The organism is Amycolatopsis oliviviridis, from assembly GCF_014654365.1.
Classification (GTDB): domain Bacteria; phylum Actinomycetota; class Actinomycetes; order Mycobacteriales; family Pseudonocardiaceae; genus Amycolatopsis; species Amycolatopsis oliviviridis.
Window position 1 is genome coordinate 112,589 of record NZ_BNAY01000003.1, and the last position, 884,391, is coordinate 996,979.

The window sequence follows — 884,391 nt, forward strand, 5'->3', positions numbered from 1 at the left end:
GGATTGCGAAGGCTGTGGCCAGGACGGTCCTCAACTGCTTCTTCATGGTGGCTCCTCGGGGAAACAGGCGGAATTCCCACCCGGCGCCGAGCATCCGCGCGCCCCGTCGCCGAAACAACGGGGGTATCACTAGGTACCGCTACCTATTCGCGGTACGTGACCGCTTCATCCCTTTCCGCCGGTCAACAGGCGCACCCGGACCGGCTCGACGAACGGGGCGTGCGGTGCCACGGCCACGCCGAGCCGTTCCTCGAATCCCGCGCGCTCGTCCGGGTTCGGCAGCAGATCCTCCGGCATCGCGGAGTACACCGCGCCGACGAGGTATTCCAAGGTGATCTCGTCCTCGTACTCGACGACCTTCTCGCCGGTGGTGAACCCGGCCGCCGCCAGGCTCGCGCGGTAGCGGTCCTGTTCCTCCTGCTCGGCACCGCAGGTGCGCACGAGCGGCTTCCCCAGCCAACCGGCCAGATACTCGCGCAGCGCGTTCGACCACGGGCTGTCGTGCAGCCACATCGGGGCGCCGTTGGTGATCACCGCGACGCCACCGCCCGGCCTCAGCAGCGGGCGCAGGGCGGGGAACAGGGTCTCGTGGTCCATCCAGTGCAGTGCCTGGCCGATGGTCACCACGCCGAGTTTCTCCTTGCCCAGCACTGCTTCCAGCGCGGGAACGTCACTGTCCGCGCCGACGAGCCAGGCGACGTTCGCGACCCCGGCGGCGGCCTTCCTGGCTTCCGCCAGCATGTCGGGTTCCGGGTCCATGCCGATGGCCGCCCGTGTCCTGGCGGCGAGCGGCAGGGTCAGCTGACCGGTGCCGCAGCCGAGGTCCAGGGCCGTGTCTTCGGCGGTGAGCCCGAATTCGGCGGCCAGCGTATCGACGACATCCGCCGGATAGCCGCGGCGATAGCGCTGATAGAACCCGGCGACCTCGCCGCTGAACTTCAGGATCGTCATCCCGCGATCATGACCGGCGAGCCGGTCCCCCGCCGCGGCTTTCGCCGTCGGCGGAAAAGCGTCGCGGAGACCCCGCTCACCGGGGTGTGAGGGTGAGCGGGGCCTCCGCGACGGAACGCACGCCCGACAGCGCTACCGGAAGAGCGCGCGCGTGAAGCGGGTCCGGCGGCGGGGAGCCTCCGCCGCCGGACCCGTTGGGCCACACCGTCCCAAACCGGTGTGGAACCCGGCCGCCCCGCGTCAGGTAGGGGCGGCCGGAGCTTCTAGTGCGTGGTCAGGTACCGCGCGTACGCGCCGGTGGTGAGGAAGCTCGGCAGCTTCTCGCCCAGCGCGGTCTCGGCGAAGATCTCGTAGGCGTCGCCGAGCCGGGTGTCCTCGCCCAGTTCGGCCCGCACCGACGCCAGCTCTTCGTCCAAATAGGACACGGCGAGTTCGCGGGTGAGCGCGGTGCCGTCTTCGAGCTTCGTGCCGTTGCGGATCCACTGCCACACCTGGCAGCGCGCGATCTCGGCGGTGGCGGCGTCCTCCATCAGGTTGTGGATCGCCGCCGCGCCGGTGCCGCGCAGCCAAGCGTCGATGTAGCGCAGCGCGACGTTGATGTTGGCGCGGACACCGGCTTCGGTGACCTCGCCGCCCGCGCTGGCGACGTCGAGCAGATCCTCGGCCGTCACGACGACGTCTTCACGCAGCTTGCCGAGCTGGTTCGGCCAGCCGCCGAGCACACCGTCGAACACCTCGCGGCAGACCGGGACGAGGCCGGGGTGCGCGACCCACGAGCCGTCGAAGCCGTCGTTCGCCTCGCGTTCCTTGTCCTGGCGCACCTTCTCCAGCGCGGTCGCGTTGATCTCCGGGTCTTTGCTCGGGATGAACGCGGCCATGCCGCCGATGGCGTGCGCCCCGCGCTTGTGGCAGGTGCGCACCAGCAGTTCGGTGTAGGCCCGCATGAACGGGACGGTCATCGTCACCTGCGCGCGGTCCGGGAGCACGAAGTCCGCGCCGTGCGAGGAGAAGTTCTTGATGACGCTGAAGATGTAGTCCCAGCGGCCGGCGTTCAGCCCGGCGATGTGCTCGCGCAGTTCGTAGAGGATCTCCTCCATCTCGAACGCGGCGGTGATCGTCTCGATCAGCACGGTCGCCCGGACGGTGCCGCGCGGGATGCCGAGTTCCCGTTGCGCCAGCAGGAAGACGTCGTTCCACAGCCGCGCTTCGAGGTGGTTCTCCAGCTTCGGCAGGTAGAAGTACGGTCCGCTGCCGCGGGCCAGCAGCTGGCGCGCGTTGTGGAAGAAGTAGAGGCCGAAGTCGACCAGGCTCGCCGAGACCGGGCGGCCGTCGATGCGGATGTGCTTCTCCACCAGGTGCCAGCCGCGGGGGCGGGCGACGATCGTCGCGGGCTCGTCGCCGATCGTGTAGCGCTTGCCCGCCTCGGTGGTGAAATCGATGTTGCGGCGGATCGCGTCGAACAGGTTGAGCTGGCCGTCGATGACGTTGTGCCAGGTCGGCGAGGTCGCGTCCTCGAAGTCGGCGAGCCAGACCTTGGCGCCGGAGTTGAGCGCGTTGACCGTCATCTTGCGGTCGGTCGGGCCGGTGATCTCGACGCGGCGGTCTTCGAGACCGGGCGCCGCCGGGGCGACAGACCAGCTGCTGTCGTCGCGCACGGAGCGCGTCTCGGGCAGGAAGCCCAGCGGCTTCTCACCGGACTGCAGCTCTTCGCGGCGCAGACGGCGGGCGTCGAGCAGCTCGCGGCGGCGGCCGGCGAACGCGTTGTCGAGTTTGGCCACGAAGTCCAGTGCGGCCGGGGTGAGGATCTCGTCGAACCGGTCACCGGCGGGTCCGCAGACGTCGATCCGGTAGTTCAGCTTCTCAACCATGGTGTGCCTCCGCTGGGCTTCGCGAAAGAAAGTCGGGGATGGAAGGGAGGTGGCGGTCCTCCGGGGTCGAAAGACCGCCACCTGTCACCTACTTGCGGTGGATCAGAACTGCTCGGCCTCGGTGGAACCCGCGAGCGCGGTGGTCGAGCTCTCCGGGTTCAGCGCGGTCGCGACGTTGTCGAACCAGCCGGTGCCGACCTCGCGCTGGTGCTTCGTGGCGGTGTAGCCGCGGTCCTCCGAAGCGAACTCGCGCTCCTGCAGGTCGACGTAGGCGGTCATGCCTTCGCGGGCGTAACCGTGCGCCAGGTCGAACATCGAGTAGTTCAGGGCGTGGAAGCCGGCCAGGGTGATGAACTGGAACTTGTAGCCCATGTGGCCGAGCTCGCGCTGGAACTTCGCGATCGTCGCGTCGTCCAGGTGCTTCTTCCAGTTGAACGACGGCGAGCAGTTGTAGGCCAGCATCTGGTCCGGGTACTTCGCCTTGATCGCCTCGGCGAACTGGCGGGCGACCTCGAGGTCCGGCTTGGAGGTCTCCATCCACAGCAGGTCGGCGTACTCGGCGTAGGCCAGGCCGCGGTCGATGCAGGGGTCGATGCCGTTGGTGACGTTGTAGAAGCCCTCGGCGGTGCGCTCGCCGGTGACGTACTTGCGGTCACGCTCGTCGACGTCGCTGGTGATCAGCGTGGCGGCCTGCGCGTCGGTGCGGGCGACGATCAGCGACGGCACGTTCAGCACGTCCGCGGCGAGGCGGGCGGCGTTCAGCGTGCGCTCGTGCTGCTTGGTCGGGATCAGCACCTTGCCGCCGAGGTGACCACACTTCTTCTCGGAAGCGAGCTGGTCCTCCCAGTGCACACCCGCGGCGCCGGCGGCGATCATGCCCTTCATCAGCTCGAAGGCGTTGAGCGGGCCACCGAAGCCGGCCTCGGCGTCGGCGACGATCGGGGCGTACCAGTCGATGTCGGTGTTGCCCTCGGCCCAGTTGATCTGGTCGGCGCGGCCCAGCGCGTTGTTGATGCGGCGGACGACGGCGGGCACCGAGTTGGCCGGGTAGAGGCTCTGGTCAGGGTAGGTCTGGCCGGAGAGGTTGGCGTCGGCGGCGACCTGCCAGCCGGACAGGTAGATGGCCTTGAGGCCGGCGCGGACCTGCTGCACGGCCTGGTTACCGGTCAGGGCGCCCAGCGAGTGGACGTAGTCCTCGTTGTGCAGGAGGTCCCACAGCTTCTCCGCACCGCGGCGGGCGAGCGTGTGCTCTTCGACCACACTGCCGCGCAGCTTGACCACGTCAGCCGCGGAGTACGAACGCTTCACGCCCGCCCAGCGGGGGTCGGTCTCCCACTGCTTGGCCAGTTCGGCGGCCGCCTGCTCCAGCTGCTGCGCGTGCTGAGTCATCGGATTCTCCCGGGTGTTGCGAAGTTTGCGAGTGATCGCCTTTCCTGATTCGACCCTGACACGGCAGGGGAAATCCGATCCAGGGCTCCAATTTGCCAATTTCTGCGAAGCTTCCGTAGCATCTTGCAAAGGTTGCGAATCTTGCGTTCGCAAGCGGAGCGAAAATCCACGGGCTTGACCGTTCACTGAATCGTTCAGGCCCGGAAACCTTGCGGACAGAGAGGCCTCAGTGGACAAAACCTTCGCCGGAGCGAAGCTGCGGCATCTGCGCGAAAGCCGGTCGATGAGCCAGGCGGATCTCGCTCGTGTGCTGGAGATCTCACCCAGTTACCTCAATCAGATCGAGCACAACTCGCGTCCGCTGACCGTCCCGGTGCTCCTTCGCATCACGCAGGCGTTCGGAGTGGACACCGAGTTCTTCGCGAACAACGACACCGCCCGGCTCGTCGCCGACGTGAAGGAGGCTCTGCTCGACGAGGTGCTCGGCGTCGACGTCACCAACAGCGAGCTCAACGACCTCGCCACCAACCTGCCGACGATCGCCCAGGCCCTGGTCAAACTGCATCGCAGCTACCGCAACGCCGTCGAGAACACGGCCGCGCTGACCATGGAGAACGGCCTCGGCCTGCACGGCAGCGCCGCCACCGCCCTGCCGCACGAAGAGGTCCGCGACTTCTTCTACGAGCGAGAGAACTACGTCGCCGAGCTGGACGAACGCGCCGAACGGATGGCGCAGGACATCCCGCTGCAGCGCGGCCAGGTGCTCGCGTCGCTGAAGGAGACGCTGATCCAGCGCTACGGCGTCGACGTCACCAGCGAAGGCATCGACGAGGCCAACGGCCAGCAGCACCGGTACGAACCGGGGCCGCGGGTGCTGCGGCTGGCGCCGAGCCTGCGTGTCGGGCAGCAGGCGTTCCGGATGGCCTCGCAGATCGCCCTGCTCGAATACGACGACCTGATCACCGAACTCGCCGACTCCTGGGCGTTCTCCGGGCCCGCCGCGCGGTCACTGGCCCGCGTCGGGCTCGCGAACTACTTCGCGGGCGCGCTGATCCTCCCCTACGGACCGTTCCTGGCCTGCGCGGAACGCTTCCGCTACGACATCGAGCGGCTGTGCGACCACTTCGGCGTCGGCTTCGAGACCGTCTGCCACCGGCTCTCGACCTTGCAGCGGCCGAAGAACCGCGGCGTGCCGTTCTCGTTCGTGCGCGTCGACCGGGCCGGGAACATGTCGAAACGCCAGTCCGCGGCCGGTTTCCACTTCTCCCGCGTCGGCGGCGCGTGTCCACTGTGGAACATCTACGAGGCGTTCACCCAGCCGGGCAAGATCCTCACCCAGATCGCGACCCTGCCCGACGGCAAGAGCTACTTCTGGATCGCGCGGACGGTGTCGCGCAACATCGGCGGCTACGGCAGCCCCGGCAAGACGTTCACCGTCGGCCTCGGCTGCGAGCTGCGGCACGCGAAACGGCTGATCTATTCGACCGGGCTCGACCTCGACGACCGCGCCGCCGCCACCCCGATCGGCATGGGCTGCAAAGTCTGCGAACGGCCGGCCTGTTCGCAGCGCGCGTTCCCCACGATCGGCAAACAGCTGACGGTCGACGAGAACACGAGCACCTTCGTCCCGTACCCGGCGGTACCCAAGGCGCCTTGAGCCGTCTTGATCTCCCTGGCAGGGTTGCCGACGACGGCCGCGGCGTGACCGCGGCCACCACACTGGGGAGAACTGCATGATCTTGGTGACCGGGGCAGGCGGGAACGTCGGCTCGGAACTGACCGCGATCCTGACCCGCGACGGACATTCCGTGAGAGCGCTGGTCCGCACGCCGCGGCCACTGCCCGACGGCGTCGAAGGGGTGATGGGCGACCTCAACGAACCGACGAGCCTGAAGACCGCGTTGGAAGGTGTCCGGGCGGTCTTCCTGCTCGGCGGCTACGACGACATGTCCGGCGCGCTCGCGGTGATGCGCGGCGCGGGCGTCGAGCAGGTGACGCTGCTGTCGTCGCGTTCGGTCGTGGGCGGGCGGCCCGACAACGCCGTCGCCGGGATGCACATGGCGGCCGAGGCGGCGGTGCGCGCGTCGAAGCTGGCTTGGACCTTCCTGCGGCCGAGCGGGTTCATGTCCAACACGCTGCAGTGGATACCGCAGCTCCAGGCCGGGGACGTCGTGCGCGAGCCGTTCGCGAACGTGCCGGTGGCGACGATCGATCCGTACGACATCGCCGCCGTCGCCGCGGAATCCCTGACCACGCCGGGACACGAGGGCCGGGCGTACGCCATCACCGGTCCGGGTTCATTGCGGCCAGCCGACCGGCTGCGCGTGCTGAGCGAACTGCTGGGGCGGAAGCTGCGGCTGGAACCGCTGCCGGACGCCGAGGCCCGGGTGACGATGAGCGCGGAGATGCCGGAGAAGTACGTCGACGCGTTCTTCCGCTTCTTCGCCGAGGGCGAGTTCGACGACTCCGTGGTCACGGGTGCCGTCCAGGACCTCACCGGACGGGAACCACGCCCGTTCGCGATCTGGGCACGAACCCACCTCGCCGCTTTCCGCTGATCGCGTTTCGTCCTCTGGATGCGGTCGTTGCACGCGCAAGTACCGCATTCAGAGGACGAAACGCGGGCGGCGGGTCACACCAGGAAGTGGAACAGCGGGCTGCCCGGTTCCACCCGCTCCACCTGCAACGGGCTCACCTCCAGCCGGTGCAGCAGTCCTTCGAGGTCACCCGGCCGCGCGAGTTCGACGCCGATCAGCGCCGGACCGGTCTCGCGGCTGTTGCGCTTCACGTACTCGAACCGCGTGATGTCGTCGTCCGGCCCGAGGACCTCGTCGAGGAACCGCCGCAGCGCGCCGGGCTCCTGCGGGAACCCCACCAGGAAGTAGTGCTTCAGTCCTTCGTGGATCAGCGACCGTTCGAGCACTTCGCCGTAGCGGCTGACGTCGTTGTTGCCGCCGGAGACGACGCACACCACGATCTGCCCGGGGTCGATCTTCACCGTCGTGCCCAGCGCGGCGGTCGCGAGCGCGCCGGCGGGTTCGGCGATCACGCCGTCGGACTGGTACATCGAGAGCATTTCCGTGCAGATCGCGCCCTCGGCGACGTCGGTGAGCTCGACACCGCCGTCGCGGACCAGCGGGTACGTCACCGATCCGGCCAGCGCGACCGCCGCACCGTCCACGAACGTGTCGACGGCTTCGAGCCGCACCGGCTCACCGGCCGCCAGCGCGGCGGCCATGCAGGTCGCGCCCGCCGGTTCGACCCCGACGATCCGCATCTCCGGCGCCCGTTCCGCGGCCCACGCGGCGATCCCCGCGAGCAGGCCGCCACCGCCGACCGGCACCACCATGACGTCCGGGACGAACCCGAGCTGCGCGACGACCTCCATCGCGACCGTGCCCTGCCCGGCGACCGTCTCTGGCGCGTCGAACGCGGGGACCAGTGTCGCGCCGGTGCGCTCCGCGTCCTGCTTCGCCGCGGTGAAGGCGTCCTCATAGGTCTCGCCGACGACGATGACCTCGATGTGCGAGCCGCCCAGCGTCGCGATCCGCTCGCGTTTCTGCCGGGGAGTCGTGCCGGGGACGTAGACGCGGCCGTCCGCGCCGAGACGGCGGCACGCGTACGCGACGCCCTGCGCGTGGTTGCCCGCGCTCGCGCAGACGACACCGCGCTCCCGGTGCTCCGCGTCGAGCTGGACGATGAAGTTGTAGGCACCGCGGATCTTGTACGAGCGCACGGTCTGGAGGTCTTCGCGTTTGAGCCAGACCCGGGCGTCGACCCGCGCCGAGAGCCGCTCGTTCGGTTCGAGCGGCGTGCGGGTCACCACCCCGGCCAATCGCTTGGCGGCCTCTTCGACCGTTCGGGCGCTCACCGTTTCGATCCCTTGCACGAATGCTGAATGTACTGACCGCCCCGGCCCACTGCGGAGAGTGGTCCAGTGGGTGGGCAACGGGGTTGTCGGTGGTCTGTGGTCCACTGGTCGCCATGGTGAGCAAGGTCGACGGAGTCCGGAGTCTCGATGCGTTGCGCGAGCTGGTCCACAGCGGCGCGGAGCCCGAGTACCAGCTCTTCTACGGCCACACGCCGCTCAAGAGCGGCCGGGTCAACGCGGCCTGCCTGAGCCAGTGGTGGATCGCGCCGTTCGTCGCGGGCGGCGAGCGGTACCCGACGGCCGAGCACTACATGATGGCGGGCAAGGCGGAACTGTTCGGCGATCACGAGGCCGCGGCGGCCATCCGTCAGGCGCCGGACCCGAAGACCGCGAAGATCCTCGGCCGCGAGGTCTCCGGTTTCGACGCCGAGACGTGGGAACGGCACCGTTTCGACGTCGTCGTCGACGGCAACCTGGAGAAGTTCCGCCAGCACGCCGAGGAGCGTGAGTTCCTGCTGAGCACGGGTGACAAGGTGATCGTCGAGGCGTCGAGGATGGACCTGGTCTGGGGCAGCGGCGTCGCCCGCGAGGACAAGAACGCCACGCGCCCCGACTACTGGCGCGGGCAGAACCTCCTGGGCTTCGCGCTCATGGAGGTCCGTGAGCAGCTGCGCGGCTAGCCGGCCGGTCAGCGCGAGGGCGTGACTCGCGTGATCAGACACCGCACTCGCGTGCTTGAAGACGTGACTCACGTGTTTGAAGGCGGATCTCGCGAGTTCCGTCTTCAAACACGCGAGTCACGAGTCCACGCCCAGGGTTTTCTGGAGCGCCTTGTTCGCCTTGCGCGCCATGTCCGCGACGGCCTCACGGCGGGCGGCGTCGGCGGCGTAGTCGTCCTGCCTGTTCCGGACGACGCGCGCCGGCGAACCGACGGCGATCGAGTAGTCCGGGATGTCGCCCCGCACCACGGCGTGCGCGCCGAGGACACAGCCGCGGCCGACCCGGGTGCCCTTGAGCACGGAGACCTTGGTGCCGATCCAGGTGTCCGGCCCGATCCGCACCGGCGACTTCACGATCCCCTGGTCCTTGATCGGGACGGTGATGTCGGTGGTGACGTGGTCGAAGTCGCAGATGTACACCCAGTCCGCGACGAGCGTGGCCGCGCCGAGTTCGATGTCGAGGTAGCCGTTGAGCACGTTCTGGCGGCCGAACACCGCCTTGTCGCCGATGCGCAGGGAACCCTCGTGGCAGCGGATGGCGTTGCCGTCGCCGATGTGCACCCAGCGGCCGATCTCCAGCCGTCCGTAGCCGGGACGGCAGTGGATCTCGACGTCCTTGCCGAGGAACACCATCCCCCGCAGGATGATGTGCGGGTTCGCGACCCGGAACTTCAGCAGCCGCCAGTACCGGACCAGGTACCAGGGCGTGTACGCGCGGTTCCGCAGCACCCAGCGCAGCGAATCCTTGGTCAGGAATTTCGCCTGACGCGGATCACGACGGGCCTGGCCCCAGGCGCGGAGCCGCGTCAGCGCGGGCGCACCCCACATGGACGTCATACCGGTGACCGTAACCTGTGATCAGGCCGCCGACCGCAAAGGGGAGCACGCGCATGGGCACCAAGCTGATCATCGACACCGACCCGGGGGTCGACGACGCCTTCGCGCTGGCTTTGGCCACGCGATCCGAGGACGTCGACCTGCTCGGTGTGACCACGGTGTTCGGCAACGTCCCGCTGAGCCACACCACCGCCAACGCGCGCCGCCTGCTGCAGCTCTTCGGCCGCGAAGACGTCCCGGTCGCCGCGGGCGCCTCGCGGCCGCTGGTCTACGACAACGCCAAGCCCGCCGGGTTCGTCCACGGCGAGGACGGCCTGTCCGGCCACGCCGGCACGCTGCCGGAGGCGAAGCGCCCGCTCGACGAACGCGGCGCCGTCCGCCTGCTGGTGGACCTGCTGGAGGCCGCCGACGAGCCCGTGACCATCGCCCCGATCGGCCCGCTCACGAACATCGCGCTGCTGCTGGCGGCGCATCCGGAGATCCGCGAGAAGATCGGCCGGATCGTCATCATGGGCGGCGGGGTGACCAAGGGGAACTCCACCACGGCCGCCGAGTTCAACATCTGGAGCGACCCTGAGGCCGCGCGCCGGGTGCTGGTCGACGGGGACATCCCGACCGTGCTGGTCCCGCTCGACATCACGCACCAGTGCTCGGTCGACACGGATTGGCTCGGCAAACTCGCCGCGTCCGGCCCGCTCGGCGCGGCGCTCGAAGCGCTGACCCCGACCTACGTCCGGCACTACACGCCGATCCTCGGCATCCCCGGGATGGTCATGCACGACGCGGTCGCGGTGGCCGAAGCGATCCGGCCGGGCATCCTCCACACCGAGTCGTACCCCGTGGACGTCGAGTGCGGCTTCGGCCCCGCGCGCGGCGCGACGCTCGTAGACCGGCGAAGGCTGCGAAGCACCGATCCGCAGGCCGTGCCGGGCCGCACCGTCGACGTCGCGCTGACCACCGACGTCGACGCCTTCCGCGAGTTCGTCCTCGGCCGGATCACCGGGGGCCGGTGATGGAGCAGGAGACCTCCCGCCGCCGCAGACTCCCGGTGATCATCGCCGCCGTGGTCGTCGCGGGCGCCGCCTTGATCGCCGCCATCACCTTCGCGCCGAAGGACGAGCCGAAGACGGAGGCCGCCGCCGTCCAGTCGTCGGCGCCGCCCTCGCCGCCGCCTTCGACCGCCCCCGCCGAGATACCGAAGGAACAGCCGAAGGTCCCGCAGCAGATGGGGCAGGAGTTCGACGCCTGGGTGTCGAAGACCAGCGGCTGGCTCGACATCCCGCTGCGCGCGATGACCGGCTACGCGAAGACCACCGTGACGCTGAGCAAGGAGACGCCGGGCTGCCGGCTGTCCTGGGTGACGCTGGCGGCGCTCGGGAAGATCGCCTCGGACCACGGCCGCGCCACCGGTTCGAGCGTGAACGCCGACGGCGTGCTGACCGTGCCGCTCGGCGCGGTCGAGGTCCGCGACTTCTACAACAAGGTCGTCTCGTCCGCGAACGCCAGCGGCCCGCTGCAGCTGACCCCCGCGGTGTGGAACCAGTTCCAGGCTTCGGCGAGCGGGGCGAAACCGAACCCGCAGAACATCGACGACGCCACGCTCACCGCCGGACGCGCCCTGTGCGCGGGCGGGCGCGACCTCGGCCAGGGCCAGACGTGGTGGAACGCGGTCAGCACCCTGCAGCCCGCGCCGCTGCTGATGCACCGCACCCTCGCGACGGTGAACGTCTACGGCACCGTCGGCCAGAGCCCCCAGGCGCCGAACGCGGCGGCGCTGAGCGCGGTCAACTTCGCCATCGACAAGATCGGCCTGCCCTACGTCTGGGGCGGCAACGGCACCGGCGGCGGCGACCCGGGTTTCGACTGCTCCGGCCTGACGACGGCCGCGTACGCGAGCGCCGGCGTCAAGCTCATGCGCACCGCCCACACGCAGTACCACAGCGTGAACAAGGTGACCGATCCCCAGCTGGGCGACCTGATCTTCTACGGCGAGCCGAACACGAAGATCCACCACGTCGGGCTGTACATCGGGAACCAGCAGATGATCGACGCCCCGCAGACCGGGCAGGCGGTGCAGGTGCACACCTACCGGAAGCAGGGCGACGACTATGCCGGGGCGGGCCGCCCGACGGCCTGAAGTCGTGGCCCGCGGCCCGCCGCCGCGCCGGCCCTGCCAACCGCGATCCTGGTGCTCATCGAGGCAGAAGCGGTGTGACGGCGTCCGCCGCAGCCTCACCAGAGCGCACCGCGCCCTCGATGTAGCCGTACCAGCGCGTCGAGGTTTCCGTTCCCGCCCAATGGATCCGGCCGCAGGGTGCACGCAGGGCCGAGCCTGACCCGGTCCAGGCACCCGGCGGGAACACCGCCGAGTAAGCGCCTCGTGTGAACGGTTCCTCGTTCCAGTTCCGCTCGGCGAAGCCCAGGGGCGCACCGGCTCGTGAACCGAAGAGGCGGGTCAGCGCGTCGAGCAGGATCCTTCGGCGGACGGCTGGGGAACGCGTCCCGAGTTCCCTGGCCGCCGCGCCGGTGACGAACCCGATCAGGACACCCCTGCCGCCGGATCGCGGGCTGCTGTCGACGGTCATCGCGATCGGGCCGCGCAGGCTCAACGCGGCACCGCTGAGATCCGCCTGCCGCCAGAACGGCTCCGTGTACGTGGCGACGCATTTGAGCACGCTGCCCATCGGAAGCCGCTGCACCAGGTTATCGCGCGCGGGCGGAAGCGGTGGGTGGAAACCGATCCGGGCAGCGAGCGGCGGTGCCACCGCGACCACCGCGTACCCGGCCCGCCAGGCGGTTCCGTCCTCGGCGGTCACCGTGACACCGGAATCGTCCTGCTCGATCCGCCGGACCGGCTCGCCGAGCCGCAGGACCGGGCCCAGCCGCTCGGCGAGCTTCCCGGCGAGGCCGTGGGCGCCGCCGTCCAACCGGTCTTGTTGCGCGCCGCCTTCGACGTCGGTCAACGCCGACAGGCTGCCCGCGGCCCTGATGTAGAACAGCGCGTGCAAGAGCGACAGTTCACTCGGTTCGCAGGCCCAGATGGCCTGGCAGGCGAGTGTGAGGAACCGGCGCCCGCCCCGGGTCTTCGCGGTGCGATCGATCCAGGTCCGCAAGGTCTGCCCGTCGAACGCGTCCGGGCCGCGCCAGGGCGTCTCGGTGTCGACGGAGCGGGCGAGCCTGTCGAGACGGGACTGGGCTCGCCCGACGTCGAGCAGCGTCAACGGGCCGAGTTTCGGCACCATGCCACGAAACCCGCGCAAACGCCCGGTCTCGGTTTCGAGAAGGTTCGCCCCCGCCGTGTACGTCTGGAAGACGGCCACGCCGAGTTCCTCGGCCAGCGCGTACACCCGGTCCTGACCTGGTCCTATGAACTGGCCGCCGAGATCGACGGCCTCGCCGCCGACTTCGGCACCGACGGTGCGGCCGCCTGCTTGAGGGCAGGCTTCGAGCAGAAGAACCCGTACTCCGCGACCGCGGAGACGATGCGCGCAAACGAGACCTGCCATACCGGCGCCGACCACGACGACATCGATCTCGGAACTGTGGTGGGACACGAACCCTCCTGGTAGGTGAGTCGTGTTCGCGGCCAGCACGAACACGACAGCGCACCCACCTACCACCACGGCGCTGACTTGGATTGTCTTCAATTGTCGGCGCAGATCATTTCCATTCGGCGCCACGGTGTCAACCGGTCAGGCGGTGCAGGTGCACACCTACCGGACGCCGGGCGACGATTACGCCGGAGCCAGCCGCCCGACGGCCGGATCCGCCTAGAGTGACCGCGTGTATTCACCGATCCCGGTCCTGAACGAACTGAAGGATCTCTACGACTCGACCCGCGACTACCTCGCCGACGGCTTCGAGCTGTACGGCTACGACGACAAGGAACGCTTTCCCCAGGAACTGGACGATCCGGAGTTCCTGTCCCGGTTGATCCCCATCGCCCAGGCGAACGGAAGCGGCTCGACGTACGCGATCTGGCGGTCCTCCGACGAGCCGGACCTCGCCCTGCTGCCTGTCGTGGTCTTCGGCGACGAAGGCGGCGAGCACGTCATCGCCCGCGACTTCCGGGATTTCCTGCGCCTGCTGGGCCACGACACCGAAATCACCGTCGACCACGACTCGGCCTACTACTTCCGGGACGAAGACGACGATCACAGCGGCTCGCACGAGATGTTCGTCGCGTGGCTCCGGGAACGCGGCCTGGCACCGGCAGAGGACCCGGACGCCGTGATCGCCGCCGCCCAGGAGATCCACGGGGAGCGGTTCCGGGCGTGGCTCACCCCGTTCTACGAAAAACTCGGCTGGGCCTGACTCAGTCCCGCCGCTCGAAGATGTTGAGCAGCTGCTGGGGGATCTCGTCGCCGAAGATGCTTTCGAGCAGGAAGTCCTCCTCGAGGGGCGTCTCACAGCGGATGAACATCGCCAGCTCGTACTCGGCGAGCGCGGCCTCGACGTCGCCGGGACGCGCGGCGAGGGCCTTGCCGAGCTCGGCGCCGTCGAGCATGGCCAGGTTGGCGCCTTCCCCGTTCGCCAGCGCAAGATGGGCGGCGTCGCCGAGCAGGGTGACGCCCGGGACGCGTTCCCACCGCAGTCCGGACGGCAGCGCGTAGGCGGGACGGTGGATCGGCGCGATGTCGCTTTCGGTGATCAGCGCGGTGAGTTCCGGCGACCAGCCGTCGAACTCCGCCGCGATCCGCGCCTTGGCCGCTTCCGCGTCCGTGAAGTCGATGGCGTCGAACCACGCCAGCGGCTTCGCGAGTTCCACGTAGGCGTGCAGGGTGTCGCCGCTTTCCCGGTGGGCGTTGATGCTCAGGCCGGGTTCGATCCCGTTCCCGAACATCGACCCGCCGCCGACCGTCTTCGCCACGTCCGCGTGCCGGGTGTCCGAGTCGAACAGATAGGTCTCGACGATCGACGTCCCGCTGTATTCGGGCCTGGCGTCCGTGAGCAGCGGCCGAATCCGCGACCACGCGCCGTCCGCGCCGACCAGCAGCTCGGCGACGACGGTAGTGCCGTTCTCGAAAGTCACCTCGTGGCGGCCGTCGTCGAGTGTCCGGGCACCGACGACCTTGTGTCCCCAGCGGACGGTGCCTTCGGGGAGCGAGTCGAGCAGCATCCGCCGCAGGTCACCGCGCTGCGCCTCGGGACGGCCGCCGGTGCCGTCGTCCTCTCGCTCGAACAGGACGGTCCCGTCGATGTTCAGGACCCGCAGCGCCTGGCGGCCTTCCAGGACGATGCCGCGGAACTCGTCCATCAGTCCCGCCGACTCCAGGGCGAGCTGGCCGTTGTAGTCGTGGATGTCGAGCATCCCGCCCTGCAGCCGCGCGGTCGGGGACGCTTCCGCCTCGTAGACCGCGGACGGGATGCCGTGGACGTGCAGGACGCGGGCCAGGGTGAGGCCGCCGAGCCCGGCGCCGATGATCGTGACAGGGGTGTTCATGGTGACTCCTCGGATCGCGACTGGAATGACATTCCAGAGACTGTCGCGGTCCGCTGGCAGGCCACGCACACGGCGCTGGCACCGGCCTGGCACGTCCTGTCAGCCGAAGAACTCGACGGCGTCGTATTCGGCCCAGCCTGGGTCGCCGGTCCTGGCGAACGCGACCCACGCGCCGTGCGTCCTGGCCGCGAGCCCTTCCGGGACGGGATCGGGGCCGAGGAGACCGGTTTCGCCGTGCAGCCACGGCTCGTCGGCGACGTCGAAGACGAACGGCAGCTCGACGGTGTGAGCGGCGCCGAGCCGTCCGCTCAACGCTGTCGAGCGGTAGCCGAACGAGTAGACGTACGTGCGGCCTTCCGAGACCCGCGCGTGCGCCCGCGCCATCCGCGCCGTCCCGGCCCCGAACAGCGTTTCCCCGAGTTCGGCGGGATTCGCCGTGCCATAAAGGTTTCCTTCCTCGGTAGTGGTGCCGATGAGCAGGTCGACGTCGCCGCCGAGGAGCCCGTCGGCGGGCTGGACCGGCAGCACCAGGCTGAACGGGCTCAGCCCCGCCAGCGGATCCGGCGCGGTCTCGGTCCGCAGGTCGAGACCGGCCAGCGCGGGCAGGACCTCCAGGAACCGCTCGTCCGGGAGCTCCCCGAACGCTTCCGCGGTGGGCTCGACGTTCAGCGCCGAAGCCACCGCCGCGGTGACCCGGCCCGCCTGCTCCGGCGTGAACGCGCCGATCCCGCTGCCGCTCTGGACGATCGCCCGCCGGAACAGCCCCTTGGCTTCCGGCGCCGCCAGCAACGCTCCGGTGAGCGTGGCGCCCGCGGACTGCCCGAAGACGGTGACGTTGCCCGGGTCTCCGCCGAACGCCGCGATCGTGTCCCGCACCCAGCCGAGCGCGGCGATCACGTCGAGCAGGCCCCGGTTGGCCGGAGCGCCCGCCAGGTCGAGGAAACCGGGGACGCCGAGGCGATAGTTCACCGTCACCAGGACGACGCCGTCGCGTGCGAACGCCCTCCCGTCGTAGAGCGCGGCGCGGTTCGAGCCGGTGACGAAACCGCCGCCGTGCACGAAGACCATGACCGGACGCTTGCCGTCGTCCGCCGCGGGCGTGGAGACGTCGACGGTCAGGTACTCCTCGCCGCGCACCCAGCCCGGCCCGAAATACGGCGTCAAGTCGAGCGCGCCGAAGTCGCGCACCGGCTGGGGCGCCGTCGGTGACGGCCGGGTCGCGTCGCGGACGCCGGACCAGCCGGGGTGCGGAACCGGCGGCCGGAAGCGGCCGGGACCGAGCGGAGCGGCCGCGTACGGGATGGCGCGGTAGAGCTCGCCGAAGGAATCGCGGCGGCCGCGGACCGAGCCAGCCGGGGTTTCTGCTCGCGGGTACACGAAAACGGTCCTTTCAGGAGAGGTGGGAGAAGCCGGCCCATCGCGCGATCGCGAACTTCGACCCGCGGCGTTCGACCCGCACGGCGCCCTGGGCACCGAAGTGCGCGGGGAAGAGGAGCGCGTCGCCGTCGGCGGCCTGGCCGAGCAGTTTGTGCCGGGTGGCCCGGGAACCGGCCGGGTCTTCGCAATAGGGCGAATTGGTGTCCGGCTCGACGATCTGCAGCGCGGTGTGCACTAGGTCCCCCACGAACAACGCCCGCTCCCCGCCCGATTCCAGGGTGAGCACGGAAGAGCCGGGAGTGTGGCCGGGGGCGAGGTCGAGCCGCAGGTTCCGGTCGATCCGGTACGTGCCGTCCCACAGGTGGGTCAGCCCCGCCTCGTGGACCGGCGCGACACTGTCCTCGAAGACGTTCTGGTTTCCGCGCCCCAGCACGGAATCGTGCGCTTCGGCGGGGTTCCAGAATTCGAAGTCGGGCCGCGCCATCAGGTACGTGGCGTTCGGGAAGGTCGGCACCCAGGCGCGGCCGTCGAGCCGGGTGTTCCAGCCGACGTGGTCGATGTGCAGATGGGTGTTCACGACGACGTCGACGTCCTCGGGCCGCACGCCGGCGGCCGCGAGGTTGTCCAGGTAGGCGGTGTCGAGCCGGTTCCAGACCGCCGCGTAAGGCCGTTCCTTGTGGTTGCCGACGCCGGTGTCGACGAGGATCGTGCGCCCTTCGCTGCGGATCAGCCAGGACTGGAGCGCGGCGCGGCATTCGTTGGTCTCGGGGTTCCAGAAGTCGGGCGCGAGCCAGCCTCGATGTTCGTCCCACGAGCCGTCCGGGCTGTCCGGCAGGAATTCGGCCGGGGTCATGCCGAGTGAGCCGTAGAACTCCTTGACGCGGGTGACCGTGACCTCTCCGATGGTGATCTCGTCCATGCCGTCGAGCCTGGTCACCGGGCCGGGCGCGAACCACGCCCGCCTTGTCCTCCCACTGGGAGGGTGTGGCTGCGGCGGGGCGGGCCACGGATACTCGGGATCATGGACGGACCTGGCCCGCTCGGCGACTTCCTGCAGGCGCGAAGGGCTCGGCTGCGCCCGGAAGACGTCGGCCTGCGCGACTTCGGGGCGCGCCGCCGGGTGGCGGGGCTGCGGCGCGAGGAACTGGCCCAGCTCGCGGGTGTCAGCGTCTCGTATTACGCGCGGCTGGAGCAGGGCATGTCACGCGGCGCCTCGGCCGAGGTGCTCGACGCCATCGCCCGCGCCCTGCGGCTCGACGGCCACGAACGCGAACACCTCGACCGCCTCGCCGGCGCCGCCCGCCGCACGCCACGGGCGCGCCGTCCGCGGCCCGAGAAGCTCCACGACGAGACCCGGGACCTCCTCCGGACCGTCGACGCGCCCGCGCTGGTGCTCGGCCGCCGCTCCGACGTCCTGGCGTGGAACCCCCTCGGCCACGCCCTGCTGGGCGGGCACCTGGATTTCCACGCCCCGGACGACCCGGCGCGGCGGCCGAACATGAGCCGGATGCTGTTCCTGGACCCGCACAACCGGGAGCTGTACGTCGAGTGGAAGCGGAAGATCCGCGCGGCGGTCGGGAATCTGCGGATCTCCGTCGGCAGGCATCCCGACGACCCGCTGCTCGCGGAACTGATCGGCGAGCTGACGATGAAGAGTCCCGAGTTCGTCTCGCTCTGGGGCGATCACCGCGTGCAGCCCTGCGACGCGGCGGCCTACGAGCTGCGTCATCCGGTCGTCGGCACGGTGACGGTGACCCAGCAGACCCTGTCGATCGCCCGCTCGCCGGACCAGCTGCTGATCGTGTGCACGACCCCCGCGGACTCTTCCGACGCGCGGGCCCTGGCGCTGCTCCGGCAGGTGAGCTCAGGCCTTGTCGTGCAAGGTGATCGCGTAGCCGTCCGGGTCGGCGAAGGTGAACGTGCGGCCGAACGGCCCGTCGAACGGCTCCGTGAGGATGGTGACGCCCGCGTCGACGAGCCGGTCGTGCAGCGCCTGGGTGTCGTCGGCGTGCAGCCACAGCGCCACTCCTGACCCCGGCCGCGGGGTGATGGCGTCGAGATCCGTCCCCGGCACGGGTTCCCGCACCGCGAACGGGATCGTCTTGGTGCCGAACACCACCGCGTGGGGTGGTGCGACGGGCAGCCTGGTCAGTCCGAGGTGGGTCTCGTAGAACGCGGCGGCTCGGTCGAGGTCGCGCACCTGCAGCGAGAAGAAATCGGGTCCGGTCACGGTCATGTCGTCCTCCATGTCAGTGTGTTGACATCGCAAAGGTATGTCATGATGCTGACATGAGTCAAGGCGAGACGGTCGGCCCGCTGGAGCAGTCGGTGGGGTACCTGCTGAAACGAGCGGCGACGGCGCTGCGCACGGCCATGGACACCGCGTTGCGCCCCCTCGACCTCACGGTGCCGCAGTACTCCTGCCTCGAAGTGCTGTCACAGCGGCCGGGCCTGTCCAACGCGGAACTGGCCAGGGCCGTGTTCGTCACCCGGCAGTCGATGAACCTCGTGCTGCGCGGCTTGCAGGACCGCGGCCTGGTCACCCGCCCGGCGACGGCGCCGCAGGGCCGCGCGCTGCCCAGCACCCTCACCCCCGCCGGACGCGCCCAGCTCCGCGCCGCCAGCGGTCTCGTGCGCGAGGTCGAGAAGCGGATGCTCGAACCGTTTTCCGCGCCCGGCCGGGATCGGCTGCTGCACGACCTCGCCGCCTGCGTCGGCGCGCTGTCCCCGCAAGAGTGACTCAGGACCGCGTGCTCACCATCGTCTCCGGCTTGAACGCGAACACGTCGTCGCCCTGGACGAGCACGTGCCATTCGCCGCAGACCTTGTCCGTCCGGCTCTCCTGCCCCTCCGGCCACCACTGGGCGGCGAGCGTGGCCGCCTGCGTCGCGGCCGCTCCCGGCGCGCATTCGGCGGGCAGCGTGCCGCCGGTGAACCGCAGGATCCGCTCCGAACCCGTCGTCCGGATGACCTCCGTGACCGACCTCGCCCGGTCCGGGACCCAGTCCGGCAGCCGGGCGTCCTTGTCGCGCTTGCCCTCCGCGCCGGTCGTGTAGCCGACCGTCTTGACGTGTCCGTTCGCCTTTTCCGTCAGGCCTTCCTTGAGTCCGCATCCGGACAGCGCGACAGTGGCGGTCGCGGCGGCGAGGACGGCGGCGGTGATCTTCGTGTTCATACGATCGAGTCAACCTCGCCGGAGCCCTCGCGGGATCGGACTTTCGGCCCGGCCGGGGCGGCCATCCGGCCGATCTTCACGGCGAACTACCATTCCGACGATGACCGCCTACCACGATCTTGACGTGTTCGAGGAAGCCGCTTCGCTGCCGGAGCGCCAGCAGAAGATCCTGCTGACCATCCGCGAATGGGTGGTGGAGCACGGGTACTCGCCGAGCACGCGCGAGATCGGCGAAGCGGTCGGGCTGCGCTCGACGTCCTCGGTGTCGAAGCATCTGGCGGCCTTGGAGGAGAAGGGTTTCCTCCGCCGCAGCAGCTCCATTTCCCGCCCCATCGACGTCCGCGCCTTCCTGCACGGCACCGCGTCGCGGGAATCCACAGAGGACTCCGTACCGGTTCCCGTCGTCGGTGACATCGCCGCGGGAACGCCGATCTCGGCCGTCGAGCACGTCGACGACGTGATGACCCTGCCGCGCGAACTCACCGGGCGGGGCAACGTCTTCGGGCTGCGGGTACGCGGCGACTCGATGATCGACGCGGCGATCTGCGACGGCGACATCGTCGTGGTGAAGCAGCAGCAGGAGGCGCATTCCGGGCAGATCGTCGCCGCGATGATCGACGAAGAGGCCACCGTGAAGGTGTACCGCCGCCGCGACGGTCACGTGTACCTCGAACCGCGCAACCCCGCCTACGACGTCATCGACGGTGATCGCGCGGCCGTGCTGGGCGTCGTGGTTTCGGTGCTGCGCAGCGTCTGAGACGGTTCTGTCGGTGGTCCGGAGTAGCTTCCGGCCCATGTACGAAATCGACTTCGTGGAGTTCCCGTCCGGTTCGGCGGCGGATTCGAGCCGGTTCTTCGAAAAGGCCTTCGGGTGGACGGCGACGGCGTACGGCCCGACGTACACCGACGTCCAGAGCGGCGGCGCGGTCTCGTTCGGCTTCCAGCAGGACACCGCGCAGCAGACGAGCGCGCCGCTGGTGACGATCCGCACCGACGACCTCGAGCGGGCGAGGGGTTCCGTCGAGGCCGCGGGCGGGGTCGTCACGGTCGAACCGTTCTCGTTCCCGGGCGGGCGCCGGTTCCACTTCCGCGAGCCCGGCGGCGCCGAACTCGCGGTGTGGTCCCCGGACTCCTGACCTCAGGCGGCGAACCCGAGCACCAGCGAAGCGGCGACGGGCGCCATGTACATCAGCGGGAACGCGACGTGCGACGCCCAGTGCGCGCGGAGCACGGTGATCACGGCGCCGGCGAAGTAGAGCACCAGGCCGATCCCGGCGGCGACCCCGAGCGCGGGCACCCACAGGCCGGCGATCAGGCCGAGCGCGCCCGCCGCCTTGGCGACGCCGAGCGGGGTCCACCAGGTGCGCGGAACGCCGTAGTCGGCGAGCGGCTGCACGACCCACTTGGCACGGAAGAAGATCGAGGCGGCCGAGAAGGCGGCCATGAACGCGCCGAAGACGGTGACGATGACGTAAGCGGTGTTCATTTCGGTTTCTCCTTGCGGTCTCGGTGATTCGCCGGGTTGACCCCGGCCACCGGACCGATGTGACAGCTCGGCGCGTGAAGCGGCTCACACTCCCGGACGGCGCAGTTTTGGAGCAACTGCTCTGTTATTCTCGCCTGATGGCCCGCCCCCGCGTGCACGACTTGGACCGGCTGCTCGACGTGGCCGAGCGTCTCGTCGTCGAGCGCGGCGCCCGAGGCGTCACCGTCCGGTCGCTCGCGGCCGCCGCGGGGGTCCCCAATGGCACGATCTACCACGCTTTCGGCTCACTCGGCGCCTTGCTGGCCCGCGTCTGGCTCCGCGCGGCGAGCGGATTCCTCGACCTCCAGACCGAACTGGCCGAGCAGGCGGCGGACCCCGTCGCGGCGGTCGCGGCCGCGGCGGACGCGCCTGCCGCGTTCGCCGACGGCAGGCCGGACGCCGCCCGCCTGCTCATCACCGTCAAGAAGGAGCATCTGCTCGGCCCGCAGGTCCCCGACGACCTCGCGGGCGACCTCCTGGCGCTCGACAAACGCCTGGTCGCGCTGCTGGTCAAGCTCGCCGAACGGCTCTGGGACCGGCGGGACGCGCGAGCGGTCGAGGTGCTGACGACCTGCGTGGTCGATCTGCCGACCGCCCTGTTCCGCCGCGCGTTCACCGCGGGCGAGCCGATCCCCGAAGACGCCCGCGTCCGCCTGGCCGCCGCGGTTCACGCCATACTCCTGCTCCCACCCCCACGAAAGGACTGACCATGCCGACCCTTCGTCACGACGCCCCGGTGTTCCTCCTGGACCTCGGCGACGACGAAAACCGTTTCTCGCCGTCCTGGCTGGAAACCGTCCACAGCCAGCTGGACACCGTCGTCGCCTATCCGGATCCGGCGGTCCTGGTCACGGTCGGATCCGGGAAGTTCTACTCCAACGGCCTCGACCTCGAATGGCTCACCAGCAACCCCGCGCAGGCCGCGCAGTACGTCGCCGACGTCCACGAACTGCTGGCCCGCGTGCTCACCCTCGGCGTGCACACGGTCGCCGCGATCAACGGGCACGCGTTCGGCGCCGGGGCCATGCTGGCGATGGCGCACGACTTCCGGGTGATGCGCGCCGACCGCGGGTTCTTCTGCTTCCCCGAGGCCGACATCAACATCCCGTTCACGCCGGGGATGGCCGGGCTCATCCAGGGCAAGCTCACCCCCGCCGCAGCGATCGCGTCGATGACCACGGGGCGGCGCTTCGGCGGCACGGACGCGCGGGATCTGGGGCTCGTGGACGCCGTCGCCGAGAAATCCGCGCTGCTGGAGTACGCGGCCGACCTCGTCCGCCCGCTGGCGGGCAAGGACCGTGGCACGCTGGCCGCGATCAAGACGACAATGTTCACCCCGGCCCTCACCGCGCTTCGCGCCAAGTAAGGGCACAATCATCGACTGTGAGCGAAGATATCCTGCGCGCCGAGGACCCGGACGTCGCCGAAGCCCGTAACGGGGACGACGCGGCGTTCAACCGCCTGGTAGAGCCGCTGCGCCGCGAGTTGCACGCCCACTGCTACCGCATGCTCGGCTCGACCCACGACGCCGACGACGCCCTCCAGGACGCGCTCCTGCGGGCCTGGCGGGGGCTGGACCGGTTCGAGGGCCGGAGCTCGATGCGGACCTGGCTCTACACCGTCGCCACCCGCACCTGCCTCGACACCGCCGCCGCGCGCGGCAAGCGCGCCCTGCCGATGGACCTCGGCCCGTCGAGCGAGCGGGCGGTGCTCGAACACGCCCCGGTGACCGAGGTCGCGTGGCTCGGCCCGTACCCCGACGGGCGCCTCGGCCGGGGCCCGGCGGGTCCGGACACCCGGTACGAGCAGCGCGAGGCCGTCGAGCTGGCGTTCGTCGCCGCGCTGCAGCACCTGCCGGGCAACCAGCGGGCCGCGCTGCTGCTCTTCGACGTCCTCGGCTTCTCCGCCGCCGAGATCGCGTCCATAATGGACACTTCGGTCGCGGCGGTGAACAGCGCGCTGCAACGCGCGCGGGCGATCGTGGCCGAGAAGGTCCCGTCGCCCAGCCAGCAGCAGACACTGCGGAAGCTCGAAGACGCCCGGGTCCGCGAGATCGCCGCGGATTTCGCCTCCGCGCTGGACCGGGGCGACGCCGAAGCGCTCGTGGCGCTGCTGACCGAGGACGTCACCTGGTCCATGCCGCCGCTCGCGCACTGGTACCGGGGCATCGAGGCCGTCTCCGACTTCGCCGTCGAGGTCCCGATCAGCCGGTGCCCGAGCTGGCGCAACGAGGTCATCACCGCCAACGGCCAGCCGACCGTCGCCTGCTACGTCGGCGAGTCGGCGGACGCCGTCCACCACGCCTGGTCGATCAACGTGCTGTCGCTGCGGGACGACCGCATCCACGAGATCACCTCGTTCCTCGACCCGGCGCTGTTCGCGGAGTTCGGTCTTCCCCCGACCAAGCCCTGATCACCCCTCAGCATGACAACGGCGGCCGAACCGGCCCCGGCCTGCCACGATGGCCGCCATGCCAAAGATCACGCCGGTGTTCAAGGTCGTCGCTCCCGTGCTGGCCGTGGTCATCGCCGCCGGGCTCGGCCTGTGGCTGTACGCCGCGGACCGGACCGCGGGCGACACCGGGCACTGGGCCGGCTCGCACGCCCCGGACCGGATCGAGGTCAACGCGTCGGTCCTCAAGGTGGACGCCGCCGCACGGGAGGCCGTGCTGCGCGTGCTGGTCGTCCCGCTCGGGCGATTCGGGGAGGACGACGGCGTCGCGCCGACCGCCGAACTGCGGCTGCTGACCTCCTCCAGTCTTCGCGACGACCGCGTCTTCCCCGCGCACCAGCGGATCTCCAGTCTCGACATCCCGATCGCACTGACCGGCGGGACCGTCACGGACTACCCGTTCGACGGCTACGAGGCACGGATCGAGTTCGCGGCCGTCCACGGCGGGGAACCCGCCCCCGTACTGTTCACACTGGACAAAGTGGACAGTCTGTTCTCCTTCTCCGTCAAGGACTATCGCGCGGCGGAGGACCAGGGCGGCCTCGACGTCCGGTTCAGCCGCTCCACCAGCGTGCTGGTCTTCGCCCTGTTCATGATGATCACCATGTGGGGCCTGGCCATCGCGGTCTTCTTCGGCGCGCGGCATCTGATCGCGCGAAGGAAGGGCCTGGTGTGGCCGTCGTTCGGGTTCATGGCCGCGACACTGTTCGCGCTCGCCGGATTCCGCAATCTGGCCCCGGGTTCGCCACCGATCGGCTCACTGCTGGACTACACGGCCTTCCTGTGGGCCGAGGTCGTCATCGCGCTGTGCGTCGTGGTCGCGGTGGTCGCCGGCGCGATCACCGAACAGCGCGAACCGGACGCCTGATGAGCATGATGGAGGCATGCGCAAGCGGATGGTGATCGGGACGGCGGTGGCGGTCACCATCGTCTGTGTGGTCTTCGCCGGGGCGTTCGCTTTTCAGCGCAAGCTGATCTACCTCCCCGAGAGCGGTCCACTGCCCGGCGCCGCCGACGTCCTGCCCGGCGGCAGGGAGGTCACGCTCGCCACCTCGGACGGGCTGCGCCTCGCGAGCTGGTATTTCCCGGTCGCCTCCGCGAAGGCGGCCGTACTGGTCGCGCCGGGCAACGCCGGGAACAGGTCGTACCGGGCGCCGCTGGCCCGCGCGCTGACCGCACGCGGGCTCTCGGTGCTGCTCCTGGACTATCGCGGGTACGGGGGCAATCCCGGCGAGCCCTCCGAGGACGGGCTCGCCCTCGACGTCCGCGCAGCCCAGGAATTCCTGGTGCGTGAGGCCGGGGCGCCGCTGGTGTATTTCGGCGAGAGCCTCGGCTCGGCGGTCGTCACCGAACTGGCCACCGAACGTCCGCCGTCCGCGCTGGTGCTGCGCTCGCCGTTCGTCGACCTCGCGTCGGTCGGGCAACGGCACTACCCGTTCCTGCCGGTCCGGTGGCTGCTGCGGGACGAGTTCCCGACGCGGGACCACGTCGCGCGGGTGAAAGCACCGGTCACCGTCGTGTACGGCTCCGCGGACTCGATCGTCCCGGCCGAGCAGAGCCGGGACGTGGCGCTGGCGGCAGGCGCCGAGACGGTCGAAGTCCGCGGTGCCGATCACAACGACCCGGCGTTCTCCGACGGGCCGGAGCTGATCGACGCGATCGCGAACGGCTCAGGCGCTCCGGCGCAGTGACAGGGTGTGGCCGGGGTTGAGCTTGCGGCCGAGACGGCCGGCCTTCGGCCAGCGGACCTCGGTCGCCCAGCCCGCCTTCTCGAACAGCCAGATCAGCCGCGCGGAGATGTCGAGCTGGCCGCGGCGGACGCCGTGCCGGGCGCCGGTCGGGTCGGCATGGTGGGAGTTGTGCCACGACTCGCCCATCGAGGCGATGGCGAGCGGCCAGAAGTTCGCGGACTTGTCGCGGGCGGCGAACGGGCGGTCGCCGATCAGGTGACACAGCGAGTTCACCGACCAGGTGACGTGGTGCAGCAGCGCGACACGGACGAGGCTCGCCCAGAAGAACGCGGTGACCGCGCCCCACCACGACAGGGTGATCACGCCGCCGAGGACGGCGGGCGCGAGCAGGGTCACCACGGTGAGCAGCGGAAACAGCCTGTCGACCCGCGCGATGTCGCGATCGGCGAGCAGGTCCGGGGCGAACCTTCGCGCGTTGGTCTTCTCACGTTCGAACAGCCAGCCCATGTGGGCGTGCCAGAAGCCGCGGGCTAGAGCGGCCGGACTGGTGCCGAACCGCCACGGGGAGTGCGGGTCACCTTCGCGGTCGGCGAAGGCGTGATGGCGCCGGTGGTCGGCCACCCAGCCGATGACCGGGCCCTGCATGGCCATGCTGCCCGCGACCGCGAGGCCGATCCTGAGGCTGCGGTTGGCCTTGAAGGCGCCGTGGGTGAAGTAGCGGTGGAAACCGACGGTCACGCCGAGGCCGGTCAGGAAGTAGAACCCGGCGGCCAGGCCGAGGTCCACCCAGCCGAGTCCCCAGCCCCACGCGAAGGGGACGGAGGCGGCCAGCGCCAGCAGGGGAACCACCGCGAACAGCTTGACGAGGAGGTTCTCGGTGCGGGACTGCTCCCCGGACATCAAGGGCTGCGGTGCACGCCGCTCTTCACTGTCCGGGGGTCTCAAAATCGAGGTCATGTCGCCGTTTCTGGTCGAGGGCAGGGGCTTGTGTCAGCTACGGAAGCCTGATTCACGACGCGGCGCACGAAAAGGCATGCCCGCGACGAATTCTGCGCGAGCGTGCTTGGACAACACGACACCCAAAACGTTGGACCATTCGTTCAACGAACGGCGTCGGCCGAAGGTTCCCGTGCTGGCAAGGCCGCGCCCCGGGGCCGAAGCCCCAGGGCGTCCACCTCGATCAGCCGGGTGCCGTCACGTTGAGCGCCGTGACGACGGTTCGTTCTTCGTAGGCGAAATGTGCTTCCAGCTTGCCCGCGAGCTCGTCGAAGTCGTCGCGCAACCGGACCGGGTCGCTCTCGCCGTGAACGTAGCCCTCGACGAGTTCACGGATTCGCTTCTGCAGGGACGCGACGACGACATGGTCCTCACCCAACTTCGTCAACCTCGGCGCGAGCGCGGGAAACCGTTGCGCCAGCATCGGAAACGCGCCCATGTCCTCGCCGGTGTGATGTTTGGTCAGCGCCTCGCAGAACGAAACACAGTGCGCACGCAGGGATTTCTCCATGGTGAGCGAATCCGCGCGGCCGGCCACCAGGTCGTCGACCCCGGCGCGCAACGTCTTGAGTTCCTCCCGCAGCCACTCGTGGACCTCCACCAGGAAGTCCCCCATCCCCCGCACCCGATCGTCGATCCGATGCAGGATCACGACGGGCAGCTCGCGTATCGTTTTCGCCTGGTACTCGGCGAATCCCGGGTCCTCGGCGATGACCTTCGCGAACAGCGCGTCACGCTCCGCCGCGGGCGGAACGGCCGCGATCGCCTCGTAGCTTTCAGTCCCCGTCTCGATCGTGACCCGATGATCGTGCCGGATGTTGTGGTACCACCCAGGATGCCGCGACGCCCCCATGTTCGACGCCACGACGACGGTCTTGCCGTCGATTTCGAGGTGCCCCAAGGGATTCGTACGCCGTTCACCACTCTTGGCGCCGGTGGTGGTGAGCAGGATCAGCTTCCACCCCTCGAACATGCCACCGAGTTTTCCCTTGTTCTGCCTGAATTCACTGATCACTTGGTCGTTGAAGCCGGTCAAATGCGGTCCTTTCCCATCGTCTTGCCGACAGGAGGACGCGGAACGATCACCGAAAAGAGCGCACAAAGTCTTGGCACGCCCGGGGTCGAGCGCACCGCATGGAGGCGTCATCCCACGACGAGGGATGAGTGAATGCGAGAGACGGTGTGTGCCGATCTCTGGTGGCCGAGTAGCCGCTACCTCCATGCGTAGGCCCATACGGGGCTCGGGGACGACGTCAGCACACGGTCGGCCTGTCGCGCATCCGGCTTCCAGACTGCACGCTTTTAAAGGACTTCGTCGCCTTAAAGGACACTTCGCGCGTGCGATATAGTCTGAATATGCTATAGCACAGGTGTTCGACCACGAGTACCGTTGTTTACGTGGCCAGCAGCGACAGACCCCAGACGACGCGCACCGAGTGGTGGCGCGTCGACACGGCTGTGTTGCATGCCCGCAAACAGGAACTGGAAGTCCTCAAGCGTCAGCTGGATGCCGAGCAGAACGCGATCCTCGCGGAGATCAATACGCGCGGGGTTCGGGGATGCAGCGGGCATTCGACGTTGGCGGCGATGATCTACGAAGACTTCCACGTGACTGACAAAGAAGCCAAAGACCGTGCGGATCGGGTCCTGGCTTTGTATCCCGGCCCGTCTGTCGGTGGCGATCCTGTTCCGCCTTTGGCGCCTCTGAGTGCTGTGGCTTCGGCGGAGGGGGCGATCGGTGGGTCGCAGATCGACGCGATCATCCGCACCCTCGCCCGGATCCCGTCGTGGGTACCGGAAGAGGAGGTGCGGGGCGGGGAGAAGATCCTCGTCGACCTCGCTCGTCACGCCGGACCACGTGCTATCGCCCGAGCCGGGCGACGGCTCCTGGACAAGCTCGACCCCGACGGGCAAGAACCCCGCAACGAGGACCCGAAGGATGTCCGGCCGGAGTTGCGGTTCGTCAAGCACCGCGACGGAACGCTCGGCCTCAAAGCCACCCTGGACCTGGAAACCTACGCACGACTGAAATCCGACCTCGACCCGATGGCCAAACCGCACAAAGCCATCGACGGAGTCCGCGACCCTCGCACCCAGGACGAACGCTACGGGGACGCCTTCACCGACTACGTACGGCTCAAGACCACCAGCCGGAACTTGCCCGGCCAAGCCGGAGAGGCAACGCACATCCTGGTGACCATGTCCTACGACGATCTCATCCGGGATATCGGTGAGGCACACCTGGACCTGGTGGGGCCGATTAGCGCCACCGATGCCCGGATCCTGGCCTGCGATGCCCGCGTGCGGCCCGGTGTTCTCGGTACCGCAGGCGAACCCCTCGACATCGGCCGCTCAAAACGAACAGTGTCGTTAGCTCAGAAATACGCGCTGACCATCCGCGACGGAGGCTGCGCCTTCCCCGGCTGCGACATGCCGGTGCCACGCTGTACCGCCCACCACATCGTTTTCTGGCGACACCACGGAGAAACGAAAATCGACAACCTCGTACTCCTCTGCACCAAACACCACCGGCTGATCCACCACAGCGAATGGAAAGTCCGGATCGCCCAAGACGGACTCCCCGAATTCACCGCACCCACCTACCTCGACCCCACCGGACAACCCCGCCGCAACACCATGAACCTACGGACATAGGCCGACCCACGCGAAGCCTCTGGCGGCGGAATTCCTAGCCCAGCAAAAACTCTCCGACCGTCTGATCACCACTCGTCTCTCCCGTCGGGACGAATCCAAGCCCCAGGTAGAAACCCTCGGGGCCGTCTTCGCCCGGATGCCAGGTGGTGGTCATGCGGTTACCACCCCTGCGGCGGATCTCGGCGGTCTCCGTCGAAGATGAGCCGGGGCCACGCGACGCCGGGGTACACGTATGCCTCGGCCAGGGACTTCACGACCGGCGCCACCAGATGGTCCTGATCAGGATGAACCTTCAGCTCGATCGCGGCGTCGAAGTTGGCGGCGGTCACCTCGGCCAGCCGGAACATCCTTGTCATGCCGCAACCGTAAGCAGCGCATCAAGCGGTTTCCCGAAGAACCGCCCGGATCACGTGCCGCGCATTGCCCGCCATCGCCGGGTTGGTGTTCCGGTAGTACGGCAACGCGATCAACGCCTGCGAAAGCGTCCGCGCACGGCCTCGGCCCCAGGTCGCCTCATCCGCGGCTAACGCCTCTCGGAAGACCTCCCTCGCGTCCGCGGGCAACAGGTTCCACGCCGGGAACAGGTCACAGGCCGGATCACCCGCCCCCATACAGCCGAAGTCGATCACCGAGGAGAGCCGATCACCAACCACCAGCAGATTGCCCGGCATCAGGTCGGCGCGCAGCCACACCGGCCGGTCCTGCCGGTCCGGGATTCGCGACGCCTTTTCCCAGACCGCGAGGACGGCGTCACAATCGACGGCCTCCTCCGGGATAGCGCGCAAACGTTCGATCGCCGACCGGGTCGCCGCATCGAGTTCCGCGAGCGGCCCGCCGCGGTATGCCCTCGGCGCGTCTGTGAGCGGGATGCTCCGCATCGCCAGCACGAACTCGGCCAGGTCTTCGGCCAACAGCACGGGATGCCCCAGCGCGTCCGGTCGCGGAGGTTCGCCCGGCAGCCAGCGATACACCGACCACGGCCATGAATAGCTTTCGGAAGGCCGTCCCGCCCCAAGCAACGCGGGGACGGCTGTAGGCAACCGGGAAGCGATGCGGGCAGGGAAACTGTGCCGCGATCAGCTTGCGTACGAGATTCTCGTCGATGGCTTCCCTCACCACAGACATCCAACCACCGCCACCCCGGACCGGGGCATCATCGGAGCCATGCCGATCCTCACCGGCCCCGAGCCGCTCACCCTGGACACCACCATCCGCCTGGCCAACCCGGGTGAGGAAGACACGGTGCTCGACCTCCTCGCCGAGGCCGCCGCCTGGCTGGCCGGGCGCGGAATCCACCAGTGGCCGCCACGCTTCCCTCGGGAATCGGTGAGCCACCAGATCGAACGGGGCGAGGCACTGCTGATCACCCGGCTCGACAGGTCGATCGCGACCGGAGTGGTCACGGAAGCGGAGCCGGATCTCTGGGGCGAAACCACGGAACCGGCCTATTACGTGGGCCGTCTCGCGGTCGCGAGGGAAGCGGCCGGGGCCGGGCTCGGAATCCGGATCGTCGACTGGATCGGGGAGAGGGCCGCGGCGCGGGGAAAAACATTCGTCCGGGTAGCGGCCACGCGCGACAATCCCGCCTTGCGCGCGATCTACGAACGCGCGGGATTCGAGCACGTGGCGGACCCGCCCGAGGCGAGGTGGCCCACCAGCCTCTACCAACGGCGAATCGGCAGGTGATCAAGTCAGGCCGAGAACCTCCGGCCGCACCGCGTACTTCCGCCAGTACTGCCCGGGATCCGCGACCAGCCGCCGACGGTCGAGATCCAGCAACCCGGACAGGCTTTCGACTTCGGCCACCACGGCACCGTCCGGTGCCACGAACTCCTGGACCACCCGCGACACCTTGCCCGGCTCCCAGACGAACCGGGTCAGGACGTCGATCCGCGCGCGGGCCCGGAGCTCCTGGCGGAACCGGATGGTCGTTTCGAGGTTGACCGGGCCGAGGTTCCCCGCTTTGAGCGCCAGCGGGTCCACCCCGGCCGCCCACACGCATTCCCAGCGCGCGTGGTCGGCGTACGCGAGGTAGGCGGGGCCGCGGACATGGCCGTTGATGTCGAGATCGTCGGTGCGGATGTCGATGGTGACGCGGAAAGGTTCGAGCACGTCCCGATCTTCGCCTCGACGGCGTGTCTCAGTCTGGAACGTTTCGGCCAGTCCACGATCGCACCAGCGCGCCGGGCGAGGCGTCCGACAGCCGGCGGCATTCGCGCCCGAGATGCGACTGGTCCGCGTAGCCCACTTCGGCGGCGACGTCGGCAAGTGACGAATGGTCCCGAGCGACGGCCTCGACCCGGTCGAGGAACCGGCGGAACCTCAAGACCCGCTGCAGTTCCTTGGGGCCGCCGCCGATTTCGTGCCTTACGTGACGTCGGAGCCCGCGCTCGCTGACGCCCAGCTCCGCCGCCACCCGATCGGTGCGGGCACCGGGCGAACGCAACGCGCGAGCGGCCGCGATCGAGAGGCCGTCCAGCTCGACGTCCCGGAGCCTCTCGGCGACCAGCTCCTCCAGCACCGACCGTGCCTCGTCCGGTTTCCCGCACTCGGCCAGCCTGGATTCGGCACGTCCGGCGCTGCCTGCCCACAGATCGCGCAGCGGAGTGGCCTCCGCCGTCAGGTCGGTCATCGGCAGCCCCAGCACCGCACCACCGACGCCGCACCGCAGGCGCAGCCCGACGGTCCACTCCGCCGACGGCAGGTCATGCCGCAGCACGCCGCGCACCGTGGTGACCGCGGCGAGCGCTCGCCCGTCCCAGACGAGATCCACGCAACCGTCCGGGAACACCCGCAGCGGACGGCTGCACCCCACCCAGCCCGTCCAAGCGCTCTCGACCACGCCGGCCACCTTCGCGACCGGCCTGGCTTCGCGGTACACCGAACGGCCCGAACGGCGACGCAGCGGAACACCCACGCCCGGCAGTATGCCCCCGCCCACCGACAAGAACGGCAAGCACGACAAGATGCGCGTCCCTTGATCTTCCTGAAGACTTGCCGTCGTGCTGCGGCCGGTACTCGACCCGTCCCCCGCCGGCTGGATCTCCTCCAGGCTCGGCGGGGCGTTCGGCGCGGCCTGCCGCACGGTCCCGCGTGGTTACGCCGCCTACGCCCGGCTCTGCCACCCCGCCGAACGCGACCGCGGCGGCTGGGCGAGCTGGCGCGAAACCGCAGCCGAAACGGGGCGGCGCGCCCACGGCGCCATGCAGTGGCACGCGCTCGTCGGCTCCCCGGATCCGGTGAACCTCACCGGCTCGCTCTGGAGAGGTTCCCCGCCGGGACGCGGCACTCTGCCGTCGCACACCCTCACCGCGCTGCTGGCCGTCCTCGGCGACCACACGACCGCTTCGGACGCCTGGTTCTGCCTATGGGAGGGCTACGGCTGGGCCGACGAGACCACGTTGTCCCGCGAGCACCTCGACGCGCCGCGCCTGCGCCATCCGGGACGCGACTACCTGGTGTTCACCGGACCGCTGGCCTCGGCGACGGAACTCGGCTGGCGGCCCCGGCCGAGCTGGTTCGAGGCGCAGTCCCCCAACCTGTTCTGGCCGGACGACCGCGCGTGGTGCGTGGCCACCGAGGTCGACTCCGATTCGACGCTCGTCGCGGGCGAGGAAGCCTTGATCGACGCGCTTCTCCAGGCGCCCGGCCTCGACGCCTGGCGGATCGAACCCGACACCTCGCTCGCCGCCGACGGGGACCGGATCAATCACCTCGCGTGACCGCAATCCAGAAGAACCAGCCTCATCTGCAATGAAGGGGCCTTTCATAGCAAAATTTGCTATGAAAGGCCCCTTCATTGCACGCCGCGTAGGGCGGCAGTCAGCGCTCTTCGATCGCGTCCACCTTCGACGGGTAGAACGCCACGTGGTCCTTGATCTCGGCGACCGCGTCGTGCGGCGCCTCGTAGGTCCAGACGGCGTTCTCGGCGACGCCGTCGCCGGTACGGATGCTGTAGTACGACGCGTCGCCCTTGAACGGGCAGTACGTCGAATGTTCGGTCCTCTCCAGCACGTCGAAGTCGACGTCGGCGCGCGGGATGTACTGCGCCGGCGGGTAGTTCGCCTCTTGCAGCGTGAGCGCGTTCGCGCTGTCCGCCACGACCTTCCCACCGACCGTGACGACCACTCGCGCCTTGTTCGGCGCCACCGTGATCGGGTGGCTCGCGCTGGGCTTCAACACCTTCTTGTCAGGCATGGATCAGCTCCCTCGGGGGTTTCTCCGCTACCAGGCACAGCGACACCGCCCGCGCGGATATTCCGTCAGGGCAGGTAGTACATCGGGTTCGGCAGCTTCACCGGGAACTCCGCGTAACCGCCTTCGAGGTCGCTGAACTGGTCGCCGAAGTTGGCCAGGATGGTCGCGCCGGTCGAGGCGATGTGCTTCCGCGTGCCCGACTTGTACTGGACGGTGGTGCAGGTCAGCCCGCACGGCAGGTAGTCCGGCGCGGTGGTCTTCGGCTTGAAGAACGCGCCCGCCGGCGCCGGGTAGCCCTCGTTCGCGAGGTTCTTGAGCGACTGCGGGCCCTGGAACTCGTTGCGGCCGGTCAGGAAGTAGACCTCGACGCCGCGCTGCGCCGCCCAGTTCGCCAGTTCCAGCACCGGCTTGTTCGCCACGAACGTGCCCTTGTCGATCGCTTCCTGCTGCTTCACCGGGTCGAAGCCGAAGTCGTTGTCGGCCTCCCAGCCGTAGGTGACCTCGGCGGTGTCGTCGACGTCGAATACGACGGCGGGCTTCTTCACCCCGCGGTCCAGCCGCCGGGCGAGGTAGCGCTTGGCGTCCTCGACCTGGCGCTTGGTGTCCGAAACGAACCGGCTGCCGTCCGAGTACCGGTGCTTGCCGTCACTGCCGATGACGTCGCCGTAGTAGGCCTTGACGTCGAGTTTGACCTGGCCGATGTTCGCGGGCTCGTGCCCGCGCCGCCAAGTGGCGTCGTCGGTGTTCGCGATGGCGGTGGCACCGCCCGCGAGGACGGCTCCGGCGGCCGCGGCGGCGGCCAGTTTCAGCAGACCGGTGAACCGGCTCATGGACTTGCTCCTCACGTCAGCTGTGCGCGGCAAAGGAACGCTACTCCAGAACGGCCGATTCTGGTCAGTACCAAAGTAGCTTCTTCACCACCGCGGGGTTTCAGCTTGCGCCGCAAGGCATCCGGGTCTATGTCGAGACCCCGGACGAGGATCTCCAGCCGACCGATATCGTGTTTTTTCAGCAGTACACGAAGATTCTTCTCGCTGTACGGTCCGTGCTCGAACACCCGGAACGCCCGGATTCCCGGTGGCGGAACGTCCCCGGTCAGGTACGCGATGCGTTCGTCGAGCTGCCACAGGCCGTGCCGCGCCGCGTAGTGCCGCACCAGTCCGGCCCGGACGACGGCGCCGTCGGGATCGACGATCCATTCTCCCGGCTCACGCAGGGGAATCCCGTCGGGATCGGCGTCGGTGACCGTCCACTGTGCACCGTCCGAACGCAACACCGTCGCGCGCCGGGACACCGTCGAACCGGCACCGCGCCACAGGCACGCCTCACGGACCTGACCGTCCAAAGAGACCAGTTCGACCTCGTCCGCCCAGGGCGCGATGGAGAAATCCAGACCCGGCGCGCATTTGACCGAAAGCTCGCGGCCGGCGTACGCCTCGACCAGGCCGTCCAGCGGCGGCAGGAAATCGGCGGGCTTCCACGACCGGCGCCCGGCGGAGTCACGGCGGGCCGGATCGGCGACGACGACCGAGGACCGGCTGACCGGCCGCAGCGCGTCGGCCCGCACCAGAACGGGCGACACCCCGGCGTCGGAGGCGTTGTGCCGCGCCATCGCCAGCCGGACCTCGTCCAGGTCCGAGCCCACCGCCCTGGCGGCGACGCGGGCGATCTCGACGAGGTCCGCGCCCACGGAGCACGTCACGTCGTGCACGTCGCGGCCCGCCAGCCGCGACGCCCGGTGCCGGGCGACGAGCGTGGCGCTGGCCTGCTGAAGGGCGTCGCCGGTGTACAGCCACGAGCCCGCCGAGTCCAGTTTGGACGACGACTTCCGCCGCAGCACCACCGTTTCCAGCACCGCGGCCGCGTGGCCGGGGGCGATCCGGCGGACGGTGGCGACGTCGGCGATGCGGGTCTTGTCCGTCAGCGGCAGGGAGGAGCATTCGGCGAGCGCCGCGCTTCCCGCACCGGAGCGCAGGAAGGCGACGTCGTCGAGGGTGAACCGATACGGCACGGACTACGGCCGCTTGGTACCGGTGATCATCACGTTGTAGAACAGCTCGCGCGGCAGCACCTTCGCGAGCAGCTTCTTGTCCAAAGCGGACAGCCGCAGCCACAGGCGGTAGGCGAACAAACGCCAGCGCAGGGTCAGCTTCTCCTGCGGCACGGCGGCTTCGAAGGTCCGGATCGGCCAGCCCGCGAGCGCGGCGGCGAACTCCTCGGTGACCGCGCGGACGTCCTGCGCGCCCGCGCCGCGGGCCATCGACTCGAGGTCGGACGGGTCGAACGTGTGGATGTCGACCACGGCTTCCAGCGCGGCCGCGCGGGAGGACTCGTCGAGTTCCTCCTGCGGGCGGCGCCAGCCGTTCAGCACCGGGAGCTTGGTCAGGTTGGTGGTGAGGTACCACGTGATCTGGCCGAGCTTGCGCGCGTAGAAGTCGCCGACCTTCGTCGGCTCGCCCGCGAAGACGAACCGGCCGCCCGGCTTCAGCACCCGCAGCACCTCGGCGAACGCCGCGCGGACGTCCGGGATGTGGTGCAGCACCGCGTGCCCGACGACGAGGTCGAAGCTGTTGTCTTCGTAGGGGATCCGCTCCGCGTCGGCGACCCGGCCGTCGACGTCGAGGCCGAGGTTCTCGGCGTTGCGCAGCGCGACCTGGACCATGCCGGGCGAGAGGTCGGTGACCGACCCCTTCTTGATCACCCCGCCCTGCATCAGGTTCAGCAGGAAGAATCCGGTGCCGCTGCCCAGTTCCATCGCGGTCGGGTACGGCTGGCCGTCCTCACCGGCGACGGCGTTGAACACGTCCGTCGCGTAGGAGATGCAGCGCTCGTCGTAGGAGATGGACCACTTCTCGTCGTAGGTCCCGGCTTCCCAGTCGTGGTAGAGCACGTTGGCGAGCTTGGGGTCGTCGAAGGCGGCCTTGACCTCTTCGGCGGTGGCGTGCGGGTTCGGCGCCGGGTCGTTCACCTGGGTCATCGTGCTTACTTCCCCTCGAAGGTGGCCTTGCCCGGGCCGTTCTCGATGAACGACTTCATGCCGTTGCGCTGGTCTTCGGTCGCCCAGAGCGCGGCGAAGAGGTGGGATTCGAGCTTGAGGCCGCTCGCGAGGTCGGTGTCGAGACCGCCGTCGATGGCGGCCTTCGCGGCGCGCAAGGCCACGGCCGGGCCGTTCGCGAACTGCGAGGCCCACTTGTGCGCGGCGGCGTAGACGTCGTCCGGCGCCACGACCTCGTCGAGGATGCCCAGCGCCAGCGCCTCTTCGGCCTTCACGAAGCGGCCGGTGAACACGAGGTCCTTGGTCTTGCTCGGGCCGATGAGCCGCGCGAGGCGCTGCGTGCCGCCGGCGCCGGGGATGACGCCGAGCTGGATCTCCGGCTGGCCGACCTTGACGTTGTCGCCGGCGATCCGGCGGTCCGCGGTCAGCGCGAGTTCGAGGCCGCCGCCCAGCGCGTAGCCGGTGATGGCCGCGACGACCGGCTTCGGGATGTTCGCGATGGTGGCCAGCGACGCGGTCAGCGCCGCGCCGAACTTCGCGATCTCGGGGTAGGTGCGCTCGGCCATCTCCTTGATGTCCGCGCCACCCGCGAAGGTCTTCTCGCCGCCGTAGAGGATCACCGCGCGCACGTCGTCGCGCTCGGAGGCCTCACGGGCCGCCTCGGCCAGCTCGGCCTGCACCTGGTTGTTCAGCGCGTTGACCGGCGGGCGGTCCAGCCTGATCGTGCCGACCCCGCCTTCGACCTCAAGGCTTACGAACTCTCCCACGCCAGTCCTCCTCAACGGGCCGTCCACAACGACAGATTGCAGGCTACCGGTCAGTACGACCCGTCAACGCCGTCGGGCGAAGAAGCGATCACCGGACCGTTCGAGCAGGAGGTCCTGGTCGAACGTCTTGGACAGGTTGTCGCTGGTCACGACGTCGTCCACGAGACCGGACGCGACCGCGCGGCCGTCGCGCAGCAGCAGCGCGTGGGTGAATCCCGGCGGGATTTCTTCCACGTGATGGGTGACGAGCACCATCGCCGGGGCCTCCGGATCGAGGGCCAGCTCGGACAGGCGCGCGACGAGATCCTCGCGGCCGCCGAGGTCGAGTCCGGCGGCGGGCTCGTCGAGCAGCAGCATCTCCGGGTCGGTCATCAGCGAACGCGCGATCAGGGTCCGCTTGCGCTCGCCCTCCGACAGCGTGCCGAAAGTGCGCTCGGCCAGGTGCGGGATGCCCAGCGCGGCCAGCAGTTCGCGGGCGCGGTCGGTGTCGAGACTGTCGTATTCCTCACGCCAGCGGCCGACGACGGCGTACCCGGCGCTCACCACGACGTCGAGGACGCGCTCCTCGGCGGGCACCCGCTGGGCGATCGCGGCCGAGGTGAACCCGATCCGCGGGCGCAGCTCGAAGATGTTGACCTTGCCGATCCGGTCGCCGAGCAGGTCGACCGTTCCCGAGGTCGGGTGGAGTTCGGCCGCGGCCAGCCGGAGCAGGGTGGTCTTGCCCGCGCCGTTCGGGCCGAGCACCACCCAGCGCTCGTCCAGTTCCACGGTCCAGTCGAGGTCGGCGAGGAGGTCGTTGCCTGTTCGGCGGACCCCGACACCGGTCATCCTCACCACGAGGTCGTCAAGTTCGCTGGGCTGGATCGGCTCGCTCACGCGCCCATTGTGTCCGCACAGGCGCGCGCGTGTGCACCGGGCCGCCGCTCGGGCGAAAGCGGCTGGTCCAGGGAGTGAGACGGAGCTCTCCGGAATAACCCCCGGAGCCCCGCCTGTGGCAACATCGGAGACGTGATCAGGTCCGTGGCCGCCGCCTTCCCCGTCATCGGGGGCTCTTTCTGGCGCCGTCGCACCATCGACCTGCTCCTCGTCGCCTCGTCCGGGTGTACCACCGCGCGACACGGCTGAATCCCGCCTGTTTCCCGGCACCCCTGAGTGCCGGGGTCTCCCGTGTCGCGCCGCGTTCGGCCCTGTCTTCCGAGCCCGCGAACCTTCACGAGGAGCCTCACCGTGACCACGTCCGTCTCGTCCCGTCAGGACTTCGAGATCCACCCGCAGCTGGTCGACCCGCTGCTGCCCGAACTGCTGCACCCCGAGCGCCTGCTCTGGACGCCGCGGGAGCTGGCCGACCTGACCTCCACCGTCACCACCGAACTGACCGCGGGCCTGCGCGGCCTGCTGCGCTTCGACGAGGACCGCCGATGGTGGGCGCGGCTCGCGCTGACCGACGGCGTCGAACTGTGGCTGCTGTCCTGGCTGCCCGGCCAGCAGACCAAACCGCACGACCACGGCGGCGCGTCCGGCTCGTTCACCGTGCTGCAGGGCGAACTCGGCGAGGAGTACCGCTACCCGGGCGGCCCGATCCGGCGCCGCACGCACGTCGCGGGCGAAGGCATCGGCTTCGGCGCGGGGCGCGCGCACCAGGTGACCGGCATCGGCACCGAGCCCGCCGCCAGCGTCCACGCCTACTCGCCGCCGCTGGTCGCGACCCGGGAGTACGGCACGCTCGCCGAAGTTCCCGCCGAGATCCCCTCGCTGGCCCCGATACTGGGCGCATGAGCGCGATCGAAGAACTGCTGGCCGCCGCCCGGTCCGGACTGAACCGGGCGGAGCCCGAGCAGGCACAGCGGCTGCAGCGTGACGGTGCCCTGATCGTGGACATCCGCCCGCACGTCAACCGGGTCGAAGAGGGCGAGATCCCGGGCTCGGTGGTCGTCGAGCGGATCCACCTCGAATGGCGGCTCGCGCCGGACAGCGAATGGCGGCTGCCCGAGGTGAAACCGGACTCGACGGTGATCGTCGTGTGCAACGAGGGGTACTCGTCGAGCCTGGCCGCCGCCGATCTTCAGCGGCTCGGCCTGCCCGGCGCGACCGATCTCGAAGGCGGGTTCCGTGCCTGGCGTTCGGCGGGTCTCCCGGTCCGCGAGGGCGGCACGCCCGCCGTCCCGTGACGCCCTAGCGGCGGATCGCCAGCCGCGCGATCGAATCCGGGGAGAGCGGGAGCGCCGCGTGGATCCCGGAGCCCCGCGTCGGCCTGGGGTTGACCAGCACACCCGTCGCCACGTCACGCCTGGCGGCCGCGAGCACGACCTCGCGGCCGGTCCGGGGACGGATCCGCGCCCAGCCGGCGCCGGTGAGCGCGCGGTACTCCGCCAGGAGGCGCTCGTCGGTGAAGACGCAGAGCCAGTCGCCGTGCGCGCCGAGGCGGGCCGGGACCGGCGCGCCCGCCTCGTCGGCCGGACCCCACACCGTGCCGTCGAGGAACATCCGCATGACCGAAGGGACGGGGTCGCGCAGGGCGCCGTCGGTCTGGTCCCGTTCCGGCCGGACGTTGCCGGAGATCCACCGCGAAGCGACCCTGAAGTCCTCGCCGGTGAGGTCTTCCTGGAAACCGTCCAAGCTGTTCTTGACGGTCCCCAGGAAGTCATAGAAGCGGCGGGTGCAGGTCCGCTCGGAAACCGCCACCCGGCCGCGTTTGACCATCGTCCTGATCCGGCCGACCATGCCCGCCCCGCCGTTCACCGGATCCACGCCGAGGTTGTAGGCGGTCCAGACGATTTCCGGCATGAGCGGATCGGCGAACCGCTCGAGAACGCGGTTCAGCCGCAAAAGGACGATCTCGCGCACCCGGCCAGGCTCGGCGTCCTCGGCGACTCCCCAGATGGCCCGCAATTCCGGGCCGAGCGCCCGGCGCAGCCCGTCCTGCTGGATCCCGGCGCGGGCGTGGATGTGGTGCAACCGGTCCTTGGCCCTGCGCGATGTTCTCGTCTCTTTCGCCGAAGCCACCATTCCTCCGCGATTCAGGATCGGCCCGGCAAAGTGTATTTCACCTGCCTGTTCCGCATTGTTCGGCGGAAATCGAGAATCGACGGTTTCTTTTGTTCGGTACCGGCTTGACGAAGGCCTACGCGTGGACGACTCGGGCGAGTTCCGCCGAAGTGGCCAGCAGACGGTGTTTCGGCAGCACTCGAACGGTGTAACCGATCGAGCCGGGACGCGGCAGTTTCAGCCGCGCGGCGAACGCGCCGATCCCGTCGCCGGACATCGGGACGGTGAGCGGCTCGCTCAGCTCGTCCCCGTCGCCCACCTTCCCGACGACGGCCTGAACGTCCACTTCGGACGGATCGAGACCGGCGAGGTCGATCCGGGCCCGGATGGTCACCTCGGTCCCGGTGACCATCGGCGCGGCGTCCTCGACGAGCAGTTCGGTGTCGAAGATCCGCACCCGCGGCCAGGAGACGTCGAGTTTGGTCCGGTAGTCGGCCAGGGACAGCGCGCCGCGATACCCGTCACCGGTCGCCTCCGCGACCATCCGGGAAGCGGGCAGGTACCCCGATTCGACGTACTCGCGCACCATCCGCGAAGCCTGCACCCGCGGCCCGAGGCTCTCCAGCGTGTGCCACACCATCGACAGCCAGCCTCCGGGGACACCGCCGGCGTCGCGGTCGTAGAACAGCGGCGCGATCTGGTGACCCAGCAGGTCGTAGAGCGCCGCGGCCTCCAGCTCATCACGGCGCAACGGGTCGGTGACGCCGTCCGCGGTCGGGATCGCCCAGCCGTTGCTGCCGTCGTAGCACTCGTCCCACCAGCCGTCACGGATGGACAGGTTGAGACCGCCGTTGAGCGCGGACTTCATCCCCGAGGTCCCGCACGCCTCCAGCTGCCGCACCGGCGTGTTCAACCAGACGTCGCAACCGCGGTAGAGGTAGCGCGCCATGGACATGTCGTAGTCCGGCAGGAAGACGATGCGGCGCCGTACCTCGGGATCGTCGACGAACCGGACGATCTGCTGGATCAGCTGCTTGCCGCCCTCGTCGGCCGGATGCGACTTGCCCGCGACGACCAGCTGGATCGGGCGCCGCTCGTCCAGCAGCAGCGCGCGCAGGCGCTCCGGGTCGCGCAGCATCAGCGTCAGCCGTTTGTACGTCGGCACGCGGCGCGCGAACCCGACGGTCAGCACGTCCGGGTCGAAGACCGTGTCGGTCCACCCGAGTTCGAGCGCGGACGCGCCGCGCTGCATCCACGCGGCCCGCACCCGGCGCCGCACCTCGGCGACCAGCTTCTCGCGCAGTTCACGCCGCAGCGCCCACAGCTGCTCGTCGGTGACGCCGTCGCGCAGCGGCTTCCCCTGCGCGCCGTCGAGACCCAGCTCCTCGTGGTTGCGCCCGAGCAGCGCGCTCAGTTCGCGCGCCACCCAGGTCGGGCCGTGGACGCCGTTGGTGACCGAGGAGACGGGCACCTCGTCGAAGTCGAATCCGGGCCACAGCCGGGAGAACATCCTCCGCGACACGCGGCCGTGCAGCGCGGAGACGCCGTTCGCGCGCTGGGCGAGCCGCAAGCCCATATGCGCCATGTTGAACAGGCCGGGGTTGTCCTCCGCGCCGAGCGCGAGCACGCGGCGCGGGTCGACGTCCGGGACCAGCCTGCCGTCGGTGAAGTACCGCTGGACGAGGTCGACGGGGAACCGGTCGATACCGGCGCTGACCGGCGTGTGCGTGGTGAACACGGTGCCGGCGCGGACGGCGGGCAGCGCCTCGTCGAACGCCAGCCCGTCTGCCTGGATGATCTCGCGGGCGCGTTCCAGCCCGAGGAAACCGGCGTGGCCTTCGTTGGTGTGGAACACCTTCGGCTGCGGATGCCCGGTCAGCTCGCAGTAGCGCCGCACCGCGCGGAAGCCGCCGATCCCGGCCAGGATCTCCTGCCGGATGCGGTGGTCCGCGTCGCCGCCGTAGAGCCGGTCGGTGACCGCGCGCAGGTCTTCGTCATTGGCTTCGGTGTCGGTGTCGAGCAGCAGCAGCGGGATCCGGCCGACGCGGGCCTTCCAGATCTGCGCGTGCAACGTCCGTCCGGCGGGCATGGCGACGTCGACCACCACCGGCTCGCCGCCGTCGGTCAGCAGCTCCAGCGGGAAGGCGTTGGGGTCGATCACCGGGTAGTGCTCGACCTGCCAGCCGTCGAGCGACAGCGCCTGCCGGAAGTACCCGGCGCGGTAGAGCAGCCCGACGCCGATCATCGGCACGCCGAGGTCCGACGCGGCCTTGAGATGGTCCCCGGCGAGCACGCCGAGGCCGCCGGAGTAGTTCGGCAGCGCCTCGGTGACACCGAACTCCATCGAGAAGTACGCGACGGCCGGGGGGAGATCGGCGTCGTCCTGCTTCTGGTACCAGCGCGGCTCGGCGAGATACCGGTCCAGATCGGCGACCGCCTCGCGCGCGTGGGCGAGGAAGGCGTCGTCGACGGCCAGCTCGTCGAGCCGGGCCGGGGGCAGGGCGGTGAGCATCCGCAGCGGATCGCGGACGCGGTTGAACAGCTCCGCGTCCATCGACGCGAACAGGTCGCGGGTGGGCGGATGCCAGGTCCAGCGCAGATTCGTGGCGAGCTCACCGAGGCCGGAGAGCGACTCCGGCAGGCTCGCGCGGACGGTGAACCGGCGGACTGCTCTCATGAGGAGCGACCATATCGCCACGGTCCCAGCCCCGCTCAAGACCCACTTCGGGGATTACCTGCACGCGAGCCATAAGCGCTGGGTAGGGTCCCTGCTTGCCGGTGTACCCGCGGCCCGGTCGGGGCCCTGACGACAAGCGAGTGAAGATGATCCAAGGGGGATTGCGGGGCTTTCGGCGCCCGGCTCTGATCGCGATCGTGGCGGTGGTGGCCCTCGGGCTCAGCGCTTGCAACGACAAGGGCGGCTCGACCACGGGCCAGCAAGGCAGTCAGCCGGGAGCCGGTGACATCGCCGGTCTGCCGGTCACGCACTTCGAAAGCGGGCTGAAGCCGGACGCGCCCAAGCCGGACCTGAAGGTCCGCAACGAGGACGGCTCCGAAGACGACCAGCTCGCCATCGCCGCGATCGCCGACGCGCAGACCTACTGGACCGAGGTCATGCCGCGCGACTTCGGCCAGCAGTACGAGCCGCTGAAGTCGCTGCTGTCCTACAGCGCGCGGTCCGACGACGAAGACACCGAGTGCGGCAGCGTCAAGGGCCTGGTCAACGCCTTCTACTGCCCGCCGGACGACTCGGTGGCGTGGGACCGCGGCGTGCTGCTGCCGATGCTGCGCGAGCGGTTCGGGAAAATGGCCAGCGCCGTCGTGCTCGCTCACGAACTCGGGCACGCCGTGCAGTACCGGCTCGGCGAGAAGGCCAACATCAAGAAGAACACCCCGTCGATCGTCAAGGAACAGCAGGCCGACTGCTTCGCCGGCGGCTACTTCCGCTGGGTCGCCGAGGAGAAGAGCAAGTTCTACAAGCTCTCCACCTCCGAGGGCCTGAACCAGGTCATGGCGTCGCTGTTCCTGATCCGTGACCAGGCGGGCACCAGCGCGACGAAGCAGGGCGCGCACGGCACCGCGTTCGACCGCACGTACGCGTTCCAGGTCGGGTTCGAGAAGGGCCCGAAGGAATGCGCCGCGATGAACGAGGAGAACATCAAGGCGCGCATCACCGAGCGCCCGTTCGACAAGGGTGACAAGGGCAAGGGCGACTCGAAGCTCGACGCCGAGATCATCGGGATCCTCAAGAAGAGCCTCGACGAGGCCTTCAAGGGCGCCGGTGTCCCGGGTCCGGAGATCACCGAGGACGGCAACGGCAGCTGCTCCGGCGGCCCCAGCACCCCGCCCGCGTCGTACTGCCCGTCGAACAACACCGTCAGCATCGACATGGCCAAACTCCGCGAACTCGCCCAGCCGGTCGACCAAGAGGCCGAGTGGAAGAGCGGGCAGAGCGAGGGCAAGGGCGACTTCGCCGCGTTCTCGGAAATCGCGTCCCGCTACGCCATGGGCATCCAGAAGGGCGTCGGCGCGTCGATCGACAACGCGAACGCCGGACTGCGCACCGCCTGCCTGGTCGGCGCGTGGGCGAAGGCCAGCACGGTGCCCGGTGCGACGCTGCGGCTGTCCGCCGGTGACCTCGACGAGGCCATCTCGGACCTGCTGAGCCCGGAGAGCCTGGTCTCGGCCGACGTCAACGGCAAGCGCGTGGACAACGGTTTCGAGCGGATCGAGGCACTGCGGAAGGGCTACCTGGAGAGCTCTTCGGTGTGCTCGACCCAGTACGGCTGATCGGTCCGGTCACGACTCCCTGAAGTGCTATGAAAGGCCCCTTCATCGCAAATTTTGCGATGAAGGGGCCTTTCATCTCATCTGGGGTACGGAACTCGGCCAAGCCCGCGACCCCGCACACCCCTGCACTCGCACATTGCCCCGCGCCCCGCGCCCCGCACCCCGCGCCCCCGAACCCGAACCCGAACCGAGTGTCATGAAAGGGGCGTTCAGGACACTTTTCGTCCTGAACGCCCCTTTCATGACACTTGGCGGCCCAGGCGCGAGGGGGTCGTGAGTCGTAAGGCGCGTTAGAGCGGACCGGTATCTACCTACCCACGCCTGACCTGCGCGAGGGTGGCGGTTCAGCGGCCGCCGGGCTCGACGGTGCAGGAATTGGGACATTGAGTGTCCCGATTCCTGCACCGTCGCGTGGATCGCCCGGCCTCGGACCTTGATCAACGGAGGATCGGGGACACTCAACGTCCCCGATCCTCCGTTGATCAAGGTCGTACCGGTCACGACCGGCCGCAGACGAGATGACAGGGGAGGATTCCGGACGCTCAACGGCCGGAATCCTCCCCCGTCGACCACACCGGCATCCAGCCCAAGCTCCACCCGACACCGAGACAAAGCAGAGCCCCGCCGATGACGGATCTGGGCACGTTCATGCCCCCGAATCCCTCACCAACGACACTTACCACTCACGACCCCCTCGCACCCACCAAGTCGCCGCCCCAAGTACGTGAAGGCCCCCTTCACTGCGCTAGACGCAATGAAGGGGGCCTTCACGTACCAAAGGAACCTCAGTAAAGCGCGCTCGCCAGGTCCCGCCGCGCCTTCATCACGCGCTCGTCCGCGGAATCGAACAGCTCGAACAGCGCCACCAGGTGCTCCCGCACCTTGTTGCGGTCGTCGCCCGCGGTCCGGCGCACGGCGGCGATGAGCCGCGCGAAGCCCGCCTCGGGCTGCTGCCCGGCGACTTCGAGGTCGGCGGCGGCGAGCTGGGCGTCGAGGTCGGCCGGGTCGGCGTCGGCCTTCGCGATCGCGTCCGGGCCCGCGGCCTCGGCGCGGGCGGTGAACTTGACCTGCGCGAGCGCGGTCTTGGCCTCCTCGTTCGCCGGCTCGACGTCGAGGATGCGCTCGTAGGCCGCCTGCGCCGCGGCGAAGTCACCGCGTTCGAAGGCCTCCTCGGCCTCGGTGAACCGCGGGTCTTCCGGTACCTCGACGCCGCCGCCGTTCTGCTCGGCGGCCTTGATCCCGGGCAGCCGGTCGCGCAGCGCGTCGAGCAGCGAACCGAGCCACTTGCGGATCTCGGGTTCGGGCAGCGCGCCGGAGAACGCGTCGACCGGCTGGCCGCCGCCGATGGCGATGACCGTCGGGATCGACTGCGCGCCGAAGAGCTGCGCGATGCGCGGGTTGGCGTCGACGTCCACCTTCGCGAGCACCCAGGCGCCACCGGACTCGGCGGCGAGGCGCTCCAGCACCGGGCTGAGCTGCTTGCACGGGCCGCACCATTCGGCCCACAGGTCGACGACCACCAGCTGCTGCAGGGAGCGCTCGACGACCTCGGTCTGGAAAGTCGCTTCGGTGACGTCGATCACGGCGCCGGCCGACGCGGGGGCACCCGGCGCGGCGCCCTCGGCTGCGGGGGCCCGGGGAGGGGCCGGAGGCTGTTTCTGGGGCGCTTCGGCACGCGCCTTGAGCGCGGAAAGGTCGACCGCGCCGGAAAGCGCGGCGGACAGGGCCGCCGTCTTCGATGCTGATCCGCGTGGGTGTGTCACGCGCTCCATCCTGGCACGCATCCCCGACCGTTTCACCGCATGCCCCCGCCTGCCCGCTTGGCAGGACGGTCCCCGTCCGGCAGGCTCGCCACGAGGGGGTGATCGACATTCCGACACGCAGGACCGCGACGGTGGCCGTGGCGATCGGCATCGCCGTCGTCTGGGTGAGCGTCATCACGGTGCTCATCGCCCACCAGCCCGACCCCGGCGTCGCCAGCCCGGGGCAACTCCGGGAGGGCCTCGCCGCCGCGCTCAACGAACACGACGTCGAAGCCCTCTCCGAGCTCATCGATTACCCGCCCGCCTCGGCGGACGACTTCGCGAAGTCCTATATCGACGCACTGTCGGGCCGCGGCGCCCACGACGTCACGGTGAAGTTCGCACCGGACGATCTGGCGCCGACTTCGGCGACCGTCAGCGGGAAACTGGCCGACGGCAGCTCGTTCGGTTACCCGGTGGCCATCGCGGTCAAGGACAAGCTGTGGCTGGTGTCCTTCACCCCGCCGCTCCCCTAGTCCGCCAGGTGCTTCTCGACGCGCTCGACCTTCGCGGTCAGCTGGCCCTCGTATCCCGGCCGGATGTCGGCCTTGAGCACCAGCCCGACCCGTGACGATCCCTCGCCCGCGGCCTCGACGGCGCGTTTGACGACGTCCATCACCTGATCCCACGAACCCTCCACATTCGTGAACATCGCGTTGGTCGAATTCGGCAGCCCGGACTCGCGGACGACTTTCACCGCGCGGGCGACCGCTTCGCTGACACCGCCGTCTTCCTCGGCGGCGGACGGGCTGACACTGAAGGCCACGATCATCTTCTGCTCCTCGTTCGGACACTTTTCCCACGCATAACACCCGGTCGCGCGGCATGGCACGGGTACCCGCTGGTAACTTCGAGCGCCATGAGCCGTCCGTTGCCGTTCGACCCGATCGCCCGCGCGGCGCAGCTGTGGGAGGCCCGCATCGGGCCGTCCGAAACCATGGCCGCGGTGACCGGGATCATGCGCGTGCAGCAGATCATCCAGTCCGCCGTGGACGGCGCGCTCAAACCGCACGGGCTGACCTTCGCCCGGTACGAGGCGCTGGTGCTGCTGACCTTCGCCCGCGCGTCCCACCTGCCGATGCGCGTGATGGGCGAGCGATTGCAGCTGCACCCGACGAGCGTCACCAACATCGTCGACAGGCTCGAAAAAGACGGTCTGGTCAAGCGTCTCCCGCATCCGACGGACCGCCGGACCACACTGGTCGAGATCACCGACGAAGGCCGCGCACGCCGCGAAGAGGCCACCAAAGCGGTCACCGAGATCGACTTCGGGCTGACCGGGCTCACCGGCAAGCAGACCGAGCAGCTGACCGACCTGCTCACCAAGGTCCGCAAGGCCACCGGCGACTTCACCGAATAACCCCGAAGCGCGTGAAGGCCCCCTTCCCTCGGCTGAGTCGAGGGAAGGGGGCCTTCACGCGCTTTGACGGAAGATCAGGAAGCGGCGGCGGCGGTTTCCGGGGTCCGGGTGAACAGGCCGACACCGCCGTGCGACAGCCGCTGCGGGCCGTCCAGCTTGCCGTTGCGCAGCGCCCAGGACTCGAACAGCCAGGTGAACAGCGGCGGAATGCTGGAGAGCAGCGCGAGGATCAGGGTCTTCGGGCGCCAGCCGAGCGGCTTCGCCACGGACAGGGAGACCAGCACGTAGAGGACGAACACGACGCCGTGCACCATGCCGAGGACGGGAACGCCGCCCTCGCCGAGCTTGACGGCGTACTTGAGGAACATCCCGACCAGCAGCCCGGCCCACGAAAGGGCTTCGGCTACCGCGGCCACGCGGAATACTAGAGCGGCCTTGCTGGACACTTTCTCCTCCTCATGCGTCTCACCACTGTGTGTGTCTACACATAACTACGTCCGACGAGCACTGTCCAAGGCGGACTCGCCAGGGACGTCAACAGCGCTGTCGGACGTGGTAAGACCAGTGTGAGGCGTGACGGCCCTCACCGGAACACCGGGGGTCGTGATGCTGCTCACGACCCCCGGTACGAACCGGTCTAAACCACTCGGATCACCCGGCGCACGGCGATTTCGGCGCGCCTTCCGGGCCGGTCGCCCACGTGGCCTTCGTCTCATCGCCGGTGAGCTTGAAGTCCAAAGTGGTCCCTCGCGTCAACTGCTCAAGGCCCACGTACGCCCGCTGCGAACCGGATCCCAGTCCTTGGACGTACTGCAGCTTCGACGCGTCGGCGCCGTCGGCCTTGATGGTGATGTCACGACCGTTCTCCAGGTGTACCACCGACTTCTCGAAGCGCGGCGCGTTGAGCAGGAACTGCCCGGTGCCCGGCACCGCCGGATACAGCCCCAGCGCGCTGAAGACATACCACGCGGACATGGTCCCCAGGTCGTCGTTACCGGTGACGCCGTTGGGCGCGTTGGTGAACAACGTGTGCGCCGCGCGGACGACCGCCGAGGTCTTCCACGGCTGCCCGGTCAGCGTGTACATCCAGGGCGAGTGCAGATCCGGCTCGTTGTTCGGGTTGTAGCGGAACTGGTTGTAGTAGTTGTACGGGCCGACGACCCATTCCTCGCGCACGGTCTTCGCCGGATCCTTGAGCAGATCGGCGTAGGCGAAGAAATCGTCGAGCCGCTTGCCCACGTTCTCCTTGCCGCCCATGCGCTCGACCAGACCGGGCACGTCCTGCTGGGTCAGCCATTGGTACTGCCACGACGTTCCCTCGTGGAAGCCGTCCGGGCTCTGCGGGGTGTACGGCTTGTCCGCCGGGCTGAACCACTGACCGTCTTCGAGCTTGGGCCGGTAGAACCCGGTGAAGCCGCGGTCGGTCACCGACGAGTCCCACAGCGTGCGATAGCTGCGTCCCTTCTCCGCCAATGCCTTCGCGTCATCCTTCTTGCCGAGCCCGGCGGCCATGACCGACAGCGAGCAGTCCGCGAGCGCGTATTCCAAGGTGGCCGAAGCACCGTGGTTCGGGTCGGTGTCCTGCCCCTTCTTCGGGAAGTCCTTGTCGTACTGGACGAATCCGTCCTTCTGGTAGCTCGCGTTCCCCGACCGGCCCTGGAACGGCGACGACGCGGGCGGGATCTCCCGCGAGTTCTGCAGAAGTGCCTGGTACGCCTTGAGCTCCTGACCGGACAGTGCACCGAAGCGCCACAGGTCGACCAGGAACGGGGTGACCGGATCGCCGGTCATCGTGTTCGTCTCCTGGTTCGCGTACGCCCAGCGCGGCAGCCAGCCACCCTGGTCGTGGATGGCGAGCACGGACTTCGCGACGTCCTTCGCCCGCGACGGCCGCAGGAGCGCGAGCAGCTGGTTCTGCGTGCGATAGGTGTCCCACAACGAGAAGAACTCGTAGTACGTCCAGCCCAGCGCGCGGTGGATCTTGTCGTCGAACCCGCGATAGCGGCCGTCGGCGTCGTTGCCGGTCAGCGGCTGCAGCAGCGCGTGATAGAGCGAGGTGTAGAACACCGTGCGGTCGTCCTTCGCCCCGCCCTTGATGTCCACTGAGGACAGTTCCTTGCGCCAGGCGCGCTGGGCGCCGTCGCGGACCGCGTCGAACGAACGGCTCTTCTCCGAAGCCAGGTTGAGCTTGGCACCGAAAGCGTCCACGTGGGAGATCGCCGTCGTCGCGGTGACCTGGCCGCCGCCGAAGGTCAGCCAAGCTCCGCGCAGGCCCTCACCGCCGGCGGACTCCTTCGAGCCCGGCGTGCCGCCCGTCGGCGACCAGGTACCGAAAGACTTGAACGGCTTGTCGAACGTCGTGGTGAACCAGGTCTTGTACGGCTTCCCGCCGCAGAACGCCTGCGATTCCACCATTCCTTCGATCGTCCGGTCCCCGACGACGCGGATCTGGCTCGCCGTCACGGGTTCCTTGTCGTTGGCCTGCCCGACGTTGACGAAGACATTCGCGTCACCCGTTTTCGAGAAGGTGTACCGCTCGACGCCGGTCCGCGTGGTCGCGGTGGTCTCCGCGTCGACGCCGCCGTAGCCGGTGAGCCGCACCTTGTAGTAGCCGGGCTTCCCGACCTCGCCCTCGTGCGTGTACGGCGAGGCGTACTTCTTGTGGTCGAAGGTGTCGGGTTTCGTGGTGTCGAACGCCGCGCCGGGCCCGACCGCGCCGGTGGTGGGCAGGGACGACACGAGACCGCCCTGCTCCCAGCAGCCCGCGCCGGACAGGAAGAAATGCCCGAAGCCGCGGATCGCGGTGTCGTCGTAGCGATAACCGGCGTAATGCGAGGAGATCGGGCTGACCTGCGTCATCCCGAACGGGGCGGAGGCACCGGGGAAGGTGTTGCCGTCGTCCTTGGTGCCGATGAAGGTGTTGACCGCGTCCACGGGGTCGCCACCGGGTGCCGCCGCCGCGACGGGCGTGAAAAGCCCGGCGGGGACGACGAGCGCGGTGAGCAACCCGGCGACGCGGGTCGAAGTGCGTGCAGGCATGGGAAAGGCCGCCTCCTGACAACGTTGTCGCTGCCCGTCCACCTTCGACAAGGACGGACCACCTGGTCAAGAGGTCTGTCAAACCCTGTCCGATTCCGGACAGGGACCACGCGGAAGGCGTAGCGGAGGCATCCCGCAGTAACGGTTCGACCTCGGAAGGCGTCTTCTGGACCAACCGGGCATTGACATCGACGCGTCGCTCGCGTTCAATTCCCGCCACTATGACAACGTTGTCTTCCAGCGGACCGGACAACGGCCACCGCACCACCAGCCGACGGGCCACGATGAGCGACGTGGCCCGGCTCGCGGGCGTGAGCATCAAGACCGTCTCGCGGGTAGTGAACGACGAGCCCGCCGTCCATCCGGACACCGCGGAGCGCGTGATGGCGGCGATCGAGCAGCTCGGGTTCCGGCGCAACCTCGGCGCGCGGAACCTGCGGCGCGGCTCGACGACCGGGACGATCGGCCTGATCGTCGAAGACGTCGGGAACCCCTTCTACTCCGAGCTCAACCGAGCCGTCGAACGGATCGCGACGTCGTTCGGCCGCCAGGTGCTGACCGGCTCGTCGGAGGAGAACTCCGACCGCGAACGCGAACTGGTGCTGGAGTTCTGCTCCCGCCGGGTCGACGGGATCCTCGTCGTCCCGGCCGGGATGCAGCACGGCTACCTGGTCCCAGAGATGCGCGCGGGCACGCCGGTGGTGTTCCTTGACCGGCCGGCCGGCGACATCGTGGCCGACACGGTGCTGGTCGACAACATCGGCGGCACCGTCGAAGCGGTCGCCCAGCTGGTGAAACACGGGCACCGCCGGATCGCGTTCCTCGCCGACAGCCCGGACATCTTCACCGCGGGCGAACGCCTGCGAGGGTTCCGGGAAGGCTGTGTCCGCAACGGGATCCCGTACGACGAGAGCCTCGTCATGATGCGGACCCCGACGGCCGAGAGCGTCGGCGACGCCGTGCGGCGGCTGCTCACCGGGCCGAACCCGGCCACCGCCGTGATCGCGGGCAACAACCGGGTCGCCGTGCACCTGCTGCGCGCGCTGGCGCACGCCGACCGGCGTCCCGCGATGATCAGCTTCGACGACTTCGAACTGGCGGACCTGCTGGATCCGCCGGTCTCCGTGATCGCGCACGACGTGAGCGCACTGGGCCGGGCGGCCGCGGAACTGCTGTTCGCCCGCGTCCAGGGAGATCAATCCGCACCGAGAAAGGTAGTTCTGCCCGTGCATCTCGTAGCCCGCGGTTCCGGGGAGGTCGCCCCTTCATGAGCGGTCACCTCGAACCGATCCGCCTGCCGGCGAATCAGCCGCCGCAGTTCTACCGGGGCGGCGACGCCATCGCCGCGTTGCGGGGCGCTTCCTCGGATTCCCGGTACGGCCCGGAGGACTGGGTCGGCTCGGCCACCACGATGTTCGGCCAGGAGACCAACGGCCTGACCAAGCTCCCCAGCGGAGTCTGGCTGCGCGACGCCGTCCGCGAGAACCCTTCGGCGTGGCTCGGCGCCAAGCACGTCGAGGCGCTCGGCGATTCGACCGGCCTGCTGGTGAAGCTGCTCGACGCGGGCCAGCGCCTGCCGGTGCACTTCCACCCGTCGGACTCGTTCGCGCGGCGGCATTTCGACTCGCACTTCGGCAAGACCGAGGCGTGGATCGTGGTCGGCACCTACGGCGACGACCCGCGCGTCTACCCGGGCTTCCGGGAGACCGTCGACAAAGCGACCGTCAACGAGTGGGCCCGCAGCCAGGACGCGCCCGCCATGCTCGGCGCGCTGAACAGCGTCGCGGTCACCCCCGGCGACACGGTCTACATCCCCGCCGGGCTGCCGCACGCGATCGGCGAAGGCGTGTTCGTCGTCGAGCTCCAGCAGCCGACCGACTTCTCGCTGACCCTGGAATGGCGCGACTTCCTGGCGAACCCGGAGAAGGCGCACCTCGGGATCGGCTTCGAAACCGCCATCGAGACGCTGGACACCTCGGGCTGGGACGAAGAACGCCTCGGCTCGATCGTCAAGCGCACCGCGGCCGACGACGCGTCCACTGTGGACTTGCTTGCCGACGGCAGTGACGCGTTCTTCCGTGCCGATCAGCTCCGTCCCGCTGCTTCCGGTACGACGACAACGTTGTCACTCGACCCGTCGTTCGCGGTGCTGGTCGTCATGGACGGTTCGGGAACGCTCCGGACCGAACACGGCGGCGAGTACGCGCTGCGCAAGGGCGAGACCTACGTGGTCCCGCACGACGCCGGTCAGGCGAGCGTGGAAGGCGACGTCACCGTCATCCGCTGCCGTCCGCCTGCCCCCGAGAAGAGGGAGCGATCGTGAGCGAACTCCTGCTCGACGCCCGGAACCTGGTCAAACGCTACGGCTCGGTGGAAGCCCTGCGCGGCGCCTCCTTCCAGGCCCGCGCCGGTGAGGTCACCGCGCTGATCGGCGACAACGGCGCCGGGAAGTCCACTTTGGTCAAATGCCTGTCCGGCGCGGAGCAGCCGACATCGGGCGAGATCCTGCTCGACGGTTCCGCGGTGGTGCTGGACTCCCCCACCACGGCCCGGCGGATGGGGATCGAGACGGTGTACCAGGACCTCGCGGTCGCGCCGGAACTCGACCCGGCCGCGAACCTGTTCCTCGGCAGGGAGATCCACCGCAAGGGGATCCTCGGCAAGCTGGGGATGCTGGACAAGAAAGAGATGCGCCGCCAGGCCGTGGACGAGTTCCAGCGGCTCGGCGTGACCCTGCAGAGCACCGACGTGCCGATCGGCTCGCTTTCGGGCGGGCAGCGCCAGAGTGTCGCCGTCGCCCGGTCGGTCGTCTGGGCGTCGAAGGTCGTGTTCATGGACGAGCCGACGGCCGCGCTCGGCGTCGTGCAGCGCGAACGCGTGCTCGACGTGATCAAGAAGGTGCGGGACAAGGGCATCGCGGTCGTGCTGATCAGCCACAACATGCCCGAGGTGCTGTCGGTGGCCGATCGCATCGAGGTGCTGCGGCTCGGCAAGCGCGTCGCCCGGTTCACCGGCGCGGAAACGAAACTGGAAGACCTGGTCGCCGCGATGACGGGCGCCCTCGTACAAGAGGAGGCGGCGTGACCGTGTCCACTCCGGCCAAGAAGGATCCCGGGATCCAGACCTCCGTGGACGGTGGCATCGGCAAGCGGTCGATCGGCCAGCGGCTGATCGGGGCCAACACGTTCTGGATCGCGCTGGTGCTGCTGGCGCTGATCATCGTGTTCACCGCGATCGCGCCCGCCGAGTTCGCGACGCTGTTCACCTTCCAGACGCTGCTCATCGAGACGTCGGTGCTGCTGGTGCTCTCGGTCGGCATGACGTTCGTGATCATCACTTCGGGCATCGATCTGTCGGTCGGCTCCGTGCTGATCTTCGCGGGCATGGTGGCAGGCAAGACGATGGAGGCGATGAGCCCGGGCGGCGACGCGACCAAGGCCGGGTGGGACGTGATCCTCGTCGGCCTGCTCGCCGCCGTCGTCGCGGGCACGATCTGGGGCCTGATCAACGGTTTCCTGATCGCGGTGGCGAACATCCCGCCGCTGATCGTCACGCTCGGCACGATGGGTGCCGCGCTCGGCGCCGCGTACCTGCTGAACAACGGGTCCGACGTGCGCAGCGTGCCGACCGAGCTCAACAAGACGCTCGGCTACGGGACGTCGTTCGGCGGGGTGCCGAACCTGGTGCTGGTGGCCGTGGTGATCACGCTGATCGGCGCCTGGCTGTTGCACACCACCAAATTCGGCCGCTACACCTACGCCGTCGGCTCCAACGCCGAGGGCGCGCGCCGGGCGGGCATCGGCGTGACCGCGCACCTGCTGAAGGTGTACACGCTCACCGGTTTCCTCGCCGGTGTCGCCGGTTTCCTCTCGCTGGCGTACTACGCGTCGACGACGATTTCGGCGCACACCACCGACAACCTCAACGCCATCGCCGCCACGGTGATGGGCGGCACGAGCCTCTTCGGCGGTGTCGGTTCGGTGCTGGGCACGGTGATCGGCGTGTTCATCCCGGCCGTGCTGAAGAAGGGCTTCAACATCACGCAGGTCCAGGACTTCTGGCAGATGATCGCGGTCGGCGCGGTGCTGATCGCCGCGGTCTGGTTCGACCAGCGGCGCCGTCGTCGCCGCAACTCTCGTTAGTTCTCCCTACGCACAAAGAGGTGCCATCCCCATGAAGAAGACCCTGCTCGTCACCGGCGCCGCCCTTTCCGCGGCACTCCTGCTGACCGCCTGCGGTGGCGGCACCGTCGGCCAGTCGTCCTCGGGCGACTCCGGCGCGAAGACCAACAACAAGAAGCTGTCGCTGATCCCGGGCGTGCAGGCCGAGCCGTTCTACATCTCGATGCAGTGCGGTGCCGAGGCCGAGGCCAAGAAGTCCGGCTACGAGATCACCACGCAGGCGCCGCAGAAGTTCGACGCGGCCATGCAGACCCAGCTGGTCAACGCGCTGGGCTCGAACCCGCCCGCCGCGCTGCTCATCGCGCCGACCGACGCGCAGGCGATGCTCGCGCCGATCCAGCAGGTCAAGACCCGCGGCGCGAAGATCATCGAGGTCGACACCGCGCTGAAGGACACCAGCGTCGCGGAGTCGTCGATCTCCTCGGACAACGCCGAGGGCGGCAAGCTCGCCGCGAAGACGATGTCGGAACTGGCCGCGGGCAAGACCGGCTCGGTGCTGGTGCTCGACACCATCGCGGGCACCTCGACCACGAACACCCGCGCGAAGGGTTTCGAGGACGAGCTGAAGAACTACCCGAACCTGAAGTCGGCAGGCGTGCAGTTCACCCAGAACGAGCCCGACCAGGCCGCGTCCAAGGTGACCGCCGCGCTGGCGTCCACCCCGGACCTGATCGGCATCTTCGCGACCAACCTCAACACCGGTGAGGGCGCCGCGACCGGCCTGCGGAACGCGGGCAAGATCGGCGCGGTCAACCTGATCGGCTTCGACGCCTCGCCGTCGGAGATCGAGGGCCTGAAGAAGGGCGAGTACCAGGGCCTCATCGCGCAGGACCCGGCCGCCATCGGGCAGCAGGGCGTGCAGCAGGCCATCGCGGCGCTGGAGGGCAAGCCGGTGACACGCAACCTGACCGCTTCGCTGCACTCGATCACCAAGGCGAACATGGACGCGAACGCGCAGTACTTCTACAAGCAGAGCTGCTGACCCGCTTTCGGTAGCGCGCCAAGTGTCATGAAAGGGCCGTTCAGGACGTTTTTCGTCCTGAACGGCCCTTTCATGACATCCGGGACGCGCTCACTCGGCGAACTCGACCACTCCAGCGGGCGCGAAGCGCGTGAGAGCCGCGTACAGCCGAGCGCCCCCGCCAAGGTGTCCCAACGCGTACGCATACTCGCCGTCCTCGAGCAACACTTCGGGCCCCGAGCCGGTCCAGTCGAGCCGGTAGTGCCACCAGTGCATCCACCGCCCCACCCGCCGCTTCTCCCGGTACACCCGCAGCCGGGTCACCTCGGTCCACCGGACCTCGAACACGCCCGGCACCGAGAACCCCACAGCGGAAATCACCAACGAGCTCGCCGACTTCCGGAGAGCGAGCAGGATCAGCGCCGCGAAAGCCACGCTGAGCAGGCTGAACACCACCCCGGACACCGAGCCGGAAAACAACGCCAGCACGACGGCCACCAGGCCGCCGACGCCGAACCCCACGAAACCGGCCATCGCGAGCCGTCGCATCACGACGTCCAAGCGCAGTACTACCGCATCACCGGGGAGCATGCCCGGAGCGTAACCGCCGGAACCACGCACCGAGGTTAGGATTCGATCCTCGACGTCGCGGAGGAGGCCGGATGACCACCCGTCTGCCCTGGCGTCCCGCCGCGAGCGCTGATCCGGTGCCGGTGCTCGCCGCCGCCCAGCGCGTCTCCGACGATCTCATGGACGGTCTCGCCGGACCCCGCGCCCGCCACGCCACGCACGGCCTCCGACGGCTGTTCGGGGTCCCCGGTCTCGGGCTCACCGACCTGTCCGGCTCGCTCCTCTGGTCCGGTCGCCCGGCGGCCGACGACGTCGTCGTCTCCGCGCTCGACGAGGTCCTCCATTCCGAGACGCCGGTGTCCGAGCGGGGGTTGCTGGCGCTGCCGCTGCACGTCCACGACGAACTGGCCGGCGTGCTCCTGATCACCGAAGCGACGAACACCCTCGCGAGGCAGGCCGCCGAACTCGTCGTCCACGCGCTCGAACGCGGTCGGCTGGAAGCGTCCGCCGAACAGGCCGCGGAGGCGGAACTGCGCGCGCTGCGAGCCGAGATCTCGCCGCACTTCGTCTACAACGCGCTCACCGTGATCTCGTCGCTGGTGCGCTCCGACCCGGATCGTGCCCGCGACCTGATGCTCGACTTCGCCGAGTACACCCGCTACAGCCTCGCCCGGCACGGCGAGTACACGATGGTCGCCGAGGAGTTCCGCGCCATCGAGACGTATCTGGCGTTGCAGCGCGCGGTGCTCGGCGAACGGCTCCGGGTGCAGGTGCGCGTCGCGCCGGAGGTGCTGGCCGTCGCGGTGCCGTACCTCGTGCTGGAACCGTTGGTGGAGAACGCCATCCGGCACGGGATCGAACCGCGCGCCGAGGCGGGGTTGATCCAGGTGCAGGGAATGGCGGAAGGGAACGACTGCGTGATCAGCGTCGAGGACGACGGTCTCGGCATGGACCCCGCCCGCGCGGCGGCGATCCTGGCCGGGCGCGGCGACGACGGCGGGGTCGGACTGGCCAATGTGGACAGACGACTGCGCAGCGTCTACGGACCGTGGTACGGCCTGACGGTCGAGACCGAGACCGGCGCGGGCACCAGGGTCGTGGTGCGCGTGCCCCGATTCCAGCCGGGGGTGCTGCCGTGACGAACGGGCTCCGGGTGCTGGCGGTCGACGACGTCCCGCCCGCCCTCGACGAGCTGTGCAGCCTGCTGCGCGAGGCCCCGGAAGTCGCCGAGGTGGTCGCGGCCGGTGACGCGCTCAGCGCGCTCAAGCTGTTGCAGGGCAGTCATTTCGACGCCGTCTTCCTCGACATCTCCATGCCCGGTCTCGACGGGCTCGAACTCGCGTCGCTGCTGGCGCGGCTCAGCGAACCGCCGGTGATCGTGTTCGTCACCGCGCACGACGGCCACGCCGTCGCAGCGTACGGCATCGGAGCAGTCGACTACCTGCTCAAACCGGTCCGCGCGGAACGGCTGTCCGCCGCACTGTCCAAAGTGGTCCGGATGGCGGGCAACCAGGGCGACGAGCCGAAACCCGCGCCGGACGCGATGTCCGCGCTGCCGGTCGAATCGGGCGGGCGCACCCGGTACGTCCGGCGTGACGACGTCCAGTTCGTCGAGGCGCACGGCGACTACGTCCGGCTGCACACGAAATCCGGCGTCCACGTCACGCGGATGCCGATCTCCCGGCTCGAAGAGTATTGGGAGGGAACGGGATTCACCCGGGTGCACCGGGGTTTCCTGCTCGCCGTGGACGCGGTGCTCGAACTGCGCAGCGACACCACCGGCGGGCTGCTCGCGCATACCGAGGCGGGCGACGTCCCGGTGAGCCGCCGTCACGCGCGCGACCTGCGGGACAGGCTGCTCGCCGCCGCGCAACGCGGTGAGCTGGGCCGGGGAAGCCGCCCGTGAGCCGCGTCAAACGGGTCGCCGTCACCAGCCCGCAGACCCGGCTCGCGCATTCGCGGCGCCGGGCGCGCGGACGCTGGCGGGTCCCCCGGCTGGCGGCGGGCGACGCCGAACGCGCGGACCTGCTGTACCGCGCCCAGCGCCGTCGCGGGCTCCCCGCGCTGGCCGGGATGTTCGGGCTGGTGTTCGGGCTCCCGCTGGTGTTCGGGCTGTTCCCCGGGCTGGATTCGGTGCGGCTGCTGGGGATCCCGCTGTCCTGGCTGATGATCGCGATCCTCCCGTACCCGGCCATGGCGCTGCTCTCGTGGTGGCAGCTGCGCCGGGCGGAAAAGATAGAGGACGAGTAATGGTGGCGGCGCTCTCGGTGGCCCCCGTCGTGCTGGTCACCCTGCTGATCGGCTTGCGCGGCGTCGCCGCCATGCGCACGACGTCGGACTTCCTCGTCGCCTCGCGCCGGATCTCGCCGCTGGTCAACTCGGCCGCGGTCTCCGGCGAATACCTGTCCGCGGCGTCGTTCCTCGGCGTCGCGGGACTGGTGGTGAAGGACGGCATCGGCGCGCTCTGGTATCCGGTCGGGTTCACCGCCGGGTACATCGCGATGCTGGTGCTCGTCGCGGCGCCGATGCGGCGTTCCGGCGCGCTGACCGTCCCGGACTTCGCCGAGGCCCGGCTCGCCTCCCCCGCGCTGCGCCGTCTCGCCGCGTTGGTCGTCCTCGTGATCGGAACCCTTTACCTGGTACCGCAATTCCGGACCGCGGGGCTCGTGCTGACCGCCGTCGGCGGGACGCCGTACTGGGTCGGCGTCGTCATCGCGGGCACCGCCGTCAGCGCGACACTGGCGCTCGGCGGGATGCGCGCGGCGACCTACGTCCAGGCGTTCCAGTTCGTGCTGAAACTCCTGCTGTTCATCGTCCCCGCGATCTGGCTGGTCTCCCAGGTCTCCCCGGAGGAACGCTCGGCTTCGGTGCACCCGGTGGAGTTCACCCACTTCGCGCGCGACACCAGCCTGTCCTTCGAGATCGAAGTGACGCTGACCCTGCGCGAGCCGACCACTTTGCTCACGCCGGAAAAGCGTGTCGTGCCACCGGGGGAACTGGTGGCCAGGAGCGGCGAGACGCTCGAATTCGCGGCGGGCACACCGGTTCCCGCCGTCCGGGGCGGCGCCCCGCTGGGCGGGCCGGACTGGCAGCGGCCGCTGCTCGACCTCGGCGACCACGGCTACCCGCTGCTCGGCACCTGGGCGATCCTGATCGCGACCATGCTCGGCACCATGGGCCTGCCGCACGTCCTGATGCGCTTCCACACCAGCCCGGACGGCCGCGCCGCCCGCCGGACCGCGGCGATCACCGTCGCCCTGCTCGGCGTTTTCTACCTGTTCCCAGGGGTTTACGGCGTCTTCGGCCGCGTGCTGGTGCCGGAGCTGTACGTCTCCGGCGCGACGGACACGGTCGTCGTCGCGCTGCCGGCTCAGGTCGACGACGGCTGGGCGGGGTCGCTGTTCACCGGATTGCTGACGGCGGGCGCGTTCGCCGCGTTCCTGGCGACGTCGCTCGGTCTGCTGCTGGTGATCTCCGGCGCGATCGCGCACGACCTGGCGCCCGGCGGGCTGCGGAGACTGCGATGGTCGGTGCTCGGGGCCGCGGCGGTGATGGTCCTGCTCGCGCTGCCGTCGGCCAGATTGGACGCGGGCGTCCTCGTCACCTGGGGCTTCACCGTGGCCGCGTCGACGTTCTGCCCGTTGCTGGTGCTCGGCATCTGGTGGAACCGGCTCACCGCGGCCGGCGCGATCAGCGGTGTCCTCACCGGACTCGTCGCGTCCTCGGGCTCGATCCTCGTGGCCCTGTTCGCCCCGAGCCTGAGCGGTCTTCCCGCGATCCTGATCTCACAACCCGCGCCGTGGTCGGTTCCACTGGCATTCGGCGTAATGATCGTGGTTTCCTGGCGGGGCAGGCCGCCCGCCTGGTCGACGGCCGCCATGCTGCGGCTGCATTTGGACGATCGCACGGCCGAGACCCCTTCGTCGTGGTCCGAGTACCGTTCGTCGACCGTTCGTCGTCTCGGCAGGCGTTTGAACCGCTGAAGGTTCCGGTCCTCATGCCCTCTCCCTAACGTGTCGCGGAACACATTCGCGGCGCGAGGAGAGCACGATGAGTACCGAAACGGACACTCAGGGTCCGCCCGACGTGGACTGGGACAAGGCCCACGACAGCCCTGAGTTCAAGGAACTGCGTTCGCGACTGCGCCGGTTCGTCTTCCCCGTCTCGGCGCTGTTCCTCGTCTGGTACCTGCTCTACGTGCTGCTCGCCGACTACGCGCACGGCTTCATGAGCACGAAGCTGGTCGGCAACATCACCGTCGGCCTGGTCTTCGGTCTGCTGCAGTTCGTTTCGACGTTCGTGATCACCGGCCTCTACGTCCGCTACGCGAACAAGAAACTCGACCCCATCGCGGAGAAGATCCGCACGGACATCGAGAGTGAGACCAAATGACACTCGCCGCCGGAGTCGAGGGAAGCAACCCCGTACTCAACATCACCATCTTCGGCCTCTTCGTGGTGGTGACGCTGTTCGTCGTGTTCCGCGCCAGCCGCAACACGAAGACGGCGTCGGACTACTACGCCGCGGGCCGCGCGTTCACCGGTCCGCAGAACGGCGTCGCCATCGCCGGTGACTACCTGTCCGCCGCGTCGTTCCTCGGGATCGCGGGCGCGATCGCCGTCTACGGCTACGACGGTTTCCTCTACTCCATCGGTTTCCTAGTGGCGTGGCTGGTCGCGCTGCTGCTGGTCGCGGAACTGCTGCGCAACACCGGCAAGTTCACCATGGGCGACGTCCTGGCCTTCCGGATGAAGCAGCGCCCGGTGCGGGCCGCGGCGGCGACGTCCACCCTGGCCGTCTCGTTCTTCTACCTGCTGGCGCAGATGGCGGGTGCCGGTGGCCTCGTCGCGCTGCTGCTCGGGATCGAGAGCAAGGCCGGGCAGGCCGCGATCATCGTGATCGTCGGCATCATCATGATCGCCTACGTGCTCATCGGCGGGATGAAGGGCACCACCTGGGTCCAGATCATCAAGGCGGCGCTGCTCATCGTCGGCGCGCTGGCGATGACGCTCTGGGTGCTCGGCATGTACGGCTTCAACCTTTCCGCGCTGCTGCAGGGCGCCGTGGACAAGGCGGGCAAGGCCGGTGAGGCGCTGCTCGGACCGGGCAACCAGTACGGCAAGACCGGCACGACCAAACTGGACTTCCTCTCGCTCGGCATCGCGCTGGTGCTCGGCACCGCGGGCCTGCCGCACGTCCTGATGCGCTTCTACACCGTGCCGACGGCGAAGGAAGCCCGTCGTTCCGTGGTGTGGGCGATCGGCCTGATCGGCGTCTTCTACCTGTTCACGCTGGTGCTCGGCTACGGTGCCGGCGCGCTGGTCGGCGCGGACAAGATCAAGGCGGCGCCCGGTGGCGTGAACTCGGCGGCCCCGCTGCTGGCGCTGGAACTCGGCGGGCCGATCCTGCTCGGCCTGATCGCGGCGATCGCGTTCGCGACGATCCTCGCGGTGGTCGCGGGCCTGACCATCACGGCGTCGGCCTCGTTCGCGCACGACGTCTACGCCAGCGTGATCAAGAAGGGCAAGGCGACACCGGCTTCGGAGGTGAAGGTCGCCCGGATCACCGCGCTGGTGATCGGCGCGGTCGCGATCCTCGGCGGCATCCTCGCCAACGGGCAGAACATCGCGTTCCTGGTGGCACTCGCGTTCGCGGTGGCGGCGTCGGCGAACCTGCCGACCATTCTGTACTCGCTGTTCTGGAAGCGATTCAACACCCAGGGCGCGCTGTGGAGCATCTACGGCGGACTCGCGGTCTGCGTCATCCTGATCATCTTCTCGCCGGCGGTCTCGGGTAAGCCCGTCGACGCGAAGACCGGGAAGAGCGCCTCGATGATCCAGGGCGTCGACTTCCACTGGTTCCCGCTCGACAACCCCGGCATCGTCTCGATCCCGGTCGCCTTCTTCCTCGGGTGGCTCGGAACGGTGCTGTCGAAGGAGCACAACCAGAAGAAGTACGCCGAGATGGAGGTCCGGTCCCTCACCGGCGCGGGCGCCGAAAAGGCGGTCGCCCACTAGTCGCCGGGGCGGTGCGGCCGGTATCCGACGCCCCCGGCCGCACCGCCCCGGTTCCCATTCCCTTAGTACGGCAGCTTCCCCGCTGCCACCCCGGCCAGTTTCGCCTCGATGTCCGCGCGAACGGACTTCCACAGCCCGGTGCCCAGCGAGATCCGCGCTACCCCCAGTGTGGTGAGCGCGGAAAGATCGGGGCCACCAGGAATCGGTGCGGCGTTGACCGCCCGCGGCCCGACCGCTTTCACGAACTCGCCGAGCACGTCCGGCGACTTCACCAGGATCGGGTAGACGCAGTCCGCCCCGGCCTCGAAGTACGCCTCGGCCCGCGCGACCCCCTCCTCCAGAACGGCCTGTTCGTCGGACGCGCCGAAGAAGACGTCGACGCGGGCGTTGATCACCAGCGCGTCCCCCGCCGCCTTGCGCAGTTCCGCGATCAGGTCCGCCTGCGCTTCCAGCGGACGGAGTCCACCGTTCGTGTGATCGGTGTCCTCGTAGTTGCAGCCGACGGCCCCTGCCTCGGCCAGCCTCGTCGCGAATTCCCCCGCTTCGAGCCCGTACCCGCCTTCCGCGTCGACGGTCACCGGGACCGAGACCGCCCGCGCGATCCTCGCCGCCGCCGCGAACATCTCGTCGACGGGTGCTTCTTCCCCGTCGTCGTAGCCGAGGACCTTGGCGACGGCGAAGGAACTCGTCGCCACGACCGGGAAACCGGCGGCTTCCACGAGACGCGCGCTGTCGGCGTCCCACGCGTTCGGCAGGAGGAGCGGCTCGCCGGCGACGTGCAGCTCCCGCAGCCGCGCGGCGGTCATTCGGCGCGCTCGGGCAGCGGCGCGTGGCTGGTCACGCACATCCGGTTCCAGCTGTTGATCGCGATGATCTCCCACGCGACCGCGCGGTACTGCGTCTCGTCGAAGACCCGCGTCGCCTCTTCGTAGACGTCGTCCGGGACGTCGTGGAGCGTGGCGACGTTGGTCATCGCCTCGGTCAGCGCCAGCGCGGCGCGCTCCTGCTCGGTGAAGAGCTCGGTCTCGCGCCAGCCCTGCAGCACGTACAGCCGCCGCGGCGACTCGCCCTGCTGCACCGCTTCGTGGGAGTGCATGTCGAGGCAGAACGCGCAGTGGTTGATCTGCGACGCGCGCATCTTCACCAGTTCGAGGATCTTCTGGTCGACCCCCGCGTTGGCGGCCGCCTTCTCGACTTCGGCCTGCAGTTTCGACATGGCCTGGTAGATCTCGGGCACTCGCTTGCCCAGGTGGATTCGCTCGGTCATACCTGCGAATCTAGCGGCGACTGGCCCACGAGTATGGTCCAGTCACATGGCGGAATCATGGTCCAGTTCGGGAATGGACGTCCACCTGGACTGGCGGCCCGAAAGCGGCCGGACCGGGCTGGCCGCGGCGATCCGCGCGGCCATCCGGGAAGGACGCTGGCAGGCGGGCGCCGCGGTGCCCTCGACCAGGGCGCTGGCGCAGGACCTCGGGGTGGCCAGGGGCACGGTCACCCGCGTCTACGCCGATCTCGCGGCCGAGGGGTACTTGCGGACCGCGCAGGGCGCCCCGACCAGGGTCGCGACGGCGGGCGCGCTGCCGGCGTCACCACCGCGGCCCGTCCCCCGCGACCCGGCACCGCGCTGGGACCTGCGTCCCGGCAGGCCGGACCTGTCCGCGTTCCCCCGGTCGGCCTGGCTCTCGGCGACCCGCCGGGCCCTGCACCGGGCGCCGAACTCGGCGTTCGACTACCCGTCGGACTCCGGTTCGGCGGAGCTGCGGGAGACGCTCGCCGCGTATCTGGCCAGGAGCCGCGGCGTGGTCGCGGATCCCGAACGCATCCTGGTGTGCTCCGGGTTCTCGCACGCGATCGCGATCCTGGCGCGGGTCCTGCGCGCACGCGGCGCGGAGGAGATCGCCTTCGAGAACCCGTCACTGCACATCTACCGGAACATCGCCGCCGCCAACGGTGCGCGGGTGGTCGGCGTCCCGGTCGACGACCACGGGATCGAAGTGTCCGCTTTGGACAGTCCGGCGGTGGTGGTCACCCCGGCGCACCAGTACCCGCTGGGCGTCACGCTCGCCCCTCGGCGGCGAGCGGAACTCACCCGATGGGCGGAGGAGACCGGCGCCGTCGTCATCGAGGACGACTACGACGGCGAGTTCCGGTTCGACCACCAGCAGGTCGGCGCGCTGCAGGCGCTGGCCCCCGAACGGGTCGTGTACGTGGGGACGACGAGCAAGACGCTCGCACCGGCGCTGCGCCTGGGCTGGATGGTGCTGCCGCGGTTCCTGGTCGAACCGGTGCGCGCCGAGATGGTCGCGAGCGGCGCGCGGCCCGCGTTGCTGGACCAGCTGGCGATGGCCGAGCTGATCGAATCGGGTGCCTACGACCAGCACATCCGCCGCTGCCGGGCCGAGTACCGCTCACGGCGCGACCGGCTGCTCGCGGCGTTGCCGGATTCCTTGCTGCCGCAGGGGATCTCGGCAGGCCTGCACCTGGTCCTGCAGTTCCCCGGTGAGCTGCCCCGGGAAATGGAGGTGCTGGCCGCCTGCCGCCGTCGCGCGATCGGGCTCGAAGGGCTCAGCGGCTACTGGATCGGAGAACCCCAGCGCGAAGGGCTCATCATCGGGTACGGCGCCGCCGCGAAGCACGCTTTCGGCGGCGCCACCGAGGCCTTGCGCGAGGCCATCTTCGAGGTCACCTGACGCGTTTCGTCCTCTGAATGCGGTACTTGCGTGTTCAAGGACAGCATCCAGAGGACGAAACGCGTGGGGGTGGTCAGCAGAACCAGGGGCGCGCCCGGAGGATGTCGGTCTTCAGGACGGGGGCGCCATCGACCGGGGCGGGGTTCTCCGGGGTCGGCTTGATCCCGCCGGCGGCGACGTCGTCGAGGGTTTCGAGGCCTTCATGGCCGACGGTGCCGAAGATCGTGTAGTTCGGGCGCAGCGCGGAGTCGCCGTACACGACGAAGAACTGGCTACCGTTGGTCGCCGGGCCCGCGTTGGCCATCGCGAGGACGCCGCGCGCGTACACCTTGCGCTCGCCGGTCGGGTCGGTCGGCGCGGGCGGCAGGCCGACGGGCAGTTCGTCCTTGTACTTGTAGCCGGGGCCGCCCTCGCCGGTGCCGCTCGGGTCACCGCACTGCAGCACCTTCAGCGTCGGGTACGACGTCAGCCGGTGGCACGTCGTGCGGTCGTAGAACCGGTGCGTCGCCAGGTGCAGGAAGCTCTGCACCGTGCAGGGCGCCTTCGCCCGATCGAGGGTCAGGTCGATCTTGCCCTGGTTCGTCTTGAGCTGCACCGGCACCTTGCCCCGGTTCGGCGTGCGACGGGGGTCCGGCGGCAGCGGGACCGGGCGCACGGCCGGGTCGTCCGGTGTCTCCGTGTACTGACAGGGGCCCTTCGTGACCTTCGGCGGCGTACCCTCCGCGGCCGCCGTTCCGGTACCGGCGGCGAGCATCAGCCCGGCCCCCAGCACTGCGACGAAGACTTTCGCGATCCTCTGCACGGTTCCTGCCTCCCAGCCGTGGACGAAGAGGAGAGCATAGGGTGAATCCCCGCCGCTCATACAGGTCCGGAAGTAGGTGCGCGGTTAGGGTCGGATCCGTGGAGATCGCCGAACGACACCAATGGCAGCTGAACGCGCTGACCTTCCTCTACGCGTACACGCAGTACGTCCTGGTGCACGAGAGGGTCATGGCGGGGCTGCCGCCGGAGAAACCGGCGGAACTCGACAAACCGCGCATGCTCCGGCTGGCCAAGGTCGTCGACGACATGATCCTCGACTTCCGCAAGGAGGACGGGCTGAGCGACCTCGAACGGCGCCGCGTCATCCGGCTCGCCAGGGAGATCAAGTCGCACGTCCGGGAGACGTGGCCACCACGCGAGCCGTCGCTGACCGAGTGGGTCGCCTCCGCCGCCGCGCACTTCTACTGCGAGGAGCACATCAACAACGGCTACGTCCGCATGGGCCGCGTCTTCGACCCCGACATGGCCGACAGGTTCCTGGAGCGCGTCGAGTTCTGCCGGGGGCAGACGGTCACGATCACGAACTACGCCCACAAGGTGGCCGACGGCGAGCAGCTCACCTACGGCGAGACCAACCAGCTCGAAGTCTGGAAAGAGGACGCGATCAGCCATTTGGACAACCTCGACAGCGACTTCGGCGACATCAAGATGTACGTCGAATTCTGATGCGCGTGCACGGACGGCCAGACTTGCCTGTCCCAAAGCACCCGGGAAACCGCCGGGAAATTGACACCGGCCGCACTTGATCGAGATGCTCGACAGCGCACGAAGCACGCTCCTTTTCCCCTCGCTAAAGGAGAATTCCGTGATCTCGTTCAAGAAGAAGGCCCGGCGCGTCCTGGCCGCGGCGGCCGCCGCTGCCGCCGCGTTCAGCCTGCTCGTCCCGACCGGCACCTCGTTCGCGATCGACCACATCCCTTGCCGTGACGGCGAGAACTTCCTGAAGATCTGGTCGCACCTCGGCGGGAGCAGCAGTGTCGACTGCTACGCCAACAAGGGAAGGATCAGTTTCGGGGGCTGGTGGATCGACCGGATCTACACCGGCAACAACGACCTGATCTATTACGACAGCAATGGGTCGGACGTCAGAATCAACCGGTGGACCGATATCAGTTTCCCGAATCGTCCGCCGAAGGTTCGCGTCATCGAAATCCTCTGAAGACCTCGTGAGTGGTAAGTGTCGTTAGAACGACACTTACCACTCACGAGTCCCGAAGGTCTCTGATCAATTCTTCGGCCGCCGCGAAGGGGTCGAGCTTCCGCGCCACCACGCGTTCGGCCAGTTCGGCGAGCCGGTCGCCGGAGCGCAGGTCGACGATCTCCGCGCGCAACCGCTGCACGGCGATCGCCTCGACCTCGTCCCGGGCCCGTGCCGCGCGGCGACGGGGCAGTTCGTCACGCTGGACCAGCCAGTCGTGGTGTTCGCCGAGCGCGCGGACGACGTCGCCGACGCCTTCGCCGCGCGAGGCCACCGTTCGCACGATCGGCTGACGCCAGCTCGGACCGCGGATCTCCCGGCGCACCAAGGAGATCATCTGCTTGAGGTCGTGGACGGTCGCGTCCGCGCCCTCGCGGTCGGCCTTGTTGACGACGAACACGTCCGCGATCTCCAGCACGCCCGCCTTGGCCGCCTGGATCCCGTCGCCCATCCCGGGCGCGAGCAGGACCACCGTGGTGTCGGCTAGTTTCACGACGTCCACTTCGGACTGTCCGACCCCGACGGTCTCGATCAGCACGACGTCGAAGCCCGCCGCGTCGAGCACGCGGACCGCCTGCGGCGTCGCCCACGAAAGCCCGCCGAGATGGCCGCGGGTGGCCATCGAACGGATGAACACGCCGGGGTCGGTGGCGTGTTCGGTCATCCGGATCCGGTCGCCGAGCAGCGCGCCGCCGGAGAAGGGCGACGACGGGTCGATCGCCAGCACCCCGACCCGCAACCCCTGCGCCCGCAAGGCGGTGAGCAGCGCGGACGTCGATGTCGACTTGCCGACACCGGGTGGGCCGGTCAGCCCGACGACCCGCGCGTTGCCGGTGTGCGGCGTCAGTTTCGCCGCCACCTCGGGCAACTGCGGATGAGCGTCCTCGACCAGCGACAGCAACCGGGCGATCGCGCGGGGGACGCCGTCCCGCGCGCGACCGACCAGTTCGTCGATGTCCAGCTGTACCGGCAAGGGCTTTACGGAACGCGGAGCAGCAGCGCGTCGCCCTGGCCGCCGCCACCGCAAAGGGCGGCCGCGCCGAGGCCGCCGCCGCGACGGCGGAGTTCGTGGATCAGGTGCACGGCGAGCCTCGCGCCGGACGCGCCGATCGGGTGGCCGAGGGCGATGGCGCCACCGTCGACGTTGACCTTCTCCGGGTCGAGCCCGAGCTTGTCGGCCGAAACCAGGCCGACGGCGGCGAACGCCTCGTTGATCTCGACGAGGTCGAGCGCGTCGGCGGTCAGCTTCTCCTTGGCCAGCGCGGCCAGGATCGCGTTCGACGGCTGCTCGTGCAGGCTGGCGTCCGGACCGGAGACCACGCCGTGCGCGCCGATCTCGGCGAGCGGAGTCAGGCCCAGTTCCTCGGCCTTGGCCTTACTCGCGACGATGACCGCGGCCGCGCCGTCGGAGATCTGCGAGGCCGAACCGGCGGTGATGGTGCCGTCGGAGGCGAAGGCCGGGCGCAGCTTCGCGAGGCCTTCGGCTGTCGTGTCGGCGCGGACGCCCTCGTCCTTCGAGAAGACGACCGGGTCGCCCTTGCGCTGCGGGATCGACACCGGCGCGATCTCGGCGTCGAAACGGCCGGCCTCGATGGCGGCGGCGGCACGCTGGTGCGAACGCGCGGAGAACTCGTCCTGCTGCTCACGGGTGAGCCCGTAGCGGCTGTTGTACTTCTCCGTCGAAGCGCCCATCGCTACCTGGTCGAAAGCGCAGAACAGGCCGTCGTAGGCCATGTGGTCGACGAGCGTGGTGTCGCCGTACTTGAAGCCCGCGCGGGACTTCGGCAGCAGGTGCGGCGACTGGGTCATCGACTCCTGGCCGCCCGCGACGATCAGGTCGAACTCGCCCGCGCGGATGAGCTGGTCGGCGAGCGCGATGGCGTCGAGACCGGAGAGGCAGACCTTGTTGATGGTCAGCGCCGGGACGGTCATCGGGATGCCGGCGGCGACCGCGGCCTGGCGCGCCGGGATCTGGCCCGCGCCGGCGGTGAGCACCTGGCCCATGATCGTGTACTGGACCGCGTCCGGGGAGACACCGGCCTGCTCCAGCGCCGCCTTGATGGCGAAGCCGCCGAGCTGCGCGCCCGAGAAGTCCTTCAGGGAACCGAGCAGTCGCCCGATCGGTGTACGGGCGGCACCCAGGATCACGGAACCGGACACGGCGTCCTCCAAGCATCGGCGCAAGGGCAAAGGGGGTCTTCGCGACCATACCCGGGTCGCGGGCGTCTTGATGGAGCCAGTGTGAGGCGGCGCACGCCGGTCCACCCGCCCGCGCGCCTATCCTGCTCTGCATGAACCAGGCGCTGAAACCGTTCGTGACCGCCATCGACCACGTCGGCATCGCGGTACCCGACCTCGACGCGGCGATCGCCTTCCACGCCGAGCATTTCGGCCTGGAGGTCGCGCACGAGGAGGTCAACGAGGAGCAGGGCGTCCGCGAGGCGATGCTGCGTGCGCCGGGCACCGCCGGGACCGAGACCGCGATCCAGCTCCTCGCGCCGCTGCGCGACGATTCCGCGATCGGCAAGTTCCTCGCCAAGAGCGGCCCCGGGTTGCAGCAGCTGGCATATCGAGTGTCCGATGTGGACGCCGCCGCCGCGGCGCTGCGCGCGCAGGGACTCCGGCTGCTCTACGACGAGGCGAAGCGCGGCACGTCCAACAGCCGGGTGAACTTCGTCCACCCCAAGGACGCCGGTGGCGTACTGGTGGAACTGGTCGAGCCCGCGAAGAACGGTCACTGACCGCGCGTCAACGCTTCGGCGATGAAGAGGACCTCGCGATCGATCTCGGCGGGGTCCCCGTCTTCGTTGTGCCGCGCCGTCGCGTGACGGTGGCTGACGGCCCGCGCGAGCAATCCCGACGCCGAATCGACGTCGGCGACCGCGAGTTCGCCACCGGTCGCGGCGACGATCACCGCCTTCACCTGGCGGACGAGTTGCTGGAACCGTTCGGCCAGCGCGTCACGGACCGCGCGGTGCGTGTCGGCCTCGCGCCACAACAGGTGTGACAGCGCCAAAGAGCGGTTGAACCGCCTGTCGAGTTCCAGCACCAGGCCGCGCAGGCTGCCCGCGAGGTCGCCGGGGACCACCACGACGGCCGGTTCGATGCGCGCGTCCGGCAGTTCGGCGACCAACGCGGCCAGCAGATCCGACTTGCGCCGGAAGTAGTAGTGCACCAGGCCCTTCGGCACGCCCGCCCGTTCGGCGATCCGTGACGTGGGCGTGGCGTCGAAACCGGATTCGGCGAACAGCGCCTCCGCGGCTCGCAGGATGCGCTGTTTCGCCGAATCCTCTTTCACACCGTCTCCTTGTGCGTCAGTGCTGTCCCGCCGTCTTGTGCGTCGCCTGGGCGATCGGCATCGCGGCCGCCCCGGCCACCACGGTCAGGACGCCACCCACCCAAGCGGTCCAGGACGCGCCCATGAAAGCGGCGAATCCCATCACCCAGGGCGAAATGAACAGCAGCGCGCCCAGGACGATCTGGATGCCTTCGCCGTAGACCATGCCAGGCATCGCGAGCGACGCGAGGCCGTCGAGGGCGATCAGCGCGCCCAGGACGATCAGCGACCACATGGCGGTGGTGTCCGTGGTCATCCAGAGGGGTGAAAGAGCGACGACCACACCGATGACCACCTCCGCCCAGTCATGGGGACGGGTCCAAGGGCGCGTCGTGGGTTCGTTCATGCGTGCTCACCTCCGAAATTCGGCTGAACCTGCAGGTCGGAGAGATCTCCATCGCCCATGCTCCGCTTGGTTGGCCGGCCGGTCAAGACCGGTCGATAACACTTCGGGATGTGTACGTGCTCCACGTCTCGTACAGTTGTGGTCTTGGTTACCGGTGAGTAATTTGAGGCGCCAACACGCCACCCCCATTCGCGGAGGTTCCGATGTCGCAGCTCGGCGAGATCCAGCAGGCCATTCTGAACGATGACCTCGGCGCCGTGGCGTCGCTCGACGTGCCGGAGTCCTACCGCGGGATCACCGTGCACAAGGACGAGGCCGACATGTTCCAGGGCCTCGAAAGCCGGGACAAGGACCCGCGCAAGTCGCTGCACGTGGACGAGGTCCCGACGCCGGAACTCGGCCCGGGCGAGGCGCTGGTCGCGGTCATGGCGAGCGCGATCAACTACAACACCGTCTGGACCTCGATCTTCGAACCGGTCTCGACCTTCAAGTTCCTGGAGCGCTACGGGCGGCTCTCGCCGCTGGCGAAGCGCCACGACCTGCCGTACCACGTCGTCGGCTCGGACCTGTCCGGCGTCGTGCTGCGCACCGGTGTCGGCGTGCACAACTGGAAGGCGGGCGACGAGGTCGTCGCGCACTGCCTCAACGTCGAACTCGAGGGCCCGGACGGGCACAACGACACGATGCTCGACACCGAGCAGCGGATCTGGGGCTTCGAGACGAACTTCGGCGGCCTCGCCGAGATCGCGCTGGTCAAGGCGAACCAGCTGATGCCGAAGCCGGATCACCTCACCTGGGAAGAGGCCGCGTCGCCCGGCCTGGTGAACTCCACGGCCTACCGCCAGCTCGTCTCGCGCAACGGCGCGGACATGAAGCAGGGCGACGTCGTGCTGATCTGGGGCGCCTCCGGCGGTCTCGGTTCCTACGCGACGCAGTACGCGCTCAACGGCGGCGCGATCCCCGTGTGCGTGGTCTCCAGCCCCGAAAAGGCGGAGATCTGCCGGAAACTGGGCGCGGAGCTGATCATCGACCGCAACGCCGAGGGCTACCGGTTCTGGAAGGACGACGACAACCAGGACCCGAAGGAATGGCAGCGGTTCGGCAAGAAGATCCGCGAGCTGACCGGCGGCGAGGACCCGGACATCGTCTTCGAGCACCCGGGCCGCGAGACCTTCGGCGCTTCGGTCTACGCCGCGCGCAAGGGCGGGACGATCGTCACCTGCGCGTCGACGTCCGGATTCATGCACCAGTACGACAACCGCTATCTGTGGATGAACCTGAAGCGGATCATCGGCAGCCACTTCGCGAACTACCGCGAATCGTGGGAAGCGAACCGGCTGATCTCGAAAGGTCTGATCCACCCGACGCTGTCGAAGACCTACGGACTCGAAGACACCGGCCAGGCCGCGCTGGACGTGCACCGCAACGCCCACCAGGGAAAGGTCGGCGTGCTCGCCCTCGCGCCGGAAGAAGGTCTGGGCGTCCGGAACCACGAGCTGCGCGAGAAGCACATCGACGGGATCAACGCTTTCCGGAACGTTTAACGCGCCGGAACGCACTTTCGCCGCGCGTTGCGTGGGTGCTCACCCTTCCGTGACCCCAGCTCGACTACGGTAGAAGGATGAGCCTTGGCGAGGAACGGGAGCTAGTGCCGCTGGGAGCCGGCTTCGACGTGGCGAAGCGCGGTTACAGCCGTGCGCAGGTCGACGAACATCTCGAACGGCTGGACGCCGATCTGAAGATGCTCACCGCCGATCGCGATGCCGCCATCGGACAGGCGGGCGACCTGGCACGGCAGCTGGAGATCGCGCGCGGCGAGATCGCGGACCTGCGCGGGCAGGTCGACAGGCTCGCCCAGCCGCCGACGAGCGTCGAGGGCCTGTCCGAGCGGCTGCAGCGCATGCTGCGGCTCGCGCAGGACGAGGCCGCCGACACCAAGGCGCGCGCGGAAGCCGAGGCCGGGCACATCCGCGCCAAGGCCGAGACCGACGCGAGCGCCATGCGGGCCCGCTACGAGCAGCTGCTCAACGAGCTCGACCTCCGCCGCAAGGAGATGGAGGCCGAGCACCGCGGGGTGCTGGAGAAGGCCCGCGCCGAGGCGAAGGACATCACCGACAAGGCGAAGGCCGAGCGCGACAAGCTCGACGCCGAGTCGCAGCAGCGCCGCACGCAGGTCGAAGAGGACTTCGAGATCGCGATGGCGTCGCGACGCACCGAAGCCATGCACGCGCTGGCCGAGCAGGAGGCCTCCAGCAAGGCCGAGGCCGCCCGCCGCGTCCGCGAGGCCACCGAGGACGCCGCCGCCATCCGCGCGAAGGTGCTCGAAGAGGAGACGGCGGCCAAGGCCGACATCGAGCGCCGTCAGCGGGAGTCGGTCGCCGACGCCAACAAGCGCAAGCAGGACTCGATCACCGAGGCCAACGCCCGGCTCGCCGAGGCGGCCGACGAGGCACGCCGCCGCGTCCGGCAGGCCACCGAGGAGTCCAACCGGCGGATCACCCAGGCCACCGAACGGGTGGAAGCGCTGCGCAAGGTGCGCTCGAGCCTGGCCGAGCAGGTCCGCACCGCGCGGACCGCGCTCGCCGAGGCGACGCACGTGCTCGGCGACGAACCGCACGTCCCGGCGGATTTGAAGGCGAAGCCGTCGCCCGACTCGGAAGCCACCGTGCAGCTCCGGACGGCCGATGTGCCGAAGGCCACATCCGGCGCGAAGCCTTCACCGCGACCTGCGGCAGCGCAGAAACCGACTGGCGAGTAACCTTTTCACCCGACCGAGCTCACGACGGCCTGCGGGGCCGTCCGCGAGCGGTTATCGTCGCTGCTCGCGCGCAGGTGCGGGCTGTCAGATCGGTGGAGGTTGCGGATGGCTGCATATCGGACCGTGGTCGTGGGCACGGACGGATCGGATTCCTCGTTCGCCGCGGTCGACCGGGCGGCGGGCGTCGCCGGGGACTCCGGAGCGACCCTGGTCATCGTGTGCGCCTACTACCCCGCCAACAAGGGCGACGTGGAGAAGGCGCAGGACGTCCTCGGTGACGAGGCGTACCAGGTGGTGGGCTCGGCCCCGGCCGAGGACACCCTCCTGTCCGCCCGCGACAGGGCGGGGAAGGCCGGCGCCAAGAACATCGAAACCGCCGCGGTCGTCGGCGACCCGGTCGACTCGCTGCGCAAGGTCGTCGCCGAGCGTTCCGCGGACCTGCTGGTGGTCGGCAACCGCGGGCTGAACACGCTCGCGGGCCGCATCCTGGGCTCCGTGCCGTCCGAGGTCGCGCGGAAGTCCGGTGTGGACGTGCTCATCGTCCACACCACCTGATATGCCCGAACCCGGCGAGATCTCGCCCGACGCGCTGCAGCAGCGCCTCGAACGGATCCTGCTCGGCGGGAAGCGCAAGTACACCCGGCTCGAAGTCGCCGAGAAGGCAGGCGTTCCCGAGGAACGCTCTCGGCGGCTTTGGCGTGCGCTGGGCTTCGCGACCGTCGAGGACGACGAGGTCGTCTTCACCGACGCCGACGTGGACGCGATCCGCACGGCGGACCAGCTGATGAGCTCGGGAATGATCGATCCGAGCATCGAGCTGGCGGTGACGCGCGCGCTGGGCCAGCATCTTTCGCGGCTCGCGGAATGGCAGGTCCACATGCTGTGGACGATGATCACCGAGAACAAGGAGATCGGCAGCAGCGAACGCCAGATCGGCAGGCTCGTCGAGAGGCTGCTGCCCGAACTGCAGAAGGTGCAGGACTTCGTCTGGCGCCGCCACCTCGCCGCCTACGCCGGCCGGGCGATGGCCCTGCCGGACGAAGACCTCGAAGCGAGGACCGAGGTCGTCGGGTTCGTCGACATGGTCGGCTACACCCGGCTGACCAGGCAGGTCGGCGAAGACGAGCTGACCGACATCCTGGACCGGTTCGAATCCGTCGCCACCGAAGTGGTCGCCGATCACCGCGGGCGGATCGTGAAGATGATCGGCGACGAGGTCCTGTTCGTCGCCGATTCCGCCGTCGACGGCGCCGAGATCGCCCTGGCGCTGTCCGAACGCTCCGACGCCGACGAGACCCTGCCCTCCGTGCGCGCCGGTCTGGCGTCGGGCCGGATCCTCAGCCGGTTCGGCGACGTCTACGGCTCGGTCGTGAACCTCGCCGCCCGCCTCACCTCGACCGCCCGGCCGGGCACCATCCTGGTGGACAAGGAGCTCGCCACCGAACTCCTGGCGTTCCCGCAGTACGAGGTGCGCACGCGGCGGCCGGTTTCGGTGCGGGGGTACAACCGGCTGCGGCCCTCTTCGCTGCGCCGGGCGAAAGAACGGCCTGCGGGCATGTTCGCGTCCTCGCAGCAGCTCGCCGCGGAGATGCTGGGGCTGGCCGAGACCGCTCCCGCCCCGGAACCTGTTCCGGACGAGGTCGAGGACGCCACCGCGGACTCCTTGCCGCCCCGGCCCAAGCGGCGCCGACGCCGCTGACAGCCCTGCCGGGGAGAGCAAGGGACCTTTGCTATCGCCTCCGCGAGGCCGAGGTCAGGCGGGCAGGACGGCGTACTGCCGGACGTAGAGGTCGGTGTAGGTGACCGGGCCGCGAGGGCCGGGGACCTTGTCCAGGTTGATGCCGGTCTCGGGGACGGCGAGGAGCTTGAAGCCGTCGAGCAGCCGGGTGGGCGCGTTCCAGAAGACACCGGTGCCGGTATACGCGTCGAAGAACGCGTCGGCGGCTTCGCTGCTTTCGGTGGCGATGCCGGCGGCCAGGCCCGAGGTGCGCTCGTTGGCGATCTCGGCCGCTTCGGGCAGGCTCGCGACCTTCGCGACGGTGACGGTTGCTTCGCGGTCGGAGTCGAGCGCCCATTCGTAGCCGATGGCGTGCTCGTGCGGCGCGAGCGACGGCGTCACGCCGCGTTCGGTGAGCGCGCCGGAGATGCCGGGCCAGACGCGGTCGTGGGCGTCCTCGTGGATCAGCAGCAGGTTCAGCCGGTTGCAGACGCCGAGCCTGTCGAGGCTGTTGAAGACCAGGTCACGCACCTTGTCGGTGTCGGCCGCTTCGTCGACATACAGGACACCGCCGCCGTCGGCGTGGGCCAGCGTGCGGACGCCGTGGACGGCCGCCTCGGTGGCCAGCGCGCGGGTGCTGTCACCGCTGCCGCGCAGGATGACCAGCGGCACGAGGTCGGGGAACCGGACCAGCGCGGAAGCCGCCTCGCGCTCGGCGCGCGGCACCAGCTGGACGACGTCCGGGTCGATGCCCGCTTCGGCGAGTGCGGGGGCGATCACGGTCTCGCGCAGGCGCTGGGCCGAGCCGAGCGCGGCGGAACCCGTGCGGAGGACGCCGCCGTTGCGCGACTTCACCAGCTGCGAGGCGACGTCGACCGTGACGTTCGGGCGCGCCTCGTAGTTCGCGCCGATCACGCCGACCGGACGACGGCGTTCCACCAGCCGCAGCCCGCCGTCCAAAGTGGACACGTCGACGGACCGCTCCTGATGCGGCGCGCCTGCCAGGAGACGGAGCTGCTCGGCCATGCCGGTCAGGCGCTCGGGAGTGATGGTGAGCCTGTCGAGCAGGCCCGCGCTCATGCCGTCCTCGCGCGCCTTGGCGATGTCGGCCTGGTTCGCTTCGAGCACGACGTCGGCGTGCTCGACCAGCTTGTCCGCCATGGCGTTCAGCGCGGCGTCGATCGCCTCCGCGGAGGCGGCGGCCAGTGACGGCGCGGCCCGTTTCGCCGATCGAGCGCATTCCTCGACGGCCTTGGCGACCTCGTCCATCTCCGACTCCTTCCGCGCGGAACGAGCCATCAGTCTGCCGTACCGCCCCGGTCAGGCGACGGTCGGCTCCAGCAGCCACAACCCGCCCGCGAAGAGGCAGCTCACCGTCAGCACGACCATCACCAGCACCCACAGCACCGCGGGCACCCCGGTGAGCCTGCCGAGCTGGTCGGCGTCGGAATCCCTCGCCCCGCCCCGGCGCCGCTTGATCTGCAGCTCGACCACCGGCCGGACGCCGCCGAACAACAGGAACCAGGTCAGCAGGTAGACGAAGATCGCCTGGAACCACGACGGCGCCACCAGCGCGACCAGCCCGAGCACCACCGAGCTGGTTACCACGGCGAACACGCCGTAGGTGTTGCGCACCATCACCAGCACGCCCAGCAGCATCAGCGCCATCACGATCAGCACGACGGTGATCAGGTCCGACGAGAGCAGTCCGGCGAACACCAGTCCGAGCACCGCGGCCGCCGGGTACCCGGCCAGCGCGGTGAACGCCATCCCCGGCCCTTCCGGCTTGCCGCGGGAGACGGTGACCCCGGAAGTGTCCGAGTGCAGCTTGATGCCCTGCAGCCGGCGGCCGACCAGCACCGCCGCGAGCGCGTGGCCCGCCTCGTGGACGAGCGTGATCAGGTTGCGGGCGATCCGCCAGGGCCTGCCCGAGAGCACCACGAGCAGTGCGAGACCACCGGTGACCAGGGTGATCGTGCCGGGCGGGGTGGACTGGGCGATGTCGGAAACCGTTTCGGCGGGAGACGAGCTCACCTCACCAGCTCACCACAAGCCGGATATGTCCTGTGTCAGGCGGTCATCGAACCTCCGCTCCCGCACGTGCGAGACTCCGGTCGTTCCGCAGGGTGAAGGCCACCCAGCTGCGGAACGGCCGCCACACCGCGGACAGTTCCTCCAGTTCCTCGGGCGGCGCCTCCGGCAGGTCGTACGCGACGCGCATGGCCTCCTGCACCCGAGGCTCGTCTGTGGGGAAGACGTCCGGATGCCCGGCACCCCGGATCAGGATCAGCTGTGCCGAGAACGGGCCGATCCCCGGCAAGCGCTGCAGCCAGCGCAACGCGTCCGGGACCGCCATCGCGCGCAGATAGGCGGCGTCGAGCAGACCGTCCTTGGCGGCGTTGGCCACCGCGCGCAGCCGCTCGGCCTTCACCTCCAGCAGTCCCCGCCCGGCTTCCGTCCCGGCCAGGACGTCCGGCGCCGGGAACGACATGAGGACCTTCCCGCCGACGTCCACCGGCCTGCCGAACTCCTCGGCGAGCCGTCGTTTCACCGCGGCGGCCTGCGACATCCGCGTCTGGTGACTGAGGATCGCCCAGCAGGCCGCTTCGTACGGCGAGTGGAACAGGACGGGCCGCAGCCCGGGGAACGTCTGCTGCAGGCGGCGGACCACCGGATCCGCGGTGCCGATCTTGGCGAAGCCGACACCGTCGACGTCCACCGAGAGGATCCGCCGCACCTGGGCGCCGACCTCGACGGCGAGCCCTTCCTCGGCGAAGACCTCCACTTCGATCGAACCGGGCGATCTCTGTCTGACGGCCGCGCCGACATGCTCCCAGCCCGCTTCGGCGGGGAACGCGAAGCGCAGGGTGCCGGGTTCGGCGGCGGCGTCGCCGCGGCACGCGGGCGGGAAGTCGGTCAGGAACCGGATGGACTTGTCGAGATCGAACGGACCGCGCACCGGGATGCGAAGCGTGGTCGAGGCGGTGTGCTGCAGGATCGAGCCGGTCATTTCCGGGCTCCTTCGGCTGGGGAACGGCGACTCCCAGGACGTTAGAGACGACCACCGACAGTTTCGGGTCGCGGCGGCGGGAATGTCGCGAACGGACCGGTCATGGCAGATTCTCGGGTGACACCGTGAAGGGAGCAGCCATGCCGGACCATCGCGAACGTCTTTCGAGCCTCCTTCGGCCGGGCACCACGACCTCCGGGCCGGACAAGGGTTTCCTCGATCTGCTGGGCGAAATCCCGCAGGCCGGGCCGCCGACCGGGCTCGCCCAGCGGCTGATGCGCACTTCGGCCGTGCCGATGATCTACGAGCGGTACTGGCGCCCGACGCTGGGCAGGGTCGCGAAAGGACTGACCGGCCCGAGCATGGCGGACGAGATCCGGATCGCGATCGAAGCGCTCGGCCTCGGCCCCGGCCGGGTCGCGCTGGACGTCGCCTGCGGCACCGGCCGGTTCACCCGCGCGTTCGGTGAGGCGGTCGGCCCGGACGGGCTGTCCATCGGGCTCGACGGTTCGGTCACCATGCTGGAGAAGGCACTTTCCGAGCCCAATCCCGCCACCGTGACCTACCTGCGCGCGGACGCCGTCGACCTCCCGCTCGACGATTCCACTGTGGACGCCGTCTGCTGCTTCGCCGCGCTGCACATGTTCGCCGACCCGGACGCGGCGCTGGACTCCTTCGCCCGCGTGCTGAAACCCGGTGGTTCGCTGGTGCTGCTGACCAGCGCCCGGCACAGCGACCAGCCGATGCGGCTGGCGGACACCTTCCTCGGCAGGCTGAGCGGGCAGCGGATGTTCGACCGCGGCGAGATCGCGCTGAAGCTGTTCCGGCGCGGCTTCGAGCACGTCGGCGAGCGGTACTCCGGCGTCACGCAGATCGTCACCGGCGAGCTACCGGTTAACATCCGGAAATGATCCGCTCTGAGCACGCTTCGCCGACTCCCCCCGACGACAGCTACCTCCGTTCGCTGGTCGACGCGACCGCGGACGCCGTCGCCGCGGCCGAACCCCTCGGCTCGCCACACGAGGGCGCGGACCCGGCCACCAGGGACGCGGTCGGCGCCGGGATCCGCGCGCTGACGGCGGATCTGGTGGGGCTGAGCCAAGACCTGCACGCCCATCCCGAAGAAGGTTTCGCCGAGCACCGCTCGGTCCGCGCGCTCGGGGACCTGCTCCGGAAGCACGGCCACGAGGTGACGATCGGCGCGGGCGGGCTGGACACCGCCTTGGTCGCGAGCACGCCCGGGAGCGGCCCGCACATCGCGGTCCTCTCCGAGTACGACGCCCTTCCCGGGCTCGGCCACGGCTGCGGCCACAACGTCATCTGCACCGCGGGCGCGGGCGGTTTCCTCGGCGCGGCGGCGGTCGCCGAACGGCTGGGCGGCCGGGTCTCGCTGATCGGCACGCCGGCGGAGGAAGGCGGTGGCGGCAAGGAGACCCTGGCCCGCGCGGGCGTGTTCGACGACGTCGACGCCGTGGTCATGCTGCACCCGTTCAGCCACGACATCGCCATGCACCCGTTCCTCGGCAGGCGGCAGCTGGAGATGGTGTTCCACGGTGTCGGCGCGCACGCTTCGGCCCAGCCGTTCATGGGACGCAACGCGCTCGACGCCGCCGTCGCCGCATACCAGGGTGTCGCGGCGCTCCGGCAGCATCTGCCCTCCAGCGACCGCGTCCACGGCGTCTTCACCGACGGCGGCGCGCGGCCGAACGTCGTTCCCGAACGCGCGGCGCTGCTGTTCTACCTCCGGTCCGCGCAGCCGGACACGTTGCGAGACCTCGCAGAGCGGGTTTCGGCGATCGCGCGCGGCGCGGCGGAGATGACCGGCTGCGGCGTCGAATTGCTGTGGGACGCCCAGCCCGCGTACCTGCCGATCCGGTTCAACACCACGCTCGCCGGACGCTGGTCGGTGCATCAGGTCGACGCGGGCCGCAAACCGCTGCCGCCGGGCATCGTTCCCGAATTCCTCACCGGTTCGACGGATCTCGGCAACCTTTCCTACCGGATGCCCGCGATCCACCCGATGATCGCCATCGCCGGACCGACGACCGCCTTGCACACCAAGGAGTTCGCGGCCGCGGCCGGTTCCCCGGACGGTGATCGCGCGGTCGTCGACGGCGCGCTGGGGCTGGCGCTGACCGCCGTCGATTACCTGGCCGACGCGAAACTCCGCGCCGCCGTGCACGAGGAATTCGAGGCCTCGGGCGGGGCGCTGGACGTACCCGCGTTCTTCGACTGAGGAAACGCTGAGATTTCTCAGCTGATTCTTCTCAGCAAAGCCAAGGGGTTTTCCACAGGCCGTTCACAACTACGGGCGCGAATCTTGTTCCATGACCGAGAACGAGAGTCGGCCCGGCCCCGCCTCCACCGGTGGGCACCAGCCGCCGCATCAGCAGCAGTACCCCGGTTACACCCCTTGGCAGGCCGCGCCGAATCCGCTCTTCACGCCGCAGCAGGCCCAGGCGCAGACGCCCGTCCCGCCGCCTCGTAAGAAGGGCGGCCGGGTCGCCGTCCTCGTCAGCGCGACGGCGCTCGCCGCCGCCCTCGTCGGCGGGGTCGGCGGCGCGGCGCTCGTCGGCTTCGGCCCCGCGTCGGCGGCGTCGGGCACGGGTTCGTCCACGGTCGCCACCGGGCAGCCGGTCGGGAACACCACTTCGGGTGACGTCAGCGGGGTCGCCGCGAAGGTGACGCCGAGCGTCGTCCAGGTGAACGTGACGACCGCGCAGGGCGAGGCCGTCGGCTCCGGCGTCATCCTGACCGCGGACGGGCGCATCCTCACCAACGCCCACGTGGTCGCCGACGCCCAAGGCGACGTCACCGTCACCCTTTCGGACGGCAAGCAGTACAAGGCGAGCGTGGTCGGCGCCGACACGAAGGCCGACATCGCCGTGATCCAGGCGAAGGGCGCGAGCGGGCTGACCCCGGCTTCGCTCGGCGATTCCAGCAAGCTCGCCGTCGGCCAGCAGGTCGTCGCGATCGGCTCGCCCGGCGGCCTCCAGAACACCGTGACCACCGGCATCGTGAGCGCGCTGAACCGCAAGCTCGACGAGCTCAGCAGCGGCCAGGAGCGGCGTTCGCCGTACAGCAGGACCACGAACGAAGCCGGGCCGAGCTACACCGCGATCCAGACCGACGCCCCGATCAACCAGGGCAACTCGGGCGGGGCGCTGGTGGACGCGCAGGGGAACCTCATCGGCATCAACTCGGCGCTGTACAACCCGACCTCGACCGGCAGCATCGGCATCGGTTTCGCGATCCCCATCAACGACGCGAAGAAGATCGTCGATCAGATCGTCGGCTGACCCGGCCGTCTGGACCGCTGTCAGGGGGCGGCCCAGCAGGCGATGTCCGTGAAGGCCTCCTTGCCTACCTTCAGGGTAGGGAAGGAGGCCTTCACGGATTTTCAGAGTTCGTAGGTGAGGGTGAAGGTGTGGTTGCCCTCGTCGTCCTGGACGATCTCCGCCGTTCCGGTGATGCCGGCCAGTTCGCCGTGACCGGAGCCCGGCAAGACGATCAGGTGATGGCCGTTCTCCCCCGCCGAGTGATGGAGGACGAAGCCGCCCTTACGCCCGTCGACGGACACGGCCAGCCGTTCGAAGGCGACGTACGCAGACGACGTCTCGTTCACCGCGGCGAGCATCTCGACGGCGCTGGTCCCCTCGACGGCTCCGGTGAACGTCTTGGTCAGCAGCACACGCGAGAACTCGGTGCCTTCGGGCTTCTCGGTGGACTGCGGATCCCAGCCGTCCACAGTGAACGACGCTGTCGCGGTGTTGGTCATGGCGCCGAGTCTGCCGGTCATACCTGACAGATCGCGTCAGGTATTCCTCACCGCCTCCGGTTCCCGAACAGGCCGCGCGTGATCTCCCGTCCGAGCGCGCTCGCCGCCGACCGGAGGAACGACTTCACCGCCGGGTTGCTCATCGCCTGTTCGACCATCCCCGGCGCTTCCTTCTCCGGTTTTGGAGCCGGGGGCGCTTCCGGCGGCGGAGCCTCACCGGCGGGCGGCGCCGCCACCTTCGCGGCGAGCTTCTCGTAGGCCGACTCGCGGTCGATCGTCTCGGCGTACTTCGCGTGCAGATCCGAAGACGCCGTCGCCGCGGAGATGGCCTCGGCGCCGATGGACCCCATCTTCGAACGCGGCGCGCGCAGGCGGGTCCACGCGACCGGCGTCGGGGCGCCCCGCTCGGAAAGCACGGTGACGATCGCTTCGCCGATACCGAGCGACGTCAGCGCCGAGTCCAGTTCGTAGTGCTTCGTCTTCGGGTACGTCTTCACCGTCTTCGTCAGCGCCGCCTGGTCCTCGGGCGTGAACGCGCGCAACGCGTGCTGCACCCGCGCGCCCAGCTGGGACAGGACGTTGTTCGGGATGTCCGTCGGGAGCTGCGTACAGAAGAACACGCCGACGCCCTTCGACCGGATCAGCTTCACGGTCTGCTCGATACGCTCCAGGAACGCCTTCGACGCGCCGTTGAACAGCAGATGCGCCTCGTCGAAGAAGAACACCAGCTTCGGCTTGTCGAGGTCGCCCTCCTCGGGCAGTTCCTCGAACAACTCGGCCAGCAGCCACATGAGGAACGTCGAGAACAGCGCGGGCTTCGACTGGAGGTCATCCAGCTCCAGCAGGGTCACCATCGCCTTGCCGTCGACCTCGCGCATCAGGTCGTGGACGTCCAGCTCGGGCTCGCCGAAGAAGTCCTCGCCGCCCTGGGCCTCCAGATTGGACAGCGACCGGAGGATCACCCCGGCCGTCGCGGCCGAGACGCCGCCGATGCCCTTGAGGTCCTCCTTGCCCTCGTCGCTGGTCAGATGCGTGATGACCGAACGGAGGTCCTTGGTGTCCAGCAACGCCAGGCCGCGCTGATCGGCCCAGTGGAAGATCAGGCCGAGCGTCGACTCCTGGGTTTCGTTGAGCCCCAGCACCTTCGACAGCAGGATCGGCCCGAAACTCGTGATCGTCGCCCGGATCGGCGCCCCCTTGCCGCCCGTGCCCAGCGACAGGAACTGCACGGGGAACGCGGCGGGCGCCCAGGCGTCACCCAGCTCTTCCGCGCGTTTGGCGATCTTGTCGTTGCTCTCGCCCTGCGCGGCCAGGCCCGACAGGTCGCCCTTCACGTCGGCCAGCACCACCGGCACTCCCGCGGCCGACAGCTGTTCGGCGATCAGCTGCAAGGTCTTCGTCTTGCCGGTACCGGTCGCACCCGCGACCAGCCCGTGCCGGTTCAGCGTCGCCAGTGGCAGCCGGACCGCCGCCCCGGCGTCGGCCTTGCCGTCGATCACGACGGCGCCGAGCTCCACCGCGGCCCCCTCGCTCACGTAACCCTGCGCGATCTCCTGGGCTGGACCCTGTTCGGCCACTGTCGCTCCCTGGTCTGTGATATGGCTCACCTGAGGATGCACACGCTGCCAGCAACGCGCCGAACCCGCACGTCGCGCGTCGTGAATCCCCGGGTCGGGTTAGGGTTTCGGGGTGAACGACCGCCTAGTCTGGATCGACTGCGAGATGACGGGGCTCGACCTCGGCAAGGACGCGTTGATCGAAATAGCCGCGCTGGTGACCGACGCCGAACTCAACGTCCTCGGCGAAGGCGTCGACATCGTCATCCACGCCGACGACGAAACCCTCGACGGCATGCCGGAGGTCGTCCGCGAGATGCACGCCCGCTCCGGCCTCACCGAAGAGGTCCGGCGCTCCACGGTCACCATGGAAGAAGCCGAGCAGCGCGTCCTCGAGTACATCCGCGCGCACGTGCCCGAGGCCAACGTCGCCCCGCTCGCCGGCAACTCCATCGCCACCGACCGCGGCTTCATCACCCGCGACATGCCAGCCCTCGACGAGCACCTGCACTACCGCATGGTCGACGTCTCGTCGGTCAAGGAACTCGTCCGGCGCTGGTACCCGCGGATCTACTACGCCAAGCCCGAGAAGGGCCTCGCGCACCGCGCCCTCGCCGACATCAAGGAATCCATCGGCGAGCTCGACTACTACCGCCGCGTCGCCTTCGTCCCCCAGCCCGGCCCGACCACCGAACAGGCCAAGGCCGCGGCCGCTGAAGTGCAGGAACGCCACGAACGGTAACCCGTTGCGAGCCCCCGAAACGGGCACGCTAATATAGTGCGGCCGAGGTGATGGGAAGCTTCCCGAGCCCGGCGATGGTGGGCGTAGCTCAGCTGGTAGAGCACCTGGTTGTGGTCCAGGAGGTCGCGGGTTCGAAACCCGTCGCTCACCCCATCACCCCAGTTTGGTCGGGCCCTGGCGGGCCCTCCACCAGACTGGGGTTTCGCCATTCTTTGGGGGCCGAGCCCCCAAGCCCCCGCCGGAGGGCTGCGCCCCCGGACCCCCATCCGTTCGGTGCCGTGGGTGACCACGCTCGATGTCGTGAGCGTTGAGCCCGCGGACTCGAAAGCGCCCTGTCCCGGAAATGACTGAGGGGTCCCATTGGGACGGCGGTCGTCCTAAGGGGACCCCTCATGACATCGGGTCAGTTCCGGTCGCCGCCGGTCTTCCAGTCGTCCCAGGACATCTGCCACACCGACCAGCCGTCGGTCGGCTCCAGCACCTGCGGGCCGGAGTTCGTGACCGTGATGATGTCGCCCTTCTTGGACGTGTCCATCAGCCACTTCGCGTTCTCGGTCGACAGGTTGATGCAGCCGTGGCTCACGTTCCGCTTGCCCTGCGAACCGACCGACCACGGCGCCGAGTGGTAGAAGATGCCGCTGTTCGACATCCGCACCGCGTACTTCACGAACGTCCGGTAACCGGCCTTGCTGTCCGTCGGGACGCCGTAGGTGCTCGAGTCCATCGTGTACCCGGTGTGCTCGCTCATCACCGTGTAGGTCCCGGCCGGGGTGCTGCTCGACGGCTTGCCCATCGAGATCGGCATCTGCTTGACCTCTTGGTCGTTCACCACGACCTTCATCTGGTGCGTGCCGCCGTCCGCCGTCGCGACCAGCTTGTCGCCGACGACCACCTTGGCCGGCTTGTCCTCGCGGCCGAAGGTGTTGTTGCCGAGGTTCTTGCCGTAGATCGCCGCGTTGACCGAGATCTTCGTGCCCGGCTTGAAGTACTCCTTGGGCCGCCACATCACGGTCTTCTCGCCGAACCAGTGGAACGCGCCCTCGGCCTGCGGCTCGGTGACGATCTTCAGCGCCTTCTCCGTCGCCGCCTTGTCCGGCACGTTGCCGGTGAAGGTGAAGATCAACGGCAGCCCCACCCCGACCGTCTCCCCTTCGACCAGGTTGATCGAGACACCGATCTGCTTGCCTGCCTTGGCCGTGGAGAACGTCGAGGTCGCGGTGACCGGCTTGCCGTCCGTCCCGGTCGCGGCCGCGGTGACGGTGTAGGTCTTGCCGTAGCCGAGCGGTTCCGCCGACTCCCAGCCCGAACCGTCCTCCTTCGGCTTGCCCGCGACGACCTTGCCGTCGGCGCCGGTCAGCTTGACCTCGCCCACCTTGCCGTCGGCGACGGCGACCGTGACCGGCTCGCCGGGCGCCACGTCCGCCGCACCCTGCGCGGGAGTCAGCGTCATCGCGGCGGGCTTCGGCGCGGGAGCGGGCGCACCGCTCTGCTGCGAGCCACCGGGCGCGCCACCCGGAGACGGTGTTTCACCCGACGGTGTACTGGTGCACGCGGCCAGTGTGAACCCGGCCACCAAAGCCACCAACGCCACCCGCGACCGCCCTGTCGCTCCCCAGACCCTCATGCACGCCGCCCGTTTCGCGTGGTACCAACCCCAACGTCTGGCTATAGTCTGCCTGACCGGGTGCAACGCCTGCGGCCGGATGGCCGAATCCGTCCCGGCCCGTCGTTAGGGGACCCCCCTGAAACGGGCCCCAGCAACCCTGTGTTAATGTTTTCCACGTCGCCAAGGGGAACACCAAAGCGGCGGAACAAGCAGGCGCCATTAGCTCAATTGGCAGAGCAGCTGGCTCTTAACCAGCGGGTTCGGGGTTCGAGTCCCTGATGGCGCACAGTAAGAAATCAAAGCCCACCAACGATTTTCCTGTATTTTCAGGGGTGTCGTCGGTGGGCTTTGTTGATGTGTGAGCCCGAGGTGGGGCCACCGTGAGCCCCGTCAAATGTTCCTCCACGATGAATGAGGCGCGGACCTCGTCCGCCGCCCTGGCCTCGTTGTTGTCGACCACGAGTGGCGCGCGACCTGCAGATCTTCTGACCGCGTTCGTAGCCGGCTCGCCGAACCAGGCTCGCGGTCGCTTCTGCGCTGGCGTGGGCGAGGGACGGGAGCACGCTGGTGTAGGTGTCCGCCGTCAGGACGATGCTGGCGTGGCCCAGCAGCGCTTGCACCGTCTTCAGATCGTTCCCCGCGGCCAGCGACAGCGTCGCCGCACCATGACGGAGGTCGTGGAAACGTACCGGCGGCAGCCCAGACTTGGTGATGAGCCGACGGAACGAATGCGATACGTAACTCGGGCTCTAATGCTGCCCATTCTCATGCGCGAAGACCCAACCGTCCGGAGCACCTCCGCCCGCCTGGAGTTGAGAGGCACGCAGCCGAGTCAACAGAGCTACCGTGCTTCGATCCAACGACACCGTGCGGCCACTGGCCGCGGTCTTCGGCAGGCACACTACCGCTTGCCCGTCCCGCTCTTGAATCTGATGAGTCACCGTCAAAGTCGCCTCGTCGAGATCGAGATCGCACCAGCGCAGGCCAAGGGCCTCGCCACGCCGTAGCCCGGTCAAGGCCGCGACATGGAACAAGGGATGCAGCGGATGCTGCCCGGTGAACTGGAGAAACGCCGCGGTCTGTTCAGCCGTCCAGACCGCCAGCGGTGGACGTTCCCCGGTCGCCCGCCATACCGCCACCCTCGCGTCCGTCCACACCACCGGACGCGGTCGCCGCGGCGAGGGCAGTTCCACCCAGCGCGCCGGATTGCTCGTGATCAGCCCTCGCCGGATGGCACCGTTCAACGCGGCACGCAGCACCTCCCGCATCCGCTGCAGTGTCGCCGCCGACAACGGCCGCGCCCGCGTCGCATTCGCGCGCAGCAGCCCGGTGAACATCGCCTGCACCCGCCCGATCGTCAGCTCTGCCAGCACCACGTTGCCGAGGCGAGGCTTCAAGTAGTCCCGGACGTGCTGGGTGTAGATCGCCCGAGTCGCCGGACGGATCGTATGACGAGTCGCCAGCCAGATATCCAGCCACTGCCCCACCGTCACCAAACTCAGATCAGGATCAACATCCTCACCCCGCCAATACCGCCGAGCTTGTGTGGCTGCCGCCCGTGAGGTGAATCCGCCGCGCCGCAACCGGCACCTCTCGCCATCCCGACGTCCGGGCAACTCCACCGTGAAATACCAGCTACCGTGCCCCCGCACCGGCAGCCGCGGACACCGAGGACCAAACCGACGTCCTGTCTCCTGATCGACACACCCACACCGCTTCCACACACCACGTTCGTTCATCACGACTCCCTGACGCTGACCGATTCGTCAGACCAGAGTGCGCTCTTCTTGAGCTGGTGGCGAAAGCCGAGTAGTAACGTCTTATGGCCGCACCCCAAAAGGATTCAGACCTCGCGCAGCAACTACGTGCCCAGCTCGAGTGGGTCGAACTTCACCTGCACAACCAGGCAAACCTCGTGGGCGGCGACGAAACCGACCCCGGAACAAGTGATTGGTGGGCCAGCGCAACCGTACGAGTCCTCCCGGACGAGGACGAGGCTGACGGCATCAACCCGTGGCACGAAATCGAAGGCACTGCGCTCTCGACAAAACCATCCGACGACAGCCTCGAAATCAAGATCTTCGAAGCCAACGGTCTGACTGTCGACCTCCAGCGGGTCGAAGGCGTACATGACGCGCTCGATGCCCGCAGCGAAGACTACGCCAAATTCATCCCACTCTTCGGTGGCCGCGATCAATTCGGCTTCGTCACGCTCCGGGATGATCTCGAAGACGAGGTCGAGTCGCTCGGCAGCCACGTCGTCATCATCGACCGAGTACGGCTCGCGCCGGCTTGGCGCGGCCTCGGTGGCGTCGGACGGCTACTCACTGGTCGCCTGCTCCGCTGGATCTGTGCCGACCCACGACTCGTGGCCGTACTACCGTTCCCCATCGACCTCGACCGCGACCTGCTCAAAGACGACGCGGCCTTCGAACCAGCGCTCGAAAAAATACGCCACACCTGGGCATCACTCGGATTTCGACCCGCCACCGAGCAACTGTGGATCATGGATCCCGCCATCGGAACACACCACAACGCCGTCGCTCAGCTCGAGAAAACTCTGGGGATCTAGCGATCACGGTTGCGCCCGCCCATGGTCGTCGCCCCAGCCACCGGATAGCCCAGCCAGCAAAGGCGTTCGGGACGCGGGTGCCGCAAACGCGGGAGCTCATCGCGCAGCCGCGCTGCGAACCAGCGAACCTCCAACTTTAGTATATCGTGCGCCAAAATACCCTCGGAAAGGTCTAGACAACCCAAGGCTACAGACGTAGCGTCCGCCGCCATCCCTGCAGCTCTACGTCTGGAGTACAGATATGCGCCGCTCCCTGCTGAGCCTTGTCGCGGCCGCGGCGGTGGGTTCGTCCATCGTCGTCGCCACCGGTCCTCCGGCCGCACAGGCCGTTCCGGAAAGCCCGCCACTCGCCGATTTCGCCGATGTCATCGACCGCACCGGCACGCCGGCCGATGCGGACAACGGGTTCGCGAGCAAGTTGAGCCCGTTCGCGGACCAAGGCTCGTATCACGGTTATGGGTTGCCTGCTTCCGGGGATTCGGCCTCGTACGGCGGGTTCACCGGCCCGTGGTACATGGCCCAGGAGTTCCCGTGGTTCCTGAGCAAGGCCTTCTCCCGGATCCGGTTGACCGACGCGTCGTCCGGCAAGGAACTGGCCCTGCCCGCACCCGAAGCCCACTCCTACCCCGGACGGCTGACCCAGCGCTACGCCGTCGACGGCGTGACGGTGAACCTCACGCTCCGGTTCGCCGCGCAACACACCGCGCTCGTCGTCGCGGACATCTCCTCGTCCACGCCACGGGATCTCAAGGTCTCGTGGGCCGGTGAGATTTTGCGGCCCGGCGCCGAACCCGCACGCTCGTCCCCGAGCGTCGCGGGGACGTCCAGTGGCGTGGAGGTCCGGTTCGCTCCGGCGAAGGGCGAGTCGTTCTACGCCGACGGGACCGAGCGTTTCACGGTCCGTCACGCGGAACCGGTCAGCACCAAGGTCGATGGGGACGGCTATGTCACCACCAGGACCGACGCGCTCGGTGTCTCGTCCAAGCCGTCGCGTCTGACCTGGGCGGAGTCCTTCACCTTCACCGACAAGGAACGGACTGGTGAAGAGAAGGCGCTCTCGGACGCGCTGGCCTCTCCCGACACCGTGGCCTCCCAGGTGGATGGACGCTGGCAGGGGTATGTCGAACGCGCGGTCCGCGGCGTCGCGCCGGAACGGCGGAGGCTCGCGGTCAAGGCGGTGGAGACCTTGATCGGCAACTGGCGGGGGCCGGGCGGACGCAACAGCCACGGCGGCATCGTCCCGTCGATGAGTCACCGCTTCTACGCGGGCGGCTACTGGCCTTGGGATTCGTTCAAGGAGGCCGTTGGCGCCGCGAAGTTCTCGCCCGAGCTGGCGAAGTCCGTGGTGCGGGCCCAGTTCGAGCATCAGATCAAGGCGGGCAACGAGGCGGGCATGTTGCCCGACGTCGTCGGCTTCCGTGATCCGGCCACCGGTACCGGCCATTCGAACCTGCGCAACACCAAGCCGCCGCTGGCGGGCTGGGCGGTGTGGGAGATCTTCGAGACCGACGGGGACAAGAACTTCCTGAAGGAGCTGTACGGCAAGCTGGTCGCCGAGCGCGACTGGTGGCTGCGCAACCGGGATCACGATCGCAACGGCGTTCTGGAATACGGCGCCACCAGCGATCCGGGCAACGATTCGGAGGATGCCGCCCGGTTGGCCGCCGCGTGGGAAAGCGGAATGGACGCCGAGCCTCGCTTCGACTTCGGCAAGGGCTTGAAGGCCCTGCGCAACACGAACGCGGACGGCACGTTCATCGGGTACACGCTGAATCAGGAATCTGTCGATCTGAACGCCTTCATGGCCCGCAACGACCGCTCCCTCGCCCGGATCGCGACCGCGCTGGGCAAGACCGGCGAGGCGAAGACGTACACGGATCACGCCGGGTTGCTGGACGAGAAGATCCGCACCACCATGTGGGACCCGGCTTCGGGCTACTTCTACGACACCCGGATCGGAACGGGGAAGCCTTACACCGAGGTCGGCAAGGGCATCGAAGGCATGGTGCCGCTGTTCTCCGGCTCGGCCACCCCGGCGCAGGCCGACACGGTCCGCCGGACGCTGCTCGACCCGGAACAGTTCAACACCCACGTCCCGTTCCCGCCGATCCCCAAGAACCACCCCGAGTACCAGCCCGGCCACTACACACACGGCAGCGCCTGGCCCGACCAGGTCGCGTTCGGTGTCGAGGGGTTCGAGGCCTACGGGTTCGGCGGGGACGCGGAGGCGTTGCGCGCCAAGCTTTTCGCGAATTCGTACGGTCTTCTCGACGGTGACGAACCGATCTGGGAGAAGTACAACTCGGCCACCGGCACGGGTGTCAACACCGGCAACTTCAGCTGGTCCGCCGCGGGCATCCTCACGATGCTGCACGGCAAGGCCGGACCGCTCAAGTCCGGCTACGGCAAGTGTGCGGACGTGACGAACGGGAACTCCGCCGACGGCACCGCCCTGCAGCACTACGGCTGCAACGGCACGGCTGCGCAGACCTGGAGCATTCCCGGTGACGGAACGGTTCGCGCGCTCGGCAAGTGCATGGACATCCGGGGCGGCGCGACCGCGGCCGGCACCGTCGTCCAGCTCTACACCTGCAACGGCACCACCGCCCAGCAGTGGACCCACGGCGGTGATGGCACGCTGAAGAACGCGAAATCGGGGCGCTGCCTCGATGTCGAGAACGGCGGCACCGCCGACGGCACGCGCCTGCTGCTCTGGGACTGCGACGGCGGCGTCAACCAGCGCTGGACGACAGCGCGCTGATCGGACAAGAGAATGGACCCTCCGCCGCGGCGGAGGGTCCATTCCTTCATTCCGTGGTCACTGGCGGACCCAGAACTCGATGGACGACGGCGGGACCGTCAGGGTCAGGGACGGGCCGGTCTTGAGCCCGAGCCTGAGGTCGTGGGTGGCCGGGCCGAACCGGTGTCCCTCGAAGGACGACGCGGTCTGGGTGTCGACGGTGTAGGTGAAAGCGCTCGTAGAACGGTTGGTGATGGCGAACACCGGCTTGCCCTGCGGGGTCTTCCAGGCCATGATCCGCTGGTCGCCCAGCTTCGCCGACTCGTCGACGCTGTAGCGGACCGAGTTCCATGGCATGTACTTGACGAACCCGGCGACCGCGTTCCAGTTGCGCGGGTTGAAGTCCCAGTGCCCGGGCTTGATATGCGGGTAGCGGCTGAAATCGGTGTCGGACGGCGGCCGCCAGAAACCGAGCGCGTAGGTCTCCGCCTCGGAGTTCGTCGTGGGCTTGAGTGCGTGCAGCCAGAACCAGGTCGGCGAATTCTGGAAGGTCATCCAGTTCATGATCGACTGGGCGGTGTTGATGCAGCGCCAATCGGTCATGGTGCCGTTGAGGTACTCGAACTCGTTGTTGAACACGGGCCTGCCCAGTGCGCCCGAAGTGAAGTCCTTGGTGAGCTGGTCGTTGGAATCGGATCCGATCCGATGATAGGTCCACGCGTCCACATAGGACATCGCCGCCGAGTCGCCCTTGAGTGCGACTCCGTACTTTGCCGCCCCAGCCGTCGAGGCTGTCGGCGTGGATGAGCACGTCCGGGTACTTGGCACGGATCTTCGGCGCGACGGCGGCGAAGGTCTTGCGGTACTCCTCGGCCGTATAGACGCAGCATGAGTAAGGCGTATCGCCGAAGACCGGTTCGTTCTGCAGGCCCCACATCGACACCGGGACACCTTGCGATGTCAGGTAGTCCAGGTCACCGACCATCGCGTCGCCGAGAGCGTCCAGATCGGCGGGGGCGAAGGATTTGAGCGCGCCCTTGACGAACGAATTGTTCGATTTCCAGCCGGGCGCGGGCGACCAGTACTCGGCGGAGATGCCCTCGATTCCGGCCTGCTCGATCATGTCGGCCAGCAGCGCGGTCTGCCCCGGCCACCGTCCTTTGAGGTGTTTGCCGGTGGGATCGGTGCCGCGGTAGTACAGGCCAAGCGCCAGCCGGCAGTAGCGGAAGCCACGGTCGTCGCGGATCTTGAGCATCTGCTGGTAAAACCGGGTGCGTTCGGACTCGACCAGGTCGTACGGGACGCTGCTGTGGCTCTCGGGCAGCCCGTTGTTCCCGGAGCCGATCGAGTCGGACTGGATTTCGAAGCCCAGCCCGAGGATGGTCTGTTTCGCGGGCTGGTCGAAGCGGATGGTGTAGCTGCCGGATGTCGCGGCTTCGGCCCAGCGGGGCAGAAACAATGCGGTGCCGGCGACTCCGGCGGCGGCCGCGCCGCGCAACAGTGAGCGGCGGTCGAAAGCGTTCATGTCAGAACCTCGCGATCGTGTAGTGGTCGACGACTGCGTCGTCCAGTTCGGCGCCGAGGCCGGGGCCCTGGGGGACGGACAGGGCCCCGGCCCGGAACTCGGGCGGGTTGCGGAGAATGCGTTCGCGGATCGGGTTGGGCAGGCGGTTGTACTCGTAGGTGCGCAGATTCGGCACCGCCGCGCAGAGCTGGAGCGCGGCGGCCAGGCTGACTCCCGAGCCGACGCCGTGCGGGGCGATGTCGACGTGAAAGGCCGAGGCGAGAGCCGCGATCCGCGTCGCCTCGGTGATCCCGCCGCAGCGGGCCACGTTGGGCATGAACACGTCGATCGCCCCGGCCACCAGCGAGTCGCGCAGATCGAAGCGGGTGAAGTGGGTCTCCCCGTTGACGATCGTGAGGCCGGTGCGCCGCCGGAGTTCGGCCAGGTTGGCGACGTCGTCGACCTGCAAGGGCTCTTCGAACCAGGCGATGTCCAGGTCACGCAGCACGGCACCGACCCTGGTGGCCTCGTCCAGGTCGTAGGCGCAGTTGACGTCGGTGAGGATCTCGACGCTCTCCCCCACTTCCGCCCGCACGGCGCTCAGATGCGCCCTGTCGGTCCGGGCACCGCGCCCGATCTTCACCTTCAGCGCCCGGAAACCGGCGTCGACATACTGCCGGGCGTGCTCGGCCGAGTCGTCCGGGTCGGCATGCAGCGCGACCGGGCTGGCGTAGCAGTCGACGCGTTCGCGCACCGGCCCGCCGAGCAGCCGGTGCACCGGCTCGCCTGCGAGCTTCCCCCGCAGGTCCCACAGCGCGAGGTCGATGCCGGCGATGGCTTCGAGGTAGAAGCCGCGGTTGTGGCCGCCCGCGGCCTGGCCCTGGAACAGCCGTTCCCAGACCGCGGTCCCGGCCAGGGCGTCCTGGCCGAGCAGCAGCGGAGTGAGCACCGAGGACACGACGGTGGCCGTGACCTCGGGCGCGGGCAGTCCATAGCATTCGCCGATTCCGACCGTGCCATCCTCGGCGTGGACTTTCACCAGCGTCGCGTACTGGCCCCGGCGGGGCAGGACATGGTGGCTGGCGGCGGGGAATCTCAGCCAGGACGGAACGTCGTCCGGCGAGTCGTAGAGGTCGTCGAAGCTGGCTGACAACGCCAGCGCTTCGATTTTGGCGATACGCAAAGTCATCCCGGTGCTCCCAAGGATTTCGAGAAAGGGTCAGGCGTCGCGCAGGTCGCGGTTCGCGGTCTCGCGTCCGGCGAAGACGGCGATCAGGGTCAGCACGCATCCGGCGACGACGTAGAGGGCGACGATGTCGATTGAGCCGGTCGCCGCGAGCAGGGCGGTGGCGACGAACGGGGCGGTGCCGCCGAAGATCGCCCCGCCGAATTCGCGTCCAACGCTCACCCCGGAATAGCGGACGTTGGCGTTGAACTGCTCGGCCACCAGCGCGGCCTGCGGCCCGAACACCATGTCCTTGCAGACCGGGATGGCCAGCACCATCGCGAGGAACACCAGCGGAGTGCTCTTCGTCTCCAGCAGCGCGAAGAACGGGAACACATAGGCGACGGTCAGCACCAGCCCGATCGTCACGGTGACACGGCGCCCGATCCGGTCGGAAAGCCAGCCCCAGAACGGGATCGCGACGATCTCCAGCGCGGAGGCCAGGGCGATCGCCCACAGCATCGTGGACTTGGGCAAGCCGAGTGTCTTGGTCGCGTAGGACAGCGCGAACGCCTGGATCAGGTAGCCCCAGACGAATCCGGAGATGGTGATCCCCATCGTCCGCACCACCGCGCCCGGCTGACGGCGCAACGTGACCAGCAGCGGGAACCGGGCGACCTCGCCGCGTTCGGTCAGGTCGGCGAACACCGGCGTTTCCTTGATACCGGTGCGCACCCACAGCCCGAACAGCACGAGCCCAACGCTGAGCAGGAACGGAATCCGCCATCCCCACGTCGTGAACTGCTCCTCGGGCAGCAGCGACACCAGCCCGAACACCGCACTGGCCAGGACGAACCCGGCGCCGGTCCCCATCGCCGGGATGGCACCGTAGAGGCCGCGCTTTCCCGGCGGGGCGTTCTCCACCGTCAGCAGGGTCGCTCCGGCGAACTCGCCGCCGACGGCGATCCCCTGCCCGACCCGCAGGACGATCAGCAGGATCGGCGCCCAGATCCCGGCGACGGCGTGCGTCGGCAGGACACCGATGAGCGTGGTGCACACCCCCATCGCCAGCATCGTCACCAGCAGCACCTGCTTACGGCCGATCCGGTCGCCGAGGTGTCCGAACAGGACACCGCCGATCGGCCGGGCGGCGAACCCGACCGCGAACGTGGCGAACGAGGCCAGTGTGCCGCCGACGGAGCCCGAGCCGAAGAACAGCGGCCCGAAGATCAGGGCCGAAGCCAGGCCGTAGAGGTTGAAGTCGTACCACTCCATGACCGTGCCGACGGTGCCTGCCACCATCGTCCTCCGGTCCACTGTGGACTCCTCAACCGTTTTCGGGCCGCTTTCGGCCACCACGGGCTCAATCATGGCGTCACCACCTCATCGGGGTCTTGGATGGTATGAAAGTAGACGATATACGAAATGAACTCAAGGGTCGGCGCCAAGATCTTTCGCGAACCCGGTTCAGCACTGTTCTTGCAGCTCAGAACCCATCTGATAGGCAATCGCGGCCGGAGCGGACACCAGGCTGGGGCGGGACAGGACCGCGCCCGCGAGCGGATCCGGTTCATCCATCCGATACCGCGCGGTCGTCACATAGAGGGCGCCTTGACCCAACGCGACACTCGTCGGCTGCGCGGTCGGCACGCGGATCCGGCGGACCAGCCTGCCGTCGGGCGCGTAGCGGTGGACCTCCCCCGCTCCCCAGACGGCGACCCAGAGATGGTCGTCGTCGTCCACGCAGAGGCCGTCCGGTTTCCCCTCGCCCCTATGCCATCGCGCGAACACTTCGGAGGCGTCGAGCGAGCCGGACACCGGGTCGACCTCGAACCGGCGGATCGTCCCGCGCGCGCTGTCGGCCAGGTACATCCGGGTTCCGCAGGCGGTGAACGCCGGGCCGTTGGGCACGCCGAGGCCGGTGAGCACCTGGTGCGCCGAGCCGTTGGGGTCGACCCGGTAGAGCGCACCGGCACCCACCCTGCCGTCGAGGGCCATACTGCCGGCCCAGAACCGGCCATAGGGATCGCAGACCGCGTCGTTCATCCGGATCTCGCCCGCTTGTCCGGCGCTGGCCAGCCAGGCCACCTCGCCGTCCCGGATCAGCGCGATCCCGGAGCCCGCGGCCGCTATCCAGCCGCCGCCCGCCACCGGCGCCACCGCGCCGAGCGAGGTCCCCAGGCTGAGCAGCCGCCGTGTTCGCGATCCCGCGGTGTAGAGGTTTCCGTTCCGCAGGTCCACGAACAGCAGACGGCCCTGATGCCAGCGAGCCCCCTCGGCGAGGTGAAAGCGTTCCTCGGTGACGATCTCCCAGCCGTCCACGTCAGCGCACCGCCGTTCCCGGCGCCAGGCCGAGGAGGCCGAGCTCGTTCCGCGTGGGGAGGCCCTCCCAATCACCCGAGGACGCGACGGCGAACGCGCCCAGCGTCGCCGCCCGCTCCAGCCGCCACTCCACCGGGTCGCCGTCGAGCAAGCCCGAGAGATATCCGGCGACGAACGCGTCCCCGGCACCGACGGCATCGACGGAGCGCACCGGGACGGCGTCCGCGCGGACGGATCCGTCCACTGTGAACACCTCCGCGCCGCGACTGCCCCGCTTGACCACGACCTCCCGGACTCCTTGGCCCAGTATCGCCTTCACTTGGTCGCTTTCGGACACTCCAGGCGCGACGATCGGCAGTTCTTCTTCCGAAGCCACCAGGATCGTCACCCGGGGCACGAGCGGGCGGAGCACGTCGGCGGCCTGCTCGGCACTCCACAACTTGGCCCGGTGATTGACATCGAGGCACACCACCGGCGCCCGGCACGCCAGTTCGACCGCGGACCGCGGCTCCGGCCCGAGGGCCGCGGTTATACCGGTGAGGTGGACGATCCGGGCGCCCTCCGCGAGCGCCGCCTCCACGTGGCCGGGAGTCAGCCTGGACCCGGCCGACCCGTCACGGTGGTAGGTGACCCGGACGACGTCCGCGACCCGAGGCTCGAAAACGACCAGGCCGGTCGGCGCCGTTCCGACACGCCACAAGTGGTTCAGGTCGACGCCTTCGGCGCGGAGCGTGCGCTCGACGAGCGCGCCGAAACCGTCTTCACCGACGAGACCCGCCCAGCGGACCGTGTGGCCGAGCCTGGCGAGTCCGATGGCGACATTGCTCTCCGCTCCGGCGATCGAAGACCGGAGCACACCCCCGAGATTCAGTGGGCCGGTCGCACGCAACGAGGCCATCGTCTCGCCGAAGGTCAGGACATCGATCATCACGCCGCCTCCGCAGCGGCGAGGAACTCGGCCGCCCGTGCCTCGAGTCCCTCCGCTCCGCCGTCCGTCAGTGGTCCGCCGACCCCGACGGCCAGCGCGCCTGCCGCCAAGTACTCGCGCATGGCGGCGACGTCGACTCCGCCGACCGGGATGAACGGCACGTCCGGGAAGGGGCCGCGCAGGGCTCGCAACTGGGCGGGACCACTCGCCGGGAACACCTTGACCGCGGTGACCCCGGCGGCACGCGCGGCGATCACCTCCGTCGGAGTCTGGGCGCCGGCGAGGACAGGAACGCCCAGGCGATAACACTCGTCCAGGGCTCGCGACAGACCAGGCGTCACCACGAACTCCGCCCCCGCGCCGACCGCTCGCCGGACGTCCTCGACCGAACAGACTGTCCCGGCTCCCAACCTGCCGTCACCGAGTACGCGCCGCGCCTTCTCCAGCACGGCGGGCGCGTCAGTGCCGGTCAGCGACACTTCGATGAGCCTGACCCCGGCCTGGTCGAGAGCGCGCACCGTCGCCAACGCGCGCTCCGGGTCACTGTCGCGGACGATGGCCAGCAGCCGCCGGGTCCGCAGTTCGGAGAGGAGTTCGTCGCCACGCAAGATGCCTCCAGTTGCCGCCATTTAGTAGATCGTATACTTTTTGGGAGTGTACATACCCGACTCGAAGGTGACGAGCTCATGACCAGAACCGCGCTGATCACCGGAGCCGCGGGCGGGATCGGCAGGGCCGTCGCGACCCGGTTCGCCGCCGACGGATACCACGTCGTCGGTGTCGACCTCGCCGACCCGGATCTGCCCGGGGTCACCGGTCACCGCGCCGATGTCACCGACGGCGCGCAGGTGGAGGCAGCGGTCCAGGCCACTGTCGATCGTTTCGGCAGACTCGATGCCCTCGTGACCTGCGCCGGTGTCACCGAAGGCCGACCGCTCGACGAGACGACGGACGAGCAATGGCACGACGTCCTGACCGCGAACCTGACCTCGGTGTTCCTCTGCGTTCGCGCCGCGCTACCCGCGTTGATGGCAGGCGGCGGCGCGGTCGTGACACTCGGATCGGTGCTGCATCGCACCGCGGCACCGGGCCTGCCCGCCTACGCCGCGGCGAAAGGGGCAATCGCGGCACTGACCCGCCAGCTCGCCGTCGACTACGGACGACACGGGATCACGTTCGTCACCGTCTCACCCGGCTGGATCCGTACCCCCGCGACCGAATCCCGGCTCAGCGGGGACACCGACCTCGAACGGCTTCGGGAGAGCAACCCGCTACGCACCCTGGGCACGCCGGAGGAAGTCGCCGCCGCGGTCGCCTACGCGGCATCGCCCGAAGCCGCCCTGCTGACCGGCACCGAACTGGTCCTCGACGGCGGGGCCTCGGTCACCAGCCCCGCCAGCCTGCTCCGCGACGGACACCGTGAACGGCTCGGCCTTCCGCCGAGGTGACCGGTCAACTCTCCGAGATCTCTTGACCCGCCTGGGACATGATGTGCGCTTCCGCAGCCGCCGCGGCCGCCGCGGAGTCCCCGCCCCGCAACGCCGCGATGATCGCGTCGTGCTCCGCCACGACCGACTCCCAGTTCTGCTCGTCGACCGGCGCCACCACCCGGTACCGGCGCACGGTCAGCAACAGCTGCTCGGTCAGATCGGCGAGTATCCGGTACCCGCTCGACTCGGCGAGCCTGCGGTGGAACTCCGAATTCAGCTCGGCCAGCCGGTCGACCCGGCCGGCACGCAGGTCGTCACGCATCTGCCGCTGCGTCGCCTCGAGATCGACCAGCAGACCGTCACTCACCTTGTCCGCCGCCAGCCTCGCGACCAGCCCCTCGATCGCTCCGCGAGCGAGGAAGACACCACGCATCTCGGTCTGATCCACCCTCGCGACGACGACACCGGAGTGCACCCGGGAATCCAGGAAACCATCGGACTCGAGCCGCTTCACCGCCTCCCGAATCGGGATCTTGCTGACCCCGAGCGTGCGGGACAGCTCGTCCATGTTGATCCGGTCACCGGGCTTCAAGACACCGTTGACGATGCCCTCCCGCAGGTTGTCGTAGACGAGATCGGCCTTACTCTTCACCGCGGGCAGCCGCATCGCCCAGTCCTTCTGCGCCATGACCACATCGTATGCGATATCCGGTCTTACCGGGGCGGGGCAGCTATCCCCAGGCAACGTGTCTCTCCAAGGCGGCCGGATCAGGCGACAGAACCCGACATCCGCGAGCCCGAGACGCGCCCGAGAGTTCCGAAACAGTCCGACACCAGGCGACATACCCCGACACAGCGGATGCCTCGCGACCAGACGAAAAGGTCTTGTCCGGCATCACTCGACACCATCCGACACGTCCAGGTGCCGACTCTTAACCAGCGGGTTCGGGGTTCGAGTCCCTGATGGCGCACAGTAGTAAATCAAAGCCCACCAGCAAGATTTCTTCGCAAGAGGATCTTGTCGGTGGGCTTTGATCATGCGCGGGGTCGAATGAGGCCCCACCCGCCACCCCTTTATTTCTTGGCCTTCTTGCCTCAGCTCCGCCTTTCCGTCGCCTGGTCTCTTTCTTGTCTGCCTGGCTTCGCAGTGAGGTCGCAGTTTTACGGGCCGCTTCCAGTACCAGCTCCGCCGCGTTGACGTGCCGGCTTCGTTCGGCAGGCCACCCGTGCGTCACCCGGCGGCCCAGTCGGCGCGGGTGTGCCGCAGATGGGTGTGCATCAGGTTCTCCAAGGCGTCCCAGTCCCTCGCTGCGATCGCAGCAAGGATCTCCCGATGTTCGCCGGCAGCTCCGGTGAGCCTGCCGCTTTCCGCCAGCTTCTCCAGGCCGTACAGCCGGGTCTGGTCGCGCAGGTTGGCGATACTCTCCAGCAACCGGCGGTTGCCCGCGAGCGAGAGAAGGGCCAGGTGGAACCGCCTGTCCGCTTCAAGGAAGCTGGCGACATCGCCCGCGCGAGCGGCGCGCTCGATCTCTCCGGCCAGGTCGCCGAGGCGCTCAAGGTCCGCCGGCCCCGCTTTCGCGGCCGCGGACAACGTGCCCGGCACCTCCAGGAGCTGACGCATCTCGTAGATCTCGTCGAGGTCTTGCTCCTCCATCGCCACCACCCGGTAGCCCCGGTTCCGCACAGGTTCCATCAGCCCCTGGTTCACCAACGTCAACAACGCTTCTCGCACCGGACTGCTGGACACGCCCAGCCGCGTCGCCAGCGCAGCCGCGGAGTAGATGTCACCCGGCCGGAGTTCACCGGACACCATCGCCTGCCGAACCACCTCGAGAACCTGGTCCCGCAGGCTCGTGTACTGCAGGCGAACGGCTCCGTTCTCCGTCAAGACCCACCCCCTTCATGCCACAGAGCTTGACTTCTCCACCCTCCGGGCGCATCTTACTCGTTACCGGCGAACGGTAACCGGTAGCCGGTTACTAAGGAGTAACTTATGACGGAGGCGTCTGAAGCTCGGGGTTACTGCACGTTGTGCCGCTCGCGGTGCGGAGCGGTCTACACGGTCGACAACGGCTTGCTCGTCAGCGCCCGGCCGGATCCCACGCACCCCACCGGGGCCGCCCTTTGCCCCAAAGGCAGGGCTGCTCCCGAACTCGTGCACTCCACCGAACGCTTGCGCGGTCCTTTACGGCGCACCACACCCAAATCCGATCCCGACCCGCGCTGGCGAGAGATCGGTTGGGAGGAAGCCATGACCGAGGTGGCCGAAAGACTGGGCACGATCCGGGCACGCGTTGGAGCGGAGGCGGTCGCCTTCTCCGTCACCTCCCCCAGCGGGACACCGATGTCGGACTCGATCGACTGGGTGGAACGGTTCATCCGGCGCTTCGGCAGCCCGAACACGCTGTATTCGACTGAGATCTGCAACTGGCACAAAGACTTCGCGCACGCCTTCACGTTCGGCAGTGCCCTGCCGGTCCCGGACTACGCGAACACCGATCTCGCTGTCCTGTGGGGTCACAACCCGGCGAAGTCCTGGTTGGCTCAATCCGCGGCGCTGGCCGAAGCACGCGCCCGCGGGGCGAAACTCGTCGTGATCGATCCTCGACGGTCCACGAGCGCGCTCCAAGCCGACCATTGGCTGCGAGTCCGCCCCGGGACCGACGGCGCCCTCGCTCTCGGAGTCGCCGAGCAGTTGCTCTCCACGCGAGGTCACGACGAGGCGTTCGTACGGGCGTGGACCAACGGACCGCTGCTGGTCCGGATCGACACCGGCAGGTTCCTCCAGGCGAAGGACATCGATCCCGGGCTATCCGGCCATGTGGTTTGGGACGAACCGGCGGGACGACCCGAACCGTTCGACACCACGCAGGCCGCCTCCCGACCGGAACGTTTCGCTCTGACGGGACGTCGACGAGTGGCCACCCGGACGGGGCCCGTGGACTGCGTGCCGGCGTTCGACCACTACGCCCAGGCGTGCAGTGCCTGGCCGCTGGACCGGACCGCGGCCGTGACCACGGTCGCCCCGGCCGCTATCGAGGCCTTCGCCACGGAACTGGCCACTGCTCAATCGGTTTCCTACGCCGCGTGGTCCGGCGTCGGCCAGCACACGAACGCCACCCAAACCGAGCGGGCGATCGCCACGCTCTACGCGCTCACCGGCAGCTTCGATGTCCCGGGCGGCAACGTGATCCTGCCCAAGCTTCCCGTCAACCCGGTGACCTCACCCGATCAGCTCGGCGAGCCGCAACGAGCCAAGGCTCTGGGACTGGACCGTTTCCCGCTGGGCCCGCCGGCACAAGGCTGGATCAACGCACGCGACTTCTGTCACGCGGTCCTCGAAGGCGAGCCCTACCCGGTACGCGCACTGGTGTCGTTCGGCGGAAACCTCCTGCTGTCGCAACCTGATCCACGGCGGACCGCGGAAGCGTTGCGCAGCCTGGACTTCGGTGTTCACCTCGACCTTTTCGAGAACCCCACCTCGCGGTTCGCGGACCTTCTTCTTCCCGTACAGACGCCTTGGGAACACGAGGCGATCAAGGTGGGTTTCGAGATCACCCGCGCCGCCCAGGAACGAGTCCAGCTGCGACCACGAATGACCGCTCCTGTCGGCGAAGCGCGTTCGGACACAGAAGTCGTCTTCGACCTGGCGGTACGGCTCGGATTCGAGGACGACTTCTTCGGCGGCCACGTCGAGGACGGCTGGGACCACCAGCTCAGCCCGCTCGGCGTCACCGTCGAAGAACTCCGTCGCCGGCCCGACGGAATCGATCTGCCGCTGAAAACCCGCCACCGCAAGTACGCCGAGGAGTCGGGGGATGGGTCCGTGGCAGGGTTCGCCACGCCCACGCGCCGGGTCGAGCTGTACTCCGAGCGGCTCGCCGAGTACGGGCAGTCACCCGTTCCGGACGCGCACCCACCGGCATCCGATTCCCGGTATCCGCTCGTGCTCACCTGCGCCAAGAACGGCTACTTCTGCCATAGCCAGCACCACGGGATTTCTTCGCTACGGAAGCGTTTTCCCGAACCGGCCGTCGAGCTGAGCGCCGAACTCGCCCACGACCGCGGGATCGTGGACGGGCAATGGGTCAACATCACGACCTCGCGAGCCACCATCCGGATGCGGGCGCGGGTCGACCCGGCGCTGCACCGCGACGTCGTCGTCGCCGAATACGGCTGGTGGCAGCCCGCGCCCGATCTGGCATTGCCGGGCTCGGACCCACTCGACGACGGCGGCACCAACTACAACCTGCTGATCGGTGACGAGGCACGCGACCCGATCAGTGGCTCCGTGGGCTTGCGCTCGACTTTCTGCGACATCCAAGCGGACGAGCCGGCGCCCTGGACGGCCCAGCGTGAATTCGTGGTCGAGAACACCGTCTTCGAAACGGACGAGATCATGTCCGTCGAACTGCGTCCCGCCGATGACGATCCGCTGCCGGCGTTCCGCGCCGGACAGCACGTAACGGTGGCCTGGCGCGATGATCCCGGACTTACCCGGAGCTATTCCCTCATCGGGGCCGCTACGGAAGCACACACCACATACGCGCTCGCGGTACGGCTGGTCGACGGCGGCAGCTTCTCCCCGACTGTCCACGAGCGGCTGCGTCCCGGCGAAAGGGTGCTGGTAACGCCACCATCCGGTGGCTTCGCCATCCCAGTCACCCATACGCGACCGATCGTGCTCCTGGCCGCCGGAATCGGCATCACTCCGTTCCTGGGCTACCTCGAAACCCTCGCCGAGCTGCCTGCGACCGCGCCCGAGGTCGTCCTGCACTACGGCAACCGGAACGGTGCGAGCCACGCGTTCCGCGAACGGCTCGCCGCACTTGCCGCGATACTCCCCTCCGTTCACATCGTCGACCACTACAGCCGCCCTGCCCCGGGAGACCGCTATGACGCACGTGGGCGGATTTCGGCAGGAAGTGTCGATGCCGCACTGATCCGCAAGCGTGCGCGCTTCTACCTGTGCGGACCCGAAACCATGCTCGACGAGGTGATCACCGGGCTCGTCTCGCGAGGAGTCCCGCGGTTCGACGTCTTCAGCGAGAAGTTCCACGCGCGGCCCGCGCCGATCCGGATTCCCGATGACGCCACCGCGATCGTGAGGTTCGCGCGTACCGGACGTGAGGTCACCTGGGCCAAGTCCGACGGCACGCTGCTGCAGCTGGCCGAGAAGAGCGGGATCTCGATGCCGAGCGGCTGTCGCGTCGGCCAGTGCGAGAGCTGTTCGGTCCCCGTGCTCGACGGGACGGTCTCACATCTCGCCACGCCCTCCGAGGACCTCCCCGACGACCACTGCCTCACCTGTCAATCCGTGCCGACATCAGACCTTGTGCTCGACGCGTGAACGAGAAAGGACCGCCGTGTACGCCGTCTCCGCCGAGGAAACCGCCGCCGCATTGCCCTTCGGCGCGCTGATTCCCGCCCTTCGCGAAGGTCTTGCTCGCGGGGCCGTCACTCCCCCACGCCATCACCACCAGATCGACGAGACGGCAGGCTCCACGTTGCTGCTGATGCCTTCCTGGCGCCCAGGTGGCCTGCTCGGAGTCAAGCTGGTGAACGTCTTCCCCGAAAACAGTGCGAGTGGCCGCCCCGCGCTGTCCTCGGCCTACGTTCTCGCCAGTGCGGACACCGGGGAACACCTCGGGATCATCGACGGGAACGAACTGACCCGTCGGCGCACGGTCGCCACCGCGGCACTCGCCTCCTCTTACCTCGCTCGTCCGGACAGCCGCGTCCACCTCGTGGTCGGCGCCGGCCATATCGGATCGCTCGCCGCCGAGGCCCACGCGGCCGTACTCGACATCCGCACCGTCCTCGTGCACGACCAGCGTCGCGAAGCCGCCGCGGCCTTGGTCGCCAGGCTCCGAGAGTCCAGTGTGGACGCCCACGTCGCCGACGACCTCGACACGGCGATCCCCCGGGCCGACGTGATCTCGTGCGCCACACTCGCCACCAGCCCGATCATCCGAGGTGAGCTGCTGACCCCTGGCACGCATCTCGACCTCGTCGGCAGCTTCCGCCGGGACATGCGCGAAGCCGACGACACCTGCCTGACCCGCGGATCGCTGTACGTCGACAGCGAGATCGCACTCGACGAGTCCGGCGACCTCACCCAGCCCCTCGTCGACGGCATCATCACCCGCGATGCCGTAGTGGCCACCCTCCCGCAGCTCTGCCGCAGGGAAGCACTCGGCCGCAGGGATGACCACCAGATCACCGTGTTCAAGGCAGTGGGAACAGCGCTGGCCGACTTGGCGGCCGCGGCCCTCGTCCATCGCAGCCGTGTCCAGCCGGCCGGTCGACCCCCTGGGAGCTCCGCATGACATCGTCCGATTCAGCATTCATCACCGAGCCGCCCCGCGGCCGTCTGGCACGCATCGCCACCCGCAGTGCGGCCTGGTCTGAAAAATGGTTCCCCAACACACTCGTCTTCGCGCTACTCACCGTCGCGGTCGTCGCTGTCGCCGCGATGGGGATCGGTTCGTCACCCGCCAAGGTCGCGACCGTGTTCGGGGACGGGTTCTGGGATCTGATCCCCTTCACCATGCAGATGGCCATGGTCGCCATCGGCGGTTACGTCGTCGCCACCGCCGGGCCGGTCCGCAAAGCCATCACCCGGCTGGCCCGCATCCCCGGCAACCCGCGCGCGGCCATCGCCATGGTCGCCGCGGTCAGCCTGCTGTCGGCGCTCCTGAACTGGGGGTTCAGCCTCATCTTCAGCGCGCTTCTGGTGCGGCGGCTCGCGGAACGGCACGAGCTGCGCATGGACTATCGGGCCGCGTCCGCCGCCGCGTATCTCGGCCTCGGCGGAAGCTGGGCGCTCGGTCTCAGCTCCTCCGCCGCGCAACTCCAGGCCAACCCCGCCAGTATCCCCCAATCGCTGCTCCCGGTCACCGGCGTCATCCCCTTCCGAGAGACCATCTTCACCTGGCAGTCCCTCTTACTCGCCGCGGTCGTGGTGATCGTGTGCGTGATCGTCGCGTTCCTGACGGCTCCTCGCGCGTCGGCCGCGCGCACCGCGGCGGATCTGGGCATCGACCCGCGTGATCCCGTCGAGGACGACACTCCGCGGTCACGCCCCGGCGAATGGCTCGAGTACAGCCCGCTGCTGACGATCGTCGTCGTCGCCCTGGTCGGAGGCTGGGCCGTTCAGGAGTTCGCCGACAACGACCCCATCGTCGCGATCTCCGGCCTCAACACCTACAACCTGCTCTTCCTCACGCTCGGGCTGCTGCTGCATTGGCGCCCGCGCCGATTCCTCTCGGCGGTCACCAAAGCGGTCCCCGCCACCGGCGGTGTCCTCATCCAGTTCCCGTTCTACGCCGGGATCGCCGCGATCATGACCAAGGCGACCGACAGTGCCGGCACGTCGATCTCCCATCACCTCGCCGCGATCTTCACCTCCGCGGGCAACGACACCACGTTCCCGCTGTTGATCGGGGTCTACTCGGTGGTGCTCGGCTTCGTGATCCCCTCGGGCGGCGGTAAATGGATCATCGAGGCGCCGTATGTGATGCAGGCCGCGAACGACGCGCACGTGAACCTCGGCTGGACGGTCCAGGTCTACAACGCCAGCGAGGCCCTGCCCAATCTGATCAATCCCTTCTGGATGTTGCCCTTGCTCGGGGTTCTTTCCCTCAAGGCACGCGACATCGTCGGTTACACGTTCGTCTATCTCGTCGTGTTGTTCCCGATCGTGCTCGGGTTGCTGACGTTGCTGTCGGCGACCTTGCCCTACCACCCGCCCATCCTGCCCTGACGCGGAGGCACAGTCATGACCCTAGACAGCTGGACCGACGACTCCAGGCGTGTCCAGGTCAACCGCGGCTTCCGGGTCGGCTTCAACTCGACCCTGGGGCCTTACAAAGGCGGACTGCGCTTCCACCGCGACGTCACCCTCGGCACGATCAAGTTCTGGCCTTCGAACAAATATTCAAAAACGCCCTCACCGGCCTCGGCATCGGTGCGGGTAAAGGCGGATCCGATTTCGACCCGACCGGCCGCAGCGATACCGAGATCATGAGCTTCTGCCAGGCATTCATGACCGAACTCCACCGGCACATCGGTCCCGCCACCGACGTACCCGCCGGCGACATCGGCGTCGGCTCACGCGAGATCGGCTACTTGTTCGGTCAGTACAAGCGGCTGACCAATCGCTACGACTCCGGCACGCTGACGGGCAAGGACCCCTTGCTCGGTGGGATCCCCGCGCGCCCGGAAGCAACCGGGTACGGCACCGTGTACTTCCTTCAGGCGATGCTGGCGGCCAGAGGAGAGTCCCTCGACGGCTACACGGCCGTCGTGTCCGGATCCGGGAACGTCGCCTTTCACGCGATCGCCGAACTCTGCGAACTCGGTGCGGTACCCGTCGTGTGCTCGGACTCGGGTGGCTATGTCCACGACCCGGCCGGGATCGACCTCGAGGTGCTCCGAGACCTCAATGTCACCCGCCGCGAACGGTTGTCCGCCTACCCGGAACACGTTCCGTCCGCGCGTTTCTTCCCCGGCGAGTCCCCTTGGGACGTGCCTTGCGACGTCGCTCTTCCCTGCGCCACCCAGAACGAACTCGGCGAACAGGACGCGCTCAGACTGGTCAAGAACGACGTGCGAGCGGTCGCCGAGGGCGCCAACATGCCCTGCACTCCTGCCGCCGTGCAGATCTTCCGCGAAGCGGGCGTCGCGGTGGCGCCGGGCAAGGCAGCCAACGCGGGCGGAGTGGCCACCTCCGCCCTGGAGATGAGGCAGAACGCGGCACGCGACCGCTGGACCTTCGACCAGACGGACCGGACTCTCCGGAAGGTCATGGAAGACATCCACACCGAATGCCTCAGCACCGACGACGAACACGGGCTGCCTGGCGACTACGTCGTCGGCGCCAACATCGCCGGATTCCGCACCGTCGTCGCCGCGATGGAGGCGAACGGTTACATCTGAAACCGTCAGTAGGATTTATCAACGGCCATGGATCATAGAACCATTCAAGGAGTTCCCCGCATGTCCGACACCACCATGTCCGAGGCCGCCACCGTGGTCAGGCGGTTCTACGACACACTGAGCACCGGCGACCTGACCGTCGTCGACGAAGTGCTCGCCTCCGGCTGGGAGGCCGTGCCCGCGCTGAGCGCCGACGGCCCCGAGGGCTGGAAGGCCACCGTCGCCTACCTGCGCGCGGCGCTCAGCGACCTCGAACTCGTCATCGAGGACGTCGTCGTGGACGGTGACCGGGTCGCCGTGAGCAGCACGTGCCGCGGGGTCCACACCGGCGAACTGCTGGGCGTGGCCGGGACCGGGCGCCAGGTCGAATTCTCGGCCATCGATGTCCACCGGCTGGAGCACGGCCGGATCGTGTGGAGCAGGCATCTGGAGGACCACTTCGGTCTCGCTCACCAAATCGGGCTCACCTTCACCCCGACGTCCTGAGCACGGCACTGGCCGGGGAGACCGCGCTGATTCCCTCTGTCGCAAGAGGAATGCTCAAGCTAGGGCTTCACCCATGATCAACCAGGGTCCTACCCCGCCTCTCAGACGTTATCGAGGGGTAAGGCAGAGGTGGGTTTTCACGGTGGAGATGCCGATGAACAGGCACCCGGCGATCTCGGTGTTGTTGAGTCCTCACGCGGCAAGAACGAGGATGTCTCGTTCTCGGCTGGTGAGCCGGGTGAGACGGTGGTCTTGGGAAGGTGCGGGATGGGCGGCAAGGTAATGTCGCATCATCCGGTCGACCACGGTCGGTGCGAGCACACGGTCCCCGCGTAGCACGGCTCGCAGCGCAACGAGCATCTCTTCGCCGGTCGCGTCCTTGAGCAGGAACCCGCTCGCACCCGCCCTTGTCGCGGCGAGGACGTATTTCGTCCACCGCTTCCGTATCGCCGTAACGCTTGCTCAGGTTCACTGCTTCGATCATGAAGCCACCGTGCTGCCAGGCGAAGGCGAAAACATCGGTTCGCGGGCCGGACCTGGTCGTACCCCAGGACGACGGCGTGACGCTGTACTTCGTCGACGCGCAGCGGCGATTGCAGCCTGATGAGCGCAGGAGCGGCAGACTGGGTTCGATCGCCGACGCGCTCGCGCTCCTGTTCAGCGGAGCCGCTCCCGGCCAGGGCCTGCATACCGAAATCGCGCTGTCCGCGCTCCCCCGGGTCACGGTGACGACCGAACTAGGACTCATCCAGCTCAACCTTCCCCTGGCGCGCAGAGAGGTGTCGCCGTTGGGGATCGATCAGATCGTCTGCACCGCGCTCGGCGTCCATGTGCAGGGGGCGGTGCGCGCACGGCGAAAGTGCGGCTCGGATTCACCATCGGGACACCGAAGCGGACACGTCGCGGACATGCCCCTTGATCAAGTGAACGGACCGAGCGGGCACGAGATCGCCACCGACAAAAGCCGCAATCGTCAGGTCGACCGCGGGTGCTCCCGAAGGGCGCGACCCAAACCAGGACGCCAAGCCGGAGAGCAAGGGCGAGACATTGCCGAACCCGAAGAGGAACGTCAGCCCCAACCACCCTGCCACCGTCGTGCTCACCGACACTGTCGGATCGCGTCGCTCCTGTACCAGCATCGTCCGCACAACCTGACGAGGTAGCATTTCAAGGTTGGCGACCAAGCGACAGAACCCGGCATCCCGCGAGCCCGAGACGCGCCCGAGACGCGCCCGAGAGGTCAGAAACAGTCCGATACCTGGCGACACTCCTCGACAGGCGGACACCTCGCGACCAGACGAAAAGGTCTTGTCCAACATCACTCAACACCATCCGACACGCCCAGGTGCCGACTCTTAACCACAGGGTTCGGGGTTCGAGTCCCTGATGGCGCACAGTTCCGATACGAAGCCCACCAACGGTTTTATCCCGAGTTTTTCGGGTGCCGTCGGTGGGCTTTGATCGTTCGTGCAGCCCGAGGGCAGTCGGTGTCACCTCGATCCAGTTACCGACCGCCACCAGCCGTACCCGCGATGACCCGCTGCGCTGCTGGGCCGTGTTCCCCTAAAGCCGAACGACCGCCGCGTTGCCCTCTCCTCTTCCTGCGAGTTACTCCGTTTGAAGTACCCCGTTACCGATGCTCGACCCACCAGCTGATCGCGGTGATGATCAGTCCGCCGCAACCGCTGACGAGCCCCTTCAGCAACGCGAGCGCGATCTCCGCACCTGCCCGCCGCCACGGGCGCTGCGACTGTTCAACCTTCTTTTCAACCATGACCGTTCCTCCTTGGCGTGTGTCGATGCAGGTCAGGCTGCCATCCGAGCTGATGTTGCATCGATTGCAACGTGTTGCGAAATCTGGTGCAACAGCTCGCCAAAGCACAACTGCTGAGGTTTACTTGACAAGTGCCGCATACCTCCGGTCACCTCGGCCCGCTTAAGCCAGACCTTCCCGCCGAGCGAACTGCGCTCGCGGTTGCGCTGCGCGCGCAGTTCGCGATGCTGCTTCCAATGTCCGTGCGTGAATACGCAAAGAAGCAGGCGCTCCAGGCGAGCACGGTTACTCGCTACTTCAACGGTTCGGTACTACCGTCCGAAGACTTCATCAACGACCTCGTCGACGAAGTTCAGCTACGACTCCGTGCGCCACAACTTGGGCAATCCCAAGAGCTGTTGAGCCTGTTGTACGCCGCTCAAGATGCTCAGAGCGGAACATGGGGACACGCGAAGCGCTTACAGAAGCAGGCGGCGGCTCTACGAGATCGCCTCGAGTCCCTCGAGCTGAGCCGCCAGGAGCTACTCGAAGAAAACCGCAAGCTCAGAAACGGTCAGTACTCGGCGAGTGAGTCCATACGTCAGCAGCTGCGGGTAGCGCAGAATCGGATCGCCGAACTCGAACTCGAACGCACTGTCCTCCTTGCGCGTCTTAACGGCTCGGCCACTGCCCACCAACCTGAAACACAGGCGACCTACGGAGGGTATTGGCGCTTCTACCGAGACTCCCTGCAGGCCCAAGGCTGGTCCGCTCAGGCGATCGCCACTGCCGATTCGGTCGCCACTTCGGTCCTCATGCGATTAGCAACACCTTCCACAATCACACCTGATCACCGCAGTGGCCTGGTGATCGGCCAACCGGGGAGCGGCCGAACGACCGCCGCTGTCGGCCTCATCGCGAAGGCTATCGACGCGGGATACCGCTTGGTAATCGTACTAGGCGGCAACCAGAACGCACTCCGTCGCCAGGTACAGGAACGCCTCGATGAGGCGCTCCCCTCATTGCCAGGCGAGCCCGCAATCATTCGTCTAACCGGCGCAGACCTCGACTACAGCAGGCTGGGCCCGCGTTTGCGCGCACTGGAGTTCGAGAAACAGCGGCCGGACCAGCCACTGAACTCACCGGAGAACCTGAATGGCACCGCGGTACGACTCCTCGTGGTCAAGAAAAATGCCGCGGTACTGCGGAAACTAAACGTCGACCTGAAGGCCGCTGCCTCGTTTGCCGAGGTCCCAACCCTCGTGGTCGACCTGGACACTGATATAGCGCAACCAGGCTCTGCCGTTGGCCGACACGTTCAAAATTTGCTTCACATCCTTCCAAACGCTCAGCATGTTGCCTACTCGTATAGTCCATTTGTCAACCATCTAGCCAGCGACGGGCTCGATTTCATCGTCGAGATGCCCAGACCCGCTGAATACATTGGCCCGAGCACCTTCCGTGACGCTGAACAAGATGTATCGGGCCCAGCCACATCGGGAGAGAGCGCCTTCGTCCGCCGCGTCGACCCGCGGGAGCGTGGACTCGTGGCCTCGATGGACGCGTTCGTGCTGACAGGTGCTATGAAGATTCACCGCGCCTCGCAAGTCGGTGAGGTATTCGCCAGACATATCCTATTCGTGCACGGACCCGCCCGGCTCGACGAGCAAGATGCCCTGCGCTCCCAAGTTGCCGCCCTATGGAAAAGCGCCAACTACGCGAGCACCGAAAGTATCGCCCGGTTACGCGAACTCTACGAAACAGACGTCTTGCCGGTGTCGCAAGTTCGCAGCACTGATGTACAGCTGCCGTCATCCTTCGACGAGCTGGTCCCAGCCATCAAGACAGCCCTGACTCGCATCGGCGAAGACCCGATCGCCCACAAACTGGGTACCGGCGCGGACCACCTTTGGAAAATCTTCGTTTCCAATGCCCGTTCAGCAAGTGAATCCGCCAGCGAAGGACTGACAATCCTGCACCTTCACCACTGCTCTGGAATAGCCACCATGCTCAAGCTATCGGACATCTGGTTTGGCTTCCGGCCACACTATACAGATCTAGTTCGCCTTTACATTCCTATGCCAAGCCGGCCTGACCACGATCTCTATGCCGATCTTTCCAACCTTTGGCAAGCATCAGAAGAATTTCGCACCGAAATAGGCGCCCTGACCAATTCCATCTCTCTCAAGACAAAAGAATCAGCCACACAAGGGGACAACGACACAATATTCCCCGACGACAAAATCCGCGAATAACAATCGAAGAGCAGGCAACATGAAGATCTACCGCAGGAGTTTCCCGCCTGCTCCGTAGCCGGAAAGTGACGGCGGCCCAACATGGTGGACGGAATCACGGAGCCGCGCCGCCATATCTGTCGTCCTCGCGTTACCGGTGGCCTCGCCGGGGCGGTCCTGGACGTTCCGGCTTCAAAGTCGAGTCGGGGTTGTAATCGCGGATACGGTCGGGATACGCCGTGATGACGCTGTTGTCGTCCTTGACGACGATCTTCAGGTGATCCAGGTCCTTCTGTTCGCGGACCCAGTCACCGCCGTCCTTCTTGTAGACCACGTCGCCGAACCACTGCTCGGTGTTCTTGTCCCAGGTGTCCCGCTTGACCGAGCCGTCGGGATGCCGATCGGGGACGCGTTCGTCGATGTAGCCGATCTTCTTGTTCATCGGAATGGTGTAGGCGGTGACCCCGCCGGACTGATGCTCGACGATGGTGCCCTTGTCGTTCCGCTTGGCCCATCCCTGGTCGATGATCTTCGAGATCTTCTTGTCGTCCCAGGGATTCCCGCCCTTCGTCCCGAAGACGCCGTGGTCGGCCTTGGTACCGGGATAGTTGTCCGCGTGGAGCTTGACGTGCTCGAAGCGGTTGCGCTCGCCGCGTTTGCCGTTCTGGGCCATCTGGTCGTACCGCAGACCGCCCACGGAGTTCTTGGCCTTGTCCTTGCCGCCCTTGCCGCCCTTGTCCGGGCGCAGGCCTCCGGTGCGGCAAGGCCCGACGAGTCCGAACGGGTCGCTCCAGAGCAGCGGGTTGGGCACGTAGGCGTGGGTGTTCAGGCCCCCGGTCAGCCCCAGCGGGTCGGCGCTGAGGTACCGGGCGGTCCGCGGGTCGTAGTACCGGTGGCGGTTGTAGTGCAGACCGGTCTCGGCGTCGAGGTACTGCCCGGGGAAACGCAGGGGCGTCGAGGGGCCGGACGTCGTCGCGCGCGGCGCTCCCCACAGGGTTTCGTCGCGGTACCAGGCGATCCGCCCGGCCTCGTCGACGAGTTCGGACGGCGTCCCGATGAAGTCCGTGACGATCGAGCAGAAGCGTTCGTCGACGCACCGGCCGTCGGCGTAGACGCGGTCGGTCTGCGCGACCGGGGTGTCCTGGCGGCAATCCCACTCCCAGGTCGTGCCCCGCGTCTCGCCGGCGGCCGTGGTCTCGACCTGCTCCGCGAGTACCTCGCCGTCCCAGGCGAAGCGGGTCTCGGCGACGACCACGTCACCGTCCATCCGCTGCTTCGCCACCCGGCGTCCCAGCGCGTCGTAGCGGTACTGCCAGCGCTGCCCGTCCGGCGTCGTGACACCGACGAGCCGGTCCTCCCCGTTCCAGGAGTAGGTCCAGCCCGCCCTGCTCACCAACCGGCCCTGCACGTCGTACCGCTCGGCCACCGGCGCCTGGATGGCCACCGAGTCGGACCGGTCGTAGGCGTAGTGCTCAGCTCCGCCCGGCCGCTGCACGTCCACGACCCGGCCGCCCCGGTCGAACGTGAACTCCTGACGGCCGAGGAGCTGGTCCTGGACCCCGGAGTACACGTCGTCCGGGCGCCAGTCGTAGACGCGCCGCTGCGCCACCGCGCCCGACGTGGTGGTCACGCTCTGGGCGCGCAGCCGGTGCCGCGGGTCCCATTCCTGGGTCAGTTCGGCGGCGCCGAGGCCACGCCAGACCTCCCGGCCCGCCGCGTCGTGCCGGAAGGCGATCGAGTGCCGTCCGGTCACCAGCGTGGCCGGAGCGTCGCAACCGTCGTAATCCCAGCGGCTTTCCGCGCCCGAGGGGGTACGGCGGAAGATCCGGCGGTCGGCGAGGTCGTAGCCGGAGATGACCGTCCGGCCGTCGCAGGTCTCGGCGACGACGCGGCCGAGCTCGTCGTAGGCGATGGTGACCTCGGCGTCCCGGTTGACCGCGCTGACAAGACGGCCGGCGCCGTCGTAGGCGTAACGGCAGACGTCGTCGGCCGTCCGCTTCTCGATGACCTCGCCGCGCAGGTCGTAGACGTACGTGGTGACCTCGCCCGCCGCGTTGGTGCGGGTGATGAGCTGGCCAGCCGCATCGTAGGCGTAGGTGAGGACACGGCCGTCGAAATCCTGTTCGCGAACCGTGCGTCCCTCCGCGTCGTACTCGAAGCGCCAGGTGCGGCCGTCGCCGTTGGTGGCGGCGATCATCCGCAGCTCGGTGTCGTGCTCGACGCGCAGCCGGGAGCCGTCCGGGGCGATCCTGGTGACCGGCTGGTCGAAGGCACCGAAATCGGTACGCGCGACCTCGCCGCGTTCGTCGTGCTCCTCCCGGACGTTGCCCTCCGCGTCGTAGACCCGGCGCTGCGTGGTTCCGTCGGGCGCGACGCGTCGCCAGCCGGCGCCCTCGACCGTCCACTCGTAGCGCGTCGTGCCGCCGATCGGATCGACCTCCTCGGTGACCCGGCCCAGCGCGTCGAAGGTCCGCCGCCAGGTCACGCCGCGCGGATCGGTGACCTCGATCGCCCGGCCGAACCGGTCGGACGCGACCGTCGTGCGGTTGCCGACCTCGTCGACGAGCTCGCGCAGGTTCCCGTCTTCGCCGTAGGTGTAGCGCGTGGTCGAGCCGAGCGGGCCCACACTCGCCGCGAGGCGGCCCGCCTCGTCGTACTCCCGCCGCCAGACCGCCCCGTCCGGCTCCACGAGCGACACGACCCGGCGGTCTTCGTACTCGAACAGGCGCTGCGCACCGTCCGGGAAGGTGTACGCGACCAGGTCGCCGCGCTCGTCGTACTCCCACCGGGTCGTGCGGCCGAGCTCGTCGGTGTGCGCGGTCACGCGGTCGTGGCGGTCCCAGGTGAAGTGGTTGGCGCCGCCGAGCGGGCCGACCTCCTTGACGAGCTGGAAGTCCGCGTTCAGGTGGTATTCGGTGGTGTTGCCCAAGGAATCGGTCGCGGTGTTCACCCGCGCCTCGCGGTCGTAGGTGAAGGTGTAGGCGAGGTGCCCGTCGGCACCCGCGCCCCTGACGCACCGGCTGAGCTCGTCGTAGGTGAATTCGTAGGACCGGCCGTTGCGGTCGGTCCACCGGACGACCCGGCCGAGCCCGTCGTAGTCGTAGCGCAGCGCCTGGCCGGAGGAGTTGGCCACCTCGGTGAGCCGCCTGTCGCGGTCGTAGCGGTAGCGGACCAGCTCCGTGCGGTCGGTCTCCTCGTCCCCGAGCAGGGTGAACGCGGTGACCAGGCCCTCGGTCGTCTCGACCTCGACCCGGGTGCCGCCGGAGTGCCGGATCTCCCGCAGCACGCCCTGGAGGTCGTGGACGAAGTGGATCCGCTGGCCGTCGTTGTCGAAGATCGCGGTCAGCGGCAGTCCCCCGACCCCGTCCGGGGTGAAATACAGCATCCGCTGGAGGTCCGGCTGCTCGATGACGTATCCGCCTTCGGGCGATCGCTTCAGCGGCCAGTACGGCCCCTCGACCGGCAGAACGGCGCCCTCGGCGACCGGGTAGGTCAGCAGCGTGCCGTCCTCGGCCGCGAAACCGACCTCGCCGTCCTCGACCTCCAGCCGCTGGTCCACAGTGGACGCCCACGTCGGGCCGAGCCCGATGCCCGCGCGGTAGGTCGAGAAGTGGCTGCGCCGCAAGGACAACGGAAGTGCGGCGTCGATCTCGACGTCGGTTTCGAGGATCATCATCCGGCCGGTCGTCATGTCGATCGGATCGCCGCTGCCGGGACGGCAGTAGGGCGGGCTGGAGTTCTCTTTGGGATTGGTGTTGTTGTCCTTGATGGAACGCGAACCGCCGCCGTCCGGAACCTTGGTGTTGTTCTTGGCACCGGAAGTCGTCGTGCCCTGGTCCCCCACGGACCCCGCCGGCGGGTCGTTCTTGGTCTCCCCCGGCGGTTTCGTGGAACTATCGCCGTTCTTCGTCGTCGAGTGATCACCCGACGGTTTGGTGGAATCGCCGCCCTTCGGGTTGTCCCCCGACGGAGTCGTGGAATCCCCGCCCTTGTCCCCAGCGGGTTTCTTCGACTTGACGTCGAGGTCCTTGGGCTTGCCCGCCGATTTGACCTTGCCGCCCTTGAGGCCCTTCAACGCCTTGCCCGCGTCGCCGAACAGCGCCCCGGCCTTCTTCAGCAGCGGGACCAGCGCTTTGAGGGCTTTGACCAGTTTGGTGGTGAGCTGGGCGATCTTCGACGCGGTCTTGGCCACGGCGGCGACGACCTGCGGCACCACCCAGGTCATCCCGATCCCGAGCGTGAAAACCACCTGCAACGCCCACGAGATGAGATGCCCGACCAGCTCGGCGATGATGTCGCGGACCAGTGTGCGGACCGCGGCCACCACCTCGCCCGCGGTCTTCACCCCGCTGGCCGCGCCCTCGCACCCCTTCTGCGCGCTGGCGATCAGCGCCGCGGTGTCCTCGGACTGGCCGCGGTAGGCGTCCGCCGCGTCACCCTTCCAGCTCTGCAGATCCTTTTTGACCAGATCCACCAGCTCCGCCGAGACACTCTCCAGTTCCTTGGCGACGTTCGTCCAGGTCTGCGCCTGCGCCGAGATCTCGTCCGCGTTCCCCGTCAGCGCGTTCAGCGCCTCCTTCAACGGGCCGACGTGCTCGATCAGCCAGCCGACCCCGGCCGCGAAGACCGCGCCGATCGGGTCCATCGCCATCGTCAGGGCATCCAGCGCGGTCCCCACCGCGCCCATCGCGACCCCGGCCCAGTCCTTGCTCTCGATCGCCGACTTCAGCCCCGTCGCGCTCTCCAGCAACGGAACGCCGGACACCGCCGTCGTCGAATCCTTCACCGGCGCGACCAGCGGATTGCTCACCCTGCCCCCTTTGAAACGACGATCCGGGGCCGATGACCCTCCGAGCCGGGACCTTAATCGTTCGTGGCGGTCGATCGACGCGAACGAACCGGACCTTGCCCGTTCATTCACTCCGGATTGATCGACAGTGCAGTGGCAGAGATAGCTCGTCGCGATTTTCCTGTAGTTTCAAGGATGTCTTCGGCGGGCTCACGGCGACCGGTGAAAGGACGGCTCATGAAAGTCCTGGTGACAGGCGGAACCGGCTTCATCGGACACCACATCGTGCGGGAACTCCTGGCACGCGGGCACGAGGTCGCGGTGCTGGTCCGCACGCCGCCTGCGAACCTCCCCGACGCTGTGACAGTCCACCTCGGCGACCTCGCCGATCTGTCCGAGGAACGACTCGAAACCGTTGTCACCGGCCACAAGGGCATCATCGTCGCATCGGCCGCCGCCGTCGCCGCACCGCGCGGCGCCGACGTCACCGCGTTCTTCCATGACGCCAACGTCGCCCCGGTCGCCAGGTTGCTCGCCGCCGGCCGCCGGGCGCGGTGCGACCGCGCTGTCATCCTCGGCAGTTTCTACGCGACCCTGCAGCGTGAACAACCGGCACTCCGCCTGGCCGAGCTCAGCCCGTACATCGCCAGCAGGATCGAGCAAGCCGAGCGCGCACGCGCCGCGGTCGACGCGAAGACCTCCGTGGCCGTTCTCGAACTCCCCTACGTCGCGGGTAAGACTCCTGGCAGGCAATCACCTCTCGAGCCCATGCTGCACAGCATGTCCGTCGGTAGCGCGGACATCCTCGCCTACCCGGGCACCACCGCAGTCGTCACCGTCACCCAGGTCGCGCGAGCAGCCGTCGCGGCGCTGGACCGCCGCGCCGACGGGAACTATCCGGTCGCCACCACGAACCTCCCTTGGGCCGACCTCTTCACTCGCCTCGCGACCGCGGCTGGCCGCCCTCCGAAACGCATCTGGAAGCTTCCCTCGAGCGTCATCGAACTTCTGCTCCGCAGGGAAGGAATCCGCCACCGCCGCCAGGGATTCACCCTCGGTTTCCACCCGGCACAATGGAGTGCCCTGCACGCCAACGCCATGGTCCTCGACCCGGACATCTCGCGCACCGCACTCGGCGTCGAGCCCGACGACCTCGACAGAGCCCTCCGAGACACCGTTCCGGCATCCTGAGCCGCCCGGGGCACCGATCGCGGCGGATCGGCGCCCCGGCGATCCGCTTCTACGCTTCGGGGTTGTACTGCCAGCCACTCCGGTAGCAGGTGTCCCAGCCCGCGTCGTCGACGCAGACCACGACGCGGACCCGGCTGAGCTTCGTGCCCGAGTTGTACTTCAGGTTGTTCCAGTGGTTCGTGGTGCCGCATCCGTTCTCGTTCCAGCGATACGGCGTCGGGTCGATGGTCCCCATGCCCAGGTCGGCCTCGAAGAACACGTAGACCGGGTTGCCGTCGCATTTCGTGTCCCGCACGGCCATGTTGATGTTCTTCATCCCGCTGAGCGTCCAGGTCCAGTTGGCCGAGCCGTAGACCTCGCTCCCGGATCCGGTGCCCGCGCCCGTCGACGCCGAGGCGGTGCCGGTGAACGCCAGCGTCGCCGCCGACACCACCACGGTCGCCGTGACCGCCCGCCGCAGGTTCCTGCTCAGAAGACCCTTCATGTTCCCCTCCGATGTGATAAATGAATGACGACTCCTGGGGGAGGCGTCATGCTTCGTATCCACTTCACCGACCGTGACCTGGCCCGTGTCCGCGTCGCAGCGGCACCGGATCCGCTGTGGGAGACGGTGCTGGCGATGCAGAAACTCGCGCTCGACGGCATTCCCGCCTTCGCGCGCTGGCGGCGCCGGGTGCGGGAAGACCTGCGAGAGCGTGACGCCCGGGCGGCGGTGCGGTTCCTGCAGGCGATCGCGCCTCCGGCCCGGTACTTCCCTGATTTCCTCACCCCCGCCGAATCCGCGGACGGGCTGAAGGCGGGGCTGACCGCGCTCCGCGGGACGCCGTCGGATCGGCTCGGGCGCGAAGTCGGGCTGATGGCACAGCACCGCCGTCTGCCCGGATGGACCCACCGGCTGGCGGCGGGTGCGGGCGCGGCGCTCGATCAGGTCGCCGAGGCCCTCGAGACCGCCCACGACACCCTGATCGCTCCACAATGGACAATCGTGCGGACCCAGGTCGACACCGACCGCGCCTTGCGTTCACGCCTAGCCGGCGAGAACGGAACACTCGGCCTGCTCGACTCGCTCCGGCCCGCCTTCCGTTGGGAGGCGCCGGTCCTGACCGCGCGCTACCCCGTCGACCGCGACCTCCACCTTCGCGGTCGCGGCATCCGGCTCGTCCCCTCCTACTTCTGCTGGGACACCCCGGTCGCCCTCGCCGACGACGACCTTCCCCCGGTCCTCGTCTTCCCGGTGTCCCACGAGCACGAACCCGCGCCGCTGCCGAAACACCTGGCGACCTTGCTCGGCCGGACCCGCGCCGCCGTCCTGTACTCGGTGGCGGGCTTCCCCACCAGCGGCGAACTCGCCGACCGGCTCGGGATTTCGGCGGCCGCGGTTTCGCGGCACACCACGGTGCTCCGCGACGCCGGACTCATCACGAGCCGACGCCACGGAGCCGTGGTGCTGCACAACCTCACGCCGGTGGGCGCGGCGCTGCTGGGCTGAACCTTCAGCGCACGATCCGCCACAACGAACAGCTGTCGTCTCCCGCGTCGTCCTCACAGACCCGGAATGACGTCACATCCGGGATCTTGGCGTGGCCGCAGCCGATCTTCGAACCATTGCTGTCGCCGATGGTCAGCTTCGTCCCGCCCTTCTGCTTGTACTCTGCGTAGACGCCGTTGCCGTCCTGCTCCTCGTCGCAGACCCAGGCGGAATCGCTTTGGGAGTCGTACTGCGCGTAGTCGAGTTCCTGCCAGATGGTGTAGCTGGTCGCCGCCTCCGCGGTCGAATTCCCCAGCACCAGCGCCGAGATCATCGCGCCACCGACGAGCATCGCTTTCCGGATCATCGTTCCCCCTCCCCTTGGCCCTTTGCGGGCACGGGAACAGCCTGCCGTCCCTCCCCGCCGACCGGCGAGACTTTTGCGCCAGAGCGGAAAAGTGCAGGCAGAGGGCTCAGCCGGGAGTCCTGGCGAGGACGAGGGACACGAAACCCCAGGTGTCCCGGTAAACACGAAGCCATTCGGTCCGGCGGAGATTCGCCGTCGCGAGTGCTTCGGCACTGTCCGGATCGCCGGGACGACCGAGCGCCCAAGAGGCCAGCGACCCCCAGCAGGACCACTCGTAGGCATCCAGTTCCTGGCGCGTGCTGACGTGTCCGTGGACCGGGGTCCATCCGTCGGCGACCACGCGATCCACCGTGGTGGCCAGGTCGGTGCCCTCCCCCAGCATGTCGACGGCTTCCGGCGACGGGGTCCGGTCCCAGAATCCGTCTCCGATCAGGACGCGGCCCCCGGGTGCCAGATGACGGCGGGCCGCGGCCAGAGTGGGGAGCAGGCCGCCGAAAGCGTGCGTGGCCCCGACGCTGATCACCAGGTCGAACCGGGCCGTCGAGGCGAAACTCGCGGCGTCCTGGTGGTGCAGGATCAGACGGTCCGTGACGCCACGATCATGCGCGGCCTGACGGGCTTGGCTCAAGGCATCGTCGGAGACATCCACGCCCTCGGCCAGCAGGCCCGGGCGTGCGGCCAGGGCGCGCACCAGCCATTCCCCGCTGCCACAGCCGAGGTCGATGGCACGTTCGTCGCCGCGGGGAAGTCCCGCGTTCAGCAGGCGATCGACCGAGGCGTCGTCGAGCGGTGACTTGATCGGGTGATCAGTGTGGGCGATCCGGGAGATCTGTTCGCGGTTCAAGTGCGAGGCCTTTCGAGAGGATGGGCGTGCTTGCCGAAATCGGGTTCGACGGCTCGACACTTGTGCGCATGTGCCGCACACCTCCTTCTCTTGTCCGGACCTGGCCGCCCGCACCCTAGTCAGCCGGGAAGCACGTCCACAACGCGTTTTTGGCTGAACCGCAGCATGTTCCCGGACGGATCGAGGAACGCGCAGTCGCGGACGCCCTGGGGCCGGTCGATGGGTTCTTGCATCACTTCGGCGCCGGTGGCCTCGATGTGTTCGAAGGTCGCGTCGCAGTTGTCGGTCGCGAAGGTGAGACTGCCCAGCAGCCGGTCTCCCTCCACGTCCGGCCTCGCGAGGACGATCCGCAGCTCCGGCTGGGACGGCGGGCTGACACTCACCACCTGACCGGCGGCACGGACCTCGAAACCGAGCACGTCACGATAGAAGCCGACCGTCTCGTCCAGGTCGTGAACGGCGAGGGCGCAGCACGAAAGCCTGAGATCCACGCGTCACTCTCCCCCGAGATAGACCATGTCGAGGTCACGGAGCAGGTCCGGATCCGCCAGCAGCTCGATGCCGGTGATCTTCCCGTCGGTGACGGCGAACGAGAAGACGACCTGCGGCCGGCCGCGGCGTGCCCAGACGGCGGCCGGGACACCGTCGACGAGGGCGAGCCGGGCGGCCTCGGCTCGCCCGGAGAAGACGGCCGCCACCGCGTCGGCGCCGCGGGCCTCGGCGGTCGCGCCCATCCGCACGGCCGCCGGGTCGGCGACGAGTACGGCGTTCGCGTCGAGCAGCGAGAGCAGGGCGGCGAAATCCCCGTCACGGGAGGCGGCCAGGAACGCCTCGACGACCTCGCGCTTCCGGGATCTCGCGGCGTCCGACGCGGCGGCCGCGCCCTGGACCCGGCGCCGGGCCCGGCTGGCGAGTTGCCGGGCCGCCGCCGGGGAGCGGTCGATGATCTCGCCGATCTCCCCGAACGACACGGCGAAGATGTCGTGCAGGACGAACGCGAGCCGCTCGGCGGGGCTCAGGGTGTCCAGCACCACCATCAGCGCCACCCCGACCGAGTCGGCCAGCAGCGCGTCGTCCTCGGGACCCGGATGCGGCGCGACAGGCTCGGGCGGCAGCGCCCCGGCGGGCTCCTCGCGCCGGACCTGACGTGCTTCGAGCATGTTCAGGCAGACCCTGGCGACGACGGTGGTCAGCCAGCCGCCCGGGTTCTCCACCTGACCGGTGTCCGCGCGGCTGACCCGCAGCCACGCCTCCTGCACCGCGTCCTCGGCGTCGCCGGTGGAGCGGAGCATCCGGTAGGCCACCGCTCGCAAGCGCTCGTGGTGCTCGGCGAACCGCTCGGTCACCCAGTCCTGTTCGACCATCTGTCACATTCCTCCGTCCGGGCCTGTCATTCCGATTGACCGGCGACGCCACGCCGATGTGACAGCACGAAGGAGACAGGGAATGAAAGCGCACGTCAGCTCGATCCTCCTCGCCGTCGAGGACATGGACCGGGCCAAGCAGTTCTACACCGACGGGCTGGGCTGGAAGATCAAGAACAACTACGGCGTCTCCGTGTTCTTCGAGTCGGACGGAGCGTCGCCCGTCGGCTTCTACCGGCGCGAGGGGCTGGCCGACCAGGTGGGCACGAGCCCGGAAGGCAGCGGTTTCAGCGGGCTGGTGCTCACCTACGTCGTCCGCAGTGAAGCGCGTGTCGACGAGATCATGACCGAAGCCGAGAAGGCGGGCGCCACCGTCCTCAAGCCCGCAGGCGCTCTGCCCTGGGGCGGGTACGGCGGCACCTTCGCCGACCCGGACGGCTACATCTGGAGCCTCGGCTACAGCTCCCAGGGAACAGACCAGCCCTACGCGGAATAGCCGGTCCGGCCCGCCGAGCCCGGCTCAACCGGACTCGGCGGGCCAGGTCCAGGCCATCCCCCGGATGCCGGGTGTCACCGCGCTCGCGAACGCGACCGCCGGGGAGAGCGCCGAGAGCGGCACGTCGGTGACGTCCCGCTCCGGGCCGGAGACGTGGTCCATCCGATAGGAGTGACAGCTCGACGGCATCGCCTCCGGAGCGAAGTGGATCTCCAGGAGGTACTCCGGCGTCGAGTGGCGGAATCGGCGATCGTAGCGATCGTCGGGAACACCGTCGGTGTACTCGAATTCGTACTCGAAGATCGCGGTCTCCCCGGGCGCGAGCATCCGGTTCGACACCAGTTCGCTGACGATGAGCGCCTGCTCGGGAATCACCTCGGTGCGGCCGGGCACGCAGTAGCGCGTCGCCACCAGCCTCGGCGGGCTTCCCGGCGCGCACCCGCGCAGGACCACGACCCTGGTCTGGACCGGCTCGTCGGTGGCACGGACGATCTCGCGCACCCGCTGCCGGGTCAGCGCCCGGTCCGCGCCGACGTGCAGGGACTCGTGCAGGCTCAACAGCACGACGGAAGGTTCGTCCGCCGACTCGAACGAGTGCAGCACGGAAAGCACCGGCTCTCGCGGATCCCAGAGCCGGTCCCAGCCGACGACGCGACGTATCGAGGGACGGTCGCTTTCCGGCCGGTGGAGCAGATCCCGCAACGATGCGGGGGGAAGACCGAGCAGGTCCTCCAGCAGGGCGACGGCTCGCAGCGACTCGGGGCGTTCGGGCCGGGTCCGCCCGGTCCGCCAATAGCTCAGCGTCGTCGTGCTGATCGACACGCCCGCTCTGGCGAGCCGCTCCTTCAGCCTGCCCAGTCCCAGCCCGCTGTGATCGATGGCCCGCGACAAAGCCTTGCTGAAGGGACCGGTGGCGAGCACGCGCACCAGTTCCTCGTCGGCGCGGGCACCCGGGGTGACGGCGAACAGCGACATCGGCTTCTCGACCTCCGCGGTGATCTTGGTCCTCTTTTCAAGAGAAGCGCAATCCGCAGAAAGTACTGTCCTGTTCCGTTGACAGGGATTTCTCTATCCGGCCCACATAATCCCCGGGCGCGAACCTTTCGAAGATGACCGTATTCCGGACAATTCGGAGAAACCATTCCACCGGAACGATTCCCGGCAGGACGACTCCCGATCCTGAAACGTGAACGTTCCGGGCTTTCGGCCGCGACGGCTTGCCGTCCAACGGAAACACTGAGGCGATCCGGCGTTCCGCGTGCCGGCCCCAGGGCGGAACGATCCGCGACTTTCGTCTCCCTACCTAGGACGGTATTCCGTCTCTCGCCTGGTCGGACATCTTTGATCGGCCGGCATCGAGCACCTCTGCCGGATTCCCCATCCCCTCACTCATCCACGACCACCAGGCGGCTTTGCCGCCCGATTGTGAGCAGACATGCGAAAACTGGCTTCAGTCGCTCTCGGGATCCTGGCGGCGGCACTCGCGGTGTCCACGCCCGGAATCGCGAACGCTCAGACGGACTCGGGTGTCCAGCCCTCGATCATCGGAGGGGGCACCGCCACCGAGACCTACAGCTTCATGGTCTCGCTCAGCAACGGCTGCGGCGGCAGCCTCGTCGCGCCCCAGTGGATCGTGACGGCCACCCACTGCGGCAGCGCGTCGCAGGGCCGGATCGGCTCGACGAACAAGAACTCCGGCGGCGAGGTCGGCAGGATCGACCGCCGGGTCAACAAACCCGGCACGGACCTGACCCTCATGCACCTGTCCGCGCCCGTCCGCGCCACCCCGGTCGCGATGGCCACGAGCAACCCGGCGCCGAACACCACCGCACGGCTCCTCGGCTGGGGCTGCACCAGCTGGCCGAGCTGCAGCACACCGACCACGCTGCGCCAGATCGATCTCCGGGTGCTGCCCAGCAGCTCCTGTTATGCCGGCGGTGGCGGCTCCGGTGACGTCTGCATCTCCGGCGACCGCACGCATTCGGCCTGCCACGGCGACTCCGGCGGACCGGCGGTCGTCGGCACCACCGGACGCTGGACCCTGGTCGGGGAGACGCACGGCCCCGGCGACAACGGCGGTGAATGCGCCACCAGCACCCTCTACACCGGCATCGCCCAGCACCTGAGCTGGATCAAGCAGCAGACCGGCGTCTGAGCACCGGAACACGGAGAACCGGCACGCCTCGGCCACCGAGGCGTGCCGGTTCTTTTTCGTCCATTTTGGACAATTTCGCGTGACGCAATCCTCCGAAAGAACTGTTCTTTCCCGTTGATCCGTTCGGATCTTCTCGCGGATATCCCGGGACACCTTTCCTGAATACGTTCGAAGTGTCCCTCTCCCCTGCGTTTTCCCGAGGAGTCCCCATGCGTGAAACCACTGGCAGCGTCGCCCGTGCGGTCGCCCTTCTCGCCGGTACCTGTGCCGCGTTCGCCACCCTCGCCGCGGCACCCGCGTCCGCGAGCGCCCCGACCGCTCCCGTCTCGCCCGATGCCTCGCCGGCGATCATCGGTGGCAGCACCGCCCAGAACCCCGGCTACATCGCCCGCTTCAACGGCCACGCCAACGGATACACCTTCTTCTGCACCAGCACGCTGATCAGCTCGCGCTGGGTCCTCACCGCGAAGCACTGCCTGTACGACAACAACGGGCAGCGCCTGAAGGACATCGACCTCTACATCGGGTCCAACAGCGCTTCCGGTGGCGTGCACGCGAAGGCTTCGGCGACCTACCTGTACTCCGGCGGCGACCTCGCGCTGATCAAGCTGAACGCCGACGGCGGGAGCACCTTCGCCCGCCTCGCGAGCAGCAGCTCCGACGCTCAGGAAGGCGACTCCGCCCGCGTGTACGGCTGGGGCGCGACCCAGGCCGACCACGAAGGCGACCACCAGTCGAAGGTGCTCAAGCAGGCGACGGTCCGCATCTCCGACACGAACGCCCAGGACAACTACGGCGGCCCGGCGATCGACGCCGACACCCCGAACGGCGCGGTCGCGGGCGGGGACTCCGGCGGCCCGATGATCGACGACGGCGTCCAGGTCGGCGTGTGCTCGACCAGCGACCGGTCCAGCACCACCAGCTACGGCAGCGTCGCCGCGGGCCGTGACTGGATCCGCCAGACCAGCGGGGTCTGACCGGCGCGAAGCGGGCCGCCTGCCGATCCACGCCGGCAGGCGGCCCGCTTCGTCGTTCGGCCTAGCGGCGGCTGAGGACGCGCTTCGCCAGCCAACCGGCGTAGACGGCCAGCCCGGCGACACCGGCCTTCCGCGTGGGACGGGCCGCGATCGCCAGTCCGATGGCGAGTTCGGTGGCGCCGTTGCGGTAGGTCCAGTTGCGGACGTCGTCGGCGAAGGCCATCTTCGTCACGGGTTCAAAAGCGGCGGGGGCGGCGAAGTGGGCGAGACCGGTCGCGGCGATGCCGAGGCCGAGGACCTTGCCGGTGCGTGCGGACATGGGTTGCCTTCCTTGTTCAGTCGAGGACGCCTGCGCGTCGCCAGAGCCGTCGGCTCGGGCCGCCGATGAGGCCGATTTCGGTGAAGTACTCGACGGCTTTGGTCGCCCATGACGCCTTGGTGCGGCGCCAGTGCGGGTTCGCGTCGGCGACTTGGCGGGCTTCGCGGGGGTCGAGTCCGACTGAGGTGTACGCCTTGGGGTGCAACAGTTCCGACGTCGCGACGTACGCCATCCCGGCGATCGCCCAGCGGATCAGCTCGCGACCGACCCGCCCATGACGGGCCCAGGCACGCCCCAGTTCGTCCTTGGCGAAGCTGATGTGGCGGGCCTCTTCGATGACGTGGATGCGGGAGATCATCCGGATCATCGGCTGCAGGCTGTCGTCGCGCATCATCTCGCGCTGCATGCCGTCGGCCAGTTCCTCGACGTAGATCGCCCCGGCGAACAGCAGCGCGGGACCGCAGACGGCGCCGAACACCTTGCCCGCCCGGTGCGCCGAGCGGCTCGGGCGCCGGACGACGCCGCCGCTCTTCTCGATCGAGCGGGCGAACATGGTGCTGTGACGGCATTCGTCGGCGATCTCGGTGAGCGCGTATTGGGCGTTGTGCGTCGTCGGGTCGCTGTTGTACACGTGGCGCACGAGGCCCTGCATCAGGATCAGCTCGAACCAGATGCCCGACGCGGCAGCGGCCGCGGCCTCCTGACGGCTCAGCTCACCGCGCTGGTCTTCGTCGAGGCGGTCCCATAACTCGGTGCCGTACAAGGAACATCGCTCCGGCGCCTTGCCGTAGGCGCCGTCGATCAGCGGTGCCTGCCAGTCGACGTCGACGTCCGGGTCGTAGGAAAGCCGCGCGGAGGAGCGTTGCAAGCGCTCGGCGACGCGTTCGCTTTCGGTGTTCGCGGTCATGACGACCTCCTAGGATCGGAGCTTCCCAGCGCGCGCAGGGTGAAGGTGACCAGATGCGGGATCGTGTCCGGGCCGCCGTCCCCGGCCAGCGGGCCGACCAGCGTTTCCGCGCCGGCGCCGACCAGCGCGGCTGCGGTGGCTTCCGCGTCCTGCGGAGGCAGCAATCCCCTCGCGACGCCGTCGGCGATGGCCTTGGCGATGACTTCGCGGAACGCGCGGCGGAACACCAGCCGTTCGGCCTCGACCACGGCGTCGACCGGCTCGGCCAGCAGCGCGTACGCCAGCCTCGGCGCCTTCAAGGCCCGCCCGGCGAAGGTCTCGATCACCGCGACGACGCGCTCACGGACGTCGCCCTGCGCCGCGGCCGCCTCGACACTGGCGACCTCGCGGGAGACGACCTCGCGGAAGACTTCGACGACCAGGTCGGCCTTGGACGGGAACTGCCGGTACACGCTGCCGGTGCCGACGCCCGCCCGCGCCGCGACCGCGGCCATGGAGCAGCCCGCGTAGCCGGTCTCGGCCAGCAGCGCGACGGCCGCGGCCAGGATCTCGCCTCGCTGCGAGTCCAGCCTGGCCTGCGTCTTCTCGGTACGTCGGTACGGCACGCAAGGAGTGAAGCACGGATTCCGCACTTCAGCAATGGGTCGTGTTCAGTCCTCTGGGTGCGGTCGTTGCACGCGCAACGACCGCACCCAGAGGACGAAATGCGGGAGGGATCAGTTACGGGTGAGGGTGAAAGTGCTCGTCTTGTTCCGGATGTCCTCGGAGTTGTCGCTCAGGGTGAGCCCGGTGAACGTCGCCGAGCCGACGGCGGGGCCCTGACCCGGTTCCGGCAGTTCGTTGGCCCAGATCCCGATCCCGGACTTCGCGTCGAACTCGTCACCGCTGCGGTGCGCGCCGGTGATCGACACGTTCGTCAGCGCCGTGTCCTCGACCGGATGCTCCGGACTGTTGCCGGTGTACTTGGTCTGGAACATGATGCCGCTGTACGTCGGGCTCTGGATGTCCACATCGGACACCCGGATACCCCTGAACTCCTTGGACGCGGAGAACATCCAGAGCGCGGGGAACGTCTGCTGCCCCCAGAAATGACCGCCGGCGCGGACCAGCGAGACGTTCTGGACGGTCGTCGGCTGCGGGCCGAACCCGAGGAACGGGTAGCCGAAGTCGAGCGAGCTGATCGTGATCCCCGAGTACGTCAGCGTGTCCGCGATGTACAGGTTCCGGAAGGTGTTGCCGTACCCGCCGTAGATCGCCAGCCCGGCCGCACGCCACGGGAGCAGCACGGTCAGGTTCTCGAACACGTTGTCGTACTGGTTGCCCTGATTCAGATCCGTGGCGGCGAACAGCGCGAAACTGTCGTCACCGGTCGAGCGGGCCTCGTTGTTCGTGACGCGGTTCCCCGTGCTGCCGTTCGTGAAGTTGACGCCGTCGGCGAACATGTCGCGGATCCGCGAGTTCTTCACCGTGGTGTTGTCCACATTGGTCGCCCAGAGCAGGCACATCTGGTGCTCCACCCAGATGTTGTCGATGGTCATGTTCGAGACGTTCGTGAAGTTGAAGACCTTCCCCGGCCCGTCGTTGCGGGAGGTGTAGTTCCCGAACACGGCGAACCCGCCGAACGTCGAACCGCTCGCGCTCGCCTGCGCGTCGAAACCGATGTCGGTGTTCTCCTGCCCGGCGGGCGCGGTGAACTTCGTGAACCACGGCCCGGCGCCGACCACGGTGATCGGCTTGCCGTACACGGTGACCTTGTTCGTCATCGGGTACTGCCCCGGCGGCAGGAAGACGCCGGTGAGGTTCGGGTCCTGGCGGACCTTGTCCAGCGCGGCCTGCACGTCCTGCTGCGTGAACCCGGCCGGGACGGCGTAGCGCGCCGGGTCGGGGTTCGCGGTCGCGGTGGCGAGCTCGAAGTTCACGAAGTCGATCGCGTAGTTCAGGCCGTTGCCCGCGTCCTTCTGCAGCTTGATCTTGTGCCCGGCGGGCACGGTGGTGCCGAGCAGCATGCTGGCCTCGTCGTAGACGTGCCGCGCCGGACCGGCTCCCGGCGAGTTCTGCGGAGAGGCCTCGGGGCCATAAAGCCACGCATGGCGCGAAGTCAGGTCGATGGCCTTGAGGAACGTGCCATCGACGTAGACGTTCAGCGTCGAGTTCTGCCCGCCACCGCCCGCGGCGTCCGGCATCGAGAACCGGGTCACCAGGGTGTTCGTCGCCGCACGAGTGGTGAATTCGACGGAGGAGCCGGTCGAGTTCAGCGTGACGGCCTCGCGGCCCGACGCCTCGCCCGCGAGATCGCCGATCTTCCGGTTCGGGCCGATCACGGACGCGCCGCCGGCGACCACGCCGTCCTCGGCCTCGTACATGTCGTAGGGCATGTTCGCGCCTCGTCCGACGAACAGCGCCTGCGTGCTCGTGTTGTTGGCCTGCTTGGCAGGCAGTTCGTTGGCGTCGTTCGCGACGACCGTCTTCACCGTGTACCGGCCGTTCCCGGCGGTCCAGGTGCCGACGTTCACCGGCGTCGCGGTGGCCCCGGCGGCGATCGCGCCGGTGTACGCGCCGCTGAGCGTCTTGACGACGGCACCGTTCTGATCGGTGATCGTCACCGTGACGCCGTGGGCCCCGCCCGCCGAAGCGACCGTGCCCTGGTTGCGCACCGTCGCGGTGAAGGTCACCGTGTCGCCCGCCGTCGGGTTGTTCGGCGACCACGCGGTGGCCCCGACCAGGTCAGAACTCTGCACCGGGCTGACGACGAGCGCCGTCGAACCGGTGTAGGAGTTGTTGCCCTCGTCCTGCTCGATGACGGCGTTGGCCTCGTCGACCTTCGCGGTGATCTGGTGACTGCCCGCCTCCCGGGCGCCGATGTTCGCCGACACCGTCGCCGAAGCTCCGGCCGCGAGGGCGCCGACCTGGGCGGTGCCTGCCTTCACCGTGCCCAGGTAGAGGTTCACGTTCGTCGCGCCCGAGGCCGCGGTCCCGGCGTTGCGGACGGTCGCCGACACGGTGATCGCGTCGGTCTCCACCGGGTTCTGCGGCGACCAGGACACGCCCGAGACCGTCAGGTCGGGGTTCGGCGCGGGGACGCCGAAGACCTGGAACTCGGCGGCCTGACCGCCGGGGGCACCGGAGTTGGCGGTGATCCGCAGGCGGACGTCGGCGGCGCGGCCGGTGACCGGGATCGTCACGGTGTTGCCGCTCGACGGGGCGAAGGTGTACGTCTGCGCGGGCGCCAGCGCGGTGAACGCCGTCGCGCCCTGATCACGCCCTTCGACCGCGATCGTCTGCGTCCGCTGGCCCCAGGCGGGATCCGGGTTGAGCTTGACCACGACGCGGTCCAGTTCGGCGTTCGACCCGAGTGCCACGGTCAGCAGGTTCGGGTACGCCGCGCCCTCCCAATACGTGGTCACGGAATCGTCGTTCGCGTTGGCCGCGACGTAGGTGTGCTGGACCGAAGACGCCGTGATCTGCTTGCCCAGCGCGAGATTCGTCCCGGCCTGGGTACCGGCCCGGGTCACGGTGCCGCTGCTGGGCGACTGGTTGCCCGCCGCGTCGCGCGCCCGCACGGAATAGGCGACCGTCGCGCTTTCCGGCTGATCGTCGGTGTAGGTCAGGACGTCCCCGGCGACATGGGCGCGAAGCTGCCCGTTGGCGTAGACGTCGTAGCCCGTGACGCCGGTGTTGTCGGTCGACGCCGACCAGCTGAGCCGGATCTTCCCGCTCGACGGCTCGGTGTAGGCGAGGTTCCCCGGCGCGGACGGCGGTTGAGTGTCCCCGCCCGCCGGGCCGTGGACCTCGAACTCCGAGAGCTGCGCGGCGGGCCAGCCGGTGTTGGCGGTGATGTTCAGCCGCACGAAACGGGTGTTCCCGGTGACGTCGAGGGTGACAGTGTTGCCGGTCGCCGGGTCGAAGCGGTGGGCGGCCGACGACGCCAGGTCGCTGAAACTCGTGCCGTTCGCGCTGCCCTGCACCGAGAAGGTCTGGGTGCGGGCCTCCCAGCCGGACGGCAGTTTGAGCACGAGCCTGGCGATGTCCGTGGCCGCGCCGAGATCGGCCTGGACCCACTGCGGGAACTGGTTGTTCGTGCTTTCCCAGTAGGTGGCCTGGTTGCCGTCTCCGACGTTGGCGACGGCGTAGCCGGCCAGCTGACTACTGGCGGTGTACGTCGCGTCGGCGGCTTCGACGGCGGCGGCGGTCACGGAGGCGGCTGGGGCCGGGGTCCCGCTCGCCGCGATGGCGGGCGGGGCCAGAAGGAGGGACAGGGCGGCGTACGTCATCGCGCGCGACAGAAGGCGCTTCGTTCTCATGACATTCCTCTGCTCCGGTGCGGGGACTGAGCGGAATCTTCCTGACTCTTGTCATGTTCTTGCGCTGAAATGTCCAAGAATTACAGCCCATGGCCCGCGTCAAGTCAACGCCCGGCCTTAAATCGCGTGACCGGCCGGAAACACGCTGCTAACGTCCGGCTGTCCAGGTGCTTCCCGAGAGAAGGAGAACGGCGTGCGCCGAGCTGTCGAGTTCCCCAGTCGTACGGACCTTTCGACAGCCCTGGAGCCGTTCATCCATGACGTACCTGAACCTCGGGATCCTCGCCCATGTCGACGCCGGTAAGACGAGCCTGACGGAGCGCCTGCTCCATCACACCGGTGCCATCGGCACCCTCGGCCGCGTCGACGCCGGGGACACCCGCACCGACACGATGGAGCTGGAACGCCGTCGCGGCATCACCATCCGCTCGGCCGTCGTGTCCTTCCGCGTCGGCGACCTGCGCGTCAACCTGATCGACACCCCGGGCCACCCGGACTTCATCGCCGAGGTCGAACGCGCGCTGCGGGTGCTCGACGGTGTCGTCCTCGTCGTTTCCGCCGTCGAGGGGGTGCAGGCGCAGACCAGGGTGCTCATGCGCGCGCTCGCGCGGCTGCGGATCCCCGTGCTGATCTTCGTCAACAAGGTCGACCGGGCGGGCGCGCGCGACGACGGCCTCCTCGCCGACCTCGCCGAACGCCTCGGCGTCGCGTGCGTGCCGATGTCCGAAGTCGACGGTCTCGGCACGGCGGAGGCGAAGGTCCGGCCGCGCGCGGTATCGCCGTCGTCCAGGCTCGCCGAACAGCTGGCCGAGCACAGCGACGCCTTCCTCGCCGCGTACCTCGAAGACACGGTGACGCCCGAGGACTACCGGGCCGAGGTCGTCCGCCAGACCCGGCTCGGCGTCGTCTCCCCCGTCTTCTTCGGGTCCGCGCGCAGCGGCGAAGGGATCGGCGAGCTGACCTCCGGCATCCGCGAATTCCTTGCGGGAGCGGGGAAACCCGCTCCGGACGGTCGATTACGCGCCTCGGTGTTCAAGGTCGAACGCGGCCGCGCGCACGAGAAGATCGCCTACGTCCGCGTGTTCTCCGGCGAGATCGGCGCACGGGACCACGTCGAGTTCCACCGTCCCGGCCCGGGCGGGACGGTCACGGCGGAAGCGAAAGTGAGCGCGGTCCACGTCTTCGAAGTCGGCGACGAAACCGTCGAGGGCCGCGCGCGGGCCGGGCAGATCGCCAAGGTCACCGGGCTCAAGGAGATCCGGATCGGTGACCGCGTCGGCGTCCCCGACACCGGAGGCGCCTCCACGCAGTTCCCGCCGCCCGCCTTGGAAACCGTGGTCAGTCCCGCGCGGCCCGCGGAGACGCCGTCGGTGTTCGCCGCCCTGCAGGAGCTGGCGGAACAGGATCCGCTGATCACCGTCCGGCAGGACGACGAGACCCGGCGGATCTCGGTGCGGCTCTACGGCGAGGTGCAGAAGGAGATCATCGCGGAGACCCTGGCCGGACAGCACGGCCTCGACGTCGGATTCAGCCTCACCCGGCCCGTTTGCGTCGAACGGCCGACCGGCACGGGCGCTTCGGTGTGGCTCATCACGGAGAATCGGAATCCGCACTTCGCGACGCTCGGCCTGCGCGTCGGCCCCGGCGAACCGGGCTCCGGACTGGCTTTCGGCCTCGACGTCGAACTCGGGTCGCTCCCGCTCGCCTTCCACAAGGCCATCGAGGAGACCGTGGACGCGACACTGCGGCGGGGCCCGTCCGGCCGGGAGGTGATCGACTGCGTGGTGACCGTCACCCACACCGGCTACTTCAGCCCGGTCAGCGCGGCGGGCGACTTCCGCAAGGTCACCCCGCTCGTCCTGGAGGAAGCGCTCCGGGAGGCCGGGACCGAGGTGCTCGAACCGGTCAGCCGCGTGGAGGTGGAACTGCCCGCCGACGCGGTGACCGCGACGCTGTCCAAGCTGGTCGAACGCGGTGGGACCGTCACCGGCTCGGTGGCGCGCGGCGACCGGTCCGAGCTGACGGGCACCCTTCCCGCGGGCGAGGTCGCGCGGTTCGAGCAGCAGCTGCCCGGGCTCACCCGCGGCGAAGGGGCGATGACCGCCGAACCGGCGGGATTCCAGCCGGTTAGTCCGAATCGGTGAATGCCCCGCCAGCCAGAACGAGTACGTTTTGGTGAGGCCGTCCCGACCGGGACGGCCGCGGGAAAGGGACACGATGGATCAGTTTCGCGACACCGCGTCGGCGTTGCGTGAGCTCACCGAGTCGATGCGGCTCGACGAGCCTCGCGACGAGTTGCTGGAACGGGTGGCGAAGAAGGTCGTCGGGCTGCTTCCCGGCGCGGACGCGGCCACGGTCACGCTGTACTCCGACGACGAGCCGAGCACCGTCGCCGCCACCGACGAGTCCCTGTTCCCCCTGGACAAGGCGCAGTACAGCGCGGACGAAGGCCCCTGTCTGAAGGCCGCTGAGAGCGGGACGATCGTCCGGACCCGGCTGGACATCGACGCGGCCGACCGCTGGCCGGAGTTCGCGACCGCCGCCGAACAGCTCGGTGTGCGGACCGCGCTGGCCTGTCCGCTGTTCGTCCCCGACGACTCCCAGCTCAAGCGGCGTTCCAGCGAGCCGCTGTCGGGCGCGCTCAACGTCTGGAGCTACCAGGAGAACGCCTTCGACCCGGTCGAGGCGGCCCTGGTCGCGATGTTCACCTCGGCGATCTCGGCGATAATCCTCACCGCTTCCCGCTGGGCCGCCGCCGAACGACAGGCGGAGACCCTGGTCGCCGCGTTGGAGACCAGGGACGCCATCGCCACCGCGAAGGGAATCGTGATGGCACGTCTGGAACTGAACGCCGAAGACGCCTTCCGGTGGCTCACCGAGGCTTCGCAGCACACGAACCGCAAGATCCGCGAGATCTCGGTGCTGATCGCCGAGGACCCCGGGACCGTTTTCGGGCGCTAGCCCAGGGAGATCCGGCGGCCCTCGCGCGAGGATTCGAGGCCGGCTTCCGCGAGCCGGATGCCCCGCACCCCCGCCATGAAGTCGTAGGGGTGCGGCGCGTCCTCCGCGACGTGGCGGACGAACTGCTCCCACTGGGCGCGGAAACCGTTGCCGAAGTCCTCGTTGTCGGGCACTTCCTGCCACTGCGCGCGATACGACCGCGTCTCGGCCAGATCCGGGTTCCACACCGGCTTCGGGGTGGCCTCCCTCGGCTGGAGGACGCATTTGTGCAGGCCCGCGACCGCGCTGCCCTTGGTGCCGTCGACCTGGAACTCCACGAGTTCGTCGCGGTGGACCCGCACGCACCAGGACGAGTTGAGCTGGGCGATGACGCCGCCTTCGAGCTCGAAGATCGCGTACGCGGAGTCGTCGGCCGTGGCGGTGTACCGCTCACCCTTCTCGTCGACGCGCTCCGGGATGTGCGTGACGGCCTTCGCGGTCACCGCGTTGACCGCGCCGAAAAGGTTCTCCAGCACGTAGTTCCAGTGGCAGAACATGTCGACGACGATGCCGCCGCCGTCCTCGGCGCGATAGTTCCAGCTGGGACGCTGCGCGGCCTGCCAGTCACCTTCGAAGACCCAGTAGCCGAACTCTCCGCGCACGGAGAGGATCTCGCCGAAGAAGCCGCTGTCGATCAGCCGCTTCAGCTTGAGCAGGCCGGGCAGGTACAGCTTGTCGTGGACGACGCCGTTCTTGACCCCGGCCGCCTCCGCGTGCCGCGCCAGCGCGAGCGCGCCTTCGACCGATTCCGCGACCGGCTTCTCGGTGTAGATGTGCTTGCCCGCGTCGATGGCGCGGATGATCGACTTCTCCCGGACGGCGGTCAGCTGCGCGTCGAAGTAGAGCGGGAGGTCGTCGTCGCCGAGGGCGGCGTCGAGGTCGGTGGTCCAGCGGGTCAGCCCGTGCCGGGTGGCGATCTCTTCGAGCTTGTCCGCGTTGCGCCCCACCAGGACCGGCTCCAGCTGGACCCGCGACCCGTCGGCCAGCTCGACCCCGCCCGCCTCCCTGATCGCCAGGACCGAGCGCACCAGGTGCTGCCGATAGCCCATCCGCCCGGTGACGCCGTTCATCACGACGCCGAGTTTCCGCGTGGTCATCCGTTCTCCTTTGAAAGCGCTTTCCTGCCCTCATCCTGAAAGCGCTTTCTCGTACTGTCAAGACCGGTGCGAGGAATGTCCCTCCGGCTCAGGACGCGGGGTCGTAGGCGCGGACGGCGTCGAGGTACTCGGTGATGGCGTCCCGGTTGCGGAGCAGGCATTCGGCGCGCCTGGTCATCCGGTCGCGTTCGGCCTCCAGGGTTTCGAGCATCTCCCTGGTCGCGTCCGGGAAGTAGATCTGCCGGGGTTTGTCCAGGCACGGCAGGATCTGCTTGATGATGCGGGTCGGCAGCCCGGCGTCGAGCAGGCCGCGGACCTGGATGACCCTGTCGACCGACGGCTCGTCGTAGTCTCGGTAGCCATTGGCCTGCCGCTGCGAGATGATGAGCCCCTGCTCCTCGTAGTACCGCAGCAGCCGGCGCGACGTCCCCGTCCGCTCCGACAGCTCCCCGATCCGCATGTGCGCCACCTCACCCCGGTCGACTTGACCTTCACATGTATGTGATGGTTCGAGCATACGGACCATGACTCCGAAACTCCCCCTCGGCGCACTGCTCGCGCTGACCACGGCGGCGTTCGTCACCGTCCTCACCGAAGCCCTGCCCGCAGGCGTGCTGCCCGCGATGAGCTCAGGACTCGGCGTCGGCGAAGCGGCGACAGGCCAGCTGGTGACGGTGTACGCGATCGGCACCGCCCTCACCGCGATCCCGCTGTCCGCCGCGACGGCGGGCTGGCGGCGCAAACGCTTGCTCCTGGCCGGAGTGGCCGGTTTCGCCGTCGCCAACACGGTCACCGCGCTGTCCACGAACTACCCGTTGACCCTCGGCGCGCGGTTCGTCGCCGGGATCGCGGCGGGCGTGGTCTGGGCGCTGCTGACCGGGTACGCCCGGCGGCTGGCGCCGGAACCGGTGCGGGGCAAGGCGATCGCCGTCGTGATGACCGGGATCCCGCTCGCGCTCTCGCTCGGCATCCCCGCGGGCACGTTCCTGGGCGGCGTCTTCGGCTGGCAGGTGACGTTCGCGATCATGTCGCTGCTCGCGCTCGGCCTGCTCGGCTGGATCGCGCTGGCCGTCCCCGATTTCCCGGGACAGGACAAGGGCGGCAGGCTTCCGGTGCGGCGGAGCCTCGCCGTGCCCGGTGTGGCCGCCGTCCTGTTCGTGACGCTGACCTTCGTGCTGGCGCACAACATCCTCTACACCTACATCGCCACCTTCCTCGGACACGTGTCGATGGGCGGCTCGGTCGAGGAGATCCTGCTGGTGTTCGGTGTGGCGTCGATGGTCAGCATCTGGTTCGTCGGCGTGCTCATCGACCGGCGGCTGCGCGCGCTGACCGTCGCGGGCACCCTTCTCGTGGCCCTCGGGGCGACGATCTTGGCTCTGCTGGGGGAAAATCCGGTGCTGGTCTATGTCGCGGTGACACTGTGGGGTCTCGGCTGGGGCGGCGTCCCGACGCTGCTGCAGACAGCCGCCGCGCAGGCGGGCGACAAGGGCGGTGCGGCCGATATCGCGCAGGCCATGCTGGTCACCCTGTGGAACGCGGCGATGGCGGGCGGCGGGATCGCCGGTGGCGTCCTCCTCGACGGCTTCGGTGCCGGGTCCTTCCCCTGGGGTGTCCTGGTGCTGCTGGTGCCGACACTGGCCGTGGTGCTGGTGGCGCGGCGGCACGGCTTCACAGTGGCAGCTCGGGATGACTCCGGATCGCTTCGAGAACCAGGTCGACAGCGGCGCGAGGCGCGGACCCGCGCCTGATCGCGGCGGTGATGGAGCGGTTGACCGGCGTCGCGAGCTCGCGGGTGGCGACGCGGTAGCGCTTGTCGACGGCGAGGCCGGGCAGGAGCGCGATCGCGAGCCCGGCCTCGACGTGCTGCAAGGTCATCATGTAGTTGCTGAACCTGGCGACCACACGCGGCTCGAAACCCGCTTCGCGGCAGAGCCGGGTGGCGAGGTTCGCCATGTACGACTGGGGGATGTCGAACACCCAGGGCTCGCTCGCGTAGGCGGCGAGATCGGCGGGGCCCCGGCCGGCGGCCGGATGGCCGGGCGGGACGACGAGCACGATCGGGTCGGTCGCGAGCGGCACGAGGTCGATGTCCGGCCCCAGCGGCTGTTCGACGAAGTCCGTGGTGGTGACGATGACGTCGGCGTCGCCGACACGGAGCGCGGGCATGCTGACGTGCGGTTCGAGTTCCAGCAGTTCGATGTCCAGCTGCGGATGCGAGCGGGCCAGCCGGGTCACCGCGGGGACGGCGATCGTGTGGATCGCGCTCTGGAAGGCGCCGAGGCGGACGAGGCCGGCCGGTGCCTCGCCGAGACCGCGCAACTCGGCCTCGACGGTGTCCATGTGGTCGAGGATCGCCCGCGCGCGGCGGGCCAGCATCAGCCCGGCGGGGGTCAGCCGGACACGGCGGCCGGTGCGTTCCAGCAGCTGCGTGCGTGTTTCGGCCTCGAGGACCGCGAGCTGCTGGGAAACGCTGGAGGCGCTCAGATTGGCCGCCTTCGCCACCGCGCGGACGGTGCCGAGCGTGTCCAGCCGGCTCAGCAGGCTGAGCCTCCACGGGTTGAGCATGACGTCCATTGTTGTACGGATCAGCCGAACAGCACAGCCGGAATCGTGAGATGGACGTGTCGCTCGGATCCGCTTTACCGTCGAGGCATGGCTGCTCCGACCACCGACCTGTCCACCGCCGACCGTTTCTGGGCCGACGCCGACCGGCACCTCGTGCGCTACGCCGGGGCCGGCGACTTCACCCGCGAGATCATCGACCACGCCGCCGGGAGCTACCTGTTCACCGAGTCCGGGCGGCGGATCCTCGACTTCACGTCCGGGCAGATGAGCGCGATCCTCGGGCATTCGCATCCCGAGATCGTCGAGACCGTCCGGCGGCAGATCGGCTCGCTCGACCATCTGTTCAGCGGGATGCTGAGCCGTCCCGTCGTCGACCTCGCGCGGCGGCTGGCCGAGACTTTGCCGTCACCGCTGGAAAAGGCGTTGCTGCTGACCACCGGCGCCGAGTCGAACGAGGCCGCCATCCGGATGGCGAAACTGGTGACGGGGAAGCACGAGATCGTGTCGTTCGCCCGGTCTTGGCACGGGATGACGCAAGCCGCGGCGAACGCGACCTACAGCGCGGGCCGCAAGGGCTACGGTCCGGCCTCGCCGGGCAACTTCGCCATCCCGGCGCCGAATTCCTACCGGCCGGACTTCCTGACCGCGGACGGGGGACTGGACTGGCGGCGTCAGCTGGACTTCGGGTTCGAGATGATCGACGCCCAGTCCGTCGGCAGTCTCGCGGCGTGCGTCGTCGAACCGATCCTCAGCTCCGGCGGGATCATCGAGCCGCCGGTGGGCTATTTCGCCGCCCTGCGTGAGAAATGCCGCGAACGCGGGATGCTGCTGATCCTCGACGAGGCGCAGACCGGCTTGTGCCGCACGGGAAACTGGTACGCCTTCGAACGCGACGGCGTCGTCCCCGACATCCTGACGCTGTCCAAGACGCTCGGCGCGGGACTCCCGCTGGCGGCGGTGATCACGAGCGCCGAGATCGAGCAGGAGGCGCACGATCGCGGCTACCTGTTCTTCACCACGCACGTCGCGGACCCGCTGGTGGCTGCCGTCGGGAACACGGTGCTCGACGTCCTCACCCGCGACCGCCTCGACGAACGCGCGACCGAACTGGGCGCGTTCCTCCGCCGCGGGCTCGACAACATCGCCGGCCGTCATGACGTCGTCGGCGACATCCGCGGACGCGGTCTGCTGGTCGGCGTGGAACTCGTCGCCGACCGTGCCACGAAGCGGAGCTCCGACGAACTGGGCGCGCTGGTCACGCGGCGCTGTCTCGAACTGGGGCTGCACATGAACATCGTGCAGTTGCCGGGGATGGGCGGGGTCTTCCGGATCGCTCCCCCGCTGACGGCCACCGAGGACGAGCTGGCGGAAGGACTGGCTGTGCTGGACCAGGCGATCGGGGACGCTGGCAGGTGAGGGACTCGTGAGTGGTAAGTGTCGTTAGAACGGCACTTACCACTCACGACCCACCCGACCGACCACCGACTTGCCACTCACGACCCCGAACTCCCGAAGCAACCGAGCCACCTCGCCCGGCCGCTCCAAGAACGGCGAGTGACCGACGCCTTCCACGACCTCCACCCGCGCCCCCACCGCCGAATACCGGGCGAAAGTCTTGTCACAGTCGTAAAACCGGTCCCGCCGCCCGAGGATCACCAAGCACGGCAACCCCAGCTCCGCCACCTGCGCGTCCAGAGGACGAAACGCGAGTCGCCGCGCGCGGTCCACGAGCACCACCCGGGCCATCGACGGCGCGGTGACGGCGTGATCGGCCAAGTCCTGCAAGGGATCGCCGAACCAGCTCACCCGGCGGAACCGGGAGGCGAACCGGATCCACCGCTGGCGGGCCAGCAGCCGCACGAGCGCGCTGGCCATCGGCAGCAGAACCGTGCTACCGGGCGGAAAGGACGCGTAGCTGTAGTCCGGGGCCTGCCCGATCAGCACCAAAGCCTTGACACGCGGCGAAATCTCGGCCAGCGCGAGGGCGACGTCGGCACCGAAGGAATGACCGGCGACCAGAACGTCTTCGACGCCCAGTGCTTCGAGGACACCCGCCACCATGCGCGCCTGCGACACCGGGTCGAGACCGGAAGAACCGCCGGTGCACCCGTGTCCCAGCAGATCCACCCGGATCACGCGGTGCGCCGCGGCCAGGCCGAGGGTGAGCCGGTCGAACCAGTGCACCGATCCGCAATACCCGTGCAGCAACAGGATCGGCGGTCCGGCGCCGTCCTGGCGGACATGGACGGGCACACCGTTCACGTCGAGGATGTCGCCGATGGGAGCACGCTGCACGCCCCCAACGTAACTCAGACCCGCGCGGTCTCCTTGCTGCGGGACAACGACAGTGCCGCGATCCCGGCGGGGAAGAACATGAGCACGCCGTAGATCCCGGCGGGCACGGCCATCGTCTTGTCGCCGAGGACGGAGATCGCGACGGCGATCGCGAGAGTGGCGTTGTGGACGCCGATCTCCATGGCGGACGCGATCGACTGCCCTCGGTCCACCCGGAACAACCGCGGCACGTAGTACCCGATCGCGAGGCTGAGCACGGAAAGCGCCAGCGCCACCGGTCCGAGCGTCCCGATGTTGTCCACCAGGGTCCGGAACTCCTGCGCGATCGCGGCCGCGATCACCAGCACGAGCACCACGGCGGAGCCGATCTTGACCGGTTTGCGCATCCGCTCGGCCCAGCCGGTGAACCGGCTCCGCACCGCCATCCCGAGCACGACCGGGATCAGCACGATCGCGAACACCTGCACGAACTTCGCGGGCTGGAGCCCGACCGAGGCGCCGCCGTCGAGGAATTCGGCCATCGACAGGCCGACCACCAGCGGCAGGGTGAAGACCGCCAGCACGGAGTTGATCGCCGTGAGCGTGACGTTGAGGGCGATGTCGCCGCCGGCGAGGTGACTGAACAGGTTCGCCGACGTCCCGCCGGGCGACGCGACGAGCAGCATCATCCCGACCGCGAGCACTCCGCCGAGGCCGAACACCAGGATGAGGCCGACGCAGATCACGGGCAGCACGATCATCTGGCACACCAACGCGATGACGGCCGCCTTCGGGTACTTCAGCACCCGCGTGAAGTCGCCGACGGTCAGGGTCAGTCCCAGCCCGAACATGACGAGCGCCAGTGCGACGGGCAAGAGGATCGAAAACATCGCCGAACCCATCGCGGGGCCTCCGTCCGATATGCCCTTTTCAGATCGGCAATCGTGTCAAGCGGCGGGGACCCGGTCAAGGCACGAAACCCAGCCGTGATCCCGCTTGACTTTTCCGAGAGCAGTGCTCACTATGGTTACAGGCTCTAACGGACACAACAAGCACTCAGGGAGATCGTGATGAACACGCTGACCGAGGTCGTACTGCCGGGCAAGGTCGAGCCGGAAGGCCTGGAGCTGCGGGAACGCCCGCTCCCCGCACCCGGCCCCGGCCAGGTGGTGGTCGCGATGGAGGCGACCGGGGTCTCGTTCGCCGAGCAGCAGATGCGCCGCGGCAAGTACTACGACCAGCCGCCCTTCCCCTTCGTCCCCGGCTACGACCTGGTCGGAACGGTCCTGACCACCGGCGACGGGGTCGACCGCGGGCTCGCCGGCCGCCGGATCGCCGCGCTGACGAAGGTCGGGAGCTGGGCCAGCCACGTCGTCCTCGACGCCGCCGACGTCGTGCCCGTCCCGGACGGCCTCGGCGCCGAAGAGGCCGAGACCGCGGTGGTCAACGGCATCACCGCCTGGCAGATGCTGCACCGCAAGGCCCGGGTGCGCGCCGGGCAGACGATCCTGGTCCACGGCGCGAACGGCGGGGTCGGCTCGCTGCTGGTCCAGCTCGCCGCGCAGGCGGGTGTCCGGGTGATCGGCACCGCGTCGAAGCGGCACCACGAAGCGCTGCGGCGCCTGGGAGTCACGCCGATCGACTACCGCACCGAGGACATCTCCGCCCGCGTCCGCGAGCTCGCCCCCGAAGGTGTCGACGCCGTCTTCGACCACGTCGGCGGTGCCAGCGTGCTCGCGTCGTGGAAGCTGCTCGCCCGCGGCGGCACCCTCGTCTCCTACGGCAGCGCCGCGACCCGCGACGACGAAGGCTCCAAGCAACTGCCCGTGCTCAAGATCCTCGCCCGCGTCATGGTGTGGAACAGCCTCCCGAACGGCCGCAACGCGTACTTCTTCAACGTCTGGGCGGGACGGTCCTTCGCCAAGAACCGGTTCCGTGCCCGGCTGCGCGAAGACCTCACCCAGGTCTTCGCCGCCCTGAAGGACGGCACGATCACCGCACAGGTCGCGGCGCGGCTGCCGTTGAGCCAGGTCGCGGAGGCCCTGCGGCTGGCCGAATCCGGGACGGTCGCGGGCAAGGTGGTGCTCACGCCGTAAGGGTTCGGTAACCGCGCGAATCCGGCGATCCGGACGGTTCGCGCGGTTGAATGACCTCCATGAAACGCAAGCGGGTGCTCGCCGTCGTGGCGGCCGGACTGGTGATGGCGGTGGCCGCGGGCCTCTACTGGTTCCAGCCGTGGAAGCTCTGGGTGAACGAAACGGTCCAAGAGGCACTTCCCCTGCCTCAAACCTCGGCTCAAAGCACCGAAAGTGCCGTGCCCGCCCCGAAAAAGCCCACGGTCGTGGCGACCGGGGAATTGATCAGCCACGAACACGAGACCAGCGGCGGCGTCCGGATCCTCCGCGCGGAAGACGGATCACTGGTGCTGCGCCTGGAGAATCTCGACACGAGCAACGGCCCGGACCTGCGGGTCCTGCTCACCGCCGCGCCGGTGCTCCCCGGCAAGGACGGCTGGTTCGTGTTCGACGACGGCGCGCACGTGAGCGCCGGGAAGCTCAAGGGCAACAAGGGAAGCCAGAACTACACCCTGCCCGCGGGCACCGATCTGGCCCGCTATTCGAGTGTCAGCATCTGGTGCGACCGGTTCGACGTCTCGTTCGGCGCGGCTCCGTTGACCAAAACCCCTTAGGCCAGCCGGTTCACGGCGTATTCCATCTCCGCGCGGACGGCGCGCAGGTCGATTCCGCCGGGATCGATGATCGTGGCCACGGCGATCCCCCGCAGCTGCCCGACCAGCGCCGCCGCGTACGCGTCGGGGTCGCGGACACCGGAGATGGAACCGTCGGCGATCCCGGCGGCGACGGTCTGCGCGATGGCGAACCGGTACCGGCGATCGGCCTCGGTCATCGCCGCCCGCACCGCCGGATCACCGACGGTCGCGTCCGTCCAGAGCACCACGAACGCCCGGTTCAGCGGCGGCATGTCGGTGAGCAGCTCGAAGAAGATGTCCAGCAACGCGCGCAACATGTCCATCGGGCCGGGCGTCAGCCCGCCGGTGCGGGTGGCGACGGCGGCGCTGAAGGCGTCGGCGAACTTCTCCGCGGCGAACTCGACGAGCCGCTGCACCAGCGTCTCCTTCGACCCGAACAGCTGGTAGACGACGCCGCTCGGATAGCCCGTCCTGGCACAGATCATGCCGATCTTGAGCCGGGCGAAGCCTGTCTCGCCGACCAGACGGGCGGCGGTGTCGAGAATCCGTGTCCTGGCGATCTCCTGGTCACGTTGGACCTGGCGCTCCTCCGCAGACGAGTCCACGACGAGATCCTCCCATGACTTCCGGTTCGTCACCTGTTGACGCGGCGTTACGATCCGGACATGAGGATCGCCTTCTCCGCCGACGACCGGAACGCCACCACGGACGCCGTCCAGGCCTTCCTGGCCGAGGCCGGGCACGAGGTGATCCACCCGGCGACGTCGGAACTCTGGCCGGAACTCGGCGCGGCGGTGGGCAAGGCGGTCGCCGACGGCGACGCCGACTTCGGCGTGGTCATGTGCTGGACCGGGACGGGCACGGCCATCGCGGCCAACAAGGTTCCCGGCGTGCGCGCGGCGCTGGCCTGGGACACCTGGATCGCCGCGGGCGCGCGCAAGTGGAACGACGCGAACGTGCTGGCACTGAGCCTGAAGCGGCTCGCTCCCGACGTCGCCGTCGAAATCACCGAGGTGTTCCTTTCCGGTATCGCGCCGGACGCCGACGAATCGGCGAATATCGCACGGCTCGGCGAAATGGACGAATTCCGTCGCTGAACGGCACCGAACCTGTGAACGGTTAACGCTGTCGAACGTATTAGGCCGTTCGCAGGAAAATCACCACTCTACGTAGTGATGCTTCCCATATTGGTCCAGACCACGTACCGTCTCCCGCAACAAAGCGTTCCGCATGGAGGTGGTCGATGAAGACGCATCCCCGCCTGCCCGGTTTCGGCCACGGCAACGCGATGTCGCCGATTTCCCTTTGACGAAATCTTCTCCAAGATCATTTCCCTGCACCGTGTTGTAAGGAGTGAAATGTCAAGAAAGAGATGGCATCTGGTCGGCCTGTTCACGGCCGTCGCGGCGCTGGCGGTCGGTCTGGTGACCGTGCCCGCGAACGCGGCGGGCGGGGTCGGAGCCACCCTGACCAAGGGTTCGGACTGGGGGTCCGGCTGGGAGGGCAAGTACACGATCACGAACAACTCGGGATCGGCCTTGACCTCCTGGACGCTCGAGTTCGACCTCGCGTCGGGCCACTCGATCGCCTCGCTGTGGGACGGCAGCTACACCGTCTCCGGCCAGCACGTGACCGTCAAGAACACCTGGAACGGCAACGTTTCCAACGGCGCGTCCGTCAGTTTCGGCTTCAACGTCAAGTACTCCGGCGCCTACACCGCGCCCGCGAACTGCAAGATCAACGGCGGCTCCTGCGACCCGGGTGGCGGCACCCCGACGACGAGCAACCCGCCCACGACCACGACGTCCAACCCCACGACGTCGAACCCGCCCACGACGACCACCACGAGCAATCCGCCGACCACGACGACTTCGAACCCGAACCCGGGCGCGAAGAAGAACCTCGGCTACTTCGTGCAGTGGGGCGTCTACGGCCGTAACTACCACGTGAAGAACATTCACACTTCTGGTTCCGCGGCGAAGCTGACGCACATCAACTACGCCTTCGGCAACGTCACAGGCGGTTCTTGCACCGCCAACGACGACACCTACGCCGACTACGACAAGTTCTACGACGCCGGGTCCAGTGTGGACGGTGTCGCGGACACGTGGGACGCGGGCGCGCTGCGCGGTAACTTCAACCAGCTGCGCAAGCTGAAGAAGATGTACCCGGGCCTGAAGGTGCTGTGGTCGTTCGGTGGCTGGACCTGGTCCGGCGGCTTCGGCCAGGCGTCGAAGAACCCGGCCGCGTTCGCGGAATCCTGCTACAAGCTGATCAAGGACCCGCGGTGGGCCGACGTCTTCGACGGCATCGACATCGACTGGGAGTACCCGAACGCCTGCGGTCTCACCTGTGACACCAGCGGCCCCGCCGCCATCAAGAACGTGGCACAGGCGCTGCGCACGAAGTTCGGCTCCTCGTTCCTGGTCACCGCCGCGATCACCGCGGACGCCAGCAGCGGCGGCAAGCTCGACCTCGCCGACTACGGCCCCGCGTCGGCGTACTTCGACTGGTACAACGTCATGACGTACGACTTCTTCGGCGCCTGGGCGGCGCAGGGCCCGACGGCCCCGCACTCGCCGCTGACCGCGTACCCGGGCATCCCGCAGCAGGGCTTCAACTCCGACGACGCCATCCAGAAGCTCAAGGCCAAGGGTGTTCCGGCGAGCAAACTGTTGCTGGGTATCGGTTTCTACGGCCGAGGCTGGACCGGCGTCACGCAGGACGCCCCGGGCGGCACCGCGACCGGTGCGGCACCGGGCACGTACGAAGCGGGCATCGAGGACTACAAGGTCCTGAAGAACAGCTGCCCGTCGACGGGCACTATCGCGGGCACCGCGTACGCGAAGTGCGGCAACAACTGGTGGAGCTACGACACTCCCGCGACCATCAACTCGAAGATGGGCTGGACCAAGAACCAGGGTCTCGGCGGCGCGTTCTTCTGGGAGCTCAGTGGTGACACCGGGAACGGTGAACTGGTCACGGCCATGCGCAATGGCCTGAACTGAGAGGTCTGAGAAGTGGCAAAGCGGACTTGGATCCAGGCCGTCGGCCTGGCCGCCGCTGCCGCAACGGCCGGCGCGGTCCTCGTGATCGCGCCGGCCTCCGCGGCCGGCGGCGTCGGCGCCGCCTTCAGCAAGGGCTCCGATTGGGGCTCCGGCTGGGAGGGCAAGTACACGATCAGCAACAACTCGGGATCGAGCCTTCCCACGTGGACGGTCGAATTCGACCTTCCCGCGGGACATTCGATCGCTTCGTTGTGGGACGGCAGCTATTCCGTCTCCGGTCAGCACGTGACGGTGAAGAACACGTGGAACGGCAACCTGTCCAACGGCGGGAACACCAGTTTCGGCTTCAACGTCAAGTACTCCGGGAGCTACGTCGCCCCGGCGAACTGCAAGATCAACGGTGGTTCCTGTGATCCGGGTGGCGGCACCCCGACCACGACGCCGACCACCCCCTCCACGCCGACCACCACCACGACGACGTCGAACCCGCCGACGACCACCACGAGCAACCCGCCGCAGCCCGGCGGTCGTGGCGCGCCGTATCTGTACATGGGCTGGGGCAGCCCGCCGAACCCGCAGACGGTCATGAACGCGACCGGGATCAAGTGGTTCACCTTGGCGTTCGTGCTGGCCTCGAACGGCTGCAACCCCGCGTGGGACGGCAGTCGTCCGCTGCAGGGCGGCGTCGACGCGAACGCGATCGCGCAGATCAAGGCCGCGGGCGGGCAGATCGTGCCGTCCTTCGGCGGGTGGAGCGGCAACAAGCTCGGCCCGAACTGCTCGACGCCGGAACTGCTCGCCGGCGCCTACCAGAAGGTGATCGACGCCTATGGTCTCAAGGCGATCGACATCGACATCGAGAACACCGACGAGTTCGAGAACGCGACAGTGCAGGACCGTGTCCTGAACGCGCTGAAGATCGTGAAGGCGAACAACCCCGGTATCCAGACCATCCTCACCTTCGGCACGACGACCAGTGGCCCGAACTCCTGGGGCAACCGGCTCATCGACCAGTCGAAGGCGCTGAACGCCGGCATCGACGTCTACACGATCATGCCGTTCGACTTCGGTGGCGGCGCGGACATGTACGGCAACACCATCAAGGCCGCGAACGGCTTGCGGGACAAGCTGAAGTCGACCTTCGGGTGGGACGACGCCACGGCGTACACCCACCTGGGCATCAGCGGCATGAACGGTCTCTCGGACCAGCGGGAACTGACGAGCCTGGACACCTGGACCAAGATCACCAACTGGTCCAAGACGAACAAGATCGCCAGGCTCGCTTTCTGGTCGGCCAACCGCGACCGGGGCTGCCCCAACGGTGGGGTCGCCGAGAACTGCAGTGGTATCGCACAGAACGACTGGGACTTCACGCGGATCACCGCGGGCTTCTGACGTCCCTCTCCCCGACAAGTACTCCCCGAAACCGCGGGCCCGCACCGAAGCTGCACGGTGCGGGCCCGCCCCTTTGCGCGTTCAGTCCTCTGGATGCGGTACTTGCGTACGCATCTACCGCATCCAGAGGACGAAACGCGTACCGGGCACGGCGGTACATGAAGGACCCCTTCCTTGCGCCTAGGTACAGGAAGGGGTCCTTCACGTACTGGGACACGCCTCCGGTGACGCGTTTCGTCCTCTGAATGCGGTGAACGCACGGGCGGCGATCGCCATTCGGCACCTTCTCGCATAGCCGACCGCACCCGCACCGGGATGGGGGTTGCGAAAGCCACTTTCGCAACCCCCATCCCGGCCCGAGCGCGTGAAGGCCCCCTTCCCTCGGCTGAGCCGAGGGAAGGGGGCCTTCACGCGCGATCGAAGCGCAGGATCAGGGCAGGGCGTTCAGGAAGGGTTCGTGGGCGTTCTGGAATTCCCAGCCGTAGTACCGGTCCCAGTTGATCGACCACGTCATCAGCCCGCGCAGCGCCGGCGAAGCACCGCCACGCAGGGAATACGACCCGCAGCCCGAGTTCTTCACCAGGCAGTTCAGCGCCGAGTGCACCGCCGCCGGGGCGGTGTGCCCGTTGCCCGCGCTCACCGCGGCGGGCAGGCCGAACGCGATCTGGTCCTCACGCAGCCCCGGGAACCGGAACCCGGTCGAGGACACCGTGAAGCCCGCCTTGATCATGTCGGTCATCGCGATGTGGAAGTCCGCGCCGCCCATGAAGTGGTACTGGTTGTCCAGGCCCATCACCGGTCCGGAGTTGTAGTCCTGGACGTGCAGCACGGTGAGCGCGTCCCGCATCGCGTGGATCACCGGCAGGTAGGAACCCGTCCGGTTGTCGGCGCCGCCAAGGCCGCCGTAGTACTGGTATCCGGTCTGCACGAAGAACGTCTCCGGTGCCATCGTGAGCACGAATCCCGCGCCGTACTTGGCTTTCAGCGTCTTCAGGGCCGAAATGAGATTGACGATCACCGGCGTGGTCGGATTGCGGAAGTCGTTGTCGCCGGAGTTGAGGTACAGCGAGTGTCCCTCGAAGTCGATGTCGAGCCCGTTCAGCCCGTACCGGTCGATGATCGCGGAGACCGAACTGACGAAAGCGTCGCGCGCCGCGGTCGTGGTCAGCTGGACCTGGCCGTTCTGGCCGCCGATGGAGATCAGGACCTTCTTGCCTTGCGCCTGCTTCGCGCGGATCGCGGCGATGAAGTCCGCGTCGCTTTCCACCGTCGGGCATTCCGCCACCGGGCACCGCGTGAACCGGATGTCGCCCGAGGTCACCGAAGTCGGCTCACCGAAGGCCAGGTTGACGATGTCCCAGGCGGCCGGGACGTCGGCCATCCGCGTGTACCCGGAGCCGTTGGCGAAGCTCGCGTGCAGGTAGCCGATCAGCGCGTGCTTCGGCAGTCCGGTGTCGACGCAGCCGGTAGTCGTGGCGCCCGCCTCCGCGCTCTTCGGCGATTCGCCCGCGCTGTTGTACGCGGCCACCGAATAGTTGTGCGAGGTGCAGGCCGTCAGCCCCGAGATCGTCGCCGAAGTCCCGGTCACCGTCGCGACCACGTTCCCGCCCTCGTACACGCGGTATCCGGTCACCGTGCCCGCCGAGGCTCCCCACGACAGCGCGATCGACGAGTTCGTCACCGTGCCCACGGCCGGATTCCCCGGCGACGGCGGTGCTCCCGGGGTCCCGCCGCCGGGCCCGTCGAGGCTGATGTCGTCCGCGTAGAAGGTGCCCGAGCCGTACCAGCCGTGGACGTACACCTCCGCCGTCGTCTGCGTGGCCGACGTCGTGAACGACAGCGAGAGCTGCGTGTACGAGGTAGCCGCGGTCCAGGTCGAAGGTCCGCCGGTGACCCCGAGGTACACGGGATTCCCGTTCACCCAGGCGGAAACCGCGTAGGTCGTGCTGGGCTTGACGGACACCGTCTGTGCGCACTTCCCGATCGTCGAGCCGGGCGTGACTGAAACGGCGTAACCGCCTGAGTACGCCGGTGTGGTGACGGCCGTCCCCGCCGCGCAGGACCAGCCGGACGTCGAACCCGCCTCGAAGCCGGGATTGAGAAGCAGGTTGGCCGCGCTCGCGGTGCCGCCCCCCGTTATCAGCCCGGCGAAGGTGAGCACCACAACGGCCAGAAAGGCCAAGGATCTGGAACGCCTCATCGCGATTCCTCCGGATCAAGGGCGGCCTGCCGCCGCGCTGGGCTAATTGTCTAGACCAATCTGGCGAAAGTCCATACCTCAGGGGCGCCAGGGCCGAAAGACCCGACCACTCCGGGCTCCTATACCGGTGTGACTCGCGAACGCGCTCCGTAACGTCGAAAGGGCCAAAAGAGGGCTGGGGGCTTTCGGGAGGTGGGGACAGTGGGAACGCACAGGGACACACCGAGAACGGCACAGCCGGCGTGACCGCCGTGGCAGAAGCCGTGCGCCCGACTACGTACAGCGCCGATGCGCACTCGGCGGGAAAGAGTGCCTCGCGCGTGCCCCGTCCGGGAGAACCGGACGGCGAATTGATCCGCGCGGCGATCCAGGGTGACCGGCGGGCCGTCGGGGGCCTGCTGACCCTGCTCCGGCCCATCGTGATCCGGTACTGCGCGGGCAGGCTGGGCGGGACGACGCGCGGCATCTCCAACGCCGAGGACTGCGCGCAGGAGGTCCTCATGGCCGTCCTGGTGGCCTTGCCGCGCTACAGCTACCAGGACGACAGCTTCCTGCCGTACGTCTTCGGGATCGCGTCGCACAAGGTCGCCGACATCCGCCGGAACCTCGCCCGCGACCCGTCCGCGCCGGTGCCCGATCCGGAGCCCGAGCAGGACGGGCCGTGGAACCCGACGTTCGAAGAGGTCGAGAGGGCCGATCGCAGCCGGCGGCTGTCCCGGCTGTTCGAGGTCCTTTCGGTGAAACAGCGCGACGTGCTGGTGCTCCGCGTGATCCACGGGTTCAGTGCCGAGGAGACCGCGAACGCGCTGGGCATGGCGAGCGCGGGCGCGGTCCGCGTCACCCAGCACCGCGCGCTCAACGAACTACGCCGGGTACTGCGCGAGGATCCCGGCTACGCGGGCGGGTTCACGTTCTTCTAGGAAGAGGGCTTGCGGCGTTGCGTGGCGTAGACGGCGGCGGCGGTGCGGCGTTCGAACCCGAGCTTGTGCAGCAGGGACGACACGTAGTTCTTGACCGTCTTCTCCGCCAGGTACAGCTTTTCCGCGATCTGGCGGTTGGTCAGCCCGTCGGCGATGTGGTCGAGCACCCGCCGCTCCTGCGGGCTCAGCTGTTCGTACCGCGGGTCCGGGAGGTCGCTCTCGCCGCGCAGCCGGTTCATCACCGACGCCGTCAGCGTGCTGTCCAGCAGCGATCCCCCGGCGGCGACCGTGCGGACGGCCTTGACCAGCGCACCACCGGAGACCTGCTTGAGCATGTACCCGGCCGCACCCGCCATGATCGCGCCGAACAGCGCGTCGTCGTCGGAGTAGGACGTCAGCATCAGGCAGGCGGGCGGCGGGTCGATGGACGCCCGGATCTCCCGGCAGACGCTGACCCCCTCACCGTCCGGCAGCCGGACGTCGAGCACCGCGACCTGGGGTTTGACCGCGGGGATCCGCACGAAGGCCTCGGCGGCCGTGGACGCCTCGCCGACCACGGTGAGATCGTCCTCGGCCTCGAAGACCGTCTTCAGCCCGGTGCGGACGAGTTCGTGATCGTCCAGCAGGAACACCGAAATCGTCATCCCACACTCCCCTGTCGGGCCGGCAACTCCACCGACCAGTCGAGCCTCGTCCCGCCTTCCGGCCTCGCTTCGACGCCGAACGACCCGTTCCAGCGGGCCGCGCGTTCGGCGAGGTTCGCGACCCCGCTGCGATGGCCGGGTTCGGCGGGCATGCCGACCCCGTCGTCCACCACCGAAAGTTTCAGCCACCGCCCGTCGCGGTCGACCGAGACGTCGACCGACACCGTCGTCGCCTCCGCGTGCCTGACCACATTGGACAGTGCTTCACGCAGGGTCGCGATGAGATCGGACCGCACCGTGTCCGGCACCGTCGAGTCGAGCGGCCCGTCGAACCCGACCCGGGGTTCCGAGGCGCAGCCCGCGTCCAGCGCGACGCGCAGCAGCTCCGACCGGAGGCTGCCCTGCGCCTCCGCCGGTTCCTGCAGCGAGAAGATGCTGTTGCGGATCTCGCGGATGGTGCGGTCGATCTCGTGCGCGAAGCCGGTCACGCGGTCGGCGACGGCGGGTTCGCTCGCCAGCCTGCTGAGCCCCTCCAGGCCGAGCCCGATCGCGAACAGCCGCTGGATCACCAGATCGTGCAGATCGCGGGCGATCCGGTCGCGGTCCTCGAAGACGGCGAGCCGCTGCCTGTCCTGTTGCGCGCGGGCGAATTCGACCGCGAGCGCGGCGTGCGCGGCGAAGGTCTCGGCGAGCTGGACGTCGTAGGCGGAGAACGGCGTCTTGTCGCGGAACTTCGCCACCAGCAGGACGCCGAGTTTCTCCTCGCCGACGAGCAAGGGGACGGCGATCGTGGAGTCCAGGTCCTTGATCGCCGCGGGCATCGCGGAGGCGTTGTCGCCCTGGTATTCGAGCACCTTCTCGCCGTAGTCCCGGACCACGACGGGTTTCCCGGTGGTGAACGCCATCCCGGTCGCGGTGCCCTCGGTGGGCACGGCGACCCCGGCGAGCCTGTCGGCGTCCGGCCCCGGCGGCTCGACGATCTCGAAGACCAGCCGCCCGTCACCGCTGGGCAGGGCCACCGCCCCCGCGGTGCCGCCGGCGACGACGCGGGCGCGTTCGGCGATGAGGTGCAGGGTCGCGGTCAGATCCTGGTCGGTCAGGAGCGCGCCGGTGACGTGGTAGGACGCTTCGAGCCAGCGCTCGCGCCGCTGCACCTGGTCGAACAGGGCCGCGTTCTCGATCACCACACCGGCCGCGGCGGTGAGCGCGATGAGCAGATCGTCCTCGGCTTCGGTGAACTCCTCGCCGCCCGGTTTCCGGGCGAGGTACAGCATCCCGAAGATGCGGCCGCGCAGGCGGATCGGCATGACCCGGGACTCGTCCTCCGACGGCGGCCGTTGCCAGGCGTCGCCGAAGCGGATGAACTCGTCCGAATCGAGCACGCTCAGCGCACCGAACGGGGCGCCGGTCAGCTCGCAGGCGGATTCCACCATCCGCCGCAGCACGTCGGAGAGGCTGAGATCGTGGGCGATCCCGGCCACCGCGTCCAGAATTCTGGGCGCCTTGGCGTCACTCGCCGCACTCACCCGCCGCACCGCCGTCACCGTCCCGGGTCACCGCTCCGGGCAGTGGGGTCAGGAGTGACAAACGCGCCCGGATCGCTCATCTGGTGCGTCGATCACGGACAGTGCTTCGTTACTGCACACGCCGAGGATCCTTCGTCCGGTTACCGACTCGATGGGGATCCGGAGGTACCGGGAGTCCGCCCGGCCGGTCCAGCAGCCCAGAGGCAGGGTTTCGAGCTCGGCGGTCACCAGCGGATCACGCACCTCGGAGGCCCTGCCGACGACGGTGACGAACCAACCACTCTTCAGGTCCTTGGCGAACTCGTCGACCGCGAACGCCACCACACTGTCGAGTATCCCGGCGAACAACGCGCTCTGTGAGGGCGTCCGCACCACGATCGCGCCATGGTGGAGCGCGAACCGGGCGGGCTGGATCGCCGGCAGGGCACGGGAGGTGAACACCACCCGGCCGAGCCCGGCGCCCGCGAGCAGTGCCAGGCACTGCTCACGGTCGAGCATCTCGAGACCCAAGGAGTCGGACATTCGGCATCCCCGCGTTCTCGTAGTCCACTGCGTCGAGATCCACGGTCCCTCGGCCTACCGACTCACCGGTAGGGCCAATGGACCCGCCTCGTGCGGGGGATCCCGGGCTACCCCTTGGGCGAGAGCAGGACCACGGGAATCTCCCGCTCGGTCTTGGTCTGGTACTGCGCGTAGTTCTTGTAATCCGCGGTGATCTTCGGCCAGAGGCGGGCACGCAGATCGGCGTCGGCGACGCTCGCGACCATCGGCTTCGCGGTCTCGCCCTTCAGGGTGACCTCGACCTCGGGGTTGTCGCGGAGGTTGAGCAACCACGCCGGGTGCTGGTCGTCCCCGCCCCGGGAGGCGACGATGACGTACGCGTCGCCCTCGCGCAGCGGCGAGGTCAGCAGCACGGTGCGCGGCTGGCCGGATTTGCGGCCGATGGTGGTCAGTTCCAGGACGGTCATCCCGGCGACCTGCCAGCCGGCGCGGCCGCCGCTGACCTTCTGGATGACGCGGTGGACGGCGTTCATGGTCTTCAAGGCGAAATCACTGGGCATGCGGAGAAGGCTACTCCGCTTTCATCGAGACTTCGATTCCGTCCAGGAGAACGGCCAGCGAGAGCTCGAAGGCCTCCCTCGCCTCCTGCTCCAGGTAGGACACCGTCTCGTCCTCCATCCGGAACGCGTGCTCGCCCTCCATCCAGGTCAGCGTCGGGAAACGTTCGGCGAAGTCCGGCGAGACCTCCTGTAGACGCGCCGACCGCGCGAGCCACCACTCGTCGTCGGACTGCCCCGTCGCCTTCTCCGCCTGCCGTGCCTCCGAAGCCGTCCTCGCGGGCTCGCGCACGCACGAGTACAGCGCGCTGACCAGCCGTCGCAGCATCACCGGGCCCAATCCGGTCCGGCGCAGGATCTTCACCAGCGCCTCCAGTACGACGTACTCGTTCGGCCCCAGCACCGGCCGCGCCTGCGAGATCTGCAGGACCCAGGGGTGCCGCAGATAGAAGTCCCAGAGATCCTCGGCCCAGCGCGTGGCGTCGGCTCGCCAGCCGTCCCCGTCATGGGAGACGCACAGCTCGGCGAGCGCCTTGTCGTACATGAGATCGAGCAGCTCGCTCTTGCTCGGGACATAGGTGTAGAGCGCCATGGCCGTGCGGCCGAGGGTGTCCCCGACGGCGCGCATCGACAGGCCCGCCATGCCCTCGGCGTCCGCGATGGCGATGGCGGTGTCGACGATCAGCTCCACCGAGAGCCCCTGCTTGGGACCAGGGCGTTCGACGTCCGGCGACTCCGTCCGCCACAGCAGCGCCATCGACCGCCGAGGGTCCCCTTGAGCCGCGTAGACGACCACTTGCCAACTCCTTACAGCATAAAGTAACCTCTGCTACCCTCACTTTACAGGCTAAAGAGTTCCAACCAGGGGAGAGCCATGCCTTCGGCCGCCGACAGCCACGACATGATCCAGGTGCGCGGAGCCAGAGAGAACAACCTCGCCGACGTCTCGGTCGACATCCCCAAGCGCCGCCTCACCGTCTTCACCGGTGTCTCGGGCTCGGGGAAGTCGTCCTTGGTGTTCGGCACCATCGCCGCCGAGTCGCAGCGGCTGATCAACGAGACCTACACCGCGTTCATCCAGTCCTTCATGGCCCCGGTCGGACGGCCGGACGTGGACACGCTGCGGAACCTGAGCGCCGCGATCGTCGTCGACCAGGAGCGGATGGGGGCCAACTCCCGCTCCACGGTCGGCACCGCGACCGACGCGCACACGATGTTGCGGATCGTCTTCAGCAGGCTGGGACAACCGCACGTCGGGACGTCGGGAGCGTTCAGCTTCAACCTTCCCGAGGGGATGTGCCCCGAATGCGAGGGGCTGGGGAAGGTCTCGACCATCGACATGGACCAGCTCGTCGACAAGGAGCTGTCACTGGACGAAGGGGCGATCACCGTCCCGAACTTCGCGCCGGGGAGCTGGTACTGGAAGGGGCTGGCGGAGTCCGGCTTCGTCGATCCCGCGGTCAAGCTGAAGGACTACACCCCACAGCAGTGGGAAGACTTCATGCACAAGCCCGCCACCAAGATCAAGCTCGCCGGGATCAACACGAACTACGAGGGCCTGCTGGTCAAGGTCCAGCGGCTGTTCCTGTCGAAGGACAAGGAAGCCACACAGCCGCACATCCGGGCCTTCGTGGACCGGGCGATCACCTTCCGGAAGTGCCCGGCGTGCGACGGCGCCCGGCTCAACGAGGCGGCACTGTCGTCGAAGATCGACGGACTGAACATCGCCGACTGCTCGTCGATGCAGATCAGCGACCTGGCCGACGTCGTCCGCAAACTCGACGACCCGTCGGTCGGCCCGCTGATCCAGACCTTGCGCGGCACGCTCGACTCGCTCGTGGAGATCGGCCTCGGCTACCTGAGCCTCGACCGCGAGTCCGGGACGCTTTCGGGTGGTGAGGCGCAGCGCGTGAAGATGGTGCGGCACCTGGGTTCCAGCCTCACCGACGTCACCTACGTCTTCGACGAGCCGACCGTCGGGCTGCACCCGCACGACATCCAGCGCATGAACGGCCTGCTGCTCCTGTTGAAGGACAAGGGGAACACGGTGCTCGTCGTCGAGCACAAACCGGAGACCATCGAGATCGCCGACCACGTCGTCGACCTCGGACCGGGCGCCGGGCCGCACGGCGGGCAGATCTGTTTCACCGGCGATGTCGACGGCCTGCGCGCGTCCGGCACGCTGACCGGACGGCACCTCGACCACCGGGCGCGGCTGCGCGCCGACGTCCGCGTACCGACCGGGCGGATCGAGATCCGGAACGCGACCCGGCACAACCTGCGCGGTGTCGACGTCGACATCCCGCTGGGCGTGCTGACCGTGGTCACCGGGGTCGCCGGTTCGGGCAAGAGCTCGCTCATCCACGGCTCACTGTCCACAAGGGACGACGTCGTGGTGCTCGACCAGTCGGCCATCCGCGGCTCGCGGCGGAGCAACCCGGCGACCTACACCGGCCTGCTCGACCCGATCCGCACCGCCTTCGCCAAGGCCAACGGCGTCAAGGCGGCCCTGTTCAGCGCGAACTCCGAGGGCGCGTGCCCGAAGTGCAAGGGCATCGGGCTGATCTACACCGACCTCGCGATGATGGCCGGGGTGGCGACGGTCTGCGAGGAGTGCGACGGCAAGCGGTTCACCGTCGAGGTCCTGACCTATCGGTTGCGGGGCAAGAACATCAGCGAGGTCCTCGCGATGCCTGTCGCGGAGGCGCGGGAGTTCTTCCCCTCGGGCCAGGCACGGACGATCCTGGACCGGCTCTCCGACGTCGGCCTCGGCTATCTCGGGCTCGGACAGCCGCTCACGACGCTGTCCGGCGGGGAACGGCAGCGGATCAAACTGGCCATCCGGATGGCGGAGAAGTCGGCGACCTACGTCCTCGACGAACCGACCACCGGGCTGCACCTCGCCGACGTCGACCAGCTGCTGGGGCTGCTGGACCGGCTGGTCGACGACGGCAACACGGTGGTGGTCATCGAGCATCACCAGGCGGTGATGGCGCACGCGGACTGGATCGTCGACCTGGGACCGGGCGCCGGTTCGGACGGGGGCCAGGTGGTCTTCACCGGGAGTCCGGCCGACCTGGTCGCCTCCGGTGACACGCTCACTGCACAGCACCTTCGCGCTTACGTGGGCCGCTAGCGCTTCCCTCCCTCCCCCCGCGAGTGTCATGAAAGGGCCGTTCAGGACAAAAGATGTCCTGAACGGCCCTTTCATGACATCCGGGAGCGGGTACGGAGCGCTTCTCGACCAGCACCGATCCCGACCAGCCCCAGCACCACCAGAGCCAGCCCCGAGGTCACCATCTCGACCGGCGACGCCGCCAGCGGCGAAACCCCGGTCACCGACTCGACCCCCACCACCGCGGTCAGCACGGCGTAAGCCCCGATCGCCACCCACACCAGCCGCACGCGCCGCCGTTCCGTCCAGTCCGCGAGCCGCAGCAGCCAGGCGAGGCCCGGCACGATGAGGATCGCGTGCATCGCCACCGCGTGCAGCGGCTTCAGCGCGCCGGCCGTGGTGTACGCGGCCTGCGGGTTCCCGCCCCGCGCCTCGACGACGCCGCTCGCGATCATCGCCGCGCCCGCGCCCAGCGCCACCAGCAGCGCCACGAAACCGAACCGCACCGCCAGCCGCATGCTCGCCGTCGTCTCCCCCTCACCGCGCATCGCCGCCGCGGTGAACGAGACCGCCGTCAGGATGAGGACGCCACCGCCCGCCGCGAGCGTCGTCGACACCACGTTGTCGAAACCGGTCTCGAAGTTGAAGTGTGACGGCACCCCGCGCCAGGCCTGCATGCTCACCAGCACCGTCTCGACGACACTCGCCCCGGTGAAAACGCCGAGCAGCACGGTGCGCACCCGCGGCCGCACCGCGACGTACGACGTCGCCCAAGCGACGGTCGCCAGCGTCAGCCCGAACGAAAGGCCGAAGGTGACCGCCTTCCGCATCGACAGCGGCCCGGTCCACGAACCGCCCGACACGAGCAGCACGACCAAGTGCACGAGACCGCTGAGGAACAGGATCGCCCCGGTCACGTAGGCGACGCGTTCGATCGTCCGAATCATGCCGACGAGTGTCTTCCGGGACGCCGGGAAAAGCGTCGGCCGTGAAGCGACACCTCGCGTACGCCCGCCTACGTAGCTGAGAGCCCCTCAGCGAAGACCGCGGTAGAGACCGACGGTCTGTTAGTCTGCCGTCATCATGCCTCGCATCCTTGTCCGCGTCGCCGCCTTGATCGCCGTTCTCGCCCTCCTGTTCGGAGTGCCGTGGTGGACGATCGTCGGCGCCCCCGAACTCCCGGCCGCGCTCGAAGTCCTCGGCACGATCGTGTTCGCCGCCGCGGTGGTCGCCGTGCCCGCGTGCATGGTCCTCGGCCACGGCCCGTGGCAGCGTGACGTCGCGGCGAAGATCGGCGACCTCTCCCTCGGGCTGATCTGGCTGCTGTTCTCGTTGTCGGTACTCGGGAACGTGCTGCGGCTCGTGCTCTCGGTGTCCGGAGTGGACAGTGCGGCGGGGATCGTGTCCGGCGTCGTCCTGGTGTCCTTCGCGGCGCTGGCGGCGTACGGGATGGCCGAAGCCCGGCGCGTGCCGCGGCTCAAGGAACTCGACGTCGTGATCCCCCGCCTCGGCGCCGGACTCGACGGTCTCCGCTTCGCGATCATCACCGACACCCACTTCGGCCCGCTGAACCGGACCAAGTGGTCGGAGAAGGTCGTCGAGGTGGTGAACGAACTCGGCGCCGACGTCGTGGCCCACGCGGGCGACCTCGCCGACGGCTCCGTCGCCAAACGCGCGCAGCAGGTCGCGCCGCTGGGCAAGGTCCGCGCGAAGCTCGGCAAGTTCTACATCACCGGCAACCACGAGTATTTCGGCGAGGCGCAGGCCTGGCTCGATCACATGCGCGACCTCGGCTGGGAGCCGTTGCACAACCGGCATCTGCCGGTCTCGCAGGGCGGGGACACCCTCGTCTTCGCCGGGATCGACGACCCGACCGGCGCCGCCTCCGGCCTGCCCGGTCACGGCCCCGACCTGCCCGCCGCGCTCGACGGCGTCGCCGCGAGCACCCCGGTCGTCCTGCTCGCCCACCAGCCGAAGCAGGTCAAGCAGGCCGCCGAGGCCGGCATCGACCTCCAGATCTCCGGGCACACCCACGGCGGCCAGATCTGGCCGTTCCACCTCTTGGTCCGGCTCGACCAGCCCGTTCTGGCCGGGCTTTCGCGCCACGGCGAGCGCACGCAGCTCTACACGAGCCGCGGCACCGGCTTCTGGGGACCGCCGCTGCGCGTCTTCGCGCCGAGCGAGATCACCCTCCTGACCTTGCGAAACGGCAAGTAGTCGACTGATCGCGACGCCTCCGGGTGTCGCGACATGCCTAACCGACAATTTTTTTTGTCTTGACAACTGGAGCGTTCGGAGCGAAGGTAGTGCCCAACGAACCCCGCTCCGGAAGGCCGAGACAATGACCATCGCCGCTACTCGAACCACCACCTCCGCCGTCCCGGCTCGCGCCCTGCTCGCCGCCGGCGCGGTCTCGGGCCCGCTGTACTTCCTGATCTCGCTCACTCAGGCCGCCGTCCGCGACGGTTTCGACCCCGCGAAGCACCCGGCGAGCATGCTGAGCAACGGCGACGCCGGCTGGATCCAGGTGACGAACTTCCTGGTCACCGGCGTTCTGATGATCGCGGGCGCGATCGGCTTGAGCCGGACGCTCGAGCCGGGCAGAGGCAGCACGTGGGGACCGCGGCTGCTGGGCGTCTTCGGCGTCAGCCTGCTCTTCGCCGCGGTCTTCAAGGCCGACCCGGGCAACGGTTTCCCTGTCGATACCAGCCCCGTCGGCACCGGCCCGGCCACCGTCAGCACCGCCGGGATCCTGCACATGGCCGCCGGCTCGGTCGGTTTCCTCTCGCTGATCATCGCGACCTTCGTGTTCGCGAGCCGCTTCTCGCGTGAGGGTCACCGCGGCTGGGCCGTCTGCTCCCGCGCCACCGGCATCGCGTTCTTCGCTTCCTTCGCCGGGATCAGCTCCGGCAACGCGAACGCCGTCGTGATGCTCGCCTTCTGGGCCACCGTGATGCTGGCCTGGGGCTGGGTCACCGCCGTCGTCCTCCGCACAGCCCGCGAATCCCGCTAGACAACCCTAGGAGAATTCCCGCCATGAGCACCGTGACCTCGCAAGACGGCACCTCCATCGCCTACACCCGCACCGGCTCCGGCCCCGCCGTCATCCTGGTCGACGGCGCGATGTGCCACCGCGAGTTCGGCCCGGCCAAGCCGCTGGCCGCCGAACTGGCTCCGCACTTCACCGTCTACACCTACGACCGCCGCGGCCGCGGCGAAAGCGGCGACACCGAGCCGTTCTCCGTCGCCCGCGAAGTCGAGGACATCGCGGCGCTGATCAAGGAAGCCGGTGGGACCGCCCACGTCTACGGGATCTCGTCCGGTGCCGCACTCGCCCTCGAAGCCGCGAAAGCCGGGCTGCCGATCACGAAACTGGCGGTCTACGAATTCCCGCTGGTCGTCGACGACACCCGTCCGCCGGTCCCGGCCGACTACACCGAGCGGCTGGAGAACGCCATCGCCACCGGCAAACCCGGCGCCGCGATCAAGATCTTCATGCGCGACGGCGTCCGCGTCCCGGCGCCGGTCGTGCTCATGATGCAGCTCATGCCCGCCTGGCCGAAGCTGAAGAAGGTCGCGCCGACCCTCCGCTACGACGCCGCGCTGTTCGACGGCCTGCAAGACGGCACCCCGTTGCCCGAGGGCTACTGGGCGAGCGTCTCCGTGCCGACCCTGGTCATGGACGGCGGCAAGAGCCCCGCCTGGATCCGCAACGGGGTCGCCGCGCTGGCGGGGGCGGTCCCCGGCGCCGAGCACCGGACGATCGAGGGCCAGACGCATATGCTCAAGCCGAAGGCGGTGGCCCCGGTACTGATCGAATACTTCAACGGCTGACGGAGCGGTCACGATGATCGAACTGGTCGAAGGCGACATCACCGAACAGCGGGTCGACGTCGTGGTCAACGCCGCGAACTCGTCCCTGCTCGGCGGCGGCGGGGTGGACGGCGCGATCCACCGCCGCGGCGGACCGGAGATCCTCACCGAATGCCGGGCGCTGCGCGCGGGGCACTACGGCAAGGGACTGAAGACCGGAGAGGCGGTCGCCACCACGGCGGGCCGCCTCCCGGCGCGCTGGGTGGTGCACACCGTCGGGCCGGTGTGGTCCGATTCCGAAGACCGGTCCGCGCTGCTGGCCGCGTGCCACCGCAACTCGCTGCACGTGGCCGCCGACCTCGGCGCGCATACGGTGGCGTTCCCCGCGATCTCGACCGGGATCTACCGGTGGCCGATCGATTCCGCGGCGGAGATCGCCCTCGAAACCGTGCTGAGCACGCTTTCGACCGGATCGTGTTCGGTGGAGCTGGTGCGGTTCGTGCTGTTCGGGACCGAGGCCTACGACGTCTTCCGGGAACAGGCGGACGCCCTGGGGCTGAGTGGGTCGTGAGTGGCGATTCGGGTTATTGAGGGGTAAGGCAAAGGTGTCTTGTCGGGTGCCAAAGTCCATGAAGGCCCCCTTCACGGACCAGTGTTCGTCGGCGATCAGCGGCGTGGAGGGGACTTTCGCCTCATCGCGCGCGCGAAAAGTCCCCTTCACCTCGGGTCCTTGCGTCGGAATGGGGCACGCCGTCCGAGGGTGTTGTATGCGCGAGTGACAGCGACCCAAGTACATGAAGGCCCCCTTCCTTGCGCCTATCGCAAGGAAGGGGGCCTTCATGTACTTCAAACGAGCGAGGGCGCCGGTACCACCTCGACCCGCTACACACCCGCAGGCGAACTCCCTCGCTGCACCAGCTCCCGGGCCGCCCCGCTCCCGTCGGCGGGCACCGCCCAGATCCCCGACTCCAGCCCGTAGGCCACGGTCCGGTCGTCGAGCCAGGCGGCCTGGTCGTCCACGCTCCGCGTCTCGGCCAGCAAGGTCTCCCGACCCGACGCCAGATCGAGGACCGCCAGCCGCCAAGGCGCCGCGAGATCGGCGGAAACCCGCTTCTTGAAGGCGATCCGCTTCCCGTCCGGCGAGAGCGACGGGCATTCGACGTTCTCGCGGATCATCCTCGCGACGAGCTTCTCGTAATCCGCCTCGACGAGGTAGGTCTTCCCCTTCGTCCCCACGGTGGCGTAGAACTTCTTGCCGTCGGCGGCGAAGGTGATTCCCCAGTAGTTCACGTCGGACGAGTAGTACGGCTTGCCGTCGAGCAGGAGCGTCATCTCCTCGATGCTCTTCGTCAGTTTCCCGGTCGTCAGGTTGAAGATGCCGGCCCTGGTCGAAAACCCCGTCTCCGCGTAGGAATCCCCGTTGACGAACAGCGTCCAGTAGGCGAGTTTGCCGTCCGGCGAGACGCGGCCGCGGCTGGGTGTGCCGGGCAGTTCGATCCGGCGGATCTCGGTGAGGTCCTTGTCCAGCACGATGACGTCGGTCATCGGCGGCAGCACCCCCGGCTGCGCGGCCAGGCACAGCGCGGTCCCCGCCGAAGCGGCGAACCGGTCGCAGCTCAGCCCCGCCACTTTCCGGGTCTCGCCGGGCCGGTCGGCCGGGACGGTGGCCAGATGCCCGAAGTCGGGGCCTTCCGCGGTGTTGCGGAACAGCAGCTGTCCCTTCGCCTGCACCGAAACCGGCTGCCCGGTCACGACGGCGACGGAGTTGACCTCCGGCCCGCGGTCCCGCGAGTAGAGGCCGTAGCCGATGGCCGCCGCGATCAGGACGACGACCGCCGCCACCACGCCCAGGATCCGCGCCCTCATGCGTAAGTCCGCAAAGGACGGAGGACGGCGGCCGCGGCGACCACGACGGCCAGCGCGCCCGCGGCGACCAGGACGGCCGCGTGCAGATCCCAGGTGGTCCAAGCGAGTCCGAAAAGGACGGACGCGAGCATCCGCGTCGTCGCCTGCCCGGTCTGCACCAGCGCCAGGCCGCTCGCCCGCTGGTGCTCGGGCAGCAGCGGCCCGGCGGCGGCCATCAGGACACCGTCGGTGGCGGCGTAGAAGACACCGTGCAGCACCAGCGCCAGCACCGCGAGGATGCCGCCGTCCACCGGGCCGAGCAGCGCCAGCAGCGCGACGACCAGCGCGACGTGCCCGCCGAGGAACACCTTCCAGCGGCCGATCCGGTCCGAAAGCCTGCCGAACGGCACGGCGAGCAGCAGGTACACGCCCGCGGTTCCCAGCGGCAGCAAGGGAAAGAAGACCGCGCCGAGTTCCCAGCGGCGCTGAAGCACGAGGTAGAGGAACGAGTCGCTGAGGGTGACCAGGCCCAGCAGCGCCGCCCAGACGCAGATCCGGCGGAACGGTGCCTGGCGGATCAGGCCGGCGGTCTCCCGCAAGGAGACCTTCGGCCGGTCGGCCCTCGGCGCCGGCTGATGGTCCTTGACCAGCACCAGCAGGATGATCACGCCGATGGCGGCGACGCAGAAGCTCGTGAAGAAGACCGAGTCGTAGCTGCCCAGGCTGAGCCACAGCACCGCCATCGCGACCAGCGGGCCCAGGAAGGCGCCGAAGGTGTCCATCGCGCGATGGACGCCGAACGCGCGGCCGAGGTGCTCGGGCTCGCTGCTCAAGGTGATCAGCGCGTCCCGCGGCGCGGTCCGGACGCCCTTGCCGGTGCGGTCGGCCGCCAGGACGGCGCCGATCGCCACGGTGGACGAACCCGCCAGCATCAGGCCGATCTTGCCCAGCGCCGAGAGCCCGTAACCGAAGCAGGCGACGGCTTTGAGCCGCTGCCACCGGTCCGCGAGATGCCCGCCGAGGAGCCGGACGACGGCGGTGACACCGGAGTAGAGGCCGTCGAGCACGCCGAACTGCAGCGGGCTGAGGCCGAGACCGAGGACGAGGTAGAGCGGGAGGACGGCGGTCACCATCTCCGACGAGATGTCGGTGACGAGGCTGACCAGGCCGAGCGCGACGACGTTCCCGGTGACGGCGCGTTTCACGCCGCTCTTCGGGACATCCGCCGCGGCGTCCGCTCCCCTGGTGGTTGCGATGTACACGGGAGACCTCCTGCGCCGTGAGGAGGTGCCGGGTCGCGGTGCACACGGCCGCGACCCGGCACCTGATCGCGAGGATCAGTGGCAGGTGTAGGTGGGAGAGGAGTCGATCGTCTTGCCGTCGAGACCGATCAGCTGGGTCGAGAAGGCGTTGTCCGACATGTTCAGCTTGAGCACGCCGTAGGTCGAGATCGCCTTCGCCGTCGCCGGGTGCTCGGTCTTGACCGGGTACAGGCTCGCTCCGCCGCCACCGCCGATGATCTGCACGGGGCCCGCCGGATCCTTGTCGCCGTCGGCGTTCTGCGGGTAGAACCGCTCGTAGTGGTGGTCGTGTCCGTTGAGCACCAGGTCGACCTTGTTCTGGACCATGGTCTCCCAGAGCGTGGCCATCTTGTCGTTGTCGCCGTGGTCACCCGAGGTGTAGCGCGGGTGGTGGTAGTACGCGGCGACGCAGGGTTTGGTGTTGTTCTTCAGATCCTGCTTGATCCAGTTCAGCTGCTCGTCGCTGACCGCGTTCGCGGCGAGACCGGGCGAGAACTCCGTGCTGTCGATGGCGACGAAGTGCCAGTTGCCCATTTCCCAGCTGTAGTAGGTCTTCCCGTTCGGCGTCGCGATCTTGCCGAAGTACTTCTTGTAGGCGCCCAGCGGGGTGTGGTCGTAGGTCTCGTGGTTGCCGGGGACCGGGTGCATGATGTTCTTGTACTTGCCCCAGGTCTTGTCGAAGTAGCTCGTGAAGTCCTCGATGTGGGCGTCGTCGTACTGGTTGTCGCCCATGGTGATCACCGCGGCCGGGTTCATCTGCCCGACCAGGTTGGCGGTCTTCGGGTGAATGCACGACGACGAGGACGCGGTGCACTGTTCCGCGATGTCACCGGAGGCCGCGAGGACGAACGACGAACCGCCGCCCGCCTGCGTGGTCACCTGGATAGCGCCGCTGGCGGCCGAGGTGTTGCCCGCGGCGTCCTTCGCCCGGACGCTGTAGGTGTACGCGGTCGCCGCGGTCAGCCCGGTGTCGGTGAAGGAAGCGCTTTCCGTGGTGCCGACGGCCTGACCGTTCCGCAGCACCTCGTATCCGGTGACGCCGACGTTGTCCGTCGACGCGGTCCACGTCAGGTCCACCGTGGACGCGGTGACCGAACCGGCCTTGAGGTTCGTGGGCGCGGTGGGCGCCTGCGTGTCGCCGGAGGAGTCCGACGTCCCGTAAACCTGCATCTCCCAAAGGGAGTAGCCGTAACTGGTGGCACGCTTGGTCCCGACGAGCCGCAGGTAACGGCCCTTGCCGGACAGGCCGGTGAGGTCGTCGGTCCCGCCGTTGCCGTTGGTGACGGACTTGATCGAGGTCCACGCCGAGCCGTCGTTGGAGACTTCCAGTTTGTACGCGGTGGCGTACGCGGCCTCCCAGTTCAGCTTGACCCGGTTGATGGCGGACGGGCCGCCCAAATCGACGCGGATGAACTGCGGGTCCACGCCTTCGGCACTCGCCCAGCGGGTGGTGGTCTTCCCGTCGACGGCGAGCGCGCCGGCGTAGGAGGACGACTCCACCGAGGAGACGATGACGGGTTTACCTTGGGACAGAAGGACATCAGCGGCTTGCGCGTTGCCGCTGAGCAGCGTCGGCAACAGGATCGCGGCCGCGCCTAGTGGCAGTAGTCGGGTTCGGGCCTTCACATCGATCTCCCCGGGAATCCGTGGCGGCGGGTTGAGAGGGACGGGTGCGCGGCGTTCACTTTGAGTACACTTGTTCGTTTGGTAACTTTCCTAACGAATGCGTACCGTAATCCGTACCACTCAGTGAGTCAAGACGTAGACTCGTCCCATGACCGGCGCCTTGATCTTCGACTTCGACGGAACGCTGGTCGACACGGAGGCGGCCGTCCTCGTGGCCTGGCAAGAGACTTTCCGCGAACGCGGCGGCGAACTCCCCCTCGACGTCTGGCACACCGTGATCGGCACGCAGAACACCGCGATCGCGATGTTCGAGCTGCTGGAGAAGGACGACGAGAACCTCGACAGGATCGCGGTCCGCACCGGCGTCCGCGCCCGGGTCACCGAGCTGCTGGAATCCGAGGGACCGCGCCCCGGCGTCCAGGAGTACCTCGACGACGCGAGGGAGCAGGGCCTGCGGCTGGCCATCGCGTCCAGTTCGACCGGCGACTGGGTCACCACGCATCTGAACCGGCTGGGCCTCGCGGACGCGTTCGAGGCCGTCCTGACCGGCGACCTCCACCAGGCGAAGCCGAGCCCGGACCTCTACCTGGCCGCGCTCGCCGCGCTGGACCTCCCCGCGGCCGAGGCGATCGCGTTCGAGGACTCACCGCACGGCGTCACCGCGGCGAAGGCCGCCGGGCTGAAATGTGTCGCGGTGCCGAACCCGATCACCGCGGTGCTGAACTTCGACCACGCCGACCTCGTCCTGGGTTCGCTGGCCGACAAACCGCTGGGCGAATTACTCGGTCCGTGAAGGCCCAGAACACCCCGCAGAAGTACATGAAGGCCCCCTTCCTTGCGCTAGGCGCAAGGAAGGAGGCCTTCATGTACCGCAGGCAAGCAAGCGCCGCGACCGAGCCTGTCGGGCCGGTCGTGAGTGGTAAGTCGCGTTAGAGCGAACGGGTATTCGCCTACCTACTCGTGCCCTGCGCGGGGGTAGCGGATGAGCATGTGCGGGGATCGACGCGAGGGTTTGCCCGACCTCGGACCTTGATCGACGGAAGATCCGGGACACTCAACGTCCCCAATCCTCCGTTGATCAAGGTCGCGCCGGCAGGCGAGTAGACACGAGTGCCGTTAGACCGGCCTCACCACTCACGACCACTGGACCGAAGCATCACCGGCGCGAATTACTCAGCCGTTGAGCAGCTCACCCAGTCGGACCAAGAACGGGCGCTGCCCTTTGAGTAGCTTCTCCTCCGCTTCGGCGAGCCCGAACCAAGCGGCCCTGTCGACCTCGGGGAACTCCTGCGTCCGCCCCGATCGCGGCGGCCACTCCATCTCGAAGGTGCCCGGGACGACCTGAGCCGGATCGAGGTCCCCCTCCACCGCCCAGACCGTCACGACCTTGCCGCCGGACTGCTTCACCTCGCCGAGCGGGAGGTACTCGCCCTCCGGCGCCGGCAACCCGAGCTCCTCCTGGAACTCTCGCCGCGCCGCGGCCTCCGGCGTCTCGTCCGGCTCGTACTCGCCCTTGGGCACCGACCAGCCGCCCGCGTCCTTCTTCGCCCAGAACGGCCCGCCCATATGCCCGAGCAGCACCTCGGTCACCTCGCCCGACCTGCGGAAGAGCAGGATCCCGGCACTCGTCTTACCCGCCATGGCGTCCAGTCTGACGCTGCTCCGAACGGGTGATGTGACCGGCCCGCGAAAAAAGTTTCCGCTCGTATGTCGATTGCCGTCGAGCCCGTCCGACGCATGGGCAGAAGCAACCAGACAGAACTTCCCGGAAGGACCGGAACCATGACGCAGACCATCACCCCCGCCAAGACCACCGCCACCGAGACCACCACCCCGCGCGCCGCCAAGGCCCAGGGCGCGATCCAGTCGGCCGTCCGGATCGTCGTCTCGTTCCTCTTCCTCTGCCACGGCTTGCAGGGATTCGGATTCTTCGGCGGTGTCGACGGCGCGGGCGGTGCCGTCGAACTCGGCTCCTGGCCCGGCTGGTACGGCAGCGTGATCGAGGTCGTCGGCGCCGCACTGGTCCTGGTGGGCCTGTTCACCCGCCCCGTCGCGGTGCTCCTCTCCGGCGTCATGGCCTACGCCTACTTCACCGTCCACGCGCCGGAAGGCCTGCTGCCGCTGCAGAACATGGGCGAGCTGTCGACCCTCTACTGCTGGATCTTCCTGCTGATCGCCGCGATCGGCCCGGGCACCTTCGCGCTCGACACGCTGCGCCGCCGCCGCTGATCGAAATCACGAGGCCCCCTTTCCTGGAATGATTCCAGGAAAGGGGGCCTTTATTGCGTACCTGTCGATTCGCTGTCAATAAATTCGGCCATACCATGGAATTACCCCCCGAAAGAAAGTTCCCTACAGATGGGGGTATCCGGCATCCTCTAGCACATCAATGGTTTAGACCACCTTGAGCCGGAAGGATGCGTCATGACCCAGACAGCCACCGCCACGACCACCGAGGTCGGCCCGACTTCACCGAAGTGGCAGGGACTGGCCCTCTCCGCGGTCCGTGTAGTGGTCTCGTTCCTGTTCCTCTGTCACGGTCTGCAGAAGATGGGCCTCTTCGACAAGGCCGCCGTCCCCGTCGGCACCTGGCCGAGCTGGTACGCCGGGGTGATCGAAGTGGTCGGATCGCTGCTGCTCCTGGCGGGCCTGTTCACCCGCCCGGTCGCGGTCCTGCTTTCGGGCACGATGGCGTACGCGTACTTCGTCGTCCACCAGCCCGACGCGCTGCTGCCGTTGCAGAACAAGGGTGAGACAGCCGCTCTGTACTCCTGGATCTTCCTGCTGTTCGCGGTGGTCGGTCCGGGCACCTACGCGCTCGACACAGTGCTCCGCCGCCGCCGTCGCGGAGCCTGAGCCCTCAGCCCCACCGATGCTATGAAGGACGCTTTCATGGCAAATTTTGCGATGAAAGCGTCCTTCATAGCGTTCCAGTGAGAGAAGATCAGCGGCCCTGGGGCAGCCCCGCCGCCAGATCGGACAGCGCCAGCACGTGCTCCATCAGCACGGTCAGCACCTGCTTCGTCGACTCGCGTTCCCGCGCGTCGCACAGCAGCAGCGGGACGTCCATGCCGACGTCGAGCGCCTGGCGGACCTCCTCGGTGCCGTAGCGGTACGCGTTGTCGAAGCAGTTCACGGCGACGACAAACGGAAGCCCGCGGCGCTCGAAGAAGTCGACGGCCGCGAAGCAGCTGTCGAGCCGCCGGGTGTCGGCCAGCACGACGGCGCCGAGCGCGCCTTCGGCCAGTTCGTCCCACATGAACCAGAACCGGTCCTGTCCCGGGGTACCGAACAGGTACAGGATCAGCTCGGGGTTGATGGTGATGCGGCCGAAGTCGAGGGCGACCGTGGTGGTCGTCTTCTTTTCGACACCGGTGAGGTCGTCGACGCCCTCGGACGCCGCGGTGATGACCTCCTCGGTGCGCAGCGGGGGAACCTCGCTGACCGAACCGACCATCGTGGTCTTACCGACCCCGAACCCGCCGGCGATGAGGACCTTGACCGCGTTCGCGGTCAAGGATCGCCGGGGCTCAGAGTTTCCGGATGCCATCAAGAACCGCCTGGAGTACGTGTTTATTGGGAGTGTCGGTGACCGGCGTCGCGGTGCGGAACAGCACGAGGTTCTGTTCGATCAGATCGCTCAACAGCACCTTCACCACCGGCAGCGGCAGATCGATGCGCGCGGCGACCTCCGCGACGGAGGTCGGTCTCTGGCACAGGTTGAGGATCCGCCCGTACTCCGGCTCGAAGCCGGCGACCTCGTGCGCGGAGCGCATGGCGACCACCAGCGTGATCAGGTCGAGGCCGAGCGTGTCCGAACGGGTGCGCCCGCCCGTGACGGCGTACGACCGGACCAGCGGCCCGGCCTCCTCCTCGAACCACGACTCGTGCCGCCCGCTCATGGCGAAAGCGGAGTCGCGGCGCGGGGCGCCGAAGTGAGTACCGCACCGACCCGCTTGACCATCAGGTTCATCTCGTAGGCCACCATGCCCATGTCCGCGTCCTCCTTGGCCAGCAGCGCGAGGCACGCACCGCGGCCCGCCGCGGTGACGAACAGGAAGGCGTGGTCCATCTCGACCATGGTCTGCCGGACGTTGCCGCCGCCGAAGTGCCGTCCCGTGCCCCGCGCGAGGCTCTGGAACGCCGACGCGACCGCGGACAGGTGTTCCCCGTCCTGCTCCGACAGGTTCCCGGACCGTCCGATGAGCAGGCCGTCGGACGACAGGACTACCGCCCTGTCGGCACCGCTGACACGCTTGACCAGGTCATCCAGCAACCAGTCGAGTTCACTGACTCCCGCGTTGGCCATCTAGTCACGATCTCCGTACATGTCGTGGTCGGTGTACTCGTCGGTGGGTTCGGTGTCCCGGCCGCGGCGCGTCCCCTGCTGGAACGCGGCGAGGCGGTTCCTGGCCAGCTCGGGGGTGTCCTCGCGGACCTCCTCGCGCTGGGCGGCAGGCCGGTCCTCCATCAGCTGGGGGACCAGGTTCGCCTGACGACGGCGCTGCGGCAGCGGTGGCCTGCCCGGCGCCTCGGGGCCGGGCCGCCGGGTCTGCGGCGGACGGCCGTCCTGCGGTCGGGTGTCGGCGGGCGGCCACGCGGGCGGCTGCACCGGCTGCGGCCGGGCCTCGGCACGCGCGGGCTCCGGGCGGATCGGCTCGGGCCGCGGCGTCTCGGGCCGGGGCACCCGGGGCTGACGCGCGGGCAGCGGCGGCAGGGCGCCGACGGGCTGGTCCTGCCGATCCTGGGGCTGGAGCTGCGGTTGCGGCTGGGGAGCCACCGGCATCGGCACGGGCAGTTCGGGCCGCTCCGCGGGGAACTCGGTGCGGTGGCGGGCACGACGGCCCGGGAGCAGCGGCGCGGCGTCCGGCACCTCGGTGCTCTCGGGGTCCACCTCGTCCTCCGGCTCATCAGACGGGACCGGCGCGAGCAGGTCGGTGCGGACGAGCACGATGGCCCTGGTGCCGCCGTACGCGGATTCGCGCAGGTGCACGGAGATCCCGTGACGCGCGGCGAGGCGCGCGACCACGAACAGGCCCAGCCGTGGCTCGGCTGACAAGGCCATGATGCCGAAATCCGGCGGATCGGCCAACATCGCGTTCAGCTCGGCGGCCTGCTCCGGCTCGATGCCGAGGCCCTGGTCCTCGACCTCGATCACGACGCCCTTGCCGACCACGTTGCCCCGCAGCTCGACGCGCGACTGCGGCGGCGAGAAGGAGGTCGCGTTGTCGATCAGCTCGGCGAGCAGGTGCACGAGGTCGCCGACGACCGGGCCCTGCACCGCGACCGCGGGCATCTTCGCCGTCTTCACCCTGGCGAAGTCCTCGGTCTCGGCCGAGGCACCGCGGGTCAGCTCGGCCAGCGTGACCGGCTTGCGCCACTGACGGCCGGGCTGGCCGCCACCGAGGATGATCAGGTTCTCCGCGTTGCGGCGGGCGCGGGTGGAGAGGTGGTCCAGCTGGAAGAGCGTGTCCAGCTGCTCCGGGTCCTCCTGCTTGCGCTCCGCCTGGTCGAGCACCTTGAGCTGGCGGTGCACGATGACCTGGCTGCGGTGCGCGATGTTGAGGAACACCGTCTTGGTGCCCTCACGGGTCCTCGCCTCTTCGACGGCGGCCGCGATGGCGGTCTGCTGCGCCTTGTTGAAGGCCTCGGCGACCTGGCCGATCTCGTCGTCGCCGTGGTCGAGGAAGTGACCCTTGTCGTCGAGGTCGACCGGTTCGCCCGCCCGCACCCGGTCCACCAGTTCGGGCAGCCGGATCTCGGCGACGTCGAGGGTGTCCTCGCGCAGCCGGGCCAGCCTGCCGATGAGCCGGTTGGACAGTCGCAGGGCGACGATGAACACGCCGATCGCCACCAGCAGCGCGATGGCCGCCGCGATGGCTGAGGTGATCAGCGTCCGGTCGGCCTCGTCGACCGCCTGCGTCGTGGCCGTACCGCTCTGCTCGACGAAGCCGCGCATCATGGCGTCACTGACACCGCGCGCGGCCTGCAGCCACGTCTGCTCGGGGATGGGGAGCGTGGCCTTGCTGTTCTGCAGGAAGGTGTTCTCGACCGTGTTGACGGCCTTCCACGGATCGCTGGCGACGAGCTGGTCGAACTTCGCCTTGACGTCCGGGATCATCCGCGAGACCGACGACTCCAGCTGAGAGCGGTAGGAACCGACCTCGGTGATGTAGGCGCGGTAGGTCTCGTCGGTGAAGCCGCCGCCCGCGACGGCCGCGGCGGCGAGCGAGTTCGCGCGCTGCATCTGGTCGATCGCGGTGAACAGCGGCACCGCGGTGATGCGCTGGTAGGCGTTCTCGGCGTTCGGCGCGTCCTGCGCGAGACCGGTGAGGCCTTCGACGAACTGGTCGAGGATCTGGTTGTAGAAGGCGAAGGCGTCCAGCAGCGGCAGCTGGCCCGAGTCGGCCGACTGCCGGATCTGCGGCGACTTCTGGAGGAGCCCGTTGAGCGTGGCGATGTTGCGCTGCACGCTGTCCGGCGAGTCGCCGACGAACTTCTGCAAGTGCGCGGCGACGCCCTGGGCGGCCGCGTCGGTCTTGGCGCGCTGCTCGACGAGCGTGGCGTGCTGCGAACGGTCGCCGGCGAGCTCGCGCAGCGTCAAGCGCCGCTCTTCCTGCACCTGGACGAAGAAGGGGAGGGAAGGGGCTTCCGAGTCACGGATCCGTTGCGCGTAGTCGCGGCCGTTGACCGCGTCGGAGATCAGGTAGCCGCCGATCGCGAGACCGACGAGCATCAGCGCGATACTCGGAATGAGCGCGATCGTGAGAACGCGCGAACGAATCGATGAGCCGCGGCCTCGTCGAAGGGAAATCTGCTTCACCGTGGTCCGTTTTCCTTCCGGCAGTTATTGGTGTCGGGTCGCCGGGGATGTCAATACCCGCGGGATCCGATAGCCGGATCAACACAGCGTGGTCCGCTCCGCCCGCGAAGACGCTAGGAGACCCAAACGGGTGAGTCAAGTCCGGACGCGAAGGGTAGTCGCGTATGGCCGTGACCAGGTGACGAGAGGCCGACGGACCTCGAAAGTCCACCACGTGGACCTGGGGACCCCGACAAGTGACTCGCCAGTAGATCACCTGGCGGTTTACCGCAGGCAGCGGCTTGATCGACCTTCGTCGGACTCGATCAAGTAACACCTCGGAGCGTTCATGGCACGGCCGGAAAGCCGGTGAAAACTACTCGCCGTGACCTCGCTCACGCTTTCGGACCAGGGCTCCACATACCGTTCGGTTTGCGAACGACATCACCACGGAGCAACGCCGCCGTTACCCCGTTCGAGCCACGAAATCGAGAATTCCCGAAGCTTTTCGCCGCCGTTTCGGTGAAATGATCTTCCTCGACCCGGCCGAGTTCGTCCTCGAGGAGCGCGTCGACCCTCCCGGACGCGTCCCGGAGCATCCGGACGCCTGCCCAGCACAACGTCGCCACGCCACAGATCAGGACCACGACGAGTGCCGTCTCGACCGGATATCGCGTGCCGAATTCATTCAGCAGGAAACCGGAGACGACACCGCACACGGCGACGGCGGTATAGGTGAACGACACGATCCCCTCCTTCTCCAGGCGCCGCTGCCCGCGCCTCGCCGCTGAGACGGGCGACGCGGGTTTCCCTTACGCCACAGGGGAAGGATCTACGTCACACTCGCGGCGAGAGCGAAGGTCGAGATTAACAGCGAATTCGCGAAGGATCACCGGATCTCCCCCGCTGGGGCGAGGTGATCACCTATTTGCCACCGATTCGCGAATGCGCTTCACCATTTTCGCCACCCCGAGTATCACTTCCGGAGGTCTCGAAGCGTCGTGACGGCGCGGAGCACCTCGCCGTAGGTCGTGTAGAGCGGCGCCAGGCCGAACCGCAGCACGTTCGGCGGGCGGAAGTCCCCGATCACCCCGCGGTCGATCAAGGCCGCCATCGTCTTGGCCGCGTCGTCGTCGACGACCGAGATCTGGTGCCCGCGATCGGCGCCACGCGGGGTCGCGATCTTCGCGCCGTCGAGGAGTTCGTCCGCGCACCGGAAGAAGAAGCCGCCGAGCGCGAGCCCCTTCTCCCGCAGCGTCCCGCGATCCACGCCGTCCCAGACGTCGAGGGACGCGTCCAGCGCGAGCAGCGACAGGATGTCGGGAGTGCCCGCCCGGCCCCGCGCGATCCCGGCGTGCGCCTCGTACGCGCCCCGCATCGCGAACGGATCGCGGTCACCCGCCCAGCCAGCCAGCGGCTGCTCGAACCGGTCCAGCCATTTCGTTGCCACGTAAAGGAAGGCAGGCGCCCCAGGGCCGCCGTTGAGGAACTTGTAGGTGCAGCCGACGGCGAGGTCCACGCCCGTCGCGTCCAGTTCGACCGGGAGCGCGCCGACGCTGTGGCAGAGGTCCCAGAGCGCCAGCGCCCCGGCGCGGTGCAGCGCCGCGGTCAGCGTGGCCATGTCGTGAGCGCGCCCGGTGATGTAGTCGACGTGGTTGATCAGCGCGACGGCCGTCCGTTCGCTCACCTCGTCCGGCAGGTCCTCGGCGACGACCCGGCGCACCGTGCGCCCGGTCAGGCGGGCGACCTCGTCGGCGATGTAGCCGTCGGTCGGGAACGTGTCCGCGTCGACGAGGATCTCGTCGCGGCCCGGGTTGAGCCGGGTCGCGGCGACCAGCGCCTTGAACAGGTTCACGCTGGTCGAATCCGCCACGACGACCTGCCCCGGCGCGGCGCCCACCAGCGGCGCGATCCGCTCGCCGACCCGCACCGGCGCCTCCCACCAGCCTTCCGACCAGGACCGGATGAGCCGTCCGCCCCATTCCTCGCGGACGACAGCGGCGACCCGCCCGGCCACGTGCTTCGGCGGCGCGCCCAGCGAGTTGCCGTCGAAATAGGCGACGTCCGCGTCGAGGTCGAATTCGTTTCGCTTGTGCGCCAACGGATCGGCCGCGTCCAGTGCCGCGGCCTCGGCTACGAGGTCAATCACGACCGCCATCGTCGGCGAGAGTGTTCCAGAAGTCCAGTTCGTACGCCTGGAACAGCCGCGCGTGGGTCCGGGCGTCCTTTTCGGACACCAGCTCGGCGTCGAGTGCGGCCTGCACGGCCTTGACGGCCAGCTCTTCGAGCTCCGGTGACGGCGCGCCGAAGAAGTCGAAGAAGGCGCACGCCTCGTCGTCGAAGCCGTACCGCTCCCGCATCGCGGCGGCGATCGCGGCGCAGTACCGGCCGAAGGCGGCGAAGTTGGCGACGATCGCCACGATGACGTCCGCCGGTTCGCCGTTGAGCGCGAGCCAGGCGACGAACGCCGGATACGCCTGGCAGCCAGCGCGCGGCTCGAAGCCGGGCGACTCCTCGGCGAGGCCCGGCAGCTTGCCGAGCGCCAGCCCCTCGCCCGAGGCCAGGGTCGCGAAGAACTCCCGCGCGTTCCGCTCCTGAGCGCGCGACGCGAGGTGGAGGAAGCTGCGCCAGTCGCTGCGGACGATCCGGTACTCCTCCGCGGCGATCGCGGCGAAGACCTCCCGTGGCGCTTCACCCGCCTCGACCAAGGGGACGAGCCGGTTGTCGTCGTCGTGGGGTGCGAGTTCCGCCTGCACCGCGTCGATCAACTCACGTGCCGAACCGGTCATCGCCGAGGTTCCTCCTTGTTCGGTGCTGACGCGCTGAAAACGGAAAAGGTGGACATTTCGCGTGGCCCAACCGTGGCCGCGATTCTCTATCCACCACTGACGAGAGCCCTTACAGTGTGCCTGATCAGGCAGCATCGAGGAGGCCAGCGTTGACCACCCAGCCGACCGTCGCCGAGCAGATCGAAGGCCAGACCATCCCCGCCCTGCTTCACCGCAACGCCCAGGAGTTCGGTGACCTGCCGGCGGTCACGTCACTCGACATCGAGGGCAAGCCGACCCTGAACTGGCGCGAATTCCACGCCGCCATCGCGGAGGTTTCGCGCGGGCTCGCCGGACTCGGGGTCGGCACCCGCGACCGGGTGCTGATCATGGCGCCGAGCAGTCCCGAACACCTGATCGCCGACCTCGCCGCCGCGCATCTCGGCGCGATCCCCTGCACCGCGTACGCGACGCTCAGCCCGGAGCAGATCGGGTTCGTCGCCCGGCACAGCGCCGCCGGCGTCGTCGTGCTCGCCGGTGCCGAGGAACTCGGCCGCTGGTCGCAGGTCCTCGACGCACTGCCCGCGCTGCGGCACGTCGTCCTGCTCGACGCGTCCGTGCTGCCGGCGGACGACAAGCGGTTCCTGTCGTTCGCCGATCTTCGCGCGGCGGGCGCGGAGGCGCACGCGGCCGACCCGGCTGCGTTCGAGACGGCGTGGTCCGCGATCCGCCCGGACGACCCGCTGTCGATGATCTACACCTCCGGCACCACCGGCGACCCCAAGGGTGTCGTGCTGTCGCACCGCAACGCGATCCACGAGGCCAACGCGGTCATGCGGCTGCACGACTCGCCGATGCACGCCACGAACATCGCGTACCTGCCGCTCGCGCACATCGCCGAACGCGAACTGTCGATCTACATGCCGATCGTGTGGGCCGGGCACGTGCACACCGTCGGCGATCCGGCCGCCGTCGTCGGCGCGCTGGGGCAGGTGCACCCGCTGAGCTTCTTCGGCGTCCCGCGGGTGTGGGAAAAGATGGTCGCGGGCCTGAAGAACCTGCTCGGTTCGCTGCCGGAGGAGAAGCGGGACGGCCTGATCGCCGCGAACGAACTCCTGCAGCAGGGCTACAAACTGCGCAGTGACGGCAAGGAGGTCCCGCCGGAGCTCGCGGAGAAGATCGCACAGACCGACGCCGCCGTGCTCGCGCCCATCCGGGCGATGCTGGGCCTGGACAAGATCGAGGTCGCTTCCAGCGGTGCCGCCGCGCTGCCGGTGGAGATCCTGTACTTCATCGCCGGGCTCGGCGTCGAGATCCAGGAGGTCTGGGGGCTGTCCGAGACCACCGGCGCGGTCACCTCGAACACGCCGTCGGCGTTCAAGGCGGGCTCGGTCGGCCGCCCGCTGGAAGGCATCGAGGTCAAGGTGGCCGAGGACGGCGAACTCCTCGTCCGCGGCGCGATCGTGTTCCTCGGCTACCTGCAGGAGGACGGCACGATCAAACCGGACGTCGACGCCGACGGCTGGCTCGCCACCGGCGACATCGGGACGATCGACGAACGCGGCTTCGTCACGATCACCGACCGCAAGAAGGAACTGATCATCACTTCGAGCGGCAAGAACATCGCGCCGACGAAGATCGAAGGGCTGCTCAAGGAGCACCCGCTGATCGGGCAGGCCGTCGCGATCGGCGAGAAACGGCCGTACGTCACCGCGCTGATCGTGGTCGACGACGAGATCGCGCCGGGCTGGGCGGCCGCGAACGGCATCGAGCTCACCGAGGGCGAATCGCTCGCGGAGAACGCGCGGGTGCTCGCGGAGATCGAGAAGGCCGTCGAGGCGGCGAACGCGCGGCTGGCGCGGATCGAGCAGATCAAGCGGTACCACGTGATCCCGAAGGCGTGGACGCCGGAAAGCGGCGAGGTGACCCCGACGCTGAAGCTGAAGCGGCGGATCATCAACGACCGGTACGCACCGACGATCGCGGATCTCTACGCCGCTTCCTCCGACGCCTCTACCGCTCAGGAGCCCGCTCCCGCCGCCGGTTCCTGACCCCCGCGAGCTGCTGGGAACGGTCCTTTCCTTGCGAAATTTTGCAAGGAAAGGACCGTTCCTGGCGCGCGACAGGTCGGAAAGACACGACCTGTGCGTCCGTCGCGAAATGGGTCGCCGTCAGAGCCGTGCCGCTGCTAACTTGCGCCCGTGGATCTCTTCTCCCGCTCCTGGGCGGCGCTCCTCGCCGCCGTCGCCGAAACCCCCGACGAAGACTTCGCCAAACCGTCCGGCTGCGCCGGCTGGCTGGTGCAGGATCTGGTGTGCCACCTGGTGATCGACGCCCAGGACGTCCTGATCACCCTCGCGACCCCCGCCGAAACCGAACCCACGCGTGACGCGGTCAGCTATTGGGAGGTCACCGGCACGCCGCCCACCGGCGAGGACGACCTCGACGCGCTGATCGTGCGGCTCGCGGCCGCGTATCAGGAACCGCGGCTGCTCAAGTTCCACCTCGACGACATCGGTTCCGCCGCGGGCCGGGCGGCAGTCCTCGCCGACCCGGGGGCGCGGGTCGCCACCCGCGATATCGTCCTGTCCGCGGGTGACTACCTGTCCGCGTACGTCCTGGAATGGACGCTGCACCACCTCGACCTCGTCGCGCATCTGCCGCGGGTCGACGGGCCCGCCGCCGACAGTCTCGCCAGGACGCGGCAGATCCTGGAGGAGCGGACCGGGGAGAAGTTCCCCGAGTCGTTCTCCGACACCGACGCGCTCCTGGTCGGCACCGGACGCCGCGAAGCGACCGACGCGGAGAAGGCCGCCCTCGGCGACCTTGCCGCGAAGCTGCCCTTCGTCGTCGGCTGACGGACGAGACCTGCGTGATCAGAGACGTGACTCGCGTGCTCAGACACGGGACTCGCGTGCTTGAAGGCGGAACACTCGAGTTCCGCCTCCAAACACGCGAGTCACGTCTTCAAACACGCGAGTCACGTCTCTGATCACGCAGGTCAGGCGGTCCGGGTCGACTCCGTCCATTTGCGCAGCCGGGGCGGGACACGCTTTTCGAGGCCGTAGTTCTCCAGATGCGCGCTGAAGACCTCGTCGAAGGCGCGCTGCACGGTCTCGGTGTCCCACACCGGCCGTTCGAGGATGGGCTGTTTCAGGAACGGCTGCCCCATGACGTGCAGTTGCGGCCCGTTGCAGCGGATCATCTGCCCGGTGATCCCGTCGGCCCCGGGGCCGAGCAGGAAGAGCACGACCGGCGCGATCCGCGACGGCGTCCGGTCCGGCGGGCAGGACCGCAGCGATCGTTCGGACTTCCACACCATCCGGGTGTGCGCGAGCGGGCAGACCGCGTTCACCCGGATCCCGCTCTCCTCCAGGTCCAGCGCCCAGGAGTAGGTGAGCGAAGCGACGGCTCCCTTGCTGGCGGCGTACACGCCGAGCTTGCGCTGGCCGAGCGACGCCCCGGACGAGATGTTGACGATCGAGCCCGGCCTCCCCCGCGCCACCATGGCCTTGATCGCGGCGAGCCCGGTGTACATGACGCCCAGCACGTTCACCTCGACCAATTCGCGGGCCCGGTCGACGTCGTCCTCCCACGGCAGCGCCTCGTAGTTCAGGCCCGCGTTGTTGACCAGCCCGTCGATCGCGCCGAACTCGTCGAGACAGAGGTCGACGATCTCCTGCGCCTGTTTCGGATCCGCGACGCTGTGCCCGCTGGCGACCGCCCGGCCACCGAACCGGCGGATGTTGTCCGCCGTCCGCTCGGCCAGTACCCCGTCGACGTCGTTGACCACGACGGATCCGCCCGCCCTCGCCACGTGTACCGCGAACGCCTCACCGAGGCCCCGACCCGCCCCGGTCACGACGACGGCCTTGTCGTCGAGCAAACCGTTCATCGCCTTCACCCCTTTGGCCCAGCCGGCCTTCCACCTCCAGGCCGGTCTCTACTCAGTGTTGGCCCATTCGGCCCAGCCGGAACTCAGGCGGCGGCGAACGGCGCCCCGGCTGCGCCGAGTGAGGCAGGGCCGATCGGTGCGCGGATACCGGCGGGCGAGTCAGCCCGCCGTCACTCGCCGGTCAGACGGCGTAGCTTGATCGGCCTAACAGGCGAAGGATTCACCGGTCTTCTGTTCGTCTCCCTGTAGTCAGAGGCATACTGAACGTTGTTCGGCGGGACGGTTACTGCGACTCCCTCGTCGGCCTCGGACCAGGACAGGCAAGAATGCGAGGGAGCTAAGTTCACCCGATCGGGGGGAGGTGGTCACGGAGTGAAGACGAACGCGGCGCCGCGGATGACCGCCGCCCTGGCGAACCGCGAGTTCCGTGCGCTCTGGCTCGCCGAGGTGCAGTCCCTCATCGGGGATCAGCTCACCATCGTCGCGCTGGCGATCCTCGTCTACGACCGCACCGGCTCGGCACTGCTGTCGGCGGTGGTCTACTCCCTGACCTTCCTGCCCGCGCTCGCCGGCGGCCTCGGCCTGTCCCAGCTGGCCGACCGCTACCCGCGACGCACCGTCCTCGTCTACTCGTCGCTGATCCAAGGCGTCCTGATCGCGGTCATGGCGATCCCCGGCACCCCGCTCCCCCTGTTGTGCGGGCTGGTGGTGCTGGCGCGGCTCGCGAACGCCCCCGGCAACGCGGCGCAGAACGCGCTGACCCGCGAGGTCTTCACCGACGACGACCTCTATCTCAAGAGCCAGGACATCCGGGGCATCTCGACCAACACCGCCATGCTGCTGGGCCTGGCGGGCGGCGGACTGCTGGTTTCGCAGGTCGGCGTGAGCTGGGCGCTGGCCCTGGACGCCACGACGTTCCTGTTGAGCGCGGTCTTGGTCCGCCTCTCGGTCTCCCGGCGGGCGGCGGCGTCCGACGGGAACGGCAGCTGGTTCGGCGCGGTGAAGCAGGTTTTCGGCAACCGTCATCTGCGGGTGCTGGTCTGGTTCTCGTGGCTGGTCGGCCTGGCCGTCATCCCCGAAGGGCTCGCCGCGCCGCTCGCCGCCGAGATGGGCGTGGGGAAACAGGCCGTCGGCTGGCTGCTGGCCGCCGACCCGCTGGGCTTCGTCGTCGGGGCCTTCCTGCTGTCCCGCTTCGTCTCGGCGGAACAACGAAGGAAGCTGCTCGGCGTGCTGGCGGCACTGCCGATGGTCGCGCTGATCGCCTTCGCGCTCAAACCGGGGCTGATCCCGGCGTTGCTCCTGCTGGCCGCGGCGGGTGCCGCCGGGGCGTACCTGATCACGGTGAGCGCCACGTTCATCACCTGGGTCCCGAACGAGCTCCGGGGCGGTGCCGGTGGGGTGTATCGCACAGGGTTGCGGGTGGCTCAGGGAGTAGGGGCGGGACTCGGCGGGCTCGCCGCCGATCGGCTCGGGGCGGCGACCTCGGCCATCGCGCTGGCAGGCGTGGTGGGCCTGCTGCTGGCCGTGCTGGTCGCGCTCAGCTGGGGGCACATCAACGGATCCAGTCCGGAACCGTTGCTGTCATGAGGAATCCACACTGGACGACCCTTGAGGCGGCACTGCCGCCCGGTGGGTTCGTACTCGGAAATCCTGTCGGAACACTGCTTCAGCGCTCCAACCTTCGGCACCTGGCTCTACGGCACTCGGTTGAAAAGAAACGACTCTCGATCAGAAGTCACGGCTCGACATGGTCTGACACCTCCCGGGAACCTCGCTGCGAACTAATACCTTGTCCGGGCTCAGAAGTCACGACTGGACACTATCCGTCACCCCTTCCGCACCGCGTCTCGAAAAACATTCAGCTGTCAAGATCAGAAATCACGGGACACGATTGCCACCTCCGGTCGGTGTTCGCGGGCACCCTCGCCGGTGTCGAACAACTGATGCGATGGGATGATACCGGCCGTGGAATACGAACGGTGTATCAGTCGGTACCGGTGAGATTACTCAACCGTGCCCTCCGCGCGGAAAAGAGGTAGCAATTGCCAGCCGAGACCGGCGACGGCCGCCAGCACGGCGACGGCACCGGCGACCTTGACGAGCGAGCGGCGGCGGCCGCCGCGGAGAGCGGCGCACCGGTGACCGAGCGCGGGCAGGCAAGCCCGGAAGGTGACCAGGACGAACCGCCGCAACGCCATCCGTACGATCCCAGGGCCTGGGCACTGTGGCAACGGCCGAAGCGATTCATCGCGTTCCTTTTCGCGATGGAGGCCATCGGGATCGCGATCATGGTCTTCGCGACGATGAATTCCACGAATCCGGGGAAAACGGACTGGGTTCGTTTCGCGATTCTCGCCGTCGGCGCGACGGCGCATATTCAGCTCACCCAGCGGCAAGAAGAAAGGCGACGGGATCGCAGCCGTACCGTCCTCATCGACCTCACTGCGGTATGGACATTTCCCGCCGCGGTGATCCTGCCGCTTTCACTGACGCTTTCCATCATCGCGCTCGTCCGGATCCAGCATTGGTTCATCGCCCGGCGTCCCGCGCACAACTTCGTGTTCTCGTCGGTCACTCATGGCGTTTCGGTGACCTTGGCGTCGCTCACCTTCACCGCGTTCGGACCGCATGAATGGGGACGGATTTCCGGTTGGGGCACCATCGGCGAATTCGGCGTCCTGATCATCACCGGGATGGTCTTCGAAGCGGTGCAGATCGCCTACATCGGCGGCATCCTCGCGATCGGCTCGCCGAAGCGGCCTTCGGTGTCGACCGTGCTGGGCAACGCGGCGGACAACCTGCTGGAAGCCATCACGATCGGCCTCGGCGCGGTCACCGCGGTGCTGCTGTTGATCATGCCACCGATGGTGATCGTGATGGCCGTGGTGACGGTGGTGTTCAATCGGCTCGCCGAGATCGACCAACTGCAAAACGACGCGCGGACGGACCCGAAAACCGGTGTTCTGAACATGCGCGGATGGTCGGAGTCGGCCGATCGGGCGCTCGGAAGGACCGCCCGATCGGACGACAACCTGGCACTTCTGATGATTGATCTCGACCACTTCAAGTGGATTAACGACACTTATGGACATCCCGCGGGCGACGACGTGCTCCGCGATGTGGCACAGAAATTGGACGAGGTCACCCGGCCCGCCGACGTCATCGGCCGGTTCGGCGGCGAGGAATTCCTCGTGCTTCTCCCGGATATCGACGAAACGGCGGCGAAACTCGCCGCCGAGCGAGTGCGCAGCGCTATCGCAGAACTGCATATAGTGACTACCGACAAACGCGGCAGCCGGGTCACCATCTCGGGCCGGACCACCTCGATCGGGGCGGCACTGTTCCCTCGTCACGGTGAATCCCTGGAAGAACTCTTGCACGCTTCCGACGCCGCCGTTTACGTCGCCAAGGAGAACGGCCGGAACCAGGTGCGGTTCGCCCAGGACGTGGAACGCCCCGCTCCGCCGGCCCTCGGCACCGAGGGCTGAAGGGGCCCATCACCTCGTCCCACGCGGCGAAGGGCCCCTCGGCCACGTCACATGCGGGGAAAGCGTCCTTCAGCCCCTGGTCACCCACCTGGGCGAAACCCGGGGGTTATCCGGATGTCGGCCCCGATCGGCGGATGGCACCCTGAACGGCATGCCAGCGACAGCCGAAGCCGACGGCCAGCCTGCCCGGATCCGGCGGCCCTGGTCGACTTCGGGCTGGTTGTTGCTGGTCACGGTGCTGGTGTTCGGCTTCGGCCTGATCGCGTCCCGGCCCGCCTCACCGCCGGACCAGGGGCCACCGACGGGTGACATCCTCGCCGCGCAGAAGGCGGTCGACGCGCTGGTGCGGCCGGGCCCGGTCGAGAACGTCATCGCCGAACTGCCCGCCGATTTCACCGCGGTCAGCGGGATCACCCCGGGGGTGATGACCGCGCGGGACGGCACCGTACGCGCGGTCCACACCGACGGTGGCTGCTCGGCGCCCTGGGGCGACGACAACACCAAATGGGACTACGCGATCCCCTGCAAGGCCCACGACCTGGGCTACGACATCCTCCGCTACGCCGAACGCAAGGGGCACCCGCTCGGCCAGGAGGCCAGGGCTTCGCTCGACGACCGGCTCTCGGCCGACATGCACCACGCCTGCGTCATCAACCCGATGGACTCGCGCGGCACCTGCGACGTCGTCGCCTCCCTCTACACCGCCGGTCTCGTGCTCAACTCCTGGCACCAGCGCTGGGGGCCGCCGGTCGGCGACCCGCTCGGCCCGATGATCGTCGGGGTGCTGGTGATCGGCGCGCTGCTGGTGTTCCGCCTCCGCGGCTGGGTCCGCACCCGCCGGACCGCCGTCACGCTCCCCCGCGAACCGCGGCCGGTGGCCCCGGTCGGCCGGTGGGCGCTGCTCGGGGTCTCCGGTGTCGTGCTGATGCTGCTCGGCGAATCCGCCGTGGCGCTCGCGCACTGGGCGGGTGCCCCGGAGCGGTCGCTGTGGCCGTTCACCTGGCTCGCGCAGCTCTGTCCGCTGATCTTCTTCGCGGTGGGCCGGATCAACGAGGCGGGCTGGCGCTCGATCCGCGCGAGGAACGGCCGCTATCCGCAGTACCTCGCCGACCGCGCGAGCCCGCTCCTGCGCCCGGCGCTGATCTTCGCCGTCGTCGCGCTGGTCGTCCCGCTCGCGCTGGAGGTGCTGGGGATCCCGGCCGGGACGAACGCCACCGTCATGCGGATCGCGCTGCACCCGCTCTGGCTGCTCGGCGTCTTCCTGCTGACCGTCGTCCTCGCGCCGGCGCTGCTGGCGCTGTACCGCCGGACGCGGACCGCCTCCGTCGCCGGGCTGCTCGTCTTGACCCTGGCGAGCGAGGTCGTGGCGCAGTCGTCCGGTTCGGCCGTCCCGCGCTACGCGGAGACGTTGTTCCTCGCCCTGTTCGTCCAGCAACTGGCGTTCGCGCACGCCGACGGCGTCCGGCCGCCGCGTGGCGTGCTCGTGGCGACGGCGTTGACCGGCGCCGCCGGGCTGGGCCTCGCGGTCGCCGTCCGCGGCGAAGGGCCGATGCTGCTCGGCGGCCCCGGCGCACCGGCCGCGTTGTCGGGCCCGCCGTGGGGCGTGCTCCTGCTCGGCCTGGTCCAGCTCGCGCTCCTCGGCCTGCTCGCCCGGCCGCTGGCACGGCTCGGCGCACGCCCCGCCGTCGCCGCCACCGCCCGGCTCGTCCTGCGTGCCCCGATGAGCCTCTACCTCGGCTTCCTGTCCGCGATGCTGCTGCTCGTGGCGGTCGTCTACCTCCCGGGCCGGCTCGTGGACGGGCTCAGCTGGCTGGCCCGGCCGCGCGTCCTGCTCGCGCTCGCCCTGCTGGCCGTGCCCGCCGTCCTGGTCTTCTGGTGGTTCGAGCGGCACTGGCACACTCAACCGCGTGGACCTCAGCAGCGCGCGGTCGACGAGCCGGGCCTGCGCGCCGCGGTGTTCTGCCGCGCGGCGGCGACGGTCGGGATGGCGTACGCGATGCTCGGCGTGTTCGGCTTCGCGCTGACCCGCTTCGGGGGCGCGTCGGCCGACGCCGACCTTCTCGGAATCCGGTTCGGGCCGGTCCAGAGCCTGGTCAACCTGCTGCTCGGGGTGTACCTGCTGCACACCGTCCGGAACGGCACCAGCCGGATGACCGGGACCTGGCTGGTCTGTGCGGTCGCGTGCGCGCCGCCGCTGATGAGCGCGCTCGACGGCAAGCAGGTGAGCGCCGCCTCCATCGCGCTGCCGGTCGCCACGATCGTCGTCGCGATGCTCGCGGCGGCCGCCACCCTGGTCCCAGCCCGCGCCGCCCGGCGGGTCCTGCCCTGATCCACCCGGCGCTGACCAGGCGATCTCCGTACGATTGACGGCAAACCGGTGGTGCGTGCCACATCTTCGGGGGGATGTGTAATCCTGCGACAACCCGCAACAGGCACCATGCGTCCCTTGAGAAGACCGTAGACCGGTGACGACCAGAAGGAGCAGACCGCGTGGAGTACCCGCCTCGGAATGGGCATGGGGATCGACGTCCCGCCCGGCCTAGGCAGGACGCGCCCGGACGCGTTCCTTCCCGACCGGCCCCGCCTCGGGGGGCTCGCCCGGCACCGGCAGGCCAGGCCGCCGGTCCGCCGCCCCGGCGCCCGGCCCCGCGACGCAAGTCGTTCCGCGGCCCCAAGATCGCCCTCGGCCTCGTCTCGCTGCTGGTGATGGGTCTGACCGGGTACGCGTGGGCCGCGATGGACGGCCTGACCTTCGCGAACGTCGGCATCGGCGCCGACGAGGGCGAGAAGCCCGCGGACGGCGCCCGCGACATCCTGCTCGTCGGCCTCGACAGCCGCACGGACGCCCAGGGCAACCCGCTGTCCAAGGAGGTCCTCGCCCAACTGCGCGCCGGGCAGGCCGACGGCGAGCTGAACACCGACTCGCTGATCTTCGTGCACATCCCGAACGACGGCTCGAAGGCCGTCGCGATCTCGCTGCCGCGAGACTCCTACGTCGACATTCCCGGCGGCTTCGGCAAGCACAAGATCAACTCCGCCTACGCCCGCGCGATGCTCGACGAGCGCAAGAAGCTGCAGGAGAACGGCGTCTCCGACCCGAAGGAACTCGACCAGAAGGCCAACGAGGCCGGGGCGAAGACGCTGATCAAGACGGTCGAGCAGCTGACCGGCTCGACCATCGACAACTACGCCGCCATCAACCTGCTGGGCTTCAGCGAGATCACCCAGGCCATCGGCGGTGTCGACGTCTGCCTCAACGACGACGTCAACGACCAGTTCTCCGGCGCGAAGTTCACCAAGGGCCCGCACACCATCTCCGGGGTGGAGGCGCTCGGCTTCGTCCGGCAGCGCCACGGGCTGCCGCGCGGCGACCTCGACCGCGTCGTCCGGCAGCAGGTGTTCATGGCCGGGATGGCGCGGAAGGTGCTCTCGGCGGGCACGCTCGCGAACCCGGGCAGGCTCAACGACCTGATCGCGGCCATCAAGAAGTCGGTCGTGCTCAACCAGAACTGGGACATCTTCGGCTTCGCGCAGCAGATGAAGGGCCTCACCGGCGGTCAGCTCGAGTTCCGGACGATCCCGATCGTCAACATCGAGTACAAGACCCCGAACGACGGCGTCGCCATCCAGGTCGACCCGAAGCAGGTCAAGGACTTCGTCCAGGGGCTCGCGGGCCCGCAGCCCGGTGAGCAGCCGCCGCCGTCCGCCGAGTCGCCCAACAAGGCGACCACGGTCGACGTCCGCAACTCCACCAACCGGGACGGCCTGGCCTCGACGGTGCTGAAGCAGCTCGTCGACAAGGGCTTCACCGCGGGCGACACGGCCACCGCGACAGCGCGCAAGAAGACGGTGGTCTGGGTCGCCAAGGGCGAGAAGGCGGCGGGCCAGGCGGTCGCGGACGCGCTCGGCGGCAATCCGACCGTCCAAGAGGACAAGAGCGTCGAAGCCGGGCACGTGATGGTCTTCCTCGGCTCGGACTTCAAGGCGCCGGGCGGCGCGGAGGGCACCGGTTCGTCGCAGAACGCCGCCGGTTCCCAGGCCGCCCCTCCCTCGCCCGAGCAGTCCGACGAGAAGCCGATCACCGCCGAAGGCGTGCCCTGCGTCAACTGACGCGCTCTCCGAACCGGTTTTCTTCACCCGTTCGGCCCAACAGGACAAAATCGGTATGAAAAGCACCCCCGAAACCGCGTAAGAGCGGGCGACCTGCCGACTTTCATACACGTGAGTGCGCTCGTCCCGCTTTTTGTCACAGGGACGAGCCGGTGGAGAAGGTTGGCAAGGCAGGGGATGGGGAGTGCTGATCGACGCTGAGAGCTATCAGCGGATACTCGGGGACGAGCTCCGCAAGCTCCGCCGTAAACGTGGCTGGACACGCAAGGAACTGAACCAGCATCTGCAGAGCGAGATCTCGCTCCAGACGCTGGCCACCTACGAGCTGGGCACCCGGCACTGTTCCGTGGTGCGGCTGGTGGAACTGTGCCTCGCGATGGACGAGCTGCCACAGGACCTGCTGGCCAAGGTGCATCGCCGGGTGTTCGTGGATGAACCGGGCCGTGTCCGGATCGACCTGCGCCTGGTGATCAAGGACGACCAGCAAGAACTGCTCCCACTGCGACGGTGGGCGGACGACCGGCTCAAGCGGTCGGGTGACAACGGCTCCGCCGAGGTCCATCTCGACTTCGCGGCGCTGGAACGGATGGCCGAACTCTGCGGCATCCCCACCGTCGATCTCATCGGAAGGCTTCGCCGGCTCAACCCCTCATGAGCGCGGCATTCCCCGGTCCGTGAAGGCCATGCCCCCCATCTTGGCTTTCACGGACCCTCCCCACTTCGCGTGAAGGCCCCCTTCCCTCGGCCATGGTTTGAATGACCAGCAGAGGGAAGGGGGCCTTCACGCGCGTTCGTGGTCCTCAGCCGAGGAGTTCGTAGTCCTCGCGGCGCACCTTGCGGGTGTCGAGCCAGTACCGCCAGGTGAAGCCCGGCCAGATCGTCCGGTTGACGCCCTTCGCGTCGAGGTACCAGCTCTTGCAGCCGCCCTGGGTCCAGATGCCCTTGGCGAGTTTGCGCTGGATGTCGCCGTTGAAGCGCTCCTGCGCCTCCGGCCGCGGGTCGAGCGCCTTGCCCCGCGCGAGCCGCAGCGCCTGCGCGACGTAGGAGATCTGCGCCTCGATCATGAACACCACGGAGTTGTGTCCCAGCCCGGTGTTCGGGCCGAGCAGGAAGAACAGGTTCGGGAACCCGGACACGGTGATGCCCTGATACGTCCGCATGCCCTCGGCCGCCCACTCCTTGCCGAGGTTGCGCCCGTCGCGGCCGATGATCTCCAGGTCGTCGAAGGCGTCGGTGACGTGGAAGCCGGTGCCGTAGATGATCGCGTCGACCTCGTGCTCGACGCCGGCGCCGTCGACGACGCTGTGCTCGCGGACCTCTTTCACGCCGTCGGTGACGACGTCGACGTTGTCCCGCGCGAGGGCCGGGTAGTAGTCGTTGGAGACCAGCACCCGCTTGCAGCCCATGGTGTAGTCCGGCGTCAGCTTCCGGCGCAGCTCGGGATCCTTGACGCTCTTGAAGATGTTGCGCTTCGCGATGCGCTGGCCGATCTTCATCATCCACGGCTGCCCGTTGAAGCCGATCGCCCGGGCTTCCAGGCCCCAGTAGAGGACGTCGCGGAAGGCTCGCTGAAGCAGCGGGACCGAGCCGAACGCCTTCCGTAGTGCTTCCGGCATCTCGCGGTCCGGTTTCGGCATGATCCACGGCGGGGTCCGCTGGAAGAGCGTCAGCTCGGCGACGTCCTTCGCGATCCGGGGCACGAACTGGATCGCGCTCGCGCCGGTGCCGACCACGGCGACCCGCTTGCCGGCCAGGTCGTAGTCGTGTTCCCACTGCGCGGAGTGGAACGCGCGCCCCTTGAAGCGCTCGATGCCGGGCAGCTTCGGGATCTGCGGCAGGTGCAGCGCGCCGACCCCGGCGACCAGCGCGGGCGCGACGAACTCCTCGCCCGACTTCGACGCGACGTGCCAGCGGTTCTCGTCGGCGTCCCAGCGGGCGCCGGTCATCTCCTGGCCGAAGCGGATGAAGCGGTGGAGGTCGTACTTCGCGGCGACGTCGCGCATGTAGCGCCAGATCTCCGGCTGCGGCGAGTACGCCCGGGACCAGCCGGGGTTCTGCTCGAACGAGAACGAGTACATATGCGAGGGGATGTCGCAGGCGCAGCCGGGGTAGGTGTTGTCCCGCCACGTGCCGCCCACGTCGTCGGCCTTCTCCAGGATGACGAAGTCCTCGCGGCCCTCTTTCCGCAGCTGGATGGCCATGCCCAGCCCGGAGAAGCCGGTTCCGACGATGACGACCCCGGTCTCGGTGCGGTTGCCCATGCCCGACCTCTCGCTCGTATTACCTGTTACCGGGAGTTCACCTTACTTGAAGTAGGTTACCTTCGGTAGAGTGTCGTGGTGACGACGGCGAAGCGCAAACGCATGCCCCGGGCAGACCGGATGCGACAAATGATCGAAATCGCCGAGGAAGTCTTCTCCGAACGCGGCTACAGCGCGGCGTCGATGGACGACATCGCGGAGCGGGTCGGGGTCTCCAAGCCGATGCTCTACGAGTACTTCAACTCGAAAGAAGGACTGCTGCTGGCCTGCATCCAGCAGTCGCGGACGGCGCTGCGCGAGGTCACCGAACGGGCGACCGTCGGCGCGACGTCCGCCGAGGACGCGCTGCGGCGCGGCCTGCTCGCCTTCTTCGTCTTCATCCGGGAACGACGGCAGGCCTGGTCGCTGCTCCGCCACGAGATGGTGCTGATCGGGACCGGCGCCGCCGACGAGATCGAGCAGACCCGGCGCCAGCAGACCGACCTGATCGCCGCGCTGATGAGCGGCTACTTCGACTCGGGCGACGACCTGCGCGCCGAGGCGTCCGCGGAATTCGTCGTCGGCGCGTGCGAACGGCTCGCGATCTGGTGCGAGCGACACGAGGACGTCAGCCCCGAACTGGCGACCGAATACGCGATGGACGTCCTCTGGTCGGGCCTGTCCGCGAGGGCCCGCTGAAACGACTGTGAAGATGCGCGTGCATTAGGCCATTCGGTCGTCACTCAGAGCACATTGCCGCCAGTGTCTTGTGACACAGAGTTGTCCTACTGTATCGATGACACTGTAGAAACTCTGATGGACAGTCACGGCCTCGGTCAGGAGGGGGCGCCACCACCCGAAAGTGGCGTCATGACGAGTGCGTGGCGAAGTCCACAGAGTGACGCATGCTCGCGAGGAGAGGGGTGAGGCGGATGACCGAACCGATCACCGCGTCGTACGTCCAGGAGGACGACGACTGGAAGGTCACGGTCAGCGGCTCCGGCAAGGAACTGACCGGTCGCGCGCCGGGCATCATCGCCGCGCGGGACCGGGCCGACCAGCTGGTCGAGAAACTGTCCCCGCCGGAACGGTCGACGGTGGTGCACCTGCTCAACGGCAGTGCGCTCGACTTCACCGCGGCCTACATGACGGCGAGGCTGACGCTCCCGGAGATCGAACCGCTCGAGGTTCCTCCCCCGGCGAACGGCAAGGCCAAGGAGAAGACCGGCGGCAAGCCCCCGGTGCCCCAGGGCAAGGAACTCCCCAAGGTCGTCGACGAGGCGAAGACCGAGCAGAAGCCCGAGCCTGCCAAGACACCCGCCAAGGCGGCCCAGACCTCCTGAGACCTACTTCAGGAGTTTGCGGATCAGCAGCACGCCGATCAGCACCGCCCCGCCGATGAGCGGGTACTTCACCTTGGGCTCGTCCAGCTTCGCGCGCAGACCGGTCTTCGCGGAATCCACCAGCTTCGCGGGGTTCGCCTTCGTGCCCAGCTGGTCGAGCGTGGCGACCAGCGCGCTCCTGGCCTGCTCGATCTCACGCTCGATGGTCTCGGGATCGCGAGCCACGTGTCCTCCTCGCCGCGACGGACTTGCTGGAAGCCCACGTTAGAGGACGCCGCCCTCTTCAGTGGCACCGGCCACGCCGAGAAGGGCCGATCGTGTCGCACGCTACGATTTCGGGGCAGCACTGGGGGCCCGTAGCCCAATTGGCAGAGGCACACGGTTTAGGTCCGTGCCAGTGAGAGTTCGAGTCTCTCCGGGCCCACCCAGCACGTCCGGCTTCGGAAGCGCCTTAAACGGTCAACCGCATGAGGTCCTTCCCCACGGTCACCTTCCCGCGATACCCGCCCCTGCGTGCGCCGAGCCGGGCCCGCCGCTCCCACGCCGCGTGCGGCTGGAAATCGCCGATGTGGCTGAGCACGAGGGAACCGGCACCCGACTGACGGGCCACCGTGCCCAGGTCCAGGACGTCGGTATGGGTCTCCCGGATGTGCTCCACGAACTCCTCCGAAGCTCCGTGCTCGTGCCACCATTGCGGGTCGTTGGCCTCGTGCACGAGCAGGTCCGCGCCGGCGGCCAGCGTGGGGATGTTCGGCGTCAGGGTGGTGTCCCCGGAGAAGACCACGGAGCCGCGCTCGGTCTCGAACCGGTACGCCAGGCTGGGGAAGACGGCGCCGTGCGACACCAGGATCGCCGTCACCTCGATGTTTTCGTCGCGCATCACGGGGAAGGGCTTCATGGCGGGCGCCGTGTCGCCGATCGGTGACACGCCCACGTCCGGCAGCTCGATCTCGTGCACCCGAAGCGTGGTGGCCGGGTCGAAGCCGATCCCTTCGGCGATGAACGTGTTGCTGGAGTAGGCGAAAGCCTCGTTGGAGAGCCTCGTCAGATCGGCGAGGCCGGGAGTCGGGCGGTGGGGCGCGACCCACTTCGCGCCGGGACGGTCGGGAAGCGCCCCTGCGCTGGGCGGGCCGTACACGTCGATGGTCGGTACACGGCCGGTCGTGGACATGATCAGAGGTGCCATGAACGACGCGAAGGTGAAGTAGTCGGCGATGTGATCGGCGTGGAGGTGGGTGATGAAGATGCCCTTCAAGCGCGCCGGGTCCAGCCCCGAACGCACGTACTGCGACACCGCGCCGAGCCCGCAGTCGATCAGGTAGACGTCACCGCGAACGACGAGCGCGCTCGAAATGCCGAATCGTCCACGCGAGGGCGTCGGGCCCGCGCCGGTCCCGAGCATGACCAGCTCGGTCCCGCCGGCCGGCGTGGTGCGCGGTTCCGCCGCTCCGGCCACGGCCGGGGACAAGGCTCCGACCGTGGCCATACCCGCCGCGAGGGCGCTCGACCGCAGAATCGTCCGCCTGGTCAGCGGACCTGGTACCTGGGGCTTCGGTTCGCGATTCATGACACGACGATCGCGCGGACGCACCCTGCCTCGCGTCGGCGAGAACCACCTAACTCCGGCGATCAGCGCCGCCATGCCTTGACGAGCTCGTCCGGGCCGAAAGTGGCCGCCAGCGGCAGTCCTTCCTCGACACCGCTGCGGGAGACGGCGACCAGCGGAGTGCTGTGGTCACGTCCTGGGATCGACATGGATCCGGCGATGAGGCTTTCCAGCTCGCGCTTCCCGAAAAGGTCGTTTTCCAGCCACTTGATCGAGCCGGTGAACGCGATGCGAGTCGCGGCGGGCCGTTCACGGTCGACGCCGACCAGGTCGATCTCCGGGTTGTTCTGCCTGTTCCACCAGCCACCGACGAATTCCGCTTCGGGCAGGCGGTCGTCGGGCAGCAGCCGGGAGAGACCGGTCCGGATGACTGGTTCGACGGCGCGGCCCCGCCACGATGTCCACGATCGTTCGATCCGTGCGGCGACCAGATCGCCTCGACCGCGTTCGACTTCGGCGATCCCCCGCTGCAGGAAGGCCAACCAGAACCGAAGGTACGAGTCTTCGATCCGGTAGCGCTTGTTCTTGGTATCGGGACGGATGGCAAGCGGATTGTCGACGGCGACGATGCGTTTGGCCGTCAAGCTGTTCAAGATGGGTGCGAGGGTGCCCGACGGGATCGGGTCCCCGGCTCCGATCCGGTTGGCGATCGTGCTGAACGTCCGTTCGCCGGTACCGATCGCCTCAAGAGCCGAGCGGCTGTGCGATGGCTCGGGGACTTCACCGAGCAACGAAAGCTCCCCGGCCATCAGCAAGGGAGAGAGCGGGTCCGCGAGCTGATCGCGCAAGAAGGCCTTCCGGTCGATGCCCGGCTTCCAGCGTTGGACGATCTCAGGAAAGCCTCCGGTGATCAGGAACGCGTCGATCGCCTCCGCCGATTCGAGCGAGGTCATCTCCTGCACGTCGCCGGGATCGAGAGGGCGGACAAGCATGCGGGCGGCACGACCATGAAAGGGGCGACCGTACTCCTGCAGGGACTCCATCATCGAAAGATCACTGCCGACGAGCAGCAGAAGCACAGGCTTGGCGGACAGGTACCGATCCCAAACGGTCTGAAGGGCACCCTCGAACTCGCTGTCCCGCTCAACGAGCCAAGGCACCTCATCCAGGACGACGATGCTCGGTTCATGTTCGGGAACAGCGACCGCCAGGGCGCGCAAGGTCTGGTTCCAGTCAGCGCCGGCCGCTCCGGCGACGAGATCAGCACCGGGGAGCGCGGACTGGGCCAGCGCCGCGATGAAGTCGCCGCGCTCGGCAGCCGGATTCCGGCCACGGGAGGCCTGAAAGACCACGTACGGCACATCTGAGCGGTCGCAGAACTCCTGAACCAAGCGGGACTTCCCCACACGACGGCGACCCGTGACGATCACGGCTTGCCCAGGGGTCGTCGCGACCGCTTCGCGAACCACTCGCAACCGCCTGCTCAGCAGCGCCAGATCGTTCGAACGCCCTTGAAATCTCACAAACTCTGACCTTACCTAAGTATGATTGAATCTTACTTAGATTGAATCATACTTTACCCGGCCCGGCGAGGCGATCCGCCCCATGCGAGCCGACGGTCCTCACTTCGGCAAGCCCAAGTAGTCGATGGTACTCTGGTACCCGAGGGTCAATCGGCCTCATTCGAGGAGGGGTCAGAAAATGGCTGCCGCCACCGCGCCCATCAAGGTGGATGCCGCGACCGATGAACTCGTGTCCCACGCGGCTCACTTCTTGTCGCGCTCGAAAAAGGACATCGTCGATGCCGCCGTCCGCGAGTACATCGACGCACACCGCGACGAGATCAACGCTGGGATCAAAGCCGCCCTCGGACAGCTCAACGGCACCGACGCGGCCGCGGTCTCCCTGCTCACCGGATTCAGCGGTGAGGAACTCGATGAACTCGGCGGAGTACCGAAGTAGCTCGGCTCGCATCGGTTGTTCCGGCCGACAGCCCGTTCTCTAGCATTTGATCATGACTCAGGTCACAGTCGGCGTCCGTCCGACCAAGAGATGCCTTGCCGATCTCGGACTTCCTTTGCCGGACCTCGGCCACCCGCTCGACGAGATCGACAATCCGATCGTCGTCACCGCTCAGGCTGTCCCGGCACTTCGCGACGCCGGTGGGGCTCAGCGGATCTTGTCACTGCACGACCGCGTGTGGTTCAAGGTCAAAACCAGCGATCGCCGAGCAGTCGTGACCCGGCTGCTCGGCGATGACCTGCCGGACGGACTTCCGCACGAAGTCGGCGCCTGGTGGATCGGCGCGGCCGGACATCGTCAAGCCGAAAGTCCGCAACGTGACTTCTACGAATCGATCAGGCGCGAGTGCACCGAAGGCAAGACCGTTTCGACCACTCGCCTCCTCCCCATCGTCTGGGATTGGAAGCGCCTCAGTGGCGAGCAAGCAGTGGCCTGGCGACGTGAGATGAAGCGACTTGTCATCCACCTCATCGCCTTGTCCCTCACCATCGGCGAACTCGCCGTGGCCGAATTCCAGCACCACCGCATCAAGGCTCTTGTCCGCATCGATGACGGCCACGAGGCATACCTGGCGATCATCGCCGAAGGAATCCCGGATCCGGAGATCTTCGCCCTGCTCCTCGACTGCGTTCCCGGCGTCACGAAGGACGATTGGCAACCCGAGCCGTCCGAACTGGCGGCGATGGAACCGGCCCCCGGTGAGATCGTCTGGTCGACTCTCTTCCCGTCGGAAATCGCGAGCACGATTCTCGAACTCGACGCGGATCAGCGGACGCGGTCGTAGACCAGCGCCATCTCTCCCAGTTCCCCGACCTCCTGATAAGCCAGCGTCCACTTCGAAGCCGGCAGGCCGTCGACGAACAGCCGCTGCCCGCCGCCGGTGATCTCGGGGCAGATCATCAGGTACAGCCGGTCGACGAGGTCGTCCGCCAGCAGGGCCTTGATGACGCTCGCGCTGCTGTTGACCAGGATGTCGCCCTCACCGTTCGCCTTCAGGTCGGCGATGACGTCGGCGGCCGGGGCGTCGACGATGCGGGCGCGGTCCCAGGGCGCTTCGGTCAGGGTCGTGGAGAAGACGACCTTTTCGGCGTCCACCAGCCATTTCGCGTAGGCGCGGTCGCGTGGGTCGGCGTTCTCGTCGGCGGCGATCGTCGGCCAGAAGCCCAGGAATCCTTCGGCGTTCAGTCTGCCGAGCACCGCGGTGGTCGCGGTTTCGTGAATGCGGCCGAGGTGAGCGCGGGCGACGTCGGTGGTGGCGTACGAAACGATCGCGCCCATGTCGCCGGGGCCGCCCGGGCCGCTGTAGTGGCCGTCGAGGCTGAGGCCGATGTTCGCGGTGACGCGGCGGCCGGTCGGGTTCGTCATGTCGTTCAGTCCTTTTCCTGAGTGAGCCGGGTTGCGAGGTTGTCGAGCACCTGGCCCCAGCCGGTTTCGATCCCGGCGATGAAAGGCACGGCCTCGACGGTGGTTTCGGTGATGCGCAGGTCGAGCCGGAGCCGGGTCCCGCCCGGCGCCTCGGTGAAGTCCAGGGCGTAGTGCCCGGTGAAAAAGGTGTCCCCCTTGGCGTCCAGCACCGAGAGGTCGAATTCGAGGTGTTCGAATTCGGACGCGGCGCGGACCTCGCCCGCAGAGCGATATCGCCCTTCCGCGTCGCGGTAGTCGAGCACCGCCCGGCCACCGGGCCAGGGCTCGATGACGCAGTCGGTGACGGTCATCGAGGGCGGCGCCCACCACGACGCCAGCAGTTCGGGCTCGATCCAGTGCCGCCAGACATCGTTGCGCGGGGCGGTGAGCAGCCGGTCGAACGAGAACGCCCGCCCGTCCGCCCACCGGTCACGGTCCGCGGCCGCCGCGCTCTCGCTGATCGCTGCCTGATAGCGCGTGAGGACATCGCGCTCGCCCTCGTTCGCCTCGATGGTCGCGATCAGCGCCCGCAGCCGGTCTTCGAAGTCCTTCAGCCGGGCGGCCTCGACCGCGTAGACGCGACGCTGCCCGAGCGGGAAGACCGTCACGAGACCGGCGCGCGCGAGGGTCTGGAGGTGCTTGGTGGTCTGCGGCTGCCGCAGACCGGTCAGCTCGGCGAGCTCACCGACGGACCGGGGCCGCTCGGCGAGAAGCTCGACGATGCGCCACCTCGCTCCGTCTCCCAGGGCTGCTGCGATCTGCTCCATGCCGAGAAGTATTCATGCAGCAGAATATTCTTGTCAAGGAATATCTTGGCGGTGGAACTCCAGCAGGCTGCGCTCCCCGGTCAGCGTGGTGAGGGAGTCGAAGACCAGACCGTGCGCGGCGGCGAGTTCGCGGAGCTCGTCGAGGCGCCGCTCGCGGCCGCCGTAGAGCACGAGCATGACCAGGTCCCACTCGGTTTGCGCCCCGAGCCCGCCGACGGCCTCGATGACCAGGACGCGCCCTCCCGGACGGACCGCCTCGGCACACCTGGCCAGGATCCGATGGGCGTGCTCGTCGTCCCAGTCGTGGAGGATGTCCGACAGTAGGTACGCGTCCGCGCCCGCCGGGAGCGGATCGAAGAAGCTGCCCGCGGTGACCTCGATCCGGTCTTCGAGCCCCCGCTCACGCAACTCCTTCTCGGCGGCGGCAGCGGTGGGCGCGAGATCGACGAGATTCCCGCGCACCGAGGGATTGGCCGCCAGGATCGCGGCGAGCAGACTGCCGTGACCCCCGCCGACGTCGACGATCGTGTCGAACCGGGACCAGTCGAAACCGGCGACGAGACCCGGCACCTGGGTCAGGAACCGCTGCGTCATCTGCCGGTCGAAGCTCTCCCGCAGCCGGGGCTGCTCGGCCAGATCGGTCCAGAAATCCTTGCCGTAGCGGCGGATGTAGCCCGCCTGGCCGGTGGCGACGCTGTGCGCGAGTTCGATGAACGCTAGTTCGCCCCGCCCGCCGGCGGCGTTCATGTCGAGGAGCCCGGCGAGTCCGTTTCCGGCGTCGGCGCGGAGTTTCGCTCCGTATTCGGTGGTGCGGTAGCCGTCCGGCGTCCGTTCGAGGACGCCGAGGGTGGTCAGGTGCCCCAGCAGCAGATCGAGCGCGAGCGGGGATTGGCCGAGTTCCGCCGCCAGTTCGGCGGCGGCCGCGCCTTCACCGGTCAACCGGTCCGGCAGTCCGAGGGTGACCGCGACCCGCAGCGCCATCGGCGTCGCGAGCCCGGCCAGCCGGAGGAATTCTTGCCTGTCCTTGTCATGAGTGGTCACGACTGTCGACTTTGGCAGTGCGGTCAAGCGAAAATCAGGCGGCGATTTCCCGGACCGCGGCGATCAGGCGATCGATTTCCTCCTCGGTGTTGTAGCCGTGCGGCGAGATCCGGAGCCCGCCGGATCTCGCCGAGCACGCGATCCCCCGCGCCTTGAGCCGTTCCGTCGGCAATGGAGCCGGTATCCCGTCGACGTGCACGGACACGATTCCCGAGCGATACCCGGCGTCGCGGTCCGAAAGCACTGTCGCACCGATTCCGGCGACGTTCGGCATGCCGCCTTCCAGCCTTCGGGCCGTCACGTCGGGAACGTAGGCCGGGTTGTCCCAGCCCTCCCGGTGTACGACCGAGTTCCAGCCCGGCTCCAGCGGCCGCAGCAGGTCCAAACAGGACTCCCGCACGTAGAACCGTGTCCACTTACGGCGTCAGCGTCCGTCCGGTCAGGCCCGCGGTCTCCACCGCCTCGACGTAGCTCCGCGCGACGACCGACGCCGGAGTGCCACCGTCCGGTTCGCCGAGCGCGGCGAGCGTTTCGCTCACCCAGCCGGGGCTGACGACGTTGACGCGGAGACCGCGGGGCAGTTCGCGGGCCGCGGTGGCGACGAACGCTTCGAGGCCTGCGTTGGTCAGGACGCCGAACGCGCTGCCGCGCAAGGTCTCCGGGATCCGCCCCGCGGTCAGCGTGACCGAACCGCCGTCCGGCAGACGCGGGATCGCGTGCCGCAGCAGGAACACCTGGCCGAGCAGTTTCCCTTGCAGCCCTTGGACGAACTCTTCGTCGGTGCCGCCGTCGACCGGAACCAGCGAGCCGCTTCCCGCGCAGCACACGACATGGTCCATCCCCGGTTCGGCGTCGAAGACCGCGTCCAGCGTGGCGGGCCGCTCGACGTCCACCCTGAGCTCGCCGGAACGGGACGCGGGGAACACGGTGTGCCCGCGTGCGGTGAGTGCTTCGGAGACCGCGGCACCGATCGTCCCGGTGGCGCCGACAACAAGGATCTTCATACCCGCACCGTAATGCCGTCGCGGCGCCGTAGTCGCAGAACAGCCAAAGCACCCAGGCCGGCGGTGACGACGGCGCAGACGTAACCCACCGTCGAGAAGGCGACGCCGAAGGCCTCCCGCGCGGCTCCGCGCACCGCCTGTCCGGTGTCCGGCGGCAGCCCCGCGGCGACCCGTTCGGCCACGGTGTGACTTTCCCGGGCGGCGTCACCGATTCCCGGTGGCAGCAGACCGTCCAGCCGCAGCCGGTAGACGGCGGTGACGAGGGTGCCCATGACCGCGATTCCCAGCGCCACGGCGAGTTCGCCGCACGTCTCCGAGAGCGCGGCCGCGGCTCCCGCATGCTCCTCCGGCGCCGCTCCCACCACGAGGTCCGTGGTGAGCACGGTCGCCGGGCTCAGCCCGAACGCGGCGAGCGCGCCACCCACGATGACCGTCCACAGTGGATCGTCCGAACCGGACTGCGCCAGCACGAGATAGCCCGCCAGCGAGACGAACGCACCGGTGGCGATCACGGTGGCGGCCCCCCAGCGGGCCGCGAGGGCGGGCGCGGCGAGGGAACCGCCGATCGCGGACAACGCCATCGGCGCCGTGAGCAGGCCCGCCCGCAACGGAGACAGCCCGACGGCCATCTGCAGGAACTGCGGCACCAAGAAGTTCACCGCCGTGATGGTGAAGATCCCGATCGTCAGCAGGGTCAGCGCGGCGCGGAAGACGCGGGACGCGAACAGGCCGGGCGCCACGAGCGGATTCGGGATCGCCCGCTGGCGCCGGACGAACACGGTGCCGGCGACGGCTCCGAGAACCAGCACCGAGACGGCGATGACGTCCAGGCCGCCGGCGACGAGTTCCTTGAGCGCGTAGACCAGCGCGATCATGGTGGTCACCGAGAGGACGACGCTGGCTGGATCGACCTTGTCCGGCGCCGCCACCCGGCTTTCGGGCAGGAGCGCGCGGCCGAGCAGCACGACCAGCGCCATCACCGGCACGGCGAACAGGAAGACAGACCCCCACCAGAACACCTGCAGCAGCGCCCCGCCGACCAGCGGCCCGAGCGCGACACCCACGGAGAACGTCGTCATCCAGACGGCGATGGCGGTGGTGCGCTGCCGGTCGTCGCGGAACATGGTGCGGATGAGCGCGAGTGTCGAAGGCATCAGCGTCGCCCCCGCCAGGCCGAGGACGGCTCGCGCGGCGATGAACGTCTCCGGGGAGGTCGCGAACGCCGCCAGTGCCGAGGCTGCGGCGAACGCCACGGAGCCGATCAGGAGCAGCCGCCGCCTGCCGATGCGGTCGCCGACCGCGCCCATCGTCACCAGGAAACCCGCGATCATGAAGCCGTAGACGTCCATCGCCCACAGCCATTGCGTGGGCCCCGGCGCCAGGTCCGCCCCGATGTGCGGCGCGGCGAGGAAGAGCACGCTGACGTCCATGGCCAGCACGAACAAGGGCAGTGCGAGCAGCGCGAGACCGAGCCATTCCCGGCGTCCGGCTTTCGGTTCCATCGTGCCCCCCATTCAGATACGATACGTACCGACTCGAAACCAACGGTACCCGGAAAGGGGCGAATCGGGCAATGAGGCAGGGCGGCCGTCCCCGGGACACGCACATCGACGAAGCGGTGCTGGACGCCGTCTCCGCGATCCTGGAGGAGACCGGATACCGCACGCTGGCCGTCGAACAGGTGGCGAAACGCGCGGAAGTGAGCAAGGCGGCGGTCTACCGGCGCTGGCCGAACCGGCAATCGCTCGTCCTCGCCGAGCTCCGGCGGCGGCTGGGCCGGGTCGTCACGCCGGACACCGGCTGCACCCTGTGCGACCTCACCGAGGCCCTGAACCTGTTCGCGCGGACCTTCACCTGCATGGGGCCGGAGTTCTTCAGCCCGCTGCTCGCGGACTGCTCGGCCGACCCGGACCTGCGGACCACGTTCATGGAGACCCTGTTCGACCCGCCGCGCGAGGCGGTCCGCGCCACGCTCTCACTGGCACTCGAACGCGGTGACCTGCGCGAGGACACCGATCTGACGCTGACCGTCGACACCTTGGCCTCCCTCGTCCACTACCGGCTGCTGTTCGGGCACGCGCCGGTCACCGAGGACGAGCTCGAGCGGGCCGTCACGAGCCTGCTCTCGGGACTGGCACGAGACTTCCCCGCGCTGCGGGCGAAAGCGGGGGTCACCCACGGGATGGCGTGATGCCGGGGATGGATTTCAGCTCGCCGAGGAGCATCGAGCTGACGGCGACGGGATAGTCGTCGAGCGCGTACACCGTCCCGGCGAGCTCGACCCGGACCGGGATCTCCCCCTTGTGCGCCAGCAAAGTCCGCTTCAGTTCGAGGACCACGTCCTCGGTCAGCCTCCCGGCGACGGCGTGCAGCGTCAGCGGCGGTTCCTCGTCCCCCGCCGTGGAAAGGTCGAGCGGGACCAGGCCGCCGCCGAACACGGACATCTTGTCCTCCCGCCAGTTCACCCGGCCACTGACGCGGACGGCGTTGTCCTCGGCCAGATCCGCCACGAACAACGCGTACGCCTTGGGAAAGAACAGCACTTCGAGCGCGGCGTCCAGATCCTCGATCGTGCAGATCGCCCACGGCTCGCCCTTCTTGTTCACCCGCCGCTCCAAGGACGTGATGAGCCCGGCGACGACCAGTTCCCCTTCCCGCGGCGGATTGTCGAGGATCGCTGCGATCGGACGGGGCGCGTGCCTGCGCAGGACGCGTTCCGCGCCGTCGAGCGGATGCGCGGAGACGTACAACCCGAGCATTTCCCTCTCGTAGGTGAGCAGTTCCTTGCGCGGCCACTCCTCGACGCCGAACCTGAGGTGAGCGAGCGGCGAGGTGTCGTCCTGGCTCTCCTCGTCCGCGCCGAAGAGATCGAACTGGCCCATCGCCTGCTTGCGCTTCAACGGCACCACGGCGTCCACCGCGTCCTCGTGCACCCGCAGGATCGAGAGCCGCGTATGCCCGAGCGAGTCGAACGCGCCCGCCTTGGCCAGGGACTCGACGACACGTTTGTTGCAGGCCACCAGTTCCGCCTTGTCGAGGAAGTCGGTGAACGACGCGTACTTTCCCTTCTCCCGCCGCGTCGCGATGATCGAGTCGACGACGTTCGCGCCGACGTTGCGCACCGCGCCGAGGCCGAAGCGGATCGCGTCCCCCACCGCCGAGAACCGGAGCCCCGACTCGTTGACGTCCGGCGGCAGCACCTTGATCCCCAGCCTGCGGCATTCCGAGAGGTAGACCGCCGACTTGTCCTTGTTGTCCCCCACCGAGGTCAGCAGGCCCGCCATGTACTCGGCCGGGTAGTTCGCTTTCAGGTACGCGGTCCAATAACCGACCAGACCGTAACCCGCGGCGTGGGATTTGTTGAACGCGTAACCGGCGAACGGCAGGATCGCGTCCCAGAGGGCCTGCACGGCCTCGCGGGAGAACCCGTTGGCGACCATGCCGTCCCGGAAGCCCTCGAACTCTTTCTCCAGCACCTCTTTCTTCTTCTTGCCCATCGCCTTGCGCAGCACGTCGGCGCGGCCCATGGAATAGCCGGCGACGTCGCGCGCGATCCGCATGATCTGTTCCTGGTAGACGATCAGGCCGTGCGTCTCGGCCAGGATCTCGCGCAGCGGCCCGGCCAGTTCCGGATGGATCGACTCGACCGGCTGCCTGCGGTTCTTGCGGTCCGCGTAGTTGTTGTGCGTGTTCATCGCGATCGGACCCGGCCGGTACAGCGCGTTCACCGCGATGATGTCGCCGAAACCGGTGGGCCCCATGCGGCGCAGCAGATCCCGCATCGCGCCGCCGTCGAGCTGGAAGACGCCGAGACTGTCGCCGCGGGCGAGCAGTGCGTAGGTCGCCGGATCGTCGACGCCGAGGGTGTCGAGATCGATGTCCTCGCCGCGGTTGTCCTTGATGTTGTCCAGCGCGTCCCCTATGACGGTGAGGTTGCGCAGGCCGAGGAAGTCCATCTTCAGCAGGCCGATGGCCTCGCACGACGGGTAGTCCCAGCCGGTGATGACCGCGCCGTCGTCCCGCCGCCACAACGGGATCGCGTCGAGCAGTGGTTCGCTCGACATGATGACGGCGCAGGCGTGGACGCCGGCGTTGCGGATCAGCCCTTCGAGCCCCCGGGCGGTCTCGAAGATCCTGGCCGCCTCGCCGTCGCCTTCCAGCAGCGCGCGGACCTCCGCGGCTTCGGCGTACCGCTCGTGGTCCGGCTCGACGATCCCGGCGAGCGGGATGTCCTTCGCCGCGACAGGCGGCGGGAGCGTCTTCGAGATCCGGTCCGCGATCGCGTAGCCGGTCTGTCCATAATGGACACGTGCGGAGTCCTTGATGGCCGCCTTGGTCTTGATGGTGCCGAAGGTGATCACCTGCGCGACGTGCTCGGCGCCGTACTTTTCGGTGGCGTAGCGGATCATCTCGCCGCGGCGCCGGTCGTCGAAGTCCATGTCGATGTCCGGCATGGAGACCCGTTCGGGGTTGAGGAACCGTTCGAAGAGCAGGCCGAGGTCGATCGGGTCCAGATTGGTGATGCCGAGCGCGTACGCGACGAGCGAGCCCGCCGCCGAACCGCGGCCGGGCCCGACCCGGATGCCGACCTGACGGGCGTGGTTCATCAGGTCGGCGGTGATCAGGAAGTACGCCGGGAAGCCCTTCTCCGCGATCACGCCGATCTCGAAGTCAGCGCGGGCGACGTAGGCGTCGGGGACGCCGTCAGGCAGCCTTCTCCGGAGCCCTGCCGCGACCTCCTCGCGCAGCCAGGACTCCTCGTCGTGTCCTTCCGGGACCTCGAAGACCGGCATGCGGTCGACGTGCCGGTAGACGTCGTCGTAGGGCTCGATCCGTTCGGCGACGAGCAGCGTGGAGTCCGCCGCGCCCGGGACTTCGGCGTCCCAGTACCGGCGCATCTCCTCCGCGGACTTGAGGTAGTAGCCGTCGCCGTCGAACTTGAACCGGCTCGGATCGTCGAGGGTCTTGCCGGACTGGACGCACAGCAGCGCCGAATGTGCGGGCGCCTGATCCTGGGTGACGTAATGCGAGTCGTTGGTGGCCAAGGGTTTCAGTGCGAGACGGCGGCCGATGTCCAGCAGCCCGTCCCGCACGGAACGCTCGATGGGGAGACCGTGGTCCATCACTTCCAGGAAGAAGCCGTCCGCGCCGAAGATGTCGCGGTAGTCCGAGGCCGCCTGGATCGCCTCGTCCGGCTGGCCGAGCCGGAGCCTGGTCTGCACCTCGCCGGACGGGCAACCGGTGGTGGCGATGACGCCTTCGTGGTGCCGGGCGAGGAGCTCCCGGTCCATCCGGGGCTTGCGGTAGTAGCCCTCCAGGCTGGCCAGAGAGGACAGCTTGAACAGGTTCCGCAGCCCGGTCGCGTTCTCCGCCAGCATGGTCATATGCGTGTACGCACCGCCGCCGGAAACGTCGCCGCCGTCACCGCGCCGCCCCCAGAACACCGGCTTCTTGTGGAAACGCGACTCGGGCGCGAGGTAGGCCTCGATGCCGATCACCGGTTTGAGCCCGGCCTGGACGGACTGCCGGTAGAACTCGTCGGCGCCGTACATGTTCCCGTGGTCGGTCATGCCCACCGCGGGCATGCCGAGCCGCTGGGCCTCGGCGAACAGCGGCGCGATCTTGGCCGCGCCGTCGAGCATCGAGTACTCGGTATGAACGTGCAGGTGCACGAAGGAGTCCACCGTTCCACTCCCGACAGTTGTACGATTCCGGTCCGACGCGGCGATTGGACCCAAGGCGCACCGGTGCTGTCCAACAAGCGACACGCGAGCGTCCACAACCGGAAGTTGTAGGGAGGGAACACGGTGGAGCTCGACCTGGGCGCAGTACGCGCGTTCGTCGCGGTGGCCGAGGACCGGTATTTCAGCGAGGCGGCGATCCGGCTGGAGGTGAGCCAGCAGGCGATCTCCAAACGGGTCGCCAAGCTCGAAGCCGATCTCGGCGTGCGGCTGCTGTCGCGGACGCGTGGCGGGGCCGAGCCGACCGAGGACGGCGAGGAGTTCCTCGTCCACGCTCGCGCGCTGATCAGCCTCGCGGACCAGGCCGTCGAACGACTTCAGGGCAGGCGGCGCCCGCTGCGCGTCGACGTCCTCGGCACCCGGCTGGCGACCATGGAGGTGATCCGGGCGTTCCACGCCGACCACGACGACGAACTGGAACTCGTCACGCCCGGCTTGGGCGCGCCGCGCCGGTCGATGCCGCCGGACTCGGTCGACGCCGCCTTCGCGCGCGTCAACACCGTGACGGACCCGGGGATCGGCCGTGTCCCCGCCTATCTGGAGCCGGCGAACCTGCTGGTCGGACGGCGGCATCCGCTCGCGCGGCGGCGGCGGATCGCGATGGCGGAGCTCGCCGGTCTGACGGCCTGGATGCCCTACAACGCGCGGGCCAGCGAATGGGCGGAGTTCTGGGCGGAACTGTGCCCGGCGTTCGGCATCCTCGTCGACACCGACGGCCCGAACTTCGGGCTCGAACACCACATCGAGGTCCTCGGCCGGTCGAAGGACCGCATCGGTTTCGTCGGCGCGAAGATGCACGTGCCCTGGCATCCGGACGTCGTCCAGATCCCGCTCACCGACCCGACGCCGGTGTACCCGTTCTCGCTGCTGTGGAGGCACGACAACCGGCACCCGACGCTGCCGCTGCTCATCGAGCACGTGCGGTCCTCCTACCGGCCCTTCGATCCGGAACGGCAGTGGCTCCCGGTGGCGGACCGGGAGGCCATGAGCACCTGACTGCAGGATGCGCGGAAGGCCGCCGGTGCGGAAAAGTGAGGCCATGGGGTTGATCGGCGCCAGGGTGACCCGGCAGGAGGACGTCCGGCTGCTCACCGGCCGGGCGCGGTACATCGACGACGTCCGGCTGCCGGGGATGCTCGAAGCCGCCGTCCTGCGCAGTCCTCATCCCCACGCGCGGATCGTGCGCGTCGACACCAGTGCCGCGGAGGCTCATCCCGGGGTGTTCTCCGTGGTCACCGGGGAAGACGTGCGGGCCGCCACGAAGGCGCCGCAACCGGTGATCTGGTCGAACCTGCCGGACATGCGGGTCTCCGAGACCCACGCGCTGGCCGTCGGCAAGGTGCGGTATCCCGGCCAGGGCGTCGCGGCCGTCGCGGCGATCGACCGGGCGACCGCCGAAGACGCGCTGGAACTGATCGAGGTCGAGTACGAGGAACTCCCGGCCGCGAGCACTCTCGAACACGCGCTGGCGGACGACGCGCCCAAGCTCTACGAGGACTGGCCGAGCAACGTCGCCGGCACCGGGACCATCCCGATGGGTGACGTGGCCGCCGCGTTCGCCGAGGCCGACGTCGTGCTCACCGAGTCGTTCCGCTTCGCGCGCCAGATGGGCACGCCGATCGAAACACGCGGTGTGGTGGCGACCTGGGACCCGTTCACCGACCGGCTCGACGTCTGGCTGGCGACGCAGGCGCCCACTCTCGCGCGGGAACTGTTCGGCGAGGTCTTCGGGCTCTCGATGGACCGCGTCCGCGTACGCACTCCCGACGTCGGCGGCGGCTTCGGGAACAAGTTCGACTTCTATGGCGAGGAGGTCGTCGCGGCGATCCTCTCGCGACGCACGGGGAAACCGGTCAAGCTCATCGAAGACCGGGCGGAGAGCTTCGTCGCCACCGCGCACTCGCGCGAGCAGAAGATCGACGTCGAGCTCGCGGCCAAGGACGACGGCACGATCACCGGCCTGCGCGCCACGGTGTACGGCGTCCTCGGTGGTGTGCTCGGGTCCGCCGGCGCCAGTCCGTGCTGGACGACGACAGCGTTGCTGACCGGGCCGTACGCGATCCCGAACGTGGAACTGACCCTCGTGGCCGTGATGACGAACCGGTCGCCCTACGGGTCTTTCCGCGGTTACGGGCTGCCGAAGGCGAACTTCGTGCACGAACACCTGGTGGAACAGCTGGCGAAACGGCTCGGCATGGACGCGCACGAGGTGCGGCGCAAGAACTTCATCCCACCGGAGGCCTTTCCCTACCAGAGCCCGGTGTTCGTCTACGACAGCGGCCGCTACGAGGACTGCCTGGAGCTCTGCCTGAAGGCCGTGGAGGACGCGGGCTGGGCGGAGCGCCGCGGAAACGGTGCCGGCATCGGGTACGCGTTCCACAACGAACTGACCGGGTTCGGGCCGAGCCGGATCGTCAACCTCGCCGGTTTGGGGCATTCCGGCTTCGACGAAGAGGTCGTGCGGGTCGACTCGACCGGGCACGTGACCGTCCACACCGGACTGTCCGCGATCGGCCAGGGGATCCACACGACACTGGCGCAGGTGGCCGCGCACACCCTCGGCGTCCCGCTCGACCACGTCACCGTCGTTTCCGGGGACACCGACAGCTGCCCGTACACCGGCTACGGCACGGCGGCGAGCCGCGGGGCGGCCGTCGGCGGCGCGGCCGTGCTGAACGCCTCGACCAGGCTGCGGGCGAAGATCCTGCGGGTGGCAGGCCACATCCTGGAGGTCTCGCCCGATGATCTGTCCCTTGAGGACGGTGTCGTGTCGGTGAAGGGCGTACCGGGCAAGGAGGTCACGCTGGCCGCGATCGGCGACGCGGCGTACCGGCGGCTGAACGGCGTCTGGCCGGAAGACGAGACGCCGACGCTGGAGGAGCGCGAGGTCTACGACCCGGTCAACGTCGCGACGTCGTTCGGCTGCACCGCCGTCCTCGCCGAAGTCGACCGGGAGACCGGCGTCGTCACGCTGCTGGACTACCTGATCGCACACGACTGCGGCACCGTCATCAACCCGACGATCGTGGACGGCCAGCTGCACGGCGGCGCGGCGCAGGCGATCGGCGGCGCGCTGTACGAGGAGCTGGTCTACGGCGCCGACGGGCGGATGGAGACCACTTCGTTCACCGGGTACCTGCTGCCGACCGCGACCGAGGTCCCGCCGTTCTCCGTGTCGCATATGGCCACCCCCGCCGAGCACGTTCCCGGCGGGTTCAAGGGGATGGGCGAAGCGGGCGTGATCGGCGGTGGCGCGGCGATCGCGCACGCGGTCGAGGACGCGCTGCGCGAATACGGCGTCGACATCACTTCGCTGCCGATCACGCCGCCACGGCTGCTGGCCGCGATGAAGCGGGGAGCGCGCCGGTGAAGGCCGCGCCGTTCGAGTACTTCCGGGCCACGTCGCTCGACGACGCCATCGAAGCGCTGGCGGGCACGCCGGACGCGCGGGTGCTGGCGGGCGGCCAGAGCCTGGTGCCGTTGCTGAACCTGCGTCAGGCCCGCCCCTCGCTGGTGGTGGACATCAACCGGGTCGGCGGGCTTTCCTTCCTGCGTGAGGAGAACGGACGGCTGGAGATCGGCGCGCTCACCCGGCACCGCGCCGTCGAGACGTCCGGCGTCGTCCGGTCCGCGGTCCCGCTGCTCGCCGAGGCTCTCGGTTTCGTGGGGCACGTGGCCATCCGGAACCGCGGCACGATCGGCGGCAGCCTCGCGCACGCGGACCCGGCCGCGGAGCTGCCCGCGGTGATGGTGGCGCTCGACGCCGAGTTCGCGCTGCACGGACCGGAGGGCGAACGGGTCGTCGCCGCGCGCGACTTCTTTCTCGGCCCGTATCGCACCGCACTGGGCCCTGGCGAACTCCTGACCCGGATCTCGGTGCCGCGGCACCAGGGCGGCTGGGCGGTCGAGGAACTGAGCCGCCGCAGCCGCGATCTCGCGCTGGTCGCCGTCTTCACCACCGTGACGATGTCCGGCGGCGCCTGCGAAACCGCGCGGATCGCCGTCGCGGGCGCGGGGCCCACGCCGATCCGGGCCACCGCCGCCGAAGAGTCCCTCGCCGGCGGCCCGCTGACGGACGACGCGATCGCTCTCGCCGCGGACCTCGTCGCGGCGGCGACCGATCCTCCCGGCGACCTCCACGCCCCCGCCGATTACCGGCGTGAGATGGCGGCCGTCCTGACCCGGCGGGCGATCGCGCGAGCCAAGGAGGGCGCATGATCACGGTCACGCTGACGGTGAACGGCCGGACCTACCGCGCCGCCTGCGAACCGCGGCGGACGCTGGCCGACTTCCTGCGCCACGACCTGGGATTCACCGGGGTGCACGTCGGCTGCGAACACGGCGTCTGCGGCTCGTGCACGATCACCCTCGACGGCGCGAGCGCGCGTTCGTGCTGCCTGCTGGCCGTCCAGGTGGACGGGTCGGAGATCGTCACCGTCGAGGGGCTGGCCGGGAACGGGGAACTGCATCCGCTGCAGGAGTCGTTCCGGAAGCACCACGGGCTGCAGTGCGGTTTCTGCACACCCGGGATGCTGGCGACGGCGAGGGAACTGCTGAGGGAGAACCCGGATCCGACGGACGCCGAGATCCGGCAGGGGATCTCGGGGAACCTGTGCCGGTGCACGGGTTACCAGTTCATCGTGGACGCCATCCGGGACGCGGCCGGAGATCCGTGAAGGCCTCCTTCCCTACTCTGAAGGTAGGGAAGGAGGCCTTCACGGATCTCCGGGCTCAGCCGACGATGTCGATCTCGAACTCCACGTTCGAGCTGTACTCGTAGTCGGCCCACACCGCACCCGGCAGCGCGTACCGCCGGTGCGACACGGTCTTCGGGTTGAATCCGGGTGTCTGCAAGGGATTCCCGCCGACGCCGACCTTGTCGCTGCCCCAGGCGTAGATGTTGCCCTGCCACACGGGCGCGTCGGTGATCCCGTCCCCGTCGATCCGGGGCCGGACGATGATCGCGGCCGACTCGCTGCCGGAGAGCAGCAGCCGCACCGACGTGGTCGAAGCACTCGCCGCAATGGTCCTGCGTTCCATGAGTTCTGTCGTCGCCTTCCGTTTCGGGGCGGCACCGCCGCCGGTCAAGTGGGCGTTCGTGTAGGACTCGTTGAGGTCGACACTGCTCGCACGGATCCCGGAGACGTGCCCGGAGTCCGAGAATTGGTGGATGTCGTAACGGCCGGCGGCCGGATCGGGTTTGGCTCCGTAGCGCGCGATCCAGATGACCAGGTCCTGCACGCCGAACTGGTCCGGGCGCAGCATCTTGGCGTGCGCGTTGTTCATGTAGATCCCGGGGCGGAACCCTTGTGCCGCCACGCGGTTGCAGAACCTGATCGAGAAGTCGCGCTTACGCCCGTCGGGGATGCTCGGTCCCGAACCGGGCGGGTTGTCCTCGAGGTCGAGCATCGGGACACATCCGGTCGCCCCGAGCCGCCGGACCTCCCCGATCAGCACGTCGGCCTGCGCCTCCGGCGAAGGAGTCGGCTGCGCGAAGTGATAGCCCCCCACCGGAATGCCCACCGATCTCGCGCCGGCCACCAGCGCGTCGCCGGTGTTGCGGCCGCCGTTCGGCAGGCCTCCACCGTCGGTGAGCTTGACGAAGACGAACGTCACCCCATGATCCTTGACGGCTTGCCAATTGGTAACGGTTTGAAAGCGACTGTAGATATCTATTCCCAGCGCCATCTCTACAGCCTGACGGGTGAACCTGTTGGACAAAAGGGCCTAGTGGGCGATTACAGGTACGTCCGATTCGCCCTTTCGGGCGGCCCCTCCCTGGCTGACCGCACTCACCCGTGCCCGTACTGTGAGTGTCATGGCGTCTCGAAGCCCCTTTCGCTGGATGACCCGGTGGGCGGACTGGTTCGAAGAGCGCGGCGTCTACGTCCCTGGCGAGGAGAGCCGAGCGGTCGACCCGATGCGCGATTTCGGCTGGTTGATCGTCGCCTGGGTGTCCGGTCTGGCGATCTTCATCCTGTTCTTCGCCTTCGCCGTCTGACCTTCACCGGTGTGTCACCGGGGTGACCACTGTCACTAGCCGTGCCCTTCCGATCACGGATCGGCCACGGCTGTACACCAGGTGCGCCTCAACCCGGCCGTGCCGCTCCTCTCGGCTGCGGAAGACCGTCACTCTGGACTCTTCGGCACTAATGACTACCTCGAACGGCCCACCCGCACCGCCGACTGGAGTAACCGCACATGGCGCCCCCGCGCACCCCGAAGGTCTTGATCGCCGCCTGCTCACTCATGCTGGCGGCCGCGTGTGGGGTGCAGGCACCGGAAAAGGGGGCCGCCGCGCTCGGCGCGGACGCCCCGGCGCAGGGGCTGGCCGCGACACACGCGGAAGGCGACCTCGCGTTCGGCGCCCCGCACCGGTTCCCGACCGGGGTGACGATCGCCGTGTCCGCGCCGAAGTCGTTCCGCCCCAGCGCCTCGGCGTACCCGCAGAGCCCGCGCGCGGTGGCCTTCGGCATCGAGGTGACGAACGCGGGCGACGGCACGTACCGGCTCTCCGGCCTTTCCGTGACCGGCGAGGTCGACGGCGAAACCGCGTCGGTCAAACAGGTCGTCGACCCGACGCAGGGCTACAACGGCATCGCGGACGCCGACAAGGACGTGGTGCCCGGCCGGTCGGTCCACCTGACCCTGGCGTTCGCCGTCCCGGACAAGCCGGTGAAGCTGCGCCTGCAGGTGCGGCCGAGCCCCGCGGAGCCCGTCGCCGCGAAGTACTGCGGAAAGGTCTGACGCCGCCGATTCGCTACCGTGTGCGTCATGACCGAGCAGCGACTCTCCCCCGGCGACAAAGCGCCCGACTTCACCCTCCCCGACAGTGAGGGCAACGACGTCAAGCTCAGCGACTTCCGCGGCAAGTCGGTCGTCGTGTACTTCTACCCGAACGCCGGCACGCCGGGCTGCACGAAGCAGGCCTGCGACTTCCGGGACAGCCTCGCGCAGCTCAACGACGCCGGCTACCAGGTCCTCGGCATCTCGCCGGACAAGCCCGCGAAGCTCGCGAAGTTCGTGGAGGCGGAAGGGCTGACCTTCCCGCTGCTCTCGGACACGGAGAAGACCGTCCTCAAGGCATACAGCGCCTTCGGCGAGAAGAAGAACTACGGCAAGGTCTACGAAGGCGTCATCCGCTCGACGTTCGTCGTCGACGCCGAGGGCAAGATCGCGGTGGCGCAGTACAACGTGCGCGCCACGGGGCACGTCGCGAAGCTTTTGCGGGACCTCTCCCTGGCGTAAGGCCTCGTGAGTGGCGATTCGGGTCAGAACCCAGTGGGTCTCAGGTACTTACTGGATTTGGCCGCTCGATCACAGGTCCGTTCCGTGAAGGACCCCTTCCCTCGGCTCAGCCGAGGAAACTCGCCCTTCACACCAGCCGAAGTACATGAAGGTCCCCTTCCTTGCGATAGGCGCAAGGAAGGGGACCTTCATGTACCTCAGGCGAGCGAGGGCGCCGGGACCGAGTCGGCTGGATGGGTCAACCGGCCAGCTTCCGCAGCTCTCCCACCAAGGCCCGCAACGCCTTCCCCCGATGCGAAGCACCGTCCTTTTCGGACGGGTCCAGCTCGGCCGAAGTCCGCGTCCCGCCTTCCGGCACGAAGATCGGGTCGTACCCGAAGCCGTTGGCACCACGGCGTTCCCGGATCAGCGAGCCTCGCCATTCCCCGCGCACCACGGTTTCGTCGCCGCCGGGGACGACCAGCGCGGCCGCGCACACGAAGGCCGCGCCCATGCGCTCGTCGGGCGTGTCGGACAGTTGCGCCAGCACGAGGTCCAGGTTCGCTTCGTCGTCGCCGTGCTTGCCCGACCAGCGGGCGGAGAGCACGCCCGGCATGCCGTTGAGCGCGTCCACGGCGATGCCGGAGTCGTCGGCGATGGCCGGGAGGCCGGTCGCGGCGGCCGCGTCCTGCGCCTTCGCGAGCGCGTTGCCCTCGAAGTCCGGGGCGACTTCGGGTGCTTCGGGGAACTCGGGGACGTCGGCGAGGCCGATGACCTCGACGCCCTCGATCCCTTCGGCCACCAGGATGCGCCGAAGCTCGCCGAGCTTCTTCGCGTTACGGGTGGCCAGGAGCAGCTTGGTCACTTCGCACCCTTCTTCTTGTCCGGGCGCGGCTCGGGGAGTTCGCCGGGATACGGCAGCGCGAGCGCCTCGGTCTGGAGCCGGGTCAGCTCCTCGCAGCCCGCCTGCGCCATGTCCAGCATGGTGTCCAAAGTGGACCGCGCGAACGTGGCGCCTTCACCGGTGCCCTGCACCTCGATCAGCGTGCCCGCGTCGGTGGCGACGACGTTCATGTCTACCTCCGCGCGCGAGTCCTCTTCGTACGGCAGATCGAGGCGCACCCGGCCGTCGACGACGCCCACGCTCACCGCGGCCACCGAAGACGAAAGCGGCTGCGGGTCGGCGAGGCGGCCCGCGGCGCCGAGCCAGGTGACGGCGTCGGCGAGCGCGACGTAGCCACCGGTCACCGCGGCCGTACGGGTACCGCCGTCGGCCTGGATGACGTCGCAGTCGATGACGATCGTGTTCTCCCCCAGCGCCGCCAGGTCGATGCAGGCGCGCAGGGACCGGCCGATCAGCCGGGAGATCTCGTGCGTGCGGCCGCCGACGCGGCCCTTGATGGATTCGCGGTCGCCGCGGGTGTTGGTCGCCGACGGCAGCATCGCGTACTCGGCGGTGACCCAGCCGAGGCCGGAACCGGCCCGCCAGCGGGGGACACCTTCGGTGACGCTCGCCGCGCACAGCACCCTGGTGTCGCCGAATTCGATCAGCACCGAGCCCGCGGGCCACCGCTGGAAACCCCGGGTGATCTTGATGTCGCGAAGCTGGTCGTCGTTCCTGCCGTCTTTTCTCGCCACGGCCGTCACTCTAGAACCCCGCGTCAGAGGTCGTAGACGGCGCCCTGTTCGACCAGCTCGGCCGCGGGGTACGCGACGGCGGCCTCGGCGAGGACTGCGGCGCGGTCGGTCCAGGGCGCGACGTGGGTGAGCAGCAACCGCCCCACCCCGGCCTTGCGCCCCAGTTCCCCCGCTTCCTTGCCGGACAGGTGGACTCCGGCGGGCCGGTCGGGCGAGTCGGTCCAGGACGCTTCGGACAGCAGAACGTCGACGCCGCCGGCGAGATCGGTGAGGGTGTCGCAGACGCCCGTGTCCCCGGTGTAGGCGAGGGTTTTGCCGCCGTGCTCGAACCGCAGGCCGAACGCCGGGGTCGGGTGGTCGACCGGGACCGCGGTGACCTCGAACGGCCCGATCTCCATGGGCTCGCTCCGCAGGGCGTCGAAGGCGAAGACGTCTGAGAGATCTGTGGCCGCCCGCTCCTCCTCGTTCGCCGCGTAGGCGTACGCGAGCCGCTCGTGCACGTCCGAGGGCCCGTACACCGGTAGCCGGGCAGGCCTCGCCGGGTACGGCAGCGCGGGGTGGTAGCGCCGCAGCACGGTGAGCGCGCTGACGTCGGCGCAATGATCGGGGTGGAGGTGCGAAAGGATCAGCGCGTCCAGGTCGAACGGATCTCGCAGCGCTTGCAGCCTCGCGAGCGTCCCGTTGCCGAGTTCGAGCGCCAGGACGAACCCGTCCGCCTCGAGCAGATAGCCGGACGCGGCGGCGTTGGGCCCGGGGATGCTGCCTGAGCAGCCGAGGATCGTGAGACGCACTGTGACACCTTAAGCACGGAATCGGCGATTTCACGCACTGGTGGGAGCGAGCACACCCGGTGCGAAGCCCATGAACCGCTGAGCCAGCCTGGTGAACGGCTCGGCGGATCCGGTGGCGACGAACTCGTGCCGAGGCGGGGTGTCACGCTCGGCGAGGAGGTCGTCCTCGGTGAGGACTCGCACGAGGTCACGCGCGGTCTCTTCGGCGCTGGACACCAGCGTGACGTCCTGGCCCATGACGATCTGCAGCACCCCGGACAGCAACGGGTAGTGCGTGCAGCCCATGACCAGCGTGTCGACCTGCGCGTCCAGCAAGGGTTCGAGATAGCCCTGCGCGAGCCCGAGCACCTGGCGCCCGGTGGTGATCCCGCGTTCGACGAAGTCCACGAACCGCGGGCACGCGACGCTGGTGATCCGGACGTCCGGCGCGGCGTTGAAGGCGTCGTCGTAGGCGCGGGACCGGACGGTGCCCTCGGTGCCGATCACGCCGATCCGGCCGGAGCGCGTGGCCGAGACGGCCCGGCGCGCGGCCGGGAGGACGACCTCGACCACGGGGACGTCATAACGCTCCCGCGCGTCGCGAAGACAGGCGGCGGAGGCGGTGTTGCAGGCGATGACCAGCGCCTTCACCCCGCCTTCGACGATGTCGTCCAAGGCCGCGAGCGCGTACTGGCGCGCCGTCGCGATGGGAAGCGGACCGTACGGGTTGCGGGCGGTGTCGCCGACGTAGCGCAGCTGCTCACCGGGCAACTGCTCCAGGATCGCCCTGGCGACGGTGAGCCCGCCCACTCCGGAATCGAAGACGCCGATCGGGGCGTCGGCGCTCGGCTTGGTCACCCGGCGAGGCTACCGGGACCGGTCGCTTTCCTGGCCTGGGACCTGTCCATCCGTGCCACCACCCAGGCCGCGAAGACCCCGGACAGCGCCCCGAACAGGTGACCTTGCCAGGAGACGCCGGGGTCACCCGGAAGCAGTCCCCAGAGCATCCCGCTCCAGATCCCGAGCAGCACCACGGCGACCAGGATCTGCCCGACCGCACGGTTGAAGATGCCCCTGACCAGCAGGAAGGCGAGCCAGCCGAAGGCGACGCCGGACGCGCCGACGGTCACCGTGCCGCTCGGCGCGATCAGCCAGACACCGACGCCGGAGAGCACCCAGATGATCGCGGTGACCAGCACCCACCGGCCGATGCCGGCGGCCATCGCGAGGAAGGCGAACACCAGGACCGGGACGGTGTTGGAGAACAGATGCCCCCAGCCCGCGTGCAGCAACGGCGCCCAGAGCACGCCGTCGAGCCCGGAGAAGTCGCGGGCGAGGATGCCGCCCTGGTCGAGGTCGGCGGGCAGGACGACGTCGACCAGCTCGACCAGGTAGAGCAGCACGGTGAAGGCCAGCGCCACGATCGCGGCGGCCTTCGGGTTCGGCGGCAGGACGCGTTTGGCCGGATCCGCACCGGGCGACTCGCTCGCCGGGACCGGCTGGGGAGGCAAAGTGGTCACCTCCCCAGGCTACGACGCGGGACGGCGGGATCGCCTCGGTGAGAACCCTGATTTGTCGGTGGGTCCCGCTACGGTCGCTCGCATGGGGATCCCTACTTCCGAGCGGGTCGACGTGCCCGCCTACCTCGCGCGGCTCGGCGTCGAGCACGAGCCGCCGAGCCTCGACGCGCTCTTCCGGCTGCACGCGGCGCACGTGGAACGGGTGCCGTACGAAGATTTCGAAGTCCAGCTGGGCCGGGTGACGTCGCTGGATCCGGCGGTGTCCTTCGGCCGGATCGCCGCCGGTCGCGGCGGCTACTGCTATCACCTCAACGGCGCGTTCTCGGCGCTGCTGCGCGCTCTCGGCTACCAGGTCACCCGGCATCCGAGCGGGGCGCAGCTCGCCGGCGAGCAGGCTGGGATCCACCTCAACCACCTCGCCCTGACGGTGACCGGGCTGCCCGAGACCCCCGAGGTCGGCTGGCTGGTGGACGTGGGGCTCGGGGACGGCATCCACGAGCCGCTCCCCCTGCGTGAAGGCGAATACAAACAGGGGCCGCTGGTGTTCCGCATGCGCGCCTCCGAGGTCACACCCGGTGGCTGGCGGTTCGACCACGATCCGCAGGGCAGTTTCGTCGGGATGGACTTCGCGCCGGAGACGGCCGTGATGCCGGACTTCGCCGAGAAGCACGTCGAGCTGTCCACCTCCGAGGACTCCGGGTTCGTCCGCACGCTGGTGCTGCAGCGGCGGGACGCCGAGGGCGTGGACTCGCTGCGCGCGCTGACCTTGAGCGGCCTGCCGGGCGGCAAGACCGTGCTGGAGTCACCCGGGGACTGGTGGACGGCGATCGAGGACGTCTTCGGCGTGCCTCGCGGTGGCTTCACCGGTGACGAACAGGACAGGCTGTGGCGGCAGGCCGTCGGCCAGCACGAACGTCATACGGCGGGAGGGAGCGAGGACTTGCCCAGCGCGTAGTCCACGGCCGCTTCGGCGTGCAGCCTGGTGGTGGGGAAGGTCGGCACTTGACTGTCCCCGGGACCGACGAGCAGTTCGATCTCGGTGCAGCCGTAGATCACGCCCTCGGCGCCCGCCTCGACGAGCCTCGCGATGACCTCGCGGTACCGCTCGCGGGACTCCTCGGTGACGACGCCGTGGACGAGTTCGTCGTAGATGATCCGGTGCACCGTTTCGCGGTCTCGTTCGTCCGGGACGAGCACGTCGAGCCCGTGCGCGGCGAGGCGGTCGCGGTAGAACGGCTGGGCCATGGTGAAGCCGGTGCCCAGGAGCCCGGCGCGACTGAGGCCGGCGGCCTTGATCGCGACGGCCGTGGTGTCGGCGAGGTGCAGGAGCGGAATGCCGAGGCCTTCGGTGAGCTGGTCGGCGATCTTGTGCATCGTGTTGGTGCACAGGACGACGAAGTCCGCTCCGGCCGCTTCGAGGTCGCGCGCGGCGCGGTTCAGCTCACGCCCGGCGTCGTCCCAGCGGCCTTCGGCCTGCATCGCCTCTATTTCGGCGAAGTCCACGGAGTAGAGCACGGTGCGCGCGGAGTGGAACCCGCCGCGCAGCTCACGGACGCGCTCGTTGACCAGCCGGTAGTACTCGGCCGACGATTCCCAGCTCATCCCGCCCAGCAACCCGATGACCTTCATGCCGCCATCGTGCCAGCGCGGCAAGCGCAATGAAGGGGCCTTTCATAGCAAATTTTGCTATGAAAGGCCCCTTCATTGCGCTTCGGGAGTCAGGCCCAGAGCTGCCCGTCGAGCCGCTCGGCCGCTTCGTCGAGCGAACCGGAGTAAGCGCCCGTCGACAGGTACTTCCACCCCGCGTCAGCGACCACGAAAGCCACATCGGCGGGCTTCCCCGCGGCGGCGGCCTTCTCGGCGACGGCCAGCGCGGCGTGCAGCACCGCACCGGTCGAGATGCCCGCGAAGATGCCTTCGTGCTCCAGCAGTTCGCGAGTCCGGCGAAGCGCGTCGTACGCGCCGACGGAGTACCGGCCGTTGAGCACGCTCGCGTCGTAGAGCTCCGGGACGAAGCCCTCGTCGAGGTTCCGCAGGCCGTAGACCAGTTCGCCGTAGCGCGGTTCGGCCGCGATGATCTGCACGTCCGGCTTCGCCTCGTGCAGGTACCGCCCGACGCCGACCAGGGTGCCGGTGGTGCCGAGGCCGCCGACGAAATGCGTGAGTGTCGGCAGGTCCTTGAGCAGTTCGGGGCCGGTGCCGCGGTAATGCGCGTCGGCGTTGGCCGGGTTGCCGTACTGGTAGAGCATGACCCAGTCCGGGTTGGCCTCGGCCAGTTCCTTCGCCCGGCGCACGGCCTCGTTGGACCCGCCCGCGGCCGGGGAGAAGACGATCCGTGCGCCGTACGCCTGCAGGAGCTGCTTGCGTTCGGTGGAGGTGTTCTCCGGCATCACGCACACCAGGCCGTAGCCCTTGAGCTTCGCGGCCATGGCGAGCGCGATCCCGGTGTTCCCCGACGTCGGCTCCAGGATCGTGGAGCCGCGCCGGAGGGTGCCTTCACGCTCGGCGGCCTCGATCATCGCCAGTGCGGGGCGATCCTTGATCGAACCGGTCGGGTTGCGGTCCTCCAGCTTCGCCCACAACCGCACGTCGTGGGTGGGCGAAAGCCGAGGAAGGCCGACCAGCGGGGTACCGCCGAGCGCGTCGAGCAGGGACTCGAAGCGAGCCATCGATCAGCCACCGGCCACAGCGGGCAGGATGGTCAGGGTGTCGCCGTCCTTGACCTCGGCTTCGAGACCACCGGAGAAGCGGACGTCCTCGTCGTTGACGTAGACGTTGACGAAGCGGTGCAGCTTCTCTTCCTTGACCAGGCGGGCCTTGAGGCCGCCGTGGCGGGACTCGATGTCGTCGATCACCTCGAGCACGGTCTTGCCGGTCGCCTCGACGGACTTCTCGCCGCCGGTGTGCGTACGCAGGATGGTCGGGATGGACACGGTCACGGCCATGGTTTTCTACCTCCGGTGGGTTCTCTCTACGCAGACGTTCGGGCCGGTCCGGGTTATTCCGGACAGGGGTTCAGCCGATGATCTCGACGGGCTCCTCGGTGATCTCCCCGTCCACGATCCGGTAAGACCGGAACTGGTGCGAATCGGGGTCCTTGGTGGAGACGAGCACGTAGTGCGCGTCGGGTTCCGAGGCGTACGAGACATCGGTGCGGGACGGATAGGCGTCGGTCGCGGTGTGCGAGTGGTAGATGACCACCGGGACCTCGTCGTTGGCGTCCATCTCGCGATAGAGCTTGAGCAGATCGCCCGAGTCGAATTCGTAGAACGTGGGCGAGCGCGCCGCGTTCAGCATCGGGATGTACCGCTCGGGGCTGTCCGACCCCTCGGGACCGGCGATCACCCCGCACGCCTCATCGGGATGGTCACGACGGGCATGGGCGACGATCTCGTCGACGAGTTCACGGCGGATCCGGAGCACATCGCACATCTTAGGTGCTGGACGCGGCCGGTCCACACTCTGAGATTGCCGCCACTCGATCCCGCGTTTCGTCCTCCGGATGCGGTCCTTGCGCGTGCAACTACCGCATCCAGAGGACGAAACGCGAAGTCAGTGGTCAGGTGAGGGCTTCGGGCCAGACGTCGCGATACGCGCGCATGTCCCCGGCCGAAGTGGCCGAAAGCACGCCGTGCACCATCGCCCGGCCGAACACCCGCGCGGCCGCGGAGCACAGCGTGTCCAGCACCATCGCGCGCCGCGCCGCCGCGACGGGACCCGCGCCGCCGGGCAATTCCCGGTCGCCGGTCGCCAGCGCGAACACCGTGTCGCCGTCGAACATCGTGTGCGCCGGGCGGACCGCCCTGGCGAGACCGTCCTGCGCGGCCACCGCGAGCCGTCGCGCCTCCGCCTTGGACAGCGCCGCGTCGACCGCGACCACGCCGATGGTCGTGTTGAGCCCCGCCGCCTTCGCCTCGACCTCGCCGGGCCGATCGGGCCAGCGGACGCCGAACTCGCCGTCGACCTCGTGATCCGCCGCGAAAGCGCGGCCCGTCGACAGGTCAACGGCCTCGCCGGCGGCGTTCACGGCGGCGACGACGCCGACGGTGAACTCCCCGACTCGTTCCGAAGCGGTCCCGATCCCACCTTTGAGCGATCCCGCCTTCGCGCCTGCGCCCGCACCGACGGTTCCCAGCGGCACTGGACCTCCGACAGCCGCTTCGCAAGCCGCGTAACCGAAAGAAGCGTCCGGACGGTTGCCCCAGTCACCGCGCGGCAGGTCGAACAGCACCGCCGCGGGCACGATCGGCACCACCTCGTGCGGTTGTGTGCCGACCGGGATCCCCAGGTTCCGCTCGGCGAGCCAGCGCATGACGCCGTCCGCCGCGGCCAGGCCGTACGCGCTCCCACCGGACAGGCAGATCGCGTTCACGTGCTGGACCAGGTTCTCCGGCTCCAGCAGGTTGGTCTCCCGCGTGCCGGGCGCGCCGCCGCGCTGGTCGACGGCGCCGACCGCGCCGCCGGGGACCAGCACGACCGTCGTCCCGGTCGCCCAGCCGTCGCCGACCCGCTCGTGATGCCCGACCAGTACGCCGGGAACGTCGGTGATCACGAAGTCAGCGACTGGATGAGGGTCTCCTGCACCCACGTCAGCCAGTGGTAGACGCCGAGATGCGGCGCGCGGGGATCGTCCTCGGGCAGTTCGTCGGGCATGTCCTCGGTGACGTCGAGCGCGGTGCCCAGCGCCAGCCGGACGTCGTTGAGCGCGCCCAGCCACGCGTCAGCCTGCTCGAAGGTCAGGCGCACGTTCCCGCCGTCCCGCGGCAGGGTGTCCAGCACGATCTTGGCGACGCCGACCTTCTTGTCCAGCAGCTCGGGCTCGTGGAGCGACCGCATCGCGGCGGCCGAGTCGATGTCCTCGCGGGTCGGGTTGTCCGGGTCCAGCTTGTGGAAGTCCGGCAGCAGCCGTGAGAGCACCGGGTCGTCCGGCGACTCCGTCGGCCCGGTGCGGATCCCGGTCAGCTCCGCCAGCTCGTCCTGCGGCGCCTCCTCGGCGCGCGCGGTGAGCATGTCCTCCAGCTGGCTGACCAGACCGCGCAGGACCGCGGCCTCCTGCTGTTCGAACCCGGCGACGATGGTCTCGCCCTTGCGGCGCCATCCGTTCATGAAGGCTGCTCCATCGTGGCCCAGAGCCCGGCCGCGTGCAGTTTCGCGACGTCGGTCTCCACCTTCTCCTTCGAACCGGAGGACACGATCGCCTTGCCCTTCTGGTGCACGTCGAGCATCAGCTTCGTCGCGTGGTCCCGGCTGTAACCGAACAGCTTCTGGAACACGTACGTCACGTACGACATGAGGTTCACCGGATCGTTCCAGACGACCGTCCGCCAGGGCTTGTCCTCAGAGACGACCTCTACTCCCTGTGGATCAACCTGCGTCTGCTCGGATGCGACAGGCGTGGACATGCACTCCATGGTGTCACGGGCCCAACCCGGTACGGGTTGGCAGGTCCGGCCATGTGGGTGAATAGGCTGGCGGCATGGGTTTCCCCGAGGCGGCCTCTGGCGCCAGCACCGCGCTGCTCACCGACCACTACGAGCTGACCATGCTGGCCAGCGCCCTGTCCGACGGGACCGCGGACCGGCCGTGCGTCTTCGAGGTCTTCGCACGTCGCCTGCCCGACGGCCGCCGCTACGGTGTCGTCGCGGGCACCGGGCGGGTCCTCGACGCGATCGCCGACTTCCGGTTCACCGACGCCGAGCTGAGCCAGCTGGAGGCGACGGCCGTCGTCGACGACGCCACCCTTTCGTGGCTCGCGGACTACTCCTTCTCAGGGAACATCGACGGTTATGCCGAGGGCGAGCTCTACTTCCCCGGCTCCCCGATCATGACCGTCACGGGTTCCTTCGGCGAGGCCGTCGTGCTGGAGACGCTGATCCTCTCGATCCTCAACCACGACAGCGCGATCGCCTCCGCGGCGGCGCGGATGTCGGGCGCCGCGCACGGCAGGCCGATCATCGAGATGGGCGGCCGCCGCACGCACGAGTACGCCGCCGTCGCCGCCGCGCGCGCCGCGTACCTCGCCGGATTCGCGACGACCTCCAACCTCGAAGCGGGCCGCCGCTACGGCATCCCGACGCGGGGCACCGTCGCGCACGCCTTCATGTTGCTGCACGACAGCGAAGAGGAGGCGTTCCGCGCGCAGGTCGACAAGATGGGCGCCGACACCACCCTCCTGGTGGACACCTACGACATCACCAAGGGCATCGAAACGGCCGTGCGGGTGGCCGGGACCGAACTCGGCGCGATCCGCATCGACTCCGGCGACGTGGGCCCGCTGGCGCGCAAGGCCCGCGAGCAGCTGGACTCCCTCGGCGCCAAGGACACCCGGATCGTGGTGTCCGGCGACCTCGACGAACACGCCATCGCGGCGCTGCGGGCGGAACCGGTCGACGCGTACGGCGTCGGGACCTCGGTCGTCACCGGCTCCGGCGCGCCGACCGCCGGGATGGTCTACAAGCTCGTCGAGGTCGACGGCAAGCCGGTCGCCAAGCGCAGCGCGCACAAGGAATCCCGCGGCGGACGGAAATCGGCGCTGCGGCGGCACCGCGACACCGGCACCGCCGTCGAAGAGGTGATCTGGACCGACGGCTCGGCGGTACCGGAACAGGGACCGAACGACCACGAATTGCAGATTCCGCTGGTCCGGGACGGCCGGACGGTGGATGATTTGCCCACGCTGGACGACGCGCGCCAGCGGCTCCGGCGGGCGCTGGTGAGCCTGCCGTGGGAAGGCCTCAAGCTCTCGCACGGGGAGCCCGCCATCCCGACCGTATTCGTCTAAAGAGAACTCAGGAGCAACACATGGGGACCGCCTTGATCGTGGTCGATGTGCAGAACGACTTCTGCGAAGGCGGGTCGCTCGGCCTGCCCGGTGGCGCAGCCGCCGCCGAAGCGATCTCCAAGCAGGCCGCGGAAGGCGGCTACGCGCACGTCGTCGCCACCCGCGACTACCACATCGACCCGGGCGACCACTTCAGTGAGACGCCGGACTTCAAGGACAGCTGGCCGCGGCACTGCGTCGCGGGCACCTCCGGCGCGTCGTTCCACCCCGCGCTCGACGTGGTCCCGATCAGCGAGGTCTTCTCCAAGGGCGAGTACTCCGCCGCGTACTCCGGTTTCGAGGGCAACGCGCGCGACGGCAAGACGCTCGACGCCTGGCTGAAGGAGCGCGAAGTCACCGAGGTCGACGTCGTCGGCATCGCGGCCGACTTCTGCGTCCGCGCGACGGCGCTCGACGCCGCGAAGGCGGGCTTCAAGGTCCGGGTGCTGCTGGACCTCACCGTCGGCGGTTCGCAGCCGACGGTCGACGCCGCGCTGAAGGACTTCGACGAGGCAGGCGTCACCTACACCGGAAAGGCGCCGGTCCCGGCCGCATGATCCAGCACGACCTTCAGGACACTTTGATCGAAAACCGGCTCGTCGCGATCCTGCGGGCCGCGGACGCGAGCCGGTTCGCCGACGCCGCCACGGTGCTGCACGCGGCGGGGGTGCGGGTGCTCGAAGCGGCGTTGACCACGCCGGGCGCCACGGACGCCATCTCGGTCATCCGCAAGAAGCTCGGCGACGACGCGCACGTCGGCGCCGGGAGCGTGCGCGAGGTGTCCGATGTGGACATCGCGGCGGACGCGGGCGCGACGTTCCTGGTCACGCCGACGGTGAACCCGCTGGTGCTGGAACGCGCGCACGAACGCGGGCTGCCGGTGATCTGCGGAGCGCTGACCCCCACCGAGATCGACCAGGCCTGGCGCCTCGGCGCGGCGGCGGTGAAGGTGTTCCCGATCGCCGCCGTCGGCGGGATCGCCTACCTGCGGGCGATCCGGGCGCCGTTGCCGGACATCCCGCTCGTGCCGACCGGCGGCGTCCACCTGGCCGACGTCGCGAAGTACCTGGAAGCGGGTTCGATCGCCGTCGCGGCCGCCACGCCGCTGCTCGGTGACGCGCTCACCTCCGCCGGGTCGCTGACGGACCTCGCGACCCGGGCGGGCGAGTTCGTCGCCGCTGCCGCGAAGTACGTCTCGCGCACCTGACGCGTTTAGTCCTCTGGATGCGGTACTTGCGTGTGCAAGGACCGCATCCAGAGGACGAAATGCGAGGGATCAGGGCTTCTTCTTGCCGTAGGGATCGCAGCGCGCGGTCCCGAGGTAGATGTCGCCCTTCGCCGGTCCGTCGCCCTGCGGGAACAGCTTGATGTGCAGCATGTGCGTCACGAGGCTCCCGTCGGGCGGCGCCGGCGTGACGGTCTCGTTGACCGTGAGCGACGCCAGCGCCGTCCCGCCCTTGCCACCGGCGATGGTCAGCCGGTAGTTCTGCGGGATGTTCTCCGGCAGCGTGAAGCCGGTGACGTCGCCGAACTCGATGTAGCCGAGGCTGCCGTCCTTGGTGGTACTGCATTTCGCCATGAACGTGCGGACCTTGATCACCGGGCCGCCGAACCGCTTGAGCAGCGTGGTCTCGAAGCGCCGCCCGGCCGCCTCGCCGATGGCCGCCGCACCGTTCCGGCCGCAGCGCGACTCTCCGCCGCCGAACCGGGCGAAGTCGCCGGTGGACCCGCCCCGGGTCGTCGCGGTCAAGGGCCCGTCGACGTCACACGGCGCGAGCTCGCCGGTGACCACGTGCTCGTCGCCGATCTCCACGTCGAGCGAACCCACCGACGCGGACGCCGTCGCGGGCGCCGGATCGGCCGACGCGACCGCCGGACCGCCCGTCACCAGCGCCCCGGTCAGCATCGTCACCGACAACAGCCTCGAAACGGGTTTCTTCATGTCCGGCAGCCTCCACCAAGTGCCAGACCCGCGCAGGTCCACGCCACCCGGACGAGTGGACGGGCGATGACCGTGAGGTGCCCGACATTCGGTCCAAGGCCCGTCTTCTGCCGTTAACCTCGGTTCACATTCGTGTACTCATAGGAGGTCTGAGTGTCTTCGCTGTCCGTGGCCGGCACCCGTCCGGTTCTCGCCGACCTCGTTCCCGGCGCACTGGTCCGTGACGCCGTCCTGGTCGCTGGTGGCGCCGCCCTGACCGGCGCGGCGGCCCAGATCCTGATCCCGGTGCCCGGCTCGCCGGTGCCGATGACCGGCCAGACGTTCGCCGCCCTGTTCGTCGGCGCGGCGCTGGGCTGGAAGCGCGGCGCGCTGTCGATGGCGCTGTACCTCGCCGTCGGCGCGGCGGGCTTCGGCTGGTTCCAGAACGGTTCGTCGGGCCTGTTCGGCGCCAGCGCCGGCTACATCGTCGGTTTCGTCTTCGCCGGCGCCCTGGTGGGCGCGCTCGCCGGCCGCGGCGGAGACCGCACGCCGCTGCGCACGGCGGGGACCATGGTGCTGGGCAACCTCGCCATCTACTCGATCGGCGTGCCGTGGCTGATGGCGTCGACCGGCTTCGGCCTGTCGACCGCGCTCGAAAAGGGTGTCGTGCCGTTCCTGATCGGGGACGCGCTGAAGATCGCCGTCGCGGCCGCGCTGCTTCCGGCGACCTGGGCGCTCGTCTCGCGCTTCCGTAAGGAGTCGTGACCGGCCCTTTCACCGCTCCACGCGCTGCAATGAAGGGGCCTTTCATAGCAAAATTTGCTATGAAAGGCCCCTTCATTGCACGGGGCGGACGATCTTGACGGTGCCCCCGGCTATCGTCTTGTCCCGTGCCCTCCCGTGCTGATTTCCCCGGTGTCCTCGAACTCCTGACCCACGCGGTCGAGTCCGTGGGCGGTGCCGAGCGCGAGGGCCAGGTCCAGATGGCGGACGCCGTCGGCCGCGCCATCCGCACCGGCGAGCACCTGGCCGTCCAGGCGGGCACCGGCACCGGGAAGTCGTTGGCCTATCTCGTTCCCGCGATCCGGCACGCGGTCGAGAAGGAGGCCACGGTCGTGGTCTCCACGGCCACCATCGCGCTGCAGCGCCAGCTGGTCGACAGGGATCTCCCCCGGCTGGCGAAGGCGCTCAAGAAGCCCCTCGGCCGCGAACCCACCTTCGCGATCCTCAAGGGGCGCCGTAACTATCTCTGCCTCCACCGGCTCGATTCCGGCGCCCCGGACGAGCCGGAGGATCAGCAGCTGTTCGACCCGTTCGCCGTCTCCCGGCTGGGCAAGGAGGTCACACGGCTGCGGGAATGGTCGTCCGACACCGAGACCGGAGACCGTGACGAGCTGGTCCCCGGCGTCTCGGACCAGGCCTGGCGCCAGGTATCCGTCACCGCCAAGGAATGCCTGGGCGCCTCACGCTGCCCCATCGGCACCGACTGCTTCGCGGAACGGTCCCGCGCCGAGGCGGGCAAGGCCGACGTCGTGATCACCAACCACGCGCTGCTGGCGATCGACGCGCTGCAGGGGTACCAGGTGCTCCCGGACCACGACCTGGTGATCATCGACGAGGCGCACGACCTCGTCGACCGCGTGACCTCGGTGGCGACGGGCGAGCTGACCAGCGGCATGGTCTCCGCCGCCGCGCGGCGCTGCGGGAAACTGGTCGACGACGAGGTCGCGGATCAGCTGCTCGAAGCGAGCGACGGGCTGGCCCTGATCCTCGACGACTTACCGTCGGGCCGCATGGACTCGCTGCCGCAGGCCCTCACCGGCGCCATCCCCGCCGTCCGCGACGCCGCGCACCGCTGCCTCACCTCGCTCGGCAAGGACCGGAAGGAGGACGTCGACGAGGCCACCGCCCGCAAACTGGCGCGGTCGCTGCTCGAAGAGGTCCACGACACCGCGGTCCGGCTGCTCGAAGCCTTCGACGACGACAAGGCGCATCAGCGCGACGTCGTCTGGCTGACCGGGGACCGCTTCTCCACGAACCCGCGTCCGCCCGCGCTGAAGGTCGCTCCGCTGGGGGTGGCAGGCCTGCTGCGGGAGCGTGTCTTCAACCAGCACACGACCGTCCTCACCTCGGCGACGCTGACCCTGGGCGGCACGTTCGACACCATGGCCCGGCAGTGGGGTCTCCCGCCCGGCGGGGCCAGGGTCGAAAAGGCACCGGGCGCGGCGACCGACAAGGCCGCCCCGGCCGACACCGACGACGCCGACGGCCCGAAGTGGACCGGACTCGACGTCGGCTCCCCGTTCGACCACAAACGCAACGGCATCCTCTACCTGGCCAAGCATCTGCCGCCGCCGGGCCGGGACGGGCTGCAGCCCTCGACGATGGACGAGCTGGCCGAGCTGATCGAGGCCGCGGGCGGGCGCACGCTCGGCCTGTTCTCCTCGATGCGCGCGGCGAAACAGGCCACCGAGGAGATGCGGGAGCGGCTCGACCTGCCGATCCTCTGCCAGGGCGACGACGCCACCGGCCTGCTGGTGCAGAAGTTCTCCGAGGACGCGCGCACCTGCCTGTTCGGCACACTGTCGCTGTGGCAGGGCGTCGACGTGCCCGGTCCGTCGCTCCAGCTCGTCGTGGTCGACAGGATCCCGTTCCCGCGCCCGGACGACCCGGTGTCGTCGGCGCGGCAGCGAGCCGTGGAGGCCAGGGGCGGCAACGGTTTCCTCACCGTCGCGGCCACGCACGCCGCGCTGCTGCTCGCCCAGGGCACCGGGCGGCTGCACCGCTCGGTCACCGATCGCGGCGTCGTGGCGATCCTGGACTCGCGGCTGGCCAACGCCCGCTACGGCGGATTCCTGCGGGCCTCGCTGCCGCCGTTCTGGCCGACCATGGACCCGAAAGTCGCCCGCGACGCGCTGCGCCGCCTCGACGCCGCCGCCCCGGCCTGAGTGGCCTGGAACACGGCCGAGTACCGTTAACGGAACGCCGAAGACAGGGAGAACCGGTTGTCCCACGAGTCGCCCAACGCACAATCCCGGACGGTCAGCGTCGATGACACCGGAGTGCGGCGCCAGCTCGCGGACGGAAGCGAGGAAGCCGTCAAGTGGTCCGAGCTGTCCGCGGTGGTGGTCAGAGTGATCCCTGAAGGCCCGTGGAAGGAAGACGTCTTCTTCATGCTCGCCGGCGCCGACGGGAAGGGCACCGCGATCCCCAGCGGCGACCCGGCCGCCGACGCGCTGATCGAGCGGCTGCAGACGCTGCCCGGCTTCGACAACGAGAAGTTCATCGAGGCCATGACCACCGACGCCGACGAGGCGTACGTGGTCTGGAGCGCCGAAGGCCACGCCGCCAAGCACTAGCCAAGTGCAATGAAGGGGCCTTTCATAGCAAAATTTGCTATGAAAGGCCCCTTCATTGCACGCGAGGGCGCTTACTCGGTCGGGAAGCTTTCCGTCACCGGGATGCCCTTCTTCAACGTCCGGCTCACCGTGCACAGCCGCTCGATGGCCCGGTCCACCGCCGTCGCCAGCGCCTCCCGATCCGGAGCGGACAGCGAGGACACGTCGACGTCGAAAGCCACATGGACGGCGTCGAGCTCCGAAGCGCCTTCGCGCCTGTCCGCGGTCACGCCGACCCGGAACTTCGAGTCCTCCCCGATCCGGCGCGTGATGAGGTTCTCGGCGGTGACGGCCGAGCAGCCCGCCGCCGCGATCTGAAGCAGTTCGGCGGGCGAGAACGCGCCCTCGGCGCCCTTGCGGCCGATCACGACCTCGGCACCGCGTTCGTTGCGGCCGATGAACCGGTGCTCACCGTCGCGCTGGACTTCCAAAGACACGCTCTACTCCTTCAGTGTCTGTCGACGAACCCGCATCCTTCAGAGGGGCGGCAGCCTGGGGGCGATCTCGCCGGCGAGCCGTTCCGCGGCCGGGCACATCTCCTCCGGCCGCTTGACCTTGTCCGAAACGTAGATCTCCACCGTCTCGATCATGGCACGACCGTCGCCGGTGAACGTCCGGTGCGGGATCTCCGCCTGACAAGCCTTCCACTCGGCCGAGACTTCGACGAAGGCTTCCCGCGATCCGAGAGCGACACGCCTGCCATCGTCCTGGAACGGTGCCCACTCCCGTTCGAACCGGATCGTCACCTCGGTCTCGCGATGGTTCCAGTAGCACTCCCAGTTGCCGAAGACCGGATCCGGCTTGGCCGGGCCACCGACGATCGCCTGCGGCAGGTCCCCGCCCAGCACGCAGGCGTCGAGGCTCCCGAGCGTCCCGGCGGCGAAGGGCGCGGGACGGCGCTTGAGCGGCTCCCGGTTCAGCACCTCGGCCGCGTGCGCGGCGACCGGGTCGACGTAATCGCACAGGTGGGCGTGCCAGTTCTGGAGGTGCCGCGAGCGCACCTCGATCTGGTTGCCGTCCGGCAGCTCGATACCCCGCTGGCACTTCTCCTCGGTGTCGCTCGGCCACTCGCGCACACGCAGCTGTCCGGGCGCGGGCTTCTCCAGCATCGGCGACCCGGGAATCGTCAGTTCGAGCCGGACGTCGACGACATCGCCCTCGTCAGGGCTCAGCCGCACGAGGACACCGCAACCGTTGTAGTTGCCCATGGCGGAATTCAGCTGCGGAGTCCCGTACTGCTTCAGCACGGACGGGTCGACCAGCGCGCAGGGATCAGCCGTTCGCGGATCGCCGACCGAGTCCATCGGGGTCGTGGCGGCCGCGATCGACGCCGGTTCCCTCGTGACGTAGACCAGCCCGGCGGCCAGCACCAGCGCGGCCGCGACGGCTCCGATCGCGACGGCACGCCGGGGCATCCGGAACCGTCGCGGCCGGACGGGAGCGGCGACGTCCGCGAACTCGGCCAGCAGTTCGGCGGCGCGGACGGCGTCCGGCCGCCCGGCGGGCCTGCGCCGCAGCAGCTCGGTCAGCACCGACGCCAGCGGCCCCGCCCGGCGGATCGGCTCCAGGGTGTACGAGGTCGCGCGCCGCAGCTGGACGAAGGGTCCGACGCTCGGGTCTCCCCACACCGAGGTGCCCTCGACGGCGGTGAACAGCGTCGCGCCGAGCGAGAACACGTCCGCGGCGGCGCCCGCCTGCTGCCCTTCGGCCATCTCGGGCGCGACGTAGCCGGGGGTCCCGACGTCGAGGCCGCCACCGGTCCGGGTGACCTCGGCCCACTGCGCGATCCCGAGGTCGGTGAGTTTGGCGGTGCCGTCCTCGGCCACCAGGACGTTGCCCGGTTTGAGGTCGCGATGGACCATGCCCTTCTCGTGCATCGCGGCGAGCGCCGCGGCGAGCTGGACGCCGATCTTCGCCACCTTGCCGGGCGAAAGCGGGCCGTCGGTGTCGATGATGTCGGCGAGGCTGCGCGAGGGCAGGTACTCCATGACGAGCCAGCGATCGTCACCGTCGATCACGGCGTCGAAAACGGTGACCACGTTCGGGTGATGCAGGCCCGCGCCGATCCGCGCCTCACGCCGGATCTGGCCGCTGTCCCCGGCCTGCGAGCGCTTGAGGGCGACGACCCGGCCCAGGTCCTGGTCGGTGGCACGCCAGACGACACCCATGCCCCCGGCGCCGATCCGCTCCTCCAAGCGGTAGCGCCCTGCGATCAGACGGTCACCCATGCGGGGAGTATATGAGGCTAAGCCCTTTGGGCTAGGACCGTGACTGTTCCGGGAACGACTTCGGTGAAGCCGGCGTCCCGGACCGCGACGACACCGTCACGGCGCCACGAGCCTTCGGGATCCTCGACCGGGCACAGCGCCTTCCAGGTCGCGACCGGCGGCGTCCGCACCGAGCACCGGAACCCGGTCTCGGCCCAGGCCGCCCGTTCGGCCTCGTCCAGCAGCGAGGCCAGGATCATCGTCGCGTGGCCGACCTGGGCCGCCCCCTTGCCGACGGTCATCGCGACTTCGGGGTTCAGCAGCAACCGAGGGAGTCCGCCGGGCGCAGGCCCCGGCTCGTCGGCGGGGAGTTCGCTACCGGAGATCTGGAGCCGCGAGACCTCTTTCGGGGAATCGGCGACGCGGCCGGGGACGAGCGCCCGCGCCTGGGCGCCGTCAACCTCGATCGTGATGCCCGGCAGCTCCTGGACCGCCTGCCAGTGCGCGCCGCGCGCCCGCCGGGCGACCTTGCGGATCCGGCCGTCGACCCACGCCTTGAGCGGTTCGTGCCATTCGCCCTCGGGCTCGGCGCGTTCGTCGAGACAGACGGCGATCGCGGCGGCCGCGGCGGCCTCCAGCAAAGCGGTCCGGGACGGCGGTTCGGCGCGTTCCATCCGCAGGATCACCGGCATGGCGCGGACCTCGGCGGGATCCTCGTCGGAGGTGTCCACCGTGTCCTCGGCGGGCAACCCCAGCCAGTACGCGTAGCGCGCGGCCAGCGGCTCCAGGACGCTCATGGCCGGGAAAGCTCGAGACCGTCGGCCGCGTCGGCCGCCTCGATCTCGCCCCTGGTGACCCCGAGCAGGAACAGCACGGCGTCGAGGTACGGGTGCGAAAGCGCGGTGTCGGCGACCTCGCGCAACGCGGGCTTCGCGTTGAAGGCGACACCCATCCCGGCGACCGACAGCATGTCGATGTCGTTCGCCCCGTCACCGACGGCGACGCACTGCTGCAGCGAGATCTCGTACTCTTCGGCGAAGCGGCGAAGCGCCTTCGCCTTGCCCGCGCGGTCGACGATCTCCCCGACCACCCGGCCGGTGAGCTTGCCGTCGACGACTTCGAGCTCGTTCGCGGCGGCGAAGTCGAGGCCGAGGTCGTCCACGAGGGACTGGATGATCTTGGTGAACCCGCCCGAAACGACCCCGCAGCGGAACCCCATCCGCTTCAGCGTGCGGATGGTCGTGCGCGCGCCCGGGGTGAGCTCGATCGACGCGGCGACCTCGTCTAGCACCGTTTCCGGGAGCCCTTCGAGCAGCGCGACCCGGCGTTCCAGCGACTCGCCGAAGTTCAGCTCGCCACGCATCGCGGCCTCGGTGATCTCGCGGACCTGCGGTTCGACGCCGGCGTGCGCGCCGAGCATCTCGATGACCTCGCCCTGGATCAGCGTGGAATCGACGTCGAAGACGACCAGGCGCTTGGCGCGGCGGGCCAGCCCGGCCCGCTCGACGGAGATGTCGATCCCGGCCTCGACGGCGGCGTCCGCCAGCGCGGTGCGCAGCGCGGCGTCGGCCTCCGGGGTGTCCTGGGCGAGCGAGGCGTACAGCTCCAGCCCGGTCACCGGGTAGTCGGCGACACTGCGGATCGAGTCGATGTTGACGTCCAGCGCGGCGAGGCGGCGTGCGACGTCGGAGAACGCCCGCGCGGTCACCGGGCGGCCGAGCATCAGCAGGACATGCGTCGAGTCCTTCTGGCCGATGGCGAACGGGTCGGCGCCGATGGCCGAGCCGATCTTCACCTCGACCTCCATGCCGACCGAGGCCATCGCCTGCTCGACGTATTCCTGCAGGCCCTCGGGGTCGCGGTACACCCCGGCGAGCACGCCGAGCACCAGCTGGCCGCGGATGACCACCTGCTCGACGTCGAGGACGTCGACGTCGTGGCGTGACAGCACGGCGAACAGGACCGAGGACACCCCCGGCTTGTCGGGACCGGTGGTGGTGATGAGAACTGGTGTCTGCGTCACGGGCCTCAGTCTTCCCTAGCCGGACACGAAAAAGGCGCGTGCCTTGCCTCGGTGTGAGGCAGGGCACGCGCCATTTCCGCTTATCGGGTCACTGCTCGCTGGCGTTGTCCTTGGAGTGATCACCCGGCATGGCCGCCTCGGTGAGCACCTGGGACGGCGCACGGTGGGTGTTGACCTTCTGCTTCCCGAAGAAGCCGATCTCACCCTCCTTGTGGATGCGCTCGACCATATGCGGATAGTGCAGCTCGAACGCGGGGCGCTCGGACCGGATCCGGGGCAGCTCGGTGAAGTTGTGCCGCGGCGGCGGGCAGGACGTCGCCCATTCGAGCGAGTTGCCGTAGCCCCACGGGTCGTCCACCGTGACGATCTCGCCGTACCGGTAGCTCTTGAAGACGTTCCAGATGAACGGCAGCGTCGAGGCACCGAGGATGTACGCGCCGATCGTGGAGATCGTGTTCAGCGTGGTGAACCCGTCGGACTGCAGGTAGTCCGCGTACCGGCGCGGCATGCCTTCGGCACCCAGCCAGTGCTGCACGAGGAACGTGGCGTGGAAGCCGATGAACGTGGTCCAGAAGTGCCACTTGCCGAGCTTCTCGTCCATCATGCGACCGGTGATCTTCGGGAACCAGAAGTAGATCCCGGCGAACGTGGCGAACACGATCGTGCCGTAGAGCACGTAATGGAAGTGCGCGACGACGAAGTAGCTGTCGGACACGTGGAAGTCGATCGCCGGCGCGGCCAGCATGATGCCGGTCAGCCCGCCGAAGAGGAACGTGACGATGAAGCCCATCGAGAAGATCATCGGCGTCTCGAAGGACAGCTGGCCCTTCCACATCGTGCCGATCCAGTTGAAGAACTTCACGCCGGTCGGGACCGCGATCAGGAAGGTCATGAAGGAGAAGAACGGCAGCAGCACGGCGCCGGTCGCGTACATGTGGTGCGCCCACACGGCCACCGACAGCGCGGCGATCGCCAGCGTCGCCCAGACCAGGCCCTTGTACCCGAAGATCGGCTTGCGGCTGAAGACCGGGAAGATCTCCGACACGATCCCGAAGAACGGTAGGGCGACGATATAGACCTCTGGATGGCCGAAGAACCAGAACAGGTGTTGCCAGAGGATCACGCCGCCGTTCGCGGGGTCGAACACATGCGCCCCGAGATGCCGGTCCGCCAGCAGGCCCATCAGCGCCGCGGTCAGGATCGGGAACGCCAGCAGGATCAGGATGCTGGTGACCAGGATGTTCCAGGTGAAGATCGGCATCCGGTACATCGTCATGCCCGGGGCGCGCAGGCAGACCACCGTGGTGATCATGTTGACGCCACCGAGGATGGTGCCGAGACCCGACACGACCAGACCGGAGATCCACAGGTCGGCGCCGACGCCGGGCGAGTGGATGGCGTCCGACAGCGGGGTGTAGGCGAACCAGCCGAAGTCGGCGGCGCCACCCGGGGTCAGGAAGCCGGACATCACGATCAGGCCGCCGAAGAGATACAGCCAGTACGAGAACGCGTTCAGCCGCGGGAAGGCCACGTCGGGCGAACCGATCTGCAGCGGCAGCACGAAGTTCGCGAATCCGAAGAGGATCGGCGTCGCGTACAGCAGCAGCATGATCGTGCCGTGCATCGTGAACAGCTGGTTGTACTGCTCCTGCGAAAGGAACTGCTGCCCGGGACGCGCCAGCTCGGAGCGGATCAGCATCGCCATCGCGCCGCCCACCATGAAGAAGGCGAACGACGTGACCAGGTACATGATGCCGATTTGCTTGTGGTCCGTCGTGCGGAACAACCGCAGCAGGTACGAACCCTTAACCGACTCGCGCGCGGGATACGGGCGCGTGGCGATCGGCTTGGGGGCTACGGCCGTCACTCCTGCCTCCAACACTCAAACCTTGTGGTGGTCAATGTTCTGCCGTCGGCCGGGTTCGGGACCCATTTCGGCGGCTAGTGGGGATCGTAGCCCTCACTACCGACCGTCGCGCGCACCGGCTGGCAAGATCGCGTCGTGACCGACCACTACACACGCGAGGGAGTGGCCGCGGCCATCGCTGTCGGTGACCGGTTCGGGCTTCCGACCGGGGCTCCCGAGGTCCTGCATTTCAAGTCGAACGTGCTGGTGAGGCTGGGTCCGGTGGTGGCGCGGGTGCCGGGCACGACGCGCTTCGCCCGTCCGTCCCCAGAGGACTGGCTCACGCGCGACGTCGAGCTGTCGAGGTACCTCACGGAAAGTGATGTGCTCGTCGTCTCACCCACCACGGATCCCCCGGCCGGACCGCATTTCGCCGACGGCCTGCCGGTCACTCTCTGGCACTACACGCCGCACGAGCCGGGCCACACCCTGTCTCCGCGCGAGGTGGCGGTTTCGCTCGCCCGGGTGCACGCCGCGCTCGCGGACTACCCCGGTGAGCTGCCCGAACTCGGACCGGTCCGTGAACTCCGGACCCTGCTCGACCGGAGCGGCTCGCTCCTGGGCGACGCCGCGCCCCGGCTGTACGAAGAACTCGAACGGGTCGCGGCCGCCCTGCCGGCGGAGGACGCCAGGCCGCTGCACGGTGACGCCCATCGGGGGAACGTCGTCGCGACGGCGGCCGGGCCGTGCTGGCTGGACTTCGAGGACACCTGGCGCGGACCGCTCGGCTGGGACCTCGGCGTGCTGTACGCGGAGGCCGGGCGCGAGACCTTGGACGCGTACCCGGCGGACGTCGCGCCCTCGTCGCTGGAGCCGTTCATCGCGGTGCGGCGGTTGTTCGAGCTCCCTTGGCGGTTCGTGATCGCGCAGCGGTTCCCGGAGCGGCTCGGGGAAGCCGAAGCGGCCCTGGAGCGCTACTTCTCCTCTCGCAATTAGTCCTCTGAATGCGGTGGTTGGCGATACGAACTACCGCATTCAGAGGACTAAATGCGGAGGTCAGGCGGCCGCCATCAGGAGTTTCGCCGCCACATCGACGCCGTCCGTCCGCACCTCGCCACCGACCTGACGCGCCCGCTCGGCGACGTCGGGCCGGAGCACCTCCTCCAACGCGAGCGTCAGCGCTTCGGCGGACGGTTCCCCCGTGATCGACGTCCCCACCCCGAGGTCGCGGACGCGCCGCGCGAAGTACGGCTGGTCGAACATCTGCGGAACGAGCACCTGCGGCACCCCGGCCCGGGTCGCCGCCGTGGTCGTCCCGGCGCCGCCGTGGTGCACGACCGCCGCGACGCGCGGGAAGAGCGCCTGCTGGTTGACGTCCCCGATGGCGAGACAGTCGGGCTCGTCGTCGATCAGCGCCAGATCGGTCCAGCCGCGGAACACGACCGCCCGCCGTCCGTGCGCCCTCGCCGCCTCGATCATCGCCTTCGCGATCTCCTCCGGCGCGCGGATGCTCCCGAATCCGAAGTAGACCGGCGGCTCCCCGTCGCCGAGGAACGCCTCCAGTTCCGGGGACAGCGGACTCCGGTCCGGCAGGATCCAGGCCCCGGTCTGGTGCACGTCGAGCGCCGACGGTCCCCGCCACGGCGCCAGCACCGGATCGGCGGCCAGCCACGGGGCCTCGGTGAAGATGTGCCCGCGGACGTCGTCGACCGGCGGCAGGCCGAGCAGTTTCCGCTGCGCGCCGAGCACGCCGGCCCACTGCTCGTTCCACCGTTCCGCGTCGTCGGCCCACAAAGCCGGGATGGTGGCGCCGGGATCCTTCGGCGCCCATCCCGCGAAAACGGGCGGACGATGGTGCAGAGAAGGCAGCGTTATCGGACAATAGGCGGTGAAGAAATAGGGAATGCCTTTTCGCTCGGCCACCGAATGGGCGGCGATGTTCAACGCCATTCCCGCGACTACGGCGTCGCAGCCTTCGGCCACTTCCGGCATGGTCGCGAACTGGCCGACGACCATGGCCTCGGCCATCTCGCGCCGCCCCTCGGGGGTGGCCATCGCCTTGGTCATCGCGGAGTCCGGCTTCGCGGTCGACCGGAGTTCCGGCCCCAGCGGGGCGAAGGGAATCCCGAGACCTTCGGCCCAGTCCCGGAAATCCGGCGGCGCGCAGAGCCGGACCTCCTGGCCGAGTTCCCGCAATCGCACCGCCAGCGCCACCAGCGGCTGTACCTCACCCCTGGTCCCGATCGTGGACAGGAGTACACGCATGGGAATCCCCCTTCGGCGAATACGTGAAGGCACGAATTGTGGACCGGGAATGGGGGCTTGCCGCAAGTCCCCCTGTCCGCTATACCTTTGAAGGGGCAGGAAAGCGTTTCTTACGCGGGGTACCACCCCAAGATCGCCTCGACGACTCCGGCCGGATCCTCCAGCGGCGTCAGATGTCCCGCCTCCGGCAGCACGACCAGTGTCGCGTCCGGCAGTGTTTCCACCAGCGTGTTCGCCGCTTCCAACGGGGTCAGGGCGTCCTCTTCGCCGACCACGACCAGCGCCGGAACGTCCGCCGCGCGCAGCGTTTCGAGCGAATCGGGCCGGGTCGCCATCGCACGCGCCGCCCACGCGATCCCCGCCGGCGGCTGCGTCGTGATCAGTTCTCGAAGCCGCTCCGCGACTTCGGGTGCGGCCTTTCCGGCGAGCAGCCCGGGCGTGACTGCTTCGGGCATCCATCCGGCGCCTTCCGCCTCGACCCTGGCCGCGACGTCGTGCCGGGCCCGCACGGCCTCAGGGGTGTCGGCCGTCGCCTTCGTGTCGATGAACACGAGCCCGCCCACGCGTTCCGGGGCGAGCCGCAGCACCGCCATCGTCAGGTAGCCGCCCATCGAGCAACCACCGAGGACGACCTTCTCCAGTCCGAGCCGGTCGAGCAGCGCCACGACATCGCGGGCGGCGTCGTCCAGGTCCGGCTCCCGGTCGGTTTCCGGCAGCGGGCTGCGGCCGAGGCCGCGCTGGTCGGGGGTGATCAGCCGCAGGCGTTCGCCGAGGGGCGCCCGCACCCCGTCCCACATCCGGGCGTCGACGGGAAAGGCGTGCAGCAATACCAGCGGGAGATCCTTCATGGCGATAATTCTGTCGCACCCCCGCGCTACCGTCAGATCCGTGCTGACAGAGATCAAGACGGAGAGGTTGCTGCTGCGGCGGCTGCGCGAGGCGGACCGCGAGAACATCGTCGCGCTGCAGGCCGATCCGGAGACGAACAAGTTCAACCCGGTGCCGCACACCGTCGAGGGCGCGAACGAGCTCTACGACGCCTGGCTGAAGCAGTGGGCCGAGCACGGATTCGGCTATCTCACGGTGTCCGCTTTGGACGATCCCGAGGTGATCCTCGGCTTCGGTGGCGTCCGGTATCACGAATGGAACGGCGAGCGCGTGCTGAACCTCGCGTACCGCTTCTGGCCGTCCACCTGGGGCAAAGGCTACGCGACGGAGATGGCGGCCGCCGTCGTCGACTGGGCCGAGCGGGAGATCCCCGATGTCCCGGTGATCGCCAACATCATGGTGTCCAACGAACCGTCGGTCCGGGTCGCCGAACGGCTCGGTTTCAAGGTCCACACGGAGGAGGAATACGAGGGAGAGCCTTCACTGCACCTGCGACGCTGAACCTTCGGCGTTCACCAGCGGCCCGGGCGGCGCCGGGACCGCGCTTCCCAGCACGGTTTGTGCCAATGGCGGCGGTCGGCGACCCCGCCGGTGTCGTCGGCGGGCCAGACGACCAGATGCGGGGTCCCCGGCCGGATCTCGTGGTCACAGCCGGGACAGCGGTAGTCCTTGGTGGCCTGCGCGCCGGGCACCGTCCGGACCAGCCATTCCCCATCGGTGGCCGATTCGGAGCGCGCCCAGCCGGTGGACGCGCCGAGGTCGGGTCGCCCACCGCGGTCGGGCCGATTACGTCGTGGCACCCCGAAACCGTAACCGGCGACCTGGTTCAGCCGTCGAAGTAGGCGCCCGGCGTCACACCGACCGCCCGGCGGAAGGCGACGACGAACGCGCTCGGCGAGGAGTAGCCGATCCGGCGCGAGACCGCGGTCAGCGGCAGGCCCTCGGCCAGCAGCGGCAGCGACGCGCGCAACCGGGCCTGCACCCGCCACGCGCCGAACGTCGTCCGGCATTCGGCGAGGAACAGCCGCGCGAGCGTGCGTTCACTCGCGCCCGCGTCGTGCGTGAAATCCGCGAGCCCGCGGCGGTCCGCCGGATCGGCGATCACCGCCCGCGCGACGGTCAGCGCCCGTTCGTCGGACGGCATCGGCACGGTGATCGGCACGACGTCCACGGGTTCGAGCAGGTCGAAGGCGACGGCTTCGGCCCGGCGGCGCGCGTCGTCGGTCAGGTCGGCCGAGCCGAGGTGCTCCAGCAGTTCCCGCAGCAGCGGCCGGACGGCGACGAGCGTCGGCGCGGGCCAGCGCACCGGGCAACGGTCCTGGGCGGCGTAGATCCCCCGCAGCACGGTCTGCGCGGTGGCGCCGGTCCGGTGGACGACACCGGCGGGGATCCACAGCGCCCGCGTCGGCGGCAGCACCCAGTGCCGTTCGCCGACGTTGACGCTCAGGATCCCGCGTGCCGCCCAGGCGAGCTGGTGGCCGTCGTGCTCGTGCCACGGGAGCCAGGTACCCGCGGGGAGGTCCATCTCGCCGAGCACCATCGCCGTCGACATCGGCGGAAGGAGTCCGATATGCGACATCACTTGGCAGCCTATCGCCTACCGGTCACCGTTAGCGTCGGATCCATGCCGATGAACCTGGTGCACCGCAAACTCTGCAGTTCCGCGCTGTGGGCGAAGGCCGTCGCCGCCGAGATGCCGGGCAACATCGCCGGTCACGACCTCGGCGACTCCGTACTGGAGATCGGGCCCGGCTTCGGCGCGACCACCCGGGCGCTCGTCGGGCTCGTCCCGCGGCTCACCGCCATCGAGATCGACGAGGCTTCGGCCGTCCTCCTGAAGCGTGAATTCGACGGCCGGGTGCGGATCGTCCAAGGCGACGGGGCCGCGATGCCCTTCGAGGACGGCGAGTTCTCGTCGGTCGTCTGCTTCACGATGCTGCACCACGTGCCGACGGTGGCACTCCAGGATTCGATCTTCGCCGAGGCGTTCCGCGTGCTCCGTCCCGGCGGTGTCCTGCGCGCGATCGACAGCCTGGAGAGCCTGCCGTTCCGGCTCCTCCACATCGGCGACACGATGAACACGCTCGACCCGGTTTCGGTCTGGCCCCGGCTCACCGACGCCGGCTTCACCGACATCAAGGTCGATCACGTCCCGAAGCGCTCCGTGAGCTTCTCGGCCCGGAAACCCGCCTGACGCGTTTCGTCCTCTGAATGCGGTAGTTGCACGCGCAAGGACCGCATTCAGAGGACGAAACGCGGGGTCAGCCGCGCGCGAGGACCAACGGGACGAGCTGTTCGGCCGGGGTCAGCGAGCCGTGCTGACCGACCAGGGAGGACTCGACGGCTTCGGCCAGTTCCCGCACCAGCCCGAAACGGCCCTTCGCCGCCACGACGATGTCGCCGATACGCGGGCGGACACGGTCGGCGACCGGCCCGAACCAGCCCGCCTCGACGGCCTCGTCACGCGGCAGGATCCACGCCCGGTCCCCGATCACGTCACGCCAAGCGGCCAGGACGTCGGCCTCCGCGCCCGGTTCGCTGTAGACGTGCCGCGCCCGGACCTCGCCACCGACGGCCCGGACGCCGCCGAGCAGCGCGGGGGTGTCGTCGATGTCGAGCGCGCCCTCGACGGTCACCATCCCGTGGTCGGCCACGACCGCGAGGAGCGCGCCGGACGGCAGGCCGTCCACGATGGACTCGACCAGCCTGTCGACCTGCCGCAGCTGCATCCGCCACGGCGACGAACCCGGCCCGTAGACATGACCCAGCATGTCGAGTTCGCTGTGATAGCCCCAGCAGAACGCCGGCCTCGTTTCGAGACAGTGCAGGACGCAGGCCGCCAGGTCGCCGAGCGCGTGGACGCCGACGTAGCGGGCGCCGGACTGCGTCGCGCGGGTCAGCGCGGTGTCGGCGAACTTCGCCGAAGACACGACGCTGGTCGCGATCCCCGCGGCCGTCGCGCGCTCGAACGTCGTCGGCAGCGGCTGCACCTCGCGCGGCGGCAACGCGCCGCGCAGATCCCCGCCGTCCACGTGGCTGCTCCACCGCAACGCGTTCAGGACGCCGGCGCCCGGTACCTCGAAGCTGTAGCCGACCAGGCCGTGCTCTCCCGACGCCAGTCCGGTGCCGATCGCGCCGAGACCGGCGGCCGTCGTCGCCGGGAACCCGACCCGCAGCGGCGACTTCGCCAGTTGCGTGAGCACGGGCGCGTCGGCGGCGTGCTCGGCCAGCAGTTCCCAGCCGAGACCGTCGATGAGCAGGACGCAAGCGCTGGAAGCCTCGACCAGGCTCAGCGTGTTGGCGAACTCCGCGGCACCGAGGGCGGAAAGCACGGACGGGACGACTTGGCCGAGGTGCGGCACATGCGCCGCGACAGGCAGTTCCACCCGGTCAGCTTGCCATCCCGAGCACGAAAAGGAGATGGGATAATGCCGGACATGCCGACTTACGCCTACCGCTGCCGCGAATGCGCCGGGACCTTCGAACTGCTGCGGCCGATGAGCGAATCCGGTGCGCCCGCGCCATGCCCGGAGGGCCACCAGGACACCGTCAAGCTGCTGACGACCGTCGCGCTGACCGGGTCGGCGTCCGGCCCCGCGCCCGTTCCCGCTGGTGGCGGCGGTGGCTGCTGTGGAGGCGGCTGCTGCAGCTGACCCACCCGTTCGGGTGGAGCAACGTGTAATAGCCCGTTCGGCGGGTACCCCCTTGCCACCAGTCTGGAAGCTCCAGTGGTGGGAAGGGAGAACGTCCAGTGGCCACATCAGCACTGGCGGCCGTCGATTTCGGTCAAGGCGTGTCCAGCGCCTGGAGTTCGGTCGCCACCTTCGTCCCGAAACTGCTCGCGTTCCTGGTCATCCTGTTCATCGGCTGGCTGATCGCCAAGGCGATCTCCAAGGCCGTGAGCGTGGTGCTGGAGAAGGTCGGGTTCAACCGGCTCCTCGAACGCGGGGGCTTCAAGCAGATGCTCGCGCGGAGCCAGTTCGACGCGTCGAGCATCATCAGCAAGATCGTCTACTACGCGATCCTCCTGATCGCCCTGCAGTTCGCGTTCGGCGTGTTCGGCCCGAACCCGGTGAGCTCGCTGCTCAACGACATCGTCGCCTGGCTGCCGCGCGCCATCGTCGCGATCGTCATCGTGGTGATCGCCGGCGCGATCGCCAAGGCGGTCAAGGACCTGGTGGGCAACGCCCTCGGCGGCGTCTCCTACGGCAAGGTGCTCGCCACCATCGCCTCGGTGTTCATCTGGGGCCTCGGCGCGATCGCCGCGCTGAACCAGATCGGGGTGGCCACCGCGGTCACGCTGCCGGTGCTGATCACCGTGCTCGCCACGATCGGCGGAATCGCCGTCGTCGGTGTGGGCGGTGGCCTGATCAAGCCGATGCAGCAGCGCTGGGAGACCTGGCTCGGCCGGGCCGAGGCGGAGATCCCCGCCGCGAAGGCGCAGGCCGAGGCCTACCAGCGCGGTCGTGAGGACGCCAGCCGCTCGGGTGACGTGCCGACCGAGCGGACGACCGCCCAGCCGGTGCCGGCCGGGCATCACGCCGCCGATCCGAACGCCATGGGTCAGCAGCCGGCGCAGCACCAGCAGTTCCCGTCCAGCCAGGGTCAGGTGCCGCAGCACCAAGATCCCGGCCAGCGGCCCCCCGGTGGGTCAATGCCCCCTCCGCCGGAGTACCGCTGACCTTCCACGGGAGCGGGTGGGGCGTCCGGCCGCCCTACCCGTTCCCGGTCGGCCGGGTCCGCTGCTCGTCCATCGTGACGGCCAGCGAGCACACGCCGACCAGGCGCGCGGTCAGCCAATCGCTGGTGGTCCAGGCGGAGAGATCGGCCGGGGCGCGGAACGTCCAGCCCTTGGCCTTCGCCTCGTCGAGCAGCCCGCGCGTGTAGCCGGCGAGCAGTACGACCCCGGCGACCGCCGCCGAACCTTCGACCCCGGCCGCGAGGATGTCCCGCACCGCCGCCGAGTGCTGATCGAAGACGGCCGAAAGCCCGGGAAGAGCCGCCGCGGCGGCCAGCCCGGCCACACCGATCTGCTGGTGCAGCCGGGAAAGCGTGCTACGAGCCGAAGATTCCACCCAGGACGAGACCAGATCTTTCACCCGACCAGGTTAGCCAGGTCAGGCGATTTGTCGACATCCCGGTGACCATGATCGCAGTGGACTCAGCAGGCCTTGAGCGCCTGATCCAGGTCGTGCCACAGATCCTCGACGTCCTCCAGCCCCACCGACATGCGGATGAGCCGGTCGGTGACGCCCGCGCCGCGCCGGTCGTCCTCGGCGACGATCCGGTGGCTGATCGACGCGGGATGCTGGATGAGCGAGTCCACGCTGCCGAGGCTGACGGCCGGGGTGATCAACCGGACCGCGCCGATGAGCGCGTGCGGATCGCCGTCGACCTCGAACGCGATCAGCGGACCGCCGATGCCCGGGTAGTGCACGGCGCTCACGTTCGCGTGGCCGCGCAGCCGCTCGACGAGTTCGGCGGCCGTCGCGGACGCGGCGTTGACCCGCAGCGGAAGCGTCGAAAGGCCGCGAAGCAGCATGTACCCGGCCAGCGGGTGCAGCACGCCGCCGGTGGCGAAGCGGATCTGCCGCAGCATCCCGGCGTCTTCGGCACCGCACGCCACCACACCGCCCATGACGTCGCCATGGCCGCCGAGGAACTTGGTCGCGCTGTGCAGCACGAACCGGGCTCCGTGGCGCCCGGGCCGCTGGAGCACGGGAGTGGCGAAGGTGTTGTCGACCAGCATCGGAACTTCGCCTGCGGCGCTCACGATCTCGGCGATGTCGACCTCGCGCAGGGTCGGGTTCGCGGGCGTTTCGAGCAGCACCAGCCCGGTGTCGGGACGCAGCGCCGAAGCGACGTCTTCCGGATCCGCCCAGGTCACCTCGGTGCCGAGCAGGCCTGACGTGAGCATGTGGTCGGTGCAGCCGTAGACCGGCCGGACGGCGACGACGTGCCGCTTGCCCTGCGCGACGGCGGCGAGCAGTGACGCCGACACCGCGGCCATGCCGGTGGCGAACGCGACGGCGTCGTCGAACCCTTCGAGTTCGGCCAGCGCCTTCTCGAACCGCTCGACGGTCGGATTGCTCAGCCGCCCGTAGACCGGGAGCCCGGACAGCGCGCCCGTGGCGGCGAACTCGTCGATGCGGCCCGCCTCGTCGACGCTGTCCCGCGACGGGTAGGTCGTGGACAGGTCGAGCGGAGCGGCGTGGACGCCGAGGTCCGTGAGATCGTCACGGCCGGCGTGGACGGCTCGGGTGCGCAGCGTTGCGGTCATACTCCAGATGGTGCGTTTTTCTCCGGATACGACGCAATATCCTCGGATATCATTCGCCAATGCCGGATTCTGTCGAACTGAGCACGGTCGACCTGCGGATTCTGCGGCTCCTGCAGAACGACGCACGGATCTCGAACAAGGATCTGGCGGCCGAGGTCGGCATCGCGCCCTCGACCTGCCTCGACCGGGTCAACCGGTTGCGCGAGCTCGGGGTGATCACCGGCCAGCGCGCCGAGGTGGACGCCGCCAAACTCGGCCGCCCGCTCGAAGCGCTCCTGTTCGTCCAGGTCCGCCCGCACCGCCGGGCGCTGGTCGACTCGTTCGTCGGGCATCTGCTCGCCCTGCCCGAGGTCCGCGCCGTCTACCACCTGACCGGCCCGGACGACTTCCTCGCGCACGTCGCCACCGCTTCGGCGACCGAGCTGCAACGGCTGGTCCTCGACGAACTGACCGCGCGCGACGAGGTCGCCCGGGTGCACACGAACCTGGTCTTCCAGCACTGGAGCGGGGGACCTTTGCTCCCGCCCGCCTGATCAGTCGATGCGGACCTTGACCGGATGCGTGACGTCGGCGGGGCAGGTGAAGATGTTCAGCACCCCGCGGCGGGCGAACGACCAGCACGCCGGTTCGTCATCGACGACCTCGCAGCCGCAGCCGACCTCGTGTTCCTCGGTGGCCAGCGCGATCGTCTGCCGCAGTTCCTCGCCGCACTCCCGGCAGCCCAGATCGGCGCGATCGGACCCGGACCAGGCCGTCCAGCCGCCGATCTTCGAGTACTGGTCCAGCTCCGGCCAGCCCTCCGGGTCATCGCTCGCGCCCTCGGGGATGCCGAGCGCGGCGCGGGTCTCCGCCGGGAAGTCGCAGAGCCGGGGCAGTTCGTCGATCGAGCACGGCTCGAAGACGCACTGCTCCGGCAGGTAGTCGGCTTCGGCGTCCTCGGGCGGGGGCGGCGGGTCCGCGATGTCCCCCACCTCGCCGGAATCGCGCCACACCAGCCGGACCGCGGGCCCCCGGTGGTACGGGCTGTCGTGGTCCAGCGGGCAGAACAGGATCTGCAGGACGTCGGTGCCCTCCGGGAAGGGCAACTCCGGGAAGTCATCGCGGAAGAACTGGGCCGCGCTGATCATCACCGGCACCGGGCCGTCGAGCGCGTGCCCGCTCCGCCACGCGTCGTCGGACGCGTCCGGGTCGGGCGGCCAGGTCACCGGGCACTCGGGCCACGGCTCGTCCGACGGCCAGAGCAGCGGACCGCCGAAATGGCTCTCGTCGGGACGCGGCTCCCCCGGCGCGGGGTGCAGCCGGATGGCCGTCCGGACCAGGTCGTTCAGGCCGGGGATGGGAACCCCGTCGTATGTCAGCTGACGCACCCAGGGGAGCTTAGAGGTCCGGCAGCGGATCTTCAGGTTTTGCCCCGTCTCGCATGATCTCGGCGTCGGCGGCGTGGACGACCGCGATGTACTCGTCGTCGATCTCGTAGTCGATGCCGTTGAACTTGAACCACGGGACGGTCGACGTGTCGACCGGTCCGATCCGCTGGTTCCGCAGGCCCGTCGAGACGACTTTCTTCGGTGTCTTCCGGCTCAGGTATCCGGTCGTCAGGACCGTGATCGTCTTGCGGGTCACCGCGAAGAACACGCCGGGGTTGGTACTGCCGAAGACGTCGGCCGGGAACACGTAGTGGATCTCGTCGTCCGGATCGAGGAACCCCGCGATCCGCTTCCTTACCCCCGAGGACACCGGCATGTGTCCAAGCTACCGACCTCTGGCGCAAGTAGTCGGCTACTTGCGCCAGAGACACCTACCGGGCCGAGTAGTCCTTGAAGCCCTTCCCCGTCTTCCGGCCCAGCCGCCCGGCGGTCACCAGGTGCTCCAGCAGCGGCGCGGGCGCGAAGCCCTCTTCGCGGAACTCGTTGTACAGGGTCCGCTGGATCGCCAGCGAAACGTCCAGCCCGACGACGTCGAGCAGTTCGAACGGCCCCATCGGCAGCCCGCAGCCCACCTTCATCGCGGTGTCGATGTCGTCGGCCTCCGCGTAGTGCGCTTCGAGCATCTTCACCGCGTCGTTCAGGTACGGGAACAGCAGCGCGTTGACGATGAACCCGGCCCGGTCGCCACAGTGCACGGGATGCTTGCCCACCGCCGCGCAGACGGCGTCGACGGTCGCGATCACGTCGGGCGCGGTGGCGATGGTCGAGACGATCTCGACGAGTTTCATCACCGGCGCCGGGTTGAAGAAGTGCACGCCGACCACGTCCGAAGGCCGCGAGGTGGCGGCCGCGCATTCGATCACCGGCAGCGAGGACGTCGTCGTCGCCAGGACCGCGCCGGGCTTCACGACGTCGTCGAGCGCGGCGAAGACGGCCTGTTTGACGGCCAGGTCCTCGGCCACCGCCTCGACGACGAGGTCGACGTCGGCCAGTTCGTCGAACTCCACCGCCGGCGAGATCCGGCCGAGCGCGGCGGCCGCGTCCTCTTCGGACAGTTTGCCCTTGACCACGGCCTTGTCCAGCGACTTCTTCACCCGCGCGACCGACGCCGCGGCCTTCTCCGCGCTCCGCGCCCGCAGGATGACCTCGTAACCGCGTTTCGCGAACACCTCGACGATGCCGGTCGCCATGGTCCCGGTCCCGACGACGCCGACCTTGCGCACCTCCCGCGGTGTCACGGAGTCCACTGTGGACTTCGTGATCGCGTCGGTCACCGTCGGCGAATCGGGTTCGTCGTAGGCGTAGAAACCCTGTCCCGTCTTCCGGCCGAGCAGCCCGGCGGTGATCATCTGCTTCAGCAGCGGCGCCGGAGCGTGGAGCCTGTTGCGCGACTGGTGGTACATCGTGTCGAGGATCTCGTACGCGGTGTCCAGCCCGATGAGGTCCAGCAAAGCCAAGGGCCCCATGGGATATCCGCAGCCGAACCGCATCGCCGCGTCGAGGTCCTCGCGGGTGGCGTAGCGCTGTTCGTACATCCGCACGGCGTGGTTGAGGTACCCGAAGAGCAGCGCGTTCGCGATGAACCCGGCGCGGTCGCCGATCACCACCGGTGTCTTGCCGAGACGTTCGGCGAACGCGACGACGTCGGTGACCACGCCGGGTTCGGTGACCACGGTGCGGACGATCTCGACCAGTTTGAGGATCGGCGCCGGGTTGAAGAAGTGCATCCCGACGACCTTGCCCGGCCGCGCGGTGTGCACGCCGATCTCGGTGATCGACAGCGACGAGGTGTTGGACACGAAGATCGTGTCCGGCCCGGTGATCTTGTCCAGCTGGGCGAAAACGTCGGATTTCGCTTCGAGGTTCTCCGGGATCGCCTCGATCACCAGGTCCACATCGGACAGTTCGCTCAGCGACGTGGTGTAGCGGATCCGGCCCAGCAGGTCACTCCGGCCGCCGGCGTCGAGCTTGCCGCCGGACACCGCCCGTTCGGTCGAATGCTCCAGATGACCCCGGCCCCGGTGCACGCCGTCGTCGTCGATCTCGACCGCGACGACGGATACGCCGCTCCTCGCGAGCACCTCGGCGATCCCGGCGCCCATGGTGCCGAGACCGATGACTCCCACACTCGAGATTTCCCGCGCCACAACCGGCCTCCGGAGGTTACTCGCTGGTAGTTTCTCCGATCGTGCCACGCCGGGGCGCGGAAAGCAGCCGCTGTCACCCACCGAATCGAGTAAGTGTCACTCCCCGAAGTTCTGGTCGACGAGGTCCTTGACCTTGGTGAGCGCTTCTTCGGCCTGCGCGCCCTTGGCCCGGACCTCGATCCGGTCGCCCTGCCGGGCGCCGAGCGCCATCAGCGCGAGCACGCTGTTGGCGTCCGCGGTCTCCTCGCCCAGCCGCACGGTGACCTCCGCGTCCAGCCCGGCGATGCTCCGGACCAGGACGGCGGCGGGCCGCGCGTGCAGTCCGACGTCGTTGCGCAGCGTGAGTTCGACACTGCTTTCGCCGTCCCGCACCCCGTCGTCCAGCGTCAGGTCCGGCGGAGCGCCCGCCGAAGCGGCGGCTTCGGAGACGGCCTTGCGGTCCGCCCCGCCCTGTGCCGCGACGGCGGCGGCGATCGCGCCCTCGACGAGCGGCGCGTCCACGACGAAGGCGGCCGACGGGTCGGCGAGCGATTCGACGGCCAGTTCCGCGGTCATCTGCGCGCTGCCGAGGTCGTACAGCAGGACGACGCCCGCGCCCGAATCGGCGCGCTGGGTCGCGGCGACGACCTCGTCGTAGTCCGTTCCGATCCCGCCGTCGGCGAGACCGCCCGCCGCCACGATGGTGACGTCCGGCGCCATCTGGGCGGCGAGTTCCGCGAGCCCTTCGGCGAGTTTGGCGCTGTGGGAGACGAGCACGATTCCGACGCTCACCGGGCGGCCTCCGCGAACGCGCGCAGCAGCAGCGCCGTCGAGCGGGCACCGGGATCCATATGTCCCTTGGCCCGCTCGCCGAGGTACGACGCGCGGCCCTTGCGCGGCACGAGGTCCACAGTGGACTCCGCACCCTTGTCGGCGGCGTCCGCGGCCGCGGCCAGGATCGCCGCGACGTCCGACCCCGCGGCCTCTTCGGCGGCCGAGACGGCGGGGATGAGCGCGTCGACCATGGTCGCGTCTCCCCCGACGGCCTTGCCGCGCGCCTGCACTCCCTCCAGAGCCGCGCGCAAGGCCTCGATCAGCAGCGCACCGTCCACTTCGGCCGCGTCGCCCAGTTTGACCGACGCGCGCAGGAAAGCCGTGCCGTACAACGGGCCCGCCGCGCCACCGACCTTCGAGATCAACGTCGTGGCGGCGAGTTTCGCGACCGCGGCCGGGGTTCCGGGGGTCGCGGTGTCCAAAGCGGACACGATGGCGGTGAACCCGCGGTCCAGGTTCTCGCCGTGGTCGGCGTCGCCGATCGCGCGGTCGAGGTCGACCAGCTCGGCGCGATGCTCGGCGATCACCGCGGCGGCCGCCCGCAAGGCGGCGGCGAGCGTCTCGGCGGTGCAGGCCATCAGACTCCCCACCTCAGGGCCGGGGTGTTCACCGGCGCGTCCCACAACTCGGTCAGCTCGTCGTCCAGTTTCAGCAAAGTCAGGCTCATCCCCTGCATTTCGAGGCTGGTGATGTACGGCCCCACCAGGCGCCGTTCGACCACGATCCCACGCTCGGCCAGCAGCCGCTCGGCGATCCCGTGGGCGAGGTACAGCTCCACCAGCGGGGTGCCGCCCATCGAGTTCGTGAACAGCAGGACCTTGTCGCCCTCGCCGAACGGCAGGTCCGTGACGATCGCTTCGACCATGCGGGCGACGAGCTCGTCGGCCGGGACCACGGCCGTCCGTTCGATGCCGGGTTCGCCGTGGATGCCGATGCCGAACTCGATCTCGTCGTCGGCGAGGTCGAAACTCGGCTCGCCCGCGTGCGGCACGGTCGGCGCGGTGAGCGCGACACCGATCGAGCGGACCTGGCCGATCACCTTGCGCGCCAAGGTCTCCACCGCGTCGAGCGCGTCGCCGCGTTCGGCGGCGGCACCGGTGAGCTTCTCCAGCAGCACCGTGCCGCCGACGCCGCGGCGGCCGGCGGTGTACGTGGAGTCCTTGACCGCGACGTCGTCGTCGATGACCACGCTGCGGACGTCGAGGCCCTCGGCGGCGGCGAGTTCCGCGGCGGTCTCGAAGTTGAGCACGTCGCCGGTGTAGTTCTTGACGATCAGCAGCGCGCCCGCGTCCCCGGTGGTGGCCTTGACCGCCGCTTCGACGGCGTCCGGCGTCGGCGAGGTGAACACCGCCCCCGGGACGGCGGCCGCCAGCATGCCCCGCCCGACGAAGCCGCCGTGCAGCGGTTCGTGCCCGGATCCGCCGCCGGAGATCACCGCGACCTTGCCCGCCACGGGCGCGTCCACGCGCACCACGATCGCCGGGTCGTCCTCCACGCGCAGGACGTCCGCGTGTGCCGCGGCGAGTCCGCGCAAGGACTCCGCGACCACCGTTTTCGGGTCGTTGATGATCTTCTTCAAGGTGGCCTCCGGCCGTCGGCGGGTGGGGTGTCCCCTTCCTACCTCTCCCGGCCGGATGCCGCCAGCGTCAGGCCTTCGGCAGCTTGGAGATCACCGATTTGGCGATCTTCCCCGCCTTCTCACAGGACGCGGCTTCGTCCTTCTTCTCGTCGTAGTTCGAGTAGACCAAGCTGACGATCTCGACCGTGTCGTCCACCCACGGCCGGTGCTGCCACTCCATCTTGCACTCGGCGGAGCTGCCGACACCCGCCTTCTGGTAGACGGTGACGCCCCCGACGTCGACCTTCTTGGTCCCGTCGCGCTCCTGCGGCGGCAGGCCGTAGCGGAAACCGATCGTGATCCGCGGGTTGGAACTCGGGGTCCAGTCGCAGGAGTGGAAGGTGGTCAGCGAGGTCGCGCCGTGCGGCACGACCTCGGAGAGGACGGCCGGGTCCGCGACGGTGCACGGGTCGACGGCGGTCAGCGTGCCCGCGGCGGCGGGGTACTTCGGCGGCGACGAGTGCAGGGTCTTCACGGCCTTCGCCGCCACCGCGCGGCCGGTCGCGCACGGGTCACCGCCGTCGTAGGTGACGGAGAAGTTCATCCCGCGCTCGGGCTTGCGCAGCGTCATGACGCCGACGTCGCAGGTCTTGCCGTCCTTGCCCTTCCGCTCGACCTGCGGCAGGCCGTCGACCACCGAAATGACCGCGCCGCCGCTGTCGTTCAGATAGGTCGACGCGCCGATGTCGACGCCGACCGTGAGCTGCTTGCCACCGGCGTCGGTGACCTTCGCCCGGCAGGTGCCGAACGAGGTGAGCGACGGCCGCGGGTCCTCGGGCGTGCCGAAAGCGCTCAGCGCCTCCTTGCCCACCAGCGGGCACGGGTCGATCGTGCGCATCACCGCGGGGGTGACCGCCGGGTCGTTGATGTCCCCGCTCGGCACCTCACCACCGGAACCGGCTTCGGCGGCGACGGTGGTGCGGGCGAAGTTGGACTTGCCGAGGTTCTGACCGCAGGCCGACACCGCGCCGAGCGCGGCGACCAGGGCCAGCGCGGACGCGATCCGGCGACGTCGAGCGTTGAGCAGCACGAAGTGCACGGTAGCCGGACCGCCCCGGCGCTGTCCGGACAACCCGGCTATTCGCCGTCTCCGCCGGTCTCGGACGTGGGCGGCACGACGATCGGCCGCAGCTTCGCCCACAGCACGAAGAGCGCCGCGAACACCAGCATGCCGATGCCCGCCCACAGGTTGATGTTGACGTCGGCGGCCTTCTTCAGCTCCTCCTCGGTGGTGAAGCCGATGCCCATGATCGTGAGCACCAGCCCGTAGCCGCCGATGAGCAGCGCGATGATCAGCCGGATGTCGAAGACGCCGGCCTTCTTGGGAGCTTGGGACGCAGCCATCTCCGGCCTCCTAGAAGATGATGTTGAGCGCGATGGTCAGGATCAGCACGATGCCCGCGAGCAGGCCCGGCTTGCGGTACCAGCCCGCGTCGTCGCCGGTCTCGTCGTGCTTCAGCGACTCCTTCGGGGTGAGGGAGTAGACGAGGCCGACGAGCTGCGCCTCCGGCTTCGGCGCGGTGGCGAGCGAGACCGCGACGCTGACCGCGATGTCGACGACGAACGCCGTACCGGCGGCCACGAAGCTGATGCCCTGCCCGGTGAGGCCGAGGACCCCGGCCTGCGAAAGCAGCCAAACGGTGATCGCGGACGCGGTACCGGCGACAAGGCCGACCCAGCCCGCCGTCGGCGTCATCCGCTTCCAGAACATGCCGAGGATGAAGGTGGCGAACAGCGGCGCGTTGAAGAAGGAGAACAGGTCCTGCAGGTAGGTCAGGATGTTCCCGGAGTTCGACGCGATGAACGCGGTACCGATCGCCAGCACGGTGCCCGCCGCGGTGACCACGCGGCCGAGGCGGAGGTAGTAGCCGTCCGACTCGTTCTTCTTCACGTACGACTGCCAGATGTCGTACGTGAACACGGTGTTGAACGAACTCAGGTTCGCCGCCATCCCGGCCATGAACGACGCGAGGAGACCGGCGATCGCGACGCCGAGCATGCCGTTGGGCAGCAGGTCGCGCATCAACAGCAGGATCGCGTTGTTCGCGGTGACGCCGCTGGGCGCGTCGCCGCCGTCGAGCAGGATCTGCTTGTCCTGGACGTACTCGGACACGGTGACCGCGGCGATCATGCCGGGGATGATCACGATGAACGGGATCAGCATCTTCGGGAAGGCACCGATGATCGGCGTCCGCCGCGCGGCCGACATGCTCTTCGACGCCATCGCACGCTGGACCTCGACGAAGTTCGTCGTCCAGTAACCGAACGAGAGCACGAAACCGAGACCGAAGACGAGGCCGAGGATCGAGAGGAAGCTGTTGCCGAATCCGGTGAGGTTGTCACCCGGCCAAGAGGACAGCTGCGCCTCGCCGCCGGGGTCGGCGCTGAGCTTGTCGACCAGGCCCTGCCAGCCGCCGACCTTGACCAGGCCGACGATGGTCAGCGGCAGCAGCGCCGCGACGATCACGAAGAACTGCAGGACCTCGTTGTAGATCGCGGCGGACAGGCCGCCGAGCGCGGTGTAGGAGAGCACGACCGCGGCCGCGACGATGATCGACACCCACAGCGGCCAGCCGAGCAGCAGGTTCACCACGCTGGCGAGCAGGAACAGGTTCGCGCCGGCGATCAGGATCTGCGCGCTGGCGAAGCTGATGCCGTTGACCAGGTGCGCGGGTTTGCCGAACCGGCGGAGCATGAACTCCGGGACACTGCGGACCTTCGAGCCGTAGTAGAACGGCATCATCACGATGCCGAGGAACAGCATCGCCGGGATCGCGCCGATCCAGAAGTAGTGGACGGTCGGCAGGCCGTAGAGCACGCCGTTGGCCGACATGCCCATGATCTCGACCGCGCCGAGGTTCGCCGAGATGAACGCGAGACCGGTGACCCAGGCGGGCAGCGAGCGGCCGGAGAGGAAGAAGTCGAGACTGCTCGAGACCGACCTCCGCGCCATGTACCCGATGCCGAGGACCAGCGCGAAATAGAAGGCGAGCAGGACGTAGTCGATCGGGCTTGCGTCGAGCCGCAGGTTCGCATCGGCCAGTACGTGCAACCGACCCACCTCCATAGTGAAAATGTCCACGAGAAACGCCGGTATCGCGTCAATCGCGGACCATACTGCATGGATTCAGGAACGGCAGTGCGGGTGGGTGACGACTGCCCCGAAGTGTCTGTTTCCGGGTGGTTCTTGACAATTCCTGTCCGGTTACCCGCCGAAAAGGGCCGCTCCGTCTCCGGAGCGGCCCTTTCCCGTGACCGGCGGGGGTTTACCGGTCCGTGGGCAGGCCTACTTCGCCGTCCTCCTTGATCAACCGGTCGAGGACGTCGTCCGGCATGAACGTGCGGTGCGGGTAGCCCGGCCCCCACGAGTTGAGGAACGGCACGGCGCCGAGCTCGTCGGCGCGCGGGTTGCCGAGGACTTCGTGCACCTCCTCGACCGTCTTCGCCCAGCGATAGGCCTGCAGACCGTTCTTCACGTCAGGCGTGTAGGCGGCCCGCTTGACGTGGTCGTCGTCGGCGTAGCCCTCCGCCCACGGGACGTGGCCCAGTTCGAGCAGCACCTCGGCCGCCGCGCGGACGGACGTGCCGTTGTTGTCACCGGGATTGGTCTCGTCCCATTCGTCGCGCAGTTTCGACTGGTCCCACAGCCACCGCGCGGCGTAGAGGTCGCCGTTGAACAACGTCATGCAACGCGACCAGCCGAAGCCGACGCAAGCGCCTTCCCGGCCCTGGTCGTAGAAGGCGTACTGCTTGTCGCCGTCGGTCGATTCACCGGGTTCGAGACAGACGCAGTGCCCGCCGCGGATCCGGGTGAGCGTTTTCGCGCCGCCCTTCGCGACGAAGAACTCGCCGGACTTCTCGTCCTTTTCCGGTACGTCGAATTCCTTGTACCAGTTGACGCCGATGACGACCGGGGACCGGGTGGGCCGGTCCTCGGTGGCCAGCGCGGTCAGCGGATAGCGCTCGACGTGGCGCCAGTCGTCCGGGACGAACCGGCCGAGACGGCCGTCCGCGGGGTCACTGCCGATCGGGCGATAACGCATGGGATCCTCCTATCCCTCGTCCCACCGGAATACCGCCGGCGAGTTCATTGCGGCACGATCTTTTCCAGGAACCGCCGCGCTGCCTCCCGCCCGTTTTCGAAGAGGCGCTTCTTCTCTTCGTCACCGAGCCCGAAGTCGACGGCGGAAACCCCGGTCGTGTCGACGTACACCGTCCTCCGGTTCACACCTTCCTCGTGCAACCGGTAACGATTCCAGTCCGACAGCAGGGTTTCGAGCGAACCGATGGCGATCCGCAACGCGCTCTTCACCGGCTTGTCCCTGCCGCCCACCGGTTCGCCGGAAAGCTTCACTCCCCAGGTCGGCCAGCGCGGCTTCTTCTTGTCGGTCCGGTCGAAGACGGTGATCGGGAAGTTCGACAGCAGACCGCCGTCGACCCAGGTGACCGTGCCCTCGGGGCGGACGTCGAACTGCACCGGCCGGAAATAGAACGGGATCGACATCGACGCGCGGACCGCGTCGACGATCTTCTCGGCCCCGGGTTCACGACCGTATTGGGAATAATCCCAAGGCAGCCGCACGAGTACGCGCCGGGTCAGGTCGCTGACGTGGACGACCAGGGAATACCGTTGGTACGGAGCCAAAGTCCCGTCGGGGTCGTCGAGGGCGAGATCGGCGAAAGTGCGCACGCCGACTTCGTCCAGCAACGGCGTGAGCCATTCGGCGAGATAGTCGCCGGTGTGCATTCCGTCGTGCAGGAGCAGGTCGACGCCGTCGCCGACCGGGCCGGTGATCCGATCGAGCAGGGACCGGTCCTGGAACCGGCGGCAGTCCATGTCGTGCATCACCGCTTCCAGGCCGCTGAGGTCTTTCCCGGCCTTCTGATAAGCGGCGACCAATGTCGCGACGATGGCGCCCGCGCTCGTCCCGGCGATCCGGGGGAACGAATAACCGGCGTCGTGCAACTCCAGCACCGCTCCCAGCAACCCGATGCCTTTGACGCCGCCGCCTTCCAGCACGAGATCCACGCGCTTCGAAGAATCAGCCATGGCACATCACCCCTGGACCGCGAACCGCCGCAGGTCGGCGATACCCCTCGCGGAAATCGAGTGTGGCACAACGTGAGACCGAACAATCCGGCGTTCACCCGAATGGCCCGGAAACAGCTGGTTCTTTTGCAGGACGAGCCGAGTTCGTTAATTTCCCGCCGCCCTTTGGGGCATTCTGTGGTGCGAGAAAGAATGCAGATACAAAACCGAGGACTCGATTCGATATCGGCTGTTCACCGGCCCCGGACCCGACGCGTTTAGTCCTCTGGATGCGGTGGTTGCGCGCGCAACCACCGCATCCAGAGGACTAAACGCGAAGCTTTGCTCAGAACAGCCGGAACTCGTCCGACTCGATGCCGCGCAGCGCGTCGTAGTCCAGCGTGAGGCAGCGGATGCCCCGGTCCTCGGCCAGCACACGTGCCTGCGGCTTGATGATCTGCGCGGCGAAGACGCCCTGCACGGGCGCCAGCAGCGGGTCGCGGTTGAGCAGTTCGAGGTACCGCGTCAGCTGCTCGACGCCGTCGATCTCGCCGCGTCGCTTGATCTCGACGGCGACGCTGGCCCCGTCGGCGTCACGGGCCATGATGTCGACCGGCCCGATCGCGGTCGGGAACTCCCGCCGCACCAGGGTGTAGCCGTCACCGAGGGTCTTGATGTGCTCGGCGAGCAGTTCCTGCAGGTGCGCTTCGACGCCGTCCTTCTGCAGTCCCGGTTCCGCGCCGAGTTCCTGGGCGTGGTCGTGGAAGATCTCGTCGATCGTGATGACGAGCTTCTCGCCCTGCTTGTTCTCGACGATCCACAGCTTGCCGTCCTCGATCAGCCAGCACGGCGGGCTCATCCAGTTCAGCGGCTTGTAGGCGCGGTCGTCCGAGTGCACGGACACCGAGCCGTCGGCCTTCACGAGCAACAGCCGGGTGGCCATCGGCAGATGGGCGGTCAGACGGCCGGCGTAGTCGACCTGGCAGCGAGCGATCACTAGGCGCACCCCGCGAGGGTAGGACAAGCGCGGCGATACTGTGCGCATGGACCCCGTTCAGCGTGTCAGCTCCCGCGAGGTGTACCGGAACAACTGGATGACCGTCCGCGAGGACGGCGTCCGGCGGCTCGACGGTTCCGAAGGGATCTACGCGGTCGTCGACAAACCCACTTGCGCGATCGTCATCCCCTTCGACGGCGCCCGGTTTCACCTGGTCGAGCAGTTCCGCTACCCGCTCGGACTGCGGCGCTGGGAGTTCCCCATGGGCACCGCGCCCGACCTGGCCGACGTCCCGCCGCCCGAACTCGCCGCCCGCGAACTGCGCGAGGAGACCGGGCTGATCGCGGGCTCGATGACCGATCTCGGCACGACCGACGTCGCCCCCGGCATAGCGAGCCAGCGCGGGCGCGTGTTCCTGGCCACCGATCTCACGCAAGGTGACACCCAGCGGGAGGTCGAGGAGCAGGACATGCGGACGGCGTGGTTCGAACGCGACGAGTTCGAGAAGATGATCGCCTCGGGTGACATCACCGACGCGCAGACGCTGGCCGCCTACACGCTGCTGCTCATGCGCGAACGCCGCTGACTCCCCACCCGCGCGTGCAATGAAGGGGCCTTTCATAGCAAATTTTGCGATGAAAGCGTCCTTCATTGCACGCCCAGGGCCGCTCAGTCGGGCCAGACGGGCGTGCGCTTCTCCAGGAAGGCCGCCATCCCCTCACGCGCCCCGGGGAGCTGCGACGCCGAAGCCATCACTTCCAGCGCCAGCGCGTAGGCGTCGGCCTCCGGCCGGTCCAGCTGCGCGTAGAGGGTCTGCTTCCCCATCGCCTTGCTCGCCCGGCTGCCCCGCGTCGCGCGCGCCAGCAGCGAGGCGACGGCCTCGTCCAGCGAATCGTCCGGGACGACGCGGTTCACCAGGCCCCAGTCCAGCGCGGTCGCGGCGTCGACGACGTCGCCGGTGAGCGCCAGTTCCATCAGCCGTTTCCGCCCGATCGAGCGGGCCACCGGCACCGCGGGCGTGTGGCAGAACCAGCCGCCCTTGCCGCCGGGCAGGGCGAATCCGGCGGACTCCGCGGCGACGGCGAGATCGCACGAGGCCACCAGCTGACAGCCCGCCGCGGTCGCGAGCCCGTGCACCCGCGCGACGACGACCTGCGGCACCGACTGCATCGTGCCCATCAGGTCCGTGCACAGCCGCAGCAGCTCGCGCACGGCCATCAGGTCGCGCGCGGCGACGTCACCGAAGTCGTGTCCCGCCGAGAACACCGGTCCGGCGCCCGCGAGGACGATCCCGGTGGCGTCGGTGTCCCCGGCCTCGCGGAACGCCGCGAGCAGCTCGGCGAGGTGGTCCGCCGACAGCGAGTTCCGCCGCGCGGCGCGGTTCATGGTGACGGTGACGGTGTCGCCGTCCCGCTTCACGAGGATGTGCTCGTACTCGGCCATGCTTCGACGGTAACCGACCGGAACGTCCGGCGATACGAATCGGGCCCGACGCCGACCTCCGCCCGGAGCCTTCGCCGCAGGTTGGCGGCGGTGCCGAGCCCGGAGCGCTGCGCGACCCGCTCGACCGGGAGCTCGGTCGTCTCCAGCAGCCGCCGCGCGAGCCGCACCCGCTGCGCGCGCAGCCAGCGTCCCGGCGTCACCCCGGTGGCCGCCGCGAACTCGCGATGGAAGGTCCGCTCGCTCAGCCCCGCGTGACCGACCAGGTCCTCGACGCCGATGTCTTCGGCGATCCGCTCCAGCGCCCAGTCCATTGTGGACGAAACACTCGGCCTCGACGGCTTGGGCGGCAACGGGTTGTCGACGTACTGCCGCTGTCCGCCTTCCCGTGCGGGCGGCATCACGAGCCGGCGGGCGAGCGCTGCCGCGACCTCGGCGCCGTGATCGCGCCGCACCAGGTGCAGGCAGAGGTCCAGCCCGCCGACCACACCGGCGGACGTCAGCACGTCACCCTCGTCGGTGAACAGGACGTCGCGCTGGACGACGGCGGCGCGGGCGGCGGTTTCGAGGTCGTCCAGCAGCCGCCAGTGCGTGGTGACGGAGCGGCCGTCGAGCAGCCCGGCCGCGGCGAGGGTGAAGGCCCCGGAACACAGCGACGCCACGGTGATCCCGGCCCGGTGCGCCTCGCGCAAAGCGGCGACGGCGGCCGCGGGCACCTCGGCGTGTGGATCGACCCGGCCGGGCACGAGGACGAGGTCGCAGCCGTCCAGTCCGCTCAGCCCATGGGTCGCCGTGACCTGGCCGAACGGGTGGATGGCGACCGTGCCGCGGCCGGGCGCGCAGAGCCGGACCTCGAAGGGACCGATTCCACTGTCGGTCCGGTCCACACCCCAGACCTCGCCGATCACGCCCAGGTCGAAGGACCGGCTGCCCGGCAGGAGGAGCACACCGACGGTTCGCATGGCAGAAAAGTACCGCATCGCGCGTCTTCTGCCACTCCCTGGACGCCTCCATCGGGAACGAGACTCGAGGCCATGACCACAGAAACCAAGGCCCTGCTCGTGATCGACGTCCAGCGCGGCTTCGACAAGCCCGTCTGGGGCCCGCGCGACAACCCCGGCGCGGAAGCCAACATCAAGGCGCTCGTCGACGCCTGGCAGGAACGCGGCCTGCCGATCGTGCTGGTGCACCACGACTCCGTGAAGCCCGGATCGTCGCTGCGGCCCGGGCAGGAGGGCAACCACTTCAAGCCCGAACTCGACGGAGTGCGCGCGGATCTGGTGTTCGGCAAGAAGGTCAACTCGGCCTTCCACGGCGACATCGATCTCGACGGCTGGCTCAAGACCCGCGGCATCACGTCGTTCGTGCTCGCCGGGATCCAGACGAACTTCTGCTGCGAGACCACCGCGCGCGTCGGCGGGAACCTCGGCTACGACGTGACTTTCGCGCTCGACGCCACGTTCACCTTCGACCTCGCCGGACCGGACGGGAGCGTCCTCACCGCCGCCGAACTGTCCAGGGCGACCGCGACGAACCTGCACGGCGGCGGGTTCGCCACGGTCACCTCGACGAAGGAGATCCTCGGCAGCCTTTGAGACCTCGCGGCCGGATGGGGCCGCAGTGATTTCGCGTGCCTGATCGGACGGCACGTGTGATCAGAGACGGAACTCGCGTGTCCAGAGGCGGAACTCACGTGATCAGACGCCGCACGCCGAGTTACGCCTTCAAGCACGCGAGTTACGCCTTCAAGCACGCGAGTCACGTCTCCAGTGGGCCGCTGTCTCAGGCTCACCTCACGCCCGATCGATCACCGCTTTGAGGAACCGCCGCGTCCGGTCGTGCTCCGGATCGTTGAACAGCTTGTCCGGCGCGGCGTCCTCCAGCACCTGACCCTCGTCGAACATCATCACCCGATCCGACACGTCCCGCGCGAACTGCATTTCGTGTGTGACACAGAGGATCGTGATGTCCGTGGACGCCGCGATCTCGCGCAGCACGCGCAGGACGTCGGCGACGAGTTCCGGGTCGAGCGCCGAGGTCACCTCGTCCAGCAGCAGCACGTCCGGCCGCATCGCGAGCGCGCGGGCGATCGCGACGCGTTGCTGCTGGCCGCCGGAGAGCCGGGTGGGATGCGCGTCCTTCTTGTCCGCGAGCCCCACCATTTCCAGCAGTTCGACGGCCCGCGCCTCGGCCTCGTCCCGGGGAACGCCGAGTGCGTGGATCGGTGCCTCGGTGATGTTGCGCAGCACGTTCATGTTGGGGAACAGGTTGAACTGCTGGAACACCATGCCGATCCGCTTGCGCATGTCCCGCAGGTACTTCTCGTCCGCGGGCACCAGCTTCTCACCGCGTTTCCTGTGGCTCAGGTAGTCGCCGCAGACCTCGATGGTGCCGCCGTCGACCTTCTCCAGGGTCATCAGCAGCCGCAGGATCGTCGTCTTCCCGGACCCGCTCGGCCCGATCAGCGAGACGAATTCCCCCGGCGCGACGGTGAAATCGAGGTCCCGCAGCACGACATGGTCGCCGAAGGACTTGACCACCTGCGAGAACCGGATCATCGGGGAATCAACTGTGGGCGGCACGGCGCTCCAACCTTCTCACCAGAATCGAAGCCGGCAGGCTCACCAACAGGAACAGCACCCCGGCCAGGGTGTAGGGCTCGGTGACGCGGAACGTTTCGGCACCGACCTCCTTCGCCCTCGCCAGCACGTCGACGACGCCGATCGCCAGCAGCAGCGGGGTTTCCTTGAACATCGAGATCGTGTAGTTGCCGAGCGCGGGCAGCACCCGCGGGACCGCTTGCGGCAGCACCACCGCGGTCCACACCCGCGACCTCGGCAGGTTCAGCGCGGTCGCGGCCTCCCACTGTCCTTTCGGGACGGCTTCGATCCCGGCCCGGTAGACCTCGGCCGAATAGGTCGCGTAATGCACGCCGAGCGCGATGACGCCGGTGACGAACGGGGACAGGGTCAGCCCGCCCACCGGCTGGATCACGTAGTAGAGGACGAACACCTGGATCAGCAACGGCGTGCTGCGGACGAACTCGATGAACAGTACGACCACCTGGGACAGCACGGGAATCCCCGTCCGGCGGATCAGCGCGAACACCAGGCCGAGCACATAGGCGACCACCGAGCCGAGCAGGGTGATCTCGATGGTGACGAGAAGCCCTTCCAGCAGCAGGGGAACCGAATTCGCGGCCGCTTCCCAGCTCCAGTCCATCAGACACCTCCCGCGGCGGCGGTCATCTTGGCCGGGGCCCGGCCGAGACGTCGTGCCGCGAACCGTTCCAGCAGCCGCATCCCGCCGGTGATCAGCAGGGCGAGCAGGAGATAGAGCACGAGTTCGGTGCCGTAGATCCAGCCGATCTCGGCACTGAACACCGGCCGCAGCAGTTCACCTTGGCGTGCCATCTCCGGGACGGCGATGAACGACAGCAGGGCGGTGCTCTTCAGCAACTGGATGAAGAGATTGTTGAACGGTGGCAGCATTTCCGCGAACGCCTGCGGCAGGATCACCCGCCGCATCCGCTGGGCGGGGGTCAGATTGAGGGCGATGGCGCCCTCGAACTGCGCCCGTGGCACGGAATTCACCGCGCCGCGGACGATCTCCGCGCCGTAGGCCCCGTGATTGAGGCCCAGCACCAGGATCCCGGCGAACATCGGCACCAGCTGAAGACCGACCAGCACCGGAAGCGCGAAGTAGAGCCAGAACAACTGGACGACTTCCGAGGTGCCGCGGAAGATTTCGACGTAGACGCGGGAGATCCCGCGCACCACGCGGGACGGCGATCTCAGCGCGAGCCCGGCGACCAGGGAGAGCACCACGGTGAGCGCGATCCCGCCGAGCGCGGCGGCGACGGTCGCGGTCAGTCCACTGAGGACGGTCGTGATGATGTGCGATACCGACGACGACATGAGGTCTGCCCCGTCACACCGCGCAGAGTTTCTCGGTGGTGACGTCGGACTTCGGCAGGTTGTCCGCCGAGAACCCGAACGGGGTCACGATCTTGGTCCATTCGCCGCTGTCGTGCAGTTTCTTGAGTTCGGCGTCGAACGCCTCGCGCAGCGGGTTGTCGTCCTTGCGGAAGACGAACGCGCCGGCGGAGACGACCGGCTTCCCGTCCTTGATCGGGTCGAAGCCCGGGGTCACTTCCGCCGCGGCGCCCGGGCTCTTCGCCAGGACGTCCTTCAGGGAGATGTCGGTCAGCGCGGCACAGTAGACCCGGCCGTCGGTGACCGCGCGGAGCATGTTGTCCTGCGAATCGAGGGTGACGATCTGATCCTCGGCGACGCCGGAGTCGGTGGCGTAGCCCTTTTCCACCGCCGCCGAGAGCACGGCGACCTTGACCTTCTTGGCGGCGATGTCCTCGAACTTCAGTACCTGCTGCGGATTTCCCTTGGGTACCAGCAAAGCCGTCAGGGCCGAGTAGTCGGGGATCGAGAAGGCCGCCGCGTCGCACCGCTCCTTCTTGATGTTCATGCCCGCCGCGACGATGTCGTACTTCCTGGCGTTGAGCGCGGGGATCAGCTGGTCGAAGGAAACCGCTTCGGCTTCCACGTTGTCGATCCCCATGGCCTTGAAGACCGCGCGGGCGACTTCGGGCGCTTCACCGGTCACCTTGCCGCTTTGGTCCGTGAATCCGTACGGTGCCTCGTTCGCGATACCGATCTTGATCTTCTTCGTGTCCTTGGCCGCCTGGAGCGCGTCCCCGGAGGACGTCGACGTGCACGCAGACAACAGCACCGGACCGCCGATCGTCACCGCCCCCAGAACCGCGGACCGCCGGAAGAACTCCCGCCTCGACCACTCGCCGTGCGCCATAGCCGCACCTCTTTTCGATTAATCGGTTTAATCGAAACGTAGGTGGGTACCTTTGCGCAGGCAGTGTGAGCGGGTCACGAACCAACTGCCGTTACGGTACCGAGATTTACGGTGACTTTACGTGCTCAGACCGTGGCGCTCCCGCACCAATCCGACAATTCCGTCCATGATGTCGGTGAGTTCGTAGTCCTTCGGTGTGAACACCTTCGCGATTCCCCGCTCCAGCAGGAGCTTCTCGTCGTCGGGCGGGATGATGCCGCCGACGATGACCGGGATGTCGCCCGCGCCGGCGGCCCGCAGCCCGTCCACGACCTGCGGCACGACTTCGAGGTGCGAACCCGAAAGCACCGAAAGCCCGACCACGTGCACGCCCTCCTGGACGGCGGCCGCGACGATCTGCTCCGGGGTGAGCCGGATGCCTTGGTACACCACCTCGAAACCGACGTCGCGGGCTCGCACGGCCACCTGCTCGGCGCCGTTGGAATGCCCGTCGAGACCGGGTTTGCCGACCAGGATCCGCAGCCGCTCGCCGATCTCGGTGCTCGTCGCCTTGACCCTGTCGCGGACGCGACGGATCTCCTCGTTGCCCTCGCCCGCGGCCGCCGAGGCGGAAACCCCGGTGGGAGCACGGTATTCGCCGAACACCTCGCGCAGCGCGCCCGACCATTCACCCGTGGTGACCCCGGCGCGGGCGCAGTCGATCGTGGCCTCGAACAGGTTTTCCGGCGTCTTCGCGATGGCCTTCAGCTTCTCCAGCGAAGACTCGGCGGCCGCGTTGTCGCGGTGCGCCCGCCATTCCTCGATCGCGGTGACGGCCTCCTTCTCGACGGCCGGGTCGATCGTCTCGATCGCCTTGGCGCCTTCGGCTTGCAGCGGCGAAGGTTCGGTGGTCTCGAACTTGTTGACCCCGACCAGGATCCGCTCGCCGTTCTCCATCCCGCGCCGGAGCTCCGCGAGCGAGGCGACGAGCTGCGACTTCATGTAGCCGCTCTCGACGGCCGTGACGGCGCCGCCGAGATCCTGCACCCGCGCGATCTCCTCGCGCGCGCCCGCCATGATCTCGTCGACCTTGGCCTGGATGACGTGCGAACCGTCGAAGATGTCCTCGTACTCCAGCAGGTCGGTCTCGAACGCCAGCACCTGCTGCATCCGCAGCGCCCACTGCTGATCCCACGGCCGGGGCAGGCCGAGCGCCTCGTTCCACGCGGGCAGCTGGATCGCGCGCGCCCTGGCGCCGCGGGAAAGCGAGACCGCGAGCATCTCCAGCACGATCCGCTGGACGTTGTTCTCCGGCTGTGCCTCGGTCAGGCCCAGCGAGTTGACCTGGACGCCGTAGCGCAGCCGCCGCGCCTTGGGATCCGTTACGCCGTAACGATCCCGGGTGATCTCGTCCCAGAGCGCGGTGAACGCGCGCATCTTCGACATCTCTTCGACGAACCGCACCCCGGCGTTGACGAAGAAGGAGATCCGCGCGACCACCTTGGCCATGTCGGCCTGCTCGACCTGCCCGGAATCCCGGACGGCGTCGAGGACGGCGATGGCGGTGCACAGCGCGTACGCGACTTCCTGTGTCGGCGTCGCACCGGCCTCCTGCAGGTGGTAGCTGCAGATGTTGATCGGGTTCCACTTCGGCACGTGGTGCACGGTCCACGCGATCATGTCGGTGATCAGGCGCAGACTCGGACCCGGCGGGAAGATGTAGGTGCCCCGGGAGAGGTATTCCTTGATGATGTCGTTCTGGGTGGTGCCGGTGAGCTTGGCGAGCACCTCGTCGACGTCCCGCCCCTCGGCCTCGGCCTGCTCGCGCGCCACGGAGACGTAGAGCGCCAGCAGCCACATGGCGGGCGCGTTGATCGTCATCGACGTGTTGGCCTCGGCGAGCGGGATGCCGTCGAAGAGCCGGCGCATGTCGCCGATGTGCGAGACCGGGACGCCGACCTTGCCGACCTCGCCCTTGGAGAGCTGGTGGTCCGGGTCGTAGCCGGTCTGCGTGGGCAGGTCGAAGGCGACGGAGAGCCCGGTCTGGCCCTTGGCGAGGTTGCGCCGGTACAGCTCGTTGGACGCGGCCGCGGACGAGTGGCCCGCATAGGTCCGCATCACCCAGGGGCGGTCCCGTTCACGGTCCGTGGGATAGGGCACGGCATACCTCCGGCGCTGGACGACCGCCTGAGTGTACCGGCCGGTAACATCGGTCGACCAGTTGAATCGAACACAGTCGGGTCATTCTCCGACGGCCTGGACCTCCGGGGGCTGCTGGCGCTGTCGTGCCTCGTCGACGGCTTTCGCGAGCTTTTCCCGCACCTTCGCCACCTCGCTGACACCCACGAGGACGACCGGCGGCTTGCGCTCCTTCCCGGTACCCGCGCCGAAGTTCGCCGACGCCCACGCCAGCACGCCGAGCCTGCCGAACGTGATAGTCCCGGTCTTGCCGGGCCCCGGGGTGACGACGGGATCCGCGAGACCGGCCAGCTCCGCGGACTCCTCCTTGCGGCGGATCAGCGAACTGGTCGCGATGACCCGGCCGTCCGTCACGGCGTAGGTGGTCGAGGCCAGCCTGAGATAGCGGATCAGCGGCCTGCCGACGAGGTGGAACACACCCGCGACGGTGAGCACGGCCCACGCGGCCTTGTGGAACGCCGTGTCGTGGTTGGCGGCGAAGAACAGCGTGACCCCGCCGAGCAGGAGCAGGCCGACGGGGACGTTGAAGTAGTCGCCGGGATTGAAGAGGGGCCTGCGCACCGGCTGCCCGGCCCAGATGACCCGTTCGCCTGGAAGGAGGTCGATCTGCCCCTCATGCATGGCACCGCACACTACCCGTCCGCGAGGCGGGCGGCAGTGTCCGATCGTCGGTGTTCTGCCGGGCGGAGCCGACCTATCCCGTGTCCCGCTGCGCGGAGGCGGCCAGGTCGCGAACCACCGTCGGATGCTCGATGTTGAGCAGCTCCGGGTACTTCAGCTCCACGTTCCCGATACCGAAGGACCGGTCCAGCCCGCTAAGCTCGTTCGCCGCGGCGATGTCCCCTCGTCCCAGGTTGAAGCCCACCGTTCCGGTGCCGTCCGGGTTCTCGCGGACGTACGGCGGGCCGAGATCCTTCAGGTAGTGGGCCGCCGACTGCCTTCCCCTGGTCCACACCACCACCCGCCGGTCCGTGATCCCGTACGTGACCGTCCGCAGCGCGAGGTAGTGGACGACCGGCCGCGAGAAGAAGGCTCCGGAGACCAGCACCAGGACGAGCCAGATGAAGGGCGAAAACCCGTTGCGCACGCCGAAGAAGACGGCGAGCCCGAAGAACAGGACCGCGGGCACCAAGATCACGTCCATCTTGGTCAGCAACGGAATCCGCTGGGGCTTCCCGGACCACAACAGGCGCTCGCCGGGCAGTAGATCGGCATTGAGCTGGTCCACGGCGCTACCTCCCCGGATGCTGCGCGGAGGCGATCAGGTCACGGACCCGGCGCGCCTCCTCGATGCCGACCAGCCGAGGTAGCGCCGACTCGGCGTCGCGGTTTCTCGTGCCGCCCAGGAAACCGGCGGCGAAACCACCGCCAAAGGTGATCGTGCCGGTTCCGTCCGCACGCTCCGCCAGTTGCGGCGGCCCCTGGCCGCTCCAGAGCAGCACGATCACCGTCGGGATCGCGTAGGCGACCATCGACATCGGCGCCCGATTCGCCGGGTAGAAGAAGAAGCCGAGGAACAGCAGCCCCGGCACGAGGACCAGGTCGCTCTTCTCGACGATCGGCACGTTCCGCGGCGTGCCCTCCCACAACAGGCTTTCCCCGGGCAGCAACCCCGTATCCCCCAGATACATGAGCGGACGATAAGCCCGCTTCCTCCCGCTGACCAGGGCTTCGCCGGAATCGTGACCGGCGACTGTGACCGAAATCCGCGAGACTCGCCCGCGCCCGGCGTCTAGCGTGAGTGACCGTGACGTGGAGTTCGTACAGCAGTTATCTGCTCATCGTCGTCCTGATCGTCCTCGCGCCGGGGCCGGACACGATGGTGATGCTCAAGAACTCGCTTTCGGGCGGCACCCGCGGCGGATTCCTGACCACGGCCGGGATCTTCGTGGCCAACTCGGTCCAGGGCACCGCCGCCGCGCTCGGCCTCGGTGTCGTCATCGCGCGGTCGCAGCCCGTGTTCGTGACACTCAAATGGGTCGGTGCCGCCTACCTGGTCTTCCTCGGGTTCCAGGCGTTGCGCGGCGCGTGGCGGGGCGACTACACCGGCGTCGCGGCGGTGAAGCAGCAACGGACGAGCGGGTTCCGCCGCTTCCGCGAAGGCTTCCTCTCCAACATAACCAACCCGAAGGTCCTCGTGCTGTACCTGTCGGTGCTGCCGCAGTTCCTCGACCCCGCGACGACCTCCGCGTGGGACGCGCTGCTGCTCGCCTACACCGTCGCGGTGCTGGGCGCGGTCTGGCTGCTGACGCTGCTGTTCTTCGTGCACCGCGTGCGGACCTGGCTGGAACGACGCAAGGTCCGCCGCGCGCTCGACGGTGTCACCGGAACCGCTTTGGTCGGCTTCGGCGCGGCCCTGGTGCTGGAAAGCTAGGCGCGCTCGGGCTCGCCCGAGACACGCTCGATCCGAGCGCCGAGGCGGTTCAGGTTCTCCACGAAATGCGGGTAGCCGCGGTCGATGTGGAAGACGTCCCAGACCTCGGTGACGCCGTCCGCGCACAGCCCGGCCAGCACCAGCCCGGCGCCGGCGCGGATGTCCGCGGCCCACACCGGGGCGCTCGACAGCTTCTCCACACCGCGGACGACGGCGTGGTGCCCGTCGGTCCGCGCGTCGCCGGAGAGCCGCATCATCTCTTCGATGAACCGGAACCGGGCCTCGTAGATGTTCTCCGTGATCATCGACGTGCCTTCGGACACCGCCGACAGCGCCACCGCGAAGGGCTGCAGGTCGGTCGCGAAGCCGGGGTACGGCAGGGTCACCCAGTCGACAGCCTTCGGGCGCTCGTTCTGGACGATGCGGAAACCCTTGTCGTCGAACGTCTCGACCTCGGCGCCCGCCAGGCGGAGCTTGTCGAGGACGAGGTCGAGGTAGTGCGGGTTGACGCCGCGGACGGTCAGGTCGCCCCGGGTCATCGCGGCGGCGAACGCCCAGGTCGCGCCGACGATCCGGTCGCCGATCACGCGGTGCTCGGTCGGGTGCAGCTTCTCGACGCCCTCGACGGTCAGGGTCGAGGTGCCCGCGCCTTCGACCTTGGCGCCCATCTCGGTCAGCATCGTGCAGATGTCGACGATCTCGGGCTCGCGCGCGGCGTTGTCGATGACCGTGGTGCCCTCGGCGAGCACGGCGGCCATCAGGATGTTCTCGGTGGCGCCGACGCTCGGGAAGTCCAGCCAGATCTGCGCACCGCGCAGGCCGTCGGCCTTCGCCACGACGCAGCCGTGCTCGATGGTGCTGGTGGCGCCCAGCTTGCGCAGGCCGTTCTGGTGCATGTCCAGCGGCCGCGAGCCGATGGCGTCGCCGCCCGGCAGCGCCACGACGGCCTGCTTGAGCCGTCCGACCAGCGGGCCCAGCACGCAGACCGACGCGCGCAGCTTGCCCATCGCGGCCGAATCGGCGCGGTGGGACAGTTCGGCCGGAGTGGTGATCTTGGCGGTGTCGCCGTCGATGACGACGTCGCAGCCGACGCTGCGCAGGACGTCGCCCATCAGCGGGACGTCCAGGATCTGGGGGCAGTTCGTGATGGTCGTCGTGCCCTCGGCCAGCAGTGCCGCGGCCATCAGTTTCAGGACGCTGTTCTTGGCCCCGACCACGTCGACCTCGCCGACCAGCCGTGCTCCGCCGTGCACGTCGAAGTGCTCGCTCATGGGCGCCAATCATGCCCTCTCGCCCGGATTTGCCTCACGCCGGGCCGGTAGAGTCGGCTTCATGGTCGTTCGCATCAACCGCGTGTACACGAAGGTCGGCGACAACGGCACCACGGCGCTCGGCGACGGCTCCCGCGTGCCGAAGACATCGCCGCGGCTGGCCGCGTACGCCGACGTCGACGAAGCCAACTCCGTCATCGGGCTCGCGCTCGCCATGGGCGGTCTGTCCGAGGAAATCGCGCAGGTGCTGCGCGGGGTGCAGAACGATCTTTTCGACGTCGGCGCGGATCTGTGCGCGCCGATCGTGGAGAACCCGCCGTACGAGCCGCTGCGGATCACCGAGCGGTACATCGAGCGGCTGGAAGGCTGGTGCGACGAGTTCAACGAGCGCGTGCCGAAGCTGACGTCGTTCATCCTGCCGGGCGGCACCCCGGGGGCGGCGTTCCTGCATCAGGCCCGCACGGTCGCGCGGCGGGCGGAGCGGTCCGGCTGGGCGCTGTTCGAAGCCGAGCAGGCAACGACCAACCAGCTGGCGATCAAGTACCTGAACCGGCTTTCGGACCTGCTGTTCATCCTGTCGCGGCTGGCGAACCCGGACGGCGACATCCTGTGGCAGCCCGGCGGCGCGAGCTGAAGGGGACTTTCCCCGCGTAAGACGCAGCGAAGGACGCTTTCCTCGCATCGGATGCGGGGAAAGCGTCCTTCAGCTCGCGTTCAGCCCTGTTCCTGTGCCGCCCAATAGCGCTCGAGGTCGACGTCGGGCGTGCCGTCCTTGCCCGGGTCGATCGCCTTCATCGTGATCGTGTCCTCCAGGGACACGGACTCGGGAAGGTGGCTCCAGCGGTTCGTGTCCTCGCTCTGAGTCATGGAGCGAGAATAGACGCGGATCACGTCCGAAGCCGGGTAGAAATGCCGGTTCGTGATGATCCCATGTTTTCCCGGACCGCATTCAGAGGACGAAACGCGTCAGAGGCCCCAGGAAGCCCGCAGAGACGCCAGGGCGTCGTGGAACCCCGGGAAGGTCTTCTTCACGCAACCCGGGTCGTCCAGCGTGATCCCGGGCGTGCGCAGCCCCGTGACACTGAACGCCATCGCGATCCGGTGGTCCCGACGGCACTTCACGAGAGCCCCCACCGGCGAAGCGGGCTGGATCTCGATCCAGTCCCGCCCGGTCTCGACCGGGACGCCCATCGCGCGCAGGTTCTCTTCGCACGCGGCCAGCCGGTCGCATTCCTTGATCCGCGTGTTGTAGACGTCCTCGATCCGCACCGGCCCGTCCGCGAACGGCGCGATCGCCGCGAGCGTCGGCACGGTGTCGGAGATGTCGCGCATGTTCACGGTGACGCCGCGCAGCCCGCCCGTCCCGGTCACGGTCACGGCGTCCGGGCCCACCTCGACGTCCGCGCCCATCTGCCGCAGGACCTCGACGAAGGCCAGATCCCCTTGCAGCGCACCCTCGCCCAGGCCCGGCACGGTCACCGACCGCCCGGTCAGAGCGGCCGCCGCGAAGAAGTAGCTCGACGTCGAAGCGTCGGGCTCGATCTCGTAGCGGCAAGCCCGGTACGGCGTGGGCGGCACGACGAACGTGTCGCCGTCCCGGACGACCTCGACGCCGAAACGCCGCATCATCGCGATGGTGATCTCGACGTAGGGCACCGAAACGAGGTCGGTGACGGTGATCCGCAGTCCCTCCGCGGTCAGCGGCCCGACCAGCAGCAACGCGGTCAGGAACTGCGAGGACAGCCCCGCGTCCAGGGTCAGTTCCCCGCCCTTGATCCCGGCGGCCCGCACCACCAGCGGATGGTGTCCTCGCGAGCCTTCGAAGGTCAGGTCGACGCCCAGTTCGAGCAGCGCGTCGGTGAGCGGCCCCAGCGGCCGGGCACGCATCTGTTCGGACGCGTCGAAGCGGAAGGTCCCGTGGCCGGCGGCGGCCAGGGCGGGCAGGAAGCGCGCGGTGGTGGCACCGTCGCGGCAGAAGACGTCGGCACTGTCGACGGCGGGGCCTTCGGGCCTGCCGGAGATGGTCCACTCCGGCTCGGAACGGGAAACCTGATAGCCGAGCTTGAGGAGGCCTTCGGCGAAGCCCTCGGAGTCGTCCGAACGCAGCGGCCTGCCCAGCACGGTCGTGCCGTGGGCGGCGGCCGCGAGGAACAGGCCTCGGGCGGTGATCGACTTCGAACCGGGGATGTCGACGATGGTCACGGCGCGAGCATACGGCGTGCGGCCGGAACCGATTCAGGAAGCGCGCGGGAGACGACGTCCCGGAGGCGCGGATTCGAGCCAGGAAAGAAAACCGGTGAGGGCGCCGGGGCCCATCGCGATCTCGATCGCCTCCTGCGTGGCGGACTCACACCGCAGGACGATCGAACCTTCGGGGACGGCGTACGCCTCCGTGCCGGAGGGATCGCGCCGGTCCGCGATCTCCATGCTCGCCCGCTGGAAGACCCGGTCCGGGCCGGTCCGCAGGCTCCACACCCGGAACCAGACGAACTCGTCGCCCTCGTAGCGGCCCAGCCCCAGATGCCAGCTGGACCGCGCCTCGTCCGGACGCCACCGCAGCGCGACGCTCACGCCACCACCGCGGCGCATCCGGACCCACCGCAACGAATACCAGGCCACGACCACGGCCAGAATGATCAGGGCCCCGAGAACACCCACGGCGATTTCCACGGCCCGGCCCCTGCCCGTCGCCCGGTCAGACCGACTGACCGGCCGCGCGAAGCTGGGCGGTCGCCCTAGCCCGCTCTTGCTCGTCTTCGCCGCCGAGCGCCTTCTTGGCCGCCTCGACGTCGATCTCGTCCGAGAGCTCGGCGCTCTCGGCGAGGATGCTCACGCCGGTCGCGGTGACCGACAGGAAACCGCCGTGCACCGCGGCGCAGACGGTCTCGCCGTCCGTGGTCGTCACCTTCACGACGCCACCCTCGACGAGCTGGCCCAGAACCGGCTCGTGACCGGCCATGATGCCGATCTCGCCCTCGGTGGTCTGAGCCACCACGAACGTGGCGGTACCCGACCAGAGACGGCGCTCGACGGCTACCAGCTCGACAGAAATCTCAGCCACGTAGCTTCCCTTCACCTCAGGTGCTGCCACCGAGTGTAATAGTCCATGGGACGACTAAGCGAACGGCGGGACCAGCGTCCACAGTAGACACTGATCCCGCCGCTCATCGGAACATCACTTCTTGGTGATTTCCTTGTACTTCTTCTCGAGGTCTTCGAGGCCACCGATACCCAGGAACGCCTGCTCCGGGTAGTGGTCGAAGTCGCCCTTGGTGATGCGGTCGAAGGACTCGATGGTCTCCGACAGCGGCACGGTCGAGCCCGGGATCTGCGTGAACGCCTCGGCGACCAGCATGTTCTGCGACAGGAACCGCTCGATGCGGCGCGCGCGCTGAACGGTCAGCTTGTCCTCTTCCGACAGCTCGTCCATACCGAGGATCGCGATGATGTCCTGCAGCTCCTTGTACTTCTGCAGGATCCGGATGACCTCGGAGGCCACCCGGTAGTGGTCCTCACCGACGATGGCCGGGTCGAGAATGGTCGACGTCGACGCCAGCGGGTCCACTGCCGGGAAGATGCCCTTCTGGAACACGCCACGCGAAAGCTCCGTGGTGGCGTCCAGGTGGGCGAACGTCGTGGCCGGGGCCGGGTCGGTGTAGTCGTCCGCGGGGACGTAGATCGCCTGCATCGAGGTGATCGAACGACCACGGGTCGAGGTGATCCGCTCCTGGAGCTGACCCATCTCGTCGGCCAGCGTCGGCTGGTAACCCACGGCCGAAGGCATGCGGCCCAGCAGGGTCGACACCTCGGAACCGGCCTGGGTGAACCGGAAGATGTTGTCGATGAAGAGCAGCACGTCCTGGTTCTGCACATCGCGGAAGTACTCCGCCATGGTCAGCGCGGACAGCGCGACCCGCATACGGGTGCCCGGCGGCTCGTCCATCTGACCGAAGACGAGGGCGGTGTCGTTGATGACGCCGTCCTCCGACATCTCCAGGAAGAGGTCGTTGCCCTCACGGGTGCGCTCGCCGACACCGGCGAACACCGAGGTACCACCGAAGTTCCGGGCGACACGGGTGATCATCTCCTTGATGAGCACCGTCTTGCCGACGCCGGCACCGCCGAACAGGCCGATCTTGCCACCCTCGACGTACGGGGTCAGCAGGTCGACGACCTTGAGGCCGGTCTCCAGCATCTTCGTCTTGCCTTCGAGCTGGTCGAAGGAAGGCGGGTTGCGGTGGATGCCCCAGCGCTCGAGGTCCTCGCCGTAGCCGGGCTCGTCGAGGCACTCGCCGAGCGCGTTGTAGACGTGGCCCTTGACCTTGTCGCCGACCGGCACCGTGATGGGGCCGCCGGTGTCGGTGACCTCGGCGCCACGCACCAGGCCGTCCTGCGGCTGGAGCGAGATGGTGCGGACGAGGTTGTCACCGAGGTGGCTGGCGACCTCGAGGGTCACCGTCTTGCGCAGCTGCTCGAACTCGATTTCGACCTTGAGCGCGTTGAACTGGTCGGGGACGGAACCGCGCGGGAATTCGACGTCGACGACCGGGCCGGTCACCGAGACGATGCGCCCCTTGGCACGGGCTTCAGTACTGGTCATCAGTCATCACTTCCTGCTGCGGTGAGAGCGTTCGCCCCACCGACGATTTCGGAGATCTCCTGGGTGATCTGCGCCTGGCGGGCCTGGTTCGCCTCCCGCGTCAGCGTGTTCACCAGTTCGTTCGCGTTGTCCGACGCCGCCTTCATCGCGGTACGGCGGGCCGCGAGTTCGGACGCCGCCGACTCCAGCATCGCCGCGAAGAGCCGCGTGTTGATGTACTTCGGAAGCAACGCGGCGAGCAGCTTCTCGGCGCTGGGCTCGAACTCGTAGCTCGGGAGCAGACCGGCGGGCTTCTCCTCCTCGCCCTCGGAGTACTCGACCTCGAGCGGCGCGACGCGCTTGGCGACCGGCCGCTGGGTGAGCATCGAGACGAACTCGGTGTAGACGACGTGGATCTCGTCGACACCCAGGATGCCGTCGGCGTTGCCCGCCTCGTCGTCGGCGCCGTTCAGGAACGACTCGACGATGAGCTCACCGGCCTCCGCGGCGTTGACGTAACCGGGCTGGTCGGAGAACCCCGTCCAGCTGTCGGCCACGTCGCGGCCACGGAACCGGTAGTAGCTCAGGCCCTTGTTGCCGGTCACGTACAGCACCGGCTCCTTGCCCTGCTCACGCAGCAGCGTGAGGAGCTCCTCGGTCGCCTTCAGCACGTTGGAGTTGTACCCACCGCACTGGCCCTTGTCGCTGGTGATCACGAGGACCGCCGCGCGCTTCGGGTTCGGGCGCTCGACCAGCAACGGGTGGTCGAGGTTGGCCGAGGCGCCTGCCAGGGCCGAGAGCACGTTCGTGATCTCGTCCGAGTAGGGCCGGGACGCCGCGACCTTCGCCCGCGCCTTGGTGATGCGCGCGGTGGCGATGAGCTCCATCGCCTTGGTGATCTTGCCGATGGACTTGGTCGCCTTGATACGCGACCGGAGTTCTCGGAGTTGTGCGGCCATGGACTACCAGCTCACTTCTTCGGCGCGGGCTTGTTGACCTTGACGGTCTCCTGCCCGACCTTCTCGGCGTCCATCGCGTCGGAGACCTCGACCAGGCTCTTGCCCTCGGAGGTGGTGAACTCCTTCTTGAACTCGTTCACCGCGTCGACCAGCCCGGAAGCGGTCTCCTTGGAGAACTTGCCCGACTCGCGGATGTCCTTGAGGAGCTCCCCGTGCTTGCGGCGCGCGGAGTCGACGAACTCGTCACGGAAGCGGCGCACGTCCTCGGTCGGGACCGTGTCGAAGTGGCCGTTGGTACCGAGGTACACGGTGACGACCTGCTCCTCGACCGGGATCGGCGAGTACTGCGGCTGCTTGAGCACCTCGTACAGGCGGGCACCACGCTCGAGCTGCGCCTTCGACGCGTCGTCGAGGTCCGAGGCGAAGGCCGCGAAGGCCTCCAGCTCGCGGTACTGCGACAGGTCGATACGGAGCGAACCCGAAACGTCCTTCATCGCCTTGACCTGCGCGGCACCACCCACGCGGGAAACCGAGATACCCACGTCGATGGCCGGGCGCTGACCGGCGTTGAACAGGTCCGACTGGAAGAAGCACTGACCGTCGGTGATCGAGATGACGTTGGTCGGGATGTAGGCCGACACGTCGTTCGCCTTGGTCTCGATGATCGGGAGACCGGTCAGCGAGCCCGCGCCCAGCTCGTCCGAGAGCTTCGCGCAACGCTCGAGGAGACGGGAGTGCAAGTAGAAGACGTCGCCGGGGAAGGCTTCACGGCCCGGCGGGCGGCGCAGCAGCAGCGAGATCGCGCGGTAGGCGTCGGCCTGCTTGGTCAGGTCGTCGAACACGATGAGGACGTGCTTGCCCTCGTACATCCAGTGCTGGCCGATGGCCGAGCCGGTGTACGGCGCGATCCACTTGAAGCCGGCGGAGTCCGACGCGGGGGCCGCGACGATGGTGGTGTACTCCATCGCGCCGGCGTCCTCGAGGGACTTCTTCACCGCGGCGATCGTGGAGCCCTTCTGGCCGACCGCGACGTAGATGCAGCGAACCTGCTTCTTCGGGTCGCCGGAGTCCCAGTTCGCCTTCTGGTTGATGATCGTGTCCACCGCGACCGCGGTCTTGCCGGTCTTGCGGTCACCGATGATCAGCTGACGCTGGCCACGGCCGATCGGGGTCATCGCGTCGATCGCGGTGATACCGGTCTGCAGCGGCTCGGCCACCGGCTGGCGCTCGACCACCGAAGCGGCCTTGACCTCCAGCGGGCGGCGCTCGGTGGTCTCGATCTCGCCGAGGCCGTCGATCGGGGCGCCCAGCGGGTTCACGACGCGGCCGAGGTAGCCCTCGCCGACCGGAACCGACAGGACCTGTCCGGTCCGCTTGACCTGCTGGCCCTCTTCGACGCTCTCGAAGTCACCGAGGATCGCGGCACCGATGGAGCGCGCGTCCAGGTTCAGCGCCACCCCGAGGACCCCGCCGGGGAACTCGAGCAGCTCGTTGGCCATCGCCGAGGGAAGACCCTCGACGTGGGCGATACCGTCACCGGCGTCGACGACGACGCCGACCTCTTCCCGGCTCACGTCCGGGGCGTAACTCGAGACGTAGTTCTCGATCGCGCTACGGATCTCATCCGAGGAGATCGTCAGCTCCGCCATTTCGTTCCCGCTCTCGCTTCGTTCGTGCCAGTGTGCAAAGTCGTTGTTGTGGGGTCAGCCGGCCAAGCGGCGACGCAGGGCGTCGATGCGCCCCGCGGTGCTGCCGTCGATGACCTCGTCCCCGACGCGGACGACGAGTCCGCCGCCGAGCCGAGGGTCGATCTCGACGTGCAGCGCGAGCTGCCGCCCGTAGAGGGCGTTGAGCTTCTCGCCCAGCCGGGCCTGCTGTTCCTCGGAAAGCTCGCTCGCGCTGGTCACCTGGGCGACCGAGCGGTCACGGCGTTCCGCGGCCAGCTTGACCAGCTGCTCGAGGGCGTTGCCGACCCCGCGGCCCTTGGCGCGCAGGACGACCTGCTCCACCAGGGTCTCGGTGACCACGTCCACCTTGTCGGCGAACAGGTTGCGGACGAGGGTCCGCTTCGCGTCCGCGGGAGCGGACAGGTCGGACAGAGCCCGTTCGAGCTCCGGCTCTCCCGCCACGATGCGGCTGACCCGGAACAGCTGGTCCTCGACCGCGTCGATGTTCCCGGACTTCTCCGCACTGGTGAGCAGCGCCGAGCGGCCGAGGGCTTCGAGCCCGTCGGTCAGTTCGCGCGGGCTCGACCAGCGGCTGCCCGCCACGGTGTCGAGCACCTGCAGGGCCGGTTCGGAAACCTTGCCCGCGAGGATCCCGCGGACGAGGCCGATCCGGGCTTCGGACGAAGCCGAACCGTCGGCGACGGCCCGGCGAAGGCCGATCTCCCGGTCCAGCAGGGCGACGACCGAAAGCAACTCGTCGCCGACCGTCGCCGGGTCCGTACCCGCGGCGGCCAGAACCTCGCCGAGACGATTCTCGGCGAGGTCGAGCGCTTCACGGCTCGCAGCATGCAGCGTCATTCTGGTCTACTTCCCCGCTCCGTTGGAGGCACCCGCGGTCTCCAGCTCGGCAAGGAACCGGTCCACGGTGCCGTGACGGCGCGCGTCGTCCTCGAGCGACTCGCCGACGATGCGGCTGGCCAGCTCGATGGAGTTACGGCCGAGTTCGGCGCGCAGCTCGGCGATGATCTGCGCCTTCTGGGCCTGCAGCTGAGCCTGGCCCTGGGCGACGATGCGCTGGGACTCGGACTCCGCTTCGGCCCGCAGCTCCGCCTTGATCTGCTCGGCTTCGAGCCGGGCGTCGTCGCGGATCTTCGCGGCCTCGGAACGGGCTTCCGCCAGCTGAGCCTTGTACTGCGCAAGGTTCTCTTCGGCTTCGGCCTGCGCCTTCTCGGCCCGCTCGATGCCACCCTCGATCAGCTTGGTCCGCTCTTCGTAGGTCGCCTCGAAACGCGGGACGACGTACTTCTTCAGGACGAACAGCAGCAGAAGGAAGGCGACGAACCCGAGGATGAGCTCGGGGATGTGCGGCAGGATCGGGTTGGGCTGCTCTTCGGCGGCCAACACCAATTCGGTCATCAGCACAACGTCTCCTTAAAGCGAGTTGAGTTGGGAAAACTCAGCCGACGGAGGCGAGGAAGTAGATGACGATACCGATCAGCGCGAGCACCTCGGTCAGAACGAAGGTCGAGAAGGCGATGCTCTGCAGCTTGCCCTGGGCCTCCGGCTGACGGGCGGTGCCGTTGATGACCGCGGCGAAGATCAGACCCACACCGATACCGGGGCCGATGGCGCCGAGACCGTAACCGATGGCGGCGAGACCCGGGTTGATGCCGGCGGCGGATTCGGCAGCCTGCGCAAGAACGATGTTGCTCACGTGCGTTTCCCTTCAAACTCGGTCCGCGCGACTCACGCGGATCGGGGGCTTTTGGTGTTTCTCAGTGCTCCGACGCCAGTGCGGCGCCGATGTAGCCTGCGGACAGCAGTGCGAAAATGTATGCCTGCAGGACCTGGATGAATGCCTCCAGGAACGTCATCGCGATGGCGAACAGGAATGCCACCGGCGACGCGGCCTTGACGATGCCTTCACCGTCGGTCAGCAGGAAGCTCCCGCCGAGCGTGAAGACCATGATGATGAGGTGACCGGCGAACATCGCCGCGAACACCCGGATCGCCAGCGTGGCAGGCGCGATGAAGAACTTCTGCGCGAACTCGATGGTGGAGTACAGCGGCAGAACGAATCCGGGAATGCCCGCCGGCGCCAGTTCCTTCTTCAGGTAACCCTTGAAACCGTGGCGCTTGAACCCGACGTAGTGGTACACCGGGTAAACGACAAGGAACGCGAGGGCGATCGGGAAGCCGATTCGCGCCATCGTCGGGAACTGGAAGAACGGGATGATCCCGAAGATGTTGTTCACCAGCACGAAGCTGAACAGGCCGAGCACGAGCGGGATGAACGGCTTGAAGTCGGCCGAACCGATCTGCTCACGCGCGATGTTGTTGCGGCCGAAGTTGTAAATCGACTCGGCGATGAACTGCCCCTTGCCGGGGACGACCTTCAGCCGGCGCGACGACACCATGAAGTAGGTGACGAGGATGATCAGGGAGATGACCACCAGCAGCATCGGCTTGGTGAAGCTCAACCAATAGCCGGAACCGAACAACGGCGGCAGGTTGAAGTCTTTGACGCCAGGCGGCGAGAACTCCGCACCCTCGGCTAGTACCAGCGCGCCCACTGGGCTCCTTCCGGTTCTCCCGGCCGGCGTTCACTCCGCCGGGGGAATCGTCACGATCTGGACTTAACGTACCCGACACGTATCGGGCCGTCGGAGGCGGCCACCCCACGATGTGCTGAACACGGTTTCACGTTCCGCACACGAGGATTCTCGATGCAGTGCTCCCGGGAGACAGACGCCTACCAGCGGGTAATGAGGGACGATTCAACGCCGCCGCCACACTGCTGTTCGGGGTTCGTCATCAGGAGCCGACAGCCGAGGCCGCCGCCCATACGCGGACCATATCAGCAGGATCCGACGGGCCGTACAGGCGTACTACATTGCCACCGATCGGCCGAGGACCTAGGTCCCGTCCCAGGTCAGGACCTCGGTCCCGGGATCAGCGGGAGGCGGGGATGATCGTCGGGATCTTGGTCTTGCGGAAGGCCGCGAACTCCACCGCGGCGGCCACGAGAATCGCGACGATCATGGTGACGCCCAAGGCCATCGGGTGGATCCAGGTCACCCCGCGAAGCAAGGTCAGCGCCGCGAAAAGGACGACGACCTTGAGCACGTAACCACCGAGAGCGATCACCATCACGAACATCGGGTCCATCCCCGCGCTGAAGCGCATGAGGCCCAGCGTCGCGAGCGCGGACACGAGGGCGAGCACGCCGCCGATGACCGAGCCGAACAGCCCCGGCTGTCCTTTGAGGATGGTGAAGACCACGATGCAGATCAGCACCGCCGGCGGAACCAGCTTCAGGGAAGCCTTCATCATCGCGTTGGCCGCCTGCAGAACCACCTTGGCGTGGGGGTTCTCCTCCGCCTCGACGGTCTTTTCGGTCTCGCTCACAGAAAGCTCCCTGGTCGTCTCAGCCCGCCAGTGTAGGCGCGTGCGGATCGTGTCCTCTAAGCGGTCCGGTTCCGCGACCGCAGCCGCGGGATGATCGACACGAGGGTCGCCAGCAGGAAGCCGAATCCGACAATCCAGAAAACCGCGGCATCGTCGAACAACGTCACCGACACGGCGCCGAACGCGAGCAGGCCCGCCCACAAGTAGATGAGCAGCACCGCGCGGCGCTGGGAATGCCCGATCTCCAGCAGGCGGTGGTGCAGGTGCATCTTGTCCGCGGCGAACGGGCTCTCGCCGCGACGGGTGCGGCGGATGACCGCCATGATCAGGTCGAGCAGAGGCACGAACAGCACCGCGGCGACCACGACGAGCGGCGAGAGCAGCGCGAGCGCGTCCTTGCCGCTGAACTGCGGGTACGGCACGCGGCCCGACGCGGACGTCGTCGCGCCCGCCAGCATGAGACCGATCATCATCGAGCCGGAGTCGCCCATGAAGATCTTCGCGGGCTGGAAGTTGTACGGCAGGAAGCCCAGACAGGCCCCGGCGAGCGTGGCGGCGATGAGGGCGGGCGGGTACGCGCCGACGTCGCCGCCCGAAGAGTCGAGCAGGCCGAGCGAGAACGAGCACGTCGCCGCGGCGGCGATGAACCCGAGACCGCCGGCGAGCCCGTCGAGGCCGTCGACGAAGTTCATCGCGTTGACCATGACGACCACCAGCACGACGGTCAGCAGCGCGCCCTGGTTCTTGTCCAGCACCAGCACCTGGCCGAAGGACTCGCCACCGCCGCCCCACGGCACCCAGAACGACACCCACTGCACACCGAAGATCACCAGGATCCCGGCGCACATGACCTGACCGGCCAGTTTCGTCCACGCGTCGAGCTCGAACCGGTCGTCGAGCGCGCCGATCAGGGAGATCACGCCCGCGGCGAGCAGGACCCCCAGCGAGTCGAAGGAGAAGTCGAAGCCGCGGCTCAGCGCGGGCAGCTGGTGCGCGAGCCCCATCGCGGCGGCGACGCCGAGGAAGATGCCGATGCCCCCCATCCGCGGGATCGGCGTGACGTGGACGTCACGCGCCCGCGGGTTGGCGATCGCGCCGATCCGGATGGCCACGCGGCGCACCACGCCGGTGAGCAGGAAGGTAACGGCCGCCGCGGTGAGGGCGACGAGGATGTACTCCCGGATCGGGAGGCCTTGCGTGGGAGGCATGGTGCGTTACGCCGCCGAGGTCCAAGTCACTCGAACACGCTACCGCGCTAGGGGGATACGGCGGCGCACGGTCCTAGGCGAGTGACTCCGCGGGCACTCCCAGTACTTCCGCGACGGCGGCACGGCTGACCGCGCCCTCTCGCAGGACGACCGGGTCGTCGCCGGTGAGGTCGACCATCGTGGACGGAACGGGCTCGCCGGACGAGCCACCGTCGAGATACACCGCGACGCTGTCGCCGAGCTGGTCGACCGCTTCCTGCGCGGTGGTGGCGGGCGGGCGCCCGGACACGTTCGCGCTGGAGACCGCCATCGGGCCGACGTCGCGCAGCAGCTCCAGCGCGACCGGGTGCAGCGGCATGCGCAGCATCACCGTTCCGCGTGACTGGCCCAGGTCCCACTGCAGGCTCGGGGCGTGCGGCAGGATGATCGAGAGGTCGCCGGGCCAGAAGGCCTCGATGAGCGCGCGGGCCTGCGGCGGCGTGCCGAGCACCAGTCCGTCCACAGTGGACCAGGAGCCGACCAGGACGCCGACCGGCATGTCCGGGCCGCGGTTCTTGGCCCGCAGGAGGGACTGGACGGCGCCGCCGTCGAAGGCGTCCGCGCCGATGCCGTAGACCGTGTCGGTCGGGAGGACCACCAGGCGGCTGGAGCGCACCGCGCTCGCCGCCGCGGCGAGCCCGTCGGCCCGGGATTCACGCTTGCTGCAGTCGTACACCGCGCTCATGGCAGGTGAGCGTAGTCCTGGAGCCGAAGGGGCCCTTCCCCGCCTGCGGTGCACCGATGGGGCCGTTCACCGCGGCTCGGCCACCCGGCCCGTGCAATGAAGGGGCCTTTCATAGCAAAATTTGCTATGAAAGGCCCCTTCATTGCAGCTTTCTTGCCTCTGCGCCCAGGCCGCGACCGCAGGCCGGCTCACGCCATGAACGGTCCTTTCCTTGCAAATTTGGCAAGGAAAGGACCGTTCATGGCAACCGCGTCCCCTAGAAGGCGAAAGCGGTGCAGTACGACGTAGCCGTCTTGCCCGGATCGGCGATCGACGTCGCGGTCAGCTTGATCTGCGCGACGTGGTCACCGCCCGCCGCCCGCTTGGCGTGCGCCGTCGCCGAAGACCGTCCGCCGAACGGGACGGTGGACAGCTCGTTCGGCAGCCGGACCTCCCAGCCCTTCGCGGTGGTGGACGCGCTCAGGCGGTAGGTGTCGGTGTTGTACGGCGCCGCCGCGCCCTTGGCGTCGCCGGTGTTGAGCACCGGGAACGAGCAGGTCGCGAGCCCGTTCTTGCCGAACGCGGGCACCGACGGCCACAGCGAGACACCGCGGGCCTGCGAGCCCGCGCCGTCGAGCGAAGCCACCGTGACGACGTAGGACAGCACGCCCTTGCGGTCACGCTCGATGTCCGAGACCAGGAACTTCAGCCGGTTGGCCTCGTCGGTGTACTCGTACTTGCTCGCCGAACCGGTGCCCACCTTGAACGCGGCGTCGTTGAGCTGGCGGTAGTCGCCGATCGGGATCGGGACCGGGGTGCCGTCCTGCTTCTTGTAGTCGGTCATGCCGATGTCGGCCGGGTTCGCGTCGACGATCCATTCGAACGGCGCGTTGTCCTGGTTCTTCGTCTTCGCGATGATGACGCCGGAATCGGGGGCGAAGGAATCGCTGCCCATCCGGTCGACGACCTCGACGGTGTAATTGTCGTAGCCGCCGCCGTCGCAGAACGGGTCCTTGGACCGGTCGCATTTCGGCGAAAGGTCCCCGCCGGGGAGCGCGATGTTGATCCCGCTGTAGGCGCCCTGTCCGGGAAGGACCGAACGTGCGGTGATCCGCGCGGAGACCGGTCCGTTCTTGGCGAGGGAGTTCCGGTCGAGTTTCAGCACGTCTTCGGTGTCGATGATGTCGAGCTTCATCTTGGTGCGCAGCATGTGGTGCGAACCCATCGAACCGCCCTGCGTCGCCGGGATCTGCCAGCGCGTGTGGGGTCCGCCGGGACCGTTGAAACTGCCGCGCGACATCATTTCCCACGGCCCGGTGTAGGTACGGGACGGCGGAGTGCCGAACGGGTTGTTGTAGTTGTCCCCGATGCCGAGGATATGGCTCAGTTCGTGCGCGTAAACCGCCTGCCCCGAGCTTTCCGCCTGGGTCGAGGAACCGGTGACCGCGTTCGGCCAGATGCTCGCCGCGGATTTCCACGACGTCCACGGGACATAGCGGGTGGACGCCGCGTTCGGCATTCCCGCGACACCCGGCCCGAATTCGTCGGGCACGTTCTCCTTCTCGCCGAACTTCATCACGCCGAATTCCTGCCAGGTCGCACTCTCATCCTGGCCTGCGGACAGATAGAAGATGAAGTCGAACTGCTTGGAGACGTCGCCGACGTCGGCCCGCCAGGCCGCGCCCGCGTCGGCGCGCAGGTCACGCTTGCAGTTCGCCCCCGGCGGACAGGCGTCGGGCTGGAACTCCATGCCGTACTCGAAGGCCTTGCCGGGCAGGCGGTACGGCCCGAACGCGGTGAGCTCGACGCCCATCCGGCCGCCGGAGTCCTCCATCCAGTACTCGTTGATCGTGTGGCCGTTGTTGAGCGCCTGCGGCTTGTTGAGGAAGTCCTGGTAGAACTTCGCGACGTCCGCGCGGGGAATGTTGCTGGCGGACGGACCGGGGTTGCCGAACACCGTCGAACGCGGGGGCTGCGTGACGGCGAATTCCTGGTCCGGGTAGTCCGCGAGCACCACGGCGCCCCTGAACGTCCGCTTGGTCGGCTTCAGCTTGGGGTCGGCCCAGTTGGTGCCGGGCGGCTTGCGGTAGTCGTCCCACGTCATGTGGTCCTGGTTCTCCCAGGTCGACCCGTCGATCGGGGCGGGCCAGCCCTTGACGGGAGCCGCGGCGGACGCGGGCTGGGCGACCAGACCCGGCAGCAGCGCGACGGCGGCGAGGACGGCGAGTGTTCTGAGTGGGGCTCGTCGGAGAGACGATCGCATCGGGGTACACCTCCCAGTCGGACCGCCGATGAGGCGGCCGTGATCGACGTTAGGAGGCGGGCTTTGCCCTGGGCACCGCCGGAAGTCGTGAGTCTCGCTAACCATCCGCCGAACGCCTCGCGTTTCGTCCTCTGAATGCGGCAGTTCACACCACGAACTACCGCATTCAGAGGACGAAACGCGGGGTTCAGGAGACGCGCAAGGCGGTGACGAACCGCGGGCGGCCCGCCAGGTCGAGGTGGCCTTGCACGTCGGTCAGCACCCGCCGCGCCCGCACCAGCGCCGGGACGGCGGACCCGTGCGTGTCGTCGTGCTCGATCGCCATCCCGCCGGTGGGCCGTAGCAGCCGCGCGGCGGCGGCGATCGCGTGCCGGATCACCGCGAGCCCGCTCTCCTCCGCGAACACCGCCCGCGGCGGGTCGTGCTCGGCGACCTCCGTCGGCACCGGGGTGCCCTCCGGGACGTAGGGCGGGTTGCACAGGACCAGGTCGACGAGCCCGTCGAGCTCGGCGAACATCGTGCTGTCCGCGACGTCGCCCGAGTACAGCCGGATGGGCGTGTCCCCCGCGTCGGCGTGGACGTCGGCGTTGTGCCGGGCCCAGGCGAGCGCCTGCGCGTCGATGTCGACGGCGTAGACGACGGCGTCCGGCCGCGCGTGCTGGACGGCCAGCGCCAGCGCGGCGGAGCCGGTGCACAGGTCGACCACGACCGGGTACTCGCGTCCGTGCAGCAGCTTGAGGCCCCATTCCAGGAGCAGCTCGGTCTCCGGACGCGGGACGAACACCCCGGCGCCGACGTTGACCGTGATGTCGCCGAGCGCGGCCCAGCCGGTGAGGTACTGCAGCGGGATCCGTTTGGCCCGCTGGTTCACGAGCTGGCCGATCGCGTCGATGACCGGCGGGTCCACCAGCGGCACCATCGGCAGGCGGCCACGATCGACGCCGAGGACATGGGAGGCGATCAGTTCCGCGTCCGAGCGCGGTGACGCCACACCGGCCTCGGTGAGGATGCGGGTCGCTTCCATGATGGCGAGGCGCAACGGCTGCCGGTTCACTGGTGTTCCTTCACAGAGTCAAGCCTGACACACGAGGCACGCGTGCCGGGGTCGATACACGCGGGCTCAGGGTATCGATTGCTTTCAGCGCACCCGCCACGAGAGCGACGACATCGTCAGCGCCGCCTCGGCCACTCGCCGCGCCAGGTCGGTCTTGAGGCTCTTCGTCGCCGAAGCGATCCACTCGTCGACGTTCCGCACGCCGACGTCGCGATACTCGACGGCTTGAAGCAGCATCTCGAGCTTGTCCGCGTCACGCGCGTACAGCGCCTCCGGGCTCTCCGCGGCTTCGTACTCGTCGACGGCGTCGCGTACCGAGTCCCTCGCGGCGCCGGGGAGCGCCGACGTCTGCGCGGCGGTGATCGCCCGGGGGTCCGGCTTCTCGACGAACCCCTTGATCGTGTGCGGGAGGTCGCCGGTCCGCGTCTCCTGCGTGTCGTGCCAGAGCGCGAGGTACGCCGCCCGCGCCGGGTCGGCCCCGCCCTCGGCCGCCAGCAGGCCGGCCAGCTGCGCGACCCGCGTGGTGTGCTCGGCGACCGATTCGGGGTCCCGGACCCCGGCCTGCCACCACCCGGCCCGCCGGATCCGCTTGAGCACACCCAGTTCGAACCCGAATCCGGCCAGGGCTTCCACGGCTCTCCTACGCGTCGACGACGGATGTCCGGTCAGTGTCCCGCGCCACCGGCGGGTGTGCCGACGCGGTCCGGAACTTCCCCTCCGCAAGTGTTAGAGAGGGTACGAACTGATCACCCTGCGGAATCTCTTAAGGTGGCGCGGGTGAAGATCCGGGAGATCCGACTGGCTTTGGGCGTGTTTTTCGCCGCGCTCGGGGTGCTACTCGTCCGTTTCCTGGTTCCCCGCCCGATCGGCATGGCCGACAACGGCGACGGCTGGCGCATCCTCTGCCAGCTCGGCGCCCGCGAACTCGACAGGCCTTCGCAGTATTTCGTCCGCTTCTCCTACGGCCCCGCGCCCGCCTGCAACAGCGAGTACATCTCCAGCCAGAGCTGGATCGACGAGATCGCCAGCGGGATCGGGCGGCTGCTCGGCTCGTCCGCGATCCTGAACCTGCTGGTCCTGGGCGTGCTGGGCTGCCTGCTGGTCTCGGCCGGGATCGCGGCGATCGTCGTGGGTCTGCGCCTTTCGGTTCGCGACAGCGTCATCGCCACGGTCGCGTTGCTGCTGGTCGCGGCCGACTCGGCCTTCTTCGGGTACTTCGCCTCGGTGCTGAGCGAGGGTGCCGCCTTCGTCGGGATGCTCCTGCTCGCCGGCGGGCTCCTGCTGATGCACCGCACCGGGCCCTGGCGCTACACCGGAGCCGCCGTCACCGTCCTCGGCGCCATGATCGGGATCAACGCGAAGTCGCAGACGCTGCTGCTGATCCCGCTGTTCGCGCTCGCGCTGCTGTTCGTCCGGCCCGCGGGCAGCCGCGGCCTGGCGCGCTGGGCGCTGCCGCTGGCCGTGCTCGCCGTCGTCGGCACGGGTACCGCGCTGGTGCAGGGGGCGGGCGACTCGGCCAACGCGGAGTACCGCGAGGCCAACATGTACCACGTCGTGTTCAACGGGATCGTGGACGGCGAGCACGACACCACCGGCGACCTCGCCGCGCTGGGTCTCCCGCCGGAGTTCGCGAAGTACGTCGGCACCGGCTGGTGGAGCCCGAACGCGGCCTGGCACGACCCCGCGTACGGGCAGTACCGCGACAAGATCAGCCGGCGCAACGTCGCCCAGTACTACCTGGACCACCCGGTGCGCGTGATCGAGATGCTGCACCGGTCCGCGCAGGAGACGCTGACCGCGCGGGTGCCGAACCTCGGCAGCTTCGGCGAGCACGCCGGGCAGCCGCCGCTCGCGAAGGAGTACCGCGTCCCGGTCCTGTCCGGGATCACCGGCTGGATCGCCCCGCTGGGGCTGTTCGCCCTGCTGCCGATCTGGCTGCTCATCGGCTGGGCGGGGCTGCGGGCCTTCCGGAACCGCACCGGACGCCGCGACGTCGGCATCGTGGTGCTCATGTTCCTGCTCTTCGCGATGGGCCAGATCCTGGTCTCCGGTCTCGCGGAAGGCATCGAGAACGTCAAGCACCAGCAGCTGACGATCTACCCGACCCTGCTGGCCGCCGCGTTCGCCGCGCTCTCGTTCCTGCCGAAGCGCAAGGAAGAGCCTTCGGCGGCCGAAGAACCCGAGCCGGAAACCGCGTCCGTCTCCGGCTGACCCTCACCGTGGCGGCGCCCAGAATCCGGCGAAACCGCCGCAGGCGACCCTCGCGCCCGTGAGCTTCCCCTTGATCCGCTCCTCGATACCGCTCATGGCGATCGTCGGCGCGTCCGGCGCGACGGCTTCGGGTACCGGTGCGCCCGCCGCCAGAGAAGCGGCTCGGACCGTCTGGAAGAGCACGAGATAATTCCCTTCCGCGGCAAGGCGTTCCGCCGCCTCGACCATCCTTTCCGGACTGTCGCCGGTGAGTTCCAGCGGGATCGGCCAGTCCAGCGGGAACGGATCGCGGACCCCGAAGACCGGCGCGACGAACGGATTGTCCGGCAGGACCGCCACCCTCGACGCCGGGTAGCGATCCAGGCAGCCGCGGATCTGGGAGACGTAGCGATACACGTTTGGGGTCGTGCGTACACCGCGCAACGACGGCGCGACGCTCCCGAGGTCCTTCGTCAGTTCGCCCTGGGGTCTGTCCGCGTACGGGGCCTTGTCGTGCGCGGACATCAGCATCAGCCCGGCGAGCACGAACGCGATGGCGCCGAGGACACCGCCCGCCAGCCGGGGCGGACGCGGCGGGGCGACGGCTTCCAGCACGCCCAGCGCGAAGATCCCGGTGAGCAGCCCGGGAAGCGGGTAACCCCAGGACAAGGAGGCCATCCAGCCCAGCGCGGCGATCGCCAGGTACCGCCACGGCAACCGTCTCCGGACCACGGCGTCGAGCAGCGCGGCGGCGAGGAAGAGCCACAGCAAGGTGATCGGCCAGCTGCCCGCGTGCTCGAACCCGCCGTCGGCCACGACGAACACCACCACGGCCACGACGCACAGCCCGGTCACCGTCCGGAGCCATCGGCCCGGCTCGCCGAGTCGTTCGCGGGCGGCCCACGTCACCGCGAGCACGAGAACCCCGAGCAGTACCGGGAAGACGTACGTCCTCGGGTCCGCGCGGCCCGCGAAGTCCGCTGTCCAGAACCGGGAAAGACCTTCACCCCAGGTCTGGGCGCCGCCGGTGAGCTGCGCGATCGCCGACTCCAGTCCGCCGGCGACGGTGACCATGCCGAAGTAGAGCAACGGTGCCGCGCCGAGGACGAGGAGATCACCCGGCAGGCGCGACCCTTTCTTCGGTGGCGCGGCGGGGTGGAACAGCAGGATCAGCACCCCGATCGGGGCCGCGAACAGGAAGCTCTGCTTGACGATGACCGCGAACCCGAGGCAGAACAGGCCGAGCCATCGCCGCCACCGCGCATCGGAACGCAGCCCGCTGTCGAGCAGCCACCAGCCGAGCGCGACCAGGAAGACACCGTCGACGGTGTGCCACGCCATCAGCGGATACATGTTCAGGCTGATCAGCGTGGCGGCGAAGACCAGCCCGAGGCGCAGCGGCCCCCAGTCCAGCGGCGAGGTCCCGGTCAGGAACGCGGCGAGGGCGAACGTGGCGACGGTCAGCTGCACCATCGTCACGAAACTCGAGCCGATCATCAGCGGCGCGGGGACGAGATGGTCGACCAGGTGCAGATAAGCCGAACCGAACGGCCTCGGCCCGAGGAAGTCGACCTGCGGTATCTCGCCGTGCAGGACCCGCCAGACCTGCGCGAGCACGAAACCCTGATCGGTCGGATTGAACCCGAACCGGCCGATCCTCGCGACGACGGCGACGCTCAGCACGACGATCCCGGCGGTGAGCACGGCGGCTCGCCGACCACGTTTCCGGGTCGCCGGAATCGATCTTTCGCCGATGTCCAAGTCGTCTGCGCAGGCCACGAATTCGTGTTCTCCCGAGACGGAATCCCTTACTGCCCAGGGACCGTAGCGGAAACGAGAAATCGACGACAGGCCCGATCAGACGCTCGTTCGGGCCGCCCGTAGGATTGCCGCACCCGCACTCGCCGAAGGGCCTGCCGAATAGTCATGGATCTCCGGGAAACGGAAGTCGTCACGCGGATATCCGCGAATATCGAAACCGATGATTTCGCCGCGGCCGCCGCGCTGAGCGAACGCTTCATCGGTGACTTCGAGGCCACCGAGCTGGAGATCTGCCGGGCGGATCCCGAAGGCGGCTGGAAGGGCTACCTGGTCTCCGTCGGCTATCGCACGCCTCCGGCGGACGGCGAAGAGCTCACCGAAACACTGCACCGAGCCGCGATGCCCGCGCTTTTCCACTTCGGCCTGAATACGGAATTCTTCGAAATCCACGGCACGCCGGACACCGGGCAATACGGAAGTTACGAGGCGTATGACACCCCGGCGGACGGATTCACGCTCTACTCGCTGATGGCCACTGTCGGCGGCACCGACCCCCGCGAGCCCGCGTACGTCACCAGGCACGATTTCACCCCGCGCGCGGATACCGACGTCATTTCCCGCGTGCATCTTTACGTCCCCACCGGCGATCTGCGTCTGGCCGTGGAGCTGTGCGGCCGTCCCGCGACCGACCTTTCGGCGTCGCTGGTCCGGATCAGCACGGACGCGGGGCCTTGCGAAGCGGTCCTGCTGTCGGCGTTTCCGGCGCTTGCCGGAGAAAGCGGTGAAGCGGCGCTCAGCCGGGTCACGAACGAGATCACCGAGAGGCTTTCCCAGGTGAGCATGTCCGTGCGGGCCATCCACACCGGCCTGGAGGATGATCCGTTCGCCACCGAACCCGACTAGCGGGCCGGCGGCGGACGTCTGTCAGCCGGCGTGGGCGGCGAGCCGTTCTTCGCGATCCGCGGTGATGAGCGCGTTCAGCACGCCGTCGAGGTCGCCGTCGAGGACCTGGTCCAGGTTGTACGCCTTGTAGTTCACCCGGTGGTCGGCGATGCGGTTCTCGGCGAAGTTGTAGGTGCGGACCCGCTCGGAGCGGTCGACGGTCCGGACCTGCGAACGACGCGCGTCCGACGCCTTCGCGGCGGCCTCTTCCTCGGCGATCGCCTGGAGGCGGGCCTGCAGCACCTGCAGGGCGCGGGCGCGGTTCTGGATCTGCGACTTCTCGTTCTGGCACGAGACGACCACGCCGGTCGGGAGGTGCGTGATCCGCACGGCCGAGTCGGTCGTGTTCACGCTCTGGCCGCCGGGGCCGGACGAGCGGTAGACGTCGATCCGCAGGTCGTTCGGGTCGATCTCGACCTCGACGTCCTCGGGTTCGGGGTAGATCAGCACACCGGACGCGGAGGTGTGGATGCGGCCCTGCGATTCGGTGGCGGGCACGCGCTGCACGCGGTGCACCCCGCCCTCGAACTTCAGCCGCGCCCAGACGCCGTCGACGTCGGCCGACCGGCTCTTGATCGACACGGTGACGTCCTTGAAGCCGCCGAGGTCCGAGTCGACGGAGTCGAGCACCTCGGCCTTCCAGCCGTGACGCTCGGCGTAGCGCAAGTACATGCGCAGCAGGTCGCCGGCGAACAGCGCCGACTCCTCGCCACCTTCACCCGATTTGATCTCCATGACCACGTCGGAGCCGTCGTACGGGTCGCGCGGCAGGAGCAGTTCGGTGAGCTTGGCTTCGAGCACGGGGATCTTGGCGGAGATCTCCTCGGCCTCGGCCGCGAAGGCCGCGTCTTCCGCCGCCAGTTCCTTCGCCGTTTCGAGGTCTTCGCGGGCGGTGTCGAGCTCACGAACGGTCTTCACGACCGGGCTCAGCTCCGCGTAACGACGGCCGAGCTTACGTGCGCGCGCCTGGTCGGCGTGCACGGACGGGTCGGCCAGCTGCTCTTCCAGCTGGGCGTGCTCTTCGAGCAGACCCTTGAGCGAACTCGAATCCACCACTCCACCTCTCGACGGCCCGGGCAAAACATGGCTGCAACACCAAAACGGCGCCTACCCGGACATGCGGGTAGGCGCCGTCGATCAAGCTACTTGGCGTCTTCGGCCTTCTTGCGCTTGCCGTAGCGAGCCTCGAAGCGCGCGACGCGGCCGCCGGTGTCCATGAGCTTCTGCTTGCCGGTGTAGAACGGGTGGCAGTTCGAGCAGATCTCGACGTGGAGGTTGCCGGAGGTCTTGGTGCTGCGCGTGGTGAATTCGTTGCCACAGTCACAGTTCACGTGCGTGACGACGTACTCGGGGTGAATACCGCTTTTCATGGTGTCCTCTCTCGTTGGCCCCGGGTCCCCGTACGGGGTGAACCGGTGCCGGACTTCAGCGGATGATTTTGCCAGATGTGCTGGCAGTGGCGTCAACGCACCCCTCCCCCGGCATATTCCACCACGTTGAGTTATCAACTATCGACGCCCGGTTGTACGAAATTTGTACTTGATCACGAGACCGTCCTCGCTGTTGGTAATTCCTCAACAGGAGGTACTGATCATGCGCACCATCCTCGCCAAGGTGGCGAAGCCGGCGTCCGTCGCCGCGCTGGCCATCGCGGCCCTCGCCATGGCTCCGGTCGCCGGGGCCGCCCCGGCCGCCCCCGAAGCGGGCGCCACCATCACCGCCGCCGACATCAACCCGGCCGCGGGAACGTTCACCACCGTGCCCGAAGGCGACCTCTCGATCCAGGGCGCCGGTGACGGCACGCCCGCCGGCGCCGTCCAGTGGTTCAAGAACCACGCCGGCTCCACCGCGTACCAGGGCCTCTGCGAAAAGGCCGTCGAAAACGCGTACGGGACCACCGGCGTCTGGGCCTCGGCCAACGCGCACTGGAACGGCGCGAGCCCGAAGCACACGACCGGGACGCCGCCGAAGGGCTCCTTCGTGTACTGGAACATCAGCCAGTGGGGCCACGTCGGCATCGCCGACGGCTCCGGCGGGATCTACGCCTCCAGCATCGGCGGCAAGATCGGCCACGCTTCGAGCGTGAACTACTTCAACAACTACCGCGGCTGGACCCCCGCGGCCGTTCCGCACCGCTGAGCACTCGGGTCTCTCAGTTGGCGCGCTGAAGCGCGTGAAGGCCCCCTTCCCTCGGTTGAGCCGAGGGAAGGGGGCCTTCACGCGCTTCAGGGAGTGGGGGGTGAGCTCCGGCTTCGGATGTTGTGAAAGCCACTTTCGCAACGTTGAACGTTGTGAAAGTGGCTTTCACAACGCGCCGCCCCACCAGACCGCGCCGAGCCGAGGGGGTCGTGAGTGGTAAGTGTCGTTCTAACCCCACTTACCACTCACGAGGGCCAGCCAGCGTTTCGTCGCGCGTGGCGAGGTCAGCCGCACCACCGGCACCGCCGGATCAGCGATCCAGCCGCGGATCGTGCGCCGTTTGCGGGCGAAGGACCGGAAGTGCCAGACGATGATCGAGTCGCGGGAGAGCATCCCCCGCAGCGTTTCGACGTTGCCGTTGCAGATTCGGCGACGCGTGACGCAGCGCACCACGGTCCGGCGCACCAGCCTGCTCAACGAGACCCAGCGCGGATAGTCGAGCGCCACGATCAGTTCGGCGCGGGGCAGCGCGATGTCGCGCCATTTCGCGAACATTCCGTCGATGATCCAGCTGTCCTCGGCGACCAGGAGCGCGACCCGGCGCCGCTGTTCGTCGTCGGGAACGGGGACCCAGCCCTGCTGCCAGGCGAGGTCGTCGTCGACCGAGTGGTACGGCAGCCCAGTCCGCTCGGCCAGTCCCCTGGCCAGCGTCGACTTGCCCGAACCGGTGACGCCGTACACGACGATCCGCCCCGGTACCGCACCCACTTGGCCTCCCCGCATCAGACGCAGCGAAGGGGCCCTTCACCGCATCGGATGCGGTGAAGGGCCCCTTCGGTTCAGCTACGAAACTCAGTCGTCGTCGTTCGAGCCGAGGGCCGTCTTCGAGACCTGCATGAGGAACTCGATGTTGGTCTTCGTCTTGCGCAGACGCGAGATGAGCAGGTCGATGGCCTGCTGCGAGTCCAGCGCGTGCAGCACCCGGTGCAGCTTGTGGGTGACCGCGAGCTCGTCCGGCGAAAGCAGCAGGTCTTCCTTGCGGGTACCGGACGGGTTGATGTCCACCGCGGGGAACACGCGCCGCTCGGCGATCTTCCGGTCGAGCTTGAGGTCCGCGTTCGCGGTCCCCTTGAACTCTTCGAAGATGACCGTGTCACCGGTGGACCCGGTCTCGACCATCGTCGTGGCGAAGATCGTCAGCGAACCGCCGTTCTCGATGTTGCGCGCCGCGCCGAGGAAACGCTTCGGCGGGAACAGCGCCGTCGAGTCGACACCACCGGAGAGGATCCGGCCGGACGCCGGGGCCGCCAGGTTGTAGGCACGGCCCAGACGGGTGATCGAGTCGAGCAGCACGACGACGTCGTGGCCCATCTCGACCAGGCGCTTCGCCCGCTCGATGGCCAGCTCCGCGACCGAGGTGTGGTCGGACGGCGGGCGGTCGAAGGTCGAGGCGATGACCTCACCCTTCACCGACCGCTGCATGTCGGTGACCTCTTCCGGACGCTCGTCCACGAGCACGACCATCAGGTGGCACTCGGGGTTGTTCGTCGAGATCGCGTTCGCGATGTCCTGCATGATCGTCGTCTTACCGGCCTTCGGCGGCGACACGATCAGCGCGCGCTGTCCCTTGCCGACCGGCATCACCAGGTCGATGACGCGGGTGGTGAGCTTGTGCGGCTCGGTCTCGAGGCGCAGCCGCTCGTTCGGGTACAGCGGGGTCAGCTTGGTGAACTCGGGACGGCGCTTGGACTCGTCCGGCTCCAGGCCGTTGATCGAGTCGACGCGCACCAGCGGGTTGAACTTCTGCCGCTGCTGCTCGCCGTCACGCGGCTGGCGCACGACACCGGTGATGGCGTCACCGCGGCGCAGGCCGTACTTGCGGACCAGCGAAAGCGAGACGTACACGTCGTTCGGCCCGGCGAGGTAGCCCGAGGTACGCACGAACGCGTAGTTGTCGAGCACGTCCAGGATGCCCGCGACGGGCAGCAGGACGTCGTCCTCGCGGATCTCGGTGTCGGGCGAACCGCCCTGCTCGCGGCCGCCGCCGGAGCCCCGGCGGCGACGGTCGCGGAAGCGACGGCCGCGACGGCCGCCTTCCTCGTCGTCGTCACCCTGCTGGCCCTGGCCCTGACGCTGGCTGTTGTCCTGGCCGCCGCCCTGCTGGTTGCGCTGGCGGTTGTCCTGGCCGCGGTTGTCGCGGTTGCCGTCACGACCGCCGTCGCGGTTGCCCTGACGGTTGCCGCCCTGCTCGCCGCGGTCACCCCGGTCGCCGCGCTCGCCACGGTCACGCTGCTGGCCGCCCTGCTCGGGCGAACCCGCGGCACGGTTGGAGCCGCGGCGACGACGGCTGCGGCCGCCCTCTTCCTGCTGAGACTGGCCGTCCTGCGGCCCGTTCTCCTGCTGCGCGGGCCGCTCGGCGGCGGGCGCGGAGCCGTTCTCCGAAGACTTTTCAGCCTTTTCAGCCCTATCGGCCTTCTCGGCGCGAGGGGCCTCGGCCGGGGCGGTCTCCGCCTTCGGCGCTTCGGCCTTCGGAGCCTCCTGCTTCGGGGCCTCCGTCTTGGGCGCTTCGGCCTTCGGGGCCTTGCGCGGTGCATCGATCCCCTCGAGCGGAAGCGTTTCGCTCGCCGCCGCGGGGGACTTGCGCTTGGTCTTGCCCTGGCGCTCGCGGATCGCCGCGATCAGGTCGCCCTTGCGCATCCCCGTGGTCTCGCCGATGCCGAGGTCCCCAGCGATCGAGCGCAGTTCGGCGACGGTCTTGCCGGTCAAGCCGCCGACCGTGCGCTTGGGAGCGACGGCGCCGTTCGACTCGGCGGCGCCACCTTCGACGTCGCTCAAAAGATCGGTGTTGCTCACAAATGTCCTTCCTGACCGATCCACGCCTCCAGGTGGATCAGCGGACCGCCGCTCGCGTCCGATTGCGAAACGGCGTAATTGGCCCCCGATACGGGCGAGCAACTCCTCGGCCGTGTTGAACACAGCTAGAAGGCCTCCAGCACAGGGATTTGCGTCCTCCAAATGGAGGAAGCGGAATTCGGCACCGCCGGAACCGGGAACCCGCCTGCGTCCATCCGCTACTCCCCGCTTGCCAGGCGGTGTGCGGAACTGGCGGATCAACGAAGGATGCGGGCCAAGGATGACACTGGTCACCTGGACCGGCACCGGGTGCGGAAACGCACGGTGATCGAACGCCCCCGAGGGTAGACCGCGCCACGGCCGGGTGCAACAACCACCCCCCGCGTGGCGGGACGGTGCTCCGGCATGTGACCGAGGCTTTACTGAGCCGCAACCTGCACGCCGCCCGGATCGATCGGCAGCTCGGTGACGTCGAAAGACGTAACGTCGACACCCGCCGGGAGTATTCCCCCGGTGGTCAGCGCGAGCACGGTCGGACCGGCTCCGGAGATGGCCGCCGCCACCCCTTCGGCCCGCAGCGCGCGCACCAGTTCGCTGCTCGCGGGGTACGCGGACGCCCGGTAGTGCTGATGGAGCCGATCTTCGGTCGCGGAGAGCAACAGGTCGGGGCGCGCGGTGAGCGCGTGCACCGCGAGCGCCGCGCGGCCCGCCGTGAACGCCGCGTCGGCGTGCGGGACCTGCGCGGGGAGCAGTCCTCGCGTCGCGTCGGTCGAGGAGCGCAGCGCCGGGACGGCGACCACGGGCCGGATGTCGTGATGCGGCTGGAGCCGTTCGGCGCGGAACCGCTCGCCCTCGTTCCAGGCGACCACGAAACCGCCCAGCAGGCTCGCCGCCGCGTTGTCGGCGTGTCCTTCGAACCCGGCGGCCAGCTGCAGCGCGTCGTCGTCCAGGGCCTTCTCCGCCAGCGCGTACGCCGCCGCGACGCCGGTCACGACCGCGGCCGCGGACGAGCCGAGGCCGCGGGCGTGCGGGATGGCGTTGAAGCAGCGCAGGTGGACGCCGGGCGGCCGGAGGCCGAGATGCTCGCAACCACGCCGGAAGGCCCGGATCACCAGGTGCGATTCGTCGGTCGGGACGTCGTCCACGTCACCGGCGCCGGCGTCGGTGACCTCGATCTTGAGCCCGGCGTCGGTGATCAGGAGTTCGACTCGGTCGTAGAGCGCGAGCGCCAGGCCCAGCGTGTCGAACCCCGGGCCGAGGTTCGCCGAGGACGCCGGGACCTTGATCTTGAGCAGCGTCATCGCAGGTCCAGCGCGGCGGCGACGGCGGTCGGGTCGACGGCGAGCGGTTCGACCTCGACGTTGCCCTCCAGCGCCGTGGCCGGGTCCTTCAGGCCGTGTCCGGTGACGGTGCACACGACGGTCGAGCCCTTCGGCAGGCGCCCGTCGGCGGCCGTGGCGAGCAGGCCCGCGACGCTGGTCGCCGAAGCGGGCTCGACGAACACGCCTTCCTTGCGGGCGAGCAGCCGGTACGCCTCGAGGATCTTCTCGTCGGTGATCGCTTCGAACAGCCCGGCGGACGCGTTCTTCGCCTTCATCGCGCCGTCCCAGGACGCGGGGCTGCCGATGCGGATCGCGGTCGCGATCGTGTCCGGATCGGTCACCGGCTCGCCGTGCACCAGCGGCGCGGCACCGGCCGCCTGGAAACCGAACATCCGCGGGGTGTTCTTCACCACACCGTCGCCCGCGTACTCGGAATACCCCGCCCAGTAGGCGGTGATGTTGCCCGCGTTGCCGACCGGCAGGCAGTGGATGTCCGGCGCCTGGCCGAGCACGTCGCAGATCTCGAACGCGGCCGACTTCTGACCGGCGATGCGCACCGGGTTGACCGAGTTGACCAGGGTCACCGGGTAGTCGATCGCGGTCTTCTGCGCCAGTTCGAGGCAGTCGTCGAAGTTGCCGTCCACCTGCAGGATCCGCGCGCCGTGCAGGACGGCCTGGGCGAGTTTGCCCATCGCGATCTTGCCCTGCGGGACGAGGACCGCGCAGGTGAGCCCGGCACGGGCCGCGTACGCCGCGGCCGACGCGGAGGTGTTGCCGGTGGAGGCGCAGATGACCGCCTTGAGCCCGCTGGCGAGCGCGTGCGTGATGGCCACGGTCATCCCGCGGTCCTTGAACGACCCGGTCGGGTTCGCGCCTTCGACCTTGAGGTGGACCTCGCAACCGGTCAGTTCCGAGAGGTGCGGAGCGGGCAGCAGCGGGGTGTTGCCCTCCCCGAGGGTGATCACCTTCGCGCCGGCCGGGACCGGGATCCGGTCGGGGTAGGCCCGGATGATTCCAGGCCACGGTTGGGAAATCACTGGTCTTCGCCTTCCACACGCATCACACTCACGACCTGGTTCACCACATCGAGCTTGGCAATGTCGTCCACAGTGGACCGCAATGCCGCGTCCGGCGCCAGGTGGGTGACCACGACCAGGCTGGCCGTGTCGTTGGCGTCGCGCTGCCGCACCGCGGCGATGCTGACTCCGTGCCCGGCGAACGCCTGGGCCACCTGGGCGAGCACGCCCGCTCGATCGGCCACGTCGAGACTGACGTGGTACCGCGTCGGCGTCTGGCCCATCGGCCTGACCGGGAGCGCGGCGTGCGCGGATTCGCGCGGGCCACGGCCGCCGACGACCCGGTTTCGAGCCACCGCGACGAGGTCGCCGAGCACGGCACTCGCGGTCGGCGCGCCACCGGCGCCCTGACCGTAGAACATCAGCTCACCGGCGGCGTCGGCCTCGACGTAGACGGCGTTGTACGCGCCGCCGACCCCGGCGAGCTGGTGACCGCGCGGGATCATCACCGGATGCACGCGCGCCGAAACGGATTCGGTGCCGTCGTCGGAGGTGACGCGCTCGCAGATGGCGAGCAGTTTCACCGTGCGGCCCAGCACGTTCGCCGCGGCGAGGTCCGACGCGGTCACGTCGGCGATGCCTTCGCGGTGTACCTCGGACGCGGTCACGCGGGTGTGGAACGCGAGCGAGGCGAGGATCGCGGCCTTGGACGCGGCGTCGTAGCCGTCGACGTCGGCCGTCGGGTCCGCCTCGGCGTAACCGAGCCTGCTGGCCTCTTCCAGCGTTTCCGCGTAACCGGCGCCGGTGGAGTCCATCGCGGACAGGATGTAGTTGGTGGTGCCGTTGACGATGCCCATCACGCGGGTGATGCGGTCGCCCGCCAGCGATTCGCGCAGCGGGCGCAGCAACGGGATCGCCCCGGCCACGGCCGCCTCGAAGTACAGGTCGACGCCTGCCGCGTCGGCCGCCTCGAACAGCTCCGCGGAGTGCTCGGCCATCAGCGCTTTGTTCGCCGTGACAACGGATTTCCCGGCCTTGAGCGCGTCGAGCAGCCACTCGCGCACCGGCTCGATGCCACCGACCAGTTCGACGACGACGTCGACGTCCGGGGAGGTGACGAGCTTCGTCACGTCGGAGGTCACCAGTTCCGGCGGCAGCTCGGGGTGCTTGTCGGGGCGCCGCACCGCGATGCCCGCCAGCTCCACCCTCGCGCCCGCCCTGGCGGCGAGCTCCCCGGCCTGCTCGGTGAGCAGCCGGACCACCTCGCCGCCGACCGTCCCGCAGCCCAGGAGGGCGACCCTGATCACGCGTCCGTCCACAGTAGACACTTGCTAGACCTCCAGGCGCAGCATGTCGTCCGTCGTCTCCCGCCGCAGCAGCACGCGGGAGCTGCCGTTGCGCACGGCCACCACCGCGGGCCGCGGCTGCCGGTTGTACCCGCTGGCCATCGAGTAGCAGTACGCCCCGGTGGCCGCCACGGCGAGCAGGTCGCCGGGAGCCAGGGTGTCGGGCAGCCAGCAGTCACGGACGACGATGTCGCCGGACTCACAGTGTTTTCCCACGACCCGGGACAACGCGGCGGCGACCTGGCCGTCGCCGTCGTCGTCGGACGTCCGGGAGACGAGACGGCAGTCGTACACCGCGTCGTAGAGCGCAGTGCGGATGTTGTCGCTCATCCCGCCGTCGACGCTGACGTAGCGCCGGGCGGCCTTGTCGCCGAGCGAAACGTCCTTGATCGTGCCGACCTCGTACAGCGTGATCGTGCCGGGACCGGCGATGGCGCGGCCCGGCTCACCGGCGATCTTCGGCACCGGGAGACCCGCGTACTCGCATTCCTTGCGGACGATCTCGCGGATCTGCGTGATCATCTGCGCGGGCGGCGGCGGGTTGTCCTTGTCGGTGTAGGCGATACCGAAACCGCCGCCGAGGTCGACGATGGCCAGCTGGTCGAGCAGCTCGGCGCCGTGCTCCTTGGCGAGTTCGGCCAGCAGGCCGACCACGCGGCGGGCGGCGACCTCGAAGCCGTCGGCGTCGAAGATCTGCGAACCGATGTGGCTGTGCAGCCCGATCAGCTTGAGCGAAGGCGCGTTGAGCACGCGGCGCACGGCCTCGGCCGCGTCACCGGAAGCCAGCGAGAAACCGAACTTCTGGTCCTCGTGCGCGGTCGCGATGAACTCGTGGGTGTGCGCCTCGACGCCGACGGTGACCCGGATCAGCACGTTCTGCACGATGTCGTGCCGGGCGGCCACATCGGCCAGCCGCGCGATCTCGAAGTAGGAGTCGACCACGACCGTGCCGACGCCGGCCTCGACCGCGGCTTCCAGTTCGGACAGCGATTTGTTGTTGCCGTGGAAGGTGATCCGCTCGGCCGGGAAGTCCGCGCGCTGCGCGACGGCGAGTTCGCCGCCGCTGCAGACGTCCAGGCTCAGCCCCTGCTCGGCCACCCAGCGGGCGATCTCGATGGACAGGAACGCCTTGGACGCGTAGTGCACGAGCGCCGGGTCGTCGAACGCCTCGGCGTAGTCGGCGCACCGGGACTTGAAGTCGGCCTCGTCGACGACGAACAGCGGCGTGCCGTACTTCTCGGCGAGTTCGCGGACGTCGACGCCCGCGATGCGCACGACGCCGTCACCGCCGCGGAAAGTGTTGCGGGGCCAGACTTTCGGGTACAGCCTGTCGAGTTCTTCGGGACTCGACGGCGGGAAACCGGAGGCGTCGGCGTGGGGGTAGACGTCGGCGTGGCGGGGGCCCGCGGGGTGAGCCATTCTTCGTTACATCCGTTCCGGAGCAGAGACACCGAGCACGTTGAGGCCGTTCGCCAGCACCTGGCGGGCGGCCTGGCAGAGCGCGAGCCGGGCGAACGTGAGGGGGGTGGCCTCTTCGTCGCCCTGGGGAAGAACACGGCCGACCGTGTAGAACTTGTGGTACGCGCCGGCGAGTTCTTCGAGGTACCGGGCGACGCGGTGCGGTTCGCGCAGCTGTGCGGCCCGGCGGAGGACGGTCGGGAATTCGCCGATCGTCCTGATCAGATCGCCCTCGGCGGGCAGCGTAAGCAGGCCGAAGTCGACGGCGCCATCGATTTTCAGGCCGAGGTCGGCGGCGTTGCGCTGCAGCGAGGCCAGCCGCGCGTGGGCGTACTGGACGTAGTAGACCGGGTTGTCGTTGGAGTGCTTGCGAAGCAGGTCGAGGTCGATGTCCAAAGTAGAATCGACGGAGTAGCGGATCAGCTCGTAGCGGGCCGCGTCGACGCCGACGGTGCCGACCAGGTCCTCCATGGTGATCACGGTGCCGGCGCGCTTGCTCATCCGGACCGGCTTGCCGTCGGAGACCAGGTTGACCATCTGGCCGATCAGCACCTCGACCACGGCCGGGTCGTCGCCGAACGCGGCCGCGGCGGCCTTGAGCCGGGCGATGTAGCCGTGGTGGTCCGCGCCGAGCATGTAGATGCAGAGGTCGAAGCCGCGCTTGCGCTTGTCCTGGAAGTAGGCGAGGTCGCCGGCGATGTAGGCCGGGTTGCCGTCCTTCTTGATGACGACGCGGTCCTTGTCGTCCCCGTGCTCCTTGGACTTGAGCCACCAGGCCCCGTCCTCGAAGTACAGGTTCCCGGAGTCCTTCAGCCGCTGGACCGACGACGCGACCGCGCCGGAGGAGTGCAGCGAGTTCTCGTGGAAGTAGACGTCGAAGTCGGTGCCGAAGTCGTGCAGGCTCTGCTTGATCTCGGTGAACATCAGCTCGATGCCGACCCGGCGGAACGTCTCGGCCCGCTCGTCCTCGGGCAGCGAAAGCGCGCTCGGCTCCTGGCGGATGACCTCGGCGGCGATGTCGTTGATGTAGCCGCCCGCGTAGCCGTCCTCGGGGGCGGGCTCGCCCTTGGCGGCGGCGATCAGGGACCGGACGAAGCGGTCGATCTGCGCGCCGTGGTCGTTGAAGTAGTACTCCCGGGTGACCTGGCCGCCCTGCGCGGACAGCACGCGGCCCAGCGCGTCGCCGACCGCGGCCCAGCGGGTGCCGCCGAGGTGGATCGGACCGGTCGGGTTCGCCGAGACGAATTCGAGGTTGATCTTGACGCCGGCCAGGGCGTCGCCGAGGCCGTACTCCGCGCCGCCGTCGAGCACCTGCTGGACGATCTGGCCCTGCGCGTCGGCGGCGAGCCGCAGGTTGAGGAAGCCCGGCCCGGCGACCTCGGCCGAGTCGATGCCGTCGGTGGCGGAGAGGGCCTCGGCCAGCGCGTCGGCGAAGTCGCGGGGCTTCATGCCCGCCTTCTTGGCCACCTGCAGCGCCAGGTTGGTCGCGTAATCGCCGTGCTCGGGGTTGCGGGGACGTTCGATCGTCACCTTCTCCGGCAGCACGGAATCGTCGAGGCCGCGCGCGGTGAGAACCTGCACGGCTGAGTTACGGACCAGGTCGGCGAGAGCTGCGGGAGTCACTCGCGGAATTCTAGGTGTCAGCAGGTCGGCGCCTCGCAGCGACCGCCGGAAGGTGTGAGCCAAGCCGGTGATCTTCTGGCTGTTCACGGTGATCAGACGCGCGGTCTCTACACTGGCCCGCGCAGGGACCACCCCCTTTGGAGAACGCAGGAGCCATGGCTAACGGGACAACCAGAAAAAAGGGCGCGTCGTCGAAGAACGCCATGAAGGCCGCCCGTAGTTCCGTCGTGTCCAAGAAGGGCACGCCCTGGGGCACGATCATCGCGGTCGTCGCGATCGTCGCCCTGGCTGCCTCGGTGGTCACCTATTACATGGTCGCTTCGGCGCCGAAGCGCGAGCAGAAGACCCGTGAAGAGGCCGCGGCCGCCTTCGCGCCTTCGCAGCAGGACCCGGATCCCTCCAAGCGGATCAACGGCGTGACCACGGCCACCTACGAGGGATCCGTGCACGTCACGGCCGCCGAGCGCGTCGCCTACGACAAGACCCCGCCCTTCGGCGGCCCGCACGACCAGGCCTGGGCCGCGTGCAACGGCGTCGTCTACGAGAAGGCCGTCCGCAACGAGAACATGGTTCACGGTCTCGAGCACGGCGCGGTCTGGATCGCCTACAACCCGGCGCAGATCTCCGGTGACGCGCTGGAGCTGCTGCGGGTCCGCGTCGAGGGCAAGCCGTACACGGTGATGTCGCCGTACCCGAACCTCGACAAGCCGATCTCGCTGCAGTCCTGGGGCCACCAGCTGAAGCTGGACAGCGCCTCCGACGAGCGGATCGACCAGTTCATCGCGGCGCTGCGCACCAACCCGTTCGGCGCGTACCCCGAGCGTGACGCCACCTGCGACGCGCAGATCGAGCCGGGCGACTTCGACCCGACCCCGCCGGGGCCGGACGCGAAGCCGATGGACTACAAGGGCACCGCGGGCACCCAGCAGGACCAGCCGGGCGCCGGCCAGAGCGGCATGCCGTCCGCGCCCGCCACCCAGCCCTCGGCGCCCGCGAGCAAGTAGTGAGCCAGATGGACCCCGATCTCCAGTACGTCGACGAACCCGGCGACGAGGTGCCGCGCTCGGCCAAGAGCCGGTGGCTGGTGATCGGGGCCGCCCTGGTCGTCATGCTGATCCTGGGCTTCGGCCTCGGCGCCCTGACGACCAGGCTGATCGACTCCGAGCCGGAGCAGACGACCCCGGGTGCGGGTTCGGTCGAGGTCGGCTTCGCGCAGGACATGTCGGTGCACCACCTCCAGGCCGTCACCATGGCGGGCTGGGCGCGGGACCACACGACCGATCCGGCGATCAAGACCCTCGCGTTCGACATCGAGCGCACGCAGACCGGCCAGGTCGGCCGGATGAAGGGCTGGCTGGGCCTGTGGGGCCAGCCCGAGCAGACGACCGGCGCCTACATGACCTGGATGACCGAGCCTTCAGGCCACGGCGGACACGGTGGCGCCGACATGAAGCCGTCGAACGGCGCCCCGATGCCGGGGATGGCGACGTCGGCCGAGCTGGCCAAGCTGCGTTCGCTGACCGGCAAGGAGATGGACGTCTTCTTCCTGCAGCTGATGCTGCGGCACCACATGGGCGGGACCGAGATGGCCCAGTACGGCAACGACCACACGTCCATCGCGGACGTGAAGTCGCTGACGCAGAGCATGCTCGTGTCGCAGGGCGCGGAGATGACGCTGATGAAGAACCTCCTGCAGGAGCGCGGCGCCTCACCGCTCCCCGCCTGACGCCACCCTGGCACTTCCGGATGTCATGAAAGGGCCGTTCAAGACGTTTTTCGTCTTGAACGGCCCTTTCATGACATCCGGCGGGGAGCGGCTACCAGGAGAGTTCCCGGCACCGTTGCGCGCATTGGGGCACTTCTATCTGCAGGGTCGCGTGCTCGATCGAGTAGCGGCTCGCCAGGAGGTTCTGCGCCTCCGTCAGTACCTCCGCCTGCTCCACGGTCGGCGCGATGGTGAGGTGCGCCGAGGCGACCTCCATCCCCGACGTCAGCGTCCAGACGTGCAGGTCGTGGACGTCTTCGACGCCCTTCAGCCCACCCAGTTCGGCCTGGATCCCGGCGACGTCGACGCCCTTCGGCGCGTGCTGGAACAGGATCCGCAGCGCGCGCCGGGCGAGCGCGTACGTGCGGGGCAGGACGAACAGGCCGATCGCGACACCGATGATCGGGTCGGCGTAGCGCCAGCCGGTCAGCAGCGTGATCGCACCGCTCAGCAGCACGCCTACGGAGCCGATCAGGTCGGCGAGGACTTCGAGGTACGCGCCCCGGACGTTGATGCTCTCCTCCGCGCCCTTGCGCAGGATCAGGAAGGAGACGATGTTCGCGACGAGGCCCGCGGCGGCGGCCAGCAGGACCGGCAGGCCGGGCACGGCTGGCGGGTCGCTGATCCGGCCGATGGCCTCGACCAGCACGTAGCCCGCGACGCCGAACAGCAGGATGGCGTTGCCCAGCGCCGCGAGCACCTCGGCCCGGTAGAAGCCGAACGTGCGGGTGAGCGTCGGACCGCTGCGCCGGGCCAGGAGGATGGCCGCCAGTGCCATGCCGACACCCAGGACGTCGGTGAACATGTGCGCGGCGTCGGAGATCAGCGCGAGCGAGCCCGTGGCGAACCCGACGATGAACTCCATCACCATGAAGCCCGCACCGATGACCAGGGCGATCGTCAGGCTCTTGAGGTAGCGGCCTGACGCGCTCGACGGCGAGGTCGTCCCATGCCCGTGCCCGTGACCCATTGCTCCGCCTCTCGTGAAGTCGACAGGCCGAATATATTGTCACATGCGCATATGTGCAATACAGGTGAGCCTAAGTTCACCATGTCTTAAGCCACACACGGAATCCATCCCCCAGGAGGGCCTTCCCGAAACCTGAAACCACCACGCACCGCTACCGGAGCGACCGGAAGAACCCCCGCAGCTGACCGACGAAGGTCTCCGGCTGCTCGAACGCGGCGAAGTGGCCACCCTCGTCCAGCACCTCGTACCAGCGAAGATCGGTGTAGCGCAGCTCCGCCCAGCGCCGCGAAGGGCGGATGATCTCGCGCGGGAAGATCGAGATACCCGAAGGAACTTCAATCGCGGAGACGTCCCGCTCCTTGTTCTCCCAGTAGATCCGAGCCGACGAAGCCGCCGTCCCGGTGAACCAGTAGACGGAGATCGCGTCGAGCATCCGCCGCCACGAGAGCGCGGTCTCCGGCGAGCCGTCGTTGTCGGTCCACTCCCAGAACTTCTCGGCGATCCACGCCGCCTGCGCCGCGGGCGAGTCGGTGAGGCCGTAGCCGACCGTCTGCGGCCGCGTGGCCTGCTGCTGCGAATACGCGGACCCGACCTCGCGGAACCGCGCGAGGTCTTCGATCGCCGCCCGCTCGTCCGCGGTCGGCTCACCCAGCTCGGCCGCGTCGTACGGGACACCCGCCATGTTCACGTGGACGGCGATCACCCGCTCCCGCGCGACCTTGGCGAGCATGTTCGTCACCCCCGCGCCCCAGTCGCCGCCCTGCGCGACGTAGCGCTCGTACCCGAGCCGCCCCATCAGCTCGTCCCACGCCCGGGCGATGCGCTCGACGTTCCACCCCGTCGACGACGGCTTGTCGCTCCAGCCGAAGCCCGGCAGCGACGGCGCCACGACGTGGAACGCGTCCGCCGGGTCGCCGCCGTGCGCCGCGGGATCGGTCAGCGGGCCGAGCACGTCGAGGAACTCGACAACCGAACCCGGCCAGCCGTGCGTGAGCACGAGCGGCGTCGCGTCCGGCTCGGGCGAGCGGACGTGCAGGAAGTGGATCCCGAGACCGTCCACAGTGGTCTTGAACCCCGGGAAAGCGTTGACCCGGCCGGCCAGGCCGAAGTCGTAATCCTCCGCCCAGTAGCGGCACAGCTCGCGCGCGAACTCCAGCGGGACACCCTGCTCCCAGCCGTCCACGGTCGCCGGCTCCGGCCAGCGCGTGGCACGCAGCCGGGCCCGCAGATCTGCGATGTCGGCTTCGGGAATCCGGACTTCGAACGGTTCGATCACGACGTCCTCCAGTTCGTTGGTCCCACCAACGCTAGCAGGGTTCGTTGGTCGCGCCAACGGTTCGGTACGCTGCCCCGATGAGCACCGCCCCCGCCCGACTCCGCGCCAAGGCCAGCTGGCTGGTCAACCAGGCCGCCACCGTGGCCCACCGGCTCGCCATGGACGAGTTCGCCCGCAGCGGCGCCCGCCGGTACCACTACGGGATCCTCGCCGCGATCGACGAGAACGGCCCGTCGAGCCAGGCCACCTTGAGCCGCTGCACCGGCATCGACCGCAGCGACGTCGTCGCCGTCATCAACGAACTCGCCGACGCGGGCTACGTCGAACGCGCCCCCGATCCCGCGGACGGGCGGCGCAACCTGATCACCCTCACCGACACGGGCACGCGACGTTTGGGACACCTGGAAGACCTGGTCAGCGAGACCCAGGGCGTCTTCCTCGCCCCGCTCGACCCCGCCGAACGGGAACAGCTGACCCGGCTCCTGGCCCGCGTCGTCGAGCACCACCAGGGTTAACGACCACCTCGCGCGAGGAGGCCGCGCGGGGTGCGCTAAGCTTCACGAGTCGCTCAGGCGGCAACGCCCTCGTAGCTCAGGGGATAGAGCACTGCCCTCCGGAGGCAGGTGTCGCAGGTTCGAATCCTGCCGAGGGCACACTTCCGATCAGATGAACTCCGTTCGCCAGACGGCAATCTGGAATTCCGACAGTGCGATAGCACTTTGTCGACCAGTCACAGCCGGTATCAATGCCAGCAGAATTGTCCGCACATTCGGAAATTCTTCGCACACCCATGTTGCTCCATGCGAGTGACACATGATTGCCATCTGTCACATCCAGCGAAGATCCTTGCTAGCTTCCGGGCAACCGACTTGAGGGGTCTGGGCGATGACAGGGGATCTCGGGCGACGGGCGGCCTTCGGGATGGCGGCGACCGCCGGCGGCGCGTTGCTGGCCGGTGGAACCGCGGGCGCGACGGAGTCCACTGCCGACTCCGCGATGAACGACAAGCACCAGGTGAGCCCGTCGTTCACCGTGGTGGACAAGCGAGGACGGCAGCGGTTCCTGCTCGACAGCCGCAAGCCGCCGCTGATCGTCGACGGCCAGACCTACCCGCCCGAGCGGCGCTCCGGGCCGGAGAACGGCTCTTATCTGATCTTCAACGACGAGACCGGAGACGAAAAGGGCGGCCTGCTCGTCCACCCCACCGGCGGCCACATCGCCTTCGACTATCCGCACGCGGTGGACGGGATCAACCTCAGCCTGTCCGCGAAGGACGGTGTGGGCGGCGCGGGCCTGACCATCAACGGCATTCCGGATCCCGACGCCGGACCCGGCGTCCGCGCCACGCCGCGCGCGCTCTTCGGCTGCCACACCGCCTTTGGCGCGCAACTGGCGTTGTGCGATTCCCAAGGGCGTCCGCGAATCGTGCTCCAGGTCGACGAGAACGACCGGCCGACCATCAAGATCCTGGACGGGGACGGCAAGACCGTCAACGAACTCGCCTAGGCGTCTCTCCGATCTTCGTGAATGCCCGGACGGGACGCCGGGATTGCCGCTACATTCCCCAGGTCCGATCGAACTGGGGGTTCGAATGAGGAGATTCCTCACCATCGGCCTGACCGCGCTGCTCACCTTGGGCACCGCGGCGGCCGTCAGTACACCGGCGCGAGCCGTTTCGCAGCTCGACTTCGGGGCCTGCCCGGCGGATGTCGCCCAGGCGTACCCGGCGCTGAAATGCGCGACGGTCAACGTCCCGCTCGACTATTCGCGGCCGTTCGGCGCGCGGATGGACGTGCTCGTCTCGAAACACACCAGCACCGACCCGGCGAAACGACGCGGCGTGCTGTTCGTCAATCCCGGCGGTCCGGCGGGTTCCGCGGTGATGCAGGCGGGAAAGCTGTCCCTTCCGGACGCGACCGGGTACACCCGGCTGCCCAAGGAAGTGCTGGAGGCCTACGACATCGTCGGCCTCGATTCCCGCGGCACCGGCCACAGCCAGCCGCTCAGCTGCGTCGGCGAGGACTACTGGCGCCAGCTGCAGCCCGACCCGGACCGGCCTGAGGAACGGGACAAGAGCTGGGATCGCTGGAAGGCTTTCGCCCGATCCTGCGCGGAAAAGAACGGCGACAAGCTGCAGCACACCGGCAGCCGCAACGTGATCCAGGACATGGACCGCGTCCGCACGCTGCTCGGCGAGGAGAAGATCAGCTACCTGGGCTATTCCTACGGCACCTATCTCGGCAGCGCGTATGCCGAGCGATATCCGGACCGGGTCGACCGGATGGTCCTCGACAGCTCGATGAACCCGGTGGAACCGCAGATGTGGTACGGGAACTCGACCGGTCAGGTCACCGCGGGAGTCGCTCGCGAAAAGGCCTACTTGAGCTGGATCGCCCAGTACGACAACGTTTTCCACCTCGGCAAGACCTACGAGGAGGTGAACGCGGCCTGGCAGAAACTGCTCGGTGACTTCCGGAAGGCGCCGCGCGGGCCGTCGAAGAACGTCGGCGCGGTGGAACTGTTGGACGTCTACATCGCCAACCTCTCCCACGAGCTCTACTGGGAGCCCCTCGCGAAGGCGATGGCCGACTACGTGCTGCGCGGCGACGATCGCGCCGTGCTGGACTGGGCGACCCCATCGGGTGGCGCGGCGGGCGAGAGCTTCATCGCGGGGATGATCTCGATCGCCTGTGTCGACTCCGACGCTCCGACGGACCGCACGAAGATCGAACGCGACTTCGGCGAGCTGGCCAAGACCAGCGATTTCGCCTGGTACAACGTGTCGATCCCGTCGGCCTGCGCCAACTGGCCGGTACACGACCAGCGGATCGTGCCGTCGGGGAAGAACCTGCCGCCGATCCTGATGTTCGGTGTCGAAGGAGACTCCGCGACGCCGTACGCGAACACGATCGCGATGCACCGGCAGTTGCCCACTTCGGTGCTGGTGACCGAACGCGGGGCGGGGACCCACTGCGTGTTCGGCAGCCACCCGTCGATGGTCAACCGGGAGGCGCAGCGGATCGGCAAGGAATACCTCGTCGACGGCCTGCTCCCGAACGGTGACCTCGACATCGCGCCGCATCCCCTGCCGGTACCGAAGGCGGGAACCGCGACGGCCGCGCGTCCGGCCGTCGTTTCACAGCACTCGTGACATCCGCTGGCCCGTCCCGGTTTTCGCCGGGGCGGGTCAGCTATGCGATTCCCTTGATCGGCTGATCCCAGTGCGAGAGCACGAGTTTCGCCAGCGTTTCGACGACCTCGGGGCGGCGGCGCGCGACCTCCCTCAGCGGCAGTGACCACGAGTCGTTCTTCCAGGCGCCTGCCAGTTGCTCGCAGGCCAGCTTGTCGTGCACGGGACCGTCGCCCAGCGCCGAGGCGAGACGCAGGTGCTCAGCGGGTTGTTTTCCCCCGTCGCTCCACGACTCCGAGATTTCGGCGGCGACATGAGTCGCGAGCAGGTCTTGCCCGCCTCGGGTCAGAACGGACACCAGTCGGGTCAAATACGCCGCGCGGGACTCGATTCCCCTGATTTTCAACGACCTGATCGTCGTCACCAGAGTCGACAGGTGCCCGGTGACGGATCCTTGCACGCTCTTGGGCAACTCGCAGAGGGCGCGGACGACGGCGAGGTACGCGTCCGGCTGCCGAAAGCCGGACAGGGAATGACACTGGTCGGCCGCGGCCCGCAGTCGTCGCTCCGCGTCGTCCGCCCGGCCGGCGACGGCGTAGGCGACCATTCCGTCGAGAACCGTGTCAAGTTTTTGGGCGGCCAGGTCCGCCGATCCGCTGTCGTCCATCGAAGCCAGGACTCGGTTCAAAGCCTCTTGCTCCCCCAGCACGGCCAGTTCCCTGGCCATCCTCGCCTGTGCGCCGAGCCTCGCACCGGCGGGAAGAGAAACGATCAGGGTTTCCCCTTCCTCGATTCGCCCGCTCTTGACCAGCATGACGACCAGATCGCGCACGGAAACGAAGGACGACACCGCGGACAGCTCTTTTCCCGCGGCGAGCCAGGCATCCGTGAAAGTGCGCTTCTCCGCGAAATGATAGCCCGGACGGCCGGCGAAGGACTCGGCCAGCGACTGGGCCTTGTCCCATGCTTTCGACACCGTGAAAGCGGCCATGCAGTAGTAGTACGAGGAATAGCGATCGTTTCTTTCCTCTATCCTGGCGATGGCCGTTTCGGTCAGCTTGACAGCTGTGTCGTGGTCGCCGAATTCAGCCGCCGCCAGCGCGAGCTGTCCCATCGCGGTGGCTCCGAGCCGGGGAGCGAGTTCGTCGAGATGCTTTCGGGCCAGTGCGATCGTCCGCCGGGTCAGGCTTTTCTCGCTCTCGGCCGTCACCAGCGCCATCGCCAGGTCACCGAGAGCGTAAGCCCGTTCTTGCAGGTTGTCCTTTGTGCGATGGATCTGTTCCGCCTGAGCCGTCCAGACCCGGGCCTGCCGCACCGCCTGTTCCGAGGGGGCACCGGTGGCCACGTCGAACGGTTCCGCCGTGACCAGGATCCTGGCCCCTTCGAGCAGACTTCCCGCCCGGATGCTGACGGTCGCATTAAGAAGATCGTGTTCTCGGTGATAGCTCGTCGCGACCACTTCGGCTTCGGTGATCAATTGCCTGATCCGAGGTTCGTCCGGAACCGGATCCAGACATCGGAAGACCGCGGCCAGCGCCTTGACGGTCGCATACGGATCCCGGAAAGAACGCGCCACTCGCAGAGCGTCTTCCCAGCGGCCGACGGCGGTCAGGCGCATGGCCAGCCGGACGAACACCCACTCTCGCGGCCCCGGGGCATTCGCCGAACGGATGTCACGGAGGGCCGATTCGTAGTCGTCCATGGCGATACGCGCCAAGCACAAGTCGGTGACCGTGTCGGCGTCTTTCTCCGGTCGCGGCCCGGTCGCAAGGAAGTCTTCGGCCCTGCCGAGCATCGGTTCGGCTTGTTCGCGGTCGGTCGGCATCAAACCGGCGGCGGCAGCGGCCAGCAGCCTGGCCTTGAGCTCGTTCGTATCTGCTCGGGCGACCAAGGCTTCGATACGACCTACGTCACCGAGTCTCACGAGGAGCTTCACCACCGCGACCGCGTGGTCCGGCTGCAGACCCTCCGTCACGGAATCCAGCAGTCGCAGGGCCTCCTCGGTCCGGCGCGTCTCGGCATGGCCCCGGGCCAGCGCGATCGTGCCCCACGGCCAAGCCGTCCGGTCGGCGAGCTCCCGCGCTTCGGCGTCGCGGTGAGCGACGGTCATGGCGGTGACGATGGCCATCTTCGCCACCCGGTGGGAGTTACCCCACGGCTCCTCCGGCACCTGTGACAGCCAGGCCACGGCAGTGTCGATGTCACCGGTCTCGGCCACTCTCGCTATCAGCCTGTCCCAGGCCCACGTAGTGTTTTCGGCGACCTCCGCGAGGCTTTTGGCCCTCCCCGGCTGACCCAAGAGCACCAGGATCGTCGGCAGGCCGGTCAGTGGCCTCTTGACATGGGTCTCGAGTTCGTCGCGGAAGAACGCGAGGGTACCGATGGCGGCCAGGTCCGAAGGCTCATCAGCGACGTACAGCGCCAGTGCGGTCTTGATCTCTCGCAGCGCGTGGACGTCGTCGCCGGTCTGTGCCAGCAGCCACTGATGTCGTGTGGGGTCGGTCGTCAACGACAGCGATCGTGCCCGGTCCTTCCGGTCGACGAGCATCGCGAGATACCCCCGCAGCAGAAACCGGGAAGGCGCGTCCGGCCAGCCCTGCTCCCGGTGGCGATCGATCCAGCGGTGAATCCGGTCTCGGTGCCGGTCGAGCTCTTGCGTCGAGTGGATGGCCAAGGCCGTCGTGCGGAGGTCGTCGTGGCCGAGCACGTACATGTCGTCGCGACGAACGAAGCTGCGACCGGTCCGGGTGCCGAGGCGATATTCGACGTCTTGAGCCGTCGAGCCGATCAGTCCGGCCAGTTCGTCCGCGGTCAGGCCACTGCCCGCCACGGTCAGCAGGCCCAGGAGATCCCGGTCGCGGGGCTCGCCTTTCAGGAGTCTCCGCAGTTCCTGTTCCATCTCCCGCCGCACGTCCCGAGCCGCTCGCGACGGGGACAGCCGCCGGACGATCGTGTCGTCGCGCAGCGGATGACTCGACGGGACATCGAGCGGTGCCAAGGGATTCGGGCGTCCGGTCACGATCACCCGCGTACCCGAGGGCGGCCGCGACGGCAGTAGCGCGGCGATGCTTCGCGCGTCCGGGTCGGTGGTCACCCCACTGTCTTCGTCGAGGCCGTCGACGAGGAGCACCAGCCGCTTGCCCACTGCTTCGCACCTGCTCGCGGCGTCGGCGAGCAGCTTCAGCAGGTAGGACTCCCGGGTGTTCTCCGTGAGGTCCCGCCGGTCGGCCCCGAGCAGTGCTTCGAGTTGCTCCACTACGTTCTCGACGAATCCCGCCCGGTCGTTGTGCCCCTGCAGCCGCGCGGTGACGAAGAAGGAGACGATCCGTACGTCTTCCGGGGGATGCAGGACGAACCACGACATCAACGCCGACTTGCCCGTCCAGGCCTCTCCCCGCCACCACCGGTAGGGGACGTCCACTTCCTCCGCGGTGCAGAACTCGGTGAGCGCCGCGAGTTCCTCCTCCCGCTCGGAGAGTTCCGCGGGTGCGATCTGCGTGACCTGGTGCCAGTAGCCGCTGTCTTCCGGCGGCCCGGGACCCGGGGGTGCGGTCCCGCCCGCTTTCACCGCTTCGGCGATTCCGGCGACGAAACGCTTGATCTGCCCGTAAACCAGGTCGTTCCGCTCGACCGGTTTGCAGATCTCGATGTGGTTCGCGTCCACCGGGATGGGTGTCTGGCCCGGGATGCCGGGATCGGCCGAGCCCGCGTCGACCACGTGCACACCGCGGGTCGACCGCGTCTCGTAGAAGATCTTGTGCCCGATTCGCACCTGGGGATCCGTGGCCCAGTTCCGGTACCGGGTGTTGAGCTGGCGCAGATGCGCGCTGTTGCGTTCCAGGGCGCCGACCGCCACTGTTCTCCGGAACACGACGCCCAAAGCCTTGACGATCGCCTTCGTGGCGACGTCGGAACCGGTGTGCGGGGTGGCCAGGAACACCACGCCGCGGGTGGCGGTGGCGAATTCGGCGTAGCCCGAGCGGCTTTCGGCCGCGTGCAGCAGCATCTCCTTGACCACCAGGCCGCCCATACTGTGCGTGACGAAACACAGCGGACGCTGCCCGATCCCGTCGTTCTCCAGCCGCGCGAGCAGGTTGATCGCCCGGTCCTGGATCGGCATCGCGTGCCCCAGCCAGCCACTCGACGCCGCGTCGTACCCCAGCGACCAGACGGCCAGCCCGCCGACCTCCTCCGCCAGCCACTCCGGCCAGAACGAATCGCTCGTCCCGGCAGACCAGCTCTCGCGGGCATCGCCGTCCAGACCGTGCACGAAGACGACGTCGACCACCGGGTCCTCGCCGACGCACACCTCGACGAGATCGGTCACGCCGCACCCCCGGACTTTTCCATCCCAGAACGAACCGCCCGACCCGGCGGTGCTGGGTAGTCGCTCCGGGCTTCGGGCTTGTTACGCACTCGATCACCGTCGATGAACGCACCGTCATCCGGGATCTCGACGACGTTCCCTCGTTGACACCACTCCCGTTTCGCTATAGGTTCTAACCATAGCGATATCCACTAACAAGACCGGAGGAAAATCTCATGTTCGGCATTCGCGCCGCCTTGCTCACCGTCCCGCTGGCCCTGACGGGCGTCCTCGGCGCCACGGCACCCGCCCAGGCCGCCACTCCCGCGCACGGCACGAAGCCGGCTTCGCTGACCTGCCAAGGCAAAGGCATCGACCGGACGGCCAAGGTGCACTACCGCACCGAGACCTTCATCAAGGCGCCGCTGCGCACCATCTGGAACCTTCAGACCGACGTCGAGGCCTGGCCGACCTGGCAGAACCCCGTCATCCCGGTCGAAATGAAGCGTCTGGACCCCGGCCCGCTGCGCAAGCATTCGCGGTTCCAGTGGACGATCCCCGTCCCGCCCGGCATGCCCTACCCGCCCGGTGACGTGACCATCGTGTCCACCGTCCGGCAGCTCCAGCCGGGCAAGTGCCTCCGCTGGACCGGTCCCCTCGACGGCCCCGGCGGCATGCACATCGACGGCGTCCACGTCTGGAACTTCGTCAAGGTTCCCGGCGGCGTCGTCGTCCGCACCGAGGAGAGCCACACCGGACCGCAGGTCGACAAGGACGTGCCGGGCTCCACCGAAATGCTCGGCCAGGGCCTCGAAATCTGGTTGAAGGACCTCAAGAAGGCCGCCGAAAACCGGTAGGGGCCCGCCCTGGCCGCTCCCTATGCTCCCGGACATGGAGATCATCGGGCCGGACGACGCCCTTCCCGGACGGCGGATCCGGCGGGCCGCGGTGGCGGGTCCCGCCGGATCCGGGAAGTCGACGCTGGCGCGAACCCTGTGCGAGCGCATGGGACTGCCGTTCGTCGAGTTCGAGTCCTTTTTCCACGGTCCGGGTTGGACGGTGCGGGAGACCTGGCAGGCCGACGTCCTGGAGTTCCTCGACGGCGAAGAGTGGGCCATCGAGTGGCAGGGCGAAGAAGTCCGGGAGCGGATGACCGCACGACTGGACGTGCTGGTCTGGCTCGATCACCCGCGGGTCATGACCATGACCCGCGCCGTCGTCCGGACGCTGAAACGCCGCGTCGGGCGTGGCTCGAAGATCGCCGGCGGCAACGTCGAGGGACCGCTGCACACGTTCTTCACCGATCGCGACCACATCATCAGGCTCGCCTGGCGCTATCACCCGATGATCCGGGCCCGCGTCCACAAGGTCATCGAGGAGAACCGTTACCCGGACCTCGTCATCGTCCGCCTGCGCGGGCAGCGTCAGGTCGACCGCTGGCTCGACGGGGCCCTCGCCCGGAATCTCCGCTAGCGAAGCTCCCGGACACGCCAAACCACGCCGAGCGCGGGGTCTCCGGTGGAACTCGGCTCGATCCTGTCCACTGTGAACCCTTCGCGCTCGTAGAACGCCCCGGCTCGTTCGTTGGCCGCGAAATGCTCGATGTACACCCGCTCGGCGCCCTCGGGCAACTGTCCTATGAGGGCGTCGAGCAGCCGGACACCCAGCCCGCCACCACGATGGCGGGGATGCACGTAGAGCTTGTAGATCACGTGATCGTCGCCGTGGAGACCACGCTGCCCGACGCCGGCCAGGTGCCCGCCGTCGTCGGCGACCACCACCGCGCCGCGGGCCACGGCACCGCCGATGTTCGTCTCGTGCCACCACATCCGGACCTGCTTGGCGGCGGCTTCCTCGCCGATCAGCGGCGCGTAATGCGCTCGGACGTGCTCCTCTCCGAAGCGGCAGATGGCCATGACTTCGTCCCGTTCGGCGTTCCGAACCACCGGTCCGGTTCCCATCACGCCGCCTTTCCTTCGCACGTCGTCCTGATCTGACACGCGCACGGACCTTTCGGGCAAACCCCGGTCATCGAGGGTTGTCCGGGTACCCGCGCGGTGGTACCGATACGAGCGAACCAGCTCCCGGCCGATCGCGAAAGGTCCGCAGGGCTTCACTGCGGACCGGAAACGACTGGTCTACCCTCCCGAGGAGAAGGCTGGGGTGTTTCCCGCGGCGTCTTCGGAGGCCGGTACCGACCTCTCGCGAACCCCATCATTCGTGCCCGATCCGAACCGAGCCAAGGCGACGCATGCAACCCAATTTCGATGCAGGTGAGGACTTCGCCCTTCTTCTGGAGCGAGAAGCCAAGAAACTCGAAGAGAAGGCCAAGGCCCTGTCCGAGGCGTTCACCGCCTCGGCGTCCACGGTGCAGTCCCCCGACGGCACGGTGAAGGTGACGGTCGAGGCCAACGGCTCGCTGAGCGCCATCGAGTTCGGCAACCGGGCGACTTCGATGAGCCCGGCCAAGCTCTCCTCGATCGTCATGCAGACCGTGCGTCAGGCGCAGCGCCAGACCGTCGAGAAGGTCACGGAGTCCTACACCGAGATCAACGGCGAGGACGAGGCAGCCCAGCTGGTCCGGACCTTCCTGCCGAAGGTCGAGGAAGAGGAAGGCGCCCAGGACGGTTCCGAACAGGACAAGTGGGCTCCGGAGGCGCACAACGAGGACCCGCGTCAGCAGGCCGGGTACCGGCCGCCGCCACCCCCGGGCTACCGGCAACCGCCACCCCCGGCGGGTTACCGGCCCCCGCAGCAGCCGGGCTACCCGCCGCAACAGCCGGGCCGTCCCGCACAGCAGCCGCCTCCCGCGTCTCCCCGGCCCCGGCGACCGGCCAATCCCGACGACGATGAAATGAGCCCCTGGTGAGCGGATTCGAAGTCAAGACCGAGGACATGACGGCGTTCGCCACGCATCTCGACAAGCTCGAGGACGCGCTGAAGAAGAGCGCCGACATGGTGGGCAGCTGTGTGGCGGACCCCGGAATCTTCGGCATCTTCGGCGGCCAGATCTACGGCGCCGGCGCGAGCATGCATTGCGGAAAAGCCCGGGACCACCTAAACAAGTACTCGGACAACGTGAAGGAGTTCTCCGACAGGGTGCGCGAAGCCGCGAAGAAGTACGACGCCAACGAAGCGGAAACCGAGAAGCTGATCACCGCGGCGGGCGACGGCATCGAGGAGGTGAAGGTCAAGTGAGCGACGAGTACCACCGTAACGATTTCGGGAACGGCAGCGGCACCAAGGCCGAGGACTTCAAGGACGAGAAGAACAACTTCCTCGCGGGCAGCGGCGACACCGCGGGCGCGGGCTTCTTCGACTCCGCCTTCGCGCTGAAGAAGGCCGTCGACTCCGGCGACCAGCTCAGCATCGGCCTGGCCTCCGCGGGTATGGCCATCGAGATCCTCGGCATGGTCGTCGACCCGATCGGGTCACTGCTCACCGCCGGGATCGGCTGGCTGATCGAGCACATCGTCATCTTCCGCTGGCCGCTGGACTTCCTGCTGGGTGACCCGAAGGGCATCGAGGCTGCCAAAGAGGCGATCTACAACGAGGGCAAGGAAGTCAAGCAGTGGGCGGAGGACCACAAGACCGCCACTGACAAGCTGGCGGAGAAGTGGAAAGGCGAGTCCGCCGACAACTTCATCTCCGACATGCAGGGCGTCAGCGCCCAGATCGACGCGCTGTCGGACTACCTCAACCTCGCCGGTAAGCAGATGGGGATCGCCGGTGCCATCATCGGCGCCGTCCGCGGCATCGTCCGCGACATCATCGCCATGACCCTGGCGGGCATCCTCAAGGCCGCGATCGTGGCGGTGGCGCTCGCGCCCGTCACGTTCGGCGGTTCGATCATCGCGGCGATCACCTCCATCATGACCACGGTCGGTGTGGCGATCGCCAAGATCGCCAAGCAGATCGCCGACTGCGCCAAGCGGCTCGGCGAGATGATCAAGATCCTGGTCAAGACGCGCGGCGCGGCCGACGACGTCGTCAAGCTGACGCTCGGTGGCGGCAAGATCAAGCTGCCCAAGCCCCCGCCCAAGGGGGGTCACCCGATGCCCCCCGGCAAGAAGCCGATCGAAGGCCCGCCCGGCAAACCGCCCGCCGACAGCACGCCGGACGGCAAGCCCCCGAAGCCGGACGGCAAGCCCGAGAAGCTCAGCGACATGCCGCTCAGGGTCGTGCGCGAGAAGCTGACGCAGTCGCTGGAGAAGCTGCCCAAGAAAGAGCAAGACGAGATCCTGAAGAAGTTCGACTACTGGAACTCCTTCCCGATCGGCGACCTGCACAAGAAGTTCCCCAAGGTCGCGGACGCGCTCGAGAAGACGGTCAAGGTCCTCAGCGACCCGACCTACGGCGCGTCGGGCATGGCCGGGAAGACCATCGTCGAACTGACGAAGGGCATCCCGCCCGCCGCGAACGAAAAGCCGCCGGAGGGCGACGAGTGACCGGGTAGGACTTCAAGCCCGGTGCGGGTGTCCACACAGGACATCCGCACCGGGCTTTTTATTGAGGGGCAAGGCCAAGGTGTTGTGTTTTGTCGCTCGCGCATACATCGACCCCCGGGTGTTGTGAAAGCCACTTTCGCAACCTTGAAGGTTGCGAAAGTGGCTTTCACAACACTCTCGGATGGAGTGCCCCTTGCCGACCGCAAGGACCCGAGGTGAAGGGGACATTTCGCGCGCGATGAGGCGAAAGTCCCCTCCACGCCGCTGATCGCCGACGAACACCGGTCCGTGAAGGCCTCCTTGAGGGCCCCAGAGTCCCTCAAGGAGGCCTTCACGGACTTTGGGCTTGACCCGTTTTGGCGGACATCTCGGATCAGGGGCGCGGGTAGCGTCGCTGGGAAGGATGTTCATGATGGTGTCCATGGGCAAGAAGAAGCCTCAGCGGGCTCGGCGGGTGTTCACACCGGAGTTCAAGGCCGAGATCGTGGGGATATGCCAGCGTGGTGAGCGGTCGATACCGCAGGTGGTGCACGATTTCGAGTTGACCGATTCCGCGGTACGGAAGTGGATCAAGCAGGCCGAGATCGACGCGGGGGCCCGGGCCGACGGCCCGACCAGCGGCGAGCTGGACGAGCTGGCGGCGTTGAAGGCCGAGAACCGCCGGCTTCGTGAAGACGTCGAGATCCTGAAACGAGCCACGGCTTTCTTCGCGAACGAGACCCGGTGAACGTGTATCCGTTCATCGAGGCGGAGAACGCCCGCGCCACCGGCAACGTGAAGCGTTCCTGTGAGCTACTTCAGGTCTCCCGAGCCGCCTATTACGCCCACCGCGCCACCGCCGGGTCCCGCCGCGACCGCGACGACACCACCCTCATCCGGAAGATCACCGAGATCCACGCCCGCTCCGCCGGCACCTACGGCGCCCCGCGGATCCACGCGGAACTGGCCGCGGGCGGGGACCGGCACGGACGGAAACGGATCGCCCGGCTGATGCGCGCCCAAGGCCTGCGCGGCCGGATGGCCCGACGCTGGCGCACCACCACGATCCCCGATCCCGGGGCCGGTCCCGCGCAGGACCTCATCCACCGCGACTTCACCCCAGGCGCCACCGTCAACCAGCGCTGGTGCGGCGACATCACCTACATCCACACCTGGGAAGGCTGGCTCTATCTGGCGACGGTGATCGACATCTCCTCCCGCCGCGTCGTCGGCTGGGCGACCGCGGACAACCTGCGCACCGACCTGATCGACCAGGCACTACGCGCCGCGGTCACTCAACGCCGACCCGGCCCCGGAGTGATCTTCCACTCCGACCAAGGATGCCAATACACCTCCAGCCAGTACACACGCCTCGCGCGCGAGCTCAACGTTCGCCTGTCGGTGGGACGCAAAGGCGAATGCTGGGACAACGCCGTCGCCGAATCATTCTTCGCCACCATCAAAACCGAACTGCTCGACCGGCAAGCCTGGCCCACCAAAACCTTGGCACGCAAGGCAATCTTCACCTATATCGAAGGCTGGTACAACACCCACCGACGACACTCCAGCCTCGACTACCACAGCCCAGCAAGCTGGGAAACCCTCCACAACCACACACAAGTAGCCTAACCACAACCCTCAACAACCCTGTCCGCCAAAACGGGGCAACCCCACTTGACACCCGACAAGACACCTTTGCCTTACCCCTCAATAGTGTCTTCTCGCTCAGCGCGCCCGGCGGCGGGCGTACCGCAGCATCCAGACCCCCGCCAGCAAGGCAGCGAAAGCCAGCGCCAGCAGATCACCGGTGTGCGAACCGGTGGAGGCCAGCGGTCCCGGGCCCGGCGGCCGGACGGGATCCGGCGGATCCACCGGTGGCGTCGGATCGACAGGCGGCGTCGGCGGCTCGCCCGGGGTGACCGGCGTTTCGGTCGAGCAGCCGGGTTCAGCCGCGGTGACGCAGTTGGCGCCGGGCGTGGTGGAAGTGACCGCGTTGCGCAGCTTGCCTTCCCCGGAACCGGCGGTGACCGAGTAAGTCACGACGACCTTCTGGCCGACGGCGAGCTTGCCGTGCCAGCGAAGCGTTTTCCCGGTCAGTGCGACCGATCCGCTCGTCGCTTTCGCGTCACCGTTGTACGTCGCTCCACTGAGGACACCGCTCAGGTCGTCGGTCACGACGGCGTCGTCGTAGACGCCGGTGCCGGTATTGGTGAGGGAAAGCGTGTAGACGACCTTGCCGCCCGGGGCGACGCTGCCCGACGGCGACGCCGACTTGGCGATGACCATCGAAAGCACCGGGGTGCGGGTGGAACAGGCGGGATCCGCCTGCCCCGACGGCGGACAGTTGGTCCCCTCGTCACCTGAGACGGCGTTGTCCAGGAAGTGGTCCCCGCGCGTGGGTTTCGCGACAGTGGCCGAGTAGGTGACGGTCACCGTGGCCCCTGGAGCGACAGTGCCGGTCCAGGTCAGTTTCGGTGCCTTGTAAGCGACGCTGCCCGCGGTGGCCTTCGCGTCCTCGTTGTAGGTCGCGTCGTCGAGGACCTTGGTCAGATCGTCCGTGAACGAAGCACCCGGATACGGCGCCTGACCGGTGTTGCGCACGACCACCGTGTACGTGACCTTGCCGCCCGGCGCGGCCACCGCCGGGTCGGCCGACTTCGTGATGCGCAACGCCGGTGTCGGCAGTTCGTTGCGGCAGTCGGGGTCTTCGGAGCCCTCTTCGCAGTTGGATCCGGACCCGGTGACCACGTTGACGAGGCGCTTGTCCCCCTTGTTGGTCACGACGACCGAATAGGTGATGGTGGCCTTGTCACCGGGAGCGAGCGAGCCGGTCCAGGTCAGGGCCGGTTTCACGACGGTGACGGTCACCGTGCCGGTGTCCGTCTTCGCGTCGCCGTTGTAGGTGGCGTCGTCCAGCACGCCGGAGAGGTCGTCGGTGAACGACGCGGTGGGATCCGTTGCCGCGCCGACGTTTTCGACGGTGACGGTGTAGGTGACCGTGTCGCCGGTCTTGACCTCCTCGGGGGTGGCCGTCTTGCGGATCTTCAACGACGGCACGGGAGTGACCGTCCCGCAGTCCGGATCGGCCGAATCCGGTGGGCAGTTGCCGTCCGGGGTCCCGACGACGGCGTTGGTGAGTTTCTTGTCGCCGCCGGGCGGGCTGTTCACGGTGACGGAATAGGTGATGGTCACCGTGGCACCGGCCGCGACGTCGCCGGTCCAGGTCACCACCGGGGCCTCGTAGCCGGTGGTGCCGCCGGTCGCCGTGGCGTCGTCGTTGTAGGTCGCGTCGTCGAGGACACCGGTCAGGTCGTCGCGGACCCGCGCTCCCGGATAGGCCGCGGTCCCGGTGTTCTCGACGCGCACCGTGTAGGTGAGCCGCTCGCCCGGCCGGGGCGCGGACGGCTCGGCGGTCTTGACGATCTTCAGGGAGGCGATCGGGGTGACGGCGGAGCAGTCCGGATCCGTCGAGCCGGGCGGGCACGTCGAGTCGTCGGTGCCGGTCACGGCGTTGCGCAGCGTCCGGTCCCCGGCGGGCGGCTTGTTCACGGTCACCGAATAGGTGATGGTCACCGTGGCACCCGCCGGCAGGTCCGCCGTCCAGGTCAGGTTCGGCTCCGCGTACGCGACGGTGCCCGCCGTGGCCCGCGCGTCCCGGTTGTAGGTCGCGTCGTCCAGTGCGCCGCTCAGATCGTCGGTGAACCGCGCGTCGCGGTAGACGCCGGTCCCCGGATTGCTCGCGGTCACCGTGTAAGTGACGATCTGGCCCGGCTTCGCGCTCGCCGGTGCCGCGGTCTTGGCCAGCACCAGCGCCCCGAGCGGGGTTTCGGTCGCGCAGTCGGGATCACCGCTGTTCTCCGGGCAGGTCGAGCCGTCCGGTCCGACGACGACGTTGGTCAGCCGCCGGTCCCCGGCGGGCGGTTTGCCGACGGTGACCGAGTAGGTGACCGTCGCCGTGCTCCCCGCGGCGACGTCACCGGACCAGGTGAGTTTCCGGCCCGGCTCGTCGAAGGTGGTGGCGCCCGCGGTGGCGGAGGCGTCGCCGTTCCACGTGGCGTCGTCGAGGACGCCGGTCAGGTCGTCGCTGAACGAGGCGCCCGGGTAGGCCGCAGAGCCGACGTTGCGCACCTTCACGGTGTAGGTGACCTTGTCGCCGGGCATGGCCGAGGCCGGGCTCGCGGTCTTCTTGATCTCCAGGGCGCCGATCGGGGTCACCGTGCCGCAGGCCGGGTCCGTGCTGCCCGGCGGGCAGGTCGAACCGTCCGGACCGGTGACCGCGTTGCGCAGCACCTTGTCCCCGGCCGGCGGCGTGCCGACCTTCACCGAATAGGTGATCGTGACGGTCTTCCCGGCCGGGATGTCCCCGGTCCAGGTCAACGTCGTGGTCGCGCTGTCGTAGCCGGGTTGTGCCGGGGTGGGCGTCCCGTCGGCCTTGGCGACGGCGTCACCGTTGTAGGTGGCGTCGTCGACGACCCCGGACAGGTCGTCGGTGAGCTTCACCCCTGCCGCGGCCGATCCGTCGAGGGTGCGCGCGGTCAGCGTGTAGGTCACGACGTCGCCGGGTTTGGCCGAGTCCGGGGCGGCCGACTTCGTGATCACGACCGCGTTGATCGGCTCGTCGGTGCCGCAATCCGGGTCCGTGGCGCCATCGGGGCAGGTGGAGCCGTCCGGTCCGACGACGGCGTTGGTCAGCCGCTTGTTCCCGCCCGGCGGGTCGGCGACGGTCACCGAATAGGTGATCGTGACCGTGCTGCCCTTCCCGACGGTACCGGCCCAGCGCAGGGTCTTTTCGGTCGCGGAGTAGGTCACGAGGCCGGTGGTCGCGGTGGCGTCGCTGTTGTACGCCGCGTCGTCGACCACATCGGACAGATCGTCGACGGCGGTGGCGTCCGCCCAGTCGGCCGTACCGTCGTTGGTGAGCTTGATCGTGTACGTGACCTTCTGGCCCGGCATGGGCTTCGCCGGCGCGCTGGTCTTGACGATCTTCAACGTCGCCACGGCGACCTGCGCGGTGCACTCCGGGTCATTTCCGCCCTCGGCGCAGTTGCTGTCCGGGACGGTCACGACGTTGTCGAGCTTCTTGTCGCCGCCCGGTGGCGAACCGATCGTCACCGAATAGGTGATCGTCACGGTCGCGCCGGGATCGAGGTCGCCGGTCCAGGTCAGCCGCTTCCCCGCAGCGTCGTAGCGGGGTTTCGCCAGCTCGGTGCCGCCGGACAGGGCTTTCGCGTCGTCGTTGTAGGCGGCGTCGTCCACCACTCCGGTCAGATCGTCGGTGACGACCGTCCCGGGCGCCGTCGCCGTTCCCTCGTTGGCGACCGTGACGGTATAGGTGACCTTGTCGCCCGGTTTCGCGTCGGTCTTGTCCGCCTTCTTGGCGACCACGAGCCGTTTCGTCAGATCCGGGGCGATCGAGCAGCTGGCGAGGTCGGTGATGGGCCAGGTCCCGCCGGATTCGGAGGTGATCCGGCCGACCTGGTTGGTGTGCGCGTTGCCGCCGGGCACCTGCCGGGAAACACCGGTGCGTGGGTCGACCTTGTACAGCGCGCCACCGTAGTAACCGAGGTAGATCGACCCGTTCAGGAAGGCCATGCCGTAGTTGTTGAAGCCGTTGGACGATCCGGGACCGGTGACCTTGACCGCTTGGGTGGTCTCGCCGGTGTCCGGATCGAAGCGGTAGATGTAGCTCTGGCCGCCGTAGACGATCCCGTAGTACACCCCGCCGGAGGAATCGACGAACAGGTCGGGGACGAGCGATCCCCCGGTGAAGACGGGGTCGTTCGCCGGAACGGGCTTCAGCGTGGACCCGCGGGAGAAGGTCTTCGTCGCGCCACTGGCGAGATTCATCGCGAACAACACCGGCGCCCCGCCGTTCTGCGCGCCGTAGAGCATCCCGGTCGCGGGATCGGCGCCGAGTCCGCCCCAGTTGACCCCGGCGGGGAGCTTGCGGGACTCGCCTCCGGCGATCTCGTCGGTGACGGTGTTCGTGCCCGACACGTGCTTGTAGAGCGTGAGATTCCCGGTGGTGTAGCTGGAGTAGAACGCGGCGACCCGGCCGGTGTCCGGATCCTTGCCCAGCGCCAGGTTCGTCGACCAGTAGTCCGGTGGGCCCGCGCCCGCGCGCTTGCTGATCACCGTGTTCTGGATCTCCGCGTCCCCCGCGGCGCCGGCACGGAACTGCATGCCGGAGCGGAAATTGCTGTAGTACAGGTGGTCGCAGTCGAACGTCGACGGATCGTTCTCGCCCTGCACCGGCCACGTCGCCGCTTGCGCCGTCCCCGTCGTGACCAGGGTTCCGAAAAGGACAGCGAGCACTGTGCCGAAGGAAAAGACCCTTCGTGACAACGGTTTCAGTGCACGACGCCGGCGCTGAGCGACGACCACGACGAGCCTCCCGGTGACGAGCGAACTCAGCCCGACGCTACAAGCCGCTCCGGGAGCCTCAACTCGAAAGCCGGGTCGCCACCTGAACGTGTTCGATCATGGGTGAGTCGAAACCGGTTCCGCTCCGGCCGCCACTGTGCTTTCGTTCGGGCATGACTGAACGGGTGAACATCTCCTCCGGCGGGGACTTCGAGCAGATCTTCGGTTACAGCCGGGCGGTGCGCGTCGGCGACCACATCCACGTTTCCGGGACGACGGCTCGCGAACCGTTCCGTTCGGGAGACGCGTACGAACAGGCGTCGGCCGTGCTTTCGATCATCGAGACCGCGCTGCGGGAGGCCGGTTCCAGCCTGGCCGCGGTGGTGCGCACGGTCACCTACGTCACCGACATCAAGGACGCCGAACTGGTGGCGCGGGCGCATCGCGAAGCCTTCGGCGACGTCCTGCCCGCGGCCACCATGGTCGAGGTCACGGCGTTGCTCGACCCGAAGATGAAGGTCGAGATCGAGGCCTACGCCATCGAGAAGTAACCAGTACATGAAGGCCCCCTTCCTGTACCTAGGCGCAAGGAAGGGGGCCTTCATGTACCTCAGGCGCGCGAGGGCGTCGGGACCGAGGGCTCACCTCCGCCGTCCTTCTCTGGCTGTCCGCGAAGGTCGGGTTTCTCCGGCTGAGCCGAGGAAAGGGGGCCTTCCCGCGCTCTCTCTGCGACCTCTGGTGCGCCTGTGGCGAACGTGGCGATCACCGAGTCCGTGAAGGCACAGAACCCGTCCGGCCGGGTTGGTCGTGAGTGGTAAGTGACGTTAGAACGACATTTACCACTCACGACCACCTCGACCCACTCCGTCTTACTTCCCGAAAGAGCCGACCAGCGCTTCGGGAGACTCCCGCGTCGCGTAAAGCTTCCAGAAGGCATCGGCGAAGACGTCCGGGTGGATCACCTCGGGCTCGAAGTCCAGCGGGCTCGATGTGAGCACCCGATGCGGGACGCTGCCCTCGATCAGCGCACCGACGTTGACGGCCCCGGCATAGATGCCCTTCTCGGCGAGTACGGCGTTCAGGTTGTGGAAGTAGTTCCGCAGCGCGGCCTGCGCCATGCCCGCGTTGCCGAGGAACGGCGCCGGGTGCAGGCCGGATTGGCCCGCGGTGAACAGGATCGCGCCGTCGCCGCGCTCGGTCATGCCCGGCAGCACGGCCCGGACCAGCGCCACCGCGGACACCAGGAACCGGTCCAGGATCAGCCGCAGGTTCTCCGGATCGACGTCGAGCACCGGCACGATCCCCTCGCCCATGCTCCCGCCGCCGGGGTTGAAGGCGACCGCGTCGATCCGGCCGATGGCGGTGACGGCGGCCTCGATTCGCGCCGGTTCGTAGACGTCGGCGACGAATCCGCTCGCTTCGATGCCGTCGCCGTCCAGTTCCGCGACGAGCGCGTCGAGATTCTCGGTGGTGCGCGCGACGAGGGCGATACGGAAGCCCTCGCGGCCGAAACGGCGGGCGAGCGACAGCCCCAGCACCGGTCCGGCGCCGAAGATCGCGAGCGTTTTGGTCATGGTTCCTCCCAGCGCAGATAAGTTGAGGATACCCTCAACTTCTTCGAAGGTACACACAACTTGAGGCCACCTTCAACTTGACTACGATGCGGGCATGACCAAACCCCTGCGGAAGGACGCCCAGCGCAACCGCGACCTGCTGATCGAAGCCGCCAGGGGGCTCTACGCGGTGCGCGGCCTCGACGTCGCGCTCGAAGAGATCGCCAAGACCGCCGGCGTCAGCATCGGCACGCTGTACAACCACTTCCCCCAGCGCGCGGATCTGGTGAACGCGGTGTTCGCCGACCGGGCCGAGACCGTCGCGAAGCTGGCCGAACACGCCCTGTCCCTCGACGACGCCTGGGCCGGGCTGACGTCGTTCATCGAACGGGTCTGCGAACTGCAGGCCGCCGATCGCGGCTACAACGAGCTGGCCTCGACGCGGCCGCCGCAGGCCGAGGACCTCGAACGCGGGTACGAACTCATGACCCGGGTCGTCGAACGCGCCAAGGAGAGCGGGGCGCTGCGCGAGGACTTCACCCTTGCGGACATGGCCTTCGTGACCTGGGGAATCGCACGCACCGTCGAGGCTACATCGGCCGTCCGGCCGGAGGTCTGGCGCCGCCATCTCGCCCTGCTGTTCGACGGGATGCGCGCGCCCGCCGCGAACCCGTTGCCGGAACCGCCGCTGCTGCCCGGCGAGCTGGCCGGGATCATGGGCGACTGCGACTGAAACCGGCAGGCAACCCAAGACCCCTCCGGGGCGTGTTCACCCCGGAGGGAAGGTCCTATGAAGACGAAAATTCTGTTCGCCGCCCTGCTGGGGGCTCTGTTCGCGACGACGGCTTGTTCGGGTGAGGCTGCTCCCCCTGCGACACCGGCGACGGTCACGGTCACCCCGTCGCCGACCCCGCTCCCGGGGCCGGACGCCAAGACGGTGGCCTGGCTGGACGGGATGTGCGGCGCGATCCACGGTTACGTGAAGGCCAGCAACGACCACGCGAGCAAGCAGGGTTCCGGCGTCGAGGTGACGAGGCCCTGGCTGAGCCAAGACCTCGGTGTCCGCGCCGAGCTGGCGGGCAAGGTCGTCGACGAGCTGAGCGCGCTGCCCGCGTCGCCGGTCCCTGGCGGAGACGCGGCAAGGAAGTCCCTTGTGGACAGTTACACGGCGGCGAGGGACGCGGCGGCGGAAGGGAAGCGGAAGCTGGACGCCTCCAAGAGCCAGGCCGCGCTGGACGCCGGTCTCAAGGCACTGGACGCGGCGCAGAAGCCGCTCACGGAGACCACCGATCCCTTCGCGTCGATCAAAATGGACACACCGGAACTGCTGGCCGCCGCGTCCGCCGCCAAGAAATGCGCTCCGGGCTCTTGAGTTTTCCAAGTACATGAAGGCCCCCTTCCTTGCGCCTATCGCAAGGAAGGGGGCCATCATGTACTTCAGCCGGGCGGGGTGAACCGAGCACGGCCGAAGCGATGTCCGTCGCCTCACCCATCCTCGGCAGGCCGTGAACGTTCAACGGCCCCCAAGCCTTCTTGAACTGCGCCCACTGGTCGTCCGGAACACCCGGCGGGCGCACCAGCTGGGTGTCGATCGTCCCCGGGTCGATCGCCAGCACCCGGATCCCCTTCGCGCCATAGTCCAGCGCCGCCGCGCGCACCAGCCCTTGAACGGCGCGTTTGCTCGACGTGTAGGCGGCGTGCCCCGGCCTGGTCTGCTCGGCCTGCGCGGACGCGGTGCAGACGATCACCCCGCCGCCCGCCTTCAGCAGGTGCGGTATCTCGTGCTTGATCGAGAGGAACACCCCGCGCGCGTTGGTGCGCTGCACGTTCTCCCATTCGTCGAGGGAGATCTCGTGCAACGGCTTGCCGAGGTGGATCCCCGCGTTGTTGAACGCGATGTCGAGCCTGCCGTACCGGACGGCGACACCGTCCACAAAGGCCTGGAACTGCTCGGGGACCCGGACGTCCGCGCGAAGGTAGGTCGCTCCCCCGCCCGCCCGGCGGATCTCCCGTTCGACCTCGCGGCCGAGGTCTTCCCGCCTGCCGCAGAAACCGACCTTGGCACCGGCCGCGGCGAAGGCGATGGCCGTCGCCCGGCCGATCCCCGACGTCGCCCCCGTGACGATCACGACCTTGCCCGCGAACCGCCCTTGCCCCCGCCGCGGCTCCTGCGCCGTGGCCGTGTTCGCCGCCAGCATCGCGACACCGGCCGCCGCCGCGCCCCCGAGCACCGCGCGTCTGCCCACTGCTTCGCCCACAGATCCCTCCAGGTGGATAGCTTCACCTTCCAAAATAGAAAGTAGAGCTATCCATCTGAGGGAATTCTCAAGAACCGATCACCGGCGCGATCCCGCCCGCCGCGGCGAGCGCGCGATGCAACGCGAGTTCCGCCGTCGGTCCCTCCGCCAGCACGATCCCGGTGCAGGACCGCTGATCCGCGAGGTGCCGGATCTCGTCACCGGGACTCGCCGTCGGATACCACTCCGGCGCGCCGGGCAGACCGGCCAGCCGGTCGAGCCCGGACCAGCCCTTGAGCACGCCTTCCGTGACCGGATAGGCCAGCACGAACCCGATCCCCGGTCCCCCGCCGATCTCCTGGGTGAGCAGAGCGGGCTCCTCGCCCAGCGCCAGGGAGATCATCGCGGAATACACGTTGGTGCCCAGCGACCGGCACAGCGCTTCGCCGAGCATCGCCCCGCCGATCCGGATGTTGATCTCGACGACTTCCGCTCCCTCGGCGGTGAGTACGAATTCGGTGTGGGCGAAGCCCTGTTCGTGCCCGGCGGCCTTGAGCACCTGGCCGATCCACTCGTCCAGCCCGGCGAGCTCGGCCTCCGGGAAGGCCACCGGGAACGCGGCGGCCTCCTCCCGCCGCACCGGTTCGGGTGACAACTGCCGGGAGAGGATCCCGAGCAGCCGGGTCCTTCCTTGCCAGGTGACGGTTTCCGCGCTGTAGAGCGGGCCCGCGAAGTACGGTTCGGCGATCAGATGCCCCTTGAGCGGCGTGTCCTTCGCTTCTTCCCTGGCCCGATCGAGTTCGGCCGCGTCGCGGACGAGCCAGACGCCGCGCGACGACGTTCCCGAGGAATCCTTGACCACCAAAGGGAAACCGAGTTGTTCGGCGGCCGAGGCCGGCACCGGCCCGCCGCGGGTGAGTCCGTGTTCGTACAGCAGCTCACGCACCGCGCCCTTGTCCCGCAGCACGCGGACGGCCGCCGCGTCCGGACCGGGCAGGCCGAGCCGGGCGGTGAGTTCGGCGCCCGGCAGTGCCCAGGTGTCGGTCGAGTTGATGATCCCCGCGAGACCCGGGATGGCGCGCAACGCGGCTTCGCAGGCCGCGATGTCGGTGGTGTCGATGTCGACGACCTCGACCCTGTCCGGCCCCAGGACGCCGAGTTCGTAGCGGTAGATGTCGCGGTTTCCGGTGAACAGCACCAGTTTCCGCCCGGCTTCCGCGGCGGCGTCGGCCAGCCTGCCGAGACCGAAGGTGAGTGCTTCCAACAGGACGACGGTCACGAGACGCGCTCCTTCCGGTACAACGGCTGCGTGGGTACCCCGAACCGGCGGCGCCGCCAGTCCATCGCCGCCCACGGCAGGGCGAGGTCGTCCAGCGAGGTGATCTCACGCGGCGCGAGTCCCGCCGGGTCGACGGCCTCGCGATGCCGGGCGAAGACCCTTGCCGTGTACCGATGTCCGGTGTCGGCACCGATCACGACGTGCGTCCGCTCCGGATTCCGCGCGGCTTCCCAGCCCGCGACGAGGTACGCGGCCCCGGTGGAGAGCCCGGCGAAGACGGCGTGGTCGCGCATGAGCCCGATGGTCGCGGCCATGGCGTGCACGAAGTCCAGCCAATGGATCCGGTCGTACAGTTCGTGATCGACGTTGCCGAACGGGATGGCGGACCCGATCCCCGCGATGATCGCGTCCGGATCGGTGAACCGCTCGCTGCCGAAGGTGACGCTCCCGAACGGCTGGACCCCGGTCAGCCGGACGTCCGGATCGCGTTCGCGCAGCGACCGCGCGATCCCGCCGGTCGACGCGCCGGTGCCCACGCTGCCGACGACGGTCAGCGGCCCGGACGGCAGCGCGCGGGCGACGAGCTCGGCGACCTCGCCGTACCCCAGGTAGTGCACGGGATCGTGGTACTGGCGCATCCAATGCATGTCCGGATGCCGGTCCAGGAGTTCGCGCACCCGCGCGACCCGGCGCCGCTGGTCGAGGCGGAGGTCCTCGGACGGCGGCATCTGGTCGACCGTCGCGCCCAGGATCTCCAGCTGCGAACGCATGGTGAGATCGACGGTGGTGGACGCGACGATGTGGCAGCGCAGCCCGTGGCGATGACAGGCCATCGCCAGCGCGAGCGCGTAGATCCCGCTGGAGCTGTCGATCAGCGTCTGTCCTTTTCGGACTGTACCGTTCGCGAGCAGCGAGCGGACGGCACCGAGCGCCGCGTAGACCTTCAAGGTCTCGAAGCGGAGCAGCACGATGTTCGGTTCCAGCCGGATCAACGCCGGTGTCTTGATCGCGTCGGTGACGTGGTCGTGGACCGGTACGGACATGGTGGTCACCGGCCGATCGAGCGCAGGTACGCCGCCAGTGATTCGGCGCCCGCCGCGTTGCGCGGGCCGCTCACGAGGTCCCCGTAGGAGACGACGTGGAACCGGTTGTCGCGCACGGCGGGCGTGTTCTTCAGCTGTGACGCGGATTTGATGAACGCGATCTTGTCCTTCGCGGGCTGGTCGGCGTAATCCACCACGACGATCACCTCGGGTTCGGCCTTCACCACCGCTTCCCAGCCGACGCTGCCCCAGCCGTCCTGGAGGTCCCGAAAGACGTTCGTCCCGCCCGCGGCGTCGATGATGTCGTTGGGAGCGGCGTGTTTCCCCGACGTGAAGGGCTGATCGGTGCCGGAGTCGTAGACGAACACCTTGGCGGGCGGCGTCTTCGGCGCTCCCGCGCGGACCTTGTCGAAGCGCCCCTTGAGTTCCGCGACGAGTTCGTCGGCCCGCTGGCGGACGCCGAAGATGTCACCGAGGTTGCGCAGGTCGGTGTAGAGCGCTTCCAGCGGTGTCACCTCCGACTTCGCGGTGGGATACTCCCAGCAGGTCTCGGTGTGCAGGTAGCTCGAAATGCCGACCTGCTCCAGCAGTTTCGGCGTGATCCCGCGTTCTTCGCTGAACCCGGAGTTCCAGCCCGCGATCACCCAGTCCGCCTTGGCGTTGACCAGGATCTCGCGGGTGACCCGGGAAGTGCCGAGCCGTTCGACCTTGGCGTAGTCGTCCTTCCACGGCGAACCGGCGATCGACGGATCGCCGAGCGAGTTCATCACGTAGCCGCGCATCCGGCCGGCGAGCCCGAGCGAGAACATCTTCTCGGCACCGGAAACGTCGTAGGCCACCGGACGCTGCGGCGCCGGGAAGGTGACCTGCGCGCCGCAGTTGGTCACCGTGGCCCGCGCCGGCGCGGCGGGTCCGGCCTCGACCTGGGCACCGCAGGCGCTCAGGAGCAGTGCCGCGGCGAAGAGCGCGGTCACCCTGGACGGCTTCATCGTGAGATCCCCTCGGTTTCGTCGGCGGGAAGGTCGTAAAGCAGCTGGAGCGCACCGGTCACGGGATGGGTGACCGGGGTGACGTCGACGCCGAACACGGCGCGGACCGTTTCCGGTGTGAGCACTTCGGCCGGGGTGCCGCAGGCGGCGAGCGAGCCGCCGCGCAGCAACGCGATCCGGTGGCAGACGGCGGCGGCGAGGTTGAGGTCGTGCAGGGCGACGAGCACGGTGAGCCCGCAGTCGCGCAGGAATTTCAGCAGTTCGACCTGATGCCGGACGTCGAGGTGGTTGGTCGGCTCGTCGAGGACCAGCACCTCGGGTTCCTGGACCAGCGCCCTCGCCACCAGGACCCGCTGCCGTTCGCCGCCCGAAAGCGTCAGCACGCTGCGCTGGGCGAGGTGGGTGATGTCCATGCGCCGCAACGCTTCCCGGCACAGCGCGCGTTCGCGGGCCGAAAGCCGGAGGTTGCCGCGCTGATGCGGGGACCGGCCGAGCGCGACGACCTCCTCGACGGTGAAGTCCAGATCCGCCCGGCTGTCCTGGGTGAGCGCGGCGATCCGGCGGGCGGTGTCGCGCAGGCCCTGCTCGGCGAGATCGGTGCCGTCGAGCAGCACCGCGCCGCCGGATGGCGTCAAGGCCCGGTAGACGCAGCGCAGCGCGGTCGACTTGCCGCTGCCGTTCGGGCCGAGGAGCCCGACGACTTCGCCCGCGCCGACGTCCAGCCGCAGTTCGCGGATCAGCGTCGATCCGGCCACCTCGACGGAAAGGTCGTTCAGGGACAGCATCAGCGACCTCCGAACGCGTAGCCGCGGCGCCGCATCACCACGAGGAACACCGGGACGCCGATGAGCGCGGTGATCACCCCGAGCGGCAGTTCCTCGGGCGCGACGAGGGTGCGGGCGAGCAGATCGACCCACACCAGGAAGACCGCGCCCACCAGCGGCGCGAGCGCCAGCACGCGGCGATGTCCCGAGCCGGCGACCATCCGCACCACATGCGGCAGGACCAGCCCGACGAACCCGATCGAACCGCTGACCGCCACCAGCAGACCGGTGACGACGGCGGTGAGCAGGAAGAGCCAGCGGCGCAACGCGGCCGCGTCGGTGCCGAGGCTCATCGCGGTCTCGTCGCCCATCGACAGGACGTCGAGCGCGGTGCCGTAGCGCAGCAGGACCGCGATCGCGACGGCCACGCCGAACGCGGCCAGCGGCAAGGACGCCCAGGTCGCCGCGCCGAGACTGCCGAGCAGCCAGAAGAGCACGGTCTGCGCGGCCTGACCGTTCGGCGAGAGGTAGACGAGCACGCTCATCACCGCCTGGAAGGCGTAGGTGAGCGCGACCCCGGTGAGCACGAGACGCAACGGCGTCAGGCCGAATCTGCTGCGGGCGGCCAGATAGACCAGCGCGGTCGCGCCCAGCGCGCCGAGGAAGGCGGCTGTCGACAGCGCCAGCACGCCGAGTCCGGCGAACAGGCCGAACACCACGACGGCGGCGGCACCGACCGAGGCGCCCGAGGAGATCCCGAGTACGAACGGATCGGCGAGCGCGTTGCGCACCAGGGCCTGCACGGCGACCCCGACCACCGCGAGCCCCGCGCCGACGACGGCCGCCAGCAGCACCCGCGGCGTGCGGACCTGCCAGACGATCGAGTACCCGGTGACCTCGTCGCCGGTGATCGTGCCGCCGGTGATCGCCTTTCCCAGGTAGCGCAGGACATCCGGAAGGGCGACGGTGGACGGGCCGAGCGCGACGCCCGCGATCAGCGAGATCGCGAGCGCCACCGACAGCAGGAGCACCGGGCCCGTGAGCCGGAGCGGCCGGGCCGTCTCGTCGTCCGGTTCCGCGAACAGGCGGAGCGGTTCAGCCGGCACGTTCACCGCGCACGATCAGGCGGCGTGCGTGATTGTCGTAAGGCGAGCCGTCGAAATCGCCGAAGCACTCGACGCCGGTGAAGCCCACCGACTCGAACAGCGCCTTCAGCTCCGCGGCGCTGTACAAGAAGGACAGGATCGACGCTCGCTTCGCGACACCGTCGCGGACCAGGGTCCAATCGGTCTTGAGCCGGGTCCAGTCGTCGAGGATGGTGTCGCGCATGAACACCGTCCCGCCGTCGACGTCGACCGCCTTCGGGCGGCCGACCCAGCCGGCCAGCACCTCCTTGCCGAGGACGTCGATCAGCAGCCTGCCACCGGGCGCGAGGCTGGCGTAGGCGTTTCGCAGCACGGCGAGGTTGTCGCCGGGCTCGGTGAAGTAACCGAACGACGTGTACATGTTGATGATCAGGTCGTACGCGCCGGGCTCGACGTATTCGAGCATGTCGGCCTGGACCAGCTTCACCGCGACACCCGCGTTCTCGCAGGCCTCGCGCGCGCGTTCGAGCATGGCCGGGCTGAGGTCGACGCCGGTGACGTCGGCGCCCCGCTTCGCCAACGGCACGACGTGGATCGCCGGACCACAAGCCAGATCCAGCACCTTCGCGCCGTCGGCGATCTCCAGCAGCGGTGACGTGGCCGTCAGGCGTTCGGCCTCTTCGGCCCGGCTGGGCGGGAACATCACGTCCGCGAAGCCGACCCACAGGTCGTCGTCCTCGTACCAGTGCATCTCACTCCGCTCGCCGGGCGACACGATTCAGCCCCACAAGTCGTCGGAGGGTCGTCCTCGGTTCCCGGCGTTCCCGGCTTTCTCGTGGAGTGATCACACGGGCACGGGGCCGGCGGTGCTACGGAGGCGGGATCAGGTCGATGAAGAAGGCTTGATCGGGAGCGCTGGAGCAGCGTTCCCGGACGACCTCGGTGCCCACGGCGGTGTCCAGATCACGCAGGCCGAGGCATTCGCTCGTACCGAGGGGACGGATGACGTAACGGCCCGTCTCCACCAGGTCCGCCGGACCGACGGTGAACAGCTGGTCCAAACCATCGTCGTCACAGTCGTCGCGGGGTTCGACCAGGTCGTGTCCCATTCCTTCGTTCACGACCGTGAGACAGCCGATCCCGGTCTCCGGATGGTGCCACTGGATCTGCACGGCGTTCTCCTCCCCGACGGGATCGATGAACACGCGTGGCGAGCCGGCTCCACCGCAGGGCTGCTGCGCGACGATGGTGCCGGAGTAGAGCTCGGTCCGGTCCTTCCCCTCGGCGAGGCAGAGCTCGGGAGTGCGGGCGGGACGGATCTGCGCCCAGCTGCCCACCTCTCGCAAGTCCAGCCCCGGCACCACGGCCCCGGCGGTCTTGTTCTTCGTCGAGGCACCGAAGGAACGGGTCAGATATCCCAGGACGCTGGCGAACATGACACTCACGACCGCGACGACGATGACCGGCACCCGCCAACGCCGCCGTCGCCGCGATTCCGGCTCCGGTCCGGGTTCCGGCGAGACGATCTTCACCGTCAGGTCGTCGACGAGCCGCGGTGGCGTCCCCATCGCGATCCGGGTCCGGGCCTCCACCCATCTCCGTACTTGTTCGTCATCGAGTCCGCACGCGTGTGTGAACGTCTCGACGAACGATTCCCTCGGCAATGTGGTGCGGCCGAGAGTGGTCGCGACCGTACTCGCCGGAAGTGTTCCCCCGAGTTCATTCGCCCGGGCCGCCAACTGACGATAAGTCAATCCGGACCACGTTCTCAATACGCGCAGTGCCGCTGTGAACTCAGCCGGTGAAACCATTGAGTCCGGTGGTAGAACCGCCGTCGGCGGCTCCCCGTCGTCGCCCCCCTGATCCACAATCATCGCTCTAGACTGGCTGAGGCGATCCGAGCCGCGATACCGCCGTTCAGCGGCGCCGAAATCTTCCGTTCGGGCTACTCGAACGATTTCGAACAAGGCCGAACTGGCCGAAGGTTGCCCAGGCGCTGGTCAGGAAGTCAGGCTGACCCCAGTCGGCCCGACACCGACCACGTCAGGAGCGGCCCGGAAAATGCCGGGCTCCGAAAAATGAGCAAACGAGAAGAATCCGCGAGTACATCGTCAAGGGCGACGGTGAACCCGGCGGAAACACCTGGTTCAGCCCGGAAGACATCCACTGAAATCTCCGTTTCGAAGACCGGATGACGCTTGCCGTCACCCATACCGGGCGGTCATTACGACGATTTTGGAGAGAATCCTTCGCTTGTCGCGAATACATGTGCGGGCAAGGAAAATCGCTGCGCTTTTCGCAGTGGACCGGCAGTTTGCGGACCGGCGGCGCCGGGTCGATCGTATCGACCCGATCACCGTGAGTCGACAGGTCGAGCGTGGCCGTCTTCATTCACCATGCCCGTCGCCGGAACGACCAGGTCCCGTTCGAACTCGGTCGACCACCAATGGCGAACATCGGATTATCTGGAGCGTTGCTGATGGACAGCGGGCAAAACGAGGTGACCGAAAGGCAGGTCGTCGTCGTCGGAGCGGGTAATGCCGGTCTCTGCGCGGGTATAGCCGCACTACAGGCGGGTGCGGACTCCGTCACCGTACTGGAAGCCGCACCGAAGGAAATGCGTGGCGGAAACAGTTCCTTGACCAGGACAATGCGTTTCTCCTGGCAGGGAAGCCCATTCATCGCCGCACTGCTACGGGATGAGGACAAAGACCGGGTCGGCGAAATTCTGGCAGGCCGGACGGGATACTCGGACGAGCAGTACCTCGACGACTGGCTCCGGGTGTCCGGCGACCAGGTGGACGCCGCCCTCATCGAATCGATCGTCCGCCGTTCGACGGACACGATCAGCTGGATGCGCGACTTCGGGCAGCGCTGGGCGCCGAGGCCGACGCCGCTGCCCGGCGACGTGCCGATCGTCCTCGACGGCGGCGGCCAGAGCCTGCAGGACCGGAACTTCGACCGGTTCGAACGGCTCGGCGGAACGGTCCGCTACGACAGCCCGGTCACCGGCTTCGAGCGGACCGCCGACGGCCGCTACCTGCTCCACGGATCCGGGCCCGCGTTCCCGGTGCTCGCCGGCGCGCTGGTGCTGGCGTCGGCCGGTTTCGAGGCGGACACCGGGTTGCGGGCGCGTCATCTCGGCGAGGAATGGCGGGACGTGAAGCTGCGCGGCGTCCCGTTCAACGAAGGTGCTCCGCTGACGGCGGCCGTCGGAATCGGTGCCGACACCGCGGGCAACTGGGAGAAGTGCCACACCACGCCGCAGGGCGTCGGCCTGCCCGACCACATGCTGCCGGGGCAGATGCACAAGTCCCACGGCCTCGCCCGGTACGCCTTCCCGCTGGGCGTCGTGGTCAACCGGGACGGACGCCGCTTCTTCGACGAATCCGGCGGCTACAGCAACCTCACCTACGTCTCGCTGGGGCAGAAGATTCAGGAGCAGCCGGGCAGGATCGCGTTCCAGATCTTCGACGACAAGGTCGTCTCGGCGGGCGCGCTCCCGAACGGCTACCTCGGCGACCCGGCGTCGGTGACCGTCTCCTCGATCGAGGAAGGCGCCCGGCGGCTCGGGATCGACGCCGCGAACCTGGCCGCCGAAATCCAGCGGCTGCACGACGGCCAGGCGGAGAAGCGTCTCGGCACGCCCCCGTTCCTGTTCGTCCCGGTGGTCTGCGGTCTGACCTTCACCTACGGCGGGCTGTCCGTGACCCCCGGCGCCGAGGTGCGCGGCGGCGGGGAACCGATCAGCGGCCTCTACGCGGCAGGCGTGATCGTCGGCGGCCTTTACGACCAGGGATATCCGGGCGGCACCGGGTTGATGGCGGGTGCCGTGCTGGGCAGGGCGGCCGGCACCTCCGCCGCGGCCCACGCCCTCCGGTCGCGAGAAGGGAAGGCCCGTGCCGTCACCGTCGCCGACTGAGAAGACGATCGTGATCGTCGGACTCGGCAAGATCGGGTCGCTGTACGCCGAGTGCTACGGGCAGGCGGGTCACCGGATCGGCACCGTGGACATCGGGAACGGCGCCGACTGGGACCGGGTGGCCCGGGTGCCGGATCCCTCGGGAATCGACGCCTGGGTGGTCGCCACCCCGACGGCCACCCATCTCTCCGTGGTCGACGAGATCCTGCGGCATCAGCCCGATGCGCGGATCCTGCTGGAGAAGCCGGCCTGCTACCCGGACGAGCTCGACGGCCTCGACCGGACGGTCCGGCGCAATCCCCGTGCCCGGATCCTCGTCAACGACGTGTATTCCCACAGCGAGGCCGTTCGGCGTTTCGCCACTTCGGTGCGGCAGCTCGGCGAATTCGACCCGATCAGGAAGATCACCGTCGAATTCACCAAGAACCGCGAGCTCGACATCGCGAACGGCAGATTCGTCGACACCCGGTACGGCGAGGCAGGCTACGAGGGCTTCCACATGCTGAGCATTCTGCGATCGGTCCTCCCGGCCGATCAGTACCGGACGTATCTCCGGACGATCCCGTCGTCGGTGACGGCGGAGATGCGCGTGCGAACCTCGGTGGCGGGTTTGCCGGACATCGAGCTCTACACGTCGTCGACCGGCGCCATCGCCTATCCCGGGCTGGCCGGATTCGCCTTCCCCGAAGCCGTTTCGAGGAACTACCTCACCCCCGCGGTGATCCCCTACGGCTCCGAGTTCCGGTATCGCTTCGCGGACGTGGAACTCCGGTCCGGGCAGCACGTCACCTTGGTCTTCGAACCGTTCTACGGCGCGGAACCCGATCACAAGAACATCCACGCCGTCCACGTCCGGGGCACGGCGCCCGCGCGCCATTTCCTCGTCGCCGTCAACCATTTCAAGGAGGCGCTTCTGACGCAGCTGAACCTGTTGCAGCACCTCGGTGAGGGCACGTCGCTGGTACGCCCGGCCGAGCACCGGTTCCTCGCCGCGCTGGGTTCGGCGATGTTCACCGGAACCTTCCCGCAGACAACGGAAAACGAGAAGTTCGCACGAATTGGGAGCGAGACATGACGCGAAGCCTGGAAGATCTTTCGACGCTGTTGCGACCGGCCAAGGACATGCTGCCCGAGGTCTCGGACCGCGAAACGGCGGTGGCCGAGGTCACGAGCCAGATCAAGAACGACGACGACGCCCGTGCCTTGTTCACGAAGGTGTGCCGATTCGAAGCGCCGTTCACGGCGAGCTGGGTCCACGGTCCCGGCGACGATTCCCCTTACCTGTCACTGGAACTGGCCGCCGCGTCCCTGGACGACGACCGGTACCGCGCCCTGCTCGCCGAGGTCGTGCTGTCGACGTCGACGTCGATCCCTTACGACTACCGGGCCTTGGCCGCCGAAAGGCTCGTCCGGATCGGGGCAGGCGAGTTCACCGGCGCACTCCAGGAAGTCGTCGACTCGTACACACCGCTGCCCAAGCGCAGTCTCCAGGCGAAGATCGCCGTCCCCACCGACGGCATCGACCACCTCTTCGACATCCCGGAGACGGTGACCGGCAGGCTCAATCTCCTGATCGCGGCCAGCCGGGCGAAAACGCTGGAGAGCAGGCACATGCTCGCCGTGCGGGTTCTCGCGAACGGCGTCGTGCCCGCGGAACCGGTGGGCGACGCGGAGCGGCTGATCCTCGAAGACGTCAAGACGACCATGGTGGCGCCGTCGGACTACCTGGTGCCGTGGGACCAGGAATTCCCCGGCGAGAACGGCACGAACCTCACGCTCGCGGAACTGGTGCGCATCACGCTGATGTGCGGGGAATACGGGCTGCCGGACACCACCGTCCGGCCGGTCCTGGTCGACTTCTACCGCTCCGTGCTGCGGACCGGTGGCCGTTCGATCATCGGCCTCGCGGCCGGGGTGTTCCATGTGGAGCACGGCACGCTCGCCACGCCCTCCTACTACTACCAGGGCCGTGACGCGATCCTCGGCAAGGGCTGCGTGATCGACTGCGTCGGCGGGGCGGTCCTGCAGGAGGGTTCGTTCCTCGGCGGTGGCTACATGCCGATCCTGATCCACACGCACAAGCACATCCGCAAGGGCGGTCAGGCCGCCGCCTCGGAGCGGAAGCAGATCCTGCCGTGCATTTTCGCGGCGGAGGCGGGCGCCCGGTACCCGATGGACGCGATCGGCCTGTTCGAAACGGTGGACTACCTCGGCAAGGAGACCCCGTACCAGGGGATCCGGGCGATCCCGCACGCCAAGTGACATACGGCTGAACACGAAATCCACATCTCGCGATGCCATCGGGCAGGGCGGCTCCGTCCTGCCCGATGGCCTCGAAAATCGGAGGGTAAGGGAAATGGGTGCATCGTTGGGGGCCAAGGTCGCCGTGATCGGCGCGGGCTATGTCGGGCTGACCACGGCCGCGTGCCTCTCGTCCTTGGGACACAAGGTCGTCTGCGCGGACGTCGACCAGGAGAAGGTCGACGCGCTACGGCGTGGCGAGGCGACCATCCGGGAACCGGGGATCTGCGAACTGGTGGTGGACGGGCTGGCGTCCCGGCGGCTGGAGTTCGTCCTCGGCGCGAGCGCGGCGGCGGCGGGCGCGGACATCGTGATCCTTTGTGTACCGACGCCGATGGGCGCGACCGGCGCGGCCGATCTGAGGGCGCTGGAGTCCGTCGTGACCGAGCTTCGGGAGCTGCTGCCGCCCGGCTGCGTCGTGGTGAACAAGTCGACGGTCCCCGTCGGCACGGCGGCTCGCGTCGCGGGCCTGATCGATCGCGCCGACGTCGCGGTCGTGTCCAACCCGGAGTTCCTGCGCGAGGGGTTCGCGGTGCACGATTTCCTGAACCCCGACCGGATCGTGGTCGGCTCGTCCGATCGCGACCCGGCCCCCGCGCGGCGGGTCGCCGAGCTGTACGGGAAACTCGACACCGCCGTCCTGGTGACCGATTCCGCGAGCGCGGAGATGATCAAGTACGCGTCCAACTGCTATCTGGCGACGCGTCTGTCCTTTGTGAACACCGTCGCCGAACTGTGCGAGTACCTCGACGCGAGCATCGACGATGTCACGGCGGGAATGGGCTACGACGGGCGGATCGGTGACGCGTTCCTGCGGCCGGGACCGGGCTGGGGTGGCTCCTGCCTGCCGAAGGACACTTTCGCACTGCTGCGCACGGCGGAATCGGCGGGAAGTGATTTCGCCCTGCTGCGGGCAGCTATCGAGACCAACGTCAAGCAGCAGGAACTGGTGGTTGGAAAGGTGCGCAAGGCCGTCGGCGGAGATCTGGCCGGTGCCCGGATCGGCTTGCTGGGCTTGACGTTCAAGGCCGGGACGGACGATCTGCGGGACTCCCCGGCGCTGGCGGTCGCACGACGGCTGGCCGCCGAAGGCGCGGAGCTGTCCGGCTACGACCCCAGCGTCCACGCACCGGTCGCGGGTGTGACCGACGACGTCCGGATCACCGGAACCGCCTATCACGCGGCGAACGGCGCGGCGGCGATCGTGCTGCTGACCGAATGGCCGGAGTTCCGCGACCTCGACTGGGCACGGATCGCCGACCGGCTCGGCGGCTCGTCCGTCATCGACACCCGCAACCTCCTCGACCCGCCGACCGTGACCAGGACCGGCCTCGCGTACCAGGGCATCGGCCGTCCGGACAGTGCCGGGACTCCGCTGTCGCGCACCGCGGACATGGTCGGGCAGGTCGGTTGACCCAGGGTGGACGACGGGTGGCCCTGCTTGAGCCCCGCTCGTCGTCCGCTCCCCGCCGGCGTCGGGAACAGGAGGACGGATGACGGCACGAACCAGGTCCTGGTCCGCGCTTTTCGCACTGTGCCTGGGTTTCTTCATGGTCATGCTGGACGTCAGCATCGTGAACATCGCGGTGCCGTCGATGGTGCGCGAACTCGGCACCGACCTGACCACGGTGATCTGGGTGACCAGCGTGTACCTGCTCGCCTACGCCGTCCCGATCCTGCCCGCCGGCAGGCTGGGTGACCGGCTCGGGCCGAAACGCGTCTTCGTCGCCGGGCTCCTGGTGTTCACCGCTGCCTCGCTGTGGTGCGGGCTTTCCGGCAGTGTGGAGACGCTGATCGTCGCCCGCGCGGTGCAGGGTTTCGGCGCCGCGTTGCTGACCCCGCAGACCACGGCCTTCATCACGCATCTGTTCCCGCCGGACGAACGCGGCCCGGCGATGGGCGCCTGGGGCAGTGTCGCGGGCCTCGCCATGATCACCGGCCCGGTGCTGGGCGGCGTGCTGGTCGACCGGCTCGGCTGGGAGTGGATCTTCTTCGCGAACGTCCCCGTCGGGCTGCTCGCGTTGACGCTCACCGTGTTCCTCGTCCCGGACTGGCGGCCGGGCAACTCGCACCGCTTCGACATCCCGGGAATCCTGCTCTTCGGCGCGGGTCTCGTGTGCGTCGTCTTCGGTATCCAAAATGGACAGACCTACGACTGGGGAACGGTCGTCGCGGGAATCGGGGTCTTCCCCATCATCGGGACGGGGTTGCTGCTCCTGGGGATCTTCGTCCTGTGGCAGCGGGCCAACCGCCGCGAGCCGCTGCTGCCGTTGCGGATCTTCCGCCATCGCGACTTCTCCCTCGGCGCCGCGTCCGCGGTGATGGTCGGGTTCGCGATGACCAGCATGCTCCTGCTGCTCGTCATCTACGTCCAGTCGGTGCTCGGCCTGTCCCCGGCCGACGCCGGTCTGCTCATCGCGCCACTCGCCGTGGTGTCCGGCTCCGTCGCGCCGTTCGCCGGCCGGTTGTCGGACCGGGTCAATCCCAAGTACCTGCTGATGTTCGGGCTGCTCTCACTGGGCTGCGGCCTCGGCGTCGTCTCGCTGGTGATCATCCCGGCGAGCTCGCCGCAGGCCCTCATCCCCGGGCTGCTGCTCTGCGGTCTCGGTGTCGGGTTCACCTTCTCCCCGATGAGCAACGTGACCCTCAACGCGGTCGAGCGTTCGCTGGTCGGCAGCGCCTCGGGCATCTTCAACACCGCGCGTCAGGTCGGCGGGGTGCTCGGGAGCGCGGCTGTCGGTGTCCTGGTTCAGACACGGACCGGCGAGGCGGCGGCGCTCACCGACGCGGTCAAGACCACCTTCCTGCTTCCTGTCGGCGTGTTGTTCCTCGGCCTGCTGTGCTCGGCGGGCATGCGGGCCGGGCAACGGCGGCCGATCGGGCGGCACAGATCGCCCGATCGGATGACCGTGACCCGGTGATCACCGGTCGTGGCCTGGTTACCGTCGAAGGATGACTCTCGTACCGACGGTCGACCTGAGCACCTGGGAAAACGGCGATCGCGCGAAGCTCGCGCACACCGTCGACGAGGCATTGCGGCGTGTCGGGTTCCTCCAGGTCGTCGGGCATGGAATCCCGCGGGCGACGATCGACGACATGTGCGAAGCGACCGCCGCGTTCTTCGCGCTCCCTGTCGGGGAGAAGCTCCGATCCGCGCCCGCCGACCGCGCCTCGGATCGCGGCTACGCGGCCGAAGGCACCGAAGGTCTGGCGTACAGCCTCGGCGAGACGACACCGCCCGACCTGTCGGAGTCCTTCGTCATCGGCGCGGAGCACATCGACGGCGAGGATCCGTACGGTTTCTTCGTCCCCAACATCTGGCCCGGCTCGCCGGAGCGGCTGCGGTCCGCCCTCACCGAGTACGAGGCCGAGGCACACCGCGTCGCGCGGGTGCTGCTGGAGATCTTCGAGCAGGCGCTCGGCCTCCCCGGCGGCCACCTCGGCGCGTACACCCGGCATCCGACGCGCACCCTGCGGGTCAATCACTTCGAGCGCCGCGCCGGAGCGCCCGAACCGCTGCCGGGCCAGATGCGGCTCGGCGCGCACACCGACTACGGCATCGTCACCGTCCTCTACGCCGATCCCGTCCCCGGCCTGCAGATCCACGGCCCCGACGGCGCCTGGCACGACGTCGTCCCCGACGAAGGCGCGCTCGTGGTGAACCTCGGCGACCTCACCGCGCAGTGGACCAACGACCGCTGGCGCTCCACGCTGCACCGGGTCGTGCCGCCGTCCGGGCCGGGGCCGTCGCGGCGGCGGAGCGTGGCGTTCTTCTTCGACGGCGACCACGACGCCCGGTTCGAATGCCTCCCGACCTGCCGATCTCCCGAAAATCCGCCGAAGTATCCGCCGGTCCTCGGAGGTGAGCACCTCTACGCGAAGATCACCGGCGGGCGCACCCTCGAACCGTCCGACGCGATGAACACCGCCGCCGATCGAAACTGAGGGAGAATCCCCGGAGAACGATGTCCGGTCCTGTCCGGCGGCTCCGACGTCTCCGGCAGAAGGCACCGGAGCGGTGCCCGCCGAGAGGAGACGACCGTGAAGTACATGATCATGATGATGGGGTCGCAGCAGGATCTCGAAACCATGGGCGGCAAGTGGAGCGCCGAAGACATCACGGCCCTGCACGAGTTCATGGGCAAATGGAACAACGACCTGGTCGAGACCGGCGAGTTCGTCGACGCGCAGGGGCTCTCCCAGCCGGCGCACGCACGCCGCATCTCGCTGCGCGACGGCGCTCCGGTGGTGACGGACGGCCCGTACGCCGAGACGCAGGAGGTCCTGGTCGGCTACACGATCGTCGACTGCGCGAGCTACGACCGCGCGACCGAGATCGCGGCCAAGCTGGCGGACACCCCGTTCCCGGAAGGCTTCGACCTCCAGCGCGACTGGTACGTCGACATCCGGCCGTGCGCCGACAGCTTCGAAGAACTGGAGCTCTAGGTGCCGGACAGCGGCGCCGAGGATCTGCTGCGTGAGCTGTCACCGCAGGTCCTCGGCGCCGTCGTCCGCCGGTACGGTCACTTCGACCTGGCGGAGGACGCGACGCAGGAGGCGCTTCTCGCGGCCTCGGCGCAATGGCCCGTCGAGGGGCGGCCGGACAATCCACGCGCGTGGCTGATCACGGTCGCTTCGCGGCGGCTGACCGATCTGCTCCGTGCCGAACAGGCGCGGCGGCGTCGCGAGGACGCCGTCGTCCAGCGGACGCTGCCGGAGGAACACCTCGCGCCCGCGGCGGACCGGCGGGCGGCCGATTCGGACGACACGCTCATCCTGCTCTTCCTGTGCTGCCACCCGTCCCTGTCGCCCGCGTCGCAGATCGCGCTGACGCTGCGGGCGGTCGGCGGTCTCACCACGGCGGAGATCGCCCGCGCGTTCCTGGTCCCCGAGTCGACGATGACGCGGCGGATCAGCCGCGCGAAGACCGGTATCAAGAGCAGCGGCGTCCCGTTCGGCATGCCGCCGGAAGCCGACCGTGCCGCGCGGCTCGACGCCGTGCTCCACGTGCTGTACCTGATCTTCAACGAGGGGTACGCCAGCACGTCCGGTCCCGATCTGGTGCGGACCGAACTCGCCGCCGAAGCCATCCGGCTGACCAGGATCGTCCATCGGCTGCTGCCGGACGACAGCGAGGTCACCGGGCTGCTCGCGCTGATGCTGCTCACCGACGCGCGCCGTCCGGCGAGGACGGGACCGGACGGCGCGCCGATCCCGATGTCCGAACAGGACCGGGATCGCTGGAACGGCGAGTACATCGCCGAGGGCATCGCGCTGCTGTCCGGCGCGCTGCCGCACGGGCCGACCGGGCAGTTCCAGATCCAGGCGGCGATCGCCGCGCTGCACGACGAGGCGCCGGGCGCCGAAGAGACCGATTGGCCGCAGATCGAGGCGCTGTACGAACTACTGCTGCGTCTCTCGGACAATCCCGTGGTGGCGCTGAACCACGCTGTCGCCGTCGGGATGGCGCGTGGACCGCGAGAAGGCCTGGCGGCCTTGGAAAAGCTCGGCGACCGGCTCCCCGGCGACCACCGGTTCCACGCCGCCCGCGCGCATCTACTCGAAATGGCCGGGGAAACCGCCGGCGCCGTCGAGTCCTATGTGGAGGCCGCGCGACGCGCGACAAGCCTTCCGCACCAACGCTACCTGCACTCGCGCGCCGCTCGCTTACGGTGACGCAATTCGGCACCTGCTTGCGGAGGTTCGTCGCAAGCAGGTGCCGAGTCGCGTTGTGCTAGCAGCTGAGCAACAAGCCGGTGATCGCCGTGCAGGTCGACGTCGACGTGTTGTTGGCCGCGTTCGGGTCCGCGACGGAACTCTGCGTGATCTTCGCGGTCGTCTTGACCGGCCCGATGGTCAGCAGCCCGGCGGCCACCGAGAACTTGGCCGTGACACTGGCTCCGGACGCGAGCGACGGGAAGTCGCAGTTGACGATCTTCGTGCCGCTCGGGTGCGAGCACGCGGAGGAGCCGGTGAAGCCCAGGCCGTTGCCGAGGGTCGACGCCACCCGGATCCCGGAAGCCGTGGCGGGACCGGCGTTGGTGACCTTGACCGTGTAGTCGATCGACGACGTCAGGATCCCGCGCGGGGACGCGGTCAGCGTGACACCGAGGTCGGCGGTGCTCGGCGTGCCGGTGACGGTGAGCACGGGACCGTCGAGGATCTCGAAGCTGTAGTTGTCACCGACGAACTGGTGCTGCAGGGTGACGCTGCCCAGCGGGGCGTCGTCCTTGACCCGGAAGGTGAACACCACGGTCTTGCTCTGACCGGGCGTCACGGAGCCGACGCCGCCGCGGATGCTGCCGCCGAGCATGTCGCAGGCGAACGCGCCCGGGCAGGACACCAGGTCGACGATCCCCGGCAGCGAGGATTCCTTGCCGTAGAGCGTCGCCTTGCCACCTTCGATGGTGGACGTCGCGTCGGCGTTGTAGACGGTCTGCGAGACGGTGAACGTCTGTCCACGTTGGACAGTGGTCGGAGATACCTCCACCGCGCTGGTCGGCGGGGCGGCGACGGCGGAAGGCGGCGTGACGAGCATGATCGCGGCCACGGCGGCCACGAGGGACAGCAGCGAGGCTCTTCGAAGCTTCATCCTGTTCTCACTATTCCGGTCGGGGGCGTTTCGCCGATCGGTTCGGACAACGATCAGTCGCCCCGGAACGGACATTCGTTACCAGTGTCTCCCGCCAGGTGGCCCGACGGTCTCACCCGCTCGGAGTAGTCACTTTCGCATTCCGGGAGCACAGCGCGGGTCTTCGGTCAGCAGTTCGATCATCGCTCGTTCCCAAGCTGTGACTAAAGCGGCCGGTCAAGGCGCCGTCGCCCCTTCACCGCGGAGCGCCGGGAGCAGATTCGCTTCCTCGTAGGCGAAATGCGCTTCCAGCCCGCCGGCGATCCGCTCGAACTCCCCGCGCAACGCGGCGCTTTCGACCGCCCCCTCGCCCCGCAGCAACGCGTCGAGGTCGAGCAGCGCGAAGCGGATCAAGATCCCCGAAGAACTCCAGTCGCTGTCGCTGGCACCGCGTCACTTGTCGCTGCTGTCGTACCTGCTCTTCGACGGGCCGATGACGGTGAACGAACTGGCCGAACGGCTCGAGGTCGCCCCGACCACGGTGAGCCTGATGGTCGGCGAGCTGAGCAAGAAGGACGTGCTCGACCGGCGCGAGGACGAGGCGGACCGGCGACGGCGGATCGTCGCCATCGCCGAACGGATGCGGCCCGCGATCGACGGCTGGCTCGCCCAGGGCGCCCGCGCCTGGCAGAAGGCGCTCTCGCCGCTGACCCCGGCCGAGCGCCGCCTGTTCATCGACACGTTGCGGGCTTACGAGGACGGACTCACCGGCTAGGTGATCCGGACGGTGACCTGGTTGTCCGCGTAGGTGTAGGCCACGTATTCGAATTCGACGCCGGTGCGTTCGACGTATTCCAGCCACGCCTTGTGTTCGTGCTGCTGCCAGCCCGGGTAATTGAAGAACTCGTCGAAGTGCACGATGCTGCCCGGCCGCAGGCGCGGGCCCGCCAGCTCCAGCACGGTTTTCGCCGAGCTGTACAGATCGCCGTCCACGTGCAGGAAATCGACGACGCCTTCGTGCTTCTCGAGAAAGCCGGGAAGGGTGTCGGCGAAGAGGCCGACGACGAGTTCGGCACCGGGGACGTCCGGCAGGTCGTCCCGCGCGAACGAACCGGCGGGCATCCCGTTGAGCCAGTTCTCCGGCAGGCCCTGGAACCAGTCGAACCCGTAGGTCTCGACGCCCCCGCGTGCCTTGGCGATCACGCGCAGTGTGTTCCCGCTGGCGACGCCGAATTCGAGCGCCATCCCGCCCGACGGGGCAAGGGAAAGCGCGTACGCGAGTGTCTCTTGTGGACGCGCGAAGTGCTTTGTCCCGGTCAGATGCTCACGGGCGAAACGATTGCTGTCCCGCGCCGCGTCCTGATCACCGGCGTAGATCATGTCGCGACGGCTGCGGATTTCGAACTCGATGACGCGATCGAAACAGCGATCCCCTTGCCGGACGATCTCCGCGCGCAGTTCCGCGGCGACGCGTTCCAGTTCCTCCGTATAAGGATCATGAAATCGCCGCGCGAGCCGGTGCAGGCGCCGGCCGACGGTGCCGCGGGCCGATCGGCCCAAGGTTTTCAGGGCTGATCGGGTACCAGGTGACGCATTCCGGGACGATACACCAGCACCGTTCGGGTGAACGGCTCCAGAACACCGGGACCGGTTTCGTTGCGGTAACCGAGGGGTCCGCTCCTAGCATCGCGTTCATCGCCGGTGATCGATCACCGGCACGGGAAACAAGGAGCACGATGAGCAGGATCGTCATCTTCGGGGCGGGCGGACGCGGAGGGCGACGCGCCGTCGCCGAAGCCGTGAGCCGCGGCCATCAGGTCACCGCCGCCGTCCGGGATCCCCTGCGGCACAAGGATCTCGCCGGGGACCGCGTCACCTTGACCACCGCGGACGTCACGGTCGCGGACGACGTCGCGAAGGCCGCCGACGGGCACGACGCCGCGATCAGTTCCCTCTACCGCGCGGATCTCCCGGCACGGGAGTTCTACCCGGCCGCCGCGCACGCGCTGATCGGCGGCCTCGGCCGGGCCGGTGTCCCGAGACTGGTCGTCGTCGGCGTCGGATCGGCGCTGGAGATCTCGCCGGGCGTCGCGTTCCACGACCAGCCCGGGTGGCCGCCGGAGCACCGGGAATTCTCGCTCGGGCACACGGCGGAACTGGAGGTCTTCCGTGCGTCCGGCGACGGCCTCGACTGGGTGATCGTCGCGCCGCCGCCCGTGATGCTCGACGAACACGCCGCCCGCACGGGCGAATACCGCAGCGGGGACCACCGGGTGCTGCCGCGCGCGGAGGACGCGGGACCGTTCTCCTACGCGGATCTCGCTGTCGCACTGGTCGACGAGATCGAACGGCCGAGGCATGCGAAGGAAATGTTCGCCATCGATCACTGATGGGAGACAACCTTCCAGCCGGGTTGTCCGTAAAGGGTTCACGTAACCGCGACAACTGGAAGGGTCCCAGATGCGAGGCGTAGCAAGACGATCCGCGCTGACCGTGTCCGGTCTGGTCCTCGGCCTGTCCGGCCTGCTCACGAGCACGGCCGCGGCGAGCGAGGGCTGGCAGCTGGAACAACCGCTGGACAGCACGGCGAACCGGATCTATTTCGGCGTCACCGCCACCGGCGCGAACGACGCCTGGACCGTCGGCAGCGCCTGGACCGGCAGCGCCGAAGTCCCGGTCGCGGTCCACTGGGACGGCACGAAATGGGCCGACACCATCACCGCCCCGGTCACCGGCACCCGGCTCTCCGACGTCTCCGCCTCGGCGCCGGACAACGTCTGGGTCGCCGGTGACCGGACCACCGAAGCGGGCACACGGCGACCGGCGCGCCTGCCCCGAGCGGCCGGCCCGCGCGCGGCCGCGTCGACGTCCACCGTGATCCAGCGGTGGGACGGCAAGGCGTGGACCGACGTCGAACACCCGAAACCGCCGGCGGGAATGGACGGTTTCCCCGTCGACATCGCCGCGTTCTCACCGAGTTCGGTCTGGCTGGTCTCCTCCGACTTCGATCCGAAGACGGGCACCTCGGCTTACCACCTCGAACACTGGACCGGGAAGGCCTGGGAGCCGGTCGAGATCCCGCAGGTCGGCGCCCGCCCGCTCCAGCCGACCCGGGTCAGCGGCACCGGGGACGACGACCTGTGGGTCTCCGCGGCCGCCACGACGGACGGCAAGGAGACCCCGTTCCTGCTGCATTGGGACGGCAAGAGCTGGCGGCAGGTCGAGGTCCCCGTGCCGTCGGAGTACCGCACCGGCTGGCTGGTCAACCACGTCGTCCCCGACGGCCGCGGCTCTGTCTACGTCGTCGGCCGGGTGAACGAATGGAACCCGACCGGCATCCCGGCGTTCGTCACGCGCTGGGACGGGCAGAAGTGGGCTCCGCTGGCGGCGAGCCCGTTCGACGAGATCAACGCGGCCGCGCTCGACGGCTCCGGGAAGCTGTGGACCGCGGGCTGGGTACCCGGTGACGCCCACATCCTGATGGCCGTGTGGAACGGGACGGAATGGCGGAAGGACGCGCTTCCGCCGGAGGTGGCCAAGACGGCCGAAGGCAGTTCGATCCTCGGGTTCACCGGCGTTCCCGGGACCCCGGGCGTGCTGGCCGCCGGGCTCGGCAGCTCGGGCGGGCTGCAGAGCACCTGGGGCGTGATCGCCTCACTGGGCCTGCGCTGACGCTGCTGTTCTCGCGTGAAGGCCCCCTTCCCTCGGCTGAGCCGAGGGAAGGGGGCCTTCACGCGCTGATCCCGGATGAGCCTCAGCGCTCCGGGGTGTCCCCGCCGTTCTGCTCGGCCAGGAACCGCTCGAACTGGCTGCCCAGCTCTTCGGCGGTCGGCATGTGCTCGACCGACTCCGCGAGCAGGCTTTCCTTGCTCGACGCCTCCATGAAGGTGTCGTACTGCTGCTCCAGCGCGCGCACCACGTCGGCGACCTTCTCCGAGCCGGCGACCTGGCGGGCGATCTCGGCTTCCGCCTCCTGCGAGGCCTCCCGCAGATCGCTGTCCGGCAGGTTCAGCCCGGTCGCCCCGGCGACGGCCTCGAGCAGGTGCAGCGCGGCGCTCGGGTACGTCGAGTCCGCCAGGTAGTGCGGCACGTGCGCGGCGAAGCCGGACGCGTCGTGTCCCCATTCGCCGAAGCGGAACTCCAGCAGCGCCGCGGCACTGCCCGGTACCTGCATCCGGTTGGGCAGCGGACGGTGGTCGCCGACCAGTTCGTCCCGGGTCGCGTGCGCGGTCACCCCGAGCGGGCGGGTGTGCGGCGCGCCCATCGGGATGCCGTGGAAACCGGTGGTGAGCCGGACGCCCCAGCGTTCGACCAGGCTCCGCACGGCCGTGCAGAACCACTCCCAGCCGTGGTCCGGTTCCGGCCCGGTGAGCAGCAGGAACGGCACGCCGTCGGCGTCGTGCAGCAGGTGGACGACCAGTTCGGGGGCGTCGTAGTCCTCCCAGCGGTCGATGGAGTAGGTCATCGTCGGGCGGCGCGAGCGGTAGTCGAAGAAGCGATCGATGTCGAAGCGCGCGATCACGCGGTGCTCGGAGGAGCTCAGGAGGTGTTCGGCGACGAGCTTGCCCGCCGACCCCGCGTCCATGAACCCGTCGAAGTAGTGCAGGAGCACGGCCCCGCCGAGGTCAGGGACGTCCGAGTCCACCTCGTACAGGTCTTCCGGGTCCAGCGCCACCAGATCCTCCAGGTTTCGTGCTTACAACCGTCTACGGGTGGCAACGCCCCGATAGGGGGTATCCATTCCGCCGACCGTGGCAGGAATCCTATCGGCCCGTGACAGGTGTCGTGGGCGGTCCGCGCCGAGGTGGTGCAGGCTGAAGGAGTGACTGAAGAGACAGCGACGGCGGAACGGCTCACCCTGCGCCCGCCCGCCAACCGGGTCAGCCGCCGGGCCATGGGCTACTGGGCGGTGTGGGCCGCTGTCGGCTGGGTGATCCTCGTCGGTGCGCAGGCCGTGTTCGTGTTCACCAGCGACGACGCGCCGACGTGGCTCGTGGTGACCTTGACCATCTCGTGCGTGCTGGCGCCGCTGCATCTGCTGGTCATGCCGCAGTGGCGGTACCGGATCCACCGCTGGGAGGTCACCGGCGAGGCCGTGTACACCCAGGAAGGCTGGCTCAAACAGGACTGGCGGATCGCACCGATCTCGCGGATCCAGACCGTCGACATCGAACGCGACCCGGTCGAGCAGCTGTTCCGGCTGGCGAAACTCACCGTGACGACGGCGTCGGCCGCGGGCCCGGTCAAGATCTCCGGTCTCGACCACGCCGACGCGCTGGCGCTGGCCGCGGAACTCACGAAGACCACGCAGGCCACCCCGGGTGACGCGACATGAGCACCGAAGCGCTCCCGGACGCCGCCGTCGATCACTGGCACCGCCTCGACCGCCGGATGCTGCTGATCCGGCCGGTGCTCGACGTCGTCAAATCGCTGCCGGTGCTGATCGGGACGGTGCTCCTCGGCCGCGGCAACGGCTGGGAGTGGATCGGGCTGGGCGTCACCGCGCTGACCGTGTTCGTCGGCGTCTCGCACGTGCTCACCTCGCGGTACCGCATCGCCGACGGGCAGGTGGAATGGTCCACGGGCCTGTTGCTGCGCAAGCATCGCGCGATCCCGCTGGACCGGATCCGCACGGTCGACGTCACCTCGGAGCCGAAGCACCGCCTGTTCTCCCTCAGCGCCGTGCGCATCGGCACCGGACGGCATTCACTCGGCCAGGGCGCGGGCGACGACCAGCTCGTGCTCGACGCCGTCAGCGAGACCGAGGCACACCGGTTGCGCACGGTTCTCCTGCACCGCAAGGAAGTCTCGACCGGCTCGGACGCCGAGGCCGCGCCGCCACCGGAGCAGGTGGTGGCGGAGGTCGACCGGAAGTGGGTGCGGTACGCGCCGTTCACGCTGTCCGGGCTCGCCGTGGTGGGCGCGGTGTTCGCCGCGGTCTGGCATTTCGCGCACCAGCTGAACATCGACCCGGAGAACGTCGGGCCGCTGCGGGACCTCATGGACGATCTGGCGAACACGGCGGTGTGGCTGATCGTGGTCGTCGCGGCGGTCGCCCTGCTGGTGGTCGTCTCGCTGCTTTCCGTCGGCGGTTACCTGCTCTCGTTCTGGAACTTCAAGCTCACCCGCGAAACCGAGGGCACGCTGCACATCCGGCGCGGGCTGGTCACCACGCGTTCGGTGTCCATCGAAGAAGACCGGCTTCGCGGCGTCGAGGTGAAGGAAACGCTGCCGCTGCGGATCGCGGGCGGGGCGCGGCTCACCGCGATCGCGGGCGGGCTGCGCGAGGGCAAGGGCGGGGACAAGGGCGGCGGGCTCCTGCTGCCGCCCGCGCCCGTCGGCCGGGTCCACGAGGTCGCGGCCGAGGTGCTGCGGGAGAACTTCGACCCGGCGACCGTGCCGCTGAACCGGCATCCGCGGCGGGCGCTGACCCGGCGGCTCACCCGGGCCGTCGGCGGCGTCCTGTTCCTGGCGGCGGTGCTGTTCGGCCTGTCCTGGATCGACTTCCTGCCGTCGTGGATGTGGCAGGTCGCGCTCGGCCTGGTGCCGTTCGCCGCGCTCGTGGGCTGGGACCGCTACCGCAATCTCGGTCACGCGATCGTCGGGCGCTACCTGGTCAGCCGGTCCGGTTCGCTGGCGCGCGAGACCGTGGCGATCCGGCGCGAAGGGATCACCGGGATGGTCGTCAGCCGCTCGTTCTTCCAGCGCCGCGCCGGCCTGATCACGGTGACCGCCCCGATCGCGGCGGGCACGGGCGGCTATCGGGTGGTCGACGTCGGCGAATCGGCCGGGCTGGCGATGGCGGAACAGGCCGCGCCCGGTCTGCTCACGCCGTTCCTGCGGCGGGAGACTCAGCGGTAGCCGGTGACGTCCGCCGGTTTGCCGGGATCCTGGACCTCGACGAGATAGCGCCAGCTGTCGGGACGGCTACCGTCGAGGTCGGTGAATCCGTATTCCTTCGCCAATTCACCACTGGAAACCGATTTCCCGTTCCAGCGCGCGACTTCCGGGTCACCGGCCAGCGCCGCGACCGCCCTCCCGACGAACGCCGGGCTTTCAGAAATGGCGAAGTGGGGCTGCACCTTCGTCGCTTCGCGCCAATTCTCTTCGGTGACCTGATAAGCGTCGAGCATCGCCTCGGAACGCAACCAGCCCGGGGTGACCGCGACCGCGGTACCGCCGTGCGACGCCAATTCGTGGGCGAGCGCGAACGCCATCCTGTTCACCGCGGTCTTGGCAAGGTCGTAGAAGAAGGAAACGCGGTAGTTCTCCGAGTTGTAGCCGGTGGTCCCGTCGTTGACCTCGACGACCAGCGCGCCCGGCTTCCTGATCATGAGCGGGAGCGCGAAATGGCTGGTGATGGCGTGGGTGTCGACGGCGAGCCGCAGCGTCCGCAGCCCGGTGTCCAAAGTGGATTCCCAGACGGTCTTGTTCCATTCGATGGGCGCGCCGTAGATATCGTTGACCAGCACGTCCAGCGCACCCTGTTCGGCGTCGATCCGTTCCACCAGTTCGCGGACCTCGTCGGCCACCAAATGGTCGACGGCGATCGCGATCCCGTGCCCGCCCGCCCGGTCGACGAGCGCCGCGGTCTCCTCGATCGTCTCCGGGCGATTCATTTCCGATCTGCGGGAACCGGTGCTGCGGCCGGTCACGTAAACGGTCGCGCCGGCGGCACCCAGCTGGACCGCTATTCCCCGTCCTGCCCCGCGGGTCGCCCCGGCGACCAACGCGATCTTGCCCGCCAATGGCTTTTCCATCGCCCGAACCTAGCAAGAAGTCAGCTTGTTCGTGGACCAAAGTCCCTGGCCCGCTATTCACACAATGTGCTACGTTCTTGACTCTTTGTGATTGCCCCGGCGAGAGGTCGAGATGACACCTGCCGCACGATCCCTGGACACCGCTCCCCCGAAACGCACCCCCGGCGCCAGCAGCTCACGCAAAGTACTTCAGCTGCTGCTCTCCTTTTCCGAGCGCCGCTGGGACGCGAGTGTCGCCGAACTCGCAGCGAGGATCGGCACCCCCGTGGCGACGACGTATCGCTATGTCGCGCTACTGAAGGAACTTCAACTCTTAGAGGAGGGAAAGACAGGGCGCTATCACGTGACAAGCCAGGTGATGCCGCTCGCCAGGGCCGCGCAACTGGCGAACGACCTCGCCCGGCTGGCACGCCCGGCGATGGAGGAGGCGGCACGCGACCTCGGTGAGACGGTGTTGCTGTTCCAGCATTTCGGCGATTCCGCGGTCTGCGCGGACCGGGTCGAATGCGAACGCGCGATGCGGTTCACCTTCCAGCCGGGCCATTCCGTCCCGCTCGGCGCCGGCGCGTCGGGCAAGATGCTGCTCGCGATGCTGCCGGAGGGCGAACGCGAAAGACGGCTTTCGTCGATCGTCCAGCGTCGCGGACCGAGCGTGCGGGAAGAGGTCAAACGCGCCGGGACCAACCGGTATTCGGTCAGCTGGGGCGAACTGGACGAGGGCGTCTGGTCGTGTTCGGTGCCGATCCCGAGCACCGGGCACCGGCCCGCGGTGCTGACCCTGGCCGCCCCGGCGACCCGGATCAGCGACGACGCGAAACGGGCCGCCATCGTCACGCTCCAGTCGTACGCGAGCAGGATCCACCGGGCCGTCTCGTCGTTTTCCCTCTGACGTGAAGGAAATTCGCGCGCGCCTGGTCCCCGCGACGCGATAGAACTCGTCCCGTGATCCGACTCGCCGTACCCGAAGACCTGCCCGTGCTCCAGGACATCGAGCGCGCGGCGGGCGAACCGTTCCGCGCGCTCGGCATGGCCGCGATCGCCGACGACGACCCGCCGTCGATCGAGGAACTCGCACACTTCCGGGACGCGGGCCGGGCCTGGGTGTACGACACCGGCGACGGCCCGGTGGCGTACCTGCTCGCCGAGGTCGTCGACGGCCACGGCCACATCGAGCAGGTGTCCGTCCATCCGGATCACGCGCGGCGCGGTCTCGGACGGCGGCTGATCGAGCACGCCGCGGACTGGGCCGCGCGCGAAGGACTCGCGGGGCTGACGCTGACGACGTACGCCGAGGTGCCGTGGAACGCGCCGTACTACGCCCGGCTCGGCTTCACGACTCTCGACGAGGAGAGTCTCACCGAGGGTCTGCGAGCCGTCCGGGCCCACGAGGTCGCCCGCGGACTGGACGCCTGGCCGCGGGTGACCATGCGGCGCTAGGCCTTGTCCTGCAAGGCTGAGGCGATTTCGCGGGCGACGCGGTGGCCGGATTCGGCGGCACCGTCGAGATAACCCGCCCAGCGCGTGGCGGTTTCGGTGCCCGCCCAGTGCATCGGCCCGATCGGCGCGCGCAGAGCGGGACCGAAACGGGTGAGCGTGCCGGGTGTGGTGAAGGCGCCGTAGCAACCGCGGCTGAACTCCTCCTCCGCCCAGTCGCGTTCCAGGTACGCGATCGGATTCCGGGCCCGCGGCCCGAAGTAGCCGGCGAGGTCGTCGAGCACCCGGGCGCGGCGGTCCGCGGGGTCCAGCCGCGCGCCGACGTCGGCGTGCCGTCCTTCGAGGAAGCCGACGAGCACCGCGGGCGACCCGCCGTGCGGGGTGTTGTCGAACACCGTGCCCAAGGGCCGCCGGTCGCTGTTGGCCTGGCCGCTCAACCCTTCCGCGCGCCAGAAGGGCTCGTCGTAGACGACGTTGACCTTGATCACCCGCCCCATCGGCATGCGCTGGACGAGCTGGTCGCGATCGCCGGGCAGGCCCGGGGTGAACCTCAGGCGCGCCGCGAGCGTCGGCGGCACCGCGATCACGGCGCGCCGCGCGCGGACGACCGTGGCACCGGCCCGGACCCGGACACCCGAGGTCTCCCATTCGATGTCCGTCACCGGGGCGCCGAGAACGACGCTGTCGCCGAGTTCTTCGGCGAGCGCGAGCGCGATGCGCTGCGTTCCGCCGACGACCCGGTCCTGCTGCGCGCCGCCCGCGGTCTCGATCATCATGTCCAGGCCGCCCGCCGCGTTGATGTACCAGGCCGCCCAGAGCGCGGACAGATCCTCGGGTTCGGCGGAGAACACCGCCTCGGAGATCACCCGGAGGAACGACCGGCCCGCCGTGGTGCGAGCGGTCCGCCGCAGCCAGGTCGCGAAGGTCTGGCCGTCCAGTTCCGCCGCCCGTTTGGCCAGCCATGGCTCGGCCGTCGGCACCCCTCGCGCGAGGCGGTCCAGCCGCAGCTGGGTCTGGCCGATGTCGGCCAGTGCCACGGGACCCAGGCGCGGGATCCGGCCGGTGTACTCGCTGCGGCGCCCGGCGAACTCGGCGATGCGCCTGCCCGTGTCGTAGGTGGGGTAGGTGCTCAGCCCCAGTTCCTTGATCAGCGCGAGCGCCTCGTGCTGACCCGGCCCCACCCACTGGCCGCCCACCTCGATCGGGCCGCCGCCGGGGAGTTCGCCGTTGAGCAGCCTGCCGCCCACCCGGTCACGGGCCTCCAGTACCAGCACCTCGGCCCCGGTCCGGGCGAGGTCACGCGCGGCGACCAGGCCCGCGATCCCCGCTCCGACGACCACCACGTCCACCGACCGCTCCATCGCCGCCCACCTTCATACAGTCAGTATCTGACATACAGAGTGTATGTGATAGTCATGTCGAATGGAATCGGTGCGCGTGAAGTACGCGGAGCACACCCGCCAGGCCTTGTTCGACACCGGCCTGCGCCTGTTCGCCGAGCGCGAGTACGCGAGCCTGTCCGCGGAGGAGCTCGTCCGCACGGCGGGGCTGACCCGCGGCGCGCTCTACCACCACTTCGACGGCAAACGCGGCCTCTTCGAGGCGGTCGTGGACGAGCTGGAACAGCAAGCGGCGAGCCGCATCAAGACGGCGATCGCCTCGTCCGAAGACCCCTTCGAGCGCACCGAACGCGGCGTCACGGAGTTCCTCGCCGTCTGCGCCGAACCCCGGTACCGCCACGTCGTGCTCCTGCAGGGGCCGATCGCGCTCGGCTGGCGCCGCTGGCGGGAACTCGACCAGCTGCACCTCGGCGGCCTGGTCGACGACACGGTCAAGGCGATGCTCGACACCTCGCGGATCCGGCCGCATCCGGCCAGGCTGCTCGCCGCCGCCTTCTACGGGGCGCTGACCGAACTGGCGCTGGTGATCGCCGAGACCGACGACCCCGACGAGGCGCGGACACAGGCCGCCGGCCTGGTCCAAGACCTGATCGCCGGCTTGTCCCTTTCGTGAGGCGCCGGCTCGCCTAGGTACGTGAAGGCCCCCTTCATGTACCTACGCGCAAGCAAGGGGGCCTTCATGCACCTCGGGATGACCCGCGCGGGGGGTCGGATTGGCCGCCGTAGTCGAACGTGTGTTCTACTGTCCGCGCCGGCCCCGGAGGGGGAAGCTCCGCGGGCCGGCACCGGACTTCAGGGAGGCACGGATGGCGGTCAAGATCACCCATCTCACCAACGGCCAGCAGGTGCGCTTCGCCAACGCGGACGGCGCCCGGCGCTACGCCGAGATCATGGGCGGCGGGGTCGACAAATGGCGGTTCACCGTGGTCAGCGGGCCTGAGCGCCCGGAATTGTCGGTGGGGGTCGTTAACGTGCCGGTATGGCGTATGACTTCCAGGTGACCGTCGACTCCTCTCATCCGCACGACCTCGCCGACTGGTGGGCCGAGATGCTCGGCTGGCAGGTCGAGGGGAGCAACGAGGAGTTCATCCGCGAGATGGTCGCGAAGGGGTACGCCCAGGAAGAGGCGACGACCACGCACAAGGGTGTCCTGGTGTGGAAGGACGGCGCGGCGATCGTCCACCCCGAGACCAAACAGCGGTTCCTCTTCCAGCTGGTGCCCGAGGGGAAGACGGTGAAGAACCGCCTGCACCTCGACATCCGGATGGGGGCGGACAAGATCGAGGCCGAACTCGAACGGCTGACCGCCCGCGGTGCGACGTTCCTGCACCGCGGCAAGCAGGGGCCCGCCGAGTGGATCACGATCGCGGACCCGGAGGGCAACGAACTCTGCCTCTCCTAGGGCGGGCCCACGAGGCCCCGCCACTGGGGGTGTCATGAAGGGACCTGGTCCCGTCGGCTGTTCCCTTCATGACCGAGCGCGCGGCCCTCGTGCGCGTCAGGCCCCGCGATTCGGTACCGAGTCGCGGGGTGTGACCTGAAGGGGCCTTTCGTGGCGGATTTCGCCAGGAAAGGCCCCTTCATCGCGTCGAACGAGATCGCCGCTCAATCACGCGAGTTCCGCCTTCAATCACGCAAGTTCCGCGTCTGATCACGCGAGTCACGCCTTCTCGCAAGACCGACGTCTCACCGCGAGTTGTTCTTCCGCCAAGCCACATAGTCCGCGACGGCCGCCGCGACGTCGAAAGCCGGTGCGAAGCCGGTGTCCTCGGCGAGCCGGGAGACGTCGAGGTGCGGCCCGGTCTGTCCGCCCGGCCGGAGGTCGAGCCGGAGTCCCGGGGTGATCGCTTCCAGCGCGCCCACGAGTTCCCGCTGGCGGAGCGGCCGTCCGCGGGACACGTTGTAGGTGTTGTGCCGCAAGGTTTCCGTGGTCATGAGCAAAGCGATCGCGCGGCCCGCGTCGGGCGCGTAGCAGCTGTCACCGCCGTCGTCGGCGAGCAGCGGCGACGGCCGCTCACCGCGGAGGACGGCGCTGATGTACGGCGGGATGGGGTTGAACGACGATTCCGGGTCCATCAGCGGACCCCAGACACTCCCGATCCGCAGCACGACCGGCCGGACCCCGCTGCCCGCGAGAGCGTGCGCGGTCAGCGCCTCCACCGCCTTCTTGAAGGCGATGATCAGATGCGGCAGATCCACGGAAGGCAGGGCGAGTTCTTCGTGCCAAGGGGAAACCGTCTGTCCGATGTAGACACCGAGGCTGCTGGCGACGGCGAACCTCCCGACACCCCAGGTGCGGGCGGCGTCCAGCGCGTTGAGCAGGGCGGTCGTGTCCGTGCGGAAGAAGCCGACCGGATCCTCGCCGGGGATGGTCCCGGCGAGGTGGACGATGTCCCCGATTTCGTGCCGGTCCGCGAGCGCCAGAAAGGCGTCCCGGTCGGTGACGTCGAGGGATTCGACGGTCACCCGGCCGTCGAGGAACGACGGGACCTCGGTGCGGCGATGGGCCGTGACCACGACGTCGTGGCCGAGGTCGGTGAGCGCGCGGGCGGTATGGGCACCGATCATGCCCAGCCCGCCGGTGACGAGGATCATCGGCCGACCCCGTAGTGGAGATGGGTCACGCCAGGCGCCGGGATCGCTTGCAACAGACGGAGTTCCACATGTTCCGGGAGTTCGTTGAAGAACCTCCTGCCCTTGCCGAGCAGGATCGGCACCTGATGGAGGATCACCTCGTCGACCAGCCCCGCGGCCAGCGCGGAGGTGACCAGACCGCCGCCCATCAGGCCGACGTCCTTGGTGCCGGCGATCTCGCGCGCCGTGGCGATGGCGTCCTCGACGCCGGTGGTGATCACCGTCTGCCCGCCACCGGATTCGGGCACGGGACAGTGCGTGACGAGGACCATCGGCGCCGTCGGATGCGGGCTCCCGCCACCGAACCGGCCGGAATGCTCGTAGGTGGTGCGCCCGACGACGATCGCGCCGATCCGGCTCGCGATGGTGTCGAAGAACCGCGCGCTCGGTTCGCTCAGCTTGAAGCCGTCGAACACCTCACTCGGGGTGTCGCCGTCGAAATACCAGTCGAACAGCGTCGGCGCGTCGCCGAGCCCGCTTCCGAACTCCTCGGCGCCCTCGAGCGGTTTTCCGCTGATGAAGCCGTCCACTGAGACGGCGAGGCCGGTGAAGACCTTGCTCATGTCATTCCTCCAGGATTCGTTTCGGCCGGCCGACGTGGGCGGCGATACCCCCAGCACCGCCGTCCACCTCGCGCACCGGCGGCCAGCCCTGTTCCTTCGCGTACTTCGCGACGCGGGCGGCCAGTTCGGCTCCCGGTCCTTCCCCCGCGACCAGCACCGGCCCCGGATCGGCCCCCAGGCTCCGGGCGTGCGCCGCCGCCCACTCCAGCAGCGCCCGCCACGCCGGGAACGCGGGCAATCCGGCGGCGATCACCACCGCCCCGCGGCCCGCGACCCGTTCGGCGCCTGCCCCGTCCGGGGCGAACCACAACACCAACGGGGCAGCGGCAGACTCCCCGGGAGGCCAGTGCACCCGCGCGACCCCGCCCCGCATCCGCAGCTCGGCGACGCGCTGACCTGCTGTTTCGGCCATGAACAACCCTGTCACGGGCGAGGCCGGAAAGGGAAAGACCGATCCCGCATGACGTTCTTGCGCGGAACGCATCACCACGGCCGGTGCGGGCGGGGATACTCGACGCCATGTCCGAACGTCCCGCCGGGCCGCGGCTGCTGGGCATGCCCTCGGCCGCCGACGCGATCGAGCTCAAACACCTGCGGGCGTTCGCCGCGGTCGCCGACGAACTCAACTTCAGCCGGGCCGCGAACCGGCTGTTCGTCTCCCAGCCCGCCCTCAGCCGCCAGATCAAGGCGCTGGAGCAGCTGATCGGCTGTCAGCTGCTGCGCCGCTCGACCCACCGCGTCGAACTGACCCTCGCCGGTGAGGCGCTGCTGGGCGCCACTCTCCCGTTGCTGTCCGACATGGACGACGCGATCGCCCTCACCCGATCGGTCGGTGGCGAGGTGAACGCCCGGGTCACGCAGCTGTGGAACTCGGTCGCCGAGGACGGCGGAGACGGTCTCGCGGCGATGCGTGAAGCCTTCGAAGCGCTCAACGCCCAGCTCCCCGTCCCGGAAGGCACCGTGGTGCGGCCGGTCCAGACCGACGGCGTGTCCTCACTGGTGGTCGCCCCCGGACCGGGGCACCGGCCGAGCGTGCTGCACCTGCACGGCGGCGGGTACATCGCGGGCTCGGCCTTCGGTTACCGCCCGCTGGCCGGCGCGCTGGCGGCGGCGACCGGCACCGCCGTGCTGGTGCCGGACTACCGGCTCGCCCCGGAGCATCCCTTCCCCGCCGCGCTGGAGGACGCGCTCCGCGCCTACCGCTGGCTGCTCGGCCAGGGCACGGATCCGGAGCGGCTGACCGTCAGCGGCGACTCGGCGGGCGGCGGGCTGGCCGTTTCCCTGCTGCTCAAGCTGAAGGAGGAGGGCCTGCCCCAGCCGGGCAAAGCCGTCCTGCTGTGCCCGGCGGTGGACGTGGTGGATCCGCCGGACGGCGGCACCCCGGTCGCGCGGTGGTTCTCGCTCTACGTCCGTGATCACCCGCCGACGGATCCCCTGCTGAACGTCTTCGCGGGTGACCTGTCCGGGTTGCCGCCGCTGCTCGTCCAGTCAGGTACCGAGGACGTGACGCTGCCCGAGACGCGCCGCTTCGTCGATCAGGCCCGTGCGCAGGGGCTCGACGTGCGCTTCGACCTGTATCCGGTCAGCACGCACGTCTTCCACCTGTTCTGGTCGTTCCTGCCCGAGGCCGCGGACGCCCTCGAACAGGTCGCCGGTTTCCTCGGCGCGGACGAAGGCGGTTCCGCGGCCGAAGCCGGCTAGGCCGCGTCCTAGACGAGCTTGTCCAGGGCGCGCGGCAAGGCCGTCGCGAGCTGGTCGAGTTCGGCCTCCCCGGCGATCAACGGCGGCGAGACCGCGATCCCCTTGGCCAGGTTCCGCACCAGGACACCTTCGTCGCGCGCCAGGCGCTGGAGCCGGTTCGCCGCGCCGGGGTTCGCCGCGACGACGTCGGCCTTCAGTTCGACCGCGGCGAGGAAGCCCAATCCGGCCCGAACCTCGGCGACCAGCGGATGCGAAACGAGACCGGAAAGCGCGTCCGCCAGCGGCTTCTCCAGTTCCCGCCCGCGCGGGATGAGCCCGTCCCGTTCGTAGATGTCCAGTGTCGCGTTGCCCGCCGCGCAGGCGACGGGATGCCCCGCGTAGGTCGCGCCGTGCCGCAGCACCGGCGCGCCCGGCTCGCCGGTGAAGAACGGCTCGGCCACCCTCGGCGCGACGATCAGCGCGCCCAGCGGGATCGTCCCGCCGGTGATGCCCTTCGCGGTCGTGATCATGTCCGGTTTCACGGCCCACCGGTCGATCCCGAACCAGGTGCCCAGCCGCCCGAACGCGGCGATCACGCAGTCCGCGACGAACAGCACGTCGTGCTTGCGGCAGATCTCGGCGACCGTCTCGATGTACCCGTCCGGCGGCAGCAGGACGCCGCCCGCGCCGATCACCGGTTCGCAGAAGAAGGCCGCGACCCGCTCGGCCCCGACCCGCAGGATCTCCGCTTCGAGCGCTTCGGCGCTGTCGTACGGGACGTGCGAGATGTCGCCCGGCAGCGGTCCGAAACCGGCGGCGTTGGCCGCGATGCCGCCGACGGCCGTGCCGAATCCGTGCGTGCCGTGGTAGCCCTGCACCCGCCCGATGACGTGCACCTTCTCCGGGCGTCCGGTGTGCGCGAAGTACGAGCGGGCGATCTTGACCGCGGTGTCGATGACGTCACCGCCGCCCGAACCGAAGAACACCTTCGAGCCCGGTTCCGGTGTCAGCTCGGAGACCCGCTCGGCGAGCTTCAGCGCGGGTTCGTTGGCGTTGTAGCCGAACAGGTTGTACGAGTCGAGCGTCCGCAGCTGGTCCGCGACGGCCCGGGCGATCTCCTCGCGCCCGTGCCCGAAGTTCGCGTACCAGAGCGACGCGGTCGCGTCGAAGTACCGCTTCCCCTCGTCGTCCCAGACGTAGCAACCCTCGCCGCGGGTGATGACGAGCCGGTCACCGTCGACCGCTCCCATGTCCGCGAAGGGGTGCCACAGCGGATTGCGCGCGGACGCCGACGAAACCATGTTCTTCCTCCTCGTGCTCGTGCCCCCATCCTCACCCGGATACGGCCGCGACGCGAACACTCCATCGTGCACAGTTCGCGGCGCAGACCTGTCCGGTCTGTCGGCGCTACCGCCGGTGAATTTCCCACGTCATCCCAACGGCCCTTGACCGGCGCCGGTCGATCCTGTTGTTTGATGATCGGGTTTGTTCAAAGTTGAGCATTCTGGGAGGAACTTATGCGTCGTCTCGCTGGCGCGCTCATCGTCGCTTGCGCGTTCACCGCTCTCTGCACCGTCCCGGCGACAGCCGCCGAAAGCCCGCCCCCACCGGTCGCGACACCGCCGATGGGCTGGAACAGCTGGAACAAGTTCGGCTGCGACATCACCGAAGAGCTGATCCGGGAATCGGCCGACGCCATGGTTTCGTCCGGGATGAAGGCCGCCGGCTACCAGTACGTCAACATCGACGACTGCTGGGCCGAGAAGAACCGCACCCCCGACGGCAAATACGAGCCGCACCGGACACGCTTCCCCAGCGGGATCAAGGCGCTGGCCGACTACGTGCACGGCAAGGGCCTGAAACTCGGCATCTACACCAGCGCCGGCACGGAGACCTGCGCGCGGACCATGCCCGGTTCGCTCGACCACGAAGACGTCGACGCGCGGACCTTCGCCGACTGGGGTGTCGACTACCTCAAGTACGACAACTGCAACAACCAGGGCCGCCCCGCGCTGGAGCGGTACACGAAAATGGGTGAGGCGCTGAAGAAGACCGGCCGCCCGATCGTCTACGCCCTGTGCGAATGGGGCGAGAACAAACCCTGGGAATGGGGCAAGGACGCGAGTGCGCAGCTGTGGCGCACCACCGGCGACATCAGCGACACCTGGTCGAGCATGACGAACCTCCTCGACCAGCAGGTCGGCCTGGAGGGTTACGCCGGACCGGGCGGCTGGAACGACCCGGACATGCTCGAAGTCGGCAACGGCGGCATGACCGACACGGAATACCGCTCGCATTTCGCGCTCTGGTCACTGCTCAACGCCCCCTTGCTGGCGGGCAACGACCTGCGCTCGATGTCCGAGGCGACCAAGAAGATCCTGCTGAACAAGGATCTTCTCGCGGTCGACCAGGACTGGGGCGGCAAGCAGGGCCACAAGGTCCGCGACGACGGCGACACCGAGGTCTGGGCCAAGCCGATGTCCGACGGCTCGAACGTCGTCGTGCTGTTCAACCGCGGCGCCGCGCCGGCGACCGTGTCCGCCACCGCCAAGGACATCGGCGCCCCGGCCTCCTCCGGCTACCGGGTCCGGGATCTGTGGACCGGCGGCGAGACCGAGTCCGCCGGAACCCTGCGGGCCGGACTGCCGAGCCACGGCTCGGCGACGTTCCGCGTCTGGCCGTCCGACCGGCCGCAAGCCGCACCGCATACGACACTTTCCTTGCGGTCCCCCGAGTACATCGCCGCGGACAAGCCGTTCACCACGACGCTGCGGGTGTACAACGACGGGCGGACACCGGTGCGGTCGGGCATGGCGAAACTGACGGTCGGCGCGGGCTGGAAGCCGGACGGCGGTACCGAAGTGCGGATTCCCGCTGTCGCGCCAGGGAAGTCGTGGGAGCGGAGCTGGACAGTGCGCCCGTCGTCCCCCACCGGTGACCGTGTCGAGGTCTCCGGGCGGATCGACTACCGGACGTCATGGGGTGCGCGCTCGTTGACCACGAACGGAAGCGCTCCCCTCGTGAAACCGCCTGCCGCCGGGACGAGCGCGCTGTCGAAAGCGGCGTTCATGGCGGCGGACAACGGCTACGGTCCGGTGGAACGCGGGACCAGCAATGGGGAGTCGAGCGCCGGTGACGGCCACAAGATGAGCGTCGGCGGCGTGACCTACGACGACGGGCTGGGCGTCCACGCGCCGTCGAAGGTCCGGATCTACCTCGGCGGCGGATGCGCGTCGTTCACGTCGTCCGTCGGCGTCGACGACGAGAAGGCCGGGGGCAGCGTGGCTTTCGAGGTCGTCGGGGACGGGAAGCGGCTGGCGAACACCGGCGTGCTCAAGCGCGGCCAGGCGGCGCAGAAGCTTTCCGTTCCGCTGAACGGGGTTCAGGTGCTGGATCTGGTCGTCACCGATGGTGGTGACGGGGTCGATTCCGACCACGCGGACTGGGCGGGCGCCGTTCTGAGCTGCTAGGGCTCGTGAGTGGCGATTCCGGTTCGGATGTTGTGAAAGCCACCTTCGCAACCTTCAACGTTGCGAAAGTGGCTTTCACAACGTGCCGCCCCACCAGATCGCACCGGGCCGAGGGGGTCGTGAGTGGTAAGTGTCGTTCTAACCCCACTTTCCACTCACGACCACCCCGACCCAGTGCGCTCTAACGGGAAGGCGGTGTCGCGAAAGTGGCTTTCGCGACATCCGGAGCCCGTCACGCGAGCGGGCGCCGTTTTCACCTGCTGCCCCCTTCGCGCGCGCTATGAACGGTCCTTTCCTTGCAAAATTTGCAAGGAAAGGACCGTTCATAGCGTTTCCGCCACCACTCACGAACCTCGTCGCTCGTAAGCCGCCAGCAGCTGCTTCTCCGCATCCCGCAGGTACTTCTCCAGCGCCGTCTCCGCGGGCCCGAACCGCCCCCGCTCCAGATCGCGCAGGATCCGCTCGTGCCGCACCAGGAAAGGCTCGAAGAACGCGCGTGTGTTCTCCGCCAGCACGAAGAACAGCCGCGTCTCCGCCAGCACCTGGCGCATCGTCGTGCTGACCCGCTCGCTGTCCGCCAGGTCGCCGACCGCCTGGTGGAAGGCGATGCTCGCGGTCCCGACGGCTTGCCAGTCGCCTTCGTCGGCGGCCGCACGGCCTTGCCGCACGGCGGCCGCGAGAGCGGAAAGATCCACAGTGGACAGTTCGGACGCGCGCCGTAGCGCGCCGCATTCGGTGACCCGCCGCATCACGTACAGATCCGAGATGTCCTGCGCGGTCAGCTCCCGCACGAACACCCCGCGGTTGAGTTCGTGCACCGCGAGCCGCTCGTGCGCCAGCAGCTGGAAGGACTCGCGCAGGGTATTGCGCGAGACACCCAGCGCGGCGCTGATCGACGGTTCGGAAAGCCTCGACCCCGGCGGGAAGACGCCTTCCGTGATGCGCTGTCGCAGGATCTCCGCGACCCGTTCCGCGGTCCCGCTCCGTTCGAGCAGGGGTCTGTCGCGGGCCAGTGTCTCCTCGGCGGCAGGAGTGGGCATGGCGTTACCTGACACCGAGTTCGAAGTCGAGACTGTACCGGTTGCCCGGCATCGCGCCGGCCGCCTTGGCGCCGTCGATCGGGAGCGCGACGCCGTTGATGAACCGCGATTCCTCGCTGGCCAGGAAAACGACGGCCTTCGCGACCTCCCAGGCTTCCCCGACCCGTCCGGCGGGCGTGCTCGCGGTCAAGTGGTGTTGTTTGGCCTCGAATTCCTCGGGTGACGCGAGGGTGCCGCGCAGCATGTCGGTGTCGATGGCGCCCGGGTTGACCGTGTTCGCGCGGATCCCCTGGTGCGCGTGCGCGACGGCGATCGACTTCGTCAGGCCGACCAGCGCGTGCTTGGTGGCGTTGTACACCGGGTCGCCGGGACGGCCCATCACTCCGCCGTTGGACGACGTCGTGATGATGCTGCCCGCCTTGTTCGCGATCATGTGCGGCAGCACCGCGCGCGTGCCGAGGAAGGCCGCGCGCACGTTCAGCGCGAAGATGTTGTCGAATTCCGCCAGCGTGGTGTCGGCCAGCGGCTTGCCGAGGTGGATGCCGACGTTGTTGAACAGCACGTCGATCCGGCCGGTTTCGGCGAGCACGCCGCGCACGAACTCGTCGACCTGGCCTTCGTCGGTGGCGTCCACAAGGGAGTGCGCGGCGCCTTCGACGGGTTCCGCGAGTTCACGGATGTCGCTGGAGAACACGGCCGCGCCTTCGGCGACGAACTCCTTCACGGTGGCGAACCCGATGCCCCTCGCACCGCCGAAGACCACCGCGACCTTGCCTGCCAGCCGACCCATGCTCATCTCTTCCCTCTCGACTCGATCGCCGTGTAGTCCTCCGGAAGCCGCACCAGTGTCCCGGGTTCTCCGTGATAGGTGACTTCGACGCCGTACAGTTCGCGCGCCGCCTCCACCGAGACGTAACCATCGACGACGTCGGCGAGCACGGCCTCCGGCGTCCGGTCGAACGGGTCGCCGTATCCGCCGCCACCGGGCAGGATCACGTCGACGACGTCGTCCGGCCGCAGATTCACCCGGCTCTTCGACGGCAGGCTCGCGCCATCGGAGAGCCCGAACCGGCCGACCGCGCCATCATGCCCCGAGTCCACACCGGACGCAGGACGGAGCACGCGATCCACGTTCCCGTTGACACTCCACGAAATCTCGCCACACGCCGCCATCGACGTCCGCTGGCCAAGGCCGCCGCGCCACCGTCCGGCGCCACCCGAGTCCGTGCGCAGCACGCGTTCACGCTGGACCAGTGGCGCCATCGTCTCGATGACCTCCGTCGGCGTGGACCGCAGCCCGCTCGGGAATCCCGTGGTGTTGAGTCCATCCTTTGTGGACCGTGCGCCGATTCCACCGGTCTGGAAGACGTTGAGCATGAACTCGCGGCCCTCGGCGTCGGTACCGCGCCAGATCGTCATCCACAACGCGTCCGCGCTGTGCGCCAAAGCGTTGCCGGGCAAGGCTTCGTGCAGCGCGGTGAGCAGGAGTGAGGGCAGGAAGTGCCCGATGAGGTGCCGTGACGCGACCGGTGCGGGTGGCGTGCAGTTGAGCACCGATCCCTCCGGCGCGGTGACGTGCACCGGCCGGAACGATCCCGCGTTGTGCGGCACCTCCGGCGAGATGGCCGCCTTGACCGCGAACGAGGCGTACGCCCTGGTGTAATTCAGGACGACGTTGATCCCACGACGGCTCTGCGGCGACGAGCCGGCGAAGTCGAGGTGGATCTCCTCGCCGTCGATGGTCACGGTGACCTTGAGGACGACCTCTTCGTCGTCGAACCCGTCGGTCACCAGTTCGCTGGTGTACGTGCCGTCCGGCAGTTTCGCCAGCGCGTCCCGCAGCGCGCGCTCGGACCGGTTCATGATCTCCGCGGCGACGTCGTCGAGGGTGTCAAGCTGGAATTCCTCCAACAGCCGCACCAGGCTGGCGGCACCGACCTCGTTCCCGGTGACCTGGGCGTACAGATCGCCGATGGTCTCTTCCGGGGTGCGGACGTTCGCGCGGATCAGCAGTTCGAGATCCGCGTTGACCTCACCCTCGCGGAGGAACTTCATGATCGGCAGGCGCAGGCCCTCCTCGAAGACCTCGGTCGCTTCCGCCGAGACCAGCCTTCCGCCGATGTCCGGGGCGTGGCAACAGGAAGCGAACCACGCGACCAGCCGTCCCCGCAGGAACACCGGTGTGGCCACGGTGATGTCGTTGATCTGCCCGGCCGTCTGCCATGGATCGTTGGTGAGCAGGACGTCGCCGGGTTCCAGGGCCCCGGGCGGATACGCGGCGGCGAAGTGGTGCATCCCGGTCGCCATCGCGTTGATGTGGCCGGGGGTCCCGCCGACGGACTGGCCGATCATCTCGCCGCGCGAGTCGAACACCGCGCAGGCCAGATCGAGCGATTCCCGCACCACGGAGGAGAAAGCCGTGTTGACGAGCGCGTTCTGCTGTTCGGCCAGGATCGAGTGCAGCCGGTTTCCCAGTACTCCCACCAGGATCGGGTCCACGCTCACACCGTCACCACCAGACTGGCGTCTTCGCCGACCACGCAGTGCGCACCCGGGGGAACGACCACAGTGGACTCCCGTTCCTCCACGATGGCCGGGCCCTCGACGCGATCACCCGGCTTGAGCCGGTACCGGTCGAACACGGCCGTGTCGACAAAACCACCTTCGGCGGGAAAGTACGCCGGGCGTGTCCCCTTGCGCGCGTCGCCGTCCGCCTCGGCGCCCGCGAGTTTCAGCGTGACCTCCGGTGCGGGACCGCTGGACACGACTCGCCAGTTGAGCACCTCGATCCCGACGTCCGGCCCGGTCCGCCGGTACAGCGTCCGATAGGTCTCGGTGAACGCGTCGATCAGCGACTCCGGCCACTTCCCCGTCTCGACCGGTACCCGGATTTCGTAGCCCTGACCCGAATAGCGCATCTCGGCGATCCTGCGATGCGTCACCCGCGAACCGTCCACACCGGACTTATCCAGCAGTTCCCCGCCCTCGGCCTCCATCTCGGCGAACAGCGCGTCGACCTGGCCCCACGAAAGATCGAGGACCGCGGAACGCGCCGAACGCACGAAATCGAAGGCCAGTGGCGCGGTGAGGAATCCCGCCGCGCTCAGCACCCCGGCCGCCGGAGGGGCGACCACTTCAGGGGCGCCGAGAGCGCGCGCCACGCCGACACCGTGCACCGGTCCGGCGCCGCCGAAGGTGAACATCGGCAGCTTCGCCGGTTCCTTGCCGCGTTCGACGGCGTGGACGCGGGCGGCGTTGGCCATGTCCTCGTTGACGCTGGTGTGGATGCCCCAAGCCGCCTCTTCGACGCTGACGCCGAGCGGAGCGGCGATCTTCGAACGGATCGCCTCGCGTGCGCCCTCGGCGTCCAAAGTCATTCCACCGCCGAGGAAATACCCCGGATCCAGATAGCCGAGCACGAGGTCGGCGTCGGTCACGGTGGGTTCGGTGCCGCCTCGTCCGTAGCAGACCGGGCCGGGCTCGGACCCCGCCGAATCGGGGCCGACGGTGAGCAGGCCGAGCGCGTCGATGCGGGCGATCGAGCCGCCGCCGACACCGATCTCGATCATGTCGGTGACCGGGACCTTGACCGGCAGCCCGGATCCCGGCAGCAGCCGGTACTTCCGGTCCACCTCGAATTCGTGCGTCACCAGCGGCGCGCCGTCGGAGATCATGCACAGTTTCGCCGTCGTGCCACCCATGTCGAAGGCCAGCAGATCGTCGACGCCCGCCGCGGAACCGATCGCGGACGCGGCCAACGCGCCGCCCGCCGGACCGGATTCGAGGATGCGGATCGGGTAGCGCGCGGCCGTGTCGACGGTCGCGATGCCGCCGTTGGACAGCATGATGTGCGGCGACGGCCGGACCCCGGCCTCGTGCAGGCGCCGTTCCAGATCGCGCAGATAGCGTTCGGTGAGGTCCTGGACGTAGACGTTGGCGACCGTGGTGGAAGCGCGTTCGAACTCGCGGATCTCGGGGACGACCTCGCTGGACAGCGCGATCCGCAGCCTCGGCGCGACGTCTTGAAGCACCTCGGCGGCCCGTCGTTCGTGCGCGGAATTGGTGAAGGCGTGCAGGAAACAGATCGCCACGGCGTCGATCCCGCGGGCGTCGAGCTCGCGGCCAAGCCGCGCGACGTATTCTTCGTCCAGTCCCGTGTGGACGGTCCCGTCGGCGAGGATCCGCTCGGGGACGTCGAAGCGCAGGTGGCGCGGGACCAGCGGCGTCGGCAGTTCGATGAGCAGGTCGTACAGCTCGTACCGATGTTCACGCCGCATCTCCAGCACGTCACGGAAACCGGCGGTCGCCAGCAGCGCGGTGCGCGCTCCCTTGCGTTCGATGAGCGCGTTCGTGACCAGTGTCGTGCCGTGCACGAACTGCTCGACGTCGCCCGCGTCCAGCCCCGCTTCGGCGAGCGTCCTTTTCAAGCCTTCTTCGACGGCGCGGGCGGGTTCGTCGTGTGTCGTCAGCACTTTGCCGACGGCGACGACCCCGGTCTCGTCGAGCACGCAGAGATCGGTGAACGTGCCGCCGATGTCCACGCCGACGCGGAGCGCGGTCACGAAGAACCCTTGCGGTACCAGCGCGGCGAGGTGTTCAGCGGCGGCGCCATCTTCGCGCGGACGACCAGGATGTTCGGCTCGTCGGACTCGACGAACTCGCCGAGCAGCCGCCGGAACGCGCGCCCGAAGCCGGAGACGCGATCCGCGTGCACGCCGAAAGACCTGGCCAGGCCGACGAAATCGGGGCTGTCCCAGTCGACGCCCCGGCGTGGCAGCCCGGCCCGGTCCTGGTCGTAGCGCAGCATCCCGTAACCGCCGTCGTCGACGACGATCGTCGTGACCGGCAGCTGTTCCTGCGCCAGCGTGTGGAGATCACCGCAGCCGAACAGGAAACCACCGTCACCGGTGACACAGATCGCGCGGCCGGCGCCCGCGGCGGCCGCGCCGAGCGCGGCCGGGAACCCGTAGCCGAGCGTTCCCCAGCCCATCGGATAGGCGAGCTTGCGCGGGGCGCGGACCCGGTGGAACCCGCCGATCCAGTACCCGGCCACGCACATGTCCGCGACCACGACGGCGTCGGGCGGCAACACTTCGTCCAAAGTGGACAGAAGATCGGCGGCCTGCGGCTCCTCTTCCCTGATCCGCCGCCGGACCCGGGCGGAGACCTTGGCGAGCCTGCCGACGAGGGCCGCTATCCCGGCCCGTTCCTCGACTTTCAGCGCCTCGGTGAGCACTTTGGCGTCCCCGACCAGCGTGATGTCCGGCTGGTAGTTCTTGGCCGCGTCGTCCGGGTCGACGTTGATCGCGATGAGCTTCTTCGGCTGCGGCATCAGCCAGTTCTGCGTCATCAGGCCGTCGAAGTCGGTGCCGATGGCGAGGACGACGTCGGCCTCGTCCCACAGCGCGCCGACCTCGGGCGCGTGCACCGGGTTCGGGGCGAGACAGGGGTGGTCGACCGACAGGAGCCCGCGCGCGCCGAAGGTGGTGAGCACCGGGGCGGCCAGCCGTTCGGCGAGTTTCCCGATCGCCTCGCCCGCCTCGGCGCGCAGCGCTCCGCCTCCCGCCCAGATCAGCGGCTTGTCGGCGGCCGCCAGCAGCGCCTCGGCCTCGGTGAGATCCGGGATCTCGGACGGCCGGGCGTGCGACCTCGGCGGACGGCGGGCGGGCGTCCGCTCCGACAGGAAGTCGGTGGGGATGCCGAGGTAGACGGGGCCGCTCTGCGGCTGGAGCGCGAGCCGGGCGGCGCGGTGGAGGGTGGCGGCGACCTGGTCTGCGCTCGGGACGGTGAACCCGGCCTTGGTGACCGGCGCGAACATCGCCTGCTGGTCCGACGTCTCGTGCAGTACGCCGCGGACCACGCCGGGCCGCCGCAGCGTGGACGGGATGTCGGTCGCGATGATCAGCACGGGCGCGGCCGAAGCCATGGCCTCGCCGACGGCGGCGAGCGTGTTCGCCGCGCCGGGTCCCGTGGTCACGAGCGCGACGCCGAGCTTCCCCGTCGCGCGGGCGTACCCGTCGGCCGCGTATCCGGCCGTCTGCTCGTGCCGGACCCCGACGAGCCGGATGTCCGTATCGGCCAGCGCCTCCCATAACGGCAGGTTGTGCACCCCGGGGAGACCGAAGACGACTTCGGTCCCCAGAGCGGTCAGCGCGTCGGCCAGATGCTGGGCTCCGGTGGGTGAAGGCACCTCGCCGATAGTGCCAGATCGTTCAACGATCCAGCAACGTCAGTAGAGCCCCGATGCGTACCGGCCCGGCTCGTAGTACGCCTCAAGGTCGGCCATGCTCTCCTCCGGGCGCTCGAAGGTCTTCGCGATCGCCGCGCGCGACGGTATCGCGTCGGGCCTCCAGCTCTCGGGCGACCAGAGCTTCGACCGCATGAACGCCTTCTGGCAGTGGTGGAAGATCTCGTCGATGTCGACCACCAGCGCGAGCTCCGGCCTGCTGCCCTTCACGATCATGTCGTCGAAGAACGGTGCCTCCCGCACGAGCCGCGCGCGGCCGTTGATCCGCAGCGTGTCGCCGCGGCCCGGGATCAGGTAGATCAGCCCGACGTGCGGATTCGACAGGACGTTGTGGAAGCCGTCGGCGCGCCGGTTGCCGGGACGCTCCGGGATCGCGATCCGCGTGTCGTCCAGCACCAGCGTGAACCCGGCCGGATCGCCCTTCGGCGAGACGTCGCAGGTGCCGTCCGCCGCCGACGTCGCGATCAGCACGAACGGCGACTCCGCGAGCCACCGCCGGTCCAGCTCGTGCAGCTTCGGCCGCGCCTTGTTCGCCGTGCGCTCCAGCGGTGGCGGCAGGATCTCGCGCAGCTCGGCGACGGTGGTGACCTCGACGAAATCGTCAGACAATGTTGTGCTCCCTCGTCACGGCCCGGTCGCCGTCGAAGCGGCGGACGTCGAGCCCGGTGATGTCGATGGCCGGGACCCGCCCCAGGTAGAGGTCCCGTACGAGCTCCCCCACGGCCGGCCCCATCTGGAACCCGTGTCCCGAGAATCCGGTCGCGTAGAAGAACCTCGACAGATGGACGCTCTCCCCCACGATCTGATTGCGATCCGGCGTGACCTCGTATAGCCCGGCCCACCCGCCGCGGATCCCCGCGTCGAGCACGGCGGGCACCCGCCGCGCGGCGATCTCGGCGAGCTTCGGCAGCCAGTCGCCCGGCTGGTACCGGGTGTCGAAGCCCGGGTCGCCGTCACCGTCGCAGAAGGACATCGCCAGGCCGAGACCCTCGCGGTGGAAGTAGAACGCCGACGGCATCTCGATGGTCAGCGGCACCGACGCGGGCAGGTCCGCGACCGGGCCGGTGAACACGACCTGCCGCCGGAACGGCCGCACCGGGAGGTCGACACCGGCGAGCTCGCCGATCCGCCCCGACCACGCGCCCGCCGCGCAGACCACGGCGTTCGTCCGCACGAAACCGTCGCTGGTCCGCACGCCCGTGATCTCGTCGCCGTCACGTTCGATGCCGACGACCTCGACGCCGGTCTTCAGCACCGCGCCGTGCCCGCGGGCGGCCCGCGCGTAGCCCTGGACCGCCGAATCCGGGGTGGCCTTGGCGTCGTCCGGCGACCACAGCGCCGCGACCACGCCTTCGCTGTCGACCAGTGGGGAGAACCGCCGCGCTTCGGCGGGCTCGACGAGCCGGCTGCGGACGCCGTAGGAGTTCTGCAACGCGGCGCAGCGTTCGAATTCGGGCAGATCCGCGGGGTCGGTGACCAGATACAGGTAGCCGTCGCGGCGGAAGTCGATCTCGGTCCCGTACGTCTGTGAGAAGGAGGCGTACTCGGCCAGCCCGCGCAGCCCGATCTCGATGTTGACGTTCGTGGTGAACGACGACCGGATCCCGCCCGCCGCCTTCGCCGTCGAGCCCCCGCCCAGGCTGTCGCGTTCGAGCAGCAGCACCGAGACGCCTGCCGCGGCGAGCCGGTACGCGCAGCTGACCCCGATGATGCCGCCGCCGATCACGACGACGTCGGTGCGTTCAGGAAGTGGCTCCATCCGTGTTCCCGATCCGTTCGTCCTCGGGCGGCGGTCCCGGCGGCGTGCCGTCGCCGAACGGGCGCCCGCCCAGCTGCTCCCGGTGATGCGGCGTCGTCCAGCCGGACAGGTCCGGTCCCAAGGGGACGATCCGCGTCGGGTTCACCTGCGCGTGCACCTCGTGGTAATGCCGCTTGATGTGGTCGAAGTCGACGGTGTCGCCGAACCCCGGAGTTTGGAAGAGGTCACGGGCGTAGGCCCACAGCACCGGCTGCTCGGTCAGTTTGTTCCGGTTGCACTTGAAGTGTCCGTGGTAGACGGAATCGAAGCGGACAAGCGTGGTGAACAACCGGATGTCCGCTTCGGTGATCGTGTCGCCGACGAGGTAGCGCTGCCTTTCGAGCCGGTCGGAAAGCGCGTCCAGCATGGCGAAAAGCCGGTGGAACGCGTCGTCGTACGCTCCCTGTTTGGTCGCGAACCCGGCCTGGTAGACGGCGGCGTTCACGTCGGCGAAGACACCGGCGTTGACGTCGTCGATCTCGCCGCGCAGCCGCTCGGGGTAGAGGTCGGGCGCGCCGGACCGGTGGAGGCTGGTCCATTCGGTGGAAAAATCGAGCGTGATCCGCGGATAGTCGTTGCTCACCAGCCATCCGCTCGGAATGTCCACAATGGCCGGAACGCTGATCCCGCCCATGTAGTGCGGATCGGCCGCGTGATAGGCCTCGGCCAGGTATTTGATGCCCAGTACCGGGTCCCGGTCACCGGGATCGAGGGTGAAGCGCCAGCTCTTGTCGTCCTGGATCGGGTCGGCCACGGCCACGCTCAGCGCGGACTCGAGCCCGAGCAGCCGCCGGACGATCAGCCCCCGGCTCGCCCAGGGACAGGCCCGGCTGACCACCAGCCGGTACCTCCCCGCCTCCACCGGCCAGCCGTCACGGCCGTCGGCGGTGATACGCGCGTCGAAATGGTTGGCGGACCGACGGAACTCTCCGGTCCGCGGATCGGTCGGGATCGTCATGTGAGCCACCCTAAAGCGTGAGAAGGTGGTTTCGGTGTGCGTAGACTCTGGCACCCGGCGTGCTCGCACGCCGCCGCGCGGAAGGTGGTCCCGACGATGCCGTTCATGCCCGTGACCGATTCGATGTTCCTTCTCGTGGAAACGCGCGAACATCCGATGCACGTCGGCGGTCTGCAGTTGTTCAAGAAGCCCGAGGACGCCGGGCCGGACTACCTGCGGGACCTTCGCCGGAAACTGCTCGATTCCGACAACATGCGCGACGTGTTCCGCCGTCGTCCCGCCCGGCCGGTCAACACCGCGGGCCACGTCGCCTGGGCGACGGACAACGACCTCGAACTCGATTACCACTTCCGCCATTCGGCGCTGCCCCAGCCGGGCCGGATCCGCGAGCTGCTGGAACTGACCGGGCGCTGGCACAGCACCCTGCTCGACAGGCACCGCCCGCTGTGGGAGATCCACCTGGTGGAGGGTCTGCAGGACGGCCGGTTCGCGATCTACAGCAAGATCCACCACGCCCTGATGGACGGCGTCTCGGCGCTGCGTCATCTGCAGGGCACGCTGTCGGACGACCCTGCCGACCTCGACTGCCCGCCGCCGTGGGGCCGGCGGCCCAGGCCGGACGGCGGCCGCAACGGCAAGGCGTCGCCCTCGGTCCTCAGCACCTTCGGCAAGACGGTCAACCAGCTGGCAGGCATCGCGCCCGCCGCGATGAAGGTGGCGCGGGAGGCGTTCCAGGAACACACGCTCACGCTGCCGGCGCAAGCGCCGAAGACGATGCTGAACGTGCCGATCGGCGGGGCCCGCCGGTTCGCCGCGCAGTCCTGGTCGCTGGACCGGGTGCGCAAGGTGGCGACCGCCGCCGGGGTGTCGCGCAACGACGTCGTCCTCGCGATGTGCTCGGGCGCGCTGCGGGACTACCTGATCGAACAGAACTCGCTCCCCGACACGCCGCTGACCGCGATGGTCCCGGTTTCCCTGCGGCGCAAGGACAGCGGGGACGCGGCGGGCAACAACATCGGCGCGCTGCTGTGCAACCTCGCCACCCACCTGACCGACCCGGCCGCCCGGCTCGCGACGATCAACGCGTCCATGCGGAACGGCAAGAAGCTGTTCTCGGAACTGACCCCGCTGCAGACGCTGCTGCTGTCCGGGATCAACGTCGCCCAGCTCGGCGTGTCCCCGATCCCGGGCTTCGTGAACAACACGAAACCGCCGTTCAACCTGGTGATCTCCAATGTGCCGGGGCCGCGCAAGCAGATGTACTGGAACGGCGCGTCGCTCGACGGCATCTACCCGGCGTCCGTGCTGCTCGACGGGCAGGCGCTGAACATCACGCTGACCAGCAACGGGGACAACCTGGACTTCGGCGTCACCGGCTGCCGCCGGAGCGTCCCGCACCTGCAGCGCATCCTGACCCACCTGGACACCGCGCTCGCCGAGCTGGAACACGCGGTATCGATTGGGCGCGGCTGACCCCGCATTTCGTCCTCTGGATGCGGTCCTTGCGTGTGCAAGTACCGCATCCAGAGGACGAATTGCCTGGGGTCAGCTGCCGTCGGAGACGTAGATGGCGCCCGGGGTGATCGTGTACAGCTGCCCGTCCGGACCGGCGGTCGCGTCACGCGTGCGGCCGAGGTTGGTCCAGAGCTTGCCGCCGTTGCCGTTCAGGTCGAGCTTGAACGTGCCGCCCTTGAGCGAAGCCATGTACAGCGAGCCCTTGTACGCCGCCAGCCCGCTCGGCGTCGCCGAAGACGTCGGCCACGCCTTGACCGGGTTGGTCATCCCCGCCGTGGTGCACGGGCCCTCGCAGGTCGGCCAGCCGTAGTTCTTGCCCGGTTCGATCTTGTTCAGCTCGTCGAGCTTGTTCGCACCGATGTCGGACACGTACAGCTGCCCGTTCGCCCAGGTCAGGCCCTGGACGTTGCGGTGGCCGTAGGAGTAGACGCGGCTGTTGAACGGGTTGCCCGGCGCGGGCGCGCCGTCGGTGGTGACGCGCAGGACCTTGCCGCCGAGGGAGTTCTTGTTCTGCGCGTTGGCGCCGTTCTGGCCGTCGCCGGTACCCGCGTAGAGGTAGCCGTCGGGGCCGAACCTGATCCGCCCGCCGTGGTGGAAGTTCGCGCCACGCGGGATACCGGTGACGATCGGCGTCGGCGTCTGGCCCAGCTTCAGCTTGGCGATCCGGTTGTCGGAGCTGGTCGTGTAGTAGATGAAGACCGTCTGGTCAGTGGCGTATTTCGGCGAGACCGCGATGCCGAGCAGCCCCGCCTCCGGGGTGACGCTGACCCCGGGAATGGTCTGGACCGTGGTGACCTTGCCCGCCTTGTCGATCTTGCTGATCGTCTTGGCGTCTTTCTGCGTGAAGAGACCGGTGCCGTCGGGCAGGAAATCGATCGACCAGGCCTGGTTGAGGCCGCTCGCGATCTGTTTGATCGCCTGGACCGACGGCACTTCGCTCGCCGCGGCCGGACCGGCCACGATCGACGCGGCCGTCGCGGCGGCGAACGCGGTGGTGAGAGTACGACGTAAGGACATAAGACGCCTCCTTCAGCTACACCCCTGGAGCTCGGATGGCGGCGGACGACGGGCGGTCGGGGTGCACCCGTCGCGTTGGATACAAACACACCGCGAGTGGAAACGGACACCACTGGACGGGCTAAGGAAAGCGTTTACCTTCCCGCGCCGTATGCGCCGAGCGTGACGATCGGGGCAGCTCGATCGGCCGTAGGTAGGAAACCTTACAAATGGCCGGCGAAACTTGGACCTTACGTCTGGTCAGAATCGTCGGCCCGCTTCTAGGGTGGCGGGGCTCGGCCCGGTTCTTTCCCATGTGGACGTTCCGGGGATTGGCGTCAGCGATCCGAGGAGTAGGAAATGATCGAAACCATCGAGGTATGGACCACGCCGGACTTCGTCGAGTACGAAACTCCCATGGAGGTCACCGCATACGCGGCGCGTATGGAGGACTGATTTCCCACTCGGTGGTGGGGGCCGTCCCCCACCACCGTGCCGCCGTCCCGATCAGTGAGCCGTTGGAGGCAGCACCGTGTCTCTTTCCCTTTCCGCCGCGCCGATGTCGCCGCCGGAATTCGTCGCGGCCTTGCGTGGTCTTTCTCACCGCTATTGGGGTACTCATCCCTTCCATCGGCGGATGCACGGCGGCGAGCTGTCCGAGTACGAACTGAAGGTCTGGGCCGCGAACCGCTGGTACTACCAGTGTGTCCTCCCGCAGAAGGACGCCGCGATCATCAGCAACTGCCCGGTGCCCGAAATACGCCGGGAATGGCTCGACCGGATCGTCTATCACGACGGGACGGAAGCCGGGGACGGCGGAATCGAGCGCTGGCTCCGTTTGTGCACCGCGGTCGGGCTAGACCGCGAAGAGGTTCTCGATCAGCGGCACGTCGCCCCCGGTGTCCGGTTCGCCGTCGACGCCTATGTGAATTTCGCCCGCACGAAACCCTGGCTCGAAGCGGTCGCTTCGGGACTGACCGAAATGTTCGCCGGTCATCTCATGCAACGGCGGGTCGCCGACATGCTGGCGAACTACTCGTGGATCGCACCGGAAGACCTCTCCTATTTCACGAATCGCATCGACAAGGTCTCCGGCGAAGGCAAGGGGACACTCGACATCGTCGTGCGGCACGCCGTCACCCGCGAACACCAGGAGAAGGCGATCGCCGCGCTGTCGTTCAAGACCGACGTGCTCTGGTCCATGCTCGACGCCATCGAGCGCGCCGCGGCCAAGGAGTAGCGATGACCACCCTCGAGATGGGCTCGGTGCCGCGGCTGCGGCGCGGAGTCCGGCTGAGCTATGACCAGACCAGGGAAACGCACGTCCTCCTGTTCCCCGAAGGCGTGCTCGTCCCGAATCCGACCGCCGCGGCCGTGCTCTCGCTCTGCGACGGTGTCGAAGACGTCGCGGCGATCGCTTCGGCCTTGCGCGAGCGCTACGCCGGTGTCCGCGAGGAAGAAATCCTGGATGTCCTGTCCCGGCTGGGAGATCGGCGGATCGTCGAATGGACCTGAACACCTCCACCGCGGCCCCGCCGCTGGGCATGCTGGCCGAGCTGACCCACCGCTGCCCGCTGCACTGCCCGTACTGTTCGAATCCGGTCGAGATGGTCGCCCGGGACGGCGAACTGTCCACAGAGGAATGGCTGTCCGTGCTCAGCCAGGCACGGGAACTCGGCGTGCTCCAGGTGCACATGTCCGGCGGCGAGCCGCTCGCCCGGCCGGATCTGCCGATACTGGCCGAGCACGCCACGAAACTGGGCTGCTATGTCAACCTGGTGACGTCCGGGCTCGGGCTGACCGAGTCCAGATTGGACGATCTCGTCGACCGAGGCATCGCGCACATCCAGCTGTCCGTCCAGGGCGCGACCGCCGAACGCGCGGACCGGCTCGCCGGCGCCCGGGCCCACGACCGGAAGCTGGTCGTCGCCGGCCTGATCAAGAAGGCCGGGCTGCCGCTTTCGGTGAATGTCGTACTGCACCGGCAGAACCACGATCAGCTCGCCGGGATCATCGACCTGGCCGAGGAAATGGGCGCGGACCGGCTCGAACTGGCCAACACGCAGTACTACGGCTGGGCGCTGCGGAACCGCGACGCCCTGATGCCGACCCGGCGGCAGCTCGACGAGGCCGAGCCGATCGTGCGCGCGGCCACCGAACGGCTGCGCGGCCGCGTGGAGATCATCTATGTCGTCGCCGACTACTACGAGCAGTACCCGAAGCCGTGCATGTACGGCTGGGGCGCGCGGCAGCTGACCGTGGCACCCGACGGGAACGTGCTGCCGTGTCCCGCGTCGACCGCGATCAAGACGCTGGAATTCGACAACGTCCGGGACAAGCCGCTGGCGCGGATCTGGTACGAATCCGGTTCCTTCAACGCCTTCCGCGGCGAGGACTGGATGCCGGACACCTGTGGCACCTGCGATCGGCGGTCGATCGACTTCGGCGGCTGCCGGTGTCAGGCGTTCCAGCTCACCGGTGACGCCTCGGCGACGGACCCGGTGTGCTCGCGTTCACCGGATCGCGGCGTCGTCGATCTCATCCTCGCCACACCCCCGAAAACGGACGAGCTCGTGATGCGGGGGCCGCGATGAGGGTGATCCTGCTCGGCACCGCCGCGGGTGGCGGTTTCCCGCAGTGGAACTGCGCCTGCGCGCTGTGTGTCTCGGACGCGCCGCCGCGGACGCAGGACTGCGTCGCGGTGAGCGCGGACGGCCAGGGCTGGTACCTGCTCAACGCGTCGCCGGACATCCGCGCGCAGATCCTCGCCACGCCGCCGCTGCGGGCCGGACCGGGGCCGAGGGAGATCCCGTTGCGCGGGGTGCTGCTCACCGACGCGGAGCTCGATCATTCACTCGGCCTGTTGCTGCTGCGGGAAGCCGGTGGGCTGCCGGTGTGGGCTCCGGACGCCGTTCTGGGCGCGCTGTCCGCGCAGTTCCCCGCGCGGTCGATCATCGACGGATACGGAGGCTGGGAGTGGCTGCCGTCGTCGGAGATCGCCATCGACGGTCTCCGGGTGAGCACTCTTCCCGTGAGCGGCAAGCGGCCGAAGTACGCGCGTTCGTCCACTGAGGACGGACCTTGGGTGATCGCGTACCGGATCGAAGACATCGAGACCGGCGGTGTCCTCGTGTACGCGCCTTGCCTGAAGAGCTGGCCGGACGGGTTCGGCGACTTCACTCGCGACGCCGGTCTGGTGTTGCTGGACGGGACCTTCTACGCACCGGACGAGATGTCCGGCGCCACCGCGGCCAAGGTCGGCGACGGTGCCCAGCTGGCGATGGGACATTTGCCGATCACCGGCAGTCTCGCGAAGCTCCGGCCCGGCCCGCGTTGGGCGTACACGCATCTGAACAACACGAACCCGGTGGTCGATCCGGCCTCGCCGGAGCACGCCGCCGTACTGGCCGGCGGCGCCTCGCTTCCCTTGGACGGTACCGAATTCAAGCTCTAGGCGATGCCTTCGGGACTCGCGCCCGCGACGGGGACGGCGTCGGCGGTGAGCCGGTCGATCTCCGCGAGCTCGTCCGAGGACAGGTCGATGTCGGCCGCGGCGAGACTGGCTTCGATGTTGGCCGCCTTGCGCGCGCCCACGATCGCGACGTGCACACCGGGCCGGGCGAGCGTCCAGGCGATCGCGAGCTGGCTGACCGAGATCCCCTTGCCCGCGGCGAATTCCTTGAGCTTGTCGACGACGGCGAGGTTGCGCCGGAAGGTCTCCCCGGTGAACGCCGACGACTGCGAACGCCAGTCGGTCTTCTCGAAGGTCGTCTCCGGCGTGAGGGATCCGGTCAGCAGGCCGCTGCCCAGCGGGCTGTACACGAGCACGCCGATGTCGTTCTCCCGCGCGTACGGCAGCGGGTCGATTTCGATGTCGCGACGGAACAGGTGATATGGCGGCTGGAGGGTTTCCACCGGACGGGCCTTGTCGAAGGCTGTCAGCGCCGCGGTGTCGTAGTTCGAAACACCGATGTGCCGGATCTTCCCGGCGTCGACGAACTCCTGCAGGATGCCCGCGGTCTCTTCGGCGGGAGTGCCGGGATCGGGCCAGTGGATCTGGTAGAGGTCGATGTGGTCGACGTCGAGGAAGCGGAGGCTGTCCTCGACCCCCTGCGTGAGCCACTCGCGCCGGGAGTCACGCGGCCGTTCGGAGCGCGGCCTGGTGCCGCCTTTCGTGGCTATGACGAGGTTGTCGCGGTCGCGCTTGAGTTCCTCGCGCAACGCCTTCCCGAGCAGTGCTTCGGATTTCCCGAAACCGTAGGCCTGGGCGGTGTCGAAGAAGGTGACCCCGAGTTCGCGGGCATGGTGGATCGCGGCGATCGCCGCGTCCTCGTCGAACGAACCCCAGCCCCCGCCGAGCTGCCAGGTGCCGAAGGCGATCCTCGACACCTCGAGACCGCTCCTGCCCAATGTCGTCGTACGCATACCTCACAGCAGAGCACAGACATCGGACCAATGCACCGGATCTCCCGGCCAACGAAACCCCCAAATAACTGTTTGACGGTCGATGTCCCGGCAGCCGATACTCGCCCTCATGCCCGAGTCCCCCGGCCTCGACGGCTTGCGCGTCCTCGCCCATCCCGTCCGCCTGCGCATTCTGTCGCTTTTGACCGGTGCCGCGATGAGTGCGGCCGAGGCCGCGCGCGAACTCGGTGAGACACAAGCGAATGTCAGTTATCACCTGCGGCGGCTGCACGAGGCCGGGCTGCTCGACGTCGTCGAGGAGGTCCGGATCCGGGGCGGGCTGGCGAAGCGCTACCGGCACGATCCTGAGTCGGGGTCCCGGTTCACGTCGGCGAATCCGCGGGAAGAACAGCTTCTCATCGCTTCGATGGCCGAAGAACTCAAGCGCCGCAACGCGTTGCGCGTTCCCGGCGAGAACGGGTCGAGGACGGACGCGGAGGTGTGGGTCGATCGAGAGACCTGGGAGAAGGCGCTCCGGCAAGCTCGCGAGCTGGGCGAGCTTCTGCACACGGCGGCGAGACCGCCCCGCACCCGGGGCACGATCCCGATCAGCGCGACGGTCTCGATGTTCGAGCTGAGGCGGCCGTGACGTCGCTGCGCGAGCCCTTGCGCCACCACAACTTCCGGTGGCTGATCGGCGGCCGCACGTTCGGGGAGTTCGGCAACGCCGTCGCCCCGCTCGCGCTGGCGTTCGCGGTGATCGACCTGACCGGTTCGGCCGTCGACATCGGCATCGTCGTGGGCGCGCGTTCGGTGGCGAGCGTGGTCCTGCTGCTGTTCGGCGGGGTGCTGGCGGACAGGCTGCCGCGGTCGGTGATCCTGCAGGGCACCGAGGTCGCCGCCACGCTCACCCAGGCGGTCATCGCGGCGAGCGTCCTCTGTGGATTCGCCTCGATCCCGTTGCTGGTCGGTCTGAGCCTGGTCAACGGCGCGGTGGCCGCGATCTCCGCGCCCGCCTCGGCCTCGCTGACCCCGTTGACCGTGCCCGCAGCGCTGCTGGCGCAGGCCAACGCGCTGGCCAGGCTGCTCTCGAACTCCGGCCGGATCGCCGGCGCCGGGCTCGGCGGCCTCCTGGTCACCGCGGTCGGCCCCGGCTGGGCGCTGGCCGGGAACGCACTGCTGTTCCTCGGCTCGGCGCTGTCCTACCGGCGTATCCGCCTCAATCGCCGGGAACGGGTCCCCGGCAGCCGCCCGCTGGCGGAACTCGCCGAAGGCTGGCGCGAGTTCCGGTCACGGACCTGGGTGTGGGTCGTGGTCGTCCAGTTCATGGTGGTGAACGCTGTCATCGCCGGCGGGATCGGGGTGCTCGGTCCTCTCGTCGCCGACAACAGTTTCGGGCGCACCGGCTGGGGATTCGCTCTCGCCGCGCAGACGATCGGCTCACTGGTCGGCGGGATCCTCGTGGCCCGCCGTCAGCCGCGGCGCGCGTTGTTCGTCGGGGTCGCGGTGATCCTCTTCGAAGCGCCGCCCTTGATCCTTCTCGGCCAGGCGCCGTTGCTGCCGCTGCTGCTGGCCGCGATGTTCGTCTCCGGCCTGGCGATCGAGCAGTTCGTGGTGGCGTGGGACGTCTCGCTGCAGGAGAACGTGCCCGAGGACAAACTCGCGCGCGTCTACTCCTACGACATGCTCGGTTCCTTCATCGCCCTGCCGCTCGGCCAGATGGCGGCCGGTCCGGCGGCGCAGCACTTCGGGGTCAGCACGACCCTGCTCGCGTGTGCCGCGCTGGTCGTGGCCGCCACCTGTCTCGCGCTGTGCAGCGGACAGGTGCGCGGCCTCGTCCGGAAGACCCACGCCGTCCAGCCCTGACCCCACGCTCCGGGAAGCGATAGCAAAGGTCCCTTGCTGTCTTTCCGCTGGTCACGGCCAGGGACGGACCTCTTCGAGGAGTTTCGCGACCGCGAGCACCAGGTCGTCGGAGTGCCGGGGGCCGACGATCTGGAGACCGACCGGGAGCCCGCCGGAGGTGCGGCCAGCCGGGACGCTGATGGCGGGCTGCTGGGTCATGTTGAACGGATAGGTGAACGGCGTCCAGTCCGGCCAGCCGCTCAGCCCGCTGCCCGGCGGCACCTCGTGCCCGGCTTCGAAGGCGGCGATCGGGAGGGTCGGCGTGATCAGCACGTCGTAGCGCGTGTGGAACTCGCCCATCAGGATGCCCAGTGCGGCCCGCTCGGCGTTGGCGCCGAGGTAGTCGCTGGCCGAGAAGGTCTTGCCGAACTCCCACACCTTCCGCAGTCCGGGATCGACCTTGGTCTCCGAACCGGCGGGGAACGTGTCCAGCCACTTCGCCGCCCCCGTCGACCACAGGATGTCGAAGGCGGGTTTGGGGTCGGTGAAACCGGGATCGGTCTCTTCGATGTGCAGGCCCGCGTCGCCCAGCGCCTGGACCGCCGACCGGACGATGGCCGCGATCTCCGGGTCGACGTCGACATAGCCGAGCGTCGGCGAATAGGCGGCGTTCAGCCCGCGCACGTCGCGGCGGACGGCTTCGCGGAAGGTCGAGACGGGCGGGGCGAGTGCCGCCGGGTCGCGGTAGTCGGGCATCGCGAGGACGTCGAGGAGCAATGCCGTGTCGTCGACCGAACGCGCCATCGGGCCGGCGTGCGAGAGCGGCCCGAACGGGCTCGCCGGGAACAGCGGGATCCGGCCGTGCGTCGGTTTGAGGCCGACGATTCCACAGAACGAAGCGGGAATCCGGATCGAGCCGCCGCCGTCGGTGCCGACGGAGAGCTCGCCCATCCCCGCCGCGACGGCCGCGGCGCTCCCGCCGCTGGACCCGCCCGCCGTCGTCGACAGGTCGTGCGGGTTGCGGGTGATCCCGGTCAGCGTGTTGTCGGTGACGCCCTTCCACGCGAGTTCCGGCGTCGTGGTCTTTCCCAGCAGCACCAAGCCGTTCTCACGCAGTCGCGCGGTGACCGGGCTGTCGACGTCCCACGGCTGGTCAGGGTCGATGCAGCGCGAGCCGCGCAGCGTCGGCCAGCCCTGCGTCAGGAACATGTCCTTGATCGAGGCCGGGACACCGTCGAGCCAGCCGATCGGATTGCCGTCCCGCCAGCGGACTTCGGACGCCTTCGCCTGTTCGATCGCGCCGTCGGCGTCGACGAGGCAGTAGGCGTTGGTCTCGCCGTCGCGTTCTTCGATGACCCGCAACGCGTTCTGAGTGGCCTCGACCGGCGACAGCTCTCCGGTGGCATACGCGGCGACGAGCTCGCTCGCGGTCAACTTGGTGTCGTTCATCCGGCCCCTAACCTTGGCGAAGCGTCTCCGACGGCACGTATCCGAGCTGCTTGTCCACGACGTTGCGCAGTGGCTCCCCCGCGCGCCAGCGACGGAAGTTGTCCGCGAACACCTCTACCAGAGTATTACGCCAGCCGATGAAGTCGCCCGACATATGCGGCGAGATCAGCACGTTCTCCATAGTCCACAAAGGACTCTCCGGTGGAAGCGGCTCGGTGTCGAAGACGTCGAGGGCGGCGCCGCCGAGGTGTCCGTCCCACAGCGCGTCGACCAGGTCCGGGGTGACGACCAGTTCGCCGCGGCCGACGTTGACGAACCGCGCGCCGGGTTTCATCGCGGCGAAGGCGCCGGCGTCGAACATGCCCTTCGTCTGCTCGGTCAGCGGCGCGACCGCGACGACGTAGTCCGCCTCGGGAAGACGGTGAGCCAGGTCCGACGAGGAATACACCTCTCCGAAGTCGGGGTCGCCGTCACGGGGACGGCGTCCGACGCCCGCCACCGACATCCCGGCCGCCCGCAGCGTCCGCGCGATCGACCGGCCGATCGGCCCGGTGCCGACCACGAGGACCCGGCGGCCGGAGATCCGTTCACTCTCCCGGTGCTTCCAGTGCTTCTGCCGCTGCAGTTCCCACGAACGGACGAAATCCTTGGCGAACGCGAGGACGACCCCGAGGACGTACTCGGCTATCGCCCCGTCGAACACACCACGCGAGTTCGTGAGCACGACGTCGCTCTCCTGCAGTTCCGGGAAGAGCACGGGGTCGACGCCCGCGCTGGCGATGTGCAGCCAGCGCAGCCGGTCGGCCGCGTGCCAGGCACCCGGGACGGCGGTCGAAAGGAAGTCGTAGACGAAGAACGCGTCGGCTCCGGATAACGCGTCGGCCAAACCGGCCGCGTCGGTGTAACGAACCACCGCTTCGGCTTCGATAGCGCGCATGTCCGGTGGCCGTGCGTCTCCGCAGAGCACCGCCAGCACAGGGGTCTCCGAGGCGATCACGTTGACACCGTAAAAGTGGCTCGTATGATTGTCAACAATCCGAGGAACGACCCCCGGAGCACCGGACCTGTGACAGCAGAAGCTTTCCGGAGGCTGAGACTTGGATTTCGACTTACTGGAGTTCGAAGGCCCGTTGGCGCAGCGCGGTATCGGCGTGATCGCTCCCTTCGACCTTGCCCTGGAACGCGAGCTGTGGCGCTGGGTGCCCATGGAGGTCTCCCTCCATCTGGCGCGGACGCCGTACGAGCCCGTCCCCGTCAGCATGGAGATGGCCCAGCTCGTCAGCGACAGCAGGCATCTCGCCGCCGCCACGAGAGACGTGCTCCACGTGGAGCCCGAAGTCGTCGCGTATCTCTGCACCTCCGGCAGTTTCGTCAACGGTGTGGACTACGAACGCTCCCTGACCAAGGCGATCTGCGACGCGGGCGCGCCGGACGCCGTCACCACCTCCGGCGCCCTGGCCGAGGTCCTGCACCAGCTCGACCTCCACCGGGTCTCGGTGCTCACGCCCTACGACGGCGACCTGACCGGGAAGCTGCACGACTTCCTGGGCGAACTCGGCGTGCGCACCGTCTCGAGCGATCACCTCGGCCTGGGCGGCGGCATCTGGAAGGTCAGCTACCGGACCATCGCCGAACGCATCCTCGCCGCCGACCACGCCGACGCCGACGCCATCTTCGTCAGTTGCACCAACCTCCCCACCTACGATCTGATCGAGCCGCTCGAAAGCGCGGTCGGCAAGCCCGTCCTCACCGCGAACCAGCTCACGATGTGGGCCTGCCTCCGGCGGATGAACCTGCCGATCGTCGGGCCCGGCAAGTGGCTCCGGGAGGTCGACTGACCTCTTCGCCTACGATTGTCGACAATCTGTCCTCCGGAGGTCCCGTGCCCGTCACCCCGTTCAGCCCGCCCGAACCGCCGTCCGAGACGACCACGATCGGGTTCATCTACCCCGATCACGCGGCCGAAGACGACTACCCGCTCGCGGAGCAGCTCCTCGGCGGCGACATGGCCGGGATCAAGCTGCCGGTCGAGCACATCTACGGGACCGATCTGCACGCCGTGCCCGAGCTTCTGGACCTCGGCAGCGAAAGCCGTCTCGCCGACGGTGCCGCGCTACTGGCCAAACACGAACCGGACGCGGTGGTCTGGGCGTGCACCAGCGGCAGCTTCGTCTACGGCTGGGAAGGCGCCCGCGACCAGGCCGACCGGCTGGCCGCCGTCGCCGGCGTCCCGGCGTCGAGCACCTCCTTCGCCTTCGTCCACGCCGCTCACGCGCTCCGTGTCCGGCGGGTCGCGGTCGCCGCCAGCTATCCGGACGACGTCGCCCGGCTGTTCGTCGAGTTCCTCGGCGCGGGCGGGATCGAGGTGGTCTCGATGGGCAGCGCGGACATCGACACCGCCGCCGAGGTCGGCGAACTCAGCCCGGAGGCCGTCGTCGAGCTCGCGGCGAGCGGCGACCACCCGGCCGCCGACGCGTTGCTCGTCCCCGACACCGCCATGCGGACGCTCGGCGAGATCAACACCCTCGAGACCAGGCTCGGCAAACCGGTGCTGACCGCCAACCAGGTCACTGTCTGGGAGGGCCTGCGGCTCACCGGGAAGGCCCCGCTCGTCCGCACCCTGGGCGCGCTGTTCGGGCAGAGGGGCAACTGAACCATGTCCTTGCCGGATATCGAGCCGGTCAGCCGGGAATCGACCGCCGGGATCATCGCGCGCCAGCTGCGGGACGCGATCATGACCGGCGCCCTTCCTCCCGGCACCCAGCTCGGTGAAACGGACCTGGCCTCCCGGTTCCAGGTTTCGCGGGGACCGCTGCGCGAGGCGATGCAGCATCTCGTTTCCGAAGGGCTCCTGCGCAGTGAGCGCCACCGCGGGCTGTTCGTGATCGACCTCGAACCCGGCGACGTCTACGACATCTACTCGGCGCGCTCGGCCATCGAACGCGCCGCGATGCTGCGGGCCCTGCGCGGCGACCGGGAACGGGTCGCCACCGAACTCGAACAGGCCGTGGCCGCCATGGCCGCCGCCGCGGACGACGACGATCCGACCGCGCTCTCCTGGGCCGATCTCCGTTTCCACGAGGCGCTGATCGCCGCTTCCGGCAGCAAACGGCTCGTGCGCATGGCCCGGACCCTGCTGATCGAGACCCGGATGTGCCTCACCGCGCTGCAGGGGACCTACCAGCGGGTCGAAGAACGGGTCACCGAGCACACCAGGATCATCGAGGCCCTGCGGGTGGGCGACGAAGAGACCGCGCTGTCGCTGCTGGAAGCCCATATGGAGGACGCCGTGCAGCGGCTGGCCCCGGGAACCAGCCTGCGAGAGGGCGAAGCTCCCGCGGTGCCTTAGGGATTCAGCCACGGCCCCGAGCCCCCAGCACCGGCTGGCCGCCCGTACCGCCGCGGAATTCCCTGTCCCACGGCCAATTTCCGTGCTCGTCCTCGTAAACCAGTTGCAGGGCACGGAATTCGTCGCCGTACATGAGGACGGCGGTGACCAGGTGCGCCGACGGCGCGCTGAGCGGAACCACCTCGAACGCGGGCCAGCCCACCGCGGCGGGCAGCACCTCACCCGGCTCCGGCGGCCCCGACCGGACCACGTCCTGGGCGAAATAGTTCAGCAGCTGACAGGATCTTCGCTCTCTCAGTCCGGTGACGACGAGCTCCGGCAGCCCGGCGTCGGTGAGCCCGACCGTGTACGCCAAGGCGGGTTGGCCGATTCCGCGCTCGACCGTCTGCACCATCCAGCCGTACTTCCGGATCAGCGGACGGACCTCCTCGGCGAGGTAGTCGTCGCGGGTCTTCCCGGGGTTGTCGCAATGCCAGCACATCGGCACTCCTCCAGTCGTCGAATCCGATGATCGACACTGTGCACCGGGGCACCGACAAAAACTCACGCCCCGGGCCGACGCGCGTGCGACAGAGACCCTTCACCCGGCGATTTCGCGCCGAGGTAAGTACATGAAGGCCCCCTTCTTTGCTTCTAGCGCAAGGAAGGGGGCCTTCATGTACCACTGCCATCCGAAATCATGAATGGGCCGTTCATGATTTCGCCGGACTTGACAAGCCACTATGCCGATGGTTCAAGATAGAGCTGCGACCACCGCGGACCCGAGTTCGGCGGTGGTGGACTTCCCGCCGAGGTCCGGGGTCCGCACGGTCCCCTCCTCGAGAACCTTTTCCACCGCAGCGTGAACATTCTGTGCCGCAACGGTTTCACCGAGATGGTCGAGCATCATCGCACCCGCCAGGATCTGCGCCACCGGATTCGCGATGCCCTGTCCGGCGATGTCGGGAGCGCTGCCGTGCACCGCCTCGAACATCGAAGGGAACTCGCCGGCCGGGTTGATATTGCCCGAAGGCGCCATTCCGAGCCCACCCGTCACGGCCGCCGCCAGGTCGCTCAGGATGTCGCCGAAGAGATTGGAAGCGACCACGACATCGAGCCGGTCCGGCGCCTGGACCATGCGCGCGGCGAGCGCGTCGACATGGCATTGTTCGGCGTGCACGTCCGGATATTCCGACGAGATCTCGGCGAAGATCTCGTCCCAGAACGGCATCGAGTGAATGAGCCCGTTGGATTTGGTCGCCGAGCAGACCCGCCCCGTCCGCGTCTTCGCCAACTCGAAGGCGTAGCGGATGATCCGCTCTACCCCGACCCGCGTGAACACCGATTCCTGTAAGACGAACTCGTTCCCCTGGCCACGATTGTGCCGGCCGCCGATCTCCGAGTATTCGCCCTCGGAGTTCTCCCGGACGATCACCATCTCCAGCTCTTCGGCGCCGCGGCCCGCCAGCGCCGAAGTCGTTCCCGGCAACAGCCGGACCGGCCGGAGGTTGACGTACTGCGTGAACGCCCGCCGCACCGGAATGAGAAGACCCCACAACGACACATGGTCCGGGACACCGGGAAAACCGACGGCACCGAGGAAGATCCCGTCGAACCGGGAAAGCTGCTCGATACCGTCGTCCGGCATCATCGCGCCGGTCTTGGCGTACCGCTCACAGCTCCAGTCGAATTCCTGCCAGGACAAGGAGAAACCATGCGACGCCGCCGCGCGGTCGAGGACCTTGCGGGCCTCGACGGTCACGTCGACACCGATCCCGTCGCCGGGGATGCTGGCGATCCGATAAGAAGAATTCACTGTCTCAGGACTCACAGAGCCACCGCGATGTACTTGGTCTCGAGGAATTCGTCGATGCCGACGGTGCCGCCTTCGCGGCCGAGCCCGGACTGCTTGATCCCGCCGAACGGAGCCGCCGGGTTCGAAACCAGCCCTTGGTTGAGGCCGATCATGCCGGCTTCCAGCCGTTCCGAAACCCGCAACGCCCGCTTGAGATCGGAGGTGTACACATAGGACACGAGACCGAATTCGGTGTCGTTCGCCGCCGCGACGGCCTCGTCCTCGCTGTCGAACGGAGTGATCGGGGCGACCGGCCCGAAGATCTCTTCCGAAGCGAGCCTGGCGTCCTTGGGCACGTCGGTCAGCACGGTGGCCTGGTAGAAGTTCCCCGGACCGTCCACGGTGGCCCCACCGGTGAGAACGCGCGCTCCTCGGCTGGTGGCGTCCGAGACAAGGCCGCTGACCTTCTCGACGGCGGCTTCGTCGATGAGGGGGCCGACGACGACACCCTCCTCGGTGCCGCGCCCCATCGGCAGGGCTTCCATGCGTTCGGTGAGGCGCCGGGAGAACTCGTCGACGATGCCTCGCTGGACATAGAACCGGTTCGCGGCCGTGCAGGCCTCCCCGATGTTGCGCATCTTCGCGGTCATCGCGCCTTCGATCGCCGCGTCGAGGTCCGCGTCCTCGAAGACCAGGAAAGGAGCGTTGCCACCGAGTTCCATCGAGGTGCGGAGCACCTTGTCCGCGCACTGTTCCAGCAGTTTCCGCCCGACACCGGTCGAACCGGTGAAGGACAGCTTCCGGGCACGGCCGTCCCGGATCAGCGGCTCCATCACGCCGCCGGAGTCCGACGTCGTGAGCACGTTCAGCACACCTTCCGGCAATCCCGCCTCGGCGAGGATCGCCGCGAGGGCCAGCATCGAAAGGGGGGTCTGAGCGGCGGGCTTGATGATCATCGTGCAGCCGGCCGCCACGGCGGGCCCGATCTTGCGGGTGCCCATCGCCATGGGGAAGTTCCAGGGCGTGATCAGCAGGCAAGGCCCGACGGGCTGCTTCGTGACCAGGAAGCGGCCTGTCCCGTTGGGCGCGACGGCGTAGCCACCGTCGATCCGGACGGCCTCCTCCGCGAACCAGCGGAAGAATTCGGCCGCGTAGGTGATCTCGCCCTTCGACTCCGCGAGCGGCTTGCCCATCTCGAGGGTCATCACCAGCGCGAGTTCGTCGGCGCGCTCGATGAGAAGTTCGTAGGCGCGGCGCAGGATCTCGCCGCGTTCGCGCGGGGCGACGTTCGCCCAGTCGGCCTGTGCGGCGACGGCGGCGTCGAGTGCGCTGACACCGTCCGCCGGTGACGCGTCGGCCACCTCACACAGGGCTTCACCCGTCGAGGGGTCGAGAACGGGGAAGGTCTTCCCACCCGTGGCGGGCACCCACTTGCCGCCGATGAACAGTTCCTTGTCGACCGCCGCGACTACGCCGGCCTCACTGATCGAGCTCATCCCAACGCTCCTCCATGTTGTCCCGAACGCCATGCTATGGATATTGTCAACAATCGACAACAGCTCAGCCGACCTAGGAGCGCAGCCCATGGCCCAGCTATCACCGCTGCTCAAGCAGGCAACGCCGGTCGTGGTCGACCACGGTGAAGGGGTGTACCTCTACGACACCGATGGCAAACGTCACCTGGACTTCACCGCCGGTATCGGCGTGACCAGCACCGGCCACTGTCACCCGCACGTGGTGAGCGCCGCGCGGGAACAGGTCGGCAAGCTCATCCACGGGCAGTACACGACGGTGATGCACAAGCCGATGCTGGAGCTGACCGAGAAGCTCGGCGGTGTCCTGCCGGAAGGCCTGGACTCCCTCTTCTACTCGAACTCCGGCAGCGAGGCTGTCGAGGCGGCGCTGCGGCTGTCGCGGCAGGCGACCAAGCGGCCCAACGTCATCGTCTTCCAGGGCGGGTTCCACGGCCGGACCGTCGCGGCGGCGACGATGACGACGTCGGGCACCCGGTTCAGCGCCGGGATCTCGCCGCTGATGTCCGGTGTGCACGTCGCGCCCTTCCCGTACGCCTTCCACTACGGCTGGGACGAGGAGACCGCGACGAAGTTCGCGCTGCGAGAGCTCGACTACCTGTTCGCGACGGTCTGCGCGCCGAACGAGACGGCGGCGTTCTTCATCGAACCGGTGCTCGGTGAGGGCGGGTACGTCCCGGCGAACCCCGCGTTCCTCGCCGGACTGCGGGAGCGTGCCGACAAGCACGGGATCCTGCTGGTGATGGACGAGATCCAGACCGGCTTCGGCCGGACGGGCAGGTTCTGGGGGCACGAGCACTTCGGGGTGCGCCCGGACATCGTGCTCATCGCGAAAGGACTCGCGAGCGGGTTCCCGATCTCGGGTATCGCCGCGTCCGAGGAACTCATGGCGAAGGCGCTCCCCGGTTCCCAGGGCGGGACCTACGGCGGTAACGCGGTGGCCTGCGCTGCGGCGATCGCCACCCTGGAGGTGATCCAGCAGGAGGGGCTCGTCGCGAACGCCGCCGAACGCGGACGCCAGCTGCTCGAAGGTGCCCGGGTGATCGCGGACAAGTCGCCGTCGATCGGCGATGTCCGAGGACTGGGCCTGCTGGTCGGTTCCGAGTTCACCACTCCGGACGGCGAGCCGGACACCGCGAAAGCCCAGGCGGCGCAGAAAGCCGCGTCTTCGAGCGGGTTGCTTCTGCTGACGTGCGGGGCGTACATGAACGTCGTCCGGATGGTGCCGCCGCTGATCGTCGACACCGAACAGATCGACGAAGCGCTGCGGATCTGGGGCGACGTCGTGGCGGGGGTCGAGTGATGGCCCGCTACATCACGATCACGCTCGACAAACGCGGGGTCTCCTGCCGGGCCCGGCTGCTCGACGCCGAAGCACCGCGGACCTGCCGCGCGGTCTGGGACGCGTTGCCGCAGAGCGGTTCGGCCTATCACGCGAAGTACGCACGGAACGAGGTCTACACCCTCGTGCCGCCCTTCGCCGAACCGAAACCGGGCCGCGAGAACCCCACGGTGACACCGATTCCGGGTGATGTCGTGTACTTCGGGTTCGAGGCGTGGGAGATCGGCAACCCGGCGTACGGCTACGACGAGGACAGTGAGGCGCACAGCGACCAGGGCGCGACGGATCTCGCGATCTTCTACGGCCGCAACAACCTGCTGATCAACGGCGACGCGGGCTGGGTGCCCGGCAACGTGTTCGCGACGATCGAAGAGGGACTGGCGGAGATGGCGGAAGCCGCGCAGGACCTCTGGCTGCGAGGCGTCGAGGGCGAGACGCTTTCGTTCGCACGCGCGTGAAAAGCCCGTGGGCGGCGAGGGTTCCCCACCCTCGCCGCCCACGGGCCGGCACCCCACCCTGGCTTATTGCTTTTCGGCGGCGAGCCGGTACTCGACGCCGCCGACCTCTTCGCCGCGCTGGTCGACCTGGGTCACGAGGACGGTGTACTGCCCACCGGCCGCCTCGGCGCCGGCGGTGAAGCTCAGCCTGGCGTCGACCTGTTCGCCGGACTTGAATGCCAGACCGCTGATCCGGGCCCGCTGCGGGTTCACGATGGCCAGCTCGGTCTCGCCGACCCGTTCGACGCCTTCACCCTTCGCCCCGCCTGCCCGCCAGCGTGCGGCGAGGTCGGGACCGAGATCGATGGTGATCCGTCCCGGGCCGGTGAACGGCCTGCCCGGCTGGGTGAAGACGATGTCGCCGACCGCGGTGGGGTCGGGACCATCCCAGCCGAACACGATCGGCCGGTACTCGGGGATCTTGATCTTGAACGGCAGGACGTTCACGTTGTGCCAGCCGATGTTGTTGTTGTTGCGCGCGTTGGCGGACGTGCTCAAGCCTTCGGTCGGCAGGTCGGTCGGCGAGAGCCACCGTGCCAGCAGGCAGAAGTGCGAGCCGACCGGGACCGTCCACGGGATGGCGACCGTCTTGGTGCCATACGGTACGGACACGCCGGTCTTCGAACCGATGTAGGTCCACTGGCTCGACCATTGGGCCACGGTGCCTTGTTTCGTGTAGTAGACCTGCAGTGTCCCCTTCTCGAGACCATCCCCGTATGGGCCAGGGTTGTTCAACGTGACATGGATGTAGACGTTCTCTCCCTGGTGGACCGGCTGGTCGGTGGCGCAAGGAGTCAATCCCTTGCACACCCGGATGTCGGGGCTGGAGTAGAGCGAGCCGGACGAAGGCTCGAACCCGACGTCGGACGGGTTGTCCCGGATGAAGACGTCGCTCCGGGCCTCGGGTGCGGCCTGCACCGCCGGTGCGACACCCGCGAACAACGTCGCGACGGCCAAGACGGCCGAGGCGAGCAGTGTCCGGCGGCGCCGCGGGTTCCTGCTGATCATGTACCCCTCCTTGGGCGAAACATTCGACCTGTCGACCGTCCGCCGATGCGGTTGTGACGGGGTTGCGGAGATCGTGTGCCCTAATTGGCCGATTTCGGTGAGTCTCCGCCCGGATACGCTCACCGAGGTCACATGCCGGAGGGAGCAGAGTGCCCGGGCCAGGGGAATTACGGGTGCTGGGCCCGGTCGAAGCGATCGGCCCCACCGGGCGGGCGGAGCTGCACGGCGCCCGCCAGCGAGCCGTGCTCGGCGTTCTCGCCCTGCACGCGGGCTCGGTCGTCCCGATCCCCCGGCTGGTCGACGTGCTCTGGGGTGAGGACCCGCCCCGGACCGCGGTGAAGACCCTGCACAGCCACGTCGCCAGGATCCGGCAGGCGCTGGAGGACTGCGGGTTCCCGCCGGTCCTGCTGACCCGCAAACCTGGCTACGTCCTGACGGTCGCTCCGTCCTCAGTCGACGCTCTCCGCTTCGAAGAAGAACTTCGTGCCGCCAAGCGGAGCAACGCCGGCCAAGCGGTGACCGCGTTGCGCGAAGCGTTGCGGACCTGGCGCGGCGAAGCGTTCGCGGACGCCGAACTCGACGGCTGGGGGCTACGCGAGGTCGAACGGCTTCAAGAACTTCGGCTGTCCGCCTGGGAAGAACTCTGGGACGCCGAACTGAGGCTCGGTGAACACGAGGAGGTCCTCCGGGAACTTCCGCGGCTTCGGGCCGAGCAGCCGTATCGCGAACGGCTCGCCGCGCTGCACATGCTCGCCCTGCATCGCTCCGGAAGACATGCCGAGGCGCTGGAGACGTTCCAGGCGGTGCGCCGGGGGCTGGCCGACGAGTTCGGCGTCGACCCCGGCCCTGAACTGGTCGAACTGCATACGGCGATCCTGCGTCGCGCGCCCGAACTCGACGCGCCCGCGCGGGGCACGGCACCCGCGCAACTGCCCGCGCGGGTCGGGCATTTCACCGGACGACAGCAAGAGCTCGCGTCGCTCGACAGCCTTCTCGACGAACCCGAGCCGCCGGTCGTCGTCATCTCCGGCGCGGCCGGGATGGGCAAATCCGCGCTCGCCGTGCAGTGGGCGCACCACATCGCGGACCGCTTCCCCGACGGTCAGCTCTTCCTCGACCTCGCCGGGCACGACCCGCACGAAGCGATCTCGCCGGGTGACGCGCTCGCTCATCTGTCGCGGGGGCTCGGCCTCCCCGATGACCGGCTGCCCGACGCGACGGCCGAACGCGCGGCGCTCTACCGCTCGCTGTTGCACGGCAAGCGATGCGTGATCGTCGCCGACAACGCGGGCGGTGTGGACCAGATCCTTCCGCTGGTGCCCGGGACGGCGAAAGCACTGCTGATCGTGACCAGCAGGCAGACCCTGGCCGCGCTCGGCAGCAGGCACGCCGTCCGCGTGTTCGCCCTCGACGCCCTGGCCGACACGGAATCGATCACCCTGCTCACCCGGGTGCTGGGCGCCGATCGAATCGCCGGTGAACCCGCGCAGGCCGCGCGGCTGGCCAGGCTGTGCGACGGGATGCCGCTGGCACTGCGGATCGCCGCCGCCCGGCTGAGCGGCGAGCCGGGCCGTCCGATCGCGGAACTCACCCAGGAGCTGACCGGCGCCGGCCGACTGGAAACCCTTGCCGTGCAAGGGGATTCCCGGACCGTCAAAACCGTCCTCGCGAGCGCCTACCTACCGCTGGACCACGGCCCGGCACAGCTGTTCCGGCTGTCCGGGCTGATCCCGGGGACGTCGTTCAGCCCGGCACTCGGCAGCGCGTTGTGCGGGGTGCCCGCCGAAGCGGGCCGGACCGCGGTCGCCGCGCTGTCCGCCGCGCATCTGATCACCCCGGCGGGGCGGGATCGCTATCGCCTCCACGATCTGATCCGTGAGTTCGCCGTCGCGTGCGCCCGCGCCGACGAGACGACGTCCGGCCGCGCCGAAGCGGCCGACCGGCTGATCGACTGGTATCTGCACGTCGCCGCGGAGGCGAACCGGGTCATCGATCCGAACCGCGATCTGGTCACCCCGGCGCTGCGTCACCCTCCTCCCGGGCGTCCGTTCCCGGCGGAACGGCGAGCGGCGCTGGCGTTCCTGGGCGCCGAACGCGCGAACCTGCTGCCGGTGGTGCGGTTCGCGCGTGAGCACGGCCGCAACACCGCCGCCTGGCAGCTCACCTACCTGCTGACCAGTTTCTACGACACCACGGGTGGCTGGAACGAGCGGATCGGGCTCTGCCGCGAAGGGGCCGCGGCGGCCGCCGAGCTCGACGATCCCTTGGCCGAGGCGGAAATGCTGCGTGCGCTGGGCGCGGCCTACTTCATGACCCGCAGGCTGACGGACGCGCTCGAAACCAACGCCCGCGCGTTGAAGGCCGCCCGTGCCGCGGGCGATCTCGAAGGCGAAGGCCATATCTACAACAACACCGCGAACGCCTACGCCGCGCTGCGCCGGTTCGACGAGGCGATCACCGCGTACCGGCTCGCGGTGGAGCGGTGCACCTCGGCGGGCAACCGGCTCGGGCGCGCGCTGTCCCAGCGCAACCTGGGCCACGCCTACATCCGCCGCGGTCAGCCGATGGACGGTCTCAGCCCGCTGACGGCCGCGCTGGAGACGTTCCGCGAACTCGGCAACGCCCGGCTGGAAGCCGCCACTCTGGACACCCTCGGCGAGGCATACGAGGAACTCGGCGATCATGAAGTCGCGCTGGACCACCTCGGCAAGGCACTGGCCGCCTCGCGGGCGATCGGCGACCGGTGGCAGGAGTGGGAGTCGCTGCTGCACGCCGGCCAGGTCCACCTGGCCCGCCGTGATTTCCGGGCCGCGCGGGACGATTTCGACCAGGCCTTGCTGATCAGCCGGGACGTCGGGAACCGGCACAGCGAGGCGGCCGCGCTCGACCGGCTCGGCCGGGCCCACCTCGGACTCGGCGACCTGCCCGCGGCACGGGAGAACCTGGAGCGTGGCCTCGCGGTCCGGGAGAGCGTACCGGACCCGTACGAGGAGGCTCACCTGCATCGTGACCTCGGCGACCTCGAAACACGATGCGGCGACACGGCCGCCGCGGCCGCCCACTGGGCTCGAGCGATCGAGCTGTACCGGCGGGCGAACGCGACGGCCGACGCCGACCTCGTCACCGGGCGGGGCTGATCACCACGGTCGAGGTCGAGTACACGAGCTTGCCCTGGGACGGCTCGAAGAACTCGACCCGCGCCTTCCCCGTTTGCCCCGGCGAGGGAGTGAATTCGGCGTACGCCCTGGTCTCACCACGCTGGAAGGTGACGACACCGTCCTTCACCGGCACGTGGCCGGAACCTTCGGTGCGGTAGCGGATCGTGAGCGGTCCCGACCACGGCCGGGAGAGCACGACAGGCACCTTGCAGCTCGCGCCCTGAGCGAAGTTGGGCGGGATCGACCAGCAGATCTCACCCTCCTGAGTGGTGGCCAGCGGTGCGGTCTTGACCGTGTCGTCGTCGGCCACCCAGGCGACTCCGACGCTGTGCCCGATCCGAACTCCCTTCTCGCCGTACAGGCGCAGGGAGAACATCTCGTCGTTCTCCACGAGGGAGTCGGCGCGGACCTTGACCGCGACGGTCTGCGGGTCGGTCCTGCCGGACCAGGTCAGCGTGCCCGCGCTCGGCAGGTAGTCGACCCCTTCCTTGGCGGTGAAGGCCGGATCGACCGGCGACCCGTTGCCTTCGATCGTCCGGTACTCGACCGATCCCTGCGGCGGGCAGCCACCGCCGGCGAGGGAAACGGTGAAGAGGAAGGTGGTGTACCCGGCGCTCGTCCCCTCGGCCTGGCTCACACCGCTGACGTCGGCCACGGGCGCCGTGCAGCCCGCTTCCCCGCCCTCGGCCACCGGTACCGCGATTCCGAACGTGATCGCGAGCGCCGCCCCCAGCGTCGTGATCCGTCTCATCCTTGGTCCCATCGAGCGTCCACCCCTTCCGGCGGGCCGCCGCGGCCCGCTGCGACATGGGTAACCGAGTGAGGTTGTCGTGAGGTTGTGACCACTCGAAGCAAACATGAAAATTATTCATGGCCATCGCTGCCCGCGACGTACTACGCTTCGGTAACCAGGCAAAGACGCGTGAGGAAAGGGCAGTCGATGGGCGATGTTGCGGCACGGTTCGCCGAGATCGTCGGGGACACGAATCTGCTTTCAGGCGAAGCGATCCCCGAGGACTACGCACACGACGAGGCTTTGACCATCAGCCCACAGCAGCCCGCCTACCTGGCGAAACCGGGGAGCGCGGAGGAGGTCGCGGAGCTGCTCAAAGCCGCGAGTGAACACGGCGTACCGGTGACGGCGAGAGGGTCGGGCACCGGGCTTTCGGGTGGTGCGCAGCCCCGCGAAGACGGCCTGGTGATCTCCTTCGAGCGCATGAACGCCGTGCTGGAGGTCGACACCGAGAACCACGTCGCCGTCGTCCAGCCGGGCGTCACACTGTCCGAATTGGACGAAAAGACCACCGCGGCCGGGCTCGGTTACACCGTCCACCCGGGTGAACTGAGCGCGAGCGTCGGCGGCAACGTCGGAACGAACGCGGGTGGCATGCGCGCGGTCAAGTACGGCGTCACGCGGCACAACGTCGTGGGCCTCCAGGCGGTGCTGCCGACCGGCGAGATCATCCGGACCGGCGGCAAGACCTCGAAGGTCTCGACCGGATACGACCTGACCCAGCTGATCATCGGCTCCGAGGGCACCCTCGCGATCGCGACCGAGGTCATCGTGAAGCTGTACCCGCGCCTGCCCCATGGCGCCACGGTGTTCGCCCCGTTCGAGACCTTCGACGAGGTGATGACCGTCGTCCCGAAGATCGTCTCCAGCGGGCTCTCGCCGCACATCCTCGAATACATCGACAACCTGACGCTCGCCGCGATCAGCTACAACGAGAAACTCAGCCTCGGCGTCCCGGACGCCATCCGCGACACCGCGCAGGCGTATCTGGTGGTGGCGCTGGAAAACCGGGACGACGACCGGTTGCACGCCGACATCGAGGAACTCGGCGGCATGCTGGGCGATCTCGGCGCGATGGACGTGTACGTGCTCGAAGGCAGTTCGGCACGCAAGCTCATCGAAGCTCGCGAGAAGGCGTTCTGGACTGCCAAGGCCGCGGGTGCCGACGACGTCATCGACGTGGTGGTCCCTAGGTCCGCGATGCCGGAGTTCCTGCGGCGGAGCAGGGAAATGGCACTCTCGCGCGAGGCGGGCGCACTCGGCTGCGGGCACGCCGGCGACGGCAACGTCCACCTCGCCATCTTCTGCAAGGACCCGGAGAAGCGGAAGCGACTGCTGACCGACATCTTCGCGCTCGGCATGGAACTCGGCGGCGCGATCTCCGGCGAGCACGGCCTCGGGAAGGCCAAGTCCGGCTACTTCCTCGACCTGGAGGACCCGGCGAAGATCGCGCTGATGCGCCGGATCAAAGAGACCTTCGACCCGGCCGGGATCCTCAACCCCGGCGTTCTTTTCGCCGAGCCCGGGGGCGGAGCAGAGGCGAAACAGTCAAACCGGCCGGCTACGACATGAACCCGCCCCGGCCGAAGGCCCCGCTATCGCGGCGCCAGGGCGCCGTGCGAGGCCAGGCCTGGCAGGTCCTGAAAGAGCGCCCTGTCGATGTGATCGCGGCCGCGGGTTCACCAGCAGACACTGAGAGGGCTTGAAAAGTGAGTGAGATGAACGGCGCCCAGTCCCTGATCCGCACGCTCGTCGACAGTGGCGTCGATGTGTGTTTCTCGAACCCCGGAACTTCGGAGATGCACTTCGTGGCCGCGCTCGACACCGTGCCCGAGATGCGCGGCGTGCTCGGCCTGTTCGAAGGCGTCGTCACCGGCGCCGCGGACGGGTACGCGCGGATCGCCGACAAGCCGGCGGCCACCCTGTTGCACCTCGGCCCGGGTCTCGGGAACGGGCTGGCGAACCTGCACAACGCTCGTCGCGCGCACACGCCGATCGTCAACGTGATCGGCGATCACGCGACCTACCACAAGCAGTACGACGCCCCGCTCGAATCGGACATCGAAGCCGTCGCCGGTTCGCTCCAGGGCTGGGTGCGCCGCTCCGAGCACACGAAGGACGTCGGTGCCGACGCCGCCGCGGCGGTCGCGGCCTCGCAGGACGCCCCCGGTCAGGTGGCGACGCTGATCCTTCCCGCCGACGCGTCCTGGGGTGAGGGCGGCGAGACCTGCGCGCCCATCCCGCCGAGGATCCCGCAGGTCGTCGACGCGACGAAGGTCAAGAACATCGCCGAAGTGCTGGCCAGCGGTGAACCGGTGGCACTGCTCGTCGGCGGCGGTGGCTGCCGTGAGGCCGGGCTGCGCGCGACCAGCCGGATCGCCGCCGCGACCGGGGTGAAGGCGTTCGTCGAGACGTTCCCCGCCCGGCTCGAACGCGGCGAAGGCCTGCCGACGATCGAGCGGCTGGGCTATCTCGCCGAGCAGGTCGCGTACCAGCTCGACGGGATCAAGCACGTGATCGTCGCCGGGACGAAGGCCCCCGTGTCGTTCTTCGCCTACCCCGGCAAGGCGAGCGACCTGGTACCCGAAGGCGCGCAGGTCCATGTGCTGGCCGAAGTCGGACAGGACGTCTCGCGGGCCCTGACCGACGTCGCGGACCTGGTCGCCGCCGAGACGGAACCGGTGCTGCAGGAGGCCTCGCGGCCCGCGCTGCCGTCCGGGCCGCTGACGCCGCAGAACTGGGTCGAGGTGATCGGCGCGCTGCTGCCGGAGCGCGCGATCATCGCCGACGAGGCCAACACCTCCGGTCTTCTGCTGCCCGCCGCGACCGCGGGTGCGCCGCGGCACGACGTGCTGACCCTGACCGGCGGCGCGATCGGTTACGGCATGCCCGTCGCGACCGGCGCGGCCGTCGCCGCGCCGGACCGGCCGGTGATCAACCTGCAGTCCGACGGCAGCGCGCTCTACACGATTTCGGCGTTGTGGACGCAGGCGCGGGAGAACCTCGACGTCACCACGGTCCTGCTCAACAACCGCGCGTACGCGATCCTGCGGCTGGAACTGCAGCGCGTCGGCGCGGACGCCAGCGGTCCCAAGGCGAACGAACTGCTCGACCTTTCCCGGCCGGACATGGACTTCGTCAAGATCGCCGAGGGCATGGGCGTCCCGGCGACCAGGGCGACGACCGCGGAAGAACTGGCCGAACAGTTCCAGCGCGCGCTCGCCGAGCCGGGACCGCACCTGATCGACGCCATCGTTCCGACGCTGTTCTGAGCGGAGCCCCCTCCTCGTGCGATGAGTCCTGTGCGATGAATCCCTTCATCGCACAGGCTTCACCGCACGCAGGGGCGCTAGTGGACCGACGCGACCAGAGGTTCGGGCTGGCGCTGCTTCGGGACGAAGGCGGTCAGGACGAGTCCCAGCAGTGCCGCGCCCGCGGCGACCATGAAGCTCAGCCGGAACCCCGTCGCGGACGGCACGGAGACCCCGCCGACGGTGACCGCCAGCGACGCGAGCATGGTCGCCATCACCGCGCTGGACGTCGACGTGCCGACAGAGCGCATCAGCGAGTTCAACCCGTTCGCGGACGCGGTTTCGGTGACCGGCACCGAGCCCATGATCAGCGCGGGCATGGCCGCGTAGGCGATGCCGACGCCACCACCGATGATGATCGACGCCGTGATCAGCTCGACGGCGTTGTCCATCAACACGGTCGCGAAGACGTACCCGGCCGCGATGGTGCCGGCGCCGACCATCAGCGTCGTACGCGGGCCGTAACGCTCGATGAGCCTGGCCGAAACCGGCGACAGCATGAACATGACCAGCCCGTTCGGCGCCAGGCAGAGCCCGGCCTGCACCATCGTCAGGCCGAGGCCGTAGCCGGTCGACCCGGGCGCCTGCAGCAACTGCGGGAACGACAACGCCATCGAGTACAGCGCGAACCCGATCATGATCGACGCGAGGTTGGTGAACAGCACTGGCCGCCGGGCGGACACCCGCAGGTCCACGAGCGGATCGCGGCGCCGCAACTGGTAGGCGCCCCAGACCAGCAGCATCACCACCGCGGTCCCGGCGAAGCCGAGGGTGCGGCCGCTGCCCCAGCCCCATTCACCGCCCTTGACGATCGGCAGCAGCAGGCAGACGAGTCCGGCTGTCAGCCCCAGAGCTCCGAGGTAGTCGAACGGCGCCGGTGTCTTCACCGGCGACTCCGGCACCACGAACAGGATCAGCAGGCCGCAGACGAGCCCCAGTCCCGCCGACGCCCAGAAGAGGACGTGCCAGTCGGCGTTCTGCGCGACCAGCGCCGACACCGGGAGCCCGATGGCGCCGCCGACACCGAGCGTCGAACTCATCACCGAGATCGCGGCGCCGACTCGTTCCGGCGCGAGTTCGTCGCGCATGATGCTGATGCCCAGCGGGATCGCACCCATCGCGCAGCCCTGCAATCCCCGGCCGACGACCATCAGCGCGAGCGAGCTGGTCAGCGCGGACACCACCGAACCGACGACCAGGAAGCCCAGGCTGATCAGCAGCAACCGGCGTTTACCGTAGAGATCGCCGAGCCTGCCGCTCACCGGCATCACCACGGCTCCGGCGATCAGGGTCGCCGTCACCACCCACGAAGCGTCCGACGGGGTCGTGTCGAGCAGCCGGGGAAACGCCGGGATGAGCGGGACCACCAGGGTCTGCATGAACGAGGCCACCAAACCGCAGGTGGCGAGTACGACGACGAAGATCCGGGGCGAAGGTGCCCGTCCGACCGGTTTCACCTTGTGCATCCCATGATCCGACCTTACACAGCACCACCCTCCTGAGTGAATGATTGTCCGACGGGATCACAACCAGGTGCGGACCCCACCGTGCCCGGAACAGGTACCGCGGCGATTCTGGCTGTAGCTATAGGAACCGTCTTTGCAGAGCGCGGTGGCGCCGTCGGCCGCGCCGGGTCCGGTCGCCGGCCGATGGACGCAGACGCCATCGGTGTTGCGGTAGTAGTCGCTTCCGCACTCCGCCGGATTCGGCGCTTTCGCCGTGGGTGTCGTCTTCGGCCGCGTTTTCGACGGCGTCGGATCGACCTGTTTCGGCACCGCGACCGCGGCTGTGGTCGTCGGCACGAACTGCTGAGGTGCCGGCGTAGACGTCGTCGGCGGCGGCGACCAGCTACTGCTCAGCGTCGGCGCTGTCGTTGTCGAAGCGCTCTGTGTTGTCGAAGTGCTCTGCGGCGTGACCCGCCCGGTGGGCACTGTCTCGACCCCGCAGCCTCCGGCGACCAGAAGCCCGATCGCCAGGGCCATGCCCAGCTTCGTTGTTCTCCTCGGCATAACGACCTCCCCAGCACGTGGTAGTGCCGCGTAGTCGGGAGATCGTTCGCCGGTGTTACTTCCGGCGGGGAGGTCAGTCGACCATCGTGCCGCAACTGATATTCAACGCCGTCGCCGTCATGCTGCGCGCATGGTCCGACGCGGCGAATGCGGCTACCCGAGCGACGTCTTCGAGTGATGCCGCCCTCTTGAGCATCGTCGCTTCGACCATGTCACGGATCGCGTCGTCGAGTCCGGCGCCCGCCGGGATGGTCTCCGGAATGCCGCCGGTACGCAGGGTCACGACACGGATGCCGTGCGGTCCGAGTTCGCATGCCAGTCCTCGCCGCAACGCTTCCATCGCGCTGAACGCGATCTGCAGCCCGCCGAGGTGGTATCCCGGCAACGGATCGCCGTCACCGCCGAACATCAGGATCACGCCGGACCCCTGCCCGATCATGTGCCGGGCGGCCGCCCGCGCGGTCAGGAAGTTGGTCTGAACCGCCGTGCGTACCGGGCTTTCGAGGTCCGCCAACGACATCTCGACCAGCGGGGTGCCCTGGACGTCGTTGTGCGTGATCACGTTCATCGAGATGTCGACACTGCCGGCCGAAGAAGCCACCGCAGCGGCGTGCTCGTCGATGGCCGCTTCGTCGAGCGCGTCGAACTCCGCCGTTTCCGCTTTTCCGCCCGCCGCCCGGATTTCGTCGGCCAGCACGTCGAGCTTCTTGAACGTGCGGCCGACAAGGTGGACTGTCGCGCCCTCCCCGGCGAATCCGCGAGCCACCGCGCTCCCGATTCCGCCCGCGGCCCCGTAGATGATCGCGTTCCTGCCTTCGAGCAACATCTGATCCTCCTATTTCCTGTCCTGCGTGATGAGTCCTTCGGGCGTTCCTTCCAAGTGGACGTCGGCCCACAGCGGCAACCAGCTGTCGATCTCGTGGAAACGGCGCAGTTCGGCCAAACCGCTGAGCCAGCCCATCCACGAGCCGTACGGCGGCTTCTCGTCCGAGAATCCACTTTGGACGAACGTCAGCTTCGTGCCACCACCGGAGTCTTCGAGTTCCCAAGTGGCGACGACGCCGTCCTGGTACGCGAGTGACATCCTGGAGTCGGGTACCAGGTCGACGATCTTCGCCGGATCCTGGTCCGTCTCCAGCGAGCCCATCGCCCACCGGCCGCCGACTCGGGGCTCCGCCTCGATCCGGGCGCCGAACCATCGGGTGAACACGGCGGGGTCGGCGATCGAGGTGTAGACCTCGCCGCGCGGCGCGTCGATCCGTACTTCTTCGCTCATCAGCGGAGAAGTGAGGTCGCAGCGGGCGGTGAGCGGGCGTCCCTCGACGTGATCGACGAGGTTCGCCACGGACAGCGCCCAGAACGTGTACATCATGCCGAGTGACGTATCCGGATCGGCGAGCATCGCGTCGTAGTCCGGCAATCCGCTCTGACTGAACGACAAAGACGTCGCGTCCCCGTCCTCCTCCAGCTTGAATTCGACGACCGTCTCCGTCCCGGTGACGGTCCAAGCGAACCGCAGGACGTGGTCCTCGGCCAGCAGCAACCGCTGGCGCGGAACGTCCCCGTCCGGCGTGTAACGGCCCCAGAACTCGTACCGGGACGGCAGGTCGACCTCCGCGTATTCGGAAAGCCACGCTCGCAGCGCCCCGGGATCGAGCAGCGCGTGCCAGACCTCGTCGATCGGCGCGCGCACGCGCACCAGGAACCTCGTCGGTTCAGTCACGGGCATCTCCCTTCGGGTAACAGGCCACGGCGAGTTTGAAGGCGTCGCCTTCCGCGCCGCCGTAGCGAGTGAACAGATCCTGCAAAGTCGTCTTCAGTTCGTCGAGGAACTCCTGGCGCCGCTCCGGCTCCACCCGGATCTCGCCCGAGACACCGATCGACGGCAGCTCCGGCGCGGTCCTGTCGAGCGCGGCGACGTCCGACTGGACCTCCTCCATGAGGTCCACCAGATAGCCGAGACTCAGTTCGTCCCGCGCCACCCGGGGGCCGATCCGGCCCACCAGCCCGGGCGACAACCAGTACGAACGCGCCGTCGCCTGGTACACGCCCTCACTGACGGCGCGCACCTTCCGCTCCGACACCTGCTTCACGAGCCCGGCTTCCACCAGGCGTTTCACGTGGTAATAGACCCGCTGGGGCGTCTGGTCCAGCACCGCCGCCACCTCGGTGCAGGACCGCGGCTCCGCCAGCTGCCGCAGGACGTCCACCCGCTGCGGCTTCAGCAACGCCTCCGCCTGCTCGAGCCGCTCCAGATACTCAACGTCTTTCACCGCATGTCCTTCACGGCGCCACATCCTCGATCACAAAAATGAGTTTGAACGTAAAAATCCATTTTGTCAATCGAGCCGGGTCGCGCTACTCTCGTCGTGTGGCGATCCTGCGGCGGTACGCGGCGGACATCGCGGTCACCGTGACGGTGCTCGCGAGTTCCGTCGCGGTCTCGCTCGGCGCGAGCGCGGAACCCCCGCGCAACGCGGTCCTCGGCTGGATCTGCGCGGTGCTCGCCTGCGCCGCGTTGTTCCTGCGGCACAGGTATCCGCTCCCGGTCACGATCTTCACCGCGGTCTGCTGCGCGATCTATTACCCGCGGACGGATCCCGACGGCTTCGTCCTGCTCGCGTTCGCCTTCGCGCTGTACAACAACGCCTCGACCGGACGGATCCGCAGCGCGGCGATCGTCGCCGCGGCCGCGATGGGCGGCGTCGCGATCGGAGAGCTGCAGGCCGGCGCCGCGCGGCAGGTGGACAACTTCGCCTTCCTGCTGATGGCCGGCTGGTTCGTCGCGCTGGTCGCGGTCGGGGCCATGACGTACTACCGCCGCGAAGCCGAGCGCACCAAGGAGGCCGAGGCACAGCGAAGGGCCTCGGACGAACGGCTCCGGATCGCGCGCGAACTGCACGACGCCCTCGGCCACAACCTGGCGCTCATCAACGTCCAGGCGAGCGCGGCGCTGCACGGCAAGGACCCGGCGAAGTCCGAGGAGGCCCTGACGACGATCAAGCAGACCAGCAAGGACGCCTTGCGCGAACTCCGCGCCACGCTGGGAATGCTGCGGCAGGCGGATACGCCGAGCCTGGCCAGGGTCGCCGAACTGGCCGAGTCGGCAGGCGCGCACGGGCTGACCGTCCGGACCGAGATCGACGGCACGGCGCGAGATCTGCCGCCCGACGTCGAGCACGCCGCCTTCCGGGTCGTCCAGGAGGCGCTGACCAACGTCGCGCGCCACGCCGCCGCGAACACCGTCGTGGTGCGGATCGGCTACACCCACCATGATGTGTCCGTGCAGATCGACGACGACGGCCGGGGAGGCACCGTGAAGCCCGGCAACGGGATCCGCGGGATGACCGAACGGGCCGAGGCCCTCGGCGGCGAACTCACCGCCGCCGCCCGCGAGGACGGCGGCTTCCGTGTGCGCGCCCGGCTTCCGTTGCGGGCAGAGAAATGATCCGGGTCCTTCTCGTCGACGACCAGCGACTGGTCCGCGCCGGGTTCAAGTCCATTTTGGACGGCGAAGACGACATCACCGTGGTCGCCGAAGCGGCGGACGGACGAGAGTCTCTCGAAGCCGCGCACGAGCACAGACCCGACGTGGTCCTGATGGACATCCGGATGCCCGTGATGGACGGGCTCACCGCGACCCGGCATCTGCTCGGAGACCCGGCGCTGACCGGGATCAAGGTCGTCATCCTCACCACCTTCGACCTCGACGAGGACGTCTACGGCGCGTTGCGCGCGGGCGCCAGCGGGTTCCTGGTCAAGGACACCGAGCCGGAGGAACTGATCCACGGGGTCAGGGTGGTCGCCCGGGGCGACGCGCTGCTCGCGCCGTCGATCACCCGCCGGCTGATCTCCGAATTCGCCGGCCGGGTGGCGCGCCCCGCCCCCTCACCGGTGCTGAACCGGCTCACCGAACGCGAACGCGAGGTGATGGGCCTGGTCGCGGCCGGTCTGTCCAACGACGAGATCGCGAAGGAGCTCGTGCTCAGCCCGGCGACGGCGAAGACGCACGTCAGCCGCATCATGACCAAAGTGGACGTCCGTGATCGCGCGCAACTCGTCGTGCTGGCCTACGAATCGGGCATGGTCACCCCTCGCTGGTTGACCCCGTGACCACAACCCCGGTAGTACGGGAAGCGCCTTAGGGGTACCCAGAAGTTGTGCCCGGAGTGTCCGCCGGAGCCCGACGATCCGAGGCCCGGAAAAGCCGATGCTTTCCGCCATGGACACCATCACCACTCGTTCCGGGACACAGCCCGAGAGGCGGCCTGGGGGCGGCCTCTCGAAGCTGGCGGGCTGGTCACAGCGCCACCGCTGGCTCGCCGTCTCGCTCTGGCTGCTCACCCTCATCGGCGTCACACTGGGTTCACAGCTCGCCGGAAGCGACTACCACGACGACCATTCCCTGCCGGGCACCGAATCCCAGCAGATCATGGACCTGTTCAAGGCCCAGGCTCCCGCGCGGACCGGGGCGACCGCCGAAATCGTCTTCAAGACCGGCAGCGGACTCGCGGCCGCGCGCGGGCCGATCGACTCGATGCTCTCCGAGGTCCGGAGCCGGCCGCACGTCAAGTCGGTGACGAGCCCCTTCGACAACCCGTCCGCGATCTCCCGCGAGGGCACGATCGGATACGCCGCGATCGTTTTCGACCTCGAGTCGAAAGATCTGCCCTACGACGACATCGTTCGCGTCGTCGACACCGCGAAGAAGGCCGAGTCCGCCGAGCTCCAGGTCGAACTCGGTGGCGAGCCGATCGAGCGGACCAACGAGAGCGGCGGTCCTTCGGAGGGTGTCGGGTTGCTGGCCGCGCTGGTGATCCTCGTCTTCCTGTTCCGCTCGATCCTCGCCGCCGGGCTCCCGGTGATCACGGCGATCTTCGCCGTCGGCAGCACGCTCGGCGTGATCGTGCTCGTCAGCGGGTTCGTCGACATCGCGAGTTACACGGTGCCGCTGATGATGCTGGTCGGATTCGGTGTCGGCGTGGACTACGCGTTGCTGATCTTTTCCCGGTACCGCACCGAAATCCTGGGCGGTCTCGACCGCGAACAGGCGGCACGGCGGGCACTAGACACCGCGGGCCGGTCGGTGCTGTTCGCCGGCGGCACGGTGATCATCGCCCTGCTCGGCCTGCTCGCTCTCGGCCTCGGTTCGCTGCGCGGGGTCGCGCTCGCGGTGGCGCTGACCGTGCTCGTGACGATGCTCGCGTCGATCACCCTGCTGCCCGCGTTGCTCTCCCTTTTCGGCCGCCGCCTGGAAAAGGGCATCCGCAAGCACGCCGCGAAACGGGACCACGGCAAGGCGTGGGGCAGGCTCGGGGACGCGGTCCAGCGGCGGCCGCTGGTGCCGCTCGCACTCGGGTTGCTCGTCCTGATCGGGCTCTCGCTGCCCGCGCTCGGCATGCGTCTCGGGTTCGCCGACGCGGGCACGGATCCGGAAACGTCGACCACGCGGCAGGCGTACGACCTGATGTCCGAAGGCTTCGGCCCCGGGTTCAGCGAGCCGCTGATCGTGGTCACGGAGAACGGCGACGGTGTCGCACTGCAACGGAAACTCGAAGCCACCCCGGGAATCGCCGACGTGACGCCGCCGATGGGGCAAGGCCTCACGACGGTCCTCGCCTTCCCCGCGTCTTCGCCGCAGGACGAGGCGACCGCCGATCTGGTGGAACGGCTGCGGACCGAGGTGCTCCCGGCTCTGCCCGGTGAGTACCTGGTCGGCGGGAGTGTCGCGGCCGCGGTGGACTTCGCGGACGCTGTCGGCGATCGGCTGCCGCTGTTCGTCCTGGTGGTCGTCGGGTTGTCGGCGCTGCTGCTGATGGTCGTGTTCCGCTCGATCCTGATCCCGCTCAAGGCGGCCGTCCTGAACCTGCTGAGCATCGGCGCCGCGCTCGGCGTGATGACGGCGGTGTTCGGCGACGGCCTGTTCGGGGCGCAACCGGGACCGATCGAGGCGTTCGTGCCGGTGCTGATCTTCGCGATCGTGTTCGGGCTTTCCATGGACTACGAGGTGTTCCTGGTGTCCCGGATGCACGAGGAATGGCGGCGCACCGGCGACGCGCGCCACGCCGTCCGCGAAGGGCTGGCCTCCACCGGCGGGGTGATCACGGCCGCGGCGGCGATCATGATCCTGGTGTTCGGGGCGTTCCTGCTCAACCCCGACCGGATGCTGGCGCAGTTCGGTCTCGGGCTGGCGGTCGCGGTGCTGGTGGACGCGTTCGTGATCCGCTGTCTCGTGGTGCCCGCGGTGATGCGCCTGCTCGGTGAACGCGCCTGGTGGCTGCCGCGTTGGCTGGACCGGCGGTTGCCGCACGTCGCGCTGGAACCGTCGTCCCGCTGACCCTCACCGGATGCCAGGAACGGTCCTTTCCTTGCGAATTTCGCAAGGAAAGGACCGTTCATAGCACGGGGTCACTCGTGGATCCCTGCTTCAGCCGAGACGACGAAGAGCCCGGCCGAAGACCCTGTCCGCGGGGAAGTACCCGTGGTGCCGCGAGTCCGCGCTGAGCGTCCGGTTGTCGCCCAGCACCACCAGGTGCCGCGGCGGGACGATCGCACCGGCCGCGACGGTGCCCGATGCTTCCTCGGGGACCGTATCCCCGCCGACCGCGACCACTCGTTTGACGGTCCGTCGCCTCGGCAGCGAGCCCGAGCCGGGAATCTCGAGCACGACGACGTCCCCCACCGCGATGGCTTTGGGCCGTTGCCGCGCCAGTAGCCGGTCCCCTTCGTGGAACGTCGGCGTCATGCTGGACCCCGTCACGGCGATCACCGCCCACCGGCGCCTCGCCCAGCGCAGCACCACCAGTCCGGAAGCCACAGAAGCCACCGAAGCCAGCCAGACCATGGTCTTCATGAAACCTCCTGGACGTATCCGTCGGCCTGCAGCCGGAAAAGCCGCGAGTAGGTGCCGCTCAGTGCCACCAGTTCGTCGTGGGTGCCCAGTTCCGCCACCCGCCCGTCGACGAGCACGGCGATCCGGTCGGCCGCCCGTACGGATCCGAGCCGATGGGAGATGAGCACACTCGTGCGGCCTGCCCGGTGCTCGGCGAGCGAGGCGTGGATTTCGTGTTCGGCTTCGGCGTCGAGCCCCGACGTGGGCTCGTCCAGGATGAGCAGATCCCGCTGGTCCCGCAGGAACGCCCGCGCGAGCGCGACCCGCTGCCATTGCCCGCCCGAGAGCAGGACACCGGTCTCCGGATCGTCCTTGTCCTCTTCGCTGACGAAGCTCCGCGAAAGCAGGGTCTGGTAACCGCGAGGCAGGTTCACGAGCGTGTCGTGGATTCCCGCCCGCTCGGCCGCGGCCGTGAGCCGCTCTTCGACGGGCCGCAGTTCGTTCGCGCCGTCGACGTCGCCCAGTGCGATGTTCTCCGCCGCGCTCATCTCATAGGTCATGAAGTCCTGGAACACCGCGCCGAGTCTGCGTCTCACTTCCTCGACCGGCAGGTCGCGCAGGTCGGCACCGTCCCACAGGACGGCTCCGCGGGTCGGGTCGTAGAACCGGCACAGCAGCTTCACCATCGTGCTCTTCCCGGCCCCGTTGTGCCCGACCAGCGCCATCGACTGTCCACAGGGGATGAACAGGTTCACTCCGCGCAGCACCCAGGGATGCCCCGGACCGTAGCGGAACCAGACGTCGCGGAACTCGATCCCTTGCCGTAGCGGCGAAAGCGTTCTCGGTTTCGCTGGAGCGGGAAGATCGGGACCTTCCGTCGTCACGCCGCGGTAGTGCTCGAACAACAGCAGGGCGTTGTGCGCCGCGCCGATCCGGCCGATCAGGCTGGCGAGGGACCCCTGCACTCCCGCGACGGCCGCGGTGAAGACCGCGATGTCGCCGACCGTCAGCTGCCCTCGGCCGGCCGCCAGCACCGCCCAGATCAACCCGGCACCGGCGACGACGGCGCTGAGCGCGCCCAGCAGCCCCTGTACTCCCAGTTCACGAAGGTCGGCACGACGACGTCGCGCGTTGGCCTTGCCGAGTTCGGTCAGCATCCGGCCCCGGAACAGCCTGCCCAGCCCGAGCAACCGGATCTCCTTGGCCGCGTCCAGGCCGGTCATCAACTGCATGTAGAAGAATTCACGCCGCTCGGTGGGGCTGAGACCGGTCAGCACCTGCGCGCGCCGCCTGCTCAGTTTCAGTTCCGCGACGAGCGTCGGGACCGCGGCGATCATCACGACCGCGGTGACCGGGAGGCTGACCGCGGCCAGCGACGCCAGGAATCCGACGGTGGTCAGCACGGCCTGGACACCGCCGACGACCGAATCCAGGATCACGCCGGGCCCCGAGTAACTGTGCTGCTGGGCCAGGTGCAACCGATCACGGTAGGCGGGCTGTTCGAGGCGGGCCAGTCCGGCCAGCCGCCCGGTCGCGCGATACAGCCGGTCCTTGGTGAGCAGGGTGACCTGCCGGGCGAGCTCGCCGGACAGGTACCGCCCGGCTTCGCCGAGCAAGGCGACCGACACTCCCGCGACCGCGAGGCCGACGGCGAGCAAGGTCAGCTCGTCCAGCCGGACCTCGGCGGCGACCACCCGGTCGAGAACCAGCTTGGTCAGCCACGCGACGACCACCGGGAGGACACCCGTCGCCACGCTGACCGCGAGACTGCCCAGCAGGATCAGCGGCGCGGCGGTCCAGGCGACGCCCAGCGCGACGACGGCCGACCGCGGGCCCGGAGCGCTCACCTGACCGCCAGGCGCGGCAGCACTTCCGGCTGGAAACCGGCGGCCACGACCCGTCCACCGGGGCCGAGCATGGCCACCACGGGCGTTCCGCGCACCTCGAAGGCCTTGCTGACCACGCCTCCGACCGGCTCGACGACGACACGGGCCACCGGTGCCAGCCGCGCGGTGAACTCGGCCGCGCCGGCGGTGTCTCCCTGGACCACGGCGAGAACGTGGTCCCGTGGATGGTCTTTCGCGTGCTCGACGAAGTCAGGAAGCTTGTCAATGCACGTGTCGCACTCGACGGCGAAGAACCCCACGAGCGTCTGTCCGGTGAAGCCGGACCGCGAAACTTCGGCACCGTCCACGGTCCGCGCGGTGAAGTCCGCGACCAAGTTCCCTTCGGCCACCATGACCGGCCCGGCGGGAACGCGGTTCTCGAGTGCTCTCCCGATCAGCTCGGAGTGCGTGCGCAGCCTCTTGATCACCCCGAACGTCAACACCAGATCGAGCACGAGCAGAACGCCGACCAGGACGAGAACGGCGATCAGGATCCCCATACCTACTCCTTGACGAGTTCCGGGACGCCCCGGAAGAGTTCCACGATGTCGTCGAAACGCACGGCGACCAGGCCTCCGACGAGACCGGCGCAAATCGCGACAGCCGTTCCCGGCAGGTTTCCTTGCGGTGATTCGACGAGGGAAGCCACCGAGCCGCTCAGCGCGATGCCCAGCACCAGGAGGTTGCGGACCACCTGGGGTACACCGAGTGGGGCCGCGCTCTTTCCGAAGCAGTGACACGGCGCGCGTTCTCCGCGCGACAACGACAGCATGATCGCCGCGGTGAACGCCGCGAGAAGCGATGCCGCTCCCACGAAAGCCGGGAAGAGGACACTCCACCACCGGCCCGCCGAACCGGTGATCAGCGCCGCCGCGATGACGAATTCGACGGCGACGACCATTCTCGCGACAATGGCGCGCCACGTGCGCGGAACCATCCGCAGTGGCCCCGCGGACGCCACAAAAGAACGAAATCCTTCGCCGCCGTATTTACCGGCGACGGAGATACCGAAAACCAGAGTCAGCAAGGCAGCGCAAGCGGTCGACAAGTACACGCGTTCCCCCAGACCAGGAAAGGGAAGACGGCGGCGGGAGCCGCCGTCTTCGGCGCACCTGTCAGCAGCGGGTGCTGACCTGGTAACAAAGGCAGCTCACGCAGTCCTTGTAGAACTGCCACCGGCGACCGGCCTCGTCCGGCCAGCACCCACAGTATTCATGCGCCGCCGCCGGCACTTCGGGCATCATTTTGCCCAGCAGCCGATCGCCGAGTTTTTGCACTAATTCGAGCATGACAAATACCACCTTCCCCAGTTCCAGTGAATTTGACGCGCATCAGTGGCAGAACAGGCGGACAAGGAGATCGAGAAGACAGACTTCAAGCCAAAGAAATCATTACCCCAACCCCCAGGTCGGCCGGCCCCCCACCGATTCGGTCACGATAGCCGGAGAAATACGGCAAGGCAACAGGCTGCGGACGCGCCACCCCTTTGCCGCACAGAAGGGGCCGTTCAGGACGATGTCTGTCCTGAACGGCCCCTTCGTGTCATTCCTGGCCGGGAAGCGGCTTACTCGTAGATCTCGCCCTTCGCGGCCTTCTCGACCAGCGAAGCGGGCGGGGTGAAGTGGTCGCCGTAGCGCTCAGCCAGCTGACGAGCGCGGTCGACGAAGCCCTGCAGGCCACCCTCGTACTGGTTGATGTACTGGATGACGCCACCGGTCCACGCCGGGAAACCGATCCCGAAGATCGAGCCGATGTTGGCGTCGGCGACGGTGGTGAGCACGCCCTCGTCGAAGCACTTCACGGTTTCGAGCGCCTCGGCGAACAGCATGCGCTCCTTGAGGTCCTCGAACGGGACCTCGGCGCTGCCCGACTTGAACGCGTCGCGCAGGCCCGGCCACAGACCGGTCCGCTTACCCGCCTCGTCGTAGTCGTAGAAGCCCGAGCCGGTGGAGCGGCCCTTGCGGTCGTGCTCGTCGAGCATCTTGTCGATGACGGCCTCGGACGCGTGCGGCGTCCAGGTGCCACCGGCGGCCTCGATCGCTTCGCGGGTCTCCTTGCGGATCTTGCGCGGCAGCGTCAGGGTCAGCTCGTCCATCAGCTGCAGCGGCGGGGCCGGGTATCCGGCCTGCGAACCGGCCTGCTCGATCGACGCGGGCTCGACACCCTCGCCCAGCGCGGCGACGGCCTCGTTGATGAACGTGCCGATGACGCGCGAGGTGAAGAAGCCGCGGCTGTCGTTGACGACGATCGGGGTCTTCTTGATCTGCAGCGTGTAGTCGAAGACCTTCGCCAGCGTGGCGGGCGAGGTCTTCTCACCGCAGATGATCTCGACCAGCGGCATCTTGTCCACCGGCGAGAAGAAGTGGATCCCGATGAAGTCCTCGGTCCGCTGCACGCCCTCGGCCAGCGAGGTGATCGGCAGCGTGGAGGTGTTGGAGCCGAGCACGGCGTCGGGGTTGACGATGCCCTCGATCTCCTGGAACACCTTGTGCTTCAGCTCGACGCTCTCGAAGACGGCCTCGATGACGAAGTCGACGCCGGCGAAGTCCTCCGCCTTGTCGGTCGGCTTGATCTTGGCGAGCAGCGCGTCGGACTTCTCCTGCGTGGTCTTGCCGCGGGAGAGTGCCTTTTCCTCCAGCTTGACCGCGTAGCCCTTGCCCTTTTCGGCGCCTTCGAGGGTGACGTCCTTGAGCACGACGTCGATGCCGGCCTTCGCCGAGACGTACGCGATCGCGGCGCCCATCATGCCCGCGCCGACGACGCCGACCTTCTTGGCGGTGTACTTCTCGAAACCGTCGGGCCGCGAGCCGCCGGAGTTGATGCTCTGCAGGTCGAAGAAGAACGCCTTCGTCATGTTCTTCGAGACCTGGCCGGTGGCGAGGCTGATGAAGTAGCGGGTCTCGACGGTGATCGCGGTGTCGAAGTCGACCGTCGAACCCTCGATGGCCGCGGCCAGGATCGCCCGCGGGGCGGGCATGTTCGCGCCCTTGATCTGCTTGCGCAGGTTCGCCGGGAACGCGGGAAGGTTCGCCGCGAAGCTCGGGTTCGACGGGGTGCCGCCCGGGATCTTGTAGCCCTTGACGTCCCACGGCTGCACGCCGCCCTCGGGGTTGGCCTTGATCCACGCCTTCGCGGCCGGGACCAGTTCCTCGACGGTGCCGACGAGCTCGTGCACGAGGCCGAGTTCCTTGGCCTTGGCCGGGCGGTGCCGCTGGCCCTGCAGCAGCACGTTCAGCAGCGCGCTCTGGATGCCCAGCAGGCGCACGGTGCGGACCACGCCACCGCCGCCGGGGAGCAGGCCGAGGGTGACCTCGGGGAGACCGATCTGGCTGCCCTTGACGTCGGCCGCGATGCGGTGGTGCGTCGCGAGCGCGATTTCGAGGCCGCCGCCGAGCGCGGCGCCGTTGATGGCGGCCACGACCGGCTTGCCCAGCTGCTCGAGCCGACGCATCTGGCCCTTCATCAGGGCGCTGCTCTCGGTGATCTCGGCCGCGTTCTCCGGCTTGGCCTTGATCAGGTCGTTGAGGTCGCCACCGGCGAAGAAGGTCTTCTTGGCCGAGGTGAGGACGACACCGGTGATGCTGTCCTTCTCCGCCTCGAGGCGGTCCACGACCACGCCGAGCGACTCGCGGAAGTCGGCGTTCATCGTGTTGGCGGACTGCTTCGGGTCGTCCAGGGTGAGCACGACGATGCCGTCGGCGTCCTGCTCCCAGCGGATGGTCTTCGCTTCAGTCATTGTCTCTTCCTCAGACCCGCTCGATGATGGTCGCGACGCCCATGCCGCCGCCGATGCAGAGGGTGACCAGGGCGCGGCGCGCCTGACGACGCTCCAGCTCGTCGACGACGGTGCCGACCAGCATCGCGCCGGTGGCGCCCAGCGGGTGCCCCATCGCGATGGCGCCACCGTTGACGTTGACCTTCTCCTCGTCGAGGTGCAGGTCCTTGATCCACTTGAGGACGACCGAGGCGAAGGCCTCGTTCAGCTCCCACAGGTCGATGTCGTCCGGGGTGAGGCCGGCGATCTTGAGGACCTTCTCGGTGGCCGGGGTCGGGCCGGTGAGCATGATCGTGGGCTCGGAGCCGACGGTCGCGGTGGCCACGATGCGGGCGCGCGGGGTCAGGCCGAAGTCCTTGCCGATCTGCTCGTTGCCGACCAGGACGACGGCGGCGCCGTCGACGATGCCGGACGAGTTGCCACCGGTGTGGACGTGGTCGATGCGCTCGACCGAGTGGTACTTCTGCAGCGCGACGGCGTCGAAGCCACCCAGCTCACCGATACCGGCGAAGGCGGGCTTGAGCTTGCCGAGGCCCTCGACGGTGCTGCCGGGGCGACGGTGCTCGTCGTGGTCGAGGATCGTGACGCCGTTGATGTCCTTCACCGGGACGACGGACTTCGCGAAGTAGCCGCCGGACCAGGCCGCTTCGGCCTTCTCCTGCGAACGCACGGCCCACGCGTCGACGTCCTCGCGCGAGAAGCCCTCGATGGTCGCGATCAGGTCGGCGCCGGTGCCCTGCGGGACGATGTAGTTGTCGTACGCGGTGGCGGGGTCCATGAACAGCGCGCCGCCGTCGGAGCCCATCGGCACGCGCGACATCGACTCGACACCGCCGGCGATGATCAGCTGGTCCCAGCCGGAGCGCACCTTCTGCGCGGCGGTGTTGGTGGCTTCGAGGCCGGACGCGCAGAAGCGGTTCAGCTGTACGCCCGCGACCGACTGCGGCAGTCCCGCGTTCAAGGCCGCGGTGCGCGCGATCACGGCGCCCTGTTCGCCGACCGGGGACACCACGCCGAGGACGATGTCGTCGATCACGGCGGGGTCGAGGTTCGGGTGCCGGACCTTCAGTTCCTCGATGAGGCCGACCACGAGATCGACCGGCTTGGTGCCGTGGAGGGCACCGCCCTTGTTCTTGCCGCGAGGCGTACGGATCGCCTCGTAGATGTAGGCCTCGCTACTCACAGAAAAACTCCTCCGCAGTACGGCGCTGTCTCAGAGCTGAACACAGCCGGATCGTACCGGCCAGTAGCCATGCTAATGGTCATTAACATAAACCGCGATAACCCCATGGTGTCAATGGGTTGCGATGCACGCAACCGGCGCTATCGTGTGTTCACCTATGGATCACCCGACCGAGCGTTCCCCGCGACCGCGCGACCGCAAGGCCCAGCTGGCCGGCCTCGCCGCGGAGCTGTTCCGCGCCCGCGGGTTCCACGGCGTCGGCATCAACGACATCGCCGCCGCGGCCGGGATCACCGGGCCCGCGCTGTACCGGCATTTCGCGGACAAGCAGGCGGTGCTGTCCTACGTCGTGCTGTCCGGCATCGACGACATGGAGAGGGCGACCACGGAGACGCTCGCCGACGTCGACATGCCGGTTCCCGCCCAGGTCAAGGCCCTGTTGGGCACCCTCGCCGCGCAAGCCGTGGAGCGGCGCGAGGTCGCCGCGCTCTGGCGCTGGGAGGGCAGGCATCTGCCCAGGGAGGGCCGCCGCGAGATCCGCCGCCGGTCCGGCGCGGTCCTCGACGCGTGGTCCAAGGCGCTGCTCGCGCTGCGCCCCGAACTGACCCCCGACGACGCCGAGCTGCTGTGCTGGGCGGGGCTGAGCGTCTTCGGCAGCGTGTCCGTCCATCACACGTCCGTGGCGAAGAAACGCTTCGCGCAGATCCTCGTGCAGCTCGCGGAGTCGGTGCTGCATGTCACACTGCCCGAACCTCTGGCCCCCGCCGAGGAGACGCCGTCGATCGCGCTCGGCGAGCCGTCCCGCCGCGAGCAGATCCTCGCCGCCGCGACCGAGCTGTTCGGGAAGCGCGGCTTTCGCGCGGTGAGCATGGAGGAGATCGGCGCGGCGGCCGGGATCGCCGGGCCCAGCGTGTACCGGCACTTCCCCAGCAAGGCCGCGCTGATGGTGGCGATCGGGCATCGCGCGGCGGACAGGCTGGCGCTCGCCGCGGAACGCGCGTTGCGCACCGACGACGAACGCGACGCGCTGCGCAGGCTGGCGGCGTCCTATGTGCACACACTGCTCCACACTCCCGAGCTGCTCGTCTCCTTTTCCGGCAGCCCCATGGAATTGCCGGAGCGCGACAAGGCCGACCTGATCCGGGTCCAGCGGGACTACGTCGCGCGCTGGATCGCGCTGGCCTCGGAAGTCCGTCCGGAACTGAGCCTGCGCGAAGTGAAGATCACCGTGCACGCGGCGCTGACCATCGCGAACGATCTCGCGCGCACCCGGCGGGTCAACGGCAGGCCGAACATCGAGGCCGAGCTGACGACACTGATGCACGCGGTACTGAAGGTCAGCTCTTAGCAAACTCGCGTGTCCCGCAAAGGGGTGACGGGCACGATGGGCGCGTGCCCACGAAACGCGGCCTGCATCTGGTGACCCGGGAAGAAGACCACAAGGTCACCACACTGGAGCTCTTCTTCGATCTCGTCTTCGTCTACGCCATCACCCAGACCACCCAGCTGATGGCCGATCACCTCACCCCGCTCGGCATCGGGCAGGGGGTGGCCATGATCGCCGTGCTGTGGTGGTGCTGGTGCGCCTACGCCTGGCTGGCCAACACCCTGCACGTCGACCGGGGCATCGCCCAGCTGGCGATGTTCGCCGCGATGGGGACGATGTTCCTGGTCTCACTGACGATCCCGGAGGCGTTCACCGACCTGCCCGGCGGCCTGTACGCGCCGCTGATGTTCGTCGGCTGCTATTTCATCGTGCGGCTGCTGCATCTGACCGCGTACTTCGGCGCCGCCCGGACGGATCCGGAACTGCGCAAGGTCGTCCTGAAGATGTTCGTCGGCCTGCTGCCGAGCGTCGCGCTGCTGACCGCCGCGGCCTTCTTCTCCGGCTGGGTCCAGCTCGGCATCTGGGCGGTCGCGATGCTGGCCGACTACGTCAACGTCTTCCGGACGCGGTCCTCGGACTGGCGGCTGCACCAGCCCGGTCATTTCGCGGAGCGGTTCGGGCTGATCGTGATCATCGCGCTCGGCGAGTCGATCGTGGCGATCGGCATCGGGATCAGCTCGTACCCGATGTCCTGGCCGATCACCCTGGCCGCCGTCTTCGGGCTCACGCTCGCGTCGGCGATGTGGTGGATGTACTTCGCCGTCGTCGCGCACGTTTCCGAGCACAACCTGAAGCGCGCGGAGGGCGTCGAACGGGTGCAGATCGGCACGGACACCTACACGTTCCTGCATCTCCCGCTCATCGCCGGGATCGTGCTCGTGGCGCTGGGCCTGAAGAAGTCGCTGCTGTACGTGTCCGACACTGAGCACCACAGCCTCTCCGACGGCCTGCACGGGACGCCGATCTGGGCGCTGACCGGCGGGCTCGCGCTGTACCTGATCGCGTTGAGCGGGCTGCGGCGGCGGAACCTGGGGTCGTGGAACGTGCGGCGGCTGGTGCTCGCGGTTGCGCTCCTGGCGGCGACGCCGTTGCTGGAGCTGGTGCCGGCGATCGTGCTGGTCGGCGTCGTGGCCTTGGCGGCGGTGGGACTGGTTCTGGTCGAGAGGCGCAAGATCGTGAGTAATCCGGTCCTGCACGACGGCTCAAATCACTCACCAGCGTGACGTTCGCCTCCCCCGTGGTGGCGTATCCGCCTCAAGGGAGTTAACCTACTCACGAGTAGGTAAGCGAGGCAGGGAGACTCACCGTGGGTGCGCCTAGGAAACGAGACGCGATGGGCCTTGGCCTGTCCGCGCTCACCCGGCTGGCCGGGAGCAAGGTCATCGAACGGGCCGGACTGCGGAAGCCCGTGCAGAACCTGGTCAGTGCCGGGACGCGCAACGGCTTCCGGGTCGCGGGCGCGGCGGGACGGACGTTCAAATCCGCCCAGAAGCTCGGCAAGCCCGCGCGGCTCGCGCCGGCCGAGGACACGGGACTGTTCGACCTCACCCCGAGTGAGGACCAGCAGCTCATCGTCGAGACCGTGACGGAGTTCGCGGCCGAACAGCTGCGGCCCGCCGCGGCCGACGCCGACGCCAAGCTCCAGGCCCCCGAAGGCCTGTTGAGCCGCGCCGCCGAACTCGGCATCACGCTCGTCGGTATCCCCGAGGAGCTGGGCGGAGTCGGCACCGAACGGTCGGTGGTCACGAACGCGCTGGTCGCCGAGGCGCTCGCGCACGGTGACCTCGGCCTGGCCGTCGCGGTGCTCGCGCCGTCCGCGGTCAGCACCGCGCTGGTGGCCTACGGCGACGAGCAGCAGCAGGCGGACTATCTGCCCGCGTTCGTCGGCGAGAACGTCCCGGCCGCGGCGCTCGCGCTCCAGGAGCGCACGGCGCTGTTCGACCCGTTCAAGCCGGCCACCAAGGCCCGCCGCACGCCGAAGGGCTACCAGCTCGACGGCGTGAAGTCGCTGGTCCCGCGTGCCGCGGACGCCGAACTGTTCATCGTGTCGGCCGACCTCGAAGGACGCGGTCCGGCGCTGTTCCTGGTGGAGTCGTCGAACGCGGGCGTCACCATCGAGACCGAACCGGCGATGGGCCTGCGCGGCGCGGCGACCGGGAAGCTGCACCTGGAGAAGGTCGCCCTGCCCGCCGGGGCGCTGCTCGGCGGCGGCAAGGCCGAGGTCTTCACCGAGGTCGTCCGGCTCTCGCGGCTCGGCTGGGCCGCGCTGGCCGCCGGTACCGCGAAGGCCGTCCTCGACTACGTGGTGCCTTACGTCAACGAGCGCAAGGCGTTCGGCGAACCGGTGAGCCACCGGCAGGCCGTCGCGTTCTCGGTGGCCGACATCGCCATCGAGCTGGAAGGACTGCGGCTGGTCGCGCTGCGCGCCGCCGCCCGCGCGGAACAGGGCAAGCCGTACGCCCGCGAGGTCGCGCTGGCCCGGAAACTGGCCACCGACAAGGGAATGCAGATCGGCAGCGCCGGGGTGCAGCTGCTCGGCGGACACGGGTTCGTCAAGGAGCACCCGGTCGAACGCTGGTACCGCGACCTCCGCGCGATCGGCGTCATGGAAGGCGCCGTCCTTCTCTAGGACTTTCGAAAGGCAATCATGATCAACCTTGAGGTTCCGAAGAAGGCCGGCACGCTGATCAACCAGGCGTACCAGGCCGCGGCCGAGGTGTTCCGGCCGATCTCGCGCAAGTACGACCGCGCCGAGCACACCTATCCGGCCGAACTGGACATGTTCGCCGCGCTGCTGGACGGGCTGAACTCCTCCGGTGAGGGCGGCGCGGGCGCGGCGGGTGTCCGCCGGTCCGAGAAGAACGAGAAACCGGGCAACCGCAACGGGTCCAACCTGAACATCGTGCTCGGCACCATCGAGATGTGCTGGGGCGACGTCGGACTGCTGTTGTCCATGCCGCGCCAGGGTCTCGGCAACGCCGCCATCGGCTCGGTCGCCACCGACGAACAGCTCAAGAAGTTCTCCGGGCTGTGGGCCGCGATGGCGATCACCGAACCGGACTGCGGCTCGGACTCGGCCGCGATCACCGCCACCGCGCGCCTGGACGGCGACGAGTACGTGATCAACGGCGAGAAGATCTTCGTGACCGCGGGCGAGCGCGCCGACGCCGTCGTCGTCTGGGCCACGCTGGACAAGACGAAGGGCCGCGCGGCGATCAAGTCGTTCGTCGTCGAGAAGGGCACGCCCGGCTTCGAGGTGGTGCGCGTCGAGCACAAACTCGGCATCCGCGCCTCCGACACCGCCGTGCTGCGCTTCGAGAACGTCCGCGTGCCCAAGGAGAACCTCCTCGGCACGCCGGAGATCGACACCGCCAAGGGTTTCGCCGGGGTCATGCAGACCTTCGACAACACCCGTCCGCTGGTCGCCGCGATGGCCATCGGCGTCGCCCGCGCGGCGCTGGAAGAGACCCGGAAGATCCTCACCGACGCCGGGGTGACCATCGACTACGACAAGCCCGTCCACAGCCAGCACGCGGCGGCCGCCACGTTCCTGCAGCTGGAAGCCGACTACGAATCGGCGTACCTGTTGACCATGGAATCGGCGTGGATGGCCGACAACCGCAAGCCGAACTCGCTGCAGGCCTCGATGGCCAAGGCGAAGGCGGGCCGCTCGGTCGTCGAGATCACGCTGAAATGCGTCGAGCTGGCCGGAACCTTGGGCTACACCGAGGAATCGCTGCTGGAGAAGTGGAGCCGGGACGCGAAGATCCTGGACATCTTCGAGGGCACGCAACAGATCCAGCAGCTGATCGTGGCGCGCCGGATCCTGGGCAAGACGAGCGCCGAGCTCAAGTAGTGCCGTGAAGGGGCCCGTGCAGCTGCACGGGCCCCTTTTTTGTTTATTCCCAACAGAACGACAACACCATCAAGTGAACCGCCGCGGCGCCCGATCAGAGGTACCCTCTTAGCCTTCCCAGCCCGCGAAGGCCGGAGTCGCGATGAGACTCGCCGCTCGACAGCTCTCCCCCGCCGCACACTGGTGCCTCATCGTCCTCTGCGTCACGGTCTGCTACTTCGCGGCGGGCCAGATCGGCATCCAGTGGGCGATCGTGCGGGATCAGATCTCACCGCTGTGGCCGGCGGCCGGGGTCGCGCTGGCGGTGCCGATGCTGCTGGGGCCGCGGTTCTGGCCGGGGATCTTCCTCGGCGCGCTCCTGACGAACATCGCTCTCGGGCCTTCGCTCGTCACGGTCCTGGTGATCTCCTCGGGGAACACGATCGGCCCGCTGCTGGCCTACGCGGTGTTGCGACGGCTGGGCTTCCGCAACCAGCTCGACCGGCTCCCCGACGCCGTCCTCCTGGTGGCGGTCGGGGCGGCCGGGGGCACGGCCGTCAGCGCCGTGCTGGGCACCGGCGTGCTGGTTCTCGACGGCGCGCTGAGCCCGGGGGATTTCTGGGCCACGGCGCTCGTGTGGTGGACCGGCGACGCGATGGGCGTCCTGACGATCACGCCTCTGCTGCTCCTGGCGCCGAGGTTCCGCTTGCCGGCCGAGGTTCCACTCGCCCGGTGGGGTGAGGCGGTGGCGCTCGCGTTCTGCGGCCTCGGTACGGCGATCCTCGCGACCGCCACCGCGTCCAAGCTGTTCCTGGTCTTCCCGGTGCTGGTCTGGGCGGCTTTGCGCTTCCGGCAGGCCGGGGCCTTGCTGTGCTCCCTGTGCGCCTGTTCTTCCACGGTCTTCGCCGCCGTGCACGGGATCGGCCCCTATGGCTCCTACGAGCTCGCCACCCGGATGCTGCACGTCCAGGCCTTCGACGCCACCGTCGCGCTGACGGCGCTGACGTTGTCGACGATCGTCCTCCAACGCGACCGCGCGACCGCCGAAATCACCGACGCCTGGCGTCAGATCACCGAAATGGTCGACCTCATCGCGCCACGCCAGTCCTTGCGCAGCGCGATGACTCCCCAGCGTGAACCGGACACGGACGACGAACTCGCCGGCTGAGGCTCAGGCGGTCTGTTCATCGAGGAAGCGGTCGAGGTAACGCCACGTGGTCCCGCGTGCCTTCCGGCCGGTGAGGACGCCCAGATGCCCGCCGGGCGCGGTCTCGAAGGTCACCGACGGCGAGTTGTCCAGCAGGCCGGTGAGCCGTTCGACGGCCGCGCGCGGGGCGATCGTGTCGTTCTGCCCGGCGATGATCAGGGTCGGCACCTTGACCCCGGACAGCGCGATGATGCGCCCGTTGAGGTCGACCGTGCCCTCGGCGAGGTCGTTGGCGCGGAAGAACCGGTGGTAGATCTGGCCGAACGTCCGCCCCGGGTAGGCGATCATGTTGTCCATGAAGTGGTCGACGGCCTCGATCTGCGCCAGGTAGTCCCGGTCATCGAGATTCTTCAGGATCGCGAGGGGTTTGGTGATCTCCTTGCTGATCCCGGTCGCACGGAAGACGCGGCTGACCAAATAGGACGGTGCGCCGCCGAGCACGCGGTAGATCGGAGTCAGCAGATGGCCGCCGGTGAGGTCCACCAGCGGGCGGAACGGGGCGATCAGCGGGATCGCGGTGAAGTCGAACGGCGACGCGATGGTCGCGATCGACTCGATCGGCAGCTCGGGCTGGTCGGCGGTGGTGAGCAGGGAGAAGATCCCGCCGAGGCACCAGGCGACGACGTGCACGCCCTGGCCGCCGGAGTCCTCGCTGACCTTGCGGATCGCGCGCGGGAGCACCTCTTCGATCCAGTGCTCGATACCGAGGCGCCGGTCCGAGAAGGCGACGTTCCCGTAGTCGACCAGGTAGGTGTTGCGGCCGCCGTCGACCAGGTGCTCGGCGAGGCTGCACCCGCGGCGCAGGTCGAAGCACAGCGCGGGCGCGGCCAGCGGCGGCACCAGCAGCACCGGTGGCCCGTCCGCCGGTTTCCCGTTGGTGCGGAGCCGGTAGACCGATCGGTTGGGGCCCTGGTCGATCAGGACGCGCGGAACCGGGCGGAGATCGGCGACACCACCGTGCAGCACCTTCCCGACGACGTTCGACGCGGCGGCGGCGAGCCGTGCCGGGGGTGTGGCCATGGTGTGCCTCCTGGGGAATCAACGCGGTAAGACGTAATCTTGCCGCTTGCGGGCGCACGGCTCAACACCGCCGTCGTCACAGGCCGTCCATTTCGGACAGTCGCTAGGCCGTCCGAGTTAAGAATCGGCGTCCTTTTCCGCCGCCGGGGCACTGCGCGCGGCACGCGATTCGTACTCCGCGCGAGCACTGGAATGCGTTGCGGAGGAAAGAATCTTGTCTCCCCCGAGCGCGCGGAGCAGCCCTTCTCCGAGCCGTCGCGGGAGCAGGCGTGTGATCCTGCCCATGGCGTCCAGCGATGCGGGAACGAAGACGTCGAACCTGGGACGGCGCAACGCATCGACAATGGCCTGCGCCACATCTTCGGGCTGCACCGACTTGAAGAATTTCGCCTCCCCGAGCCCGCTGGCCAGTTCCGTGCGCACCACGGCGGGCATCACGCAGGACACCAGCACCCCTGTCCCGTGCAATTCCAGATGCACCGATTCCGACAATCCGACGACGGCGTGCTTGGTGGCGCAGTAAGTGGCCGCGCCGGGGAAACCGGCCTTTCCCGCCATCGAGGCGATGTTGACGATATGGCCGGTGCCACGCGGGCGCATCCGCCGCACGGCCTCCCTGGTGCCGTGGATGACCGCGTGCAGGTTGATCTCGAGGAGCCTGCGGGTCGCCGCGTCCTCCTCTTCGTCGAGCGGCGCGAGCGGCATGATGCCCGCGTTGTTGATCAGCACGTCGATCGGGCCGACGCGCCGCTCGACCTCGTCGAGGAACTCGGTGAAGCCCTTCGTGTCGGTGACGTCGAGCGGCAGCGCCTCCGCGCCCAGCTCGGCCGCGGTCTTCTCGGCGAGGACCTGGTCCAGGTCGCCGATGACCACCTTCGCGCCGAGCCGGGACAGCGCCGTCGCGGTACTGGCGCCGATGCCCTGCGCCGCTCCGGTGATCACGACGACCTTGCCTGCCAGGGAACGTTCACGCTTGGCCATGGGGGCTCCTCTGCGACATCACTACTGGGGACTTCGCTGTCCGGGGCACTGTTGGCGATGTGTCAACTATGGTGCACCCGGAGCCGCGCGGACGCCAGTCCAGGACACGGCCTATGGTCGCTGCTCGAAGACCTGCCCGATCCAGCCCTTGACGTCGAAACGCTCGGTCGGCTTGAAGCCCTGGCCCTCGTAGTAACGCTGCAGGTCGCCGTCGCCGCCGGCCCAGCAGTCGACCCGCACCAGCCCGATACCTCGCTCCCGCGCCTCGGCCAGCGCGAACTCGATGAGCCGCGAGCCGACCCGGTGCCCGGTGAACCGGCGCGAGGTCAGCAGCAGACCGAGGTAGATCTCGGGCTCGTCGACCGGTGAGACGTGCGGAAACCGGTCACCGAGGATGATCGCGCCGGCCGCTTCGCCGCCGATCTCGGCGATGTACAGCCCCGGCCCGTCGGCCATCCCGCGGACCCGCTCGACCCGCTTCGGGATCGTGGACCACGGCTCGCTCCCCCACTGGCCTTCACTGCCGCGTCCGGCGAGCCACGCGACGACCTCGTCGAACATGTCCAGCAAGGTTTGGAAGTCCCCAGAACCACCCTGGCGGATGATGAAATCGCTCATGCATCCGTTCTACAACATCGTGAGAATGCGCGGGCCTTCTGTCGATGAGCCCCGGGTACATGAAGGCCCCCATCCTGTACCTAGGCGCAAGGATGGGGGCCTTCATGTACCTGCAGAGGCTCAGGCGACGCCGAGGTGCCGCGAGATCAGCATCCGCTGCACCTCCGAGGTGCCCTCGCCGATCTCCAGGATCTTCGCGTCGCGGTAGAAGCGGCTCACCGGGAACTCGTTCATGAAGCCGTACCCGCCGAAGATCTGCGTCGCGTCGCGCGAGTTGTCCATGGCGGCGTTCGACGCGACGAGCTTCGCGATCGACGCCTCCTTCTTGAACGGCTCGCCGCGCAGCATCTTCGACGCCGCCGCGTAGTACGCCAGCCGCGCGGTGTGCGTGCGCACCTCCATGTCGGCGATCTTGAACTGGATCGCCTGGTACTCGCCGATCTTGTGCCCGAACGCCTCGCGTTCCTTCACGTACTTCAGGCATTCGTCGACACAGCCCTGCGCGAGACCGACGCTCAGCGCGGCGATCGCGACCCGGCCTTCGTCCAAAATGGACAGGAACTGAGCGTAACCGCGGCCGCGTTCGCCGACCAGGTTCTCGGCCGGGACGCGGACGTCGTCGAACGAGAGCTCGTGCGTGTCCGAGCAGTTCCAGCCGACCTTGGAGTACTTCGGCGCGACGGCGAAGCCCGGTGTGCCGGACGGCACGATGATCGCCGAGATCTCCTTGCGCCCGTTCTCCTTCACGTCGGTGACGGCGGTGACCGTGACCAGTTTCGTGATGTCGGTGCCGGAGTTGGTGATGAACGACTTGCTGCCGTTGATCACCCAGGTGTCGCCGTCGAGTTTCGCGCGCGTGCGGGTGGCGCCCGCGTCCGAACCGCCGCCGGGCTCGGTGAGCCCGAAGGCGCCGAGCGCGGTGCCGGCGCACAACTCGGGAAGCCACTTCTCCTTCTGTTCCTCGGTGCCGAACCGGTAGATCGGCATGGCGCCCAGGGAAACCCCGGCCTCGACGGTGATCGCGACCGACGAGTCGACGCGCGCGAGCTCCTCCAGCGTCAGGCACAGCGCGAAGTAGTCGCCGCCCATGCCGCCGTATTCCTCGGGGAAGGGCAGGCCGAACAGGCCCATGTCGGCCATCTTCGCGACGATCTCGTACGGGAACTCCTCCCGTTCGTACAGGTCGCCGATGACCGGGGCGACCTCGGAGCGCGCGAATTCCTCGACCGTCTTGCGCAGCGCCTCGTACTCGTCATCCAGCCGAAAGTCGATCATGAGTCATCCTTTTGGGGTGTCACAACGGCTACCGTCTCGTCCAGCGCGACCTGTTGGCCCGCCCGGACGGGGAGTTCGCTGACCACGCCGTCGATCGGCGCGGTGATCGTGTGCTCCATCTTCATCGCCTCGACGACCACGAGCGGCGTCCCGGCACTCACGACGTCGCCCGCGGCGACCTTGACCACGAGCACGGTCCCGGGCATCGGGCTGGTCACCGGACCGGCCCCGCCCGCGGCACCGGCCGCCGAACGCAGCCTCTCGCGCTCGCCGATCGCGAAGCCGTGCCCGTCACGCGCGAGCCACACGGTCTTCCCGCTGCCGGCCGCGTGCCGGTAGCGGTGGAAACCGGTGGGATGCCGGACTTCCAGCAGATCGCCCTCGCGCCGCGCGGAAACCCGCACGGCTTCGGCGCCGTCGACACTTACGAGCGCGTTCGCCGGAGTGCCCTGGACCCGCACCATGGCCTCGGAACTTCCCGACTTCAAGGCGAAGTCGATCCCGCCGGACGCGCCGAGCCGCCAACCGTCGGGAACGTCCCACGGGTCGACGACGGATCCCTGCGGCTGCAGGGAAAGCAGCCTGTCGAGCGCGGCGGCCACGAAGAACTCCGGCGGCACCTCTTCGGAGACCAAAGTGGACAGCTGCCGGTCGACGAGGCCGGTGTCGAGCTTGCCGTCGCGGACGTCCTCGTCGGCGAGCAGCCCACGCAGGAAGGCGATGTTCGTGCCGAGACCGAGCAACGCGGTGTCCGCGAGCGCCAGATCCAGCCGGTGCAACGCGGCCGCGCGATCCGGCCCCCAGGCGATGACCTTGGCCAGCATCGGGTCGTAGTTCGAGCCGATCACCGCGCCCTCGCTCATCCACGAGTCGACGCGCACCCCCTCGCCGGACGGTTCGTGGACCGCGAGCACGGTCCCGCCCGTCGGGATGAATCCGCGAGCGGGGTCCTCGGCGTAGACACGGGCTTCGACGGCGTGGCCGTCCAGCCGGACGTCCTCCTGCGAAACGGTGAGCACGTCGCCCGCGGCGATCTTCACCTGCCACTCGACGAGATCGAGCCCGGTCACCAGTTCGGTCACCGGATGCTCGACCTGCAGGCGCGTGTTCATCTCCATGAAGAAGAACTCGTCCGGTGCCTTGGCCGACACGATGAACTCGACCGTTCCCGCGCCGACGTAACCGACCGAACGCGCGGCCTCGACGGCGGACGCGCCCATCTTGGCGCGCGTGGCTTCGTCCAGCAGGACCGAAGGCGCCTCTTCGATGATCTTCTGGTGCCGCCGCTGCAGGCTGCATTCGCGCTCACCGAGGTGGATCACGTTGCCGTGGGTGTCGGCGAGGACCTGGATCTCGATATGCCGCGGCGTCGTGACGAACCGCTCCATGAGCAGCGTGTCGTCACCGAAGGAACCCTTGGCCTCACGGCGCGCGGACTCCACGGCGGCGTCCAATTCGGACAGTTCGCTGACCAGCCGCATCCCCTTGCCGCCACCACCGGCGGACGGCTTGAGCAGCAGAGGGAACCCGACCTTCTCCGCGGCGGCGGCGAAACCGCCTTCGGGAATGTCCACATCGGACGCGCCCGGCACGACCGGGACACCGGCCGACGAGACCGTCGCCTTGGCGCGGATCTTGTCGCCCATGGCGTCGATCGCCTCGACCGGCGGGCCGATGAAGACCAGTCCCGCTTCCGCGCAGGCGCGGGCGAATTCCGCGTTCTCCGCAAGGAAGCCGTAACCGGGGTGGACCGCTTGCGCGCCCGTGTCGAGCGCCGCCTGGACGATCGCGGGAATGGACAGGTAGCTTTTCGCCGCCTCGGCGGGGCCGATGCGGACAGCCGTATGCGCCTCGCGGACGTGCCGGGCGTCGGCGTCCGCGTCGCTGTACACCGCGACCGAGCGGATGCCGAGCCCCTGCAGCGAACGGATCACCCGGACGGCGATCTCACCGCGGTTGGCGACCAGAACCGTGTCGAACATGCTCACATCCTGAAGACGCCGTAGTTGACATCGGAAAGTGGCGCGTTGGCCGCCGCGGACAGCGCGAGGCCGAGCACCGTGCGGGTGTCCGCCGGGTCGATCACGCCGTCGTCCCAAAGCCGCGCCGTCGAGTAGTACGGGCTGCCCTGCGCCTCGTACTGATCGCGGATCGGCTCCTTGAAGGTCTCTTCGTCCTCCGCGGACCACTCGCCGCCGCGGGACTCGATGGCGTCACGCCGGACGGTCGAGAGCACCGACGCCGCCTGCTCGCCGCCCATCACCGAGATCCGCGCGTTCGGCCACATCCACAGGAACCGCGGCGAGTACGCGCGGCCGCACATCGAGTAGTTGCCCGCGCCGAAGGAGCCGCCGATGACGACGGTCAGCTTCGGCACGCGGGCGCAGGCCACCGCCGTGACCATCTTCGCGCCGTGCTTGGCGATACCGCCGGCCTCGTAGGCCCGGCCGACCATGAAGCCGGTGATGTTCTGCAGGAACAGCAGCGGGATGGAACGTTTGTCGCACAGCTCGATGAAGTGCGCGCCCTTCATCGCGGACTCGGCGAACAGGACGCCGTTGTTCGCGATGATGCCGACGGGGTGGCCGTGGATCCGGGCGAACCCGGTGACCAGCGTCGAGCCGTACTCCTTCTTGAACTCGCCGAACCGGCTGCCGTCGACGATCCGGGCGATGACCTCGCGGACGTCGTAGGGCACGCGCGGGTCGGTCGGGACGACGCCGTACAGCTCGTTCGGATCGGCGACGGGCGCCTCGGTCGGGAGGACGTCCCACGGGCGCGGCGTGCGCGGCCCCAAAGTGGACACGATCGAGCGAACGATGCGGAGCGCGTCGGCGTCGTCCTCGGCCAGATGGTCGGTGACACCGGACTGGCGCGAGTGGACGTCGCCGCCGCCGAGTTCCTCGGCCGTGACGACCTCGCCCGTCGCGGCCTTCACCAGCGGCGGGCCGCCGAGGAAGATCGTGCCCTGATTGCGCACGATGACCGCTTCGTCGCTCATCGCCGGGACGTACGCGCCGCCCGCCGTGCAGGATCCGAGCACCGCGGCGATCTGCGGGATGCCGCGCGCGGACATCGTGGCCTGGTTGTAGAAGATCCGGCCGAAGTGCTCACGATCCGGGAAGACCTCGTCCTGCCTCGGCAGGAACGCGCCGCCGGAGTCCACCAGGTAGACGCACGGCAGGTTGTTGTGCAGGGCGACCTCTTGCGCGCGCAGGTGCTTCTTGACCGTCATCGGGTAGTAGGTGCCGCCCTTGACCGTCGCGTCGTTGGCGACGATCACGCATTCGCGGCCCGAGACCCGCCCGATTCCGGTGATGATCCCGGCCGACGGCGCCTCGTCGTCGTACAGTCCGGTCGCGGCCAGCGGGGACAGCTCCAGGAACGGTGAACCCGGGTCGAGGAGGGTGTCGACCCGGTCGCGTGGCAGGAGCTTTCCCCGCTCGACGTGCCGGGTGCGGGACTTCTCCGGGCCGCCGAGCCGGGCGGCGGCGAGACGTTTGCGCAGGTCCTCGACCAGCTCCGCGTGGGAGGTGACGCTGTGGGCGTACTCGTCGCTGCCGGGGTCGGCGGAAGTGCTCAGTACGGGTGTGTCCATGGCTCCTCGTCGCCAAGTTAGCCGTCGTTAACTCGTGCCGTCAGGTTAACGCCCACTAACGTCGCTTGTCCACCGCACCCCGGAAGTACATGAAGGCCCCCTTCCTGCACCTGGGCGCAAGGAAGGGGGCCTTCACGTACTTGGAGCGGAGCTAGCCGATCGCGGAGACCAGCGGGTTGTAGTAGCCGCCGCGCTGACCGGCGGCAGTCGGGTGGTAGGAGTTCACGATCGGCCAGGTGAGGCTGTGCAGGTAGTCGTCGGCCGACGAGCAGATGTTGTGCCCGGTGAAGGCACTCCGCACGTCGACGAACTTCGCGCCGTTGGCGGACGCGCGGGCCGAGAGCACCGACGCCAGCGCGTCGGAACCCGAGTTGATCGCCGAGCGTTTGGTGTCGCTCAGCCCGACCGAGCACGAACCCGGCACCGTGTAGAAGCGCGGGTACCCGAGGACGACCAGCTTCGCGTTGGGCGCCTTCGACTTGATCTTGCTGTAGACGTTGTTCAGCAGCCCCGGAAGCGTGTTGTTCACGTAGGTCTTCGCGGTGTTGACCCGGTTGATGCAGGTCTGGTCGCTGCCGGTGGTGCAAGTGGTCATGACGTCGGCGAACCCGGCGTCGTTGCCACCGACCGAGACCGTCACCAGCGTGGCGCTGGAGGTGACGTTCGCGATCTGGTTGAGGACGTCGCCGGTGCGCGCCCCCGAGCACGCGACGAACTTGAACGTGGTCCCGGCGTGGGCGTTGGCCCACAGCTGGGGGTAGGAGTTGGCACTGCGCATGCAATCGCCCGAGTTCCCGTAGCTGCCGGCACCGACGCCGGACGAGTACGAGTCACCGAGCGCCACGTAGTTGGTCGCCGCCTGGGCGGTGCCGGCGAGACCGAGAGTGGCGAGGACAGCGACCCCCAGGGCCGCACCTAAACGAGTGAAGGAAAGTGCTTTGATCCGAGCAGGGACGGACATGGTCACTCCTTTGTGACAAGTTAACGAGGGACAGCATTACCAGGTGGTAGGCCCACGCAAAAGGGTCATTTCCCCAGGTAACCCGCTTGGCTCAGGCTGGAAGTACGGCCACGTGTTAGCGCTCGCTAACACCCGGCCTTAATATGGCCAGATGCCGGCGAACCCCACCCCACTCGTGAACGGCGAGAAGGCGAACAGGCGCGAACAGATCATGGCCGCCGCCGCCGAACTCTTCGCCCACCACGGTTTCCACGGCGTCGGCATCGACGACATCGGCGCGGCCGTCGGGATCTCCGGCCCGGCCCTGTACCGGCATTTCCGCAGCAAGGACGCCATCCTCGGCGAGATGCTCAACTCGATCAGCCGCTATCTCCTCGACGGTGGCACGGCCAGGGCGAGCCAACGGGACGAGCCGGGTGAGGTTCTCGAAGCACTGGTGAATTTTCACGTGGACTTCGCGCTCGCGCATCCCGCGTTGATCACCGTCCAAGAGCGCAACCTCGCCAATCTCACCGACAGTGACCGCAAGCAGGTCCGCGCCATGCAGCGTCAGTACGTCGAGGTCTGGGTGCGCGCGATCAGCGACGCCGTCCCCGGGATCGGTGAGCGGCAGGCGCGCTCGGCGGCGCACGCGGTCTTCGGGTTGATCAACTCGACGCCGTACAACCGCCATCTCGGTGACAGCGAACTGACCGAAATGCTCTGCCGTCTCGCGCTGGGTGCACTGCACGCCGCGAAGTGACCACGTCCGGGTTTCGGCCTATCCCCACTTTTCCGTCCTCTGGTGTTTGATAGGCACGTGGAGCCGGACAGGAGCGAGTACGAGCGGAGGCTCGTCGAAAAGGCGCAGCGTGCGCTCGTGGCGATCAGCCTCGGGGAGGACGCCGAGGCGCTCGACGAGCTCACGCCTACCGCTGTCGAGCCCCGGGCCCGCTCCGAAGAGACCAAAGAGCTCGTGATGATGCTCTTCGGCGAATGCAGCGCCATGGTGTCGACGCTCGGTGATGGGGGAAGTGCGCCGGTCAAGGTGCAGGTGTTCGACGAGGACGGTGAAGAGGTCTCGATCGACCAGGCGGACCCGCCCGTGCGGACGGCCGTGCGCACGCTGCTGGCCGAGGTGCACGGCAACAGCGAGGCCGCGCAGGAACAGGTCGAGATCGCGCTCGCCAACGCCGCGCCGGACGAGGTGGACAGCCTGGTGCTGCAGGCGCTGCGCTGGACGATCCGGCTGTCGGCGGAATGCCTGGACCGGGACCTGCCGGTGGCACCCTGGATCTCGGACGCCGTCGCGGACTAGCTGTCGCGTCTGGGCGACTCGAGTTCTCGCGTTTCGTCCTCTGGATGCGGTAGTTGCGCGTGCAAGTACCGCATCCAGAGGACGAAACGCGTCAGCTCGGTCAGGCGAGCAGCGGCTTCACCAGCCGGGCGATCTGCTCGGTCTCGATCAGGAACGAGTCGTGCCCGTAGGGCGAGCCGATGACGGCGAACTCGGCGCGAGCGACCCCGTCCGCGATCGCCTGCGACTGGTACAGCGGGTAGAGCCGGTCACTGTCCACCCCGGCGGCGACCGTGCGCGCGGTGATCCGGCCGAGCGCGTTCGCGACGCCGCCCCGGCCGCGGCCGACGTCGTGGGTGTTCATCGATTCGGTGAGCACCACGTAGCTGCCCGCGTCGAACCGCCGGGACAGCTTCCCGGCGTGATGGTCCAAATAGGACTCGACGGCGAACCGACCGCCGCGCAGCGGGTCTTCGCCGTCTTGGTGACGGCGGCCGAAGCGTTGCGCCAGTTCGGCTTCGCTGCGATAGGTCGCGTGCGCGATGCGGCGGGCGACGCCGAGGCCGGCGTGCGGGCCGCCGCCAGGGACGTCGTGGTAGTCGCCGCCGTGCCAGCCCGGATCGGACCGGATGGCGTGCAGTTGCGGCGCGGCCCAGGCGATCTGGTCCGCCGACGCCTGCGCAGTCGACGCCAGGACGAGCAGCGCCGCGACCCGCTCGGGCTCGCCCACCGCCCATTCCAGCGCGCGCATCCCGCCCATGGATCCGCCGAGCACCGCGGCCCACCGGCCGATGCCCAGCGCGTCGGCGAGGACGACCTCGGCGGCCACCTGGTCCCGGACGGTCACGGCGGGAAACCTGCCGCCCCAAGGTTTTCCGTCCGGATGCGCCGACGACGGGCCGGTCGAGCCCTGGCAGCCGCCGAGCACGTTCGGGACCACGACGAAGAAGGCGTCCGTGTCGATGGCCTTGCCCGGTCCGATCAGGCCGTCCCACCAGCCGGGGCTGACGTGGCCTTCCTCCGCCGGTCCGACGGCATGGCTGTCCCCGGTGAGAGCGTGTTCGACGAGGATCGCGTTGGTGGCGCCCGGATTCAGTGTCCCCCAGGTCTCGTAGGCGAGCGTGAACGGGAGTTCGCGCCCGGTTTCGAGCGGCTGGACGCCGGTGACGAACCGGCGCCTGCCGGGCGGATCCCCCTCCCGCCACGCACCGGTGGCGGGAGGGGGATCCTGTTCCTGGGTCACAGAGCCGCCTTGGCCGCCCGGAATCCGGCCTCGAGGTCGGCCTTGAGGTCCTCGATCCCTTCCAGCCCGACGGCGAGCCGCACGAGACCCGGCGTGACACCGCTGGAGATCTGCTCCTCCGGCGTCAGCTGGCTGTGCGTCGTCGAGGCGGGGTGCACGATCAGGCTGCGCACGTCGCCGATGTTGACCAGCTGGCTGTGCAGTTCCGTACCGTCCACAAAGGCCCGTCCGGCTTCGACACCGCCCCGAAGATCGAACGACAGCACCGCGCCGGCACCCTTCGGCAGGTACTTCTTCGCGGCCTCGTGGTGCGGGCTCGACGGCAGCCCGGCGTAGTACACCTTCTCGACCTCGTCACGCTGCTCCAGCCATTCGGCCAGCGCCTGCGCGTTGGACACGTGCCGCTCCAGGCGCAGCGACAGCGTCTCGATCCCTTGCAAGATCAGGAAACTGTTCAGCGGCGCGATCGCGGCGCCGGTGTCGCGCAGGATCTGGACGCGGGCCTTGGCCGCGTACGCGCCCGGCCCGAGGGCTTCCCAGTACTTGAGACCGTGGTAGCTCGGGTCGGCCTCGTTGAAGCCCGGGAACCGTGCCGGGTCCTTGCCGAAGTCGAAGGTTCCGCCGTCGACCAGCACACCGGCGACCGTGGTGCCGTGGCCGCCGAGGTACTTGGTCGCCGAGTGGACCACGACGTCGGCGCCGTGCTCGATCGGGCGGACGAGGTACGGGGTCGGCACGGTGTTGTCCACGATCAGCGGGACACCGGCCTCGTGCGCGGCGTCGGCGACCTTGCGGATGTCGAGGACGTTGCTGCCCGGGTTGGCCAGCGTCTCGGCGAAGAACAGTTTCGTGTTGGGCCGGACCGCGGCCTTCCACTGCTCGATGTCGTCCTGGTCCTCGACGAACGAGACCTCGATGCCGAGCTTCGGCAGCGTGTAGTGGAAGAGGTTGTAGGTGCCGCCGTAGAGCGACGGGCTGGAGACGAAGTGGTCACCGGCGTTCGCGATGTTGAGGATGGCCGCCGTCGTCGCCGCGGTGCCGGAGGCGAACGCCAGCGCCGCGACCCCACCCTCGAGCGCGGCGAGCCGCTGCTCCAGCACGTCCTGCGTGGGGTTGTTGATCCGCGTGTAGATGTTGCCCGGCTCGGCGAGACTGAACAGATCGGCGCCGTGCTGGCTGTCACGGAACACATACGAGGTGGTCTGGTAGATCGGGGTCGCCCGCGCGCCGGTGGCGGTGTCGGGCGCCGCACCCGCGTGGATCTGCTTGGTCTCGAACGACCATCCGTCCGCGCTCATCGCGATTCTCCTAGCGGTTCAAGGGGTTCCAGCTGTTGCCGTCGAAGCTAACTCCGCCGAACGGAGCACCCAACCGCTCTCAGGAGATGGGATTCCGCTCCGAAAGAGCGAACCGGTTGCCCTCCGAATCGGTGAACATCGCCCACCAGCCCCACGGCTGCTTCTCCGGACGGGCCGGGAACTCGACTCCCCTCGACGCAAGCTCTTCGTACGTCTTCTCGATGTCGTCGGCGTAGAAGAAGAAGTTGGCCGTCGGGAGTTCGTCACGCACCTCAGGTTTCTCGGCGTGCTCCGACATGGTGCTCAAGACGAGAGCCGTCATCCCATCGGCTGAAGTGACTTCGACCCATCGGCCCCCGTCGTCACCGTACGGCGCGTCGGTGGTGACCTCGAATCCGACGACCTCGGTCCAGAACTTCTTCGCCCGTTCCTGATCGCTCACCTCGACGACGATCTTGTGCACGCCTCGAATCGCCATTTCCGGCTCCTTTGTATCAAGTATGGATATAACGAGATCGGAGTGTGTGCTCCCCGGATGGCCGACGGCAACCCGCAGCTCGCCCGCGAGGCGGAGTTCCTGAGCAGGCTCGTCGCGGTGGCAGGGCAGGCAGGGCTGGTGAAGCGGGCGAGCGCTTACGAGCGGTTCACCCCCGAGGACATCGACGCGAGGACCCCGCCCGAGGTCTGACGTGTGCGGCGGTCCCAGCTGCTGGACAATCGCACCATGGTCTCCGTACGCAGTGTCGTCGACAGGGTCGGCCCGACACTGCTGCACGCCCTCCAAATCCCCGAGGAGTCCCCCGCCGTCGGCGACGTCGTCATCGCCGAACCCGGCAACACCCTCGCCGCGGGCGACCTCGTCCTCGGCGTCGCGATCACCGAGACGCCCGAAGCCGCCGAGCTCGTCAAGCAGAGCGCGGCCAAGGGCGCCGCCGCCGTCCTGCTGAAGCCGCCGCTCGCGGCGAAACCGTCGGTGAAGCGGGCGGCGAAGTCGGCGGACATCGCGTTGATCGAGGTGCGCCCGGCGACGTCGTGGGCCCAGCTGGTCTGGCTGCTCAGGACGGTTCTCGACGCCCTGGCCGACGAGTCGGACGCGCTGGAGGACGGCGGCGGCCCCGGTTCCGGCGACCTGTTCCGGCTCGCGGACGCCGTGGCCTCGGTGGTCGACGCGCCGGTGACCATCGAGGACACCAACTCGCGGGTGCTCGCCTACTCGGCCCGGCAGGATCTGACCGACTCGGCGCGCGTGTCCACGATCATGGGCCGCCGCATCCCCGACGACGTGCTCGCGCGGTTCCGGTCACGAGGGGTGTTCCGTGAGCTTTCCCGCGGGCGGCAGACGATCTTCGTGCCCGCGCAGCGCGACGGCACGCTGCCCCGGCTGATCGTGCCGATCCGGATGGGCGGCGAGCTGCTGGGATCGATGTGGGCGGTCGTCGCGGGCCCGGTGTCCGACGAGCGCGCGGCCGCGTTCGCCGACGCGGCGCCCGTCGTCGCGCTGCACCTGCTGCGCCGCCGCGCGCACACCGATTCCCAGCGCCGGGTCTCGGCCGAGCTCCTGCGCGCCGTGCTCGAAGGGAAGGCCAGCCCGCGCAAGGCGATCGCGGAACTCGACCTGTCCGAGGAGCCGCACCGCGTCGTCGTCATCGAGGTCTCCGGTGGCGACGGCCGTGACGACGAGGGCCTGCGGCTCGCCCTGCTCGAACGGATCTCGCAGGGCGTCGGCAGGCGGCCGGTGGCCACGGAACTCGGCGGCATGCTCTACGCCGTCGTCCCGGACGGCGACGGCTGGGCGGAACTCCGCGCCGCGCTCGAAGCCCTGCCCTCGTCGCGAAAGGGCGGGACACCCCGTGCGGCGGCGGGTTCGGCCTGCGAGATCGGCGAGCTCGCGACGTCGCGCGCCCAGGCCGACGAGGCACTGAGCCTGCTGCGCGCGAAGCTCGTCCCTGGTCGTGTCGTGGTCTTCGACGAGGCGTGGACGGCGCTTTCGCTGCACCGCGGCGCGACGGCGGCGAGTACGGCGAAGGTGGCCGAGCTGGGTCCGCTCGGCTTGCTGCGCGCGCATGACGAAGCCCACGAGAGCGGCTACGTCGACACTCTCTATCAATGGCTGAGGCATCCCGGCGACCCGCGCGCGGCCGCGAAAGAACTTCGGATCCATCCCAACACCTTGCGCTATCGCATGCGGCGGCTGCTCGACCTCGTCCCGCTGGATCTCGACGATCCCGACGTCCGGCTGGCGCTCATCACGCAACTCGTTTCCCTGCGCTGGAGCTGACCGGCATTCCACGAGAAACTGTTCAGAAACGAACACTTTGTAGTGCGACAAAAAGACACGTAGACGTCAGGAAAGGGTCTTTCAAGACACATTCCGTCCTGAAAGACCCTTTCCTGACATCCGGCGGCTAGTGCGCGCTGGCGCGATATCCGTCCTCAATGGTCTGCCGTACCGCGGCGAGCAGATCGGCACCGGGGTAAAGCGGCAAAAGCACACCGGGGCCACCGTCGACCCGCAGCGCGGCTTCGTAGCCGTGTCCAGGGGTTTCGACAAGGCCAACGACGACATCGGCCGGATTGCCTTCGGTGTCGACGGTGCGGACACGCCGCTCCCGCCGCCAGTCCTGATTTGTCATGCGGAACAGAATGGCAGCTTACCGGCCAGTAAGATCAACATCTTGACTCGATCGGGCTGCATTTCCCGTTTCGCAGGTTGCACGGCCGCGCCCACCCCCAGCGAACGCGGCCGTGCGTCATACCCGATAACCGAGGTCGTCGGCGACGAATCGCTTCGGCACCATCCGGACCCAGACGGTCCCTTTCACCTCGGGATCATCGTGCAGGTAAGAAAGAAAACGCGCATCCCATTTGTCCTCGCGGGACCCGAGGTAGCGGCTCAGCAGCCGCCGTCCACGTGGGACGTCGAACGGCAGCACCTCCGCTTCGCCCCGCGCGAGCACCTGCCGCACCATCCCGGTGCCGACGTCACAGACGTCGACCGTCACCGCGATCGACGGCGACTCGCGGACGAGGCCGGCCAGCTTCGCCCACGGTCCGGTGAGGATCCAGAAGGCCTGGTCTTCCCAGAGGTACCAGGTCGGGCGCACGGTCGGCCCGGTCGTGGCGACCCTGGCCGTCAGCGGACCGGCGAGGAATTCGTCGACGTCGAACATCAGATCTCGAGCACCGTCTTGCCGATCGCGCCGCGCGACTGCATGACCGCGTGCGCGTCCGCCGCCCGGTCGAGCGGGAATCGTTGGCCGATCACGGGTTCCAGCCGCCCGGCGGCGGCTCCGGCGAGCGCGGACTCGGTGAACGCCCGCATCTCGGCCGGTCCGCCGAGGTTCCGGATCACGGTGACCCCGCGCGCGGCGGCGTCCTCTTCGGACACCTCCGTCCACGAACCACTCGAAAGCCCGTAGATCAGCATCCGGCCGCCCGGCTTGAGCAGCCCGAACGACGTCGTCCCGATCTCGCCACCGACCCCGTCGAACACGACGTCCACCTCGCCCGCCTTCGCCGCCCAGTCCGGTTCGCGGTAGTCGACCGCCAGATCGGCGCCGCGCTCATGGACGTGCTCGACCTTCGCCGGACCACCCGCCGCGCCGACGACCTCGGCGCCCGCGGCCTTCGCGAGCTGGACGATCAGCCCGCCGACACCGCCCGCGGCGGCCTCGACCAGCACGCGCTCCCCGGGCCGGATGCCCGCCGCCGTCACCAGCGCGGTCGCCGTGCGGCCGTCGGCGAGGATCGCCACCGCCGCGTCGAGGGCCAGGCCGTCCGGTACCTCGAAGACGGACTCGGCGGCGACCGCGACCCGTTCCGCGTACGCCCCGGAGCCGCCGGTCGAGGTCACGACCCGCGTCCCGACCAGACCGAGATCGACCCCGTCGCCGACCGCGCTGATCACGCCGCCGACGCCGTTGCCGGGGATCAGCGGCGGCTCGGCGCGGAACGGCCCGCCACCGCCGGCCCGGAACTGCGTCTCGACGAAGGTGATGTTGGCGAAGGCCACCTCGACCAGGACCTGACCCGCCGCCGGAACCGGATCAGGTGCCTCGCCCGCGACGAGCACCTCGGGCCCGCCGAACTCTCTCAACCACACGGCTCTCATGTGACCCAAGGTGCAAGCTCCAGTTGACTGGAGGTCAAGCGATTGTGCCGGGAAGACCATGATCGGTCATCGATCTTGTCCCCGGCACACGATGACACCGCCGTCCGGGTACATCACCGTGAGTGGCAGCACTTGTCGTAGACCCCGCCGCCAGGAGGCATCCCGTGCGTATCGCCGTCCCCCGTGAGATCAAGAGGCATGAGTACCGGGTGGCGCTCACCCCGGCGGGTGTGCACGAACTGACCGGGCGCGGCCACGACGTCTTCGTCGAGACCGGCGCCGGCGTCGGCTCGTCCATCTCCGACGACGAGTACGTCGCCGCGGGCGCGAAGATTCTCGCGACCGCCGAGGAGACCTGGTCCGAGGGCGAGCTCGTGCTGAAGGTCAAGGAGCCGATCGCCGAGGAGTACCCGCGGCTGCGCGCGGACCAGGTGCTGTTCACCTACCTGCACATCGCCGCGGACCGTCCGCTGACCGACGCGCTGCTGGCCGCGGGCACCACCGCGATCGCCTACGAGACGGTGCAGACCCCGAACCGCGCGCTGCCGCTGCTGGCGCCGATGTCCGAGGTCGCCGGGCGGCTGGCGCCGCAGGTGGGCGCGTACTCCCTGATGAAGCCGAGCGGCGGCCGCGGCGTGCTGCCCGGCGGCATCCCCGGTGTCCACCCGGCGCGCGTGGTCGTGATCGGCGGCGGCGTGGCGGGCCTGAACGCGGCGCGGGTCGCGCTGGGCCTCGGCTCGGACGTCGAGATCCTCGACACCAACGTCGACCGGCTCCGACAGATCGACAACGACTTCGGCGGCCGCATCCGCACGGTGACCTCGAACGCGCTTTCGGTCGAGCAGTCCGTGCTGGAGGCCGACATGGTCATCGGCGCCGTGCTGGTGCCCGGCGCGAAGGCGCCGAAGCTGGTCTCGAACGACCTCGTCTCGCGGATGCGCCCGGGCAGTGTGCTGGTGGACATCGCGATCGACCAGGGCGGCTGCTTCGCGGACTCGCGGCCGACCACGCACGACGAGCCGACCTATCAGGTCCACGACTCGGTGTTCTACTGCGTGGCGAACATGCCGGGCGCGGTGCCGCGGACGTCGACCTACGGGCTGACGAACGTGACGCTGCCGTACGCCGTCCAGCTGGCGGATCACGGCTGGAAGAAGGCGCTGCAGGCGGACGCTTCGCTGGCGAAGGGCCTGAACACCCACGCGGGTGCCCTCACCAACGCCCCCGTCGCCGCCGCGCACGGCCTGCCCTCCACCGACCTGGCCGCCGTCCTGGCCTGACCCGCCAGCTCCACCCAGGCTCCGCCAGCTCCACCCGCAAGCCACTTCTCCCACGCGAGGGACCTTTGCCACCCCAGTGCAAAGGTCCCTCGCTCCCAAGTACATGAAGGCCCCCTTCCTTGCGCCTAGCTACAGGAAGGGGGCCTTCATGTACAGAAACCTCCACGCACTCCGCGCCACACCCTCACCAGGCCACGGCGCCCTGCGCCGTAGGCCGACCCACCCGCCAACCGCCGCCGGACGCACCGTGGGGGTCCGGGGGGCTCGGCCCCCCGGGTGATACGACGAAGCCCTCACCGAGGGAAGGCGCGTAAGCGCCGACCAAGGTGAGGGAAGAGGGCTGAGGGCGGCCCGCTCAACCAACCTGGGGGTCATTGGGAGCGGGCCGCCTCCTACATCGTAGGTAATAAGTCGCCGTCGCGCTGCATGGGGTTGCCATGTCTTCCGAATTACTTCTTCACCGACCTTCGCCGCAGTCGGTGATTTTCCGCTCTCTACGTCGTATATCCGGTAGTCAGCGGCCATTCGGACCAGTCCCGGGTGCGCTGGGGGTCGGCATCGTCACCGCTCCGAACGTGACGAAGGTCGCTTTCGGCGGATTGACCCCTTCCGCGAGTGCGGACTCACCCCGTGAGGCAGGATGTCGCGTGATCGGCCTTCGTCAACAAAAGGGGACGGTATGCACGACGGCAGTGGCCGCATCGCGGTGCAGAATCTGAGCAAGCAGTTCGGTGCGGTCAACGCGGTCCAGAATCTGAGCTTCACGGTGGAGCCCGGTTCGGTGACCGGCTTCCTGGGGCCCAATGGTGCCGGGAAGACCACGACGCTCCGGATGCTGCTCGGTCTGGTGACGCCCACGAACGGCACGGCGACCATCAACGGGCGCCCGCACGACCAGCTGGGGAATCCGGCGCGGGTCGTCGGTTCGGTGCTGGAGAACGAGGGCTTCCACCCTGGGCGCACGGCGCGGAATCACCTGCGCGTGTACTCGGCGGCGATCGGGATGCCGGATCAGCGGGTGGACGAGGTGCTGGGCCTGGTCGGCCTTTCGTCGGCGGCGGATCGCAAGGCGGGCGGGTTCTCGCTCGGTATGCGGCAGCGGCTGGCGCTGGCGACGGCGTTGCTGGGGAATCCGCAGGTGCTGGTGCTGGACGAGCCGACGAACGGTCTCGACCCCGAGGGCATCCTGTGGCTTCGGAACTTCCTGCGCGCGTACGCGCGTGAGGGGCGCACGGTGCTGGTCTCGAGCCACCTTCTGAACGAGGTGGAGCAGACGATCGACCAGGTCGTGATCATCAGCCAGGGCATGACGCGGTACAACGGCTCGCTGGATCAGTTGCGCAAGAGCAACCAGTCGCGGGTGCTAGTGCAGTCCGCGGACGCGAACGGTCTCGTGGCCGCGTTGCAGGAGGCGGGCATCACGCAGGTCTCGCCGATGCCGGACGGCCGGGTCGCGGTGTCCGGTGCGACGGTGCAGCAGATCGGTGACATCTCGGCGAAGGCGAGCATCGCGGTCTACGGCATGCAGGAGGAGACCGCGGATCTGGAGCGGATGTTCTTCCAGCTGACGCAGGGCCAGTACTCCGCGCCGCCGCCCGGTTTCCAGCAGCAGGGCCCGCCGCCGGGCTACCAGGGTCCGCCCCCGGGTTATCAGGGCCCGCCGCCCGGGTATCAGGGGCCGCCTCCCGGCTACGCGCCGCAGAACACCCCGCCGCCCGGTTTCGCTCCGCCGCAGCAGTTCCAGCAGCAGGGTCAGCCGCCGCAGCAACAGCAGTACCAGCAGGCGCCGCCTCAGCAGCAGGCGCAGCAGCAGGGCCAGAACGAGGGCTGGGGAGGCCAGGGCTGATGGGCAACCTGATCAAGGCGGAGTTCCGCAAGACGCTCACGCTCAAGGCGTGGTGGGCGCTGATGATCCCCGCGGTGGTCTTCGCGTTCGCGTTCGCCCTGTTCTGGGGCATGGTCACGAACGACTTCAGTGACTTCCTCGGCCGCTCGGACACCCGTGAGCTGACCGAAGCGCTCGGCATCTCGACCGGCGAGCTGCCCGTCGGCCTGCTCGCGCTCGGGCACGGCATCAACATCGGCACGATGATCCCGATCATCTTCGGCGTCTTCGCCCTCGCCGGCGAGTACACGAAGAAGACGATCACCACGACGTTCCTCACCGCCCCGAACCGGGTTTCGGCGTTGAGCGCGAAGATGATCACCTACATCGCGTGGGGCGCGATCTACGGCGTCATCATCGTGGGCGCGGCGAGCCTCGGCACCGTGATCACGGTCGACAGCCAGCGGCTGCCGACGGCGGGCCAGTGGCTGGGCGTGCTGGGCGCGGGTGTCCTCGCGACGATCCTGGCGACGCTGTTCGGCATCGGTGTCGGCGCGGTCTGGCGCAGTGTGGTCGGCAGCATCATCACGCTGACCATCTGGATGCTCGTCGTCGAGAACGTCCTGGTGTTCGTCATGTTCGGCGCCGCGGACATCACCTGGCTGGGCGGGGTCCTGCCGAACGGCACGGTCAACGGCATCGTGGGCGCCATCGGCGCGGAGGCGTTCGGCGCCGCCGGCGTGAAGGTGCCCGGCCTCCAGGACGAGACGGCTTGGGCGCTGCAGTACGCGGCGGGCGCTCCCGGCGCGTTCTCGTGGTGGGCCTCGGCGCTCATCTTCTTCGGCTGGACGATGATCTTCTTCCTGGCCGGCTGGGCGGTAAACCAGAAGAAGGACATCACTTAAGTCACCACCGCACGTGACATGAAAGGCCCCTTCATTGCAAATTTTGCAATGAAGGGGCCTTTCATGTCATTCGGCCCTGGGCGAACCGGCCGATCTTGTCGGTCCGGCCGCCTACTCTGGCGGGGTGACTACTGCTCCACCTCGTCCGCGTCAAGCCAGTCCGGCTCGTGAGACCACCCCCGCACCCGCCGGAGGCTGGATCCGCCGTCTGGCCGCTTCGTGCTGGAAACACCCGTGGCTGGTCGTGCTGTCGCTGGGCGCGGCGATCATCGGCGTCGGGTTGCAGGCCGCCGGGCCGCTGCTGATCCGGGAGGCGCTCGACAGCGCGGTCGCGGGCGACACCTCGAACCTCGGCCTGCTCGCCGCCGTCATGGCGGTGCTGCAGGTGCTGACCTTCGGCAACGCCTTCGCCCGCCGGTACGTCGGCGGGCGGCTGGCGCTCGACGTCCAGCACGATCTGCGCCGCCAGGTGTTCAACGCGGTCTCCCGGCTCGACGGCGGCAAGCAGGACGCGCTGCGCACCGGGCAGGTCGCCTCCCGCGCGATCTCGGACCTGCAACTGGTCACGTCGGTCCTGATGCAGGTCCCGCTCTCGGCGGGTTCGGTGATCTTCGCGCTGCTCTCGCTCGGCGCGATGCTGTGGATGTCGCCGACGCTGACCCTGATCGCGATGGTGGTCGCCCCGGCGATCGCGATCATCATGGCGGTGAGCCGGAAGCGGCTCTTCCCGGCGACGTGGGCGGCCCAGCAGCGCGCGGCCGACGTCGCGCAGCAGGTCGAAGAGACCGTCACCGGCGTACGCGTCGTGAAGGGCTTCGGCCAGGAGGCGCGCGAAGTCGCGAAGCTGGAGAAGACGGCGAAGAAGCTCTTCGCCGAACGCATGCGCGCGGCGAGGCTGTCCGCTTTGCCCACGGCCACGACGGCGGCGCTGCCCGCGGCGGGTCAGGTCGCGGTACTGGCGGTCGGCGGCGTACTGGCGCTGAACGGCGAAGTCAGCCTCGGCACCTTCCTGGCCTTCGCGACCTATCTGTCCATCCTGATCGGCCCGGCGAGGATGATCTCCAGCCTCGTCGTCCAGGCCCAGCTCACCAGGGCGGGCGCGGAACGCGTCAACGAACTCATCGACGCGCAGCCGGACGTCGTCGACAGCCCGGACGCGCGGCCGCTGCCCGAAGGCCCGCTCGGCGTCCGCCTGGAGGACGTCTCCTTCGGCTACACCCGGTCGGAACCCGTGCTCGACGGGCTCACCCTGGAAGCCCGGCCGGGCGAAACCCTCGCGCTGGTCGGCACGGCCGGTTCGGGCAAGTCGACGATCTCCTTGCTGCTGCCCCGGTTCTACGACGTGCACAGCGGGTCGGTCCAGGTCGGCGACCTGGACGTCCGCGACGTGCGGCAGCACGACCTGCGCAGCGCCATCGGCGTGGTCTTCGAGGAGGCTTTCCTCTTCTCCTCGTCCGTGCGCGACAACATCGCCTACGGCAGGCCGGACGCGAACGACGAGGAGATCCGCGCGGCCGCGCGGGCGGCGGAGGCGGACGAGTTCATCCAGCGCCTCCCCGACGGCTACGACACGCTCGTCGGCGAGCGCGGCCTCACGCTGTCGGGCGGCCAGCGGCAGCGGCTCGGCCTGGCCAGGGCGCTGATGACCGACCCGCGTGTGCTGGTCCTCGACGACGCCACGTCCGCCATCGACACGGTCACCGAGGCGGCGATCCACGACACGCTGCGTTCGGTCACCGCGAGCCGGACGACCCTGCTGATCGCGCACCGCCGCTCCACCCTCGCCCTCGCCGACCGGATCGCCGTGCTGGACAAGGGGCGCGTCGTCGACGTCGGTACCGAGGAGGAACTGCTGGCGCGCTGCGCGCTGTTCCGCGAACTCGTCGCGGGACCGGGCGACGACGTCGAGGAACCCCATCGCTGCGAGGGTCTCGACTGCGGTCCAGCCGGGATCACCCCGGCCCTGTGGCCGGAGCAGGACAAGGCCGACGACCTGGCGAACGAACGCAAGGGCACCGGCGGCGAGTGGGACGTCAACCTGCCGCCGAGCGAAGAACTCATCGAGGGCGTCCGGAAGCTGCCGCCCGCGACGGACGTCCCGCACCTGCCGGGCACCGACGTCACCGCGCCCGAACCGAAGTTCCGCCTCGGCCGCCTGCTGAAACCGGTGCGCGGCCCGCTCGCCGTGGTGATCGGCCTGGTCGCGGCGGACGCGCTGGCCACCATCGCGATGCCGGCGCTGTACCAGCACGGCATCGACAACGGCGTGCGCGCCGGGGCGGAGGCGGTGATCTGGCTGGCCGCCGGGATCGGCGCGCTGGTGATCCTCGCGGACTGGCTGGTGGTCTACCTCCAGACCAGGATGACGGCGCGCGTCGGCGAAACGGTGCTGTATTCGCTGCGCGTACGCAGTTACGCGCATCTGCAACGGCTCGGGCTCGACTTCTACGAACGCGAACTGTCCGGGAAGATCATGACCCGGATGACGACCGACGTCGACGCGCTCTCGACGTTCCTGCAGACCGGTGTCGCCCAAGCCGTCGTGAGTGCGCTGACCCTCGTCGGGATCGCGGCGGCACTGATGATCACCGACATCGGGCTGGCGGCGTACGCGCTCGCGGTGCTGCCGCTCCTCGTCGTCGCGACGGTGATCTTCCGCCGGGCGTCGTCCAAGGCGTACACCGAAGCCCGGGAACGGGTCAGCGCCGTCAACGCGGACATGCAGGAGAATGTGAACGGGCTGCGGGTCGCGCAGGCGTACACGCGCGAGGAGCGCACGGCGGAGAAGTTCGCCTCCCGAAGCGACGAGTACCGGCGCTCACGGCTTCGCGCCCAGCGTCTCGTCGCGACGTACTTCCCTTTCGCGGCAATGCTTTCCGGACTGGCCGAAGTGGTCGTGCTGATCGTCGGCGCGAACCGGGTCGCGGCGGGCACCCTGTCGGCCGGTGTGCTGGTGGCGTTCCTGTTGTACCTCGGTCAGTTCTTCTCGCCGATCCAGCAACTGTCCTCGGTGTTCGACGGCTATCAACAGGCACGGGTCGGCCTGTCGCGCATCGGCGATCTCCTGCGCACACCGACTTCCGTTCCGCAAGCGGAGAAACCGCTCGCGGTCCCGGAGCGGCTGCGGGGCGAGGTCTCCTTCAAGGACGTCGATTTCGCTTACACCGCAACAGACGAACCCGCCCTGACACAGCTTTCGCTGGACGTCGCACCCGGGGAGACCGTCGCGCTGGTCGGGGCGACGGGCGCCGGGAAATCGACGGCGGTGAAGCTCGTCGCGCGGTTTTACGACGCGACAGGCGGCGTGGTCCGGATCGACGGCACCGACATCCGCGAGTACGACCTGGCCGCCCTGCGCACCCGAATGGGCGTGGTACCCCAAGAAGCGCATCTGTTCTCGGGGACCGTCGCCGACAATGTGCGCTACGGCAGGCCTTCCGCGACGGACGCGGAAGTCGAAGAGGCGGTCCGGTCGGTTGGCGCGCTCGACGGTGTCGCCGCGCTCCCCGCCGGTTTCCATCAGCCCGTCGGTGAACGCGGACGGTCGCTTTCGGCCGGGCAGCGGCAACTCGTCGCCCTCGCCCGCGCCGAACTCGTGGACCCGGACGTCCTCCTGCTCGACGAGGCGACCGCGGCACTGGACCCGTCCACCGAAGCCGCCGTCCTGCGCGCGACGGAACAACTCGCGCGCCGCCGCACGACCTTCGTGGTCGCGCACCGGCTCGCCACCGCCGCCAAGGCGGACCGGATCGTGGTGCTGGACCACGGCCGGATCATCGAACAGGGCACCCATGCCGATCTGGTCGCCGCGGGCGGCCACTACGCGCGCCTGTGGTCCCTGGGCTGAGTTTCTCGTGAGTGGGCAAGAGCGTCAGGGCGAACCAGCGTTACCTACCTACGTCTGACTTGCGTGTAAGTGGTGCTTCCGGCGGACGGCCGCGTGACGATGCAGGAATTGGGACGTCGGATGTCCCGATTCCTGCATCGTCGCCCGGCCGCTGGTCCTTGGATCTTGATCAACGGAGGATCGGGGACACTCAACGTCCCCGATCCTCCGTTGATCAAGACCGTGCCGGTCACGTCGCCCTTCCGCGCAAGCTCCGTCCGGCAGCGAGATCCAGCGGGAACTGCGCCCCCGGAGCCGTCGGCTCCCACCCGCGCTCCAGCGCCAGCCGGATCGCCCGCTCCACATCGGAAGGCAGCACCGCTTTCGACGGGAATCCCCGATAGTTCAACGGATGCGCGTGGTCCGTCTGGACCACCAGCACCGCACCCCGCGCGTCCTCGAGTTCCACCGCGTAGGACAGGGGACATCCGTCCTCCTGCGAGTAGGTCGGCTTACGCCGGACGATCCACCGGTAAGCCGTGTCGTCGACCACGATCCGTCGTGACCCCTTGCGCAGCAATGCCATGACGTCAGCATGCCCCGGCGGGCAAGGGAATTTCGGTCGCGTGCGAACCCCGCGCCTGTCACGCTGTACCGCAAATGAAAGAAGAGATCCCGGCGCGGCAGATCCGTGCCGTCCACACCGAAACCACGATCCGCGTCTATCAGGCGTATTCGCCGGCCATCGCCGACGCCGCGCTGAAGGCGGGCACGTTCGTGCCGCCGTTCAAACGCGAACGCATGACCTGGATCAAGCCGTCCTTCCTGTGGATGGCGTACCGCTGCGGCTGGGCCACGAAGCCCGGCCAGGAGCGCGTACTCGCCCTCGACATCACTCGCGAGGGATTCGCCTGGGCGCTCGAACACGCGGCGCTCAGCCACTACGACGCGGGCGTCCACGCCGACCAGAAGGCGTGGCGGACCGAGGTCAAGACCAGTCCGGTTCGCATCCAGTGGGATCCGGAACGCAGCATCCGGCTCGGCGCGCTGAAGCACCGGTCGCTCCAGATGGGGCTGAGCGGCGAGGCCGTCGATCGCTATGTCGACAAATGGATCACCGCGGTCACCGACGTCACCCCGGTCATGCGCGAGATCGGCGCCCTGGTCGCGGCCAACCGCATCGAAGACGCCGAAGCGCTGCTACCCGCGGAGCGCCCGTACGCCTAGGGCCGCCACTTGAGGCCGCTCATCCCGGCGACCTCCAGGTCGCGCTCCGAGGCCCACCGGAAGGTCCCGGGCCGGACGTGCACCCCGGCCGTCACCGCCCAGTCCGGCTCGTCGGGCTCGACGTGCTCCATCTCCTTGAAGTCGTCGAGTGTCGGCCAGACCGCCGAGCACGAGTCGCACATCAGGACGACCTTGCCGGACTCGGTGACCAACGGGCGCACACGCCCCTCGTCCCAGAACGACGGACACTCGTCCAGCCACATCGGCTGCCACCACCTCGGGGGCGATCGGCGGCCGGCACGACACCGGCCGCATCCTCCACCCAGCAAAACCCTCCGACGTGAACTCCAGGCTGTCCGGGCACGACCACCCAGCCAACCTTTACCGACCAATCAGTGACCTGACCTGCGCAGACGGTGAAACGACAGCAAAGGTCCCCCGCTCCCCCGAACGGCCGAGGCAGGGCAGGCGGGGTGCTCCGGTTTCGATCTCTTGATCGAGACAGTGACCCATCACCTAGTGCGCCACGCCTCACACAGGCCAGTTCCATCACACGGCTGCCACCGAGGGGGTTAGCCTGGTAGGCGCATCAGCGGTGTTCAAGATCTCGAGACGGATAGAGGCGAGTCCAAGCCGTGTCCAGCAGCAGCCCTGCGTCACAATTCGGCCCCAACGAGTGGCTTGTCGAGGAAATGTACGACCAGTTCCTCGCCGACCCCACCTCAGTCGATGCCGCCTGGCACGACTTCTTCGCGGACTTCAAGCCAACGCAGGACGCGAAGGCCAAGGCTGACGGCGCACGTCAGACGTCCACGGAGACGGCCAAGGACGGCGCGGGCACCAACGGCCAGGCCGCGAAGCCTGCCCCGAAGACCGAGCCCACCGCGAAGCAGACCGCCCCGGCGAAGCCCGCCCCGAAGGCAGCGGCCAAGCCCGCTCCGAAGGCGGCGGCGCCCAAGGTCGCCGAGAAGGCCCCCGCCAAGCCCGCCGAGAAGGACGCCGAGCCGGAGTCGAAGCAGCTCCGCGGCGCCGCGGCGGCGATCGCGAAGAACATGGACGCCTCGCTGTCCGTGCCGACGGCCACGAGTGTGCGCGCCGTCCCGGCGAAGCTGATGGCCGACAACCGCATCGTCATCAACAACCACCTCAAGCGCACGCGCGGCGGCAAGATCTCCTTCACGCACCTCATCGGTTACGCGATGGTCCGGGCGCTGAAGAACTTCCCGAACATGAACCGGCACTACCAGCTGATCGACGGGAAGCCGTTCGCGATCACGCCGGAGCACGTGAACTTCGGTCTCGCGATCGACATGAAGGGCAAGGAAGGCGCCCGCACGCTCGTCGTGGCCTCCATCAAGGCCACCGAGAACATGACCTTCATGCAGTTCTGGCAGGCCTACGAGGAGATCGTCAAGAAGGCCCGCAACGGCAAGCTGACGGCCGACGACTTCTCCGGCACCACGATCTCGCTGACCAACCCCGGCGGCATCGGCACCAACCACTCGGTGCCGCGGCTGCAGGCCGGTCAGGGCGCGATCATCGGCGTCGGCGCCATGCAGTACCCGGCGCACTTCGAGGGCACCAGCGAGAAGGCCCTGGTCGACCTCGGCGTGTCGAAGATCATGACGCTGACCTCGACGTACGACCACCGCATCATCCAGGGCGCGGAGTCGGGCGAGTTCCTCAAGCGCATCCACGAGCTGCTGCTCGGCGAGGACGGCTTCTACGACGACGTCTTCACCAGCCTGCGCCTGCCGTACGAGCCGATCCGCTGGGTCGCCGACATCCCGGACGGCCCGGTCGACAAGACCGCGCGCGTGATCGAGCTGATCGACGCCTTCCGCATGCGCGGTCACCTGATGGCCGACACCGACCCGCTGAACTACCGGCAGCGCAGCCACGCCGACCTCGACGTCCTCTCCCACGGCCTGACCCTGTGGGACCTGGACCGCGAGTTCCCGGTCGGCGGCTTCGCCGGCCAGGAACGCATGAAGCTGCGCGACATCCTCGGCGTGCTGCGCAACTCCTACTGCCGCACCGTCGGCATCGAGTACACGCACATCCTCGACCCCGAGGAGCGCCGCTGGATCCAGGACCGCGTCGAGATCCCGCACGAGAAGCCGGACCCCGCCGTCCAGAAGTACGTGCTCTCGAAGCTCAACGCCGCCGAGGCGTTCGAGACCTTCCTGCAGACCAAGTACGTCGGCCAGAAGCGGTTCTCCCTCGAAGGCGGCGAGACCGCGATCCCGCTGCTGGACACGCTGCTGGACAAGGCCGCCGAGCACGAGCTCGACGAGGTCGTCATCGGCATGCCGCACCGCGGCCGCCTGAACGTGCTCGCGAACATCGTCGGCAAGCCGATCGCGCAGATCTTCCAGGAGTTCGAGGGCAACCTCGACCCGGGCCAGGCGCACGGTTCCGGTGACGTGAAGTACCACCTCGGCGCCGAGGGCAAGTACTTCCGCATGTTCGGCGACGGCGAGACCAAGGTGTCGCTGACCGCGAACCCGTCGCACCTGGAGACCGTCGACCCGGTCCTCGAGGGCATCGTCCGCGCGAAGCAGGACATCCTCGACAAGGGTGGCGAGGGCTTCACCGTCCTCCCGGTCCTGATGCACGGCGACGCGGCCTTCGCGGGCCAGGGTGTCGTGGCCGAGACCCTGAACCTGGCGCTGCTGCGCGGTTACCGCACCGGCGGCACCGTGCACGTCATCGTCAACAACCAGGTCGGCTTCACCACCGCGCCCGAGCACTCGCGGTCGAGCCAGTACGCCACCGACGTCGCGAAGATGATCGGCTCGCCGATCTTCCACGTGAACGGCGACGACCCCGAGGCCGCGCACTGGGTGGCCAAGCTGGCCGTCGACTACCGCCAGGCGTTCCACAAGGACGTCGTGATCGACCTGATCTGCTACCGCCGCCGCGGCCACAACGAGGGCGACGACCCCTCGATGACCCAGCCGGCGATGTACGACATCATCGACACGAAGCGTTCGGTCCGGAAGACCTACACCGAATCGCTGATCGGCCGCGGCGACATCTCCGTCGAAGAGGCCGAGGCCGCGTTGCGCGACTTCTCCAGCCAGCTGGAGCACGTGTTCAACGAGGTCCGCGAGCTGGAGAAGCACCCGGCGAAGGCCAGCCCCTCGGTCGAAGAGGAGCAGCAGGTCCCCGCCAAGGTGCCCACCGCGACCACCTCCGAGACCATCGAGCACATCGGCGACGCTTTCCTCAACGTGCCCGAGGGCTTCACCCCGCACCCGCGGGTCAAGCCGGTCATGGAGCGCCGCCACAAGATGTCCCGCGAAGGCGGCATCGACTGGGCCTTCGGTGAACTGCTCGCCTTCGGTTCGCTGGCCATGGAAGGCCGCCTGGTGCGGCTGTCCGGCCAGGACTCCCGCCGCGGCACCTTCACCCAGCGCCACTCGGTGCTGATCGACCGCAAGACCGGCCAGGAGTACTCGCCGCTGGCGAGCCTGGCCGAAAACCAGGGCCGTGTGATGATCTACGACTCGGCGCTGTCCGAGTACGCGGCGGTCGGCTTCGAATACGGCTACTCCGTGGCCAACTCCGAAGCGCTGGTCATGTGGGAAGCGCAGTTCGGTGACTTCGTCAACGGCGCGCAGACCGTCATCGACGAGTACATCTCCTCCGGCGAGGCCAAGTGGGGCCAGCTCTCCGACGTCGTGCTGCTGCTGCCGCACGGCCACGAAGGCCAGGGCCCGGACCACACCTCCGGCCGCATCGAGCGCTTCCTCTCGCTGTGCGCGGAGGGCTCGATGACCGTCTCGGTGCCGTCGACCCCGGCGAACTACTTCCACCTGCTCCGCCGCCACGCGCTCGACGGAGTCAACCGCCCGCTGGTGGTCTTCACCCCCAAGTCGATGCTGCGCAACAAGGCCGCGACCTCGCAGGTCGAGGACTTCACCGGCCAGACGAAGTTCATGTCGGTCATCGACGACGCCGTCGTCGACCCGGCGAAGGTGCGCAAGGTCCTGCTGACCTCCGGCAAGCTCTACTGGGAGCTGGTGGCCGAGCGGACCAAGCGCGAGGCGAACGACGTCGCGATCGTGCGGGTCGAGCAGTACTACCCGCTGCCGAAGAAGAAGCTGCTGGCGGCGCTCGAGCGCTACAACGGCGCTCCCGCGGTCTGGGTCCAGGAGGAGCCGGAGAACCAGGGTGCGTGGCCGTTCTTCGGCCTCAACCTGCCGCGGAAGCTGCCGGAGGTGTTCTCCAGCTTGGACGTCGTTTCGCGCCGTCCGATGGCGGCCCCGTCGGCCGGTTCGTCCAAGGTGCACGAGGTCGAGCAGAAGGCGCTGATCGCGCGGGCCTTCGACTGATCGCCTGAGAAGTACGTGAAGGCCCCCTTCATTGCGCTAGACGCAGTGAAGGGGGCCTTCACGTACTTGGGGTGTCGAAAACGGCGGAGCCCGTTCGTGTAGGGGTCAAACGACCGAAGGAGACACCATGAACACCCTGCTCGACGGCCTCAAGCTCCCCGAATCCGCCCGCTGGCACGACGGCCGGCTCTGGCTGGCGAACTGGGGCGTCGGCGAGATCCTCGCCGTCACCCCCGGTGGCGAGAGTGAAGTCATCGCGACCGTGCCGAACGCGATGCCACTGACGTTCGACTGGCTTCCCGACGGCCGCCTGCTCATCGTCGACGGCCCGAACGCCAACCTGCTCAACGCGGACCTGAGCGTCTACGCGGACCTCGGCCCGGTCGCCGCCTTCTGCAACGAGGTCGTGACGGACGGCAGCGGGAACGCCTTCGTCAACGGCTCGCACGACCTCCAGGCACCCGGTGTCCTCGCCGTCGTCACCCCCGATGGCGAGGTCCGCGAGGTCGCCGAAGGCATCCTGTTCGGCAACGGCATGGCCGTCACCCCGGACGACAAGACGCTGATCGTCGCCGAGTCGTACGGAAACCGCCTCACCGCGTTCGACATCGCTGACGACGGTTCGCTGTCCGGCAGGCGGGTGTGGGCGGACCTCGGCGGCGATCACCCCGACGGCATCTCCCTCGATGCCGAGGGCGCCGTCTGGTACGCGGACGTGGCGGCCAAGCACTGCGTCCGCGTCCGCGAAGGAGGCGAGGTGCTGCAGAAGGTCGAGGCCGACCGAGGCTGCTTCTCCTGCACGATCGGCGGCGAGGACGGGCGTGAGCTCTACGTCCTCGCCGCCGAATGGCACGGCTGGGAGAACCCGTTCGGCGACGGGCCGACCGGGCAGGTCCAGGTCGAGAAGCTCGCCTAACCGATCGCCTCGGAGGTCGCCTTGGCGACCTTCAAGGCGTTCTCCTTGCACAGCTTCTGATCGATGGGCTTGGTCGGCTCGGCACCGCTCACGATGATCTGCGCTTCGACGTTGCCTTGGTAGAGCTTGATCGAGCACTGCCCTTCGGACCGGATGTTGTTGTAGCCGGCCTTGGTCGCCTTCGCGAGCGTAGGGATCACTTCCCCGCCGTCACTCATGGCGTTGTCGTAGCCCGCCTTCGCCCAGTCCTCACCGGAGCCCGTGCCCGGCTCCTTCGACTTCGCCAGGTACATGGTCACCAAAGCCGACGGAGCACCGTACTCACGCCAGGAGCACGAGGAGGACGTGTAGATGATGTCGTTGTTCGAGGTGCTCGCCGGTTCCTCGCCCTTCGGCGTTTCGAGCGGCGGCAGGTTCCGCACCCCGTTGCCGATCTTCTCGCATCCGGGCATCGACGTGTACTTGTCCGGCGGGCCGGTCTTCTTGGACGACGTCGGCGCCGCGGACGAGGACGAACCGGAGTCGTCGGACAGCACCAGGAAGGCCGCGACGCCGCCACCGCCGAGCAGGACCACGGCGCCGAGCACCAGCCCGATGACGAGCCCGGTGTTCGACTTCTTGGGCGGCGGACCGTACCCGGGTGGCGGGTAACCCGGGTAGCCCTGCGGTGGGTATGGCGGCTGAGGGCCCTGCTGGTAGGGCGGTCCGGGCTGCATACGCAGAGGGTAGAGCCCTTCGGCGGTCCTCAGTGGACGAACGCCCCGATTGGGCGCGAGTCACACCGTGGCCCCCGCCCCCGCCGGCTAGGCCTGCAGGTGATCTTGCATCCCAGCACCCACAGATTCCGGGTCACAGCCTGGCGAATGACGAACTTTTGACAAAGACACAGGTCCACTTAGTCTATTATGGACACACGGAAAGGCCCCCTTCCCAGCAGGAGGAAGGGGGCCTTCACGTACTCCAGGGGTGGATCAGACGGTCAGCGACCAGCTGTTGAGCGAGCCGGTGTCGACCCGGTACACGTCCTGCACCTTGAGCTTCCAGGCGCCGTTCGCGGCCTCGGCCGCGGCGTTGACGGTGTACGTGGTGTTGATGTTGTCGGACGAGTCGTTGCTCGAACCCTTCAGGCGGTACGAGGTGCCGTCCGGCGCGACCAGGTCGATGACCAGGTCACCGACGTAGGTGTGCGTGATGTTCACCGCGACCTTGGTGGTGCCCGAAGCGTTGCGGGCGCAGTTCGCGACGGTGATCGTGCTGGTCACCGCGGCACCGGCGTCGGGGATGGCGACGACGCCGCTGTTGGTCTGCGTGCCGCAGGGCGTCGGCTCGGGGCCGGGGCCACCGGAGCCGGTGTTCAGCAGCACGTTCGGCGAACCGGTGCCCGGGTTGGTCACCTTGCCCTTGACGCCGGCGTTGACCAGCGCGTCACGGACCTGAGCGGGCGTGGCCGACGGGTTGGCGGAGGCGTAGAGAGCCGCCGCGCCGACGACGTGCGGGGTCGCCATCGAGGTGCCGCTGATGGTGTTGGTGCCGTTGTTCAGCCAGGTCGACGTGATGCCGCTGCCCGGCGCGAAGATGTCGAGGCAGGTGCCGATGTTGGAGAAGTCGGACTTGGCGTCGGTGTTGGTGGTCGAGCCGACGGTGATCGCCTCGGGCGTGCGGGCCGGGGAGGTGTTGCACGCGTTCTGGCCGTAGTCGTTACCGGCCGCGACACCGTAGGTGATGCCCGCCGCGATCGACCGCTGGACGGCCTGGTCGAGGGTCGCCGAGGCGCCGCCACCGAGGCTCATGTTCGCGACGGCCGGCTTGACGGCGTTCGCGGTCACCCAGTCGACACCGGCGATGACGCCGGCGGTCGTCCCGGAACCGGAGCAGTTCAGCACGCGGACGGCGACGAGCTTGACACCCTTGGCCAGACCGTGCGCGGTACCGCCGATGGTGCCGGCGACGTGCGTGCCGTGACCCTGGCAGTCCGTGGCGTCGTTGTCGTTGTCGACGGTGTCCCGGCCGTGGGTCGCGCGCCCGCCGAAGTCGGGGTGCGTGGTGAGGATGCCGGTGTCGACGACGTACGCGGTGACGTTCGACGCCGTGGTGCTGTAGCTGTACTTCTGGTCCAGCGGAAGGCTCTGCTGGTCGACCCGGTCCAGGCCCCAGGACGGCGGGTTCAGTTGATCCGTCGAGATCGAGACGGTCTGGTTCTGCTCGACGTAGGCGACGGCGGGGTCGGCGGCGACGCGCTTCGCCTGCTTTTCGGTCAGCGCGCCGGAGAAGCCGCGAACCGACGACGCGAAGGTCTTCTCGACCGTGCCGCCGTGGCGGTTCGTCACACTCTTCGCGGTGGCCTCGACCGACGAGCCGTCCTTCAGCACGACGATGTAGCTGTCCTTGATCGCCTTCGCGCTGCCCGCGTTGACGATCGAGCCCTCCGCCGCCGACGCGACAGTGGTGCCGCCGAGCGCGGTCAGCACGGCGACGGCCGCCGTGACACCGAACACCGGCAGTCGTCTCTTCAAGGATCCCAGGGAATTGTTCAAGATATTCCTCCCAGGCAGGGTCGACCCACGGGCATGAATCGCCCGCCGGATCGTTGGGGTGAATCAGAGGTGAAGCGCGTTCACTGAGGAGCGCAGGCTGAGACTAAGTCGCGTTTTCACCCCAAGGAAGACCTTGCATTACGGACATCCGGGTAGTAATGGGCATCACATCGACGCAGCTCGGGCACCGTTCAGCCCCCGCCTTTAGTCGCGTTTAGCGCCCGTACGGCCCACGAAGAATGGGGAATCCGCACATCCAGTGGTCGCTTTCCGGCCCGCCGATCGTTTCAGCGGCGTGAAAGTACACACGGATGGCCGCCTACTAAAGTCGTGACCGGCCCGAGCGGAAATCGATTTCCATCCTACCTTCGGATGGAGCACACTCGGGCGCATGCTGCTCCGACAGGAAACCCCGGCCGACCGCGAGGCGATCCACGCCGTACATCTGGCCGCGTTCGCGAAACACAGTGTCCCGGTGGTCGAGGCGAAACTCGTCGACGAACTGCGCGCGGACGGCGATCTGATCGGCGCACTGTCCATCGTGGCCGAACGCGACGGGAAGATCGCCGGGCATGTCTGCTGCAGCCCGTCCCGGCTCGGCACCGACGAGAAGTCGACGGTCGGCCTCGGCCCGCTCGGCGTCCTGCCCGAGTATCACGCCGCCGGCATCGGCTCCGCGCTCATGCACGCCGTGCTCGGCGCGGCGGACGCGCTCGGCTACGGCGCCGTGGTCCTGCTGGGCGACCCGAAATATTACTCTCGCTTCGGCTTCGTCCTCGCCGCACAGCACGGGATCACGCCGCCGGTCGCGGAATGGACGACGGCTTTCCAGGTCCGCACCCTGAGCGCGTATACCCCGGAACTCCGGGGCGAGTTCCGCTATTCCCCCGCCTTCGACCGCCTCTGACCCTTTCCGCGTTTCGTCCTCTGGATGCGGTGGTTGCGCGTGCAACCACCGCATCCAGAGGACGAATTGCGTGGGTCAGGCGGGCGCGAGGAGGTTGTTCCGGCGCAGGAACTCCTCGGCGACGTCGAGCGGGTTGCGCTTTTCCTCGCTGAACTGGACGTTCAGCTCGGTGAGCTGATCGGTCGTGAGCGCCGCCGAAACCCGGTTCAGCGCGTCGGCTTCCTTCAGCGAAAGCGTCCCCTTCGCGACGAGCGGGACGATGTTCTGCGCGGGGAACATGTTCTTGTCGTCCACCAGCGGCACGAACCCGTTCGCGGCGATCGAGGACGACGTGCTGAACAGGTCGGCGACCTGGACGTCGCCGGACTTCAGCGCGGCGACGGTGACCGGGCCGCCGGTGTCGGTCGTGCGGATCTCGGCGAATTCGCAGCCGTAGAGCGTCTTGATCTTGTCCTTCCAGCGACTGCTCCACTGGCCGGGACCGCCGAACACGAACTCCTTGCAGCGCTTGCCGAGATCGGAGAAGGTCTTGATCCCGGAATCGGCGAGTTCCTTGCGCACCACCAGAAGATCCTTGTCCTCCGCGGGCGCCTGTTCGAGCACCTCGAACCCGGACGGCAACTTCTGCTTCAGCTGCGCGTAGACGTCCTGCGGAGTGGTGGCCTGGGTGTCCTTGTCGAAGTAGCGCAGCAGGTTCCCGCTGTAGTCCGGTACCACCGAAAGCGATTTGTCCTGCAGTGCCTTGACGACGACCTCGCGGCTGCCGACCGGCGGGCGCACGGTCACGTTCTCCGCGCCCGCGTTGCGCAGCGCGCCCGCGTAGATCTGGGCCAGCAGAAGGCTTTCCCCGACGTCGGACGCGCCGATGATGATGTCGCCGGTCGCGCCGCCCTCGGCACCGCCGGCCAGCGGGTTGCCGCAGCCCGCCGACAGCACAGCCAGCAACGCGATCCCGGCGAACAGCGCCGCCACCGTCCGCCTCATACCTTCGCCTTCTTCCCGCTCGCGGCCTGCGCCAGCCGAACCCCCTTGGGCACCAGCAGCCGCTGGACGCCCGCCAGGGCCAGATCCAGCACGACCGCGAGCAACGTCGTCAGGAGCGCGCCCGCGACCACCTGGGGATAGTCCAAAATGGCCAGTCCGTCGAGCAGGAACCGGCCGAGTCCGCCGAGCCCGACGTAGGCCGCCACGGCCGCCGTCGCGACCAGCTGCAGCACCGAGTTCCGCACCCCGCCGAGCACCAGCGGCAGCGAGATCGGCACCTCGACCTTCCACAACCGTTGCCAGCCGGTCATCCCGATGCCCTGCGCCGCGTCGACCACGCCGTGATCGGTCGCCTGCAGGCCCGCGTACGTCCCGGCGAGGATCGGCGGGATGGCGAGCACCACGAGCCCGATGATCGTCGAGATCTCGCTTTCGGTGAAGAGCAGGAACAGGAAGGTCACCAGGCCCAGCGTCGGCAGCGCGCGGATCGCGTTGCCACCGCTCACCAGCAGCACCGCGCCGCGGCCGGTGTGCCCGACGTAGAGCCCGAGCGGGATCGCGATGATCAGCGCGAAGACCAGCGCCAGCGCCGTGTAGCCGAGATGCTGCAGCAGCCGGGCCGGGATGCCGTCCGTGCCCTGCCAATGGGCCGGGTCGCCGAACCAGTTCAGGACGTCGCCGATCATTTCGCCCCCGCCGTTGTCGCCACCCGGTCCCAGGGTGTGAGGAGATTGCGGAGCTGGACCAGCACCAGGTCGACGATCAGCGCGAGCAGCAGGGTCGCGACGATCCCGACGACGATCGGCGAGAAGTACTCGCGCTGGAAACCGTCGGTGAACAGCACGCCGAGCCCGCCCGTGCCGATCAGCGCGCCGACGCTGACCAGGCTGATGTTGCTGACCGACGCCACCCGGACGCCCGCCGCGAGCACCGGCACCGAAAGCGGCAGCTCCACGGTGAGGAAGCGGCGCGCGGGTTTGTAGCCGACCGCCGTGGCCGCGGCGACGACGTGCGGCGGGACCGCGTCGAGCGCGTCCAGCACCGGGCGCACCAGCAGGGCGGCGGTGTAGACGGTGAGCGCGACGATCACGTTGACGCTGTCGAGGATCTTCGAGCCGATGATGCCCGGGATCACCACGAACAACGCCAGCGACGGGATCGTGTACAGCAGGTTCGACACCACCAGCAGCACGGACCGCGCCGGGCCGAACCGGTGGCCGAGCCAGCCCGCCAGCACCGCGATCACCAGGCCCAGCACCAGCGGGGCCAGCGAGAGATAGATGTGGTCGAGCAGGTCGCCGAAGAACTGCGAGCGGTTGTTGGCACTGCCCAGGTAGCGGCCGAGCTCCGCGAAGAAGTCCCCCATCAGGAACTCAGCGACGGCGCTTCGATCACCTCGAGGACTTGCTGGGCTCTGACCACCCCGAGGACCTTCTGGTCGGCGTCGACCACGACCCCGAGGCTCGCGGGCGACGACAACGCCGCGTCGAGCGCGCCGCGGATCGGCGATCCCTGGACGTACAGCGATCCGCCCGCGACGAGATCGGTCTCGGCCAGCTCACCGTCCACAGTGGATCCGGGGCGCAGCCAGCCGCGCGGCTGTCCTTCGGCGTTGACCGCGACCAGCCACTCGTCGGACGGCCCGGGGACCGGCTTGCCGACCTCGACCCGCTTCACCTCTTCGACGACGATCCCCTCCGCCGAAAGGAAGGAGAGGCCGCGGTAGCCGCGGTCCTTGCCCACGAACGACGCGACGAAGTCGTCGACGGGATGACGCAGCACCTCCGACGGCGTGCCGTACTGCGCGAGCACACCGCCGACGCGGAGCACCGCGATCTTGTCGCCGAGCCGCACGGCCTCGTCGATGTCGTGGGTGACGAACACGATCGTCTTCCCCAGCTGTGACTGCAGGCGCAGCAGCTCGTCCTGCAACTCCTCGCGGACGATCGGGTCGACGGCGGAGAACGGCTCGTCCATCAGTAGCACGGGCGAATCCGCCGCCAGCGCCCTGGCGACACCGACGCGCTGCTGCTGGCCGCCGGAAAGCTGTGCGGGGTACCGCTTGCCGAGTTCCGCGGGCAGGCCGACGGTTTCGAGCAGTTCGGCCGCGCGCTTGCGTGCTTTGCCCTTGTCCCAGCCCGACAGCAGCGGCACGGTGGCGACGTTGTCCAGGACTGTCCTGTGTGGAAAGAGGCCGGCGTGCTGGATGACGTAGCCGATGCCGCGGCGCAACAGCGCCGGGTCCCCGTCGCTGACGTCCTTGCCGTCGAGCAGGACGGCGCCCGAGGTCGGTTCGACCATGCGGTTGATCATCCGCAGCGACGTGGTCTTACCGCAGCCGGACGGCCCGACGAAGACGGTGATGGTGCCGTCCTCCACGGTGAGGTTCAGGTCGTCGACCGCGACCGTCCCGTCCGGATACCGCTTGGTCACGCCACGGAACTCGATAGTCACGTGTCTCTCCCCATGTCTGGTCGAAAAACCGTAGCCCACATCGGCCCTGTTGGCACGGTGTCTCAGGGATCGGTTCACTAGGCTGCGGGCTGTGAGTTCCTCCGTCGATGACGTCCTCGCGGCGCACGGTGTCCACGTGCGACCGCTCCATCAGGTGATTTCCCTGCTCCGGGCGGATTGGCGGGACCTCGGCGAACTGGTCCGGCTCAGTACCGCGCCCCGCCGGAGTGTCGAAGACGTCCTGAACGCGCTCGGCGACGACCTCGAACGGAACGAGTCCCGCTTGCGGCTGGCTCCCGCGGCCCGTGAGAAGTACGCGCGCTTCGAGACCCCGGACCGGAAAACCGACCCCGACCTGCTGAAGACCATCACCAGCTACGTCGAGAACGTGCCCGCTCCGCTGGCCGCGCTCGACCACGTGCAGGCGACGCCGGAGACCGTGCTCGACCGGGCGCTGTGGCTGGACCAGCGGTACGACCTCGACACCGCGAAACTGCTGTTCCTGGGCGACCACGACCTCACCTCGCTGGCCGTACGCGCATTGCGGCCCGGCGCGGACCTCACCGTCGTCGACCTCGACGATCGCGTGCTGGCCTACATCGACGAACTCAGCGAGCGGTCCATCCGGACCCTGCACACGGATCTGCGCGTCGGGCTGCCACCCTCGGTGACCGGCCGGATGGACCTCGTGTTCAGTGATCCGCCTTACACCCCCGAAGGAATGGGCCTGTTCGCCGCACGCGGGGTCCAGGCGCTCGCCGAACCCTCGGACGGGCGGCTGCTGCTCGCTTACGGGTACAGCCCGCGCCATCCCGCCTTGGGCGCGCAGGTGCAGCGGGCGCTCGCGACACTCGGGCTGACCTTCGAAGCGATCCTGCCGGACTTCAACCGCTACTTCGGCGCGCAGGCGATCGGGAGCGCGGCGGACCTCTACGTCTGCCAGCCGACCGCGAAGTCGAAGAAGAACCGCGGTGGCAAGGGGAAGGCCGCGATCTACACGCACGGCCCGCAGTCGGTGGAATCCGCGGGCGGAGCCAAGCCCTCACTGCTGGACAAGCTGCACGAAATCGCCACCGAGGGCGGGCTGGCGCTGGAGTCGCGGCCGGTCGACTGGTCCGTTTCCGGACCGGAAGGCGACGCGGTCGCCATGGACCTCTCGGCCGACCCCGGCCCGTGGCTGCTGCGGACCCTGCTGGGCACCAACGCGCGACGGCTGGCGCTGCTGGTCCCGAACTCGCATCCCGACCTGACGAACGCCGAGGCGCAGGGCGCGCTCAACCGGCTGATCGGGGCGAAGTACAAACTGCGGCTGCTGCGGAGCACCCCGGACAACCGGCACGCCGTCGTCGTCGCGGACGCCGTCGAACATCAGGAAGAACTGCTGACCCGGGCGCACGCGCGGCTGGCGAACGTCTCGCTGGACGTGCCCGCGGACCTGACGGACGCGCGGTTGATCGACCTGCCGCGGCACCGGCTGACGGAACTGCTCGGCTGAGGCTCACAACCCCCGCGCGCAATGAAAGGCCCCTTCATCGCAAATTTTGCGATGAAGGGGCCTTTCATAGCACTTGAGCGAGCGTGAAAGGGACCGTCACACCACGCCGTCGGCCTCAGCGGCCTTCGCGACCGCGGCGGCCACCTCAGGCGCGACCCGCGGGTCCAGCGGGCTCGGCACGATACGGTCCGGCCCCAGGTCGTCCTGCGCGACCGCGAAGATCGCCTCGGCCGCGGCCAGCTTCATGTTCTCCGTGATCGCCCGCGCGCCGGAGTCCAGCGCGCCGCGGAAGACACCGGGGAACGCCAGCACGTTGTTGATCTGGTTCGGGAAGTCGCTGCGCCCGGTCGCCACGATCTTGGCGTACCGCGACGCCACGGCCGGGTGCACTTCCGGGTCCGGGTTGGACAGCGCGAACACGATCGCGTCGTCGGCCATCCCGGCCAGCAGGGACTCGTCGATGGTCGCCCCGGACAGGCCGAGGAAGACGTCGGCGCCCTTGAGGGCCTCGCCGAGGCCGCCCCGCAGACCGGCCGCGTTCGTGGTCTCTGCGAGCTTCTGCTTGATCGGGTTCAGGCCCTCGCGCCCGGCGTGGATGATGCCGCGCGAGTCGAGCACGGTGACGTCCGCGACGCCGGCGTTCTGCAGGATCCTGGCGCAGGCCACCCCCGCCGCGCCCGCTCCCGAGACGACCACGCGCTGACCGGCGATGTCCTTGCCGAGGACCTGGTTCGCCCCGCGCAGCGCGGCCAGCGTGACGATCGCCGTGCCGTGCTGGTCGTCGTGCATGACCGGGCAGTCGAGGACCTCCTTGAGGCGGTCCTCCAGCTCGAAGCAGCGCGGCGCCGAGATGTCCTCCAGGTTCACCGCGCCGAACGACGGGCGCAGCCGGACCAGGGTCTCGATGATCTCGTCGACGTCGGTGGTGTCGAGCACCAGCGGGATGGAGTCGAGCCCGCCGAAGGTCTTGAACAGGACCGACTTGCCTTCCATGACCGGCAGCGAGGCGCTCGCGCCGATGTCACCGAGACCGAGCACCGCCGTACCGTCGCTGACCACCACGACCAGCCTGTCCGCCCACGTGTACCGCTTCGCCTTGGCCGCGTCCTCGGCGATGGCCCGGCTCACCTTCGCCACCCCGGGCGTGTACGCGACCGAGAGGTCACGGGGTGAGGAGATCGGGCGCGTCGCGGCCACGGAGAGCTTGCCGCCCTCGTGCCCCTCGAAGATCTCGGTGTCGGTCACTGGCGTGGTCATCGTGGTTCCCGTCATTGCTTCTGCCGTGTCTAAGGACGGCGAAGTCTCGATTCGAGCGAAGGTCATGGGATTCTCCTGGGACTGCGAGCGGGGGAACTGGCCGGTGAACAGGCCAAATGGGCATGGCCCGGCCACCTGGGGTAACTCGTCCTCCGACACGGCAGCCCAGCGCGGTAGCGCCGGCTGTCGGCGAAGCGTCCAATCGGCCATCGGTGCCGTGGGTGTGGCGACGGCCGCGGACGCAGCGGTCAGATCATTGTGACAGGCATGCGGACCAGTGTGCCCCTCTGGTGCGGTTCATGTCACAAAGGGGTCGGGCTTTCCGCAGCTCAAGAGAGGTTTCGCAAGACGTCCGTCCGGCTTGGGAACACGGCGAAGGCGCTGACTAGCATGGGTGGCATGCAAGCCAGGCGCCTCAGCATCGCGGACTGTTTCGAATTCACCCCGCGCGTTTTCCCCGACCACCGCGGCCTGTTCGTGGCGCCGTTCCAGGAAGAGGCCTTCGTCGAAGCGGTCGGGCACCGGCTTCGCCTGGCGCAGACCAACACCAGTGTTTCCCGGCGCGGCTCCGTCCGCGGCCTGCACTTCGCGGACACCCCGCCCGGACAGGCCAAATACGTGTACTGCCCGAGCGGTTCGCTGCTGGACGTCATCGTCGATCTCCGGGTCGGCTCGCCCACTTTCGGGGAATGGACGTCCGTGCTGCTCGACAGCACCGAGTACAAATCGGTCTACATCGCCGAAGGCCTCGGCCACGCTTTCATGGCGCTCGAAGACGACACGGTCATGACCTACCTCTGCTCCGAGCCGTACAACCCGGCGGCCGAGCACGCCGTCAACCCGATGGACACCGACCTCGCGCTCCCGTGGCCGCAGGACATCGAACCCATTGTGTCCGAAAAGGACACTGCCGCGCCCTACCTGAAAGAGGCCCTGGAGCAGGGAACGCTGCCGCGGTACGACGAATGTGTGGCGTACTACGAGAAGTTGCGGGCCGAGGGCTGAATCAGCGCCGTACGTCCTCGCGCAGCACCTGTTCCACGTTCCGCTCCGCCAGCGCGGTGATCGTCACGAAGGGGTTCACCCCGGTACTGCCCGGGATCAAAGAGCCGTCGGTGACGTAGAGGTTCCGATACCCCTTCACCCGGCCGTACAGGTCGGTGGCCTTGCCCAGCACCAAACCGCCCAGCGGGTGATAGGTGAACCGGTTCTCGAACGACCGCGTGTCCCCGAACAGGTCACTCCGGTAGATCGTGCGATTCGCCCGGTTGACCTTGTCGAACAACGACTTCGCCGCGTCGATCGACGGCTTCCCCTGCGAAGCGCGCCACTGGAGCCGTGCGGAGTCGCTCGCGGCGTCGTAGGTGAAGTGGCCGCGTTCGGGGTTCTTCGTGATCGCCAGGTACAGGCTCAGCCAGGTCTCGATCCCGGCGGGCACCGGCGCGACCTCGGCGAAGACCGGGTTCACCGGGTCGTCCCACGCGTCGATGCCGAGTGCGGGCATCCCCGATTGCAGTGATCCGCAGACGTTCCAGGCGTGGTTCGCGCGGCCCAGCATCACGTTGCCGTTGGTGCCCCAGCCGCGGCCGACCTCGTCGCCGAGTTCGGGCAGCGTCCCGGTTTCCCGTGCCCGCACGAGCAGTTCCGTCGAACCGAGGCTGCCGGCGCCGAGGAACAGGTACTTCGCGCCGAGCTGTTTCCTCGCCACGACCGCGCCGTCTTCCGAGGTCTCGTGCACGGTGAGGACATAGGTGCCGTCGGTCTGCCGGGTGATCCCGCGGACCTGGTGCAGCGTTTTGATGGTGACGTTGCCGGTGCCCAGCGCGGCCGCGAGGTAGGTCTTGTCGAGGGAACGCTTGCCGTGGTTGTTGCCGTAGATGACCTCCGACGCGAGCGCCGACCGCGGGACCGTGCCCGCTTCCTCCCGCTTCATGTACTCGAAGTCGTAGACGCTGGGCACGAACACGGTCTTGAGCCCGGCTCGCGCCGCCGCCTTCCGGGAAACCCGCGCGTAGCGATAGGACCGGCAGGTTTCGAACCAGCCCTGGTCGATGTCGTTCACGCCGAGCGCCTGGTTGGCGCGAGGAAAGTACGTCCCGTACATCTCGTCCGCGTCGACGTCGGGGAGTATCTCCTCGAAGTACGACCGCTTCGGCGTCACGGCCATCGCGCCGTTGACCAGCGATCCGCCGCCGACGCCGCGTCCGACGTAGACGGACATGTCGCCGTGGTCCACCCGGTCGAGGACACCCGGGTACCGCTCGACGTCCCGGTTGGCCACGTCCAGCCAGAGGAACGACGCGAGCGGGGCCTGCGTGCGGTCCTTGAACCACGCGGCCCGCCGATCCGGGCGGAGCATGTCGCAGAAGACCTTGCCGTCCGGCCCGGGGTCGGCCCACAGCTTGCCCATTTCGAGCATGACGGTGGGGATCCCGGCTTCACCGAGGCGGAGCGCGGTGACCGCGGCGCCGTAACCGGTGCCGACGACCACCGCCGTCGAGAAGCCCGGGGCCGCTTCTTCGGCCTCCGCGGTGGAAATCGTGGTGAGCCCGAGGGCGGCGGCGGAGTTGAGCGCGGTGAACCCGAGGAAGGTGCGGCGCGACAGTGGGGACATGGGCCGATGATCGCCCGCCGTTCACGCCGCCTTCAAGACCGAATCCGAAATGGATTCGCGTCAGCTGGGTAAACACCGTTTATTTTCACTCGAACGGGGTTATCTCCGGGACCCCCTGGGGGTCTTCCCCGATGTGATCGAGACCGCGGCAGACCACTCTTCCGAGTCATGAGACGTCTTCTCGCAGCGGCCGCGGCCGCGCTCTCCGCAGCCGCCCTCGTCCTCCTCCCCGGCCACGCCTCCGCGGCGTCGTCCCCCGTGCCCGAGTTCGACTTCTCCGCCTGCCCCGCCCCGCCCGCCGGCGCCGACCCCAGCACCTGGCGTTGCGAAGCCTTTGTCTCCCAAGGAGTTCTCACCGTCGGCGACCGCGAGATCCAGCTCGGGGAGATCCGGCTGACGTTCTCCGAGGGCAAAGTGGACGGGAAGTTCGCGCAGGTCTTCGGCGAAATGCGGCACGCACCCGCCCGGATCCAGGACGGTTTCGGCGCGAGCATGCAGCTGGAATACGGCGGCTACTCGGACTTCCTGTCGAACGACGAGCGTCGCGGGGAGCTGGACCTCTACGCGGTTCTACGGCATCCCTTGCTGCCCAAGGGATGCACGATCGGCACGCCGGACGCCCCGCTCCACTCGGTGATCAAGGACGATCCCGCGGTTCCCTTCGAGATGATCTCCCAAAACCCGAAGACGGTGAAGTTCGGCGTCGTCGACTCACAGCTCTCCCTGCCGCGAACGACCGGCTGCGGCCCGCTGGCGCGAGTGGCCGACCGGTTGCTCGGACTGCCGTCGGCGAGCGGGCGGAACACCTTCAAGCAGGTGACCTACGTCCAGTTCAAGCCCCTCTGACCATCGCATTTCGTCCTCTGAATGCGGTAGTTGCGCACGCAAGGACCGCATTCAGAGGACGAAATGCATGAAGGACCGGCGCTCTACTTCTTCTTGGTGACCCAAATGGTGATGGTCGCGGTCACGACGGGCTTCCCGTTCGTGTCCGTGATCGTCACCGGCACGAGCAGTTCGAAACCCTCGTCGCCGAATTCCGGCAACTCCGGCAGTTCCGCGACCGCGCGCAGGCTCGTTTCGGCCTTGGCCACGTACTCGACCGTCATCCCCTTGGGCAGCCAGCGATGGGTCGCCGGGACGGTCGCCTCGGCGAGCATGCCCATGGCGATCTCGGCGAGGTTGCATGCCGCGATCGCGTGAAAAGTCTTGATGTGGTTGTAAACACCCCACCACTTCGGGGAGGTCACCTCGCACCGGCCGGGCCCCAGTTCGCGCACCGACGGGAGCACCGTCCGGAAGTACGGCACACGCAGGCACATCGCCGCCGAGAACAGCTGTTTGCCGACCGGCTTCCCGGCCAGCCGGTTCCACATCGCGTAGGTCGGATTCTGCGCCATCACGGTCTCCTCATCATGTTACTCATCAGTAGCATAACCGGACCGCAGGCTATATTCGCAACGTGGCTCATCGGCTCTTCCTTCTCCGGCACGGTCAGACCGAGTGGTCCGTCAACGGACGGCACACCGGACGCACCGACATCCCGCTCACCGCGGCGGGCGAAGGGCAGGCCCGCTCGGCGGGCGGGACCCTGCGCGCGGTGCTCGGCGGCAACCCGGCGCTCGTCCTTTCCAGCCCCCGCACCCGCGCGCTGCGGACGGCCGAGCTGGCCGGTCTGCGCGTCGACGAGGTCACCGAAGAGCTGGCCGAATGGGATTACGGCGACTACGAGGGCATCACCACCCCGGTGATCCGCGAGACCGTTCCCGGTTGGACGGTCTGGTCGCATCCGATCCCCGGCGGCGAAAGCGCCGACGACGTCAACGCCCGCGCGGACAAGCTGATCGACCGCGTCCGCGAACCGCTCGGCAAGGGTGACGTGATCCTCGTCGGCCACGGGCACTTCAGCCGCGTCCTGGTCGCGCGGTGGATCGGCCTGCCGTCGACGGCGGGCGTCCACTTCGGACTCGACCCGGCCGGCGTCGCGGTGCTCGGCGACGAACGCGGCGAGCCGCAGATCGAACACCTCAACCTGCTCCCCACCACAGAGGACTGACCAGTGCCCGACGACCGCATCCGGCGAATCCGCGAAGAAGACGTGGACGCCGTCGTCCAGCTCGTCTACGACCTCGCCGAGTTCGAACGCGCCCCGGACGAATGCCACCTCACCCCCGAGCAGCTGCGCGTCGCCCTGTTCGGCGAAGCGCCGGGGCTGTTCGGGCACGTCGCCGAGGTCGACGGCGAGATCGTGGGCTACGCGCTCTGGTTCCTCAACTTCTCCACGTGGCGCGGCGTGCACGGCATCTACCTGGAAGACCTCTACGTCCGCCCCGAGCAGCGCGGCTCAGGCCTCGGCAAGGCGCTCCTGGCCACCCTGGCGGCCGTCTGCGTCGAGCGCGGTTACGCCCGTCTCGAATGGTCGGTGCTCAACTGGAACCCGGCGCAGGGTTTCTACAAGTCACTCGGCGCGGTGCCGATGGACGAATGGACCGTGGACAGGCTCACCGACGAGCCCCTGAAGGCGCTCGCGGCTCAGGTCTAGCCAAGGCGTGACTCGCGTGATCAGACACGTAACTCGCGTGTCTGGAGGCCGCACTCGAAGGTACGGCCTCGATCACGCGAGTTACGTCCCCAATCACGCGAAATCCGCCTCTGATCACGCGAGTGCGGCGTCAGGAGTCGCGTTCCTCGCGCTCACGGCGCGCCGCACGACCGGCGGCGCCGTCGCGTTCGGCGGCCTCTTCCTCGGTCTCGCCTTCCCGCATTCCGAGCGCCCACGCGCGCGACGGGCGGCGGAACAGCAGCACGAGGACGGCGATGCCGATCAGGCCCAGCGGCACGCCCCACAACGGCTGCCCGGACGGGCCCGCGCCGTACCAGCCGACCCCGACCAGGATCAGCGCGACGACGACACCGGGCGACCTCGCCCAGGTCTTCCCCATCACCAGCCCGGCCGCGCAGGCCACCGTCCCGGCGGCGAGAACGAGGTAATAGGCGACCTCGGCCAGCAGATTCTCCGGTCCGGCCTGGCCGTTGACCAGGAGCAGGACCGCGAACACGATCAGGGCGAGCCCCGGCAGCGCGGTGATCGCCCCGGCGATGCGGACTTCACGGGGCGCGGGCGAGAGCTTGTCGGCGATGGACACGGCGAAACAGCCTTCCAGGCTTCCGGACACGGCGCTCCACCAGGGCGGGTCACCGTACGTGAGCACTTTCGATCGTATGCCACCCGGTCGGCCGGTTTCCCCTGACCGCCGGATGGGAAGAATTGGCGGTAGTAGTCGTCGATGAGCGGGCGGTCGGCCCGGGTGCACTTGTCACGACGGAGCTGTCATTCACCGGCAGTGAAGGAGGGACGCCCGCCACAGGGGCCATACGGTGCTGCCTCGAGGACGTCGCGCGGCTGAGCTTCGCGTCACGTGAAGCTCCCACCTTCGAGCCGAAGTCACTTACCCTGCGGTATGTGCGTGCCATCCTCGTCGTGAATCCCCAGGCCACCTCGACCACCGCCGGTGGCCGTGACGTGCTGGCGCACGCACTGGCCAGCCAGGTCAAACTCGACGTGGTGGAGACCGACTACCGCGGCCACGCGATGGCCGTGTCGCGGTCCGCCGCCCGTGACGGGATCGACCTGGTCGTCGCCCACGGCGGCGACGGCACGGTCAACGAGGTGGTCAACGGCCTGCTCGCGGACGCCGACGGCGATCCGGCGAAGGTCGGCGACGTCCCCATGCTCGGTGTCGTGCCGGGCGGCTCGGCGAACGTCTTCGCCCGCGCGCTGGGCATCGCGCACGATCCGGTGGAAGCGACCCATCAGCTCCTCAACGCCATCGAGAACGACCGGAGCCGCAAAGTCGGCCTCGGGATCGCCGACGGGCATTGGTTCACCTTCAACGCCGGCCTGGGCTGGGACGCCGACGTCGTCGGCCGGGTGGCCAAGCGACGGGGCAAGCAGACCACCGCGGGGCTCTACATGAGGGCCGCGGTGGCGTCGCATCTACGGCCTCCGCTCGGCCGTCCGCCCCTCACCGTCAGGATCCCGGGTGAAGAGCCCACCGAAGTGCTGACCGCTTTCGTGTCGAACACCGATCCGTGGAGTTACCTGGGGGACCGTCCGGTCCACCTGAACCCGGGCAGCTCGTTCGACACCGGACTGGGCCTTTTCGCGTTGAGCGGTCTGCGATTGCCCACCGTGTTCAAGCATGTACGGCAGGCATTGCTCACGAAGAGCGACCAACGCGGACGACGTCTCCTTCGTCACGATGACCTTCCGATGATCCGCATCGACGCTGCTGAACCGGTAAACTTCCAGGTGGACGGCGACCTCGTCGGCCAGCGGAAGAGAGTGGAGTTCTTCAGCGTCCCGGAAGCACTGACGGTAATCGTCTGACGACCGGACCGCTGATCGCCTGCGGCAAAGTACGACCTGCCGCTCATCGACGCAGAACCTCCGCTCACCGCATCGGCCTTCCCTTCGGATGGCCGTTTCGGAACGAAACCGCAGGTCAGAAGCGTCGCTCGGCCGGGTGAGCTGACTCACCGATCTTCAGAAAACCCTTGTCGAAACGGGTGCTTCGTGAAAGCATTCACAAGCACCCAAAAAAACGACCGCCATGACGACTATGGCGCGGAGTACCGCGCCGTTATGAAGGAGCTCAGAAACATGGACTGGCGCCACGACGCGGCCTGCCGAGACGAGGACCCCGAGCTGTTCTTCCCGGTGGGAACCAGCGGTCCTGCTCTGTCGCAGGTAGCGCAGGCGAAGGCCGTGTGCCACCGCTGCACCGTCGCTTCCGACTGCTTGGCCTGGGCATTGGCCAGCGGGCAGGACGCAGGCGTGTGGGGCGGGATGAGCGAGGACGAGCGACGGGCCCTGAAGCGCCGTCGTACGCACATCGGCACGCGTACCTCCGCCTGAGTTTTTCAAGACTCAGCACGCTTCATCGCATCACCTAAAACTCAGCAAGACCCCAAGCTTCGGGTAATCCCGCGGCGCAGTGGCTGTATGGCCCTGCGTTGCGAGGTGACACCTACCCGACTTGAGCTTAACAAGCGAGGCCGACACGCCCTCACGGGGGTATGGCTTCCCGGGACTTTTTCAAGTCCTCCCGCGGCATCGTTAAAGGGCCGGCGCCATCTTTCTCTTCGGGCGCCGGCCCTAAAACGTGTCCGGGTGGGACTGTCCCTTGAGGACGATCAAACGGGACAGTCCACTCCAGACCCGCGACACGGAATTCACAGCCGCCGTGACAACGGGATCCGCAAGGCCGCTTCGGTTCCCGCCCGGCGGCCGCCGGTTTCCTCGGACTCCCCGCGCAGGCCGCGGATCGACAGCGAGCCGCGCAGTTCCGACTCCACCAGGGTCCGCACGATCTGCAGCCCCAGGCCGTCGCTGCGTTCGAGGGAGAATCCCGAAGGCAGCCCGCGCCCGTTGTCGCGGATGACGATGTCGAGCCGGCGGGCCGACCGTTCCACCACGAGTTCGACCTTGCCCGGCCGTCCGTCGGGGAACGCGTGCTCGATGGCGTTCTGGACCAGTTCGGCCAGCACCATCACCAACGGCGTCGCGATCTCGGCGACGACGACGCCGAACGAGCCCGTGCGGGAAAGCCCGACCTGTGACTCCGCCGTCGCGACCTCGCCGACCATCGGGAGGACGTTGTCGAGCAGCTTGTCGAGATCGACCCGCTCGTCCACCGAGATCGACAGCGCCTCGTGCACCATCGCGATCGACGACACCCGGCGCACGGACTCGCCGAGCGCGAGCCGTGCCTCCTCGCTGGAGGTCCGGCGTGACTGGAGCCGCAGCAGCGCGGCGACCGTCTGCAGGTTGTTCTTCACCCGGTGATGGATCTCGCGGATGGTCGCGTCCTTCGACAGGAGGGCGCGGTCACGGCGCTTCACCTCGGTGACGTCACGCACCAGCACCAGCGCGCCGGCGGCCTGCCCGGCGGGACGCAGCGGAAGCGCACGGAACAGCACGACGGCGCCGCGGCGGGAATCCGCCTCCGTGCGGCTGCTGGGCTTGCCGTCGAGCGCCTCGATGATCCGGTGCGAAACCTCGGTCGCGTCGAACGGGTCACGGATGAGCGACCTGGTCAGCGGCGCGAGACGCTGCCCGACGAGGTCGGATTCGTGCCCCATCCGGTGATAGGCCGACAACCCGTTCGGGCTGGCGAAGACCACCGTGCCGGTCGGGTCGAGGCGGATCAGGCCGTCGCCGACCCGCGGGCTGGTGTGCGTGTCCGTCTGGTTCCCCGGACTCGGGAAGGTGCCGTCGACGATCATCTGGCACAGGTCGCCCGCGCTGCCGAGGTAGGCGATTTCGAGCGGGCTCGGCACCCGGGAGGCCGCCAGGTTGGTCTCGCGGCTGAGGACGGCGATCACCGTGCCGGCGAACACCACCGGGATGGCTTCGCGGCGCATCGGCAGGTCGCGGTACCAATGCGGGTCTTCTTCCCGGCAGATCCGCACCTCGCGGCTCGCCTTGGCCAGCTGCGGGTGCTCGTCCTCGGTGAACCGGGTGCCGACGACGTCCTCCGGATGGGCTGTCGGCGCCGTCGTCGGGCGGGCGTGCGCGACACAGACGTAGTCGCCGCCTTCGGGCTGCAGCTCCCGGGAGACGGCGACCCAGAGCAGGAAGTCGGCGAAGGACAGGTCGGCCAGCAGCTGCCATTCGGCGACCACGGTCTGGAGGTGGTCCGCGGCTTCCCCGGACAGGCCGGTGTTCTCCGCGAGCAGATCGGAAAGGGTGGACACGTCCCCATCCAAGCAGGGTGGAGGCCTCATGACACACTGGAGAGGTTGACCCTGGCCCAGCGGTGTCGTATCACCCCGCGAGGGCCACTCGGACGAGGAGTGAAACATGTCGAAGCGCGCCCGCAAGCGTCGCGACCGTAAGAAGAACGGCGCGAACCACGGCAAGAAGCCCAACTCCTGATCATCGATCAGACAGCGAAGGCCCCCGCACCGATCCGGTACGGGGGCCTTCGTGTGTCCAGGGCCGGGCTATTCGAAGGTCTGCTCGATCTTGACCTCGGTGCGCTCGATCGTGATCGCGCCCTTGGTCTGCACGGTCTGGCGGATCGAGGCCCGCAGCCGGGACTTGAGGTCGTCCGGCGCGTGGTCACCACCGCACTTCCGGGCGAGCAGCTGCTTGATGTGCTCGTCGATGCCGTATTCCTCGAGGCATGGCGGGCAGTCCTCGATGTGCTTGCGCAGGGCGGCGTCACGCTCGGCGCTGCACTCCTTGTCGAGGAGCAAGTAGATGTCGGCGAGGGCTTCCTCGCACCTGACCTTGTCGTCCGCGCCGGAGCAGTAGTCCTCGGTCATCGCCCCGCCACCTCCTGCTGTTTGCCCGCGCGGATGAAGCCGCGTTCGCGGGCGACGTCGGCGAGCAGGTCACGGAGCTGGGCGCGGCCGCGGTGCAGCCGGGACATCACGGTGCCGATGGGCGTGTCCATGATCTCGGCGATCTCCTTGTACGCGAAACCTTCGACATCGGCGAGGTAGACCGCGAGGCGGAACTCCTCGGGCAGCTTCTGCAGCGCTTCCTTGACGTCGGCGTCGGGCAGGTTGTCCATCGCCTCGACCTCGGCCGAGCGCAGCCCGCTGGAGGTGTGACTCTCCGCCTTGGCGATCTGCCAGTCGGTGATCTCCTCGGTCGGCTGCTGCACCGGCTGGCGCTGACGCTTCCGGTAGCCGTTGATGTAGGTGTTCGTGAGGATGCGGTACATCCACGCCTTGAGGTTCGTACCCGCCTTGAAGGACGCGAAGGCCGCGTACGCCTTCAGGTACGTCTCCTGGACGAGGTCCTCCGCGTCGGCGGGATTCCGGGTCATCCGCATGGCGGCCGAGTACAACTGGTCGAGCAGGGGCATCGCGTCCCGCTCGAAGCGCTCGGCCCGCGCGGCCGCCTCTTCGGCGTCCGTGCCCGTGTCCGGCGCGGGATTCTGCGTGCTCGGCAAACCGTTCCCTTCCCGATCGGCGTCGATGCGCTTGTGCGCATGAGACGTCACCGAGTTTACGCGCGGACGGATCACCTGGCCGCCCGGCGTGCGCGGGATCAGGATTCGGGGAGCTTCGAGTGTGGTGGACACGTGCCTTTCAACAGTGCTGCCCGGCCGGGCATTCCCGGCGCGCTCGTAGACTCCGCCCATGGCAGGCAAGGGAACCCCGGCGACGGCGCTGCTGGCGAAGCAGAAAGTGGCGCACGTTCTGCACGCCTACGACCACGACCCGCGGGCCGAGTCGTACGGCCTCGAAGCCGTCGAAGCGCTGGGGCTGGACCCCGCGCGCGTGTTCAAGACACTGGTCGCCGAGGTCGACGGGAAACTCACCGTCGGCGTGGTCCCGGTCACGGGCCAGCTGGACCTGAAGGCGCTCGCGGCCGCCGCGGGCGGGAAGAAGGCGAAGATGGCCGACCCCGCCGCCGCGCAGCGCGCGACCGGGTACGTGCTCGGCGGGATCTCGCCGCTCGGGCACCGGAGCCGGCTGCCGGTGGTGATCGACGCCACGGCGGAGAAGTTCGAGACCGTGCACTGCTCGGCCGGGCGTCGCGGTCTCGAAGTCGAACTCGCGCCCGCCGATCTGGTGCGGCTCACCGGCGCCGTGGTCGCCCCCATCGCGGCCTGACTTTCCGGTTTCGCCCCTTTCGCGTTTCGTCCTCTGAATGCGGTAGTTGCACACGCAACTACCGCATTCAGAGGACGAAACGCGGAGAGTCAGGCGAGCGGCCGCAGCACACGTTCGAGCCACTCGGCGGCCGCGCGTGACACACCGTCGAGGTCGGCGCTGAGGTTGTGGTCGCCCTTGAGCACCACGATCTCGTGATGCGGCCCCGCCTTGGGCAGGCCGAACGGGTCACGTTCGCCTTGGACGACCAGCGTCGGGACCTCGACGGCGTCCAGTTCACCCTGCCGGGTCTTCTCCGGCTTTCCCGGCGGGTGTTCGGGGAAGGCCAGGCAGAGCACGGCCACCGCCTGCCCCGCCGCGGCTGTCCGGCAGGCGACGCGGGCCCCGGAGGACCGGCCGCCGAACACGATCGGGAGGTCGTCGAAACGTTCGGAGATCTCGTCGGCCACGGTGAGCCAGGCCGTGTCGAGTTGCGTGGCGGGGGCGGGAGCGCGGCGGCCCGCCACCCGGTACGGCTGCTCGACGAGCGCTACGTGTACACCCGCCGCCTGCGCCGCGCGCGTGACGGCGACCAGGTCCTTCGCGCCGATCCCGCCGCCCGCGCCGTGGCCGAGCATCAGCACTGCGGAGCCTTCCTCGGCGCAGTGAAGCTCGGCCCGCGCGGGGCCGTAGGCGGTGTCGATCTCCAGTGTCGTCATGAGTTCGGCACGTCGAAGAGCGCGCTTTCGGCGGCGGGCTCGACCCGGTCCAGCAGCTGGGGGCCGTTGTTGCGGACGCTGTTGACCAGGCTGGACACCGGCCGCAGCTCGATCGTGTCGACCAGGTCCACCGAGGGCGGGACGAGCAGGTCGGTGACGTCGGGCAGGTCGGGATCGAGCCAGGTGTCCCACTTCTCGCGCGGCATCAGCAGCGGCATGCGGTGGTGGACGTCGGTGAGCCTGCCGACCGAGTCCGTGGTGATCACCGAAAAGGTGATCAGCGGGTCCGCGTCCCTGTCGTCCTTCGGCCGCCAGGTCTCCCAGATACCGGCGAAGGCGAGCGAGCCGTCACCGGGTCCGGTCATGTAGAAGGGCTGCTTCTCCTTGCCGTCGCGCCGCCACTCGTACCAGCCGTCGGCGGGGACCAGGCAACGCCGTGCGGAGACCGCCTTCTTGAAGGACGGCTTCTCCTTGGCGGTCTCGGCGCGCGTGTTGATCATCTTCGAGCCCACGCCGGGGTCCTTCGCCCAGAACGGGACCAGCCCCCAGCGCATCATCCGCAGCGACCGGACGGTGGGCTCGTCTTCGAGCACCGCGCCGTCGGCGTCACGCGGGTGGCGCTGCACCACGGTCGGGACGTCCTTGGTCGGCGCCACGTTGTGATCGGTCCGGATCCGGCCCTCGGTCAGGTCCACGGCGGCGAATTCGTCGATCAGCGCCGCGGGGTCCTTGGTGGCGGCATAGCGCCCGCACATGCGAAAACCTCCCTAATCGACAGTCATCGTTACACGCCGGCCGGGCGATGGCGAGCAGCATGGGATCATTGACCCGCGTGTTCACAGAGCAGGAGGCGGTTTGGCTGGCAAGGACTGGCGCAGGCTGGACGAATCCGACGTGCGGATCCGTCCCGGCAAGGGCACCAGGCCGCGCAGCAAACGCCGTCCCGAGCACGCCGACGCCTCCACCGCGATGGTCATCGGCAAGGACCGCGGACGCTGGACCTGCGCGATCGACTCGGATCCGGATCGGATCGTCACCGCGATGCGGGCCCGCGAGATGGGGCGGGTCTCGGTGGTCGTCGGCGACACCGTCGGCATCGTCGGCGACGTCAGCGGCAAGCCGGACACCCTCGCCCGGATCATCCGGGTGGACGAACGCTCCAGTGTGCTCCGCCGGACCGCGGACGACACCGACCCCTTCGAACGGGTGGTCGTCGCCAACGCCGAGCAGTTGCTGATCGTGACCGCGCTGGCCGATCCCCCGCCGCGCACCGGGTTCATCGACCGCTGTCTCGTCGCCTGCTACGCGGGCGGCCTCGAACCGGTCCTGTGCCTGACGAAGGCCGACCTCGCGAGCCCGGACGAACTCCTCGCCGGCTACGCGGGTCTCGACATCCCGGCCGTGGTCACCCGCCACGACGAGCATCCGGAGGAGCTGACCGGGCGACTCAAGGGCCGGGTCACCGCGCTGGTCGGGCATTCCGGGGTCGGGAAGTCCACTTTGGTCAACCGGCTGGTGCCGGACGCCGGCCTGGCGACCGGCGTGGTCAGCGCGGTCGGCAAAGGCAGGCACACGTCGGTCGCGGCGGTCGCGCTCCCCCTGCCCGGCGGCGGCTGGGTGGTCGACACCCCGGGCGTCCGTTCCTTCGGGCTGGCGCATGTGACCGCCGACGACATCGTGCTCGCGTTCGAGGAGTTCGCCGAGGCCGCCGAGGAATGTCCTTCCGGCTGCGGCCACCTCGGGCCGCCTTCGGATCCGGACTGCGCGCTCGACGACGTGGTCACCGAGGGTGACGCGAGCCCGGAGCGGCTGGCCTCTTTGCGGCGACTTCTGGGGTCTCGGGCCGGACATGACGACGATCGGTAACTAAATCGACCTTCGCGCGATAACCCGTTCGGATTAGATCAACTTCTCTGAGGGGTCCTGTTGAAGCGCGTAACCATGCTCGCCGCCGTCACGACGGCCGCCGTCCTGGCGCTGTCCGCCTGCGGTGGCGAGAAGCAGCCCGGCGCGGCTGCCCCCGCTCCTTCCGAAGCGAAGAGCTCACTTTCGTCGCCGCTCGGCGACGCGATCCAGCTCGCGGCGCTGACCCGCGAGAGCACCAAGAAGGCCAAGTCGTCGAAGGTGGCGATGGAGATCGTCGCGGGCGCCGAGAAGACCACGATCTCCGGCCAGGGCCTGTACGACGGCGAGAACAGCAAGCTCGCGATGGTCATGGAGAGCGACGGCAAGAAGCTCGACATGACGTTCGTCGACAACACGATGTACTTCAAGCTCGACGCGGACGACAAGGCCGAGCTGAAGACCGACAAGGCGTACGCGAAGATCTCGCCCGACGGCCAGGACCCGATCTCGCAGCTGATCGGCAAGATGATGTCGAAGGCCATCAAGGAGGGCGACCCGGCCCGCGTCTTCGAAAAGATCTCGAAGGCGGGCAAGGTCTCGAAGTCGGACCAGGTCGAGCTGGACGGTGAGCGGACGAACCACTACGTGATCGACGTCGATCCCCGGAAGGCCATCGACCTCATCATGGGCGAGATCGGCATCCCGCTGCCCGCCGAGACCCGGAAGCAGCTCGACGCGAAGCTCGAGGGCAAGAACGCCTCCATCGTCACCGAGATGTGGCTCAACGCCGACCAGCTGCCGGTGCAGGTCATCACGGACCAGACCGCGTTCGTGAAGGCCATGGGCGCCCCCGGCGACGGTGTCGCCAAGACCACGGTCAAGTACACCGACTGGGGTGGCCCGCTGACCATCGCCGCCCCGCCCGCCGACCAGGTCGGCGACGTGGTGGAGATCATGAAGAAGAGCGGCCGGTAGATGCGCGCCTCGATCAAGCTCACCGCGGCCGCCGCGGCCCTGGCCCTGCTGGTCACGGGCTGCGGCACCCGCCCGAGCGAGCCAGGCGGGAACAAGGGCGGCGAGCTCGCGCTGGCCACCCCGTTCGCCGACGCGCTCGGCCTCGTCGAGGCCGCGAAGCAGGGGACGAGGAAGAGCAAGTCCTCCAAGGCGACCCTCGACGCCACACGCGGCGGCACCAGGGTCACGGGCACTTTGCTGACGTACTACGACGGCGCCGCCTCGAAGGTCGAGGCGAACCTGACCATCGGCGGGGAAGCCGGCATCCTGCGCCTGGTCGACCAGACCCTGTTCATCAAGCTGCCCGCGGCCGAGAAAGCCCAGCTCAAGACGGACAAGAACTGGGGGAAGATCGACCTGAACAGCGAGGATCCCCAGGCGAAGGCCATGGGGAAGGCCATGCTGAAGTCGTTCGAGATGGGTGACCCGGCGAAGCTGCTGGAGCTGGTCGAAAAGACCGGCCGCATCACCAGGTCGGAACAGACCCGGCTGGACGGCGTCCCGGCGAACCACTACTTCGTCGAATTCGACGCCATGAAGCAGTTCAATCTGTTCTTCGGCGAGGATGTCCCCGCCGACCAGCGAGCGAAGATCGAGAAGCGGCTCGAAGGCAAGGATCTGCGGATCCCGGCCGAACTGTGGCTCAACGCCGAACAGCTTCCCCTGAAGGTGACCATGGACATGACCTCGTTCATGAAGTCCGTGGGAGGACGCGACACCGGCGAGGCCAAGTCGACGTACGTCTACAGCGACTGGGGTCTGCCGGTGGAGGTCACCCCGCCGCCCGCCGCCGAGGTGGGCGACTACGCCGAAATGGTGAAGCAGGGAAACTAGGCCCTTTCGCGCGTGAAGGCCCCCTTCCCTGTGCTCAGCCGAGGGAAGGGGGCCTTCACGCGCTTCCGGACCATCGGACGGTGGAAATTCACGCGATAGGCGCTACGGTAGTGGTACAGACCATTCACCCGAGGGAGTCCTATGCGTGCCACCGGATTCGCCGTCGTCTGTACCGCTCTCCTGCTGCTGGGAGGCTGTTCCGGCGAAGAGAAACCGGCGGCGCCACCGGCGGCCACCGACGCGGCGCAGCTGGCCTCGGCCGCCGGCGCGGGCACGCAGAAGGCCCGGTCGTCGAAGATCGCGCTGGAGACCACCTCCGAGGACGGCCGCAAGGTCGTGGTGACCAGCTCCGGGCTCTACGAGGGCGCGAACAGCAAGTTCTCCATGGTCGCCGAGGTCGCGGGCGAGAAACGGGACCTGATCTTCGCCGACGGCGTCCTCTACTACCACCTGTCCGACGCGCAGGTCCAGGAACTCAAGACCGACAAGGAATGGGTCAAGATCACCGCCGGCGGCAAGGACGCGCTTTCCGCGGCCAACGGCGCGCTGATGACGGAAGTCGTCGAGACGATGGATCCGACGCGCACGATCGAGCGGATCTCGAAGTCCGGCAAGGTCACCAAGTCCGAGCAGGCCGAGCTGAACGGGACGGCCGCCACGCACTACGTCCTCGACCTCGGCGGCGCCCCGGCCGAGGTGTGGCTGGACGGCGAACAGCGTCCGGTGCAGGTCAGCCTGGGCAAGGCCACGGTCAAGTACGACAGCTGGGCCTCGGACGTGGTGATCATCGCGCCGCCGCCCGAGGCCATCGGCGACAGCCGCTGAGCCGTTCCCCCGATCGGGGCGAGGTCCCCGGCTGTGTTTCGCTTGAGTGCCCGCCTTGGAAAGCAGGTCCTCATGCGGAGAACGGCCCTGTCCGCCGTCGTGCTCGTACTCGGCGCGCTGCTCGGCGCGTGCGACGGTGAAACGGCCGTGTCGTTCGCCGACGCCCGCGCGCTCGCCGACGGGGCCGCGGCCGCCGCGGACGGCAAGGCCGCGAAGTTCGCCACCGAGGTCACGGCGGGCACGATGCGTTCGAAGAGCCAGGGGCAGGCCCAGGTCGCGCGGACGGGCACCGCGCTGGCCATGACCACGGACTTCCTCGGCGAGCCGCTCGAACTCCGGCTGGTCGACAAGGTCGTCTTCGCCAAGGTCCCCGAGAGCGCCCGCGAGGACGTTCCCGGCGGGAAACCGTGGGTCAAGGTCTCCCCCGACGGCGCCGACCCGTTCTCGCAGGTCGCCGGCGGCAGCATCGACCAGCTGGCGAAGCAGAACGATCCCGGCCGCGCGCTCGACCAGGTCCGGCGGGCCGGCACGCTCACCGAGTCCGGGCACGCCGAACTCGACGGTGTGTCCACCGAGCACTACCGGCTGGACATCGACATGGCCGCGCTGGGCGGTGACCTGCCCGCCGGGTTGTCGGCGGAGGCCGTCGGGGAACTGCACGGCAAGCTCGGGAAGATCCCGATGGAGGTCTGGCTCGACGACGCGCACCAGCCGCTGCGGATCGTGCTCGACCTCGCGCCCGTCCTCGCCGCTTCGGGTGTCCCGGACAGCGCGATGGCGCGGATCGTCACGAGCTACAGCGACTGGGGCACGCAGGCCGACATCCAGGCACCGCCGCCGGAAGAGATCGGGGAGATCCCGGCGGGCTGACCCTGTCACGTTCTCCGCGCCCGCCTCGTCCAGGTCGTGAAGGCGGACAGGAGGAGACGGACATGCGCGTGATGGTGATCGGGGCGACCGGGGTGCTGGGGCGCCCGCTGGTGCGGCGGCTGCTGGCCGAGGGCCACGAGGTGAGCGGGCTCGCCCGCGGTGAGGACCGGATCGCGGCCGTGCGCGCGACCGGCGCGAAACCGGTGACGGGTTCGCTGTTCGACGTCGATTCCCTGGCCGGGGCGCTGAACGGGCACGAGGCGGTGGTGAACGTCGCGACCCGGATCCCGGACGCGCGCCACGCGATGACAGCGTCCGGCTGGGCGGAGAACGACCGGCTGCGGATCGACGGCAGCCGGACGCTCGCGACCGCCGCGCGCCGGGTCGGTGAGCTGGGAATCGTGGTACAGGAAGGGATTTCGTTCGTCTACGCCGACGGCGGCGACGAGGAACTGGACGAAGACGCGCCTCTCGCGGCGAGCGGCCACATCGCGTCTTCGACGGTGGCGCACGCGAACATCGCGGAGCTGGCGGACGAAGGACGTACCGCGATCCGGCTGCGGATCGGGCTGCTGGTCTCCGACGACCCGATGACCACGATGATGCTGACGGCCGCGCGGCGCGGTTCGCCGCTGATCATCGGCCGCCGGACCGACTGGACCGCGGCGATCCACCCGGACGACGCGGCGGCGGGCGCGATCGCGGCGCTGCGGGCACCGAGCGGCGTCTACAACCTGGCCGCCGATCCGGTGCGGAAACAGGAACTCGGCGAGGCGATGGCGGCCGCGGCCGGTGTCCGGCGGCCGCGCGCGCTGCCGAAATGGCTGGCGAACCGGGTGGGGTCGATGTCGGTGCTGGCGCGTTCGCAGCGCGTCGTGTCGGCCCGGCTCACCGAGGCCACCGGCTGGCGGCCCGAACGCCCGGTCCCCGGCCCCTCCTGGTTCTAGCGTTTCGTCCTCTGAATGCGGTAGTTGCACGCGCAAGGACCGCATTCAGAGGACGAAATGCGAGTTAGAGAAGGGGGCGTCAGAGGAGTTCCAGCAGGAAGGGGAGCTCCTGCGGCGCGTACCAGGCGAGTTCGTGGTCCTCGGCGTCGCCGAGGGTGAACTCCGCGTCCGGGTCGCCGAGGTCGGCCTGGTCGATCACCGCGGCGGCGGCCTGGACCGACTCCGCGGCCTCGGCGGCGTCGACGTGGATCGCGGCGACGTCGGCGATCTTCACCGGCCCGGACAGCCGGACGACGGCGGCGTCGAGATCCGGGCGCAGGGTGACCTCGTCGATGTCGGCCGAGATCACCACCCGCCGCGGCTCGGGCTTCTCCTCGGCCGCGATCAGCCGGAGCGACGCCCTGGCGGCGTCGAGCAGCGCGGCGTACTCGAGTTCCTCGTCGGATCCGCTGGCGTAGGACTCCCGCAGCGCCGGGGTCAGCGCGAAGCCCGTGCCGCTGCGCGCCCGGAGCTCTCCGGCGGTTTCGAGCTCACGGAGCATCGCGATCGTCCCGGGTAGATAGACCCTCACCAGTGCGCACCCTTCAGCTCTTCCAACGATTCCTCGATCATCCCGGCGAGCAGGTCCACATCGGACACGGCCTTGCGGTCGCCGTTCAGTCCGAAGTAGACACCGCCGTGATACGAGGTGACCCCGATCGCCAGCGCCTGATTGCGCACCAGCGGCATGACCGGGAACATCTCCACCATCTTCGCCTGTCCCGCGTAGAGCGGCACCTGCGGGCCCGGTGAGTTCGTGATCAGCACGTTGAAGATGCGCCCCGACATCGACCCGGCCGCCCGCGCGCCCAGCGAATGCAGGGTCGCCGGGGCGAAACCGCCGACCGTCAGCAGCCCGCGCGCGGCGACCGATCGGCCCGAGTCGAGGTGGGCCGCCATCGCGTGGCCGATGTGCTGCAGCCGCAGGACCGCGTTCGGTTCCCCGACCGGGAGGTCGACCAGGTAGGCGTCGACCTGGTTCCCGAGCAGTGCCGGCGTCGAGTACTCGGCCGTCTCGGCGTCGCGGACGGCCATCGGCACCAGCGCGCGCACGGTGGTGCCGGCGGTCAGGGCCGAACCGCGGGAGAGCAGCCATTCCCGCAGCGCGCCGGTGATCGCCGCCAGCACGACGTCGTTGACCGTGCCGCCGTGCTCGGCCCGGACCTTGCGGAAGTCCTCCAGCCGGGTACGGACCACGGCGAACATGCGGCCGCCGGAGGTGCGGACGTTGAGCGGCCCGGACGGCGCGGGTTTCACCATGGTCTTCAGCGCCGACGCGACGTCGCCGACCGTTTCGGTGACCTTGCCCGCCATCGCGGTGGCGTCGTGGGCGATGGAGCGGACGTTCTCCACCAGCTCGGTCGGGCGCTGCACGGTCTCGGCGACGGCGTCGAGCATCAGCTGGGTGCGGCTCGGTTCCCGGCGCGGATGCCAGTTGTCGTCGAACGGTTCCGGCTCCTGCGGGGCGGTTTCGAGGATCAGCTGCCCGAGCTCGATGGTGCCGACGCCGTCCACAACGGACTGGTGCGTCTTGGTGACCAGCGCGACCTTGTCCCCCGCGAGCCCTTCGACGAAGTACGCCTCCCAGAGCGGCCGTCCCGGGTCGAGCCGCCTCGACATCAGCCGCGCCACGAGATCGAACAGCTGGCCGTCGGAGCCCGGCTGCGGCAGCGCGGACCGGCGGACGTGGTAGTTGAGGTCGAAGTCGACGTCGTCGACCCACACCGGCCGGGCGAGGTGCCCCGGCACCTCCAGCACACGCTGCCGGTAGCGCGGCAGGAACGCCAGCCGCTGCCCGATCAGGTCCAGCAGCTGCTCGTAGGTGAAGCCGTCGCGCGGCCGTTCGAAGATCGCCACGCCCCCGACGTGCATCGGGGTCGAGTGGTCTTCCACGTACAGGAACGAGGCGTCCAGCGCCGAGAGGCGGTCGGGCATGGGCCGATCCTTACATAGTGGGACACTCGCCGGTGTGGGTGATGAGTCGGTGATCTCGCCGAAGGACCGGTTCCTGACGGTGTACGGCCGGAAACCGGTGCTCGAAGCATTGGACGACGCGGCGCTCGAGGTGGACAAGGTGATTCTCGCCGAGACCGTGCGCGGGCCGAACGCCGCCGAGATCCAGCGCGCCGCCAAGGCCGCCGGGGTGCCGGTGCAGCGGGCGAGCGCGCATCGCGTCAAGGTGCTGGCCGGCAACGGCAAGCAGGACCAGGGGGTGCTGGCCGACGTCGTCGCCCCGCGGATGCGGTCGCTTCAGGCAGCCCTGTCCGGCGGCAGGCCGCCCTCGCGGGTGCTGCTGCTCGACGGCATCACCACCCCGGCGAACGTCGGGATGATCCTGCGCACGGCGACCGCCGCCGGGCTGGACGGCGTCGTGGTGCCGCGGCGCGGGGTCGCCGCCCTCGACCCGATGGTGGTCAAGGCCTCGGCCGGGGTCGCGTTCCGCGCGCCCGTGCTGCGGTGCGGCAGCGCGCGCGAGGCCGCCGAAATGCTCACCGAAGCCGGGTACGGCCTCTACGCGCTGGGCGCTTCGGCCCGCAGTTCGGTGTTCGACGTCGAGCTGCCGCAGCGCGCGGCCTTCGTACTGGGCGGGGAGACGAACGGCGTCGGCGCCGAGGTCGGCGAGCTGGTGACGGAGTGGGTGTCGATCCCGATGCCGGGCGAGGTCGAGTCGCTCAACGTGTCCGCGGCCGCCGCCGTGCTCTCGTTCGAGCTGGTCCGCCGCGCTGCGTCCCCCGGGAACCCCTAGGACTCCGGGAACAAGGCGCTGAGCTCGGTCAGCGTCTCCTCGACCGACGTGTGGTGCACGCCCGCCATCCCGGCCGCCACCGCGGCGCGGACGTTATGTGCGGCGTCGTCGACGAACACGCACCGGGCGGCGGGCAGGTCCAGCAGCCCCGCGGTGAGCAGGTAGACCTCGCGCTCGGGTTTGGCCACGCCGACCTCGCCGGAGAAGACGAGCGCGTCGAAGAACGGGTCCAACGACCGCTTGGCCTCGTCCGACGCGCCGGGTGCGTTCGAGAGCAAGGCCGTTTTGATGCCGCGTGCCCTGGCGGCGTGGAGGAAGGCGTACAGCTCGTCCGCGCCGTCGTCCGTGAGCACTCCGACGTAGTCGATGACCAGCCCTTTCAGCACGGGCCCACCGTACACAAGCGATCACCGCCCGATTCATCCTCTCGGGCGGTTCGTGTCGCGGCTCCGCCCCGCTCCGGCCCCTTAGTTGCTGGGCGTGGCCGAGGGGGCCGCGGAGGGGGATTGCCTGATGCGTTCGTACGTACTGAGACGGCTGAAACCGTGTGAACCGCCTTACCGGGCCCCGGGCAGGCTGGTGCACCGGGTGGCACCGCCGGACAACCAGCTCGTGCTGGACCTGCCGCTGTCCGGGGAACAGATCGTGGAGGAACCCAAGCCACGACCCGACACACCGGACCGGCGTCAAGTGGGCAGGCTGCTGACCACGATCCTCGAAGCCTGTGACGGGCGGCGTCCGGCGGTGCAGGTGCGGCCCATCCTCGACCCGGCGCTCCACAGCGCGCTGCTCGACAGCGGCCGCCGTCGTCCGCCGGGCGGTTACCGGCCGAAGTCGATCCACCTGTGCCATCCGGCGGACGGCGTCGTCGAGGCCTGCGCGACGGTCGAACAGAACGATCGCTGCCTCGCGCTGGCGGCGCGCTTCGAGCGGACCCCGGCGGGCTGGGTGTGCACCCGGTTCAATCTGCTGAAGCCACCGCGACGCGTTTCCGCGCTCCGGCTCGCGGCATGACAAAGGGGTCTTCGCGCGTGAAGGCCCCCTTCCCGCGGCTGAGCCGAGGGAAGGGGGCCTTCACGCGCTTGGACTGTCTAGCGGCGCGGGCCCTTCTTGCCCTTCTTCTGGGAAGCGCGCTGCGCGGCACGACGCTCACGGCGGGTCCCGCTCTGGTCACCGCCGTCGCTGCCGGCACTGTCCGAATGCGACTCGACGCCGCCGTCCTCGGACGGGCCCGACATGGTCAGCCCGGACCGCGCACCGCCGCCGAGTCCCTTGCCCCGCAACGCGGACGGCACGGATTCGGTGTCGGTCGCCGGACCCTGCGGCGGCGTCGGGCGGGCGTGCCGTCCGTCGCCGTTGGCGGCCTGGCCGTTCCCGGAACCGACACCGGCGGGCAGCGCGGACGCCGACTCGGGCGCCGGGGCGGCGGGTTCGGCCTGCTCGACCTGGAGGTTGAACAGGAAGCCGACGGCCTCCTCCTTCAGCGACTCCAGCATCGCGCGGAACATGTCGTAGCCCTCGCGCTGGTACTCGATGACCGGGTCGCGCTGCGCCAGGGCCCGCATGCCGATGCCCTCCTTGAGATAGTCCATCTCGTAGAGGTGCTCACGCCACTTGCGGTCGAGCACGGTGAGCATCACCTGGCGCTCCAGGCTGCGCATCGCGCCTTCGCCGACCTTGCCGTCGATCTCGACCTCGCGCTCGTCGTACGCGCGGTGAGCGTCGTCGAGCAGCGCCTCGCGCAGCCCTTCGGCGTCGAGGTCGTCTTCCTCGTTCAGGGCGTCCCAGGTGACCTTCACCGGGTACAGCGTCTTGAGCGCCGTCCACAGCTTCTCGTGGTCCCAGTCCTCGGCGTAGCCCGAAGAGGTCTCCTCGTTGACGTACGCGTTGATGACGTCGACGAGCATGTGCTCGATCTGCTCGCGGAGATCCTCGCCTTCGAGGACGCGCAGGCGCTCGGCGTAGATCACCTTGCGCTGCTCGTTCATGACCTCGTCGTACTTGAGGACGTTCTTGCGGATCTCCATGTTCTGCTGCTCGACCTGCGTCTGCGCGCTCTTGATCGCCTTGGAGACCATCTTGTGCTCGATCGGCACGTCGTCCGGCAGCCGCATGGTGGTCATGACCCGCTCGACCATGGTCGCGTTGAAGCGGCGCATGAGCTCGTCACCGAGCGACAGGTAGAACCGGGACTCGCCCGGGTCGCCCTGACGGCCGGAACGACCGCGGAGCTGGTTGTCGATCCGGCGCGACTCGTGCCGCTCGGTGCCGAGCACGTACAGCCCGCCGGCCTCGCGGACCTCCTCGGCCTCGGTCTTGGTGTCGGCCTGGACCTCTTCGAGCACCTTCGGCCAGGCGGCCTCGTACTCCTCGGAGTGCTCCACCGGGTCGAGGCCGCGGTCGCGCAGCACCTCGTCGGCGATGATGTCCGGGTTGCCGCCGAGCACGATGTCGGTACCGCGGCCCGCCATGTTGGTGGCGACCGTGACCGCGCCCTTGCGCCCGGCGCGGGCGACGATCAGCGCCTCCCGGTCGTGGTGCTTGGCGTTGAGGACCTCGTGCGGGACACCCAGCTTGAGCAGCAGCTTCGACAGGTGCTCGGACTTCTCGACACTCGTGGTGCCGACCAGCACCGGCTGGCCCTTCTCGTGCCGCTCGGCGATGTCCTCGGCGACGGCCTCGAACTTGGCCTGCTCGGTCTTGTAGATGAGGTCGGCCTGGTCGGCGCGGACCATCGGCCGGTTGGTCGGGATCGGCACCACACCCAGCTTGTAGGTCTGGTGGAACTCGGCCGCCTCGGTCTCGGCGGTACCGGTCATACCCGACAGCTTGTCGTAGAGCCGGAAGTAGTTCTGCAGCGTGATCGTGGCGAGCGTCTGGTTCTCGGCCTTGATCTCGACGCCTTCCTTGGCCTCGATCGCCTGGTGCATGCCCTCGTTGTAGCGGCGGCCGTGCAGGATGCGGCCGGTGAACTCGTCGACGATGAGGACTTCGCCGTCACGGACGATGTAGTCCTTGTCGCGCTTGTAGAGCTCCTTGACCTTCAGCGCGTTGTTCAGGTAGCCGACCAGCGGCGTGTTCGCGGCCTCATAGAGGTTGTCGATGCCGAGCTGGTCCTCGACGAAGGCGACACCCTTCTCGGTGACACCGACGGTGCGCTTGCGGATGTCCACCTCGTAGTGGATGTCCGCCTTCATCAGCGGGGTCATCCGGGCGAACTCGACGTACCAGCGCGAGGACTGGTCGGCCGGACCGGAGATGATCAGCGGCGTCCTGGCCTCGTCGATGAGGATGGAGTCCACCTCGTCGACGATCGCGAAGTTGTGGCCGCGCTGCACACAGTCTTCGAGGCTCCACGCCATGTTGTCGCGGAGGTAGTCGAAGCCGAACTCGTTGTTCGTGCCGTGCGTGATGTCGGCGGCGTACTGCTGGCGGCGGACCTCGGGCGTCTGGTCGGCCAGGATGACCCCGACCTCCAGGCCGAGGAAGCGGTGGATGCGGCCCATCCACTCGGCGTCACGTTTGGCCAGGTAGTCGTTCACCGTGATGACGTGCACGCCCTTGCCGGACACGGCGTTCAGGTACGCGGGGAGGACCTGGGTCAAGGTCTTGCCCTCACCGGTCTTCATCTCCGAGACCTGGCCGAGGTGCAGCGCGGCGCCGCCCATCAGCTGGACGTCGTAGGGCCGCTGGCCCAGCACGCGCCAGGCCGCCTCCCTCGCCACCGCGAAGGCCTCCGGCAGGAGGTCGTCGAGTGACTCGCCGTCCGCGTTCCGCTTACGGAACTCGTCGGTCTTGGCCCGCAGCGCGGTGTCCGAAAGTTCCTTGACGTCGTCTTCGAGGGTGTTGATGTGATCGGCGATGTTGCGCAGCCGCTTCACCATCTTGCCCTCGCCCGCGCGGAGCAGGCGGTTCAGCACCATCCGGTCGACCTCACTAGCTGATTGTGATCGCACCCGAGCCGGTCCCGGGCAATCTCGTACGCGGTGGCGCACTGGTAACGCACCACCGTCCGCCCCCATCGTAGGGAACACCTCGGTGTTCGCGCACGCACCGTCTGTCGGTATCTGACCTGGCCGGTGCGCATCCCGGCTGATCCGGACAGGAAGGTGGCCCGTACGCGTGCGCGTACGGGCCACCTCATAGGCGTTGTGGGTTGTCGGAGGGACCGGCTAGCTCAGCCGGATGACGCCGTAGTCGAAGCCTCGCCTCCGGTAGACGACGCTCGGGCAACCGGCGTCGGAGTCGTTGAAAAGATAGAAGTCGTGACCGACCAGTTCCATCTCGTAGAGAGCCTGGTCGACCGTCATGGGCTCCGCGTCGTGCTTCTTCTCGCGGACGACGCGACCGGGCTGGTGTTCGGTCACCCCGTCATCCCAGCGCTGCTGGGGCATCTCGAACTCTTCACCGCTCTCGACGGCGAAACCGTTGGCCAGGGGTTCGGCCTCTGGCGCCTCGAGCACAGCGGTACCCGCCAGATGTCGGGTGTCGGTGGTCATGCCACCGGCGGCCGCCATCGAAGTCGCCTCGGCGACGGATTCCGGGCGGCTGCGGCCGTAGTGCACGCGCCGGCGGTCGTGTGTCTTCCGCAACCTGTTCTCGAGCTTGTTGAGTGCGGAATCCAGCGCTGCGTAGAAGTCGCCCGCACACGCTTCGGCGCGCACGGCGGGGCCCCTGCCCTTACCGGTGATTTCGACGCGCTGGCAGTTCTTCGACTGCCGGCGATTGGGCTCGTGGAAGAGCTCCACGTCGTAACGGATGACCTTCTTGTCGTAGCGCTCTAGCCGGGCCAGCTTTTCGCTGACAAGTGCCCGATAGTGGTCAGGCACCTCCACGTTGCGGCCCTTAACGACGATGTCCATACACGACCTCCCTCGCTGAAATGACTGCGAGCTGTAGATGTGTTCACTAGGGCGCCGGTAAAGCGGGGACGAAGCCCGGATCGCGGGCGATGAGGGAACTCGGCATCAGGTCACGACGTCTCGTGGCGGATGTCCGAGCGCGGACTCAGCGCGGCTCCGGCGCCAGGGACATGGGCTGGTCACCTCCCTGCCTGCCGGGATTGCTGATAGCGCTGCACGTTAGCTGCATCACGCCCCGAGCAACAGCCCCCGAGCCGGGGGATATCAGGACGTGAGACCTCGTCACCGCACGCGACGACGGCAACCTGTCCAGCGGGACAATCCGGCTTGTCGGGCGTCGTCCCCGTGATTTGTTTTCACGCGGACGGCGCAAGCCTTCGGGCAGGAAAAAGCCGAGGGTGACGCCGCCAAGGGAATCCGCCGCCACCCCGGTGGAGTGGCGGGGCGTTCGAGCGTTCCCCGGAAGCTGCCTCATATCCCGTCAACGCCCTTGTACCCATTCCCGTTCCCGATCATTCATCACTCTTGTAGGTGACCCTTCGATCACCCGGCGGCGGCCAGTGCGATCACCGCGGAAACGTGAATTCCGCTTATGTCCAAAAGGCGCACACAAGCGGCGGCGGTTGCTCCGGTTGTGATCACGTCGTCAAGAAGAACGACCTTCTCCGGGCGGGCTCCCGGCATCAGGCGGACGCGGCCGTCGAGGTTCACCGCGCGCTCGGCGCGGGTGAGGCCCGCCGCGTCGCGGACCCCGGCCCCGAGGGCGAGGATCGGGGCCACGGTCGCTGGTTTTCCGTTTTCTGCCAACACTTTCACGCACTCCTCGGCGAGGCGCCGGACGTGCGGTCCACCTCGGACACGCGAGGCGTGCCGTCTCGAAGGGACCGGGACCAGGCAGGGTTCCTCGGCGGGCTCGGGCAGCTGGACCAGGGCTTCGGCGACGGCCCGGCCGAGGGACGGTGCGAGGTCGCGACGGCCGCGTTCCTTGTAGGCGAGGATCAGCCGCCGGGCTTCGTCGGCGTAGCGGGCCAGGGCGTAGACGGGGACTCGGCCGGCCGTGGGCGCGCGGGTGATCTCGCTGAGCGAACCCCAAGCCGTCTGACAGGTGGTGCAGCAAGGCGCGCCGGGTGCCCCGCAGGAGGCGCAGCGGGCGGGGATGAGGAGATCCAGGAGTTTGGTCATGCCTGCCACGGTCGCGCCTAGGTCCGACAGTTCCCGGTCCCGTCGTGTCATGAGGGGTCCCCTTTGGACACTTTTCGTCCTGAGGTGACCCCTCATGACAGCAGTCGAGGAGAAAGGGCCGGGGTTCGGTGGCTCACCGGGGATGCCAATCGAGAAGAACCCGGGACGACTACCGAGAAGAAGGCGCTTCAGCCGACTGGCCGCCTTCGCGACGCTTCGCGGCTCCCGCCTGGTCCGTGATCGCCGCGCTCGTCCCAGGCGCCACCGGCTGCCACATCGCTCACAGCTGAAGCGCGTGAAGGCCCCCTTCCCTCGGCTGAGCCGAGGGAAGGGGGCCTTCACGCGCTTCAGGTAGGTGAGCCGGTCCGGAGAGCTCAGCCCGGGTAGAACGGGTCCGCGTCGGTGACGGTGTGCGCCTGCGGTCGCCAGACCTCGCCCAGTTCCGAGGCGACCCACAGCCCGCCCGCGTCCGCGACCAGGTTCTGCTTGCTCGGCGCAGCGGTGACGCCGTGCACCGGCGGGGTCAGGTTCGAGCTGTTGAAGGCGTCCATCCGCTGCCCGTCCACCGGCACCTTGACCACCGGCAGCGTGTTCGACGACGTCGCGGCGATCAGGTGGTCCTGGGTCGCCCAGTCGACGTCGACGACGTCCTTGAGGTCGCGTTCCTGCAGCTTGCGCGGCGCGCGCAGCGCCACGGAGTCCGCCGTCCGCACGATCGAGGCGACCACCAGCTGACCGTTGACCACCGCGGCCAGCCGCGACCCGTCGCGCGAAAGCCGCAGTTCGGTGATCTGGCCGAGCCCGGTGAGCAGGGTCGCGTCGACGCCGGCCTTCACCCAGCGGCCGTCCGCGGCCAGGGTGACCCTGGCGACGGTGTTGTGGTCGACGACCGTCCAGACCTCGCCCGAAACCCCGCCGCCGCGGGAGACCGGGCGCCAGGTGGGGCGGCTCAGGCTGCCGCCGAACAGGTCCACCGATGCGAGCTCGTGCCCCAGGTCGCCGACCCGGAGCCACTGCCTGCCGTCGCGTTCTTCGACCACCGCGAGCCGTTTGCCGTCGACGGACTGGGCGGCGCTGATGACCTTGTAGCCACCGTTGCCCGCGGGCCCGCCGACCGGCTGGCCGTCGCCGAGCGACCGGATCCGCCCGTTGACGGTCATCAGCCCTTGCTCGGAGTCGGGCGCGATGTGCGCGTTGTAGTTCAGCAGTTCGCTGGCGCGCCAGTATTCGTGTTCCGGCACCAGTGCGGTGCCGTCGGCCAGCAGCCGGATCCGGCTCAACGTCACCGTCTGCAGCGAGAGGATGATCTGCGCGGCGATCAGGTTCCGGTCCACGAGGCTGGCCCCGCCGATCCCGGTCAGGGCGACGTCGAGTGTCCCGTCGTCCGTGCTGCGCACGTTGGTCTCGGTGGTGACCTGGTCGTTCAGCAGGTCCTTGACCGCGCCCTTCAGCCCTTCCGACGGCCCCTGCAGCACCAGGTCCATGACCCGGCCGGGCAATCCAGCCTGCGGTTTCGCCGCGACGTAGCGGAGGTCGGGGACGAAGGCGCCGGAGTCGGGCGAGTAGAAGCTGATCGGCACCCGGAAGTAGTTCGCCGCGAAGTCCTTCTCGGTGACGGCGAGTTCCTGCGGCGGGTCCACGATCCGCCACTGGCCGTTCTGCTGCTTCCGCAGCTTGAACTGCTGCGAGTACTCGGTCTTCACCGGGATGAACGCGCTGTCGGGGCTCAGGTTGCCGAGTTTGAACCCGCGGACGTTCACCAGCTGCTCGTCCGGGTTCCCGGACGGCGTCCCGGTGTCGTAAACGGTGCCGAAGGTGTCGTCGATGATCGCCAGCCCGGGTGACGGCTTCCAGTTTCGCCGGGCCTCGTCGTCGAGGTACACCCGCGCGTTGGCGTTCGCCGAGCCCGGGGTCGCGGAGTTGCGGATGAACTGGCGGATGACGGTGAGCGAGTCGATCCCGGCCGCCGGTTCGGGGACGTCCACCGGCGCCTGCCCGGGTTTGTCCCCGGGGACGACGGCGGGCTGGGATTCGAGCGGGATGTTCGCGCAGCCGGCGACCAGCAGGAACACCGTGAGCAGGGTCAGCAGCCGCTTCACCGGCCGACCTCCTCGGGCTCGGCGAGGATCGCGTCGGGCGCGGGCCGGACTTCGAGCAGCCCTGACGACGCGCCGTGCGTTTCGGTCGCCTTGTGATCGGGCGGGGGCAGGACCAGCGGGCTCTCCCCCATCGGCGTGTCCTGCCGCCGCGGCAGCACGAGCCGGAAGCAGGCACCGTGGCCGGTCTCGCCCCAGGCGTCGAGGACGCCGCCGTGCAGCCGGGCGTCCTCCTGGCTGATCGCGAGGCCGAGACCGGTGCCGCCGGTCCGGCGGTTGCGGGACGGGTCGGCCCGCCAGAACCGGTTGAACACCAGTTCCGCCTCGCCGGGGCGGAGCCCGACGCCACGGTCACGCACGGTGATGGCGACGGCGGTCTCGTTGACCGCGAGCGTCAGCACCACCGGGTTTCCTTCGCTGTGGTCGACCGCGTTGGCCAGCAGGTTGCGCAGGATCCGCTCGACGCGGCGCGCGTCGACCTCGGCGGGCGCCTCCTCGTCCGGCAGGATCAGCTCGACCGAACTGCCCGCGTTGCCCGCGATCACCCGGACCTGTTCGACGGCCCTGGTCGCGATCGGCCGGACGTCGATCAGCTCGGCCGAGAGCTCCTCGACACCCGCGTCGAGCCTGCTGATCTCCAGCAGGTCGCCGAGCAGGGCCTCGAACCGGTCGAGTTCGTCGACCAGCAGTTCGGTGGAGCGGGCGAGCCCGGCCGGGAACTGCTCGCGCGACGCGTGCAGCACGTCGGCGGCCATCCGGACGGTGGTCAGCGGGGTGCGCAGTTCGTGCGAGACGTCGGAGGTGAACCGGCGCTGCAACCCGCCGAATTCCTCCAGCTGGCGGATCTGCCGCTGGATGCTCGCGGCCATCTCGTTGTAGGAGACGGCGAGTTTGGCCAGATCGTCCTCGCCGAGCACGGCGAGGCGCTGGTCGAGATCCCCGCCCGCGAACTGTTCGGCCGCCGCGGCGGCCTGCCGGACCGGCCGGACCACCTGCCGGGTGACCAGGTTCGTGATCCCGGCCAGCAGGAGCAGCAGGACCAGACCACCGACGAGCAGCGTGTTCTGCACGGTCGAGACGGTGTTCTGCTCGCTGGTGAGCGGGTACAGCAGATAGAGCTGGAGCGGGTTGATCATCGTGCTCACCGGCGCGCCGACGATCATGTACGTCGTCTTGCCACCGTCGGGTTCGGTGGCCGTGTGGATCAGCCAGCTGAGCTGCTCGGTTTCCACGAACTGGCGCAGCCGGACCGGCACCTTGTCGTAGGGACCGGCGGCGACCGGCTTGCTCGACTGGTCGCGGCCGCCGGCGGCCAGCACCGGTTCGAAGGTGCCCGCCGTCGATCCCACGCCGTCCTGCGACGTCGTCGTGCTGGTGATCTTCTTGAGCGCGTTGTTCATCCGCGCCGTGAGCGCTTCCGAGCTTTCGGTACCGACGCCGACCAGCTCACTGGCCGCGGTCTCGACGACCGCCCGGGTCTGCGCGATCGCCGCGTTCTGCTTGGTCTCCATCAGCCGGTCGGTGATCTGGTTCTGCAGCACCATGCCCAGCACGAACACCACGGCCGACGACAGCGCCAGCGTCGACACGGTGACGCGGAACTGCAGCGAATACCGCCACAGTTCGTTGAACGAGACGATCTTGCGGCGCACGAAAACCACGATGCGCCGAACATGGCGCATCGTGGTCTGGACAAGCCTTCGCAAGCGTCCGCTCATGGGGTGATCACGGCGGGCCGGCCTTGTACCCGACGCCGCGGACCGTCAACACCACCTCGGGGTGCTCCGGGTCCTTCTCCACCTTCGAACGCAGACGCTGGACGTGCACGTTCACCAGGCGGGTGTCGGCGGCGTGGCGATAGCCCCACACCTGTTCGAGGAGTACCTCGCGGGTGAACACCTGACGCGGTTTACGGGCGAGCGCGACCAGGAGGTCGAACTCCAGCGGGGTCAGCGGGATGGCCTTGCCCTCCCGGGTCACCTCGTGTCCGGGGACGTCGATCGCGAGGTCGCCGATCGTCAGCGACTCGGCGGGCTCGGCCTCGGTGCGGCGCATCCGGGCGCGGACGCGGGCCACGAGTTCCTTCGGCTTGAAGGGCTTGACCACATAGTCGTCGGCCCCCGATTCGAGCCCGAGGACGATGTCGACGGTGTCGCTCTTGGCGGTGAGCATCACGATCGGCACGCCGGACTCGGCCCGGATCGCCTTGCAGACGTCGATGCCGTTCATCCCGGGCAGCATGAGGTCGAGGAGGACCAGGTCCGGTTTCAGCTCACGAAGCGCGGGCAGCGCTCGTGAGCCGTCGGCCACGACGGCTGTGTCGAACCCCTCCCCACGCAGCACGATGGTGAGCATCTCCGCGAGAGCAGGGTCGTCGTCGACGACCAGAACACGTGCCTTCATAAACCTATGTTCGCACTAGTTTCCCCGCGCGAGCGCGCGACCCGGCGATGTGACCACCAGAAAGATCATCGAAACGGGCAAATTGCTCCATCCGAGTAGGGTCTTCGGCCCCTAGAGAGCGCGCCGGAGCCTGGTGAACGGCCGCGGCGAGTCGATCGCGAAGACACCGGTCAGCGCGTCGCCGCGGTGATAGGCCGCGACGAAGCGCTTCGAAGCGAGGTCGCCTTCGACGATCCGCACGTCTTCCGTGGCCACTCCGGCGAATTGGAGCCGCCGTCCGTACTGATCGGACCAAAAGTAACCGTGTCGTGCGAAATGCGTGACGGTCGCGCCGGCGAGCAGGTTCTCCACCGCGACGCCCGCTTGCTCGTTCGCCGCGGTCCAGTGTTCCGCCCGGACACGCCTGCCGCGCAGACGGCAGCGGTATCGCGCGACGTCACCCACCGCGATCACCCGGGGATTCACTGTGACACAGCCGGAATCGACCAGCACCCCGTCGTCGACGGCGATCCCGGAGCCGGTCAGCCAGTCGGTGGCGGGCCGTGCCCCGATCCCGGCGACGACGAGATCGGCGCGGATCTCCCGGCCGTCGGCGAGCCGCACACCGGTGACGCGATCGGCCCCGGCGAACCCGGCGACGGCGACTCCCGCGATCAGCCGGACGTCGTTCTCGGCGTGCAGTTCCCCGCACACCGCGCCCATCCGCGCGCCGAGGACCGGGGCGAGCGGGACGGGCATCGCCTCGATCACGGTGACGTCGTGACCGAGCAGACGGCAGGCGGACGCGACCTCCGCGCCGATGAATCCCGCGCCGACGACGACCACCGAAGCGGGCCCGGTGGCGAGATCCTGTTTCAGCGAGACCGCGTCGCCGAGCGTCCGCAACGTGTGAACGCCATTCAGATTCCCCGCCGCGCCAAGGGTTCTGGCCACCGCCCCGGTCGCGATGACGTAGCCGTCGGCGGCGATCGTGGTGCCGTCGGAGAGCGTCACGCCTTCGCGGCCGAGCCTTTCGGCGCGGACGCCGAGGTGCCATTCGGCGCCCAGCGCGTCGAGGTCGTCCTGCCCGGCGAGCACGAGATCGCCGGCGGAAACCTTGCCCAGTAAGAAATCCTTCGACAACGGCGGCCGGTCGTACGGTGGTTCGGCGCCGATCATCACGAGCCGTCCGTCGAATCCCCTCGTGCGCAACTCCTGCGCCGAGCGGAGTCCCGCCAGGGAGGTGCCGACGACGGCGACGGTTCTCAAGCGACGTCCTGCTGCGCCCCGGTGTCCACGTAAATCACCCCATCGGCGACCACGACCGGGTAAGTGCGCACGGCGCTTTTCGCGGGCAGGCAGTCCGGGACGCCGGTCCGCAGATCGAACCGGGCGGCGTGCAGCGGGCATTCGACGAAGCAGCCCTCGATCCAGCCGTCGGCGAGCGACGCGTCCTGGTGGCTGCAGGTGTCGTCGAGGGCGTAATAGCCGCCCTCGGAATGGAAGACCGAGACGGGCACGGGGCCTTCGAGGCGAAGAGCTTCGCCCTCGGGGAGTTCGGAGACGGAGCAGGCACGGATCATCGGGGCCTCCGGGGAAAGGACCGACGGTGGTTGATGTTGCGTATTACGAGACAGGACGTGCTCTGCGCAACAATCGCGCCCGAGGGGCCGGTGCGTCAAGGGATTCGCCCACTCAGCCGAACGGATCGCGGCGAAACGGCTACTGTTGCGTCATGCGGAACCAGGACGCGGGGAACGCAACGCCCAGTCAGGTGCAGTCCGTCGATCGCGCGATCAGCGTGCTGGAACTGCTGGCGCGCAACGGGGAAACGGGGATCACCGAGATCGCGGGCGAACTCGGCGTGCACAAGTCGACCGCTTCCCGGTTGCTGAGCGTCCTGGAGAACCGCGGCCTCGTCGAGCAGCTCGGGGAACGCGGCAAATACGCGATCGGCTTCGGCATCGTCCGGCTGGCGGGTGCCGCCACCGGCCGGATGGACCTGGCGAAACTGGGCAGGCAGACGTGTCAGGGCCTGGCGGAGACGCTCGGCGAGACGGTCAACATCGCGATCGCGGACGACGGCGTGGCGATCAACGTCAGCCAGGCCCGCGGTTCGGCCGCGATCACCACGCAGAACTGGACCGGCCAGCGCACGCCCCTGCACGCGACGTCCAGCGGGAAGGTGCTGCTCGCGTACATGGGCGACGTCGAGCGCAAACGCTTGCTCCGGCGGAAACTCGAACAGTTCACGCCGCGGACCACGGTCGATCCGGACGAGCTGAGCGCCGAACTGGAGCGGGTCGCCGCGGACGGGTACGCGGCCTGTTTCGAGGAGCTGGAGCTGGGGATGCACGCGGTCGCGGTGCCGGTGCACGGTCCCGGCGGGGACGTCGTCGCGGCGATGAGCGCTTCCGGTCCTTCGTACCGGCTTTCGAAGCAGCGGGTGCGGCAGATCGTGCGGCCACTCACCGAGGCCTCCGCCGATCTTTCGGCGCAGCTGGGGTATTTCGCGGAGTGAGCCGACCGGCCCGGTCACACCCTTCGCGCGTGCAATGAAAGGCCCCTTCATGGCAAATTTTGCCATGAAGGGGCCTTTCATTGCACGCGCCAGTTGAAGAGGCGGACCTTTTCGGGCTCTTGACAGCGTGCCCGCACGTGCCGCACTTTGTTGCTGAAGACGGAACGACGTGCCTCATCCGCAACAGCGCCTGTCACCCCGATGCCCGCGTGTCCTTTGTGGACCTACTGGGCAGGCAGGAGGTTCCCTCACCATGCCCTCCGGACCCCGCGTCGTCGTGATCGGCGCCGGCATCGTCGGCTGCGCGCTCGCCGACGAGCTCACCGAACGTGGCTGGACCGACCTCACCGTCCTGGAACAGGGCGACCTGTTCACCACCGGCGGCTCCACCTCGCACGCGCCCGGTCTGGTCTTCCAGACCAACGCCTGCCGCACGATGACCGGGTTCGCCCGGTACACCGTCGCCAAATACGGCGCGCTCGACCTCGACGGGAGCCCCTGTTTCCGGCAGGTCGGCGGCCTGGAGGTGGCCACGACGCCGGAACGGCTCGCCGATCTCAAGCGGCGGCACGGCTGGGCGACCGCGTCGGGCGTCGAAAGCAGGCTGATCGAGCCGGGCGAATGCGCCGCGCTGCATCCGATGCTCGACCCGGCCAAGGTGCTCGGCGGGTTCCACATCCCTTCAGACGGCCTGGCCAACCCTCTGCGGGCAGCCGAGGCGCAGGCCCGCCGCGCGATCGGGCGTGGCGCGAAGTTCGTCGCGCACCAGAAGGTCGTCGGCGTCGAGCGGGCGGGCGGCCGGGTCACCGGCGTCACCACCGAGACCGGCACCTTCCGCGCGGACATCGTGGTCTCGTGCGCCGGGATGTGGGGCCCGCTGCTCGGCGAGCTGGTCGACCTGGTGATCCCGCTGGTCCCGATGGCGCACCAGTACGCGCGCACCAGTCCCCTGCCGTCACTCGCCGGAGCGACCGAGGAGGCCATCCTGCCGATCCTGCGGCATCAGGACGCCGACCTCTACTTCCGCGAACACACCGACAGGATCGGCATCGGCGCGTACGGGCATCGGCCGATGCCGTTGCCCGCCAAGGAGATCGGCAGCGGCGCGGGCATGCCGTCGGAACTCGCGTTCACGCCCGCGGACTTCGAGGAGTCCTTGGCCGCCGCCGTCGACCTGCTGCCCTCGCTGGGCGAGACCAAGGTCGAAGAGGGCATCAACGGCCTGTTCTCCTTCACCCCGGACGGCATGCCGCTCCTGGGCGAGCATCCGGACCTCGACGGGTTCTGGGTCGCCGAAGCCGTCTGGATCACGCATTCGGCCGGGGTCGCGCGGGCGATGGCGCGCTGGCTGGTCGACGGGCAGCCCGGCACCGACCTGCACGGCTGCGACCTCGCCCGGTTCGAGCCGGTGCAGCTGGCCCCGGACTACGTCATGGCACGCAGCTGCCAGAGCTTCGCCGAGGTCTACGACGTCGTCCATCCCCTGCAGCCCATGGAAGAGCCGCGGCCGCTGCGGACGAGTCCCTTCCACGAACGGCAGGCGGCGCTCGGCGCGTTCTTCCTCGAAGCGAGCGGCTGGGAACGGCCGCACTGGTACGAGGCGAACGCGGACCTCCCCGAGGTCGGCCTCGTCCCTGAGCGCGACGACTGGGCAGCGCGGTACTGGTCCCCGATCGGCGGTGCCGAGGCGCTGGTCGCGCGGCGGCGGGTCGCGATGTTCGACATGACGTCGTTGAAACGCGTGGAGGTCACCGGCCCGGGCGCCTTGCCGTTCCTGCAGACGATGACCACGAACCAGCTCGACAAGAAACCCGGCTCGGTCACCTACACGCTGCTGCTCGACGAGGACGGCGGCGTGCGCGGCGACCTGACCGTCGCCCGTCTCGGCACCGAACGGTTCCAGGTGGGCGTCAACAGCGCCATCGACATCGACTGGCTGCGGCGGCATCTCCCCGGCGACGGCGCCGCGCAGATCCACGAGACCACCCCGGGCACCTGCTGTATCGGGCTCTGGGGGCCGCTCGCCAGAGCGGTGCTGCAACCACTGTCCACAACGGACTTCTCACACCAGGCGATGGGCTACTTCAAGACGAAACGGGCGTACGTCGGCCTGGTGCCGGTCACCGCGATGCGACTGTCCTATGTGGGCGAACTCGGCTGGGAGCTGTACACGAGCGCCGACCTCGGCCGCGAACTGTGGGACACCCTCTGGGAGGCCGGGCAGCGGCACGGGATCATCGCCGCCGGCCGGGAAGCCTTCTCCAGTATGCGGCTGGAGAAGGGATATCGGCTGTGGGGCACGGACGTCACGGCCGAGCACGACCCGTACGAGGCCGGTCTCGGGTTCGCCGTGCGGATGGACAAGGGCTACTTCATCGGGCGGGACGCGCTGGCAGGGCGCTCGGAGGAAACGGCGACCAGGAAGCTGACCTGCCTCACGATCGACGATCCCCGGTCCGTCGTGCTCGGCAAGGAACCGGTGTACGCCGGCGGACGTCCCGCCGGATACGTCACCAGTGCCGCGTACGGCTACACCGTCGGCAAGAACATCGCCTACGCGTGGCTCCCGGCGGAGTACACCCAGCCGGGACGGCAGCTGGAGATCGAGTACTTCGGCGAGCGGATCCCCGCCGTCGTGGCGAGTGAACCGCTGTTCGACCCCGGCATGAACCGGATCAGGAGCGCCGCATGACCCACTACGACGTCATCGTCATCGGCCTCGGCGGGATGGGCAGCGCGGCCGCGTACCGGCTCGCCCGGCGGGGACACCGTGTGCTGGGCATCGACCAGTTCGCGCCGGCGCACAACCTCGGGTCCAGCCACGGCGGCTCGCGGATCACCCGGCAGGCGTACTTCGAGGATCCCGCGTATGTCCCGCTCCTGCTGCGAGCGCACGAACTGTGGGACGGCATCGAACGGGACTCCGGCCGGAAGATCTTCACCCGCTGCGGCGGGATCATGCTCGGCGGCCCGGACTCGCGGACGGTGTCGGGAAGCCTCGCCAGCGCCCGGAAATGGGAGCTGCCGCACGAACTCCTGGACGCCGCGGAGATCCGGCGTCGGTTCACGACGATGAACCCGGCGGAGCACGAGATCGCGCTGTACGAGGAGAACGCCGGTTTCGTGGTACCGGAAGGCAGTGTGGCGGCGCATCTCCAGCTCGCCGCCAGGGCCGGGGCCCGGCTGCACCACGAGGAGAAGGTCCTTTCTTGGCGGCAGACTTCCAACGGGGTCCGGGTCGGGACCTCGCAGAACTACTACACAGCGGAGCAGCTGGTGATCTGCCCCGGCGCCTGGGCACCGGGACTGCTCGCCGAACTCGGCGTCGGCTTCACGATCGAACGCCAGGTCCAGTACTGGTTCGCACCGTCGGGCGGGGCGGGACCGTTCCGCGCCGGACGGCATCCGATCTACGTCTGGGAAGGCGAAAACGGCCGCCAGTTCTACGGTTTCCCCTCCCACGACGACGCCGGGAGCGTGAAGGTCGCGTTCTTCCGCGGCGGGGAGACCTGCACGCCCGAGACCATCGACCGGACGGTGCACGCGGAAGAGGTCGACGAGATCTCCGAGTTCGTCGGGCGGAAGATGCCGTCGCTGCCGGGCGCGTTCCTGCGCGGGGCGACCTGCATGTACACGAACACCCCCGACGAGCATTTCGTCATCTCCCGCCATCCCGCGCACGATCGCGTGGTGGTGGCCTGCGGGTTCTCCGGGCACGGCTTCAAGTTCGTCCCGGTGGTCGGCGAGGTGCTCGCCGATCTGGTGACCGACGGCACCACCGGACATCCGATCGCCCTGTTCGACCCCGCCCGGCTGACGGGAGCGAAGAGATGACACTGACCGGACAACCCACCGGCCTGATCCCGACCCTGGGCGGCGGCTACTACACCGATCCCGCGATCTTCGCGGCGGAGCAGGAGAAGATCTTCGAACGCCTGTGGTTCTGCGCCGTGCGTTCGGCGGACCTGCCGTCGGCAGGTGACTACCGGACCGTCCGAATCGGACGCGAGAGCGTGCTCGTCGGCCGGGGACGGGACGGCGGGCTCCGGGCGTTCCTCAACGTCTGCCGCCATCGCGGGGCCCGGCTGTGCACCGAGGAGTCGGGCACGGTGAAACGCGCGTTCCAATGCCCGTACCACGCGTGGACGTACGGGCTCGACGGGAAGCTGATCGCGGCGCCGAACCTGGCGAACCTCCCCGACATCGACCGCGCCGAGTACGGGCTGCACGCCGTGCACCTGCGGGAATGGCTGGGTTACGCGTGGGTCTGCCTCGCCGCGGACCCGCCGTCGTTCGAGGCCGGCGTCGAGGGCGCGGTGCGGGAACGGCTGGGCGATCTGGAGTCGATCGAGCGCTACGGCCTCGACGGGCTCTCGGTCGGGCGCCGGATCACCTACGACGTCAAGGCGAACTGGAAACTGATCGTCGAGAACTTCATGGAGTGCTACCACTGCGCGACGATCCATCCCGAGCTGACCGAGGTGCTGCCGGAGTTCGCCGACGGGTACGCGGCGCAGTACTACGTCGGGCACGGCGCCGAGTTCGGCGAGGACGTCGAGGGGTTCACCGTCGACGGCGGTTCGGGTTTCGAGCGGCTCGACGGGGTCGCGGACGGACAGGACAGGCGGTACTACGCGATCACCATCCGGCCGCAGGTGTTCGTGAACCTGGTGCCGGACCACGTGATCTTCCACCGGATGTACCCGCTCGCGCCGGACCGGACGGTCGTCGAATGCGACTGGCTCTATTCGAAGGAGGTCGTGGCGGCGGGGCGGGACGTGTCACGCTCGGTGGAGTTGTTCCACCGCGTCAACGAGCAGGACTTCGACGCCTGCGAACGCTGCCAGCCCGCGATGTCGTCCCGTGCCTACCGCGGCGGCGGGGTGCTGATGCCGTCCGAGCACCACATCGGCGAGTTCCACACCTGGCTGCTCACGCGTTTAGAGGACGAAACGCGATAGTTGCGCACGCAAGTACCGCATCCAGAGGACGAAACGCGGTAGATGCGCACGCAAGTACCGCATCCAGAGGACTAATTGCGGAGGAGCTCGGCAGCCAACGCCGTTGTGTCGACACCGGCGACGCCGTCGAGAACGTGCCAGGGCGCGAGCCAGCCCGTCGCGGCGAGTTCGTCGTAGACCACCGAGCACCGCTTCTGGAGCGCGTCGTCGGTCTCGAAGGAGTCCCGCGCGCGGTCGGCGTCGCTCGCCGCGCGGCGCTGCGCGCGGTCGGCGGCGACGTCGGCGGTGACCCGGAGCAGCAGATGCGCGGCGGGCACCGGCAGGCCGAACCGGTCGATCTCCTGGCCCCGGAGCCACCGCACGAACTCGCCGTCCGCGCCCTGGTGGAGCCGGGCTGCGCCGTACGCCGCGTTCGACGCGACGTACCTGTCGAGCAGCACGACGTCGTGATCACCGAGCCGGGCGCGGATCTCGTCGGCGGCTCCCCGGCGGTCGAGCGCGTAGAGCAACGCCATGCCGTACACGGAGTCGATGAGGTCGCCGTGCCCGCGGTGCAGCGCTTCCTTCACCAGGTCGGCGTGCACGCTCTGGCCATAGCGAGGAAACGCGATGGACGTGACACTCGCTCCGGCCGCGTTCAGCGCACCGGTCAGCGCATCGGCGAGCGTGCGCTTGCCCGCGCCGTCCAGACCTTCGATAACCACGAGTCGACCCACCGCCACAGATTACGGGTGGTTGGTCGACCGGCGGGCCAGACGGGGTCAGCTCACGTCCGGCCCACCGGTCCGCTAGGGGACGCGCCTCTTCGAGTGCAGGAAGAAGCCGGCGATACAGATCAGCAGCAGGCCGCCGAAGATCAGCAGCGGGACGAACCCGGTGTCCTGCGCGTCGGGTGCGGGGCCGCCGTCGCCGCGGGGCATCACTTGGGCGTTGTAGCCACCGGCCTTGCCCTCCTGGGCGTACGGCGAGTTCGCGAGCATCGCGCCGTACCGGCCGGAGACCGTCTTCTGGTACTCCGCGAGGGTGGCCGTGGCACCGGCCGCGTAGCCGCTGGCGCCCGAGTCGAGCAAGGTCACCCGGCCATCGCGCAGCGCGTACCAGGCGTCGACCTGCGGTTCGTGGAGCAGCGTCGCGCCGGCGGGCAACCGCCGGGCCAGTGCGCTTTCCCGGTCGCCCGACGCGATGTTCCCGACGCGCCAGCCGCCGTCGTCACCGCGGACCGACCAGACCGTCGCGGTCTGCCCGTCGGACGCCGTCACCGGGACGGCGACGTAGGCGAGCTGCCCGGCGATCGCGCCGTCACCGGCGACGAAGTCCCTCGAAAGCTCGTAAACCGGGAAGGATTCGTCGACGACACTGACCGACGGCGTCCGACCCGAACCACCCGTCTGTGTGAGGAAGCGACCGATTTCGGCACGCAGCGTGGGATCGTCGGCAGCCGCCTTCGCGGCCGCGAGATCTTCACTCGACAGCGTGTCCGCGCGCGCTCCGGGCGCCGAGATCAGCAGCGCGACCGCGACCAGCCCGGCGAGCCCGAGGAACCGCCGCGCGCTCATCGCCGGATCCCGGTGAGCGTGTGGGTCCAGGTGAAGGACTTGTTGGCCGAGTAGAAGTCGTAGGTCGACCAGTTGTACCGGTTGCCGGTGGGCAGTGGATCCCCCCACGAGACCCACTTCCGGCCGGCGTCGTGGCCGTAGAGGACGTGCATGTGGCCACCGCCCGAGGCCCAGCCGACCCGGGTCTGCACCGGACGGCCGGCGCCGGTCTGCGTCTGGACGTCGGCGTAGGGGATGCGGCCCTTGAGGTAGTTCCCCGGGGCCGAGAAGCCGAGCTTGCCGAAGGCGCGCCGGACGTCGCCCAGCGTTCCCGGCTCGTCAGCGCACTCCCGGCGTCGCTCACCGTGGGCGATCCGGCAGAATTCGTTCTGCGTGACGGTCACACCGTGGTGGGCCGCGATGGTGTTGCCGGAAGCCACCCAGCACCACTGGGACTTCTCCTGCACCTGCATCGCGACGGTGTTCTGGCGGGCAGGCGGCTGGGGCAGCGCGCTCGCCGGGGTCTGGATCGCCAGCCACGCCACGACGGACGCGGCGCCGGCGGCGCAAACCCTCCTCGAGAACACAGGCACGACGGGCCTCCTGGTCACCATGGCGAACCAATGTGGTCACAACGGTGAACAGCAGGCTCACACAGAGCAAGATGGGCACTCGGCGGAACGGACCGTTCCGGGGCGTTTCCACACCCCGGAACGGTCACTCTTCCGGGGTCAACCACCCCGAACGGGGGACGTAGTGTTCACAGTGCGCTGCTAACGTGAACGTTCCGCGGCGTTCACGCTCAGCGCACACACTGGTCTGGTGAAGGGACGAGCGGTGACACGAGACGGTGCCGACGCGTTCTCGGCGGGAAAGCTCCCCCCGAGCGTGGACACCCCGACAATCATCGACGGAACGCGCCGTCAATCGCTCGAAACCCTGCCCAAAGAACTCGTCGAGGCCCTTCGCAGCGGCGAATTCCACCACGCGCTCCGGCAGGCGATCGCGTATCGCGGCCTGTCCCTTGCCCGGCTCCGCGCCCACCTCGGGTTACGCGGTGTCCAAATCGGACAGTCGACGTTGAGCTACTGGCAGCGCGGCCTGCGCCAGCCGGAGGTACCCAAGGCGCTCCCGGCGGTCCGCGCGCTGGAATCGGTGCTGCAACTGCCCGCGGACGCGCTCGTCGTGCTGATCGGACCGCGGACGACGCGGGCGCGCGGGCACCAGATGGCCGCGTCGTTCCACGACATCCGGTCCGGCGACATGGGCTCGATCGTCGATCAGCTGCTGGCCGAACTGGGCGCGTACCCGTCGTCCAACCGCTACAACGCCGACCTCGAAATGCTGGCGGTGCACGACACGATCACCTTCGACGCCGCGCACCGGCAGGTCGCCCTGCACACCCGGCTGGTGTGCCGGGCGCGGCGGCACGGGCCGGACCGGTACGTCACCGTCTACAACGGCGACCCCGGCTGCGACATCCGCGACGTCGAGATGATGACCAGCGAGGGCTGCCGCGTCGGCCGGATCCGGCGCAACGCCGGCGCCGAGACGATGGCCACCGAACTGCTCTTCGACCGGAAGCTCGCCGAGGGCGAGATCCACGTGTTCTGCTTCGAGGTCCGGGACGACTCCGGGGCCGCTTCGCCCGGGTACTTCCGGATGCTGCGGGACCAGTGTTCGAGTTACCTGGTGCAGCTGAAGTTCGCCCTCGGCGCCCTGCCCGCCCGCTGCACGCGGCAGTTCCGGACACGCGACGACGCCGTGCCCGTCGAGTCTGAAGAGCTGCCCTGCGACATGGGCGGCGTGACCAGCGGGTTCTTCAGCGACGCCGGGCCGGGGCTGGCCGGCATCGAGGTCGAGTGGGAGTAGCGCGACGCGCTATGAACGGTCCTTTCCTGGCAAATTTCGCAAGGAAAGGACCGTTCATAGCGGCGGCTCAGTACCGGTAGTGGTCGGTCTTGAAGGGACCTTCGACGTCCACGTCGATGTACTCGGCCTGGTCCTTGGTCAGCTTCGTGAGCTCACCGCCGAGCGCGTCGAGGTGGATCTTCGCGACCTTCTCGTCGAGCTTCTTCGGGAGGCGGAAGACCTCCTTGTCGTACTCCTCGTGCTTGGTGAACAGCTCGATCTGCGCGATCACCTGGTTGGAGAAGCTGTTCGACATCACGAACGACGGGTGCCCGGTCGCGTTGCCCAGGTTCAGCAGGCGGCCCTCGGACAGCACGATGATGCTCTTGCCATCGGGAAAGACCCACTCGTCGACCTGCGGTTTGATGTTGATCCGCCGGATGCCCGGGTAACGCTGCAAGCCGGCCATGTCGAGCTCGTTGTCGAAGTGGCCGATGTTGCCGAGGATCGCCTGGTGCTTCATCCGCGCCATGTGCTCGACGAGCACGACGTCCTTGTTGCCGGTGGTCGTGATGATGATGTCGGCCTCGGCGAGGACGTTCTCCAGCTTCTTGACCTGGTAGCCGTCCATCGCCGCCTGCAGCGCGCAGATCGGGTCGATCTCGGTGACGATCACCCGCGCGCCCTGGCCGCGCAGCGATTCCGCGGCGCCCTTGCCGACGTCGCCGTAGCCGCAGACGACCGCGACCTTGCCGCCGATGAGGACGTCGGTGCCGCGGTTGATGCCGTCGATCAGCGAATGCCGGATGCCGTAGCGGTTGTCGAACTTCGACTTGGTCACCGCGTCGTTCACGTTGATCGCCGGGAACAGCAGCTCACCGGCCGCGGCGAGCTGGTAGAGCCGCAGCACGCCGGTCGTGGTCTCCTCGGTGACCCCGCGGACGCCCTCGCCGATCTTGGTCCATTTGCCGGTGTCGGCCGCGACGGAAGCGCTCAGCAGCTGGAGGAAGACGCGGAACTCGTCCGAAGTGTCCTCGTCCGGGGAAGGGACGACGCCCGCCTTCTCGAACTCGGTTCCCTTGTGCACCAGCATGGTGGCGTCGCCGCCGTCGTCGAGGATCATGTTGGGACCCTCTCCGTCCCAGGTGAGCATCCTTTCGGTGCACCACCAGTACTCCTCCAGCGACTCGCCCTTCCAGGCGAACACCGGGACGCCTTTGGGCTCCTCGGGCGTGCCGTGCGGGCCGACGACGATCGCCGCGGCGGCGTGGTCCTGCGTGGAGAAGATGTTGCACGAGGCCCAGCGGACCTCGGCGCCCAGCGCGACGAGGGTTTCGATCAGGACCGCGGTCTGTACCGTCATGTGGAGCGAGCCCGAAACCCGGGCTCCCCGCAGGGGATACACCTCGGCGTACTCGCGGCGCAGCGCCATCAGGCCCGGCATCTCGTGCTCGGCGAGGCGGATCTCCTTGCGGCCGAACTCGGCGGCCTCGAGATCGGCGACGGCGAACTCGATGCCGTTGCGGGTGTCGTGCCGCTTGGCAACGCTTTCGGGGGTCATATGCGCGCTTCCTCCAAGGTTGGATGACAACGGAACAGTACCGTTGTCGGCTCAAAGCCCACTGAAACGGATTGGAGGCCTTCACCGTGGTCATGCCGGGTCCCGATACCCGCGTCGTCGAAATACGCGTACCCGGGCTAGTGGGCACGAGCGGTGAAAGCCTGCTGGATTCGACGTCGGTGGTCGACGTCGCGGGCGACGGGATCGGCAGGCTGATCCGGCCGTCGGACCGGCTGCGCCGTCCCGCTCCCGGTCCGGTGCTGCCCGCGCTCGGCCGTTCGATCCCGCGCATCCTCGAAGGCTACCTGTGGAGCGGGATGACGTCGGGGGGCGCGGCGAAGGCGACCTGGGCGCTGCTGTTCCCGTTCTCGCTGGCGAACGTCGCGCACTGGATGCTGCCGCCGGTCCCGGAGGGCAAGCGATTCGCGGCGGCGCTCGGCGCGATCTGCCGGGGGCTGCTGCGGGTGGCCTCGCTGCTGCTGACGATGCTGCTGATCAGCCAGCTCGCGGTGGTGTCGCTCGACCTGTTCGCCGCGCAATGTCTCGCGCCCGGTTCGGACTGCCTATCCGGGATCCCGTCGTTCCTGCGGGACTTCGCGCCGCTGCGGACGGCGATCGGGGTGGTCCCGCTGCTGGTGCTGATCTTCGTACTCGACCGGATCCCGTCGTCGGACTGGCGGTCGCGGAACCGGCTGCACCGCGCCCACAGTTCGAGCCCGCTGCAACCGCAGGACCTGCCGCGCACGCCGGGCCTGCGCACGCTGCACACCGTCGCCGCCTTGACCTGTGTCGCGCTTCCGTTGCTCGGCGGGCCGTTCCGGCTGCCCTCGACGACGTTCGACCTGATCGTCTGGATCTGCGCGCTGGCGCTCGCCGTCGCCTCGCTGCTGGCCTCGACGGTCGGTTTCTCGGCCGGACCGGTGATCCGGGGCGGGCTGATCGGGTTCGCCGTCGTGCTGGTCGGGATCGCCGTCGTGCGCCGGACGCCGCTGCCCGCGGGGCTGCCGGGCGGCGGGCTCGGCGGAGCGGACGGGACGGTCGAGGCGCTGGGCGGGTCGATGGTCGTGGTGACCGTGCTGTTCGCGCTGATCCTCATCCCCGCCGCCTTGTCCGGCCGGTCGGCCTGGAAGCACCTGCCTCGACGGCTGCGCCCCTGGCTCGGCGGCTGGGCCGCGGCGCCCGTCGTCGCGCTCGCCGGTCTGCTCGGCGGCGGCTTCGGCGCGGGCCTCGCGGTCGCGCTGCGGCAACTGGTCGGCGCGACCGAGCTCCGGCTGCCCGACACCTACGTCCTGGTGACCGTCCTGTGGGGCGCCGGGCTCGCGCTCGCCCTCGTCCTCGGTCTGCTGGGCTTCGCCGTGGCCGTCCCGCTGCGACGGCTGCGCCGCGGCGTCCCGGAGGTCGTCGCGCTGATGGAGATCAGCAAGGCGCAGGAAGAGGAAGCGGCCCGGGTCTGGGCGCGCGCCTCGTGGGAACGCAAGCATCTGCATCATCTCGCGCTCGCGGTGGCGCTGGCGATGGCGGCGGGCGGTGGCGCGCTCCTCGTGCTGCGCTTCGGTTTCGGCCCGCTCGCGAGCTGGTTCACCCCGATCTCGGGGATCGGCGTGTTCGCGCTGGGCGCGTTGGCCGCGGGATTGCTGCGCGTCGTGTTCGCCGCCGCGACCAAGCCCACGCGCAGCCGTCATCTCGGCGCGCTGGCGGATCTCGTGTGCTTCTGGCCGCGTGCCGCCCATCCGACCGTGCCGCCGAGTTACGCGCTCAAGGTCGTCCCCGAACTCGCGGACCGGGTCAAGGAACATCTGGCCGATCCGGGCACGCGGGTCGTGCTGTCCGGCTACAACCTCGGCAGCCTGCTGACCGTGCTCGCCGCCGCGCGCGTGATCGCCGATCTCCCGCCGGAGGACCGCGAACGCGTCGGGCTGCTGACAGCGGGCTCACCGTTGCAATGGGGCTACCAGCGCGCGTTCCCCGCGATGCTGCCGCAGGCGCAATTGGCCGGGCTGTACACCGATCTCGACGGCCGCTGGCGGGCGCTGTGCCGCGGCACGGACGTCTTCGGCGGCGGCGTCACCACGTGGCGGCATCGCGTGGTGGCCGGGAAACTGCTGGGCGACGGCTACCTGCCCGGCGGCGGGACCGGGCCGCTGGCCGCCGAACCCGACGAACAGGGCGTCCTGGTGCTCGGCGGCGATCACTGGCTGCCCGACCCGATGCGCGGGCCGACCGGGCGCCACCGCTGGGCGCCCGGCGTCCTCAAGCACACGGACTACGTCGTCGACTCCGAATGGGACAACGCCGTCGCGATGGCCGCCGGTCTCGGCCGTCCCCGCGCGAAGAATCCCTGGGGCGAACAGGGATCGCTGTTCGGGGACTTCCCGCAGATGCGCTGAAGTACATGAAGGCCCCCATCCTTGCGCCTGGCACAAGGATGGGGGCCTTCATGTACTCAGGGCTGGCTTCAGTCGGTCTTGCCGCGGCGCACGCGCAGCAGGACCAGGACGCCGGCACCGGCCAGGACCAGCAGGCCACCGGCCCACAGCAGCCAGGCGTTGTCGAAACCGGTGTCCGCGAGGCCGCCGCCGTTGCCGCCGTTACCGCCGACGTTCGGGGCGGGAACCGCGGTGCTCGACGGAGCGGAGGTCTCCGACGGCTTGTCCGTGGTGGTCGGCGCGGTCGTCGGCGGCTTGGCCGTCGAGGTCTTCGTCGGCTCGCTCGGCTTCGGCTGCTCGGTCGGCTTGGTCTTCTCGCCGCACGCGTACCACTTGTCGATGTTCGCCTTGCTGCCGTCGCGGTTGAACGGCGCGCGCAGCTCGGTCCACGGCGGGGTGTCGGCGAGCTTGCGCTTGCCCGGCTCGTAGACGTTGTAGCCGTCGTCGCCACCGAGGACGACGATCGCGGTCACCTTGACGCCTTCGCCGAGGCCGGTGATGTTCAGCCGCTTCTCACCGACGCCGCCGGTGAACTTGAAGTCCGAGTCGGACAGGGCCGAGCCGCCGGCCTTGACCTGCTCGCACTTGCTGATGTTGCCGGGGATCGGCTTGGCGCGGTCGTCGTCGGAGTGGCAGGCCAGCGCCGAGCCGGCGGTGCCGAGCAGGGCGGCGGTCGCCAGGGCGACGACGGTGACGGCGGAACGGACACGTCGTCCGGACATGATCTGCATTCAGAGCTCTCCTGTACCGATCGGGGGACAAACGAGCAAAAGCGCGATGCCTCTTCCGAGTGATGACGGTCAACTCGCGGTGTTCTCCACGAGTTCCGTTCACCCGACAGGGTGAGGCGAGAGACCGGACGCTATCGCACACCGATTTCACACGGAATCCGGGGCCCCCGACAAAGCGGCCCACCATCCACAGAGGAATGGTGGGCCGCCGAAACGAGAATGATCAGTCCGATACGGACTCCGCCTTCTCGTCCGCGTTCTTCTTGCCGAGCAGCGAATGGCGACGGCTGTAGACGAAGTAGATGACGACGCCCAGCACCATCCACGCGATGAACCGCAACCAGGTCAGCACGGTCAGGTTCAACATCAGCCACAGGCAGGCGAGGATCGCCAGGATCGGGATCACCGGCACCCACGGCACCCGGAAGGCACGCGGCAGATCCGGTCGCGTCTTGCGCAGCACCATCACGCCCGCGGAAACGAGAATGAACGCGAACAGTGTGCCGACGTTGACCATTTCCTCCAGTTTGTCCGCCGGGAAGAACGTCGCGGCGACGGCGACCAGTCCGCCGACGACGATGGTCGCCCGCTTCGGCGTCCCGTTCGCGCCGGTCTTCGCCAGGGCGCGCGGCATGAGGCCGTCGCGCGACATCGCGAAGATGATCCGGATCTGGCCGAGCATCAGCACCATGACGACGGTCGTCAGACCGGCGAGGGCGCCGACGGAGATGATGTTGGCCGCCCAGTCGACACCGTTGACCGCGAACGCGGACGCGAGCGTCTTCTTGCTGCCGTCGCCCGCCGAAGTGGCGAGATCCTTGTAGTTCACCATGCCGACGACCACGAGCGACACGGCGACGTAGAGCACCGTGACGATGGCCAGCGAGCCGAAGATGCCGCGCGGCACGGCCTTCTGCGGGTTGCGGGTCTCTTCCGCGGTGGTCGCGACGATGTCGAAACCGATGAACGCGAAGAACACCAGCGAAGCCGCGGCCAGCAGGCCGAAGACACCGAACGAGCTACTGCTGCTGCCCGCGAACACCGAGAACAGCGACTGGTCGACCCCGGTGGCCGACGACTCGGCGCCGGACTGGGCGTCCGGGATGAACGGGCTGTAGTTGGAACCCTTGATGTAGAAGATGCCGAGCACGATCACGAACAGCACCACCGCGACCTTGATCCCGGTGATCACCATCGAGAACCGCGAAGACAGCTTCGTGCCGACCGCGAGCAGCGTCGTCAGCACCAGCACCACGATCAGGGCGCCCCAGTCGACCGGGACACCGCCGATCTCGAACGTCGTCTTCGTGCCCTTGCCGAAAATGTAGGAGAGCACGGTTTCGAGGTAGGCCGACCAGCCCTTCGACACCGCGGCCGCGCCGACCGCGAGTTCCAGGATCAGGTCCCAGCCGATGATCCACGCCATGAACTCGCCGAAGGTGGCGTAAGAGAACGTGTACGCGCTCCCGGCCACCGGGACGGTCGACGCGAATTCCGCGTAACAGAGCGCCGCCAGCGCGCAGGCGATGGCAGCGAAGACGAACGAGAGCGACACCGACGGCCCCGCGTAGTCGCCTGCCGTGCGCGCGGTGAGCGTGAAGATACCGGCACCGATGACGACGGCGACGCCGAAGACGGTCAGGTCCCACGCGCTCAGGTTCCGCCTGAGCCTGGTCCCCGGTTCGTCGGTGTCCGCGATGGACTGCTCGATGGATTTCGTACGCCACAGACCGTTTCCGGGCACCCTTGACCTCCATAGACCTGACTGCGGTTCATCGGACCTTATCGCCCGGTCGTGACGGCAGCGCGGTGGGAGAGCAACGAAGTACGCGGAGGTCGCGACGGTAGTCGGCGATGTACGGACAGTTGCGCCGAACGGCGGTCGCGGCGATGTCGATCGCCGCTCCCGAATGTCATGAAAGGGCCGTTCAGGACGGAAAACGTCCTGAACGGCCCTTTCATGACATCCCGCCGAGCAGGCCGGAAACGAACCCCGGAGGCTCAGGCGTCAGGCTCGGACTCAGGCCAGCGAGCGGTCCAGGTCCGGCTCCAGGTAGATCAGCTTCGCCGTAGGCACCTTCGCCCGCACACGCGCTTCGGCGTCGTCGATGGCCTGCGCGACCTCGCCGGTCTCCAGCCCCGGCACCAGCGCGAGCTTCGCGGCCACCAGCATCTCGTCCGGGCCGATGTAGAGCGTCCGGATGTGGATGACCCGCTCGACCTTGCCCGCGGCGAGTTCGTCGACGATCGTGTCGAGGTCGGGCTCGGAGGCGCCTTCGCCGATCAGCAGGCTCTTCATCTCGATGATCAGGATGATCGCGATGACGCCGAGCAGCAGGCCGATCGTCACGGTGCCGATGCCGTCCCACACCGGGTCGCCGGTGATGACCGAGAGTCCGACGCCCGCGAGCGCGAACACCAGGCCGAGCAGCGCGCCCGCGTCCTCCAGCAGCACCACCGGCAGTTCGGGGGTCTTGGCCTGGCGGATGAACGCCCACCAGCCCGCGTCGCCCTTGATCTTCTTCGACTCCTGGATCGCGGTGTAGAAGGAGTACGACTCCAGCCCGATCGCGACCACGAGGATGCCGACCGCCACCAGCGGCGAGGTCAGCGGTTCCGGTTCGCTGATCTTGTGGATGCCCTCGTACAGCGCGAACACCGAGCCGAGGCTGAAGAGCATCAGCGCGACGATGAACGAGTAGAAGTAGCGGTCCCGGCCGAAGCCGAACGGGTGCGTGCGGGTCGCCTTGCGCTGCGAGGTCTTCTGACCGAGCAGCAGGAGCCCCTGGTTCGAGGTGTCCGCGAGCGAGTGCACGGACTCGGCGAGCATCGAAGACGACCCCGTGATGAGGAAGCCGGTGAATTTCGCGGCCGCGATTCCGGCGTTCGCCACGAGTGCGGCGATGATCGCCTTGGTTCCGCCACCTGCAGACACGTGCAACTCCCCAAATGGTGTCCCGATATGCCGGGTTCGAAGGCTAGCAGTGCAGATGAGCCCGTACGCGCGGGGCGGGACAGGTCACAGAATTGTCGGATCCCCTCGCTAGTGTCCCCCTCTCAGGACCTGGGAGGTGCCCGTGCCGCGATTCGGCGTGCTCGGACCGTTGACGATCGAGAGCCCGCCCGGGCGGCGCACGGCGCCGCGCGGCGATCATCAGCGCGCCCTGCTGGCCGTCCTGCTGCTGAACGCGAACTCGTCCGTCCCGGTCGACGCCCTGGTCGAGACCCTTTGGCCGGAGACACCGCCCAAGTCGTACACCTCGAATCTGCACACGTACGTCTCCCGCCTGCGGGCGCGGTTCGAAGGGCTGGAGATCGAGCGGGATCCGCACGGTTACCGGCTGGTGGTCGGCCCGGGCGACCTCGATCTGCTGTCCTTCCGCGAAGCCGCCGCGGCGGGGAAGGCCGCCGCGCGGGCGGGCGATCCGGCGGGGGCAGCCGGGCACTATCGCCGGGCGCTGGCGGAGTGGCGCGGGCCGGTCCTGTCCGGACTGCACATCCCCCGGCTCGACGCGGACATCGCCCGGCTCGAGTCGGAACGCCTCGCCGCGTTCGAAGACTGCGTCGACGCCGAACTGTCCGACGGCAGGCACGGCGAGCTCACCGGCGAACTCCAGGCGATGATCACCGAACATCCGCTGCGCGAGCGGCTGGCCGCGCAGCTGATGATCGCGCTGCACCGCGCCGGCAGGCAGGCCGATTCACTGGCCGTCCACCGCGAACTGCGCACCACTCTCGTCGAGGAACTCGGTGTGGAGCCCGGCGCCGAGGTCCGCCGCGTGCACGCCGCCGTGCTGCGCGGCGAGGATCCGGTGCCGCCGGCCAAGACCGCGCAGGTCTTCCCGATCTGCCAGCTGCCCCCGGACATCGCGGATCTCGCGGGCCGCGAGGGCGAGATCGCGAAACTCTCCGGGCTGCTCGGCGCGAGCACGGGCGTCCCGGTCGCGGTGATCACCGGCGAACCCGGCGCGGGCAAGTCCACCCTCGCGGTCAGCACCGCGCACCGGCTCCGCCGGTCCTTCCCGGACGGACAGCTGTTCGTCCCGCTGGCTGGCGCCTCCGACCCCCGCGACCTCGCCGACGTCCTCGGCGACCTGTTGCGAGCGCTGGGCGTCACCGGTCCCGCCATCCCGGACGACGTCGCGGCCAGGGCGGCGGCGTACCGCGGCCGTCTCGCCGATCGGCGGGTCCTGGTGGTGCTCGACGACGCCGCCGGCCCCGAGCAGGTCCGCGCGTTGCTGCCGGGAACGCCGGGCAGCGCCGTGCTGGTCACCAGCAGACGGCGGCTTTCCGGGCTCGCCGGGGCGGATCGCCTCCACCTCGCGCCGCTGTCCGGCGCCGAGGCGATGACGCTGCTGGAGCGGCTCGCCGGTCCGGACCGGGTGGGCGCCGAACGCGCGGACGCGGAGCGGATCGCCAAGGCCTGCGGCAATCTCCCGCTGGCGCTGCGGATCGCGGGCAGCAGGCTCGCCATGCGGCCGGGCCTGCCGCTCGGGAAACTCGCCGGGAAGCTGGAGGACGAGGTCTCGCGCCTCGACGAACTCCAGGTCAGCGATCTCCAGGTCCGCGGCAGCATCGCGTTGAGCTACGAGGCGCTGAGCCCGTCCGCGCGGCGCGCGTTCCGGCTGATCGGCCGCTGCCGCACCCTCGACCTTCCCGCTTGGGCGGTGTCGACCCTCATCAACGACAAAGCCGACAGCACCGACGAAGAAGCGGATGAGGCCATCGACGAACTCGTCGAGGCCAGTCTCCTCGAAGCCACCGGTCTCGATCCGACAGGTGAGCAACGGTTCCGCATGCACGACCTCGTGCGCGTGTACGCGACGGAACTCGGGCGGGAACTGGAAACCCGCGCCGAACGGGTCGCCACCGTCGCGAAGTTGTCGGACGCGGCGCTGTGCCTCGCCGACACGGCGGCCCGCCGTCTGCCGAGGACGGTGCCGATGCCGTTGTCGGATCAGGATCTGCCCGCGCAGCCCCTGTCCGGCGAGCTGGTCGAGCGGCTGCTGCGCGATCCCGGCACCTGGTTCTCCGTGGAGCGCGCGAACCTGGTCTCCGCCGTCTCGTCGATGTGCGCGGTCGGCTGGCCGCGAAAAGCGTTGCGGGTACTGGAAAGACTGAGCGCGTACCTGTATCTGCACAGTCATTACACCGACATGCGGACGGCGTACGAGATCCTGCGCGACGCGGCCCTCAAAGCCGGTGACAGGCACATCGTGGTCATCGCCGAGGCGAACCTGACGGTGCTGCTGCACGTTCGCGGCGAGTACGAACGCGCCGTCGAGGGTTACCGCGAGTGCTCGAAGGCGCTGGCGGAACTGGGCGATGTTTCCGCGCAGGCGTGGGTCGAGACGAATCTGGCGCGCTGCCTCGTCGGCCTCGGCAGGGCCGGGGAATCCCTGCACGCGGCGACCCAGGCCCGCGAACTGTCCCTTGTGGAGGAAACCGGGCCGGGGGCGTACGCGCTGCACGCGGAGTCCGCCGCGTTGCACCGGCTCGGCAAGGTCGCCGAGGCGCTGGAGATCGACAGCCGGAGCCTCGCGCACGCGCGGGAAAGCGGCGACGAACGCCAGCTCGGCGTTGCCCTGCAAGGACTTTCGTGGTCGCTGATGCTCGACGGTCGCGAGGCCGAGGCGCTGGAGACGATCGAGGAATCGGTCCGCGTGCTGCGCCGGACGACGGCGAAATCGGCACTGGCGAAATCGCTGCGCACGCAGGGCGCCATCCTCGCCGGCGCCGGGCGGCGCGCCGACGCGGTGAAGGCCTACGAGAACGCGCGCCGGCTGGCCGACGCGCTCGAAGAACGGCCGCGAGAGCTCTCCTGCACGCGGGCGATCGCGGCGAGCTGGATCGGCGACGGCCGGGCCGACCGCGCGATTCCCGTGCTGCGCCACTGCCTTGACGAATTCCGCGCCATGGGCGGGAAACCCGCGACGGCCCTCACCCTGCACGTGCTGCGCAGAGCGTACGAGGCCGTCGGGGAAATGGAGGCGGCCGAGGCGGCGGGTGAAGAGGCGAAGCGATTGGAAGTCCCCCACGACGCCAACGCTTCGGCCCTCGTCCGGTTGCTGTTGTCGCTCACCGAACCCGCCCCGGCCTGACCGGGTGGTGCCCGACCCCTCAGACGAGCACCACCCGGAAGTCTGATCAGTCCCCGAAGATCACGCGCGATTCGCGCCGCTGGGCGGAGAACCAGGCCAGCGCGATCACCAGCACCCCGTTGGCGGCGGCGTCCCACACCGGTGGCGAGGCGGATTCGAGCCGGGCGACCGCGAACATGTTGATCAGGCCGGCGACGGTCAGCATCACGCGGATGGGCTGCGTGCCGCTCACGACCAGCGCGGCGGTGAGCAGCACCTGAGCGCCGAGCGTGATCAGCACGACCAGCGGGAGGTTCAGCCTGTTCTCCGCGTCGACGGCGAGGTCCTGCAGGCCGGAACCCGCGGCTTTGACGGATTCGATCGCGTCACCGGCGAATCCCGCCAGCGCCGGCGCCGAACCTGCCAGGTCCTGGCCGTCCGGAAGCGGGAGCACCAGATCGACGACCGGGACGAGCGCGGCCACGACGACGATTCCGAGCGCGGCGAGCAAGGCGGCGGGGCGCACGGAGACCGGCACCCGGTAGGCGCGTCCGCTCACCGCGTCGGGATGGGAAGTCACTGCTGCTGCTCTCCTCGGCCATCGTCATCCGGGAGCAGCCGACGACAATCGCCGGGTCACCCGTAAGGATGATGGTCGCGGAACCCGCCACACGGAACGCACACACTTCGCCCCAGGGCACACGCGTTTCGTCCTCTGGATGCGGTCCTTGCACGTGCAAGGACCGCATCCAGAGGACGAAACGCGTAAGAGGGTCAGCAGGTGCCGGCGGTCGCCCGGAAGACCTGGGTGCGCTCGCCGGAAAGCGGCCGCACGCGGACGGCGGGGTCGGCGGCAGGGAGCCACACCGACTGGCCGCGGCGGAGTTCGACCTGCTCGCCGTCGTCGGCCGTCACCAGCAGGCTGCCGGCGGTGCACAGCAGGATCTGCGGGCCGACGTCGTGGACGGCGATCTCGCCGTCGTCCCCGGCCTCCCACTCGATCCGCGACAGCTCGAACTCCGGCGCGTCGGTGCGGTACACCGACAAGCGCTCCTCACGTTCCCCGCTCTGGACCGGCATCTCGCCGCACGCGAAGTCGACGACGCGCAGCAGCTCCGGCACGTCGACGTGTTTGGGGGTCAGCCCGCAGCGCAGGATGTTGTCCGAGTTCGCCAGGATCTCCACGGCGGTGCCGTGCAGGTACAGGTGCAGGTTGCCGGCGGGCAGGTAGATCGCCTCGCCCGCACTCAGGGTGAGGCGGTTGAGCAGCAGCGCCGCGAGCACACCCGCGTCCCGCGGATGCGCTTCGCCGAGTTCCAGGATGGTGCGGCATTCGACGTCGAACTCGCCGCGCTCCCGGACGTGCTTCACACACGAGTCGAGGACCTCGGGCAGCAGTTCGTCGAGCGCGGCCTGCGGCAGGGTGATCCAGGTGGTGAACAGCGCGCGCAGCCCGGCCGGGTCCGGCTGGGCCTCCAGCAGCACCGCGTACTTCGCCAGCCCGGGCGTCTCGATCGCCTTCAGCAGGGAGATCGTGCGTTCCGGGTCGCGGAAGCCCGCCAGCGCGTGGAACTCGGTCAGCGCGCAGACGAGTTCCGGCTTCGCCGTCGGATCCGGGTAGTTGCGGTTCGACGCGTCGCGCGGGATCCCCGCCGACTCCTCACGTGCGTATCCCTCCGCCGCCTGCGCGGCCGACGGGTGCGCCTGCATCGAAAGCGGCTCTTCGGCGGCGAGGATCTTCAGCAGGAACGGCAGCCTGCCACCCCAGCGGCCCGCGCAGCTCGTGCCGAGCTGGCCGACCGGGTCGGCCTCGACGAGCTCCAGCAGGCTCCGCTCGGTGCCGTCCGGGCCGATGACGTGGGACGGGTCACCGGGGTGGGCGCCCATCCACAGTTCCGCCTCCGGATGCGGCGCCGGCACCGGACGCCCCAGCAGCTCGGGGATCGTCGTTCTGGACCCCCACGCGTAGGGCCGCACGGCATTGCGCAGCAGCTCCACTGTCACCTCAACTCCTCGCCGGGCACGGGTTGTTTGTGCCGGCCCTCATTTCTTACGTCGCGCGCGGGGCTCACGCCGTTGCAGGCGTGTACCTCCCGGCGCCGCCGATGCTGCCGACGGCCAGTCCGAGATAGACCGCGGCCAGCTCGAAACGCAGCGCGAGAACGGCCGCACGCACGATCTCGTCCGTTTCGATCTCTTCGGCCGGGGCGATCACATCCGCACCGGGCAGCAGGTCTTCCGCCTGATAGCGGGCCGCCTCCGTGGCCGGCCCCGTCCGAACCGAGAGGAGCAACACCCTCGGCGCCGAACCGGCCCCCTCCTCCGGGTCCGCGAAGATATCGCGATCCACGCCCCCGGACAACGCCGCCCGCCGCAAGGCCGGCCTGGCCAGCGCCTGGCGGTAGTCCTCCACGTCACAGACGACGGCCGCGTGGGCGGCGAACGCGTGGGCCGCGTGCTCGCCGACGGCGACCGCGACCGGGTCCAGTCCCCACAGCAGCGGCTGACGCTCGGCCAGCTTCAGCGCCAGCGCCTTGGCCGGGTTCGCGAACGATTCCCTGGCCAGGTAATCCTTCTCGGCTTCCGCGTCGAGCTGGTCGGCGAGCTGCTCCAGATCGGCCACGAGCAGGCCGAGCGCGTTCGCGGTGAGCAGCGCCGCGGCGAGCCCGCGCGGGAAGGCCATCTCCGGCGGGACCGGCAGCCTCGGCGCGAGCAGCAGTCCCTTGCCCGCGACGGACGCGGCGACCGGGCCCTCGCCGGGCGCGGACAGCACGACCGTCGCCCCGAACCGGGCGGCGCGCTCCAGGGAGGCGGCCAGCTCACGGTCACCGGCGTCGTCGGTGTGCGCGAAGACGACGTCGAGTGCGCCGATCCAGCTCGGCACGACCTCGGCGACGACCACCGGCACCGGGCACGACGGGGTCAGGAGCGCGGCGACCAGCCTGGTCAGCGTCCGGCTGACGCCGGGCCGGTCGATCAGCACGAGCGAGCGCGGGCGCCCGACGTCCAGGCGATCGCTCAGCTCGAGTTCGGCCGCGGCTTCGGCGGTCGCCCGGACTTGGGCGCCCGCCATCGCGGCGGCACGGAGAAGTCCCGCGGTGTCGGCTTCGGCCAGCCGCGCGGGATCGTCGAGCAGGGAATCGTCAGGGACCGTCGGCATGGGCGCCATCCGGGGTCGTCGGCTCGGTGGCTTCGTCCAGCAACAGTACCGGGATTCCATCACGGACCGGATACACCCGACCGCATTCCGTGCAGGTCAGCGCGTCGGCCTCCGGATCGGCCGTCGTCCCCGTCTTCAATGGTGCGTGGTCGGGGGACGGGCAGGCCAGGATGTCCAGCAACTGTGCGTCAAGCGTGACGGCCATGGTTACTCCCTACCTGTGGGACGTCTCTATGTGTGTTTTCACGCCACATTCGTTACCCACGGACTATCGCCAATACGTCTTCGGTCAGGGCCCGGACGGCCTCGGCGTCGGCGGCCTCGACGTTCAGGCGGAGCAGCGGCTCGGTGTTGGACGGGCGCAGGTTGAACCAGCCGCCGCCGGGGAGCTGCACGGTGAGGCCGTCCAGCTCGTCGATCTCGACGCCGTCGCGCGCGGCGAAGGTGTCCTTGACCGCGAGCATGCGCGCGACCTGGTCGTCCACGGTCGAGTTGATCTCGCCGGAGGCCGCGTAGCGCGAGTACTCCGCGGTCAGCTCGGACAGCGGGCCCGTCTGCTCGCCGAGGGCGGCGAGGACGTGCAGCGCGGCCAGCATGCCGGTGTCGGCGCGCCAGAAGTCACGGAAGTAGTAGTGCGCGGAGTGCTCGCCGCCGAAGATCGCGCCGGTCTTGGCCATCTCGGCCTTGATGAACGAGTGCCCGACCCGGGTGCGCACCGGCTTGCCGCCGTGCTCGGCGACGATCTCCGGGACACCCTTAGACGTGATCAGGTTGTGGATGATGGTGCCGCCCGGTTCCTTCTCCAGCTCCCGGATCGCGACCAGCGCGGTGATGGCGCTCGGCGACACCGGCTCGCCGCGCTCGTCGACGACGAAGCAGCGGTCCGCGTCACCGTCGAAGGCCAGGCCCGCGTCGGCGCCTTCCTCGCGCACGCGCGCCTGGAGGTCGACGATGTTCTTCGGGTCGAGCGGGTTGGCCTCGTGGTTGGGGAAGTTGCCGTCGAGCTCGAAGTACATCGGCACGACCTCGATGGGCAGGCCCGCGAAGACGGTCGGGACGGTGTAGCCGCCCATGCCGTTGCCGGCGTCGACGACGACCTTCAGCGGACGGCTGCCCGACAGGTCGACGAGCTTGCGCAGGTACGCCGCGTAGTCCGCGAGGACGTCCTTCTCGGTCACCGAGCCGCGCTGACCGGCGAAGGCGGGCACGCCCTGCTCGACGGTGTCGCGGATCTCCGCGAGACCGGAGTCCTGGCCGACCGGGGCCGCACCCGAGCGGCACAGCTTGATGCCGTTGTACTTCGCCGGGTTATGGCTGGCGGTGAACATGGCGCCCGGCAGGTTCAGCGACCCGGACGCGAAGTACAGCTGGTCGGTGCTGGCGAGGCCGATCGTCACGACGTCGAGGCCCTGCGAGGTCACGCCGTCGGCGAACGCGGCGGCCAGCTCGGGTGAGGAGTCGCGCATGTCGTGGCCGATCACGACGGAGTCCGACTCCGGCTTGATCAGCAGGGCGAACGCCGAGCCGAGGTCGCGTACGAGGGCCGCGTCCAGCTGCTCACCGACAACGCCGCGAATGTCGTAGGCCTTCACGATGCCCGAAAGGTCTGGCACGCCTGCTCCCCGCCGATAGTCTCGTTCAACGCCCTCTGGCGCGCTCGAAAGCCTACCGGCGAGCCCTCGCGTCAGGCTCGGCCGGGCAGCACGCGCAGATGGCCGCGCCTGCCGGAGGGACCCTCGGGTTCGGGCTCCGGGGCGGGCTTGTCCGAACGGCCCGCTTCACGGACGGCCTCGGCCAGCGCGGTCAGCTCGTCGGCGGAAGGGTCGGGGGCGGCGAAGGCGCCCTCGTGCCGGACGACTTCCCAGCCCTTGGGCACGGTGAGCCGCAGGGCGTGGGCTTCGCAGAGGTCATAGGAGTGCGGCTCGCTCGCGGTGGCCAGCGGCCCCACGACAGCGGTCGAATCACTGTAGGCATACGTGAGCGTGGCGACAGCGGGTTCGAGACAACCCGTTCGCGAACACTTTCGTACGCTCCGCACGATCGAGAACGATAGCGCGTCGCGGGCCCGGCGTACCGGCGACACGCGCTTTGAATCGCCGAGCGCGTACCCTTCGATGCGTGGCGACGGCTCGTGATTCCCGACAGCGACGGCGGATGCGACGGGACCGGCACGGCCGGGGCCTGCGCGGAGCGCTGTATCCGTCGACCCTTCCCGCCGCCGCTAGCAGGGCGGAAAGGTTCGACGCGCTGGTTTTGGACGCGCTCGAACCGATCGAAGCGCGGTGGCGGCACGAGCTGACGAAGCTCGACGTCGCCGTCGACGACGTCCCCGAAGTTCGCTCGGATGGCGCACCGGCCGGAGTGGACGGCGTGTTGCACGACGGGGCCGTCCCGCTCTCGCGGCTCGTGCCCGCCGGCGTCGACCGCGCCGGCCTCCCGACGCGCGCCCGCATCGTCCTCTACCGCCGCCCGCTCGAAGCGCGCGCGAAGGACCCCGGCGAACTCGCGGAACTCGTCCACGACGTCCTCGTGGAACAGGTGGCGGGCTACCTGGGCGTCGAACCCGACGTCATCGAAGGCGACTAGCCCCCACCCTCACCCCACACCTTCGCCACCCCAGCCCTCGCCACCCCAGCCCCCGCCCTTCCCCGGGGGGCGTCCCCAGCCCAGCGTATCGCGGGGTACCGACGGGACCTGCGGAAACGGCTCCGGAACGCGAAGTTGTCCACAAGGGGATCGGCCTGTGGACAACTGGCGTGCGAGCGGGAGGTGAGGTGCCCCCAATGTGGCATTGGGGACGTTGAGCGTCCCCAATGCCACATTGGGGGCACCGAAGTCGGGCAGCGAAGCGAGCGGAGTGGGCGGAGTGGGCGGAGTGGACGGAGCACAGCGAAGTGGGTGAAGCGGGCCCAGTCCGCGTAGGAGCGGCAAGAAAGCAGCGGTCAGGAAGCTGAGGGGTGCCGCCGCGTAGGCACAGCGGTCAGCAGTGTGAACAGCACCGCGGCCACCTGCGCCAGCAGCAGAAGGTTCCGAGTGGTCCCCTGGTGCTCCACCACGACCTCCGAAGGCACGGGCGGCACCGAGACGGCCACCTGATGCCCCCAAGCCCGCACGATCGGCACGGCCTTCCCGTCCACGCTCGCCTGCCAGCCCGCCTCGAACTCCGCGGCCAGCACGAGCAGCCGTCCGGTCGGCCCGTCCGAGACGCGCACCCGCACGTCCGGCAGCCCGGCCTGCACCGGCGCCACCCCGGGCGACGCCCCCGGCGCGCCCTTCCCGGTCACGGCCGCCTGCGCCAGTTCCGGAGAGATCAGCGCCACCTGCCCACCGGCGGGCAGCAGCCGGAGCACCGGACGCCCGTCGGAGGTCGGCGCCGCCGGAGCGACCAGATCACGCGCGAGTTCGACGAAAGCACCGCCATCGGCACCGCTGGGCAACACGACGTACAGCGCGCCCGAAGCCAGAGCCGAAGCGAAGGCCTGCTTGACCGCGTCCGGTGAGCCCTGCAGAAGGTCCCGCCGCCACGAGGCCAGCCGATCGGCACTGCCGGGCGTCGGCGCGAGTTCGTCGTCACCGTAAAGCGGCAACCGCCCGCCTGTCTGCCGCACCGGCTCCGCCGAAGAACCCACCACCAGCGCCGAGCGACCGGTCGCCGCCAGCTCCGCCGAGATCTCCGGGGCCAGCGACGGACGCGCTCCCGACCGCAGCGGGCCCTCGCGTCCGGCGACGACCGCGCCGGTCGCCAGCGCCAGCAGCACGAGCACCCCGGCGACGGCCGTGACCTTCGCCAGCCACGGCGCCGGGTCGACACCGCTCCCGCCACGCTGCCAGGTCGCCAGCACCGTCCACAGCAGCCCCGCGCCGATCACCAGCAGCGGCACCCCGGCGTACCCGGTCGCGTGCGCGCCGCCCGACATCGGCGTCACCGCCACGAACCGCACCGCCACGAGCCCGAGCACACCCAGGACGACGACCGCGACACCGCCGCCCGCGCCCTTCGTCGGCCGCACCACCAGCGCGACGATCGCGGCCGCGACCAGCGCCACCCCGATCGGCCACGCGCCGGGACCGCCCGGGTCCAGCCCGGCGAGGTCGGCGCCGGACGCGGCCGTGGCACCGCCGCCGAGCCCGTGCAGCAACAGTTCCGGATGCCGCAGCAGCACACTCGGCCACGGCAGCAGCAGCGCCAGCGGCAGGAAGACCACGATCCCGACGGACGCGATCCGCCGCGCGAGCCCGGTCGGCGAAGGCAGCACCACGAACCCGATCACCAGCCCGACCACGGCCAGCGCGTGCGCCAGCGGCGAGAAGGCGCCGATCAGCGCCAGCCCGATCGCGCTCAGCGCGGAGACGTGCAGCCATCGCGAGTCGGCGCGGACCAGCAGTCCCACGATGCCCGCGATCACCGGCGGCAGGAGCAGGTGCACGACGACGACGTCGAGCCGTCCCTGCGCGACCGAAGCGGTGGCGGCCGGGAGCACGCCGTACGCCGCCGCGACGACGGCGCGAACCCAGCGGCGCACGCGAAGACGTCGAGTGGCCGCGTACGCGCTCAGCGCGGCGAGCGGGATGTCACCGATCAGCAGGATCGCGACCAGCGCCGCGGGGCCGCCGATCGGCGCGAAGATCGCGCCGAGGGTGCCCAGCACCGGCAGCGTCGCGGGCGCGGGACTCGCCGTCCCGCCCGCGATCGCGTGCCACGGCGCGAGATACGACGACCAGATCTCGCCGAGCCCGCCGACCGCAAGCAGTTTCCCGCCGAAGAGGTCCAGCCCGAGCCGGGAACCGTTGACCACGAAAGCGAGCGCGGTCAGGACGACGAGCATGATCACCGGCGGGGCGAACACGGTCGCGCCGAGCACGCGTTTCCGGTCGACCTCGACGAACACGAGTTCCGGCTCCGGCCGCCGCCCGCCGTCCCGCGGCACCGGCGACGGTTTCGGCCCGCCCGCGAGAGGTTTCTCGACGGGCTTCTCGGGGACGGCGACCGCGACGACCGCGCTGGGCCGCCGCAGGCCCGTCCCCCGCGAGCCGACCCCGCGCATCGCCCCGGCGGGCAACGCGCCGGGACCGACAGGACGGTCTTGCCCGGCCTTCAACGCCTCCGGCGTGATCCAGGCCCCTTCCTGTTCCGCGCTCTCCGGCACGGTCCCGAGGGCGAAGTCCCGTTCGACACCACGCCGGACGAGATCGACGACGCCGGCGCGGACCGCGTTGCGGACCCGGGTCAGCCGGCCCGTGAACAACCCGCGGACATCGCCCGTCCGGTCGGTCTTCCGGCGTTCGGCGCGGGCCGCGCGCAGTCCGCCGCGACCGCGCAGCAGGTACCAGGTCGCCGCGAGTTCCGCACCCGCTTCGCCGGTGCGCCGCAGCAGCAGGAACGCGAGCGCCCGGAACAACGCGAAGAACGGGATCCGCAGCAGCCCGAACCAAAACGACAAGGCGGAGCAGTTGACGAGGAACACCCGGAGCCCGTGCGCGCGGTTCGCCGCCGCCAGGGAAAGGCCGAGCGCGGCCGGATCCCGCTGCCCGGTACTGAGCGCGCGGGCGTGCCGGAGCCGGGCCGACGGCACGGAAAGCACCTTGCCACCCGCGGCGTTGGCCCGCCAGCCGAAGTCGAGATCCTCGCGCAGCAAGGGAAACCCGGGGTCGTAGCCGCCGAGGTCGTGCCAGACTTCCCGCCGTATCAGCGATCCCGCGCTCGGCACGGCGAGCACCGCGGTGTCGCTCTCCTCGGGTGAGACCTGCTGCCGGTGGCCGATGGCGTCGGTCGACAACCCGGCTTCGACGATGAGCCTCGGGTCGCTCCAGTCCACCGCGAGCGGGCCGAGCACCGTCGCCGCGGCCTCGTTTTCGGCCGCTGCCAACAGGTTTTCGAGACAATCGGGTTCCGGCGCGCAGTCGTCGTGCAGCAGCCAGAGCCAGCCACCGGGATCACCCCAGCGTTCGACGGCGTACTCGACGGCCTCGCCGACAGCGGCACCGAAGCCGACTTCACTCGAAAGCGTGAGGATTCCGTCAAGAACGGGTGCTTCGCCGGCGAGGCCTTCAGCGGCTGCCGCGTCGGCGAGGATCTTCGCCGTCCGGTCGGTGGATCCGGTGTCGACGGCCAGCACGTGTCGCGGCCGGACACCGGAGCGCCGCAGCGCGGAAAGCGCCAGTGGCAACCAGTTCTCGCCGTCGTGACAGACCACAATGGCCAGAACGGGGGCCGTGCGCGGCACAGGTGACGCGGCAGTGCGAGACAACGGGCACTCCAGAGGTGGCGGCGAAGTCGAGTGCCGCCACCCTACGACGCGACCCTGTCACCCGTTGGTGGCCCCACTGTGTGGAACGGCCAGAGACGCGGTGGAACGACAGAGACGCGGGCAGGAAGCGATCTCCGGCGCACTGGGGGTGCCGGAGATCGCCGTCACACAGCTCGCTTTTTCAGTTTCCTACGCTCACGTTCGGAGAGCCCGCCCCAAATACCGAACCGCTCGTCATGCGCGAGGGCGTATTCGAGGCACTCGTCCTTGACCTCGCAACCGAGGCAGATCCGCTTGGCTTCACGGGTGGAGCCGCCCTTCTCGGGGAAGAACGCCTCCGGGTCCGTCTGCGCGCAGAGGGCCCGCTCCTGCCAGTCCTGCTCTTCCGCGGAGGCATCGTCGAAAAGCTCGGTGAGATCGCCCAGTTGCTGCTCCGGGACCTCACCCCAACCCACGACTTGCCCCCATTCCCTTCCATCTGCTTCCAACCGCACGTCCGCCTCCTCGCTGTCCACGCACTCCCCAGGCTGGCGGTGTTGAAACACCATCCGCCGCCCCCTTCCAGCGACGAATGACATCACTGTGATTACACCCGTGTAGTGCGGTCAGGTCAAGCGGAGTAGCGAGTTCGGGGGATACTCGCGCTCGATCGCGCAAGGGGACACGCCGAGAACTTCACATCGGGCATACGGAAGACTGGTGGGGTGCAGAGATCAGCAGTGCGGCCAAGCCCGATCTTCCTCGGCATCCTCGCGGTCACCGTCCTGGGCGGAGTCCTGGCGGCTTTCGGCGACGCGACCACCATCTACAGCCAGAAGTACGACCCGCTCATCATCACCGGCGTCGTCCTGCTCGTCGCGGGCGGCTGGGTCGCGTCCCTGACGCTGCACGAGTTCGGCCACGCGGTCGTGGCGTTCCGCGGCGGCGACCACAGCGTCGCCCACAAGGGTTACCTGTCCATGGACGTCCGGAAATACACGGATCCGGTGCTGTCCATCGTCCTGCCGTTGGTATTCCTCATCATCGGCGGCATCCCGCTGCCGGGTGGCGCGGTGTGGATCGAGCACGGACGCCTGCGTTCACGCGGTGTCCAGTCGTGGGTCTCACTCGCCGGGCCGCTGAGCAACCTCGGCGTCGGTGTGGCGCTGACGCTCGTCGTCGCGCTGGTGCCGATGTCGAACGGGCTCGTGATCGGGCTCTCGTTCCTGGCCCTGCTTCAGATCGTCACGTTCCTCTTGAACATCCTGCCGATCCCCGGTCTCGACGGCTGGGGCGCCATCGAGCCGTACCTTTCGCCCGGCGCACGGGAGTTCGGCGCGAAGGCCCGGCCGTGGGCGCCGCTCGCGTTGTTCGCCGTCCTGTTCGCCGTGCCGGGAGCGAGCCCGTTGCTCTGGGACGTCTCCTACGCGATCTTCGACACCGTCGGCGGTTTCAAGCTCGCTGCGATGTACGGCCAGGACGCTTTCATGTTCTGGAAGTGAGCTCGACGGTCACCGGACTTCGGGATGTTCGGTGAACCACTCGTGCGCCCGTTTCCACACGCGTTTGAGGCCGGACCGCTCGCCGAGGTAGTCGCCCGCCATGCCGACCACCGGCAGCTTCCCGAGCGCCCGGTGGAAAAGACGGCCGCGCGGCCGCTTCTCCAGTTCCTCGACGATGCCCAGCAGTCCCCTGCCGAGTCGCCACAGGGTGCCCGCGGCGGCCTTCAGGGTGACTTTGCCGTGCTTCTTCTTCGCGTCTTCGAGTTCTTCGGTGAGCTTCGCCGCTTCGTCGTCTTCGGCGGTCTTGTCATGTTCGGCGTGCTTGCCGGCCGCGATCACCGGGTCGATGTCGCGTTCGAAAAGCACCCAGGCGATCAACCGGACCCGGGCGCCGACGTCGGTCACGCCGTACTCCCCCGCGATCGCGCACAGCAGCACCCCTTGCGCCGCCGAGCCGAGCGCGTCCTGCACGGGCAGCCTGTCCGCGAGCGCCCCGCCGATCCCGGGGATCGCGGTGACCAGTGCGGTGACCCGGCCGACGCGGTTCACCCACCACTCGGTCCGCTGATAGTTCGACATCTCCGCCCAGGCCGCGGTGCCGGGCACCTTGACCGAGGTGATCCCGTCGAGCAGCTTGTCCTTCAGCCCCGGCTCGACGTCCTCCAAGTCCTCGTCGCGACGGCCCCTGGCCTGCAGGCCGAACGGATCCGCGTCCCGCAGCGCGTCGACCATCGGCCCGCAGGCGCGGACGAACGGCCTCAGCGCCGCCACGACCTGGCGGTCCGAAATCGCCTCACCCACCGCTGTCTCCCTTCGCGGCCTTCGCCGCTATGCCAAGACCACCACCCAGCGCCAGCGCTCCCGGCAGGGCCCCGCCGCCGATCAGGAGCAGCGCCCGCCAGTCCTGCACCAGCACCAGATCACCACCGGGGCCGGTCATGCCCATCCCGAGTACGACGAGTACCCAGACGAGCAGCGGAATCACCGAAAAGGAGGGCCGGACCACTTTCGCGGTCGCCCGCACCAGCAGCGGCGTCGTGATCACCGCGAGCACCACGGTCACCGGCATGGGCGCGTCCCCGAGCTTCGGCAGCACGATCCCGTCGAGCCGGAGCGGCAGGAAGAACAGTTCGAGCAGTCCGAGCAAGAGCGCGTCGAAACACAGCAAGGCCAGCAGCAGACGCTGCCGCGCGGTGAGCGGTGGCGGCGCGGTCACTTCGCGAGGCCTCCGAACAGATCCGCCCCGGCACCCTCGGCCGGCCCGTGGGCGAGCACGAAGTACTCGTGGGGGGTGATCGGCTGCGCGACGTCGTTGCTCAGCGCGAAGTGGTCCGCGAGATGCGGCGGGGCGGGCACGCTGACCTGGGTCTCGTGCGCCCGCAGCGCGGCGGCCTTGGCCGGGACGTGCGCGCCGACGTCGAGGACGGTCGTGATGGTCTCGTCCGCTGTCACCGGCAGTTCGCCGTCTTCCGGGACCCGGAACGCCGAGCGCCCGCGCAGTGCGGCGAGCCCGGCCGTCACGGCGTCGCGAGAAGAAACGGTATGGAAGACCCGCTCGACCGACGCGGCCTTCGGCGCCGCGGCCATGGTGATCTCGTGCGCGCGGATGTGGTCGGGATGCCCATAACCCCCGAAAGCGTCATAGGTGACGACGACCTGGGGGCGGACCTCGTCCAGGATCTCCGCGAGCTGGGCCGCCTGCTCGTCGAGGTCGCCGCCGGAGAACGCGCGCGGATGGGCCGCGGACGGCGTCCCGGCCATCCCGGAGTCACGCCAGCGGCCGATGCCCCCGAGATAACGGTGCCGGGTGACGCCCAGCGCGGCGCAAGCCGACGCCAGCTCGCCCGCGCGGTAACCGCCGAGCTGGTCGGAAGCCCACGAACCGAGCCCGTCGAGGGAGGGCGGGATGATCTCGCCTTCCTCACCGAGAGTGCACGTGACAACGGTCACGTCCGCCCCCTCGGTGGCGTAGCGCGCGATGGTGCCACCCGTGGTGATGCTCTCGTCGTCCGGATGGGCGTGCACGAGGAGCAATTTGGGCCGATCGGAGATCACGGCTTGAAGACTAATTCGAACACGGCGCGCTTTCCTTTATAGGGTGTCGGGAACGGAAGCCCCGAGCACCGACCTTAGTCGGGCGACTCTCGGTTATCCTCGCGCGAGTCATGGGCATTGCCCCGTGACCATATGTACCCCCACGAAGGGCATCTTGGTGAGCACTGAAGCAGCATCGTCGGACCTCGGCGGCGTGTCGGGTTCGGTTCTGTCCATCTCCGACCTGAGCGTCTCGTTCCCGACCGACGAAGGCGTGGTCGACGCGGTCAAGGGCATCGGATTCGACGTCAAGCCCGGTGAGATCGTCGCGGTGGTCGGCGAGTCCGGTTCCGGCAAGTCGGTGACCTCGATGTCGGTGCTCGGGCTGCTCCCGAAGACCAGCCGGATCGCCGGCGAGCTCCGCCTCGGCGAGCGCAACCTCGCCGACCTCAAGGAGAAGGACCTCCAGAAGATCCGCGGCAACCAGGTCGCGATGATCTTCCAGGAGCCGATGACCGCGCTGAACCCGGTCTACACCGTCGGCTGGCAGCTGCGCGAAGCGCTCCGCTCGCACCAGGACATCTCGAAGGAAGCCGCCGACAAGCGCGCCATCGAGCTGCTGGAGATGGTCGGCATCCCGAACCCTCCGCTGCGCTTCAAGCAGTACCCGCACCAGCTCTCGGGCGGTCTGCGCCAGCGCGTCGTCATCGCGATGGCGATCTCGTGCGACCCGAAGGTGATCATCGCCGACGAGCCGACCACGGCGCTCGACGTCACCGTGCAGGCGGAGATCCTCGGCCTGCTGCGCAAGCTGCGCGACACCCTGAACACCGCGATCGTGCTGATCACGCACGACATGGGCGTCGTCGCCGACCTCGCCGACCGCGTGGTCGTGATGTACCAGGGCAACATCGTCGAAGAGGCGCCGGTGCGCGACCTGTTCGCCTCGCCGTCGCAGGAGTACACCCGCAAGCTGCTCGCCGCGGTGCCGGTGCTCGGCCAGCGTCCCGAAGGCCGCCGCCTGCTCGACGACGAGGGCATCTCGGCCGACAGCGACGAGGCCACGAAGATCGCCGAAGAGATCCGGCTCGAAGACTCCGAGCTCGCCGCCGTGATCGAGGAAAGCGCGCCCGCGCTGGAGATCAAGAACCTCGTGCTGGAGTACCCCGGCCGCCGCGGCCAGGCGAAGAACCGCGCGGTGGACGACGTCTCGCTGACCATCGCCAAGGGCGAGATCGTCGGCCTGGTCGGCGAATCCGGTTCCGGCAAGTCGACCGTCGGGCGCTGCGCGATCCGCCTGCTGACCCCGACCGAAGGCACCGTGTCCATCGCGGGCAAGGACATCACGAACATGTCGAACAAGGAGCTGCGCCCGCTGCGCCGCTACTTCTCGATCGTGTTCCAGGACCCGGCGTCCACACTGGACCCGAAGATGACCATCGGCGAGTCGATCGCCGAGCCGATGGTGCTGCACAAGTTCCTGTCGGGCAAGGCCCTGAACGAGCGCGTGACGTCCCTTTTGGACAAGGTCGAGCTCGGCGGCCACTACCGCAACCGGTACCCGCACGAGCTGTCCGGTGGCCAGCGCCAGCGCGTCGCGATCGCGCGGGCGCTCTCGCTCGACCCGGCGCTGCTGATCGCGGACGAGCCCACCTCGGCGCTGGACGTGTCGGTGCAGGCTCGCGTACTGGACCTGTTCCTGGACCTGCAGCGCTCGCTGCAGTTCGCCTGCCTGTTCATCAGCCACGACCTCGCCGTCGTCGACCTGCTGGCCGACCGCGTCGCGGTGATGCAGTACGGCAAGCTGGTCGAGGTCGGCACCCGTGACCAGGTGCTGCACTCGCCGCGCGAGGACTACACGCGCCGTCTGCTGTCGGCCGCGCCGGTCGCGGACCCGGTGCTGCAGGCCGAGCGGCGTGCGGCCTGGGAGGCGGGCAAGCTCGCCCCAGTGGCCGACTGACCCTCAGAGGTACGTGAAGGCCCCCTTCATTGCGCTAGACGCAGTGAAGGGGGCCTTCATGTACTTGGGGCCTGCGAAGCGCCAGTGAGGCTTTGGTACCGGCGCTTACCCACCTGCTGTACATGAAGGCCCCCTTCCTTGCGCCTATCGCAAGGAAGGGGGCCTTCATGTACTTCGGCAAGGTGTGAAGGTCGAGTTTCCTCGGCTGAGCCGAGGGAAGGGGGCCTTCACGCGCAGACGCTGTGACTGCTGGTGCGTCTGGGGCACGTGTGGCGATCGCCGAGTCATGGAAGGTCCCCGAGCGCCACGCCCGGGACGCTCAACGTCTCAAGCGTGGCGCTCGGGGCATTCTCATGAGCCCAAAGCGCGTGAAGGCCCCCTTCCCACGGCTGAGCCGAGGGAAGGGGGCCTTCACGCGCTAAAGAGAAGCGATCACGCCTTCTGGCGGCGCTGCCGCGGGTCGAAAGCGTCCCGCAGGCCGTCACCGATGAAGTTGATCGTCAGCGAGATCAGCACCAGCACGACGAACGGGCCGAAGAACAGCGCCGGCCGGTTCTGCAGCTGCGCGTAGTTCTCGAGGATGACGCGGCCGAGCGAGGTGTCCGGCAGCTGCACCCCCAGCCCGATAAAGGACAGCGCCGCCTCGATCAGCACGGCCTGAGCGACCGCGAGGGTGGCGTTGACCGTGATCAGGCCGACCATGTTCGGCACCAGGTGCTTGAACACGATGTGGAAGGTCCCGGCGCCGGACGCGCGGGCGGCGTCCACGAATTCCCGCTGGGACAACGACATCGCCTCGGCTCTGGCGATTCGCGCGATCGGCATCCAGCCGAACGCCGCCAGCACCATCGCGACGATGTACCAGCTGCCGCCACCGAACACCTTCGCCAGGATGGCGGCGGCGGCGATCTGCGGGACGATCAGGAACAGGTCCGTCACGCGCGAGATCGCGGAGTCGGTGAAGCCGCGGAGGTAACCCGCCATCGCACCGAAAACGGTGCCGATGGTGGTGGCGATGATCGACACCACCAGCGCGATCAGCAGCGAGTACTGGGTGCCGCGCAGGATCTGCGACACCATCTCCTTGCCGACCTGCGTCGTCCCGAGCGGGTAGTCCGCGCTGGGCTTCGCGAAGGACGGGAAGGAGCTGTCCTCGTAGCTGTGCGGCCAGAAGATCGGCATGATCAGCACGGTGAGCACCAGGAGCAGGAGCACTCCCGTGCAGATCATCGCCAGCTTGTGCCGCAGGAACTTGCGCAGGACCAGCTTGCCCTGACTCCGGGGTTCGGGCAGGGCCTCCGCCGGGAGCGTGCCATCGGCGGACTTGGAGTCTTCCGCCGCGATAAGGGAATTCAAGTCAGCCAACGCGAATCCTCGGGTCCAGGATGCCGTACATCAGGTCGGCGATCAGGTTGGCGACGATGATGCTGCTGGCGATGAGCACCAGCCAGCCCATCATCACCTGCGTATCGCTCTTGGTCACGGCCTCGACGAGCAGCTTGCCCATGCCGTTCCAGTTGAACACCGTCTCGGTGATGATCGCGCCCGAGAGCACGGCACCGAAGTTGACGGAGAACAGGGTGGTCACCGGGATGAGCGCGTTGCGGAAGGCGTGGCGGAAGATGACCCGGCCGTTGCCGAGCCCCTTGGCCCGCGCGGTCCGCACGTAGTCCGCGTTCAACGTCTCCAGCATCGAAGCGCGCTGGAACCGGCTGTACGCGGCGAAGCTGATCGCCATGATGGACAAGGTCGGCAGCAGATAAGCGCCGATATAACTGGCCAGGAAACCGCCTGGACCGTCCAAGTTCAGCGATTCCGGGCTCGTGGTGCGGATCCAGGGATTACCGAGCACATCGGACAGTCCCAGGTCCCGCACCCAGCCGTTGAACTCGATCGCGTACCGCTTGAGCACGATGGCGACGCAGAAGATCGGCATCGAGAAAAGCAGGAAGGCCAGCGTGGTGGCGATGTAGTCGATGATCGAGTACTGCTTGACCGCCGCGACCACACCGACGAGGACGCCGAGGATGAGCGCGAGGATCTCGGCTCCGACGACGAGCTTCAAGGTGACCTCGAACGCGGCCATGACCTTCGGGAACACCGGGGCCTGCGCGTTGCCCTGTGCGATGGAAACGCCCCAGTCGCCGGTGACGAAGTTGCCGAGCCAAGTGAAGTACCGGGGAACGATGCTCTGGTCCAGCCCGAGCTGTGAGGCCATCTGCGCGATGGCTTCCTTGCTCATGGCCGGATTGCTCTTCATCTCGGCGAGCGGGTCACCGGTGCCGGCGACCATGACGAAACACAGGAAAGTCCCGACCAGCAGGACGGGAATCGATATCGCCAGACGGCGAAGAATGTAGATCACCAGGTTCAACGAACTGCTCCTCATCCGGGCCTGGTCGCCGAAGTGCTGGACCGCTGCCCGGTTGTCCACCGTAGTGGCGGTAACCCTACGGTCAACAGCTACTTCCGGCGGGTACGGGGGCCCGGCTTGTGGCCGGACCCCCCTACCACCAGGATCGCGTAAGCGAGTGGTGAAAAAGCGGGGCGGAAGCCCTACTTCTTCTGCTCCCACTCACCGGCGTTCCACAGGACACCGTTGTACGACTGCATGTAAGTGCGGTCGATGCCCTTGAACGCCCACATGGACGGGGTCTGGAACAGCGGCAGGGTCGCGTACTCGTCCGCGATCGCCTGGTCGGCCTTCTGGTAGCTCTCCAGCTGGACCGCCTCGTCGGTGGCCTTCACGGCCGCCTCGAAGGAGGAGTCGATCGTCGGGTTCGAGAGACCCTGGTAGTTCTGGCTGCTGTCGTCGACACGGGTGATGTAGATCGACTTCTGCTCGGCCTTGAACGGAGCGGCGGACCAGCCGAAGAGCGCGGCGTCGTAGTCGCTGGCCGCGAGACGGCCACCCTTCAGGAAGTTGGCGTCCTGGTCGTCCGTGATCTCGATACCGGCGGCCTTGGCCTGCGAGATGATGATCTCGACGGTCTGCTGACGGCGGGTGTTCTGGTTGTGCGAGATCTTGAACGACGCGCGCTGGCCGTCCTTGGCGAAGATGCCGTCGCCACCCTTGACCCAGCCGGCGTCGGACAGCGTCTTGGCCGCGGCCTCGGCGCCCAGACCGGCCTTGCTGCTGTACAGGTCCTTGAAGCCCTGCTCGCCCGGCATGAACACGATGCTGTTCAGCGGGGTCGCGTCGGCCTGGACCTCCTTCAGCAGCTTGTCGGTGATCTCCTGGCGGTTGACGACCTCGAAGAACGCCTTGCGCAGGTTCTTGTCCTTGAACATGCGCTTGTAGTTGAGGTCGATGTGCTCGAAGGTCAGCTGCGAGGCCGAACCGTAGGTGACACCCTGAGCGGCGAGGCTCTTCATGGTGTTGGCGGCGGTGGCGTCGGGCTGGGTCGAAGCGGCGATGTCGATCTCACCGTTCTGCAGCGCGGTCGCCATGGCCTTGGTGTCCTCCATCGCCTTCACGACGATCTTGGAGGGGCCACCCTTGCCACCGATCCAGTTCGGGTTCTTCTCGAGCGTGACGGCCTTCTGGTTGGCGTCGAACGCGGTGATCTTGTACGGGCCCGAAGCCGGCATGTCCTCGGCCTTGAAGGCCTTGAAGCCGTTGGTCCAGAAGTCACCGGCGGCCTTGAGCTGAGCGGCGTCGCTGGTCGGCGTCAGCTTGGTGATGTCGGGGACGTTCGCCCGCTTCTCGACGATGTGCGCCGGCATGATCGCGGTCGAGTTGAACAGACCCTTGTAGTCCAGGTACGGCTCGGTGTACTTGGTCTCGAAGGTCAGGTCGTCCTTGCAGGTGGCCTCGTTGATCAGCTGGTAGCCGGTCGTCGAAGCGGCGAGGAAGGCCTGCTTGCCGTCGGCGGTCTTCGCCTTGCCGGAGTGCGCCAGCCACGACAGGTACATGTCGTCGCAGTCGAACGCCTCGTTGTCCGACCACTTGACGTTCGGCTTGATCTTGTAAACGACGGTCTGCGGCGACTTGGAGGTGACCTCCCAGGAGTCGAACACGTCGTTGTTCAGCAGCACCTTGTTGTTGCCGTCGAGCACATCGGCACCGGCGAGCACGGAGGTCAGGATGTAGGTGTTGTACGACGTGTTGGTGTCGGGCGTGTCGTTGTTGTAGCCCGAGTACCCGTCGTCGATGCCCACCGTGACGGTGCCTTCGTAGCCCTTGGTGTCCGCGAGCTTGAAGTTTTCGCCGTTCTGCGCCTTGCCGGTCGCCATGCTCTTGATATCGGTCGACGACCCGTTCTGGTCGGTACTGCCGCTGTCGCCACCGCTGCATGCGCTCAGCACAAGCGCGGAGGCCGCGACCAGCGACCAGGCGGAGACTGCCTTGGACTTCCTCATGAAGTGTGCCCTCCTAGCACTGGGCTCCTGAGATCGGAACAGGACCCCACACCGCTCCGGTGAGATGGCCCGGAGCCTATGACACGCCAAGCAACACTCATTTGGCGCACTGCGGGTGCACGCTAGAAAGGAAATGCACGAACAGTCACCAGTTCCGGGGCGATCGTGACCAAAGGGTAACTTGAAGCCGACATCAAGAAATACAGTGGTTACCTTGAGGAATCAGTCCGCCACTCGAACGTGCCGGGAAAGGTCACCCTCCAGGGGCGAGCTTGGACTCGAATCGGCTACTTCGGACCCCTCGTCCAGTTCACCGCGGACCCGAAAGGGCCCACCATAGGAGGACCAGCGGTTACTCCGGAAATACCAGAGCCGATGGCGAGGGTATCGGCCAGCTGGAACAACGGAATGGCAACATTCCGACGCCACAATTCCGGTTCCAGGGTCGAAAGCGCGTCGGCGGCCGGGGTGGTGCCGGTCAGGGCCGCGTCGATCGACGGCTGCAGGGCCGGGTCGCAGAAGCCCAGCGGGTTCCCCGGGACGACGGCCTTGGTCTTGTCGGCGAGCTGATCGGGGCGGCAGCCGAAGGTGGACGCCAGCGCAGACGCGACGTCCGCACCGCCGGTGGCCTGGCCGATCACCGCGATGTCGATGCCGACGTTGCCCGCGCCTTCCGGGGTCGTCTGCTGGACCCCGTTGAGCACCGGCATGGCCAGCAGTGTCGAGAACAGCTCCCTCGGCTGCGGCGCGATCGCGTTGACCTCGATCCCCGCGGCCACCAGCTGCGCCGTGAGTTCCTTCGCGATCGTCGCGTACGGCTCCTGTTTGGCGGGCGAGGCGACGACCAGCGAAAGGTTCTTCCCGTTCTTGCGCCAGGTCCCGGCTTCCTTGGTGTACCCGGCGGATTTGAGCAGGTCCTCGCCCTTGACCGGATCCGCCGCCGACGGCGGGCCCGGGGCCGGGATGGTCGGCTGGAAGCCCGGAGCCGACGGGACGCGGACCTGGGCGTCGGCGCGGAGCTTGTCCGACGGCCCGCCCTCCGCCGCCTCGGTGATCAGCTTGCCGCGGTCGATCAGCGCGGTGACGCCTTCGCGCACCTTGGGATCCGACAGCGTCGCGCTCACCGGCCGCAGGAGGATCTGCGCGACCGTGGGGCGGGCGACCGTGTGCAGCTGGACGGCCGAGCCGAGTTCGCCGAGCCGCTTCAGGCCGTTGCCGTCGGTCCTGGTCATCGCGAACTGGTCGTTGCCGCTGCGCAGAGCGGCCAGTGTGCCCTCCTGATCGGCCGCACGGAGCACGATCCGGTCGAGGGCGGAGGGTTTCTCCCAATAGCGCTCGTTGCGCTCCAGGACGACCTCTCCGCGCGCCGTGTCGAGGCCCTTGATCGAGTACGGGCCGGCGACGGCCGGGAACGCCGTCGCCAGCGCGCCCTGCCACCCGTTCGGGGCGTCCTTGAGCAGATGGGCGGGCAGGAGGTTGTCGAAGAGCGTCTGCCAGCCCGGATACGGCTTCGAGAAGGTGACCTCGACCCGCTTGCCGCCTTCGCGCGACTGGATGTCCGAGATCAGCCGGTAGCCCGCGGCGCCGATGACGCCGGGCTGGTCGCGCATCGCCTCACGGAGGTAGGCGAAGTCCTCGGCGGCGATCGGGGCGCTGTCGGACCAGGAGGCGTCCGGCCGGATCGTGTACGCGACCGTGAACGGCTGCTGCGAGACGACCTCGGCGGACTTCATCAGGTTCTTGTCCAGCTCGAAGCTGCCGTCGTCCTTCGGGCGGAACACCGACGGGAGCAGCAGCTGCGAGAGCGCCGACGTCACTTGGGAGGCGTCGGCGAGGTTGTGCGGGTTGTAGCCGCCGAGAACGTCGTCGACCCCCACGACGACCTGCGAGGGCGTCTTCGTGGTCGAGGTGCTCACCGGGGAGGCCGAGGAGCTGACCACGGGCGGGGGCGGGGTGTTGCTGCAGGCGGCGAGGAGCACGGCCGCGCACACCACCATGGGTGCCGCTGTGGTCGCTGAACGCACGCCTGGATCCTCCTGGTTTGTCCCTCGCCCCGTCGCCATAGAGCTATCACGCCGGACATGGCCTCGGCAGCGAGATTCCCATATCGGCCCGGTCGTCGCCCGACCGGATGCCACCCTCCTCCGGTGGACGTCCGGGAGGCCTCCGGGGTTCCTGACCGGACGACACTTTTCGGGACCCGCCGAAACAGGCCCGTTCGGCAATGGGTTCCGCGACCCGGAACATTCCGGAACGGCGGCCGGAATGTTCGCCACCGGACGTTTCGTCGAAGAAACGATCGCGATCACGAGTCCTATCCGGACACGTTTAGGATCTTTTGTTTCGCGCCGTACCCGATCCGCGTTCTCGGCGGGCCACACTTCCCGTCGTACCGTGAAGCCGTTCCGGCGTTGTGAACACCGTCCAAAATGGAGATCGCTTTCCCTTCGGAATTGTCGGGAAAGGACTTGTTCTCACGAGGAACACCCGATCGAATACGGTGCGTGATCGCTTTTGGCGCCGAAAACGCCGAAGGGCGCCTACTCACAGTGAGTGAGCAGACGCCCTTCGGCGTTTCGCTGAGCAGGTCAGCCGCGGTTCTTCATCTTGTTGCGCTCCTTGGCGCGCTGGTTGACGTCCAGCGTGACCTTGCGGATCCGGACGACGTCGGGGGCGACCTCGACGCACTCGTCGACGGAGCAGAACTCCAGCGCCTCCTCCAGGCCCATCTTGCGCGGGCGGGCCAGCGTCTCCATCACGTCGGCGGAGGACTGACGCATGTTGGTCAGCTTCTTCTCCTTGGTGATGTTGATGTCGAGGTCCTCGGCACGCGGGTTCTCACCGACGACCATGCCCTCGTACACCTCGGCGCCCGGCTCCACGAAGAAGGTGCCGCGGTCGGCGAGCTGGATCATCGCGTACGCGGTGATGGGGCCCGAGCGGTCGGCGACCAGGGAACCGGAGTGACGGGTGCGGATCTCGCCAGCCCACGGGAAGTACCCCTCGAACACGTGGTTCGCGATACCGGTGCCGCGGGTCTCGGTGAGGAAGTCGGTGCGGAAGCCGATCAGGCCACGCGCCGGGAGGACGTAGTCGAGCTTGATGCGGCCGGTGCCGTGCCCGCCCATGTGCTCCATGCGGCCCTTGCGGGCGGCGAGCAGCTGCGTGATGCCGCCGAGGTGCTCCTCCGGGGCGTCGATCGACAGGCGCTCGAACGGCTCGTGCAGCTTGCCGTCGATCATCTTGGTGACCACCTGCGGCTTGCCGACGGTCAGCTCGAAGCCCTCACGGCGCATCTGCTCGACGAGGATCGCCAGCGCCAGCTCGCCACGGCCCTGGACCTCCCAGGTGTCGGGGCGCTCGGTCGGCAGCACCTTGATGCTGACGTTACCGATCAGCTCCTGGTCCAGCCGGGCCTTGACCAGACGGGCGGTGACCTTGTCGCCGCCGCTGCGGCCGGCCAGCGGCGAGGTGTTGACACCGATGGTCATCGAGATGGCGGGCTCGTCGACGGCGATCCGGGGCAGCGCCTCCGGGTTCTCGACGTCGGCGAGGGTGTCGCCGATGGTGATGTCCGGGATGCCGGCGATGGCGACCAGTTCGCCCGCGCTGGCCTCGGTCGCCGGGACGCGGGTGAGCGCCTCGGTGACCAGCAGCTCGGAGATCCGGACGTTCTGGATGCTGCCGTCCTCGCGCATCCACGCCACGGTCTGGCCCTTGCGCAGGTTGCCGGAGTGGATGCGGATCAGCGCGATCCGGCCGAGGAAGTTCGACGCGTCGAGGTTGGTGACCAGCGCGCGCAGCGGGCCTTCCTTGTCCGCGAAGGGCGGCGGCACGTGGCGCAGCAGGGTCTCGAACAGCGGGTCGAGGTTCTCGCTCTCGGGCACGGCGCCGTCGGCGGGCTGCTCGAGGCTCGCCTTGCCGGACCGGGCGGAGGCGAAGACGACCGGGAGGTCGAGGATCGCGTCGAGGTCGGCGTCCTCGATGTCACCGGCCAGGTCGAGCAGCAGGTCGTGGGTCTCCTCGACGACCTCGGAGATCCGGGCGTCGGGCCGGTCGGTCTTGTTGACGACCAGGATCACCGGCAGGCCGGCTTCGAGGGTCTTGCGGAGCACGAACCGGGTCTGCGGGAGCGGGCCCTCGCTGGCGTCCACCAGCAGGACGACGCCGTCGACCATGGCAAGGCCGCGTTCGACCTCGCCGCCGAAGTCGGCGTGGCCGGGGGTGTCGATGACGTTGATCGTCACCGGGCCGTTCTCGGTCTCGCGGTGGATGGAGGTGTTCTTCGCGAGGATGGTGATGCCCTTTTCCCGCTCGAGCTCTCCGGAGTCCATCACGCGGTCGACGAGTTCGGCGCGCTCCTCGAACGCGCCGGACTGCCGGAGCATGGCGTCGACGAGGGTCGTCTTGCCGTGGTCGACGTGGGCGACGATGGCGACGTTGCGCAGGTCGGGCCGGGTCTTGCCGGACGAGCGACCGGCATCGACTGCGGTGGCGCTGGCTGCGGGCACGCGAAGGCTCCAAAGGTTTCAAGTTCGGGTGTGGTGCCCACGCCGCCCCGAGCGCTTCCAACTCACGCGATCGAGTAACGTCGGCCGACTTTGGCCATACGCGGACCACACCAGCGTACCTGTAGCCGAACTGTGAGCACCCCCACGCCCCAAGATCGGTTAGCCTCACCTAACGTGGAGGCGTCGCCGACGCAGTCCGACAAGGAGCGCGAGTGGGCAAGAAGCTACCCGACGACCCGCACAAGCTCGTGCGTAAATGGATGAAGTCAGGCAAGGTCAAGAAGAAATGCTGCCGCTCGAAGTCACGATGCGGCAAATGCCCCGTTCTCGCCCTCAAAAAGGCGAAAACGAAGATCGCGAAAGCGGCTTGACCGCGTCTTCGGCAATGATCGTCAGTGCACCACCGCCTCGTTGACCTGCCGCAGTTCCGGCGCGGTTCGGGTCGGCGAGAACTCGATCACCTCGTAGGCGGCCATGTGCTTGACCGAGAAGGGGTCTGTCGCGAGGATCGCGTCCAGCTTTCCCCTGGCCATGGGCCTGGTGATGATGACGCCACCGATGCGCGGGTTGCGCCTGCCGGAGGCGAGGAAATTGCCGTGCTCGTACTGCTTGGTCAGCCAGTCGGCGTGATCCGGGAGCACGTAGTCGATTTCTTCGATAGGGGCGGTGTAGGTCAGCAGGACGACATACATGAGATGAAGGTAGACCCGGATCTCCAATGTGACAGGCGTACTGGATCAGCCGATACGAAGTGTTGACGCTACGCGCCCGGAATGAGTGAAATCATCCCGCGTTTCGTCCTCTGGATGCGGTACTTCGACGTCGAAGTACCGCATCCAGAGGACGAAACGCGAGCCGCTCTGTAGGATGAATCCCATGCGCGCGCAGAACGCCCAGTGGTGGCCGCCCTCCGGCGGCCCCGAAGTCCTGCGCTGAACCAGACGAGCGCACCACCCAGGCCGCCCCACCGGGCGGCCTTTTTCGTGCCCGGTCCCGGGGCGGCCCGAATCCGGAAGGAAGAAGGCAGATGATCAGGTTGTCCGGGATCACCCCGTCCGGCCACGTCCACGTCGGGAACCACCTGGGGGCCATTCGGCGCTGGGCGGACGAGGGCGGGCCGGACGACCTGTACTTCGTCTCCGACCTGCACGCCATGACGAACGCGCACAATCCGGCGAAGCTGCGTTCGATGGCCTCGGAGCAGCTGGCCGTGCTGATCGCGGCCGGGATCGACCCGGACCGCGTGTTCGTGCAATCCGACCTGGCCCGCGAACTGGGCGCCCTCAACTGGGTCCTCGAATGCACCTGCAACTACGGCGAGGCCGCCAGGATGATCCAGTTCAAGGAGAAGTCGAAGGGCCAGGCCGGGGTCCGGCTCTCGCTGCTGACCTATCCGGTGCTGATGGCGGCGGACATCCTGCTCCAGGGCGCGGACGAGGTCCCGGTCGGCGAGGACCAGCGGCAGCACGTCGAACTGGCGAGAACGCTCGCGAAGCGGTTCAACTCCACCTACGGCGACGTGTTCACCATGCCGAAGGCGGTACTGCCGCCCGCCGGGGCACGGGTCATGGACCTCGCCGAGCCGACGCGGAAGATGTCGAAGTCGACGCGGGACGAAGCCGGGGTCGTCTTCGTCCTCGACGAGGCCGACCAGGTCAGGCGGAAGATCAAGCGCGCCAAGACCGACGGCGGGTCGAAGCCCGCGTACGCCCCGGAAAGCCGGCCGGGGATGGCGAACCTGCTGGACATCCTCGCGGCGTGCACCCGGGAGAAACCCGCAGACCTCGCCGACCGGTTCGACTCCTACGGCCAGGTCAAGGAGACCGTCGCCGAGGCGCTCATCGAGGAGCTGCGGCCGGTCCGGGAGGGCGCCCTGGCGCTGCTCGCCGACCCCGGTGAGCTGGAGCGGGTCCGCAAGGCGGGTGCCGTCCGGGCGGCGGAACGCGGGGAGCACCGGCTCCAGTCCGCGCTGCGGCTCATCGGCGCGGGCTGAAGTTCCGTGAAGGACTCCTTCCCTACTTTGAGGGTAGGGAAGGCGTCCTTCACGGACTTGAGAGCAGGGCGTGCAGGGCCGGGAGGAGGACGCGGTCCGCGGGGAGCCAGTCGAGGTCGTCGAGGTCGCGCGCGGAGATCCACCGGACGTCCTTGTGCTCCACCGCCCGCGGCTCGTCCCCCGCGCTGGCCAGCGAAGCGGCGTAGATCCGCAGCACCTTCCCCTTGGGCAGCGGGACGTCGTGGCCGACCCGGCCGCCGACCGTCACGGCGACGTCCAGCTCCTCCAGGCATTCGCGCGCCAGAGCGGCCTCGTCGCTTTCGCCGTCCTCGACCCGCCCGCCCGGCAGTTCCCATTGCCCGGCGTGGTCGGCGGGCCAGGCCCGCTGCTGCGCCAGCAGCTGTCCGTTCCGCACGATGGCGGCGCCCACGATCACCACGCGGCACACCCTACGACCGAGCGTGCCAGAACCCGGATCACGCGTGCCAGAACCCGGATCACGCGTGCTTGGAGCCGGATCACGGTGTTCCGCCTCCAAGCACGCGAGTTCCGCTTTCAAGCACGCGAGTCACGTCGAAGCGCCGGGCCGGGCCGCCTGCCAGACGATCTGGAAGCGCGCCCCGCCATCGGGTGATTCGCCGACGCGGACCCGGCCCCCGCGCCGACGGACGGCCTCCGCGACCATCGCCAGCCCCAGCCCGGTGCCGCCGGAGGACCGCGCCCGCGAATCGGAAACGCGGTAGAAGCGGTCGAAGACCCGTTCCCGGTGCTCAGGCGCGATACCAGGTCCGTCGTCGTCGACCACCACCCGCACCGAAGACCGCGACGCGAGCACCGACACCACGATCTCGCCGCGCGCGTACCGGCAGGCGTTGCGCAGCAGATTGCTCAGCACCAGTTCGACCTCGGCGTGCGTGGCCAGCGCCCACGCCGTCCCGACCGTGCCGGTCACCCGGACCTCCGGCGCGTCGGAAGGCATCCGCGCGACCGCGGCCCGTACCTCGCTCACCAGCTCGACCGGTTCGGCGGGCGGCACCTCCCCCGCGTCCGACCGCGCCAGCGCAAGCAGCCCGTCGAGCAGCGCGGAAAGCCGTTCCGACTCCTCCAGGATGTCGGAAAGCGTCTCCTGGGAGAGGTCCGGATCGGGGTTGGTGACGGCGACCTCGGCCTGCACGCGGATCGACGCGACCGGCGAGCGGAGCTCGTGCGCGGCGTCCCCGGTGAACCGTCGCAGCCGGTCCGCGCCCTCCTCCTGCCGGGCCAGCAGGGCGTTGAACTCCTCGGCCAGCGCACGGAGTTCGTCGTGCGAATCCGGCAGCGGCAGCCGCGCACCGGGCGGGAGCGCCCGCACCGAACCGCGCATCCGCGCCACTGGCCGCAGCGCGAACCGCACCAGCAGCCAGGTCGCGATCCCGGCGCCCACCGCGCCGACGGACGCGGCCGCGAACAGCCAGTAGCCGCCGGAATGCACCGCCGTCGCGAAGCCGACCAGGCCCGCGCCCGTGACGACCAGCCGTTGCTGCCCGTCCGGCGCGGTGATCACGGTGCCCACCCAGCGCCAGCTGTGCGCACCGCCGGTCGTGACCGATTCACCCGCCTTCAGCGCCCGGACCTCCGCGGGGCCGAGGTTCGCGGCGGGCAGGCCGTCCACCGGGCCGCCGCCGGTGTCGAGGACGCGGACGGTGACCGCCGACGCCGTCGGTGGCCGCCCGGCGGCGACATCGGCCTTCGCGATCTCCAGCTGGGCGCCGAGTTCGTCGTCGACCGAGCCGATGAGCAGCGGCTGAAGGTTGTCCCCGGCGACCGCCGCCAGCCCGAGCAGGAAGCCGAGCGTGACCGCGGCCGTGAGCAGGGTGATCCGGACCTGGAGCGAACGGCGGCGCCACCACGACGGTGAGCCGATCACCCCTGTCCCGCCGGGGCGATCACTTCGTCGAGCTGCGGGTCCGAAGCCAGGTAGCCGTGCCCGCGCACGGTCCGGACCAGCGCGCCCGCGCCGACGGCGTCGAGTTTGCGGCGCACGTAGCCGACGTAGACCTCGACGACGTTGCGGGTCGCGGCCTGCTCGTCACCCCAGACCGCGCGCAGCAGCTCGTCCTTGGTGACCACCGTGCCCGCCCGGCCCGCCAGCACCTCCAGCAGCGCGAACTCGCGGGGGCTGAACGCCACGTCGACCCCGTCGTAGCGGACCTGCCGCAGGCTCCGGTCGACTTCGAGCGCGCCGATCCGCAGCGGCCCGCGGATCGCGTCCGGCGACGCCCGCCGCAGCACCGCGCGCACCTGCGCGACCAGGACGACGAACGAGAACGGCTTCACGAGGTAACCGTCGGCGCCGAGGTCGAGACCGTCCGCCTGGTCGACCTCTCCGTCCTTCGCCGAGATCATCAGCACCGGCGTGGTGACGCCGAGCGCGCGCAGCCGTTCGAGCACGCGGTAGCCGGAAAGCCCCGGGAGCATGATGTCGAGCAGGACGACGTCGAACGAGCCCGTCTGCGCGAGCCGCAGGCCGCTGGGCCCGTCGGCCGCCGTGACCACGTCCATGTCCTCGGCGCGCAGCCCCCGCTGCAACGCCTTGCGGACGCCGGGCTCGTCGTCGACCACCAGTACTCGAGGTTTCACGTCCCTCATCATTCACGCTTTCACCAGCTCACGCGCGAGCTCTCAGCGCCATCTCAGCTCGGAAGGCGGAGTCTGAGTGGTATCTCAGCGTTTCCGGGGAAGCGTTGTCGCCAAGACCCGAGCACACCGGGGTTCGGGGAAACAGGGAGAGACAGCATGGATCCGAAGAGGAAGGCCATCACCGCGGCGGTGGTGGGGACGGCACTGGGCGTCGGCGGGCTCGCCGTCGTCGCGATGCCCGCCAGCGCGGGTGACGCACCGGTGCTGCCGCAGATCAGCGCCGAGGAGCTGGTGCAGTCCACGCTCAACGCGAAGCCGGCGGCGTTCGACGGGAAGGTCAAGGTCGACAACGACCTCGGCCTGCCGCAGATCGGCAGCACGCTGCCCGGCGCGGCCGCGCTGAACGTCGACTCCGCGCAGATCTCGACCGACGGCGCGGGCAAGAGCAAGGTGTCGCTCACCGAGGGCTCCAGCCAGCAGACCATCGTCCGCAACGGCCAGACCGTCTGGGAGTACAACTCCAAGGACAACTCCGCGACCAAGGTCACCATCCCGGACGACCTGGCCAAGGAGCACCAGAACAAGACCGACGGCCAGGCCGTCGACCCGGCCACGGTCGCGTCGGAACTGCTCGGCAAGGTGCGCGAGAGCAGCACGATCGCCGTCGACGGGACATCCTCGGTGGCGAACCGTTCGGCGTACGAGCTGGTGCTGACCCCGAAGCCGACCGAGCGGACGCTCCTGCGCGAGATCCGCGTCGCGATCGACGAGCAGACCCGGATGCCGCTGCGGCTGACGGTGCTGGCCAACGGCACCTCCTCCCCGGCGCTCGAGGTCTCCTTCAGCGAGATCACCTTCGCGGACCAGCCCGCGTCGAACTTCGAGTTCACCCCGCCGAAGGGCGCGAAGGTGACCGAGAAGACCGCCGAGGTCGACCCGAAGAACCGTGAACTCGCCGAGCAGGCCAAGTCCGACGTCAAGGTCGTCGGCGACGGCTGGGACACCGCGATCACCGGCAAGATCCCGGCCGACGCGCTGGCCAAGGCCGGTAGCGCGAAGGACGAGGAAGGCCGCCAGGTCGACCCGAAGGCGATGCTTTCGCGGTTCGCCAAGCCGGTCAGCGGTGCCTGGGGCAGCGGCTGGCTGGTGACCACCAAGGTCGGCAGCGGCGTGCTGACCGACGACGGCCGCTTCGCCGTCGGCGCGGTGCCGGAGCAGGTCCTCTTCGAGGCTTTGGCCGCGAAGTGACCACCACGTTCGAAGCCGGGACGGACGCCTCGCAGGAGGCGTCCGCTCCGGCGGTACCCATGGCGGCCCGCACCAGGGGTCTGCGCAAGGTCTACGGCCGCACGGTGGCCGTGGACCACGTCGATCTGGACGTTCCCGAAGGCGCCGTGCTGGGGATGCTCGGCCCCAACGGTTCGGGCAAGACGACGACCATCCGGATGCTGCTCGGGCTCGTGCGGCCCACCGAGGGCGAGGTCGAACTCTTCGGCAAGAAGATGCCCGACGAGGCGGCGCACGCGCTGCCCGACGTCGGCGCGCTGGTCGAGGGGCCGGGCTTCCACCCTTTTCTCTCCGGGCGGGAGAACCTGCTGCGCGTGGCCGCGGCCGAACCGAGGCTGGCCTCGGCGGGCATCCCGGCGGCGGTCGACGGCGCGCTTGAGCGCGTCGGCCTGACCGACGCCGCGACCCGGCGCTACAAGGGGTACTCGCTGGGCATGAAGCAGCGGATGGGGCTGGCGAGCGCGCTGCTCGTCCCGCGGCGGATGATCGTGCTCGACGAGCCGACCAACGGCCTCGATCCGGCCGGTACCAGGGAGATCCGCCGGATCATCGCCGAACTGCACGCGGACGGCGTCACCGTGCTGGTGTCGTCGCATCTGCTGGCCGAGGTCGAGGCGACCTGCACGCACGTCGCGGTGCTCCAGTCGGGGAACGTGATCGCCCAGGGCGAGCTCACGGAACTGCTGGAGTCGGGGAACGCGGCGCTGCTGGTGCGGACGCCGGACGCCGAGCTCGCGGTGGAGACGTTGCGGGAGAACAGGATCGGCAGCAGGCTCACGCCGGACGGCGTCCGCGTGGACCTCACCGCGGCCGAGGCTCCCGACGTGCTGCGTCAGCTGGTGACGGCCGGGGTGGCCGTGCACGAGGCGGCGCGGGCCCGGACCGGGCTGGAGGACCTGTTCGCCCGGCTGACCCAGCCGGAGTCCACTGTAGACGGTGAGGGGGAGTCGTGACCCACGCTCTGGCCGCGGCACCCGCGGCACGGACCGGCCGGGACAGTGTCGGCCTGCTCCGGTTGTATCGCGCCGAACTGCGCTGGATCTTCCGGCGGCCCCGCACGCTGGCCGTGCTGGGACTGCTCGCGCTGATCCCGATCGTGATCGGCGTGGCGCTGACCCTGGTCGACCCGGCGGAGGCGAACGACGGTGGCGGCGGCGGGGACGGCGCGCTGCTCGCGTCCGCGATGAACAACGGGTTCATCCTGCCGGTCGCGGCCCTGACCATGACGCTGGCGCTGCTCCTGCCGCTCGCCTCGGCGATGGCCGGGGCGGACGCGATCGCCGGCGAGGCGGCGCACGGCACCTTGCGGGGCTGGCTGATCGCGCCGGTCGGGCGGGGCAGGCTGCTCGCGATCAAGGCGTTCGGCGTCGCGACGGTGTCGGTGATCGCGGTGCTGGCGATGACGTTCACCGGTTTCGTCACCGGGCTGATCATCAGCGGTACCGACTCGATGTTCACCCTCACCGGTTCGACGCTGAGCGTATGGGACGCGCTGGGCAGGCTCCTGGTCGTGGCCCTGTGGATCACGCTGCAGCTGTGGGCGGTCGGCGCGGTCGCGCTCGCGATCTCGTCGTTCACCGAGCATCCGATGCTGGTGGTCGCCTCGGTGCTGGCCGGGACGATCGTGTTCACCATCCTGGGCTTCCTGGACGCGGTCTCGTGGCTGCATCCCTTCCTGCTCAACAAGGACTGGTCGATGGCGCCTGCCTCGGTGCTGATGGACCCGCTGGACACGACACTGCTCGGCGAAGGCGCCCTGCGCGCCGCCTGCTACATCGTCATCGGGCTCTCGATCGCCTACTCGCGCCTGACCACGCGGGACGGCTGACCCACCACGCGTTTCGTCCTCTGAATGCGGTAGTTGCGTAACGCAAGTACCGCATTCAGAGGACTAATCGCGTAGTTGGGCGACGCCGTCCGGGTCCAGGGCGAGCCGCACGGTGTCCCCCGGGCGCAGATCCGCGGTCACCGGCGCGACGGCGTCCACAGTGGACAGATCGCCGCCGGGCGCCACCACGAGCCGGACGTGCTCCCGCCGGTGCACCACAGCGGTGACCTCGCCCTCGACACCCTCCGGCGAGACCCGCAGTCCGTGCGGCCGCAGCCCCAGCCGCACCGCGCCGTCCTCGACGTCCGGCAGCGTGACCTCGCCGAGCGGCGTCCGCACCACACCGCCGGACGCCTCACCGTCGACGAACGTGGTCACCCCGAGGAACCGCGCCACGTCCTCGTCCACCGGCTGCCGCCAGACGCGGCGCACCGCGCCCTCCTGCCGGATCTCGCCGTCGTCGAGCACGGCGACCCGGTCGGCGAGGGTGAACGCCTCCTCCTGGTCATGTGTGACCAGCAGCGCGGTGATCTTGCTGCGCCGCAGCAGCGCCGCGAGGTCGATCGCCAGCTGTTCCCGCAGTCCGGCGTCCAAACCGGACAGTGGTTCGTCCAGCAGCAGCAACCGCGGCTCCGGCGCCAGCGCGCGGGCCAGCGCCACCCGCTGCGCCTGCCCGCCGGACAGCTCGGTCACCCTCCGCCGCTCGTAACCGCTCAGCCCGACCAGCTCCAGCAGTGCCCGGACCCGCTCCGCGTGCTCGGCGCGCGGGACGTCGTGCATCCGCAGGCCGAACGCGATGTTCGAGGCGACGTCCTTGTGCGGGAACAGCTGCCCGTCCTGGAACACGAGCCCGAATTCCCGCCGGTGCACCGGGACGCCGGAGAGGTCCTCGCCGTCCCAGCGCACGGTGCCCGACGTCAGCGGTTCCAGTCCGGTGATCGCCCGCAGCAGCGTCGACTTCCCCGAACCGGACGGCCCGAGCAGCGCCAGCACCTCGCCGTCGGCGATGTCCAGCCGGGCATCCTTCACGGCCGGGAAGGATCCATAGTGGACGGTCAGGTCCCGTACCGACAGCGACACTAGAACTCCCCTACCGAATTCTGCCCGCGGACCGCGCCGAACCGGTCGATCAGCACCACCGCCACCACGGTCACGATCATGAGCAGCGCGCAGGCCGCGTAGGCCATCTGGTTGTTCAGCTCCCCCGGCCGCGAGATCAGCGTCGCGACGGCGACCGGCAGCGTCGGCGCGTCCGGCCTGGCCAGGAAGCTCGTCGCGCCGAACTCGCCGAGCGCGACCACGTAACCGAATCCGGCGGCCGCGACCAGCGAACGCGCCGTCAGCGGCAGATCGATCTCCCGCCACACCCGGCCGGGGCTCGCACCGAGGGTCGACGCGGCCTGCCGCAGCCGGACGTCGACCGACCGCAGCACCGGCAGCACCATCCGCACGATCAGCGGGATGATCACCAGCGCCTGCGCGAGCGGCACCAGCAGTGGCGACGTCCGCAGGTCGCCGGGCAGCGCGTCGAGCGTGACGAGGTAACCGAAACCGACGGTCACCGCGGACACGCCCAGCGGGAGCATCAGCGCGGCGTCCATCGTCTCGCCCATGCCCCGCGCCAGCCTGCCCGGCGTGCGCCGCAGCGCGACCAGCACGACCGAGGCCAGCACGCCGATGATCATCGCGAGCATCGTCGCGTCGAACGCGGTCCGTAGCGACATCGACGCCGCGTCCCAGCCCGAGACCTGGAGCGCGCCGCGGGATCCGTGTCCGGCGAGCGCTTCGTACCCGGCGAGATTCCAGCCTTCCGAAGTGGACACGGACTCGACGAGCAGCGCCACGATCGGCGTCATCAGAAGCGCGATCACCGCGAGCCCGGCGCTCACGGCCCACCACTCGCCGCCCCTCGGCCGCCGCGCGGTCTCGCTCCCCGAACGCAGGCGAACCGCGTTCTCCCGCCGCCGCCTCGCCAGCGCGCCGACCACGAGCGCGGCGACGACGGCGGCGAACTGCACCAGCGACAGCGCGGCCGCGCCGGAAAGGTCGAGCAGCTCGACGGTGCGCAGGTAGATCTCGGTTTCCAGGGTCCGGTACTTCGCCCCGCCGAGAATGAGCACGACCCCGAAACTGGTGGCGCAGAACAGGAACACCACCGCGGCCGAGGAGGCGATGGCGGGGGCGAGCGCGGGCAGCGTCACCGAACGGAAGGCGCGCCAGGGTGACGCGCCGAGCGCTCGCGCCGCGTCCACGGTGCGCGGGTCGAGATGGCTCCACAGCCCGGAAACCGTGCGCGCGACGACGGCGACGTTGAAGAACGCGTTGGCCAGTACCAAGGGCAGAAGTCCGCCGTCGGGCCAGAGCGCGCGGAACGCCAGGCCGACCACGACCGTCGGCAGCACGAACGGCACCAGCACGAGTGTCCGGACCAACGAGACACCCGGCAGCTTCACCCGGGCGAGCAGGAACGCGACCGGGAGGCCCGCGAGCACCGCGACGATCGTCGAGACTCCCGCACTGGCCACGGTGAATCCGGCGAGTTTCCAGGTCAGCGGGTCGCCGATGGCCGTGCCGACGCCGCCGGAACCGAAGCCGCGGCCGATGATCGCCGCGACCGGCCAGGCGAAGAAGAGCACGAGGAAACCGAGCGGCGGCACGGCGAGTGCGGCCAGCCCGGCTCCCCGGAAGGTCAGCCCGCCGTTCTTCAGCCTTCGAGTAGCGTGCGCCACTGGGCGATCCACTGCTCGCGCCCGGCCTGGATCTTGGCCGGTTCGAGCGTCTTCGGCTGCTGCGGCAGCGGCGCCGCCTGCGCCCAGCCCTGCGGGAGCTCGACGCCCTGGCGGGCCGGGTACACGTACATGTTGCTCGCCACGGTCACCTGGAACTGCTGGGACAGCAGGAAGTCCACGACCTTGCGGGCCTTCTCCACCTGCTTGCCGCCCGCGAGCACACCCGCGTACTCGACCTGGCGGTAGCAGGTGTCCAGCAGTGCCTTCGTCCGCGGCTTGCCGTCGTCGCCGAGTTCGGCGGCGGGCGAAGACGCGTAGGAGACGACGATCGGGCGCGGGCCCTTGCCCGACGAGCCGGAGAACTCCTTGGTGTAGGCCTCTTCCCAGCCGCTGACCGTCTTGAGACCGTTGGCCTTCAGCTGCGTCCAGTACGCCTGCCAGCCCTGCTCGCCGAACTGGGCGACGGTGCCGAGCAGGAACGCCAGGCCGGGCGACGACGTCGCGGGGCTTTCGGCGACCATCAGGTCCTTGTACTTGGCGTCGGCCAGGTCCGTGAACGACTTCGGCTCCGGGATCCCCTTGTCCGCGAAGTACCGGCTGTCGATGTTGACGCAGACGTCGCCGAGGTCGACGGCGGAGAGCCGGTGCTCGGGGTCGACGGAGTAGCGCTGCGGGCCGCGATCGGCTTCGGGGCTGGTGTACTGCTCGAAAACGCCCTCGGTGAGCGCGCGGGAGGCGAACGTCGAGTCGACGCCGTACGCGACGTCCCCGATCGGGTTCGCCTTGGTCAGCACCAGTTTGTTGGTCAGCGCGCCCGCGTCACCCTGCTTGAGCACGGAGATCTTGATCCCGGACTGCCGCTCGAACGCGTCGAGGACCTCCTGCGGGGCGAGCCACGAGTCGTGCGTCACGAGAGTGACCGTCGCCGGCGCCTGCGGGTCGTTCCCCGTGTTCCCGGAGAGCGAGCAGCCCGCGACGAGGACGGCCACCGTGCCAGCCGCAACGACCGTGCGGAGGGCGCGTTTCATCTAGCCTCCTGCTGTTTCAAGGGGGGACCCGTGGCAAACGTGCAGCGTAGCCGACGGCGTACCACCATGGAGTCATGGCGGAAATCTTGAACGACAAGCAGGCCGACGAGGCCGTGACCAAGCTCTCCGGCTGGACGCGTGACGGCGTCACGATCGAGCGGACGGCGAAGCTGCCGAGCTTCCCGAAGGCCATCGAAGCGGTGGACAAGGTGGCAGAACTGGCGGAGGCGGCCGACCACCATCCCGACATCGACATCCGCTGGCGGACTGTGACGTTCCGGCTCAGCACGCACTCCGCCGGAGGGCTGACGGAGAAGGACTTCGCGCTTGCGTCGCAGATCGACGGGGTGCTCGACGCTGTGTGACGTCCGCGACGATCGCGCCACGACACCGCTCTTCGGACGTCTCCCGGATACGACCGAAGAGAAAAGGACGAATGATGACGCAGGCGATCGTGGTGGGTTTCTCCGCATTCGGCGCGATGGTGGCGGCCGCCGCCGGGGTGCTCTGGTACACGGCGCGCGACCGGCATCATCAGCACGATCAGTGAGCTTGATCACACTGACGTTTCAGAGGTAACGCGAAGCCTGATCAACGCGCTGTTCCCGGCGGACCTGTCGCTTCTCTCCCCCGGGGAACCGCCGTGAACAACGCTTCCATCACCGCCGCCCAGCGCGCCTGGGTGACCACGTTCGCCGCTGCCATCACGCTGCTGACGATCGTCGTGCTCGGCCTTCTCGGCTAACCCGAGTAGGCCTCGCGGGCGGCGACAAGCTCCGGAAGGTGCTTCGCCGCCCATTCACGGCATGCCTCCATCGGCTCGAACAACGTCCGGCCGAGCGGGGTGAGCTCGTACTCCACTCTCGGCGGCGTCTCGTCGTAGGCCGTCCGCGTGATCATGCCGTCGCGCTCCAGAGCCCTGAGGGTCTCCGTGAGCACCTTCGGCGTGACTCCCCGCAAGGGCACCCGTAGTTCAGAGAACCGGCGTGGTCCTTCTTCCAGGCACAGCACGACCAGGCCCGCCCATTTGTCGCCGATCCGGAACGGCGTCAGATTCGACGGACATTCGGGCGCGAACATGTCGGGACTCAACGGCTTCACCCGTTCGAAGTTACCCTCGCCCACCCGGCCAGCTCGACCGCGGCGTCTTGGTAGGTGCGCGAACCGGTGGACATCGCGATCACCAGGTCGTACGCGTCGTCTTCCGGCGCGTCGAGGTCGTGGCCATTGAGGCCGTAGAAGACGAACGTCGCCATCCAGGACAGCCGCTTGTTGCCGTCGATGAGCGGATGGTTGCGCACGACCGACTCCAGCAGCACCGCCGCCTTCTCGTGCAGCGTCGGATACGCGTCCTGGCCCATCAGCGAAGCCTGCGGGCGATGCGCGGCGGAATCGAGCAGCCCGAGATCACGGATCTTGGGCACCCGGAGGTCTTCCGCGAGCGCCAGCAGGTCTTCGACGGTGAGGTACTCGATCACTGGGCGAGGCGGTCGAGCAGGGCGGCGTAGCGCTCACGGCCGTTGTGGGACAGCGCCCGGACACGGTCGTCACGGACGCGGCGCGCGGCTGCCTCGGTGATGGCGCGAACGGTGGCTTCGTGCTTGCTCACACCATCGGCCTCCGCCAGCAGGGCAAGAGCGCGCTCCTGCTCGTCGTTCAACCTCAGGGTCATTGCCATAGAGTCGATGATACCACTCTGGTATCACTCAGTGGCGCGTATTTTCTGGCGCCCTCTTCGTCGGCGTCGCCGGCCTGATCATCCAGATCGCGTCGGGCGTGCCCGGATTCCCGGAGATCCCGCCCGGCCCGTTCGTGCTGGGCATCCCCGCGATCCTCGTCCTGACGTTGTCCGCCCGGTTCCGCTGGGTGCTCTTCCTCGGCATCGTCGCGGCGGCGGTCAGCGGCGTCGTCGCCGTCTCGCGGGCCTACCGCCGGGTCGCCGTGCGCTGAACCGGAAAAAGGGGACGATCGGAGGTTGTCCTGACACATCGGTGGCTATTGGCTACTCGGACGAAGGTTCTCCGAGAAGTGAGGGGTGTTCCATGGCAGGTCTGCGCAGACGTGAGGTGCTCGCGGGCGCGGTGGCACTGGCGGGCGCGGCGACGATCGGGTTGAACCCCGGCACCGCCGCCGCGGCCACGCAGCAACGTCCGGGCGCGCAGTTCCCGCCGTCGCTGGACTTCGGCGACTATCCCGTGATCGCGCGGGTCCGGTCGCGGCGGGCGCTGGAGCACCTGCGCGTGCTCAGCGACAAGATCGGCCCCCGGATCGCCGGGACCGAAGGCGAACTGCGGGCCAGGGACTACATCGCGAAGGTGCTGCGCGAACTGCGCTACCAGGTCACCCTGCAGCCGTTCCCGATCGCCGACAAGTTCCTGGGCGGCCTGTTGATCGGACGCGACAGCTGGCAGACCGGGTCCTCGCCGCAGGGCGCGCAGGACGTCACGCGCGAGGCCGTCGTCGTCGACGCCGGCGACGGCACCACCCTGCCCGACGACCTCACCGGCAAGATCGTGCTGATCGCCGCCGTGACGAACAAGGCCGACGCGTACCTGACGGCCGCGCAGCGCGGAGCGGTCGCCGTGCTGCTCGGCCGGGTCGGCGCCGACCCGGCGCGCAAACTGTCCGCGTTCTCCCCGACGCTCACCACCCCGGTCACCATCCCGGTACTCGGCCTGGCCCAGGTCCAGGTGGAACGCCTGCGCGAACGGCTCGCCAAGGGCACGGTCAAGGTGAAGGCGACGGCGACCCACCACAAGAACCTGACGTCGTACAACGTCATCGCCGAGCGGCCCGCCACCTTCCCCGGCAAGGACAACGGCGTGGTCATGGTGACCGCGCACTACGACAGCGTCCCCGGATCGCCGGGCGCCAACGACGACGGCAGCGGCACCGTGCTGTGCCTCGAACTGGCGCGTGTCCTGCGGTACCTGCCGACGAACAAGACACTGCGGTTCGCGCTGTGGGGTTCGGAGGAGTACGGGCTGATCGGCTCGCGGCACTACGTGTCGAACCTGTCCGACCCGGAAGCGAAGCGGATCGCGGGCTGCTTCCAGAACGACATGGTCGCCACCAGCTGGGACCCGGCGATCACCTACTGGCTGCTCTCGGTCGACGGTGCCGACAACGCCACGACCGCGGCCGTCAACGCCGCCGCCAAGCGGCTCGGCTACGACCCGCGGGTGAAGGGGCCGGTCGCGCGCGGTTCGAGCGACCATGTGCCGTTCTTCGAGCGCGGGATCGCTTCGGGCAACTTCAGCTGGCGTGGCGAGACCGGCCCGGCGCTGCTGGAGCCGACCTACCACACACCTGAAGACACCATCAAGGACAACGTTTCCCTTGAGCGGCTTCAGGTTTCGCTGGAGTTGATCGGCTCCGCCGCTTACAACCTGCTGCGGAAGTAGCCGCGCGGTCCATGTCATGAAAGGGGCGTTCAGGACACTTTTCGTCCTGAACGCCCCTTTCATGACACACGGAAGGTGGCAGGCTCACCGAGCATGAACGGTGTGCTGACCAGCGTGGTCGCGATATCCGGAACCTTGGCCGGCTCGACCCTCACCTACCTGCTCGGTCTGCTGAACTCCTCAGGCTCGTCGACGCCACCTTCGAGCCGATCGGGGCCTTGCATCGGGCACCGGATCTCGCCGCCGTGAAACAGCTCGAAGAACGCAGCCAGGAAACGCTGACGTCGTTCATCCAAGCCGCTGGGCGGCAAGTCCGGTGACACCCCGTGCGCGTATTCCGGGTCAGACGTTGAAGCGGAACTCCACCACGTCGCCGTCCGACATGACGTAGTCCTTGCCTTCCATCCGCACCTTCCCGGCGGACCGGGCGGCGGCCATGGAGCCGTTCTCGATCAGGTCGTCGTACGAGACGACCTCGGCCTTGATGAAGCCACGCTCGAAGTCGGTGTGGATGACGCCGGCGGCCTGCGGGGCGGTCGCGCCCTGCGGGATCGTCCAGGCGCGCGACTCCTTGGGGCCCGCGGTCAGGTACGTCTGCAGCCCGAGGGTGTGGAAACCGGCGCGCGCCAGCGAGTACAGGCCCGGCTCGTGCTGGCCGACGGACTCCAGCAGCTCGCGCACGGACTCCTCGTCGTCCAGTTCGAGCAGCTCCGCTTCGACCTTGGCGTCGAGGAACACCGCGTCGGCGGGGGCGACCATCTTAGCCAGCTCTTCGCGACGGGACTCGTCGGTGAGAATGCCTTCGTCGGCGTTGAAGACGTAGAGGAACGGCTTCGTGGTGAGCAGGCTGAGCTCGCGCAGCGCCTCGAAGTCGACCTCCTTCTGTGCCTGGAACAAGGTCCGGCCCGAGTCGAGGATCTCCTTGGCCTTGACCGCGTTGTCGAGGGCGGGCTTGGCTTCCTTCTTGGTCCGCGCCTCCTTCTCGAGGCGGTGCAGTGCCTTGTCGAGCGTCTGCAGGTCGGCGAGGATCAGCTCGGTGTTGATCGTCTCCATGTCGCTCGCCGGGTCGATCCGGTCGTCGACGTGGATCACGTCAGGGTCGTCGAAGACCCGGACGACCTGGCAGATCGCGTTCGCCTCGCGGATGTTCGCGAGGAACTTGTTGCCGAGCCCGGCCCCCTCGGAGGCACCCTTGACGATGCCCGCGATGTCCACAAAGGACACGACGGCGGGCACGGTCCGCTCGGAGCCGAAGACCTCGGCGAGCTTGTCCAGCCGCGGGTCCGGCAGCGGGACGACGCCGACGTTGGGCTCGATCGTCGCGAACGGGTAGTTCGCCGCGAGCACGTCGTTGCGGGTCAGCGCGTTGAACAGGGTGGACTTGCCGACGTTGGGCAGGCCGACGATGCCGAGGGTGAGACTCACGGGCCAGAAGTCTACGTGCCGCCCGCCACCGCATCCGCCGAGGCCTTGATCGCGGTGTCGGATTTCCGCCAGCCGCGTCCTCGACCTGGTGGCACGATCGAGGTCATGACCGAGCAGACCCTGGCCGAACGGGCCGTGTGGCGCGACACCGAACGGTGTTACCGCGCCGTCGCCGCCCGTGATTCCCGGTTCGACGGCCAGTTCATCATGGCCGTCGCCACCACCGGGATCTACTGCCGCCCGTCCTGCCCCGCGTCGACGCCGAAGCAGCAGAACGTCCGCTTCTACCCGACGTCGGCGGCCGCGCAGGCCAACGGCTTCCGCGCCTGCCGCCGCTGCCTCCCCGACGCCGTCCCCGGCTCGCCGGACTGGGACATCCGGGCCGATCTCGCCGCCCGGGCGATGCGGCTCATCTCGGACGGGACCGTCGAACGCGACGGCGTCCCGGGTCTCGCGCGGCGGCTCGGCTATTCCGAACGCCAGCTCGGGCGCGTCCTCACCGCCGAACTCGGCGCCGGGCCGCTGGCGCTGGCCAGGGCGCACCGGGCGCACTCCGCGCGGCTGCTGATCGAGATGTCCGGGCTCCCGTTGACCGACGTCGCTTTCGCGGCGGGCTTCTCCAGCGTCCGCCAGTTCAACGAGACGATCCGTGAGGTGTTCGCGACGACGCCTTCGCAGCTTCGCGCCGCGAGCCTGCGTCGCGGGCGTCGCAGTGTCGATCAAAAGAGTGCCTTGGAGACACCGACCGGGACCCGGCTGAGCCTGCGGCTGCCGTTCCGCAAGCCGTTCGACGCGGACGGCGTGCTGAACTTCCTGGCCGACCGGGCGATCCCGGGCGTCGAGCACGTGACGCGAGACGATTCCGGGGTGACCGGCTACGGACGCACGCTGCGGCTCGCGCACGGCGCGGGCGTGGTGTGGCTGACCGCGAAGGACGACCACGTCCGCTGCGACCTGCGGCTCACCGATTTGCGCGACCTGAGCAGCGCGGTGGCCAGGGTGCGGCGGCTGCTCGACCTCGACGCCGATCCCGAAGCGGTCACGCGGGTGCTCGGGGCCGACCCGGCGCTCGCGCCGCTGGTCGAGGCGATCCCGGGCATCCGCGTGCCCGGCGCCGTCGACGGGGACGAACTCGTGCTGCGCGCGTTGCTGTCCCCCGCCGAGACGGCGGAGCTCGCCGACGCCCTCGGTGAGCGTGTGCCCAGCTGCGACGAGTCGCTGGAGGGGCTGACCACGGTGTTCCCGACGGCGGCCCGGGTCGCCGGACACGGTCCGGAGCGGATCGCCGCCGTCGCCGCCGCGCTGGCGGACGGCGTCTCGGTCCATGTCGGCCGCGACCCCGATGAACTGCGGGCGGAGCTCCTGGAGCTCCCGGGAATCGAACCCCGGACCGCGGATTACGTCCTGATGCGCGTCCTCGGCGCGCCGGACGTCCTGCTGACCGGTGATCCCGCGCTGCGCCGGGGAGCGGCCGCGCTGGGCATCGCCGACGACGAAACGACGCTGGCCGAACGAGGGCGGGCCTGGCAGCCCTGGTCCTCGTACGCCGGCATGTACCTGTGGCGCGCTTGAAAGGAAGAACGATGAGCATCGCGTATTGGTCCACAATGGACACGAAGATCGGCCCGTTCACCGCCGTCGTGGCGGGTGACGGGGCCGTCCTCGCCTCGGGCTGGACTGGCGATGTCGGCGAGCTGACGCCGCTGATCTCGCCGTCGCTGGCCCCTGGCGAGGTGAAGCAGCGACGGGACCTGGGGCCGGTGAGCACGGCGATCCGCCGGTACCACGACGGCGATCTGGCCGCCGTCGCCGACATCGAGGTGCGGCAGCGGTCCGGCGCTTTCCGCGAGCACGCCTGGGAAATCCTGCGCAAGGTGCCCGCCGGCGAGCCGGTGAGCTACGCGGAGTACGCGGCGCTGGCGGGGAATCCTTCGGCGGTGCGGGCGGCCGCGTCGGCGTGCGCGAAGAACGCGGCGGCGTTGTTCGTGCCGTGCCACCGGGTGGTGCGGACCGGCGGGGGCGTGGGGAACTTCCGGTGGGGCGTACCGGCGAAGCAGTGGCTGCTGACCCACGAAGCCGCCTGATTTCGGTCTCCCCACAAGCGACATGAAAGGCCCCTTCATTGCAAATTTTGCAATGAAGGGGCCTTTCATGTCACGGGCGGGGCAGGGTCAGGCGGCGTGGATCTCCACCGAGGAGCCCGTACGCGCCTTCCGGACCCGCAGCCGCGTCGGGATCCGCTGCCGCAGTTCCTCCACGTGCGAAACCAGCCCGACCACCCGTCCACCGGCGCGAAGCTCGTCGAGGATGTTCATGACGATGTCGAGCGTCTCGGCGTCCAGCGTGCCGAAGCCCTCGTCGATGAACAGGGTGTCGAGTAGCGCTCCGCCGGTCTCGGCGGCGACGACGTCGGCGAGACCCAGCGCCAGCGAGAGCGACGCGAGAAACGACTCGCCGCCCGAAAGCGTCTTCGCGGGCCGGACGGTACCGGAGTAGTCGTCGAGCACGTCGAGACCGAGCCCGCCTCGGGTGCCACGGGCCCCGGCCGCGTCGGAGTGCACGAAGGAGTAGCGGCCCTGGCTCATCGTCCGCAGGCGGGCGGTCGCCGCGACCGCGACCTCCTCCAGCCTCGCGGCCAGGACGTACGAGCGCAGCGACATCTTCCGCGCGTTCTGCCCACGCCCGTTGACCACCTCGGCCAGCGCCTTCAGTTCGTTGTAGCGCTCCTCGACCGGTGCCAGATCCGCCAGCAGGGACGTCATCCGCTCGGCCAGTTTCACGAGGTCCGCGTGCCGCGAAGTGGCCGTCCGCAAGGCCACGAGCGCCTGTTCGGCCTCGCCCCGGGTGTCCCGCGCCGTTTCCTCGGAGACTGCGAGGTCGATCTCGTCCTCCGGCGAGATGCCGAACAATTCTGGCTGAGCCAGCTCTTCGCGAGCGGCCCGCTCCATCACCTTCGCATCGGCGAGGCCGGCCTCCAGCTTCGTGATCTGCTCGTCCGGCCGCGACGCGGCACGCATCTCGTCGAGATCGGCGAAACCCTTGGCCCGCAACGCTTCCTTGACCAGCTTCGCCTGCTCGTCGCGGCGTTCACGAGCCCCTGCGACACCGAGCCGCGCTTCGGCGAGCGCGTCCAGGCGCGTCGCGAAGCCGAGCAGGTGCCGTCGCTTCTCCCCGACGTCGGCGAACTCGCCGCGCGCGGTCTCGAGCCGCCGTTCCCGTTCCGCCAGCCGTTCCGTCAGGCCTCGGACCTCGGTGGCGGCCTCGGCCGCCTGCTGCCCCGCGACGCGACGGCGTTCGGTCAGCTGTTCGGCCTTCCGTTCCAGCTCGAGGAGCTGCTTCTCCAGGACGGGCTTGCGGCGCGCCGTTTCCGACAGCGACGCGCCCAGCTCCCGCGCCTCGCCGAGTTCGGCTCGCAGTGCCTCGGCGGTGCGCCCGCGCAACCGCTCGACCAGTACCTTCAGCCGTCCTTCGGCTTCCAGCAGCCAAGCCTGCGCCTTTTCGCGTCGCTTGTCGGCCTGCTGCTCGGCGGCTTCGGCGCGGCGTTCGTCCTCGGGGTCGACGAGACCGCCGGTGTGCGTGGCGGGCGCCGGATGCTCGGTCGCCCCGCACACCGGGCAGTCCTCACCCGCGGCCAGTCCGGCGGCGAGTTCGGCCGCCATCCCGTCGAGGCGGCGCTCGCGGAGGTCCAAACGATGCTGCCGCGCCTGCTGATGGGTGTCGACGGCGTCGCGGACCAGTCCACGCGCCTGCTCGACGGCCTGCTCCGCCCGAGGTGCCTCGTCGGCGTCCCGGACCAGCGCCGTCAGCTCTTCGAACCGGGTGCGGACGCCTTCGAGTTTCGCCTCGGCTTCGGTGGCCGCGAGCACCTCGGCCCGTAACGCCGTGATCTTCTCCGGCGTGGATTCGAGTTCGGCGGCGAAGTCCTCGGCCTGCTTCTTCGCCTTCTCAGCGGTGCTGTTCAGCTGGTCGCGGCGCACCAGATCCCGTTGCTGCTGCTCGCTTTCCGCCACGAGTTCGGCGAGAGCGCCCGCCTCTTCACGCACACCGCCGGCGCGAGCGCGAAGTTCGGCGGCGGAACTTTCCGCCGCGTCCGGCACTTCTCGAGCACGCAGCGCCTCCGTGGCTTCGGCCTCCGCGAGCTGGTCCAGCCTGCGTTCGAGGAGGTCGGCCTCCGCGACCACGCCCGCCGCACGGTGCGCCGCCTCGACCTCTTCCGCCCACTCCGCGCGCTGGTCCGCCTGTTCGGCGATCGCCGAAAGCCGCGTGTACGCGGTGCGCACGCGGCGGATCCGCTCGGCGGTCGACCGGTTCTCCTGCCAGACGGCTTCGGCCTTGTCGGCGGCCGCGCGGGCCTTCGCGTCCCGTTCCTGAGCCTGGCCGACGTGCTCAGCCGACTCGGCGAGCACCGCCTCGACCCACTCGGCCTGCCCCTCTTCAGGCGCTTCCTGCCGGGCCACCTGCGCGAACCGCGCGACCCATTCCCGCAGCGACTGCTGCCTGGCCTGCACCTCGCGGCCGCGTTCGGCGCGCAGATTCGCGAACCAGTCCTCGACGCACGCGAACCGCTCGGTGCCGAACAGCCGCTCCAGCAGTTCCTCGCGTTCGGCCGTGTTCGCTCGCAGGAACCGCGCGAACTCGCCCTGCGGCAGCAGGACCACCTGGAAGAACTGCTCGTGTGTCATGCCGATGAGCCGCTCGACCGTGCGCGCGACCTCGTCGATCCGCGTGATTCCTTCGGCCACGTGCCCGGCGGGCACCGTGCCGACCCAGTTCAGCACCGCCTTCGCCTGCTGGAGCGTCATCCCCTCGCCCCGGCGCTTGGGACGCTGGTACTCGGGGTTGCGCGCGATCCGCATCCGCTGGCCCTGCACGGTCAGTTCCAGGACGACCTCGGTGACCTGGTCGGGTTCGGCGAGATCGCAGCGCAGCCGCTTGACCTCGCCACGAGCGCCGGGGACCGTGCCGAACAACGCGAACGCGATGGCGTCGAGCAGCGTCGTCTTCCCCGCGCCGGTGTCACCGTGCAGGAGGAACAGCCCGTCGGCGCCGAGCACGTCGAAGTCCACCACCTCGCGGCCCGCGTACGGACCGAAAGCGGCGACCTCCAACCGGTGCAGCCTCATACTTCGCGCTCCCTGCCCGCCGCGCCCAGCGCCGCCAGCACCAGCCGCTCCTCGCTTTCGGACGGCGCAGAGCCTCGGCAGTCCTCCAGGAAACTGCGGGTGATCTCGACGTCGGATCGCCCGCGGACGGCCTCGGCGTACTTCAGCGCGGCCCCGTCGTGCCCGCCTTCCGGCTGCCAGTCCATGTGCACGGCGTACGGGAACCGCTCGCGCAGCTTGCGCATGGCGTCGATCGGGCGGACCCGGTCGGTGACCGTGAAGGAGAGGAAATGTTCGGTGAGCTCGTCGTGCTCCGGGTCCGAAAGGAGTTCCGCCAGCTCTCCGCGGAGCATCGCGAGGTGCCGCGGGACCGGCAGTTCATGGCGCCGGACCTCGGCCAGTCCGTCGGCGTCGAGCTCGACCAGCCAGACCGATTTCCGTTGGCGTGTCTCGGAAAACGAGTACGCCAGCGGACTGCCCGAATAGCGCAGGTGCTCGGCGAGGGTCTGTGGTCCGTGCAGATGACCGAGGGCGACGTAATCGACGCCGTCGAACACCGAACCCGGCACCTGCTCGACACCGCCGACCGCGATGGTCCGCTCGGATTCGGTCGGCTCACCGCCGGTGACGAACGCGTGCGCGAGCACCACCGACCGTGTTCCGGACGGCCGGGAGGCGAGATCCGCGCGGATCCGCCGCATCGCCTCGGTCAGGACGCCGGTGTGACCGCGGGCCTCGGGCACGCCGAGGGCGTGACGCGCGGGCTCGGGTTCGAGATAGGGGATGCCGTAGAGGGCGACGTCGCCGTGTTCGTCGGGCAGCAGCACCGGTTCGGCGAGACCGTCGATCGTGGCGCGCAGATGCAGCCCGCCCGCCGCGGCGAATTCGGCGAACGCGCCCAGCCGCGGCGCGGAGTCGTGGTTGCCCGGCGTCATCACCAGCTTCGCGCCCGCCTGCCGGAGCCTGCCCAGCGCGGTGGTGGCCACGCGGACGGCCTCCGCCGAGGGCACCGCGCGGTCGTAGATGTCCCCGGACACGAGCACGACGTCGACCGATTCGGCGACCACCAGGTCGGCGAGGTGACCGAGCACGGCCTCCTGTTCGGCGAGCAGATCGGCGCCGTGGAACGTGCGGCCGATATGCCAGTCGGACGTGTGCAGGAGCTTCACGCAGCCCAAGGTAGGGCCGCACACCGGCCGGGAAGGGGAGGCGCGCCCTTGGAGCCACTGCGCTTTCCGACACGCCGGAGATGGCGCAGGTCAGATACGGAGCGCGACCGCGCCGTCCGGTTTTTGTCGGTGGGTTCCGCCATGATGTCCCCGACTCGGATCCGGAGGGGAGGTACCGGTGGCGACGGTGATCACCACCGCGGCCGTCGTGCTCGCGCTTCTGCTGCTCGTCGCCGTCGCGTTGCTGTGGCGGCTGTACAACGACGGCATGCGGCGGGCGGACGCGGCGGCGAAACAGGTCGCCGCCGAACGCGCGAAGGCGGATCAGCAGCAGCTCGCGCTCCGCCGGTACGAGGTCGCCTTCGCCTCGATCAGCGGCCGCGGGGAACTGGGTGAACAGGTCCTCCTGGAGACCGCACGCGCGCTCGGGCTCCGCGAGGAGCTGCACTTCACGCTGCAAACTGACTTGGCGGGTGGCGGCGCGGCGAAACCGGACATGGTGCTGCGGGTCGGCGGCGGGCGGACGGTGCCCGTCGACGCGAAGGCGAGCATGGCCTGCTGGGCCGAGGCCGTCGAGACCGACGACCCCGAGGAAAGGCTCGACGCGCTGCGCGTCCACGTCCGGCAGATCCGGTCGCGGGCGGCCGAACTGGCGGGCAAGGGCTATCAGCGCTGGGCCGACGCGATCTACGGGACAATCATGTTCGTCCCCTCCGACGCGGCTGTGGTCGCCGCACTGGACACCGACCCCGAACTGCTGCGCTGGATGCTGGACCGGCGGGTCTTCCTCTGCGGGCCGACCGGGTTCGCCGTGCTGGCCTCCGCCGCGCTGTTCGCCGCGACCGAGCGGGCACTGGTCGAGGACGTCGAGCAGGTCCGGGCGGGCGCGGCGGCCGCGCACCGGGCCGCGGGCAACGCGGTCGACGCGCTGAACCTGTCGAGCACCCATCTCCAGCGCTTCATCTCGGCCCGGCGGCGGGAGCTGGAAGCGCTCGAGAGTTTCCGGAGCACGGTCTCCCCGCTGACCGACGCTTCGGGCAGTCCCGCACCCGTGCCCTTGATCAGGAAGGCGGACGAACTCCCGGCTTCGTGAGTGGTGGGAACAGTTCTAACCGGTCATGGCGGTAAGTTCTCTACCTGCGGTTTCCGGAATCAATGACTCCGTTTCGGCCCGCCCGACAACCTTGTCGCACCCCTACACGTAGTACCTGTGGACAGCGCTCGGACAGTCCGTCCGGGTGGCCCGGAATGACCACTACCAGGCGATAGACATACCGCCTGTTGGCGGTATGTCCGCAGCTTGGATATACGGTGGGGCCTGTGACCGCGATTCGCGATCGCCAGAGCGATCCTGATGCCGACGACGTTCCCGTAGCCTGGGACGAGCGTCCGCTCGTCGGCGCCAGGCGCGGGCTGCCCTGGTGGGCCGCCGTCCTGGTGGGCTTCGGGCTCGCCATCCTTGGCGCCTTCATCAACATGATGACGCAGAAGGACCTGGGCCTGCTGTTCAAGATCTTCTACGCGCTCGGCGCGGTGGCCGCCGTGGTCGCCGTCCAGCGCAGAGGGCTGTTCGGCCCGATGGTGCAGCCGCCCTTGGTCCTCGCTGTGACCGTCCCCGGAGTCATCCTCCTGACCTCGGACAACAGCGCCGGCTCCAGCATGTTCGAGAGAGCCTTCGACATCGCCAACCCGTTGATCAACGGCTTCCCGACGATGGCCATCACCACCGGCGTCACCTTGGCGATCGGCATCTTCCGGATCTACCGCGAACGCGATCCCAACGCCCCGGTGAAGGTGAAGGCAGGTGCCAAACCGGAAAGCCGCGAGGACGCCAAGCCCGCCGCCCGTCCCGCGGCCGCCGCCGCACCGGGCCGCGGCCGTCCGGCGTCCCGGACCGGCCAGACCCCGCCCCCGCCTTCCCGTCGCGGTGGTCCCCGCGATGGCGCGCCGCGCGACGGTGCGCCGCCCCGCCGCCGTCCGCCGGTCGAAGACGAGCGACGTCCTCGCCGCGACGCCGAGCCCGGCGCCCGCAAGCCGCCGCCTCCGGGTCGGCAGCCACGCCGTCCGAGGCCGGAAGACGGCGAACCCCGTCGCCGTGACCCTCGTGGCGAAAGCGCTCCCGGTGCTCCGCGCCGCCGTCCGCCGCGTGCGGACGACCCGCGCCGCGGAGGCCAGCCGCCGCGGCGGCGCCCGTGGGACGACGAGCGGTAGCAAGAGGCCTGAGTGGCGATGAGGGTTCTATTAAGGGGTAAGACAAAGGTGGCGTAGTTGCGGACGGGTCAGTTGCTCTGCGCGACGCCTGCCCCATGACACCGACTGTGTGGATTTTGGGGCGTGGCTTCAGGCGTTGTGAAAGCCACTTTCACAACCTTCAACGTTGCGAAAGTGGCTTTCACAACGCCGCCGGGACTCCACGGCCCACGAGGACCGCAAGCCCGGACTTCATACGCGACCTGACACGCTTGCCTTACCTCAATAAGCCGCTGACCAGCAGAAAGGGCCGCCCGAGAAACTCCTCGGGCGGCCCTTTCTACGTAGAAGCCGTCAGGCCTTCGCGGCCTTCCGCAGCTCGTGCGGGAGCGCGAAAGCGATCTTCTCGTTCGCCGTGGTGACCTCGTCGACGTTGCCCCAGCCGCGTTCGGCCAGCCACGCCAGCAGGTCCATGACCAGCACCTCCGGCACCGAAGCGCCACTCGTGACGCCGACGGTCTCAACGCCTTCGAGCCACGCTTCGTCGACCTCGTGCGCGAAGTCGACCAGGTGCGACGCGCGCGCCCCCGCCTTCAGCGCGACCTCGACCAGCCGCTTCGAGTTGGACGAGTTCGTCGAACCGACGACCAGCACCAGGTCGCATTCGGCGGCCATGGCCTTGACCGCGACCTGGCGGTTCGTGGTGGCGTAGCAGATGTCGTCGCTGGGCGGGTCGGCCAAGCCGGGGAACCTATCCCGGAGCTGGTCGACGCGCTCCATGGTCTCGTCCACCGAAAGGGTGGTCTGGGAAAGCCAGATGACCTTCGACGGGTCGCGGATCTCGACCTTGTCGACGTCCTCGGCGGTGTCGACGAGCTGAACCTTGTCGGGAGCCTCGCCGGCGGTGCCCTCGACCTCTTCGTGGCCTTCGTGGCCGATCAGCAGGATGTCGTAGTCGTCCTTCGCGAACCGGTTGACTTCCTTGTGCACCTTCGTCACGAGCGGGCAGGTCGCGTCGATGGTCCGCAGGTTGCGCTCGGCCGCCTCGGCGTGCACCGCGGGCGAGACGCCGTGCGCGGAGAACACCACCAGTTCGCCTTCCGGCACCTCGGAGGTCTCGTCGACGAAGATCACCCCGCGGTCGCGCAGGGTCTCCACGACATGCCGGTTGTGCACGATCTCCTTGCGCACGTACACCGGCGCGCCATAGAGCTCGAGTGCCTTTTCGACGGCGATGACCGCGCGGTCGACACCCGCGCAGTAGCCGCGAGGCTTGGCGAGCAGGACACGTTTGCCACCTGCCGGCACACCGGACTCGGTGATCGTCGGACTGCCGGCGGGCGTGATTCCGGGACTCGCAGAACTCATGCCCCCAGGGTACGGGCTGCCCCGGGGGCTCCTCGCACTCACGTTCAGGTGACCAGCGAACCCCTCTAAAGTATGTGCGTGGAGTCACGTCCTGTGAGCCGACACACCCGTTCGGTTGGGCAGGATGGACCAGATACGGCAGGCTAGGCGTATGAAGCCTCTCCCGCTCCCCCTCCGGGTCGCCGCGGGCCTCGCCGTCACCACCGCCGAGCGGGTTCGCGAACTTCCCAAGCAGCTCACCGGGCTCCCCGTCACGGTGGTCAGCCAGGTGCTCCAGTTCTCCATGCGCGTCCAGCAGCACGTCACCGAGCTCGCGATCAAGGGCGACGACGCGCTGTCGGGCCTTCGTCCGGTCGAGGACACCCCCAGCTGGGCCACCTTCGACGAAGACCTGCCGCCGGACCTGGGCGAGCGCCGGTACGAACGCGACTCGTGCGTGATCCCGCTGCACGAAGACGCCGAGGTTCCCGAACCGCGTGCCGAGACGAACGGTCACCTCCACGACCTCGAAGCGCTCACCGAGGACCCGTGGGCCGAGGAGGAGCGCGCGCTCGCCGAGGACCACCCCGACGGCGAGTTCGACAGCACGGGCGCACCCGTGACGTCCGGCCCCGCCGGGCTGGAGGACTACGACACGCTCACCCTGCCGCAGCTGCGCGCCCGCCTGCGCCGGTTCGACCTCGCACAGCTGGAAGAGCTGCTGACCTACGAGCGGGCGAACGCCGACAGGCCGTCCTTCGTCGGCATGCTCGCGCGGCGCATCGGAAACGTGAAGAAGGCCGACGGCGACGGCGCGGAAGGCCAGTGAGCGCCGAACCCACCGCGGCGGCGGGTCCGTCCACTTCGGCCGAGAACCCGTGGCCGGTCCGCACGGTCGCGCGCAAGGTCGGCGAGTGGATCAACCGGCTCGGCGCGGTCTGGGTCGAGGGCCAGGTCACGCAGATCTCGGCCCGCCAGGGCACCAACACCGCGTTCCTGACGCTGCGCGATCCCTCGGCGGACGTCTCGATGTCGGTGACCTGCCCGATGGGCCTGCTGCGCACGATCGAACCGCCGCTGCGCGAGGGCGCCAGCGTCGTGGTGCACGCGAAGCCGACGTTCTTCATGAACCGCGGTTCGCTGAGCCTGCGCGCCAACGAGATCCGCGCGGTCGGCATCGGCGAACTGCTCGCGCGGATCGAGCGGCTGCGGCGGCTGCTGGCAGCCGAGGGCCTGTTCGCGCCCGAGCGCAAACGCAAGATCCCGTTCCTGCCCAAGGGAATCGGGCTGATCACCGGCCGCGCGTCGGCCGCCGAACGCGACGTCCTGGTGAACGCTCAGGCCCGCTGGCCGCATGTCGCGTTCAAGGTGATCAACACCGCCGTGCAGGGTTCGCTCGCCGTCCCGCAGATCCTCCAGGCACTGTCCAAACTGGACCGTGACCCGGACGTCGACGTCATCGTGATCGCGCGCGGCGGCGGCAGCGTGGAAGACCTGCTGCCCTTCTCCGACGAGGCACTGTGCCGCGCCGTCTCGGCGGCCGGGACCCCGGTGGTCAGCGCCATCGGGCACGAGCCCGACACACCGCTGCTCGACCACGTCGCCGATCTCCGCTGTTCGACGCCGACCGACGCCAGCAAGCGGATCGTGCCCGACGTGCGCGAGGAGACCCAGCGCGTCCGCCAGATGCGCGACCGCGGCCGCCGCGCACTGCACGGCTGGGTGGACACCCAGGTCAGACTGCTGAACCAGATGCGCAGCCGTCCCGTGCTCGCCGACCCGCTCGGCCCGATCCAGCGGCGCTCCGACGACGTCGAGATCCACCGCGAACGCGGCCGCCGCGCGATGCTCACCCTGCTCGCGAAGGACCAGGCGGAGATCGCCAGCGCCCGTGCGCGGCTGACCGCGCTCGGCCCGGCGGCGACCCTCGAACGCGGCTACGCGGTGGTGCAGTACACCGACGACGAAGGCAACCTCCAGGTACTCCGGTCCGTCTCCGAGGTCGTGGACGGCGCGAAACTGCGCGTCCGCGTGGTCGACGGCGCGCTCGGCGCCGTCGTCTCGGGAAGGCCGGAGGAGGAGCGTTGACGGCGAGTTTCCTGCCATTGACCGTCGACGCCGCGAGACGGGCCGACGCCCCCGAGGTGCTGCGCAACGCGCTGCTGACCGAGCGTGCCGCCGCGGAATGCTGGACGGTGCTGCTGGCGGGCTGCGAACTCGTCGGCAAACGCGGCCTCGACGCCCAGCTGCGCAAACTCTCCGAAGCGACGGCCGAGCACGTCGGCACCCGATGGTGGTTCGCGGACGGCACCGTGCATCGGAAACGGGTGGCGAGAGCCCAGGAGAACCTCGTCACGGCGATCGCGGAGGGTGACGGCCAGGAGTTCGCTCTCGCCTTCGTGGGTTACGACAACGCCATGGCCGGCGCGGTAGTGTGCGCGGGTATCGGCAAGCACCGACGTCCGGTAGAAGGAAGCACAGCGTGAGCAAACCCGGTGGCGAGACCGCCGAACTCGGCTACGAACAGGCCCGCGACAGGCTGGTGGAGGTCGTCCGCGAGCTCGAAGCGGGTGGGCTGTCCCTGGAACAGTCGCTGGCCCTGTGGGAAAAGGGCGAGCAGCTGGCGAAGGTCTGCGAACACCACCTCGAAGGCGCGCGAGAGCGGATCGAGGCCGCGCTTTCCTCCGTCGAAGACGAGACCGGCAACGGTCAGTGACGTTCACCATGCTCCTGAGCCACCGAACCACCGTGGGTATCTGAGAGACTGGGACCCCGCCGAGTTCCCTGACCCGGGAGGCCGCATGCCCACCCCCACCTCGTCCGCCAGCTCTTCCCGACGCCCCGAGGCGCCCGATCGCAACCTCGCGATGGAACTGGTCCGCGTGACCGAAGCCGCCGCGATGGCCGCCGGCCGCTGGGTGGGACGCGGGGACAAGATCGGCGGTGACGGCGCCGCCGTGGACGCGATGCGCCAGCTGGTCTCGACCGTGTCGATGCGCGGTGTCGTCGTCATCGGCGAGGGCGAGAAGGACGAAGCCCCGATGCTGTTCAACGGGGAAGAGGTCGGCAACGGCGACGGGCCGGACTGCGACGTCGCGGTCGACCCGGTCGACGGCACGACCCTGATGGCCAAGGGCATGCCGAACGCGCTGGCCGTGCTCGCGGTCGCCGAACGCGGCGCGATGTTCGACCCGTCCGCGGTCTTCTACATGGAGAAGCTCGCCGTCGGCCCCGACGCCGCGGGCAAGGTCGACCTGGCCGCCCCGGTCGCGGAGAACATCCGCCGGGTCGCGAAGGCCAAGAACTCCAGCGTCTCCGACGTCACCGTGTGCATCCTCGACCGGCCGCGCCACGAACAGCTGATCAAGGAGGTCCGCGAGGCGGGCGCCCGGATCCGGTTCATCTCCGACGGCGACGTCGCCGGCGCGATCGCCGCGGCCCGGCCGAGCACCGGCGTCGACATGCTGCTCGGTATCGGCGGCACCCCCGAAGGCATCATCGCGGCCTGCGCGATGAAGTGTCTCGGCGGCGAACTGCAGGGCCGCTTGTGGCCGAAGGACGAAGAGGAGCGCGAGAAGGCACTGGCCGCGGGCCACGACCTCGACCGCGTGCTCGGCAACGACGACCTCGTCCGCGGCGACAACGTGTTCTTCTGCGCCACCGGCGTCACCGACGGCGACCTGCTGCGCGGCGTGCACTACCGCGCGGGCGGCGCGACCACCCAGTCGATCGTGATGCGGTCGAAGTCCGGCACGGTCCGGATGATCGACGGCTACCACCGGCTGACCAAGCTCCGCTCGTACTCGTCCGTCAACTTCGACGGTCACCTCGACGATTCACTGGAAGCCGACGTAGTTCCCCCGCTCCCCTAAGGAGAATCCGTGCTCAAGCGCGTGCTCGTGGTCCTGCTCGCGGCGATGGTCTTCACGCCGGTCGGGCAGGCCACGGGCGCGGGCGACCTCGTCGGCGGCAGAGAGGCCGACGAGCCGTATCCGTTCATCGCGTCGCTGCATTCGGCCTCCGGCAAGGCTTTCTGCGCCGGGGCGCTGATCGCGGCGGACTGGCTCGTAACGGCGGGACACTGCGTCGAGGGCAAGAACCCGGCGAACCTGAGCGTGCGGATCGGCAGCAACGACAACACCCAGGGCGGCGAGATCGCGAAACCCGCCGAGGTCGTCGTGAACCCGTCCTACAACCCCGACCCCGAGCACGCGGGCGGCGATCTCGCCCTGGTGCGGCTGGCCGCGCCGGTGAAGGCGGCGCCGATCACGCTCGGGGCGATCGTGGCGCCGGGGACGCCGACGCGGCTGCTCGGCTGGGGCCAGACCTGCCCGACTTCGGGCTGCGGCAAGGGCCCGGCGAAACTGCAGCAACTGGACACGAAGATCGTCGAAGGCGTGCGCTGCACCGCGAAGTTCGACGGCGCCGTCGAGTTGTGCACCGACAACCCCGGCGGAAAGTCGGGCTCGTGCTACGGCGATTCCGGTGGGCCGGAGATCGCCAAGGTGGACGAGAAGTGGGTGCTGCTGGGCACGATCAGCCGCCCGGGCAACGCCGATCCCGTTTGCGCGACTTCGCCGTCGATCGCGACTTCGGTGGTGGCTTACGCGCAGTGGATCGCGGAGAAGATCACTCCTCCGGTGCCCGCTCCCCCCGCCTGAAGTGTCATGAAAGGGCCGTTCATGACGTTTTTCGTCTTGAACGGCCCTTTCATGACACTCGCAGAGCCGTTCCTAGCGCGCGCTACTCCGCGTTACTGGAGTGCCCCGGGAACAGATGCGCTTCCGGGTTCAAAGCGACCGCGATGTTGTTGACCGCCGTCGCCGCTTCCCCGAACCCGGTCGCGATCAGCTTCACCTTCCCCGGATACGCCGCGACGTCGCCCGCCGCGTAGACCCGCTCCCGCGGCGTCGCCATGGTCGAGTCGACGGCGATCGCGCGGTGGTCGATCTGGAGTCCCCAGCTTTCGATCGGCCCGAGATCGGCGGTGAACCCGAGCGCGGCGACCACCGTGTCGGCGCGCAGCACTTCGGGCTCGGAACCCTTGATCTGGATCTCGACCTCGGCCAAAGCACCGTCGCGGTCGAGGAAGCGCGTGACCTCGGCGTCGGTGACGATCCGCACGCCTAGTTCCCGCGCCTGCCGCACGATCGACTCGGCCGCGCGGAATTTCGCGCGCCGGTGCACGAGGGTGACGCTCGCGGCGACCGGGTGCAGCGCGAGCACCCAGTCGAAGGCCGAGTCCCCGCCGCCGACGACGACCACGTGCTGCCCGGCGTGCGCCTGCAACGCGGGCACGAAGTGGACCATGCCGCGGCCGAGCCAGCCGTCGCCGGCGGGCAGGGGCCGCGGGGTGAACTCGCCGATCCCGGCGGTGATCAGCACCGCGCCGGCCCGCAGGACCTGACCGCCGTCGAGCGTGATGGTGATGCCGTCTTCGACGCTTTCGAGTTTCTCGGCCTTGCGCCCGAGCAGATACGCGGGCTTCCACGGCGCGGCCTGGTCGAGCAGGCCCTGCACTAGATCCCGGCCGCGGACCTCGGCGAACCCGCCGACGTCGTAGATCATCTTTTCGGGGTACATCGCGGTGACCTGTCCGCCCGCCTCCGGCAGTGAATCCACGACGGCCATCGAAAGACCGCGGAATCCCGCGTAGTAGGCGGCGAAAAGACCCGTCGGACCGGCCCCGATGATGACGAGGTCGTACGACGTTTCCCCAGCGGACTCGCTCATTCTGCACTCTCCCGGGCGGTGGTGGGCGGCGTGATCGAGAACACATTCGATCCTAGCCCTCGCGTGCCGAAAGACACGGAGCGCGCCGGGAGCCGCTGCGCGAGACTTGGGGTATGGCTGAACAGGAATACCGGATCGAACACGACACCATGGGCGAGGTGCGCGTCCCCGTCGACGCCCTCTACCGCGCGCAGACGCAGCGCGCCGTCGAGAACTTCCCGATCTCCGGCCGGGGCCTGGAGCGCGCCCAGATCCGCGCGCTCGGCCTGCTGAAGGCCGCGGCCGCGCGGGTCAACGCGAAACTCGGCGTGCTGGACGCCGAGGTCGCCGAGGCCATCGCGAAGGCCGCCGACGAGGTCGCCGAAGGCAAGCACGACGCGCATTTCCCGATCGACGTGTTCCAGACCGGTTCCGGGACCTCGTCGAACATGAACGCCAACGAGGTCATCGCGACGCTCGCGTCGAAGGCGCTCGGCCGCGACGTGCACCCGAACGACCACGTCAACGCTTCGCAGTCCTCGAACGACACCTTCCCGACGACGATCCACGTCGCCGCGACGGAAGCCGTGCTGTCCGACGTGATCCCGGCCCTGGAGTACCTGGCCGCCGCCATCGAGACGCGGGCGGCCGAATGGGCGGGCATCGTGAAGTCCGGCCGCACGCACCTGATGGACGCCGTGCCGATCACCTTCGGCCAGGAGGCGGGCGCGTGGGCGTCGCAGGTCCGGTTCGGTGTCGAGCGGCTGAAGTCGGGCCTGCCGCGGCTCGGGGAGCTGCCGATCGGCGGGACCGCGGTCGGTTCCGGGCTGAACGCGCCCGAGGGCTTCGGCGCGGCCGTCTCGCAGGAGCTGGCTTCGGTGACCGGTCTTCCGCTGACCGAGGCGCGTGACCACTTCGAGGCGCAGGCGACGCAGGACAGCGTCGTCGAGACGTCCGGGCATCTGCGCACGGTCGCGGTGTCGCTGAACAAGATCGCGAACGATCTGCGCTGGCTGGGCTCCGGTCCGCGCACCGGGCTCGCCGAGCTCGCGCTGCCGGATCTGCAGCCGGGGTCGTCGATCATGCCGGGCAAGGTGAACCCGGTGATCCCGGAGGCGACGCTGCAGGTGGTCGCCCAGGTGATCGGGAACGACGCGGCCGTCGCCTTCGCCGGAGCGGCGGGCAACTTCCAGCTCAACGTGAACCTGCCGGTGATCGCGCGCAACGTGCTCGAATCGGCGCGGCTGCTCGCGGCGGTGTCGCGGCTGCTGGCGGACAAGGTGTTCGCGGGCGTGACGGTGAACGCCGACCGCGCGCGCGAGTACGCCGAGGGTTCGCCGTCGATCGTGACGCCGCTGAACAAGTACATCGGCTACGAAGAGGCCGCGGCCATCGCGAAGCAGGCCCTCAAGGAGCTGAAGACGATCCGCGAGGTCGTGATCGAACGCGGTCACGTCGCGAACGGCAAGCTCACCGAGGCTCAGCTCGACGAGGCCCTCGACGTACTCCGCATGGCGCGCGGAGGCCGCTAAGCGCCGAGAGCGACCACTGCCGCGTGAAGTGGTGAGGCGAGCGAAGCCGCCAGCCCACCCGAAGGCCGTTTCTCGGTGAACAGGTGCAGCCAGGTCAGCACCGGGCCGAGCAGGATCGCGTGCACGAGAGCCGGATCGGGCCGTCGTGAGAGTTCCCCTCTCGCGACGGCCCGATCCAGCATCAGGGCCAGATATCCGCGTTCACGCCCGAGGAACACCTCGCCGAACCGTGCTTCCAGCGCCTGATCCGCCCGGACGTCGGCGAGCAGCGACGGCAGCGCCCGCCGCAGCTCCGCACTGTCCAAAGAGGACTGGATCACCCCGAGGACCGCCGCCACGTCACCCCGCAGCGAACCGGTGTCCTCCGGCGGTTCGAGGTCGACGGGGTGGATCACCGCGGCGAACACGAGTTCCGCCTTCGACCGCCATCGCCGGTACACCGCGGCCTTGCCGACGCCCGCCCGCGCCGCGACCGCGTCGATCGTGCAGCGCTGGTAACCGGTTTCGGTCAGCAACGCCCGCACAGCCTCACGGACCGCGTCGTCGATTCCTTCTTCCCTCGGCCTGCCTCTCGCCATGCACCCAGTTTACGAGACTGACAGTTCCGTATATCGTCCGGGTATGACCTGGACCAGGACCTCCCGCGAAATCCTCCCCTGCCCGCCGTCCGCGCTCTGGCCGTCGCTGGCCGGCTTCACCCGTTGGCCCGACTGGGATCCCGACCTCACCGGCGCCGAACTGCACGGCCCTGCCGCGGTGGGGACGACCGGTTTCCTCGTGCCTTCCGGGGCCGTGCGCGGCCGCGTGCACTCACGGGTCGCCGAGCCGTTCACGATCACGTCTTTCGTCCAGGACCGCGAGATCGCCATCCGCCAGCCGATTCCGCTCGGCGCCATGGATCTCGCGCTGAGGCTGACCGCGGTCGAGGGCGGGACGGAGCTCGTCCAGGAGATCACCCTCACCGGGCCGCTGCGCGCGGTCATGGTCGCGGTCATCGGCGGCGACGTCGTCAAGCACTTCGACGTCAAATGCGCCCGCCTCGCCGAGCTCGCGGCGGCGCAGGCCGATCACGACGCCTGAGGACACCAGCGCGACCCCGATCAGCTGGGAGAACCGGAAATCCTGCATGCCCAGCAGGAGCGAGACGGCCAGTCCGGACACCGGCATCAGCCCGACCAGCACGCCGGCCCGATCGGCACCCAGCGCCGAAACCGCCGAGTACCACAGGAGAAACGCGATCGCGGTGACGACGACCGTCAGGTAGCCGAGCGCGATCAGCTCCCGTCCGTCCGGCCACGCCCAGGCGCCGGACGGGTCGGCGACCGTACCGACCACCGCGCCGCCGACGCCCGCCGCACAGCAACCCCAGGTCGCGGTCGCCAGCGGTCCGAGGCGTTCGAGCACGCCGACGGCGAGCAGCGTGAACAGCGCCTCGCACACCATCGCGAGCGCCGCGAGCACCAGCCCCTGCCAGCGCGCGGCGCCGCCGCCGGACAGCACCGCGATCCCGAGCCCGGCGAGCACCGCCCCGGCCACCGGCGCCCACGACGGCCGTCTCCCCTTGGCCAGCGGGGCGGCGAGCGCGAGCACCAGCGGCGTGCCGCCGAGGAACGCGGCGACCAGGCCGGGTTCGGCGTAGCGCTGCGCGAACAGCAGGCACGCCTGGAACCCGATCATCCCGGTCGCCGCGAGGGCGATCAGCGCGGGCCAGTCGCGCCTGCCAGGCAGCGGCATCGGCTGTCCGCGCAGCCGCGCCCACGCCAGCAGGAGAACTCCCGCCAGCGCGTAGCGCAGCGCCTGCCCGGTGATCACCGGATAGCCGTCGAGCATTCCCGTCACCGGTACGGACGCGCCGACGACCAGCACCCCCAGTACGCCGAGCGTCACACCTCTTCGTTCGCTGTCCATGCCTCCACGATGTCGGCGATTTGGACCAGAACACAGATCCAGAACCACCCCTTTCAACTGGACCATAAGTCGCCGTCCCGGTACAGGTGCCTGCCCGCCTTCATGTACTCGGCAAGGTGTGAAGGTCGGGTTTCCTCGGCTGAGCCGAGGGAAGGGGGCCTTCACGCGCGGCCACGGTGACTGTTGTGACTGCTGGTGCGCCCGGGGCGGTCACGAAGGTAGTGAAGGACCTGAACCGCGACTGATCGCGGCCAGAATCCAGTAGGTACTCAAGACGCCCTTGGCGCTAACCCGAATCGCCACTCACGACCACCCCGGCCCACTCGGTACCGGCGCCCTCACCCGTGCCTGGGTCCGGCAGGACCAGGCACGGCCAAGCGGGCTCCGGGATACTTGTCGACATGACCGAGACGGCCGAACTGGGCGACTTCCTCAAGGCGCGCAGGGCCGCGCTGGATCCGGCCGACCTCGGCCTCCCGACCGGCTTCAACCAGCGGCGGGTCGCCGGGCTCCGGCGTGAGGAGCTCGCCCAGCTGGCCGGGATCAGCGTCGACTACTACACGCGGCTGGAGCAGGGCCGGGCGCGCAACGTGTCCGATTCCGTCCTCGAATCGCTGAGCCGGGCGCTGCGGCTGCACCGCGACGAGGAGACCTACCTGCGGAATCTGGCGGCGCCGAAGCGCAAACGCGTCGCGCGGCCGCGGGCGCAGCGGGTCCGGCCGGAACTGCAGCTGATGCTGAACGCGATCCAGTCCCCGGCGTTCGTGTTCGGGCGCTATCTGGACGTGCTGGCCTGGAACCCGCTCGGCGGCGCACTGTCCTTCGACTTCAGTGCCACACCGCCCGGCGAGCGCAACATCCCGAAGATGTTCTTCCTCGACGAGCACGCCCGCGAGATGCACCCGGAGTGGACGACGGTGGCGAGAGAGGTCGTGGCGAACCTTCGCTCCGAGAGCGGGAAGTATCCGGACGACCCGTACCTCGCCCAGCTCGTCGGCGAGCTCTCCCTCGGCAGCGAGGAGTTCCGCAAGCTGTGGGCGAAGCACACCGTGCGCGAGAAGGCGCACGCGTGGAAGGTGATGATCAACCCGATCGTCGGCGAGCTCCGGCTGCGCTACGAGACGCTGCGGCTGCCCGACGAGCCGGAGCTGGCCCTCGTGATCTACACCGCCGAACCCGGCTCCGACAGCGAACGGGCGCTCGGCCTGCTCGCCAGCTGGGTCGCCGATCCCGCGCACGCCTGAACGCGCTCGGCGGGAAACTGTCGGTCCCCGGGTCCATGATGGACCCATGTTGCTCACCGCGGTGGTGACCGCGTCGGCCGAACTGGCCGCCACGAGGTCCAGGAAGGCGAAGATCGCCACCCTGGCCGCACTGCTGCGCGCCGCGGGCGAGCCGGAGCTCCCCGCGGTCGTCGCGTTCCTCACCGGGCAGCCGACGCAGGGCCGCATCGGCACCGGCTGGCGGACGCTGGCGGAACTGGACGCGGCTCCGGCCGCCGAGCCGTCGTTGACCGTGGCCGAGGTCGACTCGGCACTCGGCACCGTGGGGGCGGCGTCCGGTGCCGGGTCGGTGAAGCTGCGCGCGGAAACTTTGCGGGCGCTGTTCACCAGGATGACGAAGAGCGAGCAGGAGTTCCTGTTCCGGCTGCTCACCGGCGAGCTGCGGCAGGGCGCGCTCGAAGGGATCATGGTGGACGCCATCGCGGCGGCGTCCGAGATCCCGGCCGAGGAGGTCCGACGGGCGTTCATGCTGTCCGGGCAGTTGCCGGTGACGGGGCTCGCGGCGATGACCGGCGGCCGGGAGCGGCTGGCGGAGTTCAAACTGGCCCTGGGCAGGCCGATCCGGCCGATGCTGGCGTCCCCGGCGGAGTCGCTGGAGGAGGCGGTCACCGAGCACGACGGTGCACTGGTCGAGTACAAAATGGACGGTGCGCGGATCCAGGTCCACCGCGAAGGCGACGAGGTGCACGTCTACACCCGGACGCTGCGGGAGATCACCGGCAGCGTCGGCGAACTGGTGGACCTCGTGCGCTTGCTTCCGTGTACGTCCGTGGTGCTCGACGGTGAGACGCTGGCCCTGACCGACGACGGCAGGCCGAGGCCGTTCCAGGAGACGATGAGCCGGTTCGGCAGCACACGCGAGGAGCAGGTCAAGGCGTTGCTGCTGCGGCCGTACTTCTTCGACTGCCTGCACCTCGACGGCGCGGACCTGCTGGACGCGCCGTTGTCCGAGCGGAACGCCGCGCTGCGGAAGGTCGCCGGGGCGCACGTCATCCCCGGCGAGATCGCGCCGTCGTCCGCCGCCGAGGTGCTGGAAGCGGCGATGGCCGCCGGGCACGAGGGCGTGATGGTCAAGGACCTCGCGTCGCCGTACGCGGCGGGCCGCCGCGGGCGCGCGTGGCTCAAGGTGAAACCGGTGCACACGATCGACCTGATCGTGCTCGCCGCGGAATGGGGGCACGGCAGGCGCACCGGCACGCTGTCGAACCTGCATCTCGGCGCGCGCGACCCCGACGGCGGGCCGCCGATCATGGTCGGCAAGACGTTCAAGGGCATGACGGACGAGTTGCTGTCGTGGCAGACGAAGACGTTCCAGGAGATCGAGACTCACCGCACGGACTGGGCGGTCCACGTGCGGCCGGAGCTCGTCGTCGAAATCGAACTCGACGGGGCGCAGGTGAGCACGCGTTACCCGGGCGGGCTGGCGCTGCGGTTCGCGCGGGTCGTGCGATACCGGCCGGACAAGGAGGCCGCGGACGCCGACACCATCGACACCGTGCGCGGCCTCCTCAAGCCCTAGCGCAACGACCGCATCCAGAGGACGAAACGCGTCAGTAGCAGCGGTCCGAAGAGATCTTGTAGGTGTAGTTGTTCGAGAGGTTGGAGGTCACCTCGAAGCGGATCTTGTGATACACCGGCGGCTCCCCGAGCACGCCGTGCTTCACCGTGCGCTCCTTGCCCGGCGCGATGGCCCCGCTCCAGAGGCCCTTGTCGAAGGTGTCGTCGATGATCTGGACGAGCATTCCCCGGTAGTCGTGGTTGTGCACGGTGATGTCGATGCTCTGCCCCGCGCTCACCTCGACGACCTTGGTCGACGCGCCCATCAGCGGCCCGCCCTCACAGACCTTCGAGGCCGCCGAAGCGGACGGTGCCATCAGCAGGGTGCCGGCCAGCGCGACCGGGACGACGGCGAGCAGTTTCTTGTTCATCGGTTCCCCACAACGGTCTTGACGACATTGGACTGGACGGCCAGGTCGAGGCCGATCTTCATGTTTCCCCCGCAGTAGGCCTTCTCGCCGTTCTTGAAATGCACCGTCAGATCCCCGGCGCATTCGAAGACCTTGACGTCCCAGGTGCGGGTGCCCGGCTTCAGGCAGATCGCGTCCTTCCCGGCCCGGCGCATCCAGCCGTGATAGCCGGACTCGCAGGTAATGATCGGATCACTGCCCGAAACGGGCGCCGGAGCCGCCTGTGCGGCGGTGACCGGCAGGAGTGCCACGGTGAGCGTGGCCCCGGCCAGTGCGGCGACCTTGACGTACGGACGCATGGATTCCCTTTCCGCGATGAATGTGAGAGTGTTTCGGAAAATCCCCGTCCGGAATTCCCGGACGCCGATGACGTTAAAGGCGTCCGCGGCCACTCGGAAAGCGATTCACGACCACGAAATGGCCATGGCCAAGGAAACAATGTCCACGCAGGTCAGCGCTTTGGCCACCGGCCCCGAAGGTCAAATGACGCGAACCGAGAAGAACACGGCGCGGGTGTTCGGCAGCAGGATGTGACCCTGTTCGTCGGCCATCTTCCAATACACCTGGCAATGCCCGGGACTGTCGGGCGCGCGGACCTCGACGGAGACGCGCACGTGTTCGCCGGGCGCGGTCTGCGGGACGGGAACGCGATCGGGCGTGCCGCATTCGCCGGGATTCCCGAACGAACCGGCGCGGACCAGATAGCGGCCGACCCATCCGACCGATCCCGCGTTCCGGAACTCCCAGGTCTTCACGAAGGTCGATCCGGCCGCGACCTCGCTGCCGTCGGGCACGGTCACGTCGGCGACGAACTCCGACGCGTCCCCGGCCGGTGCGGCAGAATCTCCGGAGAAGGGTGCGGCGAAGACGAACACCAGCGCCGCGACGAGCACGAGCGCGACGGCCCCGGCGAGGACGAACGCCGTCCGGCGCGATCGATCCGGAGCCGGTTCGGGCTCAGGCGCCACCTCGGCGGTCAGCGCGTCCCGCGCGCGTTCCCAGGCACCGCGCCATTCGTGGCGGACCTCGTCCTCGTCGCCGCCGAGTACCCCGACGGCCAGCACGCGGACGAACTCCCAGGACGTCTCCCAGCCGGGCAGACGTTCTCCGCGGGCGGCAGCCGAAAGCGCCGACTTCGAAGCGAGCGCGCCGTACTCGTCGCGCATCCGGTCGTACGACGGGTCACCGGCGGCACGTTTCAGCTCCCACAGCCGCCGCGCGAACCCGGCGACGGGTCCGCTGTCCTCCGCCGGACCCCGCGCGACCCGCCCGCGGCGTCCGGGCCTCCGCTCGACGTCCATCGATTCCCACGATATGACCCGGTGGCCGGGAAGGCCCGGCGGCGTCCCGCCCCCGATCGAGTGGCGGCGCGCGGTGGTGACGGGACGTCGCGGCATGATCACCCATAAAGTAGGCAGAATGCAGGCTTCCAAGATCGCGCGCGCCTGGTTCGGCGCGACCGCGCTGGTGGTGATCGCCGGTCTGGCCGCCCAGGTCCCGGTCTCGGCGGGCACCGAGGGCGGCACCTTCCACACCCCGGCCGGGCGGGTGGCCAACCTGCTGGCCTTCTTCACCATCGACTCGAACATCCTGGTCGGCATCGGCAGCCTGCTGCTCGCGCTCGGCGTCGCCGGCCGCTCGACCCTGTTCGGCGTGCTGCGGCTCACCGGCCTCGTCGGCATCATCGTGACCGGCGTGGTCTTCCAGGTCGCGCTCGCCGACCTCTACGAACTGCACGGCTGGGCCCAGTTCGCCGACACGATGCTGCACAAGGTGTCGCCGCTGATGTGCGTCGCGGGCTGGCTGCTGTTCGGGCCGCGCGGGCAGCTGTCGTGGCGAGTCCTGTGGTGGTCGCTGCTCTACCCGCTGGCCTGGCTCGCCGTCACGCTGGTGCGCGGCGCCATGATCGGGTTCTACCCGTACCCGTTCGTCGATCCCGGCATCAACGGCTATGGCGGCGTCGCTTTCAACTGCGTCCTGATCGGCGTGCTGTTCATCGGCCTCGCGGCGGCCGCGGTCGGTTTCGACCGCACCTTCAGCCGCAAGGACGAGGTGGACGACTACTTAGCCCCGGACCCGGCGGAAAGCGTTGAGCGGATCCGAGACACCGGCGCGTACTAGCGCCCGCACCGCGCCGAGCCGCCGGTCCACCGGTTTCCCGGCGGCCACCCGGTGCATCTGCTGGGTGTGCCACTGGATTTCGAGCAGGCTGTCGGCCAGCCGGATCCCCGTCTTCGGGGCCGTGCGCTGCGCGCGGACGTCCTCACCCGCCAGCAGACGGCCGGGCAGCGCGGGATCGACGACCAGCGGCCTGCCGAGCCCGATGACGTCCAGCGCGCCGGAACGCAGCGCGTCCGCCATTCCCTCCGGGCTGGTGAAGCCACCCGTGACCATCAGCGCGACGTCGGTGACCTGCCGCGCTTTCGCGGCGTAGTCGAGGAAGTAGGCCTCACGGCTGGCAGTGCTGGCCTTGCTCGCCTTGCCGGAGCCCATCATGGCGGCCTTCTCGTAGGTGCCTCCGGAGACTTCCAGCAGGTCGATGCCCGCTTCGCCCAGTTCGCGGACGACTTCGAGCGATTCCTCCTCGCTGAAGCCGCCGCGCTGGAAGTCCGCGCTGTTGAGCTTGACCGCGATCGGCACGCCGTCGCCGACCTCGGCGCGCACGCGGGCGACGACTTCGAGCAGGAAGCGGCGCCGCCGGAGAGCGTCACCGCCCCAGCCGTCGGTGCGCTGGTTGGTCAGCGGCGAAAGGAACTGCGAGACGAGGTAGCCGTGCGCGCCGTGGATCTGGACACCGGCGAAACCGGCCTCGACGACGGTGCGCGCGGCCACGCCGAAGCGGTCGATGATCGTTTCGATCTCGTCGACGGTCAGCGCCCGGGGCGTCGCGAACACCGATCGGATGCCGCGGTCGCCGAAGGGCACCGCCGACGGCGCGACCGGCTGACGGGAGAGGAAGCGCGGGCTCTGACGGCCGGGATGGTTGAGCTGGACCCACAGCCGGGTCTCGGTCCCGTCCGCCGACCGCGCCCACGGCTTGAACTCCGTCGCGTCCGGTTCCCGGGGCACCGCGACGTTGCGCGGTTCGCCGAGCGCCGTCGGATCGACCATGACGTTGCCGGTGATCAGCGTCCCGGCCCCGCCCCGGGACCACGTCCGGTACAGCTCGGTCAGTTCGGCGGTCGGCCGGTTGCGGCGATCGCCGAGCTGCTCGCTCAGCGCGGCCTTGGCCAGCCGGTTCGGCAGGGTCGCACCGCACCGCAGTTTCAGCGGCTCGGCCAGCAGTTCCTTGGGCTCGCTCATCCGCGCTTCCTCCGCCGTTACCTACTGATCAGTATCCCTACTCGAAGTAACATACTCTCGGTATGTCGAGTACTCAAGATGCGGCGATGCCGAAGGGGTTGTCGATCACGTAGCGCCAGAGCCCGTCCTCGCCGCGTCGCGCGACATCGGTGGCCGTCGCCGCGAGATGGCCCTCGATGACCCAGTCGACGATCAGCAGCGCCAGGTCGCCGGCCACCCGCACCTGGCGCGGCGTGACCGAGATGGGCTGCCCGAGCGCGAGGATCCCGCCGTTCGCGGCCCGGCGTTCCGCGCCGCTCACCTGCACGCCGTCCCGGCGGACGAACACGGCGTCCGGCTCGTAGACGGTGTCGAGGATTTCAGCGGATCCGGTGTTGAAGGCGGCTTGGAAGACGAAGGGGTGCTCGGCGGGATCCGCCGTCAACGGCACACTGGTGGAATGCGTCATGCGGACAGCGAAACCGACCGCGAAGCAGGTCACCAAACGGAAACCTTCGACGGCGAACTCGTCCCGGACGCCCGCGGCCGCACCCGCCGTCCGGAGCCGGACTGCCCCGTCGAGGTCGCGCTCGCCGCGATCTCGGGCCGCTGGACGACGCTGGTCCTCCGCGAGCTGATGGGCGGGGCCCGGTCCTTCAGCGAGCTTCGCGCGGCATTGCCCGACCTGTCGGCGAAGGTGCTGACGGAACGCCTCGGCGACCTGACCGCGCGACGCCTCGCCGTCCGCGAGGAGCTTCCGGGCTTCCCGAGCCGCACCAGCTACCGGCTCACCCCGGCAGGGCAGGCTCTGAGGCCGCTGCTGATCGAGCTGTACCGCTCGGGCTCGGTACTACTGGCCCAGTAAGCGAGGCGGGACCGGCTCGACCCGCACCCGCACCTTCACCTCGTCGGCCATCGCCCTCGCCCAGGCCTGCAGTCCCGGGATGTCGATCCCGTGCGGCCGGGCCTCGCGGAACGGCTCGATGTTGCCCGCGCCGCGCTCCAGCAGCGACGCCGCGCCGTTCCCGTTCCCCCTGGCCGCGTGGGTCAGGCCCACGGCGAGCTGCGCGAGGCCGCGCCACAGCTCCCGCTCCGGCCCGTCGGTCGCCTTCCACGCGTCCTCGAACACCTCGTGCGCGTGGAACGGACGGCCCTCGTCGAGCAGGCGCTGGGCCTCGGCGATGGTGTCCCCGGGGCTGCGTTCGATGCCCTCGGGCTGCCGTTCGACCCCGTCCGCGCCGTACGGGAGCGGCCTGCCGAGACCGTCCCGAGGGCGCGCGTTGCGGGCTCGTCCGGCTTCGTCACGGTCCCGGTCGGTCATGCCGACATTGTCCCACGCGGGTATCCTGGGGACTCGTGCGCTTTCTCGACGGGCACCGGCCCGCTCACGACCTGACCTACGACGACGTGTTCCTGTTGCCGAACCGTTCAGACGTGGAGTCCCGCTTCGACGTCGACCTGTCCACTGTGGACGGCACCGGCGCGACCATCCCGATCGTGGTGGCGAACATGACCGCCGTCGCGGGCCGCCGGATGGCCGAGACGGTCGCCCGGCGCGGCGGGCTCGTCGTCCTGCCGCAGGATGTCGACGCCACCGCGGTCGCCGAAATCGTCACCTGGGTCAAGAGCCGTCACACCGTGTGGGACACCCCGCTCGTGCTGACCGGCGGCGACGCGGTGGCCGACGCGCTGAACCTCGTCGGCAAACGCGCCCACGGCGCCGTCGTCGTGGTGGACGAGGACGGCAAGCCGGTCGGCGTCGTCGACGAAGCGGCCTGCGCCGGCGTCGACCGCTTCGCGCGGCTCGGGGACGTCGCGGAACCCGCGCTCGTCACGGTCCCGCTGGACACCCCGCCCCGCGAGGTGTTCGAGCGCCTGCACGCCCACGGCGGCGGTCTCGCGCTCGGTATCGACGAAAACGGCAGGCTCGCGGGTGTCCTGACCGAGATCGCGGCGCTGCGCGCGGAGATCTACACCCCGGCCGTCGACGACGGCGGGAACCTGCGCGTCGCCGCCGCGATCGGTGTGAACGGCGACGTCGCGGCGAAGGCCGAGGCCGTCCTCGCGGCGGGCGTCGACGTGCTGGTCGTCGACACCGCGCACGGCCACCAGGAGAAGATGATCTCCGCGCTCAAGGCCGTCCGGTCGGTCAGCCCGCGGGTCCCGGTGGTCGCCGGGAACGTGGTCACCGCGGAGGGCACGCGCGACCTGATCCACGCGGGCGCGGACGTCGTCAAGGTCGGCGTCGGCCCCGGCGCCATGTGCACGACCCGGATGATGACCGGCGTCGGCCGCCCGCAGTTCTCCGCCGTCGCCGAATGCGCCGCCGCGGCCCGCGAACTGGGCAAACACGTCTGGGCGGACGGCGGCGTGCGGCATCCGCGCGACGTCGCGCTCGCCCTGGCCGCGGGCGCGTCCTCGGCGATGGTCGGCTCGTGGTTCGCCGGCACCCACGAATCCCCCGGCGACCTGCGGTACGACGAGCAGGGCAGGCCGTACAAGGAGTCGTTCGGCATGGCGTCCAAGCGGGCCGTCGGCGCCCGCACGCGCACGGACAACGTCTTCGAGCGCGCCAAGAAGGGCCTGTTCGAAGAGGGCATCTCGGCGTCGCGGATGGCGCTGGACCCGGCCCGCCCCGGCGTCGAGGACCTGCTCGACTCCATCGGCTCCGGCGTCCGGTCGGCCTGCACGTACGCGGGCGCGCGGACGCTGGAGGAGTTCCACGAGCGCGCGCTGCTCGGCATCCAGTCCGCCGCCGGCTTCGCGGAAGGGCGCCCGTTGCCGTCGGGCTGGTGATCCGGCGTACCCGAAGCACTAGGGTGCACCGGGTGAGACGCCTCAGACGGATCGTGGCGGCGGCGATGGACCGCCGCCACGCGGAAAACGGGGAAATCGCCGAACTGCGGTCCGCGCTCGCGGACCAGGCCGCGGAACTCGAGCGGTTGCGCGCGGCACTGGAGCACCGCACCGCCTGGCTCGAAGATCATGGCGCGGCGCTGCGGGACGGCGACGCGCGGATCACCACCGTCGAAGCCAGGCAGGAAGCCCTCGGCACGCGCCAGGAAGCGCTCGACGGCTGGCTCGGAAGCCACGACACCGCCTTCGAAGGACTTCACGTGCGGGCCGAAAACCTCGAAGCCGCCCGCGATGTCGCCACCTTCACGCACTGGATCGAGCAGCACGAACTCGTGGCCTCGCCGAAGATCTCGATCGTCTTGCCGACGCACGACCGGGCCGCGCTGCTGCCCCGCGCGGTCGCTTCGGTCCAGGCGCAACGTTACGAGAACTGGGAACTGGTGATCGTCGACGACGCCAGTTCGGACTCCACGCCCAAGGTGATCGCCGGCTTCGAAGACCCGCGGATCCGGTCGATCCGGGTCGAGCACGGCGGCGTCTGCGCCGCACGCAACGCCGGACTGGCCGAGGTCACCGGGGACGCCGTCGCCTACCTCGACGACGACAACACGATGCATCCGTTGTGGCTCAAGGCCTTGGGCTGGGCGTTCGGCGAGCATCCGGAGATCACGGCGGCCTACGGCGGTTTCGTCATCGACGACATCGGCGGCCTGCCGACGCTGTTCCTGCGGCGCTACGACCGGGAGACCCTGCTGCGAGAGAACCTCGCCGACATCGGCGCCGTCGCGCACCGAACGGGTCTTCGCGAGGCGCGGTTCGACGAATCGCTGGTCGAGATGGGCGACTGGGATCTGCTCCTGGCGCTGACCGCGGACCGCGCGCCCCTGGTCGTCCCGGCGATCTCCTGTTACTACACCACGACTTCCGGGGACCGGCTTTCCCACGGGCCGACCTACGACGACGACTTCGCCGCCATCCGCCGCAAGCATTCAGGACCGGAGCACCGACCATGACCGGCAAGACCAAGATCCTCGTGGTCGCACTCGACGCGTGCGACCCGGCCACGATCCGCGATCTCGCCGCCGCGGGCGAGGTACCGACTTTGGCGCGCCTGCTCGAAACCAGCGCTTCGGCGACGACGCACAACCCTTACGGACTGTTCGTCGGCTCGCTGTGGAGCAGTTTCTTCACCGCGCGCACGGCGGCGCGGACCGGATTCCACTGCTGGGAAGAGGTCGACACCAAGACCTACGAACGGCGGCTGACCAGTCCGCTGGAGATCCGGGGCACCCCGTTCTGGGAGACCCTTTCCGACGCCGGGAAACGCGTCGCCGTGCTCGACGTCCCGCATTCCCGTGCGGACAAACCGCTCAACGGGGCCATGGTGAGCGAATACGCCTGCCACGACCGGCATTTCGGCTTCCACACTTCACCGCCGGAGCTGGCGAAGGAGATCGAGGCCGAGGTCGGGCTCACTCCCATCCTCACCGCGGAGCCCGATCTGGTACGCGACTGGGCGCCGGACGACTATCTCCACCGCGAAGGGCCGCACCGGACGGCGGACGAGGAACGCGCGCTGACGCACGGGCTCGTCGCCGGGATCCGGCAGAAGACCCAGGTGTCGGCCAAGCTGCTCGCCGAGGGCGACTGGGATCTTTTCCTTTCGGTGTACGGGGAATCCCACAGCATCGGCCATCAGCAGTGGCATCTGCACGACCCCGCGCACCGCGACCACGACGTCGCGCTCGGCGCGGAACTGGATCCGGTCCGCTCGGTCTACCGGGGTCTCGACGAAGCGATCGGCGAGCATCTCTCCCTGGCCGGAGAGGACACCACGGTGTTCGTGTTGCTGAGTCACGGCATGGGCCCGCGGTACGAGGGAAGCCATCTGCTGCACGAAATCCTGCGGCTTCTCGACACGGTGGAGACCGAAGGATTGCGTGGCGGCGGCGCGATGACGCGGGCCAAACGCGCCTACTCCGCGCTCCCGGGTCCTTTGAGGACGAAACTCGCGTCGGCCGCGATGCCCTTGCTGCGCAAGCGACTGGCAGCCGCCCCGCTGCCCGCGGTGCCGAACTGGGCGACCGCCGAACAGCGGTCGAAGCAGCGGTTCTACCTGTCTCCCAACAATTTCGTCTTCGGCGGGGTGCGGATCAACCTGGTGGGCCGGGAACCGCACGGCGTCGTCCGGCCCGGCGCCGAATACGAGGCCGTCTGCGCGCGGCTGACCGAGGACCTGCTCTCACTGGTGAACGTCGCGACCGGGAAACCCGTGGTGCGCGAGGTTTCCCGCACGAGCGATCACTACGACCGGGAGGCCGACGACACCCTGCCCGATCTGCTGATCGACTGGGCCCGCACCGGCCCGATCGAGACGGTCTGGTCGCCGAAGACCGGCGTCGTCTACGGCCCGGACGAGCATTGGCGCACCGGGGACCATCGACCGGACGGGCTCCTCCTCGCCAGCGGCCCCGGTTTCGGGCCGGGCGCGAAGCTGCCGGAACTGGACGTCGTCGATCTGGGCGCGACGCTTTCGGCCATGCTCGGCGTCGAACTCACGGACGACGTGGACGGCCGGCCGCTCCCTTGGGCGAAACCGGTGTCGTGAAGTGTCATGAAAGGGTCTTTCAGGACGAAAAATGTCCTGAAAGACCCTTTCATGACATACGCCTAGCCGTGGTCCTCCAGCATCTCGGTGACGAGCGCCGCGATCGGCGAGCGCTCGGACCGGGTCAGCGTGACATGGGCGAACAGCGGGTGACCCTTGAGCTTCTCGATCACCGCCGAAACGCCGTCGTGCCGCCCGACCCGCAGGTTGTCGCGCTGCGCGACGTCATGCGTGAGCACGACCCGCGAGGCCGTGCCGAGCCGCGAGAGCACGGTCAGGAGCACGTTGCGCTCCAAGGACTGTGCCTCGTCGACGATGACGAACGTGTCGTGCAGCGACCGGCCGCGGATGTGGGTCAGCGGGAGCACCTCGAGCATGCCGCGGTCGAAGACCTCGTCGAGGACGTCCTGGCTGACCAGCCCGCCGAGCGTGTCGAAGACCGCCTGCGCCCACGGCTGCATCTTCTCGCTCTCGGAACCGGGCAGATAGCCCAGTTCCTGGCCGCCGACCGCGTAGACCGGCCGGAAGACCACGACCTTGCGGTGCTGACGGCGTTCCATCACCGATTCCAGCCCCGCGCAGAGCGCGAGCGCCGATTTGCCGGTCCCGGCGCGGCCGCCCAGCGAGACGATGCCGACGTCGGAGTCCAGCAGGAGGTCCAGCGCCACCCGCTGCTCGGCTGACCGGCCGTGCAGGCCGAACGCCTCCTTGTCACCGCGCACGAGCCGGATCCGCTTGTCCGCGGTGACCCGGCCCAGCGCGCTGGAACTGCCGGCGAGCAGCCGGAGACCGGTGTGACAGGGCATCTCGCCGACCTCGGGCATCCCGAACTCGGCCGGATCCACCGAGGGCCCGCTGAACAGCGCGTCGATCAGGGTCTGCGGGACGTCCAGGTCCGCCATCCCCGTCCAGCCCGAAGGCGTCACCTCCTGCGCGCGGTACTCGTCGGCTTCGAGGCCGACTGCGCCCGCCTTGACCCGCAGGGGGATGTCCTTCGTCACCAGCGTGACCGACGCGCGTTCCGCCGCCAGATTGAGCGCACAGGCGAGGATGCGGTGGTCGTTGGAGTCGGTACGGAAGCCGACCGGGAGCACCGTGGGATCGGAGTGGTTCAACTCCACCTGCAGGGTGCCGCCGTGCTCACCGATCGGGATCGGCGCGTCGAGCCTGCCGTGCTGACGACGCAGGTCGTCGAGCATGCGAAGCGCTTCGCGCGCGAACCACCCCAGTTCGGGGTGGTGACGTTTCGCCTCCAGTTCACTGATGACGACCAGCGGGAGCACGACCGCGTGTTCGGCGAAACGGGTCACCGACCAGGGGTCAGAGAGCAGGACCGACGTGTCGAGCACGTAAGTGGACCGCTGGGATTCGGGCGAGATCGAGGCTTTCTCCGGGCCAGAGGCACCGGTCGAAGAACGGCCAGAGGCCTTGCGGGGTGAACGCTGCGCAGTCACGACGGCATCTCCCTCGTGGGCGTGGCACCACGCCCGCACTCGCTGGGCCGGGCACCTCCCTGGCTAACCGCTCCTTCTGACGCTGTCCGCGTCAGTCGGCACGGCCGCGAGGGCCGGGTGCCGGCCCCCTCGTGCATCCACTGGGCGGCTGTGCCGCCCTGTCGACAACCGCCACGACCAGGGCCTCCCGCGAGAGTCCGCATGGGACGCGAACCCTCACTTCCGGAAGGTACCTGCGTCCGGCCGATCGCGCAGGCAGCCACCACGGTGATTCGCCAAACCGTCATCTCACTGTCGGTCGCGTGACATCAACGCCTGGTCACCATCACCCTGCGTAGTGATGATCTCTATTCAGGGACGCTCGTCAACGTGACCCGGATGGATCAACGCGACAGAGGGCGTTCACCTGTTGGAAGCGAAGGTTCTACCACGCTTGGTAGCGGGTCGCATTTTGTGCCCGAGACAGAGAACCGTACCGAGTGAAACGAACCTTTTTCAGCTCACACAATGGGCTTACGAGACGGTCACAGAGCCTGAATAGCGAGTAATTTTCTCACTGCGGGACACCCCCACCGGATTCGGTGCCCCCGATCCCTGAATATCTCTACTTAGGAGTGCGAAGTGCTGAAGAAGGCTGGTTTCGTTTCCGCCGTCGCCGCGGGCATCATGATGGTCGGCGGGACCGCGTTCGCCGCCACCGGCGACACCACCGGCACCCCGGACCCGACGTTCGGCGACGCCTACAACACGTTCATCGAGGGCGGTGGCGCACTGGGCTACGGTGCCGCCTCGCTGGTCGCCGGTGCCTACACGGGCGTCGCCACCACCCCGGCCCTGATCCTCCACTCGCTGGAGCACCACCACCACTGATCTTCGGTGTGGATGTCGAAGGCCCCGGAAGTGCACTCCGGGGCCTTCGTCCTGTCCGGGGTCAGGAACCGAAGCGCCGGTGCCGCCACGCGTAATCGCGCATGGCGCGGAGAAAATCGACCCGGCGGAATGCGGGCCAATAAGCCTCGGTGAACCAGAATTCCGAATGCGCCGATTGCCAGAGCAGAAATCCGGAAAGCCGCTGCTCACCCGAGGTGCGGATAATCAGATCCGGATCCGGCTGGCCCGAGGTGTACATGTGTTCGGAGATATGGTCGACGTCCAGGATCTTCGCGAGCTCGCGGATCGAGGTGCCCTCGTCGGCGTGCTGGAGCAGGAGTTTGCGGACCGCGTCGGCGATCTCCTGACGCCCTCCGTAACCGACCGCGACGTTGACTTCCATCCCGGAGCGCCCTTCGGTGCGCTCCGCGGCCGCGCTGAGGGCCTTCGCGACCTCCGGCGGCAGCAGGTCAAGGGCTCCCACGATGCGGAGCCGCCAGGGCGTCTGCGGCGCGGCGAGCTCGTCGGTGACGTCGGTGATGATCTTCAGCAGCGGGCTCAGCTCCTCGGCCGCGCGGCCGAGGTTGTCGGTCGAGAGCAGCCACATGGTGACGACCTCGACGTCGGCCTCGTTGCACCAGCTCAGGAAATCGGCGATCTTCTTGGCGCCGGCGCGATGGCCGTCGGCGACGTCGGTGAAGCCCGCTTCGCGCGCCCAGCGGCGGTTCCCGTCCAGCATGATGGCGATGTGGCGTGGATGGCGCCCCTTGGCCTGCTGGATCAGGCGCCTGCCGTAGGCGCTGTACACGACGTCTGACAAGAAGGACCGAAGACTCACGCCAGTGGAGACTAGTCACCCCGCGAGCCCCAGTGGGACGCGCCACGGACACTGGCGAAAAACCTACGGTGCCGTAACCTGGCCGAGTGAGCGTAGCGACCGAACCCCAGCCGTCCGGCCCCACGCCCTTGGTGGACACGCGTCCTCGCCTGCGGGGTCACATCCACTTCTGGTCCTTCTTCGGCGCTGTCGCCGGAGCCGCGGCCCTCATCAGCCTCGCGGCGTCCACCGTGTCGGGTATAGCCGCTTTGTCCACTTCGGTCTACGGCCTGACCGTGCTCGGCGTCTTCGGCGTCAGCGCGCTCTACCACCGTCGCTTGTGGAGCCCACGAGCATACGAATGGATGAAGCGCGCCGACCATTCGATGATCTTCCTGTTCATCGCCGGCACTTACACGCCGTTCACCCTTCTGGCGATGTCCCAGCCGACCGGGTACATCGTGCTGGCCATCGTCTGGGGCGGCGCGATCGGCGGCGTCACCCTCAAGATGCTGTGGCCGAACGCGCCACGCTGGCTCGGCGTGCCGATCTACATCGCACTGGGCTGGGTCGCCGTCTTCGTCCTGCCCGAACTGGCCACGCACGCCGGCGTCGCGGCGCTCGTCCTGCTGTGCGTGGGCGGGCTGTTCTACACGCTGGGCGCGGTGTTCTACGCCGTCAAGTGGCCGAACCACTTCCCGGACACCTTCGGCTACCACGAGTACTTCCACGCCTGCACGGTGCTGGCCGCGGTGTCGCACTACATCGCGATCTGGCTGGCGATGTACGCCTAGCCCACAGTGACGCGCGTGAAGGCCCCCTTCCCTCGGCTGAGCCGAGGGAAGGGGGCCTTCACGCGCTTGGGTAGGTGAGCGAGACCGCCGGTGCCGCGTGGTCACCGTGGTCGGACACACGCGTGTTCCCTCTGGCACAAGAAAGTGCCTTCTTCCGCGCCCCCGCGGCGAAAGCCATGATCACCGCCATGACCAAGAAAGCACCGCCCCGTCCCCTCGACGACGCCACCCTCAGCGCCTTCATCGCCGAGCACACCTTCGGTGCCCTCGCGACCCTCAAGCGTGACGGCCGCCCGCACCTCTCCACGGTCGTCTACACCTGGGATCCCGAGACCCGCGAGATCCGGATCAGTACGACCGAAGAGCGCCTCAAGGTCAGGCAGCTCCGCGCCAACCCCACCGCCTCGCTCTACGTCTCCAGCGCCGATCACTGGAAATTCGCGGTCGTGGAAGGAAAAACGGAACTCTCCGAAGTCACGCGAACACCCGAAGGCGAGCAAAGGCTCTTCATCACCCTCAAAGCCGAGAAACTCTATGGAACAGCCCTCGACATCGCTTAACGTACGCACCTGGAAAAGGCCAGGTGAGGAGACGTCCGATGTGGGAAAAGCGGATGGAGTGGCCGCTCAACGCCGCCGCCGTGCTGTTCCTGGCCGCCTACGCCTGGCCGATCCTGCAGCCGTCGCTGGGGCAGACCGGCCGGGTCTGGTGCGAGGTCGTCACCTGGGTCGCCTGGGCGGTCTTCGCCCTGGACTACGGCGTCCGCCTCAAACACGCCGAGGACAAACGGGCCTTCCTGAAGAGCAACATCTTCGACCTGCTGATCATCGTGCTCCCGCTGATCCGGCAGTTGCGGCTGCTCCGGCTGGTCACGGTGCTCAACGTCCTCAATCGCAACGCCGGACTGTCGCTGCGCGGCCGCGTCGTGGTCTACACGGTGGGCGCGACGGCGCTCATCGTGTTCTGTTCGGCACTCGCCGTGCTGGACGCCGAACGCACTCAGGCGGACGCGCCGATCACCGACTTCCCCGACGCGGTGTGGTGGTCGATCACGACGATCACCACGGTCGGCTACGGCGACCGCTACCCCATCAGCGGCACCGGCCGCGTCGTCGCGGTCGGGCTGATGGTGGCCGGGATCGCCCTGCTCGGTGTGGTCACCGCGACGCTCGCGTCGTGGCTGATCCGCCGGGTGACCGAGGCCGACGAGAACGCGCAGGCCGTCACCCGCGAGCATCTCGACGAGCTGACCCGCGAGGTCAAGGCGTTGCGGGCCGAGCTCGCCGAGCAGCGCGCCGGGGTCAGTCCCGAAGCATCGGAGCCGCTAGGTACTGCTCGGGGATAGCGAAGGCGTCGACGAGGGTCCGCGCGTGCGGGCGCAGGTCGGCGCACAACGCGTTCACCGCGGCGGTGACGGCCTTCGAGCGTCCGGAGGTCAGGCGCCCGTGTTCGAGGAACCAGCCCCGGTCCGCCTCGATGTTCGCGAGCGCGTAGAGGTCGCAGACCCGCTCCAGCAGCTCGCGTGCTTCCGCGTCGGCACAGCGCTCGATGGCGTTGACGAACGCTTCGAGCACCACACGGTCGACGTGCACGCGCCCGGCGCGCAGCACGTGGTCCTGCGCGTCGTTGAAAACACCGAAGGGATCCGACGCGGCCTTACGCAGGCGTTGCGCGACACCGCCGAGTACGTGCTCTTCGCGGTCTTCGAACAGCTTCAGGTGCCATTCGCGTGAGAACAGCACGTCGCTGTCGTCGGCGTCGGTGAGCCGCTCGACGACCTTGCGCGCCGACGTCCGTTCGATCACGGCCTCGACGAGCTGCTCCGCCACGAACCGCGCGGTCGCGAGCGGGCTCAAGTCCTGGAAGTGGTCCTTGTAGCTGGTCAGCAGGCCCTTCGCGACCAGCTGCAGCAGCACGGTGTTGTCACCTTCGAAGGTGGTGAAGACGTCCGTGTCGGCCTTCAGCCCGGCGAGCAGGTTCTCCGACAGGTAGCCGGAGCCGCCGCACGCCTCACGAGCGGCCTGGATCGTGGCCGTCGCGTGCCAGGTCGAGACGGCCTTGATCCCGGCAGCGCGCGATTCCAGCTCCCGCTGCTCCTCCTCCGGCGCGTCCTCGGCGATGTCGTTCAGCGTCGCGACGAGGGCTTCCTGCGCGAAGTGCAGCGCGTACGACGTCGCCAGCGCGGGCAGCAGTTTCCGTTGGTGCGCCCGATAGTCGAGGATCACGACCTCGTCGCCGTCGGGCCGAGCGAACTGCCGGCGCAGCTCGCCGTATCGGACGGCCAGTGCCAGCGCGCGTTTCGTCGCGCTGCCGGCGCTGCCCGCGACACTGACCCGGCCGCGGATGAGCGTGCCGAGCATCGTGAAGAACCGGCGGCCGTCGCTCTCGATCGGGCTCGTGTACGTCCCGTCCTCGGCGACGTCACCGAACCGGTTGAGCAGCGCCTCGCGCGGAACCCTCACCTGGGTGAAGGTGAGCCGCCCGTTGTCGACGCCGTTGAGACCGGCCTTGCGGCCGCAGTCCTCGATCTCGACGCCGCTCGCGTTCTCGCCGCGGATCGGCACCACGAACGCGTGCACGCCGCGCGACTCCCCGCCGGTGATCAGCTGCGCGAACACGACCGCGAGTTCGCCGTCACGGGCGGCGTTGCCGATGTACTCCTTCATCGCGCCCCGGTCCGGCGTGTGCACGACGAACTCGCGGGTGGCCGGGTCGTAGGTCGCGGTGGTGCGCAGGTGCTGGACGTCCGAGCCGTGACCGTGCTCGGTCATCGCGAAACAGCCCAGCAGCTCCAGATCCTTGATCTCGCGCAGATAGCGCTCGTGATGGCGTTCGGTACCGAGCAACTGCACCGCGCCGCCGAACAGGCCCCATTGGACACCGGCCTTGACCATCAGCGAGAGGTCGCCGAAGCCCAGCATCTCGAACGACATCACCGAGCCGCCGACGTCGCCGCCACCGCCGTACGCCGGGTCGAAACCGAGACCCGGCCGGTCGGTTTCGGCGAGCTTGCGCAACCAATCGAGGACCTGGGCCCGGTGCGCTTCGACGTCGAGATCGACGGGGTCCTTGAAGTCCTCCGCCGCCATCTGCGCGCGCACCGCGCGGCGAAGCCCGGCCCACCGTCCATCGAGGACGGTGGTCAGCGCGTCCGGGTCGATCTTCGCGGGAAGTCCTGGTGTGTCCACGATTCCTCCGATGCGGTGCGTTCTGGCCTCAGCCTGCCGCACCGCATCGGCGGGCGCAGCACGAATCAGACCGGTTCGGCGTTGATCGTCGTGTTCACGAACCGCAGGTCATCGACGTGCTTCAGGGTGTTCTCCGTGCTAGCGACCCCGTCGAAGCGGCAATCGTTCACCCGCAGGCCCCGAACGTGTGAGTTGGGCAACCCCCGGACGTTGAACGCCGTTCTCGGTGAATCAGCCGCGCAGGGTGTTCGACTTGACGTACAGCGCGTACTTCGTCTCGCCGGTGACGGTGAGCTTGTACGCGTGGACGTCGCTGATGCCGCCGGTCTACTCGCTGCCGCAGGTGATCGCGCCCCGGTTGCGGTGCTCGCGTCCGTGCGGACGCCGTCGATCGTGACGTTCCGGCACAGTGTGGGATGCAGTTGCCAGAACACCGGGTTCTTGCCCTCGTAGCGGGTGAGCACGTTCGGGAACTTCGAGGCGTCGGAACCGAATCTGAGCACCGCGCCGGTGCCGAAGGTGCCCTTCGGCACGACGACATGCCCGCACCGCGTGCGTTGGCCGTCTCGATCGCTCGCTTGATCGCGGCGGTGTTGTCGCTCTTTCCGTCGCCTTTGGCGCCGAAATCGAGCACGGAGAACGTCCGGCCCGGGAAGACCGGACGTTTCGTCCGCGCGACGATGTCGTTGGCGGCGGGCCAGGGGAGCACGGGGACCGGTGCCGCCGAGGCGATGGGCGCGAGCAAGGGGCTCGCAGCCACCACCAGACCGCCCTTGATCAGCCAACGCCGGGAGAATCTGCCGTCCATGACGCCTTCTTTCGCAAGAGGACTTCGGTGAAGACGGCGGAATCCCGACTCTAAGGGCGGACCACGGCCTCAGGAAAGGTCGGGTCCCTGTGAGCGGAGATCGTCGACCTTGGTCATCGCCTCCCGGAGCTCGGCGAGCCAGCTGTCCGCGTGCTCCCCGACCAGCCGGACGGCCCAGGCCAGCGCCTCCGACCGCGACCGCGCGACGCCGGCGTCGACGAGGGTGTCGAGGACCAGGCGCTCGGGCTGCCGCAACCTGGTCATGACCGGCGCCGAATGCGTGGTGAACAGATGCCGCGTACCGCCGAGGCTCGCGCCCCAGGCGACCTTGCGCTGATACCGGTGCTCGGCCTGGCGCGCGATCTCGATCCGCTCGTCGCGGGTCTCCTCGCGGAACCGGCTGATCCGGCCGTCCTCGGCCGCCGCACGAGCGGCGTCGTCGGCGTACTCGCCGCTGAGCGGCTGGAGCTCTCCGACGATGACGATCTCTTCGCGATCCACCGTGACCTCGGGGTCCCCGGTGAACCAGCCCTCCGGGAGCCGCCCGCCGAACCACGCCGCCGCGTCGTCCGCCGACGGGATCTCCGCCTGCTGCCAGCCGCCCCGGCCCTTCCAGCCACCGCGTCCCATATGTCTCGCCGTCCTGAAGTAGGTGTGCATGCTCGCCTCCGCGATTACATGATTACAACGCTACCGACGCTACGCGCGCAACAGCCGACCTTCACGCGTGTTCTCCCCCAGCGAAACCCGAGGCAACCCGATGACCTGCGCGGACTCGTGAGTGGTCTGGCGGGGCGGCGGTGTTGTGAAAGCCACTTTCGCAACGTTGAAGGTTGCGAAAGTGGCTTTCACAACATCCGAATCCGGCGAGCGAGCATGACACCTTTGCCCTACCCCTCAACAGAATCGTCCCTACCACTCACGAGGACCTCAGCCGAGCTGCGAACGCAACTCCTCGGCGGTGGTGACAGGCCGCTCGCACACGTACCCACGGCACACGTAAGCGGCGGCGGCACCGTCGACCAGCGGGCGATCGGCCAGCAACGGAACGCCTTCGGCGTCGGAAGTCCCGCTCACGACGACGGCGCCATCCGGCAGCGACGCGACGGCCGCGGCCAGCAGCTCCGAACGCGCGGCGGCGTCCGGCCCGACGACGGCCACCTGGACCGGGCCGGCCGCCGCGGCTTCGGCGACCGTGAGCCAGTGCCCCGCGAACCGCGGCGCGTGGGCGACGAGCCGTCCCGCGCGCGCCAGCGCCTGCTCGGCCGCCTCGCGGTAGTGGCCCACCCGGTCGTGCCCGGCGAGCACGGACGCGGTCAGCAAAGCGTTCGCCAGCGCCGAAGCGCCCGACGGGCTCGCGTTGTCGGTCGGGTCGGACGGCCGCTGCACGAGGACTTCGGCGTCGTCGGCCGTGTCGTAGTACGCGCCCGGCGACTCCGGGACGCCGAAATGGGCCACGGCGAGATCCAGCAAGGTGACCGCGTCGGCGAGCCAACGCGGTTCCCCGGTCGCCTGGTGGAGTTCGAGCAGCCCTTCGGCGAGGCACGAGTAGTCCTCCAGCACCCCGGCGGTCGTGCCGACGACGCCGTCGCGCGAGGTCCGGCGCAGCCGTCCGTCGACGAAATGGGTGTCCATCAGGAAAGCCGCGGCACGCGTGGCCGCTTCGATCCACTGTGGACGATCAAGGCGTGAGCCCGCTTTGGCGAGCGCGCCGATCGCGAGCCCGTTCCAGGCGGCGATGACCTTGTCGTCGCGGGCGGGCTGGGGACGTCCGTTCCGCGCGGCCAGCAACGCGCCACGGACCCGCTCGTACCGCGTTTCGTCCTCTGGATGCGGCTCACGCAGCCGCAGGGTCGACGCGCCGTGCTCGAAGTTGCCTCGCTCGCTCACCTGGAACAGCTCCGCCGCCCAAGCGCCGTCTTCCTCGCCGAGGACCTCGGCGAGCTGCGCGGGAGTCCAGACGTAGGTGAGCCCCTCGACGCCGTCGGTGTCCGCGTCGAGCGACGCGGCGAAGCCACCTTCAGCAGTACCGAGGTCGCGAAGCAGGAATTCCGCCGTCTCCTCGACCGTGCGCCGCGCGTACTCATGCCCGGTCACACCGTGGAACTGAGCGTAGAACCGCAGAAGCAAACCGTTGTCGTACAACATCTTCTCGAAATGCGGCACTTCCCAGCGCGCGTCGACCGAGTAGCGCGCGAAGCCACCGGCGAGCTGGTCGTTGAGCCCGCCGAGCGCCATCGCCTCGGCCGTGTGCTCGACCGAGGCGAGATCGGAGCCGGTGCGCTCGTGATGACGGAGCAGGAAGTTCAACGCCATCGTCGGCGGGAACTTCGGCGCTCCCCCGAATCCGCCGCTCTCGGCGTCGTACTCCTTGCCCAGTGAGGCGACCGCGGACTCCAGCGCCGCACCGTCCACAACGGACTCGGGCAGCGGGCCGCTCTTCTCCGTCAGATGCGCGATGATCTGCTGGGCGCCGGAACGCAGCTCCTCCGGCCGCTCACCCCAGGCCTCCGCGACCGCGACCAGCAACTGCGAGAACGACGGCATCCCCGGCCGCGGCGACGGCGGGTAATAGGTGCCGCAATGGAACGGCTCACCCTCCGGGGTCAGGAAACACGTCATCGGCCAGCCGCCCTGACCGGTCATCGCCTGCGTGGCCGCCATGTACACCGAGTCGATGTCCGGGCGTTCCTCGCGGTCGACCTTGATGTTGACGAAGTTCGCGTTCATCAGCGTCGCGGTGGCTTCGTCCTCGAAGGACTCGTGCGCCATGACGTGGCACCAGTGACAGGCCGCGTAACCGACCGAAAGCAGGATCGGCACGTTCCGCCGCTTCGCCTCGGCCAGCGCTTCCTCGCCCCAAGGCCACCAGTCCACCGGGTTCTCGGCGTGCTGCAGCAGGTACGGACTGGTCGCGGCCTTCAGGCGGTTCGACATGCCACCAGGGTCCCACGCGGAAAAGCGGGCGCGCGGAACGCACCGTCTGCGCGACACTGACGCGGTGTTGCTGACCATGACGACCACCCGGAAACCCGCCACCGACCTGGGCTTTCTCCTGCACAAACATCCGGAGAAGGCGCAGCAGGTCACGCTCTCCGCCGGGACGGCGCACGTCTTCTACCCCGAGGCGTCCGACGAGCGCTGCACCGTCGCGCTCCTGGTCGAGATCGACCCGATCGACCTCGTGCGCGGCGGCGGGACGTCGCTGACCCAGTACGTCAACGACCGGCCGTACGCGGGCGGCTCGTATCTGGCGGTGGCGCTGCGGGCGGCCTTCACCACGGCCCTGTCCGGCCGGTGCGCGAACCGGCCCGAGCTGGTCGACGAACGTTTCCCGCTGGAGATCCATGTCCCGTCGCTGACCGCGCGCGGCGGCGCCGAGGTCGTCCACAAGCTGTTCGAACCCCTGGGCTGGCAGGTCGAGGCGAAGACGATCCCGCTCGACCCCGAATTCCCTCACTGGGGCGATTCCCGCTACGTCGATCTCCGGCTGACCGGGACCCAGCGCGTCGTCGACGCGCTGCGGCAGCTGTATGTCCTGCTGCCCGCTCTCGACGGCGACAAGCACTACTGGATCGGCCAGGACGAGGCCGACAAGTTGCTGCGGGTCGGCGAGGGCTGGCTCGCGGACCATCCGGAAGGGGACCTGATCACCAACCGGTACCTCGAACGACGTCGCCCGATCGTCTCGTACGCGCTCGCGCGGCTGGCCGAAGCGGGCGACGTGCCGGCCGAGACCGAAGCACTCGTCACCGAACTGCCGGACAGGCCGGAACCACTGGCCGTGCAACGCCACGGCAGCGTGCTCGCGGCGCTCCGGGCGGCGGGCGCGCGACGCGTGCTCGACCTCGGTTGCGGCGGTGGCGCACTGCTGCGCGTCTTGCAGAAGGAGCCGTCGTTCACCGAGATCGTCGGTGTCGACGTGTCCGCGAGCGCGCTCGACATCGCCGGCAAGCGGCTCAAGGACAAGTCGCGGATCACCCTGCGGCAGTCCGCGCTGACCTACGCGGATCCGTCGCTGGCCGGGTACGACGCGGCCGTGCTGATGGAGGTGATCGAGCACGTCGACGAGGAACGCCTGCCCGCGCTGGAGCACGCCGTGTTCGGTGTCGCCGCGCCGCGGACCGTGCTCGTCACGACGCCGAACGCCGAGTACAACCGGCACTTCGAGTTCCTCGAAGAGGGCCGGTTCCGGCATGCCGACCACCGTTTCGAATGGACACGCGAGCAGTTCCGGTCGTGGGCCGAGGGCGTCGCGTCCCGGCACGGCTACGACGTCCAGCAGCTGCCGGTGGGACAAGAGTCCCAGGAATCAGGACCGCCGACCCAGATGGCGGTCTTCACGTCTCGAAAGGAGGCCGTGGCATGAAACTGACCATTCCCGACATGTCCCTCGTCGTGCTCGTCGGTGCCTCCGGCTCCGGCAAGTCGACCTTCGCGCGGACTCATTTCGCGCCGACGCAGGTGCTGTCCAGCGACTACTTCCGCGGTCTGGTTGCCGACGACGAGAACGACCAGAGCGCGTCGGCCGCCGCTTTCGACGTGCTCCACTACGTCGCGGCGAAGCGGCTCGAAGCGGGCCGGATCACGGTGATCGACGCGACGAACGTCCAGCGCGCCGCCCGCGCGAGCCTGCTGAAGCTGGCGAGGGAGCACGACGTCATGCCGACGGCGATCGTGCTGGACCTGCCGGTCAAGGTCTGCCACGAACGCAACGCGTCCCGGCCGGACCGCGACTTCGGCGAGCACGTCGTCCGCCGTCAGCGCGGCGAACTGCACCGCTCGCTGAAGTCGTTGGAGCGCGAGGGTTTCCGCCGTGTTCATGTGCTGCGAGGCGAAGCCGAAGTCGCCGAAGCGGAGATCGTCGTCGAGCCGCTGCGCAACGACCGCCGCGAGCTGACCGGACCGTTCGACGTCATCGGTGACGTCCACGGTTGCCGTGAGGAACTGGACGAACTGCTCGCCGAACTGGGGTACGCCGACGGCGTGCACCCGGAAGGCCGGACCGCGGTGTTCGTCGGCGACCTCGTCGACCGCGGACCCGACACACCGGGCGTGCTGCGCCGGGTGATGGCGATGGCCGAAGCGGGCAGCGCGCTGGTCGTATGCGGGAACCACGAACAGAAACTGGTCCGCGCGTTGAACGGGCGCAACGTCAAGGTGACGCACGGCCTCGCGGAGTCGCTGGAGCAGCTTTCCGCACAGGACGAGGACTTCCGCGCGAAGGCGCGCGCCTTCTGCGAAGGACTCATCGCGCACTACGTCCTCGACGGCGGCAAGCTCGTCGTCGCGCACGCCGGCCTGCCCGAGAAGTTCCATGGGCGCGCGTCCGGACGCGTGCGGAGCACCGCGCTCTACGGCGATACCACCGGCGAGACCGACGAGTACGGCCTGCCGGTGCGGCTGCCGTGGGCACGTGACTACCGCGGTACCGCGATGGTCCTCTATGGACACACGCCGACGCTGGAACCGGAGTGGGTCAACGGGACCATGTGTCTCGACACGGGCTGCGTATTCGGCGGCAAGCTGACCGCTTTGCGGTACCCGGAGCGGGAAGTCGTCTCGGTCAAGGCGAAGAAGGTCTGGTACGAACCGGCGCGCCCGCTCGAACCGGAGCGGCCGCTGGGCGGACGCGAACCCGCGGTGCTGGAGCTGGGCGACGTCACCGGGAAGCGGATCGTCCAGACCCACCACCACGGCCGGGTCGGGGTGTCCGCCGAGCAGTCGGCGGCCGCCCTGGAGGTGATGAGCCGGTTCGCCGTCGACCCGCGCTGGCTGCCGTACCTGCCGCCGACCATGGCGCCGTGTTCGACGTCCTCGTCCGGCGACTACCTCGAACACCCCGAGGAGGCGTTCGCCGAGTTCCGCGCGGCGGGGGTCGATCACGTGGTGTGCGAAGAGAAGCACATGGGATCGCGTGCCGTCGTGCTCGTGTGCCGTGACGACGACGTGGCTCCCGCGCGATTCGGGATCCGGGGGCCCGGCGCGGTCTACACCCGCACCGGGCGGCCGTTCTTCACCCCGGAGCAGAACGCGCTGCTGCTCGCGGGCGTGCGGGAAGCCGCGTCGGGACTGTTCGAGGAACTGGACACCGGCTGGCTGCTGCTCGACGCGGAGTTGCTGCCGTGGAGCGCGAAGGCGGGATCCCTGATCTCGGGCCAGTACGCGGCCGTGGGCGCCGCGGCTCAGTCCGTGCTGCCCGCCGCCGTCGCTTCACTGGACGCGGCCGCCGCTCGCGGGATCGACGTGTCCGGGCTGCTGGCGCGGACGCGGACGCGAGAGTCCACTGTGGACGCGTACCGGGAGGCGTACCGGCGCTACTGCTGGCCGACCGACGGCCTCGACGGCGTCCGGCTGGCGCCGTTCCAGGTGCTGGCGTCGGAGGGGCACGCGTACCACGACCGCCCGCACGAGTGGCACCTCTCGCTGCTGGACCGGCTCACCGGTGACCTGTTCACCCGGACGCGGACACTGGCCGTCGACACCACCGACCCGGCGTCGGTGGCACGCGGGGTCGAATGGTGGCTGGACCTGACCGGCGCGGGCGGCGAGGGCATGGTCGTCAAACCGGCGGCGAACCTGACGCGCGGCGCGCGCGGCCTGGTGCAGCCGGGGGTGAAGGTGCGCGGGCGGGAATACCTGCGGATCATCTACGGGCCGGACTACACGCTGCCGGAGAACCTCGAACGGCTGCGCAAGCGCGGGCTGAACCGAAAGCGGGCGCTGGCGTTGCGCGAGTACGCGCTGGGGCTGGAGGCGCTGGAGCGGCTGGCGCGCGGGGAACCGCTTTGGCGGGTGCACGAGTGCGTGTTCGCGGTGCTGGCGCTGGAGTCGGATCCGGTCGACCCGCGCCTCTGACCCGCTTCAGGAGTGCAATGAAGGGGCCTTTCATAGCAAATTTTGCTATGAAAGGCCCCTTCATTGCAGCGCTCAGTCGGACTTGGCGGCCGGCTTCTCCGCCTTCGCCTCAGGCTCCTCGGCAGCCTTCTCCTCGGGAGCCTCCGCAGAAGCGGGAGCCTCCGCAGAAGAAGAAGCGGCGGGTTCGTCGAAACTCTCCGGCAGCCGCTTCAGGTGCTTGGTCATCGACCGCACCAGCAGCGCGACGGCGATCAAGAACAGGATCAGGATCAGGAAACCCACCGGCGAGGACTTGCCGAAGTCCTCACCTTGGCCGCCGTTGTCGCCGTTGCCCGGCTGCTGCGCCAGGAACTGCGACGACACCGTCACTCCGACGACGGCGAACGCCGGCACACCGAAACTCATCTAGCCCACCTTCTCCTTCAAGCCGGCGAACAGATCGTCCTCCGGCAGGGTGCTGTCCACCAGTGAGCGGACCAGCTCGTACTCCTCGGTCGGCCAGACCTCGCGCTGCAGGTCGCGCGGGACGGCGAACCAGCGGCTGTTCGGGTCGATCTGGGTGGCGTGCGCCTTGAGCGCCTCGTCACGCTGCTCGAAGTAGTCGCCGCATTCGACGCGGGTGGTCACCCGGTCCATGACGTCGGCCTTGTCCGGGTCCCACGACTTGAGCCACTCCTCGTACGGCGACTCCAGGCCGCGCGCGAGCAGGCCCTCGTGGAACACGGTCATCCTGGCGCGCGAGAACCCGTGCACGTAGTACAGCTTCATCGGCTGCCACGGCTCGCCCGCGTCCGGGTAGCGCCCGGCCTCGCCGGCGGCGTCGAAGGCCGCGACCGAGATCTCGTGCGTGCGGATGTGGTCGGGATGCGGGTACCCGCCGTTCTCGTCGTAGGTGACGATCACGTGCGGGCGGAACTCGCGGATGACCTTCACCAGGGCACCGGTGGACTCTTCGAGCGGGATGACCGCGAACGAGCCCTCCGGGACCGGGGGCAGCGGGTCGCCCTCGGGCAGGCCCGAGTCGATGAACCCGAGCCAGGTGTGGCTCACGCCGAGGATCTTGGCCGCGCGGGCCATCTCCTCCCGGCGAATCTCGGTCATGTTGGCCAGGACTTCGGGACGGTCCATGGCGGGGTTCAGCACACTGCCCGCTTCGCCACCGGTACAGGTGACGACGATGACCTCGTGCCCTTCGGCCGCGTACTTGGCCATGGTGGCCGCGCCCTTGCTCGACTCGTCGTCGGGGTGCGCGTGCACCGCCATCAGGCGGAGGCGTGACTTCGGCGGTTCATTGGCTAGCACCATGCTCCGAACGTCCCCTTCTCGTTCCCTATTCCCCTGCCACCCTGCCTGACGGCCCGCCCGGCCGGGCGCGGATACTCGAGGGGAACCACTCGCATACGACCCCATTGTCCCTGCGAGCACGACGACACCAACCGGGAGGCCCGGGTTGAGCACGGGACAGGACGCTCCCACCGCGGAAAGCACCCGGACGGACGTGCCCGGAGACCGATACGGGAAGACCCGCGCCGCGAAGCCCGCCCGCTGGCGACGCGTGGTGTTCGGGGCGATCGCGCTGCTGGTCAGCGGCGGTATCGCCTACGCCATGTACCTGAACTTCGGCAGCGCGCCCATCGACGGCGAGCGCGTCTCATTCGCCGAGAAGCCGGGCGACGCGATGGAGATCACCATCAACGTGACCAGGGACGACGTCGATCGTCCCGGCGTCTGCGTCGTCCGCGTCCGTGACAAGGCCGGGGCGGAAAGCGGACGCAAAGAGGTCTTGATTCAGCCTGGTTCGAAGAACAGCAGGGTGACGACCACCATCAAGAGCATCGGAAAGCCGGTCACGGCTGATATCTTCGGATGCTCATACGACGTACCACGGTACCTGTCAAGGCCATAGCGGCCAACGGGGTGAAACAGGCGCCCAACGCCGAGGCGCGACCGAATTCCTCCGGCGGCGATACCTCGCGCCGTGTTACTCTGATCTACCGGCACGGCCCAAGACGGGCCGTGTTTTTCCTTTATCTCAGCCGGGCCGGCACGCCATGCCGGTCCGGTGGCCGGCTTGTACATCCAAGCCTGGCAGGCCCTACTAGGAGATGGTGACCGTGAGCGACACAAAGGTGACCTGGCTGACCCAGGATGCCTACGACAGGCTCAAGCAGGAACTCGACCACTACATCGAGCTCCGCCCGGTCATCGCTGCGAAGATCAACGACAGCCGGGAAGAGGGCGACCTCAAGGAGAACGGCGGCTACCACGCCGCCCGTGAGGAACAGGGCCAGCACGAGGCCCGGATCCGCCACCTCCAGGAACTCCTCCGTTCGGCCAAGGTGGGCGAGCCGCCCGCCAACGACGGCAGCGCGGGACCGGGCAAGGTCCTCACCGTGCGTTACGACGGTGACGACGAGGACGAGAACTTCCTCTTGGCGACTCGCGAAGAGGGCACCGAGGGTGACCTGGACGTCTACTCGCCGGAGTCCCCCCTCGGCAAGGCGCTGCTCGGCGCCAAAGAGGGCGAGACGCGTGAGTACGAGCTGCCCAACGGCAGCATCCAGAAGGTGACGCTCGTCAAGGCCGTGCCCTACACCGGCAAGTGAGTGAGCCGCTGGTCTCCCCAAGGGCGCCCAGCGCCCGACGGAGACTTCACCCCTCGCGCGCCGCTTTGCGGCCGAAGGCCCCGGAAACTCGATGAAGAGGCGCAGTCAACTCACGCAGCGTGAGTTGACTGCGAACCGGCGCCTCTTCGGCGAGTTTTCGTCAGCGCGCGACAATCAACACTGCGCGCCCGGCCCGATATGGCCGGGCGCGCATATGAGCCGTTAGCGTGACCTCCGGAGAAATCTGGAGGGAAACGATGAGCGAGCTACCGATCTGCGTCGCCTGCGGCATGCAGTACGCGGAACCCCGGTCCGACTGCCCGATCTGCGAGGACGAACGTCAGTACGTCCCGCGGACCGGGCAACAGTGGACCGATCTGAACACCGTCCGTGCGAGCGGGACGTACACGGCTCGCATCGAGGAGCAGGGACCCGGTCTCATCGGGGTCGGGTCCACCCCCAACTTCGCCATCGGCGAGCGGGCACTGCTGGTCAAGGCCGGATCCGGCAACTTCCTGTGGGACTGCGCGGGCTTCATCGACGACGATCTGGTCGCGAAGGTCCGGGAGCTCGGCGGGATCACCGGCATCGCGATCAGCCACCCGCACTACTACACCACCGTGGTCGAGTGGGCCCACGCCTTCGACGTGCCCGTCTACCTGCACGAGGACGACCGGCAGTGGATCGGCAGGCCGGATCCGGCGATCAAGCTGTGGAGCGGTGCGACCCTCGACGTCGCCCCCGACCTGCGGCTGATCAACCTCGGCGTGCATTTCGCCGGCGGGACCGTGCTGCACTGGCCGGGCGGGGAGGACGGCCGCGGCGCGGTGCTCTCGGGCGACATCCTGCAGGTCATCCCGGACCGGCGCTTCGTCGGCATGATGTACAGCTACCCGAACCTGATCCCGGAGCGGCCGGAGATCGTCCGCCGCGCGGCCGAGATGCTCGAACCGTACGAGTTCGAGGCGATCTACGGTGCCTGGTGGGACGCGATCATCCGCACCGACGGGCACGAGGCCGTCCAGCGGTCGGCGAAGCGGTACCTGGCCCAGGTGAGCTAGGCCGTGTCCGGTAAGTCTGTTCGATGGGCTTCGTGATCCAGGTGGTTCCTGGCGGTGCGGGCGGATCGGCCTCGTACCGGGTCGTACTCGGCCGCGTCCGCCCGTGCCGTCAGGGACCACCTGGGCGCGAAGACCGCGAACAAGACTTGCCGGACACGGCCTAACTCCTCGCCAGCCGTTCCAGCAGCGGCCGTACGCGCGGCGGAACCGGCGTCGACAACGCGATCGACGTCGACGTCCGCCGCACGTACGGCGCGCCGACCACTTCGTCCACCACCCGCTGCAGGTCGTCGTTGTTGCGCGCCACCATGCGCACGAAGAGGTCGCCCTGTCCGGTCGTCGCGTGGACTTCGCACACCTCGTCGATCGCGGACAGCGCCTCCGCGACCTCGGCCCGGCGGCCCTGCGCGATCTCCAGGACGGCGAACGCGGTGAGGCCGTATCCCATCGCCGCGAGGTCGAGTTCGGGCGGGAACCCGCCGAGGATCCCGCGTTCGGTCAGCCGGTCCAGCCTGGCCTGCACGGTGCCCCGCGCGACCCCGAGCCGGCGGGCGCATTCGAGCACACCGAGCCTGGGCGAGTCGGTGAGCAACAGCAGCAGCCGCGCGTCCAGTTCGTCGAGCGAGTCCGACATCGTGCCTACCTCCTACGCAGGTTGTCCACTATGACTGCGCCGACCGGTCCCTCACTGGACATAGTGCGCAGCAAAATCTTTGACCGTTGCACATTTTGTCACGCCCTCCGATGCTTCAGGGCATGACGCACACAGCGGAACCCCAGGGTGCTCTTGACGACGTGAGCTACGACCAGCTGCGTCAGCTCGTCGGCCTCGTCGACCACGACTCTTCGACCGACCCCTTCCCGGTGAAGTCGATGGACGCGGTGGTGTTCATCGCGGGCAACGCCACGCAGACCGCCTGGTTCTACCAGGTCGCGTTCGGCATGCAGCTCGTCGCGTACTCCGGCCCCGAGACCGGGAACTTCGAGCGCAAGTCGTACGTGCTGAAGTCCGGCTCCGCCCGCTTCGTGATCACCGGCGGCGTCCAGCTCGACTCCGAGCTGCTCGACCACCACCGCCGTCACGGCGACGGCGTCATCGACCTCGCCCTCGAGGTCGCCGACGTCGACCGGTGCATCGACCACGCCCGCAAGCAGGGCGCGACCGTTCTCGAGGAGCCGCACGACGTCTCCGACGAGCACGGCACCGTGCGGGTCGCCGCGATCGCGACCTACGGCGAGACCCGCCACACGCTGATCGACCGGTCGAAGTACACCGGCGTCTACCTGCCCGGCTACGTGCCGCGCGAGAGCTCCATCGTCCGTCCCGAAGGCGCGCCGAAGCGGCTGTTCCAGGCCATCGACCACTGCGTCGGCAACGTCGAACTCGGCAAGATGGACTACTGGGTCGACTGGTACCGCCGGGTCATGGGCTTCGTGAACATGGCGGAGTTCGTCGGCGACGACATCGCGACCGAGTACTCGGCGCTGATGAGCAAGGTGGTCTCCAACGGCAACCACCGCGTCAAGTTCCCGCTCAACGAGCCGGCGGTCGCGAAGAAGAAGTCGCAGATCGACGAGTACCTCGAGTTCTACGGCGGCGCGGGCTGCCAGCACATCGCGCTGGCCACCAACGACATCGTCACGACGGTGAAGGCGATGCGCGCGGCGGGCATCGAGTTCCTCGACACCCCGGACTCCTACTACGAGGACCCGGAGCTGCGCGCGCGGATCGGCGAGGTCCGGGTGCCGATCGAGAAGCTCAAGGAGAACCGCATCCTGGTCGACCGCGACGAGGACGGCTACCTGCTGCAGATCTTCACCAAGCCGATCGGCGACCGCCCGACGGTGTTCTACGAGCTCATCGAGCGGCACGGTTCCCTCGGCTTCGGCAAGGGCAACTTCAAGGCCCTGTTCGAGGCCATCGAGCGCGAACAGGAACGTCGCGGAAACCTCTGACCCCGGCAGTTCGCAAGGCGTGAAAGGGCTCTTCATCGCACTTCGTGCGGTGAGGGGCCCTTTCGCTGTGTGATAGGTCCGACTTTGTCGTCCCGAGGTGGTACACCGGACGGGAACTAAACTTCGAGCACACGCGGAACCGGAAGCTCCTCCGGACCGTCAGTGTGAAGACGTCAGCATGCAGCTTGGAAGGGTCCCGATGCCGGACAACGTCGACGCCAGCGAACGCATGGTGGACAACTGGACGAAGCAGATCCAGGAGACCGCCGCGCGCTATCAGGCGATGGCCGCCCGCATGCAGGGGCAGACCGTGACGGAGCGGTCGAAGGACAACACCATCGAAGTGACGGTCGACTCGAAGGGCCTGCTCACGAACCTGGTCATCTCCGAAGCCGCGAGCGGCAAGCGGATGGCCGAGGTCTCGTCGCAGGTCATGCGGCTCGTTCAGCTCGCGCAGTCCCGGATCCCCGAGCTGCTGCAGCAGGCGATGGCCGAGACCGTCGGCACCGGTGACGAGACGGCGAACCGGGTGATCACCGAGGCGCAGAGCACCTTCCCGGAAGCTCCGCCGGAGGAGGACCTCGCCCCACCGGAGCCCGAGCGGCATCACCGCTTCGGCCCGGACGAGGAAGAGCCTCCGCCGTCCTCGCCGCCCGCGCAGGCGACGCCGCCGCAACCGAAGCCGATCCCGCGCCGCCGCCGCACGCGGGACGACGATGACGACGACTTCGGCGGCAGCATTCTTTCTTAGCACGTCCATCCGGCCTGGTAGAGGGGAGAAACCATGGCAGGCAAGGGTTACGAGCTCGGCGCCGACCTCGACGCGCACTCCAAGCAGATCGACGGCATCGCCGACGGGCTGCGCGGTGCGGTCGACGCCGCGCGGCAGGTGAGCATGCCGACCGACGCGTACGGCATCATCTGCCAGCCGTTCCGGATGATGCTCGACCCGGTCGAGGAGTTCGGCATCAACGCGCTGAACAAGGCCGTCGAGGCCGCGACGGCGGTGGCGAACAACGTGCGTTCGGCGTCCAACGCCTACCGGACGCAGGACGAGAACTTCGCCGCCGAGTTCAAGAACGCGCAGGTGCCTGACTGATGCCCGAGGGGAATCCGCTCGTCGCGAAGGCGCCGACCGACGGGGACGGCCCGGGGCCGCTGACAGCGGGGAACAGCGACTACGGCTACGGAGCGGGCATCGGCGTCGCCGAGTCGGCCATGGACGCCTTCAACGGCATCTCGAACGGCGACTGGATCGGCGGCGGGCTCGGCGTGCTGAGCCTCGCGGGCGAGATCGCCAGCGCCGCGATCGACCCGTTCGGCTATCTGATGTCGTCGGTGGCGTCGTTCCTGATGGAACACATGCAGCCGCTGAAGGACATGCTGGACGCCGTCGCGGGCGACCCGCCGGTCATCCAGTCGTACTCCGAGACCTGGGGCAACGTCTCCAAGAAGCTGGAAGACACCCAGGTCGAGTTCTCGAACGCGGTCAAGAACGGCACCACCGGCTGGACCGGGGACGCGGCCGACCAGTACCGCAAGCAGGCTGCGGAGCAGGCGGAGGCGATCAGCGGGGCGGCGACGGTCGCCGGCGCGATCAGCACCGTGGTGATGATCTTCGGCGAGATCGTCTCGTTCGTCCGCGAATTCATCCGCCAGCTGATCGCGGACGCGGTCGGCAAGCTCATCTCCTGGGTCATGGAGACGGTGTTCTCCCTCGGCTTCGGCACGCCCGTGGTGGTCGCGCAGGCCGTCACCGCGATCGCCGAGTGGGCCGCGAAGATCGCCGACAAGCTCAAGGCACTCTGCGACGCGATGCGGCGGGTCTCGCCGCTGCTGGGCAAGCTGGCCGACGTCTTCGAGAAGATCATCAAGGTCTTCGGCAAGATCGCGGGCAAGGTCACCGGCCTGGACGTGATCAACACCAAGAACATCAAGGCGGGCGGCTTCGTCCGGCGCGGCGGGTCCGGCGGGCCCGACGGCGGCGGTACGGGATCCGGGTCCGGGGACGGCCCGGACGGCGACGGTTCCGGCAGCGGCTCCGGAGACGGCCCCGACGGCGATGGATCCGGCAGCGGCTCGGGTGAGGGCTCGAACCGTTCGGGCGACGGCTCGAACGGCTCCGACGGGGACTCGGGCCGTTCCGGCGATTCCGGGCGCACGGGTGACGGCTCCGGCGATTCCGGCTCGAACGGCGGCGACTCCCCGTCGAGCACCACGCGCGGCGGCGACGGTGGCGGCTCATCGTCCACAAGGGGCAGTGGCGGTTCGCCGGCCCGCTCGGACGGTGGATCCTCCGGCCGCACCGGCGACGGCGACGGACCGTCCACTTCGGACAGTGGCGCCGGCGACACCGCGGACGGCGGCGGCTCCCCCAGTGCCGCACGCTCCGACACACCGGCTCCGCACACCCGTTCCGACGGCGGCTCTCCCGGCGATTCCGGCACACCGCACCGCACGCCCGACGGCGGCTCGCCGAGCCCGAACCGCGCGGACACCGGCGGTTCGCCCAGCCACACGCCCGACGGGGGCTCTCCGGCACCGCACACGCGCGCCGACAGTGGCGGCTCTCCGAGCCACACCCCGGACAGCGGTTCTCCCGCTCCGCACACACGGGCGGACAGCGGCGGTTCACCCAGCCACACCCCGGACGCCGGTTCGCCGGCACCGCATACCCGCGCCGACTCCGGTGGCTCCCCGAGCCACACACCCGACGCCGGTTCTCCCGCCCCGCACACCCGCGCGGACAGCGGCGGTTCGGCAGGCCACACCGGCGACGGCGGTGGCTCGCCCCGGACGCACGGCGGTGACGGCGGGGGCTCGCCCACACCGCGGTCCGACCCGTCGCCCGGTCACCACACCGGCAACGACGGCGGCAGCCCCACCCGGCCGACCGACAGCGGCACGACGACCAGCGGTACCGCTCCCACGGCACCGCGGGTCGGCGACGCGGGCCCGTCCCCTGTTCCGTCGCAGCGCGGCGGGACCGGCGGCGACGGTTCGCCCGGTGTCCCGCCGCAGGGTCAGCCGGTCGCCGGCGGCATGCCGCCCCAAGGCGCTCCGGGCGGTGCTCCCGGCGGCACTCCGGGTTCGCCCGGCGGCAGGCCGCAGGGCGGCGGCTGGACGGGCACGCCCGGCTCGCCGCGCACCCCGGACACGCACGGCCCGCGCACTCCCGACACTCACACCGGGCCCAGCCGCGGTCCGGGCCAGACCGGTCCCGGCGGACGGCCGAACCAGCCGCATCAGCCGCAGCCGGTCGCCCGCGGCAACGACTTCGGGCCCGGCGCCCAGCCGCACACCGGCACGCCCGGTTCACCGGGCACGCACGGCCCCGGCAACCGCCCCGGCGGCACCGGTCCCGGCAACACCGGACCGGGCGGCCGCGGCCCCGGTGGCCACTCCGGGCCGCCGCGTACGCCCGACGGGCACGGTCCCGAGGGACACGGTCCGCGCCAGGACCCGAACGGCCACCCCGACGGTTCACCGCACGACCGCGGCCCCGACGTCGAGCCGGACCGTCCGCTGACGCCGGACGAGGTCAACCAGCGGCATTCCGAGGGCACTCCCGCGGGGAGCTCGTACCACCGCGGCGACGCGGACATGGGCGACCTGCCGCACCGGGTCCAGCCGGATCCGGACGGCCGCTACACCGTCGACGTGCACGTCACGCCGGACGGGCACGCCCGCATCGGCAACCGCACCTACACCCCCGAAGAGTTCGCGGACATCCTGCGGCGCAACGGGGACTACGACGGCCGCCCGATCCGGCTGATCGGCTGCGACGCGGGCTCGAACGACTTCGCGCGCCGCCTGTCGCGTGAACTCGACACCGAGGTCATGGCTCCGAGCAAGCCGGCGTGGACCGACTCGAACGGACGGGTCTTCTCGTCCGACTACGAGATCGGCCCCGACGGCCGCACCCGGCCCAAGATCCCGCCGAACGGCGAATGGGACGTCCACAGCCCCGACGGCACCGCCCGCCGGGCGAGCGACGACGGCTTCACCCCGGACACCTCGCACGCGGACAAGCACGACGTGGACGCCGACAGCGCCCGCGACCGCGGCCGTCGTGAGATTCCGGACGAAGAGGTCGACATCGAGCGCCGTGACCGGGTGCCGCGCGCCACCATGCAGGAGAAGATCAACGACCCGGACTACCGCGCCAAGTACTACGACGGACCCCACAAGGACGGTTCGTACACGCGCAAGAACGCGGACCAGCCCGACGCCACCGACCAGCGTGTGCCGAAGATCCAAGAGACCCCGTCCAAACCGGACGGGGAAAAGTTCTCGCCGAAGTCGGATGATTTCGAGGAATCGCGTTACCACCAGGATCGCGAAGTCGAACACCCGGCCACCGCGAAACAAAAAGAGGACGCGCAAAAACTCATCGACGAACGCGCGAAGGCGAACGAGCGCGCCAAGACCGCGGAAAGCGACTATCAGGACGCGAAGGAAAAGGGCACCCTCACCGAGGAGATCGAGAAGGAACGCACCGACGCCCACCGGGGCCGGACCGACAAGGGCGAAGAACTCGGCGAACACGCGGGCGAAGACGCGATCCGGGACAAGTATCCGGACAAGGACTACGAACGCACACCGCTGCCGACCGAACGACACGGGGACAACACCCACCGGGACGGCCAAAAGCCCGGTTCCGGCCGGTTCGACCAGATCTACGAGGTCAAGAACAAGCACACGGGTGAGACCCATATCGTCATCGTCGAGGCGAAGGGACCCAACGCCGGACTCGGCGTCCGTGAGGGCGCCGGAAAACTCCGCTACGAACAGGGCCACCCGGAGTACGTCAAAAGCATCACCAAGAACATGGAGAACAACGGCACGCCCGCGGAAAAGGCGCTCGCCATGGATATCGATCGAGCCCAGCGAAGGGGCACTCTGGAGTACTCGGTCGCGAGGGCCCGAGTGCGCGAGGAAGACATGCTCGACCCCGCCGGGAAGCCGATTCCCGACCCCGACAACCCGGGCAAGAACCGGAAACGACCGGTGTACGGTGGCTACAACCTGAAGGAATTCGACCTGACGCCACGTCCGCCCAAGAACCGCAGGGAGTGACACCTCGTGCGCACTATCGCCCGGCATGACGTCGACGCGCCGAACGCGGAGGAGACCGTCGAGCTTCTCGTGGCCCGCGCCCACGAGGTACGCGAGGACCTGGAAGAGATTCCGCTCGGTCCTGGTTTCGCGATGTCGCGGTCGCTGAGCGAGTTCGGTAACCGCTGCGCGAGCGACCCGAGGGCGGCCTGGGCCGACACCTGGTACGCGCTGGTCCGGGCGATGCAGTCGTCCGCCGCGCTCTTTCAGGCCGCGAGCAGCACCGGCGGAGACGTCGAGTTCCGGTTCGGCGACGAGACGATCCGGCGGCAGGCGACCGGTCCGACCACCGACAGCAACGCCGCGAACTGGCTGACCGCCCTGTATCTGGCCATGGTCTGCCGCGAGCGGCCGCGGATCGATCTGCTGGCCGGTATCCCCGTGGACCTGCTCCGCGATTCCGGCCACGAGTACGACGAATTCATCTATTCCTGGGTACGCGCGCTCCAAATCTATTGGCGCGGCGAAGACAATCTGATCGACACGGTGCTGGAGGCGATGAGCGGCACCGATCCCGCGCGGCTGGAGCGGTTCGAGGCCGCTCCCGTCCTGCGGCTCTACTACCCCCCGATGGAGATGTTCTACCTCCTGACCCAGCGCGAGGACGCCAAGTTCAACGAGTCGCTCGCCAACGCGCTGGAGTTGCACAAGCGGTACTGGACAGCCGACGAAGAGCGCTTGCGGGATCCTGAGGGTTTCGTCGCGCTGGGGCCGCTCGCCATCGCCTGCCTCGCCCGCGACGCGGGGGTGACCATCGAGGTCGAATCGGACTACCTGCCGATTCACCTGCTGGACGGCACCCGGGTCGGCGAGATGTCGACATAGGCCTCCGCGACATGGTGTTGAGAGGATGAGGGGATGAGCAGGCCACCGGGACCGTTGAACCAGCAGCAGCAACAGCAGCTCGTCTGGCAGATCGGCCATGCCCTCGCGACGCCGCTGCCGCCCGGCTGGCAGCAGATGCGCGTCGAGTACCGGGCGGCGGGCAGGCATGTCGAGATCGACCTGCTCGTCACCGGTCAGGACGGTCTTCCACGCCCGGTCCAGCCGAGCCCGGAAGCGACGCAGCTGCTCGGGAACCTGCGCGCGGGCATGTACCAGCCCGGCCGGGGCACCTGGCTGAGCGCCATCCTGGTCTACGGCTCGACGACGGTGCTCAGTACGGACTTCCTCGCCGACGTGGAGCCGCCGTGGCGGCAGGCGCCGCCTCCGATCGGCTTCCAGGACGAACTGCGCTTCTTCCCGAGGGCCGAGCAGAGCATCCCGCCGTGGCTGCGGCAGCGTGCCGGGCTCGAACCCGCACCGGCGGCCGAGCCTCCGGTGGCGACTCCGCCCGCCGAGACCCCGGAGGCGCTGAAGTCACCGCGGGTCTACGACGGTCTCGACGAGTCCGGACGTCCGGTGGTGAACCGTGAGGCGCTGTCCCCGGCCGAACGGGACCGAGTGCTGGAGTACCTCGACGGCGCGCCGGTCGTGCTGGCGTCGCGGAGCTATGACGCCGACGCGTTCGATCCCGACCGGGAACCGTTGGTGCCGTTGAACTTCCGCACGGACGGCCGGTGGTACTGGCCGGGCGCGGTCGCCTACTACCTGCGTGAGCACGACGTGGCGCCCGATCCCGAACTGCTCGGTCACATCCGGGCCTCACGATTCACCCTGCCCGAGGTCGGCGAGCCCGAACGCGAACTCGCGGTCGCCGCCATCACCGGACAACCGTCCACTTAGGACCGGGCGATCCGGCGGGCCTCAGGGACCGCTGGACGTCCGGATAATGCCACCTGGCGGATACGTCACGTGACCGGTTCGCGGTCCGGGTACTCTTGATGTCGGCGGCGAAGGCGACCAGGGAGTGCGAATGGCACGGGGGAACATCGGCAGGGTCCAGACGACCCGCTCCGCCGGGCTGCTCCCGGTCGTGCTGGCGCTCACCTCGGCCGCCCTGCTGACCGGCGCCGCCGTCTACACGGTCGACCGCGCCGGATGCGTGGACCCGGGCCAGTACATCCGGCACGACAACCACATCGAACTCGTCGGCGGCTGCGTCGACGGGTCCGAGCTGCCCGCGACACCGCAGGGGACTTCGCACGAAGCGGAAGCGAAGAGCGGCGCGACACCCAGCAACTTCCGCCCGTAACCGGGCGCTTCCTCCCACCACACCGCGCTGACCAGCGCGAACAGAGCAAGGGACCTTTGCTGTCACTTAGTTAGCATGGGTACGCTAACGATAGCAAAGGTCCCTTGCTCCCGCCCTGGGCTCGGCGGCGGTCAGCCCAGGGCCTTGGCCAAGTCGTCGATCAGGTCGCTGCCGTCCTCGATACCGACGGACAGGCGCAGCAGGTTGTCCGGCACCTCCAGGGTCGACCCGGCGGTGCTCGCGTGGGTCATCCGGCCCGGGTGCTCGATGAGCGATTCGATCCCGCCCAGCGACTCGGCGAGAATGAACAGCTTCGTCTTCGACGCGACCTCGAGCGCGGCCTGCTCACCGTCGACGTGGGTGAACGAGATCATCCCGCCGAACCGCCGCATCTGCTTCGAGGCGACCTCGTGGCCGGGGTGCTCCGGCAGGCCCGGGTAGTAGACGCGGTCGACCTTCGGGTGCTTCAGCAGCATCCGGGCGATCAGTTCGGCGTTGTCGCTGTGCCGCTCCATCCGCAGTGCGAGCGTCTTGATGCCCCGCAGAGTGAGCCACGCGTCGAACGGGCCGGGTACCGCGCCCGCGGCGTTGCGCAGGTAGAACAGCTGCTCGCGCAGCTCGTCCTCGTTCGTCAGGATCGCGCCGCCGACGACGTCGGAGTGCCCGCCGAGGTACTTGGTCGTCGAGTGCAGGACGACGTCGGCACCCAGCGAAAGCGGGTTCTGCAGGTACGGGGTGGCGAAGGTGTTGTCGACGACCAGACGGGCGCCGGCGCCGTGCGCGACCTCGGCCAGGGCGGCGATGTCGGCGATCCCCAGCATCGGGTTCGTCGGGGACTCGCACCAGATCAGTTTCGTCTCCGGCCGGATCGCGGCGCGGACCTCGGCGATGTTCCCCAGGTCGGCGACCGTGTGCTCGACGCCCCACAGGCTGAGCACCTTGTCGATCAGCCGGAACGTGCCGCCGTACGCGTCGTTGCCGAGCACGAGGTGGTCACCGGGACGCAGGGTCGCCCGCAGCAGGACGTCACTGGCCGCCATCCCCGACGCGTAGGCCAGGCCGTGCCGGGCACCTTCGAGCGCCGCGAGCGCGACCTCCAGCGCGGTGCGCGTGGGGTTGGCGGTACGGGAGTACTCGTAATCGCCTTCGCGCGTTCCGCCGACGCCGTCCTGCGCGTAAGTCGAGGTCTGGTAGATCGGCACGATGACCGCGCCGGTCCGGGGATCAGGGCTCTGACCGGCGTGGATCGCGCGTGTCTCGAAGCCCAGCAGAGAGTAGTCGTCGGCCATACCTCCAGGGTACGACCACCCCCTCGAGATCCCATCGTCTGGGATCGAACTCACCACTGCCCGGGTGGCGGGCCCTGCGGCGGCGGACCGGGAGCGGGCGGGTATCCGACGGGCGGGTACCCGAAGTTCGGCGGCGGCACGGCCTGCTTCTTGGCCGCGATCCAGCGCCCGGTCGGCGGGATCAGCGCCAGCACGAGGGTCACGATCGCCGGGATCGAGACCGCGATGAGGAGCCAGCCGAACCCGAAGCCGAGGTGCAGGAGCGCCCCGCTGTACGAGAAGAAGAAAAAGGTGCCTGTCGACCGGAGCACGAAGACCAGCACCACGCAACCGAGCGTGACCCCGCCCCCGATCGCGGTGAGTACGCGTCCGGCGCCTTTGCGCAGGAGCAGCAAGATCCCGCCGCTCAGGAGCAGGGCCGAGGTGAGCAGGTCGAGCACCGCGCCGATGATGAGGAAGCCGGCGGTGAAATCGATCAGCTCGACGACGTGGAAGGCGACACCGGCGAGGAACCAGAGCCCGCCGAGAATCGCGAAGATCCCGGCCATGATCCCGGTGGCGCCGCTCGGTTGCCGCGCCATTCCCGGCGGCGGGTAGGCGCCGGGTGGCGGATACGCGCCCTGCGGCGGGTACTGCTGGAACGTCATTTCTCCCCCTGTCGAACTCTCCGGCTCATCCTGTCAGCCCGGCTACCAGCCGGGAAGCCGATCCTGCTTCGACGGTTCTTCGCCGTCACTCCGTCGTCCTTCGAGCCAATCCGAAGTCGACCGGATCACCGAAAGCACCAGGGCGGCGACGGCCATCGCGAACAACATGAAGGCGGCGAAGTCGCTCGTGATCAACGGCTCCCCGTCCACCTCGGCGAAGAAGTAAGGCCGGATGTCGCCGTTCGCGAGGATGGAGGCCGCGAGCGCGAGCGCCGCCCCGATGACCACGAGGGTGCGCCCGAGGACCTTCCGCATGAGCAGCAGGATCCCGCCGAGGAACAGGGCGGTCACCAGTAGCCCGTTCCAGACGATTCCCACGAAATAGCGAGGCTCCGGTTCAAAAACGGCGAGCTGCGCGACGAAAGCACCCGCTTCGGACAGGTATCTCATGCCGCACAGGAAGGCGAGGACGGCCGCGCCGATGGCGGTCCCCGAAGACTGATCAGAACTCATGAACTCCCCCAAGCCGAGCTGAAGGACCCACGATCTCACCAACCGCGTGGCTGGGGAAGCTGATTCTGTGGCCGGTAGGGCTGGGCGGGCGAGGGTCGCCAGCGCAGGTACTTCAGTGTCGGCGGGATGAGCGCGAAGATCAGCGTGAACGGGACGACCGCGAACATGACCACGCGCACGATCGCGACGAACGTCTCGAACTCGAACTGCATGCGGAAGTACAGACCATAGGAACCGTTGAACGCCAACGGTTCCAGCAGTACCGCGGTGATCACCAGCAGCGAGCCGAGCACCAGCAGGACGGCGCCGGCGACCGAGCGGAAGAACGCCGACAGCGCCCCGATCATCAGGAGCAGCGCGGCCAGCAGGTACAGCCCCAGCGCGGTGAGCACCAGGCCGGGCAGATCGCCGATGCTGAAACCGGATGGCAGTTCGAGGAAGAAGTAGACCGGGAGATACCCGGCGGCGCCCGCGGCGATCAGCCCGAGCAACGCCGCGATGATCGCCGTCGCCCCGGACGGGCGGGCCTGCGGCGCGGGATAACCGAATCCGGGCTGTGCGGGATATCCGTACGGACCGCTCACGTCGCCCCCATCGGCAGGTCTGGGTTAACGGCGCTCACCCTAGCCCGGCGAACCTGGCCGTGGCGGGAAAATCGGCGGACCCCGGCGAAAACGGAACGCCCCCGGCCGACGGGCCGGGGGCGTTCTGTGCGAAACCGTTCAGCGGTGGCGGATCACCACTGCTGCGGCGGCTGACCGGGCTGCTGGCCCGGCTGGCCGAAGCCGCCACTGGGCGGACCGGGCTGGCCGGGCTGCTGCCCGAAACCACCGGGCTGCTGCGGAGGCTGACCGAAGCCACCCTGCGGCGGCTGTCCGGGCTGGGCGAACCCACCGCTGGGCGGACCGGGCTGGCCGGGCTGCTGCCCGAAACCACCGGGCTGACCCTGCTGCGGGAAACCACCCGAGGACGGTCCCGGCTGACCGGGCTGGCCGTAGGGGCCTGGCTGCGGCTGGCCGTACGGACCGGGCTGGCCCGGCTGGCCGAAGCCGCCCTGCGGCGGGCCACCGAAACCACCGGGCTGGCCGCCCTGCGGGGCACCGAGCACCGAACCGCCGCCACCGAGGCCGACGAACTGCGCGGTCGCCGGGATGAGACCCACGACGCCCACGATCAGGATCAGGATGCCGAAGATCAGGTGCGGCAGGCCGATCCCGATGCTGACCCCGCTCGGGACGCTGTCGCCCGAGGCGGTCGTGGCGCCCAGGAGCAGGATGCCGAAGAGGAGCAGCAGCGCGCCGCCCGCGGTGACCGCGATCGGCACGATCTTCTTGATCGAGGCCGGGAGCTTGCCCGCCAGGGCGAGACCGGCACCGGCCGCCGTCGCGACGAGCGAAGCGACCAGCAGCAGGATCACGTAGAGCCAGACGGTGCCGGGCGAAGCCAGGCCGAACTGGTCGAGAGCCTTGTTGACGGCCTCCTCGCCCATCTTGGAGGTCTGGCTGTCGACGGCTTCGGAGAACTCGCTCGCGTCGCCGAAGTAGACGAAGGTGAAGATCAGCGCGAGAAGACCGAGAAGGCCGACGAGGCCACCGGCGATGAAGCCGAACAGCGGGTTCCCGCCACCGCCGGCGGCAGCCGGGCTGTAGCCCTGCGGCGGTCCGCCGAAACCGGGCTGCTGGCCGAAGCCGCCCTGGGGCGGTCCGCCGAAGCCCTGCTGCGGCTGGCCGAAACCGGGCTGCTGCTGGCCCTGCGACGGGTCGAACCCGCCCTGCGAGGGGCCACCGAAGCCCTGCTGCTGACCGAAGCCGCCACCCTGCGCGCCGTAGGCACCGGCGGCGGGGTTGTCGGCCGCGCTCGGCGGCGGGGCGTACGGGATGGCGGGCGGCTGCGAGCCCGGCGGCACGAGCTGGGTGGACTCGCCGGGGGGAGTATCCCCGCCGGAGCTCACCGGCTGCACGACCTGGGTCGCGTTCGCGTCGCCGGCACCCGGCTGGACCGGTTGCACGACCTGCGTGGGCTCCGGCGTGTCGCCGAACCCGCCACCCTGGGGCTGCTCATAGGAGGGCTGCTGCCCGTACTGCGGTTGCCCGTAGTCGGGCTGGGCCGGCGGCTGGCCGGGCTGCACCACCTGGGTCGGTTCCGGGGAACCGAACGGGTTGTCTTGCTGCGGCTGAGGGCCACTCGGGGGTCCCTGCGGTGGCTGGGCGCCACCCCAAGGCTGATTCGGTGGCTGCGGAGCACTCATTTGGGTCTTGAACCCCCTTGACGAGGACATAAAAGTTCAACTCAACCGACACGCTATCGGATAGCCGGGTGGGCCGCTCGTAACGCCCCGGCCCGGCCATCCGATGAAATGCTTCTTTAGCGTCCCGCGAGAAACGCGAGCAGGTCGTGCCGGGTGACGACACCCGCGGGCTTGCCATCGACCAGCACCAGCGCGCCGTCGGCCCCCGAGAGCGCGTTCATCGCCGAACCCACCTGCTCACCTGCGCCGATGGTCGGCAGCGGCGGCGACATGTGCTGCTCCAGCCTGTCCGCCAGCTGGGCCTTGCCGGTGAAGAGCGCTTCGAGCAGATCGCGTTCGTTGACCGCGCCGACGACCTCGGCCGCCATGACCGGCGGTTCCGCGCTGACCACGGGCATCTGGCTGACGCCGAACTCGGCGAGGATCGCCACCGCTTCCGCGACGGTCTCGTTCGGGTGACTGTGCACCAGGCTGGGCAGCGAACCCCTCTTCTTCATCAGGACGTCGCCGACGGTCGCGCCACTGGAGTCCGGCGGCAGGAAACCGTAGGAGGACATCCAGCTGTCGTTGAACACCTTGGTGAGGTAGCCGCGGCCGCCGTCGGGCAGGAGCACGACGACGACGTCGTCCGGGCCGAGGCCCTCGGCGAGCTTGAGCGCGGCGGCGACGGCCATCCCGCACGAGCCGCCGACGAGCAGCCCCTCTTCCAGCGCGAGGCGGCGGGTGATGTCGAACGAGTGCGCGTCCGACACCGCGATGATCCGGTCGGCGACGTTCCGGTCGTAGGTCTCCGGCCAGAAGTCCTCACCGACGCCCTCGACCAGGTACGGCCGCCCGGTCCCGCCGGAGTACACCGAGCCCTCGGGGTCCGCGCCGACGACCTGGACGCGGCCGTCGCTGACCTCCTTGAGGTACTTGCCGGTGCCCGAGATGGTGCCGCCCGTGCCGACGCCCGCGACGAAATGCGTGATCTTGCCCTCGGTCTGGCGCCAGAGTTCCGGGCCGGTCGAGTGGTAGTGGCTGGCCGGGTTCTCCGGGTTGGCGTACTGATTCGGCTTCCAGGCGCCCTCGATCTCGCGCACGAGGCGATCGGAGACGTTGTAGTAGGAGTCCGGGTGCTCCGGCGCCACCGCGGTCGGGCAGACCACGACGCGAGCGCCGTAGGCCTTGAGCACGTTGCGCTTGTCCTCGCTGACCTTGTCCGGGCAGACGAACACGCACTTGTAGCCCTTGCGCTGCGCCACCATGGCCAGCCCGACGCCGGTGTTGCCGGACGTCGGCTCGACGATGGTGCCACCGGGCTTCAGCTCGCCGGAGCGCTCCGCGGCTTCGATCATCCGCAGCGCGATGCGGTCCTTGACGCTTCCGCCGGGGTTGACGTACTCGACCTTGGCCAGGATGAGCGGTTGCAGCCCTTCCGCCAGTGCGTTCAGCTTGACCAAAGGGGTGTTGCCCACGAGGTCCACGATGTGCTCGACGTATTCCACGCCTGACAGCCTAAACGCCGCAGGTCGCGATGTGCCGATTCGACTTCCGGCGTGAACCCGCACAACCTTGAAAGAGTGGTGTGGATCGCGTTCGCCTTTGACCCGCACCTCCCTCCGGTGGAGGATGCGAGGTGAGCAACCGCTTAGCGCGTGTCTGGATCGAGAACAAGGGAGTGTCGTTCCATGCCCGAAGCCGTCATCGTCTCCACCGCCCGATCCCCGATCGGCCGCGCCGGCAAGGGATCGCTGGTGAGCATCCGCCCGGACGACCTCGCCGTGCAGATGGTCCGCGCCGCGCTCGACAAGGTTCCCGAACTCGACCCGACGCAGATCGAAGACCTCATGCTGGGCTGTGGTCTCCCGGGTGGCGAGCAGGGCTTCAACATGGGTCGCGCGGTCGCCGTCGAACTCGGCTACGACCACCTGCCCGGCTGCACGATCACGCGGTACTGCTCCTCCAGCCTGCAGACGACCCGCATGGCGCTGCACGCGATCAAGGCGGGCGAAGGCGACGTGTTCATCTCCGCCGGCGTCGAGACCGTCTCCCGCTTCGCCAACGGCAGCTCGGACTCCTGGCCGAACACGCACAACCCGCTGTTCGCCGACGCCGAGGCCCGGACCGCGCAGGTGGCGGCCGAGGGCGCCGAGAGCTGGACCGACCCGCGCGAGAACGGCGCGCTTCCTGACGTCTACATCGCGATGGGCCAGACCGCCGAGAACCTCGCGCGGCTGAAAAACGTGTCGCGGGAGGAGATGGACGAGTTCGGCGTCCGGTCGCAGAACCTCGCCGAGAAGGCCATCGCGGACGGCTTCTGGGCCAAGGACATCACCCCGGTCACCCTGCCGGACGGCACCGTGGTCTCGAAGGACGACGGCCCGCGCGCCGGAGTCACCCTCGAAGGCGTCTCCGGCCTGAAGCCGGTCTTCCGCCCCGACGGCCGGATCACCGCGGGCAACTGCTGCCCGCTCAACGACGGCGCCGCCGCGCTGATCGTCATGTCCGACACCAAGGCGAAGGAACTGGGCCTCACGCCGCTGGCCCGCGTCGTCTCGACCGGTGTTTCGGGGCTGTCGCCGGAGATCATGGGCTACGGCCCGGTGGAGGCGTCGAAGCAGGCGCTGGCGCGTGCCGGGATGTCGGCGAGCGACATCGACCTCGTCGAGATCAACGAGGCGTTCGCCGCGCAGGTCATCCCGTCGTACAAGGACCTCGGGATCGACCTCGACAAGCTGAACGTGAACGGCGGCGCGATCGCCGTCGGCCACCCGTTCGGCATGACCGGCGCGCGGATCACCTCGACGCTGATCAACTCGCTGCGGCACCACGACAAGCAGTTCGGCCTCGAGACGATGTGCGTCGGCGGTGGCCAGGGCATGGCGATGGTGCTGGAGCGCCTTTCCTGACCCCCTGACCCGCGAAAAGAGAGCAAGGGACCTTTGCTCACGTCAGTTAGCGTGCTAACGAACGTGAGCAAAGGTCCCTTGCTTCTTCCCGGGCCCTAGTGCGTCATGACCGGCGGGGCCGCGGCGACCTCGCCGCCGGCCACGCCCTCCGGCAGGGCCGGCTTGGTCTTCGGCAGGAACGCCGCCGGGATCAGGCACAGCGCGAGCAGGATCATCGACCACAGGAACGTCGTCGAGAACGCGTCCGCGGTCAGCCCCGAAGCGGCTTCGCGCGTCGCCGGGTTCATCACCGCGGCGGTCGCGGCCAGCTGCCCCTGCGCGGTCGGCACGCCGAACTTCCCGGCCAGCAGCGCCGCCAGGATGATCGACAGCACCGCCGAGCCGATCGCCCCGGCGGTCTGCTGGAAGATGTTCGTCGCCGTCGACGCCTTCGCCATGTCCTCCGACTTGAGCGTCTGCAACGCTGCCGAGGTGATGGGCATCATCGTCGCGCCCATGCCGAGCCCCATCACGAACAGCGCTGAAAGCAGCAGCCAATACGGCGTCGTCGCGGAGAGCTGGGTGAAGGCGATCAGTCCGGCGAGCATCAGCACGAGACCGGGCAGCACGATCTTCCGCGCGCCGATCTTGTCCGCGAGCCTGCCCGCGATCGGCATGGTCAGCATCGCGCCGAAGCCCTGCGGGGCGAGCAGCAGACCGGCGTTCATCGCCGTTTCACCGCGCGCCAGCACGAAGTACGTCGGCAGGAGCAACATCGCGCCGAAGAACGCGACGCAGAAGAAGGTCATCGTCACCATCGCGACGGTGAACGACCGGTTCTTGAACAGCTTCAGGTCGAGCAGCGGGTTCGTGACCCGGTTCGCCCGGAACACGAACGCCACCAGCAACGCGATCCCGGCCAGCGCGGGCAGCCACACGTCCACCGCGCCGACGCCACCCGCCGCCGGGATGTTCGAGACACCGAAGATCAGCGCCGCCAACCCCGGCGAGACCATCAGCATGCCGACGAAGTCGAACCGCTCGCTGGGCTCCGGCCGGTCCTTCGGCAGCACGCGCCAGGCCAGCACCATGGTGATCAGGCCGATCGGCACGTTGATGTAGAAGATCCAGCGCCAGCTCACCGCGTCGACCAGCCAGCCGCCGAGGATCGGGCCGCCGATCGGGCCGAGCAGCATCGGCACCCCGAGCACGCCCATCACGCGACCGATGCGGTGCGGACCGGCGGCCCTGGTCAGGATCGTCATGCCGGCGGGCATCAGCATGCCGCCGCCGAAGCCCTGCAGGACCCGGAAGACGATCAGCGATTCGACGTCCCAGGCCAGGCCGGCGAGCATCGATCCGATCAGGAACAGCCCGATCGCGGTCAGGTAGAGCCGCTTGGTGCCGAACCGGTCCGAGGCCCAGCCGGTGATCGGGATGACCGTGGCCAGCGCCAGCATGTAGCCGGTCGCGATCCACTGGATGGTGTCGAACGACGTCTGGAACTCGATGGTCAGTTTCTGGAGCGCGACGTTGACGACCGTCGTGTCGAGGATCGCCATGATCGCGCCGAGGATGACGACGCCGGCGATCTTGAGCACGCCGGCGTCGAGTTTGTCGCCGCCCGGTGCGGCCGGGCTTTGCGTTGACATGAGAAATCCGTCCCCTGATGCTCGGTGTTCCCCCGGACGCGACGACCCCCGTCGGTCGCGGCTATGGACTTGACACCCGGCGAGCGCGCCGGGCCTTCCCCAGTGAGCTTGTGCATTAATGCGCAAGCTCAGGCATGTAGCCGAGGGTAGCCGAACGCGGGTTTTACATGCCAACCTTTTCCCCGTATGCGGGCCGAAAGGGCAAGCCCGCATACGGAATGTCACGAAGAGTGATCAGCAGACGCTGTCCGTCGGGGCCGGGTTGCCCAGTCCGAACAGCGGCCGCAGCTTGAGCCCGATCCAGGTTCCGCCGAGTGCGAAGACACCCCACAGCCAGCCGTGCAGGCTGCCGACCGAGATACCGCCGAGGTAGGCGCCGATGTTGCAGCCGCCGGCCATCCGCGCGCCGACGCCCATCAGGACCCCGCCGAGCACCGCGGCGACGGCGGTCCGCCACGGAATCGAGCTGTGGATCTTCCACGCGCCCGCCGCCGCGGCCGCGACCCCCGCGCCGATCATGATGCCGATGTCGGTGAGGCTGTTCTTGTCCTTCCAGATCGGCCCGGCCAGCGAAGCGGCGTTCGCCTTGAGCCGCCAGAACTCCCAGGTCTCGGGGTGCAGGCCGAACACCTGCAGGATCTTGGCGCCCCACAGGCTGAACGCGCTCGTGACGCCCCAGATCCCGCCGGAGACGAGGAACACCGCTCCCGCGAGCACCCCGAGGACGACGGCGCCGACGAGGATCGGCCAGGAACCGCGGTAGATCCGGGCGAAGCCGCGCGCGGTCGGGACGACGTCGACCGGCGGCGGGTTACGGCGCTTCTGCACGAACCGGGTGCCCAGGACGATCGCGGCGAGGACGGCGATGGTGATCGCCCAGGAACCGAACCAGCCGACGTGGTCGGCGAGCAGGACGCCCTTGAACTCGGGCCAGCCCGAAAGCAGCGGATACGCCCAGGTGTAGAGGACCGAGCCGGTGATGAACCCGCCGAGGGTCAGCACGATCGTCGACTGCCCGGAACCGACCGCGAAAAGTGTTCCCGAGGCGCACGCGCCGCCCAGTTGCATGCCGATGGCGAAGATCGTCGCGCCGACGAACAGCGCGAGCCCCAGCCCACCGGCGGTCGGATTCGGTTTGCTGCCGAAGAGCCCGGATCCGGTCCCCACGATCAGCGCGATCAACGTCGCCGCCGTGCCGAGCAGCAAGGTGTGCGCCCGCAGGCCCTGCCCGTTGCCGACCGCGATCAGCTGTCGCCAGGCCGAGGTGAACCCGAAACGGGAGTGGAAGAGCGCGAGGCCGAGCAGCAGTCCGAGGATGAGCAGGACACCGAACTTCGCCCCGTGCGCCGCCCAGACGTACCAGGTCAGGCCGACCGCGAGGGCTCCCGCGACCGCCAGCGGCACGATCTTGACCGGCTCTTCCGGTTGCGGGACCGGGGCGGCGCAGGAGGTCGGGAAGTCGAGGAGTTTCTTCTCACCGGCTTGGGTTTCCGTCGTCGCCACCAGGACTCCAGATCGATCGGCGGGTTGGGGACGAGCAACGTTAGGACCGGTGACCGCCCGATCGCAGCCCGTCCCACACTGTGCGACGAACGGCGGCTCGCACGCGGCCGGATGGCGGCGGCGACACCAAAGGTCCCTTGCTCCCCCGACACGCGTGAAGGCCCCCTTCCCTCGGCTGAGCAGAGGGAAGGGGGCCTTCACGCGCTTGGGCCGGCTGGCTACGCCGTCTTGAAGCAGAGCGTGGTCGGCGGCGTCGAGTACACCGCCACCTTCGTCGCTTCGGTTCCCTCACAGGACGCCTTGTCGGCGGCACTGGCGACCTTCACCACTTCCGCGTCCTTGGCGGGGTCGGTGCAGGACACCTTCTGGTAGCCGGCGGTCTCCGAGTTGAAGCCCTTGAGGCAGTCACCCTGTTTGACGTTGATGACCATGCACAACTTGTACGACATCCGGCCGGTCATCGAGATGGTGTCGTAGTCGCCCTCCGGGCAGGACTCGCTGCCGCCCACGCGGGCGCCGATCTTGACGTTCGCCTCGGGCGCGCCGCAATCGATCTTCTTCGGGTCGTCGGCCGCCTTGGAGAACTCGGTCACGCTCAAGCAGTCACCGGCCTGGGCGCTGCCCGTCCCGGTGACGTAGTTGAAGAGGAACAGGCCGCCGCCGATCACGACGACGAGAACCGGGATGGCGAAGCGCAGCCAACCGAGCTTGGACCGCTTGGGCGCCACCGGCTGACCGCCGGGAGGCGGACCGAAAGCGTCGGGCTGTCCCACCGGCATTTGGCCCCCAGGGGCCGGCTGGGAAGTGGTCACCGAGAAACCTCACAGGTGTGAAGAGGAATGAGAACCCCGGTATCAAACACCGACCGTGATCAACCACTTAAACCGGACCCCCGAAAGAGTGAAAGCCCCTGGTCGAGGTCGCTATTTGGTGCTCTTGACGCAGACCGTCGACGGCGGCGTCGAGTAGCTCTTGAGATGAGTCGCTTCGGTGTCGTCACAGGTCGCGACGCTGTCGACGACCTTCACGACTTCCGCGTCCTTCGTGGGGTCCGAGCAGGAGACCTTCTGATAGGCCACGCTGTCGGCCAGGAAGTTCTCGAGACAGTCGCCCTGCTTCGCGTTGATCATCATGCAGAGCTTGTACGAAGCGAAGGTCTTGTCGACGACGAGCTGGTCGTACTCGCCCGCCGGGCACGCGCCGCCGGAGTCGGTCTTCGCCCCGGCCTTCGCGTTGGCCTCGATCGAACCGCAATCCGCCTTCGCCGGATCCGAGTCGACGTCGCCGAACGTCGTGATCGCGTAGCAGTCGCCCACCTGGACGTCGTCGGTGTTCGAGAGATACCCGACGATCCACGAAGACGCGCTGAGCACCACGATCGCGACCGGCACCAGGATGCCGACCCAGAACCATTTGGAGCGCCTCGGCCTGGCGGGTCCGTCACTGTGCTCGGTCATGGGGCCAGGGTATTCGCGGGAACGAGAAAGGGCGCCCCGATCGCTCGGAGCGCCCTTTCACGGAGAAACCCGCGTCAATCGTTTTGGAAGTACGACAGCAGCCGCAGGATTTCGAGGTAGAGCCAGACCAGCGTGGTCATCAGGCCGAAGGCGGCGAACCACGCCCACTTCGACGGCATGCCTTCGCGGATCATCCGGTCGGCCTGGTCGAAGTCGAGCAGGAAGCTGAACGCCGCGACACCGATCACCACGAGGCTGAAGATGATCGCGATCGGCCCGCCGTCACGCAGCGGGTTGAAGCCGAAGAAGCTGGTGATGAGGTTGACCAGCATCAGGATCGCGACGCCGACGACGGCGCCGATGATCCACTTGGTCAGCTTCGGGGTGACCTTGACCGCGCCGGTCTTGTAGACGACCAGCATCGCGATGAACACACCCGCGGTACCGATGATCGCCTGCAACGCGATCCCGGGGTACAGCGCCTCGAAGAGACCGCTGATCGCACCGAGGAAGACACCCTCGGCAGCCGAGTACGCGAGCGTGAGCGGACCGCTCGGCTTCTGCTTGAAGATGATCACGAGCGAGATGACGAGGCCGACGATCATGCCGCCGACGAGCGCGCCGATCACGCCGCCGCTGATACCGGTGACCCGGCCCGCGGCGTCCGTGGGCAGCTGGCTGATCGCCCAGATCGCGGTGAGCACACCGGTCACCAGTGCGGTGCCGAGGCTCAGCGCCGTCTTGATGACGACGTCATCGACCGTCATCGGACGGTCGTCGGCGCCGGCGGAGGTCTGCGGAGGGCCGTAGCCGGGCACGCCGCCCTGGGGTTGGTTGAAGCCTACGTTGGGTCCGTACTGAGCCGCGCCGCGCGGCAGGTTCCGGAACGCCGGGTTGCTACTGGATCGCACCTGATCCTCCTGGATCTACTGGCACCTGCATCGGGTTCAACGACCGCGCGGGCCGCCCGGTTCCCGTCGAAGTAAAGACGACTTTACTCACATTCGACGCGAGGCCCATCCCCCACACCGTATGCGGCGGAGATCACGACCGTTCACCGATACCCCACCTGATGCCCTATTGCCAAAACCGCTGATCACAGGACACCCTGCACGTTGCGTGTTCGGATACTCACCGAAGGCGTGTCGGGGAACCTATCGATCGTGTGACCTGCATCGACGTAAATGCGTCGGGGCAGAGCACGGCCAAAGGAGTCAACACACCATGGGGTGGACCACACGCCCGAGCGTGCGTTCGCGCGCCTTGACCAGCCTGATCGCGACGTGCCTGCTCGGCGCACTGTCCGCCACCGTCGCGGCGACACCGGCTTCGGCCGCCAAGGAAGAAGGCGTCGGCTACGCGGTCACGCCCGGCCAGACGGTCGCCGGCAAACCCAGAGAGCGGGACTGGCTCGGTTCCTACGTCGTCAACGGCAAGCACGTGTTCTGCGTCTCCTTCCAGCTGAAGGCGCCGGACACGAACGAGAAGTACCAGCCCGGTGACGAACTCCTCGACAAGTGGGGCGCGAAGCTTCCCGAGGACACCGCCGCCAACATCTCCTACCTGCTGCTGCGTTACGGCGGCACCACGAACAACGCCGAGGCGGCGGCGCTCGCGCACCTGCTGCACTCGTGGACGTCGAAGCCGCGCTCCGACGCCGACCTCAAGCCGGAACTCCCGCCGGAGAAGATCGGCTACGACGTCCAGGCCCACCTCGACAAGCTGAAGGCGCAGAAGCCCGACGCCGCCACGGCCGTCGAGAAGCTGACCAAGGACGCCGAAGCCAACCGCGGCCCGTGGACCACGTCGATCGCGCCGCCGAAGGAAGACCAGCACATCGGCACCGCGGGCGAGTGGACGATCAGCGTCAAGAACGCCAAGGGCAAGGGCGTCTCCGGGGTGCCGGTCCAGCTCACGCCGTCGAACGCGACCGTCGACAGCGGCGAGACCACGAAGCCCGCGTCGACTTCGAAGGCCAAGGCCGAGAAGGCCACCACGGTGAAGACGGGCGAGGACGGCACCGTCACGGTCAAGGTGACGCCGACCGGTGACCAGCCGAAGCTGGCCAGCTCGCTTTCGGCGCCCGCGGATCGGCCGTATGTGCAGTTCCCGGTCGAAACCGGTGTGCAGAAGGTCGTCTCGACAGGCGGCGAGAAGGAACTGAAGGCCCAGGGTGTCGCGGTCGTCTCGAAGCCGGGCAAGGTCCAGGTGACCAAGGTCGACGCGAAGACCGGCAAGGGCATCGCGGGCGCCGCGCTGCGGATCACCGCCAAGGACAAGTCCGCCGCCGCCCTCGGCCAGGACGGCAAGCCGCTCAACGGCGCCGACGGCAAGCCCGCCGTCGTCACCACCGAGGGCGAGAACGGGACGGTCACCGTGGAGAACCTGCGGACCCCGCAGGAGATCTGCGTGATCGAGGTCAACGCCCCGCCGGGCTACACCAACGCGTTCGACCCGAAGAATCCGCCATCCGCCTGCGGCGAGGTCAAGCCGGGTGAGACGCTGGCGCTCAAGGTCGCCAACACGCCCAACGAGGTACCGCGCACCATCCCCGCCGGCGACCGGCCGGTGGCGATGATGCAGGGCACCGTCGAGAACACGGCGTCGACCGCCGGGATCCTCGGCGTCGGCGCGCTCGCGCTGCTCGGTTCGGTGATGGTGGGCGTGGCCGCGCGGCGGTCCTCGCGACGCTAAAGAGGTTTCGGGAATGTCAGTACGACGCGGGTTCGCGCTGGGAGCCGTCACGGTCCTGTGCGCGGACCTCGTCGCGGCCTTGCTGATCTGGCCGCCGACGACCGTGGTGACGGGGACGGCTCAGGCCGTCTCCGTCGCCGTCGCGGGTGGCGCCCCGGCGGCACCTGCCCAGCAGGAGGTCCCGCCTCCGCCGGAAATCGTCCCCACGACGCCGACGGCCGCTCCGCCGCCCCCGAAGGAACCCGAGGCCCCGAAACCGCAGGGCCCGGGGACGATCCGGCTGCCCGCCGGCGGGGGCGCGAAGCTGATCCGCAAGGAACTCGGGCCGGGCGCGGAGCTGCCGGTGCCGGAGAACCTCGGCGAGGTGACCTGGTGGGGCGCCGAGCTGAGCTCGGCGACCGGGGCGACCGTCTTCGCCGGGCACGTGAACTGGAAGGGCGCGACGGGTCCGTTCGCGGAACTGTGGACCGAGCGGATCGGCGGCGCCGTCACCGTGGTCGACAAGGCCGGGAAATCCTGGCAGTACAAGGTTTCCCAGCTGATCACGCTGAAGAAGAACGAGCTGCCACAGCGGGCGGACGAACTGTTCGGCCAGTCCGGTCCACATCGGATAGTCCTCGTCACCTGTGGCGGCCGCTGGGTCGGCGGGGAGACCGGCTACGCCGAGAATCGGGTGGTCATCGCCGACCCCGCTTAGTTACCCGTGAGTAACTTCACGGGACGTGACGGTGGTCCTCGCCGTGATGATGCAGCAGAATGCCTGTGGACGCGGGCGAGCACGGTGAAGGGTGAAGCGGATGGCGACTTTTCTGGTGACCGGGGCGACCGGACTGATCGGGCGCCAGTTCACCCGGCTGCTGCTCGCCAGGGAGGACGCCGACAAGGTCGCGCTCGTCGTCCGCGCGTCCTCACGGGACAAACTCGCGAAACTCGTGAACGCCTGGCCGCATCCGGAACGCGTCACCCTCGTCACCGGTGATCTCGGCGAGCCGCTGCTCGGCGTCGGCGAAGAGGACCGAGAGAAGCTTCGCGGCGTCGATCACGTCGTGCACCTCGCCGCCCTTTACGACCTCACCGCCGACGACGAAGCCAGCATCAAGGCCAACGTCGAAGGCACCGCGCAGGTGATCGCGCTCGCCGCCGATCTGAACGCGGGCTGCCTGCACCACGTGTCCTCGGTCGCCGTCGCCGGTGATCACGAGGGCATGTTCACCGAGGAGATGTTCGACGTCGGCCAGCGGCTCGTCACGCCGTACCACCGCACGAAGTTCGAAGCGGAGCGTCTCGTGCGCGAGCAGCACGACGTGCCGTGGCGGGTGTACCGGCCCGCGGTCGTCGTCGGGAACTCCGAGACCGGCGAGATGGACAAGATCGACGGTCCGTACTACCTGTTCCCCGCGATCAGCAGGCTGGCCGGGCTGCCCGACGTGCCGATCGTCGGCCCCGACCTCGGCGACACCAACGTCGTCCCGGTCGACTTCGTCGCGAAGTCGCTGAACGCCCTGATCACCACGAAGGGTCTCGACGGGCGAGCGTTCCATCTGGTCAACCCGGAGCCCCAGCCGGTCGTCTCGGTCTACAACGCCTTCGCGAAGGCCGCGGGCGCGCCGACGATCTCCGTGCAGCTCAACGAGCGCGTGTCCAAGGGCATCGTCAACCTGGTGAAGCTGAGCGAGCACATCCCTGGCTTCACGATCGCGCGCGACGCCGTGATGGAACGGCTCGGCATCCCGCCGGTGCTGCTGGAGACCATGGCGTTCCCGTCGGTGTTCTCGTCGGCGTCGACGCGCAAGGCGCTCATCGGCTCGGGCGTCGAGGTGCCGCGGATCGAGGACTACGCGCCCACCCTGTGGCGCTACTGGCGTGAGCACTTGGACCCGTTCCGCGCCCGCAAGCACGGCCCGCGCGGCGAGCTGGACGGCCGTCGCGTGATCATCACCGGCGCGTCCTCGGGTATCGGCCGGGCGACCGCGATCAAGGTCGCGGCCGCGGGCGGGGTGCCGCTGCTCGTGGCACGGCGGCAGCACGAACTCGAAGAAGTGCGGGACGAGATCATCGCCGCGGGCGGCACGGCGTCGGTGTACCCGGCCGACCTGACCGACGAGGAATCGGTGCACAAGGCCGTCGACGCGATGCTCGCCGAGCACGGCCGGATCGACATGCTCGTGAACAACGCGGGCCGGTCAATCCGGCGCTCGATCAAACTGTCGTACGACCGGTTCCACGACTACGAACGCGCCATGGCGATCAACTACTTCGGCGCGGTGCGGCTGATCCTCGCGGTCCTGCCGCATATGTCCGAGCGGAAATTCGGGCATATCGTCAACGTCTCGTCGATCGGCGTACAGGGAATCGCGCCGCGCTTTTCGGCGTACGCGGCGTCGAAGGCCGCTTTGGACTATTTCTCCCGGATCGCCGCGACCGAGACCCACGGTGACGGGATCACTTTCACGACCATCCACATGCCACTCGTGCGCACGCCGATGATCCGGCCGACGAAGATCTACGACGCGTTCCCGACGAAGTCCCCGGATCAGGCCGCGGACATGGTGATGAAGGCGCTGAAGGAACGCCCGAAGCACATCGGTACGCCCGCCGGGCAGGCGATCGGGCTCGCGTACACGCTCACGCCGGGACTCACGGATGCCGTGGCTTACCAAGGATTCCGCGTGTTCCCGGACTCCGCGGCCGCCGGCGGTGGCGGCGGGCTCAAAATCGGCAAGGGTGAGCAGCATCTGTCCCGCGCGGCGATGGCCCTCGCCCGGCTCAGCCGCGGCTTCCATTGGTGACACTGCGCACACGGGTAGCGGCCGTTCAGGTGAGGGAACGCAGCTGAGAGCCGACACACGTCGGTGAATCACCAAGCCTGGCCACGGCGACGCCGGGTACGCAGGTACCGTCGTGGCCATGGTTCCCGAGCGAGACAACGGCCTGTTGCCCCTGCGGCGCGAGTACACCCAGGCCTGGCACGGCTTCGACCGGAACGAAGTGCGCCAGTATCTGGATCATCTCGAAGCCCAGCTGCATCGCGTGATCACCGATCGCGACGCCGCGATCGCGCAGGCGACTTCGGCCACGCGCGAACTCGAAACCGTGCGCCACGAGGTGGCGAAGCTGAACGCCAGAATCGAGGAGCTGAAGAAACCACCGGAGCGCCTCGAAGACCTCGACGAGCGGATGCAGCGCACCGTCACGCTCGCTCAGGCACGCGCGGAAGAGGTCACGAAGCGTGCCGAGGTCGCGGCCGAGAAGCACTGGGCGTCGTCGAGCGAGGCTTCGAAGAAGCTCCGTGAGCGCTACACGCGGCTCGTCGCCGAGTTGGACAAGCAGGCGGACGCGCTGCACTCCGAGCACGAATCCGCGCTCGCCGAGACGCGGGCCGAGGTCCAGCGGCTGACAGTCGAGGCCGCCCAGCGCCGGGAACTGCTGGACAACGAGGCCGAGCGCAAGCGCCGGAAGATCGAGCGCGAGTTCGACCAGACGATTTCGGCTCAGCGCGCTTCGCACGAGAAGCACATCGCCGACCAGCAGACGGCCAGCAAGAACCAGGCCGAACGCCGGATCGCGGAGGCCACCGCGGAGGCCAAGCGCCGCATCGACGAGGCGACGACCGAGGCCAAGCGCCGGCTCGACGAGGCCACGACGACGGCGGCTCAGCGCACGACCGCCGCCCAGCGGAAGGTCGAGCGGCTGGCGGAGATCCGCGAGCAGGCTCGCAAGAGCCTGATGCAGGCCGACGAGGTCCTGAAGGGCAGCGAGGCGATGCTCGCGGCTCTGCCCGAGGAGTCGGTGATCCCGCACGCTTCGAAGCTCGTCGGCGGCGACAGCAAGGCCGAGGAGACGAAGCCCGCGGGCAAACCCGCCGAGCCGCCCGCGTCGAAGGCCGCTGCCCCTGCTCCGGCTCCCGCCAAGCCCGCTCCCGCCAAGCCCGCTTCTTCGGCGCCTGCCGCCGCTGCGCCGAAGAACGGACAGGGCGAGCAGAACGGCCCCAAGGCGAACGGGCAGAAGCCGTCACCGGCCAAAACCGGCTCCTGACCAGCGCGAAGTAGCAAGGGACCTTTGCTATCACTCTCTTCCGGAGAGCGATAGCAAAGGTCCCTTGCTCTCTTTCAGGGCTGTCAGGAGACGGTGGTGCGAGGCCAAGGGTTGGCCGCTTCGAGCTGGGCGGCGAGGCCGAGGAGGAGCGCTTCCCCACCGGGCGCGGCGACGAGTTGGACGCAGGCAGGGATGCCCGAAGGGTGCACACCGACCGGCACCGACATCGCCGGATAGCCCGCGAGATTCCACAGGCCGGCGAAGCCCGCCACGCGCACCGACGGCAGCACGTTGGCGATCCACCGGCTTTCGTGCCACCTGCGTGCCTTGAGCGGCAGCGTCGCGATCATGGGCGTGACCAGGACGTCGTGGTCGGCGAAGAACTCCTCGGCACGCTCCAGCCAGCGCTCTCGGGTGCTCTCCCGGACCCGCTTGGCCAGCAGGCGCCCGAGCCGGACGTGCGTACGTGTGCGGGGCTGAAGCGCGGCGAAATCGAACTCGGCCGCTTGTTCGGCCGGGCCCGCGACCCAGCGCGCGAGTAGGCCACCGATCGCACCGGCGCTGTACCGGGGTGTTCCGGGCCCGACGGTGTGCCCGGCCGCACGGAACAGCTCTCCCGCCTGCGCGACGGCCTGCCTGAAGGCGCGCGGCAACGGCGCCCTCGTCAACGGGACCTGAGTGGACAGGGCGATGCGAGACCGCTTCGGGTCGGCGAGGTCCGCCAGGCCTGGCTGCTCGGCCAGGACCGACATCAGCACGGCCGCGTCGGCAACGGTGGTCGTCATCGGACCGTGCGTGGACAGGCCGAACCAGCCGTTCTCCCCCGGTACGCGGACCACGCCTTTACCCGGTTTGAGACCGACGATCCCGCACATCGCGGACGGCAGCCTGATCGAGCCCAAGCCGTCCGTGCCATGCGCGATGGGCACCAGTCCGGCCGCGACGGCCGCGGCGCTCCCGCCCGATGAACCACCCGCCGCGTAGGACGGATTGCGCGGGTTACGCGCCGTCCCGTCCGGATCGTCGCTCGACGGCCAGACGCACAGCTCCGGCACCCGGGTCAGGCCCACGATCACCGCGCCGGCGGCGCGCAGCCGCCGGGCTATCTCGCCGTCCTCTGTGGACGGTTCCGGCGAACCCGCGCGCGACCCCCACGAGGAGTACTCGCCCTCGACCGGCGCGACGTCCTTGACCGCGACTGGCACACCGGCCAACGGCAGGTCCGCCAAGTCCGCGCGTTCGGCGACGGCGGCGGCCTCGGCCAGCGCCTCGTCGGCCCTGACCCGGCGGAACGCGCCGACCACTCCGTCCGCCGCCGCGATCCGGGCCAGCGCCTCACGCGTCACGTCGACCGGGTCGAGTTCCTTGGCGCGCACAGCCGCCGCGATTTCCACTGCCGTCTTGACCATCCCCGCACTGTAGATCGGGCGGCGAAGATCAGCTGCGCGCCGAACAGGCGAACTTCGCCGAGTCCGGTTCGAACGCCGGGAAGTCGGTGTAGCCGTCGAGCCTGGCGCCGTAGTAGACATCGTGGTGCGCCTGGGCGAGCGGGGCGTCGAGCGCGAATCGGGCGGGCAGATCCGGGTTCGCGATGAACAGCCTGCCGAACGCGACCACGTCGGCCAGCCCGGACTCGATCAAGGACTCACCCTCCTCCCGGGAGGTCGGCTCCTTGGAACGCAGATTCGCGACGAGCGTCCCCGGCCACAAGGGCCGCAGGTGGGACAACGCCTCGGCGTCGGGCGTGTCGATGACGTGCAGGTACGCGAGCTCGTACCGACGCAGTTCCGTGAGCAGTCGTGAGTACACCTCCTTCCCATCGTCTTCCACGATGTCGTTCTCCGGGTTGCCCGGCGAAATCCGCAGGGCGACCTTGGCCGCGCCGATCTGTTCGACCACGGCCGCCACCACTTCGAGCGGGAACCCGAGCCGGGCGGCGACGGAACCGCCGTACCTGTCCTCCCTGCGGTTGGTGTTGCCGGCGAGGAACTCCTGGATGAGGTACCCATTGGCACCGTGGAGTTCCACGCCGTCGAAACCGGCTTCGACGGCCCGGCGGGCGGCCGCGGCGAAGTCCTGGACGACCTCGCCGATCTCGTCCTCGGTGAGCGCGCGGGGCTCGACCGTGTCCGTCCAGCCCCCGGCCGAGAAGATCCTCCCGGCCTGCCGGACCGCCGACGGCGCCACCGGCGTCCGGCCTGTCACACCGGGATGGGCGACCCGGCCCGCGTGCCACAGTTGCGCGAAGATGCGGCCACCTTTCTCGTGCACGGCCTCCGTCACCTCACGCCAGGCCTCGACCTGCCGCTCGGTCACCAGTCCTGGGATGCCCGGGCCGCTCTTGCCGGTCAGGTTGACCCAAACGCCTTCGCTCACGATCAATCCGGCACTCGCGCGCTGCGCGTAGTACTCGGCCGTCCTCGGATGTGGCACGCCTGTCGTGTCATCGGCACGTCCCCTGGTCATCGGGGCCATCGCGATGCGGTTCGGCAGCTGGAGCGCAGTGCCGCGGAATGCTTCGAGCAACCTCATGAACGCGAAGCTAAACCCTGACACCGGCGTCACGGTCAACCTCGGTTTCCGCGGCTACTGTGGACATATGCGGATCGGCGAACTGGCGGAGCGGACCGGGGTGAGCGTCCGCTCGTTGCGGTACTACGAAACGGAAGGCCTGCTGCGTCCCGATCGAAGCGGCAACGGCTACCGGACCTTCACCGAAGACGACGTCGCCCGCGTTCTGCAGATCCAGCTCTTCTACTCGGCCGGCTTGTGCAGCGGCAAGATCGCGGAACTCCTTCCCTGCGTTTCCGGGGACCACACGCACTTGGTGCCTTCGCCGGGGATGACGGACGAACTGGAGATCGCCAAGACTCGGATCCAGAACCAGATCTCCTTGCTCACCACCTCTCTATCGGTTCTGGAGCGTGTCCTGGCCGCGGCCAAGGGGACCGACACCGCCGAGGTACCGGTTCCTTCCCGGCCCGCCCGGCGTCACCGGGGGATCCACGTCTGACGCGGATCAGGCGTTCGGGTCCCGGCCCAGCAATCCGAGCAGCCTGTCCTGCAAGGGCGCGCTTTCGGGCACCTTCACTTCGGGACCGAAGACGACGATTCCAGGGCCGAAGGCGCCGGGGATCCTCATCTGATCAGGGATCGCCTGCGCTCCGGGCCACATCCGGGCGACCTCCTCCGGATCGATCGTGTCGTCCTGACCGGTGGCCCGGGCCAGGTCCCAGCCGTGGACCACCATGTCGGCGCTGACGACCTGATCGATGTGTTGTTCGGCGGTCATCTTCCCCGCCGGTGTCTCGTGTTCCGTGGCCGCGAGCACCGGGTCGGTGAGAATGGCTTCGACATCGGCCCGAGCCGCGCGGAAGGCGCCGAGCGGATCCTCCTCGATCGAAGGCGCCGGCCCGAGCGCACGTCCGACGGGGCGCAGCATCGCGCCGTGCATGTCGACGATGTGCCCGACGACATCCCTGGCGCTCCACTCTTCACACGGAGACCTGTTCTCCCAGCGTCCCGCCTCGACAGCGGCGACCTTGCCCTCGAAAGCGTCGGCCCGGGCGCGATAACGATCCGCGATGGCGTTCATCGAGCTCACGCCCTCGCCGGGGCGGCCACGACCTCGGCCAGCTTGTCGAAGCCCTCACCGACCCCGCGCTCCATCCCGGATTCGAGCACGGCGTCCCGGATCCGTTTCGAGCCGTACCGCACCACCTGGGTCAGGGTGGTGACTCCGTCGTGTTCGACGAACGTCAGCGTCGCCAAAGCCTGCCCTTCCGACGCTTCGCAGTCCTCGTTCGTCTCCAGGGAGACGAGTCTTTCCGGGCGATCGATCTCCTGGTAGACGCCCTGCAGCAGCATCTCCATCCCGCCACCGTGCCGTAGCCGGTATCGCCATCTGCCGCCGACCCGCAGGTCGATCTCGCATTCGACTACCTCGCAGCCGTGCGGACCGAACCAGCGGCGTACCAGCTCCGGTTTGGTCCACGCGTCGAACACCAACGTCCTCGGCGCATCGAAGGACCTCGTCATGAGGATCTCGAAATCGCCGGATTTCGTCACGCTGAGAGCACGTCCCATCGTGCTGCTCCTTTCCGCTCGTGCGGTGGTCATTCGGTCTCGTCCCGGTGTTCCGGGTGGCGCAGCTCCCCTTCGAGGACGAGGTCCAGCTTCGAGAAGGCCCCGTCCCAGTGGTGGCGGTACCCACCGAGCCATTCGGTGGCGTCCTTCAGTGGCTCGGCCACCAGCCGGCACGGGCGACGCTGGGCATCACGCCCCCTCGCCACCAGCCCGGCCCGCTCCAGCACCTTCAGATGCTTGGAGATGGCGGGCTGGCTCATCGCGAACGGCTCGGCCAGCTCCGTCACAGTGGCCTCGCCGCGCGCGAGACGAGCGAGGATCGCGCGACGGGTGGGATCGGCGAGTGCCGCGAAGGTGACGTCGAGCAGATCCTGTGCCACGGTCGCCCGCCTTTCAGTTCTCACGAGTTCGAGTTCTCACGTCGCGTTCCATCGGAGCCTGTCCGCGCGACCATGGATAACCTTGCGGTTCCATAACCATGTGGTAATGTAGGCCGCATCGGACCACCCTGTCAAGCTCGACCAGTCAGAACGAGGGAGAGGAAGGAGGTGAGACCAGGTTCTGGCCGGCCGGGAAACGCGCGAAAGGACACGCGAGCGTGTACTAAAGGGCACCTGGGGTTACCGTCGATGGCGGTATGGACGACGAACGAAACGAGCCGATGAACTCCGGGCGACCGAAGACGACGAAACGATGGTTGACCGTCATCCTGGGAACGGTCACCGTTCTGTTCACCAGCGTGCAATGCGGTACGCCGACCGAACAGGCCGGATCGGCGCAGCCCGCGGGGACCACACCCCCGCCGCGGACCAGCACCGCTTCGAGCCCGTCCAGCTCCAGCCCGCCCGCCTCCTCGCCGTCACCGAGGATCGAGCAGGCGCCCGCTCCGGACTGTGAAGCCACCATCGCCGGGATGAGCCCCCGGCAGCGGCTGGCCCAGCTGGTAGTGGTCGGCGTGAACGCCGGCGATCCGCAAGCGGCGGTGAAGCTGGTGCGCGATCAGCAGGTCGGCGGGATCTTCCTCGGCGGCAACGAGACGGCCCTGCTGCAGAACCGCGCGCTGGACGAGGTGCAGAAGGCGGCGAAGGTACCGGTGTCGGTGGCGATCGACGAGGAAGGCGGCCGCGTCCAGCGGATCGACGCCCTCGACGGCGACATGCCCAGTGCCCGGAAGATGGCCAAGACCATGACACCGGCACAGGTGCGGACGAAGGCCGCAGAACGAGGTCGGCAGATGCGGGCTCGCGGCGTCACCGTGGACTACGCGCCCGACGCCGACATCACCGGCCAGCCGGATCGTGACATCGTCGGTGACCGGTCGTTCGGCGCGGACCCGGAGGTCGCGCGAAAGTACGTCCTGGCGTTCGCACAGGGCCTGCGAGACGCCGGGGTGCAGCCGGTGCTGAAGCACTTCCCCTGCCACGGGCACGCCACCGGGGACTCCCACAAGGGATTGGTGCGGACGCCGCCGCTGGCCTCGCTGCGGAAGGTCGACCTCGTGCCGTACCGGGACATCGACGAGTACGGCGAGGTCGGCGTCATGGTCGGGCATCTGGACGTGCCCGACCTGACCGGCGGCACACCGTCGACCCTGGCGGCGCCAGCGTACCGGCTGTTGCGGCAGGACTACGCGTTCGACGGCCCGGTGATCACGGACGATCTCGGGGCGATGAAAGCGATCACGTCGCAGTACCCGCTGCCGACGGCGGTGCTCAAGGCCTTGAAGGCGGGAGCGGATCAGGCGTTGTGGTCCTCCGGAGGCAACGTCGGCACGGTACTGGCCACGCTGGAGCAAGCGCTTGCGTCCGGTGATCTCCCGGCCGCCCGGGTCGACGAGGCCTTGGCCCGGGTGCTCACGGCGAAACGGGCCTGCGGCTGACCGGCCGCGAGCCCCGGTGAGGCGGTCGATCAGCCGCCCGACGGGGTGACGGGGAAAGCGGTTCGAAAACTCAATGAACACAATGCTGACCAGGCTCGAGCCGAAGGTGACCCTGATCACCGCCCCGCCGCCCGATCAAGGAGGATCGCGTGCCTGGTCCCACGAAGTACCTTCGCCGTCTCGCGCTTACGGCCGCCGCCGCTGCCGGACTGAGCCTGCTCGCCGTACCGGCCGCGTCAGCCGCGCCGTCGCCGATCGACAGTCCGGTGCGGACCACCGGCTGTCATCGTCCGTCCCCGGTTCCCGCCGGGGCGACGACGTTGCGGACCTTGACGTCCGGCGGCCTGGTCCGCGAGTACACGGTGCACGTTCCCGCGCGGTACCAGCCGTCGCGGCCGTACCCGCTGGTGTTGTCGTTCCACGGACACAAGCGGACGTCGAAGTACCAGGAGGAGCTATCCGGGTTTTCCGCGTATGACGCGATTTCCGTCTACCCGCAAGGCCTCGTGGGCACCGACGGCGAGTCGGCCTGGACAGGCGCGCCGTATTCGGCGGCCGCCGACGACGTGCTGTTCACCAGCGATCTGCTGAACACCCTCCAACGGGAACTGTGCGTCGACTCCCGCCGGATCTACGCGACGGGCAAATCGAACGGCGGCGGGTTCGTCGGCGTCCTTGCCTGCCGACTGCCGGGCCGGATCGCGGCGTTCGCCCCGGTCGCCGGCGCGTTCTACCCGCAAGGCGGCGAGTGCCACCCGTCGCGGCCCGCCCCGATTCTCGACTTCCACGGGACGGCCGACACGACGATCCCCTACACCGGGAATCCCGCGAAGGGCCTGCCGACACTGCCGGACTGGCTCACCGCGTGGGCGGACCGGAACGGCTGTTTCCCGCGCCCGATCGAGTACTCGCCGAAGGCCGACGTCACCGTCCAGCGCTGGCTCGGTTGCTCGCTCCAGCACTACCGGGTCGAGGGAGCCGGACACGTCTGGCCGAGCACCGGACCGAACAACGACTCCGCCACTCCAACCGTCATCGACGCGACACCGGTCATCTGGAAGTTCCTGCTCGCCCACCGTCTGCGTTAAGAACCCGTCGATTTCCTTGCCGGACCCGTCCCTCCGGCGCTACCGTCGAACCTGACCGGATGACCAGATGAGCAAATCTGGTCACGAAGTCAGAGACTGGGAGCGCACGTGGCAGAACGTCCGGACCGCACCGCCGGCCGCGCCGATCGCATCCTCGACGCGGCCGGCGTCCTGCTGTCGCGGCTGGGCTATCGCAAGGTGACCATCGAGGACATCGCGAGCCAGGCGGGCATCGGGAAAGGCACGATCTACCTGCACTGGCCCACCAAGGAAAACCTCTTCCACGCGTTGCTCCTGCGCGAATCCCTCCGGGCCGCGACGAATCTTCTCGATCGGCTGGACAAGGACCCGGCGGAGGTGGTCCCGCATCGATTCCAGCGGGCCGCGTTCCTGTTCACCCAGCGCAATCCGTTGCTCGGCGCGCTCATCACCGGCAACACCGAGCTGCTGGGCCGGTTGAAGAGACATCCCTTGCAGGATCAGGACGCCGTCGTCACCGAGCGGTACCTGAAGACGATGACCGACCGGGGTCTGCTCCGGAACGACATCCCGAACCTGCTCTTTTCCCTGCGCGCCTCGGCGTTGGGGTTCTACCTGATGGACAGCTTCACCACCGACGGCACCGGCGTCACACCCGAGGAGAAGGCCGACGCTCTCGCGCACATCATCCGGACGGCGTTCGAGCCGCCGGAGCCACCGTCCACGGCGAATCTGGCCGTTGCCGCGGCCGAAGTGATCGAAGCGTTCCGGGATCTGATTTCGTCCTATGACGCCTGGATCTACCGAAAGGACGGCACCGGGGAGCCCGCGTGATCCGAGCTCCTCCCACCACGAAAAGAAGGGGGCAAGCCATGACCACGATCGCCGAAAACTGGGGCGTCCACGAGGCTCAGTTCTGGCTTCGAGGTGAATTCCCGGCCGAACCGGTCGGTTTCGAACCCGCGACGGGTGCGTGGAACGTGTACGGCCACGCCGAAGCGCTGAAAACCTTGAGTGATCCCAAGGTGTTCTCTTCCGACACCGCCCGCCTGATCCCCAAAGAGATGTCGCCGGAGAAGGACCAGTTCGTCGAGGGCAACCTGCTCCAGATGGACCCGCCGGACCACAAGAAGCTGCGCACGCTGGTCAGCCACGCCTTCACGCCGAAGGTCGTCGCTGACCTCGAACCGCGGATCGCCGCGTTGACGAACGAACTCCTCGACGCCGTGGAGGGCACGGACTCGATGGAATTGGTGACACATCTGGCTTATCCGCTGCCGGTGATCGTCATCGCGGAACTGCTCGGCATCCCGGCGAGCGATCGCGACCTGTTCAAGGAGTGGGTCGACACGTTGCTGCGGAACAGCCAGCAACGGTCGCTGACCGAGCAGACCGAGGAGGACAAGAAGGCCGCCGAGGAGACACAGGAACAGCTGAACAACCTCGTGAACTACCTGGGCGAGCACGTCGACGACCGGCGTAAGAACCCGCGCGAGGACCTGCTGACCAAACTCGTCGAAGCCGAGGTCGACGGCGCGAAACTCACGCAGAACGAAGTCGTCAACTTCGCGAACGTGCTGCTGCTCGCCGGGCACATCACCACCACGATGCTGCTCGGGAACACGGTGCTGTGCCTGGATTCCCATCCGGACGAGTACCGGCGCGTCCGTGAGGATCGTTCGCTGCTGCCCGCCACCATCGAGGAATCGCTGCGTTTCCTCAGCCCGTTCGCACTCGTCGCCCGCGCCACGACGACCGAGGTCGAGCTGGGCGGACAGACGATCCCCGCGGACAACATGGTCTTCACCTGGGTCGCGGCGGCGAACCGGGATCCGCGCACGTTCACGGATCCGGGCACTTTTGACCCGGCGAGGGCGCACAACCCGCACCTGGCCTTCGGCCGCGGGATCCATTTCTGCATCGGTGCCCCGCTCGCCAGGCTGGAAGGCAAGACTGCGCTCAACATCCTGCTGGACCGATTCCCCGACCTGCGCACCGATCCGGCCGTTCCGCCGTCGTTCATTCCCAGCCCGCACATGACCGGGGTGAACGAGCTCCAGCTGCTGCTGAAGCCCTAACGGTCGGCGTACCGGGAGGCGAGCGGGACCACCACCCGCGGAATCCGTTTCCCGGGCGTGTAGCGCAGTTCGGTGATGTTGCCGTTCGGCACGACGTAGGTGTCGGCGAACGTGCGGAATCCGCGCATGGCCTCGCTGTCCGGGGTGGTGATCCCGGTCAGCAGCGACCACATGACCGCGCGGATGAAGAGCCCGTGCGTGAAGACGGCGATCGGCCCGGGTTCCCGTTCTCCCAGCCGTGCGAGGAATTCCTGGGTCCGGGTGAAGAGAGCGGCGAAGGATTCCGCGCCGTTCACCGCATGGTGCGGATCGGCCCGCTCCCAATAGGCCTCCGTATACGGCTTACGGGTCGCGGTGGTGGTGACCTGTCCATGGAGTTCGCCGAGAAAGGTGAACTCCTGGACAGGCCACTCCTCGCGCGCCGCGACGGGGTACCGCTCGATCGTCGGCTCGGCGGTCTGCCGTGCCCGCAAGAACGGCGACGTCACGATCAGCCGAGGCGGCTCGGCCAGTGATTCCGCGACTTCGCGGGCTTGCCGTCTGCCGAGTTCGGTCAGCGCCGAAGCCCCCGGCTCACCGCCGGGAAGACCTGCGTTGGTTTCGCTCTCCCCATGCCTGATCAACCACACCCGTGCCACGATCGCCTCCTAGACCCCGTGTGTCCTCGACGATCGCATCGGGCGGAGTTGATCGCGACTCCCAGGATGCCCTGATCGTCGCGGGAACGGCACGGTTCTCAGCGGTCGAACTGCCCCGGCGCGCGACCTTCGCCTGCGGGGCCGCGGTACGCCTGCGCGATGTCCAGCCAGTGGTCCGCGAGCGCGCCTTCGGCACGGACGTCGAGGTCGTCGCGGTGACGACGCCGCGTGACCAGGAGGCAGAAGTCCTCCGCGCTCCCGGTGACCCGCTGCCGCGAGTCCTCGGGCCCGAACGTCCACAGCTGTCCGGACGGCGAGGCGATCTCGAAGCGGAACTCCTGCTCCGGCGGGGTCAGGCCCCGGGCCTCGTAACCGAAGTCCCGCACCCGGACGGCGAAGCCGACGAGGTACGCGAGCCGGTCGGTCCGCTCCGGCCGCACGCCCAGCGCGTCCGCGACGTCCTGGCCGTGGGCGAACAGTTCCATCATCCCGGCGCAGGCGAGGATGGCCGGCGGCAGCGGGTTGACCAGCCACGGCACGACCTGGTCCGCCGGGACCGCGGCGAGCGCCTTGATCCCGGCGTCGCGTTCGGCGCGCCAGCGGCTCAGCAGAACCTCGTTGGGGTCACCGAGGTAGTCGTCGAGAGCGGCGTTGACGGCGGCGTCGAAACCGCGCGCCATCGAAGTCTTCGCGAGTTCGGCGAACTTCTGCGGCTCCGCCGCGGACAACCCGGCGATCTTGAAGATGAAGGAGAGATGCGCGATCTGGTGCTTGACCGACCAGCCGACCGCGGGTGTGGGCAGATCCCATCCCGCGTCGTCCAGATCGGCCACCAAGGCGTCGACCTGTTCACCCTCCGTGGTGAGGTCCCTGATCACGTACCGGAAGTCAGTCACCGTGCCGTCCTCTCGCCGTTTCCACCCTTTCGAATGATGCGGACGCGCCGCGCCGTCGTCTTCTCCTCGCGAGCCCCGTCGAATTCGGGCTTGATTCTGGTGCCGGGTCCAAGTTCTACGCTCGGGACATGCGAACCGAAGCGGCGACGGCGTTGACGATGTCCCAGGTGACCTCTCGCGCCGGGGTCCGGCCGGACACTGTGCGCTACTACGAGCGCATCGGCCTCCTCCCGGTCCCGGCACGGACGAGCGGGGCGCACCGTCGCTACGACGAGGCCGTGATCGACAGGCTGCGGTTCATCCGCGGCACCCAGCGGCTCGGGCTGACGCTGACGGAGATCGGCGATCTGCTGAGCGTGCGCGATACCGGGGTGTGCCCGTGCGAACCCGCCGAAACCATGCTGGAACGCCATCTCACCGAGATCGAGGCCGAAATGGCTCGGCTCGTCGAGCTTCGTGCCGAGCTCACTTCCTTGCTGTCCGGGATGTCCGGCGCCAACTGCGCCGATCCGCTTCCCGGCGCTTGGTGCCCGCCTGACCGCGAACCCGAGGGAGGAGGTGGCTGACCATGCGGAACGACGACTGGTGCGACTGCGACTGCTGCGGCACCGGCTGCTGCTGACCCGCTCCGGCGGGACCGGCCGGGCTTGACGTCACCCGGCCGGTCGTCCGAGTCAGTCCCGCGGCAGGAGCACCGTCTCCCCGATCCGGTCCTTGCAGACTTCGGCCGAATACGCCATCAGGCCACCCGCCTGCGCGTCCCTGAACAGTCGCTGGATCGGCGAGGTGCGCAGGAAACCCGAACCGCCGCCCACTTTCAGGGCCAGCTGGGCGACGTCACGGGCGATGTCGTTCGCGAGCACTTTCGCCGTCATGGTCGCGGGCAGGAACTCGGGCGAATTCCGATCCGCCAGCCACGCCATGTGCCGGGAGTACATACGCGCCGCTTCGAGGCGGGTGTGGACGTCGGCGGTTTCGAACCGCAGCCATTGCATTTCCGCGAGTGGCTGCCCTGTCGCGGGAATGACGCGGCTCCGGGCATGCGAGATCAGCGCGTCCTCCGCCGCGTCGGCTATTCCCAGGGAAAGAAAGGCGAGACCGGCCCCGATGTGGTTCGGGCGCCGCTCGGTCGAGGGAGGGCACCTGCGGTCCTCCCGCAGAACGGTCCCTTCGAAGGAGACGAGCTGACTGCGGCTGGCACGCAGCCCCATCGTGTCCCAGATGGGCACGAAGGTCATCGTGTCCTCCGGCGCCACGCCGAAGAACGTGGGGACGCCGTCGACGAGCGCGTTGACCAAGAAGTGGTCCGCGACCTCGCAGCCGGATACGAACCGCTTGGCGCCGGTGAGCCGGTACCCGCCGTCGACGGGCTCGGCGATCTGCTGTGGCATCAGGAACATGTTCCCGCTGCTCGGTTCGGACAACGCGTTCGCGAACCTCACCGCCGAGCTCCACAGGCAACGTCGCCCTGTCGAGCCCCGTCGCGTGCAACGCGCGCAGGTTGGCGATGGGCAACTCGGCCGTTTCGTCGAATTCGGCGGCGCTCGCGGCGAAGTCCTTCGCCAATTCGGTGACGGTTTCGATCCAGCGACGTTCGTGGGCGGGCGGGGCGAACGGATGGGCGGGCTCGGTCATGTCCGCATCATGCCGGAAGCGCGAAGGCCTCCCCGCCACCCCGAGAATGGCGAAGGAGGCCTTTCACCGTCCGGCCGTCAGACTCCGGTGCAGGCGGCCGTGGCGAATTCCCCGGAAGCGGTCTTGGTGGAGACCACCGCGCCGTCGACGGTGATCTTGCAGGTGACCGATCCGCCGGTCTCGCCCGTCGAAACCGTGAGCGTCCCGCCCTTGTAGACGCCCTTGTTCTCGACTTCCTTGTGCCAGGGCAGCGCCGGAACCGTTTCGGTGAGGGGGTTGAGCACCTCGCCGTAGATGACCTCGACGTTCGTGGCGTCGCCGGTGATCTCGTAGGACACCTTCGCGGTGCGGTTGATTTCGTTGTTGACCTCGTCGACGGCCGCGTTGAACACGAAGATCCACACCACGCAGACCACGAGTCCGAGCGCGGACAACGCGATACCGGTGATGGAGAGTCCCTTGTTCGAGGCCTTTCCGTTCTTGACACGGATCAGCCCGATGATCGAGAAGATCAGGCCGAGGATCACCAGCGGCCAGGCGATGACGCCGATGAACGGGATCGGGGAGAAGACCAGCCCCACCAGACCGAGGACGAAGCCCGTGACACCGATGCCGTTGCGGGGTGGCATCGGGCCGCCGGGGGCTTGCGGGGCCGGCGTGTAGGGGGTTTGCTGGGTCACGGGTTTTCCTTTCCAAAGGGATGAACGACGCGGCATAAAACCAGCGATCGCGGGGTGTCCGCGTCGTCCTCGGCGCGTGGACCCGTTACGACGAAAGTCGTAATTCCCGCTCGTGGAAGGATCGGTTCCGCTGATGCGGGTGACCAAGCCTCCCTGCGTACGCTCAGCGCATGGCAAGACGTGTGCTCGGGGTGGTGCTCACCGTGGTGGCGGTCGCGGTGTGCGTGATCAGCAGCATTTTCGTCTTCAGCGCCCAGGGGTACCTCCCGGCGACGAAATCGTTCGATCCGACTTGGTGGTCCACGCTCGGGTTCTTCACCGGGATCGGGGCGGCCGTCATGCTCTGCTGGCGGCACAAATGGCCGGAACTCGTCCTCGGCATCGCCCTCGTGCCACCGCTTTGTTTCCGATCCGACGCGCTGGCCGCGCTCGTCGCGCTCGCCGCCGTGGCCGCGCGCCGTCGCGACAAGCTCACCTGGATCGGGTCCGTGCTGGTCTACCTCGCCACGGCGTGGGCGTTGTTCGGCGACGCCAACCGCCATCCCGACGTGACCGTCGCGGGGCAGATCGTCGGCAAGCAGCTTTCCGCCGTGCAACTGGTGGGAACGCTGACGGTCGCCGTCGTGATGACGGCCATCCCGCTCACCGTCGGAGTCGTCCGCGGGATGCAGGACACGCTCGCGACCCGTGAGGCCAAGGAAGAGGAACTCCGCGCCGAGATGACCCGCCGCGCGGAACGCACCCGGATCGCGCGCGAAATGCACGACGTCCTCGGGCACCGGCTCTCCCTGCTTTCCCTGCAAGCCGGCGCGCTCGAAGTCAGCAAGGGACCCGCGACGACGGAAGCGGCGAAAACCGTCCGCACGACCGCGCGCCAGTCCCTCGATGATCTGCGGCAGGTCATCGGCGTCCTCCGCGACGGCCAGGGTTTCGGCGAAAACGGCGAGAACGGCGCGCATCCCGAACCACCGCAGCCGACGCTGGCGGACATCCCCGAACTGGTCGCCAACGCCCGCCGGGCCGGACTCGGGGTCAACGTGACGATCCTGATCGACGACGCGGGCGGCGCGCCGGCGCTGCTCGGCACGACCGCGTACCGGATCGTCCAGGAGTCGATGACCAACATCCTGAAACACGCGCCGGACGCGGCGGCCGAGGTTTCGGTTCGCGGAGGGCCGGGGAGCGGGCTGACCGTCGAAGTCGTCAATCCGCTGTCCGCGGCACCCGACGCGGGGAAGCCACCGGGCGCGGGTACCGGGCTGACCGGGATCGGCGAACGCGTCACCCTCATCGGCGGGAACGTCAGCGCCGGCCCCACCGAAGAGCGCACATTCGCCGTCCGGGCTTGGCTACCGTGGGGACACCACTAACCTGTCCGGGTGAACCAGCGCCCACTGCGAGTGCTGCTCGTCGACGACGATCCGCTCGTCCGAACCGGCTTGTCGATGATCCTGTCCAGCACGGGCGACATCCAGGTCGTCGCGGAAGCGGGCGACGGGGACGAGGCCGTGCCGAAGGTGACCATGCACGCCCCCGACATCGTGCTGATGGACATCAGGATGCGGCGGATGAACGGCCTCGCCGCGACCGCGGCCGTCACCGCGCTGCCCAACCCGCCGAAGGTCCTCGTGCTGACCACCTACGACCTCGACGAATACGTCTTCGACGCGCTCGGCGCGGGCGCCAGCGGGTTCCTGCTGAAGGAAGGCTCGCCGCAGGAGATCATCGACGCGGTGCGCGTGGTCGCGGCGGGTGAGGCGATGCTGTCGCCGCGGACGACGCGGAAACTCATCGGGCATTTCGTCGCGACCCGGGTGAGCCCTCGCCGTCACCGTGCGCGGGCCGGGTTGAACACCCTGACCGAACGGGAACGGGAGATCGTCACCGCCGTCGCCCAGGGCTGGACCAACGCCGAGATCGGCGCGGAGCTGCATCTGAGCGAAGCGACGGTGAAGACCCACATCACCCGGATCTTCGCGAAACTCGACGCGACCAACCGGGTCCAGCTGACGATCTTCGCCTACGAAGCCGGGCTTGTGGCGCCCTGACGATCCGTCCCGAGCAGCCCGGCGACGACAGTCGCCCAGAGCACCACCGCACCGCCGAAGCCCGGCACGAGCTGCCACGCCGCCGTCCAGCCCGCGATCGCGAGCACGGCGGCCAAGACGGCGACGACGCACAGCAAGGCGCTCAGCACCAGGAAACGCCGCGAGCCGAACAACTTCGCGAACGGCAGGAAGTGCAAGCCGACCACGAAGAGCACCCATGCGGGCACGGCTTCCGGGAGTTCGAAGACCGCCGAGAGCACCCTCGCCCCGGCGAAGATCCCCACCAGCATGAGCAGAACGGCGATCCCGTACCGCTTGCCGAACGGGCTCTCTTCCCGGCCACCGCCCGCGGGCAGCCCGGCACCGCGGCGGGCGGTCAGCACGAGCCAGGCCCCGAATCCCAGCACCGCGGCGACGCCCACGACGACCAGCGCCGTCGATCCGCCGGAGACGGAGGAGGCACCGAAGAACCACCAAGCGGCCCCGAATCCCACTCCGATCGCGGAACTGATCAGCAACGTGATCAGATGCCCCTTGGTGAACTGTCCGTCCGTCATCTCTTCTGGGTCTCCTCCTCCCCCCGGCGGAACAGTACCTCGGGGAACTACGCGAGCCCGGCGAGGATCGCGGCCGCTTCCTGAGGGTGCATGAGGAAGCGGACGTGGCTGCTGTCGAGCGAACGCACGTCGGTCGGGTTGTCCGGGGTGAGCGCGTCCGCCTCCTTGATGAAACGGTCCTGCAGCGCGAGCGGCATCGACCGGTCCGCGGTGAGCCTGATGTAGGTGCGCGGGATCCGGCCCCAGGTGGCGGCGTCGGCGCGTTCGGTGCCCGCGTCGAGGCTCTCGTCCGGTTCGAGGGTGTTGAGGTAGGCGAAGAACTCCTGCTCCGTGCCGTCTTCGAGCATCGCGGTCTTGAGCGCGGCCAGCAGGGCGGGATCGGCCGTGCGCCAGTTCATCCGGAGCGCGCCGAGTTCGGCCGGGTTCGCGACGACGACCCCGCCGACGTCGTTGAGCGCGCTGCTCGCGTTCTCCGGTGCCTGCATGTACTCGCCCACCGTCGCGTCGACGCAGCACCACGCGGAGATGTAGACGATCCGGTCGATCAGGTCCGGGACGGCGTTGCCCGCCCCGGTGAGCGCGATCCCGCCGCGGCTGTGCCCGACCAGGATGACCGGCCCGTGCTCGGCGGCCTTGCGCACGACGTCCACCACATGCTCGACGACCTCGGCGGAGGAAACGCCTGCCTGGCTCGACGGCGCCGTGGCCAGCGTTCCCAGGTCCTGCGGTGCCTGGTAGGCCGCGTGGAAACCGGCGCTGAAGCCGTGGCCGGGAAGGTCGACGGCCAGCGTGCGGTGGCCGAGCAGGGCGAGTTCGCGTTGCAGCGGGTTCCAGGTGAACGAGTTGCTGTTGGAGCCGTGTACGAAAACATAAGTCGGTTTCACGGTTCGTATCCTGACATCCCGGCTTTGCCCGGATGGCCGCTCAGTCCGCGATGAACACCTGGCCCGCCCCGTCGAACCGGTAGCCGACCCCGCGCACCGTCGTGATCGGCGTCAGCGCGGGCTCCAGCTTCCCGCGGATCTTCCGGACGTGGACGTCCACGGTCCGCCCGTTCCCGCCGGACAGGCCCCATACCTGCGTCATCAGCGTGACGCGGTCGAAGACGCGGTCCGGATTCCGGCTCAGGAACAGGAGGAGGTCGAACTCCAGCCTGGTGAACTCCAGCACCTCACCGCGCAGCAGCACTTTCCGCGAATCCGGCTCGATCCGCAGTGGTGGCGTGGACTCGCCGAGCCGACGGCGTCGCCCGGCGAGTTCGACGACCTGACCGGAATTCGCCTCACCGGAGTGGAAAGTCCGTGCCGTCAGCGTCACGCCGACAGTGTCCTCAAAGGACTCAAGCAGACGCGCGGCGATCGCGGCGGCATGCTCTGAGTCGGTGCTCACCCGTAACGCCAGGGTCAACTCGACGGTCGGCTCTCCGCTCACCGCGACCGACTGGGTCATCTCACACCACCCGGACCGGATGCCGGACGACGGCGTCGAACAGGTAGCCCTGGGTGTTGAGCGGCGTGACGTCCGGCTGGGTGGCGCCGGTGATGTCCATGGCCCGTGCCCGTAGCGTGTGGACACCGGAAACGGTTGGGCGCCAAGGAATTTCCCAGCGTTGCCAACCCCGGTCCGCGGCCGCTCCCACGAACTTCGCCCGCCGCCAGCCGTCGCCCGCGTCGACTTCGACCCGCCGGATCCGGCCGGTGCCCGACCAGGACCGGCCCCGCAGGACGTGCCTGCCGCCGGCCGCGAACTCCGCGTTCCAGGCCAGTTCGAACGCACTCTTGACCACCTGGCCGGTCACGACCGTGCCCTTCGCCGGATAGCCCGGTCCGAGCAGCCGGTAGTACTGCGTGTTCCACGGCGACACCAGCGGCGTCTCCGAGACTTCGATGCGTCCCAGCCATTTGATCGACGAGATCCCGATCCAGGACGGCACGACGAGCCGGACCGGGTATCCGTGATCCGGTGGGAGCGGACGCCCGTTCATCTCGTAAGCCAGCAAGACGTCCTGGAGCGCTTTCGCGACCGGCAGCGGACGCCGCACCTTCCCGAGATTGGCCCCGCCGGTGACGTAGTCGGCGTCCAGCCCTTCCGGCAGGACGTCCACCGCGTGCCGGGTCAGCCCCGCCTTGGCCAGCACGGCGGAAAGCCGGACACCGCGCCAGCGCGCGACCCCGATCGCACCGAGCTTCCAGGCCGTGCCGGACACCGTCTGTCCTTGCTGGCTGGTGAAGTAGCTCCGGCCGTTGCCCGCGCATTCGATGGCCGAGGTGATCGTCTCCGAGGGCAGGCAGCGCAGATCGTGATAGCTGAATTCGACGGGCCGGTCCGCCGTCGGCGCACCGCGCAGCCCGGTTCCGAAAAGCTTCAAACGCCAAGTGCCGACGTCGATCGACGGGGTCGCGGTGTGGTTCCGCACGAAGAACCGTTCGACCGGTGTCAGGTAGCCCTGGCCGCTCAGCGCCTCCCAACGCGTCTCCGCGTTGGTGCCGTAGACCTCGAAGATCTCCGGCGGCAACGGCTTCACGATCGGCGCGGCGGCCGACGCCGTCCCTGCCGGAAGCGCTCCGAACGCGGTCAGCGCGAGCGATCCGCCAGCAGCCAGCCGAAGCATCCCGCGCCGCGATATCCCGTCGGCTCGCGCCTCCCCCGCACGCCACTGCGCGAGCCGTGTGCGGTCATAGGTGGCTTCGTCGGTCAGGCCGGTTCCGGTCATGCGGCTCATTGTCGGCAGCGGCCGTCCACCCGGACCAGCGCGTCCACAGAGCGGAACGTGTTGTGCCCCGGACGGGGATCGAACCCGCACTGTGTCGATTTTAAGTCGACTGCCTCTGCCAGTTGGGCTACCGGGGCACCGGCAAGCCTAGGCGATGGCCCTCAGCTAGCTGCATCAGTACGCCGATATTCGAGCCAGCGAAGTCCGAGTTCGTTCCAGACGGCCTGATACTCCTCGAACTTCTCGACGATCAGGCGGGGATCGACCTGATCGGGCGGGGTCGACGCGATGTAGAAGCTGAGTTCGTCGCGCAACCGGTAGAGCCGGAACTGAACTTCTTCCATCAGAACCCACAGGGAACGCCAGGCGAAGAAGGGCTCGAGCACGCTGATCACGGTCGTCACGGCCACGAGCGCGAAGGCGACACCGGTCCAGCCGTTGAGGTTCTGCAATCCGAGAATGATCGTGGACATCGCCGACAACGCGAGCAGCAGAAGCCTGATCGACACGGCGCGCCAGCGGAAGCGCTTCTTCCGGGAACGGGCGTGCGCGTTGTCGCGCTCGATCCGGTCCAGGACGTGTTTCGCCAGTTCTGCCGGAGCCAGGCCGGTGGCGAGTGGAACGGCGGGTACGGACTTCCGGAATGCCTGCACCGAAACACCCTAAACGCGGTGAAGGCCTCCTTCCCTACGCTGAAAGCAGGGAAGGAGGCCTTCACGGCGTTCTGCGAATCAGGACTTCGAGAGCCTGTCGAACTCCTCGCGCGGGTTGTTGATCTGGCCGAGCGAGATGACCTCGCGCCGGAACAGGCCGCCGAGCATCCAGTCGAACAGGATGCGGATCTTGCGGTTCCACGTCGGCATCGCCTTGAGGTGGTACGCGCGGTGGAAGAGCCAGGCCGGGAAGCCCTTGATCTTCAGGTTCAGCGCGTCGGCGACACCCTTGTGCAGGCCGAGGCTGGCCACCGCACCCAGGTTCTTGTGGTAGTAGTCCTTCGGCTTGCCGCCGCGGATCACCTTGATGATGTTCTTCGACAGCAGGCGCGCCTGGCGAACGGCGTGCTGCGCGTTCGGCGGGCAGGTCGCGGTCGGGTCCTGCTCGGTGCGCGAGAGGTCCGGCACGGCGGCGTTGTCACCGGCGGTCCAGACGTCGGGGTGCCCGACGACCTGCATCGCGGCGGTGGCCTCGACACGGCCGCGCTTGTCCAGCGGCAGGTCCGAGCTGGCGAGCACCGGGTTCGCCTTCACACCGGCGGTCCAGATGATCGTGTCGGTGTCGAACTCGGTGCCGTCCGAGAGCACGACGTGACCGTTCTCGAACGACTTCGCCGCTGTCGACAAATAGACTTCGATGCCGCGCTTTTCGAGCTGCTCGACGGTGTACACACCGAGCGTCTCGCGCACCTCGGGAAGGATCCGCCCGGCCGCCTCGACGAGCACCCAGCGGATGTCCTCGACCTTGAGGTTCGGGTAGTAGTTCTCCACCGCGAAGCGGGTCATGTCCTCGAGCTCGGCGAGCGCCTCGATACCGGCGAACCCACCGCCGACGACAGTGAACGTCAGCAGGCGCTTGCGCTGCTCGGGGTCGAGCGTGCTGGCGGCCTCGTCCAGCTTCGTCATGACGTGGTTACGCAGGTAGATCGCCTCGCCGATGGTCTTGAAGGCGATGCCTTCCTCGACCAGGCCCGGGATCGGCAGGATGCGCGCCACGGCGCCGAGGGCGACCACGAGGACGTCGTAGTTCAGCTGCTCGACGTGCCCGTCGGCGGCCTCGACCGTCACGGCCTTGCGCTCGTGCTCGATCTTCGTCACGCGCGCGGTGAGCACGTGGCAGCGCTTGAGCACGCGCCTCAGCGGCACGACCACGTGCCGCGGTTCGATCGCACCGGCCGCCGCCTCGGGCAGGAAGGGGGCATAGGTCATGTGCGGCTGCGGATCAACGACCGTCACGGACGCTTCGTTGGCCCGGAGCATCTTTTGGAGCCCGTACGCCGTGTAGAGCCCGACGTACCCACCACCGAGGACGAGGATCCGTGTCGGTTCCGACTTAACACCAGCCATATTTCTATAGTCGCACCCATCAGCTGAGATCGCTCGTGTACCCCATCCCGCTGTGACCAGCGTCGCCACGGTTTCCGCACCGATTCAGTTCAGCCCGGCCACCGAGGTCGCGGAGGCCAGGACATCGCACACCATGTCAAGCGTCAGCCTGCCGGTCTGGACATTGCGCTGCGACACGTGGTAGCAGCCGAAAAGGCGCAGGTCGCCGAGTTCCACTTCGGCACCGTGGCCGAATTTCGGGCGTGGCGCGGGCACCGGCCAGCCGGCCTCGGCGAGCACCGGCAGCAGCGCCTGCCAGCCGAAGGCGCCGAGCACCACGACGGCCTTCAGCGTCGGCTTCAGCAATCCGAGCTCGGCCGCGAGCCAGGATCGGCAGGTATCCCGTTCCTCAGGTGTGGGCTTGTTGGCGGGTGGCGCGCATCTCACCGGGGCGACCATCCGCGTGCCCCGCAGTTCGAGGCCGTCGCCCATTCGGGTCGACGTCGGCTGCGAAGCGACACCGACCCGGTGAAGCGCCTTGAACAAGACGTCACCGGACGGGTCACCGGTGAACATGCGCCCGGTCCGGTTCGCGCCATGCGCCGAAGGGGCCAAGCCGACGATGGCCAGCGACGCGTCCGGCGGGCCGAATCCGGGCACCGGCCGGGCCCAGTAGGTCTCGCCGGCGAAGGCCGCGCGTTTGACCACGGCGATCTCCTCGCGCCACGCGACCAGCCGCGGGCAGGCACGGCAGCCGACGACCTCGGCGTCGAGTTCGGCGAGGGAATTGAACCTCACAGCGCCTCCTTCAACGCGTCACGGGCGAGGCGGTCGGCGTGCCGGGTCGTCTCCGGCTGACGGAACGAGGGACACAGCCGCAGCACCTGACGGCACGCGTTGTCCAGCGAGATCTTGTGGCCGACGGAGACGTAAACGGGTTTCACGCCGTCCTGGGTACGCAGGACGGCGCCGACGACCTCGCCGTCGTCCAGCAGGGGCGCCTGTGACCCGCGTTCCGCGCCGGGCTCGTCGTGCTCGCCGATGAACCGGGTCTTGCCGACTCCGATGGACGGCAGACCGGTCACGACGCCGACGTGGCAGGCCAGCCCGAAGCGACGCGGATGAGCCAGCCCATGCCCGTCGCAGACCAGGAGGTCCGGGACGTGTTCGAGCGCGCGGAGGGCGTCGAGCAGCGGGGGCAGCTCACGGAAGGCGAACAGGCCCGGTTCGTACGGGAACGAGACCTCGGAAACGACGGAGCGCTTTTCCACGACGCGGAATCCGGTGGTTTCGAGCGTGACAGCGGCGGCGGCGATGAGGCCACTGTCCTCGTCGTAAGCGACGTCCAGGCCGGTGACCGTGACGATCTCTTGTGGACCGCGATCCTCGCGATCGACCAGGCCACGCAGGGCTTCCTGGATCTCGATCGCCTGGCGTGGCGTGTTCGGGCGATCATGCGCCGTGACGATGTCCACCCGTACAGACTGCCAGTAAGTTGGGGGCATGCCGGACACCAATCCCGATGAGAAGGCCGCCGACGAGAAGGACACCCCGTCGGTGGAAACCAAGGTCGAGCCGACCGACGACCTGGTCGCCACGAAGCACACGCTGACGCTCAAGCGGCGCAAGCTCGCCTATACCGCCCGGACCGGGCGGATCGTGCTGCGGAAGGAGGTCGTCACCGACGGGAAGTCCGAAGGCCACAAGGCCAAGGCCGAGGTGTTCGTGACCGCCTACACGCTCGACGACGCGGAACCCGGCACGCGCCCGGTCACCTTCGCGTTCAACGGCGGCCCCGGCTCGGCGAGCGTCTGGCTGCACATGGGCCTGCTCGGGCCGCGCCGCGTGCTGTCCGGCGATGTCGACGACCCGGTCGCGCCGCCCTACGGGCTGACCGACAACCAGGAAACCCTGCTGGCGCACAGCGACCTGGTGTTCATCGACCCGGTGTCGACCGGCTACTCACGTGCCGTGGACGGCGAGAAGGCCAAGGACTACCACGGGTTCACCGCCGACATCGAGTCCATCGGCGAGGTCATCCGGCTGTGGGTGTCACGGGAAAAGCGCTGGCTCTCGCCGAAGTTCCTCGCGGGCGAGTCGTACGGCACGCTCCGCGCGGCCGGGCTGGCGTCGCATCTGCAGGAACGCCACGGGATGTACCTGAACGGGCTCCTGCTGATCTCGTCGGTGCTGGACCTGGGCACGCTGCGGTTCACCGAGGGCAACGACCTGCCGTACTCGCTGTACGTGCCGACGTACGCGGCGATCGCGCACTACCACGGTTTGCACGGCGACCGTCCGCTCGACGATGTCCTCGCCGACGCCGAGGACTTCGCCGCCAAGGAACTCCCCTGGGCCCTCGCACGCGGCGCCCGTCTGTCCACACAGGATCGCGCTGAAGCGGTGGCGACCCTCGCTTCCCTTACCGGGCTGAGTGAGTCCTATGTGGATCGTGTCAACCTTCGGATCGAGCATGTCCGGTACTTCACCGAGCTGTTGCGGGACAAGGGCCTCGTCGTCGGCCGGATGGACGGCCGGTTCACCACCTGGGAACCCGACGGCGGCCGCGAGCACATGAGCGACGACCCGTCGATCTCGCGGATCATCGGCGCCTACACGGGCGGGCTGAACCACTACGTGCGCGACGAACTCGGCTACGAGAACGACCTGCCGTACGAGATCCTCTCGACGGACGTCTTCAAAGCCTGGTCGTACTCCGACTTCGAGGGTCGCTCGGTGTCCTCTGTGGACTCGCTGGCCTCGGCCATGCGGGCGAACCCGCACCTTCGGGTGCATGTCGCCTTCGGTCACTACGATGGCGCGACGCCGTACTTCGCTTCGGAGCACGTGTTGGCGCGTCTGCAGATTCCCGAGGAGCTGCGGGAGAACATCGACACGGCGTACTACCCGGCGGGGCACATGATGTACGTGCACGAGGAGTCGCGGGTGCGGCAGGCGAAGGACCTGGCGAAGTTCATCAAGGCCGCCTCCGGGAAGTAGCCCGCCCCGTTCACGTCCTGCCAAGAACGCTATGAACGGTCCGTTCCTTGCAAATTTTGCAAGGAACGGACCGTTCATGGCATTCGGGCGCCGAGTTCTGTCGGACCCGCCGAGCACCATGTCGGCATGTACCTATCTAGAGCTCCGCTTACGGACTCCCACTTACGTCAACACAGTCGGCACGGCGTCATCCGCGTAGCGACCCTGGAGAAACTTGGGGTCACGCAAAGCACGTCGTATCGAAGATGCCAGCCCGGCGGAAGGTGGACACACCTACTGCCGGGCATCGTCCTTCTTTCGAAGGAACAACCCACGGCCAGGCAAAGGATCGAAGCCGCACTGCTACTCATCGACGACCTGGGGGTCGTCACCGGCTTCGAGGCCGCACGAAGGTACGGCCTGCGGCAGGCCGGCCCCCACGGAACCGTCCACGTTCTCATTCCCGAACAGCGCAAAGTGCGAAGCGTCAAGTTCGCGATCATCGAGAGAACGATCGTCATGCCGGAACGGCGAGTGATCGAAGGGGTCCCGCTTGCCGCTCCGGCTCGGGCGGTCCTGGACGGAGTGAGACGCATACGCGACCTCGACCCAGTGCGATCCTTGCTGATCGAAACCGTCGAGGCGGGCCTGTGCTCGGTCGGTGAACTGAGCGCCGAACTCGAGTCGGGCAGCAGACGGGGAACCGCACTCCCCCGTGCCGTACTTCGAGAGCTCGCGGCCGAAGTCAAGTCTGTACCCGAGGCCGAAGCACTGGCGATCTGGAAGAGGGCGCAGCTGCCTCCAGCCGAGCAGAATGTCACGATCCTCGACGCTTTCGGCAACTACGTCGGCAAGCCCGACTCATGGTGCGACGAACTCGCCTTGGCGTGGGAAATCGATTCGTATGCCTTCCACTTCGGCAGGGAGGCATACAGGAAGACCCTCCACCGCAACAACCGATACGCGGCCGCAGGGATCGTCGTCGTGCAGACGTTGCCGTCCCGGATTCGCGAGGAACCAGAGAAGGTCATCGCCGAACTCCGCGCCGCGGCCACGGCCGCAGCAAGTCGCCCGAGACCGGCTGTGTCTGTAGTCCGCTCCGATGAGGCTGCATGACGACCGGCCCGTAACGCTATGAACGGTCCGTTCATTGCAAATTTTGCAAGGAACGGACCGTTCATAGCACTTGAGGGACCGAGGGATCAGCCTCGCAGGTACTGAGCACCCCGCGTGACGGCCGACCAGGCGTCAACGGCCCCATGGCCGTAGAAGCCGTTGAAGGAAGCGTCACCGGTGCAGGTCGCGGTGAACGACGCGTCCCGGCCTTCCTTCAGGTAGTCGACGGTCCGCGGCGTCGGGCAGGCGATGTCCGACGCCGTGCCTTCGAGCACTCGCTGCACGGCGTCCGGGTTCATCCCGAAGTCGCGCGACCCCTTGCCGTACTGCGAAACGATGAGCGCGGCGACACCGGTCGCGTGCGGCGACGCCATCGACGTCCCCTGCAGCCACTGGTAGTAGCCGACGCGGCCATCGGCGGCGGTCGCCTTCTGGACACCGGCGGTGACACCGGCGGGCGTGATGTTCCCGGCCGCGTCGATGGTGCCTTCCGCGACGCCGACGTTCCGCGGGTACGTCGAGAGGATCTGGTTCTCGACCGTGCGGTACCACGGGGTGCCGAAGTAGTCACGGAAGTAGCCGCCGGGAGCGGAGACCGAGATCTGCTCGACGCCGTAGTTCGAGTAGTCCGCCTTCGCCTGCGAAGGACCGAAGGACGAGACACCGATCGTGTGCGGGCCTTCGATGGGCAGCGAGAGGCAGCTGTTGTCGATCTGCCGCGGGTGCGCGCTGTTCGACGGGTAGCCCGGGCTCGACGCGTCCGGCTGCGGGGCGGCGAGGTCGCTGTGCTGGTTGCCCAGCGAGACGACCTGCGTGACGCCCTTGCGGTGCGCGTAGTTCAGCGCGCGGGTCGTCGCCTCGATGATGGTGCGCTGCTCCGCCTGCTGCTCCGGGGTGTCCGCGGGGTTCGCGGCGCAGTTGTACAGCCACGGGTCCGTGAAGAAGCTCATGTTGACGACGTCGATACCGGCGTCACCGGCGTAGGTGATCGCGTCCACGGTCGACTGCAGGAAGAAGAAACCCGAGTCCTGCCCGGCACGGATGTTCACCAGCGTCACGTTCGGCGCGACGCCCGAGACACCGAAACCGTTCGCGGCGGCGCCGATGGTGCCGGCGACGTGCGTGCCGTGCCCGTTGTCGTCGTGGTCCACCGGGTCGACACAGCCGCGGTATTCACACGGACCGTCGACGACGGCGCCGTTGACGTCGGAGACGATGTCCTTCGTGAAGTTCCGCGACGCCGCGCGGTCGAAGTTCGGCGCGATGTCCGGGTGGCTCGCGTCGACGCCGGTGTCGATGATGCCGACCTTCACCCGCTTGTCGCCGGGCTGCTTGGTGCGCGAGAGGTCCGAGCGGACCGACTTGAGACCCCAGAGCTGATCGTCGAGCGGGTCCATGCCGACAGATTGCGCCTGCGCCGGCTTCTTGGCAGGCGCCGCGCCGCGGCTCTCCTTCTCGACGACGTTCGGCTTGACCTTCGCCTTTCCGTCCTTCGGCGCGGTGCCGATCGGCTTCGCTTTGGCCGCACCGAAAACCGAGCGGTCGGCGGACACGCGTTCGGCGAAGCCGTTGGCGGGCGCGGTCGCGGTGATCAGGCCGACAGCGGCGTTGCTGGTCACGACGGTGCCCCCGGCGGCGCGGATCGCCCTTTCCACCGACGCGACGCTTTGGCCTTCACGCGCCAGGACGGAGAATTCGGTCGCGGTCCCGGAAAGCGCGGGTTGCGCTGATGCCACCGGAGCAGCGGCGATCGCGCCGAACAGCGGTACCGCCAGTGCGATGACGAGAGATCTGGGCTTTTTCACTTCCTGCCTCCTGAAGAAACGATTCACGCAAACTACGTCAGCGTTCTCCGCTAATCAACGAAGTCCCTACGAAAGTCAGGGGACGACGGTTTTCTCCTCCGCGAAATGACAGGCGGACAAATGCCCACCGGACCGGGTGATCAATTCGGGCTCCTGATCCGCGCAAATGTCCTGCGCCTTCCAGCACCGCGTGCGGAACCGGCAGCCCGACGGCGGATCCAGCGGGCTGGGCACGTCGCCTTCCAGGCGGATCACCTGCCGCTGCCCGCGCAACGCCGGATCCGCGACCGGCACCGCGGACAGCAGCGCCTGCGTGTACGGATGCGACGGGTGTTCGTAGATCTCCTCTTCCGTCCCCATTTCCACGATCTTGCCGAGATACATCACCGCGACTCGCGTGGAAAGGTGACGGACAACGGACAGGTCGTGTGCGATGAAAACGTAGGAAAGGCCGAATTCCTTCTGCAGTTCACCGAGCAGGTTCATCACCTGCGCCTGGATCGAAACGTCCAGCGCGGAAACCGGTTCGTCGCAGATGATGACCTTCGGCCGCAACGCCAGCGCCCGCGCGATCCCGATGCGCTGCCGCTGCCCGCCGGAGAACTGGTGCGGATAGCGGTTGATGTGCTCGGGATTCAGCCCGACGACGTCGAGCAGCTCCCGCACCTTCGCCGCCCGCGATCCCTTCGGCGCCACCTCGGTGTGGATCTCGAACGGTTCGCCGATGATGTCGCCGACCGTCATCCTCGGGTTCAGCGAGGTGTACGGATCCTGCAGCACGATCTGGATCTCGCGCCGCAGCTTCCTGAGTTCGGCTCCCCGCAGGGCGAAGATGTCGCGGCCTTCGAAGGTCGCGAGCCCGCCCGTGGGTTCCTCCAGGCGCATCAGCACCTGGGCCAGCGTGGACTTGCCGCAGCCGGATTCCCCCACCACACCGAGTGTTTCCCCCGGCATGAGATCGAAGGAAACGCCGTCGACGGCCTTCACGTGACCGATCGTGCGCTTGAAGAGGATCCCCGCTCGCACGGGGAAGTACTTCACCAGGTTCTCGACCCGCAGGATGGGCTCAGACACGGCCACTCACCACCTCGTCGGCGAAGTGGCAGGCGCTGACCCGGCCGAAACCGAGCGTGTGCAGGGCGGGCCGTTCGGACTCGCACCGGCTCTCCGCCCGCGGACAGCGCGGATGGAACGGGCAGCCGGGCGGGACGTTCAGCAGGCTCGGTGGCAGGCCCTTGATGGTCTCCAGCGTCTGCCCTTTGAGGTCGAGCCGCGGCAGCGAGGCCATCAGCGCCTCGGTGTAGGGATGCCCCGGCGAGCGGAACAACTCGGTGACGTCGGCCTGTTCGACGATCCGGCCCGCGTACATCACGGCGATCCGGTCGGCGACCTCGGCGACCACCGCCAGGTCGTGGGTGATCAGGATCAGCCCCATCCGCCGTTCGGCCTGGATCTCCGCCAGCAGGTCCATGATCTGGGCTTGCACGGTGACGTCGAGCGCGGTCGTCGGCTCGTCCGCGATCAGCAGATCGGGGTCGAGCGCGAGCGACATGGCGATCATCGCGCGCTGCCGCATCCCGCCCGAGAACTGGTGCGGGTACTCGCGGACCCGGCGGGCGGCGGCGGGGATGCGCACGATGTCGAGCAGTTCGATCGCCCGTTTGCGGGCGTCCTTTTTGGACATCCCGAGGCGGACCCGCAACTGCTCTTCGATCTGGAATCCCACGGTGAAGACGGGATTCAGCGCGGAAAGCGCGTCCTGGAAGATCATCGCGATCTCCCCGCCCCGCACCTCACGGCGCCGTTCTTCGGTGGCGGTGAGCAGATCCTCGCCGCGGTAGCGGACGGCGCCGCCGGTGACGACGGCGGGCGGGCTGTCGAGGATGCCCATCACCGTCTGCGCGGTGACGCTCTTGCCCGAACCCGATTCTCCCAGCACGGCGAGGGTTTCCCCGGCGTGCACGGAGTAGTCGACCCCGTTGAGCACGGTCGCGACGCCGTCGGACGTGCGGAATTCGACGTGGAGGTCTTCCACCTCTAGCAGCAATTCGTCGGACACAGCCGATCACCGGGCCTTCGGGTCGAGCGCGTCGCGGATCCCGTCACCGAGCATGACGAACGCGAGCACGGTGATGGTGACGAAGCCGGCGGGGAACAGCAGCATGTGCGGGTTCACCCGGAAGTAGTCCCGCGCGTCGCTGATCATCACACCCCACGAGACGACCGGTGGCCGCACGCCGACGCCGAGGTACGCCAGTGTCGCCTCCGCGCCGATGAACGCACCGAGCGCGATGGTCCCGTAGACCAGCACCGGCGCGACGGTGTTGGGCAGCAGGTGCCGGAACACGATGCGCGGCGTGCTCGCGCCGAGCCCGCGCGCGGCCTTGACGTAGTCGAGTTGTTTGGCCACCAGCGTCGCCGACCGCATGATGCGCATCGCCACCGGCCAGCTCAGCGCCGCGATCGACACGACCACCTGCACGATGATCGTGACCGCGCCGGGGTTCGAGCCGGGGGCGTTGAACGTGGTCAGGATGACGATCGCGCCGAGCACGAACGGCAGCGCCGCGAAGATGTCGCCCACCCGCGAGAACAGGCTGTCGACGAGGCGGCCGTAATACCCGGCGACGATCCCGACCACCGAGCCGATCAGGATCGTCAGCACCGTCGCGAACACACCGACCAGCAGTGACGCCCGCGCGCCGTGGATGGTCCGCGCGTAGACGTCGTAACCCTGGTTGTCGTAACCGAACCAGGCGTCCGCGGACGGTCCTTCGTTGGCGTGGAGCAGATCGCTGTACCCGGCGGGCCGGGAACTGAACAGGTCGGGCGCGATCGCGATGAGCACGACGAGCGCGATGATGACGGCGGAGATGATGAACGACGGCCGCTTGCGCAGCATCCGCCAGGCGTCGCCGCCGAGGCTGCGCGGTTTGTGCGCCGTCGCGGAATCGTCGGCGACACCGGCGCTCGCGACGTCCACAGAGGACACGCCACCGGCCACATTGGGGTCAGTCATAACGGATCCTCGGGTCGAGAACGGCGTAGAGCAGGTCGACGATGAGACTCACCAGCAGGTAGACCACCACCAGCAGGACGACGACGCCGGTGACGGTGGCGCCCTCCCGGTTCTGGATACCGCGGAAGATGAGCCCGCCGATGCCGTTGATGTTGAACACGCCTTCGGTGACGATGGCCCCGCCCATGAGCGCGCCGATGTCGGTGCCGATGAAGGTCAGCACCGGGATCACCGAGTTCCGGAGCAGGTGCACCCCGACGACCCGGCTGCGCGGCTGGCCTTTCGCGACCGCCGTGCGGACGTAGTCGGCGTGCCGGTTCTCGGCGATGCTCGTTCTGGTCAACCGGGCGATATAGGCCATGGACAGGCTGCCGAGCGCGATTCCGGGCACGATCAGTTCGCCGACCGTGGCGTCCTCGGACACGCTCGCGTCGATGATGCCCAGTTCCGAACCGAGGACGATCTGGAGCACGATCGCGGTGACGAACACCGGGATCGAGATCAGGAACGTGGTGGACATCAGGACGAGGTTGTCGAGGAAACCCTTGCCGCGCAGGCCGGTCAGGATGCCCGCGGACAGGCCGATGATCGCTTCGATGGCCACCGCGATGAGCGCGAGCCGGACGGTCACCGGATAGGCGTTCCCGATCAGCTCGCCGACCGAGACACCGTTGAAGGTCTCGCCCCAGTCGCCGGTAAACAGGTTGCCGAGGTACTTGAAGTACTGGACGAAGATCGAATCGTCGAGGTTGAACTTGTCGGTCATCATCTCGATGTAGGCGGGCGGGCAGGCGACCTGACCGCATTTGCCGGCGAACGGGTCACCGGGCACCGCCCACACGAGGGCGTAGATGAGGAACGTGGTGCCGAAGAAGACCGGGATGAGTTGGAGTAGGCGTCGAAGGATGTACTGGGGCATGGGCGTGCCGTCCTGGGATCGCGTGGTGGGAGCCGTGGGTCCGCACCGGCCGGGAACGGAGCGCTCCCGGCCGGTGCGACCACGCGATTACTTCGCCGCGACCTCGATGGACGAGTAGTCCGCGAGACGACCGAAGTCGAGCTTCGCGACCTTGAGCCGGTTCGACTTGCCGCCGACACCCTTCTCTTCCCACACGGGGATCTGCGGCAGATCCTTCGCGATCAGGTCCTCGGCCTGCTGGTACAGCTTGATCGCGGCCGCCTTGTCGGCGGTCTGGTCCGCCTGGGTCAGCAGCGCGTCGACGGCCGGGTTGTTGTACGTGGAGTCGTTCGACGAACCGGTGCTCTTGTAGCGCGGGTTCAGGTAGTTCTCGATCGACGGGTAGTCGGCGGACCAGTCGGAGCGGCCCATGCCGGTCAGCTGGCGGTTGTTGACGATGCTGCGCCATTGCCCGAAGTCGGTCGCCGGGACGAAGTCGCATTCGACGCCGAGCGCGTTCTTGATGCTGTTGCACGCCGCGACCAGCGGTTCCTTACGGCCACCGTCGGCGTTCGAAGCGATGGTCAGCTTGCCGGTGAAGCCGGACTTCGCGAAGAGCTCCTTGGCCTTGGCCGGATCGAACTTGCAGAACTCGCCGCAGACACCGGGCCGGTAGCCCTCGATACCGCGCGACACGTAGCCGTCGGCGGGCGCGTAGGTGTCGTTCATGACGGTCTTGACGATCTGCTCGCGGTCGATGGCCAGCGAGATCGCCTTGCGCAGGTCCAGGTTGTTGTAGCCCGGGACGTAGTACGGGATCGCGAGCGCGCTGATGCCGAGCAGTTTCCCTTCGACCAGACGCTCACCGAGGTCGGTCTTGTACTTCCCGCCCGCCTTCGCCGCCGGCGGGAGCGCCTCCATGAAGTCGAGGCGGTTGCTCAGCAGATCCTGGTACGCGGTCTCCTGGCTGGTGTAGATGCGGACTTCCAGGTCCTTGAACTTGACCTTGTCCTCGCCCTGGTACTCGTCGAAGCGCGTGAGCTTCATGTTCTGGTTCGGCGTGCGCGAAACGAACTTCAGCGGTCCGTTTCCGATCGGGGCCTTGGCGAACGCGTCCGGGTCGGCGAAGAACTTGTCCGGCAACGGCGCGAAGGCCAGGTAGCCGATCTTGGTGGCGAACACCGAGAACGGGCCCTTGAGGGTGACCTGGAACTCGTAGTCGTTGACGACCTTGAGCCCGGACATCTCCTTGACGGCGGGTTCCTTGGCGCTGATCTCGTCGTAGCCCTGGATCTGCTCGAAGAACGACGCGTTCTGCATGCCGTTCTTGCCGTTCGCGCTGTAGTTCCACGCGTCGACGAAGTTCTTGGCCTTGACCTCGGTCCCGTCGTGGAACTTCCAGCCCTTTTTGATCTTGATGTCGAAGACCTTCGAATCGGCCGTGGTGATCGATTCGGCCATCAGGTTGTACGGTTCGGCGGTGTCGGATTTGTAGCCGACCAGCGCCGAGAAGACGGGCTTGAGCGCCTTGGACCCACCGAGTTCGTTGGTGTTGGCGGGAATCAGCGAGTTCTCCGGCTCGGTGCCGTAGACCGAGACCGCCGCGTTGGCGTCGGTGGCGCCGGATCCCTTTTCGTCCTTGGACCCACCACCTCCACAGGCCGTCAGCAGCAGGGCCGCCGTGGCCACCACCGCCGTCGCTCCCCAGAACCCGCGTGAAGCCCGCATGTCCCCTCCAACTCTCGTCGTCGGATAGTCCGGCGGGCGCTGGTCGCGCCCTACCGCCCAGAAGGTGAGACGACGCTATGGGACAGGTGAAGGCGATCACAGTGCGTTGGTGTTGCAAATGGGTGACGGTATCCGGGACCACCCGGTCAGAGCACAACCTTGGTAGGAACCAGGCTGCGCCGAATGGTCTAATCCGGACTGGAGGTCACCACTTGATCACCGAAAGAAATGGCTTCACGCAAGAGAAAACTCGGTTCTCAGGCCAGTGACAACGCGATCCCGTCGAGGATGTCGTGCTCGGAGATCACCAGCTCGTCGGGACCACCGCGCGTGGCGAACTGCTCGGCCAATACCTGCACGATCACCGAGCCGCCGCCGATCACGTCGACCCGCCCGGGGTGGATCACCGGGTTCGCGGCGCGGGTCGCGTGGTCGGCCGTGAGAAGCGACTGCGCGACGCGGTCGATGTCGGCGTGGGAGAGCTTCGAAAGGTGAGTCCGCTCGGAGTCGTACTCCGAGAGTCCCTGTGAGACCGCGGTCAGGGTCGTGACCGTCCCGGCGACACCGATCCACGTCTTCGCGGTGGACACGTCCACCACGTCGAAGGCTTCGGTGAGCACCTTGGCGGCCAGCTCGCGGGCTTCGGCGATCTCGGCCGCGGTCGGCGGGTCGGACTTCAGCGCGCGTTCGGTGATCCGCACGCAGCCGATGTCGACCGATTTGGCCGCGATCACCTCGGCCTGGCGGCCGTCCCAGGTCCCGACCACGAGTTCGGTCGAGCCGCCGCCGACGTCGACCACCACGAAGGGACCGTCGTCGGGATCCTGCTCGCCGACGGCGCCGGTGAAGGACAGCCGCGCCTCTTCGTCGCCGCTGATGACTTCGGCCTCGGTACCGAGCACCTCGCGGGTCATCGCGAAGAACTCGTCACGGTTGCTCGCGTCGCGGGTCGCCGACGTCGCGACCATGCGGACCTTCTCCACGCCTTTGCGGCGTGCGGCGATCGTGTAGTCGGCCAGCGCCTTGCGGGTGCGCTCGAGCGCCTCGGGGGCCAGCTTGCCGGTGGCGTCCACGCCCTGTCCGAGGCGGACGATCCGCATCTCGCGGTGCAGGTCGCGCAGGTCGACCGTCCCGTCGTGACGGGGCGTCAGCTCGGCGACGAGCAGGCGGATGGAGTTGGTCCCACAGTCGATCGCGGCAACACGAGGCATGCCCCGGACATTACCGCGACGCCGCATTTCTCCGCCGAGGGTGATCCTGTCAGGGGGTCGTTTCGGCGGCCTTGCTGCTCGTCGAGGACACCGTGGTGGTCGTGGTGGTCGTCGTCGGCGAGGTACAGGTCGTCGGCGGCGGGGGTGTCGTGGTCGTCGGGCTCGTGCTCGACGTGGTCGGTTGCGTCTCCGTCACGGTGACCGTCGGGCAGGCGGGCGGCTTCGAACTGCTTGTCGACGGTTTCGGCGAGGACGAACCCGAATTCGTTCCCGGCAGAGTGCTCGACGGAGGGGTCGTCACCGAACCGGGCGGCGTCGACGGCAACGGGGGCGGCGGAACCGAGGTGGGCGGCGGCGCGGCCGCGGCGTTCGGGGCGCCGACGGGCACCTTGCTGTCCGGCGTCGGCAGCACACCCGTGCGGTAGGCCTCGGCCCAGATCAGCACGGTGTTCACATAGGTGTCGGAGTTATTGTAGCGGAACACGGCCGCGCGCAACTGGTCCGGTTTGGACAGATCGAGCCCGCCGGAGCAGAGGTACCGGCCGGTGCCCAGCGCCGCGTCGAAGATGTTGTTCGGATTGGACTCGCCATCGCCGTTCCCGTCGGAGGCGTAGCGAGCCCAGGTCGACGGGATGAACTGCGTCGGGCCGACGGCGCGGTCCCAGACCGTGTCGCCGTCGAATTTGCCGCCGTCGGTGTCCGGGATCGCCGCGAACGGTCCGGCTCCGTTGAGCTGCGGGCCGAGGATCGGTTCGAGGGTGTTGCCCTTCGCGTCGACGTAACCGCCGCGCGCGTGGTTGGACTCGATCCGGCCGATGCTGGCGATCAGCGCCCAGTCGATGTGGCAGCCGGGCTGTTCGGCGATGAGGATGTCGGCGGCGTTGCGGTACGCGGCGAGCGCGGTGACCGGGATGCCGAGCGGACCGTTGGGGAGTTCGTCCGCGGGGAGCGGGAGCGGGGTGGGCGCGTTCGGCAGGCTGCCGTCGACGCCGATCTGCTGGACGAGCGGGTTCTTCGGGTCATAGCCGCCGACGAGGGCGACGTTGTCGGTATGGACCGTGCTCGCCGTCGCGGCCCAGCTGCCGGCACCGACGACCGCGGCACCGGCCGGGACGATGGCGAGGACACCTCCGGTCACCGCGGCGATCGTGCGGTGCCGGAGACAGAGTCTCCGGACATGACCGGTCACCGCGCCTGGCACGTGCCTCACGCGCATACCTCAGAACCCTCCCGGCGGATCGCGGCTCGGCGATCCGGTACTTCCCCACCCCGACAACGCTCGACCGTGCCCAGCCTGCCGCATACGGTGACCGGTTTCACCCCATAGGGGACGACCAGTTTGCCGACAAAGGATGAATTAACCCACCTGGAGGAACTATCTGTGCACCGGGCGTCGGTGTTACCCCTGGCAGTCGCCCGACGGCCATCCGTTGGCCTTGAGCAGCGCGAGGGTTTCGTCCCCGAACGGGTTCACGCCAGGGCCGACGGCGAGCGTGTGCGCCAGGTGGACGTGCAGGCATTTGACGCGGCCGGGCATCCCGCCCGCGCTGACCTCGTGGCCGAGCGAGTCGATGGCGTCGCGTTCGGCGAGGTAGCTCTCGTGGGTCTTCTGGTAGGCGGCCGCCAGCTCGGGGTCCTCCGCGAGCCGGTCGGTCATCTCCTTCATCAGCCCGGACGCCTCCAGCGTGCCGACCATCGACGTCAGCTTCGGGCAGGTCAAGTAGTAGAGCGTCGGGAACGGGGTGCCGTCGTCGAGGCGGGGGCTGGTCTGCACGACCGACGGGTGGCCGCTCGGGCAGCGCGCGGCGACGGCGCGCAGCGCACGGGGTGCCCGGCCGAGCTGTTCCGCGATGATCTCGCGGTCGGCGTCGGTCACAGGCTCGTATGAAGACTTTTCCGTGCTGTTCACACCCCTAAGGCTAAAGGGGGAGCTTCAGCCGCCCGCGACCTGATCCCACAGCTTCTCGTACCAGGAGCCCGCGGGCACCGGCTGCTGATCTTGCGGCTGCCCCTGCTCGGGAGCCTTGTCCTCGGGGAGCTGCACGATGTACGGCGTCTCGCCGGGCTTCACGAAACCGAAGCGCTTACGAGCCTCGGCCTCGATCTGCGCGGGGTCGCTCAGCTCGGCCTTGCGGCCTTCCAGCTGGGCGACGCCGCGCTGCAGTTCGGACTGCAGCTGCTGCTGCTCGTTCACCTCGGACTTCTGGCTGAGGTACGTGCGCAGCGGGACGGCGATGGTGAACGCGAGCGCGCACACCACGATCGCCACCACCGCGGCCCGGCGGGTGGTGGACATGCCGAGCACCTTCGCGGCACCCGATGCCCTTTTCGCCGCCAGGCTGCGGCGCAGCCGGGTTCGGGCGCGGACCTCGTTCGTCGTCGTGCGGCGGGCACTTTCCGGCCGGCGGCCCCTTCCGGAGCCACCGCCGTCCGCACGCCCGCTACGACGGGTCCGCGCCCTCCCCCGGTCTGCCATGGCTGGTTACCCCTCCGGGCTGAACCGCGGGAACGCGAGGTCGCCGGCGTAGCGCGCCGCGTCGGCGAGGGTCTCCTCGATGCGGAGCAGCTGGTTGTACTTGGCGATCCGCTCGCCGCGCGCCGGGGCGCCGGTCTTGATCTGGCCGACGCCGGTCGCGACGGCCAGGTCCGCGATGAAGGTGTCCTCGGTCTCGCCGGACCGGTGGCTCATCATCGACTTGTAGCCGTACGAGGTGGCCAGCGAGATCGCGTCGAGGGTCTCCGACAGCGTGCCGATCTGGTTGACCTTCACCAGCAGCGCGTTGGCGGCGCGGCGGGTGATGCCCTCTTCGAGACGGTCCGGGTTGGTGACGAACAGGTCGTCGCCGACGATCTGGACCTTCTCGCCGACCTCGGCGGTCAGCTGGACCCAGCCGTCCCAGTCGTCCTCGCTCAGCGGGTCCTCGATGGACACGAGCGGGTAGTCGCGCAGCAGTTCGGCGTAGTAGGCCGACATCTGCTCGGCGCTCTTCTTGGCGCCTTCGAAGGTGTACGCGCCGTCGGAGAAGAACTCGGTCGCGGCGACGTCGAGCGCGAGCGCGACATCACGGCCCGGGGCGTACCCGGCCTTCTCGATCGCCTGAAGGATCAGGTCGAGCGCCTCGCGGTTGTTCTTCAGGCTGGGCGCGAAGCCGCCTTCGTCACCGAGGCCGGTGGCCAGGCCGCGACCCTTCAGGACCGACTTCAGCGAGTGGTAGACCTCGGTGCCCCAGCGCAGGGCCTCGCGGAACGACTCGGCGCCGATCGGCGCGATCATGAATTCCTGGATGTCCACATCGGTGTCGGCGTGCGCGCCACCGTTGAGGATGTTCAGCATCGGCACCGGCAGCACGTGCGCGTTCGGCCCGCCGAGGTAGCGGAACAGCTCCAGCTCGGCCGACTCCGCGGCGGCCTTCGCGACGGCGAGCGAAACGCCGAGGATGGCGTTCGCGCCGAGGCGGGACTTCGCCGGGGTGCCGTCGAGGTCGACGAGCTTCTGGTCGACGATGCGCTGGTCGACGGCGTCGGTGCCGACCAGGTCCGGGCCGATCTCGTCCAGGACGGCCGCGACCGCGCGCTCGACACCCTTGCCGTTGTACCGGCCGGTGTCGCCGTCACGCAGCTCGACGGCTTCGTGTTCGCCGGTGGACGCACCCGAGGGGACCGCGGCCCGCGCCAGCGTGCCGTCGTCGAGAGCCACCTCCACTTCGACCGTCGGGTTGCCTCGCGAGTCCAGAATCTCGCGAGCGCCTACCTGCTCGATGAGCGCCACGCCATGCTCCTCATGTGGGTCGTGCCTGCGGTGACGGGGCCCAGCCTAGCCGTCGGCGCCGTTCACCCGTTGGAGGCACGCGCCACATACGCCGTGACCCGTACCTAATCGGTGACTGGTTCACCTGCGCGAACTTCCCGCCAGCCCGACGGGAGCTCGACGGTGTCGGAGAACTGCTGCCAGAAAGTCCAGCTGTTGCCGCCGATGTCGGAGACGGTGAACACGCGGGCGCCGTAGGGCTGGTCCTGGGGCGCGTCGAGGTCGGCGTCGTCGCCCAACGCGGCGCGGACCCGCTCGTACTGCGCGTCGGCGTCGGCGACGTAAATGATGTTCAGCTGCCCGACCGGGCCGTCGACGCCCTTGGCCTGCCAGTACTCGGGGCCGACCCCGGCCAGCTGGATCTTGGCCGGGCCGGCGCACAGGGTGGCCTGGAACACCTCTCCGGAGGCGTCGGCGAAGCGCACCTCCTCGGTGAACCCGAACACTCTGACCAGCCACGCGACCGCCTCGGTGGCGTCGGCGTAGTAGAGGTACGGCGCGAGCCCGAGGTATCCGGGCTCGTTTTCGGGCCTATCCGCTTCGGCACTGCTCATGGCAGGACAGTCCACCATGACCGTTTCAGCAGTCGAGATCGGCCCTGCCCCGGCGTATCGTGGAGCGGACCATGATGGATGCCGAACCCGCCCCAGAACCCGGTCAGGACTCGTCCGGCGAGTCTCGGTTCCGCGCCTTCCGACAGGCGGAGGCGCTGGTCGAAAGCCGCAGGCCGCTCGACGCCCTCAAGGCCCTCGAGCCCTTGCTGGAGGAGGAAACCGACAAACCGAGTGTCCAGCTGCTCGCGGGCCGCGCGTACTTCCACTCCGCGCAGTTGCGGAGGGCGGAACGCGCCTTCACCCGGGTGCTGGAACTGGATCCGACCGATCATTACGCGCGGTTCGTGCTCGGACGGACCCTCCAGCGCCTCGGCCGGTTGACCGAGGCGCTCGCACAGATGCGGATCGCGTCGGCGATGCATCCGATCCCGGAATATCTCGAAGCGATCAGCGAGGTCAACGCGCGGATCGCGTTGCGCGACTGACCCGGGAGCAAGGGACCTTCGCTCTCATTTGGACCTGGCCCGCAGGTGGGCGCGCTCGCCCTGCTTGCCGAACAGCACCAGCAGTTCCACCGGCCCCGGCCCGGCGCTCCCGAACCAGTGCGGCACCCGCGTGTCGAACTCCGCGGCCTCGCCGGGCCCCATGGTGAAGTCCCGGTCGCCGAGCAGCGCCCGCAAACGTCCACTGAGGACGTACATCCACTCGTAGCCCTCGTGCGTCCGTTGCACCGGCTCGATGTCCTCCACCGGGATCAGCAGTTTGAACGCCTGCGGCTGCCCCGGCTGCGCGGTCAGCGCCCAGGCGGTGAACCTGCCGAACTTCTGCGCTTTCATCCGGACCCGGGGGTCGGACGGCTCGGGTTCGCCGACGAGTTCGTCGAGCGGGACCTGATGCGCGGCCGACAACGTGAGCAGCAGTTCCAGGGTGACCTTCCGGGTGCCCGATTCGAGCCGCGAGAGCGTGCTGGCGGAGATCCCCGTCGTCTCCGAGAGCGCGGAGAGCGTGGTGCCGCGTTCCTTGCGAAGCCGCTTGAGCTTCGGGCCGACCTCGGCGAGCCGCCGTTCGATGTCCTCCATGCCTCCAGTTTGCCAAATCGGCAATGAACTTTGCCAGATTTCGAACTACTGCGGATGCTCGGGAGCATGAACGAATACGACGTGGTGATCATCGGCGGTGGTGTCGCGGGCCTCAGCGCGGCGCTGGTACTGGGCAGGGCACGGCGCAAGGTCGTGGTGATCGACGGCGGGACCCCGCGTAACGCCCCGGCCGCGCACGCGCACGGTTTCCTGACCAGGGACGGCATTCCACCCAAAGAACTACTGGAGATAGGTCGTGACGAAGTCCGCGGCTACGGCGTGGAGATCGTCGACGACGTCGTGCACCGGCTGCGGCACGACAAGGCGGTGGAGCTGGCGAACGGCCGTGTCATCAGCGGCCGCAGGATCGTCGTGACCACCGGGCTGGCCGACGAACTGCCGGACGTCCCCGGCGTCGCCGAGCGCTTCGGCACCGACGTGCTGCACTGCCCGTACTGCCACGGCTGGGAGGTGCGCGATCAGCGTTTCGGTGTGCTCGCCACTTCCGACAAGGCGATCCACCAGGCACTGATCGTCTGGCAGTGGAGCAAGGACCTGACGTTCTTCACGCACACGCAGCAGATCTCCGCCGAAGACCGGGAGAAGCTGACCGCGCTGGGCATCCGGATCGTCGACGGGAAGGTGTCCGAACTCGCCGTCGAAGACGACCGGCTGACCGGCGTCCGGCTGGTCGACGGCGACTTCGTCGAACGTGACGTCGTGTTCGTCGGCCCGAAGTTCGTCCCGCACGACGAACTGCTCGCCCAGATCGGCTGCGCGCGCACCGAAACCGGTTCGATCGCGGTGGACGCGCAGGGCCGGACGAACGTGGACGGCGTCTGGGCGGCGGGGAACGTCGTCGATCCGATGGCGCAGCTGGTCGTCGCGGCGGGCGACGCCTACCGGATGGCGACGGTGCTCAACTTCGATCTGGTGCTCGAAGATCAGGGCGCGACGCTGGCGTCCGCGTAGGCGTCGGCCGCGCTGAAGACTTCCTGGACGTAGGGAACGGCCGAATCGAAGGTCCGCATCGACTTCCACCAGCCCTCCGGGGTGGCGACGTCGTCCCCCGCGGCGCACAGATACCGGGCGGTGGCGAAGGCGGCGTCGTCACGGTCCTTCGGATCCGGCTGTTTCCCGTCGCTCGTGGCCCTCGCGGAATGTTTCGCCCAGACGTCGGGCTCAAGGGTGATCGGACCGGGCCTGCCCTGCGCCGCTTCGACATGGGAGATGCCGGCGAGGGTGGCCCACGACAGGTGACAGCCCGGCTTCTGCCGCCGAAGCCACATCTCGGCCCGGCCGTAAGCGGACAGATCGGCGACGGGGAGCCGGGTCTTGGCGGCCACCCGGTTCGCCCACGTCTCGAGTTCGGCCGCGTCGGAAACGGTCGGCCGGTCGGGTGGCGCGGCGAGCCCGGCGCGCGGCGTCGCCACCCCCGGCTGCGGCTTCTGGTCGGGAACCGCGAGCGCGGGCTGCGGCTGAGGCGCCGGAGGCGGCGGCTCCGCCCCGTCCGGCCGGTTCACCCCGACGGTCATGATCAGGATCAGGCCGGTGAGCACGAGCCCGCCCGCGAAAGCGAGCCTGGGGACGTACGGCGGCAGAGGGCGCGCTGGATGCTCCGGGGCTTCGGTGCTCTGGGCGGTTTCGGCCACCCGGTCAGGTTACTTCGCCACACTTCCGGGCGATGACCCATTCGGCTTAAGAAGCCAACTGACGGTAAACCGGATCGGCGACCGGTCCTCGGCGGCCGATTCGTTATGTGAACTACACAGGTCACCCTGACCTGGGGATGCTTCCCGACATCTCGTCCGATCAAGACCTCCTCGAACGTTTCGTCCGCTTCCGGACCTCGTCACTCCCCCTGGACTTTCAGGGAAGCCTTACCTAAAACCAGGAGGTTCAGCCGGACGACCAGGGAGAACGACGTGTGGTTCGCGAGTGCGCTCATCGGCCTGCGTGAAGGCCTGGAGGCTGCCCTCGTCGTCAGCATCCTCGTCGCGTTCCTGGTCAAGACCGAACGACGGCACGCGCTGCGCTGGGTGTGGCTCGGCGTGAGCGTCGCGGTCCTGCTGTCGGTCGGGATCGGCGCGATCCTCACCTACTCCACCGCCCAGCTGACCTTCGAACAGCAGGAACTGCTCGGCGGCGGCCTGTCGATCGTCGCGGTCGGATTCGTGACGGCGATGATCTTCTGGATGCGCAAGGCGTCGAGGACGATCGCCGCGGAGCTGCGCGGGAAGCTGGACGAGGCGCTCGACGTCGGCCCTGTCGCGGTCCTCGTCCTGTCGTTCTTCGCCGTCGGCCGCGAAGGCCTGGAGACGGCGGTGTTCTTCTACTCGACCGTGCAGACCGCACAGGGCGAGGGCGGGACGACCGAACCGCTGATCGGCTTCAGCGCGGGCATCCTCGTCGCGATCGTGCTGGCGTACCTGATCTACCGCGGTGCCGTCCGGTTCGACCTCGGCAAGTTCTTCACGATCACCGGTGTGCTGCTGGTGTTCGTGGCGGCGGGCGTGCTCGGCTACGGCCTGCACGACCTGCAGGAGGCCGCCTTCCTGCCCGGCCTGACCACGCTCGCGTTCGACGCGTCGGCCGTCCTGCCGGAGACCAGCTGGTACGGCGCGCTGCTCAAGGGGATCTTCAACTATTCGCAGCAGACGACGGTCCTGCAGGCCGTCGCGTGGGTCGCGTACGTGGCGATCGTGCTGCCCCTGTTCCTCAGGCCCAAGAAGAAGGCCGTGGCGACTCCCGTCGCGGCCGCGATCAAGGAGTGAGCCCCGTGTCTCGTCGATTCCCGCTCGCCGCGCTCGCCGGCGTCGGCGCCCTGGTGCTCACCGCCTGCGGTGGTGGCGGGGAAACGCCCGCCGCGGCAGGCGGCCCCATCAAGGTCGAAGCCTCCGACAGTGCCTGCGCCGTCTCGGTGAACACCGCGAACGCGGGCAACGTGACCTTCGAGATCACCAACAAGGGCAGCAAGGTCACCGAGTTCTACCTCTACGCCGAGGGCGACCGGATCATGGGCGAGGTCGAGAACATCGCGCCGGGGCTGAACCGGCGGCTCATCGTCGAGGTCGCCGAGGCGGGCAAGTACCAGACCGCGTGCAAACCGGGGATGACCGGCACTGGCATCCGCGGCGACTTCACCGTCACCGGTGGCGGCGCCAAGCAGAACGACCCGAACTCGCAGAAGGCGCAGGCGGTCAAGAGCTACGCGGAGTACGTCGCGAACAACACCAAGGCGCTCGACGAGGAGACCATCAAGTTCGTCGCGCTGGTGAAGGCGGGCAAGGTCGACGAGGCGAAGGCCGCGTACGCCCGCACTCGCGTCTACTTCGAACGCGTCGAGCCGGTGGCCGAGAAGTTCGGCGACCTCGACCCGAAGATCGACGCGCGCGAGGCCGATCTCGAACCGGGCCAGAAGTTCACCGGGTTCCACCGGCTGGAGAAGGACCTGTGGGTGACCGGGCTGCAGTCCGACGCCGGCCAGATCGCCGACCAGCTGCTCGCCGACGTCAAGGAACTGGTCACCAAAACCGCGACGATCGAACTGAACGCGCTCGACCTGGCCAATGGCGCCAAGGAGCTGCTCGACGAGATCGCCACCGGCAAGATCACCGGCGAGGAAGAGGCGTTCTCGCACACCGACCTCTCGGACTTCCAGGGCAACCTCGACGGTTCGAAGGCCGCGATCGCCTCGCTGCGCCCGCTCCTCCAGACGAAGGACCCGGCCCTGGTGTCCACTTTGGACAAGGAGTTCGGCAACGTGCAGGCACTGCTGGACAAGCAGCGCGAAGGGGACGGCTTCAAGTCGTACCAGGCGCTGAGCCAGGACCAGATCAAGGAATTCGCGGCGGCGGTGGACGCGCTGAGCGAACCCTTGAGCAAGGTCGCCGAGGTAGCGGCGCAATGACCGGCGCGGAGCGCACCTCGGTCTCCCGCCGGAAGCTGTTCGGCATGGCGGGGGCTGGTGCCGCTCTCGTCGGAACCGGCGCGGCGGCGGGCATCGGCGCGAACCGGCTCCTCGGCGGGGACAGCCCGGCGCAGGCTGCGCAGAGCGTCGTCGAGTTCCACGGCGAACACCAGGCCGGGATCGTCACGCCGGTGCAGGAGAACCTGCATTTCGTCGCGCTGGACGTGACGACGAAGGACCGCGAGAAGCTGGTCAAGCTGCTGCGCACCTGGACGGACGCGGCCCGGCGGATGACCGCGGGCCAGGAGGTCGGGACAGGCGGCGCCGTCGGTGGCGCCCCCGCCGCCCCGCCGAGCGACACCGGCGAGGCGCTCGACCTCGCGGCGTCGTCGCTGACGCTGACCATCGGTTTCGGCCCCTCGCTGTTCGACGACCGGTTCGGGCTCGCCTCGAAACGACCGGCCGCGCTGATCGATCTCCCCCTGTTCCCGCAGGACAAACTTGATCCTGCCCGCGGCGGCGGCGATGTCTGCATCCAGGCGTGCGCGGACGATCCGCAGGTCGCGGTGCACGCGATCCGGAACCTGGTGCGGCTGGGCTTCGGTGTCACCGCGGTGCGCTGGTCGCAGCTCGGGTTCGGCCGCAGTTCGTCGACCTCGCGGTCGCAGTCCACGCCGCGGAACCTGTTCGGCTTCAAGGACGGGACGCGCAACGTCAAGGCCGAGGAGACCGACGTCCTGCGCGACCAGGTGTGGGCGACGGCCGAGGACGGCCAGCCGTGGATGGCGGGCGGGTCGTACCTGGTGGCCAGGCGGATCCGGATGCACATCGAGACCTGGGACCGGGAATCGCTGAAGGGTCAGGAAGGGATCGTCGGCCGGACGAAGGGCGCGGGCGCCCCGCTGGGCCAGACCGCCGAGTTCGACACCCCGGACTTCCAGGTCGGCGGCGCCGGCGGCGAAAAGCTGATCCCGGACGACTCGCACGTCCGGCTCGCGTCGCACGAAAACCTGAACGGGGCGCGGATCCTGCGTCGCGGCTACAACTTCGTCGACGGTTCCGACGGCGTCGGGCACCTGGAAGCGGGGCTGTTCTTCCTCGCCTTCAACCGGGACACACGCAAGCAGTTCGTGCCGATGCAGCAGGCTCTGTCCTCGAAGGACGCGATGATGGAGTACTTGCAGCACACCGGATCCGCCCATTTCGCGGTGCCGCCCGGCGTGCGCGAAGGCGGCTTCTGGGGCGAGGGCCTGTTCTCTTGACCTCCAGCTAAGTGGAGATCGCACACTGGATCACATGTTCAGTGAAGCGGAACTCGACTTTCTCGCCACCCAGGGCCTCGGGCGGCTGGCGACGGCGCAGCCGGACGGAACGCTGCAGGTCAGCCCGGTCGCCTACGCCTACAACGTCGAGACCCGGACGATCGACATCAGAGGCTACGAACTGGCGAAGAGCAAGAAGTTCCGGAACGTGGCCGCGAACGGGCAGGCCGCGTTCGTGGTGGACGACATGCCTTCGCAGGACCCGCCGAGGGTCCGCTGCCTGGAGATCCGGGGCCGGGCCGAGGCGCTGACCGGCGCCCTCACCGCCGATGGCCATCTCGACGGCGCGGTGATCCGGATCCATCCCACGCGGATCATCAGTCTCGGCGTCGACGACCCGGACCACGACCCGCTCGATCTCGTTCCGCACAACCGGAACGTCTGACTCCCGGATGTCATGAAAGGGCCGTTCCTGACGAATTTCGTCAGGAACGGCCCTTTCATGACATCCGGGGCGGGTTCAGCGGCGGTTGCCGAAGACCATGTAGGTCCCGAGGCCCGCGACGGCGAACACCACCGCGGTCCACGTGGCCGCGGCCACGTCGTCGGGCTGGAAGAGCCAGGTGATCACCAGATGCGCAGTGTCCGTGGCCGACGTGGTGGCCCAGACCACGAACGAGACGACGAACACGAACAGCGGTAACGTCCACCCGAAGGCCCCGCCGAACAGCACCGCGGCGATCCCGACGAGACCGAGCAGACCGCCCGCGTTCCGCAGCATGACCTCCACCGGGACCCGATCCGCCTCCCACAGCCGTGGCAGCAGCACGGATCCGAGGCCGAGGCCGCCGATCAGCAGGAGATGCAGGCCGCGCCGGGGCGCCCAGCGGATCGCGGCGGTCCGGTCGAGATCGACGTCCTGCCCGCTGAGGCCGATGGCCGTCACCGCGATCGCCACCAGAAGCGCCAGCGAAACCGGGATCATCGACCAGTTGTCCCGCGCCAGGAACCAGATCACCGCCATGCTCACCACCAGCGCCGCGAACGACGCGGGCAGGGCCCGCGAGCGGGCGTACAGCACCGCCCATCTCATCGCGCACCGCCGAGCAGGATGTCGAGCTGGTTGCCCTGGCAGGTCAGGGCCGCCTTCCGCAGCGCGAGGATCCGGTCGCGCTGCACATCGGCCGGAAGGGCACGGAAGATCTCCTGCTGCCGGATGACCTTGTTTTTCGTCTCGTCGCCCAACCAGGAACGCTGGGGCAGGTTCCAGTCGCCGAGGAACCAGCTCGACGTGATGGACCGTGCGGTGACTTCGTCCAGGTAGGACTTGTCGACACCGCGGAGGCTATAGCAGGTCGGTGTCCCGGCACCGGCGACCAGCGCCCGCGTCAGGTCGTCCGGGGCCGAGATCGAACGGACGGACCAATCCAGCAGGTCCACGGAGACGGTGCCGGCGGTACGCGGCGGCACCTCGTCGTAGTCCAGCCGCCGGTTCTGCACCGCGACCTTGACCGGCGCGTCCGGCAGTGTTCCCAGCAGCCGTAACGCTTCCTTCCCAGGCCCGGCGAGCCGGGGAAGTTCGTATTCCATCGCACGGGGGACGCAGACCGGGCCGTCGCAGACCATCGCCGTCGCGCTCGGGTCGGCGACCTTGGCTTCGGCGGTGCTGCCCGGAAGAACGGGCAAGGCGATCGCGACCGCCACCAGCGCGGGGACGACGGCGAGCGCCTTCGCCCGCGCGGAGCGAACCGCCAGCAGGAGGAATCCGGTCACGGCCAGCCCGGCGAGCCAGACCCCTTGGCCGAGATCCATCCCGCCCGAGGTGGTCACGAACGGATCGCGGACCTCCAGCGCGGGAGCGAGCAAGGAGACCCGGAACGGGACGACCCCGTAGATCGTGCTGCCCTCCGACCCGCCGATCTCGAACGTGATCATGAGCGCGAGAGCGGCGACGGCCACCGCGGGCGCCGTCAGCGGATGCGGCAGCAACCGGCCGATGCCGAGCCCGAGCCAGGCACCCGCGAGCATCGCGAGCACGCCGACCACGACGATCGGCAGCCAGCCGAAGGTGAAGAACCCGTCGTTGAAGACGGTCTGGACGGCACCGGCGGCGAAGACCAGCAGATAGCCCAGCACCAGCAGACCGCCCAGCGCGCCGGCGAGTTTCGCGGCCCGCTGCCAGCCGGGACGCGGCATGGTGGTCATCAGTTCGGCCGCGCCGGACCGGCTGTCCCGCATGCCTTGGATGACACCGGCGCCGATCGCGATCGGCCACAGGAAAACCAGCAGGAACCGGCTCCATTGCGCGGCGAGTCCCCAGTGCTCGTTCCAGGCGAGCGGCGCCTTCGCCCACGGACCACTGAACGAATACAGGAAGCCGAACGCGACGACGAGGATCGCGAGAGCGGCCCAAGGGGCGATGGTGCGGCGGAGTTCGATCCGCAGAATCCGCGTGTTCACCAGTTCCCCTTTCCTGGCTCGTGCCCCAGGAGGGCCGAGTAGCCGCGCTCGATCGGGCTGTCGCCGACGTGCTCCGCGCTCCCGGCCGCGGCCAGTTCGTCCGGGGTCCCCTGGAAGACGAGCTTCCCGTTTTCGAACAGGACGACGTCGGTGCACGCTGTCGCGACGTCCTCGACGAGGTGCGTCGAGACGACGACGCAGGCGTCACGCCCCAGCTCCTGCATGAGTTCCCGGAAGCGCACCCGCTGCGCCGGGTCGAGTCCGGCGGTCGGCTCGTCCAGCAGGAGGACGTCCGGATCGTTCACGATCGCCTGCGCGATCCCGACCCGCCGCACCATGCCGCCGGAGAGTGTCTTCATCTTGTCGTCGGCGCGATCGGCGAGACCGACCCGTTCGATCGAACGCTGCACCGCTCCCGGGATGTCCACTTTGGACATTTCTTTGAGCCACGCGATGTACTCGACGAACTCGCGGACGGTGAACCGCTTGTAGTAGCCGAAATTCTGCGGAAGATAGCCGATCCGGCGGCGCAGGCGGCGCTGATCGGTGAACCCCCCGACGGACTCACCGAGCAGCGCCAGCCCTCCCTCCGCCGGCCTGAGCACCGTCGCCAGCGCCCGGATCAGCGTGGTCTTCCCGGCCCCGTTCGGGCCGAGCAGACCGTGCACCCCCGTGCCGAGTTCCAGGTCGAGCCCGTTCACGGCGAACTTGCGTTTGCCGACCCGGACCTTCAGGCCCTCCGCCTTGATCTGCCACGCGTAGGTCGTCGGTGCGACCTCCGCGGCCCCGACAGCACGCATCATGTTCTCCCCTTCGTTCTATCGTTCGGTTCCGCTGAGCAGGCCGAAGGCGCCCCGCCGGAGCACCACCACGACCGCGGTCAGCGCGAAGATCACACCCCACATCGGAAGCAGGTCGGGATCGAGCGCGGTGGCGCGCCCTTGCGAAGCCACCGCGGGCGCGAGGATCACCGCCATCCAGATCCCGGCCAGGACATACGCCGCCCGCGCCACCCCGATCAGCCCGCCGAGCGCGAGTGTCCCGGTGGTGAACGCCAGGCTCGGCAGGAGACCGAGCCCGAATCCGCCGCCCCCGAGCCAGCCACCGAGTGCCTGTATCGGCAGTACGACGGCCAGGACCGCCGTCGTGCGGCGCAACACCAGGTAGAACCCGCCCCTCGGCGCGGAAGTGACGAGTTCGTACGCGGGGTCGAGGCCCTTCGACCACGACACCGCGACCCCGAGCACCGGCAGCACCGGTGAGAAGAGCTGGACGAACGAGTAGTTCTCGCTCCAGGTGAAGCTGGCCCAGTCCAGGAGGAATCCCGTCGCCGGGATCAGGATGATCATCACGAGCCACGGCAGCATCACCGGCGTCACCCAGGTGTGCATCCGCCCGGCCCACCGGCTTCGTGACCGCCCAGGCCCGACTTCGGCCAGTTTCGGGCCCAGTCCCGCCCACACGTCGTCCACCAGTGCCGACACGGTCGGCTGACTGACCGCCGACAGCCTCCCCCGGCATTCCGCGCACGATTCGAGATGGGCTTCGACCGCCCAGACCTCGTCGCCCGCCAAGCCGTCGTCCCCGCGGACGTAACCGGCGAGAAGCTGTCCGGACACGTGTTCCTTGTTCACGACAGCGCCTCCCGCATCGCGATCCGAGCCCGCCTGGCGCGGGTCTTGACGGTTCCTTCCGGCAGGCCGAGCAGGACCGCGGTCTCCCGGACGGTCAGCCCGTCGAGCACCATGGCCTGCAGAACCTGCCGTAGTTCGGGAGCGAGCCGGCGCAGCGCGTCGCCGACGTGGTCGCCGACCGCACCGGCCAGCGCCTCGTCCTCCGCGGCGGGCGAGACGGTCGTTTCCGCGACCGGCAGCGGCTGAGCGTGCCGTGCCCGGCGGCGGAAGGCGTCGACCAGCCGCCGCGCGGCGATCGTCCACAACCAGCCGACGGCGCTCCCGCCGACGGCCGAACCGGCGAACGCGCCGGCCGCGCGCCAGACCGCGAGGTAGGTCTCCTGCATCACCTCGGCGACGATCTGCTCGTCGGCGCAGCGACGGCGCAGGCGTACGGCCAGCCACGGCGACGTGCGGCGGTAGAGCTCTTCGAACGCCGCGCGGTCGCCTTTGGCCGTGCGGCGGACGAGCTGCTCTTCGTCCGGTTCCGTTCCCTTCACACCCGGCAAGACGTCGGGATGACGGAATCGGTTCTCACCCGATTGTGTTCCACATCACAGCGGCTGCGCGGCCTCGGCCGCTTTCTCGTCGAAAGCGGATCGGGCGGCGAAGATCTGATCGACGTTTTCGACGGCCCATTCGGCGACGGCGTTCGTCAGCCTGCCGACGTCGACGCCGAGCGGCGTGAGCCCGTACTCGACCCGCGGCGGGACGGTGGGATAGACGTCCCGCCGGATCAGTCCGTCCCGTTCCAGGGTGCGGAGAGTCTGGGTGAGCATCTTCTGCGTGATGCCGTCGAGCAGACGGCGAAGTTCGCTGAACCGCATCGGCCGCTCGTACCGCCGGATCGCGCCGAGGACGTAAAGCGCCCATTTGTTCGCGAGCACTTCGATGACCGTCCTGGACGGGCAGTCACGGCCGTGCACGGCCACCCATTCCTCGAAGATCCGCCGCTCATCGAAGGTACCCATGAGGTACCTAGATATCAGGAGAGTGCCTACTTCACAACGGGTACCGGCCACCGACATGCTTTTTCCATGCGGAAGATCCAGCAAGTCTCGTTCGGCGGGCCCGACGTTCTTCACCTCGCCGAATCGGAAAAGCCCGTTCCGGGCGAAGGCCAGGTCCTGGTGCGCGTCCACGCCGCCGGGGTGAATCCGGCCGATTGGAAGATCCGGAACGGGCTGGTCGTCGGCGACCTGCCGCTGACCGTGGGACTCGACTTCTCGGGTGTGGTCGACTCGCCCGGGACTCGGTTCCGTCCCGGGGACGAGGTCTACGGCGTCACGTTCCCGCCGAACGGCTCATACGCCGAGTACATCGCGGTCAGCGAAGACGCGCTCGCGCTGAAACCGAAAAGTCTCGATCACGTAGAGGCGGCCGCGCTCCCGATCGCGGCACTGACCGCGTGGCAGCCGTTCACCAGGACGTTCCCGGTCGGACCGGGGCACCGGGTGCTCGTCCACGCCGCGGCGGGCGGGGTCGGGCATCTCGCCGTCCAGATCGCGAAGGCCCGGGGCGCGTACGTCATCGGGACCGCCCGGGCGGCGAAGCACGCCTTTTTGCGCGACATCGGCGCGGACGAACTGATCGACTACACGACCGTCGATTTTTCAAAATCGCAGGTCATCGATGTCGTGCTGGACCCGATCTCGGGCGACTACGGCCCTCGCTCCCTGGACACGCTGAAACCGGGCGGTTCGCTGATCGACATCGTCGGGCACGGTCCGGACCGCACGGAGGTCCGGCGGAAGGCCGAAGAACTCAGTCTCCGATTCGCCGAGTTCTACGTCACCCCGTCCGGATCGGACCTGGCCGAAATCGCCGCTTTGGCCGACGCCGGTTCGCTGCGGGTCTCGATCGCCGACGTCCTCCCGCTCGAACAGGCGGCGAAGGCGCACGAACTGAGCGAGTCCGGACGCGTCCAGGGCAAGCTCGTGCTGAGGATCTAGTTCGGCCAGAACTTGCGCCAGCCGTCGGCTTCCAGCGTCGTCGGTTCCAGACCGGCGTCGCGGGCGGCCTGTTCGGCGGCGCGGATGTCCTGCGCGAACCGCTTCGCCACGGCACGGAGCTCGCCCTCGGGATCGATGCCCGCCCGGCGAGCGGTCGCGGCCACCCGGAACAGCTGGGCCGCCGCTTCGGAACCTTCGGGGAACAGGTCGAGCGGAATACCGGCGCGGCCGCTGCGCTGGCCGAGCTTCCCGGCCAGCGCCACGGCGGGCTGGCCGAGCGCGACGCCGTCAACAATGGACTGGCGGCTCTTCTCCGCCTGCTTCAGTTCTTCCCATTTCAGGTTCTGGTCGCCGACGGTCTCGACCCGCGGGGCGTCGGCGAACACGTGCGGGTGCCGTCCAACGAGTTTCGCGACCAGTTCGGACGCGACCTCGTCGATCCCGAACGGGTCGTCGGCGTCCTCGACGGCGACGCGAGCGTGGAACAGCACTTGGAGGAGGACGTCGCCGAGTTCTTCGCGCAAGGCGGCTCTGTCACCCTCCTCGATCGCGTCGAGCAGCTCGTAGGTCTCCTCGACCAGGTACTGGCGCAGCGACTCGTGCGTCTGGACGGCGTCCCACGGGCATCCGCCCGGAGAGCGCAGGCGGTCCATCACCTCGGCGGCCTCGACCAGCGGCGGAACGGGCGCTTCGATCACCCGCGCGCCTGCCCTGATCAACGCCGCGGCTCGCGGTTCCCGTCGCGACCCGGCGATGAGCACGACCTCGCGCACCTGTGCGTCTCCGAGCGCGGGCACTCCGAAAACGTCAGGATCGACATCGGAGGCCGCGTACACGGCGTGGCTGCTTCGCAGAATCGAGAGTGCCTCGGCGGGCAGTGTCGCCCCGCGGGCGATCACGACGACAGCAGCGGTCACGGGTTTTGCGGAGCGGCACCGTGCACAGGCAGCACGATGCCCTTCTTCGAAGCTTCGTTGGGCGCGAGGTCCATGCCCACAACATCCCACACGCCGTAGCGCGGATTGACCTTGAGGTCGACCTGGTCGAGGTACGGCTGGAGGAGCCGGATACCGACTCCGGCCAGTTGCTGGGCGCTGGGCTGGGCGGCCTGATCCGACGCGACGGGTTTGTCGGCGGTCCGTTCACGCACCACGACGACGACCCACAGCGGCTGCTGCGGCGTCGGCTGGAACGCGGCGACGGTGTTGGGCTCCAGGCCGAAGAGGACCGTGGCCGCGGTCGCGGGCGACTGCATCGCCGGCAGCTTCTGGCCGGTGCCCGCCTGCGTGTCGGAGGTCTGCTGGTCCTGCGCGATCAGTTCGGCGGCCGCGTTCGGCGAAGCGGCGAACTTGCGGGCCTTCTCGATCGCCTGCTCACGCAGCTTGTCCGCGTCCGAGCCGGTGGCGTCGGTCGAGGAGACCGAGCTGAAATCGAAGGTGACGGTGAGCTTGTCGAGGTACTTCATCGCGAGCTGGGTCTGCAGCGCCGCGTCGACCAGGGATTCGCGGTGGTCCCGCACGCGCGCCACGAGCTGCTGGACGCTGAGCGCGGGATCGTTCTGCGGGTTGGCCTCCATCGGCTTCGCCAGCGGATCGTTCTGCAGCGCGTCCACGACGAGCGCCTCGTCGACGCGGACGCCTTCCCGCTGAGCGGCGCGCTCGGTGAGGTCGTGGAGGATTTCCTGGCGCACGATCTCGCGGCCGACGAGGTCGAGTTTGTGCTCCTTGGCGAGCTGCTGCCCGTACGGATGCTCGCGGACGGCCTTGTCGATCAGCTGCTGCACGCGATCCACCGAAACGGTCTTGCCGCCGACGATCACCGCCGCGCCGACCTGCCCGGGTCCGGCGTTGCAGCCGGCGAGAAGCAGAGAACCGGCAAGAACCCCGACCAGCGCGCGACGGCGCCCCATGATCCGCATCACAGCGCCTACCCTCTCATACCGGCCCCTGCGAGAGAACCAGGTCGTAAGTAGCGATTCGGGTTCGCTCACGCGACAGGAGCCGGCGACTTCATCAGATTCGTCAGCAGCTTCGCGCACCAGTCGAGAAGTTCCTCGTCCCGCAGGGCCGGGGCGCCCATGCGGCCGCCCGCCGGGCCCTCGGTCGGCTTCGGCACGGAAACCGTGTTCGTCACCGCCTTGTAGAGAGCCTTGGGATACAAGCGCTTCAGCCGCACCATCTGGGAATCCGCCAGCGGCAACGGCGCGAACCGGATCGACGAGCCCTGGACCGCGACCTCGGTGACCCCGGCCGCGCGGCAGGTGTGCCGGAACGCGGCGACGGCGAGCAGCCGCCGCACCGGGGCGGGCGGCTGGCCGTAGCGGTCGATCAGTTCTTCGCGTACGGCGTCGAGCCCGGCCTGGTCCGGCGCGGCCGCGATCTTGCGGTACGCCTCCAGCCGCAGCCGCTCACCCGGGACATAGTCGTGCGGGATGTGAGCGTCCACCGGAAGATCCACGCGGACCTCGGCGAGTTCTTCCTCTTCCGAGGTCTCCGCTCCCGCGTGCCGCCGGAACGCGTCGACCGCTTCGCCGACGAGCCGTACGTACAGATCGAAACCGACGCCCGCGATGTGCCCGGACTGCTCCGCGCCGAGGATGTTGCCCGCGCCGCGGATCTCCAGGTCCTTCATCGCGACGGCCATGCCCGCGCCCAGTTCGGTGTTCTGCGCGATGGTCGCGAGGCGGTCGTGCGCCGTCTCGGTGAGCGGCGCCTCCGGCGGGTACAGGAAGTACGCGTACCCACGCTCGCGCCCGCGTCCGACCCGGCCGCGCAACTGGTGCAGCTGCGCGAGCCCGAGCAGGTCGCCGCGTTCGACCAGCAGGGTGTTGGCGTTCGAGATGTCCAGCCCGGTCTCGACGATCGTGGTGCAGACGAGCACGTCGTACTCGTTCTCCCAGAACCCCTGGATGATCTTCTCGAGTTTCTCCTCGTTCATCTGCCCGTGCGCGGTGACGACGCGCGCCTCCGGCACGAGCTCGCGAATGCGCTTCGCGGCCTTCTCGATCGAGGAAACCCTGTTGTGCACGTAGAAGACCTGGCCGTCGCGCAGCAATTCGCGCCGGATCGCGGCACCGACCTGCTTGTCGTCGTACGCGCCGACGTAGGTCAGGATCGGGTGCCTGTCCTCGGGCGGGGTCAGGATCGTGGACATCTCGCGAATCCCGGCGAGCGACATCTCCAGCGTCCGCGGGATCGGGGTCGCCGACATCGTCAGGACGTCGACGTGCGTCCGCAGCGCCTTGATGTGTTCCTTGTGCTCGACGCCGAACCGCTGTTCCTCGTCGACGATCACCAAGCCGAGGTCCTTGTACCGGATCCCGGTCTGCAGCAGGCGGTGCGTGCCGATCACGATGTCGACGTCGCCCGAGGACAACTGTTCGAGGATCGCGTCCGACTCGGGTTTCGAGGTGAACCGTGAAAGCCCCTTGATCTTCACCGGGAACGAACTCATCCGTTCGGTGAAGGTGTTCAAGTGCTGCTGCGCGAGCAGCGTCGTGGGCACCAGCACCGCGACCTGCTTGCCGTCCTGCACCGCCTTGAACGCCGCGCGCACCGCGATCTCGGTCTTGCCGTAGCCGACGTCGCCGCAGATGACGCGGTCCATCGGGACGCCGCGTTCCATGTCCGCCTTGACCTCGTCGATCGCGGCGAGCTGGTCGTTGGTCTCAGTGAACGGGAAGGCGTCCTCGAGTTCGCCCTGCCACGGGGTGTCCGGCCCGAACGGATGTCCCGGCGCGGCCTGGCGCGCGGCGTAGAGCTGCACGAGCTCGGCGGCGATCTCCTTGACCGCCTTCTTCGCCTTGGCCTTGGTGTTCTTCCAGTCGGACCCGCCGAGCTTGTTCAGCGTCGGCAGCTCGCCGCCGACGTAGCGGGAGACCTCGTCGAGCTGGTCGGTCGGGACGAACAGCCGGTCACCCGGGTGCCCGCGCTTGGACGACGCGTACTCCAGCAGCAGGTACTCGCGGGTCGCGCCGGCGACGGTGCGCTGCACCATCTCGACGAACCGCCCGATTCCGTGCTGGTCGTGCACGACGTAGTCGCCGGCCTTGAGAGCGAGCGGGTCCACGGCGTTGCGGCGCCGCGACGGCATCTTGGTGCTGAAGTCCTTTGTGGACGTTCCGGCGCCCGAGCCGCGGCCGGTCAGGTCCGCCTCGGACAGCACCACGAGAGCGCGCTCCGGCGAGACGAAGCCGTCCGAAAGCCCTCCGCACGTCACCGTCACGACGCCGGGCGTCAATGGTCCGGTGATGCCTTCCGCGAGCGACGCGGGTACCTCGCCCGCCGACAGCTGCTCGACGGCGCGGGTCGCGGTGCCGTGCCCGGCGACGACGAGCACGGCCGTCCCGCCCGCGGCCGTGTGCGCGCGCAGATCGGTCGTCGCGCGCTCGACCTCGCCGCGGTAGTTCGGCGCGGCCTCGACCGAGACGCGGTAGACGTCGGGATCGTCGCTGGCCAGCTGCGTCAGCGTCCACCAAGGGCGCTTCGTCTCCTGAGCGTGCTTCGCGATCTCCGCGAGATCGCGGTACGCGGACGCGCCGAGGTCGATCGGCGCCTGCCCGCCCGCGGCGGCCGTGGTCCAGGACGCTTCGAGGAACTCCTGCCCGGTGCGGACCAGGTCGGCCGCGCGAGCACGGATCTTCTCCGGATCGGCCAGCAGGACGTGCGTGCCCTGGGGCATCGCGTCGGTCAGCAGGTCCAGCTCGCCCTCGCACAGCACGGGGATGAGCGCCTCCATGCCCTCGACGGGGATCCCGCCGGACAGCTTGGTGAGCATCTCGGTGAGCTGCGCGTCCGCCTCGTACGTCATCGCCAGCTCGGCTGCCTTCGCGCGCACCGGCTCGGTGAGCAGCAGCTCGCGGCACGGCGGCGCGCTGACGTGCTGGATCTCGCCGGGCAGCGACCGCTGATCGGACACCGCGAACGCGCGGATCTCGCTGACCTCGTCGCCCCAGAACTCGACCCGGACCGGATGCTGCGCCGTCGGCCCGAACAGGTCGAGGATGCCGCCGCGCACGGCGAACTCGCCGCGCTTCTCGACCATGTCCACCCGCGTGTACGCGAGCTCGACCAGCCTGTCCAGCAGCCCTTCGAAGCTCTGCTCCTCGCCGACGACCAGGTCGATCGGCGCGAGCGAACCGAGCCCGGGCGCCATCGGCTGGATGAGGCTGCGGACGGTCGCGACGACGACCCGCAGGCCGTCCGTCCCCGTCTTGAGCCGGTGCAGCACCTCCAGCCGCCGGCCGACGGTGTCCGCCCGCGGGGACAGCCGCTCGTGCGGCAGCGTCTCCCAGGACGGGAAGTCGACGACGGCGCCTTCGCCGAGGAACGACTTCAGCGAGGCTGTCAGCTCGTCGGCCTCGCGGCCGGTGGCGGTCACCGCGAGCACGGGGCGGCCGGCGCCCTCGTCCGCGGCGAGGGCGCCCGCGACCAGCTGGCGGGTGGCGATCGCGCCCTGGAGCTCGAGCACCGGGGCACCGGCCCGCTCGACGACCCCGCGAAGGGCCGGATCGGGAAGGATGGAATGAAGGAGTCCGGACAATGGAGCGTTTGTCACCGTCCCAGCCTACGTGGGGGCACCGACAGTCCGCCGCGCGATTACCTGGGCAGGGCGTCGACCACCTTCGGGAGCTGCTCGTCGAACTCGGCCGGTTCCTGCGTCGCGACGCGGATCAGCACGTGTTCGGCGCCCGCTTCCCCGTATTCGCGAAGCCTTTCGGCGACCTCGTCCCGGCTGCCCGCGATCTGCACCTGGATCTTCTCGACGAAGTCCAGCGGGACGCCGTAATTCCGCTGTGCGTAGTCCTCCAGCCGCTCCCGTGCCCGGATCGGGTCGTCCTCGATGAGCACCGTCGCGAACAGCGCGGGTGTCACGGTGCGTACGGCGGTTTCGCGGATCTTCGCGAGGCCGTCGGCGTAGTCGGCGACGTCGGGCGGATACGGCAGCCAGCCGTCGTATGACCGTCCCGCTCGCTTCAGCGCGCCGGGCGTGAACGCGGCCAGCCACACCGGCGGACCGCCGGGACGGTACGGCTCCGGGTACTCCGGAAGGGTGTCGTAATGCAGCACTTCGCCGTGGAACGGGCCGCTCTTCCCGCTCCAGACGTGCCGCCACAGCGCGACGATGTCGTCGAGCCGGGCCCGCCGGCGCTCCCACGGGACGCGGGTGAAGGCGAACTCGGGTTCGCTGCGGCCCGCGAACCCCGCGCCGACGCCGAGCGTGATCCTGCCCTGGCTGAGCAGGTCGAGCGAAAGGATCGCGTTCGCGGAAAGGAGCGGATCCCGCAGGGCCGGGAGCAACGCGGCGGTACCGAGCGTGACCCGTTCGGTTCTGGCGGCGAACGCGCCGAGCAACGTCAACGGATCGATGGGCGCCTTCGCGAGGGTGTCGCCGACCCACACCGAATCGAGGCCGAGGCGTTCGGCTTCGACCGCGAGGGCGACCATTCCCGGCGCGGTGCGCCCGGCGTCGAGGATGGACCGATAAGTGGGAACGACCAGACCGAATTTCATGCCGGAAGCATCTCCGCGGCGGGGAATGCCCTCAATTCCCTCCAGGGAATAGCGGCGGCGAACGCGGCTCGGCCAAGATGACGACCATGGTTTCCGGATTCGGCCCCGCACTGAAGGGCTGGCGTGAACGGCGGCGGTTGTCCCAGCTGGAACTGGCGATCCGGGCCGGAACCACCCAGCGTCACGTGAGTTTCCTCGAAGGCGGCCGGTCGATCCCCGGCCGCGGTCTCGTGCTGCGGGTCGCCGAATCGCTCGAACTCCCGCTCCGGGAACGCAACGGTCTGCTGCTCGCGGCCGGGTTCGCGCCCGGTTTCCCCGAAACGGAACTGGACGACCCCAAGCTGAAACCGGTCCTCGACGGTATGCGACGGCTGCTCGACGGGCACCGGCCGTACCCGGCCATCGTGGTCGATCGCTACGGCGTGCTCGTCGCCCGCAACGACGCGCTCGGCCTGCTCTTCGAGGACGTGGCACCGGAGTTGCTGGAGGAGCCGGTCAACACGCTGCGGCTCGCCCTGCATCCGGAGGGGATGGCGCCGCAGGTGCGAAACCTCGCGGATTGGGCCCGGCACGTCCTGGAACGGCTGACGCAGGAGATCGCGCACGCCCCGGACGAACGGCTCACCGCGCTGCTGGCCGAACTCGAAGGTTACGTCCCGGCGCCCGGACCGCCCGGCCCGGACCATCTCGGGTTCGCCGTGCCGATGCGCCTGTCCACTTCGGCGGGTGAGCTGCGGCTGATCACGGCCATCACGACGTTCGCGACCGCCGCCGACGTCACGGTGTCGGAGCTGAAACTCGAGACTTTCCTGCCCGCCGACGCCGAAACCGCCGCGATCCTCACCGGATGACCGGTTCGTTCCTCGCGGGCGATTGGCGAGGCTGGCATGCTGATGCCATGCGCACTACCGCCGTCGTCGCGTTCTCTTCACTGTTCTTGCTGGTCACAGCCTGTTCCGGGGCGTCGAGCGAACCGGTGCAGAGCGCGCCGCCGGTCACCTCCAAGCCCGCCGTGTCGAAGCTGAAGGTCGAGCAGGTCACGGCCGGGCTCGAACACGGCTGGGACGTCGGCTTCCTGCCGGACGGCAAGATCCTCGTCACCCAGCGGCCCGGGAAGCTGGCCTTGGTCGACGGCGGCACGAAACGCGACGTCACCGCCGACTTCTCCGACGTCCTCGTGCGCGGCGAGGGCGGCCTGATGGGGATGGTGATCAGCAAGGACTTCGCGACGTCGCGCGAGTTCATCACCTGCCAGACCCACAAGGAAGGCGACAACGCCGTCGACATCCGGCTGGTCACCTGGCGGCTCTCGGAAGACAACGCGAGCGCCACGAAGGTCAAGGACCTGCTGACCGGGCTGCCGGTGAACTCCAGCGGCAGGCACTCCGGTTGCCGTCCCACGTTCGGCGCGGACGGCGCATTGCTCGTCGGCACCGGCGACACCGCCCGCCCGCAGCACCCGCAGGACCGCACGAGTCTCGGCGGCAAGGTGCTCCGCATCGACGCGAAGACCGGGAACCCGTTGCCGGACAACCCGTTCATCACGTCGGCGAATCCGAACGAACAGCGTCTGTTCACTTACGGGCATCGCAACGTCCAGGGCGTCACGGTCCGGCCGGGTACCGGGCAGGTGTTCACCGCCGAACACGGGCCGACCATCGACGACGAGGTCAACCTGGAGCGCGCGGGCGCGAACTACGGCTGGGACCCGTCCAAGGGCGGCACCGAGACCAGTTACGACGAAAGCGTCCCCATGACCGACAAGCAACGGTTCCCGGACGCCGTCGGTCCTTTGTGGACGACCGGCGAGATCACCGAGGCGATCTGCGGCGCGGAGTTCCTCACCGGATCGCAGTGGGGCACGCTCGAAGGCTCGCTCGCCGTCACCGCGCTGAAGGGGCAGAAGCTCCTGCTGTTCCGCCTCGACGAAACCGGCAAGGTCACTGAAGTGACGCTGCCGCCCGAGTTCGACGACAAGTTCGGCAGGTTGCGCGCCGTCCGAAGCGGACCGGACGGCGCCCTCTACATCACGACTTCGGAAGGCAAGGACGACAAACTGCTGCGCGTCACCCCGGGGGCTTAGCTGCCGAAGTACGCGCCGCCGTTGACGTGGACGACCTGGCCGGTGACGTGGCGCGCGGCCGGGCTCGCCAGGAAGGCCACCACTTCGGCGACGTCCGCGGGCTCGCCGGCGCGGTTGGTCAGCGTGTTGCCGATGAGCCACGCCCGGCGCTCGTCGGACAGCTTTCCGTTGAAGAACTCGGTGTCCCCGACCAGCCCCGGCGCGACGATGTTCGCGGTGATCCCGCGCGGCCCGAATTCCCTTGCCACATCGATGTTCCACGCCTCCAGCGCGGCTTTCGCGGCACCGTAGGAACCGGCTCCGGTGTGCGCGGCGATGGAGCCGATGGTGACGATCCGCGCGTCGTCGGCGAACCTCTCCCGCAGAGCGCGGGTGACCAGGACGGCGCTGAACACGTTCGCGTCCAGATTGGCCTGCCAGTTCGCGGCGAACGACTTCAGGTCCCCGGCGGATCCGTTCCGGAAATCGGTGTTCCCGCCCGCGTTGTTGACCAGGACGTCGACCCGCTCCGGCAGTTCGGCCAGTGCCCGTTCCACCGCGTCCGGATCGGCCGCGTCGAACGGGACCGGGTTCGCGCCGAGCAACGTCGCGGCCTCGGTGAGGACCTGTTCGCGACGGCCGGTGATCGTCACCCGGTCGCCTCGCTCGGCGAACGCCGCCGCGACCGCGTAGCCGATTCCCGTTCCACCACCGGTGATCACTACTTCCCTGTGCTGCCCCATGCGGTCAGCATAGGCACACTAGGCTCCCGCCATGACGAAGATCGACCCGGCGACGACGGCGCTCGTCCTGATCGACCTCCAGACGCGGATCGTCGCTTTGGAGACCACACCGATCGAAAGCACGGAGGTCGTCGCGAACGCCGTATTGCTGCGAGACGCCTTCAGCGCGGCCGGCTCACCGATCGTCCACGTGCGGGCGCACCGGCCGGACGTCGACGAGCAGCCGCCCGGCAGTGAACTGGTCGCCGAGCTGACGCCCCGCGAAGGCGAGCACCTGATCACCAAGCACACGATCGGCGCGTTCTACGGCACCGGACTGGACGAACTCCTGCGCGGGCTCGGCGTGAAGACGCTGGTGTTCGGCGGGATAGCCACGGAGTACGGCGTCGAGTCGACACTGCGGGCCGCTGTCGACCACGCCTACGAGACCATCGCCGTTTCGGACGCGATGGCGGGCATCGCCGCGATCTCCCACGAATCGGCGATCACGAAGGTCTTCCCGCGACTGGGCGAGGTGCTCACGACCGCCGAGACCGCCGCGGCGCTGGGCTGACCCATGATCGACAAAATCGCTTGGCTGCACCTGGTGGACGGCCGGATCCTGAGCACGCGCTCGCGCGGCAAGTCCGTTTTCTACCTGCCCGGCGGGAAACGCGAACCCGGCGAAAGCGACACCGAGACGCTGATCCGGGAGATTCGCGAGGAACTGACCGTGGAGATCACCCCGGCGAGCGTCGCGCCCGCCGGGGTGTTCGAAGCCCAGGCCGACGGGCACGCGGCAGGGCTCGTGGTCCGCATGACCTGCTACACCGCCGAATTCAGCGGAACGCTCGCGGCCAGCAGCGAGATCGAGGAAGTCGCGTGGCTGGGCTACGCGGACAGGGACCGGGTCTCCGCGGTGGACAAGATCATTTTCGACCACCTGCGGGAGACCGGCCTCCTGCGGTGACGACCGCTACTTCTTGAGGTCGTCCAGGCACAGCACCCGCGACTGCGGCAGCGTGCCACCCGCTCGCTGCCACTGGATCTTCTCGTCGGTCGACGGCACCTGGGTGCACACCGTGCTGCCGTCGACGAGGAAGGTCGCGCTCTTCTCGATGGCGAGGACCTTGTACCGCGCTGTCGCGCAGTCCTCCTTCGTGAGCTTCTTCGCGTCGACCACGCCGTCGGGAAGGCAGTCGCCTACGACCGGTGCCCGCTCGCCCGGGTTCTTCAGGTCCTCCAGGCAGAGCAGGGTGCCGTCACTGGCCCCCTTCTTCCCCTGGAAGAAGTACGCGTCGGTCGTCGGATAGTCGTCGCATTCGGATCCGCCCGAGAGCTTGAGTCCGATTTCCGACTTGTTCTCCTGTTTTCCGACGACCTTGAAGTTGGCGTCCGGCTTCCCGCATTCGGTGTTCTTGACGCTGTCCGCGTTGTCGACGTTGCCCGTCAGACAGGCGCCGACCTCGGTGCTCGACGCCGTGAACGGATTCGCCACGAAGAACGCGATCACGGCGATGACGGCGAAGATGCCCAGGCGGATGACGGGCTTCAGCCACGTTCTCTTCTTCTGCTGCGGAACCATCTGTTCCACGGCGGGCGCGGGATAGTTTTCCACGGTGCTTCCCCCAGCTTGATGATCTCTTCGGGGGACTCAGCGCTCGCCGCCCGGAAAACGTTACTGCCGCGCGACGCAGATCTCAGTGCAGCCGCAGCTTGGGCTTGTGCTCCAAATTGGACAGACCGTTCCAGGCGAGGTTGACCAGATGCGCGGCGACCTCGTCCCGCTTGGGCTTGCGGGCGTCGAGCCACCATTGACCGGTCAGCGCCACCATCCCGACGAGCGCCTGCGCGTACAACGCGGCCAGCTTCTCGTCGTAGCCCCGCGCGGCGAACTGCTGCGCGAGGATGTGCTCGACCTGGCTGGCGATGTCGTTCAGCACCGTCGAGAACGTGCCCGTCGAACTCGCGACGGGCGAATCCCGCACCAGGATGCGGAAACCGTCGTGCGAGTCCTCGACGTAGGAGAGCAACGCGATCGCCGCCTGCTCCAGCATCACCCTCGGGTGTCCACCGTGGAGGGTGGAGACCATCCTGTCGAGCAGGAGCTGGGTCTCGCGGTCGACGACGACGGCGTAGATGCCTTCCTTGCCGCCGAAGTGCTCGTACACCACCGGTTTGGAGACGTTCGCACGATGCGCGATCTCCTCGATGGAAGTGCCTTCGAAACCCTTCTCCGCGAAAAGGGCTCTGGCGACGTTGAGCAGCTGCTGCCTGCGCTCGCTCCCCGTCATCCGCACCCGGGCCACCGGAGCGACCGGACGCGCCCCGGTGACCGCTTCACGTTTGGTTCGCCGTCTCCCCGCCATTGCAGAAGACTAACGCGACCTCGCTATTTGCTTTCGGTGGCGATACGCGCGAGGCGCTGCGGGGTCGGCCAGCGCACGTCATAGGCCCAGCCGAACTTCTCGAAGATCCAGATGAGCCGGGCGGAAATGTCGATCTGGCCACGCTGCACACCGTGCCGCGCCGAGGTCGGGTCGGCGTGGTGCAGGTTGTGCCAGGACTCGCCGAAGGAGAAGATCGCCAGCGGCCAGAAGTTGGCCGATTTGTCGCGGGCGGCGAACGGGCGCTCACCGATCATGTGGCAGACCGAGTTGACCGACCAGGTCACGTGGTGCAGCACGCAGACGCGCACCAGCCCGGCCCAGAAGAACGCGGTCACCGCGCCCCAGAACGACCAGGTGATCAGTCCGCCGAGGATCGCGGGCAGCACCAGGGTGAGCAGGCTCCACAGCCAGAACAGGTCGTCGACCTTCTTGATGGCGCGGTCCTTGAGCAGGTCCGGCGCGAACCGTTCCGCGTTGCTCTGGTCGCGGTCGAACAGCCAGCCCATGTGCGCGTGCCAGAAACCCTTGGCGATGGCGAGCGGCGTCGTCCCGAACAGCCACGGCGAATGCGGGTCGCCGTCGCGGTCGGAGAAGGCGTGGTGGCGCCGGTGGTCGGCGACCCAGGTGATCACGGGACCCTGGACGGCCATGCTGCCGGCGATCGCCATCACGACGCGCAGCCACGGCTTGGCCTTGAACGAGCCGTGCGTGAAGTACCGGTGGTACGAGACGGTGATACCGAGTCCGCTGATCGCGTAGAAGACCACGAAGATGCCGACGTCGACCCAGGTCAGACCCCAGCCCCAGGCGAACGGGACGGCCGCGAGCAGCGCGGCGAGCGGGAAGATGACCCCGAGGTAGACCGACAGCTGCACGGCGCTCGACCGCTGCCCGTCGGTAACCGGCTTGGGGCCCTTCGCGGGCTTCTGGGACTGGTCCAGGGTAGCCGTCATGCAGTCACTTCTTTTCTACGCGCGACCCTTGAGGGTTTCCCTAAGGGTGTCCTTACCTACGATGCCGTAAGTTACGGTACAGGAGGTTTCGTCCCCTGTGGAGTGCCCGCGACGGCGAGGCAACCCCCGGGCGCACGTAGAGGTCTCCGGCATGGCTATCCTGACCAGGATCGATCCGCCGTAGTGTAATCGGCAGCACTTCAGATTTTGGTTCTGACAGTTCAGGTTCGAATCCTGGCGGCGGAGCAGACGAACAGATGACCAGCGGCGTTTTCAACGGTGGGGGTGTGTGCGGCTGACCGAGGACGCGACGACCAGTGGCAGGCGGCCGGCGCTTGCGGAGATGTCCGACGCCTGGCTCTACGGTCGCGCGCGCGAACTCGGGGCGGCCATACAGCGCGTCAGCTTCGCCGAACAGCTGGACATCGTCACCAGTCTCGACGAACTCCTCGACGAGACGCAGCGCCGCGGCGAACCGCTGCTGGTCGCCCAGCTGCTGCGGTATTCCGCGATGGCGAGGCTGGTCACCCGCGGTCTCGCCGCCGAGGCCGAACCCAGGCTCGACGAGATGCTCGCGCACACCAGGCGGCACGGTCTCGCGCTGATGCGGGCCGACGCGCACGCCATGCGCGGCCGTCGTCTGGTGATCGCCAAGCAGGAGGACGCCGCCCTCACCGAGATCGCCAGGGCACTGGCCATCCTCGATGACTCCGCGGTCCCGGACCGCCAGGTCGGCAGGCGCAACTGGGACCGGATGCTGTCCACGACCCTGGTCGACTGCTGGCTGGTGCTGAACCAGCTCGGCGTCTACGAGGCGGCCGAGGAGGCCATCGCCCGCGCCGCGCAGGCGATCCGCGACAGCGCGAGCCCGCACGAGATCGCGCTCCAGCTGATCAACCGGGTCAAGATGCTGCTGGGCTGGGGCCTGCGGCTCGAACGCATCGAGCGCTACGACGAGGGAGCGGACAAGTTCCGTACCGCGGCGTCGATGGCGCAGGCCGCCGAAGGGCCGTTCACCGAGTCGCTGTTCCCGCGCAAGGCCAACCTGCCCGCGATCGACCAGGTCGGCGTGCTCGCCGCGGCGGCGGCGCTGGCGTCGCCCGATTCATCGCATATCGAGCGGCTGAACTCGCTGTTGAACCCGGAACTGGTGTTCCCGCACGAACGCGAGATCATCGCCATCGCGCTGGCACGCTGCCTGGACAACGCCGGCCGCCGCGAAGACGCGCTGCAGGTGCTCAAAGAGGTCCGCGAGGACAACGAGGACGGCTCGCTGCCGTCGATGCGGCTGAACCTCGCCCGCGAGCTGGCCAGGCTCGACACCACCCCGGACTACGCGTCCGGGGCGAGCCAGTCGCTGATCGACTACGCGACCATTCTGGAGACGGAGATGTGGTCGCTGCGGGAATCGCAGATCGCCACGCTCAACGCGCGCCGGGAGCACGAACGCCTGTCCGCCGAACACGGCGCGATCACCCAGCAGGCCCTGCAGGACCCGCTCACCGGGCTGCCGAACAGGCGCGCGCTCGACGAAAAGCTGCGTTCGCTGGCGTCGTCGGCGGACGCCCAGCCGCTCGCGGTCGCACTCGTCGACCTCGACGGTTTCAAGGACGTCAACGACAAGCAGTCGCACGCCGAGGGCGACAACGTGCTCCGTGTCATCGCGAGCACGCTGCGCGACGCCCTGCGCGGCGACGACGTCGTCGCCCGATATGGCGGGGACGAGTTCATCGTGCTTCTACCTGGGGCTCCGGCGTCGGCGGCGAAGCAGGCGCTGGGTCGTTCTGTGAATGCCGTCGCATCTCTGCCGCACCATCTTTCGCACGGCGTCACCCTCTCCGTCGGCCTCGTCTCGCTACGCCCGCAGGAGCGCGCGGAACAGGTCCTGGCACGCGCCGATGCGGCCATGTACCAGGCGAAACGTGGCGGAGGGAACCAGGTTTCGTCGGTGAACTCGATGGCCATCGATCCGGCGACCGGATGGCCCGGTGAGGATGCTCCGACCGACCCCGCGTGGGACTCCGAGCAGCCCACGTAGGATCAATGCCCGACAACCACCGTTGGTGAAATGTTGGGAGTGCCGTGACCGGCCCGCTGAGCACGTTGATCCTCGCCGCGGGTGAGGGCACCCGTATGCGCTCGTCCACCCCGAAGGTGCTGCACCCGATCGCCGGCCGTCCCCTGGTCGAGCACGCGGTCCGGGCCGCCGCGGGACTGAGCCCGGAACACCTGGTCGTGGTCGTCGGCCACGGCCGCGACTCGGTCGGCGCGAAGCTGGCGAAGGTCGGCGAGGCGCTCGGGCGCGAGGTCGTCACGGCCGTCCAGGAGGAGCAGAAGGGCACCGGGCACGCCGTTTCGTGCGCGCTCTCGGCGCTGCCCGCGGGGCTGACCGGCACTGTGGTCGTCAGTTACGGCGACGTCCCGCTGCTCGACACCGAAACGCTCGCTTCCCTGGTCACCGAGCACACCTCCACCGGGAACGCGGTCACCGTGCTGACCGCCGTCGTCGAGAACCCGACCGGTTACGGCCGGATCGTCCGCGACGACAGCGGCGTCGTCACCTCGATCGTCGAGCAGAAGGACGCCACTCCGGAACAGCGCGAAATCGCCGAAATCAACTCCGGCGTCTACGCCTTCGACGCTTCCGTTCTGGTCGACGGTCTTTCGAAGCTTTCGACCGACAACGCGCAGGGCGAGCTTTACCTCACCGACGTCCTCGGCATCGCCCGCGGCGACGGCAAGGGCGTCGGCGCGCTGGTCATCGACGACCCGTGGGTGACCGAAGGCGTCAACGACCGCGTTCAGCTCTCCGTCCTCGGCGCCGAACTGAACCGCCGGATCGTCCGCGGCTGGCAGCGGGCGGGCGTCACCGTCGTCGACCCGGCGAGCACCTGGATCGACGCGGGCGTGACCTTGTCGCGCGACGTCGTCATCGAACCCGGCGTGCAGCTGAAGGGGTCGACGTCGATCGGCGAGGGCGCGCAGATCGGCCCGGACAGCACTCTGGAGAACGTCTCCGTCGGCGCGGGCGCGTCGGTGGTGCGGACGCACGGTTCCGATTCGGAACTGGGCGACGGCGTGAAGGTCGGCCCGTTCACCTACCTGCGTCCCGGCACCAAGCTGGGGATCAAGGGCAAGCTCGGCGCCTTCGTCGAAACGAAGAACGCGGACATCGGCGCCGGGACGAAGGTTCCGCACCTGACCTACGTCGGCGACGCGACCATCGGCGAAAACAGCAACATCGGCTGCTCCAGCGTCTTCGTGAACTACGACGGCGTGAACAAGCACCACACCACGATCGGCTCCCATGTGCGGCTCGGCGCGGACAACACGTTCGTCGCCCCGGTGACCATCGGCGACGGCGCCTACAGTGGGGCAGGCACCGTGATCAGGCAAGACGTGCCCCCGGGCGCGCTCGCCGTGTCCACCGGGCCGCAGCGCAACATCGAAGACTGGGTGACCCGGCGCAGGCCGGGCACACCCGCGGCGGAAGCAGCTTCCGCCGCGAAGCAGGACACCACCGCCGTGTCCGATTCAGCAAAGGGAAACGACGGGGAGTCGCCAGCATGAGCTCGAAGTCCGGAACACCGAAGAAGAACCTGATGCTCTTCTCCGGGCGCGCCCACCCGGAACTCGCGGAAGAGGTGGCCAAGCACCTCAACGTGTCGGTCGTCCCGCAGACCGCGCACAATTTCGCCAACGGGGAGATCTTCGTCCGGTTCAACGAATCGGTGCGCGGGACCGACGCGTTCGTGATCCAGAGCCACCCGGCGCCCATCAACGAGTGGGTGATGGAGCAGCTGATCATGGTGGACGCCCTCAAGCGGGCGAGTGCCAAGCGGATCACCGTGATCATGCCGTTCTACCCGTACGCGCGGCAGGACAAGAAGCACAAGGGCCGCGAGCCGATCTCCGCGCGCCTGATCGCGGACCTGTTCAAGACCGCCGGCGCCGACCGGATCATGACGGTCGACCTGCACACCGCGCAGATCCAGGGCTTCTTCGACGGCCCCGTCGACCATCTGCTCGCGCAGAACGTGCTGGCCGCGCACATCAACAAGACCTACCAGGACGAGAACATCACCGTCGTCTCGCCGGACTCGGGCCGCGTGCGGCTGGCCGAGAAGTGGGCCGCCCAGCTGGGTGACCGGCCGATCGCCTTCATCCACAAGACGCGCGACCCGGACAAGCCGAACCAGGCCGTCGCCAACCGCGTCGTCGGCAAGGTCCGCGGTCAGCTGTGTGTGCTGATCGACGACATGATCGACACCGGCGGCACGATCGTGAAGGCCACCGAGGCCCTCCTCGACGAAGGCGCGTCCGACGTCGTCATCGCCTCGACCCACGGCATCCTGTCCGACCCCGCCACCGAGCGGCTGTCGAACTGCAAGGCGCGCGAGGTGATCGTCACCAACACGCTGCCGATCCCCGAGGCGAAGCGGTTCCCGGGCCTGACCGTGCTGTCCATCGCGCCGCTGCTGGCGCAGGCCATCCAGCAGGTCTTCGAGGACGGGTCGGTCACGTCCCTCTTCGACGGCAACGCCTGATCTCAGCGAAGCAAGGGACCTTTGCTCTCGCTCTCTTCCGGAGAGTGACAGCAAAGGTCCCTTGCTTCGTTTTCGGCTCCTCGCGAAACGACGCGCGCCCGGCCGCCCGGCGTGGCTAGGTTCCGTTCATGGGGAAATTCAAGTTCGGCGTGAACCTGTGGGGCGCCGAGAACCGCGAAGAGTGGGTCGCGAAGTGCCTCCGCGTCGAGGCACTCGGCTACGACGTCATCTCCGTGCCCGACCATCTCGGACCGGGACGGAACGCGCCCTTCCCGGCTCTGACGATGGCCGCCGCGGTCACCCGGCGGCCGCGCGTCGGCACTCTCGTCTCCAACGTGCCCTTCTACAACTTCGCGCTCTTCGCACGCGAAGTCGCCACGACGGTGAAGATGACGGGTGACCGGCTGGACCTCGGCCTCGGCTCCGGGCACATGAAATCGGAGTTCGACGACGCCGGACTGCCGTGGATCCGGGCCAAGGAACGCATCGAGTACCTCACCCAGAGCCTCGGCCACCTGCGCGAACACTTCGTGAGTGAGGGGATCACGCCCCCGCCGCTGCTCCTCGCGGGCAACAGCGACGGCGTGCTCTCCCTCGCCGCCCGCGAAGCCGACATCACCGGCTTCGCGGGCCTTCGCCAAGCACCGGGAAAACCGCCGGGCACCTTCCAGCTCGATGACGCCGAGCGCATGGACGAACGCGTCGCCTTCTTCCGCTCGCAAGCGAACGGTCGCGATCCCGAACTGAACATGCTCGTCCAGCGGGTCGTCGTCACGGACGACCGGCGCGCGGCCGCCGAATCCTGGCACGAAGAGGATCCGGACGGCCTCGATGTGGACAAGCTGCTCGAAACGCCGCAGTTGCTTTTCGGAACCGTCGACGAGATCGTCCGGCAGCTCCAGGAACGTCGCGAACGCTACGGTTTCTCCTACATCACGGTGTTCCAGCCGATGCTGGAAACGTTCGCTCCGGTCGTGAAGGAACTGTCCGGTCAGTAAGCGACGCAGAAACGCTGACGACGGCGCTCCGGCTTGTCGATCTCGTCGACGAACGCGATCGCGTAGTCGGCACCGCTGATCTTCGACCCGCCGTTCTCGTCGGTCAGGAGTACGTCACCGCCGAGCCGGAAGTCACCGGTCCGCTCGCCCTCGGCCCACGCGCCGAACTCGGCGGCCGGGCTGAGGTAGAACCAGTCGACGTCCTCAGGAAGCTTCCGGAACGCTTCGAGCACCTTCGCGTGCGCTCCCGCTTCACCCTTGTACTCGTCCGGGAACTCGGGCGTGTCGATCAGCCGCGGTCCGCCCTCGGCCACGTGCAGGCTGCCGGCCCCGCCGACCACGCCGATCCGCGCGCCGTTGTCCTTCGCGACCCGGGCGATCGAGGGCACCGCGTCGAGCAGACCGCTCTGCCCGTGAACCGCGATGACCAGGACATCGGCGCCCTTGGCGACCTCGGCGAGGAAGCCCTCGTCGTAGAGCGACCCCGCCTGGGTCCCCTCGCCTTCGGCGTTCCGCGACACCGCCAGGACCTCGTGACCGCGGCCGCGTGCTTCCGCGGTGATCTTCCCGCCCGCGTACCCGGTTCCTCCGAACACAACCAACTTCGCCATCGCGTTCTCCTTTTTCATCGGCGACGACACCGATGCTAGGAACGCAAGATCGACTACTTCAACGTATGTAACGCACCCGTGGGTGAGCGTCCAGGTCAGCCACCCAGCGTGGCGAACTCGGACTTGAGCTTTTCGCGTACGCCGTTCACGTCGACCGGGACCCGGACCTCGCCGCGGGCCGCGGGCTTCGCCTGCACCTGGTAGCTGGCGTTCCGATTCGGCAGTTTGAACTTGACCTCGCAGGACATGCTCGTCGTGGTGTCCGGCGCCGCGTTGGCGTCCGCCGTGCAGGTTTGCGCGCCGAGCGACTGCGCGGAGAACTCGACGGTCAGCGTCAGGTGCACGGGGGTGCCGCTCGCGCCGCCGATGACGGTGTTGGCCACGCCGATGGTCGCCCGGCAGGTCCCGACGAAGTCCGTGCAGTCCAGTTTGTCGTCGACCACGCTGACACTGACCTGGGTGAGCGCGTCGAACGGCTGCCCGACCCCGCCGATCGCGCCGTCCAGATCGGTTTGGAGTTTCTTCAGCGCGTCCCCGGCGAGCGGTGCGACCCGCATTTCGGCACCGAGCGTCTTGCCGCCCGCCGCGTCGACGAGGGAAGGCGCGAAACTGACCACGCGGTGCGGCGCCGCGGTGGTCACCCGCAGCGTCCCGAGCCCGCTCCCGACGTCGTAGACCTCGGTCCCGTCGGGCAGCTTCGACCGCACCGGATCGGTCAGCCGGTTCATCGCGGACACCGCCGTCCGGAGCGTCGACGCCGCCTTGCGCGGGTTGAGCGCCTCGACGGCGTTCACCGGCAGGTCGGAGCTGTCGGTGCGGACCCAGTTGGTGCCGTACTGCTCGCTGTTGCCGAGCCCGTGCGCTTTCCAGTACTCCGGGCTCGCCGAGAGATACAGCTGCTTGTCGGCCGAGATGACCTGGATGGTCTGGCCGTCGACCGGCAGCGCACCGTGCGCGCTGCCGTTGCGGGTGATCCGGAACTCCAATTCGGCGGGTTTGCCCGAGGCATCCTTGATTGTCGACTTATAGACAACCGCGGGCGCCTGTTCGAGCTCCTTCAAAGCGCTCTCGACAGCGCCGCGCTGCTCGGCGCGCCGGTCCACCCGCTGCTGCTCGGCAGCCGAGATCCCCGCCGCCCCGTCGATCTCGACATCGCAACCGGCCACGAGGCAGCACAAGGCGGCGATCGCGCCGATCCTCAACCGTCGTGCCGGCATTCCGCCCCCTTTGTCTCACGTGCGAGGAGATCACACCTTAGAAAAGGGGTCCCGCACCACCGCATCCGCGGGTTCCTCAAGCAGCTGTCACCGACTTGTCACCTGAACGAGCCACCCGGCGGGACCCGTGCACGACCGGTTGGTCTACACTTTCCCGGTCTCGGCGAGGCGGGTTCCGTGAGCACCTGGTGCCCGACGTGATCGACGCGGCGGCTTGAGTGGCCACACGCTGTCGAGCACGCCTGTGGAACTCGCCGCCGAACACCAGAACCGGCCCGAACCATCCCCACCTCAGCATGCTTTCGCTGAACATGTTGGTGAATTGAAGGAGTGCTACACCGTGTCCGAGGTAAGCCTGTCCGTCGAGCCCCGCACCGAATTCGGCAAGGGTGCCGCGCGCCGTACGCGTCGCGCGGGCAAGATCCCCGCGGTGCTGTACGGGCACGGCTCGGACCCGCGCCACTACGCCCTGCCCGCCCTCGAGTTCGCCCGCGTCGTGCGTGAGAACGGCAGCAACGCCGTCATCAGCCTCGACCTCGACGGCAAGAGCGAGCTGGCGCTGACGAAGACCATCGTCATCCACCCGCTGAAGAACTACATCGAGCACGTCGACCTGCTGGTCGTCCGCCGCGGCGAGAAGGTCACCGTCGACGTCCCGGTCGTCGTCACCGGTACCGCGGGCCCGGGCACCCTGGTCACCACCGACCTGGACACCCTCCAGGTCGAGGTCGAGGCGCTGCACATCCCCGACCAGGTCGAGGTCTCGGTCGAGGGCGTCGAAGCCGGCACGCAGATCCTCGCCTCGCAGGTCACCCTGCCGGCGGGCGCCACCCTGGTCACCGACGCCGAGGCGCTGGTCGTCGCCGTCAACGAGGCGCCGTCCGAGGCTTCGCTCGAGGGCGAAGAGGGCGCTGCCGAGGCGGCGGAAGCCCCCGCCGAGGACGCCGAATAAAGTCACCCGTGTGACTGAAGCAGTACTTCCCGGGGCCGGCGAGCAGATCCTGCTCGCCGGCCTTGGCAATCCTGGCCCCCAATACGCGGGCAACCGGCACAACGTCGGCTTCATGGTGCTCGACGGACTCGCCGGCCGCGTCGGCGGCAAGTTCAAAGCCCACAAGAGCGGCGCCGAAGTCCTCGAAGGCAGGCTCGCGGGGCAACGGGTGGTCCTGGTCAAGCCGCGCTCGTACATGAACCTCTCCGGCGGCCCCGTCGTGGGCGCGGCCAGGTTCTACAAGATCCCTCCGGCCGGTGTCGTGGTCGTCCACGACGAGCTGGACGTCGACTTCGGCGCGCTCAAGATGAAACTGGGCGGCGGTGACAACGGGCACAACGGTCTCCGCTCGATCACCAAATCCCTGGGCACGAAGGACTATTACCGCGTCCGTTTCGGCGTCGGCCGCCCTCCGGGACGGCAGGACCCGGCGGATTTCGTGCTGAAAGACTTCTCGACGGTCGAACGCAAAGAACTCGCTTTCGAGATCGATCGTTGCGCCGACGCCGTTGAAGCGCTTATCGGCACCGGCCTCGCCGCGGCTCAGAACACCTTCCACGCTGGGTGAACCCGCTCACATGGCGGTGCGTTACACCTCGTCACTCGAAGGCGTTTCACCACGCCCCTGATCGAGTCGTGGAATAGCGCGGGCTCTTCCGGGGAACTCTCAAACCCGTTAGGACGGAATGCGGAGATCGCATTCCCCACCGAACCGGAGAGAGTTTCATGTCGTTTACGGCCGAAGACATCACCGGCGCCACTTTCCCGAACGCCCCGATCGGGCGGCGCGGATACGCCAAGCACGAGGTCGACGCGTTCCTGGAACGGATCGCGGACACGATCTCGGACCGGGACGACCTGACGGCCGCCGAGGTCCATCACGTCATGTTCTCGCGTCCGTTGATCGGGAAACGCGGCTACGACGAACGCGAAGTCGACGAGTTCCTCGACAAGATCGAAGAGCAGCTGGCCCACCGAACCGGCCAGCAGGTACTCAGCGTGCCCGGCGCGCGTGAACAGGATCAGGCGACTTCCGAACGCGCCGTCCCGGACCACCGTCCCGTCGAGTTCCTGCGGGAGCGCTAGTGCCCGTCACCGCGTTCGAGGCGAGAACCCGGCAGTTCGACCGGGCGCCGATCGGCGCTCGGGGCTATCACGAACCCGCGGTCGACGCCTTCCTGGAACGGGTCGCGGCGACGCTCGACGGCGACGACGACCTGTCGGTTTCCGACGTCCACAACGTGGCGTTCGCCAAGGCGCCGCTCTCGAAACGAGGCTACGACCCCGCAGCCGTCGACGCGTTCCTCCGGGACGTGGAGGGCACGCTGGCCGGGCTCTCCCGGTCTGCCGACTACTACATAGCACCGGCCCTGGAACACACTCATTCCCGCAAGCCGCTCTGGCGACGCCGCTGACTCACGGGAGGTGCCGCAAAGCGCCGGGCCCGCGTTACCCGCGGGCCCGGCTCTTCCGTCTCAGCCGGCCGCCGCGTTCTTGGCGATCTTGTCCGCGAACTGGGTGGCCGTCGCGGCCCGCTTCACCTTGCCGGAAGGCGTCTTGGGCAGGCTTCCCGCCGGAAGCACCACCACCGCGAAGGGCCGCATGTCGACCGCGCCTCGTACCTTGGCCGCGACCTCCTTCGCCAGCGCCTTCTCCGTTTCCGGGTCCCCCGCTAGTTTCGATTCGACGACGACGGCGAACCGCTCCCGGCGGCTGCCGGCGTCGATCCGCACGGCCACGGCGTTCCCCGCCCGGACCCCTTCGACCGACGTCGCCGCCCGCTCGATATCGGTCGGGTACAGGTTCCGGCCGCCCATGATGATGACGTCCTTGCGTCGGCCGCAGATCACGATCATGCCGTCGACCAGGTAACCAAGGTCGCCGGTGAGCAGCCAGCCACTCTCGTCCTGTGTCGCGAGCGGGCCTTCCATGGTCAGGTACCCCGGTGTCACGGCCTCACCGCGCAGCCGGATCTCCCCGACCTGGCGCTCTCCGAGCACCGTGCCCTTGTCGTCGACGATCTCGGCCTCAAGGCCGTCGAGCGGTGGCCCGAGCACCGCGAAGGACCGGACTTCGTCGGTTCCGCGACGCGGGTCGTCCTCGGGGACCGGCACCGCACGGTTGTCAGCCTCGAGCGCGTCGGCTTCGACGACGTCCAGTGTCAGTCCGGTGAACAACGGCGCGAACGAAACCGCGAGAGTCGCCTCGGCCATGCCGTAGGCAGGGAAAACGCATTCGGCGGGCATCTTGAACCGCGCCCCGGCCTCGACGAACGTCTGCACGGCGGTTTCGTCGATCGGCTCGGCACCGTTCAGCGCGATCCGCAGCTTCGAGAGGTCGTACGCGCCGTCGTCCTCGACACGGGCCATCCGCCTGCCCACGATCGCGTACGCGAAGTTCGGCGCGGCCGTGGTCGTGCCGTTGTACTTGCTGATCAGCTGCGGCCAGATCAACGGTCCCGACAGGAACTCGAGCGGCGTGATCTTGACGAGTTCGACGCCGAACGTCATCGGGACCGTCAGGAAGCCGACCATCCCCATGTCGTGGAAGGTGGGCAGCCACGAAACCATCACGTCGACGTCGAAGTCGAACTCGGCGCGTTCGACCATCGCCTTGACATTCGAGTACAGGTTTCCGTAGGTGATCTGCACGGCCTTCGGATCGGCCGTCGATCCACTGGTCAGCTGCAGGAGAGCGGTGTCGGACTCGGCCGTCGGCACGGGCTCCGCCAGCGGTTCGGCCTCGAGCAGCTCCGTGATCACCTGGAAGGCGATGCCGTGCTCGGTGAGCACCGGCCCCAGCTGGTCGAACGGCTCACCGAGCAGGACCAAGCCGGAACCGATCATCCGCAGCACCCGAACGGTGTCCTCGGCCCATTCGGCGAGGTCGGTGCGCTGGGTCGGCTGGTGCAGCATCGTCACGCTGCCACCGGCGAGCCACACCGCCTGCACCGTCGGCGCGATCAGCGACGGCGCCGCCGCCAGAACCGCCACCGCCTTCCCCGGCTCGAGCCCGGCCTTCACCAGGCCTCCGGCGACCCGCTTGGCCTGCTCGTGAATCTCGGCCCAGGTGCGCCGAACCGGCTCCTTGGGCTCCCCGGTGACCATTCCCCGCTGCTGACCTCGCCCCGCCGCGGTGGCGACGAGGGTGTCCACGAACCGACTCATGCGCGTCACATTACTGTCCGCGCTGAAAGCTCCGCTCGCCGTCGAGTGAACTCATTCGATCGCTTCGGAGGTCTCGAGCCATTGGGCCTCGACCTCCTCCTTCTCCGTTTCGACGGCCTTCAGTTCGGTGTTGAGCTCGATGAGCTTCGTCGGGTCGGTCGCCGCGGCGAGCAGCGCCGCGTGCAGCTTCTCTTCCTTCGCGTGCAACTGGTCGAGCTTGCGTTCGAGACGGGACAGTTCCTTCTGCGCCGCCCGCTGCTCCGCGGCGCTCTTCTTGGGCGCGGCGGCCTGCCCGTTGCCCGGCTTCCGGTCGCCGCCGGCCTTCTCGAGGCTCTTGGCGCGCCGATCCAGGTACTCCTCGATGCCGCCCGGCAGGTGAGTCACCTGTCCGTCCCCGAACAGGGCGACGATGGTGTCACAGACGCGTTCCACCAGGTACCGGTCGTGCGAAACGACGACGAGGCTGCCCGGCCACGAATCGAGCAGATCTTCCAGCTGCTGCAGAGTGTCGATGTCGAGATCGTTCGTCGGTTCGTCGAGCAGCAGCACGTTGGGCTCGGCCATCAGGAGCCGGCACAGCTGCAGACGACGCCGTTCACCGCCGGATAGGTCTTCGACCGGCGTCCACTGCCTCGACGCGGGGAACCCCAGCTTTTCGGCCAGCTGCGAAGCGGAGAGCTCCTGCTTGCCGAACACAACCCGGCCTGAGACCTCTTCGATCGCCTGCAGCACGCGCAGGTCACCCGGAAGATCGTCGAGCTCCTGCCGCAGGTGCGCGAGGCTGACCGTCTTGCCCTGGATACGTCGCCCCGTCTCGGGCTCCCTGTCGCCACCGAGCAGCTTGAGCAGGGTCGTCTTACCCGACCCGTTGACGCCGACCAGGCCGATCCGATCACCGGGCCCGATCCGCCACGTGACGTGATCGAGCAGGGTGCGATCGCCGACGGTCAACGAGGCGTCCTCGACCTCCAGCACGGTCTTCCCCAGCCGGCGGCGGGCGAACGCCTGCAGTTCGACCGAATCACGTGGCTCCGGCACGTCGGAGATCAGGGCTTCCGCCGCCTCGACGCGGTAGCGCGGCTTCGAGGTCCTGGCCTGCGGGCCGCGTCGCAGCCACGCGAGTTCCTTGCGTGCCAGGTTCTGTCGCTTCTCTTCGGCCGTCGCAGCCAACCTCGCCCGTTCGGCCCGCGCGAAGATCCAGTCCGCGTAGCCTCCTTCGTACTGTTCGACACGACCGCCGGTGACCTCCCAGGTCACGCTCGCGACCGTGTCGAGGAACCACCGGTCGTGGGTGACCACCACGACCGCGATCTTGCGGTTGAGCAGGTGATCCGCGAGCCAGCGCACACCTTCGACGTCGAGGTGGTTGGTCGGCTCGTCGAGGACCACGAGATCCAGTTCACCGGTGAGGGCGGCCGCCAGCGCCACCCGCCGGCGTTCACCACCGGACAGGTTCGCCGTCGCCTTTTCCAGGCCCAGAGCGGTGACACCCAGACCGTCCATAATGGACCTGACACGTGCGTCAGCGGCCCACTCGTGCTCAGCACCGTAGCGCTCCAGCACGACATCTCCGACCGTGCTGCCGGCGGGGAGTTCGGTCCGCTGGGTGACCACTGCCATCCGCAGGCCACGGACTTGACTCACACGTCCCGTATCCGGCTCACTGATCCCCGCGAGGACCTCGAGCAGTGTCGTCTTCCCGCCCCCGTTGAGACCGACGACGCCGATGCGCTGTCCTTCCGCCACACCGAGCGAAACACCGTCGAGCAGCGGGCGCACCCCGAAGGACTTGCTCACCGACTCCAGGTTGACCAAGTTGGCCATGCCTCAGCCGATCCTTTCCCAAAGCTTGCACCACAACGAATTAGTCGATGTCCATTTCGGACACCCTCACGCGTGCACCCGGGGCGGCGCCGGCCTCGGCGCGTCGTCCCCGCCCACCAGCCGGGCCCCTGGCACCGGCCCGTGCGCGACGCGCACCGTGCGACAGACCCCCGCCCCAGACAATTCCGCGGCGACCTCGACGGCCGACTGGGCGTCCGCGCACAGGAAGGCGCAGGTCGGCCCGGATCCCGACACGGTGCCGGCGAGCGCACCCGCGTTCACACCGGCCCGCAACGTGCGGCGCAGTCCCGGACGCAACGAAACAGCGGCCGCCTGCAGGTCATTGCCGAGAAGCAGCGCCAGCTGGCGGGGGTCACCGGACGCCAGCGCCTCGACCACCGGAGTGTGCGAACCGATCCGCGGCGGGTTGCCTTCCTCACGCAACCTGTCCAGTTCGCCGAACACCCGCGGGGTCGAAAGCCCCCGCTGGTCGAAGGCCAGAACCCAATGGAACGTGTGCCGGGACAGGACCGGCACCAGCTGTTCGCCCCGGCCGGTACCCAACGCTGTCCCACCGTAGAGCGCGAAAGGAACATCACTGCCGAGCTTCGCTGCGATACCCGCCAGTTCGTCTCGGGAGATTTCGAGCTTCCAAAGCGACGCGAGTCCCACCAGGGTCGCGGCCGCGTCAGCGCTGCCACCGGCCATTCCGCCCGCTACCGGGATGCCTTTGCGAAGCACTACCCGGACCTTGGACTCGCCGTCCGCCTTGCCGACGTGCGCCGCCAGCGCCTGCGCCGCCTTCCATGCGAGATTGTTGGCCCCGGTGGGCACGGAGCCCTCACCCTCGCCATAGACCTCGACGCCAGGGTCCTCGGTGACCGCGACGGTCACCTCGTCGGTCAGGGAAAGCGCCTGGAACACGGTCACCAGCTCGTGGTAGCCGTCCGGGCGTACGTCACCGACCGACAGGTGCAGGTTGACCTTGGCGGGAACCCTGACGGTTACTGGGGGCGGTACGACGGCGAGCACGAGTCAAGCCTACGTGGCCGCTCCACTTGTGCCGTCACCAGGAGAAAAGAGAACCGGACGAGTCAGACACGAACGGGCCGCCCCGGACGGATTTCGTCCTAAGCGGCCCGTTCGCGGAGAGATCAGGCAGCGACGCCCTGCGGTCCGCGGACCGGGTGAGTCACGTGGCCGCCGCGTTCGGCGATCCAAGCGAGGGCGGCGTCCGCGCGCTCACCGCGCACACCGAGACGGAACCGGCCCACAGGCGTGTCGCCGATCCGGGTCAGGCCGCCGCCGATGGTGGCGAGTTCGACGTCGAAGCGACCGGCGGCCTCCGGCAGCAGTGCGCCGACCGAAGCGAAACCGACGAGCACGACATCCACCGCGCGGTCGTACTTCGAGGCCTGCGCCCGGCCGGTCTCGATCGAGGGCAGCAGCGCCTGCGCGGTCCGGCTATTCGGGTCGGAGACCAGGTCGAGCACGGTTCCACGTTCGATGATCGCCCCGGCCTCGAGCACCGCGACGTCGTCGCAGATACGGCGGACAACGCCGGCGTCGGGGGTGGTGAGCAGCACGGTGACGCCGAGCTCGGCACGCGCCCGGTCGAGCACGGTCAGGACCGCGCCGGACTCCTCGGGCTGCACACCCGCGGTCGGGTCGTCGGCCAAGAGCACGGACGGCCCGGCGGCCAGGGCCTTGGCGATGACCACCCGGCGGAGCTGCCCCTCGGACAGGTCGCCCGGCCGCTGCCCGGCTCGCGGGGTCAGCCCGACCAGGTCGAGAAGGTTGCCGACCCGATTGCGGCGCTGTGGGCCGTCGAGGCCGAGCTGCTCGAGCGGTGACGCGATGTTGCCGGCGATGGTGCGCTCGGCGAGCAACTCCGGTTTGGTGCTCACGACACCGACCTGGCGACGGATTTCGCGCAGACGGCGTCCGTCGAGGGTCCCGGTGTTGAGGCCGTCGAGGCGGACGACGCCACGGTCGGGGCGCTCCTGGAGCCCGATGCAACGAGCGAGGGTCGACTTGCCGGAGCCGGCCGGACCGACGACTCCGAACAGCGAGCCAGCCTGGATGTCCACGCTCACATCGCGCAGGGCGACGACGGGATTTCCGTTGAGGGGAAAGGACTTGGACAGGTTTTCGACAGTGATCACGAAAGGCTCCATGCAAATGGGGCGCTGCTTCTTTCGAGCGCGCCAACCGTCACCGAGTGACCGTCCGGAACGGACGGGATTCAGAGGTAAGGGAAAAGACTCAGGCAGTAACGGTGGAGCGTCGACACGCACTTACCGTGCGGCGACCTTCATCGACGACACGTCGCCTGGTCAGCAGGAGCGGGTGGGTGACCCTGTTCATTAGGCACAGCCTCCATCGGTCCTGGCGGTAGCACCTGCCCTGTGGAGGGTGGTTGCTGCGACTTCGGCGAGCCAGGTCTCTCAGTCGCTCGGGATGGCTCACTGAGTAAAACCGATCCCACTAGATGAAAGCAAGCGCGTAGGCGCAGATCACACGTCTGGTCGCGTCCATGATACAGGATTGGCTGCCCATATTTTGAGACAACCGTGAGCATACTCGTGCTACAGCAAGGCCCCTGCCTGCGAAGACAGGTTGCGATCACGCAGATCCAGGAGAGGATTATGCGGTCGTGCTGACATCGGCCAGACCGCGTTCGCGCGGCGCCGGTCACACCTGCGGAGGTGGTCAGCCGGCCGCTGCGGCGATACGAGCGAACTGATGGACGTCCAGCTGCTCGCCACGGGTCTTGGGGTCGATACCCGCCTTCTCGAGCAACTCTCCCGCCCGTTCGGCGGAACCCGCCCATGACGCCAATGCCGCTCGCAGCGTCTTCCGACGCTGCGAGAAGGCGGCGTCGACCACCGCGAACAACCGCTCCCGCTCCACGGACGACACCACGTCACCCCGCTCGAAAGCGACCAGAGCGGAGTCCACGTTCGGCACGGGCCAGAAAACCGCGCGAGGAACCGCCGCGACCTTGCGCGCCTTGCCGTACCACGCGAGCTTGACGCTGGGCACGCCGTAGGTCCGGCTCCCCGGACCGGCCGCCATCCGGTCCGCGACCTCGGTCTGGACCATTACCAGACCGCTGGTCAACGACGGCAGCTCGGCGAGCAGGTGCAGCACGACGGGAACGGCGACGTTGTACGGCAGATTCGCGACGAGCGCGGTCGGCTGCGCGGGCAGGTCGTCCGCCATGATCCGCAAAGCGTCCGCCCCGACGACCTTCAGCCGCTCGGCCCCGCCTCGCTCGGCCGCGGTGGTCGGCAGCCGCCCAGCCAGCACGGAATCGATTTCGACCGCGACGACCTCGGCACCGGTCGCGAGCAGCCCGAGCGTCAGCGAGCCGAGCCCCGGCCCGACTTCCAGCACGACGTCACCTTCGCCGATCCTCGAAAGGTCGACGATGCGGCGCACGGTGTTGGGATCGTGCACGAAATTCTGGCCGAGCTTCTTGGTCGGACGCACGTCCAGCTCGGCCGCCAGCGCCCTGATCTCCGCAGGCCCGAGCAGTTCAGTCACCCGCTGATCGTAGCCAGCCCTCTTGCGCCCCGGCTGGCGGCCGCAACTCGCCCCCATCACCCTTCCGACGGTTCCGATCTACCCGCATCCCACGCAAGGGTGATCGGCGTGGATTCGAGCCGCCGGAGCGTAATGATCATCCACCCGATCGATACCGTGCACTCGTTCGAATCTGGCCCGACAATCGAGGGATGACCAGCACAAACACCCCCAAGACCTTCCCGCTCAACCTGCCGGAAGGTGACGCCGATCTGCTTCTCGACGAGTTGCAGAAGCGGCTACGCGAAGGGCGGCGCCTTGCCGCCGAAGTCGGCCAGATCCTGGCCGAGATCGAGTCACGTGGTGTCCGGGACCTCTACGGATACAACTCGATCGCCGTCTTCTACGAGCATGTGGCCCGGGTCCCCCGGGCGGAGGCGCAGAAGGTGACCGGTAGAGCACTGGCGCTCAACTCGAGACGGGCGCGCGACGGCACACCGACTCGCCCCGTCGCGCCTTTGACCGGAGTCACGGCCGCCACCGGCGTGCTTGCCGACGCCGGCATCGACCGGATCGTCACTGTCTTGAGGAGGTTGCCCGAACACGTCACCGCGAGCGCACGATCCGAGGCCGAGAAAGACCTGGTCGATCTCGCCAGCGTCGCGAGACCACGCGACATCACGGTGGCCGGGACAGATCTGCTCGCACGTCTCGACCCGGATGGGAGCGCCACCGACGACCCCAGTCCGAAACACGAGCGAAGCGAATTGTGGTTGCGCCAGAAGCGGACCGGCCGTTGGGACATGCGCGGCAACCTCGATCCGGAGACAGGCTCCCGCCTGAACGCGCTTCTGGTGCCACGAGCGTACCCGGCCCCGAACCGGGAAGCCGACGGCCGCACGCCGGCGGAGAGACGCGGGGACGCTTTCACGGAGATCGTCGATCTCGCGGAGGGCGGGCCGGATGTCCCGCTGCCTCGACAAGCGCCGGAACAGGGCGGAGAGAAGCCTCCGCCCGCGGAGCCAATCGAGAACGCAGAGCCGGTCAAGAAACCTCCGCACCGTCCCAAGACCACCCAGGCACGGCCGCAGGGCCATCCAAGCCCACACCGCAGCGACAGCGGTATTCGAGAGGGCGCCGCGGCCGAACAATCCCAGAACGTGGCCCGAATAAGGCCTACACGTTGGTGGACACGGCTGTCGAAACCGAGAGCCGAGAACTCCACGCGACCGCAGAAGCCCTTAACGGCCTGAAGGCCACCCTGCGGGCGAACCCACATGATGACCTTCAGGGAGAGGAGACTTAGTCGACGTCAGGCCTTCTTGCCGCAGTGCGGCCAAGCGCCGTAGCCACCGCGGTCGTCGCGGACCTTCTCGGCGACGGCGATCTGCTGGGCCTTGCTGGCCTGGTGCGGATACGCGGCGTACTGCGAGCCGCCGTAGGCGTCCCAGGTGCTCTTGTTGAACTGCAGGCCACCGTAGTAGCCGTTGCCGGTGTTGGCGGCCCAGTTACCGGTCGACTCGCACTGCGCGATGCGGTCCCAAGCACCGGCGTCACCGATGACCGGGTCGGCAGGCTTTTTCGTACCGACCTTGACGATCTTGGGCTTGGCCTCGGTGATGACCTCTTCCGAGACCTTCTCCCGGCCGACCTCTTTGCCGTTGCGCTTGGTGACCTTGTAGGTCACGGTCTTCTGACCCGGGGTGCCCGGGTCCTCGACCTTGGTCTTGCCCTTTTCGAGCTCCGGGTCGTCGACCTTCTGCTCGGGCGGCGCGATCTCCTCGTTCTGCTTGACCATGGTGACGCCGGTCCGGCTGATGTGGACCTCCGCGCCGTCGACCAGCTTGACGTCGAGGCCACCGACGGCCTCGTCGTCCGGGCCGAGGGTCATCCGGAGCTCACCGAGGAATTCCTTGGTGGTGACCGAGTTGGTCTGAACCTTCTTCGGTTCGTTCGCGCCGTCGAAGACGGTGACGTTCTTGAGGGTCTTGATCTCGACGGTGGAGCCCTCGAGCGGGAGCTCACCGTTCTGCGGCATCGAGGTCCAGGTGCCGGACTTCGCGAGATCGGAACGGCCGAGCTGGTTCAGGGCCTCGCCGAGGTTGGTCGCGCGGACCCAGGACTCCTGCTGCGGGGCGCCGTCGACGATGAGGTTCAGCTTGCGGCCACGCTCGAGCTTGATGACGCCGCCGTCGCCGACCTCCGCCTGCGGCGAGGGCGAGAGCGAGTCGTGCGCGCCGACCGAAAGGCCGGCGTCCTCGAGAACCTCGCCGACCGTGTCGCCGAAGCTGTGGACGGTCTGCTGCTTGCCGTCGATGTCGAGCGTGACGCTCTTGTTCATCGCCATCGCGGCCGCGCCGCCACCGCCGAGGGTGAGCAGCACCGCCATGACGGTTCCCTTGAGGAACCGCTTCTTCCAGACGCGGGTCGCGCTGGAGATGACCTCGTCCTTGGTCGCGGCCTTCATCGGCGCGCCCGCGGTGCGGTCTTCGGCCATCTCGTCCGGGATAACGATCGGCGGGAGCATGGTGGTCTCGGCGCTGATGAGGCGGATCAGTTCATCGACGTCGACGTCGATCTCGGCCATCAGGGCGTCGGCGTCGGAGCCGAGCGCGGCGAGGACGTCCTGCTGCGTGATGCGCGGGTCGTCGGAGTAGTCCAGCTCGCCGTACTGAGTGTCGCGGTCGAGCACGGCAACCGAACCGGCGGAAGCGAAGGTGTTCGTCTCTGCGCCGAGGCGCGAGCCATCCTGCCTACTGCTACCAGTCACTGGGTCGTTCCCTTTCCCAAGACGTCGAGGAGCTCGACAACCGCTCCACCACGTCCTTCGTCTCGATGCGCACTTCGGCACACCTCTAGAAGTCCGACACCCGCAGCCAGCGCCATCGTCACGGTTCCAGGCCGTACCGCTCCCGGTTCCGCTTCCCCGACGTGCACTGACGTGACTGTGGGCGTAACAGCCGGAGACCGCATGAGCGGGCACCGACCGGCACGATCACGGGACAGTAACGAACCTCGCCGGGTTGCGCAAACACCCCCCGGAGTGTCGTGACGTTGGTCACTCATCAGAGTGGACCATTCTTGATCACTAATGTCGCAGTCCGTTCAACCAGCGGTGACTGTCGGCAAACGGAAGACCCGCTCAGCGGTCACTCGCACCGCTTCGGCCACCTCGTGTACCGCCTCGCCCCTGAGCGAGGCGAGGTGGCGAACGGTGTAGGCGGCGCAGTAGGGCTCGTTGGGGCGCCCACGGAACGGATGAGGGGTCAGGAACGGCGCGTCGGTTTCGACGAGGTACTGGTCCGCCGGAACGATCCGTGCCGCTTCGTGGAGCCCGCGGGCGTTGCGGAAGCTGACCGTTCCGGCGAACGAAAGGACGTATCCCGCGTCGACGCAGCGACGGGCGATGAGCTCGTCCCCCGAGAAGCAGTGAAAGACGACCTGTTCGGGCGCGCCTTCTTCTTCGAGGATCCGCAAAACGTCGTCGTGGGCGTCTCGATCATGGATCATCAGCGGCTTCCCGATCCGTTTGGCGAGATCGATGTGCCACCGGAAGGCGTCCTGCTGGGCGTCGTGGGGCGAGTAGTCCCAGTAGTAGTCAAGGCCGGTCTCGCCGACCGCGACCACTCTGGACTGTTTCGCGAGACTCTCCACTTCGGATTTCTCGTCCTCACCGAAATCCTTGGTGCGCGTGGGATGGATCGCGACGGCAGCCCAGACCCGAGGGTCCCAAGTGGACGCTTGCGCGGCCCAGCGAGCGGCCGCGAGATCGTCCGCGACGGTGATCACCCGCGAGACACCGGCGCGTTCGGCGCGATCGACCATGGCTGTCACATCAGCCGCGGTGACCGCGCCGCACGCGTCGAGGTGGGTGTGCGCGTCCACCACCGAAACCGGAAGCCGGTCCGGGATCGGTGGCAGTTCCTTCTTCTCCGCACCCATCAGCTGATCATTTCGAGATCGGCGCCCATTCGGGACCGGTCTCGCCGAGTTCCGGGTCCAGCTTGGCGAACAACGGGGTCGGCTTCTCCAGCGCCTTGCCGACCTCGATCGGCACGGACTTCCAGCGTGCCTGCTCGGCCTTGTAGTCCCCGGTGATGATGGGGTTGATCCGGCCGGGGATGTCGAGGTCCTCGACTTCCTGCAGTTCGGGCTGGGCAGCCCAGACGCCGGTACCGCCGAGCGCCTCGTGCACCTTCTGAGCCGAGTGGGGCAGGAACGGGGTCAGCAGCGTGTTGGCGTCCGACACGACCTGCAGGGCGGTGTGCAGGACACTGTCGCGTCGGGCGGGGTCGTCCTTGAGCTTCCAGGGCTCCTGGTCCGACAGGTACCGGTTCGCGGCGGTGACGACGCGCATGGCCTCGCTCGCCGCCGCCTTGAACCGGGACCGCTGCAGGTGGGCGCCGGCGGTGTCGAACGCCTTGCGGGAAAGCTCCTTGAGCTCCTCGTCGGCGGCCGTGGGAGCGTCGGGACGCGGAATGGCGCCGACGTTCTTGTGGGCCATGGAGATGGACCGGTTGACGAGGTTGCCCCACTCGTTGGCCAGCTCGAAATTGGTCCGGCGGACGAATTCGTCCCAGGTGAAGTCGGTGTCCTGGGTCTCGGGACCCGCGACCGAGATGAAGTACCGCAGGGTGTCCGGGCCGAATTCGCGCAGGAAGTCGTGGACGTAGATGACCGTTCCGCGCGAGGTCGAGAACTTCGAGCCGCTCATCGTGAGGAATTCGCTGGAAACGATCTCGTCGGGCAGGTGCAGCTTGCCGTACTTGCCGGGTACGCCGCCTCGGTCGCCATCGCCGTTGTGGCCGAACAGCAGCGCGGGCCAGATCTGGGCATGGAAGGTGATGTTGTCCTTGCCCATGAAGTAATAGGAGCGGGCGTCAGGGTTGTTCCACCACTCCTGCCAGGCGTCCGGGTTGCCGGACCGGCGCGCCCACTCGACGCTCGCCGAGAAGTAGCCGATGACCGCGTCGAACCAGACGTAGAAGCGCTTCATCGGCTGGTCGCGCCAGCCGTCGAGCGGGATCTTCACGCCCCAGTCGAGATCGCGGGTGATCGGCCGCGGTCGCATGTCGTCGATCAGGTTCTTGGTGAAGTTGAGAACGTTCGGGCGCCAGTCGGTCTTGCTGGACAACCATTTGCCCAACGTCTCGACGAACGCGGACAGGTCGAGGAAGTAGTGCTCGGTCTCGACGAACTTCGGCGTTTCACCGTTGATCCGGGACTTCGGGTTGATCAGCTCCGCGGCGTCGAGCTGATTGCCGCAGTTGTCGCACTGGTCGCCGCGCGCGCCGTCGTAACCGCAGATCGGGCACGTGCCCTCGATGTACCGGTCGGGCAGGGTGCGGCCGGTCGACGGGCTGATCGCGCCCCGGGTCGTCTTGGGGACGACGTAGCCGTTGCGGTGCAGCGCGAGGAAGATCTGCTGCGTGACCTCGGCGTGGTTACCCGTGGTCGTGCGGGTGAACAGGTCGTAGGTGAGACCGAGTCCCTGCAGGTCCTGGCCGATCTGACGGGTGTACTTGTCCGCCGTCTGCTGGGAAGTCAGGCCTTCGTTGTCCGCCTGGACGGTGATGGGGGTGCCGTGTTCGTCGGTGCCGGACACCATGAGCACCCGGTTGCCGGCCATTCGCTGGTAGCGGGAGAAGACGTCGGACGGGACGCCGAATCCGGACACGTGGCCGATGTGGCGGGGGCCGTTGGCGTAGGGCCAGGCCACCGCAGTCAACACTGGGGTGCTCATGCTTGTTTAGCCTACGGACGTCGTCCAAGGCATTGTTGTCCGGGAGAGGATCGGAGGCTTCGGTGTCCGCCACGCGTCTGCTGGTGCTGGGTGTCGTGCGCATGTACGGGAAGGCACACGGCTACCAGGTCCGGCGCGAGCTCCTTTCGTGGGCGGCCGACAAGTGGGGCAACGTCCAGCCCGGTTCGATCTATCACGCGCTGAAGAAGATGACGGCCGACGGTCTCCTGGAGCAGGTCGAGGAAGCCGAAGCGGGCAGCGGGCCCGACAGGGTCGCCTACCGGCTGACCGAGGACGGAGAGACCGAGTTCATCGTGCAGCTCGGCAGGGCATTGTCGAGCGACGACGCGACCGGGTACTCGCTGTCGGCGGCGATCACGTTCATGCCGACCCTTCCCCGCCCGCAGGTGCTGGCCCTGCTGAAACAACAGCTGGCGAATATGGAAGCGCACGCCCAGTCGACCCACTACGCCCGTGAACACGCCGTCGATCTGGGAAAGCCGCCGCACGTGAGCGAGCTGTACCGCCTGTGGAGCGCGCACGCGGAGGCGAACGTGTCCTGGATGAGGGATCTGATCGGCCGTCTGGAAGCCGGCGAGTACGTGATGGCGGGCGAAGGCGACACCGAGGCCGTGTTCGGCGCACCGCCCGAGTAATCAAATTTGACTACAGAACGACACCTAGGGCAGAGTGCGTCCGTCATCTAGTCAAGTTTGACTAGATGAGCATCGGAAAGGAGTAGACATGATCAAGGCACGCGGCCTTGAGCGGCGCTTCCGCCGCAAGGGCCGCAATGGGGGCGAGGTCCACGCCGTCAAGGGCGTCGATCTCGACGTTTCGGCCGGGGAGCTGGTCGGCTTCCTGGGACCGAACGGCGCGGGGAAGACCACGACCCTGCGCATGCTGACAACGCTCCTCAAGCCCACCGCCGGCGAGGCGACGGTCGGCGGCTGCGACCTACTCGCCGACCCGCTGGGGGTGCGTCGGCGGATCGGTTACGTCGCCCAGGGCGGCGGCACCGCGCCGGCGAGCAAGGTCGTCGAGGAGATCGAGTTCCAGGGACGGCTGTACCGGATGAGCAAGGCGGACGCGCTCGCGCGCGGGGCCGTCCTCGCCGAACAGCTGGACCTCGCCGGACTCGACCAGCGAACGACCGCGACCCTGTCGGGCGGTCAGCGCCGACGGCTCGACATCGCGCTGGGGCTGATCCACTCGCCCGGGCTCGTCTTCCTCGACGAACCATCGACGGGACTCGACCCGCAGAGCCGGGCGAACCTGTGGGAGCACATCCGCAGGCTGCGGGACGAGCAGGGCGTCACGGTCTTCTTGACCACGCACTACCTCGACGAGGCCGACGCGCTCTCCGACCGGCTGATCGTCATCGACGACGGGAAGATCGTCGCCGAGGGCACACCGGATTCGCTCAAGGCGAGGGTTTCCGGCGACAGTGTCGTCCTCGGGGTCTCACCGGAATCGGCGGCGGAGACCGCGGAGGTCGCGGGCCGCCTCGAAGGGGCGCACGAGATGACCGTCACCGACGGCACGGTGCGTTTCCGCGTACCGCGCGGCGACACGGCGATGCCCGAACTGCTGCGAGCGCTGGACGCTCGGGGCATCGCGATGGCGTCCATGCAGGTGCACCGGCCGACGCTCGACGACGTTTTCCTGACCCTGACGGGCCGGAGCCTGCGCGACGCCGAAGAGGGCGCGCCTGCCGACGGCGCGCCGGAGAAGGAGGCGACGCATGTTGCATGACACTTGGTTGATCTTCCGCCGGGACATGCTCGCGGCGTTGCGCAACCCGACGTGGCTGGCGATCGGCATCATGCAGCCGTTGCTGTACTTGTTCTTCTTCGGACCGCTTCTGGTGAAGTCGCTCAACGCCCGGGGGCTGTCCGATGTGGACGGCTGGATGATCTTCACTCCGGCGATCATCGCGCAGCTCGCGTTGTTCGGCAGCTCCTTCGTCGGGTTCGGTCTCCTCGCGGAATACCGCTCGGGCGTGGTCGAGCGGATGCGGGTCACACCAGTGAGCCGGGTGGCGCTGTTGCTGGGCAAGGTGCTCGCCAACGCGGTGCAGACCGTGGTCCAGGCATTGCTCATCATCGCGCTGGCGTATCTGGTCTTCGACCTGAACCCGCCGTTCGCCGGCGTCGTGCTCAGCCTGGTGATCGTCTTCCTCATGTCGATCACGCTGGCGTCATGTTCGTACGCGCTGGCGCTGACGCTCAAGAGCGAAGACTCTTTCCCGGCATTGCTCAACGCGGTGCTCATGCCGTTGCTGCTGCTGTCCGGAATCCTGATCCCGATCACCGCGGACTCGGCGCCGGATTGGCTGTACACGATTTCCCGGATCAATCCGTTCCGGCACGTGGTGGATGTCGAGCGGAACAGTTTCGGCGGTGACTTCTCGATGGACGCGCTGTTCACCGGGAGCGTCGTGGTACTGGTCATGGCGGTTCTGGCTATCTGGTGGGGCTCACGGACCTTCCAGCGGGAAAACGCCTGAGACACGCTGAACCGAAAGGTCACCTCACGGCCGCCTCGCGGACGTAAGGTGACCTTTCGGGCGTTCTGGGGCGATATTCGAGGACAGGTGACTTTGATCGATCCGGAAGGTGAGCACGGCGTCACCCTGTCCCACCGTGAGACGGTGACGGACTGGGCGGCGGTGCGTGGCGCCGACATCCGGTTCGCCTCGGTCACCGTCAGCGAGAACACCAACTGGCGGGACGTCGCGGCGGAACGCAATCTGGCCGGTGCGCAGCATGCCGGGATCCATACCGGGGCACGGCATTATGCGCGTCCCGGCGCCGTTCACGACCAGGCCGACCATTTCGTGCGGACGGCGAGCGCGCTCGGTGCCTTCGCACCCGGTTCGCTCGCACCGGCGCTCGAAGTGGAGGCGCCCAGCGTCGACGACCGGTTCATCAAGGCGTGGATCAAACATGTCCGGCACGCGGCACGCATCGAACGCGTCCTGGTGTACGCGGGGCTCGACTGCTGGACGGACCGCCTGCACCCGGACAAGTGGGCGGACAGCGAAGTGGTGCTCTGGCTGGTCAGGCACAACGAAATCCCGGGGAGGCCGGGATGGTTCCACTCGCGGCTGGGCTTGCACCAGCACGGTTTCGGAACCGGGTTGCCCGGTGTGGACGGTCCGATCGCCCAAGACGCCGTGGTCTATCCCTTCAAGCTCTCGGACGTGCTTCTGTAGTTCTCGTTCCGTGACGACGGGTGTGCACGATGTCACCGAGTGGTCGCGGATCTCACTTTCCACGGGAGGCGGGTTGCGTTTCCGCCCACCCGGGCGGCGACAATGTCGCGTGCGGTTGATGTGCCGGAGGCTGCGGACGGACGTCGGGCCCGAACGGGCGCTGGCGGCGCTCGGCGTACGCGCCGAGGCTCTCGGGCTCGCGCCACCGGCCGCGCTGTGCGGAGACTGGTTCTCGTCGCGCGCGGTCATCGCGCTGAACGCTTCCCTGACTCCTGTCCAGAACGTGGCCGAGGCGTTCGCGATCCCCACTCGGATGCCCGTCATGCACGACGCGATGCCCGGCGCGGTCGGAGGTGGCTGGTTCGGTTACCTGAGTTACGACCTGACCGATCCCTCGGGCCGTTCCGGCGCTCTTCCTCCCGCCGTCTGGGGCTGGGTCGACCGCGTGCTGCGGCTGGACGCGGACGGTTCGTGGTGGTTCGAAGCTCTGCTCCCCGACGAAGATCCGGATCCGATCGACGAAGTGTCCGCGGTGGAATCCGCGCTCGCCGAGCTTCCCGAAGCGACGACGTGGAGTTCCGGCCCGCTGTCACGACCGCTTCCGTCGGAACACCACGACGCGGTCAAGGCGTGTGTGCACGCGATCGAAGCCGGCGAGCTGTTCCAGGCGAATATTTGCGCTCGCTTCAACGGAGGATTCGAAGGCGATCCGATCGCGCTGTTCGCCGAAGGCGCTCGCCGCCTACGGGCCCGCCGGGCGGCGTTCCTCACCGGCGACTGGGGCTCGGTCGTGTCGTTCTCCCCCGAGCTTTTCCTTGCCCGGCATGGACGCCAGGTCCGGTCGACACCGATCAAGGGCACCTTGCCGCGGCGGAACGCGGCCGACGAGCATCTCGCGCGACGGCTGCGGGAGTCCACCAAGGACGTCGCGGAGAACGTGATGATCACCGATCTCGTCCGCAACGACCTCGGCCGGGTGTGCGCCACCGGCAGTGTGCGCGTCCCCGAACTGCTCGAGGTCCGGCCCGCGCCCGGGGTCTGGCACCTTGAGTCCACTGTGGAGGGACTACTCGCCGACGGGATCGACGACGCGGCCCTGCTCGCGGCCACGTTCCCGCCAGGTTCGGTGACGGGCGCGCCGAAGATCCGGGCGCTGGACCTGATCGCCGAGCTGGAGCCCACGGCGCGCGGTGTCTACACGGGGGCGATCGGTCTCGCTTCGCCGATCGCCGGCATGGAACTGAACGTGGCGATCAGGACCTTCGAAATCCACGAAGGCGAGATCGCGCTGGGAGTCGGCGGCGGAATCACCGCCGACTCCGACAGCGAAGCGGAATGGCAGGAATGCCTGCACAAATCCGCTCCGCTGGAGCGTCTGCTCGGCTGAGCTACTTGGCGGGATCCAGCAGGAGCTTGCCCATCGTGCCGCGCGAACGCAGTGCCTCGTGGGCGGCACGCGCGTCGGAAAGCGCGTACTCGCCGCCGGCGACGGCGCGGATCCGGCCGGCGAGCGCCAGCTCGAAAAGCTCGTCGAGTGTGCGACCGAAGACGTTGCCGGGGAGTTTGAAGGCGTGCGGCAGCCACATCCCGGCCACGGTGGTGCTGTGCCCGAGGAGGTTGCGGGCCTCGATCGGCTTCGGCTGCTCGCGGCTGGCCATACCGTAGAACGCGAGGCGGCCGAACGGCGCGAGGGCCGCGATGCTCTGGTCGGTGACGCTGCCGCCGGTCATGTCGAGCACGATGTCGACGCGCTTGCCGCCGTTCGCCTCGCGAAGCGCGTCGGTCATGTTCTCGGCGCGTGAGTCGATGGCGACGTCGGCGCCCAGTTCGAGGGCGAGGGCACGCTTCTCGTCGCTGCTGGCGGTCGCGATGACCCGGCTCGCTCCCCAGGCCTTCGCGAGCTGGACGGCGATGGAGCCGACCCCGCCGGCCGCCGCGTGCACGACGACGGATTCGCCGGGTTCGAGGTGGGCGCTCTTGCGCAGCAGGAGCGCGGCGGTGGTGCCCTGGACGATGAAGGAGAGCGCGGTCAGGTCGTCGACGCCGTCGGGCACACCGAAGCTGGTGACCTGGTCCGCCACCGCGCGCTCGGCGTAGCCGCCACCGCCGTTGAGCAGCGAAACGAAACGTTTGCCGTCGGCGGTGCGGCCGACGACCTCGCCGCCGGGGACGAGCGGGAGCTTGCTCGGCGCGAGGTAGGAGTTCTCGGCCTGGTGGGTGTCGGCGTAGTTGACGCCGATCCGGTCGACCTCCACCAGCAGCTGACCCGGGCCGGGGACGGGATCGGGCAGGTCGACGAGGTTGAGCACCTCGGGTCCGCCGAATTCGGTCACCTGTACTGCGCGCATCCGCATCCTCCTCAACGAGATGAGACATTCTTGCATATGTCTCATCCATGAGACGACTCGTGATATGTTTCACTCATCGGAACCGCACTCGAACGCCAGTTGACATCGCCGCGCCCGGACGCTCTGGGCGCGTTCACGATCGCGCGCTCCTGGTTCTTGGACGGGCGCCGAGTGGACATGGGCGAGCTCGCGGGTGAGCTCGGGATCAGCCGGGCCACGCTGCACCGCTGGGTCGGCGGCCGGGATCAGCTGCTCGGCGAGATCCTGTGGTCGATGACAATGGAGGTCTTCGAGGCGAGGGCTTCCGGCAAGCTCGGGCGCGGCGCGGAGGGGATCGCGGAACTCGTCGGCACCTTCGTCCGGACCGTGAACGACTCGAAACCATTCCGGGAGTTCCTGCGCAACGAGCCCGAGCGAGCGCTGCGGATCCTGACGACGAAGGCCAGCGTGGTGCAGAGCCGCGCGATCGAGAAGATGCGCGAGTTCCTGGACGAAGAGGTCGAGGCCGGACGGCTCACGCCGCCCCTGCCGGTCGAGGACCTGGCCTACCTGCTGGTGCGGATCGGCGAGTCCTTCATCTACACGGACGTCATCACCGGCGCCGAGCCCGACGCCGCGAAGGCGCACGCGGCCGCGGCGGCCTTGCTGTCCTAGCTCTTACGGGACGCGAGAACGGCGTCGTAGAGCTCCTTCTTCGACACCCCGGCGGCTTCGGCGACTTCGGCGGCCACGGATTTCAGGCGTTCCCCGGCCGCGACGCGCGATGAAACCTCCGAAACCAGATCCGCGACACTCACCGAACGCGGCGGCGAGCCGGCCAGGACGACCGTGATCTCGCCCTTGACCCCCTCGGCGGCCCAGGCGGCCAAAACCGGCAGAGTGCCGCGTTTGACCTCTTCATACGTTTTGGTCAACTCCCGGCAGACGGCCGCGCGGCGATCAGGCCCCAGGACGTCGGCGGCATCGGCGAGCGTGCTCGCGAGGCGGTGCGGAGATTCGAAGAACACGGCCGTACGGGGTTCGTCCTTCAGCGAACCGAGCCATTTCGCGCGTTCACCGGGCTTGCGCGGGGCGAATCCTTCGAAACAGAAACGGTCGCAAGGGAGACCGGACAGCGCCAGCGCCGTGGTCACCGCGGACGGGCCGGGGAGGCAGGTCACCGACACCTCCGCCTCGACGCAGGCCGCGACCAGGCGAAATCCGGGATCCGACACGCTCGGCATCCCCGCGTCGGTCACGAGGACCACCGTTTCGCCTGATTGGAGCGATTCGAGCAGTTTCGGCAGGCGGGCCGTCTCGACGTCCTCGTAGAAACTGACGACGCGTCCGACCGGTGAGACGTCGAGCGCCGCGGTGAGGGAGCGCAGGCGCCGGGTGTCTTCGGCGGCGATCACGTCGGCGGTCGCGAGGGCTTCGGACAGGCGCGGCGAAGCGTCACGGACGTCTCCGAGCGGGGTGGCTGCCAGCACGAGGCGTCCTTCGGTCATTCCCGAAGGTTAACCGGTTCGCACATCCGGACACCGAGTTCACTCTTCCGCCCGTAGGATCATGCCCCGTGACCGCACTGCTGACCCGGGACAACGAGAGCGTGCGGCCGGATCCGGTCGACGCGCTCCGGCCACCGAACGACCGGGAGGCCACCCTCCTCGGCCGCGGCATGCCGACCGACCGCGTGCGCGGCTGGGTCGTCACGCTGGTGCTGACGCTCATCGGCGGCATCGTCCGGATCCAGAATCTGGGCACGCCCACCGACAAGGGCACGCCCGTCTTCGACGAGAAGCACTACGTCCCGCAGGCGTGGCAGATGCTGCGCAACGGCGGTTACGAAGACAACTACGGCTACGAGCTGATCGTGCACCCGCCTCTGGCGAAGCATCTCATCGCGATCGGCGAGTGGCTGTTCGGCTACAACGCCTGGGGCTGGCGGATCATGCCGGCGCTGGCGGGCACGCTGATCGTGTTCCTCACCATCCGGATCGCCCGGCGGCTCACCCGTTCGACGCTGCTCGGCGCGATCGCCGGGATCCTGGTGATCAGCGACGGCGTCCTGCACCTGCAGTCACGCATGGGCATGCTCGACATCTTCATCGCGTTGTTCGTGCTCGCCGCGTTCGCCTGCGTGCTGTGCGACCGCGACCAGGTGCGGCAGCGGCTCGCCGTGGCCGTCCGTGAAGGCTGGATCGACGAGTCCCGGTTCGGCCCGAAGCTGGGTTTCCGGTGGTGGCGGTTCGCCGGCGGCCTGATGATCGGGCTGACCTTCGGCGTCAAGTGGTCGGCGCTGTACTACATCGCCGCGTTCGGCCTGCTCACCGTCTTCTTCGACGTGGCCGCGCGCCGCGCCGCCGGGGTGCAGCGACCCTGGGTCGGCACGCTGCGCCGCGACGTGCTGCCCGCGCTGTGGGCGATCGTCGTCATCCCGATCCTGGTGTATCTCGCCTGCTACTGGGCCTGGTTCGCGAGCGAGACCGCGACCGACCGCAACCTGGTCGCGATCAAGGACATCGATCCCGGTTTCTGGGCCTGGATGCCGCCCGCCTTGCGGTCGCTGGGCGACTACTCGATGAACGTGCTCGACTTCCACGCGAACCTGGTGACGCCCAAGGACAAACCGCATCCGTGGGAGTCGAAGCCGTGGACCTGGCCGATGGGGCTGCGGCCGATGCTCTACGCGTACGCGGGCGGCACCGAGGCGACCGGCTGCGGCGAGTCGACCTGCGTGCGGGCGACGATGCTGATCGGGACGCCGGCGATGTGGTGGCTGGCCCTGCCGATGCTCGGCTGGAGCGCGTGGCGGTCATTCTTCCGCGCGGACTGGCGCTACGCCGCCGTGCTCGTCGGCTACCTCGCCGGGTTCCTGCCCTGGTTCACCAACCTCGACCGCCAGATGTACTACTTCTACGCGACGCCGCTGGCGCCGTTCCTGGCCCTCGGGTTGACGCTGATCCTCGGCCAGCTCCTCGGCAGCGCGAAACGCGGCTTCGAACGGCGGGGCACCGGCATGCTCGTCGTCGCCCTCTACGTGGGTCTCGTCGTGGCCAACTTCGCCTGGTTGTGGCCGATCCTCAACGGCAACGCGATCACCAACGACCACTGGAACGCGGAATTGTGGCTTCCGTCCTGGAAGTGACCACGATCGGTTGACCCAAGCCCCGGCGAGACGGCGGAAACCGGCCTAGACTCCCGTCCGAATTGAGGACTACTGGGGGTCGTCATGTCTCGTTGGCCGTATTTGATGGCTATCGCTCTTCTGCTCACCGGGTGTTCCAGCGCCGTGGACGGCAAGGCCTTCCGCGAGGGTTCGGCGCCGGGCGCGAGCGATCCGAAATACCCGAAGTACCAGCCGCCCGCGGACGGGTCGGGGTTCAGTGACCAGGTACTCGACCAGCCGCTGGCCCTACCCGTGACACAGGGTGAAGAGGGTTGCGGCTGGCTCGAGTCGGTCAAGACCGAAATGCAGCCGCTCGGTCTCGTGAGCACCAAGGGGGTGCTCAGCGGTTGCCAGTTCGTGTTCCCGGGCAACAAGGGTGCGCAGGTGCACGCGTACAACCCGTACGGCTGGATCACGCAAGAGTCCGCGGTGATGGAGCCGGTGGAGATCGCCGGGCTCAAGGGCCGGACGTACGCCTTCGACCCCGAGCCGGTGACGTTCTGTTCGGTGAACATGGACGTCCGCGCCTACGCCTCGATCGCTGTCGACGCCTACGACGTCAACAGCGACGAAGCGGGGAATCGCGCGGAGCACTGCGAACTGGCGAAGAAGGTCGCCGAAGTGGTGGTGAAGAAATTCGTTCCGCTCGCCGGCGGGACACCGGCGCAGGGCACCGTTCAGGAACCGGGCCCGGACGCGCTGGCGAACGCCGACATCTGCGAGGTCGTCAAGTTCACCCACGCGAACTACGCCGGGGTCAACGCGGGCCGCGAAGGCGCGCAGAAGGGCGAGTCCCCGCTGGGGCCGACCTGCACTCACGAGGTTCCCTACGCGAAGGTCGTCGGGATGTACACGAGCGGCGTCGGCGGGCTCGAAGCCGTGCCGCCGAAAGCGGGCGCGGAGGTGCGGAACGAGAAGTTCGGGTCGTTGAAGGCGAGGTACGAGCAGACCGCCGAGACGTGCGCGCTGAGCGTTCAACTCGGCAACGGCCAGGTGGTCCAGGTCGACTTCATCGGCAAGAAGAAGGAAGCGATGAGCCGCACCTGCGTCTCCGCCCGGCTCGTCCTTTCGGTGTCGATGCTGGCGCTGATCACCGGGGATCACTGATTTCCCGTTTCAAGTGTGACACTTGGACGAGAGTTGTTACTCTGCCCTGGTCAACAGCAGCTCGACAGGGGGCATCATGAGGATCCGACCGCTCGGAGCGGCCTGTGCGGCCGCGGCGTTGTTCTTGATCGCGGGCTGCGAGGAGCAGACGCCGGGAACCGCTTCGCCGCAGACTTCGGCCGTTCCGAGCACCTCGGAAGCACCGGCCGGCAGTTCGGCTCAGCCCAGCGCTTCTTCGCGGCCTTCGGCGACCGCGGCGACCGTTTCCGAGGCGACCAAGTCCGCCACCGGCGGCGCGGTGGCGCACAGCCCGCAGGGGGCGGCGAGTGTGATGGAGGAGTACTTCCACGCCCTGGGCGCCAAGGACCTCGAAACGGTCTGCCGGATCACCGGTCCGGCGTTCGACGGCGGGATGAAGGAATGCCGCACCCTCACCCCGATGCAGTTTGGGATGTTCTCGGACGACGACCTCAAGAAGCTGAAGGCCATCCGCGTCGACCCGGCGAAGCTGCAGAGCAAGGGGCCGGACAAGGTCGCTGTCCCGCCGGCCGCGGTCGCGCCGCAGATCGCGATGATGGCGGCGCAGCCCAAGACCTTCACCATGGCGTGGCGCGACGGGACCTGGGTCGTCGTCGCCTGAGGGAGAGCAAGGGACCTTTGCTGGCGTTCGTTAGCACACTAACGAACGCCAGCAAAGGTCCCTTGCTCTCTTTTCGCAGGTCAGCGCGGGTGGCGCTGGGGCTGCGGCTGCTGGTGGGGCTGCTGCTGCGGAGGGCGGCGCGGCACGATCTGGGTCACCGGACCGTCCGGCGACTTGCCCGCCCGCGCGAGCCAGCCTTCGACGTCGCGCCGCACGGCGGTGAGCGTCGGGCGGCGGCGGGGTTCCTGGTCGAGCGACGCGACGAGGATCCGGGCGTGCGCGCTGCGGTTCGGCAGCTTCGAGACCGGTTCGGCCCGGGCTGCGGCCATCAGCGCGGCCATCGGGGTCTCCCGGGTGCCGCGCGGAGGCTGGCCCGACAGCGCGTAGCTGACCGTCGCGGCTAGCTGCCACGCGTCCGACGCCGGGCTGGCCGGGGAGCCCATCGCCTGCTCGGGAGCGACGAAGTCCGGCGTGCCGATCATCATCCCGGTCGCGGTCATCTTCGAGTCGCCCTGGCTGCGGGCGATGCCGAAGTCGATCAGGTGGGCGAGCCCGTTGCGGTCGAGGATGATGTTCGACGGCTTCAGGTCGCGGTGCAGCACACCCTTCTCGTGCGCCGCGGCGAGCGCGCCGGCCATGGTCGACCAGAGCCGTCCGGCGGCGATGTCGTCGAGCGGGCCCTGCGAGTCGACGATCTCGGCCAGCGAGCGCCCTTCGAGGTACTCCATGACCAGCGCGAGCCCGTCGGGCTCCTCGACGAGGTCGTACACCTTGACGCAGTTGGGGTGGTTCACCACGGCCAGCGCCCTGGCCTCGCGCTGCATGCGCTCTTCGGTGTCCCGGTCCGGCGCGTGCGCGATCTTCAGCGCGACCGTGCGGTTGAGCTGCGTGTCGACCGCTTCCCACACGGTGCCGAAACCACCGTGGCCGAGCCGCCGGACCCGTTTGTAGCGGCTGCCGCCGGAGTTGCGGGAGCCCGGGGGCGCCGGGACCGGGCCCGGTATCGCGGCCAGCGCGGGCGGTTCGGGCGCCTGCGCCAGCGCGGTCGCGGGGTACTGCTTCTGCGGCGGGGGCGGCAGCTGCTGCTGCGGCTTCGGGGCGGGCGGCTCCGGGCGGTACGGCTCGATCTTCTGCCGGGGCTGCGGGTCCGGCCGGTTGATCACCGACCACGGCGGCGGGCCGACCAGCGCGACCGGGATCAGGCCCAGCACGCTGAGCGGCAGGAAACCGAGCCAGAAGTGCACGGCGGTGTTCGCGCCCATGCCGACGCTGGCCAGCACCATCAGCACGAACGGGATCCAGAAGAACCGCGAAGGCCACTTCGGGCCGCGGCGGAACGCGGTCCGTGCCTGCAGCATGACGAACAGCAGGGACAGCGCGGGCAGGCCGACCAGCAGGATCAAGTAGAAGATGTAGCTCAGCTGCATCCCGCTCGGATAGAACAGGACCTCGTACACGTTCTGGCCGCGCCCGAGGTACTCGCTCTGCTTGCCGATCAGCGGGCTGTAGTCGGTGTTGAAGGTCGACAGGTCGCTACCGGAGAAGCCGGATTGCCCGCCCGATTTCGTCGAGGCGGCTTCCTGGTAGGTCTGCGAAACACCGGTGGCCAGCAGCCACGGCAGCAGGAAGACGGCGACCACGCCGATCCCGCCGAAGACGGACAGGGTCACCACGTCATAGCGGTTGCCGGTGCCTTTGCGGATGATCGCGACGACCATCGCTCCCAGCGCGGGCAGCAGCGCGACCAGCGCTCCCGCGGTGCTCGTCGCCCACACCCAGTCCCCGGGCCAGATCCCCGGTCCGAAGAGGCTGTGCGCGAACGACAGCAGCGCGCTCGCTAGTCCCATGGAGCCTGCTCCCCTAGCTTGTCGAGGCCGTTTCCGGCGGTTTTTTCCTAGTTCAGCTTAGGACGCCTCATGCCCTCGCGGGGTTGCCGGGTTGTCACGGCCGTCTCCCCGGCGTTACCACCGGGCATGAGCCCTGTGGTGAGTCCATGATGGTCCGGTACCCGAGCGCGAAGGAGCATTCGATGTACGCCGAGACGTACCAGCGGAGCCTCGAAGACCCGGAGGGTTTCTGGCTCGAAGCCGCCCGGGCGATCGACTGGACGCGGCCGCCGACGCGGGCCCTCGACGCCTCGAAGGCGCCCTTCTACCGCTGGTTCCCGGACGGGGAGCTGAACACGGCGTTCAACGCGCTCGACCGGCACGTGCGGGACGGCCGCGGCGGGCAGACCGCGCTGATCTGGGATTCCCCGGTAACCGATTCGGTACGCCGGTTCACCTACGCGGAACTGCTGGACGACGTCGCGCGCTTCGCCGGCGCGCTCGCCTCGCTCGGTGTCGAAAAGGGCGATCGCGTCATCGTGTACATGCCGATGGTCCCCGAGGCCGCGATCGCGATGCTCGCGTGCGCCCGGCTCGGCGCGGTGCACTCGGTGGTGTTCGGCGGGTTCGCCCCGAAGGAGCTCGCGGCGCGGATCGAGGACGCGAAACCCAAGGTCGTCGTGGCCGCGTCGTGCGGGATCGAGCCGACGCGGGTCGTCGAATACAAGCCGATCATCGACGAGGCGCTCGCGGGCACCGTCCATCAGCCGGACAAGGTCGTGGTGCTGCAGCGGGAGCGCGCTCGCGCCGAACTGGGTGAGCGCGACGCGGACTGGGCCGAACTGGTCGCGAAGGCCTCCCCCGCCGATCCGGTTCCGGTCGCCGCCACCGATCCGCTGTACATCCTCTACACGTCCGGCACCACCGGGAAGCCGAAGGGCGTCGTGCGCGACACCGGCGGGCACGCGGTCGCGCTGGCCTGGTCGATGAGCGCGATCTACGACATCCGGCCCGGTGACGTGTGGTGGACGGCTTCCGACGTCGGCTGGGTCGTCGGCCATTCCTACATCGTCTACGCGCCGCTCCTCATCGGCGCCACGAGTGTCATGTACGAGGGCAAGCCGGTCGGGACGCCCGACGCGGGCGCGTTCTGGCGCGTCATCGCCGACCACGGGGTCAAGGCGCTGTTCACCGCCCCGACGGCGTTGCGCGCGATCAAGAAGGTCGACCCGGACGCGGGCGAAATCGAAAAATACCAGCTCAGCCGGTTCCAGACGTTGTTCATGGCGGGGGAACGACTCGATCCGGAGACGTATCACTGGGCGCACGGGAAGCTCGGGGTGCCGGTGATCGACCACTGGTGGCAGACCGAGACCGGCTGGCCGATCGCGGCGAATCCGCGCGGACTGGAGCCGATGCCGGTCAAACCCGGTTCCGCGACGAAGCCGGTGCCGGGCTGGGACGTGCGGATCCTGGACCAGGCGGGCGACCCGCTCCCCGCCGGGCGGGAAGGCGCCATCGCGATCAAGCTGCCGCTCCCGCCGGGGTCGTTGCCGACGTTGTGGGAGGACGACGAGCGGTATCGCGAGGCGTACCTTTCGCGGTACGAAGGCCACTACCTGACGGGTGACTCCGGATACGTCGACGAAGACGGCTATCTGTTCGTCATGGGCCGCACCGACGACGTCATCAACGTCGCGGGCCACCGGCTGTCGACCGGTTCGATGGAGGCGGTGCTGGCGTCCCACGCCGCCGTCGCCGAATGCGCGGTGATCGGCGTCCGGGACCAGCTCAAGGGACAGCTCCCGCGCGGCTTCGTGGTGCTGAAATCGGGAGTGGACGTCGACGCCGAAACGCTCAAGTCCGAGTTGGTCGCCCTGGTCCGGCGCGACATCGGGCCGGTCGCCGCGTTCCGCGACGTGTCCATTGTGGACGCGCTGCCGAAGACGCGGTCCGGGAAGATCCTGCGCAAGACCATGCGCGGCATCGCCGACGGCCGTGACGAGCAGGTGCCCTCGACGATCGAAGACGCGAGTGTTCTCGATGCGCTGAAAGCGGTTCTGCGCGGCGAGTGAACCAATGACCGGTACGGATTCCTAGTCCGATTGGGTGTTGTCCCCTTTGCCCTATTGGTCTATACCTCTATGAGCAGAGAGTCTCCAGTTCCCCGACCGGAGGTGCTCCATGAGTAAACGCCTGTCCACAACCGTGCTCGGCGTGGCCGTCCTGAGTCTCGTGACGTTCGGCCTGCCCGCGACGGCGAGCGCGGCTCAGCCCACCAAGGCCGAACGGACCGTCACCGACGTCATCCCCGCGCCTGTCGACGCGAAGCCCGATCCTCGCGCGAACTTCCGGCTCAGCCCCTCGACCGTCATCCGCACCGATCGCGACGGCAGACAAGTCGCCGAATACCTGGCCGGGCTGCTCCGGCCCGCCACCGGTTACCGGCTGCCCGTGGTCAGCGGCCACCGCGGCGGCGGATCCGCCATCTCGCTCGAAACCGGCCACGCGAGCGACCGGGTCGGCACCGAGGGCTACCAGCTCAAGGTGTCGTCCTCCGGCGTGAGCCTGCGGGCGAACACCGACAAGGGCCTGTTCTCCGGCGTCCAGACACTGCGCCAGCTGTTCCCTTCGGCGATCGAGGCGACCACCGTCCAGAAGCGTTCGTGGGTGGTCTCGGGCGGCACGGTGCTCGACTATCCGCGCTTCGGCTACCGCAGCGCGATGCTCGACGTCGCCCGGCACTTCTTCACGCCGGCGCAGGTCAAGCTCTACATCGACCAGATCGCGCAGTACAAGATCAACACGCTCCACCTGCACCTGACCGACGACCAGGGCTGGCGGATCGAGATCAAGAGCTGGCCGAAGCTGGCGACCGTCGGCGGGCTGACCGCCGTCGGCGGCGGCCCCGGCGGGTACTACACACAGGACCAGTACAAGGACCTCGTGCGCTACGCGGCTTCGCGGCACATCACGATCGTTCCCGAGATCGACATGCCGGGGCACACCAACGCGGCCCAGCACTCCTACGCCGAGCTGAACTGCGACGGCAAGCCGATCCCGCCGCGCACGGACATCGAGGTCGGCTACAGCTCGCTGTGCATCAACAAGGACATCACCTACACGTTCGTCGACGACGTCCTGCGCGAACTGGCGGCGATCACCCCCGGGAAGTACCTCAACATCGGTGGCGACGAGGCGCACGCGACCACCCCGGAGGACTACCAGACCTTCGCCAAGAAGGTGCAGCCGATCGTCGCGAAGTACGGCAAGCAGATCACCGGCTGGCACGACATCGCCAAGACCACTCCGCCGGTTTCGGCCGTCCCGCAGTTCTGGGGCACGACCGGCACGGACGCGAACGTCGCCGCGGCCGCGGCCCGGGGCAACAAGATCCTCATGTCGCCCGCCAACAAGGCCTACATGGACATGAAGTACCACGCGCAGACGCCGCTCGGGCTCAGCTGGGCGGGCTTCATCGAGGTCAAGACCGGTTACGACTGGGATCCGGCCACGTACCTGCAGGGCGTGACGGAGCAGAACGTCCTCGGTGTCGAGGCGCCACTGTGGTCGGAAACGCTCGTCACCAGTGAGCACATCGAGTTCATGGCGTTCCCGCGGTTGCCGGGGTACGCCGAGATCGGCTGGTCGCCGAAGGATTCCCGGACCTGGGACGCCTACCGGCTCCGGCTGGCGAAGCAGAGCCCGCGCTGGGTTCAGCAGGGCATCGACTTCTACCGGTCCACTCAGGTCGACTGGCAATAGTCGAGACGTTCGGTGATGGCGGCACGGGCCAGCGCGTAGGGCTCCGTGCCGCCGAACATCACCGAATCGGCGTTCGCGGCCCGGCCGAGGGCGTGCAATTCGAAGGCCAGCCGCTCGACGTCGACGGACGCGCGGAGGTCTCCCAGCTTCCGCGCTTCGACGGCGGTCGAGCGGATGAACTGGGCGAAAGCCCGGCTCACCTTCGCGACGGCGTCGTGGACCCGGCCGGTCCGTGCGTCGAATTCGGCGCCGGTGTTGAAGAAGAAACAGCCGCCGGGGAACACCCGGCGTTCCGAGTAGTCCAGCCAGTTCGCGCACAGCGCGCGCAGCCGGGCGATCCCCGGCTCGACCTCCAGCGTCGGCTCGACGACGTTCTCCGCGAAGATCGCGCTCGCCGTCTCGACGGTCGCGAGTTGCAGTTCCTCCTTGGAACCGAACAACGCGAACACCCCGGATTTGCTCAGTTCCAGTTCGGTGGCGAGCCTGCCGAGGGACAACCCGTCGAGCCCTTCGACGGACGCGATGTCGACGGCGCGCCGGAGCACCACCCGCCTCGTCGCGTCGCCCCGGGCCACCCGGCCGTCAACCGGCATTCCGTTCCTCTCGCCGCCGTTTCGCCGATTCCAGGCCGTCACGGTACTGCCGGGAAAGCGAAGACGTCGCGAGCACCCGGTCCAGCAGCGCCCAGTAGGCGGTCCGGCGCTCGTCGTCGAGCTGAGCGACGTTGGTGAACGACGCGACGTACACCTCGGCGATCGTCGGATTCGCCGGATCGCGCTCTTCCAGCGTCATCCGCCCCGACGTCGGGACCTCGCCCGTCCGGAGCACCCGCAGGTACCAGCCGCTGCGACCGGAATCGATCATCGTCGGGATGACGTCCTTGCGGCCGGTCTTCATCGCGAGCTTGAAACACGGCGTCCGCGGCTGCGAGACCTGGACCAGCGCTTCTCCCCAGGCCCAGACGTCGCCGATCCGCACCTCGTACTCGTCCGCGCCGCCGACCGACAGGTTCTCCCCGAAATCGCCCGCCGCCGTCTCGAAACCCTGCTCCGACCAGGCCGTGTAGTGCGCCGCCGGATAGACGTAAACCGCTTTGTCGACCCCGCCGTGGACGGTGCGGTCCGCCTGGTCGTCCCCGGCGAGATTGATCTCGCCGAGTTCCAGGAACGGCACCTCCACCCGCGATTTCGAGATCGCGCTGTACACCGGGACGTCGCGTTTCGTCCCCAGCACGGACGGCCGTCCCACGAAGACTTCGTTCAGTTCGAGTGTGCTCACACCCTAGAAAATAGCACGACCGTTCGTATATGTTCCGGTCATGGACTTCCTCGCGTTGACGACACGGGCACATCAGGCGGCGGGCGAGACGATCGCCGGGATCGGCAAGGACGGCTGGGACCGCTCGACCCCCTGCGCCGAGTGGGCCGTCCGTGACATCGTGAAACACCTGATCGACAACAACGAGCACCGCGCCGCGCAGGCGTCCGGCCGCCCCAGGCGGACCAGGCCGACGACGGACGACGACCTCGCCAGGTCCTACGACGAGAGCTCCGCCGAGTTCCTCGCCGCCTTCGACGACCAGGCCCTGGAGAAGACCTTCGACTTCGGGACCTTCGGCCCGCTCCCCGGGAAGAACGCCTTGGCCGTGCTCTTCGTCGACAACCTCGTCCACGGCTGGGACCTCGACGCCGCCCTCGGCCGCGAACACCAGTGGGACGACGAACTCGCGACGGCCGCGTTCCGTGTGGCGAGCCGCTACCCCGACGTGATGCCGGTGCGCGGGCCCGGCGGTGCCTTCGACCACGCTGTCGAGGCACCTCCGGGCGCCGGGCCGGGCGAGGCGCTCATCGCGTTGCTGGGCCGTTCAGCTCCGCCGATTCCTCGTCGCTGAACAGCCGGGAGCGGACCAGGAAGCGGACTCCTTCGGGCGCCTCCAAGGAGAATCCGCTTCCCCTCCCGGGGACGACGTCGATCGTCAGATGCGTGTGCTTCCAGTACTCGAACTGCGGCCCCGACATCCACACCGGGACGTCCTCGATCCCCTCGACGACCAGGTCGCCGAGATGGACGTCGGACACCCCGGTGCGGAATTCGCCCGCCGGGTAGCACATCGGCGCGCTTCCGTCGCAGCATCCGCCGGACTGGTGGAACATCACCGGCCCGTGGAGTGACACCAGCCGCCGCAGCAGTTCCGCGGCGGCCGGTGTCAGGCCGACCCGCTCGGTCATCAGAAGAACCCGAGCGCACTGTCCGAATAGGACACCAGCATGTTCTTGGTCTGCTGATAGTGGTCCAGCATCATCTTGTGGTTCTCGCGCCCGATCCCGGACGCCTTGTACCCGCCGAAGGCCGCGTGCGCCGGGTAGGCGTGGTAGTTGTTGACCCAGACCCGGCCCGCCTGGATGTCGCGGCCGGCGCGGTAGGCGGTGTTGCCGTCCCTCGACCAGACACCGGCGCCGAGGCCGTACAGCGTGTCGTTGGCGATCTTCAGCGCGTCGGCGTAGTCGTCGAACTTCGCCACCGAGACGACCGGCCCGAAGATCTCCTCCTGGAAGATCCGCATCTTGTTGTCGCCCTCGAAGACCGTCGGCTGCACGTAGTACCCGCCGGACAGTTCGCCGCCGAGGTCGCCGCGCTCGCCGCCGGTGAGGATCTTCGCGCCTTCCTTCACCCCGATGTCGATGTAGGAAAGGATCTTCTCCAGCTGGTCGTTGGAGGCCTGCGCGCCGATCTGCGTCTCGGTGTCGAGCGGGTGGCCCTGCTTGATCTTCTTGACGCGCTCGACGGCGTCGCCGAGGAACCGGTCGTAGATGCCGGACTGGATCAGCGCCCGCGACGGGCAGGTGCAGACCTCGCCCTGGTTCAGCGCGAAGAGCGCGAAACCTTCCTGCGCCTTGTCGTAGAAGGCGTCGTTGGCCGCGGCGACGTCGTCGAAGAAGATGTTCGGGCTCTTGCCGCCGAGTTCGACGGTGACCGGGATGATGTTCTCGCTGGCGTACTGCAGGATCAGCCGTCCGGTGGTGGTCTCGCCGGTGAAGGCGACTTTCCGCACGCGGTTGCTCGACGCGAGCGGCTTGCCCGCCTCGACGCCGAAACCGTTGACGACGTTCAGCACGCCCGGCGGGATCAGGTCGCCGATGAGCGACATCAGCAGGTGGATCGACGCCGGGGTCTGCTCGGCCGGTTTGAGCACGATCGCGTTGCCGGCGGCGAGCGCGGGCGCGAGCTTCCAGACCGCCATCAGCAGCGGGAAGTTCCACGGGATGATCTGGCCGACGACGCCGAGCGGCTCGTGGAAGTGGTAGGCGACGGTGTTGTCGTCGATCTGGGAGATGCCGCCCTCCTGGGCGCGCAGGGCGCCGGCGAAGTAGCGGAAGTGGTCGATCGCCAGGGGGATGTCGGCGGCGAGGGTCTCGCGGACCGGTTTGCCGTTCTCCCACGATTCGGCGACGGCGATCGCTTCGAGGTTCTGTTCCATCCGGTCGGCGATCTTGAGCAGCACGTTCGACCGCTCGTCCACCGACGTCCGGCCCCAGGCCGCGGCCGCGCCTTCGGCCGCGTCGAGCGCCCGGTCGATGTCGGCGGCGGTGCCGCGGGCGATCTCGGTGAACGTCTGCCCGGTCACCGGGGTCGGGTTCTCGAAATACTGACCGCTCGCGGGCGGTACGTACTCACCGCCGATGTAGTGGTCGTAGCGCGACTCGTAGCTGACGACGCTGCCTTCGGTGTTCGGTGCCGCGTACTTGGCCATCTTTCCTGCCTCATCGCTAGGGGTGGCGGATGGCGGCGAAGGTAGGCCGGGTGAGGTTGCACGTACGTTGCACCGAAGTGAGCCCGGTCACCTATCCTCGGAAACGTGGCGGAGCTGCCCGGCGGTGAAGCGTCGCCGCGTGACCCTCAGGCGTACGCGCGGCTGCTGAAGGACGTCCGCGAAGCCGTCCTCTCCGGTGTTCCCTCGCCGCGTTCGCCCAGGTCGATCGTGTCGGCGTCGTGGAATCGCTCGCTCGCCGCGCAGGTCGACCCGGACACGGGAGTCGCGCCGCTGGTCTACGACTCCGGCGAGCTGAGCGGCCTGCGGGACGAGCATCCGCTGGCACCGGTGCTGCCGATCCTGCGGCAGACGCTGGTGAGCATCGCCGACGACGCCGAGCACATGATGATCGTGACCGACGCGGCCGGGCACATCCTGTGGCGCGAGGGCGCGGCCGGTGTGCTGCGGCGCGCGGACGGCGTGATGCTCGCCGAAGGCACGCGCTGGAGCGAAGACGTCATAGGCACGAACGCGATGGGCACCACGCTCGCGACCGGGGAACCGGTGCAGATCTACTCCGCCGAGCATCTCGTGCGGACCTATCACGGCTGGACCTGCGCGGCGGCGCCCGTGCGCGACCCGGAGACCGGCGCGCTGCTCGGGTCGATCGACGTCAGCGGTCCGCTGCGGACGGTCCATCCGGCGATGCTCGCGCTGGTCACGGCGGCCGCCCAGCTCGCCGAAGGCCAGTTACGGGCCCGGCTCGCGATGCGCGACGTGCGGCTGCGGAACCGGGGTCCGTCGAGGCGGCCGCGGCTCGCGCTGAAGTTCCTCACCGACGGGCCGCCATCGACCACAGTGGACGGTCGCGAGGTGCCGTTCACCTTGCGGCACGCGGAAATCCTCACCCTGCTCGCCCTGCATCCCGGCGGACTGACGGCGGAACGGCTGGCCCTGCTGCTCTACGGCGAGAGCGGAAACCCGGTGACGGTGCGCGCGGAGATCCACCGGCTGCGCACGCAGCTCGGGACGGAAATCGTGCAGACCCGGCCGTACCGGCTCTCCGCCGAGGTGGACGCCGACTTCCTGCGGGTCCGCGCGGCGCTCAAACGGGGCGACGTCACCGGCGCCGCGAACGCGTTCCGCGGTCCGCTGCTGGCCGAGTCGGAGTCGCCGGCCATCCGCGAGGAACGCGAGTCGGTCACCGCGTCGGTCCGGCGGGTCGTGCTCGGCAGCCGGGACGCGTCGGCGCTCTGGTCGTACTGGGAGACAGCCTGCGGTGCCGACGACGTCGAGATCGTCGACGCGCTGTGCCGGGTGCTCCCGGACGGCGACCCGCGACGGGCCGTCGCCTTCACTCACCGTGCTCGCCTGAATCACTGAGTAGACAGCGTCTACATCGGTTTGATAGACAGTGTCTACAAGGTGAACTCGCGGTTACGGAGATCTGGATGGGCTACCAACGATTCGTCGCGCTCGGCGACAGCTGCGCCGAAGGGCTGGCCGATCCGCATCCGTCGGGTGGCTTCTACCGCGGCTGGGCCGACTTCGTCGCGGCACGCCTGGCACAGGAAGAGCCCGGTTTCCGCTACGCCAACCTCGCCGTCCGCGGGCGCAGGCTCGACCAGATCCACGCCGAGCAGACCCCGGCGGCGAGCAGGCTGCGGCCGGATCTGATCGCGCTGTTCGGCGGCGGCAACGACGTGATGAGCCGCGGCTGGGACGCGCGCACGGTCGCCCGCCGCGTCGACGCCGCCATCCGCGCCTGCACCGAGATGGCGCCGGACGTCGTCACCTTCACCCTGAGCGACATCTCCCACCGCATGCCGATGGGCCACCGCATGCGCCCGCGCATCGTCGCGCTGAACGACGCCGTCCGCGAAGCGTCCGTCAGCTACGGCGCGACGCTCGTCGACCTCTGGCCGGACGACGCCGCGCACGATTCCCGCTACTTCGGCCCGGACCGGCTGCACCTGTCCGAACAGGGCCACCGGCGCCTGGCCGGGCACGTGCTCGGCAAGCTCGGCGTCAGCCACGACCCGGCCTGGCTCGCCCCGCTCCCCGGTACGGCCGGACGTCCCGGCCTGCGCGCGGACCTGCGCTGGCTGACACGGGAGGTCCTCCCGGTCGCGATGAGCCGGTTCCGGAATCGGCTCGTCGGCCGCCAGCCGGGCGACGGTTTCCTGCCGAAGCGCCCCGATCTCCTGCCCGTCCTCGAGGAGACCCGGTCGTGGGCGCCCGAACCCGCCTGATCGACACCGCGGCGAACCTGCTGGCCGAAGAGGGCGTCGGCGCGGTGACGCTGCGCGGGATCGCCAAGGCCGCCGGTGTCTCGCACGGCGCGCCGCTGCGGCATTTCTCGGGGCGCGCGGCCCTGCTTTCGGCGGTCGCCACCCGCGGCTACCTCGAACTGCTCGAACGGGGCGCCGTCCTGCCGGACGGGACACCGCGCGAACGGCTCATCGCGGCCTGCCACGGCTACCTCGATTTCGCGCTGGCCAATCCGGCGATGTTCGAGCTGATGTTCCGCCGCGATCTCATCGACCCGGGCGACGCCGAACTCACGCGGGTGAGCAGCGCGGTCTTCGACTTCTTCGCCGCGCTGGTCGCCGAAGTCGCCGAGGTCCGTGGCGGCACTTGGCATCCCGCGACCGATCCGCGGCTGCTCGCGTCCTCGCTGTGGGCTTCGCTGCACGGCCTCGCCCAGCTGTGGCTCTGGGGCGGGCTGGCGGGCGCGAGCTTCGCGCCGTCACCGGAAAGCGCGCTGGCCGTCACACTGGACGCTTATCTGGGCTGAGGCTCGGCGAAGAGGCGGCCGGCTCCGGATATCCCCTCCCGAAGGCCCTCTTACCCGGAGAGGTCGACCTCTTCGCCGAGTTGGGGAATGGAATATCCATCCTGCGCCGACGTTATCCGGACGGATCACCGAGCGGAATCACCACCAGTCGGAAGCCAGGGTAAACCTTGGCGGTATATGACCGGGCGAATACCGCGAAAGTCGCAGGAATTGGGCGGCCCGACGTTCCGGCGGTAACTTTCGGAAGTGCCGTCCCTCGCTCAGCCCTTTCAACTCCTCCGCGCACGGCCGGTGCTCACCGATTTCCTGATCACGGCGGCCTCGGCCACCCTCCTCGCGCTGGGCGCGGCACCCCGCGGCGGTGCGTTCGGCGACCCGGCCGGCCCCGGGGCCGTCGTCCTCGCGACGCTCATCGCGCTCCCGCTGCTGGCGCGCCGCCGCCATCCGATCCCGGTCCTGCTCGCCTCGGTGTCGATCATGACCGTGTACACCGCGCTGGGTTACCGGGCCACGCTGGGCGAACCCTCGGCCTTCATCGCGGCTTACACGGTGTGGGCGCGGTACCCGCCCGCGAAGGCCGTGGCGCCGACCATCGCCTGGGTCGTCCTGTTCGAAGTGGGGCTCGTCCTCGGGGAGGTGCCGTCCTTCGTGGCCGACACGACCCGTCTGGTCGCGCAGTGCGTGGGCACGATCATCGTCGGACGGCTCGGTTTCCTGCGCGCGGAACGGATGGTGGAACGCGCCGTCCGCGCCGAACGGGAGATCCGGCTCGAAGCGGAGCAGGCCGTCGTCGAGGAACGCATCCGCATCGCCCACGAGCTGCACGACGTCGTGTCCCACCACATCTCGGTGATCGCGGTACAGGCGAACCTCGCGCGCTACGTGTTCGAATCGTCCCCGGTCACCGCGCGCACCGCGCTGGACACCATCACCGGCACCACGACGGAAGCGCTCGACGAACTGCGGCGCCTGCTCGGGGTGCTGCGCCCGCCACAGCGCGAAACCCACGAGTACCGCCCCCAGCCCGGCCTCGCCGACCTGCCGACGCTGGTCACCCGTGTGCGTGAAGCCGGTCTCAAGGTGACGACACGGACCATCGGCGAGCCGCGACGGCTTCCGCCGGGACAGCAACTGTGCACCTACCGAATCGCTCAGGAAGCGCTTACGAACGTACTGAAACACGCGGAGAAGGCGAGTGCGGAACTCGTCCTCGAATACGGCGAGGAAGCGCTCGTGCTGAGTGTCCGCAATTCCGCTTCCGAGAAGACACCGGCGCCCGATCCGGCCGGGCAAGGCCTCATCGGAATGCGTGAACGGGCGAGAATGTACGGTGGTTACATCGAAATGGGACCGGCCGGATCCGGTGGTTTCGCGATCGTACTGACCCTTCCCTATCTGCCGCAGGAGCGAGCCCGGTGACCAGTGTGCTGGTGGTCGACGACCAGGACCTCGTCCGGGCGGGTTTCGTGGCCTTGCTCGACGCGGTCCCCGATGTGCGGGTCGCGGGCGAGGCGCGAAACGGGCTCGAAGCCGTTGAGAAAGCCCTAGAACTGCGCCCCGACGTGATCCTGATGGACATCCGGCTGCCCGAACTCGACGGCGTGCGGGCGACCGAGCGGATCCTCGCGCAGGCCGGGCCGGAGAAGCCGAACGTGCTCATGCTGACGGTGTTCGACCTCGACGAGTACGTCTACACCGCGTTGCGCGCGGGCGCGGCGGGCTTCCTGCTCAAGGACAGCCCGCCGGAGACGCTGATCGCCGGGATCCACGCCGTCGCGCGCGGGGACATGCTGTTCGGGCCGACCATCACCCGGCGGCTCGTCGAGGCGTTCACCCAGGGCCCGCCGGAAAAGCCGGCCGCCCCGCCGGAGCTGACCGGGCTGACCGAACGCGAACTCGAGGTGCTCCGGTTCGTCGGCACCGGCGTGCCGAACTCGGACATCGCGCGAAGCCTGCTGGTCAGCGAGGCCACGGTGAAGACGCATCTGAACCGGCTGATGACGAAACTCGGGATCTCCAGCCGGGCCCAGGCCGTGGTGGTCGCCTACGAAACGGGTCTCGTGCGACCTCGCGGTTCTTGAATCACCCGATCGAAATCCTTGCCCAGTAAGGATTTCGCGGCGTGCCAGCCGCCCATCCCGTGCACACCGGGCCCCGGCGCGGTCGCGGCCGAACACAGGAAGACACCGCCGAGCGGGGTGCGATGCGGATTCCATCGCGGGACGGGCCGTCCGAGTACCTGGCGCAGATCCACCGCCCCGGCGGCGACGTCACCGCCGGGATAGTTCGCGTTGTAGGCCTCCAGCTGCGGTGCGGTGAGGCAGCGGCTCGCCAGGATCGTGTCGGAGAACCCGGGTGCGAACCGTTCGATCCGCCGCCGGACGAGCTCGGTCGCGTCACGCGGATCACCGTGCGGCACATGGCAATACGCCCACACCGGCCGTTTGCCCGGCAGCCCGCGCGAAGGGTCGATCGCCATCGGATCGGACACGAGCACGAACCGGTCGTCCGGATCTTCCCCGCGCACGACGGCGTTCTCGGCGGCGTACACCTTGTCCCGGGTGCCGCCGAGATGGACGGTGCCCGCCTTGCCGACCTCCGGGACCGCCCACGGAACCGGTTCGGAAACCAGGAAATCGACCTTCGCCGCACCGGGCCCGTAGCGATAGGACTCCAGTGCCTTCCGGTATCGCGGCGGCAGCAGATCGCGAGCGATGTCGAGGAAACCGCGCGGGGCGATGTCGAGGATCACCGTCCGCGAGCCCGCGAGGGCACGCAGATCCGTGATCCGGCTGCCGGTGTGGATCCGCCCGCCGTGCGCGCGGACGTCGTCGGCGAGCGCGTCGGTGATGGTCTGGCTGCCGCCGCGGGCGATCGGCCAGCCGGTCGAATGCGCGAGGTGGCCGAGCAGGAGGGTCGCGCCCGCCGCGGCGAGCGAGGGCTGACGGCTCATGACGTGCGCGGAGACGCCGGACAGCAGCGCGGGCGCTTCCGGGCCGGTGAACAGGCGCCGCTCGAGTCCGGAGGCGAGCAGCGCGATCCGGGCGGGGAGAAGCGCGGCGGACCGCGGGTCGCGGGGCGGATGGCGGAGGTCGCCGAGCAGGAGATCGGCCAGTTCGCGGCTGTGCTCCGCCAGCGGTCCCAGCAGGCGGCGCCAGCGGGGGCCGTCCGTACCGAGGGCGTCACAGGTCCGGTCGAGATCTTCATAGGCGAGTCCGGCGCGGCTACCGTCGATCGGGTGCGCGTACGCGATCTCCGGCCGCAGGAGGTCGACGCCGTGCCCGGCGAGATCGAACCAGCGGAAGAAGGGAGACGCCGCGGCCATCGGATGCCCGGTGGCGCAGATGTCGTGCCGGACGTCGTCGTCGAACAGCGAAGCCGTGCGCGTCCCGCCGCCGATCTCGTCCGCCGCCTCGTGCACTTCGACCGTCAGTCCCGCCCTGACCAGCAGGACCGCCGCCGCGAGCCCGTTCGGACCGGAACCGACCACCGAAACGTCCATCGACATACCGCCCCCTTGCCGGGTTCCGGACAGCACACCCGAATATTGTCGGACCTCTCTCCTAGATTGCCCGCTTCGACCCAATCAGGAAGGAGGGCCATGCCCGACCATGACACGCTGCTCGCGCGCGTCCGGAAACTCCTCGCCAAGGCGGAGGACCCGGCGGTCACCGAGGCCGAAGCCGAGTCGTACAACACGAAGGCCGCCGAACTGATCGCCAGGTACGGCATCGATCAGGCCTTGCTGGCCGCCTCCGGGGCGGCCGCCGACGAGATCACCCAGATCATGATCCCGCTCGAAAACCCGTACAGCCGGGACAAGGCGGGACTGCTCACGAACATCGCGCATCCGCTGCGCTGCCGGGCCCTGCTGCACCGGCTCGGCCAGTCGGTCACCGCGGTGACGGTGTTCGGTTTCCGGTCCGATCTGGAACGGACGGAACTGCTGTACACGAGCCTGCTGCTGCAGGCGACCACCCAGCTGACCAGGGTCCGCCCGGAGAACCGGGTGTTCGCGGGCGAATCGCTGGCCGCGTACCGGCGCACCTGGCTGCACGGGTTCTCCGGCGCCGTCTACGAAAGGCTCCGCAACAGCGAGGACACCGCGGCCCGCACCCACACCACGGCGGCGGGCGATCGCTCCGCCGCGCTGGTGATCCAGGACCGGACCGCGATGGTCAAACAGGCGTACGACGAGCAGTACGGCGACCTGCGCTCGGCACCGCCGAGGCGGCTGTCCGGCAGCGGCTACCTCGACGGGCACTCCGCCGGCGAGCGAGCCAACCTCAACACCACCGGTCTCACCGGGAAGCGCCGAGCGCTGCCGGTGCGCTAGACCATCGTGAAAACCACCTCGTGAGAGAAGCGTGTCCTCGGGTCTACTGAGGACATGATCGTGATCGAAGACCTGGCCACCCGGCCTGAGCTGCGTGAACCCGCGCTCGGCCTCGGCGGCGTCGGCGGCGAGTTCCTCCAGCACGACCTGACGGGCCTGCTGGCGAAGTCGTCCCATCTGGCCGCCCGCTGGCCGGAATACCTCCTCGTGCTGCTGGAAGACGGTGTCCCGGTGGCGAGAGCGGCCGCTGTCCCGGCCGGATTCCCGACGGCCGAACGCCCGGAACTGCCGGACCACGGCTGGGACGCCGCCTTGATCTGGGCCGCGGAAGACCTGCTGAGCACCCGTGAGACGAATACGCTGATCGCCCTCGAAGTGCTGGTCGCGCCAGGTCGCCGTGGTGGCGGCCTGGCCACAAAAGCTCTGGAAGCCCTGAAAAAGCGCGCCGCGGAAACGGGGATGCGCAAACTCGTCGTGCCGGTCCGCCCGGCCGGGAAGGAGAACGAGCCCGGATCGTCCTTCGAGGACTATGTCGCGCGCCGTCGTCCGGACGGTCTGCCCGAGGATCCTTGGCTGCGTACGCACGAGCGGCTCGGCGCCCGGTTCGTGCGGGTGGCTCCGTTCGCGATGACGGTCACAGGCACTTTCGCCCAGTGGAAGGCATGGACCGGCGTCGAACTCCAGGACGGCCTCACGACCGTGCCCGGTGGGATCGCGCCGGTGCTCGCCTCCTCGGCGCTGGACGTCGGCGTCTACGTGGAGCCGAACGTCTGGATGGAGCACCTGGTAGATCGAGTCGGCACCTGCTAGATTTCTTTGGCATGTGCAGGAGCCGACCGTGAGCGCCACCGGACCGTCCGGCGACGAGCTGTTGCGGCTGCTGGGGGCACTGGCGAATCCGCATCGGCTGCGGATCGTCGCGGCGCTCCGCGCGGAGCGCGCGTACGTGAGCCAGCTGGCGCGAGAGCTCGGCATCAGCCGGGCACTGCTGCAACTCCACCTGCGCAAACTGGAGGCGGCCGGGCTCGTGTCGGCCACCCTGGAGCTGTCGGAGGACGGGAAGGCGATGAAGTTCTACGAGGTGAAACCGTTCCTGATCGAACTCAGCCCGGACGCCATCGCCGCCGCGGCACCGACACTGAGCACACAGACACCGGGCGCACCGACACCGGGCGATGAGGGGGAACGGCCGTGAAGTGGCATCAATGGCAGGAAGTCGCCGGGCTGATCGGCATCTTCGTGTTCCTCACCGTGGTGATCACGGTGGTCGTGTGGCAGTTCGGCGCGACCATCCGGGCCAAGGGCGCGCTCGCGCGTGAACAGGAATACCGCAGGCTCGCCGAAAAAGCCGTCCAAGCGCAGGAAGAGACCGAACGCAAACTCACCGAACTCGACGGGCGCCTCGCCGATCTCCAGAAGAGCGTGGGCTCGGTCGAACGGATCCTCAAGGAGGTCGACTGACCGGCCGGTGAAAGACCCTGGGCCGTCGAGCGGCAACTCGACGGCCCAGGAAAGAAGAAGCAAAAACCTCGCCCGAGGCATCTCACTCCTTCACGCAAAGGACTGTAGTTCATGCTGCCCGAAAAGCTCGCTGCCTGGTCCCTCCGGCATCGCGCGCTCACCCTCGCCTGCTGGGTCGCCCTCGTGGTCGCCGCCCTGCTGTCGGGTGCCCTGCTGGACGGCGAAAGCCGGCGGAGCACCGATCCCGGCGAATCCGGCCGCGCGCAGACCGCTTTGAACGCCCAGAGCACCTTCGATCCCTTACGAGAGAACGTCCTCGTCGAGGCGAAGGAACCCGGCTCGCCGCCCTTCGCCTCGAACGAAGAACTCCGCCGGGCGACCGAAGACCTGGTCGCCACGCTCACCCGATCCGGTTCCGTCACCGACGTCCGTTCACCGCTGGCCCCCGACGGCGCGGAGCGGATCTCGGCAGGCGGCGCGTCCGGTCTCGTCGGTTTCTCGATCGCGGGCGGGGAGAAGGACATCCGCCCGAACTTCGAGACCGCGGCCGCTCAGGTCGACATGGTCGCCGCCCGGCATCCGTCCGTCCGGTTGGGCCTGTCCGGCGATCTCAGCTTGTCGACCGTGGTCGACAAGGGCATCCGGGAAGACGTCAAACGATCGGAATTCCTTTCCCTGCCGATGACACTGGTGATCCTGCTGATCGTCTTCGGGGCGCTGGTCGCGGCGTCGGTCCCGTTGCTGCTGGCCGGGACGAGTGTCGCGGCGACGTTCGGTTTCCTGTCCGTCGTCGACGACTTCACCCCGATCAACAGCGCGACGACGGTGATCACGCTACTGATCGGGATGGCGGTGGGCGTCGACTATTCGCTGTTCTTCCTGCGACGGCAAAGAGAAGAACGCGCACGGGGGCACTCGATCGACGACGCGATCCTGATCGCGGCGCGGACGTCCGGGCACGTGGTGGTCGTCTCCGGCGTGACGGTCGTCCTGTGCGTGAGCGGGCTGGTGTTCACCGGACTCGACAACTTCACCGGGCTCGCGATCAGTACGGCGTTCGTGGTCGGCCTGGCCGTTCTCGGCGCGGTCACCGTGCTGCCCGCGTCACTTTCGCTCCTGGGCGGCAAGGTCGATCGCGGCCGGATTCCCTGGCTGGGCAAGCGGCGCACCACCGCGGAGAACTCGCGGTTCTGGTCCGCGACCGCCCGCGTGGTCACCCGCCGCCCGGCGCTGTGGGGCGGACTCGCCTCCGCGCTGCTGATCCTGCTCACCCTGCCCGCCCTCGGCATGCGCCTGCAGGATCCGACACCGGCGGAGAGCCTGCCGCGATCGATGGCGACGATCGATGCCGCCGTCCGCACCCAGGAAGCCTTCCCAGGCGTCGTCTATCCCGCGACGGTGGTGCTGACGGCCGAGAAAGGCGGCCCCGTCGACAGCCCGGCGCTGCGGTCGGCGATCACGGATCTCGAACGGCGGATCGGGGAATCCGGCGGTGTCCTGAACAAACCCATCGCGGTCGCGAACGTCGACGACGCGGTGGTCGTCCGGGTCCCGCTGTCCGGCGCCGGCCGCGATCCCCAGGCCGACGCCGCACTGGCGAAACTGCGCACCGAGGTCCTGCCCGAGACGATCGGCCGGGTGGACGGTGTCGACTTCGCGGTGTCGGGACGCACGGCGAACGCCCGCGACTTCGCCGACCGGGTCATCGAGCGGATGCCGCTGGTCGTCGGTTTCGTCCTGCTGGCGGCGTTCGTGTTGCTGCTGCTGGCTTTCCGGTCCGTGGCGGTGTCGCTCGTGTCGCTCCTGCTCAACCTGCTGTCGATCGGCGCGGCGTACGGGGTGCTCACCTGGATCTTCCAGGACGGCCATTTCGCCTCGCTGCTGGGATTCACGCCGTACGGCGGGGTGGTCGGCTGGCTGCCGATGTTCATGTTCGTCCTGCTGCTCGGGCTGAGCATGGACTACCACATCTTCATCCTCAGCCGGATCCGTGAACGCCGGGCCGACGGGGCCGTCACCGCGATCGTCCGCGGCACCGGCACCAGCGCGGGAGTGGTCAGCGGTGCGGCGGTGATCATGGTCGGCGTGTTCAGCGTCTTCATCACGCTGAGCGCGATCGAGTACAAGATGATGGGGGTCGGGATGGCGGTCGCCGTCCTGATCGACGCCACGCTGGTCCGCGGCGTGCTGCTGCCCGCCTTCCTGGCACTGCTGGGCGAACGGGCCTGGCGGCGCGACCGTAAATCCGTGGCTCCCGGACGCGTACCGGAACTATCGTCGCCGCATGCCTGACGCGCTCTTCGCCCACGCCCGGCTCGCACCGATCTACGACGCCTTCGACGGCGCTCGCGACGATCTGGACCACTACCTGGCCATCATCGGCGAACTCGGGGCGAAGAGAGTGCTCGACGTCGGCTGCGGAACCGGCTGCCTGGCCGTTCTCCTGGCCGGGCGCGGGATCGAGGTCGTGGGGGTCGATCCGGCCGAGGCGTCACTGGAGATCGCGAAGGCCAAGGACCCGGAAGGGAAGATCACCTGGATCCACGGTGACGCGAAAGCGGCGGGCGAGGCGGCCGCCGATCTCGCCGTGATGACCGGCAACGTGGCCCAGGTCTTCCTCACCGACGACGAATGGCGCCGGACCCTCGAAGGCGTCCACACGGCACTGAAGCCGGGTGGGCATCTGGTCTTCGAGATCCGGCGCCCCGGTCGCCGCGTGTGGGAGGACTGGGCCGCCGACACCGCGCACGACGTCATCGACGTCCCGGGCGTCGGCGAGGTGGAGCAGTGGCGCGAGGTCACCGAGGTGAACCTCCCGTTCGTCTCGTTCCGGTACAGCTACCGGTTCGCAGACGGCGAGGTGATCACCTCGGACTCGAAACTCTGGTTCCGCGAGCGCGAAGACCTGGAGGCTTTGCTGGCGGAGCACGGTTTCCGCGTCCTGGACGTCCGGGACGCCCCCGACCGTCCAGGACGCGAGTACGTGTTCATCGCCCGGCGAACGACCTGAAAGGAGCGCGCGGCCCGGGTATCGTGTGACGCCACGGCTTGAGGAGATCATCGTGGCGAAGTCCCTGGCGCTGTTCGTACATGGTCTGTTTTCCACCGAAGCGACTTGGAACGCGTTACGCGGTCTACTCGCGACGGACGCGGAACTCACCGAAGACTACGACTTCGACACCTTCGGTTACTCCACACCGAAACTGCGCATGAACCCGGCGCGCCGCGTCCCCGACTTCAACGTCCTCGCCGACAGGCTGGCGAGTCTCCTCGAAACCAAGCACGCCGACGCGCCGCGCGTGGTCCTGGTGGCGCACAGCCAAGGCGGGCTGATCGTGCTGCGTTTTCTCATGCGGCAGCTCGCCGAAGGCAACGGGGTACGGCTGAGCCGCATCCGCCGGATCGTGCTGTTCGCCTGCCCCAACAACGGATCCGAGTTCATGCTGACCTTGCGGCGTTCACTGCTCGGCTGGCACGCCCAGGAACGGGAACTGCGGCCGCTCGCGGAGTCGGTGGTCGAAACCCAGCGCCGGGTGCTGGCCGACGTCGTCTACGCGCCGCACCTCGACGAGCACCGCTGCCCGATCCCGGTCGTCTGCTACGCCGGCGACACCGACAACATCGTCTGGGCCTCCTCGGCCAAAAGCGTGTTCCCGGCGGTCGGGGTCCTGCAGGGCGACCATTCCTCGATCATCCAGCCGGACGGCGCGACCCACCCGACGTACCTGGTGGTCCGCGATTCCCTGCGCACCGCGCTCACCGAACCGATGCCCTCCCCCGCGAAACGCAAGACCGGCATGGCCTCGTCGGAAAGCGACGATTACCACGCCGAGATGACCTTGCACGGGCCGATCATGGTCGACATCGGCGGTGCGTCCGAAAGGCCCGTCGCCGTCGCCGTCCGGTCCGGGCCGGTCGACCAGATCGCCGGCGTCGACATCGTGTGCACGTCCGAGAACATCTACATGCAGATGGCGATGACCTTCAAACCGTCGGTTTCGGGACGGCTGCGCCGCGCGGCCGCCAAGAAGGGGCCCGCGGGCGAGATCATCGAAGACACCGCCGCGGCCGAACTCGACGCCTGGATGCGGGAGAACGGCCGGTTCGGCCTGCCCGTCGAACCGGGGACCGTCGCCGCCACCTCGTCGGGCGACCTGATCCGGCGCGACGTCCACCGGATCTACCACGCCGCGATCGGGATCCCCGTCCCCGGCACCGACCGTTTCGAGGTGAGCCCGGTTTCGGTCGCGCAGGCCGTGCACAACGTCTTCGACCTCGCCCGCCGCGAACGGGACGAGGACGGCCTCCCGCTCCGTTCGGTGCTCATGCCGTTGTTCGGCGCCGGGCTCGGCGGGCTCGATCCGGCCATCTGCTTCGAATGGATGTGGCGGGCCCTGGAACAGGAACTGCGGAAGGACGACGCCTGGGAAGTGCACATCTCGACCTGGACGAAGGCCGAGACCGAGATCATCCTCGCCGGGGTCCAGGCCCACGCCCACCGGGCGGACGTGGCGTCCTGAACCCGGCTACAGCACCTCGCCGTCCGGCACAATCTTCGGCCCGACGATCTTGACCGCGCCCCGGATCACCACGTTCTTCCCGAACGTGACATCGCCTTCCACGTCGAGGCTCGTGCAGTCCCGCAGTGACGGCGCGTCCGGGATCCGGGCGTCGAAGTCGTTCAGCAGCTTGAAATGGTCCTTGCTCAGCGACACCACCGGCGGCGTGGTGAACTGCGGGACCATCTCGCCGCTGTCGTCCAGCCGGTACGCGTCGGACCGGACGACGAGCAGATCGTCGGTGGTCTTGACCGGCGCGAACCGGGACCGCGGGATCTCGATGGCCTGGGCGCCCTCGACCGAGGCGATCGCCGCGCCCATCGCCGTTTCGAGCTGGATCACCGGGGTGCTCGCGGAGTCGGTCGGGTCGACGGTCTTGCGGTTCACGATGAGCGGGAGTTCCGGCGCGGCCGGATCGGCGTCCTGCAACGCCTTCAGCCGTTCCAGGTCGAACCAGATGTTGTTCGTGTTGAAGTACCGCCACTTGGCGACGTCGCCGAAGGAGTCGTCACCGGCCGGGACCTGCGCGGACTCGCGGAGCACGATCCGGCCGTCGCGCCGCGCGAGGTGCCCGCCCTTGCGGTCGGCGGGTGTGCCGAGCACGGTCTCCATGGCGAACGGGATGTCGTTTTCCGCGAGCCAGGCGGCGATCCGCGCGTCCGGCACGGCGCCGACGTTGTCCGCGTTGGACACGAAGACCCAGCGGATCCCTTCGGCCAGCAGCAGATCGAGCATGCCGCTCACGGCCAGCGCGATGTAGATGTCGCCGTGACCGGGCGGGCACCATTCGAGTTCCGGATCGGCGGGCCACTCGACCGGGACGTGCCCGTCCGCGGTGATCTTCGGTTCGCGGCCCTGCAGGAAGTCGGCCGGGATGACCGGGTCGGCGAGCGTGGGGTACTTCTTCAGCAGCGCGAGGGAGGGCTCCCGGGTGCCCGCCGAGTTCATCAGGATGAGCGGCAGCCGGGCCCCGTAGGCGGCGCGGGTGTCGAGCACCCGCATCGCGATGACGTCGAGGAACGTTTTGCCCGGTTTGATTTCCAGCAGCGATTTCGGGCCGGACAGGCCCATGCTGGTGCCGAGGCCGCCGTTGAGTTTGAGTACCGCCGTCCGGTCCAATACCCGTCGCGCGGTTTCGGCGTCCGGATCAGGCAGGTCCACCAAGCGGCTGATGTCCTCGAGCGGTTCGAGTTCCGAACCCGGCAATTCGCCGGCACCGGTTTCGGAAAGCTGCTCGAGCCGTCGTCGCAGCGCCGCCACTTCTTGGGCGTGCGCCCCCGCGGAACGCATTTTCGACAACGTTTCGGTGAAACGATCAGGCACGCTCATTGTGACCTTTCTGAACACTTCCCAAGGCGTTAGTATATCCGACCCGGGTGAAGGCCTGCCCGGCCCGTCGCGGTATGAGACCGCGAAGACCGAAGGCGGCGCGGATGGCGGCGGACTCTCGTGGCGGACCACTCGATCTCACCTCGAAGCTTTACCAGGAATTCACTCGTCCGCAGGTTTCACTGGCGGCCAACGGGGTACAGCCCGCCGCGCCCGTGGTCGTCGAACTGGATCCGACGTCGTTCTGCGACCTCGCATGCCCCGAATGCATCAGCGGAAGCCTGCTGAACGACGGCAGGTTCACCGCCGAAAGGCTGACCGGGCTCGCCGCCGAACTCGTCGAAGCGGGCGTCAAGGCGGTGATCCTCATCGGCGGCGGCGAACCCTTGTTGCATTCGGCGATCGGCGAGGTGATCACCACCTTGCACACGGGTGGGACAAGTATCGGCATCACCACGAACGGAACGACGATTCACCGGCATGTCGGCGTACTGGCCGACAAAGTGGAGTGGACCCGGGTTTCGGTCGACGCGGCGACCGCGGAGACCTATGGGAAATTCAGGCCCGGACGTGGCGGGCGGAACCGGTTCGCCGAAGTGATCGCGAACATGGAACTGCTCGGTTCCCGCAAAAGCGGAAAGCTCGGCTATTCGTTTCTGGTGATGGGACGCCGCGCGGAGGACGGAACCCTCGCGGAAACCAACGCGGGCGAGATCGCCGCGGCCGCCGAACTGGCGAAACGGGTCGGTTGCGACTACTTCGAAGTGAAACCCGAGTACGACATGGAGCATTACATCCGGGGCCAGGATCCGGAGCTGCTCGACACGCTTTCCGCCCAGCTTTCCCGCCTGCGGGAACTGGAGGACGACGGTTTCACCGTGGTGAGTCCCGGCACGCTCGGCGTGCTCGGCGGCGCGGACGGCACCGCGCGGGAGGTCAAGGAGTACACCACCTGCCCGGTGGCCGATCTCCGCACCCTGGTGACCTCCTCCGGCGCCTACTTCTGCCCGTACCACCGGGGGAATCCCGCGGCGCGGTACGGGGATCCCACGACCGAGACGTTCTCGGCGATGTGGAACGGTGAACGCCGTCGCCGGGTCCGGGACGACGTCCGGCCCGACCGGCACTGCCGGTTCCACTGCATCCGCCACCGGTCCAATCTCGCCTTGTTCGAGATGCGTGAGAAGCCCGGCGAAACGATCCCCGACTACGACCCTTTCCTGTGACGGAGTCCCGATTGTGCGTACGACAACCCCGCTGATCTCCCGCGCGGCCGACGGCAAGGAGACCGTGAAACCGGACGGCACCGCCGTCCGGTACCACCTGTTCGACGAATACGAGATCCACTGGAACGAACTGCCCGACGGCGTCACGCAGCAGTGGCATCACCACGACACCATCGAAGAGGCCGTCCACGTGGTGTCCGGCCGCATGCTGCTGCACTGGCGCGCGGACGGCGCGCAGCACACCGAGGAGCTGGGCCCCGGCGACGTCGCGCGGCTGGGCACCGCGCCGCACACGTGGGAGAACAAATCCGGCGAGGTGGTGCGGTTCATCGTCTTCAAGCTGGTGCTCGACGGGGTCGGCAAACGGGAGATCTTCCGGAATGACAAACAGCTCGACTGAGCCGCCGAGATCCGCGCCCGGCCGGATCTGCCTCGCGGGCGAGGACCTCGACTGGCTGGGCGGGGCGCCGATCCAGGCCGCGCTCGATCTGCGGATCCGGTGCGCCCTCACCCTTTCGCCGCGCGCCACCGCGTTCGAAGTGCGCGCCGCGGGCACGCTCACCGGACGGGCCAGGGCCGCGGACGTGTGGACCACGAGCGACCGGCCGTGGGCCGAGCTGGCCCGGATCGCGGTGACCTTCCACCACGATCGCGGCGACGAACTGTGGCCGAGCGGGCTGGACATCGTCTCCGAGGTCCCGCCGGGCGCGGGACTGGCCAGCAGCGCGGCACTGTGCGTCGCCGCGCTCGCCGTTTCGGCGGATCCGGCTTCCGCCGGCGAACGGATCGCCGAGGGGCTGGTGGTGGAGAAGCGGCTCGCGGGCCGCGACGTCGGCCCGATGGACTACGTGCCGTGCGTGACCGGCGGGGTCGTGCAGGTCGCCTGCGACGACGGCGCGATCCGCTCGGTCGACAGGCTCGCGTGGCCGGACGGGCTGGCGATCGTCGTCGTCGACACGCGGCGCACCAGGGACACCAGCGAGGTCATCCGCTGGAAGCGGGCGCGGAGCCAGGCCGGGGACCCGGCGATCGCCACCTACGTCCGGCGGACCACCGAAGCGGTCGACGCGCTGTCCGCCCTGCTGGTCTCCCCCGCGCCGGACATCACCGCGATCGGCGAACTCCTCGACCTGGCGCAAAGTTCGTTGCGGGACGACATGGGTGTCAGCGACGAGGTGACCGACGGCTGTATCGACGCGGTGAAACGGCACGGCGCTCTCGGCGCCAAGATCACCGGAACCGGAAAGGGCGGCTGCGTTTTCGGGGTCTTCCGGGAAGCCGACGCCGAAGACGCCGTTCGCCGTCTGACGGCCGAAGGTTTCGCGGCCACCCGGACCGCCGTGTCCGAAGCCGGGGTCCTGCCGGGTTAACCCACCGGACGCGGCACCAGACCGTGTCCTGGCGTCAGTACCCCGGTCATCCGGACGTCGTGCGGTTCGGCGGGCAGGGCGCGGACGAGTTCGGCGTCCCGGACGACGGCGATCAGCGCGGTGCCCGGCGCGGCGAAGGAGAGCGACCGGTCGTAGTACCCGGCGCCCCGGCCGAGCCGGACGCCTTCGTCGTCGACGGCGAGGGCCGGGATCAGCACCAGATCGGCCGTCCCCAGCGTGTCGGGACCGAGCCGGCGGCCGGTCGGTTCGAGCAGCCCGCGCAGGCGGCCCGGTCCGAGGCTCGACGGGCCTTCGTAGACGGCCCAGCCGAGCGGTCCCGGTTCGTCCGGGACGATCGGCAGCAGCACCTGTTTGCCCTGGTCCAGAAGTTGATCAAGGAGCGACGCCGAGCCCGGTTCGGTCCCGAACGGGACATACGCGCCCACGGTGTCTCCCGGCAGCCGAGCGGCCGCGACGGCCAGCGCCTCGGCCTCCCTCGCCCGCTCTTCCGTCACCTGTGAACGACGTTCGGCGGTTATCCGAGAACGCCACTCCGCTTTGCTCAGGTGTTCATTGCCGGGCTCGCCCACGGGGTCAGGTTAGGCTTCACGCCTATGACAGGCGCAGCGACCACCCCGGCGGCACGGACCACGAGGAGCTTGCCCGATCGGGCGATTTCCACGGCTTCGGACCGCATCACTCCTGGTAACGGTGGTGAACTTCAGTTCACCGACGGGCCTTCAGCGCGTGCCTGGTCGAACGAGCGGATCGAGATCCCCCAGTCATGACGGAGCCCATCGCCGAAGCGGCCGAGACCGAAGACGCGGGACAGTTCCGTTCCGTCGAGGATCAGATCGCGCTGACCCTGGACGCCGCGGTACGCCCGCGCCCGGTCCGGGTCGCCATCTCCGAGGCCCAAGGCCTCCTGTGCGCCGAAGAGGTCGTCGCCGAACACGCGCTGCCCGGTTTCGACCAGGCCGCCGTCGACGGCTACGCGGTCCGGAGCGTCGACGTCCGCACCGCGGGCCAGGAGCCGGTGCAGCTGCCGGTGGTCGGCGAGATCGCCGCCGGTTCACGCCAGCCGCGGCGGCTGCAGCCTGGCCAGGCCGTGCGGGTCGACACCGGCGCGCCGCTGCCCACGCTCGCCGACGCCGTCGTCCCGACCGCCTACACCGACGGCCACCAGGCCAAGGTCACCGTGCACAAGTCGGTGCCGTCGGCGGGCTACGTGCGCCGGACCGGCGAGGACGTGCAGATCGGCGACGTCGCCGTACGCAAGGGCGACACCATCGGCTCGGCCCAGGTCGGCCTGCTCGCCGCGGTCGGCCGGGCGAAGGTGCTGGTCTACCCGCGGCCCCGGGTTTCGATCGTGTCCGTCGGCGACGAACTGGTCGACATCGACCGCACGCCGTCGGTCGGGCAGGTCTACGACGTCAACTCCTACGCGCTGTCCGCGGCCGCGCGGGACGCGGGCGCCGAAGTGAGCCGCGTCGGCATCGTCCCTGGCGATCCGAAACGGCTGCGGGAGATCGTCGAAGGCCGCCTGCTGATGTCGGAGATCGTCGTCGTCGCGGGCGGCGCCGGCGGAAGCGCGGGCGACGAGGTGCACGCGGCGCTGTCCGATCTCGGCCACATCGACCTGACCCGCGTCGCCATGCACCCCGGTTCGGTGCAGGGCTTCGGCAGGCTCGGCCCCGATTCGGTGCCGACGTTCCTGATCCCCGGCAACCCGATGAGCGCGCTGGTCGTGTTCGAGGTCCTGGTCCGCCCGCTGATCCGCGCCGCGCGCGGCACCCGCAACCCGCACCGCCGGATCGTCGGCGCGCGGCTGCTCTCCCCGATCACCTCGACCAAGGGGCGCAAGGGTTTCCTGCGCGGGCAGCTGCTGCGCGACGAGGGCAACGGCGAGTATCTGGTGCAGCCGCTCGGGACTTCCGGCGCGCATCTGCTCGCGTCGCTGGCCGAGGCGAACTGCCTGATCAACATCGACGAAGACCTCACCGAGGTCGCCGCGGGCGAGCAGGTCAAGGTGACCTTCCTGGCCCAGCGGGCGTAATGGGCGCACCGATTTCCGGCGTCGCGTATCCCGTCGAGACCCGGCATCCAGGCTGGCCCGCGAAGCTCGGGCCGCTCCGGGTGCCCGCCGGGATCCTCGCCGTCCGGCCGGTCCGGCTGCGGGACGCCGGCGACTGGAGCCGCGTCCGGCTGCGGGACCGCGAGCATCTGGAGATGTGGGAACCGACCGGCATCGGGCCGTGGCCGGACCGCAACGCGTTCTGGTCGTGGCCGTCGCAATGGCTGGCTCTGCGGGGCCTCGCCCGGCGCGGCCAGTGCCTCCCGTTCACCATCACGGTGGATGGACGCTTCGCCGGGCAGATCACTGTGGGTAACGTCATCCGGGCGTCACTCCGGTCGGCCTGGATCGGCTACTGGGTGTCGTCGGACATCGTCCGCGGCGGCGTCGCGACCGGCGCCGTCGCACTGGTCACCGACCACGTCTTCGACTTCGGCGGACTGCACCGGCTCGAAGCGACCGTCCGCCCCGAAAACACCCCCAGCCTGCGGGTTCTCGGCAAAGCGGGGTACCGGCAAGAAGGCCTTTTCGAGCGCTACCTCGATGTCGCGGGCGGCTGGCGGGACCATTTCTGCTATGCGATCACCAAGGAGGAGACCGGTGACGGACTGGTCTCCCGGCTCGTCGCGAAGGGCCTCGCGGAGCGCGTTTGACCCCGTCACGGGGTCGTTCCGGTGACCGCGTTACCACAACCTGTGAGATTCACCTAATTTGGTGATGCATTTTCCGTGATCGAAACCGGCGAGTCTGCGCGGCGTGTGTGACTGTTGTGGCTAGCGTGACTACAGCAGTGGATCGGGGGAGGTGACGGGAGATGCCCAGTTCGGTGATCATCGTCGCGCTCGCAGCGGCATGGCTCGTCGTTCTCGTGCCCATGGTCGCCCGCAAGCGCCAGCAGGTCGCACGGACGACGGACTCGGCCATGGCGGCGCGGGTCGTGCGGAGCGGGAGCACACGCCACGAGGGACCGGAGGAGTTCGCCATGGCGGAGAACACGGAACCGTCGGTAGAAGACGACCTGGCCGAGCTCGAGGCCGAACTCGACGCCGACCTCGAAGACGAGGAACCGGAAGCCGAACCGCTACCCCAGCCCTCGCGCGCGTCCCACACCGAAAGGGAACGCCAAGGCAGCGGCTACCGGCCGGGCCGGGGCGGTTTCGACCCCGAAGCCGCGGACATCGCCGCCCGCGCCAAGTACGCGTTCCGGCAGCGGATCGTCATCGCGCTCCTGGTGCTCGTGGTCACCACCGCGGTCGTCGCCGGCTTCCTGACCCCGACGGTCTGGTGGGCCAACGGTGTCGTCGACGCCGTCCTCATCGGCTACCTCGTGTACCTGCGCCGCCAGGTCCGCATCGAGAACGAGATCCGGCAGCGCCGCCTCGCCCGCTTCAACAACACCCGCGCCCCGCGCCGCTCGATCGCCGACGAAGACGACGCCCCCGAGTCCCCCGAGTCCCACGAGGACGTCGAGGTCGTCGCCGCCGCCGAGCGCCCGGCCGTCGTGGAACGCAAACCGTCCCCGATGTCCCGCCTCCGGCGCCAAGCCGTCGTCGTCGACCTCGACGACGAGGATCCGGCCTTCCACGAGCTCGACGAGCCCGGGACCAGGCCTTTCCGCCGGGCCGCCGGAGAGTGACCCCCGCGTTCCGGAGCTCCATGAGCCACTGATAGGCTCATGGAGCTCCAAACAAAGGGGCAAGTTTCACCAGGGGCTGTAGCGCAGTTGGTAGCGCGTCTCGTTCGCATCGAGAAGGTCAGGGGTTCGATTCCCCTCAGCTCCACGCATTTAAGGCTCGTGCTCGCAAAGAGCGCGAGCCTTTTGCGTTCCGCGTGTCTTGTGGGGGCGCAGCCCCCACACCCCGCCCGGGGCAAGCCCCCGGACCCCCGACCGTGGTCACCTTCAAAACAAAGGCCCTTCCCAGGAAAACGGGAAGGGCCTTTTCGCTGTCCGTACGGTTAGAGGTCGATCGCCTTTTCGATGGGGGTCTTGCCGCCGAGCACCACGTAGATACGGCCGGCGGTGTCGGGCCGGTCGATGAGCGCCACGAGGACGCCGGCGACGTCTTCCCTGGCGACCTGGTCGAACCGGGCGCCGGTCGGGCCGATCTTGTTCCCGGCGGTGAGTTCGACGGTGCCGTCGCCGTCCCCGTCGGTGAGGACACCGGGCCGCAGGATCGTCCAGTCGAGCTTGTCCCTGGCGAAGATGTGCTCTTCGGCGGCGCGCTTGGCGCGCAGATAGACGGCGTAGCCCTCGCCGATGCCGCGGTCGTCGGCACAGCCGACGTTGATGGAGCTGACGTGCAGGAACCGCCGCACCCCGGCCTGTTCCGCCGCGTCCATCATCAGCACGACGGCGCCCCGGTCCATCTTGTCCCGGCGCGCGGCGGTGGCGGCGTTGCCCGAGCCCGCCGAGAAGACGGCGGCGTCCGCGCCGACGAGGACGGCGGCCACCTCGTCCACCGAGGCGTGCTCGAGATCGAGCACGACGGCCTCCCCGCCCGCCCGTCTGATGTCGTCGACGTGGCGGGGATTGCGCACGATGCCCACGACGGAATCGCCACGTCCGGCGAGGCGCCGGGTCAACCGCAGGGCGATCTTTCCGTGGCCGCCGGCGATGACAATCTTCATTCGATCAAACCCTTCCCGCGAATCAGACATGTTCATGAGCCCAGCACGGAGCACCACCGCCGATCGGAAATCAGCGGTGGTCCACCCTGCGTGACGTTTAAGGTTTGGCCGGAGCCTGCGCGGCGAGCGACCACAGATAGCTCAGCGGCTCGCCGTCGGGCTCGTCGCCGTACTCGGCGATCAGTTCCCGGATCCGGCGGTGAAGCGACTCCACCGACTCGGGCCGCAACCGCAGCACTCCCCGCTTGGCGCCACGGCCGGAATCCTTGCCCGCGGCGATCAGTTCGGCGCGGTGGGCGCCGAGCACGGCGAGGTCGACCTGCTGCGCCAGGCCGGAGTCGTCGGGCAGGATCGTCATGCCCCAGGTGCGCGCGGTCGCGCGATAGGGCCGCTGCAACGCGCCGTTCTCACCGGTGCAGACCGGTTCGGCGACCAGGAAGTTCGTCTTCACCAGAGCACGGACGTGACGCAGCGTGGTAGCGGGAGCGAGGTCGAGCTCGACCGACAGCTCCTTGTTGGTCAGCGCGCGGTCCAGGCACAGCCGCAGGATGCGCCAGCGGACCGGATGCCCGAGCGCCTTGAGTTCTTCGATCGTCGCCTCCACACGCAGCACTGTACCTTGCCAAGCCGACATCGGTTTGCTTGACTTAATATCGATGTCATTATTTGCAATCGCTTGGAGGTTCTGTGATCGAGCAGCTCCGGGCCTGGGTGGACGGCCGAGACCTGGTCGGTGAGCTGGCGGACTGGATCTCCCTGCCGAGCGTGAGCCGCACCGGCGAGGGCATGACCGAGGCCGCGGCCCACGGTCTCCGGCTGTTGCGCGCGTCGGGCCTGGAGGCGCGAGAAGTCGAGACCGGCGGCTGGCCCGCACTGGTGGGAACGGCGGACGGCCCCGGACCGCACGTGCTGATCTACGGCCACTACGACGTGCAGCCGCCGGGCCCGCTCGATCTGTGGACGACACCGCCGTTCGTGCCGTCGGTCCGTGACGGCCGGATGTACGGGCGCGGCACGGGCGACAACAAGGGGCAGCATCTCGCGCAACTGCTGGGGCTGCGCGCCTTGCGGGACCTGACCGGCGGATTTCCTTGCCGGGTCACGGTTCTGCTCGACGGCGAGGAGGAGATCGGCAGCCCCAACCTGGCCCGGGCCGTACGTCAGGTCGGCCGGCCCGATCTGGTGATCTGGAGCGACGGGCCCGTGCACGACTCCGGCCGGGCCTGTGTGGTCCTCGGCATGCGCGGGATCCTGACGTTCGAGTTGCGCACGCGAGGCGCGAACCGGCCGCTGCATTCGGGGAACTGGGGCGGGGTCGCGCCGAATCCGGCGTGGGCGCTGGTGCAGCTGCTGGCCACCATGCGGTCGGCGGACGGGATCGTGACCGTGCCCGGGTTCGCCGACGATGTCGCGCCGCTGAGCGAGGGACAGCGTGCCGCGCTGGCGGATCTCCCGGTCGACGTGGCCGGAACCCTCGAAGCGATCGGGGCGGCGGGCATGGAGCCACCGGCCGATCTGGGCTTCCACGAACGCCTGGCCGTGCCGACGCTGACCGTGAACTCGTTGAGCTGCGCGGATTCCGGTGACCATCGCACGGTGATCCCCGACGTCGCCATCGCCCGGTGCGAGGCCCGGCTGGTCAGCGGCCAGACCCCCGACCAGGTCGCCGAAGCCATCCGGCGGCATATCGCGAAATTCGCCCCCGACGTCGAGTTCGTCCCCGACGCGGCCATGTCGCCGTCGTCCACATTGCCCGAAACCCCTTACACGACAACGATTCTCCGGGCGGTCGAGGACGGGCTCGGGCAACGGCCGCTGCTGGTCCCGTCGATGGGCGGAAGCCTGCCGATCGCCGCGCTCAGCGACGTCCTCTCGTGCCCCTGTTACGGCGTGCCGCTGGCCAACGTCGACGAGGCCAACCACGCGCCCGACGAGAATCTCGACCTCGCTTGGTTCCACCGCGGGATCGTCGCCGCGGCGTCGATCCAGCTCGCCTTGGCGGAGCACTCATGACCGTCTGGGGCGCTTGGCCCGCGAAAGAGGGCTTCGCGTACGTCAGCGACGAATCCGGCAGGCCGCAGCCATGGTTCCGGACCTGGACCGGGGAACGGCGGATGTTCCCGATCGACGGCGCGGTCACCCGGCTGGCGTGGCGGCCCGACGAGACCCGGCTCCTGGTCGTGGCGGACGTGACCGGCGGCCAGGACTACCGGCTGGCCGAACTCGATCCGGCCACCGGCGAGGTGGAGTGGATCGCGACGGAACCCGGCATCAGGCGCGAGATCGGCGTGCCGTATTCGAGCGCGAGCCGGCCGTACAGCCCGGATGGCCGGCTGCTCGCCTACTCGACCAGCGCGCGTGACATCACCTGTCTCGACGTCTACGTGCGGGACCTGGAGAGCGGCGAGTCCAGGATGGTCCTGGAAGGTGACGACCGGTACGTGCCGATCTGTTTCTCCCCGGACTCCCGGCACCTCCTCGTCCTGAAATTCCACCAGAACACCGACCAGGACCTGTTCGCCTGCGATCTCACGACCGGCGAGACGCGGCACCTCACCCCGCACGAGGGTCCGGCGAAGTACCAGCCGGGCGGATGGACCGAGGACGGGATCTACCTGTGCACCACCGAGGGCCGCGACTTCCTCGGGGTCGCCCTGCTCGTCCCGGGCGAGCCGTTGACGTGGATCGCCACGCCGGACGCCGATGTGGAGAACGTGATCGTCGGCCCGCAGGTGGTCTGGGCCGTGCCCCGGGACCAGGTCACGCTGCTGTGCACCGCGGAGACCACGGTCGAACTGCCCGGATTCGCGTCCCAGCCGTTCGGTTACGACGGTTTCGTGCCGCGATTCGGCGGAGACCGTCTGCTCGCGCAGGTCGGTGCCGGCGACCGGGCGACCGAGTTCTTCTCGGTGGACCTCGCCTCCGGCGAGACACAGCGGCTCACCGACTTCAGCGCCACCCTGCCGGACGACCTCGTCGAACCGGAAACGGTCCGGTTCACCGGAGCGGACGGGCTGGAGATCTCCGGACTGCTCTACCGCCCGCGTTCGACGGCCGATCCCGTCCCCGCGGTGCTGACGATCCACGGCGGCCCCGAATGGGCCGCGCTGCCGGTGCACGACCCGCTGATCCAGCGGATGGTGCGGGCCGGAATCGCTGTGCTGGCACCGAACGTCCGGGGTTCCACCGGACGGGGGCTGGCCTATCAACGGCTGATCTATCGCGACTGGGGAGGCGGTGATCTGGCCGATTTCGCAGCCGCCGCGGGGTTTCTCCGAAGCCTGGACTGGGTGGACGGCGATCGGCTCGGTGTCCACGGGATGTCCTACGGCGGATTCGCGGCGCTCAGTTGCCTGACGAGGCTGCCGGATCTGTGGCGGGCCGGTGCCGCGATCTGCGGACCGGCGGACCTCGAAGCGGACGTCCGGGCCCTGCCGCCGACATGGAGCAGGCGGGTCGTGGAATGGATCGGGGACGTCGACGACCCCGAAGATCTGGCGAGGCTCAAGGAGGCGAGCCCGCTCACCCACGCGGCGGATCTCCGGGCGCCGCTGCTGCTGGCGCACGCGGTGAACGACACCACGGTCGTCATCAGCGGCACCGAGCAACTGTACGAAACGCTGACCGGACTGGGCGGGACCGTGCGATTCATCCGCCTTTCCGGCGGTCATCTCCCGGACGACCGCAATGAATGGGACGAACTCGACACCGCCGTCGTGAATTGGTTCCGCGATCACCTCGAGCCACGCTCGAAGTTGTGAAAACGAATACCCGGCAACACTGATCAGAATTCTCCATTCCCCGGCAACCGGCCGAGGGAACCTTTTCCATGCCCCGCGTATCGACGAGCACCCGAAACAATCACCTCAGAAAGGACAGGCACAGAAAATGCCTCCTGCAGTCGCCGGCGCCGAGACGCCGTCCCGCCGACGCCTCGGCTTGATCCTGGCGTTGCTGGCTTTCGCGATGTTCATCTACGCCATGGACTACAGCATTGTTTTCGTGGCGCTGCCCGACATCGGTGCCGGAGTCGGCTTCTCCGCGCACACACTCCAATGGGTCGTCAGCGCCTATGTCGTCGCCTTCGGCGGTTTCCTGCTGCTCGGCGGCCGCGCGGCGGACCTGTTCGGACGCCGCCGGATGTTCGTCTTCGGCCTCTTCCTGTACGCGGCTTCCTCGCTCGTCGGAGGGCTCGCCGGTGACCCGACGACGCTGATCATCGCGCGTGCGGTGCAGGGTCTCGGCGGCGCTTTCCTCGCTCCCTCGACGCTTTCGCTGATCACCACGACCTTCGCCGAAGGGCCTGACCGCAACCGCGCGCTGTCGATCTGGAGCGGTGCCGGTGGCAGCGGAATGGTCTTCGGTTCGCTGCTCGGCGGCGTGCTGACGGGCGCTTTCGGCTGGGAGTCGATCTTCTTCGCCAACGTCCCGCTCGCCGGTGGCGCCCTGCTGCTCGCGTTCGCCGTCATCCCGAAGGACACCGACCAGGGGTCCGACGGGCGCAAGTTCGACCTGCCCGGCGCGCTGACCGCGACCGTCGGCGCGACGCTGCTGGTGTTCACCCTCGTCCAGGGACCGGTGTCGGGCTGGACTTCGCCGACGATCCTGATCACCGCGGCCATCGCCGTGATCGTGCTCGCCGGGTTCATCGCCATCGAGGGCCGCGGCCGCGACCCGCTGCTGCCGCTTCGCTTGTTCCGTAACCGAAACCTGAGTACCGGCACCCTCGTTGTCTTCGTGTTCATGGGGACTTTCGGCGCGCTGCCCTACTTCTTCACCGTCTACTTCCAGAACGTGCTCGGCTACTCGGCGATCCAGAGCGGTTTCGCCTTCCTCCTGCCGTGCGTCGGGGTGCTCATCGGCAACCTGTCCGGTGGGAAGCTGGTCACCCGCTTCGGAGCGCGCACCACGCTGATCGTCGCGCTCCTCATCGGTGCCGCCGGCACCGTGGCCTTCGCGTTCTCCCTCTCGCCGACCGGCTCGTTCCTGGCGCTGGCACCGGGAGTGCTGGTCCTCAGCCTCGGCCAGGGCACGGTGTTCACCGCGATGTACGCGGCGGTGACCACCGGGACCGCGGAAGAGGATCAGGGCATCGCCTCGGGTATCGCGTCGACCGGCCAGCAGGTCGGTCTCGCGGTCGGCCTCGCCGTTCTGGTGGCTGTCGCCAACTCCGGCAACGAAGGACTGACCGGTGAGACGCTGCGCGTCGCCACCGTCGACGGGTTGCGCACGACGATGTGGGCCACGGTGGCGGGCATGGTGCTGACCGTGCTGGTCGCGCTGAACTTCAGGCGCAGCCCGGCCGCGCCGGTGATCGAACCCGAGAAACAGGCCGATGTGACGCCCGCCGTCTGATCTTTCGGTCCGAACAAACAAAAGGCGATTCCATCCGCGTTCATCACGCGCGGATGGAATCGCCTTTTATTTATGTGGGATCCCGGGCGTCAAGGCACGCGGACACGAACAGTCCTGTCATCCCACCATCGGGAAGACTGCGAAATCCAGCGAATACACCGTCCGTCGTTACGAATTACCGGCCATGCGCCATTTCCGGCAGAGGCGGCCGAACGGCGACGGTAAAATTCTCATTGCGGGTACCCGAGTACGGCGCACGCAATCAACCTGCTCGACGAAGACCGAAATGTCTAGTTATCGTAGCGAAAGCCGCCGGAGACAACGAAGATTGGTTGCAGCGCCCACTATTGCTGTCTATGATGAAGTCCAGCTCCTGGCTGACAGAACCTTGAGGGGGGTTCGTTGAGCAGATCTTGAGATCAACTCGGGACGCGCCAACGAATAGCGAAGTCGCTTCTTCTCGCCTGAACGAACCGGGCTCACGATAAGTAATTTGCATCTCACAGAACTGGGGGGTTTCTTTGTCGTGCAGACAATTTTCGAGACAGATCCGGCGACTCGGGCCGACGCCGTGATCACCGGAGCGGCTTTGTCCATTGTGGATGGTGACCGGGACCGGACCGGGCGGGCGTCGTGATCACGGACTCGGAGTTCGGCGATGTCCTGTCGCCCGGCAGGCTGCTCCCCGAGGCGGAGCGAATCCTGGTCAAGCTGGACCTCGACATGGCCAAGGCGATGGCGACGACGGCGCAGCACCTCCACGGTGACGGCGATTCGGCCGACCTTCTCGCGGCCGAAGTGCTGGTACGGCGGGGTCTTTACCGGTACGCGGGCGAGGTACTGCCCCACCGCCCGCCGGACAACGCCCCGCTGGAGCGCCGGACCCGCTGGGCGGTGACCGCGGCGGCCATCCAGTACTGGGGAGCGGGTGACGTCGAGGCCGCGCACCGGGTGCTGGCCGACGTCGGCGGTCCGGTGACCGAGGCGCACCGCGCCGGCCTGCTGCTGCTGGACGGCTCCACCCGTGCGGCACTGGCCGCGGGCGAGAAAGTGTTGCGGGAACAGTGTTTGCCCGACGGGGCGATCCGGCCCGCGGTGATCGCGGTGGTCGTCGCGGCCGCTCTGTCGGGACGGTTCGACCGGGCGCTGGCGGCGGTCGACCGGGCGGGCCCCGGCAGTCACCGCTCCGCCGAAATCGGTTACGCGCATTGCTTCGCGTCGCTGATGTCGGGCCAGGTGCGGCAAGCGTCCCGGCTGGCCGAGGACGGCTACCGGGACGCGGTGGCCGCCGGGAACGTCGCGGTGGCCGCCGGCTGGCTGGCGCTGCGCGGCCAGGTCGCCAAGACACGGGGCGACCTGGCGGGCGCGATCGCCGATCTGGCGACCGCTTCGCGCCTGTTCGACGGCGGCAACTCGTGCTTCCTGCAGCCGCCGTGCCTCGCCGAACTCGCCGGGGCCCGCGCCATGTTCGGCGATCAGACCGGCGCACGGCAGACCCGGCAGCTCGTCGCCGACCGGGCGTTCGAGAGCCGTCTGTTCGCGCCGTGGCTGGCATTGAGCCAGGCGTGGATCACGGCCGCGGGCGGGGACACCACGCTCGCCGCCCGGCAGGCCCGCGACGCGGCCGACATCGCCATGGCCTCGGGTCAGTACGCCGTCGAGGCCGTGGCGCGCTACGACGTGGCCCGGCTCGGGAATCCCAACGCGGTAAGGCATCGCCTCGCCGCGCTCGCCGGGGTGGTGCAGGGGCCGGTCGTGCCCGCCATGGCGGGCGCCGCGGCCGCGCTGGCCCGGTCCGATCCCGGGGCCTTGGACGCCGCCACGGCGAAGTTCACCGAACTCGGGATGGACCTGCTCGCCGCGGAGACCGCCACCGCCGCGGGAGCGGCCGCGCTGCGGCACACCGCCACGCCGCCCGGCTCGGTCGTGTGTCCTGACGCGAAGACCCCGCTGCTGCGGCTCACCGCCCCGCTGGTCGAGCTGACCAGACGCGAGCGGGAGGTCGCGCTGCTGGCCGCCAACGGCTTCACCAGCCCCGCCATCGGGAACCGGCTGGGGCTGTCCGTCCGCACCGTCGACAACTATCTGGGCCGCGCCTACCAGAAGCTCGGGGTGACCAGCCGCCGCGATCTGGCCCCGCTGGTCGTCGGAGACCGTCCACAACCATCGATCCACGCCGAAGGAGAGCACCGATGACGTCCATGAGCGACCTCGACAAGATCTCGGCCAATCAAGAGGGGTTCAACCTCCGGGCGCGAGCGCATCTGCAATCGTCGTACTACGACGTCGAAAGGTTCAAGCAGGGCTACAACATGCTGCGCAAGCTGGAGCAGGAGGAGCTGGGCGACGTCAGCGGCCAGTCCCTGCTGGAACTCCAGTGCCACATCGGCGTCAACTCGCTTTCGCTCGCCCGCATGGGCGCCCGGGTGACCGGCACCGACATCTCGGACGAGGCGATCGACATCGCCCGTGATCTCGCGGAGGAACTCGACCTCGACGCGAAGTTCGTCCAGGCGAACCTCTACGACCTGCCCAAGGTGCTCGACGGCGAGTTCGACCGGGTGTTCACCGGCTACGGCACGCTCTCGTTCCTGCCCGACATCCGCGGCTGGGCCGAGGTGGCGTCGCGGTACGTCAAACCGGGCGGCACCCTCACGATCGTGGAGATCCACCCGATCCTCAACCTCTTCGACTCCGTCGACGGGGAACTGCGGGTGACCCGCTCGCTGTTCGAATCCCGGCAGGTGCACCACGAGATGTCCGCGAGCTACGCCGACCGGATCGAGGACGAGGTGGCGGTGGAGACGCACAGCATCTACGGCTGGCGGTGGACCGTGGAAGAGGTGGTGAACGCGCTCATCGACGTCGGCATGACCATCGAGCGCCTCCGCGAGGTGCCCTACGACGCGCGGCAGCGGCTCCCGCTGATGGTGCCCGACGGCGACCACAACTGGCGGATCCCGGGCGACCCGATCCCGCTGTCGTTCGCCTGCGTCGCGAGGCGGTGACCACGACATGGCAGATCAGATCGTGGCGACGCCGGAACTCCGCGAATACGTCCGGGCCATGTCCCTGCGGGAAGATCCGATCCTGGCCGGGCTGAGGACGGAGACCGCGGGGCTGCCGGGCGGGGTGGCCATGCAGGTCATGGCCGAGGAGGGCCAGCTGCTGACGCTGCTCGCCGGGCTGTCCGGTGCCCGCTCGGTACTGGAGATCGGCACCTTCACCGGCTACAGCACGCTGTGCCTGGCGCGGGCGGTGCCGCCGGACGGCACGGTCGTCACCCTCGACCGGGACGGACGGTGGCCGGCGATCGGCGTCGACTACTGGCGGCGTGCCGAAGTCGACGAACGCATCGAGGTCCGGATCGGTGACGCGACGAAAACTCTCGCCGCCCTCGCGGAGGAGCGGGGCGGCGAGAGTTTCGACTTCGTGTTCATCGACGCGGACAAGGCCAACTACGGGGCCTACTTCGAGGCCTCGCTCGGCCTTGTCCGGCGGGGAGGGCTGATCGTCATCGACAACACGCTCTTCTTCGGCCGGGTGATCGACCCCGCGAGCCAGGATCCGGACACCGTCGCGATCCGGGCGTTCAACGCGGCGGTGCGCGACGACCCGCGAGTCGATGTCTCGATGCTCACGATGGCCGACGGAATCACCCTCGCCCGGAAGAAGTGATCAGGTCGTGGACAACCGGACAGCGGAGAGACGCAGCGTGCCGGGCGCCGGTCTCGGTGCCGGCGTGAGGTGCAGGCGCCGCGTCTCCCCGCTGTCCGGCGACGGCAGTCCGGCGACACACGCGCAGTGCTCGTCGGTGAACCCGGCGAACCGGTACGCGACTTCCATGATCCGGTTCCGCGCGGTCGGCCGGAAGTCCGCGACCAGATGGGCCCCGGCCGACGCGGCCTCGTCGACCAGCCAGTTCAGCACGGTGGCGCCGGCACCGAAGGAGACGACCCGGCACGAGGTGGCCAGGAGCTTCAGGTGCCACACCTCGGGACCGGTCTCCAGCAGCGCGACACCGACGGCGCCGTGCGAGCCGAAGCGGTCGCTCATGGTCACCGCGAGGACCTCGTGACGCGGGTCGTCCAGGAGCGCGCGCAGATCGGCGTCGGAGTAGTGCACACCGGTCGCGTTCATCTGGCTCGTCCGCAGGGTCAGCTCCTCCATCCGGGACAGGTCCCCGGCGGTGGCCCGGCCGATCTCCATCACGAGTTCCAGCGAACGCAGGAACTCCTCCGACGGCCCGTCGAACGACTCCTGCTCGGCCTGGCGCCGCACGTTCGCCTGGTACATCTGGCGTCGGCGGCGCGAATCGACCGTCACCGTCGCCGGGTTGAACTCGGGCAGCGAAAGCAGGCCGGGAATCGACTCGGCCGGATAGGAACGCACCTCCGGCAGATGGAACTCCACCTCGGCGCGTTCCGCCGGCTGGTCGTCGACGAAGGCGATCGTGCCGTGGGCGAACTTCAGTTCGTCGGCGATCTCCCGGACCGACGCCGATTTCGGGCCCCAGCCGATCTTCGCGACCACGAAGTACTCGGCGACACCGAGGGCTTCCAGGCGCTCCCAGGCGGGATCGTGGTCGTTCTTGCTGGCGACCGCCTGCAGGATGCCGCGTGAGTCGAGTTTCAGGATGGTCTCGTGGACGTGGTCGTCGATGACCACGTCGTCCCCTTCGAGCAGGGTGCCTTTCCACAGCGTGTTGTCCAGGTCCCAGACGACACATTTGACGGTGGTGATCGGTTCGTTCATCGCGCCTCCTGCCGGACTGTGCCGGTCCCGCTCGCCAGGGCGTGCCTGGCCAGCTCCAGCTGGCATATCTCGCTGCTGCCTTCGATGATTTCCATCAGCTTCGCGTCCCGGTAGGCGCGGGCGACGACGTGGCCGTCCGACGCGCCGGCCGAGGCCATGATCTGCATGGCCGACGTCGTCCCGCGCACGGCCTCGGTCGCGCTCACGTGTTTCGCGAGGACAGTGGCGATCACGACGTCCGGCGAGCCCGATTCCCAGCACTCGCTCGCGTTCCGGCACACCGCGGTCGCGACCTGCTCCGCGGCGTAGAGCTCGGCGACCCGGCGGGAGACCAGCTGGTGCTCCGCGATCGGTTTGCCGAACTGCCTTCGTGATCTCGCGTGTTCGGTCACCGCGCCGAGACAGCCGCGCAGGATGCCGGCACAGCCCCAGGCCACCGACATCCGGCCGTAGGACAGGGCCGTCGTCACCAGCATCGGCAGCGACAGCCCGATCCCGCCGAGGACGTTCGCGGCGGGCACGCGGACGCCGTCCAACCGGACGTTCGCGTGCCCCGCCGCACGACAGCCGATCGGGTGCGGGATCTTCTCGATCCGCACCCCTTCGGCGTCCGTCGGCACGACGACCGCCGCCGCGCCGTCGCCTGCTTTCCCGATGACGACGATCAAGTCGGCGTAGGCCGCGGCGGTGATCCACGTCTTGCCGCCGTCGACGATGACGGTGTCCCCGTCGAAGCGCAGCCCGGTGGTCATCGCGCCGAGATCGCTGCCCGCGTCCGGTTCGCTGAAGGCGACGGCCGCGAGCCCGCCGCCGGTCAGCCGCGGCAGGAACCGGGCCCGCTGTTCCCGGGTGCCGAGGCGTTGCACCGTCCACGCCGCCATGCCCTGCGAGGTCATCACACTCCGCAGGGAACTGCACAGGCTGCCGGCGTGGGCGGTGAGCCGCCCGTTCTCCAGGCTGCCCAGGCCGAGCCCGCCGTACTGTTCCCGCACTTCGGCACAGAGCACGCCCTCGGCACCGAGTCCACTGAGGACGGTGCGTGGGATCTCACCGTCGAGATCCCACGCACCGGCTTCGTCTTCGACCAGCCGCCAGACATCCTTGTGGAGTAAGGAGACCCCGTCAGACATCGCTGTCGGCGGCAGACTCCGCCTGGAGCCGGCCGACGAGGGTGGCCATGCTCTTGACCGTGCAGAAGTTGGACAGCTGCAGGTCCGGCCCGGCGACGGTCACCGCGTAGGCCTGCTCCAGGAACATGACCAGCTGCATGGCGAACATGGAGTTGGCGACACCGGTGGCGAAGAGGTCCTGATCCACCTCGGGGGTGGTCCGGGTCTGCTCGGCCACGAACCGGGTGATCTCGTCGATGACGGCGTCCATTTCGAAGGGCGCCTTTGCGGTCTGCTGTTCCGGGGTCATGACTATGCCTCACTGTAGACGTAGAAACCGCGGCCGCTTTTACGGCCGAGTTCGCCTTTCCGAACCTTTTCGAGGAGAAGCTCACCGGGACGGCACCGCTCGTCGCCGGTCCGGGCGTACAGCGCTTCCAAGGCGTCGACGAGGTTGTCGATGCCGATCAGGTCCGCGGTGCGCAGCGGACCCGTCGGATGACCGAGACAGCCCTGCATCAGGGTGTCCACGTCCTCGACGGTGGCGGTGCCGGCACTGACCACCTGTGCCGCGTCGTTGATCATCGGGTGCAGGAGCCTGCTCGTCACGAACCCGGGCGCGTCCCGGACGACCACCGGCTTCCTGCCGAGCCCGGTCAGCAGCGAGAGCACCGATTCGACGGTCTTGTCCGCGGTCCGCGGGCCGCGGATCACCTCGACCATCGAGATCAGGTACGCGGGATTCATGAAATGCGTGCCGATGAGGTCTTCCGGGCTTTTCACCCACGCCGCCATCTCGTCGATGGGTATGCCGGAAGTGTTGGAGATCACCGGGGTCCCGGGCCGGACCAGCGCCGAGACGGCGGTGAGCACTTCCGCTTTCTTCTCGGGCAGTTCGGTGACCGCCTCGATGACCGCCGTCGCGTCCGCGACGTCGTCCAGCGAAAGTGTCGTGCGCAGCTTCGCCGGGGTGCGCCCGGGCGGGAGCGCACCCGTCAGCCGAGCGTGCCGCAGCCCGTTGGCGGACGCCGCGGCGGCGCGGTCCAGCACGCCCTCGTCGACGTCCACCAGTACGACCGGCACCCCGTGCCCGACGACGAGCGTCGAGATCCCGGTGCCCATGACACCCGCGCCTACGATGGCAATGAGTGGCTCGTCCATGACGCCTCCTCCAGACCCAGTGGTTCGTAACTGCCGGAGTCCGGCCCGATCCAGTACCGGCGACGCTGGAACTGGTAGCCCGGCAAAGAAACCCGCCGCGGTCGCGAAGCGCCGCGGAAAGCGTCCCAATCCATGTCCACAGTGGACTTCCACAGCTCTCCGGCGGCGTCGAGCAGGTCGGCGGCGCCGGATCGGTCCCCCGCCGGGGACGGCAGTGACGGCAAGGCCCTCAGCCCCGTCGTCTCCTGCCCCGTGACGATCTCGGTCAGCGTGCTGCCCGGCCCGACCTCCAGCAGGATCCGGCCGGGTTCACCGGCCAGCTCCCGCAGACCGTCGGCGAACCGGGCGGGCGCGCGGAAGTGGCGGGCCCAGTGCGCCGGCTCCGCGGCTTCCTCCGGGCCGATCCAGGTCCCGGTCGCCCCGGAGATGTAGGGCACCTGCGGCGGTTTGAGCTCGTGGCGCGCCACCACGGCGGCGAACTCGGACGCGTCCGAGCCGGGCACCCCGCCCGCCCCGGCGCGGGAACGGATCTCGGCGCCGGCGATCGTGACGGCGATGGCGTCCGCCAGGTCGATCACTCCCGCCAGGCAGGCCGCCACGTACTCGCCGTCGCCCTCACCGATCATCGCGGCGGGACGCACACCCCACGACTGCCACAACCGCGCGAGGGACCACTGCAGGGAGAATGCCTCCGCCGCCGTGACCCGCACGTCGTTTCCGAGCAGTGGCCGCGAAAGTTCGGCGCAGCGGTCCATCTCCTCGGCGAAGACCGGCTCGTCGCGGTAGATCGCCGAAGCGGCGTCCGGCCGGTGCGAGCCGCTGCCCGGGAACATGAAGACCACCTGGCGGGCGGCCTTCCCGGCACCGCCGGTGTCCCGTGCCAACGTCCGGAGAGCGGCGATCGCCTCGTCCCGGTCGCGGCAGACCAGATGCCGCCGGAGCGGGAACCCACGCCTGCCGGTTTGCAGGGTGTAGGCGACGTCGGCGAGGTCGAGGTCGTCTTGGCGCTCCAGGCGGCCGGCGAGTTCGCCCGCCGCGTCCGCCAGGGCCTTCCCGGTACGCGCGGACAGCACGAGCAACTGCCGGTCGCGGGCGTCCGGCGTGGCGGCCCGCCGCGTCGGCGCCTCCTGGAGCACCACGTGCGCGTTGGTGCCGCCGACCCCGAAGGCGCTGACACCGGCGCGGCGCGGCGTCGCGCCCCGCGACCAGGGACGGGCGGTGGTCGGGACGTAGAACGGGGTGCGGTCCAGTGTCAGGGCCGGATTGGGCGCGTCGAAGTTGATGCTCGGCGGGATCTCGCCGTGTTCGAGCGCCAGCACCGCCCTGGCGAAACCCGCCGCCCCGGCGGCGGCGTCCAGGTGACCGATGTTGGCCTTCACCGAACCGATCGCGCAGTACCCGCGCTCACGGGTGTCGAAGGCCTTGGTGAGCCCGGCCACCTCGATCGGGTCGCCGAGCGGGGTACCCGTGCCGTGCGCCTCGACGTAGCCGATGGTCTCCGACGGCACCCCGGCGACCGCGTGCGCGGTGGCGATCACCTCGGCCTGCGCCTGCGAGTTCGGCGCGCTGAAGCCGAACTTCGCCGAACCGTCGTTGTTGACCGCGGTCCCCATGATCAGCGCGCGGATGTGGTCGGAGTCCGCGAGCGCGTCGCTCAGCCTGCGGAGCGCCACGATCGTGACGCCGTAGCCGGGGACGGTCCCGCTGGAGGCGGCGTCGAACGGACGGCAATGGCCGTCACGCGCGAAGATGCCGCCCGCGACCACCGGATAGCCGCCGATCAGCGGGATGGGCAGCGCCACCCCGCCCGCCAGCGCCATGTCGCATTCGTGGCTCAGCAGTGCCTGGCAGGCGAGATGGATGGCCACCAGCGACGTGGAACAAGCCGTCTGGACGCTCATCGCGGGCCCGCGGAGGTCGCATAGGTACGCCGCCCTGGTCGCGAGGAAGTCCTTGTCGTTGTACGGCCGGGCGGAGAAGGCCGCCAGCGATTCCCGGAACCGCGCGTTCGCCAAGAGGTTCAGCGGCAGGTACTTGTTCGCGAAGCAGCCGCCGTAGACACCCACGGCGCCGTCGAACCGCGACGGGTCGTGCCCGGTGTCCTCCAGCGCGTGCCAGGCGCATTCGGCGAAAAGCCGTTGCTGCGGATCGCTGATCTCCGCCTGCCGCGTGTCGTATCCGAAGAACTCCGCGTCGAAGTGATCCGCGTTCTCGATCACCGCGGCGGCGGGCACGTAGTCGGGGTGGGCCACCATTTCCGCCGGCCAGCCGGCGTCGACCAGCTGCCGGGTGCTGAACCTGCTGACCGACTCGACGCCGTCCCGCTGGTTGCGCCAGAACTGTTCGATGGTGTCGGCTCCCGGCAACCGCCCGGCGAGCCCGACGACCGCGATCGGCTCGATCTTGTCTTCCATTCCGGTACTCACACCCCTGCCCTCCCCGGACGCCGCGGGGCGGCGCGTCGGGCGGTGCCGCGGGCGACACCCGCGCCGACCGCCTCGTCGGCCCCTTCGGCCGGTTTGCGGTCGAGGGCCTCGGCGAGTGCCCTCGCGGACGGATACCGGAACATGTCGACCAGCGACAGCCCGTTGTCCCGCTGTTCGAGCAGCCGGGCCCTGGCCACCACCACGAGCAGCGAGTTCCCGCCGAGCTCGAAGAAGCTGTCGTCCACGCCCACCCGGTCCACGCCGAGCACCTCCCGCCACACGTCGGTGACCAGCCGCTCGGTCGCGTTCGTCGGCGGCGCGTACTCGGTGGTGCTCTCGGGCCGCGCGTCCGACAGGTCGGGCAGCGCCCGGCGGTCGACCTTCTTGTTCGGGGTCAACGGAATCGCGTCGATGGCGTGGAAGGCGCCGGGCACCATGTAGGCGGGCAGCCGCGTGGCGAGGAACGACCGCAGTTCGGCACCGGTCGCCCGCTGCCCGGACTCCGGGACGTAGTAGCCGACGATCCGTTGTTCCGCGCCGGAGCCCCGGATGACGGCGACCGCCGACCGGACCCCCGCGTGTTCGCCCAGCGCCGTCTCGATCTCGCCGAGCTCGATCCGGTGACCGTGCAGCTTCACCTGGTCGTCGAGCCTGCCGAGGAACTCGAGCCCGCCGCCTGCCGTCCAGCGGGCGAGGTCGCCGGTCCGGTAGACCCGGGCGCCCGGCTTCTGGCCGAACGGATCGGGCTGGAAGCGTTCGGCGGTCACCTCGGTGCGGTTGAGGTAACCGCGGACGACGCCGTCCCCGCCGAGCAACAGTTCCCCGGGTACGCCCGCCGGGCACAGCCGGTCGTCGCGATCGACCACGTAGGCCCGGACGTTCGCCAGCGGCCGCCCGATGGACACCGGGCCACCGCCGGGCCGGATCCGGGACGTCGTCGCCCAGACCGCGGCCTCGGTCGGCCCGTACATGTTGTGCACCGTGCCGCCGACGGCGTCGGCGAGCTCACCTGCCAGGTCGGTGGGAAGCGCCTCGCCACCCACCAGCAACCGGCTGAGCCGGGGCAGTTCGGCACGCGCTTCCCGATCCGCCAGCAGCGCGCGGGCCAGTGACGGCGTGCACTGCAGATGCGTCACCTCTTGCTCGCGCAGCTGCTCGGCGATCGGCTCCTCGTCGTCCGCGAGCGCGGCGTGCCGCCGCTCTTCGCTGATCTCCCGGACGGTCGTCAGCTGAGGCAGGGCTTCGAGCGCCGCCTTTTCGTCGACGCCGAAGTCGATCAGGCAGGCGACCTCGTCGACCCCGGCGGCCTTCATCCGGTCCACCATGTCGGCGCAGACCTCGGGGGTGCCGAGCAGGCTCGCGGTGGCGAAGAAGCGGTCGAAGGCCCGGTCGACCAGCTCCCGCAGTTCCTTGGGGGACAACGCCTTGAAGTCCTCGGCGCTCCCGGTGGTGGCGCCGAGCGAGGCGATCAGGTCGAAGGAGGTCTCCAGGTACCGGCTCATCGGCTCCCGGACCAGCTCCCGCACCTCGTCGAGGTCCTGGCCGACGAACGTGTGGACCATGACCGCCACATGGCCGTCCCCGGGTCCGTGCCCGTATTCGCGCCAGCTCTCGCGATACAGCGCGATCTTCTCGGCCAGCTCCTCCAGGTTGTGCCCGAGGAGATGGGTGAGCACCCCGGTGCCCGCCTCGCCCGCCATCCGGAAGGTCTCCGGATGTTTGGCGCTGGTCAGCCACACCGGCAGCTCCGGCTGGACGGGCCGGGGGAACACGCCGACCTCGACGTCGGCGCCGACACCGTTGCGGCGTAGCACTTTCTCGCCGCTCCACAGCTGCCGGACCTCCGCGAGACCGTCCATCATCAGCTGCTTGCGCTTCTCGAAATTGTCCGGTGCGAGCGCGAAATCGTTGGCGTGCCAACCGGAAGCGAGGGAGATCCCGGCCCGGCCCGCCGAAAGGTTGTCCACGACGGACCATTCCTCGGCCACCCGCAACGGATCGTGCAACGGCAGCACCACACTGCCCGCGCGTACCTGGACCCGTTCGGTGATCGCGGCGACGGCCGCCGCCATCACCGACGGGTTCGGGTACAGCCCGCCGAACCGGTGGAAGTGCCGTTCGGGAGTCCACACGGCCGTGAAACCGTTGCGGTCGGCGAATTTCGCGCCGTCGAGCAGCAGCCGGTAGCGATCGTCGGAGGTGGCTTCCGAGTCGCTGCCGAAGTAGAGCAGGCTGAAGTCGATCGGGCGGGTGCGGGCCTCGGCGACCGCGGCCGATTCCGCGGCGACCGAGGCCGACGCCAGCGGCGGCTCGCCTCGGAGCACGACACGGTGGCCGTGCGTCAGCGCCCACAGCAGCTCGACCACGGAGATGTCGAAGGAAACACTCGTCACCGCGAGCCAGGTGCTCGGCTCGTCGGCGCCGAAGACGTCGTTCATCCCGGCGAAGAGGTTGACCACGTTCCGGTGGGTGACCATGACGCCCTTGGGCCGCCCGGTGGACCCGGACGTGTAGATCACGTACGCCAGGTTGTCGGCCGTGGCCGACGGCGGCGTGTCTTCGGGCAGGTCGCCCGGCTCCCCGGTCAGCTCGGGCACCACGACCTGGGCGGCGCCGAGCCGTCCCGCGGCCGCGGCGGACCGGGAGTCCGCCACGACCAGCCGCACCCCGGCGTCACCGACCATGAAGGCCAGCCGGTCACGCGGATATCCGGGATCCAGCGGGAGATACGCCGCGCCCGCCTTGAGAATTCCCAGCAGGGTGACCATCAGCAGGGAAGTGCGGCCGAGGTGGACGCCGACCGGCTCGTCCGGTGTCACGCCGAGCCGGCGCAACCTTCCGGCGAACCGCTCGGCGAGCCGGTCGAGCTCGCGGTAGGTCAGGGTGGCGTCGGAGGCGACGACGGCGACCGCGTCGGGCGTCGCGGCCACCCGCTCCGCCAGCAGCTCGTGCACCAGAGCGTCGGGGATCCCGGCCTCGGCACCGGACTGCCAGCCGGTCAAGGTGGCGACCTCGGCCGCCGGCAGCACCGCGAGTTCGTCCACGGGCCGGTCCGGGGCGTCCGCGGCGGCGGTCACGACCTGGACGTAGCGCTCGGCGATCCGCTCGGCGGTCGCGGCCTCGAACAGGTCCGTGCTGTATTCCAGCCGTCCGGTGACGCCGGCCGGGGTCCGCGCGAGACTCAGCGTGAGGTCGAACCTCGCCGTGCCGGTGTCGCCCAGCACCTGCCGCACCTGGCAGCCGTCCAGGCGAAGCCCGGCCCCTTCCTCTTCGTACCGGTAGCTGAACAGCACCTGGAACAACGGATTCTGGGCGAGGTCCCGGTCGGGATGCAGCTCTTCGACGAGCTTCTCGAACGGCAGGTCCTGGTGGGCCAGCGCGCCCTTGACCTCCGTCCACAGCCGCTGGATCAGCTCACGGAACGTCGGGCCGGACCCGAGGTCGCAGCGGAGTACCAGGGTGTTGGTGAAGAACCCGATGAGCCCGGCCAGTTCGGGCCGTTCCCGGCCGGAGACCGGGGTGCCGACCACGACCTCGTCCTCGCCGACCTGCGCCCGGAGCAGCACCGCGAAAGCGGCGAGCAGTACGCTGTAGAGCGTGACACCTTCGCTCCGGCCCAGTTCCTCGAGCCGCTCGATCGCCGAAGGCGGCAGCTCGAACGTGAGCGCTGCGCCGCGATAGCTCTGCACCGGCGGGCGGGCGTGGTCGGTGGGCAGATGCCGGGCGGGCATACCCGCCAGCCGATCCGTCCAGTACCCCAGCAGCCGGTCGAGCTCGGGCCCGGCCAGCGTGTCCTGCTGCCAGTCGGCGAAATCCGCGTACTGCATGGGCAGGTCGGGCTCGCGCCCTTCCGTGCCGGCGAGGGCGGCCCGGTACTGGACTTCGATCTCCTTGCCGAGCATCCCGACCGACGCCGCGTCACAGGCGAGGTGGTGCAGGGTGATCAGCAGCCGGTGCCGCTGCTCGCCCAGGCGCAGCAGCCGGGCCCGGACGACCCGGCCCGCCACCAGATCGAACGGGGCGCCCGCCTCCTCGTCCGCGAGCCGGGCCACCTCGTCCGCCGACCGGCCGGGCACGGTCAGGTCGACGACGGGGATGGACACCGGCGCGGGCGGCAGGACGACCTGATGCGGCGTCCCACCGCTCGATCGGAAGGCGGTCCGCAGGATCTCGTGGCGCCGCACGACTTCGGTCAGCGCCCGTTCGAGTTCCGGATGGTGCAGCGGGCCGGTGATGTCGTAGCCGAGCGGGACGTTGTAGACCGCGCTGCCCGGCTGCAGCTGATCGAGGAACCACAGCCGCCGTTGCGCGTACGACAGCGGCGCCGCGCTGTCCTCTTCGTGGGTCCCGCTCACCGCTGCACCTCGCTTTCCTGATCGAGCAGCCCCACGACCGTGCGGCGGGCACGCGGCCGGATCGGACCAGGACCGGTTCCCGGTCCCGCGGACGCGACGGCCACCGCGTCCGCCAGATTCGCCACGGTGGGCCGCTGGAGGAACAGCGCCATCGGCACCGCGACCCCGAAGGCGTCGTTCACCTGGGCGACCAGCCGGGCCGCGAGCAGGGAATGGCCGCCGGACCGGAAGAAGTCGTCGTCGCGGCCCACCCGCCGGTCGTGGAGCAACGCCGAGGCGAGCTGCGCGACGCGCTCTTCCGTTTCCGTCTGGGGCAGCTGTTCCGCCTCGGGCACGACCGGGGTGCTCGGTTCCAGCGCGGCCAGCGCGGCGTGATCCACCTTGCCGTGTTCGGTGAGCGGCAGTTCGGCGAGCACCGTGACCGCGTCCGGCACCATGTACACCGGCAGCCGGTCACGCAGGAACTCCAGGAGTTCCTCGCCGTCGGCGTCGCTCTGGGCGTACGCGAAGAGCGCGAGTTCGGCCCCCTCCGCGGGCGCTCGGGCGATGACCACGGCATCCCGGACCGCCGGATGTTCGCGGAGGACCACCGCCACCTCTTCGGGTTCGATCCGGAACCCGCGGATCTTCACCTGCTCGTCCGCCCGGCCGAGGAACTCCAGTTGCCCGTCGGGCAGCCAGCGGACCAGGTCGCCGGTGCGGTAGAGGCGGGCGCCGGGCAGGCCCGCGAACCGATCGGCGGGGAAGGTCTCCGTGGTGAGCTCCGGACGGTTCACGTAACCGCGGGCCACCGCCGTCCCGCCGAGATACAGCTCGCCGCGGACACCGGTGGGCACTCGCTGCCCTTCGGCGTCCAGCACGTGCGCCTGGACCCCGGCGATCGGCCTCCCGATCGGCGGCCGGAGCCTCGCCGGTCCCGCCGGGACGAGTCCGGCGGTCGCGACCACCGTGTTCTCCGTCGGCCCGTAGTGGTTGAACAGCCGGAACGGCAGTCCCTCCGGCGGTGCCGACGGCAACGCGTCGCCACCGGTCAGCAGCGCGCGCAACGCGGTGCCGTCGGGCCACGGCTCGGTCAGGACGGCCGCGGCGATCGGGGTCGGCAGGAACGCCGAGGTGATCCGCTCGTCGCCGAGCCAGCGCACCAGTTCCGCCGGCGCGGCCCGGAATTTCGGCGGGACGACGCACAGCGTGGCGCCCGCCGCGAGGGTCGGCCAGATCTCCCACGTCGACGCGTCGAACCCGGGACTCGCGAACAGCGTGGTCCGGTCGCCGGGCCCGAGCTCGTACTCGGCCACGTGCCAGGCGACCAGGTTCGCGAGTCCCCGGTGTTCCAGCGCCACGCCCTTGGGCCTGCCGGTCGATCCCGACGTGTAGATGACGTACGCCAGCCGCTCCGGGGTGATCGGATCGCCGGGGTCGACCTGCCCGTCCGCGACAGGGGCTCCCAGGTCGATCACGCGCATGCCGTTGGTGGACTCCGGCAGGTGCGGCCGCATCCGCAGGGTGGTGAGGACCTTCCGCACGCCCGCGTCCCGCAGCATGAAGTCGATCCGCTCGGCCGGGTAGTCCGGGTCGACGGGCAGGTAACAGCCGCCCGCCCTGAGCACCGCGAGCTCGCCGACCACCAGCTCGACGGAGCGGTCGGCGCACACCGCGACCGGTTCCTCGGCGGCGATGCCCGCTTCTTGGAGTTCGTCGGCCAGCCCGCCGGCGCGCCGCCACAGGTCGCCGTAGGTGAGCTGTCCCTCGGGCCAGCTCACCGCGACGGCGTCCGGTCGTGTCCGTGCCTGCCGTTCGATCAGCTCGGTGACCGGCTCGGCGCCCGCCTCGCCGGGTCCGTGTGCCCAGTTTTCGAGCTGGTCCGCCTCCTCGTCCGGGAGCAGGCGCAGCGCCCCGATCCGCGTCCCCGGCCTGGCCACCGCGTCGGCGAGCAGGGTCAGGTAGTGCGTGACCATCCGGTCCATGGTGGCCTCGTCGAACAGGTCCGCCGAGTGCTCCCAGATCATCGCGAGGTCGTCGTCCTCGGCGCTGGAAGCCCGGCCGAGACGCTGCTCGGCGCGCGGGATCACGATCACGTTGAGATCGGATTTGGCCGAGCGGTTCGAGCGTTCGGTGACCCGGCCGGTGAGCCCGCCGAAGTCGATGTCCGGCACCGCGGAGTCGTGGAAGCTGAACATGACCTGGAACAGCGGGGTGCGCGACGGGTCGCGGGCCGGGTCGATCGCGTCGATCACCGCGTCCACCGGGGTGTCCGACCAGGCCAGTGTTTCGGCGACGCTCTGCCGCGCCTGCTCCAGCAGTTCGCTGAACGGCTGATCGGCCGACACCTTGGTGCGCAGGACAAGCGTGTTGACGAGCATGCCGAGCAACGGCTCCAGCTCGGGCACGTTGCGGTTCGCCGCGCCGGTGCCGACGAGCATGTCCCGCTGTCCGGTGTAGCGGTACAGCAGCGCCGCGAAACCCGCGTACATCGTGGAGAACAGCGACACCCGGTTCTCGCGGCTGAAGGACCGCAGCGCCCGGGCGAGCCCAGCCGGGATCTTGATCCGCGGCGCCCGGCCGCGGAAGGTCATCACCGGCGGCCGCGGCCGGTCGGCGGGCAGTTCCAGGGTGTCCGGGGCGCCTGCCAGCCGGGCGGTCCAGTGGTCGACGTGCGCGCGGAGCACGTCGCCGCGCATCCAGTCCCGCTGCCAGTGCGCGTAATCCGCGTACTGGACGGCCAGTTCGGGCAGCGGCGAGGGCTGCCCGGCGGCGAAGGCCGGATAAAGGGCACCAAGCTCGGTCAGGAACACCGAGAGCGACCATCCATCGTGGACGAAGTGGTGCTCCACGTGCAGGAAGGTGTTCTGCCCGTTTTCGTGCCGCAGCAACACCCAGCGGGCCAGTGGCGGCGCGTTCAGATCGAACGGCTGGCGCAGTTCCGCGGCGACGACGTCGTCCGCGTCCGCGGCCGGGACGTCGAGCACCTTGAACGGCGCCTTGGCCTCCGGCAGCGGGCGCTGGTGTCCCACGCCGTCGATCGCGACGAAGGCGGTCCGCAGGATTTCGTGCCTGCGAACGATTTCGTCCAGCGACGCGCGCAAGGCGTCGACGTCCACCTCGCCGTTCAAGGACACCGAGGCCTGGAAGTTGTAGGCCAGGTTGCCCGGCGACAGCTGCTCGAAGAACCAGACCCGTTCCTGGGGCAGGGAAAGGGGAATCGGCCGGTCCCGATCGGCCCGCCGCACCGGCGGCGCGCTCGGCGCGACCGCGACGGGTTCCTGGCCGTCGCTTCCGGCCGAGGCGGCCCGCTGGTCGATGATCGCCGCGAGACCGGCGACGGTGGGCGCGCCGAACAGTTCGGCGACGCTCACCACGACGTCCAGCTCCGCCGCGATGTGCCCGGCCAGCTGCCCGACGAACAACGAGTTCCCGCCCAGGGCGAAGAAGTCGTCGTGCGCGCCGACCTCCGTGATGCCGAGCGACCCGGCCACGATCCCCGCCAGCGCCACCTCGGTCGGGGTGGTGGGCGGCGCGGCGACGTCGGCGAGACCCGCCGCCGCCCGGTCGGGGGCGGGCAGCGCGGCGCGGTCGACCTTTCCGTTGGGGGTCAACGGCAACTCGGGCAACACGACGATCGCCGAGGGCACCATGTAGCCCGGCAGCCGGGCCGCGACGAACTCGACCAGCTCGGCGGTCGGGACGCCGGTGACCACGTAGCCGACCAGGCGCGCGTCCGGGCGGCCCGAGTTTTCGACCGCCACGAAGGCGTCCCGGACACCGGGGTGCTGCTTGAGCACCGTGGCGACCTCGCCGGGTTCGATCCGGAAACCGCGGATCTTGGCCTGGTCGTCGTACCGGCCGATGTACTCGAAGACCCCGTCCGGGCGGCGCCGGACCTTGTCACCGGTGCGGTACATCCGCTGCCCGGGGACGGCGATGTCCGGCACGAACGCCGCCGCCGTACCCACCGGATCGCCCAGATATCCGCGCGCCAGGCACTCGCCCGCCAGGCACAGCTCGCCCGCTTCGCCGTCGGGAACCGGGTCGAGCCCGTCGAGCACGTAGCAGCGCACACCGTCGACCGGAACCCCGATCGGCGGCGGCACGGGCCCGCCCGGCAGGACCTCGCCCGCCGTCACCTTCACCGTGGTTTCGGTCGGCCCGTAGAGGTTGACCACCGGGAACGGCAGTCCGTCCGGCACCCCGCGCTGCATCGCCGAGCCACCGGTGTGCAGGCACCGGAGCACCGTGTGCGCGGGCCAGGTCTCGTCGAGGATGGCCTCGGCCAGCGGCGTGGGCAGGAAGGTCACGGTGATCTGCTCGTCGGCCAGCCAGGCGGCGAGCGACGGCGGCGAGGTGCGCACCTCGGCGGGCGGGATGACCAGCGTGGCGCCCGCGGTCAGGGTGAACCAGATGTCCTGGACGGACACGTCGAAACCGGGACTGGCCAACAAGGTCGACCGGTCGTCGCGTCGCGTTCCGTAGGTCGAGTGGTGCCAGCGCATCAGGTTGGCCAGGCTCGCGTGGGTGACCGCGACGCCCTTCGGACGGCCGGTCGAACCCGACGTGTAGATCACGTACGCCAGCGCGGCGTCGTCGACCCGGGGCGGTTCCGGAACGGTCGCCGCGGGCGGTTCTCCGGTCAGCTCGATCAGCAGGACGTCGTCGCCGAGCGGCGCCCCACCGGACACCAGCGGCGCGGTGCTGAGGACCGCGACGGCGCCGGAAAGTTCGAGCAGCTGGCGGATCCGCGCGGCCGGATGGGCCGGGTCGAGCGGCAGGTACGCCGCGCCGGCCAGCAGGACGGCCAGCTCGGCGACCACCAGTTCCGCCGAACGGTCGGCGTAGACGGCCACGACGCTGTCCTGGCCCACCCCGCGCTTCGTGAGCTCGTTCGCCAGGGCCGACGCGTGCGCGGCGAGACTCCGATAGGTCAGCCGCCGCTCACCGTCCTGCACCGCGACCGCGTCCGGGGTTTCGACCACCTGGGTGTGGAATTCCTTCAGCACCATCTCGCAGTCATCCTTCGCCGTGAGAGTGGTTGACAGAACCGGCGGGCTCCACGGCCCGGCGCAGGCTCAGCGGGCGCATGTCCGTCCAGACCTCACCGATGTGGGCCAGGCATTCCGCCTCGGAACCGCTGACACCGTCGCCGCGCCAGCCGAGCGGCAGGTCACGGCCGGCGGGCCAGATCGAGTACTGCTCCTCGTCGTTGAGCACGACCACATAGGACTGGGTCTCTCCGTCCATGGGTTCCTCCGGTTCGGCGGGATACGGGTTAACCTGCTGCTGGTCGTGCCCCTGTGGCCGTCCTGTCGGGCGTCGCGGCCGTGGACACGGAGAAGACGGGCACGGCGAGCGCTGCGGGATCGGAGAACTACATCCCCCATGCGTGCCACTCCACCAGCATGGGCCGCATCGGTTCCCGGCAATAGAGTATGGCGATTACTCTAGTGCTCCCCGATGTTTCGAATCCCGAAGTCGATCTTGTTGCCATTCGGCGCATTCGGCGGACGCGACGGGTCGGCCGAATGGACGGTGCACGTCTGTCTACTTAGGACAGATCAGCGTGCGGCGACGGCGGCCGCCGCCAAGGCGGCCGCGAAAAGCAGGTACGAGGCGAACAGGCCGGTGCCGGAAGAACTCAGCGCGCCGCCGACGGCCCGGCCGAGCAGTTGCCCGACGCATTCCGCGGTGATGACGGCGGTCGCGAGTTCCGCGGCGGGGAAACCGTTCGAGTCCGCGGTCGTTGCTCTGATGTAGAGGCCCGGATAAGCCAGTCCGACGCCGATTCCCGCGAGCGTCCAGGCGACGAGGGCCACCGGGAACGAACCGCCGAAAGCGACGGCGGCGGTGCCGAGGGCGGTCAGGCTCAGGCCTATCACGGGAAACCGCGGCGAGGCGAATTTCGTGGCCACCAGACTGGTCAGCGCCCAGCCCAGCGGGGCGGCGCTCAGGACGATCGCCGCCTGCCCGAGGCTCACCTGGAACCCGGTCGTCAGCAGAACGGTGATCAGGCTGTCCGCACCGAAATAGCCGATCGCGAACAGCACCATCGCGCCGAGCGCGGCCGGTATCCCCGGCCGGAGGCGCGCGGTTCCTTCCGGCAGGATCGCGATCATCCCGGCGACGGTGATCGCCGCCCCGGCCAGCGCGAGCGGCCACCGGCCCGCGCTGAACACGACACACGCCGCGCCCAGCGGCACCGAAAGAGTCCGCAGCAGCGGGCGCGGCGCCTCGGCGGAGGGCGGGTCGCCGCGAGTGGCACGAACGACCAGCAACCGCCCGAAAAGGACGAACGGCACCGGCAACACCAGGGTCCACCGCCAGCCCACGAGGTGTTCGAGACCGAGGGTGGCGGCCGGGCCGATCAGGGCGGGCAGGATCCACATCGCCGAGGACGCCGCGACCACGCGGATCCGCAGCCGGTCGTCGAGATGCCGGATCGCCGAGCTGACCCCGAAAACCGCGAGCAGACCGCTGGCGAGCCCGGCGGAGAACTGGCCGAGCGCGAACATCCACGCCGTCCGCGACACGGCGGCCAGGAACAGCCCGCCGAGGTAGGCGATCATCCCGGCGGCGAGGGTGCCGCGAGGACCGAGACGGCCGAGAACCCGGCTCGCCAAGGGAAGCGCGACGAACAGGCCCAGCGTCGAGCCGGCGATCAAAAGACCGAGACTGTCCCTCGCGTCGAGTTCGGCGGCGACGACGGGCAGCAGGGTGGACGCGACGAAACCGGTGACCGCGGCCGCGAACTCGAGCGCGACGATGCCGACGGCCAGCCGGATCCCGGTCATGTGTAGAGGTCTCGCTCGTAGAGGTTGAGCTGCACCCAGACCCCGTCGGGATCCTGGACGCGCATCGAGTACCCGTGGCTTTCGTCCATCGTCGGCCCGGGCTCGAATCCGGCCGCCCGCAGGCGTTCCGCGACGTCCTCCAGCGGTTCGCCGACCTCGAAGGCCAGCTCGCAGCGGCCCACGTCCTCGCCGGACGCCTGGTGGATCGCCAGTATCCCGCCCTCGGCGGGCAGTTCGACCCAGCCGCCGGGGCGCGACACCGAACCGGTCCGCAGGCCGAGCGCCTCGTAGAACCGCTTCATCGCCGCGACGTCGGAGCTGTAGCGGATCGGCATGACCTTCATCGTTCGCGTTCCTCACTGGTCCGCAGGTAGTCCTCCAGCACCCGTTCGACGAACGACGAGAGCGACTCGTCGGCGTCGACGGACGCGTGCTTCACCCGCTTGATGAGGTCGGGCGGCAGGTAGACGTTGAATTGCCGTTTCTCGACCCGGTCCATGCTCGCATGCTAGCAAATGAGCACAAGCGGACGGCACCCTGAAACGGTGACACCAACCGCTCACCTAGTTGCTGCATGATGCATGGTGCCGCTACAGTGGGTCACCAAATCACGCAAGTGGTGATGAGTCGTGCGCGAAGAGTAGTTACTCAGACTCGCTGAAGAGGCGTTGACCACAAGGCCAGCCGAGGGGGAAGGGTAGTCGTTGGGCACCCGCTACCACGACAAACCGGAACTGAATGAGGTCATCAAGGAGCTTGTCGAGGAGCACGACTGGACCATCCGTCCCGGCGGCCACGGCTTTGTGCTGATGTGCCCGTGCGGATACGACTCGATCTCAGTACCCCACACTCCGCCGAACGTCGGCAATGCCGCTCGTCGGCTGCGTCGACGTGCGGATCTGTGCCCCGATCGACACGCCAACACGCCCCGACCCCTGCCCAAGGGCCGATCGAGTTAAGCCTGTTTCACTCCCGAAACAGACGTGGTACGTTGGGTTACAGCGCTGACCAAGGAGGGTGTAATGGGTCAGTATGAGTTGATCTTCAGTATCGATCGCCTCGAAGAGGAGCACGCCTTCGAGATTTCCAACACGATCGACGTCATGTACAGCGAACACGGCAGAACGAGTTTGCTGACAGTCACCAGCGAAGGCGATACGGCCTTGACAGCCGCCACGGACGTGGTCGCGCAGCTTGAGACCCAGTTCGGCGTCATCATTCACCGTGCCTATGAAGACCTGGTCACAAAAGCTGACATCGCCGGGCGAGCCGGCGCCACAGTACAAGCCGTCGGCCAGTGGGTTCGCGGTGTTCGCCGGAAAGAACTGCCGTTTCCCGAACCATTCAATCTGGTCAGTGGCGGCGTTTGGCTTTGGGCAGATGTCAACGAATGGCTTCGAGAAGCGGGCAAGACTTACGATGATGAGGTCCTGCACCCGAATCACGACGATCTCGAACTGATCAACGCGTGGCTACGAACTCGGACATCCAGCCAGCCGTCTCGACGCATCAATCTGATACGCCTCGGCTCGGCCACAAGTGAGCAGAACGGTGTCCAGTTCACTGCCTCGGCTCAATCCACGCGTGGAGTGCACGCTTCGGCCGTTCGCGCTCCCGACGTTGTCTGGACCCGCGCCGACTATGAAATGGCAGGCTAGCCGGAATGAAGTCGGTCACCACAGGCCGCGACTTGCTCAACCTGCTCGATCTTGTCAATGTGCAGTTCTACGAGGTCAGCGCCAGGCTCGATTCAGGTTTTCCGGCCGGTGTCGCTGCGGCGATCAGCAGCGGTGACACCGGCGCGGACCAGGACTCGGCCACGAACGAAGAGCAGGAAACCGGCCAAAGCGACCCGCAGTTCTGGACGTTTTTCGTCCATGTCGACAACACGAGCGTCAATCTCCGGGGCCGCTTGACGATCAATGCTCCAGATGCCGGGTATGCCGTCGATGCCGCTGTCTTCTATACAGCCAAAGAAGAAGTGACCATCGACCGCGAAGCGCTGGAGGAATTTCTCAATCGAGCAGCCATGATTGCGCTCTATCCCTTTGTCCGTGAAGCTCTGCATGAGGCTGGCCGTAAGATCGGGGCAAATCCGCCATTACTCGGGATCTACGACCCTCAAGAAATCCAGATCCGGCTCAGCGATCCAGTTTCCGCGCAGTCTGACTAGTCGATTTTTCTTTTTGCGGACGCAATGACGCACTTCAATGGTTGCGATCCATGAGCACAAGCGGGATGGTGACCAGCGCCAGGGCCGCACCGATCCACGGGATGACGCTCAGCGAAGCCCCCAGGTCCAGTGCCCCGGCGGCGAAGGCCGGGGTGAGGCTGATGCCCAGCTGGAAGGCGGAGACCGTGGTCGCGCCGGCGAGGGTCGGGGCGGACGCGGCGATCGTGAACACCCGCCCGTAGAGCGCCGGGTTGATCACGAAGGCCGCCACTCCCAGCAGGAACACCAGCGGCACGACGACCCACGCGGAATCCGCGAAGAGGGCGAGCAGCGCGGAGAACACCACGATGCCGAGAACCCCGCCGAGCAGGGCGTGACGCGGGCGCCGGTCGGAGATCCGGCCGCCGACGGAAAGCCCGGCGAAGGCGCCGATCCCGAACAGGGCGAGGACGGCGGGGATCCACACCGCGGGCAGGACGTCCGCCAGCATCGCCGACAGGTAGTTGAAGGACACCATGTACGCGGCGGTGCTCAGGATCGTGACGGCGTAGACGCCCCACAGGCGCCAAGAACGCAGGGCGCGCACCTCACCCGAAAGACTCGGGGCGGCGGACGCGGTGGCGGGCAGGCCGACGGCGCAGGCGACCACGCCCAGGACGGTGAGCGCCACGACGCCCCAGAATCCGCCGGTCCAGTCCGTGAGGTTGCTGAGCAGGGTGCCCGCCGGTCCCCCGGCCACCATGGCGACGCTGAGCCCGGCGACGACGACGCCGGAAGCGCGGGCGTTGCGGTCGGGTGTCACCAGGCTGATCGCGGTCACCGCGGCGACGGCGAAGAAGCCGGCGTAGGCGAGTCCGGCGACGAACCGGGTGACCATCAGGGTCCAGTAGTCGTCGGCGAGCAGACCGGTCGCGATGGCGGCGGCGAAGACGGCTTGCGTGATCATCAGCGCCGTCCGCCGCGGCCATTTCAGGCTGAGCACGGCGAACGGTGGACCGCCCAGGACGACGCCGAGGGCGAACGCGGTGATGAGGGCGCCCGCGGAAGACAGGGAGACGCCGAGGTCCGCGGCGGCCGAGGGCAGGACCCCGGCCATCAGAAACTCGGCGCTCCCCATCGCGAACAGGCTGAAGGAGAGGAGGTAGACCCCGATGGGGAGCCGCTGGGTTTCGATCATGGCGCCAGCGTCGGCGCCTTCTGGCTGTTTCGGCAAAGAACATTGCCGGAATCGGGACGAGCTGCTGTGCTGGCCCGATGGCGAGCCAACCCACCGTCACCGCGGCGATCGAGCTGATCGCGCCCCGTCTGCGCCGCGCCCGGGAGAAGAAGGGCACGACGCTGGTGGAGCTCAGCCGCGCCACCGGCATCTCCACCAGCACCCTGTCCCGGCTCGAATCCGGGCAGCGGAAACCGAGCCTCGAACTGGTGCTGCCGGTCGTCGCCGCGCTGGGCGTGCGCGTCGACGAGATCGTGTCGTCACCGAGGGTGCTCGAACCGCCCGAGGACGGCCGCGTCCTCATCCCGCTCACCCGGCACGAGAACGGGCCCCGCGCTTACAAGATGACGATCCCGGCGGGCGACGACGAACCCCGCCCGCGCACGCACACCGGCCGCGAATGGCTCTACGTGCTGCGGGGCAGGCTCCGGCTCGTGCTCGGCGACCAGGACGTCGTCCTCGGCCCCGGTGAGGCGGCCGAGTTCGACTGCCGGACGCCGCATTGGTTCGGCGCCACCGGCCGCGGGCGGGTCGAGGTGCTCAGCCTCTTCGGTGAGCAGGGCGAACGGGTCCACGTCCGCGCCCGCACCCGGTGAGGTCAGACGCGCTGCTGGATACGGATCAGGTTCCCGGCCGGGTCGCGGACGGCGCCGTCCCGCAGGCCGTACGGCTGGTCGGTCGGCTCCTGGATGATCTCGGCGTTGCCGTCGGCGAGGTGCTTGAAGAGGCCGTCGAGGTCGTCCGAGGAGAACAGGATGCCCGCGTACGTGCCCTTGGCCATCATCTCGCCGATGACGCGGCGCTCGTCCTCGGTGATGCCGGGATCGACCGCCGGCGGGTGCAGCACGATCGAAACGGGCTGCCCCGGCGGGCCGACGGTGATCCAGCGCATCCCCTCGTAACCGACGTCGTTGCGCACCTCGAAGCCGAGGAGGTCGCGGTAAAACGCGATGGCGGCTTCGGGGTCGGTCTGCGGAAGAAAGCTCCCGTGAATGGCGATGTCCATGCCGGTCACGCTAGGTGAGACCGCTTTGCGGCGCTTCTCGATTCCTGATCGCCTCGGGTCACTCGATCGACGTCATGATCGTCATGGTCAGGGACTCCAGCGTCCCCTGGACGCCGTCGGACGAGGTCCGCACGGCCTCCAGGAACCGTTCGAGCTGCTCGGGGCTGAACCCGGCCAGCGGGGCGAGCGAAGGGTCGACGTTCACAGCGCACCTCGGTCTTCGACGGGTTTGATCTGTGGTTTGACGGCCGGGTCCAGGTGCTCCCGCATGGCCGCGAGGAGCAGCAGCGCGTCCTCGCGTTTCGTGTCGGGGGCGCCCGCGGCGAAGAACGCGGCGATCCTGGCGTACTCGTCCTCCGGGACCTCCCGGCGCAGCAGCATGAGCACGGTCCGGTTGACGCGTTGCGGGAAGTACAGCTCCTTGGCGATCTCCAGGAACCGCTCCCCCGTTTCGGGGGCGAACGCGCCCTGCTCGACGCCGGCGGCGATGGCGAACCGCATGTTCACCATCGGCTCCGACAACGCCGAGAGGTTCTCCTCGTCGTAGGTGACGGCGACCTCGTCGTCGGCGTCGATCCTCCCGGAGAAGTACTCCTCGTAGATCTTGCCGACGCCGACCATGCCGAACGGCGAGCATTCCGCCGCGCGCAAGGCGCCCATGCTCGACGAGCCGAACATCGTGACGCCGCGGTCCATCGCTTCGAGCACCTCCTTCGGCGAGATGCACAGGCTCTGCAGGAAACGGCCGTCCACGATGCCGATCGCCTCGGGCGGCTCCGGCCGGGCCAGCAGTTCGGCGAGGTCGCCCCGTTTGACCGGCGGCAGGAACTCGACGTCGAGTTCGGCCGAAGCCGACTCGAGGTCGATGCTCGGGCCGATGAAAACCACTGCGCGCATGACGATCTCCTAAGCGGGCTTGGAAAGTTCGGCGGCCCGGATGCGGGCGGAGAGTTCCAGCAGCGTGTCGTTCCAGACCGCCGCCCCGCGCGGGCCGATCTTGCAGTGGTCGACGGCCCACGATTCGAGCCGCGGCACGATCACCCGCACGACGCTCACCGGGATCCCCGGCGGCGAGAGGTCGACGGCGAGCGCGCGGTCGATGCCCGCCGCGCGGATCCGGTCCAGGATCAGCTTGATGTCGGTCATCACGTCGTCGGTGGTCCACGACGGGATCTCGTCGAACGCGACCTGTTTGCGCATCGGCTGCCAGGCCCACGCGCCCTTGTCGATCGTCGCCGACCGCTGGACGTGGTTCTGGTACTTGGAAACGTTCTCGGTCGGGAGCCGGATGTCCTCGCGCATCGCCTGGATGTCGACCGCGCGACCCTGCGCGCATTCGGTGATGGCGCGGATGAGCGCGACGTTCGCGTCGGGATGCGTGCCGAACCCGCCGTGTCCCTGCGAAGTCGTCGGGCCGAGGTCCTCGGAGGTGGCGGCGAGGAAGCTCGGGATCTCCAGATCCGAGGTGATGTGCACGATCCGCATCTTCAGCCCGGCGTCGTGGAACTTGTCCACAAGGGACTTCGCCAGCGGCGGCAGCGTTTCGAGATCCACGTGCGGGTGGAGTTCCCGGAGGTAGGAGGTGATGTGCTCGGGCTGCGGTTCGACGAAGATGCCCTTTTCCAGCACCTGCGCGAGCTGGCTGCTCACGAGTTCGGCGTTGGTCATCGAATCGCGTTCGATCAATTCGGTGAGAGCGTGGCAGATGGCCTCTTCGAGACTGTTCCCCGACGCCAGGCCGTTGGTGGAAAGCACCTTGTAGCAAGGAGGTTCGTGGAACTTCAGGCCGTAGACGGCGGACGCCTGCGGGATGAGGATGGACTCCTCCTGCATCAGGTCGTACGCCTCGACCCACGAGATCGGGAGATCGTCGCGGTAGTGCGCGGAAAGCTCCGCGTTGTTCTCACGCGGGTCCAGCACCGTGCGACCTTCGGCGACCAGTTCCGCATAGGACGCGATGACCTGCGGCCGCACCGGAAGCGCGGCCGAGAACCGCTCGATCGCCTCCATCGCAGCGGACGTCCTGGCGTCGGTGTTCGTCAGGCCTTTGCCGTTGTAGACCGAGATGATGTCGTTGGAGCGTGGCGCGATGGCGTTGTAGACCGGGATGCCGACCCGGTCGAGCCAGGTGATCTCCGCGACCCGGGTGACCCCGGCGCGCCGCAGGTGCGGTTCGATCCGCGCGTAGGTCTGTTCGGCGGTGAACTCCCGGTGCACCCCGCCGCCCCCGACCTTCGGCACGCTCTTCCTGAGTTTCATCGCACTCCCTCGTATCCGGCGTTCGCTGGCATCACTTCGGCGAGCAATCGTTCCCATGACCCGGTTTCGCGCTCCGGATCCGCCGAAGCCCGGTGTGCGGCGCATTGCCGCCGTATCCGCGTGTAAAGCCTGTCCCGGTCGTGCTCGGCGGCGTCGAGAAGAGCCGCGAGCGCCTCGGTGTCGCCGACGGGGAAATAGCCGGCGTAGTCCTCACCGAGCAGCCCGACCGAACCCGGGATGCGGGTCGACACGATCGGGACGCGCGCCGCGAGCGCCTCGGTGACCACGTTCGCGCCACCCTCGTGCAGTGAAGTGAGCACGAGCAGGCGGCTGCGGGCGAGGACGGCGAGCGCTTTCGGCCGCGGCAACGGGCCGAGCCAGGTATAGCGCGGATTCTCCGCGGACTCGGCGCGCAGCCGGTCGCCGATGTCGTCCTCGCGCACGCCGCCGACGTGGGTCACGGTGATCCGCGACGACGACGGCAGCAGCCGCACCGCCTCGCTCAGCCGCAGCGGATCCTTGACCGGCCTGGCGTGCGCGAGGAACGCGACCTCGAACCGGTCCGCGGCGGGCGCCTCGCCCGGGATCGGCGGCATCGACTGGGTGATCACCGTGGTGCGGCTCCGCAGTCCGGGCGGGACCTGCAGAACTCCTTGGGACTGCAGGACGACGATCCGCGCGGCGCGTTCGAGCAAGGTCAGGTCGACACCCGCGCTCGCCAGATCCGGATAGAGATCCGTGCCGGTCAACGCGATCACGATCGGCGCGTCCGGGCAGGCGGCGGTGAAGGCGCGGATCGCGGCTTCGCTTTTGCGTGCGTGCAACGCGATCAGCAGGTCGTAGCGTCCGCCGTCGTAGTCCTGCACGACGCGGACCTCGTGGCCGAGATCGCGCAGCAGATGAGCCCAGCGGCGCGCGGTGACGCCGTTGCCGTAATCGCTGGCTTCGGGGACGGGGCCCGCGACGAGGATCCTCATCGGACGCGATCCGTGTCGTAGGCGAGCCATTTCCCGAAGGCGCGGACGGCTTCGTCGGCCGGGATCGTCGCCGTCCAGCCGAGTTCCGCGGCGGCGAGGCCCAGTTTCAGCACAGGTGTCTCCGTCGTCGAAGTGACGTGTTCCGTCGGCACGGAACGGACCGAGGCGCAGACGACCTTCGCCAGTTCGTTCCCGGTGAGCGTCGCCGTCGCGATGTCGTACACCGGCGCGACCGGTCCGCCGGTCAGCACCGCGTCGATCGCGCTCGCCATGTCGCGCACGTCGGTGAACTGGTGGACGCGGTCGGGGTCGACCGGCAGGGCCCGCCGGGTCCAGGCGAGCTCGATCAGGCGTGCCACCTCCGAATCCACCGGGGTGTGCGGGCCGATCGGCGTCGCGAACCGCAGGACGTGCTCGCGGGGCCCGGTATCGACGATCGCGCAGTAGACGTCGCCGGGATCCGACGGGTCGCCGAGGTGGACGAGCCGCGTCTCACCGGAGGCCCTCGCGCTGTCGACGACGTCGTGGCCGTGTTCGGCCAGGAGGCTCGCGAGGTGTTCGGCGAGCGCCCCGCCGGGGCCGGTGATCGCGACCTCGATACCGGACGCCCGCCGCGGCCGCCTCGGACGTCCCGCTCGATCGCGTCCGGCGGCGAAGGCGTGCACGGCCACGTCGTGGTGCGAAGGCGTGATCGCCTCGATCTCGGACGCGAGGAGCTGATCACAGAGCCCGCCGGGCCCGATCGTCGCGAGCGCTTGGTCCAATACCGCACTGCTGTGCTCCACTGTGGACAGACCCATGGTGAACGCGGTCAGCCAGGTCTGCCAGGCGGCTTCGGACCGGTCCGAAGCCCGCTCGAATGCGGCCCGGCACTCCTGCGGCGAAATCCCCGATCGCCGCAGGAGCCGTTCCGTTCCGGGATAGTCCCAGTACCCGTCGCCGCGCACCGCGCATTCGGAAGTCAGGTGTTTGTGGAACGGGATCACTTCGTGCTCGGCGATGACACCGCCCGCCGTCGCCGGAGCCACGCCGGAAAAACACGCGGAACGCCGTAGACCGTGCGCGTCGTTCCCGGCGACACTGGGCAGGCCGGAATGCTCGACGGTATTGGGCACCGCGATCCGGATCGGCACTTCCAGCGCTTTGAGATAACGGAACATCAGCACGTCACAAGGCCAGCCGTCGCCGTCGCGCACCGCGTATCCGGCATAACCGCGGGCGATTTCGGCGGGCAGCATCAACGCGAGACAAGGGGCGTATTCGTTGACCGCCGTCGCCCAGTCCGCCCCCGAGGCCGCGGCCATCCGCACCGCCGCGCCGTTGCGGGAGTTCCAGTTGGCATAGAAGGCGATCGCGTCGTCCGGCAGCCGCTCGGCCGCTTTCCGCGCGTGTTCGAAGAAACCGTCGGCGAGCTCGACGTCGTCCTGCAGGACGAGAAAGTGCGTGGCGTCTTCCGGAACGCTGCTCCAGGCCAGTTTCGTGGTGCGCGCGGCCGTCGGCGGACCGTCCGGATCGGGATCCAGCACCACTTTCGTCGCGCCGGCGGGATCGAGTCGCGCGAGCGCTTCCGCCTCCGCCCGGCGCCGGGGGTGCGCCATGACGGCGCCGCACACCCGAATCACGGTCATCGCAACCCCCAGCTTCCTTTTCTCGCGGACCGGGAAAGTGTCGCAGCGCATCGGCGGCGGCCTCTTCTCCCATGCTGCGAATGGGACGCCGCCGGTGAAGTTCTCCTCGATTGCCGCTCTGTTCCTCATGCGATTCCGATGAGGAATTCACGGGTAGCCTCGGTACGAGTCACCGATACGGACGGAATGGGCGGAAGATGACGGATATCCTCTTCGTATGCGTGCACAACGCGAGCCGGTCGCAGATGGCCGCCGCACTGCTGAAACACCACGGTTTCGGCCGGGTGACCGTGCGGTCCGCGGGCTGCGAGCCGGCGGACGAGATCAATCCGCTGGTGGCGGGCGCGCTGGCGGAATGGGACGTCGACATCAGCGGTGAAGTGCCCAGCCAGGTCACCTACGAGGACGTGGCGGCGGCCGACGTCGTGATCACCATGGGCTGCCAGACCTATCCGGTCGCCGAAGGGACACGGTACGTCGAGTGGGTCGTCCCCAACCCGGAACACGAAGGGATCACCGGGATCCGGCCGCTGCGGGACGACATGGACCGCCGCGTGCGCGAGCTCCTTTCGTCCCTTGTGGACGGAAGGAGCCCGCGGACGGCGGTCAGGCTTTGACGCCCTGCACGATCAGCCGCTTGGCGCGCTTGTCGTACGGCGCTCCGTCGAAACCACCGTAGGCCTCGACGTCGGTGAAGCCGGCGTCCTCGAACAGGCGGCGCAGTTCGGCGGCGCTGTAGATGAACGACTGGATGTGCGCCGAACGCGCGACGTCGCCGTCGACCAGCGTCCAGTCGGTGCGCAGCTTGGTCCAGTCCTCAAGAACGCTGTGCCGCATGTACGCGATGCCTTCGGGCTGCGGGAACGCGTGCGTGCGGCCGATGTTCTTGGCGACGATCTCCTTGCCGAACACCTCCAGCAGGAGCTTGCCGCCGGGCGCCAGGCTCGTGTGCGCGTTGCGCAGCACCTGGAAGTTCTTCTCGGCCTCGTCGAAATAGCCGAACGACGTGTACATGTTCAGCACGACGTCGAAACCGCCGGGACGCACGAATTCGAGCATGTCGCCCTGGACCAGCTCGGCGGAGACCCCGGCGTCGGCCGCGGCCTGCTTGGCGCGGTCCAGCACGGGCGCGTTCAGGTCGACGCCGGTCACCTGGTAACCCTTGCGGGCGAGCGGAACGACGAACCGGCCCGGCCCGCAGCACAGGTCGAGCACCCGGGAGCCCGACGGGAAGGCCAGCAACGGCGACTCCCGCACGAGTTCGTCGGCCTCGACGGTCAGGTACTGCGGCCACATCAACTCGGAGAAACCCGACCACAGGCCATCGTCGGAGTACCAGGTCATTTTCGTCCTCCCTAGGGCGCCATCAGGCAATGCCCCGATTCTCGGCGCGCTCCCGCGCGGGACATCTCCTCGGCTGCGGGCGAGGCGGAGAAGAGCACGACGGGAGAAGCTGTCCCGGCCGTGATCGGCGACCATGAACTCTTCATATCGCGGTCGTGGCCTGATCACTGTTCGTGGTGATCCGTCACCGACACAATCGAAGATAAACAGAACCAGAAGGGTTCAATCATGGCAAAGGACCGCGACGGGGATCCCGCGATCGAAGCGTCCGGGTTGACAAAGATCTACGGAGAGAAACGAGCGCTCGACGGGCTCGACCTCACAGTTCCCGCGGGGACAGTGTACGGCGTTCTCGGCCCCAACGGGGCGGGCAAGACCACTTCGGTGAAGGTGCTGGCGACGCTGCTGCGTCCCGACGGAGGACAGGCCAAGGTCTTCGGTCACGACGTCGTGCGCGAGGCGGACGCCGTCCGTGCCCGGGTGAGCCTCACGGGTCAGTACGCCTCGGTGGACGACGACCTGACCGGCACCGAGAACCTGATCCTGCTGTGCCGCCTGCTCGGCCACGGCAAGGCCGCCGCGAAGGCGCGCACCGAACAGCTCCTCGACGCCTTCGGGCTGACCGAGGCGGCCGGGCGTCAGGTGAAGAACTACTCCGGCGGTATGCGGCGGCGGCTCGACATCGCCGCCAGCATCGTGAACACCCCGGATCTGCTCTTCCTCGACGAGCCGACCACCGGTCTCGACCCGCGCAGCCGCAACCAGGTCTGGGACATCGTGCGCGCGGTCGTCAAACGCGGCACCACGGTGCTGCTGACCACCCAGTACCTCGACGAGGCCGACCAGCTCGCCAGCCGCATCGCGGTCGTCGACCACGGCAAGGTCATCGCCGAGGGCACGCCCGGCCAGCTGAAGGCGTCGATCGGCGTCGGTGCGATCCACCTGCGGCTGCGGCACTCGAACCAGCGGACCGACGCGCAGAACGTGCTGGCCCGGTTCCTGGAGCAGCCCACGCTTTCGGAGCACGACGAGGTCTTGGTCAGCGCCCGTATCCCGGGTGTGGAAGGCGACGCCGGCATGGCCGAGTGGGCTTCCAAGGCACTGCACGAACTTTCACTGCGGGACATCGTCGTCGACGAGTTCTCGCTCGGGCAGCCGAGCCTCGACGAGGTGTTCCTCGCGCTCACCGACCGGCCCGCGACGCCGGAGAACGCCGCCAAGGAGGGGGCGAACCGATGACTTCCACCATCAAGCCGACCGAAACGACCGAGGCGGCCGAGGAGACCCGGCCCGCCGACGTCGACGCGCTCGACGCGGTACTCGCGTCGGTCGACCGGCCCAAGCGCCCCAGCGCGCTGTCCGCCTCGCTGACCTTCGGCTGGCGGGCCGCGCTGAAGATCAAGCACCTGCCCGAGCAGCTGTTCGACGTCACGGGCTTCCCGATCATCATGACCGTGATGTTCACGTACCTCTTCGGTGGCGCCATCGGCGGTTCGACCGAGGCGTACCTGGACTACCTGCTCCCGGGCATCCTCGCCATCACCGTCGTGATGATCACGATGTACACCGGTGTCGCGGTGAACAGCGACATCGCCAAGGGTGTCTTCGACCGCTTCCGGACGCTGCCGATCTGGCGCCCCGCCACGATCGTCGGCTACCTGCTCGGCGACTTCCTGCGCTACCTCATCGGCTGCGTCGTCATCATCGGTGTCGGCCTGATCATGGGCTACAACCTGGGCAGTATCGCCGGTACGGTCGGCGCCGTGGCTCTGCTGCTGGTGTTCTCGTTCTCGCTTTCCTGGATCTGGACGTTCCTCGGCCTGTCCATGCGGTCCGAGAAGACCGTGATGAGCGTGAGCATGGTGGCGCTGTTCCCGCTGACCTTCCTGTCCAACGTGTTCGTGCAGCCGTCCACGATGCCCGGCTGGCTCGAAGCCGCGGTCAGCTGGAACCCGATCACGCATCTGGTCACCGCGATGCGAGGCCTGATGAGCGGCAGCCCGGACGCCGGCGAGATCATCTGGGTGCTGGTCGCCAGCGCCGTGCTGATCGCCGGATTCGGTTCCGCGACGATGGCCGCCTACAAGCGTAAGTGAGAAAGGAACGAGAATGAAGTACATGGTCCTCCTCTACTCGCACCCCGAGCCGTGGGGACACCCCGTGGAGGAATTCACCCCGGAGTTCTCCGGCCTCTCCGATGGCGAACGCAAGAAGCACTTCGAGGCATTCGAAGCACTGCTCGGCCGTTTACACGAAAACGGTGAGCTGGTCGGCGGGGAAGCGCTCGGCGACCCGGCCAAGGCGAGCCTTTACGAAGTCGGATCGGACGGTTCGAAGAAGAAGAGCGACGGCCCGTATTCGTCGACGAAGGACCACCTCGCCGGCTTCTTCCTGATCGAGGCCAAGGACCAGGCCCGGGCCGACGAGATCGCCGAGGAGTTCGCCGCTCCCGGGCAGAGCGTCGAGCTGCGGCCGATCTGGACCGGCGGCGAATAGCCCGACATGAGAAGGGCCGGACCGAGTTTCTCGGTCCGGCCCTTTTCGTTGTGCCGCTTAGGAGATCCGCTTGGTCAGGTGCACGGTGACCTTGTCGCCGATCTCCTTCTGGATGACCTTCCGGAACGGCTTGCGCAACGGCAGCATGTGCACGCCGCCGCCGATCGGGAGCATGCTCGCCTCGTAGTCGTGGCCGTCCACGGTGCCACTGACCTTGACTGCCTTCCCGGTGCCGAAGAACTCCGCGGAGTCCGGCATGTTCACGCACGGCCAGCCGCTGTTCCCGTCGGGAATGACTTCGGCCTCGAAGGTGATGTCGATCGCTTGCGGTGTCTTGTCAGCCATAGTCTCAGATCTTCCTCGTCGTCAGTTTGCGCTGTCGGCGCTTTCGGTGCGCTGGTGGAGAATCGAATCCGCGGCCTTTTCGGCGATGGCGATGACCGGGGCGTTGGTATTGCCCCGCACGATCGTCGGCATGACGGAAGCGTCCACGACACGTAGTGATTCTATTCCAAGAACCCGCAATTGCGCATCCACGACCCGGCCCATTCCGCAGGTCCCCACCGGATGATGGCCGGTGAGCACGTTCCGCCGGGTGAAGGCGGCCAGATCCGCGTCCGTGCCGGAGGCGGGGGCCGCGATGGCGTCGAGCGTGTACGGCTTGAGCGCGACCTGCCGGGAGAGTTCCAGGCTGATCCGCACCCCTTCGATCGCCATCGCGAGGTCGGCCGGGTCGGCGAGGTAGTTCTGGACGATCTTCGGTTTGGCGGTCGGTTCGGGGCTGAACAACGTCACGCTCCCGCGCGTGCGCGGCTTCGCCACCGAAGCGCCGAACGAGATCGCGTGCCGGGACGGCGGCGAGAGGAAGCCGTCGGAGATCATCAGCGGCATGCAGATGAACTGGAGATCCGGGGCGTCACCGCTGATCGTCACGAACCCGCCGGTCTCCGGGCCGCCCGAGGTGAGGAAACCGGTCGCATCGCGTTCGTAGGCCTCGACGTGTTCGGGGTCGCCGGCGGCGAGCAGGCTCACCGGTTTGTCGTGGCCGAAGCTCAGCCAGACATGCGGGTGGTCCTGCAGCTGCTGACCGACGTCGGGCAGGTCGAGGGTGACGTCGATGCCGAACGCGCGCAGGTGATCGGCCGGGCCGATCCCGGAGTGCATGAGGATCTTCGGCGAGTTGTACGTGCCGGCGCTGATGATGACCTCACGTTCGGCGCGGATCTCGACGAGCTCGTCGAGCCGGTTGCCGACGACCCCGACCGCACGGCCGTTCTCGACGAGCACCCGGTGCACCTCGAGGTCGGTCTCGACGGTGAGATTCGGCCGGTCCAGCACGGGACGCAGGAACTCCGACGCGGTACTGGCCCGGCGGCCGTCCCGCTGCGTGACCTGGAACGCGCCGAACCCTTCCTGCGTGACACCGTTGAAGTCGGTGTTGTGGTGGTAACCCGCTTCGAGCGCGGCCGCGGTGAACGCGGCGGAGCTGGGATTCCCCGCCCGGCCGTCACTGACCCGCAGCGGCCCGCCGACGCCGTGGAACTCGTCCTCGCCGCGTTCGTTGTCCTCCGAACGCCGGAAATACGGGAGTATCCCGGCGAAATCCCAGCCGGGCTGACCCCACTCGTCGAAGTCGGCGCGGTTGCCGCGCACGTAGGCGCCGCCGTTCACCGAACTCCCGCCGCCGACCACCCGCGCCTGGGGCAGGTAGACCCGCCGCCCTTCGCAATGCGGCTCCTGGTGGGTATCGAAGTCCCAGTCGTACCGGGTCTTGAAGAATTTCCCACCGGCGACGGGGACCACGAAGTTCGGATGGTCGTCGGACGACCCGGCTTCGATCAGGACGACGGAGACGGAGGGGTCCGCGCTCAATCGGTTAGCGAGGACGCAACCGGACGCACCGGCCCCAACCACGACAAAATCGGCCATACCGGGAATTTAGCAAGATCGACAGGGGCCCGGTTTCTCCTCGGTTGCGGCAAGAATTCCTGATTCCTGCGGCAATCAGCGAGAAGACCGCTTTGCCCGTCTCCCCTAGCGTGGTTCTTGTCTGATGCCGGAATCCGCGGAGGGAACGCAGAAATGACCATCGCTAGCGAGGCGCCAGGGAGCGCGGAGTACGCGGCAGCGCTTCAGGCCCTGGACCGCAGGCACCTCATCCACCCGCACCAGAACCCGACCCGGACCGAGCGCAACATCTTCGTGCGGGGCAAGGGATCCGTGGTGTGGGACGCCGCGGACGTCCCGTTCATCGACGGGATGGCGGGCGGCAACTGGGTGGTCGCCGTCGGCCACGGGCGCGCCGAACTCGCCGAGGTCGCGGCCGCGCAGGCGGAGAAGCTGGAGTATTTCTCGCTGTGGCGCGAGTATTCGAACGAACCGGCGATCCGGCTCGGCGCCCGTCTCGCGGAGCTCGCCCCGGCGGGGATGAGCAAGATCCACTTCACCAGCGGTGGTTCGGACGGGACCGAGGCGGCGCTCAAGATCGCGCGGCGGTACCACTTCGAACGCGGTGACACCGAGCGGACCTGGATCATCGGACGGCAGTTCGGTTACCACGGGACGACTCTCGCCGGCGGTTCGGTCAGCGGCATGGACGACATGCACTTCGGGGCCGGGCCCACGATGCCGCACGTGACCAAGGTGAGCCCGCCGATGGTCTCGCACCCGGAGATGTTCGGCGGCCAGGACCCGACCGACTTCCTTCTGCAGGAGCTGGAAACCGAGATCCTCCGCGTCGGTCCGGAGAAGATCGCCGCGATGATCGGCGAGCCGGTGATGGGCGGTGGCGGCGTCATCGTCCCGCCGGAGGACTACTGGCCGCGGATCCGCACGCTGCTGAGCAAGTACGGCATCCTGCTGATCGCCGACGAGGTCATCACCGGGTTCGGCCGCACCGGCGACTGGTTCGCTTCGGCGCACTACAGCCCGGACATCATCGTCACCGCCAAGGGGATCTCCAGCGGCTACGCGCCGCTCGGCGCCGTCCTCATGCGTGACGAGATCGGCGAGGTCATGGTCGGCAACCCCGAGAAGTTCTTCTTCCACGGGCTGACCTACTCGGGCCACCCGGTCGCCTGCGCGCTGGCGCTGACGAACCTGGACATCATCGAGCGGGAGAACATCCTCGGCCAGGCCAAGAAGATCGAGAGCTGGTTCACCGAGGGCCTCGACGGCATCCGGAACCTCCCGATCGTCCACGACGTCCGCGTGCACGGCGCGATGGTCGGCATCGAACTGACCGCGGACCCGAACACCGGCGAGCCGATGCCGTTCGACCGCATGGTCGCCATCATCGACGACCTGCGCGGCGAGCACCGCGTCCTCGCCCGCGACTACGGCCCCACCCTCGTCGTCGGCCCGCCGCTCGTGCTGGAGCAGGAGCAGGCCGCGGAGATCTCCACCGCCATCACCGACGTGCTTTCGCGGTCGATCGTCCGCTGAGCCTGGAAGGAACCATCATGACTCCGTTCAAAGTGGACATTCCACAGGAAGCCATCGACGACCTGCGCAGACGGCTCGCCGACACGCGCTGGCCCGCCGAGACCCCCGACGTCGGCTGGACGCGCGGTGTCCCGCAGTCGTACCTGAAGGAGCTCGTCGAGTACTGGCGCACCGAGTACGACTGGCGCGCCACCGAGGCCAAGATCAACCAGTTCCCGCAGGTGGTCACGAACATCGACGGGGCGAACATCCACTACCTGCACGTGCGGTCACCGGAGCCGGACGCCACGCCGATGGTGATGACCACCGGCTGGCCCAGCTCGATCGTCGAGTACCTGGACCTCATCGGGCCGCTGACCGACCCGCGGTCCCACGGCGGCGACCCGAAGGACGCCTACCACCTGGTCATCCCGACGTTGCCGGGCTTCGGTTTCTCCACTCCGCTGACGCAGCACGGCTGGACCGTGCCGAAGATGTCGGAGATCTGGGGCAAGCTCATGGCCGAGATCGGCTATGAGAAATACATCGTGCAGGGCGCGGACTGGGGATCGTTCATCTCCATCATCCTCGCCGCGATGAAGCCGGACAACGTGCTCGCCGCGCACGTCAACTTCCTCGTGACCCAGCCGGCCGACGCGAGTGATCTCGAAGGCCTGAGCCAGGAAGAGCTCGAACTGCTCGACCCGTACATGCTCCCCGCGCCGGGGTACATGGTCGAGCACGCGACCCGGCCGCAGACGCTGAGCTACAGCCTGGCGGACTCGCCGGTCGGGCAACTCGCTTGGTACATCGAGAAGTTCCACGCGTGGTCGGGCGCCGTCGACTCGCCAGAAGAGGTCTTCGACCGGGACGACCTGCTCGCCACCGTGACGCTGTACTGGCTCACCGGCTCGGCGGGCAACGCGGCGCACTTCTACTGCGACAACGCCGCCTTCACCCGGACTTCGGCGACGCCGCACCCCGAACTGGCCGTCGCGCACCCGCGGTTCGAGGAGTACAAGACGTTCGTCGCTCCCCTGCCGCCGATCTCGACGCCGATCGGCGTGGCCGCCTACAAGTACGACATCATGGAACCGATCCGCACCTACGCGGACCGCGCGTTCTCCGACATCGTGCAGTGGCGGCGGCTCGACCGGGGCGGGCACTTCCCCGGCCTGGAAGCGCCGGACCTCTTCCTCGACGACCTCCGGAAGTTCAAGCAGGCCTTGCGCGCGAGGGGCGACAAGTGACTGAAGCCAATATCGAGAACCTCGACTACGGCAACCGCGATCTCCCGATCGAGAAGGTGAAGTCCGCCGACGGGACCACCATCGCCTACGAGAAGTCGGGCACCGGGCCGCCGGTCGTCATCGTCGGCGGCGGCCTGAACGAGAAGGCGATGCACGCCGAACTCGCCGAAGGCCTGTCCGAGAACTTCACGGTGTACAACTACGACCGCCGCGCCCGCGGCGACAGCGACGACAAACGCGTCGGACCGTACACAGTGGACCGCGAGATCGAGGACCTCGCGGCGGTGATCGAGGCCGCGGGCGGCACCGCCCACGTCTTCGCGAACTGCACCGGTTCGATGATCGCCGTGCCGGCGGCCGCGCGCGGCGTCCCGATGATCAAACTGGCCATGTACGAACCCCCGTACAGCGGCCCGAAGGTCCCGCCGGGCTACACCGAGCAGCTCATGGAGTTGCTCGAACAGGACAGGATCAAGGAAGCCGTCTCGCTGTTTCTGAAATGGGACGCGCTGTTCACCGACGACGAGATCGAGTTCTTCTCGACGCATCCGATCTGGCCGGCGTTCGAGGCGATGGCGCATTCGATGCCGTACGACTCGATCCTGTCCGACGACGCGGACCGCGTCCCGGTCGAGGAGCTGGCCGCGATCACGGTGCCGAGCCTCGTGCTCGGCGGGAACAAGAGTCCACAGTGGATGAAGGACATGTGCCAGGCCGTCGCCGACGGGATACCGCGGGGTGAGTACGTCACCATGGACACCGCGGGCCACCTGATGGACGACACGCTGGGCGCGGAACTGCTGACGAAGTTCTTCCGCTGACGCGACGAAAGAGCCCCTGCCCGCGAAGATCGCGAGCAGGGGCTCTTTCGTGCGAGACCTCAGTCTCGCGGGGTGTTCTGGTAGGCGGCCAGCTTCCACTCGCCGTCCCGCAGGACCGCGGTCCACGAAGCGCGCACCTTGGCGTTGTCGGCGACCTCGGTGTCGCCGGCCTGGATCACGCCGCCTTCGGTGTACAGCACGACGACGCCGGGCGCGATCTCCCGGACGTCGAACGGGGTGCCGGTGACCTGGGAGCCCTGGTAGGCGGTGGCGAACGCGCCCGCCATGAACTTCGCGATGTTGTCGCGGCCCTTGACGTGGACGCCGGGCAGGATCATCGTGCCGTCCTCGACGAACACGTCGGCGAAGGCCTCCGCGTCGTGGCGGGCCCAGGCGGCGACGATCTGGCCCGGGAGGGCGGCGACGCCGGTGGCGGTGTCGGCGGTAGCGGTCATCGGTCTGTCTCCTCGTTTCGTTTTCCGTTTTCGGCGGTGGAGAAGCCATAGGAGCCGATGAGCGTGGCCCCACTGGGTACCGGTCCTTCCGGGGCGCGTTCGCGAATGCCCCGCTGGAACTCGTGGAACGCGGTCGACGCGGCGAGAGGGTTCCCGTCGCCTTCGACGACACCGACGTGGACGAAACTCACCCCGTCGTCGAGTTTGAACGACGCGTAGCTCAGCCCATCGGGCCGATCCCGCGCCAATTCCGCGAAGACGGCCTCCACCAGCTTTTCGTTCTCACCGGCGGTTTCCGGGGTCGTCTGATACCGGACGACGAACGCCGAACCCATTCCGTGCTCCTTCCTCGTGGCGCGGAGGTCCACCACGGAAACTACGCGTTCGCCGGGCACCGGAATACCACCGCGGGACAAGCTCGCAACCCCGGAGAAGCGCTACGCAAAGCGGGAGAAGAGTGCCGCGACCGACCGGCATAGCGTTTTTCGTAATCGTCCACTCACCTGATCACCGAAAGGCACACGCCAATGGGAACGAAGATCGGCGATCACGCCATCGTGCTCGGGGGCAGCATCGCCGGGATGCTCGCCGCCCGCGTGCTTTCCGACGCCTACCGCCAGGTGACCGTCATCGAACGCGACGATCTCACCGCGGCCGGGACGAATCTGCGCCCGGCGATCTCGTGGGCGATCCACATCCACGCCCTGCTCGAACGGGGCCGGATCATCATCGAGGACCTGTTCCCCGGGTTCGTCGACGACATGATCGCGGCCGGTGTCCCGGTCGGCGACTACGGCTCGACCTGTCACTACTACTTCAACGGCGACATGTTCGCCGTCACCGACACCGGGATGGCCTGTGTGGCCGCGAACCGGCCGGTGATCGAGCACTTCCTGCGGTCGCGCACGCTGCCGCGGCCGGGTGTCGTCCTGCGTGAGCGCACGGACATCGTCGGCCTGGTCGCGAACGAGGGCAACGAGCGCATCACCGGTGTCCGCGTGCAGAGCCGCGACGGCGGGGCCGAGGAGATCATCAGCGGCGACCTGATCGTCGACGCCTCCGGGCGCGGCTCGCGGTCCCCGCGCTGGCTCGAAGAGCTCGGCTACGAGAAGGCGCCGGAGGAGAAGGTCCAGATGGACCTGACTTACACGACGATGGACTTCGTCGGCCCGTTGCCCGTCGACCCGCTCGGCGAGGACATCGCGCTGGTCCCGACGGCGACCCCGGGTTTCCCGCGCGGCGGCATCTTCGCGCGGCTGGCCGACCGGTACGCGCTCACCCTCACCGGGATCGCGGGTGACCGGGCGCCGACCGATCACGAGGGTTTCCTGGCCTACGCCAAGACGTTGCCGGTCAAGGAGGTCTACGACGCCATCGAGAACGCGGAGCAGCGCGCGCCCGCCGGTTCGTTCCGGTTCCCCGCCAGCGTCCGCCGCCACTACGAGAAGCTGAACCGCTTCCCGGCCGGGTACCTGATCCTCGGTGACGCCGCCTGCATCTTCAACCCCGTCTACGCCCAGGGCATGACGGTCGCCGCGATGGGCGCGAACGTCCTGCGCAAGCATCTGGAGAAGGGCGTCGAGCCGACGTACCGCGGGTTCTTCCGCGACCTGGCGAAGGAAACCGACTCGCCGTGGATGATGTCCGCGTCGGCCGACCTCGGCTACGAGACGGTGCGTGGCAAGCGCACCCTCGCGACCAAGATCGGCAACGCCTACATGTCGAAGGTGATGGCGGCCGCGGCGAACGATCCGGTGGTGGCGCGCGGCTTCATGCGCACCATCTCGCTGATCGACCCGCCGCAGGCGCTGATGAAGCCGTCGATGATGCGCCGCGTGCTGTTCTCCGGCGGTGGCAAGAAGAACGCCACCGTGACCACCCTCCCCACCGCCAAGACGGACACCGGCGAGGCCGAGCGTCCCGCGGCCTGATTCTTTCGCTACGAGCACGAGGAGTTCCGGTGAGTCATCTCCAGGCGGCCGGCCAGGCCGTCCGATTCCGCTGGGCCGCGCTGGTCCTGTTGTGCGCGGCCAACTTCGCGGTCCTGCTGGATTCGCAGAGTGTCATCCTGGCGCTGCCGTCGCTGGCGCCCGACCTCGGGATGTCGCCCGCCGACGCGCAATGGGTGCTGAGCGCGAAGCTCATCACCTTCGGCGGGCTGCTCATCCTCGGCGGCCGGGCGGCCGACCACTTCGGCAGGCGCCGGGTGTTCGTGCTCGGCACGGCGCTGTTCCTCGTCGGGTCCGTCCTTTGTGGTCTGGCGTGGAGTCCCGCGGTGATCATCGCGGCGCGGGCGCTCAGCGGGATCGCGGCGGCGCTGATGGTGCCGACGGCGTTGTCGATCCTCATGAACACCTTCCCCGAGGGCAAGAGCCGCAACACCGCGCTCGCCGGCTGGTCCGGCATCGGCGGGATCGGCGCGACGGCGGGGCTGCTCGTCGGCGGGCTGCTCACCCAGACCCTGGGCTGGCAGTGGGTGTTCTACGTCAACGTGCCGCTCGCGGTGCTGGTCATCCTGCTCGCGCCGGTGCTGCTGCAGGAGAGCCGGGACTCCGGCAAGCGCCGCAGCCAGGACGTCGCGGGCGCGGTGATCAGCACGCTGGCGCTGGTCGCGATCATCCTCGCCGTCGTCCAGGCGCCGGTGTGGGGCTGGACGAGCACGGCGACGCTGAGCCTGTTCGCCGTCGCGGCCGCGCTCCTCGTGCTGTTCGTGGTGGTGGAGAAGCGTTCGTCGGCACCGCTGGTGCCGCTGGCGCTGATCCGCCGTCCGGCGCTCGCGGGCGGCAACCTCGTCACGGTCGCGATGGGCATGGCGGCCTTCGGGCTTTCGGTCACCATCTCGATGTACGGCCAGGTCGTCCTCGGCTACAGCCCGCTGGAGTTCGGGGTGCTGCAGTCGGTCATGCCGACGCTGGCGTTCGTCGGCGCGTACGTCGGGCAGTCCGTCGTCACCAGGCTGGGTGTCCGGCCGGTCGTCGCGGCCTGTCTCGTGCTGCTCGGCGCCGGTTGCCTGCTGCTGGCGCAGGTGCCGGTGAACGGCAGCTACGGCGCCGACATCCTGTGGGGCCTGGTCGTCTTCGGCCCGGGTCTCGGCGCGGGGATGGCGGCCGCGTCGGTGGCCGCGCTGTCCAAGGTGCCGCAGGCCGACAGTGGGGCGGCGTCGGGGATCAACGTCGCCTCGTTCCAGATCGGCGGCGCGCTCGGTGTCGCCGTGGTCACCTCGGTGTCGACGTCGTTCACCGCCGCGCCGGGCGGGCCCGCGGAGTTCACCGCCGGGCTTCAGGCGTCGTTCGTGGCTTGCGTGATCTTCGCCGTCATCGGGCTCGTCGTGACGGTGACCCTGTTGAAGGGAAACAAGAAACGGCACCTGCACAGCGTCGACGGCCGGGACCGCGGCGACCGGGACGACCTCCCGCTCGCCGGCTGACCCGACCCGCGTGAAGGCCCCCTTCCCTCTGCTGAGCCGAGGGAAGGGGGCCTTCACGCGCTATCAGAGGCCTCGGTGCAGGGCCTCGATGTATTCGCGGTGGCTGGGCAGACCGGCGGAGTAGATCTCGCGCTCCTTGTCGATCTGCTCGAACATCTCCCACGCGGCGGCGTCGTTCATCAGGTCGACCGACGGCGGGGCCTTCTTGAAGTCGAAGTCCATTCCGGACAGGATCGCCCAGAGGCTGCGGGTCTCGAACAGCCGCAGCTGGCTGCCGTCGGGGATGATGACACTCTCCGCGTACTCGGTGAGCTTCTCCTCCAGGCTGGCCGGGATCGGCGCTTCCCGGACGGCGCGCCAGAACTCGGTGTCGTCGCGGTCGGTCAGGGTGTAGTGCATGACGATGAAGTCGCGCAGGTCCTCGAACGCGCTGACCATCAGTTCGTTGTAGCGGGTCTTGCGGCGCTCGTCGAAATCCGAGTCCGGGAAGTGCAGCACCAGCAAGGCGAGCTGGTACTCGATGAGCGCGATCGTGGTGGACTCCAGCGGCTCGACGAAGCAGCTCGACAACCCGACGGCGACGCAGTTGTTCACCCACGAGCGCCGGTTGTGCCCGACGCGCATCTTGATGTGGTTGCCCGCGATGTCGTGGTCCCGGCCGCCGAGGTGCTGCCGCAGCTGCTGTTCGGCCTTCTCCGGCGTGGTGAACGCGCTGGAGTAGACGAACCCGGTGCCGTCACGGTCCGCGAGGGGGATCTCCCAGATCCAGCCGTCCGGCTTGGCGGTGGCGGAGGTGTAGGGCCGCAGCCCGCCTTCCTGGTGCCGGGCCGGGAGCGCGACGGCGGAGTCGCACAGCAGGACGTCGTTGGCGCTGACGAACGGCTCGTTCAGCGTCTGGTTGATCAGCAGGCCCCGGAATCCCGTGCAGTCCAGGAAAAGATCGCCTTCGATCTCGCCGGCGGTGTCCGTGACGACCTTCTCGATCACGCCGCGCGGGTCGACGCTCACCGACTTGACGTCCGCCGAAACGAACTTGACGCCGCGGCCGGTCGCCAGCTCCCGGAGGTACTTGGCGATCAGCGCGGCGTCGAAGTGGTAGGCGTAGCGGTAGTGGGGGTCCGGCGCGTCGGTGCCGGGCAACGGTTTCGGCGCCTTGTCGAGTTCACAGAGGCGCTGGAGCGCCATTCCCGCGTCACCGAAGGTCTCCCGCACGCGCGTGTCCCCGGCCAGCCGTTGCTTGAGCCAGAAGTGCGCGAGCGAGACACCGCGGCCGAAGCGCTTGTGGAACGGCTTCTCGTAGTTCCGCACCGCGGGTTCGGGAACGTCGAAGAACGGGTGGTAGTAGGTGTGGCTGTCGCGGCCCTCGTGCGGTTTGCGCCAGTCGTTGAACCGGACGGCGGATTTGAAGACCGCGTTGGTCTTCGGCATCCAGTCCGCTTCTTCCATGCCGAGGAAGGAAAAGGTGGTCCGCAGCGTCGGGACCGTGGCCTCACCCACGCCGATCCGCGGGATCCGCGGCGATTCGACGAGGGTGATGTCGACCTTCCTGCCGAACGCGCGGTTCAGGTACGCGGCGGACAGCCAGCCTGCCGTCCCGCCGCCGACGATCACTATCTTCTGTATCGGACGTGCCACGGAAATGCTCCTTTGCGGTCCAGAAACCCCCATCAAGCTGCGCAAACGAGCGTAGGTTCCGATCGCACGATCGGGCAGGGTCCGCCTCACCCCTTCCCAGTGAGTTACACCGTCCCGATCATGAGCTTCGCCTCAAGCGGACATAAGGGCACGGATCACCGCGTGGCGACCCGTGCCCTCGTGCGTCACGGCACTACTGGAAAGAAATGGCGACACCGGCGGGACCATTACCCGAGGCGTCGGCCAAACCGATCACACAGGTGACCGCGGTGCAATCGACGGTACCGTACGAAGTGCCGTCGAAAAGAATTCCTTCGAAGCTCTTCTTCACGGTCAGCGGAGTGGAAAGGGTCCCGTCGCCCGCGGCCGTCACGTCGACCCGGCCCGAAGCGTTACAGGCGAGCACGCCGGAAGAAACCTCGGCGCATTCGCCGACGGTGTAGGCCGCACCCGCCGTCAGCCCCGACGCACCCACCTGGACCACGGCGTTGTCCGCCAACCCGGACGACGGCGTCACCGTCGCCGACGGAGCGTCGGCCGACGCGGGCGCCTGGAAGGCGACAAGCATGCCGAGAGCGGCGGCGGCACCGGCGACGGTCTTCGCGACAACACTTTTGCGCATGATTGTTTACTCCTTCATCGGTGGAGGGATGGAATGCCTTGCGAGGGATATTTTCGAAGTGTTCCCCAGCGCTTCCGGTAATGAATTTACGGATCTTCGAGGTTGCTTGTCAACGAATTCTGTTCGCAACCGAGGAGAAGCGGGGCGATCTTGAATGCGGATACCCTTTGCGCACTATGTCGGGTTCGCCCACCCCGGGCGGCCCGGTCGCGAAGCATGCGGGCAAGCAGGGAGATGGCAGGGAGGTGAGCGCGACCTAGCGTGGGAAGCGGGTTTCGACAGGCGGGAGATTCGTGATGGCGAACCAGGAAACCGCGGCCAGTCTGGACAACATCGGGTTCGGGACAAGGGATCTCGTCCTCGAACACGTGACGTCGGCGGACGGGACACGGATCGCCTTCGAGAAGTCCGGGGAAGGTCCGCCGGTGATCATCCTCGGCGGCGGGCTCAACGAGAAGGCCATGTTCGCCGACCTCGCCGAACTGCTCTCGGAGGATTTCACCGTCTACAACTACGACCGCCGCGGCCGCGGGAACAGTGAGGACAACGGCGGCCTGTCGGGCTACACGATCGACCGCGAGGTCGAAGACCTGGCGGCGGTCCTGGAAGCGGCGGGCCCCGAGGCGGCGATCTTCGCCAACTGCACCGGCGGCCTGATCGCCATGCGGGCGGCGGCGAAAGGCGTCCCGATGGGCAAGATGGCGCTGTACGAACCCACCTACGGCGGGCATCAGCTCCCGGAGTCCTATATGGACGATCTGGAGCGGATGGTGGCCGCCGATCACCGCACCGACGCGGTCGCGCTGTTCCTGAAGGAGAACGTCCGGTTCAGCTCGGAAACCATCGAGGGGTTCAAAGCCCTTCCCATCTGGCCGTCGTTCGAGGCCATGGCCCCGACGACGCTGTACGACTCCATCCTCGACGCGAACCACGAGTCCGTCCCGTTCGACCAACTGCCCGGGATCGGGGTCCCCACCCTGGTCATCGGCGGCCGGGAGAGTCCCTCCTGGCTGATCGACAACTGCCACGCCCTCGCCGCCGGGCTCCCCCACGGCCAGTACGTGTGCATGAACGAGGGGCATCTGTTCAACCAGAAGGCGGGTGCCCCGCTGCTCACGGTGTTCTTCCGGTCCCAGTAAGCACAACCCTTTTCGATCGTTGAGGAGAAGATCCGATGGAAAGCCGCTGCCCTTACACCTTGGACATCGCGGGTACGGACATTCACGCGGAGAGCGAGGCTCTCCGTGCCCGGGGGCCGATCACCCAGGTCGAGCTGCCCGGCGGGGTGATCGGGTGGTCGGTGACCGGCTACCAGGCGGCGCGCCAGGTGCTGGCCGACAACCGGTTCGCCAAGGACCCGCAGAAGTGGACCAAGTACACCGAGGGCGAGATCCCCTCGAACTGGCCGCTGATCGGCTGGCTCCTGATGGACAACATGACCACGAACGACGGTGAGGACCACCAGCGCCTGCGCAAGCTGGTCTCCCGTGGTTTCACGCCGAAGCAGGTCGAGCTGACCCGCCCGCTGATCCAGAAGATCGTCGACGACCTCCTCGACGGCCTTTCCGGCTTCGGCGCGGACGAGGTCGTCGACCTCAAGGGCCGCTTCGCCACTCCGCTGCCCGCTCGCGTCATCTGCGACATGTTCGGGGTGCCGGAGGCGGCCCGCGCGTCCGCGCTGCGCGGCGCCGGCGTGAACGTCACCACGACCACCACCGGTGACGAGGCCGAGGCGAACGTCGAGCTGTGGCACCAGGAACTGACCGACCTCGCCGAGTTCAAGCGCGAGAACCCGGGCGACGACCTGACCAGTCTCCTGCTCGCCGCACGCGAGGAGGACGGCAGCAGGCTCACCGACGAGGAGATGGTCGGCACCCTGCACCTCATGCTGGGCGCCGGTTCCGAGACGCTGATGAACGCGCTCAGCGCCGCCGTCGTCGCGCTGCTGAGCCAGCCCGAGCAGAAGGCGCTGCTGGACTCGGGCCAGGTCTCCTGGGACGACGTCATCGAAGAGGCGCTGCGGGTCAACGCCCCGGTCGCGCAGCTGCCGCTGCGGTACGCGACCGAGGACGTCGAGGTCGCCGGGGTCACCATCCGCAAGGGCGACCCGGTGCTGATGGGCTTCACCGCCATCGGCCGCGACCCGGAGAACCACGGCGAGACCGCGGGCGAGTTCGACGCCACCCGCGCCGACAAGACGCACCTGTCCTTCGGGCACGGCGCGCACTTCTGCCTCGGCGCGCCGCTGGCCCGGCTGGAGCTGCGGATCGCGCTGCCCGCGCTGTTCGCCCGCTACCCGGATCTCCAGCTCGCCGTCGGCGTCGACGAGCTCGAAGGCCAGGGAACGTTCATCATGAACGGCCACAAGGAGGTCCCGGTACGCCTGGGCGAGCCTTCGCTGGTGCGGTCATGACCGGCGGATCGGTCCACGACGCGCCCCTGGCGGTCGTCACCGGCGCGTCTTCGGGGATCGGCGCGGAGTTCACGCGGGTGCTGCGGGACCGCGGCTACCGCGTGCTCGCCGTCGCCCGCCGTGCCGACCGGCTCGACGAGCTGGCGAAGGGATCGAACGGTTTCGTCGTCCCCTTCGTCCGTGACGTCACCTCCGAGGGCGCGGCCGAGGCCATCCTCGGCCGGGCGGAAGAGCTCGGCGGCGCCGATCTGATCGTCTGCAACGCCGGCCGGGGATCGCGGGGCAGGATCCACGAATCGGATCCGGCCGACGCGCTCGGGATGATCCAGCTCAACGTGACCGCGAACGTCAGCCTCGTCACGCAGGCCGTCCCCAAGATGGTCGCGCGCGGCTCGGGAGGCGTCATCGTCGTCGCGTCGAACCTGGGCTTCTTCTCCACCCCGAACATGGGCGTCTACGGCGCCACGAAGGCCTTCCTGCTGTCCTTCACCGAGTCGCTCTCGGCGGAGCTGGCGGGGACCGGCGTGCGGGCCATGGCGCTGTGTCCCGGGGCGACCTCCACCGAGTTCGGCGACGTCGCCGGGCTGGGTGACACGGTCGAGAAGACCCCCGGGTTCACGACCGCGGAAGAGGTCGTGAGGGGCGGTCTGAAGGCCTGGGACAAGGGACGCACGATCACCGTGCCCGGGACCGTCGCGCGCCTGCTCACGGCGTTCTTGGCCTACTCCCCGCGGGCGCTGTCCCGCCGGATCATGGGCAAGATCTTCACCACCGGATGACCACTATCGGGTGAATGTCCGAAATCGCCGGGCGCGAGCGATGAGTTCGCGCCCGGCCCGGAGTCCAACCTTTGACGCCGCCACCCGACGGGCGGCAGATCGAGGAAGGACGAACGAGATGACCAGCACGAACGAGATCACCATCCCCGGCGGACGGCTGCACTACGAGGTCCGCGGTGACGGGCCACTGCTGCTGGCCATGGGCTCACCGATGGCCGCGGACGCCTTCGCGCCGCTGGCCGACGCGCTGGCGAGCCGGTTCACCGTGGTGACCCACGACCCCCGGGGCATCTCCCGGAGCCCCTTGGACGACCCGGACGAGGATTCGAGCCCGGAGAAGCGCGCCGAAGACGTCATCACGCTCCTGGACCACCTCGGCGCCGAAACGGCAGACGTCTTCGGGTCCAGCGGAGGCGCGATGACCACCCTCGCGCTGGCCGCCCGCCACCCCGGGCGGATCCGGACGGTCGTCGCGCACGAGCCGCCGGCGCTGACCCTGCTGCCCGACGCGGCCGAGCGGCACGCCGAGGTCGACGACATCGTGAAGGCCTTCGAGACCGACGGGCTCGAAGCGGCCTGGACGAAGTTCCTCGGCACCTCGGGCTTCGAGGAGGACGAGGCGGGCCCGCCGCCGAGCGACTCCCCCGAGCAGGACCAGGAGGACGGGCGCCGGTTCTTCGTCCACGAGCTCCGCACGACCACGCGCTACACCCCCGAACTCGACGCGCTGCGCGACGGCCCGTTCCGGGTCGTGGTCGGCCTCGGCGCCGACTCGCACGGCCTGCTCACCAAGCGGACGTGCGCCGCGCTCGCCGGCGAACTCGGCGTCGAAGTGGTCGAGTTCCCCGGCGATCACGGCGGCTTCATCTGGGATCCGGAAGGCTTCGCCAAACTGCTCGGCGACATCCTGCTGTGAGCGGAAGGGCCGCCCTCAGAACTCGACGAGGGCGGCCTTCCCGGCGGCGTCCAGCAACTCGCGCGAGATCCGGTCCGCCTGCTCGGCGGTGAGGATCAGCGGCGGCGCGAGCACGACGTTCTTGACCGTGCGCCGGACCAGCACCCCGTTGTCGCGCATCAGTTTCCGGACGTGCGCGGCCCGGCGGGACCGGTCCATCTCGACGGCGATCATCAGGCCGCGGCCGCGGATGTCGGTCACGCAGTCCAGCTCCCGCAACGGTTCCAGCGCGGCGAGCAGCTGTTCACCGCGGGCCCGGACGTTCGCGAGGAGCTGTTCGGACTCGATGTGGTCGATCACCGCGAGCCCGGCGGCGCACGCGGTGGCGTGCCCGGAATGCGTGTGCCCGTGCACGAACCCGGCCATCTTCTTGTTGCTGTCGAAGACCTCGAAGACGTGCTGGGTGGTGGTGACCGCGCCGAGCGAGATGTAGCCCGCGGCGAGTCCCTTGCTGGTGGCCAGGATGTCCGGCTGGACGCCGGCGTGCTGGTAGCCGAACATCCGCCCGGTGCGGCCGAAACCGGTCGTCACCTCGTCGAGGACCAGCAGGATGCCGTGTTCGTCGCACAGTTCCCGCACGCCGCGGAGGTAGTCCTCCGGCATGACGTAGGCGCCGCGTGACTGGACCGGCTCGACGAGCACGGCCGCGGTGCGCTTCCCGTGGTCGGCGAGGAAGCCCTTGAGCGCGCCGATGCCTTCCTCCGGCCCCGGGACGGTGATGAAGCCGCTCGGGGTCAGGTCGTCGGAGATCGGCGACGGCGCCCCGGCGGTCGCGGCGCCTGCCATCGTCGCGCCGTGGTAGCCGTTGTGCAGCGAAACGATCAGCCCGCGGTCGGGAGAACCGAGCACGGCCTGGTAGAAACGCGCGATCCGGATCGCGGCCTCCATCGCCTCGGAACCGCTGTTGCAGAAGAAGGTCCGGGTCAGTGCCGGGCCGGCGAGCTCGCCGATCCGTTGCGCCAGGCGGATCGCCGGGATGTTGGCGCCCTCGCCCATGTCGTAGGTCATCAGCTTGGCGACCTGCGTGGCGATGGCGTTCACGATCGGCTTACAGGCGTAGCCCAGCGTCGCGTTGAAGCCGGACGACTTCGCGTCCAGGTACGTGCGGCCGTCGGCGTCGGTGACCTCGCAGCCCTCGCCGGACACCGCGACGAGCGTGTCGGGGCTGACCCGGCTCGGTGACCACGGGTGCCACAGGTACTCGGCGTCGATGGCGAGCAGTTCGGCCTGGCCTTCGGTTTCGCTCATTTCCGCTTTGCCTCTCAGTTCGCGAGCCGGGCGCGGACCGGGATCGAATGCCAGGCCCGCAGGGTGTTGTTGAGCCGCCGCTCGCCCGGGGCGGCCAGTTCCAGCGTCTCCACGCGTTCCGCGAGCGCGGTGATCAGGCATTCCGCTTCGAGCCGGGCGAGGTTCTGCCCGACGCATTGGTGCAGCCCGAACCCGAAGCCGACGTGCCCGGACGGGTCACGGGAGAGGTCGAAGCGCTCCGGGTCGGTCCAGCGCCGGGGATCGCGATTGGCCGCGCCCAGGAACATCAGCACCTTCGCGCCGTCGGGCACCACGTGGTCGCCGACCGGGACGTCGCCCACCGCGGTGCGGAAGAACGTCTGCACCGGGGAAGCCCAGCGCACGGCCTCGTCGAACGCGATCCGCGCCAGTGACGGCTGCGCGCGCAGCCGCGCCCACTGCTCGGGATGCGTGACCAGCGCGTGCATGACGGCCGCGAGGGCGTGCACGGTGGTGTTGAACCCGGCGGCGAACAGCGACCGCACGACGCCCGGCGCCTGCTCGTGGGTGATCTCGCCGCGATCGGCGGCCGCCCAGATCTGCCCGCCGAGACCGTCTTCGGTGAGCGCGTCACGCTGACAGTGCTCCATGACCCACGTCGTCAGGAACTTCGCGTGGGGCGCGCCCGCCGCGACGAGTTCGTTGCGCGGGCCGAAGGCGTTGAGGAGGAAGTCGCTGAAGGGCAACAGGTTCTCGCGGCCTTCTTCGGGCAACCCGAGCGCGTCACCGACAGCGCGCGGCGGGAACTTCTCCGCGATCGCCGTCACCGCGTCGAATTCGACCGTGCCGCCCGGGGTGCCGTCGAGGACCTGGCCGACCATCTTGTGCGCCTTGGCCATCCATTCGTCGCGGAGCCTGCGCTGCGCGCGCGGTCCCAGAAGATTGGCGAGGACCCTGCGCGGCGCGTCGTGGTGCGGCGGATCGGCCTCGACGACGATGCTCAGCTGCCGCCAGGGTTTCTCGGTCCGGAAGTTGGAGAGCCCGACCCCGGCGCCCGACTGGAACCCTTGCCAGTTGCGCAAAGCCGCGTAGACCGCGTCGTACCGGGCGACGGCGTAGATGTCGTGCGCGCTCAGGTAGGAAAGCGGTCCGGCGTCGAGCAGCGCGTGCTCGAGCGGGTACGGATCCGTCAGCACCTCGGTGCCGAACGGGTCGAGGTCGATGACGGGCAACGACGACATGATCACGGCCTCCGGGGCTTACAGATCCAGTACGAGCCGGTCGGTGCACGAACGTGAGACGCAGGGGAACATGCAGTCCCCCGCCGCGCGGTCCTCGGCGGTGAGCAGGGCGTCACGGTGGTCGACGACGCCGTCGAGGACCGTGGTCTCGCAGGTGCCGCAGACACCCTCCATACAGGACGAAAGCAGGTCGACGCCGACCGTGCGCATCGCGTCGATCACCGTCATGTCCTGGGTGACGGTGACCGTCGCGCCGCGTCGCGCCAGCACGATGTCGAACGGTTCGTCGCGCACCGGCGCGCCCTGCTCCGGCGCCGAGAAGCGTTCGGTCCACAGGGTGTGCGCGGACCAAGGGACGCAGGCGTTCTCGACGGCTTTGAGCAACCCTTCCGGGCCGCAGCAGTAGACGCGGAGACCGTCACGGACCACGCCGAGCCAGGCTTGAAGATCCGGGCGGCCCTGTTCGTCCTCGGGGACGATGTGGACCTTTTCGCCGTACACCGCGAGTTCGTCTCTGAACGCCATCGAGTTCCGGGTGCGGCCGCCGTAGACGAGGTTCCAGTCCGCGCCGGTGAGCTCCGCCTGGTGGATCATGGGGAGCAAGGGGGTGATCCCGATCCCGCCCGCGAGGAAGAGGTAGTTCTTCGAGGGCACCAAAGGGAAGTTGTTGCGAGGGCGGCTCACGCCGACGGTGTCACCCTCTCGCAGGTGGTCGTGCACATAGGCGGAACCACCGCGGCCGTCGGTCTCGCGCAGGATCCCGACGCGGTATTCGTGGGCGTTCCACCGATCTCCGCACAGGGAATATTGACGGGTCAGCCCGCCGGGCAGCACCAGGTCGATATGCGAACCGGGGGTCCAGTCGGGCAGGCGCGCGCCGTCGTCGGCCTTGAGGACCAGCGAAACGACCCCATCGGCGACGACGTCCTTGGCCGCGACGCGCAACGTCGTCTGCACCAGCGCCTGCATCGTGACCCGCCCTCCGCTGAAGTTCGTGCTCTCCACGGTTCCACGACGGGCGGCGGTGTACGTCTCCCTGAATGCTCGGGTGCTTGAGCAATCGGGAATATTGTTCCGCGGGGTGCGCGGGGCGGACCATCGGGTTCTACGTCGATCCATGGAGGACGCATGTCGCATATCACGGTGGATCCCACCAAGCCCGGAATCATCGGCCTGTTCGCTTTCCGCCCTGAGACCGCGAAACCGCTCGGCGAACTCGTCGAGACCCTGCTGCGCGGCCCGAGCTCGCTGACCACCGGTGAGCGTGAGCTGATCGGTGCCGTGGTGTCCAAGGAGAACGACTGCTACTTCTGCGCCGAGGCGCACGGCGCCTTCTCCGCCGCGCAGATCGAAGGCGGTGCCGCCACCGTCGAGTCGGCCAAGCAGGACATCGACGGCGCGCCGATCTCGGACAAGCTGCGCGCGCTGCTGAAGGTCGCGCTGGCCACGCGCGAGAGCGGCCACTCGGTCACCGCCGCCCTGGTCGACAACGCCAAGGCCGCCGGCGCCTCGGAGGCCGACATCCACGACACCGTGCTGATCGCTTCGCTGTTCTCGCTGTTCAACCGGTACGTGGACGGGCTCGCCACCGACGCCCCCGACCAGCCCGAGTGGTACGCCGGTGCCGCGCAGGCGCTGGTGGCCGGTGGGTACGCCGCGATCTCGGGTGCCGCACAGGCCCAGGCCGCCTGACTTTCTTCGGCCGGGTGGGTCCGAAGGGCTTGGCGACGTTGTCAAAGCCACTTTCGCAACGTTGAAGGTTGCGAAAGTGGCCTTCGCAACGCGTTTCCGCCGGTTCCTTCGGTCCGGACAATCGCCGGAGGAGCAAGGGACCTTTGCTCCCGCCAGGCCCGCGTTATGGGCGAGGCGGCGGTGCCGCAGTGGGTCCGGATGGTCGTGAGTGGCGATTCGTGTTCTAACCCGAATCGCCACTCACGACCCACCCGAGCCAGGGCATGCCGAGGGGCCCGTCGCCGTGTGGCTGGCGGGCTCCTCGGTCACGCGGGGCTAGGTGACGACGCGGTGGAGCAGGTTGCGCCGGGGATGTCGCAGCGGATCCAAGTACTGCGGTGGAACGAATTCCGGTATCCCGTCGGGTGCCATCCGGACTAGCCAGTCGCCGTGGTGGACGAGCCGGTGGTGGAAGGAACAGAGCAGGACCAGGTTCCGGAGATCGGTGGGCCCGCCGTCCGCCCAGTGCCGAATATGGTGGGCGTGACAATGCTTCGGCGCGCGATGACAGCCGGGGAACGCGCAGCCGCCGTCGCGGATGTTGAGGGCCCGGCGCTGGCCGGGGGTGACGAACCGTCTCATCCGCCCGACGTCGAGGGGTTCACCGGCGGCGTTGAGCACCACCGGGATCATCAGGCAGTCGCAGGCCGCTAGGCGCGCCTCGCGAGCGGTGATCTTCCCGACGAAGTCCAGGCACGCCGTCCCGAGACCGGTCCTCAACGCCTCCAGACCGACGGTGACGTGCACCAGCGTGCGGTAGCCGGAGGTGCCGGGCTGGTCGGGGCAGGCGATGGCGAGGTCGAGCAGCTCGGCCCAGGCGTCGCCGTAGCGTTGCGGCATCGTCCGGTGATCGGCCTGCCCGAACTCGTCGACCGGCCGTCGCGCCCCGTGCGCGTCCAACGCGGCCGCGGTCCGCGCACCAGTCTCGGGGTCGAGAAGTCCGGACAGTTTCCAGAAGCCGTCCTTGCGGCGCTCGACGAACACCTCCCGCCGCGGCGGATCGGGTTCCGGCTCGTCTTTGGGCTCGGCACCGTCAGGATCGAGATGCGCGAGCAGGTCCGCGCCCGCTTCGGCGATCTCTTTGGGTCCGGCGTGGCGGGCGAGGTCGGCGAGGATCTTCTCCGCGCCGTCGCGCTCTTCCGCAGGCACGTCGGACGGGATACGCCGCAGGACCTCGAGGATGAGGTCGATGTGCTGATCGGCGAGCGCGCCGTCCTCGGCCGCGGCGGCGGTCGCGGGCGCGAACACCGTCGCCTCACCACCGACCTCAGCGACCGGGTTGAGCGCCAGCGCCCGGTTCACCACGTCCTGCGCGTCACCGTGGGAAATCCGGGCCACGTCAGCGAACCAGCGTGACGCGCTCCCATAGCCGAACAAGTCTTCCGCGCCCCGCGTTTCGACCTCGGCCAGGTATTTCCCCAGCCCGGCGGAGGCCACCCTCATCACCTGCAGCAGGCTGGTCACGCCGTGGGCGAGCTCCAGCTTGCCGGCGCGCCACAACTCCTGCGGCAACTCGGGAACGAGGGTTTCGGACACCCCTCCATATTACCGAAACAAACCGAACAATTGTTCGCAATTTTAAGCGACAACGCTAATTGCACATTGACCACTAGCGGGTGAAATCGCGCCGCACCGACGGTAACTTAGAGCAGCGGGCGGCTCGTGAGTGGCGATTCGGGTTCTCACCCGAATCGCCACTCACGACCCACGCGACCCAACGCTAAGCAGCCCGAGGAACCACCGGCTCGGGCCCGGGCTCCGGAGGCGCCGACGACGACCGGACCGAAGCGGGAGCCGTCGCCGAAGCGAAGAGCCCGATGATCCCGAGCGGCACCAGCAGCAGCGTCAGCGCCATGCTGATCCCGAACGTCTGCGCGAGCCAGCCGAAGATCGCCGGGCCGGCGAGCACGCCGGCGTTGTGCAGTGTGCTGTATCGCGCGATCGCCAGGCTGGTGTTGGATTTCGTGCCGTGTCCGACCGCGCTGGAGATGATCGGGATCGCCACCGCCAGCCCGACGCCCGCCATCGCGAGCCCGGCCAGCCCGAACCAGACGCTCTGCACCATGACGGCGAGCAGGACGCCGGCCGCGGTCATCGCCATGCTCCAGCGCACCAGTGCCACGGCGCCGAATCGCCGGTGCAGCCGGTCGCCGATCAGCCGGGTCCCGGTCTGCGCCACGATGAACGCGAAGTAGCCCAGCGAAGCGATGTTCGCCGCGGCGCCGCGTTGTTCGCTCAGGAACACGCCGCCCCAGCTGGACACCGCGCCTTCGCACAGCGCGACGGCCGCGCCGAGGCCGCCGAGGATGATGACCGCGCGGGTCCAGCCGGAGAAGAACCCGACCTTCGGCGCCTTTTCCGCAGCGGCAGGCGAAGCCGCACGGGATTCGGTCAGCAGCCAGCGACCGCTGAACAGCGCGATCACGACGAGAACCACCGAAACGACCCAGAAATGGGCGCTCAGCGAAAGATCCGCCCGGACGGCCAGCACCGTCCCGCCCGAACCGAGCAGCGCGCCGATGCCCCACACCGCGTGCAGGCTGTTGAGCACCGGCCGCCGTGCGCGCCGTTCGACCTCGACGCCCTGTGCGTTCATCGACACATCGAGGAGACCGGCGATGACACCCCAGGTCAGCATCCCGAGGCCGGCGGTGACCGCGCCCGGCATCGCGGCCATCAACGGCAGGAACCACGGCAGGACAAGGGAAGTGACCCGGATGACGGCCCGGCTGTCGAGATGGTTCGACAGATGACCGGCCAGCTGCATCGCCAGCAGCACACCCACGGTCTGGCTGAGCAGCACCATGCCCAGTTCCGCGAAGTTCAGCCCGAGTTCGATCCGCAGCTGCGGAACCCGCGCGAACCACGAGCCGAGCATGATCCCGACCATCAGGAAGATCCCCGAGATCGCGATCCGCTGGCGCCGCACGTCCTTCACCGGGTGGATCTCCAGCCCGCTACTCATCGCCGCTCGCCACACCGGACGTGTTCCCAAAGCCGGTCTCGCCGGTCCAGCTGCCCACTTCCACATGCGCGTTGAACGGCTTGCCTTCGGCGTTGCGCATCGGCGGCCGCCGATGCGCGAGGTGCAGGAAAACGTCGTCGTATTGCGTGACGTCACCCGCGGAGGAGATGCGGTAGAGCATGTCCTCGTCCTCGCCGCCCCAGCCCTTGTAGCGTTCGTCGAAGCCGCCGATGCGGGTGAAGATCTCCGGCCGCGTCCACAGGCAGGCACCCGGGACATCGCGCAGCAGCAGCCCGCGCGCCCCGGCCAGCGGCGCTTCCGGCGTGTTCTCGCCGCAGCGGCGTTCGATCAGCCAGTCGCTCGAAGGTCCGTCCAGCGAAAGCATTTCGGTGTGCGGCAGATGCGCGTCGGCGCGCTGGTCGGCGAACCGCGCGTGGTTGCGCTCCAGGAATTCCCGGTCCACCAGGATGTCGGCGTCGAGCAGGCACAGTGTCCGCGCCGCGCCGAGGGTTTCGCGCACGCCCACATTCAGCGTCCAGGACTTGTTGAACAGCCCCTCGCCCTGGATGTGCACGTAGTGGTCGACCAGCGGTTCGACGACGTGCTTCCAGCGCGGCTTCTCGTCGAACTCGACGACGGTCACCCGGTACCGGTCCGAAGGGAACGTCTGGTCGCGCAACGCGAGCAGGCAGGCGGTCAGGTTCCTGATCCGGCCGGCGCCGTCCCGATCGGACAGCGGGACGACGACGAGGATCTCGTCACCGATCCCGGACGGCTTCGACCGCACACCGCGGGCGAGTTCCGTCAGCCGGTCGAGCCCGGCGGGCTCGGCTTCCGGTTCGTAGAGCCTGCCGCGGAAGTAGTTGATGTAGACGTTGTCGTCCGCGGCGTCCGCCTCTTGAGCCAGCTTCGAGGCCAGCGAAGGGTTTTCGTCGAGCAACGCGACGACGCGCTCTTCGAGGCGCCGTTCCGCGAACGTGTCCGTCGGCTGCGTGACGAGCCGCCGGTACGCCGTGTCGTGGCCGATCTCGGCTTCGAGCGGGTCGACGACGGCACGATAGAAGCGTTCGCTGTGCATCCAGTAGTCGGCGGCGACGTCCGGCACCGCGGGGTCGTTGGCGAGGACGACGTACCGGACGATCCGCCCCGCGAGATCCGCGCTCCCCGGCTCGGCCTTCCAGTAAGCCGACGCCGAGGCGAACGTCTTGCCGCCGGTGCGGGTCGGCCGGATCTGCATCGGATTGGTAGCCCGTAACACGCACATCGGGCTGCAGTCACAGGGATGCGGTTGCACTGCTCCTCCGTCCCTCGTTCATTTCGCTGTTTCGGACACCGAGCGTGACAGTCCGTCGCGGGGCGGAACGTCTTCTTGATTGCCGAAAACCTCGGAGTTCTCCGGTTCCCGACGGGTGAGAAACCGCATCACAGGCCCGGTGACGGCCGTGGTGACGACGGCGACCAGGACGAGCATCGTGAAGCCCAGCTGGTTCACCAGCCCGTATTTCAGCCCGATGGTGGCGACGACGAGTTCGGTGACGCCGCGGCAGTTCATCAGCGTGCCGAGCTGGATCGCCTGGTTCCCCGGCAGGCCGGCGAGCCGGGCCGCGCCGCCCGCGCCGATGAACTTCGTCAGCTGCGCGACGACCAGCACCCCGGCGAACAGCAGCCAGTGCGAAACGTTCGTCCCGAGCAGGCCGATCGACGTGCTCAGCCCGACCAGTGCGAAGAACAGCGGCAGCAGCACGACGAGGGTGAAGCCGCGCAGCTGTTCACTGATCCGCTCGACCAGCGGGCAGTCCCGGGGAACGGCGGTGCCGAACAGGAAAGCGCCCAGCAACGCGTGCAGCCCGAGGATCTGGGTCATCACGGCGAAGGCCAGCGCGCCCACGAGCAGCACCACGGTCATGACCTTCTCGGACTCGATCCGCGTGACCATCGCGCTCAGCACCCGCCGTACGACGAGGGACGTGAAGACGACCAGCACCACGGCCAGGATCGCCGTGGTGAGGGGGTTCCCGCCGCCCTGGACGCCGGTGCCCACCAGGATCAGGGTGAGGGTCAGCCAGGCGACGCCGTCCCCGATCGCCGTGCTGGTGACCGAAAGCGCGCCGAGCCCGGTGCGCTCCAGCTTGAGGTCGACCAGGATCCGCGCCAGCACGGGCAACGCGGTGATCGCCATCGCGAGCGCGAAGAACAGCACATAGCCCGCCGTCGGGGCGCCCGCTCCCGCCAGCACCGAGGACGCGGCGAACGCGACGCCGATCCCGGCGGCGAACGGGAGTCCCATGCCGCCCAGCACCACCGCGCCGACCAGGGATTTCCGTTCGATGCGGTCGGTCCGCAGTTCGCAGCCGAGCAGGAACATGAACACGACCAGGCCCAGTTGCGCGGCTTTGTCCAAACTGGACAGTACTTCGGGCGCGAAGAGCCAGGCGCCGCCCTCCGGCCAGATCAGGCCCAGCACCGAGGGACCCAGCAGGAGACCACCGACGATCTCGCCGAGGACCGGTGGCTGGCGGAGTCTTCGCAGTACTTCCCCGCAGAAATGACTGACCAGCAGGATCGCGCCGACGGCGAGCAGGAACCGCGTGATCGGTTCGATGGCCATGAACCCCACCTCTCCCAGGTACGCAGACGCCGAAGGGCGTGGGTGCCGGTCCAGGCCACCCACGCCCTTCGGTTCGGGGATCAGGCCGCGTCGGCCTGGTTCTCGTCGGCCTCGGCCAGTTCGGCGAGGCTGGTGTGAATGTGGTCGGACACCGCGGCCACGGTGGGCTTGGCCCACAGGATGGTCGGCGGGAGGTCCAGCCCGTAGCGCCGCTGCAACCGCACCCGCAGCGCCACCGTCATCACCGAGTCGACCCCGAGTTCGACCAGCGGCCGCTTCAGCTCGATGTCACCGGCCTCCAGGTTCAGCTCCGCCGCCACCTGCTCGCGGACGTCGCCGGTGACCTTCTCGCGGGTCTCCTCTTCGGACAGGTTCGCGAAGTCGACGGAGAACCCGGTGCCCGCGTTGGCGTCGGCGCTCTCGTCGACCACCGTGAGCTCTCGGAACATCGGCAGCTTCCGCTGGTGCGGCGGGGTCGGCAGGACCCGCAGCACCGCCTGGTAGTCCGAGGAGAACCGGTCGCCGAACGCCCACGCCCGGAACGCCTCCGAAGCGGAAACGGCCTCCAGGCCACGGGAGTTCGCCTCCAGCATGGTCGTCGCGATGTCCTGCGACAGACCGACACCGCGCCACGCCGTCCAGCCGAGGCTGATCGTGTCCGAGGTGCCGCCGGAGTTGCGGTGCGTGGCCAGCGCGTCGAGGAACGAGTTGGCCGCCGCGTAGCTCGCCTGCCCGGAGAGGCGGGCGAACTGGCCGCACGAGGAGAACAGGACGAAGAAGTCGAGCGACCCCGCCGGGAAGAGCCGGTGCAGCACCAGCGCCCCGCCGACCTTCGGCGCGAACACGTCGCGCAGCCCGTCCTGATCGACCTTGTCCACCAGCGCGTCGTTGACCACACCGGCCGCGTGGATGACGCCGGTGACCGGCGGCAGGCCCAGCGCGCCCGGCGCGAGCGCCTCGGCGACGGCGTCCTCGTCGGTGATGTCCAGCGCCAGTACGCCGACCGTGACCCCGAGCGCTTCGAGCCCGAGGACGCTGTCGATCTGGTGCCGCACGTCCGGGTCGGTCACCGAAGCCCAGTCCGCGCGCGGCGGCAGGCCACGGCGGCCGGCCAGCAGCAGGCGGCGGGCGCCGCGGTCGACCAGCCAGCGGGCGACCTCCAGCCCGAGCCCGCCGAGACCACCGGTGATGAGCACCGTGCCCGAAGGCGAGCAGTGCAGCGGGGAACCGTCGGCGCTGCGGGTGATCTGGCTCAACCGGGCCACTTCCGCGCCTTCGCCGGTCAGCGAGATGACGTCCTCGTCACCGGCCGGGCCGCGGAAGACCTCGATCAGCCGAGAGCCGAGGTCGGACGCCGTGCAGTGCTCGACGTCGATCGTGCCGCCCCACAGTTCCGGGTGCTCGCCGGCGATGATGCGGCCGACGCCCCACAACGGGCCGTGCGCGACCGAGCGCTCGTCGGTGCCCTGACGCACGCCGCTGGTGATCGCCCAGATCCGCTGGGTCGCGACCTTGCCCTTCGACGTCGCCTGGAGTTCCGCGATCCGCTGCGCGGTGCGGATGAGCGACCACGTGGTGCGTTCGGTCGAGTCCTCCAGCCGCTCGCCTTCCGCCGCCCGCGAAGGCGCGACGACGACCGCGCCGGGGTTCGCGAACAGTTCGGCGGTGAGGTCGAGCGGTTCGCCGTCGACGGCCACCTCGACCGCGGTGGCGGTGACGCCGGCGGCGGTGAACTGCTCCACCAGCGTGCCGGTGGTGGCGGGCGGGCCGACGACGACGATCTGGTCGAGGTCCGAGGCCAGCGTGGCCTCGGGCAGCTCGTGCCAGGTGATCTCGTGGACCAGGTCACGCGGCAGGACCGCGGTGCCCAGGTGCTCGACGGCCGCGAACTTCAGGCCGATGACCTCGCTGATGATGTCGCCGTCCTCGTTGGCGACCAGCACGTCGACGGTGTCCTCCGGCGACTTCGGCGAACGCGTGGCGTGCACGATGATCCGCGCGGGCGGCTCACCCTTCCACGCCACCTTCTCGATACCGCGCGACATCCACAGCACCGTGGCGTGGCCGGGCGAGACCACCATGGCGCTGATGGTCAGCGCCGCGTCGATCACGTGCGCCCAGCTGGTGGCCAGCTTCGCGGGCGGCGCGACGCAGTCCATCAGCGCGAGCTGCTCGACGTCGTCGTAGTACAGCTCGCTCATGTCCCACGGGAACGCGTAGCCCTCGACGCCCATCCGGCCGAACATCTCGTCGGCCTTCGTGAGCGACCCGGTGGGCAGGCGGTCGCGGATCGTGGCGAAGTCGATCCGGCCCTCCGGCGCCTTGGCGCCCGTGTCGATGGTGGCGGTGGTGTGCGTGATCCACTCGTCGCTGTCGGCGCTGGTCTCGTCCGCGATCCGGGTGGCCAGTGCGAGCGACCGGCCCTCCTTGACGATCTGGACGATACGGGCCGGCTGCACGGCGAGCGGGGTGCGCAGCACGATGTCGGTCAGCGCGGGCGCGACCTCTTCCTCCGCCGCGAGGGCGAAGGTGTTGATGATCGACGCCGCCGGGGTGACCTCGACCCCGACCAGGCCGTGGCTCTGCGGGTACGGACGGCTGTCCATGTCGAGCCGGGTCTGCCAGACCTGCCGCGACGGGGCGCCGGAAACGGTCATCCGGCCGCCGAGCAGGCTGTGGCTCTCCGGGTCGTGCCCGCTGCCGAGGCCGGCGTCGGCGCCGGTCTCCGGGAAGATCCAGTACGGCTTGTGCTGCCACGCCGCGGCCGGGATGCCCAGCAGGTCGCCCTCGGCGAAGTCCCGCGTCCAGTCGATCTCGACGCCCTGGACGTGCAGCTTGGCGAGGTTGTGCAGCAGCGTGCCGACCTCGTCGGTGTTGCGGCGCAGGGTGGCGCAGCCCGCCAGGTCGTCGATGCCGAGGCTCTCGGCGGTCTCGATGATCGAGTGCGAGACGACCGGGTGCGACGAGATCTCGACGAACACGCGGTGCCCGTCCTCGAACGCTGCCTCGACGGCTTCGGCGAAGCGGACCGGGTTGCGCAGGTTGCCCGCCCAGTAGTCGCCGTCGCGGGCGACTCCGGAACGCGGGTCGGTCAGCGCGGTGCTGTAGAGGCTGACCGACGGCGTGCGCGGGTTGAGCTGACGGGCCGCCGCGGCGACTTCTTCCAGCACCGCGTCCACATGCGTGCTGTGGAAAGCGATGTCGGTGTCGACGACGCGCATGTCGATGCCGTCCTCGCGCCACTGCGTGACGAGTTCCGCGATCGCGGCCTTGTCACCGGAGACGACGGTCGACGTCGGGCTGGCGGAGATGGCGGCGACGAGGTCGGCACGGTCACCCAGCTTGGCCTGGACCTCGGTGAACGACAGGCTCGCCAGCACCATCCCGCCGTCGCCCTCCAGCCGCTGCAACGCCGCCGCGCGGCGGCAGGCGAAGCGGGCGGCTTCAAGGATGTCGAGCGTTCCGGCGGCCACCGCGGCGGCGATCTCGCCGACCGAGTGCCCGATGATCGCGCTCGGCTTGACGCCGCGGCTGCGCCACACCTCGGCCAGGCCGACCTGCATGGCGAAGGTCAGCGCCTGGACGTGCGCGGCGGTCCAGGGGCCGCCGTCGAGGATCGCCTCACGCGGCGTCCAGCCCAGTTCCTCGCGGTAGACACCGGCCAGCGAGTCGATGATCGCGGCGAACCCGGCGTGCTCGGCGAGCAGCTGACGGCCCATGCCGGACCACTGCGAACCGTGCCCGGAGAAGACCCACACGGCGCCGTCGCTCTGCTGTCCCGCGCGGGCGATCAGGATGCCGGACGCGGGTTCGTCGACGGCGAGCGCGCGGAGCCGCTCGACCAGCTGTTCGGTGGAGGCGGCGATGACCGTGCCGCGCTGCGGAAGGTGCGAACGACGCTGCGAAAGCGTGTACCCGATCGAGGAAAGGGTCGCCTCGGGGTTGGCGTCGATCCAGTCCGCGACGGAACCGGCCAGCGCGCGCAGGCCCGCTTCCGACATCGCGGAGATCGGGAAGACCTTGCGCGTGCCGTCGTTGGTTCCCTTGTCCCGCTTGAGTTCCGGCTGCTCCGGGCCCTCTTCGAGGACGACGTGGGCGATGGTGCCGCCGACGCCGTAGCTGGAGACACCGGCGCGGCGGGTGCCCGCACCGGCGGGCCACGGGGTGGTCTCGCCGACCAGCTTCAGCCCCGAGGCCGGGTCCGAAATAGCGTCGTTGGGCTCGGTGTGCAGGCTCGGCGGGATCTGCTCGTTCCGCAGCGCCAGCACGGTCTTGATCACGCCGGTGATGCCGGAACCGCCCTCGACGTGCCCGATGTTCGGCTTCACCGAACCGACCAGGCACGGGTTCTCCGTCGACCGCACCGCCCCGATCACGGCGGCCAGCGCCTCGACCTCTTCACCGTCCCCGGTCGGGGTGCCGGTGCCGTGCGCCTCGACGTAGTCCACAGTGGACGGATCGACGCCCGCACGCTCGTAGACCTCGCGCAGCATGTGGGCCTGCGCCTCGGCGTTCGGCGCCATCATGCCCTCGGAGCGGCCGTCCTGGAAGACGCCGCTGCCGCGGATCACGGCCTGGATCGGGTCGCCGTCGCGGACCGCGTCCGAAAGCAGCTTCAGCACGATGACGCCGGCGCCCTCGCCGCGGCCGTAGCCGTCGGCGTTCTTGTCGAAGGCCTTGCTGGTGCCGTCCGGCGACATCGCGCCCGCGCCCTCCAGCGCGACGTTCAGCGCCGGGGTGGCCATGATGTTGACGCCACCGACGAGCGCGATCGACGTCTCACCGGTGCGCAGGCTCTGCGCCGCGATGTGCAGCGCGGTCAGCGAACCGGCGCACGCGGTGTCGACGGCCATGCTCGGGCCGCGGACGTCGAGGAAGTAGGAAACGCGGTTCGCGATCCCGTAGAACGTCGTCCCGTTGACGGCGTACGCGCCGGTGAGGGGGATGTCCTCCAGCAGGCGGCGGCCGTAGTCGTTCGAGTTGGCGGCGACGAACACACCGGCGTCGGAGTTGCGCAGCGACAGCGGCGGGACACCCGCGTCCGCCAGCGCCTCCCAGGCCAGTTCGAGGATGAATCGCTGCTGCGGGTCGAGGAAGTCCGCCTCACGCGGGGAAATGCCGAAGAAGTCGGCGTCGAATCCCTCGATGTCGTCGAGGAAGGAGCCGCGGATCGTGGTCCCCCTCAGGATCGCGGTCGCCTGTGGACTGCTGGCCGCGTAAGACTTCCACCGCTTCTCGGGCATGTCGCTGACGGTGCTCTTACCATCGGCGAGGAACTCCCAGAACTTCTCCGGAGAGTCGAGGTCTGGAGCGAACCTGCAACTCATACCGATGATCGCAATGGCTTCGTCGGGTGCTTTGTACTCGCTCAAGTCCTCGCTCCTCGAAATAGGTCGCCCGACCGGAGACAACACAAAATTCCGGCGCCTCGTTGTACGGACAGCGTCTGCCCTGGCGCCTGACTCCGGCATCTCCTCGACTGCTTGCGCGTGATCCTCGAGCGATCTTCGAGTGCGAGCGCAAGGTTCGAGACGCCCCGGCGCGCGCCGCGTTCCTAGTGTCGGCGTCGGGACCCATATCGAGGAGGAGCCATGCCGGGATCAGCCGGGCGGTCGACCGGGTCGGGGGTCGTGCCGTGGCCGCGCGCCGACGCGGACCGCTATTTCGCCGAGGGCTATTGGGAAGGCCGGTCGCTGGGGACACAGCTGGCGGAGACCGCGCGCAAGTACCCGGACGAGGTCTGCCTCGTCGACGGGGACGTGCGGATGACGTTCGGGGAGCTGCTGGCCAAGGCCGACGGCGCGGCGATCCGGATGAGCGCGCTCGGTGTCGGCGGCGACGACCGCGTCGTCATCCAGCTGCCGAACTGCTGGGAGTTCGTCGTCACCACGGTCGCGTGCCTGCGGCTCGGCGCGGTTCCGGTGTGGACGATGCCGCAGTTCCGCGAGCACGAGATCGGCGGGATCCTCGCCAACGCCGAGGCGAGCGCGATCGTCGTGCCGGACGTCCACAAAGGATTCGACCATCAGGCGCTGGCCCGCGAGGTGCTGCCGGACGGGCTCGTGTTCGTCGTCGGCGAGGACGTCGCGCCGGGCAATGTCGACCTGCGCGGGTTGTTCGTCGCGGACGAACCCGCCGAGGTCACCCAGGCGCTCGACGCCGCCGCGCCGAACGGCGACTCCGTCGCGACCTTCCTGCTTTCGGGCGGGACGACGGGGCTGCCGAAGCTGATCCCGCGCAGCGGCAACGACCTGACCTACATGATCAAGACGGCGTCGGAGATCTGCCGGTTCGGGCCGGGCACCTCGTATCTGGTGGTGCTGCCGCTGGGACACGGGTTCGCGAACACCGGACCGGGGATCCTGGGCGCGCTGCTGTCCGGCGGCCGGGTCGTCATCGCGCCGTCGCCCGCTCCGCAGCAGGCGTTGCCGCTGATCGAGAGCGAGCGGATCACCGCGACGTCCGCGGTGCCGGCGATCCTGCACCGCTGGATCGAGTACCTGGACACCGGACCCGGGATCGATCTGTCCACTTTGGAGATGATCCAGATCGGAGCGGCCAAACTCGATCCCTCACTGGCGGCTCAGGTGCGGCCGAAGCTCGGCTGCACGTTGCAGCAGGTTTTCGGGATGGGCGAAGGACTTCTGTGCCTGACGCGGCTAGACGACCCCGACGAGCTGATCCTGCACACCCAGGGCAAGCCGATCTCACCGCACGACGAGATCCGTCTCGTCGACGAGGAAGGCGCACCGGTGCCGCCGGGCGAGCCGGGGATCCTGCTGGTCCGCGGGCCGTACACGACGCGCGGCTATTACCGCTCCCCCGAGCTGAACGCGCGGTCGTTCGTCGAGGGCGGCTGGTACAACACCGGCGACATCGTCCGCGTGACACCCGAGGGCTACCTGGTGGTTTCCGGTCGGGAGAAGGACGTCATCAACCGCGGCGGCGAGAAGATCAACGCCGAGGAGATCGAGTCGTTCGCGCTCGAGCTGGCCGGGGTGAAGCACGCGGCGGCGGTCGCCATGCCGGATCCGGAACTCGGCGAGGTCGTCTGCCTCTATGTGGTCGCTACCGATTCCGTGGCGCTAAAGGACGTCCACGACCTGATGCTCGCGGCGGGCGCGGCTCGGTTCAAGCTCCCGGAGCGGCTGGTCGTCGTCGACGCCCTGCCCGCCACCGGGATCGGCAAGGTGGACAAGAAGGCGCTGCGGGCGGACATCGCCGAGCGGCTGAAGGGGCCTTTGGCCGCATGAGACGCGGCGAAGGGAGCTTTCCCCGCATCTGATGCGGGGAAAGCTCCCTTCAGCTCAGGCCTTGACCAATTCCACAATGGACATATAAGACTTCTGGCCCACCTTGTGCGTCCCGCGCACCCTGAGCCCGGCCATGCGCGCCAGCTCGGCCAGCTCGGAGAGCCCGCGTTCCTTGCCGCCGTTGTAGATGAGCATGCGCAGGTCCATGCCGGTGTTCGGGGTCTCGCCGTCGGAACCGATCGCCTCGACGAGCAGGACGACACCGTCGTCCCCGGCCGCCTCCGCGCACCGCTTCAGGATCTGGACGGACGGCCCGTCGTCCCAGTCGTGGATGATCGCCGACAGCACGTACGCGTCCGCGCCGGCGGGCAGCGGGTCGAAGAAGCTCCCCGGCACGACGTCGATCCGTTCGGCCAGACCGCTCCCGGCGAACCGCTCGCGCGCGTTGGCCGCCGGTCCCGGCAGGTCCACCAGCGTGCCGTGCAAGCCGGAATGCTTGGTGAGCAACGCTTCCAGGAGCGCGCCGCTGCCGCCCGCGACGTCGACCACGTGCCCGAGGCCCGCCCAGTCGTAGGCGTCGACGATGCCCGCGTTGTCGAGCGCGATGTGGTGCCCCATCAGCGCGTCGAAGGACGCCGACAGTTCCGCGTCGCCGCTGAGGTCGTCCCAGAACGGGACGCCGTGACGCACCGAATAGGACTCCTCGCCGGTCTTCACCGCGTGGGCGAGATCGACGAAACTCAAGTCCCCCTTGCCGATGGCGCCGTTCATGTCCAGCCACTTCCGCTTGCTGCGCGGGTGATCGTCACGGAGTTGCTCGCCGACCTCGGTCACCGCGTAGGCGCCCGTGTGGTCCCTGGTGAACAGCCCGACGGTGACCAGATGCAGCAGCAGGCGGTCCAGCGCCCCCGCGTGCGTGCCGGTGACCGCGGCGAGTCGCGCCGGGGTGCGCGCCCCGGCCGCGATGTGATCGGCGACCCGCAAGGTGGCCGCCACCCGGACCGCCATCGGTGTCGCCAGATCCGCCAACGCCCTCAGCCCGAGCCGTCCCGCGTCGTCGACCGACATTAGTGCTCCTTTCGCCCTTCGGTCAGGCTAGGGGCGGGAGGGGCGGCGAGGCTTATCCACGACTGCTCGCAATCGGGGAGAGGCCAACCGCCCTTCGCGACCTTTAACGTCGTTGTCCGAGGAGAGGGCAGTTCCCCGGACCGGAGGTCGATCCCGTGGCACACCACGATTCCGAACCCCGGCTGGCGATCCCCGGACGCGGAGCCGTGGAACCGCCCGACCTCGCCGGAACGCTCAGCGTCCGCGACCGTGACCTCGCGGACGCTGAGCGGGACTTCGGCGATCACGTCCACCGCCGTCCGCTCGCCGTCGCCTTCCCGGCGACCGCCGTCGACGTCGCGACCCTCGTCCGGTTCGGCCGGACGCACGGAATCCCTGTCGTGGCACGAGGTGCCGGGCATTCGGTCGACGGGCAGGCCTTGGTCGACGCCGGGATCGTCATCGACATGTCGTCACTCGGCGGGGTCCGCCCGTTCGGCCCGGACCGGATCAGCGTGGACGCGGGCGCCCGCTGGCGCGCGGTCGTCGACGCGTCGCTGCGCACGGGCACCGTCCCGCCCGTGCTTCCCGACTACCTGGAACTCTCCGTCGGCGGCTTGCTGTCCACCGGCGGTTTCGGCGGCGCCAGCCACCGCTACGGCTCGCAGGCGGACAACGTCCACGATCTCGACGTCGTCACCCCCGACGGGGAATTGGTGACCTGCTCGCCCACGGGCAACGCGGCGCTCTTCGACGCCGTGCGCGGGACGCAGGGGCGGCACGGGATCATCACGCGGGCCACCGTCGCGCTGACCCGCGCGCCGTCGAAGGTCCGGCGGCATCGCTTGACGTATCACGATCTCGGCGCGTACCTAGGCGATCAGCGGCGGCTGGTGGACGAGCTCCGCTTCGATCACGTCGACGGCCAGGCGCAGTACGCGGACGGACGCTGGCGTTTCGTCCTGGAGGCGGTTTCCGCGCAGGCACAGCCGATCGGCGACCTCCGGCACGATTCGGCCGAGATCGCCGAGGCGACCTACCGGGAGTTCGCCGACCGGATCCTGCCGATCGAGGCGCACCTGCGGTCGACGGGTTCGTGGTACCACCCGCATCCCCGCGCGAACGTCCTGTTGCCGGGGAAGCACGCGGAGAAAGTGCTCGGCGACGCGCTCGCCGCGTTGACGCCCGAGATGCTCGGCGCCGGCGGCAGCGTGCTCCTCTATCTCTTCCCGACCGCGCGGGTTTCCGCACCCCGCGTCCCGGTCGCGCGGGATCCGTACACCGTGCTGTTCGGGGTCCAGCGGACCGCGCCGCCCGGAGACCTCGTGACGCTGCGGCGCATGCGCGAGGCCAACGCCGCCCTGCACGCGACAGCACGGCGTCTCGGCGGGGCGAGCTACGCCTATCCGCTGGACGCCACGGACGCCCGGGCGGCCTGAATCGCGGCGGCACTGCGGTCGACGTCGGCCTCGGTCGTGCTCCAGTTGGACACCGAGATGCGCATCAGGCGACGGCCGCGCCACGTGGTCGCGCCCATCCAGCACTCGCCGGACCGCTGAACGACCTCGATCACGCGCTCCGTGTCGTCACCGAAGTCGACGAGGACCTGGTTCAGCACGACGTCGTTCACGACGGTGATGCCCGCTTCGGTGAGTTGCTCGGCGAACCTGCGGGCCAGGGCACAGCACCGTTCGATCATCTCGGCGATCCCCGTGCGGCCCAGCTCGCCGAGCGCCGCCCACGTGGCGAATCCCCGCGCCCGGCGGGACGACTCCGGCACGAAGTCGCCCGGCGCCCGCACGCCGCCGTCGCCCTGGCCGGTCAGGTACGCGGCGGTGAGCGACATCGAGGCCCGGTGCGACTCGGGGTGAGCGCAGAAGGCGTATCCGCTGTCGTACGGGACGTTGAGCCACTTGTGCCCGTCGACCGCCCAGGAATCGGCCGTTTCCAGTCCCGTCGTGAGGTGCCTGAGCGCGGGGGCGGCGGCCGCCCAGAGCCCGAACGCGCCGTCGACGTGGACCCACGCGCCGTGCCGATGGGCGATCTCGGTCGCTGCGGCGAAGTCGTCGAACGCGCCGGTGTTCACGTTCCCTGCCTGAAGGCAAACGATTGCGGGCCCGTCGAGCGCCTTCTCGAGTCCGGCGATGTCGATGGCGCCCTGGTCGTCGGCGCGCACCGGCTGGACGGCGTCGGTCCCCAGGCCGAGGAGGCGGAGGGAGCGGTCGATCGTCGCGTGCCGCTCCTCGTTGGCGATGACCCGCAGCGGCGGCGCCCCGTGCAGCCCGCGGCGTTCGACGTCCCAGCCCGCCCGGGCCAGCACGTGATGCCGAGCGGCGGCCAGGCCGACCGTGTTCGCGCCCTGTCCGCCGGTCACGAACCCGAAGGAGGCGTGCGACGGCAGGCCGAGGACGTCCTTGAGCCATGCGCCGGCCACGTCCTCGACGATCGCGCCCGCCGGCGAGGTGACCTTGTTGAACGCGGGCTGGTCCCAGCCGGTCGCCAGCATGTCGGCCGCCGTCGCGGCGTCGAGCGCGCCACCGGTGACGAAGCCGAAGTACCTCGGCCCGGTGCTCGCCACCAGCGCGGGCTCGACGGCGTCGGCCAGCCGCCGGATCACGTCGGCGGGAGGGGCGGGTTTCTCGGGCAGATCGCCGAGCTTTTCGCGGACGCCCGACGTGTCGTCAGGGAAGACAGGGGCGTCGGCCACGCTCTCGCGGTAATCGGCCGCGCGGGCGGCGACGCCGGCCAGGAGATCTCTGAGGTCACTCACGCGTCGGCTCTCTCTCGATCGTCGCGAACCAGGCGGGAGCGCCGTTCTCGTCGTGGAACCTGGTCCGGACGCGCTCCTCCTCGATGGTCTTCACGCGCCATCCTGCCCCGAAAGGCTTTGTCAGCGCCTCACGTTTTACCGGGTGCGGCCCGGCGTTCTCGCCGTCGCTGAAACACAGGATGTAGAGCGTCCCTTTGGTGACCGCTTCGAGGCTTTTGACGTACTCGACGCGCTCGTCGGCGTCGAAAGCGTGGAAGAGGCCGCAGTCGAGCACCGTGCCGAACCCGCGCCCGAGCCGCTCCAGTTGAAGCGCGTCCGCCGTCACGAACTCGGCCTCCACGCCTTTGACGCGGGCCTTCTGTCGTGCTTTGTCCAGCGCGGTCTCCGCGACGTCGACGCCCAGCACCCGGAACCCCCGGGACGCGAGGAAGAGCGCGTTCTCTCCGGATCCGCAGCCCGCGTCGAGCACCGTGCCGGTGAACCTCGCCGCGGCCCTGACCACGGCCGGTTGAGGTCCGCCGAAATCCCAGGGAGCCGGTCCTTCGCGGTAGGAAGCGTCCCAGGGCAGGCCGGTCATGCGCTCGTGACTGGTCGGGGTTCTGCCGCCGAACGGATCTTCGGTCGCTTCCGGCATGTGGCCTTCCCTGTCAAGTCAGCGAAGTGCTATACGACACCGTTGTCCTTGGCCCAGGTTTCGAACTGTCCCGGGCTGAAGGGCAGCCGATACTGACTGATCAGCAAATCGTCGGCCAAGGCCGATACCAGCTTAATGGTCAACAAATCTTTCCGAATAGCTTCACAAAGCAGGCTCAGCGTGGGCTTGAGCGGCACAGAGTTTGCCCTGGCCGCCCGGCGGCCCGCACCATCGTCGATAACAGCCGTTCCACCTGCGGTCTTGGCCAGGGCCAGCACACCGGACTCCCCGCGGTTCCTGTTTCCGCGAACGAGAAGAGAGGAGAAGTAGGCGAACTCTCGGATCTCTTCGGAAGTCCTCAACTCACGTCGCTGGATCCAGTCGGCCGCGGCCGCCACAGCGACCCGATCGTCACGCAAGGCCATTTCGTTCAACTCGTCGACGACCACGTCCGGCACAATCGCCTCGCGCTCACCGACCACCGCCTTCAGGACACCCAGCCAGTTCTGCCTGGCAAAATGCGCAAGCGGACTCGTGTCGAATACGAGAATTTGGTCGGCAGGCACCATCGATTCATGCGAAACAGAATCCGCCATCACACAAATTTCCAGACAGCGCTCTCTGGAGCTTGCTGCAACTCGGGCAGATCGTCTTCCTGCCATTCGTCAAATAGCAAATCGGTAGCACGGGCAGATGACACGACCTCTTGCCTGTAAAGCTTCAGAATTGCCTCTTCATAGGCCCGATTCATGAAAGGCGGAGCCAGCTCGTCACTGGTGACAAGATTCAGGTCAACAATATCGGCTCGCGTTGTCCTCGCGGCTCGAATCGCCGAAAAGTCCGATTGACCTATAACGCCGAGATCGGTCAGCCGCAAAGCAAGCGTCGTCATGTCGACTCGGTATTTACTCGCGACCCTGATGGCGGCAACACGCAAGCCGTCCCCGGACTTCAGCAGCGATTCCCACTGCTCCTTGATCGCCTTCGCAGGCAAGAGAACCGCACGGGCAAATCGATCGAGCCGAGATTCCCAAGCATCGTCGTCCGACTTCTCCAGCACTCTCCAGTCGACCGTATATTCGTCAGCGAACAAGAAATGCCCAAGCTCATGCACCAGTGCAAGACGACGACGGCCGACATGGAGGTTCCCATTGATCACAGCAACCCCGCCGTGACGCAGCAGAATTGACGCTGCGTCAGCACTATCCTTGCCCAAGTCGAAGGAAAAACAGAGCAAACCGATCTTTTGAACGGTGGCCGCGATGTCATAAAACGGCTGACCAGGTTCCAGGCCCAACATCAACCTGGCAGTCACGGCCGCCTTTTCGGCTTCATCCTTGTTGATCGGCCTGTCAAGGTGCTCAATACTGTCAAACTTCAGATTCTCACAATGGTCGACTACGAACTCGACGTTCCAGGCGATTTTCGCAACGAGGCGATCTATCTGCGGGCTCTCTTGGCCGGGGTCCGCAAGGTTGCGATGAGACACGATCGCCTCAGGAGTCTCCATGACAAACCACTCGATACGCTCACCGAGTGCGTCCGCGATCCTGGCCAGCTCGAGCGCCGAAACCCTTCTGGTGCCAGACTCGATCTTCGCCAGCGCAGATCGATCGATGCCTATCGTCGAAGCCAGGCCGGCTTGCGTGACCCCGACCCGGTCACGAGCCTCCGCGATCTTTCTACCCATGGTTTCCCCGTCGACTTGCATGTGTGCGATATTAGAACAACGAGCCTGGTCCCGGCTAGCTCGCCAGGAGATCGTCATCCGATCAGGCCGCCTCCGACACCTTGATCAACTGGGCAATCCGCATGCCACTCACTGCCCCATGCAGTCGCGGTTGGCTCTCGACGCGTTACGGACAAGCCGAGCTCCGGCGCACCCAGGGTGACGCGCGAGGCACACTCGGAGATCGCCCAGCTCATGACGGCTCGTTACCCCGGACCGGAGCCGCTCTCGGCCCGACACGGAACAGGTGCGATACAAGTGGCGTGACCAGGTCCTCATGTGACCTTGGGAAACCTTGTTTGACCTGCGTCGGAATGCCCCGGTACCGTGTGGCGTTAGCACTCTTGTCGGCTGAGTGCCAATGCACGAAGGAGCAGCAGTGCCCACCTACCAATACGCCTGCAAGGAATGCGAGCACGCTTTCGAGGCCGTGCAGTCGTTCTCCGACGCGAGCTTGACCGTGTGCCCGCAGTGCTCGGGCCCGCTTCGCAAGGTCTTCAGCTCGGTCGGCGTGGTCTTCAAGGGCAGCGGGTTCTACCGCAACGATTCGCGCGACTCGAAGGCCAACACGACGTCCAGCTCGTCGTCGGCTAAGAGCGAGTCCAAGACCGAGACCAAGTCGGAGTCGAAGACGGAGACCAAGAGCGAGTCGAAGAGCTCGGCATCCTCCTCCACGGGTACGACGAAAACGGCCGCCGCCGCTTCCTGACGTCCCGAGTTGTCCACAGGCCCCCGGTTATCCACAGCCGGGGGTTTTCGTTCTTTCCAGGGCGTCGCACCGGCCCCTAGCGTCGAGATCATCACCGATCGACGAAGGGGAATCCCGTGTTCCACGATCTGCCCGTCCTGCGAAGACTCCGCGGCAGGCCCGCGCGGCTGCTCCGCCGCTGGCTTGCCCTGTCCCTGCTGCTCAGCGGCCTGGTCGCGCTCTTCCTCCCCGCGTCCGCGCGCGGTGAGCCCGGCGTCGCGACCGTGGTCTCCGCCCGCGACCTCCCGGCCGGGTCACTGCTGCGCGCCGGAGACGTCGAAGTCGTCGACCTCCCGGACGACGTCCGTCCACAGGGCACCACCGGTCAGCGGTCCTCGGTGGAGGGACGGATGCTCATCGGAGCCGCGCGAGCGGGGGAACCACTGACGGACGTCCGCCTGCTGGACGCGGCCATCCCCGGATCGGGTGATCCCGAAAGTTCAACTGTCCCGGTGAGGCTCGCCGACGCGGGTGTCGCCGAACTGCTCAGGCCCGGTCAACGGGTCGACGTCGTCGCGGCCGCCGAAGCCGGGCGAGAGGCGTCTGTGCTGGCCAGCGCGGCTGTCGTGGCGGCCGTCGGCGAGCAGGACACCCGTGAGCCGAAGGCCACCGGCGCCGGGAGCAAGGGACCTTTGGTGCTGCTCTCCCTGCCTTCCGCGATCGCGACACGGGTCGCGGCCACTTCGCTGGAACGGTCCATAACGGTTACCCTCCGCTAGCTCGCGCCTGCCCGGTGGCGGCGGGCGCCTGCGTCCCCCCGGTACGAAGAGGGACGGTCGGCGAACCGTCCCCAGGTGAAGAGGAGAGCGTCTTGCTCAAGGGTTTCAAGGACTTCCTGATGCGCGGGAACGTCGTCGACCTCGCGGTCGCGGTGGTCATCGGCGCCGCGTTCACGGCGATCGTCACGGCTTTCACGAACGGCCTGATCAAACCGCTGATCAACACCATCGGCGGTTCGGACGCCGCCAAGGGGCTGGGGTTCAACATCCTCGCCGAGAACGACGCCACGTTCCTCGACTTCGGTGGCGTGATCAACGCGGCGATCAACTTCGTGTTGGTCGCGGCCGTCGTCTACTTCGTGATCGTGCTGCCGGTCAAGCACGTCCAGGAGCGGCGCAAGCGCGGTGAAGAGGCGGGCCCGGCGGAACCGACCGACGTCGAGCTGCTCACCGAGATCCGCGACCTGCTGCGCGCGCAGCAGAACCGCCAGGGCTGACCCGGGTCACCGGTCGTGATGAGGCGGCCGGTTCTCCAGGTACCACGAGTCGGAGTCCGGGGTGCGCTGCCCCGGCTCTCGCTCGTCGGAGGTCGTGTCGGGCAGGACATCGCCGAAGATCTCGTCGACCCGGCGCCGGGTCGCGGCGGAAGGGCGCTCGTCCTTGTCTTCACCTGGCATGACAGCCATTTTCGCACCGGTCGCGGCGTCCGCCCGCCGGTGGGACCATCGACACATGGGCATTGTCGACAAAGCGAAGGGACTGGCCGCGCAGGCCGTCCACAAAGCGGAAGAGGTCGCGGGCGAAGTCCGCGAGAAGGCCGGACCGCTGGCCGAGAAGGCAGGCGACGTCGCGGCCAAGGGTGTCTCGGTGGCGTCCGCCGGGGCGAACAAGGTCACCGGCGGCCGGTTCGAGGACAAGATCGGCCAGGTCACCGAGAAAGTGGAAGGAGTACTCCACCAGGACAAAAAGGGCGAGCCCGGGCCGGAGCCCGGACCCGCCACAAAGGACTAGGCCTTTGCCGGGCTAGGCCTCTTCGAGCCCGGAAAGCTCGTCGATCACGTACGGCACGAGCGACGAGAGCGTCGCCATGCCGTCGCGGACGGCCGCGCGCGAACCCGCCAGGTTGACCACCAGCGTGCTGCCGGAGACGCCGACGAGCCCGCGGGAGATGCCCGCGTCCACCGCGCCGGCGGCCAGCCCGGACGCGCGCAGCGCCTCGCCGATGCCCGGGATCGGGCGGTCGAGCACACCGGCCGTCGCGTCGGGCGTGCGATCGCGCGGGGAGACCCCGGTGCCGCCGACGGTGATCACCAGGTCGGCACCGCCGATCACCGCGGTGTTGAGCGCGTTGCGGATCGCGGCCGTCTCGGCCTCGACCACCACGACACCGTCGACGATGAACCCCGCCTCTTCGAGCAGCTCCGTGACCAGCGGTCCCGTGTTGTCCTCGTGTTCGCCGTGGGCGACCCGGTCGTCCACGATGACCACCAGTGCGCGGCCCAGCCGTTGTGCGCTCCGTTCCATACGCACACCGTATCCGGTTTCGGCTGATCTTCGCTCCCGTGGTGCCGGGCGACGTGAGTTGTGACGATTCCCTGACGTGACCCGCTGATCCGGGGGCCACGGCGGAGATCGCCCCTAGCGTCGGGAAGGTGCGAACACTGATAACCGGCGGGGCCGGGTTCATCGGCTCCCACATCGCCGATCTGCTGTCCGATCAGGGCCACGAGGTCGTCGTCCTCGACAACCTTTTGCGCACCGCCCACGGTTCGTCGCGTCCGCCCGGGTACACCGCCCGCCACCGGTTCCTGCGTGGCGATGTCACCGATACGGAGCTGGTCGCCGAACTGCTGGACGGGGTCGACGCGGTCTGTCACCAGGCGGCCGTCGTCGGGCACGGCGTCGATCCGTCCGACGCGCCGTCGTACGCGCTGAACAACGACTACGGGACGGCCGTGCTGCTCGCCGCGATGCACCGGGCCGAGATCCCGAAACTGGTGCTCGCGTCGTCGATGGTCGTCTACGGCGAAGGCCGCTACGAGTGCCCCATTCACGGGATCGTCCCGCCGTCGCCGCGGAAACAGTCCGATGCGGACGCCGGCTGCTTCGAGCCCGCGTGCCCGGCGTGCGGCGCCGAACTCGACTGGCGGCTGGTCCCCGAGGACGCGCCGCTACAGCCGCGAAGCACCTACGCGGCCACCAAGCTCGCGCAGGAACATCTTGCGGCGGCGTGGGCCCGGCAGACCGGCGGGACGGTCTGGGCCATGCGGTACCACAACGTCTACGGACCCCGGATGCCGCAGAACACGCCGTACGCGGGCGTCGCGTCGCTGTTCCGGTCCTCGCTCCTGCGCGGCGAGGCGCCGATTGTCCTGGAGGACGGCAAGCAGCAGCGCGATTTCGTGCACGTCCACGACGTGGCGAGAGCGAACGTCCTGGCGCTGACCACCGACGGCCCCAAAGGCGACCTGACTCCGCTGAACATCTGTTCCGGCCAGCCGCACTCGGTCGGCGAGCTCGCCATAGAACTCGCGAAGGCCTGTGACGGCCCGGCTCCGAAGATCGCGGGTGGCGCGCGGCCCGCCGACGTCCGGCACGTCGTCGCCGACCCCGCCCGCGCCGAACGGCTCCTCGGCTTCACCGCGCGAACCGGTTTCGCCGAAGGCATCGCCGCGTTCGCCACCGCTGAACTGCGGGAACCGGTCGCTTCCTGAAACCGGGAACAGACCGGGCCCCCGCTCGGTTGTCGTTCCCGGCAATGGAATCGACTTTTTGGGGGTTTTGGTGGGCATCACCGTCGGAGACATCGAGATCGAAGCGATCGGAGACGGCCTGATCCGGCTGCCGCTCGCGTTCTTCCCCGGTCTCGACCCGGAAGCCCACCCGGAGGTCTTCGACGAGGACGGCACCGTGCACGTCCCGACCGGCGCGTACCTGATCCGCGGCAACGGCCGCACGATCCTCGTCGACACCGGCCTCGGCCCCCGCGAGTTCGCCTTCCCCCAGGGAATGACGCCCGCCAAGGGCGACCCCACCCCGCCGATGGGCACGGGTGGCGACCTCGCGGCCGCGCTCGACAAGGCGGGCTGCCCGGTCGGCGAGATCGACACCGTCTTTCTCACCCACCTGCACAACGACCACATCGGCTGGATCGCCCCCGAAGGCGACCTGACCTTCCCCAGAGCTCAGGTCGTCTTCGGGCAGCTCGACTGGGAAGCCCTGATCGAGCCCGCCGGGACGGGCGATTGGCCTCGCGTCGGCATGGAGACCGCGCGCGGCGCGGGCCTGACCGAAGCGATCAGCGGTGACGACGTCGAGATCGCGCCCGGCATCGTGGCCCGGCACGCCCCCGGCCACACGCCTGGTCACTACGTCCTCGACATCACCGCGGACGACGAGCGCCTGCTGCTGCTCGGCGACGTCCTGCACACGCCCGCGCAGCTGACGGACACGCGGGTGGGCTTTCTCGGCGACGTCGACCCGGATCTCGCGCTCCGCACCCGGCAGCGCTTCCTCGCCGAAGCCGAAGAGACCGGCGCGATCATCGCGCCCGCGCACTTCCCGGACATGGGTTTCCTGCGGCTTTAGGGCATCGCGAGCGGCAGCCGGACCTCGAAACGGCAGCCTGGACCGTCGTTCCGGACGCCGATACGGCCGCGATGGGCCTCGACGAGGCCTTTCGCGATCGCCAGCCCGAGTCCGCCGCCGCTCGCCAGCCCGCCGCGTTCGGGCGTCCGCGCCGGCGTCCCGCGGAACGCGACGTCGAAGACGCGCCCGATCTCGTTCTCGGGGATCCCGCCGCAGCCGTCGGAGACCGCCAGCAGCGCCTCACCGCCTTCGATGCCGATCTGGACCGCGACCGTCCCGTCCGGCGGGGTGTGCCGCACGGCGTTGGACACCAGGTTGCGCACGATCCGCGCCAGCTCCGGGTCACTGCCGGAGACGACCGGCCACACGGTGGCCTGCTCGATCATCCGCACGCGTTTCTGCTCGGCGAGCGGCGCCTGCGCGGCGACGGCGTCGCTCACGACGTCACGCAGCGGCACGGCGGCCATGGTCAGCTCCAGCGCGCCCGCGGTGATCCGCGACAGCTCGAACAGATCGCCGACCATGCCCGACAGCCGCGTGGTCTCGCCGCTGATCCGCCGCGCGTACCCGGTGACCTCGATCGGCTCGGCGACGACACCGTCCGCGACGGCCTCGGCCATCGCCTGGATCCCGGCCAGCGGGCTGCGCAGGTCGTGGCTGATCCACGCGACCAGTTCGCGGCGTGACGCCTCCGCCGCGCGTTCCCGTTCCCGCGCCTCCCGCTCCCACACGCTGCGGCGCGCGATCATGCGGCCGAGCACCAGCGCCGGGGGCACGGTCACCAGCGCGACCAGCAGGCAGACCAGCGTCATCGTGGTCAGCGCCGGGGTGAACATGAACCCGCTGATCCCGAGCACCGCGATCAGCGTCGCCAGCACCGGGATCAGCACGAGGATCGTCATCGTGCCCGCCAGCGAACCCCGCCTGCGCAGATACAGCGCCAGCCAGCCGAGCAGCACCACCGGCACCGCGAACATCAGCGCGAACGGCAGGATGTGCCAGGCGTGCGCCAGCATCTCACCGAACGACTCCCCGGAGCCGATCACGGCCGCACCACCGGGTCGTACCGGTAGCCGACGCCCCACACGGTGGCGACGCGGACGGGTTTGGCCGGGTTCCGCTCGATCTTCTCCCGCAACCGTCGCACGTGGACGGTCACGGTGGACTGGTCGCCGAAGTCCCAGCCCCAGACCTTCTCCAGCAGATCGGCGCGGGAGAACGCCACGCCGGGATGCGTGAGGAAGAACGCCAGCAGATCGAATTCCCGGCTCGTCAAAGGAAGTTCGGCGCCGCCGAGGGTCGCCTGCCGCGCCGTCATCTGCAACGAGAGGTCCCCGTCGGTGATCCGCCGCGCCGCGGGTTCCGGCCGCGGCATCCGCGCCCGGCGCAGGACCGACGCCACGCGCAACGCGAGTTCCTTGGGGCTGAAGGGTTTCGTGACGTAGTCGTCGGCGCCGAGCTGAAGCCCGGCGATCCGGTTCTCCTCCTCGCCGAGCGCGGTCAGCATGACGACCGGCACCTGGCTCACCTGCCGCAGCCTGCGGCACACTTCGAGTCCGTTGAGACCGGGCATCATCACGTCGAGCACCACGAGGTCCGGGCCGGTCTCGGAGAACAGCCGCAGCCCCTCGGTGCCGTCCCCGGCGACGTCGACCTCGAAGCCCGCGACCTCCAGGTACCGCCGGACGACGTCCCGCACGGTCTCGTCGTCGTCGACCACGAGCACGCGGCCCTGTTCCGTCATGCCATCCACCTCACCAGCTCGTCAGCACCAGATGGTTCACCACCAGCGCCGTGGCCGCCGACGCGGCGAGCCACCACTGCCGCCCCTTCGGCGGCAGCAGCGCCACCGCGGGCAGCAGCCACACCTCGAACGGTAGCCAGATGCGTTCGACCTCCGCCTTCGACAGGCCGGAAAGGTCGGCGAAAGCGATCGTCAGCGCCGCGGCCAGTACGAGCAGGACGACCGGGTCGCGGAACGAGCGTTTCGGCTCGGCGAGGAACTCCGCCCCCGCCCGTCGCGTCCCGGCGATCACCGCCGGTCCGATCGCGATCAGCACCGCCGCGATATCCGCCCACACCCAATAGGAGTACGGGCGCAGCGTCGCGATCCCCTGGTAGTAGCGCTCGACCACCAGGTGATAGCCGTCGACCCACCAGAACCCGGTCAGCGCGAACGCCACGACGACCGCGGCCACCCCTGCCGCGGCGAGGAGCAGGATCCGCCACTCGCGGGTCAGCACGACGACGGCCAGCACGATCACGCCCAGCAGCACGAGACCGTACGAGAGGAAGAGCCCGAACCCGAGCAGCAGACCGCCGGGAAGCGCGAGGATCCGCCGCCGGGTGGCGAGCGCGAGCAGCGCGATCCCGGTCGCGGTCACCCCGGCGAACATCCCGTCCGCCGAGACGCCGAGCCAGATCGCCCCCGGGGTCAGCACGGCGAACGGCAGGACCGTCCTCGCGGCGTCCTGCCTGCCCAGCGCGGAGAGCGTCACCGGTACCGCGACCACGGCCAGGCAGCCGGCCAGCACGACGAACGTCGAGGCCCAGGCTCCGCCGTGCAGGCCGAGCCGGTCCAGCCAGACGAAGACCAGCGTCGCGCCCGGCGGATGCCCGGAGACGTGCGTCGTCCACGAATCCGGCTGGAAATCGAGGATGCGCGACGAGAATTCGCTCAGCATCTTCGGGATGTCGGTGATCCCCGGGACCTCGTGCAGGTACTCGTGCTCCGTGGTCAGCCTGCCGGTGAACCCGCGCGCCCAGCCGTCGATCATCGCCAGCGAGAACGTCCACGCCAGCGCGGTCACGTAACCGAGCGCGAGCAGCGGACGCCAGCGCAGCCGCGCGGCGAGCGAGGGACCTTTGGTGACGACGAGGAGCGCGAGCACGACGGCGGCGAGCGACCCCGGCCCCACATGCGGCAGCCACAACCCGAACAGCGGCGGCGCGAAGGCGTAGATCACCACGCCGGAACCGGGGCGGTTGTAGTAGAGGCCGACCGCGATCGCGGCGGCGACCACGAGCATCGCCAGCCCGACGGCGATCAGATCGGCCCGGCGGCCCGTGCGGGAGGGGGCGGTGACAGTGGACATCACCGGCACCATAACCGCGTTCCCGCCGTCCGGCGGCCTCGGCGAGCGGTCCGTCAGAACTCGGTAAGAACTTCACCGACGTCATGATTCGGTAAGCACGGCAAGGGTTTTCGTCCGTCCACCCCGGACTTAACGTGCGATGGGTGAACGATGACCAGGTTGACGTCGTGCTCCCCTGTCTCGACGAGGCCGGTGCCCTCCCCGGGGTGCTGGCGGCCCTGCCCGCGCGCTATCGGGCGATCGTGGTCGACAACGGTTCGAGCGACGGCTCCGCCGAGATCGCGGCCGGGCTCGGGGCGAAGGTCGTCCACGAACCCCGCCGCGGCTACGGCGCCGCCGTGCACACCGGGCTGGAGGCGGCCACGGCGGACGTCGTGTGCTTCGCCGACGCCGACGGATCCCTCGACCTCGCCGAGCTGCCGATGCTGGTGCGCGGACTCGCCGACGCCGAGATGACGGTCGGACGTCGAATGCCGACCGGTCCCGGGGTCTGGCCGTGGCACGCGAGAGCCGGCAACGCGCTGATCTCGGCCCTGTTGCGGTACAAGGGATTGCCGGTCCACGACATCGCGCCGCTGCGGGCCGTCCGGCGGCAGGCGCTCCTCGATCTCGACGTCACCGATCGCGCCTTCGGCTACCCGCTCGAACTGCTGCTCAAGGCACAACGCGCGGGCTGGCGGGTCGCCGAGTACGACGTCTCGTACGGCGAACGCGCCAAGGGCACGAAGTCGAAGGTTTCCGGCTCACTGCGCGGAACCCTCCGTGCGGCGCGGGATTTCGGGCGGGTGCTGAGCCGATGACCTTCTGCCTGTTGATCGTCGCCAAGGCGCCCGTGCCCGGCTTCGCGAAGACGCGGCTCTGCCCGCCCGCGACGCCGGAGCAGGCCGCCGAGATCGCGGCCGCCTCGCTGCTCGACACCCTCGACGCCGCCCTGGCGACCCCGGACGCACGCGTGGTCGTCGCCTTGACCGGCGATCTCGGCAAGGCGGCGAAGAACGCGGAAATCACCACAGCGCTGCGGAAAACGGCGGTCATCCCCCAGCGTGGTGAAGGATTCGACCTCCGTCTCGTCAACGCCCACGCCGACGCCTGCCGTCCCGGGGAATCGGTGCTGCAAATCGGGATGGACACCCCGCAGGTCACGCCGGACTTGCTGGCCGAGGCCGCGAACCGGCCCGAAGACGCCGTTCTTGGCCCGGCCGAGGACGGCGGCTGGTGGGCGCTGGGACTCAAGGATCCCTTGCACGCCAAGGCGCTCGCCGGAATCCCGATGTCCCGCGACGACACCGGCGACCAGACACTGCGCGCGCTCACCGACGTCGGCCTCGCACCCGGAATCCTGCCCACACTGTCCGATGTGGACACGATCGCGGACGCTCACCGGGTCGCGGCTCTCGACCCGGTGAGCCGGTTCGCCCGAGCGGTGGCCGAAGTCCGGTGACCGCCTTCGATCGTGGCCTGCTCGGCCACCGCTGCTGGCTGGAACTGGCGACCGGCGAACGCGTCGACCTGCCGGTGGACCGCTGGACGGCCATCCCTTGCGAAGGCGACGACGTCCTCCTCGACGCCTGTGACGGCCCGACGCTCGACGTCGGCTGCGGCCCCGGCAGGCTCACCGCCGCGCTGTCCGAACGTGGTGTCGCCTCGCTCGGCGTCGACATCTCGGCCACCGCCGTGCGGCTCACCCACGCCCGGGGCGCCGTCGCGCTCCACCGCGACGTCTTCGACCGGCTGCCGGGGGAAGGCCGCTGGCGGCACGTCCTGCTCGCCGACGGGAACATCGGCATCGGCGGCGACCCGCTCCGGCTCCTGTCCCGGATGGCGGAACTGGTCGGCGACGGCGGCACGGTGCTCGTCGAGCTCGAACCGCCCGGCCGCGGCATCCGGCAGGACCGGGTCCGGCTGCGCCCGGATGACGGCGGCGCCTGGTTCACCTGGGCATGGGTCGGCGTCGAGGCGATCGCGGAACTCGCCGCCCGCACCGCGTTCCGGGTCGCCTGGGCCACCCGTCGCGACCACCGCTGGTTCGCCTGCCTGGAGAAAGCATGAGCACGACTTCCGAGCGGGTGACGTCCCGGATCGGGCTCGCCCTCGCCGTCACCTTCACCCTGTGCTTCGTCACCGGCCTGATCAGCCATCTGATCCAGCATCCGCCGTCGTGGTTCGGCTGGCCGAGCCGCCCGGTCTGGCTGTACCGGGTCACGCAGGGCACGCACGTGATCTCCGGGATCGCGTCGATCCCGTTGCTGCTGGCCAAACTCTGGAGTGTCTACCCGAAGCTGTTCGAGCGTCCGGTGATCCGTTCCCTGCCGCACGCGCTGGAACGCCTGTCGATCCTGGTGCTGTCCGCGGCCGCCTTCTTCGAACTCGTCACCGGCCTGTTCAACGTCGCGCAGAACTATCCGTGGAACTTCTACTTCCCGCAGCTGCATTACGCGGTCGCGTGGGTGGCGATCGGCTCGATCCTGGTCCACGTCGCGGTGAAACTCCCGATCGTCCGCCGCTCGGTCCCCCAGGCACCCGAGCCCTCGCGGCGTGCCTTCCTCCGCACGACCTGGCTGGCCGCCGGAGTCGCCGTCGTGGCGACGGCCGGGGCGACGGTTCCGTTGCTGCGCGGCGTTTCCGGGCTGTCCTGGCGTAGCGACAAGGGACCGCAAGGCCTTCCGGTGAACCGGACCGCCGAAGCGGCAGGCGTTCTGGAAACGGCGAAAGACCCGAACTGGCGGCTGTCCGTGGTGACGCCGAAGGGCACGAAAACCTTTTCGCTGGAAGAACTCCGCGCGCTCCCTCGGGTCTCCGCCGAACTGCCGATCGCGTGCGTCGAGGGCTGGAGCCAGTCCGCGCGGTGGAGCGGTGTCTCGCTGCCGGAGTTGCTGCGGCACGCCGGAGGCGCGCCGGGCACCCCGGTCCGCGTGTTCTCACTGGAGAAGGCGGGCCCTTACGGGATCAGCGATCTCCCCGGCGAGCACACCGCGGACGAACTCACCCTGCTGGCCCTGGAACTCAACGGCGAAGTGCTCGACGCCGACCACGGCTTCCCGTGCCGGATCATCGCCCCGAACCGGCCCGGCGTCCTGCAGACGAAATGGGTCACCCGGTTGGAGACGCTGTGAAAACGGTGCGGTTGCTGCTGTTCCTGCCCGGCCTGGGCGCGCTCGCCTGGGGCGCGACGTTGTTCGCCGAGTACGCCTTCCCGTTGCGCCCGGACGTCTTCGGGACGCTCGGCTGGCTCGCCGGCGGTCCGCTGGTCCACGACCTGCTGATCGCGCCCCTGGTCGGCGTCGTGGGATTCACGCTGAGCAGGTTCCTCCCGGAACGCTCGCGGACCCCGGTCAAGACGGGCGCTGTCCTCACCGGTGTCCTGACGCTGCTCGCGTTCCCTTTGCTGTGGCGGCCTTTCGGCGGCGCCCGGAACCCGGGACTGCACGACGCCGACACCGTCACCGGCCTGCTCGTCACCCTCGCGGTCGTCTGGCTCGGCGTCCTCGTGGCCGCGCTCGTCCCCCGGAAGACGCGATAAAAGGGGCCACGCGCGACCGGGATTGGCAGCCGGTCGCGCGTGGCCTCTGGGTCCGGCCCGCTGGGGGTTCGAGCCGGGGTTGGTCTCGGCCGCGCACTGCGGCCGAGCGTCTGGAATCAGTTGGGGGTGACCGGCTGGCCGCCGAGGGTCACCTCGATGACCTTGCCACCGCTGAGGGTGAACTTGACCTTGTCGTTCGGCGCCCGGGTGCGGATCTCGGCGACGAGCGCGTCCGCGTTGGGGATCGCGCGGTCGTCCAGCTTCGTCACGACGTCACCAGATTTGAGGCCCGCCTTCTCGGCGGGGCTGCCCGGCGAGATCTCGCCGAGCTGCGCGCCACCCGTCGGTGCCGTCTGCACTCGTGCGCCGATGAAGGTCTGCGTCGCCTGGCCGGTGTTGATGATGTCGTCGGCCGTGCGGCGGGCCTGGTCGATCGGGATCGCGAAGCCGATGCCGACGTTGCCGCCGCTCTCGCCGCCCTGGCCCTGCGCGGACTTCGGGCTGTAGATCGCCGAGTTGATGCCGATGACCTGGCCCGCCATGTTCGCGAGCGGGCCGCCGGAGTTGCCCGGGTTGATCGCCGCGTCGGTCTGCACCGCCGACATCACCGTGGTCTGGTCGCCACCGCCACCGGCGCTCACCGGCCGGTTCAGCGCGCTGACGATGCCCGAGGTGACCGTGCCCGCCAGTTCGAACGGCGAACCGATGGCGACCACCGGCTGCCCGACCCGCAGGTCGTCGGACCGGCCGAGCTCGACCGGGGTCAGGCCGCTGACGCCGCTGACCTTCACCACGGCGATGTCGGTCGTGGGGTCACGCCCGACGACGGTCGCCGTGCCCTTCTTGCCGTCCTGGAAGACCGCCTGGATCTGCCCGCCGCCACCGGCGGCGACCTCGACGACATGGTTGTTGGTCAGGACGTAGCCGTCGGTGCTGAGCACGAAACCGGAGCCCTCGCCCGCGCCCGAGCGGCCGGACACCTGCAGCTCGACCACGCTCGGCGACAGCTTCTGCGCCACCGATTCGACCGAGCCGGCGGGCAGGTTGCCCGTCTGCTGGGCGGGTTTCGGCGCGTCGAGCGCGTTCACGGAAGAGCCACCGGACGCGTCGCCGGTCAAGTAGCCGACCGTGCCACCCGCGACACCGCCGACCACCAGGGCGATCGCCGCGACACCGGCGAGCAGCTTGCCTGAGGTGGACTTCTGCGCCTGGCGCTGCTGCGGGACCGCGTAGACCGAAGGACCCGGTTGGGTGAACGGCGTCTGCTGGCCGGGGATCTGGTGCCCCTGGGTGTACGGGTTCTGCTGGGTCTGCGCCTGGTGCTCCTGGGTGGGAGCCTGCTGCTGGGCCTGGGCCTGCTGCGTCTGGGCCTGGGGCGACCACGGGTTGTACTGCTGTTCCGGGGTGTAGGCCTGCTGCGCTCCGGTCTGCGGAGTGGCATGGCCGCCGAGGCCGGTCGCGTCAGGCTGCTGCGGCGCAGGCTGTGCGGCCCAGCTCGCGCTCTGCTCCGCGTCCGGCTGGGTGCCGGCGGGCCGCGCCTTCTCGGCGTCCTGGGCGCTGGGGTCGTTCTCGGTCATGTCCTCACCTTGCGGGATGGTCCTGAGAAGTTCCTGAGCCAAAGCTGTGCATCGCACATGAGTATGGCCCCGTCAGCGGGTGGCGCGCAGCCTGTCCGCGATCTGCTCGGGGGTGGCGTCGTTGATCCACACGGCCATTCCGGACTCCGACCCCGCCAGGTACTTCAGCTTGTCCTTGGACCGCAGGACCGAGAACACCTCCAGGTACAGCCAGCCGAGTTCGCGATCGCGTTTGGCAGGCGCCTGGTTCCAGGCCGCGATGTAGGGCAGCGGCCGGTCGTAGAGCCCGTCGCAGCGGCGAAGGACTTCGAGGTAGACGTCGGAAAAGTCGTCGCGCTCGGCGTCCGACAGCGCGGGGATGTCGGGCACCTGGCGATGCGGCACGATCTGGACCTGCACCGGCCAGCGCGCGGCGGGCGGCACGAACGCCGTCCAGTGTTCGCCCGCGACCACGACCCGCGCTCCGGATTCCCGCTCGGCGGCCAGCACGTCGCCCATCACCGGACGGCCGTGTTCGGCCTCGTAAGCGCGGGCGACCTCCAGCATCCGCTCGGTCTTCGGCGTGACGAACGGGTAGCCGTAGATCTGCCCGTGCGGGTGATGCAGGGTCACGCCGATCTCTTCGCCGCGGTTCTCGAACGGGAAGACCTGCTCGACACCGTCCATGGCGGACAGTTCCGCGGTGCGGTCGGCCCAGGCGTCGACGACCGCGCGGACCTGTTTCGCGGTCAGCCCGGCGAAAGAGCCGTCGTGGTCGCTGGTGAAACAGACGACCTCGCAGCGACCGACACCCGGCGCGATCGGCACCAGCCCGGCTCCGTCCACTGTGGACGAGTCGCCGATGACGGTGCGGGAGAAGGAGGGGAAGCGGTTCTCGAACACCGCGACGTCGTAGTCCGGCTCCGGGATCTCGCTGGGTTTCCCGGGTTTCGTGGGACACAGCGGGCACAGGTCGGCGGGCGGTTTGTAGGTCCGCGTCTGCCGGTGCGCGGCCATCGCCACCCATTCGCCGGTCAGCGGGTCGCGCCGGATCTCCGACGCCGCCGCGACCTGCGGCAGGTCACGGGTGTCCTCGGCGGTGCGCTCGGGCGCGCCGGGCGAGTCGAAATAGATGATCTCCCGGCCGTCGGCCAGGTGCCTAACCGTGCGCTTCACGCTTCTTCAGCCTCAGCCGTCTCCGCCGTTTCGGCGATCATCAGCTCACCCGCCTGCTCGGTGAGCGTTTCCCTTGCGTTGTCGGACAAACCGTCGTCCGAGACGACGAAGTCGGCCTCTTCGAGCCCGGCGATGGTGGAGATGCCGACGATGCCCCATTTGGTGTGGTCGGCCAGCACGACCAGTTTGCGGCCCGCTTCGACGAGCGCGCGGTCGGTCTCGGATTCGGTGAGGTTCGGCGTGGTGAAACCGGGGCCGTCGGCCATCCCGTGCACGCCGAGGAAGACGACGTCCAGGTGCAGCGACCGCAGGCTCTGCACGGCGACCGGCCCGACGAGGGCGTCCGACGGGGTGCGGACGCCGCCGGTGAGGACCACCGTGCGATCCGGCTGGTTCGCGCCGCGCAGCACGTCGGCGACCTGGATGGAGTTCGTGACGATCGTCAGGCCGGGGACCTCGTCCAGGGCCCTGGCCAGCGTCCAGGTGGTGGTGCCGGCGGAGATGCCGATCGCGGTGCCCGGCCGGACCAACCCGGCCGCGAGGGCGGCGATCGCCTCCTTCTGCGCGCGCTGGCGCACGGATTTGGCCTCGAAACCGGGCTCGTCGGTGCTCTTGCCGACGATGGAGGTGGCGCCGCCGTAGACCTTCTCGACCAGACCGCGGGCGGCCAGCACGTCGAGGTCGCGGCGCACCGTCATGTCGGAAACGCCGAGCCTCGTGACGAGGTCGCTGACCCGGACCGCCCCGGTCCGGCGCGCCTCCTCGAGGATCACCGCCTGTCGTTGCCGCGCGAGCACGAAGCCTCCGATGACTGCACTGGATCAACTACACAAAATCCTACACGATCAAACAAGGACCTCGTGTGGCGGAGAGAGCTGGGCTATTCGGCGGAGGACTCTTCGGCCTGCTTGACGCCATCGATCGGGACGCCGCGGAAACTCAACACGAAAAGCGCGACAGCGCCGAAGAACAGCGCGATGTCGGCGACGTTCCCGACGAACCAGCCGTTGTAGTCGATGAAGTCGACGACGTGACCGCGCGCGAACCCGGGCTCGCGGAACAGGCGGTCTCCCAGATGTGTCGTCGCGCCGCCGAGCAGCAGACCGAGCGAGATCGCCCAGCCCGCCGAGCGGACCTTGCGCGAGATCCACAGCAGCGCGACCACCGCGACCGCGGCCACGATCGCGAAGATCCAGGTGGAATCGGCGCCGAGCGAGAACGCCGCGCCCGGGTTGTAGAGCAGCCGGAACCGGATGAAGTCGCCGATCACCGGGATCGGGGCGCGATCGGTGAGGGCGTCGACCGCCCACCATTTGGTCAGCTGATCGGCGGCCAGCAGCACCGCGGCCACCAGCAAAGTCCACAGCAGACGGCGGGGCGGCGTCTCAGGCGCGTTCTCGGTGCTCATCACTCGTCAGCGTAATCGCCCATCAGGCGGGGGCTCCCGGGAGCCGCAGGGTCATCAGAGCGCCGCCGGTGGCGGCGCGGCCCGCGTAGACGTCGCCGCCGTGGCGCTGCGCCGCGTGCTGGACGATGGCGAGGCCGAGCCCGGAACCGGGCAGTGTCCGTGCCTCGGACGAGCGGTAGAAGCGGTCGAACACCTTCGGCAGGTCCTCGTCGGCGATCCCCGGCCCGGAGTCCTCGACTTCGAGTACCGCGGTGCCGTCGCCGACCGGGTACAGCCGGACCCCGACCGTCGACCCCTCCGGCGAGAACTTCACCGCGTTGTCCAGCAGGTTCAGCACCGCGCGTTCGAGCGCGCTGGTGTCGCCGGTCAGCACCCACGGCTGGAGCGAGACGTCGAACTCGATCTCGCCCGCGCGGCGGCGCGCCCGGTCCAGCGCGCGCTCGACGACGTCGGCCATCTCGACCCGCTCGTGCTCGATCCGCGGCTCGTCCTGGCGCGCGAGCTCGACGAGGTCGCCGATCAGCTGGGTCAGCTCGTCGAGCTGGCCGCGGATGTCGGCCTCGATGTCGCTGCGATCCTCGTCCGACAGCGTCCGCGCGCCCGGCCTGCTCGCGGACAGGAGCAGCTCCAGGTTGGTGCGCAGCGACGTCAGCGGCGTCCGGAGTTCGTGGCCGGCGTCGGCGACGAGCTGCCGTTGCCGTTCCTGTGATTCGGCGACCGTGCCCAGCATCGTGTTGAAACTCTGGGTCAGGCGGGCGAGTTCGTCGTCGCCGCTGACCGGGATCGGCCGCAGGTCACCCGTGGTGGCGACGCGTTCCGCCGCCGACGTCAGCCTGTCGACCGGCCGCAGGCCCGCTCTCGCGACGGCGGTCCCCGCGGCCGCGGCGACCAGGATCCCGGCGCCGCCGATCAGGAACAGGACCACCGAAAGCTCGTTCAGGGTGCGTTTGGTCGGGCCGAGCGACTGGGCGAGCACCATCGCCTGCCCCGCGCCCTGCGGGAGGGCGACGACGCGGCTGTCGGTCTTCGGGTCGGTGCGCAGGGAGAACGCCTTGTCGCCGGAAGCGACGGCGATCTCGTCGTCGCCGTACGGCGGGCGGCTGCCGGACTGCGGATAGGTCAGCCTGATCTTCTCCCCGACCGTCAGCTGGCCGATCTGCAGGTCCGCGCTGGCGAGGAAGGCGCCGGGCACCTGCTGCAGCTCGGTCTGCACCTGCGGCGATTCGACCGCGGCGTGCGCGCGGGCGAGGAGGTTGTCGTCCACCTGCTGATAGAGGTTGTCGCGCACGACGAGGTACGCGCCGAGGGACACCAGCGCCACCGCGCCCGCCACCGAGGCGGCCGCGAGCAGCGTCACCCGGCCGCGGAGCGAGAAGCGCCGCGTGCCCCAGCGGTCGCCGCGCGGATCCTTTTCGGACACGTCGACGACCTGGACGGGTTCGGTCACGGCGGGGTTTCCCTCAGCACGTAGCCCACTCCCCGCACCGTGTGGATCAGCCTCGGTTCGTTCCCAGCCTCGGTCTTTCGGCGCAAGTAGCCGACGTAGACCTCCAGCGCGTTGCCCGACGTCGGGAAGTCGTATCCCCATACTTCCTCCAGGATCCGGCTGCGGGTCAAGACGTGCTTCGGGTAGGAGAGGAACAGTTCGAGGAGGGCGAACTCGGTCCTCGTGAGACTGATCTCCCGGCCTGCCCGGCGCACCTCGCGCGTCCCCGGGTCCAAGGTGAGGTCCGCGAACGACAGGATCTCGGCGTTCTGCCCCGCCTGCGGGTCCGGGCTCGCACGACGCAGAAGCGCCCGAAGGCGCGCGAGAAGCTCTTCGAGCGCGAAGGGCTTCGGGAGGTAGTCGTCGGCGCCGGCGTCGAGGCCGGACACCCGGTCGGACACGGTGTCCCGCGCGGTGAGGACGAGAATCGGCAGGTCGTCACCGGTGCTTCGCAGGCGTCGGGCGACCTCCAGGCCGTCGAGCCGCGGCATCATCACGTCGAGGACCATCGCGTCGGGTCTGTTGGCGATGATCGCTTCCAGGGCCTGCGCGCCGTCCCCGGCCAGTTCCACCTGGTACCCGTTGAACTCAAGGGATCGCCTGAGTGATTCACGGACGGCCCTGTCGTCGTCCACTACGAGGATGCGCATGGCGACAGTCTTACGCAGAGTGCTGAGACTCGCCTAAGAACACACACAGAACCAACAAAGGAAATCCGGCAGTCCACAAGACGTTTCAGCCGGTCCCGGGCCCTTTTGCAACAGGTGCGTTCCATCTGCGCCACAAAGCGAGCATTCGGACCCCCACCACGACGGCAGCTGCTACGACCGTCACCGGCCCCGGCGGCAGTCGCAGAGCGTGACCGATCACGACGAGCACCGCGCCCGCGAGCGCGGCGACCGCGTAGATCTCCTTCCGCAGCACGAGCGGGATTTCCCGCAGGAGGAGATCACGCACCGCACCGCCACCGATACCCGTCGTCATCCCGATCAGGCACGCCGCGTAGGGGGTAGCGCCCGCGTTCAACGCGATGGTGGTCCCCGCCGTCGCGAACACCCCGAGCCCGAGCGCGTCCGCGAGCAGCACGGCGCGCCGCAGCTTCGCGATCTGCGGGTGGAAGACGAACACGACCAGCGCCGTTCCGCCGCAGACCGCCAGGTAAGGCCAGGTCCGCAGCGTCGTGGGCGGCGTGATCCCGAGGAGGACGTCACGGATGACCCCGCCGCCGAGCGCCGTGGTCAGCCCGACGATGACCACCCCGAAGACGTCCAACCTGGACCGCACCGCCGCGAGCGCCCCCGAGGCGGCGAACGCGATCAAGCCGAGGAACTCGAGCGCGGTGAGGATCATTACTGGTCGAGCAGGCCACCGCGGTAGGCCAGCAGCGCGGCCTGCACCCGGTTCGCCGCGCCGATCTTGGACAGGACGGCCGAGACGTAGCCCTTGACCGTGGCCTCGGACAGGTGGAGCCGCCCGCCGATCTCCGCGTTGGACAGCCCCTGGCCGATCAGCCCGACGACCTCACGCTCCCGTTCGGACAGCGACGCGAGCAGCTTGCGCGCCGGCTGCGCGGCCCGCTGCTCGTCCCGATGCGACTGGACCATGCGCGCCGCGACCCCCGGGTCCAGCACCGCACCACCGCGCGCCAGATCGCGAACCGCCCGCAGCAGCGCCGCCGGGTCGATGTCCTTGAGCAGGAAGCCGTTGGCCCCGAGCCTGAGCGCGAGACTGACGTAGTCGTCGATGTCGAACGTGGTCAACATGGCCACGGTCGGCGGATCCGGCAGAGCCAAGATCGCCCTGAGCGCGCGAATACCGTCGTCAGGCGCGCGCATCTTGATGTCGAGCAACGCGACGTCGGGGTGGTACCGCCGGGCGACCTCGACCGCTGATCTCCCGTCGCTCGCCTCGCCCACGATCTCGATGTCGGCAGCGCCGGACATCATGGCACGCAGGCCCGAGCGGACCAGTTCCTCGTCGTCGGCGAACATGAGCTTGATCAACGAAGCCCTCCGGCAGCCGGGGGAGCGGCGTCTCGCGTCCCGTTAACGAAGATTACCTACTGTTGTTCAGGGTTTCGAAACCAGACACGTACGAGTGACCCTCGCGGGTCATCTGTGTCGATCTAGCTCTCGATTCAGACCCAGTTTTGTCGGGTTTGAGTGTCGCTCCTCGGGGACGGATCCGCAGGTCGAGTGTCACTACCCGGCCAGTGTCGCTGTCCGGCCGCGGGTTTGAGGGGCGTCCGCTGCGCAACCGCCGTTCGGGTCATTCCGGCCTTTCACCGGCCTGGCCGCTTGCTCCGCCCGGGTGCGACTTGCGCCCTCACGCTCGGGCCGCTCCGGTCACCCGGTAGGCTGCGCCTGGCAGTACATGCCCTCGTAGCTCAGGGGATAGAGCACCGCTCTCCTAAAGCGGGTGTCGCAGGTTCGAATCCTGCCGGGGGCACCACAAGGATGGGCAACATGTACTTTGGGCTGCGGAACATTCGGTTCTTTGAGTACCAGAGGGGCCATCACAGCCTGCGGACGTGGATGGCATCGACCTCATCTATGTGGATGACGAATGGGGTGGCGTCTATTGTGAGCGTCCAGCCGATTACGTGGGGGACACTAAGGACCGGACGCTGGCCCCGCACTACTTCACCGCTGTCGAGTGCAGGCGGTCCTCAAGGGCGTCAAGGCAGGCGAGTTCGACTGACTCCGCCGTCTCTTCATCCGACGGCCGGAGTGTCGTCACTACGAACTTGATCGGCCAGCTTCACGAGTGATCCCGCTCCAGGAACGAACCATCGGCTCGTTCCCTGCACGGCTTTAGTCTTCAGTCCCACCTGCCTAAGCATGTGCTTCGCGAGGCCGCTCGGCGAGTAGCGCTTGCCGTCCGCTTCCCAGAGCAGCGGAGCACCGCGGTTGTTGACCCACGTGGCGCGGCCACGGCGCGGATCCTCGGCCAGCCACGGGGAAAGGGCCTTCTGCTCGGGTGTGGTACCGGGGCGGAACTCAAGGATCGTGCCGTTCTCGATCCGGCCCGCGTCGACGAGCACGATCACCGCGTTGGTGCGGCGTTCCCTGGTCGGCTGACCGGCCGTGATCTCAGACGGCAGTTCCGGCGCCGGCTGCCCGCCGTGCAAGTCCGGTAGCACGCGGCCGACCAGGATCGAGCACTGTTCCGCGCTCCGGAAGATCGAGGGTACGAAACCCGTTCCGTGGATGACGTTGACATGGTGGACGATCCAGTCGAGCACGGTGGTGGTCGACTTCGGCACGCTGCGGAGAACCGACGCCCAGTCCAGGGCGGGATCATCCAGGCGGCCGAGATCGAGCAGCTTGAAGACCAGGTGTGCCGCGAGCATGTCGGCATGCTCGGTGATCTTGGCCGCTCTGCCGTCTCGATCGTCGGAGTCGGCCTGGACCTGATCCATGACAGCGCGAAGAACCTGGACCGAGCGCCACACGGTGTACGCGCTGGGGCGATTGCCGAAGAGAGCGGAGTACGTGCCCTTCGGCCCGGTTTCCCACAGCACGGCACTGTCGCTCTTGGCGCGGGCCGCATACGAGGGATCGGGGTTCGCGCACGCGAGCGCTCGGGCCGCCTCGACCACGGAGCATCCGGCGGCGGGATCGGGGTCGGGTTCCCCTCGTTTGATGACGTAGATCTTGTGCAATGACAGCATGAAGTCGTCGCGCAGCCGCCGCTGTGCCTGGTCGAGCGCGACGAAGTCCCTGGCCTCCACCCGGTTCTGGGTGTTGGTCGCCTCGGTGATCGACTTGTCGAAGTCCTCCGGACAGTTCTCCAGCGAGATCAGCCGCACCCAGACCCGCCCGTCAAGGGCGTCCTCGGCCTGCTGAGAAACGGCGGTGTGGATCGACTGGACCGTCTGGGCACCGTTGACGACGCTGGCGCCAGTGAGACTGAACTTGCCGGTCTTGGTAGTGGAATCGCGTGCGGACTTCTGAATGGAGTCGCACAGCACCGTGATGCCGTTGTTGAAGTACCAGAAGTGTGCCGGGTTCTCCAGCAGTGTGGTGCGAATCCTGTTGTTGACCTCGGTGAGGCCCAGCGAGCGCCGGATGTTCTGGCTGAACAGCTTCTCGCCATGGTCGTCGTACCAAGCGGCGACATGGGAAACCGGCATCGTGCCGTAGTAGGCGCGGTACGGGTCGTCGAGCGTGCCCCAGCTCTCCAGCACCGCTTCCATGTCGACCTTCGCCTCGGCGACGCCGGCCTTGATCAGCCGGTGGAAGTCGGGGAACCCCCAGATCTGGAGGTCGACCAGCTCTTCGAGATCGTTGAACTCGTCGAGCATACGATCAAGATCGCTCTGGATGAGCGACGCGATGGTCGACGGGCCCATTAGCGCGATCACCACCGTGATCCGCACACCGGGTGTGTCGATGGCCGAACTCACGCGACCGGCGAGCTTCTGGAATCGAGCGTTGAACTGGTCGTACTCACCGTCCAGCAACAGTTTGATGCCGCGGTGCAGCTTGAGCGCCGCAGCCTGATCCAGGCTGGCCCTGCCCTTGTCGCTCCACTTCGACTGAACGAGCCACAGTCGCTGTGCCGTCGGCGAAACCGCCACTCCGTCGATGCCCTGATCATCGAGACCGTCGATCACACCACTCGCCGCGTCCTCCGCGCTCCAGCCGGTGAGTTCCTGAAGCGTGATGGCAGTGAGAGCGCGCGACAGAAACGCCTGCTCCTTTTCGGGCTCTGGTCGCTTTTCGATGTCCGTCAGGTCGACCAGGCTGGTGAAGTCGCGGTTCAGCGCATCGTGGATGTGCCGCACCTGCAAGGGCATCTCGGCCACCTACTGCTCCCCCCGCTCGGCCTTCGCGAGTTGCAATGCTTCCGCAACCGCGGCGAACTCGCTGAGCGCCGCCTGCAGGTCGTCCACGATCTCCTGCGCGATCACCTCTGGCGGCTGGAGATCGTCGCCGTTGTCCAGGTCGGGGTCGCGCATCCAGGTGATGTCGAGGTTCGTCTTGTCCCGCGCGACAAGCTCCTCGTAGGTGAAACACTTGAACCGATCGGACTCCTCACGCTTTTCTGCGTGGTAGGCGTCGACGAACTCCTGCAGGTGCGCGCGGGTGAGTTTGCGCTGGCGCAACGTGAAGTGCTGGCCGACGCGGAAGTCGTACACCCACAGCTTCTCCGTCCACGGCTTGTCCGGACGGACTTCTTTGCGTTCGAAGAAGAGGACGTTTGCCTTGACGCCGCCGGCGTAGAAGATGCCGGTGGGCAGACGAAGCAGGGTGTGCACGTCGTACTCCTTGAGTAGCCGCTGGCGAATCTGCTCGCCTGCACCGCCTTCGAAGAGAACGTTGTCCGGCACAACGACCGCGGCCCGGCCGCCGACCTTGAGCAGCTTCGCGATGTGCTGTACGAAGTTGAGCTGCTTGTTAGCCGTGCTTACCCAGAAGTCGGTCCGGTCGTAGCTGACATCCTCACGGGTCACCTTGCCGAACTCGTCGACCGTGCTGAGCCCGGACTTACGCCCGAAAGGCGGGTTGGCGAGGACCAGCGACACTCGTTGCTTGGGCTCCTCGGCCAGAGCGTCTTTGACGTCGATGTTGGCCGGGCCCCCTGCCCGACCGATACCGTGTAGCAACAGGTTCATTTGAGCCAACCGAGCCGTGTCGTGAACGATCTCGATGCCAGAGATCGACTGCAGGTTGGTGGCGTCGTCGTGAGACAACTTGTCCCGATGATTGTCGACGATGTGCTGGTGCGCGGCCAGGAGAAAGCCGCCGGTGCCACACGCCGGATCGATGATCGTGTCCTGCGGTGTGGGCCGGACACAGTCGACGATCGCGTCGATCAGCGGACGCGGCGTGAAGTACTGACCGGCGCCGGACTTTACGTCCTCCGCGCCCTTCTCCAAAAGGGCCTCGTACGCGTCGCCTTTGATGTCGACGCCGGTGCCGGACCAGTTGACCTTGTCGATCAGGTCGACGATGAGCTTCTTCAGCGTCCCCGCGCTACGGATCTTGTTCTCGGAGCCATGGTAGATCAGGCCGCGTGCGGTCTTCGGGTTCTTACCCAGCTCTTCGAGCACGGCCTCATAATGGTCCTTGAGTTCCTTGGCTTCGAGGTCGAGCAGCGATTGCCAGCTCAGTCCAACCGGGACTATGACTTCCTTGCCCAGACGCCGATCCGCACGTTCCTGCGCCATCTTGAGGAACAGCAACAAGGTCAACTGGTCCACGTAGTCGATCGTGGAGACGCCGTCGTGCCGCAGAACGTGGCAGTAACTCCACAGTTTGTCGACGAGCTGCTTGGCCTCGGCGGGTGTGGTCACGACGGTCACAGCAGAGTCTCCTGAACGGGCTTGGTTTTCCGGGTGCGCTTGGGCTTCGACTGGGCGGCGCGTTCGGCGTTGATCCGCGCCAGCAGCGTCGAAGCCGGTTCGTCGTCGAGATCTTGTCGGACGAGCTGGCCCGTGAACGCATCGTTGAGCAATGACTTACGGAGGAGTTGACCTCGGGTTCGTGATGTTGCCAGCGAAACCTTCAGATGACCGAGAGAGCTCGTTAGAACGCCGGCTTGGCGGACGGTGTCGATCTGCACTTCGACGGGAGGGACTGGTATGTCCAGTCGCGCAAGCGTGCCCTGGTCAATCTTGGGCATGCTCCCAGCGAGGCCTTTTGCCGCCTTTTTCAAAGTGTCATGTGCCGAACTGCTGGATAGAACCAGGTACACGAACTCGGGAGAGACCTCCTCGTTCGTCCTCACCCGGATTAGCAGGTCGGGGAAGATTGCCCAATCTGACTTGCCCTTATAGATGGCACACGTTCCGACCAATTCGGGCGTGTTGGATCGTTGTACAAAAATGTCACCGGGCTCGATCCAAAGATCGCTAATATCGCGGTCCTTGATGACCGCAATCTTGGTGTTTCGATCACTGAATTCGCCTTTAGTGACTGCCGATAGAGTGAGTGTCCTGACTCCGGTCCCATCTTCGGCGGCTCGTCCTGAGTATCCGTTTCGAAGCGGTGTGCGAAGCAGGTCTCCCAGTGGCCTTCTTGGTGCAGTAGAAAGCTTGGTCAACAGACTGTCGATTGCCGCGTCTTTGAGCTTGGCTAGCTGACTCTCCGATCTGGCAAGTGAGGCGTCGCCAGCTTCGATCCGCGAGAGATGATCTTCGAGGGTGGCGACGATACGCCGCTGCTCATTGAGCGGGGGCAGAGGGATCGGTATCGACCGGATCTGCTGAAGGCCGAGTCGGGGCCGTCCGACGCCCTTGATCAGCGCGCCTGCATGGCGCTTGGTCGCCGGGCTCAGGAGCGTGTACAAGACCCACTGTGGGTCGACATGGGGCGACAGTCGGATCCTGATGCAGTCCGCTTTGACGATGGCAGGTTCGTTGAGGCGTGGTACCAAGCAGGCGCGCGGAGGCGCCTCACCAAGCGACGCGAAAAGAAGATCACCCTCGCGAGCCTCGTGAGCGCGAAGTTGTTCGAAGTGCTCCAAGGATATGTAGGCCTTTTCATCCCTGAAGACGCCGTCGCCGATGTTTTGCAGGCGGAAGACGCGCGCGCCCGAGGCTGTGTAGTGGGACGACTTCAGGTTCGACCCGAATGGGCCATCCGTGATCGACCGCGGCTCTGGGGATGCCAGCTCTTCAAGTGTGGTCCACTCCCAGCCTGGCGGCAGGTCAGTCATGCGGGCAGATTCCTGTTCAGCTCGTCCAACAACTGCTCAGCGCGGTCGTCACCGAACTCCTGGAGGAAGCCGTCCATGCCACCGCGCTCGGTGAACGGTACGCCGTCCAGATCCTCCTCGGTCACGGCCAGCCGGTTGGCGACGGCGTGCGCGATCCGTTCGACCCACCACACCTGATCGACCGTGAAGCGGGCGCCCGCCTGTTCCTGCTGGGCCAGCCAGTTCCGCAAGCGCTCCTTCACCCGGCTGCCGAATGTGCGCAACTCGCCATCCATCCCCAGCGCGTACCGGGCAAGGTTGATCAGCTCGCTGATCCCCTTCGACGAGCCGTTGCCCTTCGCCTCGCCGAGTTCACAGTAGGCTTGCCAGATGATGTCCGGTGTCCATCGGCGAGGTGGTGCCGCGATCGTTTCAGCGAGCCGTCGCAGCTGGCGGCGCACCTCGGCCGGGTCACGGTCTGGCTCCTGGAAGGCGAGCAGGAACGGCATGATCTCCGCTCGACGGTCTTCGACGTACTGGCGCCAGTCCTCGACCACGTTGCTGGGCCCACCGTGCTCCATGAGCCGCGCCTCTACAGAGATCAACCGGTCGATGGTGACCTCGTCATATGACATGTCGTACCTGCGGCGCATCTCAAGAATCTGACGACGCAGCTCCGGCTGCTCGGCGAGAGGGCGGGTCGCGTCGAGAACGAGCGCGCGTTGGGCTGCCTCACCACCCGCCTGCAGGGCCACTTCCTGGGATTCCTCGTCGGTTGCGTGTTCCAGCGTGCTCGCGAGGTCGAGGAGTGAACGACCACCGGCGAGATCGGCGAGGTCAGCTCGTTCTGTGGGTGTGACTCGGGCGTCCAGCGCAGCGAGGCGGGCGCCAAGAGCGGCGGCCTCGTCAACGGTTATCCCCTGATTGGCGACACGCTCCAACAGCTTCTGCAAGCTCACCTGCCGTTGGCTCGCAGGTTGCAACGGCCGAGCATCGACCAGCGGCGAATCAGTCACGCCGACCGCGTCGACGATCAGGAACTTCTCCTTCGCCACAGCATCAGGCGTAACGTCTTTGAGCTTCTCCGGCGGCATCGTGCGTGCCCCACGGCCCTTCATCTGTTCGAAATACGTCGCGCTCGACACACCGCGTAGGAAAAACACGCACTCCAGGGGTTTGACGTCGGTACCGGTGGCGATCATGTCGACTGTCACGGCGATCCGGAAGTCGGCGTCGTTGCGGAAATCCTTCAGCAGCTGGTCGGGATCGTCAGCCCGGTAGGTGATCTTCGCGCAGAAACGCGCGTCCCCGCCGAACGTCTCACGGGTGATCTCGACGATGTCGTCCGCGTGCTTGTCGTTCTTGGCGAAGATCAGCGTCTTCGGCACGTATGTGCGGTTCGGGAAGAACTCGGGCCACCGGTCGTGGAAAGCCCGGATCGCCGTGCGCAGCTGACTCGGATTCATCACCGAGCGGCCGATCTGGTCGGCCCGGTAGTCGAGGTCCGTCTCCAGCTGTTCGTACCGCTCGCGCCGGGTGTGCAGGTCGACGATCCGCACGTCTGTTTTCGCCGGAATCGTGCCGCCGTGCTCGCCGACTTCCGTGCTGATCCGCATGATGTCGTAGTCGACGTTGACACCATCCGCGACGGCCTGACGGAAGGTGTACTGGCTTACCAGGTTCTCCCGAAAGAACCCGAACGTTTGCGCCACCGGCGTCGCGGTGAGACCGACCAGGTGGGCGTCGAAGTACTCGAGCACTGCGCGCCACCTGCCGTAGATCGACCGGTGGCACTCGTCGATCACCACCAGATCGAAGGCCTCTGGTGGTATCGCGGAGTTGTAGCCGATCTCGACCGCTTCGTTGACCTGATAATCGTCCGCGCTGTCGTCGTCCGGCCCAAGGTCCTGGCCGCACAGCACCTTGAACATCCGCTGGACGGTGCAGATCACCACGTGCGTGGAGTCGGCGATCACCGGACTGGTGAGCCGCTGGACGTTGTAGAGCTTGGTGAACAGGGTTCCGTCATCGGGCGACTCGAACCTGGAGAACTCCGCCTCAGCCTGCTTACCCAGGTTGTTGCGATCGACGAGAAACAAAACGCGCTTCGCACCAGCGTGCTTCAGCAATCGGTAAGTCTCGTTGACCACGGTGTAGGTCTTGCCGGCCCCCGTCGCCATCTGGATCAGGGCTCGTGGCAGATCCTGTGCCAGCGAACGCTCCAGCCCGGTGATGGCCTCGACCTGTGCGTCCCTCAGTTTGCCTCTGATCTCATGCGACGACAGCCGACCGAGCCGGGAACGGAACGTCGGTGCTGTCTCGTCTGATTCCGCCTCCCGCATCCAACGTGCGATCGTAACCGGCTGGTGGAACGAGAACACCCGGCGCGACCTGCTGATCGGGTCCAGCATGTTGGTGAACCGGGTCTCGATGCCGGTCGACTCGTAGCGATATGGCAATGGCACCCTCCACGCCGCGATACGAAGCGCCGAATCGAGGCCTTCTGCGTAACGCCGTGACTGCTGCTCGACCTCGACGAGGCTCAGACCTTCCCGCTTCGCCTCGAGAACACCGACCAACTTCGCATCGACGTAGAGAAGGTAGTCGGCGCGACCGCGGCCTACCGTCATCTCGCGCACCGCGACGCCCAAGCCCGCATGCACGCTCAACACGGCACGGTCCTGCACAATCCATCCCGCGGACTCGAGCATCCGGTCGACGATGCGACGAACCTCCGCCTCCGTGAGACGCGGCTTGCTCGCCGTGACCGCCCGCTCGATCATCTCGTCGCGGACGCGGGGGTTGATCGGCTCAGCTTGCGAGGCCTGCCGAACAAGGGTCGCCTGCAGCCCCTCGACCTTGGATGCCATCCGCTCCACCAGGCTGCGCAAGTCGCCCTGAGCCTCAATGGCGGAAAGGATCTCGTTGTTCGCCGCCTGACGAGCCTCTGCTTCAGCTGCGGCGAACTCGGTCTGCCGATCGATAGTCAGCCGCATCTCGACGAGCTCAGCTCGGTACATGTCGAGAAGACCGCGAAGTTCGTCTGATGGCGCCTGGCGAGGCTGCGGTGGCACGAACGGTGGCGCCTCGCCCGCGACCGTAACCATGCGGTGGAACCAGCCACCCAGGTCATAGGAGGCACGGACCATCAACAGAGCGTCCGAGGCGTCGTCGTAGCCCTCGTGGTTCGCCTTGTTGCCCTTCAGCCTGACGGCAGTGAACCACTCGTGCACACGGTGATCGACAAGTCGCATCTCCTTCAGAATGTTCAGGCGCTTGAATTGCTGACTTGGCATATCCGGTATGCCGAACTTCAGGAAGATTGTCGCCGTCAACGCCTCACCGAACTGGCGTGCCTTGATCAGCGAGGCGTTCGGGTCGCTGAAAACGTAAGACTCGGCCCCCGCACCGTGTATGACCAGCGCGGGCTCATGCTGCAGCAGATATCCGAAGTTCGGTGCTGTCGCGGCAAGCGCCCTGACCGCGTCGTCGACCCCCATGATTGGCTACCCTCCGCTTCCAAGCTCCCACGATAAGGTAACACTGCGGCCACCTCAGTGTGATCGGTTTAACGCGGCTTAGTCGGCCTACGGGGCGACGGTGTTACTGCGACGGCCTGCCCGGTCCGCGGATGGCCGCCCCGTCGGAAACCCTCACACAGGAGTGCCAGTTTCAGCCGCCAGGGTTCAACCCATGAACCAGTTCAGCCTTGCCGTAGCCAGTCGTGTCGGGTGCCAAGCACTGGTGTTCGGCGTTCTCGCTTGACCGAACACCGAACACCTGCCACCATTGTGGCATGCCCGTCGACCATCGCGGCGCGATCGATGCCGCGGTCGCGGCATTCAACGCTGTCGGCGTCGCCGCAGTGCCCGCCGAAAAACGCTCAACAGCCGACCTGACAGTTGAGATAAACGGCGTGCTGCTGGACGTCGACGTCGAGGTTGCCGCGACGGTCACTCCGGATTCGCTAGCGAAGCAACTTCCCCGCTGGTCAGGCACACGTCCACAAGCCACTCCTGCCTCGTTGCTCGTCGCGGATCGGATCGTGGCTGCCGCCCGCCAGGTCCTCCGAGAGAACGGCTGGGGCTGGCTCGATCTCCGGGGCCACCTTCATTTGTCCGGCCCTGGGGTACTGGTCGACACAGCAGTCCCAGCGGCTCCCAAGGTCCACCGTCCGGTTGACCTGTTCGCTGGCAAAGTTGCCCTTGAGGTTGCTTGCGCTTTACTGCTCGCCCCTGAGCGTCCGGGTTCCGTCCGCCAGCTCGCACGAGATCTCAACCGGTCCCCCAGCTCGGTGTCCACGGTAGTGAACTCTCTGCGAGAAGCCCAGCTCATCGATTCCCAAGGACTCCCGGTGACACCGGATCTATTCTGGGAGGCGGCCGGCGCCTGGCGACCTGCAAGCATGACGATCGCGCGTATTGCGCTCCTCCACGACCCCACGATCAGTGCTGCATTGCACACTGGCTGGGATGAGCTGGAAACCGGCATCGGCTGGGCGCTCACCGACACGATGGCAGCTGCCGCCTACGGAGCGCCCGCCGGCGTCCGCGCCGGATATCCGCCAGACTTCTATGTCCCCGACACGACCACGGCACACCGAGCCGAAACGCTTCTGGGTAGACCGACATCCGTTGACGCCCGCGGGGCAACCATCCGGATCGCACCGGTGCCCCAGGTCTGCACTTTGCGATACACGGGCCCATCGGATGGGCCACCGTGGCCCCTCACACATCCACTATTCGTGGCTCTTGACCTGGCCACGGATCCCGGCCGCGGCCGGGAGATCCTCGAAGGCTGGAATCCACCTCAAGGGGAAACGCGTGTCTGGTGATCGACCCCGTGAAGTGGAACTCTTCGGTCCGCTCACGGCGTCCCTGGTCCAAGCGCTTCCTGAGATAGAACGGCGGCTCGATCGCAGGATCACGGTGGTCGGCGGCCTCGCGGTGCTATCACGCCTCGGCTCCGCCGCGCATCGGGTGACCACTGACGTCGACACCGTCAACCGGCGACTGGGCGGCGAGCCGGGCCAACTCGATGTCCTACTCGCCACCGGGGCTACCGCAGTCGATGGAGCCGGCGCAATGGTCGCCACACCGACAGGCGACGTTCGCGTGGATGTGCTTGAAGTCAGCGAGGACCAACTCAACGATCTCCCTGGGGATCCTACCGACCGGCTCTACGTGCTCAGCCACGACTGGGCACTGCGTTCAGCGACGCCACTGCATATTCGTGCCGCCGGTGGCGGCACCACGAGCGAACACACGGTTCACGTTGCCGAGCCAGGACCGCTCATTGCCACAAAACTGCAGGCGCTTCCGAACCGAGCAAGCGTCAAGGAAGCAACCGACTTGCTCGACATCGTCCGGCTCGCTCTCGACGATGAGACCGGATCGGTTGTTCGCGCGCAACTGTCAGCCGCCGATGTCCTGCTGAAACAGGACGCAGCTCTACACGTCGAACGATGGTTCGGGACAGCCGCCGAGCGCAGCTTGCGACTCATCAGGACAACACCCAGCGGCTCCGACACCACGCCGGACACGGTCGCCCTTGTCGGCGAACTCCTCCTGACCTCGCTCACGGGCTAGGTCTGTACAGCCATTGCACGTCAAGGCACGCCCGAACCCGAGAGCAAGTTCGACATGACCCATACCGTGACCCGAAGCTCGAACGAACCGCGTGATCGATGAGGTCACAGAGCTCTGTCGGGATACCGAAGTTGCAGGTAGAGGCCATAGTCAACGCTGTTGACCTCCCCCCTAAAGCGGGTGTCGCAGGTTCGGATCCTGCCGGGGGCACACTTGGCTTGCGGCTGCTTACCTCGCAGTGGAAACGCTGTCGACAGCTCAGGCCCACTCAGCCGAGTCCGACGACTATCACGTCTGCCCTGCGGGCCGAACAAAGCCAATCGGCGGATCGGTCGCCAGAGGTCCCGCCACCAGCGGGAACGATGAAGCTAAATGATCTTGCGCCCACATGTCCGAAGTCAGCCGAAAGCCCGAGAAGTTGATCAAAGGACAGTCGCGTCCGTGGACCATTTGGTCGGATGCCTACAGGTAGGCAGGCCAGCACGCGACAGAGCCCAGCCCAAGATTCACGCCAACGACCTCTTGGTAGTTGCCACGGACTCAGTCATTCTGGAATGCGCACGGCTTCAGCGAACGAGTTCGGGGAGCTCTCATGCCAGACGCACTGGGTCGGCGCAAACGCAGCGAAAGACGGCTTCCCGATACCAAAACACAGAGTTTGGTAATCGAAGCCGTAACCGACTTCGGAAGAATGGTCGCCGAGAAACTTGGCCGAGGCGGCCAAGAAGAAGATCAACTCCGTGGCCCGGTCGAGATTCTGCTGAGACGGTTGAGCGTCCACATCGGCCTCGACGCAGTCGCTTATGGCGAAGTCGACCTGAAAGACATTCGAGCACGCCCTGACTACGCGGTCGATGTCGGAAATTCAAGAATTGGGTACATCGAACTAAAGGCTCCCGGGCGAAATATTCCACCCGACTGGAGACCAAATAAGCGCGAAAAGGAACAATGGGAGAAACTGAAATCGCTTCCTAATATTATCTACACAGACGGAATCAACTGGAGACGGTTCAGTTTTGGTGAGCCAAGAGGTTCCGCCGTCCGCCTCGCCGGCAGCTTGACCAACAGCCGCAACCCGCTCCACCCTGAAGATCACAAGTTTGAACTGCTAGTTCGAGAGTTCTTACTCTGGGAGCCAGAACAGCCACGAACACTGATGAACCTGATCAAGATAACCGCCGGCCTCTGCCGCCTTCTTCGGGACGAAGTAGAAGCGATTTTAGGTGCAGCGCCCCAACATGCCGCGTATGACGACTTGACACTCCTTGCCGATGACTGGCGCGACCTACTATTCCCCGATCTCGACGATGGGACTTTCAGTGACGCCTATGCTCAAACCGTAACTTTTGCAATGCTTCTTGCTCGCATCAATGGAATCAACTTTGACAACACGCCCGTTCATGAAATCGCACGCCAACTCGGGAAGAAACATTCTTTAATTGGCAAATCTTTTGCAGTTCTGACCGATAATGAATCCACTGAAGAGCTTCGCATAGTCGAGACACTTCGTCGCGTTATCGGCGCCGTCGACTGGGCGAAGTTCGACGATGGAAAAACTAATATTTACATCGAACTATACGAACAGTTTCTTGCAGAGTATGACGCCAAACTCCGCAAAAAAAGTGGCTCCTACTACACCCCTGAGCCCGTAGCTCGTTTTATGGTCGACTTTGTCGACGAGATCCTGCGTAAGCGCTTAAAGCGGCCCTGGGGATTCGCAGCAGACGATGTAGTTGTCGTAGACCCAGCAATGGGAACAGGAACATTTTTGGTCGAAGTTATTCGAGCTGTTGCCGACACTATCGATGAAAAGCAAGGCGAGGGAGCCAGACCGGCACGTCTTCGCGAACTTTTCCAAAAGCGTCTTGTCGGGTTCGAACGCCAGGTTGCTCCTTATGCAGTCGCCGAACTCCGCCTTCATCAAGCACTGAAAATGAGGTTCAACACCGACATTCCACGCACCGAAGCAAGGTTTCTGACAGATGCATTGGAGAACCCCGAGGCACAACAAGGTCGCATTCGTTCCGCATACAAGATCATTGAACGGTCACGTGCCGAAGCGAACAGAATAAAGCGTGAAGCCCAAGTCATGGTGATAATCGGAAACCCTCCGCACGTTGAAAATGCAAGGGGACACGCCTCGTGGATTGAGGATCGCCGCAAGGCGGGACCACCCTCTTATTCCGCTAATCTCAGACGACCGTCCCTAGACGAGTTCCGCGCAGCGGGACAGGGGCGATACGAGTCTGATCTCCACGCTCTTCACTGGTACTTTTGGCGCTGGGCACTCTGGAAAGTTTTTGACGCACACCAGGATCAGCCGACAGGAATAGTTGCCTTTGTTACGCCCTCCAGTTACACCACAGGCAAGGCATTTGCCGGGATGCGCGAGTACCTAAGGCGCACATGTGATGAAGGCTGGATAATTAACGTTTCCCCCGAAGGGAATAGATCCAACACGAGCACAAGGATATTTGGAGACGTTCAGCGACAACTTTGCATCGGAGTCTTCGCACGGTACGGTTCCCTTGACAGAAATAACGCCGCCGATGTTCATTTCCTGTCTGTCAGTGGCACACAACTGGAGAAGTTCAACGATCTTCAGTCAGTACGGCTTGACATTTCGCGCTGGAAGAAGTGTTCGAATGGTTGGCAACTTCCATTTCTTCCTCGTGAGGAAACAGCCTGGGATAGTTATCCGCAGCTGTGTGATCTAATGCCATGGACAGCGCGCGGAGTGACCACTGGGCGAGCGTGGGTTTACGCTCCAGATCCTCACACACTGAGTCAAAGGTGGAGTACTCTCATTCGAGCAGATACTGAGCGTCGACGCATCTTATTCAACGAGGCAAGAGATCGCAACGTACACAGTATCGTAGCACCGCTTCCTGGTTTCACCGGGATTACGCGGAGTATCGCCGAAGAGGACGGAGAAGTACCAGACCCTGTTCGCGTCGGATACCGATCGTTCGATCGACAATGGATCATTCCTGACAACCGACTTATGGCCGTGGCACGACCACCTTTATGGGCAGTGCGTTCGGACAGGCAGGTCTACATCACAGAGCAAAATTCGCATCCAATCAACGTGGGGCCAGGGATTACATTTACTTCCCTAATTCCTGACCTACACCACTACAATGTACGTGCCGGGCGCGTACTTCCTCTCTACCGAGACGCTGGGGCCATCTCGGGGAACTTTTCTCCTGGATTGATCGAACTTCTCAAGAAAAAACTGCGTATCGAAGTATCCGGCGAAGACTTACTAGCATACATTGCGGCTGTCGCAGCACATTCAGGCTACACTGCCAAGTTCCGAAAAGAGCTTCAGAGGCCAGGAATACGCATCCCTCTCACTACCTCGCGGACAACGTGGAACAAGGCCGTTGAATTAGGCAGGAACGTAGTGTGGCTTCATACCTACGGCGAACGTTATGTCGACAATTCAGCGAACCGACCCAACGGATTACTCGAGCTGGTCGAGCGAACCGGACCCAGAGTAATGATTCCCATTCCTGACACATCCGATGAAATGCCGAATGACTTTTTCTACGAGCCTGAAAGCCAGACACTACACTTGGGAGCCGGCCAGATCAGCCCGATATCCAAGGCCGCTTTTGAGTACGAAGTAAGCGGCCTAAAGGTTGTTCGAAAATGGATCGACTACAGGCTCGCGCAACCTCGCCACAAACGTAGGACGTCCCCTCTCGATGACATCAACTGCTCCAACTGGACGCGACAATTCACAGACGAGCTACTGATGCTTCTGACCATACTCGAAAACTGTATAAAACTGGAGCACGAACAAGAAGCCATACTCGAAGAAATCCTGCACAAAGAACTTGTCGACACAAAAGATCTGCAAGATTCCGGAGTGCTACCGGCACCCGTGGCTATGACCAAGCCACCTCGTATCGACGATGCCGAGAAGCCGCATCTCTTCTGAATCTCAATAATTACAGCAGCCTCATTGCTGGACGGGACGGCTGGCCAATTGAACTTGAAGATAAAGTCAATGCTGCCACCCCGCTGTTTCGATGGCTCGATTCAGGGCCGACGCGCTGCTCGCACCACTGGCCGCAGCGCAGTACGTCTACCAGCGGCAAAGCATGACGCCTGAGCAGATCAAAGCGGGGCTACGAGATCTCTACCGGACCGACACGTAGGACGCCGTCATCAAGCGGCACGCAGCGCTTTCCGCCGCGGCCTCGCAGAGCAGCAAAAGTGCCGCGAGGGTAGACGACGTCTATCCACCCGCAGGGGTTCGCGGGCCGGTGCACCTCGAAGCGCACCGGACCGTCGCCCGAGTTCAAAACAAGAACAGAGCCCCGAGGCAGAGCGTCCACATCGAAGCCCGAAAGCACGATGTTCCGCCGAGCCAGCAGCGGATCGCCGGGTACGGACGCGGAGAAGAGCGTCACCGCGGCCGAGCGATGGGCGGGGTGGTTGAAGTACCGATCCCCCACCAGCCCCAGTCCCGCGCGCACCTCGACGAGGTCGCGCGAGACCGGCAGCGGGTCCGGACGAGGGCCGTCAGAAGGACGGCCCTCGTAGGCGTGCACGGGCGAGACGTGCAGCGCGACGATCAGCGCTCGCCGAGTTGCCATTCCGGCCGCACGTAGTGGCAGGTGTAGCCGTTCGGGATGCGCTCCAGGTAGTCCTGGTGCTCGGGCTCGGCTTCCCAGAAGTCGCCGGCCTGGGTCACCTCGGTGACGACCTTGCCCGGCCACTTGCCGGAGGCGTCGACGTCGGCGATCGTCTGTTCGGCGACCTGCTTCTGCGTGTCGTCGGTGTAGTAGATCGCCGACCGGTAGCTCGTGCCGATGTCGTTGCCCTGTCGGTTCCGGGTCGTCGGGTCGTGGATCTGGAAGAAGAACTCCAGGATCTGCCGATACGACAGCTGGGCCGGGTCGAAGACGATCTCGATGCCTTCGGCGTGCGAGCCGTGGTTGCGGTAGGTCGCGTTCGGCACGTCGCCGCCGGTGTAGCCGACCCTGGTGGAGACGACTCCGGGGTGCCGGCGGAACAGGTCCTGCATGCCCCAGAAGCAGCCGCCCGCGAGAACAGCCTTTTCCGTCACTGTTGATCTCCTCTGGTCGTTGACACCCAGTACAACGTGTCGGACCGTCCCTGTCATCCCCGTCCAAGTGTGACGGAACGCTTACGTCCGCCGTGCGTCTCACGCTAGGTGAAGCTCCTGCTCGCCGCCCTCGCCCTTCTCCTGCTCGCCGGCTGCGCAACGCCACCAGAAGCGCCGAAGCCCGAAGAGGCCTTCAAGTTCGGCGGGATCTCGATGCCCGCGAGCGGCGAGGTGCTGGACACGAAGTACGAGCGGGGCATCGACGTGATGTACCGCGTCGTCCTCACGCTTCCGGCCGAGGACGTTCCCAAGCTGCTCGCGGCGTCGGGCTTCGCACCCGGGGCCATGAAGGACGACCAGCTCATCGACGGTCGCCGCGTGTACCGCGAGGTCACCGTCGACGGGGCCACCGTCCACCTCAGCCTTTTCACCACGTGAGCACTCAGCGTGAAAAGGGCGGCCCGTTCAGCTTCGCCTGGGTGACCCCCTAACGTGTTACCCCACGCACATCCGCCGGAGGACACATGGATCCGTTCCGTGTACCGCCTGACCTGTTCCGTTTCACCGACGGCAGCAGATCCGGGCTCCCCCTGGCGATCCTGCACGCCTTCGGCGAGGCGAACGAGCGGCTGGAGACGGCGCTCGGGATCGACGACGTCCGCACGGAGCTGCGGGCGGTCGGCTGGCTGGAGACGCTGGCCGACGAGGACCTGGTCAGCGCGCTGGACCAGTTGCGGAACGACAAGCTCCTCGACGTCGTCCAGAGCCACGCGGGCGATTACCGGACGGCGTCCGAGTACGAGCGCCGCAATCTCCAGTACTCACTGACCAGGCTGGGCGAAGCGGCGTACGCGGGCGTGGTCCGCGCGCACGAGGTGCTCAACGCCACCGGCGCGTTGCAGACGGCCACGCTCGAAGCGCTGGGTGAGCGGCTCGGGGAGCTCGCGAAGCAGCTCGAAGACGGCACCGACAGGCGCGTGTTCGGCACGCTCACCGAGGTCGAGAGCCATCTTGAGGCGTTCCGGGACAACACGAAGCGCTTCAACGGCGACCTCCAGCGCCTTCTGCACGCCGAAGCCGACCTCGCGACGTTTCACGAGGTCAAGGCGTCCACGGTCGCCTACCTCCAAGAGTTCCTGAACGACCTGGAGCACCACACCCACACGATCGCCACCCGCATCAAGGAGATCGACGACCACGGCATCGACCGCGTGCACCGGCGGGCGTTGAACGGCGCGACCCTGCAAAGCCCGGATCAGCGCTGGTTGCGGACGCGCAAGGCCCGCTGGGACGGGCTTCGCGCGTGGTTCCTGCCCGAGGACGGCGCGACGCCGCGTGTCGAGGACCTCCATCAGGTCGCGCGGCGGGCGATCATCACGCTCCTCCAAGTACTCGACCGGATCACCGAGTCGCGGCGGCGGGCGAGCAGCGCGGTCGCGGACTTCCGCGAGCTGGCGCGGTGGTTCACCGTCGTCCCGGCTCAGGAGGACCTGCATCGCCTGTGGTCCACGATGTTCGGGCTGAGTTCCGCGCGGCACGCGCATCTCGCCCACGCGGACCCGGAAGTGGTCAGCACGACGGCGTCGTGGCTCGACGCGCCGCCGGTGGAGGTCTCCGAACTGCTCCGGTCCGCGGGCCGCACCGAGCGGTTCACCAAGACCGGCAGGGTCCGCGACGTCACCGAGATCAGGGCCGCGAGAGCGGTGCGAGCCCTGGAAGAGCGCGCCGAACTCGAAGCGGCGTGGAGCATGCTCGACACCGGCGGGGTCGTGCGGCTTTCGGCGTTCGAGAAGCTGGACCACACCGTTTTCGAGCGGCTGCTGGACCTGCTGGGCCAGGCACTGGGCACCGCCGTCGGCGCGGACGGCACCCGGCGGAGCACGACGTCCGACGGGCAGATCGAGATCGTCCTCCGGCCGCCACCGCGCGGGGCGGTCGCGCGCCTGACCACCACGAGCGGCGTCTTCCGCGGCCCCGACTACGAGATCGAGATCAGCACGGCCGGAGGCGGTGCGTGAGCCTCACGAACCAACTGGTCATCGCGGAGCGCGAAGAGGTCGCACGCGGGATCCGGGCCCTGCTGGCCACCCCGCTGATCGGCGAACGCGGCTCCCCCGAGATCTTCGACCTCATCCGGCGCCGCCGCGAACCCATCCGGCAGTGGTTCGAGTACTACTGCGGCTGGACACTCACCGTCGAACCCCGGCTCGGCTACGCCCGGCTGGTCAAGGTCCGCGCCGCAGCCGACCCGAGCCGTCCCGCCCGGCGGCTGCGGTCCGGGCGCGCGGCGTTCGACCGCCGCCGCTACGTCCTGCTGTGCGTGGCGGCGGCCGAACTCCTGACGGTGCCGGTGACCACCATTCGCCTGCTCGCCGACCGCGTCGCCAGGGCCAGCGCCGCGGACGACCTCGTCACGGCGTTCGACACCGGCTCCCGCGCCGAGCGGCTCGCGTTCGTGGACGTCCTCAAGCTGCTGGAGTCCTACGGCGTCCTCGAAACCGCCGACGGCGACGCCGAGTCCTTTGTGGACGACACGACCGCGAAGGTGCTGTTCCGCGTCGACGCGACCCTGTTGCTGCGGATGCTGGCCGCGCCGGTCGGCCCCTCGCAGCTCGCCGTGCCCGCCGACGACGTCGCGCTGCGGTTCGAGGAACTGCTGGAGGCGGTGTCGCACGAGCAGCGCTACGGCCTCTCGTCGGGCCGCCACGAGGACACGCCGAGCGCGTCCGACGTCCAGCGGAACCTGTGGCTCCGGCACACCGTCTTCCGCCGTCTCGTGGACGACCCGGTGCTGTACTTCGCCGAACTGACCGCCGAGGAGCGCGCGTACCTCGGCTCGCCGACCGGGCGCCAGTTGCTGCGACGCGCCGCCGAACAGGGCGGTTTCGTCCTCGAAGAACGCGCGGAGGGCCTGCTGCTCGTCGACGTCGACGGCCTGTCGACCGACGAACGCTTCCCGGACGACGGCAGCAACGCCAAGGTCGCCGCGCTCCTGCTGCTCGACGCGCTGGACGAGCCGCGGACGACCGATTACCTGCGCAACGCCACCGCCAAGCTGCTGAAACGCTTCCCGCGGTGGGCCAAGACCTACCGGGGCAAGGACGGCGTGCGAAGGCTGACCGTCGACGCGCTCGCCGTGCTGACCGGTTTCGGGCTGGTCCGCACCGAAGCCGAACTCGTCCGGCCGCTCCCGGCCGCCGCGAGGTACACCGACCGAAACGAGGAGGCGCCGTGACCGTGACGAGGTGGGTCCCGTCCCGCGCGGGCATCCTCAACATCTGGCGCTACTACGACGAGATCTTCGAGTTCCACGACGGGCGCCTGCTGCTGCGCGGCCCCAACGGGAGTGGGAAGTCCAAGGCGCTGGAGCTGCTGCTGCCGTTCCTGTTCGACGCGAGCCTGCGCGCGAACCGGCTGTCGACCTTCGGCACGAGCGAACGCAGCATGCACTGGAACCTGATGGGCGAGGGCGCGTCCGGCGCCACGCGGGTCGGGTTCGTCTGGCTCGAATTCGGCATGGCCGGGGACAAGTGGTTCACCTGCGGCGCGCGACTGCAGGCGAGCACGCACACCAGCACGGTGCACGCCGACTTCTTCACCACCGACCTGCGTGTCGGTGACGGCCTTCCGCTGGTCAACGAGGCGGGCCAGCCGCTGACCAAGAACGCGCTGGAGGAGGCCCTCGGCGAGCAGGGGACCGTGCACGCCGGCGCGGCCGAGTACCGCGCAGAGATCCGCGCGAAGCTGTTCCCCACCCTGAGCGAGCAGCGGTACGACGCGCTGATCACCGCGCTGCTTCAGCTGCGGATGCCCAAACTCTCGCAGCGGCTCGACCCGAGCCTGCTGTCCAACCTGCTCTCCCGCGCGCTCCCGCCGCTGGGACAGCAGGAGATCGCGGATCTCGCCGAGGGCTTCGAACGGCTCGACGCGCAGCGTGAACGACTGGGCTCGCTGGAGACCGAGGTCGACGCGACCCGCGCGCTCGCCGCGCGGCAGAAGACCTACGCCCAGCGTGTCCTGCGCGCGGGCGCCGCGAACCTCATCTCAGCGACCACCGAACTCGACGACCTCGCCGCGGCCGCCCGCCGTTCGGCCGAGGAGCACGACGAGGTCGCCGCGAAGAAGGAGGCCGCCGAGGAACGCGCGGCGAAGCTCGAAAAGGACGTCGAGGAGACCGAAGCCCGTCTCGCCGGGCTGACCGAGTCCGAGTCGTACCGAAAGGGCCAGGAGCTCGACAAGCTGCGGCAGCGGACACTGGCCGCGAAGGAGAAGGCGGAATCGCTCCGCGCCGACGCCGATCGCCTGCGGGCCGAGGCGGACGCCGACGAGGAGCGGTCGCGGGCGGCGAAACAGGTCGCGAAACGGCAGGCCGACCTCGTCCGCGCTCAGGAGACCGAGGTCCGCTCCGCCGCGACCCGCGCGAATCTGGCCGGGGTGCACGACGAACTCGTCTCCGGGCTGGACGAACCCGTGCGGCTCCGTCCGTTGCTGCAGGCCGCCGTCCGCGGCAAGCGCGACCAGGCCGAGACCGTCGGCCGGGCGCTGGACAAGCACGAACGCGCCGTCGGCCGCCGTCACCAGGCTGAGGCGGATCTGGACCGGGTCCGGTCGGATTTCGCGGCCGCGCAGGAGAAACTGGACCTGACGACGGCGACCCGCGAGCTCGCGCTGAGCGATCTGCGCACCCGGCTCGCCGAATGGGCGATCGGCTGCCGCGAGCTGCGGTTCCCCGACGTGGAAGCGCTCGTGCGGGACGCCGAGTCGGAGGTCTCGCTGCTCGGCAGGATCAGCGCGGTCGCCGAGACCGTGCTCGAAGACATCATCCGGCGCGAGTCGGCGACCAGCGCCGCGATCGCCACCGCGCGCGCCGAGCACGACGAACTCCTCGTCGAGGCGGGTGTGCTCGAAACGGAGGACGTCCTCAAGCCCGAGTCGCCGCGCACCCGCACCGCCGACCGGGCCGAGATGAGCGGCGCGCCGTTGTGGCGGCTGGTCGATTTCGCCGGCTCCGTCCCGGAAAGCGCGCACGCCGGCATCGAGGCCGCGCTCGAGGGCGCCGGTCTGCTGGACGCCTGGGTGAACTCCCACGGGGTCGTCGAGGGGCATGACGTGCTCTTGGAGACCGGGTCGCTGCCGATCGCGTCTCCCCGTTCGCTCGCCGACGTCCTCGTCCCGGAACCCGACGCGGAACTCTCGCCCGCGAAGGTCCGGCGGGTGCTGGAGGTGATCGCGTTCGACGACGTCCTCCCCGCCGGTCCCGCCGCGATCGGCGCGGACGGCGGCTGGCGGATGGGCAGCCTGTCGGGCAGCTGGACGAAGGACGCCCCGGCCTACATCGGCGCTTCCGCCCGCCTGCGTGCCCGGGAACGCCGGATCGCCGGACTGCGGGACGAGATCTCCGTCCGGGAGAAGACCATCGCCGAACTGGAAGGCGAACTGGCCGCGCTGCGCGGCAGGCGCGAACTGATCAAGATCGAACGCGCCGCCCGCCCCGGTCACGAAGATCTCCTCGCCGCGACCGGGGAATTGACCACGGCCGAGGCCGATCTGACCGCCGCCGACGCCGCCGTCCGGCAGCTTGAGACGACGGTCTCCGCGCTGGAGTCCGAGGCCAAGACCGCCCTGCACGAGCTGACCGGCCAGGCGTCGGAGAGCGGGCTGCCGACCGAACGCGCGCCGCTGGCCGCGCTCGCCACGGCCCTGCGCACCTACTCCGACCAGGGCGAGAACTGGTTGTACGAGAACGGGAACCTGCTCACGGCGACCCAGCGGGCCGAGACGTTCGCCGAACAGGCGGACCGGTCCGAGGGGAACGCGGCCCGGCGCGAGGACGAGGCTTCCGAGGCGGAGGCCGAACGCACCAAGCTCACCGCGATGCTCGACGCGATCGAGGGATCCGTCGGCACCGGCCAGCGCGAAGTGCTCGCCGAGATCGACGGGCTGCGCACGAAACTGCGTGAGCTCTCGGGCGAGCTCCGCGCCGCGAACGCGCGCGCCAAGGAACTGGCCGTGTCGCTGGGCGCGCTCGGCGTCCGGCGCGCGACCGACGCGCGGGCCCGCGAGGACGCCGCCAAGAAGCAGGACGCCGCCGCGCTCCGGTTCCGAAAGCTCGCCACCGGGATCTTCCCGGCGGACGGCGGGATCGAGGACCTGCCGAAGTTCCAGGCCACCCTGTCCGCCTCCGACGGGGTGCGGTCGGCGCTCGACACGGCCCGCCTGGTGGCCGCGGCGTGGCCGTCCGTGCCGCACGCGACGGGCAACCTCGGCGAGGCGCTGCACCGGCTTTCCGAGGCGGTGCACACCTGCCGGAACACGCTCAGCTCGCGTGCGGAACTCGATCTGGAGACCGACGAGGACGTCCAGATCTTCACCGCCGTCGTCGACGGGCTGCGGGTCGGCGCGGCCGAGCTGCTGAAGATCCTTTACGCGGAAGCGGAACAGAGCAGGCACGAGATCACCGGCCGCGAGAGCGACCTGTTCGACAAGACGCTGACCGGCGAGACCCGCCGCCATCTCGCGGCCCGCATCCGGCAGGCCAACGACCTGGTCGACGGGATGAACGCGCGGCTGGAACGGGTGCGGACCGCGTCCCGGGTCGCCGTCCGGCTGGTCTGGCAGGTCTCCCCGGATCTGCCGCCGGGCACCAAGACCGCGCGGGACCTGCTGCTGAAGGATCCGGACCAGCTGACCACCGAGGACCGCGCGTCGCTGCACAAGTTCTTCCGCGAGCGCGTCGAGCAGGCGAAGGCGGACGACACCGCGACCAGCTGGGAACAGCAGCTCGCGCAGGTCTTCGACTACACGTCGTGGCACCGGTTCGTGGTCAAGGTGGACCGCGCGAACGGGGCGGGCTGGCAGCTGCTGACCAAGAAGCTGCACGGCGCGCTTTCCGGCGGGGAGAAGGCGATCGCGCTGCACCTGCCGCTGTTCGCCGCCGTCGCCGCGCACTATCAGGCCGCGCCCGAGGCACCGAGGGTGATCCTGCTCGACGAGGTGTTCGTCGGCGTCGACACCACCAACCGGGGGCAGGTGTTCGGCCTGCTGTCCGCGCTCGACCTCGACCTGATGCTGACGTCGGACCACGAATGGTGCACCTACGCCGAACTCGGCGGGGTCGGGATCCATCAGCTCATCACCGGCGGCGACGGCGACGACGCGGTCACCACAGCCCGGTTCACCTGGAACGGGCACGACCTCCTGCCTGCCGAACCGCGTTAGCCTGAGCGGCCCAAAAGCCGGGCCCTTCCTTGTGCGGCGCGGGACGGCTCGCTACGTTCCTGCCGGTGGCGCCGACGGCTGTGCGGATCCAAGTGCTGGGTTCGTTGCGCGTATGGCTCGACGGCGCGGAAGTCGACCTCGGTCCACCGGGCCGCCGGGCCGTACTGGGTTTGCTGGTCCTGGCGGGCGGCGAGGCGACGTCCAAGCAGGACCTGGTGGACGCGCTCTGGGGTGACCGGCCGCCGCGCAGCGCGGTGAACGTCCTCCAGACCCACGTCAAACACCTGCGCCGGCTCCTCGAACCGGGCCGTCCGTCCCGGTCCGGGAGCGAGATCCTGCCGTATGGCGGCGGCGGGTACGCGCTGCGCTGGGACGCCGTCGAACTCGACCTGCCCCATGTCCGCTCGCTCGCCGCCGAGGCGAACGACGCCCAGCGCGACGGCGAGACGGCCCGTGCCGCGACCCTGCTCGGCGAGGCCCTGCGCTGGTGGCGAGGCAAGCCGCTGGCCGATATCCCTTCGCTCGCAACGCATCCGAAGGTCGTGGCGCTGGTCGCGGAACGCCGCGCGCTGCTCGCCAGGTACGGCGACGCGATGCTCGCCATCGGTGCCGCCGACGAGGTCTTGACCGAGCTTGTCGAGGCGGCCGCAGACCAGCCGCTGGACGAGCCCGCCCAGGCCCGGCTGATCCGCGCGTACCACGGCGCGGGTCAGCGGGCGACGGCTTTCCAGCTGTACCAGGAGGTTCGCGGGCGGCTCGTCGAAGAACTGGGGGTCGAACCCGGGGCCGAACTCCTCGCGGCGCACGCGGCCCTGCTCGACGAGGGGGAATCGCCGCCCGGTCCGCGTCCGGCCGCCCGGGTCCCCCGGCAGTTGCCCGCCGAACCGCCCGGCTTCACCGGCCGGGCCACCGAACTGTCCATTTTGGACGAATTGGTGCCGAGATCGGTCGGCTCCGGCGGCACGGTGGCGCTCGCGGCCGTCACGGGGCCCGCCGGCGCGGGGAAGACCGCGCTGGCCGTGCACTGGGCGCACCGGGTGAAGGACCGGTTCCCCGACGGGCAGTTCTACGCGAACCTGCGCGGTCATTCGCCCGGCCCGCCCGCGACCGCGCTCGAAGTGCTCACCCGGTTCCTGGCCGCGCTGGAGGTCCCCGCCGAACGCCTGCCCGCGGACACGGAGACCGCGTCCGCGCTGTACCGGACGCTGATGACCGACCGGAAAGCGTTGGTGGTGCTGGACAACGCGGTCGACGTGGACCAGATCCGGCCGCTGCTGCCCGCCGGGCCGGGCTGCCTGGTGCTGGTCACCGCCCGGGACCGGATGACCACCCTGGTCGCCCTGCACGGCGCCCGGCGGCTGATCCTGGGCATGCTGGATCCGGGCGAGGCGCTGGAGTTGCTCGCGCGGGTGCTCGGTTCCGGGTGGATCCGGGCCGAGCGCGAAGCGGCCGCCGAGATCGCCGGGCTGTGCGCGTACCTGCCGCTGGCGCTGAGGATCGCCGCGGCCAACCTCGCCGACAATCCCGGGAAGAGCGTCGGGGACTACGCCGTCGAGTTGCGCAAGGGCAACCTGCTCGCCGCGCTCACCGTGCCGGGTGACGAGCAGATCGCCGTCCGGACAGCTTTCGACCTGTCCTACGCGGCCTTGCCCGCCCAGACGCGCCGGGTCTTCCGGCTGCTGAGCCTGGTGCCGGGCAACGACATCGGCGTCGAAGCGGTCGAGGTCCTCACCGGCGTGGAGCGCGCGGAGGGGATCCTGGACGCGCTCGCGGGCGCGCACCTCGTCGAGCAGCACGCGCCGGGCCGGTACCACTTCCACGACCTGCTCCGCCGCTACGCCGCGGATCGGCTGACGTCGCGGGAATCCGCGGCCGAAAGCGGATCCGCCCGCCGCCGGTTGCACGAGTGGTATCTGCGCGGCGTCGACAGCGCGGCGAAAATCGTTTACCCGCACATGTTCCGGATCCCGCTGTCCGTACCTGACGGCCCGGCTCCCGCGGCCTCGAAGGAGAACGCGGCGGAATGGCTGGAGACCGAACTGTGCAACCTGGTCGCCGTCGCCGAAGACGCGGCGCGGCTGGGGCCGCGTCCGGTGGCCTGGCTGCTGGCCGACGCCCTGCGCGGCTACTTCTGGATGTCGTTGCGCCAGGTGGAATGGCGGGCGGCCGCGCGGGCCGCGCTGTCCGCCGCCGAGGACGAGGACGATCTCCGTGCCCGCGCCTCGGCCCTGTTCAGCCTCGCCGACTTGAGTTTCCGCCAGGGGCGGTACCGGGAGGCCGTCCGGCACTACACCGGCGCGCTCGTGCTCGCCCGGCGGGCGGGCCGGCTCGAAGCGCAGGCCGCGGTGCTGGGCAACCTCGGGTGCGTGTACTGGCAGTCCGGCCGGCTTCCGGCCGCCGCGGCGCGGTTCTCCCGGGCGCTGGAGTTGAGCAGGCGCGCCGGCAAACCCGCCGGGGAGGCCGTCGCGCTGGGCAATCTGGGGCTCGTCCATTGGGAGATGGGCGATCTGCTCGCGGCGGCGGAGCACTATGTCCAGGCTCTGCGCCGGTATCGCGGGATGGGTTCGCGCTACGGCGAGGCGATCAACCTGGCCAACCTCGGTCAGGTGCAGCACGCTCGCGGCCGGGCCACCGAGGCGGCGGGCCTGCTCGCCAAGGCGCTGGCCCTGCACCGCGAGGCCGGGAACCGCGCGGGCGAGGCGGAGACGCTCGGCAGGCTCGCCTCGGTGTACTGCGACCTCGGCCGGGTCACCGACGCGCTCGGCCACGCGCGCGACGGGCTTCGGCTCGCGCGCGAGACCGGCGAACCGCGCGGTGAGGGCGAAGCGCTCGTCGCGCTCGCGAGCGTGCATCAGCGCGCGGGTCACCGGCAGGACGCCGTCCGCCGGTACCGGCAGGCACTGGACCTGCTGCGGGAAACCGGCGACCGGTATCCCGAGGTCGACGCGCTCATCGGGCTCGCCACCGCCACCGGTGACGTCGGCCGGGCCCGGCAGGCGCTCGCGCTGGCAGGCCAGGCCGGCTACGGCGCGCTGCGGAAACGGGCGGCGGCCGCCGTCGAGTCGATCCTCCGCGCCTGATTCACGCCGGGTCGATGCCGCTGGTGACGGTGTACGCGCCCGACGGGGCGAAGCTGACGACCACCCACGGGTTGACGCCGTGTTCCTTGCCCGCGTTGTCGGCGCAGGAGAACTCGCTCATGTCGAAGGCGGTCCACGGGTCGCCTTCGCGTACGGGCTTCCGCAGCGACTCCTCGATCCTGCCGACCCAATTACAGGCCGGGACGTGCACCCGCGGGGTCACCGACGGCTCGACCCAGACGACCGTCCCGCCGTCCGCGCACCACGCGAGGTCGTAGGTATAGGTCCACCTCCCGGGATCTTCGAGTACGACCGGTTTGATGGTCTTGACGCCGGACGCGCACGGCCGCGCGGCGCTCGCTTCGTCGGCGCCCGCGAACGTGAGCCCGGCGCACAGGACCACCGAACCGGCGAGCACGTTCTTGATCGTCATCGCTCCCCCTGAATCCTTTGTCCTTCCACTGTTCCGCCGCTTCCCACCGCCCGCAAGCGCCCGGACGCCGGATCCAATCGACGTCCAATGGCCGTCCAGTGCGGCCGAATAGCTTGTGAGCGCACTGTTTCCGGTGAGGGGAGTACGGATGATGAGGGCACGACTCAAGAAGGTTCTGATCGCGGCGGCCACCACGGTGACCGTCGCGGCGTCGCTCGTCGTCGGCGGCGCGGGCACGAGTTCGGCGCAACCCGCGAAGCTGCCGACGTTCGCCATCTCGACGGACGGCAAGCTGATGGCCTCCTTCTACGCCAACCAGCCCCAGGTACTCAACTGGGTCCGGCTGGTCAAGGGGCTCGTCTGCGGGGAAACGTACCTGATCGGCATCGACTTCCGGGTACAGGACGGCCTGCTGTACGGCGTGGGGAACAAGGGCTGCATCTACACGATCTCGACCCCGCCCGCGACGCCGAAATCGAAGGCGGACGACGTCACCGTCACGAAGGTCTCGCAGCTCACCATTGCGTTGGACGGCGCGAACTTCGGTGTCGACTTCAACCCGGCCGCCGACCGGCTCCGGGTGATCAGCGACACCGGCCAGAACCTGCGGCACAACCTCCGTGACGTCACGATCGCGGACTCCGCGCTGACCACACCGCCCACTCCGGGGCCGACCACCGGGGTCACGGCCGCCGCCTACACGAACAACGATCTCAACCCCGACACCGCCACCACGTTGTTCGACATCGGCACGGCCACCGACCAGGTGCTCATCCAGTCGCCCGCCAACGCCGGGCTCCTGGTCCCGACCGGGGCGCTCGGAGTCGACACCGGCCCGATCGCGGGCTTCGACATCTTCAGCGATCTGACCTACGGCAAGACGACGTCGGTGACCGCGTTCGCCGTGCTCAACCCGCCTTCAGGCTCGCCGTCGACGTTCTACACCGTCAACCTGCTGACGGGCGCGGCGAGCAAGGTCGGCGATTTCCCGCTGCCGATCGGGGACATCGCGGTCGCACTCGACAAGAACTGAACTGGGTGAGCTGTTCGGTGTTCGGCCAACGGTCCTGGCCGAACACCGAACACTCGTACTGCCGGTTGCTCATTACCGGAAATCGGCGATGTCTTGCGGTGTCTGCGTGATCGGAAACTGTCGGTGGTCGGTCGTATGTTGCTCGGGTGGACACACGCGAAGCCACACCTGTGGCATTACTCGAAAAACTCACTGAACCCGGAAGTCTGGAGCCGGTCAACGCTGCCGTCTTCTCTTTGGACGACGCCGATTGTGTTGCTGTTGCGCAGGCGGCGTCGGCGGGGATCGCGCAGCTGGAGGCGGTCCGGTTCCGGGCGATCGCTCAGCTGAACCGGCACCGCGACAGTGCGCGGAGTGTGACACAGGAGGTCGCGCTCGAACTGTCTCTTGTGGACAATCACGCGGGTGCGATGGTCGCCGCCGCCGACGCGTTGACCACCCGTCTGCCCCGCACCCTGGGACTGATGGACCAGGGAAAGCTGGCCGGGTTCAGCGCGATGAAAGTCGCCGCGGCCACCGCCTGGCTGTCGGACG

Annotated in this window: 831 protein-coding genes, 8 tRNA genes, 11 pseudogenes and 1 riboswitch (1 of these 851 running past the window's edge); of the genes and pseudogenes, 383 read left to right on the top strand and 467 right to left on the bottom strand. The window is 68.7% G+C overall.

The features are described 5' to 3' along the window. The 4 genes from IE302_RS43080 to aceA all read right to left on the bottom strand — a co-directional run. Nucleotides 1-46, bottom strand: partial view of a hypothetical protein gene (locus IE302_RS43080; protein WP_268246752.1) — the 5' portion only. Its footprint begins 86 nt before the window's first position; 46 of the gene's 132 nt are visible here — the first part of the coding sequence; the start codon lies at nt 44-46; its stop codon lies off the left edge, out of view. 119 nt (nt 47-165) lie between these two features. After that, on the bottom strand, nt 166-951 hold the full coding sequence (locus IE302_RS13565; RefSeq protein ID WP_191254884.1) for a class I SAM-dependent methyltransferase: 786 nt from the start codon (nt 949-951) through the stop codon (nt 166-168). A 263-nt stretch (nt 952-1,214) separates the two neighbouring features. Then, nucleotides 1,215-2,819, bottom strand: a complete 1,605-nt coding sequence (aceB, locus tag IE302_RS13570; RefSeq protein ID WP_191254885.1) for a malate synthase A — start codon at nt 2,817-2,819, stop codon at nt 1,215-1,217. A 102-nt stretch (nt 2,820-2,921) separates the two neighbouring features. Next, a complete protein-coding gene (aceA, locus tag IE302_RS13575; RefSeq protein WP_072030536.1) occupies nt 2,922-4,208 on the bottom strand; it encodes an isocitrate lyase in 1,287 nt (428 codons plus the stop codon). A gap of 229 nt (nt 4,209-4,437) precedes the next feature. Here aceA and IE302_RS13580 point away from each other — a divergent pair, with 229 nt between their 5' ends. Both IE302_RS13580 and IE302_RS13585 read left to right on the top strand, forming a co-directional pair. Further along, a complete protein-coding gene (locus tag IE302_RS13580; protein ID WP_191254886.1) occupies nt 4,438-5,865 on the top strand; it encodes a short-chain fatty acyl-CoA regulator family protein in 1,428 nt (475 codons plus the stop codon). 76 nt (nt 5,866-5,941) lie between these two features. Next, nucleotides 5,942-6,766 carry an NAD(P)H-binding protein gene (locus tag IE302_RS13585; protein WP_191254887.1) on the top strand — a complete coding sequence of 275 codons (825 nt, stop codon included), beginning with the start codon at nt 5,942-5,944 and terminating at the stop codon, nt 6,764-6,766. Between the two features lie 74 nt (nt 6,767-6,840). On the opposite strand, the gene ilvA is transcribed toward IE302_RS13585, so the two are convergent. Next, nucleotides 6,841-8,097, bottom strand: a complete 1,257-nt coding sequence (gene ilvA, locus IE302_RS13590) for a threonine ammonia-lyase IlvA (RefSeq protein WP_191254888.1) — start codon at nt 8,095-8,097, stop codon at nt 6,841-6,843. A 95-nt stretch (nt 8,098-8,192) separates the two neighbouring features. On the opposite strand from ilvA, the gene ybiA reads away from it, so the two are divergent. After that, the gene (gene ybiA / locus IE302_RS13595; protein WP_191254889.1) at nt 8,193-8,759 is read left to right on the top strand and encodes a riboflavin biosynthesis intermediates N-glycosidase; all 567 of its coding nucleotides are present in this window, start codon (nt 8,193-8,195) and stop codon (nt 8,757-8,759) included. 117 nt (nt 8,760-8,876) lie between these two features. Here ybiA and IE302_RS13600 read toward each other — a convergent pair whose 3' ends face one another. Then, on the bottom strand, nt 8,877-9,635 hold the full coding sequence (locus tag IE302_RS13600; protein WP_005167908.1) for an acyltransferase: 759 nt from the start codon (nt 9,633-9,635) through the stop codon (nt 8,877-8,879). Between the two features lie 53 nt (nt 9,636-9,688). Here IE302_RS13600 and IE302_RS13605 point away from each other — a divergent pair, with 53 nt between their 5' ends. Both IE302_RS13605 and IE302_RS13610 read left to right on the top strand, forming a co-directional pair. Beyond that, entirely contained in the window at nt 9,689-10,648 is a 960-nt protein-coding gene (locus IE302_RS13605; RefSeq protein WP_191254890.1) for a nucleoside hydrolase, read from the top strand. After that, entirely contained in the window at nt 10,648-11,772 is a 1,125-nt protein-coding gene (locus IE302_RS13610; protein WP_191254891.1) for a C40 family peptidase, read from the top strand. Before IE302_RS13605 ends, IE302_RS13610 begins: the two co-directional genes overlap by 1 nt. A 55-nt stretch (nt 11,773-11,827) precedes the next feature. Here IE302_RS13610 and IE302_RS13615 read toward each other — a convergent pair whose 3' ends face one another. Beyond that, nucleotides 11,828-13,189 (bottom strand): flavin monoamine oxidase family protein, encoded by a 1,362-nt coding sequence (locus IE302_RS13615; RefSeq protein WP_229907755.1) that lies wholly within the window; start codon nt 13,187-13,189, stop codon nt 11,828-11,830. Between the two features lie 229 nt (nt 13,190-13,418). On the opposite strand from IE302_RS13615, the gene IE302_RS13620 reads away from it, so the two are divergent. Then, the gene (locus IE302_RS13620; RefSeq protein ID WP_191254892.1) at nt 13,419-13,949 is read left to right on the top strand and encodes a hypothetical protein; all 531 of its coding nucleotides are present in this window, start codon (nt 13,419-13,421) and stop codon (nt 13,947-13,949) included. Between the two features lies 1 nt (nt 13,950). On the opposite strand, the gene IE302_RS13625 is transcribed toward IE302_RS13620, so the two are convergent. From IE302_RS13625 to IE302_RS13635, 3 genes are all read right to left on the bottom strand, one after another. Then, nucleotides 13,951-15,078 carry an FAD-dependent oxidoreductase gene (locus IE302_RS13625; RefSeq protein WP_191254893.1) on the bottom strand — a complete coding sequence of 376 codons (1,128 nt, stop codon included), beginning with the start codon at nt 15,076-15,078 and terminating at the stop codon, nt 13,951-13,953. Between the two features lie 99 nt (nt 15,079-15,177). Next, nucleotides 15,178-16,455: a carboxylesterase/lipase family protein gene (locus IE302_RS13630; RefSeq protein WP_191254894.1), complete on the bottom strand. Its 1,278-nt coding sequence runs from the start codon at nt 16,453-16,455 to the stop codon at nt 15,178-15,180. A 13-nt stretch (nt 16,456-16,468) separates the two neighbouring features. Then, nucleotides 16,469-17,374, bottom strand: coding sequence for an MBL fold metallo-hydrolase (locus tag IE302_RS13635; protein ID WP_191254895.1), 906 nt, complete (start codon nt 17,372-17,374; stop codon nt 16,469-16,471). A 102-nt stretch (nt 17,375-17,476) separates the two neighbouring features. On the opposite strand from IE302_RS13635, the pseudogene IE302_RS13640 reads away from it, so the two are divergent. Continuing rightward, nucleotides 17,477-18,295: pseudogene (locus IE302_RS13640) on the top strand (helix-turn-helix domain-containing protein); the annotation flags it as partial. A gap of 24 nt (nt 18,296-18,319) precedes the next feature. On the opposite strand, the gene IE302_RS42755 reads toward IE302_RS13640, so the two are convergent. Continuing rightward, nucleotides 18,320-18,691, bottom strand: a complete 372-nt coding sequence (locus tag IE302_RS42755) for a VOC family protein (RefSeq protein WP_229907756.1) — start codon at nt 18,689-18,691, stop codon at nt 18,320-18,322. Between the two features lie 53 nt (nt 18,692-18,744). Here IE302_RS42755 and IE302_RS13645 point away from each other — a divergent pair, with 53 nt between their 5' ends. Next, the gene (locus IE302_RS13645; RefSeq protein WP_191254897.1) at nt 18,745-19,194 is read left to right on the top strand and encodes a MarR family winged helix-turn-helix transcriptional regulator; all 450 of its coding nucleotides are present in this window, start codon (nt 18,745-18,747) and stop codon (nt 19,192-19,194) included. Nucleotide 19,195: 1 nt separating this feature from the next. On the opposite strand, the gene IE302_RS13650 is transcribed toward IE302_RS13645, so the two are convergent. Beyond that, nucleotides 19,196-19,630, bottom strand: coding sequence for a hypothetical protein (locus IE302_RS13650; RefSeq protein ID WP_191254898.1), 435 nt, complete (start codon nt 19,628-19,630; stop codon nt 19,196-19,198). A gap of 100 nt (nt 19,631-19,730) precedes the next feature. Between IE302_RS13650 and lexA the strand changes: the two genes are divergently transcribed. Together lexA and IE302_RS13660 are read left to right on the top strand one after the other, a co-directional pair. Further along, entirely contained in the window at nt 19,731-20,387 is a 657-nt protein-coding gene (gene lexA / locus IE302_RS13655; RefSeq protein WP_191254899.1) for a transcriptional repressor LexA, read from the top strand. 37 nt (nt 20,388-20,424) lie between these two features. Next, nucleotides 20,425-20,766 (top strand): VOC family protein, encoded by a 342-nt coding sequence (locus IE302_RS13660; RefSeq protein ID WP_191254900.1) that lies wholly within the window; start codon nt 20,425-20,427, stop codon nt 20,764-20,766. Between the two features lie 2 nt (nt 20,767-20,768). Here IE302_RS13660 and IE302_RS13665 read toward each other — a convergent pair whose 3' ends face one another. Beyond that, nucleotides 20,769-21,116: a DoxX family protein gene (locus IE302_RS13665; protein ID WP_191254901.1), complete on the bottom strand. Its 348-nt coding sequence runs from the start codon at nt 21,114-21,116 to the stop codon at nt 20,769-20,771. A 137-nt stretch (nt 21,117-21,253) separates the two neighbouring features. On the opposite strand from IE302_RS13665, the gene IE302_RS13670 reads away from it, so the two are divergent. From IE302_RS13670 to IE302_RS13690, 5 genes are read left to right on the top strand one after another with little or no spacing between them, the layout of a single operon-like run. After that, nucleotides 21,254-21,862 (top strand): TetR family transcriptional regulator, encoded by a 609-nt coding sequence (locus IE302_RS13670; RefSeq protein ID WP_191254902.1) that lies wholly within the window; start codon nt 21,254-21,256, stop codon nt 21,860-21,862. Between the two features lie 2 nt (nt 21,863-21,864). Next, entirely contained in the window at nt 21,865-22,521 is a 657-nt protein-coding gene (locus IE302_RS13675; protein WP_191254903.1) for an enoyl-CoA hydratase-related protein, read from the top strand. A gap of 17 nt (nt 22,522-22,538) precedes the next feature. Then, the gene (locus IE302_RS13680; protein WP_191254904.1) at nt 22,539-23,567 is read left to right on the top strand and encodes a sigma-70 family RNA polymerase sigma factor; all 1,029 of its coding nucleotides are present in this window, start codon (nt 22,539-22,541) and stop codon (nt 23,565-23,567) included. A gap of 58 nt (nt 23,568-23,625) precedes the next feature. Continuing rightward, a complete protein-coding gene (locus IE302_RS13685) occupies nt 23,626-24,474 on the top strand; it encodes a DUF4436 family protein (protein WP_229907757.1) in 849 nt (282 codons plus the stop codon). 16 nt (nt 24,475-24,490) lie between these two features. Then, nucleotides 24,491-25,297 (top strand): alpha/beta hydrolase, encoded by an 807-nt coding sequence (locus tag IE302_RS13690; RefSeq protein WP_191254906.1) that lies wholly within the window; start codon nt 24,491-24,493, stop codon nt 25,295-25,297. Here the strand turns inward: IE302_RS13690 and IE302_RS13695 are convergent. Next, nucleotides 25,277-26,197 carry an acyl-CoA desaturase gene (locus tag IE302_RS13695; protein ID WP_373307969.1) on the bottom strand — a complete coding sequence of 307 codons (921 nt, stop codon included), beginning with the start codon at nt 26,195-26,197 and terminating at the stop codon, nt 25,277-25,279. The two genes, IE302_RS13690 and IE302_RS13695, sit on opposite strands and share 21 nt — an antisense overlap. 280 nt (nt 26,198-26,477) lie before the next feature. Further along, on the bottom strand, nt 26,478-27,329 hold the full coding sequence (locus tag IE302_RS13700) for a nitroreductase/quinone reductase family protein (protein WP_191254908.1): 852 nt from the start codon (nt 27,327-27,329) through the stop codon (nt 26,478-26,480). A 362-nt stretch (nt 27,330-27,691) separates the two neighbouring features. Between IE302_RS13700 and IE302_RS13705 the strand changes: the two genes are divergently transcribed. Next, nucleotides 27,692-28,948, top strand: coding sequence for an HNH endonuclease signature motif containing protein (locus tag IE302_RS13705; RefSeq protein WP_229907758.1), 1,257 nt, complete (start codon nt 27,692-27,694; stop codon nt 28,946-28,948). Between the two features lie 158 nt (nt 28,949-29,106). On the opposite strand, the gene IE302_RS43185 is transcribed toward IE302_RS13705, so the two are convergent. Together IE302_RS43185 and IE302_RS13715 are read right to left on the bottom strand one after the other, a co-directional pair. Beyond that, complete coding sequence (locus IE302_RS43185; RefSeq protein WP_308436866.1) at nt 29,107-29,304, bottom strand: hypothetical protein; 198 nt, start codon at nt 29,302-29,304, stop codon at nt 29,107-29,109. Nucleotides 29,305-29,325: 21 nt separating this feature from the next. Continuing rightward, nucleotides 29,326-29,988, bottom strand: coding sequence for an aminoglycoside phosphotransferase family protein (locus IE302_RS13715; RefSeq protein ID WP_308436867.1), 663 nt, complete (start codon nt 29,986-29,988; stop codon nt 29,326-29,328). Between the two features lie 124 nt (nt 29,989-30,112). Between IE302_RS13715 and IE302_RS13720 the strand changes: the two genes are divergently transcribed. Continuing rightward, nucleotides 30,113-30,634 carry a GNAT family N-acetyltransferase gene (locus tag IE302_RS13720; RefSeq protein WP_191254909.1) on the top strand — a complete coding sequence of 174 codons (522 nt, stop codon included), beginning with the start codon at nt 30,113-30,115 and terminating at the stop codon, nt 30,632-30,634. Here the strand turns inward: IE302_RS13720 and IE302_RS13725 are convergent, their stop codons facing one another. Both IE302_RS13725 and IE302_RS13730 read right to left on the bottom strand, forming a co-directional pair. After that, nucleotides 30,635-31,060: an acyl-CoA thioesterase gene (locus IE302_RS13725; RefSeq protein ID WP_191254910.1), complete on the bottom strand. Its 426-nt coding sequence runs from the start codon at nt 31,058-31,060 to the stop codon at nt 30,635-30,637. Between the two features lie 28 nt (nt 31,061-31,088). Beyond that, nucleotides 31,089-31,865: a helix-turn-helix domain-containing protein gene (locus tag IE302_RS13730; RefSeq protein ID WP_191254911.1), complete on the bottom strand. Its 777-nt coding sequence runs from the start codon at nt 31,863-31,865 to the stop codon at nt 31,089-31,091. 85 nt (nt 31,866-31,950) lie between these two features. On the opposite strand from IE302_RS13730, the gene IE302_RS13735 reads away from it, so the two are divergent. Next, on the top strand, nt 31,951-32,670 hold the full coding sequence (locus tag IE302_RS13735; protein WP_191254912.1) for a hypothetical protein: 720 nt from the start codon (nt 31,951-31,953) through the stop codon (nt 32,668-32,670). Between the two features lie 100 nt (nt 32,671-32,770). Here the strand turns inward: IE302_RS13735 and IE302_RS13740 are convergent, their stop codons facing one another. The 6 genes from IE302_RS13740 to IE302_RS13765 all read right to left on the bottom strand — a co-directional run bounded on the left by IE302_RS13740 (nt 32,771) and on the right by IE302_RS13765 (nt 37,783). Beyond that, complete coding sequence (locus IE302_RS13740) at nt 32,771-33,145, bottom strand: DUF427 domain-containing protein (protein ID WP_191254913.1); 375 nt, start codon at nt 33,143-33,145, stop codon at nt 32,771-32,773. A 65-nt stretch (nt 33,146-33,210) separates the two neighbouring features. Continuing rightward, nucleotides 33,211-33,975 carry an HAD family acid phosphatase gene (locus IE302_RS13745; protein ID WP_191254914.1) on the bottom strand — a complete coding sequence of 255 codons (765 nt, stop codon included), beginning with the start codon at nt 33,973-33,975 and terminating at the stop codon, nt 33,211-33,213. Between the two features lie 11 nt (nt 33,976-33,986). Then, nucleotides 33,987-35,156: a class I SAM-dependent methyltransferase gene (locus IE302_RS13750; RefSeq protein WP_191254915.1), complete on the bottom strand. Its 1,170-nt coding sequence runs from the start codon at nt 35,154-35,156 to the stop codon at nt 33,987-33,989. Between the two features lie 3 nt (nt 35,157-35,159). Continuing rightward, nucleotides 35,160-36,122 (bottom strand): class I SAM-dependent methyltransferase, encoded by a 963-nt coding sequence (locus IE302_RS13755; protein WP_191254916.1) that lies wholly within the window; start codon nt 36,120-36,122, stop codon nt 35,160-35,162. Nucleotides 36,123-36,127: 5 nt separating this feature from the next. Continuing rightward, on the bottom strand, nt 36,128-36,907 hold the full coding sequence (locus tag IE302_RS13760; RefSeq protein WP_005167845.1) for an enoyl-CoA hydratase/isomerase family protein: 780 nt from the start codon (nt 36,905-36,907) through the stop codon (nt 36,128-36,130). Between the two features lie 63 nt (nt 36,908-36,970). Further along, nucleotides 36,971-37,783: an ABC transporter ATP-binding protein gene (locus IE302_RS13765; RefSeq protein WP_191254917.1), complete on the bottom strand. Its 813-nt coding sequence runs from the start codon at nt 37,781-37,783 to the stop codon at nt 36,971-36,973. A 351-nt stretch (nt 37,784-38,134) separates the two neighbouring features. On the opposite strand from IE302_RS13765, the gene IE302_RS13770 reads away from it, so the two are divergent. Both IE302_RS13770 and IE302_RS13775 read left to right on the top strand, forming a co-directional pair. Further along, nucleotides 38,135-38,683 (top strand): cysteine dioxygenase, encoded by a 549-nt coding sequence (locus IE302_RS13770; RefSeq protein WP_191254918.1) that lies wholly within the window; start codon nt 38,135-38,137, stop codon nt 38,681-38,683. Continuing rightward, nucleotides 38,680-39,075, top strand: a complete 396-nt coding sequence (locus tag IE302_RS13775) for a rhodanese-like domain-containing protein (protein ID WP_191254919.1) — start codon at nt 38,680-38,682, stop codon at nt 39,073-39,075. The genes IE302_RS13770 and IE302_RS13775 overlap by 4 nt, the downstream gene beginning before the upstream one ends. Nucleotides 39,076-39,079: 4 nt before the next feature. Here the strand turns inward: IE302_RS13775 and IE302_RS13780 are convergent, their stop codons facing one another. Both IE302_RS13780 and glgP read right to left on the bottom strand, forming a co-directional pair. Beyond that, nucleotides 39,080-39,913 (bottom strand): hypothetical protein, encoded by an 834-nt coding sequence (locus IE302_RS13780; protein ID WP_191254920.1) that lies wholly within the window; start codon nt 39,911-39,913, stop codon nt 39,080-39,082. Between the two features lie 115 nt (nt 39,914-40,028). Continuing rightward, complete coding sequence (gene glgP / locus IE302_RS13785; protein ID WP_191254921.1) at nt 40,029-42,569, bottom strand: alpha-glucan family phosphorylase; 2,541 nt, start codon at nt 42,567-42,569, stop codon at nt 40,029-40,031. A gap of 146 nt (nt 42,570-42,715) precedes the next feature. Here glgP and IE302_RS13790 point away from each other — a divergent pair, with 146 nt between their 5' ends. Beyond that, nucleotides 42,716-44,182 (top strand): neutral zinc metallopeptidase, encoded by a 1,467-nt coding sequence (locus IE302_RS13790; protein WP_373307971.1) that lies wholly within the window; start codon nt 42,716-42,718, stop codon nt 44,180-44,182. Between the two features lie 785 nt (nt 44,183-44,967). On the opposite strand, the gene IE302_RS13795 is transcribed toward IE302_RS13790, so the two are convergent. Further along, nucleotides 44,968-45,945 carry a tetratricopeptide repeat protein gene (locus IE302_RS13795; protein ID WP_191254923.1) on the bottom strand — a complete coding sequence of 326 codons (978 nt, stop codon included), beginning with the start codon at nt 45,943-45,945 and terminating at the stop codon, nt 44,968-44,970. A gap of 131 nt (nt 45,946-46,076) precedes the next feature. Here IE302_RS13795 and IE302_RS13800 point away from each other — a divergent pair, with 131 nt between their 5' ends. Continuing rightward, nucleotides 46,077-46,460 (top strand): hypothetical protein, encoded by a 384-nt coding sequence (locus IE302_RS13800; protein ID WP_229907759.1) that lies wholly within the window; start codon nt 46,077-46,079, stop codon nt 46,458-46,460. Here the strand turns inward: IE302_RS13800 and IE302_RS13805 are convergent. Then, nucleotides 46,457-46,756 (bottom strand): thiamine-binding protein, encoded by a 300-nt coding sequence (locus IE302_RS13805; protein WP_191254925.1) that lies wholly within the window; start codon nt 46,754-46,756, stop codon nt 46,457-46,459. The two genes, IE302_RS13800 and IE302_RS13805, sit on opposite strands and share 4 nt — an antisense overlap. Nucleotides 46,757-46,843: 87 nt before the next feature. Between IE302_RS13805 and IE302_RS13810 the strand changes: the two genes are divergently transcribed. Continuing rightward, nucleotides 46,844-47,344, top strand: a complete 501-nt coding sequence (locus IE302_RS13810; RefSeq protein ID WP_191254926.1) for a MarR family winged helix-turn-helix transcriptional regulator — start codon at nt 46,844-46,846, stop codon at nt 47,342-47,344. A gap of 74 nt (nt 47,345-47,418) precedes the next feature. Here the strand turns inward: IE302_RS13810 and IE302_RS13815 are convergent, their stop codons facing one another. After that, complete coding sequence (locus IE302_RS13815; protein WP_191254927.1) at nt 47,419-47,790, bottom strand: DUF3817 domain-containing protein; 372 nt, start codon at nt 47,788-47,790, stop codon at nt 47,419-47,421. 205 nt (nt 47,791-47,995) lie between these two features. Continuing rightward, nucleotides 47,996-50,383: a GH92 family glycosyl hydrolase gene (locus tag IE302_RS13820; RefSeq protein WP_191254928.1), complete on the bottom strand. Its 2,388-nt coding sequence runs from the start codon at nt 50,381-50,383 to the stop codon at nt 47,996-47,998. Between the two features lie 284 nt (nt 50,384-50,667). Between IE302_RS13820 and IE302_RS13825 the strand changes: the two genes are divergently transcribed. The 5 genes from IE302_RS13825 to IE302_RS13845 are packed head-to-tail and all read left to right on the top strand — an operon-like array spanning nt 50,668 to nt 55,546. Continuing rightward, nucleotides 50,668-51,654 (top strand): LacI family DNA-binding transcriptional regulator, encoded by a 987-nt coding sequence (locus IE302_RS13825; RefSeq protein WP_191255590.1) that lies wholly within the window; start codon nt 50,668-50,670, stop codon nt 51,652-51,654. Next, nucleotides 51,651-52,706 carry a class I mannose-6-phosphate isomerase gene (locus IE302_RS13830; RefSeq protein WP_191254929.1) on the top strand — a complete coding sequence of 352 codons (1,056 nt, stop codon included), beginning with the start codon at nt 51,651-51,653 and terminating at the stop codon, nt 52,704-52,706. Before IE302_RS13825 ends, IE302_RS13830 begins: the two co-directional genes overlap by 4 nt. Next, a complete protein-coding gene (locus IE302_RS13835) occupies nt 52,703-53,467 on the top strand; it encodes an ATP-binding cassette domain-containing protein (RefSeq protein ID WP_191254930.1) in 765 nt (254 codons plus the stop codon). The genes IE302_RS13830 and IE302_RS13835 overlap by 4 nt, the downstream gene beginning before the upstream one ends. Further along, a complete protein-coding gene (locus tag IE302_RS13840; protein WP_191254931.1) occupies nt 53,464-54,525 on the top strand; it encodes an ABC transporter permease in 1,062 nt (353 codons plus the stop codon). The genes IE302_RS13835 and IE302_RS13840 overlap by 4 nt, the downstream gene beginning before the upstream one ends. A gap of 31 nt (nt 54,526-54,556) precedes the next feature. After that, nucleotides 54,557-55,546, top strand: coding sequence for an ABC transporter substrate-binding protein (locus tag IE302_RS13845; RefSeq protein WP_191254932.1), 990 nt, complete (start codon nt 54,557-54,559; stop codon nt 55,544-55,546). Nucleotides 55,547-55,636: 90 nt separating this feature from the next. Here IE302_RS13845 and IE302_RS13850 read toward each other — a convergent pair whose 3' ends face one another. Beyond that, the gene (locus IE302_RS13850; protein WP_229907760.1) at nt 55,637-56,116 is read right to left on the bottom strand and encodes a hypothetical protein; all 480 of its coding nucleotides are present in this window, start codon (nt 56,114-56,116) and stop codon (nt 55,637-55,639) included. 71 nt (nt 56,117-56,187) lie between these two features. On the opposite strand from IE302_RS13850, the gene IE302_RS13855 reads away from it, so the two are divergent. From IE302_RS13855 to IE302_RS13880, 6 genes are all read left to right on the top strand, one after another. Then, the gene (locus IE302_RS13855; RefSeq protein WP_191254934.1) at nt 56,188-57,234 is read left to right on the top strand and encodes a sensor histidine kinase; all 1,047 of its coding nucleotides are present in this window, start codon (nt 56,188-56,190) and stop codon (nt 57,232-57,234) included. Then, entirely contained in the window at nt 57,231-58,001 is a 771-nt protein-coding gene (locus IE302_RS13860; RefSeq protein WP_191254935.1) for a LytR/AlgR family response regulator transcription factor, read from the top strand. Before IE302_RS13855 ends, IE302_RS13860 begins: the two co-directional genes overlap by 4 nt. Further along, nucleotides 57,998-58,345, top strand: a complete 348-nt coding sequence (locus IE302_RS13865; protein ID WP_191254936.1) for a hypothetical protein — start codon at nt 57,998-58,000, stop codon at nt 58,343-58,345. The genes IE302_RS13860 and IE302_RS13865 overlap by 4 nt, the downstream gene beginning before the upstream one ends. Then, the gene (locus IE302_RS13870; protein ID WP_191254937.1) at nt 58,345-60,078 is read left to right on the top strand and encodes a sodium/solute symporter; all 1,734 of its coding nucleotides are present in this window, start codon (nt 58,345-58,347) and stop codon (nt 60,076-60,078) included. Before IE302_RS13865 ends, IE302_RS13870 begins: the two co-directional genes overlap by 1 nt. 67 nt (nt 60,079-60,145) lie before the next feature. Continuing rightward, a complete protein-coding gene (locus IE302_RS13875) occupies nt 60,146-60,487 on the top strand; it encodes a DUF485 domain-containing protein (protein WP_191254938.1) in 342 nt (113 codons plus the stop codon). Then, nucleotides 60,484-62,112 (top strand): monocarboxylic acid transporter, encoded by a 1,629-nt coding sequence (locus IE302_RS13880; RefSeq protein WP_191254939.1) that lies wholly within the window; start codon nt 60,484-60,486, stop codon nt 62,110-62,112. Before IE302_RS13875 ends, IE302_RS13880 begins: the two co-directional genes overlap by 4 nt. Before the next feature lie 62 nt (nt 62,113-62,174). Here IE302_RS13880 and IE302_RS13885 read toward each other — a convergent pair whose 3' ends face one another. Then, the gene (locus IE302_RS13885; RefSeq protein ID WP_191254940.1) at nt 62,175-62,918 is read right to left on the bottom strand and encodes an isocitrate lyase/PEP mutase family protein; all 744 of its coding nucleotides are present in this window, start codon (nt 62,916-62,918) and stop codon (nt 62,175-62,177) included. Further along, nucleotides 62,915-63,379 carry a carboxymuconolactone decarboxylase family protein gene (locus tag IE302_RS13890; protein ID WP_191254941.1) on the bottom strand — a complete coding sequence of 155 codons (465 nt, stop codon included), beginning with the start codon at nt 63,377-63,379 and terminating at the stop codon, nt 62,915-62,917. Before IE302_RS13890 ends, IE302_RS13885 begins: the two co-directional genes overlap by 4 nt. A 46-nt stretch (nt 63,380-63,425) precedes the next feature. Here IE302_RS13890 and pdxR point away from each other — a divergent pair, with 46 nt between their 5' ends. Then, nucleotides 63,426-64,805, top strand: a complete 1,380-nt coding sequence (gene pdxR, locus IE302_RS13895; RefSeq protein ID WP_191254942.1) for a MocR-like pyridoxine biosynthesis transcription factor PdxR — start codon at nt 63,426-63,428, stop codon at nt 64,803-64,805. A gap of 73 nt (nt 64,806-64,878) precedes the next feature. Here the strand turns inward: pdxR and IE302_RS13900 are convergent, their stop codons facing one another. Beyond that, nucleotides 64,879-65,559 carry a peptidylprolyl isomerase gene (locus tag IE302_RS13900; RefSeq protein ID WP_191255591.1) on the bottom strand — a complete coding sequence of 227 codons (681 nt, stop codon included), beginning with the start codon at nt 65,557-65,559 and terminating at the stop codon, nt 64,879-64,881. 146 nt (nt 65,560-65,705) lie between these two features. On the opposite strand from IE302_RS13900, the gene IE302_RS13905 reads away from it, so the two are divergent. Together IE302_RS13905 and IE302_RS13910 are read left to right on the top strand one after the other, a co-directional pair. After that, nucleotides 65,706-66,293 carry a hypothetical protein gene (locus IE302_RS13905; RefSeq protein WP_191254943.1) on the top strand — a complete coding sequence of 196 codons (588 nt, stop codon included), beginning with the start codon at nt 65,706-65,708 and terminating at the stop codon, nt 66,291-66,293. Between the two features lie 139 nt (nt 66,294-66,432). Then, nucleotides 66,433-66,786: a beta/gamma crystallin domain-containing protein gene (locus IE302_RS13910; RefSeq protein WP_191254944.1), complete on the top strand. Its 354-nt coding sequence runs from the start codon at nt 66,433-66,435 to the stop codon at nt 66,784-66,786. 43 nt (nt 66,787-66,829) lie between these two features. Here the strand turns inward: IE302_RS13910 and meaB are convergent, their stop codons facing one another. Together meaB and IE302_RS13920 are read right to left on the bottom strand one after the other, a co-directional pair. Next, entirely contained in the window at nt 66,830-67,798 is a 969-nt protein-coding gene (meaB, locus tag IE302_RS13915) for a methylmalonyl Co-A mutase-associated GTPase MeaB (RefSeq protein ID WP_191254945.1), read from the bottom strand. Nucleotides 67,799-67,803: 5 nt separating this feature from the next. Beyond that, a complete protein-coding gene (locus tag IE302_RS13920) occupies nt 67,804-68,985 on the bottom strand; it encodes an acetyl-CoA C-acetyltransferase (RefSeq protein WP_191254946.1) in 1,182 nt (393 codons plus the stop codon). 131 nt (nt 68,986-69,116) lie between these two features. Here IE302_RS13920 and mce point away from each other — a divergent pair, with 131 nt between their 5' ends. Next, the gene (gene mce, locus IE302_RS13925) at nt 69,117-69,566 is read left to right on the top strand and encodes a methylmalonyl-CoA epimerase (protein WP_191254947.1); all 450 of its coding nucleotides are present in this window, start codon (nt 69,117-69,119) and stop codon (nt 69,564-69,566) included. Here the strand turns inward: mce and IE302_RS13930 are convergent. Continuing rightward, complete coding sequence (locus IE302_RS13930; protein ID WP_191254948.1) at nt 69,560-70,123, bottom strand: TetR/AcrR family transcriptional regulator; 564 nt, start codon at nt 70,121-70,123, stop codon at nt 69,560-69,562. The two genes, mce and IE302_RS13930, sit on opposite strands and share 7 nt — an antisense overlap. Before the next feature lie 16 nt (nt 70,124-70,139). Next, on the bottom strand, nt 70,140-70,508 hold the full coding sequence (locus IE302_RS13935) for an SPW repeat protein (RefSeq protein ID WP_191254949.1): 369 nt from the start codon (nt 70,506-70,508) through the stop codon (nt 70,140-70,142). Nucleotides 70,509-70,711: 203 nt separating this feature from the next. Here IE302_RS13935 and ccrA point away from each other — a divergent pair, with 203 nt between their 5' ends. The 4 genes from ccrA (at nt 70,712) to IE302_RS13955 (ending at nt 74,965) form a co-directional block, all read left to right on the top strand. Then, complete coding sequence (gene ccrA, locus IE302_RS13940) at nt 70,712-72,052, top strand: crotonyl-CoA carboxylase/reductase (RefSeq protein ID WP_191254950.1); 1,341 nt, start codon at nt 70,712-70,714, stop codon at nt 72,050-72,052. A gap of 104 nt (nt 72,053-72,156) precedes the next feature. After that, nucleotides 72,157-73,266, top strand: a complete 1,110-nt coding sequence (locus tag IE302_RS13945) for a coiled-coil domain-containing protein (RefSeq protein ID WP_191255592.1) — start codon at nt 72,157-72,159, stop codon at nt 73,264-73,266. Between the two features lie 105 nt (nt 73,267-73,371). Beyond that, the gene (locus tag IE302_RS13950) at nt 73,372-73,821 is read left to right on the top strand and encodes a universal stress protein (RefSeq protein ID WP_191254951.1); all 450 of its coding nucleotides are present in this window, start codon (nt 73,372-73,374) and stop codon (nt 73,819-73,821) included. Nucleotide 73,822: 1 nt separating this feature from the next. After that, nucleotides 73,823-74,965: an adenylate/guanylate cyclase domain-containing protein gene (locus tag IE302_RS13955; RefSeq protein WP_191254952.1), complete on the top strand. Its 1,143-nt coding sequence runs from the start codon at nt 73,823-73,825 to the stop codon at nt 74,963-74,965. Between the two features lie 54 nt (nt 74,966-75,019). Here the strand turns inward: IE302_RS13955 and IE302_RS13960 are convergent, their stop codons facing one another. From IE302_RS13960 to IE302_RS13970, 3 genes are read right to left on the bottom strand one after another with little or no spacing between them, the layout of a single operon-like run. Further along, on the bottom strand, nt 75,020-76,252 hold the full coding sequence (locus tag IE302_RS13960; protein WP_191254953.1) for an aldehyde dehydrogenase family protein: 1,233 nt from the start codon (nt 76,250-76,252) through the stop codon (nt 75,020-75,022). A 51-nt stretch (nt 76,253-76,303) separates the two neighbouring features. Continuing rightward, nucleotides 76,304-77,017 (bottom strand): M50 family metallopeptidase, encoded by a 714-nt coding sequence (locus tag IE302_RS13965; RefSeq protein WP_191254954.1) that lies wholly within the window; start codon nt 77,015-77,017, stop codon nt 76,304-76,306. A 43-nt stretch (nt 77,018-77,060) separates the two neighbouring features. Then, nucleotides 77,061-77,993, bottom strand: a complete 933-nt coding sequence (locus tag IE302_RS13970; RefSeq protein WP_191254955.1) for a DNA-3-methyladenine glycosylase family protein — start codon at nt 77,991-77,993, stop codon at nt 77,061-77,063. A 140-nt stretch (nt 77,994-78,133) separates the two neighbouring features. Between IE302_RS13970 and IE302_RS13975 the strand changes: the two genes are divergently transcribed. The 3 genes from IE302_RS13975 (at nt 78,134) to IE302_RS13985 (ending at nt 81,292) form a co-directional block, all read left to right on the top strand. After that, entirely contained in the window at nt 78,134-78,904 is a 771-nt protein-coding gene (locus IE302_RS13975; protein ID WP_191254956.1) for a class I SAM-dependent methyltransferase, read from the top strand. Further along, on the top strand, nt 78,901-80,229 hold the full coding sequence (locus tag IE302_RS13980; protein WP_191254957.1) for a M20 family metallopeptidase: 1,329 nt from the start codon (nt 78,901-78,903) through the stop codon (nt 80,227-80,229). Before IE302_RS13975 ends, IE302_RS13980 begins: the two co-directional genes overlap by 4 nt. 91 nt (nt 80,230-80,320) lie before the next feature. Continuing rightward, nucleotides 80,321-81,292: a trypsin-like peptidase domain-containing protein gene (locus tag IE302_RS13985; protein ID WP_191254958.1), complete on the top strand. Its 972-nt coding sequence runs from the start codon at nt 80,321-80,323 to the stop codon at nt 81,290-81,292. Between the two features lie 101 nt (nt 81,293-81,393). On the opposite strand, the gene IE302_RS13990 is transcribed toward IE302_RS13985, so the two are convergent. Continuing rightward, a complete protein-coding gene (locus IE302_RS13990; RefSeq protein WP_191254959.1) occupies nt 81,394-81,771 on the bottom strand; it encodes a DUF3224 domain-containing protein in 378 nt (125 codons plus the stop codon). A 47-nt stretch (nt 81,772-81,818) separates the two neighbouring features. Further along, a complete protein-coding gene (locus IE302_RS13995) occupies nt 81,819-83,348 on the bottom strand; it encodes a helicase HerA-like domain-containing protein (RefSeq protein WP_191254960.1) in 1,530 nt (509 codons plus the stop codon). Between the two features lie 112 nt (nt 83,349-83,460). Between IE302_RS13995 and orn the strand changes: the two genes are divergently transcribed. Both orn and IE302_RS14005 read left to right on the top strand, forming a co-directional pair. Continuing rightward, on the top strand, nt 83,461-84,069 hold the full coding sequence (gene orn, locus IE302_RS14000; protein ID WP_191254961.1) for an oligoribonuclease: 609 nt from the start codon (nt 83,461-83,463) through the stop codon (nt 84,067-84,069). Between the two features lie 77 nt (nt 84,070-84,146). Continuing rightward, nucleotides 84,147-84,222, top strand: a tRNA-His gene (locus IE302_RS14005). A 250-nt stretch (nt 84,223-84,472) separates the two neighbouring features. Here IE302_RS14005 and IE302_RS14010 read toward each other — a convergent pair. Further along, nucleotides 84,473-85,693, bottom strand: coding sequence for a L,D-transpeptidase (locus IE302_RS14010; protein WP_191254962.1), 1,221 nt, complete (start codon nt 85,691-85,693; stop codon nt 84,473-84,475). Nucleotides 85,694-85,888: 195 nt separating this feature from the next. Between IE302_RS14010 and IE302_RS14015 the strand changes: the two genes are divergently transcribed. After that, nucleotides 85,889-85,961 (top strand) — tRNA-Lys (locus IE302_RS14015). A gap of 40 nt (nt 85,962-86,001) precedes the next feature. Here the strand turns inward: IE302_RS14015 and IE302_RS14020 are convergent. Next, a pseudogene (locus tag IE302_RS14020) lies at nt 86,002-86,406 on the bottom strand (tyrosine-type recombinase/integrase); the annotation flags it as partial. Nucleotides 86,407-86,424: 18 nt separating this feature from the next. Continuing rightward, complete coding sequence (locus tag IE302_RS14025) at nt 86,425-87,162, bottom strand: site-specific integrase (protein WP_191254963.1); 738 nt, start codon at nt 87,160-87,162, stop codon at nt 86,425-86,427. 335 nt (nt 87,163-87,497) lie between these two features. Here IE302_RS14025 and IE302_RS14030 point away from each other — a divergent pair, with 335 nt between their 5' ends. Next, entirely contained in the window at nt 87,498-88,247 is a 750-nt protein-coding gene (locus IE302_RS14030) for a hypothetical protein (RefSeq protein ID WP_191254964.1), read from the top strand. A 241-nt stretch (nt 88,248-88,488) separates the two neighbouring features. Beyond that, nucleotides 88,489-91,008 carry an MGH1-like glycoside hydrolase domain-containing protein gene (locus IE302_RS14035; RefSeq protein ID WP_191254965.1) on the top strand — a complete coding sequence of 840 codons (2,520 nt, stop codon included), beginning with the start codon at nt 88,489-88,491 and terminating at the stop codon, nt 91,006-91,008. Nucleotides 91,009-91,065: 57 nt separating this feature from the next. Here IE302_RS14035 and IE302_RS14040 read toward each other — a convergent pair whose 3' ends face one another. Next, nucleotides 91,066-91,722, bottom strand: a complete 657-nt coding sequence (locus tag IE302_RS14040; protein ID WP_191254966.1) for a glycoside hydrolase family 30 beta sandwich domain-containing protein — start codon at nt 91,720-91,722, stop codon at nt 91,066-91,068. Between the two features lie 217 nt (nt 91,723-91,939). Here IE302_RS14040 and IE302_RS14045 point away from each other — a divergent pair, with 217 nt between their 5' ends. Then, a complete protein-coding gene (locus IE302_RS14045) occupies nt 91,940-92,491 on the top strand; it encodes a hypothetical protein (RefSeq protein ID WP_191254967.1) in 552 nt (183 codons plus the stop codon). 22 nt (nt 92,492-92,513) lie between these two features. Here IE302_RS14045 and IE302_RS14050 read toward each other — a convergent pair whose 3' ends face one another. The 5 genes from IE302_RS14050 to IE302_RS14070 all read right to left on the bottom strand — a co-directional run bounded on the left by IE302_RS14050 (nt 92,514) and on the right by IE302_RS14070 (nt 97,535). Then, entirely contained in the window at nt 92,514-93,680 is a 1,167-nt protein-coding gene (locus tag IE302_RS14050; RefSeq protein WP_191254968.1) for a mandelate racemase/muconate lactonizing enzyme family protein, read from the bottom strand. A 30-nt stretch (nt 93,681-93,710) separates the two neighbouring features. After that, on the bottom strand, nt 93,711-95,027 hold the full coding sequence (locus IE302_RS14055) for an MFS transporter (RefSeq protein ID WP_191254969.1): 1,317 nt from the start codon (nt 95,025-95,027) through the stop codon (nt 93,711-93,713). Between the two features lie 96 nt (nt 95,028-95,123). Beyond that, on the bottom strand, nt 95,124-95,978 hold the full coding sequence (locus tag IE302_RS14060) for an SMP-30/gluconolactonase/LRE family protein (RefSeq protein WP_191254970.1): 855 nt from the start codon (nt 95,976-95,978) through the stop codon (nt 95,124-95,126). 1 nt (nt 95,979) lies between these two features. Further along, the gene (locus IE302_RS14065) at nt 95,980-96,906 is read right to left on the bottom strand and encodes a sugar kinase (protein ID WP_191255594.1); all 927 of its coding nucleotides are present in this window, start codon (nt 96,904-96,906) and stop codon (nt 95,980-95,982) included. After that, nucleotides 96,906-97,535 (bottom strand): bifunctional 4-hydroxy-2-oxoglutarate aldolase/2-dehydro-3-deoxy-phosphogluconate aldolase, encoded by a 630-nt coding sequence (locus IE302_RS14070; RefSeq protein ID WP_191254971.1) that lies wholly within the window; start codon nt 97,533-97,535, stop codon nt 96,906-96,908. The genes IE302_RS14065 and IE302_RS14070 overlap by 1 nt, the downstream gene beginning before the upstream one ends. A 57-nt stretch (nt 97,536-97,592) precedes the next feature. Between IE302_RS14070 and IE302_RS14075 the strand changes: the two genes are divergently transcribed. Further along, entirely contained in the window at nt 97,593-98,354 is a 762-nt protein-coding gene (locus tag IE302_RS14075; protein ID WP_191254972.1) for an SDR family NAD(P)-dependent oxidoreductase, read from the top strand. A 4-nt stretch (nt 98,355-98,358) separates the two neighbouring features. Here the strand turns inward: IE302_RS14075 and IE302_RS14080 are convergent, their stop codons facing one another. Together IE302_RS14080 and IE302_RS14085 are read right to left on the bottom strand one after the other, a co-directional pair. Then, complete coding sequence (locus IE302_RS14080) at nt 98,359-99,024, bottom strand: GntR family transcriptional regulator (protein WP_191254973.1); 666 nt, start codon at nt 99,022-99,024, stop codon at nt 98,359-98,361. 543 nt (nt 99,025-99,567) lie between these two features. Then, nucleotides 99,568-100,224, bottom strand: a complete 657-nt coding sequence (locus IE302_RS14085; protein ID WP_191254974.1) for a GntR family transcriptional regulator — start codon at nt 100,222-100,224, stop codon at nt 99,568-99,570. 105 nt (nt 100,225-100,329) lie between these two features. Between IE302_RS14085 and IE302_RS14090 the strand changes: the two genes are divergently transcribed. The 6 genes and pseudogenes from IE302_RS14090 to IE302_RS14115 all read left to right on the top strand — a co-directional run bounded on the left by IE302_RS14090 (nt 100,330) and on the right by IE302_RS14115 (nt 108,925). After that, nucleotides 100,330-103,686, top strand: coding sequence for a molybdopterin-dependent oxidoreductase (locus IE302_RS14090; protein WP_191254975.1), 3,357 nt, complete (start codon nt 100,330-100,332; stop codon nt 103,684-103,686). 16 nt (nt 103,687-103,702) lie between these two features. Then, on the top strand, nt 103,703-104,665 hold the full coding sequence (gene lhpI / locus IE302_RS14095; RefSeq protein ID WP_191254976.1) for a bifunctional Delta(1)-pyrroline-2-carboxylate/Delta(1)-piperideine-2-carboxylate reductase: 963 nt from the start codon (nt 103,703-103,705) through the stop codon (nt 104,663-104,665). After that, a complete protein-coding gene (locus tag IE302_RS14100; protein WP_191254977.1) occupies nt 104,662-106,101 on the top strand; it encodes a short-chain fatty acid transporter in 1,440 nt (479 codons plus the stop codon). Before lhpI ends, IE302_RS14100 begins: the two co-directional genes overlap by 4 nt. A 30-nt stretch (nt 106,102-106,131) precedes the next feature. Beyond that, nucleotides 106,132-107,276: pseudogene (gdhA, locus tag IE302_RS14105) on the top strand (NADP-specific glutamate dehydrogenase); the annotation flags it as partial. A 60-nt stretch (nt 107,277-107,336) separates the two neighbouring features. Continuing rightward, the gene (locus IE302_RS14110) at nt 107,337-107,762 is read left to right on the top strand and encodes an ester cyclase (RefSeq protein WP_191254978.1); all 426 of its coding nucleotides are present in this window, start codon (nt 107,337-107,339) and stop codon (nt 107,760-107,762) included. 560 nt (nt 107,763-108,322) lie between these two features. Then, on the top strand, nt 108,323-108,925 hold the full coding sequence (locus IE302_RS14115) for a hypothetical protein (protein ID WP_191254979.1): 603 nt from the start codon (nt 108,323-108,325) through the stop codon (nt 108,923-108,925). Between the two features lie 467 nt (nt 108,926-109,392). On the opposite strand, the gene IE302_RS14120 is transcribed toward IE302_RS14115, so the two are convergent. Then, nucleotides 109,393-109,536 carry a hypothetical protein gene (locus IE302_RS14120; protein WP_191254980.1) on the bottom strand — a complete coding sequence of 48 codons (144 nt, stop codon included), beginning with the start codon at nt 109,534-109,536 and terminating at the stop codon, nt 109,393-109,395. 131 nt (nt 109,537-109,667) lie between these two features. On the opposite strand from IE302_RS14120, the gene IE302_RS14125 reads away from it, so the two are divergent. Next, the gene (locus tag IE302_RS14125; RefSeq protein WP_191254981.1) at nt 109,668-111,770 is read left to right on the top strand and encodes a Z1 domain-containing protein; all 2,103 of its coding nucleotides are present in this window, start codon (nt 109,668-109,670) and stop codon (nt 111,768-111,770) included. A gap of 130 nt (nt 111,771-111,900) precedes the next feature. Here the strand turns inward: IE302_RS14125 and IE302_RS14130 are convergent, their stop codons facing one another. Continuing rightward, nucleotides 111,901-116,559 carry an RHS repeat-associated core domain-containing protein gene (locus tag IE302_RS14130; protein WP_191254982.1) on the bottom strand — a complete coding sequence of 1,553 codons (4,659 nt, stop codon included), beginning with the start codon at nt 116,557-116,559 and terminating at the stop codon, nt 111,901-111,903. Nucleotides 116,560-116,775: 216 nt separating this feature from the next. Here IE302_RS14130 and IE302_RS14135 point away from each other — a divergent pair, with 216 nt between their 5' ends. Further along, nucleotides 116,776-117,729, top strand: a complete 954-nt coding sequence (locus IE302_RS14135; protein ID WP_191254983.1) for an NAD-dependent epimerase/dehydratase family protein — start codon at nt 116,776-116,778, stop codon at nt 117,727-117,729. Between the two features lie 49 nt (nt 117,730-117,778). Here IE302_RS14135 and IE302_RS14140 read toward each other — a convergent pair whose 3' ends face one another. Then, nucleotides 117,779-118,213 (bottom strand): hypothetical protein, encoded by a 435-nt coding sequence (locus tag IE302_RS14140; RefSeq protein ID WP_191254984.1) that lies wholly within the window; start codon nt 118,211-118,213, stop codon nt 117,779-117,781. A gap of 48 nt (nt 118,214-118,261) precedes the next feature. On the opposite strand from IE302_RS14140, the gene IE302_RS14145 reads away from it, so the two are divergent. After that, nucleotides 118,262-119,218: an ArsR/SmtB family transcription factor gene (locus IE302_RS14145; protein WP_191254985.1), complete on the top strand. Its 957-nt coding sequence runs from the start codon at nt 118,262-118,264 to the stop codon at nt 119,216-119,218. Between the two features lie 4 nt (nt 119,219-119,222). Here the strand turns inward: IE302_RS14145 and IE302_RS14150 are convergent, their stop codons facing one another. The 4 genes from IE302_RS14150 to IE302_RS14165 form a co-directional block, all read right to left on the bottom strand. Further along, a complete protein-coding gene (locus IE302_RS14150; RefSeq protein WP_191254986.1) occupies nt 119,223-119,564 on the bottom strand; it encodes a hypothetical protein in 342 nt (113 codons plus the stop codon). Between the two features lie 106 nt (nt 119,565-119,670). Then, a complete protein-coding gene (locus IE302_RS14155; protein WP_191254987.1) occupies nt 119,671-120,408 on the bottom strand; it encodes an SAM-dependent methyltransferase in 738 nt (245 codons plus the stop codon). A 119-nt stretch (nt 120,409-120,527) separates the two neighbouring features. After that, the gene (locus IE302_RS14160; RefSeq protein WP_191254988.1) at nt 120,528-120,899 is read right to left on the bottom strand and encodes a VOC family protein; all 372 of its coding nucleotides are present in this window, start codon (nt 120,897-120,899) and stop codon (nt 120,528-120,530) included. Nucleotides 120,900-120,902: 3 nt separating this feature from the next. Then, nucleotides 120,903-121,772: a sigma-70 family RNA polymerase sigma factor gene (locus IE302_RS14165; protein ID WP_191254989.1), complete on the bottom strand. Its 870-nt coding sequence runs from the start codon at nt 121,770-121,772 to the stop codon at nt 120,903-120,905. Between the two features lie 82 nt (nt 121,773-121,854). Here IE302_RS14165 and IE302_RS14170 point away from each other — a divergent pair, with 82 nt between their 5' ends. Then, nucleotides 121,855-122,268 carry a VOC family protein gene (locus IE302_RS14170; RefSeq protein ID WP_191254990.1) on the top strand — a complete coding sequence of 138 codons (414 nt, stop codon included), beginning with the start codon at nt 121,855-121,857 and terminating at the stop codon, nt 122,266-122,268. 24 nt (nt 122,269-122,292) lie between these two features. On the opposite strand, the gene IE302_RS14175 is transcribed toward IE302_RS14170, so the two are convergent. Further along, nucleotides 122,293-123,243: a hypothetical protein gene (locus IE302_RS14175; protein ID WP_191254991.1), complete on the bottom strand. Its 951-nt coding sequence runs from the start codon at nt 123,241-123,243 to the stop codon at nt 122,293-122,295. A gap of 460 nt (nt 123,244-123,703) precedes the next feature. Between IE302_RS14175 and IE302_RS14180 the strand changes: the two genes are divergently transcribed. Both IE302_RS14180 and IE302_RS14185 read left to right on the top strand, forming a co-directional pair. After that, entirely contained in the window at nt 123,704-124,423 is a 720-nt protein-coding gene (locus tag IE302_RS14180; RefSeq protein ID WP_191254992.1) for a S1 family peptidase, read from the top strand. Nucleotides 124,424-124,632: 209 nt separating this feature from the next. After that, nucleotides 124,633-125,400 (top strand): S1 family peptidase, encoded by a 768-nt coding sequence (locus tag IE302_RS14185; RefSeq protein ID WP_191254993.1) that lies wholly within the window; start codon nt 124,633-124,635, stop codon nt 125,398-125,400. Nucleotides 125,401-125,461: 61 nt separating this feature from the next. Here IE302_RS14185 and IE302_RS14190 read toward each other — a convergent pair whose 3' ends face one another. The 4 genes from IE302_RS14190 to IE302_RS14205 all read right to left on the bottom strand — a co-directional run bounded on the left by IE302_RS14190 (nt 125,462) and on the right by IE302_RS14205 (nt 130,927). Further along, nucleotides 125,462-125,719 (bottom strand): DoxX-related protein, encoded by a 258-nt coding sequence (locus IE302_RS14190; RefSeq protein WP_191254994.1) that lies wholly within the window; start codon nt 125,717-125,719, stop codon nt 125,462-125,464. Between the two features lie 16 nt (nt 125,720-125,735). Next, on the bottom strand, nt 125,736-126,626 hold the full coding sequence (locus IE302_RS14195; RefSeq protein ID WP_191254995.1) for an AurF N-oxygenase family protein: 891 nt from the start codon (nt 126,624-126,626) through the stop codon (nt 125,736-125,738). After that, nucleotides 126,623-127,231, bottom strand: coding sequence for a TetR/AcrR family transcriptional regulator (locus tag IE302_RS14200; RefSeq protein WP_191254996.1), 609 nt, complete (start codon nt 127,229-127,231; stop codon nt 126,623-126,625). Before IE302_RS14200 ends, IE302_RS14195 begins: the two co-directional genes overlap by 4 nt. A 111-nt stretch (nt 127,232-127,342) precedes the next feature. Then, nucleotides 127,343-130,927: a discoidin domain-containing protein gene (locus tag IE302_RS14205; RefSeq protein WP_191254997.1), complete on the bottom strand. Its 3,585-nt coding sequence runs from the start codon at nt 130,925-130,927 to the stop codon at nt 127,343-127,345. A gap of 257 nt (nt 130,928-131,184) precedes the next feature. Between IE302_RS14205 and IE302_RS14210 the strand changes: the two genes are divergently transcribed. Beyond that, nucleotides 131,185-133,071, top strand: coding sequence for an elongation factor G (locus tag IE302_RS14210; protein WP_191254998.1), 1,887 nt, complete (start codon nt 131,185-131,187; stop codon nt 133,069-133,071). A 73-nt stretch (nt 133,072-133,144) separates the two neighbouring features. Beyond that, nucleotides 133,145-133,888 carry a GAF and ANTAR domain-containing protein gene (locus IE302_RS14215; RefSeq protein WP_191254999.1) on the top strand — a complete coding sequence of 248 codons (744 nt, stop codon included), beginning with the start codon at nt 133,145-133,147 and terminating at the stop codon, nt 133,886-133,888. On the opposite strand, the gene IE302_RS14220 is transcribed toward IE302_RS14215, so the two are convergent. Next, the gene (locus IE302_RS14220) at nt 133,885-135,024 is read right to left on the bottom strand and encodes a Gfo/Idh/MocA family protein (protein WP_191255000.1); all 1,140 of its coding nucleotides are present in this window, start codon (nt 135,022-135,024) and stop codon (nt 133,885-133,887) included. The two genes, IE302_RS14215 and IE302_RS14220, sit on opposite strands and share 4 nt — an antisense overlap. 88 nt (nt 135,025-135,112) lie before the next feature. Then, the gene (locus IE302_RS14225; RefSeq protein WP_191255001.1) at nt 135,113-135,484 is read right to left on the bottom strand and encodes a MerR family transcriptional regulator; all 372 of its coding nucleotides are present in this window, start codon (nt 135,482-135,484) and stop codon (nt 135,113-135,115) included. A 64-nt stretch (nt 135,485-135,548) separates the two neighbouring features. Here IE302_RS14225 and IE302_RS14230 point away from each other — a divergent pair, with 64 nt between their 5' ends. After that, nucleotides 135,549-136,775 carry an MFS transporter gene (locus tag IE302_RS14230; RefSeq protein ID WP_191255002.1) on the top strand — a complete coding sequence of 409 codons (1,227 nt, stop codon included), beginning with the start codon at nt 135,549-135,551 and terminating at the stop codon, nt 136,773-136,775. Here the strand turns inward: IE302_RS14230 and IE302_RS14235 are convergent. Beyond that, nucleotides 136,696-137,592 (bottom strand): LysR family transcriptional regulator, encoded by an 897-nt coding sequence (locus IE302_RS14235; RefSeq protein WP_191255003.1) that lies wholly within the window; start codon nt 137,590-137,592, stop codon nt 136,696-136,698. The two genes, IE302_RS14230 and IE302_RS14235, sit on opposite strands and share 80 nt — an antisense overlap. A gap of 87 nt (nt 137,593-137,679) precedes the next feature. On the opposite strand from IE302_RS14235, the gene IE302_RS14240 reads away from it, so the two are divergent. Next, nucleotides 137,680-139,008, top strand: coding sequence for an aspartate aminotransferase family protein (locus IE302_RS14240; RefSeq protein WP_191255004.1), 1,329 nt, complete (start codon nt 137,680-137,682; stop codon nt 139,006-139,008). A 36-nt stretch (nt 139,009-139,044) separates the two neighbouring features. On the opposite strand, the gene IE302_RS14245 is transcribed toward IE302_RS14240, so the two are convergent. Together IE302_RS14245 and IE302_RS14250 are read right to left on the bottom strand one after the other, a co-directional pair. Continuing rightward, nucleotides 139,045-139,887 carry an alpha/beta fold hydrolase gene (locus tag IE302_RS14245; RefSeq protein ID WP_191255005.1) on the bottom strand — a complete coding sequence of 281 codons (843 nt, stop codon included), beginning with the start codon at nt 139,885-139,887 and terminating at the stop codon, nt 139,045-139,047. Nucleotides 139,888-139,901: 14 nt separating this feature from the next. Beyond that, nucleotides 139,902-140,756 (bottom strand): bile acid:sodium symporter family protein, encoded by an 855-nt coding sequence (locus tag IE302_RS14250; protein WP_229907763.1) that lies wholly within the window; start codon nt 140,754-140,756, stop codon nt 139,902-139,904. 180 nt (nt 140,757-140,936) lie between these two features. Between IE302_RS14250 and IE302_RS14255 the strand changes: the two genes are divergently transcribed. Next, nucleotides 140,937-141,962, top strand: coding sequence for a medium chain dehydrogenase/reductase family protein (locus IE302_RS14255; protein WP_191255007.1), 1,026 nt, complete (start codon nt 140,937-140,939; stop codon nt 141,960-141,962). 59 nt (nt 141,963-142,021) lie between these two features. After that, nucleotides 142,022-142,555 carry a DM13 domain-containing protein gene (locus IE302_RS14260; RefSeq protein WP_191255008.1) on the top strand — a complete coding sequence of 178 codons (534 nt, stop codon included), beginning with the start codon at nt 142,022-142,024 and terminating at the stop codon, nt 142,553-142,555. Here IE302_RS14260 and IE302_RS14265 read toward each other — a convergent pair. Continuing rightward, nucleotides 142,552-143,181 carry a TetR/AcrR family transcriptional regulator gene (locus IE302_RS14265; protein WP_191255009.1) on the bottom strand — a complete coding sequence of 210 codons (630 nt, stop codon included), beginning with the start codon at nt 143,179-143,181 and terminating at the stop codon, nt 142,552-142,554. The two genes, IE302_RS14260 and IE302_RS14265, sit on opposite strands and share 4 nt — an antisense overlap. A gap of 60 nt (nt 143,182-143,241) precedes the next feature. Between IE302_RS14265 and IE302_RS14270 the strand changes: the two genes are divergently transcribed. The 3 genes from IE302_RS14270 to IE302_RS14280 all read left to right on the top strand — a co-directional run bounded on the left by IE302_RS14270 (nt 143,242) and on the right by IE302_RS14280 (nt 146,979). Beyond that, nucleotides 143,242-143,673 carry an RpiB/LacA/LacB family sugar-phosphate isomerase gene (locus tag IE302_RS14270; protein ID WP_191255010.1) on the top strand — a complete coding sequence of 144 codons (432 nt, stop codon included), beginning with the start codon at nt 143,242-143,244 and terminating at the stop codon, nt 143,671-143,673. A gap of 261 nt (nt 143,674-143,934) precedes the next feature. Further along, on the top strand, nt 143,935-145,584 hold the full coding sequence (locus tag IE302_RS14275) for a glycosyl hydrolase family 18 protein (RefSeq protein ID WP_191255011.1): 1,650 nt from the start codon (nt 143,935-143,937) through the stop codon (nt 145,582-145,584). A gap of 12 nt (nt 145,585-145,596) precedes the next feature. After that, nucleotides 145,597-146,979, top strand: a complete 1,383-nt coding sequence (locus IE302_RS14280; RefSeq protein WP_191255012.1) for a cellulose binding domain-containing protein — start codon at nt 145,597-145,599, stop codon at nt 146,977-146,979. A gap of 430 nt (nt 146,980-147,409) precedes the next feature. On the opposite strand, the gene IE302_RS14285 is transcribed toward IE302_RS14280, so the two are convergent. Then, on the bottom strand, nt 147,410-149,179 hold the full coding sequence (locus IE302_RS14285) for a chitinase (protein ID WP_191255013.1): 1,770 nt from the start codon (nt 149,177-149,179) through the stop codon (nt 147,410-147,412). Nucleotides 149,180-149,499: 320 nt separating this feature from the next. Between IE302_RS14285 and IE302_RS14290 the strand changes: the two genes are divergently transcribed. After that, nucleotides 149,500-150,099: a sigma-70 family RNA polymerase sigma factor gene (locus IE302_RS14290; protein WP_191255014.1), complete on the top strand. Its 600-nt coding sequence runs from the start codon at nt 149,500-149,502 to the stop codon at nt 150,097-150,099. Here the strand turns inward: IE302_RS14290 and IE302_RS14295 are convergent. The 5 genes from IE302_RS14295 to IE302_RS14315 form a co-directional block, all read right to left on the bottom strand. After that, nucleotides 150,096-150,743, bottom strand: coding sequence for a response regulator (locus IE302_RS14295; protein ID WP_191255015.1), 648 nt, complete (start codon nt 150,741-150,743; stop codon nt 150,096-150,098). The genes IE302_RS14290 and IE302_RS14295 overlap by 4 nt on opposite strands. Continuing rightward, on the bottom strand, nt 150,740-152,287 hold the full coding sequence (locus tag IE302_RS14300; RefSeq protein WP_191255016.1) for a sensor histidine kinase: 1,548 nt from the start codon (nt 152,285-152,287) through the stop codon (nt 150,740-150,742). The genes IE302_RS14295 and IE302_RS14300 overlap by 4 nt, the downstream gene beginning before the upstream one ends. Before the next feature lie 30 nt (nt 152,288-152,317). Continuing rightward, the gene (locus IE302_RS14305) at nt 152,318-152,791 is read right to left on the bottom strand and encodes a pyridoxamine 5'-phosphate oxidase family protein (protein ID WP_191255017.1); all 474 of its coding nucleotides are present in this window, start codon (nt 152,789-152,791) and stop codon (nt 152,318-152,320) included. Nucleotides 152,792-152,898: 107 nt separating this feature from the next. Beyond that, nucleotides 152,899-153,330 carry a nitroreductase family deazaflavin-dependent oxidoreductase gene (locus IE302_RS14310; protein ID WP_191255018.1) on the bottom strand — a complete coding sequence of 144 codons (432 nt, stop codon included), beginning with the start codon at nt 153,328-153,330 and terminating at the stop codon, nt 152,899-152,901. Between the two features lie 10 nt (nt 153,331-153,340). Next, nucleotides 153,341-154,123, bottom strand: a complete 783-nt coding sequence (locus IE302_RS14315; protein ID WP_191255019.1) for a TetR/AcrR family transcriptional regulator — start codon at nt 154,121-154,123, stop codon at nt 153,341-153,343. A 78-nt stretch (nt 154,124-154,201) separates the two neighbouring features. On the opposite strand from IE302_RS14315, the gene IE302_RS14320 reads away from it, so the two are divergent. After that, nucleotides 154,202-156,463: an ATP-binding cassette domain-containing protein gene (locus IE302_RS14320; RefSeq protein WP_191255020.1), complete on the top strand. Its 2,262-nt coding sequence runs from the start codon at nt 154,202-154,204 to the stop codon at nt 156,461-156,463. A 71-nt stretch (nt 156,464-156,534) separates the two neighbouring features. On the opposite strand, the gene IE302_RS14325 is transcribed toward IE302_RS14320, so the two are convergent. Next, nucleotides 156,535-157,389: a hypothetical protein gene (locus tag IE302_RS14325; protein ID WP_191255021.1), complete on the bottom strand. Its 855-nt coding sequence runs from the start codon at nt 157,387-157,389 to the stop codon at nt 156,535-156,537. Between the two features lie 136 nt (nt 157,390-157,525). Here IE302_RS14325 and IE302_RS14330 point away from each other — a divergent pair, with 136 nt between their 5' ends. The 4 genes from IE302_RS14330 to IE302_RS14345 all read left to right on the top strand — a co-directional run bounded on the left by IE302_RS14330 (nt 157,526) and on the right by IE302_RS14345 (nt 160,826). Continuing rightward, complete coding sequence (locus tag IE302_RS14330; RefSeq protein ID WP_191255022.1) at nt 157,526-158,659, top strand: metallophosphoesterase; 1,134 nt, start codon at nt 157,526-157,528, stop codon at nt 158,657-158,659. A gap of 124 nt (nt 158,660-158,783) precedes the next feature. Next, nucleotides 158,784-159,455 carry a DUF998 domain-containing protein gene (locus IE302_RS14335; RefSeq protein ID WP_191255023.1) on the top strand — a complete coding sequence of 224 codons (672 nt, stop codon included), beginning with the start codon at nt 158,784-158,786 and terminating at the stop codon, nt 159,453-159,455. A 23-nt stretch (nt 159,456-159,478) separates the two neighbouring features. After that, on the top strand, nt 159,479-160,276 hold the full coding sequence (locus IE302_RS14340; protein ID WP_191255024.1) for an alpha/beta fold hydrolase: 798 nt from the start codon (nt 159,479-159,481) through the stop codon (nt 160,274-160,276). 13 nt (nt 160,277-160,289) lie between these two features. Continuing rightward, nucleotides 160,290-160,826, top strand: a complete 537-nt coding sequence (locus IE302_RS14345; RefSeq protein WP_191255025.1) for an O-acetyl-ADP-ribose deacetylase — start codon at nt 160,290-160,292, stop codon at nt 160,824-160,826. Between the two features lie 311 nt (nt 160,827-161,137). On the opposite strand, the gene IE302_RS14350 is transcribed toward IE302_RS14345, so the two are convergent. From IE302_RS14350 to IE302_RS14360, 3 genes are all read right to left on the bottom strand, one after another. Beyond that, the gene (locus IE302_RS14350; protein WP_191255026.1) at nt 161,138-162,121 is read right to left on the bottom strand and encodes a PD40 domain-containing protein; all 984 of its coding nucleotides are present in this window, start codon (nt 162,119-162,121) and stop codon (nt 161,138-161,140) included. Beyond that, the gene (locus IE302_RS14355; protein ID WP_191255027.1) at nt 162,118-163,362 is read right to left on the bottom strand and encodes an MFS transporter; all 1,245 of its coding nucleotides are present in this window, start codon (nt 163,360-163,362) and stop codon (nt 162,118-162,120) included. The genes IE302_RS14350 and IE302_RS14355 overlap by 4 nt, the downstream gene beginning before the upstream one ends. 75 nt (nt 163,363-163,437) lie before the next feature. After that, the gene (locus IE302_RS14360) at nt 163,438-165,027 is read right to left on the bottom strand and encodes a discoidin domain-containing protein (protein WP_229907764.1); all 1,590 of its coding nucleotides are present in this window, start codon (nt 165,025-165,027) and stop codon (nt 163,438-163,440) included. 148 nt (nt 165,028-165,175) lie between these two features. Between IE302_RS14360 and IE302_RS14365 the strand changes: the two genes are divergently transcribed. After that, nucleotides 165,176-165,820, top strand: coding sequence for an HAD family hydrolase (locus tag IE302_RS14365; protein WP_191255028.1), 645 nt, complete (start codon nt 165,176-165,178; stop codon nt 165,818-165,820). A 380-nt stretch (nt 165,821-166,200) separates the two neighbouring features. Here IE302_RS14365 and IE302_RS14370 read toward each other — a convergent pair whose 3' ends face one another. Next, complete coding sequence (locus IE302_RS14370) at nt 166,201-166,668, bottom strand: NUDIX hydrolase (protein WP_191255029.1); 468 nt, start codon at nt 166,666-166,668, stop codon at nt 166,201-166,203. Between the two features lie 141 nt (nt 166,669-166,809). Here IE302_RS14370 and IE302_RS14375 point away from each other — a divergent pair, with 141 nt between their 5' ends. Both IE302_RS14375 and IE302_RS14380 read left to right on the top strand, forming a co-directional pair. Beyond that, a complete protein-coding gene (locus tag IE302_RS14375) occupies nt 166,810-167,256 on the top strand; it encodes a DoxX family protein (RefSeq protein ID WP_191255030.1) in 447 nt (148 codons plus the stop codon). Nucleotides 167,257-167,451: 195 nt separating this feature from the next. Further along, nucleotides 167,452-167,883 (top strand): DoxX family protein, encoded by a 432-nt coding sequence (locus IE302_RS14380; RefSeq protein WP_191255031.1) that lies wholly within the window; start codon nt 167,452-167,454, stop codon nt 167,881-167,883. An 88-nt stretch (nt 167,884-167,971) separates the two neighbouring features. Here IE302_RS14380 and IE302_RS14385 read toward each other — a convergent pair whose 3' ends face one another. The 7 genes from IE302_RS14385 to IE302_RS14415 all read right to left on the bottom strand — a co-directional run bounded on the left by IE302_RS14385 (nt 167,972) and on the right by IE302_RS14415 (nt 174,618). Then, nucleotides 167,972-168,577, bottom strand: coding sequence for a GTP-binding protein (locus tag IE302_RS14385; RefSeq protein WP_026466899.1), 606 nt, complete (start codon nt 168,575-168,577; stop codon nt 167,972-167,974). After that, nucleotides 168,558-168,929: a DUF742 domain-containing protein gene (locus IE302_RS14390; RefSeq protein ID WP_007028222.1), complete on the bottom strand. Its 372-nt coding sequence runs from the start codon at nt 168,927-168,929 to the stop codon at nt 168,558-168,560. Before IE302_RS14390 ends, IE302_RS14385 begins: the two co-directional genes overlap by 20 nt. After that, the gene (locus IE302_RS14395; protein WP_005166013.1) at nt 168,926-169,336 is read right to left on the bottom strand and encodes a roadblock/LC7 domain-containing protein; all 411 of its coding nucleotides are present in this window, start codon (nt 169,334-169,336) and stop codon (nt 168,926-168,928) included. The genes IE302_RS14390 and IE302_RS14395 overlap by 4 nt, the downstream gene beginning before the upstream one ends. Continuing rightward, entirely contained in the window at nt 169,337-171,850 is a 2,514-nt protein-coding gene (locus tag IE302_RS14400; protein ID WP_191255032.1) for a sensor histidine kinase, read from the bottom strand. A 374-nt stretch (nt 171,851-172,224) separates the two neighbouring features. Further along, nucleotides 172,225-172,575 (bottom strand): hypothetical protein, encoded by a 351-nt coding sequence (locus tag IE302_RS14405; RefSeq protein ID WP_191255033.1) that lies wholly within the window; start codon nt 172,573-172,575, stop codon nt 172,225-172,227. A 230-nt stretch (nt 172,576-172,805) separates the two neighbouring features. Continuing rightward, nucleotides 172,806-173,987: a kynureninase gene (locus IE302_RS14410; RefSeq protein ID WP_191255034.1), complete on the bottom strand. Its 1,182-nt coding sequence runs from the start codon at nt 173,985-173,987 to the stop codon at nt 172,806-172,808. Next, nucleotides 173,971-174,618 carry a TenA family protein gene (locus tag IE302_RS14415; protein ID WP_191255035.1) on the bottom strand — a complete coding sequence of 216 codons (648 nt, stop codon included), beginning with the start codon at nt 174,616-174,618 and terminating at the stop codon, nt 173,971-173,973. The genes IE302_RS14410 and IE302_RS14415 overlap by 17 nt, the downstream gene beginning before the upstream one ends. Nucleotides 174,619-174,767: 149 nt before the next feature. On the opposite strand from IE302_RS14415, the gene IE302_RS14420 reads away from it, so the two are divergent. After that, nucleotides 174,768-176,648: an AMP-dependent synthetase/ligase gene (locus IE302_RS14420; protein ID WP_191255036.1), complete on the top strand. Its 1,881-nt coding sequence runs from the start codon at nt 174,768-174,770 to the stop codon at nt 176,646-176,648. Nucleotides 176,649-176,798: 150 nt separating this feature from the next. Next, nucleotides 176,799-177,455, top strand: coding sequence for a maleylpyruvate isomerase N-terminal domain-containing protein (locus IE302_RS14425; RefSeq protein ID WP_191255037.1), 657 nt, complete (start codon nt 176,799-176,801; stop codon nt 177,453-177,455). Between the two features lie 143 nt (nt 177,456-177,598). On the opposite strand, the gene IE302_RS14430 is transcribed toward IE302_RS14425, so the two are convergent. Beyond that, the gene (locus tag IE302_RS14430; RefSeq protein WP_191255038.1) at nt 177,599-178,492 is read right to left on the bottom strand and encodes an SDR family NAD(P)-dependent oxidoreductase; all 894 of its coding nucleotides are present in this window, start codon (nt 178,490-178,492) and stop codon (nt 177,599-177,601) included. Nucleotides 178,493-178,864: 372 nt separating this feature from the next. On the opposite strand from IE302_RS14430, the gene IE302_RS14435 reads away from it, so the two are divergent. The 5 genes from IE302_RS14435 (at nt 178,865) to IE302_RS14455 (ending at nt 186,745) form a co-directional block, all read left to right on the top strand. After that, entirely contained in the window at nt 178,865-180,079 is a 1,215-nt protein-coding gene (locus IE302_RS14435; RefSeq protein ID WP_229907765.1) for an MFS transporter, read from the top strand. A gap of 455 nt (nt 180,080-180,534) precedes the next feature. Beyond that, the gene (locus tag IE302_RS14440) at nt 180,535-181,980 is read left to right on the top strand and encodes a GGDEF domain-containing protein (RefSeq protein WP_191255039.1); all 1,446 of its coding nucleotides are present in this window, start codon (nt 180,535-180,537) and stop codon (nt 181,978-181,980) included. A 151-nt stretch (nt 181,981-182,131) separates the two neighbouring features. After that, nucleotides 182,132-184,309, top strand: a complete 2,178-nt coding sequence (locus IE302_RS14445; protein WP_191255040.1) for a phospholipase A2 — start codon at nt 182,132-182,134, stop codon at nt 184,307-184,309. Nucleotides 184,310-184,470: 161 nt separating this feature from the next. After that, nucleotides 184,471-186,090: an LCP family protein gene (locus IE302_RS14450; RefSeq protein ID WP_444541940.1), complete on the top strand. Its 1,620-nt coding sequence runs from the start codon at nt 184,471-184,473 to the stop codon at nt 186,088-186,090. Nucleotides 186,091-186,274: 184 nt separating this feature from the next. Continuing rightward, entirely contained in the window at nt 186,275-186,745 is a 471-nt protein-coding gene (locus tag IE302_RS14455; RefSeq protein ID WP_191255042.1) for a helix-turn-helix domain-containing protein, read from the top strand. A 145-nt stretch (nt 186,746-186,890) separates the two neighbouring features. Here the strand turns inward: IE302_RS14455 and IE302_RS14460 are convergent, their stop codons facing one another. Further along, on the bottom strand, nt 186,891-188,351 hold the full coding sequence (locus IE302_RS14460) for a flavin-containing monooxygenase (RefSeq protein WP_191255043.1): 1,461 nt from the start codon (nt 188,349-188,351) through the stop codon (nt 186,891-186,893). 120 nt (nt 188,352-188,471) lie between these two features. Between IE302_RS14460 and IE302_RS14465 the strand changes: the two genes are divergently transcribed. Both IE302_RS14465 and IE302_RS14470 read left to right on the top strand, forming a co-directional pair. Beyond that, nucleotides 188,472-189,029 (top strand): TetR/AcrR family transcriptional regulator, encoded by a 558-nt coding sequence (locus IE302_RS14465; protein WP_191255044.1) that lies wholly within the window; start codon nt 188,472-188,474, stop codon nt 189,027-189,029. A gap of 233 nt (nt 189,030-189,262) precedes the next feature. Next, on the top strand, nt 189,263-189,673 hold the full coding sequence (locus IE302_RS14470) for a hypothetical protein (RefSeq protein WP_191255045.1): 411 nt from the start codon (nt 189,263-189,265) through the stop codon (nt 189,671-189,673). 3 nt (nt 189,674-189,676) lie between these two features. Here the strand turns inward: IE302_RS14470 and IE302_RS14475 are convergent, their stop codons facing one another. Next, nucleotides 189,677-189,898 carry a DUF3618 domain-containing protein gene (locus IE302_RS14475; RefSeq protein WP_191255046.1) on the bottom strand — a complete coding sequence of 74 codons (222 nt, stop codon included), beginning with the start codon at nt 189,896-189,898 and terminating at the stop codon, nt 189,677-189,679. A gap of 125 nt (nt 189,899-190,023) precedes the next feature. Between IE302_RS14475 and IE302_RS14480 the strand changes: the two genes are divergently transcribed. After that, nucleotides 190,024-190,097 (top strand) — tRNA-Leu (locus IE302_RS14480). 27 nt (nt 190,098-190,124) lie between these two features. Here IE302_RS14480 and IE302_RS14485 read toward each other — a convergent pair. After that, entirely contained in the window at nt 190,125-191,240 is a 1,116-nt protein-coding gene (locus IE302_RS14485) for an MBL fold metallo-hydrolase (protein ID WP_191255047.1), read from the bottom strand. Nucleotides 191,241-191,302: 62 nt separating this feature from the next. Further along, a complete protein-coding gene (locus IE302_RS14490; RefSeq protein ID WP_191255048.1) occupies nt 191,303-192,742 on the bottom strand; it encodes an ATP-binding protein in 1,440 nt (479 codons plus the stop codon). A gap of 178 nt (nt 192,743-192,920) precedes the next feature. On the opposite strand from IE302_RS14490, the gene IE302_RS14495 reads away from it, so the two are divergent. Both IE302_RS14495 and IE302_RS14500 read left to right on the top strand, forming a co-directional pair. Next, entirely contained in the window at nt 192,921-193,181 is a 261-nt protein-coding gene (locus IE302_RS14495; protein WP_191255049.1) for a hypothetical protein, read from the top strand. A 52-nt stretch (nt 193,182-193,233) separates the two neighbouring features. Continuing rightward, nucleotides 193,234-194,025, top strand: coding sequence for a hypothetical protein (locus tag IE302_RS14500; protein ID WP_191255050.1), 792 nt, complete (start codon nt 193,234-193,236; stop codon nt 194,023-194,025). On the opposite strand, the gene IE302_RS14505 is transcribed toward IE302_RS14500, so the two are convergent. The 6 genes and pseudogenes from IE302_RS14505 to IE302_RS14530 form a co-directional block, all read right to left on the bottom strand. Beyond that, nucleotides 194,007-194,606 (bottom strand): dihydrofolate reductase family protein, encoded by a 600-nt coding sequence (locus IE302_RS14505; RefSeq protein WP_191255051.1) that lies wholly within the window; start codon nt 194,604-194,606, stop codon nt 194,007-194,009. The genes IE302_RS14500 and IE302_RS14505 overlap by 19 nt on opposite strands. Nucleotides 194,607-194,611: 5 nt before the next feature. Beyond that, nucleotides 194,612-195,412, bottom strand: a complete 801-nt coding sequence (locus IE302_RS14510) for a metalloregulator ArsR/SmtB family transcription factor (protein WP_191255052.1) — start codon at nt 195,410-195,412, stop codon at nt 194,612-194,614. A 33-nt stretch (nt 195,413-195,445) separates the two neighbouring features. Beyond that, the gene (locus IE302_RS14515) at nt 195,446-196,453 is read right to left on the bottom strand and encodes a methyltransferase (protein ID WP_191255053.1); all 1,008 of its coding nucleotides are present in this window, start codon (nt 196,451-196,453) and stop codon (nt 195,446-195,448) included. Between the two features lie 34 nt (nt 196,454-196,487). Continuing rightward, nucleotides 196,488-196,859 (bottom strand): annotated as a pseudogene (locus IE302_RS14520) (aminotransferase class V-fold PLP-dependent enzyme); the annotation flags it as partial. 10 nt (nt 196,860-196,869) lie between these two features. Then, nucleotides 196,870-197,457 (bottom strand): SDR family oxidoreductase, encoded by a 588-nt coding sequence (locus tag IE302_RS14525; RefSeq protein ID WP_191255054.1) that lies wholly within the window; start codon nt 197,455-197,457, stop codon nt 196,870-196,872. After that, entirely contained in the window at nt 197,454-198,971 is a 1,518-nt protein-coding gene (locus IE302_RS14530; protein ID WP_191255055.1) for an MFS transporter, read from the bottom strand. Before IE302_RS14530 ends, IE302_RS14525 begins: the two co-directional genes overlap by 4 nt. 59 nt (nt 198,972-199,030) lie before the next feature. On the opposite strand from IE302_RS14530, the gene IE302_RS14535 reads away from it, so the two are divergent. Further along, nucleotides 199,031-199,648 (top strand): TetR/AcrR family transcriptional regulator, encoded by a 618-nt coding sequence (locus IE302_RS14535; protein ID WP_191255056.1) that lies wholly within the window; start codon nt 199,031-199,033, stop codon nt 199,646-199,648. Here the strand turns inward: IE302_RS14535 and dnaE are convergent. Continuing rightward, nucleotides 199,629-203,141, bottom strand: coding sequence for a DNA polymerase III subunit alpha (dnaE, locus tag IE302_RS14540; protein WP_191255057.1), 3,513 nt, complete (start codon nt 203,139-203,141; stop codon nt 199,629-199,631). The two genes, IE302_RS14535 and dnaE, sit on opposite strands and share 20 nt — an antisense overlap. Before the next feature lie 123 nt (nt 203,142-203,264). Here dnaE and IE302_RS14545 point away from each other — a divergent pair, with 123 nt between their 5' ends. Genes IE302_RS14545 through IE302_RS14560 form a run of 4 tightly spaced genes read left to right on the top strand, consistent with a single transcriptional unit; the run spans nt 203,265 to nt 207,874 of the window. Further along, nucleotides 203,265-204,194, top strand: a complete 930-nt coding sequence (locus tag IE302_RS14545) for a LysR family transcriptional regulator (RefSeq protein ID WP_191255058.1) — start codon at nt 203,265-203,267, stop codon at nt 204,192-204,194. 43 nt (nt 204,195-204,237) lie between these two features. Beyond that, nucleotides 204,238-206,568: a xanthine dehydrogenase family protein molybdopterin-binding subunit gene (locus IE302_RS14550; RefSeq protein WP_191255059.1), complete on the top strand. Its 2,331-nt coding sequence runs from the start codon at nt 204,238-204,240 to the stop codon at nt 206,566-206,568. Beyond that, complete coding sequence (locus tag IE302_RS14555; protein WP_191255060.1) at nt 206,565-207,416, top strand: FAD binding domain-containing protein; 852 nt, start codon at nt 206,565-206,567, stop codon at nt 207,414-207,416. Before IE302_RS14550 ends, IE302_RS14555 begins: the two co-directional genes overlap by 4 nt. Beyond that, complete coding sequence (locus IE302_RS14560; protein WP_191255061.1) at nt 207,413-207,874, top strand: (2Fe-2S)-binding protein; 462 nt, start codon at nt 207,413-207,415, stop codon at nt 207,872-207,874. The genes IE302_RS14555 and IE302_RS14560 overlap by 4 nt, the downstream gene beginning before the upstream one ends. Nucleotides 207,875-207,929: 55 nt before the next feature. On the opposite strand, the gene IE302_RS14565 is transcribed toward IE302_RS14560, so the two are convergent. Beyond that, nucleotides 207,930-208,886: a glycoside hydrolase family 25 protein gene (locus tag IE302_RS14565; RefSeq protein WP_268246754.1), complete on the bottom strand. Its 957-nt coding sequence runs from the start codon at nt 208,884-208,886 to the stop codon at nt 207,930-207,932. Between the two features lie 130 nt (nt 208,887-209,016). On the opposite strand from IE302_RS14565, the gene IE302_RS14570 reads away from it, so the two are divergent. The 3 genes from IE302_RS14570 to bcp all read left to right on the top strand — a co-directional run bounded on the left by IE302_RS14570 (nt 209,017) and on the right by bcp (nt 210,446). Beyond that, entirely contained in the window at nt 209,017-209,199 is a 183-nt protein-coding gene (locus IE302_RS14570) for a hypothetical protein (protein ID WP_026466904.1), read from the top strand. Between the two features lie 200 nt (nt 209,200-209,399). Then, nucleotides 209,400-209,945, top strand: a complete 546-nt coding sequence (locus tag IE302_RS14575; RefSeq protein WP_191255062.1) for a hypothetical protein — start codon at nt 209,400-209,402, stop codon at nt 209,943-209,945. Nucleotides 209,946-209,972: 27 nt separating this feature from the next. Continuing rightward, a complete protein-coding gene (gene bcp / locus IE302_RS14580; protein ID WP_191255063.1) occupies nt 209,973-210,446 on the top strand; it encodes a thioredoxin-dependent thiol peroxidase in 474 nt (157 codons plus the stop codon). A 238-nt stretch (nt 210,447-210,684) separates the two neighbouring features. Here the strand turns inward: bcp and rdgB are convergent, their stop codons facing one another. From rdgB to IE302_RS14605, 5 genes are read right to left on the bottom strand one after another with little or no spacing between them, the layout of a single operon-like run. Beyond that, the gene (rdgB, locus tag IE302_RS14585; RefSeq protein ID WP_191255064.1) at nt 210,685-211,290 is read right to left on the bottom strand and encodes an RdgB/HAM1 family non-canonical purine NTP pyrophosphatase; all 606 of its coding nucleotides are present in this window, start codon (nt 211,288-211,290) and stop codon (nt 210,685-210,687) included. Further along, nucleotides 211,287-212,063, bottom strand: coding sequence for a ribonuclease PH (gene rph / locus IE302_RS14590; RefSeq protein ID WP_039919459.1), 777 nt, complete (start codon nt 212,061-212,063; stop codon nt 211,287-211,289). The genes rdgB and rph overlap by 4 nt, the downstream gene beginning before the upstream one ends. A 23-nt stretch (nt 212,064-212,086) precedes the next feature. Then, nucleotides 212,087-212,854, bottom strand: coding sequence for an MBL fold metallo-hydrolase (locus IE302_RS14595; protein WP_191255065.1), 768 nt, complete (start codon nt 212,852-212,854; stop codon nt 212,087-212,089). A gap of 30 nt (nt 212,855-212,884) precedes the next feature. After that, nucleotides 212,885-213,691 carry a glutamate racemase gene (murI, locus tag IE302_RS14600; protein WP_191255066.1) on the bottom strand — a complete coding sequence of 269 codons (807 nt, stop codon included), beginning with the start codon at nt 213,689-213,691 and terminating at the stop codon, nt 212,885-212,887. Continuing rightward, entirely contained in the window at nt 213,688-214,353 is a 666-nt protein-coding gene (locus IE302_RS14605; RefSeq protein ID WP_373307975.1) for a rhomboid family intramembrane serine protease, read from the bottom strand. The genes murI and IE302_RS14605 overlap by 4 nt, the downstream gene beginning before the upstream one ends. An 82-nt stretch (nt 214,354-214,435) precedes the next feature. On the opposite strand from IE302_RS14605, the gene IE302_RS14610 reads away from it, so the two are divergent. Beyond that, nucleotides 214,436-215,308: an arylamine N-acetyltransferase family protein gene (locus tag IE302_RS14610; protein ID WP_191255067.1), complete on the top strand. Its 873-nt coding sequence runs from the start codon at nt 214,436-214,438 to the stop codon at nt 215,306-215,308. Here IE302_RS14610 and IE302_RS14615 read toward each other — a convergent pair. The 7 genes from IE302_RS14615 to clpS all read right to left on the bottom strand — a co-directional run bounded on the left by IE302_RS14615 (nt 215,269) and on the right by clpS (nt 219,755). Further along, a complete protein-coding gene (locus IE302_RS14615) occupies nt 215,269-215,982 on the bottom strand; it encodes an aspartate/glutamate racemase family protein (protein ID WP_191255068.1) in 714 nt (237 codons plus the stop codon). The genes IE302_RS14610 and IE302_RS14615 overlap by 40 nt on opposite strands. Before the next feature lie 89 nt (nt 215,983-216,071). After that, on the bottom strand, nt 216,072-217,022 hold the full coding sequence (locus tag IE302_RS14620) for a PLP-dependent cysteine synthase family protein (protein ID WP_034308799.1): 951 nt from the start codon (nt 217,020-217,022) through the stop codon (nt 216,072-216,074). A 3-nt stretch (nt 217,023-217,025) separates the two neighbouring features. After that, entirely contained in the window at nt 217,026-217,298 is a 273-nt protein-coding gene (locus IE302_RS14625; RefSeq protein WP_005165659.1) for a MoaD/ThiS family protein, read from the bottom strand. Nucleotides 217,299-217,368: 70 nt separating this feature from the next. Continuing rightward, nucleotides 217,369-217,776 carry a M67 family metallopeptidase gene (locus IE302_RS14630; protein WP_007028263.1) on the bottom strand — a complete coding sequence of 136 codons (408 nt, stop codon included), beginning with the start codon at nt 217,774-217,776 and terminating at the stop codon, nt 217,369-217,371. 136 nt (nt 217,777-217,912) lie between these two features. Beyond that, nucleotides 217,913-218,905, bottom strand: a complete 993-nt coding sequence (locus tag IE302_RS14635; protein WP_191255069.1) for a P1 family peptidase — start codon at nt 218,903-218,905, stop codon at nt 217,913-217,915. Next, on the bottom strand, nt 218,902-219,459 hold the full coding sequence (locus IE302_RS14640) for a DUF2017 domain-containing protein (RefSeq protein WP_191255070.1): 558 nt from the start codon (nt 219,457-219,459) through the stop codon (nt 218,902-218,904). The genes IE302_RS14635 and IE302_RS14640 overlap by 4 nt, the downstream gene beginning before the upstream one ends. Continuing rightward, nucleotides 219,456-219,755 carry an ATP-dependent Clp protease adapter ClpS gene (gene clpS, locus IE302_RS14645; RefSeq protein WP_005165655.1) on the bottom strand — a complete coding sequence of 100 codons (300 nt, stop codon included), beginning with the start codon at nt 219,753-219,755 and terminating at the stop codon, nt 219,456-219,458. Before clpS ends, IE302_RS14640 begins: the two co-directional genes overlap by 4 nt. A gap of 74 nt (nt 219,756-219,829) precedes the next feature. Here clpS and IE302_RS14650 point away from each other — a divergent pair, with 74 nt between their 5' ends. From IE302_RS14650 to IE302_RS14660, 3 genes are read left to right on the top strand one after another with little or no spacing between them, the layout of a single operon-like run. Next, a complete protein-coding gene (locus IE302_RS14650) occupies nt 219,830-221,134 on the top strand; it encodes a nicotinate phosphoribosyltransferase (protein WP_191255071.1) in 1,305 nt (434 codons plus the stop codon). A 20-nt stretch (nt 221,135-221,154) separates the two neighbouring features. Continuing rightward, nucleotides 221,155-221,730, top strand: a complete 576-nt coding sequence (locus IE302_RS14655; protein WP_191255072.1) for a nicotinamidase — start codon at nt 221,155-221,157, stop codon at nt 221,728-221,730. Then, entirely contained in the window at nt 221,727-222,380 is a 654-nt protein-coding gene (locus tag IE302_RS14660) for a bifunctional 4-hydroxy-2-oxoglutarate aldolase/2-dehydro-3-deoxy-phosphogluconate aldolase (RefSeq protein ID WP_191255073.1), read from the top strand. Before IE302_RS14655 ends, IE302_RS14660 begins: the two co-directional genes overlap by 4 nt. 69 nt (nt 222,381-222,449) lie before the next feature. Here the strand turns inward: IE302_RS14660 and IE302_RS14665 are convergent, their stop codons facing one another. Then, nucleotides 222,450-223,115 carry a choice-of-anchor P family protein gene (locus tag IE302_RS14665; RefSeq protein WP_191255074.1) on the bottom strand — a complete coding sequence of 222 codons (666 nt, stop codon included), beginning with the start codon at nt 223,113-223,115 and terminating at the stop codon, nt 222,450-222,452. Between the two features lie 153 nt (nt 223,116-223,268). On the opposite strand from IE302_RS14665, the gene IE302_RS14670 reads away from it, so the two are divergent. The 3 genes from IE302_RS14670 to IE302_RS14680 all read left to right on the top strand — a co-directional run bounded on the left by IE302_RS14670 (nt 223,269) and on the right by IE302_RS14680 (nt 226,453). Beyond that, nucleotides 223,269-223,859, top strand: a complete 591-nt coding sequence (locus tag IE302_RS14670; protein WP_191255075.1) for a biotin transporter BioY — start codon at nt 223,269-223,271, stop codon at nt 223,857-223,859. A 125-nt stretch (nt 223,860-223,984) separates the two neighbouring features. Then, nucleotides 223,985-226,042, top strand: a complete 2,058-nt coding sequence (locus IE302_RS14675; protein ID WP_191255076.1) for an ATP-dependent DNA helicase — start codon at nt 223,985-223,987, stop codon at nt 226,040-226,042. Nucleotides 226,043-226,099: 57 nt separating this feature from the next. Continuing rightward, a complete protein-coding gene (locus IE302_RS14680) occupies nt 226,100-226,453 on the top strand; it encodes a hypothetical protein (RefSeq protein ID WP_191255077.1) in 354 nt (117 codons plus the stop codon). A 71-nt stretch (nt 226,454-226,524) separates the two neighbouring features. Here the strand turns inward: IE302_RS14680 and IE302_RS14685 are convergent, their stop codons facing one another. The 5 genes from IE302_RS14685 to ctaD form a co-directional block, all read right to left on the bottom strand. Continuing rightward, nucleotides 226,525-226,929: an OsmC family protein gene (locus IE302_RS14685; protein ID WP_191255078.1), complete on the bottom strand. Its 405-nt coding sequence runs from the start codon at nt 226,927-226,929 to the stop codon at nt 226,525-226,527. Nucleotides 226,930-226,968: 39 nt separating this feature from the next. Beyond that, entirely contained in the window at nt 226,969-228,720 is a 1,752-nt protein-coding gene (locus IE302_RS14690) for a serine/threonine-protein kinase (protein ID WP_191255079.1), read from the bottom strand. A 17-nt stretch (nt 228,721-228,737) separates the two neighbouring features. Beyond that, nucleotides 228,738-229,496 carry a peptidyl-tRNA hydrolase gene (locus IE302_RS14695; protein ID WP_191255080.1) on the bottom strand — a complete coding sequence of 253 codons (759 nt, stop codon included), beginning with the start codon at nt 229,494-229,496 and terminating at the stop codon, nt 228,738-228,740. Further along, nucleotides 229,493-230,722, bottom strand: coding sequence for a phosphoserine phosphatase SerB (serB, locus tag IE302_RS14700; RefSeq protein ID WP_191255081.1), 1,230 nt, complete (start codon nt 230,720-230,722; stop codon nt 229,493-229,495). The genes IE302_RS14695 and serB overlap by 4 nt, the downstream gene beginning before the upstream one ends. An 88-nt stretch (nt 230,723-230,810) precedes the next feature. Continuing rightward, complete coding sequence (gene ctaD, locus IE302_RS14705; protein WP_191255082.1) at nt 230,811-232,589, bottom strand: aa3-type cytochrome oxidase subunit I; 1,779 nt, start codon at nt 232,587-232,589, stop codon at nt 230,811-230,813. A 135-nt stretch (nt 232,590-232,724) separates the two neighbouring features. On the opposite strand from ctaD, the gene IE302_RS14710 reads away from it, so the two are divergent. Further along, nucleotides 232,725-233,564, top strand: a complete 840-nt coding sequence (locus IE302_RS14710) for a phosphotransferase (protein WP_191255083.1) — start codon at nt 232,725-232,727, stop codon at nt 233,562-233,564. 60 nt (nt 233,565-233,624) lie between these two features. Here IE302_RS14710 and IE302_RS14715 read toward each other — a convergent pair whose 3' ends face one another. Further along, nucleotides 233,625-234,833: a glycosyltransferase gene (locus IE302_RS14715; RefSeq protein ID WP_191255084.1), complete on the bottom strand. Its 1,209-nt coding sequence runs from the start codon at nt 234,831-234,833 to the stop codon at nt 233,625-233,627. Between the two features lie 110 nt (nt 234,834-234,943). Continuing rightward, entirely contained in the window at nt 234,944-235,681 is a 738-nt protein-coding gene (locus IE302_RS14720) for an alpha/beta fold hydrolase (protein WP_191255085.1), read from the bottom strand. A 40-nt stretch (nt 235,682-235,721) separates the two neighbouring features. On the opposite strand from IE302_RS14720, the gene IE302_RS14725 reads away from it, so the two are divergent. Then, nucleotides 235,722-236,222: a GNAT family N-acetyltransferase gene (locus tag IE302_RS14725; RefSeq protein WP_373307977.1), complete on the top strand. Its 501-nt coding sequence runs from the start codon at nt 235,722-235,724 to the stop codon at nt 236,220-236,222. An 11-nt stretch (nt 236,223-236,233) separates the two neighbouring features. On the opposite strand, the gene IE302_RS14730 is transcribed toward IE302_RS14725, so the two are convergent. Both IE302_RS14730 and IE302_RS14735 read right to left on the bottom strand, forming a co-directional pair. Further along, complete coding sequence (locus tag IE302_RS14730; RefSeq protein WP_191255087.1) at nt 236,234-236,521, bottom strand: Rv1322 family protein; 288 nt, start codon at nt 236,519-236,521, stop codon at nt 236,234-236,236. 26 nt (nt 236,522-236,547) lie between these two features. Then, complete coding sequence (locus IE302_RS14735; protein WP_229907769.1) at nt 236,548-237,300, bottom strand: AraC family transcriptional regulator; 753 nt, start codon at nt 237,298-237,300, stop codon at nt 236,548-236,550. Nucleotides 237,301-237,351: 51 nt separating this feature from the next. Between IE302_RS14735 and IE302_RS14740 the strand changes: the two genes are divergently transcribed. After that, nucleotides 237,352-237,915 carry a class I SAM-dependent methyltransferase gene (locus IE302_RS14740; protein ID WP_191255600.1) on the top strand — a complete coding sequence of 188 codons (564 nt, stop codon included), beginning with the start codon at nt 237,352-237,354 and terminating at the stop codon, nt 237,913-237,915. Nucleotides 237,916-237,982: 67 nt separating this feature from the next. Here the strand turns inward: IE302_RS14740 and IE302_RS14745 are convergent, their stop codons facing one another. Next, complete coding sequence (locus IE302_RS14745; protein ID WP_191255088.1) at nt 237,983-239,107, bottom strand: alkaline phosphatase family protein; 1,125 nt, start codon at nt 239,105-239,107, stop codon at nt 237,983-237,985. Between the two features lie 51 nt (nt 239,108-239,158). On the opposite strand from IE302_RS14745, the gene IE302_RS14750 reads away from it, so the two are divergent. Together IE302_RS14750 and IE302_RS14755 are read left to right on the top strand one after the other, a co-directional pair. Beyond that, on the top strand, nt 239,159-239,374 hold the full coding sequence (locus IE302_RS14750) for an FmdB family zinc ribbon protein (protein ID WP_191255089.1): 216 nt from the start codon (nt 239,159-239,161) through the stop codon (nt 239,372-239,374). 98 nt (nt 239,375-239,472) lie between these two features. Further along, the gene (locus tag IE302_RS14755) at nt 239,473-240,402 is read left to right on the top strand and encodes a mechanosensitive ion channel family protein (RefSeq protein WP_191255090.1); all 930 of its coding nucleotides are present in this window, start codon (nt 239,473-239,475) and stop codon (nt 240,400-240,402) included. Nucleotides 240,403-240,436: 34 nt separating this feature from the next. On the opposite strand, the gene IE302_RS14760 is transcribed toward IE302_RS14755, so the two are convergent. Both IE302_RS14760 and IE302_RS14765 read right to left on the bottom strand, forming a co-directional pair. Next, on the bottom strand, nt 240,437-240,820 hold the full coding sequence (locus tag IE302_RS14760; protein ID WP_191255091.1) for a DUF6401 family natural product biosynthesis protein: 384 nt from the start codon (nt 240,818-240,820) through the stop codon (nt 240,437-240,439). Nucleotides 240,821-240,882: 62 nt separating this feature from the next. Beyond that, entirely contained in the window at nt 240,883-242,001 is a 1,119-nt protein-coding gene (locus tag IE302_RS14765; protein WP_191255092.1) for a trans-sulfuration enzyme family protein, read from the bottom strand. Nucleotides 242,002-242,060: 59 nt separating this feature from the next. Here IE302_RS14765 and IE302_RS14770 point away from each other — a divergent pair, with 59 nt between their 5' ends. Next, nucleotides 242,061-242,534, top strand: a complete 474-nt coding sequence (locus IE302_RS14770; RefSeq protein WP_191255093.1) for an Lrp/AsnC family transcriptional regulator — start codon at nt 242,061-242,063, stop codon at nt 242,532-242,534. Here IE302_RS14770 and IE302_RS14775 read toward each other — a convergent pair whose 3' ends face one another. The 12 genes from IE302_RS14775 to nucS all read right to left on the bottom strand — a co-directional run bounded on the left by IE302_RS14775 (nt 242,535) and on the right by nucS (nt 254,041). After that, on the bottom strand, nt 242,535-243,368 hold the full coding sequence (locus IE302_RS14775; protein ID WP_191255094.1) for a hypothetical protein: 834 nt from the start codon (nt 243,366-243,368) through the stop codon (nt 242,535-242,537). Nucleotides 243,369-243,378: 10 nt separating this feature from the next. Further along, entirely contained in the window at nt 243,379-243,744 is a 366-nt protein-coding gene (locus IE302_RS14780; RefSeq protein WP_191255095.1) for a hypothetical protein, read from the bottom strand. 55 nt (nt 243,745-243,799) lie between these two features. Further along, a complete protein-coding gene (locus IE302_RS14785) occupies nt 243,800-245,575 on the bottom strand; it encodes a 3-hydroxyacyl-CoA dehydrogenase family protein (protein ID WP_191255096.1) in 1,776 nt (591 codons plus the stop codon). Nucleotides 245,576-245,671: 96 nt separating this feature from the next. Further along, nucleotides 245,672-246,346: a dihydroxyacetone kinase phosphoryl donor subunit DhaM gene (gene dhaM / locus IE302_RS14790; protein WP_191255097.1), complete on the bottom strand. Its 675-nt coding sequence runs from the start codon at nt 246,344-246,346 to the stop codon at nt 245,672-245,674. Next, entirely contained in the window at nt 246,343-246,966 is a 624-nt protein-coding gene (gene dhaL / locus IE302_RS14795; protein WP_191255098.1) for a dihydroxyacetone kinase subunit DhaL, read from the bottom strand. The genes dhaM and dhaL overlap by 4 nt, the downstream gene beginning before the upstream one ends. Further along, a complete protein-coding gene (gene dhaK, locus IE302_RS14800) occupies nt 246,966-247,967 on the bottom strand; it encodes a dihydroxyacetone kinase subunit DhaK (protein WP_191255099.1) in 1,002 nt (333 codons plus the stop codon). Before dhaK ends, dhaL begins: the two co-directional genes overlap by 1 nt. 67 nt (nt 247,968-248,034) lie before the next feature. Then, nucleotides 248,035-249,036, bottom strand: coding sequence for a DUF3558 domain-containing protein (locus tag IE302_RS14805; RefSeq protein ID WP_229907770.1), 1,002 nt, complete (start codon nt 249,034-249,036; stop codon nt 248,035-248,037). Nucleotides 249,037-249,083: 47 nt separating this feature from the next. Beyond that, on the bottom strand, nt 249,084-249,350 hold the full coding sequence (locus tag IE302_RS14810) for a hypothetical protein (RefSeq protein WP_191255101.1): 267 nt from the start codon (nt 249,348-249,350) through the stop codon (nt 249,084-249,086). A 10-nt stretch (nt 249,351-249,360) separates the two neighbouring features. Then, entirely contained in the window at nt 249,361-251,058 is a 1,698-nt protein-coding gene (locus tag IE302_RS14815; protein ID WP_191255601.1) for a sodium:solute symporter family protein, read from the bottom strand. 214 nt (nt 251,059-251,272) lie between these two features. Further along, nucleotides 251,273-252,049, bottom strand: coding sequence for a hypothetical protein (locus IE302_RS14820; protein ID WP_191255102.1), 777 nt, complete (start codon nt 252,047-252,049; stop codon nt 251,273-251,275). Nucleotides 252,050-252,093: 44 nt separating this feature from the next. Further along, entirely contained in the window at nt 252,094-253,056 is a 963-nt protein-coding gene (locus tag IE302_RS14825) for a patatin-like phospholipase family protein (RefSeq protein WP_191255103.1), read from the bottom strand. 325 nt (nt 253,057-253,381) lie between these two features. Beyond that, nucleotides 253,382-254,041, bottom strand: a complete 660-nt coding sequence (gene nucS / locus IE302_RS14830; protein WP_034308895.1) for an endonuclease NucS — start codon at nt 254,039-254,041, stop codon at nt 253,382-253,384. Between the two features lie 37 nt (nt 254,042-254,078). On the opposite strand from nucS, the gene IE302_RS14835 reads away from it, so the two are divergent. Beyond that, nucleotides 254,079-254,618: an NUDIX domain-containing protein gene (locus tag IE302_RS14835; protein WP_191255104.1), complete on the top strand. Its 540-nt coding sequence runs from the start codon at nt 254,079-254,081 to the stop codon at nt 254,616-254,618. Nucleotides 254,619-254,701: 83 nt separating this feature from the next. Here the strand turns inward: IE302_RS14835 and IE302_RS14840 are convergent, their stop codons facing one another. Further along, nucleotides 254,702-255,475, bottom strand: a complete 774-nt coding sequence (locus IE302_RS14840; RefSeq protein ID WP_191255105.1) for an enoyl-CoA hydratase-related protein — start codon at nt 255,473-255,475, stop codon at nt 254,702-254,704. Then, complete coding sequence (locus IE302_RS14845; RefSeq protein WP_191255106.1) at nt 255,448-256,434, bottom strand: GlxA family transcriptional regulator; 987 nt, start codon at nt 256,432-256,434, stop codon at nt 255,448-255,450. Before IE302_RS14845 ends, IE302_RS14840 begins: the two co-directional genes overlap by 28 nt. Nucleotides 256,435-256,506: 72 nt before the next feature. Between IE302_RS14845 and IE302_RS14850 the strand changes: the two genes are divergently transcribed. Beyond that, nucleotides 256,507-257,067 carry a cysteine hydrolase family protein gene (locus IE302_RS14850; RefSeq protein ID WP_191255107.1) on the top strand — a complete coding sequence of 187 codons (561 nt, stop codon included), beginning with the start codon at nt 256,507-256,509 and terminating at the stop codon, nt 257,065-257,067. A 198-nt stretch (nt 257,068-257,265) separates the two neighbouring features. On the opposite strand, the gene ehuA is transcribed toward IE302_RS14850, so the two are convergent. The 8 genes from ehuA to IE302_RS14890 form a co-directional block, all read right to left on the bottom strand. Then, the gene (gene ehuA, locus IE302_RS14855) at nt 257,266-258,030 is read right to left on the bottom strand and encodes an ectoine/hydroxyectoine ABC transporter ATP-binding protein EhuA (RefSeq protein WP_191255602.1); all 765 of its coding nucleotides are present in this window, start codon (nt 258,028-258,030) and stop codon (nt 257,266-257,268) included. Between the two features lie 7 nt (nt 258,031-258,037). Next, nucleotides 258,038-258,694 (bottom strand): ectoine/hydroxyectoine ABC transporter permease subunit EhuD, encoded by a 657-nt coding sequence (gene ehuD, locus IE302_RS14860; RefSeq protein ID WP_191255108.1) that lies wholly within the window; start codon nt 258,692-258,694, stop codon nt 258,038-258,040. Beyond that, nucleotides 258,694-259,389 carry an ectoine/hydroxyectoine ABC transporter permease subunit EhuC gene (gene ehuC / locus IE302_RS14865; RefSeq protein ID WP_191255109.1) on the bottom strand — a complete coding sequence of 232 codons (696 nt, stop codon included), beginning with the start codon at nt 259,387-259,389 and terminating at the stop codon, nt 258,694-258,696. The genes ehuD and ehuC overlap by 1 nt, the downstream gene beginning before the upstream one ends. A gap of 13 nt (nt 259,390-259,402) precedes the next feature. Next, nucleotides 259,403-260,296, bottom strand: a complete 894-nt coding sequence (gene ehuB, locus IE302_RS14870) for an ectoine/hydroxyectoine ABC transporter substrate-binding protein EhuB (protein ID WP_191255110.1) — start codon at nt 260,294-260,296, stop codon at nt 259,403-259,405. A 117-nt stretch (nt 260,297-260,413) separates the two neighbouring features. Beyond that, nucleotides 260,414-262,435: an ethylmalonyl-CoA mutase gene (locus IE302_RS14875; protein ID WP_191255111.1), complete on the bottom strand. Its 2,022-nt coding sequence runs from the start codon at nt 262,433-262,435 to the stop codon at nt 260,414-260,416. A gap of 81 nt (nt 262,436-262,516) precedes the next feature. Further along, nucleotides 262,517-263,095, bottom strand: coding sequence for a YdbT family protein (locus IE302_RS14880; protein WP_191255112.1), 579 nt, complete (start codon nt 263,093-263,095; stop codon nt 262,517-262,519). A 73-nt stretch (nt 263,096-263,168) separates the two neighbouring features. Next, nucleotides 263,169-263,702, bottom strand: coding sequence for a hypothetical protein (locus IE302_RS14885; protein ID WP_191255113.1), 534 nt, complete (start codon nt 263,700-263,702; stop codon nt 263,169-263,171). Between the two features lie 4 nt (nt 263,703-263,706). Then, the gene (locus tag IE302_RS14890; RefSeq protein ID WP_191255114.1) at nt 263,707-264,105 is read right to left on the bottom strand and encodes a hypothetical protein; all 399 of its coding nucleotides are present in this window, start codon (nt 264,103-264,105) and stop codon (nt 263,707-263,709) included. 110 nt (nt 264,106-264,215) lie between these two features. On the opposite strand from IE302_RS14890, the gene IE302_RS14895 reads away from it, so the two are divergent. Beyond that, nucleotides 264,216-264,848, top strand: coding sequence for a LysE family translocator (locus IE302_RS14895; RefSeq protein WP_191255115.1), 633 nt, complete (start codon nt 264,216-264,218; stop codon nt 264,846-264,848). Here the strand turns inward: IE302_RS14895 and murA are convergent. Continuing rightward, entirely contained in the window at nt 264,845-266,119 is a 1,275-nt protein-coding gene (murA, locus tag IE302_RS14900) for a UDP-N-acetylglucosamine 1-carboxyvinyltransferase (protein WP_191255116.1), read from the bottom strand. The genes IE302_RS14895 and murA overlap by 4 nt on opposite strands. 61 nt (nt 266,120-266,180) lie before the next feature. On the opposite strand from murA, the gene IE302_RS14905 reads away from it, so the two are divergent. After that, on the top strand, nt 266,181-266,753 hold the full coding sequence (locus IE302_RS14905) for a cob(I)yrinic acid a,c-diamide adenosyltransferase (RefSeq protein WP_191255117.1): 573 nt from the start codon (nt 266,181-266,183) through the stop codon (nt 266,751-266,753). Between the two features lie 80 nt (nt 266,754-266,833). Here the strand turns inward: IE302_RS14905 and IE302_RS14910 are convergent, their stop codons facing one another. The 17 genes from IE302_RS14910 to IE302_RS14990 form a co-directional block, all read right to left on the bottom strand. Next, complete coding sequence (locus IE302_RS14910; RefSeq protein WP_005150324.1) at nt 266,834-266,986, bottom strand: hypothetical protein; 153 nt, start codon at nt 266,984-266,986, stop codon at nt 266,834-266,836. A gap of 99 nt (nt 266,987-267,085) precedes the next feature. Further along, nucleotides 267,086-268,321 (bottom strand): 3-phosphoshikimate 1-carboxyvinyltransferase, encoded by a 1,236-nt coding sequence (gene aroA, locus IE302_RS14915; protein ID WP_191255118.1) that lies wholly within the window; start codon nt 268,319-268,321, stop codon nt 267,086-267,088. A 33-nt stretch (nt 268,322-268,354) separates the two neighbouring features. Continuing rightward, nucleotides 268,355-268,789 (bottom strand): DUF2550 domain-containing protein, encoded by a 435-nt coding sequence (locus IE302_RS14920; RefSeq protein ID WP_191255119.1) that lies wholly within the window; start codon nt 268,787-268,789, stop codon nt 268,355-268,357. A 25-nt stretch (nt 268,790-268,814) separates the two neighbouring features. After that, the gene (locus IE302_RS14925; protein WP_093938091.1) at nt 268,815-269,180 is read right to left on the bottom strand and encodes a F0F1 ATP synthase subunit epsilon; all 366 of its coding nucleotides are present in this window, start codon (nt 269,178-269,180) and stop codon (nt 268,815-268,817) included. Nucleotides 269,181-269,294: 114 nt separating this feature from the next. Continuing rightward, nucleotides 269,295-270,719 carry a F0F1 ATP synthase subunit beta gene (gene atpD / locus IE302_RS14930; RefSeq protein ID WP_020631171.1) on the bottom strand — a complete coding sequence of 475 codons (1,425 nt, stop codon included), beginning with the start codon at nt 270,717-270,719 and terminating at the stop codon, nt 269,295-269,297. Further along, nucleotides 270,719-271,657, bottom strand: coding sequence for a F0F1 ATP synthase subunit gamma (locus IE302_RS14935; protein ID WP_191255120.1), 939 nt, complete (start codon nt 271,655-271,657; stop codon nt 270,719-270,721). The genes atpD and IE302_RS14935 overlap by 1 nt, the downstream gene beginning before the upstream one ends. 11 nt (nt 271,658-271,668) lie before the next feature. After that, complete coding sequence (atpA, locus tag IE302_RS14940) at nt 271,669-273,306, bottom strand: F0F1 ATP synthase subunit alpha (RefSeq protein ID WP_191255121.1); 1,638 nt, start codon at nt 273,304-273,306, stop codon at nt 271,669-271,671. A gap of 54 nt (nt 273,307-273,360) precedes the next feature. Continuing rightward, nucleotides 273,361-274,182, bottom strand: coding sequence for a F0F1 ATP synthase subunit delta (locus IE302_RS14945; RefSeq protein ID WP_191255122.1), 822 nt, complete (start codon nt 274,180-274,182; stop codon nt 273,361-273,363). Between the two features lie 6 nt (nt 274,183-274,188). Beyond that, nucleotides 274,189-274,746, bottom strand: coding sequence for a F0F1 ATP synthase subunit B (locus tag IE302_RS14950; protein WP_191255123.1), 558 nt, complete (start codon nt 274,744-274,746; stop codon nt 274,189-274,191). Between the two features lie 34 nt (nt 274,747-274,780). After that, nucleotides 274,781-275,038: an ATP synthase subunit C-like protein gene (locus tag IE302_RS14955; protein WP_191255124.1), complete on the bottom strand. Its 258-nt coding sequence runs from the start codon at nt 275,036-275,038 to the stop codon at nt 274,781-274,783. A 61-nt stretch (nt 275,039-275,099) separates the two neighbouring features. After that, complete coding sequence (gene atpB, locus IE302_RS14960; protein ID WP_191255125.1) at nt 275,100-275,897, bottom strand: F0F1 ATP synthase subunit A; 798 nt, start codon at nt 275,895-275,897, stop codon at nt 275,100-275,102. Nucleotides 275,898-276,276: 379 nt separating this feature from the next. Continuing rightward, nucleotides 276,277-276,732, bottom strand: a complete 456-nt coding sequence (locus tag IE302_RS14965; protein WP_191255126.1) for a Cg1360 family ATP-synthase-associated protein — start codon at nt 276,730-276,732, stop codon at nt 276,277-276,279. Between the two features lie 56 nt (nt 276,733-276,788). Further along, nucleotides 276,789-277,940 carry a glycosyltransferase family 4 protein gene (locus IE302_RS14970; RefSeq protein ID WP_191255127.1) on the bottom strand — a complete coding sequence of 384 codons (1,152 nt, stop codon included), beginning with the start codon at nt 277,938-277,940 and terminating at the stop codon, nt 276,789-276,791. Between the two features lie 73 nt (nt 277,941-278,013). After that, complete coding sequence (locus IE302_RS14975) at nt 278,014-278,664, bottom strand: L-threonylcarbamoyladenylate synthase (RefSeq protein ID WP_020631179.1); 651 nt, start codon at nt 278,662-278,664, stop codon at nt 278,014-278,016. A gap of 256 nt (nt 278,665-278,920) precedes the next feature. After that, complete coding sequence (locus IE302_RS14980; RefSeq protein ID WP_191255128.1) at nt 278,921-280,906, bottom strand: M6 family metalloprotease domain-containing protein; 1,986 nt, start codon at nt 280,904-280,906, stop codon at nt 278,921-278,923. A 187-nt stretch (nt 280,907-281,093) separates the two neighbouring features. Continuing rightward, a complete protein-coding gene (gene prmC, locus IE302_RS14985) occupies nt 281,094-281,960 on the bottom strand; it encodes a peptide chain release factor N(5)-glutamine methyltransferase (RefSeq protein WP_191255129.1) in 867 nt (288 codons plus the stop codon). 84 nt (nt 281,961-282,044) lie between these two features. Beyond that, nucleotides 282,045-282,593, bottom strand: a complete 549-nt coding sequence (locus IE302_RS14990; RefSeq protein ID WP_191255130.1) for an HD domain-containing protein — start codon at nt 282,591-282,593, stop codon at nt 282,045-282,047. Nucleotides 282,594-282,737: 144 nt separating this feature from the next. Between IE302_RS14990 and wsfD the strand changes: the two genes are divergently transcribed. Then, nucleotides 282,738-284,171 carry a glycan biosynthesis hexose transferase WsfD gene (gene wsfD / locus IE302_RS14995; RefSeq protein WP_191255131.1) on the top strand — a complete coding sequence of 478 codons (1,434 nt, stop codon included), beginning with the start codon at nt 282,738-282,740 and terminating at the stop codon, nt 284,169-284,171. A 3-nt stretch (nt 284,172-284,174) separates the two neighbouring features. On the opposite strand, the gene IE302_RS15000 is transcribed toward wsfD, so the two are convergent. After that, nucleotides 284,175-285,854, bottom strand: coding sequence for a hypothetical protein (locus IE302_RS15000; protein ID WP_229907772.1), 1,680 nt, complete (start codon nt 285,852-285,854; stop codon nt 284,175-284,177). A gap of 222 nt (nt 285,855-286,076) precedes the next feature. On the opposite strand from IE302_RS15000, the gene IE302_RS15005 reads away from it, so the two are divergent. Then, on the top strand, nt 286,077-286,814 hold the full coding sequence (locus tag IE302_RS15005; protein ID WP_191255133.1) for a hypothetical protein: 738 nt from the start codon (nt 286,077-286,079) through the stop codon (nt 286,812-286,814). A gap of 21 nt (nt 286,815-286,835) precedes the next feature. On the opposite strand, the gene prfA is transcribed toward IE302_RS15005, so the two are convergent. Further along, nucleotides 286,836-287,906, bottom strand: coding sequence for a peptide chain release factor 1 (gene prfA / locus IE302_RS15010; protein ID WP_191255134.1), 1,071 nt, complete (start codon nt 287,904-287,906; stop codon nt 286,836-286,838). An 89-nt stretch (nt 287,907-287,995) separates the two neighbouring features. Then, entirely contained in the window at nt 287,996-288,223 is a 228-nt protein-coding gene (rpmE, locus tag IE302_RS15015; RefSeq protein WP_007028345.1) for a 50S ribosomal protein L31, read from the bottom strand. Between the two features lie 223 nt (nt 288,224-288,446). On the opposite strand from rpmE, the gene IE302_RS15020 reads away from it, so the two are divergent. Then, the gene (locus IE302_RS15020) at nt 288,447-288,992 is read left to right on the top strand and encodes a CHAP domain-containing protein (protein WP_191255135.1); all 546 of its coding nucleotides are present in this window, start codon (nt 288,447-288,449) and stop codon (nt 288,990-288,992) included. Between the two features lie 228 nt (nt 288,993-289,220). Here the strand turns inward: IE302_RS15020 and IE302_RS15025 are convergent, their stop codons facing one another. From IE302_RS15025 to argS, 7 genes are all read right to left on the bottom strand, one after another. Further along, on the bottom strand, nt 289,221-289,760 hold the full coding sequence (locus IE302_RS15025) for an AAA family ATPase (protein WP_191255136.1): 540 nt from the start codon (nt 289,758-289,760) through the stop codon (nt 289,221-289,223). Nucleotides 289,761-289,844: 84 nt separating this feature from the next. Continuing rightward, entirely contained in the window at nt 289,845-291,845 is a 2,001-nt protein-coding gene (rho, locus tag IE302_RS15030; protein ID WP_191255137.1) for a transcription termination factor Rho, read from the bottom strand. 419 nt (nt 291,846-292,264) lie between these two features. Then, on the bottom strand, nt 292,265-293,146 hold the full coding sequence (gene thrB, locus IE302_RS15035; RefSeq protein ID WP_191255138.1) for a homoserine kinase: 882 nt from the start codon (nt 293,144-293,146) through the stop codon (nt 292,265-292,267). Beyond that, nucleotides 293,143-294,204, bottom strand: coding sequence for a threonine synthase (gene thrC, locus IE302_RS15040; RefSeq protein WP_191255139.1), 1,062 nt, complete (start codon nt 294,202-294,204; stop codon nt 293,143-293,145). The genes thrB and thrC overlap by 4 nt, the downstream gene beginning before the upstream one ends. After that, complete coding sequence (locus IE302_RS15045) at nt 294,201-295,511, bottom strand: homoserine dehydrogenase (protein WP_191255140.1); 1,311 nt, start codon at nt 295,509-295,511, stop codon at nt 294,201-294,203. Before IE302_RS15045 ends, thrC begins: the two co-directional genes overlap by 4 nt. A 3-nt stretch (nt 295,512-295,514) precedes the next feature. After that, nucleotides 295,515-296,948, bottom strand: a complete 1,434-nt coding sequence (lysA, locus tag IE302_RS15050; protein WP_191255141.1) for a diaminopimelate decarboxylase — start codon at nt 296,946-296,948, stop codon at nt 295,515-295,517. Nucleotides 296,949-296,954: 6 nt separating this feature from the next. Continuing rightward, complete coding sequence (gene argS, locus IE302_RS15055; protein WP_191255142.1) at nt 296,955-298,610, bottom strand: arginine--tRNA ligase; 1,656 nt, start codon at nt 298,608-298,610, stop codon at nt 296,955-296,957. 203 nt (nt 298,611-298,813) lie between these two features. Here argS and IE302_RS15060 point away from each other — a divergent pair, with 203 nt between their 5' ends. Next, on the top strand, nt 298,814-299,614 hold the full coding sequence (locus IE302_RS15060; RefSeq protein ID WP_191255604.1) for a thioredoxin-like domain-containing protein: 801 nt from the start codon (nt 298,814-298,816) through the stop codon (nt 299,612-299,614). Between the two features lie 8 nt (nt 299,615-299,622). Beyond that, on the top strand, nt 299,623-300,336 hold the full coding sequence (locus IE302_RS15065; RefSeq protein WP_191255143.1) for a DUF305 domain-containing protein: 714 nt from the start codon (nt 299,623-299,625) through the stop codon (nt 300,334-300,336). A gap of 91 nt (nt 300,337-300,427) precedes the next feature. Here IE302_RS15065 and IE302_RS15070 read toward each other — a convergent pair whose 3' ends face one another. Together IE302_RS15070 and IE302_RS15075 are read right to left on the bottom strand one after the other, a co-directional pair. Next, on the bottom strand, nt 300,428-301,345 hold the full coding sequence (locus IE302_RS15070; RefSeq protein WP_191255144.1) for a cation diffusion facilitator family transporter: 918 nt from the start codon (nt 301,343-301,345) through the stop codon (nt 300,428-300,430). Nucleotides 301,346-301,496: 151 nt separating this feature from the next. Continuing rightward, nucleotides 301,497-302,621 (bottom strand): epoxide hydrolase family protein, encoded by a 1,125-nt coding sequence (locus tag IE302_RS15075; protein ID WP_191255145.1) that lies wholly within the window; start codon nt 302,619-302,621, stop codon nt 301,497-301,499. Nucleotides 302,622-302,698: 77 nt separating this feature from the next. On the opposite strand from IE302_RS15075, the gene IE302_RS15080 reads away from it, so the two are divergent. From IE302_RS15080 to IE302_RS15095, 4 genes are all read left to right on the top strand, one after another. Further along, the gene (locus IE302_RS15080) at nt 302,699-303,136 is read left to right on the top strand and encodes a MarR family winged helix-turn-helix transcriptional regulator (RefSeq protein WP_191255146.1); all 438 of its coding nucleotides are present in this window, start codon (nt 302,699-302,701) and stop codon (nt 303,134-303,136) included. 65 nt (nt 303,137-303,201) lie between these two features. Continuing rightward, nucleotides 303,202-303,274: transfer RNA gene (locus tag IE302_RS15085), tRNA-Arg, on the top strand. Nucleotides 303,275-303,506: 232 nt separating this feature from the next. Then, nucleotides 303,507-304,127 carry a hypothetical protein gene (locus IE302_RS15090; protein ID WP_191255147.1) on the top strand — a complete coding sequence of 207 codons (621 nt, stop codon included), beginning with the start codon at nt 303,507-303,509 and terminating at the stop codon, nt 304,125-304,127. Between the two features lie 85 nt (nt 304,128-304,212). After that, the gene (locus IE302_RS15095) at nt 304,213-305,772 is read left to right on the top strand and encodes an alpha/beta hydrolase (protein WP_191255148.1); all 1,560 of its coding nucleotides are present in this window, start codon (nt 304,213-304,215) and stop codon (nt 305,770-305,772) included. A 40-nt stretch (nt 305,773-305,812) separates the two neighbouring features. Here the strand turns inward: IE302_RS15095 and IE302_RS15100 are convergent, their stop codons facing one another. Then, nucleotides 305,813-310,078, bottom strand: a complete 4,266-nt coding sequence (locus tag IE302_RS15100) for an alpha/beta hydrolase (protein WP_191255149.1) — start codon at nt 310,076-310,078, stop codon at nt 305,813-305,815. A gap of 215 nt (nt 310,079-310,293) precedes the next feature. On the opposite strand from IE302_RS15100, the gene IE302_RS15105 reads away from it, so the two are divergent. Together IE302_RS15105 and IE302_RS15110 are read left to right on the top strand one after the other, a co-directional pair. Further along, nucleotides 310,294-310,914, top strand: coding sequence for an SRPBCC family protein (locus IE302_RS15105; RefSeq protein WP_191255150.1), 621 nt, complete (start codon nt 310,294-310,296; stop codon nt 310,912-310,914). Nucleotides 310,915-310,948: 34 nt separating this feature from the next. Beyond that, nucleotides 310,949-311,530 (top strand): P-loop NTPase family protein, encoded by a 582-nt coding sequence (locus tag IE302_RS15110; RefSeq protein ID WP_191255151.1) that lies wholly within the window; start codon nt 310,949-310,951, stop codon nt 311,528-311,530. Here the strand turns inward: IE302_RS15110 and IE302_RS15115 are convergent. After that, nucleotides 311,527-312,018: a GNAT family N-acetyltransferase gene (locus IE302_RS15115; RefSeq protein ID WP_191255605.1), complete on the bottom strand. Its 492-nt coding sequence runs from the start codon at nt 312,016-312,018 to the stop codon at nt 311,527-311,529. The two genes, IE302_RS15110 and IE302_RS15115, sit on opposite strands and share 4 nt — an antisense overlap. A gap of 290 nt (nt 312,019-312,308) precedes the next feature. On the opposite strand from IE302_RS15115, the gene IE302_RS15120 reads away from it, so the two are divergent. The 5 genes and pseudogenes from IE302_RS15120 to IE302_RS15140 all read left to right on the top strand — a co-directional run bounded on the left by IE302_RS15120 (nt 312,309) and on the right by IE302_RS15140 (nt 316,113). Beyond that, entirely contained in the window at nt 312,309-312,926 is a 618-nt protein-coding gene (locus tag IE302_RS15120) for a YbaB/EbfC family nucleoid-associated protein (RefSeq protein WP_191255152.1), read from the top strand. Next, nucleotides 312,923-313,255 (top strand): hypothetical protein, encoded by a 333-nt coding sequence (locus tag IE302_RS15125; protein ID WP_373307981.1) that lies wholly within the window; start codon nt 312,923-312,925, stop codon nt 313,253-313,255. Before IE302_RS15120 ends, IE302_RS15125 begins: the two co-directional genes overlap by 4 nt. Further along, a complete protein-coding gene (locus IE302_RS15130; protein ID WP_191255153.1) occupies nt 313,252-314,505 on the top strand; it encodes a WXG100 family type VII secretion target in 1,254 nt (417 codons plus the stop codon). Before IE302_RS15125 ends, IE302_RS15130 begins: the two co-directional genes overlap by 4 nt. Before the next feature lie 421 nt (nt 314,506-314,926). Next, nucleotides 314,927-315,229, top strand: a pseudogene (locus tag IE302_RS15135) (transposase); the annotation flags it as partial. Further along, on the top strand, nt 315,229-316,113 hold the full coding sequence (locus tag IE302_RS15140; RefSeq protein ID WP_191255155.1) for an IS3 family transposase: 885 nt from the start codon (nt 315,229-315,231) through the stop codon (nt 316,111-316,113). The pseudogene IE302_RS15135 and the gene IE302_RS15140, both read left to right, overlap by 1 nt. Nucleotides 316,114-316,209: 96 nt before the next feature. On the opposite strand, the gene IE302_RS15145 is transcribed toward IE302_RS15140, so the two are convergent. Then, nucleotides 316,210-320,799 carry a DUF7927 domain-containing protein gene (locus IE302_RS15145; protein ID WP_229907773.1) on the bottom strand — a complete coding sequence of 1,530 codons (4,590 nt, stop codon included), beginning with the start codon at nt 320,797-320,799 and terminating at the stop codon, nt 316,210-316,212. Between the two features lie 221 nt (nt 320,800-321,020). On the opposite strand from IE302_RS15145, the gene IE302_RS15150 reads away from it, so the two are divergent. Further along, complete coding sequence (locus IE302_RS15150; protein ID WP_229907774.1) at nt 321,021-321,398, top strand: RidA family protein; 378 nt, start codon at nt 321,021-321,023, stop codon at nt 321,396-321,398. 318 nt (nt 321,399-321,716) lie between these two features. Here the strand turns inward: IE302_RS15150 and IE302_RS15155 are convergent, their stop codons facing one another. Beyond that, nucleotides 321,717-322,421, bottom strand: a complete 705-nt coding sequence (locus IE302_RS15155; protein WP_191255157.1) for an SDR family NAD(P)-dependent oxidoreductase — start codon at nt 322,419-322,421, stop codon at nt 321,717-321,719. A 94-nt stretch (nt 322,422-322,515) separates the two neighbouring features. Here IE302_RS15155 and IE302_RS15160 point away from each other — a divergent pair, with 94 nt between their 5' ends. Further along, nucleotides 322,516-323,133 (top strand): TetR/AcrR family transcriptional regulator, encoded by a 618-nt coding sequence (locus tag IE302_RS15160; RefSeq protein ID WP_191255158.1) that lies wholly within the window; start codon nt 322,516-322,518, stop codon nt 323,131-323,133. A gap of 57 nt (nt 323,134-323,190) precedes the next feature. Further along, nucleotides 323,191-323,772: a hypothetical protein gene (locus tag IE302_RS15165; protein WP_191255159.1), complete on the top strand. Its 582-nt coding sequence runs from the start codon at nt 323,191-323,193 to the stop codon at nt 323,770-323,772. Here the strand turns inward: IE302_RS15165 and IE302_RS15170 are convergent. From IE302_RS15170 to IE302_RS15205, 8 genes are all read right to left on the bottom strand, one after another. Beyond that, nucleotides 323,705-324,658, bottom strand: coding sequence for an SDR family NAD(P)-dependent oxidoreductase (locus IE302_RS15170; RefSeq protein ID WP_229907775.1), 954 nt, complete (start codon nt 324,656-324,658; stop codon nt 323,705-323,707). The two genes, IE302_RS15165 and IE302_RS15170, sit on opposite strands and share 68 nt — an antisense overlap. Nucleotides 324,659-324,725: 67 nt before the next feature. After that, nucleotides 324,726-325,916 carry an ATP-grasp domain-containing protein gene (locus tag IE302_RS15175; RefSeq protein ID WP_191255160.1) on the bottom strand — a complete coding sequence of 397 codons (1,191 nt, stop codon included), beginning with the start codon at nt 325,914-325,916 and terminating at the stop codon, nt 324,726-324,728. Next, nucleotides 325,913-326,968 (bottom strand): cysteine synthase family protein, encoded by a 1,056-nt coding sequence (locus IE302_RS15180; protein ID WP_191255161.1) that lies wholly within the window; start codon nt 326,966-326,968, stop codon nt 325,913-325,915. Before IE302_RS15180 ends, IE302_RS15175 begins: the two co-directional genes overlap by 4 nt. Then, the gene (locus IE302_RS15185) at nt 326,965-327,948 is read right to left on the bottom strand and encodes an ABC transporter substrate-binding protein (RefSeq protein ID WP_191255162.1); all 984 of its coding nucleotides are present in this window, start codon (nt 327,946-327,948) and stop codon (nt 326,965-326,967) included. The genes IE302_RS15180 and IE302_RS15185 overlap by 4 nt, the downstream gene beginning before the upstream one ends. Then, nucleotides 327,945-328,733: an ABC transporter ATP-binding protein gene (locus IE302_RS15190; protein WP_191255163.1), complete on the bottom strand. Its 789-nt coding sequence runs from the start codon at nt 328,731-328,733 to the stop codon at nt 327,945-327,947. The genes IE302_RS15185 and IE302_RS15190 overlap by 4 nt, the downstream gene beginning before the upstream one ends. Beyond that, nucleotides 328,733-329,818, bottom strand: a complete 1,086-nt coding sequence (locus IE302_RS15195) for a FecCD family ABC transporter permease (RefSeq protein WP_373308004.1) — start codon at nt 329,816-329,818, stop codon at nt 328,733-328,735. The genes IE302_RS15190 and IE302_RS15195 overlap by 1 nt, the downstream gene beginning before the upstream one ends. Then, nucleotides 329,808-330,548 carry a class I SAM-dependent methyltransferase gene (locus IE302_RS15200; RefSeq protein ID WP_191255164.1) on the bottom strand — a complete coding sequence of 247 codons (741 nt, stop codon included), beginning with the start codon at nt 330,546-330,548 and terminating at the stop codon, nt 329,808-329,810. The genes IE302_RS15195 and IE302_RS15200 overlap by 11 nt, the downstream gene beginning before the upstream one ends. 118 nt (nt 330,549-330,666) lie before the next feature. Beyond that, the gene (locus IE302_RS15205; protein ID WP_308436874.1) at nt 330,667-331,671 is read right to left on the bottom strand and encodes a helix-turn-helix domain-containing protein; all 1,005 of its coding nucleotides are present in this window, start codon (nt 331,669-331,671) and stop codon (nt 330,667-330,669) included. 605 nt (nt 331,672-332,276) lie between these two features. Here IE302_RS15205 and IE302_RS15210 point away from each other — a divergent pair. The 8 genes from IE302_RS15210 (at nt 332,277) to IE302_RS15245 (ending at nt 341,696) form a co-directional block, all read left to right on the top strand. After that, nucleotides 332,277-333,719 (top strand): FAD-dependent oxidoreductase, encoded by a 1,443-nt coding sequence (locus IE302_RS15210; RefSeq protein WP_191255166.1) that lies wholly within the window; start codon nt 332,277-332,279, stop codon nt 333,717-333,719. A gap of 10 nt (nt 333,720-333,729) precedes the next feature. Then, complete coding sequence (locus IE302_RS15215; RefSeq protein WP_229907776.1) at nt 333,730-334,794, top strand: Gfo/Idh/MocA family oxidoreductase; 1,065 nt, start codon at nt 333,730-333,732, stop codon at nt 334,792-334,794. After that, nucleotides 334,791-335,981, top strand: coding sequence for a hypothetical protein (locus tag IE302_RS15220; protein WP_191255168.1), 1,191 nt, complete (start codon nt 334,791-334,793; stop codon nt 335,979-335,981). The genes IE302_RS15215 and IE302_RS15220 overlap by 4 nt, the downstream gene beginning before the upstream one ends. 94 nt (nt 335,982-336,075) lie before the next feature. Then, the gene (locus IE302_RS15225; protein ID WP_191255169.1) at nt 336,076-337,434 is read left to right on the top strand and encodes a UDP-glucose dehydrogenase family protein; all 1,359 of its coding nucleotides are present in this window, start codon (nt 336,076-336,078) and stop codon (nt 337,432-337,434) included. Nucleotides 337,435-337,513: 79 nt separating this feature from the next. Continuing rightward, on the top strand, nt 337,514-338,941 hold the full coding sequence (locus IE302_RS15230; protein WP_191255170.1) for a DHA2 family efflux MFS transporter permease subunit: 1,428 nt from the start codon (nt 337,514-337,516) through the stop codon (nt 338,939-338,941). 31 nt (nt 338,942-338,972) lie between these two features. Then, nucleotides 338,973-339,965: an isopenicillin N synthase family dioxygenase gene (locus IE302_RS15235; protein ID WP_191255171.1), complete on the top strand. Its 993-nt coding sequence runs from the start codon at nt 338,973-338,975 to the stop codon at nt 339,963-339,965. Between the two features lie 105 nt (nt 339,966-340,070). Continuing rightward, on the top strand, nt 340,071-340,466 hold the full coding sequence (locus IE302_RS15240) for a YciI family protein (protein ID WP_229907822.1): 396 nt from the start codon (nt 340,071-340,073) through the stop codon (nt 340,464-340,466). Further along, nucleotides 340,467-341,696, top strand: coding sequence for an RNA polymerase sigma factor (locus tag IE302_RS15245; RefSeq protein WP_191255173.1), 1,230 nt, complete (start codon nt 340,467-340,469; stop codon nt 341,694-341,696). It abuts the gene before it with no gap. 58 nt (nt 341,697-341,754) lie between these two features. On the opposite strand, the gene IE302_RS15250 is transcribed toward IE302_RS15245, so the two are convergent. Both IE302_RS15250 and IE302_RS42760 read right to left on the bottom strand, forming a co-directional pair. Beyond that, a complete protein-coding gene (locus tag IE302_RS15250; RefSeq protein WP_191255174.1) occupies nt 341,755-342,612 on the bottom strand; it encodes a DUF11 domain-containing protein in 858 nt (285 codons plus the stop codon). Nucleotides 342,613-342,828: 216 nt separating this feature from the next. Then, the gene (locus tag IE302_RS42760) at nt 342,829-343,005 is read right to left on the bottom strand and encodes a hypothetical protein (RefSeq protein WP_229907777.1); all 177 of its coding nucleotides are present in this window, start codon (nt 343,003-343,005) and stop codon (nt 342,829-342,831) included. Between IE302_RS42760 and IE302_RS15255 the strand changes: the two genes are divergently transcribed. Continuing rightward, nucleotides 343,001-343,366 carry a MarR family transcriptional regulator gene (locus IE302_RS15255; RefSeq protein ID WP_444541941.1) on the top strand — a complete coding sequence of 122 codons (366 nt, stop codon included), beginning with the start codon at nt 343,001-343,003 and terminating at the stop codon, nt 343,364-343,366. The two genes, IE302_RS42760 and IE302_RS15255, sit on opposite strands and share 5 nt — an antisense overlap. Here IE302_RS15255 and IE302_RS15260 read toward each other — a convergent pair. Beyond that, a complete protein-coding gene (locus IE302_RS15260; protein WP_191255175.1) occupies nt 343,363-344,151 on the bottom strand; it encodes a class I SAM-dependent methyltransferase in 789 nt (262 codons plus the stop codon). The genes IE302_RS15255 and IE302_RS15260 overlap by 4 nt on opposite strands. A gap of 176 nt (nt 344,152-344,327) precedes the next feature. Here IE302_RS15260 and IE302_RS15265 point away from each other — a divergent pair, with 176 nt between their 5' ends. Next, on the top strand, nt 344,328-344,981 hold the full coding sequence (locus tag IE302_RS15265) for an NAD(P)-dependent oxidoreductase (protein WP_191255176.1): 654 nt from the start codon (nt 344,328-344,330) through the stop codon (nt 344,979-344,981). 70 nt (nt 344,982-345,051) lie between these two features. Next, the gene (locus IE302_RS15270; RefSeq protein WP_191255177.1) at nt 345,052-346,263 is read left to right on the top strand and encodes a hypothetical protein; all 1,212 of its coding nucleotides are present in this window, start codon (nt 345,052-345,054) and stop codon (nt 346,261-346,263) included. An 82-nt stretch (nt 346,264-346,345) separates the two neighbouring features. On the opposite strand, the gene IE302_RS15275 is transcribed toward IE302_RS15270, so the two are convergent. After that, the gene (locus IE302_RS15275) at nt 346,346-347,266 is read right to left on the bottom strand and encodes a PAC2 family protein (RefSeq protein WP_191255178.1); all 921 of its coding nucleotides are present in this window, start codon (nt 347,264-347,266) and stop codon (nt 346,346-346,348) included. Nucleotides 347,267-347,371: 105 nt separating this feature from the next. On the opposite strand from IE302_RS15275, the gene IE302_RS15280 reads away from it, so the two are divergent. Both IE302_RS15280 and IE302_RS15285 read left to right on the top strand, forming a co-directional pair. Further along, the gene (locus IE302_RS15280; protein WP_191255179.1) at nt 347,372-347,926 is read left to right on the top strand and encodes a PH domain-containing protein; all 555 of its coding nucleotides are present in this window, start codon (nt 347,372-347,374) and stop codon (nt 347,924-347,926) included. Then, nucleotides 347,923-349,452, top strand: coding sequence for a PH domain-containing protein (locus IE302_RS15285; RefSeq protein WP_191255180.1), 1,530 nt, complete (start codon nt 347,923-347,925; stop codon nt 349,450-349,452). The genes IE302_RS15280 and IE302_RS15285 overlap by 4 nt, the downstream gene beginning before the upstream one ends. Here IE302_RS15285 and IE302_RS15290 read toward each other — a convergent pair. Then, complete coding sequence (locus tag IE302_RS15290) at nt 349,443-350,351, bottom strand: SDR family oxidoreductase (RefSeq protein WP_191255181.1); 909 nt, start codon at nt 350,349-350,351, stop codon at nt 349,443-349,445. The genes IE302_RS15285 and IE302_RS15290 overlap by 10 nt on opposite strands. 112 nt (nt 350,352-350,463) lie before the next feature. On the opposite strand from IE302_RS15290, the pseudogene IE302_RS42765 reads away from it, so the two are divergent. From IE302_RS42765 to IE302_RS15300, 3 genes and pseudogenes are all read left to right on the top strand, one after another. Then, nucleotides 350,464-350,658 (top strand): annotated as a pseudogene (locus IE302_RS42765) (helix-turn-helix domain-containing protein); the annotation flags it as partial. Nucleotides 350,659-350,694: 36 nt separating this feature from the next. Beyond that, a complete protein-coding gene (locus IE302_RS15295; RefSeq protein WP_229907823.1) occupies nt 350,695-351,240 on the top strand; it encodes an IclR family transcriptional regulator in 546 nt (181 codons plus the stop codon). Nucleotides 351,241-351,293: 53 nt separating this feature from the next. Further along, nucleotides 351,294-351,788: a GNAT family N-acetyltransferase gene (locus IE302_RS15300; RefSeq protein ID WP_191255182.1), complete on the top strand. Its 495-nt coding sequence runs from the start codon at nt 351,294-351,296 to the stop codon at nt 351,786-351,788. Here IE302_RS15300 and IE302_RS15305 read toward each other — a convergent pair. Beyond that, complete coding sequence (locus tag IE302_RS15305; protein WP_191255183.1) at nt 351,785-353,146, bottom strand: flavin monoamine oxidase family protein; 1,362 nt, start codon at nt 353,144-353,146, stop codon at nt 351,785-351,787. The genes IE302_RS15300 and IE302_RS15305 overlap by 4 nt on opposite strands. 61 nt (nt 353,147-353,207) lie before the next feature. On the opposite strand from IE302_RS15305, the gene IE302_RS15310 reads away from it, so the two are divergent. From IE302_RS15310 to IE302_RS15320, 3 genes are all read left to right on the top strand, one after another. Then, nucleotides 353,208-353,798 carry a TetR/AcrR family transcriptional regulator gene (locus IE302_RS15310; RefSeq protein ID WP_191255184.1) on the top strand — a complete coding sequence of 197 codons (591 nt, stop codon included), beginning with the start codon at nt 353,208-353,210 and terminating at the stop codon, nt 353,796-353,798. A 193-nt stretch (nt 353,799-353,991) separates the two neighbouring features. Further along, on the top strand, nt 353,992-354,186 hold the full coding sequence (locus IE302_RS15315; RefSeq protein WP_005150488.1) for a hypothetical protein: 195 nt from the start codon (nt 353,992-353,994) through the stop codon (nt 354,184-354,186). Next, the gene (locus IE302_RS15320; protein ID WP_191255185.1) at nt 354,165-354,587 is read left to right on the top strand and encodes a VOC family protein; all 423 of its coding nucleotides are present in this window, start codon (nt 354,165-354,167) and stop codon (nt 354,585-354,587) included. Before IE302_RS15315 ends, IE302_RS15320 begins: the two co-directional genes overlap by 22 nt. Before the next feature lie 284 nt (nt 354,588-354,871). On the opposite strand, the gene IE302_RS15325 is transcribed toward IE302_RS15320, so the two are convergent. The 3 genes from IE302_RS15325 to IE302_RS15335 are packed head-to-tail and all read right to left on the bottom strand — an operon-like array spanning nt 354,872 to nt 356,794. Continuing rightward, nucleotides 354,872-355,780, bottom strand: coding sequence for an NAD-dependent epimerase/dehydratase family protein (locus tag IE302_RS15325; protein ID WP_191255186.1), 909 nt, complete (start codon nt 355,778-355,780; stop codon nt 354,872-354,874). Further along, nucleotides 355,777-356,382 carry a dihydrofolate reductase family protein gene (locus tag IE302_RS15330; RefSeq protein ID WP_191255187.1) on the bottom strand — a complete coding sequence of 202 codons (606 nt, stop codon included), beginning with the start codon at nt 356,380-356,382 and terminating at the stop codon, nt 355,777-355,779. The genes IE302_RS15325 and IE302_RS15330 overlap by 4 nt, the downstream gene beginning before the upstream one ends. A gap of 1 nt (nt 356,383) precedes the next feature. Then, on the bottom strand, nt 356,384-356,794 hold the full coding sequence (locus tag IE302_RS15335) for an alpha/beta hydrolase fold domain-containing protein (protein ID WP_191255188.1): 411 nt from the start codon (nt 356,792-356,794) through the stop codon (nt 356,384-356,386). Nucleotides 356,795-356,901: 107 nt separating this feature from the next. On the opposite strand from IE302_RS15335, the gene IE302_RS15340 reads away from it, so the two are divergent. Beyond that, nucleotides 356,902-358,083, top strand: a complete 1,182-nt coding sequence (locus tag IE302_RS15340; RefSeq protein ID WP_191255189.1) for an alpha/beta hydrolase fold domain-containing protein — start codon at nt 356,902-356,904, stop codon at nt 358,081-358,083. 8 nt (nt 358,084-358,091) lie between these two features. Here IE302_RS15340 and IE302_RS15345 read toward each other — a convergent pair whose 3' ends face one another. Beyond that, on the bottom strand, nt 358,092-359,363 hold the full coding sequence (locus IE302_RS15345; protein WP_191255190.1) for an aminotransferase family protein: 1,272 nt from the start codon (nt 359,361-359,363) through the stop codon (nt 358,092-358,094). A gap of 216 nt (nt 359,364-359,579) precedes the next feature. Here IE302_RS15345 and IE302_RS15350 point away from each other — a divergent pair, with 216 nt between their 5' ends. Beyond that, nucleotides 359,580-361,532, top strand: coding sequence for an NPCBM/NEW2 domain-containing protein (locus tag IE302_RS15350; protein ID WP_191255191.1), 1,953 nt, complete (start codon nt 359,580-359,582; stop codon nt 361,530-361,532). Nucleotides 361,533-361,876: 344 nt separating this feature from the next. Here the strand turns inward: IE302_RS15350 and IE302_RS15355 are convergent, their stop codons facing one another. Genes IE302_RS15355 through IE302_RS15390 form a run of 8 tightly spaced genes read right to left on the bottom strand, consistent with a single transcriptional unit; the run spans nt 361,877 to nt 371,575 of the window. Continuing rightward, entirely contained in the window at nt 361,877-362,572 is a 696-nt protein-coding gene (locus tag IE302_RS15355) for a GntR family transcriptional regulator (protein ID WP_191255192.1), read from the bottom strand. 4 nt (nt 362,573-362,576) lie between these two features. Then, entirely contained in the window at nt 362,577-363,362 is a 786-nt protein-coding gene (locus IE302_RS15360) for an SDR family NAD(P)-dependent oxidoreductase (RefSeq protein ID WP_191255193.1), read from the bottom strand. 2 nt (nt 363,363-363,364) lie between these two features. Then, on the bottom strand, nt 363,365-365,077 hold the full coding sequence (locus tag IE302_RS15365) for a hydantoinase B/oxoprolinase family protein (protein ID WP_191255194.1): 1,713 nt from the start codon (nt 365,075-365,077) through the stop codon (nt 363,365-363,367). Continuing rightward, complete coding sequence (locus IE302_RS15370) at nt 365,074-367,134, bottom strand: hydantoinase/oxoprolinase family protein (RefSeq protein ID WP_191255195.1); 2,061 nt, start codon at nt 367,132-367,134, stop codon at nt 365,074-365,076. Before IE302_RS15370 ends, IE302_RS15365 begins: the two co-directional genes overlap by 4 nt. Continuing rightward, entirely contained in the window at nt 367,131-368,762 is a 1,632-nt protein-coding gene (locus IE302_RS15375; RefSeq protein ID WP_191255196.1) for a thiamine pyrophosphate-binding protein, read from the bottom strand. The genes IE302_RS15370 and IE302_RS15375 overlap by 4 nt, the downstream gene beginning before the upstream one ends. 39 nt (nt 368,763-368,801) lie before the next feature. Next, nucleotides 368,802-369,428: a pyridoxamine 5'-phosphate oxidase family protein gene (locus tag IE302_RS15380; RefSeq protein WP_191255197.1), complete on the bottom strand. Its 627-nt coding sequence runs from the start codon at nt 369,426-369,428 to the stop codon at nt 368,802-368,804. Next, nucleotides 369,421-370,578, bottom strand: coding sequence for an NAD(P)/FAD-dependent oxidoreductase (locus IE302_RS15385; protein WP_191255198.1), 1,158 nt, complete (start codon nt 370,576-370,578; stop codon nt 369,421-369,423). The genes IE302_RS15380 and IE302_RS15385 overlap by 8 nt, the downstream gene beginning before the upstream one ends. Next, a complete protein-coding gene (locus tag IE302_RS15390) occupies nt 370,562-371,575 on the bottom strand; it encodes a glutathione S-transferase family protein (protein WP_191255199.1) in 1,014 nt (337 codons plus the stop codon). The genes IE302_RS15385 and IE302_RS15390 overlap by 17 nt, the downstream gene beginning before the upstream one ends. 96 nt (nt 371,576-371,671) lie before the next feature. On the opposite strand from IE302_RS15390, the gene IE302_RS15395 reads away from it, so the two are divergent. Beyond that, nucleotides 371,672-373,048, top strand: a complete 1,377-nt coding sequence (locus tag IE302_RS15395; protein ID WP_191255611.1) for a WS/DGAT/MGAT family O-acyltransferase — start codon at nt 371,672-371,674, stop codon at nt 373,046-373,048. 72 nt (nt 373,049-373,120) lie between these two features. On the opposite strand, the gene IE302_RS15400 is transcribed toward IE302_RS15395, so the two are convergent. Next, nucleotides 373,121-374,107, bottom strand: a complete 987-nt coding sequence (locus tag IE302_RS15400; RefSeq protein WP_191255200.1) for a PQQ-dependent sugar dehydrogenase — start codon at nt 374,105-374,107, stop codon at nt 373,121-373,123. Nucleotides 374,108-374,446: 339 nt separating this feature from the next. On the opposite strand from IE302_RS15400, the gene pqqA reads away from it, so the two are divergent. The 5 genes from pqqA to pqqB all read left to right on the top strand — a co-directional run bounded on the left by pqqA (nt 374,447) and on the right by pqqB (nt 377,540). Then, nucleotides 374,447-374,542, top strand: coding sequence for a pyrroloquinoline quinone precursor peptide PqqA (gene pqqA / locus IE302_RS15405; RefSeq protein WP_007033797.1), 96 nt, complete (start codon nt 374,447-374,449; stop codon nt 374,540-374,542). A 103-nt stretch (nt 374,543-374,645) separates the two neighbouring features. Beyond that, nucleotides 374,646-375,326 carry a pyrroloquinoline-quinone synthase PqqC gene (gene pqqC, locus IE302_RS15410; protein ID WP_191255612.1) on the top strand — a complete coding sequence of 227 codons (681 nt, stop codon included), beginning with the start codon at nt 374,646-374,648 and terminating at the stop codon, nt 375,324-375,326. 2 nt (nt 375,327-375,328) lie between these two features. Then, nucleotides 375,329-375,601: a pyrroloquinoline quinone biosynthesis peptide chaperone PqqD gene (gene pqqD, locus IE302_RS15415; RefSeq protein WP_005150536.1), complete on the top strand. Its 273-nt coding sequence runs from the start codon at nt 375,329-375,331 to the stop codon at nt 375,599-375,601. Beyond that, nucleotides 375,592-376,680, top strand: a complete 1,089-nt coding sequence (pqqE, locus tag IE302_RS15420) for a pyrroloquinoline quinone biosynthesis protein PqqE (protein WP_191255201.1) — start codon at nt 375,592-375,594, stop codon at nt 376,678-376,680. The genes pqqD and pqqE overlap by 10 nt, the downstream gene beginning before the upstream one ends. Then, complete coding sequence (pqqB, locus tag IE302_RS15425) at nt 376,677-377,540, top strand: pyrroloquinoline quinone biosynthesis protein PqqB (protein ID WP_191255202.1); 864 nt, start codon at nt 376,677-376,679, stop codon at nt 377,538-377,540. Before pqqE ends, pqqB begins: the two co-directional genes overlap by 4 nt. Here the strand turns inward: pqqB and IE302_RS15430 are convergent. Next, nucleotides 377,537-378,511 (bottom strand): aldo/keto reductase, encoded by a 975-nt coding sequence (locus IE302_RS15430; protein ID WP_191255203.1) that lies wholly within the window; start codon nt 378,509-378,511, stop codon nt 377,537-377,539. The genes pqqB and IE302_RS15430 overlap by 4 nt on opposite strands. A gap of 109 nt (nt 378,512-378,620) precedes the next feature. Here IE302_RS15430 and IE302_RS15435 point away from each other — a divergent pair, with 109 nt between their 5' ends. Then, a complete protein-coding gene (locus IE302_RS15435) occupies nt 378,621-379,139 on the top strand; it encodes a winged helix-turn-helix domain-containing protein (protein ID WP_191255204.1) in 519 nt (172 codons plus the stop codon). Then, nucleotides 379,136-380,356, top strand: a complete 1,221-nt coding sequence (locus tag IE302_RS15440) for an MFS transporter (RefSeq protein WP_191255205.1) — start codon at nt 379,136-379,138, stop codon at nt 380,354-380,356. Before IE302_RS15435 ends, IE302_RS15440 begins: the two co-directional genes overlap by 4 nt. A 51-nt stretch (nt 380,357-380,407) precedes the next feature. On the opposite strand, the gene IE302_RS15445 is transcribed toward IE302_RS15440, so the two are convergent. Further along, entirely contained in the window at nt 380,408-381,784 is a 1,377-nt protein-coding gene (locus IE302_RS15445; protein ID WP_191255206.1) for an amidase, read from the bottom strand. A 7-nt stretch (nt 381,785-381,791) separates the two neighbouring features. Next, nucleotides 381,792-382,781, bottom strand: coding sequence for a D-2-hydroxyacid dehydrogenase (locus IE302_RS15450; protein ID WP_191255207.1), 990 nt, complete (start codon nt 382,779-382,781; stop codon nt 381,792-381,794). A 100-nt stretch (nt 382,782-382,881) separates the two neighbouring features. Here IE302_RS15450 and IE302_RS15455 point away from each other — a divergent pair, with 100 nt between their 5' ends. From IE302_RS15455 to IE302_RS15465, 3 genes are read left to right on the top strand one after another with little or no spacing between them, the layout of a single operon-like run. Beyond that, entirely contained in the window at nt 382,882-383,622 is a 741-nt protein-coding gene (locus IE302_RS15455; RefSeq protein ID WP_005150553.1) for a maleate cis-trans isomerase family protein, read from the top strand. Nucleotides 383,623-383,666: 44 nt separating this feature from the next. Continuing rightward, entirely contained in the window at nt 383,667-384,437 is a 771-nt protein-coding gene (locus tag IE302_RS15460) for a maleate cis-trans isomerase family protein (protein ID WP_191255208.1), read from the top strand. A gap of 3 nt (nt 384,438-384,440) precedes the next feature. Then, a complete protein-coding gene (locus IE302_RS15465; RefSeq protein ID WP_191255209.1) occupies nt 384,441-385,133 on the top strand; it encodes a GntR family transcriptional regulator in 693 nt (230 codons plus the stop codon). A gap of 4 nt (nt 385,134-385,137) precedes the next feature. Here IE302_RS15465 and IE302_RS15470 read toward each other — a convergent pair whose 3' ends face one another. The 3 genes from IE302_RS15470 to IE302_RS15480 all read right to left on the bottom strand — a co-directional run bounded on the left by IE302_RS15470 (nt 385,138) and on the right by IE302_RS15480 (nt 388,403). After that, complete coding sequence (locus tag IE302_RS15470) at nt 385,138-385,614, bottom strand: DUF4262 domain-containing protein (protein WP_191255210.1); 477 nt, start codon at nt 385,612-385,614, stop codon at nt 385,138-385,140. A 252-nt stretch (nt 385,615-385,866) separates the two neighbouring features. Continuing rightward, a complete protein-coding gene (locus IE302_RS15475) occupies nt 385,867-386,928 on the bottom strand; it encodes a tartrate dehydrogenase (RefSeq protein WP_191255613.1) in 1,062 nt (353 codons plus the stop codon). Between the two features lie 11 nt (nt 386,929-386,939). Continuing rightward, nucleotides 386,940-388,403 carry an NAD-dependent succinate-semialdehyde dehydrogenase gene (locus IE302_RS15480; RefSeq protein WP_191255211.1) on the bottom strand — a complete coding sequence of 488 codons (1,464 nt, stop codon included), beginning with the start codon at nt 388,401-388,403 and terminating at the stop codon, nt 386,940-386,942. An 88-nt stretch (nt 388,404-388,491) separates the two neighbouring features. Between IE302_RS15480 and IE302_RS15485 the strand changes: the two genes are divergently transcribed. After that, nucleotides 388,492-389,742, top strand: coding sequence for an aspartate aminotransferase family protein (locus IE302_RS15485; protein WP_191255212.1), 1,251 nt, complete (start codon nt 388,492-388,494; stop codon nt 389,740-389,742). Further along, entirely contained in the window at nt 389,742-390,239 is a 498-nt protein-coding gene (locus IE302_RS15490) for a DUF3830 family protein (protein ID WP_038508763.1), read from the top strand. Before IE302_RS15485 ends, IE302_RS15490 begins: the two co-directional genes overlap by 1 nt. 63 nt (nt 390,240-390,302) lie before the next feature. Here IE302_RS15490 and IE302_RS15495 read toward each other — a convergent pair whose 3' ends face one another. Further along, nucleotides 390,303-391,286, bottom strand: a complete 984-nt coding sequence (locus IE302_RS15495) for a hypothetical protein (RefSeq protein ID WP_191255213.1) — start codon at nt 391,284-391,286, stop codon at nt 390,303-390,305. Nucleotides 391,287-391,435: 149 nt separating this feature from the next. Here IE302_RS15495 and IE302_RS15500 point away from each other — a divergent pair, with 149 nt between their 5' ends. After that, entirely contained in the window at nt 391,436-394,423 is a 2,988-nt protein-coding gene (locus IE302_RS15500; protein ID WP_229907778.1) for an AfsR/SARP family transcriptional regulator, read from the top strand. On the opposite strand, the gene IE302_RS15505 is transcribed toward IE302_RS15500, so the two are convergent. Further along, a complete protein-coding gene (locus tag IE302_RS15505; RefSeq protein ID WP_191255214.1) occupies nt 394,407-395,195 on the bottom strand; it encodes a Calx-beta domain-containing protein in 789 nt (262 codons plus the stop codon). The genes IE302_RS15500 and IE302_RS15505 overlap by 17 nt on opposite strands. 189 nt (nt 395,196-395,384) lie before the next feature. On the opposite strand from IE302_RS15505, the gene IE302_RS15510 reads away from it, so the two are divergent. Together IE302_RS15510 and IE302_RS15515 are read left to right on the top strand one after the other, a co-directional pair. Continuing rightward, nucleotides 395,385-396,809 (top strand): FAD-binding oxidoreductase, encoded by a 1,425-nt coding sequence (locus tag IE302_RS15510; protein WP_191255215.1) that lies wholly within the window; start codon nt 395,385-395,387, stop codon nt 396,807-396,809. 146 nt (nt 396,810-396,955) lie between these two features. Further along, nucleotides 396,956-398,509 (top strand): acetolactate synthase large subunit, encoded by a 1,554-nt coding sequence (locus IE302_RS15515; RefSeq protein WP_191255216.1) that lies wholly within the window; start codon nt 396,956-396,958, stop codon nt 398,507-398,509. Nucleotides 398,510-398,586: 77 nt separating this feature from the next. Here IE302_RS15515 and IE302_RS15520 read toward each other — a convergent pair whose 3' ends face one another. From IE302_RS15520 to IE302_RS15540, 5 genes are all read right to left on the bottom strand, one after another. After that, nucleotides 398,587-400,014 (bottom strand): MFS transporter, encoded by a 1,428-nt coding sequence (locus IE302_RS15520; protein ID WP_191255217.1) that lies wholly within the window; start codon nt 400,012-400,014, stop codon nt 398,587-398,589. A gap of 57 nt (nt 400,015-400,071) precedes the next feature. Next, the gene (locus IE302_RS15525; RefSeq protein ID WP_229907779.1) at nt 400,072-400,557 is read right to left on the bottom strand and encodes a DUF3761 domain-containing protein; all 486 of its coding nucleotides are present in this window, start codon (nt 400,555-400,557) and stop codon (nt 400,072-400,074) included. A gap of 73 nt (nt 400,558-400,630) precedes the next feature. Beyond that, the gene (locus IE302_RS15530; RefSeq protein WP_191255218.1) at nt 400,631-401,383 is read right to left on the bottom strand and encodes an SDR family NAD(P)-dependent oxidoreductase; all 753 of its coding nucleotides are present in this window, start codon (nt 401,381-401,383) and stop codon (nt 400,631-400,633) included. Nucleotides 401,384-401,392: 9 nt separating this feature from the next. Beyond that, complete coding sequence (locus IE302_RS15535) at nt 401,393-402,280, bottom strand: SRPBCC family protein (protein ID WP_229907780.1); 888 nt, start codon at nt 402,278-402,280, stop codon at nt 401,393-401,395. Further along, a complete protein-coding gene (locus IE302_RS15540) occupies nt 402,273-402,830 on the bottom strand; it encodes a helix-turn-helix domain-containing protein (RefSeq protein ID WP_191255220.1) in 558 nt (185 codons plus the stop codon). The genes IE302_RS15535 and IE302_RS15540 overlap by 8 nt, the downstream gene beginning before the upstream one ends. Before the next feature lie 98 nt (nt 402,831-402,928). On the opposite strand from IE302_RS15540, the gene IE302_RS15545 reads away from it, so the two are divergent. The 3 genes from IE302_RS15545 to IE302_RS15555 all read left to right on the top strand — a co-directional run bounded on the left by IE302_RS15545 (nt 402,929) and on the right by IE302_RS15555 (nt 406,894). Next, a complete protein-coding gene (locus IE302_RS15545) occupies nt 402,929-404,005 on the top strand; it encodes a sensor histidine kinase (RefSeq protein ID WP_191255221.1) in 1,077 nt (358 codons plus the stop codon). Further along, complete coding sequence (locus IE302_RS15550; RefSeq protein ID WP_191255222.1) at nt 404,002-404,670, top strand: response regulator; 669 nt, start codon at nt 404,002-404,004, stop codon at nt 404,668-404,670. Before IE302_RS15545 ends, IE302_RS15550 begins: the two co-directional genes overlap by 4 nt. A gap of 109 nt (nt 404,671-404,779) precedes the next feature. After that, nucleotides 404,780-406,894, top strand: a complete 2,115-nt coding sequence (locus IE302_RS15555; RefSeq protein ID WP_373307988.1) for an MMPL family transporter — start codon at nt 404,780-404,782, stop codon at nt 406,892-406,894. Between the two features lie 90 nt (nt 406,895-406,984). Here the strand turns inward: IE302_RS15555 and IE302_RS15560 are convergent, their stop codons facing one another. From IE302_RS15560 to IE302_RS15590, 7 genes are all read right to left on the bottom strand, one after another. Beyond that, on the bottom strand, nt 406,985-407,410 hold the full coding sequence (locus IE302_RS15560; protein ID WP_191255224.1) for a S26 family signal peptidase: 426 nt from the start codon (nt 407,408-407,410) through the stop codon (nt 406,985-406,987). Continuing rightward, complete coding sequence (locus tag IE302_RS15565; RefSeq protein WP_191255225.1) at nt 407,407-409,236, bottom strand: ABC transporter ATP-binding protein; 1,830 nt, start codon at nt 409,234-409,236, stop codon at nt 407,407-407,409. The genes IE302_RS15560 and IE302_RS15565 overlap by 4 nt, the downstream gene beginning before the upstream one ends. Then, nucleotides 409,233-409,775, bottom strand: a complete 543-nt coding sequence (locus tag IE302_RS15570; protein WP_191255226.1) for a TlpA family protein disulfide reductase — start codon at nt 409,773-409,775, stop codon at nt 409,233-409,235. Before IE302_RS15570 ends, IE302_RS15565 begins: the two co-directional genes overlap by 4 nt. 2 nt (nt 409,776-409,777) lie before the next feature. Continuing rightward, nucleotides 409,778-410,329: a MauE/DoxX family redox-associated membrane protein gene (locus IE302_RS15575; RefSeq protein ID WP_373307990.1), complete on the bottom strand. Its 552-nt coding sequence runs from the start codon at nt 410,327-410,329 to the stop codon at nt 409,778-409,780. A 61-nt stretch (nt 410,330-410,390) separates the two neighbouring features. Then, nucleotides 410,391-410,564, bottom strand: coding sequence for a hypothetical protein (locus IE302_RS15580; protein ID WP_191255228.1), 174 nt, complete (start codon nt 410,562-410,564; stop codon nt 410,391-410,393). Nucleotides 410,565-410,839: 275 nt separating this feature from the next. Further along, nucleotides 410,840-413,011 carry a 3-hydroxyacyl-CoA dehydrogenase NAD-binding domain-containing protein gene (locus IE302_RS15585; protein WP_191255229.1) on the bottom strand — a complete coding sequence of 724 codons (2,172 nt, stop codon included), beginning with the start codon at nt 413,009-413,011 and terminating at the stop codon, nt 410,840-410,842. 10 nt (nt 413,012-413,021) lie between these two features. Continuing rightward, nucleotides 413,022-414,233 (bottom strand): acetyl-CoA C-acetyltransferase, encoded by a 1,212-nt coding sequence (locus tag IE302_RS15590; protein WP_191255230.1) that lies wholly within the window; start codon nt 414,231-414,233, stop codon nt 413,022-413,024. Between the two features lie 157 nt (nt 414,234-414,390). Between IE302_RS15590 and IE302_RS15595 the strand changes: the two genes are divergently transcribed. The 5 genes from IE302_RS15595 to IE302_RS15615 all read left to right on the top strand — a co-directional run bounded on the left by IE302_RS15595 (nt 414,391) and on the right by IE302_RS15615 (nt 420,623). Continuing rightward, a complete protein-coding gene (locus IE302_RS15595; RefSeq protein WP_191255231.1) occupies nt 414,391-415,581 on the top strand; it encodes a TetR/AcrR family transcriptional regulator in 1,191 nt (396 codons plus the stop codon). A 44-nt stretch (nt 415,582-415,625) separates the two neighbouring features. After that, on the top strand, nt 415,626-416,843 hold the full coding sequence (locus IE302_RS15600) for a low temperature requirement protein A (protein ID WP_191255232.1): 1,218 nt from the start codon (nt 415,626-415,628) through the stop codon (nt 416,841-416,843). A 110-nt stretch (nt 416,844-416,953) separates the two neighbouring features. After that, complete coding sequence (locus IE302_RS15605; RefSeq protein WP_191255233.1) at nt 416,954-418,249, top strand: acyl-CoA dehydrogenase family protein; 1,296 nt, start codon at nt 416,954-416,956, stop codon at nt 418,247-418,249. A gap of 18 nt (nt 418,250-418,267) precedes the next feature. Beyond that, nucleotides 418,268-419,476 carry an acyl-CoA dehydrogenase family protein gene (locus tag IE302_RS15610; protein ID WP_016337016.1) on the top strand — a complete coding sequence of 403 codons (1,209 nt, stop codon included), beginning with the start codon at nt 418,268-418,270 and terminating at the stop codon, nt 419,474-419,476. Between the two features lie 142 nt (nt 419,477-419,618). Further along, nucleotides 419,619-420,623 (top strand): MASE1 domain-containing protein, encoded by a 1,005-nt coding sequence (locus IE302_RS15615; protein ID WP_191255234.1) that lies wholly within the window; start codon nt 419,619-419,621, stop codon nt 420,621-420,623. 3 nt (nt 420,624-420,626) lie between these two features. Here IE302_RS15615 and IE302_RS15620 read toward each other — a convergent pair whose 3' ends face one another. The 7 genes from IE302_RS15620 to IE302_RS15650 form a co-directional block, all read right to left on the bottom strand. Beyond that, on the bottom strand, nt 420,627-421,682 hold the full coding sequence (locus IE302_RS15620; protein ID WP_191255235.1) for an alpha/beta fold hydrolase: 1,056 nt from the start codon (nt 421,680-421,682) through the stop codon (nt 420,627-420,629). Nucleotides 421,683-421,799: 117 nt separating this feature from the next. Continuing rightward, entirely contained in the window at nt 421,800-422,663 is an 864-nt protein-coding gene (locus IE302_RS15625) for an SDR family oxidoreductase (RefSeq protein WP_191255236.1), read from the bottom strand. 111 nt (nt 422,664-422,774) lie between these two features. Then, nucleotides 422,775-423,281: a GNAT family N-acetyltransferase gene (locus IE302_RS15630; RefSeq protein WP_191255237.1), complete on the bottom strand. Its 507-nt coding sequence runs from the start codon at nt 423,279-423,281 to the stop codon at nt 422,775-422,777. A 120-nt stretch (nt 423,282-423,401) separates the two neighbouring features. After that, nucleotides 423,402-424,556, bottom strand: a complete 1,155-nt coding sequence (locus IE302_RS15635) for an acyl-CoA dehydrogenase family protein (RefSeq protein WP_005150634.1) — start codon at nt 424,554-424,556, stop codon at nt 423,402-423,404. After that, on the bottom strand, nt 424,553-426,538 hold the full coding sequence (locus IE302_RS15640) for an ATP-binding protein (RefSeq protein WP_191255238.1): 1,986 nt from the start codon (nt 426,536-426,538) through the stop codon (nt 424,553-424,555). The genes IE302_RS15635 and IE302_RS15640 overlap by 4 nt, the downstream gene beginning before the upstream one ends. Before the next feature lie 2 nt (nt 426,539-426,540). After that, on the bottom strand, nt 426,541-428,154 hold the full coding sequence (locus IE302_RS15645; RefSeq protein ID WP_191255239.1) for a carboxyl transferase domain-containing protein: 1,614 nt from the start codon (nt 428,152-428,154) through the stop codon (nt 426,541-426,543). 151 nt (nt 428,155-428,305) lie between these two features. Further along, nucleotides 428,306-429,115 carry an SGNH/GDSL hydrolase family protein gene (locus IE302_RS15650; RefSeq protein WP_191255240.1) on the bottom strand — a complete coding sequence of 270 codons (810 nt, stop codon included), beginning with the start codon at nt 429,113-429,115 and terminating at the stop codon, nt 428,306-428,308. Between the two features lie 151 nt (nt 429,116-429,266). On the opposite strand from IE302_RS15650, the gene IE302_RS15655 reads away from it, so the two are divergent. Continuing rightward, the gene (locus IE302_RS15655; RefSeq protein ID WP_039915253.1) at nt 429,267-429,857 is read left to right on the top strand and encodes an SACE_7040 family transcriptional regulator; all 591 of its coding nucleotides are present in this window, start codon (nt 429,267-429,269) and stop codon (nt 429,855-429,857) included. A 57-nt stretch (nt 429,858-429,914) separates the two neighbouring features. Then, entirely contained in the window at nt 429,915-430,412 is a 498-nt protein-coding gene (locus IE302_RS15660; RefSeq protein ID WP_005150645.1) for a hypothetical protein, read from the top strand. A gap of 100 nt (nt 430,413-430,512) precedes the next feature. Here IE302_RS15660 and metX read toward each other — a convergent pair whose 3' ends face one another. From metX to IE302_RS15675, 3 genes are all read right to left on the bottom strand, one after another. Next, nucleotides 430,513-431,634, bottom strand: a complete 1,122-nt coding sequence (gene metX / locus IE302_RS15665; RefSeq protein WP_191255241.1) for a homoserine O-acetyltransferase MetX — start codon at nt 431,632-431,634, stop codon at nt 430,513-430,515. Further along, nucleotides 431,631-432,932 carry a bifunctional o-acetylhomoserine/o-acetylserine sulfhydrylase gene (locus IE302_RS15670; RefSeq protein WP_191255242.1) on the bottom strand — a complete coding sequence of 434 codons (1,302 nt, stop codon included), beginning with the start codon at nt 432,930-432,932 and terminating at the stop codon, nt 431,631-431,633. The genes metX and IE302_RS15670 overlap by 4 nt, the downstream gene beginning before the upstream one ends. Nucleotides 432,933-433,011: 79 nt before the next feature. Further along, nucleotides 433,012-433,410 (bottom strand): glyoxalase superfamily protein, encoded by a 399-nt coding sequence (locus IE302_RS15675; RefSeq protein ID WP_191255243.1) that lies wholly within the window; start codon nt 433,408-433,410, stop codon nt 433,012-433,014. Nucleotides 433,411-433,467: 57 nt separating this feature from the next. Between IE302_RS15675 and IE302_RS15680 the strand changes: the two genes are divergently transcribed. Both IE302_RS15680 and IE302_RS15685 read left to right on the top strand, forming a co-directional pair. Continuing rightward, on the top strand, nt 433,468-433,620 hold the full coding sequence (locus tag IE302_RS15680) for a hypothetical protein (protein ID WP_191255657.1): 153 nt from the start codon (nt 433,468-433,470) through the stop codon (nt 433,618-433,620). A gap of 36 nt (nt 433,621-433,656) precedes the next feature. After that, nucleotides 433,657-435,210: a PucR family transcriptional regulator gene (locus tag IE302_RS15685; protein WP_191255616.1), complete on the top strand. Its 1,554-nt coding sequence runs from the start codon at nt 433,657-433,659 to the stop codon at nt 435,208-435,210. Between the two features lie 127 nt (nt 435,211-435,337). Here the strand turns inward: IE302_RS15685 and IE302_RS15690 are convergent, their stop codons facing one another. The 3 genes from IE302_RS15690 to IE302_RS15700 all read right to left on the bottom strand — a co-directional run bounded on the left by IE302_RS15690 (nt 435,338) and on the right by IE302_RS15700 (nt 437,043). Next, nucleotides 435,338-435,565, bottom strand: coding sequence for a hypothetical protein (locus IE302_RS15690; RefSeq protein ID WP_005150660.1), 228 nt, complete (start codon nt 435,563-435,565; stop codon nt 435,338-435,340). Between the two features lie 117 nt (nt 435,566-435,682). Continuing rightward, nucleotides 435,683-436,102, bottom strand: coding sequence for a pyridoxamine 5'-phosphate oxidase family protein (locus tag IE302_RS15695; protein WP_191255244.1), 420 nt, complete (start codon nt 436,100-436,102; stop codon nt 435,683-435,685). Further along, nucleotides 436,102-437,043: a zinc-binding dehydrogenase gene (locus tag IE302_RS15700; RefSeq protein WP_191255245.1), complete on the bottom strand. Its 942-nt coding sequence runs from the start codon at nt 437,041-437,043 to the stop codon at nt 436,102-436,104. Before IE302_RS15700 ends, IE302_RS15695 begins: the two co-directional genes overlap by 1 nt. A gap of 164 nt (nt 437,044-437,207) precedes the next feature. On the opposite strand from IE302_RS15700, the gene ald reads away from it, so the two are divergent. The 4 genes from ald to IE302_RS15720 all read left to right on the top strand — a co-directional run bounded on the left by ald (nt 437,208) and on the right by IE302_RS15720 (nt 444,900). After that, the gene (gene ald, locus IE302_RS15705; RefSeq protein WP_039915265.1) at nt 437,208-438,323 is read left to right on the top strand and encodes an alanine dehydrogenase; all 1,116 of its coding nucleotides are present in this window, start codon (nt 437,208-437,210) and stop codon (nt 438,321-438,323) included. Nucleotides 438,324-439,002: 679 nt separating this feature from the next. Beyond that, complete coding sequence (locus IE302_RS15710; RefSeq protein ID WP_191255246.1) at nt 439,003-440,169, top strand: ABC transporter ATP-binding protein; 1,167 nt, start codon at nt 439,003-439,005, stop codon at nt 440,167-440,169. Continuing rightward, nucleotides 440,169-441,053 carry an ABC-2 transporter permease gene (locus IE302_RS15715; protein WP_005150670.1) on the top strand — a complete coding sequence of 295 codons (885 nt, stop codon included), beginning with the start codon at nt 440,169-440,171 and terminating at the stop codon, nt 441,051-441,053. Before IE302_RS15710 ends, IE302_RS15715 begins: the two co-directional genes overlap by 1 nt. A 124-nt stretch (nt 441,054-441,177) precedes the next feature. After that, entirely contained in the window at nt 441,178-444,900 is a 3,723-nt protein-coding gene (locus tag IE302_RS15720) for an ABC transporter ATP-binding protein (RefSeq protein WP_373307994.1), read from the top strand. 229 nt (nt 444,901-445,129) lie between these two features. Here IE302_RS15720 and IE302_RS15725 read toward each other — a convergent pair whose 3' ends face one another. Next, complete coding sequence (locus IE302_RS15725; protein WP_191255247.1) at nt 445,130-445,465, bottom strand: hypothetical protein; 336 nt, start codon at nt 445,463-445,465, stop codon at nt 445,130-445,132. A gap of 74 nt (nt 445,466-445,539) precedes the next feature. On the opposite strand from IE302_RS15725, the gene IE302_RS15730 reads away from it, so the two are divergent. After that, nucleotides 445,540-446,106: a DUF4291 domain-containing protein gene (locus tag IE302_RS15730; protein WP_191255248.1), complete on the top strand. Its 567-nt coding sequence runs from the start codon at nt 445,540-445,542 to the stop codon at nt 446,104-446,106. On the opposite strand, the gene IE302_RS15735 is transcribed toward IE302_RS15730, so the two are convergent. Next, nucleotides 446,103-446,369, bottom strand: a complete 267-nt coding sequence (locus tag IE302_RS15735) for a hypothetical protein (RefSeq protein ID WP_191255249.1) — start codon at nt 446,367-446,369, stop codon at nt 446,103-446,105. The genes IE302_RS15730 and IE302_RS15735 overlap by 4 nt on opposite strands. A 372-nt stretch (nt 446,370-446,741) precedes the next feature. Between IE302_RS15735 and IE302_RS15740 the strand changes: the two genes are divergently transcribed. Then, nucleotides 446,742-450,446 (top strand): multifunctional oxoglutarate decarboxylase/oxoglutarate dehydrogenase thiamine pyrophosphate-binding subunit/dihydrolipoyllysine-residue succinyltransferase subunit, encoded by a 3,705-nt coding sequence (locus tag IE302_RS15740; RefSeq protein ID WP_191255250.1) that lies wholly within the window; start codon nt 446,742-446,744, stop codon nt 450,444-450,446. Between the two features lie 127 nt (nt 450,447-450,573). After that, on the top strand, nt 450,574-451,362 hold the full coding sequence (locus tag IE302_RS15745) for an SMP-30/gluconolactonase/LRE family protein (protein ID WP_191255251.1): 789 nt from the start codon (nt 450,574-450,576) through the stop codon (nt 451,360-451,362). Here the strand turns inward: IE302_RS15745 and IE302_RS15750 are convergent. Then, nucleotides 451,359-452,078: a hypothetical protein gene (locus IE302_RS15750; RefSeq protein ID WP_191255252.1), complete on the bottom strand. Its 720-nt coding sequence runs from the start codon at nt 452,076-452,078 to the stop codon at nt 451,359-451,361. The two genes, IE302_RS15745 and IE302_RS15750, sit on opposite strands and share 4 nt — an antisense overlap. A gap of 255 nt (nt 452,079-452,333) precedes the next feature. Then, complete coding sequence (locus tag IE302_RS15755) at nt 452,334-453,896, bottom strand: S8 family peptidase (RefSeq protein ID WP_191255253.1); 1,563 nt, start codon at nt 453,894-453,896, stop codon at nt 452,334-452,336. Nucleotides 453,897-454,287: 391 nt separating this feature from the next. Between IE302_RS15755 and IE302_RS15760 the strand changes: the two genes are divergently transcribed. Continuing rightward, the gene (locus tag IE302_RS15760) at nt 454,288-454,803 is read left to right on the top strand and encodes a GNAT family N-acetyltransferase (protein ID WP_191255254.1); all 516 of its coding nucleotides are present in this window, start codon (nt 454,288-454,290) and stop codon (nt 454,801-454,803) included. A gap of 75 nt (nt 454,804-454,878) precedes the next feature. Here IE302_RS15760 and IE302_RS15765 read toward each other — a convergent pair whose 3' ends face one another. From IE302_RS15765 to IE302_RS15780, 4 genes are read right to left on the bottom strand one after another with little or no spacing between them, the layout of a single operon-like run. Beyond that, nucleotides 454,879-455,787: an ABC transporter substrate-binding protein gene (locus IE302_RS15765; protein WP_191255255.1), complete on the bottom strand. Its 909-nt coding sequence runs from the start codon at nt 455,785-455,787 to the stop codon at nt 454,879-454,881. Next, a complete protein-coding gene (locus IE302_RS15770; protein ID WP_191255256.1) occupies nt 455,784-456,473 on the bottom strand; it encodes an ABC transporter permease in 690 nt (229 codons plus the stop codon). Before IE302_RS15770 ends, IE302_RS15765 begins: the two co-directional genes overlap by 4 nt. Next, nucleotides 456,470-457,153 (bottom strand): ABC transporter permease, encoded by a 684-nt coding sequence (locus tag IE302_RS15775; protein ID WP_191255257.1) that lies wholly within the window; start codon nt 457,151-457,153, stop codon nt 456,470-456,472. The genes IE302_RS15770 and IE302_RS15775 overlap by 4 nt, the downstream gene beginning before the upstream one ends. Beyond that, complete coding sequence (locus tag IE302_RS15780) at nt 457,153-458,241, bottom strand: ABC transporter ATP-binding protein (protein ID WP_191255258.1); 1,089 nt, start codon at nt 458,239-458,241, stop codon at nt 457,153-457,155. Before IE302_RS15780 ends, IE302_RS15775 begins: the two co-directional genes overlap by 1 nt. A 91-nt stretch (nt 458,242-458,332) precedes the next feature. Here IE302_RS15780 and IE302_RS15785 point away from each other — a divergent pair, with 91 nt between their 5' ends. Next, a complete protein-coding gene (locus tag IE302_RS15785; protein ID WP_191255259.1) occupies nt 458,333-459,736 on the top strand; it encodes a bis-aminopropyl spermidine synthase family protein in 1,404 nt (467 codons plus the stop codon). Nucleotides 459,737-459,832: 96 nt separating this feature from the next. Here the strand turns inward: IE302_RS15785 and IE302_RS15790 are convergent, their stop codons facing one another. Next, nucleotides 459,833-461,008 (bottom strand): NAD(P)-dependent malic enzyme, encoded by a 1,176-nt coding sequence (locus tag IE302_RS15790; protein ID WP_191255260.1) that lies wholly within the window; start codon nt 461,006-461,008, stop codon nt 459,833-459,835. Nucleotides 461,009-461,392: 384 nt separating this feature from the next. On the opposite strand from IE302_RS15790, the gene IE302_RS15795 reads away from it, so the two are divergent. Beyond that, nucleotides 461,393-461,998, top strand: coding sequence for a dTDP-4-dehydrorhamnose 3,5-epimerase family protein (locus IE302_RS15795; RefSeq protein ID WP_191255261.1), 606 nt, complete (start codon nt 461,393-461,395; stop codon nt 461,996-461,998). A gap of 1 nt (nt 461,999) precedes the next feature. Here IE302_RS15795 and IE302_RS15800 read toward each other — a convergent pair whose 3' ends face one another. Next, nucleotides 462,000-463,607 carry a GMC oxidoreductase gene (locus IE302_RS15800; protein WP_191255262.1) on the bottom strand — a complete coding sequence of 536 codons (1,608 nt, stop codon included), beginning with the start codon at nt 463,605-463,607 and terminating at the stop codon, nt 462,000-462,002. A gap of 168 nt (nt 463,608-463,775) precedes the next feature. Between IE302_RS15800 and IE302_RS15805 the strand changes: the two genes are divergently transcribed. After that, nucleotides 463,776-464,453 (top strand): hypothetical protein, encoded by a 678-nt coding sequence (locus IE302_RS15805; RefSeq protein ID WP_191255263.1) that lies wholly within the window; start codon nt 463,776-463,778, stop codon nt 464,451-464,453. A gap of 83 nt (nt 464,454-464,536) precedes the next feature. Here the strand turns inward: IE302_RS15805 and IE302_RS15810 are convergent, their stop codons facing one another. Further along, nucleotides 464,537-465,007, bottom strand: a complete 471-nt coding sequence (locus IE302_RS15810) for a hotdog fold domain-containing protein (RefSeq protein ID WP_191255264.1) — start codon at nt 465,005-465,007, stop codon at nt 464,537-464,539. Nucleotides 465,008-465,069: 62 nt separating this feature from the next. On the opposite strand from IE302_RS15810, the gene IE302_RS15815 reads away from it, so the two are divergent. Both IE302_RS15815 and IE302_RS15820 read left to right on the top strand, forming a co-directional pair. Further along, nucleotides 465,070-465,663, top strand: a complete 594-nt coding sequence (locus IE302_RS15815) for an acid phosphatase (RefSeq protein ID WP_191255265.1) — start codon at nt 465,070-465,072, stop codon at nt 465,661-465,663. A 3-nt stretch (nt 465,664-465,666) separates the two neighbouring features. Next, on the top strand, nt 465,667-466,149 hold the full coding sequence (locus IE302_RS15820) for a GNAT family N-acetyltransferase (RefSeq protein ID WP_034305165.1): 483 nt from the start codon (nt 465,667-465,669) through the stop codon (nt 466,147-466,149). A gap of 130 nt (nt 466,150-466,279) precedes the next feature. On the opposite strand, the gene IE302_RS15825 is transcribed toward IE302_RS15820, so the two are convergent. Beyond that, entirely contained in the window at nt 466,280-466,783 is a 504-nt protein-coding gene (locus tag IE302_RS15825; protein ID WP_229907782.1) for a hypothetical protein, read from the bottom strand. 287 nt (nt 466,784-467,070) lie between these two features. Between IE302_RS15825 and IE302_RS15830 the strand changes: the two genes are divergently transcribed. Together IE302_RS15830 and IE302_RS15835 are read left to right on the top strand one after the other, a co-directional pair. After that, complete coding sequence (locus IE302_RS15830) at nt 467,071-467,997, top strand: diacylglycerol/lipid kinase family protein (protein WP_191255267.1); 927 nt, start codon at nt 467,071-467,073, stop codon at nt 467,995-467,997. A 273-nt stretch (nt 467,998-468,270) separates the two neighbouring features. Next, entirely contained in the window at nt 468,271-468,525 is a 255-nt protein-coding gene (locus IE302_RS15835) for a WhiB family transcriptional regulator (protein WP_007028999.1), read from the top strand. A 317-nt stretch (nt 468,526-468,842) separates the two neighbouring features. Here the strand turns inward: IE302_RS15835 and IE302_RS15840 are convergent, their stop codons facing one another. Beyond that, nucleotides 468,843-470,366, bottom strand: a complete 1,524-nt coding sequence (locus IE302_RS15840) for a sensor histidine kinase (protein ID WP_191255268.1) — start codon at nt 470,364-470,366, stop codon at nt 468,843-468,845. Nucleotides 470,367-470,472: 106 nt separating this feature from the next. Between IE302_RS15840 and IE302_RS43255 the strand changes: the two genes are divergently transcribed. Next, entirely contained in the window at nt 470,473-470,547 is a 75-nt protein-coding gene (locus IE302_RS43255; RefSeq protein ID WP_369299112.1) for a 50S ribosomal protein bL37, read from the top strand. Nucleotides 470,548-470,615: 68 nt separating this feature from the next. Here IE302_RS43255 and rsrA read toward each other — a convergent pair whose 3' ends face one another. Together rsrA and IE302_RS15850 are read right to left on the bottom strand one after the other, a co-directional pair. Next, the gene (rsrA, locus tag IE302_RS15845; protein ID WP_191255269.1) at nt 470,616-470,939 is read right to left on the bottom strand and encodes a mycothiol system anti-sigma-R factor; all 324 of its coding nucleotides are present in this window, start codon (nt 470,937-470,939) and stop codon (nt 470,616-470,618) included. Beyond that, nucleotides 470,936-471,574 (bottom strand): sigma-70 family RNA polymerase sigma factor, encoded by a 639-nt coding sequence (locus IE302_RS15850; RefSeq protein WP_026466946.1) that lies wholly within the window; start codon nt 471,572-471,574, stop codon nt 470,936-470,938. The genes rsrA and IE302_RS15850 overlap by 4 nt, the downstream gene beginning before the upstream one ends. 190 nt (nt 471,575-471,764) lie before the next feature. On the opposite strand from IE302_RS15850, the gene ybaK reads away from it, so the two are divergent. Continuing rightward, nucleotides 471,765-472,241, top strand: coding sequence for a Cys-tRNA(Pro) deacylase (gene ybaK / locus IE302_RS15855; protein WP_191255271.1), 477 nt, complete (start codon nt 471,765-471,767; stop codon nt 472,239-472,241). Nucleotides 472,242-472,330: 89 nt separating this feature from the next. Here ybaK and IE302_RS15860 read toward each other — a convergent pair whose 3' ends face one another. Beyond that, nucleotides 472,331-472,939, bottom strand: a complete 609-nt coding sequence (locus IE302_RS15860; protein WP_005150735.1) for an alpha/beta hydrolase family protein — start codon at nt 472,937-472,939, stop codon at nt 472,331-472,333. Then, a complete protein-coding gene (locus IE302_RS15865; protein WP_191255272.1) occupies nt 472,936-473,694 on the bottom strand; it encodes an SOS response-associated peptidase in 759 nt (252 codons plus the stop codon). Before IE302_RS15865 ends, IE302_RS15860 begins: the two co-directional genes overlap by 4 nt. Before the next feature lie 100 nt (nt 473,695-473,794). On the opposite strand from IE302_RS15865, the gene rsgA reads away from it, so the two are divergent. From rsgA to IE302_RS15895, 6 genes are all read left to right on the top strand, one after another. Continuing rightward, entirely contained in the window at nt 473,795-474,805 is a 1,011-nt protein-coding gene (gene rsgA / locus IE302_RS15870; RefSeq protein WP_191255273.1) for a ribosome small subunit-dependent GTPase A, read from the top strand. A 60-nt stretch (nt 474,806-474,865) separates the two neighbouring features. Further along, on the top strand, nt 474,866-475,759 hold the full coding sequence (locus IE302_RS15875; RefSeq protein WP_191255274.1) for an SCO4651 family lipoprotein: 894 nt from the start codon (nt 474,866-474,868) through the stop codon (nt 475,757-475,759). Then, nucleotides 475,760-476,632, top strand: coding sequence for an SCO4651 family lipoprotein (locus tag IE302_RS15880; RefSeq protein WP_191255275.1), 873 nt, complete (start codon nt 475,760-475,762; stop codon nt 476,630-476,632). Nucleotides 476,633-476,773: 141 nt separating this feature from the next. Continuing rightward, nucleotides 476,774-477,457, top strand: coding sequence for a hypothetical protein (locus tag IE302_RS15885; RefSeq protein WP_191255276.1), 684 nt, complete (start codon nt 476,774-476,776; stop codon nt 477,455-477,457). 72 nt (nt 477,458-477,529) lie between these two features. After that, a complete protein-coding gene (locus IE302_RS15890) occupies nt 477,530-478,327 on the top strand; it encodes an SCO4651 family lipoprotein (protein ID WP_191255277.1) in 798 nt (265 codons plus the stop codon). 62 nt (nt 478,328-478,389) lie between these two features. Continuing rightward, a complete protein-coding gene (locus tag IE302_RS15895; protein WP_191255278.1) occupies nt 478,390-479,274 on the top strand; it encodes an NAD-dependent epimerase/dehydratase family protein in 885 nt (294 codons plus the stop codon). A gap of 79 nt (nt 479,275-479,353) precedes the next feature. Here IE302_RS15895 and IE302_RS15900 read toward each other — a convergent pair whose 3' ends face one another. Continuing rightward, nucleotides 479,354-479,845: a DUF6912 family protein gene (locus IE302_RS15900; protein WP_125689885.1), complete on the bottom strand. Its 492-nt coding sequence runs from the start codon at nt 479,843-479,845 to the stop codon at nt 479,354-479,356. Beyond that, a complete protein-coding gene (locus IE302_RS15905) occupies nt 479,842-481,248 on the bottom strand; it encodes a WS/DGAT/MGAT family O-acyltransferase (protein ID WP_191255279.1) in 1,407 nt (468 codons plus the stop codon). The genes IE302_RS15900 and IE302_RS15905 overlap by 4 nt, the downstream gene beginning before the upstream one ends. Nucleotides 481,249-481,282: 34 nt before the next feature. On the opposite strand from IE302_RS15905, the gene IE302_RS15910 reads away from it, so the two are divergent. Continuing rightward, nucleotides 481,283-482,059 (top strand): TrmH family RNA methyltransferase, encoded by a 777-nt coding sequence (locus IE302_RS15910; protein WP_191255280.1) that lies wholly within the window; start codon nt 481,283-481,285, stop codon nt 482,057-482,059. Here IE302_RS15910 and IE302_RS15915 read toward each other — a convergent pair. Then, nucleotides 482,056-482,460 carry an HAD family hydrolase gene (locus IE302_RS15915; RefSeq protein WP_191255281.1) on the bottom strand — a complete coding sequence of 135 codons (405 nt, stop codon included), beginning with the start codon at nt 482,458-482,460 and terminating at the stop codon, nt 482,056-482,058. The genes IE302_RS15910 and IE302_RS15915 overlap by 4 nt on opposite strands. 112 nt (nt 482,461-482,572) lie before the next feature. Between IE302_RS15915 and IE302_RS15920 the strand changes: the two genes are divergently transcribed. Beyond that, a complete protein-coding gene (locus tag IE302_RS15920; RefSeq protein WP_191255283.1) occupies nt 482,573-483,073 on the top strand; it encodes an Rv3235 family protein in 501 nt (166 codons plus the stop codon). A gap of 77 nt (nt 483,074-483,150) precedes the next feature. Here the strand turns inward: IE302_RS15920 and secA are convergent, their stop codons facing one another. From secA to IE302_RS15960, 8 genes are all read right to left on the bottom strand, one after another. Then, nucleotides 483,151-485,982 (bottom strand): preprotein translocase subunit SecA, encoded by a 2,832-nt coding sequence (gene secA, locus IE302_RS15925; protein WP_191255284.1) that lies wholly within the window; start codon nt 485,980-485,982, stop codon nt 483,151-483,153. A gap of 249 nt (nt 485,983-486,231) precedes the next feature. After that, nucleotides 486,232-486,921 carry a ribosome hibernation-promoting factor, HPF/YfiA family gene (gene hpf / locus IE302_RS15930; protein ID WP_005150753.1) on the bottom strand — a complete coding sequence of 230 codons (690 nt, stop codon included), beginning with the start codon at nt 486,919-486,921 and terminating at the stop codon, nt 486,232-486,234. A gap of 543 nt (nt 486,922-487,464) precedes the next feature. Next, nucleotides 487,465-488,103 carry a ComF family protein gene (locus IE302_RS15935; protein ID WP_191255286.1) on the bottom strand — a complete coding sequence of 213 codons (639 nt, stop codon included), beginning with the start codon at nt 488,101-488,103 and terminating at the stop codon, nt 487,465-487,467. Between the two features lie 374 nt (nt 488,104-488,477). Continuing rightward, nucleotides 488,478-490,202: an LpqB family beta-propeller domain-containing protein gene (locus IE302_RS15940; protein WP_191255288.1), complete on the bottom strand. Its 1,725-nt coding sequence runs from the start codon at nt 490,200-490,202 to the stop codon at nt 488,478-488,480. Further along, the gene (mtrB, locus tag IE302_RS15945; RefSeq protein ID WP_191255618.1) at nt 490,199-491,881 is read right to left on the bottom strand and encodes an MtrAB system histidine kinase MtrB; all 1,683 of its coding nucleotides are present in this window, start codon (nt 491,879-491,881) and stop codon (nt 490,199-490,201) included. The genes IE302_RS15940 and mtrB overlap by 4 nt, the downstream gene beginning before the upstream one ends. Before the next feature lie 43 nt (nt 491,882-491,924). Continuing rightward, the gene (gene mtrA / locus IE302_RS15950) at nt 491,925-492,602 is read right to left on the bottom strand and encodes an MtrAB system response regulator MtrA (RefSeq protein WP_005150760.1); all 678 of its coding nucleotides are present in this window, start codon (nt 492,600-492,602) and stop codon (nt 491,925-491,927) included. Nucleotides 492,603-492,713: 111 nt separating this feature from the next. Continuing rightward, complete coding sequence (locus IE302_RS15955; protein ID WP_191255289.1) at nt 492,714-493,850, bottom strand: NAD(P)/FAD-dependent oxidoreductase; 1,137 nt, start codon at nt 493,848-493,850, stop codon at nt 492,714-492,716. Continuing rightward, nucleotides 493,847-494,164: a bifunctional 3-phenylpropionate/cinnamic acid dioxygenase ferredoxin subunit gene (locus IE302_RS15960; RefSeq protein WP_191255290.1), complete on the bottom strand. Its 318-nt coding sequence runs from the start codon at nt 494,162-494,164 to the stop codon at nt 493,847-493,849. Before IE302_RS15960 ends, IE302_RS15955 begins: the two co-directional genes overlap by 4 nt. Nucleotides 494,165-494,316: 152 nt before the next feature. Here IE302_RS15960 and IE302_RS15965 point away from each other — a divergent pair, with 152 nt between their 5' ends. From IE302_RS15965 to IE302_RS15980, 4 genes are all read left to right on the top strand, one after another. Then, complete coding sequence (locus tag IE302_RS15965) at nt 494,317-495,102, top strand: IclR family transcriptional regulator (protein WP_191255291.1); 786 nt, start codon at nt 494,317-494,319, stop codon at nt 495,100-495,102. A gap of 253 nt (nt 495,103-495,355) precedes the next feature. Beyond that, a complete protein-coding gene (locus tag IE302_RS15970) occupies nt 495,356-497,794 on the top strand; it encodes a GcvT family protein (RefSeq protein WP_191255292.1) in 2,439 nt (812 codons plus the stop codon). After that, nucleotides 497,791-498,936 carry an N-methyl-L-tryptophan oxidase gene (solA, locus tag IE302_RS15975; RefSeq protein WP_191255293.1) on the top strand — a complete coding sequence of 382 codons (1,146 nt, stop codon included), beginning with the start codon at nt 497,791-497,793 and terminating at the stop codon, nt 498,934-498,936. The genes IE302_RS15970 and solA overlap by 4 nt, the downstream gene beginning before the upstream one ends. Then, entirely contained in the window at nt 498,933-500,063 is a 1,131-nt protein-coding gene (locus tag IE302_RS15980; protein ID WP_191255294.1) for an aromatic ring-hydroxylating oxygenase subunit alpha, read from the top strand. The genes solA and IE302_RS15980 overlap by 4 nt, the downstream gene beginning before the upstream one ends. Nucleotides 500,064-500,134: 71 nt before the next feature. Here the strand turns inward: IE302_RS15980 and IE302_RS15985 are convergent, their stop codons facing one another. The 3 genes from IE302_RS15985 to IE302_RS15995 all read right to left on the bottom strand — a co-directional run bounded on the left by IE302_RS15985 (nt 500,135) and on the right by IE302_RS15995 (nt 502,185). After that, nucleotides 500,135-500,767, bottom strand: a complete 633-nt coding sequence (locus IE302_RS15985) for a dTMP kinase (RefSeq protein WP_191255295.1) — start codon at nt 500,765-500,767, stop codon at nt 500,135-500,137. Nucleotides 500,768-500,851: 84 nt separating this feature from the next. Further along, nucleotides 500,852-501,619, bottom strand: a complete 768-nt coding sequence (locus IE302_RS15990) for a hypothetical protein (RefSeq protein ID WP_191255296.1) — start codon at nt 501,617-501,619, stop codon at nt 500,852-500,854. Continuing rightward, nucleotides 501,616-502,185 (bottom strand): papain-like cysteine protease family protein, encoded by a 570-nt coding sequence (locus IE302_RS15995; RefSeq protein ID WP_191255619.1) that lies wholly within the window; start codon nt 502,183-502,185, stop codon nt 501,616-501,618. The genes IE302_RS15990 and IE302_RS15995 overlap by 4 nt, the downstream gene beginning before the upstream one ends. A 250-nt stretch (nt 502,186-502,435) precedes the next feature. Between IE302_RS15995 and IE302_RS16000 the strand changes: the two genes are divergently transcribed. Next, entirely contained in the window at nt 502,436-503,470 is a 1,035-nt protein-coding gene (locus tag IE302_RS16000) for a hypothetical protein (RefSeq protein ID WP_191255297.1), read from the top strand. 67 nt (nt 503,471-503,537) lie between these two features. On the opposite strand, the gene ahcY is transcribed toward IE302_RS16000, so the two are convergent. Then, nucleotides 503,538-505,010, bottom strand: coding sequence for an adenosylhomocysteinase (gene ahcY / locus IE302_RS16005; protein ID WP_191255298.1), 1,473 nt, complete (start codon nt 505,008-505,010; stop codon nt 503,538-503,540). A gap of 92 nt (nt 505,011-505,102) precedes the next feature. Between ahcY and IE302_RS16010 the strand changes: the two genes are divergently transcribed. After that, complete coding sequence (locus tag IE302_RS16010) at nt 505,103-507,397, top strand: hypothetical protein (RefSeq protein WP_229907783.1); 2,295 nt, start codon at nt 505,103-505,105, stop codon at nt 507,395-507,397. Nucleotides 507,398-507,465: 68 nt separating this feature from the next. Here IE302_RS16010 and IE302_RS16015 read toward each other — a convergent pair whose 3' ends face one another. From IE302_RS16015 to IE302_RS16025, 3 genes are all read right to left on the bottom strand, one after another. Beyond that, nucleotides 507,466-508,167, bottom strand: coding sequence for an LPXTG cell wall anchor domain-containing protein (locus tag IE302_RS16015; protein WP_191255299.1), 702 nt, complete (start codon nt 508,165-508,167; stop codon nt 507,466-507,468). Nucleotides 508,168-508,390: 223 nt separating this feature from the next. Next, nucleotides 508,391-509,911, bottom strand: coding sequence for an amino acid permease (locus IE302_RS16020; protein WP_191255300.1), 1,521 nt, complete (start codon nt 509,909-509,911; stop codon nt 508,391-508,393). Nucleotides 509,912-510,187: 276 nt separating this feature from the next. Continuing rightward, complete coding sequence (locus IE302_RS16025) at nt 510,188-511,102, bottom strand: cation diffusion facilitator family transporter (RefSeq protein ID WP_191255301.1); 915 nt, start codon at nt 511,100-511,102, stop codon at nt 510,188-510,190. 142 nt (nt 511,103-511,244) lie between these two features. Here IE302_RS16025 and IE302_RS16030 point away from each other — a divergent pair, with 142 nt between their 5' ends. Further along, complete coding sequence (locus tag IE302_RS16030) at nt 511,245-514,268, top strand: AfsR/SARP family transcriptional regulator (protein ID WP_191255302.1); 3,024 nt, start codon at nt 511,245-511,247, stop codon at nt 514,266-514,268. 46 nt (nt 514,269-514,314) lie between these two features. Here the strand turns inward: IE302_RS16030 and IE302_RS16035 are convergent, their stop codons facing one another. The 6 genes from IE302_RS16035 to IE302_RS16060 all read right to left on the bottom strand — a co-directional run bounded on the left by IE302_RS16035 (nt 514,315) and on the right by IE302_RS16060 (nt 519,445). Then, nucleotides 514,315-514,827: a hypothetical protein gene (locus IE302_RS16035; RefSeq protein ID WP_191255303.1), complete on the bottom strand. Its 513-nt coding sequence runs from the start codon at nt 514,825-514,827 to the stop codon at nt 514,315-514,317. A 194-nt stretch (nt 514,828-515,021) separates the two neighbouring features. Continuing rightward, nucleotides 515,022-516,245, bottom strand: coding sequence for a mannose-6-phosphate isomerase, class I (gene manA / locus IE302_RS16040; RefSeq protein WP_191255621.1), 1,224 nt, complete (start codon nt 516,243-516,245; stop codon nt 515,022-515,024). Nucleotides 516,246-516,315: 70 nt separating this feature from the next. After that, complete coding sequence (locus IE302_RS16045; protein WP_191255304.1) at nt 516,316-517,407, bottom strand: hypothetical protein; 1,092 nt, start codon at nt 517,405-517,407, stop codon at nt 516,316-516,318. After that, nucleotides 517,391-517,612 (bottom strand): Trm112 family protein, encoded by a 222-nt coding sequence (locus IE302_RS16050; protein ID WP_191255305.1) that lies wholly within the window; start codon nt 517,610-517,612, stop codon nt 517,391-517,393. Before IE302_RS16050 ends, IE302_RS16045 begins: the two co-directional genes overlap by 17 nt. Before the next feature lie 52 nt (nt 517,613-517,664). After that, on the bottom strand, nt 517,665-519,020 hold the full coding sequence (locus IE302_RS16055) for a phosphomannomutase/phosphoglucomutase (RefSeq protein ID WP_191255306.1): 1,356 nt from the start codon (nt 519,018-519,020) through the stop codon (nt 517,665-517,667). A gap of 71 nt (nt 519,021-519,091) precedes the next feature. Next, nucleotides 519,092-519,445 (bottom strand): DUF3499 domain-containing protein, encoded by a 354-nt coding sequence (locus tag IE302_RS16060; protein ID WP_073848429.1) that lies wholly within the window; start codon nt 519,443-519,445, stop codon nt 519,092-519,094. 116 nt (nt 519,446-519,561) lie between these two features. Between IE302_RS16060 and IE302_RS16065 the strand changes: the two genes are divergently transcribed. Continuing rightward, nucleotides 519,562-519,993, top strand: coding sequence for a metallopeptidase family protein (locus IE302_RS16065; RefSeq protein WP_005150818.1), 432 nt, complete (start codon nt 519,562-519,564; stop codon nt 519,991-519,993). A gap of 356 nt (nt 519,994-520,349) precedes the next feature. Here the strand turns inward: IE302_RS16065 and IE302_RS16070 are convergent, their stop codons facing one another. Further along, nucleotides 520,350-523,655 carry a glycosyltransferase gene (locus IE302_RS16070; RefSeq protein WP_229907784.1) on the bottom strand — a complete coding sequence of 1,102 codons (3,306 nt, stop codon included), beginning with the start codon at nt 523,653-523,655 and terminating at the stop codon, nt 520,350-520,352. A 164-nt stretch (nt 523,656-523,819) separates the two neighbouring features. Beyond that, nucleotides 523,820-524,203: a WhiB family transcriptional regulator gene (locus tag IE302_RS16075; RefSeq protein WP_007028952.1), complete on the bottom strand. Its 384-nt coding sequence runs from the start codon at nt 524,201-524,203 to the stop codon at nt 523,820-523,822. 171 nt (nt 524,204-524,374) lie between these two features. On the opposite strand from IE302_RS16075, the gene IE302_RS16080 reads away from it, so the two are divergent. After that, nucleotides 524,375-525,136, top strand: coding sequence for a site-2 protease family protein (locus tag IE302_RS16080; RefSeq protein ID WP_191255623.1), 762 nt, complete (start codon nt 524,375-524,377; stop codon nt 525,134-525,136). A gap of 9 nt (nt 525,137-525,145) precedes the next feature. Here the strand turns inward: IE302_RS16080 and IE302_RS16085 are convergent, their stop codons facing one another. From IE302_RS16085 to mshB, 3 genes are read right to left on the bottom strand one after another with little or no spacing between them, the layout of a single operon-like run. Next, the gene (locus tag IE302_RS16085; RefSeq protein WP_191255307.1) at nt 525,146-525,937 is read right to left on the bottom strand and encodes a hypothetical protein; all 792 of its coding nucleotides are present in this window, start codon (nt 525,935-525,937) and stop codon (nt 525,146-525,148) included. Further along, nucleotides 525,930-526,352: a hypothetical protein gene (locus IE302_RS16090; protein ID WP_191255308.1), complete on the bottom strand. Its 423-nt coding sequence runs from the start codon at nt 526,350-526,352 to the stop codon at nt 525,930-525,932. Before IE302_RS16090 ends, IE302_RS16085 begins: the two co-directional genes overlap by 8 nt. Further along, nucleotides 526,349-527,191 carry an N-acetyl-1-D-myo-inositol-2-amino-2-deoxy-alpha-D-glucopyranoside deacetylase gene (gene mshB / locus IE302_RS16095; RefSeq protein ID WP_229907785.1) on the bottom strand — a complete coding sequence of 281 codons (843 nt, stop codon included), beginning with the start codon at nt 527,189-527,191 and terminating at the stop codon, nt 526,349-526,351. The genes IE302_RS16090 and mshB overlap by 4 nt, the downstream gene beginning before the upstream one ends. Before the next feature lie 157 nt (nt 527,192-527,348). On the opposite strand from mshB, the gene IE302_RS16100 reads away from it, so the two are divergent. Then, nucleotides 527,349-529,130, top strand: coding sequence for an ABC transporter ATP-binding protein (locus IE302_RS16100; RefSeq protein ID WP_191255309.1), 1,782 nt, complete (start codon nt 527,349-527,351; stop codon nt 529,128-529,130). A 432-nt stretch (nt 529,131-529,562) separates the two neighbouring features. Here the strand turns inward: IE302_RS16100 and IE302_RS16105 are convergent, their stop codons facing one another. The 5 genes from IE302_RS16105 to typA form a co-directional block, all read right to left on the bottom strand. Further along, on the bottom strand, nt 529,563-530,495 hold the full coding sequence (locus IE302_RS16105) for an ABC transporter permease (RefSeq protein ID WP_191255310.1): 933 nt from the start codon (nt 530,493-530,495) through the stop codon (nt 529,563-529,565). Next, complete coding sequence (locus tag IE302_RS16110) at nt 530,488-531,504, bottom strand: ABC transporter permease (RefSeq protein WP_191255625.1); 1,017 nt, start codon at nt 531,502-531,504, stop codon at nt 530,488-530,490. The genes IE302_RS16105 and IE302_RS16110 overlap by 8 nt, the downstream gene beginning before the upstream one ends. 182 nt (nt 531,505-531,686) lie before the next feature. After that, nucleotides 531,687-533,492, bottom strand: coding sequence for an ABC transporter family substrate-binding protein (locus IE302_RS16115; protein WP_191255311.1), 1,806 nt, complete (start codon nt 533,490-533,492; stop codon nt 531,687-531,689). 287 nt (nt 533,493-533,779) lie between these two features. After that, nucleotides 533,780-535,489: an ABC transporter family substrate-binding protein gene (locus IE302_RS16120; protein WP_191255626.1), complete on the bottom strand. Its 1,710-nt coding sequence runs from the start codon at nt 535,487-535,489 to the stop codon at nt 533,780-533,782. Between the two features lie 591 nt (nt 535,490-536,080). Beyond that, the gene (typA, locus tag IE302_RS16125; RefSeq protein WP_191255312.1) at nt 536,081-538,003 is read right to left on the bottom strand and encodes a translational GTPase TypA; all 1,923 of its coding nucleotides are present in this window, start codon (nt 538,001-538,003) and stop codon (nt 536,081-536,083) included. A 212-nt stretch (nt 538,004-538,215) separates the two neighbouring features. Between typA and IE302_RS16130 the strand changes: the two genes are divergently transcribed. Continuing rightward, nucleotides 538,216-538,374 carry a hypothetical protein gene (locus IE302_RS16130; protein WP_007028942.1) on the top strand — a complete coding sequence of 53 codons (159 nt, stop codon included), beginning with the start codon at nt 538,216-538,218 and terminating at the stop codon, nt 538,372-538,374. A gap of 21 nt (nt 538,375-538,395) precedes the next feature. On the opposite strand, the gene IE302_RS16135 is transcribed toward IE302_RS16130, so the two are convergent. Then, nucleotides 538,396-538,695: a YciI family protein gene (locus tag IE302_RS16135; RefSeq protein ID WP_191255313.1), complete on the bottom strand. Its 300-nt coding sequence runs from the start codon at nt 538,693-538,695 to the stop codon at nt 538,396-538,398. A 335-nt stretch (nt 538,696-539,030) separates the two neighbouring features. On the opposite strand from IE302_RS16135, the gene trpS reads away from it, so the two are divergent. Then, a complete protein-coding gene (trpS, locus tag IE302_RS16140) occupies nt 539,031-539,996 on the top strand; it encodes a tryptophan--tRNA ligase (RefSeq protein ID WP_191255314.1) in 966 nt (321 codons plus the stop codon). Nucleotides 539,997-540,045: 49 nt separating this feature from the next. Here the strand turns inward: trpS and IE302_RS16145 are convergent, their stop codons facing one another. The 3 genes from IE302_RS16145 to IE302_RS16155 form a co-directional block, all read right to left on the bottom strand. After that, a complete protein-coding gene (locus IE302_RS16145) occupies nt 540,046-540,435 on the bottom strand; it encodes a (deoxy)nucleoside triphosphate pyrophosphohydrolase (protein WP_191255315.1) in 390 nt (129 codons plus the stop codon). A gap of 129 nt (nt 540,436-540,564) precedes the next feature. Beyond that, entirely contained in the window at nt 540,565-541,902 is a 1,338-nt protein-coding gene (locus tag IE302_RS16150; RefSeq protein ID WP_191255316.1) for an ATP-binding protein, read from the bottom strand. Further along, nucleotides 541,899-542,627 carry a response regulator transcription factor gene (locus IE302_RS16155; protein WP_039917931.1) on the bottom strand — a complete coding sequence of 243 codons (729 nt, stop codon included), beginning with the start codon at nt 542,625-542,627 and terminating at the stop codon, nt 541,899-541,901. The genes IE302_RS16150 and IE302_RS16155 overlap by 4 nt, the downstream gene beginning before the upstream one ends. 144 nt (nt 542,628-542,771) lie before the next feature. Between IE302_RS16155 and IE302_RS16160 the strand changes: the two genes are divergently transcribed. From IE302_RS16160 to IE302_RS16170, 3 genes are read left to right on the top strand one after another with little or no spacing between them, the layout of a single operon-like run. Further along, nucleotides 542,772-543,863, top strand: a complete 1,092-nt coding sequence (locus IE302_RS16160) for a LolA family protein (protein WP_191255317.1) — start codon at nt 542,772-542,774, stop codon at nt 543,861-543,863. Continuing rightward, nucleotides 543,860-544,855: an ABC transporter ATP-binding protein gene (locus IE302_RS16165; protein ID WP_191255318.1), complete on the top strand. Its 996-nt coding sequence runs from the start codon at nt 543,860-543,862 to the stop codon at nt 544,853-544,855. Before IE302_RS16160 ends, IE302_RS16165 begins: the two co-directional genes overlap by 4 nt. After that, entirely contained in the window at nt 544,852-545,730 is an 879-nt protein-coding gene (locus IE302_RS16170; RefSeq protein ID WP_191255319.1) for an ABC transporter permease, read from the top strand. The genes IE302_RS16165 and IE302_RS16170 overlap by 4 nt, the downstream gene beginning before the upstream one ends. A 63-nt stretch (nt 545,731-545,793) precedes the next feature. Here IE302_RS16170 and IE302_RS16175 read toward each other — a convergent pair whose 3' ends face one another. The 3 genes from IE302_RS16175 to IE302_RS16185 are packed head-to-tail and all read right to left on the bottom strand — an operon-like array spanning nt 545,794 to nt 549,487. Beyond that, the gene (locus IE302_RS16175) at nt 545,794-546,810 is read right to left on the bottom strand and encodes an ABC transporter ATP-binding protein (protein WP_191255320.1); all 1,017 of its coding nucleotides are present in this window, start codon (nt 546,808-546,810) and stop codon (nt 545,794-545,796) included. Then, nucleotides 546,810-548,387 carry an ABC transporter permease gene (locus IE302_RS16180; protein ID WP_191255627.1) on the bottom strand — a complete coding sequence of 526 codons (1,578 nt, stop codon included), beginning with the start codon at nt 548,385-548,387 and terminating at the stop codon, nt 546,810-546,812. Before IE302_RS16180 ends, IE302_RS16175 begins: the two co-directional genes overlap by 1 nt. A 47-nt stretch (nt 548,388-548,434) precedes the next feature. Continuing rightward, the gene (locus IE302_RS16185) at nt 548,435-549,487 is read right to left on the bottom strand and encodes a thiamine ABC transporter substrate-binding protein (RefSeq protein ID WP_191255321.1); all 1,053 of its coding nucleotides are present in this window, start codon (nt 549,485-549,487) and stop codon (nt 548,435-548,437) included. A 74-nt stretch (nt 549,488-549,561) separates the two neighbouring features. On the opposite strand from IE302_RS16185, the gene IE302_RS16190 reads away from it, so the two are divergent. After that, entirely contained in the window at nt 549,562-549,852 is a 291-nt protein-coding gene (locus IE302_RS16190; protein ID WP_005157303.1) for a 4a-hydroxytetrahydrobiopterin dehydratase, read from the top strand. Between the two features lie 376 nt (nt 549,853-550,228). On the opposite strand, the gene IE302_RS16195 is transcribed toward IE302_RS16190, so the two are convergent. The 3 genes from IE302_RS16195 to IE302_RS16205 are packed head-to-tail and all read right to left on the bottom strand — an operon-like array spanning nt 550,229 to nt 551,165. Then, a complete protein-coding gene (locus tag IE302_RS16195) occupies nt 550,229-550,567 on the bottom strand; it encodes a winged helix-turn-helix transcriptional regulator (protein ID WP_191255628.1) in 339 nt (112 codons plus the stop codon). A gap of 17 nt (nt 550,568-550,584) precedes the next feature. After that, nucleotides 550,585-550,965, bottom strand: coding sequence for a type II toxin-antitoxin system death-on-curing family toxin (locus tag IE302_RS16200; protein ID WP_191255322.1), 381 nt, complete (start codon nt 550,963-550,965; stop codon nt 550,585-550,587). Then, entirely contained in the window at nt 550,962-551,165 is a 204-nt protein-coding gene (locus IE302_RS16205) for a CopG family transcriptional regulator (RefSeq protein ID WP_191255323.1), read from the bottom strand. Before IE302_RS16205 ends, IE302_RS16200 begins: the two co-directional genes overlap by 4 nt. A gap of 98 nt (nt 551,166-551,263) precedes the next feature. Between IE302_RS16205 and IE302_RS16210 the strand changes: the two genes are divergently transcribed. From IE302_RS16210 to IE302_RS43335, 4 genes are all read left to right on the top strand, one after another. After that, complete coding sequence (locus IE302_RS16210; protein ID WP_229907786.1) at nt 551,264-551,437, top strand: hypothetical protein; 174 nt, start codon at nt 551,264-551,266, stop codon at nt 551,435-551,437. A gap of 92 nt (nt 551,438-551,529) precedes the next feature. Further along, the gene (locus tag IE302_RS16215) at nt 551,530-552,891 is read left to right on the top strand and encodes a M20/M25/M40 family metallo-hydrolase (protein WP_191255324.1); all 1,362 of its coding nucleotides are present in this window, start codon (nt 551,530-551,532) and stop codon (nt 552,889-552,891) included. Between the two features lie 93 nt (nt 552,892-552,984). Then, on the top strand, nt 552,985-553,140 hold the full coding sequence (locus tag IE302_RS16220; RefSeq protein ID WP_229907787.1) for a hypothetical protein: 156 nt from the start codon (nt 552,985-552,987) through the stop codon (nt 553,138-553,140). Next, nucleotides 553,101-553,211 carry a hypothetical protein gene (locus IE302_RS43335; protein ID WP_494492218.1) on the top strand — a complete coding sequence of 37 codons (111 nt, stop codon included), beginning with the start codon at nt 553,101-553,103 and terminating at the stop codon, nt 553,209-553,211. The genes IE302_RS16220 and IE302_RS43335 overlap by 40 nt, the downstream gene beginning before the upstream one ends. A 22-nt stretch (nt 553,212-553,233) precedes the next feature. Here the strand turns inward: IE302_RS43335 and ychF are convergent, their stop codons facing one another. Continuing rightward, complete coding sequence (ychF, locus tag IE302_RS16225) at nt 553,234-554,316, bottom strand: redox-regulated ATPase YchF (protein ID WP_191255325.1); 1,083 nt, start codon at nt 554,314-554,316, stop codon at nt 553,234-553,236. Nucleotides 554,317-554,421: 105 nt separating this feature from the next. Between ychF and IE302_RS16230 the strand changes: the two genes are divergently transcribed. After that, nucleotides 554,422-555,888 (top strand): DNA-3-methyladenine glycosylase 2 family protein, encoded by a 1,467-nt coding sequence (locus IE302_RS16230; RefSeq protein WP_191255326.1) that lies wholly within the window; start codon nt 554,422-554,424, stop codon nt 555,886-555,888. Between the two features lie 11 nt (nt 555,889-555,899). Further along, nucleotides 555,900-556,400, top strand: coding sequence for a methylated-DNA--[protein]-cysteine S-methyltransferase (locus IE302_RS16235; protein WP_191255327.1), 501 nt, complete (start codon nt 555,900-555,902; stop codon nt 556,398-556,400). Between the two features lie 87 nt (nt 556,401-556,487). On the opposite strand, the gene IE302_RS16240 is transcribed toward IE302_RS16235, so the two are convergent. Together IE302_RS16240 and IE302_RS16245 are read right to left on the bottom strand one after the other, a co-directional pair. Further along, the gene (locus IE302_RS16240) at nt 556,488-559,439 is read right to left on the bottom strand and encodes an AAA family ATPase (RefSeq protein WP_191255328.1); all 2,952 of its coding nucleotides are present in this window, start codon (nt 559,437-559,439) and stop codon (nt 556,488-556,490) included. Further along, nucleotides 559,436-560,587, bottom strand: a complete 1,152-nt coding sequence (locus IE302_RS16245; protein ID WP_191255329.1) for an exonuclease SbcCD subunit D — start codon at nt 560,585-560,587, stop codon at nt 559,436-559,438. Before IE302_RS16245 ends, IE302_RS16240 begins: the two co-directional genes overlap by 4 nt. A 178-nt stretch (nt 560,588-560,765) precedes the next feature. Here IE302_RS16245 and rmuC point away from each other — a divergent pair, with 178 nt between their 5' ends. Beyond that, nucleotides 560,766-561,680, top strand: coding sequence for a DNA recombination protein RmuC (gene rmuC / locus IE302_RS16250; RefSeq protein WP_093936614.1), 915 nt, complete (start codon nt 560,766-560,768; stop codon nt 561,678-561,680). A 227-nt stretch (nt 561,681-561,907) separates the two neighbouring features. Next, nucleotides 561,908-562,798, top strand: coding sequence for a DUF6542 domain-containing protein (locus tag IE302_RS16255; protein ID WP_191255330.1), 891 nt, complete (start codon nt 561,908-561,910; stop codon nt 562,796-562,798). Nucleotides 562,799-563,131: 333 nt separating this feature from the next. Here the strand turns inward: IE302_RS16255 and IE302_RS16260 are convergent, their stop codons facing one another. Further along, nucleotides 563,132-564,145, bottom strand: coding sequence for a 4-hydroxy-3-methylbut-2-enyl diphosphate reductase (locus tag IE302_RS16260; RefSeq protein WP_191255331.1), 1,014 nt, complete (start codon nt 564,143-564,145; stop codon nt 563,132-563,134). 151 nt (nt 564,146-564,296) lie between these two features. On the opposite strand from IE302_RS16260, the gene IE302_RS16265 reads away from it, so the two are divergent. From IE302_RS16265 to IE302_RS16290, 6 genes are all read left to right on the top strand, one after another. Continuing rightward, on the top strand, nt 564,297-564,953 hold the full coding sequence (locus tag IE302_RS16265; protein WP_191255332.1) for a lipid droplet-associated protein: 657 nt from the start codon (nt 564,297-564,299) through the stop codon (nt 564,951-564,953). After that, nucleotides 564,950-566,212, top strand: coding sequence for an exodeoxyribonuclease VII large subunit (gene xseA / locus IE302_RS16270; protein ID WP_191255333.1), 1,263 nt, complete (start codon nt 564,950-564,952; stop codon nt 566,210-566,212). Before IE302_RS16265 ends, xseA begins: the two co-directional genes overlap by 4 nt. Beyond that, on the top strand, nt 566,209-566,610 hold the full coding sequence (locus tag IE302_RS16275; RefSeq protein ID WP_191255334.1) for a hypothetical protein: 402 nt from the start codon (nt 566,209-566,211) through the stop codon (nt 566,608-566,610). The genes xseA and IE302_RS16275 overlap by 4 nt, the downstream gene beginning before the upstream one ends. Next, a complete protein-coding gene (locus tag IE302_RS16280) occupies nt 566,607-566,840 on the top strand; it encodes an exodeoxyribonuclease VII small subunit (protein ID WP_191255335.1) in 234 nt (77 codons plus the stop codon). Before IE302_RS16275 ends, IE302_RS16280 begins: the two co-directional genes overlap by 4 nt. An 85-nt stretch (nt 566,841-566,925) precedes the next feature. Continuing rightward, a complete protein-coding gene (gene glpX / locus IE302_RS16285) occupies nt 566,926-567,996 on the top strand; it encodes a class II fructose-bisphosphatase (protein WP_191255336.1) in 1,071 nt (356 codons plus the stop codon). A gap of 9 nt (nt 567,997-568,005) precedes the next feature. After that, nucleotides 568,006-568,785, top strand: a complete 780-nt coding sequence (locus IE302_RS16290) for a S1 family peptidase (RefSeq protein WP_191255337.1) — start codon at nt 568,006-568,008, stop codon at nt 568,783-568,785. Between the two features lie 82 nt (nt 568,786-568,867). On the opposite strand, the gene IE302_RS16295 is transcribed toward IE302_RS16290, so the two are convergent. Beyond that, nucleotides 568,868-569,857 carry an NAD(P)/FAD-dependent oxidoreductase gene (locus IE302_RS16295; RefSeq protein WP_191255338.1) on the bottom strand — a complete coding sequence of 330 codons (990 nt, stop codon included), beginning with the start codon at nt 569,855-569,857 and terminating at the stop codon, nt 568,868-568,870. A gap of 113 nt (nt 569,858-569,970) precedes the next feature. Between IE302_RS16295 and IE302_RS16300 the strand changes: the two genes are divergently transcribed. Continuing rightward, nucleotides 569,971-571,368, top strand: coding sequence for a class II fumarate hydratase (locus tag IE302_RS16300; protein ID WP_191255339.1), 1,398 nt, complete (start codon nt 569,971-569,973; stop codon nt 571,366-571,368). Here IE302_RS16300 and IE302_RS16305 read toward each other — a convergent pair. Continuing rightward, a complete protein-coding gene (locus IE302_RS16305; RefSeq protein WP_191255340.1) occupies nt 571,365-571,946 on the bottom strand; it encodes a TetR/AcrR family transcriptional regulator in 582 nt (193 codons plus the stop codon). The genes IE302_RS16300 and IE302_RS16305 overlap by 4 nt on opposite strands. Nucleotides 571,947-571,989: 43 nt before the next feature. On the opposite strand from IE302_RS16305, the gene IE302_RS43260 reads away from it, so the two are divergent. Beyond that, the gene (locus IE302_RS43260; RefSeq protein WP_373308000.1) at nt 571,990-572,448 is read left to right on the top strand and encodes an SRPBCC family protein; all 459 of its coding nucleotides are present in this window, start codon (nt 571,990-571,992) and stop codon (nt 572,446-572,448) included. Here the strand turns inward: IE302_RS43260 and IE302_RS16310 are convergent. Then, nucleotides 572,446-573,342: pseudogene (locus IE302_RS16310) on the bottom strand (DMT family transporter); the annotation flags it as partial. The gene IE302_RS43260 and the pseudogene IE302_RS16310 overlap by 3 nt on opposite strands. Before the next feature lie 335 nt (nt 573,343-573,677). Between IE302_RS16310 and IE302_RS16315 the strand changes: the two are divergent. Next, a complete protein-coding gene (locus IE302_RS16315) occupies nt 573,678-574,520 on the top strand; it encodes a helix-turn-helix transcriptional regulator (protein ID WP_191255341.1) in 843 nt (280 codons plus the stop codon). Nucleotides 574,521-574,566: 46 nt separating this feature from the next. Continuing rightward, on the top strand, nt 574,567-576,078 hold the full coding sequence (locus tag IE302_RS16320; RefSeq protein ID WP_191255342.1) for an ATP-dependent DNA ligase: 1,512 nt from the start codon (nt 574,567-574,569) through the stop codon (nt 576,076-576,078). A gap of 31 nt (nt 576,079-576,109) precedes the next feature. On the opposite strand, the gene IE302_RS16325 is transcribed toward IE302_RS16320, so the two are convergent. From IE302_RS16325 to IE302_RS16335, 3 genes are all read right to left on the bottom strand, one after another. Beyond that, nucleotides 576,110-576,487: a hypothetical protein gene (locus tag IE302_RS16325; protein ID WP_191255343.1), complete on the bottom strand. Its 378-nt coding sequence runs from the start codon at nt 576,485-576,487 to the stop codon at nt 576,110-576,112. Then, the gene (locus IE302_RS16330) at nt 576,484-576,918 is read right to left on the bottom strand and encodes a hypothetical protein (RefSeq protein ID WP_229907789.1); all 435 of its coding nucleotides are present in this window, start codon (nt 576,916-576,918) and stop codon (nt 576,484-576,486) included. Before IE302_RS16330 ends, IE302_RS16325 begins: the two co-directional genes overlap by 4 nt. Nucleotides 576,919-577,005: 87 nt before the next feature. Beyond that, nucleotides 577,006-577,827, bottom strand: coding sequence for an NBR1-Ig-like domain-containing protein (locus IE302_RS16335; protein WP_191255344.1), 822 nt, complete (start codon nt 577,825-577,827; stop codon nt 577,006-577,008). A gap of 118 nt (nt 577,828-577,945) precedes the next feature. Between IE302_RS16335 and IE302_RS16340 the strand changes: the two genes are divergently transcribed. Then, nucleotides 577,946-578,647 (top strand): Pr6Pr family membrane protein, encoded by a 702-nt coding sequence (locus IE302_RS16340; RefSeq protein ID WP_191255345.1) that lies wholly within the window; start codon nt 577,946-577,948, stop codon nt 578,645-578,647. Here the strand turns inward: IE302_RS16340 and IE302_RS16345 are convergent. Both IE302_RS16345 and IE302_RS16350 read right to left on the bottom strand, forming a co-directional pair. Beyond that, nucleotides 578,591-579,829 (bottom strand): NADH:flavin oxidoreductase/NADH oxidase family protein, encoded by a 1,239-nt coding sequence (locus IE302_RS16345; protein ID WP_191255346.1) that lies wholly within the window; start codon nt 579,827-579,829, stop codon nt 578,591-578,593. The two genes, IE302_RS16340 and IE302_RS16345, sit on opposite strands and share 57 nt — an antisense overlap. A 73-nt stretch (nt 579,830-579,902) precedes the next feature. Further along, the gene (locus IE302_RS16350; RefSeq protein WP_229907790.1) at nt 579,903-580,277 is read right to left on the bottom strand and encodes a YybH family protein; all 375 of its coding nucleotides are present in this window, start codon (nt 580,275-580,277) and stop codon (nt 579,903-579,905) included. On the opposite strand from IE302_RS16350, the gene IE302_RS16355 reads away from it, so the two are divergent. Then, nucleotides 580,269-580,673: a winged helix-turn-helix transcriptional regulator gene (locus tag IE302_RS16355; protein ID WP_191255348.1), complete on the top strand. Its 405-nt coding sequence runs from the start codon at nt 580,269-580,271 to the stop codon at nt 580,671-580,673. The two genes, IE302_RS16350 and IE302_RS16355, sit on opposite strands and share 9 nt — an antisense overlap. On the opposite strand, the gene IE302_RS16360 is transcribed toward IE302_RS16355, so the two are convergent. Continuing rightward, nucleotides 580,659-581,129 (bottom strand): DUF309 domain-containing protein, encoded by a 471-nt coding sequence (locus tag IE302_RS16360; protein ID WP_191255349.1) that lies wholly within the window; start codon nt 581,127-581,129, stop codon nt 580,659-580,661. The genes IE302_RS16355 and IE302_RS16360 overlap by 15 nt on opposite strands. 35 nt (nt 581,130-581,164) lie before the next feature. On the opposite strand from IE302_RS16360, the gene guaB1 reads away from it, so the two are divergent. From guaB1 to IE302_RS16375, 3 genes are read left to right on the top strand one after another with little or no spacing between them, the layout of a single operon-like run. Next, complete coding sequence (gene guaB1, locus IE302_RS16365; protein WP_191255350.1) at nt 581,165-582,604, top strand: GMP reductase; 1,440 nt, start codon at nt 581,165-581,167, stop codon at nt 582,602-582,604. A 32-nt stretch (nt 582,605-582,636) separates the two neighbouring features. After that, nucleotides 582,637-583,677 carry a glycosyltransferase family 2 protein gene (locus IE302_RS16370; RefSeq protein WP_229907791.1) on the top strand — a complete coding sequence of 347 codons (1,041 nt, stop codon included), beginning with the start codon at nt 582,637-582,639 and terminating at the stop codon, nt 583,675-583,677. Continuing rightward, entirely contained in the window at nt 583,674-585,272 is a 1,599-nt protein-coding gene (locus IE302_RS16375) for an alkaline phosphatase family protein (RefSeq protein WP_191255351.1), read from the top strand. Before IE302_RS16370 ends, IE302_RS16375 begins: the two co-directional genes overlap by 4 nt. 62 nt (nt 585,273-585,334) lie before the next feature. On the opposite strand, the gene phoH2 is transcribed toward IE302_RS16375, so the two are convergent. Continuing rightward, nucleotides 585,335-586,621 carry an RNA 5'-3' helicase PhoH2 gene (phoH2, locus tag IE302_RS16380; protein WP_229907825.1) on the bottom strand — a complete coding sequence of 429 codons (1,287 nt, stop codon included), beginning with the start codon at nt 586,619-586,621 and terminating at the stop codon, nt 585,335-585,337. 726 nt (nt 586,622-587,347) lie between these two features. Here phoH2 and IE302_RS16385 point away from each other — a divergent pair. Then, nucleotides 587,348-587,596, top strand: a complete 249-nt coding sequence (locus IE302_RS16385; protein ID WP_191255353.1) for a hypothetical protein — start codon at nt 587,348-587,350, stop codon at nt 587,594-587,596. A gap of 61 nt (nt 587,597-587,657) precedes the next feature. On the opposite strand, the gene IE302_RS16390 is transcribed toward IE302_RS16385, so the two are convergent. After that, entirely contained in the window at nt 587,658-588,434 is a 777-nt protein-coding gene (locus IE302_RS16390) for an isoprenyl transferase (protein WP_039920022.1), read from the bottom strand. A 131-nt stretch (nt 588,435-588,565) separates the two neighbouring features. Here IE302_RS16390 and trhA point away from each other — a divergent pair, with 131 nt between their 5' ends. From trhA to IE302_RS16405, 3 genes are all read left to right on the top strand, one after another. Further along, entirely contained in the window at nt 588,566-589,207 is a 642-nt protein-coding gene (trhA, locus tag IE302_RS16395) for a PAQR family membrane homeostasis protein TrhA (RefSeq protein ID WP_191255633.1), read from the top strand. Nucleotides 589,208-589,281: 74 nt separating this feature from the next. Beyond that, entirely contained in the window at nt 589,282-589,767 is a 486-nt protein-coding gene (locus tag IE302_RS16400) for a pyridoxamine 5'-phosphate oxidase family protein (RefSeq protein ID WP_229907792.1), read from the top strand. A 38-nt stretch (nt 589,768-589,805) separates the two neighbouring features. Beyond that, nucleotides 589,806-590,552: a potassium channel family protein gene (locus tag IE302_RS16405; RefSeq protein ID WP_191255354.1), complete on the top strand. Its 747-nt coding sequence runs from the start codon at nt 589,806-589,808 to the stop codon at nt 590,550-590,552. Here IE302_RS16405 and IE302_RS16410 read toward each other — a convergent pair. Then, nucleotides 590,509-592,395 (bottom strand): acyl-CoA dehydrogenase family protein, encoded by a 1,887-nt coding sequence (locus tag IE302_RS16410; protein WP_191255355.1) that lies wholly within the window; start codon nt 592,393-592,395, stop codon nt 590,509-590,511. The genes IE302_RS16405 and IE302_RS16410 overlap by 44 nt on opposite strands. A 253-nt stretch (nt 592,396-592,648) precedes the next feature. Between IE302_RS16410 and IE302_RS42770 the strand changes: the two genes are divergently transcribed. Next, complete coding sequence (locus IE302_RS42770) at nt 592,649-592,792, top strand: hypothetical protein (RefSeq protein ID WP_229907828.1); 144 nt, start codon at nt 592,649-592,651, stop codon at nt 592,790-592,792. A gap of 195 nt (nt 592,793-592,987) precedes the next feature. On the opposite strand, the pseudogene IE302_RS42775 reads toward IE302_RS42770, so the two are convergent. From IE302_RS42775 to IE302_RS16425, 3 genes and pseudogenes are all read right to left on the bottom strand, one after another. Continuing rightward, nucleotides 592,988-593,203 (bottom strand): annotated as a pseudogene (locus tag IE302_RS42775) (glycoside hydrolase family 28 protein); the annotation flags it as partial. A 69-nt stretch (nt 593,204-593,272) separates the two neighbouring features. Beyond that, entirely contained in the window at nt 593,273-593,833 is a 561-nt protein-coding gene (gene abmR / locus IE302_RS16420; protein ID WP_191255635.1) for an ATP-binding transcription factor AbmR, read from the bottom strand. A 300-nt stretch (nt 593,834-594,133) separates the two neighbouring features. Continuing rightward, entirely contained in the window at nt 594,134-596,140 is a 2,007-nt protein-coding gene (locus tag IE302_RS16425) for a thioredoxin domain-containing protein (protein ID WP_191255356.1), read from the bottom strand. A gap of 64 nt (nt 596,141-596,204) precedes the next feature. Between IE302_RS16425 and IE302_RS16430 the strand changes: the two genes are divergently transcribed. Both IE302_RS16430 and IE302_RS16435 read left to right on the top strand, forming a co-directional pair. Beyond that, entirely contained in the window at nt 596,205-597,572 is a 1,368-nt protein-coding gene (locus IE302_RS16430; RefSeq protein WP_191255357.1) for a 3' terminal RNA ribose 2'-O-methyltransferase Hen1, read from the top strand. After that, nucleotides 597,569-600,061, top strand: coding sequence for a polynucleotide kinase-phosphatase (locus tag IE302_RS16435; RefSeq protein ID WP_191255358.1), 2,493 nt, complete (start codon nt 597,569-597,571; stop codon nt 600,059-600,061). The genes IE302_RS16430 and IE302_RS16435 overlap by 4 nt, the downstream gene beginning before the upstream one ends. Nucleotides 600,062-600,133: 72 nt before the next feature. Here the strand turns inward: IE302_RS16435 and IE302_RS16440 are convergent, their stop codons facing one another. Beyond that, entirely contained in the window at nt 600,134-600,466 is a 333-nt protein-coding gene (locus tag IE302_RS16440; protein WP_191255359.1) for a hypothetical protein, read from the bottom strand. Next, complete coding sequence (gene mca / locus IE302_RS16445) at nt 600,467-601,366, bottom strand: mycothiol conjugate amidase Mca (protein ID WP_191255360.1); 900 nt, start codon at nt 601,364-601,366, stop codon at nt 600,467-600,469. Nucleotides 601,367-601,511: 145 nt separating this feature from the next. Between mca and IE302_RS16450 the strand changes: the two genes are divergently transcribed. From IE302_RS16450 to IE302_RS16460, 3 genes are all read left to right on the top strand, one after another. Next, nucleotides 601,512-601,967, top strand: coding sequence for a DUF4307 domain-containing protein (locus IE302_RS16450; RefSeq protein WP_191255361.1), 456 nt, complete (start codon nt 601,512-601,514; stop codon nt 601,965-601,967). A 199-nt stretch (nt 601,968-602,166) separates the two neighbouring features. Continuing rightward, entirely contained in the window at nt 602,167-602,667 is a 501-nt protein-coding gene (gene greA / locus IE302_RS16455; protein ID WP_016337198.1) for a transcription elongation factor GreA, read from the top strand. Nucleotides 602,668-602,924: 257 nt separating this feature from the next. Next, entirely contained in the window at nt 602,925-603,728 is an 804-nt protein-coding gene (locus tag IE302_RS16460) for an MBL fold metallo-hydrolase (RefSeq protein ID WP_191255362.1), read from the top strand. A gap of 160 nt (nt 603,729-603,888) precedes the next feature. Here the strand turns inward: IE302_RS16460 and IE302_RS16465 are convergent, their stop codons facing one another. Continuing rightward, entirely contained in the window at nt 603,889-604,362 is a 474-nt protein-coding gene (locus tag IE302_RS16465; protein WP_005167940.1) for an Lrp/AsnC family transcriptional regulator, read from the bottom strand. A 122-nt stretch (nt 604,363-604,484) separates the two neighbouring features. Between IE302_RS16465 and hppD the strand changes: the two genes are divergently transcribed. From hppD to IE302_RS16500, 7 genes are all read left to right on the top strand, one after another. Beyond that, the gene (gene hppD / locus IE302_RS16470; RefSeq protein WP_191255363.1) at nt 604,485-605,684 is read left to right on the top strand and encodes a 4-hydroxyphenylpyruvate dioxygenase; all 1,200 of its coding nucleotides are present in this window, start codon (nt 604,485-604,487) and stop codon (nt 605,682-605,684) included. Between the two features lie 199 nt (nt 605,685-605,883). Beyond that, complete coding sequence (locus IE302_RS16475; RefSeq protein WP_191255636.1) at nt 605,884-606,435, top strand: YbaB/EbfC family nucleoid-associated protein; 552 nt, start codon at nt 605,884-605,886, stop codon at nt 606,433-606,435. A gap of 33 nt (nt 606,436-606,468) precedes the next feature. Next, complete coding sequence (locus tag IE302_RS16480; protein ID WP_191255364.1) at nt 606,469-606,783, top strand: type VII secretion target; 315 nt, start codon at nt 606,469-606,471, stop codon at nt 606,781-606,783. Beyond that, nucleotides 606,783-610,763 (top strand): DUF8616 domain-containing protein, encoded by a 3,981-nt coding sequence (locus tag IE302_RS16485; protein WP_229907793.1) that lies wholly within the window; start codon nt 606,783-606,785, stop codon nt 610,761-610,763. The genes IE302_RS16480 and IE302_RS16485 overlap by 1 nt, the downstream gene beginning before the upstream one ends. A gap of 6 nt (nt 610,764-610,769) precedes the next feature. Beyond that, a complete protein-coding gene (locus IE302_RS16490) occupies nt 610,770-611,627 on the top strand; it encodes an immunity 49 family protein (protein ID WP_191255365.1) in 858 nt (285 codons plus the stop codon). 33 nt (nt 611,628-611,660) lie between these two features. Then, entirely contained in the window at nt 611,661-612,527 is an 867-nt protein-coding gene (locus tag IE302_RS16495) for a ferredoxin (RefSeq protein ID WP_191255366.1), read from the top strand. A 130-nt stretch (nt 612,528-612,657) separates the two neighbouring features. After that, a complete protein-coding gene (locus tag IE302_RS16500; RefSeq protein ID WP_191255367.1) occupies nt 612,658-612,936 on the top strand; it encodes a hypothetical protein in 279 nt (92 codons plus the stop codon). 131 nt (nt 612,937-613,067) lie between these two features. Here the strand turns inward: IE302_RS16500 and IE302_RS16505 are convergent, their stop codons facing one another. From IE302_RS16505 to IE302_RS16530, 6 genes are all read right to left on the bottom strand, one after another. Continuing rightward, nucleotides 613,068-614,225, bottom strand: coding sequence for a cystathionine gamma-synthase (locus tag IE302_RS16505; RefSeq protein ID WP_191255368.1), 1,158 nt, complete (start codon nt 614,223-614,225; stop codon nt 613,068-613,070). A gap of 50 nt (nt 614,226-614,275) precedes the next feature. Next, nucleotides 614,276-614,872 (bottom strand): hypothetical protein, encoded by a 597-nt coding sequence (locus IE302_RS16510; protein ID WP_191255369.1) that lies wholly within the window; start codon nt 614,870-614,872, stop codon nt 614,276-614,278. A 42-nt stretch (nt 614,873-614,914) separates the two neighbouring features. Then, a complete protein-coding gene (locus tag IE302_RS16515) occupies nt 614,915-615,385 on the bottom strand; it encodes a hypothetical protein (RefSeq protein ID WP_191255370.1) in 471 nt (156 codons plus the stop codon). A 35-nt stretch (nt 615,386-615,420) separates the two neighbouring features. After that, the gene (locus IE302_RS16520) at nt 615,421-615,969 is read right to left on the bottom strand and encodes a hypothetical protein (RefSeq protein ID WP_191255371.1); all 549 of its coding nucleotides are present in this window, start codon (nt 615,967-615,969) and stop codon (nt 615,421-615,423) included. A gap of 152 nt (nt 615,970-616,121) precedes the next feature. Next, the gene (locus IE302_RS16525; RefSeq protein ID WP_191255372.1) at nt 616,122-617,516 is read right to left on the bottom strand and encodes a hypothetical protein; all 1,395 of its coding nucleotides are present in this window, start codon (nt 617,514-617,516) and stop codon (nt 616,122-616,124) included. Nucleotides 617,517-617,749: 233 nt separating this feature from the next. Next, entirely contained in the window at nt 617,750-619,120 is a 1,371-nt protein-coding gene (locus tag IE302_RS16530; protein WP_191255373.1) for a cystathionine beta-synthase, read from the bottom strand. A gap of 183 nt (nt 619,121-619,303) precedes the next feature. Here IE302_RS16530 and IE302_RS16535 point away from each other — a divergent pair, with 183 nt between their 5' ends. Continuing rightward, entirely contained in the window at nt 619,304-620,524 is a 1,221-nt protein-coding gene (locus IE302_RS16535) for an acetyl-CoA C-acetyltransferase (RefSeq protein ID WP_191255374.1), read from the top strand. A gap of 95 nt (nt 620,525-620,619) precedes the next feature. Here IE302_RS16535 and IE302_RS16540 read toward each other — a convergent pair whose 3' ends face one another. The 5 genes from IE302_RS16540 to IE302_RS16560 all read right to left on the bottom strand — a co-directional run bounded on the left by IE302_RS16540 (nt 620,620) and on the right by IE302_RS16560 (nt 626,026). Continuing rightward, complete coding sequence (locus IE302_RS16540) at nt 620,620-622,155, bottom strand: DHA2 family efflux MFS transporter permease subunit (protein WP_191255375.1); 1,536 nt, start codon at nt 622,153-622,155, stop codon at nt 620,620-620,622. 234 nt (nt 622,156-622,389) lie between these two features. Beyond that, nucleotides 622,390-623,658 (bottom strand): YeeE/YedE family protein, encoded by a 1,269-nt coding sequence (locus tag IE302_RS16545; protein ID WP_191255376.1) that lies wholly within the window; start codon nt 623,656-623,658, stop codon nt 622,390-622,392. A 218-nt stretch (nt 623,659-623,876) separates the two neighbouring features. Continuing rightward, nucleotides 623,877-624,470: an LppU/SCO3897 family protein gene (locus tag IE302_RS16550; protein ID WP_229907794.1), complete on the bottom strand. Its 594-nt coding sequence runs from the start codon at nt 624,468-624,470 to the stop codon at nt 623,877-623,879. A 111-nt stretch (nt 624,471-624,581) separates the two neighbouring features. Then, nucleotides 624,582-625,115 carry an LppU/SCO3897 family protein gene (locus IE302_RS16555; protein WP_191255377.1) on the bottom strand — a complete coding sequence of 178 codons (534 nt, stop codon included), beginning with the start codon at nt 625,113-625,115 and terminating at the stop codon, nt 624,582-624,584. A 74-nt stretch (nt 625,116-625,189) separates the two neighbouring features. Beyond that, nucleotides 625,190-626,026: a Bax inhibitor-1/YccA family protein gene (locus IE302_RS16560; protein ID WP_191255378.1), complete on the bottom strand. Its 837-nt coding sequence runs from the start codon at nt 626,024-626,026 to the stop codon at nt 625,190-625,192. Between the two features lie 313 nt (nt 626,027-626,339). Between IE302_RS16560 and IE302_RS16565 the strand changes: the two genes are divergently transcribed. The 4 genes from IE302_RS16565 to IE302_RS16580 all read left to right on the top strand — a co-directional run bounded on the left by IE302_RS16565 (nt 626,340) and on the right by IE302_RS16580 (nt 631,844). Continuing rightward, nucleotides 626,340-627,809, top strand: coding sequence for a SpaA isopeptide-forming pilin-related protein (locus IE302_RS16565; RefSeq protein WP_191255379.1), 1,470 nt, complete (start codon nt 626,340-626,342; stop codon nt 627,807-627,809). Between the two features lie 13 nt (nt 627,810-627,822). Next, nucleotides 627,823-628,506, top strand: a complete 684-nt coding sequence (locus tag IE302_RS16570) for a class F sortase (RefSeq protein ID WP_191255380.1) — start codon at nt 627,823-627,825, stop codon at nt 628,504-628,506. Nucleotides 628,507-628,606: 100 nt separating this feature from the next. Next, nucleotides 628,607-630,598 (top strand): SDR family oxidoreductase, encoded by a 1,992-nt coding sequence (locus tag IE302_RS16575; protein ID WP_191255381.1) that lies wholly within the window; start codon nt 628,607-628,609, stop codon nt 630,596-630,598. A gap of 118 nt (nt 630,599-630,716) precedes the next feature. Then, on the top strand, nt 630,717-631,844 hold the full coding sequence (locus IE302_RS16580; protein ID WP_191255382.1) for a coiled-coil domain-containing protein: 1,128 nt from the start codon (nt 630,717-630,719) through the stop codon (nt 631,842-631,844). 83 nt (nt 631,845-631,927) lie between these two features. Here IE302_RS16580 and IE302_RS16585 read toward each other — a convergent pair whose 3' ends face one another. After that, the gene (locus IE302_RS16585; protein ID WP_191255383.1) at nt 631,928-633,253 is read right to left on the bottom strand and encodes an amidase; all 1,326 of its coding nucleotides are present in this window, start codon (nt 633,251-633,253) and stop codon (nt 631,928-631,930) included. 28 nt (nt 633,254-633,281) lie between these two features. Then, nucleotides 633,282-634,376 carry an alkene reductase gene (locus IE302_RS16590; RefSeq protein ID WP_191255384.1) on the bottom strand — a complete coding sequence of 365 codons (1,095 nt, stop codon included), beginning with the start codon at nt 634,374-634,376 and terminating at the stop codon, nt 633,282-633,284. Here IE302_RS16590 and IE302_RS16595 point away from each other — a divergent pair. Next, a complete protein-coding gene (locus tag IE302_RS16595; protein ID WP_191255385.1) occupies nt 634,375-634,857 on the top strand; it encodes a MerR family transcriptional regulator in 483 nt (160 codons plus the stop codon). The genes IE302_RS16590 and IE302_RS16595 overlap by 2 nt on opposite strands. Before the next feature lie 6 nt (nt 634,858-634,863). Here IE302_RS16595 and IE302_RS16600 read toward each other — a convergent pair whose 3' ends face one another. Genes IE302_RS16600 through IE302_RS16610 form a run of 3 tightly spaced genes read right to left on the bottom strand, consistent with a single transcriptional unit; the run spans nt 634,864 to nt 636,310 of the window. Beyond that, entirely contained in the window at nt 634,864-635,439 is a 576-nt protein-coding gene (locus tag IE302_RS16600) for a TIGR03086 family metal-binding protein (protein ID WP_191255386.1), read from the bottom strand. A 5-nt stretch (nt 635,440-635,444) separates the two neighbouring features. Further along, entirely contained in the window at nt 635,445-635,930 is a 486-nt protein-coding gene (locus IE302_RS16605; RefSeq protein WP_191255387.1) for an SRPBCC family protein, read from the bottom strand. Nucleotides 635,931-635,959: 29 nt separating this feature from the next. Next, entirely contained in the window at nt 635,960-636,310 is a 351-nt protein-coding gene (locus tag IE302_RS16610) for an ArsR/SmtB family transcription factor (RefSeq protein WP_191255388.1), read from the bottom strand. Between the two features lie 257 nt (nt 636,311-636,567). Here IE302_RS16610 and IE302_RS16615 point away from each other — a divergent pair, with 257 nt between their 5' ends. From IE302_RS16615 to IE302_RS16630, 4 genes are all read left to right on the top strand, one after another. Continuing rightward, nucleotides 636,568-637,809: a glycoside hydrolase family 3 N-terminal domain-containing protein gene (locus IE302_RS16615; protein WP_191255389.1), complete on the top strand. Its 1,242-nt coding sequence runs from the start codon at nt 636,568-636,570 to the stop codon at nt 637,807-637,809. Between the two features lie 149 nt (nt 637,810-637,958). Further along, complete coding sequence (locus IE302_RS16620; protein ID WP_191255390.1) at nt 637,959-638,897, top strand: CE1 family esterase; 939 nt, start codon at nt 637,959-637,961, stop codon at nt 638,895-638,897. 108 nt (nt 638,898-639,005) lie between these two features. Beyond that, nucleotides 639,006-639,710 (top strand): TetR/AcrR family transcriptional regulator, encoded by a 705-nt coding sequence (locus tag IE302_RS16625; RefSeq protein WP_191255391.1) that lies wholly within the window; start codon nt 639,006-639,008, stop codon nt 639,708-639,710. Between the two features lie 38 nt (nt 639,711-639,748). Next, nucleotides 639,749-640,954 (top strand): cytochrome P450, encoded by a 1,206-nt coding sequence (locus IE302_RS16630; RefSeq protein WP_191255392.1) that lies wholly within the window; start codon nt 639,749-639,751, stop codon nt 640,952-640,954. On the opposite strand, the gene IE302_RS16635 is transcribed toward IE302_RS16630, so the two are convergent. Both IE302_RS16635 and IE302_RS16640 read right to left on the bottom strand, forming a co-directional pair. After that, nucleotides 640,951-641,592 carry a histidine phosphatase family protein gene (locus IE302_RS16635; RefSeq protein ID WP_191255393.1) on the bottom strand — a complete coding sequence of 214 codons (642 nt, stop codon included), beginning with the start codon at nt 641,590-641,592 and terminating at the stop codon, nt 640,951-640,953. The two genes, IE302_RS16630 and IE302_RS16635, sit on opposite strands and share 4 nt — an antisense overlap. 98 nt (nt 641,593-641,690) lie before the next feature. Further along, nucleotides 641,691-642,488, bottom strand: coding sequence for a TIGR03084 family metal-binding protein (locus tag IE302_RS16640; RefSeq protein ID WP_191255394.1), 798 nt, complete (start codon nt 642,486-642,488; stop codon nt 641,691-641,693). Nucleotides 642,489-642,616: 128 nt separating this feature from the next. Between IE302_RS16640 and IE302_RS16645 the strand changes: the two genes are divergently transcribed. Further along, entirely contained in the window at nt 642,617-643,054 is a 438-nt protein-coding gene (locus IE302_RS16645) for a heavy metal-responsive transcriptional regulator (protein WP_191255395.1), read from the top strand. Nucleotides 643,055-643,162: 108 nt separating this feature from the next. Here IE302_RS16645 and IE302_RS16650 read toward each other — a convergent pair whose 3' ends face one another. Together IE302_RS16650 and IE302_RS16655 are read right to left on the bottom strand one after the other, a co-directional pair. Beyond that, nucleotides 643,163-643,930, bottom strand: a complete 768-nt coding sequence (locus tag IE302_RS16650; protein ID WP_229907795.1) for an acyl-CoA dehydrogenase family protein — start codon at nt 643,928-643,930, stop codon at nt 643,163-643,165. A 270-nt stretch (nt 643,931-644,200) separates the two neighbouring features. Then, the gene (locus tag IE302_RS16655) at nt 644,201-644,752 is read right to left on the bottom strand and encodes a DUF4190 domain-containing protein (protein WP_191255638.1); all 552 of its coding nucleotides are present in this window, start codon (nt 644,750-644,752) and stop codon (nt 644,201-644,203) included. Between the two features lie 221 nt (nt 644,753-644,973). On the opposite strand from IE302_RS16655, the gene IE302_RS16660 reads away from it, so the two are divergent. Continuing rightward, nucleotides 644,974-646,173 carry a sensor histidine kinase gene (locus IE302_RS16660; protein WP_191255396.1) on the top strand — a complete coding sequence of 400 codons (1,200 nt, stop codon included), beginning with the start codon at nt 644,974-644,976 and terminating at the stop codon, nt 646,171-646,173. Between the two features lie 30 nt (nt 646,174-646,203). Further along, on the top strand, nt 646,204-646,851 hold the full coding sequence (locus IE302_RS16665; RefSeq protein WP_191255639.1) for a response regulator: 648 nt from the start codon (nt 646,204-646,206) through the stop codon (nt 646,849-646,851). Here the strand turns inward: IE302_RS16665 and IE302_RS16670 are convergent. The 9 genes from IE302_RS16670 to nfi all read right to left on the bottom strand — a co-directional run bounded on the left by IE302_RS16670 (nt 646,824) and on the right by nfi (nt 653,635). Continuing rightward, on the bottom strand, nt 646,824-647,408 hold the full coding sequence (locus tag IE302_RS16670; RefSeq protein ID WP_191255397.1) for a DUF7010 family protein: 585 nt from the start codon (nt 647,406-647,408) through the stop codon (nt 646,824-646,826). The two genes, IE302_RS16665 and IE302_RS16670, sit on opposite strands and share 28 nt — an antisense overlap. 47 nt (nt 647,409-647,455) lie before the next feature. Next, entirely contained in the window at nt 647,456-648,292 is an 837-nt protein-coding gene (locus IE302_RS16675; RefSeq protein ID WP_191255398.1) for an alpha/beta fold hydrolase, read from the bottom strand. A 40-nt stretch (nt 648,293-648,332) separates the two neighbouring features. Beyond that, a complete protein-coding gene (locus IE302_RS16680; RefSeq protein ID WP_191255399.1) occupies nt 648,333-648,857 on the bottom strand; it encodes a winged helix-turn-helix domain-containing protein in 525 nt (174 codons plus the stop codon). 1 nt (nt 648,858) lies between these two features. Then, nucleotides 648,859-650,121: a sulfite oxidase gene (locus tag IE302_RS16685; protein WP_191255400.1), complete on the bottom strand. Its 1,263-nt coding sequence runs from the start codon at nt 650,119-650,121 to the stop codon at nt 648,859-648,861. Nucleotides 650,122-650,184: 63 nt separating this feature from the next. After that, a tRNA-Leu gene (locus tag IE302_RS16690) sits at nt 650,185-650,258 on the bottom strand. Nucleotides 650,259-650,282: 24 nt separating this feature from the next. After that, a complete protein-coding gene (locus IE302_RS16695) occupies nt 650,283-650,774 on the bottom strand; it encodes an SLATT domain-containing protein (protein WP_191255401.1) in 492 nt (163 codons plus the stop codon). 78 nt (nt 650,775-650,852) lie between these two features. Continuing rightward, complete coding sequence (locus IE302_RS16700) at nt 650,853-652,181, bottom strand: NAD(P)/FAD-dependent oxidoreductase (protein WP_005155795.1); 1,329 nt, start codon at nt 652,179-652,181, stop codon at nt 650,853-650,855. A gap of 84 nt (nt 652,182-652,265) precedes the next feature. Then, nucleotides 652,266-652,958 (bottom strand): uracil-DNA glycosylase, encoded by a 693-nt coding sequence (locus IE302_RS16705; protein WP_191255402.1) that lies wholly within the window; start codon nt 652,956-652,958, stop codon nt 652,266-652,268. After that, entirely contained in the window at nt 652,955-653,635 is a 681-nt protein-coding gene (nfi, locus tag IE302_RS16710; RefSeq protein WP_191255403.1) for a deoxyribonuclease V, read from the bottom strand. The genes IE302_RS16705 and nfi overlap by 4 nt, the downstream gene beginning before the upstream one ends. A 28-nt stretch (nt 653,636-653,663) precedes the next feature. Between nfi and IE302_RS16715 the strand changes: the two genes are divergently transcribed. Together IE302_RS16715 and IE302_RS16720 are read left to right on the top strand one after the other, a co-directional pair. Beyond that, nucleotides 653,664-655,160, top strand: a complete 1,497-nt coding sequence (locus tag IE302_RS16715; protein ID WP_191255404.1) for a S10 family peptidase — start codon at nt 653,664-653,666, stop codon at nt 655,158-655,160. Nucleotides 655,161-655,286: 126 nt separating this feature from the next. Then, nucleotides 655,287-656,255 (top strand): hypothetical protein, encoded by a 969-nt coding sequence (locus tag IE302_RS16720; protein WP_191255405.1) that lies wholly within the window; start codon nt 655,287-655,289, stop codon nt 656,253-656,255. A gap of 86 nt (nt 656,256-656,341) precedes the next feature. On the opposite strand, the gene IE302_RS16725 is transcribed toward IE302_RS16720, so the two are convergent. The 12 genes from IE302_RS16725 to IE302_RS16780 form a co-directional block, all read right to left on the bottom strand. Then, a complete protein-coding gene (locus tag IE302_RS16725) occupies nt 656,342-658,060 on the bottom strand; it encodes a S8 family serine peptidase (RefSeq protein ID WP_191255406.1) in 1,719 nt (572 codons plus the stop codon). 75 nt (nt 658,061-658,135) lie between these two features. Further along, nucleotides 658,136-659,134, bottom strand: coding sequence for an ABC transporter ATP-binding protein (locus tag IE302_RS16730; protein WP_191255407.1), 999 nt, complete (start codon nt 659,132-659,134; stop codon nt 658,136-658,138). Further along, a complete protein-coding gene (locus IE302_RS16735) occupies nt 659,127-660,119 on the bottom strand; it encodes an ABC transporter ATP-binding protein (protein ID WP_191255408.1) in 993 nt (330 codons plus the stop codon). Before IE302_RS16735 ends, IE302_RS16730 begins: the two co-directional genes overlap by 8 nt. A 6-nt stretch (nt 660,120-660,125) precedes the next feature. Continuing rightward, a complete protein-coding gene (locus IE302_RS16740) occupies nt 660,126-661,079 on the bottom strand; it encodes an ABC transporter permease (RefSeq protein WP_191255409.1) in 954 nt (317 codons plus the stop codon). After that, nucleotides 661,072-661,998 carry an ABC transporter permease gene (locus IE302_RS16745; protein WP_191255410.1) on the bottom strand — a complete coding sequence of 309 codons (927 nt, stop codon included), beginning with the start codon at nt 661,996-661,998 and terminating at the stop codon, nt 661,072-661,074. Before IE302_RS16745 ends, IE302_RS16740 begins: the two co-directional genes overlap by 8 nt. Nucleotides 661,999-662,085: 87 nt before the next feature. Beyond that, entirely contained in the window at nt 662,086-663,705 is a 1,620-nt protein-coding gene (locus IE302_RS16750; RefSeq protein WP_191255411.1) for a peptide ABC transporter substrate-binding protein, read from the bottom strand. A 257-nt stretch (nt 663,706-663,962) separates the two neighbouring features. Continuing rightward, nucleotides 663,963-664,916 (bottom strand): Ppx/GppA phosphatase family protein, encoded by a 954-nt coding sequence (locus IE302_RS16755; protein WP_191255412.1) that lies wholly within the window; start codon nt 664,914-664,916, stop codon nt 663,963-663,965. 49 nt (nt 664,917-664,965) lie between these two features. Then, complete coding sequence (locus tag IE302_RS16760) at nt 664,966-666,132, bottom strand: lytic transglycosylase domain-containing protein (RefSeq protein ID WP_191255413.1); 1,167 nt, start codon at nt 666,130-666,132, stop codon at nt 664,966-664,968. Nucleotides 666,133-666,315: 183 nt separating this feature from the next. Next, on the bottom strand, nt 666,316-666,792 hold the full coding sequence (locus IE302_RS16765; RefSeq protein ID WP_005155781.1) for a DUF501 domain-containing protein: 477 nt from the start codon (nt 666,790-666,792) through the stop codon (nt 666,316-666,318). 57 nt (nt 666,793-666,849) lie between these two features. Continuing rightward, nucleotides 666,850-667,212 carry an FtsB family cell division protein gene (locus tag IE302_RS16770; protein WP_229907796.1) on the bottom strand — a complete coding sequence of 121 codons (363 nt, stop codon included), beginning with the start codon at nt 667,210-667,212 and terminating at the stop codon, nt 666,850-666,852. A 186-nt stretch (nt 667,213-667,398) separates the two neighbouring features. Next, entirely contained in the window at nt 667,399-668,685 is a 1,287-nt protein-coding gene (eno, locus tag IE302_RS16775; protein WP_061986243.1) for a phosphopyruvate hydratase, read from the bottom strand. 104 nt (nt 668,686-668,789) lie between these two features. Then, entirely contained in the window at nt 668,790-669,278 is a 489-nt protein-coding gene (locus IE302_RS16780) for a VOC family protein (RefSeq protein ID WP_191255414.1), read from the bottom strand. 71 nt (nt 669,279-669,349) lie between these two features. Between IE302_RS16780 and IE302_RS16785 the strand changes: the two genes are divergently transcribed. Further along, nucleotides 669,350-669,763 (top strand): tetratricopeptide repeat protein, encoded by a 414-nt coding sequence (locus IE302_RS16785; RefSeq protein ID WP_191255415.1) that lies wholly within the window; start codon nt 669,350-669,352, stop codon nt 669,761-669,763. A 24-nt stretch (nt 669,764-669,787) separates the two neighbouring features. On the opposite strand, the gene IE302_RS16790 is transcribed toward IE302_RS16785, so the two are convergent. Beyond that, on the bottom strand, nt 669,788-670,357 hold the full coding sequence (locus IE302_RS16790; protein WP_191255416.1) for a helix-turn-helix domain-containing protein: 570 nt from the start codon (nt 670,355-670,357) through the stop codon (nt 669,788-669,790). A 54-nt stretch (nt 670,358-670,411) separates the two neighbouring features. On the opposite strand from IE302_RS16790, the gene IE302_RS16795 reads away from it, so the two are divergent. Beyond that, on the top strand, nt 670,412-671,329 hold the full coding sequence (locus IE302_RS16795) for an NAD(P)/FAD-dependent oxidoreductase (protein WP_191255417.1): 918 nt from the start codon (nt 670,412-670,414) through the stop codon (nt 671,327-671,329). Here the strand turns inward: IE302_RS16795 and IE302_RS16800 are convergent. After that, a complete protein-coding gene (locus IE302_RS16800; RefSeq protein ID WP_191255418.1) occupies nt 671,302-672,009 on the bottom strand; it encodes a lysozyme family protein in 708 nt (235 codons plus the stop codon). The genes IE302_RS16795 and IE302_RS16800 overlap by 28 nt on opposite strands. A gap of 273 nt (nt 672,010-672,282) precedes the next feature. Here IE302_RS16800 and efeU point away from each other — a divergent pair, with 273 nt between their 5' ends. Genes efeU through IE302_RS16820 form a run of 4 tightly spaced genes read left to right on the top strand, consistent with a single transcriptional unit; the run spans nt 672,283 to nt 675,974 of the window. Continuing rightward, nucleotides 672,283-673,131, top strand: a complete 849-nt coding sequence (gene efeU / locus IE302_RS16805; protein ID WP_191255419.1) for an iron uptake transporter permease EfeU — start codon at nt 672,283-672,285, stop codon at nt 673,129-673,131. Between the two features lie 5 nt (nt 673,132-673,136). Next, on the top strand, nt 673,137-674,267 hold the full coding sequence (gene efeO / locus IE302_RS16810; protein WP_191255420.1) for an iron uptake system protein EfeO: 1,131 nt from the start codon (nt 673,137-673,139) through the stop codon (nt 674,265-674,267). Next, the gene (efeB, locus tag IE302_RS16815) at nt 674,264-675,529 is read left to right on the top strand and encodes an iron uptake transporter deferrochelatase/peroxidase subunit (protein ID WP_191255421.1); all 1,266 of its coding nucleotides are present in this window, start codon (nt 674,264-674,266) and stop codon (nt 675,527-675,529) included. The genes efeO and efeB overlap by 4 nt, the downstream gene beginning before the upstream one ends. Before the next feature lie 34 nt (nt 675,530-675,563). Next, nucleotides 675,564-675,974, top strand: a complete 411-nt coding sequence (locus IE302_RS16820) for a PPOX class F420-dependent oxidoreductase (RefSeq protein ID WP_191255422.1) — start codon at nt 675,564-675,566, stop codon at nt 675,972-675,974. 75 nt (nt 675,975-676,049) lie between these two features. Here IE302_RS16820 and IE302_RS16825 read toward each other — a convergent pair whose 3' ends face one another. The 6 genes from IE302_RS16825 to IE302_RS16850 are packed head-to-tail and all read right to left on the bottom strand — an operon-like array spanning nt 676,050 to nt 680,633. After that, nucleotides 676,050-676,622, bottom strand: coding sequence for a hypothetical protein (locus tag IE302_RS16825; protein WP_229907798.1), 573 nt, complete (start codon nt 676,620-676,622; stop codon nt 676,050-676,052). After that, the gene (locus IE302_RS16830; protein ID WP_191255423.1) at nt 676,619-677,989 is read right to left on the bottom strand and encodes a hypothetical protein; all 1,371 of its coding nucleotides are present in this window, start codon (nt 677,987-677,989) and stop codon (nt 676,619-676,621) included. Before IE302_RS16830 ends, IE302_RS16825 begins: the two co-directional genes overlap by 4 nt. Further along, nucleotides 677,986-678,789 (bottom strand): ABC transporter ATP-binding protein, encoded by an 804-nt coding sequence (locus tag IE302_RS16835; protein ID WP_191255424.1) that lies wholly within the window; start codon nt 678,787-678,789, stop codon nt 677,986-677,988. The genes IE302_RS16830 and IE302_RS16835 overlap by 4 nt, the downstream gene beginning before the upstream one ends. An 18-nt stretch (nt 678,790-678,807) precedes the next feature. Then, the gene (locus IE302_RS16840) at nt 678,808-679,623 is read right to left on the bottom strand and encodes a zf-HC2 domain-containing protein (RefSeq protein ID WP_191255425.1); all 816 of its coding nucleotides are present in this window, start codon (nt 679,621-679,623) and stop codon (nt 678,808-678,810) included. Further along, the gene (locus IE302_RS16845; protein ID WP_191255426.1) at nt 679,620-680,162 is read right to left on the bottom strand and encodes an RNA polymerase sigma factor; all 543 of its coding nucleotides are present in this window, start codon (nt 680,160-680,162) and stop codon (nt 679,620-679,622) included. The genes IE302_RS16840 and IE302_RS16845 overlap by 4 nt, the downstream gene beginning before the upstream one ends. 54 nt (nt 680,163-680,216) lie before the next feature. Then, nucleotides 680,217-680,633: a winged helix-turn-helix transcriptional regulator gene (locus IE302_RS16850; RefSeq protein WP_191255427.1), complete on the bottom strand. Its 417-nt coding sequence runs from the start codon at nt 680,631-680,633 to the stop codon at nt 680,217-680,219. 66 nt (nt 680,634-680,699) lie between these two features. On the opposite strand from IE302_RS16850, the gene IE302_RS16855 reads away from it, so the two are divergent. Beyond that, a complete protein-coding gene (locus tag IE302_RS16855; RefSeq protein WP_191255428.1) occupies nt 680,700-681,614 on the top strand; it encodes an NADP-dependent oxidoreductase in 915 nt (304 codons plus the stop codon). On the opposite strand, the gene IE302_RS16860 is transcribed toward IE302_RS16855, so the two are convergent. The 4 genes from IE302_RS16860 to IE302_RS16875 form a co-directional block, all read right to left on the bottom strand. Further along, nucleotides 681,611-682,531 (bottom strand): nucleoside triphosphate pyrophosphohydrolase, encoded by a 921-nt coding sequence (locus IE302_RS16860; RefSeq protein WP_191255429.1) that lies wholly within the window; start codon nt 682,529-682,531, stop codon nt 681,611-681,613. The genes IE302_RS16855 and IE302_RS16860 overlap by 4 nt on opposite strands. After that, nucleotides 682,528-683,532: a hypothetical protein gene (locus tag IE302_RS16865; RefSeq protein ID WP_191255430.1), complete on the bottom strand. Its 1,005-nt coding sequence runs from the start codon at nt 683,530-683,532 to the stop codon at nt 682,528-682,530. The genes IE302_RS16860 and IE302_RS16865 overlap by 4 nt, the downstream gene beginning before the upstream one ends. Nucleotides 683,533-683,600: 68 nt before the next feature. Next, a complete protein-coding gene (mfd, locus tag IE302_RS16870; protein WP_191255642.1) occupies nt 683,601-687,155 on the bottom strand; it encodes a transcription-repair coupling factor in 3,555 nt (1,184 codons plus the stop codon). A 56-nt stretch (nt 687,156-687,211) separates the two neighbouring features. Continuing rightward, on the bottom strand, nt 687,212-688,126 hold the full coding sequence (locus IE302_RS16875) for an LLM class flavin-dependent oxidoreductase (RefSeq protein WP_191255431.1): 915 nt from the start codon (nt 688,124-688,126) through the stop codon (nt 687,212-687,214). Between the two features lie 86 nt (nt 688,127-688,212). On the opposite strand from IE302_RS16875, the gene IE302_RS16880 reads away from it, so the two are divergent. Both IE302_RS16880 and IE302_RS16885 read left to right on the top strand, forming a co-directional pair. Next, nucleotides 688,213-688,977 (top strand): helix-turn-helix transcriptional regulator, encoded by a 765-nt coding sequence (locus IE302_RS16880; protein WP_191255432.1) that lies wholly within the window; start codon nt 688,213-688,215, stop codon nt 688,975-688,977. Between the two features lie 47 nt (nt 688,978-689,024). Continuing rightward, nucleotides 689,025-690,209, top strand: coding sequence for a PQQ-dependent sugar dehydrogenase (locus tag IE302_RS16885; RefSeq protein WP_191255433.1), 1,185 nt, complete (start codon nt 689,025-689,027; stop codon nt 690,207-690,209). Here the strand turns inward: IE302_RS16885 and IE302_RS16890 are convergent. Next, a complete protein-coding gene (locus IE302_RS16890) occupies nt 690,206-690,931 on the bottom strand; it encodes an SDR family NAD(P)-dependent oxidoreductase (RefSeq protein ID WP_191255434.1) in 726 nt (241 codons plus the stop codon). The two genes, IE302_RS16885 and IE302_RS16890, sit on opposite strands and share 4 nt — an antisense overlap. 31 nt (nt 690,932-690,962) lie before the next feature. Here IE302_RS16890 and IE302_RS16895 point away from each other — a divergent pair, with 31 nt between their 5' ends. Both IE302_RS16895 and IE302_RS16900 read left to right on the top strand, forming a co-directional pair. Beyond that, the gene (locus tag IE302_RS16895) at nt 690,963-691,484 is read left to right on the top strand and encodes an isochorismatase family protein (RefSeq protein WP_191255435.1); all 522 of its coding nucleotides are present in this window, start codon (nt 690,963-690,965) and stop codon (nt 691,482-691,484) included. A 3-nt stretch (nt 691,485-691,487) separates the two neighbouring features. Then, entirely contained in the window at nt 691,488-691,880 is a 393-nt protein-coding gene (locus tag IE302_RS16900) for an NUDIX hydrolase (protein WP_191255436.1), read from the top strand. A 6-nt stretch (nt 691,881-691,886) separates the two neighbouring features. On the opposite strand, the gene IE302_RS16905 is transcribed toward IE302_RS16900, so the two are convergent. From IE302_RS16905 to IE302_RS16915, 3 genes are all read right to left on the bottom strand, one after another. After that, nucleotides 691,887-692,528, bottom strand: coding sequence for an LppU/SCO3897 family protein (locus IE302_RS16905; protein WP_191255437.1), 642 nt, complete (start codon nt 692,526-692,528; stop codon nt 691,887-691,889). Between the two features lie 82 nt (nt 692,529-692,610). Then, complete coding sequence (locus IE302_RS16910) at nt 692,611-693,204, bottom strand: TetR/AcrR family transcriptional regulator (RefSeq protein WP_026466989.1); 594 nt, start codon at nt 693,202-693,204, stop codon at nt 692,611-692,613. 98 nt (nt 693,205-693,302) lie between these two features. After that, on the bottom strand, nt 693,303-694,253 hold the full coding sequence (locus IE302_RS16915) for an acyl-CoA desaturase (protein ID WP_039917316.1): 951 nt from the start codon (nt 694,251-694,253) through the stop codon (nt 693,303-693,305). A 174-nt stretch (nt 694,254-694,427) separates the two neighbouring features. Here IE302_RS16915 and IE302_RS16920 point away from each other — a divergent pair. The 5 genes from IE302_RS16920 to IE302_RS16940 all read left to right on the top strand — a co-directional run bounded on the left by IE302_RS16920 (nt 694,428) and on the right by IE302_RS16940 (nt 699,798). Beyond that, nucleotides 694,428-694,499 (top strand) — tRNA-Gln (locus IE302_RS16920). A gap of 43 nt (nt 694,500-694,542) precedes the next feature. After that, nucleotides 694,543-696,291: a GGDEF domain-containing protein gene (locus IE302_RS16925; protein ID WP_191255438.1), complete on the top strand. Its 1,749-nt coding sequence runs from the start codon at nt 694,543-694,545 to the stop codon at nt 696,289-696,291. A gap of 44 nt (nt 696,292-696,335) precedes the next feature. Next, on the top strand, nt 696,336-697,823 hold the full coding sequence (gene glmU, locus IE302_RS16930; RefSeq protein ID WP_191255439.1) for a bifunctional UDP-N-acetylglucosamine diphosphorylase/glucosamine-1-phosphate N-acetyltransferase GlmU: 1,488 nt from the start codon (nt 696,336-696,338) through the stop codon (nt 697,821-697,823). Beyond that, nucleotides 697,820-698,800, top strand: coding sequence for a ribose-phosphate diphosphokinase (locus IE302_RS16935; RefSeq protein ID WP_191255440.1), 981 nt, complete (start codon nt 697,820-697,822; stop codon nt 698,798-698,800). The genes glmU and IE302_RS16935 overlap by 4 nt, the downstream gene beginning before the upstream one ends. Nucleotides 698,801-698,928: 128 nt before the next feature. Next, nucleotides 698,929-699,798 carry a TIGR03621 family F420-dependent LLM class oxidoreductase gene (locus tag IE302_RS16940; protein ID WP_191255441.1) on the top strand — a complete coding sequence of 290 codons (870 nt, stop codon included), beginning with the start codon at nt 698,929-698,931 and terminating at the stop codon, nt 699,796-699,798. On the opposite strand, the gene IE302_RS16945 is transcribed toward IE302_RS16940, so the two are convergent. Further along, nucleotides 699,792-700,409, bottom strand: a complete 618-nt coding sequence (locus IE302_RS16945; RefSeq protein ID WP_191255442.1) for an NAD(P)-dependent oxidoreductase — start codon at nt 700,407-700,409, stop codon at nt 699,792-699,794. The two genes, IE302_RS16940 and IE302_RS16945, sit on opposite strands and share 7 nt — an antisense overlap. Before the next feature lie 95 nt (nt 700,410-700,504). Beyond that, the gene (locus IE302_RS16950; RefSeq protein WP_191255443.1) at nt 700,505-701,626 is read right to left on the bottom strand and encodes a hypothetical protein; all 1,122 of its coding nucleotides are present in this window, start codon (nt 701,624-701,626) and stop codon (nt 700,505-700,507) included. A gap of 340 nt (nt 701,627-701,966) precedes the next feature. On the opposite strand from IE302_RS16950, the gene IE302_RS16955 reads away from it, so the two are divergent. From IE302_RS16955 to IE302_RS16970, 4 genes are all read left to right on the top strand, one after another. Then, nucleotides 701,967-702,578 carry a 50S ribosomal protein L25/general stress protein Ctc gene (locus tag IE302_RS16955; protein WP_191255444.1) on the top strand — a complete coding sequence of 204 codons (612 nt, stop codon included), beginning with the start codon at nt 701,967-701,969 and terminating at the stop codon, nt 702,576-702,578. 10 nt (nt 702,579-702,588) lie between these two features. Next, on the top strand, nt 702,589-703,185 hold the full coding sequence (gene pth, locus IE302_RS16960; protein WP_191255445.1) for an aminoacyl-tRNA hydrolase: 597 nt from the start codon (nt 702,589-702,591) through the stop codon (nt 703,183-703,185). Nucleotides 703,186-703,343: 158 nt separating this feature from the next. Continuing rightward, entirely contained in the window at nt 703,344-703,703 is a 360-nt protein-coding gene (locus IE302_RS16965) for a DivIVA domain-containing protein (protein WP_191255446.1), read from the top strand. Further along, on the top strand, nt 703,703-704,032 hold the full coding sequence (locus tag IE302_RS16970) for a DivIVA domain-containing protein (protein ID WP_191255447.1): 330 nt from the start codon (nt 703,703-703,705) through the stop codon (nt 704,030-704,032). The genes IE302_RS16965 and IE302_RS16970 overlap by 1 nt, the downstream gene beginning before the upstream one ends. 60 nt (nt 704,033-704,092) lie before the next feature. Here the strand turns inward: IE302_RS16970 and IE302_RS16975 are convergent, their stop codons facing one another. From IE302_RS16975 to rsmA, 5 genes are all read right to left on the bottom strand, one after another. Then, nucleotides 704,093-705,784 carry a fatty acyl-AMP ligase gene (locus IE302_RS16975; RefSeq protein ID WP_191255448.1) on the bottom strand — a complete coding sequence of 564 codons (1,692 nt, stop codon included), beginning with the start codon at nt 705,782-705,784 and terminating at the stop codon, nt 704,093-704,095. Between the two features lie 51 nt (nt 705,785-705,835). Further along, nucleotides 705,836-707,608: an ABC-F family ATP-binding cassette domain-containing protein gene (locus IE302_RS16980; RefSeq protein WP_191255449.1), complete on the bottom strand. Its 1,773-nt coding sequence runs from the start codon at nt 707,606-707,608 to the stop codon at nt 705,836-705,838. 66 nt (nt 707,609-707,674) lie between these two features. Further along, nucleotides 707,675-708,640, bottom strand: a complete 966-nt coding sequence (locus tag IE302_RS16985; protein WP_191255450.1) for a 4-(cytidine 5'-diphospho)-2-C-methyl-D-erythritol kinase — start codon at nt 708,638-708,640, stop codon at nt 707,675-707,677. Between the two features lie 122 nt (nt 708,641-708,762). After that, nucleotides 708,763-709,773 carry a methionine ABC transporter ATP-binding protein gene (locus IE302_RS16990; RefSeq protein ID WP_191255451.1) on the bottom strand — a complete coding sequence of 337 codons (1,011 nt, stop codon included), beginning with the start codon at nt 709,771-709,773 and terminating at the stop codon, nt 708,763-708,765. A 211-nt stretch (nt 709,774-709,984) separates the two neighbouring features. Beyond that, nucleotides 709,985-710,075, bottom strand: a riboswitch (SAM riboswitch). A gap of 245 nt (nt 710,076-710,320) precedes the next feature. After that, nucleotides 710,321-711,157 carry a 16S rRNA (adenine(1518)-N(6)/adenine(1519)-N(6))-dimethyltransferase RsmA gene (gene rsmA, locus IE302_RS16995; RefSeq protein ID WP_191255452.1) on the bottom strand — a complete coding sequence of 279 codons (837 nt, stop codon included), beginning with the start codon at nt 711,155-711,157 and terminating at the stop codon, nt 710,321-710,323. A 191-nt stretch (nt 711,158-711,348) separates the two neighbouring features. Here rsmA and IE302_RS17000 point away from each other — a divergent pair, with 191 nt between their 5' ends. After that, entirely contained in the window at nt 711,349-712,389 is a 1,041-nt protein-coding gene (locus tag IE302_RS17000) for a DUF222 domain-containing protein (RefSeq protein ID WP_191255453.1), read from the top strand. A gap of 59 nt (nt 712,390-712,448) precedes the next feature. Here IE302_RS17000 and IE302_RS17005 read toward each other — a convergent pair whose 3' ends face one another. From IE302_RS17005 to metG, 3 genes are all read right to left on the bottom strand, one after another. Next, nucleotides 712,449-713,828 carry a resuscitation-promoting factor gene (locus IE302_RS17005; protein WP_191255643.1) on the bottom strand — a complete coding sequence of 460 codons (1,380 nt, stop codon included), beginning with the start codon at nt 713,826-713,828 and terminating at the stop codon, nt 712,449-712,451. A 413-nt stretch (nt 713,829-714,241) separates the two neighbouring features. Next, nucleotides 714,242-715,078 (bottom strand): TatD family hydrolase, encoded by an 837-nt coding sequence (locus tag IE302_RS17010; RefSeq protein WP_191255454.1) that lies wholly within the window; start codon nt 715,076-715,078, stop codon nt 714,242-714,244. Nucleotides 715,079-715,085: 7 nt separating this feature from the next. After that, nucleotides 715,086-716,879 (bottom strand): methionine--tRNA ligase, encoded by a 1,794-nt coding sequence (gene metG / locus IE302_RS17015; protein ID WP_191255455.1) that lies wholly within the window; start codon nt 716,877-716,879, stop codon nt 715,086-715,088. A gap of 62 nt (nt 716,880-716,941) precedes the next feature. On the opposite strand from metG, the gene IE302_RS17020 reads away from it, so the two are divergent. The 5 genes from IE302_RS17020 to IE302_RS17040 all read left to right on the top strand — a co-directional run bounded on the left by IE302_RS17020 (nt 716,942) and on the right by IE302_RS17040 (nt 721,483). Then, entirely contained in the window at nt 716,942-717,535 is a 594-nt protein-coding gene (locus IE302_RS17020; RefSeq protein ID WP_191255456.1) for a PadR family transcriptional regulator, read from the top strand. 88 nt (nt 717,536-717,623) lie between these two features. Next, nucleotides 717,624-718,634 carry an ATP-binding cassette domain-containing protein gene (locus IE302_RS17025; RefSeq protein ID WP_191255457.1) on the top strand — a complete coding sequence of 337 codons (1,011 nt, stop codon included), beginning with the start codon at nt 717,624-717,626 and terminating at the stop codon, nt 718,632-718,634. Next, complete coding sequence (locus IE302_RS17030) at nt 718,624-719,388, top strand: ABC transporter permease (protein WP_191255458.1); 765 nt, start codon at nt 718,624-718,626, stop codon at nt 719,386-719,388. Before IE302_RS17025 ends, IE302_RS17030 begins: the two co-directional genes overlap by 11 nt. 93 nt (nt 719,389-719,481) lie before the next feature. Next, nucleotides 719,482-720,096 carry a glycoside hydrolase family 25 protein gene (locus tag IE302_RS17035; protein WP_191255644.1) on the top strand — a complete coding sequence of 205 codons (615 nt, stop codon included), beginning with the start codon at nt 719,482-719,484 and terminating at the stop codon, nt 720,094-720,096. Between the two features lie 109 nt (nt 720,097-720,205). After that, nucleotides 720,206-721,483, top strand: coding sequence for an aminodeoxychorismate synthase component I (locus IE302_RS17040; RefSeq protein WP_191255459.1), 1,278 nt, complete (start codon nt 720,206-720,208; stop codon nt 721,481-721,483). A 1-nt stretch (nt 721,484) separates the two neighbouring features. Here the strand turns inward: IE302_RS17040 and IE302_RS17045 are convergent, their stop codons facing one another. Next, the gene (locus IE302_RS17045) at nt 721,485-722,444 is read right to left on the bottom strand and encodes a quinone oxidoreductase family protein (protein WP_191255460.1); all 960 of its coding nucleotides are present in this window, start codon (nt 722,442-722,444) and stop codon (nt 721,485-721,487) included. A gap of 177 nt (nt 722,445-722,621) precedes the next feature. Between IE302_RS17045 and IE302_RS17050 the strand changes: the two genes are divergently transcribed. After that, nucleotides 722,622-723,098 carry a QsdR family transcriptional regulator gene (locus IE302_RS17050; RefSeq protein WP_229907799.1) on the top strand — a complete coding sequence of 159 codons (477 nt, stop codon included), beginning with the start codon at nt 722,622-722,624 and terminating at the stop codon, nt 723,096-723,098. Here the strand turns inward: IE302_RS17050 and rsmI are convergent. Continuing rightward, nucleotides 723,095-723,931, bottom strand: a complete 837-nt coding sequence (gene rsmI, locus IE302_RS17055; RefSeq protein WP_191255462.1) for a 16S rRNA (cytidine(1402)-2'-O)-methyltransferase — start codon at nt 723,929-723,931, stop codon at nt 723,095-723,097. The genes IE302_RS17050 and rsmI overlap by 4 nt on opposite strands. A 68-nt stretch (nt 723,932-723,999) precedes the next feature. Between rsmI and IE302_RS17060 the strand changes: the two genes are divergently transcribed. The 3 genes from IE302_RS17060 (at nt 724,000) to IE302_RS42780 (ending at nt 727,339) form a co-directional block, all read left to right on the top strand. Continuing rightward, nucleotides 724,000-725,571, top strand: a complete 1,572-nt coding sequence (locus tag IE302_RS17060) for a dolichyl-phosphate-mannose--protein mannosyltransferase (protein WP_191255463.1) — start codon at nt 724,000-724,002, stop codon at nt 725,569-725,571. A gap of 105 nt (nt 725,572-725,676) precedes the next feature. Beyond that, on the top strand, nt 725,677-726,699 hold the full coding sequence (locus tag IE302_RS17065) for a hypothetical protein (protein WP_191255464.1): 1,023 nt from the start codon (nt 725,677-725,679) through the stop codon (nt 726,697-726,699). Between the two features lie 76 nt (nt 726,700-726,775). Then, nucleotides 726,776-727,339, top strand: coding sequence for a hypothetical protein (locus IE302_RS42780; protein ID WP_229907800.1), 564 nt, complete (start codon nt 726,776-726,778; stop codon nt 727,337-727,339). A gap of 80 nt (nt 727,340-727,419) precedes the next feature. On the opposite strand, the gene IE302_RS17075 is transcribed toward IE302_RS42780, so the two are convergent. Next, nucleotides 727,420-729,186, bottom strand: a complete 1,767-nt coding sequence (locus IE302_RS17075; protein ID WP_191255465.1) for a serine/threonine-protein kinase — start codon at nt 729,184-729,186, stop codon at nt 727,420-727,422. Nucleotides 729,187-729,332: 146 nt separating this feature from the next. Between IE302_RS17075 and IE302_RS17080 the strand changes: the two genes are divergently transcribed. Together IE302_RS17080 and IE302_RS17085 are read left to right on the top strand one after the other, a co-directional pair. After that, a complete protein-coding gene (locus IE302_RS17080) occupies nt 729,333-731,240 on the top strand; it encodes a propionyl-CoA synthetase (protein ID WP_191255466.1) in 1,908 nt (635 codons plus the stop codon). 109 nt (nt 731,241-731,349) lie between these two features. Beyond that, entirely contained in the window at nt 731,350-732,930 is a 1,581-nt protein-coding gene (locus IE302_RS17085; RefSeq protein WP_191255467.1) for a beta-N-acetylhexosaminidase, read from the top strand. On the opposite strand, the gene IE302_RS17090 is transcribed toward IE302_RS17085, so the two are convergent. Together IE302_RS17090 and IE302_RS17095 are read right to left on the bottom strand one after the other, a co-directional pair. Further along, complete coding sequence (locus IE302_RS17090; protein WP_191255468.1) at nt 732,912-733,523, bottom strand: TetR/AcrR family transcriptional regulator; 612 nt, start codon at nt 733,521-733,523, stop codon at nt 732,912-732,914. The two genes, IE302_RS17085 and IE302_RS17090, sit on opposite strands and share 19 nt — an antisense overlap. After that, nucleotides 733,513-734,208, bottom strand: a complete 696-nt coding sequence (locus IE302_RS17095; protein ID WP_191255469.1) for an MOSC domain-containing protein — start codon at nt 734,206-734,208, stop codon at nt 733,513-733,515. The genes IE302_RS17090 and IE302_RS17095 overlap by 11 nt, the downstream gene beginning before the upstream one ends. Nucleotides 734,209-734,248: 40 nt before the next feature. Between IE302_RS17095 and IE302_RS17100 the strand changes: the two genes are divergently transcribed. Continuing rightward, nucleotides 734,249-734,821 carry a TIGR03086 family metal-binding protein gene (locus IE302_RS17100; RefSeq protein WP_191255470.1) on the top strand — a complete coding sequence of 191 codons (573 nt, stop codon included), beginning with the start codon at nt 734,249-734,251 and terminating at the stop codon, nt 734,819-734,821. Here the strand turns inward: IE302_RS17100 and IE302_RS17105 are convergent. Together IE302_RS17105 and exaC are read right to left on the bottom strand one after the other, a co-directional pair. Then, nucleotides 734,775-735,158 carry a DUF779 domain-containing protein gene (locus IE302_RS17105; protein ID WP_191255471.1) on the bottom strand — a complete coding sequence of 128 codons (384 nt, stop codon included), beginning with the start codon at nt 735,156-735,158 and terminating at the stop codon, nt 734,775-734,777. The genes IE302_RS17100 and IE302_RS17105 overlap by 47 nt on opposite strands. Then, nucleotides 735,158-736,681 carry an acetaldehyde dehydrogenase ExaC gene (gene exaC, locus IE302_RS17110; RefSeq protein WP_191255472.1) on the bottom strand — a complete coding sequence of 508 codons (1,524 nt, stop codon included), beginning with the start codon at nt 736,679-736,681 and terminating at the stop codon, nt 735,158-735,160. Before exaC ends, IE302_RS17105 begins: the two co-directional genes overlap by 1 nt. A gap of 105 nt (nt 736,682-736,786) precedes the next feature. Here exaC and IE302_RS17115 point away from each other — a divergent pair, with 105 nt between their 5' ends. From IE302_RS17115 to IE302_RS17135, 5 genes are all read left to right on the top strand, one after another. Beyond that, a complete protein-coding gene (locus tag IE302_RS17115; protein ID WP_191255473.1) occupies nt 736,787-738,064 on the top strand; it encodes a helix-turn-helix domain-containing protein in 1,278 nt (425 codons plus the stop codon). Nucleotides 738,065-738,132: 68 nt separating this feature from the next. Then, the gene (locus IE302_RS17120; protein ID WP_191255474.1) at nt 738,133-738,933 is read left to right on the top strand and encodes an SGNH/GDSL hydrolase family protein; all 801 of its coding nucleotides are present in this window, start codon (nt 738,133-738,135) and stop codon (nt 738,931-738,933) included. Continuing rightward, on the top strand, nt 738,912-739,478 hold the full coding sequence (locus IE302_RS17125; RefSeq protein WP_191255475.1) for a TetR/AcrR family transcriptional regulator: 567 nt from the start codon (nt 738,912-738,914) through the stop codon (nt 739,476-739,478). Before IE302_RS17120 ends, IE302_RS17125 begins: the two co-directional genes overlap by 22 nt. A 246-nt stretch (nt 739,479-739,724) precedes the next feature. Then, nucleotides 739,725-740,897, top strand: a complete 1,173-nt coding sequence (locus IE302_RS17130; RefSeq protein WP_191255476.1) for a sensor histidine kinase — start codon at nt 739,725-739,727, stop codon at nt 740,895-740,897. Next, nucleotides 740,894-741,559, top strand: a complete 666-nt coding sequence (locus IE302_RS17135) for a response regulator (RefSeq protein WP_191255477.1) — start codon at nt 740,894-740,896, stop codon at nt 741,557-741,559. The genes IE302_RS17130 and IE302_RS17135 overlap by 4 nt, the downstream gene beginning before the upstream one ends. On the opposite strand, the gene IE302_RS17140 is transcribed toward IE302_RS17135, so the two are convergent. Beyond that, nucleotides 741,523-742,986: a phytoene desaturase family protein gene (locus IE302_RS17140; protein WP_191255478.1), complete on the bottom strand. Its 1,464-nt coding sequence runs from the start codon at nt 742,984-742,986 to the stop codon at nt 741,523-741,525. The two genes, IE302_RS17135 and IE302_RS17140, sit on opposite strands and share 37 nt — an antisense overlap. 93 nt (nt 742,987-743,079) lie before the next feature. On the opposite strand from IE302_RS17140, the gene IE302_RS17145 reads away from it, so the two are divergent. The 7 genes from IE302_RS17145 (at nt 743,080) to IE302_RS17175 (ending at nt 749,795) form a co-directional block, all read left to right on the top strand. After that, nucleotides 743,080-743,814 carry a DUF2786 domain-containing protein gene (locus tag IE302_RS17145; RefSeq protein WP_191255479.1) on the top strand — a complete coding sequence of 245 codons (735 nt, stop codon included), beginning with the start codon at nt 743,080-743,082 and terminating at the stop codon, nt 743,812-743,814. A 54-nt stretch (nt 743,815-743,868) separates the two neighbouring features. Continuing rightward, nucleotides 743,869-744,624 (top strand): GNAT family N-acetyltransferase, encoded by a 756-nt coding sequence (locus IE302_RS17150; protein ID WP_191255480.1) that lies wholly within the window; start codon nt 743,869-743,871, stop codon nt 744,622-744,624. A 28-nt stretch (nt 744,625-744,652) separates the two neighbouring features. After that, nucleotides 744,653-745,009, top strand: a complete 357-nt coding sequence (locus IE302_RS17155; protein WP_229907802.1) for an ArsR/SmtB family transcription factor — start codon at nt 744,653-744,655, stop codon at nt 745,007-745,009. Next, nucleotides 745,006-745,275: a hypothetical protein gene (locus tag IE302_RS17160; protein WP_005155628.1), complete on the top strand. Its 270-nt coding sequence runs from the start codon at nt 745,006-745,008 to the stop codon at nt 745,273-745,275. Before IE302_RS17155 ends, IE302_RS17160 begins: the two co-directional genes overlap by 4 nt. Before the next feature lie 111 nt (nt 745,276-745,386). After that, nucleotides 745,387-747,567, top strand: coding sequence for an MMPL family transporter (locus IE302_RS17165; RefSeq protein ID WP_191255482.1), 2,181 nt, complete (start codon nt 745,387-745,389; stop codon nt 747,565-747,567). Further along, the gene (locus IE302_RS17170) at nt 747,560-748,285 is read left to right on the top strand and encodes a class I SAM-dependent methyltransferase (protein ID WP_191255483.1); all 726 of its coding nucleotides are present in this window, start codon (nt 747,560-747,562) and stop codon (nt 748,283-748,285) included. Before IE302_RS17165 ends, IE302_RS17170 begins: the two co-directional genes overlap by 8 nt. 52 nt (nt 748,286-748,337) lie before the next feature. Then, nucleotides 748,338-749,795 (top strand): alpha/beta fold hydrolase, encoded by a 1,458-nt coding sequence (locus IE302_RS17175; protein ID WP_191255484.1) that lies wholly within the window; start codon nt 748,338-748,340, stop codon nt 749,793-749,795. Nucleotides 749,796-749,801: 6 nt separating this feature from the next. On the opposite strand, the gene IE302_RS17180 is transcribed toward IE302_RS17175, so the two are convergent. After that, entirely contained in the window at nt 749,802-751,124 is a 1,323-nt protein-coding gene (locus IE302_RS17180) for a UTP--glucose-1-phosphate uridylyltransferase (protein WP_229907803.1), read from the bottom strand. A 143-nt stretch (nt 751,125-751,267) separates the two neighbouring features. Between IE302_RS17180 and IE302_RS17185 the strand changes: the two genes are divergently transcribed. From IE302_RS17185 to IE302_RS17195, 3 genes are read left to right on the top strand one after another with little or no spacing between them, the layout of a single operon-like run. Further along, complete coding sequence (locus IE302_RS17185; protein WP_191255486.1) at nt 751,268-752,389, top strand: radical SAM protein; 1,122 nt, start codon at nt 751,268-751,270, stop codon at nt 752,387-752,389. A 13-nt stretch (nt 752,390-752,402) separates the two neighbouring features. Further along, a complete protein-coding gene (locus tag IE302_RS17190; RefSeq protein ID WP_191255487.1) occupies nt 752,403-752,789 on the top strand; it encodes a cupin domain-containing protein in 387 nt (128 codons plus the stop codon). Further along, the gene (locus tag IE302_RS17195) at nt 752,770-753,759 is read left to right on the top strand and encodes a mevalonate kinase family protein (RefSeq protein ID WP_191255488.1); all 990 of its coding nucleotides are present in this window, start codon (nt 752,770-752,772) and stop codon (nt 753,757-753,759) included. Before IE302_RS17190 ends, IE302_RS17195 begins: the two co-directional genes overlap by 20 nt. Here the strand turns inward: IE302_RS17195 and IE302_RS17200 are convergent. Next, the gene (locus IE302_RS17200) at nt 753,756-754,325 is read right to left on the bottom strand and encodes a 5-formyltetrahydrofolate cyclo-ligase (RefSeq protein ID WP_191255646.1); all 570 of its coding nucleotides are present in this window, start codon (nt 754,323-754,325) and stop codon (nt 753,756-753,758) included. The genes IE302_RS17195 and IE302_RS17200 overlap by 4 nt on opposite strands. A 218-nt stretch (nt 754,326-754,543) precedes the next feature. On the opposite strand from IE302_RS17200, the gene glp reads away from it, so the two are divergent. The 4 genes from glp to IE302_RS17220 all read left to right on the top strand — a co-directional run bounded on the left by glp (nt 754,544) and on the right by IE302_RS17220 (nt 757,614). After that, nucleotides 754,544-755,815, top strand: coding sequence for a molybdotransferase-like divisome protein Glp (glp, locus tag IE302_RS17205; protein WP_191255489.1), 1,272 nt, complete (start codon nt 754,544-754,546; stop codon nt 755,813-755,815). Continuing rightward, nucleotides 755,815-756,486: a GNAT family N-acetyltransferase gene (locus IE302_RS17210; RefSeq protein WP_191255490.1), complete on the top strand. Its 672-nt coding sequence runs from the start codon at nt 755,815-755,817 to the stop codon at nt 756,484-756,486. Before glp ends, IE302_RS17210 begins: the two co-directional genes overlap by 1 nt. Nucleotides 756,487-756,647: 161 nt before the next feature. Beyond that, the gene (gene sepX / locus IE302_RS17215; RefSeq protein WP_191255491.1) at nt 756,648-757,469 is read left to right on the top strand and encodes a divisome protein SepX/GlpR; all 822 of its coding nucleotides are present in this window, start codon (nt 756,648-756,650) and stop codon (nt 757,467-757,469) included. Nucleotides 757,470-757,541: 72 nt separating this feature from the next. Further along, nucleotides 757,542-757,614 (top strand) — tRNA-Ala (locus IE302_RS17220). Nucleotides 757,615-757,789: 175 nt separating this feature from the next. On the opposite strand, the gene IE302_RS17225 is transcribed toward IE302_RS17220, so the two are convergent. Continuing rightward, entirely contained in the window at nt 757,790-758,461 is a 672-nt protein-coding gene (locus tag IE302_RS17225; RefSeq protein WP_191255492.1) for an SDR family oxidoreductase, read from the bottom strand. Nucleotides 758,462-758,558: 97 nt separating this feature from the next. Then, a complete protein-coding gene (locus IE302_RS17230; protein ID WP_229907805.1) occupies nt 758,559-759,065 on the bottom strand; it encodes a winged helix-turn-helix transcriptional regulator in 507 nt (168 codons plus the stop codon). Nucleotides 759,066-759,148: 83 nt separating this feature from the next. Between IE302_RS17230 and IE302_RS17235 the strand changes: the two genes are divergently transcribed. The 6 genes from IE302_RS17235 (at nt 759,149) to IE302_RS17260 (ending at nt 767,494) form a co-directional block, all read left to right on the top strand. Continuing rightward, nucleotides 759,149-760,474, top strand: coding sequence for a M20/M25/M40 family metallo-hydrolase (locus IE302_RS17235; protein ID WP_191255494.1), 1,326 nt, complete (start codon nt 759,149-759,151; stop codon nt 760,472-760,474). Beyond that, nucleotides 760,471-762,222: a S9 family peptidase gene (locus tag IE302_RS17240; protein WP_191255495.1), complete on the top strand. Its 1,752-nt coding sequence runs from the start codon at nt 760,471-760,473 to the stop codon at nt 762,220-762,222. Before IE302_RS17235 ends, IE302_RS17240 begins: the two co-directional genes overlap by 4 nt. Before the next feature lie 127 nt (nt 762,223-762,349). Continuing rightward, nucleotides 762,350-763,816: an MFS transporter gene (locus IE302_RS17245; RefSeq protein ID WP_191255496.1), complete on the top strand. Its 1,467-nt coding sequence runs from the start codon at nt 762,350-762,352 to the stop codon at nt 763,814-763,816. A gap of 633 nt (nt 763,817-764,449) precedes the next feature. Then, the gene (locus IE302_RS17250) at nt 764,450-766,012 is read left to right on the top strand and encodes a helix-turn-helix domain-containing protein (RefSeq protein WP_191255497.1); all 1,563 of its coding nucleotides are present in this window, start codon (nt 764,450-764,452) and stop codon (nt 766,010-766,012) included. Beyond that, nucleotides 766,009-766,824 carry a class I SAM-dependent methyltransferase gene (locus IE302_RS17255; RefSeq protein WP_229907806.1) on the top strand — a complete coding sequence of 272 codons (816 nt, stop codon included), beginning with the start codon at nt 766,009-766,011 and terminating at the stop codon, nt 766,822-766,824. The genes IE302_RS17250 and IE302_RS17255 overlap by 4 nt, the downstream gene beginning before the upstream one ends. 7 nt (nt 766,825-766,831) lie before the next feature. After that, complete coding sequence (locus IE302_RS17260; protein WP_191255498.1) at nt 766,832-767,494, top strand: O-methyltransferase; 663 nt, start codon at nt 766,832-766,834, stop codon at nt 767,492-767,494. Here the strand turns inward: IE302_RS17260 and IE302_RS17265 are convergent, their stop codons facing one another. From IE302_RS17265 to IE302_RS17315, 13 genes and pseudogenes are all read right to left on the bottom strand, one after another. Beyond that, nucleotides 767,495-768,571 (bottom strand): HAD-IIIC family phosphatase, encoded by a 1,077-nt coding sequence (locus tag IE302_RS17265; protein WP_191255499.1) that lies wholly within the window; start codon nt 768,569-768,571, stop codon nt 767,495-767,497. Beyond that, nucleotides 768,568-769,701: an acyl-CoA dehydrogenase family protein gene (locus IE302_RS17270; protein ID WP_191255500.1), complete on the bottom strand. Its 1,134-nt coding sequence runs from the start codon at nt 769,699-769,701 to the stop codon at nt 768,568-768,570. Before IE302_RS17270 ends, IE302_RS17265 begins: the two co-directional genes overlap by 4 nt. Further along, on the bottom strand, nt 769,694-769,990 hold the full coding sequence (locus IE302_RS17275) for an acyl carrier protein (protein ID WP_229907807.1): 297 nt from the start codon (nt 769,988-769,990) through the stop codon (nt 769,694-769,696). Before IE302_RS17275 ends, IE302_RS17270 begins: the two co-directional genes overlap by 8 nt. 2 nt (nt 769,991-769,992) lie before the next feature. Continuing rightward, nucleotides 769,993-770,841, bottom strand: coding sequence for a 3-hydroxyacyl-CoA dehydrogenase family protein (locus IE302_RS17280; protein ID WP_191255501.1), 849 nt, complete (start codon nt 770,839-770,841; stop codon nt 769,993-769,995). Then, on the bottom strand, nt 770,814-773,267 hold the full coding sequence (locus IE302_RS17285) for a type I polyketide synthase (RefSeq protein ID WP_191255502.1): 2,454 nt from the start codon (nt 773,265-773,267) through the stop codon (nt 770,814-770,816). Before IE302_RS17285 ends, IE302_RS17280 begins: the two co-directional genes overlap by 28 nt. Further along, nucleotides 773,264-775,633 (bottom strand): MupA/Atu3671 family FMN-dependent luciferase-like monooxygenase, encoded by a 2,370-nt coding sequence (locus IE302_RS43310; RefSeq protein WP_444541942.1) that lies wholly within the window; start codon nt 775,631-775,633, stop codon nt 773,264-773,266. The genes IE302_RS17285 and IE302_RS43310 overlap by 4 nt, the downstream gene beginning before the upstream one ends. After that, nucleotides 775,628-776,296 (bottom strand): annotated as a pseudogene (locus IE302_RS43315) (AMP-binding protein); the annotation flags it as partial. The gene IE302_RS43310 and the pseudogene IE302_RS43315, both read right to left, overlap by 6 nt. Beyond that, nucleotides 776,279-777,622, bottom strand: a pseudogene (locus IE302_RS43320) (condensation domain-containing protein); the annotation flags it as partial. The pseudogenes IE302_RS43315 and IE302_RS43320, both read right to left, overlap by 18 nt. After that, entirely contained in the window at nt 777,619-782,616 is a 4,998-nt protein-coding gene (locus IE302_RS17295) for a non-ribosomal peptide synthetase (protein WP_191255504.1), read from the bottom strand. The pseudogene IE302_RS43320 and the gene IE302_RS17295, both read right to left, overlap by 4 nt. 7 nt (nt 782,617-782,623) lie before the next feature. Beyond that, nucleotides 782,624-782,854 carry an MbtH family protein gene (locus IE302_RS17300; RefSeq protein ID WP_191255505.1) on the bottom strand — a complete coding sequence of 77 codons (231 nt, stop codon included), beginning with the start codon at nt 782,852-782,854 and terminating at the stop codon, nt 782,624-782,626. A gap of 314 nt (nt 782,855-783,168) precedes the next feature. Further along, a complete protein-coding gene (locus IE302_RS17305; RefSeq protein WP_191255506.1) occupies nt 783,169-784,401 on the bottom strand; it encodes an MFS transporter in 1,233 nt (410 codons plus the stop codon). Then, nucleotides 784,398-784,745 carry a VOC family protein gene (locus tag IE302_RS17310; RefSeq protein WP_191255507.1) on the bottom strand — a complete coding sequence of 116 codons (348 nt, stop codon included), beginning with the start codon at nt 784,743-784,745 and terminating at the stop codon, nt 784,398-784,400. Before IE302_RS17310 ends, IE302_RS17305 begins: the two co-directional genes overlap by 4 nt. Then, the gene (locus tag IE302_RS17315; RefSeq protein WP_191255508.1) at nt 784,742-784,900 is read right to left on the bottom strand and encodes a CopG family transcriptional regulator; all 159 of its coding nucleotides are present in this window, start codon (nt 784,898-784,900) and stop codon (nt 784,742-784,744) included. The genes IE302_RS17310 and IE302_RS17315 overlap by 4 nt, the downstream gene beginning before the upstream one ends. Nucleotides 784,901-785,423: 523 nt before the next feature. Here IE302_RS17315 and IE302_RS17320 point away from each other — a divergent pair. After that, entirely contained in the window at nt 785,424-786,059 is a 636-nt protein-coding gene (locus IE302_RS17320; RefSeq protein ID WP_191255509.1) for a hypothetical protein, read from the top strand. A 5-nt stretch (nt 786,060-786,064) separates the two neighbouring features. Further along, entirely contained in the window at nt 786,065-786,574 is a 510-nt protein-coding gene (locus IE302_RS17325) for a hypothetical protein (protein WP_191255510.1), read from the top strand. A gap of 34 nt (nt 786,575-786,608) precedes the next feature. Here IE302_RS17325 and IE302_RS17330 read toward each other — a convergent pair whose 3' ends face one another. Beyond that, nucleotides 786,609-787,751, bottom strand: coding sequence for an MFS transporter (locus tag IE302_RS17330; protein WP_191255511.1), 1,143 nt, complete (start codon nt 787,749-787,751; stop codon nt 786,609-786,611). A 77-nt stretch (nt 787,752-787,828) separates the two neighbouring features. Between IE302_RS17330 and IE302_RS17335 the strand changes: the two genes are divergently transcribed. Further along, nucleotides 787,829-788,386, top strand: a complete 558-nt coding sequence (locus IE302_RS17335) for a helix-turn-helix domain-containing protein (RefSeq protein ID WP_191255512.1) — start codon at nt 787,829-787,831, stop codon at nt 788,384-788,386. A 2-nt stretch (nt 788,387-788,388) separates the two neighbouring features. Here the strand turns inward: IE302_RS17335 and IE302_RS17340 are convergent, their stop codons facing one another. The 6 genes from IE302_RS17340 to IE302_RS17365 are packed head-to-tail and all read right to left on the bottom strand — an operon-like array spanning nt 788,389 to nt 793,660. Then, nucleotides 788,389-788,796, bottom strand: a complete 408-nt coding sequence (locus IE302_RS17340) for a VOC family protein (RefSeq protein ID WP_191255513.1) — start codon at nt 788,794-788,796, stop codon at nt 788,389-788,391. A 58-nt stretch (nt 788,797-788,854) separates the two neighbouring features. Then, complete coding sequence (locus IE302_RS17345) at nt 788,855-789,001, bottom strand: hypothetical protein (protein WP_191255514.1); 147 nt, start codon at nt 788,999-789,001, stop codon at nt 788,855-788,857. Next, nucleotides 788,998-789,693, bottom strand: coding sequence for a TfuA-like protein (locus IE302_RS17350; protein WP_191255515.1), 696 nt, complete (start codon nt 789,691-789,693; stop codon nt 788,998-789,000). Before IE302_RS17350 ends, IE302_RS17345 begins: the two co-directional genes overlap by 4 nt. 9 nt (nt 789,694-789,702) lie before the next feature. Continuing rightward, nucleotides 789,703-791,055 (bottom strand): YcaO-like family protein, encoded by a 1,353-nt coding sequence (locus tag IE302_RS17355; protein ID WP_191255516.1) that lies wholly within the window; start codon nt 791,053-791,055, stop codon nt 789,703-789,705. After that, nucleotides 791,052-792,032, bottom strand: a complete 981-nt coding sequence (senB, locus tag IE302_RS17360) for a selenoneine biosynthesis selenosugar synthase SenB (RefSeq protein WP_191255517.1) — start codon at nt 792,030-792,032, stop codon at nt 791,052-791,054. Before senB ends, IE302_RS17355 begins: the two co-directional genes overlap by 4 nt. Next, nucleotides 792,029-793,660 (bottom strand): NAD-dependent epimerase/dehydratase family protein, encoded by a 1,632-nt coding sequence (locus tag IE302_RS17365; RefSeq protein WP_191255518.1) that lies wholly within the window; start codon nt 793,658-793,660, stop codon nt 792,029-792,031. The genes senB and IE302_RS17365 overlap by 4 nt, the downstream gene beginning before the upstream one ends. Before the next feature lie 197 nt (nt 793,661-793,857). On the opposite strand from IE302_RS17365, the gene IE302_RS17370 reads away from it, so the two are divergent. Further along, nucleotides 793,858-794,277, top strand: a complete 420-nt coding sequence (locus IE302_RS17370; RefSeq protein ID WP_191255519.1) for an arsenate-mycothiol transferase ArsC — start codon at nt 793,858-793,860, stop codon at nt 794,275-794,277. On the opposite strand, the gene IE302_RS17375 is transcribed toward IE302_RS17370, so the two are convergent. Further along, the gene (locus IE302_RS17375) at nt 794,267-795,004 is read right to left on the bottom strand and encodes a class I SAM-dependent methyltransferase (protein WP_191255520.1); all 738 of its coding nucleotides are present in this window, start codon (nt 795,002-795,004) and stop codon (nt 794,267-794,269) included. The two genes, IE302_RS17370 and IE302_RS17375, sit on opposite strands and share 11 nt — an antisense overlap. 228 nt (nt 795,005-795,232) lie before the next feature. On the opposite strand from IE302_RS17375, the gene IE302_RS17380 reads away from it, so the two are divergent. The 3 genes from IE302_RS17380 to IE302_RS17390 are packed head-to-tail and all read left to right on the top strand — an operon-like array spanning nt 795,233 to nt 797,500. After that, on the top strand, nt 795,233-796,243 hold the full coding sequence (locus IE302_RS17380; RefSeq protein WP_191255521.1) for an ATP-binding cassette domain-containing protein: 1,011 nt from the start codon (nt 795,233-795,235) through the stop codon (nt 796,241-796,243). Further along, nucleotides 796,240-797,100, top strand: a complete 861-nt coding sequence (locus tag IE302_RS17385; RefSeq protein WP_229907808.1) for an ABC transporter permease — start codon at nt 796,240-796,242, stop codon at nt 797,098-797,100. Before IE302_RS17380 ends, IE302_RS17385 begins: the two co-directional genes overlap by 4 nt. Before the next feature lie 13 nt (nt 797,101-797,113). Next, entirely contained in the window at nt 797,114-797,500 is a 387-nt protein-coding gene (locus tag IE302_RS17390; RefSeq protein WP_191255522.1) for a YciI family protein, read from the top strand. Nucleotides 797,501-797,557: 57 nt separating this feature from the next. On the opposite strand, the gene IE302_RS17395 is transcribed toward IE302_RS17390, so the two are convergent. Continuing rightward, entirely contained in the window at nt 797,558-797,845 is a 288-nt protein-coding gene (locus IE302_RS17395) for a DUF1905 domain-containing protein (RefSeq protein ID WP_191255523.1), read from the bottom strand. Nucleotides 797,846-797,866: 21 nt separating this feature from the next. After that, the gene (locus IE302_RS17400; RefSeq protein WP_191255524.1) at nt 797,867-799,429 is read right to left on the bottom strand and encodes a GMC family oxidoreductase; all 1,563 of its coding nucleotides are present in this window, start codon (nt 799,427-799,429) and stop codon (nt 797,867-797,869) included. A 153-nt stretch (nt 799,430-799,582) separates the two neighbouring features. On the opposite strand from IE302_RS17400, the gene IE302_RS17405 reads away from it, so the two are divergent. From IE302_RS17405 to IE302_RS17415, 3 genes are read left to right on the top strand one after another with little or no spacing between them, the layout of a single operon-like run. Then, nucleotides 799,583-800,944: an aminotransferase family protein gene (locus IE302_RS17405; RefSeq protein ID WP_191255525.1), complete on the top strand. Its 1,362-nt coding sequence runs from the start codon at nt 799,583-799,585 to the stop codon at nt 800,942-800,944. A 17-nt stretch (nt 800,945-800,961) separates the two neighbouring features. Then, complete coding sequence (locus tag IE302_RS17410) at nt 800,962-802,173, top strand: epoxide hydrolase family protein (protein WP_191255526.1); 1,212 nt, start codon at nt 800,962-800,964, stop codon at nt 802,171-802,173. Further along, complete coding sequence (locus IE302_RS17415) at nt 802,170-802,994, top strand: alpha/beta fold hydrolase (RefSeq protein WP_191255527.1); 825 nt, start codon at nt 802,170-802,172, stop codon at nt 802,992-802,994. The genes IE302_RS17410 and IE302_RS17415 overlap by 4 nt, the downstream gene beginning before the upstream one ends. 59 nt (nt 802,995-803,053) lie before the next feature. Here IE302_RS17415 and IE302_RS17420 read toward each other — a convergent pair whose 3' ends face one another. Both IE302_RS17420 and IE302_RS17425 read right to left on the bottom strand, forming a co-directional pair. Next, nucleotides 803,054-803,449 carry an SgcJ/EcaC family oxidoreductase gene (locus IE302_RS17420; RefSeq protein ID WP_191255528.1) on the bottom strand — a complete coding sequence of 132 codons (396 nt, stop codon included), beginning with the start codon at nt 803,447-803,449 and terminating at the stop codon, nt 803,054-803,056. Continuing rightward, the gene (locus IE302_RS17425) at nt 803,446-803,784 is read right to left on the bottom strand and encodes a hypothetical protein (protein ID WP_191255529.1); all 339 of its coding nucleotides are present in this window, start codon (nt 803,782-803,784) and stop codon (nt 803,446-803,448) included. The genes IE302_RS17420 and IE302_RS17425 overlap by 4 nt, the downstream gene beginning before the upstream one ends. Nucleotides 803,785-803,976: 192 nt before the next feature. Between IE302_RS17425 and IE302_RS17430 the strand changes: the two genes are divergently transcribed. After that, nucleotides 803,977-805,380 carry an FAD-dependent oxidoreductase gene (locus tag IE302_RS17430; RefSeq protein ID WP_191255530.1) on the top strand — a complete coding sequence of 468 codons (1,404 nt, stop codon included), beginning with the start codon at nt 803,977-803,979 and terminating at the stop codon, nt 805,378-805,380. 29 nt (nt 805,381-805,409) lie between these two features. After that, nucleotides 805,410-806,876, top strand: coding sequence for an MFS transporter (locus IE302_RS17435; RefSeq protein WP_191255531.1), 1,467 nt, complete (start codon nt 805,410-805,412; stop codon nt 806,874-806,876). Nucleotides 806,877-806,939: 63 nt separating this feature from the next. Here the strand turns inward: IE302_RS17435 and IE302_RS17440 are convergent, their stop codons facing one another. Both IE302_RS17440 and IE302_RS17445 read right to left on the bottom strand, forming a co-directional pair. Further along, nucleotides 806,940-808,511 (bottom strand): tryptophan halogenase family protein, encoded by a 1,572-nt coding sequence (locus tag IE302_RS17440; protein ID WP_191255532.1) that lies wholly within the window; start codon nt 808,509-808,511, stop codon nt 806,940-806,942. A gap of 193 nt (nt 808,512-808,704) precedes the next feature. Then, nucleotides 808,705-809,133, bottom strand: coding sequence for an enediyne antibiotic chromoprotein (locus IE302_RS17445; RefSeq protein ID WP_191255533.1), 429 nt, complete (start codon nt 809,131-809,133; stop codon nt 808,705-808,707). Nucleotides 809,134-809,429: 296 nt separating this feature from the next. Between IE302_RS17445 and IE302_RS17450 the strand changes: the two genes are divergently transcribed. From IE302_RS17450 to IE302_RS17465, 4 genes are all read left to right on the top strand, one after another. Next, nucleotides 809,430-810,272: an alpha/beta fold hydrolase gene (locus IE302_RS17450; protein ID WP_191255534.1), complete on the top strand. Its 843-nt coding sequence runs from the start codon at nt 809,430-809,432 to the stop codon at nt 810,270-810,272. A gap of 35 nt (nt 810,273-810,307) precedes the next feature. Next, nucleotides 810,308-811,546, top strand: a complete 1,239-nt coding sequence (locus IE302_RS17455) for a cytochrome P450 family protein (RefSeq protein ID WP_191255535.1) — start codon at nt 810,308-810,310, stop codon at nt 811,544-811,546. After that, the gene (locus IE302_RS17460) at nt 811,543-812,325 is read left to right on the top strand and encodes an SDR family NAD(P)-dependent oxidoreductase (protein WP_191255536.1); all 783 of its coding nucleotides are present in this window, start codon (nt 811,543-811,545) and stop codon (nt 812,323-812,325) included. Before IE302_RS17455 ends, IE302_RS17460 begins: the two co-directional genes overlap by 4 nt. Before the next feature lie 118 nt (nt 812,326-812,443). Next, entirely contained in the window at nt 812,444-813,241 is a 798-nt protein-coding gene (locus tag IE302_RS17465) for an alpha/beta hydrolase (protein WP_191255537.1), read from the top strand. A 15-nt stretch (nt 813,242-813,256) separates the two neighbouring features. Here IE302_RS17465 and IE302_RS17470 read toward each other — a convergent pair whose 3' ends face one another. Genes IE302_RS17470 through IE302_RS17480 form a run of 3 tightly spaced genes read right to left on the bottom strand, consistent with a single transcriptional unit; the run spans nt 813,257 to nt 816,717 of the window. Next, entirely contained in the window at nt 813,257-814,528 is a 1,272-nt protein-coding gene (locus IE302_RS17470; RefSeq protein ID WP_191255538.1) for an aminotransferase family protein, read from the bottom strand. A gap of 14 nt (nt 814,529-814,542) precedes the next feature. Beyond that, nucleotides 814,543-815,748: a cytochrome P450 gene (locus tag IE302_RS17475; RefSeq protein WP_191255539.1), complete on the bottom strand. Its 1,206-nt coding sequence runs from the start codon at nt 815,746-815,748 to the stop codon at nt 814,543-814,545. 18 nt (nt 815,749-815,766) lie between these two features. Then, entirely contained in the window at nt 815,767-816,717 is a 951-nt protein-coding gene (locus tag IE302_RS17480) for a PDR/VanB family oxidoreductase (RefSeq protein ID WP_191255650.1), read from the bottom strand. A 159-nt stretch (nt 816,718-816,876) separates the two neighbouring features. Between IE302_RS17480 and IE302_RS17485 the strand changes: the two genes are divergently transcribed. Next, on the top strand, nt 816,877-817,440 hold the full coding sequence (locus tag IE302_RS17485; RefSeq protein ID WP_191255540.1) for a carboxymuconolactone decarboxylase family protein: 564 nt from the start codon (nt 816,877-816,879) through the stop codon (nt 817,438-817,440). A gap of 315 nt (nt 817,441-817,755) precedes the next feature. Here the strand turns inward: IE302_RS17485 and IE302_RS17490 are convergent, their stop codons facing one another. The 5 genes from IE302_RS17490 to IE302_RS17510 all read right to left on the bottom strand — a co-directional run bounded on the left by IE302_RS17490 (nt 817,756) and on the right by IE302_RS17510 (nt 828,466). Next, on the bottom strand, nt 817,756-819,015 hold the full coding sequence (locus tag IE302_RS17490; RefSeq protein ID WP_191255541.1) for an HNH endonuclease signature motif containing protein: 1,260 nt from the start codon (nt 819,013-819,015) through the stop codon (nt 817,756-817,758). Nucleotides 819,016-819,199: 184 nt separating this feature from the next. Continuing rightward, the gene (locus IE302_RS17495) at nt 819,200-820,444 is read right to left on the bottom strand and encodes an MFS transporter (protein ID WP_229907810.1); all 1,245 of its coding nucleotides are present in this window, start codon (nt 820,442-820,444) and stop codon (nt 819,200-819,202) included. Next, entirely contained in the window at nt 820,437-821,681 is a 1,245-nt protein-coding gene (locus IE302_RS17500; protein WP_229907811.1) for a glycosyltransferase family 2 protein, read from the bottom strand. The genes IE302_RS17495 and IE302_RS17500 overlap by 8 nt, the downstream gene beginning before the upstream one ends. Before the next feature lie 75 nt (nt 821,682-821,756). Next, nucleotides 821,757-823,052 carry a cation:proton antiporter domain-containing protein gene (locus IE302_RS17505; protein WP_191255542.1) on the bottom strand — a complete coding sequence of 432 codons (1,296 nt, stop codon included), beginning with the start codon at nt 823,050-823,052 and terminating at the stop codon, nt 821,757-821,759. An 80-nt stretch (nt 823,053-823,132) separates the two neighbouring features. Beyond that, nucleotides 823,133-828,466, bottom strand: coding sequence for a type I polyketide synthase (locus IE302_RS17510; protein WP_268246757.1), 5,334 nt, complete (start codon nt 828,464-828,466; stop codon nt 823,133-823,135). A gap of 177 nt (nt 828,467-828,643) precedes the next feature. Between IE302_RS17510 and IE302_RS17515 the strand changes: the two genes are divergently transcribed. After that, a complete protein-coding gene (locus IE302_RS17515; protein WP_191255544.1) occupies nt 828,644-830,305 on the top strand; it encodes a (2,3-dihydroxybenzoyl)adenylate synthase in 1,662 nt (553 codons plus the stop codon). Between the two features lie 54 nt (nt 830,306-830,359). Here the strand turns inward: IE302_RS17515 and IE302_RS17520 are convergent, their stop codons facing one another. Continuing rightward, a complete protein-coding gene (locus tag IE302_RS17520; RefSeq protein ID WP_191255545.1) occupies nt 830,360-831,373 on the bottom strand; it encodes a methyltransferase in 1,014 nt (337 codons plus the stop codon). A 155-nt stretch (nt 831,374-831,528) separates the two neighbouring features. Here IE302_RS17520 and IE302_RS17525 point away from each other — a divergent pair, with 155 nt between their 5' ends. After that, complete coding sequence (locus IE302_RS17525) at nt 831,529-832,791, top strand: FAD-binding protein (protein WP_191255546.1); 1,263 nt, start codon at nt 831,529-831,531, stop codon at nt 832,789-832,791. On the opposite strand, the gene IE302_RS17530 is transcribed toward IE302_RS17525, so the two are convergent. The 4 genes from IE302_RS17530 to IE302_RS17545 are packed head-to-tail and all read right to left on the bottom strand — an operon-like array spanning nt 832,755 to nt 836,467. Beyond that, nucleotides 832,755-834,122 carry a pyridoxal phosphate-dependent decarboxylase family protein gene (locus IE302_RS17530; protein ID WP_191255547.1) on the bottom strand — a complete coding sequence of 456 codons (1,368 nt, stop codon included), beginning with the start codon at nt 834,120-834,122 and terminating at the stop codon, nt 832,755-832,757. The two genes, IE302_RS17525 and IE302_RS17530, sit on opposite strands and share 37 nt — an antisense overlap. Next, nucleotides 834,115-834,756 carry a class I SAM-dependent methyltransferase gene (locus IE302_RS17535; RefSeq protein WP_191255548.1) on the bottom strand — a complete coding sequence of 214 codons (642 nt, stop codon included), beginning with the start codon at nt 834,754-834,756 and terminating at the stop codon, nt 834,115-834,117. Before IE302_RS17535 ends, IE302_RS17530 begins: the two co-directional genes overlap by 8 nt. A gap of 29 nt (nt 834,757-834,785) precedes the next feature. Further along, nucleotides 834,786-835,352: a PIN domain-containing protein gene (locus tag IE302_RS17540; protein WP_229907813.1), complete on the bottom strand. Its 567-nt coding sequence runs from the start codon at nt 835,350-835,352 to the stop codon at nt 834,786-834,788. After that, nucleotides 835,352-836,467, bottom strand: coding sequence for a helix-turn-helix domain-containing protein (locus IE302_RS17545; RefSeq protein ID WP_191255549.1), 1,116 nt, complete (start codon nt 836,465-836,467; stop codon nt 835,352-835,354). Before IE302_RS17545 ends, IE302_RS17540 begins: the two co-directional genes overlap by 1 nt. 397 nt (nt 836,468-836,864) lie before the next feature. Here IE302_RS17545 and IE302_RS17550 point away from each other — a divergent pair, with 397 nt between their 5' ends. From IE302_RS17550 to mscL, 3 genes are all read left to right on the top strand, one after another. Then, on the top strand, nt 836,865-837,194 hold the full coding sequence (locus tag IE302_RS17550; RefSeq protein WP_191255550.1) for an FmdB family zinc ribbon protein: 330 nt from the start codon (nt 836,865-836,867) through the stop codon (nt 837,192-837,194). 116 nt (nt 837,195-837,310) lie between these two features. Continuing rightward, nucleotides 837,311-837,952, top strand: a complete 642-nt coding sequence (locus tag IE302_RS17555) for an SAF domain-containing protein (protein ID WP_191255551.1) — start codon at nt 837,311-837,313, stop codon at nt 837,950-837,952. Between the two features lie 92 nt (nt 837,953-838,044). Next, complete coding sequence (gene mscL / locus IE302_RS17560; protein ID WP_005155596.1) at nt 838,045-838,449, top strand: large-conductance mechanosensitive channel protein MscL; 405 nt, start codon at nt 838,045-838,047, stop codon at nt 838,447-838,449. Nucleotides 838,450-838,455: 6 nt separating this feature from the next. Here mscL and IE302_RS17565 read toward each other — a convergent pair whose 3' ends face one another. Then, nucleotides 838,456-838,629 (bottom strand): hypothetical protein, encoded by a 174-nt coding sequence (locus IE302_RS17565; RefSeq protein ID WP_191255552.1) that lies wholly within the window; start codon nt 838,627-838,629, stop codon nt 838,456-838,458. Between the two features lie 55 nt (nt 838,630-838,684). Here IE302_RS17565 and IE302_RS17570 point away from each other — a divergent pair, with 55 nt between their 5' ends. Further along, on the top strand, nt 838,685-838,963 hold the full coding sequence (locus tag IE302_RS17570) for a hypothetical protein (protein ID WP_191255553.1): 279 nt from the start codon (nt 838,685-838,687) through the stop codon (nt 838,961-838,963). 12 nt (nt 838,964-838,975) lie between these two features. Here the strand turns inward: IE302_RS17570 and IE302_RS17575 are convergent, their stop codons facing one another. Continuing rightward, nucleotides 838,976-839,476, bottom strand: a complete 501-nt coding sequence (locus tag IE302_RS17575) for a MogA/MoaB family molybdenum cofactor biosynthesis protein (RefSeq protein ID WP_005155592.1) — start codon at nt 839,474-839,476, stop codon at nt 838,976-838,978. A 128-nt stretch (nt 839,477-839,604) separates the two neighbouring features. Here IE302_RS17575 and IE302_RS17580 point away from each other — a divergent pair, with 128 nt between their 5' ends. Together IE302_RS17580 and IE302_RS17585 are read left to right on the top strand one after the other, a co-directional pair. Next, entirely contained in the window at nt 839,605-840,666 is a 1,062-nt protein-coding gene (locus IE302_RS17580) for an NAD-dependent epimerase/dehydratase family protein (RefSeq protein WP_191255554.1), read from the top strand. Between the two features lie 70 nt (nt 840,667-840,736). After that, complete coding sequence (locus IE302_RS17585) at nt 840,737-841,540, top strand: MBL fold metallo-hydrolase (protein ID WP_191255555.1); 804 nt, start codon at nt 840,737-840,739, stop codon at nt 841,538-841,540. Here IE302_RS17585 and IE302_RS17590 read toward each other — a convergent pair. The 3 genes from IE302_RS17590 to IE302_RS17600 are packed head-to-tail and all read right to left on the bottom strand — an operon-like array spanning nt 841,537 to nt 844,647. Further along, nucleotides 841,537-842,586 carry a sensor histidine kinase gene (locus tag IE302_RS17590; RefSeq protein ID WP_191255556.1) on the bottom strand — a complete coding sequence of 350 codons (1,050 nt, stop codon included), beginning with the start codon at nt 842,584-842,586 and terminating at the stop codon, nt 841,537-841,539. The genes IE302_RS17585 and IE302_RS17590 overlap by 4 nt on opposite strands. Continuing rightward, nucleotides 842,583-843,284 carry a response regulator transcription factor gene (locus IE302_RS17595; protein ID WP_191255557.1) on the bottom strand — a complete coding sequence of 234 codons (702 nt, stop codon included), beginning with the start codon at nt 843,282-843,284 and terminating at the stop codon, nt 842,583-842,585. The genes IE302_RS17590 and IE302_RS17595 overlap by 4 nt, the downstream gene beginning before the upstream one ends. Nucleotides 843,285-843,294: 10 nt before the next feature. Further along, on the bottom strand, nt 843,295-844,647 hold the full coding sequence (locus tag IE302_RS17600) for a hypothetical protein (protein WP_191255558.1): 1,353 nt from the start codon (nt 844,645-844,647) through the stop codon (nt 843,295-843,297). A 131-nt stretch (nt 844,648-844,778) separates the two neighbouring features. Here IE302_RS17600 and IE302_RS17605 point away from each other — a divergent pair, with 131 nt between their 5' ends. The 5 genes from IE302_RS17605 to IE302_RS17625 are packed head-to-tail and all read left to right on the top strand — an operon-like array spanning nt 844,779 to nt 848,155. After that, nucleotides 844,779-845,435 (top strand): glycosyltransferase family 2 protein, encoded by a 657-nt coding sequence (locus IE302_RS17605; RefSeq protein WP_191255559.1) that lies wholly within the window; start codon nt 844,779-844,781, stop codon nt 845,433-845,435. Beyond that, a complete protein-coding gene (locus tag IE302_RS17610) occupies nt 845,432-846,076 on the top strand; it encodes a TIGR04282 family arsenosugar biosynthesis glycosyltransferase (RefSeq protein WP_191255560.1) in 645 nt (214 codons plus the stop codon). Before IE302_RS17605 ends, IE302_RS17610 begins: the two co-directional genes overlap by 4 nt. Next, on the top strand, nt 846,073-846,684 hold the full coding sequence (locus IE302_RS17615) for a methyltransferase domain-containing protein (protein WP_191255561.1): 612 nt from the start codon (nt 846,073-846,075) through the stop codon (nt 846,682-846,684). Before IE302_RS17610 ends, IE302_RS17615 begins: the two co-directional genes overlap by 4 nt. Further along, nucleotides 846,681-847,748 carry a molybdopterin-dependent oxidoreductase gene (locus tag IE302_RS17620; protein ID WP_191255562.1) on the top strand — a complete coding sequence of 356 codons (1,068 nt, stop codon included), beginning with the start codon at nt 846,681-846,683 and terminating at the stop codon, nt 847,746-847,748. Before IE302_RS17615 ends, IE302_RS17620 begins: the two co-directional genes overlap by 4 nt. Beyond that, a complete protein-coding gene (locus IE302_RS17625) occupies nt 847,745-848,155 on the top strand; it encodes a hypothetical protein (protein WP_191255563.1) in 411 nt (136 codons plus the stop codon). The genes IE302_RS17620 and IE302_RS17625 overlap by 4 nt, the downstream gene beginning before the upstream one ends. Before the next feature lie 116 nt (nt 848,156-848,271). Here the strand turns inward: IE302_RS17625 and IE302_RS17630 are convergent, their stop codons facing one another. The 8 genes from IE302_RS17630 to IE302_RS17665 form a co-directional block, all read right to left on the bottom strand. After that, nucleotides 848,272-849,732, bottom strand: coding sequence for a S1C family serine protease (locus tag IE302_RS17630; RefSeq protein ID WP_191255564.1), 1,461 nt, complete (start codon nt 849,730-849,732; stop codon nt 848,272-848,274). 72 nt (nt 849,733-849,804) lie between these two features. Then, nucleotides 849,805-850,887 (bottom strand): galactose-1-phosphate uridylyltransferase, encoded by a 1,083-nt coding sequence (galT, locus tag IE302_RS17635; RefSeq protein ID WP_191255565.1) that lies wholly within the window; start codon nt 850,885-850,887, stop codon nt 849,805-849,807. Next, complete coding sequence (locus IE302_RS17640) at nt 850,884-851,684, bottom strand: DeoR/GlpR family DNA-binding transcription regulator (RefSeq protein ID WP_191255566.1); 801 nt, start codon at nt 851,682-851,684, stop codon at nt 850,884-850,886. Before IE302_RS17640 ends, galT begins: the two co-directional genes overlap by 4 nt. Nucleotides 851,685-851,767: 83 nt before the next feature. Beyond that, nucleotides 851,768-852,295: a signal peptidase II gene (lspA, locus tag IE302_RS17645; RefSeq protein WP_191255567.1), complete on the bottom strand. Its 528-nt coding sequence runs from the start codon at nt 852,293-852,295 to the stop codon at nt 851,768-851,770. Between the two features lie 22 nt (nt 852,296-852,317). Continuing rightward, complete coding sequence (locus IE302_RS17650; RefSeq protein ID WP_191255568.1) at nt 852,318-853,742, bottom strand: HAMP domain-containing sensor histidine kinase; 1,425 nt, start codon at nt 853,740-853,742, stop codon at nt 852,318-852,320. Beyond that, nucleotides 853,739-854,431, bottom strand: a complete 693-nt coding sequence (locus tag IE302_RS17655; RefSeq protein ID WP_191255569.1) for a response regulator transcription factor — start codon at nt 854,429-854,431, stop codon at nt 853,739-853,741. Before IE302_RS17655 ends, IE302_RS17650 begins: the two co-directional genes overlap by 4 nt. An 85-nt stretch (nt 854,432-854,516) precedes the next feature. Then, nucleotides 854,517-855,131: a trimeric intracellular cation channel family protein gene (locus IE302_RS17660; RefSeq protein WP_191255570.1), complete on the bottom strand. Its 615-nt coding sequence runs from the start codon at nt 855,129-855,131 to the stop codon at nt 854,517-854,519. Beyond that, complete coding sequence (locus IE302_RS17665) at nt 855,131-855,784, bottom strand: response regulator (RefSeq protein WP_005155565.1); 654 nt, start codon at nt 855,782-855,784, stop codon at nt 855,131-855,133. Before IE302_RS17665 ends, IE302_RS17660 begins: the two co-directional genes overlap by 1 nt. Before the next feature lie 372 nt (nt 855,785-856,156). On the opposite strand from IE302_RS17665, the gene IE302_RS17670 reads away from it, so the two are divergent. Next, nucleotides 856,157-856,232 (top strand) — tRNA-Arg (locus tag IE302_RS17670). Between the two features lie 262 nt (nt 856,233-856,494). Here IE302_RS17670 and IE302_RS17675 read toward each other — a convergent pair. From IE302_RS17675 to IE302_RS17690, 4 genes are read right to left on the bottom strand one after another with little or no spacing between them, the layout of a single operon-like run. Further along, entirely contained in the window at nt 856,495-858,582 is a 2,088-nt protein-coding gene (locus tag IE302_RS17675; RefSeq protein WP_229907827.1) for an AIPR family protein, read from the bottom strand. A 9-nt stretch (nt 858,583-858,591) separates the two neighbouring features. Next, nucleotides 858,592-860,091: a class I SAM-dependent DNA methyltransferase gene (locus tag IE302_RS17680; protein WP_191255572.1), complete on the bottom strand. Its 1,500-nt coding sequence runs from the start codon at nt 860,089-860,091 to the stop codon at nt 858,592-858,594. Beyond that, nucleotides 860,088-861,446 (bottom strand): restriction endonuclease subunit S, encoded by a 1,359-nt coding sequence (locus IE302_RS17685; RefSeq protein ID WP_191255573.1) that lies wholly within the window; start codon nt 861,444-861,446, stop codon nt 860,088-860,090. Before IE302_RS17685 ends, IE302_RS17680 begins: the two co-directional genes overlap by 4 nt. Next, nucleotides 861,443-864,925, bottom strand: coding sequence for a DEAD/DEAH box helicase family protein (locus IE302_RS17690; protein ID WP_229907814.1), 3,483 nt, complete (start codon nt 864,923-864,925; stop codon nt 861,443-861,445). The genes IE302_RS17685 and IE302_RS17690 overlap by 4 nt, the downstream gene beginning before the upstream one ends. A 296-nt stretch (nt 864,926-865,221) precedes the next feature. On the opposite strand from IE302_RS17690, the gene IE302_RS17695 reads away from it, so the two are divergent. The 4 genes from IE302_RS17695 (at nt 865,222) to IE302_RS43085 (ending at nt 871,179) form a co-directional block, all read left to right on the top strand. Continuing rightward, nucleotides 865,222-866,259: a transcriptional regulator gene (locus IE302_RS17695; protein WP_191255574.1), complete on the top strand. Its 1,038-nt coding sequence runs from the start codon at nt 865,222-865,224 to the stop codon at nt 866,257-866,259. Further along, complete coding sequence (locus IE302_RS17700; protein WP_191255575.1) at nt 866,249-867,013, top strand: prevent-host-death protein; 765 nt, start codon at nt 866,249-866,251, stop codon at nt 867,011-867,013. The genes IE302_RS17695 and IE302_RS17700 overlap by 11 nt, the downstream gene beginning before the upstream one ends. 592 nt (nt 867,014-867,605) lie before the next feature. Beyond that, the gene (locus IE302_RS17705) at nt 867,606-870,959 is read left to right on the top strand and encodes a type ISP restriction/modification enzyme (RefSeq protein ID WP_191255576.1); all 3,354 of its coding nucleotides are present in this window, start codon (nt 867,606-867,608) and stop codon (nt 870,957-870,959) included. Nucleotides 870,960-871,050: 91 nt separating this feature from the next. Beyond that, nucleotides 871,051-871,179 carry a hypothetical protein gene (locus IE302_RS43085; protein WP_268246759.1) on the top strand — a complete coding sequence of 43 codons (129 nt, stop codon included), beginning with the start codon at nt 871,051-871,053 and terminating at the stop codon, nt 871,177-871,179. On the opposite strand, the gene IE302_RS17715 is transcribed toward IE302_RS43085, so the two are convergent. Both IE302_RS17715 and msrA read right to left on the bottom strand, forming a co-directional pair. Further along, nucleotides 871,150-871,620 (bottom strand): MOSC domain-containing protein, encoded by a 471-nt coding sequence (locus IE302_RS17715; protein WP_191255577.1) that lies wholly within the window; start codon nt 871,618-871,620, stop codon nt 871,150-871,152. The two genes, IE302_RS43085 and IE302_RS17715, sit on opposite strands and share 30 nt — an antisense overlap. Further along, nucleotides 871,599-872,093: a peptide-methionine (S)-S-oxide reductase MsrA gene (msrA, locus tag IE302_RS17720; RefSeq protein WP_229907815.1), complete on the bottom strand. Its 495-nt coding sequence runs from the start codon at nt 872,091-872,093 to the stop codon at nt 871,599-871,601. Before msrA ends, IE302_RS17715 begins: the two co-directional genes overlap by 22 nt. Nucleotides 872,094-872,201: 108 nt before the next feature. On the opposite strand from msrA, the gene IE302_RS17725 reads away from it, so the two are divergent. From IE302_RS17725 to IE302_RS17745, 5 genes are all read left to right on the top strand, one after another. After that, nucleotides 872,202-872,531 (top strand): hypothetical protein, encoded by a 330-nt coding sequence (locus IE302_RS17725; protein WP_191255579.1) that lies wholly within the window; start codon nt 872,202-872,204, stop codon nt 872,529-872,531. Between the two features lie 86 nt (nt 872,532-872,617). Beyond that, nucleotides 872,618-874,111 carry a TIGR02677 family protein gene (locus tag IE302_RS17730; protein WP_191255580.1) on the top strand — a complete coding sequence of 498 codons (1,494 nt, stop codon included), beginning with the start codon at nt 872,618-872,620 and terminating at the stop codon, nt 874,109-874,111. After that, nucleotides 874,108-875,328, top strand: a complete 1,221-nt coding sequence (locus IE302_RS17735; protein WP_191255581.1) for a TIGR02678 family protein — start codon at nt 874,108-874,110, stop codon at nt 875,326-875,328. The genes IE302_RS17730 and IE302_RS17735 overlap by 4 nt, the downstream gene beginning before the upstream one ends. Further along, nucleotides 875,325-879,311 carry a TIGR02680 family protein gene (locus IE302_RS17740; RefSeq protein WP_191255582.1) on the top strand — a complete coding sequence of 1,329 codons (3,987 nt, stop codon included), beginning with the start codon at nt 875,325-875,327 and terminating at the stop codon, nt 879,309-879,311. Before IE302_RS17735 ends, IE302_RS17740 begins: the two co-directional genes overlap by 4 nt. 65 nt (nt 879,312-879,376) lie before the next feature. Further along, nucleotides 879,377-882,391 (top strand): AfsR/SARP family transcriptional regulator, encoded by a 3,015-nt coding sequence (locus IE302_RS17745; RefSeq protein ID WP_229907816.1) that lies wholly within the window; start codon nt 879,377-879,379, stop codon nt 882,389-882,391. A gap of 1 nt (nt 882,392) precedes the next feature. Here the strand turns inward: IE302_RS17745 and IE302_RS17750 are convergent, their stop codons facing one another. Beyond that, complete coding sequence (locus tag IE302_RS17750) at nt 882,393-882,824, bottom strand: hypothetical protein (protein WP_191255583.1); 432 nt, start codon at nt 882,822-882,824, stop codon at nt 882,393-882,395. 148 nt (nt 882,825-882,972) lie between these two features. Here IE302_RS17750 and IE302_RS17755 point away from each other — a divergent pair, with 148 nt between their 5' ends. Both IE302_RS17755 and IE302_RS17760 read left to right on the top strand, forming a co-directional pair. Next, the gene (locus IE302_RS17755) at nt 882,973-883,857 is read left to right on the top strand and encodes a DUF4394 domain-containing protein (RefSeq protein WP_229907817.1); all 885 of its coding nucleotides are present in this window, start codon (nt 882,973-882,975) and stop codon (nt 883,855-883,857) included. A gap of 206 nt (nt 883,858-884,063) precedes the next feature. After that, nucleotides 884,064-884,391 (top strand): annotated as a pseudogene (locus tag IE302_RS17760) (HNH endonuclease); the annotation flags it as partial.

Coding starts and splice junctions, on each gene's coding strand:
- IE302_RS13565 (WP_191254884.1), bottom strand. CDS start 951: ATGACGATCCTGAAGTTCAGCGGCGAGGTCGCCGGGTTCTATCAGCGC.
- aceB (WP_191254885.1), bottom strand. CDS start 2,819: ATGGTTGAGAAGCTGAACTACCGGATCGACGTCTGCGGACCCGCCGGT.
- aceA (WP_072030536.1), bottom strand. CDS start 4,208: ATGACTCAGCACGCGCAGCAGCTGGAGCAGGCGGCCGCCGAACTGGCC.
- IE302_RS13585 (WP_191254887.1), top strand. CDS start 5,942: ATGATCTTGGTGACCGGGGCAGGCGGGAACGTCGGCTCGGAACTGACC.
- ybiA (WP_191254889.1), top strand. CDS start 8,193: ATGGTGAGCAAGGTCGACGGAGTCCGGAGTCTCGATGCGTTGCGCGAG.
- IE302_RS13600 (WP_005167908.1), bottom strand. CDS start 9,635: ATGACGTCCATGTGGGGTGCGCCCGCGCTGACGCGGCTCCGCGCCTGG.
- IE302_RS13605 (WP_191254890.1), top strand. CDS start 9,689: ATGGGCACCAAGCTGATCATCGACACCGACCCGGGGGTCGACGACGCC.
- IE302_RS13610 (WP_191254891.1), top strand. CDS start 10,648: ATGGAGCAGGAGACCTCCCGCCGCCGCAGACTCCCGGTGATCATCGCC.
- IE302_RS13625 (WP_191254893.1), bottom strand. CDS start 15,078: ATGAACACCCCTGTCACGATCATCGGCGCCGGGCTCGGCGGCCTCACC.
- IE302_RS13635 (WP_191254895.1), bottom strand. CDS start 17,374: ATGGACGAGATCACCATCGGAGAGGTCACGGTCACCCGCGTCAAGGAG.
- IE302_RS42755 (WP_229907756.1), bottom strand. CDS start 18,691: ATGACCGTGACCGGACCCGATTTCTTCTCGCTGCAGGTGCGCGACCTC.
- IE302_RS13645 (WP_191254897.1), top strand. CDS start 18,745: ATGAGTCAAGGCGAGACGGTCGGCCCGCTGGAGCAGTCGGTGGGGTAC.
- IE302_RS13650 (WP_191254898.1), bottom strand. CDS start 19,630: ATGAACACGAAGATCACCGCCGCCGTCCTCGCCGCCGCGACCGCCACT.
- lexA (WP_191254899.1), top strand. CDS start 19,731: ATGACCGCCTACCACGATCTTGACGTGTTCGAGGAAGCCGCTTCGCTG.
- IE302_RS13660 (WP_191254900.1), top strand. CDS start 20,425: ATGTACGAAATCGACTTCGTGGAGTTCCCGTCCGGTTCGGCGGCGGAT.
- IE302_RS13665 (WP_191254901.1), bottom strand. CDS start 21,116: ATGAACACCGCTTACGTCATCGTCACCGTCTTCGGCGCGTTCATGGCC.
- IE302_RS13670 (WP_191254902.1), top strand. CDS start 21,254: ATGGCCCGCCCCCGCGTGCACGACTTGGACCGGCTGCTCGACGTGGCC.
- IE302_RS13675 (WP_191254903.1), top strand. CDS start 21,865: ATGCCGACCCTTCGTCACGACGCCCCGGTGTTCCTCCTGGACCTCGGC.
- IE302_RS13685 (WP_229907757.1), top strand. CDS start 23,626: ATGCCAAAGATCACGCCGGTGTTCAAGGTCGTCGCTCCCGTGCTGGCC.
- IE302_RS13690 (WP_191254906.1), top strand. CDS start 24,491: ATGCGCAAGCGGATGGTGATCGGGACGGCGGTGGCGGTCACCATCGTC.
- IE302_RS13695 (WP_373307969.1), bottom strand. CDS start 26,197: ATGTCCGGGGAGCAGTCCCGCACCGAGAACCTCCTCGTCAAGCTGTTC.
- IE302_RS43185 (WP_308436866.1), bottom strand. CDS start 29,304: ATGACAAGGATGTTCCGGCTGGCCGAGGTGACCGCCGCCAACTTCGAC.
- IE302_RS13720 (WP_191254909.1), top strand. CDS start 30,113: ATGCCGATCCTCACCGGCCCCGAGCCGCTCACCCTGGACACCACCATC.
- IE302_RS13740 (WP_191254913.1), bottom strand. CDS start 33,145: ATGCCTGACAAGAAGGTGTTGAAGCCCAGCGCGAGCCACCCGATCACG.
- IE302_RS13745 (WP_191254914.1), bottom strand. CDS start 33,975: ATGAGCCGGTTCACCGGTCTGCTGAAACTGGCCGCCGCCGCGGCCGCC.
- IE302_RS13755 (WP_191254916.1), bottom strand. CDS start 36,122: ATGACCCAGGTGAACGACCCGGCGCCGAACCCGCACGCCACCGCCGAA.
- IE302_RS13775 (WP_191254919.1), top strand. CDS start 38,680: ATGAGCGCGATCGAAGAACTGCTGGCCGCCGCCCGGTCCGGACTGAAC.
- IE302_RS13780 (WP_191254920.1), bottom strand. CDS start 39,913: ATGGTGGCTTCGGCGAAAGAGACGAGAACATCGCGCAGGGCCAAGGAC.
- glgP (WP_191254921.1), bottom strand. CDS start 42,569: ATGAGAGCAGTCCGCCGGTTCACCGTCCGCGCGAGCCTGCCGGAGTCG.
- IE302_RS13790 (WP_373307971.1), top strand. CDS start 42,716: ATGATCCAAGGGGGATTGCGGGGCTTTCGGCGCCCGGCTCTGATCGCG.
- IE302_RS13805 (WP_191254925.1), bottom strand. CDS start 46,756: ATGATCGTGGCCTTCAGTGTCAGCCCGTCCGCCGCCGAGGAAGACGGC.
- IE302_RS13810 (WP_191254926.1), top strand. CDS start 46,844: ATGAGCCGTCCGTTGCCGTTCGACCCGATCGCCCGCGCGGCGCAGCTG.
- IE302_RS13820 (WP_191254928.1), bottom strand. CDS start 50,383: ATGCCTGCACGCACTTCGACCCGCGTCGCCGGGTTGCTCACCGCGCTC.
- IE302_RS13825 (WP_191255590.1), top strand. CDS start 50,668: ATGAGCGACGTGGCCCGGCTCGCGGGCGTGAGCATCAAGACCGTCTCG.
- IE302_RS13830 (WP_191254929.1), top strand. CDS start 51,651: ATGAGCGGTCACCTCGAACCGATCCGCCTGCCGGCGAATCAGCCGCCG.
- IE302_RS13845 (WP_191254932.1), top strand. CDS start 54,557: ATGAAGAAGACCCTGCTCGTCACCGGCGCCGCCCTTTCCGCGGCACTC.
- IE302_RS13850 (WP_229907760.1), bottom strand. CDS start 56,116: ATGCTCCCCGGTGATGCGGTAGTACTGCGCTTGGACGTCGTGATGCGA.
- IE302_RS13855 (WP_191254934.1), top strand. CDS start 56,188: ATGACCACCCGTCTGCCCTGGCGTCCCGCCGCGAGCGCTGATCCGGTG.
- IE302_RS13870 (WP_191254937.1), top strand. CDS start 58,345: ATGGTGGCGGCGCTCTCGGTGGCCCCCGTCGTGCTGGTCACCCTGCTG.
- IE302_RS13875 (WP_191254938.1), top strand. CDS start 60,146: ATGAGTACCGAAACGGACACTCAGGGTCCGCCCGACGTGGACTGGGAC.
- IE302_RS13880 (WP_191254939.1), top strand. CDS start 60,484: ATGACACTCGCCGCCGGAGTCGAGGGAAGCAACCCCGTACTCAACATC.
- IE302_RS13885 (WP_191254940.1), bottom strand. CDS start 62,918: ATGACCGCCGCGCGGCTGCGGGAGCTGCACGTCGCCGGCGAGCCGCTC.
- IE302_RS13890 (WP_191254941.1), bottom strand. CDS start 63,379: ATGACCGAGCGAATCCACCTGGGCAAGCGAGTGCCCGAGATCTACCAG.
- pdxR (WP_191254942.1), top strand. CDS start 63,426: ATGGCGGAATCATGGTCCAGTTCGGGAATGGACGTCCACCTGGACTGG.
- IE302_RS13900 (WP_191255591.1), bottom strand. CDS start 65,559: ATGCTCGCCGCCGGTACCGGAACGGCGGCCGCGGAGGGTACGCCGCCG.
- mce (WP_191254947.1), top strand. CDS start 69,117: ATGAACCAGGCGCTGAAACCGTTCGTGACCGCCATCGACCACGTCGGC.
- IE302_RS13935 (WP_191254949.1), bottom strand. CDS start 70,508: ATGAACGAACCCACGACGCGCCCTTGGACCCGTCCCCATGACTGGGCG.
- ccrA (WP_191254950.1), top strand. CDS start 70,712: ATGTCGCAGCTCGGCGAGATCCAGCAGGCCATTCTGAACGATGACCTC.
- IE302_RS13950 (WP_191254951.1), top strand. CDS start 73,372: ATGGCTGCATATCGGACCGTGGTCGTGGGCACGGACGGATCGGATTCC.
- IE302_RS13955 (WP_191254952.1), top strand. CDS start 73,823: ATGCCCGAACCCGGCGAGATCTCGCCCGACGCGCTGCAGCAGCGCCTC.
- IE302_RS13960 (WP_191254953.1), bottom strand. CDS start 76,252: ATGGACGAGGTCGCCAAGGCCGTCGAGGAATGCGCTCGATCGGCGAAA.
- IE302_RS13970 (WP_191254955.1), bottom strand. CDS start 77,993: ATGACCGGCTCGATCCTGCAGCACACCGCCTCGACCACGCTTCGCATC.
- IE302_RS13975 (WP_191254956.1), top strand. CDS start 78,134: ATGCCGGACCATCGCGAACGTCTTTCGAGCCTCCTTCGGCCGGGCACC.
- IE302_RS13980 (WP_191254957.1), top strand. CDS start 78,901: ATGATCCGCTCTGAGCACGCTTCGCCGACTCCCCCCGACGACAGCTAC.
- IE302_RS13985 (WP_191254958.1), top strand. CDS start 80,321: ATGACCGAGAACGAGAGTCGGCCCGGCCCCGCCTCCACCGGTGGGCAC.
- IE302_RS13990 (WP_191254959.1), bottom strand. CDS start 81,771: ATGACCAACACCGCGACAGCGTCGTTCACTGTGGACGGCTGGGATCCG.
- IE302_RS14010 (WP_191254962.1), bottom strand. CDS start 85,693: ATGAGGGTCTGGGGAGCGACAGGGCGGTCGCGGGTGGCGTTGGTGGCT.
- IE302_RS14030 (WP_191254964.1), top strand. CDS start 87,498: ATGGCCGCACCCCAAAAGGATTCAGACCTCGCGCAGCAACTACGTGCC.
- IE302_RS14035 (WP_191254965.1), top strand. CDS start 88,489: ATGCGCCGCTCCCTGCTGAGCCTTGTCGCGGCCGCGGCGGTGGGTTCG.
- IE302_RS14040 (WP_191254966.1), bottom strand. CDS start 91,722: ATGTCCTATGTGGACGCGTGGACCTATCATCGGATCGGATCCGATTCC.
- IE302_RS14050 (WP_191254968.1), bottom strand. CDS start 93,680: ATGACTTTGCGTATCGCCAAAATCGAAGCGCTGGCGTTGTCAGCCAGC.
- IE302_RS14055 (WP_191254969.1), bottom strand. CDS start 95,027: ATGATTGAGCCCGTGGTGGCCGAAAGCGGCCCGAAAACGGTTGAGGAG.
- IE302_RS14065 (WP_191255594.1), bottom strand. CDS start 96,906: ATGATCGATGTCCTGACCTTCGGCGAGACGATGGCCTCGTTGCGTGCG.
- IE302_RS14070 (WP_191254971.1), bottom strand. CDS start 97,535: ATGGCGGCAACTGGAGGCATCTTGCGTGGCGACGAACTCCTCTCCGAA.
- IE302_RS14075 (WP_191254972.1), top strand. CDS start 97,593: ATGACCAGAACCGCGCTGATCACCGGAGCCGCGGGCGGGATCGGCAGG.
- IE302_RS14080 (WP_191254973.1), bottom strand. CDS start 99,024: ATGGCGCAGAAGGACTGGGCGATGCGGCTGCCCGCGGTGAAGAGTAAG.
- IE302_RS14090 (WP_191254975.1), top strand. CDS start 100,330: ATGACGGAGGCGTCTGAAGCTCGGGGTTACTGCACGTTGTGCCGCTCG.
- IE302_RS14100 (WP_191254977.1), top strand. CDS start 104,662: ATGACATCGTCCGATTCAGCATTCATCACCGAGCCGCCCCGCGGCCGT.
- IE302_RS14110 (WP_191254978.1), top strand. CDS start 107,337: ATGTCCGACACCACCATGTCCGAGGCCGCCACCGTGGTCAGGCGGTTC.
- IE302_RS14120 (WP_191254980.1), bottom strand. CDS start 109,536: ATGGTTGAAAAGAAGGTTGAACAGTCGCAGCGCCCGTGGCGGCGGGCA.
- IE302_RS14135 (WP_191254983.1), top strand. CDS start 116,776: ATGAAAGTCCTGGTGACAGGCGGAACCGGCTTCATCGGACACCACATC.
- IE302_RS14140 (WP_191254984.1), bottom strand. CDS start 118,213: ATGAAGGGTCTTCTGAGCAGGAACCTGCGGCGGGCGGTCACGGCGACC.
- IE302_RS14145 (WP_191254985.1), top strand. CDS start 118,262: ATGCTTCGTATCCACTTCACCGACCGTGACCTGGCCCGTGTCCGCGTC.
- IE302_RS14150 (WP_191254986.1), bottom strand. CDS start 119,564: ATGATCCGGAAAGCGATGCTCGTCGGTGGCGCGATGATCTCGGCGCTG.
- IE302_RS14165 (WP_191254989.1), bottom strand. CDS start 121,772: ATGGTCGAACAGGACTGGGTGACCGAGCGGTTCGCCGAGCACCACGAG.
- IE302_RS14170 (WP_191254990.1), top strand. CDS start 121,855: ATGAAAGCGCACGTCAGCTCGATCCTCCTCGCCGTCGAGGACATGGAC.
- IE302_RS14175 (WP_191254991.1), bottom strand. CDS start 123,243: ATGTCGCTGTTCGCCGTCACCCCGGGTGCCCGCGCCGACGAGGAACTG.
- IE302_RS14180 (WP_191254992.1), top strand. CDS start 123,704: ATGCGAAAACTGGCTTCAGTCGCTCTCGGGATCCTGGCGGCGGCACTC.
- IE302_RS14185 (WP_191254993.1), top strand. CDS start 124,633: ATGCGTGAAACCACTGGCAGCGTCGCCCGTGCGGTCGCCCTTCTCGCC.
- IE302_RS14190 (WP_191254994.1), bottom strand. CDS start 125,719: ATGTCCGCACGCACCGGCAAGGTCCTCGGCCTCGGCATCGCCGCGACC.
- IE302_RS14195 (WP_191254995.1), bottom strand. CDS start 126,626: ATGACCGCGAACACCGAAAGCGAACGCGTCGCCGAGCGCTTGCAACGC.
- IE302_RS14205 (WP_191254997.1), bottom strand. CDS start 130,927: ATGAGAACGAAGCGCCTTCTGTCGCGCGCGATGACGTACGCCGCCCTG.
- IE302_RS14210 (WP_191254998.1), top strand. CDS start 131,185: ATGACGTACCTGAACCTCGGGATCCTCGCCCATGTCGACGCCGGTAAG.
- IE302_RS14215 (WP_191254999.1), top strand. CDS start 133,145: ATGGATCAGTTTCGCGACACCGCGTCGGCGTTGCGTGAGCTCACCGAG.
- IE302_RS14220 (WP_191255000.1), bottom strand. CDS start 135,024: ATGACCACGCGGAAACTCGGCGTCGTGATGAACGGCGTCACCGGGCGG.
- IE302_RS14225 (WP_191255001.1), bottom strand. CDS start 135,484: ATGCGGATCGGGGAGCTGTCGGAGCGGACGGGGACGTCGCGCCGGCTG.
- IE302_RS14230 (WP_191255002.1), top strand. CDS start 135,549: ATGACTCCGAAACTCCCCCTCGGCGCACTGCTCGCGCTGACCACGGCG.
- IE302_RS14235 (WP_191255003.1), bottom strand. CDS start 137,592: ATGCTCAACCCGTGGAGGCTCAGCCTGCTGAGCCGGCTGGACACGCTC.
- IE302_RS14240 (WP_191255004.1), top strand. CDS start 137,680: ATGGCTGCTCCGACCACCGACCTGTCCACCGCCGACCGTTTCTGGGCC.
- IE302_RS14250 (WP_229907763.1), bottom strand. CDS start 140,756: ATGTTTTCGATCCTCTTGCCCGTCGCACTGGCGCTCGTCATGTTCGGG.
- IE302_RS14255 (WP_191255007.1), top strand. CDS start 140,937: ATGAACACGCTGACCGAGGTCGTACTGCCGGGCAAGGTCGAGCCGGAA.
- IE302_RS14260 (WP_191255008.1), top strand. CDS start 142,022: ATGAAACGCAAGCGGGTGCTCGCCGTCGTGGCGGCCGGACTGGTGATG.
- IE302_RS14270 (WP_191255010.1), top strand. CDS start 143,242: ATGAGGATCGCCTTCTCCGCCGACGACCGGAACGCCACCACGGACGCC.
- IE302_RS14275 (WP_191255011.1), top strand. CDS start 143,935: ATGTCAAGAAAGAGATGGCATCTGGTCGGCCTGTTCACGGCCGTCGCG.
- IE302_RS14285 (WP_191255013.1), bottom strand. CDS start 149,179: ATGAGGCGTTCCAGATCCTTGGCCTTTCTGGCCGTTGTGGTGCTCACC.
- IE302_RS14295 (WP_191255015.1), bottom strand. CDS start 150,743: ATGACGATTTCGGTGTTCCTGCTGGACGATCACGAACTCGTCCGCACC.
- IE302_RS14305 (WP_191255017.1), bottom strand. CDS start 152,791: ATGTCCGACTCCTTGGGTCTCGAGATGCTCGACCGTGAGCAGTGCCTG.
- IE302_RS14310 (WP_191255018.1), bottom strand. CDS start 153,330: ATGCCCAGTGATTTCGCCTTGAAGACCATGAACGCCGTCCACCGCGTC.
- IE302_RS14320 (WP_191255020.1), top strand. CDS start 154,202: ATGCCTTCGGCCGCCGACAGCCACGACATGATCCAGGTGCGCGGAGCC.
- IE302_RS14325 (WP_191255021.1), bottom strand. CDS start 157,389: ATGATTCGGACGATCGAACGCGTCGCCTACGTGACCGGGGCGATCCTG.
- IE302_RS14330 (WP_191255022.1), top strand. CDS start 157,526: ATGCCTCGCATCCTTGTCCGCGTCGCCGCCTTGATCGCCGTTCTCGCC.
- IE302_RS14335 (WP_191255023.1), top strand. CDS start 158,784: ATGACCATCGCCGCTACTCGAACCACCACCTCCGCCGTCCCGGCTCGC.
- IE302_RS14340 (WP_191255024.1), top strand. CDS start 159,479: ATGAGCACCGTGACCTCGCAAGACGGCACCTCCATCGCCTACACCCGC.
- IE302_RS14345 (WP_191255025.1), top strand. CDS start 160,290: ATGATCGAACTGGTCGAAGGCGACATCACCGAACAGCGGGTCGACGTC.
- IE302_RS14350 (WP_191255026.1), bottom strand. CDS start 162,121: ATGAGGGCGCGGATCCTGGGCGTGGTGGCGGCGGTCGTCGTCCTGATC.
- IE302_RS14365 (WP_191255028.1), top strand. CDS start 165,176: ATGACCGGCGCCTTGATCTTCGACTTCGACGGAACGCTGGTCGACACG.
- IE302_RS14370 (WP_191255029.1), bottom strand. CDS start 166,668: ATGGCGGGTAAGACGAGTGCCGGGATCCTGCTCTTCCGCAGGTCGGGC.
- IE302_RS14375 (WP_191255030.1), top strand. CDS start 166,810: ATGACGCAGACCATCACCCCCGCCAAGACCACCGCCACCGAGACCACC.
- IE302_RS14380 (WP_191255031.1), top strand. CDS start 167,452: ATGACCCAGACAGCCACCGCCACGACCACCGAGGTCGGCCCGACTTCA.
- IE302_RS14385 (WP_026466899.1), bottom strand. CDS start 168,577: ATGGCATCCGGAAACTCTGAGCCCCGGCGATCCTTGACCGCGAACGCG.
- IE302_RS14390 (WP_007028222.1), bottom strand. CDS start 168,929: ATGAGCGGGCGGCACGAGTCGTGGTTCGAGGAGGAGGCCGGGCCGCTG.
- IE302_RS14395 (WP_005166013.1), bottom strand. CDS start 169,336: ATGGCCAACGCGGGAGTCAGTGAACTCGACTGGTTGCTGGATGACCTG.
- IE302_RS14410 (WP_191255034.1), bottom strand. CDS start 173,987: ATGGCGGTCGTGATTGACCTCGTAGCCGAGGCCGCGGCACTGGACGCG.
- IE302_RS14415 (WP_191255035.1), bottom strand. CDS start 174,618: ATGACCGGTTCGGCACGTGAGTTGATCGACGCGGTGCAGGCGGAACTC.
- IE302_RS14430 (WP_191255038.1), bottom strand. CDS start 178,492: ATGAACGGTTTGCTCGACGACAAGGCCGTCGTCGTGACCGGGGCGGGT.
- IE302_RS14445 (WP_191255040.1), top strand. CDS start 182,132: ATGCCAGCGACAGCCGAAGCCGACGGCCAGCCTGCCCGGATCCGGCGG.
- IE302_RS14460 (WP_191255043.1), bottom strand. CDS start 188,351: ATGGGCAACCGCACCGAGACCGGGGTCGTCATCGTCGGAACCGGCTTC.
- IE302_RS14465 (WP_191255044.1), top strand. CDS start 188,472: ATGCGACAAATGATCGAAATCGCCGAGGAAGTCTTCTCCGAACGCGGC.
- IE302_RS14470 (WP_191255045.1), top strand. CDS start 189,263: ATGACCGAACCGATCACCGCGTCGTACGTCCAGGAGGACGACGACTGG.
- IE302_RS14485 (WP_191255047.1), bottom strand. CDS start 191,240: ATGAATCGCGAACCGAAGCCCCAGGTACCAGGTCCGCTGACCAGGCGG.
- IE302_RS14495 (WP_191255049.1), top strand. CDS start 192,921: ATGGCTGCCGCCACCGCGCCCATCAAGGTGGATGCCGCGACCGATGAA.
- IE302_RS14500 (WP_191255050.1), top strand. CDS start 193,234: ATGACTCAGGTCACAGTCGGCGTCCGTCCGACCAAGAGATGCCTTGCC.
- IE302_RS14505 (WP_191255051.1), bottom strand. CDS start 194,606: ATGACGAACCCGACCGGCCGCCGCGTCACCGCGAACATCGGCCTCAGC.
- IE302_RS14510 (WP_191255052.1), bottom strand. CDS start 195,412: ATGGAGCAGATCGCAGCAGCCCTGGGAGACGGAGCGAGGTGGCGCATC.
- IE302_RS14525 (WP_191255054.1), bottom strand. CDS start 197,457: ATGAAGATCCTTGTTGTCGGCGCCACCGGGACGATCGGTGCCGCGGTC.
- IE302_RS14530 (WP_191255055.1), bottom strand. CDS start 198,971: ATGGGGGGCACGATGGAACCGAAAGCCGGACGCCGGGAATGGCTCGGT.
- IE302_RS14535 (WP_191255056.1), top strand. CDS start 199,031: ATGAGGCAGGGCGGCCGTCCCCGGGACACGCACATCGACGAAGCGGTG.
- IE302_RS14550 (WP_191255059.1), top strand. CDS start 204,238: ATGGGGTTGATCGGCGCCAGGGTGACCCGGCAGGAGGACGTCCGGCTG.
- IE302_RS14560 (WP_191255061.1), top strand. CDS start 207,413: ATGATCACGGTCACGCTGACGGTGAACGGCCGGACCTACCGCGCCGCC.
- IE302_RS14565 (WP_268246754.1), bottom strand. CDS start 208,886: ATGGCGCTGGGAATAGATATCTACAGTCGCTTTCAAACCGTTACCAAT.
- IE302_RS14570 (WP_026466904.1), top strand. CDS start 209,017: ATGGCGTCTCGAAGCCCCTTTCGCTGGATGACCCGGTGGGCGGACTGG.
- IE302_RS14575 (WP_191255062.1), top strand. CDS start 209,400: ATGGCGCCCCCGCGCACCCCGAAGGTCTTGATCGCCGCCTGCTCACTC.
- bcp (WP_191255063.1), top strand. CDS start 209,973: ATGACCGAGCAGCGACTCTCCCCCGGCGACAAAGCGCCCGACTTCACC.
- IE302_RS14610 (WP_191255067.1), top strand. CDS start 214,436: ATGGGGATCCCTACTTCCGAGCGGGTCGACGTGCCCGCCTACCTCGCG.
- IE302_RS14615 (WP_191255068.1), bottom strand. CDS start 215,982: ATGAAGGTCATCGGGTTGCTGGGCGGGATGAGCTGGGAATCGTCGGCC.
- IE302_RS14620 (WP_034308799.1), bottom strand. CDS start 217,022: ATGGCTCGCTTCGAGTCCCTGCTCGACGCGCTCGGCGGTACCCCGCTG.
- IE302_RS14625 (WP_005165659.1), bottom strand. CDS start 217,298: ATGGCCGTGACCGTGTCCATCCCGACCATCCTGCGTACGCACACCGGC.
- IE302_RS14640 (WP_191255070.1), bottom strand. CDS start 219,459: ATGAACGGATGGCGCCGCAAGGGCGAGACCATCGTCGCCGGGTTCGAA.
- clpS (WP_005165655.1), bottom strand. CDS start 219,755: ATGTCCACGCCTGTCGCATCCGAGCAGACGCAGGTTGATCCACAGGGA.
- IE302_RS14650 (WP_191255071.1), top strand. CDS start 219,830: ATGGGTTTCCCCGAGGCGGCCTCTGGCGCCAGCACCGCGCTGCTCACC.
- IE302_RS14655 (WP_191255072.1), top strand. CDS start 221,155: ATGGGGACCGCCTTGATCGTGGTCGATGTGCAGAACGACTTCTGCGAA.
- IE302_RS14660 (WP_191255073.1), top strand. CDS start 221,727: ATGATCCAGCACGACCTTCAGGACACTTTGATCGAAAACCGGCTCGTC.
- IE302_RS14665 (WP_191255074.1), bottom strand. CDS start 223,115: ATGAAGAAACCCGTTTCGAGGCTGTTGTCGGTGACGATGCTGACCGGG.
- IE302_RS14690 (WP_191255079.1), bottom strand. CDS start 228,720: ATGGGTGACCGTCTGATCGCAGGGCGCTACCGCTTGGAGGAGCGGATC.
- IE302_RS14695 (WP_191255080.1), bottom strand. CDS start 229,496: ATGAGCGTCCTGGAGCCGCTGGCCGCGCGCTACGCGTACTGGCTGGGG.
- IE302_RS14715 (WP_191255084.1), bottom strand. CDS start 234,833: ATGCGTGTACTCCTGTCCACGATCGGGACCAGGGGTGAGGTACAGCCG.
- IE302_RS14720 (WP_191255085.1), bottom strand. CDS start 235,681: ATGAAGGATCTCCCGCTGGTATTGCTGCACGCCTTTCCCGTCGACGCC.
- IE302_RS14735 (WP_229907769.1), bottom strand. CDS start 237,300: ATGTCGCATATCGGACTCCTTCCGCCGATGTCGACGGCGATGGTGCTC.
- IE302_RS14740 (WP_191255600.1), top strand. CDS start 237,352: ATGAACCTGGTGCACCGCAAACTCTGCAGTTCCGCGCTGTGGGCGAAG.
- IE302_RS14750 (WP_191255089.1), top strand. CDS start 239,159: ATGCCGACTTACGCCTACCGCTGCCGCGAATGCGCCGGGACCTTCGAA.
- IE302_RS14765 (WP_191255092.1), bottom strand. CDS start 242,001: ATGACCGCAACGCTGCGCACCCGAGCCGTCCACGCCGGCCGTGACGAT.
- IE302_RS14770 (WP_191255093.1), top strand. CDS start 242,061: ATGCCGGATTCTGTCGAACTGAGCACGGTCGACCTGCGGATTCTGCGG.
- IE302_RS14780 (WP_191255095.1), bottom strand. CDS start 243,744: ATGCCGGTGTCCTCGGGGGTAAGGAAGCGGATCGCGGGGTTCCTCGAT.
- dhaL (WP_191255098.1), bottom strand. CDS start 246,966: ATGGCCTGCACCGCCGAGACGCTCGCCGCCGCCTTGCGGGCGGCCGCC.
- IE302_RS14810 (WP_191255101.1), bottom strand. CDS start 249,350: ATGGCTGCGTCCCAAGCTCCCAAGAAGGCCGGCGTCTTCGACATCCGG.
- IE302_RS14820 (WP_191255102.1), bottom strand. CDS start 252,049: ATGCGTTATCGCCCGATCGGCAGTGACCCCGCGGACGGCCGTCTCGGC.
- IE302_RS14825 (WP_191255103.1), bottom strand. CDS start 253,056: ATGGCTGATTCTTCGAAGCGCGTGGATCTCGTGCTGGAAGGCGGCGGC.
- IE302_RS14835 (WP_191255104.1), top strand. CDS start 254,079: ATGGACCCCGTTCAGCGTGTCAGCTCCCGCGAGGTGTACCGGAACAAC.
- IE302_RS14840 (WP_191255105.1), bottom strand. CDS start 255,475: ATGGCCGAGTACGAGCACATCCTCGTGAAGCGGGACGGCGACACCGTC.
- IE302_RS14845 (WP_191255106.1), bottom strand. CDS start 256,434: ATGCGAACCGTCGGTGTGCTCCTCCTGCCGGGCAGCCGGTCCTTCGAC.
- IE302_RS14850 (WP_191255107.1), top strand. CDS start 256,507: ATGACCACAGAAACCAAGGCCCTGCTCGTGATCGACGTCCAGCGCGGC.
- ehuA (WP_191255602.1), bottom strand. CDS start 258,030: ATGATCCGGTTCTCGCAGGTGGTCAAGTCCTTCGGCGACCATGTCGTG.
- ehuD (WP_191255108.1), bottom strand. CDS start 258,694: ATGGACTGGAGCTGGGAAGCGGCCGCGAATTCGGTTCCCCTGCTGCTG.
- ehuC (WP_191255109.1), bottom strand. CDS start 259,389: ATGTCGTCGTCGGTATCGCACATCATCACGACCGTCCTCAGTGGACTG.
- ehuB (WP_191255110.1), bottom strand. CDS start 260,296: ATGGCGCACGGCGAGTGGTCGAGGCGGGAGTTCTTCCGGCGGTCCGCG.
- IE302_RS14880 (WP_191255112.1), bottom strand. CDS start 263,095: ATGCATGAGGGGCAGATCGACCTCCTTCCAGGCGAACGGGTCATCTGG.
- IE302_RS14890 (WP_191255114.1), bottom strand. CDS start 264,105: ATGTATCTGGGGGATACGGGGTTGCTGCCCGGGGAAAGCCTGTTGTGG.
- murA (WP_191255116.1), bottom strand. CDS start 266,119: ATGAGCGAGCACTTCGACGTGCACGGCGGAGCACGGCTGGTCGGCGAG.
- IE302_RS14905 (WP_191255117.1), top strand. CDS start 266,181: ATGGTCGTTCGCATCAACCGCGTGTACACGAAGGTCGGCGACAACGGC.
- IE302_RS14910 (WP_005150324.1), bottom strand. CDS start 266,986: ATGACTCAGAGCGAGGACACGAACCGCTGGAGCCACCTTCCCGAGTCC.
- atpD (WP_020631171.1), bottom strand. CDS start 270,719: ATGACCAGTACTGAAGCCCGTGCCAAGGGGCGCATCGTCTCGGTGACC.
- IE302_RS14935 (WP_191255120.1), bottom strand. CDS start 271,657: ATGGCCGCACAACTCCGAGAACTCCGGTCGCGTATCAAGGCGACCAAG.
- atpA (WP_191255121.1), bottom strand. CDS start 273,306: ATGGCGGAGCTGACGATCTCCTCGGATGAGATCCGTAGCGCGATCGAG.
- IE302_RS14945 (WP_191255122.1), bottom strand. CDS start 274,182: ATGACGCTGCATGCTGCGAGCCGTGAAGCGCTCGACCTCGCCGAGAAT.
- IE302_RS14970 (WP_191255127.1), bottom strand. CDS start 277,940: ATGCCTCCCACGCAAGGCCTCCCGATCCGGGAGTACATCCTCGTCGCC.
- IE302_RS14975 (WP_020631179.1), bottom strand. CDS start 278,664: ATGAGCGCGGTGTACGACTGCAGCAAGCGTGAATCCCGGGCCGACGGG.
- IE302_RS14980 (WP_191255128.1), bottom strand. CDS start 280,906: ATGCGATCGTCTCTCCGACGAGCCCCACTCAGAACACTCGCCGTCCTC.
- IE302_RS15005 (WP_191255133.1), top strand. CDS start 286,077: ATGGATCTCCGGGAAACGGAAGTCGTCACGCGGATATCCGCGAATATC.
- rpmE (WP_007028345.1), bottom strand. CDS start 288,223: ATGAAAAGCGGTATTCACCCCGAGTACGTCGTCACGCACGTGAACTGT.
- IE302_RS15020 (WP_191255135.1), top strand. CDS start 288,447: ATGCGCACCATCCTCGCCAAGGTGGCGAAGCCGGCGTCCGTCGCCGCG.
- thrB (WP_191255138.1), bottom strand. CDS start 293,146: ATGACGCTGCTCAAGATCAAGGTCCCGGCGTCCTCGGCGAACCTCGGC.
- lysA (WP_191255141.1), bottom strand. CDS start 296,948: ATGGCTCACCCCGCGGGCCCCCGCCACGCCGACGTCTACCCCCACGCC.
- IE302_RS15060 (WP_191255604.1), top strand. CDS start 298,814: ATGAAGGCCGCCCGTAGTTCCGTCGTGTCCAAGAAGGGCACGCCCTGG.
- IE302_RS15065 (WP_191255143.1), top strand. CDS start 299,623: ATGGACCCCGATCTCCAGTACGTCGACGAACCCGGCGACGAGGTGCCG.
- IE302_RS15070 (WP_191255144.1), bottom strand. CDS start 301,345: ATGGGTCACGGGCACGGGCATGGGACGACCTCGCCGTCGAGCGCGTCA.
- IE302_RS15080 (WP_191255146.1), top strand. CDS start 302,699: ATGAGCACCGCCCCCGCCCGACTCCGCGCCAAGGCCAGCTGGCTGGTC.
- IE302_RS15090 (WP_191255147.1), top strand. CDS start 303,507: ATGACAGGGGATCTCGGGCGACGGGCGGCCTTCGGGATGGCGGCGACC.
- IE302_RS15095 (WP_191255148.1), top strand. CDS start 304,213: ATGAGGAGATTCCTCACCATCGGCCTGACCGCGCTGCTCACCTTGGGC.
- IE302_RS15105 (WP_191255150.1), top strand. CDS start 310,294: ATGTTCGGCATTCGCGCCGCCTTGCTCACCGTCCCGCTGGCCCTGACG.
- IE302_RS15110 (WP_191255151.1), top strand. CDS start 310,949: ATGGAGATCATCGGGCCGGACGACGCCCTTCCCGGACGGCGGATCCGG.
- IE302_RS15115 (WP_191255605.1), bottom strand. CDS start 312,018: ATGGGAACCGGACCGGTGGTTCGGAACGCCGAACGGGACGAAGTCATG.
- IE302_RS15120 (WP_191255152.1), top strand. CDS start 312,309: ATGCAACCCAATTTCGATGCAGGTGAGGACTTCGCCCTTCTTCTGGAG.
- IE302_RS15150 (WP_229907774.1), top strand. CDS start 321,021: ATGACTGAACGGGTGAACATCTCCTCCGGCGGGGACTTCGAGCAGATC.
- IE302_RS15155 (WP_191255157.1), bottom strand. CDS start 322,421: ATGACCAAAACGCTCGCGATCTTCGGCGCCGGACCGGTGCTGGGGCTG.
- IE302_RS15160 (WP_191255158.1), top strand. CDS start 322,516: ATGACCAAACCCCTGCGGAAGGACGCCCAGCGCAACCGCGACCTGCTG.
- IE302_RS15165 (WP_191255159.1), top strand. CDS start 323,191: ATGAAGACGAAAATTCTGTTCGCCGCCCTGCTGGGGGCTCTGTTCGCG.
- IE302_RS15185 (WP_191255162.1), bottom strand. CDS start 327,948: ATGAAGCCGTCCAGGGTGACCGCGCTCTTCGCCGCGGCACTGCTCCTG.
- IE302_RS15190 (WP_191255163.1), bottom strand. CDS start 328,733: ATGCTGTCCCTGAACGACCTTTCCGTCGAGGTGGCCGGATCGACGCTG.
- IE302_RS15200 (WP_191255164.1), bottom strand. CDS start 330,548: ATGCACTGGTACGAGGACGACGACCTGTGGGTCGGCTTCGCGGACGTG.
- IE302_RS15205 (WP_308436874.1), bottom strand. CDS start 331,671: ATGATTGTGGATCAGGGGGGCGACGACGGGGAGCCGCCGACGGCGGTT.
- IE302_RS15210 (WP_191255166.1), top strand. CDS start 332,277: ATGGACAGCGGGCAAAACGAGGTGACCGAAAGGCAGGTCGTCGTCGTC.
- IE302_RS15220 (WP_191255168.1), top strand. CDS start 334,791: ATGACGCGAAGCCTGGAAGATCTTTCGACGCTGTTGCGACCGGCCAAG.
- IE302_RS15225 (WP_191255169.1), top strand. CDS start 336,076: ATGGGTGCATCGTTGGGGGCCAAGGTCGCCGTGATCGGCGCGGGCTAT.
- IE302_RS15230 (WP_191255170.1), top strand. CDS start 337,514: ATGACGGCACGAACCAGGTCCTGGTCCGCGCTTTTCGCACTGTGCCTG.
- IE302_RS15235 (WP_191255171.1), top strand. CDS start 338,973: ATGACTCTCGTACCGACGGTCGACCTGAGCACCTGGGAAAACGGCGAT.
- IE302_RS15240 (WP_229907822.1), top strand. CDS start 340,071: ATGATCATGATGATGGGGTCGCAGCAGGATCTCGAAACCATGGGCGGC.
- IE302_RS15250 (WP_191255174.1), bottom strand. CDS start 342,612: ATGAAGCTTCGAAGAGCCTCGCTGCTGTCCCTCGTGGCCGCCGTGGCC.
- IE302_RS15265 (WP_191255176.1), top strand. CDS start 344,328: ATGAGCAGGATCGTCATCTTCGGGGCGGGCGGACGCGGAGGGCGACGC.
- IE302_RS15270 (WP_191255177.1), top strand. CDS start 345,052: ATGCGAGGCGTAGCAAGACGATCCGCGCTGACCGTGTCCGGTCTGGTC.
- IE302_RS15285 (WP_191255180.1), top strand. CDS start 347,923: ATGAGCACCGAAGCGCTCCCGGACGCCGCCGTCGATCACTGGCACCGC.
- IE302_RS15290 (WP_191255181.1), bottom strand. CDS start 350,351: ATGGAAAAGCCATTGGCGGGCAAGATCGCGTTGGTCGCCGGGGCGACC.
- IE302_RS15305 (WP_191255183.1), bottom strand. CDS start 353,146: ATGGAGCGGTCGGTGGACGTGGTGGTCGTCGGAGCGGGGATCGCGGGC.
- IE302_RS15310 (WP_191255184.1), top strand. CDS start 353,208: ATGGAATCGGTGCGCGTGAAGTACGCGGAGCACACCCGCCAGGCCTTG.
- IE302_RS15315 (WP_005150488.1), top strand. CDS start 353,992: ATGGCGGTCAAGATCACCCATCTCACCAACGGCCAGCAGGTGCGCTTC.
- IE302_RS15320 (WP_191255185.1), top strand. CDS start 354,165: ATGGCGTATGACTTCCAGGTGACCGTCGACTCCTCTCATCCGCACGAC.
- IE302_RS15325 (WP_191255186.1), bottom strand. CDS start 355,780: ATGATCCTCGTCACCGGCGGGCTGGGCATGATCGGTGCCCATACCGCC.
- IE302_RS15330 (WP_191255187.1), bottom strand. CDS start 356,382: ATGAGCAAGGTCTTCACCGGCCTCGCCGTCTCAGTGGACGGCTTCATC.
- IE302_RS15335 (WP_191255188.1), bottom strand. CDS start 356,794: ATGGCCGAAACAGCAGGTCAGCGCGTCGCCGAGCTGCGGATGCGGGGC.
- IE302_RS15340 (WP_191255189.1), top strand. CDS start 356,902: ATGTCCGAACGTCCCGCCGGGCCGCGGCTGCTGGGCATGCCCTCGGCC.
- IE302_RS15345 (WP_191255190.1), bottom strand. CDS start 359,363: ATGGTTTCGTCGGCGTCCGCGCGCAATCCGCTGTGGCACCCCTTCGCG.
- IE302_RS15350 (WP_191255191.1), top strand. CDS start 359,580: ATGCGTCGTCTCGCTGGCGCGCTCATCGTCGCTTGCGCGTTCACCGCT.
- IE302_RS15355 (WP_191255192.1), bottom strand. CDS start 362,572: ATGCCCACTCCTGCCGCCGAGGAGACACTGGCCCGCGACAGACCCCTG.
- IE302_RS15360 (WP_191255193.1), bottom strand. CDS start 363,362: ATGGGTCGGCTGGCAGGCAAGGTCGCGGTGGTCTTCGGCGGTGCGAGG.
- IE302_RS15385 (WP_191255198.1), bottom strand. CDS start 370,578: ATGGAGCCACTTCCTGAACGCACCGACGTCGTCGTGATCGGCGGCGGC.
- IE302_RS15390 (WP_191255199.1), bottom strand. CDS start 371,575: ATGACGATCCCGACCGATCCGCGGACCGGAGAGTTCCGTCGGTCCGCC.
- IE302_RS15395 (WP_191255611.1), top strand. CDS start 371,672: ATGCCGTTCATGCCCGTGACCGATTCGATGTTCCTTCTCGTGGAAACG.
- IE302_RS15400 (WP_191255200.1), bottom strand. CDS start 374,107: ATGTCCTTACGTCGTACTCTCACCACCGCGTTCGCCGCCGCGACGGCC.
- pqqA (WP_007033797.1), top strand. CDS start 374,447: ATGATCGAAACCATCGAGGTATGGACCACGCCGGACTTCGTCGAGTAC.
- pqqC (WP_191255612.1), top strand. CDS start 374,646: ATGTCGCCGCCGGAATTCGTCGCGGCCTTGCGTGGTCTTTCTCACCGC.
- pqqD (WP_005150536.1), top strand. CDS start 375,329: ATGACCACCCTCGAGATGGGCTCGGTGCCGCGGCTGCGGCGCGGAGTC.
- pqqE (WP_191255201.1), top strand. CDS start 375,592: ATGGACCTGAACACCTCCACCGCGGCCCCGCCGCTGGGCATGCTGGCC.
- pqqB (WP_191255202.1), top strand. CDS start 376,677: ATGAGGGTGATCCTGCTCGGCACCGCCGCGGGTGGCGGTTTCCCGCAG.
- IE302_RS15430 (WP_191255203.1), bottom strand. CDS start 378,511: ATGCGTACGACGACATTGGGCAGGAGCGGTCTCGAGGTGTCGAGGATC.
- IE302_RS15435 (WP_191255204.1), top strand. CDS start 378,621: ATGCCCGAGTCCCCCGGCCTCGACGGCTTGCGCGTCCTCGCCCATCCC.
- IE302_RS15445 (WP_191255206.1), bottom strand. CDS start 381,784: ATGAACGACACCAAGTTGACCGCGAGCGAGCTCGTCGCCGCGTATGCC.
- IE302_RS15465 (WP_191255209.1), top strand. CDS start 384,441: ATGTCCTTGCCGGATATCGAGCCGGTCAGCCGGGAATCGACCGCCGGG.
- IE302_RS15470 (WP_191255210.1), bottom strand. CDS start 385,614: ATGTGCTGGCATTGCGACAACCCCGGGAAGACCCGCGACGACTACCTC.
- IE302_RS15480 (WP_191255211.1), bottom strand. CDS start 388,403: ATGAGCTCGATCAGTGAGGCCGGCGTAGTCGCGGCGGTCGACAAGGAA.
- IE302_RS15485 (WP_191255212.1), top strand. CDS start 388,492: ATGGCCCAGCTATCACCGCTGCTCAAGCAGGCAACGCCGGTCGTGGTC.
- IE302_RS15490 (WP_038508763.1), top strand. CDS start 389,742: ATGGCCCGCTACATCACGATCACGCTCGACAAACGCGGGGTCTCCTGC.
- IE302_RS15495 (WP_191255213.1), bottom strand. CDS start 391,286: ATGATCAGCAGGAACCCGCGGCGCCGCCGGACACTGCTCGCCTCGGCC.
- IE302_RS15505 (WP_191255214.1), bottom strand. CDS start 395,195: ATGAGACGGATCACGACGCTGGGGGCGGCGCTCGCGATCACGTTCGGA.
- IE302_RS15510 (WP_191255215.1), top strand. CDS start 395,385: ATGGGCGATGTTGCGGCACGGTTCGCCGAGATCGTCGGGGACACGAAT.
- IE302_RS15515 (WP_191255216.1), top strand. CDS start 396,956: ATGAACGGCGCCCAGTCCCTGATCCGCACGCTCGTCGACAGTGGCGTC.
- IE302_RS15520 (WP_191255217.1), bottom strand. CDS start 400,014: ATGCACAAGGTGAAACCGGTCGGACGGGCACCTTCGCCCCGGATCTTC.
- IE302_RS15525 (WP_229907779.1), bottom strand. CDS start 400,557: ATGCCGAGGAGAACAACGAAGCTGGGCATGGCCCTGGCGATCGGGCTT.
- IE302_RS15530 (WP_191255218.1), bottom strand. CDS start 401,383: ATGTTGCTCGAAGGCAGGAACGCGATCATCTACGGGGCCGCGGGCGGA.
- IE302_RS15550 (WP_191255222.1), top strand. CDS start 404,002: ATGATCCGGGTCCTTCTCGTCGACGACCAGCGACTGGTCCGCGCCGGG.
- IE302_RS15555 (WP_373307988.1), top strand. CDS start 404,780: ATGGACACCATCACCACTCGTTCCGGGACACAGCCCGAGAGGCGGCCT.
- IE302_RS15560 (WP_191255224.1), bottom strand. CDS start 407,410: ATGAAGACCATGGTCTGGCTGGCTTCGGTGGCTTCTGTGGCTTCCGGA.
- IE302_RS15570 (WP_191255226.1), bottom strand. CDS start 409,775: ATGGGGATCCTGATCGCCGTTCTCGTCCTGGTCGGCGTTCTGCTCGTG.
- IE302_RS15580 (WP_191255228.1), bottom strand. CDS start 410,564: ATGCTCGAATTAGTGCAAAAACTCGGCGATCGGCTGCTGGGCAAAATG.
- IE302_RS15585 (WP_191255229.1), bottom strand. CDS start 413,011: ATGACTGAAGCGAAGACCATCCGCTGGGAGCAGGACGCCGACGGCATC.
- IE302_RS15595 (WP_191255231.1), top strand. CDS start 414,391: ATGGATCACCCGACCGAGCGTTCCCCGCGACCGCGCGACCGCAAGGCC.
- IE302_RS15605 (WP_191255233.1), top strand. CDS start 416,954: ATGGGCCTTGGCCTGTCCGCGCTCACCCGGCTGGCCGGGAGCAAGGTC.
- IE302_RS15610 (WP_016337016.1), top strand. CDS start 418,268: ATGATCAACCTTGAGGTTCCGAAGAAGGCCGGCACGCTGATCAACCAG.
- IE302_RS15615 (WP_191255234.1), top strand. CDS start 419,619: ATGAGACTCGCCGCTCGACAGCTCTCCCCCGCCGCACACTGGTGCCTC.
- IE302_RS15620 (WP_191255235.1), bottom strand. CDS start 421,682: ATGGCCACACCCCCGGCACGGCTCGCCGCCGCCGCGTCGAACGTCGTC.
- IE302_RS15625 (WP_191255236.1), bottom strand. CDS start 422,663: ATGGCCAAGCGTGAACGTTCCCTGGCAGGCAAGGTCGTCGTGATCACC.
- IE302_RS15630 (WP_191255237.1), bottom strand. CDS start 423,281: ATGAGCGATTTCATCATCCGCCAGGGTGGTTCTGGGGACTTCCAAACC.
- IE302_RS15635 (WP_005150634.1), bottom strand. CDS start 424,556: ATGATCGACTTTCGGCTGGATGACGAGTACGAGGCGCTGCGCAAGACG.
- IE302_RS15640 (WP_191255238.1), bottom strand. CDS start 426,538: ATGTTCGACACGGTTCTGGTCGCCAACCGCGGTGAGATCGCCGTCCGG.
- IE302_RS15645 (WP_191255239.1), bottom strand. CDS start 428,154: ATGGACACACCCGTACTGAGCACTTCCGCCGACCCCGGCAGCGACGAG.
- IE302_RS15650 (WP_191255240.1), bottom strand. CDS start 429,115: ATGTCCGTCCCTGCTCGGATCAAAGCACTTTCCTTCACTCGTTTAGGT.
- IE302_RS15655 (WP_039915253.1), top strand. CDS start 429,267: ATGCCGGCGAACCCCACCCCACTCGTGAACGGCGAGAAGGCGAACAGG.
- IE302_RS15670 (WP_191255242.1), bottom strand. CDS start 432,932: ATGAGCGCGGACGGATGGTCGTTCGAGACCAAGCAGATCCACGCGGGT.
- IE302_RS15675 (WP_191255243.1), bottom strand. CDS start 433,410: ATGGCGATTCGAGGCGTGCACAAGATCGTCGTCGAGGTGAGCGATCAG.
- IE302_RS15680 (WP_191255657.1), top strand. CDS start 433,468: ATGGCCGACGGCAACCCGCAGCTCGCCCGCGAGGCGGAGTTCCTGAGC.
- IE302_RS15685 (WP_191255616.1), top strand. CDS start 433,657: ATGGTCTCCGTACGCAGTGTCGTCGACAGGGTCGGCCCGACACTGCTG.
- IE302_RS15690 (WP_005150660.1), bottom strand. CDS start 435,565: ATGACAAATCAGGACTGGCGGCGGGAGCGGCGTGTCCGCACCGTCGAC.
- IE302_RS15695 (WP_191255244.1), bottom strand. CDS start 436,102: ATGTTCGACGTCGACGAATTCCTCGCCGGTCCGCTGACGGCCAGGGTC.
- IE302_RS15700 (WP_191255245.1), bottom strand. CDS start 437,043: ATGAGAGCCGTGTGGTTGAGAGAGTTCGGCGGGCCCGAGGTGCTCGTC.
- IE302_RS15710 (WP_191255246.1), top strand. CDS start 439,003: ATGCACGACGGCAGTGGCCGCATCGCGGTGCAGAATCTGAGCAAGCAG.
- IE302_RS15715 (WP_005150670.1), top strand. CDS start 440,169: ATGGGCAACCTGATCAAGGCGGAGTTCCGCAAGACGCTCACGCTCAAG.
- IE302_RS15725 (WP_191255247.1), bottom strand. CDS start 445,465: ATGGCATTGCTGCGCAAGGGGTCACGACGGATCGTGGTCGACGACACG.
- IE302_RS15730 (WP_191255248.1), top strand. CDS start 445,540: ATGAAAGAAGAGATCCCGGCGCGGCAGATCCGTGCCGTCCACACCGAA.
- IE302_RS15735 (WP_191255249.1), bottom strand. CDS start 446,369: ATGTGGCTGGACGAGTGTCCGTCGTTCTGGGACGAGGGGCGTGTGCGC.
- IE302_RS15745 (WP_191255251.1), top strand. CDS start 450,574: ATGAACACCCTGCTCGACGGCCTCAAGCTCCCCGAATCCGCCCGCTGG.
- IE302_RS15750 (WP_191255252.1), bottom strand. CDS start 452,078: ATGCAGCCCGGACCGCCCTACCAGCAGGGCCCTCAGCCGCCATACCCA.
- IE302_RS15760 (WP_191255254.1), top strand. CDS start 454,288: ATGCTGCTCCGACAGGAAACCCCGGCCGACCGCGAGGCGATCCACGCC.
- IE302_RS15765 (WP_191255255.1), bottom strand. CDS start 455,787: ATGAGGCGGACGGTGGCGGCGCTGTTCGCCGGGATCGCGTTGCTGGCT.
- IE302_RS15770 (WP_191255256.1), bottom strand. CDS start 456,473: ATGATCGGCGACGTCCTGAACTGGTTCGGCGACCCGGCCCATTGGCAG.
- IE302_RS15775 (WP_191255257.1), bottom strand. CDS start 457,153: ATGGGGGACTTCTTCGCGGAGCTCGGCCGCTACCTGGGCAGTGCCAAC.
- IE302_RS15790 (WP_191255260.1), bottom strand. CDS start 461,008: ATGACGGGAACCACGATGACCACGCCAGTGACCGACACCGAGATCTTC.
- IE302_RS15795 (WP_191255261.1), top strand. CDS start 461,393: ATGCAAGCCAGGCGCCTCAGCATCGCGGACTGTTTCGAATTCACCCCG.
- IE302_RS15800 (WP_191255262.1), bottom strand. CDS start 463,607: ATGTCCCCACTGTCGCGCCGCACCTTCCTCGGGTTCACCGCGCTCAAC.
- IE302_RS15805 (WP_191255263.1), top strand. CDS start 463,776: ATGAGACGTCTTCTCGCAGCGGCCGCGGCCGCGCTCTCCGCAGCCGCC.
- IE302_RS15810 (WP_191255264.1), bottom strand. CDS start 465,007: ATGGCGCAGAATCCGACCTACGCGATGTGGAACCGGCTGGCCGGGAAG.
- IE302_RS15835 (WP_007028999.1), top strand. CDS start 468,271: ATGGACTGGCGCCACGACGCGGCCTGCCGAGACGAGGACCCCGAGCTG.
- rsrA (WP_191255269.1), bottom strand. CDS start 470,939: ATGACCGAGGACTACTGCTCCGGCGCGGACGACAAGGTCAGGTGCGAG.
- ybaK (WP_191255271.1), top strand. CDS start 471,765: ATGGCAGGCAAGGGAACCCCGGCGACGGCGCTGCTGGCGAAGCAGAAA.
- IE302_RS15860 (WP_005150735.1), bottom strand. CDS start 472,939: ATGACGACACTGGAGATCGACACCGCCTACGGCCCCGCGCGGGCCGAG.
- IE302_RS15865 (WP_191255272.1), bottom strand. CDS start 473,694: ATGTGCGGGCGCTATGCCGCCACCAAGGACCCCGCGGCGCTGATCGAC.
- IE302_RS15880 (WP_191255275.1), top strand. CDS start 475,760: ATGCGCGCCTCGATCAAGCTCACCGCGGCCGCCGCGGCCCTGGCCCTG.
- IE302_RS15885 (WP_191255276.1), top strand. CDS start 476,774: ATGCGTGCCACCGGATTCGCCGTCGTCTGTACCGCTCTCCTGCTGCTG.
- IE302_RS15890 (WP_191255277.1), top strand. CDS start 477,530: ATGCGGAGAACGGCCCTGTCCGCCGTCGTGCTCGTACTCGGCGCGCTG.
- IE302_RS15895 (WP_191255278.1), top strand. CDS start 478,390: ATGCGCGTGATGGTGATCGGGGCGACCGGGGTGCTGGGGCGCCCGCTG.
- IE302_RS15905 (WP_191255279.1), bottom strand. CDS start 481,248: ATGCCCGACCGCCTCTCGGCGCTGGACGCCTCGTTCCTGTACGTGGAA.
- IE302_RS15920 (WP_191255283.1), top strand. CDS start 482,573: ATGCGTTCGTACGTACTGAGACGGCTGAAACCGTGTGAACCGCCTTAC.
- secA (WP_191255284.1), bottom strand. CDS start 485,982: ATGGTGCTGAACCGCCTGCTCCGCGCGGGCGAGGGCAAGATGGTGAAG.
- hpf (WP_005150753.1), bottom strand. CDS start 486,921: ATGGACATCGTCGTTAAGGGCCGCAACGTGGAGGTGCCTGACCACTAT.
- IE302_RS15935 (WP_191255286.1), bottom strand. CDS start 488,103: ATGACCAAACTCCTGGATCTCCTCATCCCCGCCCGCTGCGCCTCCTGC.
- mtrB (WP_191255618.1), bottom strand. CDS start 491,881: ATGCGCCATGTTCGGCGCATCGTGGTTTTCGTGCGCCGCAAGATCGTC.
- mtrA (WP_005150760.1), bottom strand. CDS start 492,602: ATGAAGGCACGTGTTCTGGTCGTCGACGACGACCCTGCTCTCGCGGAG.
- IE302_RS15960 (WP_191255290.1), bottom strand. CDS start 494,164: ATGATCCGTGCCTGCTCCGTCTCCGAACTCCCCGAGGGCGAAGCTCTT.
- IE302_RS15965 (WP_191255291.1), top strand. CDS start 494,317: ATGCGGAACCAGGACGCGGGGAACGCAACGCCCAGTCAGGTGCAGTCC.
- IE302_RS15970 (WP_191255292.1), top strand. CDS start 495,356: ATGCCCTCCGGACCCCGCGTCGTCGTGATCGGCGCCGGCATCGTCGGC.
- solA (WP_191255293.1), top strand. CDS start 497,791: ATGACCCACTACGACGTCATCGTCATCGGCCTCGGCGGGATGGGCAGC.
- IE302_RS15980 (WP_191255294.1), top strand. CDS start 498,933: ATGACACTGACCGGACAACCCACCGGCCTGATCCCGACCCTGGGCGGC.
- IE302_RS15990 (WP_191255296.1), bottom strand. CDS start 501,619: ATGAGCGCGCGGCGGTTCCTCGGGCTCGCCGGGCTGGTCGCGGTCGCG.
- ahcY (WP_191255298.1), bottom strand. CDS start 505,010: ATGACCCCCGAAAGCGTTGCCAAGCGGCACGACACCCGCAACGGCATC.
- IE302_RS16010 (WP_229907783.1), top strand. CDS start 505,103: ATGCCGGGTCCCGATACCCGCGTCGTCGAAATACGCGTACCCGGGCTA.
- IE302_RS16015 (WP_191255299.1), bottom strand. CDS start 508,167: ATGCAGATCATGTCCGGACGACGTGTCCGTTCCGCCGTCACCGTCGTC.
- IE302_RS16045 (WP_191255304.1), bottom strand. CDS start 517,407: ATGCCGACGGTCCCTGACGATTCCCTGCTCGACGATCCCGCGCGGCTG.
- IE302_RS16050 (WP_191255305.1), bottom strand. CDS start 517,612: ATGGCCGTCACGCTTGACGCACAGTTGCTGGACATCCTGGCCTGCCCG.
- IE302_RS16065 (WP_005150818.1), top strand. CDS start 519,562: ATGCGACGGGACCGGCACGGCCGGGGCCTGCGCGGAGCGCTGTATCCG.
- IE302_RS16075 (WP_007028952.1), bottom strand. CDS start 524,203: ATGGTGTTTCAACACCGCCAGCCTGGGGAGTGCGTGGACAGCGAGGAG.
- IE302_RS16115 (WP_191255311.1), bottom strand. CDS start 533,492: ATGAGGAAGTCCAAGGCAGTCTCCGCCTGGTCGCTGGTCGCGGCCTCC.
- IE302_RS16120 (WP_191255626.1), bottom strand. CDS start 535,489: ATGGTGGTGTGCGCGGCCGTGCTCCTCGCCGCCTGCAGCAACACCCCG.
- IE302_RS16135 (WP_191255313.1), bottom strand. CDS start 538,695: ATGTATGTCGTCCTGCTGACCTACACCGCCCCTATCGAAGAAATCGAC.
- trpS (WP_191255314.1), top strand. CDS start 539,031: ATGATCAGGTTGTCCGGGATCACCCCGTCCGGCCACGTCCACGTCGGG.
- IE302_RS16155 (WP_039917931.1), bottom strand. CDS start 542,627: ATGATGAGGGACGTGAAACCTCGAGTACTGGTGGTCGACGACGAGCCC.
- IE302_RS16160 (WP_191255317.1), top strand. CDS start 542,772: ATGGATCCGAAGAGGAAGGCCATCACCGCGGCGGTGGTGGGGACGGCA.
- IE302_RS16185 (WP_191255321.1), bottom strand. CDS start 549,487: ATGAAACGCGCCCTCCGCACGGTCGTTGCGGCTGGCACGGTGGCCGTC.
- IE302_RS16190 (WP_005157303.1), top strand. CDS start 549,562: ATGGCGGAAATCTTGAACGACAAGCAGGCCGACGAGGCCGTGACCAAG.
- IE302_RS16195 (WP_191255628.1), bottom strand. CDS start 550,567: ATGTTCGCGCCCGAATGTCCGTCGAATCTGACGCCGTTCCGGATCGGC.
- IE302_RS16205 (WP_191255323.1), bottom strand. CDS start 551,165: ATGGCAATGACCCTGAGGTTGAACGACGAGCAGGAGCGCGCTCTTGCC.
- IE302_RS16215 (WP_191255324.1), top strand. CDS start 551,530: ATGGCAGGTCTGCGCAGACGTGAGGTGCTCGCGGGCGCGGTGGCACTG.
- IE302_RS16220 (WP_229907787.1), top strand. CDS start 552,985: ATGAACGGTGTGCTGACCAGCGTGGTCGCGATATCCGGAACCTTGGCC.
- IE302_RS16230 (WP_191255326.1), top strand. CDS start 554,422: ATGACCGAGCAGACCCTGGCCGAACGGGCCGTGTGGCGCGACACCGAA.
- IE302_RS16235 (WP_191255327.1), top strand. CDS start 555,900: ATGAGCATCGCGTATTGGTCCACAATGGACACGAAGATCGGCCCGTTC.
- IE302_RS16240 (WP_191255328.1), bottom strand. CDS start 559,439: ATGAGGCTGCACCGGTTGGAGGTCGCCGCTTTCGGTCCGTACGCGGGC.
- IE302_RS16260 (WP_191255331.1), bottom strand. CDS start 564,145: ATGAGTTCTGCGAGTCCCGGAATCACGCCCGCCGGCAGTCCGACGATC.
- IE302_RS16265 (WP_191255332.1), top strand. CDS start 564,297: ATGAAGCCTCTCCCGCTCCCCCTCCGGGTCGCCGCGGGCCTCGCCGTC.
- glpX (WP_191255336.1), top strand. CDS start 566,926: ATGCCCACCCCCACCTCGTCCGCCAGCTCTTCCCGACGCCCCGAGGCG.
- IE302_RS16295 (WP_191255338.1), bottom strand. CDS start 569,857: ATGAGCGAGTCCGCTGGGGAAACGTCGTACGACCTCGTCATCATCGGG.
- IE302_RS16300 (WP_191255339.1), top strand. CDS start 569,971: ATGGCTGAACAGGAATACCGGATCGAACACGACACCATGGGCGAGGTG.
- IE302_RS16305 (WP_191255340.1), bottom strand. CDS start 571,946: ATGGCGAGAGGCAGGCCGAGGGAAGAAGGAATCGACGACGCGGTCCGT.
- IE302_RS43260 (WP_373308000.1), top strand. CDS start 571,990: ATGACCTGGACCAGGACCTCCCGCGAAATCCTCCCCTGCCCGCCGTCC.
- IE302_RS16315 (WP_191255341.1), top strand. CDS start 573,678: ATGACCGAGACGGCCGAACTGGGCGACTTCCTCAAGGCGCGCAGGGCC.
- IE302_RS16320 (WP_191255342.1), top strand. CDS start 574,567: ATGTTGCTCACCGCGGTGGTGACCGCGTCGGCCGAACTGGCCGCCACG.
- IE302_RS16325 (WP_191255343.1), bottom strand. CDS start 576,487: ATGAACAAGAAACTGCTCGCCGTCGTCCCGGTCGCGCTGGCCGGCACC.
- IE302_RS16335 (WP_191255344.1), bottom strand. CDS start 577,827: ATGGACGTCGAGCGGAGGCCCGGACGCCGCGGGCGGGTCGCGCGGGGT.
- IE302_RS16340 (WP_191255345.1), top strand. CDS start 577,946: ATGCAGGCTTCCAAGATCGCGCGCGCCTGGTTCGGCGCGACCGCGCTG.
- IE302_RS16345 (WP_191255346.1), bottom strand. CDS start 579,829: ATGAGCGAGCCCAAGGAACTGCTGGCCGAGCCGCTGAAACTGCGGTGC.
- IE302_RS16355 (WP_191255348.1), top strand. CDS start 580,269: ATGCGTCATGCGGACAGCGAAACCGACCGCGAAGCAGGTCACCAAACG.
- IE302_RS16350 (WP_229907790.1), bottom strand. CDS start 580,277: ATGACGCATTCCACCAGTGTGCCGTTGACGGCGGATCCCGCCGAGCAC.
- IE302_RS16360 (WP_191255349.1), bottom strand. CDS start 581,129: ATGACCGACCGGGACCGTGACGAAGCCGGACGAGCCCGCAACGCGCGC.
- IE302_RS16375 (WP_191255351.1), top strand. CDS start 583,674: ATGACCGGCAAGACCAAGATCCTCGTGGTCGCACTCGACGCGTGCGAC.
- IE302_RS16405 (WP_191255354.1), top strand. CDS start 589,806: ATGTGGGAAAAGCGGATGGAGTGGCCGCTCAACGCCGCCGCCGTGCTG.
- abmR (WP_191255635.1), bottom strand. CDS start 593,833: ATGGGACGCGGTGGCTGGAAGGGCCGGGGCGGCTGGCAGCAGGCGGAG.
- IE302_RS16425 (WP_191255356.1), bottom strand. CDS start 596,140: ATGTCGAACCGCCTGAAGGCCGCGACCAGTCCGTACCTGCTGCAGCAC.
- IE302_RS16435 (WP_191255358.1), top strand. CDS start 597,569: ATGAAACTGACCATTCCCGACATGTCCCTCGTCGTGCTCGTCGGTGCC.
- IE302_RS16440 (WP_191255359.1), bottom strand. CDS start 600,466: ATGAGTTTCGGTGTGCCGGCGTTCGCCGTCGTCGGAGTGACGGTGTCG.
- mca (WP_191255360.1), bottom strand. CDS start 601,366: ATGGTGCTAGCCAATGAACCGCCGAAGTCACGCCTCCGCCTGATGGCG.
- greA (WP_016337198.1), top strand. CDS start 602,167: ATGGTGACCGTGAGCGACACAAAGGTGACCTGGCTGACCCAGGATGCC.
- IE302_RS16460 (WP_191255362.1), top strand. CDS start 602,925: ATGAGCGAGCTACCGATCTGCGTCGCCTGCGGCATGCAGTACGCGGAA.
- IE302_RS16465 (WP_005167940.1), bottom strand. CDS start 604,362: ATGTCGGACTCGCTCGACGAACTGGACGCGCGGCTGCTGCTGTTGCTC.
- hppD (WP_191255363.1), top strand. CDS start 604,485: ATGACGCACACAGCGGAACCCCAGGGTGCTCTTGACGACGTGAGCTAC.
- IE302_RS16475 (WP_191255636.1), top strand. CDS start 605,884: ATGCCGGACAACGTCGACGCCAGCGAACGCATGGTGGACAACTGGACG.
- IE302_RS16480 (WP_191255364.1), top strand. CDS start 606,469: ATGGCAGGCAAGGGTTACGAGCTCGGCGCCGACCTCGACGCGCACTCC.
- IE302_RS16485 (WP_229907793.1), top strand. CDS start 606,783: ATGCCCGAGGGGAATCCGCTCGTCGCGAAGGCGCCGACCGACGGGGAC.
- IE302_RS16495 (WP_191255366.1), top strand. CDS start 611,661: ATGAGCAGGCCACCGGGACCGTTGAACCAGCAGCAGCAACAGCAGCTC.
- IE302_RS16500 (WP_191255367.1), top strand. CDS start 612,658: ATGGCACGGGGGAACATCGGCAGGGTCCAGACGACCCGCTCCGCCGGG.
- IE302_RS16505 (WP_191255368.1), bottom strand. CDS start 614,225: ATGGCCGACGACTACTCTCTGCTGGGCTTCGAGACACGCGCGATCCAC.
- IE302_RS16510 (WP_191255369.1), bottom strand. CDS start 614,872: ATGACGTTCCAGCAGTACCCGCCGCAGGGCGCGTATCCGCCACCCGGC.
- IE302_RS16515 (WP_191255370.1), bottom strand. CDS start 615,385: ATGAGTTCTGATCAGTCTTCGGGGACCGCCATCGGCGCGGCCGTCCTC.
- IE302_RS16535 (WP_191255374.1), top strand. CDS start 619,304: ATGCCCGAAGCCGTCATCGTCTCCACCGCCCGATCCCCGATCGGCCGC.
- IE302_RS16540 (WP_191255375.1), bottom strand. CDS start 622,155: ATGTCAACGCAAAGCCCGGCCGCACCGGGCGGCGACAAACTCGACGCC.
- IE302_RS16555 (WP_191255377.1), bottom strand. CDS start 625,115: ATGACCGAGCACAGTGACGGACCCGCCAGGCCGAGGCGCTCCAAATGG.
- IE302_RS16565 (WP_191255379.1), top strand. CDS start 626,340: ATGGGGTGGACCACACGCCCGAGCGTGCGTTCGCGCGCCTTGACCAGC.
- IE302_RS16570 (WP_191255380.1), top strand. CDS start 627,823: ATGTCAGTACGACGCGGGTTCGCGCTGGGAGCCGTCACGGTCCTGTGC.
- IE302_RS16575 (WP_191255381.1), top strand. CDS start 628,607: ATGGCGACTTTTCTGGTGACCGGGGCGACCGGACTGATCGGGCGCCAG.
- IE302_RS16580 (WP_191255382.1), top strand. CDS start 630,717: ATGGTTCCCGAGCGAGACAACGGCCTGTTGCCCCTGCGGCGCGAGTAC.
- IE302_RS16585 (WP_191255383.1), bottom strand. CDS start 633,253: ATGGTCAAGACGGCAGTGGAAATCGCGGCGGCTGTGCGCGCCAAGGAA.
- IE302_RS16595 (WP_191255385.1), top strand. CDS start 634,375: ATGAACGCGAAGCTAAACCCTGACACCGGCGTCACGGTCAACCTCGGT.
- IE302_RS16590 (WP_191255384.1), bottom strand. CDS start 634,376: ATGAGGTTGCTCGAAGCATTCCGCGGCACTGCGCTCCAGCTGCCGAAC.
- IE302_RS16600 (WP_191255386.1), bottom strand. CDS start 635,439: ATGAACGCCATCGCGGATCGTTATCGCGCCCGGGCCGACGCTTTCGAG.
- IE302_RS16605 (WP_191255387.1), bottom strand. CDS start 635,930: ATGGGACGTGCTCTCAGCGTGACGAAATCCGGCGATTTCGAGATCCTC.
- IE302_RS16615 (WP_191255389.1), top strand. CDS start 636,568: ATGGACGACGAACGAAACGAGCCGATGAACTCCGGGCGACCGAAGACG.
- IE302_RS16630 (WP_191255392.1), top strand. CDS start 639,749: ATGACCACGATCGCCGAAAACTGGGGCGTCCACGAGGCTCAGTTCTGG.
- IE302_RS16645 (WP_191255395.1), top strand. CDS start 642,617: ATGCGAACCGAAGCGGCGACGGCGTTGACGATGTCCCAGGTGACCTCT.
- IE302_RS16655 (WP_191255638.1), bottom strand. CDS start 644,752: ATGCCACCCCGCAACGGCATCGGTGTCACGGGCTTCGTCCTCGGTCTG.
- IE302_RS16660 (WP_191255396.1), top strand. CDS start 644,974: ATGGCAAGACGTGTGCTCGGGGTGGTGCTCACCGTGGTGGCGGTCGCG.
- IE302_RS16670 (WP_191255397.1), bottom strand. CDS start 647,408: ATGACGGACGGACAGTTCACCAAGGGGCATCTGATCACGTTGCTGATC.
- IE302_RS16680 (WP_191255399.1), bottom strand. CDS start 648,857: ATGACCCAGTCGGTCGCGGTGAGCGGAGAGCCGACCGTCGAGTTGACC.
- IE302_RS16685 (WP_191255400.1), bottom strand. CDS start 650,121: ATGACCGGAACCGGCCTGACCGACGAAGCCACCTATGACCGCACACGG.
- IE302_RS16700 (WP_005155795.1), bottom strand. CDS start 652,181: ATGGCTGGTGTTAAGTCGGAACCGACACGGATCCTCGTCCTCGGTGGT.
- IE302_RS16715 (WP_191255404.1), top strand. CDS start 653,664: ATGCCGGACACCAATCCCGATGAGAAGGCCGCCGACGAGAAGGACACC.
- IE302_RS16720 (WP_191255405.1), top strand. CDS start 655,287: ATGTACCTATCTAGAGCTCCGCTTACGGACTCCCACTTACGTCAACAC.
- IE302_RS16740 (WP_191255409.1), bottom strand. CDS start 661,079: ATGACTGACCCCAATGTGGCCGGTGGCGTGTCCTCTGTGGACGTCGCG.
- IE302_RS16745 (WP_191255410.1), bottom strand. CDS start 661,998: ATGCCCCAGTACATCCTTCGACGCCTACTCCAACTCATCCCGGTCTTC.
- IE302_RS16750 (WP_191255411.1), bottom strand. CDS start 663,705: ATGCGGGCTTCACGCGGGTTCTGGGGAGCGACGGCGGTGGTGGCCACG.
- IE302_RS16755 (WP_191255412.1), bottom strand. CDS start 664,916: ATGCCTCGTGTTGCCGCGATCGACTGTGGGACCAACTCCATCCGCCTG.
- IE302_RS16760 (WP_191255413.1), bottom strand. CDS start 666,132: ATGCGCGTGAGGCACGTGCCAGGCGCGGTGACCGGTCATGTCCGGAGA.
- IE302_RS16770 (WP_229907796.1), bottom strand. CDS start 667,212: ATGTCCACCACCCGCCGGGCCGCGGTGGTGGCGATCGTGGTGTGCGCG.
- IE302_RS16780 (WP_191255414.1), bottom strand. CDS start 669,278: ATGAGCAGTGCCGAAGCGGATAGGCCCGAAAACGAGCCCGGATACCTC.
- IE302_RS16785 (WP_191255415.1), top strand. CDS start 669,350: ATGATGGATGCCGAACCCGCCCCAGAACCCGGTCAGGACTCGTCCGGC.
- IE302_RS16790 (WP_191255416.1), bottom strand. CDS start 670,357: ATGGAGGACATCGAACGGCGGCTCGCCGAGGTCGGCCCGAAGCTCAAG.
- IE302_RS16795 (WP_191255417.1), top strand. CDS start 670,412: ATGCTCGGGAGCATGAACGAATACGACGTGGTGATCATCGGCGGTGGT.
- efeB (WP_191255421.1), top strand. CDS start 674,264: ATGACCGGCGCGGAGCGCACCTCGGTCTCCCGCCGGAAGCTGTTCGGC.
- IE302_RS16820 (WP_191255422.1), top strand. CDS start 675,564: ATGTTCAGTGAAGCGGAACTCGACTTTCTCGCCACCCAGGGCCTCGGG.
- IE302_RS16825 (WP_229907798.1), bottom strand. CDS start 676,622: ATGAGATGGGCGGTGCTGTACGCCCGCTCGCGGGCCCTGCCCGCGTCG.
- IE302_RS16835 (WP_191255424.1), bottom strand. CDS start 678,789: ATGCGTGCTGTCGGGGCCGCGGAGGTCGCACCGACGACCTACGCGTGG.
- IE302_RS16850 (WP_191255427.1), bottom strand. CDS start 680,633: ATGGGTACCTTCGATGAGCGGCGGATCTTCGAGGAATGGGTGGCCGTG.
- IE302_RS16855 (WP_191255428.1), top strand. CDS start 680,700: ATGCGGAAGATCCAGCAAGTCTCGTTCGGCGGGCCCGACGTTCTTCAC.
- IE302_RS16865 (WP_191255430.1), bottom strand. CDS start 683,532: ATGCGGATCATGGGGCGCCGTCGCGCGCTGGTCGGGGTTCTTGCCGGT.
- IE302_RS16875 (WP_191255431.1), bottom strand. CDS start 688,126: ATGAAATTCGGTCTGGTCGTTCCCACTTATCGGTCCATCCTCGACGCC.
- IE302_RS16880 (WP_191255432.1), top strand. CDS start 688,213: ATGGTTTCCGGATTCGGCCCCGCACTGAAGGGCTGGCGTGAACGGCGG.
- IE302_RS16885 (WP_191255433.1), top strand. CDS start 689,025: ATGCGCACTACCGCCGTCGTCGCGTTCTCTTCACTGTTCTTGCTGGTC.
- IE302_RS16890 (WP_191255434.1), bottom strand. CDS start 690,931: ATGGGGCAGCACAGGGAAGTAGTGATCACCGGTGGTGGAACGGGAATC.
- IE302_RS16895 (WP_191255435.1), top strand. CDS start 690,963: ATGACGAAGATCGACCCGGCGACGACGGCGCTCGTCCTGATCGACCTC.
- IE302_RS16900 (WP_191255436.1), top strand. CDS start 691,488: ATGATCGACAAAATCGCTTGGCTGCACCTGGTGGACGGCCGGATCCTG.
- IE302_RS16910 (WP_026466989.1), bottom strand. CDS start 693,204: ATGACGGGGAGCGAGCGCAGGCAGCAGCTGCTCAACGTCGCCAGAGCC.
- IE302_RS16915 (WP_039917316.1), bottom strand. CDS start 694,253: ATGACGGCTACCCTGGACCAGTCCCAGAAGCCCGCGAAGGGCCCCAAG.
- IE302_RS16935 (WP_191255440.1), top strand. CDS start 697,820: ATGAGCTCGAAGTCCGGAACACCGAAGAAGAACCTGATGCTCTTCTCC.
- IE302_RS16940 (WP_191255441.1), top strand. CDS start 698,929: ATGGGGAAATTCAAGTTCGGCGTGAACCTGTGGGGCGCCGAGAACCGC.
- IE302_RS16945 (WP_191255442.1), bottom strand. CDS start 700,409: ATGGCGAAGTTGGTTGTGTTCGGAGGAACCGGGTACGCGGGCGGGAAG.
- IE302_RS16950 (WP_191255443.1), bottom strand. CDS start 701,626: ATGCCGGCACGACGGTTGAGGATCGGCGCGATCGCCGCCTTGTGCTGC.
- IE302_RS16965 (WP_191255446.1), top strand. CDS start 703,344: ATGTCGTTTACGGCCGAAGACATCACCGGCGCCACTTTCCCGAACGCC.
- IE302_RS16975 (WP_191255448.1), bottom strand. CDS start 705,784: ATGAGTCGGTTCGTGGACACCCTCGTCGCCACCGCGGCGGGGCGAGGT.
- IE302_RS16980 (WP_191255449.1), bottom strand. CDS start 707,608: ATGGCCAACTTGGTCAACCTGGAGTCGGTGAGCAAGTCCTTCGGGGTG.
- IE302_RS17000 (WP_191255453.1), top strand. CDS start 711,349: ATGACCAGCACAAACACCCCCAAGACCTTCCCGCTCAACCTGCCGGAA.
- IE302_RS17010 (WP_191255454.1), bottom strand. CDS start 715,078: ATGGGTGCGGAGAAGAAGGAACTGCCACCGATCCCGGACCGGCTTCCG.
- metG (WP_191255455.1), bottom strand. CDS start 716,879: ATGAGCACCCCAGTGTTGACTGCGGTGGCCTGGCCCTACGCCAACGGC.
- IE302_RS17025 (WP_191255457.1), top strand. CDS start 717,624: ATGATCAAGGCACGCGGCCTTGAGCGGCGCTTCCGCCGCAAGGGCCGC.
- IE302_RS17030 (WP_191255458.1), top strand. CDS start 718,624: ATGTTGCATGACACTTGGTTGATCTTCCGCCGGGACATGCTCGCGGCG.
- IE302_RS17045 (WP_191255460.1), bottom strand. CDS start 722,444: ATGCGCGCAGTACAGGTGACCGAATTCGGCGGACCCGAGGTGCTCAAC.
- IE302_RS17050 (WP_229907799.1), top strand. CDS start 722,622: ATGGGCGAGCTCGCGGGTGAGCTCGGGATCAGCCGGGCCACGCTGCAC.
- rsmI (WP_191255462.1), bottom strand. CDS start 723,931: ATGACCGAAGGACGCCTCGTGCTGGCAGCCACCCCGCTCGGAGACGTC.
- IE302_RS17065 (WP_191255464.1), top strand. CDS start 725,677: ATGGCTATCGCTCTTCTGCTCACCGGGTGTTCCAGCGCCGTGGACGGC.
- IE302_RS42780 (WP_229907800.1), top strand. CDS start 726,776: ATGAGGATCCGACCGCTCGGAGCGGCCTGTGCGGCCGCGGCGTTGTTC.
- IE302_RS17075 (WP_191255465.1), bottom strand. CDS start 729,186: ATGGGACTAGCGAGCGCGCTGCTGTCGTTCGCGCACAGCCTCTTCGGA.
- IE302_RS17080 (WP_191255466.1), top strand. CDS start 729,333: ATGATGGTCCGGTACCCGAGCGCGAAGGAGCATTCGATGTACGCCGAG.
- IE302_RS17085 (WP_191255467.1), top strand. CDS start 731,350: ATGAGTAAACGCCTGTCCACAACCGTGCTCGGCGTGGCCGTCCTGAGT.
- IE302_RS17090 (WP_191255468.1), bottom strand. CDS start 733,523: ATGCCGGTTGACGGCCGGGTGGCCCGGGGCGACGCGACGAGGCGGGTG.
- IE302_RS17100 (WP_191255470.1), top strand. CDS start 734,249: ATGGACTTCCTCGCGTTGACGACACGGGCACATCAGGCGGCGGGCGAG.
- IE302_RS17105 (WP_191255471.1), bottom strand. CDS start 735,158: ATGACCGAGCGGGTCGGCCTGACACCGGCCGCCGCGGAACTGCTGCGG.
- exaC (WP_191255472.1), bottom strand. CDS start 736,681: ATGGCCAAGTACGCGGCACCGAACACCGAAGGCAGCGTCGTCAGCTAC.
- IE302_RS17120 (WP_191255474.1), top strand. CDS start 738,133: ATGGGCTACCAACGATTCGTCGCGCTCGGCGACAGCTGCGCCGAAGGG.
- IE302_RS17140 (WP_191255478.1), bottom strand. CDS start 742,986: ATGTCGATGGACGTTTCGGTGGTCGGTTCCGGTCCGAACGGGCTCGCG.
- IE302_RS17145 (WP_191255479.1), top strand. CDS start 743,080: ATGCCCGACCATGACACGCTGCTCGCGCGCGTCCGGAAACTCCTCGCC.
- IE302_RS17150 (WP_191255480.1), top strand. CDS start 743,869: ATGATCGTGATCGAAGACCTGGCCACCCGGCCTGAGCTGCGTGAACCC.
- IE302_RS17165 (WP_191255482.1), top strand. CDS start 745,387: ATGCTGCCCGAAAAGCTCGCTGCCTGGTCCCTCCGGCATCGCGCGCTC.
- IE302_RS17170 (WP_191255483.1), top strand. CDS start 747,560: ATGCCTGACGCGCTCTTCGCCCACGCCCGGCTCGCACCGATCTACGAC.
- IE302_RS17180 (WP_229907803.1), bottom strand. CDS start 751,124: ATGCGTTCCGCGGGGGCGCACGCCCAAGAAGTGGCGGCGCTGCGACGA.
- IE302_RS17185 (WP_191255486.1), top strand. CDS start 751,268: ATGGCGGCGGACTCTCGTGGCGGACCACTCGATCTCACCTCGAAGCTT.
- IE302_RS17195 (WP_191255488.1), top strand. CDS start 752,770: ATGACAAACAGCTCGACTGAGCCGCCGAGATCCGCGCCCGGCCGGATC.
- glp (WP_191255489.1), top strand. CDS start 754,544: ATGACGGAGCCCATCGCCGAAGCGGCCGAGACCGAAGACGCGGGACAG.
- IE302_RS17210 (WP_191255490.1), top strand. CDS start 755,815: ATGGGCGCACCGATTTCCGGCGTCGCGTATCCCGTCGAGACCCGGCAT.
- sepX (WP_191255491.1), top strand. CDS start 756,648: ATGCCCAGTTCGGTGATCATCGTCGCGCTCGCAGCGGCATGGCTCGTC.
- IE302_RS17225 (WP_191255492.1), bottom strand. CDS start 758,461: ATGAAGATTGTCATCGCCGGCGGCCACGGAAAGATCGCCCTGCGGTTG.
- IE302_RS17240 (WP_191255495.1), top strand. CDS start 760,471: ATGACCGTCTGGGGCGCTTGGCCCGCGAAAGAGGGCTTCGCGTACGTC.
- IE302_RS17245 (WP_191255496.1), top strand. CDS start 762,350: ATGCCTCCTGCAGTCGCCGGCGCCGAGACGCCGTCCCGCCGACGCCTC.
- IE302_RS17255 (WP_229907806.1), top strand. CDS start 766,009: ATGACGTCCATGAGCGACCTCGACAAGATCTCGGCCAATCAAGAGGGG.
- IE302_RS17260 (WP_191255498.1), top strand. CDS start 766,832: ATGGCAGATCAGATCGTGGCGACGCCGGAACTCCGCGAATACGTCCGG.
- IE302_RS17265 (WP_191255499.1), bottom strand. CDS start 768,571: ATGAACGAACCGATCACCACCGTCAAATGTGTCGTCTGGGACCTGGAC.
- IE302_RS17270 (WP_191255500.1), bottom strand. CDS start 769,701: ATGTCTGACGGGGTCTCCTTACTCCACAAGGATGTCTGGCGGCTGGTC.
- IE302_RS17275 (WP_229907807.1), bottom strand. CDS start 769,990: ATGACCCCGGAACAGCAGACCGCAAAGGCGCCCTTCGAAATGGACGCC.
- IE302_RS17280 (WP_191255501.1), bottom strand. CDS start 770,841: ATGGACGAGCCACTCATTGCCATCGTAGGCGCGGGTGTCATGGGCACC.
- IE302_RS17295 (WP_191255504.1), bottom strand. CDS start 782,616: ATGGTGCTGAAGGAATTCCACACCCAGGTGGTCGAAACCCCGGACGCG.
- IE302_RS17300 (WP_191255505.1), bottom strand. CDS start 782,854: ATGGACGGAGAGACCCAGTCCTATGTGGTCGTGCTCAACGACGAGGAG.
- IE302_RS17305 (WP_191255506.1), bottom strand. CDS start 784,401: ATGACCGGGATCCGGCTGGCCGTCGGCATCGTCGCGCTCGAGTTCGCG.
- IE302_RS17310 (WP_191255507.1), bottom strand. CDS start 784,745: ATGAAGGTCATGCCGATCCGCTACAGCTCCGACGTCGCGGCGATGAAG.
- IE302_RS17315 (WP_191255508.1), bottom strand. CDS start 784,900: ATGGACCGGGTCGAGAAACGGCAATTCAACGTCTACCTGCCGCCCGAC.
- IE302_RS17320 (WP_191255509.1), top strand. CDS start 785,424: ATGGGTCAGTATGAGTTGATCTTCAGTATCGATCGCCTCGAAGAGGAG.
- IE302_RS17325 (WP_191255510.1), top strand. CDS start 786,065: ATGAAGTCGGTCACCACAGGCCGCGACTTGCTCAACCTGCTCGATCTT.
- IE302_RS17330 (WP_191255511.1), bottom strand. CDS start 787,751: ATGATCGAAACCCAGCGGCTCCCCATCGGGGTCTACCTCCTCTCCTTC.
- IE302_RS17335 (WP_191255512.1), top strand. CDS start 787,829: ATGGCGAGCCAACCCACCGTCACCGCGGCGATCGAGCTGATCGCGCCC.
- IE302_RS17340 (WP_191255513.1), bottom strand. CDS start 788,796: ATGGACATCGCCATTCACGGGAGCTTTCTTCCGCAGACCGACCCCGAA.
- IE302_RS17350 (WP_191255515.1), bottom strand. CDS start 789,693: ATGCGCGCAGTGGTTTTCATCGGCCCGAGCATCGACCTCGAGTCGGCT.
- IE302_RS17355 (WP_191255516.1), bottom strand. CDS start 791,055: ATGAAACTCAGGAAGAGCGTGCCGAAGGTCGGGGGCGGCGGGGTGCAC.
- senB (WP_191255517.1), bottom strand. CDS start 792,032: ATGAGGATCCTCGTCGCGGGCCCCGTCCCCGAAGCCAGCGATTACGGC.
- IE302_RS17365 (WP_191255518.1), bottom strand. CDS start 793,660: ATGACCGTGATTCGGGTGTGCGGCGCCGTCATGGCGCACCCCCGGCGC.
- IE302_RS17370 (WP_191255519.1), top strand. CDS start 793,858: ATGACGGATATCCTCTTCGTATGCGTGCACAACGCGAGCCGGTCGCAG.
- IE302_RS17375 (WP_191255520.1), bottom strand. CDS start 795,004: ATGACCTGGTACTCCGACGATGGCCTGTGGTCGGGTTTCTCCGAGTTG.
- IE302_RS17380 (WP_191255521.1), top strand. CDS start 795,233: ATGGCAAAGGACCGCGACGGGGATCCCGCGATCGAAGCGTCCGGGTTG.
- IE302_RS17385 (WP_229907808.1), top strand. CDS start 796,240: ATGACTTCCACCATCAAGCCGACCGAAACGACCGAGGCGGCCGAGGAG.
- IE302_RS17390 (WP_191255522.1), top strand. CDS start 797,114: ATGAAGTACATGGTCCTCCTCTACTCGCACCCCGAGCCGTGGGGACAC.
- IE302_RS17395 (WP_191255523.1), bottom strand. CDS start 797,845: ATGGCTGACAAGACACCGCAAGCGATCGACATCACCTTCGAGGCCGAA.
- IE302_RS17400 (WP_191255524.1), bottom strand. CDS start 799,429: ATGGCCGATTTTGTCGTGGTTGGGGCCGGTGCGTCCGGTTGCGTCCTC.
- IE302_RS17405 (WP_191255525.1), top strand. CDS start 799,583: ATGACCATCGCTAGCGAGGCGCCAGGGAGCGCGGAGTACGCGGCAGCG.
- IE302_RS17410 (WP_191255526.1), top strand. CDS start 800,962: ATGACTCCGTTCAAAGTGGACATTCCACAGGAAGCCATCGACGACCTG.
- IE302_RS17420 (WP_191255528.1), bottom strand. CDS start 803,449: ATGACCGCTACCGCCGACACCGCCACCGGCGTCGCCGCCCTCCCGGGC.
- IE302_RS17425 (WP_191255529.1), bottom strand. CDS start 803,784: ATGGGTTCGGCGTTCGTCGTCCGGTATCAGACGACCCCGGAAACCGCC.
- IE302_RS17430 (WP_191255530.1), top strand. CDS start 803,977: ATGGGAACGAAGATCGGCGATCACGCCATCGTGCTCGGGGGCAGCATC.
- IE302_RS17445 (WP_191255533.1), bottom strand. CDS start 809,133: ATGCGCAAAAGTGTTGTCGCGAAGACCGTCGCCGGTGCCGCCGCCGCT.
- IE302_RS17450 (WP_191255534.1), top strand. CDS start 809,430: ATGGCGAACCAGGAAACCGCGGCCAGTCTGGACAACATCGGGTTCGGG.
- IE302_RS17455 (WP_191255535.1), top strand. CDS start 810,308: ATGGAAAGCCGCTGCCCTTACACCTTGGACATCGCGGGTACGGACATT.
- IE302_RS17460 (WP_191255536.1), top strand. CDS start 811,543: ATGACCGGCGGATCGGTCCACGACGCGCCCCTGGCGGTCGTCACCGGC.
- IE302_RS17465 (WP_191255537.1), top strand. CDS start 812,444: ATGACCAGCACGAACGAGATCACCATCCCCGGCGGACGGCTGCACTAC.
- IE302_RS17470 (WP_191255538.1), bottom strand. CDS start 814,528: ATGAGCGAAACCGAAGGCCAGGCCGAACTGCTCGCCATCGACGCCGAG.
- IE302_RS17475 (WP_191255539.1), bottom strand. CDS start 815,748: ATGTCGTCGTTGCCCGTCATCGACCTCGACCCGTTCGGCACCGAGGTG.
- IE302_RS17480 (WP_191255650.1), bottom strand. CDS start 816,717: ATGCAGGCGCTGGTGCAGACGACGTTGCGCGTCGCGGCCAAGGACGTC.
- IE302_RS17485 (WP_191255540.1), top strand. CDS start 816,877: ATGTCGCATATCACGGTGGATCCCACCAAGCCCGGAATCATCGGCCTG.
- IE302_RS17495 (WP_229907810.1), bottom strand. CDS start 820,444: ATGAGTAGCGGGCTGGAGATCCACCCGGTGAAGGACGTGCGGCGCCAG.
- IE302_RS17500 (WP_229907811.1), bottom strand. CDS start 821,681: ATGCAGATCCGGCCGACCCGCACCGGCGGCAAGACGTTCGCCTCGGCG.
- IE302_RS17505 (WP_191255542.1), bottom strand. CDS start 823,052: ATGGCCATCGAACCGATCACGCGGTTCCTGCTCGCCGTCGGCGCGATC.
- IE302_RS17515 (WP_191255544.1), top strand. CDS start 828,644: ATGCCGGGATCAGCCGGGCGGTCGACCGGGTCGGGGGTCGTGCCGTGG.
- IE302_RS17520 (WP_191255545.1), bottom strand. CDS start 831,373: ATGTCGGTCGACGACGCGGGACGGCTCGGGCTGAGGGCGTTGGCGGAT.
- IE302_RS17535 (WP_191255548.1), bottom strand. CDS start 834,756: ATGCCGGAAGCGACCGAAGATCCGTTCGGCGGCAGAACCCCGACCAGT.
- IE302_RS17540 (WP_229907813.1), bottom strand. CDS start 835,352: ATGGCGGATTCTGTTTCGCATGAATCGATGGTGCCTGCCGACCAAATT.
- IE302_RS17545 (WP_191255549.1), bottom strand. CDS start 836,467: ATGCAAGTCGACGGGGAAACCATGGGTAGAAAGATCGCGGAGGCTCGT.
- IE302_RS17565 (WP_191255552.1), bottom strand. CDS start 838,629: ATGCCAGGTGAAGACAAGGACGAGCGCCCTTCCGCCGCGACCCGGCGC.
- IE302_RS17570 (WP_191255553.1), top strand. CDS start 838,685: ATGGGCATTGTCGACAAAGCGAAGGGACTGGCCGCGCAGGCCGTCCAC.
- IE302_RS17575 (WP_005155592.1), bottom strand. CDS start 839,476: ATGGAACGGAGCGCACAACGGCTGGGCCGCGCACTGGTGGTCATCGTG.
- IE302_RS17595 (WP_191255557.1), bottom strand. CDS start 843,284: ATGACGGAACAGGGCCGCGTGCTCGTGGTCGACGACGACGAGACCGTG.
- IE302_RS17600 (WP_191255558.1), bottom strand. CDS start 844,647: ATGGTGCCGGTGATGTCCACTGTCACCGCCCCCTCCCGCACGGGCCGC.
- IE302_RS17610 (WP_191255560.1), top strand. CDS start 845,432: ATGACCTTCTGCCTGTTGATCGTCGCCAAGGCGCCCGTGCCCGGCTTC.
- IE302_RS17620 (WP_191255562.1), top strand. CDS start 846,681: ATGAGCACGACTTCCGAGCGGGTGACGTCCCGGATCGGGCTCGCCCTC.
- IE302_RS17630 (WP_191255564.1), bottom strand. CDS start 849,732: ATGACCGAGAACGACCCCAGCGCCCAGGACGCCGAGAAGGCGCGGCCC.
- lspA (WP_191255567.1), bottom strand. CDS start 852,295: ATGAGCACCGAGAACGCGCCTGAGACGCCGCCCCGCCGTCTGCTGTGG.
- IE302_RS17655 (WP_191255569.1), bottom strand. CDS start 854,431: ATGCGCATCCTCGTAGTGGACGACGACAGGGCCGTCCGTGAATCACTC.
- IE302_RS17660 (WP_191255570.1), bottom strand. CDS start 855,131: ATGATCCTCACCGCGCTCGAGTTCCTCGGCTTGATCGCGTTCGCCGCC.
- IE302_RS17675 (WP_229907827.1), bottom strand. CDS start 858,582: ATGCCCTTGCAGGTGCGGCACATCCACGATGCGCTGAACCGCGACTTC.
- IE302_RS17685 (WP_191255573.1), bottom strand. CDS start 861,446: ATGACTGACCTGCCGCCAGGCTGGGAGTGGACCACACTTGAAGAGCTG.
- IE302_RS17690 (WP_229907814.1), bottom strand. CDS start 864,925: ATGGGGGTCGACGACGCGGTCAGGGCGCTTGCCGCGACAGCACCGAAC.
- IE302_RS17695 (WP_191255574.1), top strand. CDS start 865,222: ATGCCCGTCGACCATCGCGGCGCGATCGATGCCGCGGTCGCGGCATTC.
- IE302_RS17705 (WP_191255576.1), top strand. CDS start 867,606: ATGCCAGACGCACTGGGTCGGCGCAAACGCAGCGAAAGACGGCTTCCC.
- IE302_RS43085 (WP_268246759.1), top strand. CDS start 871,051: ATGGCTCGATTCAGGGCCGACGCGCTGCTCGCACCACTGGCCGCAGCG.
- IE302_RS17715 (WP_191255577.1), bottom strand. CDS start 871,620: ATGGCAACTCGGCGAGCGCTGATCGTCGCGCTGCACGTCTCGCCCGTG.
- IE302_RS17730 (WP_191255580.1), top strand. CDS start 872,618: ATGGATCCGTTCCGTGTACCGCCTGACCTGTTCCGTTTCACCGACGGC.
- IE302_RS17750 (WP_191255583.1), bottom strand. CDS start 882,824: ATGACGATCAAGAACGTGCTCGCCGGTTCGGTGGTCCTGTGCGCCGGG.
- IE302_RS17755 (WP_229907817.1), top strand. CDS start 882,973: ATGATGAGGGCACGACTCAAGAAGGTTCTGATCGCGGCGGCCACCACG.